Genomic DNA, 922,746 nt, shown 5'->3' with positions numbered 1-922,746 from the left:
CATCATTCGCTTTAGAAGTGCGCCGGGCGATCCGAAGGATATCACATTTGTTTTGTTCACCATGGCTTCTGGACTTGCCTGCGGAGTGGGTTCCTTTGGATATGCAGTTTTGTTCACCCTTATCCTATGTGCCCTTATGTTTATCCTTAACCGGACTAACTTTGGCGTAAGAACAACGTCGCAAAAAACATTAAAGGTAACCATCCCGGAGAGTCTGGGATATGAGGAAGCCTTCGCTGAAGTATTCAATAAATATAATGTTGGGTACGAGCTTAAAAAGATTAGAACAACTGAGCTTGGCAGTTTATATGAGCTGGTCTACGCTGTAACGCTGGGTGAGGCTGTGAACCAGAAGGAATTTTTGGATGCGATTCGTACCCGGAACGGTAATTTAGACCTCTCGCTGACCATGACTCCAACTGTTAATGACTATTAAGATAACGAAAGGATGGATGAAAAATGGATAAATATATAACCGGAAGTAAAGTAGGAATCTTGCTATTGTGTGCATTACTTATGTCGGCTTGCAGCACCAATTCCACAACAACACAGTCTGAAGCGGCGGGTACAGCAGCAGCCTCGGGAACAACGATAACTCAGAACGGGGCTGCCACGGGAGTACAACTGGCAAGCGCCAAATTGTCCGATCTGGTGACGTTCGATGAAGAGGATTCTAATACAACTTGGACGGCTGACCAATCGACGGAAATTGCTTTGGCTGGAACAAGTGCGCTTGTTGACGGCACCGGGGCCGAGTCTAAGGATGGCTCAGTGACAATTACTGCAGCAGGAACTTATGTGCTGTCTGGTAAGCTGAGTGATGGACAGATTGTAGTTAATAATCAGGATGAAGGTAGTGTGCACTTGGTACTGAACGGTGTGAACATCACGAACAGCGATAGTGCTGCAATTGATATTAAAGAAGCGGGCAAAGTAATCATTACCTTGGAAGACGGGACGGAGAACTCCGTATCTGATGGAGCAACTTACGTGTATGCCGATGAAACTACAGATGAACCAAGTGCGGCTATCTTCAGTAAAGCGGATTTAACGATTAATGGTACCGGGAAGCTGTCTGTTTCCGCTAACTATAATGACGGAATTACGAGCAAGGACGATCTGAAAATTATGGGTGGCACTATTGAAATTAAGGCTGCCGATGACGGGATTGTAGGTAAAGATCTTGTCGCTGTACAAGACGGAAATATCAGCATAACGGCAGAAGGCGATGGTATGAAATCAACCAACGATACTGAGACGGACAAAGGCTTCATAGCAATAGCAGCAGGAACATTTGATATTACGGCTGGTAATGATGGAATTCAAGCTGAGACTTCACTTGTAATAGATGGCGGAACATACACCTTAGTTACGGGTGGGGGCAACGAGAAGGGTGAAGTGAAAACAGGTGATCAAGGGCAAGGTATGGGCATGAGAGGTGGCCGAGGTCAGGGAACAGGGGATCAAGCACCAGGAACAACAGGAACCTCAATACCTGAAACAAAACCAGAGACGATGCCAGAAACAAAACCGGAGGTACCAACAACGGAAGCACCAACAACGACAACAACGGCAACAACTACAGAATCGGAAACACCAAGTACTAAAGGATTGAAGGCTGGAGGAGATATTAGCTTAAACAACGGAACCTTTACCATCGATTCTGCTGATGATGCAGTGCACAGCAACAGTAACATTGCTATAGCTGATGGAGAATTCAACATCAAAACTGGCGACGATGGAATCCATGCGGATGCCTTGGTGGCGATATCTGGTGGCAAAATTGATATTACGAAGAGCTACGAAGGGATTGAAGGAGCAAACATCGAGATTTCCGGTGGCGAGGCTCATGTGGTTGCTTCTGATGATGGAGTGAATGTAGCAGGAGGTAACGATGAGGCGACTGTAGGCGGCGGCCCTCAGGAGCAGGATCAATTCAGCGATTCTGCTAGCAATATGCTAACGATTAGTGGAGGAACACTAACGGTGGATGCTTCAGGTGACGGGCTGGATTCGAACGGCTCCATCACAATGTCGGGTGGCACGGTTATTGTCAATGGACCTACCAATAGCGGTAACGGTGCACTTGATTTCGACGGTAGCTTTGAACAGAGTGGAGGAATTTTGGTGGCTGCGGGAAGTTCGGGCATGGCACAAGCACCGTCTGACACCTCTAGCCAACATGCAGTGAGCATGACTTTCCCTCAGACCCAGGAGGCTGGAACCTTGGTTCATCTAGAGGACAGCGAAGGCAACACAATCCTGACCTTTGCTCCTTCGAAGAGCTATCAAACGGTGGTGATTAGTTCACCGGATCTGAAGGACGGAGGTTCTTACACCCTCTACTCGGGAGGTACCTCGACTGGTAGTGAAGCGAACGGACTGTATACGGATGGTGAATACACAGGAGGAACAAAAGTAGTAGCGTTCGAAATTACCAGCAGCGTAACTTGGCTAAATGAATCAGGAGTAACAACCGCAAACACTAATCAAGGTCCAGGTGGCGGTGGTGGAAACAGAAGACCTTAGTTTATAAATTGCATATCAAAAGCCACTCCAGCATTATTTTGGAGTGGCTTTTGATAGTTTGAGGTAAATCAGTCGCCGTTAACAGGGATGGAATTCTGTTTAATCGGTTGATTTGAAGTATTGATGATCACATTATGTGAATTAAAAGACAGAATCTCAATCAGCTGCTCTGCCATATGGTTAGCTGTATATTTAAATCCGCCTTTTACCCATTCTATGATTAATCCAAATAGAGCATAGGCGGTATAACTGGAAAACAATTCGATATTAACATTGGTATTAGTGTTATTAACTGCGACTAAGTCCCGCTTGGTGAGCTCCTTTAAGAGGTCGCAAATCCTATTTTGGAACCCTGGCAGAACATTGGAATTTATAATGATGGTATAAAAATTAGAGTAAGAGACCACATGTTCAAAAATCTTGATGCTCGAGGTGGTCAGCTCACTAACTATAAATTTATCGGTATGAAGATAGGGTTCTTTATAAGCCTTAATTAAATCCTCCAACACATCATCAATTAGCTCATTCAGAAGTTCTTCTTTGGTTTGATAATGTTTATAGAAGGTTCCGCGGTTTAAATCGGCAAGGGTAACGATATCGGTTATCGTAATGGTGCGGAAATTCTTTTTTTCCATGATTAATATCAATGCGTTTTTAAGCTCTTTACGCGATTTGCTAGTTCTCCGATTATTTTTAAGCAACAGAAGACCACCTAACTGTCTATTTTCTAATCCTATTTGAACAGAATCCTGCATTATATATATTTATGAACATTTGGTGTCCCATTTGTATATTGATAGTTAAATTTTAGAGGATTAAACTTGAGTAGTATAAATTTTAAGCGTTAAAGAGATTTTATATATTGATATTTACATTATAGATAAACGTAAAGGAGACTTCCAACATGAAACTTCAAGACAGAGTTGCAGTGGTTACCGGGGCGGCATCAGGTATGGGGAAATCTATCGCAGAGTTGTACGCTAAAGAAGGGGCGAAAGTGATTGTAGCCGATCTTAATCTCGAAGGTGCAGAACAAGTAGCTGCAGGGATCAACAGTAATGGTGGAGTAGCTAAGGCACTGAAAGTAAATGTTGCCCTAGTTGAAGATATCGATAGCATGATTGATACCGCAGTAAAAGAATACGGAACACTAGATATTCTTGTTAATAACGCCGGTATTATGGATGGGTTTGAGCCAGTTGGCGACATTAGCGACGAGAAATGGGATCTTATCTTTGATATCAATACCAAAAGTGTAATGCGGTCCACTCGTAAAGCAATGCCTATTTTTCTGGAAAAAGGAAAAGGGGTTATCGTTAATACCGCTTCTACAGGTGGCGTAAGTGGTGCCCATGCGGGAGCAACTTATACTGCCTCTAAACATGCTGTAGTAGGCTTGACGAAAAATACAGCTTTTATGTATGCCAACAAAGGGATTCGTTGTAATGCTATCGCACCGGGAGCTACTGCCACAAACATCAGTGCTTCAATGAAAAATATAAATGAATTCGGCGTGAGCCGTACACAATTAACACAGGCTGTGATCCCTCGTGTAGGTACACCTGAAGAAATCGCACAAGTTGCGTTATTCCTGGCTTCGGATGATTCCAGTTTTGTGAACGGAGCTATCATCGCTGCTGATGCGGGTTGGACTTCTGCATTCTAAATGTTGGTTGTCTACCTCTGCCTCAACAATTTATCCACGGAGTCTTAGGGACCCAGATGACGTTATTCGCAAATTTTCAGTCTTTTGAGAAGGGATTCGGACTCCAGAGACGCTATTTCATATAAATCGGCCCATATTTGGTGTTTTCGCGCCAATAGCTGCAGTGGAGTCCGATAGCAATTCAAATATGGAATAATGGCGCATTTAAGGTCTGCTGGGTCCGCCAACCAATTTTTTCGGGCAAAATGTTATCGGATTAAACGAAGGAGTGCCCCAGCACGCTACCATTATGCCAAATGATGACCCAAACGGGATGTTACATAAAACTCCGCTAGAGATTAATCTAGCGGAGTTTTTTATACGCTTGATATTTCCAGGGGAACCCTGCAAAATAGAGAGAATGCTAACTATAGAGGAGTTATATGAAATGAACGATGTTATGGTGCGGAATCATGTAAAAGTCATTGGAGCAGGAGAAAAAACTATCCTTTTTGCGCATGGATTTGGGTGTGATCAAAGCATGTGGCAGTTTATTACGCCATCATTTGAGAAAAAGTATCGAATCGTTCTATTTGATTATGTAGGCTCAGGCCATTCAGATTTAAGCGCATATACATCGGATAAATATCATACTCTCCATGGTTATGTACAGGATGTACTAGATGTCATCGAAACATTTGAACTCAAGGATATTATTTTTATAGGCCATTCTATTAGCTCTATGATCGGTTTGCTTGCTTCAATCGAGCGGCCGGATTATTTTGATAAAATGATTATGATCGGACCTTCCCCACGTTATTTAAATGAGGGAGATGCTTATTTCGGGGGCTTTGAAAAAAGTGATATTACTGAGCTTCTGGATATGATGGAGATGAATTTCGCGGGCTGGGCTAGCTTTATGGCTCCACTTGCGATGAATAACCCTGACCCAATGTTGACTAAACAGCTGGAACGAAGTTTTATTTCGGCCGACCCTATTATCGCTAGAGAATTTGCGGAAGTTACATTTTTTTCGGATCATAGAGAAGATCTGCCTAAAGCGACAGTGCCTACACTCATATTGCAATGCTCGGATGATAGTATCGTTCCTATAGAAGTAGGAGAATATTTACATAGACACTTGAATAATAGTACGTTCCGGTTAATGGAGGCCAAGGGCCATTATCCGCATATTAGCCATCCACAGGAGACCATTACTTTGATTAATGAGTATCTTAGGTGAGATGGAGAAGATTATGGTGTTGAAAGGATATTTAGACAATGGATGACCGGTTAAAATATGCGCCGTGCGGATATGTTTCCATTACCCATGAAGGAATGATCCTCAATGTGAATCAAACCTTTTTGGATGGGATGGGATATCAGCAGGTTGATTTGGTAAATAAACATTTTGAATCTATCATGTCTACGGCGAACAAGCTTATTTTTCATTCATACTTCTATCCTTTTATCAATCTGAATGGACATGTAGAAGAGCTATTTATCAATTTGAAGGACAGCAAGGGACAAGCCGTCCCTTACTTGTTAAATGGTAGACGCCTCGAGTGTGAAGGTGTAGAGGTCATTGATTGTATTCTCGTACAGATGGGCAAACGTATTGATTATGAGCTAGAGTTACGATCTGCGAAGAAGCAAATAGAAGAGGCCTATTGGGAAAAAGATCAGGCACTGGCAAAGCTCAAACAAATCCACCTTGAAATCGAGCAAAAGCAAGCTGAATTGCTGGAGATGAATGCCGTTTTAGTAGAGCTATCTACTACAGACAAGCTTACTGGATTAAAGAATAGAAGGTTCCTGCAAGAAAAGCTGGAAGAGCAGATTGCAGCGTATCACCGTGATCAGGCGCCTTTTTCATTATGTATTTTAGATATTGATCACTTTAAAAATGTGAATGATACCTACGGTCATCAGATGGGTGATTATGTCCTGGAGAAATTGGCGAGTATCCTGAAATCCCAATCTCGTAAAGAAGATATCGTAGCTAGGTATGGTGGTGAGGAGTTTATCCTTCTGCTGCCTAATATAGATTCATCGGATGCCAAGGCTATAGCGGACAATTTGCGGCAATTCATTGCCAGCTCCACTTGGGAGATTGGCAGGGTTACGGTAAGCGTCGGCATAGCTACTTTTGAAGCAACCGATACAGACATCACTCTTCTGGAAAAAGCTGACCATGCGCTTTACGCTTCGAAAGAACAGGGGAGAAATCGCGTTACGCATATTATGGATTTGAGTGAAAAGCTTCTTTAATCGGAGGCTTTTTTGTTATTTATAAACGATACATCCTCTTTGCTCTAATTGCTCTAATAATTCTGTTCTTCTTAAGCTGTGATTCCATCTTAAATCCAGTTTCTCTAATCGTCCAAGTTGTAGAATCGAATCCGGGATTTCTTGCAGATGATTATCTCTTAAATCAAGCTCAACAAGGCTGCTTAATTGACCTATTTCCTCAGGAAGCTGATTAAGTTTATTTTTTCTAAGGTTCAGTCTTCTTAACTTGCTTAAATTACCGATAGATGAAGGCAGCTTAGTGATTCGATTATCACTTAAATCAAGTATCCGAAGTTCTTCTATAGCACCCAAATGTTCTGGTAACATGACCAGTTGATTACCATAGAGATGGATCTCTCTTAGCCCTTTTATTTGTGTGATCGAATCAGGTAAACATTCTAGCTGATTATAATAAAGCCGCAATTCAATCAGACTGCTCATTTCGCCTATACGGGCAGGCAATTGCTTGAGATGATTATCTGTTACGTTCAGATACTTAAGTTTCTGGAGAATACAGAGCTGCTCCGGCAGCTGTTCGAACTGATTATTGCTTAGGTATAGAAAAGAATCCAACCCCTGCAATCCGCCAATGCTCTCCGGCAACACCTTCAGCCGATTATGGCCTAAATCCAGCATTCTTAGGTGAACTAAGCGACCGATGTTCTCGGATAACTGTTCGATTTCATTGCCCGCATAATTAAGTACCTCTAATTCGTCATGAAGGAAGAGCTGATCGGGAATCTCTTTAATATGATTGTTGTACATGCTCAGTTCTAGTAGCGGATTGCTCTCAAACACGACATCTGGCGTTTCAATAAGTCCTTTTCCGTCAAAATTATATTTCATGAATGGATCTCCTTTGTAATTTGTATTGGCATCAAGCCTATGTGACAACGTTACGATAGAATATAACAGGATGATGATTTATTATCAGTATGTTGGCATACAAAACTATGGAATCTGTTAGAAAGGAATAATGAGATGGAAGCTTCTTTTTGGACTGGCACTCGCTTTTTTCAAGGTTTACCCTCGGAGAAGATCGAGGCGGTCTCAGGATTATTCACTTATAAGGCATATTCTAAGGGGACCCTGGTGTTTGCAGAATCAGATCCGGGGGATTATGCCTACATTATCTATTCGGGGATTATAAGGGTGTACGCTACCACGAAAGGGAAAGAGCATACCGTAGATCTTTTTGGAAAAGGCGATTTCTTTGGCGATCTGGAAGTGATCCATCCCTCCAATATAAGAGTGCTGTCTGCGGTGGCTATGAATGATACTGTATTATTTGAGATTAAACATGAGCTTTTTAAGCAGATGCTTGCCGATTACCCGTTGATTAAGGAGCAATTGATGCTGCTGCAAATGGACCGTTTATTTTTATCGAATCGGTTATTACATGAAATGAAATTTCATGATGCGAGAGCGCGTGCGATATTTACGCTGAGAAGACTATACCAAAGATTTGGAGTAGAGGAGCAAGGCAAACAGAGGATTGATCTTCGATTGACCCATCAGCAGTTCGCGGATATGATCGGAACGTTAAGGGAGACGGCTACCCTTGTGCTTAAAGATCTGCAAGAGCAAAAGATTATTGAGATTCAACATCAGCAGATCACCGTGTTAGACGCGACATATTTACTGGAGTATACGGATTTCGATTGAGAAGAGCCGTTCCGGGATCTTTTTCAGAGAATCGATTATTAAAGGGGTTATGAATATGGCTTGTAATCATTGTGTAGTAAGAGAGCTGAATTTTCAAATCAAGCCTCATGGTGAGCTTAATCTTAGGGTTTTACCTAAGGTTATTCATCACTTGAGTAGAAGTAATACGATACATAAGGTAGAAGAAAATGTGATTACGATTAAGGAAGCTGAAGCGCGAGATCTTCTAGATTTCTGTAACGATCATATGGAGTCCGGGAAAATTGAATTTCGTATAGATGACCAAGCATGGAGACCTCTATCCGAGATGTCTACTGTAATGGATATGAAGTGGATTGATGAGGTTATCACTAAGGGTCTTGTTACTTGTTACTTCCAACCGATTGTGAACGTAAGGGAAGAGATTTTTGCATACGAGCTTTTATCGAGATTTAAAAAAGAAGATGGATCCCTTATCTATCCTAATGAGATCTTTGCGGCAGCACGGAATCGTGGGCGTTTATATGCTTTAGACCGGTTATGTAGAATGACTGCCGTAAAATATGCTGCGCCCTTAAATAAAAAAACGTTTATTAATTTTATCCCTACATCAATTTACGCTCCAGAGTTCTGCTTAAGATCAACGGTTGAATTGGCTAATCAATTAGGTGTCGATCCCTCTCTTTTTGTCTTTGAAGTTGTTGAAACGGAGAAAGTGGATGATCTCGCTCATTTGAAAGCTATTTTGACATATTACAAGGACCGGGGATTTGAATACGCTTTAGATGATGTTGGGGAAGGCTTCAGCACAATCGAGATGTTATTGGAGCTTAAACCTCATTACATGAAGTTAGATATGAAATATGTTCAAGGCGTGTCCAGTGATCCGAACAAACAGAAAATAGCTAAACAATTTTTAGAAAAGGCTTTAGAAATCCAATCTGTTCCTTTAGCAGAAGGTGTGGAGTTTAGAGAGGACTTTGAATGGCTTAAGCAGAGTGGTTATCAGTTGTTTCAGGGATATTTATTTGGAAAGCCTGATCCTATTCCCAAACAGTAATCCTAATGAGTATATATCGGTCCAGAGGATGAGATGAATTTCAGGTCAGAGTCTGAGTACAGCCAACCCCCGGGGTTGTATAATTTAGGTAATTTGAAAAGGGGGACGGGATGGATATGAAATGGCATCAATTTGTAACGCGCTGGGCGGATTCTAGGGGCTTTGATGGACGAGAAATTGATTATCAATGGCCTTCTCCCTCATTTCCGGTCATCAGTATTCGTAGTAATTTAGGGCGATACTCAGGTCAAAAGTATGGTCATGGAAGTAAACCCCGTGTAAAGACAGCTGTTGGTTTAATCGCTATTGGAGATGTAGCTGTCGGATTGATTTCCATAGGTGCGATAAGCGTGGGCGTACTTTCCTTAGGAGCAATATCACTGGGAATGTGGTTAGCGATTGGAGCAATAGCACTTAGCTGGCTTGGCTTCGCAGTGGGAGCGATTGCGATTGCAGGAGTGGCTGTAGGAGCGATCGCAATCGCGGAAAAAGCGTTGGGGGCCATCGCCATAGGGGATACGGCGTTTGGTGCGATAGCGATAGGCAGGATCGCTGGGGGTGCCATAGCTATCGGACAATGGGCATATGGTGTAATCGCAGTTGGCGAACATGGTTTCGGATTAATTCCCATCACGGGCGATGTGTGGAATTGGTTCCGGCGTTTGTTCGGATCGGGGAGTTAATTAGACCTCCAGTCCTAAAGGATCCCATTCTCTTCCGGGATAGTCGATAAATAATATCTATCACATGAGAAAAACTAATTGCAATTACCTATACTCATTTCATACCAATTAATCATGCGATCAGATCTAGGCTTATGTTACTCTTTGAATGTATTCGAAACTTCATAGGCAAACCTATGGAAATGTAGGGACGCAAAGCTATAGGGACTAAGGTTATCATAACTATTGTCAGCCAGCTGCCAAAGAGTGTGTAACGCTTTTTGTTAAAATATAAGAAAGTATAAGTTATACACCTATACTTAATATCTTATATTTCTCGCTTAAACGCTTACCGTCCTTATAAGGACGCCGAAGGCGTTTATGCTTGTTAAGGTTTAATAAAAATTAAGTCTTAATTTTTAGGCGACTTTATACGCAATCAAGCTACTCTTTTGGGGTAGTTTTTTTTGTGCCCATTTTTGGGCACTGGAGAGATTCATATGACATCTGGGGGTAAGAAGAGATGAAGAAAATGATTGCGATCGCTACATCGGCGGCCATGTTGGCCAGTTTTTCGAGTGAGGCAGGTTATGCTTTAGCAAGTGAGGCAAGCAAGGTAAATGTAACAAAAACAGTGGCGCAAAGTAAGGTTAACTTATTAAGCAACGCCTCGGTTATTCCGTTTGAGCTGTACGGCAAGGATGCTCTAAATGCCTATAATGAGGTTTTTAGAATGAATCCAGCAAATATTAAATCCATCACAAATAACGGTGGCAACTACTCAGGCTCGCCTATAGCTAAGGCTATGGATGGGGATATGAGCACGCATTGGGAGACTGGCAAACCGAATAGTTCAACGTTTACGAATGAGGTTGTGTTTGTTTTCAATGAGTCCACTGAATTAAATAGAATGGTATACGCGGCTAGGCAATCCGGTGCGAAAGGTAAAGGTTTTGCTCAAGAATTTGATATCTACGGCTCCACTACCGATGCGGGTGATTTTACGCTCGTGTCTTCTGGAGAATATACAGGCTCAACCGGTGATGTAGTGGAGATTCAGTTCGCACCTACGGCTTTTAAGAGACTTAAATTTGTCTTCAAAAAAGCGAACCAAGATTGGGCGAGTGCGGCTGAGTTTTCTTTTTATAAAGAGGATAGTGTCTCTGCTAAAATGAAAAAATTATTTACAGATGATACCTTGAGCCAAGTTAGTGCTGCCTTTAATACGACAGAGAAATTAACAGCTTTAGAGAATGAAGTGCAGGCACATCCACTGTATGCGCAGTTTAAAGAAGAGATAGAGAATGCAAAGATCCTTTTGAAGAACCATCAGGTAGAGGCAACGGCAGCCAAGGTTTCGAAGCTAAAAGGGTATGGAACAGCCTATGAAAATGCCTATAGCCAAGCTTATAGAATGCCGAATGCAAACGTATCAAAAGTAACGGTGAACGGTGGAAGCTACCCAGGTACGAAGCCTGAATATATGCTGGATGACCAGCCCACTACGCATTGGGAAACGAACAAAAACAATGATGCAAGCTTCACGAATGAAGTCGTGTTTGAACTAGCGCAAGCGGAAGTGCTGGACAGAGTGGCTTTTTTGGCTAGAGATAACCGCAAAGGATTCCCAGAGGCTTTTGAAATCTATGCATCAGAGACGAGTAAAGGAGAGACCTTCCAACTTGTATCTAGCGGAACCGCGATTAGTACCAATGACTTTCTGGAATTTAAATTCGAACCGACGAAGTTTAAAAGATTAAAATTTAAGTTCACAAAAGCTAATATCAACAGACCTTTTGCGGCTGAATTTAGATTTTATACAGAAGATAAAGTAAGCGAAGCTGTAAATGGTATTTTCACAGATGGAACGATGAGTGCGGTTGTGCCTGCTTATAATAGCGTCGAAGCAATCAACGAATTAGAAGAAGCGGCAAAAGTACATCCGCTCTATCCAATCCTGAAAGATTCTTTGGATTTAGCTAAGAGGCTAGTGAATGGTGAAGTTGAAACCGAAGGCACCATCATTGAGGCGGAACAACGTGGAGATATGAAAAAGCATGCGCAGGAAAACCTGAGAATTGGTTTTGGTACGAACAACCAGCCTACAGGTCTCGTTGCAATGCCTGGAGATACGATCAACGTTTATGTGGATGCAGCTTCTAACGATAAGCTACCTTCTTTAGTCTTTTCTCAACAAGAGGCCGCTTGGAATGTTTGGGCTAGAGGTGTGCAATTGCGTCCAGGTAAGAACATTATAACCGTTCCTGAATTTGCTATGAATAGTTATTATGCACATGAAGTGACTAAGGGCGGCACCGTTTATATCGTAAATCCCTATACAGCAGAGGAACAAGGGAAAGCGCCATTGATCCGCTTCGAAGGTTTAGAAAAGATTCCTTTTATGACCAAGACCACGGATCCAGAACAATTCAAAACCTTCTTAATCACATACAAACAAAGACTAGACGAAGATAAAGCGGCTCATCCAAATGTTCAAGATCGTAAACTCATAGATGTGGTAGAACTGGCCAGCGATCATGTTATTTTCACAGGAACGGCGACGGAGGCGTACAACAAATATATTACGCAAGGAAATAACCCGCTGGACACCGTAACTGGGTATGACACCTGGATGAAGAGTATTTTTGCCTTCTATGGCCTGGATGGCAGTAGCGAGATTCATGATGCCAAGCTAATTCGTGAGAATATTCGCTTGATGCAGCCTTATGGTGCGATGTATGCAGCGGGAGATCATACAGGGATCCAACTTGGAACAGTAGGAACCATGTTAGGTGATTTTAACAAAGCTTATCCGGGCTGGGGACTGAATCACGAAATCGGGCATCGCTTGGCTATGGGTGAACGGGAATATGGCGAAGTAACTAATAATATGGTGTCTATGTTTATGTCTGTCGCGGCGAATTCGATAGATAATCGTATACCGTATGAATCAGATATCTATAAATATGTCCTCGAAGAAAACAAAGTGGTTATGAATCAGCAGGGCTTATTTGCACAACTCGGAGCCTATTGGCAGCTGGAGCTGGCACATCCGGGATACTGGACAGAGCTGACCAAGCTATATCGGGAGCGGAAGGTCATCCTTACCAACGGTGACAATTCTAAGCAGCAGTATTTGGTGGAGTTCTCCTCCGAAGTACTGGGATTAGATTTAAGCAGCTATTTTGCCAGACATGGCTTCACTGTGAATCCTGAGACAAAAGCGAAAGTAGCCAAGTATCCGGCACCGCAAAAGTTATGGTATTTAAATAACTCGGTGATTAATTATGAGGGAACTGGAATAGCGGATAAAAATCTGGCCATTAAGGTTAATATCACACCTAACACCACGGCTAGAACGAACACGTTAAGTTTCAGTATAGATAAAGAGCTTAAGCAAGACTTTTTAGGATATGAAGTGTATAGAAATGATGTGTTAGTTGGTTTTACAGGAACTGAGCAATTTGTGGATCAGAATGTAGATGCGAGTATCAACTATACGTACAAGATCGTCGGTTATGATAAAAAGCTGAACCCACTGAAGCCCGTACAGGTTAAAGCCTTTAAGCCAGCCTTGTCTGTTGAAGATCAGCTCACTTTAAAGCTTAATCAAACCTTTGATCCGATGAGCTATGTAAAAGCGGCTAACTATCTAGGAAACGATATTACTGCAGATGTCTCTCTGAAAGCCAATAACGTTGATGTAACGCAAAAAGGCAACTACGAAATTGTATATGAAGTGAAAAGCGAAGGGGTTACGGAAACGAAAACCACACAGGTTACGGTAACGAGCGACTACGCCTATATTTCCGATCTCAATGCCAAGTCAGTCGTTGTAGGCTGGGGTGAATTAAAGAAAGATAAAGCCGTTTCCGGGGGAATCATAACCCTTGTTCGCCAAGGGTTGGCTGCGACGTACGCGAAAGGGATTGGTGTTCATGCCAACTCTGAGGTAGTTTACGATATTGAAGGTAAGGGTTACGACTTCTTTGAAAGCTACATTGGGATTGATCAAGCCATGAAAGGGAAACCTTCCTCGGCTACTTTTGCAGTGTATGTGGATGGAGAACAGAAATTTGAGAGTGATGTTTTCCGGGCAGGAACAGAACATCAATTTGTGAAAATCCCTGTGACTGGCGCAAGAGAGGTGAAGCTGGTTACAACAGATGCTAAGGATGGCAATGCTTCAGACCATACGGTATGGGCCGATGCGAAGTTCTCGAATAATTCAAGCAAACCTATCATTACAGTGCCGGAAGAGACAACCTTCGTTAAGCTGAACAGCGAATTTGATGTGTTGAGCGATGTTACGGCTTTTGATACGGAAGATGGTAACTTAATTGGAGCCGTTGATGTAAACCCAAATGGGTTCACATCAAGCAAAACAGGGACTTACAACGTCGAGTTTTCAGTCACAGACTCAGATGGGAACTCCGCTGTGCAGGCCAGAAAGATTGTTGTATACAGCGCTAGTAAATACCTGAGTGATATAGATTGGCAATCAGCAAAAACGGATTATAATGTGGTTCGAAAAGATAAGGCTAGCTCTAACAATCCGATTAAGCTGCTGGTAAATGGTGAGGTCAAAGAGTTCGCTAAGGGCTTAGGAACCCATGCCAGCTCTGAAATCGTGTATAATCTGGCGGGTGCAAACTATGAATATTTTGAAACGTATGTAGGGGTTGATAGAAATATCCCTGAGCAGAGCAACTCCAGTGTAATTTTCAAAATCTTTGCCGATGGGGCAGAGGTTTATAACAGCGGACTGATGAAATTTGTTACAGAAGCCAAGCTTGCGCGGATACCTGTTAAGGGTGTAAGTGAATTGAAACTGGTGTTAGATAATGCAGGTAACGGAAATGCTTCAGATCATGGTGATTTTGCTGATGCTAAGTTTATGATCTTGAACAACACACCAGAGTTTACCATACCTAAATCTGTCTCAACCAAAGTGGGCCAAGCAATTGATATCAATGAAAGCTATTCGGCAATGGATTCGGAAGACGGTGACTTGACGGCTCAAGTGAAGGTCACAGGCCTAGAGCAGGTTAATTTCAACCGGGCTGGAAAGTATCCAATCACTTACACAGTAACAGATAGTGATGGAAATACGACCACGAAGATTAGAACGATAGCCGTAGTAGACATGACGGACTTTACGTACCTGACGGATTACGACTGGAATTCTACTCAGAACAGCTATACTGCACCTTTGAAGGATAAATCTATTAGTGTCAATACGCTGAGATTAACAGATGAGAACAATCAGGTAGTGTCCTATGAAAGAGGAATTGGAGCGCACTCTAACTCGACGATTGTATACGATCTAAGCGACAAAAACGTGGACTATTTCACTTCCTATGTAGGTGTAGATAGACAAATGTACGGTTCTGTTGGTTCGGTGAGCTTTGAGGTGTTTGTCGATGGAGAGAAGAAATTCGATAGTGGGGTCATGGGTTCGAGAGATCCGCAGAAATTCATCGAATTGGATATTAATGAAGCAAAAGAACTGAAATTAGTCGTCACAGACGGGGGAAATGGCAACGGATCTGACCATGCTACATGGGGTGGAGCCAAACTACATTTCGCGAATGGAGATCACTTATTCACTAGAGATCTTGAACAGGCGATTGCAGCGGCTAAAGCAATTTCTCTAGAAGGCTTCACACCTGAGAGCATCGCGGCATTTACGTCCAGCCTCTCGATAGCAGAGACAGTGTTGGTTAACTCTTCTGTTACGCAAAGTGAAGTAGACGAAGCTGTAGCAGCGTTGCAACAAGCAACCGAAGGTTTGGTCCAAATAGATCTTACGCAAGTGATTACTGTGGCGGACCCGTATTTAAGTGCTTCGATCAAGACTACATTGGGCGTAACTGGAGAACTAACGCTAGGGGATATGTATAGCCTTACAACGTTAACCAGCGAAACCAGAAGAGTCAGATCCTTGGAAGGTTTGCAGTACGCAAAGAGCCTAGAGACACTTGATATTACTGGAAATGAAATTACAGATTTCTCCCCATTACAAGGGTTAACTAAACTAACGAGCTTATTGGCCGACCCACAAGTGGTAGAGGTAGGAGAATTTAAGGGACCTGTGGTTGAAGTAGCTAATCTGGTGAAAGGGCTCGATGGCAGCAAAGTGATCCCTAATTCCGCTGGGGTAAGAAACACTAGAACATCTAAAGAAATTGTGTTTGATATGAAGGAATGGGCTGCTAATCCGGATGTGTTCACTATTGACCTATCGAACGAGGAGAAAGGAACTTACATGCTGGGGTTAACTTACCAAGTCGCAGGTAATCTCGTGCAAATCATTTCTTTTATTGATAATAATTAAATTCCCAAGAAAGCAGGCGGATTGTGGTCTCTATAACCATGGTTCGCCAGTTTTTAAATGAGGGGTTTTTATGTAAAAATATCCATTTTGTCATATGACAAAAGAAATGACAACGCTCACTATAAGCGGTGTAGTCTTTTAACTATACTTAATCAGAAATGCGTCAAATTTAAATGAATACTCTAATTGAAGCTTTTTATACAAAGAAGTAAATAATGTATGCGGTTTAGAGAGAGGTGTTTCTGTGAAAATCATCATTGTAGATGATCATCCTTTAGTTAGAAGAGGGCTGGCATCTGTCATTGCAATGCAATCGGATATGCAATTTGCAGGTGAAGCTACGACTGGCCCGGAAGCACTTGATGTGATTGAAGAGACAAAGCCAGACATTGTCCTCATTGATCTTAAGCTTGCTGATAAATCAGGACTGGATGTCATTAAGATAGCACGTACCCGCGGCATGGTTAGTAAATTCATACTGTTGACTTCCTCTGCGAGCAGAGAGGATTTTTTGAGGGCTGAAGAAGTACTGGTAGACGGATATGTACTGAAAGAGGCACTGCCGGAGGAATTACTCTTTGCTATCCAGTTGGTGTACAAAGGGAGAAAATATTACGATCCTGGCCTAATGGAAGAAAAGATGCGAATGAGCGCCAGCAGTCCAACAGATGAATTGACACCAAAAGAGAAGGAAGTCCTGATTCAGCTTGGACAAGGTGCTTGCAATAGAGTGATTGCCACACGTCTTTTTATCAGTGAATTTACGGTGAAGAAGCATGTCAGTCAGATTTTAGCGAAGCTGCAGGTTACTGACCGGACACAGGCGGCACTGTGCGCCAACGCGATAGGATTAACGAAATATGAAATGTCTTACGAGTAGAACGGCAAGATCAGATGTTATAATGGCTTTAACTACTTTGCAAGATTGAGTATTCTGTCTAATTGTAATTAGGGAGTGCTGTTGATGTTTGAATTGCCAGGATACCAAACCTTAGATCTGATAGATAATACCGCGGATATCAGATTATACAGACTCCTACGTCAAGAGGACGGCCTAAGGGTTATCGCTAAGACAACAATAGGAGAATACCCGGGAGCTGCCATGGTCGATGCTTTTCGTCATGAGTATGACATGCTTAAGCGACTTTGCGGACGTGGTGCAATAGAGGCGTACAGTTTGGAAATTATGGCGGACCGACCAGTCCTTCTCTTAAAAGATATAGAGGGGAGTACTCTTGGGCAGATCCTGCGTATGCCTGTTAATTCACTGGGTCTTCCAGCGCTGCTTCGGATCGCTACAGCTATTGCTGATTGTCTTATGCAAATTCATCGTGAAAAAATAACACTAAATGAACTAACCCCCGCTCATCTAATCGTCAATCCCATTACTTTTGAAGTGAAATTTATTGATATAAGAATGTGCTCTACCGAAAACATCACGAGTCCTTTGTCACCGTTAAGCGGTCGGCCCGATGTTCTGCTTCCTTATATAGCTCCAGAACAAACGGGACGAACCGGAGTCAAACCGGATTACCGTTCTGACTTTTATTCGCTTGGGATCATCCTGTATGAATGTCTCTCAGGCAGCCGCCCCTTTGAGCTGCATGATGTTGTTGATATTGTATATCGTCATCTTGCAGATACACCTGAGCCTCTGCACCGCAAGTTCCCCACTATCCCTCTATCGGTCTCTGATATTGTTGGTAAATGCATGGAGAAGATGCCTGAAGCGAGATACGCCAGCGCATTAGGCATTAAATCGGATCTTGAGGAATGTCTATCCCGTCTAGAAGAATCCGGGCATATTGAGCCTTTTCCACTAGGAAGCTGGGATATCCCAGAGCGATGGATGGTATCAGGACGCTTCTATGGAAGACATCTTGAGCAACAAAGCTTAAGGGAAGCGCTGCAACGAGCATCACAAGGTGCCGTAGAGACGGTCTGGATTAGCGGGGAGAGTGGTATCGGCAAAACAACCTTTCTAAAGGAGACCCTTAGAAATACAGTCTCTTTGGATGGTTTCTTCGCCAGAGGCAAATTCGAATCCCGACATACCTCACTCCCTTATGGCATCTGGCATCAAGTCATAGAAGAGTTGGTTAGTCAGCTGCTGATGGAAACAAAGCTGCAAGTGGAGGTTTGGAAGCTGCGTATTCTACAAGCAGTGGACAACTACGGTCAGTTGCTGATCGATTTTGTTCCTAAGCTTGAACTCTTGATTGGCCCACAACCCTCCGTGCCTTCACTGCCACCGCTGGAAGCTCAGCATCGCTTTCAATTAATCATGAGCCGATTTATTCAACTCTTTCCTCATGAGGATCATCCATTGATCTTGGTATTGGATAATTTGCAATGGGCTGATGATACGTCGCTGCAATATCTCACTTCGCTTATAGAGGATACGGCAACGACTCATCTGCTAATCGTGCTTTCCTATCGCAATCGGGAGATTACAAGGCTGCACCCACTCAGTAGGCTGGAAAAGCATCTGATTGACCGCAACGTAGCGATGAGCAGAATTTCTTTACAAGCGCTTGAACTCACCGATTTAAAACAACTGCTACTTGATGTTATGCGTTACGAGGCAGCTGACTTGGACGAGCTGGCGCGTGTGCTGCTTCATAAGACAGATGGAAACCCGTTATTTATTAAGCAATTCCTTCAAGATTTGATAGATGATCAGCGAGTGGAATTTGATGAGAATATTCGAAGCTGGAAATGGGATCTCCAGCGTATTACTGAATTAAATGTTCCCGATAACGTAGCTTCATACCTTTCAAGTAAATTGAAACAATTTCCTGAACAGACGGTATATGCACTTAGCAGAGCCGCATTCATAGGCAGCCTATTTGATTTACGTACACTTGCTGATATTACGGAGACCCCGATAGAGGCATTGAGCGAAGCGTTGGCGGTTGCTGTACATGGGCGCTTGTTGCAGCCCGTTAACGGGGAGGAATATCCGCATTATAAGTTTCAGCATAACCGCATTCATCAGGCAGCATATGCCTTTATTTCCGAAGAGGAGCGTTCCGAGCTGCATTGGAAGATTGGTCTGTTATTGCTAGGCCGCAGCCCGCTAAGTGAAGGAACGACCCTATTTGAAGCTGTCCAGCATTTGAATCAGGCACTTACATGGTTAGACCGCCCTGAACAGAGGCTTCAACTGGTAGAGCTGAACTTACAGGCAGGGGTAAAAGCGAAGCAAACAACCGCACATGAGACAGCCTTGCAATATATGCTTCAGGCAACGTCATTATTAGCGGAGCAGAGCTGGGAGGCGCAATATGGGCTAACCTTCCGGGTATTTCGTGAGAGGGCGGAGCTCGAATATTTATGTTCCCATTTTGATACGGCTAATGAATTATTCCATCTGTTAATTGATAAAGCTACGACAAATATGGATAAGGCTTACGTCTACGCAATGAAGGTGCAGTTGGAAGCAAGTAATGATAACCACGAAGAGGTGATCTCCTTAGGCCAGCATACCTTATCGTTACTGAAAGTGAAGCATCAATTTGATCCTGGTTATGTTCAATTGACGCTTCAATGGTTACGATTGCGGCGTAGACTCAAGAAGGTCTCACTCGAATCGCTTACTCTTTTACCTCCAATGACTGATGAAGCACGTAGAATCGCAATGTCTACTTTAGATCATTCGAGCAATGCTTGTTTCTACGTCAATCGAGAAGGGTGGCTTGCTTCTTCCTTCACCATGATTGAATTAACGCTTGATTATGGGATGACTCCGGAGGCTTCCATTGGATTCATAGGTTATGCAATGTTTCAATACTATTACTTCCGTAATGATGAAGAGACATTTAAATGGGCCATGCTGGCGTTCAGCTTATCCGAACCCTATCCGAAACAGCATATGACAACCTTAGCCGCGTTCGCCATGTGCTACGATAGCTGGCGGCATTATGATCCTGCTATGCTCCATACATTTACCGAGAAGGCTGGTAAAGTGGGACTGGAATCAGGTGACTTATGGAAGGGCAACCAGAATGTGCTGATCAACTGTGCCTCCCTTTTGCAATTTGGTCATCCTCTCGGCGATATCTATGAGCGATTAATTACTCATTCCGGAGATTTGCTGCGCCATAACAACAGTCTTCATTGTAAGCAGGCTATTGTAGCGGCGGCCATTCTTGTTCGACTGACAGGTTATCGCTCTATAGATGATCCCTTTCCTATCGCGGAGATTAGCGAGCCTGATTTTGCACAGTCGGTTCATGGGGACACCTTTGATTTTATACAAGAAATGGTCTGGATCTATCAGTATTTGACGGGCTATGTATTTGGAGAATACCGAGAAGCCAGTGAGGCATTAGCCAAATCAGCGGCCATTATAAAATCACGCGAAGATGGCTTAGACAGTCCCATGCAGATCATGTATGAATGTTTAGTCTGGGCTCAGTTGTATGAGGAATATAACGCTGAAGAGCAACGTACATATCGGGCAAAAATGCGTAAATGCTTGAAGAAAATGAAAAATCTTGCCAGGCGTTGTCCGGGGAATTATCAGCATAAATATCTGTTGATGAAGGCTGAGTTAACTCGTCTATCGCGAGATCCCCGCCAAGCTGAAGCGTTGTATGAGCAATCCATTGAGACCGCCCGGGTCCACGGTCATATTCACGATTTAGCGATGGCGGCGGAATGTTATGGCAAATATGGGCTTCGTCATGGCAAAATGCATCTGGCAAGAATCTATATGACTGAGGCCTATGAGGCTTATCTGCAATGGGGCGCAAAGGCTAAAGCGGCTGACCTGGAGCAGCAGCATCGCCATTTGCTGCATATTAAACGAGAGCCCGGGCTCGATCGTGTGGATTCCCTTTCTGTGGTAATGTCTGCCCAAGCATTATCGGGCGAGATGGAGATGAGCCGATTATTGGCCACGCTGATGCGAATCATGCTCCACAATGCTGGGGCAGAATATGGGGCTGTTATTTTTGATCATGACGGCAAATGGATGGTGGAAGCTTATGGGACCTCAGAAGCCCAGCATATCGAATCTGTTCCACTTGGGGAAGAATCGGGGTTGGTCCCGGCAGCGATTATAGCTTACGCGGCAAGAACACAAGAACAGGTTGTATTACATGATGCGCTCAGTGAAGGGATATTTACACGTAATACTTACGTTAGGAATAATAGACTGAAATCCGTTCTATGTCTCCCCATCATGAATCAGAATAAATTGGTTTGCCTGCTCTATTTGGAGAATAATCTATCGCCGGGTGTATTTACTCCAAGCAGACTCGATGTGCTCAAGCTGCTTGGTTCACAATGCGCAATCTCAATCGCTAATGCCAAGCTATATTCGGGAATCCAATATCTCAAAAAAAATCTGGAGGATCAAGTGGTAGAAAGAACTCGCAGCCTGGAGCGTTCGATGCGGGAAACATCTGCGGCTTTGGCCGAAGCTACTGTTTTTGAGGAACGCAATCGTATTGCCCAAGAGATTCATGATATTGTCGGGCATACCCTTACATCGACGATTCTGCAGATTGAAGCTGGCAAGCGGCTGCTTCAGAAGAAGGAGATAGACAGCGGCTTTCAGCGTCTGGCAGAAGCCCAGGATCTTGTGCGGCATAGCTTGAATGAAATCCGCGGCTCTGTCCATATGCTGAAAGAGGACAGGTATTCTGACCTAACCGTGATGCTGAGGCAGTTGATTAAAGATACAGAACGCAATGCAGGCGTTGTTGTTCATGCAGTTATTTATGATCTGCCGGAAGCCATGTCAACAGCCTATAAAAAGGCAATCTATCATGCTTTGCAGGAGGGCTTAACTAATGGGATCAGACATGGAAAGAGTGCCGAGTTCCATTTTAGTCTGGAGTCTGTTGGAGCGAACTTGCAGTTTAGACTCAAGGATTGTGGGCTAGGGATGAGTCCAATCGTGATGGGATTTGGACTTAGGACGATGAAGGAACGGGTTGAGCAACTGGGAGGCAGCTTATCCATCGATTCAGAAATGGATGAAGGCTGTTTACTGGAGATTGATCTGCCCATGCGAAGGGTTGTGGATAGAAATTGAGCAAAATAAAAATTGTAATTGCCGATGATCAATTGTTGACGCGGGAAGGACTTCGCACCATTTTGGATCTGGAAGATGATATGGAAGTGGTCGGTGCTGCCAAGAATGGAGAAGAAGCTTGCGAGATGGTTGAAGCACTCCAGCCTGATCTGGTGCTGCTCGATATTCAAATGCCAGTTATGGATGGCCTTAGCGCCTTGAAGCGAATAAAGCAGGTTCGGCCGAACATCTTCATTCTGATTCTGACTACTTTTATAGAGACTGATTATATTGTAGAGGGAATGGCCTACGGAGCAAGCGGCTATATGCTGAAGGACATGGATGCAGATAAAATGATCGCTTCGATTCATGATACGTTATCCGGGCAATTTATTCTGCCAGCTCCGGTAGCAGCCAAACTGGCGTCGAGGATGAACAGGTTAACAGAGGACTATGAACATTGGCAGAGATCGGGTCTGGATCGCATCAGTCTGACAGAACGGGAAGAGGAGCTGGCACAGCTCATTATCCGGGGACTGAACAATCGTGAAATCGCCGATACATTACATATTGCGGAAGGTACGGCGCGTAATTATATTAGCAATCTTTACAGCAAATTAGAAGTGGTTGATCGGGCCCAAGCGATTGTGCGACTGCAAGCTATTTTGTAATAGTTGTTGCTGTTAACGAATTACTGTCGGGGCCAAATATTCAAACAGCGGGAGATTCCTCAGTATTCCAAATGTAACGGTCAGAATCAACATTATAGCCATAATTGCCTGGCTAAGAGGCCGGATTTGCTTCTTATTAGTAATCCAATACAACATATACAGAGGTGCTAAAATAAACAGCAACGGGTTAAATCTAAACGCTTGAATAACGTCGAACTTCAGCAAGGAAAGAATAACTCTTGTCACTCCACATCCGGGACAATACAATCCAGTCCATTCATGAAATGGACAAGGGATACTAATCTTGGTTAAGGGTATCCATGCTTTGAGATAAACTACGCCGACGAGACTTAAGGACACACCCCAAAATAGTTTAGGATGTGTCCTTTTATAAGTCGTAAACTTATACCAGTTTATTAACATCGGATTGTACCAAGGCATACGTGACAATACCCAGACCAAAGAGTGTCAGGATCACATAAAGCACTGAATTATCTGACGGGTATTGGCCGCGCTGTCTTTGAGCTTCAGCAATATGCTTACCTACCTGATAGGCCCAAATGAAGCTCCAGATCCCACACGTAACCAACGTTAAAAGAAAATGTTTTCCTCCTGTAAATGTATAGTCCCCACTCAGTTCGCCTACCTCATTGGTTAGAACAATAAACCAATATATTGTATAGAGCCCACATGTAATTAATGACAAAATAATGGCGAATGCAACACTTCTGCGACTAATCATTACTCACTCTCCTATGTATTTACATAAAAATTCGACATTTCCATCTTATTGAATTAGGAAAAAATATACAAGACAATATTTGAGAATTACTGTCCGCTGTCGAAATCTAGACAAACTTACTGCTGATATCTAGTGGAAACCTTACCAAATATGAAATATACTTTTGAGGCTATGCACTGGAACCACAACTAGATTTACATTAACGAATGGAGGACACTTTGATGTCTACTTTGCCAAATTGCCCGAAATGTAATTCAGAATACACTTATGAAGATGGTAGTTTGCTCGTCTGCCCGGAATGTGCGCATGAGTGGAGCCTCGACACAGAGGCTGAAAGCAGTGAAGAGAACAAGGTTGTCAGAGATGCCAACGGAAATATTTTAAATGATGGAGATGCTATAACTATTATTAAAGACCTTAAAGTAAAAGGAAGCTCATCCGTTCTGAAGATAGGAACAAAGGTGAAAAACATCCGTTTAGTGGACGGAGATCATGATATTGATTGCAAAATCGATGGTTTTGGAGCTATGAAATTAAAGTCCGAGTTTGTTAAAAAGATCTAAAAAATAAGAATCAGCTTAACTTCAACAGAAGTAGGCTGATTCTTTCTTTTTGATATGGTCATTCGCTCAAAGGAGTGTTATCTATTAATCTCAACAATCTGATTTCGTCCGGCATTTTTTGCTTGATATAAGGCTTTGTCCACAGATTCGAATAAATCATTTAGTTGATTGGTCAGGCTTTCTGTATATTGAGCTGCAAAATTACTAATGGACAGCAGTCCCATACTAACAGTAATTGATAGGGCATGAGCAACATCCTCTACATGTACTTTATTAGCTTCTATTATAGATTTGATATGCTTTGCCAAGTGGTTTGCTTGTGTTTGATCTGTATTTGGCAAATAAATGATAAATTCTTCTCCGCCATAACGCGCCAGAATATCCGTCTCCCTCAGCGTTTTTTTAATTACCTCTACCGTGCTGCAAATAACTACATCGCCAATCAAATGGCCGTAATTGTCATTCACTGTTTTGAAAAAGTCGATATCCAGAAGAATAATAGCAAAAGGCTGCTTGAGTTTCATATTTTCTATGATTTCATGCTCTAAGTGTAACGTTAAGTAATGACGATTATAACAACCGGTTAAGCTGTCCGTTATGGCCATCTGCTTAAGTTTTTGGTTGGTCTGAGATAGTTCATTCTGGATTTCAGTTAATGCAGCATTACGCTCTTGCAGGGTCTCGTTCTGGTGATTGGTCTCGGCTATGAGGCGATGCAGCTCGCTTCTGTCCTGAAAAGTAAGAATGCGTCCAACCCTGATTCCACCTACCACAATCGGCGCGGCAGTAATGTTAATGTATGCATTGAGTGAGGTGTAGAATAGTTCAACCTCGGTTCTCTCCATGGGCTGGTTCAAGTATGTATGAAGGAATAAATCGAAAGCTCCGGAAGTTTGCTCCATGGGTGCGATGGTCGACACGTCAAAGCGAGCACCGGTTTGTAGATTGATTCTTGGGAAAAGCGAGCGATTGATTTCTACTACAGTCTCACTATCATCCAGTACAAGAATTCCTTCTGTAATGGTGTCAATGATATCCTGATGGGCGATGGTTACGAGATCAAATATTTTATCCCGATGAATAGCAATTACGAAAAAAATTGCCGAGATTAAGATCCCCAGAGAGGTCAGCCCCGGAATAACTGGATCAGATTTAAGCAACACCACATTAAGAAAAACATCCAATAATATAAATACCGTTAGCACCAGCACCCCTTTGAGCACATGAGCAACCTGTTTTTTGATCCGCTGTGTAGTGTTTGAGACTAGGGCTGAATAGATGATATACAGAGAAATCATTACGCTGGTGGTTAAGAAGATAATAAGCAGCCAAAAAATCGGACCATAATATCTTTCGATATATCCGCCGTTCATAGGGAGAACAAAATTTCCGTTTGGATTAGCGATCACTACTACTATGATCAATGCTGCGAGAATGTATAGGATCAGCGTGTTCTTTTTTCGAAGGAGATGTGAATTTCCAGTGAGAAGTATCGTAAAAAGAAGCCAGCCAATCGTTAACAGAACCGAGTCGATAAATGCGAGCTTCACATAAAACAATTGAAACCTGGGATTGTCGGTTGTTTTGATAGCAAATTGACAGAAGGGCCATAACATCATAGTAAAATGAAATACTAAGTATGCTTTATGTAGGTTAGTGATGGTTACAGACGCAAATATGTAGATGAACAAAGCGAACAAAACAAAAAATAATAATAAATCAATCCATGTCATGATATTCATTTCAGTGACACCTTCTCCCACCCGGTTAACAGTTCTTTCACGTTACCTTGAATTTTAATGGTTTGCCATATGATCATTTGTTCTACGAGAACGGCTATTTGTTTAAGAGTGTTTCAACATATTCCTTCAAAATCCTCTATTTGTAAGCGTGGTTTTGCAAATTTTAAGGATGAGTTTCTCGACAAACTGGGGTTGGACAGAATGATTAGCTTTTTTAACCTTAACTTGTGTTATAATCAAACAAACAATTTAAAGAGGAAATTATAGTTAAGGGGGATTTGTAAGTGGAAATAGGAATAAGCACGTTCGTAGAAACAACACCGGATGTCCAGACAGGTGAAGTGATAAGTCATGCGCAGCGTTTGCGCGAGGTCGTAGAGGAGATTGTGCTTGCAGATCAGGTGGGTTTAGATATATTTGGCGTGGGCGAACATCATCGTAAAGATTATGCGGCTTCTTCTCCAGCAGTTTTGCTGGCTGCGGCGGCCTCACAGACGACACGGATTCGGCTAACCAGTGCGGTTACAGTACTTTCCTCTGATGACCCCGTACGTGTGTTTCAGGATTTCGCTACTCTTGATGGAATCTCAAATGGACGCGCAGAGATCATGGCAGGCCGGGGTTCTTTTATCGAGTCGTTCCCGCTGTTTGGGTATGATTTGAATCATTATGATGAGCTGTTCGATGAGAAGCTGGACTTGCTGCTCAAAATACGGGAATCCGAAAAAATAACATGGAGCGGTGCGCACCGTCCTGCCATTAATAATCTGGGGATTTATCCGCGTCCCGTGCAAAATCCTTTGCCAGTATGGATTGGCAGCGGGGGAAATACAGAATCTGTAATTCGTGCGGGGTTACTAGGATTACCGCTTGTGTTGGCTATCATTGGTGGCAGTCCGCTACAGTTTGCTCCGCTAGTGAAGCTCTATAAGAAGGCTGCAGCACAAGCGGGACATGATGTGTCGAAGCTGCCCGTTGCTTCACACTCACACGGCTTTATTGCAGAGGACAATCAGCAGGCTGCCGATATGTTCTTTCCTTCTACGCAAGCTAGTATGAATGTAATTGGCCGGGAACGCGGATGGGGTCAATACACTCGTGCAAGCTATGATGCGGCACGTAGATTTGAAGGCGCTTTGTATGTAGGTGACCCGGAGACCGTTGCTGAGAAAATCATTCACCTGCGCAAGCAAGTAGGCATCACACGTTTTATGCTGCATGTGCCGCTTGGCACGATGCCTCATAAGGATGTAATGAGAGCCATTGAGCTATTGGGTACCCAAGTAGCACCAATTGTTCGCGCTGAAATATCGAGATGGGAAGCAGAGGTTGAAGCTAAGTAGTAACTATGATCTTACTAAATTATTGATGCTGTTGATAATGGAGGGGGAGATGGGTATGACAGAGCACACTATAGCGAGCAGACTTGAAGCATTAGGAATTGTCCTGCCTGAGGCTAGTGAACCCGCGGCAAAATACGCTAACTACGTAATTGTTAATGGCTTATGTTTTGTATCGGGAAAAGGACCGGCGGGCCATCCCAAAGGAAAGCTGGGACAAGACTACACTACCGAAGAAGGCTACCATTTTGCACGTTTAACGGGTATAGAGATCCTTGCCGTCCTTAAGACAGCTTTAGGTTCTTTGGATAAAGTGAAAAGAGTAGTCAAAGTTCAAGGCTTCGTTAATGCAGATCCCCTCTTTGAAGAACATCATAAAGTGCTTAACGGTTGTTCAGATTTAATGCTGGAGGTGTTCGGAGACAAGGGTCTTCATGCTCGTTCTGTATTGGGTGCTGTTTCTGTAAGGGACAATCTTCCGCTCATTATTGATTCCATTTTTGAGGTAGAGGAACCTGTCTAGCGGGCTCCATGAGGGCATACTTAAAAAGAGGACTGTGGTACCGAAAGGTGATCGCAGTCCTCTTTTTTTAGGTGCTTATGCTGTAGCTAGATGCTCACCCCAATATTTGTAACAAAACTAATTACCCTTTTTTTAGTAACAATAGGTGCACATATCAATCAACGAGGTGATGACATCATGAAGTTTCAAAAGAAAGCTATGTTACTTTTACTACTTACATCTATGCTCTATACTGCTCCGGCCTATGCGGGGACAACGCCTCAGACTCCGGTTACAGCCGTCTATCTGGATGATCAACAGCTACAATTAGAGGCTCAGCCCTTGCTCGTAAACGATACAGTACTAGTCCCTATGCGCAAGTTATTTGAAGCTCAAGGGGCAAAGATTACTTGGAATAATGATACCAAGACCGTTAAGGCAACCAAGGGAGACCTGGTGCTGACCTATCATATTGGCGATCAAGCAGCGAATAAAAATGGCCATTCCTTAAGTGTAGCCGTTCCCGGCCAGATTGCCGGCGGTTATACGATGATGCCACTGCGTTTTGTCAGCGAAGCTTTGGGCAGCACTGTGAAGTGGGATACTGCTACTCGTGCTGTTCGTATCTACTCGGCAGTGGATTACGATACGACAATTCTATATGGAGTTAATCTGCGAAGTTTGCCAGATTCGTCAGCCCAATCAACGGTTCAGCAAATGTTGTCGGCAGGAGATAAGGTACATGTGGTTAGAGAAGTAGATGCTTTATGGTTAGAAGTGCGAACGCAGGATAACAAGAGTGGATATATCTCTGCTAAACCCAAATATAGCAATTATACGAGTGCTGCTCTTGTAGAGCGGCAGGGAAACGAGCTGCTTGCTTACGGAGAAAAATATCTGGGAACGCCTTATGAATTTGGCGCTGCTACTGACCAGACGTCAACCTTTGACTGTTCTTCTTTTGTAGGACATGTATTTAAGGATATGTTGGCAATTGACCTGCCACGTGTCTCTTACAATCAGGCCAAAGAGGGCAAAGAGGTTGGAATTAACGAGCTGCGCAAGGGGGATCTGTTATTCTTCAGTGCACGTGGACTTGATATTGGACATGTGGCGATTTACGCGGGAAATAATCAGATCCTACATACGTACTCCAAGGAGCTTGGCGTTCATTATGAAGCCTTAAGTGACAAGTGGAAGAAACGTTTGGTGACGGCTCGCAGATTGTTTTAGCTAGGTAATAATTAGGCTATAATTATCACGGTGAATAAGCATCCGAATACATTTGGGGGATGAAGCAGATTGGCTAAGACCATAGTAGAAAAGTTGAAATCTCCTCTCCATTAAAATTTATCAGAAAAGAACTCCAGCAAGATGTGTTGAAAGCCTTAAACACCCTATCAGAAGCTAACCGTATAGTCACAATTCTCTACTATATCGACAATTACAAGGTTAGGGAAATCGCCGATTTCCTTGATTTATCCAGCGAAGCTGTTGAGAGTAGACTCCGCAGATCAAGAGCGATCTTAAAAAGGGAGATGTTGAGTACAGTGAATAATAATCTTAGTGAAAACAAATTACAGGACGAATTTAAGAAGAGAGTCTTTCAGGATGAAAGAATGACTGAAACGAATTTTCGTCGTGTGGCTATGGGCCAGAGTGAATTTGATGATATTGATATGCATAAAACAAACTTCTCCAATGTAAATATGGAGGGGACCGGATTCGATAATATTAATATGAGCAGTACTACCTTTAATGACATCAATATGCATTCTGTTAAGTTTAATGAAGTGGGGCTGTGGGAAATAGAGGTTAGTAATAGTGAACTAGGGGAGGCTTATTTCCACGATATTCATTTGTACGGTAAAGGCAATAAGTTTGAGCGATGCCAGCTAAACGGGACATCCTTTGTAGATTGTGATCTTTCGAATGTGGATATAAGAGACTGCAATCTTTCAGGCGTCACAGTAAATGGGATTTCATTAGAGCTATTGTTAGACAGCTATAATAAAAGGAAATAGACTATATAAATCATAGATTTAATCGGAAACCACTTCTTTCTAGGAGTGGTTTTTGAGTTTAGGGTATAATGGATGAAGAGTGTACAGCACAACCTATAGGAGTGAAAAATAGATGAAGCGCATCACCATTTTAATTGCGGATGATGAGGCGGAAATTGCCGACTTGGTGGCCTTGCATTTGCAAAAAGAGGGGTATCATATCCTCAAAGTGTCCGATGGAAGGGCAGCGGTACAAGCCATTGAGTCGCAAACGATAGATTTGGCGATTCTGGATATCATGATGCCGGGGCTGGATGGTTACGAGGTCACCCGCCATATTCGGGAGCATCATCATCTGCCGATTATTTTTCTGAGTGCTAAAACTTCCGATCTTGATAAAATCACCGGACTGGTTATGGGCGCAGATGATTATATGACCAAACCGTTTAACCCAATGGAGCTGGTCGCCCGGGTCAATTCCCAGTTGCGGCGCTCCATACAATTCAGTCAGCCCGCAGCCATACCTAAATCGGTGCTAGAGGTTCGGGGATTGATGATTTCACCGGATGAGCATACGGTTACTCTTTATGGTGAGGTTATTGAGTTAACTCCAAAAGAGTTTGATATTTTGCACTTATTGGTCAGCCATCCTAAGCAGGTGTTTAGTGCGGAGAACATTTTTCAACAGGTGTGGGGCGATGCTTATTATGAGAGTGGGAACACGGTCATGGTGCATATCCGTACCTTGCGCAAAAAGCTCGGTGAAGACATCAATAAGAATAAATTCATTAAGACGATCTGGGGCGTTGGATATACTTTTAATGGGTAAAGCCCGTGAAATTTATTTATTTTAAGAAAAACTTTATATTTGTCCCGCCTTTTCTTTAAAGTGTCTTCGTTATTCTATTCCTATCAAGGAAATGGGAGGACATTGCTGATGAAGAAGTGGGGCTTTTTGGCGTTGGTTGTGTTGTTGCTTGGGTATGCAGCGGCTCGTTATTTACCGAATACGGGTAATTTAGGATACGATGATAAGATTCGCAAAGAATCTATTAGAAATAACAATAGCTTAGAGGTAGTAACACAAGATCAAGTGTATCAAGGGGATTTGTTGCTGGTGAACAAACAATACCCGGTACATGAGGATAGTGTGAAGTCTGATATCGTGACCTTATATGAGCAGGCGGATCTGGTGCAGGGTTATGGGCTGCTGGATACCTCGATTCGTTTGTCTGAAAGTGTAGCGCATAAATTCAATAAGATGGTCAAAGCTGCCGAAAAAGAGGGTGTGAATCATTTTTTAATTAGCAGCGGGTACAGGGACTTTGAAGAGCAAGAGAAATTATATCAGGAAAAAGGTTCGGACTATGCTTTACCGGCGCAATATAGTGAACATAATTTAGGATTATCTCTGGATATCGGGTCGTCCCAATCAGAAATGAGTAAAGCGCCTGAAGGAAAATGGCTGCAAAAAAATGCCTGGAAATACGGCTTTATTCTCCGCTATCCGAAAGACAAAACCGAGATTACGGGGATAAAATATGAACCCTGGCATTTCCGTTATGTAGGGTTGCCGCACAGCGCCATTATTCATGAGAAGGGGCTTGTGCTAGAACAATATTTGGATTTCTTGAAAGAGAACAAAGAGATTTCAACAACAGTAGACGGCAAAGCTTATACAGTAAGTTATTTTCCGGTATCCAAATACACTACGATCAAAATTCCACAGGAAGGGCAATATATGACGTCAGGCGATAACATGGATGGCATAATTGTTACTACATATTAATGACTAAAGAGCCGAAAAAAAAGTCTGCTATAAACCTTTTGCTGGCAGCGATATTTATCGTCTATATGTATTTTTTAATCCGAATTATTTTATTTAAAGGTGCACCGGTGAACTTATTATCGCTTTGGGAGCAAGCGGGACGTATGTTTGAACATCCAGACCGGATTTTTAATCGCCGAGGCAACTATATCCCTTTTAAGGAGATCTCCCGGGGGATGGACAATCTGTCGCTTTCAGATCCTTTTTCATCGATTAATTTAGTAGGGAATTTGTTAGCCTTTATTCCGTTTGGGATCTTGGTGCCCATGCTGTTATCGCAAAAAGTAAGGCTGTTTCGAAGAGTTTTCTTCCTCTCGCTGGCGCTGAGCTTCTGTTTTGAATTCACACAATTAGTATTGTATATCGGCACCTTTGATGTGGATGATCTTATTTTGAACACTGGCGGCGGGGTGGCTGGTTACTGTATCTATAGACTGTTGACTTCTTTCGGATGGATTGCATCTATATCAAAGCGGTGTTAGTATTTGTGGATATAGATCTAGGGTAGAAGGGGCATGGTATGAAAAAGCGTATTTCGGATATTGTTTCCATCATTGTAGGAGCTTTGTTATTCTCCTTGGCCGTTAATTTGTTTGTGATTCCGAACGAGTTCGGTGAAGGCGGGGTCACGGGACTGACTATGATTACTTACTATTTGTATCAGTGGTCACCCGGTATTGTTAGTTTGATTCTTAACGCTTTATTATTAATTGTGGGGTACAAATTTCTAGACAAAACTACGACGGTATACACGATTATTGCGGTGTTTTTCAATTCGTTATTCCTGATTCTTACGAAAAATTGGAATATTGGCAGCGATGAGTTGATAATTAATGCAATATTCGGGGGTATCTTCTCAGGTGTGGGTATCGGGCTAATTATACGAGTGGGTGGAACGACTGCAGGGTCAACCATCATCGCCAGAATTCTACATAAATATTTGGACTGGAATGTTAGTTACGCGCTACTGCTCGTTGATTTAATTGTGGTGTTCGCTTCGTATTTCATCATTGGAGTACAAAGTCTGATGTTTACGATCGTGATGCTCTATGTAGCCACTAAGATAATGGACTTCATTATTGAGGGAGTGAACCCTAAGAAGGCTGTTACGATTGTATCCCAAGAGCAGGACAAAATTGCTGAACAGGTTAATGGAATTATGGATAGAGGCGTCACAGTAATATATGGCCGTGGGTACTATACCAAGACACCTAAAGAGCTGCTGTATATTGTGATTAGCAAGCAGGAAGTGACTATGCTTAAGAAAATCGTCAAATCCATTGATAAAGAGGCGTTTATTACCATCCACGATGTACGAGATGTATTCGGAGAAGGTTTTGTGGAGCTGTCAAAATAATAAGATAAAAAGCTATCCCGGAAGCTATAATGGCTGCTTGGATAGTTTTTTTGATTTCGGGTACGTTATTGTGATGGATATCATTGCAATTATTGAATCGTTCACATTTTTTCAATTTCCCGTGTGATTGAACGCACACTATGGGATGTTCAGCTTCTATATGCTTTTTATAGAGGAATTAATTTATTGCAGGAAAGAGGGTATTTAGATGTTAGATCAACAAACCATTGAAATCATAAAATCAACGGTGCCCGTATTGCAGGTTCATGGGAAGACCATCACAACTACTTTCTATGGCATGTTATTTGAAAATCATCCGGAGTTACTAAATATATTTAATCATGCCAACCAACGGGAAGGTAAACAGCAGACTGCACTTGCTAACGCCGTACTCGCGGCGGCAATGAATATTGATCAGCTGGGAAATATTTTGCCTGTGGTAAAACAGATTGCGGAGAAACATCGGGCATTGGGAGTATTACCTGAACATTATCCCATCGTAGGTGAGACTTTGTTAGCTGCTATTGGGCAAGTACTTGGCGATGCGGCGACGCCGGAAATTATTGATGCTTGGGCAAAGGCGTATGGCGTGATTGCAGATGCCTTTATTGGTGTCGAAGCAGAGAAGTATCGTGAAGCTGCCGAAATTCCCGGGGGTTGGAGTGGATTTAGAAACTTTGTGGTTACTAAGAAGGTTAAAGAAAGTGAACTTATTACTTCCTTCTACCTTTCTCCTGAGGATGGAGGGGCTATAGCTTCTTACTTGCCGGGTCAATACATCACGGTTCGTGTTCAGCCTGAGGGAGAGGAATACACCCATGTTCGCCACTATAGTTTGTCCAGTGCGCCGGGACAGTCGTATTACCGCATCACAGTTAAACGGGAAGGTGAAGGGCCGGATAAACCGGCTGGAGTCGTATCTACTTTCCTTCATGATGTCGTACAAGTGGGAGCTATATTGGAAGTAAGCTCGCCAGCAGGTGATTTCGTACTAAATAAAGATAGTGATCGTCCAGTGGTTCTTATCAGTGGTGGGGTTGGACTAACCCCTATGGTAAGTATGCTGGAGACATTAATTGCTATGCAGCCAGAACGAGAGGTAACGTACATTCATGCAGCCATCAATGGAAGCTTGCATGCTATGAAAGAAATGGTGGCGGATTTGGAGCAGTCCCATCCTACCCTACGATCCTATGTATGTTATGAAACTCCAAGTGAAGGAGATACGTTCCATAAAACAGGTTATATTGATCTAGCTTGGCTGCAAGAAGTAACAGACGTAAACTCTGAATTCTATTTCTGCGGACCGACTCCTTTTATGAAGGCGATATATAAGGCTCTTAAGGAATGGAAGGTGGCTGAAGACAGAATTCATTATGAATTCTTCGGCCCGGCTGGAAGTTTGGAAGCCTAAGCTGTAAAACCAAAAGAGCGTCCCAGTCCTAATGACTGTGACGCTCTTTTTTACAATAGAAGTTTATTTGAAGGCAGCGAATGGGTTAGTTCCCTTTGGTAATATTGAACTGAAATTAAAGGTGTACGTAGGAATTCCAGCCGCATAAGGGGCAATTTCGTACTGTTGGTAGAAGATTGCAAGGCCACTCTCGGAAACGTAGAAGTTTGGTTTTTCTGTTAGTCCGCCAGGTGTATCTGGAAAAGCTAGCTCCTTGGTGCTTTCCTTCAACATTTTATCTAATTTTTGTTTGTAGTTTGGCTCTGCCTTCAGCAGGTCCTTAAGTTCAATTGGTTTGCCGTCTTTCAGCGAGAAGGTAAATCCTTCACGAAGGGCTCCACCATGTGCTCCACCAGTATAGCCATATTGATCAGTCACGATGCTCAGAACCCCTTCACGGTTAAAGGAGACAACAAAAGTTTGAGAGAAGTCATATTTATTCTCTATAGTACCATCTCTACGGCTAGCCTGTTCTTCACTCTCTGCGACGAATTGTTCAGCTTGCTTTTTGAAGATCGCATTAATCTTAGTCTGCACTTCATCCGTTAAGCCACTGATTTTTGGATACTGTACTTTGATACTAGCATTTTTATTGCTCTTATCTAAGGTTTCAGAGGTAATTTTGATGTCATTCATTACTTTTTTACTTAGATCAAGTGATTTCAATGAAGGATTATAAACGCCTTGCACTCCTAAATAGTCAGACAAGAGTTTGAACGGAACATAAATCCGGTCGTTGATGACCTTCACATCATGACTGCCGGTCATGCTATAAATGTAATAGCCATTCAGGGTTGTACTAACACCGTAATCTGAGACCTCCATGTCCAGCTTCATGGAATCGCTGCCTACACTATAAGTTTTGGTGCTTGCATTATAGTTAATGGAGAGGCCAAAAGCATCCCGTAGTACAGTTAAAGGGATCATGGTGTTACCGTTTACTATTTTCGCTTGCTGCGATAAGGTCTGGCCTTTATATTTAAGCACTACAGAGGGTTGCTGTGCGGCTTGTTTTACCGTATTTCCTCCGGTAGTTGCGGCTTGAACTGAAGTTCCTCCTACTAGTCCCGACCCTCCAAGCAATACTCCAGCAGCCAAGATGGCTGAGGTCCATTTCATACTTTTATTCATAACTTAATCTCTCCTTCCCAAGGATGGGCTTATGTAGTTGCAATATGATATTTTTTCCTCTATCACTCCTACAATTATACCTAGGTCCCAAATAGATTTGATTACAAAGACGGTTACAGTGTTGTTGCATAGATATGCAAAAGGTATATACTTTTTAACCATTTTGTACGATTAAGACACTAGCATTAAGAATGTAAAGTAATTACGGTGAGCTCGGGACGACAATTAAAACGAACAGGCATACGAGTTACTCCTATCCCGCGAGTGGTATAGACCTGAAGTTGGCTGTTGGGCAGTTGATATAACCCACTTGAATATTTACTTCCGTGAGGCGGGGTATATAAAGCTCCGACAAATGGAAACCGCACTTGGCCTCCGTGGCTATGGCCAGACAATTGCAGATCTATAGGCAGCTTGCAAAAGTCATCGGCGAAATCAGGTTCATGGGCTAGGAGAATTGTGCAAGCCTCTTCCGGGATATGAAGCAGCGCTTGGGCGATGTCTGCTTTTCCGACCCAAGGATCATCTATTCCGGCAATATAGAGCTTGTCCGTACCTTGGGTTAGGACGATATGTTCATTATGGAGCACGTGGAAGCCCGATTGTGTTAGCCCTTTCGTTACAACCTTTCTGGTCCCAAAAGCATCATGATTGCCTAATACTGCAAATTGTCCAAAAGGAGCCCGCAACTGAGAGCACAAGGCTACGGCTTCTGAAATATAATCGGCTGAATGATCTAATAAATCGCCGGTGAAGCAGATCAGATCTGGCTTTACCTGTTGAATTTGTTGCGCTAGCTCCGTTAAAGCTTGCGGCTTGGAATATACCCCCTGGTGTAAATCACTAAAATGAACGATACGAAATTTATCGAAGGCTGGAGAAAGTCTAGGGAGTGTAATATCTACGTATTTGATTTCCAGCCAGTAGGGTTCGATCCAATGTGAATAGATACCGGATGCACCAGCTGTTCCAAGAAGGCCTAGAGTTACTTGAGCGCTTTTCTGTAGAAATTGTCGTCTGCTAATAGTATTCATAAACAAATCATACGTGGGGATTGTTACTCTACTATGACAATATTCATTTAATAACCCATTGTGACGATAAAACTACATATACATTTTTTTTATATGGGAGATGAAGAGATGAGTATTATCGATGCCTTAGTCCTCGCAGCACCTTATTTCAAAAAGATTCACTCGCAGGATATTATGATTGGAATCACGGACAGGGAGATCTTCCATTATTACGCACCAAGTAAAGTTATTGATCTCGGATTGGTTAAGGGTAACCCTATCCCGCCTGAAGATCTGTCGCTTTCAAATGGACTGAAAGGTATAGCAAGCTCTAACCGAATCCCAGCAGAAATTTATGGAGCTCCTGTAATCTCAACATGTGTACCTATCTACGGAACGGATGATGATGTAATCGGGGTTTTTGCCATTGCCTATACACTAGAGAACGAGAATAAGCTTGAAGGATTCACAGATGAGATTAATGAGATAAGCAGTCATCTAATGGAGATGGTGCAGAGCGTAGCTGCCCAATCTCAGGAATTATCAGCAACCTCGCAGCAAATATTAGATAATACGCGTAGAGCCGTAACAGAATCACAAGAAGTGAATAAGGTTGCCGGCTTCATTCGTGAGATTTCTGAGCAGACGAACCTGCTTGGGCTGAATGCGGCAATCGAAGCCGCGCGTGTAGGAGAGCAAGGGGCAGGTTTTGGGGTGGTTGCTACGGAAGTACGCAAACTGTCCGTTAACACTAAAGAAGCAACCCATAATATTGAAAAATCACTGAGTGATGTTCAAAAGTCCATTAAGCAAATGGAGCAAGAAATTGAAGCGATCTCTGCTTCTTCACACTCACAAGCAGAATTGGTCACTGAATTCAGCGGTGTCATTGAGCGCCTGAATAAAGCGAGTAATGAAATGACGTCCTTTATGCAATCCATTATCCAGTAGATAGTGAATGCATAAGATGACTTCACCCAAACCATGCTAGAAGAGAACAGGCGCATTTCAGAAGGGAGCGTATTTCATTTATGAAACAACCCGATTCCAGTCTGCAAGCGAATGACAATGTAACTCAAGCCAAAAATTCTTTGGGCAAGCTTCATTTCTCTGTCTCTCAGGCACTTAGTCATCCAACAGAACAGACTTTGGCACAGGCTGAGAACCGCCTGGCACATACTGAGCAGGCGATTCAGCAAGCTCAGGACTGGCTAGGTCCTCAAGGTGTGGAGTTGGCTGAAGAACTGTTGACCGAGGATAAGAGCAGACTTGCCTCATTGAATAAGCAAGGGAAACGTTCAGAGCGCTAAATGTTCCTGCCACAACCTGTGAAGCTCCAAGCTTCACGGGTTGTTCTTATGCGCTGTTCCCTGAAAGATGTGGCATAGGAAGAGGGATGTTATACTGGATTGAGAGTTTAAGCAAGGGTTTAGATGGGGGATAAGGGATATGAATGGCAAGCACATCGAAGAATTAACCCGGCAGGCGGAAGCTTTCATTCGACAATGTTACGCTGAACTAGATAAGTCTGAAGCCGAGACGGATCATCGCATCCTAGCCGTACATGAGGAAATTAACCAATCAGGCAGTTACACACATACAACGGAAGAATTAGCGCATGGTGCAAGAATGGCCTGGCGCCATAATAGCCGCTGCATTGGGCGTCTTTTTTGGCAATCCATTGAGCTAATCGATGAACGCCAAGCAGAGACTGAGGAACAAGTTGCTGAAGCGTTGCTGCGACATCTGGAAAAGGCGAACAACGGAGGACGTATTCGTTCACTCATCACGGTTTTCCGCAGCGGAGAAGATCCGAATCAGCGGATTCGGATCTGGAACCACCAATTGATTCGTTATGCCGGTTATCCTGGCGATGAAGAACACGGACGTGCAGGCGATCCGGCATCGGATGAATTCACAAAAATGTGCCAGCAACTAGGTTGGCAAGGAACGGGTGGCGATTATGATGTGTTGCCGTTAGTGATCAGTATTGGCAACGGGCATCCCTGCGTTTTCCCTATTCCTGATCACTTCATTCAGGAGGTACCGTTAACACATCCTGAAATTGAACGTTTTGCTGAGCTTCAGCTTCGTTGGTATTCTGTACCCATTATCGCGGACATGCAGTTGGAAATTGGCGGTATTCTGTACACGGCTGCTCCTTTTAACGGTTGGTACATGGAGACTGAAATCGGCTCGCGTAACTTGGGGGATACCGGACGATACAACACTTTGCCAGCTATAGCTGATGTGATGGGACTGGATCGCTCCAGCAACACAACGCTTTGGAAGGATAGGGCGCTTCTTGAGCTGAATCGCGCAGTGCTGCATTCCTTCAAGCAAGCAGGTGTCAGCATCGTGGATCACCATACAGCAGCAGATCAATTTGTTCGATTCCAGCAACAGGAGAACGAGCAGGGGCGCCAAGTCTCAGGGCGCTGGTCCTGGTTGATTCCGCCTATGTCACCCTCGTCTACACCGATTTGGCATGATCGTACGTTAAAAGAATATGATTTCAGCCCTCGTTTTCTTTATCAACAATCACCCGTCGCAACCTGCCCATTTCACTAGCTAACGAAGGCAGTATATAGGTCGCAACTTGAATCTGGATAGAGGCAATTTCCTTGGAAATGTCTCTTTTTGTTTTGACTATAGAAAAAGCGCCAAGTTCCCCTCCTAAGGAAACTGGCGCTTTTTAGGCTTTTAAATGATCCAGAAAAATTTGTTTAAGCAGCTCAAGCTGATCGTCGGAGTCTAGATCCGATTCCAGCAGGAGAATGTTTTTTTTCATCGTTAGTTTTCTGGAAAAGAGGGCAAAGCTATTCATGAGCGTAATTAAGGTCTCTTTTACGGGGAGACCCGCACGAATAGAGCCGTCTTCTACCCCATTTTGAATGATCCTGGAGTATTCATGCCAAATTTTGCGGTTGAGTGCATTGAAGCTCAGAACATCCTCAACAGGTTCATTTGAGTGTGAGGCGTAGCTTTCGAAATTGACCATAAAAATAATACTTAGATGATTTTGATCCTGAATAAAGAAATCAAATAATTTCTCGATTTGTTCAAGACAAGTAAGGGGCAAGTCAGCTACGTATTTAAAATGATCGAGCATAGGCTCCAGCATTCGGGTGGCTACAGCCACTACGAGTTTTTCTTTTCTGGGAAAATAGCGAAATAACGTCGCAATCCCGATATTGGCTTCGCTTGCGACATCTTGCATCGTCGACTTTTCGATTCCTTTTTGTGATAATACTCGTTCTGCGGATTCGAGGATCGTAATTAATCGTTGCTGCTTACCTTCGGATCGTTCTTTTTCATATCGTGTTTTAGGATTCATGAGGGCTAGACCCTTCCATTTTTTGATTGGGATTTTCAATTATTAGTATTATATCCACCGTTTATTGGATTAAGCAAGGAGTAGTTGTAGTTCTTTTACAAAAATGATATGATGTATATCACAGTGATAGTATGACTATCATCACTCAAATATTATATCACAATACGATTATAGAGGAGACCTAATTATGAATCGTCTAACTAATAAAGTAGCAATTATTACAGGTGCAGGCAGTGGCATGGGCCGTGAAGAAGCCCTTTTATTGTCCAAAGAGGGCGCTACAGTTGTGGCAACTGATATTAACGAGGCTGCCGTACAAGCAGTTGTGAAGGAAATTGAAGCAAATGGTGGACAAGCAGCAGCTTATGCACATAATGTGGCTTCCGAAGAAGACTGGATCAAGGTTGTAGAAGATGTGATTAGCAAGTTCGGGAAAATCGACATTTTGGTAAACAATGCAGGGATCTCATTCCCGGTTCAATTGCTCGAATCGACTGTTGATCAATGGAACAAAGTAATGAACATCAACGTGAGCAGCGTATTCCTTGGCATGAAGCATGTTGTTCCTCAAATGAAGAATAATAAAGGTGGTTCTATCGTTAATATTTCATCCATCGCAGGTTTGACTGGCAGCAGCGGTGCTGGTGCTTATACAGCTTCTAAAGGTGCAGTTCGTATGCTAAGTAAAGCAGCAGCTGTAGACTTTGGTAAAGATAACATTCGTGTGAACTCTGTTCACCCAGGATTTATCGAAACCCCAATGAGTGCTGAATTTGTAAATAACGAAAAAATGCATAGCTTCTTTATGTCTCAGACTGCGCTGCCACGTGTTGGTCGTGCTTCTGAAGTAGCTGAAGCTGTATTGTTCTTGGCTTCTGATGAAGCTTCTTACATTACAGGTGTTGAGCTGCCGGTTGATGGCGGAGTCGTAGCTAAATAATAATCTTTAATTAAGAAACACTAAGAAGCCGTCCCATACGTAGATTTTCTCTACGCGCGGGACGGCTTCTTTTGCTGTTTTAGGCCCATTTCTACCGAACATTAGCCTACACCCCTGCATACCATATAGCACTCGGATAGTAGGAGAAGGGTGTGGTGCAGAGATGGGCATCCAGTTAACAGCGCTCCATTATGTATATCTGGCATTTATCATATTTATAATGGCACTTCTGATCAAGAGACGGGACACAACGATGATCTGTATTGCGGGCATCTTTGTACTTGGGTGGTTAGCCACGGAAACCGTCAGTGGTTCAGTCACAGGTGTATTCAACTCTTTTGTATATGCAACCAAGGAGCTAATGGGTACGATCATGATTATTTCGATCATAGTAGCCATGAGCCGGGTATTAACACGCACGGGGATTAACGAGATCATGGTTGCTCCACTTACCCGCTTTTTGCGCACACCGTTCATAGCCTTTTGGGGGATCGGTCTGATTATGATGGTCACCTCATGGTTCTTCTGGCCTTCACCCGCAGTGGCCTTGATCGGGGTTGTGCTGCTGCCGGTTGCCATTCGAGTGGGACTGCCTGCTCTTGGAGCGGCGATGGCAATGAATTTATTTGGCCACGGGATTGCACTCTCAGGTGATTATATTATTCAAGGTGCGCCTAAATTAACAGCAGATGCGGCCGGACTTCCAGTGACCAGTGTCATGGAGGCGAGTGTTCCGCTTGTAATTGTTATGGGCGTGGTGACTACGATAACGGCGTATTGGATGATGCGCAGAGATCAGAAGAAGGGAACTTGGCGAGACGGGCTTATTGCCGGGAAAAGTGCCGTGAGTGCGTTATCTGCAGAGAATGATACGGCAGAGGATCCAGCGGTGATTCATCCAGCATTGAAAAAATGGCTGGCCATCGCCATTCCCATCCTGTTTTTAGCCGATGTAGCAGGCATGTTCCTGCTCGATTTGCAGGGTGGAGATGCAACTGCCTTAGTTGGTGGAACTGCGGTATTCATTCTGGTTGTAGTCACCTTGTTGGCACATCGTAATAAAGGATTGGAGCAAGTAACTTCTTATCTGATTGATGGACTTACGTTTGGCTTCAAAGTATTTGGTCCTGTGATACCGATTGCCGCTTTTTTCTATCTGGGGGATTCGGCGTTTGCTGAATTATTCGGCAAAGTGCTGCCTGCCGCATCTCAGGGGATTGTAAATGATCTAGGGGTCGCTCTAGCTCATAACGTCCCTCTGAACGGCGCTGTGGGTGCAGTAACCGCGACCATAACCGGAGCCATTACAGGCCTAGATGGTTCAGGGTTCTCGGGCATTTCACTTGCCGGGTCCATTGGGAAATTGTTTGCGGTGGCCACACATTCCGATGCGGCGACTTTAACTGCGCTAGGTCAGGTAGCTGCAATTTGGGTAGGTGGAGGCACGCTGATTCCGTGGGCATTGATTCCGGCCGCCGCTATTTGCGGAGTAAGCCCCTTTGAGCTGGCGAGACGGAATGTTAAGCCTGTATTGATTGGGCTGGTAGTCACGACGATTGTCGCCATGTTTCTGGTGTAGAGGTTGGATAACTATAGGAAACCAAAAAAAGGCTGCCGAGAGAATCTCGGGCAGCCTTTGGGTGTGTTTAATGTATCCCTTTCATGAAATTCTGAATTTTGGAAGAGAATAGGAAGAGGACAAGCGCAAGGAGAAGGGCCACTCCGCCAATTACTCCAAAATACATCATTTCGGTATCCGGGGTATAGAACTTCACAATCTGAGCATTAATTGCTTGGGCAGCGGCATTCGATAAGAACCACATACTCATCATTTGAGCGGTAAAAGCCGCCGGTGCCAGTTTGGTCGTTGCTGATAAACCCACAGGGGACAAGCATAACTCCCCGATTACGATGATAAAATAGCTGAGTACCAGCCATAATGGATTCACAAGTGAATTAGCTCCACCGAAATAAGCAGGTACTAGAATCACCAGGAAGGATAAACCTGCAAACAATAAACCAAGCGAGAACTTTTGCGGAATCGAGGGTTGACGGTTACCGAGCTTTAACCACAACCAGGCAAATATAGGTGCAAGAGTGATAATAAACAGCGGGTTAAGCGATTGGAACCAAGCAGGAGAAATGTGTAAGCCTGCAAAATCCAATTGGGTCCGTTTATCAGCAAAACTAGCTAGAACTGTGGAAGTCTGCTCTTGAATCGCCCAGAACATAATCGATGCGATAAATAAAGGAATGTATGCGAGAATTCTTGACCGTTCAACGGCTGTTGTCTTGGGACTGCGGTACATCATAATGAAATACATCGTAGGAATAAGTAAGCCTAACACCCCTACTATTTTTATTAATGTTTCAAAGGTAAGCACTCCGGTAAGAATGCCGATCGTAATCAAAATTGCAAGTACAACTAATCCTACACCAATCCAAGTAAAGATTTTTTTCTTCTGATCTGCAGGAATAGGGTTGTGTACAATCGTACCGGCCAGACCCAGATTTTTTGTGCGAGTCATAATATAAACGACTAGTCCAATAAACATTCCGACTGCGGCAATCGAGAAACCTAGATGGAAATTATTCATGCCTACTGCGCCAACAATTAGTGGGGAGAGAAATCCTCCCAGGTTGATGCCCATATAAAAAATGCTGAAGGCAGCGTCACGGCGGTTATCCTGTTCGCTATAAATTTCGCCGACAATACTTGAAACATTGGGTTTCAGTAGACCCGTTCCGAGTACGATTAAAACCATCGAAGCAAAAAATAATGTGGTATTGCCTGGAATAGCCAGTAGTATATGCCCGAACATGATTAAAACGCCGCCGTAGAAAACAGCCCTCGAAGTTCCGAGAAGCCGATCTGCAAGCCAGCCTCCGATGATCCCTGACATATATACAAGCGATCCATAGATAGACATAATAGAAAGTGCCATATCTTCAGGTAATCCGAGGCCGCCTTGGCTCACTTCATAATACATGTAGTAGACAAGGATAGCTCGCATGCCATAATAAGAGAAACGCTCCCAAAATTCTGTGAAGAAAAGGGTGAAAAGTCCCTTAGGATGTCCGAAGAAACCCTTTTGAGGGACACTATCTACTATTTTTTGCCGGTCTGTTACTGCCATGAATCAAATCCTCCTAGATGACAAATATCTATATATCATGATGCAAACGCCTCTATTTTATTTATAATCCTCTCCTGTCTAAGACCGCAACCCTTGGGCAGGAAGGTTTTGAATAATGCCATATTTTTTAGTAATATTTCCATTAGGTCAATCGAACTTGCTTTTATTGTATTTATTTGACTGCGCCAGATTGAATGGTCTTACTTAGCGATTTATGATACTATTTACTCCTATATAGAAAGAGGACGTGAGCTAATGATCAACATAACGATTCCCAAAGCGGATGTTAGTATTACTAAACAAATTAACCCGCAGTTAAGCAATATTTACGGATTTACGGACTTTCACCTGATTCCGAGAGATTACGGCGGTATCTTTATGTTCTACAATGATCAAGATGAGTTGTTGTTTGTAGGTAAAGCGAGAAAGCTAAGACCAAGAATTAAAAAACATTTTGAAGACACCGTATCTGACATCAAGCAACATCGGGACGAGGTCACCAGAATTGATGTATGTTTAATCGAAAGTCCAGTTCATAGAGAGATCTACGAAACCTATATCATTAATGAACTGAAATCTAAATACAATGTAGACAAAGTGATGTTTAGATAATAGTTAGACTCAGGCGCCGTCCACGTGATGGTGCTTTTTTTGTGTTCTGAGATCAGCTGTGAATGAAATGGAAGTAAAGGTGCACAATATACAAGATATTCAAATCCATTACTGTTCACAAGGAGATAGGTCATATTGAAAAATAAGAATTTGATGTTGAAGCTAACCTTATTGTGTATGTTTCTGGTTGTAAGTGTTACACCTACAATTGCTGATGCTGCAGCAGCTAAAGAGAAAAAGAGCTCCCACAAGCAATGCTTAACCCCTTCCGTAATTGAGCTTAAGGATAATCTTAGGAAGTTATGGATCGATCATGTGGTATGGACAAAAAACTACATTGTTAGCGCCTTTGCAGATTCCGAGGATAAGGAGAAGGTACTGGCAAGGCTGTTACAGAATCAGCAGGACATAGGGGATGCCTTTAAACCGTATTACGGTGAGGCAGTTGGAGATAAGGTAGCTCAATTATTGCGGGAGCATATTCTTATTGCCGGAAAAGTCCTAGATGCTGCGAAGGCTGGAAATCAGGCCGATGTGGAAAAATACAATAAAGAGTGGTATACCAACGCCGATGACATTGCCAAGTTCCTTAGTAGTCAGAATCCCAAATATTCTTATGAACAATTAAAGGAAATGCTTCATGAACATCTGGAATTGATTACTGATGACGTGACGGCTAGAGTTAAAAAGGATTGGGATGCCGAAATTGTCGCATTTGATAAAGGGCTGGAGCATATGATCATGTTCGCAGATATCTTAACCGAGGGATTGATCAAACAATTTCCCGATAAATTCAATTGAAATCAAAGCACCCGAAGGGGTGCTTTTTTTATTTTGCAGAAGAAAATAGGTCTTTAGGTGCATTTCAGAAAGTTAGATATAAAGGCTCACTTACATACAAGATAAGTAAACTATAATAGACTCGTGGGCACTCGACATTTTTTGACATTTTTTTATAATTGAGGTGATAAAATCGATGATTTCCCCCTTTTTTAAAAAGAAAGATTCAGTGGATAAGCAATCCAAGTCGGATATGGTTCAAAAGGTACAGTTATTAGATGATCAGGTCGAAGAAATAGAAGAAAAGACCTCGGACGAGACTTTAGCTGGATTGGTTACGACAGGCAAAGCTCAGCTTGATAAAAAATCACTCGATTTGATCTTCTCCGTGGAGCAGATTATTCAGGCCAGACAACATGCGGAGACCAATATTAATGAGCTTCAGGATCGGTTGACCCATTCCAGCAGTCATGTGGAGCGATTAAACCGGGATATGAAAAACCTTAATAAGGTCATTGAGGAAAGAGAAAAGAATGTCCGCGAGCTTGAGCATAAGTTGATTGAGAGAAATTTGAAGGTCGATCAAGTGCTGGAGGATTACCGCGAGCTTCAAACTGCGCTCACAGCTGAGATCGAGGAATTAAAGAGTACCATTGAGCTGGAGCAGCAAAAATATGTAAATCTGATTCAAAAACATAACGAAGCCCATGCAGAGAAACTTAAAAAGATGAATGATCTGGAAGAGAAAATCGGACGGGTTGAGATTGAGAATGCACATTTAAAACAGAAGTACGATACGATTCGCCAAGAAAAGGCGTATCTCTCGGGTATGATCAGCGATTTCACCAATCGGATGACGGTTCCTTTTGGGAGTGGCAGTAGTCTGACGGATCGAAATGATGGAAACGGAGATACATAGGATTCATGGCATCTAAGGAACCGGACACCATTCTAATGATTGAGTTACTGTCGCTTGAGCATGAACAGGCCGGTTATCAGATTGAGGTAGGTCTAACCCGTAATGTTGGGTACGCAAGAAGCAAGCTCACCATAGATGAATTTACATACGAACAATTGAAGGCGCTAGGTCCCTTTTCCGGAGGGAGAATGAGATTGTCGCTGTATCCGAAGTGGGATCCTTTTCGGAATAGTTACTACAGCACACTGATTATAATGAACAGAGCATACAGCGAAACATTGTATTTTGCCTGTTCTGAATATTATGTAACCCAACTTCTTCAATTAAAGCAGCAGGACTATCCTCAAGCAGAAGAGGAGAGGGTAGTTCAGACCATGCTTCCCTCTACAGAACCAGGGCATAGGATAAGCAGAAAGAAGACCAAACGAATTGGACTGGTTGCACTGCTGTGTCTCATGTTCGCTTGTTTGATATTTGTGTTACCTCTGCGAATGGATGGACAACTCGTAGATAGTGCTGAAGCGCTGGAGGAACCCGTATTAGGGGCCGACTCTGAGCCATTACTTTCGGTGCCGTTCGTTACCCTTGCGCAGACGATATCGGTTCATAACCAGCAAGCCGAGCCTACACCAGAACCTTCGGCCCCTCCTCAGGAACAGACATTGCCGTACGAAAAGTATGAATTACCCGAGAATGAATTTTTGTATAGCTTGCCAAAGGGTTACGTTGCCTTGTCATTTGATGATGGACCGTCAAAGTATACGAAAGAGATCGTAGATATTCTAGTAGAACATAAGGTGGCTGCCACCTTTTTATTCATTGGGAATAAAGTAGCTCATAATGCGGAAGCCGTTAGGTATGCTGATGAGCATAAGATGTCGGTTGGGAGTCATTCGTGGGATCATAGCAAAATGACTGCTAATAGCGTTGAGGAGAACCGGAATAACTTGGCGAAGACTAATCAGGCGCTGGAGCAAATTACACAATCGCCGATTACTATTTTTCGGCCGCCATATGGGGCGATCAATGACAAGTTAACCGCCAAGGTGACGGAACAGCAGATGAAGGTATTATTGTGGAATCGTGATCCCGAGGATTGGAACGTCAAGAACCCAGAGGATATTCTTCAATATGTTCATCATGCCGATCCGTCCGGCGGAGTCTATCTATTTCACGAAAAGAAGATTACTGTAGAAGCTTTGCCTGCTATCATTAAGTATTTTCAAGAGAAAAACCTGAAATTTGTTGTGTTTAAATAGAATCAGAGAATCCATGTTATTGCAGAATAAAAGTGGCTGTTACAGGGTTGTGATCACTGTGTTCGAAGGATAACTCATGACCCTGTACGCCGCTTATGCTGACGTTTGGTGAGACTAGAAAGCCATCAATCACTGCGCGGAAATTCACACCTTCTGTATAGGCAACATCGAGCGTCCGGACGGAGGGTACCTTGGCATCTACAGCCCACTGAAAGCCCTGTTGAAAATGTTCAGGGAATTCTTGCAGCCATTGCGGCCAATCCTGCGTTGTCTCGAAAGCATCAGGAGCTGTACCCGGAAGGGAATGGTTCCAATCTCCCCCTAAGATGAGGTAATTCCCTTTGTCATTCTCCTTCTTGATATAAGCCGATAAATACTCCAATTGCTGTTTGCGAATCGTTCCGCCTTGGTCAAAAGCTGATAAATGAAGATTGACTAGAATCAGTTCTTTTCCATTATCAACGGGGAATCTGCTCTCCACAAAAGCACGGTCGAGATCAAATTGTTGGCGAGGCCAGGTTTCTTTGCCCGGGAGATCATATCTAATATTACTTGTGCTGTTAAAACGGGATAAAGTTAATAAACCGCTGTTCACCGAGCCCATCGGATCAAGAACTGGAAGCGGTACCCAAGGTACCTTGTAGTTGGTCGCGAAAACATTGCTGTAATCAGCGAACTTATTCGACAAGAAAGAGACTTCATCTATACCGTTGCTACGGGAAGAATCGACGTCGACCTCCTGCAACATGAACAGGTCCGAGTCTGTAGTTGTCATAAGGGACGCTACGGCCTCAAGGTTTGTCTTCGTTTGTTCCCTACTGCTTGAGCGTGACTTTGTTCCGCCATCCATAAAGAAATCTTGGCCTTTATCCAACCCGGCGTAGCCAATATTAAAGGTGGTTACCGAGAAGGACTCTCCCTGCTTCAGTACTTGCTGCGGATTATTGTTTACAGTAAGGGTAGTAATCTCCTGTGGTTTATAGTCAGTGAGAGTAATATACACTAAAAAACCGCCAAGGATTAGAACGGCAGCTAGAAGGGTGAGGCTGATTGCTTTTATTCTTGTTGAACCCATATGATTCCATCGCTCCTTAGATACATGTTCATAGAACAGACTTTAATGGTGTAAACTTCGACACAACCCAATAACTCCCCTTGTTTTAATAAAAAAAATTTGAGACAATGAGTAGTGATGGTCTGAACTTTAACGTTTTGAAAAGAGGATAACGAATGAACATAGAATCCATTTATGGATTAACTTTTGATCAACTGGCGGCATGGCTGTTAGAACGTGGACATAAAAAGTTTCGGGCTACGCAGGTCTGGGATTGGCTTTATCGGAAGCGGATTACAGACTTTTCGGAAATGCTCGATGTAAATAAAGATTGTGTAGAATTATTAGAGCAGAATTTTGTCATTCATACCTTGGAAGAACATGTGAAGCAGGAATCTGCGGATGGAACGATTAAGTTCCTGTTCCGCCTAAAGGATGGCAACCTGATCGAGACAGTGCTTATGAGACAGAAATACGGCTTGTCTGTATGTGTAACCACGCAAGTGGGCTGCAATATCGGCTGCAGCTTCTGTGCAAGTGGGCTATTGGCGAAGAGCCGGGATCTCTCCAGCGGAGAGATTGTGGAGCAGATTATGAAGGTCCAGCAGCATCTGGATGCGGCGAACCTGGATCAAAAGGTCAGTCACGTCGTAGTGATGGGCATTGGCGAGCCATTCGATAACTTCAAGAACCTTCTCGATTTCCTGGCGATTGTCAAAGATCACAAGGGACTAGCAATTGCGGGTAGAGGGATTACCGTATCAACGAGCGGATTGGCTAACAAAATCGTTGAATTTGCGGATGCGAATACGCAGGTGAACCTGGCGGTTTCTTTGCATGCCCCTAATAATGAACTGCGGACGCAGATCATGAAGATTAACAAGGCCATTCCAATAGAGAAGCTAATGGAGTCTATAGATTATTATTTGGAGAAAACCAAGCGGAGAATTACGCTGGAATACATTCTGATGAAGGATGTAAACGACGGCAGAGAGCATGCGCTTGAACTGGCCGAGCTGATTGGCGATCGACGCCCGCTCGTCAATGTGAATTTGATTCCTTATAACCCGGTGGATGAACACAGCCAATATCAAAGAAGCGAGCGGGAGACGGTGCGGGCCTTTTTTGATACCTTGAAGAAGCAGGGTGTCAGCGTAAGCACTCGTCTGGAGCATGGTGTGGATATTGATGCTGCCTGCGGACAGCTGCGAAGCAAACAAATCAAGAAATCCAAAGCCATGGCTTGATGGACTACCTCGACAACAATATGTTACTTTTTGTGATACAATGACGTGGCAGGTATTAGGAAAAGAGGTTGATTGAGTTATGTTGACATTTACGGGCTACAATGTGGAGAATGTAAAAGATCCTTTCGGTATACTAACCGGTAAACGGTATGAATTTGTCGTTCAACTGGACGTTCCAGAGGATGATGAGCTGTATGTAGAGAACGGAGTATCCGCTAGAGCGATTATTAAGGTGGATGAAGATCAAGTCAGCATCGTAAGTTATGATCTACAGGAGACAACTTCAGGTCAACTGCTCGATTTCGATATGGAAGAGGACGAGGAAGAAGCGTTACTCCTTTTTTGTAAAGAGCATTTGCCAGAATAATTAAGCAGCATTGACCTCCTTGCCCAATGTTCAATTGTGGCAGGGATTTTTTTAAAATATAAGCATTTATATGTTCAAGCTGTAAATTATCTAAATAGGAGTTGTATACATGTCTAATGAAGAAGTGTTCTTGACCAAAGAAGGGTTGGCTCAATTAGAGGAAGAGCTGAAGGAATTGAAAGGCGCAGGGCGTAAGGAATTGGCCGCACGGCTTAAATTGGCGATCAGCTATGGAGACTTGAAGGAAAATAGTGAGTACCATTCGGCCAAGGACGATCAATCGTTCATGGAGACTCGTATTATGATTCTGGAGAAAATGTTGACCAAAGCCAAGATCGTGGATGAGAGCCAAATGGATCTGTCAAAGGTTAGTATGGGTTGTATTGTTATTCTGAATGACATCGAATATTCGGAGAAGATCGAATATAGAATTGTTGGAGCTGCTGAGGCAGATGTTCTTAATAACAAGATTTCCTATGAAAGCCCGCTAGGCAAGGAATTGCTGGGTAAAAAGGTCGGCGATATTGTTAGTGTAAATGCACCGATGGGCATCATTAAATATGAGTTGCTTGAGATCAAAATGATGTAACAATATACCGAAAAGCTCCCAACCCTTTGTAAGGGTTGGGAGCTTTTTTGCTGGTATGATAGGTTTTGGCTATGAGGTATATTGATTTCATATCTTAGACGTTCTGTGCTGTTACGCTTATAGTTTGAAGTAACCTACAGCAGAGGAGTTCTATTCATGATCCAAAGTGTGTTATCGACGTTATACCAAGTCATCGTGCCTTTGTCCATTCCTGTGATCGTGGGTGCGCTACTTGGGCGGTTTAAGAATCTGGATACGAAGCCGTTATTGACGCTTTATCTATACTTTTTAACGCCGGCAATTATTTTAAATACATTGGCTACTGCCGAGATATCCATGAATGATATTTATAAGACGCTCGCCTTTTCGCTTCTAAATCTAATCTTCTTATGGGCGATTGCGAATATAGTCGGAAAATTATTGAAGCTAGATCCATCCGAAGTATCCGGTCTGACCTTGATTTCAACGTTTACGAATAGCGTGAATTATGGACTTCCGCTGGTGTTGCTAGCTTTCGGACAGCTTGGTCTCGATAAGGCCTCTGTATATGTGATCGGACAGATGATTATCGTGAATACGATAGGCGTTTATTTTGCAGCAAGATCTCAGTTCTCGGTAAAAAATGCAGTAAAATCGGTCTTTTCACTTCCTGCCATTTACGCAGCTCTGTTGGCCCTTCTTCTCCGTATCTTTGGCCTGCATTTGCCTGCAGAGGTGGCTACAGGGGTTGCCTTGGTAGCTGGAGGATATTCACCGGTGGTACTGGCGATCCTTGGCGCACAGATGGTTAAAGTGAGAAACATGCCATCCGCACGCAAGGGTCAGTCTACTTTTTGGACTGGGCTGTCGATTCGATTAATCTTAGCGCCGCTAGTGGCTTACCTCGGATTATCGATCCTGCAAATTACCGGAACCTTGTTCTCTGTGCTGCTGATTTTGGCTTCTATGCCAGTTGCCGTCAACGCCGTCGTGCTAGCCGAGCGTTTTAATGCCTCACCGGAGCTGGTATCCAAATGTATTTTGTGGACGACGCTTGCTTCGTTTCTCGTGTTGCCGGTGCTTATAGTGTTAGTGCAAGGTGCGTAATCCCTTAGAAATCAAAATGATCTGGGTCTGGACCTACCCGCTGATCTTGGTTGAGAGAGTTAATTAGAGTCATATCCTCGTCAGATAATTTGAAATCAAACACGTCTACATTTTCGATGATCCGGTGTTCTTTAGTAGACTTAGGAATGGTGATAATCCCCCGTTGCAGGTCCCAACGGACAATAACCTGAGCGACGGATTTGTCATGTTTGACGGCAATTTGTTTCAGTACAGGCTGATCGAACAATTGACCTTGCATTAACGGAGACCAAGCTTCTAATTGGATTCCTTGCTCTTTGCAGAAGTCGAGCAGCTCTTGCTGATTCAAATAAGGATGTAATTCAACTTGATTGACCATCGGCTTAATTTCAGCATCCTTCAGTACATCTTCAAGATGGTGAATCTGGAAGTTGCTGACCCCAATGGCTTTTACCCGGCCCTCTTTATACAACGTTTCAAGCGCTCTCCAAGACTCTTTATATTTTCCTTTTACAGGCCAGTGAATAAGGTACAGATCCAGGTATTCAAGTCCGAGTTTAGCTAAGCTAGTCTCGTAGGCGGCAATGGTTTCTTCGTAGCCCATATCTGCGGTCCAGACCTTTGAGGTTACGAAAAGCTCTTCTCTGGACAAGCTGTTCTCTTGCAGAGCCTCTTGGATGGCTTGTCCCACGCCTGTTTCATTCTCATAAATTGCGGCAGTGTCAATGCTGCGGTAACCGTGTCTAATAGCGGATTTGATCGCTTGTATCAGTTCTGCGCCTTCTTCCACTTTAAATACGCCAAGCCCTAGCCAAGGCATATTTACACCGTTGTGTAATGTAGTTGTATCCTGTAGATGTTGAGCCATAATAAAGTAACCTCCTAAGATATTTAAAAGTTTGTTTGGGTTGTTAATGGACTGCTCTTTAAGCAGCTTTAGTCTGGAGAGGAGCCTCATCTTTCTTCTCCAGAGCACGGCTCCATGCCGTTAGTAATACAGCGGACAGAACCATGATGGCACCTACCCAAGTGGTATGAATCAGTCCCATATGATCTGTGACGATGCCGCCAAGGTACGCACCAATGGCAATACCAGCGTTAAAAGCAGCAATATTTAATGCAGAAGCTACATCTCGTGCACTTGGCGCATATCGATCTGCAAGCGTAACGACATGTACTTGCAAGCCGGGCACGTTCATGAAAGCTAACAGTCCCATAAAGAAGATCGTAATCAGTGCGGCAACCTTGTAAGGTGCGGTAAAAGCTAAGACAAATAAGACGACAGCTTGGACTGCAAACATATAGAATAGAGCATTCATCGGTTTGCGGTTGGCGGCTTTACCTCCAATCACGTTCCCGATGGCAACCGCAATGCCGTATACAAGCAAGATTACGGCGACTGTATTCTCTTTGAAGCCGCTGATCTCATGCAGAAGGGGTGATAAATAAGTAAAGACTACAAATGTGCCCCCATAGCCCAAAGCCGTAATTGCGAAGGCAAGCAGTAAACGCCCATTGGTGACCAGCTTAACTTGCTCACGAAGGGGTGTATGGGTGCCTTTGCGCAGCCCGGATGAAGGAACAAGGATCAGATTGCCGATGAGTGCTATAAGCCCGATAGCAATAATAGCAACAAATGCAGCACGCCAGCCGAGTTGTTGGCCAAGGAACGTACCTAGTGGAACGCCCGTAACAGTAGCTACTGTAAGTCCAGTGAACATGATGGCAATGGCACTGGCCTTACGATCCTCAGGCACGAGATCGGCGGCAATAGTCGAAGCAATCGACATGAACAAGCCATGGGCCAGAGCGGAAATTACTCTCGCGATTAACAGCAATGTAATTCCGTCCGCAGCCGCCGCAAGACTATTGCCGATAATAAAGACGATCATAATGCTTAGCAGTAAGGTTTTGCGCGATATCGACGTGGTTAGCGACGTTAAGATGGGTGCGCCAAAAGTTACTCCTAAAGCGTATAAAGTAACGGTCAACCCGGCTGTGGTTACCGGTATATGCAGATCCGTGGCGATTAGAGGCAGCAGCCCCACACTGATAAACTCAGTGGTACCAATCGCAAAGGCACTAATGGCTAGAGCTAAGAGCGCCAAGGTGCTTCTTTTTTTATCTAAGGACATTTCTTTCACTCCTACGCTGTGTTAATCACCGGCCGGTAAGTGCTATTATGAAGAGATCTGTCCATTAAGTATAGTACGTACTTTAAAGTGCTATAGGTACTAAAAAGTACCTATAGCGCAACTCGCCAAACCGCAAAAAGCATGGGCACCCTGATCTCGTCAGGTTTGCCCATGCTTTTTGCTATGCTTGTTATATAGTCCCAATAGGGTTAACGAGACCGTTGTTTGAGGTGGCGCCGTTTAGTTGTGCCTTTGTTAGTGGCGTGCCCACCCGATCCTCCACCAACCGCCTGCTGCTGTCTTGTTCCTGGGCTTTCAATAGCGGAGTTTGTTCCACCGGTGCTGAACGTTCCGCCTCCGCTTGCTACCTGAGTTGCGGAGGCATTCTGGCTCCGTTTAGGCAGTTTAACCGTCTGGGTATTGATAACGACCACAACTTCTTTGCGATACGGATATAATAAGAGGGGCTTAGCTTTGCCGCGTTTGTAGCCCCCGCTGCCTAGGTTAGTCGCATCACCGCCTGCGCCGACACTTTGTTGTTGGCGTGTATAGGGAGAAGCAATGGCGGCATTATTGCCGCTTGCGCTGCTGCGCCCTGCACCGCTTGCAATTTGTGTAGTGTTGGGGGCGTTCGTATATTGATTGTTGATGACAAAGACTAATCTGTCCACTCCGTGGAGGGGGGTCCTTGTAATTATGCGCCGTTTTCCTTTTTGAATAATGACAACGATCCGGTCTCTTTTATAGGCCACCCATATTCACTCTCCCATACTTTGACTTCATTAACATTAATGCAGATGGGGGGAATAAGTGATGAATACGGGCGATCTACCTCGAAAAACAATCATTTGCCTAAGTTACGGTTTATTTATTCAAAGCTATATTTGATCCCCCATTGCTCCCGGACATTGCTCATAATGTCCATGACATCCAAGGAGAGGTTGAGGGTCTCTTTATGGCTTTTATCTGCAATATACCGCTGCATATCTTCAATCTCGTATTGCAAAGCTTTGGCTGTATCTCCAGCTTCAATCGTCTCTACTGTGCCATCCAAATATTGAATGGTGGCTTTGCTGGCCCGCGGGAAATTGTCTACGGTAATAAATCCGAGCTCTCCTGCAACCACCCCCCGTTTAGGCATTTTGGAGCGCATTGTAAGGGAGATTACCGCCATTTCATCTGCCGCATTGTTAAGAATAATACCGGATTGCTCGTCCACTCCTGTCTCGAATTGTTTTACCGTAGTAAGAATCTCATGGGGCTGTTTGGACAGGAAGAATCTTGTGAAGGACAGCGCATATGTCCCAATATCCAGCAGTGCTCCGCCCGCCAGATCTTTGCTGAAGAAACGGTTGTTCACATCATATTCTTTATGGCTGCCAAAGGAGACCTGCACCATTTTGAGGCGCCCGATGATGCCGTCATCAATGAGCTGCCGCAGTTTCTTATACAGTGGCATATGGTAGATGGTCATAGCTTCGGCCACAACCAGATCCTTTTCAGCGGCAAGTCGGGTGACTTCTTGAAGTTGTTTGCTGTTCACCGTGATTGCTTTTTCGCAGAGAACATGTTTGTTATTCTGTAAGCTTTCAATGATGTATTCATAATGATTGCTATGTGGCGTAGAGATGTACACTACATCAATTGCAGGATCTTGCAGCATTTCACTGTAACTTCCATAAGCTTTCGTGGCTCCATATTGATTAGCGAATTGTTGTGCTTTCTCCAAGCTTCGCGACCCAACCGCATACAACGTTCCTCCCGTTTCATTCAGCGCAGCCGCAAATTCGGCAGCTATACTTCCTGGACCGACAATTGCCCACTTTAAAGGGTTCATTTCCAGCACCTCACTTGTTTGATTTTTTGTTTTTATTTAGAGATACCTTGATTCCATCTGAACCATTCATCTTCATAAAAGTTTTAATATTAAGCACATTTGTGCAATATAATAATAAATGTGCAAAACAATCGTCTACAGTATAGCGGGGGGGTCTAAATCCGTCAAACTGTTGAATACGCGGGGGTGTTGTAACATGGATCGAAAAGAAGATAAGAAGCTGCTTATTAAAATAGCACAAATGTATTATGAACAGAATTTAACGCAGAGTGAAATCTCCAGCCAACTTGGTATATATCGTACCACCATCAGCAGGATGCTAAAGAGGGTACGTGAAGAAGGGATTGTTACAATAACTATTAATTACGATACTGGCGATCATTTTACATTGGAGCAGGAGTTAAAGGAGCGGTTCGGGCTACGGGAAGCCATTGTTGTGGAGGTAGATCCTGCACAGTCCAGCACGATTAAACGCAAAGCTATAGGACAAGCCTGTGCGAGATGGCTCGAGCAAGTGCTTCTCCCGAAAGACACGATTGGATTTTCTTGGGGAAGCAGCTTAGCTGCCGTCGTAGAAAGCCTAACACAAGCCCAGAGACCTTTTGTAACCTGTGTACCTACGGTCGGCGGCCCATCAGGAAAGATGGAGAGCGGGTACCATGTAAATAACATCTGTTATCAAGCTGCTCTAAAATGGGGTGCGCGCTCGTTAATGATTGATGTTCCAGCGATCACGGAGCAAAAGGAAACTAGAGATCAACTGATGAATTCGCAGTATTATCAGACCATTGCCAAGGCGTGGGACCATCTGGATATCGCTGTGTTCGGCATCGGATCGCCGGAAATGAAAGGGGAAGAGGCGTGGCGCGGTTTTTATGGTGATGCAGTGATTGCTGAGCTGGAGAATGGAAAGGTCGCTGGTGATATCTGTTCACGATTCTATGATGGCAACGGGATTCCCGTGCATACCGGAATATCGGATCGAACACTGACCATTGAGCTGGAGCAAATTAAGCAAGCACGGTATTCGATTGGTGTAGCGGAGTCACTTGAGAAGGTAACGGGGATCCTTGGGGCACTAAATGGGGGTTATATGAATGTACTTGTAACGACCCAAGAAACAGCGCAGAAGATATTGGAGTAGTAACTACTAAATGTAAACAATTGAATTTCGTGAAAATAACCTGAAAATGGCATGCAAATTGCTTAAAATTTTGCTTGTAAGCACCAGACAGAGCGTGTAAGATATACAAGGTATTCATATTGAACATTTATAAAAATATAAGTTTCACATTATACATTATCCTTATATTTGCTTGTCAACTCATATAATCTTGGGAATATGGCCCATAAGTTTCTACCGGATAACCACTGTAATTATCCGACTATGAGTGAAATAGCGCATCTAGGGTTCCGCTTCCTGACTATGGAAGGACTGGACCGAGCGATGCGGACACTATGCAGTGTTACACCACTAAGGGACAAAAACCCAGAAGGACAAATTCACTTGAGAGAAACGACTCAAGGGATTTGTCCTTTTTTTGTTTTTAATTCAGAAGGAGAGATCAAGTTTACTATGAAGGTACTTCAAGAGCGCATCAGACAAGAGGGTCTTATTTTATCAGATACGGTACTAAAGGTAGATTCATTTCTGAATCATCAGGTGGATACGGAGCTTGCCTTACAAATTGGACAGGAGTTCAAGCGGTTGTTCGGACATTTGCCTATCACTAAAATCATCACTATTGAAGCGAGTGGCATTCAATTCGCCATGGCTACGGCCATCGCCTTAGGCGTACCGTTTGTATATGCGAAGAAGAAGAAAGCAGTGACCTTATCTGAAGCGGTCTATTCCGCGCCGGTACATTCTTTTACACGCAAAGAGGATTATATGGTTAGTGTCTCGCAAAAATATATCGGACCAAGCGATAAGGTGCTTATTGTAGATGACTTTTTGGCTACTGGTGCTGCTCTTGTTGGACTGGTTGATATCGTGCAAGAGGCTGGCGCTGAACTCCTTGGCGTTGGTTGTGTGATTGAAAAATGCTTCCAAGAAGGCCGGAGTCTACTCGAGGATAGAGGGATAGAAGTCCATGCTTTAGCCCGGATTACATCTATGTCACCAGGTGAAATTCACTTCATTGATAATGAAAGTTCAAAAGAGCCAATCAAGGAGAGTGCGAGATGTTAAGCAAGAAAAAAGTATTTGCGTTAGGATTTCAGCATGTACTGGCGATGTATGCCGGAGCAGTTGTTGTTCCGCTGATCGTAGGGAACGCGTTGAACCTGAATGCCACCCAAATGGCCTATCTTATCGCAGCTGATTTGTTTACTTGCGGGTTAGCTACTTTGCTGCAGATTATGGGCACTAAGTATTTTGGCAGCAGGCTGCCGGTTATTCTTGGATGTACCTTTACGGCAGTAGGGCCGATTATCGCTATCGGCAGTGCCAACAATTTGGCGACGGTGTACGGAGCAATTATTTTATCTGGTTTATTCGTGGTACTGGCGGCCCCCCTTTATGGGAAGCTACTGAGGTTTTTCCCAACGATAGTAACGGGCTCAGTCGTGACCATTATTGGGTTATCTCTTATTCCTGTAGCTATGAATAGCGTAGCTGGCGGAGAAGGCAGTGCTGATTTTGGGAATCCCCGCAATTTGTTGCTTGCACTGATCACGCTGCTGGTCATTTTAGCGGTTAACCGTTTTACTACAGGATTTCTTCGCTCGGTCTCTGTCTTGATAGGTCTTTTAGTGGGTACAATTATTGCTTATGGAATGGGCATTGTTAGTTTCTCTACAGTAGGTGAAGCCTCTTGGGTAAGTGTTGCACAGCCTTTCTACTTCGGATGGCCTCAGTTCAATCTTACGGCTATTTTCACTATGATCATTGTTAATATTGTTAGTATGGTGGAGTCCACAGGTGTTTACTTTGCGATTGGTAAAGTGACGGATCAGAAAGTGGAACAAAAGCAGATCGTAAACGGGCTGCGTTCAGAAGGTTTGGCGATTATGCTGGGCGGGATCTTTAATGCATTTCCGTACACAGCATTTTCGCAAAATGTAGGTCTGGTCTCGCTGACTCGGGTCAAAACTCGGAATGTTATTTTTGCAGCCGGCGGGATTATGGTTGTGCTTGGACTACTGCCTAAATTGGCGGCTCTGACAACGGTTATTCCCAATGCCGTACTGGGCGGAGCGATGATCGTGATGTTCGGATCGGTTGCTGTTTCCGGGATGTCGATTCTGTCAGAGGTAGATCTTCGCAAGGATGGTAATCTGCTGATTGCCGCTTGTAGTATCGCTGTTGGATTGGGTTCGGCAACTGTACCTGCGATGTTCGATCAATTGCCTGAATTCGCTCGGATGCTGCTGCAAAACGGTATCGTCTCTGGTTCCCTTACAGCGATTGTGCTGAATATCTTCCTCTCCAAGACAAAGGATAATGTTCTGGCAGAAGATCCTGCTGCCCCTATTCTAACGAAAGAAACTCAAGTTTCTTAATACGTCTAATTCATGTTAAAAGACCAAGCTCTGGTGTGCTGAAACCTAAGCTTGGTCTTTTTCTCATGCTCAGAGCTTGTGCATATGCACAAAAAAATAGGTTGTCCCGTCAATATTATTGGGTTTGTAAGCGCAGTATACTCAGTTTAGAAAGCGTTATCAAATTACACACTGTATAGTGTCAAATTCTTATACTAGGGGGCAACTAGAGATGGAAGGCACAGTAATTAACTGGATGGGTGCGATTGCGGGATTGATTCTGGCCGTCGTATTGATTTTCAAAAAGGTTAACCCGGTCTACGCACTCTTTTTAGGCGCGATTGCCGGAGGAATATTAGGCGGGGCATCCATTGCAGAGACAGTACAATATGTCATCGACGGAACGAATAGTGTTATGGGTGCAGTTGTACGTGTTCTCGCAGCTGGTGTGCTGGCCGGGGTATTGATTGAATCAGGGGCAGCCGAACGAATGGCCGAGACCATAGTAGATAAGCTTGGCGAAAAGAAAGCGTTATTATCTATAGCGCTGGCAACTATGATTATTACAGCGGTAGGCGTATTCATCACAGTCGCTATCATTATTGTCGCTCCAATCGCTTTGTCCGTAGGTAAGAAGATCGGCATTTCCAAAACCGCTTTGCTGCTCGCACTGGTCGGTGGCGGTAAAGCCGGTAACATTATTTCACCGAACCCGAACACCATTGCCGTAGCTAAAGGCTTTGATGTAGATTTGGCTCAGGTCATGATTCATGGATTCATCCCAGCCATTGCGGGTCTGATTGTCACTGTTATTATTGCTAATCTGCTGGTCAACAAAGGTGTGAAAATTGCAGAGGGTGACGTTGTAACTAAAGAGGAAGACAGTACTAAGGTTAAACCTAGCTTTGGCCGTGCCATCGTCGCTCCAGTTGTCGCTATTTTACTTCTAGCCATTAACCCAATCGGAAATATTCTAAATATTGAATTGCTGAAATCATTTAAAGTCGATTCTATGATCATCTTGCCTCTTGCCGGCATTATTGGATTGATTGCTATGAAACAAACGAAGAACATCATTTCTTTTACAACCTCAGGGTTAAATAAAATGACAGGTACAGCCATTATCTTGATTGGTGCTGGTGCTATTGCTGGTATTATCTCAAAATCGGATTTGAGTGCTACTGTTGTAGATGCAATAACGGCTATGGGGATTTCCGGAACGTTCCTTGCGCCAATTGCAGGGATCCTGATGGCGGCTGCTACAGCATCAACCTCTACGGCTTCTATCGTGGCTGCCGGATCATTTGGTCCCGCTATTCTTTCGATGGGCACAGCGCCGCTAAATGCAGCAATTATGGTGCACACCGGGGCTACAGTCATTGACCATCTGCCACACGGTAACTTCTTCCACGTGACCGCTGATTCCGTTAAGATGAACATTAAGGACCGGATGTCACTGATTCCTTATGAAAGTCTCGTGGGTCTGACGATGGCTATCGTCGCCACTATATTATACGGCTTCATCCTATAATTTATATTTGCAACTAGAAGGGACGGATATTCTATGAATAAAGACTTTGTCATCGTATTGGCACCGGATTCTTTCAAGGAAAGCATGACAGCCAAAGAAGCTTGTGAAGCCATGGAAAAAGGCATTCATAAAGTAAATTCTAATATTACTTGTATTCATGTACCCATGGCAGATGGCGGCGAAGGAACGATGCAGTCCTTGGTCGATGCAACGGAAGGTACAGTATATATAACAAAAGTTAAAGGGCCACTGGGCAATGAAGTTAGCGCATCCTACGGAATCACAGGAGACGGGCTGACAGGGGTGCTGGAAATGGCTAGTGCGAGTGGCATTCAGCTGGTATCCCCTGAGACACGTAACCCGTTGATTACAACCACCTACGGGACAGGACAATTAATCAAAGCATGTCTGGATCGTGGGGTCAGCAAGCTGCTGATCGGTATCGGTGGCAGTGCCACCAATGACGGAGGCGCCGGGATGGTGCAGGCATTAGGCGGCAGGCTGCTGGATGCCGAAGGCAATGAGCTGTTGTTTGGTGGTGGTGAGCTCGGCAGATTAGCCCGTATTGATCTGAGTGGATTTGACCCTCGCCTTAAGGAAGTACAGGTTGAAGTGGCTTGCGACGTTACGAATCCATTATGTGGTCCGACCGGGGCTTCCAATGTATTTGGTCCGCAAAAAGGGGCTACTTCGGATATGATCAAACAGCTGGACAGCAATCTGCATCATTATGCGAGTGTCATCAAAGAGCAATTGGGTTTCGATATTATAGATATGCCTGGTGCTGGTGCAGCGGGTGGCCTTGGGGCAGGACTGGTGGTGTTCTTAAACGGAATATTAAAAAAAGGCATTGAGCTTGTGATCGACTATACTGGACTTGAAGAAAAAGTGCAGCAGGCGGACATGGTGTGGACCGGGGAAGGAAGCATCGATTTCCAGACCCAATATGGCAAGACTCCGCTTGGCGTTGCTGAGGTAGCTAAGAAATATAATAAACCTGTGCTGGCTTTTGCGGGACGGATCGGCGATCAGACGGAAGTGTTGTATGATAAAGGGATCGATGCTATTTTTGGCATCATGCCAGGTGCAGCTTCATTGGAGGATGCCTTGAATAAAGGGCAAGAGAATCTGGAAAGAACGGCTGAGAATGTGGCTAGGTTAGTCATGCTGAACCAAGGAAGCTGATTGAATTATACAAAGTGATAGAGGGGCTGACTGAACGGAGTCAGCCCCTTTTTCTTTTTTAAGGTAGAAGCTTTCTGAGTAGAATATAAAGGGACAGGAGGTACAGACATGAAGATATCGAAATCACTTGCAGGACAAATAGCACAAGAAATGATGAGCGTAGTTCCTTATAACATTAATGTTATGGATGAGAGCGGCTTTATTGTAGGAAGCGGAGATCTCAAACGGGTCGGAACCTTACATGAGGGAGCGAGAATAGCCATTCAAAGTGGGCATGTCTTTGAAGTGTACGAGGATGGCAGCGGCATGAAGCCGGGGGTGAATGAACCCATTATTATAGATCATAAAGTTTTGGGTGTGGTAGGTATTACGGGACATCCAGATGAGGTTAGGCCGTTTAGTAAGCTGGTCAGAGTCACTACTATATTACTTATTGAGCAGGAAGCAAGGAACAAGCTGGAACAGGATGAGCGAGTAAAACGTGTGAAATTTTATCATGAATTGTCTTATCGTAAAGAAGCATATGATCTTGAGTTTCTGGAACGGGCGGGCAGCTATGGGCTTGATCTTAAGAAAAAATGCTGGGCGATCCTTGTGGAAGGCGATGTGAACGGAAAAGAATTCAAAAATGTATTTAGGTCTTATCCACATTACTGGAATTTGGAGAATGATAAGGCGGTTTTTTTCATAACGGATGTTTTTCTTTATAAAGAGCTTATAGGAAAACTAAATTCATGTGCGAATGTGGGGCGAATAGGTTCTGGCGAAGCAGAGGAGTTAGCTGCTTATTCACTTGAACAGGCCCAGGCGGCGATTAGTGTTGGTAGTAGAGTCGACCCGCTCAAGATACTGTACACTTATGAAGAACTAAGATTCTTAATTCATCTCTCCTATGACGGGGCAGAACGGCCCGGGACGATTTATGCTCTACTGGATCAGTCGGGCGATAAGACAGGCCTGATTGAAACACTGCAAGTATTTATTGCTGAGAATGGGGACCATAATCGTACTGTACAGAAGCTGAATATTCACCGAAATACACTGAACTACCGGCTTAATCGCATTCATACATTAACGGGCAAAAATCCACGCAACTACATGGAGTTGTTTGAATTGTTGTGCGGATTGATGTGGCGTAAGTAGTCTAAATCCCCCTATTCCAATTGCCATCCTGATTTTATAGGCATAAACTTAGATAAGCTTGTATAGATAAATTAGGACAGGGATGGATAGGAATGAATGAGAAAGTAGTAATGAATGATAAAGTAGTCATGCCATTATGGACCATGTGCCTTTTTATCGTAGTGATGAACACAACGATGTTTAATGTATCACTTCCAACCATTATTCAGGATCTCCAAATTTCTGCTGATCTAGGTTCATGGGTAATTTCGAGCTATTCGATTGGATATGCTTTATCGACGGTTATTTATAGCCGCTTATCAGACGTGGTGCCGATTCGGAGACTTTTGACCGTTGGCTTAATTACTCTTGGGTTAGCCTCAGTGTTTGGATTATTTGCGCATGACTTTAATACATTATTGATAACGAGAATAGTACAATCTGCCGGCGCGGGTGCGATGGCTGGATTGGGTCTCGTACTGGCCAGCCGTTATGTACCTATTGAAAGACGTGGTGCGGCTATCGCCATGATCTCCGCAGGGAGTGCAATGGCCTTTGGGTTGGGCCCTATTTTCGGTGGCGTCATCAGTCAGTATTTTGGCTGGAATGGGTTATTCGGAATTACTTGCCTTGTGCTTGTTGTATTGCCAGTGCTGCTGCGGTTATTACCTAAGGAACAGCCTCAGCCTGCAAGCTTTGATGTTATTGGGGCGGCGTTGACCGTTGTAAATGCGGCAAGTCTGCTGGTAGCCGTAACTACCCAATCTCTGGTATGGTTAGCAGTGGGCATAGTATCTATTATCGTGCACGCTTGGTATTTGAAGAAGGCGAAGGAATCCTTTATTAACCCGCAGCTGCTAAAAATGCCGGGATACTTGAAGCTAGTTACCATAGGCTTTTGTATTCTGGTGCTGAACTTGGGGAATTTGTTCCTGATGCCGCTTGTGCTCGCTAATCTATTTGGTAAATCGGCGTTGATGATTGGTTTGTTTATCGCACCTGGTGCGTTATTATCCGCATTTCTTACCCGTTTTGTTGGACGTTTTATTGACCGGTATGGCAACTTGCGCTTCTTAATCATAGGACATTGTATCCTTGCCGCTGTTATGGCTGCATTTGCGCTGAACCTTTCTGTATCTCCTGTAGTTCTTCTGCTTGGTTATCTTTGCTTCTCTCCTGCCTTCTCGGCGACAATGGCATCCTTAAATAATGAAGCTTCTCGGGTTCTTCCGCGAACTTGGATTGGTTCAGGTATGGGGCTTTTACAACTGATTCAGTTCTTTGGAGGTTCTGTATCTGTTGCGGTCTGTGGGCTGTTGCTGCATGCTCAGCGTGATCTTGCGCCGGCAAAAGCATATGAGCATGTATACGGACTGTTGCTTCTTGTCAGCTTGTGTTCGTTAGGAGTTCTCCTTTTATACAGACGTTCTTATTCCAAAAGTAATACTGGGCAATCTATACAAGCTTAGAACTGAAACGAAAAGGTGATAAAAACGTATCAGATGCTATAGCAGATATAAGGAAGGAATGGTAATAATGGATAACGGGATGAGTGTAGTTTTAATCGAAAAAATGCCAGAGGGTGATCTGCGAGTAATTGAAGAGCGTACGTGGAGCATGAATATGATAACTGCACTTGAACATGTCAATTATATAGTGGTGGGCAGTAAGGAATATGAAGCGGTTGAAGGACGGCTGAATGTGGATGAAGGCAAGCTGGAGCTTTTGCTTGTTCCGATGCACACTGAGGGATAGAAGATCATCAGGGAAGGAGAACCTTACGATGGCTAAAGAAGAAAGGGATAAGGAATTGCCTGCATCAAAATTATTTACCGCCGATGGCAAACCCATCCGTGTATTATCAACATCGCTAGGCATAGCCTTATTAGCGAATGCTATGTTTATTCCTGGCGGAGCGGGGGCTAGCGCGAATACTTCTGCGGGCGAACCACAGCTAGTCTCTTGGTCTAATGAAGAGGTTAAAGCTTATTTTGATAAAAATGTGGATTGGAATATTCCCTACCCCGAAGAAGGTACGAAAGAGGTAGAGGAGCAAGGCCAAGGCGTAGTAACTTCAAACGGGACAACTGTAGTGAATAACTATGGCGGTTATCATTCAGGTTTTGGCTGGACGGATTTGCTTCTGTATCATATGTTGTTTAACAGCGGTGCCAATTACTCCTCCAGAGGATGGGCTAAGGACCGTCCTACCTATTATGGAGGCACGAGAACCACTTATAAACCACCTACTTATAGCAGCGAAAAGTTTCAGAATAAAAAGGTGCCCGGTTCTGTAGTGAAACCTAAAACCTCAACCTCATCCACGGGTTCCATCACGAGAAGGGGTTCCTCTTCGAAGACCGGAATCGGGGGCACTTCCAGTGGCTTAAACTCTTCGAAGAACTCTAAATCAAGCTCAGGCTCGAAATCTTCATCGAGATCAGGTTCAAGCAAGAGTGGTTTCGGCGGATGAGTGATCAGCAGAGCGTGTTTGAGATCCTGGATTTGTCTGATCTGGAGCGGGGCCCACGGGTACAAGCGCTGTATGAGCTTGGGTTCACTTGGGCAGATCTAGAGGAAGAAGAGTATTGGATGGATGCAATAGCTGTGATGCGCAGCGACATTTACAAGGAGCTTGAGGAAGCCTCCGCAAAGCTTTGGGCTATCCTCGATAAGGCGGTTCGGTATATACATCTAAAACGCGATTTGTATGAGCTACTGGGCATTCCCCCTGTTCTTTGGGAGATGCTTGATGGGTCTCCTATTCCGGAAGAAGGCTTAATCAGCCGGTATGCAAGGTTTGATTTTGCGATAGCTCATGATGGAACCATCAAGCTTCTGGAACTGAATGCCGATACACCTACAGGTTATGTGGAGGCTTCCATAGCAACACCTTGGATCTGTGAACAGGCGGGTGTGGCTAGTCCAAATCATGCGATGAAGGAACAACTTGCCGCAGCATGGCAGATAGAACGTCCAGATACCGCAGCTTGTGTTGCTTATGGGTCCCATCTTGAAGATTCAGGTACGATTGAAGCCTTGGTCAGACATAGCGGACTTACTATTCAGTGTGTGGATTGCCTCGACCTGTGGGTCGATGAGGGCATTCTGAAGGATGGGGAGGACCGGGTGATACAGCGGATGTTTGCTCTATATCCTAAAGAGTGGATGGCCGTCGATGAAGGTGGAGATGCACTTGCCTATGCCGTTGAGCAGGGAAATCTTCAGCTTTTTAATGGACCTCACAGTATCCTGTTGCAGTCTAAGGGATTGATTGCAGCTGTGTGGGGAATGTATGAGCTTGGCTTATTATTTGACAATGAAGAGCGTGAGGCGATCTCACGTTATATTTTGCCGACTTATAATAAGCCTGTGTTCTCTGGCAGCTTTGTGTCCAAATCTGTATTTGGCCGCGAAGGCGGTTCTGTACGTCTCTTTGACGATAGTGGAACTCTGGAAATTGAGGACGAAGAGGGTTATGATAGCAGTCAGCTTTTTCCCTCTGTATATCAAAAAAGAGCTGAACTAGCCCGAATACACACCGCCGAAGGTGAATTCCACCTACTGACAGGCATGTTCGTCATTAATGGGAAGCCGTGTGGGCTGCTCGGCCGGGCTGGCGGACTGATTACGGGCAATGCCAGTCATTTTATCGCGTTGGGAGTGAGATAGTTGGATAAAAGTAAGGCTATAAACAAGTCGTCTACTAGATTAGTAAAGGCCCGGATCGGCGCTTTATGTATGATGCTTCTAACGGTGCTGCTGCTTAGTGCATGTTCCAGTAATCAGGGGAGTGTGTTTGATTCAGGCACTGCCGAAACTTCTGACAGTGTTGCACGGGTACCTTGGGATTACCGGGTTGTGGAGAGTACTGTAGGTGATCTAATTGGCAGCGATATGACGGTGTTGCCGGATAATGAGCTGCTGCCGAATGATGAGAATTATGCTACTGGCGATAAAATATGGACATTGCAGTTCATGGACGCTGAGCTGATCACAGATGCTGACCAGCGCAATGAAGTCCGCCTATCTTCCTGGACGACCATTAAATCGTATCCCGATGAAAAAACAGCAGTAGAGGACCTTACCAACCTTAAGGTATCGGTAACTACGGATGTTGATCTTGTAGGAGTATACAAGACAAAATATAATGAGAAGACAAGAAACTTTGCCGTCCTTGAGCTGCCTTCCGGCAACCGGATCAAGCAGCCGATAGACGATGAGCGTTATGCAGCATTAGAGAAAGAAAAGACCGCTTCCGTAGTCCTTGAGGAAGTACATGATTTCGCCGATTATGACTCGGCATATGCGAAATTTCGGGGGTGGGCAAAGTGACGATTGTTGTTAATTTGATAGTCAGTATATTTGTGATTATTCTTCTGCAATTGTTGGGTATGGTTATCTTTGGCTTGATGACCCCGTTCAAGGATATGGAAGAGCTGAAAAAAGGGAATGTGGCTGTAGCTCTAGCGCTTGGCGGCAAATTTCTCGCCACAGCAATTATCATTGGAGTAGCGGCGTATACGAATACCTCTATTCTGCATATGATCATTTGGTTTGCTGTCGGTTATGTGTGCCTCATCGCTGCTTACTGGATTTTTGAATTGGCGACACCAAGCTTTAAAATTTCAGAACATCTGGAAAAAGGCAATGTGGCAGTAGGCACTATGCTCTGCTTGGTGTTTATCGGCACAGCGTTTGCAGTCAGCAGTTTGATTGTTTAGTTCAAAAATCGCAGATGAACATGGATAAGGCTGCCCTCAGTAATAACCTCGAGAGGCAGCTTTATTAATGTGAGGAAGGGATGGCAGATGCATTTTTTTCTGAGAATATCCACCAGGATGATGCGTTTACGCAAACGGTCGATCGGTTTGATTATTTTGATCTTTATAATTCTTAGCGCATCGATAGCTTACCTGCTTGAACCGAGTACATTCCACAACTGGTTTAATGCCTTCTATTGGGTCATGACAACGATGGCCACCGTTGGGTATGGGGATTATTTTGCCGAGACTGTAGTTGGTAAGCTATTCACCATGTTTCTGTATATTTTTGGGATTGGTCTTCTCAGCTTGGTTATTGGCAAGGTCATTGACTCTATTGCAGAAGTGCAGAGAAGGAGAGGAGCAGGAACATTGAGCTTCCGGGGAAAGGATCATGTGATATTAATCAATTGGAGTAAGAAAGCACAAGCTGCGGTAGATGAGGTGTTATGCTATTCACCTAAATGTCATATCGTCATCATTGATGAGATAGGACGGCATCCGCTGGAGCATATGGAACAGGTCCACTTTGTGAGCGGTGATGCTTCCAGCGATGAGATTCTCCTTAAAGCTAACATACACGAAGCCCGGGCAGCCATTGTGTTCGGAGACACACGGATTGATGAAGCATCGCTAATTGACGGGAAGTCTCTGCTTATCGCCTCCAGCATTGAGCGCATAGCGCCACAAGTACATACTACCGTAGAAATTATGCAGGAGAAGAATATACAGAATTTCAGGCATGTTCAGGTCAATGAATTCGTTCTGTCGCATGATGCCATTTCTAGATTGGCTGTCCGATCCGCTCTACAAGAGGGGAATTCAGAGGTGATTACGCAGCTGCTGAGCCGCCAGTATGGGGATGATATTTATGAGATTCCAGTGAATAGTGCATGGAAGACCTATGGGCAGGCGTTTCAGGAATTGCTCCTTCAAGGTGCAACTTTACTCTCGGATCGTAGTGACCTTAGCATCAATCGCAAGCTGGGCCAGCCTATTCCTAAAGAGGCTAGATTATATATTGTTTCGGATGAAGAGACGTACCGGAGAATTAAAGGTTAGGTCAGAGATAAGCGAGTAAGCGGATTTTCGGGAGAAGGGCTTCTCGGAATTCCGCTTCTTTTTGTTTGCCGTTCCTTCCTTAAGGGTAAGAGATGAATATTATCGTTACTCTACCTTTCGGAAGGAGCCATTGTTAATGAGTGAACAGCAAAAAGTGAACGGAAATAGCAAAAATGAGCAACTGGAACAGTTTCGCAGTAAGGACGAAGGTCACGCTTTAACAACCAATCAGGGATTGAAAGTGTCCGAGGATGAGTTCTCCCTAAAAGCCGGTGACCGGGGGCCAACCTTGCTGGAGGATTTTCATTTTCGGGAAAAAATGACCCATTTCGATCACGAGCGGATTCCTGAGCGGATCGTGCATGCACGCGGATTTGCCGCCCACGGGGAGTTTGAAGTATATAAATCGTTGAAAGAATATACGAAGGCGAAATTCCTTCAAGATCCGTCCGTAAAGACCCCGGTGTTTGTCCGGTTCTCAACGGTAGCAGGATCACGGGGTTCAGCCGAAACTGTGCGGGATGCCCGGGGCTTCTCGACCAAATTTTATACCGAAGAAGGCAATTATGATTTGGTAGGCAATAATATGCCGGTCTTTTTTATACAGGATGCGATTAAGTTCCCTGATCTAGTGCATGCGCTTAAGCCGGAGCCGCATAATGAAATGCCTCAGGCGGCATCAGCCCATGATACCTTCTGGGATTTCATCGCCAATAACCAGGAATCGGCCCATATGGCGATGTGGCTGATGTCTGACCGCGCCATTCCGCGAAGCTTCCGGATGATGGAAGGGTTTGGGGTTCATACCTTCCGTCTGATCAATGAGCAGGGGAAAGCACATTTTGTTAAATTCCATTGGAAACCAGTGCTTGGTGTACACTCTTTGGTGTGGGACGAAGCACAGAAAATATCAGGAGCGGACCCTGACTTTCACCGACGTGATTTATGGGAATCGATTGAAGCCGGCAACTTTCCGGAATACGAGCTGGGCTTTCAGCTTCTTAGTGAAGAAGATGAATTCAAGTTTGACTTCGACGTGTTGGACCCTACAAAGCTATGGCCAGAGGAAGACGTGCCCGTGCAGATCGTTGGGAAAATGACCTTGAACCGCAACGTGGATAATGTTTTTGCCGAAACGGAGCAGGTGGCTTTCCACCCTGGACATGTAGTGCCTGGTATTGATTTCACCAATGACCCCCTACTTCAGGGCAGACTATTCTCTTATACGGATACCCAGCTGATTCGGCTTGGGGGTCCTAACTTTCATGAATTACCGATTAATAGACCGGTGTGTCCTTTCCACAACAACCAGCGTGACGGATATGGGCGGCAGACGATTAATCAGGGCACTGTGAGTTATCATAATAATTCTCTGGCCCAAAATACACCGAGACCTGTCCCAGAGGCTGAAGGCGGTTATGTGCATTATCAAGAAAAGGTTGAGGGCCGTAAGGTACGGAGCCGGAGTAAAAGCTTTGAGGATCATTTTTCACAAGCCAAGTTATTCTGGAATAGTATGAGCCCTCCGGAACAATTGCATATTATCGAAGCTTATTCTTTTGAGCTTGGGAAGGTTAAGAGTAAGTCGGTCCGACAGCAGGTCGTAAATATGCTTGCTAACATTACCTCCGAGCTTGCTGTACCTGTGGCAGAAGCCATTGGAGTAGCGGCTCCAGAAGTTGGCGGTTCTGAGGTCACTCAAGCTTCCCCAGCCTTAAGTCAAGCTAATACGAAAAAACATCCCAACACGCGGAAAGTAGGCGTGATTATCGGGGATGGTTTTGATGAAGCTGCGGTAATGCCTGTATTGGACACGCTTATGGGAGCTGGGATTCAACCGGAGCTAATCAGTGATAAGCTTGGATTTATTAAAGGCTCAAACGGCACAGAGCTTGAAGTCATCCACACCTTATCCACTACAGATTCGGTGCTCTTCGATGCGATTTATGCGGCTGGTGGAAATGCAGAACGCAAGAAATTCCATAAAGATGCAGCGCTATTCCTCAACCAAGCATATGCACATTTTAAACCCATCGCGATGACCACAACACTTGCTGAGCTGCTTGCAACAGATGAACACAGAAGCAGTCCGGGCGTCGTAATAGGCGATGGTGGGGAAGTTTTTGCGGCTAGCTTCGTTGCGGCCATTTCTGCCCATCGTTTTTGGGAACGTATGGAATAAAGTAAATAGATGATAGAAAAAGAGGGGTCTGCTCGTCAGAAGGCGTGTGGATGCCTCTTTTTTTCATCTAATGGTTTCATAAATTTAACATTTGGATTAAGTATGTGATGTATATTACCGTTATAGATAATACTAGGCAATATAAGCAGATGCTTAGGGAGGTGATTTTTTGAGGAAAGAGATAGCTGTTGCTGTAGTGGTACTTATAGGTTTTACAGCATTAACAGCATGCGAGCAAACAGAAACGCCGGCATCAACACCCTCGCCCTCCGCGAATGTTCATACAACAGAGCCACCGAATCCTACGGGTTCGGCTAATAATGATGTGGGGGACCATTCACAGGAATTGGATGCTTTAGAGCAATTTATTGTTACGAAGCTTACCGGCTCGTCCGGTGTTTATACGAATTTAATTGAAACAGAGCAATCCGGGGAAGCGGCAAGCGGCCATGAGATTCTAAGTGAGTCTGCCTCTCTGAGGATGCTGGCAGCCGTACGGAGTGGTGAGAAAGAGCGATTTGCAGAAGAATGGGCGCTGGCTAAGCAAACCTTTGATATGAAGGGCGGTTTTAGCTACCGATATAGCCCTAAACAGCAGAAATTATATCCTGTGAATGCTGCCGTTGATGACTTACGTATCATTCGTGCGCTTTATGAAGCGGGGGATACGTTTAGGGATAAACACTATACAGAGGAAGCGGATAAGTATGGTGAAAGATTTTATAACTATAATGTAAAAAATGGATATATGTATGACTTCTATGATGAAAATTACAAAAAAACCAACACATTCGTTACTTTATGTTATATTGATTTAGGTACAATGCGAAAATTGTCGGTTTCTGGAGAATCTCGTGACTTTTTGTTGAATAATATGAGCGTTATACTGAAAGATGGATATTTATCAGATGAGTTTCCCTTCTATGAAACAAGGTTTAATTATGAGAGTGGAACCTATACTTCGGAGAATATCAATACAGTAGAATCGCTACTGTCTATTCTGGCTTTGGCAGAGGTAGACCAGCAGAAATCCTCCAGCATTGATTATATCAAGCAGCAGGTCGAAGCTGGCACATTATATGGACAATATTCGCGTGAGGGAAAGCCGCTTAACGATATTCGCTCAACAGCCATTTACGCTATTACGGCTATGATTGGTGCCGAGATCGGAGACGATGCACTCTATCGCAAAAGCATTGAAAGAATGAACGAGTTCAGAATAACCGATGCCGGCAGCTCACTGTATGGAGGCTTCGGCGATGTAGCTAGTGGCCAAGCCTATTCCTTTGACAATCTGATGGCATCATTGGCCTATGTCTATTAATTTAAACCTATAGTAACGAAGGTGAATCTGCATGATAAACAACACGGTGAAGTCACCTCTGAGGCAGGGGATGACACTCGCTAACCTACCTTTGCCATTGTCCCCGGCTTTTATCACTGCTGTTGGAGTGTTGCTTATAACCATCATAGCCTTATTTACCGCCCCGTATGTCGGAATGGCGGATAATGGTGATTTTTTTCGCAGCATCTATAGTAACGGAATTTATTTCAATCTGCCGGATTATGACGAGCAATACTTTGGTTATTTTGTAAAGCAATATGGAATCTTTCAATATTTTAATGAGAATGGCGCGACATTATTTTCTTCGCAGTCCCTATTTATCAAGCTGGCCATTGGACTTAATAAGCTGTTTTTTAGCAGCGAGGTTTTCGATATCCGGTTTCAAGCAGTCATTTATACGATTTTATATGTTGCGGCGATCTACTTATTAATAGAGGCTGTTACATGGGGGATGACCCGCAAGCAGGGATGGGTCACTGCAGGTATTGCTATTTTTATATTTGGAGATACCGGGTATACCGCTTATTTCAACTCCTTTTACGGCGAGAGCGTCGTGATGATCACGATGATTACTATGTTCGCAGCTTGGTTGTTGTTATATCAAAAAAGATACAATGACTATGTGCTGCTGGCCCTGTTCTTGATCAGTACGATCATCCTGACTACTTCCAAGCAGCAAAATGCGCCAGTGGGTATAATCATTGCGGTTCTGGGGTGTTCGCTCCTTTGGATTCGCAGGGATAAAATATTTCGCATTCTGACAATGGTTTCCCTTGCTTTGATCCTGTTCGCGGGTGTGTTCACCTATTTGAATATCTCGGATGAGTTCGTGAATATTAACCAGTTCCATGCCATGACCCGCGGGGTGCTGAAGGATTCCTCCGATCCGGAGAAGGCACTGAAGTCATTCGATATTGATGAACAATATGCCATCTTGAAGAATAGCATTTATTACGAGAAGTACGGAACTATTGATGTGAATTCACCAATCCTCCAAGAGAACTTTTACAGTCGTTACGGATTTGTTTCGATCCTTAAATACTATATATCGAATCCGGATCAGCTTAACTCGATTCTTAATGTTGCTGCTCAAAGTGCATTCTCGATTAAACCAGCGGCGATGGGCAATTATGAGCAATCCGTTGGGAAGGAATTTCGAGCACAAAGTCACTTTTTTACTGGATATAGTCAGCTGAAAAAGGCTTTGGCACCACGAACGATAGGTTTTATCTTCCTTTGGACAGTGCTTGTCATTGGTCTGTATATGCCTTCCCTCGTAACAGCCATCAAGGCACGCAATTTTAGAGGATTGCAGCGGATGGTATTGATTGTCGCTACGATAGGCATTGGTCTTTCAGGCATTTTTGTATCGATTATTGGTGCCGGTGATGCCGACATTTCCAAGCATGAATTCTTGTTCACTTTATCTTTTGATTTGGTGACCTTTCTGACAGTATCTAGTGTGATCGGACGCAGATTCTCGAAAAATCGCAAAAAGCCGGTTAACGAAAGTCCCACCACTTCTAGTCCATATACAAAGCCTCAAAAGGATGTGAGTGTTTGAAGCGCAGAGGGATCTTATACTGTATATTGCTGCTGACCCTGAGCTTAACCATCCTATTGCTTCCCGCCACTCCTGTTCAATCTGCTGCATCACCACAACAAGTCTTACTGCTCTATGACAGCCTTGCCAAGGGGACCGCTAAGGATGGAAATGTGACTGAACTTCAACGTCTGCTGGCGGCTTACTCGACAAGGGTTACACTTCGAAGCCTAGATCAATACGAGCAGGGGATGCTGAAAAATTACTCCAGAGTGATCATGGTCCGTAACGAAGCGGATATTTCGATCACGAATAAATCCTATATAGAGGATTGGGAGCATTATCAGGGGCAGTACTTGCATATTGGGTACAACCCACCCGCTAGTCTAACGAAGGCGTTACAGCTAACCACTGATGTGATCTATGACGGGAGTGCTGAGCTCGAAATTGGACAGTTCTCCGGAATTCAGGCTAAGGTGCAGGATATGCCTTATATTGTAGCGAGTCAGGCGGTCAAATCCTTCGGGCAACTCTCTTTTGCGGAGGAGGGTCTGCAAGCACCGTACGCTGTGAGTAAGGGGAATGATACATATGCCCCATATTTTGAACAAGGGAATGTCAGTACGCTGGGGATGGCGTATGTTCTGAAGGATTGGCTCCATATCACTGCTGCTCCTAAAATGTACCTTGCGATCAAAGAAATCTATCCTTTCTCTGATCTGCGATTGCTGGCAGAAACGGGTGAGCGGCTATATCAACTGGGGATTCCGTTTCTTGCAAGTGTGCGGCCTGTGTTCAGCAATACCGATTATCCGGCCATGCAGCGCTATTTAGTGGCCATGAAAAGTGTGCAATCCAGCAATGGAAGCATTCTGGTCAATGCCCCAGTGGTGATGCCAACGATAAGCTCCAGTGACCATACGCTTAAAGGAAAGATGAATGATTTCATCAATCTGTTGGCCGAAAACGGGCTTGGGCCGCTTGGAGCCGGAGCGGAGATGCATTGGTCGTATGACAAAGAGTATTCAGAAGCGGGGATGAGCTTTTTTGATTCCGTGGTGTTATATCCGGATGAACAGATTGATTATATGGAGCAGAGCGACACCTCTAAATCCTTTCCATCCTCTTTATATAGCGTTCCGCTGGAATTTCTTCAGGCTTTGCATACATCCAATAAAGTGATCCCGCAATTGCCGCTGGATACTGTAATCACCGTCGACATGCCCGAGGATGAGCGTCAGCTTGAAGAAATGCTGCAAAGTCTGGAGCGGAATTGGGTTTCTTTTGCCGATTATAAGCAAGAAGAGCATCAGGTGGTTACTGATCAGAACACAATCTCCTCATTAGATGGAATGATTTCTATTAATGGACAACCTCTAAGCCTGGACTATACACCGGAAACAGTAGATAGCGATTATCGCTACACAGAGGAGCAGCAAAAGAGCTTCACCCGACTTTTTAATATTCAGAATCAATTTTTTATTGTTGTGATCATGATTTCTCTGCTGCTGTTTGGCGGATTGTTGATGATCGGATACCGGTTATATCGCAGAAAGTTTTTGAAATGAGACAACTAATCGTGATTTGGAGGACCCTATGACGATTTCAGACGTGCTGATGGTGATTGCGGTGATCTGTATTTGGTCTCTGCTGCTGGTGAATGTGACCCTCATTATCGCGGGCTATCTATATTACATTAAATCCGAAAATGAGGACATACCAGAGATAGAGGGTGAATATCCTTTTGTTTCAATTATGGTTCCCGCTCACAATGAGGGGGTAGTGATTTGTAAGACGGTTGAATCTCTGCTGGCGCTGGATTATCCGCAAGATCGGTATGAGATTATTGTGATTAATGATAATTCCTCTGATAACAGTGCTGAGCTGCTTGCGGGCGTACAATCCCGAAATCCGGGGCGTCAGCTGGTAGTCATTAATACGGATGCAGTTACAGGAGGCAAAGGCAAATCCAATGCCTTGAATATAGGCTTTACCAGCTGTAAAGGGGAGCTAATCGCCATTTATGATGCCGACAATACTCCGGAGAAAACAGCTTTGCGTTATCTGGTTGCTGAGATCATGCATGATTCCAGCCTCGGTGCGGTGATTGGGAAGTTCCGGACCCGTAATCGTGATGCAAGTTTACTGACCCGGTTCATTAATATTGAGACCTTATCCTTTCAATGGATGGCTCAAGCGGGGCGCTGGAAGCTGTTCAAGCTTTGCACTATTCCGGGAACAAATTTCATTATGCGCAGGTCTATTGTGGAAAGCATCGGTGGCTGGGATGTCAAAGCGATAGCCGAGGATACAGAAATCAGCTTCCGGATTTATATGATGGGTTACCAAATCAAGTTCCAGCCCAAATCCGTCACGTGGGAGCAGGAACCACAGACCCTGAAGGTCTGGTTCAAGCAGCGAACCCGCTGGGCGAAGGGCAATATTTATGTCATTGTCAAAAATATCCCGCTGCTGTTCAATAAATCGGCCGCAAAGGTGCGGTTCGATATTCTTTATTTTCTATCCATTTACTTCTTGTTGCTGCTGTCGTTAATCACCTCGGATGTGCTGCTGATCCTGCATGCTTTGGGTTATGTGCATACTACTATTGCAGGTCTTAGTAATTTCTTATGGCTGCTCGCTATTATTTTATTCGTTGTGGGGACCTTCATTACGCTAACAACAGAAAAGGGCGAGATGAGCTTGTCCAATCTAGGGATTGTAATGTTGATGTATGTGTCTTATTGCCAGCTGTGGATGGTTGTCGCGGCTAACGGATTATATCTATACCTGAAAGACCTCATCTTCAAAAGAGAAGCCAAATGGTATAAGACGGAGCGCTACTAACGAGGCACCAAAAAGTCATATGAGAAAAATGTAATCACAGGAGAAACAGAACATGAAGATAAAAAAACAGCTGGTTATACTGTTAATCTGCCTCTCCCTTTTCTTAATTCCAATCCATCCTGCTGCCGCAGAGACGTTGCCACAGGATCATAAGTCTACTTATACAACCTCATTCACGGGAACAGACTCGTCCTTAACAGGTTCGAGTGCCCAGCAGCAATATTTTGAGGTTCTGGATTATTGGAATGTGGATCAAGTAAAGATCAAACTGCATTTTCAAATTTCACAAATTACCGAAGAGCAGATTTCTAGTGTTACCTTAACGCTAAACGGCAGCCCGTTCTATACGTTTCGTCCGTCACTACAAGACAACGGCGAACAGCTGTTGACCCTTGCGGCGCCCAAGGGGTTTCTGAAAAAAGGGACGAATACGCTGGGCATTCAGGGCTATTTAAAGACAGATCGTAAAGATGACCTCTTTTGTTCGGTCGATGAAACGTCGGATAATTGGCTGCATCTGTTCAATACGTCCAGTGTTAACGTGATTTATACCGCAAAGCCCTTGAGTGGAGGGATCAGTGACTTCAGCGAGCGATTCGCCGGGATAGATACCTTAACGAAGAGTCAGAGTATTCTGACTGTACCGGACAAAAGCACAGCGGCAGAAATGGAAGCAGCCACTTATGCGCTCTCCGGGTTTGTTAAGGGGATTACGTTAAATGATAAGACTATTCCCCTACTTCCCTACTGGGCAGACACTGTGCAGAATAAGGCCGCAGTTGTACTGGTAGCTATGTATGACAGAGTACCAAGCGAACTGAAAGCTAAGCTAAGCTCCACTGAAGATTTGGGTACGCACGCGCTGCTCCAGCTAGTGAATAAGGATACCCAGCCCACCTTGGTTGTAACCTCGAAGGATGAGAACTTGCTGATTAAAGCGGGTCGTTTGATTGCTAATCCAGAGCTGATCGGGCAGATCACTAGTGATCTGAAAACAGTAACGGATGCTACAGAAGTGTCAGCACCTGCGCTTTCGATTAGCTCTAACATCACGTTCACTGAGACAGGTGATAAACTGACCGGGGCACATCATCAGGAGCAGACGTATTTTATTTCATTGCCAGCGAACCGCTCGATTGCCGATTCCGGTAAAATCAGCCTGGATTTCCGTTATGCACAGAATTTGGATTTTACTCGTTCATTGGTTACCGTGAGCATCAACAATACTCCGATTGGCAGTAAGAAGCTGACTAAGGAACTGGCGAATGGCGATATTCTTAATCTCTCGGTGCCTCAGAACTTGAATATCTCCGGAAATTTCTCGGTGACAGTGGCTTTTGATTTGGAGATCGAAGGAGCCAGATGTATTATCGATCGGGATCAAATGCCATGGGCTTATATCAGTAAAGATTCTGTAATGCAGCTGAATACGAAGGATCGCACGGATCTCTTATTTAATAACTATCCATATCCGTTCATCCGCGATGGGATCTATAATCATGTAGCGGTTGTACTGCCCGAACAAATGGATGATTACGCCTATTTAAGTGTATCGAATATCTTTAATCTGCTTGGTAAATATGCCAGCGGAAATATAGGGAATATCCAGTTCTATACCGATACTGTCAGCGCCGATCATTTGAAAAATAATAATATCATCGCTATTGGTGCTTATAAGAATAATAAGGTGATCCGTGATCAGAATGCTAAGCTTTATTTTCAATATAACGGAGATGGAACCACAATTCGCTCCAATGAGAAAATGAGTATTGAAGAGCAATACGGTGCACGAATCGGAACACTGCAGCTGATTGATTCGCCATTTGAGGCGGGACGTGCATTGCTCGCGGTTACGGGAGTCAGCTCGGAAGAGTATTACTTAGGATCGAAGCTGCTCGCTACAGAACGGGACAAGTGGAAGGTGTTTGGCGATGGTGCAATCGTTGATAAAGACGGTAATGTCAGCGCACACCGTTTCAAAACGATCACTGGAGCAGCCGAGGACTCTGTGGCCCAGAAAATAATGGAACGGTCGGATGTACTCAGTTTTATCATCGTGATTTTACTGGTGCTGACGCTGGTAGTTCTATCGCTGATCCTACTGCTTCGCAAACACATGAAGAAACGTGGTGATAAGCGTGAGACGTAATCGCAGCTTAGTGTCGGACATCGCTCTCTTATCATTCCTGGTGTTATCGTTCCTCTGTATCGTCTTCATTGCCGGGGCACCGGATGATTACCTCCAGAATATTATCATTTTAACGGTGGCTTTTATTCTGGCCATTGTTACGTATTTTACAACGGTCACTGCGGGTCTGGTCTTGAATCTGGTGTTTATCTTTGCTTACGGATTCTACACGATGTACCAGACGATAACGCTAGGGGAAACGATTAGCCTGAATACTTATTTCTGGTTAATTATGACTCCGCTATTAACGGTCGTTCTATGGGTATTCACTTTAAGCAGCCGTGATTTGCAGGTGGAGAATGAGCAGCTACGCAAAAAGACTGCCAATATGGCTATCGTCGATGAAAACACAAATTTGCGGAACAGTATTTCTTTTCAGACGGATGCTACATTATTTACAAGCATTTCGACCCGCTATCAGATTCCGCTCACCCTGCTAGTGGTGAAGGTGAAGTATTGGAAAGAGATCAGACGGATCATTCCTGAAGATCAGCTGGCAGAAGCTATCTATGATGTGTCTCAGCTTAGTCAGGCGAGTATTCGTACCAATGATGCACTCTATCTGCTAGATAAGGATGAAGCAACATGGGGCCTGCTGCTGTTCACGGACAGCGATGGGGCGAAGATTGTGATCGAGCGGATTAAGCTCAAGCTTCAGGAGTTGAATGACAATAATTTCTCCAGAAAATATAAGGTCAGCCTGGGTCTTAAGATTGGGGCGGTCGAATACCAAGCCGGCACGATTGAGAATCCGCTGGATTTCATTGTTCAGGCCAAAAAACAGCTGGAGTACGACGTGTAGGCCAGCTTAAAAATCAACAGTTTCACTATCAGCCTCTGTATGGATGGCGATGAGCACGCTTGCCGGCTCATCGCCTTTATTTATGACCAGATGTGGCACACAGGCATTCCAGCTAAAGGAATCCCCCGCTTGGAACATCCCGAAATCTTCACCTTGCTCCGCATAAACCTCACCTTTTATCACTAAATGGACCTCTTTGCCTTCGTGCGCCTGCGGAGTTTCACCCGTAGAAGTACCCGGAGGGAAATGGACAAGCACCATTCGTACACCACCTGCCGAGCTTAAATGTTCAACTTGCAGTTGATCACTTCCACTGCTGGTGATTTGCCGCTCCTTGGATCGTACCACCTGCATCCGCTCTTCCTTTTTTAACAGCAAATAAGCCAACGGAACGTTCAGTGCATCAGCAATCAGGCTAAGGGTAGCGATCGAAGGAGAGGTCTTATTAGTCTCAACTTGGCTCATAAAACCTTGTGACAGGCCAGTAGTTTCACAGATTTGGGCAATCGTTATATGTTTTCTTTTACGGATTGTACGAATGTTTGAACCTATATTCATAAGTAAAGCCCCTTTTAATATTAGTAATAGCAAATATATTTTTATATTAACAAATTATTAATTGACATACTAGCCAGAGGTTTATAATATTATCCTTACAAATATTATTTTTGTATTACAAATATTTTGAAGGAGTGTTTAGTATGAAGGCACCTTATATATATGATGTCAGTCTACCTTCCGGCTACGATGTGAATCGGGTTTATCCGGTTATCTTCACCTTGCATGGCAAAGGTTCCAATGAGAAGAATATGTTCGGACTTGTCGAGCCCTTGTCTGAAGAGTTTATTATTATCGGGATTCGGGGAAATATGATTTTAGGGGCTGGATTTCAATATTATGATCTCAAAAGTCTAGGTCATCCCATCCGTGAGCAGTTTGATCAGGCTGTATCGCAATTGCAGCAGTTTATCGAATACGCCACCGACAAATATCCTATAGATGCTAAACACCGTTATCTGCTTGGCTTCAGTCAAGGAGCCATTTTGTCCATGACACTCGCTCTTACAATGGGGAATTCGCTTCGGGGAATTGTGGCGCTGAACGGTTATGTTCCGGGGTTTGTGAAGACAGATTATGAGCTGAAGAGTGTGCAGGAGGTATCGGTATTCATCTCGCATGGTGAATATGATTCTGTATTTCCAATTTCAGTGGGGACAGAAACAGCCGCTTATTTCGAAGGTCTAACCCCATTATTAACCTTTAAAACTTATCCTTCGGATCATGGTGTATTACCGCAGAATCAGCAGGACCTGATCGCTTGGTTACTGCAGAACTTAGGGAGTGATAAACTATGATACCTTCTTACTTTATTGCCCACGGTGCTCCTTCTCTGGTACTTGATAACAATGCATATACGAAATTTCTTGGGGATCTCGCTGAGAGGAATGTCAAACCTAAAGCGATTGTTCTATTTTCTGCACATTTTGAAGAACACAAACAGTCGGTTGGAGTTATGGAGACTTTCGACACCATCTATGATTTCTATGGCTTCCCAGATGAGATGTATCGAATGACTTATCCTGCCAAAGGAGACAATGAGGTTGCACAGCAAATTATGTCTCTGTTCCACAAGAATGGGATTGTCAGCAAATTAAATACAGAGCGTGGACTAGATCACGGAGCTTGGGCTATTCTTAAATTAATCTATCCGAATGCAGATATTCCTGTCGTGTCTTTGTCAGTTAATCGAGAGCTGTCCAATGAACAGCAATATTTAATGGGTAAGGCTTTATCTGAGCTGCGTGAGCAGGATATTATGATTATTGGCAGTGGTGGAACCGTCCATATTTTGCGTAGCGTGAAGTGGGGAATGGAGAACGTCGAGAAATGGGCAGAGACATTCGATGACTGGCTGCAGCACAGGGTGGAAGCTTGGGATACAGAGTCACTATTTAGCTATCAGGAGCTTGCTCCCTATGGTATTGATGCAGTGCCGACTAATGAGCACTTTATCCCTCTGATAATAGCTATGGGAGCTGGCGATAAAGGGAAAGAAGCGAAGCTGCTGCACCGAAGTTATCAGTATGGCAATTTAAGTCTTAGCTGTTGGGAGTTTAATTAAGAAGGAGGCATTAATGGTGGACTTGGGACTTCGTGGGAAATCAGTTTTTGTAGCCGCAGCAAGTAAAGGGTTAGGACTCGCAACTGCGCTGGAGTACGCCCGTGAGGGGGCGAAGGTAATGATCGCCAGCAGGAGTATGGAGCAGCTTGTAGACGCACAGAAAGAGATTCAGGCAGCCACAGGACAGCAGGTGAACATTGTTCAGATGGATGTGACTGTCCCAGAGGATATCGTACATGCTATTCAAACGGTTGTAGCCCAAAACGGTGGGCTTGATGTTGTAGTGACCAATGCGGGGGGGCCTCATGGCGGAGGTTTCGCTGATATGGAAGACGCGGATTGGAACCAAGGATTTGAGCTCACACTGATGAGCACCATTCGTTTGATCCGTGAATCACTGCCGCATCTGCGCTCTTCTGGGGCAGGGCGAATCGTTAATATAAGCTCGATTTCTATCAAGCAGCCTATTGAGGGACTAATTCTTTCCAATGTTTTTCGCGCTGGCGTGTATGCCTTGACCAAGAGCTTGGCTACTGAGCTGGCTGCGGATCGCATTTTAATTAATACGATCGCTCCAGGGCGTATTGCAACCGACAGGATTCTTCAACTAGACGGCAAACGTGCACAAGCCGAGGGGATCCCTATGGAGCAGATTCAAGAGGAAGCGCTGCTGCAAATCCCGTTAGGAAGATTGGTCACGCCCGAAGAATTCGGCAAGGCTGCTGTTTTTCTAGGCTCTTTTGCGAATACTTATGTTACGGGACAATCTCTTTTAGTCGATGGAGGAATGGTGAAATCGCTCTAACCTCCGGCGTTATGGGTAGGCTTTGAAAGGTTATGGAAATATTAGTAATTTCAATATTAGTTGCTTTGTGCTCTAAATAAGCGTATGATGGAGCGGTGGTCTAAATCGTAAGATTTACGAATTTTCCTACGTTTATTAGGTTATACTATATATAAACCTACAGATCATTTGGATAATTTACCATAAAGGCTCCACGAATTTATTCAGAAGGAGGACGATTAGAATGAGAGAAGGCATACATCCTAAGTACAACCAAGTGATTTTCTTGGATGCAAGCGTAGGCTTCAAATTCTTGAGTGCATCTACTAAATCATCCAATGAAACTATGGAATGGGAAGACGGCAACACTTACCCAGTGCTCCGTGTGGACGCAAGTTCCGCATCCCACCCATTTTACACTGGTAAACAAAGAGATACAGAACAAGGCGGCCGTGTTGACAAGTTCAAACAACGTCTTGCACAAAAGAAATAAGAATCCTTACGGATTGAAGAGGGACAACCCATGTAGAAGCAATCGCTTCGGGGATGTCCCTTTTTTGTGTTCAGGCATGTTAAAATGAGATGAATTTAAAAATATACATGGCGTCGAGGGAGCGATCAGTGATGGAAAATGTAATAAAAGTAGATACAGTCCTAAAGAGTGAAGACGTTCAGGAGTTTAATTTATGGTTCAGCTTGAATAGCCGGATTATACTCAACTCTTTTAGCGTAGTCGCTTACTTTATGATTTTGTTATTAATTACTAAGGATTACAGTACTCAAAGCATCTCAATCCTGGCTGTGACTGCTATAATTCTTGCCGCTGTCTTATGGTATATGACCAAGGCAAGCTTGATCAAAAAATCCAAGAAGGCGTTCAAAACAGATAGCCTAATTCAGCAACCGCAAAATTATACGATTTCAGATGAAGGCATATCTTATCTTTCCGAAGCGGGCACTGGACAAGTGAAGTGGGAAGAGATACATAAGATAGGTGAAACTACGAACTTGTTTGTGTTTTTTGTGTCCACACAGAGAGCGCTGATTATCCCTAAACGTTTCTTTGAATCGGCACAAGATAAAATAACATTTAAGGATTTAGCCAGAAAATATATGTTCTCCAATCGGGTGAAATTTAAGGCATAAGATGTGCTGTTATTGTTGATTCATTTGTACCAAGGATTAGGCTATAATGATAGGAGCGACTTGAAAAATAGGAGAAATATGGCATGCCATGGATTCAGGGATATCCGTATTACTTATTAATGGGCAGTGTTCTAAGTCTGTACATGGGCGTCAGCTCCTATCGGCACCGTAAGTTAGCAGGGAGACGCTATTTGTGGATCTTAATGCTGTTAGTCAGCCTTATATTTGTTGCAACGGCGGGAGAGATTATGTCACTCTCTTTTCAGTCTAAGCTGTGGTGGAAGAATGTGCAGCAGGCTCCGCTTTTTTTTAGTGCGCTCTTTACTTATGCTGTGGTAAAAGAATACGTATCTCCTTCCACAGGGCGCCTGCCCGTGAAGCTTGCAATCTTCTCTATCCCTATTGTTATGGATGTACTTCTTATTTTTACGGATAGCTATCATCATCTGATGCGCAGTGAAGTGGCCGTCCTGACGGTCGCGGGTGTTAGTGGAATTGCTGTAAAGCCTACGCTCCTTAGTATGGCTTTTATTGCGTATGATCAGCTTTTTGGGCTATATGCAGTCTGCTTGCTGGCAGTTTCCCTACTGAATACCCCGAGAGTTTATTTGCGGACTAATTTGCTGCTGTTGGCGGGTTTGCTAGTTCCAGTTACTTCCGTATTTTTACTCCCCCTCTTGAAGATTACCATTACAGGTTTTACGGCGTTTACTTATTTGCCTGCGATTATAGCGGCTTATTTCGCACTTTTTGTTAGCTCCAAATTAACCATCTTCCCTCTAACCAAAAACAAAATTCTAGAGCACATGAAAGACGGCGTAGTTCTGACTGACCGTTATGATAATATCATTGGCATAAACGATGCGGCGACTGCTATTTTATACGACATTACCGGAATAGCGAACGATAACTGGATGGGAAAAAACATTGATCTTTTTATGAAGTCTCACGAAGACATTGCAGCTCATTACAGTCAGAGGACGGAGGGACAGTTTGAGGTAGTTTGTTCTGGCGCAGGGGAGCTCTGTTATGGGGTTTCTTTAATTGCTACGGAACATGCGACAACAGAGAATAAGGGTATGCTTATTGTGTTTAGTGATCATAGTGAGAAGAAGCGGTATGAGCGTGAGCTGGTCTATCAGGCAACGGTTGACGATCTGACAGGGCTATATAATCGCAGGCATTTCATGCAAAGGGTCCAGAATCAAACGATCCCGGATGGATTAGGATTGGCTCTGCTGTTATTTGACATTGATGATTTTAAATTAATTAATGATACTTATGGTCATTTAGCGGGCGATCAGGCGTTAGTTGATTTCTCGAATAAAATACTTCAGGTATACCAGAATAAAGGTATTGCTGGAAGAGTGGGTGGCGAGGAATTTGCCGTATGCTTTTTCGCTGAAGATAAATGTGCAGCCTTAAAAGAAGCAGAGAATTTTCGTACAATGATGAGTGATTACACGATAATCTTGAATGAACAGGATAGCATTCATCTTACCGCAAGTATCGGAATCTCTTTTACGGAGCGTAGAGAGGTGACTTTCGAAGATTTATATCGGGAAGCGGATGAAGCGTTATATCACTCTAAGAATACAGGGAAGAACAGAGTTACGTTAGGTCGTGAACCGATCATAAGAGAAACAGTAAAGGGATAAGAACATCGAAGATAAGGGAGTGGCCTAATGAATCTGACTGTTGATGAAGTGATGAGCAAGCTTGAGGAGATGGGTACAGAGCAGACGAAACGTACCTTCTTACGACATGGCGCAGTGGAACCTTTATTTGGAGTAAAGGTAGGGGATATGAAGAAGCTGGTTAAGGATGTGAAAAAAGATCAGAGTCTGGCAAGGGCTTTGTATCAGACAGGCAATTACGATGCAATGTATTTGGCTGGGCTAACCGTCAATCCCAAGACTATGACGAAGCAAGAGCTTCAAAGCTGGGCTTCGGCGGCCAGTTGGCATGCGGTAGTGGAATATATAGTATCCCCTCTCGCCGCAGAGAGTCCATATGGATTGGAACTTGCGAGAGAGTGGATTCGTTCCTCGGATGAACTAATAGCCGTTTGCGGCTGGAGCACTTATGCAAATTACATTTCAATTACACCGGATGATAAGCTGGACATCGCTGAGATTAGGGAGTTGTTACAACAAGTAGGCGCTACTATTCATCAGGAGCGGAATCGTGTCCGTTATACGATGAATACTTTTGTAATTATGGCGGGCAGCAGTATCACAGAACTGCATGAGGAGGCAGCAAAGATCGCAGCAGGTATAGGTAAGGTCCAGGTGAACATGGGACAAACCGCTTGTAAAGTTCCCATGGCTGTTGATTATATTGCTAAGGTTGAACAGGCTGGGAAGCTAGGTGTGAAGAAGAAAACTTGTATTTGCTGAGTTAGATATTTAGGTAACCCTTCAAGGAGAAAGGCACTTGTGGGGTTTTTTTTTATTCCGGTAAAAACAAGTGTTTCAACCCTGCGGAAATTGTTTAAATTAGCAGCAGTCAAAATTTACATAGAAGAATTAATGAAGCCTTATTCAAGTAATCTTTTGCAATGATGTAGAATAGAAAGGGGTTTATAGTTAGAAGACAGGACGGAGGCTAGTTGTGAACAAACGTCGATTCACTTTGCAGTATAAAATACTGTCAATTACAGTTTTAATCGTGATCTGTCTATTAGGATTTGTTTTTGTCATGCATGGAAGAATCAATGCTCTACAGCGGGAAACCAGCTTCATCTCTCATCAGGATCGAGAGATTACTAATTTGGCTAATCTAATTGAGAAGAATATTTTAGATATGGAAACCGGACAACGTGGATATGTCATCACCGGCGATAACAAGTATCTGGAGCCCTACAATTTGGGTAAGGCTGAATGGGAAGCTAATTATGATAAGCTTTACGTGCTGACTGCTAATGATTCTTTACAGTTACAGCGTCTGTTGGGTATTGAAAGTAAAATTAAGCAATGGATCGAACAGTCGGGAAATTATGTGATCCAGTTGAAAAAAGAGGGACAGGACGCTGAGCTCCTAAGATACTTCAATTCCGACGACGGCAAAGATCAAATGGACCGGATTCGTAATCAGATCAGCACTTACCGCGAGACGATGAAAGAGAACACCAACAGTCTGATTGCTAGACAAGCAGACAAGAATAAATTATTGCTAGAGCTTCTTTATATTGCTTGGGCAATTATAGCGGTTACCGCGATGGTCGCTTCGTGGATCAATTCACGCGCCATCGTTAGTACGGTTCGTAAAGTTACCCATACGATTGCAGAATTGGAATCTGACGAAGATATGAAGACAAGGATAGAGATCACCACGAATGATGAGATCAGGGATCTGAGCGTAGCTACGAATCATCTGATAGACACGCAACAAGAGCGGATATGGATTCAGGCTAACGCAAACGAATTGTTGGCGAGGTATCAGGGCATCACACATATCTCGCAACTGGGCGACATTTTTCTTGGCAAAACCGCAGAAGTCCTCGATTACCCATATGGTTCCTTATATGTTCGAACACAGGACCATGATCGAGATTTCTTTAAGAGAGTCTCTACTTTTGGCGGAAGCAGTAACATTCCAGATCAGCGGGCATTCCAGATCGGAGAAGGTCTAGTTGGACAATGTGCTAAAGAGGCGCGCTTGATGCAAATACAGGATCTGCCGGAGGATTATATTAGCATACAATCTGGGTTGGGTATTTCTGCGCCGAAGGCGCTTCTACTAATGCCGATTTCTTTTTCGGGTGAGGTAGTTGCTGTGGTGGAAATCGCCGCCTTTGCTCCACTTACGCAATTGCAGGTTAAGTTCCTAGGGTCTATTTCGAATGCCTTTGGCTCCGCAATTAACAGTACGATTAGCATTATGAAGATTGACCAACTTCTGGCACAATCTCAGCGTCTAAACGAAGAGCTACAGGTATATACCGAGGAACTACAGACTCAGTCTGAGGAGCTGCAAATCCAGACGGAGTCACTGCATGCAACGAATAGAAAGCTGGAGGATAAGAAACTGCTGGCGGAACAAAAGTCACTAGAGGCGGAAAGAGCTCAAACGGAACTCAGTGAATACACAGAGTTATTGCAGCAAAGCTCACAATATAAATCAGAGTTTCTGGCTAACATGTCTCACGAACTGCGAACTCCGCTTAACGGCATTCTGCTGCTCTCCGAATTTCTTATGGAGAATCAGTCGGGAGCTTTAAGCGAAGAGGATATTGAATTCTCAAAAGCCATTCATTCTTCGGGACAAGATCTGCTGGCGCTGATTAATGACATTCTGGATTTGTCCAAGGTTGAGGCAGGAAAGCTGAATATTGAAATTGAAGCGATAAATATATCGGAGATTCCGGAGGCAATGATCCAGAACTTCAGTCAGCTTTCCCGTAAAAAAGAGATTCCTTTGCAAATACAGCTGGGAGAGAACTTACCCCCGCTGTTTTATTCGGATGCTCAAAGAGTGCGGCAAATTATTATAAATTTGCTGTCCAATGCGTTTAAGTTTACAGCGGAAGGCGCAGTCACTCTGGAAATCCGTTCAGCAACTAAGGACGAGCTGCTGGATTTGGCAGATTCGTATACAGGGGAATTTATTGCCTTCGCCATCAAGGATACTGGAATTGGGATTTCAAAAGAAAAGCAGTCGATTATCTTCGAGGCTTTTCAACAGGCAAATGGAAATACAGAACGTCAATATGGTGGAACAGGGCTTGGGTTATCCATATCTAGAGAGCTGGCAACCCTGCTCGGTGGTAGAATTATAGTGGAGAGTCAAGAAGGAGTGGGTAGCGTCTTTACAGTGTATTTGCCCTTGAAGCTTGAGGCCCCAAGCCTTGAGGAAGTGGCTGATCAAGCGACTGTTATTCAAGAGATTGGGAATGGAGTGGTACTTGCCGCTACAACGGCTGAGGATACACGTAATGACTTCACTTCTCTGAATCAAAAGCATGTACTTATCGTGGATGATGATGAACGGAATTTGTTTGCTTTATCAAATACCCTAAGAAAGCGCGGGCTGCATGTAACTACAGCTACTAACGGAGAGAGCGGCCTGTTTGAACTGGAGCAAGCGGCTTCTATAGACATCGTTCTTATGGATATTATGATGCCAGTGATGAACGGATATGAGGCAATCAATCGGATCAGACAAATGCCCGCAAAGAAGGATATTCCCATCATTGCACTGACTGCAAAAGCGATGAAGGAAGATAAGGCTAAAATCCTTCAGGCAGGTGCAACAGATTATCTTAGCAAGCCGATTAACCTGGAACGTTTATTAGCGTTGATGCAATTGATTCTAGCTAGCGATTCATGAAATAGATAATGGACGGAAACAATCATGGGGTGTCCTAGTAGTCATGACAATGGCTGCTGGGGCACCCCTGTTTTGTTGACGTTGAACTAGACCTCTAACTTCGGATAATTCAAACGAAGTTGCGCGAACGAAGTAACTATAATCTGCTATCGGACACAGCTGACCGTTAACGCAGCTTTTTACCACATTTGTAATTCTAACGGACCCCACTGACGCTATTGGCATAAAAAATACCGAATATGCCCTCTTTTTAATGAATGGTGGCGCTGGAGTCCGAAACGCTGCTCTAAAGGCGGAAAAATCGGAAATAACGTCATCTGGGTCCGTAAGCCTCGCAATTATGATCATCCAAAACTCTGCAGCAAGGCGAGCAAAAGTGTACCTAGGCGTTCAGCCGGCTTTCGTTTGCCTCAAATGCTCTGAAGTGAGTCAGCCACCCTATTGCCCAAAACGCAAAACAGCGATCCTCCGATAACGGAAGGATCGCTGTTTTAATGTCTCTTTGGAATCTTTTTAATAAGATTCCAGTCTCTCTCTTATTGTTGTGCAGAATCTACTACAACTTTGACAGCTGTGCCGATGGGTGGCAGGCTTCTGGTCAGCACTGGGCTGTAGAATCCGATAACTTTTGTGCCTTTAACAAGCTCGCTGCTTTTAACAGCTTCGCCGTCTTTGTTAATGAGCACTGTGTCTTCGCTAATGCGCAGTACTACTTCTTTTTGTGACAATTCGCTCAGGCCACTACCTTTAACAGTGATACTGATATTTCCCTTATCGTCTTTTTGAACTTCTTCAATAGTACCAGCAGTACCTAGAAGATCATCTTGTTTTTGCTTATCCAGAACGGTGATTTTGTAAGTTGGTGTTTGTGGCGGAAGACTCATAGTCATGACCATGGAGTGTTCTGCTTTTACTGTCATCCCGATATGGAGATCTTTGAGTGCAATTTTAGTGCCGTCAGCCATCTCAATAGCCGTATCTTCCCCTACATTTAATACGATTCCATCCGTACCTACACCTTGGATTTGAACGGATTGGTATTTACCACCATCATAGACTGCTGTAATCACACCAGTCTTAGTCATGTGCTGCTCGGCGGCATTTGTGTTGATCACAATGGAATCTCCCTTCACAGTCATGTTTTGATGAATTACTTCGCTTAAAAAGGAAGCTGGGACATACAAAGTGGAGTCAACCAATTGTGGTGCAGTTCCAAGTGTTGTATTCATTTTGTTGATACTATAACGATCTTCTCCAGCTTTCACTGTAGTGAATACAGCGCCATTGATAAGTTCAACGGATTTATTCTGTGCATTCCAGGTTAATTCAAATCCAAGGGCTTCAGTAATTGAACGTAGTGGTACCATCGGCTCTTTACCGCTTGTGCTTTGGAAGCCTGTTTCTTTAATAGTCGATCCGTTGATTTCAATCGCAAACGTCTTTTGATTAACGCTAGCGGAGGTTTGTGTAGCCTCATTTTTAGCAGAAGTTGTGGTGGGTGCAGCATAAGCTGCTCCTGTAGAAAGTGCTAGGGACAAAGTTAAAAGAACTGTACTTGTTTTTAAAATGTTGTTCATGGTTGTGAGCTCCTTTTAAAATCTTTTGTTAGTGTTGTTATTATTCTGACGGGACACCCCTCCAAAATGTTGCAGTTTTTTTGCATCCCGATCGTAATCTTCATTCACTGCAAATATAAAAAAAGCATAAGACCCCACAGCTATATGTAGTAATATGTAAGTATTAACAATCGCTCACATAAGGAGGCGCTATGGAGTCATTCAAAGATCGACTGAGATTCATGAAGGTACAGCAGGACGGGCTTATTAAGGAATATGAGGCTCTGATTGCGGAATATGAAAGTCACGATCTGGTCAACGAGAATGAATACTTGAAGAAGCAATATGAGAAGCATAAGCTTGCTTTGGTCGAGCTAAAGACTCAGGTAGGTAAGCTTCAAGAAGAGAATACTGAGCTAAGAGTTGCGCTAACGGAACAGATTTTAGATGAAAAGCTGGGCATTCTTAAAGTGTCGAGGCAGAAGCTGCAGACTTATTTTTCCTCTAGAAGCCATGCTCATACAGATCGTCTGACGGCTTTTGAAGTGGAGACGAAACGTCATATTCAGCAGCTGTACCATACAGCCTCCAGGCAGCTGGGTGAGGAACAAGCAGAGATATCCAGTCGACTTGGGGCGTTGGCGGCAGAATTAAATGAGCGTGTGCTGGCACAGCGGCAGAGAATGAGGGAAGCGGAACTTCGCCTCAACTCGGGCATGGATAATGGATTACATGATTTTGCCTCGGAAGAGATCAGTGAAGAGGTGCTGAAGCGCCGAAGAAAACAAAATCAGATCGAAATGAAGATTGGACTAAGTTGGATTAACAAGCTGGGTATTCTGCTGTTGATTTTGGCGGTGGGGGCAGGCTTCCGGTATACCTATTCCAACTGGTTCACAGGTTATATGAAGGGAAGCGCTTTTTTTCTACTGGGGTTATTGATGCTGGGAGGCGGGGAGTGGTTATACCGCAAAGGAAAAGGCACCTTCGCTTTAGGGCTGCTTGGCGGCGGGATTTCGGTGCTGTATGGCTCTATTTTTTATAGCTATTTTCTGCTTGATATTATTAGTATATATGTAGGGTTATCCTTGTCTGTACTCGTTACTTTAACTGCGGTACTCCTGTCTTTAAGGTATGAATCACGGAGTATTTGTGCACTGGGCTTAATCGGAGGATATCTGCCCTTATACTCTTATCTGGGGGCGTTTGGCCTTTCGGGCAACGCGGTTTATGTAGCTATGGGTTACTTGTTTCTATTGAATTTATTCATCTTATTGATTTCTTTCCGCAAACGCTGGAACGTTGTCAATTATATCAGCTACTTATTTAATACACCCTCCATGCTCATATTAATAGCTTTGTCGGATAGCAACGGAATTAATATGTGTTATGCTGTTTTGACTTTTGCGATGTATCTGGGAATTACCTTGTGGTACCCGTTCAAATATCGTTCCAAGCTGTCCTGGTGGGATTTCTCTCTCTTAGGATGTAATACGTTTATTAGCTGTCTCACCTTGTATATTTTATTTATGGATGCAGGACTGAAGGATTACAATGGTGCACTGGCGTTGCTTTTCTGCCTGCTGTATCTCGGTCTGGGTCGAGGGCTTGAGAAGCTGATGCCACAGGAAAAAGAAAGCATACTGCTGTTCTACGCCACTTCACTGACCTTCGGCATATTGATGATTCCATTTCAATTTGGAGCGGCTTGGTGGTCCATCGGTTGGCTGATTGAGGGCGTCGTTCTTACGTTGTATGGCAATCTGAACCGCTTTAAGGGGATGGAAAGGGCAGGCTGGGGCATTATGATGCTCTGCCTTGTAGTATTCTTCTGTCTAAATGTACCGACGCAGTGGGTCGCAGACTATCAATGGACGAATTTTAGAGATGTCTACTTCCCGCTAAAATATGTCTTTATCACAGCAGGCATGCTGATTGTCGCGGTGTTGTATGCAGTTCAGCATAACCGCAAGGATGCTCTTCAGCGCAGCGAACCTTATGAAATCACCTTAGCGTTGTGGTTTAAATATGCGGCGTTATTAAATTTCTGGATTTACGGCTTGTATGAATCGAGAAGATTGTATCATCTGGTTGTACCGGAGGACTTTGCGCATAGAACCTTCTATAATTTACTGCTGTCCGCTGTATGGACCTTGGTTCTGGCGTACGTGCTGCCAAAGGTGAAGGTGCTGTATGACACGATTGTTAAATATTTTGTGAGATTTCTGTTTGGGGTTGGCTACGTCATTTGTATAGTAATTACAGTAGGCCTGCCAAGTCTGCAAAATAATCTCGCGCAAAATACAGCAGCTGATTATATCGCACTAGCCGTACTGATTATCTTTAATATCTTTGTTTGGTTTAGCGGACGTGATCTGCTGATTGCAGCGCTGAATCGCCAGTTTAAGAGTATGGAGATCTATCCTGTTTTCATGGCGATTTATCTACTCGGCATTATCACCGCTTTCCTAGGAGTGCAATTGCAATTGAGTGATGCAGGGTTAATTTTTAGTCTCATTTATCTACTATTAGCCGTTCTGTTTATCATGTATGGCTTCCGCAAAAGGTATGTGTACATCCGGCGCTTCGGCCTTGGATTAACACTGCTGGCTACGGGCAAGCTGCTGCTCTATGATTTGGGTCTACTGAACACTGGCAGCAAAATCATAGCTTATGCCAGCTTTGGCATCTGCCTGCTCGGTATCTCTTATCTCTATCAAAAGGTGTCAAACCGGATGGAGGAGGGCCAGACAACCGCCGATAATGGTACTAAAGGATAAAACACAGAGAGAATAATAGGAAGGAAGACGGTGGATGTACGAGACTTATATTTTCGACCTGTATGGCACATTAATCGATATTCAGACAGATGAGGAGAAGCCGGAGGTATGGGATCGATTATCGCTCCATTTCGGATATCAGGGGATGTCCATAACAGGAAAAGAGCTACAGGCACAATTTCTGCGGGAGAGGGATTTACAGCTCACCAAAGCCGCGCGGAATTGTCAGTATCCAGATTTCGTAATGGAGGATGTGTTTCGTTCTGTGGCCCGTCAATTGGGTGGAGAACCGGATCAAGCGTGGTTACATGAAACGGTTAGATGGCTGCGGACATTATCGATGATCCATATCTCACTTTATGAGGGTGTGGTTGAAATTCTGCAAACATTAAGAGAACGTGGCAAAAAGGTGTTTTTGCTCTCCAACGGCCAGAAAACCTTTATAGAAGCAGAATTAACGATGCTGAATATTCTTCCTTTATTCGATGGCATTGCCATTTCCTCCGAAGCAGGAGTGAGTAAGCCAGACCCGCTATTTTTTCGTTATTTAGTTGAGCATTATGGAGCGGATTTGCGTTCGGCCATTATGATCGGGAATGATCCCCGTACGGATATTGCAGGGGCACTAACGATAGGAATAGATTCCTGTTACATTCGTACGGCTTCTTCACCCCCCAATACGACTGCGGAGAGTACTCAATCGATAGGGGACGGGGATTTGCGGAAGATCCCCGGATGGAACGCTTAGACATACAAAAAGTCCCCGTAACCGGATTCTTACTGACCGGTTACGGGGACTTTTGTATGTCGGGCGTTCGTGTCTAGAGCGCCGGTAATTTATTTAGATTACACCTTCAGCCAGCATAGCGTCGGCCACTTTTTTGAATCCAGCGATGTTCGCTCCTGCAACAAGGTTGCCGGACTGTCCATATTGCTCTGATGCATTTACAGATTGTTCGTAGATGGAAACCATGATTTCATGCAGCTTCGTATCTACTTCTTCAAAGCTCCAGGACAACCGCATGCTGTTTTGTGCCATTTCAAGCGCAGATACAGCTACGCCGCCAGCATTAGCAGCTTTAGCAGGTGCGAATAGTACGCCAGCTTGTTGGAACTGATGAATAGCTTCAAGGGTGGATGGCATATTGGCACCTTCGCCTACTGCTTTTACACCATTCTCAATCAGTTTCAATGCCATGGCTTCATCAATCTCATTCTGAGTAGCACTCGGAAGGGCGATATCACAAGGAATGGTCCAAATTTGCGTGGAATCTTCAGTATACACAGCGTTAGGATGTTCATTCACATATTCACTAATCCGTTTTCTTTCGACTTCTTTTAGGCGGCGGACAGTTTCGAGGTTAATCCCATTTTCGTCATAGATATATCCGGCCGAATCACTACAAGCTACGACTTTAGCGCCTAGCTGTACAGCTTTTTCGATAGCATAGATCGCTACATTACCAGAACCGGAAACAACAACGCGGCTTCCTTCAAAAGAAAGGCCTTTTGCCTTCAGCATCTCGTTTACGAAATAAACCGTACCGTAACCAGTAGCCTCTGTCCGAGCCTGACTTCCGCCGTAACCAATACCTTTACCAGTCAATACGCCAGCCGGATATCCTCCGCGGATCCGCTTGTATTGTCCGTACATGTAGCCGATCTCACGACCACCTACACCGATATCTCCTGCAGGAACGTCTTGGTCAGGACCGATGTAATTTTGCAATTCAGTCATGAAGCTTTGTGCAAAACGCATGATTTCGCCTTCGGATTTACCTTTAGGATCAAAGTCGGATCCGCCTTTACCTCCACCGATGTGTTGGCCGGTAAGAGCATTTTTGAAGATTTGCTCGAAACCAAGGAATTTGATAATACTAGCATTAACGGATGGGTGAAAACGAAGTCCACCTTTGTAAGGTCCAATTGCACTGCTGAACTGTACACGATATCCACGGTTAACTCTGACCTTACCTTGATCGTCTGTCCAAGGAACACGGAACATAATCAAACGTTCTGGCTCAACCAATCTTTCCAGAATGGCATTTTCCTGATACTTAGGTTCAGCAGCAAGGATTGGAAGCAAAGATTCAAGGATTTCCTTTACGGCCTGATGAAATTCGGGCTCAAAAGGATTACGCGCAACAACCTGTGCGTATACGTCTTCGATATAACGATGTGCCTTGTTGCTGTTTGTGTCTAATTGCTGGGTAGATACAGAGCTCATGAATTCAACCGCCTTTTCTAGTATTCATTTGGTCCAACACTTTTTTTATATTTTGGCACAAGTCAATGTTCCTCACAACTGTTTTTATTAAATAACTTACTTCAAGTGGAACGTTATAGACGCTGGGATGATAAGAAAAGTGTGAATAAACCGCGGTATACTTCGCGTAATGACGCGTTAAAGCGCGAAATATGCTACAATGATTGTGTAATAATTGTAAGGAGATGAAATTTAAAAAATGAGTGACAAAGTAAATGAGCAGGAGCTAGTAAATGTATTATCTGCCAAAACCAAAGTGGATCCGCAAATTATCCGCTTAGTATTGAAGCATGAACAGACCTTTATCAATAAGGCCAAGGCGAACGCCAAGGGTGAGGTAGACATCGACAGCGATGATCTGGTCGACTATGTCACTGCCCAACGTGATGTGAAGCTGGATGAAATCACAGTAGAGACCATTCTTGATGCAGAAATGGATTACTTGATGGATAAAGGATTGGCAGGTTATATCGACTAACATGGGTATTCGTCCGGCTCGGCTGCTGCTGTTTACAGGCAATAAGAGCCGGAGTGAAAATTAAATAGGCATACGCATTGCTTTTAGTGATTTAGTGTGGTACAATGAAATCAATCATAAATTTAACCCTTAATTCACATATTGTAAAAGGTTATCATTTGTGCGTATGAGTCCTTTTCCAATGTGTGAATTTTTATTTGTTCGTACACTACGTAGGAATAAAAGGACATGTGTTAAATAAAATATTGGAGGTAATATCATGCAAACAGGTACAGTGAAATGGTTTAACGCAGACAAAGGATTCGGTTTTATCGAGGTTGAAGGTGGAAGCGACGTATTCGTACACTTCTCCGCAATCACAGGCGACGGATTTAAATCTTTGGACGAAGGCCAACGCGTTGAGTTCAACGTAACTCAAGGCGCTCGTGGACCACAAGCCGAAAACGTTGTAAAACTGTAGTTTAAAAATCAGGCTGCCCTTAACACAAGTTGAGGGCAGCTTTTTTATTTTCATAGTATGAATCTGCCCCTAATAGGGTAGCGATATCGTCTCGATTCGATCCAAGGAGGGGTACTTATGTATTTTCGTAAAAAAGCACTGGAGGAACTTCCGCAAGAAGACACAGCAATTTGGTCCTGTACCAAGGAAGGTTGCACAGGTTGGATGCGCGATAATTTCGCCTTTCAATATGTACCTACCTGCTGGCAATGCAACTCTCCCATGACTAGAAGTATGAAGATACTGCCAACGCTTGTGAATACGAATGCAGACATGAAGGCCATGAAGAAGGGCATTTCGATTAAGTAATCGAAGAAGCTAATATACTCAAACAGCTGGACCCTTGGACGGGAGCAGCTGTTTTTTTGTTTGAGTATTTTATTTACTGTGCAGTAATTTCTCCCATTCCGTTAAGGTTATGTTCTCTGAAATAGGCTTCAGATGTTCAGGGACCTCTACGTGGCACATAAATTCCAAGCTGTTGCCGTCAGGGTCGTTGAAGTAGACAGAAGCATTTCCTTGATAAGCCCGGATAAAAGGCTCAACAGAAGTCCGGTTGCGGAACGGAACAGCCTCTACCCCAATCGATTCCAGCCATTGCAGTGATTGCTTCAAGTCCTCGTAAGTGACACGGAAGGCAATATGCCGCAAGGACGGGTGGTATGGGGTTTGAACCTCCTGGCCTTCCCAAAGACCAATCCAGCTCCGACCTTCCTCGATCCAGAAGAATACAGTTTCTTCATCCCGCCAAGCCATTTTCAGACCTAATTTCTCATAAAATTCGATGGATACTTCAAGATTGCTTACTGGTAAATGTGCTTCATATAGTCCTTTGATCATTGGATAGCACCTGCCGATCTGTCGATTTTGCGGGCTAAATTCAGGAATGCTTCTAATACTAGGTGAATGCGATCTTCGATTTCTTGCCCACCCTCGTATCCGTCGTACCCGACCTCGAACCGCTTGCGTTGCAGTCCGCCGATGGAGATCCAGTCTGGTGTATTAATACCGTGCAGGTTACGTACGATGGCTTGCAATTGAAGTAATGAGCTTATCCCTACCGCTCCCCCGGCTGAACTGGCGGATAACACAACTTTACCGTTGAAATGCGCCTGGCCTAGATGATCAATCGCATTTTTTAATACGCCACTTACCGAGCCGTGATATTCCGGAGTAACCAAGATTACTGCATCCGCTGCTAACATCTCTTGTTTAAGCTCGTTTAAATGTTCATGCTCTGTGTAAATCTCGTCTGGTGAATAAAAGGGAAGTGGGCGTTTGTAGAGGTCAAACATGGTAACCTTTTCCCCATGCTGACTAATGAAATGGGCAGCATGTTCTGCCAGCTTCGTGCTGGTTGCTTCTTTTCGATTACTGCCTGTCAGGATCATCACTTTCATCTGTATCCACTCCTATGTGAGGTCAATTGCTATAAACCAATGATAGTTGAATCGGCCTCTGTTAACATCAGCACATGGAATGAACATACATAATAAAAACGCTTAGCCATTGTGCTGAGCGTCTAAGACTAAAGTTGTAGAGGAGTTTTGATTCTAGGCGTTATAGCCGCCTTTCAATGCGAAAATGGCAGCCTGAGTCCGATCCGCTAAGTTTAGCTTTCCGAGAACGTGGCTGACATGGGTCTTAACGGTTTTTTCGGTGATGACCAGCTTGCTGGCAATCTCTTTGTTACTCATACCGAGCGCAATCAGGTCTAATACTTCTTGCTCGCGTGGAGTAAGAAGCTCTAATCCGGTGATCGCAGCAGGTGTTGCGTTTGGGTCGTTCGGATCGGAAGCATTAAGTTCCAATTGCTCTAGTGTAGAGGTCGCCATTAGATTCATCAGTTGGCTGGCAGCCTCGGAATGTAGCTCCACTTGCCCGTTATGTACCTTGCGGATCGCAACTACCAGCGCTTCTGGTTCTATATCTTTAAGCAAATAGCCTTTGATTCCTACGCGGATAGCCGGGAGCACATGATCCTGATCCGAAAAGGAGGTCAATACAATGACCTTGACCTGCGGGTGGGAGATCCTCAGTGCTTGAGCGGTCTCAATGCCGTCCATAATGGGCATATGCAAATCCATTAATATGACATCCGGGTTCAATTCAGCTGTTTTTTCCAGTGCCTCGCGGCCGTTGGAGGCCTCCCCAATAACCTTGATATCGGGTTGTGTGGAGAGAAATACTTGCAGCCCACGGCGTACCATTGCATGGTCGTCTACTAATAATAAGTTTATCGTCATTTATGATCACCCGACTTCATGTAGATTGGATGGGCAGAGGTATGATTGCCTCAACCGTTGTGCCTTGATTTTCCACACTGTGGATATGAATACGACCGGAGAGAGCTTCTGCTCTTTCCTTCATAATATGCAGTCCAAGAGATTCATTAGTGTCTGTGTTAGAACGCCGTTTGGCCCCGCCTTTACCTTGGTCGGCAACGCTCAGTACCACCTCGGCTGCATTCAGATGCAGAGATACCTGCGCTTTAGAGGTTTCGGAATGCTTTCGTACATTATTGAGCGCTTCTTGGCCAATGCGCCACAGCCCTTCCTCCACATTGCGGGGAAGTTCGTGAACACCGCTCCGTTGCGTCTGTATCAGCAGCCCTAGCTGCTGGCCATGAGCCTGCAGCGCAGTCAATAAACCGGCTTCCAGTCCGGCAGGCCGAAGCTGCATAATTAATGCACGCATTTCTTTGAGTGCTGACTGGGATAAAGCTTGAATATCGCGGACAGCTTCAGTAGCAGGATGGGAGATATGCTCCTGCTTCAGCATGCTTTCCACGCCTTTGGCGGTCATTGAGAGGGAGAAGAGGATCTGGTTCACGGAGTCGTGCAGGTCACGGGCCAGACGATTCCGCTCGTCAAGACGCGCAATTTCGCGGCGTTTCTCTCCAAGCTGAGCACTTTCCAATGTAGCGGAAATATGTTCAGCGACAGCCTCAAGCACCTCTCCATCCGCAGTTGCGGAAGCTAGTGCTTTGGGTGAGGTGATCAGTAGAATTCCTGCACCTTGTGCGGCAATCTGCCGAAAGGGCACAGCGAGCATCACAACACGCTCCGCAACAGGTTGTTCAGAACAGCAGGACTTCGTAATTTCCTGCTCTTCATCAGGGGTTAATGTCGCAAAGCGTTGTCCTTTTGCGATATCTCCTAGACGTACTTTAAAAGAATCCGAGAGCTGGAAGGGAGCTGTTTCCGGCGTTATATTAGCCGCATAGGCAGCATGGACTTCGAATTGTCCCTCATGCTGCCCGATAATCGCTGTAAAGGGCCAATCGAAATAGTCGCCAATCAGGGCGGCGCTTTTCTCGATTAGAATACTGGGCGAGATACATTGGTTGGCGGTTAGATTTAAAGCTGCGCTGAATTCGCCTAATTTGGCGTACAGATTCGCGCGGCGCTGCTCGGTGCTATATAACTGCATCCGTTCAATAGCACTGCCAATTTGCAAAGCCACGGATTGCAGCAGAGCCAGCTCGCTGTCGGCGTAATGTGCTTTGCCTGGTGCAGCCACATTCATAAGTCCCAAGTAACGCTCACCTGAATGCAGCGGGACGGTAGCGTGGTGGGTGATCCCCAGCGTGTCGCCCCAGTTATACTGCCTGGCGTTACTGAGCCGCTTGCAGCTTAGAATGTTGACGGCATGCTCGAGCCGATCATCCCATAGGCGGCTTAGGCACCAGCAGCTTCCGCACTGCATTGGTTGTTTATTGTCGCGTTGTAGTGCAGGTGGCAGACCTCGATCAGCGGCACACTCATATTCCATGTATTCTTCGCTCAGGAAGATCCAGCCTGCAGTGTTTCCGGTTAACTCAAGTAGCTTGCCCATGACTGTATCGAGCATGGGTCTCAGCTCATTGGAACTGTTCAAAGTCTCCGCAATCGTTTTGAGCGTCAGTAACTCATGAATTCCGGTTTCCTCCGGCATGAAGCTCTCTCCTTTAGCTTTGTTAATTATGTTCTATCTATTGTAACGTAGAATGGCTCATTCATTCTCAAATTTTATGTAATGTTGGCGTAAATAAAAAAGAAGGTTCCTTAAGATCTGATATGACCTTAAAGAACCTCTGAGTATACATGTTAATTTACAGCTGCGGGAGTAGCGGAAGGCGTACAGTGTTCTGGAGCTTCGTGTTCAATAAGTCCATGTTTCTCCCAAGCTCGGCTTTTCCAACGGAAATACATAATGACGGCTCTCACCCACTCGTCCACCGCAGTGGCAATCCACACGCCGGCTAACCCGAGATCAAGTTGGAACACCAGGAAATAACCAAGAGGTAAGCTCATGCAGACCATAGAGATCAGTCCCATATATACAGGGAATTTGGCATCGCCCGAGGCGCGTAAAGAGTTAATGATAACCAGATTGGTTGTGCGCCCGGTTTCCAGGAAGAAGCTAAGCAATATGACCTGCGCCCCCATCCTAATGATGTTCTCATTGTCTGTGAAAAGCCCGAATAGCGGTACCCGGAAGAAAATCACCACAGCATCTATTATTACGGTAACCAGCAGCGCCCACTTTACACTGGTGAATACACGCTTATAGGCTTCATCAGGGCGTCTAGCTCCCACGAGATGTCCTACAACGATGGAAGTTCCCATAGAGACAGCTACACTGAATAAATAAATATAATTGGAAATATTAAGCGCGTACTGGCGAGTAGCCATAGCTTCAGCGCCTAAATAAGTAATATAGAGTGTGAATACAAGCTGGCATGATTGATAAGTGATGGATTCAAAAGCGGACGGGATGCCGATTTTGAGAATTTGCAGCACGTATTTTTTAGAAAGATGAATGTAATAGGTTACTTTCACCCGTACCTCCATCACTCTGTAGAGCAGCAGGAAGAAAAGGATCAGGCAGATAAATCGACTCATCACTGTTGAGATAGCCGCACCCTCCACACCTAACGCCGGAAGTCCGAAATGACCATAAATGAGCAGGTAGTTGCCCACCACGTGAATAATGTTCATCAGCAAGGATACGACCATCGTCTGTTTGGTGAAACCGTGAGTACGGATAGTAGTCGCCAGAGCATTGATTAATGCTTGCAGAAAAATACCGCCACCAACAATATTCATATAGGCTTTGGCGTAAATGAGGATATCCCCTTTTACATTCAGCGCAGTCAGTAGCGTCCCTCCGAATATCAGCAAAAACGTACTTAGAAGAATGCCGACTAACAGGTTTAGGGTAATGGCATTGCCGGTCACTTGAGCGGCTTCCAGAGGTTTTTTGGAACCGAGATATTGGGAGACCACAATAGCTGCACCGTTACCAATTACACTGAGGACTAAAATTGCTATCGCAATGATCTGATTCGCTGCGCCGACACCAGACACGGCATCGTCGGACACTGAACTGATCATAAAAGTATCCACACTACCCATGAGCATAAAGAGGAATAGCTCGAGGAAAATCGGCCAGGTCAGTTTGACCAGGTTGAATTCCTGGTGATTATTTTGCTTCATTGTGCACCTTCTTATATTATGATGTACTTCCTAAAATTTCATAAACAAACTGTAATATTAGCACAGCTTTCATGGAAATGCAGTATTTTTACAGAAAAATGACAAAACGTTTTTAATTTAGGTCGAAAAGAGCCCTTTAACCGCGCATTAGTATCCTCCAGGTAACTACATCACAATAAAGTGCCTACTTCCCTAGAGGGATGTAAGGAACTACAATTTGTACATGACTTACTAAAATATATTAATGAGGAGTGCAAATAAATATGAAATTACAATTAGCGTTGGATTTAGTGGACATTGCGGGAGCGAAAGAGGTTGTCTCAAAAGTTGCCGAATTTATAGATATCGTTGAAATTGGAACACCTATCGTTATAAATGAAGGTTTGCATGCAGTGAAAGCAATTAAAGAGGCTTTTCCTGCTTTGACTGTGTTGGCAGATTTGAAAATCATGGACGCAGGTGGATATGAAGTGATGAAGGCCGTGGAAGCGGGCGCGGATATCGTTACTGTACTTGGTGTTTCTGATGATTCTACCATTAGAGGTGCAGTGGAGGAAGCGAAGAAAACCAATAAAGAGATTCTAGTTGATCTGATCAATGTGAAGGATATCCAAACAAGAGCGGCTGAAGTAGACGCACTTGGCGTAGACTATATCTGTGTGCACTCTGGATATGACCATCAAGCGGAAGGTAAAAATTCTTTTGCAGATTTAAATGCGATTAAGAGTGTGGTTAAGCAGGCAAAAACAGCTATCGCTGGAGGGATCAAGCTAAGCACACTTCCAGAAGTGATCGCCGCGAACCCTGATCTTGTCATCGTTGGCGGAGGCATCACAGGTGAAGCGGATCAAAAGGCTGCCGCAGCAGAAATGAAACGTCTAGTTAGTCAGGCTTAAGATTACAATGGATACAATGAAATACGCGCAGCAAATTATAGAGGAGCTCCAGCGCTCCATATCTCAGCTTGATGAAGAAGAGACTGAGCGAATGGCGGAGCTGCTGCTTCAGTCCAACAAGATCTTCGTGGCTGGAGCGGGCAGATCTGGATTGATGGGACGGGCCTTTGCTATGCGGTTAATGCATGTTGGTAAAGAGGCTTATGTTGTAGGCGAAACGGTGACTCCGGGGATTGAACAGGGGGATGTGTTAGTCCTCGGTTCCGGTTCCGGTGAGACGAAAGGGTTGATCTCTATGGCTGAGAAAGCCAAAGGGGTGGGTGCAGAAGTTGTTGCCGTTACCATTGCGCCGGATTCGACGGTTGGACGTTTAGCGGGCTACACAGTGAAGCTGCCGGGATCTCCAAAAGATCCGGCCAGTGGAAGCTACAGCACGATCCAGCCGATGGCTTCTTTATTCGAACAGACGATGTTGGTCTTTTATGATGCTATTATTCTGCGAATGATGGAGAAGACGGGGCAGACGAATCAGCAAATGTTCGGCAAGCATGCTAATTTAGAGTGAACGTACAGAAACGAATGCCTTCCTATAAGGAGGTTATTCGTTTTTGTGTTAGTATGATAACAGGAGAGAGGAGGCACTTTAGGAATGGCAACCGAGATTAAAGATCGCATAAACTTGAAGGGAATTAACTGTGAGAAGGAATTAACGCTTGCGGTGATCGGAGGGAAATGGAAGCTGATTATCCTCTGGCATCTTGGGCTTGAAGGGACAAAGCGGTTCAGCGAGCTGAAAAAGCTAATTCCTCATATCACGCAAAAAATGTTGACCAATCAGCTTCGCGAGCTTGAAGAGGACCAGTTGGTTCTAAGAAAAGTGTACGCTGAGGTTCCACCAAAAGTAGAGTATTCCCTGACTTCATACGGCCAAAGTCTGCTTCCCGTCCTTCGATTGATGTACGATTGGGGTAAAAATTACGGAGAAAACGTGATCTGGAAGGACACGCCGCCGGAAGAAAGATGCTAATCGAATAGTCTAAGAACATTAATAATCCCTGAGAGGTCTGGATCGGCCTCTACAGGGATTTTTGGTGTTTTAAAGGAGTGATGCGGATAATGCTTTAGGCTTTCTGTTCGAATAGCTTAGCAATCTCCACGATAACATTTACCGCTTTTACCATATTGTCCGCAGACGCATATTCGAATTTGCCATGGAAATTCTCGCCTCCGGTGAAAATATTAGGTGTCGGCAAGCCCATGTAGGAAAGCTGCGAGCCATCTGTACCTCCGCGAATCGGGCGGATGATCGGTGTGATGTTAAGGTTCTCCATCGCCTCATGGGCAATATCGACGATATGACGCACAGGCTCGATTTTTTCGCGCATATTGTAATATTGGTCCTTCATTTCAAGCACGATGTTCTCTTCGCCATGGATGCTTTTGAATTCTTCTACGACAGCTGAGAGATAAGCTTTACGTGCCTCGAATTTCTCACGGTCGAAGTCGCGGATGATATATTGCAGCTTGCTGAATTCAGGTGTGCCTTCTATAGAGCTTAGGTGATAAAAGCCATCATAACCGTCTGTATATTCGGGCGCTTCCTCAGCAGGGAGTCTGAGATGAAGTGCCATGGCGATTTTGGCGGAATGAATCATCTTTCCTTTTGCAGTACCAGGGTGAACATTAACGCCGTAGACTGAGATTTTAGCAGACGCAGCATTAAAGCTTTCATACTCTAATTCTCCGAGTGGACCTCCGTCTACAGTGTAAGCATAGGAAGCATTAAAAGCGGCTACGTCAAATTTATGAGGCCCGCGGCCGATTTCTTCGTCTGGTGTGAAGGCAACTCTAATTTTGCCGTGTTTGATTTCTGAATGTTGAATGAGGTAATGCATGGCGGTCATAATCTCAGCAATACCGGCTTTATTATCTGCGCCAAGCAGGGTCGTGCCATCAGTTGTAATTAAGGTGTGGCCTTTGTATTCCGCCAGCTCCGGAAAGCTCGCTGTGGACAATACAACATTCAGCTCTTTATTCAAAAGAATATCTTGACCATCATAGTTCTCGATAATCTGTGGCTTCACATTCGTTCCGGTAAAATCAGTCGCCGTATCCAAATGGGCTAAAAAACCAATGGTCGGAACATCCTTGTCCGTATTCGCAGGGAGTGTCGCCATAACATAGCCATGCTCGTCCACCTGAACTTCCTCCATGCCGATTTCCTTAAGCTCTTCAACCAGCTTGTGGGCCAGAACCATCTGTCCCGGAGTGGATGGGCAAGTCTCATTATCTTCATTCGATTGGGTATCCATTTGTGCATACGAAATAAACCGTTCTACAACCTCTTTCTTCACCTTGGGTCATCTCCTCTTTACTATTGTATATATATAGTATCACTTTCCATATAAGGTCTCATCCCTGAGGAAGAAGATTGAGGTAATATTTAGGTTTAATGCGGTAATATTTCTTGTTTCACTAACTTCGCTGAAAGTAAATAACGGTCCGGTGCAGATCCCACATATGAAAAGGGATAACAGGTAATCAACGTGAGGATGGCCTTATCACTTGGCTTTATAGCACCACGTTCGTCCCCGTCAACAATTGTGCTGCCTGTTACTTCATAGGTAAAAGTCCCGTCCGTACTTTCCAGCTCGATAAGATCTCCAGCCACGAGTTCTCCCAGATTACGGAACACTGTATCGCGGTGGCCTGCGAGCACACTATTGCCGGTGGCACCGATAGCTGCGCTGCCTTTATAATGTCCGGCTCCCTTTTTTAGCTCGGGGCTTTCCGTGCCTTCTAGCACTGCGATCTTTTTGTTTAATTTGGGGAAACGAATCTCTCCTATGATTTCACCTTCTGTATAGGAATGAGCGGGGGGCGGCTGTTCCTTGGCTGAACTGACCATTCCCAAGGGAAGAGGGGTTTCTTCGGCAGAACGGGAGTGGGCGACTGTTTCCTCCCTCTTTTTTGCCCAATCATTTAAAGCCTGTTTAGCTTCGATCGGTGCTTTGACCACCTGTACAACCGAGTAAATCAACACAACTAAAGAGAGTATGAAGATTAGCTTCACGGCTAGCAAGACACCATTACGCTCCTTCATACTCTCTCACCTCCAGACTTATGCTGCAAAATGTGGTTATTTCTTCGATTTCAATCTGCGCATGATAATCACGCTGAGTACCGCAATGGCTAAGCTGGCAAGAATCAAGTTATACCAAGGCTCAGCGGTATTCGGAAGCTTGTTGCCAACCTCTGGTGCTCCCAGTGGAAGCTCATCATCAGGCAGGGCGATTTCATTGCTTGGCTGCGGTGTTGCGCTGCTAGTTTGGCTGCCAGCACTTGGTGATGCTGTTGGCTCATTATCGCCTCCACCCAGTGGGATCGGCGCTTCAGTAACACTAATTTCATCTACTACTGTTGAAGCTGTAGGTGTTGGCGATGGTGTTGGTGTCGTTGATTGCCCTGGTGTGGCGACTGCCGTTGCAGTTGGTGAAGCGGTAGTTGTCGGTGAATCTGTCGGTGTCGTGGTTGGTGATGCTGTTGCTGTCGGCGAAGCTTCAGGTGTAACTGTAGCCGTGGCAGTAGGTGTCGAAGTTGGCTCTATTGTAGGCGTAGTAGTCGCTGTCGGTGTTGGCTCAGGTGTAGGCTGAGCTGTGGCCGTTGCTGTCGGTGAAGGACTAGGTTCAGCGGATGGCTCCGGTCCTCCAGAAGCGGAGAACTCAAAGGCTACAGTTGTGGTTTTACCTTGATATTCGTTCCCTGCTTCCCACGGGAAAATTACATCCATTTGGATTACACTTTGTTCTCCCCCGGCAAGTGAACCGATGGTAACTCTTCCGGCAGCCTCGCTCATCACCCCTGAATAGATGATTACTCCCTCTTTTTCGAGTGTCATTTGGAGAATATCGTATAATTCTGCGTCTCCAGAGATGAATTTGAAGTCCACATAGTAATTAAAGCCCTCACTACCTGCATTAATAATTGTGTATTCTGAGTTCGTTTCATCACCAGGCTGCATATTGTTCATGGTGGCTGTGCTCGTCGTATGCGAATTCACCGTAAGCTTAATGGTATCTTGCGCACTAACTCCGCCAGCATGCCAGATGACTCCTGCTAGAATAGTCAGGATATAAGCAGCTATGAAAGCCGAGCGATATTTCTTCTTCACTTTACTCGCTCCTTTCTCCTGAACCCCATATTAAATTTTGTAGACATCATTTGCGGGCTTCCGGCAAATTCTTCTTTTCTAATCGTATTTTCCATCAAACATTGTCGAAATAAGTAGTATCTCACAGAACCACTTTTTTTGTGCGCATGCAGGAATCTCCGTGAAAGCGGAAGGAGAGGGTAGAGATCTACCGTCAATTCGTTCGTTATAGCGAATAACTAAAGTATAATCAAAATAATATCTAAACAAAAATGGGATATTAGAAGAAAATTCATCATATTTGATCAAATATCAGTTATATCAATGGATTTACAGCAGTTTTCTCTATTTAACTCTTTATTTTTATATAATTCATTGTTTTAATTGTGTTTTATTGAGAACGATTATGAATGCAAAATAAAAAGGCAAGACATACATCTGGAATAGGGCTCAAACCCCGATACCAGACCTATCGTCTTGCCTTAATTATGATGATAAATTAGATTTCCTTCATAGCTTCGGCTACAATCTCATAAGAGCGTAGACGAGCGTTATGATCATAAATTCCACCAGAAACAATCAATTCATCGGCCTGTGTCTCTTGCAGAATTTCTTGAAGCCGTTCTTTAATTGCTGCTTTATCACCAGCGAAAGAGTAACGCTGCTTCTCAAGCATGGCTGCTTTTTCTTGCATCGTCCATAGCCCCTCCATACTATCAACCGGTGGTTGTAACTTCCCCGTACGTCCGCGGATGATATTAAGGAATTGCTGCTGCTGCGAGGTAGCCAGTCGTCTTGCCTCATTCACAGTATCGGCCGCTGTAATGCCAACTCCGACCATCACATAAGGCTTGTCTAGTGCTGCTGAAGGACGGAAATTGCTATGATAGATGTGTAAGGCCTGTAGTAAATACTCTGGTGCGAAATGGCTGGCGAAAGCAAAAGGTAAACCTAGTTTTCCTGCCAGCTGAGCACTAAAACCGCTGGAGCCCAGCAGCCAGATGGGGATATTCAAGCCTTCACCGGGAACCGCACGAACTCCGGCCGGTCGTGATCCTGCACCTGCAGGATCGAAGTAGGCTCTGAGCTCACTTAACTGCTCGGGGAAGTCACTGCCGTCGCTTCCGAGACCACGGCGTAGCGCACGGGAAGCCGGTTGATCCGATCCCGGGGCTCTGCCCAGTCCTAAATCAATCCGTCCTGGATATAGGGATTCGAGGGTCCCGAATTGTTCAGCAATGACAAGTGGTGCGTGGTTGGACAACATGATGCCTCCAGAGCCTACGCGTATGCTTTTTGTGCCGCCAGCAATGTGGCCAATTAAGAGTGAGGTAGCAGAACTGGCAACACCAATCATGTTGTGATGCTCAGCAAACCAATACCGGTGATAGCCCCATTCCTCAGCATGTTGAGCTAAAGCTAAAGAGTTATGAAAAGAGTCTGCCGCTGTGCCACCCTCCACAATAGAGGCTAAGTCCAGTACGGAGAATCGAATATCGCGCTGTTGCTTCAATGTAATCCCTCCTATAATAAACGCTCAGATAGTCTAGAGCAGTATTTGTAGCTGCGAATAATGCTACTCGCCTAGTATACCATGTAATAAAACTATATACACACTTTAAGTAAGTTATACGCACTTTGTAATGATTAGATAAGGAATAAGTATGTCTTTTAAATAAAATGTAAGCGCTTTAAAAAATCTGTTGTTATTTCTTAACGGGCTTGCTATAATCACATCGAAAAGTTACCTGAAAAAAAGGAAGTTATCGTTATGAAGCCAACCATAAGAGATGTTGCCAGAATGGCGGAGGTGTCGATCAGCACCGTATCGCGTGTTATGAATGCACCGAATACGGTCGTAGAGAGCAAACGGAATCGAGTGATGGAGGCTGTAGAACGTTTGCAATATCAACCAAATGCGTTTGCACGGGGCCTGATCTACAAGAAGTCTTTTACACTGGGCCTGCTGATTCCGGATATTGAGAACCTGTATTTCGCAGGGGTTATTCGGGGAATGCAGGATGCATGCATCAAGCTTGGATACAGTTTAATGATCTGCAATACGGACCGCGACAAAGAACGGATGTTGTCTTACATTGATAACTTCCATGAGAAGCAGGTGGATGGGATCGTGTTCGCCAGTGATGTCCTTTATCCTGAGACACATGACAAATTAGTCGGTTGTAGAATTCCTTTTGTGTTGGTATCCTCGCATTCTGATGAGTACGACATTCCATCTGTGGAGGTAGATGATGAACAGGCGGCTTACGATGCGGTAAAGTTTCTGATTGATTTAGGGCATAAGGACATTGGCATGATTGGTTTTAACCATGATAACTCCGTATCCGGCCCGCCTCGTTATGAGGGTTTTGTAAGAGCGTTAACAGAGTTTGGACTACAACAGAATATTGTGAAGAGCAAGTATGCCAATCACCGGTTCGAACACGCTTATCAAGCGGCGCATGAGTTGTTTACTGATTATCCCGAGCTGACTGCCGTTTTCTGTGTTGCTGACGAATTTGCAATGGGGACGATTTCTTATCTGAAGGATCGTAATATTCTAGTTCCGGGGCAGGTATCTGTGATTGGATTTGATAATTTGCGAATGTCGAGTATGTTCATTCCAAAGCTGACCACAATTGCACAGCCGATTTATGAGTTAGGTTATCGGGCGGCGGAGATGCTGCATGAATTGCTCACAACAGGTGGTGTCCAGGTATTGAATGAAAAGATGGAGCATAAGCTGATTGTGCGGGAATCCACGCGGGAAAAATAAAGGCCCTTTATTTTTGTGACCTTCTTCTGAAAAGCTTTTCAGAGCTATGTATCGGTCTTAATTAAAATTTAAATGTTAGGATAGAAAATAGTATGAATTCTTATGAAAAACATCTCATTTTCCGATTGGAAACGGTTATTAATTATGATAATATAAAAAATGTAAGCGCTATTATTAAATTACATTTGTGATGGAGTTTGATTTTAGGATATTTACCTGTCTTCTGAAAAGCTTTGCAAGGAGGTGATCTGCTACAAGCTGCTAATACATGCCAGGGTGCCCGGATGATTGAATAAGATGTTATCTCTATAACCATTAAAGGGGATGTACAAAAGATGAAGAAGATCTCAGGACGTAAAAAGTCGTTGGCTTTAGTACTGTGTTTATCCTTCACAATGACGCTGAGCGCATGCGGCGGAGGCAACAATAATGCGGCGCCTACAGATCCACCGGCGGCAACAGTCAGCCCAACAGCAGATAACACCGAGAAAGCGACAAACACACCTAGTGCAGAACCTTCGGGTTCCCCGTTAGATTTAGCGATGAAAGGTGAATATAAAGGGACTAAAGTAACAATGTTTGGCCCCTTCGTAGATGCTGACCAAGTGAAATTTGAGAGCAGCATTAAAGAATTTGAAGAGAAGACAGGGATCGATATTCAATACGAGGGCTCCAAGGAGTTCGAAGCTACAATAAATATTCGTGTGGACGGCGGTAATGCTCCTGATATCGCTGACTTCCCGCAGCCGGGACTGCTGGCGTCGATTGCTAAGACGGGCAAGGTTATCGATTTGACCAGCGTGCTGGATCAAGATAAATTGACGGCTAATTACAACAAGAGCTGGCTCGATATGTCTACGATGGACGGAAAAGACGGGAAGATCATGGCGGGGATTTGGAACCGCAGTAATGTAAAAAGCTTGGTATGGTATCCAAAGAAACAATTTGATGATGCAGGCTACAAGGTTCCTGAAACTTGGGATGAGCTGATGGCGCTGACGGAACAAATTGCTAAGGATGGCGATCCTGCCTGGGCTATTGGCATTGAGAGCGGTGCTGCAACGGGTTGGCCAGCAACAGACTGGGTCGAAAATATAATGCTTCGTACGACTACGCCTGAGAACTACGATAAATGGGTAAAAGGTGAACTGCCATTTACTTCACCAGAAGTAAAAAATGCTGTTGAAATCATGTCTAAAATTTGGCTCAACAAGGATTATGTTTACGGTGGCGCTAAGTCCATCGTGACGACATCCTTCGGGGATGCCCCAGCGCCAATGTTCACTGATCCGCCTAAAGCCTGGTTTAATATGCTTGGTAACTTTATTACAAGCTTCTTCCCTGAAACGGCAAAGGTTGATCAGGATTATGATTGGTTCTACTTGCCGCCAATTGATGCGCAATATGGTAAACCAGTGCTGGTTGCAGGTGATATTTACGCTATGTTCAACGATCGTCCAGAGGTTCGTGCAGTCATGGAGTTCTTCACCACTGGAGAGTCGATTAAGAGCTGGGTACAATCTGGCGGCGTAATTGCTCCTATGAATGATGCTTCCCTTGATTGGTATACCTCTGAATCCGATCGCCGGATGGCGAAGTTGGTTCAAGATGCTTCCACACTGCGTTTTGATGGCTCTGATTTGATGCCAGGTAAAGTGGGTGCAGGAACCTTCTGGAAAGGGATGACCGACTATGTGAGCGGTACAGCGACACTGGATCAAGCCTTGGAACAAATCCAGTCCGGCTGGAACAACTAACCTAATATTTAAAGCGCACAGTAAAAAGAGGGGCAGTGGGAAAAGAGGATTGTCTGCCCCTCTTTTTGTTTTCTAACTAGTGAGTTCGATGCTTATGATAAGAGTTTTGCTCCGCAAAACTTATAGGAGGAGCTGGAGCTAATATGGGTGCACAATCACAGCCACAGCCACAAATGCCAACACAACCACAAGCTAGGCCAACCGTCAGCCTGAAGGCGGTAATGCTGTCCCTAGTAGTGTTGTTAGCGAATATTGTTGTTAACGGCGCAATCTTTTTATTCTTCCGGGATTCCACATTAAATCCGCTGCTAACAGCGGTTCTGGCTGTCCTCTGGGGAGTTCTAGGTGTTTATCTGATTTACTATACGCTGACTTGGGCGGTTGAGCAGTACCCTGATCATATCCGGCGAAAGGTGCTGCCTTATATCTTTATTGGTCCGGCAGTGATTATTCTGGGCTGGTTACTGGTCCTGCCTGCACTACGAACATTATATTTGAGCTTTTTTAATGCTTCTTCAGAAAAATTTGTGGGCCTGAGCAATTATGCAGCGATCTTTAGCGATCATCTGATGGCAACGGCATTGCGTAACAATTTACTTTGGGTATTCGTCGGTACGCTGGCCTGTGTAGCATTCGGGCTCTTAATTGCTATTCTTGCCGATCGCAGCAGCTATGAGAAAATTGCCAAATCGATCATCTTTATGCCGATGGCTATTTCCTTTGTAGCGGCAGGGGTCATTTGGAAATTCGTATATTACTATCAACCGGGTGACGAACAAATCGGGCTGTTGAACGCAATCGTTACTTATTTTGGGGGAGAACCCCAAGCCTGGACGAGTATGCTTCAGCCGTGGAATAACTTTTTCCTCATTATCATTTTGATCTGGATGCAGACTGGATTTGCAATGGTGATTTTCTCGGCGGCAATCAAAGGGGTTCCTGACGACATTTTGGAAGCTGCACGAGTGGATGGAGCAAATGAGGTGAAGATTTTCTTTGGAATCATGATTCCATATATTTCATCAACCATTCTGACAGTGACAACGACCATTATCGTCTTTACGTTGAAAATATTTGACGTCGTCATGGTGATGACAGGAGGTCAATACGATACAGAGGTTGTTGCTACACAGTTCTACCGGCAATTCTTTATGTACCGTAATTTCGGCTACGGCTCCACGCTGGCTATTGTTCTACTGATCGCGGTGCTGCCTGTAATCATAATCAATCTACGTCAGTTCCGTAAGCAGGGGGGATTCTAATGGCTGGCAAAAAGAAGAGAAAAGGCAGCAAAACGATTGTAAATATCGTGCTGGGTGTGATCTGTTTTATTTGGCTGCTTCCGACTCTTGGGCTATTTATTTCCTCCTTCCGTCCGGCTGCTGACATTCTGCAGACTGGATGGTGGAAAGCTTTTCCCCATCAGGAGTGGAAGGCTGGAGAGACGATTCAGCTATCCAAGGACGTGGATCTTCGGGAGCCAATTGAGGTGAACGGTAAAACTTATACAGATGATGAGCTGAAGGCTGGCGTGAAGGCTGATGGCAGCCGGCTTATGTGGGAGAATCGTAGAGCACGTACCGTAAATGAACAGATACAAGGTTGGAAGATGACACCGGATCTCACGCTGGATAACTATAATAATGTGCTTTCCGGTAAGGAATACAAGCTGAAACAGGCTGATGGCAGTGAAACGGTGCAAAAAGGCTCCGGATTGTCACAGGCCTTCTGGAATACGCTAACGATCGCTGTTCCAGCAACGGTTATTCCGGTGTTGATCGCTTCTTTTGCTGCATATGCTTTTGCCTGGCTGCGGTTTCCTGGGCGCAAAATCCTTTTTGTCATCATTATTGCAATGCTCGTCATTCCAATACAGGTTGCGCTTATTCCAGTGCTTAAGGATTATACCGCACTTGGGCTAAACGGAAGTTATCTGGGAATTTGGCTGGCGCATACGGCTTTTGGATTACCGCTGGTTACGTACTTTATGTACAACTTTATCAGTCAATTGCCGAAGGATTTGTTCGAATCGGCTTTCATGGATGGGGCAAGTCATTTCACTATATTCAGCAGGCTAATTCTGCCTCTATCAGTGCCAGCACTGGCTTCTATCGGGATCTTCCAATTCCTATGGGTGTGGAATGACTATTTAGTCTCATTGATTTTTATCGGCAATCAACCGTCTGTGCAAGTCATGTCGATGAAAATTGCCGATTTAGTAGGCTCACGAGGCAACGATTGGCATTTACTTACTTCGGCTGCATTTATCTCCATGTTGATGCCGCTCGCTATTTTTTTCCTGCTGCAAAAGTATTTCGTCAGAGGGCTTATGGGTGGGTCGGTGAAAGGTTAATGATTTAGAACCCGAATGAAACTGTGATCAGGGGGAGCTTAGAGAGATGAAGATGAAACCATACGTACATCCGGCGGCGGTATATCCTTACCGGGAGTGGAGTCTTGATGAGGAAGCTTATAGTGAAGAGAACAATCAAAGAAACGAGAGTATTTTTGCTCTTGGCAATGGATATATTGGCATGCGCGGTAATTTCGAAGAAGGTTACCACGGCAGCTCAGGCTCGTCTGTAACAGGCAATTATTTGAATGGTTTTTTTGATTCGGAGCCCATTGTATATCCAGAAGGAGCCTACGGATATCCATCCCGCAATCAAGCGATGCTGAACGTAACAGATGCCAAGATTATTGAACTGAGTATTGAAGGGCAGACCTTTCAGTTAAACAGTGGGCAAGTGCACCATTATGAACGAAAGCTGGATATGCGAAGCGGGGTTCTGCACCGGCAGGTAGAATGGGAATCTCCAGCTGGTCACCGGGTACAGCTTCATATCCGGCGGATGGTGACTTTGCAGCACAAACATCTGGCGGCGATAGATTATGAGGTTAAAGCACTGAATTTCAGCGGAGTGCTTACCTTCACTTCATCCATCGACGGCAAGATCCAAAAACCTAAGGTAACGGATGATCCCAGATTGGGCTCGGGAGGCAAGGAGCCCAGTCTGCTCCTGAAGGATACCGGTCATGAACCGGGACAGTCCTTCTTATGGATGAAGCAGCGGACGCGGCATACCCAGTTTGCCTTATTAACAGGGGTAAGTCATAAGCTCGATTCAAGATCTGAGGATAAAAGGACCGTGCAGCATGAGGGGCAGAAATTATCCATGCAGTTTGTCGTCCCGGTGGAGCGTGGGGAAAGCGTCTCACTAACCAAATATATCTCTTACCATACCTCTAAAGATTATCCGGAAGACGAACTACTCAGTAGAAGTACTGAAATATTACACTTAGCAGACCATAGCGGGTTTGAAGCGCTTGCCCAGGAACAGCAGGCTTATCTGGATCGATACTGGGCACATACGGATGTGGAGATTCATGGTGATCTTGCGCTTCAGCAGGGGATTCGCTTTAATGCTTTTCAACTGCTTCAATCCGTAGGCCGTGACGGGGTTACGAATATTGGGGCCAAGGGATTAACGGGTGAAGGATACGAAGGGCACTATTTCTGGGATACCGAAATGTATATGCTGCCCTTCTTTACGTTCACACAGCCGGAGATTAGCCGAAAGCTGCTCGAATTTCGTTATGCCACGTTAGACAAAGCACGGGAGCGTGCAGCGGTAATGTCGCAGAAGGGTGCCTTGTTCCCTTGGCGGACTATAGACGGGGCAGAGAACTCTGCGTATTTCCCGGCAGGCACGGCGCAAATGCATATTAATGCGGATATTGCGTATGCCATCAAGCAGTATGTACTGGCTACCGGAGATTATGATTTTTTGGTTACGAAGGGAGCGGAAATTTTATTCGAAACTTCCCGCTTTTGGTTGGACTTGGGGTACTTTAATCCGGCTAGGGGCGGTGCCTTTTGTATTGATGCAGTAACGGGTCCTGATGAATATACAGCTATTGTCAACAATAATGCATACACCAACTTTATGGTCCAGGATCAGCTTTATTATGCACACGAGATGGCAGGGATATTGTCTAAACAGTATCCGGAGCATTTTGAACGCCTGAAGCAAAAAATCGGTCTGACTGGGCATGAGACATTAGTGTGGCTGGAAGCGGCGGACAAAATGTTTATCCCCTTTGATGAGGGACTTGGCATTTATGCTCAAGACGACACGTTTCTCTCCAAGAAAAAATGGGATTTCGAGCATACACCAGCCGATAAATATCCGCTGCTGCTCAACTACCATCCGCTGGTAATTTACCGGCATCAGGTGTTGAAACAGGCGGACTTGGTAATGGCGATGTTTCTGCTGGGTGACCAATTCAGCTTGGCGGATAAGATCCGGAATTATAATTATTATGAGCCGCTGACGACGCATGATTCTTCATTGTCACCGTGCATTCACAGTATAATATCTGCTGAGATTGGTGATTTGACGGGAGCCTATTCCTATTTTGACCGCACGGTACGGATGGACTTGGATGACATCAACCGCAACGTCAAGGATGGGCTGCATACTGCTGATATGGCAGGCTCCTGGCTGTCGATTGTGAATGGTTTTGGTGGCATGCGCTTATGCGGCGGGATGTTATCATTTAATCCTAGTGTGCCAGCGCAGTGGGAGAGCTATCGGTTTAAAATAACAAGTGCTGGACAGCTATTGGATATTTTTGTGAGTGATACAGAAGTGATCTATACGCTGCTGGAGGGCGAAGAGCTTGAGATTATGCATAAGGGAAACCTTATACAGTTGTCTGCGCAGAAGCCGCTGAGGCTTTCGAATGTGAAGCAGCTTGAAGCTGTTATTTTCGAGCTGGACGGGATAATTACTGATACTGGAGAGTATCATTATGAGGCTTGGAAGGATCTGGCGGATGAGCTTGCACTTTCTTTTGATCGAGAGAAGCATAAGAGTCTCAAGGGCCTAAGTCGAATGGAATCTTTAGAAGTCATTCTGGAGAGTAGTGGACTGAATTTGCCGCAACCGGTAAAGGGAATGCTCTGCAACAAAAAGAACGAGAAGTACAGACAGCTTGTTCAGCAAATGACGCCTGCTGAGCTGTATCCGGGTATCCACAGCGTGTTGTCCGATTTACAGCAAAGAGGGATCGCTATCGGACTGGCCTCAGTTAATGAGAATGCGCTGCTGATTCTCGAACGCTTGCAGATCGGGCATTGGTTTCAGGCGGTGGCTGACCCTGGGAACTTGCGTAGAAGCAAGCCAGATCCAGAGATTCACTTGCAGGTTGCAGAGATGCTGGGCATATCCCCAGACTGCTGCGTGGCGATTGAGGATACCGAGGAGGGAATAGCCGCAATTAATGCTGCTGGTATGAAGTCAGTGGGAGCTGGAGTGGCGCTCGTGACCGAGACAGCGGATCTATGTCTGGCTTCCACCGCTGAGATAAGTGTTGAGAAATTGTTAGAGCTGTTTGCGTAGTTACCCTGATAAGCAGCAAACCTCCCGATCATGGGAGGTTTGCTGCTTTGTTTATTTCATTACTTTTCGAACCAGCTTCACTTTATTGCCATAAGGAGGATACACGATTCCGAGGTCGATCCGTGTTCCTCGCTTGACGATGCTTTTACGATGGGAGAAGACCTCAAAGCTATACTTCCCGTGATAACCCCCGATTCCAGAGTTTCCTACTCCACCAAACGGAAGATAAGTGCTCGCCACATGTGAGATCGTATCATTGATACACCCTCCCCCGAATGAGACCCGGGACAGCACCTCTTGTTCTACACTCTTATCCTCCGTGAATAGGTATAGTGCCAGTGGCTTTGGGTGTTCATTAATGCTCTGAATGGCCTCATCCAATTGATGATATTCCAATATTGGGAGGATCGGACCGAAGATCTCATCTTCCATAGCAGCATCCGTCCAAGTAGCAGGATAGATTAGAGTTGGCTCAATATAACGTTCTTCTGGTACGATGGTGCCGCCCATAATCAACTTGTTTTGATCACGCGCAATGAGGTCGGCAAGTCTTTGCAGCTGGCGATCATTCACGATCCGGCCGTAATCTGTATTAGGCTGTGCATCCTGACCGTAGAACTCAGTGATGTGATGTTTGATTTTGGTGATCAATTCTTTGGCAATATCCTTGTGGACCAACAGATAATCCGGTGCGATACAGGTTTGGCCCGCGTTCAGCAGCTTGCCCCAGACAATCCGTTTCGCTGCAACATCAAGATTAGCGGTCTTATCAACAATAACCGGACTTTTCCCGCCAAGCTCCAAGGTTACAGGCACTAAATTTTTCGCTGCCGCTTCCATTACGATTTTGCCGACAGGCACACTGCCCGTAAAGAAAATATAATCAAATTTGGCGTGGATCAGTAAATTAGTGGTCTCTTTTTCACCCTGAATTACGCGGATATACTGCGGCTCGAAGGTCTCCTGAATAAGCTGCTCAACCACGGACGAGATGGCAGGTGTGCTCTCAGATGGCTTGAGGACAGCGCAGTTACCAGCGGCAATGGCGCCGATCAGGGGCTCAATTAGCAACTGAAATGGATAATTAAACGGGCCAATAATGAGCGTTGTGCCGTAAGGCTCACTTAAAATATAACTTTTTGCAGGAAATAAGTGCAGCGGGGATCTAACCTTTACAGGCTTCGCCCAACGCTTGAGATGTTTCATCATGTAGCCGATACTGTCCAGCGTAAAGCCGATTTCTGTGGCATAGGCTTCGAACTCACCTTTTCCTAAATCCTGTTGTAGTGCGGTGATGATTCGTCCTTCGTATTGTTTAATAATATTCTTAAGCTTGAGCAGCTGCTGGAGACGAAAAGAAACCTCCTTAGTTACGCCGCTATTAAAAAAATCCTTATGCTCTTCAAGCATCCCTTGAATGCTGTCAGCTGTATAGGTTGTCATTAATCTTTCCTCCATCCTTGTAAGAAGTTAGAGCACGAGACTCTATGGGAGTCGGTAAAAGGCGAACGGCTCGCCATACCGGAAGGAATCGCTGGCTTCCTCCAGCTTGGCCGAAGTTTCTTCATTAAGTACAAGCGAGGTACTAAGCAAATTTTGTTCCAGCTGTTCCACACGTGTAGCCCCGACAATAACCGTCGAGACGGCAGGCCGATTCATAAGCCAAGCTAAGGAGAGCGCAGTAGGTGAGGTTTCCATTTTCTCAGCAATTTGGCTCACTTGGCTTCCGAGCTTGATCCGGTCATCATCAAGGAATCTTTTGAAATTAGGATCGGTATGTGCTCTGGACCCTGATGGGGCTGAATCGCTTGTATTATATTTGCCTGTGAGAATTCCGCCAGCTAGTGGAAAGTAAGGAATGATCCCTACCCCTTGATCCAGGCAGAGCGAAAGAAGCTCATTCTCCGGTGTCCGGTCTGCTAAGGAGTAGCTGCACTGAATTGAAATGTACTTGGTGAAGTTGCGTGCTTCACTAATCCCAATCGCCTTCATTAATTGCCATGCTGTATAGTTGGAGGCCCCGATATAACGGATTTTGCCCGAGGATACCATATCGTCCAAGGTTCGTAAGGTTTCTTCAAGCGGCGTATAGGGATCAAAGGTATGAATCTGGTATAGATCGATATAGTCCGTCTTTAGGCGGCGAAGGCTATCTTCAAGCTCCTGCAGCAAATGGCGACGGGAGGAGCCGCTGCCGTTGGGACCCTCATTTTTAACTAAACCTGCTTTAGTTGCGAGAACAGCCTCCTGTCTCCTACCTTCCAAGGCCAGACCAATGATTCGCTCGGATTCTGAGCCAGCGTAAATATTAGCAGTGTCTATGAAATTAATTCCATGATCAAGCGCAGCATGTACAATCTGAATGGAGGTCTCTTGATCCGCACGTTTGCCGAAAGCGTTCGTTCCCAGTCCTAATGCGGATACCTGTAATCCGCTATTTCCTAGTCTTTTAAAGTTCATCCTCAGCACTCCTTATCATCTATTCATTAATCCATTTATTTTTGAGTGAAAAGATCCAGCGCTGTCTCAATGAAGAGCCTTACAGCAATTGAAGTGTCGGCAAGCGAGCTGACCGCAATTTGGATATCTCTATAAGCATCCGGCTGCAGCTCACGGGTAACCACATTTGGAGGCAGAGATAACAAGGACAGTTCAGACATCACGCCGATCGCCAGCCCCTCCTGAACCATATTAAGAGCTGTTGCAAAGTTATTAACCACATATTTTACATTCAGATGGCTATTACTTCTGCGGAATAGCTCTACAACAGGCGGTTCATATCCTGCTTTGCAAATCAACATGGGCTCGTTCGCTAATTCTTGCACACATACAATGGATCGCTTTTGCAGGGGATGGTCATCTCTAAAAACGGCAAACAATTTCTCTCTATATAATGGAATGGTTTCGAATTCTGCACTGGGAGCGAGCAATAAGCCAACATCAATTTCTTTTGAATCCAGCCATTCTCTGACTTCAGCGATAGAGCCCTCCTGTAGGCTAATCGTAATGTTTGGATATCTTCTAGTGATAGAGCTAATAATCTTCGGTAGAAAATGAGCAGATGCCACAGGAAAAGCCCCAATGCGGATACTCCCTTTTTCAAGACCTCTCTCTGCATAAATCTCCTGATTGACCTTATCAAAGCCCATTAGAATTTCACGGAAAATAACAAGAATACGTTTGCCGATATCCGTAAGCATCAGGCCATTACGCCGATCTCGAAGCAAGAGCTTCACGTCTAATTCGGCTTCGAGGGACGAGATCGCCCGGCTGACCGCAGGCTGGGTCATATTCAGTTCTACACCAGCTTTAGTAAAGCTGCCGCTTTCGGCGATTTTGACGAATAAACGAATTTGAGTATTGTTCATAACAAATATGATATGCCCCTTATGATTATTATTCATTTCATTTATGCTCTTGTTTATTGTATCATTTGTGATGAATCTACACCAAGGAAGTGAACAAATGAATCAGCAGAAGAAAAGTATGATCCTTCTTATTTTTTTGGTGATTGTATGGGGCATTAATTGGCCTATATCCAAAATCGCCTTAGACTACGCTCCACCTCTATTATTTGCAGGTATTCGAACCGTCGTAGGCGGTATTATTCTGATTCTAATTGCACTGCCCAAGGTGAAGGAGCTTCGCTTCAAGCAGCTCTGGCCGATCTATCTGATCTCGGCGGTCCTTAGTATTGTGTTTTATTATGGATTTCAGACGATTGGCTTGCAGTATGTTCCGGCGGGATTGTTCTCATCGATTGTATTTTTGCAGCCTGTATTGTTAGGTATTTTTTCTTGGCTGTGGTTAGGTGAGAGCATGTACGGGCTTAAAATGGCTGGTTTGCTGCTTGGTTTTCTCGGGGTAGCCTCTCTTAGTATCGGTGGAATTAATGGGAGTATCTCCATATGGGGAATTGTGCTGGCTCTAGCCAGTGCCTTAAGCTGGGCATTAGGAACAATATATATGAAACGGAATGCTGTACGTGTGGATATGCTGTGGATGACGGCTATGCAAATCACGATCGGTGGCATCATTCTGCTACTTTCGGGATCAGCTACGGAGAAATGGTCGGATATCACATGGAGTGGAACCTTTATTGTGGATACCTTGTTTATCGCAATCTTTGTTATTGCTCTGGGCTGGCTAATTTATTTCAAGCTGATTAACGAAGGAGAAGCAGGAAAAGTAGGTTCATTCACCTTCTTGATCCCCCTGATCTCGATAGCAACCAGCGTAGTTTTTTTGAAAGAGCAGATTACCATAAACCTTGTGATCGGATTATTGCTGATTGTCAGCAGTATTGTACTGGTAAATGTGAAGATAGGGCGTGCTGCCAAACAATCAGTCAGTTAAATTTGTTGGATGGTTGTAGTAACCAATCGTGCTAAAGGGCATTATGTCTAATAGGGATTGAACATAAAAAAAGGACACTCCCAAGCTTAGAGCTTCTGGGAGAGTCCTTTTTTAATTAAGCGTATAGCGCGTGTGATTTCAGCTGTTGAAGGCCGAGCTGCAACTACGTAAGTAGCAGAACTAGCACGTTCCACTTCTTCGAGTACCCGGTTTAAGTGACTGAAGAGCGCTCCTAGATCACGAACAGATGACAGCGAGCACCGTCCTTGCAGTTCAGAGAAGCTGGCCGCCTGCAAGTCGCGGGCACGATGCAGACAATCTGTAAGTGAACGTTGGCATTCAACCTTGGATAAGGTCTTCGTACCATAAACAGCTATACAATCGGCTGTTGCCTCCAGCACTTCCAGCATCCAGTCAGAATTGGCATGATGTGCTGGCAGCAAGCAAATATCGTCGGAAATTTCTTTAACATAGGAATGAATGGTCTTTAGATGTGCTGTGGCTTGTATAAGCCCCTTTAGATCACCACGACACTGATAATGAGCAATGGTGTAGAACATTTCCTTCTGTTGTTGATTGCTGGCAGACAGCAGTTTACCTGCTTGCTCCAGCATATTATTATCCTTTGAAGAGTCTCGTCTTATGCCTACGAGGCCTTTTAATGCATCCGAAAGTAGAAGGCTTCCATCGAGTGCCAATGCTTTTACCTTGACGAACCTGTTTGGTGGAACGATAATCATATTGATGATCAAGGCAATGAGCACACCAATAAAGGTTTCGGCGACTCTCCACAGCACGTAATCATTGTGATAAAAGGTAAGGGCCAGAACCGAGGTCACCCCGACCTGCGAAACCGCTTGGATATTCATCCGACAGGCTGTGGCAATTCCGATCCCGATGAGCAGAATTAGCAGAATGGAAAATGCACCTACATCGAAGAATTGGCCTACAATCAGGCTGACAATTCCACCGATAATAATGCCGATCAGGCGGTAGATTCCTTTTTCGAGTGATGCCTTCACACTGGCTTGAGTAATGAGAATGGCTGCAAGCGGTGCAAAGTATAGATATTGGTCACCATATAAACTGTGTACGGCTACCCAGGATAGTGATGCGGCAAGCGTAATTCGTATCATGTAAAGTGAGAATCCATATTTTTCAAGGCGGTCTAGTAACCCCTCGTTCATTATCATTCATCTTCTTTCGCAAAAATAAGAAAACCACACTGGCTTTTCAGTTCGTTTTCATTATAGCACCTCAAAAAGGGCATGGAAGACTGGAATTTTTACAAACTTGTTAAGTTTATGCTTAGCATTTAACAATGTAAGCTATCGCATATAATGGTACAATCTAATATGCTATATCTATTGGAGCGTCGAAGGAGAGGGGAAATTGTCGCTTATTAGCGCTGAGCATACCCATTTCGATTGTTCTCCGCAAGATGCGGGTAAAATAGTATTGTATTACTAAGGTAAGGGAGGTTGTTAGCTATAGCTATTCAGGAAGGTACCATCATTTCATTTGAAGAAGTTACTAAGCAATATGACGACGAAGATCCGGTGTTAAAAGGAGTCAGCTTTGAGATAGAGCGCGGCAAATTCTATACACTACTTGGTCCATCTGGCTGTGGTAAAACAACTATTCTTCGATTGATCGCCGGGTTCGCTGAGCCAACGAGCGGTTCTATCTATTTAAATGGAAAAGTAATTAACCACATTCCCGCCAATGAGCGGCAGGTGAATACGGTATTTCAGGATTACGCATTGTTTCCGCACCTGAACGTATTCGAGAATGTGGCTTTCGGACTGCGCATTAAGAAGCTTAAGAAGGACGTAATCACGAAGAAGGTACAGGAAGCGCTAAGCTTCGTTAACCTTGTGGGTTATGAGCAGCGTGCGATTAACGAAATGTCCGGCGGTCAGCGCCAGCGGGTCGCCATTGCCCGGGCGATTGTGAATGAGCCACAGGTTCTATTGCTGGACGAGCCTCTATCGGCGCTAGACCTCAAGCTGCGCACGGAGATGCAGTACATACTGCGGGAAATGCAGCAGCGGCTAGGGATTACCTTTATTTTTGTAACCCATGACCAGGAAGAGGCACTCGCGATGTCCGACTGGATTTTTGTCATGAATAAAGGAAAAATCGAGCAAAGTGGCACTCCTAATGATATTTACGATGAGCCGATTAACCGTTTTGTGGCGGATTTTATTGGCGAATCGAACATTGTGCCGGGAGTTATGATCGAGGATTATCTGGTGGAGTTTAACGGCCGCCGCTTCGAATGTTTCGATGCCGGGCTGAAACCGAATGAATCCGTAGAGATTGTTATTCGTCCTGAGGATTTGGAAATTTCTACGCTGGAACAGGGTAAACTACGTGTGCGGGTTGATTCCCAGCTGTTCCGGGGCGTGCATTATGAAATCAGCTGTTATGATGAATCCGGGCATGAATGGCTTGTGCATTCTACACGTAAGGCGACTGTAGGCAGTGAAATTGGCCTTTATTTTGATCCGGAAGCGATCCATGTTATGCGTTTCGGTGAAACGGAGGAAGAATTCGACAGACGTCTGGAAGCTTATGGCGAGGTGGAGAGTCATGAAGAATAAGGGCAAATCGTACTATCTCATCCCTTATTACCTCTGGATCGCATTGTTTGTAATTGCACCGGTAGTGCTTGTCATCTACTATTCGTTATTTGATTTGGATGGCCATATTACTCTGGATAATTACGTCAGTTTCTTCACCCCTGTATATTTGAAAATGACGCTGACCTCGTTCTGGTACGCGTTTCTGATTACAGCATTCTCTTTGCTGGTTGCTTATCCGGCGGCTTATCTACTGACAAGAACCAAACATAAGCAGCTGTGGTTATTGCTGATTATTTTGCCGACATGGATTAATTTGCTGCTAAAAACCTACGCTTTTATAGGGATATTCGGTACATTTGGTCCGATCAATAATTTCTTTGATCTGCTTGGAATCGGAGAACAGCAAATTTTGTTTACGGGCTTCAGCTTTGTATTTGTATCTGTCTATATTTTTATCCCGTTTATGATCCTGCCGATATACAGCGCTTTGGAGGATTTGAATTTATCCTTGCTGGATGCGGCACGTGATTTGGGGGCTTCGGGCTGGACCACGTTCAGACGTGTTATTTTTCCGCTGACCATTTCGGGAGTACGCTCAGGCTGTATGGCAGTATTCATACCGGCGCTGTCCCTATTTATGATTACCCGTCTGATTGCAGGCAACAGGGTCATTACGCTGGGCACCGCAATTGAGCAGCATTTCCTGGTCACTCAGGACTGGGGCATGGGTTCTACAGTTGCAGTGTTTCTGATTGCCATCATGGCGCTGTTTATGATTATCACAGGCGGATCGCGGAAAGGGGCGCGGAATGAGAAATAAAAATGGATTCTCTAACCTCTACCTAGTTCTGGTGTTCATTGTTCTGTATGCACCTATCTTCTATTTAATGTACTATTCGTTCAACAGTGGGGGGACGATGCATAAGTTCGAGGGCTTTACGCTGGATTACTACCGTGAGGTAGTCCAAGATAAGCGCCTGATCATCATCGTAATCAATACGCTTGTGATCGCGCTGCTATCCTCGGCTATTGCGACCCTTATCGCTATTATTGGTGCGCTGGCCATTAAAAGTGTGCAGAATCGCCGCGCCAAGAACACCTTGCTGTCTCTGAATAACGTGCTGATCGTCAGTCCGGATGTCATTATTGGTGCTTCGTTCCTTATCCTGTTCACCATTGCTGGCATCAAGCTGGGCTTCGCGTCTGTTCTGCTCTCACACGTTGCATTCAGCGTGCCGATTGCCGTATTGATGATTTTGCCGCATCTACAGGAAATGAGCCCTACATTGACGGATGCAGCCCGTGATCTTGGGGCAAGCCGTAAGGATGTGCTGACAAAAGTAATTTTGCCGATTATTAAACCAGGGATCTTCAGCGGATTTTTTATGGCGCTTACGTATTCACTGGATGACTTTGCGGTTACGTTCTTCGTAACAGGCAACGGTTATTCGACGTTATCGGTTGAGATATACTCTAGAGCCCGGCAAGGGGTGTCGCTATCGATCAATGCGTTGTCGACAATGATCTTCCTGTTCACCATTCTGCTCGTGGTTGGTTATTACTTCCTGACCCTTAAGAAAAATCGTCATAACACGGCAGAAGCTGTGGCGGAGCCTGTTGCAGAAGCGGGGGTGCCTAGATGAAACAGCTGATTAATGCTTTTCTGGCGATCCTTATCACGGCATTTGCGCTCATGTACTTGGGCTCTTGGATGAATTCGAGAGAGGGATATTCAGGTGGAAACACATTGACTATCTATAACTGGGGCGACTATGTTGATCCCGATCTATTGAAGGAATTTGAAAAAGAGACCGGCTTAACAGTCATTTATCAAACCTTCGATTCTAATGAAGCTATGTTGACCAAGGTTGAGCAGGGGGGAACTACCTTTGATGTTGTAATCCCTTCGGATTATGCCATTGCCAAGATGAAAGAAGAAGATCTGCTCATCCCGCTGGATCATAGCAAGATTTCGAATCTAAAGAATATTGATTCACGCTTTATGGACCTTTCGTTTGATCCGGGTAACAAATATTCTGTGCCTTATTTCTGGGGGACCGTTGGGATTATTTTCAATCCGGAAATGACTAAAGGCATGGACTTCACCAGCTGGGATTCTCTTTGGGACAGCAGACTGCATAATAACATCTTCCTGGTGGACGGAGCCCGTGAAGTGATGGGCATGGCCTTGAACAGCCTGCATTATTCCGTTAATGACAAGGATGAGGTACATCTGCAGGAAGCACTGACCAAGCTCAACAAGTTGTCTCCTAACGTGAAGGCGATTGTCGGTGATGAGATCAAGATGCTGCTGGCAAATGAAGAAGCTGCGGTTGGGATTGTCTGGTCCGGCGATGCTTCCGAGATCATGGACGAGAATGATAAGCTGGATTATGTAGTGCCGGAAGAAGGCTCGAACAAGTGGTTTGATAACATGGTTATTCCTCGGACAGCGAAAAATGTGGATGGAGCGCATCAGTTCATCAACTTCATGCTCCGCCCAGACGTTGCTGCTAAGAATGCAGAATACGTAGGTTATTCCACGCCTAACATTCCTGCGCTGGAGCTGCTTCCTGAGGAAACTTCTGAGGATACCCGTTTCTATCCACCTGCTGAAATTACGGACCGGCTTGAAGTATACGACAACCTTGGCAAACGGATGCTTGCTCATTATAATGAGCTGTTCCTAATGTTTAAGATGAATAAGAAGTAAGCTGACTAAAGCTAAAGCAATTTCGACATTAAGAGCGTCTACATACGGGTAACCGTGTTAGACGCTTTTTTCGGTTTGATCATTGTGTAGCCTCAAGACAAACGACAGTTTAGCCGAAAGTATAATATAGTATAATAGTAAGAATGGACAACAGGAAAAGAGGAAACGAATGCCTACTATACTGGTTGCTGACGACGATGCGAACATTCGCGAGCTTGTCTGTTTATTTCTCCGCAATGACGGATTCGAAACAGTTGAAGCTGTGGATGGCAAGGAGGCGCTCGCCGTATATGCTGGAACAAATGTCGATCTTGTCGTGTTGGATATAATGATGCCAAATATGGATGGTTGGATGCTTTGTAAGGAGCTCCGCCGAGCTAATCCCGATCTTCCATTACTTATATTGACTGCCAGAGGCGAAACCTGGGAGAAAGTGAAGGGCTTCGAATTAGGTACGGATGATTATTTAACTAAACCCTTCGATCCGTTGGAGCTGACGGTCCGTGTTAGGTCATTGCTGAAACGATATCGGATCGGCTCCACGCAGATGATCCAAATTGGTAACGTCATCTTTGATCGGCAGACCTATAAGGTGATGAGAGGCACGGAGTCATTTGCCTTACCCCTCAAGGAGTTCGAATTGCTGTACAAGCTTGCTGGGACACCCGGACAAGTCTATACGCGCGAGCAGTTGATCGATCAAATTTGGGGAATTGATTATGCTGGAGATGATCGGACGATTGACGTGCATATTAAACGCCTGCGTGAACGCTTTGCGACTACCCCTGATTTTCGTATTGAGACGGTGCGTGGACTTGGCTACAGGCTTGAGGTGTACGAATGATTAGATCCATATATACACGCGTTGTACTGACCTTCCTAGCCTCCGTAATCGGGGGCACAATCATTGCTTTGTTTGTGGCAACTTGGGTATTCGAAGATAAACTGAACGAGAACACGCGAATTCCCTTATTGCATTTTGGACAGGATATTGTCAGGGTTTACGAGACCTTCCCATTTCGTGGAGCCAACTCTTTCGTAAGTGGAATGAAGCAGCTTGATTCCTACCACATCCGAATTTTCGATGAAGCGGGTAAATTCCAATCTTATGGAACGCTTAATGGGCACAAGCCGGTCCCTGTAACTATGGAAGAAATAAAAAAAGTTCTCGCAGGAGAAGTTTATCAACCTCATAACAGGAATATTTCTGCGCTTCTCTTAGGCTTGCAGTTGAGAACGGAAGACGGCACCAAAGCGATGTTTGTGGAGACGCTTAATCCCCCTTCCATCACTGCCAGAAGGAATTTGGTATTAAATTTCTTACTCTATTCATTGATAGCTGGAAGCCTCTTGATTCTGGTAGCCGCGATGTTCTTAGTCAGACCTATTAAGAAGCTAACCAAAGCGACCAGACGGATAGCAGCTGGTGATTTTAACGTCGAGCTGAATATTAAGCAAACCGGTGAGCTAGGTACCTTGGCTCGCAGCTTTGAAGAAATGATGCACGATCTGCAGCAGCTTGAGCAGATGCGTAAAGAGTTTGTATCCAATGTGTCGCATGAGGTCCAGTCTCCGCTCACTTCAATATCTGGGTATGCGATTGCGCTCAAGCGAGTAGATCTTGCAGAACAAGAGCGAAATCGTTACCTCGATATTATTATCGCTGAAGCAGAGCGGATGTCTAAAATGAGTGACAGCCTGCTGAAGCTGAGTTTATTAGAATCGCAGTCACAACAGCTACGGCTAATTACATTCAACCTGGACGAACAGATAAGAAGAGTAATCGTAGCGATTCAGCCGCAATGGGCGGCTCGTAACATCAGCTTCGACCTTGATCTGAAGCCTATTATCCTACTGGCTGATTATGACCTGTTAAGTCAGGTATGGACCAATCTCCTTGGCAACAGCATCAAGTTCTCTAAGGATAACAGTGTAATTAACGTCAGCCTCAAACAAGATATCAACAACGTGACCGTTCGGATAACAGACACTGGCATTGGGATTTCACTTGAGGATCAGCAACGTATATTTGAACGGTTCTTTAAGGCTGATCGATCCCACAGTCGTAAATATGGTGGCAGCGGGATGGGACTTGCCATTGTTAAACAGATCGTAACGCTTCATAAAGGGGATATCCGCGTGGAAAGCGAACCCGGTCAAGGAACGACCATCATTGTCACCCTGCCAATTATAGCGCCGACAGAGTAATTAGCTTCCAGGCGGGGCCTTGTGAGGGCTTGAATGCATCCCGCATTTTTCATTGCTACAGCAGTACAGGCAAGTTTTCTTGTCTTGTGCTGCCGTAGCATTTTTTTTACCTGTTCATTTTCAGTTCATATTGCCGTCATGAGGGGTACATCTTTGTTAGTTATGATCTCATTAGCGAAATGTTAAGAGGGCTTAATAAACAGATTAAAGACAGGAGAAGATGAGGGTGACACAACAAGCGGACAAAAAAACGGGGAATGGACAGAAAAAACATAAACTGCGTAACCTGTTGCTCAAAATATTAGGAGCAATAGTGATCGTGGTCGTACTTTTTCTAGCCGTTGTCTATACAGTTAATGTGATCAGCAACAAAACAGACCAGAAAAAAATACAGCACTATGGTCAGTTAGTCCCTGTTGACGGGAAAAATATGAATGTTTTGATTCAAGGAGAAGGTAAACAGACGATCGTGCTCATACCAGGCTTTGGAACAGGAGCACCAGCACTTGATTTTAAGCCGTTGATTGATGAGTTATCACCATTCTACAAAGTGGTGGCGGTTGAACCGTTTGGGTATGGACTCAGTGATGAAACGAAAAAAGAACGAACCACAGAGAATATCGTTAGTGAAATTCATGAAGCCGTTCAGAATCTTAACATTGACCAATACATTCTAATGGGCCACTCGATTGGAGGTATTTACGGATTGGAATATGCGAAGAAATATCCAAACGAAGTGAGTGCTTTTGTGGGTATTGATAGTAGTGTTCCGGAGCAAGGCGGTATGGATGTTAAATTCCCAATTAAAAAATTAAAGCTGCTTAAAGATTCAGGGATTATAAGATTGGGCTTGCAATTAAGCGGTGACCCTTATGATGGACTGCCATTTGATGATGAAACCAAAAAACAAATGAAATTGATTTCGCTTAAAAATATGAACAATTCCACTACCTTAAATGAAATGGAACATATTTATCCTAACTTTGTTGCCTCCAGAGGCTTAAAATTCGACAAGAATCTTCCCATTATCTTCTTTATACAAGCAAATAATACTACTGTGAAAGACTGGATCCCTCTGCATGAAGGGCAAGTCAAGGATTCTGTGCATGGAAAAGTAATGACATTTGAAGGCGGACATTACTTACATCATTCAAAATCCAAAGAAATCGTGGAGAACCTAAGGGTATTCATGGAAGAAGTTAAATAATAAACAGAAAACGCTCCGAACTCCTCATATGAGGGGGCGGGGCGTTTTTTTGGTTGCGATCGAAGATTATTTGATGCCGATTCTCATGCGATAGCTGATCAGAACCTCTAATGTTCTGCCTTTAAAATGCTGTTTAACTGCGGCGGTGTAATCGGCGATGTCTTGTTCAAGCAAGGTGGCGTCTAGCTTCATTACGGTTTGCACTCCCCCTTGACTTAGGGTTAAACCGATATATCGCTGGGCATCGCAGGACTCTAGGTTGTGGAATACGATTTCTCTGGCAAAAGAGAAGGCCCCACTAGCTTTGATCCGTGACAAATGGCCTTCTTTGTCCCATTTATGTGCTCTCTCCTCATTAGGTAAAAGCGAGGCCAGCCATTCTTCTGTTTTGGAGATTAGCTGGTTGTATCGTTCTTCTACATTTTGCTGAAGAGATAAAGGCCAATCGCAATCGTAGGCGGCAAAGACTCCGCCTTTTTTTAAGACCCGGGAGATTTCTTGCAGTGTACTCTCAGGGTCCATCCAGTGGAATGATTGTGAGCAGGTAACTATGTCTACACTATCTGATGCAAGCGGAAGCTGGTTAGAGTAGCCTTGCACAAAAGTAATTGATTGGGGTTCTTCTAATCTGCTAAGTTTATCGATTGCTTTTCCCAACATATCTGGATTGGGTTCGATACCGATTACGCGTTCTGCAACATCGTTCCAGAGAAAAGTAGACAAACCCGTACCGCAGCCTATATCTGCGACGAGTGAAGGGGTGGTACCCAAGTAATCTGTTAGCAATTTGATAATCATCACAGGGGCTTCGGGACGGTAGCGGTCATATTCATCTTGAAAGCCCAGAAAGCGGTCGATGTTTTGTTTGCTGTTTTTTTCAGGTATCATGTGATCCTCCCTCATAGATCATGTTTATAGGTCTATTGTATAATCACTGGTTCGATAAGCCAAATAATGGCTGGCTGGGAATGTTACGTAGAATAAATAAAATCCCCGGAGAACACCTTTTAGGTGTAGCCGGGGATTGTTAAACTATCTAGTGAATGTTAACGAAGCAGTGCTGGATCAATTGCAGGCACAAGTCCTTCTGCCGCAGCACGATCAAGCAGGGCAGAGATTGCGGCATAGCCGTCATCACCCAGATTCATCGAGAAGTCATTCACGTAGAGATCGATGTGGGATTTAGCCACTTCAGGAGCCAACTCTTGAGCATGGCTAAGCACATAGTCTCTGGAATCGGTAGGATGATCCCACGCATACTGAAGAGAGCTGCGAATCCAGCCAGTGATAGCATCGGCATCTAAATCACGGCGGGCAATGATAGCGCCGAGAGGAATGGGCAGTCCGGTATCGCTTTCCCACCAGCTGCCTAAATCAGTTAGCATATTAAGACCATACGAGGCGTAAGTGAAGCGGGCTTCGTGAATTACCAGCCCTGCATCGATATGACCATCCCGTACGGCAGGCATAATCTCATCGAAAGGCATTACGACTATTTCGCCGATGCCTCCAGTTACATTTTGTGCTGCCCATAATCGGAAAAGCAAATAAGCCGTAGAGCGTTCGCTAGGCACAGCAATCCGGCGTCCGGCTAGCTTTTCTGGGCGTTTGATCGCATGGGGTCCACTTGCTGTAAGCAGCAGCGGGCCGCAGCCGCGACCTAAAGCGCCGCCGCATGGCAGCAGTTTGTACCGCTCCAGAACCCAAGGCAGAGCAGCGTAGGAGATTTTGAGGACTTCTGGTCCTTCTCCGTCAGCGGCCAGCGTATTGGTAATATCAATGTCGGCATAGGTTACATTCAGCTTAGGTGCATTCGGGACAAGCCCGTGCGCCCAGGCATGAAATACAAAGGTATCGTTAGGGCAAGGGGAAAAAGCGATATTAAGCTCAGTTGTCATTACAGCACCTCCAGTAATATAGCGGCTGCCGCCGTTAATGCTTCCATTGCATCACCGATCTTCCAAGCGGCCCGGTCGCGGGGACCGACCGGGTTCGAGATGGCGCGGAGCTCCAGTACCGGGAGCCCCAGCGCCTGGGCGGCCACGGCGACTCCGTGGCCCTCCATCGCTTCCGCGACGGCATGGGGATGCCGCGCGAGATGGGCGGCGGCCGTCTCCGCGGTGCCGGTCGCCGTCGAGACCGTAAGCACGGTGCCCGTGCTTACGGGTAACCCGGCCGCAGCCAGCGCGGCCGAAACCGCTTGCACCGTGCCGCGGTCAGCCGGCACGGACACGCTGCCGAAGCCGAGCTCGGCAGCGCTGCGGAAGCCCTCCGGCGTCTCGGCCCCGAGGTCGGCGGCAATCATCTCGCTGGCTACAACCAGCGAGCCTAAAGGTGCCAGCCCCGGGAATCCGCCGCCGATCCCGACGCTCAATACGCAGCCGTAAGAACCGGCTGCGAGTGCCGCAGCGGTTCCCGCCGCCGCCGCTGCCGGCCCTGCGCCGGCAGCGATAACATGGAACCTGTCGCTGCCTTGCAGGCCGCGCAGGACCGCGTCACGCTCCGCGTCTACGGCTGTCACGATCAGCACGCGTCGTGCTCCAGCCTGCCCTTCCATAGCTTCTTCGGTAGGGGTTGGATTGAACGAACTCATCAGGTCGCCTCCTTTAGGGTATTGAAATCGCTTACTAAATAGTCATTCGTAAAGACAAGAATACGCCCTTTTATAGGTCAGGTCAAACTTGGGGTGATTTTTATCACTCCCTGTAAAGTGTCAAAGGAAACTTACCGGTCTCTAGACGGAAGTGACTTTTTTAGCGATGAGGTTGACAAGGAGGATGGGAAGTCGTATAGTTATCTTAACTTAAAGATATTTAATGTAAAGACAAATAAATGGATTGAATACAAGTTTGATTGAAGTGGAGGTGGAATTGATGAGTGATAAACAAGTAAATCTGCGTAATACAGAGAGTGCACCTGACGAAGAACAAGCCGCCTCACTGAAATTGTTCGTAGTCTTATCTAAGGCTTATAAGAGCCTAATGGATCATGCGGTGAAGGATATGAAGAGTTATGGCTTGGCTTCGGCTGAATTCATGGTGCTTGAAGTACTTTACCATAGAACGCGGATTCCGCTGCAACAGATCGGGGAGAAAATTCTCGTTACGAGCGGAAGCATTACCTATAATATCGACAAGTTGGAGAAAAAGGGACTGCTGAAACGTGTACCCTGTAGCGAGGATCGCCGCGTTACTTATGCGGAGATTACGGATGCAGGCCGTGAACTGTTTGATGAGATTTTCCCTCGTCATGTAGCCTCAATTCATGATTTGATGGGTGGATTAGATAAGGAAGAGAAAGTCCAGGCTAGCGAATTAATGAAAAAGCTTGGCAAAGGTGTGTAGGCGCTGCGAACATGACGAATAACTAGGCGCCTCTATAAGGTTGGAAGTAGTTCGGCTCCATCCTCATTCTCCCAACTCCAGTAAGTATAAGTGAAACCCTGCTTTTTTGGGTATATCACTAATAAGATATTTAACTTAACGAAGCCAGGTAGCCATTTACTTAAGATTACCTGATATTTCGACTGGGGGCTTGGCCATGAAATGGCAGGGAAGAAGAGGGAGTTCGAACGTGGAGGACCGCAGAAGCATGAGCGGCGGCGGCAAGATGATTGGTGGCGGGATCGGAGGAATTATCCTTGTCCTGGTCATCACGTTACTCAGTGGAGGCAATGCCGGGGATATCCTGGGAAGTTTGACTTCCACAGGCTCCAGTTCAACGGCCCCTTATGAACAGACCGCAGAGGAGCAAGAGCTTGCGGAGTTTGTATCGGTAGTTCTTGCCGACACAGAGGAGGTTTGGGGTGAGATTTTTCAGCAGCAGGGAATGACCTATACGGACCCCACCTTAGTGCTATACAGTGGGAGTGTAGACTCTGCTTGCGGAACAGCGACCTCGGCAGTCGGTCCGTTCTACTGTCCGGGTGACGCCAAACTATATATTGATCTGAGCTTTTATGATGAGTTGCAGCAACGCTTCCATGCGCCGGGCGACTTCGCCATGGCTTATGTTATTGCCCATGAGGTTGGACATCATGTACAGACATTACTAGGCACCTCGAAACAGCTCGATTCCCTTCGTCAGACGTTGAGTGAGAAGGAGTACAACAAATATCAGGTTCGTTTTGAGCTGCAGGCTGATTATTTCGCCGGTGTCTGGGCCAATCATGCTCAGGGTATGAATCTGCTGGAGGAAGGCGACTTAGAGGAAGCTCTGGCAGCTGCAAGCGCCGTCGGCGATGATACGATTCAGAAGCAGGCTCAGGGCTATGCAGTGCCGGATAGTTTCACTCACGGTACCTCAGAGCAGAGAAAGCGCTGGTTCTACAAAGGTTTTAACTCGGGTACGATTAAGGGCGGCGATACGTTTAACGCCTCCGAGTTGTAGATAGAAGAGGGAAGAGGAGAGCAGCCCATAGGTTATTCCGGTTCGCCGGGCGCTCTTTTTTATCCAATATCTTAATGTTAAGATAATTAAATCAAAGGAATAGGGGAATGTAAAAATGATAAGTGTAGGACTGTTATTAATGAGATTGGTGATTGGACTTGCGTTTATAGGACATGGTGCACAAAAGCTATTTGGATGGTTCGGAGGCTACGGTCCGAAGGGTACGGGAGGCTGGATGGAGTCCATCGGAATCAAACCGGGTGTGACTATGGCGATTTTAGCAGGGATTATGGAGCTGGTGGGCGGATTTATGTTCGCGGCAGGACTGTTAACGCCTGTTGCAGCGGTGTTGATCGCTGCCACGATGCTGGGGGCAATCGTTAAGGTTCATGCTCCAAATGGTTTCTGGTCCACTTCGAACGGGATTGAGTTTCCGCTCACGGTTCTGGTATTTGCGGTAGGTGTGGCGCTTACGGGACCAGGTTCGATTTCTCTAGATGCATTGTTTTTTAACTAAGAAGGGAGTTTATAATAATGACACTTCAAACTGCAGGAATACACCATATTACAGCTTTTGTCGGAGACGCTCAGCGCAATGTTGATTTCTACGCCGGGATTCTGGGCCTACGGCTCGTGAAAAAAACGATTAATTTTGATGCTCCAGAGGTCTATCATTTATACTTTGGGAATGAGCAGGGTGCTCCGGGAACGATTATTACATTTTTCCCTTCACCTGTAGGGCGTAGAGGCAGAATCGGCAGTGGTCAAGTTGGCGTAACGATCTACGCAGTGCCGGTTGGTGCTCTGCAATTCTGGGAACAACGCCTTGCTGAATACGGAATTTCGGTTACAAAAGGAAGTCGGATCTCGGAACCCTATTTAGCTTTTGCCGATTACGACGGTCTGCGGATTGAACTGGTGGAACGTGAGGAAGGCCCGCTCAGTAAGTGGTCCTTTGGTGGGATTCCTACTAAATACGCGATCAAAGGTTTTGGCGGGGCTGTGCTGTATAGCAGCAATCCGTTGCAAACAACTGAGACACTTGTTCATACGCTGGGCATGGAACAAATTGCTGACGGAGATGGATATACTCGGTATAGAACCAACGGGGAGCTAGGTAATATTATTGATTTGAAGACATCACCCGTTCCGCTCGGAGCGGGAGGTGCAGGGACAGTTCATCACATCGCGTGGCGGGCAAAGGATGATGCAGAGCAACTGGAATGGTCGCGCCATGTACAGAGTCATGGGCATAGACCTACACCCGTTCAAGACCGTCAGTATTTTAATGCGATCTATTTCCGTGAAAGAGGAGGAATCCTGTTCGAGATCGCTACAGATCCTCCAGGTTTTGCCCGTGATGAAGCCCCAGATGCGTTGGGTGAAAAGTTGATGCTGCCGTCCTGGTTTGAGCCGCATCGCGCGGCCATCGAAGAAAACTTAACGCCTATTCAAGTAAGAGAAATTGAGGTGAAGCAGGGATGATTCATGTATTCCATAAAGGTAAAGATATAACTAAACCTACGTTAGTGTTGTTTCATGGTACAGGTGGTAATGAGCAGGATTTGCTGCCGCTGGCTGAGATGTTATCCCCAGATTCATCGGTGCTAGGTATACGGGGCAATGTGCTGGAGAATGGCATGCCACGATTCTTCCGTCGGCTGGCAGAAGGAGTGTTCGATGAAGCGGACTTAGTTTTCCGTACCCATGAGATTAAGAAATTTCTGGATGAAGCGTCAGAAAAATACGGGTTTGATGCCAACAATCTGGTAGCGGTTGGTTACTCTAACGGTGCAAACATTGCTGGTAGCCTTTTGTTTCATTATAAGGACATTTTCCGCGCGGCAGTGCTGTTGCATCCGATGGTGCCATTACGCAATGTGGAGCTTCCTTCTCTTGAAGGGGTGTCTATCTTTATTGGGGCAGGTATGAATGATCCGCTAATAACATCTACGGAAACTCAGGAGCTAGAGGGGATTCTGCAGAAAGCAGGCGCTGAGGTTACAACCCATTGGGGCAACCAAGGTCACCGTTTGAGTATGGCGGAAGCCGAAGCCGCCAAAGATTGGCTGCAGGGATTTAGCACATCTCAAAATGCATAAAACAATTAGGATAACCGCCTTTTGGCGGTTATTTTTAAGTTATTAGCCCCGAATGAGGCCTTATAAAAGGATTGATCATTTGAGTTCCTTTACGTTAGTATGAAGAATACAAAAAAAGGCCCCCGGGTTGCTTTAGAAAGGTTGACGTAAGGATCATGATTGGAATGCAAAATGCTAATAAACTTGCTGTAGATGGACCCTCTAGGAAGCAGAGATTGCAACTTGCTGTTATTCTGGGCTCCATTACAACCATTGGGCCGTTGTCGATTGACATGTATTTGCCGGCGCTGCCTACACTTGTCGACGATTTCGGTACGACGGCTGCTTTGGTGCAGCTAAGTCTCACCTTCTTTTTATTGGGACTGGCCTCAGGTCAGTTAGTAGCTGGACCACTGAGTGATGTATATGGACGTCGCCGTCCACTGCTTATAGGGATGTTCATCTATGCCGTTTCCTCAGTGCTATGTGCTTTTAGTCCTTCGATTGGACTTTTAATTGTTTTGCGGTTTATTCAAGGTCTTGCTGGTTCAGTGGGTGTAGTTGTCTCTAGGGCGGCTGTGCGTGATCTGTATAGTGGCTCTGAACTAACGAAATTTTTCTCTTTATTGATGATTGTTAATGGTCTGGGTCCGATTTTGGCTCCAGTCATTGGAGGACAGCTTTTAAGAGTGACTACATGGCAGGGGATATTCCTCGTATTATTTGCTGCCGGAATTATCTTCTGCTTGACGATTCTCCTGCGCTTGCCTGAGACATTGCCGAAGGAGCGGCGCTCCAAGAGCGGGTTGAAGGGTACTCTGCTTACCTTTAAGGTGTTACTTGGCAACCGCAAGTTTATGGGTTATGCCTTGTCCCAAGGCTTTGTTACAGCGTCTATGTTCGCTTATATCTCAGGGTCATCTTTTGTTTTGCAAAATATTTTTGCGGTTACTCCGCAGGTATACAGTTTGATCTTTGCTGTGAACGGGATTGGGATTATTATTACAGGTCAAATCGCCGGCAGACTAGCTGGTAAGGTGAGTGAGACGAAGCTGCTGCTTAGCGGGTTGCTGCTCTGTACAACGGGGGGCGTCTTGCTGCTGCTTACGATCCTGGTAGGGGGAGGGCTGATCCCTATTCTAATCTGTCTGTTCGCTGTTGTCTCCAGTGTGGGGATTGTCGGAGCAACCAGCTTCTCACTTGCAATGCAGGACCAAGGAGAAGCCGCAGGCAGTGCTTCGGCTTTAATCGGACTGTTACCGTTGCTGCTTGGTAGCTGTGTAGCACCGCTTGTGGGCCTTGGGGGCGTAGACTCAGCACTTCCGATGGCGATTGTGATTGCCTGTACGGGTGTTCTCTCTATTCTGTCTTATTTTCTGTTGGTCAGACGGGGAAACACCAATTCCTAACAGCTTATCCTTATAACCTTGAAAGCGAGCAATACTTTCAGCAAACTTTCAGCGGGTTTTAACGTTCCTTATCTGCAAAAGGATTATATTGGAGGTAAGAAGGGAGGGATGATTATGAGTATATCCGCAGTCTCAGGTTCTACATCGTATACCACCTCGACGTCTAGTACTACAGATACCAGCGCGCTCGAGAAACAAAAAGCGAAGCTGGAAGCCGAATTGGACAAGATTGATGCCAGCTCGGATGACGCGAAGACCAAAGAAACGAAAACGAAACAGATTGAGCAGCAGATCAAGCAGATCGAGGCACAGATTTCCCAGAAGTCGCAGAGCAGTGCTTCCGCAGCAAGCAGTAGTGCAGAAGCACCTGCCAAACCTGCAAACAATGCACTTGCTGCGGCAAGCCCGCAAGAGATCGCTAACGCAACAACGGATAGCCAAGGCAGATTTGATATCCGTGTATAAATCATACTAAATCGTGTTACATAACAAAAAGGGCATCCTTTGCCGTGAGGGATGTCCTTTTTGTTATGTATTTTTAAGTTTAGACTACAATTTAAATGTTCTTTTATCACATTGTTGGCTAATACTAGAAAGATACCGCTAAAATAAAGTTCCGTCATATTGATCAGTCCAGCTTCGTAATATATTAACTATGCTTATCCTCATTTTCCATAAAATCTTTAACTGTTGCAGGGGTTAGGGATTTGCTGGCAGTCTAATAGAGTAGGTGTTGATTATCACGGGTCTTCTATTCCAAGAATTGCTATAATGGACTAGTTGTAAAAATTGTCTAGCACAACGTGTGTCAGCGGTAAAGGCAGGTGGGCTCATGTATTCAAAGCAACAGACACTAGAAAGATTCAAAATTGTAAGACTGATCTTATCTATCTATCGGATCCGGGCGGTCAGAGCTCTTTTTCCAGTGGCTATCATAGCGTTCGTATACTGGGAGGGGCAACATGAGCTGAAGCAGGTTCATTTAGGACTTATAATGCGTGAACTAAGGCGAGTACCTACGTCTGCTATTTTGCAAATGATTGGTTTTGCACTTCTTTCCGTAGCTGTGATGAGTGCTTATGATTATTTGATTCGGGCACATTTTCGTTTAAAAGTAGGGCTGTGGAGTACCTTTCGGTATGCATGGATTGCTAATACATTTAATAACTTGATTGGGTTTGCAGGTCTGGCTGGAGTTGGTTTAAGGACGCTGCTGTATAAAAAAAGCGGAGTGCCGACCTCCGTGCTAACGCCCGCCATTGTATTTCTGTCGCCGCTTATGATTACCGGGTTATCACTACTTTCATGGGCGAATATCTTTGGTTTACTCCCGGCCACGGCTTTGCTGGAAGAACATCGCTGGCTGGTATTTGCAGTATGGGGTATGGCGCTTTATTTACCGGTTTTTGTGTTTGTGCAGCGCTCATCGCTTTATGCGAAATGGATTAACCGGGGAAAAGGTAGAACACCATGGCTTACAGTCGTTAATTCCGTCGGTGCTTCCTTTCTAGAATGGAGCTTTGCTGGCGTGACGTTTTGGACCATCAGCAGCCATCTCTTGGATGAGGTCCATTTTATAGCTATCTTTGGTATATTTACGATTGCTGCCATTGCCGGCATCTTGAGTATGGCACCCGGCGGTATCGGTGCATTTGACCTTATTGCCTTGCTCGGGCTGACACAGCTTGGCTACCAGACCGATAAGGCGATGGCGGTGCTTGTCATCTTTCGATTGTTTTATTATGTCATTCCTTGGTTGATCGGATTGGTGCTGGCTGCACTGGAAATTGGTCTGCAAGGAAAAAAGGATCAAGATCGTTCAGTTCCAGGGTTCGAACCCTCTCTTAACAAATGGCAGAAGATCTGGGGCTGGCCGGGTCAGTATACCTTTCTGAGCGATCTTGGAATGTGGGCTCTTGGCAAGCTGGTACTAGCTAGCGGGCTTATTCTCTTACTATCTGCAGCAGTACCCGGATTGCTGTATAGGTTGAAGATTACGGAGGAAATATTGCCGTTTCCGGTAATGCAGCTATCTCATCATCTGTCTGTACTTATTGGTTTTATGCTGATTTTATTGTCGCGGGGCATTACATTGCGGGTTCATAGTGCATATGTATGGACTAGCATACTTCTGTTTATTGGATCGTTGTTTGCAGTCACTAAGGGTTTTGATTATGAAGAGGCACTGTTGCTACTTATAGTAGCGCTTATTCTTTGGATATCCAGATCGCGGTTTTATCGGATTAGTGCGCCAATCAGCAGGCAGAGCGCGATCCGGTGGTTTGTCCTCACTTCAGTGATTGCACTAAGCTACTATCTGATGGGCTGTTATGTACATCGTGGATTTCTGAAGCATCTGCCTCCGGGTGTGCAGCCTGAATGGTTGCAGCGGTATAGTCATGTTGCATTTACGGCAGTGGGGGGATTGGTCTTGTCTTGGGTACTGCTCATAATGTGGGTAAACCTCAGGCCCCATCATAAGGAGAACGAGCTGTTCGGGACCTTGGATGTAGCTAAGCTGAAACATTTTCTAGATGGAGTTCAAGGCAATACCTTAACGCATACGTTATTTTTGGGTGATAAGGGCTTCTTCTGGGCTCAGAACGATAAAGTGCTGCTCGCTTTCGCCAGAGTTAGGGATAAGCTCGTTGTGCTGGGTGATCCGCTGGGAGAGAGAAGCTTAATAAATGAAGCCATCAGTGAATTTAGACAAGCTGCAGATCAGTATGGTCTGGTTGTAGTTTTCTATCAAGCTTCACCTGCTTTTTTATCGGTCTATCAGGAGCAGGGCTATCGCTTTTTTAAGCTGGGTGAAGAGGCAGTGATAAGCCTTGATAACATTGCACTCAGTGGTCTGAAGAAAGGTGATCTGCAAAGTGTAAGCGATCGTTTTGAACGGGAAGGCATGTTTGTTGAAATTACAGAAGCGCCGCTTGCTGATAGTTTGCTGAGAGAACTGCGAGCGATTTCGGACGAGTGGTTGAATGGCCGAGCGGAAAAGGGTTATTCGTTAGGCTGGTTTAAGGTCGACTATCTGCAACTGGCTCCCATTGCGGTGCTGCGGAACGCCAAAGGTACAATACTGGCATTTGCTTCTATTGCCCCGGGGTATGATCAAGGATTGACCCTGTCCGTAGATTTGTTGCGCCAGCGGAAGAATGTCCCAAACGGGACGGTAGATTATTTATTGGTTTGTATGCTGGAATGGGCGAAGTCCAAGGGGTATCGGCGATTTAATCTAGGCAACACTCCTCTATCATCCAGTGGGGGGCAGGACCCCGGAGCTCTGAAGGAGGAGAAGCTGGCTCATCAAGTGTTTAATAGAGGTGGGCATGGGCATGGTTACGGTTTTGCCAGATTGCGTCGTTACAAGGAAAAGTTCAATCCAGAGTGGGAGCCGCGTTACTTGGCTTATCCAGCGTCCCTAACATTACCCGTCTTAACGCTGGATCTGGTGAGGCTTGTATCCCGACATCCGGAGCATAAAGCGAATAACTAAAAAAAGGTGCCCAACGCCAAACGGCGTTGGGCACCTTTTTAATCAGGTACAAGTGATTTACTTCTTGTCAGCTTCTGCATCCGGCAGAGCCCAGACGGAGACGCTGCCGCCATTGACCGGGAAGGTCGCCCAACCATCTTTTTCAATGGTTATGGTGGCTTTATGGTTATGGGTGAAATCCACCCATGCTTCACCGGCGCGATGTTCTCCTACGAACATTCTCTTCTGGCCATTCTCACCATTACTGATCACCACCGCACAACCGGAGTGTTCAATATCCTCCACGCCGAGCCGTGTCCAGCCAATCGTGTTAGGATGATCGAAATAATCCTTCTGTTCACCATAAGCTTTGTGATAGCGGGTATACAGCAGAGGGTCAATCGCATCTTTTTTACCTGCTACAGGTGTTGGTCCTTCGATCCCATAATAATCCCCGTAAAAGACCACAGGATATCCATCCCGTCGCAGCAGGATAAGCGCGTAAGCACTTTGCTTGAACCAATCATCAACCCAGGATTCCAGGGCTTCGTGAGGCTGAGAATCATGATTGTCAACGAAGGTTACAGCATTGGTGGGATGGGTCTGCACCAGTGTGTCATCAAGAATTTTGGTCAGATCATAGTTTCTGCCCTCCAAGGAAGCTGAATGCAGCTTGTAGTGAAGGGATACATCGAAGAGGTCAATTTTATAATCGACGGTATTCAGAAATTGTCGGCAGGACTCTAAGTCGGAATTCCAGAATTCACCGACGATATAGAAGTCCTTCTCACATTTATTAAACATCTCTACCGCGAATTCTTTAACAAACTCATGGTTGATATGTTTGATGGCATCCAAGCGGAAGCCGCTGCAGTGGAGGGTGTCCACCAGCCATTTTCCCCATTGGATCATTTCTTTTTTGACTTCCGGATGGCTGTAATCAATATTAGCGAACATTAGATAATCATAGTTTCCGAACTCGTCGTCAACATTCTGATTCCATGCTTTATTCTCGCCTACTATGCGGAATACGCCGGTTCGCTCTTCTTTGGCGTCAAAGTCAGTGCCGTTAAAATGATTGTGATTCCACTTAAAGGCAGAGTGTTCATTCCCGCGGCCAGGGAAGGTGAATTTTGTCCAGCCCTCAATCTCGAAAGGTTTCGAAATTTCTTTCATCCGATCATTGGGGTCGACCTCGATGACTTGGAATACTTCTTTTTCATCCGCGCCTGCCTTATGATTCATGACCAAATCAACGTAAACGGCGATGCCATTCTTTTGACATTCCGAAATTGCGTTGATCAGTGCTTGTTTGGTGCCATATTTGGTGCGTACCGTACCTTTTTGGTCATATTCGCCCAGATCGTATAGATCATACACGCCATAGCCTGTATCTTCTGCGGAGACGGCCTTTGTCACAGGAGGTACCCAAACAGAATCAATGCCTACGGCTTTTAGCGCGGGTGCAGTTTCTTTTAAGCGATCCCAGTGTTTCCCGTCCGCAGCAACATGCCATTCAAAAAACTGCATCATTGTATGGTTCCTCATTATTTCTTACGCCTCCATATCCCATCAAGCAAATTTTACTCTCAACACTCTGATTAGTTTTTCAGATAACTCTTATTAAACTTAAAAACAGACTATGAAAAATAAGGCCAGTTGTTGAATGCGCAGGAAGGGACATGATTGTCATTAAACAGGTTTGAAAAGAATGATTTCTGACCTTTGGGAGAGATGCACAGCGTTGCGTCCATTCCGTTTAGAGCTATACAGAGCATGGTCGGCCTCAGATAGCAGTTCTTCTAGAGTAGCCTCTGGACTTAGGGCCTCCACAACTCCAAAGCTGGCGGTCACATTAATGGGCCCGATGACGGTATATAAGGTGCTTTGTTCAATATCCGCGCGGATAGTTTCGCAGAGCAATGCAGCTTGCTTAAGCGACGTCTCTGGCAGACAGATCACAAATTCCTCGCCACCATAACGGCCAAAGAGATCTCCCTCCCGCAGATGTCTGCTGCACACTTGGACAATATGCTGGAGAGCTTGATCTCCGTATTGATGTCCATAGCGGTCATTAATGCTCTTGAAGAAGTCCACATCCAGCAAAATCATAGATAATGAACTTCGCAGGTTGGCGGACCGGGCAAGCAGAGCTCGACTCAGCTCCAAAAAATAGGAGCGGTTATAGATACCGGTTAGGCTGTCCATCGTAGCCAATAGGCGCAGCTTCTCCTGAAGCAGTATTCGTTCAGTCACGTCAATCAGCATGATCATCTGTCCTGCTATGTGCCCCTCTTGTTTTTGTACCGGAGAGGAGCGGATTTGATAATAGCAGACCTCCTCTGCTTTGTTCCAAGCCACTTCCCGTTCTTCGCGCAACAGCGGCTCGGCGTCCATCACATAGGACAAGGCGTCTTTGCCTGCGTTAAGAAACAATTGCGCTAGCGGTTTGCCAATCGATGAGGAGTTGAGCCCCTCTATCATATCCGCGGCTGCACGATTGTAATCGACGAGCATGTCCGAGCGGTCGGTGACAAGCACTCCCTCCCGCATGCTCTCGAAGAGATTCTCACGAGCAATAGGCGCAGCCGTTAACATGCCCCGGGATAAAATAGCCCAAATATATAGGGAGGAGGTCAGGCTCATAATGATCGGGACGGGATCCATTCCGTAAGGAGTCAAGCCCATCAGATACAAAAAAGAGCCAAGTGTTGGAAGGCTTAACCCGATTATTATTGTGATGATCTGCCTGCGGTATACCCGCTTCATCCGGTTCCACTGCCATATCATGAGGCAAATGGCTGCCAGCAGACAGCCAAAAGTAAAGCTGCCGTGAACGATATACCAAGGTCCCATCACAACATCAACGAGTGGGGTGGGCGTATTTTCCCGTAAATAAATGGATTTATAGAAGAGATGATGGTAATCATTGGTCCAAACCAGCAGCGTTGTAATGAACGGAATGATAAATAACGCCGCCCGTATGCCTTTTTTAAACAGCGTCTCCAGCCCAACGAAATGGATCACCATGATTAGACTAGCTGGCGCAATGAAGGGCATCCCCAGATATTCTAACTTAATCCAGAAGCTGATTTCCTCCAGGGTTTTCCCCGATAACTCTAATGCGAAGCCGAAGGTGTAAATAGCAGAGGTAAAGGAGCTTATAACAAAAGCCCTGATTCCTAAGAAATCAGTTTTTTTATAGTAGGCGAAAAGGGCTAGTAAGACACTCAGCACACCTGATATAGCAACAATTACAATATAATTCGAGATTATAGATCCCATGGGTCTATTGTCACCTGCCGAGGAAAGATATGGATAAATATTACCACATATCTGCGGATATAAAAAAATACTTCGGGTTTGTGGTCAAAAAAATGTCTCCTAGACAAAATGACGCAATTTAACAGGAGCTATTTTACTAATTGTCTAGTGAGAGTCCAGTGAGCAGCGTGTAACATGTTAGTTAATACTACATGCGATAGAAGTTTTCTTGATCTTATCTATATTACGTCAGTTTATATAACATTATAAACATGACTTATTTTGAAAAGGAGGGCTGAGGATGTCATCACTAGCGACAAATATTCCTGAGATTCAGCTGGAGAATGTTGAAATGCGTTATCGGACAGAAGCTGCGGAAGTGCTTGCCCTGCATCAGGTGAGTCTTGATATTGCCAAAGGGGAGTTCGTCTCCCTGCTCGGACCTTCCGGATGTGGCAAAACGACGCTGCTTAGACTGATGGCCGATCTCATAGCACCAACAGGCGGGAACATTGTGGTAGCTGGGAAAAGTGCCAGAGAAGCCAGGCTGGCGCAAAAATATGGCATTGTTTTTCAAAGTCCAGTGTTATACGACTGGCGGAAAGTGAAGCATAACATCACATTGCCGCTGGAGCTGATGGGGGTAAAGAAGTCAATCCGTGAGGAAAAGGCGATGGAGCTTCTTGATCTGGTGGGGCTGCAGAGCTTTGCGGATAAATATCCGTGGCAGCTCAGCGGCGGGATGCAACAGCGTGTAGCGATTGCCAGAGCGCTATCGATGGAGCCGGAAATTCTGCTCATGGATGAGCCATTCTCTGCGCTGGATGAATTTACGCGTGAGCGATTGAATGAAGAGCTATTGTCTGTCTGGAGTAAAGTGCAGAACACAATTGTTTTTGTAACTCATAGTATTCCTGAATCTATATTCCTCTCTGACCGGGTGTTTGTTCTTTCCCCGCATCCGGGTCGCTTGTCCGCTGTGGTTGAAATTCCTCTGCCACGTCCGCGAACGGCGGAAATGAGAAATAGCCCAGAGTTTTTCGAACTGATCGCACGTATTCGCGACAGCTTCGAAGGGGTGTAGTGATGAAAGGGGGCAGTATCTTTGTACGAGGTCGTCTGCTGCCGTTGTTCGTCTGGATTTTTGGTCTGCTGCTAGTCTGGGAAGGGACTTCCTGGATGCTGCTCCATGTGGTGGAGACACCGTTAGCACAGTCCAAGCTGCCATATGTTCATGAGGTGTTAGCTACCTTGTGGCAGTATGGAGGCACGCTCTTGAAGGAGGGGGCCGCGACCTTCGGTAATGCTGGCGTTGGCTTCCTGATTGGAGCGGTAGCTGGTGCCTCATTGGCGGTGCTGATGAGCTTGTCGAAGACAATAGAGCAATTAACTTTTCCTTATGCTATTGCCTCGCAGATGATTCCGATTCTGGGGTTGGCACCCATCATCTACGGGATTGTGCGCGATGAGCAGACCTCGCGGATTATTATTTCGGGATATATCACCTTTTTCCCGGTGGCTCTGAACATGCTGCGCGGCTTGCGGAGTGTAGATCCATCAGCGCTCGAATTGATGCATTCTTACGCGGCTAAACCTTGGGCGGTCTATTGGAAGCTCAGATTCCCAGCGGCTTTGCCGGGTTTGTTCGGTGGACTTAAGATAGCTGCCCCACTTGCTGTGACTGGAGCTATTCTGGTGGAGCTTATGGGTGCCCAGCATGGCATTGGTGTAATTATGCTGCGCAATCTCTATTATGGAAGCTCTCACACCTATATGTTCTGGTCTACGGTGATTGTGGGTGCTTTGCTGGGGATCGTAAGCTACTGGTTAATTAGTCTGATAGAACGCCTAGTAACGCCTTGGCAGCCTGAATATCGTCCGAAAGGAGGCAGCCGCTAATGGAAACGAACTCTGTTCGGGAGACCTCGTTTATAGGCTCTACTGGTAAAGAAATGGCTCAGCCGGCGCTAACGGCTACACAAAAGAATGCTGTAGCCGTTCCGAAACCTGCGGAAGCTACGGCGAGTCGAGGCGGCTCACGAATGCTGAAGAGGATATTTAGTGCAGGGGTGCTGCTGCCTGTACTGGCAGGTCTGTTATTTCTTGCACTATGGGAATTTCAATTTTTTCATAAGATCTTTGATCTGAAAAAATATCAACTCCCGCTACCTACAGCCATCGCCGAAACCATGCGAGATAATTTCAGCTTGTTGTTGTCCTATACCGGATACACGCTTGCTGAAGCTGTGCTGGGAATGTTGGTTGGTTCTGCTATCGGCTTCCTGATCGCTTTAGTCGCTACGGCTTGGCCGCGCTGGGGGAGTGGAAGCTTGACGCTGGTTGCCGCCCTAAATGCTGTGCCCATCGTCGCCCTCGCGCCCATCATGAATCTGTGGTTTGGAGATGGGATAGGCTCACGAATTGCCATAGTAACAGCAACTACAATGGCAGCGATGGCGATCAACGCCTATAAGGGCATGGCGGCGATTGATCCATTGGCGCTGGATCTGATGCATTCTTATGCGGCAGGTAAACCGGCAGTGTTCCGTTATCTGCGGATTCAGAGCAGTCTGCCCTATGTATTTACAGCACTGAAGATTAATGCTACTGCCAGTATGATTGGCGCCATTGTTGGGGAATTCTTTTTCTCCTCAAAGGGGCTTGGATATCTGCTCTCCAATTCCATTAAAGTTGCCAAAATGCCACTGGGCTGGTCCTGTATTGTGCTGGCTGCAATTGCAGGCGTGCTCTTCTATTTAGTGGTTGAGCGGCTGGAGAAAGTATTCATTAAGTGGCATCCTTCGCAGCGTACTTAATCTCACCCTCATTACATCCGGCCATAGTGGGAATGGAAAAGAGAAACCGCCCGCGGCTGTATGCATAAACGCACCACGATGCTTGTCCATACTGTGCTTGTTACAAACTTAAATTACGATAGGGGGAGTTCGGTTGATGAACGGGAAAAAACGCAAATTTCGTGGTGGTTTGTTGGCAATCGTGATGATGTTGAGTGTTTCTTTAATGGCGGGTTGCGGTGGCAACAATAATAACTCGGCAGCTAAAGCTACGACTGCCCCTGAAGCATCAGCAGCTCCTGACGCAAGTGCTGCTACTGAACCGGCTGCTGATCCAGTTACAGTGAAGCTACAGCTGAAATGGGTGCCGCAGGCACAATTCGCTGGGTATTTTGTGGCGCAGGATAAAGGATATTACAAGGAAGAAGGCTTGGATGTAGAAATTCTGCCGGGTGGGCCTGATATCGTTCCGGAACAGCAAGTGGCAGGCGGCTCCGCAGATATCGGTGTGGGTTGGGTAGCCAGCTTGCTGCCGAGTCTTGAAGAGGGAATGCCGCTGGTGCAGATCGCGCAAATCTATCAAAAGAGCGGATTGGTCCTGGTTTCCAAAAAATCGGCGGGCATCAACTCAGCCGCTGATCTTAAGGGTAAAAAAGTAGGCAACTGGATGGGCGGCAACGAGTTTGAACTATTAGCGTTATTCGATAAATATAAGTTCGATCCGAATAAGGATCTGAGCTTTACGAAGCAAGGGTTCACGATGGATCAGTTCTTGGGCGATCAGATCGATGCGGCCTCAGCGATGACCTATAACGAGTACCAAGTAGTGTTGGAGTCAGGCATTAAGGCTGAGGATCTGAATGTCATCGACATGAATACGGAAGGCGTTGCGATGCTTGAGGATAACTTGTTCGCCAATAAGGAATGGCTTGCGGAGAACAAAGAGACTGCGGCAAAGTTTGTACGTGCCTCCCTGAAAGGCTGGAAAGATGCAATTGCTGATCCTGCAGCCGCAGTGGACAGTGTGATGAAACAAGCGGAAGACGGCAGTACAACGAAGGAACATCAGCTGACAATGATGACTGAGGTTGCTAAGCTGATTCTGCCTGAAGGCTTTGACAGTGCCAAGATGGGATATACCGATGCGGCGGCGTTCCAGCAAACTGCTGATATTTCGCTTAAATTTGGTGTCATTAAAGAACCGGTTAAGGTAGATGAGGCTTACACGAACGAAATCGTAGAAATGGCGGCAAAATAACCAGTTGAGCTCAAATGTTACAGTGGATGGCCGCCTGATCTGGCGGTCATCTATTATAATCAGCAGTCCATCAGTGCATCTGAAACAGAGAAAGAGGTGCGAGCTATGTCTCTCCTAGTAACGCAGGCTGAAAGAGTTAAGAATTATGTGAATGGAGCTTGGGTAGAATCGTCGTCCGGGCGAGATGAAGAGGTATATAATCCGGCGACGGGTGAAGTGATTGCCTATGTGCCTATTTCCAGTAGGGAAGAGCTGGGTGCGGCGGTAGATGCGGCTGCAGTGGCATTTCAAGTGTGGAAAAGGGTCGCTGTGCCGCGTCGTGCCCGCTACTTTTTCCAATATCAACAGCTGCTGGTGAAGCATTGGCATGAGCTGGCCGAGCTGATCACGCTGGAGAATGGCAAAAGTCTGGAAGAGGCGCAAGGTGAGGTGCAGCGTGGAATTGAGTGTGTGGAATTTGCCGCAGGCATCCCCACGTTGATGATGGGCAGCCAGCTCCCGGACATTGCTACCGGAATTGAATCCGGGATGTACCGCTATCCATTGGGTGTTATCGGGGGAATTGCCCCTTTTAACTTTCCGATGATGGTTCCTTGCTGGATGTTTCCGCTTGCCATTGCTTGTGGAAATACCTTTGTGCTAAAGCCTTCCGAGCGTACGCCGTTACTGGTTAATCGGTTAGCCGAGCTATTTGCCGAAGCGGGCTTTCCTCCAGGTGTGCTGAATGTGGTACATGGGGCACACGAGGTTGTGAATGGGCTGCTGGAGCATGATGAAGTGAAGGCGATTTCGTTCGTGGGTTCGCAGCCGGTTGCGGAATATGTATATAAGGCAGGGACGGCGCAAGGGAAGCGGGTTCAGGCATTGGCAGGCGCTAAGAATCACTCGATTGTGCTGCCTGATGCGGAGCTGGACAATGCGGTCAAAAATATCATTGCGGCCTCCTTTGGCTCGGCAGGTGAGCGGTGTATGGCTTGCTCGGTCGTAGTGGTTCATGAGGATATCGCTGACGAGCTAGTGAACCGTCTGGCTGCGGCTGCGGATGAGCTTAAGATTGGTAATGGCGCCGATGACGGGGTGTTTTTGGGTCCGGTAATTCGCCAGTCGAATAAGGAGCGGACGCTTTATTACATTGAGACTGGTGAAGCTGAGGCAGCCAAGCTTGTGAGAGACGGGCGGAAGGATGCTGCTACGGGTGGTGCGGGTTATTTTATCGGGCCGACGATATTTGATCATGTACAGCCGGGAATGACCATCTGGAAGGATGAGATTTTTGCACCGGTATTGTCAGTGATTCGTGTGAAAAGTCTGAGTGAAGCGATTGGGGTAACGAATCAGTCCCCATTCGCGAATGGGGCTTGTATTTATACAGACAGCGCAAAGGCGGTTCGTGAATTTCGGGAAGAAATTGATGCAGGGATGTTGGGTGTGAATCTGGGCGTGCCTGCGCCCATGGCATTTTTCCCCTTCTCGGGTTATAAGAAATCGTTCTATGGAGACCTGCATGCCAATGGGCGTGATGGGGTGGAGTTCTATACGCGTAAAAAGATGATCACTGCCCGTTATTAGAGAAAATGAGCTGCTGAGAGGAGAAAATGTTATGCAGAGTCTGGGGAACGATAGCGAGCTTGCGGTGAAGAAGGATCAGGAATATTTATGGCACAACATTACGCCTTATAGTGAAAAGAATCCGCCTATGATTGCCGCCTCGGCGAGTGGGTCGTGGATTACGGATATACAGGGCAATCGATTTTTGGATGGGATGTCTGGCTTATGGTGTGTAAATGTGGGATACGGGCGCAAGGAGCTGGCGGAAGCTGCTTACAATCAGTTGCTGACCCTGCCTTATTTTCCTCTGACACAAAGTCATCTCCCGGCGATTGCGCTGGCGGAGAAGCTGAATGAATGGCTCGGAGACGACTACGTGATCTTCTTTTCCAATAGTGGATCGGAAGCCAATGAGGCTGCTTTCAAAATGGCACGCCAGTACCAGCAGCAAATCGGCCAGCATTATCGCCATAAATTCATTGCCCGTTATCGTGGATATCACGGCAGTTCGCTTGGTGCATTATCTGCAACAGGCCAGGCCCAGCGCAAATATAAATATGAACCGCTGGCGGGTGGGTTTCTGCATGTAGCTCCCCCGGACAGCTATCGCCGCCCGGCCGGGATGACTGTGGAAGAATTCAACCTCCAGTGTGCACAGTCCATAGAGGATATGATCATCTGGGAAGGCGTGGAGACGGTAGCTGCGGTGATTATGGAGCCTGTAATTACGGGTGGTGGCGTCATTGTACCGCATCAGGTTTATTTGGATCGGGTGCAGGAAATCTGCCGTAAGCACGGTGTGTTGCTCATTATGGATGAGGTGATTTGTGGATTCGGACGTTCTGGACGTAAGTTTGGTCATCACAACTTTAATGTGAAGCCTGACATCGTAACGATGGCTAAGGGACTGACTAGCGCTTATCTTCCTTTATCCGCGACTGCTGTTCGTAAGGATATCTATGAGGTATTTAAGGACAATAGCGATGACTATGGCCATTTTCGCCATGTGAATACTTTTGGTGGCAACCCTGCTTCCTGTGCGCTGGCGCTGCGTAATCTGGAGATTATCGAGCAGGAGAAGCTGGTGGAACGTGCGGATCTTTTAGGTAAAAGAATAAATACAGAATTTACCGAGCTGCTTGATCACAAGCTTGTAGGTGATGTCCGCAGCTTTGGTTTGGTGACAGGGGTTGAGCTGGTTGAAGACAAGGTCAGTAAGAAGCCGGTTGATCTGAATATTGTGAAAGGAATTATTGCCGAATGTAAGTCCAAGGGGCTTATCATCGGCAAAAATGGCGATACCGTAGCTGGGTTCAACAATGTGCTTACCTTCGCCCCGCCGTTATCCTCCACGGATGAAGATATAGAATTTATTATCGATACCTTTAAATCTGTGCTGAACGGGGGCTAGGTAAAGTGATTTTGTCTGGATATAGAAATTGGTAAGCGCGCAGGGCGACTTGAATGGAGATCCGATTCTCTGGCTGCATGAAGTCTTCACCCAGTAGCTCTGTTATTTTGTCCAGGCGATAATAAAGGGACTGTCTGACAATGAATAAGTTTCGAGCGGCAATTTGTTTGGAGCCATCATGATCCAGATAAACACGAAGGGTAAGCAGCAGCTCGCTGCCTTTGGTTTGGTCGTGGTCGATTAGCGGGCCGAGATAACTGCGAATGAAGTTCTGCAACGTTTTTCCGTCATTTAAGCTCAACAGCAACTGGAATACACCCAGCTCTTCATAGAAGAGCAGTGACTTCTGGTAACAGGAGTATAACGACAATGCCTGTAGGGCTTCCTGATAACCGGAATAGGCTCGTTTTAGGCGCTTATGTGATTTACTGACTCCAATGACGAGCTGCAAATCCTTGAGTTTCTCATCGGAGCGGATGTTCTGCAGGGCCTCAAGTGCTTGTTGAAGTCGCATTTTGCCAGGCGTTTTTGATTGGATGTCGAGGGCGATGACGGTGAGGCGATTGTTCTTAAGGGTGATCAGCGGACGTAAAGAATATTTCTCAAAGATGGAACGCAGGATGAGCGAAAGGTGGAAGGTGATGGACTCCCATTCGTTCTCCGAGCTGTTCCATTTTACATCTCTGGGGTTCTTGATCTCTATAAGGCATACACGGTAAGGGAGCTCGTTGACCACATTGAAATTAGAGCCTATCAGGCCCTTTAAGCGGTTATCATCTTCGATGCGGCCATTGATCAGCTCGTCGACCCATAGATTTTCTGAAAAAAGCTTGCGCTCCTCCATATACCGGGTTCGCAGCAGCTCCTGAGCAATGGACAAAGAGGCGGAATCCAGCAGCAGACAGTCGAATTCCTGTGGTTTGTGATTGCATACCATCAGAATGTAAGCCCAGGTCTGATCCAGCGCACCTACAGGCTTGAGCGCGATGGTCTTCTGTCCATATTCCCGGATATAGGGGGCAGCGTCAGGTTGAATTCCTTCCAGCTCGTCGCCGAAGGCGGTGAAAAAATTCAGCAATGGAGCCTGCTCTTCCGGCGGAAGTGCCGGAAAAAATAAGGGTTTGCCTTGCAGCTGCATATAGACAATTTGTGAGCGGGTGCTTTTGCACAATAATTGCAGCACTTTCAGCGTTCCTTGTGAAGTTAAGGTCAGACGGTGGAATTCACGTGAGATTTTTTCAAGTTCTTGGAGCATCCGGTGATGCCGGTTGATGATAATCGAATGAAGATCCAACGTGATATCTACGAAACGAACCGTGCGGGTGAAGATGATTAGCGGAAAGTCATGCCTGTCGGCTAAGTCGATCATCTCTTGCGGGATGGTGCTGAAATACGTACCTAACTCAATACATAGGCAAGCTGCATTTTTGTCGATCAGGTTCTGCATAAACTCCAAGGAGGAAGGGAGATCGACACTTGCACCAATCCCCGTAGTCAAAATCATTTCTTCGCCATGAATCAGAGTCTCGAAGTTGGCACTTTCCAGCACATGCACCCAGCGAATGGCACGGCTTAGGCCGCTTTTCCCGCCGATCACCTCGGCTTCTGCGAATAGTGGTCTTTTTAAAGCGTCACGAATGGTTAATACAAGCTCCCAGTCCATAGTTACTCCCCCTCGATCTTCTGCGCTCTGGCCTTCGGTTAATGCCCTGTTATTCTCAGCCTATTCTCACACGTAAAAAATACAGTTTTGAAATTAGACAAAGTGTCTAATGCAACGAAAATTCGAAATGACTATAGTTTGATTAACGGATGTCAGTATATATAACCTAATCAGGGAGAACGTTGAGAGATAATTTCTGTTAAAGCTTATATTACTACAATAATTAAAAGATGTAAGCAAAATATTCAGACAAAACTTGAAATAATGTTATATTATATAACACAAATATGAAAAATTACCCATAAGGAGGGACTAGTGATGGAGCATTCTTCTCCGTTAACAGCATTTACACCTGATATGTTCATGCGTAATTTCGCCGAGGCTGAGCCGCCTCTGACCCATAAAGGTGCCATGGATGAGTCCAATCGCTGTCTATATTGCTATGATGCCCCATGTATAAAAGCATGTCCGACCAGCATTAATATTCCCTCCTTTATCAAACGGATCGCCACTGACAATCTGAAAGGCTCGGCACAGACGATTATGGATTCCAATCCTGTGGGTGCCAGCTGTGCTCGTGTTTGTCCTACAGATGAGCTGTGTGAAGGCGCCTGTGTGTTAAATGATGCCTCGGCGCCGATCCAAATCGGACTGCTGCAGCGTTATGCGACAGATTGGGCGATGAACAGCGGAGTTCAATTATTTAAGGCTGGCATTCCTAATGGGAAAAAGGTAGCCGTTATCGGCGGTGGTCCTGCGGGATTGTCAGCGGCTAGGGAACTCGCCCGTGAAGGTTTTGCTGTTGTGATCTACGAAGCGAAGGCGTTAGCGGGTGGGCTGGATACACATGGGATTGTATCGTTTCGGCTCCCGCAGTCTGTATCTCTTTGGGAAGTAGAGCAGGTAGAGAAGCTGGGTGTGGAAATACGTACAGGTGTGAAAGTCGGAGTAGATGTTTCTGTAGATGAGCTGAAGTCGAATTATGATGCCATCGTTTTGGCAGCGGGTATGGGTTATGTGCCTCCAATAGGGATTGAGGGTGAAAAAATGGCTGGAGTTTATGATGCTATTGCGCTCGTAGAATCCACTAAGACGGGCATTCCTCTACTAGAGCTGATGGGTCAGCGGGTCGCTGTCATTGGTGCAGGGAATACGGCTATTGATGCAGCGACTTGCTCAGTGCGGCTGGGAGCCACCAATGTGAAAATGGTCTACCGCCGGACCCGCGAAGAGATGACGGCTTATGACTTTGAATATGAATTTGCGAAGCAGGAAGGTGTGGAGTTCAACTGGCTTACCTTACCGAAACGTATCGTGGGTGATGGGCTTGGGAATGTAACTGCACTGGAATGTGTGCAGATGAAGCTGACGGAGGAGCTGGGCAAAGATGGGCGTCCAATACCTATGCCGATCGAGGGTTCTGAGTTCTTGATTCCTGTAGATGCAGTTGTAATAGCTATTGGTCAAAAGCGTCGTCTGGATCTAATAGATTCCTTAGGTCTTATGCATGACCGTGGGGTTGTGAGGGTGAATGAGGTCACCTGCCAAACCTCCGATCCGCAGATTTATGCCGCTGGGGACATCATATTTGGTTCAGGTAAAGGCGAGGCCATGGTTGTATCAGCGGCACAGCAGGGAAAAGATGCAGCCCATGCGATTGTTAAACAATTCTCAGGCCAGCAGGAGGTCGTTGTTAGATCTGCGGGCTGAGCGTAGAAATCATATTGGATTTTACATGACAGGGAGGGAACATCAATGGCAGATTTAAGTATTAATCTCGCAGGAATCAAATCACCGAATCCGTTCTGGCTGGCCTCCGCGCCGCCTACGAATACAGGTTATCAAGTGCAGCGGGCCTTTGAAGCAGGTTGGGGCGGGGCGGTGTGGAAGACGCTCGGCGATCCGATCATTAATACCTCATCGCGTTTTGCGGCAGTAAATTTCAATGGGCAACGGGTTGCGGGCTTTAACAATATTGAACTGATCACCGACCGTCCGCTTGAAGTTAATCTGAAGGAAATCTATGAAACGAAAAAAAGATTCCCGAATCATGCGATTATAACCTCCCTGATGGTAGAACCAACGCAGCATAAATGGCATGAGATTGTTAAGCGGGTAGAGGATGTGGGTGTAGACGGTCTGGAGCTTAACTTTGGCTGTCCGCACGGGATGGCTGAGCGTGGAATGGGCGCTGCTTCGGGGCAGCAGCCTGATCTGGTGCAGGCACAGACCACCTGGGTAAAAGAAGTTGCGACGACCCCGGTGATTGTGAAGCTGACGCCTAATATTACGGATATCACCGTCGTTGCCCGCCATGCGGTTAAGGGTGGAGCGGACGCGATTAGTATGATCAACACGATCAACAGTCTTGCTGGTGTAGATATTCATAGCTGGAACACCATTCCGAATGTTGGGGGTCAGGGTGCGCATGGCGGTTACTGCGGGCCGGCTGTGAAACCAATTGCGCTTAGTATGGTGGCCGAGTGTGCCCGTGACCGGGGAGTCGGCATTCCTATCTCCGGTATTGGAGGGATTTCGACCTGGCAGGATGTTGTTGAATTCATGTTGATGGGTGCAACGGGCATTCAAGTATGTACAGCGGTCATGCATCATGGCTTCCGGATTGTGGAGGAAATGATCGATGGCCTGAACAACTATTTGGATGACAAAGGTTTGGCTTCCGTAACAGAGTTAATCGGTAAATCGGTATCCCGGTACTCCAACTGGGGTGATCTGGATCTCAACTATAAGGTCGTTGCCCGTATTAATGAGAACAACTGCATTAACTGTAATAAATGCCATATTGCCTGCGAAGATGCTTCACATCAGTGTATTGATATGTTAACTAATGCAGATGGGAAAGCTATTCTACAGGTCCGCGAGGAAGATTGTGTAGGTTGTAATCTTTGTTCTATTGTCTGTCCAGCAGACGGCGCGATCGATATGGTTCCAGTCGATACCGGGGCAGCCCCACTGACCTGGAACCAGCGGCAGAAAGTGATCGGGAGTTTGAATGGCACCTATTCGGAAGTGGAGGTGGTGTAAGGATGAAAAAGATTATTAAAAATGGCATCATCGTTACCGCAGCAGATACTTATACAGGCGATGTGATGATTGAAAACGGGGTTATTACGGAGATTGGCCTTCATTTGGATGTCCCTGGTGCGGAAATTATAGATGCCTCGGGGTGTTATGTTTTTCCTGGAGGCATTGATCCTCATACGCATCTGGATATGCCTTTTGGCGGCACGGTTACAGCTGATGATTTTGAGACGGGAACCATTGCAGCTGCATATGGCGGAACGACCACTGTCATTGATTTTTGCTTAACCACCAAAGGACAACCGCTACAGCAAGCCGTAGATACATGGCATCATAAGTCGCAGGATAAAGCGGTGATTGATTACAGCTTCCACCTGATGGTCTCAGAATTAAACGATAAAGTACTGGGTGAGCTTCCGGAGATAATTGAGAAAGAAGGCATTACCTCGCTCAAAGTATTTATGGCTTATAAGAATACTTTTCAGGCGGATGACGGCACACTTTTTAAGACCCTTCAAGCCGCGAAAAAAGAAGGTGCGCTCGTTATGGTGCATGCGGAGAATGGAGATGTCATTGAATATCTTGTTGAGCAGGCCTTGGCCGCAGGCAACACTGATCCGATCTTTCATGCGCTGACCCGCCCGCCGGAGCTGGAGGGTGAAGCTACGGGACGCGCAGCTTATCTAACCGAACTGACAGATTCTCAGCTGTATGTTGTACACGTGACCTGTGCGGAAGCCGCTTGGAAGATTGCTGAAGCGCGTAAAAAGGGACTGCGCGTATACGGTGAGACTTGTCCACAGTATTTAGTGCTGGATCAGACGGCGCTGGAAAAGCCTAATTTCGAAGGTGCCAAATACGTGTGGTCTCCGCCCCTGCGTGAGCAGTGGAATCAGGATGTTCTGTGGGATGCGCTATGGAGCGGCAGCTTGCAGACGATTGGCTCTGACCAGTGCTCGTTTGATTTCAAAGGACAAAAGGATCTGGGGCTTGGCGATTTCTCCAAAATCCCGAACGGTGGGCCGACCATCGAGGACCGGTTTACGATTCTATATTCGGAAGGTGTGCAGAAAGGCCGGATCTCATTGAACAAATTCGTAGACATTATTGCTACCTCTAGCGCCAAGCTGTTTGGCTTGTATCCGCAAAAAGGCACGGTCGCAGTAGGTAGTGACGCTGATCTGGTCATTTTTGATCCTTCTGTAGAAAGAACCCTTTCTGCGGACACGCACCATATGAACGTAGATTATAATGCGTTTGAGGGCTTTGAAGTGAAGGGAGAGCCTGTTTCTGTTCTCAGTCGAGGTGAATTTGTTATTCGTGACAAACAATTTGTCGGCAAAGCAGGTTCGGGAAAATATTTGAAACGCAAACGTTTTGCAGCGGAGGCTCCTCTTCCTTCTAAGGCAGAAATCAGCGGAGGTGTAGTCTAATGTCTGCTTTTGCGGAATATGCCAAAGAACAGCAGGAGATTGATGGGCTGCTTTTTAAAGGGTATACGATTGCCGGCATCCAAGAGGATTTGGACGGTGCCCGAATAAAGTTTGTCAGAGGGGAGCCGGCTAAAAGCTCGGTAGATCTGTTACTGCTCACAGCGGATGCCCGTAAGTACGTGACAACCCTTGTGGTTGCGGGGTTGAGGGCGGAAGGTGAGCAGGCGGGTTGTTACAGTGGAGAGGTTTGAAGGGAATGGAATTGAAAGCTGAGTAGTGAGCCCACGTAGGATAGGGAACTTGCCGCTCGGCTTTTTATTGTGCCCATGAAAGGGTGCGAGGAGATAACCTACCTGAAAATAGCCGATTATCGTCTCGGAATATACTTTTTGGGGAAATCCTCCCTAAAAAGTAGCTGATTAGGGTCCCAAAATAGACGTTTTAGGGAAAATATCCCTAAAAATCAGTGAAATATGCCGATTTTGCGCAAATTCGCTGAATATTAGGGAAGTTTTCCCTGATTTGCAGTTATAGGCACCTGACAGTCCAAAAATCAGGGAGGATTTCCCTAATTTATTTCTTCTGCTGTTGCTGCTCACGCTCTATATACCCATGCCGTAATATGGACATGATATGCAGAGATTCAAAATGTCCCTCAACCTTTATACAATCACGTAGAGTGCCTTCCAGTGTAAAGCCGCAGCTTTCGTAGACATGGCGAGCCCTGTGGTTGTGATCTCTAACATCTAACCATAGCCGATACGTCTCGGTGTGCTGGAAGATCCAGTCGCTCACGAGATGAAGCGACAGTTTGCTATAACCAAAGCCCTTTGGAATGGATGACGATTCGTTTAATACAAACGGTAAGATAAATATCTTGAAGTCCTGTTACGATGATATAGCCGACTCTTTTCCCGGACCTCTCCCAAATTGTAAGATGCAGGATATCTGGATCCTGGATAGCCGTATTGTGCTCCTCTTTACTCCACTGTCCGATATAGGCACGATTAAGCTCACTTTGTTCAATGGCTAGAACGAACGCTAAGTCCTGCTCGGTGGTAGTTTATAGATCCAACGTTTCTGAATGAATGATCATAACCTTATGCACTGTAGGAATGAACGCAACTTCGTGTATAATTGAGACCAAGTGTTAAGAATTCCAATCGGATGAGGAGATCAGCTGGTTATGTATTTTCTTGATATTATGTCTTGGCTGACAGAGGATAATCTGCGGCATCTGCTGGAACAATATCGTTCGTTTGGGCCCTTTCCGGGCATTGCGTTAACGTTTATGAAATCATTTATACCACCACTACCAACTATTGCGATCGTAGGGCTAAATGGGGCCGTATATGGTTTATGGTTAGGTTTTTTGTATTCTTGGATCGGTCTGGTTGCAGGTTGTGTGACTACCTTTTGGATTATCCGCAAAGTAGCCTCCCATCGTTATTTGCGAAAATGGGCAGCACGGCCCAAAGTAGCCAAAAGCATGACATGGGTGCGGCAAAGCGGATTCAGCTATGTTTTTCTGCTTAGTATATTTCCGGTAGGACCTTTTGTTGTGATTAATATGGCAGCAGGGCTTGCCGGGATGAGGTTCCGTTCGTATCTTCTTGCGCTTACGGTGGGTAAAGCGATTATGGTATTCGCAGTTTCATACATTGGCAATGATCTGGAACGCTTCATTCGCCAGCCGTGGGAGATTATCTATGTTCTGTTGTTTATCGGGCTGTCGTTATGGGGAGTCAAAGCCATCGAAGCGCGTTTTGCTAGAACAGCACAGGATGGGAACAAGATAGCTTAGTATAGTGTCAGAATTAACTTGAATTCCTAAATCTAAATAGAATAAAGGAGGAAATGATGATGAAATATCGTAAGCTTGGCAGTACAGGAATGAATGTCTCGGTGATTGGCCTAGGGACTTGGCAGTTTGGCGGAGAGTGGGGCAAGGATTTCACTCAGGCTGAAGTCGATGCCATGCTGGATAAGGCTGGGGAGCTGGGGATTAACCTGATTGATACGGCAGAATGTTACGGAGATCACTTGTCGGAGAAGTTCATCGGGGATTATCTGGCGCGCCGCAAACGCGAGGACTGGGTTGTAGCTACGAAATTTGGCCATCATTTTCAAGGGCATTTGCAGCGGGAACAGCTATGGCGTGCTGAGGATGTGCTTAAGCAGCTGGACGACTCCCTACGCGCACTCCAAACAGAGTATGTCGACCTCTATCAATTCCATTCCGGAACGGATGAGCAGTTCGATAATGATAAGCTGTGGAGTATGCTCGACAGACAGAAGCAAGCCGGTAAAATCCGTCATTTAGGCGTGTCGATCAGTGCATCGGGCTCGGGGGTGCATCAGACCTCTGCGGCAGCGGATGTGCAGGCAGAGGCCATACAAGTAGTATATAATCGGCTGGATCGTCAACCTGAAGAAGAGATTCTTCCGCTGTGCATCGAGCATCAATTAGGTGTGTTAGCTCGCGTTCCGTTAGCCAGTGGTTATTTGAGCGGCAAGTATAAGCCAGATGCGATTTTTGCTCAGGGTGATGTGCGAGCGAACCATAAAGAGGATGTAAGACAAAAGCAGCTGCGCGCAGTAGCAGAAATTGCTGCCAATGAAGTGCCATCAGGTCTGGATATGGCGCAGTGGGCTTTGGCTTGGTGCCTCCAGCATTCCGCAGTAACCAGTGTAATTCCGGGCTGCAAAAATGTAGAACAAGTCATCTCCAATGCCAGTGCTGCTGATTTGGACATGGTGAAGGGCAACGTGTGATAAGTTAGAATGTTACACGGTGAAGAGTTCTTGGAGCTTCATCTCGGGTGAATGCTTCACGTAGATATGATTCCAGCTGTTCGTGGAAGTATCGTAAAGATAGTCCTGCTTCCATTGCTGGACATGGGTCGCAATACTCCTTACAGCGGATACAATTCTCTCTACTTCCTGATTAGTCATAATGGGATGTAGAGAGATGCGAATCCACCCTGGTCTGAAGGATTGGTCGCCGCTCATGATTGCTCCGGCAATCTGAGCGGATTGCGTCCACCCTAATCCGAGCAGGTAATGTCCGTATGGACCTGCACAAGAGCAGCCGCCTCGAGCTTGTATGCCGAAACGGTCATTCAACAGCTGGACAGCAAGGTTGTAATGAATATCGCGCAGTGTAAAAGAGACGATTCCATGACGTTCTGTATGATCTCCGGCCAGCAGTGAGCACTCCGGTATGTCGCTGAGTCCTGCCAATAATTGCTGACACAGCTCGTGCTCTCTCATCACCATATATTGACCGTTTCCATTCATCTGCTCCTTCAGCTTCACGCAAAGTGCCGTGCGAAAAGCCTGTAAAAACCCCGGTGTTCCCCCGTCTTCCCGCATCTCAATCGCATTAGTGTAGCGGCGTCCTCCCCAAGGGTTGACCCAGGCTACTGTACCTCCACCCGGTTCGTCAGGAATACGTCCATTGTTCAGCGCTTCATCAAAGATTAGAACGCCGTTTGTGCCCGGCCCACCCAGAAATTTATGCGGAGAAAAAAAGATCGCATCAAGCTTCTCCAATGGGGAAGGTGGGTGCATATTGATAGGCACGTAGGGAGCACTGGCGGCAAAATCCACAAAACACACGCCCCCATGACGATGCATAGCAGCCGCTAGCTTTGCGTAAGGCGTCTGAATTCCAGTCACATTAGAACAAGCTGTAAATGAACCAATCTTGAAACGGCGATTGGGGTATAATCGCAGCTGGTCTTCAAGCTGCTGGGGGTCAATATTTCCGTCCTTTCCGGCGGGAATGGTAACGACGTCACCAAGCCCCTCCTGCCAAGGAAGAATATTGGAATGATGCTCCATATGGCTGGTGAAGATAACGGGGCGATCTTCCAGCGCGCGGTTATTATGTTCCTGTAGCCATTCCGGGAGCCTTAATCCCATGATACGCTGCAGCTTGTTCACGGCTCCTGTTGTTCCATTGCCGCAGAAGAGCAGTACATCCTGAGGGCCGGCATTTACATGGTTCTTAATGATTTGGCGAGCTTCATTATAAGCCTGCGTCATGATTAGTCCGGTGGTGTTGGAATCTGTATGTGGATTGCTGACGTAGGGACCGAAGGCTTCCTGCAACTTGCGTTCGATCGGTTCATATAGGCGCCCGCTTGCGGTCCAATCGGCATACAGAAGCGGTTGTCTGCCATATGGGGTGGTGATCTGATGCCGAATGCCGATGGTGTGACCACGAAAAGTATCAAAATGGTCTTGTAATGAAGCGGGCGTCTCTGCAGAAGAGGCGTGGATGATGTTTAGCACGGATATTCCCTCCAGCCCGTACGCCGTCAGTGCTAAGTTAATGGGGTGTATTTTCGGCGTGCCAGTAGTTTCTATGGCAACAGTATATGCCTGCATGGGGGATTGGGTTAAAGCCTAGTCAGACTTTAAATAAATAACTGTACATCACTTTCTAAAGCATCTTTTAAATATGCCGCAGCATCGATGATTTCGACCTCTGGCAGCAGTTCCTCGGGCTTAAAGCCCATGATCTCCACAGAAAGCTTGCAGGCATAGAATTTGATGTTTTTTTTACGAGCCCCTTTTAGAAAATGAATCAGCTTCGGTGCGCCTTGTTCCTCCATCATTTCCTCCAGCATCATTCGTCCCAGCCCGCTGAAGTTCAGATGAGAGAGTGGCAACTGCCCAGGACCCTTCGGTGTAATAACATCCATCAGCTTCTCGTAGATACTCTTGTCCTCAAGGGTCATTTTCTCCGGATCACGCACCAAAAATAGACCCCAGAATGAAAAGAACATGGTAACCTCGGCATCGATATCTCTTGCGGCATTCGCTAGGATCAGTCCAGCCATCGCTTTGTCGTATTCCCCACTGAACATTAGCAGATTGATTTTTTTGCTCACCCTGATAATCCTCCCGTTACTTTTATTAGAATGTCATTAGTATGGTTGTGGTGGGGAGAACTATGCGAAGAAGCTTTCTGAAATTATAAAAAAAGCCCCCTTTCGGGAGCTTGAGATTTACTAATGTACTTCAGGATCTTTAGATTCTGGATCTGCATTGCGACTGATGTCGTAATAACGGGCGGACAGCCAAATAGCTCCGGTAAATAACACGATGAGTCCAAGGACGATAGAAAAGCGCCAATCGCCTGCCTTGAAATTTAATTGAAGCACCGTTAGTACCAGTGAAACTTGGGTCCAAACCAGTGTTCTTTTGCGAAAAGCCGCAATATCGCCAACCATCTTCGGGATATTCCGAATGATCAGATAGGCAATAACTGCGAGAATAAGGGCGAAAATAGCAGTTACCGCTAATTCAGAAGAGGACAGGACATGCATAGTCTCAGCATCCTTTCGGCTTGCAAAAGTATTAGTTTCAGATCAGAACAATTTCTATTTTTTGAAGATGCCCAGCGGAGCTCCAATTGGTAAGAAGCTACGGCCGAAATGAGCGTTTAGCACGGATGCTCCACATCCGTAAAGGGACACAATACCAATACCAAGCTCAGCACAAGCAGCAAGCTTATGGAAGAATTCTGGAGCGATCCCAAAGGAATCAAAGGTTAGTCCGATAAAAAGAAAATCTATCAATACAAAAATGATAAGCAGAACTCTATTTGCCTCAACGGCACCAATCGTCATAAAGAGTGTGAAGATCAAGTAACCCAAAAATACAAATCCGAGCTGCTTAGGATCTACAGCCTCCGCAAGCGTTGGACCAAATACGCCAAGCTTGATCAGCCAGCTGCTAGCCATGCCGAACCAAAAGAAAGCGTAGGCGCCAAAGGCGGTCATACCAAAGGTATTGTTGTGCTTAGCATCCTGAATGGCGGCGAATAGCTGCGCGAATGCTCCCAGGAAGATAGCCCAAGGAATAACATAGCTAAGTCCTGTTGTAAATTCAAGCTTCTGTGAAGAAGCGACCAATGTGACAATAGCCAGTCCGAATAGCCCGATGGCGCTAGGGTCGGCAGTGACGATTTTGACAGATTGGGTGTTAGGGGATTGCGCTGACATGACAGTAAAAGCCTCCATTATTATATATAGTTTTACGCTCTTAAAAACAGCCCGTAAGGGGCGCTGTTCATAGGCTTGCCTATCATATCATATCGGTATGTGCTTGCCTATAAAACAACACTCATTTTTTGTCGTAAAATAGGGGTCCTGCGTGAAATAAGGAATTGTTTACATTTTTATCTTCCATTATCAAGTTACTTGACCAAACAAACGGAAATATTATGTCAAGAATAGACATTATATGCAGTGATAATCTTCACAATCTATCGAAAATTGATGTATAATAGTCAGTGATAATTATTATCAAATCATATGAAAAAGGCGGTAAGCTTGAAGTGAACAAATGGACATTATTTACCAAGGCGACCCGGTTTTGGAGTTTTTCTGTTATGCTCATCCCGATTGTTTTGGGGACCGTTGGGGCATATGTATGGGAAGGGACATTCCATCCGGTTTTATTTATTCTTACATTAATAGGGGCGATTTCGGCGCATTTGTTCTCCAATATGGTGAATGATCTGTGGGACTTCCGCAACGGAACCGATACAGAAGCAAAGAATTCCGCTGGTGAAATCAGCACAAACTCCGGGCTACTGACAGGTGGGATCCTCTCGGAGTCTTTTTATGCAAGGATGACCTGGAGTATGCTGGCGATTGCCCTTATCTGTGGTGGGATTCTTAGTATATATAGCGGTTGGAATATCCTCTGGTTTGTACTTGTTGGTGCTTTAATCGCTTATTTCTATGTGGCTCCGCCACTGCGTTATGGCTATCGCGGCAAAGGTTATAGTGAGATGGCCATTTTTATTGCTTTTGGGATTATGCCTGTATTAGGCTCCTATTTCGTACAAACCGGTCAGTTTAGCATGAAGCCTGTAATTCTCTCGCTGCCTGTCGGATTTTTAACTACATTATTGTTGTTTAATCACCATTTCCTACATTGGAAAGCGGATGAGCAGGCGGGTAAGCTTACGCTTGTTGTAGTATGGGGAGAACAAAAGGCACTTGTATTCTCACGTGTACTTCTTTTCACTGGCTACGCTTCGGTGATAGTCTGTGTGCTGTTGGGTGTACTTCCTGTTTACGCACTGCTGGCGCTGGTTACAGCTTTCTGGCCGCTGCGCATTTACAGTAGTCTCAAGCAACATAATGCTTCGCCGGCTTATATCCCGCTGATGGGTGCTTCACAAAAAGCCTCCGTACGCTGCGGAGTAGTAATGGCAATAACTTTATTAATTCAAGGCTTGATCTGATACTAATAGATGGACTACAGAAGGAGTGAGCTTTCATGGAAAAGAAGGACAAGGTATTGATGGCAGAAGAACAACAAGTTAAAGGCAATCGCATGGTTCTTGGGGATTTCCACTCCATTTTAGAAGAAGGAAAGGTCTGGAAGACGGGTGGATTTACACTGCCTGACGGATCATTTTGGGCTTACCGTGAGCCGGAGGCTGTAGTTATCGTTCGTAATGACACCCTGTATGTACGTGCGAAGTTATCTCGCGAGAATCATCAAGTGCAAATTCTGGACAATGCCAAGCACATGTATTATTCAGCCAAGCCAGTGGAGATTCCGGAAGCAGGAGAGATTAGCATTGAGCTGCAAATTCGTTGCCGTACACAAGAAACTGCACCTGGAGATCTGTATGATGGATATGTATCGCTGAACCTGCTGGATTTCACGACAGGCGCTGCGCTTGATTTCTTCGCGGGAAATGATAAATACGCTAGTGTATATGGTATTTTGCCGTTCCCGGGTGTACAAGTACCAGAAAGCACTGGAACGAAATACTTCTGCATCTTTAAAGAAGATACGGATTTCAAACCACGGGAATTCAATACGTACCGTATTACCTATCACCGTGGCAATGATGAGGCTGTATTCTATTTGAACGGCAAGGAAGTACGCCGCGAGAAAAATATTCCGCTTAAATTCAATAACTTCACTGTAGCGCTCGGAATTATGACAGAGAAGGATCTGAGTCCTGAAGGCAGTGTGTCTGTACATGGACAAACAGTTATTGCAGAATGGTCCCCAGTGACGGTTACAACAACTGAATAGTAATGCCTCGCAGGCTCATTTGACAGATAAGGGTGTATGGTGTGAATATTAAAAGCTTTCTAAGATTTGTGGAGCTGCCGACGAAGGTAGCCAGTATTATTCCGTTTCTAATGGGAACGTTGTACGCCCTGTACCGGTTTGAGGATTTTTACGTACTGCGTTTTGGATTGATGTTCGTGTCTTTGCTTAGCTTCGATATGGCGACGACGGCGATTAACAACTATTACGATTTCAAAAAAGCTTCTAAAACCCACGGCTACGGCTACGAGACGCATAATGCGATTGTTCATTTTAAGCTAAAAGAGCGCACCGTCGTGGCGACGATTGTGATTTTGCTGGCGCTGGCAGCAGGGGGCGGGATTGCGCTTGTCACTCAGACGGGTTTGCTGGTCTTTTTGCTGGGTGGACTGTCGTTCTTGATCGGTATACTTTATTCGTTCGGGCCGATTCCCATCTCGCGGATGCCGTTAGGTGAGCTGTTCTCCGGTTTGTTTATGGGCTTTGTTATTATTTTTATCTCTGCCTATATCCATACGGATGAGCATGTGGTTTCACTGCTGCTCCAGAACGGCTGGGTCAGCTTGAATATCAACATCGTGGAAGTGCTGTACCTTTTCTGGTTTTCCATGCCCGCTATTTTGGGGATCGCAGGGATTATGCTCGCTAATAATATTTGTGATATTGATGAGGATGTGGAGAATCGAAGGTATACGCTTCCGGTGTACATTGGCCGCCGCAATGCGCTTGTGCTTTTTAAATATCTCTACTATGTCTCTTATCTGGATCTTGTAGTGCTGCTGATCTTAGGGATTAACCCTATTCTGGTTCTGTTGATTCTACTTACGCTGATCCCGCTGCGCCGAAATATTGCCTTGTTCACAGAGAAACAGGAGAAGGCGAGTACCTTTATTCTTGCCGTCAAAAACTTCGTATTGATGAACCTTGCACGTATAGTTGTGCTGGGTGCGGCTGTGCTGTTAAATGCACTAATATAAACATTCATATTTTATAAAAAAGCAGTGTCTATCGGGGTTGGAGCTCCTTTTGGCACTGTTTTTTTGCAATTTGCAGGCTTCTTTCTGTTAGAGAAACGTTTCATTCTATGATAAGGTGGCTTTAAGTATAGTAAGTAATCTATAAGGAAGAAGGTTAGCAACGATGGTGCAAAAACTTCGCTGGGGAATCATGGGCTGCGCGCAGATTGCGACAGGTTCAGTGATGCCGGCTATAATGGATTCGGAGACGGGAATGATCACAGCGGTAGCCAGTCGCGGTTTAGAAAAAAGCAGCGCTGTAGCCGCAGAGTTCGGAATAGATAAAGCTTACGGCAGCTATGAGGAATTACTGGCGGATAAGGATATTGATGCAGTGTATATTCCACTGCCAAATCACCTCCATCGGGAATGGGTAATCCGTGCGGCGGAAGCTGGCAAACATATCTTATGTGAGAAACCGATCGCGCTGAACAGTGAAGAAGCGGCTGAGATGGTAAAAGCTTGTAATGATGCTGGAGTCCATTTGGCAGAAGCTTATATGTATCGGCATCATCCTCGGATTGCGGAATTGCAAGAGATTATCTCTAGCGGTGAAATTGGCGAATTACGCTCCATTCGAGGCACTTTTACTTATAATGACGCTACAGATACCTCTAATATTCGCTTTAAATCCGCTTGGGGCGGCGGCTCGCTTTATGATATCGGCTGTTATCCGCTAAGTGCAGCACGACTGCTGTTCGGAGCTGAACCGGAAGCCGTGACAGTACAGGCTATGTTCTCTCCGGAGCATGACAATGTAGATATGATGGCTTCAGGGCTGGTAGAGTTTCCGAAGGGGCTAAGCCTGATTTTTGATTGCGGGATGTGGGCATATAACCGCCAGCTGTTAGAGATTCTGGGGACCGATGGAATGATTGAAGTGCCTATGCCTTTTAATGCTAGAGATGAGGATGCCGAATTTTTTGTGCATACGGGAGAAGGGGTAAGACGGGTTGATGCCACCGGGGCGAATCCCTATACACGGGAGGTCGATGATTTTGCCGCCGCAGTATTTACAGGAAAAAAATTATTTGCACCTGAGGATGCAGTGCTGGGCATGCAATTGATCGAGACTTGTCTAGCTTCTGCTAAAAAGCGGGAAAGAATTAGTATGCTATAAGAAGATGAATCCAATATGAATCTATGCAAAAAAAACCTCCGGGCGCTCTCCTTTACGCAGCTTCCGGAGGTTTTTACAGTCTCAGCTTTTAAACGGTGCTCAAGAGAATATCATCGTCATCATTGCTATTAAACGCTTCGCGGTCAAATTCACCTTCGGAATTAGCTACTAACAGAGCTGTTACAGCTGTTCCAGTTGCGTTTACAGCGGTACGGCCCATATCGATGAGCGCTTCAACACCTGCAACGATAGCGATTCCTTCAAGCGGCAGGCCGAGAGCAGTTAAGACTACCGTGGTGGAGATTACGGCAGGTCCAGGTACGCCAGCTACACCAATGGAAGAAATAATACTTACTAATACCAGTGTAATATAGTCGGTCCAGTTCAGATCAATACCGAATACTTGAGCGGTAAATACAGCCACAATAGCTGGCCAAATCCCACCGCACGCATTAAAGTTCACAGATGCCCCTAACGGTGCAATAAAGCTCGCGATCCGCGGGGAGACATGAAGCCGCTTCGTAATCACTTCGAGATTGACCGGAAGGGTTGCGTAGCTGCTTCTGGTTGTGAAGGCAACGGTAATGGTTGGGTACACTTTGCGGAAGAAACGAATTGGATTCACCTTCGCTACTAATAGAACCAATCCGCCAAAGATAAGTACAAAATGTATAATCATTGCTACGTACGAGGTTATAATTACACTGCCTAGCTCCTGCAACGTCTCCCAGCCATAACGTGCGGTGATTCCGGCAATCAGTGCGAATACGCCATAAGGGGTCAGGCGAATAATGAATTTCACAACCTGATGCAGTATCAGTGTCAGGGATTCAATAAGATCACGTACAGGCTTGACGGCTTCGGGTTTCTTGGAGCCAATCTTGATTATAGCTACTGCTAAGAAGATGGCGAAAATGAGTAGAGGCACAACCTTACCCGTAGCTGCTTCATTAACAGGGTTAGATGGAACAAGATCGAGGATAACCTGGGAGAAGGTCGGGATTTCCCGGGCAGCAAAATCTGCGGGTACATCTTGTTGTATACCTTGGCCGGGATTGAACAGCAGCGCAACCGATAGGCCGATAATAGAAGCGATGCCAGTTGTTCCGAGGAACCAGGCGAAGGTTTTGATCCCGATTTTGCGTAGATACTCCAGATTGGTTAAGGAAGAAATACTGTTTAATACGAGTACGAATACTAAAGGAATGACGAGCATGCGGATCAAGCTGACATAAATGCTGCCGAATGTGCTAATAGCTTTGGTCTCTAAATCGAAGTATTGAAAGAATATACCGGCAATAAGTCCGATGCCAAGTCCGATGAGTACCCGGGTGCCAAATCCAATTCGTTTACGTGCCAGTAGAAACAAAATTGCAAACACAAATATGGAAGCGACAAATCCATACCAGTTCGTTTCGATGGCGGATAATAAGTTGTTATCTATGTTCACTACCAATACCCCCTTAAACCTAGTTTTTTAATGTGATTAATCCTATTGAGATCAATCTATATAGAATTTATAGTAAAGTCAATGTAATTATATGTTAAAAATAATTAATTCCGATAAAAACCATGCGAAAAATAAAAATTGATTGACAAGGCACTATGGCATGAATAATATGGAACTTAATCACAAGCCAATTGGAATCGACTGGACAGCCGGAGATTCAACGAAAGACGCGTAAATTGCGTCCCGTTGAGTCTCTTTTTTTTTAACTTTAGAGAAGGGAGAGTTACGGATTTAAGGTACAAGAATGTAATGAAGGGGTCTCTTATTTTATTTGAAAAGGATGGTACACATATGAAAAAGCTTTCGATCTCTTTGGTTGCCGCCGCTATCGTCTTCTCCGCATTGACGTATGCCGCGGTATCCGCTAACAAAAAAACAGCAGAGGCAGCACCCATTCAAGAGAGTAGTAATACAGCAGTAACCGCAGCAGCTTTACCAGTAGCTACTTCTGCGGCAGCAGTTGTTGTTCAGGCAGAAGCTACTGCAGCTCCTGTAACAGAAGCTGTCCAGCCGGAAGCTTCGGCTCCAGCAGCAGAGACAGTCACGGCAGAAGCTACTGCGGCCCCAGCAGCTGTTGATTCTGCGGCGAAGGTTGTTGCTTCAGCAGCTCCAGAAGCGGGCGCAGCTCAGCCTAAAGCAACCGCATCCCCGGCTGCGGACACCGCTAAGACGGCAACAGCTGCAACAACGGTATCTGCATCTGTTAAACCGCAAACCAGCGCGGCAACGCCTGCGCCAACTGCTGCGCCTACGACTGCTCCAAAAGCAAACGTAACCGCTAAAGCCGTTCAGCCGACCGCAGCTCCTGTTGTATCTGAACAGCCTAAGGAAACCGCCGCTCCTGTAGCAAAAGCAACGGAGACACCTTCCAAAAAAGCTATAACCTTCTCTACAACAGAGGTAGTTAAAGCGACCCCGGCTCCGGTAGTTGAGTCTTCTCAACCGAAAACATCGTCTTCTGCACCTGCATCCACGGTCAGCGCACCAGCAGCTGCTCCAGCGGAAACGGTTCAGGCACCCGCACCGGCACCAGCCGCTGAGGAAGAGGTTTGTCCTTGATGAGCAGCAGGCTCATTCAGGATTCCTTTCAGCCCATTCATCCCATAAACCTATTTAAGGCGAGGTGCACATAATGATACGACCATTAACTATCAAAAAAATTGTAACGCTGCTGCTGGCAGCCTCCCTGCTCTTCCTGCCTACACAGGCAGGAAGAGCTTATGCTAATCCGGATAACGCAGAGGTTATAACCTCTTCCCAAGGTGGCGTTAACCAGTTTGACTATTTCAGTCATGTCTATGACCATCTAAATGATGCTAACCATGTATTTAAAACAGCAACGTATGAAGATATCGTTCATCTTTTTGAGAGTGAAGGCACATACGCTGTTCTGGTTGGCGGCGCTTGGAGCGAGAATACACAGGCCGATATCGGCTTTATCAACGAGGCAGCCAAGGAATATGGCATCTCTACGATTTATAACTTTGATACTAAGCTGGACGGGGACACCCTTCAGATTGCAGACAGCAATAATAAATTTGCCTATAAATATGTTGATCTGGTCAACAAGTATTTGAAGAATTTAAATCTGTCTTCCAAAGATGATCCAGAACGCAATGTCAGCTATACCAATAAAAACGGGGAAGTTGTGACTGCTAACAAGCTCGAGTCTCCATTCTTATTGGTATACAACAAGGATCACAAGGATGCACAGGGAAATAGTGCTCCTGTCGTATCCTACCTGGATAAGAGCTATTCGTGGAATGAGTTCCTGACGAACGGAACACTTGATGCGGCGAAGGTTAATACGTATAAAACATCAGTAAGTGAGGTGCTGGGTGCCGCTTCCCGATATGACACTATCGACGAGTCGGCTTATATCAAGGCTGCATTTAATAAGAACTATGAAGGGGAAAATGAGGGAAAACCTACGATCTTCAACGAAGCGGATGGCACGCTTGTTTATGAACATGTGACCTATCATCAGCTGAAGCAAATTTTAGCGAGTGAGGGAAACTATGCGATTTTGTTAGGCGGGTCGTGGTGCCCTAACACGCAAGCGGTGATTAAATATATCAACGAATATGCCAAAAAACATAATATCAATAAGATCTACTTCTTCGACACTAAGTTGGATGCTGGTGTGACCGTTGCTGAGCCTAATAACAACAGCGGCACTAAGGGCAGTGCAAATCCGCATAATAATAATGAGCTTCAGATTAGAACCACTAATCATCCGTATGCGCAGCTTTATGTTGATCTGGTTCGTACTTATCTGACCAATATCAAGACCGAAAACAATTCAGCTGCCAAACCAACTGTAATTAGTTATGTAGATGGACTTGGAAACACCGTGAGCGGAGACAGACTTCAAGTTCCATATCTGTTCACTTATAACAAGGACAACAAGGAGGCAGGAGGCAAAAACTCACCGATTCTAGGGCATGTTGAACTTATGTACAGCTGGACGAATATCCAACCGGATTACGTGCAGGCTAATTACCCAATCGGAGCCAGATACAATAACACTACAACAGCGCTGGATAAAATATTCTCCAGACTCGAAGCTGTACCGGCAGGACTTACCGGTGTAGCACCAACAGCGGCCGACAATAAGGATGGGCAAATTGTAGGCACCAGTGCAGCATTGGAATTTAAGCTTGCTGGAGACGAGGCTTACACCCCAGCTTCGGGATCAGCCATTACAGGGCTTGCACCTGGTGTTTATAAGGTAAGATATGCCGCTACATCGGGCTATCAAGGGCCAACTTCCGCAGCTGGACCCACAATCATTCCTTATAATGCTGGCGAAGACGTAAGTGTGGAAGTTCCTGCTTACACCCATCAACAAGCAGCCCCGACAGGACTGGTAGGCGTAGCACCTACTTCTGAAGCTAATGATGATGGGCAAATTACGGGTTCTGCTGAAGGACAGGAGTATAAAGGCGTTGGAGAAGCTGATTATAAACCTGTAACAGGTACAGCTATCACTGGTCTTACTCCGGGCTTCTATAATGTGCGATATGCGGCAAAAGAGGGATACAGCGTAGGTAAAGACGCTACAGTTGAAGTCCCGGCATATGGTGAGCAAGCGGCACCTACAGGATTAGTAGGTATAGCACCAACCAGTGCAGCCAATGACGACGGTAAAATTATAGGAACTACGAAAGCGCTGGAATATAAGCTGTCTACGGTTACCGATTATGTCTACGCATCAGATGTAGAGATCGTTGGACTGGTGCCGGGTATCTATCAGGTAAGATACGCAGCTAAAGAAGGATTTAACGCGGGTAGAGCAGCAGATGTAATCGTTCCAGCATTCACTGCGGAACAAGCAGCTCCAACTGGGTTACAGGGAGTTGCTCCTACCTCAGCAGCGAACAATGATGGAAGAATTACGGGAACCACGACAGCCTTAGAATATAAGCTGTCGAGTGTAACTAATTATGTGTATGCACCAGATAAAGAAATCACAGGATTAATACCGGGCACGTATCAAGTGAGATACGCAGCCAAAGAAGGTTATAAGGCAAGTCCAGCGACTGACATTGTTGTTCCGGCCTATGTGCCTATTTCAGATCCTGGAACAGGTGGAACAGGTGGCAATTCTACACCGAGCACGACTACACCAACACCATCAGCAAGCCCTCAACTGGTTGCTACGGCAACAGCAGGGAGTACCGTGAACCTATCAGCAACAGCAGCAACTAAAACGGATAAAACCACAGGAGTGACTACTGCAACGATCACAAAAGAAACGGCTGCTGAATTCGTGAGTCTCGCTAAGAAGGCAGAAGCTGATGGGAAGAAAGCTGTTCTTGAAATTAGTGTTGCAGCTACTTCAGATACTCAAACAGCTGAACTTACTCTTCCAAGAAGCATAATTAATGAGTTAGCCGCCGGAACGAAGGCGGAGATTACCATTGATTATGAGAATGTGGGTACGATTACGTTTGATGCCAAATCATTGGCAAGCATTAGTGCAGCTTCAGATGCCGGAGACATCATTATTAGAATCGCGAAGGTGTCATTAACGGCAGAAGGCAAGGCTGTTCTCGGAGACAGACCGGTTTATGACTTGTCGGTTATAGCGGGTGAAAGCACGATTTCCACCTTCGGTGGGGGCAGTGTTCGTGTCAGCGTACCGTACGTGCTGCAAGCGGGAGAACGGTCAGATGCGGTTATTGTGTATCACATTAACAGCACTGGAAGTTTGGACAATGTACGTGGAAATTACAATACCGCTAAGGGAACTGTAGATTTCGTAACCACACATTTCTCCCAATATATTATTGGATATAATCAAGTGAGCTTTGCAGATGTTCCAGATGCCTCATGGTATAGCCATGCAGTAGGTTTCTTGGCAGCACGTAGTATCACATCTGGTACGGATGCTGAACATTACAGTCCTAATGCTGCAATCACTAGAGGGCAGTTCATCGTCTTGTTGCTCAAGGCTTATGACATCACACCGGATGCCATTGCTGCTGATAATTTTGCAGATGCAGGCAATACGTATTATACGAATTATCTTGCTACAGCTAAGCGTCTTGGGGTAGCAACGGGTTCGGGTGATAATCAATTCCAGCCAGAGATTCAGATCACTAGGCAGGAGCTATTTACACTCTTGTACCGCTCGCTTGTAGCGCTAGGTGAACTGCCATCTGAGAAAACAGCGGCCACGCTTTCCGGCTTTAGTGATGCTGGACAGATCGCTGGTTATGCACAAGAAGCCCTTCAAGCGCTGGTAGAGAGAGGCGTAGTGACCGGAGCGAACGGTAAACTCAATCCGGAGGAAGTCACTACAAGAGCAGAAGCAGCACAGGTTATTTACAATTTGCTATCCAAATAATCAGCGACTAAGACATAGCGGACGTCACGTAAGTAGCGTTCAACTATGAGTGCGGCGACTCGGCTAAGACAGCAGAGCAGCGATTCCTCTTTTATTGGAGTATCGCCGCTCTGTTTTTTTGTTTGTTAGCTGGCTGGTTGCCCTTGCCCTGTCCGCTTGCACGCTTGCCCTCTTGCCCGCTTGATTCAGCAGCTCATTCATTATCGGCGCGACTTTCGGACCCAGATGACGTTATTTTCCACATTCCAGCCTTTGGGGCATAGTTTCGGACTCCAGCGACGCTATCGCTTAGAAAAAGGTGCGTTTATGGTGTTTTTCATGCTGATAGCGACTATGGGGTCCTTTAGCACTCCAAATGTGGTAAAAATCCGCGTATAAGGTCAGCTGTGTCCGATAGCGTGCTCGCTCTCTTACGCAAAAATGCTACCCCACCAAACGGACTCTGATCTTAGCCCGGTTTACTAAAATAAAGGGGGTGCCAACAGCCATTTCGTGGCATCGGTGGCGCTGCCTTTCGCTATAAATCTCTAGGGGGTGGCCTAATGGCCACTCTTTTTTTAACTAGACATAAGATTAGCAGACTAAATCATGGAAGAGGATTCTACTAAATGATACAATTATTGTAATTACATAAAGTAGTAATATTTCACATTATTGATTAGTTACTAGAAAGGGGACTGAGATATGGGTTTAGCTGACGATCCGGTCATAGCGATTTCAGGTTTATGGATGAACTATACAGACCGAATGGTGCTAAAGGGAATTGATCTTAAGGTATATAGAGGACAAATTATTGGTTATATCGGCCCTAACGGGGCAGGTAAGAGTACAACGGTGAAGATTATGCTCGGTTTGGTAGAAGGATATAACGGTAAAGTGGAGATTTTCGGTAAGGATATTGCTGATGGAGATGTTTCTTACAAGAAACGTATAGGTTATGTGCCGGAGGTAGCCGAATTATATGATAGCCTCACTGCAAGAGAGTATCTAACCTTTGTTGGCGAGCTGTATGGGCTAGGTCGTGCGGAGGCGGACTACAAGGCCAAAAAATTAACCACACTGCTAGGTTTGGAGAAGTCTTACGATATGCGGATTTCTTCGTTCTCAAAAGGGATGAAGCAAAAGGTGCTGCTTATCTCCAGCATGCTGCATGACCCCGATATTTTATTCCTGGATGAACCGCTGAGTGGTTTGGATGCTAATAGCGTGATGATAGTGAAGGAGATTTTTGCATCGCTGGCGGCACGGGGGAAGACCATTTTTTACTCCTCACATATCATGGATGTGGTTGAGAAAATCAGTAGCCGGATCATTTTGATTGATGGCGGGGATATTGTGGCGGACGGAAGTTTTGCGGAGCTGAAGGAGAAAGGCCGCGAAGGGACGCTTGAAGATATTTTCAATCAATTAACCGGATTTGATAAATACCGTGATATCGCTGGTGAATTTGTTGCGGTCATGCAAGAGCAAGAGGTATCCTCTTATGACTGATTTCTTCGTGCTGAGGCTGTTGGATAAGCTGCGGGGTGCATTTATAAGATTTGGAGTCGATTATGACACCATGCGGAGTATTCTGCAGATCAAACTGACCATGGACGGAAGAAGAACGCCTACAGCGCTTGCAGGTATGCAGAAAAAGGAGAACGTTAAAGAAGGTTCGCCTTTGCGATTGCAGTGGATTTACTTACTGTTTGGTTTAATATTAATTCCGCTAACGCTATCCAATGATCACTATATGCTGCAAATGAGCTTAACCTTTGGGATCATTATGTTTTTTGTCTCCACAACCCTGATCTCTGATTTTTCTTCAGTAATGCTTGATTTACGTGATAAAAATATTCTTTTTTCCAAACCCGTCAACCGAACCACCTTAAATATGGCCAAAAGTATCCACGTTCTTCTCTACTTAGGGACAGTTACATTGTCGATCACTGGTCCATCTTTGGTATTTAGCCTATTTAAGCAGGGGATCGCTTTTTTTCTGATGTATGCGGTGACAATTGTCTTGTTAGACTGTTTTATCCTCGTAATAACTGCACTGCTCTACCTGATGATCATGCGGTTTTTTGATGGGGAGAAGCTCAAGGATATTATAAATTATACGCAAATCCTTCTAACGATCGGAATAATGGTGGGCTATCAATTCATCTCCAGGTTGTTCAACCTCACTGAGCTTGGTGCTGCTTATCATCCTGCTTGGTGGCAGTACTTTATTTTTCCGGTTTGGTTCGCGGCTCCGTTTGAACTGTTGCTTGGTGGAGCGAGAGAACCCTATTACTTCATTCTCTCATTGCTGGCTTTGATAACCCCACTTGTACTGATCGTAGCTTATATTAAGCTGATGCCACAGTTTGAGCGGAATTTGCAAAAGCTGGCAGAGCAAGGCTCCGGTGGAAAAGACAAGGGCCAGATCGCAGAGTGGCTCTCTCGCAGAGTATGTAAGGAACCGGCAGAGGGAATTTTCTTTCGGTTTACTTGGTCCATGATGAAGAATGAGCGCGATTTTAAGCTGAAGGTCTATCCTGCACTTGGCTTTTCTATCGCATTCCCGTTTATTTTTATATTTGGTATATTACAGAATAGTTATGATGGTTCCCTTAAAGGTTCAAAAGTGTACTTGTTAATCTATTTCTGCACGATGTTAATGCAGACTGTAATACAGATGCTACGCTACTCTACAAGTTATAAAGGAGCTTGGATTTATAGGCTGATTCCTTTACCCGATAGCACGCCTATTTACCGTGGGATGCTTAAGGCGGCGCTGCTGCGGCTAGTCTTACCTTTATTTGCTGTAGATGCGGTATTGTTCATTCTGTTGTTCGGTGTGCACATTGTACCTGATTTAGTAGTGGTATTATTCGCCATGCTGATTTTCTCAGTCATCTGCTTTCGTGTTTATCCGCGGAGCTTACCTTTTTCAGAGCGTTATGAGGCAGCCAAACAAAAGGATTACACTGGAGTCGCCTTCATGCTTATGTTTTTGCTGATGGGGATGGCGGGTATTCACTATGTCTTCACTTTATTTACCGGAGGAATTTACATCTATCTGTTAGTTCTGGTAGTTTTGAATCAATGGTTATGGCGAAAGACCTTCCCCAAAACCCCATCAACCACAGGTCACATATCCAACTTTCCGGGGTGAGTGAATGCGTCAAATATGGACATTTTTTGCCGACATAAAAAAAGGGTATAAATTCCAGTATTTTCTTAGACAATCGGCTGAATACAAGGTAGAATACATCTAAAGTTGCTTTTCAGGGATAACCTATAATCTTTACGCACTCTTCCATTTATCTGATATTCGTGTACTGATTTTTTACTTGAGAAATACGCTGCAGCGATTACGGTATTCAAAACCGGTGAAGAGGTTAACTAATGGATAAAATGGGAATCCACTATAACGTTTGGATTGTTTTACTATCATTTGCGCTAGCGGCGACTGCAGCTTATTCCGCGCTGAATCTGATCTCGCAAGTCCCTCGCTCGTTTGGGAAAGTTCGTCGCTTATGGTTAATATCGGGGGCATGTGTACTCGGCAGTGGCATATGGTCGATACATTATGTAGGGATTATGGCGAGCCGTTTTCCTTTTAGCGTGAATTATTATCCAGGCAGGGCTGTATTATCGTTATTGGTTGGTGTATTGTGCTGCTATTCGGCATTCCGGATTACGTTTGTGCCACGTTTAAGAAAAAGTTGTTTAATAGTTAGTGGTGTTCTACTGGGCAGCGGGATCTCTGCTATGCATTATATCGGGATGTCCTCCATGAAGATCGCAGCGGAGATCCATTATGAGATATGGACTCAGACATGTGCTGTAATCCTCGTTATGCTCTCGTCTTTTATCGGATTATTTCTATTTCACAAGTTTAAAGACTATGTGGGTTTTAACCGCTGGAAGTTATACTCTGCTCTCTTTATCGGATTTTCGGTGACTGGATTGCATTATACGAGTGTAAGGGCGACTCATTTTGAATATAACGGTCTGCTAGGCAATACAACTTTTTTTATGGAGACTGATGTTATTCTTTTAATGGGAGTATCCTTGGTAACGCTATTTATGCTTGCGATTTCTGGTGGTGCTGTATTTCTGGACCGGCATGTGCTGGAACGGATGGCTTATTATGATCCACTAACTGATCTTCCGAACAGACATGGTCTGGTACGTTATTTTAAAGATGAATTTTTCGGGAGTAGATCCGGCGCCGTATTTTTTGTGGATCTGGATCGGTTTAAGTCGATTAATGATACGCTTGGACATGATATAGGGGACTTGTTACTGCGAGAGGTCGCTATAAGATTAAGACGCTCTGTAGGAAGTAAAGGCAAGGTCTTTCGTTTGGGCGGAGATGAATTCCTGATCGCTCTTCCAGATTGTACTGTGGAGGATGCGCAAGAGGAAGCAGAGCACATTTTATATGAACTTAAGAAATACTACAGCATTCAGGGTAATGAGCTATATGTTACTGCAAGTGTGGGGATCAGTATGACCCCTATGCATGGAACTGACCGCTCAGCATTAATGAAGGCAGCCGATACAGCTCTTTATACCTCTAAGGATTCGGGTAAGAATAAATTCAGTGTGTTCGATCAGGAGATGAACCGCCATCAGCTGCGACGGATGTCGCTGGAGAAGGATCTTCGTAAAGCGCTGGCACGCTCCGAGTTTATGGTTGTTTACCAGCCGAAATGGGATTCTTATATGAATGTTACGGTTGGTCTTGAAGCACTGCTGCGTTGGCGGCACCCTGAACATGGGATAATTTCCCCCGCAGAATTCATTCCCATCGCAGAGGAAACGGGACTAATTGTCCCTATTACCTATTGGATGCTGCATGATGTATGCAGCCAGAACATGCTTTGGCATAAGGAAGAGATAGCAAATGTCGCAGTCTCTATTAATATGTCAGCGCGGATGTTTGAGGGTGGGGGCTTATACGATGTCGTAGAAGAAGCACTCACACGTTCAGGCCTAGAACCACATTTCCTTGAACTGGAGATTACAGAGTCCATTGCGATGAATAACATGGAAGAGACGGTTGCGCAGCTCTCCAGACTTCGGGCACTTGGGGTAAGGGTATCACTGGATGACTTTGGGACAGGCTTTTCGTCCCTTGGTAATTTAGATGAGATTCCAGTCAACACACTCAAAATTGACCAGGTATTTATTCGTAAGAGCAAGATGCATTCCAAGAAAGCCATTATCAGTAATATCATTGCGATTGCCACCAATCTTAATATGGAGGTCGTGGCGGAAGGTGTGGAGACACCAGAGCAGATTGAGCTGCTGCAATCCTTAGGCTGCAGAGTGATGCAGGGTTATTATTATGGGCGGCCAATGCCGGTGCATGAGCTGGGCCAGTGGTTTATAGCGAATACAGCAGTATCGTGACAGATGATCTCAATACATAGAACAAGGGGCTAGCGTCTAAGCAGAATTTCTCTGCTTGGACGCTAGCCCCTTTGCTATTAAGAAACCTTAAATCGTTCAATCAGAATTTGCAGCTTCTCAGCTAGTGAGGACAGGAAAGCTGCTGCAGACTCAACTTCTTCCATTGCGGCAAGCTGTTCTTCTGAGGAAGCGGATAATGTCTCTGCACTGCTGGCTGTCTGATTAGCGACATTTACGATATTCTGAAGGGTTGTAACGATACGGTCGGAAATTAGCGAAAGCTGTCGAACTGTTCCGGAGATCTGCTGACTTTGTGAGGCCATTCCCGAGACAGACATTTCTATCTCCGAGAAGGACTGGCCTGCCGTGGCAATCATTTCTCTGCCGTGCTCCATCTCTTCTGTAGAGCGTTTCATTGTTTCTCCTGCTTGATCCATCTGGTTCACGATGATGTTTACCAGCTGGCCAATTTGCGCAGCGGAATGGGCTGAACGCTCAGCAAGCTTACGCACGGAATGGGCAACGACCGCAAACCCTCTTCCTTCTTCTCCAGCTCTTGCGGCTTCAATCGCTGCATTTAGGGACAGGAGATTGGTTTCCTCTGCGATGCTGGCAATAGTACCCACGATATTTTCGATTTCTTTGGAATAACCACCCAAGGTTTCAATAATGATTGCTAGGTCGGTAATGCTGTCACTTACGACTCTCATCTGCTGTGTGGTGGAATCCATTGCTTCACGGCCTGTACGGGCTTTATTAGCGTTGCTGACCGCATTATTCATCGCGTTATCTGCATTGCCTGCAATCTCTGTGATGAAGCGAGACAGGTCCTGTACAGACTTATATTCGCCCTCCATATTCTGCAGCTGTGAATTCGCGCTATCCGCAAGCTCAATTGTAACATTGACGCTGTACTCACCGGCCCGGTTGGTTTCCTGTGCACTGGCAGAGAGCTCTTCGGACGAGGAAGCTACCTGCATGGAGGTCTCATTGACCTCGGTAATAAGCAAGCGCAGGCTTTGGGTCATGTCATTAAAATTACGGGCTAATGTACCAATCTCATCCTTACTGTTGAATAAAATAGGATTATGAGTAAGGTCGCCTTGTGCAACAAGATTGACCCCTTTAGACAGCTTCGTTAACGGACTTATCATTCGGCGGATTAACAGATAAGCTGCCACGATAGCTATAACCAGAATGGAAGCTCCGATAATAAAGGGCTGAACTATGATATCTTGGGTTCTTTCTTGAATTATGGAGCCATCGAAATTAATAGCCATCAGCGCAACTATAGGTTTGGATGGATCATGATCCTGATAGATGGGGCCGTAACCTGTCTTAAGTGAGGTACCTTCGTATGTATAAACCTTGGAGTAGGAGGAATGCTTGGACTGAGTGATATGTTGCTTAACTTCATCTGGGAAATAAAAAGTATCGCCTGCTTTATAACCTCTAGCCTGGAAGCTTGAATCTGCGGCAAGTACTTTTCCGTCTAAGGATAAGATGAATGCCTCTTTAAAAATAGCCTTATGTGCCACAATCCAACCGATTCGATCCTCTACAGCCTCCAGTTTACTTTGATCGCCTGCCAACAATGCGGAAATATCTGCGGGGTCAATCAGGCCGGTTGTAATATTAGCGCATCCTACCAATTCGATACCTGCGGCTTCGTCTACTTGCTTATAAGCTGTACGGTATCCGAAGAACCCGATGGATGATCCTACAAGAAGTAAGACGATGAACATCATCCAAGTTAATTTAGTTGCTAATTTCATTCTTCGCACCAACCTTGACAAATTATGTTCTCAGTGATAATAGCTCTCACCTCTACGATTATATCGCATTGATATGCTCATAACCTTACATGGAATATAGTATTTCTGTGTCGGAAATTGGAGATTCGTGGAAGTTTGCGCTTTCCAGCATGCTTTCAATGGTTTAGTAGACAAAACCATTGAATCATTACCAGTTCTAGTGGTACGCTTGAGTTATTAAAAACGGATTGGGGTTGAACAAATATGCCACATCAAATAGATCCGTTAATTGATCGTCTTGGACTATCCATGTGGAGAGTACAGCGTAAGATTATGTCTCAAATGTCTTTGCACAAAGAACTCGGACTTACGGTGCCTCAGATGGGTCTGTTAAATATGATAGCGAAAGAAAAGAAGTCGCGGGTGGTACAGCTGGCAGAAAGTATGGAGGTCAAATCCAGTGCAGTGACGGTGATGCTGGACCGTTTGGAGGTGCTGGGTTATATCAAGCGTGAGCCGGATGGGAAGGATCGGAGAGCGGTTGTAGTAACGATCACCGAGAAGGGTCAGCAGGTGCTGGAAGAAGGACATTTCCGGTCCAAAGAACTGCTGGCTGAGCATTTGTCCATACTGAAGCCCGAAGAACTACGCAACTTTGCAGAGTATTACCGTATGATCGAGGATCAGGAGCGTTAGTCAGCTAAGCTTCGGAATGGATATCTTTATAAAAAACAGCAGAGCAGCGGTTCTCCATTATTGGGGAATCGCTGCTCTGCTGTTTTTGTTCGTTGGTTGCCTACGCCCTGTAATTTATTGTTTAGGTTGTTTGTCGGGCAACTGAGTGATATAGCTGTGGGAAAGCTGTAAAAGCCTCAAGGCACGGTTATATTCGTCCTCAGTGGCACTTGGTGTTGTTCCATCGTTATAAATAGAGTACTGAGTGTTGTCTTCAAAGCTGTTACCAGGAATAAGCAATCCTGAGCTGGCAATGAATGAACCAGAAGGTAAATAATATCGTTCTGGCAGCAAATTATAAGTCTGACTGAGTAGATCTTGACCAAAATATACGTTATTCTCTAATGAAATCCCAAGCAGACTTGCAGCGGTTGGCATGATATCCACTTCTCCGCCTACTTCATCAATGGTCTGCGGCGCTACGCCATCACCTGCATGAATAAGCAGAGGGATGTTCATCATATCCGCATAACTGTATTCATGACCATAGATTTCAGTCATCAATTCTTTATCATCATGATCGAGGGAATAAATCGGCAATCCCATATGATCTCCATAAATCATGATTACACTATTGTCCCAGACACCTTTCGCTTTAAGCTCTTCTACAAAATGTCCAAAAGCATCATCCGCATAGTTCTGGGAACGGATATAGTCACCAACAAAAGTACCTTCATAACGCTCTGGCAGCTCCATACGGTATTTTTCTTCCGGAATAGTAAAAGGGTGATGCGCTGACATTGAAATGACTTGAGCGTAAAAAGGCTGCTCCTGTTGGTCCATTTCTTTTAGTTTGTCGGCTGTCTTACTGTAGAGCGTATCATCAGAAGCGCCAAAGAAAAAGACATCATCTTCACCAAAAAATTTGCGATCATAATAATGATCGAAGCCCAGGGAGTCATACAGCTCGCCGCGGTTCCAGAATTCTACGACATTGGTGTGGAAGGTTGCAGTCTGATAACCATTTTCTTTAAGCACACGTGGCAGACTCGGCAGTACCTTATCTACATAGGACATCGTTGCCGCTCCACGTGGAGGGATGTAGAAGGAAGTATTAACTACGAACTCTGCATCCGACGTATTCCCTTGACCAACCATTTGATAAAAATTAGGGAAGTAAAGACTGTCCTTCATCACCTTGTTCAGGTTCGGTGTGATTTCTTGACCGTCTAATTTAAGTCCTAGCAAAAAATTCTGGAAAGATTCCATTTGAATAATAATAAGGTTCTTATCTTTCGCGATGCCTTGAAGTGGAGAACTAGCCGTAGTATTAATCCCCTTCAATTTGTTAATGGCATCTTGTGTAATGTCACTTGAATTGACTAGCTCAGGCTCTTCTTTAGCGAAGATCGTATAGGCTTCATAATTAAGAATTCCCATTTCCTGGGCTTTCTTAATTTCGTTCATGCTGGCCTTATTAGGCAAGATGTTGAACAGGCATAAAGCAAGTGAGACTGCAAACAGAACGCTGTACTTAAGTTTTCCGCCACGGCGGCGGTTGATATTCTCTTTCTTATAGACCCGGCCTTTTTTATTAAAGAAGAAATAAACTCCGAGAATAATGATGTCTGTAAAAATCAGCAGGTAGTATGGATCCATAAGTGAGAATACGCTGTTGCTGACGGCGGTGACTTGATTCACCTGCTCCGCTGCATGGTAAGTCACAATAACACCATAATATTTAAAATACATAATGGCTGCGAAGAAAATGGCTGTCACTAATAAATTTACGGTCATGTAATATCCGAGCTTGCGCTTGGAACCAAAACGTTCAATGATACAGAAGAGCGCCCAAGCAAAGGGGATTTCAGTTAATAATGATTTCCAGGGCAATATATCGTCAAAGATTACGCCCCATGCCAAGAAAGCTTTTAGAATAAAAATTATTGTGAAAAACACAAAAGGTTTAACGATCCACTGTTTAAAGTTAAAGGATGACACAGCTTCGCCTTCTTTCTACATGATAAAACGCTATTTCCCGGCTAGGAAGAAACAGCGCCCCAGACAAAATAATTCCATAGTAATAAAATTTATTATGCAGGGCTAGCTATAGAATGTCAAAAATCGAGATCCTAAGTATAAGCTTAGCGGAGCGCGTAAAGTTAAACACATAGGGTTGAAGCTGACGCTCCTGCTCTCATGCAGGGTTATACAACGAATTCAGGACTAAAATGGCGATTGGGAGCAAAAAGAATATATGGAAAATTAAAGGATGTGATGCCGGATGGGCTCTACAGTAGCTTTATCAGTTAGAACTCTCGTTGAATATGTTTTTCGCAGCGGAAGCATTGAGCCTGGCTTTCATGGAACGGGCGCTATGGTCGAAGGCACAAGAATTCATCAGAAAATCCAAAAGCAATATAAGGAAGGTGACCGCAAAGAGGTTTATTTGAAAACGGAAATTTCTTATGGAAACCTGCTTTATGTTGTAGATGGGCGATGTGATGGATTGCTTGTCTCGGAGGATGGGAGCTTTACGGTCGAAGAAATCAAGTCAACCTCCGGACTGCTGGATTTACTGGATGAGGGACATGAGGTTCACTGGGCACAGGCGCTGATGTACGCATATATGATAGCTCTGGAGCAAGAGCTTTCTTCTATTCAGGTTAAGCTTACCTATGTCCACCGGGCCACTGATGAGCAAAAAAGCTTGTACCGAACGTTGTCTTTTGAAGAGCTGATTTCATTTGTGAATGACACAGTAGCTAGATATGCTCCGTACGCCGAGATGATGGTTCATCATGAGGCTAAGAAGGAGCAGAGTCTTCGGGAGTTGAGCTTTCCGTTCTCCTCTTATCGAAAGGGACAACGTCATTTTGCAGGAGTCGTATATAAGTCCGTCGTGGAAAAGGTCAGTCTGTTCGCTCAAGCACCCACAGGTATTGGGAAAACAATGTCGACGTTGTTTCCTGTCCTTAAAGCGATGGGCGAAGGACAAGCTAAGGGATTGTTCTATTTAACGGCAAAGACGGTTACCCGTTTTGCCGCGCAGGAAGCCATCTCGCTGTTGCTAACGCAGGGACTTCAGCTGCATGTCATCACTATTACCGCTAAAGAGAAGGCCTGTTTTCGCGAAGAGGGGGTTTGCGGTAAGGATTCCTGTCCTTATACGGATGGTTATTATGACCGGATCAACGAGGCGTTGATGGATCTGTTAGAGCACGAGACGCTCATGAGCAGAGACACCATTGCACTGTATGCTCACAAACACAAAGTGTGCCCATTTGAGTTCTCATTGGATGCGGCCTATGCCTGTGATGCTGTGATCTGCGATTACAATTATATATATGATCCTCGCATCAGTCTGAAACGGCTAACAGAGGAAAGAAAGAGAGAAACGGTACTTCTAGTAGATGAAGCACACAATCTGGTAGACCGGGGACGGGAAATGTTCTCCGCCTCTTTGCTGAAAGCCCCTTTCCTGGAGATCCAGCGCCAATATAAAGAAATGAACCGGAGTTTGAGTAAAACCGCTAAATCGGTGAATGCTTTTTTCATCTCCCTTCGCAAAATTTGCAATGAAGAGGGGCAAGGGCAGTGGGACTCGTTCCCGGAGGAGCTGCCAGCTTTGCTTGAGATATTTTCTTTGGAGGCGGAACAGGAACTTATTCACCCCAGCTCCAGCATTGTCTCTCTGAATGGAGAAGATGAAGGGGAAAATGTCCTCTTGGATACATATTTTGCAGTTCAGGGAATGCTCCGCACCTTTAAGACCTATGATGAACGCTACATTACCTATGCTGAGGTTCGTAGAGGGGATGTCTATCTCAAGTTATTCAATTTGGATCCCTCGCATCTGCTTCGGCAGATGTCCAAGAGCTTTCGCAGTCAGATCCTGTTCTCAGCTACACTTTCTCCATTATCTTACTACCGGGATATGATTGGTGCGGTGGAGGAAGATTACAGTTTAACTGTTTCTTCTCCTTTTCAGAAGGAGCAGTGGGAAGTAACCGTCTTACCTGTCTCCACACGTTATCATGACCGGGAAGCTTCCCTAGTTCCGTTGACTAAAGCACTAAGCCAAATGGTCTCCAAGAAGGGCAATTATCTGGTGTTTTTTCCTTCGTACCTCTATTTACAAAACGTATATCAGGCCTTTACGGAGAATTACCCTGAAATCCGGACATTGATGCAGGATACGGGCATGAGTGAGCAAGCTAGAGAAAGTTTTTTAGCTGCATTTAGTCCAGACAATGACGAGACGTTATTGGGATTTGCTGTACTTGGAGGAATTTTTTCAGAAGGTGTGGATCTGCCAGGGGATCGCCTCAATGGGGTTATGGTTGTTGGCGTTGGCCTGCCACAGCTTGGTCTTGAACGCAATCTGCTGCGTCAATATTTTAATGCCAGAGGAAAAAATGGCTTTGATTATGCCTATGTCTATCCGGGAATGTGCAAGGTACTGCAAGCCGGAGGCCGGTTGATTCGCAGCGAGACGGATACGGGCATTATCGTGTTGGCTGATGACCGTTTTTTGCAGAGTCCATATATGCATTTGCTCCCCGAAGAATGGAGAGATTATCTTATCCGCTCGTAAGAGGTTATAATCTACGAAAGGGTATTCATAATCAATCGGCAGGGGGAAATAATATGACATTAAAAGTGGGTATTGTGGGTACGGGTTGGTTCTCTAAGGTACATGCTGATTTGCTGGCAGGGATGGATGATGTCCAGTTGCAGGCAGTCTGTGGAAGCAGTAAAGCCAAAGGCGAAGATATGGCACGTCCATACGGAGCTGCTGGATATGGTGATATTACAGAGATGTTGGATGCAGAGACGCTTGATGCTGTTTATATCTGTGTGCCTCCACAATCTCATGGTGCGATTGAACGTTCATTAATCAAGAGGGATATTCCTTTTTTTATAGAGAAGCCGCTTAGTATGACTACTGAAATTCCTGCGAGCTTGCTGCAAGATATTAAAGAACATAATTTATTGACCTCGGTAGGTTACCATTTCCGTTATCAAGAGAATGTCAGACGGCTCAAGGAAACACTACGTGGTGATAAGATCGGTATGGTTATGGGCCAGTGGATGGGCGGCATGCCGGGCGTAGCTTGGTGGCGTGATCAGGAGCAATCCGGAGGACAGTTCACCGAGCAGACTACTCATATCGTCGATTTAGTGCGTTATCTGGCAGGAGAGGTAAAAGAAGTATACGGCATGTTCGGAAACCGAATTATGCATGAGCAGCATGAAGGTGTGAGCGTAGCCGATGTAGGTACCGTATCTCTGAAGCTTGAGAATGGAATCATAGCTAATATTTCAAATACATGTGTACTGCCTGATCCGGTGGGAAGTGTAGGACTTAGTTTCTATAATGATCGGGGATTGCTGGATTGGAACCCGGATCGTCTCTTGGAAGTGCGAAGTGGCAATAGCACCGAATTTGAAAACACAGGAAATCCATATTTAGTGGAAAGTGAAGCTTTTCTGCATGCTGTACGGACAGGTGATCGTTCACGTATTCTCAGTGACTATGAGGATGGATTCAAGACGCTTAAAGTAACCTGCGCGGCTTACGATTCAGCACAAAGTGGACTTCCGGTTAAATTCTAGGTTTAGATCTCTTAAAAAAAGAACATGTCGCCTTAGATGTGCTAAAGAGACATGTCCTTGGCTCAAGCTGGGTTAGCCTAGTGGAGGAATACCGCGAGTAAAGCTGGCGCCACACCTATGGATAACAGCGCGGACAGAATCATCGCAATACTGGAGATGGTTCCGGTCAGTGAACTAAGCTCGAAGGCCTTGGATGTTCCTGTACCATGCGCAGCGGTTCCCAGCGATACACCACGCGCGATTTCATTGTCAATGCGGAAGATGCGGAGCACTGTAGGGCCCATCATTGTACCGAGTATCCCGGTAATGATGACGAAGACTGCAGTAATACTCGGTACACCGCCGATACTTTGCGAGATGCTCATAGCGATCGGCGTAGTCACCGAACGTGGAACCAGACTGGCTGCCAGATCGCCGCTGACATGCAGCCATTTGGCGAGCAGAATAGAAGAGATCACCGCTGTTATCGTCCCTGACAGCACGCCTGCCGCAATTTCGGCGGCGTGCTTTTTGAGCACCTTGAAGTTTTTATGCAAAGGGATTGCAAAGGCCATAGTTGCCGGTTGCAGCAAATCCGTCAGCCATTTGCCTCCCGCATTGTAAGAATCATAAGTAATGCCTGTGATGAGTAAGAAGATAATCATAAGCACTGGTGTAATGATCAATGGAGAGGTGTACACTTTGCCACTAGAAGCATAAATGCGTTTCGCCAGTAGATACACAGCAACCGTAAGACCGAAGAATAACAGAGCGTTTAACATGATCCTTTCCGCTCCTTTGCTTTGTAAATTCTACTGGTAAGTAATCCGGAACTGGCCATTACAACAATCGTACCCAAAATGACCACCGCGAGGATTCGTAAACCATCAGTTTCCAGAATATTCGCGTATTTCATTACGCCAATAGCAGATGGAATAAAGAACAGCAGGAGCTCAGCCAGTAGCCAAGAAGCACCAACTTCAACCCAATTCAGATGAATGACACCAAACTCAAGCAAAAGAAACAATATAATCATTCCGAGTATGCTTCCGGGAATAGGGATATGCAATAATGGGGTTACAGCATTGATTAGTAATGAGAATAGGGTAAGTCCCGCTACCTGCAGCAAGCCTATAACAATCTTTTTCATAAGGCTTCGCTCCTTTCATGATAATGAAAGTTTACAACAATTGTTTTCATAGGTAAAATGAATAGATTGAATAAATGACATTCCTTTTGTCTATGTATCGGAGGTTGGAAGATGGATATCCGACAATTAGAATATTTCGTCCAAGCAGCACGAATGAAAAGCTTTACTCGGGCTGCCGAATCCTTATATATTTCTCAGCCAACGATCAGTAAAATGATCCGGAATATGGAGATCGAGCTGGAGGCGGATTTGTTTTACCGTGAAGGGAAAAGTGTCCGGCTTACAGATGCGGGGGAAATTCTGTTCACCAAAGCGCAAAATATCGTGGAGTCGTTCGCCAGCTTGTCTTCTGAGCTGGATAGCTTACGAAATTTGGAGCAGGGCCACATCCGCATCGGTCTGCCTCCAATGGTAGGGGCGAGCTTTTTTCCTTCGGTGATTGGTCAATTTCATAAACGTTATCCGCAGGTTACTATTCGTCTGCATGAGGATGGCGCGAAAAAAGTGGAAGAAGATGTAGAAACGGGCTTGCTGGACATCGGAATGGTTGTGCTGCCTGTAAATACAGCCAAACTTCATTGTTTCACTTTTGTTGAAGAGAAGCTGAATCTTATTTTACCTGTAGGACATCGGCTGGCCGGTGCAGACTTTGTTCCTTTAAGTGAACTGGCCGAAGAGGAGTTTGTGCTGTTCCGGGAGGATTTTACGCTGCATGATCGGATTATTACGGAATGTGTGAAGGCGGGATTTCAGCCTAAGGTAATCTATGAGAGCTCCCAATGGGACTTAATTAGCCGCATGGTGGCTGCCGGTATGGGAATCGCATTGCTGCCAGAGACCATATGCCGGGATATGGATCGATCACGGTTAGTTGTTGTGCCTTTGACGGATCCGGTAATTCCGTGGCAGCTTGCTATGGCGTGGCGTAGAGACCGTTATTTATCTTTTGCGGCACGCGAATGGATTTCTTTTGCAAAGGGACTTTTGCGAGAACAGTATCCCAATGAGCTCCCTGACCAGCATGCGGAGGACTCTGAATAAATAGTAATTCCGTTTTTGTTAGAAGCTCTACAATTTTTCTTTTTTTTGAAAATATGTTTTTTGGTATCATGACTTATGATAGGAGAAGATGTTGATAGAGAGAAGGAGAGAGATGTGACACAAAATCCAAATTCCTCCAAGAATAATCATAGAAAAGATTATAAAGAAGATGAGCTACTTGTAACTATAGAGAGTCTTAGATGTGAATTGCTGGAGGTTGCAGAGCAACGGAGTCTTAGTGACCGTGCTGTTTTAGAGCTTAGTGAGCGATTAGACAGCTATATTTTGCTGGCACAAAATAAGATGATGGAAAATTTGCGCAACCGGAAAGCCGGCATTACATCCTATAGTAGAAGTTCCAAAAGCGCCATCACTGTTAGCTAAACTACCAACAACATAGAATTATAATACTATGAAGATGTTACTGATCTAGAGGAGCGTATTAGGCTCCTCTATTTGTCGTACAATCTATTTGTTGTACAATCCATAACTTTCACCTATAATGTCAATTAATAGAATCTTTTCAAGTCAAACTTTGGGGGTGCCGAGTGGAGGGAAAGTTAACAACTATACGCTCAGAAATTGAGAAAAATTTGTCCCGCTCCGGCCATAATCTCGCCTCATTTTCAAAAATTTGTGGCCTGAATCGAGGCAGCCTCAGTGCAATTCTGCATGGAAATCCGCCGAAGCCTATGTCCTTGGGACAAGTAGATGCAATTATAAAAGCCTTTGGTTTTCCAGAAGGTTGGTTATATCCTCTATATGTTGATGAATGCTTCAATGATGAGAAGGTCTCACGCCGTAGAGTGGAGCCTTTTTTGATTCGTTGTGCTGAATTGGGCAAACAGCCTTGTATTGAGGACACTTTAAGCAGATTACTGGAATATCCGAAGTCTCTGGATATCGTTTATTCGGTAGCTGATAAATTGTTTAAAAAAGGTAAAATAGATGAATCGATATTTTTTTATAAAGTTGTAGCTGAGAATGAGTCCGACAGTTACTCGGAGCGGCTCGCAATAAGTCATTATCGTATTTTTAGAGCAATTTTATCCATCGTCGATTCAGACGAGAAGTTACATGCAGTTATTACTTTTGAACCTTTCAGGAATCGTCTACCAGAAAATATGCAATTGGATGGTCTCTTAACTTTGACACAGTTATGTTTCGATCTTCGTCGTTGGAATAAAATGGAGTCGTTCGCTGATGAGCTAAGAACGCTGGCTAATGCTGTTTACCGCGAGCAACTGCGAAGTAATGTGGATAAACGTAAGGAAGTTCTTCATACGGAACGTCCACTAGTGGTTTATTACGGTCATGGGTATTTGCTTAAAGCAATTTCGCTGACCAAGCAAGGTAAATATGAAGAAGCTAAAAAGTATACTGCAGGCTACGCAGATCTTGGCTGGTTTGAAATGATGAATGAAGAAGGTCGTCAGGCGGTAGAACAATTTCGGTTATTCGCAATGGGCAATGGTTTCACAATTGAGTTGTTGATGGGTAATGTGGATGTTCTATCTTCCTACGCGGCCTTTTTAGCAGATCACCCAGGTGAAATCTTAGCTGGACTTATAACTATTATGGATGCTGCTAATCGTTACGGGTTCTCTGCTGACAGTGTACTTACACGATTCTCACGAGAAATGTTGAGGTTTGAAGGGTTCCAGGAGCCTAATAATGTAGATCGTGTATTTCGTTTGTACTATCAAGTAGCAATCTATGAAATAAATAAGCAATGTTATAGCACAGGTGTAGATTATCTTCTGAAATCTTTGGAGTTATCTATAAAGCAAAACAACGGAAAAGATTTCATTAATTGTATAACTTTATTTGAGACGAGCAGGGATTACGCTACTGCTTCTCAACAGGATAAATATAGAGAACTAGTAAAGGGGGTGAGAAAAAATGAAAAAATCACTGTTGATGATGGTAAGCGTGTTAGCATTGTTTAGCTTCATTATCATTGGACCTGTGGGCTCTGGAAGTAATGGAGGCATTACAACCTATGAGCACGGAGCTTGGTTCTAAGGGATGAAAACATCTATTCAATCCTTAAAATACAGAGCAATACATAAACCGATAACTACTCCCTTGCACTCGTGCTGGGGAGTTTTCTTTTTCGTAATAATTGATAGCGTATTCATAATTTGACAAAGCAATCCGGCGAAAATATAATTAGGTAGCCTAAATAATATAGTGTTTAATAATTAGTTGACCTAACTAAAATAGAGGTGAAGGAAATTGGGATAAACGGAGGAAATACAGAAAATACTGAAAATTCAGTCGCACACGGGCTTTTTGCGGCGATGAAACGCCTGCATAAAGCTCAATGGCAAAAGGGCGTTGAGGGCCACAAGCCAAGTGAGATGACTTTAATGATATGCATTGAAAAATGGAATCATTCTGATGAAGAGGGTCTTAAGGTGTCTGAAATCAGCCGACTACTTGGATTCACTCCTCCTACCATCACGCAGCTGATTAACAGTCTTGAAGCGAAACAGATGGTGGAAAGACACGCGGATCCTTCGGACCGAAGAGTTGTACGCGTAAAATTGACGGAACGTGGAAAAGAACTCACACGAAAAGCGGAACATTATCGTGATGTGATGCTTGATAAGCTTGTACAACACTTAGGCGAAAAAGACACTAAACAGCTCACAGAGCTATTGCTTAAAGTACATGAATACGTTGAGGATAATCCACCACCTGATTGGGATAGGCTACAAATGAACGGAGATGAGAAGCTTGATTAAATTATTTAAACAACTGAAGCCTTTTAGGGTAGCTATTGGTGCTGTATTAATCCTTGTATTTTTGCAGTCCATGGGTGATTTATACCTTCCTACTCTGATGTCTGACATCGTCGACAAAGGGATCGTTCAAGGAGATCGCGCTTATATTTGGAAAATAGGTAGTTTCATGCTCATGGTTGCAGGTGGCGGTGCTTTATGTTCGGTAATTGCCAGTTACTTATCGGCAAAAGTGGCGGCTGGGTTTGGTAAAATCACGCGTGCTCGAGTCTTTAATCATGTAGAGAATTTCACTCTGCATGAATTCGATAAGTTAGGTACAGCGTCTTTGATTACACGTACAACAAATGATATTACACAAGTTCAAACCGTACTTACTATGATGTTGCGCATGATGATCGGGGCACCGATGATGATGATTGGTGGTATCATCATGGCAGTATCTGAAGATGCTAAATTATCATTGATTTTTGTAGTCGTTATTCCTGTACTTGTTGGGGCGATCTTCTTTATTGGGATGAAGGGTCTGCCACTGTTTAAAGCCATTCAGATTAAGCTTGATAAATTAAACCTGGTGCTGCGTGAGCATCTGACAGGTATTCGTGTTATTCGTTCTTTTAACCGGATTGATCATGAGAATAGACGTTTCACCGAAGCTAACCGTGATCTTACGGATACAGCTATCAAGGTCAACAAAATCATGGCCGGCCTGATGCCGCTGATGATGATTGTAATGAACTTTTCTATGATTGCTATTCTTTATTTTGGTGGAATTCGAATTGGTGACGGCGATCTGCAAGTTGGGTCCCTGATGGCATTTATCCAATATGCGATGCAAATTATGTTCTCTCTGATTATGGTATCGATGATGTTCGTGTTAATTCCGCGTGCTTCAGCTTCAGCCGTGCGTATCAATGAGGTACTGGATATGCAGCCTGAATTTACAGATCCTACTGAGAGTGAACTGCATACAACAGCTCAAGCTACTAAAAAAGACGGACGCGATTCTTTACGTGGTTTTGTTGAGTTTGAGAATGTATCTTTTTCCTATCCAGGGGCAGAACAGCCTGCACTTTCGAAAATTAGCTTTAGTGCTCGTCCGGGTGAAGTTACCGCAATTATCGGGGGTACCGGATCGGGTAAATCTACGCTGCTTAGCCTGATTCCAAGGTTCTATGATGTTAATGAAGGTGCTGTACGCGTAGACGGAGTGGATGTGCGTGAGATGACACAGGAAGAGCTGCGGAGCAAAATCGGTTACATCCCTCAAAAAGCAGTATTGTTCTCGGGTACGATTAATGAGAACATCCGCTACGGTAAAGAGGATGCTACGGATGAAGAAATCATTCATGCATCCAAGGTGGCTCAAGCCTACGATTTCGTATCCGCGATGAAGGATGGGTTTGACTCGGAAATTGCCCAAGGCGGGAATAACGTCTCTGGTGGTCAGAAACAGCGGTTGTCCATTGCTCGGGCGCTTGTGAGAAAACCTGAGGTGTATCTGTTCGACGATAGCTTCTCAGCTCTTGATTTCAAGACAGATGCCAAACTTCGCGCGGCTCTCAAAGCTGAAACTACGGAATCCACCGTATTGATCGTAGCTCAGCGGGTTAGCACCGTTATGGATGCGGACCGGATTATTGTAATTGATGAGGGTGAAATTGCTGGAATGGGCACTCACCGTGAACTGCTCGAGAGCAGTGATGTGTACCGCGAGATCGTATCCTCGCAGCTGTCAGAGGAGGAAATAGCATGAGCGAACAAAACAGAGAACATAAGCCTGCAGCTCCCCGCGGCCATAAAGGTCCGGGTGGACCGGGTGGCGGTCCTGGAATGAGGATGCCGGCAGAAAAGGCTAAAGATTTTAAAGGTACACTTCGTCGCTTGATCAAATATTTACGCCCACGTATGGTTCAATTGATTATTGTACTAATTATGGCGATTGCCAGTACGGTGTTCAGTATCTTCAGTCCGAAGGTTATGGGTAAAGCTACAACCAAACTGTTCGAAGGTGCTTACGGCAAATTGATGGGTGTAGAGGGTGCCTCCATTGATTTTGGATATATTAATGATATTCTGATCCTGCTCGCGGGATTGTATCTGCTTAGTGCTTTGTTTAGTTACATTCAGCAATATGTAATGGCTGGAGTAGCGCAGAAGGTAGTTTATGACATGCGTGAGCAGATCAACAGCAAGCTGGAGCGTTTACCTTTAAAGTATTTTGACTCCCGTACACACGGGGAAATTCTCAGCCGTGCTACGAATGACGTGGATAACATCAGTACCACGTTGCAGCAAAGTTTAACGCAGCTGATTACCTCAATCGTCACTATTATTGGTGTTATTGTGATGATGCTTACCATCAGCCCATGGCTGACTTTAATCACGATTACTACGTTGCCACTCAGCTTTATTGTGATTATGGCGATCTCCAAACGTTCGCAGACTTATTTTGTGAGACAGCAGAAATCGCTTGGTCAGTTGAATGGTCATGTAGAGGAAATGTATACAGGGCACCGGATTATTAAAGCTTTCGGCCGCGAACCGCAGTCGCTTAAAGATTTTGATGAAATAAACGATAAGCTATATGATTCTGGCTGGCGCTCCCAATTTATGTCGGGTATGATTATGCCGCTTATGATGTTTATCGGTAACTTGGGTTATGTGCTTATCTGTGTTGTGGGTGGTATTTTTGTTACTAAAAAAATGATTGATGTCGGGGATATCCAAGCCTTCATTCAATATTCACGTCAGTTCACCCAGCCGATTGCACAAACGGCTAATATTGCTAACATTATTCAATCCACCATTGCTTCCGCAGAACGTGTATTTGAACTTCTGGATGAAGAAGAGGAAGTCAAAGAAGTTAATACTACACTTGTGAAGCTTGATGAAGGTGCTCCGGAAGGCTCCGTTGAGTTCCGTCATGTGAAATTCGGATATAAAGAGGATGCTATTCTGATTGAGGACATGAATATTGAGGTTAGTCCAGGTCAGACTATAGCTATTGTCGGTCCTACTGGTGCTGGTAAAACCACTTTGATTAACCTGTTGATGCGCTTCTACGAGCTTAACGACGGGGAAATTATCATTGATGGCGTCAACATTACCGATATGAAACGGAGTGACCTACGCAGTAAATTTGGTATGGTGCTTCAGGATACCTGGCTCTTCAACGGTACGATTCGTGATAACATTGCTTACGGTCATGAAGGTGCATCAGAAGCTGATGTGGTGCGGGCGGCCAAGGCTGCGCATGCTGATCACTTTATCCGCACACTTCCGCTTGGCTACAATACGGTGTTAAATGAAGAAGCTTCTAATATTTCACAAGGACAGAAGCAGTTGATTACTATTGCTCGCGCTATTCTTGCTGATCCATCGATCCTCATTCTTGATGAAGCAACGAGCAGTGTCGACACACGGACTGAATTGCTGATTCAAAAAGCGATGAATGCGCTGATGCAAAACAGAACAAGCTTCGTTATTGCCCACCGTCTCTCGACGATTCGTGATGCGGATCTCATTCTTGTCATGAACCAAGGTAGTGTAATCGAGAAAGGCAACCACGAAGAACTGCTGGCACAAGGCGGATTCTATGCGGATCTCTATAACAGTCAGTTCTCTGAAGGGGATTTGGACGTAGGCTAAATTGAAGTGAAGAAAAAAGTATAGTTAATCATAAACCCCTCTTTTCACATGATGCTGATTTTTTATGTGAAGAGAGGGGTATTTTATATGTGATGAGGTGCTTTAATTTTTCTGAAAAATAAAAAAAGTTTGATTAAAAATTAAAGCATATATATGATAGAATAAAAAATGACCCGCGGCTCATTTTTAAGGCTGCAAGGTAAAGGAGAGGATGAAGGGAATGTCAGGCTACGGAAAATGGGTGGCAGGAAAAAAGACGAAGTGGATTACTCTTCTCGTATGGATAGTGCTTGTAGGTGCACTTACCCTGTTATGGCCTGCAGTGAATTCTCAGGTTGCTAATAATGCGCCTAACCTCCCAGATGATTCACAATCGGTACAGGCAGCAGCTATTGCAGAACAAGAATTCCCTAGTGGAAGTGGAGTGCCGGCGCTGCTCGTATGGCATAGAGAAGGTGGGCTTTCACAAGATGATTTAGTACATATCACTGCTGTGTACAAGAAGTTGGAGCAGCAACCATTGCCCCATCAGAATTTTGTTCCCCCATTAGGACAACTGCCGCCACAAGCATTACAAGCCTCGTTATCTGAGGATCTTAGTACGCTGGTAACCCCAGTGCTTTTTGATAAAACGGCAGATAGTGATCAGCTCGGCGAAGCTGTGACAGAAATGAAGAAGATCATAAACACGGAGACGGGCGGAGACCCCTCTGCTGCTAAGGTAGATGGAAAAGACCTGAGTTTACGTGTTACGGGTCCAGTGGGCATCTCCATAGATGCTACAGGGCTGTTCAAAAACGCAGACGTTTCCTTGTTAATTGCTACGGTTATGCTTGTTCTGGTGTTCTTATTGGTGATCTATCGTTCGCCGATATTGGCGTTTATTCCGCTTATTGCGGTTGGGTTCGCTTATGGCGTAACTAGCCCGATTCTTGGAAAAATGGCGCAAGAAGGCTGGATCACAGTGGATTCACAGGCGATCTCGATTATGACCGTTTTGTTATTCGGAGCTGGTACGGACTATTGTCTGTTCCTGATTTCACGGTTCCGGCAGTTGTTGAAGGTAGAGGAGAGCAAGAGTCGTGCCCTTCTTCGCTCCATTACCGAATCTTCAGGTGCAATTGCTATGAGCGGCTTCACCGTCGTGCTCGCGCTGTTCGCATTATTGCTGGCTAAGTATGGAGCTTATCATCGTTTTGCCATTCCATTTAGCGTGTCGATCTTCATCATGGGAATTGCCAGTCTAACCCTCGTACCAGCACTGCTGGCGATCTTCGGACGGACCTCGTTCTTCCCATTCATTCCGCGCACACCGCAAATGGAGGTAGAACGGGCTAAGGCTAAAGGCAAACCTGTTCCTGAGCCCAAGGTTTCCCGTAAAAAAGGCATTGGCGGCTTGGTAGTAACCCGGCCTTGGGCTATCGTAGGTGTGACCGTTATCGGCCTGGGGATTCTGGCTTCATTCTCCAGTGGCATCAAATTTACCTATGATATCCTATCCTCTTTTCCTAAAAATATGGAGTCCCGCGAAGGGTTCGACCTTATTGGCAAACAGTTCTCCCCCGGAGAATTGGCTCCAGCGAAGCTGATTATTGATACCCAAGGAAAAGCGAGCGGAGAGGATCTAAGGGTCATTCTGGGCGGACTCACCTACGTGGACACGGTTTCCGATCCGCAGCAGGGGGCAGTAAACAAAGATATTGTGGGTTTTGATATTGAATTTAAAAGCAATCCTTACTCACTAGAAGCGATGGGGCATATTCCCACCCTTCTTGCTACCGCAGAGCAGGCATTAATCGATGTAGACGTTGCGAACCCTGCGGATCATGTGTGGGTAAGCGGACAGACGGCAACACAGCACGACACTAAAGAGATTGGAGATCGGGATACCGATCTGATTATCCCCGTGGTCATCGGAATGATCACCTTACTGTTGTTGATATATCTGCGTTCAATAGTGGCCACCATCTATCTGGTCGGCACCGTTATTCTCTCCTTCTTCTCAGCGCTTGGCTTAGGCTGGATTATCATTCACTATGTGATGGGAGCTGATGCCATTCAGGGAGCGATCCCACTGTATTCCTTTGTTTTCTTGGTGGCACTTGGAGAAGACTACAACATCTTCATGATCTCGAATATCTGGAAAAAGCGTAAAACCATGCCGCTTAAGCAGGCTATCGCGGAAGGTGTGAATGAGACCAGCTCGGTAATTACCTCTGCCGGCCTCATTCTGGCAGGTACATTTGCTGTATTGGCAAGCTTGCCGATTCAGGTGCTTGTGCAGTTCGGTATCATCACCGCTCTTGGTGTTCTGTTGGATACCTTCGTGGTGCGTCCGTTCCTTGTACCAGCTATTACGACGCTCTTTGGTCGTTGGTCGTTCTGGCCGGGTAAACATCAAGAGGTGGAGACTCCTCAGCCAGATGTAAGTAAATAATGAGTTTATAAACAACAAACAGGGATGTCCCAGAGCCATATTGGCTCCGGACATCCCTGTTTGTTTTAGGCTTAGGTCCAGGACATCGCTGGATAATAGTGCTGCTTGTACCAACTAATTGAACTGTATCTAATAGGCTAATCAATAAGTCTGCTGGACGATAATTACTCTAAGTTTTTACTGTAGCAATTAGCATTTAGAAGCGATAACTGTGTTAATTAGCCCGCTGCATTGGTTAGCCAAGAGGTAAAGATAATTAGCCCGCTGTATTGGCTAGCCCGGCGGTAAGAGTTAACTAGCGCGCTGCATTGGTTAGCCAGGAGGTAAAGCCAATTAGCTCGTATCACCGGTTACCTAGCAGTAATAGTCAATTAGTTAACTGTACTTATCGGGCTACCATTCCGTACACACTGCTGGTTCAATCTAGCTACTGCTCTGTTTGGGTGGTCCAAATCCTTAGTTACTGGGCGTGCGGCTGATCATTAGCTCATATTTATCGATGGAAGCACCCAGGATTGCGTCATTACCACCAGCACCACGGTGCGACTGACGGAAGGACTCGCTGGAGGTCCAGCCTTTGAACGCATCCTCATTCTCCCATACGGTGCAGATTTTTAATTCCTCGATACCTTCTTTGGCATTTCCGCGCCATACCTCCATACGTACAAACCCAGGCATATCCTGTACACCATTATTTCCTCCGAAACGTTGAGCAATAGCTTCGCCATGACCTTCTTTTACTTTAATAGTATTAGTTACTACCAGCATGATAGATAAACCTCCGATCAGAAAGTTAGTATATTCTCAGGACATTGTGAATCGAAATAATATAACATGAGAACCTCGGAAATTAGTATCAAGATCTCAAGGTAACATCGTGATTCTCAAAAGCACATTACACCCGAAAGTACGGAGCAATGGTATATGACACAAGGCACAAGACACAAGGACAAGGCGCAAGGTACAAGACACAAGGCGCAAGGCACAAGACACAAGGACAAGGCGCAAGGTACAAGGTACAAGGCACAAGGCACAGAACACAATACACAAACCACAAACCAACTAACAAAATAAAAGACTACCCCAAAAGACACAAGAACGCGGGCGCTTAATTGCACTTTGTACACTTAAATTATCCGTCACACCAGAAACGATCGAATAAGTGTATTCTCTGCAACTAATTTGTGCGAATCTGGTGAATCGACGAGAATAGCCTTCTTTTAACTGTATAGAGTGCAACTAAAGTATGATTTCTCCTCTAATTGCGCTGAATAGATGTACAAAGTGCAACTATTATCTATTTAAACGTTAAGTATTGTGCAAACTCAGGTACCTGCGAAAAATCAAAGTGTCTACTGCAAGTAAAGTGGCTATAGCAAGTTAAAGTAACTACTGCACGTTAAAGCAACTACCGCAAGTAAAGTGCCACCTTAACCGTAATGTTACTCTAAGCCAAAGTGCCAACCCAACTCCAAAGTTTTTACTCAAAACCACCATTACAGCTAGCACCTAATTCCAGTCCCAGTTCCCTAATAAAGCCCCCAAATGAAGTTGCATTGCAGAATGTGCAACAGAATAGCCTGAATGTTATCTGAATAAGGCAGTCTGTTGCATTCTGTACAATAGAATCAAGCCCAAATCGCCTAAAAAGGAGGGGAGCCACTAAACTGATTGCACAAAGTGCAATCACCCAAGGCCTCATCCTCGTCTAGAGCGATTCTATTGTACAAAGTGCAATTAGATAACGGAGCAGAGCAAGCCTGAGGCGTTATCCCGCACAAAGTGCAATCACCCAAGGTTTCACCTTCGACTAGTGGGATTCTATTGCACTAGTGCAATCACCCAAGGCTTCGCCCTCGTCTAGAGCGATTCTATTGCACAAAGTGCAATCACCCCAGATCATCCGGCTCCCTACGCGTCCAGCGCGATTTTATTGCGGATTGGTGGTCCACAGTCCTGCTGTTTTTAGGAAGACGCGATCCGGCAGCTTCAAAGCTGTCAGTGCCAATTCAGCAACATCTTCAGGTTGCATCATGCGGTCTTCGTCACCGATTTTAAGTCCAGCATTGGAAGCTAGGCCAGTGTTCACGGTGCTTGGAGTCAAGGCTACGACGCGGATATTGTGTTTGCGCACTTCTTGTGCGAGGGCTTCGGTCATGCCCATGAGAGCGAACTTGGATGCGCAGTAAGCAGAACCTGTCGCGAAGCCGCGTTCTCCGGCTGTGGATGAAATATTGATGATATTTCCGCCATTTTTCTCAATCATCGCAGGCAGTGCAGCACGGGTTACGTAATAAGTACCGTAAAGATTAACTTGGATGTGGCGCTCCCAGTCTGCAGGGTCCATTTCTACTAAAGTGCCGAATTTTGCAATCCCGGCATTGTTGATTAATGCATCAAATGCTCCAAGCTCATTTTGCAGGGAAGCAACAGCACGTTCAGCTTCTTCACGTACGGCGATATCGGCCACGGCAATGCTGACTTTAACATCATATACTTCCGTTAAGGCTGATTTTAACGCTTCGAGATCACCTGAAGTTCTGGAGATCAGGCCTAAATTAGCACCTTCCTTAGCCAGTGCCATAGCCAAGGCTTTTCCGATCCCTTTGCCTGCACCAGTAATTACAACACTCTTTCCTCTCAAATCCATCTCTATCGTCACTCTCCTTCAAACTTTTTTGAAGCAGCTGCTTCATTCAAGTCTTATTATACCTGAATGCTGTAGGGCAATTACAATCGCCCCTTAGAAAAGGGACTGCAATTTTTCATGAATCCGAACTGCCTTTTCATGAAAAGTATTATTCATGGAGTTTCGTCAGCGGTACCGAAGCTGGGCCCTCTAAAACCTCGCCATCGTAGGAGAAGCGGGAACCATGGCAAGGGCAATCCCAAGAGCGATCCCCGTTGTTCCATTCGCATTCACAGCCCATATGGGTGCAGGTTCTATCCACCAGATGAAGTTTACCTTCTGGATCCTTATAAGCTCCTACACGTTTGCCATCATGGAACACAACGGCTCCTTCGTCAGCTTCCAAATCAGTTGTCTTTTTATGGACGATTTCCACTTTGCCCGCCACGAGCTCTTTTGCCACATTGGCATTTTGCACGATGAAGTTTTTTAGGCTGGTGCCAGCTTTGAAGCGGGACGGATCGTACAATTCGGTATACGGATTATCTTTGCGCTGAATCTGATCCGAGATGATCTGTGCGGCCAGCGTACCGCTTGTCATGCCCCATTTTCCAAAACCTGTGGCGATATAAATCTCTGCGTTGTCCGAAATCTTGCCGATGTAGGGCACTCTGTCTAAGGTGATTAAATCCTGTGCTGCCCAGCGGTAAGGGATTGTTTTGATGCCGAGCAGATTTCCTGCGAATAGCTCCAAATTCTCATAATGTCCTATCGTACAGATGCCTTGGCCTGTCTTATGATTGTCTCCCCCGACAATGACCAGATTCCTGCCTTCCCACTCTACTGCACGCAGAGAACGGGTGGGTTCGCTTGCGCTTAGATACATTCCACCCTCAAAATCCGTTTCAGGCTGGATCGCCAGACAGTAGGAACGTTCAGCATGCAGCCGCGAGAAATATAATGCTCCTCCATCGTAGAAGGGGAAATGAGAAGCTGAAACGGCGTAGCGGCAGGTGATCCGATACTCGTCCTTTTCAGTAAAAAGCGTAAGCTTATCGTTCTTCTCCACCTTATCTGCCATCATCGTATGCTCATAGATTACGCCACCTTTATCCTGAATGACCTTCAGCAGGCCCTTCAGATATTGCAGCGGGTGAAAGCGGGCTTGTCCTGGTAATTTAATGGCACCACTGGCCATCAGAGGGATAGAGACGTTATCTAGCCACTCTCCGGGCAGACCCAATTGTTCATAGGCTTTATACTCTTCCTCCAGTTGTTTAAGCGTCTTATGATCTTCAGCATCCGAGTACAGAAAAGCTGCCTCATGTTTCATGCCGCAGGATACTTCAAGTTCCTCAGCCGTATTCTGGATCCAATTCATAGCCTCGCTGTTCGAACGATAATAGAGCCGGGCTTGTTCCTGCCCAAAATGTTTTATCAAATGATGATAGATTAGCCCGTGCTGTGCTGAGATTTTTGCACTGGTAAAACCCGTAGTGCCACTTAGAATTTCCCCTGCTTCCAAGAGCGTGACTTTGTAGCCTGCTTTGCTGAGGAGATAGGCTGTTGTAATGCCTGTAATTCCACCGCCTACCACTGCCACATCTGTAGAAATATCTTCAGCCAGCTTTGGAAAAGTCGGTAAATCCGTGGTATCTCTCCATAATGATTCCGGAAATTGTGGAAGACTTTGCGTTATCTTACGGTTTCGGTCCATCTATTATCCCTCCATCTGTACAATCCTCATCTCATTTATTACCACAGTCCTGTGAAAAGAAACTCCCCGTTCAATTGTGCAGTGCATGAATTCAAAGAAACAGTGCCAAAATAAGGGGGGAACCGGGACGTAAAGGACAAATAGGAGGGATGATGTTCCATGTCAGTTCAACAGGATAAGGACAATATTTCTCTGGAATGGATCAAAGACCAGCTGAACGGGTTCGCGGATTTAATCGATAAGACGATCGTTACCTCTTTTGGGCAGGTCGACCTACTTTATATCAAAAGCGTTGCGGATTCGCAGATCCTCAGCCGAAATGTAATCACACCGTTCTATGAGATGGAGAATATCAACGCTTACCAAAATTACATTATGACGTATCCGGGCAGTGAAGAGGCGACTACGAGAGATAAAGCGATCGAGCTTTTGCTCAGCGGTTATATTCTTCTGGGCTTGAAGGATACGTTCTGTTTCTTTGATGCTATGAATACGGAGATTAGTGGGGTTAATGAAACATCTGCAGAAAGCATTTCTCAGGGACCTTCAGATGCACTAACTGAGGATATTGCAGTGAATATGAACATGATTCGTCGGCGATATCAATCCACCAATCTCAAAATGGAGACCATGGTCATCGGCGATGTCTCCAAAACAAAGATAGCGATTCTATACGATGACAGTCGGGTGGATAAGAATGTTTTAAAGGAATTACGTGAGAAAATGGGGACGTTAAAGGTTGATATTTTGCAGGCTACAGGCGAACTTGAGAAGTTTATAAGCAGTGATAAATTAAGAATACTCCCGAAGTCCATTATCACCGAAAGACCGGACAGGGTTGTGTTTAATTTGTCTGAAGGAAAAGTAGCGATAATGCTTGATACTACGGGTTATGCGATAGTACTGCCGTCTATTTTTAATGACTTTTTCACATCCATGGATGATAAAATCCAATTTCCTATCGTGGGGCGTTTTCTGAAGCTTTTGCGGATTATCGGTGTAGGCATGACACTTTGGCTGCCTGCGTTCTATGTAACCCTCACCTCGTATAATCCAGAAATTATTCGGGTGCAGATTGCACTGCTTATTTCGGGTAGTCGTGCAACAGTACCTTATCCATCTTTTGTGGAAGTGCTTTTAATGCTCATGATGATGGAGTTTCTGACTGAGGCGAGCTTACGGCTCCCCAAGGCGATTGGTCCAACGGCTACAACTGTAGGGGGGCTTATCTTGGGGCAGGCAGCGACGGCAGCAGGACTTGTAGGGAATATCATGATTATATTGGTTTCAGCTGTTGCGATATCCAATTTTCTAATTCCGCTGAATATGATGAGCTTGTCCATACGTGTGCTGAAGTATATTTTTCTTATTGCCGCAGCTTTTTTAGGATTGGTTGGGGTAGTGGTCTGTGTCGTGGGATTTGCCATGTATTTATGCAAACAGCGCAGCTTCGGACAACCTTATTTCAGATTGTTTTTTCTCGATAATCTCGGCAAGAAGAAGGGTGGAGAGCATTGATGGCCAAAAGCCGTTATTTCTACTGTCTTTTTCTGATGAACAGCCTGATCAACATCATTAATTTTGTTCCAAGGGAACTAATAGACAGACGTTTTGGTGGTGCTTTGATGTCCATCCTAATCGGAACGATCTTGGGCACTTTGTTTGTCTATATATTTACTGTACTGATTGCTAAATTCCCCGGCAAGGGATTTCCGGAAATATTTGACTCTTTGCTTCCTAAGAAGTTAGCCAGAATCTTATTGGTCCTTTTTGCTGGCTTATGGTGTGTGGCCGGGGGAGTTACATTGCTTTCCTTTGTAGATATCACGCTGCGGTTTATCAGTCCCGATTCGAGTCCTTATACGGTTGTGATCAGTTTTTTAGTCTTGGTCTGCATCTGCTGTCGCTTCGATTCTTTATCACTCTTGTATGGGCTTGAAATCATTCTCAGCGTATCCTTACCGTTAATTATTTATGGCCTCGTAAAAGCGTTGACCAATCCGGACTTCAATTGGGATTCTGTTTTGCAGGTCACTACATACTTCTGGCATAAGCCGGACCTAATGAGCCTTGCGGCGGCTACCTTTTCGTTTAGCGGTTACTTAAACCTGGCCATATTTAATCGGGTATTTCATGGGCTGAAGCTGAAGCATGCCTGGATTTTAGGGGTGGAGGGTCTTTTCGTACTGCTCTTGACTTTCTTAGTTCCCATCGGATATTTCGGAACCGTTGCTATTGATAGGCATGTGTATACATGGTTCTCGACGGCCGACAGTATTCGGATGGAATCCTTTATTATTGAACGGATGCTGTTTATTTTTTATTTTACCTATTTAAGTTTATCTCTGGTGAGTGTAATTGTTCATTGGCATGGAGGTTTAGAGCTTTTTAAAGGTGCCCTTTCATCTGTAAAAAAACAGTCCCCAAAAGCAGAGCACTGGAAAGAGTGGGGCATTCTAGGCTTGTTTAGTGCGATGGTTCTGTCCTTAATGGGGCTGGATCAATATCAACTTAATATGTTTGGTGCCTGGTTTCTGCAAATTCGCTGGTTTGGTGAGATGTTCATCATCGCTCTGCTGTTTTATTGTTATCGCAAAGTTAGGAGGGGGAAGCTGTGAGAAGAGTACTTGCTGGAATTGGGATTATATTACTCCTTCTTCTTCCTGGTTGTGACTTCAAGGAGATTGATTTGCGGATTTTCGTGTTAGCGATCGGCGTTGACCAAGGTGCAGAAGAAGGGAATTTTAAGATTAGCTTAAAGCTTGCCATCCCTCAGGGGGATGTTACCAAGATTGATGAGAAGATGCAGATCTTGACGGAGGAGTCTCCAAGCATTTCGGAAGCCCTCCGTAGAATGAAATCCAGAGTGGAAAAGGAGCTTGATTATTCCCATTGTAAATCAATTATTTTGGGGGAGGGGGTTGCCCGTAAAGATATTCTCCATGTTATGGATTGGGCTGTGCGACGTAGAGATATCCAACTTATTGTCAACTTTGCAATAGGGCGTCCGGAAGCACTTCAAGTGCTGAAGGTAAGACCTGAATCGGAGCGGATTCCATCGAATTCTCTTATTCTGGCTATGAGTGGACAAGGCACGGAGTCTCCATTTATTTCTAGTGTGTATTCCTTTCAGCTGATGAGAAATATCTTTGAGGAGGGGATTGATCCGATCCTGCCGATTATCGAGGCCAAAGGGGATAAGGAGTTTTTAATTGATAAAATTGCTCTGCTGAATAACGAGAAAATCAAAATGGTTCTTACGCCCAACGAAACCCGGCTATATAATCTGTTATCACGCCCGAATCTGCGAACCAACTTACCCGCTCATTCCGAAGGTATTATGTATCAATACTACACAGAGAGATCATCTTCAGACTACAAAATCCTGACACCAGAGCATGGGAAAGCCACTATTCGTTATCGTATTAAGATAAAAGGTATTCTCGAAGAGAGCAGTAGCCCGGATTTGGTGACACATCACATGTTGAAGAAGATCCAGGAAGCCGGGGAAAAAGAACTGGAAGAGGATATCTTAGCATTGCTGACCAAAATTCAAGCAAGTGGCCTAGATCCCTTTGGTTGGGGGCTGCATTATGGAGCAAGACACTTTAATAACGATACGGAAATGAAAGTGTGGAAGGGGCTCTATTCAGATCTTAAATTTGAGATCAAAGCTGACGTGAATATTAAATATTCAGGGATGATCAAGTAGCTGGGAAAGAATGTGTGGATAAAAATGGGATTGACGTCCCCATTCACAAGATTTATACTTGATCTAAAAATAAGTTAGAGGATGATAGGAATGAAAAGTCTAAATTTGACCTCCCAACGTCAAGCCGTTTACGATATCGTCCTTAATTCACATGACCATCCTACTGCTGCGGAAGTGATGAATCGGCTAGTAGAGCAGGGACATAGCTTAGCATACGGTACTGTATATAACTCTCTGCGTTATCTTTCAGATAAACAAATGATTCGTGAGCTTAAGCTTGGTGAAGCTGCCAGCAGATATGACGCACGTATGGATGATCACCAGCATATCATTTGTGAGGTTTGTGGAGCAGTAGATGAGGTTATGAATCAAGTTCCGCGTGAATGGATGGATACAGTGGCCAAGGATACCGGTTATACCATTGGTCATGCCCATGTAGTATTTGGGGGCGTCTGCCCGAACTGTAAGAACAAAAAGAATAATTAGGATAGAGTTGCCGGAGCCCTGTGCCGCGGCAATAATAAGTATATCGGAAGAGACCGCTTTCATTGAGGCGGCCTTTTTTGTTGCATTTATATGACAATTCTCAAAAAAAATGAGAAAAACGAAGAAAGATAGGAGGAAAATCGGTTCCTAAAACAGATATAAAATTATATATTAAGTCTGGTAAATGTATCCTTGCCTAAGACTCAGATGAGAGAGAGATGATGACATCTATGAAAAAAAATGCGGGTATGACTATCCGTACCAAGTTAATTCTTACATATCTAATAATACTGCTGCTGCCCAGTATTATAATAGGCTGGCGAACCTATCAAGCTGCCAGCCAGGAAGTGGAAGATCAACTGGTGAACAATGCTACCGAAAGTGTGCTGGCCGTAAATGAAATCATTAACTCTAATATTCAATCCAAAATAGATGCGATTTCTTATTTTGCCGCGGAATTTTCATCTGAGGGGATCAACAGTGAGGGATCTGGGGGGACTTCCTCTGCTGTAAAAGCCAGACTGAAGGAATATGTGGCGCTGCATCCGGATGTACTGGACATTTATGTGGGTACAAGCAATGGCAAGGCTATTCATGCTTTAGATGCTAAGCTGCCGGAGGGTTATGATCCAAGGCAGGAAAGCGCCTATATTAATTCTCTGAAGCAAGGGAAAGGGGCTGTGATTTCTCCTGCTTTTCAAACCGTAAATAAGGAAACCGCGGTTGCGATATCAACGGTTCTTAAGGGCGGTGATGGGGTGATCACAATGAATCTCAACCTGTCTACTTTAGGGGAGCTGACCTCAATTAAGGTAGGGAAGGAAGGTTATATCCTCATCGTTGATAACAGCAAGAAGTTTCTAGTTCACCCTACAGAGGCTATCGGGCAGGAATCGTCCGATGATTTTGTAAAGAAAATGTTCGAGAAAGAACAAGGGGTCTTCGATTATGTTTTCAAGGATACGTCCAAAAAGATGACCTTTATGGTCAATGAACTGACGGGTTGGAGAATCGGAGGTACGATCAGCATTGATGAGGTTAACTCAGCAACTAGTGGAATCCGCGATACAGCTCTGCTTGTTATTGTAGTTTCCGTTCTGCTTGCGCTGGTTGTGATCTATTTTAATATTCAATCGATTTTGAGACCGCTTTTCCGGCTGCGGAAAGCAACTGCAGTGATAGCCAAAGGTGATCTGTCGGAAGACATGGGTGTTTTCCGTAAAGATGAAATAGGGCTGCTGGCAGAGAATTTTCAATTAATGGTGATTAGCTTGCGCGAGATGATTATTGGCGTGCAGGAGATGACAAGCAATGTATCCTCCTCAGCGGAAGAACTGACGGCTAGTGCGGATCAGACTGCCCAAACGATTGAGCAGGTAACCATAGCGATTCAGGACGTAGCAGCAGGGACGGAGCGACAGGTGGGTAGTGTACGAAAAGGAATGGAGAGCACAGCCGCTACAGCCAGCGAGGTCGAGCAGATTTCCACATATATGGAGCAAGTATCTACAATGATGGACAAGACCTCACTCTCAGCATCAGAAGGCAATGATTCGGTTATCAGCGTAGTGGACAAAATCAATGGTATCCATGAAACGGTCGGAGAGCTAGGCAGTGTAATTGACAAACTGAATGAGAGAACCAGTCAAATTGAGGGTATTGTTGGCGTTATCACAGGGATTGCCCGCCAGACCAATCTGCTGGCCCTCAATGCTTCCATTGAGGCAGCCAGAGCCGGGGAACAAGGGCGTGGATTTGCGGTGGTTGCTGCCGAGGTGCGTAAGCTGGCAGAGGAATCAGAGAGATCCGCACATTTGATTGCCGAGCAGATTACCGCTATTAATAGTGAAATGCTGCTGGTAACTCATACGATGGAAGACACCAGACAGCGCGTATCCGAAGGCATTGAGGCTGTGGATACTTCCGGCCGTTCTTTCTCCCGTATCCGAAGAGCAGTAAAGAGTGCCGCGGAGAAGATTGAAGCCATGGGCGGGGTTGTGCAGACCTTATTGGTGGAGTCTAATCATATGGAGAAGGCTATTGGGGAAATTCGCGGCATATCGGAAGAGGCGGCTGTGAATACGGAAACTATCGCAACTGCCGCACAAGAGCAGCTTGCTTCTGTAGAGGAGATGGCATCTTCGTCTACCGACCTTAGCCGTCTTGCAGAAGAACTGCAAAAGCTGGCGAGCCGCTTTAAGATACACGCTTCTGGCAATAAGAATGATTTCTGATAGGAGAACCGGCTTTTTATCTTCCCTTTTCAACTCCTTTGCAAGTATACTGATAAACAATAATGTTGGGTTAGGCAATGGAGAGAGGAGAGATAATAGGAAATGGCAGAGCAATTAAAAGGGTTCACTGTCGCCTTGGCGGGTCCACGCAAATCGGAAGAAATGGCCAAGTTGGTTCAGAATATGGGGGGGACGGCAGTATGCCGACCTGCTCAAGGGACTGTATTTCTTGATGATGAGGCATTGCAGGAAGGTTTGAATGCATGGATCAATCAGCCTCCCTACTTGGCGATCCTGACTACAGGGATGGGACTTGATGCTCTCTTCGATATGGCTGAGCGAATGGGGATCGAAGAACGTTTCTTAGAAGTACTTTCTGGTTCTATTATTGCCGCACGGGGTTATAAGACAGTGAATGCTTTGAAAAAAAGAGGACTTACGCCGGAGATTCGTGACGACGACGGAAGTACAATCGGATTGATTCGTGGGCTTCAATCCCTGAATTTGCAGGGGAAAGAAGTCGTTCTTCAGCTGCACGGAGATCCAGCTCCTCATATGCTTGCATGGCTGCAGGAGGCTGGGGCTACTACCCGCCAAGTGTTGCCTTATCGCCATACCCCACCTGAGCCGGGCGAACTGGAAAGATTGCTTCTAGAAATCATATCAGGCAAAATTGATGCCGTGGCTTTTACGAGTGCACCACAGTTTCGTTTCCTCTGTCAATTTGCCCGGGAACAGGGAAAGCTGGACGAAATGCTGAAGTCTTTCGAGGATAAAGTGCTTGCTGTTTCTGTAGGGCGGATTACCTCTGAGGCTCTTAAAGAAGAGGGCGTACAGCGTATCATTATGCCTGAGCATGAACGGATGGGAAGCATGATTGTAGAGCTAGGCAAATATGTGGCGGCGAATCGCTAAGTCACAAGTTGCGTCAGCTTTACACGAATGACGTTATCACACAGAAGCATTCCCGCCTGTTATCATGGCCGGGGATGCTTTTTTACCCGGGAAAAATAAGTCCAAAGAGCAATATACCTGCCATCTGCATGGACATTCGCGGCAGTTTTCCTTAGAATATAGGCAACATGTGACGAATAATAACAACGAATAAGGAGGAGGATCCCATGGACAAGAGAAAATGTCTATTACTTGGTGATTACACCCATCCCCGGTTTCATCCACTTCAAGGAGTGGACCAACAAATTAGCGAGATCTTAAATGATTTATTAACCGTGCAATGTTCAGAAAATAAAAAATTAATGCGCATTGAGCATTTAGCAAGTTATGACCTATGTATCGCTTACAATGAATTGTGGAACGAAACAGTCTCCCCTCAACAAACGGCTGGTTTGCTCAGCTATGTAAGTGGAGGAGGAGGACTCATTGTTCTTCATACGGGAGCTTCGTTGACGAAACGTAACGAGCTTGCTCAGCTAATAGGGGGTCGTTTTAACGGACACACGGCTTACGAACCGATGAACTTCAAGGTGCTGGAGCATGACATCACCGAAGGTGTGGAAGATTTCCAATTGGATGAGGAGCCATATCATTTTGAATTTGACCCGTTCACAGAGCGGACTATTCTGCTTCAATATGAATCGGAGGGTCAATGGATTCCAGCTGCATGGTGCCATAGCTACGGTTTAGGACGAGTAGTATTCCTAATGCCTGGTCATCATGAACCCTCCTTCCGTCATCCGGCACTACGTAAACTAATTCTACAGGCGGCTACTTGGGCTGCCCGTATTCCGGTCACTAACTAAGGAATGTTGTGTTTTTTTTGAAATACGTACACAGTGGGGTATACTTTAATCATAAACTCCGTTATGTAATGAAACGGAATCTTTGGGAGGAAAGTGCCATGAGTGATTTGTTTAAAAAAGCGATCTCTTTAGGAGTGGGCCTCACCATTGTCAGTAAGGAAAAAGTAGAGAAGGTTGTTGAAGAACTAGTGAAACGCGGGGAGCTTGCTCCTTCGGAATCTAGGGCTCTCGTCGATCGGTTGATTGAACGTGGTGAGGAAGAACGAGGCATGTTCAAGTCTGCTGTACAAGAGCAAGTACAACGCGTGCTGAAGGAAATGAATGTGCCTGTACAAAACGATATTGCCGAGCTGGAAGGGCGAATTGCAGTATTGGAGCGCCGGTTGGCCGAGCTAGAGGGAATTTCCCATCTAGAGGGAACATCGGCGGAAACGCGTTCGGACTAAATGGCAGTACGCATTAGACATGCCGGACGTTACCGGGCAATCGCCATGGCGCTTATGCGCCATGGTTTTGGCTATATGGTGGAAGAGCTGGGGCTCTATCACTTACTATCCCTTCCACGTCGTCTTGTAACGCAGGAAGCACACACAAGCCTTACGCTCGGGGAGCGGATTCGGCTGGTGCTGGAGGATTTGGGTCCAACCTTTATTAAGCTGGGACAACTCGCCAGTACCCGTTCAGATCTGCTGCCTGATTCTATTATTCAGGAATTGGTAAAACTACAGGATAATGTGCCTCCTTTTCCTGTCGACCGCGTGCGCGCGATCATTGAGCAGGAACTGGATCAGCATATGGATGAAATTTTTAACTCTTTTGAGGATACGCCACTTGCTGCGGCATCCATTGGTCAGGTGCATAGGGCTGTACTTCACAGTGGACAAGTCGTAGCTGTTAAAGTTCAACGTCCTGGTATTCTGCGAACGATGAGCAGGGATTTGGAAATTCTCAAAGATTTAAGCACACTTGCTGAAAAGCGGCTCAGCTGGGCGAGGCAATATCAGCTGTGCCGTATGGTAGAGGAGTTCTCTAAATCGCTGCTTGGCGAGCTGGATTATAGCCAAGAGGGACGTAATGCAGAGAAAATCGATCAGCAGATGGATTATGAGGGAGTGTACATCCCGGATATCTATTGGGACTATACGTCAGCACGAGTGCTGACGATGGAATATGTGGTAGGGACAACGCTGAGTCGTCGCGATGAGCTGCTGAGTAACGGCGTTAAGCTTAAAGCCATCGCACAGCAACTTGTGGAGATGATGCTTAGACAAATCTTCATTCATGGTTTTTTCCATGCTGATCCTCATCCGGGCAATGTTATACGGATGGGTGATGGAAAGCTGGCTTTGATTGATTTTGGCATGATGGGTCGGCTGAATGAGGAGATGAAGGAGCAGCTATCTGCACTTATTATCGCTCTAATGCGCAAAAATACGGATGCAATGGTCCGGGCAATTTTGCGTCTTGGAGTCATTCCTGAGGATGCTGATCGAAGCGCGCTGCATGATGATATGGATCGGCTGCGGGATGAATATTATGATGTTCCATTTAGCAAAATGAGTATAGGCAAAGCCCTGAATGATCTGTTTGGCATAGCGCGAAAACATCGTCTAGTGCTGCCGCCAGATTTGACGATGTTAGGGAAGACAATGCTCACGCTGGAGGGAGTTATCAGCAACTTAGATCCAACCATCAGTATTTTGGAAATGGCGGAACCCTTTGGGCGGGAACTAGTAAAGCAGCGCTTTAGCGGCAGTCGTTTGCAGCGCAAGTTTCTGGGAGGCGTAGCGGATTTAACAGAGAGTCTGCTGGAGCTTCCTGGGCAGGCTAAGCAGTTATCCGCGCTGATCAGTAAGGGAAAGATTAAGGTGGAGATTGTGGCACCCGAGATGCAGAATCTGGAGCGTAAGCTGGACCGGGTAGGTAACCGTTTAGCATTCAGTATTGTGATGCTTGCGTTTAGCATCATCATGACAGGACTCATTATTGGTACTGCGATGCGTGGACAGCCTTCAGTGTTATGGAATTTCCCTACAGTGGAGATTGGCAGCGTGGTGGCACTTCTGATGTTCTTATGGCTGATCTATGCGATTTTTAAATCGGGAAGGTTCTAGCTTAAGGGATTTGAATAATTATTCTTCAGCAGTTTCACACAAATGCCTTTCTATCAAGTACAATATAAAAGATAACTTTCTAAGCTTAACTTTACTTCTATTGTATAAAGTGGAATGGAACGCAAATGGAGTGCCGTCTTAACGTCCGGTGGATCGCTGCTGCCCAGAAACCGAACTTTGACCGCACTCTTTTAACGGGTCAAGGGATACATGGGACGGAAGGATGCCGGTGACGGTGTTCTTCCGCTTTTGTTTGAATATAGCTGAATCTGAAGCATATGCCCCAGAACAGGACAGCCTATGCAGGCTGCCTCATACAGGGCTTTTGAAGACGGAAGTTAAGAAAGAGATGTAATCAAATTAAACCGAGAAAATAGTGAGGTGGAGAATTTGCCGGGATTTAAAGATTTAGGAGTTTCAGAATTACTGTGTACATTGCTTCAAGGTCAAGGCATTGTTAAGCCTACGCCAGTGCAGCAGGAAGCCATTCCGCCATTGGTGCAGGGTTTGGATGTAATAGCTAGAGCGAAGACAGGTACAGGGAAGACTTTGGCCTTTTTGCTGCCAATTATGGACAAGATCCATACGGAGCGGGCTTATCCTCAGGCGCTGATTATGGCTCCTACACGTGAGCTGGCTTTGCAGATTACAGAAGAGGCACGCAAGCTGGCGCGTCATACGGATATCAAAATATTGGCGGTTTACGGTGGTCAGGATGTAGAGAAGCAACTGCGCAAGCTGGAAGGCGGCAGACATCTTATCATCGGTACACCGGGCAGACTTTTGGATCATATGCGCCGGGAGACGCTGGATCTTAGCGGCGTAAAAATGCTCGTTCTGGACGAAGCCGATCAAATGCTGCACATGGGCTTCTTGGAGGATGTTGAGACAATCATTACGGCTGTGCCTTATCGTCGTCAGACTATGTTGTTCTCCGCGACAATGCCTGATCCGATTAAACGTCTCGCTGCTAATTACATGAAAGAGCCACTGGATATCATCATTAAGAGTGGTTCTCCAATTCCGCTGGATAATATCAAACAGCAAGTAGTGGAATGCTCGGACCGTAATAAAGAAGAAGCGCTCAAATCCCTCATTGAACGGGATCGTCCTTACTTGGCTATTATTTTCTGCCGGACGAAACGGCGGGTGTCCAATCTGAACGAAGCGCTGCAAGCAGCCGGTTATGAGTGTGACGAGCTGCACGGTGATTTGTCCCAAGGTAAACGTGAAGGTGTGATGAAAAGATTCCGTGATGCGAAGCTGCAGCTGCTAGTAGCGACAGACGTAGCAGCTCGGGGTCTGGATGTTGAAGGTATTACTCACATCTTTAACTATGATATGCCACTTGATGTGGATAGCTATATTCACCGGATCGGACGGACTGGCCGTGCTGGAGGCAAAGGGCTTGCAATTACTTTCGTATCTCCACGTGATCAAGAGGGTCTGGATTTGATCGAGCATGGCATCTCGCAGCGGCTGGATCGCCGCCGTTACGAGAAGGATGAATTCGGCGTTGGCGAATTCATCCCTGTGCAAGGCGGCGGACGCCACGGCGGTCGCCAAAGCGGCGGCGCTGAGGCAGCGCGCACGGGCCGCGGGCCGAAGACCGGCGGCTCTGGCCGCGGCGGAGCTCCGCGCGGCGAAGGCGGAGCGCGGCAAGGTGGCCGTGGCCGCGGTAAAGAAGCAGGCGGCTGGGGCGCGCCTGCAGAAGGACGCCGCGGTCGTTCCGATGCGGCGGCTGGCAAGCGTGGCGGCAGCGGTTATGACGCTGCTGCTCCTAAGGGCGGCGGCAAGGCTGCCGGTGTAGTGCGAGTAGGCGGCGGCTATGGCGCCTTCGCCTCCAGAGGCGAAGCGTCTGCCAGCGGCAACGCGGCAACGCCTAGCACCGGTTCGCGCGGTGCGAACCGGAAGGGCGGCCCAAGCACTGGCTACAGTGAGAACGTAGCTAGAGGAGCGGACGGCGGTGCCTACACTGGAGGTACTCCACGTGGCGGCTTAGGCAGCGGCTATGGTTCAGGCCCGTCTAGAGGCGGCAAAGGTGGTAAAGGCAGCAAAGGTGGATACGGCGGTGCCAAGGGTGGCGCTGCTGGCAAAGGCGGCCGCAACAGCGGTGGTGGATCTTCACGCGGTGGCCGTAGCAATGGATCCGGTGGCTTTAAAAGCGGCGGTCGCGGCACTTCCAGATAAAGTTAGTAGAGTTTTATAGATGAAACTTGTTACCATAGGGTAGTTAGCGCTGAAGCTAATGACCTATGGTAACCTTTATTTTATAGCGTGAACATATTGATTTTTATTTTTAAATTAGGTTCTTAGTGAAACATTTATGAAGGAAAGCCTGTCTAATAGATAAATAGAATGTTCGGCTTCGAGGAGGAAGAACTTACAGATGTCAAAAAAATTTAAAATTATAATCTTGTTAATTGTCGTTATTGCTGTCGGTTGGGGAATAGGAAAGTACACGTCTCCTTCTGCTTCGGAGAGTAACGGTTCTAATATAAATGTGGGGGATAATCTTCAAGGTGAGCCTGGGAATATGGGGGAAAGTGATGGAGGGGGGATTACAGACCCGGCAGTAGCTGATCCATCTGATACTCCAGATTCATCTAATCCATCTGAACCCTCTAATCCGCCTGAATCAGGCGGTGATAATGCGGGTAGTGTTCCAGATCCTATTTCTGCAGAGCCTGATAGTATTACAGTGATGGTAAATAAGCAGTACGGCTTGCCTGATAATTATAAACCAACGGATCTTGTCTATCCTGATGTCCGTTTTACATTCAAAGAGAAAATCGAAAAGCGTATGATGCGCAGCGAAGCTGCCAAAGCCTTGGAGAAGATGTTCGCAGGTGCAGAGGAAGACGGAATTTATTTAGCAGGCGTTTCTGCATACCGCTCACAGGCAACCCAGACGACTTTGTATAACCGTTATGTGGAGAGAGATGGGGAAGAAAAAGCCCGTACTTACAGTGCAGTCCCCGGCTATAGCGAGCATCAGACCGGGCTGGCTATAGATGTCTCGGGAAGTGATGGCAAATGTGCCGCCGAGAGCTGTTTTGGTGGGACGAAGGAAGCCGAGTGGTTGGCCAAGCATGTAGGGGAATATGGTTTTATCATCAGATATCCTGAAGGTAAGCAAGACATTACCGGATATAAGTACGAGCCTTGGCATATCCGTTATGTAGGTAAGGACATTGCTGCCTATATCAATGAGAAGGATATTACGTTGGAAGAATATTATGACGCAATTCCGGTATCGAAATAACATAGACGCAGAGAGCAGTCCTATGAAATTTGTAGGGCTGCTTTTTCTATGGCAATAAAAAGAGTTCAGAAGTTGCATTCCCTTACAGTTCGGGTAAGATACGTAGTGTAGTCCAAGTACAAGGAAGGAAGGGGAATAAAGATGTTGATCTACAATTTTGCCGGCGTTACACCTTCGGGTAAAGAAGTGCCGTTTGCGGAGTATGAAGGTAAGGTGCTGTTGATTGCTAATACGGCTAGTAAGTGCGGACTTACACCACAGTATGGAGACCTTCAGAAACTATACGAACAGTATAGCGATCAAGGACTTGTAGTATTAGGATTCCCCTGCAACCAGTTTGCGGGTCAGGAGCCAGGTACGAGTGAAGAGGCTGAGGAATTCTGTCAGATTAATTATGGAGTTACCTTTCCGGTCTTCGCCAAAGTTGATGTTAATGGACCGGATGCCAGCCCGCTTTTCAATTATTTGAAGGAGCAGCAGCCTGGTGCTGGAGACAGCAGCGACATTAGCTGGAATTTCACGAAATTTCTTATTGATCGCAGCGGCAATGTAGTGGCTCGTGTGGAGCCCAAAGAATCGCCGGAAACGATGAAACAACATATTGAGTCACTCCTGTAGACCCTTTATGGGGTTAGTTGCAGAGTGATCTTCCAAGTATCCCTTCGACTCGGTTTCGACCGATGCTCGCGGGGATTTTCTTTTTTTTAAAGGATTAATGGAGATTGCCTTGAATTTTTATTGTGATAAATTATACTTGACGCTTTAAAAAGACCATGTATCCTTTGAAGAGAATATAGCAACTGTGCGAACATGCATAAAAAAGTGGAGTACAGCAGGATAATAACGGCAGGAGGGTTTTATACAAGCATGAAGTTAATTACAGAGGTAGCAGCACAAGCAGGGATCGACGAGCAGCATCTGGAACTATACGGCAAATATAAAAGCAAACTCTCGCCAACCTTATGGGAGGAAATGAAAAACAAGCCAGATGGCAAGCTGGTTCTGGTCACTGCGGTGAATCCCACCCCTGCTGGCGAGGGTAAGACCTTAACAACCATCGGGTTGGCGCAGGCAATGAATGCAGCAGGTGTGAAGACTGTGGCTGCTTTACGTGAGCCGTCGCTCGGGCCTTGCTTAGGGATGAAGGGCGGCGCAACAGGCGGCGGGAAGTCGCAGATTGTTCCGGCTGATGAGATTAATTTGCACTTTACCGGTGATATTCATGCGGTGACTTCTGCGCATAATTTATTGTCCGCAATGATTGATAATCATATCTTCCAAGGCAATGAGCTGGGACTGGATCCGCAGCGTATCGTTTGGAAACGTGTCATGGATATGAATGACCGCAGCCTGCGCAGTATTGTGACTGGGCTCGGAGACGGAAACGGAGCCGTACGGGAAAGTGGCTTTCAGATTACAACGGCTTCTGAGATTATGGCTGTGTTATGCCTATGCGATAGCCTCATTGATCTCAAGAAGCGTTTGAACCGTATTCTAATTGGTTATGACCAAGAGGGACAACCGGTGACAGCCGAGCGAATCGGGGCCGTTGAAGCGATGACAGCGCTGCTTAAGGAAGCAGTTAAGCCAAACTTGGTACAGACTCTGGAAGGTACGCCTGTTATTGTGCACGGGGGTCCGTTTGCGAATATCGCTCATGGCTGCAGCAGTGTTATTGGCACTCGTTATGCCCTTAAGCTAGGGGATGTTGTGGTCACCGAAGCAGGCTTCGGAGCGGATCTTGGTGCAGAGAAATTCATGGATATCAAATGCCAACAGGCCGGGTTAACCCCTTCTGCTGCTGTTCTTGTCGTAACTGTTAAGTCCTTGAAATATAACGGTGGTGTGCCTAAAGGTGAGCTTCTAACCGAGAATCGGACGGCGCTGCGCGCGGGATTGGTGAATTTAGAACGCCATGTAGAGAATCTCGGTAAATTTGGAGTCCCTGTTTTAGTTGCCATTAATCATTTTGAAGGGGACAGTGAGGGCGAGATTAACGATGTACTGGAGGCCTGCCGCAATTTAAACGTGCCGGCTGCAATCTCAAAAGTATGGGCGGAAGGTAGTGCAGGTGGACAGGAGCTGGCTTCTGAGCTGAACAAGCTCTTGAATAATAGTGGCACGAGCCACTTTGCTCCTTTGTATGAGAAAGATCTCGACATTTCATCCAAAATCAACAAAATTGTCCGTGAGATTTACCGCGGGGCAGAAGTGAACTTTTCTCCGGCGGCTAAGCGTAGTCTGGCGGTTATTGAGCGGCTTGGGCTAAATGATCTTCAAGTATGTTTGGCGAAGACGCCTTATTCCTTCTCCGACCAGCCTAGACTCCTCGGAGCACCGGAAGGTTTTACGATTGGTGTCCGAGATATTACTCTTTCGCTTGGTGCAGGCTTTGCGGTAGTTATTACAGGCAATATCGTTACGATGCCAGGTCTGCCAGCTAAGCCAGCTGCTGAGGGACTATGGATGGACGAGGACGGAGAGATTCACGGTCTGGTGTAAAAGTGTTTAATAAAGGGCTTCTCCTTGTTGTATTAGAGGGGAAGCCTTTTTTATGCTTCCTTTGGATTCCTGCAAATGCAGATCATAATGTACCTCTCACGTGGCAAAGCTAATGAGGTCGTCGCATTCGGCAGCAGTGGCGGAAAAAACTTAAAATTGTGAACAATTTGAGGATATAGGCGGAAAAGACTTGTAATGTGATAAATATCACAATATAATCAATTTATAAAGTGAAATAAATCACAACTAACCCATTGTTGATCAGATTCCATCATTGATCGGTCATGCAAGTCAAATATATAACCCGATTGTCCATTTGAAGGAGGAAGAAATAATGAAAGTAGCTGTCATTGGATGTACCCATGCCGGAACCGCCGCAATTGTGAATACTGCTCAGCTTTACCCGGATGCCGAGATTACTGTATATGAGCGTAATGATAATATTTCCTTCTTATCCTGTGGAATTGCCTTGTATGTAGGTGGAGTGGTTAAAGACCCAGAGGGGCTATTCTATTCTTCACCAGAAAAGCTTGCAGAGCTTGGCGTAAAGACCAATATGCGTCATGAAGTAACTGCAGTGGATACGAAGTCCAAAACATTGCGTGTACGCAATCTGGAGACAGGCCACGAGTTCGCTGACACCTACGATAAGCTGATTATGACTACAGGTTCATGGCCGATTGTGCCGAAGCTTGAAGGATTTGAACTCGAGGGGATTTTACTTTCCAAGAACTATGATCATTCCAACACTATTATAGAAAAAGCTAAACAAGCGAATAAAATCACCGTCGTCGGCGCTGGATATATCGGCGTTGAACTGGTGGAAGCTTTTCAAATGAATGGGAAGCAAGTTACGCTAATTGATGGTGAAGATCGCATTCTGAGTAAATATCTGGATCAAGAATTTACTGCACCGATCGAACAATCTTTTCAGGATCATGGGATTAAATTGGCCCTGAATGAGAAGGTCAGCTCTTTTGCGGGCAAAGACGGTAAGGTAACAAAGGTTATTACAAGCAAAGGTGAGCATGAGACAGATCTGGTCATTCTCTGCATTGGTTTCCGTCCTAATACTGAACTCTTAAAAGGTCAAGTCGATATGCTGCCTAATGGTGCCATTGTGGTCAATAACTATATGCAGACTAGCTGCCCAGATGTATATGCCGCGGGCGACAGCTGTGCGATTCACTACAACCCTACAGGCAAACACGCCTATATCCCACTGGCAACCAATGCTGTGCGGATGGGAACCTTAGTTGCACGCAACTTGGTAACAGAGACCATTCCTTATATGGGTACACAAGGGACTTCGGGCATTAAGATTTATGAAGATAATATCGCTGCAACAGGGCTTACTGAAGAAGGAGCTAAGGCTGAAGGAATGGACGTGGAAACCGCCATGATTATTGATAATTACCGTCCAGAATTTATGCCAACCTTTGAGCAGGTTCAGTTAAAAGTAGTGTTTGATCGCGCCACACGCCGTATTCTCGGGGCACAAATTATGTCCAAGATGGATCTGACGCAATCGATCAACACAGTGTCTGTATGCATTCAAAATCATATGACAATCGACCAACTAGCCTTTATCGATTTCTTCTTCCAACCGCATTACAACAAACCTTGGAACTTCCTGAATACAGTGGGTCTTCAAGCACTGCCGACAACAGTACCAAGCAAAGAGGCTGTAACGGTTTAAAAAGGAACGTTGTTCCTGAGTGATTTATTGAGGAAAAAGACAACCTTATAAAGCTAGAGAAGCAGCGATCCTCCTGTAACGGGAGGGTTGCTGCTTTTTTTGTTAGGTGCAGAATGATTAGCTGCATAGGTAGGTACAATCCAATGGCTTCGGCGATGGTAGCGAGCCAAATGTGCTCGAAAGCTACAGTTAAGGTCATTTGAGTCCGATGTCCGATAGTAAGCCAAATGTGTTCAGAAGCTACGGTTAGGGTCATCTGAGTCCGATCGTGCTGAGTCAACGCCCACCGCAGAAGCTATCGGACCCAGAAGCCGCTATTTGGTAATTAATCGCCTATTGAGCGTGATTTCGGACTCCAATGCAGCTATTGCATAGAATGAGGTTCATTTAGTGTGTTTTTGGTGGCAATAGCGACTATGGGGTCCGATAGCAAGCCAAATGTGCTCGAAAGTTACGAATAAGGTCATCTGAGTCCGATGTCCGATGGCGAGCTAAACGTGCTCAAAAGTTACGTATAAGGTCATCTGAGTCCGATCGTGCTGAATCACCGCCCTCCTTAGAAGTTTTCGGACTCAGAAGCCGCTATATAGCAAATAATCGCTGTTTGAGTGTGATTTCGGACTCCAATGCAGCTATTACATAGAATGAGGTACAACTAGTGTGTTTTTGGTGGCAATAGCGACTATGGGGTCCGATAGCAAGCCAAATGTGCTCAAATGCTACGAATAGGGTCATCTGAGTCCGATGTCCGATAGTAAGCCAAATGTGTTCAGAAGCTACGGTTAGGGTCATCTGAGTCCGATCGTGCTGAGTCAACGCCCACCGCAGAAGCTATCGGACCCAGAAGCCGCTATTTGGTAATTAATCGCCTATTGAGCGTGATTTCGGACTCCAATGCAGCTATTGCATAGAATGAGGTTCATTTAGTGTGTTTTTGGTGGCAATAGCGACTATGGGGTCCGATAGCAAGCCAAATGTGCTCGAAAGTTACGAATAGGGTCAACTGAGTCCGATGTCCGATAGCGAGGTATAGCTACAGTGAGATATAGCTGCATATAAGGACAACTGTGTCCGATAGCTGCTGCGTACGCTCAAATGTAATCCAACGAAACAAGATATGCTGGCTTAGTCGGTCATACATAAACTTCTATTTGTGCACAGGTCGCAGTAAATTTGACATGTCAGTGAAAACTTTCACTTAGTTTTCTCAAAGTGATAATTATCACGTTAATGTGTTTTACGACACGCTACAATGGTCATAAAGGAACAAATTTGAAGTAAATAGATGAAGGAGATAGGAACCATGGCTTATAGCAAACCGCAGCAAATTGCCGAAGTAACTGTAGAGAATGGCATAAAAAAAGCTCATAATCCGCTAAGTACCGTACTTATTCTGGGCTTTTTGGGAGGAGCGTTTATTGCGCTCGGGTTTTTATTGGATATTCGCGTCATTGCTGGCGCACCACAGGAATGGGGTTCCATTGCTAACTTTATCGGAGCCGCAGTCTTCCCCGTTGGGCTGATCATGGTACTCCTTGCAGGTGGAGAACTGCTGACAGGGAATATGATGGCCGTGCCGCTCGCTTTTATGGCTAAGAAGATTTCTTTCTGGGAAGTTGTGAAGAATCTTTTGCTCATTACGATTAGTAATCTGGCTGGGGCATTATTTGTAGCTTATTTCTTCGGTCATGTAGTGGGGTTAACTTCAGAGGGTGTGTATTTAGAAAAATTGGTGGATATGGCTGGTCATAAAATCGATGCAGAATTCTTTCCGGCATTTGTTTCGGGTATCGGCTGTAACTGGCTCGTTGCGCTGGCCGTATGGCTTTCCTATGGAGCAGATAACTTCAGCGGCAAAATCCTTGGTATTTGGTTCCCAACGATGGCCTTTGTTGCGATCGGATTCCAGCACGTTGTAGCTAACATGTTCCTAATTCCAGCAGCTATTTTTGAAGGTTATTATTCATGGGGGCAATACTTCACTAACTTTGTTCCCGTCTGGCTCGGCAATTTAACGGGTGGAGCAATATTTGTCGCAGCTGCCTATTGGATGGCATACTTGCGTAAAGCACCTACGGCTATTCAATCCGTAGATAGCATGTCCGGCAGCAGTGTCAAAAAACACGCTTAAGCTCGTCTTATAGAGCACTCCATAGAACATTCAAGGTCTGCCTTATTGGTGGCGTTAATGTTTAAGGGGTGCTTTTTGTTATGTAGACACAAAAAAATCCGCCGTGATATATCCGCGCTCGGGGGAACGAAATCGGATCACGGCGAATTTTGAAGGGGGAGTGTTTCTAGGCTCTATTACCCCGTCTTTCTAAAAGCGAATCAGTTTCTTCTTGTTTAGTTTGCTTTACGGACGACAGCCACGGCTTTAAAATAAGAATAGATATTAGAACTAGGGAGGACTGCGGACGTGAACCCCAAGGGAGACGGGATAATTCATGCGATATGTGCGTTTTATTCTCTAGATTTCATGCGTACTTTATCGCGATAAAACGTCAATGTGTATGCTTGCTCATAACCCTGTTTTGGGATAATACTGGATGAATTAATGACACATATATAACAGGGGATGTACACTACTTATGAAGTTTTTACAGGCATATCCAAAAGAAGTGAAAATATTTCTAATTGCCAGCCTAATTAATGCAACAGGTAGTGCGCTGATGTGGCCGCTCGTTACGATGTATGTATTTGATGAGCTTGGACGCAGCATGTCAGATGCTGGACTGGTGATTCTTATTCAATCGGTTGGTGGGATCGTGGGTCAACTACTCGGGGGCTCACTCTATCATAAGGTAGGCGTTAACCGGCTGATTGTCGGAGCGCTCGCCATGAATGCTTTGGCACTGTTCACCTTGCCGGCAGCTAGTAACAACTGGACGTTATTTATGGTTGCAATGGGACTGGTAGGATTATTTAATTCCTTATCATTACCTGCCATTCAGGCATTTATCGGCTTTCGTTTCACGAAGCAGCGTGGTGAGCTGTTTAATGTTATTTATGTCGCCAATAATATTGGTGTAGCACTGGGTACGGCATTAAGTGGTTTTTTGGCCGATATTTCCTATATGCTAAGCTTTGTAATGAATGGTGTAACTTCGGCGGTATTTGCGGGTTTCTTTTTTATATATCTGAAGAAAATCGGTGGAGAACCTGCGCATGAGGTAATGGGGCATCAGAAGAATGAACCAGAGAAACAATCCACGTGGAAGCTAATGGGGCATACTCGTATTTATCTTTATATGGGGATCGGTTCTTTGTTCCTGCTTCTCGGTAACTCTATCTGGAATACAGGGGTATCTCCGTTCATTATTTCAGAGGGCTGGCCTAAGAAAACTTATGGTTTTCTCTGGACACTGAACGGTATTTTGATTTTTGCAGCTCAGCCATTGGTAACAATGATTAAGCGCTGGTTCGCGTCTACCTCAACGGCGCAAATGACTGCAAGTGCCCTGTTTTATTTGGGTGGCTATGCGTTTCTTTTGTGGATGCCTAATTATCCTGGCTTAGTGCTCGGAATGGTGCTTGCTACACTGGGAGAAATGCTGATTTCTCCAGCGATGCCATCCTTTATCTCGGATCATGCGGGGCGCAGCGCACCATTTTATTTGGGACTAAGCGGAGGGATTGGTGCAGTCGGGAGAGTCATTGGCCCTTACTTCATGGGCAGACTGTATGATAGCGGTGGTTTGGCACCAACAGCCTGGCTGGCCTGTGCGATGGCGCTGCTGTCTGTAGGATTTTTCGTCATCCATTCTTTAGTCAATCGTAAAGGCCATTCGTTAGAGCGGTCCGTAAGATAACTATACACAGTGGATTCCAACATCTGCTGTGAATTCTATAGAGGTGCAAGGCAAGGGGTGTACATCTTATGAAACAAATCAACAAGGCAAGGTTAACTATTAGACCATCAGAGATTAAAGACGTGCGAGAACTGATTGATCTGGACCATCTGATTTGGACAGAGGACACTAGCCCGGGACCTATGTTGTGGCGCTCACAAGAGGATTTCTTGCTGAATGCTCCTCCGGGCTCTCAGCTCGTAGCGCTGCAAGATGACAAGCTATGCGGATATGTCGGGTTTGGCTGCCCTAGTAGAATGGAGAGCAACCGGCATGTGTGCGAGGTTAATATTGCTGTTCATCCGAACTATCAACGTTTAGGCATCGGCCGGCAGCTCATGGAAGCCATTAAGGAACATGCTGCGGCGCATGCTATTCGTAAGCTTCGCCTGCGTGTATTATCCTGTAATGAATCAGCGATTTCTTTTTACCGGAAATGCGGTTTTGTGGAAGAGGGACGTCTGCGGGAGGAGTTTTATCTTGGCGGCCGTTATGTGGATGAGATATTTATGAGCTGTATGCTGACAGGAGGAAATGGATATGGAGATCGTCTCGCTTAATGTCGGTCGGCCGGTGACGGTGGATTATCGGGGAAAACCTTTGGAGACCGGAATTTATAAAACGCCTGTAGAAGGATCGGTTCGGCTGCATACCAATGGATTTGTTGGAGATGGTCAGGCAGATCTTAAACATCATGGAGGCCCTGACAAGGCGGTGTGCGCCTATCCCATTGAGCACTATCCTTATTGGGAACAGCAGCTGGGAAAGAAACTGGAGTACTCGGCTTTCGGAGAAAATATCACCACAACGGGTCTGCTGGAGACAGAGGTGTGTATTGGCGATGTATATGAATTAGGCACCACTTTGCTTCAGGTTAGCCAGCCAAGATATCCTTGCTTCAAAATCTCACAAAAGCATGGACCCGCAGATCTTCCGGCTCAAGTTCTGGATACAAGGTATAGCGGATTTTACTTGCGTGTACTTCGTGAAGGAATGATTTCAACCGGCGATGCAATTGTCAAAAAAGAAAACGGAGACAGCAATGCTTCCGTGGCGCATGTACTGCATTTAATGCAGGTTGGGCTGCAAGAGGAAGCTGCTCTGGCAGAGCTTGTGGAGCTGGAAGCCCTCTCAGCCGTAGTACGGAACAAGTTTCGAAAACAGCTGGGTATGCCAGAGATCTAATCTTGGTCTGCTCAATAAAATAAACCTGGGGGCGTATGCCAGCCAGGTTTATTTCTGCTTGTGTGTTTGTTTAACTTTGCTTACGTAACTTAGCCGAGCAGCTGCCACTCACTACGCAATAAACCATATACGGCGTGATTCACGTAGCCATCGGGCAGCTTTTCTGCCTGTCTGATCACACCTTCGAGCACAAAACCAAGCCGTTCAGGAATTGCCCGGCTAGTTACGTTGGCGGTCGCGCAGCGAATTTCTACCCGCTGCAGCTCCATTTCCAGCAGTGCGTAGTCTACTAGAACTCGGCAGGCGCTGGTCATATAACCTTTGCCTTCATAGCCATCACCAAGCCAATAACCAATCCCTACGGAACGGTTATGCCAGTCAATCTGGTGATACCCAATGACACCGGCGAGCTCGCCGCGGACCCAAAGTCCAGCAGTGAAGGCGCCATTGTCGGTGCCTTGTTTTATAGCATTTTTAATGAAATTAAGGGTGTGATCCTGTTCCGTAACGGCATCAACCCAAGGAAGCCATTGCCTAAGTCGTTCCCGCGAGCGCTCCACTAACGCGAATATGTGCCTAGCATGCTCAGGCATGAGTGGCTTTAAGATAAGCTCTTCGTCGATGACATAATTAAACAAGCGGTTGCCTCCTTTTCGGCACAAGGCCTTATGTATGATTATGGATTTTTTCTTATGATTATCATGCTACTCTATCGCCCGCAGAGAAGTCAAAAGGTCTAAAGATGCTAAAAATTGATCCAGGCCATGTGCCCCCTTTTATTGAACAATCTACAGTTAACGGGTATATTAGTAGGAAACATGTTTATACAAGAAGTAGTGTAACACTACAGAACGAAAGGTTGATAGCTGTGGAGAACCGTACTACCCCCTCCAATTTTATTAAAAATGTTATTACCGAAGACCTCCGTACGGGTAAAGTAAAAGAAGTTGTCACACGCTTTCCGCCGGAGCCGAACGGTTACTTACATATCGGACATGCCAAGGCGATTTGGATTAACTTTACACTGGCGGACGAGTTCGGTGGCAAGACTAACCTAAGATTTGACGACACGAATCCTGCCAAAGAAGATACGGAATATGTGAACTCCATTCAGGAAGATGTAAAGTGGCTGGGTTATGAATGGGAAGAGCTGCGTTTTGCATCGGATTATTTTGAGGAAATGTACAAACGTGCCGAATTATTAATTACTAAAGGCAAAGCTTATGTAGATGACCTCAGCGCGGATGAAATTCGCCAATTGCGGGGAACGCTGACGGAGCCAGGACAGAACAGCCCACATCGTGAGCGCGGCATCGAAGAGAATTTGGATCTGTTCCGCCGTATGCGGGCAGGGGAATTCAAAGATGGTGAGAAGGTTCTTCGTGCCAAGATCGATATGGCTTCACCAAATATTAATCTGCGTGATCCTGTCATCTATCGGATTACTCATGCGCATCACCATAATACAGGGGATAAATGGTGCATCTATCCGATGTATACATTCGCTCATCCACTTGAGGACGCTATTGAAGGAGTGACTCACTCCCTTTGTTCGCTTGAGTTTGAAGATCAACGCCCATTTTATGATTGGGTCGTAGCGGAATGTGAGATGCCTTCTGTTCCGCATCAATATGAATTCGGCCGTCTGAATCTCGCTCAAACCATGACTAGTAAACGTAAGCTAAAGCTGCTGGTAGACGAAAAACATGTGGATGGCTGGGACGATCCGCGGATGCCAACGATCTCCGGCCTGCGCCGCAGAGGATATACGCCGGAAGCGATTCGTAAGTTCGTGTTCGAGGCAGGGATCTCCAAGAGTCAGGGTCTAGTGGACCTGCAAATGCTGGAGCACTTTATCCGGGAAGACCTTAAGTTAACTGTGCCTCGCACTATGGCTATACTTCGTCCGCTTAAGGTTGTTATCACCAATTATCCGGAAGGTCAAACAGAATGGCTTGAAGCGGAAAATAATACAGAGAATGAAGAAATGGGCGTACGCCAAATTCCGTTCTCTCGTGAGATTTATGTTGAGCGCGACGACTTTATGGAGAATCCGCCCAATAAATATTTCCGCTTGTTCCCCGGCAATGAAGTACGCCTGAAGCATGCTTATTTCATCAAATGTAATGAAGTCATTAAAGATGAGAATGGCGAGGTTGTTGAACTGCATTGTACGTATGATCCGGAAACAAAGAGTGGCAGTGGATTTACAGGCCGCAAGGTAAAAGGTACTCTGCACTGGGTAGAAGCTAGTCAAGCTGTGCCTGCAGAATTCCGTTTATACGAGCCACTGATTTCTGCTGAAGAAGTAGATGAAGCTGCAGAAGTTGAAGGTCTGGATTCCACGGTAGAGAAAGCGGAGCCTAGCTTCTTGGATCAGCTTAATCCTAAATCCATTGAAATCTTACAAGGTTTTGTGGAACCCGCACTTAAGGACAGTGTGGCTCAGGATAAATTCCAGTTTTTCCGTCATGGCTATTTTAATGTAGATAGCAAATATTCGGCGCCTGGGCATCTCGTATTCAATCTTATCGTTTCACTGAAGAGTTCATTTCAGCCTCCAAAACAAGGCTAACACTTGATTAGTTCAGGTTCTTTATAATAAAACAGGCTCAAACGTCCCGTTTAGGTACGTTTGAGCCTGTTTTTTATATTTTCGCTTATAATATTTCGATGTGAGAGAGTTCTTCCTCATCCTCTGTAGGGGGCCGGTAGCCTCCACGGTTTACAAAGAGCCACATGAAAGTAAAGCCTAGCGTTCCAAACAGTGTCAAGAAGACACCCGCTTGATACATGCTCTGTGCACCTAGATTCTGATACATCCACCCGCCGAGAACTCCTCCAACAATACCGGCTATACCGCTCCAAGTCAGTGTGTAGAGTGCTTGTCCTGAAGCACGGTAAGGTCTTGGAATAAGAAGCATGGTCAGTTGAGTGCCTACATAGAAGAAACCACCAAATGTTATGCAGTGTAAAATTTGAATGAGCACTACTTGGAGGGCTGTAGTCGCGTCCGCCATGAACCACCATCGTAGTACGAATAAAGCGCTAACCAGCGCAAGCCAGCCGAGCAGAACAGATATTTTACGTTTAAGGAATCGGTCGCAGAGAACAAATACACCCACTTCCAAAATAGAGGAGAGGAATACTGCGAGACCAATCATTCCCTTGGAGCCGCCTAGATCCGTAATATACAAAGACATGAATGTAGTGTTCATGGTGTTCGGTATGGAAACTAGGATACCAAACAATATGAAACACAAGAAAAAGGGATTATAAATTAGCTTGCTGAAGCCTCTATAAGGCATGGGAGCCATGCCAATGGTATGGTTAAGTTTCGGTAATGCAAGAATGGATAACATTGATGCACATAGTAAGCCTGCAAACAGATAGGACAAGATAGATACACCAGCCCAGTCAAGGACCAATCCGGCGGCAATTGCAATTAGTGCCCACCCCAATGAACCCCAAAGCCGAAAAGAACGGAAGCGATAGTTAGTTCCGTCAATATAGCTGAGAATCATCGTATTGCTCTGAGCAAATAACGGTCCTTGGAAGAAATAGAACAAAAGAATGGAGATGTAGATCATCTCATATGTATTTGCCCGAAACATAAGCTGGGATAACACTAACGTTCCGATTAACATAAGCAAAACGATTCGCCGGATATTCTGGTATCGGTCAGTCCAGATCGCCCAGAATGGATTTGCAAAGATGGATACTAGCGCACCCATAGAGAATACGGCACCGATCTCTAATTTGTTCATCCCTACATCCAGCAGGTATAGTTGAAAGAAGCTGGAGAAGAGGACCATGGTTCCGTATACAAAAAAATTGAACCATTTTAAAGACGTGAAAGAAGATGGATAGTTAACGCCTTTCCGCAAATGCGTCACTCCTTTCCCACTAGATGTCTTGCATGGATATACTGACCAATATTAGGCCCTTCTATCACTGTAACACGTGTTGAAAAGGGATACAAACTTCCTTTTTTACTTTTTTACATTTTTTTAACGTTTATTTAAATTTGATCCGCTAAGTGACAAAAATCGCATATAACAAGTTTGCAGGTGGCAGAAATGTTAAGAGATCGCTCCTCCTTACTAGGAATATGCCTGAGGATTACCCTATCTACGTCGTACAAAAGCGGATCAACGGGTTTAACTTCAGTTTACAATTCAGGGCTAGGATGGGGTTAAGCGAAACAGAGATGATACACTCTTCTCGCAGAGTCACCAAGAAAAGGGGAGTTTTTGCATGAGAAAATCCGAAGCTAAGGGGAAAACGGCGCTGAAGCCATTCCTCACATTATTAAAAGAGACCAAGCCTTCATACGGCTTATTGGCAATAGCCATTGCACTAAGCATGATCTCGACATTGGTTAGTCTGGTGATCCCAATGTTCACCAAAAATCTGGTGGATGGCTTTTCTTTGGCCTCCGTCAGCAAGCTGCAAATTGCGGGTATAGCGGGTGCTTTTATCGCGCAGACGATCGCCGGGGGAATTTCCATCTATCTGCTGAATTACGTGGGCCAGAAGATGGTTGCAGGTCTACGTGACCGGTTATGGCGTAAATTTTTAGTATTGCCAGTAGCTTATTACAATGATAATCGAACAGGAGAAAGCGTCAGCCGGATGACGAATGATACAGGGATCATCAAAACGCTGATTTCTGAACATCTGGCCAGCTTATTTACCGGAGTGATCTCCATTGTGGGCTCCATTGCTGTGCTGTTATTTTTAAATTGGAAAATGACGCTTGTTCTATTCACCGTTCTTCCACTATCTGCGTTGATTCTGGTGCCGCTTGGACGGCAGATGTACAAAATCTCCAAAGGCATGCAGGACGAAACAGCCTCTTTTACCGCGACACTTAGTGGTGTATTGTCAGAAATCCGTCTGGTCAAATCCTCGGGTGCAGAGAAAAAAGAGTACGAAGCAGGCAAAACCGGAATTATGAACCTGCTCTCCTTTGGTATTCGTGAAGGCAAAATCAGCGCTATGATCAGTCCACTTGTCTCTTTTGTTTTTATGATGTTACTTGTGGTCATTATCGGTTATGGCGGAATGCAGGTATCTTCCGGGGCTTTGACAGCTGGAGAGCTGGTAGCCTTTATCCTGTATCTCATTCAGATTATTATGCCGCTTACTCAATTGACCACGTTCTTTACACAGATTCAGAAGGCTAAAGGGGCATCAGAGCGCATTATTGAAACCCTGGCAGCAGAAGAGGAGGTATATGAGGGCCAGGAAGAGGCGAACGGTGCAGAAGGTCCTATCTCGGTAGAAGATCTAAGCTTTGGATATAAAAATGGTGAGAATGTGCTAACCGATGTAAGCTTTCGGATGCTTCCGGGTCAGGTGACGGCTATTGTTGGACCGAGCGGGGGCGGCAAGACTACATTATTTTCACTGCTCGAACGATTCTATGAGCCTCAGAAAGGTATGGTTAAGTTAGGTGATAAACCAGTGTCAACCTTCTCTTTACGCTCATGGCGGAAACTGATCGGGTATGTCTCACAGGAAAGCCCATTATTGGCAGGTACGATTGCTGAGAATTTAACCTATGGATTGGATCGCGACGTTAGCATGGAGGAGATGCGTGCAGCAGCAGCAATGGCTTATGCAGATGGCTTTATCGATGAGCTTCCTGAAGGATATAATACGGATGTTGGTGAGAGAGGTGTGAAGCTCTCAGGTGGACAGCGGCAACGGATTGCTATTGCTAGAGCGCTGCTGCGGAATCCAAAGATTCTTATGCTTGATGAGGCTACCTCCAGTCTGGATAGCCAATCAGAGGCCGTAGTACAGAAAGCACTGTCCAATTTGATGAAGGGCCGGACTACGATTGTAATTGCGCACCGTTTGGCTACTGTTGTAAATGCTGAGCAGATTATTTTTATGGAAAAGGGTCAGATTACCGGGATGGGAAGACATGAAGAACTGCTGGAAAACCATGAGCTGTATCGTGAATTTGCCACCCAGCAGCTGCAGATGAATAACCTTGAGATTCAAGACAATAAAGAGGAGGCTCCAGTGATACATGACAAAAATACTAGTAGCGGACGACGATCCGCACATCCGCCAATTGGTAGAAGTATTTCTGAGAGCTGAGGGGATGGATGACATCTATGGAGCTTCTGATGGACTGGAGGCTCTTCAGATTCTGGAGAGCCATAACATAGACTTAGCCATTATTGATGTGATGATGCCCAATTTGGATGGCTGGGAGCTGTGCCGGAAGATGCGCCAAACTTATGATTTTCCGATATTGATGCTGACGGCTAAGGGTGAGACCTCCCAAATTGTGAAGGGCTTTGAACTGGGAAGTGATGACTATCTCGTCAAACCCTTTGAGCCAGTGGTGCTTATTGCGCGAGTAAAGGCGCTGCTCAAACGTTACCAAATCTCTGCTGCACAAAGTGTGGGGATCGGCCGGCTGCGAATGAATCGTAAAACCTACGAGGTATCCTCAGAGTATGGAGAAGTCACCTTGCCGCTTAAGGAATTTGAGCTGTTGTTTAAGCTGGGCAGCTATCCGGGGCAGACATTGACTAGAGACAGGCTGATCGAAGAGATATGGGGTTATGATTTTGAAGGGAATGAGCGGACGCTCGATGTGCATATCAACCGTTTACGCGAACGGTTCGCTCCAGATAAATACGGGTTTGTTATTCGTACCATCCGCGGATTAGGCTATCGGCTGGAGGCAGAGGCATGAACCGGTTTAAGGAGCTTCTTAAGCGGATTGGGATGACTTTTATTTACTTCGGTGGCGTTGGGATTAGCTGGAGTGCAGCTTATTTCTTGATGAACTGGATATATGGCAGGGTTGGACGCCCCTCTTCGGAGTATTTGACCCAGTTAATCGGCGTGATGGTCGGAATTGTGATTTTGTTCATGATGGCATTGGTAACCTCCAAGTTATTCCGGGGCTGGGAACGTGTTTTTTATAAATCAATTATCGAAGGTTTAGGGCGTATTGCTAAGGGTGATTTCAATGTGGTACTCGATAATACTAAGGACTATGGTGATTTTGGTGAGATTGTAGAGAGCATCAACGTAATGGCCAGCGAACTGAGTCAGATGGAGACCATGCGTCAAGACTTTATCTCTAATGTATCGCATGAAATTCAATCTCCGCTAACCTCTATTCGGGGGTTTGCTCTTGCGCTGCAGGATGAAACTTTGAGTGTGAAGAGCAGGAGGCACTACCTTAATATTATCGTGGCTGAGAGTACCCGTGTATCTGGGCTCAGTGATAATTTATTGAAGCTGTCCGCGCTTGAATCGGGCAATTTTCCGTTTGAAAATCAGATTTACCGCCTGGATAAGCAGCTTAGAGATACGATTCTGGCTTCTGAACCACAGTGGTTGGAGAAAAATATAGAGGTAGAGGCTGAACTGGAAGAAGTGAATGTATCTGCTGTAAAAGATTTAATGAGCCAGGTCTGGACCAATCTACTGCATAACAGCATCAAGTTTACTCCGCAGAACGGTTACATCCATATTAGCCTTCGCATGGTGGATGAGCAGGTAGAGGTGGAGATTCAAGATAGCGGGATTGGCATCTCGGAGGAAGATCTGCCTCGGATCTTCGAGCGTTTCTATAAGGCAGATAAAGCTAGAACCGCAAGTGGTGGCGGTAGTGGACTGGGTCTGTCACTGGTTAAAAAAATCGTTGAGCTGCATGAAGGCAAGGTAACTGTACATAGTCGTCCGGGGGAAGGAACCGCCTTTAAGGTGAGCTTGCGAGTACGAATGAAATAAATTTGCTGTATGTGAAAACCAGCTGAAGCTGGTTTTCTGGGTGGATTCGAGGATAACACCTTCCGTCCTAAGAATAATGCCACAAGAGCCGAGGCAGGGGCGACTATTTATAAGCTGCTCGAAGCTCTGTCTCTCTAATAGTGATTGAATAGTTCATCGCTAAGCTTTAAACCAAACGCCGCTTTCCCAGATTGCTCAGTGGGAAAGCGGCGTTTTTTGTATTTATGAAATTAAAAGAGGAACTATAATACCGGGATGGACGTTTATCCACCAATTTGAGACATGCGCCGAGCTGTCGGCGTGTGGCTTTGTGCTTTTTTCTCCAGAGCTAAGGCCATTTCATGGTTATGAGGTTTGTTGCCCAGCGCTTTCCGGAATAAGGCCTGCACAGCAGCAGGATCGCTTATTAAAGGACGGACATTGTATTCATCTGCCCAATACAGGCAAGCTTTGATGTGCCCATCTGCGGTAAGTCTCAGGCGGTTGCAATTATCGCAGAAGTGATCGCTCACCGGATGAATCAGGCCGAATGTACCAGGGGCTCCAACAACCCGCCGATTCTGGGAAGGGCCATTCCCGGAGGGCATTTCTGCCGCTTCCGTTTCCCAACCAGCCTCAGTACAAGCTTCTACAACCCTTTCCAGAGGCAGATAAGTTTGGCGCCAAGCATCAGTAGCACTGCCAATCGGCATGTATTCTATAAAGCGTACATTTAGAGGACTCTCCAGCGTAAGGGAGATGAAGTCTTTGATTTCGTCGTCATTAATTCCTTTCATCAATACAACGTTAAGCTTTATCGGTTGAAGTCCGGCGGCTTGTGCGGCCTCGATCCCCTTTAATACCTTGGCGACTTCACCGCCACGAGTAATCATAGAAAATCGATCCTGCCGTAAAGAGTCTAGGCTGATGTTTACCCGTGACAGACCAGCCTCTTTTAACAGCGCGGCTTTGGCTGGAAGCATTAAACCATTTGTAGTCAGCGAAATATCTTCTATACCTGGAATCGCGGATATCATCGCAACAAGCTTTTCCAGATCTTTGCGGACAAGAGGTTCTCCGCCAGTTAGTCGTACTTTACGTAATCCAAGAGGGGCTAGCGACTTAACGACTGCGGTAATTTCCTCGTAACTTAGAATCTCGTCCTGCGGTTGGAATTGCATCCCTTCCGCTGGCATACAATAGATGCAACGCAGGTTGCAGCGGTCGGTAACCGAAATGCGGATGTAATCGTGTAAACGTCCAAAAGGGTCCGTCAGCGGCTCCATGGCGTTGCTCCCTTCCTTTAAATCTGGCTGATAAATTGCTCTTAAATTTTCTCGTATAAACGCCTAACGTCACTAACAGGATAGAACGCGAAGATGTTTATACTTGTTTAGAATTTTAAAGATTGCTTGGATTCACGTCAATGAGCAAAGTTCTGGACGACAGGGTTTCATTACATAAAACTGGACAAACTAGATAAGAAGATAACGCATATTGAATAACGAAAAGTGTGACAAAAGTACGACAAATAAAGTTTTTAGACATAGAATGCTCACGGAAAGCGCTTTTAATTTCCGATATAATCTAGGTGCGGATTAGTTTTAACGTTCACTTTTGCGAAAACAGATAGGATACCGGAAACCGCACGTCGGTAATGTGTGTGACGGAGAGTGACCGGGAAACCATTGAGGAGGATTTGCAAAATGAGTACACATACTGTTCCATCGCTCACCGTTCCGGAGGCTTTTAGCCGTTGGTTGGAAAGTCGGGGATTAATATATCAGCTTTTAGTGGATTTTTTGGGTAGAAAACCATCACTCTCTCTAGTGGCTCAATGGAGCCGCCATCGCCAGATGAGTGTAGCGGCAGAGATGACAGAAGGCGGTCGGGAGCTGAAGCGCTATTTGAGTCAGGAACCGAACAAGCTGCCAATGATATGCGAGAAAGAGAGCAAAGAATATAAACGGCTTATGCAAGAACAGTCCGTTAGTTCTTTTAAATTGCGCGAAGCAGCGATTTTAGGTCGTTCGGAGGATTTCTGCAACGTGCTTGCAGATGTGTACACCTCCGCTGGAATTGTATTCAATAAGTGTAATGGTGAAGCCGATGATCATATTGCTATTGAGCTCGAATTTATGGCAGTCATGCATGAGCGTATGCTTTACAATAGTTTTTCAATAAGAAGTGCTATGGAGCTGCTTGATATTCAGGAGTCCTTTTTGGAAAAGCATCTACTTCAATGGACACCGCAGTTCTGTCAGAAACTAAATGCAGCAACAGATAGTCCGCTATATCTAGGCCTCTCTCATATGCTTGAGGAGTTTCTGCCACTTGATCTGCAAATGCTTCGTTCCTGGAGAGCTTCATTGGAGAGCAGTGCAGCTACAAGCATTTAATATTAGAAAGCCCGACCTAATTGTGAAGTGACCCCTTAAAGTTAGACAGGTATATAATTAAGCGACTTGTTGGGCCTGAGTTCGGTACTGTACCGGACTCAGGCCTTTTAGTTTTGCCTTAATTCGCTTGTTGTTGTAATAATCGATGTATTTTGATAGCTCTTGTTTGAAATGTGTGATACTTTCGAATTCCTTTAAATATAGAAATTCAGATTTCATGATACCAAAGAAGTTCTCAATGATGGCGTTGTCGTAGCAATTACCTTTACGGGACATACTTTGCTTGATATCTCTTTCTTCAAGGGCATGACGATACTGCTTCATCTGATAGTGCCAGCCTTGGTCAGAATGAATAAGGAGGTTATCTTCATCGGTTAATCGTCGGAATGCCTGATCTAACATCGTTGAAACAAGCGAGTAGACCGGCCTTGAACCGATTGTATACGTAATAATCTCACCATTATATAGATCTAGAATTGGAGATAAGTACAGCTTTTCTCCAAATAATTTAAACTCTGTAATATCCGTAACCCACTTCTCATTTGGATTCTCAGCGTGGAAGTTACGTTCTAATATGTTCGGTGCGAGTTTGCCAATCGTCCCTTTATAGGAACGATATTTCTTCATACGTACCACACACTTTAAACCCAATACCTTCATCAAGCGTTGTACCTTTTTATGATTCACATGGTGTCCTCGATTCACTAACTCGTCACGAATACGACGATAACCATAACGCCCCTCATGCTCCTCGTAAATCGCTTGAATAACGTCTTTTAGCTCCTTATCTCTATCGGGCATACCAAACGTTTTTACCACGAAATAATACGTACTACGAGGGATATCTGCTAGCTGCAGGAGTGCTTTCACCGAAAATTCGTTCCTTAGTTCATAGACTACTCGTGCTTTGTCTTGTTTGGTGATTTTTCCTTGTTTTGAACTAAGGCATTCAACTTTTTTAAATATGCATTTTCCATTCTCAAACGCTCTACCTCTGCTTGTAATGCCTCAACAGACCCTTCTTTTAACGTTTGAATCTTTCGTTTATTAGGTTCTTTTTTCATGGATGGACGCCCCTTCTTCTTTGGTTGTAGGGCGTCCATTCCATGTAACTCTAAGCTTCTATGCCAGCTTAAAATGGTACTATGACTCGCAATATTAAATATCGCAGCCGTTTCTCTAACAGACGTCCCGAATTCGTTCATATAATTAAGTACGTCTAGTTTAATCTGTGCAGGATATGATGTATAGCCCTTTTTAAAAGCTTCTTCACCATGATGCTCATATTGACTAATCCAGTTTGAAAAGACAGAATGGTGAATCCCGATTGATTTTGCAATGGTTTTCAAGCTCTCGGATCCCTTTTTATAACGCATAATAGCTTGGATTTTTTCGTCTGTACTGTACCTGGTCATAAAAAAACTGCACCTCCAAATGTTAGTTGTGTCTAACAATTGGGGTGCAGTTCAATTGATAGGTCGGGCTTTTGCGTGCTATTCAAGTAGATATGAAGCTTTAATAGAAGCTCTGTAGAAGCACAAATAGAAGTACCATGTGAAGCATCCTAGTGATGATCTAGTTAAACTCCGATAGAAGTAGAGGCTGACACACCAACTGAAGTAGTAATTGAAGTACCAACCGAAGCGTCTTATTGTTGCCCAACTGAAGCACCGATAGACTAATTGGGGAATTTCTCCCTGAAATTCTGGGATTTTCAGTCATCAGACTAATAATTAGGGAAAACCTCCCTAAAATATAGCTGATTCGGTGGTAATTAAAGAAATCCCCTTATTATCAGGGAGGAAATCCCTAATTTCGTTCATTTAGAGAAAATATTGGCTTTTTTCAGGGAATTTTCCCCTAATTAGTTTAAGATCCACTCCGCACATCGCCCAAACACAGAACGCAGTAAACACAAATGTACGCCGTCCAAACGACCCACGCAGATCACCCGCTGTATGCCGCGAACCCCACCATAAATCGCACATCGTCCACCGCTCTTCGTATATCATCCAGCGCTCACGGTACATCGTCTGCCACCACAATGCTGCAAATGCTCCACCGCCTGTCGCCACAAATACCGCATATCGCAAACCCCCCACCATAAATTGCATATCATCCAGCACCCACAGTACATCAGCTATCACACATCACGTATTTTTCACCGCTCAACTCTCTCCACTCACCACCCAACCTAATGACGTTGAACATTGGCACAGCACACAGTCTATTTGCTAAAGTAAGAATCCAATGTACAGCCTATTTTCTAAAAAAAGAAGCTGCCTCATAAGTAGAATTCACTACTTTGGAGACAGCCTCTTGTTTAAATCTAATTTACTTGGTCACATCAGGTGTTCTAATCAATTACCTTTTTGCTGCGGAATTTCATCAGGAATTCATACACGACTGGCACTACTACAAGTGTCAGCAGCGTGGAACTGACCAAACCACCGATTACGGTCACGCCGAGCCCCTTAGAGATAATTCCTGCACTGTTTTCAAGTCCAGTAACCAATGGCAGCAATGCACCAATCGTTGCAAGGGCAGTCATCAGGATTGGACGTAAACGTGTGCCACCTGCTTCAAGCAAGGCTTGACGCGTAGTGAGGCCTTCTTTTTCCTTATGAATAACGCGGTCGATAAGGACAATCGCATTCGTTACTACGATACCAATCAACATCAGCGCACCCATGAGCGAGGACACGTTTAAGGTTTCTCCAGCGATGAGAAGGGCAACGAGTACCCCGATCACTGTGAAAGGAAGTGAGAACAGGATAGCGAATGGTGCTAATCCACCGCCAAATGTAACCACAAGCACGAAGTATACGATGGCAATAGCAGCTGCCATAGCAATTCCTAATTGACCAAATGTATCATTGATCTGCTCGGTTACACCGCCGAAGGTAACAGTTACACCATCAGGCAATTCCATAGCGTCTACTTTTTCTTTCACGCTGTTCGAAGCGCTATTCACGTCACTCGAAATAATTTCGGCAGTAACATCGACCTTCATTTTACCGTCCATACGAGTAATCGAGTCAGGGGAGGAGCCATTTTCAATTTTAGCGACTTGCCCGATTGGCACGGAGATGCCTAGTGGCGAAGTCAAAGTAGCCTCTTCCATTTCTTTAATGCTCTTATACGTTTCTTTATCTGTTTCGATATAGACTTTGTAGTTCTTGCCGTCCAATTCTACTTCTGTGAGCACTGGACGTGTGCCTGCTGGACTCAGCTTCATTGCAATTTGTCCGGCTGTAAGTCCAAGGGAGCTAAGCTTCTGTTGATCCGCTACAATCGTATATTGATCGTAAGCTTCCTTGAGACTTGTTTCTGCGTCTTTGAAATTAGTGGTGTCAGCCTGTACGATTGAGGCAATCTCATCCGCGACTGGCTTCAGCTGATCCAGTTCATCTCCGAATACATTCACGGTCAGAGTGCTTCCACCCATGCCTCCACTCATCAGAGCGGACATGTCACCCCATACACCATCTGGCACTTCTGCGGTCAAACCTTCAATAAGTTTCTCTTTAACAGCTTCGAAATCAGGAGTATCACTATCATAAACGATGAAAAATAGTCCTGAATTGCTGGATCCACCCATACCCATCGGGCTTCCACCGCCGATGGAATATTGCATCTTGTCTATATGCTTCTGCGCTAAAATGTATTTTTCAGCTTTCAGACCTTGTTCTTGAACTTCCTCAATCCGTTGTCCAGCCTTTGGTGAATAAGTAAGCATTACAGTTTTATCCTCTTGGGATGGCATGAAGCTTACACCAATAGGCTTGATTAAGAATAAGCTGCCCGCAAGGAGAAGAACGGCAACTCCAAACGTAACGAGTTTATGAGAAAGACACCAGTTCAGAATCTTTTGATAACCAGCAGAAAGTTTGTCTGGTTTCTCGCTGTGAGTTTTTTTACCTTTCAATCCATTACGGAACAACGAGTGAGCCATTGCAGGAACTAGGGTAATCGCAACTACTAATGAAGCGAGCAGGGCGAAGACCATGGTTAGAGCGAAAGGCAAGAACAGCTCACCAACCATACCACTAACCAAAGCAAGTGGTAAGAACACCGCGATGGTTACAATTGTAGATGACATGATAGGCACGAACATTTCACGCGTGGCTGCACTGATTAATTCTCTGCCCTTCAGTTTCTCACCAGATAAGGAGAGCCGTCGATATATGTTCTCTATAACTACAATCGAGTCATCGACTACCCGCCCGATCGCGACCGTCATCGCTCCAAGTGTCATCATATTAAGCGTAATGTCCATCTGCCGCAGACACAGCACTGCAATCAGCAGGGATAATGGAATAGAGATGATAGAAATAATCGTCGAACGAATATTCCGCAGGAACACCAAAATGATAATTACTGCGAATAAGGCACCAAACACAGCTTTGGACAACATCGTATTTACGGAGTCCTCAATGGGCTTACCTTGGTCAAGCAGAACAGTAAGGTCAATGCCTTTATATTGTGCTTTTAATTCTTCAGTTTTGTCTTTAACGCCATTTACAACATCAACAGTGTTGGCATCATTGGCTTTGACAATCTGAATACCGATCGATTCTTTACCATTTGTACGGGAGATGGATTCGGAATTCCCCACAACCTCAATCGTGGTCAACTCTCCGAGCTTCACGGTTGGAAGTCCCATACTTGCAGCTCCGCCAGGAGCAGCATTTCCAGCACCTGCACCAGCAGCTCCGTTAGCAGCACCAGCGCCGGTAGCTCCAGCACCTGCAGCACCTGCAGCACCTGCAGCGTTAGCGCCAGTTGGCATTACCGGTATGGTCACATTTTTAAGATCTTCAACGGTAGTGATGTTGCCGTCCACGACAACTGCTTTTTGAGCCTTGTCCATCTCGAATAGTCCTAGTGGAACACGGAGGGAAGAGCCTTGAATGATACCTTTAACGGTATCTTCAGTCAGTCCATATTGGCTGAGCTTATCTTGATTGAATTTAAGTGATACTTCTTTGACGTATTGACCAGAGATTTGAATAGAAGCCACACCCTCAACATCCTCTAGGGCTGGGCGAATATCGTTCTCAGCAATACGTGTCAATTCCTCAAGGTCCTGGGTATCTCCATTGGAAAGACTGAGCGAAACGACAGGCATTGAGCTAAGGCTAAAACGGGAAATGGAAGGCTTCTGCACATTGTCTGGCAATGAGACCTCATTTAGCGATTCGCGCACTGCTGCTGTAGCATTATCCAGATTTGTTCCGTAATCGAATTCAATTTGGATACTGGAGGCATTCTCCAGAGAAGTGGAGGTGATCGTCTTTACACCATCCACATTGCGGAGCTTTTGCTCCAACGGTTTGCTGACATCATTAACGACGCCTTCTGGTGCGGCCCCCGGATAAATGGTTGTTACGCTAAGATAGGGTATACTAATATTAGGCAAGGTTTCTTGCTTCATCGTCAGTCCGCTATATAAACCGGCAAACACAATAATTATCGTCAGAAGCCAAATGGCAAATTTGTTCCTGAGCGAGAAATTAATTAAGCTTTTCATAAGTTTCGTTTCTGCTCCTCTCGGCCCTTTTCTTTACGAAATAAGGCGCCATTATAAAAATTCATAATACTCACTATCCATGACTTTCTCTCTACCGAACTCTTCTTAGAGTCAATTAACGAAATACACATGAATTGTGCGGAATTGAGGCAATTAGCTTCCTCAGCTCTTCTAATTCTGCTGTGAGCTCAGAGCAGGATTGGAGGTTGGACAGCATCCCCTGAATGATTGCTTTTCGTGGGTGAGGTATAAGCACTTCACCTTCCAGAATATTGAGCGATTCCAGCAGATCGGCTGCTTCTTCGGATTCTATACTATTTAATTTACTGACCACAGTCTTCATTTCTTTAATGAGCTGTAATGGATTCTTTCGTTTATTCTCCTCATTCTCCGCCATCCAGTTCGCTAAAGTAGCAGAGTTGATTAGTGGAACCTGTTTACTAGTGAGTAAGCCAGACACAATCATATCCATTAGATTCATTAGATGATCTGCCATATCGGCAATGGGTACCTGCGTATCCTTACGAAAAATAACCGCAATATAAGACTTGATGAGACCATGTCCGATCATACATAAATCTCCGGTATAGGGAACGACGTCTTTTCCATAGAGCAACTCCATCTTCACCTGGAACCATCTTAAGAAGGAAGCGTTGTTTCTCCGCAGCCAGTCCGGGACTTCAGTATCAAATCCTTTGCCCGCAACCTCCTGAATTTGACGCTGCAAGAACTCGCGCAATTCGTACACGTGACTTAGCAGAATTTCTATCTGATTCCTAAGCTTCTCACGTGGTGTTCGTCGGGTTTCCTGTTCTTCACGTAACAAGGGATCACGAATCATCCGATAACAATAAAGGAAGATACTGCGCTCCAGTTCTTCTTTTGATTTAAATACCAGATACAAACTGCCCTTCGAAATCCCACATAATTCAGCGATCTCTTGCATGGATGTGGACGAGGAGCCTTTCACAGCGAATAACTGCATGGCGATCTTAATAATTTGTTCCTGCTTGTCAATAGTTTTATCATTCATTAAAGGATTAACCTCCTTTCTGACTACTGGGTTCTATAATTGACTAGTTGGTCAAAATTATTATATTCCATCCAACCAGGCAATACAAATATCGGAACAGAAGGGTTACAGTTTTGTCGTAAATAGACTTTTGCACAGTAATTAGCTAGGAAGAAAAGGGTTCTTCATGTAATATATAAAATGTGTCAATTTCGTGTTGCTTGTATGAATAAGAAGGTAGGTAGAGTATGAGAAGAGGACTTCAATCTATAATTATCATTGGGGCATTCATAGCATTTTATTATTTTGGTTTCGGCATTTTTGGGAGTACTGCGGGAACGATTATTAGTATCTTCTCCACTCTGACAGTTATTTCGATTAGCTTGGCTATTTTTATGGAGAACCGTAATCCTTCTACAACAATGTCATGGATCTTATTGCTTGCGTTGATCCCAGTGCTGGGACTGGTCTTCTATTTTCTATTTGGGCAAAATGTGTTCAAACGCCGTAAATATGATAAAAAGGCACAAAGAGACCTTATGGCCTACGAAAGAATTGAGAATGACGCTTTACGTACGCACCAAGATTGGTCAGTCTTTGATCCCTCGCGCCAAAAACTGTTGCTGTTATCCAAGACTTTAGCACGTACTCCTATTTCCTTTGCATCAGAAACTCGTATCCTCACTAATGGTGAAGAGACGTTTGGTACGTTATTGTTGGAGCTCCGTCAAGCTAAGCATCACATTCATATGGAGTATTACATCTTCCGGGCGGACCACATTGGAACACGCATTAAACAAATTCTGATCGATAAAGCTCGTGCCGGTGTTGCAGTCAGATTTATGTATGATGCCGTTGGCAGTTTTCAGCTTTCCAAAGCTTTTTTGAAGGAAATGAGTGACGCCGGAGTTCAGGTGGCTTCTTACGGAAATTCAACATCCTTTTTTTCTAGCCGTGTGAATTACCGGAATCACCGTAAAATTGTTGTGATCGACGGAGATGTCGGATTCATGGGTGGTCTCAATGTAGGCGATGAATATTTAAGCCGCAGTAAGACTTATGGATTTTGGCGTGACACACATATGTTGGTTAGAGGCGAAGCGGTACGGACGATGCAAATTATTTTCCTGCAAGATTGGATGCACACTACGGGTGAAAAAATACTGGAGCAAGACTACCTCACTCCACAACTTCGCTTTATGACAGGTGATGGAGCCGTACAGATTATTGCTAGCGGACCGGATAACGAACGTCGTGCGCTCAAAAACATTTTCTTCTCCATGATCACTTCTGCCGAGAAATCGGTGTGGATTGCCAGTCCATATTTTATTCCTGATGAGGACATCTTAACTGCACTGCGTGTAGCCGCTATTTCTGGTTTAGATGTGCGATTGTTATTCCCGGCTAAGCCGGATAAATGGATTCCTTTTCTGGCTTCACATTCTTATTTCCCGGCATTGCTGGAAGCTGGCGTCAAGATTTATGAATATGAAAAGGGATTTATCCACTCTAAGCTGCTTATCGTCGATGGTGAAATAGCAACAATCGGTACGGCCAATATGGATATGCGCAGCTTCCACCTTAACTTTGAAGTGAATGCATTACTAATTCAGACGGAGAGTGTTGCTCGTATTGTGGCTGATTTTGAGCGGGATTTATTATCTACCAGCTTAATTGAGCATGAGGAATTTATGAATAAGCGTATGGTGATCCGTATACTGGAATCTGCTGCTCGACTTATGTCGCCGTTACTATAACCAAAAACCACCGCAGAGGGTGTTGTGCCTCATCTGCGGTGGTTTTTGCTTTAAAAAGTAGTTAAGCCCAAGGTGGTCTGCAACCGGAACAGGATATATTTGAACCAGGTCACTTCGCCCTGATAAGCCTCAAGAGGTAGGGTATACTCATGATCCTCGTTATTCCACAGTCGATTGAAGTAGGCTTCCATCTGGGCATAAAGAGGCTGATCTTGCTTTACAGATACCCACAGATTATTCTCCAGGTTGTAGTCATCAAGATTGCGTGTCGTGAAATTGGTGGAACCGCCAAGAATGATGGAACTTCCAGTCTGTCTGGCAATGAAAAGCAGCTTCGAGTGATATTGTTCTTTGGTCGTGTTGTACCAGCGAATAGAGATTTTTCCGTTCGTGCGCTTGTTCAGGTTCATGGCAACTGGACGGTTAGGAATGCCGATTTTATCACGGCCGAAGGCGTTCTGATTGGGGTCCAGTATCAATCTTACCGTAGCCCCTCGTTCGGTAGCTTCTACCAATTCATCGAGAATTGCCTCATCGGCAAGGTAGAACATACCCATCCAAATGGTGTCACCCTCCTGTGCAGATTGGAGGGCTTGTCTTGCATATTTATATACCTTTCCTTCCGTTAAATAGCGGACTCCCATAGATTCTTCAGAGTGCTGGTCCTTATCCTTGGTGAAATCTGGCTCATAAGTGAGCAATGGCCCTGCATCCGAAAGATTGACCGCGGCCTGTTCCGTCTGGAGAATATCAGCAATAATTGGACCTTGTACTTCCAGAGCGATATTGGAATGATAGGCGCTGGCATCATGGATATTTCCTGAGGAGATTAGAGCGCTATTCTCACTAACAACCACCTTACGGTGGTTAGCTTTTACATTGAGTAGCTTCATATAAGAACGAGCAGTAATATCCGGTCCGCCGCTGGCCATAAGATTCGGAATCCGGCCTTCGCCCGACTGTCCGAACCATTGAATAAAGGTACGCCAGACAGCAGAATAAGCAGGCGTAGAATCGCGTAGAGCATTTACATCAGTCATTATCACTTTAATCCCTGCAGCCTTCATCTCTTCCAGGAGATGATTAGGTGCAGAATTGTAATTGGTATTAACCTCATCCGTAATGAAGACGATCTCCATCTCAGGATAAGTAGTTTTTTGTAAAATAAGCTTGTCCGTCAACATTCGACTGACTGGAGGAAATGACTGATCTTTATGGGTATAATCATTGAAAAGAAAGAGGTCAATCACCAAAAATTCATCGGACTCCTCGATAATTTGTAGAATCCTCGAAAGAATCTGACTTTCTTGAGTGCCCGTGGCTGTACCGTCCGAATAGGTTAAGTCGTGCCAGAAGGATACATGATTTGTTTTGTATATGGGGCTTTCAAAGGAAATACCGCTGGGTAGAGGTTTGTGCGTCTGATAAATCATTACGCCGGTTAACCAAAGGAGTAGAATGACGAAAGCCCATAACACCCGTGTACGGCGGCGTGAAGTGGAACGTTTCTTCGTAGTTAAACCGGGAGCGTAGTTTATATCTTTAGGTTTATGGGGGTGAACGGGTTGCTGACGATCTGAATTCATGGAAGTTCCTCCTGAAATTATTGCAGAGCACTTCCTTAGGATTGTGATGCTCCGGTGTATTACCAACCTATTAACACCTAGTGGAGCGAAATGAAGCAGCCCAAATATCCTTAACATTAATAAATAACATTCAGCTAGCTATAATGAGTTTGAACGATTAGTACGAAGTTTATGAAATTAATGATTACTAAACCGGAGAATTGTAATCGCTAACCTCATATTGTAAATTCATCTGTAGGGATATGTTATAATAAATCGAGTTTGGGAATAGGAGGAACGCAGCATGAATCATACGCCAGAAGAGGCCGTGCCATATGATGCGACTAGGCAGTCTGGCGCAGATCATGGCAAGGACCTGCCGGCTGTAGAGGCTTCTGACAAAAGATCTTTATTGCCTACATCGAAGACAGGCGAACGCAAAATTGAACATGTACGCCTTTGCCTAAATGAAGAAGTAGGTGGCGTCGGTGTGACTACAGGGTTTGAACATTACAGATTTCAGCATAATGCTCTTCCAGAGCTGAATTTTGACGATATATCATTGCAGACTACGTTTTTGGATCGCAAGCTGCGTACACCGCTGCTCATCAGCTCGATGACAGGTGGCAGCGCAGCTACAGGAGCGATTAACGCCCGGTTGGCCACAGCTGCACAGCGTCGTGGTTGGGCGCTGGGTGTAGGCTCGGTCCGGGCGGCAGTGGAGCGCTCTGAGCTTACGGCGACCTTTTATGTGCGGGATCAAGCACCTGATATTCCGGTTATCGCCAATATTGGTGCTGTACAGCTGTCCTATGGTTTTGGGATTGAGGAATGTCGCCGGGCTGTGGATATCGCAGGTGCTGATTTTCTTGTACTGCATCTGAATGGGCTGCAAGAGGTCTTTCAACCGGAAGGGAACACTGGTTTTGCCTCTTTGCTATCCCAGATAGAGAAGGTATGCCGTGCACTTGAAGTCCCTGTAGGTGTGAAAGAAGTAGGCTGGGGCATTGATGGAGATGCAGCTGCACGTCTTTATAATGCAGGTGCGGCTTTTATTGATGTTGCGGGTGCAGGCGGGACATCCTGGAGTCAGGTGGAGAAGTTCCGCAGTGTAGATCCTATACGGCGGGCAGCGGCGGAGGCTTTCGCGGATTGGGGTACTCCAACAGCTGATTGTATCACAGAGGTGCGCACAGTTTCCCCGCAGGGCGCTTTGATTGGCAGCGGCGGACTAAAACATGGCGTGGATGCAGCGAAAGCACTGGCACTTGGAGCTGATCTGGCAGGCTTTGGCCGCAATCTGTTAGGGCCGGCTGTCGATTCTGAAGAGGCGCTGGATGCTGCATTGGCACAGGTTGAGCTGGAGCTAAAAATAGCAATGTTTGGTATTGGCGCTCCAGATTTAGCAACTTTACGTGGTACTTCCCGTTTAATACGTAAATAGGATGGTAAATATTGAAGCGAGGAAGTGAGTAAGATTATGATTAAACTGGTCCATATGGATGAGTCGGCCTTTCAATTTTTCTTAGGTCAAGCTACCCGGGATTATGCGGAAGATAAGATCAGCGCCGGTGCTTGGGATCCGGAGATCGCGATGAAGCTGTCTGAGGAAGCCATAACACGCTCTTTGCCAAAAGGGCTGCACACAGATGGTGCTTATCTATATTCTATAGTAGAAATAAGCAGTGATGAACAGGTCGGTTATATCTGGTTTAACGTAAGTGAAGGCCGAGGCGGCCGCGAGGCTTTCATTTATGATTTTTATGTTTTTGAACCGTTCCAGAGTAAGGGTTATGGCAAGCAGGCTATGATCGCACTCGATGAAGAAGCCCGGGAGATGAATGTTACCAAAATCGGGTTACACGTCTTCGGCCAGAACAATCGCGCATTTGAGTTATACAAAAAAATGGGATATATCGTAACTGACATCACGATGTCTAAAGATCTATAGTCCATAAGTGTGGGGACCTCGAAAGAGGTCCTTTTTTGTTGTTCTACTGAATTATTATGTAAATAATTGTGATAAATATATTTGATTTAGGATGATTAGGAAAATATGATTAAAAAATAAATTCCTGAAAATGGATTAAGTCATAAAGAGAGAAAAGGGGGGATTAAGGTGAGGCCAAGGACTGTATCGTGGGTGGTTGTTTCTGCAGTAGTATTACTATTACTGGTCAGCTGCAACAGTGGCGATTTACCAGGAAAGAAGAAATCTGAGTCTGAGCAAGTTCAGGCAAGTCCGGTTGCACCGCTAGCCTCTTCAGCTGTAGTTGAAGAACCATCAGAAATAGCTTTGCCTTCATTGACGGTAGAACAAAGGCTAGAGGATTTTGATTATATGTGGAAGATTATTGAGGAGAACTATCCTTTCTTAGAGGTGAATAAACGTCTCAATGGAGAGGATTGGCTTGCTAAAAAAGAGGAATACCGCAATAAAATAGCAGCCGTGAAATCGGATGATGAGTTTTTGAAACGTATGAGATTTGTCCTTAGCAGATTAAACAATGGGCATACAAATTTTATATCCAAGGAAGAATACCCCTGGTATCTACATACGTATGCTCAGTTAGGTTTTGGTTTTGAGCCTTGGGTCAACGTGTTTCAGCAGCCTAACGTATTGGCCCGTTACAACCAGAAACCTTTAGCGGAGCAGCAAAGCTCTAATGATATCAATAACGATATGCATAATGGTGGAGATGGAGTAGGAGATGTAACAAAAAAGACTTCTGGGAATGTAAAAAAAGTCATTATAGAGCCCGATCGAATCGCTTATCTCGGCATGCAAAGCTTTGACGGGAGTCTCATGGAGATGGACAGCTCCGAGATCCATGATTTTTTAATAGAGGTAAAGGACTATAAGACATTAATATTAGATATCCGCGGAAATGGGGGAGGAAACAGTAATTATTGGAGAATTCATCTTGTCCCTATGTTGATCAATAAACCTATCGAATACAATACATACTTACTTTATACAAGAGGCAAATATGCGGAGACCTTTATGCAAGCACGTCAGATTACAAAGGGGCAACAACCTATTGCTGGCATCAAAGATGAGCAACTGCCCAAGCTGCCAACCGAAGCTTTAAAGATGTTTAAGACATATAGAAAAACAAATGATGTAGTAACCCCTAATAAATCTGTTGGATTTAAAGGGAAAATCTATTTGCTGGTAGATAGCTCTGTGTATTCATCATCGGAAGGTCTTGCAGCCTTTGTAAAAGGCACCGGGTTTGCAACGGTTGTAGGCGGCAGGACAGGTGGGGATGGACTAGGGATAGATCCGCTTGTTGTTGCATTGCCTAATAGCGGTTATCTCTTCAGGTTTTCCTTTGAAATGGGTCTGAATTCTGATGGAAGTTGTAATGAAGAGGTAAAGACTGTGCCTGATGTGGAGGTTGATCCGGATAAATCTAAGCCATTACTGGACCAGCCGGCGATAAAAAAGGTATTAGAGCTTGCGCGTTCGGACACATCTGCCTGACATCCGGTGTTGCTGGCGAATATGTTCTAATATATAATGGTTTAGATCGTATAGCTTATTCGGATGATCAATTTAGCTGAAAATAGGAGTTGTCATATAAATGGCTTTGAAAGCTGGAATCGTCGGTCTTCCTAACGTAGGAAAATCCACATTGTTTAATGCGATAACGCAAGCGGGAGCAGAATCCGCTAACTACCCTTTTTGTACCATTGACCCTAACGTTGGTGTTGTTGAAGTTCCAGACGAACGTCTTGATAAACTGACTGAGCTGGTACAGCCGAACAAGACCGTACCTACTGCTTTTGAATTTGTTGATATTGCTGGTCTCGTGCGTGGTGCCAGTAAAGGAGAAGGACTAGGCAACAAGTTCCTGGCCCATATCCGTGAAGTAGATGCTATCGTGCATGTGGTTCGTTGTTTTGAAGATGAGAACGTTACCCACGTTGATGGAAAGGTGAATCCGATCAGCGACATCCAGACCATTAATCTGGAGTTGATTCTTGCTGATATTGAGAGCATTGAGAAGCGGATTGAGCGTTCCCGTAAGAATATCAAAGGCGGCGACAAGAAATACGCTCATGAAGTTGAGCTGCTAGAACGCGTCAAAGAAGTGCTCTACGAAGATAAACCTGCACGTAGTATAGAATTGTCTGATGACGAGAAGCTTATTATCCGTGATCTTCATTTGTTAACATTGAAGCCAGTGCTGTATGCGGCGAATGTAAGTGAAGATGAAGTGGCAAGTGCTGAGGACAATCCTTATGTACAGCAAGTTCGCGATTTTGCAGCTACTGAAGGTGCAGAAGTTGTTCCGATCAGTGCTAAGGTGGAAGCAGAAATTGCTGAGCTTGAAGGTGAAGATAAAGCTATGTTCCTGGAAGAGCTGGGACTGGAAGAATCCGGGCTTAACCGGTTGATTAAAGCGGCTTATAAACTGCTTGGCTTGTATACGTATTTCACAGCAGGCGTTCAGGAAGTTCGGGCGTGGACGATTCGTCGCGGCACCAAAGCACCTGGAGCTGCCGGTGTGATTCATACAGATTTCGAACGGGGATTTATCCGTGCTGAAGTAGTGGCTTACGCGGATCTTGTGGCAGCTGGTTCCATGAACGGTGCGAAGGAACGTGGTCAACTGCGTCTTGAAGGTAAAGAATATTTGGTGCAAGACGGCGACGTAATGCATTTCCGTTTTAACGTTTAAGAAGGTTTAAGTGTACGAATGATATAGGGGTCATCTCGAGCAGTGGGAGTTTCTATTGCTGGGATGATCCTTTTTAAAAATATAAGCTTTTTATTAAGGTATTGTGCGTACGGAACTGTAGCCATTTCACAATATCTTTGGTATAATATAAAGTCGTATATCTATTTTTATGACAGTACAAATTTGATGTTATATTTGCGAATTTGAAATTGAATCAGGAGAGGTGAATTCCCTTGTTGGACCGATTGCAATCCCTGGCGGACCGCTATGAGAAGCTCAGTGAACTGCTTTGTGATCCGGATGTTGCAAACGACAGTAAGAAACTGAGGGACTATTCCAAAGAACAATCAGACCTACAGCCTGCATTTGAGGCGTATACTGAATATAAGAGCGTAATGGAAGAGCTTGAAGCTGCTAAGCAGATGCAAGGCGAAAAGCTTGATGATGAGATGAAAGAAATGGTCAAGATGGAAATTGATGACCTTTCCAAACGTCAAGTGGAGCTGGAAGAGAGAATCCGCGTGTTGCTGCTGCCTAAAGACCCGAATGATGATAAGAACGTAATCGTTGAAATTCGTGGTGCAGCGGGTGGAGATGAAGCAGCATTGTTCGCTTCAGACCTTTACCGGATGTACACTCGTTATGCTGATGCACAAGGATGGCGCGTTGAGTTAATGGATGTTAACGCGAGTGATCTTGGTGGATTCAAAGAGGTAATCTTCCTTATTAACGGCCGTGGTGCATACAGTAAGCTGAAATACGAAAGTGGTGCGCATCGCGTACAACGTATCCCAGCGACCGAATCCGGAGGTCGTATTCATACCTCTACTTCTACGGTGTCCGTGATGCCGGAAGCTGAGGCTTTTGAGATCGAGATCCATGATAAAGATATTCGCGTGGATACCTTCTGTTCAAGTGGTGCAGGCGGACAGTCTGTAAATACGACCAAGTCTGCAGTACGTGTAACCCATGTACCTACAGGCATCGTTGCTACCTGTCAGGACGGTAAGTCACAGAACTCCAATAAAGAAAAAGCGCTGCAAGTGCTTCGTGCCCGTATCTCTGATATGAAACGGCAGGAAGAAGAAGCGAAGTATGCTGGTGAACGGAAGAGTAAAGTAGGTACGGGTGACCGTAGTGAGCGCATTCGGACGTATAACTTCCCGCAGAGCCGGGTTACAGACCATCGTATTGGCCTGACACTGCACCGTTTGGAGCAGGTTATGAACGGAGAAATCACTGAAATTATCTCAGCCCTTTCAATCGCTGAACAAGCTGACTTGATGGATAATATGGATAATGGAGAATAATGCTTTGAACGATGGCGTATATGTCATGTCGGAAGTCAAAAGCATCCGGGAAGCCTTTGCGGAGGCTTCTTCTTTTTTGAGCCGGAGCGGCTGCAATGAACCGCAGCGCAGTGCACAATTGCTGCTGGAGCATGTGCTTGGAGTGTCTGGCGCAGCTTATTACATGGCGTTGGCAGATTCTTTTCCAGCAGCGGTTAAAGAAGCATTTGAGGCGGGAGTTACCCGACGGGGCGCTGGTGAGCCGGTGCAGTATATCATCGGCGAGCAAGAATTCTACGGGCGTCCTTTTGAGGTGATGTCTGACGTGCTTATTCCGCGGCCGGAGACGGAGCTGCTTGTCGAGGCGATTTTACGTTACGGCGCGGAGCTTTGGCCGAACGGCGTTGTAACGCCGGGCGAAGCGGCGCTGGATAGCGCGGGCGGAGATACGGCCCGCAACGGAGGCGGCGCGGGGGACGTGCGCGCCGCAAGACCGCTGACCGCCGTCGACATCGGCGCCGGCAGCGGAGCGATCTCCGTCACGTTGGCGGCGGAAGCGCCGGCGTGGCGGGTCTGCGCCGGCGATATTTCGCCGGCGGCTCTGGCTGTGGCCGAGCGCAACGCTTTGCGCAATGGCACAGCTGTGGACTTTCGGCTCGGCGATCTGCTCGAGCCGTTCGCGGGGATGGAGACGGATATTCTCGTCTCCAACCCGCCGTACATCCCCGGCGAGGATATCGCCGGGCTGCAGCGTGAGGTGCGCGACCATGAGCCGCGCACTGCGCTGGATGGCGGAGCGGACGGGCTGGACCCGTACCGCCGCATGATGGAGCAGCTGACGCTGCTCCCGGCACCGCCGCGCCTGATCGGCTTTGAGCTTGGCTTCGGTCAAGCTGAGCAAGTCGCTGCACTCCTTGCGGCAGCGGGCCATTGGACGGAGATTATCACCATTAATGATCTGGCTGGAATCCCGCGTCATGTGCTAGGCATAACGAAATAATATTGCCTACTTTGCAGAGGGTTCCTTTGTCCAGGGTAGAGAAATTGTATTTTCAATCCGACTTCCTTTATAATAGTATTTAGCAGGATTTCTCAGGGGATCATAAAGAAAGACCGGATATAGAGTAGGGAGGCAGAGCGTGCTTCAGAAGATTAAAAAGATTGATGGTGCTATTGTAGTCGTTCTGTTATTACTCATGGTGGTCAGCATCTTCGCCATATATAGTGTTACTCATGGAAGAGAGAAGCTGGACGGACATCATATTCGTATGATGATGTATTATGCTATTGGTTTTGTAGCTTTTATTGGAATGACCTTTTTGGATTACAGAATATTAGTGAAATATGCGATATATATTTATTTGTTTGGGATAGGGATGCTGGTGCTCGTCAGCTTTTTGGGCGAGACTAAAAATAATGCACAAGGCTGGTTGACCCTGCCTGGAGGACTGAGTCTGCAGCCTGCTGAGCTGTTCAAGTTGATATTAATTCTTTTTCTGGCGGCCATGCTTGTCCGCAAGAATAAGAGTAAGCTTCTGTTCTGGCGGGATGTTGTGCCACTCGGCCTTCTGACCTTGTTTCCATTTCTTATTGTTCTTACCCAAAATGACCTTGGGAATGCCTTGTCTTACGTTGTGATTCTTGCGGGTCTGTTGTGGATTGGCAATATTAAATACACGCATGCATTAATCGGGCTGGTCATCGTGGCTAGTTCTGCGATTGCGGGAATTATGAGTTATATCCATTATCACGATGAAATTAAAACCTTTCTTACGGATATTGGGCGATCTCACTGGATTGAACGTTTTGATCCTTGGCTTGTTCCCGAAAAGGCAACAGAAAAGGCTAAGTATCATACCACCAATGCTAGAATTGCTATTGCTTCTGGAGGAATGAGTGGTGATGGCTATATGAAGGGAGATTCCGTTCAAACGAATCGTGTGCCATATACCTACTCGGACTCCATTTTCGTGCAAATTGCCGAGGAATTCGGTTTTGTGGGGGCGGCGCTGCTGCTGCTGCTGTACTTTATCCTCATTCACCGAATGATTCTGATTGCGCTGGAGTGTAAGGATAGAGCCGGGCCGTTCTTGATTGTCGGAATTGTCGCCATGATGCTATATCAGATTTTTGAGAATATTGGCGCGTTTATTGGTCTGATGCCTTTGACAGGTATCACGTTACCTTTCATCAGCTTTGGAGGTACATCCCTGCTTATCAACATGGCCAGCATTGGTTTGGTAATGAGTGTACGTCTGCATGGTCAGCAAGAGGAAGAAGATCTTCCAGACCCGGTCATAAATCATGTATCGGTTAAAGGTGTTTAGAATAGTCAAGGGTGAGAACCCGAAAGAAGCCTGATACTAAAAAGATCAGTAATGAGATAATATTTTTTGAAACTTAACAAAAGCGCATGCTGATTATCAGCATGCGCTTTTGTTAGTTAGTTATTAAATTCGGTATATTACAATAGGATATATCTCGCTTTAATGAATAATGCTACAGGAATTCTATGCCTTACTTTCCGTCGGATTAAAATATGGAAGCACCCATGGAATCTGCCTCGATTTTATTGTATTCAATTTCGCTTATCAGTAAGCGTTTAGGAATCCTCCGCCGAATATTTGATTGGGTCCCAGATTAGTGATTAGTAAATAGTAAGTTCCTGGAAGAACATTACTCCAACCGATAGTATACGGGCTGCTTTCTGCATAAGGCCAAGACACGTTTCTAACCCCTGCCGATTTACCGCTACTTTTGCTAATCAATTCATAAGAGATGATCGGAACTGCTTCGGTAGGAAAGGAAGTTCTTTGATGTATCGTTGCATAGACATCAGAATTTGAGGTGAAAGTTATTTCACCATTCGTTCTCTTTTGTGTGCCTGAAGCCCATCCATCCATTGTAAAAGTGAAACCTTCCGTATAGGAGAATATGCCTAATGAGTTATTGTTATTTTCATTAAAATTTGGCTGGTTTATATTTTGAGTTAGAGCTGCTTCTTCTTTAATCGATTCAATCTCATCAGCAGTAACTGTTTTTACAAAAGTAGTATCTGATGAGGTGACTGAGGTCGTAGCACTTTGTTCAACTTGATTAGAAGAGGTTTCTGCGGCAAATGAGCTTGTAGTATAAATGGAAGTTGAAGCAATGAGTGCCAAAGTCAGAGTAGATACAGTTTTTACTAGTTTCATAATGAACCTCCTTAAATTTATATAAATTGGATATTAAAGAAAAACATGAGCAATATACCGAATATGCCCACTATATCATAATTATTTAAAAAAAGTAAAATATTCCCTTTATTTTCTTTTATAGGACTGTTAAGATCTCACTGAAACTGCTCGTTTCTTAAAATCATAGATTCATAGGTTTGCAGTCTCTTATCTCCGGGCATACTACTAGCATGAGAGTTAAGAGGAGAGGGGCTGCAACAAATGAACGATAATCATATGGATAAAAGAGATTCCTTACGTGTAACTTTTAAGTATACTGCCATTTTAATTTGTTTTTTTATGGTCCTCATGATGGCTTGGGAATGTCAAAAAACCGATGCTGCAGTAGCTGAAGTATCTATTCCCCAAGAATCTATCCGGTTACGTATTCTAGCTAATTCTGACGGAGCGCAAGATCAGCTGGTGAAACGGCAAATTCGCGATAAAATTGTGGAGCAAATGAACCAGTGGGTATCTGCTCTTGAGGATCCGCAGAGCTTGGAGCAGGCACGTGCTCTGATTAGAAATCATCTGCCGGAGCTTAACGCTTTGGTTGGATCAGAGCTCGAGAAACGGGGCATTGAATATTCCTATAAAGTGGAGCTGGGCGTAGTCCCTTTTCCAACCAAATTATACGGTGGTACCGTCTATCCTGCTGGGGAGTATGAAGCTGTACGGGTCACGCTTGGTGCAGGCAAGGGACAAAATTGGTGGTGTGTACTGTTTCCTCCGCTTTGCTTTATCGATGCGGGCTCTGGAGATGCGGCAGCGCCTGCTGCTGACAAAGGTACAAAAACAGTGTCTGCTGCTGGTGCGGATAACAGTGCTAAGGTGAAATCGGCAGCTGCAAAAACAGTGCAGGCTGATTCCTCGGCAGGAAGTGCTTCATCAGGAGAAACTGCTGCTGAGCCAGAGGTACGGTTCTTCGTCTGGGAGCTGCTGCAAAACCTTTGGAACTGGATCAGTGGATTATGGTCGTAAGACCCCAGATATGTTACTATTTTATAAGCAGATCTATCACGGCTCCCTACTGGGGCCGTTTTTTGCTAAGATAAATTATATCTTCTAGAAAGCCTGTGATGAGAATGAATGAACACAATAATCCTTTATTCGCCGTTCAGCGGCGGAGTGGAAATAGAGCTGAGACTGTATACTGGAAGTTGAATTCTGTTGAGGGAACGAACTCTGAGGTATTTCAGCCGAATGAAGCTGACAAGCTGGCGATAGCGGAGGCAGCAACAATGCTTCGCGAAGGCGGAACAGTGGCTTTTACAACCGAAACCGTCTACGGGCTAGGGGCGGATGCCCGAAATACGTCGGCAGTTGAGGCTGTTTTTGCAGCAAAAGGACGGCCCTCTGACAATCCGTTAATTGTACATATTTCGGATACGGCAGCTTTGGACGAGCTTGTTGCAGAGGTGCATCCTAAGGCGGCCGCGCTGATGGCAGCTTATTGGCCTGGTCCGCTGACAGTTGTGCTTCCTGTTCGTGAAGGTGTACTGTCGCCTTGTGTGACGGCGGGTTTGGATACGGTTGGTGTGCGGATGCCGGATCATCCGGTAGCTCTGGCGCTGATAAGTGCCGCAGGTTGTCCGGTTGCGGCGCCCAGTGCTAATCGTTCGGGTCGCCCGAGCCCGACATTAGCTTCGCATGTGATGGAAGATTTGGCTGGATACATTGATGGCGTCCTTGATGGTGGTGCTGCTGGAGTGGGACTAGAGTCAACAGTCGTGCAGGTACAGCCTGACGGAAAAGTTGCTGTGCTGCGCCCCGGCGGGATTACTTCGGAGCAATTGGCTGCAGTGGTGGGAGCAGAAGCTGTAAGCTCAGAGCCCGGTAATGCTGAGGCAACTGCTGCCTCTACTACTACTGTCATGGCTGATTCGGGGACGACAATCTCTGTTGTTGATTTAAGTACTGCTGAGCCAATCACAGCTAAAGCAACTACAGCACAATCTTCAGCGGATTGCCTGAATGTTAACAATCGTGAGCCTTTCGAAAGGGCATCCGCATCTATTGAGCAGCATGGTGCGGATGCTGCTGGCGACAGCTCGGCGCCGCGCGCGCCGGGCATGAAGTACACACACTACGCACCGCGCGGCTGGCTTGGTGTAGTGCGCGGCTCTTCCCCGCAACGCGTGGCGGACGAAGCCGCAAGTCAACTTCAGGCGGCGCAGCTAAACGGCGAGATCACGGGCCTGCTCCTCTTTGAGGAGCATAAGGCCCTTTATCCCGCCGACCCTGCCGCCTGTGTCCTTTCCCTTGGCTCGTTATCCTCGCCGGAGGAAGGGGCCCGCTCCCTATATGCCGCTTTGCGGCGGTTCGATGAAGCGGGAGCGACTTACATCTTAGCCGAGGCTTGCCCGTATACGGGCCTCGGCGCTGCCATCATGAACCGGCTTATGAAAGCCGCCGGTGGATCCGTCATCGACGCCGGATAACCACGGCGTTGCTTTTTCGTACATGACTCCCATATGAAGTCATGATTACCCCCTTGTCCGCATATCGTTGTTGTACAAGATATTTCCGGACTTGGGGGGTTAAGCATGGGCTTAGGAGATGTATATACCGAATGGGGGCAGATTGTTACCATTACTATAATGGCGGTTGCATTAGGGATGGATGCCTTTTCGCTCGGTGTAGGGATCGGGATGAAAGGTATTCGTCTGCTGCATGTTCTGCAAATGAGTCTGCTCATTGCTGTTTTTCATATGCTGATGCCTCTCCTGGGTTTGTTGACAGGAAGTTATGTCGGACACTTGTTAGGTCAAGTAACGACTTATGCTGCTGGAGGTCTTCTAGTTCTTTTGGGCGGGCATATGGTGTACAACTCCTTTCGTCCGGATACGGGAAGCTCGCGAGCTATGGATCATCGAACCTTGTGGGGGATGATACTTCTTTCGCTCAGTGTGAGTATTGACTCTTTCTCCGTGGGTGTATCACTGGGGATGTTTGTGAATGGAGTGCTTTTGACCATCTTAGCCTTCGGTGCCTGCGGGGGACTAATGTCGATTCTAGGGTTGCTAATTGGACGGCATGTCAGTCGTGGTCTCGGGGATTATGGAGAAGCACTAGGCGGTGCAATACTTCTGGGGTTTGGCTTGCTATTCATCTTTTGATACAATAACGGCATTAGAATATTTAATTTCATGGGGGTGCAAAACATGCTGCATATTTTATTCGTCTGCACCGGAAATACATGCCGAAGTCCTATGGCTGAGGGGCTTTTACGAAAGCTCGCGAAGGAACGTGGAATCGACCTGGAAGTGCGGTCTGCAGGTGTATCCGCCATTTCCGGTACTTCTATATCAAGACATGCTGCAGCTATACTGCAGGAAGAAGGAATTCATGATTCAATGGAGTCGTCACAATTGACAGGTCAAGCTGTCGCTTGGGCCGACCTTGTGCTGACCTTGACGGGTGGGCATAAGCAGCATTTGCTGCAGTATTTTCCGGATGCTGTAACGAAAACCTATACATTGAAGGAATACGTGCATGATGAAGATGCGGTGACGGAAGATATCAAGGAATTGGACAGCCTTTACGCAGATGCGGAGTTGAGCTTAGCCCTTGGTGGTGAACCGAATGCAACGGATCTGCAGCGGATGATTGAGATTCGCCAGCGTATTCCGAGCTTCGATATTTCTGATCCATTTGGTGGCACGCGTGAGGACTATGAGCTAACTGCTGCTGAGATTCGCACTGCGCTATTCAGTTTGCTGGATAAGCTGGAAACCTTCCGCCATTTGTAAATGGTTGATTTTCAGTTCACTTTGCTTTAAGATGAAGTTACAAATAATCGGTTCCGATGTAACTGGCGACAAATGTGGATCAAACCACGATGGAGCATCGGAATAAACGGCCGGTCGCCTGGGCAAAAGAGCAAATCCGCAGCTACCTGCGGACTGCTCTTTTTTGTTTAAAATAAGCTTGTTTGAAGTTTGAGGAGGTAGAGTGATGGACGAAGTTGTAGAGCTATCATTAACTGATGCCACCGTCACTGTGTTAAGGGAGTTGGCGGAGGCTGGTAACCTTGGGTCAGGCGAAATTGTTGTCATCGGAGTGAGCACAAGTGAAGTTGCTGGTGTCCGGATTGGAACTGGTGGTGCACTTGAAGTTGCAGAACAACTGCTTGAAGGTGCTCGTTTAGTAGCAGCGGAAAAAGGATTTCATCCCGTGTATCAGTGCTGCGAGCATTTAAATCGTGCACTTGTGATGGAACGCTCTCTGCTAGAGTCACTTGGTCTGAAGGAAGTATCAGCTGTACCTATACGAGGTGCTGGAGGTTCGATGGCTACGGCTGCTTATCACGCTATGAAAGATCCTGTTTTGGCGGAAACGATAGAAGCTCATGCTGGTTTGGATATTGGCGAGACACTGATAGGAATGCATTTACGGCGGGTAGCCGTTCCTTTCCGTCCGACTCTACGATACATTGGAGCAGCCAGAGTGAATGCGGCATGGACCAGACCCCCACTAATTGGCGGTGAACGTGCGGTATATCGTGCTCCAGAACAAAAAGGTTCACAGTTTTGTGATTAATGAACTTTAGTTTTATATTTTTTGCAGAAACGAAGACCTAAGTCTCTTTATAGCGGGCAAATCGTTTCTACTTAAATACAACATATCTACACACACTAGGGAGGAAATAAGAACATGGAACAATTGCGTAAGAGTGACCCGGCAGTACTGGAAGCGATGGAACTGGAACTGAAACGTCAGCGTGCCAACATTGAGCTTATTGCCTCAGAGAATATCGTTAGCGAAGCCGTAATGGAAGCTATGGGCTCCGTGCTTACGAACAAATATGCAGAGGGTTATCCAGGCAAACGATATTATGGTGGCTGTGAAGATGTAGATATCGTTGAGAACCTTGCTCGTGATCGTGCAAAAGAATTGTTTGGTGCGGATCATGTTAATGTACAGCCACACTCCGGTGCTCAAGCTAATATGGCTGTTTATCTGGCTGCGCTTAAGCCTGGCGACACTGTTCTTGGAATGAATTTGGCGCACGGCGGTCATTTGACACATGGTAGCCCAGTTAATGCTTCTGGATTGCTTTATAACTTCGTTGCTTATGGAGTACAAGAAGATACTTTCCTAATTGATTATGATGAAGTACGTAAAGCAGCCTTCAAGCACCGTCCAAAAATGATTGTAGCTGGTGCCAGTGCCTATCCGCGTATTATTGATTTCGAAAAACTTGGCGCTATCGCCAATGATGTGGGTGCGCTATTTATGGTAGATATGGCCCATATCGCAGGATTGGTTGCTGCTGGTCTTCATCCGAGCCCGGTTCCTCATGCTCATTTCGTTACAACTACTACACATAAGACTTTGCGCGGTCCCCGCGGAGGTATGATTATGTGCAGACAGCCGTGGGCAGTTGCTATTGATAAAGCGGTATTCCCTGGTTCCCAAGGTGGACCTTTGATGCATGTAATTGCTTCAAAAGCAGTCGCATTTGGTGAAGCATTGCAGCCATCTTTTAAGACTTATGCTCAAAATGTAGTGAAGAACGCTAATGTTCTTGCAGAAACGTTGATCAGCGAAGGGGTTAACATTGTATCCGGAGGTACAGATAACCACTTGATGCTGCTGGATACCCGTAATCTGAACATTACCGGAAAAGATGCGGAAAAAGTACTAGATTCCATCGGGATTACTGTGAATAAAAACGCAATTCCATTTGATCCTACAAGTCCTTTTGTAACAAGCGGTATTCGGATTGGTACACCTGCAGTCACATCCCGTGGTATGGACGAGCAGGCAATGGTCACTATTGGACGTATCATTGCTAATGTTCTAAAGAATCCGAAGGATGAGGCAAACTTGGCAGAATCTGCCCGTCAAGTGGCTGAGTTGACTGACCAATACCCTCTTTATCCAGAGTTGAAATACTAAATTTTTGCTTCCAATAAGAAATGATTCTGCCTCCATTCATACCCTCTTCCGGGTTTGATGGAGGCTTTTTTGTTGCATATTGTTCACAAATATTACTGCAGTTAATAGATGAAATTGAATGAAATTAATCTTGAAAGTTCATGGAACTTTCAATAAAATTAGTGAAAATAATGTGAATAGTATGAAAAAGCCAAAGTTGCACAACATAATCTAGGTTTTATAAGTGATTGGTTTCCTAATTAAGCCAATCATTACCTTTAAAAACAAGGAAATACAAAGGAATATGTTCAATGTGAGTTCAAGTACCATTCTGAGGTGAAATGCAGCGGCGGGAGTGCTATAATAGACAGGATTTAGCCACTGAGAAGCAAAGCGCTTTCTATGGCTATAGACAAGACTTACAATTACCGGAGGGACAGTAAATGGGAAAATTGGTGATTTGCGATCATCCTTTAATTCAACACAAACTAACATTTATTCGCGACGTTAGAACAAACACGAAGGATTTCAGAGAACATGTTGACGAAGTTGCCACATTGATGGCTTATGAGATTACACGTGATATTCCACTAGAGACAATTACGGTACAGACACCGGTCACTGAGACGGAAAGCAAAGTGATTTCGGGAAGAATGCTGGGGCTTATTCCTATTCTTCGTGCGGGTTTAGGTATGCTTGAAGGTGTACTGAAGCTTCTACCTGCGGCTAAAGTAGGACATGTAGGGCTTTTCCGTGATCCAGACACTCTTCAACCAGTGGAGTATTATATCAAGCTTCCAACTGATGTACAGGAACGTGAGTTGATAGTGATTGACCCAATGCTTGCTACAGGCGGATCCGCAATTGCTGCGATTACCTCACTGAAGAACCGTGGTTGTACACAGATCAAAATGATGAACTTGATTGCAGCGCCAGAAGGTGTTGCTGCAGTTCAGGAAGCTCATCCGGATGTTGATATTTATGTAGCAGCGCTTGATGATCATTTGAATGAACATGGATACATCGTGCCAGGTCTTGGAGATGCTGGTGACCGTCTTTATGGAACCAAGTAATAAGTAATTAAGTATTAAGTATAGTAATGCGAGAATATTTGATGAGAGGGTAGGGGTTATGTCCAAAATCAAAGTAATGACTATTTTCGGAGTGCGCCCCGAGGCGATCAAGATGGCTCCTCTGGTTCTTGAACTGAAGAAGCATCCTGAGCATATCGAATCAATAGTATGTGTAACAGCACAGCATAGAGAACTGCTCGATCAAGTGTTGGAAGTGTTTAATATCACCCCTGATTACGATTTGGACGTGATGAAGGACCGTCAGACCTTGAACGAGATTACTATTCGTGTGCTTGAAGGTTTGGAACCTGTACTGAGGGAGGTTAAGCCTGACCTCGTGCTGGTGCATGGGGACACCTTAACAACGTTTTTAGCTAGTTACGCTTCCTTCCTGCAGCAAATTCAGGTTGGGCACGTAGAAGCAGGACTTAGGACATGGAACAAATTGTCTCCTTATCCTGAAGAAATGAACCGCCAATTAACAGGTGTATTAGCCGATCTGCATTTCGCTCCAACCGATTGGTCAGCTAGTAATCTGAGACACGAGAACAAAAAAGAATCAAGTATTTATATCACAGGCAACACCGTAACTGATGTGTTTCAATATACCGTACAGCCGGATTACCGGCATCCTGTTTTGGATTTTGCTTCAGGAAAAAGACTTATTTTGATGACTGCTCACCGCAGAGAATCTCAAGGTGAACCGCATCGTAATATCTTCCGAGCTATTAAAAGAATCGCTGATGAATTCGAAGATGTCGCCATTGTTTACCCTGTGCATCCGAGTCCTGCCGTTAAGGAACCTGCACATGAGATACTGGGAGGACATCCAAGAATTAAGCTGATTGATCCGCTGGATGTCGTGGACCTGCATAATTTTTATCCGCATACCCACTTGATATTGACCGATTCCGGCGGTCTGCAAGAGGAAGCTCCTTCTTATGGAGTGCCTGTTCTTGTGCTTCGTGATACAACGGAGCGTCCCGAAGGGATAGAGGCTGGAACGCTGGAACTTGTGGGCACGGACGAGGAGAAGGTGTATCAACGGACACATGCTCTTTTGACTGATAATGAGCTCTATCAGTCGATGAGTCGGGCCGCCAACCCGTATGGAGATGGCAAGGCTTCCCAACGGATTGTCAATGCGATTTTGCACCATTTTGGTGTTAATAAGGAACGTCCTGAAGAGTTTCACAGAATGTTCACAAAAAATAAATAATTTCAATTAAACTAATATCTGATCTGATTAAAATCAACATACAGTGAAACTGTACGGTTTATATGGTTTTGGAACGTTTTGCTGTGATTATTTTCATGTTTTCAAGGGTTTTTAGGCAATGTTCAATGAATTGACAAAGACTCAGGAAATTCAGTAAAATTAGTTGGGATTGTAGCCCATGAAAGAACAAAATAGCAAGGACAGCTTGTTACAGACCGCGCTTGTCATTGGAAGTGCAGGCACTTTGCTTGCCGCTTACATTCTTATTGGTTTTTTTGCGGCAAGATGGCTGAAAGACCTGATGGAGGGGCCAAAATATTGGCTCGCCATTGGCACTATAACTGGAATGATTCTGGGAATTGTGAATGTCGCCTTGTTAATTAAAAAATTTTTGGGGGAGCAGAATGGATAATATGACTCCCATGATCAATACCGTCACTAGAGTTACGCTCGTCCTTATGGCAGGACTCTTAATGGGCTGGGTGCTTCATCATGAGACCCGGGCAATTACACTGGGCATGACTCTGGGTCTGGTGGCGGGATTGGTAAACTTTCGTTATCTGGCCGTCAAGGTTCGACGGGTTACGCAGTCGATTGCGAGCAACGAAGGGAATGCCTTCAGCCTCGGTTTTGTTACACGGATTAGCTTCGCAATTTTGGTCACCATGTTCTCGGTCAAGATTGAGCATTTCTCCCTGGTAGCAACTGTTTCGGGCGTATTCATTCCTCAGCTTCTCGCCATTCCTGCGGGGATATATCTGAGTGTGAAGAATAAGCTTTAACCAGATTAAAGAGAAAGGGGGATGATACTATGCATGACATGCCGAAAATATTTGTCGGGGGAATACCGATAGATTTATCCGCCGTGTTGATGCTTCTGATCAGTTGTACAGTGGTATTTGTTCTGGTTATGCTTTCGGTTCGTAAGCTTTCCGTTGAAAATCCATCCAAGCTTCAGAACTTCATGGAATGGGTTGTGGAATTTGTAGAGGGTGTCATAAGCAGTGCCATGGATCTGAAGAAAGGAAAACCTTACATATCTTTAGGGTTGACATTGATTCTGTTTATCTTTGTTTCCAATCTACTTGGATTGCCTTTCTCCGTTGTAACTGAGGCGCATGGACCTGTAACAGTGTTTGGCCACGTGATTGAAGCAACTAAGAACTTGGCGAATGGTGAGCATGCAGAAATTTTATGGTACAAGTCGCCAACTGCTGACATTAATGTCACTGCAGGATTGGCAATCATAGTATTTGTACTGATGAACTTTCTGGGCATTAAGCTCAACGGCAAACATTATTTCAAACACTACATCGAGCCGTTTCCAATCTTTTTGCCACTGAACATTATCGAAAACCTGGCAAAACCTGTAGCGTTGGCTATTCGTCTATTCGCTAACATTTTCGCCGGAGAAGTACTGATTACAGTCATTTTGAAGCTGGGGATTCTCAGTATTCCGTTCCTGGCTGTATGGCAGGGCTTCAGTATTTTCGTCGGGGCACTACAAGCGTTTATCTTTACGATTCTGACGATGGTTTATATCGCACAGATGACGATTCACGAAGAAGAAGCACATTAATGAACTGCTGCGAAGAGAACGGCTATCGTCTGATTTTCCTTCGTGGGAGATATCTTATATCATTAAACACAAATATGAACCGAAATTAAAGGAGGATATTTACAAATGGAATTTTTAGCAGCAGCAATAGCGGTTGGATTGGGTGCACTTGGCGCAGGTCTTGGTAACGGTATGATCGTTAGTAGAACAGTTGAGTCCATCGCTCGTCAACCAGAAGCGAAAAATGCTTTGCAAACAACAATGTTTATTGGTGTAGGTATCGTCGAAGTTATTCCGTTGGCAGCAACAGTTATCGCATTCCTGATTATGTTTACTTAATAAACCGTAGTTACGGTTTGGCGGGGACGGCCGATGCCATCCGCGCCTTACTTTTGTATACGTCCGCATGACGCGGTAACGGAAGGGAGTGACCTCAGTGGATATTGTTTGGACAAACATAGTATTTTCAATTGTCGCCTTTGGGATTTTATATTTCTTGCTTAGCAAGTATGCGTTCAGCAAACTTTTTGCAGTTATGGAGAAGCGCCGTGAGCTGGTAATGCAGCAAATGGACGAAGCTGCGAAGACTAGAGAACAAGCGGTCGCGTATGTGGAAGAGCAGAAGCAAGCGCTGAACAGTGCACGCCAGGAAGCTCAACAGATTATTCAACAATCGCAAATCACGAGCAATCTACAGGTAGAACAAACTTTGGCACAAGCCAAAGCAGATGCAGCACGTGTCAAAGAAGAGGCTGTGCGCGATATCGAGAACGAAAAGAACAAAGCAGTGGAAGAGTTGCGCAGCGAAATTGGAACGGCATCTGTTCGTATTGCTTCCAAACTTCTTAAGAAAGAAGTTAGTGCTAGCGGCGAGCAGGAGCAACTTGTGAACCAATACCTCAAAGAGGTAGGAGGCCAATCATGAGCCGCGATACGGTAGTTGCCAAGCGCTACGCTAGAGCATTGTACAGTGCAGCGGTAGAGAAAGGGATTACCCTTGAAGTAGAAGAAGAGCTCAAGGCAGTGGTTGGATTATTACATTCCGACCAAGAGATAAAGCGGTTTATTCTTGCACCGCGCATCTCGGAGTCCGACAAGCTGAAAGTGCTGCGCACAGCGCTTCAAGATAAGCTCTCTCCCATCGTGATGAACATTGTAGAATTGTTAGTAGAGCGAGGCAGAACCGATATTTTTGCCGATCTGCTGGATACGTATATCAAGATTGAAGGAGACGCTCTTGGCATTGGTGATGCTAAGGTATACTCTGTTTATTCTTTAAGTGAAGAAGAAAAAGCAGCTGTAGCTGCAGAATTCGGCCAACTCGTAAACCGTAAAATCCGGATTACGAATGTGGTGGACCCAAGCCTGTTGGGAGGACTGAAAGTTTATATCGGCGATAAGCTGTATGACGGCAGTCTGTCTAACAAATTGGAGCGTCTCGAGAAATCCTTTAATGATAAGCATAGAAGATAGGGGTGAGGATATTGGGCATCAGACCTGAAGAGATCAGCACTTTGATCAAAAGTCAAATTGAGGAATATAAAGCCGATATCGAAGTTGCCGAAGTCGGCACCGTCATTCAAGTCGGCGACGGTATCGCCCGTGTCTACGGTCTGGAAAACGCAATGGCAGGCGAATTGCTAGAGTTCTCCAACGGAGTAGTGGGCATGGCGCTCAATCTGGAAGAAAGCAACGTCGGTGTTGTTATTCTGGGTGAGTACAAGGAAATTCGTGAAGGCGATCAAGTAAAACGTACAGGACAAATTATGCAAGTTCCTGTTGGTGAAGCTCTGCTCGGCCGTGTAGTTAACGCACTTGGTATGCCGCTTGACGGCAAAGGCCCAATTGCTACAACTGAATTCCGTCCTGTAGAAAATAATGCACCAGGTGTTATCGATCGTAAATCGGTACATGAACCGATGCAAACAGGTCTTAAAGCCATTGATGCGATGGTACCAATCGGTCGTGGACAACGCGAACTTATCATTGGTGACCGTCAAACAGGTAAGACTGCAATCGCAATTGACGCGATTATCAACCAAAAAGGCAACGGCATGAAATGTATTTATGTTGCCATTGGTCAAAAGCAATCCACAGTAGCACAGGTTGTAGAAACTCTTCGCCGTCATGGCGCTTTGGAATATACAATCGTTGTAACTGCATCGGCTTCCGAGCCGTCCCCATTGTTGTATATTGCTCCATACGCAGGCTGCGCAATGGGCGAATACTTCATGTACAAGGGCGAGCACGTACTGATCATTTACGATGACCTTTCGAAACAAGCTTCGGCTTATCGCGAATTGTCCTTGCTGCTTCGTCGTCCACCGGGTCGTGAAGCATTCCCAGGTGACGTATTCTACTTGCACTCCCGTCTTTTGGAGCGTGCAGCTAAGCTTAGTGATGAGCTTGGTGGTGGTTCATTAACCGCACTTCCATTTATCGAAACACAGGCATCTGACGTATCAGCTTACATTCCTACGAACGTAATCTCGATTACAGATGGTCAAATCTTCCTTGAATCCGATCTGTTCTACTCTGGTCAACGTCCGGCGATCAACGTCGGTATCTCCGTTTCCCGTGTAGGGGGCTCCGCTCAAATCAAAGCGATGAAGAAGGTAGCCGGCTCGCTCCGTTTGGATCTTGCCCAATATCGCGAACTTCAAGCCTTCTCACAGTTCGGCTCAGATCTTGATAAATCTACACTTGCCCGTCTGAATCGCGGGGCACGTATGATGGAAGTTCTGAAACAAGGTGTGAATCAGCCGTTGTCTGTTGAGCATCAAGTGCTTAGCTTGTACACAGCTGTAAAAGGATATTTGGATGATATTCCAGTTAAAGACGTAAAACGTTTTGAAAAGGAATTCCTTGCTTACATGGATAGCAGTGCTGCTGATGTAGCTCAATCCATCAGGGATACAAAAGATTTGACAGCTGATAACGAAGCCGCTCTAAAAGCAGCGATTGATACCTTTAAAAGAGGTTTCGCTACTAGCTAATATAGATAGACTTTAACGGATTTTACTAAGTGAGCTTTGGCTCTGCCGAAGCTCAGGCTGTGCTTATGAAGTAGCTTTGACTCCGTCAAAGCTAAGATGATGCTTACGAAGTTAGCTTTGACTCCGTCAAAGCTTTAAGGTGGTGAAATCATGGCAAGAAGCATGCGTGATATTAAACGTCAAATTAAGAGTGTTCAAAACACAAGACAGATCACAAAAGCGATGGAAATGGTAGCCGCATCTAAGCTGAGAAAAGCTCAGGAGAAGGCAATTGCCGCCCGTCCTTATGCTGAGAAGCTAAAAGAGGTTGTATCGAGCATTGCTGCTGGCACCGAAGGTGTTCAACACCCTATGCTGGTTAGCCGCCCTGTGAAGAAGACTGGTTATCTAATCGTTACCTCTGATAGAGGGCTTGCAGGTGGTTACAACGCTAATATTTTGCGTAAGGTGACGATGCTCATCGCGGAGAAGCATAAGTCCAAAGATGAGTACGCATTGTTTGTTATTGGTCGTAAGGGCCGTGACTTTCTACGTCGCCGTGAATATCCGATTGTACAGGAAGTCACTGAGCTATCGGATGCGCCGAAGTTTGCTGACATCAAGTCTATCGCGAATTCGGCAGTACAGCAGTTTGTAGATGGTACGTATGATGAGTTGTATGTTTGTTACAATCAATTCGTCAATGCTATCACCCAGATCCCAACCGTTGAGCGACTGTTGCCTATGGATGGAGTAGGGAATCAAGAGCATCATGAAGCTTCTGCAAACTACGAATATGAACCTTCACCGGAAGGCGTACTAGAAGTATTGCTTCCAAAGTACGCTGAAACTTTGATTTATAGCGCAATTCTGGATGGCAAGGCCAGTGAGCTGGGTGCGAAAATGACAGCTATGGGCAGTGCAACGAAGAACGCGTCGAAAATGATCGGAGAACTTACCCTTACGTACAACCGTGCCCGTCAGGCGGCAATTACGCAAGAAATTACCGAGATCGTGGCCGGAGCGAACGCGCAGTCTTAAAATACAAGAAAAGTTAAACCAAGTGCTTAACTTGTCTTGTGTTTTACGAGAAACAGTGTCGCTTGCTTAGGGTACATAGTTCCTTAAGAACGGCGCTGTAAGTTCTTCTTACAATATAAGAAAGTATAGGTTTTACACTATACAAAATGCTTATATTTCTACGAGAAACGGTTGTCATCTTTATATGACGACAACGTCGTTTCTTCTTGATGTAACAGCTTTCGAGGAGGGAAAAGAAGATGAACAAAGGACGCGTTGTAAGCATTATGGGTCCGGTTGTCGATATTGAATTTGAACGCGGCCAGTTGCCCGAGATTTTCAACGCTATCAAAATTGAAACCGTCTTGGACAATGGTCGTCAGCTTAACCTAACACTTGAGGTTTCCAATCACTTGGGAGACAATCTGGTACGTTGTATCGCGATGTCTTCTACTGATGGTCTGGTTCGTGGACTGGATGCGATCGATCAAGGAGGTCCAATCTCGGTTCCTGTAGGGGAAGCGACATTAGGCCGTGTATTTAACGTACTTGGCAATCCAATTGATAACGCTGGTGAAGTTCTTGCTGAGAAAAAGAACCCGATTCACCGTCTCGCACCAACATTTGACGAATTGTCAACACAAGCGGAAATCCTGGAAACAGGTATTAAAGTTATCGACTTGCTCGCACCTTATGCTAAGGGTGGTAAAGTCGGCCTCTTCGGCGGTGCCGGCGTAGGTAAAACAGTAACAATCCAAGAATTGATTAATAACATTGCCCAAGAGCACGGTGGTATTTCCGTATTCGCAGGTGTCGGTGAACGTACTCGTGAAGGTAATGACCTTTATCACGAAATGACGGATTCCGGCGTTATTAAGAAGACAGCAATGGTCTTCGGACAAATGAACGAGCCTCCAGGTGCACGTCTTCGTGTAGCTTTGACCGGTTTGACCATGGCGGAATATTTCCGTGATGTGGAAGGCCGCGATACGCTGCTCTTTATCGATAATATATTCCGCTTTACCCAAGCGGGTTCCGAAGTATCCGCTCTTCTCGGCCGTATGCCATCCGCGGTTGGTTATCAGCCGACTTTGGCTACTGAAATGGGCCAGTTGCAAGAGCGTATCACATCGACTAAAAAAGGTTCCGTTACATCGATTCAAGCAATCTACGTACCGGCGGATGACTACACTGACCCTGCTCCGGCTACAGCGTTTGCTCACTTGGATGCAACAACTAACCTTGAGCGTAAAATTTCCGAGAAGGGGATTTTCCCAGCGGTTGATCCACTGGCTTCCAGCTCGCGTTTGCTAGCTCCAGAAATTGTTGGCGAAGAACATTACAACGTAGCACAAGGTGTTAAACAATTGTTGCAACGTTATACCGAGCTTCAAGACATCATTGCCATCTTGGGTATGGATGAATTGAGTGAGGATGATAAGGTTATCGTAGCTCGTGCTCGTAAAGTTGAACGCTTCCTGTCGCAGCCGTTCCACGTGGCTGAACAGTTCACTGGCTTTAAGGGTAAATATGTACCAATCAAAGAAACTGTACGCAGCTTTAAGGAAATCCTGGATGGTAAGCATGATGATCTTCCAGAAGCAGCCTTCCTATTTGTAGGTACGATTGAAGAAGCAGTAGAAAAAGCAAAATCGATGTAACCTGAGCTTAGCTAATGCTTTCGATGCAAGCTTTACTTCGTAAAGCTTAGTGCATGCTTTCGAAGCGAGCTTTACAATGTAAAGCTTTAAGGAGGAATGGAAGTGAATACCTTTTTGTTGGAAATTGTCACGCCGGAGCATCTCGTTTACTCCAAGCAAGTGAATAGCTTGATTGTAAGAGGGGTCGAAGGCGAGTTGGGTATTTTGCCGGGACACATTCCGCTTGTGACTCCACTTCAGGTTGCTCCGTTATCCGTCAAATCGGACGGTGTTACGATCTCCATCGCTGTTCATGGCGGGTTCGTTGAAGTGCATAAGGACAAAGTAACCGTGCTGGCTGAAAGTGCCGAGCTGCCAACAGATATCGATGTTGAGCGCGCCGAAGCGGCTAGAGAACGGGCTCAGCGCCGTCTCCAGACTCGGAGCAAACAAGATGATATCGATCACCGCCGTGCGGAATTGGCGCTGCAACGCGCTGTTACACGGATTAAAGTGTCCACTGGAAAAGGACAACAATAGGAAAAAAGCAGTCAAGCCTTATGGTTTGACTGCTTTTTTTTTATAGTAATCTATTGAAAAAGGTTAAAATTCCTTCATTATTTTGGATAATGGCGCTGAATTGTTTAAAAATTTGTAAAAGTACTGGATTCTTTTGCCCTTCACAAGTATGATATAAGAGTCGATTTCCGAGTAATACGAACACGGAGGGTTAGCATGGAGGATATATTGTCGGGTGGGTTGTCTAGTGCAGTTGGAACCAGCAGTATGGTCTCAATGATTGTATCTTTGCTCAGTGTTGTATTATCTTGGTGGGCATTGCAGAACCTTAAGCTCGATTTGGTCATAAGATATCCCAAGAGTCCTCAGGGAAGGCTGCTGCACTTGCTGTTGGCCATTGTACTTGGTCGTTTTGTAGCGGGGTTCTTCCTGGATTACCTGAGCTGGAGTGGGATGATCCGATATATGTTTTAAGGGGATGTAGTTTGGTTATAAGTGTCTTAGGTCGCAGTGGTCAAAAGGTGTCGAATAATAAGGTTTTATTATGTCAACACTGAACTTTAAGGAACATGCCCGAGTAAATGGGCGTATTGATGGAGTAGAGAACTTTTTTGCAATTACTTTAATCTAAAAAAATAATTTAAGAAATAATGGACGCGGAGGGAAACCGAAAATGAGCAAATTTATCGTCCGCGGTGGCAACAGATTGACCGGGAGCGTGAAAGTTAGCGGCGCAAAAAATTCCGTATTACCGATCATAGCCGCCTCTCTATTGGCAGAAGAAGGAGTAAGCGTCATTGTAGACGCACCTCCGCTTGATGATGTGATGACGATATCAAAAATGTTGGAATCTCTGGGTGCAGGGGTTACATATCAGAACGATATTATCCAGGTGGATGCTACAAACATCACTTCCTGTGAAGCACCTTATGAATGGGTTCGAAAAATGCGGGCGTCTTTTTTAGTCATGGGCCCACTGTTATCTAGACTTGGTCAGACAAGAATTTCCCTGCCAGGCGGCTGTGCCATTGGTACACGACCGATTGATCAGCATTTGAAAGGGTTTGAAGCACTGGGTGCGGAGATTAGTCTCGGCCAGGGCTACATTGAAGCGAAAAGCAACGGACGCCTGCGCGGTGCCAAAGTGTATTTGGATGTAGCAAGCGTAGGTGCGACCGAAAATATAATGATGGCAGCTACACTAGCTGAAGGCGTGACCGTTATCGAGAATGCGGCTAAGGAGCCTGAGATTGTAGACCTAGCTAATTACTTGAATGGTATGGGCGCTATCGTGCGTGGTGCGGGAACAGGCGTTATTCGTATTGAAGGGGTAGAACGTCTGCATGGGGTCAAACATCATGTAATCCCTGACCGTATCGAAGCAGGTACGTACATGGCGGCTGCAGCAATTACCGGTGGCGATGTATATGTGGAAGGCGCAATTGCAGATCACTTAGGTCCTGTTATTGCTAAGATGGAAGAAATGGGTGTAACCATTATTCCCGACGAGAACGGTATTCGTGTAATCAGTGACAAGCCTCTCAAAGCTGTTGATTTGAAGACTTTGCCGTATCCAGGTTTTCCTACGGATATGCAGTCGCAAATGATGGCATTATTGCTGCGTTCTGAAGGTACCAGTGTCGTTACAGAAACCGTATTTGAGAACCGGTTTATGCATGTGGATGAATTCCACAACATGAACGCTGAGATTAAGATCGAAGGTCGCTCGGCGATCGTTACAGGTAATGCACAATTGGTCGGAGCTAAGGTTTGTGCTACGGATCTGCGTGCGGGAGCTGCGCTTATTTTGGCAGGTCTGGTTGCTGAAGGCACTACTGAAGTAAGCGGAACTCATCATATTGACCGCGGGTATGTTCATTTGGCTGAGAAGTTGTCCGGACTGGGTGCGGAAATTTGGCGCATTTCCATGGAGGATACTTCAGCGCAAACCGTGAAGGATGAAGTTCTTAAACCGGAAGTATCCAAGAGTGAATCGACTAAAACCGAAGAGGTTAAACCACGCTTTCAGGTTCAACCAACTTGGGTATAATATCACTCATTAGGAGAGACCAGGCTGCAGATTGCAGCTTGGTCTTTTTTTATGGAATCCTCATCTGATGGGGATTTTTTTGTGCGCAATTTAATAGCCTGCGGTCTAGTAATAGATTGAGGACAGGAACTCTCTTTCTCTCAAATTGTGTTCTAGCAGTTGCTGTAATTTCATATCTATAAGAATCACCAGTGATTCACGGAAGGAGCCATAGAGATGAAAGATTTCCGCTACTTGCGAAGAAACAAGACAACGCGCTGGCATTCGCGTCCCCTTGCTCCCCGGCGCAGGCGACTCATTCCCGTCGCCTGGCTCGCAGCGCCTTTCCTGGCGGCGCTGCTGATTCCGCTGGCGGTTGTCCCGCTACACCGGGGACAACCGGCGCCTGTGGCCGTGCCGGCGGTCACGGCCCCTCCGGCGGCGCCGGAGACGGCTGCGCAGGAAGCGCCGCAGCCGAACGTCTCTGTCTATTTGTCGCACAGCGGACAAATAGAGACATTGCCGCTGGAGGACTACGTCCGCGGCGTGCTAGCGGCCGAGATGCCGGCCGACTTTGAGCTTGAAGCGCTCAAAGCGCAGGCCGTAGCGGCCCGCACCTTTATCATGCGCCGCCTGGTGGCTGGCGACAGAAGCGGCGTACCCGTTCCGGAGGCGGATGTAACCGATACGGTAAGCCATCAGGCTTACATATCTAAGGACACGCTGGAACGGCAATGGAAGCTCGGCGGAAGAAGCGCCGACCTCGCAAAGCTGCAGCGCGCGGTCCTTGAGACGCGCGGAGTGATTATGACTTATAAAGGGCAGCCGATAACGGCCTCCTTTTTCGCCTCCAGTGGAGGATATACTGAGAACTCAGAAGAGTATTGGAATGCAGCGATTCCCTATCTGCGCAGTGTGACGAGTCCTTGGGAGAAAGAGATTACCCCAAACTATGCGGTGACTAACACTTTTACTGTTGCTGAGATACTTACTAGATTGGGTCTAGACGATAAAGTCATTCCTGCCTCCAAAGAAACTACTAATTCAGGAACTACAACGAAGATTTCATCATCTTCGAGATTACCTATGGAAGTGTTGTCTCTTACCACTGGACATCGGATTAAAGAGATCTCAATTGGAGGCTCTATATTTACTGGACGTGAAGTGAGGGAGAAGCTAGGCCTACGATCCAGCCAATTCAGTTGGAGCCGTAAGGGGAATAAGATCTTGATCACGACCTTCGGAAATGGGCATGGGGTAGGGATGAGTCAGTGGGGGGCAAATGGGATGGCCAAAGAGGGTGGAACAGCTACCCAAATTCTCAAACACTATTATAGTGGTATCTCATTTACACAAATCTCAACTCTTCTGAAAAAATAACTTGAAAGATACGTATAAAAGAGAAAAGCCCGGTAACACTGGTTACTGAGGTGATAACCATATGAATGAACAAGACAAAAACAAAACAAACCAAGATGAATCTCTCAAAAAAACTCAGGGAGATTTACCTGGTGCAAAACCTTCTTCATGGAACAGACTGGTATCTAAACGTTGGGTATTCCCAGCAGTCTACACGGCGGCAGCGGCAATTATACTAACCTTGGTGTGGGTCTATCAGGATGCCGGCCAAAAGCCGCTCAACCAGGACACTGCCGCCACTTCGCAGCAAGTAGGAACTTCCGCTAATGAAGCTGGTACAACAACCGGAGGTCCAGATGCACTTGAAGTTGTTGCTTCAACGGAAAGTATGACTTGGCCAGTAGCTAATCCAGGTGAAGTAGAAGTAGTTAAGCCGTATTATGATGAGAATGGTACAGAGGACAATCACGTTGCCGCTATGGTGCAATATAACGACAAATTTATTCCTAATGTCGGAATCGATATTGCCCGTGAAGACAACAATACGTTCGATGTCAAAGCAGCGCTCAGCGGTGAAGTGACCAGAGTGGAAGATGTTGCGGTATTAGGTAAAGTGATTGAAATTACCCATCAAGGTAATTTGAAGACTGTATACCAAAGTCTTGGTGAAACAAAAGTTAAACAAGGCGATGTAGTGAAGCAAGGAGATACTCTTGCTACAGCTGGTCGCAGTGAGATCGAAAAGAACCTTGGAAATCATGTACACTTTGAAGTGTACGAAGATGGCAAAGTAGTCAATCCATCGGATTTACTGCCACAGCGATAAAAATTTCTATAGCAGGGGGCGAAAGCCCCCTATTTTTTTGTGTATATAGGGATTTTTAAGGTTATGTTTGTGATGAGCCTTTTGTTTACGCGGGAAACGGTTGTTGACCTAAAGGGACAGCGACGGCTTTTCATCATGCTAATAACACGGGTTATTAGGTTGTCCATTAAATAAAATGAGCCCTCCATAGCTTGTCATGTCTTGAAAGCGCGAATATATAAGCCCGCCCCTCATATAATGTACCAAACTATCCACAGTTGGGAGGCGGGAGCGTGCACGATTACATCAAGGAACGTACGATCAAAATCGGACGCTGCATCGTGGAAACCAGGCATACGGTCCGGACCATAGCCAAGGAATTTGGCGTTTCAAAGAGCACGGTGCATAAAGATTTAACTGAGCGTCTGCCAGAGATCAACCCTGATCTGGCCGATCAGGTGAAGCACATTCTCGAATATCACAAGTCCATCCGACATCTTCGGGGGGGAGAAGCCACAAAAATCAAATATAAAAAATCGACGGGGAAAAAACGTGAGGTTGCTGTAGCATCAAAGCCATGAGATTTTCGGAAATTTAAGGAAATATTCAGCTTTAATACATTGTGTACTTCCCCTAAAGTATGGTATTTTTAAATTTAGTACTAACTGCTGTTTTTTCAATTAAAATAACACTTTGGGGGCTCTTTCATTATGTTTAGCAAGGATATCGGAATCGACCTCGGCACGGCCAATGTGCTCATACATGTTAAGGGAAGGGGAGTCGTTCTGGATGAACCTTCCGTGGTCACACTTGAAAGTGATACGAAGAGAGTCCTTGCGGTGGGAGAACAGGCACGTCGCATGGTTGGACGTACACCTGGAAATATTATAACAATCCGTCCTCTCCGGGATGGTGTCATTGCAGATTTTGAAATCACAGAAATGATGCTTAAGTATTTTATCGACCGCGTTGGCGGCCGGTCCTGGTACGCACGGCCCCGTATTCTGATTTGCGCCCCTACAAATATTACATCTGTGGAACAGAAGTCCATACGGGAAGCGGCGGAGCGGAGCGGGGCTAAGGAAGTTTTTATGGAGGAAGAGCCAAAAGCCGCTGCAATCGGAGCGGGAATGGATATTTATCAGCCTAGTGGGAACATGGTCGTCGATATCGGTGGCGGAACGACGGATGTAGCCGTACTTTCTATGGGCGACGTCGTTACCGCTTCTTCGATTAAAGTCGCAGGAGACAAGTTCGATGAGGCCATTTTAAGATATATTAAACAAAAGTATAAGCTGTTAATCGGCGAACGTACGGCAGAGGATATTAAGGTTACAATTGGCACCGTGCGTCCAGGCCTGATGCAGGCTGAAATGGATATTCGTGGTCGTGATATGGTAAGTGGACTCCCTCAGACGCTCACTATTACTTCAGGCGAGGTAAAAGAAGCACTATGGGATCCGGTTTCTTCTATTGTGGCAGCTGCTAAGTCCGTTCTGGAACGTACACCGCCTGAGCTATCCGCAGATATTATTGACCGGGGTGTTGTTCTAACTGGTGGTGGCGCTTTACTTAATGGATTGGACGAGCTCCTCTCGGAAGAATTACATGTTCCGGTGTGGATAGCGGAAGACCCGATGCATTGTGTAGTTAAGGGAACAGGAATAATGCTGGATAATTTGGACAAGGTCGTTAAGAAAAAGTTCTAAGCAGCCGATATAAAAGGTAGCAAAAGATTCGGAAGGGGACTACCTTCATGATAAGAGGATTATATACAGCCGCTGCAGGTATGGTTACACAGCAGCGTAGACATGATACGGCAACACAGAACATCGCTAACTTGAATACAACGGGGTACAAGCAGGTTGACAGTGTCAATCATGCTTTTCCGGATGTATTGATCTCTGCTATGAGTAATGGCAATACCAAGCCAGTGGGGCGTCTTAACACTGGGGTTTTTGCAGAACAGTCGATATCCCAATATTTACAGGGTGATTTAAGGGAGAGCGGCAAGACCATGGATTTTGCTTTATCTACGGATTTGCAAGTAGCTGATCCTGTGACAGGTCAAAATATCTCCTTTGATGGTTCGGGCAAATATGTAAGCCCTGAGGGTGAGGTTGTTTATCGTCCACAGGCCTTCTTTACTGTACAGGATGCTGAAGGGAATAATCTGTATACGCGAAATGGGAGCTTCTCAATAAACGCGGCTACAGGAGAGGTACTGAGCAGTGGTGGCTTCAAGGTTCTTGATTCCACAGGCAAGCCCCTTGTCTTGACAGGAAATCAGGACACCCTTAAAGTGGACGGGCAGGGTAATTTGCTTAATCCAGTAACAGGACTTCCGACAGGGACCAAGCTTGGTGTGAGTGTAGTAACAAAGCCACAGGAGCTTGTACGTGACGGTAATGGTGTATTTCACGCTGATGATGTAGAGGCGGCAGATATCCGTTTCTCTATCGGAACAGATAACATGCAAGTACGCCAAGGTTACTTGGAAAGCTCCAATGTAGATCCTACTCAGGTTACTGTGGATTTGAATGCCGCCTATCGGGCTTATGAAGCGAACCAGAAGATTGTTCAATATTATGATGGCAGCTTGCAGAAGGCTGTAAGTGAAGTTGGCAGGGTTTAGGCAGTGCTTAGGAAATGAGCTTTACAGGTAGAGCTTATAGGAGGTTTGATCTATGAACAACTCAACGATTAGTGCAGCAGTCTCCATGTCGAGCCTTCAGCAGCGGCTTGATATTATAGCGGATAATCTAGCCAACATGGATACCAATGGTTATAAGAGCAAGCAGGGCTCTTTTGAGGACGTGCTGACTCGTGTACAACAGCAATCGGATGATTATGACCAACCGGGCCGTTCTACACCCCTAGGCTTTAATATGGGTTTTGGGACTTATGTGCCTTCGATCTCAACGAATTGGGAAGAGGGTCCCCTTAAAGAAACAGGGAGTCCGACCGACTTAGCCATTCAGGGCAACGGGCTTTTTGGTGTTCAGGTCAATGGTACTACGGCGTACACACGTCAGGGTGATTTTCACTTTATTCCTGACACGACTGATGCCAAGATGATGGTATTGGTTGATAACACAGGAAACTCCGTTTTAAATACAGAGGGCAAACCTCTAACGGTTCCTGTAGGTGTGAATGCTGCTATCGATGAATCCGGTCGTGTGTTAACGAAAAAGACGGAGAATGGACCTGTTCAGGTAGCGGGTACTATAATGATAGTAGAACCTAAGACACAGAATGTCTTAAAGGCTGTCGACGGGAATTTCTATATGCTTGCAGATGGAGTTACAGCACAGCAGGCTTTTGTACAAAGAGCGGCAGGCGAGGCATCTGGAATTGGAGTGCGCTCAGGATGGCTGGAGCAGTCGAATGTCGATATGACCTCAGAAATGACAGAAATGATGCAGATTCAACGCACGTATCAACTCGTAGCTCGGGCACTTTCGTCCAGTGATCAGATGTTTGGTCTAGCCAATAACATGCGCGCGTAGAGGTGAAGGAATGGATCGACAGGAAAAAGTTAAATCGGAAGAGAAGAAAGAACCCTCTCCACGAGGGATCTCCAAATGGACCATGATACAATGGGTTCTTATTCCCTTGCTTCTCGTAGCTGCACTTGGAGGCGGCCTGGCCGTCGGTTACGTTGTCCTGGGTAAGAAAGAGTTAAGCGATGCTCTGCAGTGGAGCACGTGGAGACATGTATATGATTTGGTTTTTGCTCCATAAATGAAGATGATTTAACCACTCCCTTGTTATACAAGGGAGTTTTCTTTTTTATGCTGAAAAATGTATAATGGTGGGGGGCCTCGGGCAGCAAAAAGGGCCCTCTCCGCCATGCTGCCGCATCCGGTGGAGAAAGCCCCTTATCTCAACCTCCACTTCTGCAGTTGGTGAAGGATAAATATAGTTTTTACCGAACCTGCCTAATTTTATGCATTTCGGCAAAGAATAAAAGAAAATGTGCAACATCCGAAAGGAGTTTTGTCATAATGCTGGATATCAACCAAATTCAAGAAATCATCCCCCATCGGCCTCCATTTCTGCTGGTGGACAAAATTATCGAGATTGAAATGGGCAAAAAAGCTGTAGGAATCAAAAATGTAACGATCAATGAACCGTTCTTTGTAGGTCACTTTCCGGGCTATCCGGTAATGCCGGGTGTACTGATTACAGAAGCCCTTGCACAAGTGGGTGCGGTTGCTATCCTGGGAGTAGAGGCTAATCGCGGCCGAATCGGTTTTTTAGCTGGGCTGGACGGATTCCGTTTCCGTGGTCAAGTGGTACCGGGCGATACACTTACTCTTGAAGTAGAGATCACCCGTCTTAAGGGCAGCATCGGAAAAGGACAAGCTACTGCTTCCGTTGAAGGTAAGGTTGTAGCCTCTGGAGAAATTATGTTTGCTCTGAGCTAAATATTTTATTTTTTTATAAATATATCTAAAGGAGAGATTCATATGACTCAATTAAGTGCAAAAGCGGCAGACACATTATCCCGCTGGTTGCAGGACCCTTCTGTTGACGAGGCTACAAAGGCAGAGCTTCGCGCTCTGGAGAATGAGCCACAGGAGCTTGAAGAGCGTTTTTACAGAGACTTAGAGTTTGGTACAGGCGGCTTGCGTGGGGTTATTGGTGCGGGCAGCAATCGTATCAATCGTTATACTGTTGGCAGAGCTACACAAGGCTTCGCTAATTATATTCTAGAAAAGCATACTGGAGAAGGCAGACCTTCGGTTGTTATCGCGCATGACTCTCGCCGCTTCTCGCCTGAATTCACACTTGAGGCTGCTCTCGTACTGGCTGCTAATGGTATCGAGGCGCATTTGTTTACTTCCCTTCGTTCAACACCACAGCTGTCATTCAGTGTGCGTTATTTGAAAGCAACGGGTGGTATTGTAATCACCGCGAGCCATAACCCTCCTGAATACAATGGTTATAAGGTCTATAATTCGGAAGGCGGACAGCTTGTACCACACGAAGCCGAAAAGGTCATTTCTTACATATTAGAGGTTGACACTTTTGATGGTGTGAAGCGGATTTCGCAAGAAGAAGCTGAAGCTCAAGGACTGTTGCACTGGCTAGGAGAGAAGGATGACGAAGCGTTTACCGATACTGTTGCTGCGGTCAGTCTTGCAAGTGAAGAGATTGCCTCTACGCTTGGAAAAGACTTCAAAATCGTATACACTCCGCTGCATGGTACAGGTAATTTGCCAGTCCGCCGTGTACTTGAGAAAATCGGCTTCACCCAGGTGCATGTTGTACCTGAGCAAGAGCAGCCGGATTCTGAATTCTCTACAGTGAAATCTCCGAACCCGGAGGAACGTGAAGCTTTTACGCTGGCTATGAAGCTGGGCGAAGAGTTGAATGCTGACCTTTTGATTGGTACAGATCCTGATGCAGACCGTATGGGTGCGGTAGTTCGCGACAATGAAGGTAAATTTGTTGTTCTGTCCGGCAATCAATCCGGAGCACTGATGATTCATTACTATTTGAGTCGTTTGCAGGAACAAGGAAAGCTGCCTCGCAATGGTGCGGTTGTAAAGACTATCGTTACTAGCGAAATGGGGGCTGCTGTAGCTTCTCATTATGGTGCAACTGTATTTAATACGCTGACTGGCTTCAAATATATTGGAGAAAAGATGACGCAGTTCGAACAATCCGGAGAATACACATATCTTTTCGGATATGAAGAAAGCTATGGTTATCTTGCAGGCAATTATGCTCGTGATAAGGATGCTGTTCTTGCTGCTATGCTTATCGCTGAAGCAGGTGCTTATTATAAAGCTCAAGGCAAAACATTATATGATGTTCTTCAGGAATTGTACGAGCAGTTCGGATACTTCTTGGAAAGCTTGGAGTCCCGTACGCTGAAAGGCAAAGATGGCGTTGCGCAAATTCAAGGAATCATGAATGATTGGCGTTCTAATGCACCACAAGAAATTGCTGGATCTGCCGTAACAGAAATTCAGGATTATTCTCTGGGCTTAAATGGACTGCCGAAGGAAAATGTACTGAAGTATTTGCTGGCTGACGGATCTTGGTTCTGCCTGCGCCCTTCCGGCACAGAGCCTAAGATTAAGGTTTATTTTGCAGTAGTGGGTGACTCCCTGCAGAATGCTAAGGATAAGGTTGCTGCACTGTCGAAACAGGTTATGGCTCGCGTTGACGGGGGACAATAATAAATATAGAGTGCCTTCTATATTGTGAATTATATTTTATGTAGAAACGGGTACCGTCTCTAAAAGGATGACGATCCGTTTCTACTTTTGTTAAAAGAGTTTTTAAAGCGAAAGAGGAGGTACTTTTGGTGCGGCAAAAATGGCAACGTTGGAATATTACTTCCCGAAAGTGGCTGTGGATCATAGTTGTGGTTGGCGTTATAGCAGCCTTGCCTGTGGTCTATGATCGACTGCAGACGGAGAAGTCTTCCAAGACAGTAGAATTTGTATTTGATTATCGTGATCTGGTTGATGTAGCCAGCTATCGTGCAAATCCACAAGATTATATTTCCGAGCAGTTAGATCGCCTTAAAGACGCGGGTGTTCAGAGTATGGCGATTTACGAAAGCACATTGGAAGATTATCGTAAGGCGCGTCGTCTGATGATATGGGGTGCGGCTGATATAGCTAATCTTACGGACACGATCATTCCTGAAAATGAGAACTATACCTATATTCTTTTTACCAGTGCTGATTACAGCGATACTTTAGCGCCTGTAATTAAAGAAGCATTTAGTAATCTTGGGATTAATTCAAGAGACTGGAGTTTCCGCGGACAGCAGGGTCTTATCATTGAGACCCCGCTAGAAGATGCTACATTGAAGCCGCTCCAGCCCGATCCATTTACATTGGAGATGCTGCACAACAAGGGATTCAGTATTGTACCTCGTCTTGTGGATTCTCTGACTTATAATGAAGCCACGGTAAAGAAGCTGTTGGATCGTTATGAGGAATTGGGTGTTAAACGGATTCTATTTGAAGGTGAGTCTGTTAAAGGGTTTAATGATGATGCCGATACTGGCAGTATCACTGACTTTGCTAATCTCCTTAAGGAACGTGGAATGGGGATTGCAGCAATTGAGAATATTAAGAAACAGCAAAAGGGCTTTAACAGGCTCGCTTATTTGCTGGATTATAATGTGACGCGTTTATATTCCCTTAGTGAGGGTGATTCTGCTTTAGATCCAAAAGTGATTTCGGACCGTTTCGCTCTGGCAACAAAGGATCGGAATATCCGCATGATCTACTTAAACACGATTCCTGCAAGAAATACTGCTAAGGCACAGGTAACAGATACATTAGATAATCTTATTACCAGCCTAAGCGAACCAGGCGGAGCTGTTGAGCAGATTGAAGATAATGGATTTAAGTTGGGACAAGCTACGGCATTTGAGGTTGTAGATTCCTCTTATCAACGTTACTTTAAGTTAGTTGCGGTGGTTGGAGCAGTGTCTTTAGTGGCTCTGCTGGTCTCTTACTTCATTCCACAGCTCACGCTTGCTGCCTGGGTGTTAGGTCTGATTGGAAGTGCAGGCCTGATGCTAGTGAAGCCTGAAATGTTTGAACAAGCGCTCGCGCTTGCCGCTGCGATAAGTGCACCAACGCTTGCCGTTGTGCTTGCCATTCGTAAGGTTAATGAAATGGGGCCACCTCTACGGAGCAATCCCCTTACCTATAAGGCTATGAGCCCGCAACGCCGGTTTACACATAGCTTAGTGCTTTATTTTAAGACTTCACTGATCTCTTTGAGCGCTGTGCCGTTTATGATAGCACTGCTTAATAATGTTACTTATAGCCTGGTTCTCAACCAGTTCCGTGGTGTCAGTCTGCTTCATATGGCGCCTATCGGTCTTGTGGCACTTTACGTACTTTTGTATCGCGGGGATTTTGTCTTTAACAAGACAGGTAAGCTGCTGCGGACACCAATCACATTTGCGATGATTATCATTGCCTTTGTTTTGGCGGTTGTTGGCTATTATTACATGACCCGTACAGGTAACGGTGGCAGTGTGAGTCCGCTGGAAATGGTTTTACGTACCTTCTTGGAAAATACGGTTGGCGTTCGACCGCGTAATAAAGAGTTTTTGCTAGCGCATCCGTTATTAATTCTTGGTGCATTCTTGGCCTTTAGATACCGGAATGCAGCGTTTATCATGATTATTGCTGTAATCGGTCAGCTCTCCATGGTGGATACCTTTGCACATATTCACTCGCCAGTTCTGATCTCGCTCATTCGTGGCTTGCTCGGTCTTGGATTAGGACTGATCATTGGTGTGATTGCCGTAATCGTATGGCAAATTGCAGAAGGGTGTTGGAAACGATGGTCGCCACTCCTAAAAAGATAGTTATTTCCGGTTATTACGGTTTCCATAACAGCGGGGATGAGGCGGTACTGCAATCTATATTGATTGCACTGCAACAACATTCTCAAGCTGCAGGTATAGAGATCGAACCCATTGTCTTGTCCATCGATCCTGAGTGGACTAGCGCCACATATGGAGTGAAATCTGTGCACCGGATGAAGCTGGTTGAAGTCCGTCAAGCTATTTATGAGAGTTCTGGTCTGATCAGCGGTGGAGGTAGCTTGCTGCAAGATGTAACAGGAAGCAAGAGTATTCCTTACTATTTAGGTATTATCAAGCTTGCGCAGTGGATGGGTAAACCGACCTTTATTTATGCTCAAGGAATCGGACCTGTGAATCGTAAGCTTTTCCACCCATTAATCAAATCAGTGTTTCGCAAATGTACCTATATCTCTGTGCGGGATGAACAATCCCGCGAGCTTTTACTTTCTATGGGATTAGAACAGAAGAACATAGAGGTTGTTCCTGACCCGGTGATGGGCTTATCTTTACCTGATGATACTGATGCTGCTGAATTACCAGAGTCTTCAGATTCACTTCCGGTAGTAGGTATTTCGGTACGTTATTGGGAACAAGATCGCAAGGAGCTGGACGCTCTTGCTCAAGGCTTGATTAAGGCGAATCTTGAGAAACCATTGCATTTAAGATTCCTTCCGTTTCATCTTCCATCGGATATTGAAGCCTCACGTTATGTGATGGAGAAGCTGGAAGAAAATATAAGCCAGCATGGGGGGCAGGTCAGTATTTGTGAAGATGCCAGTCATCCGCAACACATGCTGCGGGAAGTAGGGCAATGTGAAGTGCTGATCGGAATGCGTCTTCATAGCCTGATTTATGCCGCAGGGCGGCGAGTTCCGCTGATTGGTATCTCTTATGATCCGAAAATTGATCATTTTCTAGACAGAGTTCGGTGTCAGCCTGTGGGCACGACCCAATCATTAGATGCTGGACAAGTTGCTGCTGAGATAGGCCATCTTTTGGAAACAACAGAGGGATGGAGAAATGAGCGGGAGACGATCCTCTCCTCGTTGATTCAAGAAGCAGGGGCTCCAGCACGGCAAATCGTAGAATATTTCCACCATAAAGGATGATCTAAAGTGAAAGCAGAAAGCGCGGTACCTACAGTTCCTATTTTTGGGATTAGAGTCTCCAAGGTGGATATGGCAGCAACTGTTGCTTATTTGACAGAGGCGGTTCATACCCGTATCCCGCATCAAGTGATTACAGCTAATCCGATTATGGTTATGGCTGCTTTGGAAGATCCAGCTTATATGGAGATAATGAAGTCAGCTGAATTGGTTGTCCCAGATGGAACCGGTGTGGTATGGGCTGCTAATTATTGTAAGGAGCCTGTAACCGAACGGGTAGCTGGGTTTGACCTGTTACATGAATTGATGCAACAGGGTGAAAGATATGGATGGAAGGTATATCTCCTTGGTTCTACACCTGAGGTGATTCAGGAAACCGCTGAAAGGTTACAATTGCAATATCCGCGTGTTATTATTGCAGGATATCATGACGGTTATTTTGGTCCGGAATCGGACGATGAAATTATTGCTGGAATTGTTAAAACCAATCCTGACTTATTATTTGTGGCCAGAGGCGCGGATAGTCAGGAACCATGGATTGCAAAACACAAATCCAAGTTAGGTGTTCCGATCATGATGGGGGTCGGCGGCAGCTTTGATGTAATTTCTGGCAAGAGCAAGAGAGCGCCAAAAGTTTTCCAAAAAATGAGAATTGAATGGTTGTACCGTTTATTAAAAGAGCCTACGCGGTACAAAAGAATGCTTGCGTTGCCGAAATTCGCATTAAAAGTGGTGCGTGAGAAAGATAAAGTAACAAAAGTCTAGTCAAATGCCGATATTCACCTTGAAAATCAGATGAATAGCCTAAAAAAGGGATTGGAATTTGTTTTTGTAACAGCGTATAATTCAATGCGGTAGAGAAATGGGGGTCGACTGATCAAATGTTAATCATATACATCGCTGGATTTATCGTATGCATGGGACTCGCACTTGGCCTCACACCTTTGGTGAAGAAATTCGCCATTAAGATTGGTGCGACAGATGTGCCGAATGCTCGTAAAGTGCACACGAAAATTATGCCCCGCCTTGGCGGATTAGCTATTTTTCTGGCGTTTGTGTTAGGCCTGCTTGCCGTATTGCCGATTATTCCATATGAGTTCACTCCGCGGGAGGCCAACTTCATCAAAGCGCTGCTGTGTGGCGGCGGACTGATTGTACTTATCGGAGGTTTGGATGACCGATTTGAATTATCAGCAAAGTTGAAGCTGCTGGGCCAAATTGTTGCAGCATGTATTGTAGTTTTCGGTTTTGGTATTACTGTAGATTTTGTGAATATTCCATTTAACAATACGTATTCTTCATTGGAAAGCTGGATTGCTATCCCGCTTACGATTTTCTGGATTGTTGGTGTCACCAATGCTGTTAACCTGATTGACGGGTTGGACGGGCTTGCTGCTGGTGTATCAGGGATTGCGATTGCTACGATTGCGGTAATGGCTTTCTTGATGGGTAACACGATGGTTGCCATGTTATGCCTGTTGCTTCTGGGTAGCATAATCGGATTCTTGTTCTTCAACTTCCATCCCGCCAAGATTTTTATGGGGGATACGGGATCGCTGTTCTTAGGCTTCTGCTTAGCTTTACTTGCTTTGCTAGGGTTTAAACAGATTGCCGTGGTTTCGTTTATTACACCTTTGCTTATTATTGGTGTACCGTTGTCGGACACGTTCTTTGCGATCGTGCGCCGTAAGCTGCAGAAGAAACCAATCTTTGCACCAGATAAAGGTCACTTGCATCATTGCCTTCGCGAGCTAGGCTTTAGTCATCGTCAGACTGTGCTCATTATTTATGGTATTGCTGCATTTTTCGGAGTTTTAGCTGTTATTCAATCCTCTGCCGCTCTTTACGAGGCGAACTGGGTTACCTTTGTAGTCATCTGCATCATGCTCTTCTTCTTGCAGATCGGTGCGGAAGTTACAGGTTTGATCGGTAAGACTAAACGTCCGCTGATTGATTTCTTTTTAAGAATTCGTATGAAGGCTAATCCGGAAAGAGGTTCCAAATCTTAATTTATTAATGGTATTATTCTAATATTTTCTATAACTAACAAAACTCATCCCTTTTCGGATGAGTTTTTTGTTGTTTTCCCTAAAAATATCGCTTCCTATGACCGATAAAGAACAAAGTGAAGGTTTACGAGAATTTATACTCAAAGGAGAGATATAACACATGCAACGCTTTAAGAGACCGTTCGTTTGGCTGATGCTGGCGGCTTTGATCGTTTCTATGTTCCCAGGTAAATACACGCCCATAGCGGCAGCGGCTACCACGAGCTCCACGACTTTCTTCAGTCCGGATGATCTCACATTACGTAATACTGTTCTGTTGAAACAGGATGTTGTAGCAACAACAGCTAATCCTAATCCTGAGGGACTTATTGACCGTTCTAGTGTTTACAAAGTAAGTAGCCCTACCTTTTCAATTACAGGAACCTACTCTCAGGTAACATCTTCCACGATGAAGGTTACTGTAGAGCAGCTTACAAAAGATAGTCAATCTAATAAATGGGTAACAGATGCTACTCACCTGACTACGGGAGCGGTAACAACAGATACCAATAGCCCGGATAACCGTTTTGTAGCATCTGGTCTTGTTTTGTATACAGGTTTTAATAAGGTGACCTTTTCTGGTATGCAAGGGAATCTCCAACGTTCAGAATCATTTTATGTTCTTTACGATAAAGTTCCCTATGTAACAGAATTAAAAGTTTTGGGTGGTCCTTCTGCGCTTAATTTAAATGAAGGAACACAAGTTGTCGTACCAGTATCTACAGTTACTCTTCAAGGTAAAGTAACGAATGCCACTAAAGTCAGTGTCTCCGTGAATGGAGGAACTGCATTACAAACTTCCCTATTGGAAGACGGAACATTTTTCACCCCCGCGCTGAACTTGAGTCCGGGATTAAGTACGCTTAAGATTGTTATTCAAAATGCTTCGGATTCAATAACAATAGACAGATCCGTATATTTCTTTGATAAGGATCAACCGTACGCTTCTTTGAACATCAACCACGACAATGCGGACTATAATATCTTAAATGATAATGTGCCTACGTTGACTGCTGATTTGACTCCAAGTGTTGCAGGTTTTACTGGACAGATCTTAGTTCCATATAACGTGGCTCCGTTTGCAACAAATGCTGTGCTAACTCTTAATAAAGGTAATAGTTCCGAAAAAGTTGTAACGATTAGTGCTGTGACAGAAGAATTAACAATTCCTGGTCCTGATGGCGTTACGCCAACGTATAAATTGGTTAAATTTAAGACTGCAGCTGATTTAGAAATCTTGGCGGGTGTAAATGACTTTAAATTGTCTGTAGATTATGGCAGCCACAGCAGTTCTCATCTTTATTCATATAAATTTTTGAAAAATGAGACTGTTATAACAGAAATGTACTACCTTCCTGGATATACAGGCTCAGGTGATCTTACCAATATCTCTAAATTGCCTTTGAATGGCCAACAGTTAGAGACGGATAGTTTCTATATAATGGCGAAGACAAATAGATCAACAACCCCAGCAGATATAACTGCAAACTATTTGCCTTTGAGTAATAAACCACTATCCATAGATTATGTAACTGCAGGCACAGGAACAAATGAATATATTTATAAAATATCAGGGTTCTCTAATGGTCAACAAAAGGTACAATTCCGTTATAAAGGATCCGAATCCTTCTATAATGCTGATATTTCATATGTATCGAAAAACTATATATATGTAAGTAATCTGCAAGATGGTCAGACCTACGAATTCGATTCCAGTGTAGAAAGAAAACTTAATGTCGCTGGGGAATATATCGGGTTCGAAAATATAGAAAATGCACAAGTGCAAATTAACGGTACAGACAGTAACTCATTATCTAGCAATCCTTTTAAGCTTGAAGTAGAAAAAAACTCAACAGTAAATAAAACAACTTTTAATTTCACTGTGACAATCAGTCAGACGGGACCACTGGTATACGGTGAGAATAAAATCGTATTTACTGGAGTCTCAAGAGATAATGCTGGTAACCAACGTATTATCAAAAAAGAACTTAAAATCTACATCATTGATACCAATATTTCTGGGGTGAAACAATTCCATCCTACTTTAGGGGATAATCGTTTACCATTTACAACTACAACCCTTTCTAATGAAGTCGAGCGTAATGCCATGCTGGCATTGCCGGCTGAGATTGTATATAAGGATGAAAAATATACAACAAGCAAAGATAAATTCGACTTGGTACTACAAGGTAGTGGTGCTACAACGCTGAATCTTTATCAGGGTTCTACTCTGGTGTTTACTTCGACGGGGCAGGATAAGCTGCTAATTGACGGTACGGAATCCGCTGGACCTATTGGTCCTAAACGTTATCCTGATGAAGTGGCTGCAAATGGTTTGTATTATGACTACATTGGCAGTGCTAAAAACTTTATTTTAAGATTACGTGACATTAAGTTTGATGCCCCAGGAAGTCAAGTTTATACCCTAGAGCTTATTAACAAAACAGGAGCAAGAACTACACAACGTCTTGAAGTAGTGCGGGAAGTTGCTCCATATCGTCTTCTGTCACCTGTAGCGACGGTAGGTGAGCAAATTGTTGTTAACAAAAACTTTGTTCGTTTTGATATTGAGGCTGAAGGTGCCACTAAAGTAATAATTGGCAAAGAAGAAGCAATTAAACGTACGGATTTGCCAAATCAAGATCGCTTCACCTATGATTATGTGGGCTTAAAAGCAGACAAATCGAATCCCATTAAGATACAAGTGGTTCGTGCTAACTCCACAATAAGCGATACTATAAATGTGTATTATGCTAGTGCAGTGCAGATTGATACACAATATATGGCTGAGAAGGTAGCTACGAAGTATAGTGTCTTTAATAAAACCTTGGAATTGAACTTCCCTAAAGGCACGATTATGAAGGGATATACTAGCTCTGGTGCTGCAAAATATTATCCTAATACAAAACTGTTGTTTGGTATCGCGGATCCCGCTGATGGCGTTGTTGAACGTAAGAATGATTACGGGAACATTATCAACGTAACGGGTAGTGACGACAGAACCGAAGGCGGGGGCGGGCAGCTTGTGATTCCACAGGATCTTGCTCTACGCTTTACATCAACCGTTTCTACTAATAACTTTTCGAGAGTATCGGATATCTATTGGCTTAGTGGTGGTCTAGGAAATGATGGCGTTAATCTTGAGACCAACGGGGTTACCCCGCATTTCGTGGATGCCAGTGGAAAGACTGGATACTTTACGCAGTATAGTCAAACAAGAAAAATCGTACCTTCCCAACGTGGTGAATTGACGCTTACTTTCAACTCCAGCATTGTGGATGAAGTGGGATCGACTATTACAGTATTCCGATATACAGATTCAGGTAAGTGGGAGAATTTGGGCGGCGTCGTAGATACGAAAAAACATACCATCACCGTTCCATTCGATGAATTTGGTTATTACACTGTTATGAAGCTGCGCCGTGGTTTTGTTGATATTACGAATCATCCTTGGGGCAGAAATATAATGAATGGATTGTATTCCAAAGGATTTATGACTAATCTTCGAGCAGATGCATTCGGGGCGGATGATTTGACCACTCGTGGTGAATTCGCTACATTGTTGGTGAAATCATTAAGTATTCCTTTGAACTATGATGCTAATAAACAAACCTTCTTTGATATTGTGCCAGAAGCCGTAGCGGCTACATGGGATTTCAAACACATTGAGACAGCTGCTAGGGCAGGTATTGTTACAGGCCTCAGTGATGGCTTCTTTGGGCCTGATCAAGCCTTAACACGTGAACAAGCCGCAGTAATGATAGCTAGGGCGTTGAAACTCAAGATGTCGTTGAATGACAGTAAACTGTTGGCAAGCTTAAGCAAATCATTTGTTGATACAAGCAACATGGATTTCTACTCACGTCCTGCAATTGAAGCTATATCTAAAGCTAAGATTATGGAAGGAAGTGCTGTGACCGTTACAGGCCAAAAGAAGCCCGTCTATAACTTTAACCCGAAGGGTAAGTTGACTAGAGCAGAGGCCGGTAAGATTACTGTGGCACTCTTACAGAAGAGTACAAGCATCTTCCCTAAGAACTTTAACTAAAGAATAAAAAAGTGCTCCGGCCTGCGAAAAGTATTCGTAGGTCGGAGTTTTGATGTAAAGATAACAATTACCAGCGACATAAATTTTGTAATCTGCACCGATTTACGATACAATAATGTAGAAAATATTATTTTCTGAAAGGTGAAAGCCATCGATGAAACCGATTTTATCAAAAGCACAGTTGGATTACATGAAAGCCAAGAATATGTTTGAGAATAGAGCAAAAGTGTTGGAGAAGGAAATTGCAGCTAAACGGGCACTACAGGAGATCACTCAAGAGGTCATGGAGGAACTGGTGCAAGCAACAGGATTCCACGATTCATACAACGAGCTTGTTGTTACTGAGAATGCTCTGATCGAATGGTCTCATACTACAATCAAGCATGAGAAGAGCTACCGCGAGAACCGCGCAGCTATTGATGCAATGTATGACAATGTGAACTCGAGTCCTGAGAAGCGTCAGGAATTGATCCAATTATCTATGAAGATTCGTTAGAAACAATGTAATAGAAGCAAGCGTCGGCAACGGCGCTTTTTTTGTTTTTTGTAGGAATGTTTAAATTAATAGTACAAGTGTTAATGATTCTTAGTAAATATTGCATAATGACGTTTAGAAAGCGACTATGATATACTGTTTTCCGTAGGCACCCATGATTAACAATAGTTAGTAGAACATACATATGTATCTTCTAATGGGATCACACCGGAAAATATAAAAAAGAAGATTTTTTTTGAGAAACCGCAACTTTTTCAAATCTTCTGCGTTTAAGGTGTAGAGTCATTTACACAGAGGCTGAAATTAACCGCTGGTAAAGCCAATTTAACAAAATGGAAAAATTAGCTTTACGTGACTTGAGGCACATTGTATAATACTTAGGTATAATTAGGAATCTAGTATTGTCATGTCCTAAAATCGTTTACCAGTTTCTGTGATACCCGTCACAGACATTATTTATACTTAATTTGCTCAACTCGGGAAAGGGGGTGCATCGGCTAATGAGTGACATGAGCTACTCAACTAAAGAAAAATCTCAGTTTATGAACGTCCAAGGAGGAGAAAAAAAGGTTATGAAGAAAATTTTATCCGTAGCATTATCTACAGCAATGGCATTCTCGATGTTTGCCTCTGTAGCGTTTGGTGACGCAGCAACAACTCCGCAACAAAAATTTGATGCTTTGGCAGCGAAAGGTATTCTCAACGGATACCCAGATGGTCAAGCTCACCTTGAAAAAGATCTTACTCGTGCTGAGTTCGCGAAGATCGTTACTAAATTGTTCGACCTTACTGAAGTAAGTAACAAATTGTCTTACAAAGACAAAGGTTACAACGCATCGAACTGGGCTGTGCCTTACATCGAAGCTGTTACTGCAGTAAACTACATGCAAGGTAAAGATACTGTTAAAGGTATCTTCGATTACAACGGTAAAGTAACAGTTGAAGAAGTTGCGGCTGTATTGTTCCGCGCTTTGAAATTGGAACAACCAACTACAACTGATAACTCTGCATCCGCATGGGCTAAAGGTTATGCTCAAGCAGTAATCAATGCAGGTTTGGTTGCTAAAGACACTAACTTCAAAGCTAACGCTAGCCGTTCTTTGGTAGTTGAAACAGCTTATGCTGTGGATCAATTGAGCCAAGCAGCTACAATCGTTTCTGCTGAAGCATTGAGCCCAACTAAAGTAGTTGTTACTTTCTCTGACAAAACTACTACAACTGTTGAATTGACAACTGCTCTTGTAGCAGGCGTTGAAACTACAATCAACTTCAAACACAATGATCATGATTACACTACAAAAGTAACTTTGGCAGCTCCTAAGGTTGTTTCCGCAGAAGCTCCAAATGCTAAACAAGTAGTAATCAAATTTAACCGTTCAATCGATGTTGATACACTGGCTGAATCCAGCAAAGTTATCGACGGCGTAGTAAAAGTAACTAAAGTGGGTAGTGATGTTAACGAAGTAGCTAATGCTAATGTTACCTTCAACGCTGACAACACTGAAGCTGTTATTACCCTGCCAGGAGTTAAATTCCTTAAAGGTAACTACACTGTAGTTCTTAACGATGCTGTAACAACAACATCTGCTGAAGCTATCCCAGCTTACACACAACTGATCACTGTTGCTGATACAGTTGCTCCAACACTTGCTTCTGCTAGCTCTACTGCAAAAGCAACTACTAAAGATGTATACGTGAAATTCAGCGAACCAGTTAAAACTACTGGTATTGTTGCTTACGTAAATGGTCAAGTTGCTACTGTAACTGTAACAAATGATACTTACACTGAGTATAAATTGTCTGCAGGAACATTGGATAGCGGCAAAACTTACGATGTATCGTTGCTTAACGTTACTGACTTTGCAGGTAATGTAGCTAATCCTAACCCAATCAAAACTACTGTAACTGTAGTTTCTGATGTTGCTGCTCCAGTAATCAAGAGCGTAACTCCAGTAAGTGACAAGTATGTTGAAGTTGAGTTCGACAAAACAGTTGATCGTGCTTCTTTGGTTGGTAATGTTCGCTTGTTGAACTCCGTTGGTGAAAGCCAAGGTACGTTCCAAGTGTTGACTACTGACAATGGCAAGAAGTTCACCCTTCAAAGCCCATTGACTAGCTTCCCTTCAACTGGAACTTTCACTGGTTCTGTAGTATTCGGAGCTTCTGTAAAAGATACTCTGGGTAACATTTTGGGAACAGCTGCTAGCCAAGCAATTACCTTTACTAAAGACACTGTAGCTCCTACTGTAACTGGTGTTACTTACACAACTACAGCTGTTAATAAAGGTCTGGTTCTGAAATTCTCTGAAAATGTTGTATACAAAGGTAAAGGCACCCTGCAACTGATTAATGATACTACTGGTGAAGCTACAACTGTGCTTCACAATTCTAGTCTTGTTAAAGGTAGCGGAAGTACTTTCACTATCACTGGTGTAAGTGTACCAACTGCTGGTAGCTACACATTGCGTATTCCTGCAGGATTGTTCGTAGATAAATCCTACAGTGCAAATGAACTGACTGCTGCAGTATTGCCTGTAACAATCGGATCTACTTCAACTGACGATAAAGCTCCAGAATTGTTGGTTGTTAATGGCGCTGCTCCTATCAAGTTCTATGATAGCAAATCTGTTGGTGATGACACTTATGGTGATGCTTTGATCACTGTTGATCTGTTTGATGCTAGCGGTTTGAAATCATCCACAATTCTTGATAAAAACAGCTACACATTGAACAATGCTGGTCTTCCAAGCACTTCTTACGTTACAATTAAAACATTGAACGAAAAAGGCGAAGAAGTATCATCTGCTACTAACCCAACTCGTGCTCGTGCATATGTATATATCCCTAGCTCCAGCATCACAGAAACTAAAGACTATGTCTTTGCTGTGAATGGTGTTACTGATACTGCTGGTAACGTAATCGATGGTACAGTTGCACAACAAAAAGGTAAGCTGACTAGCAGAATTAGCCCTGCGTTTGATTCAGCTGTAGTATCCAGCGGAGGTTCAACTGAACTGATTCTCGGATTCTCCAAAGACCTGAATGAAGCTACAACTGAAGCTGACTTGAAAGCGAACCTGGAATTCTACATCAACACTGATGTTAATTCTAGCAACAAAATTTCATCAGAAAACATTCTTTCTATCACTCCGATTAAATACGGATCTGATAAAGGAAAATGGTCTGTTAAATTCTCCAAGAAAATCATTGATTCCGCTGCTGGTGCTAAAGAAGAACTTGATCTTAACGCCAACGGTGTTAACAGAATCATTGTTAAAGTTAAGAAAGACGCTGCAATCTTCGATGCTGATGGCAACAAGATCAAAGGCGAAACAGAAATCTCCGCTAAGTAATCTCCGATTACCGAAGCACAGAATAGCCTCTTCGGAGGCTATTCTTTTTTTATAGGTTTTTATCCCCAATAATGAGGAGGAACTTCTTTGAAATCGGTATGGAAAGTAACAACCGCTGCTGTTTTGCTGGCTGGTGGTATATGGGCTGGGTCTTTGCTAAACATTACTGCTGAAGGTGCAGGTGTTGGTTCTCAGCCTGGCACAACGGATGATCCTGTAGTTACGAAAAGCTACGTAGATCAGCAAATTCAGAAAGCACTATCAGGTGGTACAGTGACGACTCCGGTAGCGAGTGCTACACCTGCGCCTAGTGCAACCACAGCGCCAGTAGCTACACCTGGTCAAAATAGCAGTAGTGAATCTGTGATTGTTGATGTGAAGCCCGGCCAAACTTTAATTGCTTCTGCAGGCGCTGAATTTATCGTTCGCGCCGGTAAAGCAGTAATCGTTTCACAAGATGCCAATGGTGTGGCCGATTTAACAGACGGTAAAGATCTTACAAACGGACTAGCTGCACCATCTAACCACTTATTGTCTTTCCCTCGTGATGGTCGTGGAATAGCTGTTCAAGAGGGTCAAACGCTTGGTCTTGTTGTGATGGTTCGTGGTGGATATACCTTGAAATAATGTGTAATGATATATATTCATAATGCCCGTAAACAGACGTAATCATACCTTCAAACTGTTTTCCAAAGTTACAAATCATTGGCGCGATTGAAGATTAAGTGATGGACGCACAATATTCCTGTAATCTTACAAATTCACAGGAGGTGCTGTAACATGGCACGTAATAATCGTACAGTCGTACCTGAAAGTCGGACAATGCTGAAACAAATGCAATATGAAATTGCAGCTGAATTTGGTTTATATGGGGCTCATTATGGAGGCGGGGCAGACACGGAATTTGCTTCTGAGTTAGGAGCAGTCGGAGGTAGTGGTTCTGGCCGTAGTCAGTACCTTGGGCATCTAAGTTCAAGGGATAATGGGTCTGTTGGAGGAGAAATTACGAAGAGACTCATTAAGCAAGCTGAACAGTCTCTTTTTCAATAATATCAGGGGTTAGGATGGCCTTATTCCTTGTCTGATATTGCTTTTTTATAGCGTGAAATCAATATTCATACTCTCACGGGGGGCTCTGTGTTTAATTGACACCACCCCCTAAATAAGATAATATGACTTTTGAGGAAAGCCTTAAACCTTTTCCATATGGAAAAGGTTCATTTTTTGAAGAGTTTAGTGAATGTAGGCATCAAATTTTGCAAAAATCCTTCATAAAAAGAAATCAGGCAAACCTGAATTATTTATATTATTTAGTTTTATTATTTGGCCTGTTATCATTAAGGAATCCCTTATACAGTGTCAGACTAACCATATGGGAGGTTGTTATACTTGTCTATTAAAGGGCGTCATTTGTTTACTTCTGAGTCCGTTACGGAAGGGCATCCGGATAAAATCTGTGACCAGATTTCCGACGCGGTATTGGATGCATTTTTAGTTAATGATCCTAATGCACGTGTAGCCTGCGAAGTAGCAGTAGCAACAGGTCTTGTACTGGTGATCGGGGAAATCAGTACCAAATCAGAGTATGTTGATATTCCTGCCATCGTACGCAATACCATCAAAGAAATTGGATACACACGTGCAAAATATGGTTTCGACTATAATACATGTGCTGTGTTGAGTTCTCTTAACGAGCAGTCCGCTGATATTGCCCAAGGTGTTAACTCTGCTTTAGAACACCGTGATCCTGCTCAAGTAGCTGAAGAAACAGCTAATATTGGTGCAGGCGATCAAGGACTCATGTTTGGTTTTGCTACGAACGAGACACCTGAACTGATGCCACTGCCGATTGCTTTATCACATCGTATTGCACGTCGTTTATCTGAAGTTCGTAAGAACGGAACCTTAGACTATCTTCGTCCAGACGGCAAAACACAAGTTACGATTGAGTATCAAGATGAAAAACCTGTACGCGTAGACGCTATCGTAGTATCTACACAACATGCAGAGGAAATTTCTCTTGAACAAATTCAGGCGGATATTAAAGAACATGTTATTTTGCCTGTTGTTCCTGCGGAACTGCTTGATGCAGAAACCAAATACTTTATTAACCCAACCGGACGTTTTGTTATTGGGGGTCCTCAAGGGGATGCTGGTCTAACTGGCCGTAAGATTATCGTCGATACATACGGCGGTTATGCTCGTCATGGCGGCGGAGCATTCTCAGGTAAGGATCCAACTAAAGTGGACCGTTCTGCGGCTTACGCGGCTCGTTATGTAGCTAAGAATCTTGTAGCTGCTGGTTTGGCCGACAAATGTGAGATCCAACTTGCCTATGCCATCGGTGTAGCTACTCCTGTCTCGATAAATGTGGATACATACGGAACAGGTAAAATCAGTGAAGAGAAAATGGTTCAACTGATCAGCAACAACTTTGATCTTCGCCCTGCGGGCATCATTTCTATGCTTGATTTGCGTAAACCGATTTATAGACAAACTGCAGCTTACGGTCATTTCGGACGTACTGATGTTGATCTTCCATGGGAACGCGTAGATAAAGCAGAATTGCTAAGAGATCAAGCAGGGTTGTAATTCATCATACGGTCTTATAATATGTTAACCCGCAAGTTGGCCATGGTGTCAGCTCTGCGGGTTATTTTGCGTGCGAAAACGAGCAAGGCTAGTGAATCTAACCATAGAGAAGTAGACTACTAAACTTTGCCAGCCTTTTAGCCGAAATATAAGAATATACATAAAGACGATAGTATGGCTTGAGAGGAGTCTATCACGGAATGAAAAGAAAAATTTCAATATGGACGGCACTTATTCTAGCGGGAGAGTTAGTACTTGGTTCGGGTTATCCTGCTATTGGAATAGGGAATTCAGCAGTGTACGCTGCATCAGAGTTTGGTATAACAGTCTCACCAGCGCCTGGAGCAAGTTATGTAAGTATAGGATCATCCCTTAGACTGAGCTTTGATCGTCAAGTAAACCCGCAGTCAGGTGAAATTACTATTACGGGTCAAGGTGATAGCTCACCTTTTTTAACGATTCCTATTGGTAGTTATGGTCTAATTGGTAGTTCAAAAGATTACGAGCTTAAGCTAAATCAACAGTTTACTTCAAACAAGACTTATACAGTGACAATTCCTAAGGGGTTGTTCAAGGATAATGATGGTAATGAGTCAGGTGTTACTTCATGGGCATTTACCACTGCGCCTGAGAGTAATACAGCGATTACGGCAGGCAACTTTTCACCTGCTAATAATACAAGAGTGGATGCAGGAGCCCTTAAGGAGCTAAGTCTAACCTTAAATAAAAACCTGATAAAAGGTGGAGGTTCCATTCGAATTTTGTCGTCTGCAGATAATGCAACCGTACAAGAGTTCAAAATTAAGGATGATGATACTAGAGTTAACGTTCAGACTGATGCTAACTCTACTACAGTTAAACTAACATTGGATAAAACATTGGCCTCCGGAAGTAACTATTATGTTCTTATAGATTCTTATGCTTTTAAGGATGTTGATAATCGAACGTATTCCGGGATTTCAAGCGGTGATGTGTGGAGCTTCTCTACTAAAGGTGTTGCAGAGATTCCAGTGACTCCTGCACCGGCAAACGGATCAGGTGGGTTATCTACCACTGGAGCCCTACAGCTTACATTTGATCGTCCTATGATGCCTGCAGCTGGAACCATAACAGTATCTCCAGGTGCAGCTAACGATGCTAGAACGAGATGGCTTAATGTAAACTCCCCAGCCGTTACAGGAGGAAGCAGCAGAACTATAACATTGCTTCCAGCATCAGCAGCATCACCCTTGCTAAACAGTACGCAGTATACGGTGACGATACCGCAGGGAGCTTTTTACGATCAAGACGGAAATGTATTTCCGGCTTCGGGTGCGTATACCTGGACATTTACAACGGCTTCTTTGACAGGACTTAACGTAAGCGCGCTAAACCCGGCTGACCGGAGTGAATCCATAGCTAACAACAGATCATTTTCTGTCACATTCAATCGTAATGTGAATTATAACAGTGCTGTGGAAAATGGCGTAGCACTTTATAAAAGTGGCGGCGCACAGGTTCCGGTTACTGTTAACCGGAGTACAACTGTAGCAAACGAATATGTAATTACGCCTAAAACAGCTTTAGATAGCGACTCAACCTATTATATTGATATTGCTAAAGGAGCTTTCGTAGACGCTATTGATGCTAATGTTATCTATGATGGACTAAGCGGCAAAAATTCATGGAGCTTCCGGACCTTGTCTCAGGACAAAACAGCTCCACAGCTCACATCTGCATCACTCGAGAACAATCGGACCATTCGTTTAAAATACAATGAGAGTCTCAACTCTTCCATTGCACTGTTGATCTCCAGCTTTGGTGCTACGGTGAATGATGAGAGTCGTACAATTGAAAGTGTCTATATCCAGGGAGACAGCGCCTATGTGGTACTCAGTACAGGGGTAGCGGTTGGACAGAACGTGAAGGTTAGCTATACAGGGGGTCTGCGGACCATTCAAGATCCAAGCGGAAATGCAGCCAGCACCTTTAGCTCAAAGCAGGTTACTAACACTATCGAGTCCTCCATGCCTACACCCAAAGATGGACGGATCACGGGTAGAACGGTAGCGTTGAATTTCAATGACTCCTTAAAGGCAGTTTCCTCTTACGCACATAGTCAGTTTCTAGTGACTTCAGATGGGGGATCCCTAGGGGTCAACTCCATAAGCTCCAGCGGGAACACTGTATATTTAGGGTTAAATAGCGATGCTTCTAATGGCCAGACCGTTCGTGTCTCCTATTATGCAGGCTCTTATCCTTTGCAGAATTCTTTTGGACAAAATATTGCGGATTTCACAGATTTCTACATTCGCAACAGCAACGATACAATTCCACCCGTGTTCCAAAGTGCAACCGGAGGTGGCAATAAAATCCTTCTGAATTACAATGAAGGCTTGTCAACGACAAACCTCCCGATGAACAGCCAGTTCTCTGTGCTTGTTGGCACCACTCCTAACTATGTTACGAATGTATCGGTCAGTGGCTCACAGATCACGCTAACGCTCCAGAGTGCTTTGACGGTGAATCAGAATGTTACTGTATCCTATGTTCCGGGGACTACCGGAATAAGCGATTTAAATGGAAACCGTGCAGCTTATATTAACCTGCAGCCTGTGTCCATCTCGGAAAACAGCGGAACTAGCATACCTGAGATTAGTTCTGCCACCATCAATGGCGACGAGCTTACGGTTACATTCAGTAAAAACATGCAGGCATCTGGTTCCCTCTACGCTAATCAGTTCGGAGTTAGAGCAGATGGAAGCAGTATAGGTGTACAAAACTACACTTTGTCAGGGGATATTTTGAAAATAACAACATCCTCAGTAGTAAAGACCGGGCAAACTATCGATTTGTCCTATATGTCAGGTTCAGGTACGATCAAGGATTTGAACGGTAATATACTGTCCTCATTCTCTTCTCTCTCTGTTAAGAACCTAACCGGCGTGAGCACCGGAACGGGAAATCGTCCATCCTATCTAGGGACGCTTGCAACAAGTGAGTTTGGAAAAGAATACGCGCTGCTGAAGAGTGACTCTTCACAAATCGTGGATGACCGTTCGTTATACAATCAATCTGTAAAAAGATATACCTTAAACACAGATCGCCTGACGGCCAGTTATGAATATCTGTATAAGGCAAGTAGTGATACATTAGCTTTTGAGGTGCCTGCTACAGAACAATCGGCCTATGTGACTGTTCCTTTAAAGCCTTTGCTTGATGCTGTAAATCGCAGTAAAACCACAAAATTTATGATACGTTATGGCGATCACTTATATAGCGTAGGACTAGACGATATCGATATGAACGGATTAGCGACTAGCTTGATTGCAGACAGTAAAAATATCTCGCTGGTGTTCCGCTTAGAAAAGGTTCCGGCAGGTACGTTCTCCCCATTTGAGCAAAAGCTAAAAACTATGGGGATGCAGAGCGTTACTAGTCTTATGGATGTCCGGGTGACTGCGATAGTAAGCAGCAATTATTCTAATGCTAAGGCATTATCGGTACCTGGAGAATACACTGTGCGTACAACTTCTTCATTGAACAATGCGCAGACATCTGCTGCTAGACTGGATCTTTCCTATTACGATGCAGCTTATCTGCCAACAAAAGTAAGTACGGTAGGTAGCTATACGATTATTCGTGCTCGTACGGAGGGTAATCAGGTGTTAGGAACCTTTATATCAACCCGGGCCTTCTCAGATATGAGTAAGCATTGGAGTAATTCGATCGTAGCTGAGCTTAGTGCAAAGACTATCATCGATAGCAGTTACGGGACTACATTTAGTCCAGAAAAAAAGATTACCCGTGCAGAGTTTGCAGTAATGCTTAGCCGGGGACTTGGTTTGCTAGGCGATCGCGAGACCGCACAGCGCTTCCGGGATGTGCAGCCTTCCACACAAACTGGAGACTATATTGGTGCAGCAGCCAAGGCTGGTATTATTACAGGGAACACGGATGGCTCCTTCCGGCCTAACGATAATATCACTCGAGAGCAGATGGCAATCATGATGATTCGGGCAATGGAATACACCAAACATCCTATTACTTTAAGCGGCACTTCTGCCTCAACACTGGCTCGCTTTAAGGATAAGTCTAAAATTCAGAATCAAAGTGCAGAATTCGTAGCTAAAGCTGTGCAATCTGGGATTATTTTGGGAATGACCACAAGTGAGTTCCAACCTCAGGGTAATGCCACTCGTGCACAAGCTGCTGTGATGTTGCATCGGATGCTGAAGCAAACAGATTATTTGTAGAATAAATAGATTGGTAAAGCCTGGCATTCTGCTGGGCTTTTTTTTATGTTAATAGTTTGTGTTACGAGACTCTATAAAGCTTGAAATCTCTCAATTTCGCAACTTTTTCGCTTATTTTCAGTCTATTAAAAGAGTACTAGAAAAATAGGAACCAGTTTCCAGACTTTTGATAACGGACTTGAAGAGTAAAAAAGAGATGGGAGAGTTACGTCGAAATGAATGAAGTTTTCATGGAGAAGAAGAGTAGAGAAGTTGTTCGGGGAATAAAATTATCATCTACTAAAAAATGGGTTGCCGCTTCATTAGCAGGTGTGTTGTGGATTATGCCGGTAATTGGCAGTGAAGGCTTAGCTATGTTTGGTCATAGTTCCACACCAATTGCTGCCGCAGCCACATCTAATTTTAAAGTAAGCAAGCTGGGAGAAGAAGTAATTACTTCGGGCGCCATTATGATGAAATACAAATATACGGCTACACGTTCAGGAGCGAGTGCTTCTGGCTTGGCGGATGTTATTCGCGTTGACCTCAACAATCCATATGTTTCATTAGATGTTATGACAGGTAAAGGTGGAAACCTGACAACACGTCAAAGTACTGGCGGGATGGCTAAGGAAACTGGAGCCGTGGCTGCAGTAAACGGAGATTATTTTAATACAGGCGGGGAAGGCGCTCCGATTGGTGGACAAGTATCCAGTGGAGTATTGGTATCCACCCCTTCGCAATTGGATGGAATGTATGCCTTTGCAGTGACTAAGGACCGCAAGCCTCTTATTGATGAGTTCAGCTTTGAAGGAATGGTAACCGCACCTGACGGCGCACAGTTTGAGATATCCGGTATCAATAAAGGTGCTTATAGTCCTGAAGGTGGAAGCTCTACTTATAGCCATGCTAATGCAATGTACATCTATACGGATGTATGGACCGCACTCGATCGTCCCAAAAACAGCTCAACCACACCGACAGAGGTGCTCGTTGAGAACGGCGTAGTTACTCAAATATCTGAAAATGCTGCGCTTCCTACAGCGGTTCCAAAGGGAGCTTATATTTTGCGGGCCCATGGCTTAGCCGCACGGTATGTTACTGCCCATCTGACTGTAGGACAACCGGTAACAAGTGTGTACTCCCTGAAATCCAAGACTACGCAGCAATCGCTAGATCCTGCTAATCTGCAAACAATGATTGGTGGACATACGATTCTTGTAAATAACGGAAAAGCTGCAACGTTCTCTCGCTCGACTAGCAGCATTGGCGGTTATCGTGCACGTACGGCTTTAGGATACTCTCAGGATGGACGTTATGTTTATATTATAGCTACTGAAAAAAATGGCAACAGCTCAGGAATGTCATTGACCGAGCTGCAATCTTTTATGACCAATATTGGAGTCTGGAAAGGGCTTAACTTAGACGGAGGCGGCTCTACAACGATGGTAGACCGGCCTCTTGGTGAAAGCTCAGCCACACTAACCTTTAATACAGAGTATGGCACAGAGCAGCGCAGCATTGTTAACGCGCTTGGTGTTTATACTAACGCACCACAAGGTGAAGTAAAAGGAATTAAAATTAGCGGAAGCACTTCGCTATTAGTTGGACAAAAGGCTACTTATTCGTTAAAAGGTTATGACACTTACTATAACCCTATAGATGTAGCAGCAGGCAATCCTACTTGGACATCAAGCGGAGGAAGCGCAACTGTAAGTGCAGGAGAAGTAACGGCAGTGAAGCCAGGCACCGTTACCTTAACGGCTAAAAGCGGCGTAGCAAGCGCTTCTACAACCCTTACAGTCTTGGGTGGAGATGATCTATCCAGCATGAGTGTAGGCACTGCTACAGCGCCACTGACAGCTGGGACAACTGTATCTGTCCCTGTAAAGGCCTCTACGAAGAGTGGAGCAACCATAAGCGTTCCAGATTCAGCGCTGAAGTGGGAGTTTGTAGGCTTTAAGGGAGTCGTGCAAAATGGCAAGCTTACTGTAAACTCTGTGGATGCAGGGGTTACTACAGGTTACGCTATTGCTCGTTATGATGGATTTAGCACAGCGGTTGTATTATCGACAGCAGCAGCTACAACATGGGAAGATTTCGAGAAGGTAAGTTATCCAGTCAACTTTACTACCAATGTGCCAGCGGTACAGGGGACTGCAACGATAGTAGACGGATCGGCTGAAAGAGTAGGCTCCAAGGTGCTGTCACTCAGTTATGATATGACGGCTGGCAGCGGTAAAATGTACGCTTATGCTCAACTTAACGGCACAAGTGGAAAAGCCGTTCCAGCGCTTGCAACTTCGATGTCAGTTGATGTGATGGGCGATATGAGCTTAAATTGGCTGCGTGCTGAGTTTGTAGACAATAGTGGAGCTACAGCCTATGTAGATCTTGCGAAGATTATCGATTGGAACGGTTGGAAGAACATAAACATCGACTTGTCAGGATCAGGGATTAAATTCCCGGCTACGCTGAAGAGACTTTATGTAGTCAACGTAGAGGAAGGCCAAGATGAACGGGCGAAGACAGGTACCGTTGCTTTTGATAATATCACCTTCACAATGCCTTCACTTTCCAGTGATGCAGGGTTACCAAAGGGTACGGCTTCGATGAGCATCGGCTCCAAAGCAATGACCGTAAACGGAAATAAGAGGGCTATTGATGTAGCTCCAATTGTGAAAGACGGCAGTACTTATGTGCCGATCCGTTATGTGCTGGATGCTTTTGGAGGGAATGCTACCTGGGATCAGGTGAATAAGAAGATCATGGTGTTGCGCGGAGCCAAGGCACTGGATCTGACGGTAAATAAAAAGGAATACCTGTTAAATGGTAAGCGACAAAGTGCTGAAGTAGCACCTATTATTTTACAGGGTAGGACTTTAGTACCTCTGAGACTGGTTTCTGAACAGTTAGGATTAACTGTAAAATGGGAACAGAAAACGAAGACCGTAACTATCGAATCGTGATATGTTAATATATAAGGAAAACCTTAATACGATCCGATAGAAAAGGGGCAAGCATCCGTGGAATTTCAAGCCGATGCGATTGATCGCGTTATTAAAAATACCATCGACGTGATGGAGAGCAGCAAGTATCAGATTTTTGAAATATTGCAGGTTGCACGTGATGAACTTGCTGCACTCAACAAGGAACTGCAGCGGGTCATGGACGAAACGGATGAAACGTTGAAAAAGGTAGACAAGCTGGAGTTACAGTATCACCGCTCCAGAATCCGGCTGACAGAGGTCAGCCGGGACTTTGTCCGCTACTCAGAGAAGGATATCCGTATTGCTTATGAGAAGGCTACAGAGCTTCAGCTCGAACTCATGATGACGCGTGAGCGAGAGGTCTATCTTCGAAGCAGACGTGATGAATTACAAATGCGAGTGCGCAGTGTCGAAAATTCTGTAGAGCGTGCAGAGTCAATTGGTTCGCAAATGAGCGTAGTGCTCGAATATTTGTCGGGAGAGCTAGGCCAAGTGACGAGAATTGTCGAATCGGCGAAGAACAGACAGATGATCGGACTCAAAATTATCCTGGCTCAAGAAGAAGAACGGAAGAGAATTGCCCGGGAAATTCATGATGGTCCCGCTCAAATGCTGGCAAATCTAGTCCTTAGGACGGAAATTGTAGAAAGAATGCTGGTAAAGCAGGAATTTGGGCTGGTGCAGGACGAAGTAGTAGATTTAAAAGGGCAGGTTCGTAACAGCCTGGAAGAAATGCGTAAGGTTATTTTTAATTTACGACCGATGGCTCTCGATGATTTGGGCTTGATTCCGACTTTGCGGAAATATGTGCATGATTTTGAAGAGAAGACGAAACTGCGGACGACTCTGGAAACCCGGGGACAGGAACACCGACTATCCTCAGCGATGGAGGCGGCGGTATATCGTCTTGTTCAGGAAGCATTGTCTAATGCAGCAAAACATGCCTACCCAAGCTTCGTATTGGTGGAGATTACATACCAAGCGCAGTTAATTAAGATTGTGATTAAAGATAACGGATTAGGCTTTAATGTACAAAAGTTAAAAAATCAGCAAGGTAATCGGGAAAGCTTCGGGCTAGTAGGTATGCGGGAACGTGTAGAGCTGCTTGAAGGAAGAATGGAAATTGTATCAGCCGAGAATCAGGGGACAACAATCGTGATCCATATTCCGACGAATGTGGAGAAGGGGAAGGAGTAGTGTGATGGAGAACTTAAACTCTAGTAAAACGCCCATTAAGGTTCTTTTGGCGGATGATCATCAGCTTTTTCGTGAAGGGCTGAAACGCATTTTGAATATGGAGGAGGATATCGAGGTCATAGGGGAGTGCGGCGACGGTATTCAGGTATTAGAGTTTTGTAACGGGACTAAACCGGACATCGTATTGATGGACATCAATATGCCTGTTGAGAACGGCGTAGAAGCCACTCAAAAACTTCGGGAAATGTTCCCGGAGGTTAAGGTAATTATTTTATCCATTCATGATGATGAGAGTTATGTATTTGAGACCCTTCGTAAGGGCGCCAATGGTTATTTATTGAAGGATATGGAGGCCGAATCCCTTATTAATGCCATTCGTTCGGTCTGTGAAGGACATGCCTTTATCCATCCAAAGGTTACTGGAAAGCTTATCAATCAATTGCGGCGTATGACTTACCTTAACGAGACTGGTGTAACTACAGATACAGTGGTGAAGGAAGCTGGTGTCAAATTTATTGCTGGCGACAACAATCCTCTGACCCGTCGTGAAGCAGAAGTGCTGCGTCTAATGGCTGAAGGTAAGAGCAACAAAATGATTGGTGAATATTTATTCATTAGTGAAAAAACAGTTAAAAACCATGTTAGCAGTATTTTGCAAAAAATGGAAGTGGATGATCGGACTCAAGCCGTTATTAATTCGATTAAATATGGCTGGGTAACCTTGTAGAAGCTTCACGGTAATACGTTACATATAGGAAAGAAATTAAGTAGACACAGCTTGCTTCCCTGATGGGTGTTCTAGGCAGTCACCGACCTTTTAATGCCGGCATATAGTGTTGGTATACAGAGGAGGTGCATCTCCATGGTAGCCCAGTTGATATGGATTGCGGTTGTTTATGTATCCGCTGCAGTGATGATTCATATGTTGCATAACCGGCAGAAGGTGCGTAAAACACCGCAGTCCGGAAAATGGATTCATTATATTTTTATTACCCGCAATCATGAATCTGTTGTGGAATGGTACATTCGGGCACTGACATTTCAAGCTCTTCTAACCGGAAAACGATTGCGAGTAACGTTCATGGATGATGGTTCGAGCGATGGAACACTTGGGATAGTTTCCAAAATGGCCGCTAGCGGCTGCTCTATCGATCTTGCAACATCTTTGTACTCTCTTCAGATGAGTGAAGAATTGCAGCATGAAGGAATTGTAGTAGACTTGCGGCTGTCAGGGCAGTCTGTATCGCTGCCTTTTATGGGGATGGCAGGAAGTAGGGGATGCGAATCAAAGCGCAACAGATCTTAAGTAAATATGTAAGTAACGGGTGAAGCACACTCTCCAAGAACTGGGGGAGTGTGCTTTTTGCGTTTGGGGAGACGGAGTCGTGAATTTGGGATCAAATATGGAGCTGCTAAGTACAAGCGAAAGGTAGGAGGGATTATTATGCAAGTCGCTGTATATGCTGTGGAATGCAAGGGGAGCTGGAGGGTTAGAATTTCATTAGATCTTAGGGTAGATAGATGGTGGTGGTCTGTAGCTAGACCGGAGAAGAAAGATGGGAGTTCCTTAGCGGCGAATAGTTTGGTTCTGCTTTCTTCTGCGTTGCCGCTAAGTTGGGCTGTGAAGCTCCGGGACAGCTTCAAACAAAGAAGCGTAATGAGCACCTGGGCGATTAAGGAGTGGGGGCAATATATTAATAGAATGCTCGAGGCTGAGTTGAGAGAGGAGAAAGAGGCAGGGGGACTGTGGGAGTCACAGTGGCTGAATGATGGAATATTCATATGGAAGCCTAATAAATCGAGTTTCGGAATAGAACAGGACAATAAGAAGAACGAAAGGTATTGCGGGAGTGAAAAAAAGGGTTTTGATTCTGGATTGCTAGAATTCGATTCAGAGCAATTATTGCGGGCTGTGGCCGGGCGCTCTTTATTGGAGCCGGAAGTAGAAGCGCTGCTGGCAGAAGAATTGCCAGAGCTAGGGGGTTGCTGGCGCCAGGCGGCACAACTGGCGCATCTACAGGGGCGGCTGTTGCTTACAGCCGCCGTAGGCAGTGCGACCCCGGCTGCGCAAGGGGCGCGGGCCCGCCAGCTCCCTGCGGGTGCTGGCGTTATGATGCGTGCGGCGGCTAGGCTGCCGCACGTATTGTGGCGCGGCGTTGTCGCTCGCCGCACGGTTTCGCGCTGCCTGCGTTGCGGCAGCGTGCCCACCGGCCGCACGGCATGCGCCGCGTGCGGGCTTATGGGCTGCGCCTATTGCGAGGCCTGCCTCGCGCTTGGGCGCAGCCGGGCTTGTGCGCTGCTGCTGCGCAGCGCAGCACTTCCGGCCGTGCGATGCACGGCCGCCCTTGACCCCGCCGCGGCCGCAGGCCGGTGGGGGCTGAGCCCAGCGCAGGCGGGAGCCGCTGGCGCTGCGCTGGGTTTTCTGGCGGAGCCGCGCAAGCGCTCCGCCACTTCATGCCCAGAGCGGTTTCTGCTCTGGGCGGTAACGGGAGCGGGGAAAACGGAGATGACCTTCCCGCTCCTAGAGGCAGTGCTCGCCGCCGGAGGGCGGGCGCTGGTAGCGACGCCGCGACGCGACGTCGTACTTGAGCTCGTGCCGCGGCTCGCCCGGGCTTTTCCGGCGGAGGTTATCGCCGTACTCTATGGCGGCAGCGCAGATCGCTGGGTGAGCGGTCGCTTAACGCTCTCGACCACCCATCAGCTCCTGCGCTTCCATCAAGGTTTTGATCTCGTAATCATCGACGAGCTGGATGCGTATCCTTACCACAATGATCCTATGTTGGCCTATGCCGCTGAACAAGCCTGTAAAGTGGACGGCTCTTTCATCTATTTATCAGCTACTCCACCACAAGAAATGCAGCGTTTGGTCCGGTTAGGCAAGCTTCCACATGCCAGAGTGCCTGTCCGCTTCCATGGTCATCCCTTGCCTATCCCGCAGCATTTGAGTATACCCTCGGTTCTGACCTGTCTAAAGCGTGGAAGTTTGCCAAGATCGCTTATACAAAATCTTCAAAAGTCACTGGAGCGAAAAGCACAAATTTTTCTATTTGTGTCTCGAATAGCTCATATCGAAGGATTGCTGATACTACTTCGTCGTAGCTTTCCCGGCGTGGTTATTGAAGGCACCTCGTCCAAGGATTCATTTCGGGCAGAAAAGGTAACTGCTTTTCGCAACCGTATCATCTCTTTGTTAGTGACTACTACGATCCTGGAACGGGGAGTTACCGTGCCACGCAGTGACGTATTTATTTTGGATGCAGACAGTGGTCTTTTTGACGAAGCCTCTTTGGTACAGATGGCAGGCCGTGCTGGTCGTTCTAAAGATGATCCTGATGGCCATGTTGTATTTGCCTCCCCTCAGTGGAGCCGATCCCAGCGTGGAGCGATTGCTCAGATTCGTACTATGAATATCATTGCTCGCCGCCAAGGATATATTCGTAAAGGTGGGGCTATATGAATACCAAGCTTACAAGGTTCCGAAAATCCCTGTCTTTCCTCCTTACCCCCTCCGTGCCTCAATGTCTAACCTGCGGGAAGCACAGCCCACAGTCCTCACAGCTGCCTGGTATCTGTAAGAATTGTGCGGAATCCATTCCTTGGATACGCGCTCCACGTTGCTTGATATGTGGGCGGCATGTAGGCTGTCCAGACTGCACTCGCAGCGCTGAGCCCTCACCCATTGTATGTAACCGGAGTGCGGTTGCCTACACTAATGAGATGAGAGAATGGCTCGGTCAATATAAATATCGCGGGAATGAACAATATGCCCCTTTGCTTGGACTCATGCTGGATAGAGCTTATTTAACCCTAAAGGAGGAAAAGCAGCAGGGGGCTCTTTTATCTCAGAAAGCATCTTTTTTTCATCTTATTCAACATAAAAGGTACACAAAAAACAGCCTTTGGTCAGCTGATTTATTAGTTCCGGTACCTGTCAGTGATTCAAGGCTTCTAGAACGGGGCTTCAATCAAGCGGAAAGATTGGCCGATGTCCTATCTCGTCATAGAAAGATTCCACAGCTACCGCTACTAATTCGTACGCATCATACAGGTAAGCAGAGCTTTAAAGGACGTGCGGAGCGACTGGCAGATATGAAGAATGCTTTTGGAGTGAATCCGGCAGTCTCCACACTATTTAAGGATTGGCTGAAAGATAACTCACCTATAAGTCGTCCTATTCGAATTATTATTGTTGATGATATCTATACAACGGGAAGCACGATTCGTGCTTGCGCCGAAATTCTAAAACAAATGGTTTCAAACCATGATTATGCTGCAGAAATCTATAGCCTAACCTGGGCGCGTTCCTAAAACGCGAAAAATGCATGATTGTGAACAGCTATATCCATTCCATTGAGGATTAGTTGCGGTTGGTAGCGTTTCTTCTGTCCCATAGACGAATTCCTTGCAATCATGTAATCTAGGAGCATAAGAATATTATGCATTGCACAGAATGTACGGAGAGGAGCGGCTGCTTGTTATGAATCTAGACAATTGTCCAAGGTGCGGCCGGTTGTTTGTCAAGAATCTTATGGGGTTGTGCCAGTCCTGTATTAAAGAGCTGGAGCATGAATATGAGATCTGCGTGAATTATTTACGGGAAAACAAAGGAACCAACATTCAGGAGCTCTCCGATGCTACGGGGATTTCTATTAAAGAGATTACCCGCTTTATTCGAGAAGGCCGGATTTCTATAGCTAATGCACCCAATATGATGTACCCTTGCGAAGTGTGTGGTACACTGATTCGGGATGGCCATATGTGTGACAGCTGTCGTAGTCGGCTCAGGAAAGATCTCACGAATGCTGTCAAGGAAAATTCTGCTGAGGATACTACTAAAAAGACATCTGATGGTGCATATCGTGCCATAGATAAGCTGCGTGACCTATAAAATCTGCAAAAAAACGTTTGCAGCTATAAAGAATGTTTCAGTCTACGCCGATAAACTTAGTAAAGATTATCGGCTTTTTTATATTAGAAGGAAGGTGGAAGTTATGAAAATTAACGAGACCGGACGAATTAACGCGATTAATCCGTATCAACGCAGCGCGGAAGCGCAAAGGCAGGAACAAATGAAGAAAAGCACACGCAAGGATGAGGTTTCGATCTCTGATGAAGCGATTCAACTCTTGCAAGCACAAAACACTGGCAAGAATGATCCAGAACGCGCACTTAAGATCGACAATCTAAAGCAGCAGGTCTCCGCAGGTACCTATCAAGTTGATGCATCTAAGCTAGCAGAGAAACTCGCCCCTTACTTTAAGCAATCCTCCGAGAATTAGGTGAAAACATCCATGGCATTGACGACATTAATAGAACTATTGGAGCGGCTAGATGGAGTGCATGTTCAAATGCTGGATCTGGCCGCTGAGAAGAAACAGACAATTATGGATAACAAGGTGGATGCGTTAATCGACATCCTTAATCGTGAATCCAAGCTAATGAAGGTAATTGGGCAGCTCGAGGAAGAGCGAATATTAGCCGCATATACCGTTTTGCAAGGTGTGGGTATTCGTTCTAACCTGAACCTGAACCTAACGGAGCTGTCCAGGCTTATATTTGACCCTGAAGACAAGGCACGACTGCTGCATATTCAGCAGAAGCTTTCGGGCACTTTGCATCGCCTGAAAGAAGCCAATGACCTAAATCAGAAGCTGATAGAGCAGTCGCTTACATTTATAGATTATTCTTTGGATCTGTTGGTCGGAAGACCAAATCAGGATATCACTTATCATCGTCCGTCCGACAAAGGTAACAACGTAAATCGGTCGGGGATTTTTGATGCACGAGGTTAGAATTGTACTGATGAAGTGTTCTGCCGGAGCAGAACATAAGGAGGAGTAAGAAGCATGACATCCACATTTCACTCGATAGAGACGGCGAGACGCAGCCTTTTTACTCAGACCGCAGCTCTTAATACAACTGGACACAATATCGCTAATGCGAATACCGAAGGTTATACTCGTCAACGTGTTAATATGCAAGCCTCTTTACCTATTGAAGCGTACGGATTGTTAAAATCTACCGTTCCAGGTCAAATGGGTACAGGGGTGGAATTCTCATCTATCGATCGGATTCGAGAAATGTTTCTGGATGATCAGTACCGTGGTGAGAACGCTGCTTTCGGCAACTGGAGTCTTCAAGCGGATACGCTCTCTAAGCTGGAAGCTATCGTTAATGAGCCATCGGATACAGGCATTCGTACAGTTTTGGATAACTTCTGGAAATCGTGGTCGGATCTAAGTAAGAACCCTGAAGATCCAACAGCCCGTAAGATTGTAGTGCAAACTGCACAATCTTTGACGGATGCTATGAACTATATGAGCACGCAACTGAATAATCTGGAGCGGGATCTAACCACTAATATAGATGTTAAGGCAAAAGAAGCTCAGGGTTATCTGACCGCTATCGCAGATCTAAATAAATCGATCTATAAGATTGAGGGTATGGGGGATCATGCAAACGATCTACGTGATCAACGCGATCTGATGGCGGACAAGCTCTCCAAAATTGCTAATATTACTGTTGTAGAGACGGAAGCGGGTTATAACATTTCTTTGGGTGGACAACCTCTCGTAGAGGGTGGAGAAGTAACTGCAACCGTAGATGGCGCGTTTCTTAATAATGCTTATGCCTCCGGAACTTTGAAGGGCGGCGAGGCTTACGGAATGATTTTTTCCAATAATACCTATGTTGCCGATTACAAGAAACAACTCAATGATTTGGCGAGCACTATTGCTACAGGTGACGTTGAAATTACAGTGCCAGCTGGCTCCAATCTTCCTGAGGGCACAGTGTTGACTAGTGATGCCAAGATTACACAAGCTGACGGTACCGTAGTTACTTTGACCGCTGGTCAGGCCATGCCTAAGGGCGCAACAATGTATGAGGACGCCAAGACCATTGTCAAAGGGTTAAACGGACTTCACAAGTTAGGTTACGCGATGGATGGAAGCGTCGGACGCGATTTCTTTGTAACATCAGGTGAGGCTGGAACGATCAAACTGAATCCGGAAATTGCAGCTGACGTAAATCTATTTGCAACTTCGCTTCGTACAACTGTTGATGCGAATGGAAATACGCAAGTCGTTAAAGGAAATAACACCTTGGCGCTTCTATTGACGAACCTGAAGGATAGTAAATTTACTAAGCCGGACGGCAGTGTGAGCAACACTGTGGGTGGACTTTTTGGCTCTATGGTTGGTCAACTCGGTATTCAATCACAGGAAGCTGCACGTCAGACCGATAACTCTGATTATCTGGTAGAGCAAGTTAACTCCCGTCGTCAATCAGTCAGCGGAGTATCACTAGATGAAGAAATGTCGAATATGCTAGTATTCCAGCATGCTTATAGTGCCGCAGCGCGTTTTATGACTACTTTTGATGAACTGCTCGACAAATTGATTAATTCCACCGGCACAGTCGGCAGATAAAAGGAGATATAGCGTATGTTGAGAGTAACCTCTAACATGATGAATTCACAGCTTCTGCTTAACTTAAATCGTAATGCACGTACAATGAACGATACACAGTTACAGCTTTCCAGCGGACGCAAAATCAACAAGCCTTCCGATGATCCAGTAGGGATCACGTATTCCCTGCGCTACCGTGCGGAGCTTTCCTCTAATGAACAATATACTAAGAATGTAGATAGCGCACTTTCATGGCTTGATTTCAATGATACAGTTCTAGGACAGGCTGGAGATGTCGTTCAAAAGATCCGTGAACTGACTGTACAAGCTTCGACAGGTACTAATCCGCAATCCGCACTGGACAGTATCAATGCAGAAGTGATGCAACTAAAAGAGCAGCTTGTGGATATCGCTAACAGTACACTAAATGGTAAATATATCTTTAATGGTGAGCAATACACCACCAAACCATATGATTTTGCTAAAGGTGCAGATGGAACTTACGATGTTTCTAAAGCAATTACTACGGATACTGGGCAGATTCAGTTCATTGTGGGTGAAGGTGTCCGTTTGCCAATAAGTACAACTGGCAATGATGTGTTCGGGAATACCGGGGATGCGGACAATTTGTTTGCAATCATTAATAATCTTTCTGCAGGATTAAAGGCTGGCGATCTCACGGCTATTTCGGGCCAACTTGATGTAATTGATACGCGTATGGAATCCATTCTGACTGCCCGTTCTGAGATTGGAGCCAAAACCAATCGTGTAGAACTAATGCAGGAACGTCTGAGTGACTTAAATGTAAACCTGACTGATTTACAGGCAAAGACAGAAGATGCCGACTACGAGGGTTTGATTATGGAGTCAAAGATTCAGGAGAATATTTATAATGCTTCCTTGTCTGTGGGCGCGAAAATTATTTCCACAACTCTCGTAGACTTTATCAGATAACGGAGGTGGTTTTTGTGCTTCAGCCGATATTGCAAATACGTCAGTCTCCTGCAGTAATTGGTATTGATGCTGATCTAGGCACATACTCGATTACTCAGCCTAAGGCTGAGGTCGATATAACAACCACTCCGGGGAAACTTACGGTCCAATCTTTTAGGCCAGAGCTTACCATAGATCAATCTCGTGCATGGGCAGCCTATAATGGTGGCAATATGCTCGATATGAACAAAAGAATATACTCAGGTATTCAACATTTGTATCTTCAGGGTATTGCAAAAAAGGTCGAGCAAGGTAATCGAATGGCTCAATTTTTCAAGCCTGGAAATACTATTGCAGAAGTATATGGAACAGATACCGAACCAAATTCTTTTCCAGAGATTCGCGGACCGGCATCATTTGACAATGTAGATATTCATATAGAAACGAGAGCACCACAAATTGATTTTCGAGCCGCAAAAGTGAATATTCAAGTAGAAAGACATGATCCCGAAATTGAATATACTCGTGGCAAGTTAAATATTTATATGCAGCAATATGCTTCTATTCAGTTTATTCCACCTGAATTGAATGTCCAATTGTAGCTTCTTAAGCTATAGATGTGCCATTAAGCGCTTCTATAGCTTTTGTGTTTTGTATTTTTAGCTATATATAATTTTAGTGAATTTTATAAGAAGTTAGTTTTGCACAGCAAAACTTTTAAGGAGTGAACAACTTGATTATAGAAACGCTGTCTTGGGGGAAACTTGAAGTAGATGAAGAGCAGTTATATCACTTCCCCAAAGGATTACCTGGATTTGACGAAGAAACAAATTTTGCTTTGATCGCGATGGCGGAGACACCCTTTTGGTATTTACAGTCAATTAGCAATATGGAGTTATCCTTTCTGTTAGTTGATCCTTTTGTTTTTTATCCCGCTTATGAATTTGAACTGCCGGATGATGAGGCGGAAGAGCTAGAGATCAGTTCTGATGTAGTTATCCGCTGTATTATTACTTTAAAAGAGCATGTTGAACAGTCTACGATTAATCTTCTTGCACCTATTGTATTAAATCCTGTAGGGCATTCTGGTAAACAAATCGTATTACATAAAGCGCCTTATCATACGAAGCATAGCCTACTGCAAGAGCAACCAGTTATCGATGGAAAGGATGGTGGATGATATGCTCGTACTTTCCCGAAAAAAAGGGGAGTCCATTGTCATTCAAGATCAGATCGAGCTGACAATCTTAAGCGTGGATGGTGACACAGTAAAGGTTGGTATTTCTGCACCAAAGCATGTCGATATTTTTCGTAAAGAGGTATATCTCTCGATCCAAGAGGCTAACCGTGAGTCCGTCGCTCCTCAGCAGTCAGATCTGAATGCATTGATCCATCGACTTCGTGGTGTGAATAAGAATGAATAATTGACATGTAGCATACACATAATCCAGAACCTGGGACTGTTTAATCGCGGACTCGGGTTTTAAATTTTATTTTGGAGAATTTAACCAAGAAATTTCAAAAAAAATTCGATTTGCTCTAAATAGTTGGGTGCATACCGTCGATATATGTATTAGACGCTGAGCCAGCAGGGCGGCCGACCTTAATGGATCAGCGTTTACCACATGGATGTGGAACTAATTTAATTTCAGGGAGGAAATATTATTATGATTATCAATCACAATATCGCAGCAATGAACACACACCGTCAATTGGGTACTAACACTACGAACACTAACAAAGCTATTGAAAAATTGTCTTCTGGTCTTCGTATTAACCGTGCGGGTGATGATGCTGCAGGTTTGGCAATTTCCGAAAAAATGCGTGGTCAAATCCGTGGTTTGGATATGGCTACTAAGAATGCTCAAGATGGTATTTCTTTGATTCAAACTGCTGAAGGTGCGCTGAACGAAACACACAGCATCCTGCAACGTATTCGTGAACTGTCTGTACAATCAGCAAATGATACGAATACTGATACTGACCGCGCTGAGCTTCAAAAAGAAGTAGATGAATTGACTAAGGAAATTACCCGTATCTCCAGTGACACTGAATTTAACACTAAGAAATTGCTGACTGGTGGCGTAACCAGTGCTGTCTTCCATATTGGTGCTAATACTGGCCAAGCTATTACATTGGCAATCGGTAATATGGATGCTGGAGCAACTGGACTTGGATTGCAATCCGTTGCAATCGGAAGTCAAGCAGGTGCGAACTCGGCATTGGCTATTCTTGATACTGCAATTTCTAAAGTTTCTACAGAACGTGCTAAACTGGGTGCTAACCAAAACCGTCTGGAACACACCATCAACAACTTGGGAACTACTTCTGAGAACTTGTCTGCTGCTGAATCCCGTATCCGTGACGTTGACATGGCCAAAGAAATGATGAACCAAACTAAGAACAACATTCTTGCTCAAGCTGCTCAAGCGATGTTGGCACAAGCGAACCAACAACCACAAGCAGTACTTCAATTGCTTCGTTAATAGCAGAACAAACAAAGGAGCCTTCGGGCTTCTTTTTTTTGTGCTCCTTTTCCTAATTACAGGGATCATCAAGTCCGATATATATAATAACAACAACTAGTAGTAATGAGAGGATAATCTTATGTCGAAGACAATTTCTTTATGCATGATCGTTAAGAATGAAGAGAAGTACTTGTCTAGGTGTTTAGAGAGTGTATGCAATAAAGTGGATCAGATAATTATAATAGATACTGGATCGACTGATAATACAATGGAAATTGCCAAGAAGTATACGAATGAAATTTATCATTTCACTTGGGTTAATGATTTTGCTGCAGCAAGAAATGAATCGATAAAGTACGCAACTTCTGATTATATTCTTATATTAGACGCTGATGAGTATCTTGATCCAACTGCAGATCTACAAAGGGAGATTTCTAGCGCATTTGATTATTATTTTATTAGAATCATTAATGAAATGTCATACGGAAGAACACTTAAACATACGGCTATACGGTTGTTTGCTAATCACAAAAAGCTTGTCTATCATAATCGCCTGCATGAGCATTTAAATGTAATGGATGATAATAATGATTATAAAGGAACATCTGGAGAATTAATCGTATATCACACAGGATATATAAATGAAGTAATTCAGGATAAAGACAAGAAACAGAGGAACTTGCCATTAATGCTGGATGAGGTGAAGGAAAACCCGACTGGTTACAATTTATTTAATATGGGAAAAACATACATGTGGTTAGAGGAGCATGAGAAAGCGATCCCTTACTTTCAAAAGGCTTATTCTTTAAGCAAGAACTTGATCATTATACCGGAAATCATTGTTTCACTATGCTCATGTTTGAAGGAATTGCACAGATATGAAGAAGGACTGCAGATTTTAAAGGATGCGATTCCTCTTTACCCTCAAGAAACAGATATGAGATTTGTGCAAGGATGTTTGTATATGGAGTCAGGATATACTAAGGATGCTATTATGGCTTTCGAAAAATGTCTGGAACTAGGCGACCAAGGAATTACAGTTACTGAAGGGAATGGCAGTTATATAGCGCGTTTTAAAATGGCTGAAATTTATGAGGGGGAATTTCAACTAACAAAAAGCTATGATCAAATCATTCAAGCTTTTCAAACTAAAAAGTCCTTTGCCCCAGCTTTAATTAAATATTTTGAATTGGTATCAAAGGCTAATATTTCTTCTGAAGAAGTATATCAGAATGTAAATATGGTTTATAACGTCTCCAGTATAACTGAACTGCAATTGTTATTGGATTCGTTATATAACGTGCGTCACCCATTACTAAATAAATTTTTAAAAACTTACAAGGGTGTAAATGTACAATCTTTTGTACTAGCCACCGCAGCTGAATACGATAAGGATTATGAACAAGCTAAAGAGCTTTGGTTGAAAGTATCTTTAAACGAAAGTTATCGGTCAGATGTAATACTGCTGGCATTTATATTAAGAGATATAGAATTATATAACCTTGTCGTTCCATTGTTCAACTTAAGCAACAAAGAGGCTAAAACTCTAAAGGGTATTATTTTAAATGAACCGGTGAACAAGATAGTTTTGAATTCGGCAATTGAAGAAATTATTTTATCAATCATTACAAAGCTAATTGTTTTGCAGGAATTTGATTTATTCGAACAATTAACAAAAGTATTGCTATCAAGCAATAATACGGCTATTAAATGTAGACTATGTGAAATTCTTATATCCTACGGGTTTATGGAGGTTGCTATTGACATGTTAGCGCAATGTTTCAAAGAAGAACCGAACAATATATCGGTACTTCGCTTATTAGGGGATTGCTGTTTAAGGGTTGGTTATCTTGAAGATGCCCAGTTGTTTTATTCCGAGTTGCTTAATTTGAACTCAGATTACTCAACCTATGAAAGATGTTATGACTTGTATGAGAAATGCCAAGACGTCCAGGGTATGAAAGTAATAAAAGGAGAAATTAAGAAATATTTCCCGCTGGCAGAGTGGATTAGGGGATTTAATGTTCTGTAACTCTTCAAACACCTTATATATAACTTACCTGAAAAAAATGCTGCTTGGAGATGAGATGAAAAGTGACCAACAACTATAATAATCTTGAACAGGAGAAAAAGTTATTTAAAGATAATATAGAATTCCTTATTAGTAGTGGAGACATAGAGAATTCTAAAAAACTAATTAAGGAATATGAAGCTATAGAAAAATACGATGTTGATATCTTAAGCATGAAGGCTGTTATTTTCATTATAGAAAATAAACTGGATGATGCAGAATACTTACTCTTGAAAGGGATTAAATTAGATCCTGAAAATAAAGATGTGTTATTTAATCTGGCGTATATATATGAGACTAAAGGAGAAATCCAAAAAGCAATTAACTTCTATTGGTTGGTCTATAAGATGATTGATGATTTTAATCAAAGAAATGAAATTAGAAATACTTTGCTAAGACTAAAAACGATAGTTAACACCTCAGAAAAGAAATTTATTATCCTTTCATCCTGTCCGTGGGGAGGGGTGTTGCAAAGACCTCACCAAATCGCCAGGGCCCTATCCAAGCTAGGTTATGTGGTTGAATATGTTCAACCAACCATTCAGGTAACTTCATCAGATGCCGCAGTAGGTATTGAGGAGCGAATGGAGCTAAGTCGTAACCACGCTAGTGCAATTGAATTAATAAATATTCATACACCTGTTTTAGTTAATGATAATTATATTCTAAATAACTATAAGGAAATAGTTCAAGAGTTAATTGATACCTCAGATGAAGAGGTTATAATCTTATGTTATTTACCGTCCCAAGTGAATATAATAAATCAACTTACTGGTGATTTTCGAGTAGTTTACGAGTGTGTTGATGATCATAGCGATTTAGAGTATTCGTACTGGAGCAACAAACATGATCGAGAATATGAGTCCTTATTGCTAAGTAGAGCGGATATTGTAACCACAACTAGTTCCGCGCTGTATTTGTTAAAGGGTATGTACAAAGATAATGTCTACCTTTTGAATAATGCAGTTAATATTGAAGACTTTAGTGGAAATAGAAGCGATGGTATACCTGAAGATCTCGCCAATATACCCGGACCAAAAGTATGTTATGTTGGGGTGGTCGATCGTTGGTTCGACGAAGACTTATTTTATAGGCTAGTACGAAATAATAAGGATAAGTCATTTGTTGTTATAGGGCCTGTCAAAGATGGGATTTTGTCAATTAAAGAGAACAATCTATTTATCCTTGGTGTGAAAGAACATAGTGAATTAACAACATATCTGAGAGTTATGGATGTAGGAATTATACCTTTTAAAGATGATGTAGATATAGTTGTTAATTGTGATCCAATAAAGATGTATGAATACGTAAAGAGTGGATTACCAGTGGTAGCAACCAATATTCCTGAACTGATTGTTGATCTGGATTTCGTTAAAGTAAGTAATGGAATAGAGGAGTTTAACCAGTTATTAAATGAGGCTGTTAAAATAAAGGTTGATCTTCAAGAACAAAATAAGTTTATTAAAGAAAATACTTGGGAACTAAGATGTAAATGTTTATTGGATATTTTAGATGGAAAAAAAGAGAAATACACTAAAGAAAAGGTAGTTCCACTGTTAAGAAAAAAATGGTGGGAATTTATAAGTAATGGCAAAAATCCTTTGTTGGAATCTTTATACTCTCTTACCTTTGCTGAAACTGATATTAAGAAGTATTTTGATCTGGCTAAAGTCGCTTATAATTGCTTAAAGGTACCATTTACTACAAATAATTTTATTTACTCTTCTGTACTAAATAATCACATAATAGAGTGTGCAGAGACTATTCTGAACGATGTTAATCTACAAAATGTCGAACGAGCAGAAATTTTATTCCTCCTTGATAATAAGGAAGTAGAATTACTTAAAGTCAGGTTGCTTCACATTGCAAAACAGTATATTCGTGTTAAAGAACTTATTACAGCTTATATAACAGATAGTGATCAGTATTATCTATATAGTCTCGGTAATTACTGTTTCGATATCGGATTCTACGATCAAGCTGTGAATGCATATGAGATGCTATCAACCAGTGGGGAAGGCTTATTACTTAAGAGTCCCTACTTTAATAAGAATATGTGCGACATGTTAATAGAAAATGGAAAGATTATTGAGAGTAGAAAGTATAAGGAAGAAGAAAACGCAGTAATAAAAAAATATATTTCAATAGCTAATAGTCAAATTAAACAGAGATGTAGATTCAGTGTGGTTATACCAACTAGAAATAGTCATAATGTACTTAAATATACGCTAAAGACTTGCCTTGATCAGAAATTTGAGGACTATGAAATTATTATTAGTGACAATAGTAGTAATAATTTAACTATGGAATTAATAGAAGAATTCAGTGATCCTAGAATAAAATATTATAGAACTGAACGAGAACTGGCAATGACAGAAAATTTTAACTTTGCAATTTCGAAGGCAGAAGGAGAATACATTCTGGTATTGGGCTCTGATGATGGTTTGTTACTTCATGCGCTGAACACGTTAGATAATATTTTATATACATTAGATACCAAAATACTTCATTGGAATCCTGTTTTTTATGCTTGGCCAGACGTAAAACTCAAAGGATTAGAAAACTGCCTTTATATTCCGAAAACGACAGTAGGTAAAATAAACCAAGGTGTTTTTAACTATAGTGAGTTAATAGACAATATTTCAAATTTCGAAGTACCTTATAATGTAATGCCTATGTTATATTGCAATGCGGTAGTGCATAGAGATTTGGTGTTCCAACTGAAAAAGTTAACTGGTAATGTATTTAATGGACTTAGCCCAGATGTTTATTCAGGGTTTGCTCTAGCGTGTACACAGGAAAAATATGTTTCTATTGACATACCTATAACCATTGGAGGATCTTCAGGTAAGAGTAATGGTATAGCTAACTCGAATCCGAACCAAGATACTGAATCAAAAGAAATACAAGAGGATTATTTAAAACTAAATAATGTTGTGAAAATGGATCGATTTAAAGTTATTCCTGATGTACCAAATGTTGCAGTTGCAGTTGCAGAATCTTTATTTACTATAAAAGAATTATTAGAACCCTACAGCCGGAATTTTAGTTTAAATAGGAAAAAAATGATACAAATATGTGCAGAAGGACTTGACAATGCAGATATTGAGTTTCCAATCTATACACAAAGAATTTATGAAAGTCTAGAGGATGATCCAGTCCTTTTGGAATGGTTTGTTAAAAATTATATTAATAATTTTGATTATAGTAAAAATAAGCAGGCTTCGAAGGGATATCAAAAAGGTTTCACTGCAACTGGAGACCTTTTGTTAGATTTGAGTGACTTTAACATTTCCGATGTTTATGGTGCTGCAGAAATTTACAGGCGCGTTACTGGATGGTAAGGGGAAAGTCTGCACGTTGAATCTAGACTAGCATGGGATGTGGAAAATTATGAAAGCAGTTATCTTAGCAGGTGGTTATGGTACAAGGATAAGTGAAGAAACACATCTAAAGCCTAAACCCATGATTGAGATTGGTGGTAAGCCTATCCTTTGGCATATTATGAAGACATACTCTCATTATGGAATTAATGATTTTATTATATGTCTTGGGTATAAGGGTTATATGATTAAAGAATACTTTGCTAATTATTACCTGCATATGTCAGATGTGACTTTTGATATGCGAGATAATAATATGAAGATACACAATAATACCAGCGAACCATGGCAGGTAACTCTCGTGGATACTGGACTGGAAACAATGACTGGCGGTAGATTGAAAAGAATAGAAAAATATATTGAAAATGAAACATTCTGCTTTACGTATGGTGATGGGGTTTCGAATGTAAATATTAATAAACTTATTAAGTTTCATCGGCATAACGGAACAAAGGCTACTCTAACTGCCATACAGCCTCCTGGACGCTTTGGGGCAATAGACATTTTGCAGAACAACAGAATAACCAGCTTCGAGGAAAAGCCTCAGGGAGATGGGAGCTGGATAAATGGAGGTTATTTTGTTCTTGAACCCGAAATTTTTGATTTAATTGAAAATGATACTACAGTTTGGGAACTTGATCCCCTAGAGAGATTAGCAAGAGATAATGAGTTGTCGGCATTTAAACATAATGGATTTTGGCAGCCTATGGACACTTTGAGAGACAAAGTGAAATTAGAGGAAATATGGGATACAAGAGAAGCTCCTTGGAAGGTATGGGAATCATGAGGTCATTTTGGGAGAATAAAAGAGTCTTAATTACAGGGCATACTGGGTTTAAAGGTAGCTGGTTATCACTTTGGTTGCAGAAACTTGGTGCACAAGTGACAGGGTACTCGCTAGCCCCCCCAACCATGCCCAATCTTTTCACTCAAGCTGATGTGAAGAATGGAATGACTACAATATTTGGGGATATTGGCGATCTATCCTTATTAAAAAAAACAATTGCTGAGTTTGACCCGGAAATCATATTTCATATGGCAGCGCAGTCTCTTGTAAGAAAATCATATCAAGAACCGGTAAAGACATTTTCGGCGAACGTGATGGGTACGGTGAACCTTTTTGAAGCAGCTCGTAGTGCTGTAAATCTACGTGTCATCATTAACATTACGAGCGACAAGTGTTATGAGAATAAGGAATGGCAATGGGGATATCGAGAAATAGACCCAATGGGGGGGGATGATCCTTACAGTGCAAGTAAAGGTTGTGCGGAGCTAGTAACGGCAGCCTACCGGCGCTCTTTTTTTCCAAAGGAAAATTATGATCTGCATAAAGTAGCTATTTCCAGTGTGCGAGCTGGTAATGTAATTGGCGGAGGAGACTGGGCTGAAGATCGTATAATTCCCGATCTAGTTAGATCAATACAATCTAATGAGCGTCTAGTGATTAGAAATCCTCATTCAGTTAGACCATGGCAGCATGTATTAGAACCTCTTTATGGATACTTACTGTTAGCTGAAAAAATGTGGAATAATGGTACAGAATATGATGATTCATGGAATATAGGCCCCTCTGATAATGACGCTATCTCAGTAGAAGCTCTATTAAATTTATTTCAAGAAGCATGGGGACAAAAATTAAAAATTTGTGTGGATGATGGAAATCATCCACACGAAGCCAACTATCTCAAATTAGATTGTTCTAAAGCAAGACAGCAATTGGGTTGGACGTCTAGACTATCTATTGAACAATGTATGCAATGGGTTGCAGCATGGACTCGTGCATACTTGCAAGAGGAGGATATCCGCGATTTTACAATAGACCAGATATCATCCTTTGAGGAATTAATAAAGGAGCATAAATGATGCAGACCTGTCGTTTTTGTGGTGAAATAGTTACTCAGAATTTTGTGGATTTAGGGATGTCTCCACTCTCAAATTCTTTTATTAAACCAGAGAATTTATATGCAGCAGAAACTTTTCTGCCACTGCATGCATTTGTATGTAGTCATTGTTATTTAGTTCAACTTGAAGAGTTTGAAACACCGGATCATATATTTCAGGATTATGCATACTTCAGCTCTTTCTCCCAAAGCTGGCTTATGCATGCACAGCAGTACGTTGACAAGATGATGTCAGAATATCCAATAAATTCAACTTGCCGTGTTGTTGAAATTGCAAGCAATGACGGCTATTTGCTTCAATATTTCAAGGAGAATAACGTGCCTGTTTTGGGTGTTGAGCCTGCAAGAAATGTCGCTCAGGTTGCTATTGATAAAGGAATAGCGACTATTTCTGAATTTTTTGGCAAGAGTCTAGCTTTAAATTTAACTGAACAAGGAAAACAAGCAGACCTCCTTCTTGGTAACAATGTACTTGCTCACGTCCCTGATATTAACGACTTTATAGCTGGAATGAAAATTTTGTTGAAGCCTAGTGGGATAATCACGATGGAGTTTCCACACCTGTTAAGATTAATAGAAGATGTGCAATTTGATACGATTTATCACGAACATTTTTCTTATCTTTCTCTAACCACTGTAAACAGATTATTCGTTGTACATGGTTTGAAACTATTCGATGTAGAAAAAATCAATACACATGGAGGATCCTTGCGCATTTATGTAAAGCATTCGGAGGATTCCACAAAGCAGATCTATCAACGCGTGCAGAACTTATTGGATGAAGAAGAAGAAGCAGGACTTAATCGGATTGAAACCTACAATGATTTTTCGGACAGAGTCAAACAAGTTAAACGTAATCTACTAGAACTTTTGATTAGTTTGAAAAATGAAGGGAAATCAATTGTAGGTTATGGAGCACCTGCAAAAGGAAACACTCTGTTCAATTATTGTGGGATTAGGTCTGACTTTGTAGACTATACTGTGGATCGCAGTCCTTATAAGCAAGGATTGTTTCTACCAGGTACTCATATTCCAATCCACTCCCCTGAGATGATCCAAGAAACCAAGCCGGAATACGTACTTATTCTGCCTTGGAATTTAAAAGAAGAGATTATGGGACAATTATCGTATATTCGGGAATGGGATGGAAAATTTATTGTTCCGATCCCTGAAGTAACGGTTATATAAGATGATATTTCACGAAACGAATTTAAAAGGTGTATTTGAAATTGATATACAACCGATTGAAGATGAACGGGGCTTTTTCGCCCGAACTTGGTGTGTCAATGAATTTGAAAAACATGGGATAAATTCGAAGTTTGTTCAATGTAATATTTCCTTCAACAAAAAGAAAGGTACACTCAGAGGAATGCACTATCAATCAGCACCTTATGGGGAAATGAAGTTAATCCGTTGCATTAAGGGTTCGATATATGATGTGATCATTGATTTACGTCCTGATTCTTTAACCTATAAAAATTGGTGTTCAGTTTTTTTAAGTGAAAACAATCGAAAAATGTTATATATTCCAGAAGGATTTGCACACGGTTTTCAGACATTAGAGGATAACACAGAAGTTTTTTATCAGATGGGTGAGTTTTATCATCCAGAAAGTGCAAGGGGTATTCGGTGGAATGATCCAACTATAGGTATAGAATGGCCTATTAATGATTTGATTATTTCAGAGAAAGATAAAACCTATCCAAATTTTTCAAGCTAAAAGGTATATTTCTTTTCGCCACTGGGGAGGAATAGTATGCTAATTGGATCAAAAATAAAGCTTCGCGCGCCTATTTCAACAGATATCGATTTCCTGTTCAAATTACGAAATGATTTCGAAATACAAATGTCACTAATGTCACTTCCCAGAGCTAACACTAGGGAACGAGTTAATACTTGGATTGCTGGAATCCTAAACGACCCGGATTGCGTTTTTTTTATTATTTCAGAGTATCTAACAGACAAGCCAATGGGCTTCATTCAGCTTACAAAAATGAACTTCATACATGGAACAGCAACGCTTGGGATTTGCTTGGGTAATCATGGACAGGGTAAGGGGAATGCAAAGGAAGCTTTTATGTTGCTTTCTGATTATGCCGCAAATGTATTTGCTATAAGAAAGATTCAATTGGAAGTTATCTCAAGTAACACTAGAGCAAAACGGTTTTACGACAAAATAGGTTTTAGAAAAGTTGGTATAAGGAGAAAAGATTTTTATCAAAACCAACTGTATCATGATGTTCTGATAATGGAAAAATTCTTACATGAAGAGGATATAAAATGAAAAAAGTCGTCATTTCTCAGCCGATGTTCGCCCCTTGGCTAGGATTATTTGAACAAGTAAAACTAACGGATATTTATGTTCACTTGGATGATGTGCAGTTTCCTCAAGGTAGAAGCTTAACGAATCGAGTTCAAATAAAAACACCACAAGGTCCTAAATGGTTAACGGTCCCCGTTCAACATCAGGGAATTGAATTAATTAATAATGTACTAATTGATAATACTCAGAACTGGAAGGAGAAGCACTTAAATATCATTAATTCTAATTATAAGAAGACACCATATTTTAAAGAAATGTTAGAGATTATTGAACTATCATATTCGTTTCCGACAGACAAATTATCGGAATTAAACATTTTCATGATTGAAAAGATTGCCGATTATTTTGGTTTACATCCAATCTTTGTACGTTCATCTACATTAGGTATTACTTCGAAAAGTACAAATCGTTTACTAGAAATTGTTAAGAATTTTAATGGTGATACTTATATTACAGGTCATGGAGCTCGAAATTATCTGGATCATGAGTTGTTTGAGAATAACAATATTAAAGTAGAGTATATGAATTATAATAGATCGTCCTATCCACAGTTACATGGGGATTTTGACGCGCACGTTTCCTCTCTGGATTTAATTGCTAATGTAGGGAGGAAAGGAGAGAAGTTTATTAATTCTCAGACCAAACAATGGAGGGATTTTATTAATGAATGAGATAAAAAAATTTCAAGAAGAAGTAAAATTGAATATTCAAAAAATGAGTGAAGACCAAGAATTGCAATTATTAAGCAATAAATGGATTGAGGAAATATCTCCTTATAAATATTCTTACAACTTTTCTTGGATGGGTAGACCTATAATTCAGTTTCCTCAGGATATTATCGCTTTACAAGAAATTATATGGTCAGTACGCCCAGATTTAATAATAGAAACAGGGGTTGCTCATGGTGGATCCATTATTTTTCATGCCTCAATGCTTGAGTTATTGGGAGGAGACGGCGAGGTAATCGGTATTGATATAGATATTCGTAAACATAATAGATTAGAAATTGAGAATCATCCTATGTATAAGAGAATCAAATTATTAGAAGGATCTTCTACCGATGAAGGCCTCATAAATAAAGTTAAAGAAATAGCTAAAGATAAAAAAAATATAATGGTCATACTTGATTCTAGCCATACACATCAACACGTATTGGAAGAGCTAAAACTTTATTCTTCTTTAGTGACCAAAGGAAGTTATATAGTGGTTCTTGACACCATTATAGAGGACATGCCAGAAGATTCTTTCCCTGATCGCCCTTGGGGGAAAGGGGACAATCCGAAAACTGCTGTATGGGAATTTTTGGTGAATAATGATCGCTTTGAAATTGATAAGGCAATTCAACATAAGCTTCTGCTAACTGTTGCACCTGACGGATATTTGAAGTGTGTGGAGGACTGAAGACTAATGAGCCATCTTGGAAGAATTCCTGTGTCAGGTCCTTGGATAACGAATAAGGAAATCGACTATGTAACAGACGCTGTGACCAATGCATGGTATGATAATGCAAACAAGTATAACCAAAAGTTTGAGGAGGCATTTGCTTCGTATATAGGTACGAAGTATGCAATTGCTTTGCCCTCATGTACTTCAGCTATTCATTTGTCCCTCCTAGCACTGGGTGTTGGGCCAGGTGATGAGGTTATCGTACCAGATGTAACCTGGATAGCAAGTGCTGCCCCTATTCAATATGTAGGGGCTACTCCGGTGTTCGCAGATATAGATGAGAATTCATGGTGCTTGTCAGCTCACAGTTTCGAGAATAAGATAACGGATAGGACTAAAGCGGTAATACCGGTTGATTTGTATGGGAATATGGCTAATTGGGATCAAATTCGGAGTGTTGCATTAAAACATAAAATTGCAGTTATCGAGGACGCTGCCGAAGCCTTAGGGAGTGAGTATAAGGGTAAAAAGGCAGGTTCTTTGGGAGACGTTGGCGTCTTTAGTTTTCACGGTTCAAAAACATTAACCACAGGGGAGGGTGGAATGTTGGTGACCGACCGAGTTGATATTTATAACGATTGTCTATTTTTGCGGGATCACGGGCGAAAGCCAGGTGATAAAATGTTTTGGAATACAGAGGTAGGTTATAAGTATAAAATGAGCAGTATGCAAGCGGCTTTAGGATTGGCGCAACTAGAGAGGGTAGAAGAAATAGTTAGTAGGAAAAGAGAAATTTTTTCTTGGTATGAAAGTCAACTGCTTGATTTAAGTGATATACAATTAAATTTTAATGACCCATATGTCAAGAGTAGTTACTGGATGATTACGGTTATTTTGAACAAAGAGCTTGGTCTCAATAAAGAGACTTTAATTTCAAAATTGTCAGATCAGAATATAGATTCTCGACCATTTTTTTATCCTTTGAGTATGCTTCCAGCGTTTAAAGAGTTAGGTTCGGTACAGGAATCTCAGCGGAACAATAGAAATTCTTATTCAATCTCGCCATGGGGAATTAATCTACCTAGTGGTTTGAACTTAACCAAAGATCAAGTTGGATACATATGCGATAAACTTATTAAAATAGTAAAAGAATAATAAATTTTTCTTATGGCTTTTGGGGACTCCAACTAGGATTCCCCATTTTTATTAGTGTTATATATTATAGACTCTACACGCTATTCATGAAAGGCACAGTTTATTCAAATGCTTAGTTGTTATTCTAGAATAGAAATGTTCTTATTTTACATTGGTTTTTTGTTTAAGCTATTCATAACCATAGGTTTTAAGCCGATAATTAAGTTAAATCGATTAACGGAGGTTGACAATGAATCTGCAATTTTCGCTTAATACAAGTACGGCCAATAATAAGGTTAGCACTGGCAGGCAATACAGCGATAACAATGCGGCATATCAGGTGAATTCTCAACTATTAAATACAGTCAAAAGCGGATCTGAACTGACTAAACTTGAGACCCAAGGGATATCCATCCCTATCGGAGAGGAACAATTGATTCGAAATATTGATCGAGCCGTTAAAGCTCTGCAAGGACCAAGCACATCTTTAGAAATTAGCATACATGAGAGAACTCATTCAGTGATGGTAAAAGTAATGAATAAAGAAACAGGAGAATTGATTCGTGAAATACCGCCTGAAAAAACATTGGACCTAGTAGCGAAAATGATGGAAATTGCAGGAATTCTAATAGATCAACGTGTATAAGGAGGAGTAGAGAAATGGTTCTTAGGGTTAATGGCTTTTCATCAGGAATGGACATTGATAGTATTGTCAAACAAATGATGTCGGCAAAAAGACAGCCTTTGGATAAGCTTAATCAGCAGAAAACTCTGTTAGAGTGGCAAAGGGACAGTTATCGTGAGCTTAACAGTAAACTTGTAGATTTTAAAGTTAATAAGTTAAGTGGTTGGAACAAAGAATCTCAAATGAATGTGCAAAAGGCAGTAGTGAGTGGAAATACTCTTGCGGTAAAGGCAGAGGCAAATGCTGATGCTAATGGAGTAGAAATGAATGTTCAGGTAACGAAACTAGCTACAAAATCTTCTTTGGAGTCAACCACACAGCTTACTACTAGTTCATCCGAAAAAGCAACGATTAGAACAAAATTGAGCGACATGCTAGGTGCGACTACTCCATTAGAATTTAAAGTTGATGGAGGGGTCACTCTTACTTTTACTGATGAGGACACCTTATCCTCAGCGATTAGTAAAATTAATAGTAGTTCAGCTGGTGTGACGGCAAGCTTTGATGAGGTGAGTGGACGGGTTACTATTTCGGCAAAAGAATATGGGGCTGACAACGTATTAGAGAAGAATAAGTTGAGCGGTTCTTTTTTAAGTCTAATGAATGTTGGTGCTTTGAAAAATGCGGAGAACGCTGAAGTTTATATTTCTAGTGGTAAGCAAGGAAGTACGGAAACCCCTGTTAAATATACTCCATCTTCTAACACATTCACGGTCAATGGCACTCAATTAACTTTGCAAGGCTTGTCTGGAACAGCTGGAAATACAACGATTACTACACAGACAGATCCAACTAAAGCTATTGAAACCATTAAATCTTTCGTGGAAGCATATAATGAACTTATTAGCTTATTCACTAAAAAAACAGACGAGAACAAGTATCGTGATTTCACGCCATTGACATCAGAGCAAAAGGAAGCGATGAAAGAGAGTGAAATCACAACATGGGAGGAAAAGGCAAAAAGCGGATTGCTAAAGAATGATGCAATACTCAAGTCTACAGTTTCTGACTTTCGATCCGTTATAACTTCTAAGCTTGGAGATCTTAGTTCATTTGGGATTACTACAGGACAGTACTTTGAGAACGGTAAATTATATATAAATGAAGAAAAATTAAAACAAGCATTGACTGATAATCCGGAAAAAGTTACATCCTTGTTTCAGACTTCTTCTGGAGGTTCGGGTATATTTACAAGTCTTTCAACCTTAGCCGATAAAGCTCTGGATAAAATTGTATTGAAGGCGGGCACATCTAAATTCTCTGCGGATATAAATAGCACATACAAAACTGAGAGTGTTATGGGAAGACTTCTGAAGGATTATAATTCCCGAATTGATGCGTGGGCTGACAGATTGACTGATATGGAAACCAGATATTATAAGCAGTTTACTGCTATGGAAACTGCAATGAGTAAGTACAATTCCCAATCAAGTAGCTTATCAAGCTTTATGTCTAGCTAGTAAGAGAAAAGGGTGACACAAATGATAAATTCTCCTTATGAAAAATACCGTCAGTCATCGGTAAAAACATCGACCCCTTCACAGTTATTGATTATGTTATTTGATGGAGCGATTAGATTTGTAAGGGCGGGTATGGAAGGAATCGATTCAGTTGACTATCAAAAGACAAATATTAATCTGGGGAAAGCGCAAACAATTGTTAGTGAATTGATGTCGACACTGGATCCTACCTATGATATATCTAAAAGTTTGAATGATCTATACGAATATATAAATCATTTGTTGATTCAAGCTAATGTGAAGAAAGACAAGGTACCTGCAGAAGAGGCGCTACAGTATTTGACTGAGTTTCGAGTAACTTGGTTAGAGGCGTCAAAGCTGGTACCAACACATGAGAAAACCCATGGATAATTGTATCTTAGAGTTAAATAAGATTACTCAAGATATTATCATTAGACTAGATAATTGTTCATATGAAGAATTAACTGATTTCGTCGAACAACGTCAAAATTTGATAGATCAACTCGAACAGCATGTGAAAAAACAGTCGATCGGTGTAATCCAGCAGTATCAGTTACGAGAGTTGTTGGAGACCGATCCTATGATAATTGCAAGAATGCAACAACTTAAAAGCGAGGCAGCTAAGTGGCTTCAACAGAGAGAACAGGCCAAAACCCAACGCAACGCCTACGAGGCCGCCTACACCCCAGACAGTTTTCTTATGGATCGCAAAAAATAATTTATCGGTGTTTCACTATAGGAGTAGACGGGTATTAAATACCGTCTGCTCCTTTTTTTGATCATTGTACCGCATCTATTTCTTGTTTATGGAAAATTTAATAGTTTATTTTACGTGGTAAATTATTGAATGTAAACATTTTCTTTTCCAATTGACAATAAAGAAGTTACGGTGGTATAGTCGAATTGTGAGCAAGACTCACGTTCATCTGATGACGAAGGGAATGTTTAATCAATGGAAGGTAAAGTAAAATGGTTTAACGCAGAAAAAGGTTATGGTTTTATCGAGACTGCAGACGGTGGCGACGTATTCGTACACTTTTCCGCGATTCAAACTGATGGTTTCAAGACATTGGATGAAGGTCAATCCGTAGAATTCGATATCGTTGAAGGTGCACGTGGACCACAAGCAGCTAACGTAATCAAATTATAATCATCCGGCGAAGCCGAACTACATATAAGTAGATGGTTAGCAATTTAGACAGCGCTAGCAGGGATCTTGGAATCTTCCAAGATCCTTTTTTTGTGCGTTCATATGTGTCTAGTATAGCCAATCCTAGTAAAGAAAATAGCCTGTTTTGTAAATTCATTTTATGGAAAATGTTAGAACTCTGCAAAAGGTGGGTAATAGATATACGTTGAGCTGTTTATCTTACCTCGACACACACTATGTTAGCCTAGGTTACTACATTCACGAAGAAATTCAATATAGCCTAAGCTATCAAAACAATTAGGAGGGTGATTAGCAGGATGAAGAAGATGTGGCGCGGTCTTATGACCGGAATATTAGGTACTAGTATGTTATTGGGGTCTCTCGGCAGCGTATCTGCTGCAGCTGTACCTAAGGATATTCAAGGCCACTGGGCGCAAGGTCAGCTGCAGGAATGGCTAGATAGAGGTTACCTTGGAGGCTACCCAGATGGAACGGTAAAACCAAACAAAGCAATTACGCGTGGTGAGTATGTGACTATGGTAAATCGCCTGTTAGGGTTTACAACTAAAGCAACAGTAACTTTCAAAGACATGAAGAGCACAAACTGGAATTACAGTGAAGTGGCTAAAGCCGTGGAAGCTGGATATATCGGAGGATACGAGGATAATACGTTCCGTCCTAATAATCCGCTTACAAGAGAAGAAGCAGCTGTAATTACTGCAAAATTACTTAAATTGAGCACCAATACAACTTCGAACAAATTTAAAGACAATGCACAAATTGCAGCATGGGCAAAAGGTGCTGTAGCAGCCGCAGTGGAAAAGAAGATTGTTAACGGTTATCCAGATGGAACCTTTGGTCCTAAGAGATCGTTAACACGTGCCGAGGCTGTAGGTATTATCAATACTTCAGCTATCTATTATCCTGGTAGTGGCACAGGTGGTGGTGTAACACCTACACCAACTCCAACGGCTACTCCGACACCAACAGCTACACCAACCCCAACTGCTGCTCCAGGTGGTAGTACTGGCGGAGGTTCTGGCGGTGGTAACGGTGGCGGAAGTAGCACAGCGCCAACAGTAAGTGGGGCAACCTACGGTAATGTTGGTTCGGTCACAGCGGATGTATACCTGACACCTTCCGTAACTGGTGCAGTATACTATGTTGTAGCTCCTTATAATGCTGATGTAATTGCTCCAACTGCATTACAGGTGGAAAAAGGACAAATTAGTAACGGGACTGCAAGTGGTATCCATGGTAGTGTTGCGACTGTAGCTAACACAACGGTTACATTCTCTGTTTACGGATTGAATCCTGGTACAGAATATGCAACATATATCACGCTTGCGGATGCAGCTGGTAACTTGTCTACTGTAACGACAGTTCGGTTGACTACTGCTCAAGCTACTGCTAGCTCGATTTCGCTTTTTGAGCCGGGACAAGTTAGTACAGTTACAGCAGATGTATATGTTAAATATGGTGTAACAGGTGGCGATACAACCCCAGTTAGATATGTAGTATTGCCGGCAAATGAGAAGGCACCTACTGCAGCGCAGATTGCCTTAGGTCAAAATGGTAGCGGTACTGCATTGGCTGCTCCATGGACTAACACGCTTACGTTTGCTCCTGGTGTAAAGCATACACAGACTTTAACTGGTTTAGCAGCAAATACTGCCTATAAGGTATATGTTATTGCAGGATCGGGTTCTCAATGGTCCCCTGTAGAAATTATTCAAATTCATACCAAATAGCCTGACCTTATGTGATTTCATTCGGAGAATATAAGAGTGGAATCCGTACTATAATAACGACAGGTTTACTTTTGGTCCGGTAGGGCGATTGGTTGCTCTTACCGGACTTGTTTTATTTGTGAACGCTATGACAACATTTGTTATCTAAATGTAAGGGCTGTAAGGAATTGCTTTTTACTTAGCGCTTACAATTTGGTATAATGAAGGTGTAACTAAAGGAGGAGTGGCCATGCAATTCACCATTCGAGGTCAACAAATTGACGTGACCGACGCTTTGAGAGAGTATGTTGATAAGAAGCTCAGCAAACTTGAGAAGTATTTCGAAGCACCCCCTACCTCTGAAGGGTCTGTGACGCTTGGCGTAGTTCGCGGCCTTCATACGGTGGAAGTAACCATTCCGCTTGCTGGCGTGACGCTTCGTGCGGAAGATCGCAGCGATGACATGTATGCTTCCATAGACGCCGTTGTGGACAAGCTGGAACGTCAAATTCGCAAACACAAAACGAAGCTGAATCGGAAGTTCCGTCAAGAGGGACTCAAAACGCTGTTTGTGGATGGAGCTAGTGCCGCTGTTGCTGTAGAAGAACAAGATTATGATGATTTAGAAGTGGTTAGGAACAAACGCTTTACGATGAAGCCGATGGATGTGGAAGAAGCGATTCTTCAAATGAACATGGTAGGACATAATTTCTTTGTGTTTTCCAATATCGACACCTCGGAAGTTAGCGTAGTTTACAAACGTGATGATGGTAAATATGGACTGATTGAACAGGGCTAAGTTATAATGATGCCAGTTATGCTCTAAGTATAAAGGGCCTCGAGAGTTAGTCAGAACCTAAGAAATTTAAACCGAGCCCCTATTCGCTTATTGCGAATAGGGCTCTTGTGCGTATAAATGAAAAATGTGGCTGTTACACCTTGTATTGCGGCATCTCTTACAAACTGTTACAATTTATGAAGCAGCGGAATCGAATTTATAAATGGCCCTTTCAATTTTGTGAGGATGGGCTCGGTTCCACCATCTGTGTTGCATGAAAGGGGTTAACCATGCTAGGACTTGTAAAGAAAATATTCGGAGACACAAACGATCGTGACGTTAAACGTCTCATGAAGACAGTCGATGTAATTAATGGATTGGAGCCGGAATTTGTAGCACTATCCGATGAAGCTTTAAAAGCTAAGACGGAAGAGTTCCGCGCCCGTATTGAGAAAGGCGAAACCTTGGAAGAAATTCTTCCTGAGGCGTTTGCAACCGTACGTGAAGCTTCCAAACGGACGCTTGGCATGCGGCATTTTGATGTACAATTAATTGGTGGTATGGCTCTGCATGAAGGCCGAATCTCCGAGATGAAGACTGGTGAAGGTAAGACTCTAGTAGGAACATTGCCGGTTTACCTGAATGCTTTGCTTGGTAAAGGCGTACATGTAGTAACGGTCAATGACTATTTGGCTCAGCGCGACAGCGCACAAATGGCACAAATCTATAACTTCCTGGGCATGACGGTTGGGGTTAACCTAAGCGGTATGGACCATGCTGATAAACAAGATGCTTACGCCTGCGATATTACGTATGGCACGAACAACGAATTTGGTTTCGATTATTTGCGTGACAACATGGTGCTTTATAAAGAACAAATGGTTCAGCGCCCTCTTTATTTCTGTATTATTGATGAAGTGGACTCCATTCTTATTGATGAAGCCCGTACACCTCTTATCATTTCCGGACAAGCTGAGAAGTCTACTGAATTGTACTTTGCAGCAGACCGTTTTGTGAAAAAGCTTAAAGCTGAAGAAGACTACACAGTTGATATCAAAGTGAAGTCCGTAGCCTTGACTGAAAAAGGTGTAGCTACTGCTGAACGCGCTTTTGGTATTGAGAACTTGTATGATCACAGTCATGTAACCTTGAATCACCATATCGTCCAAGCCCTGAAAGCAAACGTAATTATGCGTCGTGACGTAGACTACGTTGTTAACGAGGGTGAGGTCGTTATTGTTGATGAATTTACGGGACGTTTAATGTCAGGCCGTCGTTATAGTGACGGTTTGCACCAAGCGATTGAAGCGAAGGAAGAAATCGAAGTACAGAATGAGAGCATGACGCTTGCTACGATTACTTTCCAGAACTATTTCCGTATGTATCGCAAATTGGGCGGTATGACAGGTACAGCTAAAACTGAGGAAGAAGAGTTCAAGAAGATTTATGGTCTTGAAGTTCTTCAAGTTCCTACGAATAAACCAAATCAGCGCATAGATATGCCAGATGTCGTCTACAAGAGTGAGAACGGTAAGTTCAACGCTGTTGTGGCAGAAATTGTAGAGCGTCACAAAAAGAACCAACCTGTACTTGTTGGTACAGTATCGATTGAGAATTCAGAGCTCGTATCTGAAATGCTGAAGCGCAAAGGCGTTAGACACCAAGTGCTTAACGCGAAGCATCACGCTGCTGAAGCTGAAATCATTACACATGCAGGTCAGCCAGGTACAGTTACGATTGCTACCAACATGGCAGGTCGTGGTACGGACATCGTTCTGGGCGAAGGTGTGACAGATCTTGGAGGTCTGCATATCATTGGTACAGAGCGTCATGAATCGCGCCGGATTGATAACCAGCTGCGTGGTCGTGCGGGTCGTCAAGGGGACCCAGGTTCTACACAATTCTACTTATCCCTTGGTGATGAGTTGATGAAGCGTTTCGGCGCTGACAACGTTTTGAGTATGATGGATCGCCTTGGGTTTGAGGAAGATCAGCCGATTGAGAGCCGCATGATTACGCGTGCTGTGGAATCTGCTCAGAAACGTGTTGAAGGTAATAACTTTGATATTCGTAAAGTCGTATTGCAATATGATGACGTTATGAATCAACAGCGTGAAATTATTTATAAACAACGCCGTGAGATTCTGGAGTCTGAAAATATTAAAGATATCGTGCTTGAAATGATCAAGCCGGTTATTGAACGTATTGTTCACGCACACTGCAGTGACGATATTCCTGAAAACTGGGAGCTGCAAGAAGTTGCTGATTACGTAAACAGCAAGCTGCTTGAAGAAGGTGCTTTGACTCGCGATATTCTGTGGGGCAAGGAAGCAGAAGAGATCATTGAGTACATCTTCGAACGTGTACTTGAGAAATATGCTGCTCGTGAAGAACGCCTGGGTTCAGAATTGGTACGTGAATTCGAGAAGGTAATTGTGCTGCGCTCCGTGGACAGCAAGTGGATGGATCATATCGATGCGATGGATCAATTGCGTCAAGGGATTCACCTGCGTGCTTACGGTGGTACAGATCCACTTCGCGAGTATCAATTCGAAGGTTTCGAAATGTTTAATACTATGACGGCTACGATTCAAGAAGAAGTAGCTACTTATATTATGAAGGCTCACATCGAGACAAATCAGGAGCGTCAATCCGTTGTAGAGGAAAATAAAATTTCCACTAACAGCGAACCTGCTGAGAAACGTCCGGTACATGTTGAGGCTGCGGCTGGTCGTAATGATCTTTGCCCTTGCGGAAGCGGCAAGAAGTACAAGAACTGCCACGGTCAAAACGCATAAGACAAACGTTTAGTAACGCTCATATTCAGGTGTTGAAGATGTAAGTCTTTAACCCTGATCTCTATGGGTATACTAACCATAAAGAGCGGCTGGGCCCGGGGGTATCCCCCGTTTACGGCCCAGTCGCTTTTTTTGGATATTTAGCACTTTGAGTGAATGTGGAATGGAGAGAAGGTTTGGAACTGGAGAAACGGAGTGTTCGCCTTTGTTTCGGGATTCCAACCGCTATGCGGTTATCAATTCAAGGAATCTGGAAACAACAGCGATCGGAAGTCCAATCCTTCTCGGAATGGCTGAACATTCACTCATTACTAACTTTCCAATAGCGAAGACCGTAACAACCAATTTTGAAAGGTGAAGTGACCTATGATAGAACCAAATGTAAAGCAGGATCTGCGTGAAATAGGCAAGAAACTAACTGACCTTAGGGGGTCTCTTTGACTTAGATCTTAAGCAAGAGATGATCTCGAACTTTGAAGAAAAGATGGCTGCTCCCGGCTTCTGGGATAATTCAGAGCAGGCACAGAGCGTGATTGGCGAGATGAATGCCGTGAAATCGTCCGTGGATCAATACGAGAAGCTACAACAAGAATACGACGATGCTGCGATGATGGCGGAGCTTGCGGATGAAGAAGGCGATGAAGATCTTGCGGCAGAGATTGGAGAGACGATCAGCAGTTTAGGCAGCAAAGTGGATGAATTCGAGCTGCAATTGCTACTTAACCAGCCGTATGACAAGCTGAATGCTATTCTTGAGCTCCATCCGGGTGCGGGCGGTACGGAATCCCAAGACTGGGGCCAGATGCTGCTACGGATGTATACTCGTTGGGCTGAAAAACGTGGATTCAAGGTTGAGGTGCTGGACTACTTACCGGGTGATGAAGCGGGAATTAAGAGTGTCACACTACTTATTAAAGGCTTCAACGCCTACGGATATCTGAAAGCTGAAAAAGGTGTACATCGGCTAGTACGGATTTCTCCGTTTGACTCTTCGGGCAGAAGACATACTTCTTTTGTATCCTGTGATGTCGTTCCGGAAATTGCCGATGATGTAGACGTTGAAATTCGTACTGAGGATTTGAAAATCGATACGTATCGGGCGAGCGGCGCCGGTGGACAGCATATCAATACCACAGACTCTGCGGTGCGGATTACTCACTTGCCGTCGGGTGTGGTGGTAACCTGTCAGAACGAACGTTCACAGATCAAAAACCGCGAACAAGCGATGAAAATGCTGCGTTCCAAGCTATATGAGCGCAAACTGCAAGAGCAACAGCAGCATTTGGATGAGATTCGCGGTGAGCAATCCGATATTGCTTGGGGCAGTCAGATCCGTTCCTATGTATTCCATCCGTATAACATGGTTAAGGATCACCGTACTTCCGTGGAAACGGGGAATGTTGGCGCTGTGATGGACGGAGATATTGATGCATTCATTGATGGTTACTTGCGTAGCCAGATCAAGATTGAGGCAGAATAAAAGAGAGTTTCGGGGAAACGGATACCATTCATGGATTAGGATGGGATGGCCGTTTCTTCTTTCGTAGAGCAAGATGACACTTTAAGGAGAGCCTTTGAAATGCAAAAAGTCAATTCCCGTAATAAACCCCCACTGATTCCTCTGAATGGGCCACTCCGACATGTGGTGGATACGATGTTAATTTTGCTCGGATCGCTAGTTACAGCGCTGGGGTTTAATCTTTTTTTTCTGCCTAATCATATTGCTTCTGGTGGTGTATCCGGTCTGTCGGTATTGGCTGAAGCTTGGTTTGGGGCTGAACCGGCATTTACGCAATGGGCGCTTAATATTCCGTTGTTTGTACTCGGGGTAATCTTCTTGGGTAAACAATACGGAGTTCGCTCGCTGCTTGGGAGCTTTGTGTTACCACTCTTTATTTTGTTGACAAAAGATTTGCCTGCACCTACCACCAATCCACTCTTAGCCTCCATTTATGGCGGTATCTGTGTGGGGGTGGGGTTAGGTCTTGTGTTCCGCGGACGGGGCTCGACAGGTGGACTTACTATTTTGGCGCAGATTATTCAAAAGATATCCGGTCTCAGCTTCTCGATTTCCGTAGTGCTGTTGGACGGGACGGTCATTGTGCTGGCTGCTTTTATACTCGGTATGGAACAAGCACTCTATGCACTGATCGGTCTGTTTGTTACAGGTAAGGCCATTAATGCGATAGAGGTAGGCTTCCGTTATACAAAGGTGGCTTACATAATCTCGGACAAGACGGAAGAAATATCTGAGGCGATTTTGAATGATCTGGATCGGGGTCTGACGAAGCTGGATGCACATGGCGGTTATACTGGTGATGAGCGTACGGTGTTAATGGTTGTAGTAGGCCAGAATGAGGTTTCCAGATTAAAAGCAATTGTTCAATCGGTAGATACTAGTGCTTTTGTGATTATAACTGAGGCGCATGAGGTGCTGGGTGAAGGCTTTAAAAGAGAAGTGTAATTTCTCCTCAAGGAGAAGCTATGCTTCTCTTTTTTTGTAAATACAATTATATTTAGGAATAAAGAAAGTTAACACTATGTGTTGTATTTATATTAATTGAGTCGTATAATAATACATATTTCTAAGACGGTATGCATTATATTATTTATTATAATTCATGATAAGCAGGAAGTGGGGATGACAGTGGAAGGCAAGCTGAGAGCGGCGATTGTTGGATCAACGGGTTATGGGGGCGTAGAGCTGATTCGGCTGCTACAAAGTCATCCTAAGGTAGAGATTACTTCGGTAATTTCCTCATCAAGTGCAGGGGATGCTATAGAGGAAGGTTTTCCGCATTTGACGGGCATCATTGATCGAAGGCTGGATGGCGTTGACCCGGCTCAGATGGCTGAGCGGGCGGATGTGGTATTTACGGCGACGCCGTCGGGTGTGAGCGCAAAGCTGGTACCGCAGCTGCTGGAAGCTGGACTTAAGGTCGTGGATCTGTCCGGTGATTTCCGATTGAAGGATGGTGCAGAGTATGAGCACTGGTATAAACATCCCGCTCCGGCTGATGAATATCTAGAGCAGGCTGTATACGGACTTTGCGAGGTGTTTGGAGAGCGTGCGGCTGGGGTAGATTTTATATCTAATCCAGGCTGTTATCCTACAGCTACACTTCTTGGACTAATTCCTGCAATTCAGGCAGGTTGGATTAAACACGACAGTATTATTATTGATGCTAAATCAGGAGTTACTGGAGCAGGACGCGGAACAAGCCTGATGGTGCATTATGCAGAGATTAATGAGAACTTTAAAGCTTATAAAATCAATAAGCATCAACATATACCAGAAATTGAGCAGACACTAACAGAGGTTGCTGGAGAAAAGGTAACGGTAACGTTCACCACACATCTCGTGCCGATGAGCCGGGGAATTATGAGTACGATGTATGCAGGGATGACGGACAATTATACGGAGCAGGATTTTGTGAATTTATACCGTGAATATTATGCGGGCCGGCCATATGTGCGGGTGCGTGATGTAGGTGTGATTCCGGCGACAAAAGAAGTTAGCGGCTCTAATTATTGTGATATCGGATTTGCAACAGATACTCGTACAGGGCGGGTGACCATAGTCTCCGTCATTGATAATGTTGTAAAAGGTGCGGCAGGGCAGGCAATACAGAACCTTAATTTGATGATGGGATGGGAGGAAACCCTTGGCCTCGGCTACACACCTGTGTATCCATAAGGATCAGCGGTACAAATAATATGAGCGAGATTGAGTTATTTACCACCTTGGAGGGTGGAAGCATCACTTCACCTAAGGGTTTTAAGTCCGGAGGATTGCATTGTGGATTAAAAAAAACAGATCGCAACGATCTCGGAGTGATTCTGTGTGAAGTTCCGGCAACAGCTGCGGCCGTATATACGACGAATGTTTTTCAGGCAGCTCCGCTGAAAGTGACTCGCGAAAGCCTTTCGAACGGAGTATTGCAGGCGGTTATCGTGAACAGCGGGAATGCCAATGCCTGCACAGGCGAACAAGGTGAAGCAGATGCTTATGAGATGCGCGCTGCTGCGGCTCAGCATTTAGGTGTGGCCGTTAATGATGTGGCAGTTGCTTCGACCGGAGTTATTGGTGAACTGTTGAAGATGGACTGCGTACGTAGCGGGATTACTGCAATACCAGAGAAGCTGGACGGTGGAGCTATTGGCGCGGAGGAATTCTGCCAAGCTATTCTTACCACCGATTTAGTTAAAAAAGAGATTGCCGTGAAGGTGCTCGTTGGCGGTGTAGAAGTTACAATTGCGGGAGCAGCAAAGGGCTCAGGGATGATCCATCCTAACATGGCTACTATGCTTGGCTTTATGACCACGGATGCTGATATTGCAGCGGAGGATTTACTTAGTCTTTTGCGTTCAGCTACGAATGTTACTTTTAATATGATTACAGTCGATGGAGATACTAGCACCAATGATATGTTAGTGTCGATGGCGAGTGGGCTTGCCGGTAATGAGAAGCTGACACGGCTGCATCCGGATTGGGACGCTTTTGCTGCTGGATTCACTTATGTGTGCCAGACGCTTGCCAAAGCGATTGCTCGAGATGGCGAAGGTGCAACTCACCTGATTGAGGTTCAAGTGAATGGTGCTGTTCATGATGAGGCGGCGGCAGCGATTGCTAAGACAGTGGTTGGTTCTAGTCTAGTGAAATCTGCTATTTTTGGAGCGGATGCGAACTGGGGGCGGATTATTGCTGCGGTTGGACGCGCGGGTGTTCCGGTATCGCCGGAGCATGTGAACATTTCGTTAGGGGATATTGAGGTGCTTTTGCACTCGAAGCCAGTTGCTTTTGACGAGGAAAAGGCTTTGGCCTATTTGCAAAAAAGTGAAACTGTGCTGATCACTGTAGATCTGCATGATGGAAGCGGAAAAGCAACGGCTTGGGGCTGTGACCTAACTTACGATTATGTGCGTATTAACGCTGCATATCGCACTTAATTTATGGCGTGTTAAGCCCATAAGGGAAGGATACCGATCATATGACGCTAAATAGCGAGCTTGAACTTATAGATGCTTTAGATGGTAGTGGATTGTTTGTAATGAAATGCGGCGGCAGTACACTTGCGGCTCTACCTGATTCTTTTTTTGAGGATTTGCGAGATTTGCAGGAGGAGGGCATTCAGCCAGTAATTGTTCATGGTGGAGGGCCAGCCATTTCTGAGAATCTAGCGAAACTGGGCATTGAAAGCAGCTTTGTGAATGGCCTGCGAGTAACCACCGAGGAAGTACTAGATGTTGTAGAGATGACCCTGGCAGGGAGTATAAACAAGGCGATTGTCCGGCGAATTCAAGGGAGCGGCGGTCTAGCTCTGGGGCTTTCGGGCATCGATGGGAATATGATCCTTGCTAAACCAGTGGCGAACAGCGCCGAAGTAGGTTTGGTAGGAGAAGTAACGGAAGTTAAGGCTGAGATCATAACTGGTATTGTTGGGATGGGTTATATTCCTGTCATTGCTCCTATCGGAGTAGATGCAGCAGGTCAGCGCTACAATATTAACGCAGATACGGCAGCAGGGGCAGTTGCTTCCTATGTGGAGTCTCCCAAAATGATCGTCGTCACAGATGTGCCAGGCATCATGAGTACAGTGGAAGGTGAAAAGATTGTGCTTCCCTCCGTTACTGTACAGGAAATTGAAGCCTTGATCGAAAGTGGAGAAATCTACGGTGGCATGATCCCTAAAGTGCGGGCAGCTATAGATTGCATTCAGGGCAGCGTATCAGAGGTTATCATTGTGGATGGAAAAGAACCGCGGGTACTTAGTCGAGTACTGCAAGGTGAAGCGATAGGTACACGTATTATTCGTTCGTAGAATCATAGATGAATACAAATTAGAGGCGCAGCCTGTTCACAGGAGCAGCCGATGGGAGAGTGACTTAGAATGAGCAAGCTTACACAAGCGGAGTTGGATTCGCAAGCAGGGGCACAGCAGACCGATACAGTAGGATCAGGTACACCGGATGTTACAGCAGGCAAGCTGAGTGCAGTGTTCCCTTCTTACGCCAGATATGATATCAGCTTAGTTAAAGGCAAGGGTACCTGGGTATGGGATGATAAAGGCAATAAGTATCTGGATTTCACCAGTGGATTGGCTGTGACCAGTCTAGGTCATGCTCCTGAAAAAGTCGGCGCTAAGCTGAAGGATCAGATTGATACGCTCTGGCATGTCTCGAATCTGTTCCATATTCCGGGACAAGATAAAGTTGCCAACCTTCTGACAGAGAATAGCTGCGCTGATCAAGTATTTTTCTGCAATAGCGGGGCAGAAGCGAATGAGGCTGCTATTAAGCTGGCCCGCCGTTACCATCAGAAGATTAAAGGTGTCGACCGTTATGAGGTTATCACATTCGAACAATCCTTCCATGGACGTACACTAGCAACACTAACAGCTACAGGCCAGCAAAAGGTAAAAGAAGGCTTCCTGCCGCTTCCAGCAGGTTTCAAGACCGTACCCTTGCATGATCTCCCAGCGTTAGAAGCTGCTATCGGAGATCATACAGCTGCTATCATGCTGGAGATGGTACTTGCAGAGGGTGGCGTGCTTGAGGTAGAACCTGAGTTCTTGAACGCTGTAGTGGCCTTGTGTAAGAAACACGGATTGCTTCTGATTGTAGATGAAGTACAGACAGGTATGGGACGTACAGGCAAGCTGTTCGCTCATCAGCATTATGGAATTGAACCGGATATTTTCACCTTGGCAAAGGGGATTGCTAGTGGGTTCCCGGCAGGTTTAATGCTTGGCAAAGGATATTTGCGTGAAGCCTTCTCAGCGGGCAGCCATGCGTCCACCTTCGGGGGAACACCGCTAGCAACAGCTGTTATGGCAGCGACGATTGAGACGATGCTGGAAGATGAGCTTCCACAGCGCGCCGAAGAAATGGGTAAATACCTGACAGGCCTTTTGAAAGAGAAGCTGGCGGACTGTTCTTTTGTGAAGGATATCCGTGGTAAAGGGCTGTTGATCGGGATTGAATGTCAATCCCCAGTAGGCGATATTGTACTGGCTGGACAAAAGAAAGGCCTGTTGTTCGTGACAGCCGGTCCTAATGTTCTTCGTCTGCTGCCAAATCTATATGTAAGCAAAGAGGAGATCGACCAAGCGGTGGACATCCTATGCGAACTCATTCATACTTATGCTAAACAAGCAAACGGGGAGGTAAGCTCATGAGTCAGGGCGTACAGAGTAATAAACACACCATTGCGCAGCAACTGAAAGGCCGTGATTTACTGGAGCTGAACGACTACAGCCCGGAGGAAATTACGTATCTGATTGATTCGGCGATTGAGCTGAAGAAGAAACAGAAAAATGGCGAAGAATTTCAGCCGCTGAAGGGAAAGACGATTGGTCTTATTTTTGAAAAATCCTCTACACGTACGCGTGTGTCGTTTGAAGTTGGAATGTATCAGCTGGGAGGGCATGCCCTTTTCTTAAGCAAAAATGATATCCAGCTTGGACGCGGAGAAACTGTTGGTGATACAGCGCAAGTAATGTCGCGTTATCTCGATGGAATTATGATCCGTACCTTCGGTCATGACAAGGTCGAAGATCTCGCTCGTTATGCTTCTATTCCCGTAATCAATGGTCTTAGTGACCTGGCACATCCTTGCCAAGTGCTGGCGGATTATCAAACGATTTATGAGCACAAAGGAAAGCTCAAAGGCCTGAAGCTGGCTTACATCGGCGATGGCAACAATATGGCGCATTCCTTAATGATTGGCGGAGCTAAGCTGGGCGTGGACGTATCTATCGCCGGACCGGAAGGTTATGAGCCGGATGCAGCGGTTGTCGCAGAAGCTCGTGAGATCGCTAAAGAAACCGGAGCGAAGATTGTGGTCACTCGTAGCCCGCAAGAAGCTGTACAAGACGCTGACGTCATCTATACAGATGTATGGGCGAGTATGGGCTTCGAAGAGGAGCAAAAGGCACGTGAAGCGGCATTCAAGGACTATCAGGTCAATGAGGAGCTTGTAAAAGGCGCTAAGAGCGACTATCTCTTCCTGCACTGCCTGCCAGCCCACCGTGAGGAAGAAGTCAGCACAGGCGTGATTGACGGCCCTAACTCGGTGATCTTTGATCAGGCTGAGAACCGCCTGCATGCGCAAAAAGCTTTAATGGCTGCGTTGATGAGTTAAGGAATTTTAAAAATATAAAATATAAATCACTATATAAATTGAATTAATGTTGGGCGAAGTTAGACTTTGGACGATGGAGTAATGGAGCGGAATTTTTGGAACTGTAGGAGCGTAGCGTTCGCCTTTATCATCAGATTTTATCCGCACAATGCGGTTTGAAATAAAAGAAATCTGATGATAACAGCGACCGGAAGTCCAAATATTCAGTGTAATTGCGATTTATCGTCAGAGTGCTGGCAAAGGCACGTTTATTTTAATTTATATAGCCCACACGAAAGGAAGTTGCCACACCATGGCTAAAGAAAAAATTGTACTCGCCTATTCCGGCGGATTGGATACATCCGTTATTTTGAAATGGCTTAAAGAAACCTATGACGCGGAGATCATCGCCTTCACAGCCGATATCGGCCAAAAAGAAGAGCTCGACGGTCTGGAGGAAAAAGCACTTGCTACTGGCGCATCGAAAGTATACATCGACGATCTGCGCGATGAGTTCGCTAGCGATTTCATCTACCCGATGTTCCAATCTGGCGCACTTTATGAAGGCCAATACTTGCTCGGAACTAGTATTGCTCGTCCATTGATCGCTAAGCGCATGGTAGATATCGCCATCGCTGAAGGCGCAACGGCTATCGCGCACGGCGCGACAGGCAAAGGGAACGACCAAGTCCGTTTCGAGCTTGGCGTAGCTGCATTGGCTCCGAACATCAAGGTGATCGCACCTTGGCGTCTAGAAGAGTTCCGCAATCAATTCCCAGGTCGTGCGGAAATGATTGCTTATGCGGAAGCTAATGATATTCCGGTACAAGCCTCTGCGGCGAAGCCGTATTCGATGGACCGTAACTTGCTGCATATCAGCTATGAGAGCGGCGTACTGGAAGATCCTTGGTTTGATCCAAGTGCACCAGAGAACAAAGGAATGTTCCTACTGAGCAACGCTCCAGAGGATGCTCCGGATGAAGCGGAATATTTGGAACTCGATTTCGTTAAGGGAGACTGCGTAGCGCTGAATGGTGAGTCCTTAAACCCACTTCAAGTGATGGAGAAATTGAACGAGCTGGGCGGTAAACACGGTATCGGACGTGTGGATATGGTTGAGAACCGTTTTGTCGGCATGAAGAGCCGTGGTGTGTATGAGACTCCGGGTGGAACGATCCTGTTCGTCGCTCATCGCAAAATGGAATCCATCACGATGGACCGTGAAGTGATGAACCTGCGTGACAGCCTGATCACTCGTTACAGCACTTTGGTGTATAATGGTTTCTGGTTCGCTCCAGAGCGTATCGCACTGCAAGCTCTTGTAACACAGAGCCAGCAAAATGTAACAGGTACTGTTCGTCTTAAACTGTACAAAGGCAACATCATCGGCGCTGGAGTGAAGAGCCCAGTCAGCCTGTACAATCCTGAGATTGCAACGATGGAAGCTGATCCTACACAAGCTTATGATCAAGGGGATGCCACTGGTTTTATCCACTTGAACGCTTTGCGCCTTAAAGTTTCTACAGGTGTAAATGGAGCTTCTAAATAGTACGATAACATATACTTAAACGGGCAACCCCGAAGGCCGTTCCTCCCGTCAGGATAGGAGCGGCCCTCTGGCGTCCAAGAGGAGGAAACAACAGGTGAGCAAGCTTTGGGGCGGACGGTTTACTAAAGGAACGAACAAGCTGGTGGAGGAATATACGGCTTCCATTGGCTTTGATAAGGCTTTGGCCAAAGAGGATGTGCAAGGCAGTCTGGCACATGTCACGATGCTGGGCAAATGCGGAATCCTTCCACAAGAAGACGTGGAAACAATCAAACAAGGTCTGAACAAAGTGCTGGACAAGGTTAATGCTGGAGAGGTTGTTTTCTCAGTATCGGATGAAGACATCCATATGAATATTGAAAAACATCTGATCGAGGAAATCGGTCCAGTTGGCGGTAAGCTGCACACAGGACGTAGCCGTAACGATCAAGTGGCGACGGACATGCACCTTTACTTACGTGGTCGTGTAGTTGAGCTAGTTAGTTTGTTGCATGAGCTGCAGGAAGCTTTGATCGAACAGGCAAAAGACAATGTGGAGACCATTATCCCTGGTTATACGCATTTGCAACGGGCACAGCCGATCCTGTTTGCTCATCACTTGCTGGCTTACGTATCGATGTTCCGCCGCGATGCAGAACGTCTGACGGACAGCTACAAACGGATCAACGTGCTGCCACTCGGAGCAGGAGCGCTTGCTGGAACGACCTTCCCGATTGACCGTCATTTTGTAGCAGAACAACTGGGTTTTGACAGTGTGTATGAGAACAGTCTGGATGCTGTCAGCGACCGCGATTTCATCGTGGAGTTCTTGGCGAATGCTTCCCTTATCATGACACATCTATCCAGACTCAGTGAGGAACTGGTGCTGTGGAGCAGCACAGAGTTCAGCTTTGTAGAACTGGATGATGCTTTCTGCACAGGCAGCAGCATTATGCCGCAGAAGAAGAACCCTGACGTACCAGAACTGGTACGGGGCAAAACAGGCCGCGTTTACGGCAACCTGATTGGTTTGCTGACGGTGCTGAAATCATTGCCACTGGCGTACAACAAGGATATGCAGGAAGACAAAGAAGGCATGTTCGATACGGTTACTACGCTGACTGGTGCACTACAATTGTTCGCGCCGATGATCTCCACTATGAAGGTGAACAAAGGTCGTATGCGTGAAGCGGTGAACACGGATTTCTCGAATGCAACGGATATCGCCGACTTCTTGGTAGGCAAGGGGCTTCCTTTCCGCCAAGCGCATGAGGTAATCGGGAAAACGGTACTCTACTGCATCAACGAAGGCAAATTCTTGTTGGATTTGACCCTGGAAGAGTTCAAGCAATTCTCGCCGCTTTTCGACGAGAATATCTATGCTGTTCTTCAACCGGAAGCTGTAGTTAACGCTCGTAACGTTTATGGCGGCACAGCCACCGTGCAGGTGAAGGCTGCAATTGAACGCGCAGAGCTGGCATTGCACGAAGCTAATGAATGGGTTGTACAACACGGGGATGCTATATTGTAAACCGTATTAATATCAAATCTCGCCTCAGACCTTTATAGGTGTCAGGCGGGATTTTTTTTATTAACTAAATGAACTATGACTGGATTAGCAGTGTTCTTTACGGTTATCCTTAGGTTAGGATAGGAGGGTTCGTAGATATGAACAGAAAGCAAATCCTAGACGAGCTTAGATCGGAATTAAAAGTAGGCAATCATATTATTGGAGTAGCCACCGGTGCTGGTATAACGGCAAAGTATGCGAAGCAAGGTGGAGCTGATTTTATTCTGATGTTAAACTCGGGTAAATTTCGCCAGATGGGGAGGAGCTCTCTCGCTGGTATTTTACCATTTTGTAATAGCAATGATATGGTGATGGACTTTGCATCTAGAGAGATCATACCGTTGGTCAGAGATATCCCTATTATTTTTGGCCTCAATGCAACTGATCCGACCAAAGATATGGAATCCTATATAAGTGAAATAAAGAATAGAGGCTTCGCCGGCATTAATAATTACCCCACGGTTGGTTTAATAGATGGTCAATTTGGAGAAGCGCTCGAAGAAGAGGGGAATGGTTATCTACTTGAAGTAGAAGCCATAAGAATAGCCCATGAGAAGAATTTGTTTACCATTGCTTTTGTATTTGACGAAATCCAGGCAGCACAGATGATTGAGGCTGGAGCGGATATTATTTGTGCACATCTAGGTCTAACAGAAGGCGGGTTATTAGGCGCTAAAAAAGTATTCTCTCTGGAAGCGGCCAAGGTTAAAGCGGACAAGATATTTAATACATGCAATGAGCTAAAGCCAGATTTAATTAAGCTGGTTTACGGTGGTCCGGTGAAAACGCCAATTGATGTGCAATATATGTACAGCAATAATCAAAACTTGATGGGATATATCGGAGGCTCTGCTTTTGAAAGAATTCCATCGGAGAAGTCCATTACGAATATAACCAAAGCTTTTAAAGTGTCGGGGACGCTGGATGAAGATGATTTTATGGTCAAAATGTTAGACGGCATCACAAAGCACTATGATTATGTTGAATTTGTAAAAGAATACGTAGCTCAAAATTATATGAATGAGATCTTGTTTGCAGATTTAGCTAAGGTGGCACATGTATCCCGAAGTTACTTGAGTAGTTTGTTTACCAAAAAAGTAGGTTGTAGCTTTCAAACGTATCTCGTGCAATTTCGGATGGATAAGGCGGCGGAAATATTACATAGAGACCATATCCAGTTATCTGAGCTAGCGCCATTAGTTGGATACCAGGATTATGCGCAGTTTAGCAAAATGTTCAAGAAGTATAAAGGGTTCTCTCCAAAACAATATAAATCTAACATAAACACAAAAACATAAGACATAAAAGCGTTTTCATCCATAAATCAAAGAAGTATGATTAACTCATAAGTTGATCATGCTTTTTTGAAATATAAGAAAGCATAAGTTTCACATTATACATTATCTTTATATTTCTTGTTGCAGATATTTGAAGAGGAGGTTGAAGAAATGAAGACGATTGCTATTGCCGGAACTTTTGACACCAAGGGTGAAGAATATCTCTACATTAAAAATTTACTGGAAAGCTTGGAGCTGGGTACGTTTACAATTCATACAGGTGTGTTTGAGCCCACTTTTACACCGGATATCTCTAATAGAGAAGTAGCAGCAGCCGCGGGTGTAAGTATAGATGAGCTCGTTGCCAAAAAAGATAGAGCACTAGCAACAGAATTATTAGCCAAAGGTATGGAAAAATTAGTGCCTGAATTATATAAGCAAGGCAAATTTGATGGAATTATCTCCTTTGGGGGCACTGGAGGCACTTCACTTGTAACCCCTGGTATGCGGGCATTGCCTATTGGTGTACCAAAAGTGATGGTTTCGACCGTAGCTTCAGGGAATACTGCTCCATATGTAGGCACTAGTGATATTGTCATGATGCCATCAGTTGTAGATGTTGCTGGTCTGAACTCCATTTCAACAAAGATTTTTACCAATGCAGCTTTCGCCATCGCCGGTATGCTTAAATTTGAGAATAAACAAGTGATAGAGAAAAAACCATTAGTAGCTACAACAATGTTTGGGGTAACAACCCCCTGTGTGACGGCAGCCCGTAATTATCTTGAAGCTAGAGGATATGAAGTGCTTGTATTCCATGCAACAGGTGTAGGCGGCCAGTCCATGGAAGCATTGATCGAGGCTGGTTTTATTGAAGGCGTATTGGATCTGACAACAACAGAGTGGGCGGACGAAATTATTGGCGGTGTGCTGAATGCAGGACCTCATCGGTTAGAAGCTGCTGGTAAACATCATATTCCACAGGTTGTCTCGGTAGGCGCGCTTGATATGTGCAACTTTGGCCCTTATGATACGGTACCAGCCAAATTTGCTGGACATAAGTTTTATAAACACAATCCAACAGTTACTCTGATGAGAACAACAGTAGAAGAAAATGAAGCCATCGGCAAAAAGCTTGTCGAGAAATTAAATATGGCCAAAGAGAAAACGGTGTTAATGCTGCCGCTTAAAGGGATATCTGGCATTGATGTTGCAGGGGAAGCTTTTTATGGCGTAGAGGAAGATCAAATGTTATTTGATACCTTAAGAAATGGTGTAAACAGAAATGTTGTCGAGGTTATCGAAATGGATTGTGCCATTAATGATGTGGAGTTTGCAGAAGCAGCAGCGCAGAAGCTAATAGATCTCATGAGCAAATAAGGCTTTTATAAGATAAATAAATATTTAAATGGAGGCGTTACACATGAACAAAAATACAAGAACTGAAATCATGGCGAAGTTTAGGGAAGAAGTGGCAAATGGAAAGATTCTTTTAGGCGTGGGGGCTGGCACAGGAATTACTGCAAAAAGCAGTGAAGCTGGCGGAGCAGATATGCTGATTGTTTATAATTCAGGAAGATACAGAATGGCAGGCCGTGGATCACTGGCAGGGTTATTATCTTATGGGGATGCCAACCAAATTGTAGTCGAAATGGGCTCGGAAGTATTGCCTGTTGTAAAAAACACCCCTGTATTAGCAGGCGTATGCGGAACAGATCCATTTAGAGTAATGGAGGTTTATTTAAAACAACTTAAGGAACAAGGTTTTAGCGGCGTACAAAACTTCCCAACTGTAGGTTTGATCGATGGCGTATTCAGACAGAATCTAGAAGAGACCGGCATGGGATATGGTTTAGAAGTAGATATGATTAGAGCTGCGCATGAATTGGATATGCTCACCACTCCTTATGTATTTGATCCTGAGCAAGCAAAAGCTATGGCAGAAGCGGGCGCAGATATTTTAGTGGCACATATGGGCTTGACTACCAAAGGTACAATTGGAGCTAAGACCGCACTGACATTGGATGATTGTGTAGAAAGAATCGAAGCGATTATTAAAGCAGGGAAAGCAGTAAATCCAGATATTATGGTGATTTGTCACGGTGGACCGATTGCAGAGCCGGAAGATGCGGCGTACGTAATTGAACGGACAGAAGGCATAGATGGATTCTTTGGTGCATCGAGTATTGAAAGATTTGCTGCTGAAAAAGGAATCACAGAACAGACTGGATTATTTAAAAATATCACCAAACAAGCATAATTGCCTTCGGCGTTCTTATAAGGACGGTAAGCAATTAAGCGAGAAGAACCCTCCGAAGAGGGCAATCTGAGTAGAACAGATATTAAGGTGCAGCTTATGGCTGCATCTTTTTGTGGTCTATTAAGTACAGCTAGTTACTTTTTAAAGGTAGCCATGCCAGCACATCGCGGATTTTGGCATCCCAGTATCCCCATTCATGTGTCCCCGGACCTTCTTCATAGGTTAAAGAAAGTGAGGTTGCCTGGCAGGCATCGCGGAATCTCAAGTTATCGGTATATAGGAAATCTTCTGTGCCACAGCATTGATACAACGCTGGTTTTGGCCCCGTGGAGCGGTTCACTTCCTCAAGCAGCCAAAGAAGGTCTTCCGGCGTTCCAGCGGTATCTTCTTTTCCGAAGATCATTTCGTATTCTTTGCTTTTAGTGGTAGCACCTTCCCCGTTCAAGAAATTATGCGCCATATCAAGTGCTCCAGACAAACTCGCTGCTGCTGCAAAAGATTCCGGTTTACGCAGTCCCAGCTTAATCGCTCCATAACCACCCATCGACAACCCGGCTACAAAGTTCTCCTCGCGTTTATCGGAAAGCGGGAAAAATGAGCGCGCCAGCATCGGCAACTCCTCACTAATGAAGGTCCAATAACGGCCCCCCATGGCCATATCTGTGTAGAAACTGCGGTGCACATTTGGCATTACCACAGCTATCCCCATCTCCGCTACATACCGTTCTATGGAAGTCCGGCGCAGCCAGATCGAATCATCGTCAGACAAGCCATGCAGTAAATACAAAGTAGGGTGAAGATCACCTCTTGTTACATTACTCATCCCGATTTGTGTAGTTGTTTTTTGCGGCAAAATTACAGTCATTGAGGTATTCAAACCTAGTACTTCAGAATAAAATTTGCACTCTATTAAAGCCATTTCATTCATCTCCTCTCTTTCCAAATCATAGCATAGACCAAAAGGGAGAGATATTGTAGAAATATCTGAATTATAAGGGTTTTGAGGATTGCTGTAGCTGGATATGAGAGAATATAATGGAAGTAGAAAATTTAGGAAAAACGTGCAAATACGAAAAGTATTTTCATAGGCGAGAGGCGGAAAGTAGGATGAAACCGGGCCTAAAGCAGGAAAAAGGATTTACATTAATCGAAGTGCTGGCAGCTATTGTAATTTTATCGATAGTTTCACTGGTGCTTACGTCTTACTTTACTAACGCCATGAGTTACTCTAAATCGAACCAGAACAAAACGATTATGGTCAATCTGGCGCGGAATGCACTGTTTTATGTGGAGAAGCAGGATTTTGAGGCGATGCAGAAATTTTTTATAAAGCAGAATCATGATGCGATAGAGGCGGCGAAATGCCAAAAGGATACGGATGATTCTCTGAAATGTGAGGATTACAAGGGGCTTGTTCAGGATACAGAAATCTTAAACCAGGTTTTGAATCCTGCAATAAATGGTGTGAACTATCAGATAGATATTAAATATCAGCGTGATCTACATAACCAAAGCTTGGAATCTAGTGATCCGGAGAAACAGAAGATGGCAGTATATTTGTTACCTGTGTTGGTCAAAGTCAGCAGAGCGGATTCTTCTGGCGGACCTCAAAGTGAACCTGTTGTGGAGGGATATATTACCGATGAGAAAATTCGTTAATCTTCTTCGCAGAGAAGGCGGCTTTACCTTAGTGGAGCTAATTGTGGCACTATCGTTGTTTACAGTTGCAGCGGGAATTATTTCGGGGATAACAATGCTGGGCTTACGAAGCTATCATAAAATATCGATTGAAAACTCATTACGAGACGAAGGTGATTTGTTAATGTCCGCGATTATAACGGAGTTGTATACATTTGCTCCTGAGAAGGTCACTCCAACTATTCTCAAAAATGATGCAGGGACTATTATTGATAGCTACATTACGTTAGAACGTCAGGATGGAACTAAGTCTCAGATTCGTATTGTTAATGGTGCTCTTACAATAGCAAATCCTGATGTAGTCGATCCACCAGTAGATGCAAGAACTGAGACGATATCTAAATTAGAACAGGGTTCTGCTATAACTTTAGAGTGTCAGAATAGCATCCCTTGTGATAGCGGCTTGATATCTATAGATTTATCGCTAGTTCAGAGCTACGACGGAAGGGATTACCCATTGGAGTTGAAAAGTAAATTCGGATTCTAGGAGGAGCAGGAGGGATGAAGAATAATGAAAGAGGCTCAGCCCTAGTATTAGTTATGTTTGTTGCTCTTCTACTTACTATACTCGGAGTAGCTGTACTCGGGGCAACGATGGGTGGCGCACAACGAACGGAGACAAGGGAAAACGACGTGCAGAGCCTGCATCTGGCTCAAAAGGGGCTCGATGAAGCAGCGGCATACATACAGACGAAGTTGGACGGGCGTACGGATATTGATCCTGATCATATGGAAGATGAGATTAAAAGTATTGTTAATGAGGTGACCACCAAAGTTGTCGGCGTTAACAATGGCGTAAGTACGGGGCTATCTGGAGCTGGCGGTACGATCAAAAGCATCACCTATGAGAAGCAGGATAAGCAAAAATATTATGTCGATATTGAAGCACAAGCCACAGTTAATGGCGTCATCAGACAGCTGAGACAAAAGATAGTCATTGATACCTATCCTGATTTTCTTAAATATGCTTTTGGATCGGAAAAAGTATTAACATTAAACGGAGCACCTGGTCTCCATGGCAATATATATGCGGGTGAAGAACTAAACATCAGCGATACGGCTGTTTATACGTATAAGAAAGTGAAAGATCTTAAAGAAAAGACTCAATATCCTAAAGTAGAATTACTAAAAGACCCTGCCAGTCTAGCATCTACGGAACCTCTTCCTGAGGTGCATGTGCAATCACTTGAAAGTATTAAATATTCCGGAAATGGAATTATTAATGCAGCAGTAAATAAAAACAACGCCTCAATTATTCTTCCTAACATACTGGGAGTTAATAAAGAGCAGGTGTTTATCAAACCGCAAAAAAAGTTCGTGCAGATTAATGTGCTGGAATCGTTTCTTGATAAAGTGGAGGAAGCGACAGGGTTGACCGGGAAAAGGTCTGAACTTAAGCAAGCTATTAAGGATAATCAACTGGGGAATTATTTAAGCACAACAACATTAGATAGACTACCCGATGAGAATCCACCCTACACTGAGCCAGTACTTGAAGATAATCCGACAAAAGAAGAAAAGGATAAGTATGAACTAGAGTGCAGCCAATACGAAGAACAATTGAGAATATATCAGAACTCCTTGTTGGATAAAGATTTGAATAATTCTACGTTTTATAACGGTAATCTGCTTATCGATGGAATTGATTACAAACAGTTAAAGTTTAGTGATGAAGCCAAAACAGGTAATCCTTCTAATAAGCCCAAATGGCTTATTGTTAATGGTGATCTGGAGGTAAATAACTATAGCCCAGATATAACTAAAATTTTGGAGATACAAGCTAATATTCTAGTTACAGGTAATGTTACTATTAAAGGTCAGGTGAAATTCAACTCTACTATGTTTGTTTTAGGAGAAACGAAAGTAGAGGATGCCGTGATCCAAGGTTTAAGTAGTAAGGAGTTAGTCCTCATATCTCAAGGAGATGTGCTCATTAACCGAATTGATACTTTTACTAATCCACCTAAGAAAAAAGTTGAGCAGGATTCATTTTATATGAAAGCTTTTTTTTACACGGATAGTGACGCTGATTTGTACGGAGTGGGGTCAATCTTTTGGTTAAATGGTGGCTTCTTTGCCAAAGGGAATCTTACAGTAAACGCAGTACTAGGAGGAGTAACTGAGCCCTTAGATCCGGCTCTCGGCTTTAATTTTGAAAATCAGGATGCGGATCGATATAATTTGGGTCACCGTTTTCAGATTCAATATAATCAGGATGTTTTTACTCATCAGCAGTCTAGCCTCCCGCGTGTGCAGCAGGTGAATGTAACTGTAGGCCCTCTGGAGCTTGTGAGTCATTGAGACCAATTGAAAAAGGGTATCCTTAAGCGAGTGCTTAGGGATACCCTTTTTTTCGTTGGAAGTTTCTTATTTTTAAATGTAAAGATTAGTAACGATCGTCATTCTGGGGTTCTACAACCTTAACCGTAATATCTGCTTCTGCTGTTGTGCCTGTGCTTCCGGTATAAGTCACTGTAATGGTGGTTGATCCCTTTTTGACACCGGTAACAATTCCTCTGGTATCAATATTGGTTCCATTATCGACACTGGCGATTGAAGAATTGTCGCTTACCCAGCTCAAGTTATCTTTGATGTCTTTTATCGAGACGGAGGTTGGGAATGCCCATAAAATATTGGTTAATTGGAAAGTATGGCCCACTTCAATAGTAATAGACTGTTCTTTAAATCTTATTCCCGTTAACTCAACGATGTTAACCTCATGTGTTGAAGTCATATCTTTGAATGAAACCTCAATCAGCAGTCCTTCTTTAGCGGTATCACCAGCCGTCAATTTAGCGGTTGAGCCATCACTAGAAGGCGTAAGAGTAGCAATATGATCATTCGTAATAGTGTCATCCGTAATATTTTTATCCGTTGATTTCACGAATCTCCATCTTAGCGTTGCTGGATCAGCATACGTAGGATTTCTACTTGCGCTTAGATCGATTTGCCCTCCTATCAATACCGTTGTTGGACCTGTAATCGACAATGAGGTTAGTGGGTTAGTAACTGTTATGGTTTTCTCTTGGGTAATTGGAACCGGGTTACTTGAATTTACAGTAAGACTTACTAGGTAAGTTCCTGACTGCGTCGCACTGAAAATCTTTTCGGTATCATCACCGGGATACTCTGGATTGGTATTAATTACAGCAGTGCTTGCCCCAGAGGTAATGTTTTTAACGGACCAGATATAGGTTATGTTGGTCTCAGGTTCTTTACTGTCTTGAACGTACGAGGCACTTAACGTAATGGATTCATAGATTCTCCCTGTTTCATATCCTTTAATTGATAGAGAACGAGAATTACGTTTTTCTACAGTTATGAATGCAGTACCAGTAACTTCGCTACCATCAAGAGCCTTAACAGTGACTTGTGCTGATCCTTTGGCCAAACCGATAATATCGCCACTGTTGGAGTCTATTTGCACAACTGAAGCATTACTAGTTGTCCAGAGGAATGCAGAATTACTTAAATCTGAAGGCGTAACTATTGGGATTAGTCGAATCTCATCTCCTACATAAATAGTTTTGTCATCCAATTGCAGGGCGTTAATCTTATATTCGGCTGTAAAAGTTAAAGTCTCAAACGAAATTGTAGTCCGCGCTAAATTAGTCGATGAAGGATCTGTTGGGATTGGAACAGGTAGCGGATAGATTTCCGCTGGTAGGCTACCGGCAAAAGGGAAATGGTATAAAGTGGCACTACTCATATTCATTGAAGCTCCAATGATTGTTCCATACACCTGTCCTCCATCAAAGTTTATAGTAGATCGTGGTGCCAGAATGGTTCCGTATACGTTGGCTTGGGAAATTAGCAAAGGCTTGGCGTTAGGGAAGTTGTATAGCACACGGCTACCGTCGCTCCCCAGTGGGAAATGTAAGAATGGTTCACTGTTACTGTCTTGTTGTACATTAACAATTACCGTTGATCCTTGCGGAACCTTAAGCTCGGAACTGTTAAGCGTATTTAACGCTGAACTAGAAATATTAACAATATTGATATCTGAGTTACCTGTGACCGTAAGTTTTCCGTATTCATGAGTCGCCGTGGCATTGGAAGGCAGCTTGGCAATAGCATCAGAGAGTCCAAGGAGATAACTCTCTTGCTTGTTGAAATCGAGAAGTTCTCCGTAATTGATGGTACCATTTTGGATAGAACCAGGACGTTGGTCTTTAACGGTGCCTTTAACCATTAGGTTTCCGTAAACTGTTCCTTCAGGAAGGGAAACATCTCCGCCCGTGACAATACCATATGGCACTTGGTCTTTAAATTGTTCATTTACTGTAATACCCGCGTTGTTGAAGTTGACTGTTCCCCCGGAAGCCAGTGGTCCCTTGATAGTTCCACCACGAAGTGAAGTGGTATGAAGGATAAGTGCATTGTATTTACCTAAGATTCCTAGCGGTGGCAATGTGGCATGAATATCGATATAACTAAGTTTGGAATCATTTAAAATATAGGTTTGGGTCTCGGTCGGTTTAACTGTGATTTGGAACGTTATAGGCTGTTCAGAGTCTGGTTTATAGATTTGGGCGCCGTTCACCGTTTTTAATGAATAGGTTATGTCATTTAGATTGCGTGTCAATCTAAATCCACTGGTTGCATTTCCAGTGACGATCGTACCGGCAGGTAATTCTCCTGAAATCTCCAGGTTAGGTGGGAGATTCTCGGTAAATACAATATCCGATATTAATTGTGTGTTAGAGGTCTGGTTGACCGTGCCGACTTTATCAAACGGTACAGATTTTGGGGTGATGGAATAACTAAGAGTGACCGGTTCTCCCTTTTCTATTTTGCCATTCACAACATTCTGAGAGAGAGATCGTGTTACACTCAAATTGGTGTTTGACGGCAGGACATTTACTCTGAGCGTTTTACTTGAGAGCGCACCATTTTGATCCCAAGCTTTAATTTCGATGTCGAGTAGACCTCCGTTTGGAAGCGGATTGTCAACTGTTCTATATATATTTTGACCGGATTTGATGTTCATCTTACTTATTTCAATCTTGGGAAAGTACGTGTTCCCTGATTTGAAACGGACTTCAGTTGTTAGATCACGATCGTTAAAGTCCAAATCAGTTACTGTATAGTCGACAAGGAGTGTTTCTTGATAAGACGGAATCGATGAATCATTAGCCGGCGTATGCACGGTAATCTCTGGAGCATGATTGGCCCCAATAAAAGCACGATACATAGTATTAACGAACAATTGTTGTTCCCAGTCCGGGAATTTCTTTAGATTGGCTGGAATATCACTTACTCCAAAAAAGTGACCTGTACCTGAGTAGGTAATATTTCCTTTGGAATATGTGTAATATTGATTCCAGCTATCCTCGGTATCACGTTGGTATTGATTATATTCTCCATTTGGTTTTATCCTCGTACCTGATGCTTCACTTTGAATGTTATACCAAGATACTACTTCAGGATCTTCCAAATTAAGTGTGAAGTACTGGTTATGTGTTGGTGCAATTTGTGGTGTGGAAATATCGATTTGCTGGTTGCTGTCGTCCCTCTTGCTTAGATAAAAAGGATATTGCATCAAAAGCCCGTCATTCACCGGCTTAACCTTGGTGGAAAGATTGATGGCATTATGGCCTAAGTTGGTCTCAGGATTCACCTGACCAGTAATCCCCATGAAATTATTGATCCAGTTCTTTTTATTTGCATCTAAATTAATGATGGTATCGTGAGTGAACAAGGCGCTTTGCTTGAAGGTACCAGTAAATTGTGTAATAGCGTTGATCGCATTAGTGTTTAAATTAGATTTTTTGTAGTATTCGTCTACAAATCCAAAGATGAGCATGTCATAAGTGCCATTTAGTCCGTAACTATGTGTTGCAGCATAGCTGTCATCAATATAGTTTTTGAATTCAGTCATCGTTTTGATTTTTATATCGAGCTTATAGTCAGATGTATCGAGAAAATTCGGATTCATATTACTAGTGTTCAGGAGGCTGCTTTCTGTTAGAGTGTCAGGCATAACCTGAAGAATATTTACTATGGTTTTCTCGCCACGGTAACGAATTACACCGCTGTCGAAGTCTTTTAATTGTGTACTGTGGTAATCATTAACTTCTAGCTTCCAGTAGAGTAACCCAGAGTATGTTTTTGGCAAAGTGTATTCAATAGTTCCGCTGGATGTACTAATCTCAGTTTCAGCAACGACCTGTTTTTCTCCCATTTTGATGGATTTATCAAGACCAACGTACAGTTTGACTGAGAGCGGAGCACTATTTTGTGTAGAGGGTGTGGTGACATTGAAATTAAAAGAAAGCTTCTCCCCAGGAACATAGATTTTGCTGTTAGTTGCATTAGGGTCATAGTTGGGAATTCTATTCGTAATTTGTAGATGAGGGCGTTTCTTCAAGTCGTTTATGTATTTGGAGTCTTGTTTTTTTAAATCGGCAAAAATATCCGCGAGTTCACTGTCATCTACAAACTTAACATTTGGGTTGGAGGTGGAAAGACGATAACTGTTAAAAGAGCTGTACAGTATACCTTGCTCAGTTTGAGGTTTTGCATCTTTGTCTTTAAAGGGCTGGCTATGAAAAAAAACATATAATCCCTTGTTGATAAATTCCTTTGTAATTTGATCAGCCTTCAGATGAGTAATGTCGTTCTTCATACTTTTGGTATTAAGGGCCTTAGCTCTATTTTCCTCAGAGGCGGGTTGTTGATTACTTACCTGTGCAGGATTGTAAGTTCCCTTCCCGATATATACTGCATCATATCTCCCGTCCAGATCATCCCGCAGCGCCACAAAGCGCTTCATACTCATCGTGTCAATGGTAAGGTTAGATATTCCCGTTTTTAGAGACGCAAGCTCACTAACCCCATTCTCCGTAACCTCCAGCATACGAATTTGGTATTCATTTGAACTGGCATCGACATTCATAAAGTGATTTTTGATCGGCAGAACAAGCAGAAGGAGAAGCAGGGTAGTTACTGTAAAAATAAAAACTTTTTTGTTGCTGGCAAGTTTCATTGTCATCTCTCCCTGATTGTTAACTATTGGCAGATATGGTTGTATTCCGTCTCGTATATGCTAGATTCCGACAGCCTTTTTCATTCCGTGTCGTTGTAAAATTATCCAATCTATGTTATATACATTCTAGGACATTCAGCATTGATAGACAACATAAATCTATTGAAATATACCTATTAAATTATAACTAAAGTCCTAGTTAGATTGAAAAATACTCAAAATTGACAAATTTATGGAAGGCGTATTTATGGTAATTATATCTTTCGTTTTTGAGCGAATTTTGCTGGGAGTTTGATTTCTATTTATATAAAAAATATCCATTATTTCAGCCGGCATAAATAACGGCATACGGAGATGAATAGACTTGGCTATCGCGAAAAAGAGACTGGGAGACTTGCTGGTAGAAAATAATATTATTTCGCAGGACCAGTTGCTTGAGGCTCTCGCGGAACAGCGTAAGAGCAAACGTAAGCTCGGCGATCTGCTAATCTCTCAAGGCTATATTACGGAGCAGCAGTTGATTGAAGTGCTTGAATTTCAACTCGGCATCCCGCATGTCAGTTTATTTAAATACCAGATAGATCCCGCAATCACGCAGATAATCCCTGAAAGTATGGCTAAGCGATATCAGGTGCTTCCATTCTTAAAAGAGGGCGGCAAGCTGATGGTTGCGATGGCGGACCCGCTGGATTATTTTGCGATAGAAGATTTACGTATGAGTACTGGCTTCCGGATCGAACCCGCTATTTCTACGAGAGATGAGCTGCAGCGGGCGATTGCGCGTCACTATGGCATGCGCGATTCTATGAATCAGATGCTGGTAGAACTCCCGACACAGGAAGAAATAGAAGAGACAGAGATTACAGATGAGGACTCCCCAATCGTACGTTTGGTCAACCAGATGATTCAGCAGGCAGTTGCTCTGCGGGCGTCTGATATACATATGGATCCAGGTGAAAATAATTTAACCATCCGCTACCGCATTGACGGAACCTTACGGACAGAGCGGATTATTCCTAAGCAGATGCAGGGCTTTATCACCGCCCGTCTGAAAATAATGGCCCGCCTGAATATTGCAGAACGGCGTTTGCCGCAGGACGGACGGATCAAAATGCAGTTCGATTACAAAATGGTAGATATTCGTGTGTCTTCATTACCAACGATGCACGGAGAGAAGATTGTGCTGCGGTTGCTAGATTTAAGCACAGGGGTCAAATCCATAGATGCTTTGGGATTCAGTGAGGGGAATGCAGAAGCTTTTAAGGAGATGATAGCTCGTCCTTATGGGATTTTGCTGATCACAGGACCTACCGGTAGCGGAAAAACAACAACTTTATATTCAGCGTTGAATCAACTTAATGTAGAAAGCGCAAATATTATCACAGTCGAAGATCCAGTGGAATACCAGCTTGAAGGAGTAAATCAGGTGCACGTAAACTCGGCTATTGGACTAACCTTTGCAGCTGGGCTGCGTTCGATTCTTCGACAAGATCCGAATATCGTAATGGTCGGTGAAATACGGGATGCGGAAACTGCAGAAATTGCTGTTCGCGCCTCATTAACGGGTCATCTAGTGTTGTCTACTTTACATACAAACGATGCGATTAGCTCCGTCTCCCGACTGCGGGATATGGGGGTAGAACCTTATTTGATCGCTTCTTCGCTGATTGGTGTGGTAGCACAGCGGCTGGTGCGCAAAATCTGCACTGACTGCAAAGAAACCTACAAACCATCTGAACAGGAAGCAATTATGCTACGTAGCTTAGGACTACCTGCGGAAGAATTACAGCGTGGACGCGGCTGTGGTAGCTGTAACAATTCTGGCTATCGTGGACGAATAGCGATTCATGAAGTACTCAGTATTGATGATCACTTACGGCAGCTCATAACAAACACTGCCTCAGTAGAAGAACTGCGTGCAGCAGGTAAAGCGCGTGGGCTTGTTCAACTGATGGATGACGGACTGCTCAAGGTCAGTCAAGGAATTACAACGCTTCAAGAAGTCATGCGCGAGACGGTCTCACATTAGAGGTTAACAGGGATTTAGCATTCTGACTTAGGGGGAGCGGCTAATGCCAACGTATACGCGGGATATTAGACAACTATTACAAACGGCTTACTCCTCCAAAGCTTCTGACTTACATATTTCCGTAGGATCACCGCCGGTTATTCGGATGGATGGAAAGCTGCACTCGCTTGAGGGTGAATCCGTGGCTGCTGAAGAAGCGGCAGATATGGCCAAAACGCTACTTGGTAATGAACGAATTGAAGCATTTCGGAATGCGGGCGAGTTGGATTTTTTATATCCGCTTGATGGTGGGGTAAGATTCCGGGTGAACGTTTTTCGTCAGCGGGGCGAGGTTAGTATCGCCGCCCGGGCCATTCCTGCAGAGATTCCGAGTCTGGAACAGCTGTCGATGCCTTCGATTTTAACTACTTTGTCGCTTAAGCCACAAGGTCTAATTTTGGTTACAGGACCCACAGGCAGCGGCAAATCTTCTACGCTTGCAGCTATGCTGAATTATATTAACCAGACGGAGAGCAAACATATAGTGACTCTGGAAGATCCGATAGAATTTCTACATAACCATGGAACCTGTCTAGTGGATCAACGTGAAGTGGGCTGCGATACCGCAAGTTTTGCTAATGGATTACGTGCTGCCTTACGTCAGGATCCGGATGTCATTCTCGTTGGTGAGATGCGGGATTTGGAGACCATTTCAGCAGCAGTTACGGCCGCAGAAACAGGTCATCTTGTGATGGCTACCTTACATACAACAGATGCACCACAGACGATTGACCGAATTATCGACGCTTTTCCGGGACATCAGCAGGGACAGATTCGTTCACAATTAGCATCAGTGCTGCTGGCAGTAGTCAGTCAGCGGTTGTTCCCAAGGGCTGGAGGTCGGGGGCGTTTATGCGCTACGGAAATTTTGCTCAATACACCAGCCGTAGCCAATCTTATTCGTACCGAAAAAACACATCAGATCAAAAATGTGATGCAAACGGGACGCTCACAAGGCATGCACACATTGGACATGAGCATCCGTGACTATTTATCGCAGGGGCTTATTGATCCAACAGCAGCTAAGGCGTTTATGGCGGAGGTGAGCAGCTGATGCCTCTTTTTGAATATCAGGTGAAGACATCCGCAGGCAAATCTATCAAAGGGAAACTAACGGCAACCGATAAACCTACGGCGATGGAGGAGCTACGCAAGCGGGGACTTACGGTATTTTCACTGATTGAGCGCAAAACCACGATTTTATCGATGGACATTTATATTGGTAATCCCGTTAAGCCGCTTCATTTCATCATTTATTGCAGGCAGTTTGCCACGCTTATGCGGGCGGGGGTATCGATTGTGGATGCAACGCGTATTTTGGCAGAGCAGACCGAGAGTAAGCCACTGCGCAAAGCGTTAGTAGATGTTAATTCCAGCCTGATGCGCGGGATATCGTTCTCACAAGCCGTTCAGGATCATAAAAAAATCTTCCCGCAGCTATTTGTCAGCATGATCCGTGCCGGTGAGGAATCCGGTGATATTGAGGGGACGTTGGACAGGTTGGCTATGTTTTTTGAGAAACAGCACACCACGACAGAGAAGATAAAATCAGCGCTTACGTACCCGATTACCGTAGGGGTTATGGCGATTGCCGCGGTTATCTATCTACTTTGGGCGATTGTGCCGCAGTTTGTAACGATGTTTGAATCGATGGATGCCGAGCTTCCGGCAATTACACAGATGGTCTTGGCACTTAGCAAAAGCATTCAAGGTCAATGGTATTTCTGGATACTCGGAGTACTTCTCCTAGTGATAGCTTTTCAGATTACAAAACGTACGGAAAAGGGTGCTTACGCCCTTGATTATGCCAAGTTAAAAATTCCTGTGTTCGGCAAGCTGAATCAAAAGGGCTCGATTGCTCAGTTTACGCGCACTTTTTCTTCTCTTTATGCCAGCTCTGTACCGATTCTACAATCCTTGGTGATTGTTGAGGAGGTAGCAGGAAATAAGGTCATCGGGAGATTCATCCGTAGTGCAGGCGATTCGCTGAGACAAGGAAACCCACTATCTGAGCCGCTAAAAAAAGCTTGGGTCTTTCCGCCACTAGTTACACAGATGATAGCGATTGGCGAAGAGACAGGGGCGCTCGACACGATGTTGTCCAAGGTAGCTGATTTTTATGAGATGGACGTGGAGAATACCGTCGACCGTCTGAAATCGCTGCTTGAACCGCTGCTGATTGCTTTTTTAGCTGCTGTTGTAGGTGTCATTGTAGCTGCCATTATGCTGCCGATGTTCAGTCTGTACGGTAATATGTGAACCTCTTGGTTCCTTGTATATATTGAGAGGGGTGACGCCGGGGAGGCGGGGCAAGATCCACGAACTTACGCTGGCGATTAGACGACGATGGACGAGCTGTTTCCGTAAGCACAAGAAAGATGATGTTGGATTCACTGAAATGAAGAATATAGGTTTTATCACTCACACACCACTTAGAGGGGGAAATCAAATGTTAGCACAAGCGATTAAAAGAAGATTAAGCAAAGAGGAAAATCAAAAGGGTTTTACGCTGATCGAGTTGCTGGCGGTTATCGTTATTTTGGGGATTATTGCGGTTATTGCAATACCTTTGATTGGGAATGTAATATCGAATGCTAAAGAAGATTCTGATGTTGCTACTGCTCGTCAAATTTATGATGCCTCCAGATTATATATTGTTGGTGAAAGCAATGGGAAATTTAATGATTCAACAAATGCAGTAACAGTAACTATCGACCAAATGCAAGATAAAGGGTATTTGGATAAACCTTTAAGTCTCCCAAGTTCGAAAAAGGTAATCAGCGGAGGAACTGTAACATATACACCGGAAGGTCAATTGGCTTCGGTATCGATATCTCCACAACCTGAAGGTTCTACACCAATTACTTCTGGAGGTACTACTACTGGGGGTACATTTACAGCGGAGCAGGTTTTGAAATCTAAGACTAAGTAATAACTCTATAAATATATGTTCTATTTTTCTGAATTATCTTGGTTTATCCTTAAGGAATCGGACTTCCCGATTCCTTTTTTAAAATCCAGAAGCTAATAGAGGACAGCCATGACGATATTTATCGCAAGTTACATCACATTACTGGGTCTGATTCTAGGCTCCTTCTATAACGTAGTGGCGTTACGGGTGCCGGTCAAGGAATCCTTGCTTAATCCGCCGTCACATTGCCCGAACTGCAACACGCGGCTGAAAGCGCGGGATTTGTTTCCGGTGCTAAGCTACCTGCTGTCAGGAGGCAAGTGCCGATACTGCGGCACAAGGGTATCGCCATTATACCCGCTTGGAGAAGCGGCAACGGGTTTGCTTTTTTTATGGGTGTATTTACAATTTGGCCTGACGGGTAAGGGAATCATCGGGTTCATTCTTGTAAGTTTAGCGGTTATCGTGACGGTTGCGGATTTGAAGTACATGCTGATTCCCAACAGGGTATTGTTGTTTTTTTTACCGCTGCTGCTGATTCTTGTACTGCTATTTCCGGATGGACCGATATGGCATCATCTGCTAGGAGCTGTGCTTGGGGGAGTGGTTCTTATCCCTTTTGTTCTATTAGGTGGCATGGGGGCTGGAGATGTGAAGTTATTTGCGCTGCTGGGCTTGGTGATTGGCTTTCCGAATGTGATTTTGGCTTTTTTTGTGGCTTGTCTGCTTGGGAGCGTGGTGGGCGGACTGCTGATGCTGCTCGGTGTAATCAAACGTAAACAGCCGGTACCCTTCGGCCCATGGTTAGCTATAGGAGCTTTAATTAGTTTTGGATATGGTTCACACATCATCGGCGCGTATCTCTCGCTTATCGGATAGGAGGACATTGATCACATGCTTGGATTAGGCTCCAAAGTGGCCGGACTTTCAATTGAAGCTGCCGGAATCCGTTATATTAGTTTTAAGAATAAACAGTCATGGGAAGTCCGTAAAAAACGGTTTCTCCCGCTCCTTCCAGGCATGATCATTGAGAATCAGGTGGCGGATAGCGAGGCGCTTTATGATCGGGTAAGGCAGTGGGTGAAGAAGGAAGGGTTACGGGGCAGTAAGGTTTCTTTGTCCATTCCCCCTTCACAGATCATTATCCGTAAAATGAGTATTCCTAGTACCAACGACAAACAGGTAGAACAACTGGTGAAGCTGGAAGTGGAGACGGGACTGCATTTACCTTTTGAAAATCCTGTCTATGACTATGTAACGCTCGAAGTGGATGAGGAGCAAAGTCACCTGCTCGTATTTGCTGCTCCGCGAAAATCGATTCAGGATTACGTAGAAGTTCTGGAGCGGGCGGGTCTTCGGATAAGCAGTGTCGAAATTTCGGCAACCGCCTTGGCGCGTGCTATAACCACTGGGCACGGGGAGAGCTTTGCGGAGACGATGCTGATTAATATGGAGCCATCGGTAATGGACATTTATATGTTCAGAAACGGGAATCCGGTCTTCATTCGTACGATAAACTTACTTGATCTACATAAAGGAAGAAATTTAGCGGGAATGGATCTTTTGACAGACAGTGAAACCTTGGCAGAAACAGCTGTCGCTGTAGAAGAACATTTATCACCCGAGCAAATGGTGGAAATCACTGCGGAAATCTCCCGTATGCTCAGCTTTTATCAATACAGCTTGCATGACGGTTCCACTCGTATCAACAATTTAGTGATTACGGGCACTCCCTCAATTCGTAAACAACTGGACCTAGAGCTCCAGCAGTCCCTAGCAGAACTTGAAATAACACCAATAAGTCTGGAACAGATGGCTAGTGCTGCTGTTTCTGACCCTGAACTAAATGATTACCGTGTAGCTGCCGGGACCGCTCTAAAAAATAGCATCAACACGGATACGATTGATCTATTGCCGAGAGAAGATCGGGAGACATTGCTATTTCCTTATGTCACGATGGGGCTTGTAGCGATTTGGCTGCTGGGGATGATCGGAACGGGGATTTATTTTTCTGCCAATAAGGGTCAAATCTCTAACGGTAAAGAACAGCTGCAAGGCCTGCAGGATCGCAGTTTTATGCTCCAAGTTGAGCTCGCGAAGCTTAAGAACAGCGGACCTGGACAGCTAGATCGGAAAGCAGCCATCACAGTACTTCAGGACAATAAGGTGATTGCAGTCCCTATGTTGGACGAATTAGTGGAAGGATTGCCTAAGGAGGCACTAATCCGTGATATTAACTATACCTACCGGACCTCTATAGATCTGACTGTAAATGTATCCACTATGGAGGATGCTTCCAACTATTTAAGACAACTTCGCCAAATGTCTTTTACGACCGATGCCTCTATTCAAAAGCTTACTGAAGGAGCCGCAGATGCCATTTCATACCATACGTATACGGCTATTTATAAAGTGAACTTAGCAGCGGATAAGCTTCAAAACAGTGAAACGGATGCCAGCCAAGGGGAGGTGAGCAGCGATGGAACAGATCAATAAGTATCGCTCGCCGATTGTTCTGGGAGTGCTGATTTTGTTCCTGATATTGTTTGCATTCTATATGCTGGGTGTTCAGCCGACCAATAAGGAAATTTCCGCACAGAGCAGCGAGATCAGTCAGTTGGAAAAGGAAGCAGAAATGCTCCAAAACAAAATCAATGAGCTGAAGGGCAGTGGCACTGAGGGAGACCTAGAACAGAAGGAATTACTGGGGGAACTCCCAAAGGGCGATGACAGCGAAGGTCTGATTGTTGATTTGCGGGAGGTTAGCACGTCCTCACAAGCGCGGCTAAAGGATCTTAGTTTTGTTATGGATGAGGCTAATCCGATTCAGCAAATGACAGGTTCAGCTGAGGTGTCATTCCCGACGGTCAAACAGATCAAAATGACTGCAGTGGTGGAAGGGACATATTCGGGGATCCGGCAATGGATGGATGAACTACAAGCCTTACCCCGTATTGTGAATGTGGACTCTTTCAATTTTCAGCAATCCTACGAGGATCGTACTAAGAACAATACGGAGAGTATTTTGACTGCTAACGTAGCTTTTACAGCGTATTTTGAGGCCACCGCAGCAGCATCCGATTAGGGTTCTTGTACTACTTTATTTAACTATATTACTCCGCTTTTCCTGTGAATCAGGAGGGTGGAGTTTTTTTATATTTTCAAAAGAGTTGTAATACGTTTTCATTCCTCTGTTTATTGGGTATTTTAGCTTGCGGGGTGCATAAGCTGAAACAGTGGCGATCGCCTGTATTTTTCAGATGAAAGAGGAGGAACTTCAGATGAACAAAAAATGGATGCTTGGTTCGTTGGCCCTATCCTTAGGCCTTTTATCAGCAGGTAGCGGAGTTATGGCAGCTTCATCATCAGTGGGAAGCTCGGCAATAAAAAATGTGGCTGTGATTGGCACAGGAAAAGAAGGCCCAGCTACTATAAACAATTTGACGGTAAAAAGTGTGGTACCGCTTGTTGTACATGCCAGAGCAATCTATTTCTATACTAGCCGTGGGGGCAACTTTTTCCCGATGGAAACCTTCATGTATAAAGCGCAAGAGTACCGTTACCTTTCCAATGATATTGGGACAAAGGCGAAGCTGATGAATTACATAAAAAAAGCCTACACGCATAATGCAGCAGCTTATTATGTGCAGACTCAATTTTTGGAGCATGAAGGTAGAATGTCACAGGTGAATGCGGATCTTGGAAACTCATTAATGTTTGAAAAAGCCACCGCCCGAATGCTCTCCAAAACTGCAACAACCGCTGAATTTGACTTAACAGTTCCTTATTCGAGCGGGCAGGAAGGCAGTGAGTCGGTGTATGTGAAGCTGAAAAAGGTGAATGGATACTGGAGAATTGATACGTCACCGGATATTCTTTTTTGAGGAAGGGTTAGGGTAGAAGAGGAAGAGCAAAGAGGTTCTACGCTTGGGCGCGGATAAGGTCAGAGGTATATGCAACACCAACGAATTTACCTTTGCGAGTGATAATGACACAATCACTTTTCATAGGGTCTGGGCGGTTCATAGCGAGGCTCAATACCGTATCGAGTGGAGTGGAAATGTCAAGAATGAGCGGGGTTTTGTTCATAAGCTTCATGGCAGGTTCTCTGTAGAATAGATCTACTCCGGATCTTCCTGTAGCTTTTAAAAAGAAACGTTCGCTCATCAACAATCCGAGGGGTTCATTCATAGCATTGCAGACGACGATACATTTGGATTCTGGATGCTGAAACATGACGCGAAGAGCTTCTCTGCAAGTGCGTGAGGCAAAAATAGCGGGAGCACTGCGGACAATACCAGTAAGATCATTTACAAGAGCTGTTGTCATAGGATGTTCATCCTTTCTGATTATGGGTCTACTTCTAATGTACCCCTGAATCGTAAATTTCAAAGCCGGGTAACGTAAGCTACAGGTAAAATAGATTGCTGGCAAAAATAACCGGTCAGACCTTAGGGGCTCTGACCGGTTATTTGTTGTTAGCTATTCACTGCGGACCCCGTCCTCCACCAGCTGCTTTCGGGGGACATCGGGGATTATGGATTTGCTCACGCCTCCACGATTAATGGCGATTAATCGTTTTTGTGCGTAATATACGTCGCGGGACAGTTTATTCACCTCAGTGGATTTACCGTCAACATACTTTGTAATGTAGGTTTCTACAATATATCCGGTTTTCCCATTTTGAATAACGCGTGAGCTGCCACGAGGCAGTGAAGAATCGTTTACGTATTTATCGACTGGAGGGAGCACCTCTACTGTTTTTGAATGAACTTTGTAAGTGACATTTTGCGGAAACGTGCCGAACAGCTTTATGGTCAGTGATTTACCCTGCACAGCTGCTTTAATTATGAGATATTTGCTAGTCGTATTGCGAAAACGAAAGTTGATATAACCTTCAGCGAATGTTGCGTCCTGACCTTTGGGCAAGTAGTTGACGGGCAAGGAATGATTACGGCGTTCCACAATTTCTAGCCCTATACGCAGTGCGGCATTGTAAAGAGTGCTCGACACTTGGCAGATCCCTCCACCAACACCTGCTTGCAGCTTGCCGTTCACAATCACCGGCGCTTCACGGAAGCCGTAATTCACCTTTGCTTTTTCTATAGCTTTTCCATAATCAAAGACGGCTCCAGGCGGGAGAATGGTTCCATCCACAGCTTTGGCAGCAGCTTCTACGTTGTAGCTTCGTCCAGGTCCACTTGCACCTAGAGAGGTGCTGAATTGCATTACTTTTCGCTCGATACCTTGTTCCTTTAATTTCTTTAATGTTATGTCAGGCTGCAGGATTAACAAAGGGACTTCCATCGTGATTCCCTTCTCCAACAGGGTATTCAGATGATTGAAGCTGGTGGGGGCAGCTGCTCCTAAGGAAGTCTCCAGAGCTGTCCAATCGACCTCCAGGGAAGTTTTCTCAGAAGTATATACGATTCGGTCATCGCCTGTAATTCGCCGCGTAGCGTCCACTGGTTCACCAAAGGACTCCTTCTCCCAAGTGGGACTTAGAATTTTCTGGAATTGTGCGATTTCCAGATGCGTTTCAAGCTTCCACAGCTGAGGGAAGTTATAGCGTGCCTTTACCCGCTCCCAAAGTGTTCCTTCGGCAAGCTCTTTTAAGCCCTGCTGAAAAGCAGCGGCTTCATAACTCAACCCAGTCTTACTAAGAGTTAGGGGTAAATCTGCATTGCCCTCCACTTTTAGCACTAGAGGGACGGATTCGAGGGCACGCAGCCGCTGATCCAGCTGGGAGCGGACCTCGGTGAGGGTCATGCCTCCGACCTGCCAGCCGGCAAGGGTTGTACCCTTTGGAAGCGTAGTTTTGCTGCCATATAGATGAAGCCCTCCGTAAATGCAGGAGCCGATAAGGACGAGTGCGATGACCACTATGAGGGCAGCATGGATTTTTTTCATAATTAATCTCCTTTTGGGGATTTGGATTGCGCTAAGCAGGCGCGGCCCTGTAACAAAACTTAAAGAACACTTCGTGGGATACCGATAATAACTTAGTAAGAAACAAGTAGTCTCTAATAAAGGGAGTTACGACATCTGATAACAGGCACCGTTAGGTGCTTTTTTATATGTATATGTCCAGTCACTACAAAACTTTCGAATAGTCGTGCAGTTACGGGGTACTCAATCAGTTACAGATTTGTTACAATAGATACATTGCGGAAATATTGAAGTTTATGGAAACTTGAGGTGGACAATGTCGATTCGCACAAGTGGAAAATGTCATAATTGGGAAGTGAGAAAATGATTGAAATGCAAGATGTATGGAAAACGTACCCTAACGGAACTCACGCACTGCAAGGAGTTTCAGTGAAAATCGACCGCAATGAATTCGTGTACGTTGTCGGCCCTTCCGGCGCGGGTAAATCTACTTTTATGAAATTGATTTATAGAGAAGAAGTGCCTACCAAAGGACAGATTTCGGTGGGAGGTTTCAATATAGGAAAGCTAAAACCACGCAAAATCCCTTATGTCCGCCGTAATATCGGCGTTGTATTTCAAGATTTTCGGCTTTTGCCCAGAATGACGGCATACGAGAATGTAGCTTTTGCTATGGAAGTTATTGAAGCACCGAAAAAAGTCATCAAGAAACGTGTGAATGAGGTTCTTGATTTGGTTGGGCTGAGAAGTAAAGCGAATCGTGAGCCCTCACAGCTTTCTGGTGGTGAGCAGCAACGGATCGCTATTGCACGGGCTATCGTCAACAATCCTTCTGTTATTATTGCGGACGAGCCTACAGGTAACTTAGACCCCGAGACTTCATGGGGCATTATGCAGCTGCTTGACGAGATTAATTTTCGCGGAACAACGATTGTAATGGCTACCCATAACAGAGATATTGTGAACAAAATGCGCAAACGGGTGCTTGCGATTGAGAATGGAAACATTGTCAGAGACCAAGCGAGAGGGGAATATGGTTATGAGTTTTAAAACCTTCTTGCGACATGTGCGGGAAGGCTTTAAAAGCGTATTCCGTAATGGCTGGATGTCGATCGCCTCAATCACTTCGATTGTTGTTTCTCTTTTTGTTCTAGGTGTATTTATTCTTCTTGTCCTCAACGTAAATTCTGTAGCTGATGAGGCAGACAGTCAGGTACAGATCAAAGTGCATCTAGCTTTGAATACAGATCAGAAGATGCGCGAGACCCTGCAGACTGAAATTGGCAATATGCCGGAGGTCAGCAAGATTACGTTCATCTCCAAGGAACAGGGACTTAAAGATCTCCGCGCGGATATGGGCGAGGAGGCCGCAGAGCTTCTGGAAGGGTTCGATGAAGATAATAACCCGCTTCCAGATACCCTTCAGGTAGAGGTTATTGAACCTACAACCGTTGCTTTTGTGGCTGAGAAGATTCAAGCCCTTAACAAGACACATACCGAGCAGCCTATCTACAAAGTGAAATATGGCAAAGGCTCGATAGAAACATTGTTTAAAATCACGCGTGCCGTACGTAACATTGGCTTTATTTTTGTAGCGGGGCTGGCACTTATGTCTATGTTCCTCATCTCCAATACTATTCGGGTGACGATTCTTGCCCGGCGTAAAGAGATTGGGATTATGAAGCTGGTAGGCGCGACAAATTATTTTATTCGTTGGCCTTTCTTTATAGAAGGGGCATTAATTGGACTCATTGGATCATTGATTACTTCGGGCGTTTTATATGCCGGCTACAACGGTTTGGAATCTTCGGTACAGGGAGATCCTATGCTCGGATTGCAGTTGATCCCTTTCAGTGATATTTGGCTGCTGCTCGTAGGTCTGTTAGTTGGACTAGGCGTGCTAATCGGCGTCTGGGGAAGTACGGTTTCTATTCGTAAGTTTTTGAAAGTTTAATTTAAGAGTGAAGGATGGGGAGTGCGAGTTGAAGAAGATTGCCGCCGGACTAGCCGTAATGTTACTAGCTGTCACTATATTCCAACCCTCTGATGGATATGCCAAAAAAACAAGTGTTGCCGAGATCGATAAGCAATTAAAGCAGCTGCAACAAGAGGTGCAGGAAGCTAAGGCGCAGCAAGAGAAAGCGGAGTCCCAAACGCAGGAAGCGCAGCACTATAAGAATAAGACAAATATTAATTTACAATATGTATTGCAGCAAGTGGATCAAGTTAAAGGTAAAATGACCGAAATCTCTAACAAAATTTCCGATACAGAAGAATCCCTTAACGTTACAGCAACGGAATTGGATGAAGCAGAGGCACGAGTGGCCTCAAGAGAAGAACTCTTAGGATCCCGTGTCCGGTTGATGTACACGGATGGAGCGGTGTCTTACCTAGATGTTTTGCTCTCATCGACAAGCTTCTCTGATTTTCTGGGCCGCACCGATTCGCTTAAGATGATTGTGGATCAGGATCAGGAGCTGTTAGTCCAACACAAGCTGGACAAGCAGACAGTTGTAGAGAAGAAGCAGGAGCTTGAGGGGCAATATGCTCAAGCCAAGCAGTTATACACCTCCTTGGAAAATCAGAGAAGCCTGCTGAAAGAGAAGGAAGCGGAGAAGCAGGAGCTTATCGCATTTTATGATAAGCAGATTCAAGAAAGCGATGATCTAAGTGAAGAGCAGAACGAGAAGCTGGTTAAGCTGGCGAGCGAACGTTCTGCTTTGGAAACCCAAAAGGATAAGATTAAAGCTGAGGAAGCGGCTCGCAAAGCAGCAGCCGCCAAAGCAGAAGCAGCACGCCGGGCAGCAGCAGCGGCCAAGAAAGCTGCAGCTAGCAAGGCAAGCAGCAGTTCAAGCTCCAGCTCCTCAACCGCGTATGCTGGTGGAGATGGACCCTTCCTGCTGCCTGTAGGTTCGGCAAGAATCTCTTCCTCCTACGGACCACGGACACACCCAATTACGGGTGAGAAGGGGAAAGTACACACCGGGGTAGACTTTGCAGTTCCACAAGGAACCAATATTCATGCGGCTGATTCCGGAACGGTAATCGTAGCTGAATGGTATAGCGGCTATGGATATTGTGTAATTGTTGATCATGGCGGCGGAGTTTGGACCCTCTACGGACATATCCGTAAAGGTGGTATCAAGGTTAGCCCTGGGGATAGAGTCAATCGTGGGGATGTGATTGCTGAATCCGGTTCTACAGGTAATTCGACGGGCCCCCATCTCCATTTTGAAGTTCGGATCGACGGCAAGACAGTAAATCCGATGCCTTATCTCTAATTTTTAAGAACTTATAACTCATATTATTTGAACGTACGGCATATACTGGAAGAGATACCGTACCTTTCAGGACGGACTTATGGAGTTGTTTGCGAGATGGACAAGAAGGGACGGTGGGAACATCATGTTAAAAAAAAGCACAGCGGCGTTTATGATTATCGCCGCCCTGCTATGCGGTAGTCTGGTGACCTTGGGCGTGACGGGTTATAGTCATGTTATTGGACAAGCTGCAGGAGAAGGACTGGCCTCAGCATTGCAGGTTACTGGCCTTCAGCAGAAGGAATCCCAGAAGCTTGGAACTGCTCTCAGTCTGATTGAGAGCAATTACTACGAGACAGTAGATCGGGAGAAGCTGATAGACGGTGCTGTCAACGGTATGATGGAAGCGCTGGGCGATCCTTATTCCAACTATATGGGTAAAGAAACAGCTGAGAAATTCGAAGAAAGCATTGAGGGTTCCTTTTCAGGTATCGGTGCGGAGGTCTCTTCGGATAATGGCAAGGTAGTCGTGGTCTCTCCGATCAAGGGCTCACCTGCTGAGAAAGCTGGGATTCAGGCCAAAGATGTTATCTTGTCCGTTAACGGTGAATCGCTGGAAGGTATGGAGCTGAATGCAGCTGTTGCCAAGATTCGCGGTCCTAAGGGCAGTAAGGCCACTTTGAAAATACAACGTTCCGGCGCTGTAGAGGCGCTGGAATTTGTTCTTACCCGGGATGATGTGAAGCTCGAAACAGTCTACGCTACCATGGAAAAGGACAATGTGGGCGTAATCGAGGTTACGCAGTTCTCCTTGAATACCGCAGAACGATTCAAGGAAGAGCTGGAGAAGTTAGAGAAGCAAGGCATGAAGGGACTTGTTATTGACGTCCGCAATGATCCAGGTGGTGTTCTTCCGATTGTTATTGAAATGGCAGAGCAATTTGTTCCAGCTGGCAAATCTATAGTGCAAATAGAATACAAAGACAAAAAACGCGAAGTTAGCACCTCAAAAGGATCGAGTAAAGCTTATCCAGTGGTCGTGCTGATGAATAAAGGTAGCGCAAGTGCTTCGGAAATATTGGCGGGTGCCTTGCAGCAGTCGGCAGGAGCTAAGCTAATCGGTGACAATTCTTTCGGTAAAGGCACCGTGCAGACGAGCTTTGACAAACAGCTTGGAGACGGCAGCTTGCTGAAAGTTACCATTGCCAAATGGCTTACGCCAGACGGCACATGGATCCACGGTAAGGGCATTAAACCGGATATCGCGGTAGCGCAGCCGGATTACTTCTCGGTGGCTCCGATTAACAAAAGCGTGGCGCTGCAGTATAATATGAACAACGCTGATGTGAAGAGTGCACAGACGATGCTGGACGGTTTGGGTTACAAGCCTGGACGTAAAGATGGCTATTTCGATGCTGGCACTAAGGACGCAGTGAAGAAGTTCCAAAGTACAGCAAAGCTCCAAGTCACAGGCATAATTGACGCCAAGACAGCGGAGGCGCTGGAAGCAGCGCTGATCAAGGTCATTCAAGACCCTGCTCACGACAACCAACGGAATAAAGGGATTGCTGAGATTCAGAAGGAAATTAAGGCGGCAGCGTCGAAAAAGTAAGAAGGCTGAATTCAGCCTTCTTTTTTTCTTTTAGATAAGAAAATGCCAACCGACGTAGAGGAATTAGAATATATACAAATCAGTCATCGGACGAAAAGGAGTGTGACGAACAGTTTGAATGTGATTCAGGAACTGTTGGGAAGCTTGGGCACTGCGTTCTTACACTTATTGATCCAGCCGTATTACTACATTGCTATTATATTTATTGCGTTATATTACCGTAGGCAGGTGGCATTAGAACGAAAGCTGATACATGTAAAATTACATAGCTGGGGTCAGGAAACGTGGCGGACGGTATGGAGTGGTCTAGTCATGGGTTTGGTCGTCTCTATAGCAGCCGTTCTGCTAGGAATATCGTTATCAGGTACCGCTGTAGCCTGCATTTGGGTAGTTAGTCTCGTGTTGTCACTACTGCGTGTGCGGTATTTGTGCTTTGCGTATTCTATAGGCTTGTTAGGTATCATTCAATTTGTAATTTCTTTCTTTCCAGATGCTTTAGATAGTGGAACGGTAGGGAATATTACCACCGCCATACGGGAGATGGATATTCCTGCTTTGCTAGTGTTAGCTGCGCTGCTGCACATGGCGGAGGCACTGCTGGCCCGCAGACAAGGGGCCAAGCTTGCAACGCCGCTCTTCCTGAAGGGAAAGCGCGGCATGGTCGTTGGCGGCTATCAGCTGCAGGCCTTCTGGCCGCTGCCGCTGTTCCTGCTGCTCCCTTCGGGTGCAGGAACGGATTTGCCATGGCACTCGCTGCTCGGCGGCAGCCTTGGCATCGTCTCTTTGCCCGTCATCATCGGCTTCAGCGAGATGACGCAGGGCATGCTGCCCGGGCGCAAGGCGGCCCGCACTGCAGGACGACTGCTGATCTACAGCATCGTCCTGCTCGGCTTAAGCCTGCTTGCCGCTTGGTGGAGCCCGCTGACCCTGGTCGCGGCGCTCGCAGCCATTGTGCTGCACGAAGGGTTAAGCTGGTACAGCGCTCTGGAAGAGCGCAGCATCAGCCCCATCTTCGTGCATCCACCGCGCGGCCGCAAAGTGCTGGCCGTGCTGCCGGGCAGTCCCGGCCAGGAGCTGGGCATCCTGCCCGGCGAGATCTTACTGAAGGTCAACGGGGTCCTGTTGACCGATGCGGCGCAGCTACATGAGGCGCTGCGCATGAATCCAGCGTTCTGCAAGCTGGAGGTGCTGAACCGTGAAGGGGAGAGCAAATACCTTCAAAGCCCGATCTATGATGGGGATCACCATCAGCTCGGTATTATTTTGGTGCCGGAGACGGATGGGATGATTACCGCTGAGGCGAAGCCTTCCAGCATCTACAGCATCATCGGGATGAAGACAGGCATACGCAGCCGGAACCTTCCGGACGGCCAACTTAAACGAAAAAAAACCACTGAAGCCAAGCAGGAATCAGCGGAAGGATAACTAGAAGATGCCCCATAGGCCATGAAATGGTGAATGGGGCATCTTTGTTTTTGATTAGATGGTAGTTTCGCGTGCGAGAAGTTGCTATCGGACCCATTTGCCCCTAATCGCAGCATTTTCGCTTTTTTAGAATGGTAACGGACCCCAAAGCCACTATTGGCATTAAAAACACCCCAAATGAGCCTCTTTCTGAGGAATAACGTCGCTGGGGTCCGAAACTCTGCTCAAACGCCGATAAAATTGTAAATAGCGTCGCTGGAGTCCGAGCCCGCCCGCGCCAAGGAGTAACGTCGCTGGGGTCCGAAACTCTGCTCAAACGCCGATAAAATTGTAAATAGCGTCGCTGGAGTCCGAGCCCGCCCAAGGAGTAGCGTCGCTGAACTCCGAGCCCGCGCCAAGGAGCAACGTCACTGGAGTCCGAACCCGCGCCCAAGGAGTAGCGTCACTGGAGTCCGTAAGAAAAACTAACTTTGGCAGTGGCCTACTCACAGGCTTTATGTTACTAGTTCAACCCCGCATATTCTTCAAATAAAAAATTGCAATTTGCGTACGATCGCGGAGCTCTAATTTGCTTAATATATCCGTTATGTAATTTTTGACGGTACCCTCGCTTAAAAAAAGCTGTCCGGCGATTTCTTTGTTGCTATGCCCCTCAGCGATAGAAGACACTACAGCCAGCTCTGTTTTGGTCAATCCGAATGATTCCAGTGGCTGTACCTGTGGCAATTCTTGCCGTGCCGTAGGCTGCAGAAAGGTTGCCAGCTTGCGGGCGATATCAGGGTGGATAAGCATGTTCCCATCAAAAACCGTTTTAATGCCCTGGATGATCCGGTCTGGCGGTATGTTTTTGAGCAAATATCCACTAGCTCCGTTACGCAGTGCTTCAATGATATATTCATCGTCATCGAAAGTGGTCAGCATCAATATCGCAATTTGCGGAAAAGCCTGCTTAATCTTCTCCGTTCCTTCAACGCCACCGCAGCCGGGCATGCGGATATCCATCAGAGCTACATCGGTCTTTAATCCTTTTTGAAGTAATTCCAAGGCCTCGTTACCTTCACAAGCTGCTCCGGCAACTTCAATATCTGGGTCCATACCTAGCAATACTTGCAGACTTTGGCGAATAAAGGGGTCGTCATCAACAATCAACACTTTAATCATTAGCATGGCTCCTTTCGTTATACAATCTCATCTTGCTTATAAATGGGCAGCCGTGTAACGACTGTAAAATGTGGCGCCTGCCTTAGTTCGAGTGTTCCGCCGATCAGATGAGTGCGCTCGTACATTCCTTTCATCCCGTCTCCACCACTCCCCAATAATTTGCGGAGCTTCTCTTCTTCTGGAAGTGATCCATTGTTGCTAACCTCCATAGTGATTCCTGCTTGCGCGTAGTCAATTTTGATCCGGATGGACGTTGCTTTTCCATGCCGCAAGGCGTTGGTTATAGCTTCACGGGCGTTTTTGTACAGGATTACTTGAATACTGGGATAGAGTGGATAAGGTATGCCCTGTACTTGGTATGAGGTCTCGATCCCCGTCTCACGTCCAATTTCTTCGAGCAGCCGGTCTAACGCATACGCTCCCTCAAGCTTCGGAGTGTAGTTGATACGTTTAACTGCGGACCGCATATCGTCCATGCTGGCCGACAGCTGGTCACGAATCAGTTCCATCATTTGCATTCCGCTCTCGGGAGAGGTAGGCAAGGTCTGGAGGGCGGCCTCCATCATCATTTTAATCCGGATTAGCCGGTGGCCGATATCGTCATGGAGCTGTCGTGAGATGCGGACGCGCTCTTTGGATTGGGCAGACTCTTCTACTTGCGCGCTGAACTCCAGCAGGCGGTTGCGAGCTTCGTCGAGTTCGAAATGCTTTTTGCGCAACTCATCATATAGAAGAAGAGTGTCTTCGCGCCGCTGGCCAGCTTTTAATAATAGCTTATTTAGGTAGGCAGTGAGCAGAAATGAAAAGTTAATGTAAGTTACTACGAGCGATGGAGAATTCTGGAGTGCAACGTTCAAAGCTATCAGATGTACACCTGTGAACACGTAAGGCACTGCTTTAGGCTGGAGTCTGGAATAATAAAGCAGTGCTGATATAGCGGGGAAAATCATCATGCTGCCATATTGATAACATAACCAGGCCGTGAACAAGATTTCAATGATACTAATCAGAGCATGAATGGATCGAGGGAGCTTTGGCACCATGACCACAAGGAATAGAAGCATCAGGATATGCAGCGTGAAGATTCCATAATCGTTATATTGATAGACATAAATGGTAATAAACGCAGGGATTAAGATGAGTCCGTAACGCAATAAGTTTAGCTCTCTGGGCACGCCTTAGTCATCCTTTATGTTTTTTAATAATCTTAGCATATTATCCCACTACTTCAGGAGATGACTTTAGTCACCTTCAAAAAATGACCTTTCGTACATCCGTAAAAATTCAACCTAGAATAAAATTGAAAATATAGAAGCACACACGACAGGGGAGATAAAAGATGGCAATCGCGGTGTTGACCGATGTGGTGAAACGGTATGAGAACAAATTAACGGTAGATCATGTGAATGTTACGATTCAAGCAGGAGAGATCTTTGGCCTGCTAGGGCCGAATGGGGCGGGCAAAAGTACAACTATAAGTATGATTTGCGGCCTGCTAAAGATTGATAGTGGAGACATTGTTATTGATGGGTTATCAGTCTCTTCGTATGCACTGGAGGTTAAGAAAAAGATCGGCTTAGTTCCGCAGGATTTGGCTTTGTACAATACAATGACAGCAGCTGAAAATGTAACTTTTTTCGGAAGATTGTATGGCTTGCGGGGAAAATTGCTGAAAGAGCGGGTGGCGGAAGCTCTTGCTTTCACAGGACTTAGTGACCGGGCCAAAGAAAAACCAGCCACCTTCTCCGGAGGGATGAAGAGACGTTTGAATATCGCTTGTGCCATCATGCATCATCCAAAGCTGATTATTATGGATGAGCCGACCGTAGGGATTGATCCGCAGTCTCGTAATCATATCCTTGAGTCGGTCAAAGAGCTCAATCGGCTTGGCTCAACCGTCATCTACACTAGTCATTATATGGAAGAGGTTGCAGCCATTTGTGATCGGGTAGCGATTATGGATAAGGGACATATCATTGCTTGTGGTACGGAAAAGGAGCTGCGGGAACGGGTTTCTCAGGAAGAAAAAATAGTGGTCAAAGCAACGAACATCACCCCGGAGCTAATCAATGAGCTTAGTCTACACCCGCGGATCACGAGAGTGGAAAGTAAAGAGGGAACGGTAGAAATGTATCTCCCCTCCTCACAGGATGAGCTGCAGGATATCTTATTTATTTTTGCTAAACATGAAGGGGTTATTGGTTCTTTGAATATAGAGGAGCCGGATCTGGAGACATTATTCCTTAGTTTGACAGGACGGACATTGCGCGATTAAAGGAGGGAGAGAACGCTTTGAGAAATATTTGGACAATTATGATTTATGAGCTTCGCAGGCTGTTTATTTCACGCTCAATCATCATTAATATGTTTCTGCTACCGCTGCTTTTGATCTTTCTGCTGGGTGCCTCCCTTTCCAGTGTAATCGGTGATAAGGCAGCGTCTGAGATTGATCCAGTACGTGTTGGTATAGTTAATCTTTCTGGAGAAGGATATGAAAGCTCGGCGATGATAGACAGCTTTTTGAAGACGCCGGAGCTTAAGGATATCATCATTCCGGTCAAAGTAGGGAGCCGAGAGACAGCGGAAAGCGGCTTGCGTACCGGAAAATATGGTTATGCGGTTATTGTTCCTCCAGGCTTCGATAAAAAAGTACAAAGCGGTGATACTGCACAGCTAGAGTTTATTCTGGGTAAAGATCGGACAGATAATATGGTTGCGGGGACGGTATTCGATAACTTTTTGAACAATATTAACTATAAGCAGTCCGTAGCTATGACGCTGGGTCCAGAAACTTTGACTGTTACTGCACCAAGTTCGGGGGAGCAGCCTTCTGTTAAGGTTGGGGCGCTCAGTGAAGGTGGCCGATCCTATACAGCCTCCCAATTCTATGCGGTATCCATGATGCTGATGTTTCTGCTATATAGCGGTTTGACCGTCAGTACCTCTCTTTTTAATGAAAAAGAAAATCATACCCTCTTCCGAATAACTTCAATGCCGGTAAAAGGTTCTGAGCTGTTTATTGGTAAAATGTTAGGTGTAGGGGTTGTAAGTGTAGTGCAGTGTGCAGCGATTATTATCCTGACTCACTTGTTGTTTGGTGTAAATTGGGGCAATCGTCCGGGCTTGCTGCTGCTCTTCTGTCTCTTAATGATCATTGCTTCCATGACGTTATCGATTGTCATTTCAATGTTTAGCAAAACTAAAGCAAGTGCAGGAAGTATTATTAATGTTATCACTGTGGTCATGACCTTTATTAGTGGAGGGATGGCTCCACTTCCGGAATCATGGGTGAACTCCGTCGGGGCATTTACCCTGAATCACTGGGTGCTACAAGCTGTTCTAAAAATGATGCTGCATGCAGAGGTCTCAGAGATTTTGCCGAATCTGCTGGTCATGTCGATCATCTGTCTAGTTCTATTCAGTGGAGCGGTTATCTCGTACCGGAAGGTAGGTTACCATGGATAAGATCTTAACGATTGCTTGGAATATGGTGAAAAGAACGATCGGTTCTCGGAATGGGCTGCTTACGTATATTCTTCTGCCCTGTATTGTCGTGTCGGTGATAGTAGCAATTAGTGGAAGTATGGGTGAAAGACCGGCTACTATTTTATATTCGAATATGGATGATGGTGCAGCAGGTAAACATTTGCTTACCGAGCTGGAGAATACCGGTGATTATAAGCTTGTAGAGAAGACAGATGAGGCTAATTTGAGGGAGAGTATTATCGATCAGAACGGAGAAGCCGGTGTTTTGATACCGCAAAACTTCACCTCCGCACTGCTTGCTGGAGAAGAGCCGCAAATTAGTGTGTATGAGCTTAAGGCTACCGAAACATCAATTATGGTAAAAATGAAAATCAGTGTAATTGCTGATGAAATGCGAAACACTGCTGGACTAATTGGAGCAGCTCGGGCTGAGGCTACTGGCTCGGACTCACAGTTTGCTGCCGTAATGCAGAGAGCAGAGCAACATAGTGTAGGCAGTATAAGAACAGATTATGATTTATATCCAAAAGAGGGCTTAAGCATCGTCACAGGATTTACTTTGATGTTCTTAATGGGGCTGGTTACAAGTTCAGTGTCGCTTATTATGGATGATCGAAGAGAAAGAACGATGAAACGTATGTTCAGTGCCCCGGTTCGTTCGTATGAGATTGCCCTCGGTAATTTTCTGGGAAGCTTCATCGTTGGGTTAATTCAAATCATTGTAATACTTGCCTTAGGCCGTTATGTGCTGCAGTTTGACTTTGGGTTACCGCTCTACTTGTATTTCTTGGTTCTTGCAGCATTTATGCTCGTTTCCATGGGTTTAGCTAGTACGGTAGCAGGTCTGATTCGCAATCCCAATAATACGGGCATGCTTAATTCGCTGATCCTGACCCCGACATGTATGCTTGGAGGCTGCTTCTGGCCGTTATCCATTATGCCGGACTATATGCAGAAGGCAGCTAATTTTGTACCGCAAAAATGGGCGATCCAAGCGATCGATATCGCTGCCACAGGTGGGGGCTGGAATGAATTATGGCTGCCCTTTGCCATCTTGGGCCTTATGGCCGCCGTGCTTCTGGCGATTGGTTCTGCTATTCTTCGTCCGAGTGAAGCCGGAATTAACGCTTAAGAAATTTCCAGAGAATATAGATATGCATAGCTTGGACTACTCTATTCAGGTACAATAATAGGTATCAAATGTCCCTAGTTCTTAATATGTGCAAAAGAGGGGATTTCTAGGAGGATGAGCAGATGAGCAGCAATAAATTGGCTTGGACATGGCGGGTGAAGGAAGAATGTTTAGAGGAGTATGTAGCTATGCATTTAAATCCTTGGCCAGAAATTTTGGAGGAGCACAGTAAGGCTGGTATTTCTAACTATTCCATCTTTCAGAATGGCAATCAATTTTTTTACTGTTATGAGTGTGAGGATAGTAAGGCGGCTTTTGATTACATTGCCAAAAGTGATGCCTGCAACCGCTGGAATGCGATTACCTCTAAGATGGTTGAAGGGTCATTTGATTTCAATGATGAGGTGCCTATGCAGCCCTTACGTGAAGTGTTCTATCTGAAATAAGTAATTGCATTCTAGAACAAATCAAATGTGCATAATTATATTATCGGCGCATCTGGTTTACAGTTATTTTAAATATAGGTATAATATAATTTATAAAGTTAAATTGAATAATTATTTGTTTTTTGGAGGAGCCTGTCAACAAGGGCTCCTCTTTGTCTTTTTTTGGCTTGGAGAAGCTCCTGGTTGGCAGTTCTTATATACAACAAGGGAGTGGATAGAAAGATGGAGTTTGTTTTATATCTTATGCTGATCATATTGTTCACCAAAGTAGCTGGTGATCTATCTGTGCGGCTTGGGCAACCAGCTGTGCTAGGCAAGCTTATTGTGGGAATCATACTGGGGCCTGCGGTACTGGGCTGGGTTCAGGATGGAGAGTTTATTCATTATATCTCTGAGATCGGTGTTCTACTGTTAATGTTCATAGCAGGGCTTGAGACGGACCTGGATCAATTGCGCAAGAACTGGAAATCAGCTTTTGCAGTAGCCGTCGGTGGAATTATATTACCCTTTTTGGGTGGGTTCGCCTTAGGAGAAATGTTTGGTTTTGCTTATCATAATGCATTGTTTATGGGCGTTATTCTTAGTGCAACATCGGTCAGCATATCGGTGCAGGTGTTAAAAGATATGAATAAGCTGAACACACGTGAAGGCTCTACAATTCTGGGGGCTGCTGTAGTAGATGATATTCTGGTTGTTATTTTGCTCGCTGTTCTGATGAGCTTTTTCGGTACAGGGGCAGACGTTTCTATTGGTCTTCTAATTGGGAAAAAGGTGTTGTTCTTTGCCGTAGCGATTGTTGCCGGCTGGTTTATTGTTCCTCGGGTCATGAAATGGATGGCTCCGCTGAAGGTGACAGAGGCAGTTATCTCAGCAGCGTTAATGATTTGTTTCGCATTCGCCTATTTTGCTGAAATCATGGGGATGGCAGGAATCATTGGTGCCTTTGCGGCTGGGATTGCTATCTCGCAAACTTCCTTTAAGCACACGGTAGAATCCAAGCTCGAGCCGATTGCTTATTCGATTTTTGTGCCAGTCTTTTTTGTAAGTATCGGACTTAGTGTTTCCTTTGAAGGGGTAGGCAGTCAAATAGGCTTCGTGATCTTGCTTACGGTGGTTGCCATTCTGACCAAGCTGTTTGGTGGCGGTCTGGGCGCGCGTCTTACAGGCTTTGATAACCACTCGTCTGCCATTATTGGGTCAGGGATGATTTCACGGGGGGAAGTTGCGTTGATCATTGCCGCCACAGGGCTGCAAAGCGGCTTGTTACAGCAACAGTATTTTACTTCGGTCATTATTGTTGTCATTGTAACTACACTTGTAACGCCGCCACTATTGAAATTTATGTTCCGTGATCCAGTACGTGCGGAAGGGAAATAAACCATAACAAAAGGGAGTCCTGTTGGCCATTTATATGGCTAACAGGGCTCTTTTTTTATGCTCACGTTCCAGTTGCCATCATCAAGAAAAGGTACGGGATCTGTCTGCAGAAGGGGAAAGTTCCCCGTCTTAAGACTGAGTACGAAACCAGCCGTAGGGCTGTTTTGACTTCAGCCAAAAATGACTAAACTAAATCTCGGGATGGAAATTAATACATAATCAAACAGACATAAGGGGAGTGCCAGAAATCATGTGGAGTGGAAGGGGAAAAAGAAAATGAAATGGTTAACAAAATGGTCGTTCGGTAACAAGGCTGCGGTGGGGCTTTTAGTAGTCATGGCTCTTGTGGTGGGAGGGATGAGCTACACTTCGTTACCGATGGAATTTATGCCAGAGGCGGATAATCCTCAAGTGACTGTAACTGTGCTGGGTCCTGGCCAGGATACACATGCTATGGAGACTAATGTAACGAAGCCGATAGAAGCTGGAGCAGCTTTTGTGAAAGGGAAGAAGGAAATACTGTCCACTTCCGGAGACGGATATGCGCAGGTGAATATTTTTTATGATTCGAAAACGAATATGAAGGATGCTGCGCAGGAGGTCCAGAAGGTCGTCGATTCATTGAAGTTCCCGGAAGGGGTAATGGCTCCTTTTGTACTTCAGTTGAATACCTCCATGATTCCTGTATCCCAGGTTACCCTTGCTTTTGACGAAGGCCTGACTAAAGAGAATCTTAAGCTTGCGGAAGAAACTATCATTCCAGAGATGCAAAAAGCGGAAGGGGTAGCGAACGTTGCTTTATATGGTAAGGTAACTCCGCAGGTCAGTGTTAAGCTGGACCCAAAATTAATGGCTGAGAAGGGAGTCACGACTCCACAAGTATTAGGTTTACTTCAAGGACGTAATGTATCGGCATCCCTTGGGGAGCAAACGATTGGTGGGCAGACCGGCAATGTTAACGTAGTTTCTACGATAGATAGTATGGATACTTTGAAAAAGCTTCCTGTATCTGCGGGCGTTAAGCTGCAGGATATCGCTGCTGTCGAATTGAAGCAGGATCAGGAAAGTGTCAGCCGTTCGAACGGGAAAGACGTTCTATTCGCCATAGTGACCAAAGAGGCTAATGCGAATGCAGTCAGTGTCGGAGATAACATTCAGGCTGCCGTAGATCATATTAATAAAACCTTTCCTAATGCAGAAGCAGCAGTGGTGTTCAGTACATCGGATATGGTAGTTACCTCGGTGAACAGTATGATGCGTGAGGTATTGCTAGGTGCATTATTTGCGACGATCGTGATTCTGTTGTTCCTGCGTAACCTGCGGGCTACTCTGATTACGGCAGTATCCATTCCGCTTTCGTTAGCGGTCACCTTATATCTGCTGAACATTTCCGGCATAAGCTTAAATATCATTACACTCGGGGGAGTTGCGGTTGCGGTAGGCCGCTTGGTCGATGATAGTATCGTGGTGATTGAGAACATTTACCGTAGGCTGCAAAAAGAACCCCTTTCCCGTGAAATGATTATTAGCGCAACTGGGGAAGTGGCTAGAGCGATTACCTCATCAACCATCGCTACGGTAGCAGTATTTCTGCCGATGGGTCTCTTACGTGGTAGTTTGCAAGCTTTCTTACTGCCGTTTGCTTTAACAGTGACCTATTCATTGCTTACTTCACTCGTAGTAGCTTTGACGGTTGTTCCTCTTTTAAGCTCATGGCTGCTGAGAAGGACATCAATGAAAGAACATGAACCTTCTAAATGGTTTATACGCTTTCTGGACTGGAATCTTCGCCGTAAATGGGTTAGCTTATCGTTGGGTCTCCTGCTTCTGATTGGCTCCATTGCTGCTTATGTGACTATGCCAAAAGGGGCACTCGATGCTTCAGATGCCAGCTATGTTTCTGTTCAGATGAATTATCCGAAGGATGTTCCTGTCAAAGATATTTTGGAAAAGGGAAAGCAGTTAGAACAAGATTTGATGAAGCAGCCACAAGCAGAAACGGTAATCATGCAATCAGGGAATAGTGCGGACGCCGCTAAGTGGGGGAATGTTACCTCTGAAACCTTAGTGGACTATACCGTTGTTATGAAAAAAGGTGCAGATGCTCAGGCTTTTATTGATCATGTTCGTGAGGTAAAAGATTCATACACTGGAGCAACGCTTGTTGCCAACCAAATGAGCATGATGGGATCCAGCTCTACCAGCGAATATATTGATATTGTTGGAGATAATCTTACGGATATTACTACTGTAGCAACAGAAGTTACCGCTAAGCTGAAGACCGTAGAGGGGATTCAAAAAGTCAGCAGCAATATGGAGGATACGAAACCTGTATTTTCCTTTAAGGTAGATCCGGCGCAAAGCAATGCGCAGGAGATTTCGATGCAGCTGTCAGCGATGCTTAATCCAATTCCAATGGGGCAAATTGAGCTCGATGGTGATGCAGCAGGTGTAGTGTTAGATCCTATGGTTCAGCCGCAAACGGAGCAGGATTTAAAAGCACTGACGCTCATGACGGCTGAGGGGCCGAAGCCACTGTCTCAGCTCGCAACTTATGAGGTTCGGAATGAGCCTGCAATGTTGTTCCATAAAGATGGGAAGCCGTATGTACGAATTACAGCAGAGGTTGATCCGAAGAAGGTATCTGAGATCGGTGCGAATATTAAAAAAGAAACCGATAGTCTTACACTTCCGAAAGGCGTGACCTTATTTGCAGGCGGAGCGTCAGTTGATCAGTCAGAGGATTTCAACGACCTGGGTATGACGGCATTAATCTCCATCGGGTTGGTGTATCTGATCATGGTACTCACCTTTAAAACCCTTCGGGCTCCACTGGCGATTATGTTCTCCTTGCCACTAGCGGCGATTGGTGCAATTGTTGGACTTATCGTGTCCGGTGTAACGCCTGACTTCACTGCTCTGTTCGGGGCGTTGATGTTAATAGGTATTGTTGTTACGAATGCCATTGTGCTCATTGACCGGATTAAGCAAAATGAAGCCAATATGAGTATTCACGAGGCTATTCTAGAAGCTGCCGGAACACGGATGCGTCCGATTCTCATGACGGCGATTGCCACCATTTGCGCCATGACACCGCTGCTGTTCGGCCATGCCGAGATGGGCAGCATCGTCTCGCAAAGCTTGGCGATTGTGGTCATTGGCGGCTTAACCGCAGCAACACTGCTTACGCTGATTGTAGTGCCGGCGATTTACGAGTTGTTCTACTTCCGTAAATCGGCAAAAGAGCGTAAAGGAGCAGAAAAAACTAATGCTCCAGCGCTTTAAATAGGCAAACGGCAAGCCTCCGGGTTAATGGGGCTTGCCGTTTTTATGTTTTGTTACAAATCCTTATAATTATGGAGTTAACTTGTCTACACTAATCGGATAGGTCTGATCCAGCATCCATTTGCCTGCTTTGGATTTCTTCAGCGTTGTGACAGAGGTGGAGCGGTTATCCTGAAACTCAGGACCCTTAAGCTTGATGCTCGTCTGAACCATATATACGGCTGTGGTATCCTGGGTATAATGAATGATTTTGGCAGATTCCAGAGTGAACTTTAGATCATAGACTGTGAAAATTTGGCTGAAGAGCTGTTTGGTTTGTTCGAGAGCAGGGGACTCAGGATCAATAGTAGATAGCACACCTTGAATATTCTCTGCATTGGTATAGTCCAAGTTGCTCTTAAGCACAGCTAATATATCCGTTTCATCCGACTTCGTCACAGCTGGCTTAGCGTTCAGCAGTTTATCTGGGAGTATATATTGTACGCCTTTAATCTGCAGGTTGTTGATTTTCCAGTCTTCAGTGCTGGCAGTACGCGTTAAGCTATAAATATATTCAGAGGTATTGTCTAAGGTGAATGGACCGCTGAGGTGTGTAGTCGTTTCAACGGCGTGAACCGTAGCCTCTGTGGGTTGAAGGCTGATAACCTCTAATTGATCAAGTGAAGTGGTCGAATCGTATTGTTCCATTTGGCTCTTAATCTGTGGCCCGATGACCACAAGAGGAGACTTGCTATCGATTAGGCTCATGAACCCTTCATAATTCTCATTGTTGGTATAGGTTACGTATTTTTCAAAAAAAGCATTGATTTCCTGCGGGTTTACCTGGTTAGTCTTGCCTGTAATGGTTACTGTCTTCGAGTGTGCATTCCAGGAGACTTCATTACCTGTAGCCTCCCCAACGAAGCGCAGCGGAATGTAAGTGGAATTATTGATGAGCTTAGGGGCAACAGAAAGTTGGGTTATTACACCATTGACACTGGCCTGCTTGCTGCCTAGTTGCAGTGTAATCGTAAGCCCTTCCTTAGTACCCGTTATGGTACCTGTGGTTTGATTCCAATCGATTGAAAGTCCTAGTTTTTCAAAAACCGGGCGAAAAGGAACGACAATTGTACCATTATCATTGAAGGGAGCCTGTCCCTTCAGTGCGAGCTGTTGCTGATTGATCTGAATGGAGATTGGCTTCTCTGCGGCATGGACAGGCCATGCGATAGCGGTAGAAAGAAGAGTTGCTGCGATTATGCTGGATATGGTTTTCATCTTGTGATTTCTCCTTTGAGTTATGAATGATAATTTAATGGTTATTAGAGGATGACTCCACTAAGAGCCAGAGTAACCTTTGCTTGGAATAAAGCGTACTTTACTTTTTGCTTATCGAATTGCCGATTTAAGTTGAGTAAATCGAGCTTGTTCTGATCTGCCTGAGCCGCTGAGATTAACCCGCTATTTAGGAGAGTATCATTATCCTGGGAGACGCGTACGAGTTCCAATTGCTGCTCTTTTAGTTCTGAATATTCAAAATCAATTTCATTTGCTTCCGGCTTATAACTAGCCAGTTTTTCTTCGAGTTGTTGTTGTACTATATTTTTGTGTGCAATCTGGCTAGACCATAGGACTGAATAATAAGTGATGAGTTCAGCATCGGAAGCTTTAGCTGCATCAAGATTATCTTTGGCGAGTGTGATTCGTGCATCTTCCTCGCGTAAATCATAATTGCTAGAGAGGCTGACTACAGTGTTCCAATTCACAGGCTCTGGTGCACTGGAGATGACATCATCCAGCAGGACTTCTGAATAGGATGATAATCCTAACTCAAGCTTAAATTGTTCTAGCTGAGCTTCATAACTCCTAAGGTTACGTTCAAAAGCAGATTTTCGTTCCGCATTTTTACGATTAAAATCGTCCAAACTTCTCTTAGACAGTAGACCATGCTCGTATGATCGCAAGGTATCCACAGAATGTTGAAACCAATATTGGCTTTCTTGTTTGTCATACTCAATCGTTTTTTTTAGAGAAGAGAGTTGATAATATTTCTGCACAGCGTAGTAGCGGATGAGGGCTTCTGTTTTTTGAAGTCGTAACTGATTAATTACTTTATCTGTTTCTAATGTGCGCAACTGGTCACGAAATTCCTTGAGCTGCGCTGTTTTAGTCTCTTGATTGTAACTGTTTTGGCTTTCAGTCTGAGCGCTAACCCATTGATTCAGAGATGTGTTAATCATAATTTGAATGAGAATGGATTGATTAACCCCTGCCTGTTCTTCTTTACTTAAATCAGAGTAACCAGGAATACTACTGATAAAAATATCAGGATTTACTGGCAGCAGTCCGCTAGTTATGACTACATTTTTTTGTTCCAGCTTTTTCTTTTCAGATGATACATACGAGAATTTGGAATCCGTTTCTGCAATATTCCATTGTGAGAGCTTGATATCTACATAGTTAGTTAATGCTAGCTGGATTGTTTCTTCCATGGAAAGCAATTTTGTTGCACTAGATACCTGCGTATCAGCATGAGCTGTAATGGAATGCGGCAATAGAAGTAATAAGAAGGAAAGTATCAAGAGAGCTGTTTTCTTTAACATTTAGCTGGCAACCTCACTATTCCTTTAAGTTGATTTTTTCAAGAACAAAATCAATGATCTTCTTGGAGTCGGTAATAACAGAGGCTTGCGCTATCATCCCTACACGAAGCTCTCCACGTTCACCTCTGCGATTAACAAGTGGGTCATTGGATATCGTTGCTTCCACCAAATAGTAGCTTAGACCGTCTTGCTGAACAATTGAATCTGTGCTGATAGATGTAATCGTACCTTTTTGGGAACCGAAACTTTGTTTAGGGAAGGCTGAAAAGCTGAAATCAACTTTATTGCCAATCGCTATTTTTCCTGCTTCTGCGTTAGGTACGGCGATGCTCATTTTATATTTTGACTCGTTGCTAGGAATAATGGAGATCAAGGCTTCGCCGGATTGTACCATGTCCCCGATGTTGGTTTCTTTTAAAATATTAATGGTCCCAGAAATTGGTGCTATGAGCAGTCTTTTGTTTCGTTCAAGCTCAAGTTGCTTAATAGCCTCTTGCAGCGTAATTAAGGTTCTTTTATTTTCTTCTATTGCTGAATGAATCTGTACAATACGGTCAAGTTTCAACTTTTCCAATGAGGTTTTTTCGGTTGACCGGTTAAGTTTCTCTTGATTCAGTAGATCATTTTGCTGCTCAGCCAGCTGTTTCTTTTGCATTTCTAAAGTTTTTCGTTCTGAAACTGAGGGATCATGCCCATTTATTAGCAAATCGAGGCTGACCTCTATCTCAACCAATTGTTGATTGTAATTGGTGATATTGCTTTCTGCGCTGAGCACGGCTTCGGTTTGGAATTGGTTGATTTGCAAATATGAACTTTCATATAGATGCTGTTCATCTGTAATCTGAGATTGAGGCACAAGGCGGTCCCCCAAGCTGAGCGAACGGTTGTAGATTTCTTTTTTCTCAGCAGATTGTTTAGATAGTTGCACATATTTAATTTGGTATGTATTATATTGTTCCGTCCGTTTGGTATCTGTAGATGGAAGCAGATTTTGATTCTCTTTGATGGATTGCACAAGCAATTTCTCGTTTGTAATTTCAACATTCAGCAGTTTCTTTTTTCGTTCCAGTTCAATTTTATTTTGAAGAGATTTATCCAAACTGGATTCGGCACTAAAGGCAGAAGATTCTTGCAAACCTATATTCTCGTGAATGGCAGCTGTAAGCTGATCCTGGGTTCCTTGATAGGTCTGCTGCTGCTGGCTGTATTCAAGGAGAAATTGTTCTACCATGTCATAATAGTAAACTTCGTCTGCATGTTCAGAAGAAAATTGATTGTTTAAATTGCTAATGCTTTGTTTATAAAGCTCGAGATAGTGCAGTTTCTTAGTGAGCTTATTGATTTCGGAGTTACGATTGGATAATTCTATATCGAGTTCTTTATGCTCAAAGGAAATTAACTGCTCGCCCTGCTTAATTTGCATCCCTTCATGGATATATACCTGTTCCACTTTTCCCACAGATGAAGTCTGAATGGTACTGACTTTTTCATTGGGCCTAACTACAGCAGAGGCTTTGGCGACTTCATCGATCTGGCCAAAATAGGACCAGACCAACGCAGACCCCAATAGAATAAATAAGATAAGTATGAAAATAGAAATCACAGGACTGGTCTTGGATTCCATGATTTCTCTGCTATCGGTCATTTCTGATAAGTTATGTATTTGTGCGCTCATACGAGAGACACCTCGCCTACTCCTGCAGCAGCATATTGAATGGTGTGATCTTGTTTTTGTTCAACCCCGGGGAGTTGATCTTTCCACAAGCCGTAGTACTTTCCACGGTAATCTAGAAGCTCCTGATGTGTCCCACACTCAATAATCCGCCCCTGATCCATGACATAAATTCGGTCACAACGCATGATTGTACTCAAACGGTGAGCGATAATAATCGTAGTCATGTCTTCAAAAGCATTGATCGTCTCCGATACTGCCTTCTCCGTTGTAGAATCCAGGTTACTAGTGGCTTCATCCATAATAAGAATATCCGGCTGTTTGAGCACCGCTCTGGCGATAGCCAGTCGCTGCTTCTGTCCTCCGGAAATATTGGTCGCATTCTCTTCTAACAAAGTGTTGTAGCGGAGTGGAAGCTGATTGATGAATTCGTGAGCCTGTGCGGTTTGGCAGGCGGTAACAATCAGTTCCAAATCCATATCCTGATCGACACCCAGACATAGATTTTCCCGAATTGTTCCGCTAAAAAAGAAAGTATCCTGTGAGATATATGCGATCCGCTGTCTTAAGCTATCTAAATGAATATCTTTAATGTTGTAGTTGTTAATTAAGATATCGCCTTCTTCGTGTTGGTAAAATTGCATAATTAATTTGATTAGTGTGGTTTTACCCGAGCCGCTCTCACCGACAAAGGCAATTTTCTCACCCTGTCTAAGTGTCAAATCGATATCATGAAGTACAAGGGAACGTGTACCGTATCTGAAGCTGACACGATCAAATTTAATATCACCTTTTAATGAAGCAGGTTGAATCTTCTTGTCCTCATCATTATGCTTCTCCGCTTCCAAATCAAGAATTTCTCCTAATCGGTCAGCAGCGACAATGGCCGTTTGCAAAGTGGGCTGGAGGTTGATTAAGTTCTGGATGGGTTGCAGGAAGTAAGCCAATAACGAGTTATAGGTAATCAATTGGCCCATTGTCATATTGCCTTTTATCACTTGTCTTGCTCCGACCCACAGTATGGCTACTCCTCCAACGAGTTGTACAAAACTCTTGAGGGAGGCTTGAATGTTATTGAAAAGACCAAAACTGAAGACAGATCTCAGAAATGAGATGAACTTCTGTTCAGTTTCATAGCCCACTTTCGATTCTGCATGATAGGCTTTAACTGTCTCGATACCATCTATTGATTCAACAATATAGGAGGTGAGCTGAGCATTTTTTTCCATCTGTTCGCGGTTTAAACGGTCAAATGGTTTGTGGAAGCTCCAAACCAATACCAGATACATTGGCACCATAAGTATAGTAATTCCGAATAAAAGAGCACTTTGCGAATATAGAATAATTCCACCGGCAATAACCATGATAATATCGATCATGATGGTTAGTGTTGCGCTGGAAATGGCATCTCGTACTTTCGAAGCATCCATAAGCCTTGATATTATTTCTCCTGTCTTACGTGTACCAAAAAAATTCATTGGGAGCTTTAACACATGGTGGTAATAGCCAAGTATGAGTGAAATATCGAGTTTTTGGCTCAACGTCAGTAAGATATGGCTACGAAAGGCATTTAATAATATTTGAAATATGTAGAGAATGATGACTCCAACAGATATTATGTTAAGTGTCTTTTTTAATCCAAAGGGTAGAATTTCGTCTAAAAGAAATTGGAAATAGAATGCAGCAAGTATACCTAAGATAGTGTAGAGTATAGATGTTAGAAAAATTCCTCCTAGCATTCTTTTTTGAGGAATCAGCAATCCAAAGAAACGAGCAAATAGACCTTTTGTTTGGTCCCCTTTTTTGAATTGAGGAGTGGGTACCATTAAGATAAGGACACTTGTCCAGATTTGGAAGAAATCTTCCGGTGTATATTTAACTATGCCTTGGACTGGATCCGCAACAATTATTTCCTTATTTGATATTTTGTGGATTACAACATAGTGTAATAATGTCTGATCTATAATGACATGGGCAATAGCGGGAAGTGGGAAGTTTTCGAAGAAGGCTTCATGGCTTCCCTTGACTCCTTTTGCTGTAAACCCAAGTTTTTCTGCTGCTTTTATGAGTCCATATATATTGGTTCCCATTTTATCAGTTCCGGCTACTTCACGAATTTTAGTGATTGGATATTTGAGACCGTATTGTTTGGAGATAGTTGCTAGACAGGCTGCACCGCAGTCTTTAATATCAAGCTGTTTAATACAATAGTATTTCTTAAACAGAATAAACCCCACCTACTATTAGTGATTTGTACATATTCATTGGGATCAACAATATCTTATCCATGTAGAGAATGATTTCGTAACTGAAACAAAATCTTTTTGTAAATAAGCCTCACTAGAAGATTGCTTCTCTGACCTAATAGAAATCATAATAAGCTCCAAGTGAATGATATTTATTCTCTTGGAGCTACTAAATATTCAGGAAAGTGTTTTATATATTTTTATTAGCAATTCCTGCGGAAATTACAATGATACTAGATGTAGTTAAGGCAGTATAGCCAAAGGCGCATGCTGCTACTACTGGAAGACTAACTGGTGCTGTTGCCGCAACTGCTATTAAAGTGGCTCCAGCAATAACTCCACCTATACCAGTTGCAATTTGTCCCCAAAGAGCACCGCCCTGAATATCGTACAATTCAGATCCTTTTAATAATTCAAAACCACTACTTGAAATTTCCAATTCAATCCCCCCTTATCCAAATATTGCGACTCCTACGCCTGCTACTGCAGCAGCTAAACCTAATGCAGGAAGAGCTGGTACTGTGGCAATTGCTCCTAAGATTGCGCAGCTACTAGCGATTGCTGGTACTCCAGCAGCAGCAACCCCAACGCCCACTACTGAAGAGGCTACGCCGACTGCTTTAGTTAACCAGCCACCACCATTAAGATCCATCAACGAAGATAAATCAAGTTCTTCAAACGTACTATGATTAAAACTGAGTTCCATTATGTCACCTCCTTTAATCATGATTTATATTAAATCGGGAGTGAATGATCAAATGAAAATCCCTGATTTAATTCCATATTCATTTTTCGTGTTTGGCTAGAAAATTCAATCCAATTAATATGAGAGCGATAAATCCTGTGAAACAAAAGGGTATCCATATGGGACCATTAGTAATCCTATTCATTTTGGCTATCAATATAATTCCTGAGCAAATAACTGAAAAATACACCTTCCAAAGCTTAATATTTTGATTTCCCAGTCTAAGCTTATTCCATTCACTGATGATAAATAGATTCAAAATCAAAAGAGTTCCTAATACAGTAATTGTAGTATCTTGAAAGGTATCGATATAATAAATAAAACTCAAGATAGTGAAAATTAATGTGATACTAAAACAGAAAATCACTATTTTTTTTTTCATAGCCGGCTCCTCATTTTTATAAAATAGATGGATTTACACCTACATAAATGTCAATAATCATTTTTTCTAAGGAAGCTTCAGAGTTATCTGAAGTGTACACATTATAAAATGCTGTGATTTGTTGAAGTCCCTTATCTGATATGTACTTTATAATAGATTCATATGTACTTTGTACTCCAACAGGGTTCCCCATGAATCTGCAGGATAGGGCATTAACTAAGTGGAAAATTTTTTTGTGTTTATAAGTTTGATCTGATGGAAAAGGCTTATTGAGAGGAATCATAATCTCCATGTCCATTAAATATTCCCCATTAACAATCTCCGCCGAGAATGTGCTCGTAATAAGGGGTCCTGCTTTCACTGCTTGATATTTTTCTATTATTTTTGCAGTTTGAGCTATTTCTATTTGTAATTCTTCTTGATTCATCTTCTTTCTAACGGAAAGGACATTTTCAAGCAAAATTTCTTGATTTTTTTGAATTTCAAACAATTCAGCACCTCCTAAAAAAGATCATAACTATGTGAATTTTCACAAACCTATCGTAATTGTTAAACTCCCTGATGAGTGGATTAATAACTTTATAGTAACTAGAATATCTATTAAGATACATATCCCTCAGTACATATTCCCTTTTGAGTTAATCTGTGCTAAAATATATTTTTTTTACAATAAATCCACTTTATTTAACAATTTTTTATCTTTTTGATCTAACACAAACCTCACGACTTATGTCATTGTTTTCTTTTGAATGGAGTGTTATGCTCTGTTTAATTAATACCATAAGTTGGGAGAATGGTTTGTTTTGGATATTCTTGAATGTGAACGAGCTTGGTTTACGGTAGATGATTTAGATAAAAAATCTAATAATTCCTTGTGTGAATTTTGCCAACCTTGGAGTAACCTCAAAACAGAAAAATCCTTTTCTATAGAAGAGCTGGTTCCCTACGAGGTATTGGTTGAAGTACTACATTCAGAATTGGCGAAAGTAACGGAATTTCTCTTATTGCCCTTTGTTTTTTTCTTAACAGATCAAGCCGGCAATATTATTAATATTGTTACTCCTTTCGAAGCGTTTCAGAAGAAAGTAGATCATTTTGGAATTAGGAGTGGAACTAACCTTTCGAAGCAATTCTCTGGAGTAAATGCAGTTTCACTAGCGATGGAGGTTAAATCAATTGCAGTAGTGCGTGGAGAAGAGCATAGTATGCCAATGTTTAAAGAGTGGAATTGTGTATGCGCTCCTATAATGATAAATGGTTGTATATGTGGATATATCGACATTTCATTTGAAGCCGAGAGGCAAATTGGCTTTTCGATTCTCTTTATTAAACAATTATCCGAAAAGATTGTTCTGAAGTTGAAGGAACGAAGCCCAAAGTTAATTGAGTACAGATTTCAGGAAAAGTGTGATTCGTATCGATTATCGCCCAGAGAAAGGGAGGTAGCGTATCACTGGTCACTAAGAAAAGGTGCGTTGCAAATTTCCAATGACCTTAATGTGAAAGAGGGGACTGTGCGGAATATCGTTAAGAGTATTTATAGTAAGATGGATATCAGCGAGAGATGGGAATTGATAGAAATACTTAAGTTGTAAATTTTGATGATAAACATCAAAATACTCGTTTGTACATAAGATATAAAAGCCATCCTCCGAAATTAATCAACAACGGAGGATGGCTTTTATCTGTCTAGAACATTTTTTTGATAAGTACTTAACCGCAAGAACAATTCAAAACTGGCTTACGCGCAGCCTGTGTCTCATCCAAACGGCTAATCTCTGTGGTATGCGGTGCGTTGATTACAATTTCTGGTGTCTCCTGCGCTTCTTTCACAATCTGAATCATCGTATCGATGAAGCCGTCGAGCGTTTCTTTACTTTCGGTTTCCGTCGGCTCGATCATCATGCATTCCTCAACAGTCAGAGGGAAGTACACGGTTGGCGGGTGGTAGCCGAAGTCGAGCAATCGTTTAGCAACGTCTAAGGTGCGCACGCCATATTGCTTGAGGTTTTTGCCGGACATCACGAATTCATGCTTACATACACCCGGATATGGGATTTCAAAATACGGCGCCAGACGGTGCATCATATAGTTCGCATTCAGCACAGCATTTTCGGATACCTCACGCAGTCCGTCTGGACCATAGGTCCGGATATAGGCATAGGCACGAACCAGAATACCAAAGTTTCCATAAAAAGCTTTCACGCGTCCAATAGATTCAGGATCACCGAAGTGAAGTGAGAAGCTGCTATCTTCATTCTTTACCACAGTAGGTTGTGGCAAGAATGGAATGAGGATAGATTTTACGCCGACTGGTCCGGCTCCAGGGCCGCCACCGCCATGTGGGGTGCTCATTGTCTTGTGCAAGTTCAGATGCACAACGTCAAAGCCCATGTCGCCAGGGCGGGTAATGCCCATAATGGCATTGGAGTTGGCTCCATCGTAATAGAGTAAGCCGCCTGCTTCATGCACAATCTCAGCAATCTCGACGATTTGGGTCTCGAACAAGCCGAGTGTGCTTGGGTTAGTCAGCATCAGTGCGGCTGTGTCACTGCCAACAGCTGCTTTGAGTGCTTCAAGATCAACCATCCCTTTATCTGTGGAAGGGATCGTGATCGTTTCAAGTCCTGCTGCTGAAGCACTAGCAGGATTGGTGCCGTGTGAGGAATCCGGCACGATAACCTTCGTGCGGGTCTCGCCGCGGCTTTCATGATAGGCGCGGATCATCATGAGGCCGGTCCATTCACCATGAGCACCTGCGGCAGGCTGTAAGGATACTGCATCCATGCCCGTCAGCGCGGACAGATCATTTTGTAGGGTATACATTAATTCCAGTGCGCCTTGAATACTTTCTTCTGGTTGGTAGGGATGAATTTTGGCGAAGCCGGAGAAGCGGGCAACATCTTCGTTAATCTTCGGATTGTATTTCATCGTGCATGAACCGAGTGGATAGAAGCCATTGTCTACACCAAAGTTGCGACGTGAAAGAGAAGTGTAGTGGCGAATGACATCCACTTCCGATACTTCTGGAAGTACGACGGGTTCGCTACGGAGTAAACCTGATGGAATTAGGGACTCCAAGGTTTCTTCCTGTGGCACATCGCATAGTGGCAAAGAATAGGCCGAACGGCCGGGACGGCTTAATTCAAAAATTAGACTTTGCTCCGGTTTCATAAACAGCCCTCCAGTGCGCTAGCGAATTGGTCGATTTCGGTTTTGCTTCTTTTTTCCGTTACGGCAACCAGCATATGTCCAGCAAGTTCAGGATAATCACGGCCCAGATCATAACCCCCAAGATAACCTTTCTTCAGCAGCTTCGAATTAATAGAGGTCACACTGCTGCCTTCAGGAAGCTTCACGACAAATTCGTTAAAGAATGGGGAGGAGAAGGCAAGTTCAGCACCTGTTAGTCCGCTAAGTTTATTAGCAGCGTAATGGCTTTTGCGAATATTTAGCTCGCCTACTTCACGCATGCCTTCTTTGCCCATAACGGACAAGTAGACGGATGCGCAGAGAGCCAGCAGCGCCTGATTGGAGCAGATATTCGATGTCGCTTTTTCACGCCGAATATGTTGTTCACGCGCTTGAAGTGTAAGAACGAAGCCACGTTTACCGTTACGGTCTACCGTTTGGCCAACGATCCGGCCTGGCATGCGGCGCATCAGGTGATCAGCTACGGCAAAGAATCCGCAAGTTGGACCCCCGAGAGAAGCCGGAATACCGAGTGGCTGAGCATCACCCACTACGATGTCGGCTCCAAGTTTGCCCGGAGTTTCAAGTACACCTAGAGCTATTGGGTTCGCGCTGACTACAAGAAGACCTTTAACCGCGTGAATCAGCGGCTCAACCGAGCGAAGATCCTCGATGCTGCCGAAGAAGTTAGGCGATTGAATAAGCACTGCGGCAGTATCTCCCTCGATAGCTTCAGCGAGTTTAGCTTGATCGGTAACACCGTCTTTATAGTCAATCTCCACCACCTCCAGACCCCAAGCATTAGCCGAAGTACGTAGCACTTGGCGAGCCTCAGGATGAACGGTACGGGAGACGATTAATTTTTTGCGTTTGGTAGCACCAGCCGCGAGAACCGCTGCTTCGGACAAAGCTGTAGCGCCATCATACATACTGGCATTGGCAACTTTCATACCGGTTAGTTCGCAAATGTAGGATTGGAATTCGAAGATCGCTTGCAGCTCACCTTGGCTGATCTCCGGTTGATAAGGAGTGTAGGCAGTGTAGAATTCAGAACGGGAAATGACATGGTTGATGACCACAGGGATGTGATGATCGTATAATCCGGCGCCGAGGAAGCTGGCGTGAGAATCAAAGTCGGCATTTTGGTCAGCCAAACCTTTCATGTGGCGCAGCAGGGCGTATTCATCGAGTGGTTCAGACATCGGCATAGTGCCTTGGTAACGTACCGCTTCAGGAATATCGGAGAACAGCTCATCTATAGACTGAATCCCGACGGCCTCCATCATCTCTACGCGGTCCTGTTCTGTCATGGGCAGATAACGGTGCTTCATTAAGGTTTCACTCCTTGGCTTTTTTAAAATATAAGAAAGTACAATTTTCACGCTATACTTTATCCTTCTATTTCTCGCTTAAAAGCTCACCGTCCTTATATGGACGCTAAAGGCGTTTATACTTGTAAAAAGGGGCCTTGATCACTACAGCCTTAAGCTGCTTGCCGCGTATCTCCACGTAAACCTCTGTGCCTATTTCACTGTAAGCAGCATCAATCAAAGCCAACCCCAGGTTCCGTTTCAGCGTAGGGGACTGTGTTCCGGTTGTGACCTCACCAATCTTAACCCCATCTGCCCAAACAGGATAATGGGAGCGTGGAATGCCTCGATCAATCATTTCTAGGCCGACAAGGCGACGGGGAATCCCAGCTTCTTTTTGCTGTATTAGTGCATCGCGTCCGATAAAGTCTATTTTGTCCAGCTTCACGAAGAACTGTACTCCTGCTTCAAGCGGGGTGATGTCAGCGGATAGCTCCTGACCGTACAGTGGTAATTTTGCCTCAAAACGCAGGGTATCCCGTGCACCCAGTCCAGCAGGTGTTAATCCGTGAGGCGCGCCTGCAGCAAGCAGTCCGTTCCATAACGTTTCTGCACCTTCCAGCGAAGCGTAGATCTCGAAGCCATCTTCACCGGTATAACCCGTACGGGAGATAAGTACCTCTACACCGCAAACGGTGGCGCGTTCGATGAAATGGAAAGGCTTGAGTGTTGAAATAGGAGCATCAGTAACTACCGCGAGAATGGTCTCTGCCAGAGGACCCTGCAAGGCGAGCAAAAGCGTCTCGTCAGAGACATTAGTGAGCGTGACTTCACCGAATTCAGAGGTCAAATGCTCTTGCAGCCACTGGAAGTCCTTGTCGATGTTGGAGGCATTAACGACGAGCATATAACGACCTTCACTAAGGCGATACACGAGTAGATCGTCGACAACTCCGCCATTTGGATAACAGAGCAGCGTATATTGTGCCGCACCATCCGTGAGGCGGCTGACATCATTGGTTGTCATTTTTTGCAAAAAGGCTTCTGCACCGCTCCCAATCACCATGAATTCACCCATATGCGAGACATCGAACAGCCCAGCCTGCTGGCGAACGGCTTCATGCTCTTTCACGATACCTGTAAACTGTACTGGCAGCTCCCAGCCACCGAAGTCAATGCACCTGGACTCCGCATAAGCGGAATAGAGATCATAAAAAGGTGTTCTTCTCAAAGCATCCATGTCGTCACTCCCCTTGATCTGATTACATACGAAAAAAGGACAGGCAGAAGCAATCATGCATAAATGCACAAATCGCTTTCTGCTCTGTCCTTTGTACCTGAGAGTTACCCTGCCGTAACTAGCTTGCAGGTTTCCCCGTTGGTGATCTGACGCATCTAGCCTTGCGTCTGATGCTCTCCAGAGATACGTCCGACAAAGGTCCTTTTGCCTGAGAGATTCACCCCTGTTAGGGCTTACTCCTTCGGCGCCGTCTTCAAGTGAGACAGTCTCTCCCTATGCCATCATCCGCAACTATATTTATTTCAAATATAAGAAAGTATATGGTTCACATTATACATTATCCTTATATTTCTCCGAGAAACGGCGATTGTCTATAAAAAGACGACAACGTCGTTTCTTCTTGTATGTCTCCATTAAACGGGTATAGTCGGGCGCTGTCAACAAGAAAACGTCGAAAAAATGACAAATTTATATTTCCTGTTAGTAATATTGACATTGTGAGCCGGGATAAATTAGGCTATAACTAAATTTAGAACTCCAAATTGGAAATGAGGCGGCTTGAAATGAGTGAAGTATTAGACAACCTTCTTTACAGCGAAGAGCATGAATGGGCACAGCAAGTAGAAGGACGAGTAGTACGTGTTGGGATTACGGACCATGCTCAGCATTTATTAGGCGACATCGTATTTGTTGAGTTTCCTGAGGTAGGATCAACCATTTCGGCCGGTGACAGCGTAGGCAGTATCGAATCCGTTAAGACGGTATCGGAATTGTATTCGCCCGTCTCTGGGACGGTTACCAAGGTGAATGATGGATTAGAAGCTAGTCCGGAGCTTATCAATGATCAGCCATATGGCGGGGGTTGGATTTTTGAGATTGAAGTTGATGGAGAATATGCTGATGCTGTAAAAGGTCTGTTAGATGCAGCCGGTTATAGCGCGTTAGTTGCTGAATAATTGGAAATTGGGGACGGGAAATAGTCTGATCAAGTGTGATGTTTTTAGCAGCAAGTTTCTGCGATTTGGGGACTTGCTGTTTGTGTTTCTTATGTAGATTGTGCGAGTATTCGTAAACCCAATCGAGTGGTTTGAGGGTCTAGTGGAGTATGGAATTAGGGAAAACCTCCCTCATTTTAGACGATTATAGCTTGAGAGTTAGGGTTTTAGGCAATTCCTCCCTAATCATCTCGGTAAAACCACTATTTCAGACTAAAAAGAGTAATAATCAGGGAGTAATTCCCTCATTCCGCGATTGGATACGATAATAGGTGAATAATCAGGGAGGTTTTCCCTAATTAAATTAGGTGAAACCCCTTTGTTGGTCAATGTGGTAATTGCAAAGGCTCCTGCCGCCGAACTTAGCTCTGAGCGCAAACAACTATATTTTATTCCACCTCTTGAAGCTGTCGAAGTACAATGATCTCTACGCGTCGATTTTTCTGTTTGCCTGCTAGCGTATTATTATCTGCTGTTGGTCGGGTATCGGCATAACCTGCATATTGAAAAGTGTCCGGGTTCAGTCCTTCATTATCTAAGAAAAAGCGCAGCACAGAAAGCGCACGAGCACCCGATAGCTCCCAATTGTCGTTATAACGTGAAGCTGATGACACTGGTGTATTATCCGTATGTCCTTCAATGCTGATCGTTGCCCCGATATCTTTGAATAAGCCTGACAACTGCTGAAGAGCAGGAAGGGCTGGTGACTTCACATCTGCTTTACCCACATCAAAAAGAAAACGGTCGCTGAGCGTGATTTCTATGCCCTGCGGTTTGTCGGCTACAAATATTTGTTCACCGAGATTATTCTCCTCCACATAGTGGGTGATCACACCCATTAACTCAGCAAGCTTCGCCTCTTGTTCTCGAAAAGCCAACTCCCGTGCTGAAGGTGTTTCATTCTCCGTTTGTTTATCAGAACCGTCATTTGGTTTTGCAGTTGCGTTCCCATTCCCATCTGTACTCTCTGGTTTGTTGTCAGGGGTCTTTCCAGCATCTAAAATACCATCTCCGCCTTCAAGAACAGTGCTGCTCGACTTGAAAGTCTGGGATAAAGAGCCGGTTACGATATTGTATTTGTCAGTGTCCAGGCTGCTCATCGCATACAATATAACGAAAAATATAAGTAAAAGCGTAATTAGATCTGCGTAAGTAATCATCCAACGATCACGGCTTTCTCGATTCTCTACCCGCCGTTTGCGCCGGTCTCTTTGTCTCATATAAAACCTCTTGCTTCTGCACGGTCATCTGTGGTGGTGTCTGAAATGAAGGAGTTCAGTTTTTTACGCACCAGCAACGGATGATCCCCGTTTTGTAGAGAAAGAATGCCTACTAGCAGCATCTCCATGCTATGCAGCTCACTTTGGCTGCGGGATTTGATTTTGGAAGCAATGGGTAAAAATATTAGATTAGCGATGGCTACTCCGTACAGTGTTGCAGTGAACGCTACTGCGATAGAGGTACCTAGATTTGATGGGTCTGTAAGGTTGCCCAGTACCCTAATGAGTCCCATAACTGTACCGATGATCCCCATCGTTGGAGCATATCCGCCAGCGGCTTCAAAAATCTTGGCGTAGCTTTCATGCTTCAATTCTTTCGCATCCATTTCCAATTCCAAAATCTGTCTTACCTGCTCAGGGTCAGTGCCATCGACGATAAGCAACAGTCCTTCGCGCGTAAAGGAATCGGGATGTGCTTCCGCTTGTTTTTCGAGCATTAAAACGCCGCCGCGGCGGGCCACTGTGGCCATTGCGATAAGCTCTTCTGCCTTCTCTTCATCACGTTCAGGATTGCGGCCAAAAGCCATGCGCAGAGCGGTGGGAATGGAGCGTAGCTTAGCTGCCGGGAAGCTGATCATTACGGCGGCAATCGTACCTCCAAATACAATCAAAGCTGCATTAAGCTGCAGCAGTCCGGAAAGGCTTCCGCCTTCCCAGAGGTAGCCGCCGATTAGCGCAGCCAGTCCGGCCACTAGGCCGATTATTGCGGTAATATCCATGCTTCAAGCTCCTAACATTTCTGTGTATTATGGTTTGCATCGATCTAAGCAACACTGTATAATGAACGGGAACACATATTCTTATCTTCCATATTTTTTACTATCGTATGGAGAGAGAAGATTCAGACAACAATTATAATATATTAATCTAGTTTAGACGATAGAGGGGAGACGGGCAAATGAGTGATATTGTCGTCAGTACGAAGACTTTTGAATTGGAGTCCGAGTATACACCCCAGGGCGATCAGCCTCATGCCATAGATGAATTACTACAAGGCATCCGGCAGGGTAAGAAGCACCAGACGCTGCTGGGAGCGACAGGTACAGGGAAGACCTTTACTGTCGCGCAAGTTATTTCCAAATTAAATCGCCCCACGCTGGTTATTGCGCATAACAAGACACTGGCTGCCCAGCTGGCAAGTGAGTTTAAGGAGTTTTTCCCGAATAATTCGGTAGACTATTTCGTCAGCTACTACGACTATTACCAACCAGAGGCGTACATTCCCTCCTCCGATACTTATATTGAGAAAGATTCCAGTATTAACGAAGAGATTGATAAACTTCGCCACTCCGCGACAAGCTCCTTGTTCGAACGGCGTGACGTTATTATTGTAGCGAGTGTGTCTTGTATTTACGGTCTCGGTTCACCAATGGAATACGGAAGCTTGCTGTTGTCCTTGCGGGTTGGGATGGAGAAGCCGCGCAATGAGATTCTGAGCAGACTGGTGGATATTCAATACCAGCGCAATGATATCAATTTTGTACGCGGAACATTCCGTGTACGTGGTGATGTGGTTGAAATCTTCCCGGCCTCTCAGGGTGAACATGCGATTCGCGTTGAATTGTTTGGGGATGAGATTGAGCGGATCACTGAAATTGATGTTTTAACGGGTGAATTGATCGGTGAACGCGACCATGTCGCCATTTTTCCGGCTTCTCACTTTGTTACCAAGGAAGAAACGATGCGTGTAGCAATAGTCAATATTGAACGGGAGCTGGAAGAGCGGCTGACCGTGCTTCGTGACGCAGGCAAGCTCCTGGAAGCGCAACGTCTGGAACAACGGACACGTTACGATATTGAGATGATGAAGGAAGTGGGTTTCTGTTCGGGGATCGAGAACTATTCCGGGCCGCTAACCTTCAGGGAGCCAGGAGCAACTCCATATACGTTAATGGATTATTTTCCTGATGATATGTTAATCGTCGTAGATGAATCCCATGTTACCCTTCCGCAAATTCGGGCGATGTATAACGGTGACCGGGCGCGTAAGACAGTGTTGGTAGAGCATGGTTTCCGTCTGCCTTCTGCACTGGATAACCGTCCGCTTCAGTTCGAAGAGTTCGAAGATAAAGTGAACCAGATCATATACGTCTCCGCGACACCTGGACCTTATGAAATGGAACACTGTGAAACTATGGTGCAGCAGATTATCCGTCCGACTGGGCTATTGGATCCAATCATTGAGGTTCGTCCTACAGAAGGCCAGATCGATGATCTGATTAGCGAAATCCGTGACCGGGTCGAACGTGATGAACGTGTACTCGTTACCACTTTGACGAAGAAGATGTCGGAGGATCTGACAGACTACTTTAAGGAAATCGGTATTAAGGTTCGTTATATGCACTCTGACATCAAAACACTGGAACGGATGGCGATCTTGCGGGATCTTCGTCTCGGTACGTTCCATGTACTGGTAGGGATTAACCTCCTGAGAGAAGGTCTCGACTTACCGGAGGTATCTTTAGTTGCAATTCTCGATGCCGATAAAGAAGGGTTCCTTCGTTCCGAACGTTCACTAATTCAGACGATTGGCCGTGCGGCTCGTAACTCTGAGGGTCGTGTAATCATGTATGGTGATCGTATAACTGATTCGATGGAGAAAGCGATGAGCGAAACATCGCGCCGTCGCGCCATTCAGATTGCTCATAATGAGAAACATGGCATTACCCCAACCACCATTAATAAAAAAGTGCGTGACATCATCGAGGCGACGAAGGTTGCTGAGTCTAAAGCCGATTATCTCACAGGTGTTGGTGGCAAGATGAATAAGAAAGAAAAACAAAGTCTGATCCAACGTCTGGAAGCTGAAATGAAGGACGCTGCCAAGAACCTGCAATTCGAACGTGCGGCAGAGCTGCGTGACGCATTGCTGGAGCTTCGGGCTGAGTAACAAACCATTAATGCATCACCGATATTTAAAATAGGTATTGAACGGTGCTGTCCTAGACCGTTCTTTTTGAATCAATAGAGGGTCGCGTATCCAGTAATGTTTATGGCACTTAAACGTATCCCGCAGGGACAGCGCCCGCAATGTACTTGGCACTTACGCGTATCCCGTAGGGACAGCACCATGCAACGTCTATGACAGTTGCTTGTACCTGCTTTTAGGTAGTACGAGAATGTCCAAGCGGTCCCGCAGGGATAAGCGCTCTGAGCATTATAGTCACTAAGTTACGTCCCACCATACTCCTTCTCCAGAAAATGCGGGTGTCCAGAGGGTGCAACCCTTGGGGCCCTCCCTTGGAAGGGAGGGTTTGGGAGGGATCGAAAGGCTTTGAAAAGGCTTTGAGAATATTTTGAAATAAAGTTGAAATAGTTTTTTAAAGGAGAGGTTCCGTTGGCGAACGAAAATATTGTAATTAAAGGCGCGAGGGCGCACAATCTCAAAAACATCGATGTGACGATTCCACGTGACCGTTTCGTCGTGCTGACGGGACTTAGCGGCTCAGGTAAATCATCGCTTGCATTTGATACGATTTATGCTGAAGGACAACGGCGTTATGTTGAATCTTTGTCGGCTTATGCACGTCAGTTTTTGGGACAAATGGAGAAACCAGATGTGGATTCGATTGATGGTTTGTCCCCGGCGATATCTATAGATCAGAAGACAACAAGCCGGAACCCACGCTCCACGGTAGGTACAGTGACGGAGATTTATGACTATTTGCGGTTGCTCTTTGCACGTATTGGTCATCCCCATTGCCCAGAGCATGGTATTGAGATTACCTCCCAGACCGTTGAACAGATGGTAGACCGGATTATGCAGTATCCCGAGAAAACTCGGTTGCAGATCCTGGCGCCAATCATTTCAGGACGTAAAGGTGAGCATAAAGGACTCTTCACAGATATCTCTAAGCAAGGCTTCGTACGTGTGCGTGTGGACGGGGAACTAAGAGATCTGTCTGAGGATATTGAACTAGAAAAGAATAAAAAACATACAATAGAAGTTGTGGTAGACCGGATCGTTGTTAAAGACGATGTGGAGACCCGGCTGACGGATTCACTGGAGACGGCGCTTAAGCTTTCGGGCGGTAAAATCCTTGTGGATATCATCGGCCAGGAAGAGCTGCTTTTCAGCTCTAACTTTGCTTGTCCAATTTGTGGTTTTAGTATTGAAGAGTTGGCACCACGGATGTTCTCTTTCAACAGTCCGTTTGGAGCTTGTACAGAGTGTGATGGACTTGGCATGAAGATGGTGGTCGATCCAGACCTGCTTATTCCTGATGCTGAGAAATCCATCGAAGAAGGTGCTTTTTTAGCTTGGACTGGAAGTACTTCTAATTACTATCCGCAATTCCTGAAGTCGGTTTGTGAACACTTTAAAATTCCACAGAACGTTCCGGTAAGCAGTCTGACATCTGATCATATGAATAAATTACTGAACGGAACAGGCAGTGAGAAGGTCCGCTTCCGTTATGAAAATGATTTCGGTCAAAAGAAAGATGCGATGGTTGCCTTTGAAGGGATTATACCTAACCTAGAGCGGCGTTACCGTGAAACTGCTTCGGATGGTATTCGTGAATTTATCGAAGGATTTATGAGTGCTAAGCCATGTCATGTATGTAAAGGTAAACGTCTGAAAAAAGAAATATTAGCTGTGACTATCAATGATCATAATATTTCTGATGTTACGGACCTTTCAATAGGAGACTGCCAGCATTGGTTTGAAGAGATAAAATTGAGTGAAAAAGAAACAGCCATCGCCAATCTCATTCTAAAAGAGATCTGCAATCGGCTTGGATTCCTTGTGAATGTGGGCTTGGATTATTTGACGCTTAGCCGTGCGGCGGGTTCGCTTTCCGGTGGTGAGGCGCAGCGTATTCGGTTGGCTACTCAGATTGGTTCAAGTCTCATGGGTGTATTGTACATTCTGGATGAGCCAAGTATTGGCTTGCATCAACGGGACAATGATCGCCTGATCTCTACGCTTGCGCATATGCGCGATTTAGGCAACACGCTAATTGTTGTAGAGCATGATGAAGATACGATGATGGCAGCGGATTATATTATTGATATTGGTCCGGGCGCAGGTATTCATGGTGGACAAGTTATGGCTCAAGGGACGCCAGAAGAGATTATGAAAGATCCAAATTCATTAACGGGTGAATATTTAAGCGGACGTAAATTTATTCCGGTTACCGCTAAACGCCGTCCTACCGATGATCGATGGGTAGAAATACGTGGTGCTAAAGAGAATAACCTGAAAAATGTGAATGTGAAGATTCCATTAGGTGTATTTACAGCGGTGACAGGTGTATCGGGTTCCGGTAAATCCTCGCTTATCAACGAGATTCTTTACAAGAGTTTAGCACGGCAGCTGAATAAGGCTGTGAAGGTGCGTCCTGGTCAGCATAAAGAAATTCGTGGACTAGAAAATCTCGATAAGGTTATTGAAATCGATCAGTCACCAATCGGGCGGACACCGCGCTCCAACCCAGCAACTTATACAGGTGTATTCGATGACATCCGTGACCTATTCTCCAAGACAAATGAGGCTAAGGTACGTGGTTTCCAAAAGGGGCGCTTCAGCTTTAACGTAAAAGGCGGACGTTGTGAAGCTTGCCGTGGAGACGGGATCATTAAGATTGAGATGCATTTCTTGCCGGATGTATATGTCCCTTGCGAAGTATGTAAAGGCAAACGGTATAACCGCGAGACACTAGAAGTGAAATATAAAGGCAAAAACATTTCAGATGTGTTAGAGATGACGGTAGAGGACGCAACAGAGTTTTTTGTGAATATTCCGCGTATCCATCGTAAAATGCAAACACTGATGGATGTAGGACTTGGTTATATTAAGATTGGTCAACCGGGAACCACTTTATCCGGTGGTGAAGCACAGCGGGTAAAATTGGCTTCTGAGCTCTACCGTCGCAGCACGGGTAAAACACTTTATATTTTGGATGAGCCTACGACAGGTCTGCATGTAGATGACATTGGTCGTCTGCTTGAGGTATTGCATCGTTTGGTGGATTCCGGAGAATCGGTTCTTGTTATTGAACATAATCTGGATGTAATCAAGACAGCGGATTATATCATCGATATGGGACCGGAAGGTGGTAGCGGCGGTGGTACCGTCCTGGCAACAGGAACACCGGAGAAGATCATTACTGTCACAGAGTCTTACACAGGTAAATATCTGAAGCCGGTTCTGATTCGTGATACAGAGCGGACCGAAGCGCTTATGCTTGAGACGGCGGAAACCAAATAAACAGTAAGTAATATAACCTATGTATAAATAAGGCCTCGGTATCTTGCCGGGGCTTTTATTGTAGGTTGTAAGCAATAATTTCTTGAAGGGAAACATCTGACAACTAACAGCTAATAGATAACCTCGTCCTCTAGAATGGAGTCAAAGCGACTTAAGGCGTTGTAGGATTATCTGGTAATTGTGCGAAAGATGGCTCATAGATATATGATGTGATATTTCTAGCAAAAGTTATACGAATTCTATAGAAAAAATGGATTTAATAATAGGCAAGGTAGGCATATGTAGGACATGTTCGTAGTAAGATTCAATGAGGAGTATTCTGTTGATAGGGTTAACAAGTAATTGATTAACGTTAGGGCCAAAAGTTCCTTGAAAACCGAATAATTAATCATCATATCACTCTATCAAATAACTGTTTGTTAGATTAGGGAAAACTTCCCTGAAAATCCGAGTTTTTAGATCATATAAGGTGAAATCCGGGAAAACCTCCCCAATTATCGGGTGAATTTACTCATATACCCGGTTTTCTAATGATTTTTAGGGAGGAATTCCCTGATAACCACAAAATGAACTGTTAATCGGACAATTTTAGGGAGAATTTCCCTAATTCTTTAAAAACCTAAATTTTGAGCTCAGAATGTTAAGTTCTAAGTTCTAAGTTCTAAGTTCTAAGTTCTAAGTTCTAAGTTCTAAGTTCTAAGTTCTAAGTTCTAAGTTCTAAGTTCTAAGTTCTAAGTTCTAAGTTCTAAGTTCTAAATTTCAATTCACTGCTCAATTTATCTCAACTCTAAAGCAGTTAACGGACTTTCTATTGTAACCTTCACGACGAAAGAGATGATTGGGCTCATAGCACTTTTTCACTATGTTGCACTCAATTGTCAGTGATCAATCTCATCAATATTACGGATTTTGCAGGGATAAAATATATTTTTTGCGACAAATACATAATTTTTCTACAAAACCTATTGCATCGCCCAAATGGTAGCGATAACATAGAAGGTGATATGGGGATTACTGGATCTTGCTTGACAACATTTTTGAGGAGGTAAGGTTATGCTGCTTGCAGAAGTTGCCGCGCAAGGACCGTCTAAATTTCATACCTTTGATGTGTTTATGATTTTATTTACCATCTTGATTTTGGTCGGGGTTGTTCGACTATTGAAAGCTCCCCAGAAGAACAAATTTGCCATTGGTTTTGGAGCCGTTAGCTTGCTGGTTTTTGTGATCTCTGACTATGCCATGGTGATGCATTGGTTAAGTTAATGAAAGAACTAAATTGAACAGCTTTGCACCAAAAGACTCCTTTAACGCCATGGGCGCATTGAAGGCGTCTTTTTTCAAATTATATAATGTTAAATTTATCCATTTGCAAAGAGAGGGTCTGGTGAGGAATGAGGAGTATTGGGGAGAAGCTGGTGAAGAAAGGATTAGGTCTATTACTGTGCGGCGTAGTGCTGTCGGTAGCATGGAGTCAGTCGGTGTTTGCTTTTGATAGTACTAGTAAGGTGGTTAGTAAAGTAGCGGCAGAAGATCCGATACCTGGAATTATTAAAAGTATCACTCCTTCTGTTGTGGGCATTATCGGCAAAGATGAGAGTGGCGGGAATAGTGGCCTGGATGATCGGTACAATCTGACGCATGGCTCCGGCATCATTGTGAAATCGAACGGATGGATTATAACCAATGCTCATGTAATCAAGGATCTGCAAAATGCCATAGTAGTCACTTCGGACTCCAAAACCTACAGCGTTAAAGAAACATATCTGGATGAAGTTAGTGATCTGGCGCTGATCAAAATCAATGCCACCCATTTAAAGCCCGCCAAGTTTATTCCAGCGAATAGCAAAACAGTGGTTGGGGAGAAGGTTATTGCTATCGGAACACCGATTAGCTTTTCTCTACGAAATTCAGCGACAGTAGGCGTTATAAGTGGTCTTAACCGTGAGGTAGATGCGGCTTATCGTCTTATCCAGAGTGACACAGCGATTAATCCCGGAAATAGCGGAGGGCCGCTAGTAAATATGAAAGGTGAGGTGCTGGGAATCAACAGCCTGAAATACTCAGCAGTGGGCGTGGAAAATATGGGGTTTTCGATTCCGGCGAATACTGTGCAGTATATTATGAACCAGCTTTTAAAATATGGTGAGGTGCAGCATCCGAGTCTGGGGCTAGAGCTGGAGGCAAGCTGGTCTACGATTGTGGGATTGCCAACGCTGGACCCGCTGTCCGTCACGAAGGTGGTGTCTTCAGAAGCGCTCAAGTCAGGGGTTGCTGAAGGGGACGTCTTGTATAGCATCGATGGGCATCGTGTGGTCTCACTAGTTGATATTAATGAATTGTTCAAAAGCTACCTGCCGGGAGCAACTGTGCGGCTGGTTATGCAAAGCGATGGGGATATCGTCGTCCGTAAACTCGTGCTCACTCAAGGTGATCCGTTGTTAACCGGAGATGATTATGAAACGGATGGGGACGAGCACGCGGAAGAGTGATTAGCAAACTGGAGAGGGGGACGGTAAATGGGCTTGAAAATTTTAAAACAAGGATTTTGTGCGATGCTGGCCTTATTACTGCTATTTTCTATATTACCCATACAAACAGCATTAGCTTCACAAGGAGATAAGCTACAGCTGAGTCTAAAAGTTGGCAGTACTTCAGCTACGGTGAATGGTAAGAAGGTGGTTATCGAGCGGCCTTATACGGAGAACGGAACGGTTATGGTCCCGCTTGGGGTTTTTAAAAAGACGTTTGGCAGCACTGTTTCCTTAGAGCAGAACAATGTGGTAAAAGTAACCTATGGTGCTCATTCAGGGGCGATGACGATTGGGAGCGATATCGCTTGGAAGGATGGAATCAAAGTTAAACTGGGTTCAGCGCCCCGGATGGTTTCAGATGTGCTGATGGTACCGCTTCGCTTTGTAGCTGATGTGTTAGGTGCGACACTCTCTCAAGGGAGTGGGGATGAGCTAATGGTTACCCTAGTTCCTATAGACAGCGAAGAAGATACGCCAGAGGAGACTGGGATTGACAGCGATGTTGGTAAGACTCAAATTGGAAACAGCTATTTTCAATGGACACTGAATTATCCCTCAGGGCTGATTGCTGGAAATAGCGGTGGAGATGAAAGTGTGGCTACCTTTTCAAGTGCGGACAATCTATATTATGTGGAGATTCATGTAAGTGACCAGGCGGTTGCGGTAGATGCGGATGGGCTGCTGGAACAGCTGGTTCGGGAGGTCGAGGCAGGTGGGGAGTTGATATTGGATCGGGAGTCGTTCCCCAAAGCCGCGATACCTTATGCTAGATTGATCAGTAAAGATTCCAGTGGAGCGCTCTGGGAAAGCAGACTGTTATATGCTGAAGGTCGACTCTACGAGATTTATTTGACGGATAACAAAGCAGTTAATTATAAAGATTTTGCTAAATACACAGGATTACTTAACTCTTTCCAGCCTTCTTTTGATACTAAAAACAAAAAAATCCGTGATCTTTCTACGGTGAAAAGTGGATTGCGTGACGCGTACAATGAGGACTATGGGATTTCACTACAGGTTCCCGCAGATTGGAGTAAGGACGACCAGCATCTCTATTATGAGAGTAAGCAGGGAAGTCATCTGAGTGTGGCGGTTACCTCGGCACCTGCTGGTTCTACACTAGAGAGCTGGGCTGAAGATCTGAAAACGAAAACTAAAGAAAACTTTGTAGCGGATGCTTATGTTCTGAAAGACAGCAACAAGTCGGAGATCTCCGGTGTATCTGCACAAATCAATGAGCTACAGCTAAATTACGGCAACGGTGTTACTACAGAATATCAAGCTCTCATACTCAAAAATGGGTATCGCTATTATTTTGAATATGTAACAGCTGCTGGGCAAGATGACGATAAGGCAAAATTCAAAGCCATCATATCCTCTATTGATATTGATTTTGATCTGCTGAAGGAGAACTTCGGGCGACTCGCTAGTGATGATTATAAGACGCTCAAAAATAAGACATTAACCAAAGTATCCAAAACCTACGGTTATGCCATTGATATTCCAAGTTTATGGACACCTTATCAGGATATTTTTGAGACGCAGTCGATTGAATATCGCTTCAGCGGAGGACGTCTACAGATCAACTCAAAATCCGAGGGTTCAGTGGATTATACAGTTAATGTTCTCAAAGATGCTTATCAAAATAAAAATAATGATCCCAAAGGCCCTCGTATAGAAAGTGTAGTGGAGTCTACCTTTGCGGATGTCCCTGCTACGATCATAACTGCACATCAAATCAAAAATGGCATCCCTTTTCGCAGCAAGCAGGTTGTTTTCGGCAAAAATGATGTGGTCTACACGATTACCGTTACGCTGAATGATGCCAATGCCACTGCAGAACAGCAGGCTCTATTAGACAAGACGTTACAATCGTTTCGGTTTACAGGCAGCAAGTAGTTAAAAGAGTACCAATGTCGTAGCTGACACACGAATAGAAGCGTATAATTCAATCAGACGAAGAACGTCCCAGTTGCCGATTTGGCTTGGGGCGTTCTTTTTTTGGATAAAGAGGGAAAAGTAATGATTAATTCGGATTTTGAAAATGAACATCGGTTGTTACTAGAGCGACATTTGAGTCTCAGAACGGGCGAACGGAGAGGAAGATTACTTAGGGGGCACCAATACGCTGAGAAACTATTACTTAAAAATGTCTGGTGGCCACTATCCGGCAACTTAAAGCATTTGCATCCGGAATATGAGGTGTACGATTGGAATCGCAAGTCACAATTTCTTGATGTCGCTTTCCTCCCACCTTTTGGCCGGTTTGGATTGGAATGCGACGGATTTCAGAGCCATGTTAAAGATATGGATCGGGAGAGGTTCAGCTACTCTTTAAACAGAGAAACTTTTTTAACAGGTATGGGGTGGAAAATCATCCATTTTTCTTTTGATGATGTTCAGAACCGCCCTGAGATTTGCCGAATGCTACTTCAAACTGTTATTGGACCTTCCTTAATCCAGAAAAGTCCGGCGAATTATACCTCTCCCTTAGAACGAGAGATTATACGATTAGCGTGGAATTTAGGAAAAGGGATTCGACCCAAGGATGTTATGAACCATTATGATGTTAATTTTCGTACTGCTCGTAAATGGTTGCAGAGTTTAGTGGATAAGGGATACCTGCGGCCTATTATAAATAATACATATATTTGTTACTATGAACCGATAGAAGGGTTGTCGGAAGGGTTGTTTTAGGAGGTTTCGATCCAATGCTATCCAAGTTGGGCATAATGTGAATAACTAAAGGGTGGATTAGTGTATTTGATACAACATTTTATTGTATGTCACGGAATTCCTAGTGAATTGTTGTAAATGTTGCAACTTTTTGTACCGGTTGTCGATACTAGAGTGTGAGAATGATGCTTTATGTACAACATTTAGTTGTCGAAGCGCTGAATTGGGCAATAAAGTTGCATGTTCTACAACATTCATGGAGTAAAGAGCAAGAAGTCAGCTTCCTGACAGCATTATGACTTTTATTCTATATAAATGTTGGTAAACGCATAGCGCTCAAGTGTGATATTTGATACAATTATCAAGTTAATCAACTAGAAATGACCCGTCAAATGGCGGTTTGGGAGGATATAAATGAAAGAGCAACAAATACGCAGAGAAGACGTGGAGCTATTGGCACCCGCAGGTGATTGGGACTGCATGCGTGCAGCGGTAGCAAACGGAGCGGATGCTATCTTTTTTGGCGTAGAGAAGTTTAATGCACGGGCCAGAGCGAACAACTTTCGCATGGACGAGCTGTCGGAAATTATGGCGTTTTTGCATAGCTATGGTGTGAAGGGCTTTTTGACCTTTAATATACTGGTTTTTGAAAATGAATTGTCTGATGCAAAAGAACTGATTGATGCATGCGTGGATGCTGGCGTGGACGCAGTAATTGTACAAGATTTAGGTTTGGTCAAAATGATCCGCGAAATCTCACCGGATTTCCCGATTCACGGATCGACACAGATGACCATTACTTCGCCGGAAGCGGTCGAGTTTACTAAACCTTTTAGTTTGGAACGTGTGGTATTAGGTCGTGAGAACAATCTGAAACAAATTCGTACGATCGGGGAGCAAGCCCGCCTGCCGATGGAAGTATTCGTACACGGTGCTTTGTGTGTTTCCTACTCCGGTCAATGTCTGACCTCTGAAATGTGGGGCGGACGTTCTGCCAACCGCGGTGAATGTGCGCAGGCTTGCCGCCTGCCTTATGATCTGATGGTGGATGGTGAGGTAAAACCTATGGGAGACGTAACTTATTTGCTCTCTCCTAAGGACCTGGCAGCAATTGATCTAATGCCTGAGCTGATCGAGGCGGGTGTGACTTCTTTTAAAATCGAAGGTCGCCTCAAAAGCCCGGAATATGTAGCGAATGTAGTTAGTAAGTATCGTAAAGCGATTGATCGGTATTTTGAAGGCGATCTGTCTAAACCTTCGAAGGAGGAGGTGCGTGAGCTGCAACAAAGCTTCTCCCGCGGGTTTACACATGGTTTCCTGGATGGAACGAACAATAAGAAACTGGTAGACGGGACTTTCCCAAAAAGCCGTGGTGTATATTTGGGGACTGTTGAGCAAATTCTGCGTGACGGAGTGGTCTGCCGTATTCATGCACCGCTTAAGCGTGGGGACGGAATTGTTTTTGACGCTGGGGATCCGACGAAAAAAGAAGAAGGCGGTCGTGTCTACGACCTTCGTCGTAAAGGTGTGAAGCTGGAAGGCGAAGCCGGAGAAGGTTGGATCATCGACATCGTAGCCGGTCGTAATGATGTAGATCTTCGTCGTCTAAATGTCGGTGACCGCATTTGGAAGACAAATGACCCTGCGTTAGATAAGGCGCTGCGCCAGACTTATGAAACCGAAAAGCCGTACCGGGTATTTCCGGTACATGTTAGAGTGCAAGGCTGCGTCGGCGAGAAGCTGACGACTTGGTGGACGGACGTTCAGAAGAACGTTACCGTCCGTGTGGATTCGGAGCTCGCGCTGGAAGCCGCGCAAAAGCGTCCGATGGATACCGCGCTGCTGGAAGAACAATTCGGCCGCCTGGGCGGGACCGTGTTCCAGCTTGACGCGTTGGAGTCGCATCTGCAAGGCGACGTCATCGTCCCTATGCGCGAGCTGAACAGCATCCGCCGCCAAGCGGTGGAGCTGCTTGCGGGCGAGCGCCCGAAACCGCCCGTCTACGTGAAACGGGCGATCGAGGTTTACGGCGACGCCACCCGCAGGGGTGTCGCTCCGCAGCGCGCTGGTGAAGCGGAGCTCACCGCGCTGTGCCGCAGCCTGCCGCAGGTGCAGGCTGCGCTCGAGGCCGGCGTGAGAAACATCTACGCCGACTTCGAGTTTATCAAGCAGTTCCCGGCAGCGGTAGATGCGGTACGGGCTGCAGGGGCCAGCATAGCGCTGGCCACGCCGCGCATTCATATGCCGGGCGAGAACGGCTACCACGCGAATATTCTTCGCTTGCAGCCGGATGCTGTGCTCGTGCGTAATACAGGCGCGTTGTATTATTATCTGTGCCGCCGCCAGGAGCAACCGGATGCTGTGCATCCACGCCTGATTGGCGATTTCTCATTGAATATCGCCAATCATAAAGCAGTGGATTTGTTCCTTGAGGCAGGCTGTGACATAGTAACGCCATCCTATGACTTGAACATTCAACAGATGGTCGATCTGCTTGAGCACAGCGATACTTCCCGGATGGAGGTCGTTATCCATCAGCATTTGCCGATGTTCCATACTGAACACTGTGTGTACTGTACCTTTATGAGTGAAGGCACGGACTTTACGAACTGTGGTCGTCCTTGTGAAGAACACCGTGCTTCTTTGCAAGACCGTATTGGAATGTCACATCCAGTTCGTGTGGATGAAGGCTGCCGTAATACCGTCTATAACGCTGTTGAGCAGTCTGGTGCGGAGTATTTGAACAATTTCCGTGACCTAGGAGTATCTTCATACCGTGTGGAGTTCTTGGAAGAGACGCCAGAGCAAGTGGCTGAGGTAATCAGCCTCTACAGCCGCGCTCTGCGTGGTGAAATCTCTGGTACGCAGGTATGGAAGAGCCTAAAGGCTACTAACCAACTTGGCGTAACGCGTGGGCAATTGGTGAACGCGAAGTAATAAGAGTTAAGAGTTAAAGAAAAAGGGCTAAGTAACTACCAGGTAGATGCTGGTATTGCTTAGCCCATTTTATTAGATTTGATCTCGTCCTCACCCTAATTTGCATATACTAAATAATAGTATATTATGGGGGCAGCAAAGTATTTAAAATAGCAATTTGATTATAATTCCTGCCCTCTTATTTCATTGGAATAGATATACAAATATAACAAACACTCTGACATAAATGTGCTGTAACTGCTATAATTGAAAGAAATATGCCATTTTAGGGTACTTACAGATATGTAATTGAAAAGAGTATATGATAGAAGGAGTTAATGTGATGAAGATCCGTAAAGCGATTATTCCCGCCGCAGGTCTCGGCACTCGTTTTTTACCTGCAACTAAAGCAATGCCTAAAGAAATGCTACCGATTGTAGATAAACCGACGATCCAATATATTGTTGAAGAAGCTGTTGCTTCCGGGATCGAGGATATTATTATTGTAACAGGGAAAGGTAAACGTGCGATTGAAGACCACTTTGATAACTCTTTTGAACTGGAATTTAACTTAGCAGAGAAGCAGAAGTGGGAGCTGCTTGAATCCGTTCGTAAATCTTCCGAAATGGCAGATATCCACTACATTCGTCAAAAAGAACCAAGAGGTCTCGGACATGCAATTTGGTGTGCACGTAAATTCATAGGAAACGAACCGTTTGCTGTCCTGCTAGGCGATGATATTGTTGAAGCGAATAAACCTTGTCTTAAACAGATGATAGATGTTTATGACGAGTATAAATCTTCTATCGTGGGTGTTCAGCCTGTTCCATGGGAAGAAGTATCACGGTATGGTGTTGTAGATGCTTCGCCTTTGGCAGAACGGGTATATAAAGCTAATCGTCTAGTAGAAAAGCCAAAGAGAGAAGAGGCTCCTTCTAATCTAGCAATTTTAGGACGATACATCTTAACTCCACGTATCTTCGATATGCTAGGTGAGCAGCAGGTAGGTGTAGGTGGAGAGATTCAACTTACTGATGCGATAGCACGTCTAAGCGAGGTTGAACGAATTATTGCCTATGACTTTGAAGGTAAACGTCATGATGTGGGTGAGAAAATGGGCTTTATCCAGACTACCATTCATTATGCACTTCAACACGAGGAACTTAAAGATGACTTGCTTCGTTATATGAAAGAGCTTGTCGAGAGCGAAGCAGCTAAGGTCGGGCTATAAGTAAATCTCATATAATCTAAAAAAAGGCGCGCCGCTGTTATTACAGTGGCGCGCCTTTATGGTTTCTTTCTTTTATTAAAATAGTGAATTTGTAATGGCCTCAACTTGTGCTGCTTCCGCAGGATCAGCTGCGATCAGCGAATCGTATAGTGCCTGATCCTCGCCACCAGTTTTCGCCAGTGCAGCAAGGTACCAACGAGCAATCTCACGATTGGTTGCATCAGCGAAATCTTGGCTTAAGGCTGTTTTTAAGATGGAGGCTGCAATTTGTATCTTTCCAGACATATATTGCATTTTTCCTACCTTCAGTGTCACATCCGGAGTAAATGTCTTCGAAGGATCATTATCCGCAAGTACATGATCGTAGGCCAAAAGCCCAATAACAAAGCCAGCTTTCATGTTGTCTATTCTATCTGGATTATCTTGTTGTGCATAAGCTGCCTGCCCCAAATCAAATGAACGGCTGATGAGTGAACTGTACCAATTTATATCCCATGGAGTTTCACTGTTCATAATATCCGTGTAATTAGCATCTGAATTAAGCTTGAGAGTGGTCTTCGCCGCATCCTCTTGTCCGGATAAAAGTTGCATTTTGCCAACGTTTAAAGCAATAGTTGGCGTTACTGAGAAAGGACGCCCTTGCAGTTGTTCTGGTGGAAGAGTCTTCAGATGTTCAATCCCAGCTAGAACGTGGTTATATGCTTCTTGCACTTCATTGAAATACTCTTGTTTCTTTGTCTCATCCTTTTGATTAAGTGCTTGCTGACCTAAGGCAAAGGAACGGCTGATTATTGCATCATACCAATCGATATCCCAGTTGAACTTATCTGCGTTGTCACGGTAAATACCCAAGGCGACGTCGCTTTGACCTTTCAGATCGTAGTAGCTCACTAATTGGAGCAGAAGATTTTTGTTGTATGGCTCATCTTTGAGTGCGCGAGTTAATACACTGTATGCCTCGTCAAGGAACTGTTCCTGTTGTGTTTGACTAAATACCTGCTGATCCAAGGCCGATAGATAAATTGTCGATTCTGGATGACTTGGACGTTTGTTCAAAGTCTCAATCAATGGGGCTCTAAGCTCTTCGTAGGAAGTGCTATAACTTCTCAATTGTTTAGCTTTCAAAGCAGAGTTACTGGAGCCAATATAGCTGATTGACAAGAACACTAGGAACAAGGTTCCTAAAGAAAGCACAGCGAGGTATCCAAAACGGATGCCCGCTTTATTCCAATTTTTCCGCAGTGGCTTGCTATCCATAACGGAGGCCATTCCGGCAAGGCCAATAAAAACTAGTATGCCCATAAAGGCATAACTCATGTTGAAATCAAGTAGACTGTGCACAAGAATAGATAGAGCAATAATTAGATAGAAGAAACCATTCTCAAATTCGTTTTTATCCCGTTTTACATATCCACGAATATATTTATAGAAGATATACAGAATGAAGCTCATAAATATGATAAATCCAACAATACCTACTTCAATGAGGAATTGTAAGAAGAAGTTATGCACCTGCCGGCTTGTATAAGGGTTGTTCTGATAATGCTCATACAGTGATGCCCAGCCTCCTCCACCAGCACCGAGGACCGGATAATCCTTAACCACCTTCACGGCATCCTTATAAAAAGTAATCCGCTCGAGTACGCTATGTTGCTGGAGATTGATGTTCTCGAGGCGAGTCTCCATATTGTCAGGTAAGATGCTTTTTGCACTCGTACCGATAAGCAAGAAAGCTACAATAGCAATTAGAGCGACAGATCCGAGCGGAATCCAAAGACCTGTCCGTTTACGTGACGACACTTTCTCCAATTTCATATGTAACCATGGAGATACGAAACGTTGGATCATCCAGCCGATAATGGCAACAACTATTGAAGCACCCAGCAGGTATCCCCAACCCTTTAAGGCAGCGGATGAAGTGAAATTTGTATTTAACTCTAAGCCCAGATTGGTCACTGGAGTTGTAATTAGTAGCGAAGCAATACCAGCAACTCCTAGATGCAGAATCCAAAGGATTTGCTGTGCAGGTTTTAGGAATAGAAGTAGGAGTATGAATACTACAGGTAGCAGGACTAAGCCGCCACGAGATAACGTCAGTAAGATAGAAACAATGATAGGTACCAACATAAAGCTGTGTGTTAACGTTCCATACCAATTTTTAGAGCGAATAAGCGCGAATATCGCTACAAATAGAAAGGCCATCAAGAAGGCAGCGTACGTATTTGCGTACTGAAAGATCGAAGTCAGACGAAGTCCGTTAGAGTCAGTCATAACAGCATCTAAATAGACATCATTTCGGACGGTGTTTGAGAACCAACCTATAAGATCTCCTGCTAATTTACCACTGCCTAGCCAATTTAAAAGTCCAAAACCCACTATAAAATACGCAATCGCTAATATAGCATTTTGAATGACAACATTTACTTGCTTTTGCTTCATGAGATAAAAGGCTATAATGAAAACTGCGGCATATGTACACTGAATGAACAGCATATTCATCGCCGTATAATGCGAAACTGCGACAAACAGTGACAGAGCATAGGTCACAGGGAGCAATAATGCTGCCCAAGCTACTAAATCACTCTGCTCTTCAAGCTTGAATTTTTTGTAGTTCAAGCCAACACAGACTAGCAGCATCAGTGCGCTTAATAGTGCGGATACGTATATTGGCTTCTCGTAATCTACTAGCGATCCATTAAACAATCCCACTTGAAATGGGGTCCAACACAAAAATAGAATAAAACCAACAACTAATGCCCAAATCGGACTTGCTATCTTTTCAACATTTCTCGACTGAGCGGCGTTTTTACCGTATACTGGTTTCGACACGTTATAATCTCCTTTTCCTGTAATTACATGAGTATTAATAGCATACATGTAGTATTTTACTACAAGACTAGTAAACAGTAACAGTTATTCCTAAAGAATAATAACACTAATTAATGAACGAGGCGATCAATTTTGAAAGGCATAATATTAGCAGGAGGTTCTGGGACTAGGTTGTATCCACTAACAAGAGCTATATCAAAGCAGATGCTTCCGATTTACGATAAACCTATGATTTATTATCCGCTATCAGTTTTGATGTTGGCGGGTATAAAGGAAGTTTTAATTATATCTACTCCTCGAGACTTACCTTTTTTCGAAAATTTACTAGGAGATGGTTCAGCTTTAGGAATGAAGTTGATGTATAAAGTTCAAAGTGAACCCAATGGATTAGCGGAAGCGTTCATTTTGGGTGCTGATTTTATTGATGGTGATGCTGTTTCTCTTGTATTAGGAGATAATATCTTTTATGGTCTTAATTTCTCTAAGATATTGCAAGAATCCTCTAAACTAGAAGAAGGAGCCTTAATATTTGGCTGCTACGTAAATGACCCTAAAGCGTACGGTGTGGTAGAGTTTGATCAGGATAAGAGAGTGATTTCAATTGAAGAAAAACCACGAAATCCTAAATCGAATTTTGCAGTTCCTGGGCTCTATTTTTTCGACAAAGATGTTGTGCAAATCGCGCGTAACGTAGAACCATCTGCAAGAGGGGAATTAGAGATAACTTCTGTAATTGAAAAATATCTGGAGCAGGATAAATTAAAAGTTGAACTAATGGGAAGAGGTATGGCATGGCTAGATACGGGAACACATGACTCCTTACTGCAAGCTTCGAATTTTGTAGAGGCCATTCAGAAAAGACAAGGGCTTTATATATCTTGTGTTGAAGAAATAGCGTTTCGCATGAATTATATTGGGAAAGAACAGTTAGTAGCATTGGCGGAGCCTCTTTTGAAAACTGATTATGGAAAATACTTAATTGATGTTGCGGAAGGTAATGTCTGAGATTGTTATATATAATTAGCAGAGGGGCACTATATAGTGAGATTTAGTAAAAAAAGACTTGCGAAATTTGGAATTGTTGGAGTGATATCTCTTTTTATTTTTTACGCTTTTTTCATATTTTTTATTCAACCATCTAACAAAATGAAATTGGAGCTAACTGTAAAGAGTGGAGAAAAAGATTATTTTCAAGTGTATTTTTTAAAGAATAATGAGCAGTTAAATGAGGAACAGTCGGTAGTTGCGAATTATAATAAAGTGGGAAAGTTTGAACCACTTAAGTTCCCTTTAGATGATGATGTTCAAAAATTAAGATTAGATTTAGGTACAAAACCTGGAGATTTATTTATAAGCAATATATCTATTAGCTCACCCTTACACTCTTATGAAATCAACATGAAAGATATTGATTTAAAAAACAGTAATCAAGTAGAAAATTTAAAATACGAACAAGGAAATTTGTCTGTTTCAGTTTTAGGAGAAGATCCTTATATTGAATTTGTTCCTTCGAACGAGATAAAAGAAAATATAATAAAAGATAATCAAACAGTTCAGCAACTTCTTGCCTTTGGTATAGCATTATTAACTGCTATTATTTTTTTAGTTTTTGTGAAATTACGTTCTGATATCAAATATTTATTTCAAGAGCTGTATTACAATAAGAAGATGCTCTATTTCTTATCGGTAAATGATTTTAAAACAAAGTATGCAGGTTCATATTTGGGTGTGATTTGGGCATTCGTACAGCCAGTCGTTACTGTTTTGATATATTGGTTTGTTTTTGAAGTTGGATTTAGATCGGGTTCGGTACATAGTGTTCCTTTTATACTATGGTTAGTGGCAGGTATTGTTCCGTGGTTCTTTTTTGCGGAAGCCTGGGGAAGTGCGACAAATTGCCTAATGGAGTATAGTTATTTAGTAAAAAAAATAGTTTTCCAAATTAGATTACTTCCTTTAGTGAAGATAACATCTTCTTTCTTTGTACATTTATTTTTTGTTATTCTGACCTTTATTATCTTCCTTCTGTATGGTGTTAATCCCTCTATGTACGCTACACAGGTAGTGTACTACTCATTGTGTACGATCTGTTTTGTCTTTAGTTTATCGCTCATTTCGAGTTCCCTCATAGTCTTCTTTAAAGATTTAGGACAAATTATTAGCTTGATATTACAGTTTGGTATGTGGTTAACCCCAATTTTGTGGAGTTCAACTATGCTTCCGGCCTCTTATCGTTGGATACTTAAAGTGAATCCTGTCTATTATATTGTCGAAGGATATCGTGATGCTCTAATTAATAAGGTATGGTTCTGGGAACGGTATAACCAATCTATTTATTTTTGGTTACTCACATCGATATTGTTCTTAATAGGTATTACAATTATGAAGAGAATGAAACCACATTTTGCAGATGTGCTTTAGAAAAGGTGAGGGATATGAGTAAAGAGTTGGCTATTAGAGCTGAAAATATAACAAAAGTGTACAAGCTTTATGAGAAGCCTGTACACCGTTTAAAAGAGTCTTTGAGTATTCGGAAAATGACTTACCATCGTCCCTTCTATGCACTTAACGATGTTAGCATGGAAATATATAGAGGCGAAGTAGTTGGTATAATTGGAAAGAACGGATCAGGGAAGTCTACAATTCTAAAAATTATTACTGGTGTGTCATCACCTACCTCTGGAGGGGTTTATGTTAATGGCAAAGTCTCTGCATTATTAGAACTTGGTGCAGGATTTAACTTGGAGTATACAGGTATAGAAAATATATACTTGAATGGTATGATGATGGGGTTTGGTCGAGAGGAAATGGATGCAAAATTAAATAGTATTCTGGAATTTGCAGATATAGGTGATTTTGTTTATCAACCAGTTAAAGCTTATTCCAGTGGTATGTTCGCAAGGTTAGCTTTTTCAGTAGCTATTAATGTGGATCCAGAAATATTAATAGTCGATGAGGCGTTGGCAGTTGGTGACCTGAAATTCCAAATAAAATGTATGGAAAAGTTTAGTGAGTTTCGAGACAAGGGTAAAACTATATTATTTGTTTCTCATGATATAAACAGTATAAAGCGTTATTGCAACAGAGCAATCTGGTTGAATTCAGGAAGGATCGAAGCACAGGGCGACACCGACTTGATATGTGATCGTTATACCGATTATCTGAAATACGGCGAAAAATCTACAAAATCTAATGAAAATGAGGATAATAAAGAAAAATTAAAACTGAATGATGATATGATAGGTGTTATCGAAAGATTTCAGATTATTGATACTAATGGTAAGGAAATTGATGAAATCGAATATAACTCCAATTTCAATTTAAAGATTGATTTTGAAATGAATACTGATAATTTAGATATAGTTATTGGGGTAGCTATTCATACTATCGATGATATCTACGTCTGCGGTGTTAATACTTTATTAGATAAAGAAAAAGTTTCTTATAAAAAAGGAATAAACACTATTTATTTGGAATACGAAGGATTTAATTTATTGGGTGGCAGCTATTATTTTGATGTAGCAATTTTTGAAAACAATGCTCATGTACCCATTGATTATAGAGCAAGAATTAAAGAGTTTTTTGTAAGATCTGCTTATATAGGTGAGGGTATTTGTGTTCTTCCGCATAAATGGAAAATGGATGGTGATTGATAGTGAAATATGATTTCGATTTGGATGTCTCGTCTAAAAACTCTTTGTCACTTATTATAAAAAAAATCAGACCAGGGTCGACAGTATTAGAATTTGGTCCTGCTGCTGGAAGAATGACAAAATATTTAAAGGAACAATTAAATTGTAAAGTTTATATTGTTGAGATAGACGAAGTTGCTGCAAAGAAAGCTTCATTTTTTGCTGAAGATGTAGTAATAGGTAATATCGAAGATTTTAAATGGTTTGAGCAGTATGAAAATGTGAAGTTTGATCACATTATTTTTGCTGATGTATTAGAACATCTCTACAATCCTCAGATTGTTATGAACAAATGCGTAGAACTCCTAAAAATAGGGGGTTCTTTGTTGATTTCAGTTCCCAATATTGCCCATAATAGTGTCATTATTGATTTGCTGCACAACAAATTTGAATACAGAAAAACGGGTCTACTTGACGATACTCATATACGTTTTTTCACATATACCAGTTTAATAAATATGATATCTACCTGTAATTTAGCTGTTAAGTGGGAAGATGCAATTATAAAACGCGTGGGTGAAACAGAATTGGGTAATTTTTTTGATGGGTTACCAAATGGTGTTGTTAAATTCCTGAAAAATAGACCCTTATGTGATTTATACCAATTTGTTATGGAACTACAACCCCAACAGGAGAATTCTAGCAAAATAAGAAATGTTGTAACTAAGGGAGATTACTATTATTCGCAGCTATATGTTGATTGCGGTGATGGTATCACAGAAGAACAAAGCTTAACGATAAGAGCGAATGCTTCTTCTCGAGAGTATGAATTTGATTTAATAGGATACGAGGGGATCGAAAGATTGCGATTTGATCCATTGAATGTGAATTGTATCATTAATATAGAGGAAATCGTTTGTATTGATAAAAACGGTGAGCAACTAGTTATAGATAGATATGGTAATAACGCGGATTTTTCAGATGGGAGTACGTTTTTGTTTCTTCATGAAGACCCACAAATTCTCTTTGATTCACCACGAATGGAACTAAGTAGAATTATCGTTAGACTGAGTTGTATAGATTATGAGTTTAGTAAGCCTGATTGGTTATTAGGAAAACTCAGAGGTTCTGAATATAAAATACAATCGATAGAAAAGGAATATACTGATCTCCTGTTGGAAAATTCGAATTTAAAGCTGAAAAATAAGCAATTTGAAGTTCTTCTTGAAGATAGTCTGGAGAAGAGTAAAGAAAGTATAGAGGAATTGTTGCAGAGAATATCAAGTGTAGAAGAAAGGTCAGACAAAGAATTAATCTTGAGGAAACAAGAAGAATTGAAGGTTAGTCAAATAACTGAAGAGTTAAATATGAAAACTGAAGAATTGAACGTGAGAGTTAATGAACTCAATAAAATATATTCAACAATTCTAGGAAAACTAATTGCTAGAATGATTAAATAAACGAGATTGGTGTGATAAAAGTTGAATGAAGCTACAAATTTAGTACAGAATATTATCGAACGAAATCATATCAAAAAAAATATTTTAAGGCAAACGACTCGGTTAAATTCTTTAGAAGTTGAGAACGCATCTGTAGGTACGCACGGACTATTAGTTTCAGAAAATAATAAGTCAGTATTTATTAATTTCAAACTTGAAACCAGTAAGAAATATTATAAATTAGTATATAATATTTCGAATACAGAGACTACTGGAGAAGTTATATTACATGTGAAAGGCAATAATCAAAGGCATGAAAAGTACCATCTAGGAACATTTTATGGAACTCCCATTGTGTATTTCTTAAAGTGTGATTTTGATGCGGAGATTATTACATTGGAAATAGCAGAGGCTTCTTCTTTTACTCTCGGTCAGTTGGAACTAATTCAGATATCCAATTCTGAGTATAAGGCGAATAAATTGAAGCAATATACGGGGAAGTTACGCAGGGTTGTTAGTAAACAACCACATCTGAGAGCAAAATTCTTTAAAGAATTGAAGGAGAACGGGCTAAAGCAGGCTATCCAAAAAACGAAGAGTAAACTCTATCAGAACGTGGATAGTTACAATAATATTCAAGTGAGCGGTCAGGATTTTAAAAGGGAAATCTCGTTAAAACAGAGTAATACTGTTTTATTTGTTTCTCATGATGCGCAAAATGCGGGGGCATCTATCCTTTCTCTTAACATTGTAAAAACGTTAAAGAAGGTTTTTAATAAGGATGTTATTGTTTTGTTACTAAAAGGCGGTCCACTTGTTAATGAGTTTTCCAAGTATGCTACCATAATTAATTTCAATCAGAATTCTCTCTCCTACTTAGAGAATGAAGAAGAAGTTAACAAAATAATTAATGAGTTTAAGGATAAAGGAGTAAATATTTGTATCTCTAACTCCGTTGTTTCAAATATCCTTACTAAATTAATGTTTGAACATGGTATAAAGGTTATTTCACTTGTCCATGAACTACCCACTTCTATAAAGACTTATGATTTTATAGAAGCAGCAAATTATGCTGTTCAATATTCTGACAAAATTGTGTTTCCAAATAATTTTGTTAGAGAGTCTTTCGCAGATTGTTTTCCAGTAGATGAAAAGAAGGTACATATAAGACCTCAAGGCATATATAACAAACGTAGAGGTGCTTTGGATAAACAGGCTGCAAAAAAGAAACTTTGTGAAAATTTGAAGATTGAACCAGATTCGACTATCCTCTTAGGCGGGGGATACGGTGATCTTCGTAAAGGGTTTGATATTTTCTTCTCAATAGCAAAAGAAATGTTAGTGGGGGAGAATGGAGGAAAACTACATTTTGTATGGGTTGGGCAAGTCGAACCAATACTGGAAAAGTGGATGAAACATGATGCGGAAATCTTAAAGTTAGACTCATATATCCACCAAATTGATTTTCAAACTAATCTTTCCCCGATCTTACAGGGAGCTGACTTATTCTTACTTCCTTCACGGGAAGATCCATTTCCTTCTATTGTATTAGAGGCAATTGATAATGGTACGCCTACAGTTACTTTTGAGGGGAATGGCGGCATGGGGGAATTTATTAAAAGGTTAGGTGTTAGACCAGCCCCATATTTGAATACTAAAGATTTTGCATCAGAGATTTATAGGATTTTAGGCGATGAGCAATCATATGAAAGTATAAAGCAACTTGGGCTGGAATTAATCGAAAAGGAATTGGATTTTTCAGATTATGTTAACCAATTGTTGCATATGACACAAGGTGAGGAGACTTTTAGCAAAGAGGTTTCTGTAATCATCCCCAATTATAACTATGAAAATTATATCGAAGATAGATTGAACTCTATTATTTATCAAACAGTGAAACCAAAAGAAATTATTTTTCTGGATGATATGTCTACTGATAATAGTGTGCAAGTGGCAGAAAGAATACTAAAGAGATCTAATATTCCTTATAAGATAATAAAAAATGAAGTGAATGTGGGTTGTTTTGGCCAATGGATCAGAGGAATTAAAGAGGCTACTGGAGATCTAATATGGATTGCTGAAGCTGATGATTTATGTGAGAGTAATATGCTAGAGAAGTTAATCCCATCATTTGATGATGACGAGGTGAACTTGGCTTATTGCCAATCTGAAATTATAGATGGAAACTCTACTAAAGTTGGCTATATTTATTCTGAGTATACAAAGGATTTGTCATTAACTAAATGGGATTCTTCATATTGCATTGAAGGTAGAGAAGAAGTAGTCGAGGGGCTGGCTATTAAGAATACCATCCCTAATGCTAGTGCTGTATTATTCAGATCTTCTGCACTTGAGGGACTGGAAGAAATGCTATGCGATTATAAGATTGGAGGAGACTGGTTAGCGTATTTATATGCGCTAAAATTAGGAAAGATCTCTTTTGTTTCCGATATATTGAATTATCATAGAAGACACTCTAGTAGCATTGTAAGCAGAAGTGAGCAGAAGCTTGAATTGTTTAAAGAGATGTTAGCTATCAAATTATTTATTTTAGAGAACTTTGAGATCCCCGGATTTATAGTAGATAGATTTCTTCAACATATTCCAAATGAATATGCAAGATTAGGCTGTAAAGGTTATGAGAGTAAGGATATACTGAAAAACGATGTATTAGCTGATAAATTCTTGAACTTAGAAAATGAAGCTAGAAAGAAAGTTAATTCGGTTAATTATTTACGTATCAAAAAAAGGATACTATTTGTTGCTCCTGATTTTGAGGTGGGAGGAGGACAAATGTTGGTTGTTAGATTAGCCAATTTTTTTGCTTCCTTTCAAGATGTGTATGTGTACAATGCTAGACCTTGGTTAGAAGATTCAATGATGTCAGGTATGATTTCAAAAAATGTGAATGTTTTGAAAAGTAATGGTAACCCGGATGAACTGAGATCATATATTAATGATTTGAAAATTGAGGTTATAAATAGTCATATTTGGTGGTCCGATAAAATTACCTATCATGCAATTCAAGGTAATCAAAATATTAATTGGGTGTTAGCTATGCACGGATGCTACGAGGCATTAATAGAAAATCCTGATTGGGATAATGATTTTTCAAGTCTAGTTAAACCTGTTCTTGATCGAGCTAACAGTATTATTTATGCAACTAATAAGAATAAAAGAGTATTTGATACTGTTGAAGTAAATAATATCGATAAGTTATACAAAGTGTATTATGGATATCAATTACAAAATATCGGTTTAAAAGATAAGACGGAACTTGGTATAGCAGAAGACGATTTCGTATTTGGCCTTGTATCTCGTGCAATAAAAGAAAAGGGTTGGGAAGAGAGTATCACCGCTGTTATTAACTTAAATGAAGAACTTGAAAGAAAGATTCATTTAATTTTAGTAGGGCATGGTCAATACGCTAATGAGATGAGAGAGAAATATAAAGATAATAAGTTCATCCATTTTATCATGGACTTGAAAAAACCATCTGAATGGATCGGATGGGTAAAAGCATTTGATGTAGCAATCCTTCCGAGTTATTTTATATCTGAAAGTCTTCCCAATTCTATCATTGAATATCTTGCTTATGATAAGCCTGTAATATCTACTAATATTGGAGAAATTCCAAAAATGTTACATTCTGTAAAAGAGGATAAATATGCAGGTATCATACTTGAACTTAACGAGGAAAGAATAGTTGATGTTCAAGAACTTACAGATGCAATGCGAGTGATGGTTACAGACTCAGGACAATACTCTGAATATGCAAAAAATACGAAATTATTATTCGAACAATTTAAAATGAGCAATTTTGCGTCTGCGTATTTTAGATTGTTCTGATTTTCCCCCTTTTATAAAGAGGGAGAGACCGACGAAAGGGTTGTTTAACTTATGAATGTTTTTATATTGGGCGGGGCTGGATTTATAGGGGCACATCTAACGAAAAAAATGTGTGAAAGTAACTATAATGTTACTGTGTACGATCGACACATCACCGATAAAAGTTTGCCAGATGTTGAATTCACTGCAATAGAAGGGGATTTCTTGACGGAAGATCACTTTGATAATTTACTGGAAAACCAGGATGTTGTTATACATCTGATAAGTACGGTATCTCCTTATTCTTCCATGTTAAATATTACCGACTCCTATAGGAATGATGTTATAAAAACCTTAGAACTGCTTGAAGCAGCGAAGAGAAAGAGGATAAAGAAAGTGATTTTCTTGTCCTCGGGAGGAACTGTTTATGGAGATTTCAATGAGGTAGATCTTCTAAATGAAGACAGCAACTCTCACCCTTTGAATCATTATGGGATAATGAAACTTACTATTGAAAAAATTCTATTAATGTACAATCAACTATATGATATGAATAATATTATTTTGCGTGTAGCCAATCCGTATGGTCCTGGACAAGACCCTGAGAAGAAGATTGGTGCTATTTCAGTGTTTTTAGACACTATATTAACTCGTAATACTATTACCGTTTGGGGCGATGGTTCAACGGTAAGAGATTACATTGAAATATCAGATGTGATTGAGGCAGTTATGTCTGCTGTGGAATATATTCATACAGAGCATAGCGTTAAACCTATTTTTAACGTGGGCACAGGAATTGGTACAAGTATTATTGAGATAATCAAACAGATTGAGATTATCACTAAGGTTAAAGCACATGTGGATTACAAAGGCATGAGAGATATTGATGTGAAGCGAAATGTACTCGATCCAAGAAGAGCTAAAGAATATCTGGGATTCGAGTCTAAAATTAATGTTGATCAGGGGATAAGAAAACTGTTGTCCGAACGTGACAAGTTTTTAAGGGAATAAATCATGAATGTATCTATCGTTATTCCTAATTTTAATGGCGAAAAATTTTTGATTGACTGTCTGACTACTTTAAAAGAACAATCATATCAAGATTATGAAACTATATTGGTTGATAATGGTTCGACAGATGATAGTATTAAACTTGCACTAGAAATAATGCCGGAAATTAATTGCCTATTACTAGATGAGAATAAAGGATTTAGTGCTGCAGTAAATCAAGGGATTTTAAATAGTAAAGGTAAATATGTGGCCTTACTAAATAATGATACTCTTCTAACGGTCAAATGGCTTGAAAATCTTCTCGCCTGTATTGAGAGCGATGAAAATGTTTTTTCTTGTTCCAGTAAAATGATCCAATTTCATGATAATAAACTCATAGATAATGCTGGTGATGCGTTTACTGTGTTTGGATGGGCATATCAAGAGGGACATGGTGAAAATATAAATAAATACTTGGATAATAGGTACATTTTTACTTCTTGCGCGGGTGCGGCAATATATAGACGGGAAGTTTTTGATAAGATAGGTTATTTTGATGAGCAATTTTTTGCATATTTAGAGGATGTGGACATTGGTTATAGAGCTCGTATAGAAGGTTACGATAATTTATATTGCGCAGAATCAATTATCTATCACATAGGAAGTGCTACCACAGGAAACGGATATAATTCTGTGAAAGTAAAATTATCTGCCAGAAATAATGTATACCTGCTCTATAAAAATATGTTAGGGATTCAACTGCTTCTCAACGCCCCATTCCTAATTGTAGGGCATTTATTTAAATATCAATTTTATAAAAAAATTGGTTTTCAAAAGGAGTATTCTGAAGGAATACGTCAAGGTATTACCAATAGGAAAAACCTTACCAAAACTGAATTTAAAATTAGTAATATGCGTAATTATGTTAGTATACAATGCTGGCTTATTAAAAAGGGTTTGCAATACGGAATTGTGAAAATTAAGAAGATGTTAAAATTGAAAAATGATATCTGATAATATTTATAGAAGAAATAGTTCCTAGGATATCGTACTCACTAGAGTAACATTAATAATTTAGCGATCAATTATGGAATGATATTTTAATATTATCTGATTGTGAAAAAGTGTGTGATTTATAGTGAATTAATGTTTTTTATTTATTTTACGCTATAGATTTTTTCTTGTTTAATAGAATAATTCGGATAAATAGAGAAAGAAGGTGGGTACAAGAATGAGTAGGAAATTAAAGCCTCAAAATATTTTTTTGATTTTAGCATCTATTTTTGGACTGATATGGGTGGTGTTTGTTCCTCCATTTCAATCAGCTGATGAATTCGCCCATTTTTATCGGGCTTATGAAATTTCAGAACGTAATTTAGTAACTGAAAATATTAATGGTGAGATTGGAAATTACCTTCCTATTGCAATTAGGGATTTTGAAGCTGCGGTTGGAGGAGGGACCATCACACGGAATTATGAAAACAAAGCAACGATTGAGAGTTTGAAAAATGCTGCTAAAATTCATGTTGTTCCTGGTGAAAATGATTTTTTTCTTTTTCCAAGTTCCGCGGTTTATCATCCAATAGTATATTTACCACAAGCAATTGGGATCAAATTGGGAAATTTACTGAATTTTAATTTATTATTTACTTTCTATTTAGGTCGACTTTTCAACCTATTTACGTACATAGCGATGACCTATCTCTCGATAAAATTAATCCCCAAGTTGAAATACACTTTTTTATTGCTCGCTATTATGCCGATGACTATTAATCAAGCAGCATCCCTTAGTGCAGATGCGCTAACAAACGGAGCACTATTTCTGTTTTTCGCCTACCTCATGTATTTAATTTTTGATCCCAATATTAAATTTATTTCTAGAAAACAATTTATTTCTTTATTAATAATAACTTGTATAGTGGCGGCTTCTAAGAATGCATATTTCCTCATTTGTCTTTTGGTATTTCTATTACCAAAAGAAAAGACAGCCAGTTTCAAGCAGTATATTACTTACGTCGCTACTATAGTAGCTTCAAGTTTACTTGTTCTGTTGTCATGGGGGCTAATATTAAAGAGTATTAAAGTAACTTTTCCAATTGATCCTATGATGCAATTGAGTACAGCTTTGCATCACCCTTTTGATTATATTCATAAATTGGTAAATACTTTTATCGATTTTGACTATTTATATGTTCAATTTGTTGGTGTTTTTGGTTGGGGAGAGACTTCTGTACATTATTTCAGTGCCATTATCTACCTATGTATGCTCGTGACGTCTGTAATTATTGAAATGAAAAATAGCGATAATAATCTTCTTCATATTAAGAAAGGATTTATTTTGTTTGCAGTATCATTACTAACTGTAATTATTATAGCATCCACGTTATATCTTACATGGACGCAAGGTGAGGATAATGTCATATATGGATTGCAAGGAAGGTATTTTATACCGATATCCATAATATTTCTGTATTCTATTTATTTATTGACTCCAATTATTAAAAGGATACGGCAACAATATATCTACATGGCTTTGATCTTTATTGTTTTGTTGTTATCCTTGCAAAAAGTTGTGCATCGATTTTGGTAAGGTATTATTTTCCTGGAACCAGTTAGAACAACACATCTTAAAGGGAGTAAGTATGAATAAAAAGAAAATCCTATTGATAATACCTGCTTATAATGAAGAAGATAATATTTTGCGGCTTTTAAACAATATCAAAGCAACTAACATTCCGAATTCAGAGATATTAGTCATTAATGATTGTTCAGCTGATACTACTAGTCGTATGTGTAAAAATATAGGGGTTTCAGTTGTGGATCTTCCGTGTAATTTGGGTATTGGTGGAGCAGTTCAAACGGGATATAAATATGCTCACAATTTTGGTTTTGACATTGCTATTCAAGTAGATGGGGATGGTCAGCATAATCCTAAATATATTTCCAAATTAATAGAGCCCTTATTAAATGATGAAGCTGATTTGGTAATTGGTTCTCGTTATATTGAGAAAACGGGATTTCAAAGTTCAAGGATAAGAAGAATTGGTATAAATTATTTTTCTAATCTTTTGTTGCTCCTTACTAATCAAGTCATTACTGATCCGACATCTGGATTTCGTGCTTGTAATAAAGGTGTAATTGAACTTTTCTCGAAGAGATATCCTACAGATTATCCAGAACCTGAGTCAATAATGTATCTAAAGAGAAACGGGTTTTCTTTGAAGGAAGTTCCTGTGGAGATGAAATCGAGGCAGGGAGGAAAATCGTCCATCACAAAATTGAAATCAGTATATTATATGCTGAAAGTCTCTTTAGCTATACTTATTGATAAAATGAGAAAGCAAATTGTATAAGAAGGAAGTAAAATATGATATCTTATAAGCTTCAAGTTATTTTGTTAATTGGTTCTGTTCTTTGCTTTGTTCTTCTTATCAATATGATTCGTAAATATCGTATTGAGTTGAAGTACTCAATGTTATGGTTATGTATAATGTTAATTGTCCTTGTTCTTTCCATATTCCCCAGTTCGTTTGAAACGATTGCTGGTCTGATGGGTATAGAGATACCTGTAAATGCACTGTTCTTGCTTTCTATTTTTGGAGTTACTTTAATTTTATTTTCATTAACTATAGTGATATCGAGGTCAACAATAAAAGTGAAAGAATTATCACAAGAAATTGGGTTGCTTAAGTACGAAGTGGAAGAGTTAAAACGAACAAAAAATAATGAAAAATGAGGTGATACTACGTTACGTTCATCTGGTATAATTAATGCTTTGTTGCTTTTATTTAACATTGTCATGTTAGCTTCGGGACAAATTTTCTTTAAATTAGGACTAGAGAAAATGGGAGGGGTTAGTTTAAATAATGCATGGAAAGCATTATTTAATATCCAAATTATAGCAGGTCTACTGCTATATGTTTTTGCAACATTAGTTTGGTTTGTTGTTTTATCTAGAGTGCCTTTAAGTGTTGCTTACCCTGTACAAAGTATAGCTTATGTTCTAGGCTTACTCGCTGCTCTGTTCATATTTAATGAACCAGTTTCACTTATGAAATGGCTAGGAATGATAGTAATAATGGTTGGCGTTTTTGTAATAGCAGTGGATTAATCTATATGGATATTATTTTTGATCAGGTGAAGATATATTTATTTTTTTATCCAAATACAGCGTAATATAAAGATTATTATTTTCACACCGTGAAGACTTAAAAAATCCTTGTGACTGAAACCGATGGACATAATTCTCAATGAAAGCTAGTGGTTAACACAGGTAATCACATGCCGAAGAATTAGGAAAACTGGAACTTTAGATGTAAAGGAGTTTTGTGATTATGAAAGTTACACCTCTACAACTACAAGGCGCTAGTATACTAGAACCTGTGGTCCACGGCGACAACCGGGGTTTTTTTATGGAAAGCTACAACGAAGAAATCATGCACAAGCTTGGCGTTAACTATCAATTTATCCAAGATAACCAATCTCTTTCTGCAGAGGTTGGGGTGTTGCGTGGCTTACATTACCAGTTAAACCCTAAAGCTCAAACTAAATTAATTCGCGTCTTATCCGGTGCTATTTATGATGTTATCGTCGATATCCGTCGTACTTCTCCAACATTTGGGCAATGGGTGGGAGTAATTCTTAGCGAATATAATAAGCGTCAGCTACTGGTGCCTAAAGGCTTCGCGCATGGTTTTTGTACGTTAGTGCCTAACACCCAAGTATTATATAAGGTGGACGAATATTATTCCCCTGAAAATGATCGTGGCATATTATGGAATGATCCAACCTTAGGTATTGATTGGCCGACTTCTAGTCCGATATTGTCGGATAAGGATCAACGTCATCCATTACTGAAAGATGCGGAAATAAACTTTGATTAACAGTGGTAAGCAAGAACTTGAATATAATCTCAAAGAACAAAAGGTGGGCTATAAATGAAACTGCTAGTTACTGGCGGGGCTGGGTTTATCGGCAGCAACTTTGTGCTGTACATGTTACAACAACACCCTGATTACGAAATTGTTAATGTAGATGCATTGACGTATGCAGGTAATCTAGAGAATCTGAAAGCAATTGAGAATAATCCTAATTACACTTTCGTGAAGGCCGACATTACAGATGTTACTCTGATGGATGAACTGATTAGCCAGGGTGTGGATGTCGTTGTTAATTTCGCGGCTGAATCGCATGTGGATCGGAGTATTTTAGAGCCGGAAGTGTTTGTGAAGACGAACGTACTTGGAACACAAGTACTTTTGGATGCGGCGAAAAAATACAGTATCACTAAGTTTGTTCAAGTATCTACGGATGAGGTATATGGATCACTGGGTGCGACTGGATTATTCACCGAAGAAACTCCTTTGGCTCCTAACAGTCCATATTCAGCAAGCAAAGCAGGCGGAGACTTGCTAGTACGTGCATATCACGAAACGTTTGGACTGCCAGTGAATATTACCCGCTGCTCAAACAATTATGGCCCGTACCAATTCCCGGAAAAACTTATTCCGCTGATGATCTCCCGCGCACTTGCTGATCAAGCGTTGCCTGTTTATGGCGATGGAATGAATATCCGCGACTGGTTGTATGTTGAGGATCATTGCAGCGCGATTGATCTGGTTATTCACAAGGGTGTGAACGGCGAAGTCTACAACATTGGTGGTAATAATGAACGTACGAATGTGCATATTGTAAACACGGTATTGCAGGAACTAGGCAAGCCTGATTCTTTGATTACTTATGTTCAAGACCGTCCTGGTCATGATCGCCGTTATGGTATTGATCCAACTAAGATTATGAATGAACTGGGATGGAAGCCGAAACATACATTTGAAACAGGTATTAAAGAAACTATCCAATGGTATCTCAATAACCGCGAGTGGTGGACCCGTATTCAATCTGGGGAATACCAAAAATATGCTGAACAGCAATATGGTGATCGATTAGGTGACTCATTGTAATTTTGATACGGGGGTAAAATAGCTATGAAGGTACTTGTTACAGGTGCGGCCGGACAACTAGGTCAGGACGTAGTTTTACTGCTCCAGCATCAAGGTCACGAAGTGTTGGCTTGCGATCGTCAGGAGATGGATATTACTGATCTGGATCAGTGCATCCAAGTTATTGGCGGTTTTGGACCGGATGCGGTTATTCACTGTGCTGCTCATACGGCAGTAGATGCGGCAGAAAGTGATATTGATGCAGCTTATTTAATTAATGCTACTGGAAGCCGAAATGTAGCGCTAGCTTCTGAAAAAGCTGGAGCCAAGCTGGTGTATATTAGCACGGATTATGTGTTTGATGGTATGGGAGCACAGCCTTACCATGAATATGATAATACAAACCCTAAGAGTATATACGGCAAATCGAAACGTGCGGGTGAGGTACTCGTTCAATCCCTCTCCTCTAAGTATTTCATCGTACGAACATCATGGGTGTACGGCAAATACGGGAATAACTTTGTCAAAACAATGCTAAAGCTTGGTCAAGAAAAGCCAATGCTTCAAGTTGTCGATGACCAAAAAGGTTCGCCTACTTATACAGTCGATTTAGCTCGATTCTTGCTTGAGCTTGTTCAAACTGAGAAGTATGGTGTATACCATGCGTCAAATAGCGACTCTTGTACCTGGTTTGAATTTACACAGGCGATCTTTGTAGAGGCCGAGGATATTTTGGGTTTCAAATTCACTGCTACGCTTGAACCGTGTGCCACGGAACAGTTTCCGAGACCTGCACCACGTCCTCGGAATTCGGTGATGGAGCATCTGTCGATACGTACGAATGGTTTTGAGGACATTCGGCCTTGGCGTGAAGGCTTGAGAGATTTCCTCTTAGAGCTAAAAGAATAGAATAACACCAATTGAAACTCCCAAATCGTTTATAACGATGCGGGAGTTTTTTGTGTTCTTTCGTTATAATAAGAAGGAAGCAGGTAGTTAATTAGAAATTACAAAGTCGAGGATACTCATGAATAACAAAACAGTTAGTGTACATATCGTGACCTACAACAGTGCGGATGACATTATAGATTGCTTAGAGGCAGTAATGGCACAGGATTATCCTATTGAGAAAATTGTTGTTGTGGATAATGCGTCTTCGGACGATTGTGCAGAGAAAGTGAATATGTTCTTTAACGCGATCGATAAAGGGGCTTTTTCAAGTAATTCACTAGAGGATTTAGAACCGTTCAATTCACAAGCTAACATGGAAGCGCCCACGAGCCTGCTACTTATCCAAAATCAAAAAAACACAGGCTTCGCCCCAGCTCATAACCAAGCTATAGCTACTACAGAAACAGATTATGTGCTCGTTCTCAATCCGGATTTGACGCTGGCTCCAGACTATATCTCTAGACTAATCGCACAAATGGAAGCCAACCCGCAGATCGGCAGCGCCACAGGTAAGCTTTTGCTAAAGGTTGATCACGGATCAGTAGATAGCACTGGTCTTCAGATGAACAAGGCACGTCGTGCGTTTGACCGTGGTGCAGGTGAGCCAGCAGAACAATGGACACAGTCGGGGACAGTATTTGGCGTTTCTGGGGCTGCGGCGATGTATTCTCGGCGGATGATTGAAGACGTTAGTGTTGGTGGGGAGTTTTTCGATGCAGATTTTTTTGCCTATAAGGAAGATGTGGATGTGGCTTGGAGGGCGGAGTTATTCGGCTGGCGGGGATATTATGATGCTGAGGCAATTGGGTATCATGAACGTGGGTGGAAAACGTCTGGCCGCAGTACCAAACCGATGTTTATCCGACGAATATCTTACATTAATCGCTACAAAATGATCTACAAGAATGAATCGGCTCGAACTATGCTGAAGACAATCTTGGTTTCTCTTCCCTATGAAATTGCCGCTCATGGTTATATGCTTCTGAGAGAGCCAAAGTTAATCGTAGCATGGAAATCCTTTTTTACTCAGCTCCCAGCGTTGAAAAAGAAACGAAAATATATACAGACCGTCGTAAAAGAGAGAAAGAAACCCGTAAATTGAACAGTATCTGGTAAAACCTCCCTGAAAGGTCATCTCCTCTCAGGGAGGTTTTATGTTATAATAATTGTCGGTAGATTACTATATTTGTCAGGAGCGTTACGCAGTGAATGTAGATGTAAGCATACTTATTGTCAATTACAACACGTGTCGCCTGACGATGGACTGTATCAGGTCGGTATATGACTCAGAAACGAACTATTCCTATGAGATTATTTTGATAGACAACAATTCCCATGATGATTCGGTAGAGATGATTGGTAGAGAGTTTCCAAGTGTCATGTTGATCGCAAATAACGACAATGTCGGTTTTGCCCGTGCAAATAATCAGGGGATGGAGGCTTCATCCGGACGTTATGTGCTTTTGCTCAATTCAGATACGGTGGTACGCAGGGACACGCTGGAGACGATGATCTCCTTTATGGATGGTCGGTCCGATGTTGGGGCGTCAGGATGTAAGATTATTTTGCCAGATGGGTCGCTGGATAAAGCGTGTAAGCGTGGATTTCCTACACCGTCAGCTTCCTTCTATTATGCTTTTGGTTTCAGTAAGTTATTTCCAGATCGACCGAAGTTTAACGGTTACCAGTTAGGTTATCTGGACCCTGATCTTGATTACCCGATAGATTGTCTGGTGGGTGCGTTTATGTTGTTGCGGCGGGAGACGATTGATCAGGTCGGCGGATTAGATGAAGAGTTTTTTATGTACGGTGAGGATTTAGACTGGTGCTATCGTATTAAAGAGGCTGGGTGGGAGATTTATTATTATCCGAAGACTTCCATCGTACATCTTAAAGGCGGCAGTGCCAGACGTAGACCGTTCAAGATCGTCTATGAATTTCACAGGGCAATGATTTTATTTCATCGTAAGCATTATAGTAGGAAGTACAACAGTATTATAAATGGAACAGTATATGCTGGTGTTGGTGTGAAATTTGCTCTGTCCCTTTTGCGGAATGCCCTAATCTTTCCTAAAGCAGTTCCATCACCTGCACAGAGTCTTAGCTCTGCTACGGAAACTGGCGCTCGTAACGATAAGAATACTGAGGTGAGATTATGATTCGGCGGAATCAGAAATTTTTGACACAGCTCTATATGGTTGCTGACTTTCTTGTCATCCAAATGTCCTTTTTAGCGGCTTGGTGGATCAAGTTCAAGAGCGGATGGATGGAATCCTATAACACGCTGCCCGTAGAGTCTTACGCTTATTGGAGTTTAATTTATGGCGGAGTGGCAGTTCTAATTGGTATACTCCTGTCACTGTATTTGCCTAAGCGTAAGAAACGTTTTGTCGATGAATTTCTGAAGATTTTTCAAGTGCATATAATTGGTATTTTTATTCTGCTGGGTTTGATGTTTTTTGTGAAAGAAATTGATATCTCCCGTGTCTACCTTGCTATTTATATGGGATTTAACGTTCTTTCCATTATGCTTTACCGTTATGTGCTGAAGAAGATGCTTAAATCTTTGCGCGAAAAAGGATTGAACCGCCAGTTCGTACTTATCATCGGCGCAGGTACTCTTGGTAAAAGATTCTACAACAATTTGGAACAATATCCTGAGCTTGGATATGAAGCCATTGGCTTTTTAGACGATTACCATACTTGGGACGGGATTGAGGAGCAACGGTATAAACCTATCCTGGGAACGGTCGATCAGTTATCCGGAATGCTGGAGATGCTGCCTGTGGACGAGGTTATTCTAGCCTTGCCGCTCGATGCGCATTCTAAATATCCTTCGATTATTGCGGCCTGTGAAAAAGCAGGGGTACGCACATTGATTATTCCGGATTTCTTTGATTATTTACCGGCGCGTCCTTACTTTGATAACTTCGCAGGTATGCCAATGATTAATGTTCGTGATATTCCACTGGATATGACGGGTAATAAGATGGCAAAACGTTTGTTTGATATCGTGTTCTCTCTATTCGCGATTATTATGATATCTCCCGTGATGCTGATCGTAGCTCTCGGCGTACGTCTTACCTCACCGGGACCGATTATATTCCGGCAGGAACGGGTGGGACTTAATCGGCGTAATTTTATGATGTATAAGTTTCGTTCAATGAAGATGCAGCAGGACGGGGAAGAAGATACAGGTTGGAGTACGCGGGAAGATCCGCGTAGAACTCGATTTGGAACCTTTATCCGTAAGACAAGTCTGGATGAGCTTCCGCAATTTTTTAATGTGTTACTGGGTCATATGAGTGTAGTTGGCCCACGGCCAGAACGACCATTTTATGTAGAACAATTCCGTGATGAAATTCCGAAGTATATGGTGAAGCACCATGTGCGTCCAGGAATTACGGGCTGGGCACAGAGCAATGGGCTGCGCGGGGACACTTCAATTGAGGAACGGATTAAGCACGATATTTTCTATATCGAGAACTGGTCCTTACTGTTCGACATTCGAATTATTTTCAAAACGATTCGCAACGGCTTCGTTAACAAAAACGCATATTGAGACCTGCACTTATTTAGATTTGTGAAATTTTAATAATACCCCGTTTTGCCACTGGCAGAGCGGGGTATTAAATTTCTAATCTAAACTTTGTAAAGGAAACTCACAACTATGAATAAGAAAAAGATTATTGCAACCGTAGTAATGATTGTCGCACTAATAATGATATTTGTAATAACGTTGAACAAAGAGGAAGAGCAACCCGTGAGCGGCTTTGAAGCGCACAAAATCGTTGCACATGCCATGGGGGGAATCAACGGCTATGCGTATACCAATGCTTGGGAGGCATTTGTCGCTAACTATGAACGGGGCACTCGCGTATTTGAAGTTGATTTTTTGCTATCGAAGGATGATCAGTTGGTTGCTCGGCATGAATGGACAGGCAATATGAGCAAGCTTTTAGGTCAGTTGGAGGTTCTCCCTGCTAATAAACAGGGTGTGGCACTAGATTACGAGGAATTTATGGACAGCCCCATCCTGAATATATACTCTCCCCTTGATATTGAGAAGGTGCTTGATCTAATGCAGAATTATCCAGATGCTTATATCGTTACGGATACCAAAGAAATCCAACCGGAACTTATAGAGAAGCAATTTACATTGCTGACCCAAGCGGCGCAGCGTCGGGATCCAGCGTTGTTGGAGCGGATAGTTCCACAGATCTACAATCAGCCGATGCTTGATGAGATCAATAAGGTGTATTCTTTTCCAGAAGTGCTTTACACCCTGTACCAATCTAAGGATACGGATGAACAAGTTATTGAGTTTGTTAAAAAAACAGGTGTGGATATTACGATGCCAGTTAGCCGGGCCACCAAGAGTTTTGTCAAACAGTTAAAAAATATTGGAGCTCGTGTATACGTTCATACAGTGGATGAAGAGGATGAGATTAGAGAGTTATCTCGTATGGGTGTAGACGGATTTTATAGTGATTTTGTGCCTGAAAATGATTTGAATAACCTCAGAGGTATACGCTAAAATCTTTCTCCACTCATTACAACTAATATATCCCTGCAAAGTGCTGCTTTCCTCAGATGCGTATTCAGGTACTTTGCAGGGACCCCAAATTTATATACGAAAAAATGTTCGTATTTTTGTTCGCTTTAAATTGACACACCTCCTGTGCTGGCATAGACTAGATCTATATCTTTTGCGGCGGCAGGAGTGTTTTGTCTTGCCCAAATGACAATTAAGGATGATTCTCATGAAATCAGTACAGCAAATGATCAAACCTTGGCGGCATGTGTTTAAGTTGGACCCGGATCGTATGATTTCTGATGAGGATTTGGAGGCCGTTTGCTTGTCCGGCACGGATGCCCTATTGATAGGGGGCTCTACAGGAGTAACCTATGAGAATACAGTAGATCTCTTATCAAGAGTAAGACGTTTTGAGCTGCCCTGTGCACTCGAGGTATCCGAACTTGAAGCTGCTGTACCCGGATTTGATCTTTATATGATTCCTATGGTGCTAAATACACCCGATCCAGCTTGGATTGTAGGTCATCATCGTCGAGCTATAGAGCGTTATGGATTTATGATCCCATGGGATCAGCTGCTAACGGAAGGTTACGTCGTTTTGAACAGTGATTCTTCAGTTGCGCGGATTACAGGGGCCGAGACAACCATTAATGCTGAAGAGGCGGCTGCGTATGCCCAGGTTGCGGACAAGCTGATGTCTCTGCCAATAGTATATCTTGAATATAGCGGTAGATTTGGGGAGATGGAGACAGTACGTATAGTGCGTGAGATGGTGGAGCAAGCCCAACTATTTTATGGAGGCGGCATTACTTGTGAGGCGGAGGCCGAGCAGGCAGCAGCTCTATGTGATACAGTAGTTGTCGGCAATATTATTTATCGGGATGTAGAGCAGGCAATTCGTACGGTATTAGCTGTTAAAAAGACGGTGCAAGAGCAGTTCGAGTAGCGGCTAGCTTATGGACTACTTATGATTTGTAATTTCATTTTTGGAAAGGAGCATGTTACACATGCAACTTATTAACATACAAGACGCGGTCAGCCGATTGAATCCTCCACAAAGGCAGGCTGTCGAGACTACTGAAGGCCCCCTTTTGATTATGGCTGGTGCGGGCAGTGGGAAGACGAGAGTGCTGACTCACAGAATTGCCTGGCTGATTGCCAATCGAAAGGCGCCGCCTTGGGCGATTTTGGCGATTACATTTACGAATAAAGCTGCGAGGGAAATGCAGGAACGTGTATCTAAGCTCGTTGGACCTGAGGGAAGAGATATTTGGGTATCTACCTTTCACTCCATGTGTGTTCGGATCTTGCGGAAGGATATTGAGCGGATTGGATTTACCTCCAACTTCTCGATTCTGGACTCTACAGATCAGTTATCAGTCATTCGTAATTGCATGAAGGAACTGAATATTGATACGAAAAAATTCGAACCGAAAGCTGTACAAGCCATAATTAGCGCATCTAAGAATGAACTGATTACTCCGGCGCAGTATGAGCAAAAAGTTGGTGATTATTTCGAAGGTTTAGTTGCTAAGGTTTATAAAATGTATCAAAGACGTTTGAGAAGCAATAACTCGCTTGATTTTGATGATTTGATTATGAAGACTATCGAATTATTTAAGGAAGTTCCCGAGGTTCTGGATTTTTACCAAAAGAAGTTCAAATACATCCATGTGGATGAGTATCAGGATACGAACAGAGCACAATACATGTTGTGCCGCATGCTGGCAGACAGCCACCACCGCATTTGTGTGGTAGGGGATAGTGACCAGTCGATCTATCGCTGGCGTGGTGCGGATATTACGAATATTCTTAATTTTGAAGAGGATTATCCGGAAGCGAAGACGATTCTGCTAGAACAGAATTACCGTTCAACCGCTAATATCCTGAATGCAGCCAATGGGGTAATCGCGCTTAATAGTGGCCGTAAACCGAAAAAGCTGTGGACCGATTCCGAGGAAGGCGCCAAGATTAAGGTGTACCGGGCGGATTCCGAGCATGACGAAGGATATTTTGTAACCGGAGAAATCAGCAAAAATGTGAAACAAGGTCAAGCCTACCAGAATCACGCGATTTTGTATCGGACGAATGCTCAGTCACGGGTAATAGAGGAAATTCTGATCAAATCAGATATTCCATATCAAATCGTTGGCGGGATCAAGTTCTATGATCGTAAAGAAATCAAGGATCTGCTGGCGTATCTACGTTTATTGTCTAACCCTGATGATGATATCAGCCTGACGCGTATTATTAATGTTCCTAAGCGTGGATTAGGAGATACAACGGTTGGTAAGCTGGCAGCTGCGGCTGGTGAACGTGGTGTTTCTATTTTCCGTGTTCTGCAAACGGTCGATGATTTGGGCTTTGCTGGACGGACGCGGAATATGCTAGTAGAGTTCTACGATATGATTGAAGCTCTGCATCGTATGGTGGAGTTCTTGTCTGTAACCGAATTGACGGAAAAAATACTGGAGATGTCGCAGTACCGTTTGGAGCTGCAAAATGAAAATACACTCGAATCACGTTCGCGGCTAGAGAATATCGATGAGTTCTTATCGGTGACGATGGAGTTTGAAAAGAACAATGAAGACAAGTCGCTGGTCTCCTTCCTCACGGATCTTGCACTTATCGCAGATATCGATAGTGTGAACGATGATGAAGAGGATCGTAGTGATGCGGTTGTGTTAATGACGATGCACAGCGCCAAAGGTCTGGAGTTCCCCACGGTATTTATCGTCGGAATGGAAGAAGGCGTGTTCCCACACAGCCGTGCCTTTCAGGACAACGACGAGCTGGAAGAGGAACGCCGGCTTGCGTATGTAGGGATCACCCGCGCGGAGAAACAACTGTTTCTCTCTTGTGCGCGGATGCGCACGCTCTTTGGGCGGACGACGGCGAACCAACCGTCCCGCTTCTTGGAGGAGATTCCGGAGGAACTGAAGGAAGATACCGTTAAGACTCAAGACCGCTTCCAGCGCGGAGGCGCGGAGGTAGGCGGTGCTTACGGCGGACGCGGCTTCGGCAGCGGTGGCCGTGGGAACTTTGGCGGCCGAGGCGGAGCCGCCGGAGCTACGCCGGCAGGCGGCGGAAGCACGGCGTCAGCGGCGGCAAGCAAAAGCAGCGTGACCGTGACCTCCGGAGGCGCACAGCGTGCTACCGGAGCAGGGGCTGCAGCAGCTGGCGATTACAAAGCGGGTGACAAGGTCTCCCACGGCAAATGGGGTACCGGCACCGTTGTATCTGTTAAAGGCAGCGGGAATGACACGGAGCTGCAGATTGCTTTTCCGGCACCAGTGGGTGTCAAACGTCTGCTTGCGGGGTTTGCGCCGATTACCAAAGTGGAATAATAGCAGACAACGATTAACGAACGATATTTAGACCACGCTAACTTTAGGAAACTTATTGACGGAGGGATGTACCTGCATGGATGCTATGCATGTGATGGAAGAGCTTGTTGCGGAATTAAATAATTATAATTACCACTACTACACGCTGGATGCACCGCTAGTCAGCGATAAGGAATACGATGTTTTATACGATAAGCTTGTAGCACTGGAGGCTGAGAGTGGCTTCGTGCTACCAGATTCGCCTACACAACGTGTAGGTGGAGAGCTGCTTAAGGGCTTCACGCCGCATCGGCATCTGGCACCGCTTTGGAGTCTGGATAAAGCACAGAATATTGAACAGCTGCGCAGCTGGAATACCCGGGTGCTCCGGTTAGTGAATGAATACAATCTTAAAAATCCAGACAACCCTCTTCCTGATCCTTGTTATGCAGTAGAACTGAAGTTCGATGGCTTAACGCTGAATTTAACCTATCGTAATGGTGTTCTCGAACAGGCATCGACGCGTGGCAATGGTGTAGTTGGCGAAGGAATACTTGCACAGGTGAAGACCATCAAATCCGTTCCATTGACGATTCCCTTCAAGGATGGGGTCATTGAGGTTCAGGGTGAAGGGATTATGAATCTGTCTGTGCTGGCTGATTATAATACAAGGGCTGCTGAGCCGCTGAAGAATGCGCGTAATGCAGCAGCAGGTGCACTGCGTAATCTTAATCCTAAGACTACTGCGGACCGCCGTTTGAACGCTTTTTTCTATAATGTAGGCTTTGCAGAAGGTGCGGAGTTCGCTGATCATCAGGAAATGATGGATTTTCTGCGGAATAACAAATTTAAAGTGAACCCATACCTGACCTACTGCAATGATTTTGATGATGTAACTGAGCAGCTTGCTGGAATCGAGGAGAGTCGTTCGAGTCTCGATTACCTCATTGATGGGGCTGTAATTAAGGTCACGGATTTCAGAATCCGTGAGGTGCTAGGATACACTGACAAGTTCCCGCGTTGGGCAGTAGCTTATAAATTTGAAGCCGAAGAAACGACGACCGTGCTGGAGTCCGTTAGCTGGAATGTAGGTCGTACAGGTAAAGTGACTCCGCTGGCTCGGGTTGAGGCTGTAGAGCTTGCTGGAGTTACCGTTCAGAACTGCACCCTGAATAATGTGGGTGATATTGAGCGCAAAAACTTGAAATTTGCCCTAGGTTCGCGGGTCTTTATTCGTCGTTCCAATGATGTTATCCCAGAAATTCTCGGCAAGGTAACAGAGGAGAATGACGGTGGAGAGATTATTTTCCCTGAGGACTGTCCAGCTTGTGGATATCCGTTAGAAATGCGCGGAGCACATCTTTTCTGTAACAATAAACTGAATTGTAGGCCGCAGATTATCAGTCGGATCACCCACTTTGCTTCGCGTGATGCGATGGATATCGAGACGTTCAGTGAGAAGACGGCGGGTCAGCTCTATGATGAGCTTAATGTACATGACTCTGCGGATCTGTATGAACTGAACTTTGAGCAGCTTGTACAGCTGAACCGTTTTGGTGAGAAAAAAGCACAGAATTTGCTGCAAGCTTTAGAAGATAGCAAAGGTAGAGATCTTGCTTCATTTCTCTTTGCGTTAGGGATCCCTAACACAGGTAAAGCAACGACGAAGATGTTGGCTGATCATTTCCGCGATCTGGATGCTGTGATGCAAGCCAAAGCCGAGGAGCTCGCTGAGTTACCAGACATTGGTGGGATTGTCGCCGAGAGCATTGTCAGCTTCTTCGCAGACCCAGTTGTAGTAGCTAATGTTTCCCGCTTGCGGACGTTGGGTGTGGAAGCAAAGGCTCCTGAGGCGCCACGTCCTGTTAGTACCGATTCCTTCTTTAGTGGCAAAACGGTCGTATTGACCGGTTCCTTGCAAAAGCTTACCCGAGATGAAGCAGCTGAACGTCTGGAAGCACTCGGAGCAAAGGTGTCGGGAAGTGTGTCCAAGAAGACGGATTTAGTTATCGCTGGTGAAAAAGCTGGCAGTAAGCTGGCCAAAGCCCAGCAGTTAGGCATTCAAGTCATTGAGGATGAAGATGAGCTAATTCGCTTGTTGGATATGTAAGTAACAAACTATATTCGATTCCAAAAGGTTCCCGGTTCCATTTCGTTTAAGTACGAGAGGAGCAGGGGCCTTTTTTGCGTGGATTACAACTAAACGTTTCTTTTTTAGAAAAAAATTCGGTTGATCTGCTAATATATAGGCTATAGATATTTATTACTATATTTGAAAGGAAACCCTTCCTGTGAAGAGAGAAACGATATTGTTAGTAGACGATGAGAAGGAAATTGTAGAACTGTTAACGATTTATCTCTGTAATGAAGGCTATAGACTGCTTAAGGCTTACGATGGAATGGAAGCGCTGGAATGTCTGCAGAAAGAGGAAGTTGATCTAATTATTCTTGATGTCATGATGCCTAAAATGGACGGGCTAGCTGCATGTATGAAGATCCGTGAAGAGCGGAAAATGCCAATTATCATACTATCAGCCAAAAATACAGATATGGACAAAATCTCCGGCCTGAGCCTCGGGGCAGATGACTACGTGGGCAAGCCGTTTAATCCTTTGGAGATTGTGGCACGAGTAAAATCACAGCTGCGCCGTTATCACGGATTTAATAAGGATAGTAATACGTTGGGAAACGACAGCAAACTAAGCTTTGAGGATCTGACTATAGATACGTCTAAGCATGAGGTGTATGTAGACCAGCAGAAGATTAAACTGACTCCGCGGGAATTCTCTATTCTAGAGCTTTTAGCGAGACACCAAGGTCAAGTGCTTAGCTTGGAGCAAATTTACAATAAGGTATGGAATGAACCCTTTTTAGATGGCGGTAACACAGTGATGGTACATATTCGTAATCTCCGAGACAAAATCGAAATCGATTCGAAACGCCCACGTTATATACAAACCGTCTGGGGAGTTGGCTATAAATTAGACGGACCTTCCTGAAAGGATTAGGTGAGGCTTCTTGAATTCTAAATATATAACGACGATTCGCTGGAAGTTTATGTTTGCTTTTTTGCTGAGTGTGCTTTCGGGCGCTTTGCTGCTCATGGCAGGGTACCAACTCGTCAACTTTATGATCTATCTAAATCCGGCTTCAGAGTCGGCTCCCTATTCACGCATACTGCGCTGGATTATTAATCATATTGGCTCTATGCCACTAATGACAGCAGCGGGTATTATCAGCTTTTTATTATTCTTTTTTATCTACACTCGTAAAGTTGTGCTGTATCTGGAAGAGATCACAAAAGGGATTCGAGAAATTACAAGCTCCGGGATGTCCCATAGAATTGAAGTCAGAACCACGGATGAGCTGGGTGTGCTGGCTGAGAATATTAATGAAATGGCTGAGCGTTTGCAGCACTCCATAGAGGAGGAACGTAAAGCTGTAAATGCGAAAAATGACTTGATCACAGGTGTTTCCCATGATTTACGCACCCCGCTCACCTCTGTCTTGGGCTTTTTGGAATACATCGAACAAGATCGATGTCAGGAAGAAGCGGAAATCCGGTATTACGTGGACATAGCCTACAACAAATCCCTGGTGCTGCGTAAACTGATCGATGATCTTTTTGAATACACACGTGTAAATAGTGGAGAGTACCCTTTGGTTATGCAGAGATTGGATTTGAAGGCCTTCATACGGCAGCTGGCGGAGGAGTCAGTTCCTGAACTAACAAAGGCGGATATGATCTATGAGATCGAGGACGTTGCTGATGAGTTATGGATAGAGGCTTCGCCTAAAGAATTAGTACGTGCTTATGAAAATCTGATTACTAACGCGATCCGTTACGGCAGAAGCGGCGGGAAATTGGAGATAGGTTTCAGTAAAAAGGAAAATGATGCTGTGGTCCGTATTAGCAACTTCGGAGAGAGGATTGCGGAAAGTGATATCCCTTTTATTTTTGAACGATTCTATCGGGCAGAAAAGTCGCGTTCACAGCATACAGGCGGCTCAGGGCTTGGACTTGCGATTGCCAAAAGTATCATCGAACGCCACAATGGCGTTATTTATGTAGAAAGTACATCTCTTCGCACGGATTTTATTACCCGTTTCCCATTCTTCATAGAATCTTAAGAAAACTCTGGCGGGTTCTTAAGATTTGGAAGTTATCCTTGTGGCACAAGGAGGGAACTACCATGCCAAAACTTCGGACGGTTCGTATCAGCTATTTATATATTTTTATGGGTTGTGCTCTTTTGAGTGCTGCCTTTCTTTTTGTTGTCCAGCGGGCTGTCGCTTTGCTGTATTCTCATTATTCGGGTCAACCAGGAGCCTTTTTTGTCCGGCTTATTCATTGGGTTATTAATCATATGGGTCAAACCCCTAGTGCCATCCTTCTATTTATTCTAGTCTTCGGTGGGCTGTATGTTCTTCGTTCACAGAAAATGGCTGATGATTTGCGCTCGCTAGTGGTGGGAACCACGGAGCTGGCAGATAAAGGAGTCGCCCAGAACATCAAGGTTCTCTCTGGAGGAGAAATAGGTGAAATTGCTGCTAACCTCAATCGAATGCAAAGAATAGAAGTTCCTGATAGAGGTGCAAGCTCAAATCGGATAGAGGACACACCAGCAGTAGCTTTATTAATAAGGACTAGGGCGATACTTCGCACTCTCCGTGAGGTTGAAGAGGATGGGGCGGAAGTACATACACTTCTTGCAGCAGCGAATGATGAAGTACGCAGTATGGAGCGGTTCCTGGAGAACCTGATTATCGAATCATGAGCAGATGGAATGCACGCACCCGGATATTGCGAGTAGGGTACCTATTATTTGATGTGAGTGTTATTAGTACGGTATTGGCGCTTTTGATTTTGTTTTATGTATACCAGTATGGGGGGATTGTACTTAACCGGCATGAGGATAGGCTGCAATTGCCAGAATCAAGCCTCATCACAGCTTCAGATGGAACAGTTATACGAATGACTCCGCTACCGAGCTCGGGTTATAGGCTTACAGCAGAGCTTGAGGAGATGCCGGCTTTATTAATAGATACCTTTTTAACAGTAGAAGACCGCCGTTTTTATAGCCATCAAGGGGTCGATTATAAAGGGATATCACGCGCGTTCTTAAAAAATATCTTGGACATGAGTTTATCAGAAGGTGGCAGTAGTATTACTCAACAGCTTGCTCGCAATCTTTATTTGAACAGAGATAAGAATATGCTGCGCAAGTTAAATGAAACCTCTATTGCTTTTGCCTTGGAGCAGCGACTGACGAAACGTGAGATTTTGCAGCTGTACCTCAATCAGATTTATATGGGGCGGGGACAATATGGAGTAAAAGCAGCAGCAAAGCGTTACTTCGGCGTGTCTGATCTGAAAAAATTGGAGATCTGGCAAATAGCCACTCTGGCGGGAATCCCTAAAGGCCCCTCTATTTATAACCCAGTAGACAATAGTGCATTATCCAAAACGAGAAGAAATCTAGTGCTAAAGATGATGTTCAATCAGCGACTAATCACGTATGAGCAAATGCAGGAAGCTATGAATAAACAATATCAGTCTCCAGCTGCGGTCGAAAATGGGGTTGCCGGAGTGTATTATGTGGATGCAGCCCTTAAGGAAGCGGCTCAGATCACAGGGGAATCCGTAGAGGAGCTTCGTACAGGCGGCTACACCATAGTTACAGGTTTGAACATCAAAGCACAGCAGGCACTTGAGCAGGCCGTTCTCAAAGAGGCTTCATTTCCACCTGACGGAAAAGATCAGCAGGTAGAAGCAGCTATGACCATAATGGATCATCGTACAGGAGAAGTAGTGGCATTGATTGGTGGGCGAGATCAAAACGAGGGCAATTTGAACAGAGCTATTATTGATGCACGTCAGCCGGGTTCCAGCTTTAAGCCGATCATTGATTATGGACCTGCACTCGAGAGCGGGAAATTCAACCCGAATAGTATGCTGTCCGACCGTAAAGTTGCTTATGGCAGCTATAAGCCTGAGAACTTGAACGGTATATACCAAGGTCAGGTTACAATGAATACAGCTTTGAAAAAGTCCATCAATGCACCAGCTGTTTGGCTATTGAAGCAGGTTGGAATCTCTTCTGCGCGGCAATTTGCCGCCAAATTAGGAATTGTACTGACGGAGGAGGACAATCATTTATCTATAGCTTTGGGGGGGCTTCATAATGGGGTTTCTCCACTAAAAATGGCCCAGGCCTACAGTGTCTTTGCTAGTGGAGGCAAATTTAATGCGGCTCATATGGTGCGCTCCATAACGGATTCAAAAGGGAAGGTCTTGTATACTCATCCCTCTGAATCACGTCAGGTAATCTCGCCGCGTACCGCAGAAGCGATGACGGCTATGTTACGCAATGTTGTTAATGAAGGAACAGGGAAAAAAGCGCAGATGAACAGACCAGTAGCGGGAAAGACCGGTACGACCCAATTGGACTTGGCTGGCGTGAGCAAGAAAGCCAATCGGGATCTTTGGTTTGTAGGCTATACTTCGGAGTGGACAGCTGCGGTATGGATGGGTTTTGATCGTACGAATCAGGATAATTATATGACTGAAGGCAGCGGGAAGGCTGCCGCTCTATTTTCTACAGTAATGAGTAAAGCCTTAAGTGATCATTGAGAAGTTATTGCGCCGCCCATTCTTCTAATTTCTCATCTCTAGGAAGCAGCAAGGCAAGAAACCCAAGCAGCGGGAGGAAGCCGCAAGCGATGAACACTTTAGCAATCCCGATATTATCAATGAGGTTGCCGAGGACTAATGAGCCGATCCCGCCGAGTCCAAAAGCAAGTCCCGTGATCAGACCTGAAACTGTGCCAATGTTGCCCGGATATAGCATTTGAGCATAAATGACGGTAACCGAGAAGCTGGACAGAAGTATGAAACCGCCAATCAGCAGCAATACAGCCGCCCATAATGGACCTACAAAGGGTAGAGCAAGCGCAAAGGGGACGGTTCCGACCATTGACAGTAAGATGAGATTACGCCGTCCAAAACGGTCAGCCAGCGGACCCCCAAAAAATGTACCCACTGCGCCAGCAGCCAAATACATAAAAATATAGATTTGGGCTTTATCCAGTGTCATTTGATATTTGTCCATTAGATAGAAGGCGTAGTAGCTACCGATAGAAGCGCCATACCAAGACCTAACAAAGACTAGGAATACAAGAATAATCGTTGCTGTTCGTATGCTTTTTCGGCGGGTGGGGTCGATTGCTCGTGCTGTTGATTTTTTATGAAAGGTATAACCGGCATCTAGCATTTCTCTATACCAGCGAGCTACATAGGTCTGAACAGCGATTCCGGCAGCCGCGACGATCGTGAAGCCTAGGGCACCAATCTGGCCAAAGGGGATGAATACCCATTTCGTAAGCATTGGACCAAGGGACTGTCCAGCATTGCCGCCCACTTGAAAAATAGATTGCGACAATCCCTTTCGCTGACCTGCGGCCATATGAGCAACACGCATACCCTCTGGGTGGAAGGTGGCTGAACCGAATCCGATCAGGATAACCGAGAATAAGACCAGAAAATAGCTATTGGCATAAGCCAATAGAAGTACACCTAAAAATGTGCTGCACATACCTAGTGGTAATAATATAGGACGGGGTTTACGGTCTGCAGCATATCCAATGACGGGTTGGATTACTGATGACGTCATATTTAAAGCGAATGAGATCCATCCAATCTGGGCGAAAGAGAGCAGTAGATTATCTTTGAGAATAGGGAAGATTGCTGGAATGACTGCCTGTATAGAATCATTAAATAAATGAACAAAACTGACAGCTAACAAAATTTTATAAATCGTTGCCTGCTGCAGATTACGCTGCTCCTTGTCCTTGCTGTCTACCGTGGACGCAGCGTCTGTAGGTTTGGTCTTCATTTTGACTCCTCTCTGTACTGTTAGTTAGAAGGTAAGATTGGCGAATACGATAAATTCTATTTAGCCACAAATAATGGATGAATGGTATCAATTTGTGTTGTATCGAAGTTATTTATACGAATGATTTTTTTATTTCAAAAAAAGCTTGCAAACTCAATGACAGCATGGTATATTATCTCTTGTGCTTACGACGCATCGCACATACGAAACACAAGCGATGAAAAAATAAGTTGACAAGATAGAAACAAACATGATACACTCTAATTCCTGTGCAAGAGACATTGAATGTCGAAATGCTGGGAGCAAGTTCTTTGAAAACTGAACAAATGGAACACGTTAATTTTTAAAGAGATTCATTTAATGAATCGTCAGTTTCAAAATGAGCATATCGCTCTTTTCAATACTAATTGGAGAGTTTGATCCTGGCTCAGGACGAACGCTGGCGGCGTGCCTAATACATGCAAGTCGAGCGGAGTTACTTTGAAAGCTTGCTTTCAAAGTAACTTAGCGGCGGACGGGTGAGTAACACGTAGGCAACCTGCCCTTCAGACTGGGATAACTACCGGAAACGGTAGCTAATACCGGATAATTTCTTTTTTCTCCTGAGAGAAGAATGAAAGACGGAGCAATCTGTCACTGAGGGATGGGCCTGCGGCGCATTAGCTAGTTGGTGGGGTAACGGCCCACCAAGGCGACGATGCGTAGCCGACCTGAGAGGGTGAACGGCCACACTGGGACTGAGACACGGCCCAGACTCCTACGGGAGGCAGCAGTAGGGAATCTTCCGCAATGGGCGAAAGCCTGACGGAGCAACGCCGCGTGAGTGATGAAGGTTTTCGGATCGTAAAGCTCTGTTGCCAGGGAAGAACGTCCGGTAGAGTAACTGCTACCGGAGTGACGGTACCTGAGAAGAAAGCCCCGGCTAACTACGTGCCAGCAGCCGCGGTAATACGTAGGGGGCAAGCGTTGTCCGGAATTATTGGGCGTAAAGCGCGCGCAGGCGGCTATTTAAGTCTGGTGTTTAAACCTTGGGCTCAACCTGAGGTCGCACTGGAAACTGGGTGGCTTGAGTACAGAAGAGGAAAGTGGAATTCCACGTGTAGCGGTGAAATGCGTAGATATGTGGAGGAACACCAGTGGCGAAGGCGACTTTCTGGGCTGTAACTGACGCTGAGGCGCGAAAGCGTGGGGAGCAAACAGGATTAGATACCCTGGTAGTCCACGCCGTAAACGATGAGTGCTAGGTGTTAGGGGTTTCGATACCCTTGGTGCCGAAGTTAACACAGTAAGCACTCCGCCTGGGGAGTACGGTCGCAAGACTGAAACTCAAAGGAATTGACGGGGACCCGCACAAGCAGTGGAGTATGTGGTTTAATTCGAAGCAACGCGAAGAACCTTACCAGGTCTTGACATCCCTCTGAATCTGCTAGAGATAGCAGCGGCCTTCGGGACAGAGGAGACAGGTGGTGCATGGTTGTCGTCAGCTCGTGTCGTGAGATGTTGGGTTAAGTCCCGCAACGAGCGCAACCCTTAACTTTAGTTGCCAGCAGGTAATGCTGGGCACTCTAGAGTGACTGCCGGTGACAAACCGGAGGAAGGTGGGGATGACGTCAAATCATCATGCCCCTTATGACCTGGGCTACACACGTACTACAATGGCCGGTACAACGGGAAGCGAAGCCGCGAGGTGGAGCCAATCCCATCAAAGCCGGTCTCAGTTCGGATTGCAGGCTGCAACTCGCCTGCATGAAGTCGGAATTGCTAGTAATCGCGGATCAGCATGCCGCGGTGAATACGTTCCCGGGTCTTGTACACACCGCCCGTCACACCACGAGAGTTTACAACACCCGAAGTCGGTGGGGTAACCCGCAAGGGAGCCAGCCGCCGAAGGTGGGGTAGATGATTGGGGTGAAGTCGTAACAAGGTAGCCGTATCGGAAGGTGCGGCTGGATCACCTCCTTTCTATGGAGAATCGTTCTCTGCAATGAGGACATTCAAATCGGAAGCTAAGCTTCCAAAACTAATTAACGTGTATCCATTTGTTCGGTTTTGATGGAATTTGCGGGGCCATAGCTCAGCTGGGAGAGCGCCTGCCTTGCAAGCAGGAGGTCAGCGGTTCGATCCCGCTTGGCTCCACCAACAAACTTCATCTATTTGTTATGTCTATACACTTGATCCTTGAAAACTGGATACCGAAACGAATTTGCGTTTTAGAACATCTTTTAGCAACTTGTGCAAACAAGTAAATGTTATTAGTGAGATTTTTCTTCGGAAGAATCAAGGTTAAGCTAATAAGAGCACACGGAGGATGCCTAGGCGCCAGGAGCCGACGAAGGACGTGGCGAACAACGAAACTGCCTCGGGGAGCTGTAAGCAAGCTTTGATCCGGGGGTGTCCGAATGGGGAAACCCAGCTGTGGTAATTCGCAGTTACTCATTTCTGAATACATAGGAAATGTAGAGGCAGACCAGGGGAACTGAAACATCTAAGTACCCTGAGGAAGAGAAAACAATAGTGATTCCGTCAGTAGCGGCGAGCGAACGCGGAACAGCCTAAACCAAGGGGCTTGCCTCTTGGGGTTGTGGGACGTCTCACATGGAGTTACAAAGGAATATGGTAGGTGAAGAGGTCTGGAAAGGCCCGCGATAGAGGTAAAAGCCCTGTAACCTAAACTGTATTCTCTCCGAGACGGATCCCGAGTAGTGCGGGGCACGTGAAACCCCGTATGAATCCAGCAGGACCATCTGCTAAGGCTAAATACTACCTGGCGACCGATAGTGAAACAGTACCGTGAGGGAAAGGTGAAAAGCACCCCGGAAGGGGAGTGAAATAGAACCTGAAACCGTGTGCTTACAAAAAGTCAGAGCCCTATTAATGGGTGATGGCGTGCCTTTTGTAGAATGAACCGGCGAGTTACGTTTAACATGCAAGGTTAAGCCGAGAAGGTGGAGCCGCAGCGAAAGCGAGTCTGAATAGGGCGATTGAGTATGTGGACGTAGACCCGAAACCGTGTGATCTACCCCTGTCCAGGGTGAAGGTGCGGTAACACGCACTGGAGGCCCGAACCCACGTACGTTGAAAAGTGCGGGGATGAGGTGGGGGTAGCGGAGAAATTCCAATCGAACTCGGAGATAGCTGGTTCTCCCCGAAATAGCTTTAGGGCTAGCCTCGGTATAAGAGTAGTGGAGGTAGAGCACTGATTGGGTGCGGGGTCCGCAAGGATTACCAAGCTCAGTCAAACTCCGAATGCCATATACTTATTGCCGGGAGTCAGACAGTGAGTGCTAAGATCCATTGTCAAAAGGGAAACAGCCCAGACCATCAGCTAAGGTCCCCAAGTGTGTGTTAAGTGGGAAAGGATGTGGAGTTGCACAGACAACCAGGATGTTGGCTTAGAAGCAGCCACCATTGAAAGAGTGCGTAATAGCTCACTGGTCGAGTGACTCTGCGCCGAAAATGTAACGGGGCTAAACACACCACCGAAGCTATGGCTAGATACGTATGTATCTGGGGTAGGGGAGCGTTGTGTAGGGGTTGAAGGTGTACTGAAAAGAGCGCTGGACACTACACAAGTGAGAATGCCGGTATGAGTAACGAAAAGATCAGTGAGAATCTGATCCGCCGAAAGCCCAAGGTTTCCTGAGGAAGGCTCGTCCGCTCAGGGTAAGTCGGGACCTAAGGCGAGGCCGAAAGGCGTAGTCGAAGGACAACAGTTTGAAATTACTGTACCACCGTAATCCGCTATGAGCGATGGGGTGACGCAGGAGGGTAGTGACGCGGACTGATGGATGTCCGTCTAAGCAGTGAGGCTGATGTGTAGGCAAATCCGCACATCGATAAGGCTGGGCTGTGATGGGGAGCGAAAATTGTAGTAGCGAAGGTCATGATCTCACACTGCCAAGAAAAGCCTCTAGCCAGGAGAAGGTGCCCGTACCGCAAACCGACACAGGTAGGCGAGAAGAGAATTCTAAGGCGCGCGGAAGAACTCTCGTTAAGGAACTCGGCAAAATGACCCCGTAACTTCGGGAGAAGGGGTGCCCCGGTAGTGTGAATAGCACGAGGGGGCCGCAGTGAAAAGGCCCAAGCGACTGTTTAGCAAAAACACAGGTCTGTGCGAAGCCGCAAGGCGAAGTATACGGGCTGACGCCTGCCCGGTGCTGGAAGGTTAAGGGGAGTGGTTAGGGGTAACCCGAAGCTATGAACCGAAGCCCCAGTAAACGGCGGCCGTAACTATAACGGTCCTAAGGTAGCGAAATTCCTTGTCAGGTAAATTCTGACCCGCACGAATGGCGTAACGACTTGGGCGCTGTCTCAACGAGAGATCCGGTGAAATTTTAATACCTGTGAAGATGCAGGTTACCCGCGACAAGACGGAAAGACCCCATGGAGCTTTACTGCAGCTTGATATTGAATTTGGGTACGATCTGTACAGGATAGGTGGGAGCCGTAGAAATCGGAGCGCAAGCTTCGGTGGAGGCGCCGTTGGGATACCACCCTGATCGTATCTAGGTTCTAACCTAGTACCCTAATCGGGTACGGGGACCGTGTCAGGCGGGCAGTTTGACTGGGGCGGTCGCCTCCTAAAGAGTAACGGAGGCGTTCCAAGGTTCCCTCAGAATGGTTGGAAATCATTCGCAGAGTGCAAAGGCATAAGGGAGCTTGACTGCGAGACCTACAAGTCGAGCAGGGACGAAAGTCGGACTTAGTGATCCGGTGGTACCGCATGGAAGGGCCATCGCTCAACGGATAAAAGCTACCCTGGGGATAACAGGCTTATCTCCCCCAAGAGTCCACATCGACGGGGAGGTTTGGCACCTCGATGTCGGCTCATCGCATCCTGGGGCTGAAGTAGGTCCCAAGGGTTGGGCTGTTCGCCCATTAAAGCGGTACGCGAGCTGGGTTCAGAACGTCGTGAGACAGTTCGGTCCCTATCTGTCGTGGGCGCAGGAAATTTGAGAGGAGCTGTCCTTAGTACGAGAGGACCGGGATGGACGTACCGCTGGTGCACCAGTTGTTCCGCCAGGAGCATGGCTGGGTAGCTACGTACGGACGGGATAAGCGCTGAAAGCATCTAAGCGTGAAGCCCCCCTCAAGATGAGATTTCCCAATTAGTAAGACCCCTTGAAGACGACGAGGTAGATAGGTTGGAGGTGGAAGTGCAGCAATGCATGGAGCTGACCAATACTAATCGGTCGAGGGCTTATCCTATACTTAGAATGCAGATTCGTTTCGGATTCAGTTTTCAGGCATCAAGCCTGAAATACGCTTAGAAATTCATTGTCACTTCTGGTGATGAACCGAATTTCACGCGGCAGCGTCTGTTTCACAGACGCATGTTTGGTGGCGATAGCGGAGGGGTTCCACGCGTACCCATCCCGAACACGACCGTTAAGCCCTCCAGCGCCGATGGTACTTGGACCGAAGGGTCCTGGGAGAGTAGGACGTTGCCAAGCACAAATAGACCACTGTTGATAACTCGACAGTGGCTTTTTTGCGTCTATTATAGATTGTGGAAAACTTGTGGATAATTCATTGGAATTTGCAGAAAACTTACGCACATGTGGATAGATGATTAAAAGGCAAAAAATCACCGAATGGTGTGGATTAAGTACATATTTATGTAGATCTGTCAACAGAAAACCTAAGTAATACACGGGTTGCTGTGGATATAGTCAGATTTATGTGGATAGAGGGATTGATAAGTGGATAATTATTTTAACTTGAATAGGACAAGATTACAAGACTATTTTTGAAACTGCTTAAAGCTGTGGATAACTAAAAAAAGTTCGAAAAATATCCTTATAATTCGCACACAATACACTCTCTTGTTATACTAACCATAAAAGTAAATTCATAAATGGTGAGGTGAGTTTTGTGGATATCAGACAGTTGCACTCAGAAGAGTTTAATCTAAGCATGGATTTATCTGAATATGCTTTTCAATACAAGCTGCCCAGTGAGAAAAGGGCTAATGCTAAGGAAAGATTTAAAGCAGAACGCGTATGGGGTGCTTTTGAAGAAGGTACTTTGGAAGCCAAACTTACTCTTCTTCCATTCCAAGTGTACATACAAGGTAGATTAGTACCTATGGGAGGGCTCGCTGGGGTAGCGACATGGCCAGAGAATCGCAGACAGGGTCATGTGGCAAAGCTCCTAGCGCATACGCTGCAAACGATGAATGAGGCGGGGCAGACATTATCTTTTCTGCATCCGTTCTTGATCCCCTTTTATCGCAAATTTGGTTGGGAAGTTTATTGTGAATATAAGAAATACTCTATTCCTGTTGCCAAGTTTCCCAAGAAGGTTGAAGTTGAGGGCAAGGTAAGACGCGGTGTTAAAGATATCGGAGTATTGGACAACTTATACAATCGTTTTGCAGTTAGATATAACGGAACACTTAAGCGTGATTTGGACTGGTGGGAGAACTCTGTTCTGGATGATGAAGGTCAGACTGCGGTATTTTATTCACAGCTTGGGGAACCTGAAGGATACGTATTATATAAGATAGAAAATAGAGAACTGGTCATTGATGAATTTGTGTTTTTGAACGAACAGGCCCGGCAGGGGCTGTGGACATTTCTTGCGAATCACGATTCAATGGTGACCGGTGCATCGCTAAAACTGGTGCCATCCGATGATATGTTACCCTTTTTGCTGCCTGATCCGCGTATAGAGCAGGAGAACTATCCTTATTTTATGGCGCGTATTGTGAATGCTAAAGTATTTGTGGAGAGTTATTCTTTTAAGCGTCACAGCAGTCAGAAGAAACAGGTTATCTATATTGAAGATAAATATGCACCATGGAATGACGGGTTGTGGGAATGGACGGTCTCAGAAGAGGGAGCAGCAGCTTTCTTGCGTATAGAGGGTGAACGGGATGCAGCTGACTTAAGCTGTGATATTGGCACGCTGACGATTCTAATGTTTGGATATAAACGCCCGGCAGAGCTGGCTCGTTATGGACTTGTGACTGGTAGTCCGACGGCTCTGGAATGGCTCGAAGAAATCATTCCGCAAGCTGAAACCGCACTTTTTGATCATTTTTAGAAAATAATTAGGCTCTCCCCTTCGAAAGATGCTGGGAGAGTTCTTTATTTCCGAATACATTCGCTGAAAAAAGTGAAAAATAAGAGAATCCTCTTGGAATTAGCACAGAATATGTTATAATATTAAAAAGTCAAAGAAAGTCAAAGTCAACGCACCTGATGACATACAGTGCGATCCTCTGAATCGTGAAGTTTTCTTCAGACTTATATGAATGAAGTTCACTAATGAATGTCATTAAGGATGCGGGCCGCAACCGATATTATGAAGCTTTAAAGAGCACTGGAGGATGAGTGATGCGCAATATCTCTGATATTATTGAACAATATCTGAAGAATATTTTGCATGAAAGTCCCGAAGGTACGGTGGAAATCCAGCGAAATGACCTGGCGGACCAGTTCTCATGCGTACCGTCACAGATCAATTATGTTATTAGTACACGCTTTACACTGGAAAAAGGCTATGTGGTGGAAAGTAAGCGTGGTGGCGGGGGATATATTCGTATTCAACGTTTTGAATTGCCGCCCAACGTGGCACTGCATGCCCATTTAAACCATACTATAGGTGGCGGGATAGATCAGAACGCTGCCGAAGGGTTGATTTATCAACTGGAGGAAGCTGGTTTTCTAAGCAAGCGTGAGGCGTGTCTTATGCGCGCTGCTGTTTCTCGGGATTGCCTAACGGTTAAGATTCCATATCGGGATGAGATTCGGGCCAAGATTATGAAGGCGATGTTAATCTCTTTGTTAGGCAAATAATTGTCAATCATAAGGGAGGGGCTTTCGCTTATGCAATGTCAGGAATGTGGCGTCAAGCCAGCAACACTCCATTTCACCAAGATCGTGAATGGAGAGAAGACAGAATTTCATATCTGCGAGAGCTGTGCGCGGGAGAAGGGTGAACTGATCCCGGGAACTGCTGGAGGATTCTCCATTCACAGCTTGCTGTCCGGTCTGCTTGATCTTGAAGGGGCCGGTAAGGAAAAGACGGCTGCTACGAAGACTACGCAGAGTCTGCAATGTGAGAATTGTGGGATGACGTACTCGCAGTTTAGCAAATTGGGTCGTTTTGGCTGCAGCTCCTGTTATAAATATTTTAACAGTGCACTGGACCCGCTCTTTAAACGGGTGCATGGCAGCACTTCGCATGTAGGCAAGATTCCCAAACGTGCTGGAGCACAGATTGTGTTCAAACGGCAAATTGATGAATTGAAGCTGGAATTACAGCAAAGTATCGCACAGGAGGAATTCGAAACTGCGGCAGAGCTGCGGGATCAAATTCGCCAACTTGAAAAAGAAATGGCACAAGAGTAAAGTCTTTGATATATAGGGGGGATATGACATGTCAAGTCTCCGATTTACTGAACAAGCGCTTAGTGATTGGATGCGCTCGGGAGGCAGTCACTCCGAGATTGTAATTAGCAGCCGTATGCGTATTGCACGTAACTTAGAGCATCTTCCATTCCCTATGCTTGCTTCCTTAGAGCAATCGGAAGAAGTATTAGAGCTGCTGGCCCCTGTGTTTCATGGGGAAACTGCTGCCGAATTCGGATCTTTTCAACTGATAAAGCTTGCTGAAGTGAATGAACTGGACAAAAAGGTATTGGTCGAGAAACATCTCATCAGTCCTAATCTGGCTAATGATTCACGTGGTGCAGCTGTGATATTAAATGAAGATGAGTCGGTCAGCATCATGATTAACGAAGAAGACCATCTGCGGATCCAATGTCTGTTCCCGGGTCTTCAGGTAAGAGAAGCATGGGAACGTGCGACAGCCATCGATGATATCTTCGAATCGGCTGTTAATTACGCTTTTGATGATAAAAGAGGATACTTGACCAGTTGTCCCACCAATGTGGGTACAGGGCTGCGTGCCTCAGTAATGCTGCATTTGCCAGCACTAGTAATGACCCAACAGATCAATCGCATATTGTCAGCAGTGAATCAAGTGGGATTGACTGTAAGAGGAATTTATGGTGAGGGCAGCGAAGCAGTAGGGAACATCTTTCAAATTTCCAATCAGATTACTCTCGGTCAAACGGAAAGTGAAATCATCGAGAACCTTCACAGTGTAGTCACCCAGATTATAGAGCATGAACGAAATGCCCGTGAAAGGCTGCTGGTAGATTCCGCTTTAAGAATTACAGACCGAGTGAAAAGATCTTATGGGATTTTGTGTTATGCAGCTCTAATGGAGCTTAAAGAATCCGCACAACGGCTGTCTGATGTGAGACTTGGGGTCGACCTTGGCATACTGGAAGGCCCTTCGATTTCCGTGCTTAATGAGCTTAACGTTAAGACACAGCCAGGATTTCTGCAAAAAATGTTCGGTGACGAGATGAACGCCACTGAACGGGATATGTATCGGGCGAAACTGCTCCGAGAAACACTGGGAACACAACTTTAATATAGATATTTATTATTCATGGAGGTGCAGGAGATATGATGTTTGGAAGATTTACGGAACGCGCACAAAAAGTGCTAGCTCTAGCGCAGGAAGAAGCTGTTCGTTTAGGACACAACAATATTGGCACAGAACATATTTTGCTAGGACTTATTCGTGAAGGAGACGGCATTGCTGCTAAAGCATTAATCGCTTTGGGTCTGGGTCTTGAGAAAATCCAGGACGAAGTGGAGACACTGATTGGCAGAGGCCAAGAACAACCTACGAACATTGCTTATACTCCTCGCGCCAAAAAAGTAATCGAGTTGTCGATGGACGAAGCCCGCAAGCTGGGACATACGTATGTCGGCACTGAGCATATTCTGCTAGGACTTATTCGTGAAGGAGAAGGTGTCGCGGCTCGTGTGCTTAATAACCTCGGCATCAGCTTGAACAAAGCTCGTCAGCAAGTGCTTCAGCTTCTGGGAAGCAGCGAGGCTGCATCCAGTCATAGCGGAACACCTGCTAATGTCAGCACACCGACTCTAGACGGCCTAGCACGCGATTTGACGGCTTATGCCAAGGATGGCAACCTGGATCCAGTTATCGGTCGTAGCAAGGAAATTGAACGTGTTATTCAGGTACTGAGCCGCCGGACGAAGAACAACCCCGTGTTGATAGGTGAACCTGGGGTTGGTAAAACAGCTATTGCTGAAGGCCTGGCCCAAAAGATCATTAATAATGAAATTCCAGAAACACTGCGCGACAAACGCGTAATGACGCTCGATATGGGTTCTGTAGTGGCTGGTACTAAATATCGCGGTGAGTTTGAAGACCGCCTCAAGAAAATCATGGATGAGATTCGCCAAGCGGGGAATATCGTACTCTTTATCGATGAGCTTCATACGCTGATCGGTGCTGGTGGCGCAGAAGGTGCTATTGATGCATCTAACATTCTTAAGCCGGCTTTAGCCCGCGGAGAACTTCAGTGCATCGGTGCGACTACGCTGGATGAATATCGTAAATATATTGAAAAAGATGCAGCTTTGGAGCGTCGTTTCCAACCAATTACGGTGGATCAGCCGTCTCCAGAAGAAGCGGTACAAATTCTATTTGGACTTCGTGATCGTTATGAAGCACATCACCGTGTGAAAATTACGGATGAAGCTATCGTGGAAGCTGTAAAGCTGTCTGATCGTTACATTCCGGATCGTTTCCTGCCGGATAAAGCCATTGACCTTATCGATGAAGCAGGGTCTAAAGTAAGGCTTCACTCTTACACTATCCCGCCAAATCTGAAGGAACTAGAAATGCGCTTGGATGATATCCGCAAGGAGAAGGATTCCGCTGTTCAGAGCCAAGAGTTTGAGAAAGCGGCTGCCCTGCGTGATACGGAGCAAAAAATCCGTGAAGAGCTTGATACGACTAAGAACCAGTGGAAAGAAAAACAAGGACGCACGGATTCTGAAGTTACTCCTGAAGATATCGCACAGGTTGTAGCAAGCTGGACGGGGATCCCTGTAAGCAAGCTGAAGGAAGAAGAGACCGACCGTCTGCTTAACATGGAGGCTCTGCTGCATGAACGAGTGATTGGTCAGGACGAAGCTGTTAAGGCTGTCAGCCGGGCATTGCGCCGGGCGCGTGCGGGTCTTAAAGATCCGAAACGTCCAATGGGCTCGTTTATCTTCCTCGGTCCTACGGGTGTAGGTAAAACTGAGTTGGCACGTGCGCTTGCTGAAGCTATGTTCGGCGATGAGAATGCGGTCATTCGTATTGATATGTCGGAATACATGGAGAAGCACTCCACGTCCCGTTTAGTTGGTGCCCCTCCTGGATATGTCGGCTATGAAGAAGGCGGCCAATTAACAGAGAAGGTACGTCGTAAACCATACTCTGTAGTACTGCTTGATGAAATTGAAAAAGCGCATCCGGAAGTATTCAACATTTTGCTGCAAGTGCTTGAAGATGGTCGCCTTACCGACTCTAAAGGCCGGGTAGTTGACTTCCGTAATACACTTATCATTCTGACCTCTAACGTAGGCGCACAGGCAATCAAGAAGAATTCGACACTTGGATTCACGGCTGTGCAAGATGCAGGAGCAGAATACGGCAATATGAAGGGCAAGGTTATGGAAGAGCTCAAGAAGAGCTTCCGTCCAGAGTTCTTGAACCGGATCGACGAAATCATCGTCTTCCACTCACTCGATGAGAAACATATCGCTGAGATCGTTACGTTGATGTCTGATGAGCTCCGCAAGCGCCTGCGTGAATATGATGTTGATTTCGTACTCACGGATGCAGCGAAGGCCTTCTTGGCTAAAGAAGGTTATGACCCAGCCTTTGGTGCACGTCCATTGCGCCGGGCAATTCAGAAGCATATTGAGGACCGTCTTTCTGAGGAATTGTTGAGAGGAAATATCCAAAAGGGTGATTCCCTCAATATTGATGAGGTCGGCGGAGAACTTGTGGTGACTAAAGTGGACGCTCCAGTAGCGCCAGCGCTTGAAAAAGAAGTAGAATCCGAATAAAATAAACAAGGCTTTCGCTCCTGATTTATAGAGGAGCGGAAGCTTTTTTTATTGGAAATAGATCAATTTAAAATATACATTTAATGCAAATACCGAATGACCTTTCGTTAAAGGGGTAGAAATGGTAAACTTTCATTAGAAGAAAATGATCCGAATTGTAAACAGTTCGGACCGTAAGGAGAACAAATGGCTAAAGCAAAAACAAAATTTTTTTGCACCGACTGTGGATACGAATCGCCAAAATGGTTCGGGAAATGCCCAGGGTGCCAGGCTTGGAACTCCATGGTGGAGGAAACGGAAAGCGTAGTCAAAACACAGGGAATGAATGCCCCTATTTTTCATAGTAAAGAAAAGGCACAGTCGATCATAAGTATAGAAAGTGACAAGGAACCGCGCATACTGACAGGTATAGGTGAGCTTAACCGTGTTCTCGGTGGGGGGATCGTACCAGGATCGCTGGTACTAGTAGGGGGAGACCCAGGAATCGGTAAATCTACGCTCTTATTACAGACCTCGCACGCCCTTACAACACAGGGATTGCGAGTACTGTATATCTCGGGCGAAGAATCGGTAAGGCAAACTAAGCTGCGCGCGGATCGCCTCGATGCGTTGTCAACGGAGCTTTATGTACTATGTGAGACAAATATGGAAAGCATAGAAGAAGCGATCGAACAAATCCAGCCACAATTTCTTGTCATCGATTCTATTCAGACCGTATTTATGCCAGAAGTAACGAGTGCGCCAGGCAGCGTGACCCAGGTTCGGGAGTGTACGACAAGATTTATGCGTATCGCTAAGATTCGTGGAATTGCAACAGTTCTCGTTGGTCATGTTACCAAGGAAGGGGCTATTGCTGGACCACGGATGCTTGAACATATGGTGGACTGCGTGCTGTATTTTGAGGGTGAGCGGCATCATACGTATAGACTTTTGCGGGCTGTAAAAAACCGCTTTGGCTCTACGAATGAAATCGGCATTTTCGAAATGGGTGAAGCGGGCCTTACCGAAGTAGAGAATCCATCGGAGCTCTTTTTATCGGAACGTCCGCTTGGCGTGGCTGGTTCTACTGTGGTGGCTAGTATGGAGGGAACTAGACCTGTGCTTGTAGAACTTCAGGCACTTGTTGCTGCCACCCACTTCCCTTCCCCACGGCGAATGTGCACAGGCATGGATCACCAGCGGATGGCACTTATTATCGCTGTACTCGAGAAACGGATGGGCATGTTCCTGCAGAATCAGGATGCATACCTTAATGTTGCCGGGGGAGTAAAGCTGGATGAACCGGCGATTGATCTAGCTGTAGCTATTAGTATCGCCTCCAGTTTTCGTGATATTTCAACAAAACCTTACGACGTTTTCTTCGGAGAAGTAGGACTTACCGGTGAGGTAAGAGGCGTTTCGCGCGCGGAAATGCGCGTTAAGGAGGCCGCAAAGCTTGGCTTCCGGCGGGTGATTATGCCTGAGAAGAGCATGAAGGGATGGAAGCACCCGCAAGATATCCAGATTATTGGCGTCAGTACCGTAGCAGATGCACTATCGGTCGCGTTAGATTAGGGGGCACAAGGATATGAAAGAATATAACCAATTAGAGAATATGAATGATCTGCTCAGACTGGCGGCACCGGGTACACCTTTTCGGGAAGGTTTGGAGAATGTGCTGCGCGCTAAGACAGGGGCACTTATTGTCGTAGGGTACAGTCCTGAGGTGATGGACGTAGTGGATGGCGGATTCTCCATTAACTGCGATTTTTCGCCCAATTATTTATATGAGCTAGCTAAAATGGACGGAGCTATTATTCTAAGTGAGGATTTAAAGCGTATATTGTATGCTAATACACAACTTATACCGGATTCCTCTATCTCATCCATCGAGACGGGGATCCGTCACCGGACCGCGGAGCGTGTAGCGAAGCAAACGGGTAAGCTGGTGGTTTCCATTTCACAACGCCGCAATATCATCACGCTTTATCAAGGCTCGATACGTTATGCACTCAAAGAGATCGGCGCTATTTTGGCAAAGGCTAACCAAGCGATTCAGACACTCGAGAAGTATAAAGCAGTGCTCACGCAAGGACTGACGAATTTGTCAGCTTCAGAATATGAGGGCATTGTTACCGTTGCTGAAGTAGTGGGTGTTATCCAGCGTGTAGAGATGGTTCTGCGCATAAAAATGGAGATCAAACGTTATATCAACGAATTGGGCAACGAAGGACGCCTGATCAGCATGCAGATGGAAGAACTGGTTGGAAATACAGAGGAAGAAGCATGGCTTCTATACAGAGACTATGCTAAGGAAGAGCAGGAGGATAAAATCCGTGAAATTATCGCCGGTCTCAAACGGATAAGCGATGATGATCTGATGGATGACAACCATATTGCCCGTATACTGGGTTATTCTTCTACGGCAATTACCTCTGAAGAAGTGGTGACTCCACGTGGTTATCGCCTGCTTAACAAAATTCCGCGGCTTCCGAATGTGATCATTCACAATCTGGTGGAGCGGTTTGAAATGCTGCCTAATTTGATGTCCGCAAGCATTGCTGAATTGGATGAAGTGGACGGAATTGGGGAGGTGCGGGCCCGTAATATTCAGGATGGGCTCAAACGTTTACAGAAGCAAGTTCTTATTGACAGGCAAATGTAAATAACATACAATCACGTAATATTGGGGACGTTAAAGGCCAAAGTTAGAAAATTGAGGTGAAGAAATGATACAAAAATCAATTCCGAGTCTTTTTACGATAGGTAATTTGATGCTCGGAATGTTTGGTATCATGATGGCGTTTGACGGTAAGATTAGCATGGCCGCTATCATGGTTATTATTGCTATGCTGTTAGACGGCTTAGATGGTCGAGTAGCTCGCGCTCTAAAATGCGAAAGCGAATTTGGCAAGGAGCTGGACTCCTTATCTGATGTCGTTTCTTTCGGAGTCGCACCGGCCGTTATTTTGTACGTCTCAAGCCTGCAGGATTTGAACTCTGCATTAGGCTGGACAGTAACTGCGATTTTTCCGGTGTTTGGTGCTTTGCGCTTAGCCCGTTTTAATGTTCGTCCGGGGGTTCCGGGTTATTTTATCGGTTTGCCAATTCCTGCTGCAGGTGGTGTACTGGCCACATTAGCTCTTTTTAATAAAGATGTTTCGGCTCCGTTTATGATCGTTGCTACACTGCTCTTATCTTATTTGATGGTCAGCACTGTTAAATATCCTAATTTCAAAAAGATTGGATTGCCGAAAAAAGCGGTGGTTGGAGCGCCAGTGGTTATTGTTGTTGCAGTGGCTGTAGCTGTAGTGTTCCCAGAGCAAATCGCTAAGCTGATCTTTGTCTTACTTGGAATTTACGCATTATACGGCTTTAAGCAAAATATTGATCGATTGACAGCCAGACGCCGTCATCGTCGTCGTAGCCGTTCAGAGGATAAAGTGTATCACTCCAAGAACGGTTAATCGGTCCATAAGGTAAGGTAACTGAATAAATTATGACCAAAGGTTTTGTCTTCCCTAGGGGATGGCAAAGCCTTTTTGCATTTCCAGCGCTACCCCAAGTTTATCGTCTTGAAAATTGGAACATACTGGTGAGGAATAGATCCATTTAGGATGAATAAAAAGGAGGTGCGTTAGGTTATGTGGAAAAAAGTGATTTTGTCTTTTGCCTTAATATGTGGTGCTTGGTCAGGTTTTTCGCTATACCATGCGCTCGAAAGAGGATTCCCCAAGGGGATGGAAAAGCTGGGTGAAAGCTTACCTGTAGAAGGAAGCATTTTATTTACGGTGCTGGGTGCCATTATTTTTTTGTTTGCGGGGTCTTTATGCGCGGAATGGGGAGGTTCAAAACTGCGGGAGGCGGTTCACTACTGTTCGCGTATTCCAATGAATGAATTAGCTGCAAGTGCAGCTGGGCTTACAGGGGGGCTTCTGTTATCTCTTCTGTTATACCCTGCAATGATCTGGCTTGGGAAAGCTGGGCAGCTGCTGCAAGTGCCAGCTACGTTAGCTTTTGGATATCTGGGGCTGCGGATCGGTCTGGAGAAAAAAGAGGAGCTAGCTGCACTGTGGACATCTGGACGCTGGGGTCAAGCGGCTGAGCCGGAAGGCCGCGGGCTTGAGGAACATAAAATCCTCGACACAAGTGTTATTATCGATGGAAGAATCGCTGACATTTGTAAGACGGGATTTATTGAGGGAACCATTGTCATACCTGAATTCGTACTAGAAGAGCTCCAGCATATTGCTGATTCTTCGGATTTGTTGAAGCGGAACCGGGGACGGCGTGGGCTTGATATTCTAAACAAAATTCAAAAAGAGCTTGATGTGAAGGTATTGATCTATGAGGGAGATTTTGAAGAAATCTCTGAGGTTGACAGTAAGTTAGTGAAGTTGGCGAAGGTACTGCAAGGTAAAGTAGTCACTAATGATTTCAACTTAAATAAGGTTTGCGAATTGCAGGGCGTTTCCGTACTGAATATTAACGATCTGGCGAATGCTGTGAAGCCAGTAGTGCTGCCTGGTGAGGAAATCGTAGTTCAGGTCATTAAGGATGGCAAAGAGCATGGGCAAGGTGTAGCCTACTTAGACGATGGAACGATGATTGTTGTAGAGGGCGGACGGGAATATATCGGGACTACGATGGAGGTTCTGGTCACTAGCGTGCTGCAAACTTCGGCTGGCCGAATGATATTTGCTAAGCCAAAACTTTTGGAAAAAGCGCAATAAGTGAAGATAAAGTGTATGGGGACTGTCCTATGGGTTGGAAATGCCCGCCAAACACGTTATGATGGGATTATACGTGAAAGACAGGAGCCAGATTAATGTCAAACAGTGTGGGCGTCGTCATTGTGGCGGCAGGCAGAGGAACGCGAATGGGAACTGCGGAGAGCAAGCAATATTTGTTACTGCAGGGGAAGCCGATTATCGTTCATACGCTGGAGGTATTCCAGCAGCACGAATTGATCTCTGAAATCGTGCTCGTAACCGGTGAAGAGGATGTTGAACGCTGCCGGGAATGGATACAGCTCTATAAGCTGGACAAGGTTAAGGCTATAGTAACTGGTGGATCTGAGCGTCAGCATTCCGTACATAAAGGGTTGTTGAAACTTACGACACAGTGGGTAATGGTACATGATGGTGTTCGTCCGTTTGTACAGCCGAATGAAATTGAGGCTTGCTACGAACGAGCGAAGCAGATGGGTGCTTCGGTTCTTGCTGTACCCGTCAAGGATACGATCAAACAGGTGGATAATGAAGGACAAGTACTGTCTACGCCGGATCGGCGAAGTCTGTGGGCGATTCAAACCCCGCAGACTTTTCGTCTTTCTGATTTGCTGGAGGCTTATGCAGCGGCGGAACGGGATGGCTTTCTGGGCACCGATGACTCCAGCTTGGCGGAGCGTGCGGGGATTCCGGTTTCTGTGGTAGAGGGAAGCTACAGAAATATTAAGATTACGACACCTGATGATTTGGATTATGCAGAATTCACAGAAAGAAACAGGGGAGAGGGACAATCATGATCGCTGTAGGACAAGGATTTGATGTGCATCAGCTGGTAGAGGGCAGGCCTTGTATTATTGGGGGAGTTACGATTCCTTACGAAAAAGGATTGCTTGGGCATTCCGATGCAGATGTACTGCTGCATGCAGTTAGTGACGCGATTCTAGGCGCACTTGGACTTGGTGATATTGGCAGACATTTTCCGGATACAGATCCAGCCTTTAAGGACGCAGATAGCTTGAAGTTATTAGAAGAGGTATGGGCACTTGCTCGTGAGCGAGGATATAAGTTGGGAAATATTGATTCAACGATTATCGCCCAAAAGCCTAAGATGGCTCCGTACATTCCACAAATGACCGAGATTATCGCACGTGCGCTTAATGCCGACCCGTCCAAGGTAAATGTTAAAGCTACTACAACTGAGCAGCTTGGTTTTGCCGGACGCGGCGAAGGAATTGCCGCACAATCTATTGTCTGTCTACTCCAAGATGTGATATCATCTTGAGATGGTCTAAGTAGTAAATTAAGTTCAACCATATGAAGCGGAGGGAATACAATGACGGATGAAGTCCGGGTGCGTTACGCACCGAGCCCTACGGGACATTTACATATAGGTAACGCCAGAACGGCGCTGTTTAACTATCTGTTCGCCCGTAATAAAGGCGGTAAATTCATTATCAGAATTGAAGATACAGACGTAAAGCGCAATGTCGCTGGTGGTGAAGAGAGCCAGCTTAAGTATTTGAAATGGCTGGGTATGGATTGGGATGAGAGCGTTGATGTGGGCGGAGAGTACGGACCTTATCGTCAGACAGAACGTCTTGACTTATATCGTGTACATTGGCAGGATTTGCTGGACAGAGGTCTGGCTTACCGCTGCTATTGCACAGAGGAAGAGCTGGAGGCGGAACGTGAAGAACAGACTGCCCGCGGAGAAACGCCTCGTTATTCTGGCAAACATCGTGATCTGACTGAAGAGCAACGTCTAGCTTTTGAAGCTGAGGGACGAGTTGCCAGCATTCGCTTCTGTGTGCCAGAAGATCGTACGTATGCGTTTGATGATCTCGTAAAAGGCAGTATTTCTTTTGACACAAAAGAAATGGGTGACTTTGTTATTGTGAAGAAGGACGGAATTCCGACCTACAACTTCGCGGTAGCTGTTGACGATCATCTGATGGCTATTACCCACGTATTGCGTGGAGAAGACCATATTTCCAACACACCCCGCCAGCTTATGATCTATGAAGCGCTAGGCTGGGAGCCACCTTTATTTGGTCACATGACGCTTATTGTTGGCGACAACCACAAGAAGCTCAGCAAACGGGATGAATCCGTTATTCAGTTTATCGAGCAATATGATGAATTGGGTTACTTGCCTGAGGCTCTGGTTAACTTCATTTCTCTGCTTGGCTGGTCTCCAGAGGGAGAAGAAGAGATCTTCAGTAAAGAAGAACTTATTTCTATTTTTGATGCGGACCGTTTGTCCAAAAGCCCGGCTGTATTTGATAAAAACAAGCTGGCGCATCTGAATAATCATTATATTAAGCATGCTGATCCTAAACGGATCTCTGCACTGGCTATTCCACATCTGCAAAAAGCGGGTAAAATACCTGCTGAGCTGAACGAAGAGCAACAAACATGGGCGGAAAGCCTTGTCGCGTTGTATCAAGAGCAGATGACTGCAGCTTCTGACATCGTGGCGCTATCGGAACTGTTCTTCCGCAGTCACCTAGAGTTAGAGACGGAAGCAGCGCAGGTTCTGGCTGAAAGCCAAGTCCCTGAGGTATTGTCTGCTTTCCTGGCTAAAGTTGAAGCCTGTCAGGATTTCAGTGCAAGCAACATGGCTGTTCTGATTAAGGAAGTACAGAAAGAAACAGGTCATAAGGGCAAAGCACTCTTTATGCCAATTCGTGTGGCTCTGACCGGACAAACGCACGGACGTGATCTTAATATAACCATTGCTTTGCTCGGCAAAAATCGCGTTATCGAACGTTTGAAATCACAAATTAAGGGCGCTTAAGGTCGTATTTCATACGACTAAACCCCCTTGTCAGTATCTTGTCTTTTGCGCTAAGATAGAATTATATGATAATAGCTGTGATCAGGAGAAGTACGTCCATTGAAGACAATTGCCAGAGAGAATAACCGAGAAAGGGACACCCTTTCGGGCTGGGAGTTATTCATTTGTCCGGGGCAGAACATGCGCCTGTGAGCTGCACGGTTGAATGACCTTTTAAGGCTCATTAGATCGCGCCGGGAACGTCGCCGTTAATGATGCCAAGTGGAATGAAGAAATTCTGCCGTTTGTTACAATAGCGGCTCAATTGATTCGTTCAAGCAGAGTGGAACCGCGGTTAAACGTCTCTGCAGCATTATGCTGCAGGGGCGTTTTTTGTCTAAATATAAGCAAAAATAATTTTCATACAATACTCTTTGTCTTATATTTCTACGAGATAACAAACCAAGCGAACACTCACAGCATATGTATGATAAGGATGATGGGCCTGGAGACAATACCTTTCTTGTGTACCTGTAAACAGGAGATAAGGAAGTTAAGAAGAGAGGAACCGTGATGTTTAAGCATATTAAGTCGGACATTCGGGCGGTATTTGATAACGACCCTGCTGCCCGCAGCTGGTTCGAGGTTGTCTTCACATATGCCGGCTTGCACGCCATTTGGGGTCACCGGATCGCCCACTCTTTTTTCAAACGCCGCTGGTATACAATGGCCCGTATGGTTTCGCAGTTTAGCAGATTTATGACTGGTGTTGAGATCCATCCCGGAGCTGTCATCGGAAATAGGCTGTTTATCGACCATGGCATGGGGATAGTTATTGGAGAAACCTGCGAAATCGGTGATGATGTTATAATCTATCAAGGGGTTACGCTTGGAGGAACAGGAAAAGAAAAAGGTAAGCGTCATCCCACGGTCGGCAACAATGTAGTTATTGGTTCCGGTGCGAAGGTTTTAGGATCTTTTCGTATTGGTGACAATTCAAATATAGGCTCGAATGCTGTTGTGTTGCGTGAAGTGCCTAACAACAGTACAGTAGTAGGGAATCCAGGTCGTGTGGTAAAACGTAATGGAGAACGGGTATCCGATCGGCTCGATCATACGAAGATGCCTGACCCGCTTGTCGATTCACTGCGGTTTTTGCAGAAAGAAATCGAAGAAATTAGGGAAAAGCTTGGCGCAGAAGATAAACAAAAAACCGCACAGCGGATAGCAGAAGCTCAGCAGTATATTGGTGACTATGAAATTTAAGCATCCCGGTATTAAGGAATCCGGAAGAACAGAAAGGGCTGGAATAAGGATGGCTTTACAAATATATAACACAATGACACGCAGCAAGGAGCAGTTTGTGCCCCAGGAGCCGGGCAAAGTTAAGATGTATGTGTGTGGTCCAACCGTTTATGGATATATGCATATCGGAAATGCTAGACCTATAATTGTCTTTGATATGGTCCGGAATTACTTGGAGCAGTTAGGTAATGAGGTGCGTTATGTTACGAATTTCACGGATGTTGATGATAAACTGATTCGCAAAGCCGAAGAAATGAACACTACTGTAGCAGAGGTAGCGGAAACTTTCATTGCTGCTTACCGTGAGGATCTGGAAGGGCTTGGTGTTAAACCGGCAACCTTGAATCCCCGTGTAACGGAAAGCATGGAGCTGATCATTGGATTTATTAAAGAGCTTGAGGAAAAAGGATTCGCATACGAAAGCGGTGGCGATGTATATTACCGCACTTCAAAATTTGAAGACTACGGTAAATTATCTCGTCAGAATCTGGATGAGCTGCAGTTTGGTATCCGTGTTGAGGTGGACTCACGTAAGGAAAAACCGGAGGATTTTGTGCTTTGGAAAGCAGCCAAACCTGGTGAAGTGCACTGGAGTAGCCCTTGGGGAGACGGACGTCCCGGCTGGCATATTGAATGCTCGGCTATGGCGCGGGAGTTCTTGGGGGATACGATCGATATCCATGGTGGTGGACAAGATTTGCAGTTCCCGCATCATGAATGCGAATGCGCTCAGACTGAAGCTCTGACTGGTAAACCACTCTCTAATTACTGGATGCATAATGGATTTATCAACATTGGTGATGAGAAAATGTCGAAATCGCTCGGTAATGGCTGGCTTGTAAAAGACATCCGTGAGCGTTTTAAAGCAGGAGCTATCCGCTATTTCATGCTATCGACCCATTACCGCAACCCGTTGAATTTCTCAGAGGAATCTATGACTTCCGCCGAAAAGAGCGTTGAACGGATCACGCTTGCAGAGAGTAACGTTAAACATCGGCTTGAACTCGCTGCTGATGGTGCTCAAGGTGAGGTCAACTCAGAGATTAATGATAAGCTGTCGGCTATAGTGGCCAATTTCCATGCTAGAATGCAGGATGACTTTAATACGCCTGATGCGATCACGGCTATGTTCGATTGGGTGAGCCTGGCAAACCATACGCTTGCGAATAACGAGGCTGCTCCTGCTGATTTTGCTGCATTACTGCAAGCTTTTGGCGAAATGAATGCTGTGCTGCGTTTGACGCCTGAACTGGAAGAGGAAATTGCAAGTGAAGAAGTTGAACGGTTGATCGCCGAGCGGGTTGAAGCTCGTAAGAATAAGAATTGGAGCCGGTCTGACGAGATCCGTGATGAATTAGGCCGCTTGGGCATATTGCTTGAGGATACTCCACAAGGAATGCGGTGGCGTCGTAAATGAGTGAGGAACGCAAGTTTGATAACGGATGGTTTCCTTATGAGCCTTCCAAACCTGCGCGACTACTTTCGCCTATTGTTCTAGCTTATGTAGGAGATGCTATCTATGAGGTGGCTGTTCGCCAGTATTTAGTATCTCTTCCGAATTTGCGTCCGAACCATTTGCATCGTTCTGCTACAGGGCTGGTATCCGCTAAAGCACAGTGTGCAATTCTGAACTTTTTGGAGCCTAGTCTCACGGAAGAGGAGAAGGATGTCGCCCGTCAGGGGAGAAATGCGAAATCGGGAAGTGTTCCTAAGAATGCGGATGTGCTTGAATACCGTCATGCTACAGCTTTTGAGTGCTTGATTGGTTACTTGTACTACACAGGACAACAGGAGAGAATAGAAGAAATTGTGCACAAGGGTATACAGTTTATGTTGAAACAGCCGTGATAGGCTTTGGCGAAATAGAAAATAGGAGAAGTGAACATGGAAGAAGAATTGAAGACTGAAGAGGAAATATTGGCAGGGAAGCATTCTGTGCTTGAAGCGCTTCGTGCTGGTCGTACATTAAATAAAATATGGATCGCAGAGACAGCCCAGAAGCATCTGACAGCACCCATCGTTGCCGAAGCCCGGAAAGCGGGAATTGTCATTCAGCATGTGGACAAGCGTAAGCTGGATCAACTGGCACCAGGTGTGCAGCATCAAGGGGTGGTTGCACAAGCAGCACCATTTGCCTATGTTGAAGTGGATGATTTGTTAGCTATAGCAGAAGCCAAAGGAGAACCGGCATTCCTTATTTTGCTTGATGAAATTGAAGATCCTCATAACCTGGGTTCGATTCTGCGGACGGCGGATTGTACTGGAGTACATGGGGTAATCGTACCTAAACGCCGTTCGGCTCAGATAACTGCGACCGTGTCCAAAACATCCGCGGGTGCTGTGGAGTATGTTCCGGTTGCCCGGGTTACAAACCTGGGTCAGACCATTGACCGTCTAAAAGAGCAGGGAGTCTGGGTAGTAGGAACAGACGTGGATACCGATCAGAATCTATACCAATCCGATATTTTCACGGGTCCGGTAGCTGTTGTAATCGGCAATGAGAATAAAGGAATGGGACGCCTGATTCGTGAAAAATGTGATGTGCTTCTTAAGCTGCCGATGGCCGGAAAGATCAATTCATTAAATGCCTCTGTCGCCGCAGGAGTCATTATGTATGAAGTGATACGCCGCCGGCAACTGCAGGGATAGCTATGGCCGACTGGCGCGATGTGCTGCTTGTGGATGGATATAACATGATCGGTGGCTGGCCGGAACTTGTGGCACTGTCCCAGATTGGTATGCAGGAAGCACGCGACCGCTTGATGGATTTGCTGGCAGATTACCAGGCTTTCTCTGGACGAAGAGTTATTGCTGTTTTTGATGCATACCGTGTTCCGGGGTTGGGAAGGTCTTTTGTCCAGGGTAAGGTCCAGGTGTACTTCACCAAGGAAAAAGAAACCGCAGATGAATGCATTGAGCGACTGGTTGGGGAATATAGCAATCGGCGCCGGCAGATCTATGTGGCTACGAGTGATTTTATAGAGCAGCATATTATTTTTGCACAAGGTGCATTGCGAATTTCGGCAAGGGAATTGCATCTGGAAATTGAAGAGAATCAAAAACAAGTAAAAAAAGCTATCGAACCTGGCGGTGTCAGTTCTACTCGTCATTCTTTGGAAGACAAACTGCCTCCCGATGTGCGCAGTAAGCTGGAAAAATGGCGCAGACAGTGAGATCGAGGAAGAATCAGGAAATATTTTATTCCAATTTATGCTATTCTAGATTGATTTTGGACAAACTCCGGTTGACGGTGGAAGGTAACATAATATATACTGATCCTATATTTCGCGAAGTAACGATGTGTCTTGCGTTGCAGCCGGGGGGATTCTTGGTGAGTGTCGACCTCAAGGAAATAATGCTGTCTGAGTATGATTTCATAAGTGATGAAGATATTGTCGAGGCTTTCCGTGGTGGCGACAGTGGCGCATTAGAACACTTGATTAATAAATACCGTAACTTTGTACGTGCTAAAGCCCGCTCTTATTTCTTGATCGGGGCAGACCGTGAAGATATTGTACAAGAAGGAATGATTGGTCTATACAAGGCTATTCGTGACTTTAAAGGTGACAAGCTCTCTTCATTTAAGGCTTTTGCTGAGCTCTGCATTACACGACAGATTATAACGGCTATTAAGACGGCCACTCGTCAGAAACATATTCCGCTGAACTCTTATGTTTCCTTGGACAAGCCCATTTATGACGAAGATTCTGATAGAACACTTATGGATGTCATTTGTGGAACACAGGTTCTAGATCCAGAAGAGCTAATTATTAATCAAGAAGAATTCATTGGTCTTGAAGATAAGATGGCGGAGATTCTAAGTGACTTGGAGCGCAAGGTTCTGATGTTGTATTTAGACGGAAGATCCTATCAGGAGATTGCTGAAGATCTTAAGCGGCATGTGAAGTCTATTGATAACGCTCTACAACGAGTAAAAAGGAAATTAGAAAGATATCTAGAAGTACGTGACAATTGATGATATAATGAACAAGAGAGGGCTCGGACATCGAGTTCTTTTTTTTAGTCTTTTTGAAATCACTCGGATAGAATTAGGTGCTTGCACCATAAATTTCTATTTGAGCCGATTTTAGTCGTTGCCGTTGAAGGTAGGTTTATACACAGACGGAATACCCCATAATGGTAAGGAAGACAGCGAAGTGTGAGGAAGAGATAGACCCAAAGACAGGGTACGGCCATATGACTACTAAACCCGGAATTACCCAGTGCAGAACGGAATTCTTTCGTTGACACAGACCTTGACATTATGCTAAAGTGTTTTAGGTAGGCCTAAATTCGCGGCTTTTTTTTAGGATCAATATTTGCGTCTTCTAATGTGAATTAGAAGGACGTCTCGGGAGGTGCACATCATGCGGGTAATTATCACTTTGGCTTGTACAAGTTGCAAACAAAGAAACTATGCGACTACCAAAAACAAGCGAAATCACCCCGACCGCATGGAGATGAAGAAATTTTGCAAGTATTGTAACTCGCAAACTCCTCATCGCGAAACCAGATAGTCTGTGGAGGTGTAGTCGGCATGAAACGTAGTTTCAAGTCTATGTTTTCCTTTTTCACTGAGAGCTGGAGTGAACTCAAAAAGGTTCGCTGGCCAAGTCGTAAAGAATTGACCAACTATACATTGATCGTTCTCGGTACGATTGTAGTTGTCGCTATTTACTTCTGGGTTCTGGACATCGGTATTTCCGCTGTGATTGAAGCGATTATTTAGAGAGGTCCCAGGTGGCTTGATATGGAAAAAAGATGGTATGTCGTTCATACCTATTCTGGGTATGAGAATAAGGTCAAAGCCAATTTGGAAAAGCGCGTTGAGTCCATGGGCATGGAAGACAAAATATTCCGCGTTCTTGTTCCTATGGAAGAAGAAATCGTAAACAAAGACGGTAAGAAAAAAACCGTTATGCGTAAAGTTTACCCCGGATATGTTTTGGTGGAAATGGTTCAGACTGATGATTCCTGGTATGTTGTCCGCAATACTCCGGGCGTTACTGGATTTGTTGGTTCGACAGGCTCAGGGTCTAAACCAACAGCTTTGCTTCCGGAAGAGGTAGAACAAATTCTGAAGCATATGGGCATGGTTGAACCTAAAGCGAAGATTGATTTCGAAATCAAGGAATCCGTACGTATTATGGTTGGTCCGTTTGCGAATTTTGTGGGCTCCGTGGAAGAAATTTTGGCTGACAAGAGCAAGATCAAAGTGCATGTTAACATGTTTGGACGGGAAACCCCGCTAGAGTTGGATTTCACTCAAGTGGAGAAAATATAACATAAGCTAGGGTTTCTTGTGGGAGAGCGCTATTGGCGTTCGAAGACCACTATTTTTGCAAGGAGGTGTCACTCATGGCTAAAAAAGTTATTAAAATGGTGAAACTGCAGATTCCTGCAGGGAAAGCGAATCCAGCGCCTCCAGTAGGTCCGGCGTTAGGTCAAGCAGGTGTCAACATCATGGCATTCTGTAAGGAATTTAATGCTCGTACTGCCGACCAGGCTGGCTTGATCATTCCGGTTGAAATTACAGTATTTGAAGACCGTTCCTTTACTTTCATCACTAAAACTCCTCCGGCTGCTGTTCTGCTTCGCATCGCTGCTAAAGTAGAAAAAGGCTCCGGCGAACCAAACAAGAAAAAAGTAGCAAAAATCGGCCGCGCTGCGGTACGTGAAATTGCTGAAACAAAAATGCCTGACCTTAACGCTGCAACTGTTGAAGCTGCAATGCGTATGGTTGAAGGTACTGCCCGCAGTATGGGTATCACAATCGAAGACTAGTAGTTTTCGAAGAATCGGTCATTCGTGACCCGCAAGTATGTGGGAGGAATTTCCGCTAACACCACAAAGGAGGAACATTTTCATGGCTAAACATGGTAAGAAATACCAAGAAGCTGCTAAGCTGATCAACAGCGAAGCAACTTACGAGCCTTCAGAAGCTGTAGAGCTTGTGAAAAAGGCAGCGACTGCTAAGTTCGACGAAACCGTTGAAGCAGCAGTTCGTCTGGGTGTAGACCCGCGTAAACAAGACCAAGCAGTTCGTGGTGTTGTTGTCCTGCCTCACGGCACTGGTAAAACACAACGCGTGCTTGTATTTGCAAAAGGTGAAAAAGCGAAAGAGGCAGAAGCTGCTGGCGCTGATTTTGTTGGTGATCAAGACATGATCAACAAAATTCAACAAGGCTGGTTTGAATTTGATGTCTGCGTAGCTACACCTGATATGATGAGTGAAGTCGGTAAACTGGGTCGTCTGCTTGGTGGTAAAGGTCTTATGCCTAACCCTAAAGCTGGCACAGTTACATTCGATGTTTCCAAGGCTGTGCAAGAAATCAAAGCCGGTAAAATCGAATACCGTCTCGACAAAGCAGGTCAAATTCACGCGCCAATCGGTAAAGTGTCCTTTGATGCTGCACAATTGAACGATAACCTTAAAGCTCTTATCGACGCTTTGAACCGTGCGAAACCAGCTGCTGCTAAAGGTGTATACCTTAAAGGCATCTCGATTTCTTCCACAATGGGACCTAGCGCTCGTGTGAACACAACCGTCTTCAGATAATTAAGGGTTGACTCTTTGAGTCAATTTTGATAATCTATAACAGTTGTGAAACTTAAGGTATCAATCTTAACCTTGAATATGCTTACCGTAGACAGTAGGTGCCTTAGTGCTTAATTTCCTACCGAGGTGTTGTGATAGAAACAAGAAGTAACGAGCTTGCTCGTATAACTTTCGTTTTATCAAGCCTTCGTGATTCTGCGGAGGCTTTTCTACTGCCTGCGTAGGAGCGGTGAAGCTTTCCTTGGAAAGAACGCCGACACATAAATTTTCAGGAGGTGTATACATTGGCAAATGCAAAAGTAATTCAAGCAAAACAAGACGCGGTTGACGTCGTTACTGCAAAACTGCAAAACAGTCTTTCGACTGTTGTAGCTGACTACCGTGGATTGAACGTTTCCCAAGTGACTGAACTGCGTAAGCAACTTCGTGAAGCTGGCGTTGAGTTTCAAGTCCTGAAGAACACATTGCTACGTCGCGCAACTGCTGCGGCTGAGTTGAGTGAATTGGATGAAGTTTTGACTGGTCCAACAGCTATCGCATTCAGCACAACTGATGCAGTAGCACCAGCTAAAATTTTGAACGATTTCGCCAAGAAAAACGACGCTTTGAAATTGAAAGGCGGCGTAGTTGAAGGTCGTGTCATTGACGCGGAACAACTGAAAGCACTGGCTGAGCTTCCATCCCGCGATGGTTTGCTGTCCATGCTGCTTAGCGTACTTCAAGCTCCAATGCGCAACTTCGCGCTTGCAGTTAAAGCTGTTGCTGAAAAAGAAGAACAAAGCGCGTAAGCCTTTGACTCTTGCAGCATAATCAATACCACAAATAAATTTAAATATAAAATGGAGGTTCAATCATGAGTAAAGAAGCAATCTTGGAAGCAATTAAAGGCATGAGCGTATTGGAACTGAACGACCTGGTTAAAGCAATTGAAGAAGAATTCGGCGTAACTGCAGCAGCTCCAGTAGCAGCTGGCGGTGCGGTAGCAGCAGTAGCTGAAGAGCAATCCGAATTTGACGTAATTTTGACAGGCGCTGGCGCTTCCAAAATCAACGTTATCAAAATCGTTCGCGAAATCACTGGTCTTGGCTTGAAAGAAGCTAAAGATCTTGTAGACAACGCACCAAAAGCAATCAAAGAAAAAGTAAGCAAAGACGAAGCCGAAGCTACTAAAGCAAAATTGGAAGAAGCAGGCGCAGCTGTAGAAGTGAAGTAATTCCTTCTATTACTGAAAACCCCTTGAACTTGTTCAAGGGGTTTGTTTTATAAATAGAGTTAGTAGGGCGTATATACCAACTGCTAACATAATAGGAAAGGGAGGAAAGAGATGTCGCAACATTATTATTCGCAGCAGCCGGAAGTACGTCATGACAGACGTAGCATTGATACCGTACTAAGAGGCAAAAGCTTTCGTTTTACGAGCGATGCCGGTGTATTCTCTAAAGGAGACATCGATTACGGTAGCCGAGTTCTTATTGAAGCTATGATAATTCCGGACGGTTCAGCGGTGCTTGATGTAGGTTGTGGTTATGGGCCGATTGGCATAAGTGCAGCATACCTAGCTCCCAAAGGACATGTGACCATGATTGATATTAACAGTCGTGCGGTAGAACTGGCGCGTGAGAATGCTCAGCACAATGGAATCCGGAATGTTACGATAATGGAAAGCGATGTGCTCGGCGCATTGAATGAGCAGCAGAAGTTCGATGTGATTCTAACTAATCCTCCGATTCGTGCAGGAAAAGCTGTAGTGCATAAGATTTTTGAAGATGCTTATGAACATTTAAATGAGGGTGGCTATCTGTGGATTGTAATTCAGAAGAAGCAGGGCGCTCCATCAGCAGTGGCAAAACTAGAAAGCTTGTTCTCAATGGTGGAAGAAGTGGGGAAAGACAAAGGCTATCGTATTATTAAAGCGCAAAAATAAAATACAATAGGTTATTGACATGTGATAGTGATAATGGTATTATTATAAAATGTCAGTATTAAGATAGGCTCCATGTCTTTAGTTTGCTGAAATGTCAAGCAATATATTGTCGCCCGGCTAGCGCATGCCGCACGGCAAGTTTTTGCGAGTTGGTTGTCTATGCTCTAACGCAGCGAATGCTACGTGGTAATAGATAATAGCGCATAAACTATTGCTTGGTGACGTATAATATGTACGTTTTGGGCAAATCTACTTGATAAGGAGTATTTTGGTCATGGATAAATGCGCTCTTTTTTCGAAGATTTCGATAAGGGCTTTTCTTTTATTTATGACTGAATCCTTGTAGTATGGTTCCATTATACGGTTCCAAACAAGGGTTCGCAATCAATTTTTAAGTGAGTAGACATGAGGGGTGAGTAAAGTTGGCAGGACATCTTGTTCAGTATGGTCGACGCACTCGGCGGAGCTATGCGAGAATTAACGAGGTACTCGAGGTCCCGAACCTGATCGAGATCCAACAAAAATCTTATGATTGGTTTTTGGAGGAAGGATTGCGGGAAATGTTTCAGGACATCTCGCCGATCCAGGATTTCACAGGTAATTTGGTACTAGAGTTCATTGATTACAGCCTGGGTGAACCGAAATATACGGTTGACGACGCTAAAGAGCGGGACGTAACGTATGCGGCTCCTCTGCGTGTAAAGGTGCGGCTCATTAATAAAGAGACCGGTGAGGTTAAAGAGCAGGAAGTGTTCATGGGAGATTTCCCGCTGATGACGGAGACCGGCACTTTTATTATTAATGGTGCGGAACGGGTTATTGTCAGCCAGTTGGTTCGCTCTCCAAGCGTCTATTTCAGCACAAAAGTGGATAAGAACGGCAAAAAAACCTACACCGCCACAGTAATCCCGAACCGCGGAGCCTGGTTGGAACTAGAAACCGATGCTAAGGACATTATGTATGTTCGTATCGATCGGACTCGTAAAATTCCTGTTACCGTACTTTTGCGTGCTCTCGGTTTCGGTAGTGATGCCGAAATTCTGGAATTGCTTGGCAATGATGAATATATTCGCAATACGCTGGATAAAGACAACACGGACTCCACGGAGAAGGCGCTTATTGAAATTTATGAGCGTTTGCGTCCGGGCGAACCGCCGACACTAGACAATGCCAAAAGTTTGCTGGTTGCGCGTTTCTTTGATCCAAAACGCTACGACCTAGCTAATGTAGGCCGTTACAAAATCAATAAAAAGCTACACATTAAGAACCGTCTTTTCAATCAACGTCTTGCTCAGCCTTTGGTTGACGACTCTACTGGAGAAATCCTGGCAGAATCCGGCCAAATGGTCGATCGTAGACTGCTTGATGAATTGATTCCATATTTCGAAAAGAATGTTGCCTTTAAAAACTACCGTGTTACTGGCGGAGTTATGGACAGCGAAGATATTCCTCTTCAAACAATTGACGTGTTCTCGCCAATTGAAGAAGGCCGGGTTATTAAGCTGATTGCTAACGGCAACATCGACAAATCTGTTAAGCATATTACTCAAGCTGATATTATATCCTCAATCAGCTACTTTATTAATTTGCTTCACGGAATTGGCAATACCGATGATATTGACCACTTGGGTAACCGTCGCCTGCGTTCTGTGGGTGAACTCTTGCAGAATCAGTTCCGTATCGGTTTGTCCCGTATGGAGCGTGTTGTTCGCGAAAGAATGTCAATTCAGGATGCTAATGCGATTACGCCACAGGCTCTGATCAACATTCGTCCGGTCATCGCGTCCATTAAAGAGTTCTTCGGTAGTTCCCAGCTGTCTCAATTTATGGATCAGACGAACCCGCTTGCGGAACTTACGCATAAACGTCGTCTGTCCGCACTCGGACCTGGTGGTTTGACACGTGAACGCGCGGGCTTTGAAGTTCGTGACGTCCATCACAGTCACTACGGTCGGATGTGTCCAATTGAAACGCCGGAAGGTCCAAACATCGGGTTGATCAACTCCTTGTCCACCTTTGCCCGCATCAATGAATACGGCTTTATTGAAGCTCCGTATCGTTGGGTGGATCCGAAGACTGGTAAGGTGACTGAGCAAATTGACTATCTGACTGCTGATGAGGAAGATAATTATGTAGTTGCTCAGGCTAACGTGTTGATCGAAGAAGATGGCACCTTTAAAGAAGATATGGTAATCGTTCGTTACAACAAAGACTCAGACAACATTACAACGATGCCAAGTAATCGTGTCGATTACATGGACGTTTCGCCTAAACAGGTTGTATCTGTCGCTACGGCGCTTATTCCGTTCCTTGAGAACGATGACTCCAACCGCGCACTGATGGGATCTAACATGCAACGTCAAGCCGTTCCGCTTCTAATTCCAAAAGCTCCGCTGGTCGGAACAGGGATGGAACATAAATCCGCTAAGGATTCTGGCGTATGTATCGTTTCCAAGTATGACGGTATTATCGAACGTTCTTCAGCTAATGAAATTTGGCTGCGTCGCGTTGAGACTGTCGAAGGCAAGGAAGTTAAAGGCGATATCGTTAAATATAAATTACACAAATTTATGCGTTCTAACCAAGGTACCTGTATTAACCAACGTCCTCTAGCTAAAAGAGGGGACATTGTTAAGAAGGGTGATATCCTGGCAGACGGTCCTTCCACAGAAATGGGCGAACTTGCTCTTGGCCGTAACGTAGTCGTTGCGTTCATGACTTGGGAAGGTTATAACTACGAGGATGCGATCCTGTTAAGTGAAAAGCTGGTTAAGGAAGATGTATATACTTCGATTCATATCGAAGAATACGAATCTGAAGCTCGCGACACTAAACTGGGACCTGAAGAAATTACGCGCGATATTCCGAACGTCGGCGAAGAAGCTCTGCGCAATCTTGATGAGCGCGGAATCATCCGTATTGGTGCGGAAATCAGCGCTGGTGACATTCTGGTTGGTAAGGTTACTCCTAAGGGTGTGACTGAACTGACAGCAGAAGAACGTCTCCTGCACGCTATCTTTGGTGAGAAAGCTCGTGAAGTACGGGATACCTCTTTACGCGTTCCTCATGGTAGTGATGGTATTATCGTGGACGTTAAAGTCTTTACACGTGAGAACGGCGATGAGCTGCCTCCTGGTGTAAATCAATTGGTTCGTGTCTACATCGCTCAGAAACGTAAGATTTCTGAGGGTGACAAGATGGCCGGACGTCACGGTAACAAGGGTGTCGTTGCCCGTATCCTGCCAGAAGAAGATATGCCGTTCCTTCCGGACGGTACGCCAGTACAGGTTGTTCTTAACCCTCTGGGCGTTCCTTCTCGTATGAACATCGGACAGGTGCTTGAGGTCCATATTGGTATGGCCGCATTGCGTCTGGGAATTCACATTGCAACGCCGGTATTTGACGGAGCGCGTGAGTACGACGTGTTTGATACGATGGAAGAAGCAGGTATGCAGCGTAATGGTAAGACTGTATTGTATGATGGCCGTACAGGTGAACGCTTCGAACGTGAAGTTACTGTTGGTGTCATGCACATGATCAAACTGGCGCACATGGTTGATGATAAGATTCACGCCCGTTCAACAGGACCTTACTCACTAGTTACGCAACAACCATTGGGTGGTAAAGCTCAATTTGGTGGACAGCGTTTCGGGGAGATGGAAGTGTGGGCGCTTGAAGCTTACGGTGCTGCATATACATTGCAAGAAATTTTGACCGTGAAATCCGATGACGTGGTTGGTCGCGTGAAGACGTACGAATCCATTGTCAAAGGTGAAAATGTACCGGAACCAGGTGTTCCTGAGTCGTTCAAGGTATTGATCAAAGAACTGCAGTCCCTGGGTATGGATGTTAAGATTCTTAGCGGTGACGAGCAGGAAATTGAAATGAGAGAATTGGACGATGAGGACGAGACGTCAGGCGACAAACTAAGCCTCAATTTAGAAGGTTCAGAAGTCGGAGTAGAATAATCAAGCTGGAGCTTAAAAGTTCCATTTTATAAAGGATCGCACGCCCTCTTTTGATGTAACAGTCAGAAGAGGGTAAAGCGGTACTAAATCAGGATTAGGTTAAGGAGGGTTGCTCCTTGTTGGACGTTAACAATTTTGAATTTATGAAAATCGGACTCGCTTCTCCGGAGAAGATTCGTTCATGGTCCCGCGGAGAAGTTAAGAAACCGGAAACCATTAACTATCGTACATTGAAACCGGAAAAAGAGGGTCTTTTCTGTGAGCGTATCTTTGGACCACAAAAAGACTGGGAATGTCATTGCGGTAAATACAAACGTGTCCGTTATAAGGGCGTAGTCTGCGACCGTTGTGGCGTTGAGGTTACCCGTGCTAAAGTTCGTCGTGAACGTATGGGTCACATTGAATTGGCTGCTCCGGTATCTCATATCTGGTATTTCAAAGGTATCCCAAGCCGCATGGGGCTTGCACTAGATATGTCTCCAAGATCACTTGAAGAAATTATCTATTTCGCATCTTATGTTGTAACGGATCCAGGTGAAACTCCACTGGAAAAGAAACAACTTCTGTCCGAGAAAGAATATCGTAGCTACCGTGAAAAATACGGTTACGGGTTCCAAGCCGGCATGGGTGCTGAAGCTGTTAAAAAGCTTCTTCAAGATATCGACATCGATAAAGAGCTGGAATTCCTCAAAGAAGAACTGCGTACGGCCCAAGGCCAACGTCGTAACCGGGCGATCAAACGTCTGGAAGTCATTGAAGCATTCCGTAACTCCGGCAACAAGCCTGATTGGATGATCATGGATGTTCTTCCGGTTATTCCTCCGGAGCTTCGTCCGATGGTTCAGTTGGATGGTGGCCGTTTTGCTACGTCCGATTTGAATGATCTCTATCGCCGTGTTATTAACCGGAACAACCGTCTGAAAAGACTGCTTGATCTCGGTGCTCCTGACATTATCGTGCAGAACGAAAAACGGATGCTCCAGGAAGCTGTCGATGCTCTCATCGATAACGGCCGTCGGGGACGTCCGGTAACCGGTCCTGGTAACCGTCCACTTAAATCGCTCAGCCATATGCTGAAAGGTAAACAAGGACGTTTCCGACAGAACTTGCTCGGTAAACGGGTTGACTACTCTGGACGTTCCGTTATCGTTGTAGGACCGTACCTCAAGATGTATCAGTGCGGACTTCCTAAGAAAATGGCGCTAGAATTGTTCAAGCCTTTTGTTATGAAAGAATTGGTTAATAAGGGCCTTGCCCACAACATAAAGAGCGCGAAACGTAAAGTTGAACGCGTAAGTCCTGAAGTTTGGGATGTACTCGAAGAAGTAATTAGAGAACACCCAGTGCTTCTAAACCGCGCACCAACACTTCACCGTCTCGGTATTCAAGCATTTGAACCGATTTTGGTGGAAGGTCATGCTATTCGTCTTCACCCACTCGTATGTACGGCGTACAATGCTGACTTTGACGGTGACCAAATGGCGGTGCACGTTCCTCTGTCTGCAGAAGCTCAAGCGGAAGCACGCATTCTCATGCTTGCATCTGGTAATATCTTGAACCCTAAAGACGGTAAGCCAGTTGTAACACCTTCCCAGGATATGGTCCTTGGTACTTTCTACTTGACCATGGATAACAAGGAAGAAAAGGGTAGTGGTATGATTCTGCGTACCGTTAACGAAGCTGTATCAGCTTACCAACGCGGAACTGCAGGACTTCATGCTCGTGTTGCTATTCCGGCTAAAGCACTTGGCAAAACATGCTTTACGGAAGAACAACAAAATGCAATGTTGATTACTACGATCGGTAAGATCATCTTTAATGAAATCTACCCAAGTAGTTTCCCTTATATCAACGAAGCAACCAAAACCAACTTGCTGCACGGCACACCAGAGAAATACTTTATCTACGAAAAAGGCGCGAACATTCGCGAGCTGATTGAATCCGCTCCAGAAGCCAGTGCTGTAGGTAAAGAATATCTGGGTCTGATTATTGCTCGTTGTTTTGAAACTTATCACACAACCAAAACTTCTATGATTTTGGATAAAATTAAACAGCTCGGATTCACTTACTCCACACGTTCTGGTGTTACAGTTGCCGTGTCGGACGTTATTGTTCCTGAGGAAAAGGTTACCATCCTGAAAGAGTCTGAAGCTAAGGTTGATGTGGTTGCTAACCAATATCGCCGTGGTTTGATCACCAATGACGAACGGTATGACCGTGTTATTGAGATCTGGTCGAAGACTAAGGATGATCTTACGAACATCCTGCTTAAGTCGATGGACCGTTTCAACTCTATCATGCTCATGGTTGACTCTAAAGCGCGTGGTAACAAATCGCAGATCACTCAGCTGGGTGGTATGCGTGGTCTGATGGCAACACCTTCAGGTCGGATTTTCGAATTACCAATCAAGGCGAACTTCCGTGAAGGTCTTACCGTCTTGGAGTACTTTATCTCCACTCACGGAGCGCGTAAAGGTCTTGCCGATACCGCACTTCGTACCGCTGACTCAGGGTATCTGACTCGTCGTCTTGTTGACGTTGCCCAGGACGTTATTGTCCGTGAAGAAGATTGTGGAACCGATAAAGGCTTCACAGTTAGTCGTATTCAGGATGGTAAAGAGGTTATCGAGGATCTGTATGACCGTATTGAAGGTCGTTACTGCTTCGAAACTGTTCGTCACCCAGAAACAGGCGAAATCATTGTTCACCGCAATGATTTGATTGACTCCGATAAAGCGGAGGCAATTGTAAACGCAGGCGTAACTAAGCTGCAAATTCGTTCTGTACTGAGCTGCCGTGCCCGTCATGGTGTTTGTAAGAAATGTTACGGACGTAACTTGGCAACTGGTAAACACGTTGAGATTGGTGAAGCAGTTGGTATTATTGCCGCACAATCTATCGGTGAACCAGGAACCCAGCTTACAATGCGTACTTTCCATACCGGCGGTGTTGCCGGTGATGACATCACTCAAGGTTTGCCGCGTATTCAGGAGTTGTTTGAAGCTCGTAACCCTAAAGGTCAAGCTACAATCAGTGAAATCGATGGCGTAATCAAGGAAATCCGTGAAACCAAAGACCGTCGCGAAATCGAGGTTCAAGGTGAAGCTGAATCCAAGACTTATTCCATTACTTATGGTTCACGTCTACGTGTTAGTGAAGGCCAAGAAATCGAAGCCGGCGATGAGCTGACAGACGGTTCGATTGACCCTAAAGAAATGCTGCGTATCAAAGGGATCCGTGGGGTACAAAACTACATTCTGCAAGAAGTACAGCGTGTATACCGTAACCAAGGCGTTGAGATCAATGATAAGCACATTGAAGTTATGATCAAGCAAATGCTTCGGAAGATCCGTATTATTGACGCAGGTGACACAAGTCTGTTGCCAGGTGCATTTGCGGATATTCATGAGTACGAAGGTGCTAACAAGGAAGCTATCTTGTCTGGTAAAGAGCCTGCTGTTGCTAAACCAGTCTTGCTCGGTATTACCAAGGCGTCTCTTGAAACTGATTCCTTCTTGTCAGCTGCATCATTCCAAGAAACTACTCGTGTCCTAACAGACGCTGCTATCAAAGGTAAAGTAGATAAGTTGCTTGGACTTAAAGAAAATGTTATTATCGGTAAGTTGATTCCTGCAGGTACTGGGATGAACCGTTACCGTAACGTTAAGCTAAGTGATCCAAATGCAGAAAGCGAACTTGAATCATTAGAGACGGTTCCTGCTGAATAAATTAGCAATCATGGTAGTGTGCTCATGTCATACCTACTCATAGGTGTGGCATGAGTGTTCTGCTGTGTATAATTTCTATAAAAATTGTTGCTGAATTTCTTGACACCATCTATTGATAATGCTAAAATGTCTAAGGTGCGTGAGTAGCCATGTTATCCTTGTTCATTGGAGGTAAAGAGAATGACTGATGATAGAGGACTACAGGATGCTCAGGTCAAGATCGGTACCAAACAAACCGTCAAGGCGGTAGAGTTGGGCCTAGCCGCAGAAGTCTATGTGGCAGAGGACGGAGATCAAAGGCTTACTTCCAGGATAGTTTTGCTTTGTAACAAACAAGGTGTTAAGATCACATATGTGGATACGATGCTGAATTTGGGCAAGGCCTGCGGAATAGAAGTTGGCGCTGCGATGGCAGCCGTCTTAAAACAATAGCTACAGAAATGTTTTTGTACTGGGGTGAACACCAGCGGCAAGAACTTTTCATTTGTCTTTTTATGAACCGCCTGGGTCTGTGGGCTTAGAGTTCTTAAATCGACTATCATTTCAGGAAGGGGGTGGCAACAACATGCCAACAATTAACCAATTGGTTCGTAAAGGCCGTCAAGCCAAAATCGAAAAATCTAAATCTCCCGCTCTTCAAAAAGGGTATAACGCCCTCAAGCGTGAGGCTACAAATTTGAGCGCTCCGCAAAAACGCGGTGTGTGCACTCGTGTAGGCACAATGACTCCACGTAAACCAAACTCAGCGCTTCGTAAATATGCCCGTGTTCGTTTGACGAACCGTCTCGAGGTAACAGCTTATATCCCGGGTATCGGACATAACTTACAAGAGCACAGTGTTGTATTACTTCGCGGAGGTAAAGTAAAGGACCTTGCAGGGGTTCGTTACCATATCGTTCGTGGTGCTTTGGATACAGCAGGTGTAGCTAACCGGATGCAAGCTCGTTCAAAATACGGTGCAAAACGTCCTAAAGCTAAGAAGTAAGATAACAATATCTGAATAATAAACATTTAAGAAAGGGGGATATCCATGCCACGCAAAGGTCCAGTTACAAAGAGAGACGTATTGCCAGATCCGTTGTATAATAGCAAGTTGGTTACTCGTTTGATTAACCGCATTATGCTGGGTGGTAAAAGAGGTGTCGCTCAAAGCATTCTGTACAATTCATTCAAATTGATTGAAGAACGTACGGGTAAAGATCCGATGGAAGTTTTCGAAGCTGCCATCAAGAATATCATGCCGGTTTTGGAAGTCAAAGCTCGTCGTGTCGGTGGTGCTAACTATCAAGTACCTATCGAGGTTAAACCAGAGAGACGTACTGCTCTGGGATTACGTTGGCTCGTAAACTACTCTCGCAACCGCGGTGAGAAGACTATGGAAGAGCGTTTGGCGGCTGAGATCATCGACGCTTCCAACAACACAGGCGCTTCTGTTAAGAAACGTGAAGATACACACAAAATGGCTGAAGCAAACAAAGCGTTCGCTCACTACCGTTGGTAGGATTAAGGTCATTCAAATAACTTATATTTTGAAGGGAGATCCATTTCATGGCTAGAGAGTTCTCCTTAAAAAATACACGTAACATCGGGATCATGGCGCATATTGATGCTGGTAAAACAACTACCACAGAGCGGATTCTTTTCTATACAGGCCGTACGCACAAAATCGGTGAAGTTCACGAGGGTGCTGCTACAATGGACTGGATGGAGCAAGAACAAGAGCGCGGAATCACGATTACGTCCGCTGCTACGACTGCTGCGTGGAAAGGTCACCGCATCAATATCATTGATACCCCAGGACACGTTGACTTCACTGTTGAAGTTGAACGTTCCCTGCGTGTATTGGATGGGGCAGTTGGTGTATTTAGTGCAAAAGAGGGCGTTGAGCCTCAGTCTGAAACCGTATGGAGACAGGCAGACCGTTATAACGTTCCCCGGATTGCATATGTAAACAAAATGGACATTATCGGTGCGGATTTCCTTAACGTAATCGAAACTATGCGTGATCGCCTTCAAGCCAACGCAGTTGCTATTCAATTGCCAATTGGTGCAGAAAGTGATTTCACTGGTATTATCGACCTAGTTGAGCAAAAAGCACACATGTTCAGAGATGATCTGGGCCAAAACATCGAAGTAACGGATATTCCGGAAGAATATTTGGCCAAAGTTGAGGAGCTGCGTCTCGAGTTGATCGAGAAAGTTGCTGAACTTGATGAGGATCTGACTATGAAGTATTTGGAAGGCGAAGAAATTACAATTCCGGAAATTAAAGCTGCAATTCGCAAAGGCGTAGTTGAAGTTAAATTGTTCCCTGTAATTGCTGGATCTTCCTACCGAAACAAAGGGATTCAGCTTATGCTGGATGCTGTTGTTGATTACTTGCCATCTCCTCTTGACGTTCCAGCTATTACTGGACATCTTGATGACGGTACAGAAGCTGTTCGTCACTCTTCGGATGAAGAGCCGTTTGCAGCTTTGGCATTTAAAATCATGACAGACCCTTATGTTGGTAAACTTACGTTCTTCCGTGTTTACTCAGGCGTACTTGAGTCCGGATCATACGTAGTTAATGCAACTAAGAACAAGCGTGAACGTATTGGTCGTATCCTTCAAATGCATGCGAACAGCCGTCAAGAAATTTCCATCGTGTATTCTGGCGACATCGCAGCTGCTGTTGGTTTGAAAGATACCAGTACAGGTGATACACTGTGTGATGAGAAGAATCCAGTAATTCTGGAATCAATGAACTTCCCTGATCCAGTTATCGAGATCGCTGTTGAACCAAAAACTAAAGCTGACCAAGATAAAATGGGCGTTGCTCTCGGAAAGTTGACTGAAGAGGATCCAACTCTTCGTGCTCACACTGATGAAGAAACAGGCCAAACAATCCTGGCTGGTATGGGTGAACTTCACTTGGACATCATCATCGACCGTATGCGTCGTGAGTTCAAAGTAGAAACCAATGTGGGTAAACCACAGGTTGCTTACCGCGAAACGTTCAAGGCACCTGCTCGCGTCGAAGGTAAATTTGTACGCCAATCTGGTGGTCGTGGTCAATACGGTCACGTATGGGTTGAATTTGAACCCCTCGAACCAGGTACTGGTAGCAAATTCGAAAGTAAAGTTGTGGGTGGCTCGGTTCCTAGAGAGTACATCGCTCCTGCACTTGCGGGTATTGAAGAACAAATGAAAAACGGCGTACTTGCTGGCTTCCCGCTAGTAGACGTTAAAGCTACCATCGTAGATGGTTCTTATCATGATGTCGATTCCAACGAAATGGCATTTAAAATTGCCGGTTCGATGGCACTCAAAGCAGCTAAAGACAAGTGTAAGCCTGTCCTGCTTGAGCCAATCATGAAAGTAGAAGTAACTGTTCCTGAGGAATATATGGGTGATGTAATGGGTATGCTGAACTCCCGCCGTGGCCGTATCGAAGGTATGGATTCCCGTGGTGGAGCGCAAATTATCCGTGCTAAGGTGCCTCTTTCCGAAATGTTCGGATACTCTACAACACTTCGTTCTGGTACACAAGGACGTGGCGTATTCTCAATGGAGCTTTCTCACTATGAAGAAGTTCCTAAATCCATTGCGGAAGAGATCGCTGCAAAGAACAAAGGCGCTGAATAATTACCAGTTTTAACTTGCCGTCCCGGGTATAAACACTCAGTCATCTAAGATTACACGTATGCGGGCGGCTCAAATATAAGGAACCCCACATTAAGGAGGAACTGTTCAAATGGCAAAGGCAAAGTTTGAACGTAACAAACCGCACGTTAACATCGGTACTATTGGTCACGTCGACCATGGTAAAACGACTCTGACTGCTGCAATCACTACTGTATTGTCCAAAACTTACGGTGGCGCAGCTATCGCATTCGATCAAATCGACAAAGCTCCTGAAGAGCGCGAACGTGGTATCACAATCTCCACTTCCCACGTTGAATATGAAACTCCTAACCGTCACTACGCTCACGTAGACTGCCCTGGTCACGCCGACTATGTTAAAAACATGATCACTGGCGCAGCGCAAATGGACGGAGCTATCCTGGTTGTATCCGCAGCTGATGGCCCAATGCCACAAACTCGCGAGCACATCCTGTTGTCCCGTCAAGTAGGCGTTCCTTACATCGTTGTCTTCTTGAACAAATGCGACATGGTTGAAGACGAAGAGTTGTTGGAATTGGTTGAAATGGAAGTTCGCGACTTGCTTAGCGAGTATGACTTCCCAGGCGACGATACTCCAATCATCCGTGGTTCTGCTCGTGAAGCTCTGCAAAACCCAGATGGCGATTACGCTAAAAAAATCATCGAAATGTTTGAAACAATCGATGAGTACATTCCACTTCCTGAGCGTCAAACTGACAAGCCTTTCTTGATGCCTGTCGAAGACGTATTCTCCATCACTGGCCGCGGTACTGTGGCAACTGGTCGCGTAGAACGCGGAACAGTTAAAGTCGGAGAAGAAATCGAAATCGTTGGTATTCACGAAGATACTAAGAAATCCGTAGTTACGGGCGTAGAAATGTTCCGTAAATTGCTGGATTCCGCTCAAGCTGGGGACAACATCGGAGCATTGCTTCGTGGTGTTGACCGTAACATGATCGAGCGTGGCCAAGTATTGGCTAAGCCGAACTCCGTTAAACCACACACTGAGTTCACTGCTCAAATTTACGTTCTGACAAAAGAAGAAGGTGGCCGTCACAAGCCTTTCTTCACTGGATACCGTCCACAGTTCTACTTCCGTACAACTGACGTAACTGGTATCATCAACTTGCCAGAAGGTACTGAAATGGTTATGCCTGGTGATAACATCTCCGTAACCGTACAACTGATCTCCCCAATCGCTATTGAAGAAGGTACTAAATTCTCCATTCGCGAAGGTGGCCGTACAGTTGGTGCTGGTAGCGTAGCTTCTATCCAAAAATAATAATTCGACTTCTATCTGCGGGTAGATTCCGAATTACAAACACCCCTGATTCTTCTTGCGGAGAATCAGGGGCTTTTTTTTTCTGAGAATGATTTATTATTCGACAAAGATTGATAATCAAAGCATACTATTATGATCTTTTTCTACATAATTCGTCAAATTACAACAATCGATTGTTTACAATTATACTAATCTTAGAGTAAAATGAAGGAGGTATAATAATGTAAAATAATAGGAGTTGTGGGAGGGTGTTAATATGGGGAAATGTCCTTTTTCCTTCATGCATGCGTTAACTGCACGTAATAATAATGTGGATTCTCCTGCCTCTCGTTCCTTAGACTTCAAGGATCAGAATCATTCTGTTGCGGAGTCTTTTCATAAACTGGAAGGACATGGCGAACTTAACGAGCAGATGAGGATGATTGATCTGACTGAAGCAGATCTGAACTTACTACGCAGGGTGAAACCTGTTGTTGAGCAGAATATAGACTATATCATTGATCAATTTTACAATTCTGTATTAGGTGTAAATAAACTCGAAGCTATTATTTTGGAACATAGCAGTATAGATAGGTTAAAAACTACTCTGCGTGGTCATATCCTAGAGATTTTTAATGGAAAGGTTGACGATGAGTACATAGCAAAGCGTCTAATGATCGCTAATATTCATAAAAGAGTAGGGCTTGAGCCTAAATGGTACTTATCTGCTTTTCAGAATCTTCAGAACGTATTTATACGCGTTATATATAATGAAACAAACGATGACAATATACGCCTTCGAGTGGTTCAGACGGTGACTAAACTGCTTAATCTTGAGCAGCAATTGGTGCTAGAAGAATATGAGAAGGAGAATATAAGAGAGAAGGAGGAGCAATATTTATTAGTAAAAAATGAATTGAAACAAAAAATTTCAGAGTTTAGCGTTGAACTGATAGATTATAGCATCGATACTAATGCTGCTGTGAAGCAGCTAGTGGCAAGCAGCAATGAAGTAAGTAGAACATTCCAACGTACGGCTTCATCCGCTCTGGAGTCACAGGGATTAGCTGCAGATGGGCATGAACACTTGGACGATTTGACTGAGCAAATTAATCTTATATATCAGACCACCAGTGAGATGGAAGACTCGATCATTGAGTTAAGCGATTCCTCTAAACAAATTCAAAAAATCGTGAACTCAGTAAGGGAAATTGCTGATCAGACTAAAATCCTCTCACTTAATGCAACGATTGAAGCCGCAAGAGCTGGTGAGCATGGTAGAGGGTTTAGTGTGGTTGCTCAAGAAGTTAGCCGGCTTGCGGAGGATACTAAGAATACTGTGATTCAGATCGTAGAGCTAACAAATAAATCAGGACTCCTCACTCAGCAGGTTGTAGAAGAGATTCGTAAGGTGCAGGACTTAACTAAGAATGGGAAACACCAATCGGTCGAGACTAGTCTTTTGTTCTCTGATATTGTAGACGCTATGCGTAGCAGTACACAGGAGATTGTAATAGTGGAAGAAGAAATAAGAACCTTAATCCAAACCATTGAGGGGATCGAAACTGCAACGGCTCAGACTGCTTCCTCCGCAGAGATTTTTAAGTCTGCGACAGAGAATCTTTAACATATATATAGTAGAAGAACAGCGCATGAAAAAAATATGCGTTGTTTTTCTATTTTTGCTTGCAATACTGCTGCCTATTATATATAATAATAAATGTTGTTCTGAGACGTTGCGATGATGTGAGAGGTTACTGACACACCCGGCCCCTTTGCCATGGGGACGAGGTCAGAAAATTTTCACGGAGTATGTCCGATACCAAATTGGGCGATAGAAGGAGGGACTAAAATGGCAAAGCAAAAAATTCGTATTCGCTTGAAAGCATACGACCACAGAATTCTTGATCAATCCGCTGAGAAGATTGTTGAAACAGCAAAACGTTCGGGTGCAGGTGTGTCCGGGCCGATTCCGTTACCAACTGAGAAGCAAATCATTACTATTCTCCGTGCGGTACACAAGTACAAGGATTCCCGTGAACAGTTTGAACAACGGACTCACAAACGTTTGATCGATATTGTGAACCCAACACCACAAACTGTGGATGCCTTGATGCGCTTGGATCTACCGTCCGGTGTAGATATCGAAATCAAATTGTAATTCTATTTTAAGTAACTTAGGAAAAGAAAAGAGGTGTCAACATTGAAAGGTATCTTAGGAAAAAAACTCGGTATGACTCAAGTGTTTACTCCAGAAGGTAACGTAATTCCTGTTACTGTTATCGAAGCAGGACCTTGTGTAGTACTGCAAAAGAAAGACCTGAATATCGACGGATATGAAGCAGTGCAATTGGGCTTTTCTGATAAAAAAGAAAAACGCTCCAATAAGCCTGAACAGGGTCACGCCAAAAAGGCAAATGCAACACCTAAGCGCTACGTTCGTGAAATTCGCGGTGTTGATCTCGGGTCTCTCGAGGTTGGACAAGAACTGAAGGCTGATATCTTTGCTGAGGGCGAATTTGTTGACGTAACTGGTACATCTAAAGGTAAAGGTTTCCAAGGTAACATCAAACGTTGGGGACAAAGCCGCGGACCAATGGCACACGGATCGCGTTACCACAGAAGACCGGGTTCCATGGGTTCTATCCAAGCTAACCGTGTTCCTAAGGGCAAACGCCTTCCAGGACATATGGGTCACACGACTATTACGGTTCAAAAGCTTGAAATTATCAAGGTTGATGTTGAACGTAACGTATTGCTGGTTAAAGGCGCTATCCCAGGTCCTAAAAACAGCTTCGTGAAAGTTAAACAAACCGTTAAGAAATAATTATTGAAGAAAGGAGGAACATGAAATGCCAAAAGTAACACTTTTTAATATTAGTGGCAACGAAGTTGGTGAAGTGGAACTGAGCGATACAGTATTCGGTATTGAACCGAATGAGCACGTTCTACATGAAGCTGCGCTTATGCAAAGAGCTTCCCTACGTCGTGGTACACACAAAGTAAAAGGACGTTCTGAAGTTCGTGGCGGTGGACGTAAACCTTGGAAACAAAAAGGTACAGGTCGCGCTCGTCAAGGCTCCATTCGTTCTCCACAATGGAAAGGCGGCGGCGTTGTCTTCGGACCAACACCACGTAGCTATTCCTGGAAACTGCCTAAGAAGGTTCGTCGTTTGGCGATCAAATCCGCTTTGTCCTCGAAAGTACTCGAGAATGACATTATCGTATTGGATAGCTTGACAATGAATGCTCCGAAAACGAAAGAATTCGCAGCAATCTTGAACAATCTGAAAGTAGATCGTAAAGCGTTGATCGTAGCTACTAGCTATGATGATAACGTAGCACTTTCCGCTCGTAACATCCCTGGGGTGAAATTCGTAGCGGCTGACGGCATTAATGTTCTTGACGTACTGACGTACGACAAACTGATCATCACTAAAGAAGCAGTTCTGAAGGTAGAGGAGGTGTTCGCGTAATGAAAGATCCTCGTGATATTATCAAACGTCCGGTGATTACGGAACGTACTTCCGACTACATGAGCGAAATGAAATACGCTTTTGAAGTGGATATCCGTGCTAACAAAACCGAAATCAAAAAAGCTGTCGAGGCTATTTTCAAAGTAAAAGTAACAAATGTGAACACAATGCGCGTACCTGGCAAACTGAAACGTTATGGTAAATATTCTGGTTACACTCCAGAGTGGAAAAAAGCCATCGTTAAGCTTAGCCCGGACAGCAAACCGCTTGAATTTTTTGAAGCGGTAGAATAATACTCTGTTGAAGTAAGGAGGGAACTACAGTGCCAATCAAAAAGTACAAACCGACCTCTCCGGCAAGACGCGCTATGTCCGTGTCTACGTTTGAAGAAATTACAACAAACCAGCCAGAGAAATCGTTGCTTTCTCCGCTGTTCAAACATGCGGGACGCAACAACCAAGGTAAAATTACGGTTCGTCACCATGGCGGCGGACATAAACGTAAATACCGTATTATCGACTTCAAGCGGACTAAAGACGGCATACCAGGTAGCGTTGCTACAATCGAGTATGACCCGAACCGCACATCTAATATTGCTTTGATCCACTATGCTGATGGAGAGAAACGTTATATCATCGCTCCTAAAGGTCTAAGAGTTGGGGATAAAGTAGAGTCCGGTCCTGCGGCCGACATCAAAATTGGTAACAGTCTTCCACTGGAGAACATTCCAGTAGGTACAGTTATCCACAACATTGAGTTGAAACCAGGTAAAGGCGGACAATTGGTTCGTGCAGCTGGTACAGAAGCTCAATTGCTTGGTAAAGAAGAAAAATACTGTTCCGTTCGTTTGTCATCCGGTGAGGTTCGTAAGATCCTTAGCGTATGCCGTGCAACTATCGGTTCCGTAGGTAACGAAGATCACGAATTGATCAAAATCGGTAAAGCTGGACGTAGTCGCTGGCTCGGCCGTCGTCCTGAAGTTCGCGGGGTAGTAATGAACCCTAACGATCACCCACACGGTGGTGGTGAAGGTCGCGCTCCAATCGGACGTAAATCGCCAATGTCTCCATGGGGCAAACCAACCCTTGGTTACAAAACGCGTAAGAAAAACAAGGCATCTGATAAATATATCGTTCGCCGCCGCACTAAATAAGACGCTTCTGGCAAGTTAATAAAGCGCGAAGCGTCGATTCGCGGTTTGAAGAACCGGATGAAGGGAGGATTCACACATGGGTCGCAGTTTAAAGAAGGGGCCGTTTATCGATGGCTACCTGCTTAAAAAAGTTGAGGAACTGAACGAGGCTGAGAAAAAGGTTGTAGTTAAAACTTGGTCCCGTCGCTCAACCATTTTCCCTCAGTTTATCGGACATACGTTTGGTGTATATGACGGCCGTAAACACGTGCCTGTATACGTAACAGAAGATATGGTAGGTCACAAGTTGGGCGAGTTCGCGCCAACACGTACTTACAAAGGCCACGCGGGTGACGATAAGAAAACAAGAAGATAATAATAAGGTCTCTGTTTGAAAGGAGGTTAAACAATGGAAGCAAAAGCACATGCAAGATCGGTGCGAATTTCCGCTCGTAAAGCGAAACTGGTTGTTGACTTGATTCGCGGTAAGCAAGTGGGGGAAGCAATTGCTATTCTTCGCCACACTCCGAAATCCGCTTCTCCGGTCGTTGAAAAGTTGCTTAATTCGGCAATTGCGAATGCTGAGCATAACTATTCTTTGGACGTGAACAGTTTGTTCGTTAGCGAGGTTTTCGTTAACCAAGGACCTACTATGAAACGTTTCCGTCCGCGCGCCATGGGCCGCGCAAGTCGGATCAATAAACGCACGAGCCACATTACACTGGTGGTATCTGAGAAATAAGGAGGGATAACACGTGGGTCAAAAGGTAAATCCAATCGGACTCCGAATCGGTATTATTCGCGATTGGGAATCTAAATGGTATGCAGGAAAAGATTTCGGTACTCTTCTGATGGAAGACGTCAAAATCCGGGAATACCTTAAAGGCAAATTGAAGGATTCCGCTGTTTCCCATATCGAGATCGAAAGAGCGGCTAGCCGCGTGAACGTTACAATTCATACAGCTAAACCAGGTATGGTTATTGGTAAAGGCGGAGCAGAAGTAGAAGTACTTCGCAGCGCAGTTACAGCAATCGCTGGTGGCAAAAAAGTACACATCAACATCAATGAAATCAAGCACCCTGAATTGGATGCAATTCTTGTAGCTGAGAGCATTGCTCAACAATTGGAACGTCGTGTATCGTTCCGTCGTGCCCTCAAACAAGCGATTCAAAGAACTATGCGTTCTGGCGCAAAAGGGATTAAAACTCAAGTGGGCGGACGTCTTGGCGGAGCTGAGATTGCTCGTTCAGAAGGTTATAGCGAAGGAACAGTTCCACTTCATACGCTTCGTGCCGATATCGATTACGGAACGGCTGAAGCACATACAACTTACGGTCTTATTGGCGTAAAAGTATGGATCTACCGTGGAGAAGTTCTTCCCCCAGCTAAGAAACAAGCTGCTCAGGAAGGAGGCAACTAATCATGTTGGTACCAAAACGCGTAAAACACCGCAAGCAACAACGCGGACACATGAAGGGTATGGCAAAAGGCGGTACTGAATTGAACTTCGGCGAATTCGGCCTGGTTGCACTTGAACCGTCTTGGATCACTAACCGTCAGATCGAAGCTGCTCGTATCGCGATGACACGTTATATCAAACGTGGCGGTCAAGTTTGGATCAAGATTTTCCCAGATAAACCTATTACTCAAAAGCCTCTCGAGGTTCGTATGGGTAGTGGTAAAGGTAACGTTGAGAAATGGGTAGCCGTAGTTAAACCGGGCAAGATTATGTTCGAACTCGGAGGCGTGTCGGAAGAAATCGCTCGTGAAGCGATGCGTCTTGCCGCTCACAAGCTGCCTGTAAAGACTAAGTTTGTGAAACGTGAAGAATTGGGTGGTGAAGCAAATGAAAGCTAATGAACTTCGCAACTTAACCACTGCTGAGATTGAACAAAAGATCGCTGGATTCAAAGAGGAACTTTTTAATCTCCGTTTTCAATTGGCAACTGGCCAATTGGACAACCCAACTCGGATTCGTGACGTGCGTAAGGAAATAGCTCGTGCTAAAACCGTGATCCATCAAAGAGTGCTTGGGATTAGTTAAGTGAGACGGATCGCAGATCCGTATTCAGGAAGGAGGCTAACTAATGAGTGAAGAACGTAATGCACGTAAAGTGCTAATCGGTAAAGTGGTCAGTGATAAAATGGATAAAACCATCGTAGTTGCTGTTGAAACCTATAAAAAACACAATTTGTACCACAAACGCATCAAGTCTACGAAGAAATTCAAAGCACATGATGAGGGAAATGTTGCAAAGATTGGCGATACCGTAAAACTCATGGAAACTCGTCCGTTGTCTAAGGACAAACGTTGGAGACTAGTTGAAGTGGTAGAAGCAGCGGTTATCATCTAAGATAATCAAGAGAGTTTTTCCGGAAGGAGGAAATTATAATGATTCAACCATTTACACGTTTGCATGTGGCTGACAACTCTGGTGCGAAGGAACTGATGTGTATCCGCGTACTGGGTGGTACTGGACGCCGTACAGCAGCAATCGGTGATTTGATCGTTTGTTCCGTAAAACAAGCAACACCAGGCGGCGTTGTCAAAAAAGGTGATGTTGTTAGAGCGGTAGTTGTTCGTACGAAACGTTCCGTTCGTCGTAAAGATGGATCTTACATCGCATTCGACGAAAACGCAGCTGTTGTTGTTAAAGACGACAGAAGCCCTCGTGGAACACGTATCTTTGGACCAGTTGCTCGCGAACTTCGCGATAAAGACTACATGAAGATCGTTTCCTTGGCACCGGAAGTTATCTAATAAACACGGCACCAATAAGTTGAAGGTTAGTTATAGGAGGTGTAATAAATGCCTAGAGTGAAAAAAGTTCTGGAATCCCATAACAATAAACTGCACGTGAAGAAAGATGACGTGGTGCTTGTGATTAGTGGTAAAGACAAAGGCAAAAAAGGCCGTGTCATCGCTGCTTATCCTCGTGAAAACCGCGTTCTGGTAGAAGGCGTCAATATGGTGAAAAAACACCAAAAGCCGAACCAGCTGAATCCACAGGGTGGAATTATTGAGCAGGAAGCTTCGATTCATGTGTCCAACGTAATGCACATCGATCCGAAGACCGGCAAAGTAACCCGTATCGGTTACAAAGTTTTGGACAATGGTAAAAAAGTTCGGATTGCTAAAAGATCCGGAGAGATTATCGACTAATCTAGCCCTTAAGAAAGGAGGTTAAATCTTCATGGCAGCAAGAATGAAAGAACGTTTTCTTAACGAAATTACACCTGCTTTGATGCAGAAGTTTAACTATACAACTGTTATGCAAGTGCCTAAGATCGAGAAGGTTGTCATCAACATGGGTGTGGGTGACGCTGTTCAAAACTCCAAAGTACTTGATGCTGCAGTTAATGACATGCAGTTGATCGCTGGTCAAAAACCAGTAATCACTAAAGCTAAAAAATCCATCGCTGGTTTCAAACTACGCGAAAATATGCCGATTGGGGTTAAAGTAACACTGCGCGGAGAGCGTATGTATTACTTCTTGGACAAATTGTTCAACGTAACACTTCCACGTGTACGTGACTTCCGTGGTGTTTCCACTAAAGCCTTTGATGGCCGTGGTAACTACACACTTGGTCTTAAAGAACAATTGATCTTCCCCGAGATCGAATATGACAAAGTGGATAAAGTCCGCGGTATGGACATCGTTATTGTAACGACTGCTAAGACGGACGAGGAATCCCGCGAGCTGCTGGGTCAGCTGGGAATGCCTTTCGCAAAATAAAGTCGGTTAATCCATTTTCTCCGAAAATGTTTAGGAGGTGTCAGGCTAAGTGGCAAAAACTTCGATGAAAGTTAAACAACAACGTACGCCTAAGTTTAAAGTACGTGCATATACACGTTGCGAACGTTGTGGTCGTCCACATTCGGTACTGCAAAAGTTCAAAATTTGCAGAATTTGTTTCCGTGAATTAGCTTATAAAGGCCAGATCCCTGGCGTGAAAAAAGCAAGTTGGTAAGAAGTTTATAAACGGGAAGGAGGTTTACACACATGACTATGTCTGATCCTATTGCAGATATGCTTACTCGTATTCGTAACGCTAACATTGTGCGTCACGAGACGGTAGAAATGCCTGCTTCTACTATGAAGAAACAAATCGCTGACATTTTGAAGCGTGAAGGTTTCATCCGCGATGCGGAATTCGTTGAAGATAGCAAACAAGGGATTATCCGTATCTTCTTGAAATACGGCCCTAACCAAGAGCGTGTTATTTCTGGTTTGAAAAGAATCAGTAAACCAGGCCTTCGCGTATACACGAAGAGCAATGAAGTGCCTCGTGTACTCGGTGGTCTAGGAATCGCGATTATCTCCACATCTAAGGGAGTTATGACCGACAAAGAAGCTCGTCAATCAAAATCTGGCGGAGAAGTTGTCTGCTACATTTGGTAATAAACGTCACAAGATAAGGAGGTGCAACACATGTCTCGTATTGGTCGCAAACCAATCGCAGTACCTAGCGGTGTAGATGTCACTTTGGACAACGCCGTTATTACAGTAAAAGGTCCAAAAGGTTCTTTGACTCGTGAGCTTCATAAAGACATGAAGGTTACAGTTGAAAATAACGAAATTACCGTTGTTCGCCCGTCGGATAACAAATTGCATCGTTCACTTCACGGCACAACCCGCTCCGTTGTCAACAACATGGTAGCAGGTGTGACTGAAGGTTTCTCGAAATCTCTGGAACTGGTTGGGGTCGGATATCGTGCAAGCAAATCCGGAGATAAAATCGTTCTGAACGTTGGTTATTCCCACCCGGTTGAAATTACACCGGAAGCTGGTATCGAGTTCGAAGTTCCTGCGAACACGAAGATCATCGTTAAAGGTATCGATAAAGAACGCGTTGGCGCATACGCTGCTAAAATCCGTTCCGTTCGTGAACCAGAACCGTATAAAGGTAAAGGTATCAAATATGAAGGCGAGCGTATCATCCGCAAAGAAGGTAAAGCTGGTAAGAAGAAATAACCAGTTTAAACTTAATTGTAAGATACCCCGTGCATCTTAAAGTGAAGCTGTTTACGGCAAACTGAAGGGAGTGAAAGGGAAGTCATGATTACAAAAGAAGATAAAAACAAGGCTCGTCTCAAAAGACACCTGCGTGTTCGTAAGAAGATCCAGGGAACTACTGAGCGTCCACGTTTGAACGTATTCCGTTCTTCGAAACACATCTACGCTCAACTGATCGATGATGTTAAAGGGGTTACTATCGTATCCGCTTCTACACTTGATAAAGATCTGAGCGCTAACATCGGTAATGGCGGCAGCGTTGAAGCTGCAGCGAAAGTTGGCCAATTGGTCGCTGAGCGTGCCAAAGAAAAAGGATATGCAGTGGTCGTATTCGACCGCGGAGGTTACTTGTACCATGGACGGATTCAAGCATTGGCTGATGCAGCTCGTGAAGCTGGTCTTGAATTCTAGAATAATTCTTAAAAGGAGGTTAACGACTTGCGTGTAGATCCGAACAGTTTAGAACTGACAGAAAGAGTTGTACACATTAACCGTGTTGCAAAAGTTGTAAAAGGCGGACGCCGTTTCAGCTTTAGTGCACTTGTTGTTGTGGGCGACGGCAACGGCTACGTCGGTGCTGGTATCGGTAAAGCCGGCGAAGTTCCGGATGCCATCCGTAAAGGCATTGAAGACGCCAAGAAAAACCTGATTCACATCCCAATCGTAGGAACTTCGATTCCCCATCTCGTTACTGGACACTTCGGCGCAGGACGCGTGTTGCTGAAACCAGCATCAGAGGGTACTGGCGTTATCGCTGGCGGTCCAGTTCGTGCGGTATTGGAATTGGCAGGCGTTGGCGACATTTTGACAAAATCACTGGGTTCTTCGAATTCCATGAACATGGTCAATGCAACTTTGGAGGGACTTTCCCGTCTGAAACGCATTGAAGAGGTCGCGAAACTTCGCGGCAAATCTGTCGAAGAATTGCGCGGTTAAGGAGGGGAACGTCAATGGCAAAATTGCAAATTACCCTCGTACGTAGTGTAATCGGACGTCCAGAAACACAACGTGTTACTGTTAAGACGCTCGGCCTGCGTAAACTCAACACGACAGTGGTTCACAATGACAGTCCTGCAATTCGCGGAATGATCAATAAAGTGAGTCACTTGCTATCTGTAACTGAAATTGAAGGCTAATCGCCTCGCATAAATTAACAAACATAAGGAGGTGCAAACGATGAAGTTACATGAACTTGCTCCAGCTCCTGGTTCCCGCAAAGAACGCAATCGCGTTGGTCGTGGTCCTAGTAGCGGAAATGGTAAAACTTCCGGTCGCGGTCACAAAGGTCAAAACTCACGTTCTGGCGGTGGTGTTCGTCCGGGCTTCGAGGGTGGACAAAATCCGCTCTATCGTCGTCTGCCTAAACGTGGTTTCGTCAATCCTACCCGTAAAGAGTATGCGATTGTGAACCTGGAAGATCTGAATAGCTTTGCAGAAGGAACTGAAGTGACTCCGCAGTTGTTGCTTGAAACTGGTGTTGTCAAGAATTCCAAAAGCGGCATCAAGATTCTCGGCAACGGTGAGTTGACCGTAAAATTGACTGTACAAGCAAATAAGTTCTCTCAATCTGCGGTAGAGAAAATCGAGGCTGCCGGCGGTAAAACCGAGGTGATCTAATGTTCAAGACGCTTAAGAATATCTGGCATGTTGAAGATTTGCGCAAAAAGATCCTGTTTACCTTGTTCATTCTGTTTATCTACCGTATCGGTTCGTTTGTTCCGGTTCCTGGTGTAAACAAAGATGTACTGGCAACAGCAAATCAGAGCGGTGACGCTTTGATGGGACTCTTGAACACCTTCTCGGGCGGAGCGCTCAAAAACTTCTCGATATTTGCGATCAGTATTTATCCGTACATTACAGCATCCATCATCGTGCAATTGCTGTCGATGGATGTTGTTCCTAAGTTTGCTGAATGGGCTAAACAAGGGGAGCACGGAAAAAAACAATTGGCGCAAATCACTCGTTACGGTACAGTGATATTAGCCCTGATCCAAGGTTTTGCTACGTCGATAGGGTTTAACCGGATATACAATACTCAAATGATGCCGAATGCGACATTTGCTGATTACTTGCTGGTTGCCATTATCTTGACGGCAGGTACTTCTTTCTTGATGTGGCTTGGTGAACAGATTACCGAAAAGGGAATCGGGAACGGGATTTCGATCCTGATTTTTGCGGGAATCGTCGCCGGTATCCCGGGATATATCACAAGTACGGCTAACTCAAGCTTTATTCAGCCGGATCAGGTGTTCCTGAATATTCTTAAAGTCGTTATTGTGCTGATTGTGATTGTAGCGATTATTACAGCAGTTATCTTCGTGCAGCAAGGTATTCGGAAGATTCCTGTTCAATATGCTAAACGCGTAGTTGGCAACAAAATGTACGGTGGACAGAATACACATATTCCGCTGAAAATTAATGCGGCAGGTGTAATTCCGGTAATCTTCGCCGTATCATTGCTTCAGTTCCCAGTTGTTCTCTCCAGTTTCTGGTCAACACATGCCTGGGCACAATGGATTACCAAATATTTGGCAACCGATGCTCCGCTTGGTATGCTTCTGTATGTAGTGATGATCATCGGGTTTACGTTCTTCTATACGTTCGTACAGATGAATCCTCAGCAGATGGCTGATAACATGAAGAAGAATGGTGGTTACATCCCAGGTATCCGTCCTGGTAAAGCTACAGAGAAATATCTGACTAGAGTAATGTCTCGTTTGACTATGTCAGGCGCGTTGTTCCTAGCTTTGATCTCTGTACTACCGATGTTCTTCGGTGCTATATCTGGATTGCCCAAAGAAGTTCGAATTGGTGGCACTGCGCTGCTTATCGTAATCGGCGTGGCATTGGATACTATGAAGCAGATCGAGAGCCATTTGATCAAACGCCATTACAAAGGCTTCATCAATAAATAGGTGATAGGTTCCGGTGAAGCTTAAGTTTTTATTCTTCCCGGCACCTATTATGCTGTTTCTTGCTTGGTGGCGAACTTTTGGGGGGAGAGAGAAATCGTGAACATTTTATTCATGGGCCCTCCTGGGGCAGGCAAGGGAACACAAGCGGCAGAAATCGTTAAAGAATTTGGTATTCCTCATATTTCGACAGGAGATGCTTTCCGTTTGGCAATCAAACAGGAAACTCCGGTAGGATTGAAGGCCAAATCATTTATAGATCAAGGTTTGCTTGTACCAGATGATGTGACCATTGGGATAGTCGAAGAACGGTTGCAGCAGTCCGATTGCGAAAAAGGATTTCTATTGGATGGTTTTCCAAGAACTCTTTCGCAAGCGGAAGCGCTGGATGATATTCTTAGCCGTTTGAACACATCTTTGGATCATGTCATCAACTTGAATGTTGACCGTGGATTGCTAATGGCGCGTCTTACTGGACGTCGTATCTGCAGCGTTTGCGGAGCATCCTACCATTTAATCTTCAACCCGCCGAAGCAAGATGGCATTTGCGACATTGATGGCGGTGAATTATATCAACGTCCGGATGACAACGAAGAAAGTGTAGGCAAGCGCCTGGATGAGTATGATAATAAAACAGCGCCGCTGCTTGCGTTTTATGATAATAAAGGTCTTTTGCGTCAGGTAAACGGGGAAAACGAAATTAATGTCGTTACTTCTGAAATCGTGTCTTTAATGCGGGGTTAATGTAATGATCATTTGTAAATCCGAACAGGAACTTGCCTTTATGAGGGAAGCTGGTCGAATTGTTGCCGAGAGTCACCGTCTTATTGCTCAGACCATTGAACCTGGCATTACAACGGGCGAGCTCGACAGAATCGCCGATCAATACATTCGCAGTCAAGATGCTGTGCCGTCTTTCAAAGGCTACAACGGTTTTCCTGCCAGCATTTGCGCTTCAGTCAACGAACAATTGGTGCATGGATTTCCAGGTAAACGTAAACTGATCGAAGGCGATATTGTTACGCTGGATATCGGTGCAGAGTACCGCGGTTATCACGGTGATTATGCCTGGACCTACGGTGTGGGCAGCATTTCCGAAGAGGCTCAGCGTTTGCTGGACGTTACGGAAGGCTCCTTGTACGCGGGACTGGCGTTAGTTAAGCCGGATGTGCGCTTGTTTACAATCTCCCATGCTATTCAGCAATACATCGAAGAGGCTGGTTTCTCAGTCGTACGTGAGTATGTTGGTCATGGTATTGGGGCAAAACTGCATGAAGAACCGCAAATTCCGAATTATGGCATAGCGGACCGCGGACCACGTCTGAAACCGGGTATGGTGCTCGCGATTGAGCCGATGGTAAACGCAGGAAAGAGACATGTCAGAACACTGGAAGATAACTGGACTGTCGTTACGGTTGATGGCTCACTATGTGCTCACTTCGAGCATACAGTAGCAGTTACTCCGGACGGCATGGAAATTTTCACAAAACTGAATGCGTAGGTGATCTCCTCTTGAATACTGTGAGCAGCCCGCAGGTTGGTCAATTAGTGAGAATTCTCAAAGGCAAAGATGCCGGAGAGGTAGCCGTTGTTATCGCAGTTGTTGATAGCAGATTTGTATACATTGCAGATGGAGACAAACGTAAGTTTGATGGGCCAAAGAAGAAGAATATTCTTCATCTTGAGCTCATACCCTTCATCAGCAGTGAGGTTGTGGACAGTTTGAAGGAAACTGGACGGGTAACAAACGGAAAGCTGCGATTCGCAGTCATGAAGTATGCTGGACCCACCGGAATAAGTGCTGATGAGAAAGGAGACTAACTGTGGCTAAGGAAGATGTCATCGAAGTAGAAGGTACTGTCCTTGAACCGTTGCCAAACGCAACGTTTAAGGTTGAGCTTGAGAACGGTCATCAAATACTTGCCCATGTATCCGGTAAATTGCGGATGCACTTTATCCGTATTTTGACCGGAGACAAAGTGGTCGTGCAGTTATCGCCTTATGATTTATCAAAAGGTCGTATAACTTACCGTAAATAGATGGGAACTACGAAAAAAGTTTTGCTTCGCAAAACTTTGAGGAGGTAATTAACATGAAGGTAAGACCTTCTGTAAAGCCCATTTGCGAGAAATGTAAAGTAATCCGCCGCAAAGGGACTGTTATGGTGATTTGCGAAAATCCGAAACACAAACAAAAACAAGGTTAAGAAGGGGGTGTAGCGTAAAATGGCTCGTATAGCTGGAGTGGATTTGCCACGTGACAAACGCGTTGAGATCGCCTTGACTTATATTTTCGGAATCGGTAAAACGACTTCTCAGAAAATTCTTAATGAAACAGGCATTAGCGCTAATACACGTGTCCGTGATTTGACGGAAGATGAAGTCAGCAAACTGCGTGAAACGATCGACAAAACGGTTAAGGTTGAAGGTGACCTGCGTCGTGAAATTTCCTTAAATATTAAACGTCTTACTGAGATCGGCTGTTACCGCGGTGTTCGCCACCGTCGTGGATTGCCTGTTCGCGGTCAACGTACTAAAACGAATGCCCGTACCCGGAAAGGCCCGCGTCGTACGGTAGCAAACAAAAAGAAATAATAAGGGGGGATAAGAGACAATGGCTAAACCGAAAAAAGTCGTACGTACCAAACGTCGCGACCGTAAAAATATCGAATCCGGCGTGGCACATATTCGTTCCACGTTCAACAACACCATCGTTACCATCACGGATCCTCACGGAAATGCAATTTCCTGGGCAAGCTCCGGCGGCCAAGGATTTAAAGGTTCCCGTAAGTCCACTCCATTCGCAGCGCAAATGGCAGCTGAATCAGCAGCTAAAGCAGCTATGGAGCACGGCATGAAGTCGGTTGAGGTTATGGTTAAAGGACCGGGCGCGGGCCGCGAAGCAGCCATCCGTTCCCTTCAAGCTGCAGGGCTTGAAGTTAACCTTATTAAAGACGTAACTCCGGTTCCTCACAATGGATGCCGTCCGCCTAAGCGTCGTCGCGTATAGTGAAATCAGTATTGTGAATGTGGTATAATTCTGACGCATCTGCTAATAATAGGTGTTTAGGCATACTACATGATGCACCTGATGGGGTGACAGTTTCATATAGGAGCGACGTTGAAGGAGGGGTAAACTCGTGATAGAAATCGAAAAGCCGAAGATTGAGACCGTAGAAGCTAATGATGAAGGTACCTATGGGAAATTCGTAGTTGAACCGCTGGAACGTGGGTATGGCACGACTCTGGGGAACTCGCTTCGCCGGATATTGCTTTCTTCGCTTCCAGGAGCCGCAGTGACTTCGGTCCAAATTGACGGCGTTCTGCATGAGTTCTCGACCGTTCCAGGCGTAATGGAAGATGTGACGGAAATCATTCTGAACCTTAAAGCCTTGTCTCTGAAGATTCATTCAGACGAGGAAAAAGTGTTCGAGATTGATGCTGAAGGGGAAGGCATCGTTACCGCAGGTGATATCCGTGCGGACAGCGATGTTGAGATCCTCAATCCGGATCTTCACATTGCAACGCTGGGACCTGGTGCGAGACTTCATATGCGTATTTTTGCAGGCCGTGGTCGCGGCTATGTCCAAGCGGACCGGAACAAACGTGACGATCAGCCAATTGGTGTTATTCCAGTTGACTCCATCTATACTCCAATTTCACGCGTTAACTACGGCATAGACAATACACGTGTTGGTCAAGTGACCAACTACGACAAATTGACGCTTGAAATTTGGACAGATGGAAGTATCAGACCGGAAGAGGCTGTAAGCCTCGGAGCCAAAATTTTGAACGAGCACCTCGTTCTGTTCGTAGGTCTTACGGACGAAGCGAAAGACGCCGAAATTATGGTTGAAAAAGAAGAAGACAAAAAAGAAAAAGTACTTGAGATGACAATCGAAGAGCTTGATCTTTCTGTTCGTTCCTACAACTGCCTCAAACGTGCTGGTATTAATACCGTACAAGAGCTTACCACGAAGACTGAAGAAGATATGATGAAGGTGCGTAACCTTGGTCGTAAATCTTTGGAAGAAGTTCAGGAAAAGCTTGAGGAACTTGGTTTGGGTCTCCGCACAGAAGAATAGCTGCAGATTGCTTTAGTAAAGGAGGGAAAACACAATGGCATACCAAAAATTGGGCCGTGATTCCAGTGCGCGTAAAGCGTTATTTCGCGACATGGTAACGGATCTGTTTTTATACGAGCGCATCCAAACAACGGAAGCTAAAGCGAAAGAAGTTCGTTCTATCGCTGAAAAGCTGATCACTAAAGCTAAAAAAGGTGATCTTCATGCTCGTCGTCAAGTAGCTGCATTTGTTCGCCGCGAGACTATTGATGGTGAACAAGATGCAATTCAAAAATTGTTCTCTGACATTGCTCCTCGTTACACTGAGCGTCCAGGTGGATACACTCGTATCCTTAAACTAGGACCTCGTCGTGGCGACGCTGCGCCTATGGTTTATCTTGAATTGGTAGACCGCGCGTAGTATCACAAGTATTGATTTCCGATGCTTCCCTTTCATCCAGCCCTCTTTGGAGTAAAGATGGGGGAAATATCAGCGTTATTGTGCTGCAGAGGCGCAAGACTCTGCTGTACTAATAACCGTGGGAATCACCTTGGTTCAATTGAAGGAGCTCCCGCAGGGGCTCTTTTTTTTGAAATTAAGGATCCTATAGGACTTGTAGTTCTATATATGAAAAGTGGATGCCGTCCTTCCAGGGACGGCGAAGCCATTTCTTCAAATAGAAGATCAGACAGTGCTTCGATCGACGTTCTGCTGACCGGTTTAAAAAGGAGAACGGAATGCGTAATCTATTGATGAAGGTCAATTATGACGGAACGAATTATGATGGCTTTCAGACCCAGCCTCAGGGCAATACGATTCAGGATCGGCTGGAGCAAGCCATACTCCATCTGACAGGTGAGAAGCTTAAGATTACTGCTTCAGGCCGCACAGATGCCGGAGTACATGCCTATGGCCAGCCTTTTAACTTTACAACCTCCTCTCGAATCCCAACTGAACGTTGGTGTCTAGCGCTTAATGCCCGGCTGCCACAAGACATCGTGGTTACAGAGGCTAGGGAAGTTCCGCTAACGTTTCACTCTCGTAGAGGGGCTAAGCGTAAAACTTACCGATACACGATTAATGGCAACAGGTTTCCAGATCCGTTTCAACGGCGCTGGCAGCTTCACCATCCAGTGAAGTTGGACATTCCTGCGATGCAGCAAGGCTTAACGCAAATTATAGGGACACATGACTTCACTTCGTTTGCATCACGACGGTCTACGAAGACTTCTCATGTACGAACGATCTTTGAAGCTCATATGGAAGTAGATCGCAGTATGTGCCGACCCTCTTCATCAGATCAAGGAGTTATCCATACTTATATAACGGGTAGTGGATTTCTTCAGCACATGGTTCGCATTATTATGGGGACTTTGATCCATGTGGGGGAAGGTAAAATACCTGCTGATAAGGTTGCTGAAATATTGGCAGCATGTGATCGATCACATGCTGGTCCAACAGCTGTGGCCATGGGGTTAGCTTTGTGGAGTGTTGAATATGACGAGATTGAAAGTGAATATTTTTTTCTATAAATTTCTTCCTAATTAATAGGCTAAATGTTTAAAAATCACTTGCACTTGTTATGTTTATACTGTAATATAAAAGTTGTGTTTTCTTGATGGCTATCCCACAGCCCCGATCAGGAAAATGCCAAAAAAATGCTTTGCTTAACTCACATAATCGTAATTCAATGAGAAACAAGATATACGAAACAGAAGATTTTCGTACGAGAACAAGGAGGAAACATTCATGCGTACCACCTATATGGCGAAGCCGAACGAAGTTGAACGCAATTGGCACATTATTGATGCCGAAGGCAAAACACTCGGTCGTTTGGCCAGCGAAGCCGCTGCTTTGATCCGTGGCAAACACAAACCGCAATTCACTCCACACGTTGATACAGGAGATTTCGTTATCGTAATCAACGCTGAGAAAATTCACTTGACCGGTAAGAAATTGCAAAACAAAAAATACTACCGTCACTCGATGCACCCAGGTGGTTTGAAAGTTACTAATGCTGAAACTCTGCTGAACACTAAACCAGAACGCGTAATTGAATTCGCGGTTCATGGTATGATTCCTAAGACTCGTCAAGGGGACCACATGAAGCTGAGATTGAAAGTATATGCAGGCGCCGAGCATCCACATGCAGCACAAAAACCTGAAGTTTACGAACTTCGCGGATAAGAATAGAGGAGGACAGTTTCATGGCACAAGTACAATACTATGGGACAGGTCGTCGTAAACATTCGGTAGCACGTGTTCGCCTTGTACCGGGTGAAGGACGCATTGTCATTAACAAACGTGAGATGGACGAATATTTCGGTGTGGAAACACTGAAAATGATCGTAAAACAACCTTTGAACCTGACTGAAACACTGGGCAACTACGATGTAATCGTTCTTGCACATGGTGGCGGCATTTCCGGTCAAGCTGGAGCAATTCGTCACGGTATCTCCCGTGCATTGCTTAAAGTTGACCCTGAATATCGCGGTGCATTGAAGAAAGCCGGCTTCCTGACTCGTGACCCACGTATGAAGGAACGTAAGAAATACGGCTTGAAGGCTGCACGTCGTGCGCCTCAGTTCTCGAAACGTTAATATCTACAGAATTCAACCCTTGGCCTTATGGCCGAGGGTTTTATTTTTTATTGCCCCTTTCCACAAGAAATGGGCTTTTTTTGCATCTATTTACTAATTCTAACGGTTGAAACGCATTGACTTCCTCAGTAAAAGTTATATACTATTTCATATAGAATTAGTTGGTTTTATTACTTCTTTTACCTCATTTATTCATACGATTAATATTTTGGATGGAGGAATACCTTAATGAACCTGCTCGAGAAAGAGGATTTAATCAAAGTTAAGGCCGAAGAATTAGAAACTGCTTCACCCGAGGAAATTATCCGCTGGGCTGTAGAAACATTTCCTAACATTACTTTTGCCTGCAGCTTTGGTGCCGAAGATGTAGTGCTAGTTGATATGCTTCACAAAGTTAGTCCGTCTACAGACGTCTTTTATCTCGATACAGATTATCATTTTAAGGAAACCTATGAGACCAGAGATTTGATGGCGGATAAATACGGGCTGGAGTTCGTACGAGTGTCTCCACAAATCACTCCGCAGGAGCAAGCACTTCAACACGGTGATGCGTTATGGACAGTAGATCCTAACCAATGTTGTGGGATTCGTAAAGTAGAGCCGCTGACTCGTATCCTATCTCAATATGAAGCTTGGATTACAGGCATTCGTCGTGACCAAGCGCCTACCCGTGCTAATGCCAAAAAGGTTGAGTATGATTATAAATTTGGTTTGGTTAAGTTTAATCCAATTGCGGATTGGACAACTGAGGATGTATGGAACTATATTCGTGAAAATGATGTAATTTATAACCCTCTACATGACCGTAACTATCCAAGTATCGGCTGTGAGCAATGTACACGTCAGGTTATGCCTGGTGAAGATCCGCGTGCTGGACGTTGGGCTGGATCAGAGAAGACTGAGTGCGGATTACACAAGTAAGACCTATCCCCGTGAGAACCCAGAAGGAGAGACGATAATGACTTCAATACGTCCGCATGGCGGAACATTAGTTAACCGTGTAGTAGAGGGTAAAGAAAGAGAAGAATTGCTGCAGCTTGCACGTGAATATAAGGCGATTGCCGTGAACACCTGGACTTTATCTGATTTGGATCTAATAGCGGTAGGTGCATTTTCTCCACTAACTGGATTTTTGAATGAACAAGATTATCACTCCGTAGTAAAAAACATGCGTTTAGAAGATGGCACAGTGTGGAGCATTCCAATAACACTTGCTGTAGAAGAGGGTGTGGTCTCTGGTTTAGCTATTGGAGACAAAGTATCTCTAATCGGTGAAGAGGATGGCGAGATCTACGGTTTATTGGATATTGAGAGTATTTATACGGTTGATCAAAACCTTGAAGCGCAAAATGTATTCAAAACAACAGACCCTGAACATCCAGGAGTAAGTAAGCTGTTGGCCCGCCCGGCTACCTATGTAGGAGGACCAATTACAGTGCTGAATAGACCACAGCCAGAAAAGTTCGGAGAATTTTATTTTGACCCTTCAGCTACACGTAAGATATTTGCAGACAAAGGCTGGAGAACAGTTGTAGGCTTCCAGACGCGTAACCCAGTTCATCGTGCACATGAATATATTCAGAAGTGCGCTATGGAGGTTGTAGACGCTCTGTTCTTAAACCCGCTTGTGGGTGAGACGAAGTCTGATGATGTACCGGCAAATGTACGAATGAAGAGCTACCTGGAGCTTTTGGAGAATTATTATCCTGAGGATCGTACCTTTCTAGGTGTTTTCCCAGCAGCCATGCGTTATGCAGGTCCGAGAGAAGCAATTTTTCATGCTATGGTTCGCAAAAATTACGGCTGCACTCATTTTATTGTCGGACGTGACCATGCGGGCGTAGGCGATTACTACGGAACTTATGAAGCACAAGAAATTTTCGCGAATTTTACCGCTGAGGAACTTGATATTACTCCATTATTTTTTGAACACAGCTTCTTCTGTAAAAAATGCGGAAATATGGCTTCCAGTAAAACCTGCCCGCATCCTGGCGACGATCATATGACTTTGTCGGGTACAAAGGTACGGGCTTTGCTTCGGGAGGGTCAATGTCCACCTCCTGAATTTACGCGACCTGAGGTTGCGCAGATTCTAATTGAAGGGATGACTCAAGAAGTAACAGCTTAATCATCGTTATCTAGTACTATTTGGCCTTCTTGTCCCATATAGATGAGTATTATCTATCGGGACGAGGGGGTCTTTGTTATGTCTGGCCGAAAACACAGTAAAGTCTCGGTCTGGATCTCATGGAGCAGTATCAAAAAATGTATGCTGGGCGCAACACTGCTGGCTATAATGATCGGCATTATAGCGTATGACATGCCTACTGCCAAAACGTTAAATTATTGGAGTCTGCCTTTGTCTGGTAAAGTGATCGCTATCGACGCTGGACATGGGGGAGCAGATGGAGGGGCAGTTAGCCGGGAAGGGCTAATTGAGAAAGACATTAATCTCGCGGTCTCTCTTTATTTACGTGATTACCTGCAACAGGCAGGGGCTATTGTTGTGATGACCCGTGAAGGGGATTATGATTTGGCTCAGGAGGGCACTAAGGGCTATTCTAAGCGCAAGACTGAAGATCTTAAGCAAAGAGTAAGAAGCATTGAAGAGAAGGGCGCAGATCTTTTTATAAGCGTTCACATGAACAGCGTGCCTTCGAACCGATGGAGCGGGGCGCAGACCTTTTACTATCCCAATCACAAGGATAATAAAGCTATCGCAGAGTTTGTACAGAGTGAGCTGAAGATTACACTGGAGAATACTGATCGTGTAGCTAAGACTGTAAATACTGTTTATCTACTAAAAGCATTAAAAATACCTGCGATCCTTGTAGAGGTCGGTTTCTTGTCGCACCCTCAGGAATCAGTTCTGCTCGGAGATGATGTTTATCAACGCAAGGTAGCGACTAGCATATATCGTGGCATTCTTCGTTATGCTTCCGAGTAGCCGGGACTACTCATCAGGAGATGGGTAATGCTATAATAGACAAAAACTCCGGAAGAATTCTCCTCCGGAAAGGAAACAGAGGTGCTTTCCATGCTGACTAGGGAACATATCCAGGAAATACTGCAGTCATTAACAGACCCGGAAACCGGAAAAAGCCTTGTGGAACTACAGCTGATCCGTGACATTATGATTAAAGAAGATCGTATTTCTTTGTCAATCGTATGTCTGGATCCTGAAGAGCAAAGTCGCATGGACCTAGAACAACAGGTTCGTGAGTTGCTTGAAGCGGGTGGAGTCACTAATGTACATATCCGGCTGCGTGATGCAACCGATTATGAACGTGCTCTGCTTCGCGGAGAGAGTGCTGGGGAAGAGCCATTGGCTGATGAACCGGGGAAACTTAAGGGACATGCAGCAGGCCTTGACGATCATGAATTAATCAATGAGAACTCTGGTGTTAACTTTATCGCCATTGCCAGTGGTAAAGGCGGGGTTGGAAAGTCTACGGTTACTGTGAATTTGGCAGTAGCTCTGGCTAGAAAAGGTAAAAAGGTTGGATTGATTGATGCGGACATTTATGGGTTTAGCATCCCTGATATGATGGGAATCGAAGAGGGCCCCGTTGTAGAAGAGGGAATCATTATTCCTGTGGAACGTTTCGGAGTGAAGGTCATGTCTATGGGCTTCTTTATCCGTGAGAATAGTCCGGTAATTTGGCGGGGACCTATGCTTGGCAAAATGCTGCGCCAATTCTTTGGTGATGTGGGCTGGGGAGAACTTGATTATATGCTGCTTGATCTTCCTCCAGGTACAGGTGATGTGGCGCTTGACGTACATCAGATGCTCCCTCACAGCAAAGAGATTATTGTTACGACCCCTCATGCTACCGCAGCGTTTGTGGCGGCTAGAGCGGGCTCTATGGCTCTGCAGACAGAACATGAGATTATTGGAGTCATTGAGAACATGGCTTATTATGAGTGTAAAGACTGTGGTAAAAAAGATTATATTTTTGGCAGAGGTGGAGGCGCGCGGCTTGCGGAGACACTCCATACGGAGCTGCTTGCACAAGTTCCATTGGGCGCACCGGACAACCATATTTCTGAACCGGATTTCTCACCTTCTGTATACAAGGAAGACACACCAACTGCCTTGTTGTTTGCTGATATCGCCGAAAAGCTGATTGCGAAATATGAGCACTAATTATTGTGCATAAAAAGAGGCCGTCCCACTTTGTTAGGTGGGATAAGGCCTCTTTTTTGTTATGTGCTTGAATCATCGCCGCTACCGCTGCCACTTTCACCACCGCTGCCGCTGCCTTCCTGTTTATCGCCGCTTTCGCCGCCCTTTTTCTGTTCCTTTGGCTCGAGTTCGTCCTGAACGACCTTTTTAAGTAAATTCAATACCTCCATCCGGAATAATGGAGTCTGCATAGATTCCTGGATGGTCTTCATGGATTGCTTTCGGTAGTCAGGTGTTTTGGTTAGATTAAGAAACATGGTCATCATTTCTGGAGACTTCATGATTTCTTCGACGGATTTTTGATATGTGGGATCTTTAATTAGTTGCAGGTGCAATTCTTTGCTTTGTGATTGAATGGCTTTAGCAAAATCGCCTGCGAACTTGGGATCAGTCATAATTTTCTCGATTTCCTTTTGATATTCCGGTGCAGTGAGGGTATCTTTAACAGCGGTTTTTATATCCTCTGTTGTTTGAAGTGGCATCATTTTCATACTCATTCCGCTGGTGCCTCCAGAACTGGAATTTGATAATGATTCCTCAACCGCTTTTTTCCCATCTTCACTTTTTAATATATCAATAACCATGGTCTTCATTTCTTTATAACTGCCCTGACCAGAAGAAGAACTGCTCTGCTCACTTCCGCAAGCCGTTAAGGCCATAACAAAGCTTAAAGCCAAACCCACAGATCCGATAAATCTCCATTTCATTGGCGCTGCCCTCCTTTATTAGGATTCTCCAGTTGTATTATGCCGCATTAACACACATTTATGTTGCTGATGTAATGGTGTTTTGTCGGTATCCTTGGTAAAATAAATCTGACATAGGGGAGGTGAAGTGGCTGAGTATAAAAAAATGGTTTTATTTATTTTGGACAACCCTTCTAATAGGAGCGGGCGGAGCAGTAATCGCAGGTCTGGCACTGCAATTCGTGAACGGCCGAATTGATTTCAAAAGTGTCGATGATTTCTTTTTATACCCGTTGATACTATTCGGCTACGGTATGCTTGTCAGTGTTTATGCGCAACTTGGTTTTTTTGCTTATCTAATTTTGAATTACATGGGCAATGGTGTTTTCCCACCAAAAATTTGGAAATACATACAACTGGTGCTTTCTGTGCTCGCATTGCTTGAACTGATTTTTTTGCGTACCGTCGTTGGCGGGGAAAGAAGTGTCTTGTCTGATCTAATACTAGGAATCTTTATTTTGTTAGCTGCCATTATTGTGTCTTATTTCAAAGTGAAAAGTACAAACATCTCAGCTTGGATTCCAACCCTCTTTTTTATGACAGCTATTTCAATTGTGGAAATTATCGGCGTGCTCCGTATAGGTGTTGATAGTGCGACAGTGTTTATTGTTGTTCCGCTCATCGCCTGTAATGCATTCCAAATTTTGATGCTTCACCGTATTCTCAAGCCGGCAGCCGGATAAAGGCTGGGGCGAATTCAGCAAATCATGAACCCCGTGCTCTGGCCTTCAGAAGACGGGGTTTTTTGCTCTAGAATGTATCCTAACGATTAGAATCCGCTGGAGGAGGTTAATCTTAAAGAACAATAGAGCGGATTCTTTGTGTGTAGCAACGCTCACAAAACTAAGTAGATGCTTCCGAAGCGAGTTTTGTACGTAGTAATACAAAGCGTAGCATCGCTCACAAAACTAAGTAGATGCTTCCGAAGTGAGTTTTGTACGTAGTAATACAAGCGTAGCAACGCTCACAAAACTTTTAGGAGGGGAATATATGGACATCAAGCGCTATATGATAAAAGACACAAATGAAATCCAGCTTAACAAGCTGGACCCGGACGATACAGGTAACTTTAAATCAAAAAAAGAAGCAGAAGCCAAAACAGAGCAGTTAAAGGAACGGTTGGCAGAACTTCAAGATATTCTTTTTGCACAGAAAAAGCACTCACTACTCGTAATTCTGCAAGGGATGGATTCCAGCGGTAAGGATGGAACGGTTAAACACATTTTTTCAGGGATCAATCCACAAGGCTTTATAGTGACCAGCTTCAAGAAACCTTCTCTGGAGGAAGCAGCTCACGATTTCTTATGGAGAGTGCATCAAAAGACACCCCCTAAAGGCTACATCTCTGCATTTAACCGCTCACACTATGAAGATGTATTGGTACCGCGGGTACATGGGGGACTGAAAAAGGATGACTTGAAGCGCCGCTTTCGTTACATACGGCAGTTTGAGGAGATGCTGGTGGAAGAGGGAACGACAATTATCAAGCTTTTTCTGCATATTTCAAAAGAAAAGCAGCTTAAGAAAATCAAAGAACGGCTTGAAGATCCCAAAAAACACTGGAAATTCGACGCAAGTGATCTACAGGAGCGGGAGTTTTGGGATGATTACCAAGAGGCATATGTAGATGTTTTTAAGGAGTCTAGTATTGATAAAGCACCCTGGTACTGGATACCAGCCAATCATCAATGGTACCGCAACTATTTGGCCTTATCCATCGTTGTAAAGACACTGGAGAGTCTGGATCTGAGCTATCCGAAGCTGAATACCCCCACACCCGACATATCGGAGCTCATTTCCCCGCGTCATTAATATTTGGATAAGACCAACATCTATTGCGGTACCTAAGATTGGGAGGAGCGTTACAGCCCAGCAGCATCCTCTAAGGCACTATTTAGTGAGGCCGAGTCACGAACCTCTTTACCCTCTGCGTTGCTTTGGCTGATCAGCTCAGAGACGGTAACGAATTCATAACCTTGTCTGCGGAGCTCATCGATAATTTGCGGAAGAGCTTCGTGAGTTTGTTTGCAGGAATCGCTGGCATGCAGTAGAACGATATCACCAGGATGTGCTTTAGTCGTTACACGCTTCACGATATTGTCTACACCTATGTTCTTCCAGTCTAGAGAGTCTGTGTCCCACTGGATGACTTTGTAACCAAGATCATTGGCCACTTGCAGAACTCTTTTGTCAAAATCACCATTAGGCATACGAATTAGATTGGGTTCTTTACCGGTTAATTCTGTAAGCACAGTGTGAGCCGTTGTGATCTGAGTGCGAATCTCTTCGTTACTTAGAGTGCTGTAATTGACGTGTTTATGGCCATGACTGCCAATTTCGAATCCTGCGTTTTTGATGCTTGTTACAATATCGGGGTGAGTCTTACTCCATGGTGACGATAGGAAGAAGGTGGCTTTGTCCACTTTCTTGTCTTCAAGTACCTTCAAAATTGGTTCGGGTCTCTTTTCCCCCCAGCTAATATCGAAGGTTAGGGCAATCAGCTTCTTCTCTGTTGGCACACTGTAAATGGCAGAAGGTCCAGCCTCAGAAAAAACGGTGATATTACCCCTCTCGACATAGACAACTCCAGCAGCAAGAAGCACAGCGGCGAAGATATAGATGAACCTTTTGATCTTTTTGCCGCTGAATACATAAAAAGAATTCATTAATGACAGCGCTCCTCTCCCATGCGAAATGCTTGTTTGTTCTAAATGTATGCTCGTACCGCACGGTTATGACCTAAGAAACAGAGATCACAATTTCAGGAGGTATTTATGTTGTCGTTCTTCACGTTTGTTAAAGATATTAAATCGATCCGCAAGGCTTTGCTGCTATCCTGTCTGCTCTTCGTAATAGGAGCGGTTGTTGGCTGGGTAGCCACAAGTAGTCTGGAAAAACTATTGGTTCAGCAATTGGAAGGGCTAAGTGAGATCAGCGGAAACTTAAGAGACACCTCTAATCCGCAATGGAACTTCTTTGTATTTATATTTTTGAATAACGCCATCAAGGGCGTGGTTATTATTTTCCTGGGAGCGTTGTTCGGCATATTGCCAGCTATATTCTTATTTATAAACGGAGCGGTAATTGGCTACTTGATACATTTATCCGCACTGCAAGGACAGGATTTGTTCGATTTAATCGTAAAAGGATTACTGCCACACGGGATTATAGAGATTCCGGCAATCATTATCGCTTGTGCCTTTGGACTGCATTTTGGCGGGAAAGTGATTTCAAGTTTATTTCGATCTACAGATAGAAAAGAGGAGAGAAGCGCAGACTGGTCTGCTTTCATGCGTCAAACACTTACGGCTTCCATATGGACTGTAATCCTGTTATTTGTTGCAGCCATTATTGAAAGTACAATTACTTTTTCACTTTTATCATAAAACTTCCGGGAATAGAGCATAACATTAAGGGCGTTCATCCAAGGATTGCCTAAAGGTAAGGAGTATATAATCGACACGAAACCATAAAGGGAATTTTTAATAATTATGGTTATAAAAAGAGGACTCCGGTTAATCTAGTGTAAGAGGATCTTAAGGCAGCTTTCTCCATGAGATGTTACTTACTGTTTATGCACAAAAGTTTTGGGGGTTTAGAGAAGGTGTTAATTGCAACTTCATGAAGGAGGCCAAGCATATGTTGGGAATGTTGTTTAACGAAAAGGAATGCAAGGAACTGGATTATGTTTTGAGAAAAGAACTAGATGAGATGCTGTTAGATTTGAGTGATCAGCGCTTGGACCAAAATATCAGGCACGCCATCGCTAATAGATATAAGACTGTATTCCGGATGTATGCTCGCTTCGCTCCTCAGAAAGAGCTTTCCAAGTATGCATGGGGTGGACGTTCTTCTCAGTATAAACACTGAAGATATACGAGAATTGCTACAGTTTTATAAAGTTTTCAGATTATTTAATAAAATAGCTTGACTAAAAAGGAGTGCTCATGATAAATTATATCTCGCGCTCCTTTTGCTTGTGTAAAAGGGAAGCGGAAGGCAAGAAAAATTGAAAAAAAAGATTTTTCAAAAAAAAGACTTGCCAAACAGCTTAACACTGTGATATATTATAAAGGTCGCCGCTGATAAACAACGACGACGAAATGAGAGACATTGATCTTTGAAAACTGAACAACGAGTGAGTAGGAAATCACGCAAGTGAAATCCAAATTAGAGAATTAATTTTCTCGTCAGATGTTTCAAAATGAGCATATCGCTCTTTTCAATACTAATTGGAGAGTTTGATCCTGGCTCAGGACGAACGCTGGCGGCGTGCCTAATACATGCAAGTCGAGCGGAGTTATTTTGAAAGCTTGCTTTCAAAATAACTTAGCGGCGGACGGGTGAGTAACACGTAGGCAACCTGCCCTTCAGACTGGGATAACTACCGGAAACGGTAGCTAATACCGGATAATTTCTTTTTTCTCCTGAGAGAAGAATGAAAGACGGAGCAATCTGTCACTGAGGGATGGGCCTGCGGCGCATTAGCTAGTTGGTGGGGTAACGGCCCACCAAGGCGACGATGCGTAGCCGACCTGAGAGGGTGAACGGCCACACTGGGACTGAGACACGGCCCAGACTCCTACGGGAGGCAGCAGTAGGGAATCTTCCGCAATGGGCGAAAGCCTGACGGAGCAACGCCGCGTGAGTGATGAAGGTTTTCGGATCGTAAAGCTCTGTTGCCAGGGAAGAACGTCCGGTAGAGTAACTGCTACCGGAGTGACGGTACCTGAGAAGAAAGCCCCGGCTAACTACGTGCCAGCAGCCGCGGTAATACGTAGGGGGCAAGCGTTGTCCGGAATTATTGGGCGTAAAGCGCGCGCAGGCGGCTATTTAAGTCTGGTGTTTAAACCTTGGGCTCAACCTGAGGTCGCACTGGAAACTGGGTGGCTTGAGTACAGAAGAGGAAAGTGGAATTCCACGTGTAGCGGTGAAATGCGTAGATATGTGGAGGAACACCAGTGGCGAAGGCGACTTTCTGGGCTGTAACTGACGCTGAGGCGCGAAAGCGTGGGGAGCAAACAGGATTAGATACCCTGGTAGTCCACGCCGTAAACGATGAGTGCTAGGTGTTAGGGGTTTCGATACCCTTGGTGCCGAAGTTAACACAGTAAGCACTCCGCCTGGGGAGTACGGTCGCAAGACTGAAACTCAAAGGAATTGACGGGGACCCGCACAAGCAGTGGAGTATGTGGTTTAATTCGAAGCAACGCGAAGAACCTTACCAGGTCTTGACATCCCTCTGAATCTGCTAGAGATAGCAGCGGCCTTCGGGACAGAGGAGACAGGTGGTGCATGGTTGTCGTCAGCTCGTGTCGTGAGATGTTGGGTTAAGTCCCGCAACGAGCGCAACCCTTAACTTTAGTTGCCAGCAGGTAATGCTGGGCACTCTAGAGTGACTGCCGGTGACAAACCGGAGGAAGGTGGGGATGACGTCAAATCATCATGCCCCTTATGACCTGGGCTACACACGTACTACAATGGCCGGTACAACGGGAAGCGAAGCCGCGAGGTGGAGCCAATCCCATCAAAGCCGGTCTCAGTTCGGATTGCAGGCTGCAACTCGCCTGCATGAAGTCGGAATTGCTAGTAATCGCGGATCAGCATGCCGCGGTGAATACGTTCCCGGGTCTTGTACACACCGCCCGTCACACCACGAGAGTTTACAACACCCGAAGTCGGTGGGGTAACCCGCAAGGGAGCCAGCCGCCGAAGGTGGGGTAGATGATTGGGGTGAAGTCGTAACAAGGTAGCCGTATCGGAAGGTGCGGCTGGATCACCTCCTTTCTATGGAGAATCGTTCTCTGCAATGAGGACATTCAAATCGGAAGCTAAGCTTCCACGATAGAACCCTCGGGTTCGAACACTCACTCGTGTTCAGTTTTGAAAGAGCAAGTCTCTTTCGTATGCGTTTGGTGGCGATAGCGGAGGGGTTCCACACGTACCCATCCCGAACACGACCGTTAAGCCCTCCAGCGCCGATGGTACTTGGACCGAAGGGTCCTGGGAGAGTAGGACGTTGCCAAGCGGACAACCAATTCATTGGTTGATTCACAATGTTATATATGTTATATGGGCTTTTAGCTCAGTTGGTTAGAGCGCACCTCTGATAAGGGTGAGGTCGGTGGTTCGAGTCCACCAAGGCCCACCATATAACATTATAGAGTAATTTTATGGGGCCATAGCTCAGCTGGGAGAGCGCCTGCCTTGCAAGCAGGAGGTCAGCGGTTCGATCCCGCTTGGCTCCACCATAAATTTTTAAATGAATAACTTTTTCAACTTGATCCTTGAAAACTGGATACCGAAACGAATTTGCGTTTTAGAACATCTTTTAGCAACTTGTGCAAACAAGTAAATGTTATTAGTGAGATTTTTCTTCGGAAAAATCAAGGTTAAGCTAATAAGAGCACACGGAGGATGCCTAGGCGCCAGGAGCCGACGAAGGACGTGGCGAACAACGAAACTGCCTCGGGGAGCTGTAAGCAAGCTTTGATCCGGGGGTGTCCGAATGGGGAAACCCAGCTGTGGTAATTCGCAGTTACTCATACCTGAATACATAGGGTGTGTAGAGGCAGACCAGGGGAACTGAAACATCTAAGTACCCTGAGGAAGAGAAAACAATAGTGATTCCGTCAGTAGCGGCGAGCGAACGCGGAACAGCCTAAACCTAAGAGCTTGCTCTTAGGGGTTGTGGGACGTCTCACATGGAGTTACAAAGGAATATGGTAGGTGAAGAGGTCTGGAAAGGCCCGCGATAGAGGTAAAAGCCCTGTAACCTAAACTGTGTTCTCTCCGAGACGGATCCCGAGTAGTGCGGGGCACGTGAAACCCCGTATGAATCCAGCAGGACCATCTGCTAAGGCTAAATACTACCTGGCGACCGATAGTGAAACAGTACCGTGAGGGAAAGGTGAAAAGCACCCCGGAAGGGGAGTGAAATAGAACCTGAAACCGTGTGCTTACAAAAAGTCAGAGCCCTATTAATGGGTGATGGCGTGCCTTTTGTAGAATGAACCGGCGAGTTACGTTTAACATGCAAGGTTAAGCCGAGAAGGTGGAGCCGCAGCGAAAGCGAGTCTGAATAGGGCGATTTAGTATGTGGACGTAGACCCGAAACCGTGTGATCTACCCCTGTCCAGGGTGAAGGTGCGGTAACACGCACTGGAGGCCCGAACCCACGTACGTTGAAAAGTGCGGGGATGAGGTGGGGGTAGCGGAGAAATTCCAATCGAACTCGGAGATAGCTGGTTCTCCCCGAAATAGCTTTAGGGCTAGCCTCGGTATAAGAGTAGTGGAGGTAGAGCACTGATTGGGTGCGGGGTCCGCAAGGATTACCAAGCTCAGTCAAACTCCGAATGCCATATACTTATTGCCGGGAGTCAGACAGTGAGTGCTAAGATCCATTGTCAAAAGGGAAACAGCCCAGACCATCAGCTAAGGTCCCCAAGTGTGTGTTAAGTGGGAAAGGATGTGGAGTTGCACAGACAACCAGGATGTTGGCTTAGAAGCAGCCACCATTGAAAGAGTGCGTAATAGCTCACTGGTCGAGTGACTCTGCGCCGAAAATGTAACGGGGCTAAACACACCACCGAAGCTATGGCTAGATACGTATGTATCTGGGGTAGGGGAGCGTTGTGTAGGGGTTGAAGGTGTACTGAAAAGAGCGCTGGACACTACACAAGTGAGAATGCCGGTATGAGTAACGAAAAGATCAGTGAGAATCTGATCCGCCGAAAGCCCAAGGTTTCCTGAGGAAGGCTCGTCCGCTCAGGGTAAGTCGGGACCTAAGGCGAGGCCGAAAGGCGTAGTCGAAGGACAACAGTTTGAAATTACTGTACCACCGTAATCCGCTATGAGCGATGGGGTGACGCAGGAGGGTAGTGACGCGGACTGATGGATGTCCGTCTAAGCAGTGAGGCTGATGTGTAGGCAAATCCGCACATCATTAAGGCTGGGCTGTGATGGGGAGCGAAAATTATAGTAGCGAAGGTCATGATCTCACACTGCCAAGAAAAGCCTCTAGCCAGGAGAAGGTGCCCGTACCGCAAACCGACACAGGTAGGCGAGAAGAGAATTCTAAGGCGCGCGGAAGAACTCTCGTTAAGGAACTCGGCAAAATGACCCCGTAACTTCGGGAGAAGGGGTGCCCCGGTAGTGTGAATAGCACGAGGGGGCCGCAGTGAAAAGGCCCAAGCGACTGTTTAGCAAAAACACAGGTCTGTGCGAAGCCGCAAGGCGAAGTATACGGGCTGACGCCTGCCCGGTGCTGGAAGGTTAAGGGGAGTGGTTAGGGGTAACCCGAAGCTATGAACCGAAGCCCCAGTAAACGGCGGCCGTAACTATAACGGTCCTAAGGTAGCGAAATTCCTTGTCAGGTAAATTCTGACCCGCACGAATGGCGTAACGACTTGGGCGCTGTCTCAACGAGAGATCCGGTGAAATTTTAATACCTGTGAAGATGCAGGTTACCCGCGACAAGACGGAAAGACCCCATGGAGCTTTACTGCAGCTTGATATTGAATTTGGGTACGATCTGTACAGGATAGGTGGGAGCCGTAGAAATCGGAGCGCAAGCTTCGGTGGAGGCGCCGTTGGGATACCACCCTGATCGTATCTAGGTTCTAACCTAGTACCCTTACCGGGTACGGGGACCGTGTCAGGCGGGCAGTTTGACTGGGGCGGTCGCCTCCTAAAGAGTAACGGAGGCGTTCCAAGGTTCCCTCAGAATGGTTGGAAATCATTCGCAGAGTGCAAAGGCATAAGGGAGCTTGACTGCGAGACCTACAAGTCGAGCAGGGACGAAAGTCGGACTTAGTGATCCGGTGGTACCGCATGGAAGGGCCATCGCTCAACGGATAAAAGCTACCCTGGGGATAACAGGCTTATCTCCCCCAAGAGTCCACATCGACGGGGAGGTTTGGCACCTCGATGTCGGCTCATCGCATCCTGGGGCTGAAGTAGGTCCCAAGGGTTGGGCTGTTCGCCCATTAAAGCGGTACGCGAGCTGGGTTCAGAACGTCGTGAGACAGTTCGGTCCCTATCTGTCGTGGGCGCAGGAAATTTGAGAGGAGCTGTCCTTAGTACGAGAGGACCGGGATGGACGTACCGCTGGTGCACCAGTTGTTCCGCCAGGAGCATGGCTGGGTAGCTACGTACGGACGGGATAAGCGCTGAAAGCATCTAAGCGTGAAGCCCCCCTCAAGATGAGATTTCCCAATTAGTAAGACCCCTTGAAGACGACGAGGTAGATAGGTTGGAGGTGGAAGTGCAGCAATGCATGGAGCTGACCAATACTAATCGGTCGAGGGCTTATCCTATACTTAGAATGCAGATTCGTTTCGGATTCAGTTTTCAGGCGATTAAGCCTGAGCATTTACGCTGTAAATGCCCGTTTGGTGGCGATAGCGGAGGGGTTCCACGCGTACCCATCCCGAACACGACCGTTAAGCCCTCCAGCGCCGATGGTACTTGGACCGAAGGGTCCTGGGAGAGTAGGACGTTGCCAAGCGGATATTCCCTGATAGCTCAGTTGGTAGAGCACTCGACTGTTAATCGAGTTGTCACAGGTTCGAGTCCTGTTCGGGGAGCCATGCTCTCATAGCTCAGCAGGTAGAGTGCTTCCATGGTAAGGAAGAGGTCACCGGTTCGAATCCGGTTGAGAGCTCCACAGATTTGCAAGGCCCGTTGGTCAAGGGGTTAAGACACCTCCCTTTCACGGAGGTAACATGGGTTCGAATCCCATACGGGTCACCAACTTTTACTTGTACTTACCCTTAGAGGGTCCCATAGATATGGAGGCTTAGCTCAGCTGGGAGAGCATCTGCCTTACAAGCAGAGGGTCGGGGGTTCGATCCCCTCAGCCTCCACCATAATCTTCCTAAGAGATTATGGGCAACATAGAGGTACCATCAATGGGGATTAGCCAAGCGGTAAGGCAACGGACTTTGACTCCGTCACTCATAGGTTCGAATCCTATATCCCCAGCCAAGTGCGAGCCATTAGCTCAGTTGGTAGAGCACCTGACTTTTAATCAGGGTGTCGAAGGTTCGAGTCCTTCATGGCTCACTTTTATTATTATCATGCGCGTGTGGCGGAATGGCAGACGCACCAGACTTAGGATCTGGCGTTTCACGACGTGGGGGTTCAAGTCCCTTCACGCGCACCACTTATTGCGGACGTGGCTCAGCGGTAGAGCATCGCCTTGCCAAGGCGAGGGTCGCGGGTTCGATTCCCGTCGTCCGCTCCATAATTTTGCGCCCTTAGCTCAGCTGGATAGAGCGTTTGACTACGAATCAAAAGGCCGGGAGTTCGAATCTCTCAGGGCGCGCCATTTTTATTATTAAGCAATTATAGTATTTATAACGGGATGTAGCTCAGCTTGGTAGAGCACCTGGTTTGGGACCAGGGGGTCGCATGTTCAAATCGTGTCATCCCGATTTTCACCTTTGCGGGTGTAGTTCAATGGTAGAACTTCAGCCTTCCAAGCTGATAGCGTGGGTTCGATTCCCATCACCCGCTCCATAATTTTATAGTAACGGGATGTAGCTCAGCTTGGTAGAGCACCTGGTTTGGGACCAGGGGGTCGCATGTTCAAATCGTGTCATCCCGATACTCAGCTTAATCGCTGCTCAAAAGCTCTTACTTCGGTAAGGGCTTTTTTGTTATGTATTGAATAAACATATAAATACAGCCTAAGAACGTATGTTCTATTATTCCTCCAAAAAAAATCGGACTTCCGGTGGAATTCCAATCCGTAGATAATAGTTTCTCCATGATTCCTCTTGTTCGGGGCTTCTGCCCGAAGAAAGTAATTTTACAGCAAAGACATTAGCTTGACGTTCAAGCTTCCCAGGAGAGAAATAGGAGCTTTCCTCCAGAAAAAAGCGATTGATCCCCTTGTGAAGCCGATCATGCCCTAATTCATGCGCACAAACGAAGCGCTGCCATTCTACAGGCAACTCATTATGAATGACGATAAACCTTCTTCTTAGTTTTCGATAATATAATCCCTTTGTGCCAGTCCCCAGGTTCATGAAATGAATTTGAATGCCTAGTGCTGCGGCAAGCTCGAACGGGCAGTTGGTTTTATATTTTTTAATCAGACTATTGATCAGTTCATCCATGTTCTTCACCTGCAGCATGTTAGTATAGTTATTTAGTGTCTTTGGATTTTTTTCTCTTATTCATCTGTTTGGCTTCCCAGAACAATCCGGTTAGTACATCTTTTATCCTCTGTTTATCTTCTTTGTCTAATGGAATCCCATCAAACATCAGCTCTCCATCATCCTCTAGCATTTTTCGAAAGTCTCGTTTATCTTTGCTTGTAGCCCAATCTGGGACAGCCTCATCGCTTGAAAGAGTCTGGTCCTGCAAATACCCTGCCTGATCCATTAGCTCCTCGTAGGGGACGCCAGTGGCCTCAGCAATTTTGCGTAACGTGGTTGGTTTAGGAACCCCTCTTAATCCATTCTCAATCCGGGAAATTTGCGAACCGCTAATTCCGGCTGCTGCTGCTAATTGATTAATGGTGAGTCCCTTTGTTTCCCGAAGATGCTTCATATAATCCCCGAATTCCTGTTTCATCTCAACTCACTCCTTATTGGCTGTAACCTTATGATAATAATATAAGCCATTTTTGCCAATAGGTAAACAACAAAGCGTATATTATTGCCAAAAGGCAAGATAATGGAGGGATATACGCTCTTTTTCGATAAAAACAGCCTAAAACGGGGTTTTACGAGATTGGTAAAGAAGTGGTATATTATAGAAAAATACGAACAGAATACGAACAAGATTTATTTTATCACATTGGGCTGGAAAATTCCGCAAATTAAATCTCATTCAGTTAAACCCAAAAGGAGTGCATAAATGATGAACATATCAACTTTACCAGAGTTGGACCGTCGCCGAACCCAGGTCGCTATAGAGAGCATGTTGGAGAAATACCGTATTTTTAAGACCGTTACATTTGAAGCTAAAGAAGCTAGCACAACTTATTCATACACAGAAAGATTTCATGGTCCTACTAACACTGTAACTGATCAAACTGCTGCGATAGCTTCTTATAATGTGGACATCCCCGCCGCAAGGAGAGCTTATTGTTCCGCAATAGACTCTGTGGTAGAGAGACTCGATACAAGAGAACAGCAGCTGGTACGGGAAAGGTATATGAGAAGAGACGAGATGTACGATTATACGATTTACAATCATGTGTTTGATCCACCGGTAAGTAAGGACACTTACGTGAAGATACGCTCGAAGGCTTTTTACAAGATGGCATTAGCGTTAACGGATCTCGGTTTACTATCTCTGCAAACTTTAGTAACAACAGCGCCTAGGGTAAAGAAAGAGAAAATGAGTATTACTTAATAGAAATAGAATAGTGTGATTAGTAAAGAAGACTGTATCGTCCGAGTGGATGATGCGGTCTTTTTTTGAATTATAAAGAAAGTATAAGTTTCAGGATGTACTTTATCCTTATAATCCTCGCACAAAAACTTGCCGTCCATAAAAGGAGGGACGAAGGCTCTTAAGCTTGTCTTCAATTATGTTCCTCCGAAAAACCGCTCTATACCATCCAAAAGCTAGCCAAAACCTCGTCCGTTTACCCTCTCCGCAAGGAAAATATGGGGGTATGATTATAACATGGCAAATGAAGCAAAAGAACACCGCAAGAGCATGAATGCTCTGCTAATAGTTCCGCCCTAAGGGTGATGAGAACAAACCTAGCGGTGAAAGATTCTTCTCGCATTTGCCTAATGAAGAAGGGATATTATCCAACCTCGGATAGTATCCTTTTTTCTTAAATCTAGTTGAGGGGGTGTCTGCTTAATGTTCATGCAGTTGAAGGTTAACACCATCAAGGATCGACGAACGGTCGCAGATCAGAAAGGAATGGAGTGATGTCGGTACAACAATTGCGAGAACACATTACAAGTACACTTGAATGGTATTTTCCTGATGTGCCTGTATATGTAGAAGGAGAAAAACCTCAAACAGCCTATTTTCATCCCGGACTGATCTCAGCAACACTGGATCGGCAGCGGGAGGGCAGGTATTTAGCGGTCTACCGTTTTGGCATCCGTTATGAGCAAGGCAATTTGCTGGAAGCTGAGAGAATGGCAGATAAGCTAAGTGAGGCGATGGCAGGAATGGAGCAGGATGGTGGAGCTTTTCGTGTAGTTAGGCAAGCGTGGGAAGCTGGAACTGAAGGGCATGGGCCGCTGTTTACAGTTGACTATATGTTGTATTTGCAAAACGACAAGCCTGACAGCATTAAGATGGGACAAATGATTGGAGGAGAACGATTGAAATGAGTACTAAAGGGAGTAACGGGAATGGGTTCAGTAAGGAACAGATTGTGAATTCCTCACTTTTTACGCCGAGGGAAAAGGATATATTGAACGTTATTTTGCAGGATGGCAAGAACTATACGCTCGAAGAAGCAAAGCAATCTATGGGATTGTTCAAAAATAAGGAGGTAATGAACTAATGGCAGGCGGAACATGGACAACGCAAAATAAGGTGCGCCCTGGGGTGTACGTAAATGTAGCATCAAATCAAGGTGCCATCGGCAAAATGGGAGAACGCGGGATTACGGCATTGGCGCTTGCCCTATCTTGGGGAGAACCGGGAGTAATCATGAAGATTACCCCGCAGGATGATGTGAATAAGCTGCTAGGAGTTGATTTGGAACATCCAACTCTATTGCCAGTGCGTGAAGCGCTGAAACGGGCGGGAACCTTGCTGCTCTATCGATTGAATGAAGGCGTTAAAGCGGCAGTCACAAATAACGGTCTTCAGGTAACAGCTAAATATGGCGGTGTACGCGGAAATGATCTTTCGATTGTGATTGAGAAAAATATAGAGAATGTTGCTCTTTTTGATGTAAAGACGTTGCTTAATGGAACAGAACCGAACAAGCAAACAGTTGGAACGGCTGAGGAGTTGGTCGCGAACGATTATGTTCAATTCCAGAAAAATGGTGCAGAAGGCTTGAAGCTAATTGCAGGCATGCCGCTTACAGGGGGGGCTAACGGAACCGTGACGAATGGAGCACATAGTGACTTCCTGTCTGCTCTTGAGGTGCAAGAATTCCAAACCGTGGGTCTAGTATCGCAGGATAGTGCTCTCAAGGCACTCTACAGTTCTTTTGTGAGACGGCTTCGGGATACAGAAGGGAAAAAGGTACAGGCTGTACTATCCGATTATGCGGCTGCAGGTCATGAAGGTGTGATTAGCGTGAATAATGGGGTAGTACTGAGCGACGGAACTACGATTGATAACGTCAATGTCGTTGCTTGGGTAGCTGGTGCTACAGCAGCAGCTGCTGTTAATGAATCGCTGACTTATCAGGGTTATGATGATTCGGTGGATGCTGATGTAAGACTTAGCCATTCTGAGACTACAGCTGCGTTGCTAAAAGGAGAGCTTATCTTTACTTACAGTGGCGGACGGGCTGTGGTGGAACAGGATATTAATACATTTACCGCATTTTCACCGGACAAAGGCAAAGCATTCTCCAAAAATCGTGTACTTCGCGTGCTGGATGGAATTGCAAATGATATGAAGCGTATTTTTGAGAACTACTATATCGGTAAGGTCGCGAATAATGAAGATGGCCGTGCTCTTTTCTGGTCACAGTGTGCGACTTATATGAATGATTTGCAGGATATGGGTGCGATTGAGGGCTTTAACGCGCAGACAGATGTTGTAGTTGTGGCTGGTGCAGATAGTGACAGTATCGTGCTGGATGTGGCTGTGAAACCGGTAGATTCCGTAGAAAAAGTATATATGAAAGTGAAGGTGGTTTAAGATGGCATTTTTAAAAGCTAGTGATACGATTTCCGGCCAGGAGGGCCGTGCTTATGCTGTGATTGGTACGCAAACTGAAGAGATGTTCTATGTGAAAACTCTTGAAGCTACAGTAGAAAAAACAAAAGCAGAAGTGAAAACACTGGGCCGCCGGGGTGTTCAGCATAAAGCGACTGGATGGTCGGGCAGCGGTTCGATGACGATTTTTTATATGACTAGTCGTTTCCGCCAGATGATGCTCGATTATATGAATACGGGTGTTGATCAGTACTTCGATATTGAGGTTACGAACGAGGATCCATCGTCCAGCGTGGGGGCACAACGGATTATTCTAAAAGGGGTGAACCTCGATAGTGTCATCATGGCCTCACTCGATACAGAGTCAGACGCTCTGGAAGAAGAAGTTAGCTTTACCTTTGAAGATGTGCAGATTGTGCAAGCTTTTGGTGCTCCGGCAGGTTCCGGGCTTTAATTAAGACAACTAGATAGATTGGAGCAAGCAAGACCCGAACGTAGAATGAGCGACGGGTCTCTTCTCTGTCTATTGGCAGCTAGTAGCAGGAGAAGTATCTAAATAAATAATTCTAGGAGGAAGACAATGAGCGAATTAAGTTTGTTTTTTGCCCAAAATGTAGCATGTGACACGACCGAGGAGTTTGTGGTATCCCAGCGTTTTAAGGATAAGGAAGGAAATGCGGTGGCCTGGAAGTTGCGCAGTATGACTGAGGATGAGAATCAGGAATGCCGCAAGGCCGCAACCCGCAAAGTCAAAGGGAAAAACGGAGTGTATACCTCTGAAATTGAGCCTAACGATTATATGGCGAAGCTGATGACCTCAAGTGTAATGCATCCGGATCTAAAAAATGCTGAACTGCAGCGTTCTTATGGCGTACTTGGCGCTGAAACACTGCTGCGTAAAATGCTGCTTCCGGGTGAATTCGCGGCGTTGGGTGAGCGGGTGCAGGCCTTAAATGGTTTTGGCACGGACATGAACGAGCTGGTGGATGAAGTAAAAAACTAATCAACGAGGGCGATAGTGAAGCCAATTTTGCTTATTACGCCCTCCATGAGCTGCACATTTTACCCCATGAGCTGATGAAGCTGTCTTCCCGCGAACGCGCCGCAATATATGCGATGATTGCTGTTCGTGTGGAGAAGGAGAAGCGCGATCAGGCACGGAGTAAGGCGAGGAAGAGATAGTTAGGGGGTGAGAGAATGGCAGGTGTACAAAATAATATAGCTGGAATACAGCAAGTTTCCAATCAATGGATCAATGATATAACCAATCAGATTACAACACAGGTCTCGGCAAATATTTCAAATTCCTTTTCAGCAACCTTAAACCGTATCAGTATGAAAATAGTCAATAAACCCGTGTACAACATCACTAATAATTACAGTGCAGCTTATACCAGAATTCAAGCTTCTATTGGAGGTGCGGTTCAGGCTCAGGAGAGACTGAATGATGCGGCTGATAGAGGGGCTGGAGGAGCTGAAAAGCAAGCAGGAACCTGGGAAAAGCTTACGGGGGCCTTTGAAAAGGCTAAGGGTATGGTGGAAAAAGTTAAGGGTGTCATGGAGAAGGTGCTTGTGCCAGCTGCTGAGCAGCAAAAGTGGGAAGATCTTTTCAAAGCAAAAACCGGAAATGCTGATGTTGGTGTAGCTATGTTTGATAAATTCAAGAAGAGAGCGCTAGAAACCGGACAGGACGTCAGCAAGTCTATGGAAAGTGTCTTGTCGTTTTATCCTAAAACACAAAATACGGACCAGCTAGATAAGCTAATGGATTATTCCACAAGGCTTAGTATGATGTCTCCAGAAGGTAAGGATATTGGCGATACTTCATCAGCTATTAATTCTGCATTTGATGGAGACTCTAGTGACTTAGCATCGATGCTTCAGGTAGATGAAGAGGAGCTTGGTGGACTCGACCTAGTAGCCAGTACGGGGAACATGGGCGCTTTTTTAAGTACTTTGGGAGATATCATGACAACGGCAGGTATGACGAGTACTTCGCTGCAAACCATGATGGATTCACCCGTAAATCAGTGGCAGACACTTCTTGGAAACTATAACAATTCCTTAGCTGGCATGGGACAAGGGGCACTTGCAGCATTTTCTCCGCTGTTAAGCATTCTTAACGATGCGTTCTCAGAAGGAACCTTTCAGCCTATTATCGATGGGATGGCCATTGGATTGGCTATTATAGCACAAGGTTTTTCACAAGTTGTACAGGGAGCCTTATTCCTTTGGAGTGTTCTTAGCAGCACGTTGCCTTATGTAGTACCCATTCTTTTGGGAATTGTTGCTGGGATTATTGCTTATAAAATTGCTATGGGTGCAGCAGCAATCGCAACAAATATGTCAGCAATTGCGACTGGGATCGCTACCGCAGCGCAAGGGATTTACAACGCTGTGTTAAATGCCAATCCTATTGCGCTTGTAATTGGACTTGTTATTGCACTTATTGTGGCTTTTTTAGGAATTGTTGCAGCTCTTCAGCCAGTAAGAGATTTTCTTGCCAATATGTTCAGGGCTCTCGGACAGATCGTTGCAGATTTTGTAGGTTATGTGATTGATCTATGGACCGGATTTATTAATGGTATCATTGATGCTGCCAATTTTTTATTAGGTGGTATTAATAAAGTAATTGGGGCTGTTGGTAAATTTATAGGTATAGAATCAGAGATTAATCTTCATCTTGAACGGGTTGACAGCAGTCAATTTAAACAGAACGTGGAGATGAGCATTGAAAATACTTTTGATACGGCTGCGAAATATACGCAAGAATTTGATGTTAACAAATTTAAAGAAAGCCTAAACGTAGGGGGGAATACGAATAACGAGACTACAATCAATCAATGGAATACTACTCATCAAGATGATTCAACGAAACCTCCGAAATCGCCTACCATTCCTGAGGTTCCAGTAGTTCCTGTGACGAAAACTCCTGCGTTAAATACGCCTTCCGCTGTAGGTTCTTTTCAAAATGCAGGAGTACCTGGTAATCTGAACACCGTCAACCGTGTGAACGAGCTCGGCTCCATCAACGACACCGTAGACATCTCCAGTGATGATCTGAAAATGCTCCGCGAGCTGGCCGAGATTCAGGCGATCCAGAATTTTGTGGAGCTTACGCCGACGGTGCAGGTGACGACCGGAAATATTAACAATGCCGGAGACATTGATACGATTATCAACAAGATCGGGCAAAAGCTGAACGAGGAGTTTGTCTCTACGGCGCAGGGGGTGTATACGTAACGTGGAAGAGTACGGGATTTTTTTGGGTTTTAATAATCAGGAGGATGCAATCCGGCTGCCAGTCAATCCAGAGACCTTGGAAATCAAGGAGAGTGGAGATGGAAAAAGCTATACCATTATCGATCTGGGTGAGATCAATACGATTGCTTATCCGAAGCTTACGGAGATCACGATTGAAAGTATTTTTCCGGCACAAAGGTATCCGTTCGTATTGGTGCAGGAGGACGGGCTGAAGAGACCTTTTGAATATGTGGAGCTTATTAAGAAATGGATGACGAGTCGTCGGCCCATTCGGTTTGTGTTCTCCGGTGTGAGGTATCCCGATGATACGAAAAAGGATAAAAAGAAGTTAAACAAACCACAGAAATGGCTAGAGGAATCTTCAATTAGTGAGGATGCATCTTTAAAAATTGATTTTGCTGTGAATATGGCTATGAGCATCGAAGGTTTCACTTGGAAGCTTAGTGCGGGTACGTCAGGGGATATTGAATATTCGTTATCTCTCAAAAAATACGTATTCTATCAGGCGGTAGCTGTGAAGGTTGTTAAAGGTGAAGTGAAGGCGGAGCAGAAGAGGGCCAATGAAAAGGCAAAGCCTACTACCTATACCTTAAAAGCTGGAGACAGTCTATGGAGCATCGCTCAAAAAAACCTAGGAGATGGCTCGAAGTACAAAGCCATTCAGAAGCTTAATGGCATTCCGGATAGTGAGCTGAAAAAGCTGCCCATCGGTAAAGTCATCAAGCTGCCGTAGGAGGCTGTTATGGAACTGCTAGTGAAGAATAAAGGAGGGAATATATGGGATATTTCTGGCATAGTCTCAGATATTTCTTGGAAAACTGCACGGTCAGGTAAACCGTCAACGCTAGAGTTAACGCTTGTGGACAACGGAATTTATCAGCTCCCCAAGTTCGGGATTAGCAACGGTGATATTATTCAGTTCAGTAAAGATAATGTAGATGTATTTTACGGATTTGTGTTCAGCATTGATACGGGCTCGGATCAAGAGATTAAGCTGACTGCCTATGATCAGATTCGTTATTTGCTGGGCAATGGTAGTTATGTTTTGCAGGATGTTACGGCTAGTGATGTGATCAAGAAAATAACAACGGACTACGGATTAAAGACAGGTGTGCTGGAGGAGACAGAGTACCGGATTCCTTCTTTAATTGAAGATGACAAAAAGCTGTTGGACATCATTATGGGAGCCATCGGCAGTGAGCTTCAGTTTAAGGGGCGGCTGATGGCTTTTTACGATGATTTTGGGAAGCTGACGCTGCGTAAACCGGATTCTATGCTGCTTAACCTGGTGCTGGGAGCGGGGCATTATCTGTACGATTATTCGCTCAAAAAAAGTATTGATGACGATACGTACAACACGATTTTTCTGTACAAGGACAACGAGGCATCGGGCAAACGCGATTTCTATCCGGTCAGTGACAAGGACAATGTGAAACGCTGGGGTATCCTGCACTTGTATCAAAAGGCTGATGACAAAGCGAATGCTGCACAAATTCAGGAGAAGGCAAACAATCTGCTGAAAATGCACAATCGTGAAAAGCTTAGTCTCTCCATACAGGCGATTGGTGATATGCGTGTAAGAGCAGGCAATTTCATTTATGTCCTATTGGATGAATTCGAGACTCAATTGTTTCTGGTGGACCAATGCAGCCATAAGATTTCTGGAGGGGAGCATACAATGTCCCTCGATATTAAGGTGGTGTAGAAATGATGTTAGATATTATTAAAAAAGCAAGTCTAGGAGCCGTGGGAAGTACAAATCCCGTGGCTTTTTCTTATGGAACGGTAACGGTGGCAGCTCCTTTGCAGATTCAGGTGGATCAGCGGTTTGTTTTATCGGGGAATGCGTTAGTGCTGCCTGAATCGGTAATGGAAAGCAAGATCGACATCGAGGGCAAAGAAGTAATACTTCGGCGAGGATTAGCGAGTGGGGACCGCGTATTAATGGTTCGAATGCAGGGCGGACAAAGCTACATTGTTCTGGATCGGCTGGTGAGTCCGATATGATCCCGGCGATTGGAAAAGCTGGACCGATAACGGCCCTGCTTGAGGGGGAGGTCAACCTTGAGCGTGGGGAAAGTCCTAGTCTTACGTACCGAATGGATTGGGAGAGAAAAAGGATTACAGGCCAAACGGATGGACTGGAAGCAGTTCAACAGGCAGCGGCAAAAATTTTGCGAACCGATCGGTTTGAACATCTGATTTACAGTTCGGATTACGGAACAGAGTGGCGGTTGGTGCTTGGCAAGGATCGGCTGCTGGTTAGAGCTGAAATCAGACGTATCGTTAGTGAGGCACTACTTCAGGATGAACGAATCCTTAGCTTAGAGAATATTGTTGTTTCGTTTACCGGAGATAATCTAACTTTTGACTGCAAGGTCGTCACACGTTACGGAAATTTTCAGCTGAGAAAGGAGTGGAATGAGGATGTATGAGGATCAGACGTATGAGGCTCTTTTGGAGCGGATGCTGGACCGGATTCCATCAGGATTGGATAAACGCGAGGGCAGCATCATTTATGACGCGTTGGCTCCAGCAGCCGCTGAGTTGGCACAGATGTATATTGAGCTGGATGTGAATAATAATCTGTATTTTGCAGATACGGCTACCGGAGAGTACTTGGAGCGAAGCATCTCCTGGTCAGGCATTGTAAGGCGTGAAGCCAGCAAGGCACAGCTGAAAGGGATTTTTTATAAGGCGGATGGAGGATTGTTGGATGTTCCACTCGGCAGCCGCTTCTCACTCGAAATGCTGAATTATACGGCTGTGGAGAAGTTATCTCCTGGAGTGTATCGCTTGGAAAGTGAAACCGCTGGAGAAGAAGGAAATCGATATTTTGGCTCTTTACTGCCAGTGGATTATATTTCAGACCTAGCGCGCGGAGAAATAGCTTCTCTTCTGATCCCTGGGGAGGACATTGAAACGGATGATGCGCTACGCCAGCGTTATTTGGATTCAGCCAGACGCCCAGCTACTAGCGGAAATAAATATCACTATATGGAGTGGGGACTGCAAGTTCCGGGTGTAGGAGGCGCACGTGTTTTTCCATTATGGAAAGGTCCTAAAACTGTGAAGGTGATTATTGTGGACGCCGAAAAAAAACCTGCATCCGAGCTGTTGGCGGCTCAGGTGCAGCAATACATTGATCCGGTCTCAGGAGCGGGTGAGGGACAAGCACCGGTAGGGGCTGTGGTGACCGTGGCGCCGGCTGCGGGCAAAAACATCAGTATAAGCGCCAAGGTAACCCTTGCTTCTGGCTATGCACTGCAAGCTGTAAACCAAGGCTTTCAGGTGATGCTTGAGCAATATCGCAAGGAGAAGGCTTTTTCAGCAACCTATATCAGTCAGTCTGTCATCGGGGCATTATTGCTTGCTACTGAAGGAGTCGCGGATTACACAGAGCTGAAGTTGAACAGTGGAGCGGGCAATGTGATGTTGAACGAAGAAGAAGTACCGTTGTTCGGTAACGTTCTACTGGAGGTGTAGCATGGGTTATCCAGAGCAAATTGATATTTTTCAAGAAAAACTTAATAAAAAAGCAAACGGTAGCAGCTATGTTATCGAAGAGAGATTACCGCTTGTAAATGGCGTTTACAGTGGTCTTCTAGCGCATGACAATATTAATAATCAGACCATTGCGGTGTACACAGGGTCACAGTATTCCGGGATCGAGCTACGCAATTTCACTGTGTCTTTTCCGGATGAGGCGCCCTGGCGGCGGTTGATTAAGATTTTTGCCGATGTGCCTGAGGTATATGTGACTTACGAAACCCCCGGCGATACGGTTGAAGCAGAGGATATTAACGGTTTGCAGGTGAGTCTTACCGCTGTCCAAACTGAAATAGAGCGTTATAAGAACAAAGGCCAGATTGACGGAGGATCATTTAGAAGAGAGGTGTAAAATGGCACAGACCATACAAATAAAGCGGGGTACAAAGGCTGAGCTAACGAGTTATGGCGTGTTGAAGGCAGGTGAGCTTGGTTTTTGCAGTGATACTAAGGAAGTTTATATTGGTGACGGCACGTCCAATTCCATGGTCGGCAGGGCGCTGTCAGGGCCAGAAGCTTCGCGTCCGGTTGCAGGATCCGTTGGTCGTTTGTATTACGTGACTACGGGTTCGAATAGCGGATATTTATATTTTGATGATGGGGCAGCATGGCGGCGGGTGAATGCGCAGAAGCTTACCGATCTGACAGGTACAATTGATGATATCGCTGATGGAGCAACCTATGCGAAGGTGCTTAAAGCGGATATTAGTGCGGGACATATCAATAAAGTATCGGATGGGACAAATGTAAAGACTGCCGCTGAGATCAAGACTCACATTGATGATGTGGCCAAGCACCGGACGATCAATGATGCGGGGACTACGATTACAGACTTGTGGTCTGCGCAAAAGATTAAAAATGAAATTGAGCTGGCTAAGCATAACATCGAACCGCAAGCATCGGTAAAAGACCAGAACCTGCTGGCTCCACCTGCCAGTCCGGTTGAGGGGGATCGTTATATTATTCCAGCAGGGGCAACCGGGGCATGGGCGGGCAAAACGAATCAAATTGTTGAATACCAATCTGCCGCTTGGGTATTTTATGTTCCTGCCGTAGGTTGGACCGCTTACGTCGATGATGAGCAGAAGATTTACAGCTGGAACGGCAGCGCATGGGTACGTACCGGTGGTGCACTACAGACCATTACAGCCGGGAACGGGCTGATTGGTGGGGGTCAAGCCGATGCTGTGACGCTGAACATTGGTGCGGGCAATGGGATCACGGTCACTGCAGACGCGATTGCGGTTACCGCTGGAAAAGGAATCACCGTGGATGCAGCCGGTGTAGCTGTAAGTGTGGATGGAAGCAGTATCGTTTATGATGCTGCGAATGGCAATAAACTTACCGTGGCCAGTATTGATGGCGGAACATTCTAGGGGGCGGGACAATGGCTCTAAAAACATTGATTCAAATACGCCGCGGCTTGGAAAGCGCCATTGGAGCGCTGGCTATTGGTGAGCTTGGGTATTGTACAGACAGTGGCAAGCTGTACATTGGTTCTGCCGCTGGCAATGTCTTACTGGTAGCCGCGCAGAGTACCGGGGATATGCTGAAAAGCATTTACGATACGAATAACAATGGCAAGGTGGATTTTGCGCAACAAGCGGATAGTGTAGCTTGGGCGGGGGTAGCAGGTAAACCAGTGGTATTTCCTCCGGCGGCGCATACACATGATTATTTGCCCAAAGGCCCCCTAACCTGGAATCAACTGAAGGGGGTGTAGAGGATGAGTTACGGCAGCTCTTTATACAGCGAATTGTTATATTCCGCAGATAAAGATTCGAGCCATCCGGGTGAAGTCGAGGCGCCTGATCTAATGCAGTATTTACCGGATTATTATAAGGATGTCCGCGAAATGGAGAAGCTTCAGGAGACCATCGGGCTAGAAATTGGTGGACTGAAGGTAGGTACTATAGATGTACTGGATCAGGCGTTTATTGAAACGGCTACAGTGAGCCTTGGGCGCTGGGAATCCGAACTTGGACTCAGCAGCGATCCATCCAAGTCTTATGCCACTCGTCGAGAGATGATTAAGGCAAAGCTGCGTGGAAATGGAACGACCACACCGGAAATGATTCAGCGGACGGCGTCAGCTTTTTCAGGTGGAGTGGTTGAAGTAAAGGAAGTGCCTGAAGAGTACCGTTTTGAGATTCATTTTGTGAGTACACTGGGGATTCCTCCGAATATGGCAGGGTTGATTCAAATCATCGAAGAGATTAAACCTGCGCATTTAGCTTATGAATTTGTGTTCAGCTATACCTGGTGGGACTCTGTTAAGGCTTTGACTTGGGAGAGTGCTCACAGTAAAACATGGAACGAATTAAGAACTTATAGATAGGAGAGTGACATATGCAAACCACAGGAAATTTGGGCTTAAAGAAGCCAGAGGGAACAGATATCGTTGATATTGCCGATCTGAACGGGAATATGGACATTTTGGATAATGCAGTGAATGGTAAGGTCGATAAAGTAACAGGCAAACAGCTGTCCACGAACGATTACACCGCTGCCGAGAAAACGAAGCTGGCGGGGATTGCTACGGGAGCGAATAATTATGTGCATCCTAATCACACGGGGGATGTCACTAGTACTGGTGATGGAGTTACGGCTATTGCGGCTGGGGTGATTGTAAACGCCGATGTTAATGCTTCAGCCGGAATTGATGCTTCGAAGATTGGGACTGGCGTGGTCTCGAACGCAGAGTTTGGGTATTTGGATGGGGTGACTAGTGGGATTCAGGGGCAGTTGAATGGTAAGGCGCCGTTGGTTACTACGCCTCAGCAGACGACAGCGGATATTACGTACTATGTACGGACGGATGGGAATGACATAAACAACGGTTTAGCCAATACGGCAGCAGGGGCATTTAAAACAATCAATAGGGCTATCGGCATGATTCCTCAAGTTGTTAATCATACTGCATCTATAAATGTTACATCTGGAACCTATGCCGAAGATGTGAGGATTAGCGGCAAAGTAGGCGGTGGTCATGTTCAATTTATGGGTACTTCTGTAACTATCCGCTCCTTCGTGGCTGAACGGTGCAATCGTATTGTTATAGACGGTTTTTCTGCTAATACCACAACCTCAATGGGTTTTAATGCGTATGACGGTGGAAACATCGACATTAAAAATTGCTCCTGTGGAACTACCGCTAATTATCCGGGCATTAATATTGCAGGTCAAAACGCAGACATTAGAAATTCTTCGGTATCTGGACGAAACTTTGGAATAATAGTCGGAAGTGCTTCGATTGTTACATCACTCGAAAACACGGGGCAAGCGAATGGCGTAGGTCTTTACACTAGTCATGGCGGTTCAATCTATAAATATGGCTCACAGCCATCAGGAATAACTCCCGAAGGCTCATTAAATGGTATCATCACAAGTGGAGTTCTTAACCCATGGGGAGATAATACAACGAATTCCAGAAGTAATATTGCGTGCGGCGGTAGCGCTACACAAACAATCGTACCGAACACATTCACTAAACTTTTATTCCCATCGGTTTACTATGATCGTTTAGGTGAATGGAATGCGACCACCGGGGTTTTCACTGCAAAAGCTGCTGGTATATACGCTATTGATGTTATGGCTACATGCACATCCGTACCCTTGCCATTTGTGGTTCAGATTCAAATTTATAAAAACGGAGCGCGGGATCAGTGCATTGGAAGAACCGTTGCGTCAGCTAGTGGGCAAGACGTTTCCGTCCTTGGGGTTTCTAATACAGATCTTAGCGCTGGGCATACGCTTGAATTTTACATTTATCATTACGGAACATCTAACGTTGGGGTAACTGGTGACGGTCTTTTCAGTCATTTGAGAATAGTTAAAGTTGCATAGAAAAGGGGATGAGGAACAATGAATATAGCACAAGCAATTATGTATCTATACCCAAACGCCGACCCAATAAAAGATTTCATAGTGCAAGATAATGGAGCTGAACCCGTATTACACGAAGGCGTACACGGACGGACACGCTACGAAATCCGACCATTAGATGAAGACGAAACCGAGTATATAGAAGGTGTACACTATCGTTATGTAGTGGATTTTAATCGACTAGTCGAGGGTGAAGACTATGACATTGTAGAACGTGGCCCATACATCGCAGCTTGGAACCTAGACGCCCCGCAACCAACGGAAGAAGAACTGGAAGCGGCGTGGGAAGCATATCTAGAAGCAGAAGCTAACAAACCACCAGAATTAAGCGAAGTCGAGCAACTCCGTGCTGAGAATACTGCTTTGCAAGACAGGCTTCAAGATGTCGAAGTCATTATGGCTGAATTACTCAGCATATAAACCCAAAAGGAGGTGAGTTGTAATTATGACAATGGATTCAATAACAGCCGCCAAAATCCGCTTGATGGCCAATGCCTGCATCACTCGTTTTGATCGTGAGGAGGGTCCGATAGAGAATATCATTTCTTCCTATAACATGCAGCCGGATAATGAGATTTTGGTTAAGGATCAGATTATCCAGAAACGATCAGAATTTCATTTTGCTGAAAACGATTCGACTGAGCAAGCTTCATCAGCCAAATAATTAGCACGCATCCACACAGGAGCGTGTTTTTTTGTGCCCTCGGTGGTGCCGGGGGCTATTACGCATCAACATCATTACAGAAAGGAGCGGACGAATGGGCGAAGGGGATATTGCGCAATTGGAGAAGCTGCTGCCGCTGGCAGATAAGTATGGGCTGGCTTATATTGTTGCTTTCATTTTGATGATCGTGCTGATGGTGTTATTGCGTGCGATTGTCAAAGGGAACCTTGTACCGCGAGAAATGCTGGATCGGGCAGAGGAGGATCGGGATCGTCTGCAAGCGATTTTGGATAAGGAGCGCTCGGAGTTTATGCAGCCCACACTGGACGTCTTAAAGAAACTGAAGATTGACCATACGGAAGACAGGGGGAGTTAGGAATGCTGTCACAATGGATTCGGCGGCTGCTTCTCCCCCGGCATGTTGATAAAGAGATGGAGCTCCGTAGAGCCTCTACCAGCGTTACACTGACCATAAGTCATTATAAAAATGTCTCGCAGGAAATTCAGGAGGAGATTGATCGTAACCGGTTCGCCAAATATTTAGTTTATGATCGAGGGGATCATGATGCACATGATTGAATTTTTATTATTGGTGCTATATGGCACTAATACGGCTTGCGGATTATACATTATTCATCGCCACAGGCAATATTTTTACGAAAGATTCCAAAAAGGTGTGGTCAGCGTGTTTATGCTGGCTATGCTTTTTTTCTTATTGGCTTATACATTCAATATGCTTATCGTTCTACTATTCCGTTTGGCAGAATTACTAGGAGTGGACATGGCAACATGGCTGACTTGGCTTAATTGTAGCTGGGCTATTGCCCAATTCGGTACAACTGGTGGAATTATAATATTAGCGATACTGACACGTTCCGGGAAATACGACCAATTTATTTATCTGAAAAAGATAGACAGAAAAGAGGAACTTCATGCTGACAATAACTCAGGTGAAAAATAAATCAGCCCAACGTCTAACCAACCTACACCCCGTAGTCCGTTCCGCTGCTACTGCTCTAATCGAACGTTGCTACAAACTCAACATCCCCATTCTCATTACGCAGGGACTTCGCACAATTGACGAGCAGGATGCTCTATATGCCCAAGGCCGCACCAAGCCCGGAGCGATTGTCACCAATGCACGTGGCGGATATAGCTATCATAATTTTGGATTGGCTGTAGATTTTGCTCTTTTGCTGCCGAATGGATCTGGTGTGTCTTGGGATATGTGCCGGGACGGCAATAACAACCAGATCGCAGATTGGCAGGAGGTTGTGAAGGAGGCAAAAGGGCTGGGCTTCGAGTGGGGAGGCGACTGGACAAGCTTCAAGGATTACCCCCATTTTCAAATGGCGTTTGGGTTAACACTCACACAGTTACGAGCAGGGACAAAGCCCTCAACATCTGCGGTGGAGTCAGCGTATAAGGTCATCCATCGGAAGGAGGAGGAAGAATTGAAGAGTGATGTTATTGCTGTCGTAAAGGTTAACGGGGTTAAAGTTGCAGATGGAGTGCTTGAAAAAGGCATCACCTACGTCCCTGTACGTGTTATTGCAGAAGCGCTGGGTGCTCAGGTAGGTTATGATTCAGCGACTCGAACGGTTGAGATTACAAGTACCCGCTAAGGAGGGAAAAGGATGGAAATTGGAACAATTTTAGATGATGTTATGGCGTTCGCCTCTATATTAGCGGTATTCGTACTGGCACTGGTTCAGTTGGTCAAAAATAGTATCAACATCCCGCGTAATGCAGTACCGATTATCGGACTATTGATAGGTTTGTTCATCGGCGTAGTAGCGTATCCTTTTACCGAACTCGATTTAGTGCTTCGCCTTTGGGCTGGGGGCCTTGCAGGTTTATCTGCGACGGGGTTGTTTGAGCTAGCTTTTAAGGATCGCCCGGGCACGACGAAAGAGTAAGTGGATAATAGGTACGAATCATAAAAAAGGGCTGTTCCAAAAAGTCTGAATAAGACCTAAGGAAGAGCCCCATTGTTTTTCTTATGATATTACATAAATAAGTTTCAGAACGAAAGCGTGCTGCCGGGTTGTAAAGAATATAGTCCTGTGAAACCTTCTCCCTTTAATATAGAAGCTACTTGGTCGATATGTGGTTTGGGAGCATGGACGAGCACTGTCCGGTGGCTGGGAATCGTTTGGAGCATTTTGCGAATGTCCGGCAAGCCTTGATGGACTTTATAGCGGATAAGTGAGACTGTACAGCGCACGCTGCTAGATTCTCCGATCATAGCTTGCTTAACAAGGCGATGTCCAAAGCTTCCCGCCGCTAAATGTCCCGTAAAAATCACATGGTTGTCAGGAGAAACAGAGAGCTGGTGAAAGTATTCTTGTGCTTTTGCTGACTGCATCATCCCGTCATTAGTGAATACGATAGCTCCCTTAAGATTCAACATTGCCTTCGCGCGTTCGTCCGAATTAGATACAACACACAAGCTTTTTCTGTTAAAAAGCGCATTTACGCGCTGAATAGCGTCCTCTTTCAGCCATTCCACCTTGTTGCTTAAAGCTCGTAAAGGAGCGACGAGTGCTTCTTCAACGATCAATTGATGATCTGGAAAACATTCATTTGCCCATACGATCAATTCCTGGCTTCTGCCATGGATAGGCACGGGAAGGAGGACTGAGCCCCCTTTTTGCAAGGTGTTATGGATGGCTATCTCTAATTGCTGTAATTTTACAAGCTGCTCATCAGGATCTGCCCCATATGCGGCATCTATAATGGACAGATCAGCCACATTTTTAGCTTCGGCTTCCATAATTGCTGGTGTGTCTGCCGTGAGCAGCTGCGATTCCTCCGAATAATCCCCCGAGAAAAATACAGTCTTGCCCTCCCATTCTAGGGCCAGCCAAACCGAACCTGCTAAATGCCCGCTACGTCCCCATTGAACTCGAAGGTTAGGCGCAAGCGTCAGCCAAGTTTGAGGGCAGACATGCTCCTCTAAATACATGAACTGGATAGATTGCTTATCTATTTCTCGATAAGGTAATGATGCGGACTGAGCCGCCACATATTTATCCCAGGCCTCGAAATAATCAGGAAGCTGTAATGAGGTAGATCTAGTAGTCCATACCTTACCTCTGTATCCGTGTTTATAAAGTAAGGGCAGCGCTATGGAATGATCCTCATGAGCATGAGACAGAAATACTGCCTGCAAATGTGGAATAATATCCGTATCAAGTAGGGGGTATTCACCGGGGCCTTCTTTTTTTACGCCACAATCGAGCAGGATGCCATTTCGTGAATCCTTGCCCTGCAAAAGATAGGAGGAACGGCCATGCTCTCCGGCCCCTCCCCAAATCGTTAGTGTGCTCATTGTTGTCTCCGCTTTCTATCTGGGCTTAAATATTCTAAGACTAATAGTAATAGGGTAGTGATGCCTACAGAGATTACAGCCATGGCCATCCCCATGGCTACCGCACCTTGTTCAAACTGGGCAAAAATATAGGTTGCCGAGGTCTGCATTGAAGGTGGCAGAATGAGTAATGAGGCTACCAGTTCCCGGTTGGAAATGGTGAAGGTCATCATCCAGCCAGCTACCATCCCCGGAAGGATGAGGGGAAGCAGGATACGGCGGAACACATACAGCTTACTTCCTCCGAATACTTGTCCCGCTTGCATCAGAGAGGAATCGATCTGCCCATAGCTTGCTTTTACATACTGAACAGTATAAGGAAGGAAAAGTACGACATAAGTCAGTACAACCATCCAGTAGGTATTATAGAGCGGGATAGGCATCCAGCGGGCATTCCACAGCAGAATTAGCCCTACTACAATTACAATTCCCGGGACTGTATTTGGAAGCAAGCTGAATAAATCTGTAATTTTCTGCTTGAATGTAGCCCCTTTTCCCACCGTTAAGGCAAACCAAGTCCCGAGAATAACAGCGATACTGGAAGCAACGATAGCTAATGTAAAGCTATTTAATAAGGCCTCAAGTCCTTGCGAACCCGGGGATAACAGCTCTGCATAATGTTTTAAGGTTAGATTGCTCCAGGATACACCTTCTCCCCGAAGCTTCAATAATGAGGCTGTTATGATAGAGAAATAAGGAATGCCGATGGATGCCAGAAGCAATAGAAGAACATAACCCCAGCTAAGAAACCCTACGATTCCTGTACTCTTATAACGGTTAGTACGAGTTCCTTTTCCACCGATCAGACGGTAAGAGTAGCGGCTGCTAATTACAGTTTGGATGTACCACATGACAAGACAAACTCCGAGCAGCAAGGAGGCTAGTGAAGTAGCCTTACCGAAATCAATCGGCCAACTGGAGATATATTTATGGATCTCAGAGGTCAGAACGTAAAAGCCGATCCTACGGCCAAAGGTCGCAGGGGTACCGAATTCAGCAATTGTTTTAACGAAGATGAGCAGTGCTCCAAGCCCATAGCTAGAGAGCAGTAAAGGAATAATCACTCTTTTAAATCTGTAAAAGAAGGGGGCGCCGTGAACAGAGGCTGCTTCCTCCAGATTGCCCCCGATCTGCAAAAGCGCATTGCGCAGCAGCAGATACAGGAAGGGGAACAGGTGAAGGCTCATGATCAGCACCATACCCCCATAGCTAAAGAAATACGGTGTAAGCACGGAGGAGGAGGGCAGAAATTGCTCCATATACCCACCCGTCTGCATAAACAACATCCAGCCCATAGAACCAATGTAAGGCGGCGTCATAAATGGAATTAACAGCACGACATCCAGCCAGTTGTGGCGCCCTAAGTCAGTTTTTGCCATAATCCAGGCTAGAGGCAGCGCAAACAAAGTAGTTAGCAGAATAACGCTTACCCCAAGCCCGATAGAATTCAGCAGTACCTCTACTAGGTCATTGCTCCCCATAATGGTTCGTAGTGGTGCGGTTATATCGAGATGCCCCTCTGGATAAACACTGGTCCAGAAAATGAGCAGGAGTGGCAGCAGCACGAGCACGGTTAGTATAAATAAAGCCAGTCCACCGCTCACCCATTTAAATGAGCGCAAAGAGTTAGTATTCATTACGCTTATTTAAAAATTTGTGTGAAGGTCGAGGAAACTTCATCGCCGTGCTCGTTCATCCATTCCCAATTCACATCAAATGTTTTAATTTCTTCAAGATTGGCACGATTTTCTGCCTTCACGTCAGTTCTGCCTGGCAGCAAATAGGCTTTGGCAACAAGGGCTTGCGCTTCATCGGATAGAAGGTAGTCGATAAAAGCCTTAGCGTTATCTACATTCGGGCTTGTCTTAATGATCGCAGCCGGACGAGGGCTGATTACAGTTCCTTCAGCAGGGTAGACGATATCCACAGGTTCTCCGTCAGCTTTTGCTTTATAAGCCATGTAATCTACGCCAGCAGCAACGACGGATTTAGCACCGGTAATCACCGGATCAAGTGCCTCTTGATTGGCGCCTGCCATAGCTACTTCATTGCTTTTATATTGTTTAAAAAGATCCCAGCCACTGTCCCCCTTAGCACTTAAATACCCAGTCATGAAATCAAGAGCCGAGCCGGAAAGTGAAGGATCGGGGATATTGACTGCACCCTTCCATTCCGCTTTGCTGAGGTCATCCCAGGAGGTCGGCGGTGAGCTTACTTTTTTGGTATTGTAGACGATACCGAGTGCGGATGCACTGTAACTGAAATAGTTACCTTCATCTGTATCTGACCAATCGCTAACCAGCTTGTCTGCATTAATCGCTTCTTTATATGGAAGTAATAATCCGTCGTTTTTCATTCCTTGCATGGACGGAAGAGAGGCGAGGACAACAACATCAACGACCGGATTGGATTTTTCTGCTTCCATGCGGGCAAGTATTTTTCCTGTAGTGCCTTGGAACATTTCAACTTTAACGCCAGTTTTGGCTTCAAAGCCGTCTTTGATTTTATTGGCTAAACCTTCAGGGCCTGCACTGTAAACGACAAGATTGCCGCTTAGTGTCTTTTCTGTTGGTTGTGGGGCTTCAGTTTGCGTCGCCGCCGCAGTATCGGTTTGGTTGTCGCTTGCGTTAGCCGCAGGGGTGTTCGAGGAGCCGCAGCCCACTAGAGTAATACCAAGTGCAGTTGTTAGAAGAAGTGAACTTAACCCTTTTGTCTTTTTCATTTGATTCAATGTAATTGCCTCCCTAATATTGTTGTGTGCATCTTGCTGCATGGAACAGCATCATATAGAGCCATTCCATGCAGTGGACGCTTAATTCAGATGATGAATTTGGTGCTCTGAAGCGTACAGCTGAATCTTTTCCCCTACAGGTAGGCGCCGATCATGATAAGCGGTCCAAGTCCCATTGTGCTCCATGTTCAGAATGATCTCATAGCGATCCCCCATATAACTCACATGCTGAATAGTCCCTGTAAAAGGAAGAAAGGAAGCATCCTCCTGAGACCAGCGTAAATGTTCTGGACGCAGCATCTGTTTATCCGGAACGATCCAGTTGGATTTTCCAATAAAGTGTGCCACAAAGGGATGACTCGGTTTACGATAAATGTCCTCAGGAGATCCACTTTGTAAAATAGTGCCACCTTGCATTACAACTACTTCATCTGACATAGACATCGCCTCGGTTTGATCATGCGTCACATACAGGGCTGTAATGCCCATGTTTTTCACCAAGGAGATTAACTCCAGCCTCATTTCATCTCGCAAGACCGCATCCAGCGCACTTAATGGCTCATCGAATAATACAAGCTGAGGGCGCATGACTACGGCTCTGGCAAAAGCAACCCGCTGCTGTTGTCCACCGGACAGCTGATGTGGAAAACGCAGCTCTAACCCCTCCAGCTTGACCGATCGAAGTGCCTCCTGTACCCGAACCCGTAAATTCTTTTTTTGTTTGGAAGCTCGAAGTCCGAAGGCTACATTCTCGAACACAGTCAGATGCGGCCAGAGGGCGAAATCTTGAAAAACCATGCCAAAGTTACGGCGATGAATAGGGTGGCTAATTCTTTTGCTGCCTGAAAAAATAAACTCATCATCGATCAGAATTTCTCCTGCATCCGGTGTTTCCAGCCCAGCAATCAGACGGAGTAGTGTCGTCTTTCCACAACCTGAAGGACCGAGTAATGTCGTAAAGCTTCCAGCGGGAATCTTCAGATCTGCAGCCTTTAAGGCATGCACATCTCCGAATTTCTTTTCCAATCTGTGGATTGTAATTTCCTTCATTCTATCTACCTGCCTGTTCTTAAGCTTGTTCTTAGTGTAAAGGTAAAGAATTCCCGCTATATTTGCTGAATGTAACTGTGATATTAACTTTTTTGCCGATTTATTTTAACATTCATAGAATTCTTCTATGTTACCGTTTAGGAAAAGGCGAGGGAGTGGAAGAGAATGAACCTTAATCTAATGAAGCTGGAAATTGTAGAACTGCTGAATAAACATAAAAAAATTACCACGGTAGCAGATAAACTTGGACTAAAGCAGCCCACCGTTACGTATCATTTGAAGAATTTAGAGCAGCAATTGGGGGAGAAGTTATTTGAATCCAGAATGGATAAAATGATTCTTACGGAGAGTGGTAAAGCTTTTCTTCATTATGCAATCAAAATCAATGCGCTTGCTGCGGAGGCGGAGCGGGTGGTAAAAGAGTTCAGTCAGGCAGGCCGGGGGACGCTGAAAATTGGTGCCAGTTATGTTCCAGCTACATATATTCTTCCAAAAATATTGGGGCTGTTTGGCGAACAACATCCGGGGATTACCATTTCTTTATCGGTTAAACCTTCACCGGTGATCAAAGAAATGCTTGCCAGTCATGAGATTGATCTTGGTATCTTGTCTACGGAATCTTTTTATCTGCCTGATCTGCATACTCAAGCCTTATGTGAAGATGAGCTTGTCCTTGTTTTTGCACCTACACATGATTTTGCCGGATTTTCTAATTTAAACTCGGCGATGATCGCTTCAGCGAGCTTTATTTTGCATGACAAGGAATCAAGCACACGCCATTTGACGGATAAATGGTTTGAACGAGAGGGAAAAGAATCAAAACCGCATATTTTGCTCGATTCACTGGAGGCGATTAAGCAATCGCTTATGAGTGGACAGCATGTCTCATTTATTTCACGACTTGCTGTGGAGGACGAGGTAGCCAGAGGAAGATTGCTAATGCGAGCCATTCCGGATTATAATTTTGAAAGACATATTTATTATTCGTATAACCGTGATCGTCATTATTCTCCTTTAATTGGACTGTTCATTGACCAGCTCCGCACAATCCGAATATAAGCATACATAGAGAATATACGATAGAGCCATTATATATATGAAAGAATACATAAAATATAAGGACTGTATAAATTCAGAAATTGGTGTATAATCTTAGGTACTGTGTCGCTTTACAGCACAAAAAAGTTGCAGATTTTCAAACGGTTTTATTGTATGATATGAGGAAGCTTTAATAGACGATATTTAGACAGACAAACTTAACACATTGATCCGGAAAAGAATGGGGGGAGCAGCATGACCGAACTTACGACTACCGTCAGCAAAAGCAACTCTAACAATCTGCTGCGACGGGACGTACGGTTCTTGGGGAACATTTTAGGAGAGGTCTTGGTTCACCAAGGCGGTAACGAACTGCTAGAGATCGTGGAGAAGATCCGCGAAACCAGTAAATCGCTACGCTCACTATTTTTACCTGAACTGCATAGTGAATTTAAGGAGTTAATCAATTCTTTGGATCCGGAGAACCGTCATCAGGTAATAAGAGCGTTCGCCATTTATTTTCAATTGGTGAATATTGCCGAACAGAACCACCGGATTCGCCGTAAACGTGACTATGAACGTTCAGCTGGGGAGACAGTTCAACCCGGTTCTATAGAAAGCGCTATTCAAGAGCTTCGTGAACGTGATTTCTCTCATGAGGAAGTCAACGAGATTATTGAAGGATTGTCTCTGGAACTTGTAATGACGGCACATCCAACGGAAGCCATGCGCCGTGCGATTCTCGATATTCATAAACGGATATCCGATGATGTTATGGGTCTTGATAACCCTACTCTAACTTTCCGTGAACGTGAACAGCTTCGCGAGAAGCTATTGAATGAAGTGATTACGCTTTGGCAAACGGATGAGCTACGTGACCGCAAGCCAACAGTACTCGATGAAGTGCGCAATGGAATGTACTATTTCCATGAGACTATTTTCCATGTATTGCCGGATGTGTATCAAGAGCTTGAACGCTGTCTGAGCAAATACTATCCAGGACAGAATTGGCATGTGCCAACCTACTTGCGTTTTGGATCATGGATTGGTGGAGACCGTGATGGTAACCCATCGGTAACCTCAACAGTCACTGCGCAGACTTTACGCATGCAGCGTAAGCTGGCCATTCGTGAATATCAGCGGATTATGCGTGAACTCATGAAATATCTAAGCTTTAGCACAAGTATTGTTAAAGTGACGCCTGAGCTAGTAGAATCCATCGAAGCTGATCGTGAGATCATTAACCTAGGCAAGATGGAAGAATGGCGCAATGACAACGAACCTTACCGAATTAAACTTAGCTACATGATCTCTAAGACACAAAATGTTTTGGATGATGAGAAAAAAGATACTCCTGAGCGTTATGCTACACCTGAGGAGTTCATAGATGATTTGAATGTCATTGACCGCAGTCTACGACATCACTATGCCGACTATGTGGCCGATACCTATATTAAAAAGCTAATCCGCCAAGTGGAGTTGTTCGGATTCCATACGGCAACTCTTGACGTGCGTCAACACAGCCAAGAACATGAGAATGCCATGACAGAAATTTTGGCGAAGATGAACATTTCGCCGGATTACTCTAAGTTGACGGAGATCGAGAAGATTGATCTGCTGGAGAAATTGCTGAATGATCCACGTCCGTTGACCTCTTCTTACCAGACTTACACTGAAAGTACAGAGGAGTGTCTGGCGGTTTACCGGACGATCTTCGCATCGCAGGAAGAGTACGGCAAACAATGTATCACCAGTTATCTGATCAGTATGGCGGAAGCTGCAAGCGACATTCTGGAGGTTATGGTCTTCGCCAAAGAGGTAGGACTATTCCGCAAGGATAACGACGGTACAGTTGTATGTACCCTGCAAGCTGTGCCACTTTTTGAAACGATTGATGATTTGCATGAAGCACCGCAAATTATGCACACACTGCTCAGTATGCCGATCTACCGTGATGCGGTAAGAGCAATGAATGATTTGCAGGAAATCATGCTTGGATATTCAGATAGTAATAAAGATGGCGGCGTGGTTACTGCTAACTGGGAACTGCGTGTTGCCCTAAAAGAAATTACAGCGACAGCCGATCAGTTCGGAATCAAGCTGAAGTTCTTCCATGGGCGTGGTGGAGCGCTCGGCCGCGGGGGTATGCCGCTTAACCGCAGTATTCTTGCTCAGCCAGCTTCGACAATTGGCGGCGGGATTAAGATTACCGAGCAGGGAGAAGTAATCTCCTCCCGTTACTCGATGCAGGGGATTGCTTACCGCAGTCTGGAGCAAGCGACATCTGCGCTTGTAACTGCAGCAATTAGTGCGAGAGTGCCACAAGCGGATCTTTATGAAGAGAAATGGGAAGAGATTGTTGCCCGGATTTCTGAAGTCTCGCTGAACAAATATCAGGATTTGATCTTCCGTGATCCAGATTTCCTGACTTATTTCAAAGAATCAACACCTCTGCCTGAGGTTGGAGAGCTTAATATCGGTTCCCGTCCTTCCAAGCGGAAGAACAGCGACCGTTTTGAAGATCTGCGTGCAATTCCTTGGGTATTTGCATGGACACAAAGCCGTTATTTGCTCCCAGCCTGGTACGCTGCTGGAACCGGACTGCAGAGTTTCTATGAGGGTAAGGAAGAGAATCTGAAGATAATGCAACATATGTATGAGAACTTCTCATTCTTTACTACACTGATAGATACGCTGCAAATGGCTATTTCAAAAGCGGACTTGATTATTGCTAAGGAATACGCCAGCATGGGCAAGAACGAGGAAGCACGTCAACGGATCTTCGGCCAGATTGAAGATGAATTTAATCTGACCTCTGAGCTGATCCTGAAGATTACAGGCCAGCAGGATATTCTGGATAACGTTCCTGTGATTCAAGAGTCGATCAGACTCCGTAATCCATACGTTGATCCGCTTAGCTACCTGCAGGTTCAATTGCTATCCGAGCTTAGAGCGCTCCGTGAAATCGATGGAGATGATAGCGAACTGCTTCGCGAAGTATTGCTTACCATCAACGGCATTGCCGCCGGTCTTCGGAATACCGGCTGATATAGTCTTAACAACAAAAAGTCCGCCCTATTTGGGGCGGACTTTTTTTGCCTAATACAAGTTGTTGTGATCATAAACTGTATATTGCTGCTGTGAACTTTACTTGTTCCTAAATATTGGAGAGTCAAACCCGATATTTTTTTATTACCCTACCCAAGTAACCGAGATGTAATCGGAGGTAAATAACGTGGCACTTATTACTTTGGTGATGGAGCAGCGTAGAGAATATTTGGAACTGTAGGAGCACCAGCGTTCGCCTTTATCCTCAGATTTCGACCACTATATGTGGTTTATAATCAGGAAATGTGAGGATAACAGCGACCGGAAGTCCAAATATTTCTCGGAGCTGCACTTAATCGCCTATACCAAGTTGTCCAGTTTTTAACTCAGTTTACATAGAAGGTTACAATACAATCCTTGATTTTTACACAAACTTGAATTACGATTTAATTGCTTGTACCGTGGATATTTGCGAAGAAATACCAAGGGCGGCAAGTCTGGGGGAGTTAACAGGTGGAGAATTTGGAAGGCAGATTGACAAAGCTCGCCTTGAAGGGCGACCAAAGGGCATTTGCCGAGCTTGTGGAACTATATAAAGACAAAATATATCATTTAGCTTACAGGATGTTGAACAATCGCCATGAGGCGGAGGATATTGTTCAGGAGACCTTTTTGCGTGTGTATAGGAATTTGGATCGTTATGATGATAAACAGAAGTTCTCCACATGGATTTACCGGATTGGAACGAACCTCTGTATAGATAGATTGCGTAAACGAAAACCAACCTATTCGCTGGATGCTGAAATGAACGATCAGGAGGGCCTTGATGGCTACTCGTTGATTCCGAGCGATAATGTGACACCTGAGACCGAACTATTGCTCTCTGAGACGCAGGGGCTAATCTATGAGGCGATTGACAGTCTGCCTGTGAAATACAGGTCGGTGATGATTCTGAGGTACCTGCAGGATCTGTCACTTCAGGAGATTAGTGATGTCCTGGATATGCCCGTGACCACGATTAAGACGCGTGTACATCGAGGCCGTGAATTTTTGCGTAAAAAATTAGGCCCAAAAATGTAAAAATAGATTTTTTTTTATGAAACATCTTTTCGAGAGCGACGTATGTAAGTTAAGCAAGTCTTATGTGTCCTGACCCTTTGTCTTAGGATAATTAAATAGCACTCATGAAAGGATTGGCTCCTATGGAATGCAAACTGGCCGTCTCTATGATGCATGACTACTTGGATGACGACTTGCCCGAACAGCAGCAGAGGGAATTGAAGGAGCATCTTCTATCCTGTCCAGATTGCCGTGCAAAGTTTAAAGAATTAGAACAGACAGATATGTTGATGTTCTCCCTAATGCATCAGAATCCTGTAGCTTCAGATGATCTTGTGAGCCGGATAATGAGTTCATTGCCAAAGACTAAGAAAGAAAAAGCCTTTATTACCTGGATCAAGAGACACCCTGCACTTACAGCGGCATCTCTATTCCTTGTCGTTATGCTGATGAGCACCGTAACTTTTTGGAGTCCAGACAGACAGCTTGTAGTTAGAGGTGTTGATTTGGATCAAGTGGTCATCAAAGGGGATACTGTAATTGTACCTTCCGGAAAAATTATTACCGGAGACCTTACCATAGAGAACGGTAAAGCACAGGTATATGGAGAAGTGAACGGCAACGTGACAGTCATTGACGGATCTCTATATCAGGCTTCAACAGCTCATATTTCTGGGCAAGTCAAAAGCATAGACCAGGCAGTAAGCTGGTTCTGGTATAAAGTGACGAACATGTTCTCTGAAGTTGCCTACCGTTAATGCGGGCAGTGGTTACCTTGAGCAGGAATATTAATTAGCGCCTCTTTTTCCGGAAAGATGGCGCTTTTTTGTTTCCTTAAATTGGGTGGTTTCGGAAAGGATTGAGGGACTAAACTTGCAACTGAAGCCCGAACGTTATAACCTAGATATGATACAGAGCTAACAGACATTTTACATAAACCCAGCTAATTTGAAATGACGGGGGTTTTAGGCAATGAGTTATTTTACTGAGCTAACATGGAAAGATTCCATTAAAGATATAATTGATATCCTAATCGTCAGTTACATTATTTATAAAGTGCTTAATATGGTACGCGGGACGCGGGCGATTCAGCTTTTAAAAGGGATATTGGTTCTGGTCTTGATTTGGGCGGTAAGCACAATCTTGGACTTGTATACACTTAAATGGCTAATGAATCAAATGTTTACTTTCGGGGTCCTAGCTGTCTTTATCATTTTTCAGCCGGAACTACGAAGGGGACTGGAGCAGCTTGGACGGGGCAGATTTTTCGGACGGGCTGGAGAAAGTGACGAAGAGATCAGTAAGTTAATCGGCGAAGTGATTAAAGCCGTGAATTATTTATCTCGCAGAAAAATAGGGGCGTTAATCGTTTTTGAGCGGGAGACAGGGCTAAACGAATATACAGAGTCAGGTATACCCATGCGTTCCCTGGTCAGCTCCGAATTACTCATTAACATCTTCATTCCCAATACACCTCTGCATGACGGAGCCCTTATTATGCAGGGAAATCAGATTGCTGCGGCTGCTTGTTACTTGCCTTTGTCCGAGAATCCTTTTATCAGCAAAGAACTGGGAACCCGTCATCGCGCTGCTATAGGAATAAGTGAGGTTGCGGACTCGGTGTCTGTCATTGTCTCAGAGGAGACAGGGCAGATTTCCCTTGCAATTAATGGCCAGATCGTGAGAGACATTAAGGAAGAATCCATGATATCGAAGCTCCATCAAGAGCTTAGTGTAAGTTCATCGCTGAAGGAGAAGGGTTCAACTTTCTGGAAACGGAAGGGGGACAAGAATCATGGATAAGTGGATGAACAATAACAATTTCAATAAGATTCTGGCCCTTGTGTTCGGGATCATTTTGTTTACGATGGTTCATGTCGATACTGCGCCTTCTGGACAGACAACAGTGGATATTAAAACAAAAACTATTGAGAATGTGAAGATTGAAGTGACCGGCCTTGACGAGGATAAATATGTCCTTGAACCTTTGGCTGTCGACAGTGTGAGTCTGGAGGTAGCGGGTAAAAATTCCGATATCTCCTTTCAGTTCTCGGATGACTATAAAGTAATGCTTGATCTGACTAAGGTCGAACCTGGAGATACCACGTTGCCACTTTATTATAAACTGCCAAAAGGTGTATCCCTGGTAAGAATGAATCCTAAAGAGGTTACCGTACATGTAGAATCACGGAATACAAAGTCTTTTCCCATATCCTTGGTTACGAAGGGGAAACCTGCAGAGGGCTACCAAATAGGCACCCCGGTCCTGCAGCCTACAGATACTGTCGAAGTCACACTTGCTGATAATGAACTGAGCAAGGTAGCTAAGATACAAGGAACCATTGAGCTTAACGGTGAAAATGAGACATTTAAAGAGAAAAAATTGAAGCTACACGCTTATGATAAGGATGGAAATGAAATTAAAAATGCTGTAATTGAGCCTTCTACTGTATCCGTGGAATTGCCGATTACCTTACCGTTTAAGAGTTTGCCGCTGGAGATTGGCTTTACTGGACAACTTCCGGATTCTCTCGTATTATCCAAATTGACACCTGAGCAGGAAGCAGTCGTAGTGTATGGACAAGCAGAGGCTTTGGCAGCTTTATCAGCCTATGAAGCCACTGTTAACCTTAGTGCAATAGATTCTGCTGGAACGAAACAAGTAAAGGTCGATTTGAAGCCTCCGGCTGGAACGGAGAAAGTCATGCCCGAAGCTGTGAATGTTTCATTAACCATCTCAGAAATTGCTGAGCGGACGATTGAGGCGGTACCTGTCAAGCTTCAGGGTGTGGGGGATGATCTGGAAGGAAGTATTGTTAATCCTTCAAGCAAGGAAATAGCGCTTACCTTAAAGGGTGCGCCTGCTTTACTAGATCAACTTGATAAGAAAGATATAGGGGTTGTGGCTGATGTTAGCGGTCTTTCGGCTGGAACTCACGAGGTTTCTTTGCGGGTATCGCTGCCCCAGTTTATCGCACTAGCCAATTCAGGGGTGCCTCTTACTGTGACCGTGCAGCTGTTATCACCTGCAGCGCCAGTTCCTACACCTCATCCAGATACGGGGGGGGGAACTACTACTCCTGAGCCAAGTTCTGAACCTGTTATAGGTGATGAGGAACCTACGGAGAAGCCCACTCATAGCGGAGAGGCTGGAGCAACACCAACGCCTGTACCAACGGATACCAATCCGGAGAATAACGGCACAGCTAACACAAGTACGAATTCCGAAAATCCTGTAGGTACGGGCGGGACGTAATCTTTTGAGCCCAGAGGTACACCAAAATAGTATGCAAATCATATGATAGTACATTAAGCTAACGTAGCGTATTCAAAGGAGAAAAATAATGGGGAAGTATTTTGGAACAGACGGTGTGCGGGGAGTAGCAAACCGTGAATTGACTGCAGAAATGGCTTATAGCATTGGCCGTTGTGGAGGATATGTACTAGCGGGTAACTTGGATAAACCGAAGGTTGTTATCGGAATGGATACACGTATTTCCGGTCCTTTATTGGAATCCGCGCTGATTGCGGGCTTATTGTCTATTGGAGCTGATGTAATCCGTATAGGCGTAGTTAGTACACCTGCTGTTGCCTATATTACGAGATTGTTAAAAGCAGACGCAGGCGTCATGATCTCAGCTTCTCACAATCCGGTAGAGGATAACGGCATTAAGTTCTTTGGTGGGGATGGCTTCAAGCTAACAGATGAAACCGAACTGCAAATTGAAGAGCTTATGGATGCGGAGGTAGATGAATTGCCTCGTCCTATCGGTTCAGGTTTAGGTATGGTTACCGTAGATAATGATGCTAAGTATCTTTATCTGGAGTATTTGAAAACTACCATTTCTCAGGACTTTAAGGGAATCAAGGTTGTACTGGACTGTGCGCATGGCGCAGCTTATGAGCTTGCTCCAAGACTGTTCAGAGAGCTTGGCGCTGAGGTGATCTCTATCGGGGCTGAGCCAGATGGATTGAATATTAATGCTGGATTTGGTTCGACACATCCAGAGACTTTGCGTGAAGAAGTCTTACGTCATGGAGCTGATTTGGGACTTGCTTTTGACGGAGATGCAGACCGCTTGATCGCTATTGATAATAATGGTGATGAAGTCGATGGTGACTTTATCCTTTGTATTTGTGGCGATGCGATGAACCGTGCAGGTAAGCTGAAGGATAGCACGATTGTATCAACCGTTATGAGTAACATCGGATTTTATAAAGCTACCGAGAAATTATCCCTGAATACCGCTAAGACAGCTGTAGGGGATCGTTATGTTATGGAAGAAATGCGTCGTGGAGGCTTTAATCTAGGTGGAGAACAGTCTGGACATGTTATTTTCCTGGATTACAATACTACTGGTGATGGTATTCTTACAGCTATTCAGCTGGTAGACACACTTAAGGCTACAGGCAAACAGCTTAGCGAAGTTAAGAGTATGATGACTAAATACCCGCAGGTGCTGGTCAATGTTCGTGTACAGGATAAGACTAATTACCCTAACAACGTAGCTATAGAAGCGGCTATCGCTGAAGTAGAAGGCAAGCTAGGCGACAATGGCCGTGTGCTTGTACGTCCGTCAGGTACGGAATCTCTAATCCGCGTTATGGCAGAGGGACCGGATAAGGCAGATCTAGATCTTTATGTGAATCAAATTGTGGAAGTAGTTCAACGCGAATTGGTATAATCCATTACCTTAACTATAAGGCTGGTGCAGTGAGCGAGAGCGATTCGGACTCGTTGCACCAGTGTTATTTTATTTTAGGATTAGATCGTTTGAACTGGTTTTGTAAAATTTAGGTTGGTGCGCCATTGCCAAAGTACTACAAGGTGCATATAATAGATTAAGTGTCATTCTAGAAGGAAAGCGGGGATTGTGAGGTTAGCAATAGCAAGCGCCAGAGCTTGGTCTAGCGCGGGGGAGAAGTGAAAGCTGCTTACTTGTTATGTAGGCTATGGCTTGAACGGATCACGGCAGACGTAAGCTGACGAGGTGGAGGTGTTCGAAATGTTCGGCGGGGACCTCCCGGTGATGCACCAGAGCCGTAAATGGATACGGAAAATGAAAGGGCGACCTTTCACACAACGTTTTCATGGGTGCAACAAATTATATTATTCATGTGTGCGCGCATCAGAAGGAAACACGTTATTTCTGCCACGGCAGAGGAGAAGGCTGTGCATTTCATGAACATTAGAATGTAAGTGACAGTTTATTTTGTTGATCCTAAAATACAACAGAATATTTGCTTTTTCTCAAAAACATGCCGCACGGCACGTTTCTTTCCTTATGCCGCCACATTACGATAACTCGGACGGGGGAAATTATAATGTGTGGTATTGTAGGATATATTGGTAATCAGAATTCGCAGGGGATCTTGGTTGAGGGCTTGAAGAAATTGGAATATCGTGGATATGATTCCGCTGGTATTGCTGTATTTACCCAAGAAGGACTACAAGTAGTGAAAGCTCAAGGCCGTTTGGCGAATCTGCAGTCGAAGCTCCAAGACAGCCCGCTGGCAGGTAGCGCAGGTATCGGACACACACGCTGGGCGACTCACGGTAAACCATCCGATGAGAACTCACATCCACATACGGATAACAGCATGAAGTTCTCGGTAGTTCACAACGGTATTGTCGAAAACTATCTGGATCTGAAAGAAGAGCTGATCGCTGGCGGATGCCACTTTGTCTCTGAAACAGATACAGAAGTTATTTCACATCTGATTGCTCGCGAATATGACGGGGATATCGTGAAGGCTGTACAAAAAGCGATTACGTTCATGCGCGGTGCGTTTGCATTAGGCGTCCTGACTGAATATGAACCAGATAAACTGGTGGCTGTGCGTCAAGCTAGCCCGCTCATTATCGGTCTTGGCGAAGGAGAAAACTTTATCGGGTCAGATATTCCTGCACTGCTTGAATATACCCGTAACGTATATATTTTGAATGACGGCGAAATGGCTGTGCTGACAAGAGATGCTGTCGAATTGATGACGATTGAAGGCAATTTTATTTCTCGGGAAATGATTACTGTCGATTGGGATGCAGTTACCGCAGAAAAAGGCGGCTACGAGCATTTCATGTTGAAAGAAATACACGAGCAACCTAAGGCTTACCGCGACACAATGCGTGGTCGCATCAATGCGGAAGGCAACAAGGTTGTATTGCCTGAATTGAACATGACTGAAGAACAAATCAAGAACATCCGTAACATTCAAGTCGTTGCTTGCGGAACAGCATACAACGCAGGTGTGGTAGGACGTACTATGATCGAATCCTTGGTTCGTATTCCGGTTGAGAATGATATTGCTTCGGAATATCGTTACCGTTCACCAATCGTGACTCCAGAAACTTTGGTTATCGTAGTCAGCCAATCCGGTGAGACTGCAGATACTTTGGCAGCTCTGCGTGAAGCACAAGCTAACGGGGCACACGTATTGGCGATCACTAACGTAGTGGGCAGCTCTATTGCTCGCGAAGCAAACGATGTGTTGGTAACCTTGGCGGGTCCGGAAATTGCAGTAGCTTCGACCAAAGCTTACACTTCACAATTGATCGCATTTGGATTGTTTGCTCTTTACTTGGCTGAAGTTCGTGGAACACAAACCGAAGCACAAGTTACTAAGATTCTTGCAGCTATGCAATCTCTGCCAGAGCAAGTGGAAGAGATCCTAGCTCAAAAAGAAGCGATCAAAGGTTATGCTGAACAAATTTCTGAGCACAAAAACTTGTTCTTCATCGGCCGCGGCGTAGACTACGCTGTTGCTCAAGAAGGATCTTTGAAGCTGAAAGAAATCTCTTATATTCACTCCGAAGCTTATGCTGCAGGTGAATTGAAACACGGTACATTGGCTCTGATCGAAGAAGGTGTTCCAGTTATTGCCCTGGCAACTCAGGAAGCTGTACTTGAGAAGACCGTCAGCAACATCAAAGAAGTGAAAGCTCGTGGCGCAGACGTGCTGGCAATCACTCACCAAGAGCATTTGACTGACCTGCTTAGATCAGTTGATCAAGTGTTCGTGATTCCAAAGACACTTCCAATGCTGACAGCAGCTTTGTCCGTAGTGCCTCTGCAATTATTGTCTTATTATGCTTCTCTTGCGCTGGGTCATGATGTGGATAAACCACGTAACTTGGCGAAGAGTGTTACTGTGGAGTAGGTTTGGTGATATAAAAGTACAGTTGTTGTCTGTCCAGTGACATTAAAGATGTGAAGTGGACATTAAAGATGTGAAGTGGACATTAAAGTTATGAAGTGAATATTTAAGCTGTGAAGTTGTTTAATGTAAAGATTGGACAACAACCTAGACTATAAAGCCGTCCTGAGATCATAGGACGGCTTTATATTTTACTTAATAGGATCTAAACTAAATTTGAATTTTTGGTTTCTTTAAATTCGTTCTGTTGATGTTGGATGACAACTAAGTTAATAACTGACGGAAGTCATCAAATAAAGTGCCTTTTGTGCTTTATTTTTTTGGATATGACATAACGAATATTGAAAGTTGACTATAAGAAAATCGCCTAATTATTCGAAGGCGGTTTATTGAGTTATTGTGTCCCGTTAGTGTAACAATCATTTTGTGGAGTCAAATTACTATCTTCAAAATAAATTGACATGATTTTAGACACGTTATCTGTAATTTTATTATTAATGGATTGAGTAAAGTCTCATCAAACCAAAGGAATTGCTGATTGCCCTATTTTGAGGTGATTTCAAATGTACAAACATAAAATGTAATGTTATTAATTCAAGCTTTTGCAGTATTGGGTTTATGCGTTATGATTTATCGTGTAAAATCGCATCGGATTCTGTAGCTCTACTAGCATATGGTATGTATATTCTACTATCGTATGTGTATTGGAAATCGAAGTACGCAGCCTTCATTGTATTTTTAGTCTTTTTGTTTTTTATGTTCTTTATGTTATTTCTTGATATCATCATTCCAGGAGGATTGTTAGATACTTCCAATATAATTTTGCAAAATAGTATGATTGTTATTGGTACAGTTGCACTTGTTTCATGTACGATTTGGTTCTTTGTACTTAGAAAGAAAAACAAGTATAGACTTGATAAAACAAGCTTCACAGAAAACTGTGAGGCTTGTTTGTTACTCTTATGTCATGAAAAAATCAACTAAAGAAAGAAGATGAAATAAATGTTAAATAGGTTCTCCGTGTTCATTGATAAGAGAACATCCGTAACTGTTGTGAAAAGAAAATATCGTGATTGACTAAAAAATTACTAGAGTGAATATTTCGATGAAATAGAGCCATCGTTCACGTAATGAGTGAGCCAGTTCTTCGGAAAAATTAAGCCACCCTCGAGTGGCGGCTCCGTGATGATGATTTGGCTAGTTAATTTATAAGTCCTTTACGTTTACTCATCGATTCCATGCCTTCAAGTGTGATCGTGTATGATGAGTATACGGTTCGATCAAGAATAGCGTCTGCCAGTGTACTTTCTCCAATTTTACCGTGCCAACCAGCATGAGTAAATTGTGAACAGAAAATTGTTGATCCAATTTGATGGCGTGCTTCTACGATCTCAAGCAGGTCTCAGGCCTCAATTTCTTTTAACGAAACTAGGAGCCATTCATCTAGAATTAACAGGGGAACTTTTTTGTAGGATTTCATGACTCGTTTATAAATACCCTCGCCTCGAGCTACTGCCAATTCATTTATTAGTTCAGGCAAACGAATTTATTTAAACGGATAGAAATTACGTTATGCAGCAGTACCGAATGCACAGGCCAAATAGGTTTTTCCTGCACCGGATGTGCCCATGATAATGTTATTAAGTTTATCTTGAATATAAGAGCCTGTGGCTAAACGAAGGATCTGCGTCCGGTCAAGTTTTCGGTCAGCACGATACTCAACATCCTCAATACAGGCGTTGCTTTGTTGAAAATCCTTCTTTCGAATTGGTGAGGTAAGACGGTTGTTCTTGCGTCTGGACCATTCAATATCTACTAGCAATTCAAAGTGTTTTTAAAAATTTAGGGTTTAAAAACTTAGAACTAATAATTGATTTTGATAGTTCTCAGCCATTGCTGCGAGTCGCATTTCGTAAAGTTTGCGTAACGTAGGTTCATGTGACATGGTTTAACCCCTCCCGTGATAATCTGCACCACGAACGAATTCATGGTTTTCAGAAGAGAGTGGTTGTGGCTTAACTTCATTTATTGTTTCGAGCCGATCTTGACTGGTAGTTAAGATCGTTTTGATATTTTGAGAGCTAGGCCTAGGGGTGTAGGAAAATGCTTTGGCAAATGCTATTTCGAGGCGAACAACGCTGTTCTTATCTTCAAGTTTAAGGAGTGCCATGCAGCTTCTGTAGCCTTGTTGTTCGACCTTATATGAGGATAGAATTGCTTGAACACAAGAGGCTGTATAAGCACCAACGCTTTCTGCCCACGAGATAAAGCGACTAACATTCCATTGAATAAATTTCTTATGATTTTCTGGCGTGTGATCTCTTACAGTGCTGTCCTGTCCTGGCTTTCCTTTTGATGAGGGATGGGTAACTTGACTATTCTTCCTTAACATTAGGGGATTTTTCTAGGGAGTGCCAGTGAATGAAGAACATTATATTCATAGTAATGAAATTAATTCAACCTATGAATTTCATGTCAGTTTCGGCGCAAGGCTAGTGTGTTTAGTTAGGGTTATAAACAGATGAGTGAAATTACGAATTTTTTCATGAATAGTTTAATGAAGATTGGAGAATTATAATTTATAAAAAAAGGAGTGAGTGTACAGTGAGAAAAAAATTAGTAATATTGGTTGTTTTTTGTTTGGTTTACAATATTCTGAGCCTTAGTGTTTCAGCACATTCAAATTTACCTAAAACAATTACCTCAGGAAAATGGGCTGTTAAAGTTAATACAAGTATGTTGCCATCACCCGAACCCAGTAAATACAAAAGCTATAAATTAACAGCAACTAACCTGAGTAAAGAGAAGCTTGACGCCACATTTGAATTTTATCGTTCTGTGGAAAAAGAAAGTAAAGAAAAGATAATATTAATTGACCCAACTAGTTTTCCGGTTAAATCTAATGAGACAATTGAGTTTACTCGATTTTTCATCGATAAAAATGCAAAAGAATTCGAAGTATTAATTTCTTGGTTAGACCAAAATAAACGTAAGCATCTAGAGTGCATGAATATAGATCTGAAATAAATAACATGGTGCTGCAAATTTAAATTGGCAGCACCACTGTTTTTGCCGGGTAAAGTATTCATCCAAAGCTAAATTTGACTTTTAGCAGATAGTTTTTTACCTACTTGGTAGGTGATTTCTTTCATTAATTCCACTATTTTCTATAAATTCAATGATCACACCAGGGTACAGGCTACATGGCAAAGTAAATAAAACATTCCTTCGAGCGTACGTTTATGGGTGCTTTGCCAATGCAGTCAGGCCAAAAACATGTAACGAGAAAAGGCAATTGTGTTTTGGCTAATAAGCAGATCGTAGGGCGACCTTGGAACTCTTTTTGAAGGCGCAGCAAGGGTTGGCTCATTTGAAAAAGACTATCAAAGAGTACGTAAGTCGTTGAAACACCTGTGGTGATATCTCACGATTCAGAAGCTAGATCTGGGCAGCACGCAGAGCTTCTTTCCGCCGTTTGATACAGAAGATCGCTTGTCAATTTCCTGGGAGCTCCCGTGGAGTTCAGTCTTAATGAAACCTAGCAAGACGAAGTTCAAGGGGAGGAGTGTATGACCGTCCAACCAGCCTAAAGTAAGCATGCGAAATTTCTTAGAAAACGCACTGGTGAAATGATCCTTGATCCAAATCCGAGTGAGAAGTTCTAAGGAGTTACTAGTTTTTTATTAAAACATGTAATCGTCTACAATAAACACTGAAAATCGTGTTACAGAGTGTTTCAATTCGTTGAACGGTGTCACTGTTGAGCGAGATCAAAAAACGGTACCTAGCAAACCTGCTATAATTTAAGAAATCGGTAGGTAACATTTTTGTAAGCGTCAAATAGCCTACACCTTGACATCAAGATACGGGCTATTTTGACGCTTTTGGAACGATGCCTCAAATTTAATGGAGCTGTCCATATCCATATGAGATCCTCAATCTTATTTACACAATTTATATAGTTTCAAAAAGTTTACACAAAATTATTGACAAACCCTAGCAAACCTAAAATATAAACCTCGGATAAAACTTTGACACATAATATCTTGTTTTGCAATTTGAAAAATTCACCACTTTATCAAACTAAAGAAAAATAGTTTTGTGTAATCTGACTTGCTTGTAAAGAATACAACTTTTTAAATTCACCGTTTTTTTCCAACAGTTCACTTAGAGAACCGCTCTCAATAATGTTTCCAGACTTCATAACAATTATTCTATCAGCAAAATCTAAGGATATTAACTTGTGGGATATGAAAATCGTTGTTTTATCATTACATATTTCCCGGAAATTTTTATAAAAATCACTTTCAGACCTAGGATCCATCGCTGATGTTGGTTCATCCAAAATTAATATCTGAGAATTTCGCATAATTGAACGAGATAAAGCTAATTTCTGCCATTCCCCTCCGGATAGATCTTCACCTTCATATAATATTTGAGTTAAATATGTATCATATTTCATCTTGAGATTATCGATAAATAAATCTGCACCGGTTCTTTTAGCGACTTCTTTGATTAACTCGGAATTTTTAATCTGGGAAATTTGACCAAAACCTATGTTTTCAGAAACGGTGTAGGGATATTTAATGAAATCTTGAAATAATATAGAAATATTATTATTGAGTTCGTCTTGTGAAAAGTTGTTGATTGGAACATCATCTATTAAAATTTCTCCTTGTGAGATGGGGTAAATCCCCAATAAACATTTTACGAGTGTGGATTTGCCAGAGCCATTCTCACCAACAATAGCTATTTTTTCACCAACATTAACATTCAAAGTTATATCATTCAGAACTGGTTGTGAGTTTTGATTGTAATTAAAAGTAAGATGATTAACAGTAATTCCTTTTTTGATTGAATTAGGGAATTTCATTAATGAGGTGTCATCAGCTAAAATATGCTTTTCCTCAATAAATGAGAAATATTCTTTTAAATATAGTCCATTTTCAAAAATATTTGAAATATTAGTAGTTATAGAGTTTACTGAATTCTGCATTTGAACAATTGCTTGTGTAATAACGACAAAATCACTTATTTTGTAATTTTTTTTCAGTGTAATATTTATTGCTAAGATTAAATTAATGGCATAACATATTCCTTTTAAAATATCCGCCATAAAAGTAGCGATTTGAAAATTAGAAAATAACTTGAGTGAATCTTTACTATTTTCTTCGTATTTTCGACTCCAACGATCAATTAAGTATTTATGTAAATTCAACATTTTAATTTCTTTTGCGAACTGAGGTTCTAGTATCAGTCTTGATGTATATCCAATATCTCTTTGTGTTATAGAGTGAAATCTGAATAATTCGAATCTTTTATAACCAAATTTAATATTAACGATAAGCGCAGCAGTAGTATTTATTAATATGATTAATAAGAAGATCCAATGGAGAGAGAGCAAATATGCTCCAATTGATATTGTTGTAATTAGGTTTTTAATTAAACTAAATATTTCTGTTAAAGGAGCCAAAAACCTTTCGCCAGATGAACTTTGAATTCTAGAAAGATTATTTTGATAAGTGTGATTCTCTATAAGTGAGAGAGGGGAGTTTGAAACTTTAGAAAAGATATTGCTCTTTATGTTTAGTCCGAGACTATTTTCGGTTTTTTTTGTTAAAAAGTTCTGTGTTTTTGTCAGAAATGATAGAAAAATAATTATGAGAAATTGAAGGGTTATTATTATTAATACTGTTTGATAATGAAATTCCTTGGTATCTATTAAATTAATGATAGTATCTAAAAGTTTTTTTGAGAGTATCAAAGAAATAATGGGTTCAACACCAGAAATAAGAGCAAAAAATACACTGAAAAATAGCCAAGTTTTACTTCCATTCATTAAGATTGTCAGAACTTTATATATATTTGAAGATCGCACTTTTTGTCACCTTCTTTAAATGTTTTTCTGTGTTGCATGCTATTAATGGGTAAAATATGAGTAGAAAAACGAGCCTCTAGAATTACTTCTAAGGCTCGTTTTTCTTCAAGTATACTAATTAGAAAACTAAGAGGACTTTGTAGTGTTGAACATCTGATGTTAAAAAATTACAATTGGTCTTAGTAATAACAACATGTTTGAGTCATTGTTGAATTACAGTAGGATCCGTCGTAAGCATCTACCCATACATAAAAAATGTTTCCTGTTGAAGATGCTGGAGGGCAGTTGTATGGCTGGCAAGATTGTTGAACCTTTTTGTTAGTACAAACAACGCCCATAGGTGAAGCCGAACCGTCAAATCCAAGAAGTTTACCAAATAAATTTTCCATTAAAAAACCACCTTGTCATCAAATTTTTGTTTCTTTTTGTTATTACAAAAGGTGTGCCTCTACTATATACTTTTTTTCAATTAAAGTAAATGATTGACATATCGAACATAAAATTCTATCATATAAAATAATTAAATAGATTTATCGGGGAGGGAGCGAGATCAATAATACTGTGCTTTATGGACCTGTTTCAATTTTTATAATCTTTTTAGTGGTAATAATTATTTCTTTTAAATCGCTAAAAAAAGAATTATTGTACCTTACAACAAATAGTTTAATAAAATCAAATCCCCCTATAGTTGGAAAAAAGATTAATACACTTTACAGTAACTATGATATTTTTTTAGAAGGTTATTTTATGGTTTTTTTTGCTGATGCAAATTGTTCTAGTTGTTTTCCTGAACTTGAAGATTTAATAGATTTGAATAAGAAATTTGGAGCAGTTCCAGTCAAGGTTCTAGTCTTTGGAGAGCAGAAATCTGTGCATAACTTTATTAGAACCTATAGTAAATTTTTTGAAATTGTTGAAGCCTCTCCTAAAGATAATCTACCAGCAGATATAACTTTGTCATTTCCATCGATAGCTCTAGTGAACTCACAATTGTATATAGAGCGTCTATTCATGACTTCAAGGGAAGCTTATAACGTTTATAAAGCATTATCATCTTAAGGATAATTGGAGGGGTCCTAGTGTACTATGAAGGTCTAATGTTTTCACTTAGAATTTTTCTTGGGTTAATTTTCTTAACTTCTGGTTACGGGAAAAATAAAAACTTAAACTTACATAAGTACAAAATTGAAGGATACGGTTTTTTTCCTAAAAACCTGGTTAATTTCATCGCTATATTTGATGTTATTTTAGAGATTTTTATTGGAGTGTCCTTTATTTTTGGGATTCTTATTAATCAATTTCTTCTAGTGGCAATCTCTCTCTTTTTTATTTATGCCATAGCAGCCGTAATAAGCTTATCAAAAGAACAGGAGAAGGTATCTTGCGGCTGTGGTGGAATACTAGGTGATAAAGAAGCATCCTGGTTAGTTATAATTAGAAATTGTTTTTTTATTGGTATCTGTTTTGTTTTGTTAATCCGTGAAAACTTACTTGGGAATATAGACCTATTTTTAACAAATCAACATCCAATAGATCAAATATATAATTTTAACTATATATATTTTTTTTGTTTCTCTTTAATTTCTACATTTATTTATCAGACAACATCTAATTTATTAAATATGTATAAAACTATTCGTCTTTTTAGGGGAGGAATATAAGTGGAAACAGCAATTGTTCTTCTATGGATTACTGTGATTATTGAGGCTGTTCTTATTTTCTATTTATCAAAATTCGTATCTACTTTCCTGAAAAAGCTAAGAATCAACAATCAGAGTGAACTAATACCTGATAAGTTAAAAATAGGTGAAAAGGTGCCTCTTTTTAGAGAAGAGGATCAAGTAGGGCGGCTTATTTCTTTAGCTGAAAACTCAATGAATAATAATACTCTTATTATTTTTTCCTCTAGCCAATGTGTTTATTGTCATGAGGTTTTATCGAATATCTCTCTTATATCTTCCAATTTTAAAACATTGCGAATAATTGTTGTAGGAAAGGATGAGTTAGAAATTAAAATAACAGATGATGTCCATTATATTAAATCTAAAGTTATATTTGATAATTATTTAGTCCATGTAACTCCTACAATATTATTATTAGATAACCGAAATCATCTAATTAATTATTTGGATGTTCAACATTCACATGGATTGAATATTGTACTGAAAAATTACTTAATACCTACATTGTCTGTCTCATGATTTTCATTTTCTATATTGCCATTTACCACAAGCACCATTTGTACTGTTCTATATCAGGATAAGTAATTAATTCGGGATAATACCTTCTTTATATAGTAAATTAGTTCAAAAAATTGAGGTGGTAATTTTATAATGTCACTTACCATAGCTGAATTTTACAAAAAGACTAAAGATAAATTAAATCGTAAGAAAAATGGACAAGACTTTAGAGTGGGAAGTATCTTCCCGATAAAAAATAATAAACAAGAATTAAATAATAATGGGATTCTTGTTTTGTTCTTATCAACTTCATGCTTGTTATGTCTGGATATTCTTTCTATGATAAAGGAAATTAAAGATGATCTAGGAGATAAAGATCTTATTTTATTTATAAAGGGAGGAAAGAATGAACTTAGAAGTCTAGATGAGAATATATTTGCATCGATTAGTAATTATTATCTTATAAAAGATACGAGAAAATATAATGTCAAACTGCTACCATATTTTTTTTATTTATCAAACGCAGGAATAATTCTTTCTAAAGGAACTATAAATCGCCATGAAGAAATTAAAAATATCAATTTCAGTCGGTTATAGTGGAGGTTGCCAAATGAATAAAAATATAGCACAAATCAAACCGAGGAAGGTCTATAAAGATCAAAATAGTAATGTTATAGATTTAAATAATCCAACTTTCAGAAAGACTTCATTATTAATATTTATATCTATTTACTGTGTTAGATGCATTGAATTATTGACTAACTTAAATAAGTTGAAAAGCATATCAGATTTACCATTAATTATTTTTTCCGATGGAGACAAAAAGGAGAATAGAGAAATTGGAGAGGCCTTCTTAGATCAAATTTCGATTATTTCTATTACTGAAGAACAAATGTATAAAGATTTTCAAATTAAAACACATCCTTCATACATTATACTTGGTGAAAATAAAAATTTCATTGAATCAGGAAATATAATCAACATTGATGCTCTAATAGAAAAGTTTATTCTACATAACACAGGTAAAACTTTCTAAGGATATAAAGGTATCTACCGATTGTGACAACCTTTACTTATTAATAAATATGGAGGCGTTTAAAAATTAATAATATATATTTGGACTATTGTTCCTCTAGCCCATTATACCCACAGGTATATGATCTTTTGCTTAAAACATCGCAAGAATATTATTCTAATCCGTCGTCTTCACATTCTATGGGATATGAAGTAAGTAATTTAGTAGAAGAATCTAGAGAGACAATTTCCTCTATATTAAATGTTAAACCCTCTGAAGTTATATTTACTTCAGGAGCTACTGAGAGCAATAACATAGCAATTTTAGGAGCTATAAAATGGCTAATGGATAATAAAAAAAAACCTATTCATATAATCACAACAAGCATTGAACATTCCTCAGTTTTTAATTGTTGCAAAGAATTACAGGATGCAGGAATTGAAGTCACCTTTATTCCTGTTGACAGGAATGGGATTGTAGATACTTCTTTAGTTATAAAGCATATTAATGTAAATACAGCTCTAATCAGTATTATGCATGTTAACAATGAAACAGGTTCAATACAACCTGTAATGGAAATAGGTGCTCTTATTAAATCCTATGATTCAAATATTATCTTTCATGTAGATGGAGTACAAGGCTTCGGAAAAATACCGTTGAGTTTAGATGATATTGATATGTATACACTCTCAGGACATAAAATTGGTGCTCCTAAAGGAATTGGAATTTTAATAAAGAAAGATTTGGTGTGTATTAAACCATTAATCTTTGGAGGGAATCAAGAGTATGGACTAAGGTCGGGTACTACTAATGTTACAGGGGTATTATGTATATCTGAGGCTATAAAAATTTCCTATGAAAATCTAGAATTGAACATAAAACATATTTACATGTTATACAAGTATATGCTGGAGAAGCTTCAAGATTTTCCGGATATAATCATTAATAGTCCCAAAACACCACTTTCATCTCCACATATATTAAATATTTCTTTTTCGGGTGTAACATCAGCGGTATTGATACATTTATTTTCTGTTCGGGGTTTAATTGTTTCTTCCCAGTCAGCATGTTCTTCAAAATCAAAAAAGGTAAGTAGAGTATTAATGGAGATGACAAATAACGAAAAGATTTCTTCTAGCAGTATACGAATCAGTCTTAGTGAAAGAACTAGTTTTGAGGAAGTAGAATACTTTATAACTATACTAAACGATGTAGTAAGCCAAATTAAATCAGGAAAGAAGTACATTATTTAATTCATATTCATGGCAGCTGATGTTATACAAATTTGGACGGTAGAAAAATGAATAGAGACAAAGTGCTTTCCTTGTGTTGAAAAGTAGTCATCATAACCGACTTCTGAACGAAGGATTTTTCAATAATGTTTCATACTGTCATCGTACCTTGGCATCATTAACCTCCAGGAATTGATTCATGTTCTTTTCGAGGGTCGCCTATTAGATTAAGCCGCCACAAAGACGATGGCTTAATCTTGTAGGCGACCCTTCTTTGCCTGAGGGCGAGCAGGCGCATCTGGCAGCGATATAACGTTGACTGATTCCTTGACTATAGAGCCCGTAGGATTTCACGATATTGGGTCATTGTATGGCATCATCAGAATGATTTACACTGATCTTTAGATTGTCTATGAAAATCTTTCTTACAAGAGATTCATACCATGGATCTTACTAACCAGTATGATGACTCTTTTAGCTACGTAATATTCAATAGACTCGAATAATGTAGATACAGCCTGAAGCCTGAGAAATTATAGTACTAAACTGATCACAACATATTACGCTAACGGACGGGTTAAGATTAAAATCACTTGGAAATTGGAGGAGATTTAACGCGTTGATCCAATACGAATTAAAGTAACTTAAATTAAGGAGGTATGAAGAATGTATGATTTAACAATTTCGTTAGACTACGGAGAACCTTTAAAGCTAAAACCTGATTATCGGTATGACTTTGTTACTTTTGACATTAATAATGACCACGGAAGAGGGTTACTGAACAATAGCGTGTTCGTCTTACGAACAATAACAGGAGGGAACGTAAAAGGCAATGTTCTTATTGATTTAATACACACATCAAATGTGAATGCTTTCGATGTAGCTTCTCATGCGAATTGTCATTTTCATCTATTAGAAAGCGACAAGCTACGAGAAGAAGGAATACTTATTAACGATAAAATCAATTTACAAATAACAGAGACCTCGGTCTCGTCTCAATATTTTGCAGAAATAAAGGATCAGGCCGTTACGAATAATAGTCCCTTTGGAGATAATACTAAATTGACTTTTACTACTTGCAGATACATTCTATTTACTCTTCACCATGAGAATACAGTAAATTCCAAAAATATTGAGCTGGCTACAATTTTTGATCTGCAAAAAGAACATATTTGGCATAACAATCGCTATCGTAATTTTAATAACTTACATACATTGGACATTGACCGTTATGTGAATCGTAAACTCGCCCCTTCGACTCCTTGGTCCGAAGTTAAAAAAATAATTGAAAGTGAAAATAAGAAGTGGCGAGATCTCTCGAATCAAAAGTTTAATCAATTGCTAGATAAAAGGGGAGAGCTTCCTTTTCTGGTGATTGAACGGTAGCCGTATTCTCTATCTTTAAATCGTATTTTGGACATTAATAGTGAGTTCTATTTTTCTTTACATATTTATTCATGGACTGATGAATGGGGAATAATCTTGCTATTATTCAGTATGGGGACTATTTAGTGAAGTAGATTTCTGGCACGTAGAGAATTTTGACGATTGAGCTAACGCGAAACGTTAGTTCTATAAAACAAGAAGACAGCCGATCACTCAACGTGATCGGCTGATTATGTTTATTAAATAGGCAGTTTAATAGAATGTATCCCGACTATATTGCCTCTTAATTAGAGGGGGTTCACTTTGTAATGAATGTTGTATCATTTACAGGCGTGTTGATTTACCACATTATGGGGTGGCAAAAATACCGAAAACCCCTTTACTCCTGAGCAGGCTAAACTGAACCTGCCACTCCGTCGGAAGATTAAACATCCGCAAATACTGCATAAATTCCCAAAAGGTCAGTTGAGCAAAGGTAGGCACTTTGGGATGAATTTGATCAAAAACGTATTTCAGGAGCACATAGACGGCAAGGGCCACAAATAACTGACAATATACCGCATTTTCTGTCGTTCCAAATAGACAAGGCACGTTCAAATGCTGTTTAATCCACCGGAAAAAGACTTCAATTTGCCAGCGTACCTTGTAAATCTCAGCGATAACGTGGGGGGACTCTTTTCTCAAATCGGTCACAACCCGCACGACTTCACCCTTATTATTTTTAAATTCAACAACCCGGTGCCGATTGGCCGATTGGCATTTCCCCTGACCGATATAACAAGTGATATCGCGTACAATTTTCGTATCTCCTTCTGCCGGTCGATTGAGTTTTCTCGGCTTCACCAAATGGAGATTGTCTTTGAGCCGAATCACAAACGACTGGCCAACGAGTAAATATTGATCCAATCCGCCTATTTTTCCATATGCCCGATCCTGCACCAAAATGTAGTTAGGATCTGCCAAAAGTTCTCCAAACGGAGCGTCATTGCGCTTTGCGATCGATTCCTCCACGTTTAAAGGTGTACACTGGTCATGAGACAGGGCGACATGCAGCTTAATGCCCCCTCTGAATTTTTTATACGGAGCCCAAGGTATTCGAGAGTTTGCCGCCGTGACCGTAGTGGAGTCAATTAATAGAAGATCTTTGGGAAAGTTCAGATGGCGCCGCGTTTGACGATTACATTTCTTGACGAGCATTTTAAACATACGTTTGAAGATATCATAAGGGGCCTCACCGGCTTTGTCGGAAAGTGTGGATTAATTAACCTTAGGCAAGTCGAAGCTTGGGCCCATGTTGGCACTTTGACGGAAGCTTTTCCATCCGTGACAGCTGGCTTGAACAAAGTAATCGAACAACAAACCGACAGTCATTTTGGTTCCTGTCTCTACGTAGTCTTTGGTTTGACCGATCACAGTTTGAATTTCTTCTTTTGTTAACACTTGTTTGAAAACAGCAAAAAATTGGGTATATTTATTCATGAGGTCGCCTCATTTCGGTTTGGTTTGGTGGTACTTACCATTACCCGAAATGGCGGCCCTTCTTGTCCCTTTTTTTGGTAAATCAACACACTTGTATCATTTATATCTTTTTTTCACCGTAAACTTCACGTAGTCTACCATGTTGATTTGTTGGCACACACAAACGATGAATTCGTCGAACCGTTTTTATTTTGACGTCAAACATATGAAATTTCCAGGGTATTTCGAAAATTTCACTGTTCCTCACGGTGGTTCTTTGACGATTACTCAAGCGCATGGATGACCTCCACAGGAGTATTTTGAAAAGCTATTTTCGTACAATGTCAGTAGGAAATAGTTATATGTGTGGGCGCTTTGTCGCAGCTGAAGAACCGCAACTACTGAGGAGAAAATTCAAAGATTTTTTAGACAGATTATGAGTTCAAGAGACATTAAAGAAGTCTGAATTGTAAGATTTAACGAACCGTATTCTAAGAAGAATAAAACATCAAATGGTGTTGTGTTTTTATATGTAAAAGAAGATGCAAAATTTAATTAGTATTAATCGTGTATTAATTATAGAGTAGGAGATAATATATTATAAATAGTCATACCTTTTTGCCTAAAATATAAATTTTCAACTAAATAATATTTATGAAAACACCATGGGGGTACTGAAACTTATCAGCAGCAGATCATATTATACAAAGCAGAATGTTAATATGCTGAGTTAGGATGTAATAACTGGGATTCATAATTGTTTACTTTGAAATGAAATTATAGAGAAAACTTTGTTTTAGATCCTACAGAATTTGCTGTAATCTATAACAACTAGCTTTAAGGAGGGGAATAATTGCTTAACACTCATATGCTAGATCGACCATATATTCGAGATGTATTAGAACATTTGCAATGTTTAGGCTATGAACTCGATAAAACAAAAGAATTATTAATACGATTTTATCGATCTATTAAACGAACTTGCGGCTTTAATCCTAATGCGAGGGATTTTGCGATGATCGTACATGAGCTAAACGAAGCAGTCCACCGAAAATATGATCCAGCAGATCCTAATCAAATATTCATTGGTCATCTAAGAGGAGTAATTCAGAAGGTTAGAAAACCAGCAGAGTAGGCTTGAATATATAAGGTTGTTGTGAGATAATTATTAAGGGAACATAAGTTCTTCAATTTACTTTTAGGACTGTGATATATGGGAAAAGCAATTGATGCAATTAATGCTGGTTTGACATATCAGAATCTGTATTTTTGGTTGTTTGCTTCTGAGTTGCTCCATAATGATACCAATATTAAGGAAGTATCATACGAGGATGATCGTATTAAATCTCTCGACGATGTTGTAGTTGAATATATTGAACCTATAAGAGGGGATTACAGCATCGATGATGAAATTACTTTGGACTTTTATCAGGTGAAATATCATGTTAAGAATTCGCAACAGATAGAACTATTGGACCTCATTGATCCTTCATTTATTAATGCCTCTACACACTCCTTCTTAAATCGTGTACACGATGCTCTGAAACAAGGTTATACTACAGCACGATTTCATTTAATTACACCATGGAATATAAAAAAAGGCGACCTACTAGAAGTTTTATTGGACAATCATGATAATAAACTACACTTGAATGCGATATTTGACGGAAAACAAAAGAGTAAAATGGCCTTAGCTCGAAAATCTATGATGCAACATTTGAAGTTAGATAATGAGGCGGAACTAAGTACCGTTTTAAGTACTATTCGTATTCAACATAGCAAACCAGGCATTTCCTCGTTAATCAAGGAACAACTCAATACTAAATTAATGCTAGCAGGACTCAAACCTCTTGATTTTAAGGTTCTTGTAAATCCTTATAATGATTTGATAGTAAACTGTGCAAGTAAGGGAAGTAAACGCTTTAATAAAGATTCCCTTCTTAAGCTCTGTCGCACAGAGCGATTGTATACAGGCCAACCGCTATTATACAAAGATGATGTCCCTGTAGGAATTCGCAGTTTTCTTCCGTATACGGAAACTCTGGAGGAAGAAACAAACCATCTATTATGTCTTAGTGAAAATTTTGATGGACGATTACTTAAATCAGATAAAAGTTGGAATGGAGATATTTACGCTAGATTAGTAGAGTTCTCAAAACAAATCTTTTCTCCGGGTAATGCATACCTCATTCAATTCAATACACATCTTTCTATAACATTTGCTGCTGGTTTAATTCTTAATCCAAAATCAGGTGTCAAGGCATTTCCTGTTCAGCGTGGAGATGGTTTGATTGCATGGATCCCGGATATACCTCATGAAATAACATCAGTTTATCCAATGTTCAATGAGGAGTATACAGATAACTCTCCTATTGAAGGTGATACAGTTGTTGCTATCAGTATAACTCGGAATGTTAAATCTCATGTTGAGTGGTACAATGAGGAGAATAAATTAACTCTAAAATCGTCGTATCATTTTTATTTACCTTTAGAGGGGATTAAGGCAATTCAAGATGGTACACATGCCTGGTTATTAGCAGAACAGGTCATTCGGACTTTAGATAGACGTAATCCGAAACAGAGAAAAGGTAAGGTTCATTTTTTCATTGCTGCTCCTGGTGGTTTTGTTTTCTTTCTTGCTCAACAAGCTGCAAATATCCCGGAGATCATTTTATACGAACATAATTTTACTGGGGATGGATCATATTCCCCTTCACTTATACTACCTGTTTAAACACTCGGAGGTGTTATTGTGAATATTCCTACTTACTTTGCTAGATTTCTTAAAGAAATTCGTTTAACTGAAAATCAAGTCAATGATTTAATCAAAGGACATACTACGTTAAGAAAAAGATTAAAAGAAGATGAAGATATGTCTAAAATTATTGTAAGTACATTCCTGCAAGGAAGTTATCGGAGATCTACTGCTGTTCGTCCAAAGGGAGATAGCCGTTCAGATGTAGATGTAATTTTGGTGACTAAATTGAGTATGGAGGAATACAGTAATCCAGAAGATGCTATCAATGTATTAAAACCATTTATGGAAAAACATTACGCAGGAAAATATCAAATTCAAGGTCGTTCTATAGGAATTTCCTTAAGTTATGTAGATTTAGATGTTGTCATAACAGCCGCACCCTCAGAGAGCGAAGAAGGTATTTTGGAGTCAGCTAGCGTTACTGATATGCGTGCACTGGAAGATATTGAAACGTGGTCATTGAAGGGGTCATGGGAAGTTCTGAATGAAACAATAGAAACAAGCTCTATTTTTAAGACTTATTCGAATGCTAATGAACCAGAGTGGAAAACAGTTCCTCTTTGGATTCCAGATAGGGACGCTGAGGAATGGAAACAAACAGATCCCCTGGCACAAATTAAATGGACACAAGAAAAAAATAAATCATGTAACCGGCATTACGTCAACGTAGTTAAGGCTCTAAAGTGGTGGAGAAGAATAAACAATGTGCCAAAACATCCAAAAGGATATCCGCTGGAGCATCTCATTGGTTTATGTTGCCCAGATGGAATACAAAGTGTTGGTCAAGGTGTAACCGAGGTTTTGGAGGCTATAGTGAATAACTATTCAACAAAGCCGGTTATGTCAGATCACGGCGTACCAGAGCATGATGTAATGGGCAGAATTACTGAAGAAGAATACGGAGAGTTTTATGAGCTGGTTAAAAAAGCTGCAGAAATTGCTAGAAAAGCATCAGATGCCACCACTGTTAAAGAAAGTGCCGAAGAATGGAATAAACTCTTTGGTTCGAAATTTCCGACATCTGAAGCTACAACAGCTAATAACCAGAGTAGTTCTCTAGTTTTTTCAAAAAGAGAAAGCCCAATTAGCTCTGATATTGTGGGTGGACGGTTTGGATAATCCTTCAATACCGGAAAGTATATTAATCGGGTGTACCCAATTAGAAACTGTTGAAGGATATCAGCAACTCCAAGACCTTTATTGGTATGGGGATTTTAAGAATTGGATTCTCCAGTTTAGTATAAATGTATCAGGGGTAGATGGACAATCTATTCCCCACACTACGAATTGGTATATGTTAATAGATCCTCTTTATCCGAGAGGATCTATTGGTATATATCCGGACAAAGTCAATAGTATTACTCAAACCTATCAGCATATGAATGAGAATAAAGAAGTAAATGAAATTCCTTGGCGATTAGGTAAGATTTGTACTGATTGGGATAATGGTTTACTTGAATTATTATCAGATACTGAAGAACAGATGGATGCAGATCAGCGTATTTCGTGGCATGTAGAGCGATTAAAAAATTGGTTACTCAATGCCTCAAATCATTCGTTAGCAAGACCAGGAGATTTTTTCGAATTACCACACGTACACTTTAGTACTGAGTTGCAAATCGTTTTTGCTGAAGAGCAAAAGAATATTAGTTATTGGAATGGAATGAGAAACAGATCTGGGTGGGTATCCCTTAAAGAAATATCAGAATATCAAAATATCTTATTCGTGTCTGCGTTTTTGGATAATAAGTCGAATGTAATACATGAATATGAGTGGGGGAAACTTGTTCATGCTGGTGTAGAATCTAAACATCATAATGGGGTATGGCTGCTACTTCCATTTCAGCCTATATTGGAACCTTGGTATTATCCTAAAACAATAAAGGAATTAGAAGCTATTTGCAAGAAACATCATTTTGACTTATGGCGAGAAATATACAGGCACATGTATATCTTTAGAGAACAGGAACAACACAATTACCTATTGCTTGGATTTCAAATTCCTCAATTAGTCGGAGAGCAGAATGTAATTGTTCATTGGATAAGTATAGAAATTGGGAAGTTAGCCAAAAAGGTAAACAAGATTACCGGATTCAGAAGAGCAAATGACTTCTATTTTCAACGAGATCGCATAAATCTGTTACATCCAGATAAGAGCTTAAGGTATGTTCGCACAGAGAACTGGAGTAAAGAATCCGTGCTTAGCCGAGGGAGTATAAATGAGAAAACACATCATGATGGTGTATTTTTAATCGGTGCGGGTGCTCTTGGCTCAGCCATCGGGGAACTACTTTCTCGTATAGGTATTTCTAAAATAATTGTTTGTGACAAAGATATTTTAAAAGTTGGTAATTTATCTCGACATACGCTAGGTATTAATCACTTATCCATGAAAAAGGCTGAGGCATTATCATATAGAATCAATTACAATAATGTACACACTTGGTCTGTAGCCATCAATAGTGCTTTTCCCAATTTAAGCGACGATGAAGTGGAGGTACTGGAGAGTCAAGATATCATTATAGATACTACAGGAAGTGATGCAGTTATTGATCATTTATATTCCTTTGACTGGACGATTCCGAAAAGATTCGTTTCAGTATCACTAGGATTTGGAGCAAAAAGAATGTTTATCTTTTTGTCCAATAAGCATCCCTTTCCTCGCCAGTCTTTCTACAACTTCCTCAAGCCGTGGATTGAATTGGAGCGAGAAGAGAATAAAGACATCATCTTGCCTAGGGATGGTATAGGATGTTATCATCCTCTATTTCCTGCTCGCGCAGATGACATTTGGATGATGGCAGGTCTAGCAATAAAAGAAATCGAGGCATGGTGGCTTAAACCATTTGGTCCCAACATCTTTGCTGTTTATGAACAACAACATATAGATGGATTATCCGCAGGTGTTTTACTAAAGCAACGAGAGGTGTTTTAATGCTTGTTCATAGATACAGAGATATTGAAGGCAATCTTGAGATTGAATTTAGTGACGATGTATTAACATTTATGTTAGCTCAATGTACCTTAAGCGGAGAATTAGAAACAGGTGGTATTCTGGCCGGATACTATGATGATGCGTTGAATAGGGCAGTTATTATAAAGAGCAGCCCTGCCCCTATCGATTCAAAACAAACAAGAACTAGATTTTATAGAGGAGTACAAGGTCTCAAAGATTGGCTTAATACCTTATGGAAGTTAGACAAGGCCTATTATGTGGGGGAATGGCATTTTCATCCTTTTGCATCAAGTAAAATGAGCTTAATTGATTCCAAGCAAATGAACTCAATTTCTAATAATAAGTCAATGAACTGTCCAGAACCCATATTACTTATCATTGGAGGAAACCCTCGAAAAAGGTATTCTGTTTCTATCAGTATTTTTATGAAAAATAAGAAACCGATAGAGCTTAATGAGTACTTACCGGAAATAATCTAGAATAGAAGTTTAAGTTAAGTATCTGAGACGTGACTCGAATAAAGGGCACCCGATGGGTGTCCTTTATTCGAGTTCATTCAAGTATTTATTTAGATAGTTTTCTCTTAGAGCGTTTTAATTAATGTGAGGTGGAGATAATAGAGATAGAGCCCCAGTGAGGTGCTTAGCGATGAATTAAAGATGACGTTTATAAGTTGCATCAATTTACTGAGTTTATATGTAATAACTCGGAAACAACAAAATCAAATAGATTAATACAAAAGGAAATTGTTCACGTTTGCTGAAGATTATATCCAACGAATTTTTGTTTTAAATCAACTGCTAAAAATTCATGAGAAGACTCGTGAAGATCTCGTTAATTATTGTGCAGATAATTATTTTTCATGTACGAAGAGAAACTCTATAAAAATATGATAAATATTGAAATTATTTTCTTGAATTTCTGACAATATATATCCTCATTATTACTTGTTTAAGAATAGGATACTGAGGTTAATGGGGTACATATACTGCAGCCAGAGACGCATAACAAATTAGTTATGCGTCTTTATGTTTTAAGAGGAGGTTAGCTTGATGACAAACACCGTATATAGAACTCATGTAAATCGACTTAAGGATGGAAGAGGGCAAGGCAGAGGGGCAGACTACATTCCTTTTATTCAAGCGAACGATAATAAAGTGGCATCAGAGGGATGGTTAACCCGTACTCCAGGGTGGCATTCAAATCGAATACATCATACACTGTCCAAATATGAGTATCAATACCTGCTTGTACAGGATTGGACAGATCAAGTTATAGATATCAGAGAGCAATATCCCCTTCCAATTGAAGAAACACAACGAATAGCGAAGAAGTTAAATATAATTCATGCGAATCTAAAGGGACAAGATGTAGTTCAGACTTCTGATTTTATGTTAACAGTTCCAAATGGTGAGAATGGAGTAAAGGATGTAGCCAGAACGTTTAAGCCAACTAATAAATTGACCAAAAGGACGCTTGAGTTATTTGAAATTGAAAGGCGTTATTATAAAGAAATCGGCCTTCAGTGGAAAGTTGTATTTGATGTAGGAAGACCTATTAATTTCATAAAAAATATTGACTGGTTGCACGATGCAAAGCGGCCAGATGTACGTCCAGGATTGGATAACGAAATGGTAAATATGATTGCTGAACCTTTATTTGAATTATTGATTAAAAATGATCAACGCTTATCAATAAGCAAGAGTTGTTTAAAGTGCGATCAGAATATTGGTCTAGAACCAGGAACGTCAATGTTTATGGTTAAACATATGCTCGCTAATAAGCGTTGGATAACAGATATGAACGTATTAATACGTGAAAGCGCTCCTTTGGTGATAGAGAAACCTATAAAATAGAGGTGGTGAAAAAATGATTTATCAAAATTCTATTATCTGTTTCCTTGATGTTGGTCTTAATAAAAAACGAACTTTTGAACGTGTATTGTGGATCGCTCCTGATCGATCTCAAGTTGTCCTCATTAACATTGATGATAAAAAGAAAATACCATTTCCTTATTTCCGAGATTATAAAGATTTATTATTTGACCTGGAATGCGGTAATGCCCAAATAGAACCTATCGACCCCGACATGCGTTTGATCGCTCCTGATGAAAAATATCTAAATAAATACTCCAAAAGAAGAGATGAAAAATTCGCGATTATTGAGAATATTGTATGTAAAGAACCCAATATTTACATACCTGAAAAAAGAGGAAAGCTAGTTAGTGAGGTAGCAGATCAATTCAAGAAACAAGTGAATTGGGTCTATAGTTTATTGAAGAAGTACTGGTTCTATGGAAAGAAAGTGAATGGTCTTTTAAATGATTATTTTGACGTTGGGGTTTCAACTAGCCCATTAAAAAGAAATATAAATACAGGCCCGAAACCTGAGAATGGTAAAAGTTTCATTATAACCAAGGAGGACAAAGACAAGTTTAAAAAAGCAATTAAGAAATTCCATACGGACCAAGGAATGAATCTTAGAGCGACGCACAAACATATGTGTGAGGAAGAATACTCTGATGGACATTATAGAAAATATAACGAGTTAATTCCAATAGTTGCTGGCCCTTCATTGAGGCAGTTTATGTATTGGTATAATAAGGAGTTTAATAAAAAGAGAAAAACTGCTGCTAAATTTGGCCCGCGAAAAGCTGAAATGATTGCAAGATCTCATCTTAAATCTGCAAATGGTGACCTCCAAGGACCTGGAGCACTATACGAAACGGATTCAACACCTGCTGATGTTATATTAGTCTCGATCGATCATAGAACTGTTATCGGAAGGCCACATGTTTATTTTGTAAAAGATGCCCTAAACAGATTGATTGCAGGGGTACACGTGTGTAAAACCCCTTCTTGGGAAGAAGAAATGGTAGCACTTGAAAATGCCGCAACTGATAAGGTCGCATATTGCGCACAGTTTGGGATAGCAATAAATGAAGAAGATTGGCCAGCTAAACATTTACCTAGATATATTGTTGGTGACCGAGGAGAAATGAAAAGCAAAAATTCTAACAACCTGGCACTTCTCAATGTACGTATAGGTAATCCTCCTTCCTATCGTGCGGATTTAAAACCCTATATAGAACAGCAATTCAGAAGTTTTTGCATGCGGATGAGAGAGGTCATGCCTGGAGGAGTGGATAAGGAACATAGAGTTAGGGGGGATAAAAATCCCGAAGAGAAGGCTGCGTATACATTTGAAGCATTCACAAAACTAGTTATTTTATTCGTCCTGGAATATAACCGAAAGGCATTAAGTGATGAATTTTTAGTTTCAAAGGAAATGTTCGTTGATAATGTGGAGTTGACTCCTCTATCAATGTGGAATTGGGGGATGGAACATAATCTTCTACAGGAGCAACCACGCAGTTTAATTCGACACGCACTTCTTCCTAAAGAAAAGTGCAAGATTACCCGAAGTGGTGTGATTTTAAAAAAACTGGGATACTTCTGCCAACGTGGTGAAGAAGACGGTTGGTTTGAGGACGAGATGATTGAAGGTAAAAGTGAGATAACCGTTAGTTATGATCCTCGAAATTGCAGCAGTGTATTTATCATGCTCAAAAACGGAAAAGAGGAGCAACTCTTTCTAACTGAAAGGTTTAAGGAGTATGAGGGTCTTCATTTTGAAGATGTAAATTCAATTATGAAATTCAAGAAAAAACAGTTAATGAAGGTGAAGGCAGATAGAAATCAAATTGAAGCAGAGCTAGATACAGTGGCCAAAAACCTGACTCAAGTAGAAGTAGCGAAAATAAAAGAAGCCCAAAAAGGCAAGCCCAGATCAGCTAAATTTAAAAATAAACGGAGTGTTAGGAAGCTTGAGAAGAGAATTGAATCCAGTGCAAATGCTTGGACAGCTACTACCGAATCTCAGAAGTCGCAGGTTATATCTGAAAATGCTAAACATGAGAACCGGGCTCCAATGATTTCTTCTATGGAAGAACCCCAGAAGTTGAATAAGATGCAGATATTTCTTTTAGGAAAAAATCAGGAAAGGAGGTCATCCAATAATGGTGGGTGAACAAGAACGTTATATTTATCTAAAGGGCAGACAAATTAAAGCATCATATCATAAACAGATTGTTGAGGCCTATCAGGGAAATCCATTCATAGAAGCAATACCGCCTAGGCTAAATCAAGATCAATTGTATCAGATGCTGGATTCAGCCCCTCGCTTTTCTGGAGATCTAAATCAGCTGGATCTGGAAGAGCGCTTAGAACTTATTCAACAAATCAAGCCGGGATATTGGAAGCCATTAATAACTCATTTCGAGAGATATCGAAATATATACAACATGATAAAAATTGGATATCAATCTCGAAACCCATTAAGCGCCATTTACCAAAGAGAAATGGCAATAGGTTTAGATGAAATTTTATCCCATGGCACAGATGAAGAGGGTAGAAATTTAGCTGGAAATATTCAAACGGCTCAAATGATGGCGGATATTGGACTTAGTGGCATGGGGAAAACGAAATCTTATGAAAGACTGCTAAGGCTTTTTCCACAAGTTATCCACCATGTGGCGTACGATGGAGAGCCCTTCCCGGTAAAACAAGTTGTTTGGCTTCACATTGAGTGTCCTAGTAATAAATCGGTAGGTGCACTTTGCCGAAATTTTTATTGGGCTGTTGATCAGTTATTAGGAAGCAACTATTATGAAGAATTAGCCGAAAAAGATGGTCGTGCTGAAGTTCTGGCCAAAAGAATGGCAAAGGTTGCCGGAAATATCAGTTTAGGTGGCTTATTCATTGATGAAATACAAAGGATTCACAAAGGGCACTCAGGTGGCGAAGAGAAAATGATCGATTTCATAACTGAACTTACAAATTCACTTGGTATACCAATTGTGCTAATTGGTACGTTTAAAGCTCTTTACTTATTTAAAACCTCTCTTGCTAATACTCGGCGCGGAATTCCAGACGGATACGCGGAGAATATTACGGATCGGATGAAGGATGATCTAGAATGGGATATTTTTTTAGAAGGAATTTGGGAACTACAATACACGAATAAGTTTACACCACTTACTCCGGAGCTAAAGGCGATAATGTATTATCATACACTGGGCATACCCGACTTTGCCGTGAAATTATTCATGCATGTTCAATGCCGGGCAATTTTATATGAAGATAATGAAATTATTACTACTGAATTGATTGAAAAAGTAGCAAACAGAACCTTTCGACTTGTTCAGCCGATCTTCGAACTTATAAGGAGAGGTGTAGACATTGATCCTAGTGAATATGAGGATTTAAAGCCGGATTGGATCACCTTTAAAGAATATCTGAAGGATTCGCAGCATCGCATTACTATAGATGGGCACCTCTCAGAGGAACATAAGCTTATTATGCTGCAGCATAATAGAAAAGTATTAATTGAGCAGCTTGTTACATTTGCGATGAAAATGGGTTGTGCTGAAGAAATTGCATTGTGCTATGCCGAAAAGGTCGAACTCCATAACCGGGAAGCTGGCCATGATATGGAATTATTATATTTAGAGATAGCTAAACTTGTTTTTGAAGGTAAATCTGATAGCCCAAATTATAATACTTCAGAAGTTGTTGGAATTACACGGAAAAGGGGAAGGAATAAGTCCACAAAGCTTGATTTAGACGAATGTGATATTCGTTTTATTGTTTCACAAGGGAGAACAGATAAATTAAGTGTTGATGAGGCACTTCGGAAAGCAGGGTTAGTTGGGGAATATGACGAGTTCTTATAGAGAGTAGATAGGAGGTACTTATGGGAAATATAGTGGCTTTTCCTTCAACGTATCCTGACGAAGATTTTCGGAGCATTGTGCATCGATATTACCTTCGATCTCCATTGACTTTCACGATGAGTAATATTGAATTGTTTGGAGAAAAAGGTGCTAGGAAAAAAGCAAATATAATTCCACTTAACCTTTCTCGAATTACTGATGAATTTGGACTAACTATTGAGTTTGCGCAAAGAATAATCGAAAATCACACCTACCTTCCTTTCTTTAGATCATTTCTAACTGTTGATAAACAAATAAAACTATGGGAGGTTATGTATTCGAAAAATTATGAATTAAGTGATCGATTTATGCTTCAGAGATTGACCCAATCTCTACTCCATAATACCTCTCATTATTGTCCTATTTGCATATACGATGATTTCTCTAAATACGGGATTGTTTACTTGCATCGTACACACCAATTTTCCTTTCTTAAAATGTGCCATATACATGGTAGTGGTTTAATTGACGTGTGTCCTATTTGTAATACATCATTAACTGATGAAAAAGGAAGTCAAATGCTTATTGAGCCAAAATGTCCAAATGGACATGAAATACTAATAGACAATAATAATGGGGTACAAGATAGCTTAGAAAATAAACAGTTACTTTCAGATTTTAATACTTTATTTCAGCTAAAGAGTATCAATCTGGAAATTATATATATAAAATTAATTTCTTATCTTGGAGTCAAAGGCTACATTCACTTTCGGGGAGAACATATATATAAGAAAAAATTACTTACTGATGTGATAAAGTTTTATGATAATTCTTACCTATCTACAATCGGACTTGATTCGATTCATCTTTTAGGTTCAAGAAGTATAATGTGTTTTCTTCAGAAGGATAACCTTAAGGAGAGAATAATTTTATATTTGTTAGTTATAAGGTTCCTTGCAGGTAACTTAGAAGATTTTATATATATAGATCAAAATTATTCTTTACCTGTACCTTTTGGTAATGGACCATGGCTTTGTATCAATGCAATCTGTCCGAAATATAATCAAAGAGCTATCCCTAATGTTAAACGCACAGCTCATGCTTGGATCACTGGTCGATTTATCTGTCCTTATTGTGGAATGATCTATACTAGAGGGGGACTTCCGCACCCGGAAGATGAAAAGCAATATACGATAGAAACAATGGGAGCATTATTTATGAATCGTGCAATCCAACTTTTTGAAGAAGGCTTGATAATGGATAAAATTGCAGCGCAACTTTTAACGAATCGAAGGACTTTAAGGAAATATCTAAAACCGTATAGAAATTTAAAACGTGATAGGTCATATCAAGACAAGCTTGAACAAGCAGCGATTTTGAAAATGGGTTATCACGAAACTGCTGCAAGTACATCGCTTAAAATAGAGGAGTATCGGAATACGGTGAAGGATGCCATAGAGGTTTCAGGTCCTGCTGCTTCGCGTTTGCAAATTCGTAAGTACAGTACTCGCCGTTATGACTGGCTTATGAAGAATGATCGGGAATGGATAGATGGGATTTTGCCCCCAAAACAAGGTAACCAGAAGTTTAATTTAGACACGGTAGATGAGGAAATGTTCCAAATTATCAATAAAGCTATTAAGCAGGTAAAAGCATACCCATCAACAAATCAATTTACTAAAGAGTGTTTTTTACGTGCTATACCTAAAACACTGAAAATTCGATATTACCACTTTCGTAAATATTTGCATCGCACAACAGAGCTAATGGAATCCAATGTAGAAACAATAGATGAATGCGCAATTAGAATATTTCCATATATATTAGAGAAGTTTATGGGTTCGAGTTATAGGAGATTAACAAAAAAACGACTACAGCATCTTAGTCATGTTTATAAAAAATGTTCTCCGAAAGCATTAGAGTGGGCAGAAAATGAGGCACTTAAATACTACAAATAATTATTAGAGAGAATGGGGTTATCGATGATTTATTTTCCACCTCCACTACCTGACGAACTATTGTACAGTGTTTTAGCCCGTTATCATGCTAGGTCTGGTAATGAAAGCACAAAAAAAACGATGATGGATATATTTAATAAGCAAACTGTGTGTGCAGTAACAGATCTTCCGAGCCACCTCATGCAGTTATATTCGCTGATCCCTGGTAAAGCAATTTCAGTAGACAAATTGTTAGATAAGCTTACCTTGCTGCCTTATTTTAAACCATTTATCTCTATAGAGCGCTACAACTGGGTTTATGAAGAAATGCTTTATGGAGATGGGCAGTCAATAAATATGAAAATGGGATTCCCAGCAAGTGGTGTCTGCAAACCAGCATATCTGCGATACTGTCCAGCATGTATAGGATCTGATCGCGAAAAATATGGCATAGCGTATTGGCATCGAGTTCATCAATTGACTGGTGTCTCAGTTTGTCCATTACATAATGCCACCCTTAGCGACTCTTCTATTTTGTTCTCTCAGCGAAAGAATAAGCATGAGTTTGTTATGCTCGAGTCTGTCTTAAGAGATGAACAAAATTTGGTTTCCTTCCGTGGTGAAGATAAAGAATTTTTGATTGCTACACGCTCAGCGCAAATATTGAAGATGAATAGCCAGCCTTTAATTCAAGAAGGAATAAGAAATATATATTTGCGGAGATTAGCTCAACGGGGGATGCTCACAGCAAAGGGAAATATCAGATTTAAGGAATTACTTCCTGACTTCATTACTTTTTATGGTATGGCATATCTAGACAAACTTGGTTGCTCTATAGATGAAGATAGTCAATTTACTTGGTTACATAAAATGCTTCGAAAACCGCGTCATCTTACACATCCTCTAAGACATATTCTGCTGCAAATATTTTTAGAGATAGAAATGAAGGACATTATAGAAGGAGGGAGCACTACTATTCTATCTCCATTTGGAGATGGGCCATGGCCTTGTTTAAATAAGGCAGCTACTCATTTTCGAGAAAAGATAATCGCTGACGTTGTTGTATCGAGATGTTCTGATACCGGAAAGCCGGTGGGGACGTTTAGTTGCGGTTGCGGATTTGTTTATTCAAGGCGTGGACCAGATAGCGATAAAAATGATGAATTCCGCATTGGGCGTATTAAACAGTTTGGCTCTGTCTGGGTCAATAAGCTAGAGGAGCTGAATAATGGGACTCTTGGATTATGTGAGAAGGCTAGAAGACTTGGTGTTGATCCTAGAACAATAAAAAACCAAAATGAGAAACTAAAGCTGGGGCGTACAGTAGTCTACGACGAACTGAAGATACTTATTAAACCTGTAGAGCGGAAAGCGAAAGAACACACGAAAAGGAGAACAAACAAAAAATACATAAGGGTGGATTGGACATTACGTGATACAGAATTTGTACAAGAGATTGATCGGGTAGCTAATAAGATCAGAGAATCCAGTGATAGATCTTTATCAAGAAATGAGGTGGGAAGACTCCTTCATCGCTCAACAATGTTACGTACAAAGTTGGAGAAGTTGCCATGTACCTCAGAACGGTTACATAGTTTAACGAAGAAAAGAAATGAATAAGTATGGTGAATAATTAAATCAATACTTTGAGTAAAGGAAATCATTGAGGAGTTAGTAACATTATTTTGCAAATAATGCATATCTATCTGGTTAACAAATTCTACTTGATTTGGGGCAAAAGAGGACCAAAGCTTGCTTTAAATATTTTATTAAAGCTGGTTTATAACGATTTAGTGAAAAGGTAGTTGGGATATATAATGAGTTTCTTGAACTCGTTAACCATTTTGGCTATCGTTTCAAGATATAATTATAAAGAAACGTATTACTTCACAACTATAATGTCATTAATAATTTTAACCCATTGTCACTTCATAACTTTAATGTAGTTTATAAATTTAAAGAAACAAGAAAAAACCTTGATATACAAGGTTTTTTCACTTCACAACATTAATGTATCTGAACATTGTCAAAAGAAAATAAAGTATTAGACTGACGATGCTTCATTAAGCTAACTGGCAGGAAAGTTTAAATATTCAATATACGGTATTATTTTAATTATATCGATAGTAGTACTTTTTATATGCATCGGATACATTCAGTTCCAAAGGATGGTTCAAAACAGTCAAACAAAATCATGAAGGTATAAGCCGCTGTAATGCGGCTTATACCTTATTTTGATGGAATTCACGATCAAGCTTAATTTTGGCCCTCGGGTACATCATAAGATAATCGATTTACGGGTCGGATTAACAACTTTATCAAGGTGATTTTCCATTACAAGAGGGAGGGATATTGTATCGGTCATAGGCCGGTGGAATAGTCGAAGAGGTAGGCCAGAAGTTTCAAAAGTGAAACAGGGGTTATCCCTTTCAATATTGTATCTGACTTCATACGAGCTAATATTTAACTACTGGCTACTCAGAAAATTGCAAGTTAATATTTCCGTTATTTGTATAAGCAGATAATTTTTTTGAACCATTCTCTTTATTGGCAGGCAAATTGCTATCTCCTTTCTTTACCTTGCTTAAGATCGCGAAATCATCATATGACCCTAGAATTGAACCGCTAATATTTCCGTTTTTTGTTTCAAGGGTTATAGCCGCCCCTGCATTCAATTTGTCCAATTGGATATTTCCGTTATTTATGTTTACTTCCACTGTCCCCAAAAACGCGATTGTTGGTAATACAATACTTTCATTTGATGTTTTTAAAGTCAAATTTTTTAAAGTTGCGTCAGGTATCCATACCTGAATAGTTCTGGTTACTTGCGAGCCTTTTCCTCCGATATAGTCGTTCCATTCCTTATTACTGTCACTTACCATTGATAGTTCTTTATCATCAGATAGATCAATCTTGTAAAAATCTTTCTCACTTTCATAGTAAACAATATGAATTTGTTCATCTTTAGATTGGAGGATAGTTATTTTTTTGTCCTTTACATCAATTGTTAAGGTATCAATCTTTTGGGCAGGGATGATGTAATTTTTTTCCTCCATGGAAGTGGAGTGGGAGGAGCATCCTGCCAATGATATCAATAGTGTCACCAATATGCCTATAGTAGTTAGTAATTTTTTTGCAGTACTTTTCATTATAAAATGCTCCTTTGTTAAATCATTTTTCTTTTTAATATAGCCAGTCCTACGAATACCAATCCTAAGCTGCTCTGCAAAAAAAATTGCGATATGCAACTAAGCATTAGAGTTGAACATAATGATCTTGAAAAAGTCTACCCAAATATGTTGCAAGAGTTGGATCGGATCATTTTTGTATTTCGTTGCGTTTATCAGTCGCATATGTTTTAATCATCATAAACTTTTGTGTTACAAAAAGGTCAAGAGGGTAGATATGAACAACTATTTTACAATTAAGCAAGCAGCAGAAATCGTAGAGATGACCAGTGAGACCTTGCGGCACTATGATCGTATTGGATTAGTCAAGCCATGCCATAAAGATGAATTGTCGGGATATCGATACTATTCCGAGCAGGAGCTCGTAAAGCTGCAAACCATTGAACTGCTCAAAGCAATGGATCTTACTTTAATGGATATTAAAGATATATTGCAGCAGAATGATCTCACTAAAGTAATTGATTTTCTAAAACAGGCAGAAAAAAGAGCAGACGATAAAATTGCTCGTCTGCAGTATGCAAAATCGAAAATTAAACGTGCCTATCTACATTATGAAAATAAGTTCCACAACGATTATAGTCAAAGTGAAAATTACTTTGTCAGACACATAGAGGAAAGGGTAATTATGTTTTCGAATAAAATGGAAAGCCCCACACTTAAGAATTTATGGGACTATCACAGACATTTCTATCAACAAATTGAGACTTCTCTGCATTCACAATTTCTGTTTGAAGATATGGCGGGAATGTTTACGACTGAAGGAATAACACGGTTATTTGCTGTTTGCTTGAAATATCCGTCTTTAGAGGGGTTAACTGTGCTACCAGAAGGGGACTATCTGTGTGCAAACTGTACCGAAGAGAATAAGAATGCTGTATTACAAAATTTACTTGAAAGGGCAAAGACGGAATACGATGTGTGTCCAGATTTTGTTCTTCATAACATTATTGTGACTGGAATATTGCAGTGGGATTATCAGATACAACTGTTCATTAAGAAAAGCACATGTTAGATTAAAAGTCGCTAATTTAGCGGCTTTTTTTTGATTAAGCAATCACGTTTCTTGCCCCAGGCTGAGGACAAGAACGTTATACTTCGCCGATTAGCTAAATATTTAACTATTGTTCAATGTTATCTATTTAGCTAACTGGCAGATTAACACTATATGCCTCTTAGGATTTGTATGCTTAAGTGAAAAAAGTATTATCATGAATTCTCTAATGTGAATAAATACAAATTCCACTTCAGTTAATCCATTTTCTATACATATTTTTAATAGTATATTGAGGTAAATAAAGTGATTATTCACTTTGATAAATCCGAAATTTCTTTGTTGGTATTATTTTATGGCTTCGTAAGGATTGCAAAACCATCGAAATATGGGAGTTTAAAACAGATGCTGTGCCGTAGTTAGTTTTATGAAAGGAAGGTATAGGGGTGAGTATTTATTACGCTTCAAGCAAAGAGGATATCACTAAGGATGCACTCCAAGAGTTATTTCTTTCGGTAGAATGGGAGTCTGGCAAGTATCCAAACGAGCTTTTACAAGCAATCGGAGGGTCTCATTCAATTGTTACCGCTTGGGAAGGAGGAAAGCTTGTCGGTTTAATAAATGCTTTGTCAGATGGTGTTTTAACGGTATATTTTCATTATATGCTTATTAATCCGAGTTATCAGAGTATAGGTATAGGAAAGGAAATGATGAATATAATGCTTGATAGATATAAAGGGTGTAAAACCAAAGTATTAATTTCTTATCCGCATGCAGTGGATTTCTATAATAAATTTGGCTTTAATACAGAGGATGGAGCTACACCAATGTTTATCTCAGAGTTGATATGATTAAACTCCCTCGAAATGATTCAGTTTCCTCACTCAGACTCATGAATTCGCAGGATTTCATCCTGTAGTTAAAGTGATGAAGAGGATGATGAAGGAGCCGGTGGCTGGGAGATGGGGAATTGGGCATGCGTAAATAAGGGTGAATAAGGATCACCCATATTGTTCCATTATATGCACGTCTCCACTTCGCCCTAGCGATTCTCACTCCCATGTCTCAACGGGTCATAGCCCTTTCATTCCTTCGTCACATCTAACTAAGGGGTGGAGGTCGGTCTTTCTAACGGAACGGGTCCGAGCCCTTTTGCGTAACGTCTCCCGATACTCCGTGCTTCTTGTTATCCTGCGAATGCATGAGTCGATGAGGATTAATTGGTTTTATGCTGCTTGTGGGAATACCTTGATCGGTTCGTAAGCGGTACTGCTTTTAGCCAATGCGACTAGCATTCTCGCTACTTTACCGATTAATTTCATAATGGATTTCATCTTCTTCAGTTTCTTTTCCTCTACATTATAACGATGTGCCGCTCGTATCTCCGGATTTGTCATAACCATACTCATTGTCATGAGATAAAGAAAATGACGTAAACGTGGCCGGCCTCGTTTGCTGAGCACCATCTTTCCTCGCCATTTCCCGGAGCTAGCTTCAGCTAGATTTAACCCAGCATGACGCAGTAAAGCATTTCCGTGCGTATATCCGCTTAGATCACCAGCCTCACCGAGTACACCAGCTAGATTCGTAACATAGATGCCTCGTATTTCAAGGAGCTTCTGTGCATAAGGAATACGCTTAAGAATGAGGCGGAGCTCATGCTCAATTTGTTCAAGCTGGCGCTGGGCCAGGTCATATTCTTCGAGCAATTGCCCAAGATGGAGCTTGTATGCGTGGAGTGCCTGAGTGGCACCCACACTGGATTTCGCAAGTGAAATGAGTAGCTCAGCACGTTTAACTCCAGCATGACGCTTTACATATTGCTTCCAACCGGCAAGGACCTGTTCCGTATTTAACAGACGGATCTCTTTTGGCAAGGGGAAGAGTCGGAGTGTTGCGATTGCACTGGTGCAAGTGAGGATTTTAAAAACCTGACGAAGTTCAGGGAAAACAATGTCTACCCAGCGATGAATCTGATTAACCGCAGCGTTGAGGCGCTTGGTAACCGTCTCTCGGTTCGCCATTAGAATACGTAGTTCCTCGTAATCTTCGGGATGAAAACGAACAGGGGAGTAGTACCCGTTTTTGACCATGTCTGCTATGACAAGCGCATCTTTATGGTCACTTTTAGACGGTGTATTATCTCGGTTTTCCTTGTTCTTTTTGACGAGATGAGGATTAACCAGAACGGGCTCCATGCCTTGATCGAGGAGCCAACGTGCCAGGCTAAACCAGTAGTGGCCAGTGGGTTCCATACCAACTATGACGCTGCTAAGTTTGTAGGATTTGAGTAGATCTTGGATCCAGCGTTCGAACAGATCGAACCCTTCACGATGGTTACCGAATTCGAGCGGAGTTCCCAAAGCAATCCCACGAAAGCTGACCGCGCGGGCCACATGGACTTCTTGGGCGATGTCTACGCCAATGACCAAATGATGAACGGTAATGTTTTCAATGAGTTGATTTTGCTTGTCTTGAGCTTTAAACTTCATAGTAGAGCGACCTCCTAAATGGTGAGATTAAAAGGGCTGTAGACCCGTATCCAACTCCCATGTTACCGAGGCGCTCGTTTTTGTTCAAACTCCAAATTATTCAGTTTACAGGAATTCTAACGGGTCACGATAATTGAACAATAACAGCGGCAGTCTAATACTTATTTTTTATGAATCTGACGATTTCAGCCACGTGGGTAAAAGAGTCCTCCATGCGTCCGATTATCACTCGCTTGATACCGTTCGTATTCCCTCTGATATCTATGGTACAAAATTTGAGTTATCACTCAAGCCTTGTTCAAGCTGCTGTGTGTCAGTTTCAATGTCCGGCTGCGGTGGTCGTAATGCATCTCTATCCCCAGTGATCTGCTTAGCGGGCCTAACGGAACCATCAATTTTCCATTCCTCAACTGCGGCTGAGTCCCGATAAGAGGGACCTTTCTGGAATTCACAGTCAACTCCATCAGCGGCTCAGTATGCTTCAGCTGTTCTATGGATAAAGCCGCGGTGAGGGTTTCGTCCCCTTCGTTAATCCGCGGTGCGTTCAGATTCGTTCTGGAGCTTAAGCCCTCCCGGGTATTGAATTTCAATTTGATTCCGAGTGAATCGCTTGCATCCAGCAGCTTTTCATTATAGGAACCGTAGGGAAAAGCAATAGCTGAATCCGTATTGCCTAGCTCTTCCTTTAGCCTGCGTTCCGCCAGAGCCAGGTCCCCGGTTACCCTTCTGTAGTATTCTTCATTCAGCTCATTGCGGTTCTCATCATCAATGTACAGCAAGGCACTCGCCGACGGACGGGTACCTCCTTCTGCATCGACAACGCCATAATAATGCAGATTGTACGTATGATTATAGAAGCCCATTCCGGCACGTTTCATCTCCCTCATCTGCTCCCAGGTCAGTTTTGGTACCTTCCGCCCATCCGGGTTATCAACATCAGAAACAATGATGAAGTTAATTGCGGTGTAACCATGCTTTTGCAGAATAGGAAACGCCAGCTTATAAAAGCTCTCATAACCATCATCAAAAGTCAGCAGAACTGCATTATCGGGAACCGGAGCATTCTCCAGCATAAACTGCCGGTATTGCTCCATCGTAATGACCTGAAAGCCCTCCTGCTTCAGCAGCCGCATTTGTTCATCAAACTGTTCTGCGGATAATACACCGGGATAAAGCGATAACGATTCTTCTGTGAGATGATGGTACATGAGTACCGCCACCTGATCTTTGTAGTAAATGCCCTCGGGAAGTGGAGTCTGCTTCTCCCAGCCGATACGGGCATTAAGAACCTGCTCAGCTACGTCTTTAGCAAGCATAAATTCATGATCCGGATTCAGAACATAGGCATCTGTTGTGATCTTGTATCCGTCAACACTGGTGATTTCCAGCTTAGACATAGTTTTATACGTAAGAAGAGCAGACAAGCAGACCATTAGCGATAAAATTACGAGGATATAATATTTTTTTAGTTTTAGTTTGTTTAGTTTCAATGTTTAAGTCTCCCTACATCCTGATTGCATTAATATATATATAACGCTTCAGACACCCAAAAATGTGACAGGGATTCTTGGACAGTTTTTCAGCCGATCAGAGTTGCCCTTTTTATAGAAGTAAAGGGCAGGATAACTCAGTAATTTCGCGAATATTCAAAAGATGGAATTATCACAAAGTTCCCGAATAAGACGTTATAAGAAATCGGCGAGAAACTATAAGGAGCAGAAAACATGAAATGCCCTCACTGTAACAACGAATTAAGTGAACTTCCTTTATGTTACGGAAGTGAAGCACCATATTATTTTTACACTGTACCAGAAGAGAAGAGAACAGAATTAATTAGAGATTTTTGTGTAATTGATGAACAGCATTTCTTTATTAGAGGCCATATTGAAATACCAATAATTGATAGCAAAGAGAAATTTATATGGAGTGTTTGGGTTTCTCTTAGTGAAGAAAACTTTCTGAAGTCTAATGAATTATTGCACGTAGAAGGAAGGAAAACGGAAGAACCTTATTTTGGTTGGTTATCGACTGAACTTTCAATATATCCAATAACTACATTATCGTTAAAGACAATGGTACATACACAAGAGGTTGGTGCTGTTCCGTTAATAGAATTAGAACAAACGAATCATCCACTTGCAGTTGAACAAAGAGAAGGAATTACAATGGGGAGAGTTAAAGAAATTGCTCATTTAATAAATCATAGTCAGTAAGAGAAGAATTTGAATGTATAGTCGAAGAAGCTGCCGGCAGATTACTAAATCATATCTACGCCGCTCTCCTTGGTCTGCTAAGTCTAAGACTTTATTTTCTGCTGACAATGATACGGTTAGTCCCGATGATGTGAATAATCATCGGGACTTTTTTATCCAAAAGGCAAACTTTCGGATGGGATATTCTTGAAACAGGCTAAGCTAACTGAACTTTTCTTTCATAAGTTGTCGCCCGTGAAACACTCAGCGTCACCCCGTACTCCTATAAGGGAGTTAACGGGTGGCGTTTTTTCATGCCCAATTCTACAGATGTAGTATCAACAAGGCGTGCCCTAAATTATTACACCTATAAAGATCACGGGTTAAATTGCAATCAATTTCAGTTAATGGAAAGTTAGCTTTACATACACATTCCAATGTGTTATTCTTACGGAAAGTTAACTTTCCATAATTGCTTCAGGGGGTAAGATATTGAAAAACAGGCTTGAAGAGATTAGAAAAGAAAAAGGTATTAAACAAGAAGAACTAGCGGATAAATTGGAAGTATCTAGGCAAACGATTGGTTCACTTGAAAATGGCCGGTATAATCCATCCATCATTCTTGCATTTAAAATTGCGCGATTTTTTGAAATGAGTATTGAAGATATTTTCATTTACGAGGAGGAGCTGGGTAATGAAAACGGCAAGTAAATGGGTGCTCTTAACAATTGCAGGTGCTATTATGGTTTATATGGGTGGATTTATTTTAATCGACGAGAAGCTAAAAGGAATTTCCGGTTTGCTCATTGGTGTGGGTTCAGTCCTTGCAGTGCTTGGAGTAGGAAATATGGTGTATTCGTTATGGCTTAATAAGCCTCAGAACAAAGTAAAAAATGATGAGAAAGTTAGAATGAGTAAAATTGAGGCTAATGATGAACGGAAAATAAGAATAAGAGAAAAAGCCGGTTGGAAAACTAATATTGTTAACTTTTACATCCTAATGGCTCTAACTGTTGTATTTAGTTTAATGGGAGTAGATCAAACTGTAGTCACTGTGTTATGTGGTGTTTTTATTTTTCAAATCTCCTTAGGAATCTTCCTGTTTAATTATTATGCTAAGAGAATGTAGTTGATATGACGTAACATCAAATAGACTATTCGAAAATATTTTTTTAGGAGAGAATGACATGGAAGTATTTGCAGAATATTTAGCGCAGATTGATAACCCGCAACATCGGGAAAGAATGGAAGAAGTTTTGGCTTGGGTAGCTGGAAAATTTACTGATTTAAAGCCAAAAGTTGCGTGGAATCAGCCTATGTTTACCGATCACGAGACTTTTATTATTGGCTTCAGTGTATCCAAACATCATTTGGCGGTTGCCCCTGAAATTGCAGGAATTAATCGTTTTTCTGATGAAATTGTGCAGGCAGGTTATGATCATACCAAGCAGTTATTACGCATCCGATGGGAAAGTCCAGTTGATTTCTCATTACTTGAAAAAATGATCGAGTTTAATATTTTGGATAAGGCAGACTGTTCAACTTTTTGGCGGAAATAAAACGTATTATTTAGCGTTCAATTCATTTTAAGCAAATTTATATGTGGAAGCACCGGAGGACAAGTCACTTTAATACGTGATTTGTCTTTTTTATTTAAATTCTCAGCGTGAAATATTCAATATTTTGGAAGGTGGATGGAATGTTGAAAGCGAATTTATACACGTTAGTTCAACCTGATGAATGCTGAAAAATGGAAGTGAGACAAATGGCTACTGTAGGCGAGAGCCAATTCAGATTGGAGGATGAAAATGCTACTAAACGATGATCAACTATTAGAGCTATTAAGAGGTCAGGGTGTTCCTGAGATTCTTGAGATTAAAAGAACAAAACAAGAAATACGCAATCGAGCAGCACTCAATAAAATAGAAGTGTATACGAAAGACAATAAGGTTTTGTCGTTATTAGAGAAAATCACAAAGTCAGATCATATTCCATATGAAAATATGATTTATAATCATTACTATACCAAGGATGTATCTATTCCGAGAGTCTTTTTTAATAAATATGATACAGTCGGACAAGAGGGGATATTGTTGATGGAAGATCTGACCCCGACACATACCAATTTAGCTGACTGGGAAGTACCTATTGATTCTGATAAATTAGCAAACATTATTGATGTGATCGTACAGTTTCATTCTGCTTCTTGGGGGACAAGCGAGTTAGCTCATCCCGAGCATTTGAAAAGTATAGAGCATTATTTAAAGCATATTTCGTATTTGGAGAGAGACTATCTGGCTTTTAGAAAGCAACAGACTTATAACCTTGGGGAAGAACAGTTTAGTATTTACGAGAAGAGTTTACTTAGCTTGCGTGAAAATGCCCAGAAACATATTAGTCGTATATCCAGATATCAAAATACAACATGCATCCATGGTGATCTAAATGTTGGCAATTTATTATATCCGAAGTTCAGCAGTTCAAGGCCGTGCATCATTGATCTTGAAGCAGTGAAGGTTGGGCTTTGTACGGAGGATCTCGTTATGTTATTTATCCACGATTTGTTTCATGGCAGTGCCGAGACTACACGTATTTTTGATCTGTATTTTCATTCAATTAACAATAAAATCAGGAACGCATACACGTACACACAATTTGTGGAGGACGTTAGATTATCGATTATGGAAGGAATCTTTTTTCCAATAAAGTTATTTGTCCATGAAGGAATTAAGGATGAGGAGCTTATATGGAAGTCGATAAACGCCTATAAGAATCTCGTCTGAAAGGAAGTGGCCCTCGTTGTTTTTTCTTCAGATGTCTGGATACCCCGGATCAGGGAAGTCTTCATTAGCCAGAGTAATAGCGCAGCATACTTCTGCTGTTATTCTTGATCACGACATTGTAAAGTCTTCTCTTATGGAATCACTTGGAGCAAACTTTGGGTTCAAGGAAGTTGGGGAAATTTCGTATGATATTGAATGGGCCTTGATAGATTTTCACTTATCTCAAGGTCATAATGTTATACTCGATAGCCCTTGTTTATACTCTGAGATGATAGAGAGAGGATTGAATCTGACCCAGAAATATAATGCGGAATATAAATATGTAGAATGTTTATTAAATGACTATGACGAGCTCAATAATAGACTGCGAAATAGAAAAAGAATGATTAGCCAGATTGAAAGAGTGCCTTCTGAAGAGACATTACTTAAAACTATTGAAAATGCTAAAAAGCCCTCTAATGTCAGAATACATATTGTTAATACAAAGGAACCGATTGAATCCTATATTAAAAGTGTCATTGAATACTTAAATGCTTAGCGTAAATTTTGAGGAGGGGAACAGATGGATTTTGAAAAAGCAGCCCATTTCATTTGGACACATGGCAGATTATTAGAAAGAAGGGTTTTTGAATATATTTTCCACGGTGGATCAATAAGCAATGTTGTGACTTCTCTAATAGCCTACCAGAACGAAGATGGTGGGTTTGGAAATGCAATAGAGCCAGATTTACAGGCACCCAGTAGTCAGCCACTTTTCATGGAATTTGCACTACGTTTCTTATATGACTGTAACATAAAAGACGAAGAACTCTCTCAAAAAGCATGTGATTATATTTCAAAGCATGCTGACTTAAAAAAAGGGATTCCAACAATATTTCCTTCATCATCGAACTATCCAAGAGCAGAACATTGGAATAACCCTCTTTCTCCAGAGCCATCATTTAGCAGACTTACTGGTCTTGTCGGGCTTCTTAAATGGCAAGGGATAGAACATTCCTGGCTTGATAAAGCGACAGAAATTTGTTTGGAAGATATTCACTCACAAGCCTATGATGATGCGCATACAATTTTAACTGCATTTTATTTATTGGAAAGCTTACCTCAATCGGATTTTATCAAAGGATTATTTCAAAAATTATCTAAGGAGCTTATTACTGCCAACTTTTTTTGCTTGGATGCCGCATCCCACAGTTATGGACTCTCTCCTCTAGAATTTTCGCCATCACCAACTTCTTACTGTAGCAGCATATTTTCTGATGAAACCATTCTTGATCATTTAAAAGTATTAGAATACCAACAGGAGGATGATGGAGGATGGCAGATAAAATGGGAGCCTCCCGGTGAAACAGCGAGGTTGGAATGGAGAGCCTATAAGACGCTAAAGAGTTTGATGATACTAAATTCATACAATAAGATTAATCTATAAATTGAGCGCGGAGATAATAAACAATGCAAGGAGAGAACCTATGAAAAAATTAAGGAGAATCATAATTCCGTTATTCTTAATCTTTTTATTGGGATGTAGTGATGAGGAAATTAGCGATAATTCAAAAAAAGAATATAGCAAAGCTGAACAATTTATTACCGATATGGGCTATCTGATCATTAGTAATGAAGGAATTGTTTCTGAATATTTATTAGATAAAAAACTGCTGACGGAAATGCCATACATACAATATTGGAGTGTTCAAAGTGTTGATCCAATCGATTATATAGGTAAGGAAATAACTACAAGTAAGTTAATCGTTAAAAACCACCCCTTAGATAATGAGAAGGATAATACAAAAAAACAAACCCTGATTTTTCTGCTAGAAGCAGACGATGAAGTGATAGGAGGCTATAGTTTTCCTGATTTCGATGAATTACATATGGGCTGGGTTTACACCATTGATGGAAAAACACTCGAAGAATTGACCGGAGAAGCATTTCCGAATTGGTCAAAAGAATGGAATTTAAGATATAAATAATGGCTGGGGAGTATTTATAAAGGAGCAGATATGAAAAAACTAATCCTAGTGCTTGTAGCTGTGGTTATTATTTCGAATGCGATATGGAGTTATTTATATTTCAATAAAGAGTTCGAAACAAATTTAAACACTGGTGTTCAAGTATATACGCTTAAGGGTACAGGGGATACATGGGATGTTTTAGATTACAAAATAATAATTTCATCTAGCAAAATTTTACGGGGACATGGGAAGTTAGTGTTCAAGGGAGACCCAAGCGCTTTAGTGAATAGTAGCTATTATAAGTATGAAGTCAATGAAAAAAACACTAATAATAAGGATGAAACAGTTCTTGTAAATGAAGCTAGGTCAACGGATGGACCCGTTTCAATATTAAGTAACACTGATATCGGGTCTATAACAGGTCCGTATTCGTATGACGAATTAAATAAAAATAGACAAAATTATGAAAACACCACTTTATCTATTACATGGAATGATAATGAAGGGGAGATTCATTCCGAAACAATAAGTTTAGATATTGAGAGTGAAATTTCTCTTAAGGATGATCTTTAAGGGTGATAAGTCCAAGAGACTAAGATTGAATCTCTACGGACTGAAGGAAGATCGTCTACGCCCCAAAAGCCTGCCGGTATTTCACAGGAGACATGCCTTCAAACCTTCTGAACACTTTAATGAAATAGCTGGACTGGGCAAAACCGGACTGAGTCGCAACCTGAGCAATGGAGAGTCCTGTGGAAACCAGTAAAAGCTTGGCTTTAGCCAGCCGACAATCGGTTAAATAACGGTTTGGAGTTTTGCCCATAACCACCCGGAACAGCCTTAGAAAATGATAGCTGCTGTACCCGGTCAATCTTGCCATCGATTCAAGAGACCAAGGGCTGGCACAATCGACATGAATGATATCTGCAGCACTGCGGATGGACTGTCTAACCTCGTGCGGTACTGAGCCGTGAAGCGGCTCGGAGTTCTGCAGCAATTTAACTAGAAGCTCATACAGCAGAGCAGATAGTCTTGGCTCGCTACGGGTCACGTAGGAAGCGCTCAGTAGGTACATTTCCTCGAATAGCTCGTCCAGCTTAGCATCCAAATCAAAAGTGAACAGGTATGCACGGGACTGGTCCACTTCCTCTAATAAGGGGAGGACAATTTCAGTATTAAAATGAACCCATCGGACATCCCAAGGCTCGCCTGGGTCAGAGCCGTATTGCTGATAAGCCCCTTTTGGGTACAGAAAACCTCGTCCTCTACTCATCGGAATACGTTCGCCCTCATGGAATACATAACCCTCCCCACCAAAGATCAAATGCAGGTTATAACTCCCCAGAAACCCTTCGCTTCTTCTCTCTGTATGTTGTGGAAAGTGAGTGTAATGTCCCAAAAATTCAGGATAACAGACATATTTTGAAAAAGCCGGTGTCGGCAAATACCATTGTTTCTTCATGTTTGGCAGCACCCATTTCTGTAGCGCAACAGAGCGCAAGTTGGATTAAGGAAATAAACGCAAGATTGTTATATGATAGCAATATTTTGTTATATAAGACCTCTTATCATTGATACTACAATAGAATTATAAAATATTGAAAGCATATTTTTAATACTTTGGAGGTAATGATGAAGAAACCTGTCGCAACTGAAAAATTCGAGCTTGGCGTTTGTTATTATCCGGAGCACTGGCCAGAAAACATGTGGGAGGACGATTATCGCCGGATGCGTGAACTCGGCTTTACGATCATTCGGATGGGGGAGTTTGCTTGGTCTATTTTTGAACCCACAGAAGGGGAGTTTCAGTTCGGGCTCTTTGATCGGGCGATTGATCTAGCACATAAATATGGCCTTCAGGTTGTACTTGGTACTCCGACGGCAACGCCTCCAGCTTGGTTGACTGATAAGTATCCAGAAGTATTAAATGTAACCTACGAAGGTGTTACACTTCAGCATGGCATGCGCCGCCATTATAATTACAGCAGTCCTAAATACCGGGATCTGTGTGCACGTATTGCAGAACAAATGGCTGAACATTACGGCAATCATCCGGGTGTAGTTGGCTGGCAAATTGATAATGAGCTCAACTGTGAGATCAGTGAATTTTATTCGGAGAGTGACCATAAGGCCTTCCGGGAATGGCTACAGCAGAAATATGTTACGCTTGAGCATTTGAACGAGGCATGGGGAGCTGTTTTTTGGAATCAAAGCTATAGTGACTGGTCTCAGGTCTATCTTCCACGTCCGACTCCAGTAGCGAAGCAACCCAATCCTCATCAGGCATTGGATGAAAAGCGGTTTATTTCGGACAATACAATTTCTTTTGCCAAAAACCAAGCGGATATCATTCGTAAACTTGCCCCTAAGCAATGGGTAACCACGAACGGTCTGTTCGGTCATCTCGATAGCCATGAAATGACGGATGAACTGCTGGATTTCTTCAGCTATGATTCCTATCCTCAGTTCTCTACTATTTTTTATGACCCGAATGAGCGGAATCCGCTGAATGATAGAGGCTGGGGACTGTCGTTATCTGTTGTTCGTTCGATATCCCCGAATTTCTGCATTATGGAGCAGCAGTCGGGCCCGGGTGGCTGGGTGAACCGGATGGATATGCCTTCTCCAAAGCCCGGGCAGATGCGGTTATGGACTTATCAGTCGATCGCTCATGGGGCAGATATGGTGTTATATTTCCGCTGGCGGACAGCTACGATGGGCAATGAAATTTATTGGCATGGAATCAATGACTATCATAATCAGCCTAACCGGAGAGTGCGGGAAGCGGGGCAGATCGGTCAGGAGCTGGCAGCAGCAGGTCAAGCGTTTATCGGTACTCATAATCAGGCTAACGTTGCTATTGTTCGTGATTATGACAATGAGTGGGATGGAGAATACGATGTTTGGCATGGCCCGTTTATGTGGAAGAGCAATAAGGAGTGGTACAAGGCTCTTCAGCGGAAGCATATCCCTAATGACGTGCTCTATTTGCGCAAAAAAACAACGCTGGAGGAGCTTGCAAGGTACGACGTGCTTATCTATCCTCACCCAGCGATTATGACAGATGAGACAGCGTCTCTGCTGGATGAATATGTTCAACAAGGCGGCAAACTGATCTTCGGCTGTAGAACTGGCTATAAGGATGAGCGCGGTCAATGTTATATGCGTCCTTTCCCAGGTGCTGCTAAGGATCTATGCGGGATCACAGTTGAAGAATTCACAATGGTTAAGGGCAGTCGTCAGCCAACAACAATTAGCTGGTCGGGCGCGACCGAAGTCGTTACAGGAGCAGATGACTTTAATGATATTCTCAAAATAGAGGAAGCTTCGGTTGAAGTGATGGCGGTTTACGCCTCTGATTATTATGCAGGAAAACCGGCGGTAACTAGAAATCGTCGCGGCAAGGGTGAGGTTTGGTATTACGGAGCCGTATTTAACGAACAGGCAGCGGCTGAGATCATAAAATTAATTGATCTACAATCGCCAGCAAATTGGCTGGAGCTCCCAGAAGAGGTAGAGCTGCAAGTCCGTACCGGAGCTTCTTCCAGTTATGCTTTTTTGCTTAATTATAGTGAGACTCCTGTCACGATCCATCTTCATGAGACCAAAACAGATTTACTGAGCGGCACAACATTGTCGGGCGAGGTGCTTCTGGAAGGATTTGGGGTACTGGTGTTATACTAACGTACACGTTGATCTCACATTTGAGTAGATTTGGATAATTCTCTCTTTTCGGTTATACTTTGAAGTAGCAATTATATAGTTACGGGAGCTTGGTGGGACCAGGCTGAGAGGATAGTTATAACTATCGACCGTCAAACCTGATCTGGATAATGCCAGCGGAGGAAATGGAGCTCTATTTCTATTTGTCTACTCTAAGGCCTCATCTTATACAGATGTGGCCTTTTCTATGTGTGGGGAGTAGACCGTCTCCGCTTGATCAAATCACCTTATAGGAGGAATTGAGATGACAAGCGAATTGAACAACGATCCAATCAATTTATCAGCTTTTCCAGCAAGTCAAAAAGTGTATGTAAAGGGTTCACGGCCTGATATTCAGGTGCCTATGCGGGAGATCTCACTTAGTCCAACTGCGGGCATAGACGGCGAAGAGGAGAATTCCCCAATTCATGTCTATGACACAAGTGGGGCTTACACGGATGCTAATATTCATACTGATATTCGTCAGGGGTTAGAGCCCAATCGTCTAAGCTGGATTGAGGAACGAGGGGATGTGGAAGCGTACGAAGGAAGAACCGTGAAGCCTGAAGATAACGGGAATGCAACGGGAAAAGCTGTGGCGGAAGTGTTTCCAGCGCTCCATAGAAAACCTTTGCGAGCGAAAAAGGGGCGTAATGTCTCTCAAATGCATTATGCACGCAAAGGGATTATTACTTCGGAAATGGAATACGTTGCGATTCGTGAGAATGTGACACCGGAATTTGTAAGAGATGAAGTAGCCCGCGGCCGCGCCATCATTCCAGCGAATATCAATCATCCAGAGAGTGAACCAATGATTATTGGGCGTAATTTTTTGGTAAAGATCAATGCCAATATTGGAAACTCCGCAGTATCCTCATCCATAGAGGAAGAGGTGGAGAAAATGAGATGGGCTACCCGCTGGGGTGCAGACAATATAATGGATCTCTCCACAGGTAAAAACATCCATACGACACGCGAGTGGATCATCCGTAATTCTCCTGTTCCTATTGGAACGGTGCCTATTTATCAAGCTTTGGAAAAAGTGAATGGGAAAGCGGAAGATTTAACGTGGGAAGTATACCGTGATACGCTCATTGAGCAAGCGGAGCAAGGGGTGGACTATTTTACCATTCATGCGGGAGTTCTGCTTCGTTATATCCCGTTGACGGCACAACGTATGACAGGTATTGTTTCAAGAGGTGGCTCCATTATGGCGGCATGGTGTCTTGCGCATCATCAAGAGAACTTTTTATATACACATTTTGAAGAGATATGTGAAATCATGAAGCTGTACGATGTTTCTTTTTCCCTAGGCGATGGATTACGTCCGGGTTCGATTGCTGATGCGAATGATGAAGCACAATTTGCCGAGTTAGAGACGTTAGGTGAATTAACAGCTATGGCTTGGAGTCATGATGTACAGGTGATGGTAGAGGGTCCAGGACATGTGCCGATGCACTTGATTAAAGAGAATATGGATAAGCAACTTGAAACTTGCAACGAAGCCCCTTTTTATACGTTAGGTCCACTGACTACAGATATTGCGCCGGGGTATGATCATATTACCTCTGCTATAGGTGCAGCGATGATTGGTTGGTTCGGTACAGCAATGTTATGTTACGTAACTCCGAAGGAGCATCTTGGCCTGCCTAATAAGGAAGATGTACGTGTAGGGGTCATTACTTATAAAATAGCGGCACATGCCGCAGATTTGGCGAAAGGGCATAAAGGAGCACAAGACCGGGATAACGCTCTTTCGAAAGCCCGTTTTGAATTTCGTTGGCGTGATCAATTTCATTTATCGTTAGATCCTGAGCGAGCGCTAGAATATCATGATGAGACATTGCCTGCGGAAGGCGCTAAAACAGCTCATTTTTGTTCCATGTGCGGGCCGAAATTTTGCAGTATGAAGATCTCTCATAATATCCGTAATTCGACGAGAATTGAATCAGGAATGCAAGAGAAGGCAGAAGAGTTTCTCCAAGGCGGGAGCCTCATTTATAGATAACTTTTTCTGCTAAAAAGAAATATCTAAAAGAAGTCGTCATTGGCGGCTTCTTCTTTTATACTTTGAATAGATAGGAGTTGATGAAATGGAAGCGATTCGTTCAGAGGAAGCCATTTTAGAGGATTTAAGTAATAGTTTCTATCATTTTTTTGGATTGAAAGTCCTTCATGCTACCCCAATAAAACGTGGCTGGTTAAATCTTAAATGGAAAATCACAACGGATTCAGGGCAATTTCTACTTAAACAATACAACAAAAAAAGATATAAATTGTATAACCCAGAAGAGCTGAACTTTGCCTTTTCTCAACAGAAAAGATTGTATCTACAGGGGCTCCCATGTCCCGGATTGTTGGCTTATAACAATAATGTTTTACTGGAATCAGATCAGGGAGAAACGTTTATGGCAATGGAATATTGTGAAGGCCGTGTCATAGAGCCGGGTAAGATTAATATCCATCAAATGTTTGATTTGGGTCGTGCCACAGGTAAAATGCATCGTTTATTAAATGATGGGACCATTAGTTTGAAAAGAACCCCACAATTTATTCCACAAAGCCCTGAGGAACGTTTAGAACATTGGAATGTACTCCTACAACAATCAAAGGAAATGGGTAAAACCTCACTTATCACTGACCTAGAGATACAACTAAGAGCGACTGAAGAAATAGATCCGGAAATATTCGAAGGACTTGAAGCTGGATGGGCACATCGTGATTTATGGGTTGATAATCTTTTATTTCAAGATAGCCAATTGTCTGCAATTCTAGATTTTGATCGGTTCAAATATGATTATCCGCAGCTAGATGTGGCGCGAGCAGTGATGTCATGTGCTTTAGATGAAGATTTAGATGGAGCACTAGCTTCAGCATTTATTGACGGATATCGTGAGGAACGAACGGTGGAGCAGGGGGATTTAACAAAATCATTGCAGTTGTTGTGGTATATGGAAAGCCCGTGGTGGATTAATGCCGCGATGGACAAACATAGTGTACCTCCAAAACGTTTTGCAAAAGAAATGAATTGGCTTGCTAAGAACCTGAATAACTTGCATGCTATCTTAGGCAACTTATAGTGAAAACGATTGAATTATAGCCTAAAAGATGCATTGACCAGCAAAAGTTTGGCGCCTATAATCTTAACAAGGAAAATCCATCACATATAGAGCTATTTGTAAACGCATTCAATGAGCTTTTTCCTTATTTATCATGGAAGGAGGAGATCAAAACTATCAAGTATTTCTTTTTTTCTCATTTTTGCAAACGTTTGCACACCACGATAGCGCTTAAAATCGTAAGCTGCACTTAAAATTATGAGGAGGTTATTTACTTGGTATCCAAACAATCCAGGCGTTATATTTCGTGGTTAATTATTTTTTCGCTCATTTTTAGTTTATTTGGTTTATCGGGTGGAGCATCGGCCAGCAATACGGATCATACAGTCACCTATACCAATCCTACAGCGACAGCTGTGACCTTACATTGGACTACGAATAACTGGGCTAATACTACGGACACGGTGATGACCAAAAATGGAACCACGTTCACCGCCAACCTCAATGTTCAGGAAGGCGCCACCCTAATTTATTGTTATCACATCACGGCTCCAACGGATAGTTGGGACAATAACGGCGGGAAGAACTGGACGGTTGTTATTCCGGTTGCCGGGAAATACGAAGCAGAGAGTGCATCCCTGTCTGGTGGTGCAAAAGTAAATACGAATCACACCGGATATTCGGGCACCGGTTTTGTTGATGGATACACAACTACAGGAGCAACTGCCACTTTTAACGTCCAGGCTTCCGCAGAAGGGTCCTATAATGCCACGCTTCACTATGCTAATGCATCCGGCAGTGCTAAAAAGGTGTCCATTTATGTCAATGGAATAAAGGTTACACAGACAACATTAGCCAACCTGACCAACTGGGATACATGGGCAGACCAAACAGAAACACTCTCCTTACAGGCAGGAAATAACACGCTTGCTTATAAATATGACTCAGATGATAGCGGGAATATTAATATCGACTATGTGACCCTTTCGGCCGGAGCTACACCAACACCAACGATAACTCCTACCCCAACAGTGACACCAACACCTACGGTAACTCCTACACCAACAGTGACACCAACACCTACGGTAACTCCTACACCAACAGTGACACCAACACCTACGGTAACTCCTACACCAACAGTGACGCCAACACCTACCATAACACCCACACCAACGCCAACACCTACCGTAACTCCTACACCAACGCCAACAGTGACGCCAACACCTACACCTACTTCAGCGGGGCTAACCGTTCACTTTAAGAAACCAGCAAGCTGGAATGCAGCGATCCGCATCCATTACTGGAATCTGAATCCGGCAACCGTTCCGACTAGTGGAGCATGGCCGGGAATACTGATGAAATCGGACGGAAACGATTGGTATAGCTATACTGTTCCGAATGCTACAGGTGCAAGCCTGATCTTTAATGACGGCAATGGCAAACAAACGGGCGACTTATCTCGCAGCGTAAAAGAGGGCTGGTATAACTCAGATAACGTATGGTATGACGCCAATCCAGACGTTCCTAAGGTTCCGGTGATATCCGTCTCTCCTGTGCCCAAAACCTATGATTCTGCCCAAACGGTGACCCTATCCAGTACAAATAGCGGCGATAAAATTTATTATACGACCGACGGATCAACACCTACGACAACCTCAACGTTGTATACGACTCCAATCCAAGTACCTTCTTCTTTGACTATCAAAGCATTCGGCGTTAACTCTATAGGGCAAGCGGGTAATGTAGGCTCTTTTGCTTATGTGATTGATCTGAATGCCGATTTGCAAGCTCCGATTATCACTGCGAATCTGCCTGTTGGGAATTCGAGCTCAGCGGTTTCCGTATCTTTTAATATAAAAGACAACAAGGCGGCAACAACCACAGCATATTACACAGATAATGGTACGGAACCAACAACGAGTTCAAAAGTCTATATTTCAGGCAATGCACTAACATCTCTTGCGGGACCGTCTATCTTGATTAACAAGACGACAACCTTAAAATTCCTTGTGATCGATGGTGCCGGAAATGAAACCAAACAGAGTTTTGTTTATAACATTGGTAATAAGGGCGATTTTCGTGAAGATACGATTTATTTTGTAATCACTTCCCGGTTCTATGACGGTGATTCCAGTAACAACGAGCATGCATGGGAGGATGCCAAGGCAGGAAATCCGGACTCTGATCCAGCTTGGAGAGGGGATTTCAAAGGACTGATTCAAAAGCTCGATTACATTAAAGCCTTAGGATTCAGTGCCATCTGGATTACACCTGTGGTGCAGAATGCCAGCGGTTATGATTATCATGGGTACCATGCAATAAATTTTGCGAAAATAGATCCAAGATATGAATCCGCAGGGGCATCTTATCAGGATTTGATCAATGCAGCACACGCGAGAGGGATAAAGGTTATTCAAGATATTGTCGTCAATCATACCGGTAATTTTGGAGAAGAAAATCTGTTCCCGATGTTCAAAAAAGATCCGGCGGCGGCGGACACCGTGAGTAACATGCTCAAAATTACGGATAAGCTGCCAGCTAACTATGATTCCATGACCCCTGATCAGCAATATCAGGCAAGACTTGCCTTAATGAAGACTGCGGAGACTAACAATAACATTTACCATACGGAAAAAAGTCTTTCTTGGGAGTCTTACACCGTCCAGACAGGACAGATTGCGGGAGACTGTGTAGACTTAAACACAGAAAATCCTCTAGTGAATCAGTATCTAATCGACAGCTATAATCAATATATTGATATGGGTGTGGATGCTTTCCGGGTCGATACTGTAAAGCATGTAAGCCGGTATATTTTTAACAAATATTTTGTGCCGGCATGGAAAACAAGAGGAGGCTCAGACTTCTTTGTCTTTGGGGAAGTGGCTACTCGGTACAGAGATGTCTGGAACAGTGGAATCCCGGCGATATCAACACCATTTTATACTTGGAAAAGCTCAAAATCCTATCCGGGTGACGGTCAAAATGATTACGCTTCCAACAAGCTATCGGTGGAACAAGAGTGGGCAGATAACTCTACTACAGCAGGACAACCTACCTCGAACAATGCTTTTTTAACAGGAAATACTTATCATACGCCTGACTATTCGATGAAATCGGGTATGGATGTTATTGACTTTCCAATGCACTGGGCCTTCAAGACTGCTCAGGAAGCATTCAGTATGAGAAGCGGTGATCAATTCTATAATGATGCTACCTGGAATGTAACTTATATTGACTCTCATGACTATGCACCTGACCAGGCACCAGAAAATCAAAGATTTGCCGGCACACAGGACACTTGGGCTGAGAATCTCGCTCTGATGTTCACCTTCCGAGGAATACCTGCGATCTATTATGGTTCTGAAATTGAGTTTAAAAAAGGATCAGTCATCGATGTAGGTCCAAATGCACCGTTAAGTACAACAGGCCGTGCTTACTTTGGCGATCATATTGAGGGTAGTGTTACTGTTCAAGATTACGGTAAATATACCAATGCTACTGGCACACTTGCAGACTCGTTAAATTATCCTCTGGCGAAACATATCAGACAACTTAATTTAATCAGAAGAGCTGTTCCTGCATTGCAAAAAGGCCAATATTCTACAGAAAATGTATCAGGTGATTTGGCATTTAAAAGAAGATACACTGATAGTACCAAAGGAATCGATAGCTTTGCTTTGGTTACGATCTCAGGAAATGCAACATTCACCGGAATTCCTAACGGAACTTATGTGGATGCGGTCACTGGTGATACGAAAACCGTTACCAACGGTGTGATCACAATCAACTGCTCCGGGAAAGGAAATGCGCGTGTATATGTATTGAACGGTAGTGGTGGAATCGGAGAGTCAGGAACCTATCTGAAGTAGACCCTTGTATCCATTTCATAGTTAAAAAGAAGCAACATCAGCTCGGATTCCGCAACTGGTGTTGCTTCAATTTCATATATGTGGAGAGATATTATGCATACTATAGACGTCGATTTAGTAGCAAGATTAATAAATGAACAATTTCCTAAATGGTCCGATTTAGAGATCAGGTCTGTGAAATTCAGTGGGCATGATAATCGGACTTTTCATTTAGGTGAACAGATGAGTGTGCGATTACCAAGTGCAGCCGCTTATGTTCCCCAAGTGGAGAAAGAACAACTATGGTTACCTTTTTTAAGGAAAGGACTTACGTTACCTATTTCAACACCATTAGCGAAAGGGACACCTAACAAAGAATATCCCTGGCCTTGGTCTATTAATAAGTGGCTAGAGGGAGAGACTTTATCCCATGAGAACATTAATGATCTCAATCAATTTGCGAGAGACTTGGGGAGCTTTTTAATTGAATTACAGTCTATTGATGCTAGTGGGGGACCTTTAGCAGGAGAGCATAATTTTTATAGAGGTGGGTCCTTAGCTGTATATGATGAGGAATCTAGAAATGCGATTGAGCATAATAAAGATATTTTTAATGAAGGTCTATTGAAAAAGATCTGGGAACTGGCATTAGACTCTGAATGGGAGTCAGAACCAGTTTGGGTTCATGGTGATGTCGCACCTGGAAATATATTAGTCAAAGACGGACAGCTTTGTGCAGTCATTGATTTTGGCATATTAGGGGTGGGTGATCCTGCTTGTGATGCTGCAATGGCGTGGACTTTTTTTGATGAGGCTAGTAGAAGGATCTTTAAAAAGGTATTAAACATGGATGCACAAACGTGGAATAGAGCAAGAGGGTGGGCTTTATGGAAAGCACTGATCACCTATAATGGAAATCGATATTCTAATCCAACAGTAGCGGAAGAATCCTTGAATATTATCAATCTAATAGTAGAAGACATCGAATTGTAGAAATTGAACTACATAAAACATGTAAACTAAACCATAATAGTCAATAAGCACGAATGAGCATCAGTCAGATGATAAAGTGTTGTATTTAAATCCGAAAGAAAGGAATTTGTATGAACATTTAGCGACTGACAACGATTATCATATTAGAATTATTATAAATAACTTGACAGGCCTTAATTTGGTTAATTATAATAATTATAAATAGTATCCACTCTATTCATAAATTAAACCCAAAGGAGATTAAACAATATGTCATTAATCGGAACAGAAGTACTACCATTCAAAGCAAGCGCATTTCAAGATGGGAAATTTATCGATGTTACAGAAGAAAACTTCAAAGGTAAATGGAGTGTAGTTTGCTTTTACCCAGCTGACTTCACATTCGTATGCCCAACTGAACTAGAAGATTTGCAGAACCAATATGAAACCCTCAAACAACTAGGTGTTGAAGTATATTCCGTTTCTACTGACACACACTTTACACATAAAGCATGGCATGAAAGCTCCGCAGCAATTGGCAAGGTGAAATACATTATGATCGGCGATCCTTCCCATGTGGTTTCCCGCAACTTTGATGTATTGATCGAAGCTGACGGTCTTGCTGATCGTGGTACATTCATCATTGACCCAGACGGTGTTATTCAAACTGTTGAGATTAATGCTGGTGGTATCGGCCGTGATGCTAGCGCTCTTGTTAACAAAATTAAAGCAGCGCAATATGTACGCAATCATCCAGGTGAAGTTTGCCCAGCGAAATGGTCGGAAGGTGCAGAAACCCTTAAACCAAGTCTCGATCTTGTAGGTAAGATTTAAGGAGCGAAAGCTAAATGAAACTAGATCAAGAAATAAAAGCTCAACTAGCGCAATACCTAGAACTCTTGGAAGGCGATGTAGTACTGAAACTCAGTGCAGGCGCTGACGAGGCATCACAAGAGATGACTGAACTAGTTGATGAAATTGCCAAAATGTCAGCTAGGATTACGGTGGAAAGAACCGAACTATCTAGAACCCCAAGCTTTAGTGTAAATCGTGTGGGTGAAGATACGGGCGTAACCTTTGCCGGAACTCCGCTTGGACACGAATTTACCTCATTAGTATTGGCTCTGTTGCAGGTTAGCGGAAGAGCTCCTAAGGTTGAGCAAAGTGTAATTGATCAGATCAAAGGCATTAGTGGCGAATATAAGTTTGAAACTTATGTTAGCCTGAGCTGTCATAATTGCCCTGATGTTGTACAAGCACTGAATCTTATGAGTATCTTTAATCCGGGCATTACCCATACGATGATTGACGGTGGAGTATTCAAAGAAGAGGTAGAAAGCAAAGAAATTATGTCTGTTCCAAGCGTCTACCTTAATGGTGAATTTTTCGAAAGTGGTCGTATGACGGTTGAAGAAATTTTAGCTAAAATGGGCAGCAGTGTGGACGCATCAGAGTTTGACAATAAAGCTCCATATGATGTGCTTGTTGTCGGCAGCGGCCCAGCTGGTGCAAGTGCAGCCATTTACGCGGCACGTAAAGGTATTCGTACAGGTATTGTTGCTGAACGCTTTGGCGGACAGGTTAACGACACGCTTGGTATCGAGAACTTTATTAGTGTGAAGTACACTGAAGGTCCTCAACTCGTAGCTAAACTTGAAGAGCAGGTAAAAGAGTATGGCATTGATGTGATGAAATTGCAGCGTGTCAGACGTCTAGACAAAAATGACTTAATTGAAGTTGAACTCGAGAACGGCGCTGTTCTAAAGAGTAAGACGGTCATTCTGTCTACAGGTGCTCGCTGGCGGAATATGGGCGTGCCTGGTGAAGCTGAATTCAAGAACAAAGGTGTAGCCTACTGCCCACACTGTGATGGTCCTTTGTTTGCAGGCAAAGATGTTGCAGTTGTTGGCGGCGGTAACTCAGGTATTGAGGCAGCTATTGACCTTGCAGGTATAGTGAAGCATGTAACGGTTCTGGAATTTGCTCCAGAGCTCAAAGCTGATGCTGTGCTGCAAGATCGTCTTTATAGCCTTCCTAACGTTACTGTTCTTAAAAACGTGCAAACTAAAGAAATTACCGGAACTGATAAGGTAAATGGTATTTCTTATGTTGATCGTGCGACAGAAGAGACTCACCATGTTGAATTGCAGGGTGTATTTGTACAGATCGGTCTGGTTCCAAATACAGAATGGCTAGGTGACACAGTTGAACGTACTCGCGTAGGTGAGATTGTTGTAGATAGCCATGGTGCTACTAGCTTACCAGGAGTATTTGCTGCTGGTGACTGCACTAATAGTGCTTATAAACAAATCATTATCTCGATGGGATCCGGTGCAACTGCAGCGCTAGGAGCATTTGATTATCTGATCCGTAACTAATCGATATTATTAGTAACAGCAAGAGAACGAAAGCCCTCACTTTTCACAAAGTGGGGGCTTTTTTTATGTTATCCGTCTTTTGTGAGAGAGAAATGGGTGTTTGTAAACTTTTTTGGAGGATTTTATGAAGATTTTCGCGAATACATATCTAAAATATGAATTAAGCAAAATTAAATATTTAGATTAAATGCATGTATGTAAGGCATGATCTGCTTAGACTTGGTGCGCTATAAATAACGTTTTGCTGGAATGGAGACTATATTTCTGTGATTAACAACATTGAATCTTTAGACAAATTTATCTCACTTATACCTATTATAAAATTATCGATCCCGGCTGATTTATCAATAGCGATATGTGATTTGGAACGGTTCGTTGCTTATTTTCCTGGCGACACCATAAATTTAAACATTAACGAAGGACAATCTTTAAACAAAGAAGAGCCGCTTTACTTAGCGATACAAGAGAATCGTACCTTGAAGTCCGATGTTCCAGCCCACTTTTATGGATTTGAGTTTACAGGTACAGCAACACCTCTTCACGATCAAACGGGTCAAGTCATTGGCGGGATTGCAGTTCAGATTCGAAGACAAAGTGAATTAAAAGCCATTGTAGAACAAATCTCGGAATCATTATCCCAAGCCAATGAGCAAATTAATAATATTTCCTTTGGCGTAAGTTCACTTTCGGATCACTCTCAGGAACTACTCATTCAATCTCAGCAGGCTGGAAAAGATGTGGAGAATACAACAGAGGTCCTATCGATTATTAACAGGGTTGCTGATCAAACGAATTTACTTGGGCTGAATGCTGCAATAGAAGCAGCGCATGCAGGTGAGAAAGGTAGAAGTTTTGAAGTCGTAGCCAAGGAAATCCGGAAATTTTCAAGGGAAACCGTTGCCTCAACGCAAAACATAAATAAAACCATGTTACAGATCAAGGGAATTACGAATCAAATGGCTAATTCGATAGAGAAGATAGCAGCTATCGGCCAAGAACAGGCGGCGTCTGTTCAGCATACTTCTACATTTATTGAGGAAATAAAGATAATGTCCCAAAAACTTAACGAGTTTGCTAATAAATTATAAAAAGAGATTCAGTAGCAGTATTTTTGTCGCAATAAAAGAAAATTTTAAACGTATATTTAAAATGATGAATGGTATAGTAAGATAGTAATGAGTAATTAACATAGGAGGAATAAATTATGTCAACGCCGCACAATGCAGCACAAAATGGTGAAATCGCCAAAACAGTATTAATGCCAGGAGATCCTTTGAGAGCGAAGTATATTGCAGAAACCTATTTGGAGAACCCAACTCAATTTAATACGGTACGTAATATGTTTGGATATACAGGAACTTATAAAGGCAAAGAGGTTTCGGTAATGGGTTCGGGAATGGGAATGCCAAGTATCGGTATTTATTCTTATGAACTATACAAAAACTATGGTGTGGAAAACATCATTCGTATCGGTAGTGCTGGAGCATACACAGATAAATTGAATTTATTTGACGTGGTGTTGGCGGATAGCGCGTGGAGTGAATCTACATATGCCTATGTGCAAAGCGGTGTAGAAGGAGATATCCAGCTGCCAAGTAAAGAATTGAACGAAGTCATTGAAGCAGCGGCTACACGTATTAACAAGCCAGTTCTGACGGCGAGAATTCATTCCAGCGATGTATTCTATCATGAAGACAATGTGCCTGGAGTTAATGAATTTTACAATGAACATGGCTGTGTTTGTGTAGAAATGGAGAGTTATGCGTTGTTCCATAATGCGAAAGTGTTAGGTAAACAAGCTGCATGTATTCTTACCATTTCTGATTCGTTAGTTACTCATGCTGTAACCACGGCAGAAGAAAGACAAAATTCTTTCAACGGCATGATGGAAGTAGCTTTAGAAGCAGCGATTTCTATTTAATAAAAAAGATTAAGCAGCTTAAAAAGTTCTACGAGAAAAAGCTTGAGAGCCTATTAAATTCAGGATTAAGTCCTGATATTTAATAGGTTTTTTTCTCATTTGTAAGGTTGTGGAAATGGATAGGTGAAGCGTGTAAATTATTGTTGTTTTTAATCAAAATTTAATGTTAAATTCGTAATAATTCTCTCGGATTATACCGATATAAAAATCAAACCAAATGGCTACAAATCTTAGAAAAGACATCTAATCTCCATATGGTGGAAGTATTTATATTTTGGTGTAATGCCAAAGGGGGAAAATTGTGATTAAGCGGAGTGGCAATCTTTTATTAGCAATAAGTTTAGTATTCTCTATCGTCAGTTCTCTGTTTATGCCTGCAGTAATTTATGCAGCACCCAGCAATAGCAATATCATAGATCAAAGCTCCACATCAGCTGGGAATTTGAGCAGTGTTGCATTTGGTAACAATGTTTTTGTAGCGGTGGGCCAAGGAGGGATATCTACATCATCAAATGGCGTAGATTGGTCTATCTCAAAAAAGGCGGGGAACCCCAAACTAACTTCTATTGTGTTCGCTAATGGGCTGTTCTTAGCTATTGATGGTAGCGAAAAGGCAGTATACAATTCACTTGATGGTGAAAATTGGACAAAAAAAACGTTAGCTATCACACCGGAAAGGTTGAAAGCGGTCAATGGAAAGTTTTTTGTATGGCAGTCAGTATATAAACCTGGCACCAATCCACCTTCTTATGATGTAACTCTACTACAATCCTCGGATGGCATTAACTGGACAGACACAGGAATCACTTCTACCAATGCAATATTCGGAATGCAAAGCTTAACGGATATTGCTTATGGCAACAACAAATATGTGGTCTCTGCTAACAATGCTGTCTATTATACCTCAACGAATCTGATCAATTGGACAACGGTTACCTTAACCGATCTTGTGATCAACCACTATAATTCTAGTTGGCCTTATGTTACGAATGTAATCTATTTAAATAATCGTTTCTTTAGTTATATCGTGACTCCTTATGCTAAAAAAGTATTCACCTCTACAGACGGTGCTAATTGGACCGTTGATGCCTCATGGGATAACAAGCAATTTTATGGGGGAGGTTCTTTAAATGGGAGCTATTTGTTGTTTGGGCAGGGTGTAATTTATAAATCTTCTGCGGCTCCGCTGGACAGCACCCAGTGGACATCTTCGGATACCCATACAACAATGATGGTGAACAATATGGTTTACGGAAATGGCAAATATGTTGCTTCAGGGGGCAACGGCTTACTGGTTTCTTCTGACCTATCGGCGTGGAGTAATGTCAGCGGTAATCTGAAGAGTATTGCTAAGGATGGTAATGGCAATTATGTTGCCGTCTCATCCGGGGAATATGGCTCTATTTACAAATCTAATAGCTCCGCAGTATGGAACGATGTCACACCCTCCAAGCTGCCGGGAATGAATGCGGTCACTTATGGAGCAGGGAAGTTTATTGCGGTTACAGATAAAGAAAACTACAATCTTAACGCCAAAGTGGTGACCTCGACCAACGGTGACACTTGGACTACGACAGATACCGGAGTGCAGGACAATCTGACAGGTATTGCTTTTGGCACAAATCAGTACGTTGCTGTTTCCGATTATGGCGGAATTTATTCTTCAGTTAACGGAACCTCATGGACAGAGAGATTTAAAAATGGGGATTTTGCATTTAATACAGTAGCTTACTTGAATAATCAATTTGTAGCTCTTGGGATGAAATACAATAGTACTACTTATGAGCAAGAGAGCGTTGTTATCGCAAAATCATCAGATGGAATACAGTGGAATGTGCCCTTAGAGATTGGGTTCCCCAATACTTCTTTAAAGGGAATTGCCTATGATGGTAGAGCTTATATTCTGGTTGGAGAAGATACACTTAGCCAGCAGGCAGTAATTCTAACCACAGAAGATTTGGTAACTTTTACGAAGGTTACAATATCAGCTAGCGCACTAAATAATATCAGCTTTGGTAATGGGAGTTTTCTGGCTGTTGGATTGAAGGGGGAGTTATTCTCTTCGGCAGACGGATCCACGTGGACTCAGGAAACATCAGAGCTTACTTCTAATCTTAATGGCATTATTTACGATGGTACTAATTTTAAGGTCGTGGGGGATTATTTCACTAAAATGACCCTGAACCTAGGACCTACTCTTGCATATATCATCACCGCCTCAGCGGCGACGTTGACACCTGTCGTAGGTGTAGATAATGGGATTACGCTGACCGTGAAAAATTCGCTGGGCGATACGGATACAACGTTCACCGGATCAAAAGAAGTGACGGTAACGGGTTATGGTGTTGCGCCGGACGGAACGTACGGAAGCTTAGGAAGCACCGCTTTAGCGGCTTCACCGAGCAAGATCAACGTTAATTTCGTTGAGGGTGTAGCACAGGTGAACCTGAAGCTGAACAAAGCTGGCGCGCAAGCGGTTGTGTTCAGCCAAACAGGCGTAGCATCGCCAGCAGCAACAGCGCTGAACATTACACCTGTCGCAGGTAGCACAGCGACAATGAAGCTGACCACGGGCGTAAGTGCTCCGCAGGCCAACGGCGGCAGCTTCGCGCAGCAGCCAGTGATAACGCTGCTGGACCAGTTTGGGAATGTAAATATTGGCGACAACAGTACAGTTGTTACTGTGTCGAAGAAGGATACAGGAAGCTGGACGTTGACGGGGAATACGACATTGACGGCAGTAGCAGGTGTCATTTCCTTTACGGATCTGGGAGCCACGAATGCAGCTGGAATCACAGGAGCCCAACTGGCATTTGATGCGACAGGACTTACACAGATCACTAGCGCTACCGTGAATCTTCCACAACCACAGGGAGCGCAAAGCATCACTGCCTCAGCGGCGACGTTGACACCAGTTGTAGGTGTAGATAATGGCATTACGCTGACCGTGAAGAACTCGCTGGGCGACACGGACACTCTGTTTACCGGAACAAAAGAAGTGACGGTAACGGGTTATGATGTTGCGCCGGACGGAACGTACGGCAGCTTAGGAAGTACCGCTTTGGCAGCTTCACCAAACAAGATCAACGTTGATTTCGTTGAGGGCGTAGCTCAGGTGGATCTGAAGCTGAACAAAGCTGGCGCGCAAGCGGTTATGTTCAGCCAAGCAGGTGTAGCCTCGCCAGCGGCAACGGCGCTGAACATTGCACCTGTCGCAGGTAGCACAGCGACAATGAAGCTGACCACAGGCGTAAGTGCTCCGCAAGCCAATGGCGGTAGCTTCGCGCAGCAGCCAGTAATTACTTTGCTGGATCAGTTTGGAAATGTAAACATTGGCGACAACAGTACGATTGTTACTGTTTCGAAGAAGGACGCAGGGAGCTGGACATTGACGGGAAATACGACATTGACGGCAGTAGCAGGTGTCATTTCCTTTACGGATCTGGGAGCTACGAATGCAGCTGGAATCACCGGAGCCCAACTGGCATTTGATGCGACAGGACTTACACAGATCACCAGTGTAGCGTTGAATCTTCCAGAGCCACAAGGAGCCCAAAGCATTACCGCCTCAGCGGCGACTTTGACACCTGTCGTAGGTGTGAATAATGGCATTACGCTGACCGTGAAGAATTCGCTGGGCAATACAGATACAACGTTCACCGGAACAAAAGAAGTGACGGTATCAGGTTATGATGTTGCGCCTGACGGAACGTACGGCAGCTTAGGAAGTACCGCTTTGGCAGCTTCACCGAGCAAGATCAACGTTGATTTCGTTGAGGGTGTAGCTCAGGTGGATCTGAAGCTGAACAAAGCTGGCGCGCAAGCGGTTATGTTCAGCCAAGCAGGTGTAGCCTCGCCAGCGGCAACAGCGCTGAACATTACACCTGTCGCAGGTAGCACAGCGACAATGAAGCTGACCACGGGCGTAAGTGCTCCGCAAGCCAATGGCGGTAGCTTCGCGCAGCAGCCAGTAATTACTTTGCTGGATCAGTTTGGGAATGTAAACATTGGCGACAGCAGTACGGTTGTTACTGTGTCGAAGAAGGATGCAGGAAGCTGGACGTTGACGGGGAATGTGACGTTGACGGCAGTAGCGGGTGTCATTACCTTTACGGATCTGGGAGCTACGAATGCAGCTGGAATCACCGGAGCCCAACTGGCATTTGATGCGACAGGTCTTGCAGAGATCACTAGCGCTACCGTGAATCTTCCACAACCACAGGGAGCGCAAAGCATTACCGCCTCAGCGGCGACTTTGACACCTGTCGTAGGTGTGGATAATGGCATTACGCTGACCGTGAAGAATTCGCTGGGCGACACGGACACTCTGTTTACCGGAACAAAAGAAGTGACGGTATCAGGTTATGATGTTGCGCCGGACGGAACGTACGGAAGCTTAGGAAGTACCGCTTTGGCGGCTTCACCGAGCAAGATCAACGTTGATTTCGTTGAGGGTGTAGCTCAGGTGGATCTGAAGCTGAACAAAGCTGGCGCGCAAGCGGTTATGTTCAGCCAAGCAGGTGTAACCTCGCCAGCGGCAATGGCGCTGAACATTGCACCTGTCGCAGGTAGCACAGCGACAATGAAGCTGACCACAGGCGTAAGTGCTCCGCAAGCCAATGGCGGTAGCTTCGCGCAGCAGCCAGTAATTACTTTGCTGGATCAGTTTGGGAATGTAAACATTGGCGACAACAGTTCGGTTGTTACTGTGTCGAAGAAGGACGCAGGAAGCTGGACGTTGACGGGGAATACGACGTTGACGGCAGTAGCAGGTGTCATTTCCTTTACGGATCTGGGAGCTACGAATGCAGCTGGAATCACCGGAGCCCAACTGGCATTTGATGCGACAGGTCTTGCAGAGATCACTAGTGCAGTTATTGACCTTACCTGGCCTGAACTTGCTGCGCCAAGTATTGAGTCTGTAACGGCAGGAAACGGACATATTCGAATTACTTGGAGTCCCGTATATGGTACCGATAGTTACGCTGTATATCAGTCTACAGCTTCAGGTGTTTATGGAGCTGAGGTAGCTACTATAAGTGGCTCTGAGAACAGTTACGATGCTGTAGGATTAATTAATGGAACTGCTTATTATTTTATTGTTAAAGCTGTTAATCCTGATGGTATCAGTGCGGCTTCCAATGAAGTAACTAGAACGCCTCAGGTTCCAGCGCCGGGCGCGCCAATACTTCATTCACCTGTGGCAAGTAATGGCATCATCGGCTTAACATGGGATCCGGTGAAGGGTGCGATTGGATACACTATATATCAAGGTATCACTTCCGGAATCTATGAGACACAAGTGGCTACAGTAAGCGAGTCCGTCTACAACTATGATGTGACAGGGTTAACTAATGGCCAATCTTATTATTTCGTAGTTAAGGCATCTAATCCGGGCGGGGAGAGTGCAGCTTCTAACGAAGTCAGCACGAAACCAAGAACATCACCATCTGCACCTACGGGCTTAATAGCAGTAGCGGGAGATGGCGAGGCGACTGTGACATTTGCAGTTCCTGATTCGAACGGGGGAACTCCAATTACGAATTATGAGGTTACTGCTTCTCCGGGTAATATCGTAATAGTTGGGGCAACAAGTCCAATAACGGTAACAGGTCTAGCGAATGGAACAACTTATTCGTTTACAGCTAAAGCGATTAATAGCGCTGGTAGTAGTGTAGCTTCTGAAGTTTCGAACTCCGTGACACCAAAGTCATCAACGGAGGTTGAGGTTACACCTACACCTACACCGCCAACACCAACACCAACACCAACACCAACACCAACACCAACAGAATCACCGACATCAACACCGACTGCACCACCTGCAACAACTGCACCAACTGCAACAGCAGGATCCACTGCTACAGCTACAGCTACACCATCTAGCAGCATGGTTGAGGTATTGGTGAACGGTAAGGTTGAAAATGCCGGAACAGCAACGATATCTGAGCATAACGGGCAGACGGTTACCACGATTGTTGTAGATCAGGCAAAAATAGAGCAACGCATCGAAAAGGAAGACCAGAATGCAATTATAACTATCCCTGTGACTGCGACTTCAGATGTGATTATTGGCGAGCTTAATGGTCAAATCATCAAAGATATGGAGCAGAAGCAGGCGCTGTTAATCATTCGTACTCCAAAGGGTACTTATACAATATCAGCAGCTCAGATTGATATCAGTGCAATTTCAAAACAGTTTGGCACAGACATTGCTCTACAAGATGTGAAGGTGCAAATTTCAATTTCTGTTCCGACTGCGGATGTACTGAAAAGAATAGAAATGCTGGCAGCCAATGAAAAGCTAACGCTGGTAGCTCAGCCATTAGATTTCACGGTGAAAGTTACTTACGCTGGGAAAACTGTTGAACTCACTAAGTTTAATACCTATGTGGAAAGAACTATTCCTCTTGCGGATGGTGTAGACCTTAAGAAGATTACGACTGGGCTAGTGCTTGAAGCAGGGGGGACGATCCGCCATGTACCCACACAGATTGTTGCCATTGATGGCAAAAACTTTGCGAAAATACACAGTTTAACGAACAGTACGTATTTTGTAGTTCAAGATCCACAGAACTTCAAGGATGTCGTCACCCACTGGGCTAAGGACATTGTCAATGAGATGGCTTCCCGTAAGGTTATTAATGGAGTCGGTGACGATTTGTTTAACCCTAGTCAGGAGATTACACGTGCAGAATTTGCGGCGATTATCGTACGTGGATTGGGATTGAAATTGGAGAGCGGAACAACATCCTTTACGGATGTGAAGGTCTCAGATTGGTATAATGATGCGGTGCAGACAGCTTACTCCTATAAGCTAATCAACGGTTTTGAGGATGGAGCGTTCCATCCTACAGACAAGATTACTCGGGAACAGGCGATGAGTATTATTGCTAAAGCTATGGTGATTACCGATTTGAAGACAAAACTTCCTGCCAAAGAAGCAAGCGAGCTGCTGAGCATTTACACGGATGCGAATGAAGCATCAGGCTGGGCGAAGAGTGGCATTGCAGACAGCCTGCAAGCAGGAATCATCACGGGCAGAAGCGGAAATGTACTTGCCCCACAAGCCTTCATTACGAGAGCAGAAGTTGCGGCTATCATCCAAAGATTGCTGCAACAATCAGATTTGATTTAATACACGGTTCTGATTCGAGAGGATCCTCCATGCAGGAAGAGCTGCGGAGGGTCCTCTTTATTTTATTAGGTCAGAGACAATCATTTGTTGCTTTTTTATTGACAAGAAGAAAAATCCAGTTAATAATAACATATGAACACATGCTCATATGTTATTATTAACTGGAGCTTTTGAATGTAACTGCGCAGGGCTACGAATACTATCTAGCTGAAGGTAATAGGAGGTTAAGCATGATGAACAAGAAGAAAAGACACAATCATCAGGTCGAGAATGCACACAGGCAACAGGCCAATCACGATCACAGTAACCACGACCACTCTCATGAAGGACACAGTCACTCTCATGAAGGACACAATCACTCGCATGGCGCTCACGGGCATCATCATTTTGATCCAAGTGGAAATAAAAAAGGGCTTATGATTGCGTTAATCATTACGGTTGGAATTATGTTTTTGGAGTTTTTTGGAGGGTTAATTACCAACAGCTTAGCCCTGTTATCGGACAGTGGGCATATGCTAAACGATGCAAGCTCTCTAGCATTAAGCCTAGTAGCGGTCTGGTTCGCAACCAAACCTGCTTCTCCGAACAAAACGTACGGATTTCATCGATTTGAAATTTTGGCGGCACTTTTAAACGGAGTTACTTTATTTGTAGTTGCTGGATTTATCATTGTAGAAGCTTATGGGCGATTTTTTGATCCGCCGACGGTTGCCAGTGGTTCTATGATGCTGATCGCAAGTATTGGTCTTTTAGCCAATGTAGCTAGTGCATGGTCGCTTATGAGAAAAGGGGATGTGAAAAATAATATTAATCTCCGTAGTGCTTATCTCCATGTGCTTGGTGATGCTTTAGGTTCGGTAGGGGCGATTATTGCCGGTTTAATTATGATGATTTTTGGCTGGTATGTTGCAGATCCTATCATAAGCGTTCTGGTTGCTCTATTGATTCTTAGAGGGGCATGGGGAATTATCAAACATACCGTTCATGTCCTTATGGAAGGCACACCGATTACAATTAATCCAGCTGAAGTAAAGGAAATCCTCGAAAGCATTGAGGGGGTTAGAAATGTTCATGACCTGCATATCTGGACCATAACTTCGGGCTTAGATTCACTCAGCTGTCATATCTTAATTGAAGAGGAAGCAGATGACCAACGCATTTTGCAGCAAGCGATTCGGTTAATTGCCGATCATTTCAAAATTCAACATACAACCATTCAGGTTGAAACTTCCGCTATAGTTCATGAAGAATTGAAAATCTAATCAATGATTTATTTTTTGAATAGAATAGGGGGGCTATAGTATAATAAAAATACGAGGAAAGGGGTGATCGGTGCATGGATAATCTGACTCACGAGCATGAATCATGCAGTACGGATGAGCGGAAAAGTCATCACTCAGATAAAACTAAAAAGAATTTGATTAGCCGGCTCAATAGAATTGAAGGTCAAGTTAGAGGGCTAAAAGGGTTAATTGAAAAAGACACCTATTGTGATGATGTGCTGCATCAAATCTCCTCGGTCCAATCTGCATTGAACGGCGTGGGCAAGCTTTTGCTGGAGCATCATATGAAAAGTTGTGTAGTGGAACGTATCCAGGATGGTGAGAACGAGGTACTGGATGAGCTATTAGTTACCATCAATAAATTAATTAGATAATTGATCAATCGGAAGGATTCCTTGGAATCCTTTTTTATTTGCTCAAATTGGGTATATATAGAGTAGGGGACTATCCTAATTTATGATTTCGAGAGGAGTATGTGTTATGGCACATCAAAACTACAAAGTGTGTATTGAAGAGTGTTTGAAATGTATGGTAGCTTGTAATCACTGTTACTCAGCTTGTTTGGATGAGGATCATGTGGGGATGATGAAGGAGTGCATTCGCCTGGATCGTGAATGTGCAGATATATGCGAGTTCGCAGCTCATGCGATGTCGATGAACAGTAAATATGCAAAAGAAATTTGTCTGGCTTGTGCAGAAGCTTGTGAAGCCTGCGGCAACGAATGCCAAAAGCATGATCATGAACATTGCCAGCAATGTGCAGAAGCTTGTTTTGCTTGTGCAAAAGTTTGCCGTGAAATGGCGGCATAAATTAAAGCTTGAAACTGAAAGGGCTGCCGCGGCAGTCCTTTATTCGTGAATAGGAAGCCAAATCTAAGGACAACTAGTGAGGTTTTGTAAAATTATTAAGCAATATAGGTAAATATAGTGTTAAAATTTATTGAAATAATACCTTTATAATCAAGAGATATAGATGCCATAGGGGATGGCTGAGAAAAAACAGAATGAGGGGGATGTTAACAACGTTATGATCAATCTTAGTCCAGAACGACTCCAGCAAGTTAGCTACATAGGGATTACTGAGGCTGATTTAGAATTATTAAAAAGCAAGGAGAAAGAATTCAACTTAATCGTTAGCTCATTGGTTGAGGAACTGTATAAACAGATGACGATGGAGCCAGAATTGCTCCACATCATTGAGCAGCACAGTACACTGGATCGATTAAAAGAAACACAGCAGTGGTATTTTTTATCCATGGCCTCTGGTGTGATCGATGAAGCATTTATTGAAAGACGTTTGCTTATCGGGAAAATCCATTCTCGTATTGGATTAACAACGAATTGGTATTTGGGGACGTACATATTATATCTGGATCTGGCTACTGCTTATTTTGAACGGATATTACCAAACGAGTGGAAGCCTGTTATTCATGCCTTAACCAAGATGTTTAATCTCGATTCACAGCTCGTTCTTGAAGCCTATGAAGTGGATGAAAAAGCAAAAATTGAAAACTTGCTGGAGAAGCAAAATCACCTGCTTACAGGAGTGAGTTCAGCCGTTCAGGAGCTGGTATCTTTGATGGTTCAATTAAAGGATAGCAGTGAATCGATAGAAAGTTTAGCTAGTAAAAATGCTGATTATCAAGAGAAAACGCATCAAACGGTATTATATTTAGACAAAGAGGTGGAGTCTATTCATCAAGTGGGTACGATGATTAGAGAAGTGGCTGATCATACGCATCTTTTAGGCTTAAATGCGGCTATTGAAGCGGCCAGAGCTGGAGAGTTTGGAAGAGGGTTTGAAGTTGTGGCTAATGAGGTTCGTAAGCTAGCCCGCCGCTCAAAGGATTCATTGGTAACCATTGACCAGAAACTAGACAATATCAATGCCACCCTTTCCAAGGTGAAAAAAGAATCAGAACATAACTCCATGTATTCCAAGGATCAAGTCAAAAGCTCTCAAGAGCTGGCTTCCTTCGTGAACTTAATTGAAAAAGTGACTGCTGAGTTAGAGAGCTTGAAATGAAGCTGCCACGGATTGAAACACTCCTTCAGAAAATTCTGAGGAGTGTTTTTTTGTTTGAAATATAAGAAGTTATTAGCGGTCTAGCTTAGACATCAGTTTTGGAGACACCGTTTAAGCTGGGCACATAATCAGCAGCCTTATCGATGTTCACCATCTGAGCGGCTTCATTGAAATTGTTGTTATTCTCCGCATTGTTTTTCTTACTTGGTTGATGTTTACCTGGAGCTTCTTTGGGATTGGCACTATTTTTGGGCATGACATTCACCTCCATATTCTTCACCTAGTATGAGAAGGTAGTTTGAATTTTATGCCAGCAGTTGACAAGTATATCATTAAAAGATATAGTTCATTTAATGATATATCTTTTAATGATACATATGAGGAGGTGATTAAGTGTCAAGAACGGACTCATTGGAAATGGGAGAGCTCACAGACACTGCATTTTATATTCTCTTATCTTTAGTCGAAGCCAAACACGGATATCTAATTATGAAATCGATCGAAACGATGACGAACAATCAATTTTCAATTGGGCCTGCTTCCATGTATACAACTATTAAGAAGCTGTTAGCGGCTGAATTTATTGAGCTGTATAAAGAAGAAGAGGATGACAAACGAAAAACGTATATTGCAACAGAAAAAGGGATTGGATTGCTAAGAAAAGAAGTAGAGCGCCGAAAAGAAATGATTAGACATGCAGAACAAATTCTCAAATAAAAGGTGGGGAATAGGCATGAAGAATACAAAATATGTGACCAGCGGGGGCTTAGCTTTTACTGAAAAAGGTGATATGCAGAAATTGAGTAAGTATGCCAAAAGGGGCTGGCTCCTGGAAAGCTTTGCACCATTTGGTTATAAGTTAAGAAAGGGAGATCCCCAGACTTTTGAGTACAGTGTAGATTATCACACGAATGTGGATGAGGAGTATTATTTGATTTTTGAAGATGCCGGATGGACCTATGTCTGTTCTGCCGGAAATGGGTTTCATATCTTTCGGGCAGCTGCAGGTACGGCGCCTATCTACTCAGACACTGGGACCCTCATTGACAAATATGAACGTGAAAAGAAAACGATGAGCAAAGCAGCCTTGCCATTGCTTATAGCTTTGATTGTTTTTATCTTCCTAGCGATCTTGGGCGTTAATGGATGGTTACCTGAGATGGTGAGGAATATCAGCCTAGTGTTAGTAGTGGTCACACTTTGTATGTTGGTCTTTCCGGGTCTTCCATACATTGCGTATCGACTTAAATTAAATAAATTACGAGAATAGCGAATGAATTTTTATCTAAAGGATGTATGCACAGCCATGAATGAAGTTGGTTGTGGAACCATCCTTTTTTTAGTTGAGGAGTGAGAACAAATCTAAGTCTCAGATATATAGTACTAATGATCTATTAATGGGATTTATTATATATTAATTCCATATTCTGTATTACAATGATAGCGAATACGAATTAGCTTGCTGTTTTCTTTCAAATTTATTACCACAATTGAAGAGGAGGCAATGAATGATGAAGAAGAATGCAAAGCTTAGGTTGAGTTGGAGAAGCCTTATTGTCGTATGTTTGATAATTAGTATTCTTCCTGCCGGTTCCGCGTTTGCAGCAGTGAACAAACCTTTTCCGCAACACACCACCTACACGAGTGGATCTATCAAGCCGAACAATGTAACCCAGACCAGTATGGATAATTCAGTGAAGACCAAATGGGATGCGTGGAAAACGGCCTATCTCAAACCAGCTGGCACTGGCAAATATTACGTTAAGTATAATTCAGATGGAGAAACGGTATCTGAAGCACATGGTTACGGGATGTTGTTCACAGTTTTGATGGCTGGTTATGACAGTAATGCTCAGACTTATTTTGACGGCTTATATAATTATTACAAGGCTCATCCAAGTACAATTAACCCTTATTTGATGTCCTGGAAGCAAAATAGCAGCTTTCAAAACATTGAAGGAGAGGATTCGGCTACAGATGGAGATATGGATATAGCTTTCTCATTGCTGCTTGCGGACAAGCAGTGGGGAAGTAGTGGTACGATCAATTATTTACAAGCTGCAAAAGATATCATCAATGCGATTATGGACAATGAGATTAACCAGACACAGTGGACGATTCGTCTAGGTGACTGGGCGAATAGTGGCTCGTATAATACAGCAACTAGACCTTCGGATTTCATGCTAAATCATTTAAAAGCATTCCAACAGGCTACAGGAGATACCCGCTGGACGAATGTTATCGATAAAACGTACACGATTATAAATAGCCTTTATACGGGTTATAGCTCTAGCACTGGACTCTTGCCTGATTTCGTAGTTTACTCTGGGGGTGTGTATAAACCTGCTGCGGCGAATTTCCTTGAAGATGCCAATGACGGGAATTACAATTACAATTCTTGTCGTACCCCATGGCGTATTGCAACAGACTATTTGATTACTGGAGACAACAGGGCGCTTACGCAGCTTAATAAGATGAATAGCTGGATTAAGACTAAAGTAAGCAGTACACCTGGTAGTATAAAAGATGGGTACAAGCTAAACGGAACCGTATTTGGAAGTTACAACAGCGGTGCCTTCTATGCTCCATTTGGGGTCAGTGCGATGACCTCATCAACTTACCAAAGCTGGTTGAATTCTCTCTGGAGCCACACAGCAAGCAGTGCTGCAGAAGATTACTATGAAGACAGCATCAAGCTGTTTTCGATGATCGTTATGTCTGGCAACTGGTGGACCTATTAAGAGAATATTTAGGTAGAAAAAGGCTGTCCCCAAAACGTTCATGCCCAAAACCATAAAAGCCAAACAGAACAGCGATTCTCCTAATATTGGAGAATCGCTGTTCTGCATTTTTGGTCAACTGCAGCTTGCTTCAGTAAATTATGGGCAAGTGAAAGCCACCCGATCTCTAACGTCACTTTTTTGTGCCGCAAAGCAGAAATCACTGGAATCCCCGAGATCCCCGCAATCTTCGTTTGTTCTTCGGTTATCCAAATACACTTTGCGGTTTCATCATTCGGCGTACGGCGGAGCATCCTTTATTTGATAACCAATTGAATCAAGGGGCGTACCTAGTGATGCTCCAAATGATGCAATAAGCGAAGCACTTATACAGCAATTAGGGAATTTCTCCCTGAAATTCAGAGATTTCTGTTCATAAGACATATAATTAGGGAAAACTTCCCTAAATTTTGGCCGATTCAGTAACTAATAAAGAAATCTCCCTGATTATTAGGGAGGAATTCCCTGATTTTGTCCTTTTAGAGCGAATATCGGCTATTTTCAGGGAGTATTTCCCTAATTAGTTTACACTTACGCTGCACATCGCACACCATTTCCCTATTTTTGGGACAACCTTTCTGAAGACTTTGCGGCATACAGATAAGCAGTACCGCAAAAGAATTGTGGTTTTAGCGAACGTTGTTTTCGGTGAAACGTCCTGCCAGTTTATATACAATTGGATTAAATAGGAAAATGTAGTTCCTTATATCTAAAAAAGGCAGGTGATAATATTGCTCTCAGACAAGAAACAATCTCTACTATTTATTATTATCGTATGGGCAATGGCGTTAGGGATGTTACTGCTTCCGGAATCGGCACAGGGTCTGTATGGGTTTACTCCTTTTTTCGCAGTATGTATCATGATGTTTCTGATTGTGAGAGATGGATACAGTGCTGAGGGATGGAGAAGGTTGGGCTTCAAATTTAGGGGAGGCAAAGAATACATATTGGCTTTAGTTATTCCCTTAGGTTCACTGGGAGCGGGTTATGCTGTCTATTGGATGGAATGGACTTCAAGCTTAATTCCTCCAGATTCATGGATCGAGATTGTTATATATTTGCTCGTTTACATTGTCCTTGGTTCGTTATCTGCTTTGGGGGAAGAGATCGGTTGGAGGGGCTGGCTGCTCCCGCGTTTTCAATGGATGGGAAGAGTAAGTTCTAGTGTAACAATGGGCTTAATCTGGGCTATATGGCATTATCCGGGGATTCTTGGGCCGCGTGCTTATCATTCCTCTGGAAGCCGCTGGCTCGTGGTGGTGCTCTTTACCTTATCTGTTATGTTTGCGGGCATCATTATAAATGAACTGCGTCTGTCCTCCGGTAGTATTTGGCCGGCAGTGCTTTTACACGGAACTAATAATGCTGTAGATAGTGTTTTGCACAATATTACTGTCAGTTCTTCACCTATGTTGGAGTATGTGGCCGGGGAGAGCGGTTGGGTTCCAATGATTTTATATGGGTGCGCAGCTATATGGATTCTGAATCGAAACCACAGAGTGAAACAGCAAAAAGCCAGAATAGAGCTATAATTCAATGCGGACATTTAGAAGGGAAGGAATATCATGCATAAAAGTATATAATTTCCTGTGTGATTCATATAAAATGGTAGGGGAATACCAACTAAGAATAGAGATATGTATAATTTTGTTCGTTCGGGGGATTTGAAATGACAGTAAAACTCCGCCAGTTATTCATATCAGGGTTACTTTGCATTTTTGCTTTTCTTATTATTCATTTTGTGGGGGTCATTCACTCTAATATCTTGCTTGGCGTTGGTCTGGAGCAGAATGAACGAGGGCAATATTATATTGCTGAGGCAGACGTTTTTAGCGAAGGGTATAAACAGAATTTAAGGGAAGGGGATATCTTATTACGGGTTAATGGGAAACCGATTGACAAAGTGGACGAAGCTGTTAGATATGGAAGCTTAACTCAGGTTCAATCCGTTGACCTTCTTCGTAACTCCAAGGGGGGTGCTCCACTTGCTTTGCATTATGATATTGAGAATAAATCCTCCATATATCATACGTTTACCCAGCTTGTAGTCCCTGGAGCGACATTTGTTTTTTTGGCAGTGTTAAGCCTTCTATTATACCGCAGGAGAAGCGGGGATCGCTCAGTAGAGCTGCTGATTTTATTCTTTTTATTAGTCGGAATAACTTACTTTGCGGGATATGCCTCAAGTAGATCTGATCTTATTGGTAGAATCGCGATGGGTTGCGTGTTGCCTTTAATTCCACTGGTTTTTATTCACTTTCTCCAAGTATATCTGAAACGATTTGATGTATTAGTTCTATCTACTACTGTAATCAAAATATACTATGGCCTGGTCATTTTACTAAGCCTATTTTCCACCTCCAGTCTAATGGTTTACTCCTGGGATAGATCTTTGTATTCCTTTGTAAGGTTAATTATTATTGGGTTCTTTGTTTTTGGGATTTTTTACAGCATATTTAAGCTGCTATATTTATACCTTGCTTATCGAAGCACAGCGCTTAAATCGATGTTTAAAATTATGCTTACCGGACAAATCCTTGCGTTTACACCGTTTGTTCTCGTCTCAGCTGCACCCATTGCTGTTGGGGTCAACCTGATTCCTTACGAAATTACTACGATCTTTTTGTTTTTGATGCCAGTTACTTATTTTTATCTGCTGACAGCTAGGCAACTATTTGATATTGATTTCGCTTTTAATCGGTTTAAATATTATTTATTAATTGCTTTTTTTCCGGCGCTAATGATTGTAGCCGTACTTGCGATCATTCAGAGCAGGCAAGAGTATGATTGGATCAAATGGATTCAGATGTTTTTGGTTGTATATTTATCTATTACAATCTTTTTATTCTTTAAGGAGAAAATAGATTATTATTTCCGGCCTAAACTGTTCCGTGAGCTTTATCATTATCAAGGTAGTCTGGAGCGATTCTCGAAGCAAATCTCCAAGGTTATGATGCGGTCTGATTTGGAGGCTGCAATTTACAAGGAAATCAATGAGATTTTACCGGTTAGTCGGTCTGCTTTTTTTGAGAGAGATGAGGATATGAGTAACCTCGAACAAATAGTCGACAATTCGGGCCAAGAGATCAACATAGAATTTGTATCGAAATCTCCAGTTTTTAAGGTAGGAGAAGTAGTTCAACTCAAACAGGGGATCTTACTCGTAATCGGACGTCACCAAAAAAAATTTCATCTCCTCTGGATTGATCATAAGAAGAACCATACAAAGCTTAATTCGGATGAGCTTAACTGGTTAAATACCCTCGCAAATTATGCGAGTATTGTCTATGAGAATTTATATCTTATTGAAGGCTTGATTGAAGACCTTGAAGCAGAGATGAAAAAAGAGCTACATGCAGCACCATGGGTTCTACGCCTGATCTTTAACTTATCAGAGAAAGAACGCAGAAAGCTGGCGGCGGATTTACATGATTCTGCTCTTCAGGATCAGCTCATTTGGCTTCGCAGGCTGGAAACACTGATCTCCGATCATGATATTGAGGCGGATATTTTGCCAGAGCTGCTTCAGATTAAAGAGGGACTTCTGGATGTGATATATCAGATTAGGGAGACCTGCAATGAACTACGTCCACCGCTGCTAAGAGAGACCGGAATTGTGAAGGCACTGGAACTATTGTTTGAGTATGCCCAGCTGCAGTCCAACTACATTATCACCTTTACATCCAGTCCGATTGGTGAGCTAAGTGAAGACCTGGTGATTGCGTTGTATCGAATAGTACAGGAGCTCCTGCGGAATGCCGGGAAACATGCCAAGGCGAATCAGATTGAAATTGAGTTGGACCAGCAAGAGCACCTCTATTTTCGATATAAGGATGATGGGATTGGCATGAATATAGTTGATATCAGGGAATCTTTTCAGCATATGGGCCTGTCTGGAATCAAAGAACGTGTTGCTAGCTTAGAGGGGGAGTGCACTTTTACCTCGGAGAAAGGGAAGGGACTGGAGGTTATTATTTATTTACCGACAATGGCTTTTGTAGAAGAAAAGCACAGAGGAGGCGATGACGATGATACGTATCTTGTTGGTTGATGATCATCCTTCAGTCGGAGAAGGAACCAAAACTATGATTGAGCAGGACGCGGATATGGAGGTTACTTTTGTTTTGTCAGCGTTGGAAGCTTTGGATAGGCTTGAGCAACAAGAATTTGATGTGATCTTATGCGACCTCAACATGCCTACGATCAGCGGACTTGAATTCGCCAAAAGAGCCGTTCAACGTGATCCTGAATCTAAAGTGGTGATTTATACCGGATATGAGATCAGTGCTCATTATAATCTTTTGATGGAGTCAGGGGTCACAGGATTTATCTCTAAAACAGCTTCCCGAGAACAGTTGTTAAATACCATTCGTTGTGCACTAAGGAATGAGGCGGTCATTCCGGTGTCTTTACTTAAACAGCTACGAAGAAATGATATCAAGATTTCTAATCACCGGGATAATCGGCTGCTTGAAGAAGTGTCCATTAATCAAAGAGAACAGGAAATACTCCAAGAAGTAGCTAGTGGAAAAAGCAATAAAGACATAGCCAGCAAGCTTTTAATGTCACAAAGGACTGTAGAGTATAACCTGACGAGAATCTTTGAGAAGCTTAGTGTACATTCCAGATCCGAAGCTATAGTGGAAGGGAAGCGACTAGGTCTTGTTAGGATGGAGACTTTCTAAGTTGAAGCCCATACAACCCAATACATAGTTTTGTTAGTTTTATTCATGTGTTAAGCACCTCACTTTTGCATCTTGATCGTCATTACCTGTAATTCATAATTCTGAACCATTCAGGTATTTAGAGTATTATTCTGAAGAAATCAAGGAGGAACATCCATATGATTGACATGAACCAAATATTTTTGATTACAGATATCCCAGGTTACTCCCCGCAAATCAGCCGACTTTTATCCATGATGAACTATGCAAGATATACAACATTAGAAGCCGTTAAGGGTCTAACTGCGGAACAACTGGATTATTTATTGGATGCTCAGAGTAACTCTATTGGAGCGTTATTATTGCACTACGCTGCTGTAGAATTTGCATATCAAGTGGCAACGTTTGAGCAAAGAGATTTGTCTGAAGAAGAGCTAACGAGATGGGGACCAGCATTAAATTTAGGCGACGAAGGACGAGCGAATATTAAGGGGAATGACCTAAGCTATTATTTAGATCGCCTAAATGAAGTTAGACAAAAGACTTATGAATTATTCGCAACCGTCGATGATAATTGGTTATATACTGAAGAGGAATTCTGGCATAACAAACCTGCGAACTACTATTTTATGTGGTTTCACGTTTTTGAGGATGAAATCAATCATAGAGGCCAGATTAGGCTGATCCGAAAAAGAGCACTAGCTTAAGAAAGGAAGCGCGCGAATGGAGTACATAGAGAAAAATATAAAGCCTTTATTTAGGAAATATCCGCTGCTCTCGAAATTTGTATTAACAGTGGTGATTATAGACATCGTTTATTACGCCGGCAAACAAGTTGGAGGATTAGCTTATTACCTCATGCACTAATTTCTTTTGAAAATAAGCCGAATAGAAAAGGCGAGTTCCACTCATTTTGAGTGTGAATTCGCCTTTTTATATTGCTTAACCTAAATATCTGCTGTAGCTCTGACTCTTCCATGTGGCTATCCAGTTCATTATCAGTTCACACAAATTTGTTAGGATATGAAACATCAAAAGAGATATAGAGCATGACCAGGAGAGGAAGAGAAACAAATGAAAATATTAGAAGTTAAACATGTAAAGAAATCATATACTTTGTACGGTAAAGAAAAGGTGCCAGTACTCCATGATGTGAATCTAAGCTTTGAGACAGGTGAATTCGTCTCTATTCTAGGTGAGTCTGGCTGCGGAAAGTCCACACTGATGAACATCATTGGGGGAATGGACTCCGATTATGAGGGCGAGGTCCTTGTCCGCGGAAAGAATTTAAGCACGATGACCGAAAAGGAAATGGATGATTATCGCAAGAACAATATTGGCTTCGTTTTTCAAAATTTCAATCTGATCCCGCATCTGTCAGTTTTGGAGAATGTTACAGTGGCGATGCAGATGACGGATACCAGTGAGAAGGACCGCAATAAACGTGCTATAGATATTTTGACTGAGGTAGGCTTGAAAGAGCACCTGAAAAAACGTCCCAATCAGCTGTCCGGTGGACAGAAGCAAAGAGTGTCCATTGCCCGCGCGCTAGCGAATAATCCTGATATTATTTTGGCAGATGAACCTACAGGGGCCTTGGACAAGGATACCGGCGATCAAATTTTAGCCTTATTGGACAGCATAGCCAAAAGAGGGATATTGGTCATTACCGTGACCCACTCACAGAAAGTAGCCGACTCTGGTACCCGTATCGTAAAGGTGGAAGAAGGACGGATTAAAGATGATATTCAGTTAAAGGACCGCTCCTTGATTAGTTACGATGGAGGAGAGGGGTCATCCCGGAATCTCAGTTTATTTGCATCTTTTAAAATGGCTCTGCAGAATATGAAGCTCAACGCCAAACGTAATGTATTGGTAGCTTTGGGTGGGTCTATTGGTATTTTAAGCGTACTGTTGATGCTTTCCTTAGGGAATGGAATTACGAACTATATGAATGACGAAATTAATTCAAGTATGGATCCTTTACTCGTGGATATAACTAAACCCAGTGAAGAAGCTAAAGGCATGCAAGGTCCAGAGGCAATGATGTTGCCGGGCGAAACGTTTACGGCTGCCGATATTGAAACCATTCGAAATATTCCAAATGTTGATTATGTAGAAACCATCACTTCCATTTCGGGCAAATCTACTATGGTTTATGCAGATCAGACGGTTAGTCTTACACAATTAACTACCTTAACGGATGCTTTTGCTAAAGAGACGATTACCGCAGGGGCTTTTCCAGAGGACAAAGAGATATTATTACCCGTGAAAACGGCAAGTAAATTAAGCGGAAACGACAGTCCAGAGTCTTTGGTAGGGAAGTCGATTCATCTATATATTAATGAAATGGATGCTAAGCATAAACCGGTCACATTGGAACAAGAAGTCACTATCTCTGGTATTTATGAAAGCACTGATCCAAGAGCGCAAATGCAACCCACGGGTTATCTTCCAGCGCAGACTTTGGAGCAAATGTATGCTGACAAGGGGATTACAATAGGTCCAATTCAAGTTAATGCTTTTGCAACCGATATGAAATATGTGAATGATATTAATGCAGCCGCTGTTGATGCTGGGTTCTCAGGTTCTCAATCGGCAAAAATCATGGAGCGAATCACAACTTATGTGAATATGGCTACTATAGTTCTCTCTGGTATTGCCGGGATTTCACTTCTCGTATCAGGGATCATGATATTGGTTGTGCTATATATCAGTGTAGTGGAACGGACTAAGGAAATCGGGATTCTTCGGGCAATTGGCGCAAGGAAAAAAGATATTAAGCGTATATTCTTTTCTGAATCAGCTTTATTAGGTGTATTCAGCGGTATCTTTGCGGTACTCTTTGCTATTGTCATTAGTTATGTGTTAAATATTTTCTTGGACAATGCTTTTGGAGTGAAACTTATTAATCTATCCGGTTATTATGTGTTATTTGGGATCGTTGTGAGTACCCTGATTAGTATTATCGCCGGTTTGATGCCATCCTCTAAGGCTGCCAAACTGGATCCAATGGAATCTCTACGATATGAATAAATAGGTTAGCGGAGAGGATAATTGAGAGATGAACACGATTCTAGTGGCGGATGATGATTCTCATATCCGTAGATTAATACGATTATATCTTGAAAAAACCAATTTTCCGTAGTGGAAGCAGCAGACGGTCAAGAGGCATTAGACATTCTAGCGCATACAAAGATCGATTTGGCGATTGTAGATGTAATGATGCCGAATGTAGATGGTATTGAATTGACCGAAGATATCCGATCTTATATCGATATTCCAATTCTGATGGTTACAGCTAGAGGAGAATCTAAGGACAAAGTCAGAGGATTTAATGCCGGATCAGATGATTATTTAGTCAAACCGTTTGATCCCATAGAATTGGTCCTGCGGGTAAAATCACTATTAAAAAGATATCATTTAACCTCCTCGAGTGTGATTCAATTAGGCGCAGTGATGATTGATCTGGGGAATTTGACAGTTGTTGCGGCTCAGAGAACGGTGGAGTTGAAGAAAAAGGAATGTGAGTTGTTATTTGCTCTGGCGGGTTCGCCAGGGCAAATATTCACGCGTTCTCAGCTCATAGAAAATATTTGGGGTGTCGATTATGAAGGCGACGAGCGTACGGTAGATGTGCATATCAAACGTCTGAGAGAAAGATTGGAATCGATTCCTGAGCTAATTATTTCTACGGTAAGAGGACTTGGATACCGTCTGGAGTTGGCCTAAATGTTGAAAAAAAGCCTGCGTCTGCGTATTGTCATTACGTTCATTGGGATTGTGATCGTCAGCTTAATGATCTCTTTTTTGCTAAATGTACGGTTTTCCGAAAATAATGTGACCCCAAACCATATCTTCATTAGAGTAGCTGGAGACGTAGCCAAAGTGCTTACCCTAATCGATGATCCGGAAAAAACACAGGCATTTACTAAACTACTCAATAAATATGGTGTCGATATTGCGAAAGTGAGAGTGAATGAGTGGAGTGATGCTGTTTTTTCAGTGGATAAGGAGAAGGTTGCCGCTCTATTTAAGCCAGACTCCACAGACGCAGTGATGCTTAATGATAAGTCTGGTGTTGCTATTGTTGGCATTCCCATCGTAGATAAGGAGAAAGCTGCGCTCATCATTAAAATTGATTTTTCGTCGAGCTTGATCACATTCAGACGTAACGTATTTTTTACACTTCTAACGGTTTTAGTCATCGGAAGTTTACTGATTCTCTTGATATCCGGTTTCATTGTGAAGCCTATCAAACGTCTGACGGAAGCTGCTAAGAAAATGGCATCAGGCGATTTATCTGTACGATTGACGCATAAAAATCAAGATGAGTTCGGGGAACTGATGGAAAGCTTTAATCATATGGCTAGTGAGCTGCAAAAGATAGATTCAGTTCGTGATGATTTTGTCAGCAATGTCTCTCATGAAATGCAGTCTCCGCTTACGTCGATTAGAGGGTTTACTAGAGCGCTGCAAGATGGTGTCGTTCCAGTAGAAGAGCAAAAAGAGCATCTGGATATTATTTATCAGGAAACGCTGCGCTTATCCCGCCTAAGTGACAATCTGCTTAGATTAGCCTCGCTCGATTCAGAACATCATCCGGTTAATCTCACCACTTTCCAGTTGGATGAACAGTTAAGAAGAGCGATCGTTCTGGCGGAACCCCAATGGGCACAGAAAAACATTCAGATAGAATTAGATTTATCGCCCTGCGAAATTACGGTGGATAAAGATTTATTTGATCAAGTCTGGCAAAACCTAATCAATAATGCTATAAAATATACAAGCCAAGAGGGTATCATTCATGTCGAAATCGAGCGTTCTATAGCGTTTGTGAAGGTTTCTATTAAAGATTCTGGTCAAGGCATACCAGAGGAAGCATTGCCCCGCATTTTTGATCGTTTTTATATGGTGGATAAAGCGCGGAGCAGCGTTCATAAAGGGAATGGACTTGGATTATCCATTGTTTTAAAAATTCTAAAAATGCATGATTGTAAAATAGAAGTGGAGAGCAGGGTTGGGGTAGGAACCCAGTTTATCGTCTCGATCCCTATCTCTCAACCCTATGAATAGTTAATGAGCTGAAGCTTAAGGCTAACGCTGCCCCTTTCATTTGTAAACCAAGCACTAGAAGACTCTCAAAAAGTTCCCAGAACTCGGTTCGCGCAAGCCATAGTTGCAGTAGGAACTGAACATTTGATCGGCATGATTGAATTAAACATTAGAAGCCATACGGACAGAAGCGGCGAAATCGGCTATATTGTCCATCCTGATGCCTGGGGACAGGGAGTCGCTACAGCAGCGGCCAAACGGATGTTAAAGTTCGGTTTTGAAGAACTGCAACTACATCGAATATACGCGACCTGTGACCCTAGGAATAGTGGATCATCCAAGGTGCTCACCAAGATAGGTATGACCTATGAAGGAAGATTAAGGGATGCTTTACTTATTAAAGATGGGTGGCGGGATTCTTTGATGTTCAGTATGTTGGAGCATGAGTGGACGGTAGCCCGCTAAAAATTAACTCTTGCTTCCCACTGGTAAGTTCACTAGAATATAAGTATTAGCTTATATACTTTCGAAAGGAGGAGAGAAGGAATGCAGACACTAACGGAAATTGCTGAAGACTTGAAGCTATTCGGAGATAAGACCCGATTGGCAATGCTTTCTCTTCTGAAAGAGCGGGAATGGTGCGTGTGTGAATTCGTTGATATCTTTGACATTTCCCAGCCGGCGATTAGCCAGCATTTACGGAAATTGAAAAGTAGAGGAATCGTTAGGGAAAGCAAGCGGGGACAGTGGGTACATTATTCGTTAAATGTCGAGGATAAACCACATCTTAAGGCTGTTCTTCAACAGATGCCTAGTACCAAATCGATATTGGCTGAACTGAATAAAGAGGCTAAAGAGCCATGCTGCGACTAAATTTCAGGTAAGGATTTTTTTGATTTATATATAACCATATAGTTATATAATGATGTTGGATTGAAGTCACATGCTTATATAGGAGTGTTGAAAAAGATGTGGATTGGCAGTAAAAGGGGGATGGCACTTTGGCTATTGTAGCTATCCTTATATTTTTAGTAACTTTAATCCTTGTAATCTGGCAGCCCCGGAATTTATCGATTGGATGGTCAGCCTGCGGTGGCGCGATCATAGCTTTGCTAGCTGGGGTAGTCAGCTTTAATGATGTTCTGGATGTAACGCAGATCGTATGGAATGCTACTTTAGCGTTTGTGGCTATTATTCTGATTTCTTTAATTCTGGATCGAATCGGATTTTTTGAATGGGCTGCTTTACATATGGCGCGGGCTGCCCGCGGGAATGGCAGACGAATGTTTGTGTATGTCATCGTTCTTGGCGCATTAGTGTCTGCATTTTTTGCGAATGATGGAGCGGCTCTGATTCTTACGCCTATTGTGCTTGCGATGGTAAGGGCGCTGCATTTTGATGAGAAAAAAGTATTTCCGTTTATTATCGCCAGCGGTTTTATTGCCGATACCACCTCACTGCCGCTCGTGGTCAGCAATCTGGTCAATATCGTATCGGCGGATTTTTTCGGGATTACGTTTATGGAGTATGCAGGCAAGATGATCATACCTACGCTGTTCTCACTTGTGGCGAGCATCGTGGTGCTCTATTTCTTTTTTCGCAAAAGTATTCCCAAGCACTTTAACGATTCACAGCTAAAAGATCCGCATGAGGCGATTAAAGACAAAAAAATGTTCCAGCTGTCATGGATTGTATTGGTTGTTCTTTTGGTAGGGTATTTTGTCAGCGAATTTTTGGGTATTCCGGTATCTGTGGTTGCGGGGATCATAGCTATTTTGTTCCTGCTTCTCGCGAGAAGAAGCCCTTACGTCAAGGTGAAAGAAGTGATTACAGGAGCGCCTTGGGCGATTGTGTTCTTTTCCATTGGAATGTATGTCGTAGTATATGGACTTCGAAATGTTGGGCTGACGGATTTACTTGCTAAGATGATTGGGTCTATTGCTGATCAGGGCTTATTTGCCGCAACGATGGGTATGGGCTTCATAGCTGCATTGATCTCATCGCTGATGAATAATCTGCCTACCGTTCTGATTGACGCGCTTGCCATTGATGCGACGCATACCACTGGAATCATTAGAGAGGCTTTAATATATGCGAATGTTATAGGTTCGGACTTAGGACCGAAGATCACTCCGATTGGCTCACTCGCCACACTGCTGTGGCTACATGTACTTTCGGCTAAAGGCGTGAAGATTTCTTGGGGAACGTATTTTAAGACAGGTATTATTTTAACCATTCCAACGTTATTTATTACGCTTTTAGGTCTTTATATGTGGTTGTTAATTAACTAATTTGAATAGGGGAAGATCAAGATGAACAAGAAAACAATTTATTTTTTATGTACAGGGAATTCCTGCAGAAGTCAGATGGCTGAAGGCTGGGCTAAGCAATATCTAGGAAAAGAATGGAGCGTGTACAGTGCAGGTATTGAAGCTCACGGTCTAAATCCAAAAGCTGTACAAGCCATGAGCGAAGTAGGCATAGATATCACGGGCCAGACCTCGGATATTATTGATGCTAATCTGCTGAACAACGCGGATCTAGTCATTACCTTATGTGGAGATGCTGCGGATAAATGTCCAATGACCCCTCCGAAGGTCAAACGGGAACACTGGGGCTTCGATGATCCGGCAAAAGCGCAAGGGACGGATGAAGAGAAGTGGGCAGTGTTCCAGCGTGTGCGTGACCAGATTGGAGATAGAATCAAACATTTTGCGGAGACTGGTGAATAAGCAAAGGGAGGAAGTAACCTATTCTTTTAACTTAGGGTATTTCACCACTGGCCATTTCACTTTCCGTAAGGCATCGGTCACTTCGGGCCCAACGTTCAAATTACTTTGAACCAATTCATGGGGAGTGAGAGCCATCCATTGGTTCAGAGAGACGTCGGCAAAACGGTCACTTTTGAACATTTCGAGGAACCACAACGATTCTTCTCCTGTATTCTGAATATAATGTCCAAATGCAAAAGGAACATACCCAACATCGCCAGCCCTGTAATTAAAGGTACGTGCCGCACCGTTTCCGGCAAACACAGTCATCCGTCCTTTTCCGGTAAGATAATATTGCCACTCATCGTTGTTGGGGTGCCAGTGGAGTTCTCTCATTCCTCCAGGTTCAATCTCTACCAGTGCAGCAGCCACGGTCTTGGAGATCGGAAAGTTGCTGGAATCAACGATTCTGACGCTCCCGCCAGGAGTCTTCAATGGAGGCTGTGCCAATAGCGAATGTTTGAAACTCTGTGGAATTTCTCCGTAAGGCGACTGCACCTTTTGGCTTTGTAATGAGCCGGGAACTTGATCCTGATAAATGTAAACCTGTTCAGTGGGGATGGAGTCAAAGGTCTCGGCAGGTATTCCAAAGTTAGCTGAAAGAACCTCTTTGGGCGTATGGGCGAACCAATCGGAAATAGACAAGGTATTCAGATCGGAGAAGCTCCCGTCGTCAAAGACTAGGAGGAATTCGCAGCCTTCTTCAAGACCTTGTATAGAGTGAGGAATACCCGGCGGAAAATACCATAGATCACCAGGTCCTACATCTGCTATAAAGTTCCGCCCATTCTGGTCCACAGCAGTAATCCGAGCGCGGCCTAACAGCATATAAGACCATTCCGCTTGCTGATGCCAGTGAAGCTCTCGTACTCCACCGGGGGTCAGGCTCATATTCACACCTGCCAGTGTAGTTGCGATAGGGAGTTCTCTGACGGTTACTTCTCTGGACCAGCCACCATGATTAAGCTGCATATGCGCATCGGAGAAAGAAAATTTCAAATTGGGAACCAGGCCCGCATCAGTCACCGGAGGAACGAACATATCCGGATTCTCAAGATCCCGCATAACATCGCGAGGGCCTTTATCTAATCCCCCTGTGCCATCGCTTCGGATGGGCTGGGGGATGTTTGTTTTTTTTGCCGAATCCTGTCCAGCAGAAGTCATAAGATGTTCTCCTTTCTTGTTCCTTAAGCGTTCAATGAAAATATATGCGGAATGCTGTCTTTTATGATGGATAGCAGAAGTGGTACAAGTTGACATGTGTAGGGTCATCATTGATTATTACTAATAGAGGCTAAGGTTCTAGATGAACTGGAGAGGGGTTTGTGATGATTCACATCAAGGAGTCCTTACAACGATTAGGGAAAATAAAAGCTTATGTAATAGGTCTTTTAGTGATTATGTTCGCCGTGGGATCTGCGGTTACACCTACATCGGTGTCAGCAGCTGTCCAGTTAGGGACACAGGTAATGCCACTGTCATACGGGGGATATTACGTGCTTTTTCCAGGTAAACTCGCCCCTTATTTCAAAGCAGGTAAATTAATGGTGCCGATTCGAGCCTTCTCCAATGCGATTGGCGCAGATTTGCTCTATGACGCTCTGAGCAAGAGTGTTACTGTTTCACTGTTGGACCGATCTGTAGGAAATATTAAAGCAGGGCAGCTAGAGGCAGATTTTAATGGGGAGACCGTAGAATCATTAGGCGTTGCTCCAGAGGTAAAGGATGGCGCTCTGTTTGTTCCGGCTTCCCCTATTTTAGAAGGGCTTAAGTCTTTTCGCTGGGAAGTGCAATTTAATAATGTGAATAAATTAACCCTTGGCATTGGAGCCAGAAAAGGGGAGGAATGGGTGAAGCCTGAGGCAGATCTTGCCCTTGCTCCTTATCCACTCGAAACGACAGCACATCCGTATCCTTTATATCCTACTATGCTAACGCAGGCTCAATCCGGGAAAGAATATAGATTAACCTTAGGCGTGCAAAATACCTCCGGATTCATCATCCCTAAAGGAAACGCGGAATTAGAGCTGGTGAGTGTGGACAGTAAAGGAAATTCTTTTTATCAAACGTTGAAAGGACCTGATTCTTCAACCTCCAAGGCGGCATTATTATCATTTTCCGTTTCCATTCCAACAGAGGCTGAATACGTCATTTTCAGGTCACGCACATTGAGAGCGCAATAAGGCATTTGCTATAGATTATTCAAACAAGCTAGACAGAGAGCGGGTAAAGAAACAGATGACAGGTAACAAAGAGCAGCAATATCGCTTCAGCGAAGCACCGATTTGGGAATTGCAACGAACATATTATGAAGAGCAGGGATTAAAGGCTTGGAATAATGATCAGGTCCCGCAGTACATCACGAGTAACCCTATGATTGCAACAGCATACGCAGAGATGATCTTTGGATTCCTGCAAGACCGGGCTGGACAAGGGCATCTCTCAGAGACCGTTACGATTCTAGAACTTGGAGCGGGAGCAGGCCGGTTAGCGTTCCATGTGCTTAAAAAGTTGTGTGAAATCGTAGACTACGCAGATATTCCTCTACCTCCTTTTCGTTATGTGATGAGCGATTTGCCTTCCAAAAATATATCCAGTTGGCAGCAGCACCCGAGCCTACTTCCTTACGTGAAGCAGGGTATTTTGGACTTCGCACGTTTTGATGCTGTGCAGGATGTAGAACTACATTTAGTACACGCTAAGCTCAACATTCGGCCGGGTGATTTACAGCAGCCATTGGTGATTGTGGCAAATTATTTTTTTGACAGCATTCCGCAAGAATTAATTTATGTGGATGAAGGAAAAATATATGAATGTGAGGTTTCGATCCAGTATTCGGCGGAAGTTGATCCGGATAACCCCTCCGATGCGCTCGGCAAAATCATCCCGCAGTACCATTATCGGCGTGCGGCTAGTTATGAAGAGGAGACTTATCCCTATCATGACGTTATAGCGCTTTATCAGCAGAAGCTGGAGGATTCACATATACTCTTTCCGGTGGTGGGGCTCACTTGTCTGGAGCGGCTTGCGCGGCTCTCTACAGAGGGATTCGTGCTGCTTACAGCGGATAAGGGAGACCATCGCTTAGAGAACTGGGAATTTGCAGAACCTCCATTGCTGATTCATCACGGAAGCTTCTCTTTGACTGCGAATTATCATGCGATAGAACATGTGCTGAAACAAAAAGGGGCGCATTCAATATTCACCAGTCATCACTATAAAAACCTGAACATCGGCTGTATTCTTATGCTTCCAACTCCGTTGAGCTATACAAATACTCGGCTGGGTTACAAGCGGTTTATAGAACGTTTTGGTCCCGATGATTTCTTTAGTATGAAGGAATGGATGGATCAGCAATTAGATACGATGGGGCTGCAGCAAATTTTGGCCTTTTGGCGTTTGGGTGGGTATGATGCTGAATGGTTTATCCATAGTGCTGAACAGATTTCGGAGCTACTGCCCAGTGCCAGTGATGAAGAAATGCTGGATTTACAGCGAGGAATACAGTTGATGTGGACTGGCTATTATCCGATGGAACAGAGTTATGACCTGTCGCTAGATGCTGGCTTACTGCTGTATGAAATGGATAAATTCGCGGAAGCATTGGTTTACTTAGAACGCTCTATGCATGCCAATACGGAAGAACCATTAGCATCAGTGCTTTATAGCATGGCAATTTGTAACTACGAGCTAGGAGCTGAAGCTGCTGCATTGGAATACGCGCGTAGAGCTTTGGCTGCAGAGCCTGACAATGAAGTAGTATTGGAGCTTCTAACGGCGCTGAGCGAGGAATAAGCACATTTACATAGGGTTATCTTTTTGGTATCCTATACAAAATAATCAAACGCGATGACGAGAAGAGTACATGAAATCATTCCTTCACAGAGAGCCCTGGATGATGAGAACAGGGTAAGGGGGATTTTATCGAAACAAGCCTCTGAGCGGCATATCGGAACCGGACTAAGGGGATGGTATGACGGGAGCTCCTGTTATAGAGCTAGAGTATAAGCACTGCGTAAGATGTTTTGCCGTACTTGATGAGATTAATATGGTGACATATTAATGAACCTGGGGTGGTACCGCGAGAATTTCGTCCCCAAGACCATAAGTCTTGGAGGTGAGGTTCTTTTTATTTTGCAGATTAAGCAGGCGGATATCACTTATAAACAGGAGGTAACACCAATGAACGAGGAACCGGAAGTATTAGCAGAGAGTTACATCGACAGATTGATTCAAGAAGAGCTGGGAGCAGGGACTTACAGTAGAGATATTTGCACGAGATTTCCACCTGAGCCTAACGGGTATCTGCATATTGGCAGTGCGTATGCTATTCACACGAACTATACGACTGCGAAAAAGTATGGCGGGAAGTTCCATTTGCGCTTTGATGACACCAATCCTTTAAAAGAGGATTTGGAGTATGTAAATGCCATCATCGAAGATATTCAATGGATGGGCTATCCACCGGACCATATTTTTTATGGATCAGATTATTCTGAGAAAATATACAATAGCGCAGTTACGTTAATCCGAAAAGGAAAGGCTTATGTCTGTGATTTATCACCTGAAGAGGTGACAGCCTATAGAGGGACGCTTACGGAGCCGGGAAAAAACAGCCCGTTCCGGGAGCGTTCTGTAGAAGAGAATTTGCGGTTATTTACGGAGATGAAAGCTGGAGATTATCCGACGGGAGCCAGAGTGTTGCGGGCTAAAATAGATATGAGCTCACCTAATATCAACTTACGTGATCCGGTGATTTACAGAATCATTCATGCGGAGCATTATAGAACGGGTAACGAATGGTGTATCTATCCGATGTATGATTTTGCCCATCCTATACAAGATGCTATCGAAGGGATTACGTATTCCTTATGCTCGATTGAATTTAAGGATCATCGGCCGCTCTATGAGTGGGTACTGAATGAGCTGGATACCCCTGAAGCTCCCAAGCAAAGAGAGTTTGGACGGGTGAACATCACCGGAGTTGTGACGAGTAAACGGTATATCAGGCAACTGGTTACAGGCCATTATGTGGACGGTTGGGATGACCCAAGACTTCCTACGCTTCGCGGTTTACGCAGAAGAGGTTTTACACCGGAGAGTATCCGGAATTTTGTGAAGGAAATTGGATTTGTCAGAAATAGCACCATTGTGGATATTGCCATGTTAGAGCATGCGCTTAGACAAGCTTTGAAGGCAAAGGTTCCAAGTGTGATGGCTGTTCTTAAGCCTTTAAAAGTGGTCATTACTAATTATCCTGAGGATCATAATGAAGGGCTGACGATTGAGAATAACAGTGAAGATAAGTCACTTGGGGAAAGAGAGGTTCCTTTTTCACGAACCCTTTATATTGAACAAGAAGATTTCATGGAGGAGCCGCCAAAAGGTTATCACAGGCTGACTATGGGGAACGAGGTAAGGCTAAAGGGTGCTTATTTCATTAAATGCAACGAAGTAATCAAGGACGAAGTTACCGGAGAAATCCTAGAGCTTCGCTGCACCTATGATCCGAGAACGAAGAGCGGAAGCGGGTTTAATGAACGGAAGGTTAAGGCAACCATTCACTGGGTATCGGCAGATCATGCTATCAAAGCTGATGTTCATCTATATGAGCGGCTGCTGAAAGATAACGACGGTCCTAAAGAAGACGGTGAGCGCTGGGACGCGTATCTTAATCCGGATTCCTTGACGATCCTGAAGGATTGTTTGCTGGAGCCATCGATGGGCAACGCAACGCCAGAAGATAAATTTCAATTGATCCGGCATGGATTTTTCTGTGTGGATACGAAGTACACCACGGCAGATAAGCTGGTGCTGAATCGGATAGTACCGCTGAAGGACACATGGAAGAAAAATTCATAAGCAGCTTAAGCTAGGCGAAGATCGGGTAATTTCTGATCATCGTCTAGCTTTTTTTGTTATTGGTCATAAGTATTATAAGCAAATGAAAATTCCATATGAAACATATTTACATTTTTCAGAAATAAGCATATACTTTAAATATAAGTTGCACAGGGGAAACTTTCGTGTATATAGACAACTTTTTCAGGGCAAGAGGAGGAATTGAAATGCTCGAACAAACTTTAGTAGAACAACCACATATAAAACAACATAAGAACTCTGTTTCAGCACAAGCCGTACTTAACGGGGAGATCAAAGGGATTAAACGATTACTTCCTTTCCTAGGCCCAGCTTTTATCGCTGCAGTTGCTTATCTGGATCCGGGTAATTTTGCCACCAATATTACGGCAGGCTCCAAATATGGATATCTTTTATTGTGGGTGATCGTAGCCTCGAATCTAATGGCTGTATTAATCCAAGCGTTATCCGCCAAGCTGGGGATTGCGACAGGCAAGAACTTGCCTGAGATCGCTCATGATCGTTTTCCGAAGAGTGTATCTATCTTCTTATGGATTCAAAGTGAACTGGTGATTATAGCTACGGATCTGGCAGAGTTTATCGGGGCGGCATTAGGATTATATCTCTTATTTGATATTCCCATGCTGCCAGCAGCACTGATTACTGCGGTGGGTTCATTTGCTATCTTAGAGCTGCAACGCCGGGGATACCGCTCCCTTGAGGCAGGGATTGCCGCAATGATTCTTATAGTCGTATTAGCCTTCGCTTTTCAAGTTATTGTAGCTAAACCAGATATGGGAGCTGTTGCTGTAGGCATGTTTACACCGAAGTTTGAAGGGGTGGACAGCATACTTTTGGCCGCAGGAATTCTAGGTGCAACCGTGATGCCACATGCGATTTACCTGCATTCATCACTTACACAGAACCGTATCGTCGGGGTGAATGAATCGGAGAAAAAACAGATTTTCAAATTGGAATTTATAGATATTATTATTGCGATGATTATCGCAGGTGCAGTAAATCTGGCTATGGTAATTGTCTCCGCGGCATTGTTTTTCAAAAATGGCCTCGTGGTTGAGGATCTGGATGTCGCGTTTCAGCAATTTGGTCACTTAGCTGGGCCAGTAACGGCGATCTCGTTTGGGCTGGGACTACTCATTGCGGGACTGTCGAGTTCCTCCGTAGGGACTATGGCTGGCGATGTGGTTATGCAAGGCTTCATCAACAAAAGAATTAACCTGTACTTGCGCCGTGCGATTACCATCATTCCCCCACTAGCGATCATTGGTTTTGGTGTGAATCCAACGAAGGCACTCGTAATAAGTCAAGTGATTTTGTCCTTTGGGATTGCGTTCGCGTTGATTCCACTGGTTGTGTTTACAAGCAACCGCCAGATTATGGGCGGGTTAGTGAACCGCAAAATGACAGCCACTCTGGGCTGGATTATCTCCGGTCTGGTTGTATCGTTGAACTTGTTCTTGGTCTATCAAATGCTCGTATAAGGAAGCAGTCAAAAGAGCCCGACCCACAAATCTCCTCAGATCATACCTGAGAGATACATGGGTCGGGCTTTTTTTTTGGAGGGTTGTTCCAGCCAGTTATTTAAAATAATCTGCTACGCCTTCGGCGATGGCTTTAGCCGCTTTTTTCTGATAGGAGGTCTTGCGGACAATGGACTCGTCTATAGGATTGGTAAGGAATCCAAGCTCGACCAAGGTAGCTGGAATCCGATTCTCCCTTAGGATGTGATAATCGCCAAAGGACAACCCGTTGCTCTTCAGACCGATGCCTTGCCCCAGCCGGGTTTCAATCGCCCGCGCGAGCTTCAAATCATCCGCTTCTGAATAAAAGAAGGTCAACGTTCCGGACACATTTTTAGGTGAAGAATTATAATGAACGCTTACAAAAGCGTCAGCACGCAGGGCTTGGCTCATCTGAACACGACGTGCTAACGTGGGCTTTTGATCGTCTCGGGTGCGAGTCATCTCTACCCGTGCTCCTTTAGCAACAAGAGCATCCCGGACATAAAGTGCAGTGTGCAGATTCAAATCCTTTTCCATGGTGTTATATGTAGTGCCGAGCATGCCCGGATCACTGCCGCCATGACCAGGATCGATGACGATCAGCTTTCCTCGTAGTCCGCCTTTGTGCTGGACGGTGCTTATGCTGCTTGTACTGCTTGGTGTGCTTCCGCTTCGGATATATTGCTCTGCCACCCAACCAGTTTCACCGCTGGCTGTGCGAATTCGAGCCCAGCCGTTCTGATGAAGAAGGAGAGTGACTGTATCCTTGGCTTTTAAAGAACCGAGCACCTTATATTGTGTTCCTGGGCCACTTCGGATGCGTAGAGAATCAGCCGTGACTGTAGCCTTTGAAGTTCTACTAAAAGCATTGGCTGATGTTGACGAGGCAGTATTGGTTTTAGTAGCAATAGACGTTCCAGAAGCGCTGGATTGCAGGGAGTTGCTGTTCACCTTTTTTAGGTAATAACCCGCTACCCAGCCAGAGGTGCTCCCCGCCTTAACCTTTAACCATCCGTGCTGCTCATCAGTCACAGTAACCCGAGCCCCATTCTTAATTGATCCTACAACAGTTGCATTCTTAGCCGGTTCATCGCGTACATTTAAAGAACTCGCATATACCTGTGCGGTATAACTTCCTGCTGCTGTCTTTGCTTCAGCAGACTGTGGCGCTGCTATACCCAAAAGGCAAGCTGTGAGCAGGGTGACACCTATCATTTTGTTCATAGTATCCTCGCTTTTTGAGAGTAGTCGTAATTCCTTACCCAATTTACGAGGTTTAGAATAATATTTTTTGAGAATAAGGCCTCTTTTCTGGTGGTCTAAAGACTTGTATAATTATTACATATCGGGAAAGAGGATGAAGGAGCATTGCCGTGACTAAACCAAAGCTATTCATTGGATCTTCCAGGGAGTCTATACGTTATGCAAGAGCGATTCATGAGCAGCTGAAGAGGGATGCTGAAGTGCATCCTTGGTATGCCAACGCTTTTCGTGCGAATGAATACACCATGGAGGCGTTGGAGAGAAATTTGGATGAGAGCGATTTTGCCGTATTTGTGTTCTCGCCAGATGATGTCGCCAAAATCCGTGGTAAATATTATTATGTGACCCGCGATAATACGGGGTTTGAAATGGGTTTGTTTTGGGCTAGATTGCGGCGCAGCCGTGTTTTTTGTCTAGTACCTGATCAGGTAACTGCGCGTGATGATCTGATCCCTGGAGAAAATGTAGAAGAATATCATCTGCTATCTGATTTAGCAGGAATTACATCGTTAGAGTATGAAGTGCATCACGATAATCCTACGGCTGCTGTGGATGTGAGCTGTGGTAAGATTATTGATAGTATTCAAGAGCGTGGAAGATTCCGTGACCCGCTTAAAGATTTAGAGCAGCTAAAGATGGATTTAAGGCGCAAGGAAAGTATCCTTCATTTTTTTTGGCAATATAATAGTAATGTGACCATCTCCGAGAATGGAGAGAAGTATCACGCACTTAGTGAGGCGATACGCAATTCCTTTTTACCTCCGAAGCATTGTCGTGTAATCGGTGCAGCTATCTGGCAGGCACAAGCGAAGGAACAACTAGTTCAGGTGGGGGGGAATGTCGGACGCGGTCACTCCTATCCCTTGTCTGTAACGAAAGGGAATGAGAAGCAGCCTAGTGTGGTAGATGCATTTTTATCGAGTAAATGGACTTTTTTTCAACGCACGGAAGTTGCAGAGGTATATATCCTATGCTATCCTCTAGGTAAGAAGTATGTTCTTTCCGTTCATTTCTCAGGAAGTGATGGATTATCTGCAGATGATCTTAAGGCGGTAGTTGGGAATAATCAGGATTTATTCCGTACCATCAATCATTTAGTAGGAGAGGATTCAGCATGAAGAGAATAAAAGGTATTAACAGCTTATCTGATGCTGTTCTCCGATCTGCGAGTGGTGGGAGCAGGAGTGCAGGCGGCGATGACAAAAGCACCAAAAGAAAAGCAGGCTCGAGTCATTCTGCTCAGCAGCCAGCTTCAGCTCAGATTTATACTGCACCTTCTTTGGACGGCGGAGACGACGAGTATAAGAAGCTTATCAGCGGAAAAGTAGATAATAATAAACCATCCTTTGCGTGATTTTTTTATAAAAAGGGGGCCTCAGCCATTGGCTTGAGGGCCCCTTTTTGGTATTCCATTCTAACGGTTGTTCTTCTTGGCGATCTCACGCCGTACGACAGGTGCAACCTCTGTTGCCAAAAGCTCAATGGCTTTGGCTACCTTAGCGTAAGGAAGGCCGCCGATATCGAGCTGAGTCATAAAGCGGCTATGACCGAACAGCTCATGCTGATAGAGAATTTTTTCGATAATTTGCTGCGGGCTGCCCACAGCCATCGTGTTATCAGCAGATACATATTGCCCAAAGTCATCACGAGACACCTTGTACTCTTGACCCGGTTTTGGACGGATAGAGTTACGGTAACTATAGTAGTAAGGGTAATATTCGTCCAACGCCTGCTGTGAGGTTTCAGCAATGTAGCCGTGGCTAGTGATCGCAATCTTTAGATCCTCCGGTGCATGTCCTGCTTGAATTCCGGAACGCCGATAGGTTGCGGCAAGCTCTTGAAAAGGCTCTGGACTGCCGCTTAGGATGGCGATAGCCATTCCGGTCCCGAGCATCCCGGCCTTCTCCGCGCTTTCTGGAGAACCGCCTACACCAATCCAGAGTGGAAGATTCTCCTGTAATGGACGTGGAGCAATCTCCGAATCCTTCAGCGATGAACGGAAGGAGCCCTCCCAGTTCATAACTTCATGTTTGTTAAGCTCCAAGAGTAAATTGATATTCTCGGAGAATAGACGGTGATAATCTTCAAGCTCATACCCGAAGAGCGGAAAAGACTCCACAAACGCACCACGCCCCGCAATAATCTCTGCACGTCCATTCGACAGCAAATCAAGTGTGGCGAAATCCTCGAACACCCGCACAGGATCAATGGTGCTTAATACGGTTGTTGCGCTCGTTAGTTTAATTCTGTTAGTAACCTGAGAAATGGCAGCCAGTACGACTGGCACCGAAGAAATTACAAAATCAAGACGATGATGCTCACCTACACCAAATACATCAAGTCCCGCCTCATCTGCCAGCTTAGCTGCAGCCACGACTTCGTCGAGACGTTGTTTTGGACTGATCTTGTTCCCTGTATGACAATCCGCAACGATGTCTCCTAAGGTATAGATACCAAATTCAAAATCGGATGCTGGTGCTGCGGTTGTTTCGTTACTCATGCTCACAAACCCCTTGTTATTCATATATTTGCTAAAGCCTGTCCGTGTATGGAGGAATGTGATTATTATAACACAATGACTTACAAAATGTAAGTTTGTGAGTAAATGTTTTGATTTCTTCTGTTGTTTTTGACAAAATGGAATAATAATCCATAAGGGTTATATCCTGCTCGTCTGATGTTATTATATTTGATTTTAAGAATCTATCCAAATGAGGCAGTTACTTATATGAGGAGGAGTTTGGTGCCTGGGACATGGCATGTATGTAGCCCAGACCGATAGGAAATTGGTTGCTATTGATCTAAACGGTATGATAATTGTGCAGATTAAAGGGACGTTAACTGCTTTCAAGGAGCCTCAGGCTCTAAAAATGAAATAATCGAATCTACAACGGCTCTCCGATAAACATCCGGCAGAGTCGTTTTTTAGTGGAATGATTCCACAATCCCCGTGCGAAAAATACAAATCTATTTTATGATAATAAGGTTATATGATGAGTAGACTGTAAGTTAACGAAATTACATAGAAGGACCGAGGGATATTATGGAACAGCAAGCGGTTTGGGCGATAGGCATTTTTCTGCTGATTTATGGACTTATTATTTCCGAAAAGATTCACCGTACCATTCTGGCGATGTTAGGAGCTATCGTCATGATAGCGATGGGCATTGTGGATCAGGAGACGGCACTGCAGCACATCGATTTTAATACTATAGGACTGCTTGTAGGGATGATGATGATTGTAGGGATTACCGCAGAGACGGGGCTCTTTAAATACGCAGCTGTGAAATCAGCTAAGTTGGCGAAGGGGAAGCCGAAAAGAATACTGATTGCTTTGTTTGTGATTACCGCAGTGGCTTCAGCCTTTTTGGATAATGTGACGACAGTGCTGCTTATGGTGCCAGTCACCTTCAGTATTACAAGACAACTGCGCATACATCCGCTGCCTTTTTTAATGTCACAAATTATCGCATCTAATGTAGGCGGAACGGCAACCTTGATCGGAGACCCGCCTAATATCATGATTGGCAGTGCTGTTAAGGAGCTGACCTTCATGGCTTTTATTAGCAATCTGACACCTGTGATTATCATCATTGTTTTGGCGTATATCCCGCTGCTGTTATTGATGTTCGGTAAACAAATTAAAACTACACCTGAATTGCAGCAGAGCATCATGGATATGGATGAGAAGGTTATGATTACGGATCATAAGCTGCTGCGAAAATGTCTGATCGTATTGGCAATTACGATTGCCGGGTTCTTTTTACATCAGGCGTTACATTTGGAGTCCGCTACAGTTGCACTGGCCGGTGCATTTTTACTGCTGCTGCTGACCGGAGGGGAACATATGCTGGAAAAAGCTTTTCACAGCGTGGAGTGGATTACGATCTTCTTTTTTATCGGACTGTTCGTGTTGGTGTCAGGGCTTGTAGAGACAGGTGTGATTGCAGAGCTGGCAGCAAAAGCGATTGAAATAACGAATGGTGATGTGCTGATGAGCTCAATGATGATTTTATGGGTCAGCGCCATTACCTCAGCATTTCTGGATAACATTCCTTTTGTAGCAACTATGATCCCTCTGATTCAGGAGATGGGCAATATGGGGATCAGCAATTTGGAGCCGTTATGGTGGAGTTTGGCCTTAGGGGCTTGTCTGGGTGGCAATGGCACATTGATTGGTGCGAGTGCTAATTTGATCGTAGCGGGTTTGGCAGGTAAAGAGGGGTACCCGATTACGTTCATGAAGTATTTGAAGGTCGGTTTTCCTTTGATGCTGTTGTCCATTGTGATCTCCAGCGTGTATTTATATTTAAGATATCTGATGTAAGCAGCGTTACTAAGAGCCAGGGAGTAATATGCTTGAAGTGATATTTTGAAACGGCAGGTAGAAGTTGTGGAGGAAGTAGAAGGAGTAGTGGAAGTAGAGGAAGTAGAGGAAGTAGAGGAAGTAGAGGAAGTAGAAGGAGTAGAGGAAGTAGTGGAAGAAGTGGAAGAAGTGGAAGAAGATGCAGGAGTATAAGTAACAAGTGGAGGCAAAATGCAGATGTTGAAGCGGTGAACATATGTTGAAGTGACGGTGGGAGCATATAAGTGTATTTTGTACAGTTATAACTCATCGAATAAATTGTCCCCAAAAAATAGCTGTATTCAGTACACTTATTTTCATGATTTCCTCAGCTAAAGGTGATTTTTCTGGATTTTAATTGTATAGAATACAGTTATATTCAGGACACCCCCTTTTTTATACGAAATAAGTGTACAGAATGCAACTAAATCAAAGATTTGATCTAGATTCGGCGATATAAAATATACGGGGGGATCCGGAGGAGTTATTCCGAGGTTTACCCAAAGTCGACTTAACGCTACGCAATGCAGATAATCAAGCAGGCAGTGATTCTCCAATATCTGGAGGCTCACTGCCTGCTTGTTTTTTACATTAGAAAGGGCTGCTTAAGGAGTATGACTTCCAAAATACTGGTAACTTCCTTTGGGATATTGATTCCACTCGCCCTCAAGTGAATACTGCTGTGATCCAGTGTATATACCAGATTTACGGACAATAGTTCCACCTGTGGAGAGGAATTGCTGATTAGAGGTAGGGTCACCGAGAACATCTACGATTTGGCCGTTTTTCTTCAGTACTAATGCTGTAATATTATATGTTTTTGGATTATATAGACTCAGCTCATCATTGTAATAGGAGATATTCATTAAATCAAATGCGTCCCCAAAAGTAGAATCTATAAACATATAAGGCATTGCTACAGATACAGGAAATAGTGGCCGGGAATAAACCTGTTTGGTTTGAGTGGCTTTCATAAATTGGTGGACTTCAAGGGTGTAACCTTCTGCTTTTCCTGCGGGATTACCATTTCCTTTATAGTACAGCTCAACTGCGATTCTGCCGTCACCGCCGTCCAGATACTCTGAGAAGAATAGCTCGGAGGTACCCTGTGAAGCCACACTTATAGATAATACAACCGCTTTGCCATCAGAACCTACTATCCATACCGTTCCTGGACTTGTAGGACCATTCCATATAGCTCCATTCAGAGTTGCAGGTCCGCTCAATGAACCTGTGCTGTTTTCTGTATACACTTTAAATTGACTCTGATTAGGAATCAGCTTGGAAATATCGAAGGAAATATTGGACACACCTTGCTTGGTGGTTATTGGCACAAAGCCGTTGTTTACAAGCTGGGCTGTAATCAAGGTGAAAGTTGAGGTGGTTGAACCTCCTTTATTATCCATTGCTGTGAGGGTCACTAAACCACTAGCTGAACTATTAGCTGCCGGAGTTACCGTCAGAGTGTTGCCATTAATACTAAGTGTACCAGCATTTACGTTATCTATAGAAGCTGAATAAGTAAGCATGTCATTGTCTGGATCTTGAAAAAGCTGGGCCAGATCAAATATACGTGGTGCCGTGATACCTGGTGTTAAGAGTTGAGTAGTGATTCCAGATATCGCAATTGGTGGCTGATTAGACGTTACAGTGAATACAAAAGTAGCAGTGTTAACGCCACCTTGGCTGTCCATTGCTGTTATTGTAATCAAGGCTGTACCTGAATCGACCGGCACAAGGTTGAGATGATTCCCATTTACAGATACAGTGGCAACGCTAGCGTCAGAGGATGCAGCTGCGAATGTAAGCGGGTCGCCGTCCGGATCAATGAACACATTACTGATGTCGACGTTTTGGACACCGTTTGTGATCAGAGCAGATATTGGATCAATATTATTTTGCGCGACTGGTGCATGGTTCACCGGAGTCGGCGCCGGAGTAGGCTCAGGAGTCAGCACCGGAGTAGGACTAGGAGTGGCCACCGGAGTAGGCTCAGGAGTCGCCACCGGAGTAGGACTAGGAGTCGCGACCGGAGTAGGACTAGGAGTGGCCACCGGAGTAGGCTCAGGAGTCGGTACCGGAGTAGGCTCAGGAGTCAGCACCGGAGTAGGACTAGGAGTCACTACCGGAGTAGGACTCGGAGTAGGCTCAGGAGTGGCTACCGGAGTAGGACTAGGAGTCGCTACGGGAGTAGGCTCAGGAGTGGCTACCGGAGTAGGACTAGGAGTCACTACCGGAGTAGACTCAGGAGTCGCTACTGGAGTAGGCTCAGGAGTCGCGACCGGAGTAGGGCTCGGAGTCAGCACCGGAGTAGGACTAGGAGTCGGTGCCGGAGTAGGCTCAGGAGTCGCGACCGGAGTAGGACTAGGAGTCGCTATCGGAGTAGGCTCAGGAGTCGGATCGCTCACGGCGGCGTTAGCAGACGTGGACGAAGTATACGCAGGAGCAACGGCTCCAGATGTATTTTGAACCGTTTGGATATTATCTTGAATGGCTGTGTAATTTGTTATGAAATGTGAAGGCAGACTGTTGCCAGGCAACTGCAGATTTTGAATAGACAAGGAGGGGTCGATGGTGATCTTAGCGCCGCCTTCAACTATTTTTAAGGTTTGCAGGGAACCGCTACCATGAATAGTAACTGGAGTTATAGAATCCACAATGATCTGCCCAATTTGGCCCTGAAAAGTTATACTCGAAACGCCATTTTTAATCTTCAAATCACCGGTAACATTGCCTTTAATAATAACATCATTTCCAGAAATATTGAGCAAAGAACCGGAGGGTAAGCCGGAGGTATTTAGTTGAACCCCTTTTTGTACAATTTCAAGCTCCTGCAAACCGTCCACATGACGATTCAAAGAATTGAACTTAAGGACAGCTCCTCTTAAAGCATCATGGTTGTTATCACCCATTAATTCTTTGAGTTTACCTTCAATGAGGTAAGGCGTGCCATTGATCGTTACGAAATCTCCATCTATATTGTCGATCGTTGCAGTTTGTTGTTCTTCTTTAAAAATATTCAGCAGAAAAGAAGCCATATCCTGCCGCTGAACAGTACCTTTGGGGCTGAACATATCTTCGGGAGAGTCTATAAGTTTAAGACGTAATGCGACGTCGGTATACTCTTTTGCCCAATTGCTGATTGTGGATTCGTCATTAACCTTGTTGGCTTGTCCACCTTGCGCTCCAGTTCCGCGGATGGCACGTACAAATATAACTGCAAGCTCTTCTCTAGTTACAGGTCTGGATGGATTAAAATTACCTGTAAGATCACCCTCCATAAATCCTGCCTTTTTAACAGCCTCAATAGCGGACACACTCCAACTGGAATCAGATACGTCTCTAAAGGTAGAGGCGGAGTTCACTGAGGAATCTAGCTTTAAGGTCTTCGCTAAAATGGCTGCCAGCTCTTGGCGAGTCATTGTCGCAGTGGGTCTGAATTGTCCGTTGGGATCGCCTTTAAGCAAGCCTAGACGAGCAGCCTCGAGGATTGCGGCACTTTTCGTCTGTTGTATTTCGGTTAAATCAGAGAACGGTGGAGTGATTTCAGCTGCAGATGCGTAGAGGGTACCACCGAACAAGGTGTTAAGGGCAACAAGTGTTGCTCCCCATTTTAATGATATGCTTTTCAAGCAAAAGCCCCTTCCTTAGAACCAATTTGTCATAAGCTTACTTCATTATATCGACGCAAAAGTGAGGTTTTTTAATACTTTCATCCTACTGAAAGTGATTTAATTCATTGCTTTTCTAACTTATGAACTAGAAATAACTCCACTTCTGTTCCATAAAAGGGCTTGTTTTTTGTTGACAGCTTATAAAATCGATGATATTTTAAATATTATAATTCCAATTGATTTACTTTGAATAATGATTGCCGACTGTTCCTACAGAGGTATTGCGAATGTAAAAACGCAATGCCTCTGTTTTTTTGTCCATACAGATTAAAGGAGGGGTCAAGGTGGGAGAAGCGTTGCTGTCTATTTCGAACCTAAATAAACGTTTTGAGTCTGCCGGTGGTCATGTTCAAGCACTCCATAATGTAGATCTCCATGTACAGGAGGGCGAATTTATTACAGTCATCGGCCCCAGCGGCTGTGGAAAAAGTACACTATTACGCATCGTAGCCGGTCTGGATAGCGGGTACACTGGCAGCGTCACCCTGGAAGGGGCGGAGATTGGGGGTCCTGGGATCGATAAGGGTTTTATTTTTCAGGAGCATCGCCTCTTTCCCTGGCTTACCGTTGAGAAGAATATTGCCTCTGATTTACCGCTAGGGAACAAGGAAGTCAGGCGGAAGGTCGATGAATTGATTGATCTGGTGAAGCTAAATGGATTTGAGAAATCTTATCCCCGCGAGTTGTCGGGAGGGATGGCCCAGCGGGTAGCAATAGCTCGTGCACTTCTGCGCAATCCGAAAATACTGTTGCTGGACGAACCGTTTGGTGCACTGGATGCATTCACTCGGGCCCATATGCAGACGGTACTGCTGGACATTTGGCGGGCTAACCAAACAACCATGATTTTTGTAACGCATGATATTGATGAGGCTGTGTTCTTGGGTAATCGAGTAGTGATTCTAGAGCCGCGTCCCGGGAAAATACGTAAAATTGTACCGATAGATTTACCGTATCCACGGAAAAAAACGACGACCTCCTTTCAAGAGCTGCGTTTGAAGGTGTTGAATTATTTTGAAAAGGTAGATGAGCTAGAGCTTACAGACGGAGCCGGAATATAAAATAGGTCGACCATACCCATGGAGACTTTCGAAGGTATTACTATTCGAGGGTCTCTTTCTGTTTATTTAAAGTGATCGTAAAGCTGAAAAAAGGTGGGTTCAAAGTATGACAAATCGGGCTGTAGCCATAAGAACTTCCGGACGCCCCGGAAAGGTGGCAACACTAGGACTTGGTCTTTTGCTGCCGGGCAGTGTGCTGATTCTGTGGCAGACGCTTGGGCATTATGGAATGATCTCGGAGATGCTGTTCCCTACGCCGTATACGATTGCGGAATCTTTTGTAACTTTAGCGGCTTCAGGCGATTTGTGGCCGAACTTTAGGATCAGCTTGGTCAGAGCCTTTTCTGGATTCCTGCTAGGTGGTGGACTGGGTCTGCTGTTAGGACTTCTCGTAGGCCTGTTCCGCAGATCGGAGAAGCTGTTAGATCCCTCCTTGCAAATGATCCGTATGATTCCCAGTCTGGCGGTAGTACCGCTGTTCATTTTATGGTTCGGGATCGGTGAGGAGTCGAAGGTGCTATTGATTGCTAAGGGAGCTTTTTTCCCACTTTATATTAATACGTTCATGGGAATTCGCGGCGTGGATAACAAGCTATTTGAAGTTTCCCGGGTACTTGGCTTCAGCCGGTTGAAGCAGATTGGCAGGTTAGTACTTCCAGCAGCGCTGCCGAACATTATTCTTGGAGTTCGTCTCTCTCTAGGGCTTTCTTGGCTGGGGTTAGTAGTGGCAGAGCTTATTGCATCTACCTCAGGCATTGGATACATGATGTCCGATGCGCGTCAATTCGCGGACACACCAGTGGTGTTCGTGGGAATTATTATTTTTGCCGTAGCTGGATTATTGAGTGATTCCATTGTCCGTTACATTGAACGACGGTTGTTGAGATGGCAAGACAGTTATCGCGGATAACCTTGAACGCTCATTAAACAAAAGGGGGATGCACCATGAGCGATGGAGTAGAAGCTATTATCAAAAATACTAAAAGAGCCAGAGAAACGCTGGATAGCAGCGGCACAGCTCCTTTATCCAAGAAGACACCGAAGAAACCCGCAATACAAGTTGCATGGAAACCCTTGCTCTCTGATTGGGGAATGGGTGCAATTATCCCGGTGGTGACGTTAGTCCTTTGGCAGCTGGCAGGGAGTACGGGGCTGGTCTCAGCAACCTTTTTGCCGACTCCGCTTTCGATTGCAAGAGCTTTTACCGACTTGTTGGTTACTGGAGAGTTAACTCATCATCTGGGTGTCAGCATGGGTAGGGCGGGCATCGGATTTCTTATTGGAGGTGTGTTGGGTCTTCTATTCGGCGTACTGACTGGCTTGTTCCGCAGTGTGGAATATGTACTCGATCCTAGCGTACAAGTGCTTAGGCTTGTTCCCCATTTGGCTATAGCACCGCTCATTATTCTCTGGTTCGGGTTTGGAGAGATATCTAAAGTTGTGATCATTATGACAGGCTCTTTTTTTCCGCTCTATATTAATACGTTTATGGGCATCCGCAATGTGGACAATAAATTGTTCGAAGTAGCTCGGGTATTAGGATTCAGTCCTTATCAGAAGCTGCGCAGGCTTATACTCCCGGCGGCGCTGCCCGGAATTTTGTTAGGGCTAAGGTTGTCGCTGGCTGTAGCTTGGATTGGTTTGGTTGTAGCAGAGCTTATTGGATCACAGTCAGGTATTGGGTTTCTTATCAATGAAGCGAAGCAGAACTCTAATACAGAGGTTGTATTCGTAGGCATTATTATTTTCGCAATTGTCGGTAAGCTGATCGATTCCTTGTTCCGGATTATTGAACGAAAGTTCCTGTTCTGGCGCGATAGTTACGAAGGATAAACAAACTGAGGAGGTCTTGAACATATGAGTGGATCGGTGAAAAAAGGATCGGTGAATTTGGTGGCAGACGTGCTCGTTATCGGAGGAGGTCCGGCAGGAACGTGGGCAGCCCTTACTGCATCGGCGAAGGGGGCCAAAGTAATCCTTGCAGATAAAGGGTACTGCGGTTCAAGTGGGGCAACGGCACCGTCGGGAACGGGGGTCTGGTATGTGAAACCGGATGAGAAGCTCCGGAAAGAGGCAAAAGCAAGTCGTTATGCGCTTGGCGGTCAGCTGGCTGAATCTCGCTGGATGGACCGGGTGCTGGATCAAACCTATGCCAATATGAACAAGCTGGGTGTTTCCGGTTATCCATTCCCTGTAGATGAGCAGGGCAATCAATTCCGAAGAAGTCTGCAAGGACCGGAATATATGAAATTAATGCGTAGGCTGGTGAAAAAGGCAGGCGTTAAAATTCTAGATCACAGCCCAGCTTTGGAACTCCTGGCGGATGAGCATGGCGTAGCTGGAGCGGCTGGAGTTCATACTCAGAGTGGAGAAACCTGGACTGTTCAGGCAGGAGCAGTCGTCATTGCTACCGGAGGCTGCGCCTTCCTAAGCAAGGCACTTGGCTGCAACGTGTTGACCGGAGATGGCTATCTCTTCGCTGCTGAGGCTGGGGCGAATCTGTCCGGCATGGAATTCTCCAATGCCTATGCGATCTGCCCTACGTTCTCTTCGGTGACCAAGACGGCGTATTACAGCTATGCCAGCTTTTATTATGAGGATGGAAGCATTGTGGAGGGAGCCGGTTCCAAGAAAGGCCGTTCTGTAATTGCCCGGAATCTGTTGGCAGGTAATCAGGTGTACGCCAAGCTGGATGGGGCACCAGAGGATTTAAGACCGCTGCTGCGGGTGGCGCAGACGAACTTTTTCCTTCCTTTTGACCGCCAGGGAATTGATCCGTTCAAGGATGCGTTTCCGGTTACTTTGCGGCTCGAAGGCACGGTTCGGGGGACGGGTGGCATCCATATTACAGATGAAAGCTGCGGCACAGGTGTTCCCGGACTTTACGCGGCAGGAGATGCTGCTACCCGCGAGCTGATTTGCGGAGGTTTTACTGGCGGAGGCAGCCATAATGCGGCGTGGGCGATGTCTTCAGGTTCTTTTGCTGGTGAAGGAGCTGCTGTCTATGCACAGAGTCTGGGGTCGCACGCTGCGCAGCGTAGTCCAGTCGGCTTATCATCATCACCACTGGTGCATCAGGAAGTGAAGCCGGGAGTGGCGGCCCAAACGGCAGAGTATGTGTCTGCTGTACAGGCTGAGGTGAAACCGTATGACATCAATTTGTTCCGGACAGAACAAGGGCTGACTTCTGCACTAGATCGTCTGGATGGATTGTGGAAAGAGCAACGAAGCCGCGAAATTCAACGCACACCAGAAGGGGTCAAGGCACGTGAAGCCGAAGCCATGACCGCAACAGCCCGCTGGATGTACAATTCTGCACTTGCTCGTACAGAGACGAGAGGCATGCATAAGCGTGAGGATTTCAAGGCTACAGATCATGGCCAGCATCATCGCTTGATCAGTGGCGGATTAGATCAGGTATGGGTGAAGACGGAAGCCGTGGCTAAGGAGGGTGTTCTATCGTGATTGAGGTGATCAGCGCTGCCAGATGTGTAGAGTGCAACCAATGTGTATCTGTCTGCCCGACTAATGTTTTCGAACGGGTAGAGGATGGCATTCCTGTTATTGCCCGGCAGAGCGATTGCCAGACTTGCTTTATGTGTGAGCTGTATTGTCCTGTCGATGCTCTCTACGTTGCACCAGACTCTGAGAATATTATTGGTGTGACAGAAGCGGAACTTCAGGAGCAGGGACTCCTTGGCGGTTATCGTGAAAAAGTAGGCTGGGGTAAGGGCAGGCAGCCGGTAGCAAGCCATGACTTTATGTATAAATTGGCGTCGAGGGCAGGGTTCTGAGCTTGATTAAGATTTAAATAAATAGCATAAACCTAGGGGGAGAAACAATGAAACAAGCGTACAGAGAGATTCAAGGGAAACGTTCAAGGAAGATTCGTTTTGCACTTTTAACTACAATTATGATGGCCATGCTGGTGCTTCAGGCTTGCGGAAATAATACGGGCGGCAATGGAGCATCTGCCTCCGGGGGATCAAATACGGAGAAGGCGGGAGAAGAGGCCACGAGCAATGTTCCAGCGGTATTGAACTTTGGGTTTATCGGTTCCAACAAATTGAATGTGCCTGGCGGCGCAGAGGGTTGGGGCTTTTATAAAGGGATTATTCAAGAAGAGTTGAAGAAATACGGCATTACTGAAGTGAAGCTTACTGGCTTTCCAAACGGTCCGGATCAGACAGAATCCTTGATTAGTGGTCGGCTGGATATCGGCAGCCTTGGAGATACACCTGCTATTATTGCCTACGCTTCTGGAGCCAAGACCCGTCTGATTTCACAATCTTCCGCGAACACGATCGGTTATTTGATCGGCAAGAAGGATGGGCCCAAGACGGTGAAAGATTTGCAAGGTAAGACTATCGCAATTCAAAAGGGCTCCTTCATGCACCGCTATGTTGTTGGATTACTACAGGAAGAAGGAGTAACCGACTACAAACTCGTGCATATGCTCATTCCTGATGCTACCGCAGCTTTAGCCCGTGGAGATGTAGATGCTACAACAAATCTAGGCGTTCCTGCGCTGAAGCTGATTGACCAAGGCTACACTCACTTAGATGATGCCTCGAAGCACCCGAATCTGCTTGGTTCTAGCGCAACAGTTGTGTCTGAGGATTATCTGGCGAAATTCCCTGATTTTCCGAAGGCATGGAACGAAGCTAGAGAGAAGGCCTTGGCAGACTTGAAGCAGCATGAGGATGAGTATTATCAATTTCTGGCTGAAATCGGAGATACAACGCCTGAGCTGGCGAAGCAAGTGAATCCGATTAGTGATATCAAGGATACTGCGTTCACTGATGAAGGAATAAAGCTGCTGGAAGGTACCAAAAACTTCCTCGTCGAAGAGAAGTTAGCGAAAAAAGACTTCAATATTAGCGATTGGCAGTTGAAATAAAGTTGCTTAAAGGCTGCTTTAATTGAACTTAAGATTCTTCTATAAAGGTAATTGAGTGACTGCGGTGAATGTTTGGATTTTCGGCCGCCTCTCCGCCACTCCTCCCTTTAGTGATTTTTAAGTTCAACTAACTCAGCTAATGGTGTAGGAGGAAAAAAGATGTCGCAGCTTAAGAAGGAAATGACAGTGGATGTCCTCGTGCTTGGCGGAGGTCCTGCTGGGGCGTGGTCGGCATGGAGTGCAGCCTCGCAAGGTGCAAAGGTAGTCCTGGCGGATAAGGGCTACTTGGGCACAAGCGGCGCAACTGCACCGGGTGGAACAACGTTGCTCGTGATCCCTCCCATTGCCGAGCTGCGGGAGCATGCAGTGCAGGCCAGACTTAAGGCCGGCGGATATTTATCGGAGAATGCTTGGATTCACCGGGTGCTGGATCAGGTAGAGCAGAACCTGGCTCAAGTGGAGCAGTGGGGGTATCCGTTTCCGAAGGATGAAGAAGGAAACTCACTGCGTACCCATCTCCATGGACCAGAATATATGCGGATTATGCGAAAAGTTGTGCGCAAAGCAGGGGTCACAATTCTTGATCAGTCACCAGCGCTGGAACTTCTTCACGATGAACACGGTGTCGGTGGAGCGCGTGGGATCAACCGCCTGACAGGAGAGTCATGGGAAGTGAAGGCTAATGCCGTTGTGATGGCTACCGGAGGCTGTGCTTTTCTCAGCAAAGGCCTTGGTTGCAACGTGCTGACAGGGGAAGGATTGTTGATGTCCGCAGAGGTGGGAGCTGATCTTTCGGGCATGGAATTCAGCCGCCAATATGCGCCAAGCTTTGCGGACGGAACCGTAACACGTGGCCGCATGCTGGCTTGGGCCACCCTTTATGATGCGGACGGTCATCCGTTGCATAGAGGGGACCGGACCTTTGGCAGCATTCCTGAGCTGATGCTGAAGGGTCCGGTTTACGCTTCGCTGGATCTGGCAGACACCGCGGAGAAACAGGATTTTCTGCGCAAAGCGCATCCGATTTTCTTTATGCCGCTGGAGCGGGCGGGAATTGATGCGTTTAAGCAGAAATTCCCGCTCACCCTGCGCTATGAGGGCACGATGCGCGGCACTGGGGGTCTGCGCTTGAGCGGCACGGATTGCCAGACGACCGTGCCCGGACTCTATGCGGCCGGAGATGCCGCATCTCGCGAGAAAGTGACCGGCGCCATCTCCGGCGGCGGGGCTTATAACGCTTCCTGGGCCATGTGCAGCGGAAGCTGGGCTGGACAGGGAGCCGCGCAGCATGCGCTGTCCTGCCGAGGACAGGCGAACAGCCGCAAGCTGACCGCGGCGGGACGCTACGGGCTGGAGGCTGGCGCCGATGCCTCGGAAACGCTGGAGGTGAAGCCGCTAATCGCGGCAATCCAGCGTGAAATCTTGCCGCTGCAGATCAATTATTTCCGCAGCGAGCTAGGCATTTCTTCAGCCTTGAAGCGGCTGAATGCCTTGATGCCCTATTTGAACGGGCAGGCTCCTGCCAGCGTTCAGGGCATCGTGCAATCGCGTGAAGCCGCGGCTATGCTCGCGGTCGGCAGGTGGATGTACACCGCGGCACTCGCCCGGAAAGAGACCCGCGGACTGCAAAAGCTAGCGGAATATCCGGAGCTTGATCCGCGCCAGACTCACCGGCTAATCTTATCCGGTATTCAACATATAAGCATCAGTACAGAGGCTGTGCCCCATGCTCATGAACTGAATGCGCTGAAGGAGGGGCAAGCGATATGATCGAATTAATCAGCTTGGAGCGTTGTGTTGGTTGTAAGCTGTGTACGAAAGTATGTCCGACGAACGTATTCGAAATGCAGGGGAAGATTCCGGTCATTGCCCGTCAGGAAGATTGCCAGACCTGTTTCATGTGTGAAGCTTATTGTCCTGTAGATGCTTTATACGTGGCACCACAGGCGGATCAGCTGATCGGTGTAAATGAGGAGGCGTTAATCCAGTCAGGCGCGTTGGGAAGCTGGCGTGCTGAAATCGGCTGGGGACCAGGTGCGAATGGCTCGATGGCGGAGAGGGATACGACTCCTTATTTTGAAGTGTTTACCGAGCAGTACCGTACATGAATAAGCAGAGGCTTAAACCCAAAAAATCCGCCCGAAAGCTAGGCGGATTTTTCATATATTAGAAACTTACAGCAGGGCTTCGATAGCTGGTTCAATATCCAGCGGGTCCACCGTAGATTCGAATCTAGTGACAACATTGCCTTCGCGATCAATCAGGAATTTAGTGAAGTTCCACTTGATTTCGTCATTGTTCAGAGCCTCTGGATCTTTGTCTTCAAGCATGCTTTGCAGCAGCTTTCCTGAAGAATGGTTGATATCGAACCCTTCAAATCCAGCCTGTTCTGTTAGGTAGGTGAAAAGAGGGTGTTTAGCTTCGCCTTTTACGTCAACCTTTTCAAAGAGTGGGAAGGTTACCCCGTAATTAATTTGGCAAAATACATTAACCTCTTCATTGCTGCCGGGTTCTTGCTCTCCGAATTGATTGGAAGGAAAGCCGAGAATTTGGAGGCCACGTTCCTCGTACCGCTCATAAAGCTTTTGCAGATCTGAATATTGGTGGGTAAATCCGCACTTACTTGCTGTGTTCACTATCAGTAGTACTTTACCTTTGTATTGCTCTAGCTCGATATCTTTTCCCCGAATACTGCGTGCTGAATATTGATAAATGCTCATGGCTGCTACATCCCTTCAGTTAAGTTATCTATGCTTTTTGAAAAAGAACAGGAAATATTTATAATAATTAAATTGTAAACAATTCAATTATCGCTGTCAAACAATACAGCTTGAAGGAATTGGAACCGTAATTGCCAGGTTGGAATAGGATAGATAATGGGTATGGATCAGTCAAAAAAATTTATTGCGTTAAAGCTACTCTGCGTTCCATTATTATCTTGCATCGGGAACGTTTTTTGATTAAGATAGCAGAAACCAGCGCAAAAGCCGCGCTGACATAGATAAGGACTATGACGAAGAGAGTAAGCATTATAGCGGATCTTAACAGGGAAGGCGTGCCGGAGACTGAGAGCACCCTCATGAGACGATTAATGCCGAAGTTCACTTCCGAGTCGGCCCCTGAAGTAGTTTGTCACAGGTTGTGGCAGGTATGAGTAGGGAGGCACGCGCCCCGCGTTACCGGGTGAAAGACAGAATTAATTCTTAGTCAGGGGAACATGAGATTCTATTCCTTTGTGCTAGTATTCGGGTTAATTCTAAATAAGGGTGGTACCACGGCTCCTCGTCCCTTGCGACGGGGGGCCTTTTTGCGTTCCAAATTATAACAAAAAGAGGGAGTGGAAGGGTAATGAGTAACGTGGAATTGGATGTTCTTAGAGGTCGTCTGGATGAAATTAATGGGCAATTGCTGGAGCTGATCTCCGAGCGGGCTAAGATTGTTCAGGAGATTGGAGTAGTTAAAGAAAAACAAGGTGTCCCTAAATTTGATCCGGAACGGGAAAAACAGATGCTGGATAAGCTCGTAGCGAGCAACAAAGGCCCTTTCACTAACGGGACGATCCGTAGCCTCTTCAAACAAATTTTCTCAGCTTCTCTGGACTTACAAACAGATGATCATAAAAAAACTTTACTGGTAGCCCGCAAGAGCCACAAAGAGGATACAGTGATTGTTCTGCCGGGAGATGTAACGGTTGGCGGTGCTTCTTCACTGATGGTAGCCGGTCCTTGCTCCGTGGAAAGTGAACTGCAGACTCGCACCGTAGCTGCCGCCCTGCAAAAAGCCGGAGTACGTGTAATGCGTGGCGGTGCCTTCAAGCCTCGGACTTCACCTTATGATTTCCAAGGGCTGGGAATGGACGGTTTAAGAATATTACGAGAAGCAGCAAATGAATATGGACTGCTGACCATCAGCGAAATTGTAGATCCAAGACATATTGAAGAGTCGCTTGATTATGTGGATATCATCCAGATCGGTGCACGTAATATGCATAATTTCGAGCTGCTAAAAGCGGTCGGAGAAGTCGACAAGCCGGTGCTGCTGAAACGTGGATTGGCTGCCACACTCGATGAATTCATCCATGCAGCGGAATACATCATGTCTCGTGGAAACACACAGATCATGCTGATTGAACGTGGAATTCGCACCTATGAAAAAGCGACCCGCAACACGCTTGATATCTCAGCAGTGCCAATTCTCAAACAGGAATGCCATTTGCCAGTATTGGTTGATGTAACTCACTCGACAGGCCGCAAAGACATCCTTATTCCATGTGCGAAAGCCGCACTCGCAGCTGGAGCTGACGGCATTATGGTGGAAGTGCATCCTGATCCTGCAACCGCATTGTCTGATGCCGCTCAGCAGCTGAACATTGATGAATTCAACACCTTCTTTAATGAAGTGAAAGCTTCCGGATTGTACCGGTAATCTAGAAATATAGAATTTGCATGATATTTTAAGGATTCGCTAGAAAATGAGGTGTATAAGCGCTTACAAGTCTAACTAATCTTTTTGTGAAGGTTAAGGTGGGTCGAGTACAATAAGCAACATTAGCGTTGCACCGGCCCCGGGTCTTTTCTGACAAAAGATCCACACATTTTAATAGTCACAGGAGGAAAATAGATTTTGAAGCAGCTTACCTTAAATAATGGGTGGTTTTCTAACACTCGAACCGATATTTTATCGGGGATGACCGTAGCCGTTGCGCTGATTCCTGAAGCGATCGCTTTTTCGATCCTGGCGGGAGTAAGTCCGATGGTTGGTTTATATGCCTCTTTTTGTATTGCGATTGTAACGGCACTTGCCGGAGGCAGACCCGGAATGATCTCGGCGGCTACGGGAGCTATGGCTCTGTTAGTCGGAAGTCTCGTACTAGAACACGGAATAGAGTATCTGTTCGCGGCAACTGTACTGGCTGGTGTGTTTCAGATATTGATGGGGATGCTAAAGCTGGGGCGGTTTATCACGTTTTTGCCACAGCCGGTCATGACAGGGTTTGTCAACGCGCTGGCGATACTGATTTTTATGGCACAGCTTACCCATTTTAAAGGACAAGGCTGGGTGATGTACGGACTGGTAGCTCTGACCTTGCTTATTATCTACATGGTTCCTCGGTTTACCAAAGCCGTACCTTCAGCACTTGTAGCGATCGTTATCGTTTCTGTTCTTAGCATCGCTCTTCATCTGGACGTAAGAACCGTAGGCGATATGGGGAATATTACAGCAACTTTGCCACTATTCCATCTCCCGCAAATCCCGTTCACGCTGGATACTCTGCTTATTATTTTGCCATATTCACTTTCACTGGCCGTAGTTGGGCTATTGGAATCCCTGATGACTGCCACCTTAATAGACGATATTACGGGCACAGGTAGTGATAAGAACAGAGAGGCGAAGGGACAGGGGCTTGCGAATGTAGTCACTGGTTTTTTCGGAGGGATGGCAGGCTGTGCGATGATTGGCCAATCGATGGTTAACATGAAGTCAGGAGGACGCACGCGTCTGTCCACGTTTGTGTCAGGAATCTTTTTATTATTCCTAATTATCGTACTTGGCGATGTGGTGAAGCAGATCCCGATGGGCGCGCTCGTCGGCGTAATGATAATGGTCTGTATCAGCACCTTTGAATGGGGCTCACTCAAAACTTTAACCCGTGTTCCGCTAAGCGATGCGCTGGTTATGATTGTGACGGTGGTCACTGTGGTGGTTACGGACAACCTTTCTATTGGGGTTTTGTTTGGGGTTCTGCTAAGTGCTTTAACGTTTGCTTGGAAAATAGCTTCGATCCGCCTAACTGTTCAGGAAGCGACCTCTTCCAAAACATATGCGGTTTCCGGCCAGCTGTTCTTCGGCACGACAAGCCACTTCATTCATGAATTCGCCTACGATAGCGATCCGGATCATATTATTATCGATTTTTCACACTCCCATGTGTGGGACCAATCCGCTGTCCATGCCATAGCGAAGACGATGAGCAAATACGCCGAGCATGGCAAAAAAGTCACCATTACCGGACTTAATGACCAGAGCTCACAGCTGGTTCAGCGGGTGGGATTATCATTACAGTAGGATATACAAAAAAATAACAGATACCCTCAAAAAAGATTGCGCTGTATGCGTGATCTTTTTTTTATAGTAGATATTAACTGAAAGAAAAGGCCAGCAAGGTTTTACTTTGGGTTTAAAATAATATAAAGTATAAAGTGGATAATGTTTATCCGCTTTATACGCGGACGGTATTATCTACAGTTTGAATCAAGCTATTTACGTAAATCGAGGTGCTGTACATGCATATGAAAACAGGGGTAGAACAATCGGTATATGCACTGGTTCTACTCAACATGCTGCCGGATAAGGCGGTGTTGTCTGGGGAAGCGATTAGCCAGCAGCTCGGAGCATCGGCGACCTATTTTCAGAAACTTTTAAGAAAGCTGGTAACCGCAGACATCATCACGTCTGTTCCTGGCATTAAAGGCGGTTTTAAATTAAAGAAAAGTCCTGAAGATATTCGTGTATATGACGTTTACCTCGCGGTGGAAGGCCAGCAGTCGCTGTATTCATCGAATGGTATTCTGGTAGACATGTTGGATTTAGAAAAAGAAGACAGCTGCTGCCTGTTATCGAATCTGATGGAAGAAGCTGAATCCTCTTGGAAAGCTGTATTAAAGCGAGAGACTATTGCTTCGTTGTCGGAGGAGATGCGTGCTGAACGCTTTAAAGATAAGATTGCAGTCTTAGAGGAATGGGTCAGCAATAAAATGGTCATCTAACCAAAGAAGGGATGTATTCGCATGAGATTAGGCGTATTGGATCAGGCACCCGTGACAAGCGGTAACACAGCGGAAGGTGCCCTGAATAAAGCAGAAGAACTGGCTATTTTAGCAGATGAGCTGGGATATAGCAGAATGTGGATGGCAGAGCACCATGGCGGAAATACATTTGCTAGCTCAGCTCCGGAAGTAACGGCTGCCCGTTTAGCTGCCAAGACCAACCGTATTCGAATCGGCACCGGCGGTGTAATGATGATGCATTATTCTCCTCTTAAGCTGGCGGAAGTATTTAAAACGTTAAGTGCTTTTTCCCCGGGGAGAATTGATTTCGGTGTGGGACGAGCTCCTGGTGGCGATACAAGCGCCATGTACGCTTTATCTGAAGGCCGTGAGTTAATGCTGCATAATATGTATGACAAGCTTGGCATTACCATGCAACTGCTTAGTGATCAGATTCCGGAAGATGAGCTATATGCCAAAAATCTCGCTGCTCCAACGAAGGTGGCGCTCCCTGAAGTATGGTTGTTAGGCTCGAGCGGCAATAGTGCGCGAAAAGCTGCACAAATGGGAGTCGGATACTCCTTCGCACAATTTTTTAATGGTGCGATGAGTAATGAGATCTTGGACCATTACCGGAATAACTACCAGCCTTCTATCTTTATGGACAAACCAGAGATCAGTGTATCCTATATGGTGACCACAGCAGAAACGAAGGAAGAAGCTGAGTATGAAGCGTTACCGCAGGATATTTTTCGGTTGATGATGAGTAAGGGCCGGATTACTCAGGTGCTGACACCAGAAGAAGCTCAGAACATTTCGTTATCGGAAATTGACCGGATGTCAATCAAGGAAGGGCGCAAGATTCATTTGGTTGGTGCGGTTAAAGACATCGCCGTACGTTTGCAAGAAGAACAAGCACAATATGGATTCCAAGAAGCAATGATATGCAGCATCCCACATTCGCAGGAGAAACGGCTAGAGGTTTACCGACTATTGGCGCGTGAACTGCTAGGCTCTTGATTCTGGATAGCTAACCTTAACCCGCATTTGATGCGGGTTTTTTGTATGCTAATTTAGCTTTTGGATCGGCGCATCCCCTCAAAAGACAATAAATTAACCCTACCGCCTCCTAAAAGTAACATTTGAATGCCTAACTTCATCTATGATTAATGAAAGATTTAATTTTAAAAAGAGGATAGGAAGTGATCAAGAGATGTTTCCTTTACATAAATCCATTACGCTGACAGCCTTGCTTCTAATGAATCTGCTTGCAGGTTGCCAACATCAGGTTGACCCATCCCCCCTTCAATCGGGTGACTACTACCACACCGCAAGACCGAAGCCAACAGACACCGCTGCTAACCTCATTAAGCTGGAGTGGAGGCTGGTGGATACAATGCCCATAGTCTCTCAACTAAGTGCTCCCCCCACAGGCGCTACTTTGATTGCAGAGAAGAAGCTGGATGATTTCGGAGGAGTCAAAGTGAGTGTGTATACGATGGCTAGTGACGAAGACTATGTGTATGCCAGAACTTCTACTTCCAAAGGACAATACAGTCTAGGGGCGATAGGAACTTATAATTATCGTCAACCGGAGGATATCAAGGTAGAAGTAGTGCGGTTGTTTAGCGAAAAGGTGCTGAAAATCACCGGAGGACTAGGAGCAAATAACTCGCTCAGTAACTATTATTTAATCGACGAGAGCGGTAACCCCTCGGGTTTGCTGCAAATAGATACCGGACATTCCAAAGAACTGGATGTTGATCAGGATGGATCTTTTGAAGGGGTAGCCGCACATGGAAGTCCGATGAGTGCCTATATTTATCGCTGGAATATTGATCACGCTGAGGTAACATACGTTAATGATGCTTTAAAGGCAGACTCCGTGGTGCTAACGGATGAAGGAATATATGAAGCTTCTAATATCGGGGACAAGCAGAGCAGAAGATTTCGGTTGACCGTAGAAGGACTGATCTCAGAGCGGTAACGCCATGACCACTGCTGTTGAAATATTTCCTGCGACCATTTACCCCAAACCTCCGTATAGACGGTTAAGCTTGAATGATTATCCATAATCTAGGAGGGGTATTGGATGAATATGCAAATGAATCCGAAATTGAAACAGCTGCGCCCGGGAAAAATAGTCAGCGGGATTGCAGCGGTGCTCATTGTATTGTTGATTGGCGCGAATTCTTTCGTATCAGTGGAATATGGGCATGTAGGTTTGTACAAAACCTTTGGTAAATTAAATGACAATACATTGTCACCCGGCATTCATTTTAAAATTCCGTTTATCCAAACGGTGATTCAGGTCAATACACAGGTAACGAAGGCGGAGACCGATACTTCAGCCTCTTCAAAGGATCTTCAGCCCGTGTCCACACATGTGGCGGTGAACTATTCCGTAAATAAGGCTTCCGCCTTTAATCTGATGAACAATATCGGAGGTAATTTTGATAGTGTAATTATCAATCCGGCCATTCAAGAAATCGTTAAAGAAGTGACAGCCAAATATCCAGCAGAGGATTTGATTACGCGTCGTGATGTAGTGTCGAGTGAGATTAGTGAGCACTTAACCGCTAGGCTGGCAAAATATGACCTGATCGTCAACGATATTAACATCGTTAACTTTAAATTCTCGGAGGCATTTAACCAGTCGATTGAAGCAAAGCAGGTCGCCCAGCAGCAGGCATTGAAGGCCGAAAATGATCTCCGGCGGATTGAAATTGAAGCGAAGCAAAAAATCGCCCAGGCGCAAGCAGAGGCTGAATCTTTAAGACTTAAGAAGCAAGAGGTTACACCTGAGCTGGTGCAGCTGAAGCAAATTGAGGTTCAGGAGAAAGCGCTGGAAAAATGGAACGGCGTGCTGCCATCTGTAACAGGGGGAGCCACACCTTTTGTGGATGTTCAATCCCTGACTAAATAATTCATTATTGGGTTCTGATTTATTTCCTCTGATAGGAAAGCCCTACTTCTATAGAAGTAGGGCTTTTTATACTATTAATATTGATAAAGCATCGTAGGAATTTGCCAGCCAGCGCCAACTGACCAAAAGAAGACATAATCGCCACGTTTGATTCGTCCGTCCTCGACTCCGCGTTGAAAGGCGATAAAAGGACTGCTTGTGGCTGTATAGCCGAACTCGTCGCCTACATAAATGAACTTCTCTGCGGTTAGTCCGAGTCCGATTTGGATGAGCTCGATATTTTTCAGTGAGAATTGTGAAAGACAGAATGCAGAGATATCGTCCGTAGTCAGGCCGTTGCGTGAGAGAAGCTCTTTCATATCCGCTATAGCTGCGTCTACACACACTGTACCGTCAAAAGGGGTCCACCGTATCCGAATCTGCTCTGGGGTCATACCCTCTTGATAAATATTCGACAGGCCGCAGGCCGGGAACATAATATTCTCGGAGCCCTCAGAATCGGTGTAATAAAGGGAATCTATGAAGCCTGCATGCTCGTTGCTGCGCTCCAGAATCACTGCTGCTGCGGCGTCCCCAAAGTTAGGGTAAGTAATTTCATCATCTGTATTGCAGTTCACTGAACTGTAGTCGCTTCCTACGACGAGTGCGTACCTGATGCTGGGATTGGCTTGCATATAACGACTTGTCTGCTCCACGGCAGATACCATTCCTGCGCAGTTAGCATTGGAATCCTGCGTAATGGTCCGTTGTTTACCTTGAAGCATACGGTGTAGTAGAAGTGCATTGGTAGGATAGGTGTACTCTGGCGTCTGTGAAGCGAACATGATCATGTCCATATCCTCACCTTGCAAATTCGCTTCGCTAAGCACTTTTTGGGCAGCCTTTAATCCCATCGTCAGGGCATTTTCACCCTGTTCTTTTACGATGTATCTCCGGTCGCGACCCATGACTTCTAGGAATCGTTTGATGTCCTTGCCCATACTCTGAAAATGCTTCAGATAATATTCGTTATCTACGATATGCTCTGGGTGGTAATAAGCAGCTTGGCGAATCGTTATATGTCCCAAGTGGCGCCTCCTATGCTTCAATAATTTCGTAATTTTCTAATTTCGTAGCCCGTGCCACTCGGCTTAGCTGCATTTTTAGGACAGGGCTTTTGGCAATAATAAAGGTTACTTTTTTAAATCCGGATTGTTTATACAGTATGTAGCATTGCTCAAGCATGGGAAGTGTGTCCTTTGAGGATACATTCAATGTCTTGCAATCTAGGATGATCTCATATTGTTTCGGGTCGAATGCACTTATGATTTGGTTGTACTCATTAATGAAACGTCCTGCATCTTCTGGCGACATAGTTCCTTCGACTTGTACATTCAGTTTTTGATCTGCAGCATTTGTGGCGAAATTGAAGTTTCCCATTTTTGATTAATCTCCTCCTAAGTATTATCTAAGAAAAATTTTGATGAATAGGATAAAAAAACCTATTTATCTAAGACTATTATCGTATTTTTAATTGGGAAAGTTTAGGGGATTAAACCTTTATTTTTTTAAAAAGATAATTTAGGGAATGATAAACTACTTAAAATCCATAAAATCTGCACAAATTAAGGTTTGAGGTAGGCATGCTCACCCTGTTTGCTTTGCAAAGCAGAGTTCTATTGGTATGATTACAGAGATGAAAAAAACTACTATCCAAATCATGGAGGAATAATAAAATGAGCGAAATTACACTATCGGGGATTATTGATCATACACTGCTTAAAGCAGATGCACGGAAAGAAGACATTATTAAATTGGCGGAGGAAGCTAAAACTTATAAGTTTGCTTCTGTCTGCGTAAACCCTGCTTGGGTAGCTACTGCCCATGAAGTGCTGAAAGATACGCCTGAGGTTAAAGTATGTACAGTTATCGGCTTCCCGCTGGGATCATCGACAACAGAGAGCAAAGCATTCGAGACTACCGATGCTATCGCTAAAGGTGCTGGCGAGGTGGACATGGTCATCAATATCGGAGCATTAAAAGATGGCAACGATGAGCTGGTTAAACGTGATATTGCAGCCGTTGTAGATGCAGCTCGTGGCAAAGCACTGACAAAAGTCATCATTGAGGCTTGTCTGTTAACGGAAGAAGAAAAAGTTCGTGCCTGCAAGCTATCTGTTGAGGCTGGAGCAGATTACGTAAAAACATCCACTGGATTCTCTACAGGCGGGGCAACGAAAGAAGATATCGCGCTTATGCGTGCTACAGTTGGACCTAATATCGGTGTAAAAGCTTCCGGTGGTGTACGTAGTGCAGAAGATGCACATGTAATGGTACAAGCAGGTGCAAGCCGTATTGGAACTAGTGGTGGTGTAGCGATTGCTAAAGGCGAAACAAGCCAAAGCAATTACTAAGCCGAGGGGCTGAATCGGAAGCGGCGAGTGAGGAGGACAAGCTCAATCGCCGCTGTCCTGATTCAAGCTATTAACCGATCAGTTTGATTAGGAATTGTGTTTTATACATAAGGTTGAGGTTTTTATTAATTTATATTGAAAGCGTTATCCAGTAGATAGAGGACACTAGCAGAAGCATTTGACCAAAGTACAATAATTCACACCGGAATAATGAGATTTTTTTCTTTTCAAATGATGTGGTTTGTGAGAGAATGAGTACAATTCAAAATTGTTAATCATTTCTATACTTAATTATAGGGGAGGAAATACCTATGTCAGAAGATCGCAAGCTGTCGTTTGAAACTTTGGCTGTCCATGCAGGCCAGGAAATTGATCCAACTACTTTCTCACGTGCTGTACCGCTTTATCAGACCACTTCCTACGGGTTCCGTGATGCTGATCATGCAGCCGATCTGTTCGCGCTTAAAGAATTCGGCAATATTTATACTCGGCTGATGAACCCAACTACGGATGTATTTGAACAGCGTGTGGCGGCACTTGAAGGTGGGGCAGGTGCGCTTGCTACAGCTTCCGGGGCAGCGGCTATTTCCTTTTCCATTCTAAATATTGCGGGCGCTGGGGATGAAATTGTATCTGCTGCAAGCCTGTATGGCGGAACTTATAATCTTTTCTCGACAACACTGCCTAAGCTTGGTATTAAGGTTCATTTCGTAGATTCGGATAATCCTGAGAACTTCCGTGCTGCGATTACAGATAAGACCAAAGCTTTGTATGCAGAAACAATCGGCAACCCACAGGGAAATGTTCTGGATATTGCGGCAGTTGCAGCGATTGCCCATGAACATGGGATTCCTCTCATCGTAGACAATACGTTCCCAAGTCCATATTTATTGCGTCCGATTGAGCATGGCGCGGACATTGTTGTCCATTCAGCAACCAAATTCATCGGTGGACATGGTACATCCATTGGTGGGATTATTGTTGACGGTGGTAAATTTGATTGGAAGGCAAGCGGTAAATTCCCAGGTCTTACGGAGCCAGATCCAAGCTATCATGGAGTGGTTTATACGGAAGCGGTGGGCCCGGTTGCTTATATTATTAAAGCCCGCGTTCAATTGCTTCGCGATTTAGGGGCGGCGATTTCTCCGTTCAACTCTTGGATGCTGCTGCAAGGTCTGGAGACTCTTCATTTGCGGATGGAACGTCATAGCCAGAATGCGCTGAAGGTAGCACAATATTTGGAGGCACACTCCGATGTGGAATGGGTAAGTTATTCGGGACTTCCTACGCATCCATCTCATGAATTAGCGCAAAAGTATTTGCCTAAAGGCCAAGGTGCGATCCTTACTTTTGGTATTAAAGGTGGAAGTGCTGCGGGACGTAAATTGATTGAGAATGTGAAGCTGTTCTCTCATTTAGCGAATGTTGGGGATTCCAAGTCATTGATCATCCACCCAGCAAGCACAACACATGCACAACTGTCGGATGAAGAGCAAATCACAGCCGGAGTAACGCCGGAATTGCTGCGTTTGTCGATCGGGACGGAATCCATTGATGATATTATCTATGATCTGGAGCAAGCTATTGCAGCCAGTCAACAATAGAAGTTTATATTTCGAAAAGCATTACCGCTCTGCGGTGATGCTTTTTTTGTTGCCTAAAAAAGTTGGAATATTCATCGGATTTGGCAACGCTTGCATATTTCAGGTGTGGCTCCCGTATTTATAAGTGAGGTAATGAAATGTCGGTCGCTTATGTTATATAGCTTGGCATACCGGCAGCAATCCAAAGATAAAGGGTGGGTGCGAGGATGAAGGGTGAACGTCAGCAGGATGGTTTGCGGAGTAGTGAAGAGCGCCCGTTCAAGTTCATGTATAAGGCTGGTGATCGGACTGTGGGAATGGAAATGAGCCAAGCTGGGTCCGTAGCCTCGGCTGCCGCAGAATTTATCGCTGGAGTAGAGCAGAGGGATGTCATTGAGCCTTTGAAGCGGTCTTATTATAAGCGGCCGGGGGAACCATCGACATTCCTAGTGCTGCGTGAAGGAAGAGAAGAACGTCTTGCTGGACGGGAAGGAACAAGGACTGCTCAAGCGGGCCCTTGTTTGATACGGAGTGAGGAATGGCTGCTGGAACCAGAGCTGTTCTGTCTTTATGAGAACTGGTTATCTAGCGAGGATGAACTGCAAGCAGCCCGGATTCTGCAGCGAATCTCTTATCGTCTGCGCGCAGCTGCTGCCGAACTGCTCGAATCGCCGGATGGCGAATGGGCAGCGGTCACCCTGCTGCATCCAGAGTCGCTTGCGGTGGCGCAGCCCGCCAAGCTTGCCGCGCTTCAGGACGCGCAGCTCGAAGCGCTGTTCGCTGCGGTGGCGGAGAGCCAGCGGCAAGGCGGCGATTGCCGCCTTGACCTGCTGGTCGCCTACACCGCAAGCGCAGCCGAATTCGCCGCGAAGCGCGAATTCATCGAAGACGTGGCCGATCAGACACTCGGCCACGCTTATGCGGCGGCATGCCGCATCGGGGTGCTGATCGCGCCCGATGTGGAGCCTGCCGCCGCTGCGGAAATCGCGCGTATCGCCGATTTCCTAGTGCTGGACGGCGCGGCGGGCGAACACGCGCCGGAAGAGACCGCCGCGGAGGACTTCGCCCTGACGGCGGGGAAGATCTTTGCCGCCGTGACGAGCGTGAAGCCGGCGGCGGTGGTGCTCGCCGCGGGGACACCGGCAGCGTCGGCTTTGGCCGATCTGTATCAGATCGGGCTCAGCGGGATCTTTTGCAGCGCCGGTCAGCGGACCGAAGCGCTGCTGAGAGCGGCCTGCCTGATCTGGATCGCCAGGCAGCGAGAAACGCTGGATACTGCCGCCGGTGGAAGGCAGTAAGCTTTTTCTGATGAACGATACGGTGCAGTTCATATAAGAATCGTAAAAAGACTTCAGAGCAGCGATTATCCGGTTATCGGGGAATCGTTGCTCTGTTTTTTTGGTCGTTAGCTGCCTGCTTCAACAGCGTACATATATCCCTTTACTCAATCGCTACACTCAACCTCCGTGCTCAATACTGTACTCAACCTCCGTACTTAAACTAATCTGTACTCATGCTTTGTATTTAAACGCCGTACTCATACCGGGTACTCCTACCCTGTGCCCAACCTCCGTACTTAAACTAATCTGCACTCATGCTTTGCATTTAAACTCTGAACTCAACCTCCGCACCCCTCAACCCCCGATGCTTAAGGACCCAGATGACGCTATTTGCCTGATTTTAGCTTTTTAAGCAAAGTTTCGGACACCAGAGACGCTATTCGTTAGGAAGAGGTACATATTTGGTGCTTTTCAAGTCAATAGCTGCAATGGGGTCCGTTAGAATACCAAATGTGTTTAAAACCAGCGATTAGGGTCAGCTGAGTCCTATAGTAGCTACATACGCGAGCAACTTGCATCATACGTCCATCAATCGTGTCGTAATCATACTTTGCGCTCAACCTACACACTCAACCTCCGTACTCCCACCCTGTGCCTAACCTCCGTACTTAAACTAATCTGCACTCATGCTTTGGATGCAACCTCCGAACTCAACCTCCGAACTCAACCTCCGAACTCCCACCCTGTGCCCAACCACCGTACTAATACCCTGCGCTCAACCTCCGCACTTAAACTAATTGTGCACCTCTGCACTTAAACTAATCAGCACTCAAACTCGGCACCTAACCTCCGCACTCCTCACCCCCCGATGCTTAAGGACCCAGATGACGCTATTTGCCTGATTTTAGCTTTTTAAGCATGGTTTCGGACACCAGAGACGTTATTCGTTAGGAAGAGGTACATATTTGGTGCTTTTCAAGTCAATAGCTGCAATGGGGTCCGTTAGAATACCAAATGTGTTTAAAACCAGCGATTAGGGTCAGCTGAGTCCTATAGTAGCTACTCAAACTAACTGCACGCAAACTCTGTACTATCACCAGTAGCTGCAGCGCAATATTAGTTTTGGAACATTCACATTTGTTTCCAGCATCTTCTTACATTTTACATAAACAGGATAATGACAGTGGAGGCTCGAATTTTATTAGCATCTTACTGAATAGGGGTGCTGTAGATGTCCACGAATTTTAGAGTTGGCTTGCAAAAGGTCGTAGATCATTCTTACGATATTGAGATTGGGGAAGGTCTTTTTGGCGCTCTGATTGAGGATTTAAAACGTGGAATTGTCGAGAATGTAAGCAAATTCGCGATTATTACAGATTCCAAAGTCGAAGTCCTGTATGGACAAGCCTTGCTGGAACTGCTGCTTCAGAATGATTTTCAAGCGGAGCTTTTTTCTTTCCCTGCTGGAGAGAAGTCTAAAACCCGAGAAACGAAGGCAGAGCTGGAGGATCGGCTATTAAGCCGTTCTTATGGACGAGATTGCTGCATCCTTGCCATTGGAGGTGGAGCGGTAACGGATATGGCAGGTTTTTTGGCTGGAACATTTGGTCGGGGAGTGCCAAGTTTGAACTATGCAACTACCCTTTTAGCAGCAGCGGATGCTTCTATTGGTGGCAAAACGGGCGTGAATACACCGGTTGCAACCAATCTAATTGGTGTTTTTCATCAGCCGAAAAAGGTCTACATCGACTTAGCCACATGGAGAACGCTTCCGGTACGTGAGCTTCGCAGTGGTTTGGCTGAAACAATCAAACATGCCTGCATCGCGGATGCTGACTTTTTTGAGTTTCTTGAACAGAATATGGAGCGAGTTGTTTCCTCAGAAGGCAATCTTGTATTAGATAGAGAGGTTTGCGAACAGATTGCTTTTCATAATTGTGAGATCAAGTACAGTGTGGTGGAAAAGGATGAATTGGAGAGCAACTTGCGCCAAATTCTAAATCTGGGGCATACTGCCGGCCGGGCGTTAGAGGCTTTAAGTGGTTATGAATTATTACATGGTGAAGCTATTGCGATTGGACTCGCGGTTCAGGTGCAGCTGGCAGAGCAGTTGGGGTATGTATCGGCTGACCAAACTCAGCGTGTAATTGCTTTGTTGAAGAAGGCGGGACTTCCGACTGAAATACCAGCAACCATTACAAATAGAATGCTGATTGATAAGATGTATACGGATAAAAAGGTTCGCAAAGGGCGTATACGGTTTGTGTTCCAAGCCGGAATTGGAGCGATGAAGTCTTTTGAAGGTGGAGCTTATTCGACGCCAGTCGAAGAGCAAGTCCTATCCGAGCTTTTAAATAAAATACGCAGCTAAGAGAGGAAAACGCTATTTTAAATTTATGATGAATAGCCCAGAAGGTAGGGTTTACTTTTTCGTTCAAGGTGGTATTATTAAAATATAAGTTGCACTAAGGAAATATAGTTGTACTGTTGCAACAATGATTATCATTCTCACTACTCATAGTTATCATTCATGCTGTCCCGGCTAAGCCGGGGCAGCATGTGTCATTTTAGGGGTCTTAAGAATGGCTCTCATTATCATTTAGACAAAACAAAGCGTGTGCTCCCGAAGCAAGTTTTGTTTGCGAAGAGAAGTCAATGAAGTAATCCTACACAAAACTTTCAGGATGGTGATTATTATGCAAGCAACATCAAAACATTTACCCCAGCAAACCTCAATCTCCGGCAGCATGAAGAAACCAGGCGCTCCAAAACGCCGGTTCGATGTGAGAGCCATGCTCAGCAACTCCGAGATGCAGGCTGCGCTTGGCAGCGGAGTGCTTATGCTTTTTGCTTGGGCTATGGGTAGCTGGTCAGAAGTTTTCTCTATAGTACTTTATGTTATTTCGTATACCATTGGTGGCTGGAACAAAGCCAAAGAAGGCGTTGAGACGCTCGTCAAAGAACGTGATCTCGATGTGAACCTGCTGATGATTGCGGCTGCACTAGGCGCAGCTACCATTGGGTACTGGAATGAAGGTGCTATGCTCATCTTTATTTTTGCGCTTAGTGGAGCACTTGAGAGCTATACGATGGAACGGAGTAAGAAGGATATTTCCTCACTTATGGCCTTAAAACCAGCCACAGCCATGCGGATTGAAAAAGGAAGCATGAACGAGGTAGCTATTGATCAGTTAGTAATCGGAGATCTGTTGCTTGTACGTCCAGGGGATCTTATTCCTGCAGATGGTAAGGTGTACAGAGGAGAATCGGCAGTAGATCAGGCTTCCATTACAGGAGAGTCAGTGCCTGTTGAAAAATGTGCCGGCAGCGAAGTATTCGCAGGTACGGTCAATGGAGAAGGTCCTCTTTATATTGAAGTAACGAAATCAGCAGAGAACACACTTTTTTCCAAGATCATTAAGATGGTAGAAGAAGCAGAGACGGATGTTCCAAATTCACAGCGATTCATTAAAAGACTGGAAGCCATCTATGCACGGGTAGTTGTCGCCTCGACTGTGGCTCTTATTTTCCTTCCACCCTTTTTGCTGGACTGGAGCTGGAGCGCAACCTTTTATAAAGCGATGGTTTTTCTTGTAGTAGCCTCGCCTTGTGCGTTGGTCTCATCGATTATGCCTGCGATGCTGTCGGCCATTTCCAAAAGTGCGCGAAAAGGGATTTTATTTAAAGGCGGGGTCCATCTCGAAAATATGGCCCGGACCTCAGTTGTAGCTTTTGATAAGACAGGGACCCTTACAGAGGGAACTCCGCAGGTGACTGACTTTATTGCAGGTGAAGGCTACAACCGGGAAGAATTACTGGCGATTAGCGCATCCATTGAGCATATGTCCCGCCATCCATTGGCGGAAGCCATTGTGCGTAAAGCTGAGGAAGAATATCTGGAGCTGCGGGGGGTGCAGGAAAGTAAAACCATCACTGGCTGGGGAATTGAAGGTCAAGTTGACGGGCATCTCTGGAAAATTGGAAAGTCCAATTTACTGGATGAGCTGACTTCGTCTGCGATGGACTCTGAGCTAGCATTCTGGAGAACTAAACGGCAGCAGTTGGCGGAAGAGGGGAAGACAGTCTCCATTATTTTGGACGGTGAGCATATCGCAGGTATGATTGCATTGCAGGATACAGTTCGCCCACAAGCAGAAGCCGCAGTGCGGAAGCTGCAGGAGCTGGGGATTAAAGTGGCTATGCTTACGGGTGACCGGGAAGCTACAGCAAAAGTTATTGCGGCTTCAACCGGAGTAGATCTGGTATTTGCCGACCTTTTACCAGAGGATAAAGTAAAGCATATTAAGGCGCTGCGTGAAGAGCACGGTAATGTTGTGATGGTGGGTGACGGTGTGAATGATGCGCCTGCTCTGGCTACAGCGACTGTTGGCATGGGTATGGGCATGAAAGGCAGTGGTGCAGCGCTTGAGATCGCCGATGTAGTGCTTATGAATGATAATATTGAAGAGATCGCCTCGACCATTTCATTGGCACGGCGCTCACAGCGTATTGTGAAGCAAAATATGATTTTTGCTGTAACAGTAATCGCGGTTCTGATGATCAGTAACTTTGTGCAGGGCATCGCCCTTCCTTTTGGCGTGATCGGTCATGAAGGCAGTACGATATTGGTTATTCTTAATGGGCTGCGATTGTTGCGGTAAGAGGTCAGAGATGTTATTGCACATTATTTATTGCCAAAAATTAAATTGTTCACAAATGATTTTTTCCTGAGGGAGTCTGGCTTATTGACATTTTTGCTTTCAGTTAGCATAATTAAGACTACATTATAATTATTTTAAATAAGAAGCGACGTCACTGCCGTCTAATTCAAGGAGGATATAGATATGTATAAATCAATAATTGTTGGAACCGGACCGGCGGGGTTGACTGCTGCTATCTACTTGGCTCGTGCCAATTTGAACCCACTAGTAATCGAAGGACCCCAACCTGGCGGACAATTGACCACCACTACAGAAGTGGAGAATTTCCCGGGATTTCCTGATGGGATTATGGGTCCAGACTTAATGGATAATATGCGTAAACAAGCTGAACGTTTTGGTGCGGAATTCCGTACGGGTTGGGTGAACAGTGTAGAACTTGGAGAACGTCCTTTTAAGCTTAATGTTGAAGGGTTGGGTGTTCTTACGACGGATACCTTGATCATTTCCACTGGCGCTACGGCAAAATACCTCGGTATCCCAGGCGAACAGGATAATGTGGGACGCGGTGTGAGCACCTGTGCTACCTGTGATGGATTCTTCTTCCGTAATAAAGAGATCGTGGTTGTTGGCGGTGGTGATTCTGCGCTTGAGGAAGCGGGTTTCTTGACTCGTTTTGCCTCCAAAGTAACTTTGGTACACCGTCGTGAAGAACTACGTGCTTCCAAGATCATGCAGGATCGCGTTCGCGATAATGTTAAGGTAGCTTGGAGCCTGAATCGTACTCCTCTGGAAGTAACTTCTGGAGATAAAGGCGTGAGTGGACTAAAAGTGCTGAACAATGAGACAGGACAAGAAGAAATCATTGAAGCAAGCGGAGTGTTTGTGGCGATTGGCCACCATCCTAACACTGCATTCTTGGGTGGACAAATCACAACTAATGCTGAAGGTTATATCATGACTAATCCCGGTACTTCTGAAACTAATATCCCAGGCGTATTCGCTTGTGGTGATGTGCAGGATACCCGTTATAGACAAGCGATTACGGCAGCAGGCAGTGGATGTATGGCAGCTATGGATGCTGAGAAATACATTGAAAGTCTGGAACATAGCGCGGTCATTCTGTAATTTGGTATAGAAAACTCCCAGTGCTACAATAAATAACATAACTGTAATCTTCCATAGGAGGTCTAATGATGGAAAATGTAATTGTATATACTTCAACAAATTGTCCACATTGCCGTCAGGTGAAGAGCTTTTTGAGCGAAAAAGGCGTAGCCTATGAAGAACGTAACATCGAGCAGAATGATGATTACGCACAGCAGGTTTGGGATATGGGAATGAGAGCTGTTCCTGTAACTGTAATTGGTGAGTACAAAATCGTGGGGATGAACAAAACTCAGTTCGACAAAGCATTGGCGACTGTTAATTAAATAAGATTTCTGCGAAGAAATTCAAAAGGTCGCTTCCATTTTGGAGGTGATCTTTTTGTGGTCTAAGTATACAAAAATAGCCTGACGCTAATATGCGCAGGCTATTTTTTATGATGTAAATCGCAAAGTTCAATTTAAGCTTGAGTGAAAGAGGTAATGATCTGAAATAGGACGTATACAGCAACACCGCTGCCGATCAGAATGAATCCTGATTTCTTTTTGGCTTGAAAAAAACGGAGCACACCGAGACTGATCAAAGGGGCAATAATGAGCAGAAAAAGCAACACAGTGATGAACATCTGTGCCGAGATATCAGACGTATCAACATAGGTCATGGACTCGCTCTCCATTTCAAAAAAGGGGTTGTAGTGATAAATGTCACACTAACTTATCCTTTATTATATAGGATTTAAGTTGCTTTTACTGCACTTTTGATCCACCTAAATGCGGCAATTTTACGTCAATTCTATCCGCTTATGAATTTCACTCGTGAAACTGTCCCGCAAAATCGTTGTCCATTAGACTACATTAAACGGTGACCCGAATATCGCCTAGAAAATGCATAACCGCAGAGAACCCCGCGCCTATCATCGTGCCCCGGCTGCCCAGCTTGGAGAAGGTAATCTCGAGCTGCTGCTTATGATAAGGAAGCGTACGCTCCGCGACAACCCCGCGAAGAGGCTCCCCTAACCAGGCTTCTGCTTCGGATAAAGCTCCACCGATGACAATCAGCTCTGGATTAAAGCTATTGATTAGATTCGTTACTCCGATGCCGAGATATTCACCCATAGATGAGAAGTGGCGCAAGGCGTCTTCTTGTCCAGCGGCTGCATAACGGACCAGTTCTTGTGTAGTATGAGCAGGGAGGGAGAACTCGGAATGGTCATAGGTTTTCTCCGAGGCATATAGCTCCCAACAGCCACGACTCCCACAACTGCACGGCTTGCCTTTTGCTTCAATCGTCATATGTCCGGTCTCGCCTGCATATCCTCGTGCACCTTTGTACAGCTCGCCGCCAATAATAATACCGGATCCGATCCCTGAACCCGCACTGATGTAGAGCAGATGTCTAACATCTTTTGCCGCCCCAAAGTTCAGTTCACCTTGTGCACCTGCGTTAGCTTCGTTATCAATAGTAACTGGAACCGCGAATTCCCCCTCCAAAATACCCCGCAGGTCGACCATTTCCCAGCCAAGGTTGGGAGCAAAAAGAACAACCCCGTTCTCATCCACCATCCCGGGGACACCTACTCCGATGCCGACGATACCGTATGGGGATTCAGGTGCTTTATCAATCAAGTCTGAGATTATTTTTTTCATCCGTTCCAGTACATAAGGCAGCGCATGATTATCCAGAGAGAAATCGCTTTCGAAAAGAATGCCACCACTTAAATCACATAAGACGGCTGTCAGCTGCTTCACTCGCAGCTCTATGCCGATTACGCTGCCAGCCATGCTGTTAAAATGCAGCATTAGCGGTTTACGGCCGCCACTGGATTGACCTGGTCCAACTTCAGTCACTAATTCTTGAGCGCATAGCTCTGCCACCAGATTGGATACGGTAGCTTTATTCAGTCCGGTCATCTCTGAAACCTTGGCGCGCGAGAGCGGAGAGTTCCTTCGAATAGTATGTAGTACGATCGATTTATTGATTTTTTTGACCAGCGCCTGATCTCCGGTAACCTTCACGAATCACACATCCTTTTTAGCATAGTTCCCTTTTGTTGTATGCCACTTAGTCTAGAGTGATGTGCTGGAAATTGCAATACATCGGCAGAAAAGAGGAAATCTATGTTTGTTGGATTTTTTGAATATTAAACGGATAGGCAAGGGAGACTTAAAGAGGCGGAAATTTTATAAAAAAACTTTGTTTAACCAATATACAAAGTCAAAAAGATGTGTTAAGATGATGCTGTAAACGCTTGCTAGCGTAGCACAATATGAGGAGGATTACACAATGGCTTATTTTGAGACAGTGAACAAAATCTCTTACGAGGGAAGCCGTTCCACCAACCCTTATGCATTTAAATTCTACAATCCTAAAGAAGTCGTAGCCGGCAAAACTATGGAGGAACATCTGAAATTTGCAATGGCTTATTGGCATACATTAACTGCTGGCGGTTCTGATCCGTTTGGCGCTGAAACTGCAATTCGCAGCTGGGACAAATTGAGTGGTCTTGATAAAGCTAAAGCTCGCGCTGAAGCAGCATTCGAATTTATGGACAAGATGGATCTGCCTTACTTCTGCTTCCATGATGTAGATATCGCACCAGAAGGCGCATCTTTGCGTGAGTTCTACAGCAACATCGACACTATCGTTGATATCCTTGAACAAGGCATGAAGACTTCCGGCAAGAAATTGCTGTGGAATACAGCTAATATGTTCACTAACCCACGTTATATGCACGGTGCAGGTTCTACACCTAACGCTGATGTTTTCGCACATGCAGCAGCACAAGTGAAGAAAGGTCTGGAAGTTGGTAAACGTCTGGGCGCAAGCAACTATGTATTCTGGGGCGGCCGTGAAGGTTACGAAGAATTGCTGAATACAGATATGGGTCTTGAACAAGATAACATTGCACGTCTGTTCAGCATGGCTGTAGATTACGCTAAGGAAATTGGTTTTGATGGTCAATTCCTGATCGAACCTAAACCAAAAGAGCCTACTAAACATCAATATGATTTCGATGCAGCAACAACAATTTCGTTCTTGCAAAAATACAAGCTCGACAAGCACTTCAAGCTGAACCTTGAAGCTAACCACGCTACGCTTGCAGGTCATACTTTTGAACATGAACTTCGTGTAGCTCGTATTAATGGCATGCTTGGATCACTTGACGCTAACCAAGGGGATACACTGCTTGGTTGGGATACTGATGAATTCCCAGTTAACATCTACGATGCAACACTTACTCTTTATGAAGTATTGAAGAATGACGGTCTTGGCAAAGGCGGAATTAACTTCGATGCTAAAGTACGTCGTCCTTCCTTCGAGCCAGAAGATCTGTTCTTGGCACACATCGCTGGTATGGATACTTACGCAAAAGGCTTGAAAGTTGCTGCTAAATTGATCGAAGATCGCGTATTCGAAGACTTCGTTGACAAACGCTACAGCAGCTTCACTGAAGGCGTTGGAGCAGACATCGTTTCGGGTAAAGCAACATTGGCTTCTTTGGCTGAATATGCTTTGAACAATGAGAACCCACGTCCTAACCAATCCGGACGTCAAGAATACCTGAGAGCTACCCTTAACCAATACATCTTGGCTGAGTAGTCCTTATAGGGAGCTTGAAGCTTAAGCTTTGAGTCCAGTTTGAACAAATGCAACGGGGGTTGCTGAAGAGAGCATTCTTCGGCAGCCCCCTTTTTGTAGCCAAAACTAAGCGGATGCTTACGAAGTAAGTTTTATTCGAGGTAACTCAACGTAGTAAACGCTCATAAAACTAAGCAGATGCTTACGAAGCGAGTTTTATTGCGAAGAGAATCAAGAAGCTAAGCTCCATAAAACTTTTAGGAGGTCAAAAATGAAATACGTTATAGGTGTTGATTTGGGGACTAGTGCAGTGAAGACTGTTCTAGTGGACCCGCAGGGGAAGGTGGCTTTTGAGCATTCTGAGTCCTACCCGCTAAGCAGACCCCAACCGAACTGGAGTGAGCAAAATCCTGAGGATTGGGTAAAGGGCACGCTGGTCAGCCTGCGCCGTCTGATTGAAGTATCAGGCATTGACCCGTCTCAAGTAGACGGTCTAAGTTTCTCCGGACAAATGCACGGATTGGTACTGGTAGATAAGGAAGGGCAAGTGCTGCGTCCAGCTATTCTTTGGAATGATACCCGTACTACTGCACAATGCCGTAAGATTGAGAAGACGCTTGGAACGAAGTTGATCGATATCGCCAGAAACAAAGCATTGGAAGGTTTTACACTGCCAAAGATTCTGTGGGTTCAAGAGAATGAACCAGAAGTATTTTCACAGGCGCATCAGTTCCTGCTGCCAAAAGACTATGTACGCTATCGGTTGACGGGTGATTATGCAATGGATTACTCCGATGCTGCCGGAACGTTGCTATTGGATGTAGGCTCTAAAGAATGGAGCGCAGAAATCGCAGAGGCTTTTGAACTTCCACTTTCTCTTTGTCCTAGATTGGTAGAATCCTTTGAACAGACTGGAACCTTATTGCCGGATATTGCTGAAGCGTCAGGTCTTTTATCTTCAACAAAGGTATTTGCTGGTGGTGCGGATAATGCTTGTGGCGCGCTCGGAGCGGGTGTATTGGGAGAAGGCCGGACCATGTGCAGTATTGGTACATCTGGTGTAGTTCTTTCTTATGAGAGCAATAAAGATTTGAATCTCGAAGGCAAAGTCCATTTCTTTAACCATGGTGAAAAAGATGCCTACTATATTATGGGGGTTACACTAGCTGCTGGTCATAGCCTTACGTGGTTTAAAGAAACCTTTGCGGCGGACAAAAGCTTTGATGAGCTGTTAAGCGGAGTTTCCTCTATTCCAGCTGGCAGCGGCGGCCTGTTATTCACTCCTTATATTGTAGGAGAACGTACACCACATCCAGATGCAAATATTCGCGGAAGCTTTATTGGTATGGATTCAGGGCATACGTTGACGCATTTTACACGAGCAGTATTAGAAGGCATTACCTTCTCACTGCGTGAATCCATTGAGATTGTACGTGAGTCAGGCAAAGAGATTACAGAGATCATTGCAATTGGTGGCGGGGCTAAAAATGAGGCTTGGCTGCAAATGCAGGCTGATATTTTCAATGCATCCATCGTGAAGCTGGAAAGTGAGCAGGGTCCGGCAATGGGAGCAGCTATGCTGGCGGCTTATGGAAGCGGATGGTTCACATCCCTTGCGGAATGTGCAGAAGCGTTTATCCGTCCTGCTGATGTTTATAAACCAGATCCGAAACAAACGGCAATCTATGATGGTCTATTCAACCTCTATCAGGAAGTTTACGGCCAGACCCGCGAATTGAATAACAAGCTGGCTGCATATCGCCAATAAAGCGCCATTTATCTATCTGTCTGATATAAAAAAGGTCTTTCGCATCTGGCGGAAGGCCTTTTTAAAGACCATCTTCTTTATAGAGGTGATGAACGGCAATATTCAAAAATGTTGCCGTTTTCATTTTTCTTCTGTAAAGTATGGAATATCTCCAAGGTAGTGGCAGCCTGTAAATGAGATAGCGAAGGTTTCGGGGGGCGAAAGGCCATGTTTCAATGGTTTGTTAAGGTGCTGAATGACATCAAAATCCGCAATAAGCTGCTGCTTGCTTTTTTACTGACTACACTTTTGCCGGTATTACTGGTAGGTGGTTATCTTACGATTGAGATGAGGACCATGGCGTTTGAGAACGCACTGGAGCAAGCTTCAATTAACGTAGATCGGGTAAAAAAAAGAACAGAAGAAGTCATCGGTGTATCGCAAGATATAGCGTATCGATTGTCCAATGATGCCCGGCTGAAAAAACTCGCCATACGCCAGTATGTAAGCACTTATGATGTGGTTGAGGCTTATCGTGATTACACTGATATGCGTGAATACCTAAGATTATATAAAGACATATCCAACATACGTTTATACACTGATAATGCTACGCTGCTTAACAACTGGGAGCTGATCAATCCTTCGTCTGCCATTAAGGAGAGCCAGTGGTATCAGAGAGCACAGCGGTACGATAGCCTCGTCGGTTGGGAATATATAGAGGATGAGCGTGATCAGCGGAATTATTTAAGCCTTGTCCGCAAAATCGAGCTGGAGGGCTCCAGTAAAATTGGCGTGCTCGTTATTAATGTAAACAGTCACCAGCTAACTTCAATTCTGAGCCAGGAATCATTTGATACCATGATCGTGGATGATCAGGATAACATCATTGCTGCGAACCGGAGCGATCGAACAGGAAAGAAACTGGAAGATGTTTCTTTTGATACAAAGCTTTTGGGGCAAGGAAGCGGGAGCTATGAGGCAGAAGTAGATGGTGAAGCCTCCAAAATAGTGATAGAAGAACTTAAACCACAAGCCAGCCGTAACGCCCTGCGAATTATTTCTGTTTTTTCTATTGATAGTATAGTCAAAGAACCTAATCGGGTGATTAAGCTTTCGATTACCGTGATTGCCGTAAGCGTTTTATTGGCCTTTTTAATCATATATAGTTTCTCTTCGTTATTTTCACGTAGATTATTGCAGTTAAGCAGACATATTAACCGCGTTAGTACGGGTGATTTTGACACTTCATTAAAAATTGATGGCAAAGATGAGATTGCTCTGCTAGCTCGTCAGTTCAATTCTATGGTGCGGAGTATTAACGATTTGATGTTCGAGGTACAGGAATCTAATGACCAGAACAGTCTGCTGGAACAGAAACAGAATGATATCCGTTTTAAAATGCTGGCAAGCCAGATCAATCCTCATTTCTTGTTCAATGCGCTGGAATCTATTCGTATGGAGGCCCATATGAAAGGGCAAGTGGAGATTGCACGGGTAGTGCGTCTTCTTGGCAAAATGATGCGCAGTAATCTGGAGGTAGGCCGAAGTAAAATTTTGCTTAGCCAGGAGCTTGAAGTGGTTCGTTGTTATTTGGATATTCAGCAATTCCGTTATGAGGATCGTTTGAAATATCAATTTATTGTAGACCCTGCCGTCGAATCACTCTACATCCCGCCGCTGATTGTGCAGCCGCTTGTGGAAAATGCGGTGATTCATGGACTGGACAACACGATGGATGGAGCAATGGTTACGGTGAATATCAAGCGTGAGCAGAATCATGCGGTCTTTACCATTACCGATAATGGAGCCGGGATCACTCCGGACAAGCTGGAGCAGATCCGTTATACCCTTGAGGTTCGTGATGAGCAGGAAGAGGCACGGATCGGGCTGCGCAATGTACACGACCGTTTGAAGTTATCCTACGGTGTTGAATATGGACTGAATATCGAAAGCCGGATGAATGAAGGAACATCTATTACGTTTCGTATTCCAATGGAGGACATAAATCTATGATCAAAGTATTGATTGTTGATGATGAGCCAAAGCTGCGGGAAGGCCTTCGGGCTCTAATCCCTTGGGAAGAGCTGGGGTATACGGTGGTGGCTACGGCCGCCAACGGCTTGCAAGCTCAGGAGAAATATCATATTTTTTATCCGGAACTGATTGTGGTGGATATCCGCATGCCTGGTATGGACGGGCTGGAGTTAATCGGTGAGCTGCGCGAAGAAGGCTCGACCAGCCATGTGCTGATTTTAAGTGGTCATGCGGACTTTGAGTATGCCAAACGAGCCATTTCTTACCGCATTGACGGCTATTTACTGAAGCCGGTGGATGAGGAAGAGCTAATCAACTATTTGGAGGAACTCAGAGTCACGATCGCTCAGGAAGATCGCTTTAGCCGCTGGAATGAAGAGGAGCCTGCCCGTAATCGCGAAAGCCTGCTGCGTGCATTGCTGCAGCCTTCAACTGCGGAGGAGGGGGAGAATGATCCTGCTAAGCATGCGGCAGCACTGGGTCTTAAACCAGACCGTGTCGAAGTGATCCTACTCGAACTACTCGCGCCTGCGGGCGGCAGTGAGGAAGGAGAGCGGGCTGTTAAGGCCGCGGTAGAACAGTATTTTGGCAGCAGTGAAGAGCGGATGTTTTTCACGATGCCGCCATATATTGGATTCCTGCTGCAAGAGCCGCTACCAGGAGAGCAGGAACAGGAGCGGCTGATGGAAGAGCTTTCTTCCTTAATTTGTCGCGAGGGATACGACTTCAGCGCAGCAACGGGAGGCCCTGTAGCAGGACCAGAAGAGGCGGCACAGTCTTTTCAAGTGGCGCGTGAACTGCTGCGCCGGGCATTCTTTTACCGCAAAGGGATTCTAATCAGCGCCGATCTCTCCGGTATGTTGTTTCCTGGAGTGGCGGAGGCGTACGCCGAAGAAGGGCAGGATGCGGAGAGCCGCCTAATGCTGGCTGTTGAAACCGGAAGCCGCGCTGCCATTGAACCGCTAGTGGATACGATCTGTGCGGAGCTACTGGCTGCGGGCAGTGAGGAGCAGCAGATCAAAGATACATTTGTGCGGATTCTCAGCACGGTGTTGGCCCGTCTCGAACCGGTCTATCCAGAGATTCGTAGCAATGCCGCTAAGCATTCCCCGCCGATCGGTGAGCTCTACCATAGTCACTATCTGGTAGACCTGCAAGAGCAGGCCGTCAATTTCATGGCGGAGATCGCCGATCAAATGTCCAGTGGCAGCAAAGGGAATGAGATCAAAAAAATTACGGAGCTAATCAACCGCCGTTACAATGAGAACCTTAAGCTTGAGACCTTATCCGAGTTATTTAATTACAACAGCGCATATCTAGGTAAAATGTTCAAGAACACTACCGGGGAATACTTCAATACGTATGTGGACAAAGTGCGGATTGAGAAGGCGAAGCAATTCCTAGCACAAGGCATGAAAGTATATGAGGTGGCCGAGAAAGTAGGGTACATGAACCCCGATTACTTCAACGCCAAGTTCCGTAAATATGTAGGGCTCTCCCCGAGTTCTTTTCGCAAAAACATCTAAAATAGAAGCCCAAAAAGCCACAGTTGCAGTTCAGGTATAACCTGAGCTTTAGCTGTGGCTTTTTTTTCTTAAATTAAAGCTACTTCACTAATAATAAATCTAATCGTTGCTGCAATTCTTGATTTGCAGGGTCTTTTAGAAGGGCTAGAAGTAACTCTTGAATTTGATCCATCTCTTTAAAAGGTTCATTTTGCACATATTTGTCATGTATTCTGGTTTCCAAGGTATATCCATAATCGAACCCTAATGTTGAATACGTCGAAAGGGCAGCAATTTTACTCGCTTGCTCTACAGCAAGAATGCTTGGTGTTGAGGATCGTTCTAATTCCAGTCTTAGACCGTCGAGTTCTGATGTCAGATTAAGGTCCAACCTATCCATTAATCTGTTATGACTTACGTTGTTATTGAATTGAAATAAATTTAGTGTCAATAATACTGCGGCGATAATCAATAATAATATCTTGATGTTTTTGTTTTTCATTGCTCTCCTATTACCCTCCTTCAGGATAAGAAATTGCAGGTACAACAGATAATGTCGACTCGGTATGTGCATATAAGGAATATGTATCTGAAATAGTTAAAGTACTGACGGATCAGGTAATATTTTCTAGCTAAGATGATATTAAAGTAATTAATTTTAATTGAACCATACGGAGGTTTTCGTTGAGGAGCAGGGCAGGGGTTACGGGTATACTTGTTACGCCTCATCTGAGAGCACATTATAGTCTTCATTCGCGGGTATGACGGACTACAGAGTTGTTATTTGGGCTATTTGGAGTCCAATTTCGATTTATCGGACTCGATGGACGTTATTAGCTGCAAATGTTCTCCAAAAGGTGGTTTTTTAAGTGAATAAGGTCTTTATAGTCCGCCTAACCCAATAAGAAGTGCAATTTGCTTAAATAGGGTCATTTCAGTCCGCGCCTTCGCTTCCGGCCACGTTCACTTATAGAACGTTGGCTCGGGGCGTTTTTTAATTATGGGGTGAAGTATTAATTGTGTGAAATAGACAGGGGATTAAGTATCGTATTGATTTATGAAATTAAATAATTTCACTTGATTTTATTTTCAGTAAATTCATGATTATTTTCAGTGTTTTCAACGATGTATCCGCTTTATTTTGGCTCTAAATCTCTAATTTTCACCTGATTTTAGGTCGAATTTATAGGGTACTGCAATCGCTTACAGAGATTTAGAATATAGACATAGAGAGGAGGGGCTTTATGAAAGCGGACACAGTAACTTCTCAAATCCCGCCGGATACCCGAACACGCAACAAAAAGCCTGCTTCAGGAGGACGGTTTTGGAGAAGCTTTAAGAATCAAAAGTACTTATGGATGATGTCGATACCTTTTGTGATCTGGGCATTCGTCTTCAGTTATCTCCCATTATGGGGCTGGACGATGGCTTTTCAAAAGTACAAGCCCGCACGTGGCTTTTTTGAACAAGAATGGGTAGGTTTTGAACACTTTAAGACACTGTTCAGTGACTCGCAATTCCTTCTGGCGCTGCGTAATACGCTGGCGATGAGTGGAATGGGCTTAGTCGCAGGATTTATCTTTCCAATAACGTTTGCAATATTGCTCAATGAAGTGCGTCTTGGCTTCTTTAAAAGATTTGCTCAAACAGTCTCGTATTTGCCCCACTTTGTATCATGGGTGGTTGCAGCGGGGATTGTAACTAAAATGTTATCTGGTGAAAATGGTCTTGTAAACGATATCTTGTTAGGAATAGGATTCATAGACGCACCTATCCAGTTTATGGCCCAGGGCCATCTCTTCTGGGGAATCGTTACCTTATCGGATGTCTGGAAAGAGACCGGATGGAACGCCATCATCTACCTTGCAGCTATCGCAGGTATTGGGCCTGAATTGTACGAAGCGGCCCGGGTAGACGGTGCCAGCAGGCTTCGTCAGGTATGGCATATTACACTTCCGGGTATTCGCCCAACAATTACTGTACTACTCATTATGTCGGTGGGTAATTTGCTCAATATCGGCTTTGAGAAGCAATTCTTGCTTGGAAACAACCTCGTTACCGACTATTCTCAAGTGCTAGACTTGTATTCACTGAAATACGGACTGGGCATGGCGAGATATTCCTACGGTACTGCGATCAATATATTCAACTCAGTGATCAGTGTAATTCTACTGTTTACGATTAATGGAATCTTCAAACGTACAACAAAAGAGAGCCTTCTGTAGCACAGAAGGCCCTTCTACCCAATCGTGGCAGTAAATTGCCCTTTTCATGAAAGGAGAGCATTACAGTGGGAAATTCAGCTATCACCGGAAAGTCATGGTCAGACCGGATCTTTGATTTCTTTGTATATTTTGTAGTCCTGTTCGTGGTTGTAATCACGATTTATCCGTTTTTGAACGTGCTTGCAATCTCACTGAATGATTCAGTGGACAGTGTGCGCGGTGGAGTGACCATCTATCCCCGGGATTTTACCTGGGACAATTACCTAAAGATCTTCACTTTCTCCGGATTAATCACCGGGTTTAAAATATCCGCTTTGCGGACAATTATCGGTACTTTGTTCGGACTGATCAGTGCCTCGATGCTGGCGTTTACGATCAGCCGCCCTGACTTTGCAGGTCGCAAGTTTGTTTCCACATTCTTGGCAATGACCATGTATATCTCAGGAGGAATGATTCCAATATATATGCTGATCAAGGATCTGCATATGATGAACAGCTTTGCAGTCTATGTATTGCCTGGACTGGTTAGTGCCTTTAACGTCTTCGTTATCCGCTCCTTCATCGACGGCCTGCCGTATGCGTTGCAGGAATCGGCGAAGCTGGATGGAGCCAATGACTTTACTATCTACTTCCGGGTTATTCTGCCATTGATGAAGCCAGCGCTAGCAACGATCGCGCTGTTCCTAGCAGTAGGTCAATGGAATGCTTGGTTTGATACTTATCTGTACAATGGTTCAAGCCCTAACTTGACCACATTGCAATATGAATTGATGAAGGTTCTACAGACCACAACCAGTGGTAACGGAGGCGACTACCGCTCCAACATTGCTTCGCTGGCTTCCAATCAGGTCTCGCCGGAGTCGCTCAAAATGGCGATTACGATTGTCGTAACCGTACCGATCCTGTTGGTTTATCCGTTCATTCAGAAGTATTTTGTTAAAGGTATGACACTTGGTGCTGTGAAGAGCTAATCACAGTTCAACGGGGGAGCTTAGTCTCCCCTATGCTTAAAACCTATTGTGTATCCGTTTTCTTTTGGCAAGCTGGGTAAAGTATTAACAGGTCTTCACCTGTGATACGATAGATAAACAATTTTAAGGAGGGTTTATTTAATGGGAAGTAATAGAAAGATAAAAGCCAAAGCTACGGCATTAACGCTCACTTCTATTATGCTGCTCGGTGTGCTTGCAGGCTGCGGCGGTAACAATGGCAACAATGGTAATGCTGCAGCTGGAAATACAGGCGGCAACGCAACTAATGCTGGAAATGCGACCAATGCGGCTGAGGATATTTCCCCGCTCACGATGACCTTCTTCAGTGCAGACCCTAACCCGAACTGGACAGGTATGCAAGATGAAGTTGGTAAAGTGATTACGGAAAAAACGGGAGTAACCCTAAATGCTGAATATGCAGTTGGTGATCCTCAACAAAAAGTAGCCTTGATCGCAGCGAGCGGCGAATATCCGGATTTGATCAGTGCTAAGACTGATGTCAGCAAGCTGGTAGATGCAGGCGCAATGCTTGATCTAACAGACCTGATTGAAAAATATGCTCCGAATATCAAAAAAGTATTGGGCGAAGAAGGCATGAAACGTTCACGTTACAGTGACGATGATCATGCGATTTATGCCATCCCTACCTATGCAGGTGTAGACAACAAATATTTTGATGCTGGTGGCGGATTTGAACTACAGCACCGTGCTGTTAAAGAAGCTGGATATCCTGCAATCAAAACTGTTCAAGATTATGAGAACGTAATCAAGGCTTACCTGGAAAAACATCCTACCGATGAAAATGGTAACAAAAACATCGGCCTGACTCTGAATGCAGATGATTGGTACATGTACATTACAGTAACTAACCCAGCATTTATTACTACTGGTTCTCCTGACGATGGTGAATATGCGATTGATATCGACACCCAAGAAGTAACTTATCACTTCCGTCGTCCGGCTGAAAAAGAATATTTCCGCTGGCTCAACCACATGAACGATATCGGATTGCTTGATCCAGAAAGTTTCGTTCAAAAGTATGATCAGTACAAAGCTAAAATCGCTACAGGCCGCGTTATTGGTTTGATTGACCAAGACTGGGGTTATGGCGATGGAGAAAGAGCATTGAAAGCTGAAGGCAAGCTGGATCAAGGCTATGGACACTATCCTGTAACCTTGTCTGAGGAGTACAAAGAAACCTCCTTCTGGCCTACAGGCTTCATGGGTGGTAACGGAATTGGGATCAGCGTAGATGCTAAAGATCCAGTTCGTGCAATTAAATTCCTGGACTACCTAGCTTCCGACGAAGGTCAAGTATTGGTTAACTGGGGTATTGAAGGCAAACACTACAATGTTGTTGATGGCAAACGTGTCATTCCTGAAGATGTGAACGACCGTAAATATAATGACACTACCAACTTCCAAAAAGAAACTGGCTTGGGTAATGTCGGATCAAACTATGCATTGCTGAGCGCTCACTATGGCGACGGTGTATTGGATCCATCTGGTAACTACTACACAACTCGTTTCCCTGAGCAAGTAACCGTAGGTTACAATGCGGTTGAAAAAGAAACACTTGCTGCTTACAAAGCAACCACTTGGAAAGACCTCTTCCCTAGTGAAGATGAGTTCAAAGTTAAACCTTGGGGCGCGGCATGGAACATCACGATTCCTGGGGATAGCGAAATCGTCGTTCTTGACAACAAGCTGAAGGATATCAGTTGGAAACGGATCCCTGAAGCAATCTTGTCTAAACCAGCTGATTTCGATAAAGTTTGGGATGCTTACATGGCTGAGCTAGATAAAGCTGGTGTAACGAAAGCTGAAGATTTGCGTGAAGAGCTGGTTAAACAACGCGTGAAACTTTGGAATGATTAATTATTAAATTTCGTCTAATACAATAAAAGCATGAAGATGGCGGGAAGTCCGAACGAAAGTCCGGGCCTCCCGCTGATTGCTTTTCACCGGTCATAACAGGACAGGAGGAATATACATGGGAGAGAGCAAGAACTCCGGACAGCATGAGTTATGGTACAAGCAGCCGGCGGCTGTATGGGAAGAGGCGCTGCCCGTAGGTAACGGCAGGCTGGGCGGCATGGTCTTTGGTGGAGTCGAAGAAGAACGGATTCAATTAAATGAAGACACCTTATGGTCGGGTTTGCCGCGGGATAAAGCCAATTATGAGGCACTGCGGTATTTAGCCCCAGCCAAACAGCTAGTAGCAGAGGGAAAATACAAGGAAGCAGAAGCACTGGTGGACGCCAAAATGTTAGGCAGCCGGACGGAATCCTATCAACCACTTGGAGATTTGCGATTGAAGTTTAATTTTGCAGGTGCTGTAGAGGATTACGGGAGGGAGCTTGATCTGGATCGGGCGTTGGCTACGGTATCCTATACTGCCGGTGGTGTAAGGATCGTACGTGAAGTATTGGCCAGCAGACCGGATGAGCTTATAGCTCTTCATATCCGTGCGGAGGGGGGAGAGGGCCAAGCTACTCTGCCAGATTTCTGGGCGGATCTGGCATCACCACATCCTTTCAACTCGGAGATTACTCCGGATGGCATGCTGATTATGACTGGCCGTGCCCCGTCGCATGTGGCTGATAACTACGTAGGGGATCACCCGCGTGCCGTATTATATGAAGAGGGGCTTGGCATAAGTTTTGCTGCGGTTATGGAGATCCAGACGGAAGGTGGGACTTGTGTAGCGGAGAACGGCTCGCTGTTGATTTCTGGCGCGCACTCCATTACCCTTCGTCTGGCTGCGGCAACCGATTATGCCGGGTATGACCGGATGCCGGGAAGCGGTGGCAAGCTGCCAGCGGAGTTGTGCCTAGTGCAGTTAGCTTCAGCCTCTAAAGGATACGCAGAGCTTAAGCAGCGCCACCTAGAGGATCATCAATCCTTGTTCCACCGTGTGGAGTTGACGCTTGCATCTGCTGCTTCCCGAGGAGAGCTTCCGACTGATGAGCGCCTGGTACAATACCGCGAAGGACAGGCAGATCCTGAACTGGAAGCGTTGCTGTTCCAGTATGGCCGCTACCTGATGATTTCTGGCTCACGGCCGGGGACGCAAGCTCTGAATCTGCAGGGCATTTGGAATCCCTATATTCAGCCACCATGGAACAGCAATTATACGACAAATATCAACACCGAAATGAATTATTGGCCAGCCGAGTTATGCGGATTGGGTGAATGCCATGAACCTTTAATAGATTTTATCACGGAGCTTAGCGTGGCTGGCAGCCGTACAGCGAATATTCATTATGCCGCACGTGGCTGGACAGTACACCATAATACCGATTTGTGGCGGATGACTTCTCCATCAGACGGTAAGGCGATGTGGGCTTTTTGGCCGATGGGCGGGGTATGGCTCTCTCGCCATCTATGGGAGCGTTACGCTTTTCGTCCAGATGAGGACTATTTGCGCACAGCTTATCCCATATTAAAGGGAGCCGCATTGTTTTGTCTGGATTGGCTAGTAGAGCTGCCTGATGGAAGATGGACCACAGGTCTGTCTACCTCGCCAGAGAATGTATTTCTGACTGCTGACGGCACACCATGCAGTGTCTCGGCTGGCTCAGCTATGGATTTATCGCTTATCGCTGAGTTGTTCAAGCACTGCATTCAGGCTGCTGATATTTTAAATACCGATGTAGAGCTGCGTCAGGAGCTTATGCAGAAACAGAAACAGCTTGCCCACCAAGGGATCGCACCGGACGGAACTGTCCGCGAATGGAATGAGGATTTTGCTGAACAAGAGCCTGGGCATCGTCATGTTTCTCATTTGTATGACCTGTACCCTGGGAACGTAATTAGCCCTTCCTCCACACCAGAGCTAGCGGAGGCGGCAGCCTTAACACTGAAGAAACGTATAGAACACGGAGGTGGCCATACAGGCTGGAGCGCAGCTTGGTTGCTTAATCTTTATGCGCGTCTGAAGGATGGCGAGAGTGCGGTTAGCTGTCTACGTCGCATTTTGCAAGATTCCAGTTTGCCGAACCTGTTCGGTAATCACCCTCCGTTTCAGATTGATGGAAACTTCGGAACTACAGCCGGGATAGCAGAAATGCTCTTGCAGAGTCATCAGGAGGGTCTGGAACTATTACCTGCTCTTCCAAAGGAATGGTCTGAAGGCAGCGTGAAAGGTTTGGTGGCACGTGGTGGCTTTGTCACGACTATAGAATGGAGCGGGGGCTGTTTAACAAGGGCAGAGGTTACCTCGACTCATGGCCGATCCTGCAGAATTGTTCAACACCAGCCTTTGCTCATTCAAAAACCGGATGGTACACAGATTGAAGGAGCGGGGCTGGAATTTGAAACAGCAATCGGAGAGACCTATATCATTACACCCCTAAAGAAATAATCCATATCGGTCTGGCTTAGTGGCTGTTCTCAGAGTAGAATTATTCTACAGAGAACAGTCTTTTTTTGCCCAAGTCCTCATTATCTATTAAATGGAGGGTTTTGAATAAGTCTGTAGGAGCCGGAGGATCAGAATAATTATGTGGAAAAAACGCTTCACGTTGGCAAAAGTCATTCTTGGAGGAGTGATTATTTGCGCAGCCATTCCCCCGACATTGTATTGGACCTGGGGGTATGCTTATGCGGCCACGACTTCACCGACCGTTCGTTCTGTGAGTGAAATTGCCCAGAAGCTAACCGGTGCGATGAATAATCGTAGAGAGACTATCACTTTTACTTATGAGGGGAAAACCTCGAATTTAAAAACACAGATACAAACGGGTCTAGATCAAGCGATGAATAGCGATCCCTATTTGTATTACATCATAGACAGCTACGGATACACTTATCGAGGGAGCAAAAGCTCTGTAAAGGTTACAGTAGAAGTGAAATACTTGGAAACGCTGGAGCAGACCGCTTTTGTGAACAAAGAAGTAAAGGCAACGCTCAAGAAGATCATTACACCGGGCATGAATAATCATCAGAAGGTTAAGGCTATCCACGACTGGGTGGTGCTGCGTCTGAAGTATGATACCTCTTATCGTAAATATACGGCTTATGAAGGTCTGAAGAGTGGCAGTGCCGTTTGCCAGGGGTATTCGCTGTTGACCTATAAGCTGCTCAAGGAAGCGGGATTCAGTAATAAAATCGTTGAGGGCACTGCAAAACAGCCGGGAGGACGCAGCCAGTCTCATGCTTGGAATCTAGTGCTGCTCGAAGGGAGATGGTATCATCTCGACACAACTTGGGATGACCCGACACCTGATAAAGCCGGCGTGGTAAGCACCGCGTATTACTTGAAGACTGATGCACAAATGCGTCAGGACCATAGCTGGACGAAGTCTTATCCGGCAGCCTCGGTTGCCTATTATAAGACCTTGTCGGCACTTGTAGAGCGTGGAGGACAAAGCGCCGGGGTGTATAAGCAGCTTCAGAAGGACCTTAATTATGAGCTGTATGCCGAGGAGCGGATTGTACGTTCAGCAGCAGATTTAATTCAGCTGGCGAATAAGGCTGTCGCTTCAGGAGAGGGATCTTTATTATTCCGTTATCACGGTAGTGGAACCCAGCTGAAGAATGATCTACAGGAGTTATATAAACTTGGACTAGAGGATGTGTCTTATTCTAGCACTTCTTTTGATAATACGGGTGATCTAAAAGTGTATGTGACTTGGGAATAGGCAAAGGGCTAAGTAAAATCAGGAGTTGAATATACTAGATTGATTTATATAAAAAGGGATATCCTGCAGCCTTTCAGGCTTCTGGATATCCCTTTTTTGAGGAGTCTATTTATTCTGGGTGAGTACTAAGATCGCATTTATCCAAAGGAATAATATTACTCTTGCGGAAGAAGCGATAGCCGGCCCAAATTAAGACGAATAATGGCAGGCTGATATAAGAAACGGCAATACCGTACCAGTCGATGCTTCCACCTGAGAAGGCGCCCATATTCTGGCCAAGGATGGCTACCGCACAAAGTACTAAGGCAAATATAGGTCCAAACGGGAACCATCTAGCCCGGTAAGGCAGCTCATCAAGGGAATGACCTTGAGCTATAAAGGCGCGTCTGAAACGATAATGGCAGACAGCGATGCCGAGCCAGTTAATAAATCCACACATACCGGAAGCATTAAGCAACCAGTTGTATACGGCACCGTCACCAAAGAATGATGCCAAAAAGGCCAACATACCGACAGCTGTGGTCACGAGCAAAGCTCCAACGGGAACACCGCGGCGATTAAGCTTGCCTAGAGCACGTGGAGCCATTCCATCCTTAGCCATAGCGTACAGGACGCGGGTGGAGGCGTACATTCCCGAGTTCCCGGCTGACAATACGGAGCTGAGAATGACAGCATTCATGACGGATGCGGCAATAGCAAGCCCAGCTTTATTAAATACGATCGTAAATGGACTGACTCCGATATCATCAATACCACCGCGCAGCAGATCTGGATTCGTGTAAGGAATCAGCATTCCAATTACAAGTATAGCGAGGATATAAAAGATTAATATACGCCAGAATACTTGGCGAATAGCAATAGGTACGTTGCGGCGAGGGTTCTCACTCTCACCTGCTGCAACACCGATTAGCTCGGTGCCTTGGAAGGAGAATCCCGCAGCCATAAAGACACCGACGAAAGCGAAGAAGCCACCGTGGAAGGAGCTACCCCCGATCTGGAAATTGCTGAAGCCTACGGCTTTTCCACCCATGATTCCGAAAATCATCAAAACTCCGACAATAAGAAAGGCGATAACAGTAATAATTTTGATAATGGCAAACCAATATTCTGATTCTCCGTATCCACGAGCAGACAGGAAGTTAAGACCGAACATCAACAGCAGGAATACAAGACTCCAGAGAAAGGAGGGACTGTCCGGGAACCAGTATTTAATAATGACGGTGGCGGCAGATAATTCTGCTGCAATCGTAACCGCCCAGTTATACCAGAAGTTCCAGCCGATGGCGAACCCAAAAGCGGGGCTGACGAAACGCGTGCCGTAAGTGCTAAATGAGCCCGAATCCGGTAAATAGGTAGCGAGCTCTCCCAGACTGGTCATGAGGAAATAAACCATAACACCAACAGCCGTATAGGCTAGAAGTGCTCCACCGGGTCCGGCTGAAGCGATAGCGCCACCACTGGCGAGGAAGAGTCCAGTACCAATAGATCCTCCAAGCGCAATCATGGTCAAATGCCTTGCTTTAAATGATTTTTTTAGCTCAGGCGGGTTACTAATGTTGCCTTGTGCTAGATTTTGCTGCTTGCCCTGCATGATTTGACACTCCTTATGATCTAATCTTTCAATTCATGAACGGGGAGTGCTGAGCTGCTTCCTCCCGCAGAGCGAGAGAGTGTATTTGGTGGTCTCCATGAGGTAATGGACAAACACCAAACATACAAATTCTGTAAACGCAAAGAAACCGCAGACTATATCTGCGGTTTCCATCTATACAGCTCCGCATCATACTCCCTGTGAAGATAGCGCAACACATTATGACCTGCTACTATGCAGGTTATACAATGTGACAGTTCCGTGCCTTTCGGCAACGGCCCCAGCCTGCACCGCTGTCAGAGCGACAGTGCAAACTTCGGCAGATATTCCTTTCGACGCGATTCATAGACGGCTCTAACGTCTCCACGCGCGTACTCTTTATATCCGCGACCTCTACCTCATCTTAGTATGACGAGGCTATCTTTACTTCATTCATTTATAAACAACAGGAATTAGTATAAAGCAAGTTCGCAAGTCAAGCAATGACAAAATCCGGTAGGGAACATTAGTTACGACGACGTTCTGACATTTGCTGCCAAACTGTACCCGCCGCTGCTTCACCGGAAGCGATACGTTCCAAAGCCATTTTGGCCTGAAGTCCAACCTCGAATTCCGGATCTTCCGCCGCAACTGACAGCGCTGCTTGGGCATCGGATGTGCCCACCTCATAGAGGAAACGTGCTGCGCGCCAGCGGACAAGCTTGCTCTTATCCGTCAGTGCCGCCGTCATCACAGGCGTGGCGGCAGGATCGCCGATGTCGGACAGCGTATCGCCTGCCGTACGTCTCACGGCTGGCGCGCTGTCTGCCATCGCCTCATAGAGCAGCTCCATCGCTTCGGGCGTGCGAAGGTCGCCTAGATACACGACCGCAAGCCTGCGAATATGCAGCTTGGGATCGTGCAGCGCCGCCTTAAGCTCTGGCAGGAGCTCCGCTGTCGGCGTAAGATCCTCCAGCGCGGCGTAGCGCACGCGCCAATCCTCATGCTTCAGGTCTCGCAGCAGCTCATCCTGACTGCGGGTTCGTCTCTGCTCGACGAACTCGCCTTCGGCTCCGTGCGCAATGGCTTGCTGCACGAGGGAGTCGAGGCGCTCCTGCGGATACGCCGCTTCAACCTCTTGCTCCACCTCGCGTGCAATCTCCGCGGGCTCGCCATAACGCACGCCGTAATCAGTGAGCTTACGCTCTTTAATCATCACGGCGCTAGCCACATCCATAACCGCCTTCGTGAAGCGGTTTGCTAAGGAGATGCGCTCTTCATTCGCGCCGGTCTTAACGCGGATTTGCAGCGGAATTCCGCGGAACATCTGGACGAAGACTTGGGCTTCGCCGAAATGAGCGCCAGCGTTCTCATCGGCAAGATTCCAATCGTCAATTAAGCCTTCGCTGTTGCCGAAGCGGTTCTGGACTTCTCTTAGAATCGCTGCCCAATCCGCATTGCCCTTGCGTTCGAGCGCTGCAAAGTCAGCAGCATGATAGATGCTAGTAACGCCCGGTATCGTTAACATTTCGCGTGCCCAGGCAGGTGCGGAACGTTCACTTTCTGGTGTATAGGTTCTGCGGATTCCAGGTTCCAGACTTTCGTCCAAATGAAGCTTCATCGTATTTGGACTTGGAGTCGGTTCAATAAAAGTAATCTTCATACGTAGCTCCCCCTTGAACGGTATATGCACCGCCATACTTTATACACATATTATCTCATTTCTGGCGTGAAACACAAAAGGGTGCTTAGATATTTTGCGGAAAAAGGGCGCACCCTTACCAAGTAACTTGTATATTTTGCAAAATACTCTGCCGTTCAATATAGTTGTATTATATTCGCTAAAGTAAAGCATGCTCGGCAAACTTCTAAAGATGAGGTGCTCTATGGTTAAATTTCGCTACAATAACCTCGACAATGTGAGTACCGATAAAACACTTAAAGAGTTTCGTAAGTGGCGGGAGGAACGTCGACGGAAGAAAAAAGATTATTCATATGTAGTGCCAAGTACGCCACCGAGGTTAGCTTATCTGGCGGAGAATCGGCTGGAGACTACCATTACGTGGATTGGGCATTCCACGTTTTTCCTTCAATATGAAGGGATGAATATCATTACTGATCCAATCTGGGCGAGAAGACTAGGCTTTGAGAAAAGATTGGGGCAACCCGGGATTCCGCTCAGCGAAGTGCCTCCCATTGACCTGATTCTGATCTCGCACTCTCATTATGACCACTTGCATATGGCTTCTATCCGTAAATTATATAGAGCAGGGACAACCCTTGTTGTTCCTATAGGCTTGAAACGAAAGATGCTCCGCAAAGGATTTCGCAACTGCATAGAAATGGAATGGTGGCAGGAAAATACGCTGGGTAAAATTAAGCTTACCTTCGTGCCGACTCAGCACTGGACGCGGAGAACGCCTTGGGACACGAATACTTCGCATTGGGGAGGATATATTCTGCAGCCGATCGAATCGGATAGCGACAAGCTGCCCCCAAACCTGTATTTCGCAGGAGATAGCGGTTATTTTCCGGGTTTTAAGGAGATTGGGAGCCGCTATAAGCTTCATGTTGCACTCATGCCGATTGGAGCTTATGAACCCGAGTGGTTCATGACCTCGCAGCATGTAACCCCTGAAGAGGCTATACAAGCATTTGTAGATGTTGGAGCGGAGACCATGATTCCGATGCATTACGGCACCTATAGACTTGCTGATGATACGGCCCGGGAAGCGCTGGATCGGATGGAAAGTGCCCGGCTTAAACAAGGTATTTCTGAAGAAAGAATCCGTACGCTCAGTTATGGTGAAACGCTTGTTATACAACCCAAGAATCGCATAACTGGACAATAATTGAAAAAATTCCTCCTTACTGGCGACCTCTGTACAGCAGCTGGAATAACTTTAGTATTGGAGAGAACAGCTGAAAAGGCTATTTTACGGGCTTTTTGCTCTCTATTTATGCTATAATGAGCCGAAACCCTAAGTGAAAAGGATGGTAATGCGTAATGATTAGCACAAGCGGCGTAACACTCCGCTACGGAAAACGCGCTCTCTTTGAAGATGTAAACATAAAATTCACCCCTGGTAACTGCTACGGTTTGATTGGCGCCAATGGTGCCGGTAAATCAACCTTTCTGAAAATTCTGTCTGGTGAGATCGAAGCAAATACCGGTGAGGTACATGTTACACCAGGCGAACGTCTCGCAGTACTCAAACAGAACCATTTTGAGTATGATGAATTCCCAGTACTTGAGACCGTAATTATGGGTCACACACGCCTTTATGAAATTATGAAAGAAAAGGACACGCTTTATGCGAAGTCCGATTTCACAGAAGCGGATGGCCTGCGTGCAGGGGAGCTTGAAGGTGAGTTCGCTGAGCTTAACGGCTGGGATGCTGAGCCAGATGCAGCTGCCATGCTGATTGGTCTCGGAATTATGCGTGAACTGCATGACAAAAAAATGGCCGAACTGAGCGGCAATGAAAAGGTACGGGTACTCTTGGCGCAAGCCTTGTTTGGCCGTCCAAATAACCTGCTGCTAGATGAGCCTACCAACCACTTGGATCTCGAATCTATTGGCTGGTTAGAGAACTTCCTCATGGACTATGAAGGTACTGTTATCGTCGTATCCCATGACCGTCACTTCCTGAATAAAGTATGTACGCATATTGCGGATATTGATTTTGGCAAAATCCAAATGTACGTCGGCAACTACGACTTCTGGTATGAGTCCAGTCAGCTTGCGCAAGCTTTGCAGCGTGATTCGAACAAGAAGAAGGAAGATAAAATCAAGGAATTGCAGGCATTTATCCAGCGTTTCTCGGCCAATGCTTCCAAGTCTAAACAAGCGACATCACGTAAGAAACAACTTGAGAAAATTACACTGGACGATATTCGTCCGTCCAACCGTAAATATCCGTTCCTCAACTTCAAACCTGAACGTGAAGCGGGTAAACAATTGCTGACAGTCAGCGGTTTGTCCAAAGCGGTTGAAGGTGAAAAGCTTCTTGATGAAATCAGCTTTGTAGTAAACAAAGGGGATAAGATTGCTTTTGTGGGCCCTTACTCCCAGCCTAAATCACTGCTGTTTGATGTGATCATGGGTGAGCAAGAAGCGGATGCGGGGGAATATACATGGGGAGTAACTACAACTCAAGCGTATTTCCCGAAAGACAACTCCAGCTATTTCGATGGTGTAGAAATGAATCTTGTAGAATGGCTACGCCAGTATTCTAAAGATCAGGACGAAACTTTCCTGCGTGGATTCTTGGGCCGTATGTTGTTCGCCGGAGAAGAAGCACTGAAGAAAGCAAGCGTGCTGTCCGGGGGCGAGAAGGTTCGCTGTATGCTGGCCAAAATGATGCTCAACGGCGCAAACGTGCTTGTGTTCGATGAACCAACCAACCACTTGGATCTGGAATCCATCACGGCACTGAATAACGGGCTGATCGATTTCGATGGCACGATTCTATTCACTTCCCATGACCATCAGTTCATCCAAACCATTGCTAACCGCATCATCGAGATTACACCTACAGGTGTAATTGACCGCTCCATGAGCTACGATGAATATTTGGAGAATCCAGAAATTAAGGAGATGCGCCAGCGCATGTATCCTGTAGAAGTATAATATTTAATTTCCGCTATGCGGAAGGAACCCATGAAGCAGCTACTCTAATCCTTTTAGGATCAGGGTAGCTGTCTTTATAATTTCTATTTTGAAAAGTTATTAACAAGTAGAATTCTACGGGGAGTATACGCGGGGCTTCTAAGACGGGAGTCTTTAGCCCTTGAGTTTTCCAAAGCGCATGTTTTCAGCTGACTAATCGTACAATAAAGAGAATCAGTTATGAATTTGAAGAGTTCTAATCCATCCTATCAGGCAGGACGAACGTATAAACGGCTGCGTTTCCCCGAGGGATTCGCAGCCGTTTATGTTTAAATATAAGTAAATACTAAGATCCGCCAGTACGACGGCGTTGGTTGTTAGGCTTTTTGTTATTTTGGCTTTTTAGCGGTTTGGCGGAACCAGCCTGAAATGTGGATCCAGGTTTGGAGGAAGATTGTTGTTTCTTCTGCTCCAGTTTTTTACGGATAGCTTCCGCTAAGTTGATTTTTCCTTTATCGTTGCTTTCGCTCATTATGATAACCTCCTTCGAAGCAAGTCCTTACACTTTATTCTAATTGTTTTTAAATGCTGCCACAAGGGCAAGAATAATTGAAAGAATTCTTTTCGGTATTTTAAATAATCGGGGAAAAAGAGGGGGAGACAAGATGACTGATATTTACGAAGATATACGTAAAGGGGAACGAGGAGCTTGGGTTAGCATAGCGGCTTACCTCATCCTATCATCATTCAAGCTGGTTTGCGGTTATTTATTTGCATCTAGCGCACTCGTAGCGGACGGGGTCAACAATTTAACAGATATCGTGGCATCCATAGCTGTGCTGGTGGGTTTACGGATTTCGCGGAAGCCACCTGACTCTGACCACGCTTATGGACATTTCCGCGCAGAGACCGTAGCGGCGTTGTTGGCTTCTTTTATCATGGCGGTAGTGGGCATTCAAGTGATTGTGGAAGCGGTGCGGTCCTTTTTCGATTCTACAAAAGAAACGCCACAGCTCTTGTCGGCAGGGGTGGCTATTGTATGTGCTGTGGCTATGATGGGGGTATATATATATAACAAAAGACTGGCCAAGCAAATTAACAGTGGGGCACTTATGGCAGCGGCAAAGGATAATTTTTCTGATGCTATGGTCAGTGTTGGAGCCGCAGTTGGGATTGTAGGCGCACAGTTTGGTTTGCCATGGATTGATTCCGCAGCGGCTGTTCTTGTCGGACTCATTATCTCCAAGACTGCTTGGGATATTTTTCGTGATTCGACCTATCGGCTTACCGATGGCTTTGATGAAGATAAATTGATGGATCTACGCAGTACGATTGCTCGAACGCCGGGAGTAGAAGAGATTAAAGATGTGAAGGCACGGGTTCATGGTAATCATGTGCATGTGGATGTTGTAGTGGAGGTGGATGCGAATATTTCTGTGACGGAAGGTCATGAAATAAGTGATTCCATCGAAGAAAGAATGAGCAAAATGCATAATATTATGAATGTGCAGGTGCACGTGGAACCTAAAAAATAAATTAAAAATGCTATATTAAGGGAAAAACACACATATTCAAGGAGAAATCAAGACTTTAGACCTGTATGTTACCATAAAGTGGCATGATTATATGTGAAATTTGGAGCATGTTCCAAATCCCGGGCAAGCCTATAATGAGGGCATAAAGGAATAATGTAGTACAATCCTTTATTGAAATCTCATCATGGAATTTGGGGGAACGTATGATCAAATCACATAAGCAAATTACAGCATCTTTGTTAGTATCTGCTGCAATTGTTGCAGGTTTAGGAGTATCTGCTCCTGGACAAGCAGCGGCAGCCTCAAGTTCATCTAATTCAGTTACAGCAGCTTCAGCCGTTCAAACAGGTGTAATCGAGGCTAGTGTTCGCCTTCGCAGCACCCCTTCTACTGACGGAGAAATAGTGAAGTACTTGCAAAAGGGAGATCAAGTGCAGATCCTTTCGCAGCCGAACAGCTATTGGTATCAAGTAAAAACGGCTGATGGTTCAGTGGGTTATACCAGTGCAGGAGATAAGTATATCAGCGTATCCTCTGCTTCCGTAACGACGCCATCGGCACAAACTGGCACCATTAAGTATGGTGTGAATCTTCGGGTTTCACCTTCAACAAGCGGAAAAGTAATGAAGCTTTTGAATAAGGGAGAAAAAGTAGAAGTTCTGGCACAGCCTAACAGTTACTGGTATCAAGTTAAAGCTGTGGATGGTAGCATCGGATATATAAGTTCAAGTGATCAATATAGTACACTTTCAGGAAACGGTGGGGGATCTGGAACGGTAACGCCTACACCAACGCCTACACCTACACCTACACCTACACCTACACCCAATCCGCCTATAACAACACCGGGGGCTTCAGCCCAAATCGAACGGGTAATTGCTGCAGGCATGGGATATCTAGGAACGCCTTATGAGTATGGCTCCAGCAGAAATGATACAAGAACCTTTGACTGCTCGGACTTCATCCGGCAAATTTTTATGGATGCTGCGAATCTCAAACTGCCGGCGGATTCCCGTCAACAAGGAGATTGGGTGAAGTCGAATAGTACGATGGTTACGTCTATTTCCAATTTGAAGCGCGGCGACTTAATGTTCTTTATGGATTATAAGGGGAATTCTGCTTCTGCTTATGAGGGAATCGACAAATCTACAGCTAGAATATCGCATGTTGCTATGTATCTAGGAGATGGACAAGTTCTACAAACTTATTCCGTAGCTTCAGGCGGGGTAAGAGTAGATAAACTAAGCGCTTCTTGGATGAATCGTTTTCTCTACGGAGGTTCGGTCATTCGCTAAATATATGAAAAATGCAGGAAGCGACAGCATCGCATGTTTGTGACGGGTGAACGATGGCGGGCGTACGCGCAAGAGGGCTATCCTTTTAGTAGAATTCTCTACTGAGGGGGTAGCTCTTCCTGTTTTATCTGTTCAGAATATGTACTCTCCACATAAAAAAAGGGCAGTACCATCGGCCATTTTTCTGGCTCTTGGGACACCCTTTTTTCACATATTGATAATTAAGGTAAGATCACATTGGCTGTTACAGGAACCTTAACCCATGCTTTTCCTAGCCAAGTGTAGATTTCTCTCCATTCATTACCCCAAGTGTCCGAAATAACTTCACCTGTTGTGTCAAGAGTCTGAACGCCAAGCCAGCCTGCTGGAATTATACCTCCGACGGAAAAGTAGAAAGGTGTTTTCTCGGTCAGCACTATTTGTGGTGTTGCTGGAATCATATCCGCTGGAGTGATAATTGTTTCAAAAGAATTGCTGTAAGTGCTTCCAGTTACGGTTGCAGGATCCGTAGTAGTGTTAGTTACTTCAGCTGCTGAAGCTGTAGCAGCAATGGAAGCCATAAGTCCTAAGGCTACTGTAAGGCTGGCGATTTTTTTCATGTTTGGTTCCTCCTAGTGGGGGTTGGATGTATTTTTTTCCAAAAGCGCTGTTTGCTAATATGCTAGTAAACGTAAATGATGCAAGATGAACCACCCATTCAACATTTCTTATTTTCTCAAGTGACATCCGTGCAGGAATGACCTATACTTTCTGCATGATGAATAAGATATATGGATAGATATGGGAGGGATACGACAGTCACACCATTAAAATGAGGGGCTACTACATAGATCTACCTCTGCGTCCCGTGAAGAGAGAAATTACAAACAGAACCAGGAAGACGAAGAACAGGATCTTAGCAAGACCAGCGGCGGCGGCTACAAGGTTGAAGAAACCAAAGATTCCGGCGATTACTGCGACTACAAGTAGTATTGCGGACCATTTTAACATTACATATCACCTATCCTTTTTTGATTAATGTAGTCATTGTATAAACGGGGACTTTGATTTTGAAACAAAAGGGAAGAGGGACTCTTGACAAGACTCGACAAGATGTTTCGGCTTATGGGAGCAGGGGTAACTATGCAGTATACAAGGCTGATTAGCCGATATTTATGAGATATGGAAGGGGTTATGAATATGATCATTGAACTTAGTGTAGCTCTCGTCGCAATTGCATTTGCAGTACTTGTTTTCTTTTTAATTAAAACCTTAAAGTCGGCAAAGGATTCACTCGACAAAGTCAGCCAAACCTTGGTGGAAGTACAGAAGACGATGGATGAGCTTACTTATGAAGTGAAAACGACGGTCAGACACGCAAATGAAATCACTGCCGATGTACAGCATAAGATTCAGAAGATTGACCCAGTCATCGATTCTGTTAAGAATCTGGGTGATGTTATGAATGAGCTAACCTTAACAGTCAAACAAGTGTCAGTCACAGTGATCGAGAAATATCGTAAATCGCGTGAGCTGAAGGAGAAAAGTAAGGAAGTATCTATAAAAGAAGCTCCTCTAACTCCTGCTGAAGAACGTACTGTTAACTCCTATGATGCCATTTATACTGAGAAGTCACCGGGAAAAATAGCTACAGTGCTAAAAGGTGTAGACGTAGCTGCAACTCTTTGGAAGAAATTTCGTCATTAAGCATAAGATAGTAAAGCTTCTGTAATCGGTGGCTGCAGATAAGAAAGGTGGGACACAACATGAACATGATGATCCTTTTATTTGGTCTTCTTTTCCCATACTTTGATGCGTCTCCACAGTTGGTGCCTATCTCTACTTTTATTGAACAACCTAAGTCGGTTCTCGCATTTGAACATGCTTCAGAATCCAGCCCATATATAAATCGCTTTGATTCTCTGCAAGGTGTCGCTTTATACACCACAAAGGAAGAACTGCTTCTGACCAAAGGCAATCCGCTTGCGGTGACAAATGATCCATTGCTAGAGACAGTGGAGTACCATTACGCAGATGTGACAGTGGGTGTGGGCGAGGGTGTTGTACTTTATGTGCATGTTGCACCTCCGCAAGCACAGCAGTTCGGTTTACATGTAGATGGCGTAGAAATCGATCCTTTAACAGATAATCTGCAAGATACTCTGGGCAAACCGTATTTTATAGCCGAAGATGGGGATGTATACCTGAGAGGGAATAATGCACTCAAAATATATCGAAATTTGGCGGGTGAATTTGAAGGAATTGATTTATTTGATAGTATTTCTTCCTAATGTGTTTCATATTTGAGCAAATTGGTTAATAAACATAGGCTGTCTTTAGAATAGAGTAACCTCCAGCCCCACTACGTATAGTGGGGCTGGAGGTTACTTTGCTGAATACGTAAATTGATCCTATGACTATATTTACATATTATGAAAATAGAAATAACACTGTAAAATAGCGTATGATATAGTTAATAGGTTTGCAGAATTTTACGGTCGTAATACTACTTGTGTGAGGTGAAGATGATGAGAATCTTAATCGTGGATGACAATCCGACTAATGTTATCATTATCCGTGAAATCCTGAAAAAAGAAGATTACCGAAATTTCGTAACCGCATCCTCTGCCAAAGAGATGCTGGAACGGCTTGGAATCGGTTCGGGGAGTGAAGATGGACGTCCCCGGATGTCAGATATTGATCTGATTTTACTGGATATGATGATGCCAGAAATGGATGGGATCGAAGCATGTCGTGTTGTGCAGCAATACGAACATCTTAAGGATATTCCAATAATAATGGTTACAGCTGTAGGCGATTCTAAGAAATTGGCCGAAGCGCTGGATGCAGGTGCAGTAGATTATGTTACGAAACCTATTAATAAAGTGGAGCTAATGGCCCGGATTCGGCTTGCTCTGCGGTTGAAACGTGAGAAAGATTGGCATAAGGAACGGGATCAGCGGATTCAGGAGGAATTGAGACTGGCTGCACTCGTGCAGAATGCTGTACTCAGCCTACCCCTGCAGGAAGAGAATTTCGAGGTGCATGCTATCTATCAGCCTTCCTCTGAATTGGCGGGTGATTTATATGCTTGGTATCCCCTTGGGGATGGCCGATATGGCGTAATCCTCCTGGACATTATGGGACACGGTATATCGTCCTCTCTTTTTTGCATGTTCCTTGCGTCAGTATTAAAGGATACGGTAACTACCTATGTAGAGCCGGAAAAGGTAATTCAGGAACTCAATCGAAGGTTTAACCAACTTTATATTGAGAAAAAGCTGATTCAATATTATTTTACGACGATTTATCTTGTGATCGACACTCGTATAAAGCGTATTGACTACGTTAACGCCGGGCATCCACCTGCGCTATTTTTTGAGGGCGCAGCTAAGACTCCGGTCTTGCTGGAAAGTAATTGTCACCCTGTAGGCCTGTTTGAACGGATTGATATTCAGCCTCAGAGCTTGACCTACGAAGATGAAGGGCATTTGGTTCTCTATACAGATGGTCTGCTGGAGCTGGTTGAGGGTGAACAGGAAGAGCAGCTGAAGTTTATGATTAAGCATTTAAATGTTGAGCATGAATGGAAGGAAGAAACTATACGGGCTGCTTTTTTCAATGCTGATGTTCCTAAAGAGCGTGACGATGACAAATGTATAGTGTGGATCTCACTGAAGAAGGGAACAGAATGAGGATGAAAATAAAGGCTAAACTCTTAATTGGTTTTAGTGCGATGCTGGCGATTATGCTGGCACTTACTATGATTGGATACGATCGTTTGGATTATATGAATGGTCAGCTTGAGGGTTACCAGGATAGATATATGAAGGGGCGCTCTTCTTCAGGTATGCGTGGAGAAGTGAATGATATGGCGCGCATATTAACGACGACCATGTTAAGCGCGGATACATCAACGGTAGAATCACAAAAAAAAGAGATTGATAAAAAAATAGCTAAGGCGAATGAGCACTACGACAAAATAAAAGAATCAATGACTAGCGCTGAAGAGATGCAGATCGTTAATCAAATTGATGATTCTTATACGATCTATCTAAATTATCAGGAAAAAATATTGAAGCTGTTATCAGCTGGTTATTTCCAGAATGCCAGTACGTATTCTAACACAGAGGGACAAGCGATTCAGAATGCCGTGTTAAATGCTCTGAACAGTCTCTCTGATTATAATGCCTTTATTATGAATGAAGAGAGCGCAAAAGCTAAAGATGCCTATCAAAGCTCTACTCAGATGGTCATCTTGATGATGATTGTAGGTCTATTACTTGGACTTGGAGTTGTTCTATGGATCATTCCAAGCATTACGCGGGGACTTAATGTCGTTTCGATGATGATTACCAGCTTTGGCAACGGCAGAATCCGGGCCATAAGGCGCATAAAGGTTACTTCGAAAGATGAGATTGGTGAGGTTGCCCTTGTCTTTAAGAAAATGGCGTTAGATCTTGAAGAGAAACAGCAAATGGAACAGGCTTATGCACAGGCACAGAATGATCAATCCTGGCTGAATGCAAATGTTGCTCAGGTGACAGAACTTCTCCGGGGGGTTAGCTCATTGGATCAGGTCTCACAGACCTTTATCAACGAGTTCACCCCTGTGCTCGGAGCCCAGTTTGGAGCTGTGTATTTGAAGGATGCTAATCGTCCCGATTTTTTACGAAGCAGTGGTTATTATGCAGTAGATAACGATAAGAAACCAAAGGAAGGTTTTTTGATTGGAGAAGGGCTTGTAGGACAAAGTGCGCTTGATATGCACCCAATCAGATTGGAGCGGGCTCCTGAAGATTATATCTCCGTGAAATCCGGCTTTGTGGATTCACAGCCAGGATATATTTCCATTCATCCGCTTATTTTTGAAGACGAGCTGCTCGGTGTAGTAGAATTCGCTTCATTCCAGCCATTTAGCAGTCTGAAAAATGATTTGCTGCAACAACTTGCGAATAATTTAAGCATTATTTTCAATAATATTAGTCGTCGTCTGATTGTAGAGAAATTACTGCGTGAGTCACAAGCACTTACGGAAGAACTGCAATGTCAGTCAGAGGAGCTGCAGACTCAGCAAGAAGAACTGCGTCGTTCCAATGAGAACTTGGAAGAGCAGACGGACGCACTTAAGCGTTCAGAAGAACTGCTGCAACGTCAACAGGAGGAATTGGAACATTACAATACGGAACTCGTCGCCAAGACTCGTGCACTAGAGGAACAAGTGCAGGAGGTCGAGGAGAAAAAAGATGAAATTGAGCATGCTAAGGTTCAGCTAGAGAAACAGGCTATGCAATTATCCGTGACTAGTAAATATAAATCGGAATTTATGGCGAACATGTCCCATGAATTGCGGACGCCGCTCAACAGTCTGCTGATCTTGTCCCAGCTGCTTACTGAGAACAAGGATGGTAATTTAACGGAGAAACAGGTTGAATTTGCCCATACGATTTACATGTCAGGTGCTGACCTGCTTAAAATGATTGATGAAATTCTCGATCTATCCAAGGTTGATGCAGGAAAAATGGAACTGAATCATGAAGAAATTAAACTGACTGAGCTGAAAAGCTTTGTGAAGCAGAATTTTGCTCCGCAGGCGATCAAAAAAGGACTCTCCTTACGGATAGCCTTTAACGAACCGCTGCCAGATAGCGTTATTGCCGATAGTCACCGGTTGAAGCAGGTCTTAAGAAATCTGCTCTCCAATGCCTTTAAATTTACAACCGAAGGTTTTATTGAGTTTTCAGTTAGCCCGGCAGATAATAATCTCTTGCCACTAAATCTGCCGAGTGATAATGAATATATTGCTATTGCTGTGAAGGACAGTGGCATTGGTATTCCGGCTGACAAAACAGATATTGTATTCGAAGCCTTCCAGCAAGTAGACGGAACAACCAGCCGTAAATATGGAGGCACGGGGTTGGGATTGTCGATCAGCCGTGAATTGGTTCGTATAATGGGTGGCGCTATTGTGCTCGAATCCCGTGAGGGACAAGGCAGTACCTTCACTTTATATTTGCCGGTGAAGGCAAATTACAGTAAACAACGTGCAGAAATAGAAGCTGCGGTGTCCAAAGAGGATTCCACATATGATGAATATATTGGAGACATGCTTCCAACCTTAGTGCCAGCAGCAGTTAACGTACCCCTTCCACAACTGACAATTGAGGATGACCGTGACAATTTGACGGCGAATGACAAAGTCCTGCTTATTATTGAAGATGATGAAAGCTTTGCGAAAATCTTGTTAGACATGGCTCGTGGGCGCAGATTTAAAGGTTTAGTAGCGCTTCAAGGCGATATAGGACTGCAGATGGCAAAAACTTATTTGCCAGATGCGATCATTCTCGATATACAGCTGCCTGTAATGGACGGCTGGACCATCCTTAGAGAGCTGAAAAGTGCATCTCAGACCCGTCACATTCCTGTTCATGTTATCTCAGTGAACGATGAAGTGAAGCAAGGATTAATGATGGGAGCTATGGCGTATCTTAGAAAACCATCTTCAAGAGAAGCATTGGAGCGGGCTTTCTCACAAATTGAGAACTATACGTCCAGCACAGTGAAGTACCTTCTGATTGTTGAAGATGATGAGATTCAACGTCGTTCCATTATGGAATTGATTGGTCACGATGATGTAGCTATCACCGCGGTATCAACCGGCAATGAGGCACTGATGGAGCTGCGCAAGCAGAGATATGATTGTATGGTTCTGGATCTTATGCTTGGGGATATGAACGGCTTTGAATTGCTGGATCAGATTCGTGATGATGAAGAATTAAATGATCTTCCTATTATTATTTATACAGGTAAGGATTTAGATAGCAAAGAAGAGACACAGCTCCGCAAGTATGCTGAATCCATAATTATTAAGGATGTTCGTTCTCCGGAACGACTACTGGATGAGACAACGTTGTTCTTGCACCGGGTAGAAGCCAATCTTCCGGAAGATAAACGTAAAATTTTGCAGAAGCTGCATAACAAAGAAGAGTTATTCGAAGGGAAGAAAATACTGCTCGTCGATGATGATATTCGTAATGTTTTTGCACTCTCTAGTGTACTGGAAGAATACCACATGGAAGTGAAGTTTGCGGAGAATGGACGTGAAGCGCTGGAAATGCTGGTAGAGCAAGAAGATTTTGATCTCGTGCTTATGGATATGATGATGCCGGAAATGGACGGATATGAAGCTATGCGCCGAATCCGTGAAATGCCGCAATATCAGAAACTGCCTATTATTGCGCTTACCGCCAAAGCAATGAAAGAGGATCGCGCCAAATGTATTGAAGCGGGAGCTTCTGATTATATGAAGAAACCGATCGCAACAGGTCAACTTCTTTCGTTAATGCGTGTCTGGTTGTATTCGTAAACTCAAATTTGGGGTAATACCTTTTTAAGAACTAACATGACTAGAATTACGGTGTGTTAATAAGGGAGTCGGGATAACAATGAAAGCGATAGAACACGGATATGAGGAGCAGCCCGTTATGGTAGGAAGTGACGAGTTGGAGCAAATTGAGATCGAGCTGCTCCTTGATGGAGTACACCGTTTATATGGATATGATTTCCGGAATTATGCGTTGCCTTCTTTGAAGCGACGTATCTGGCATCATGTGCATGCGGAGAATGTACACAGCATATCCGCGCTGCAAGAAAAGGTGCTGCATGATCGTGCCTGTTTTGAACGATTTGTCTATAGTCTCTCCATTCCGGTTACCGAAATGTTTAGGGACCCGGGGTTATTTTTAACGTTTCGCCAGAAGGTAGTTCCGTTGTTGAGGACTTATCCCTATATTCGTATCTGGCATGCTGGATGCTCCACTGGTGAAGAAGTATACTCTATGGCCATCCTGCTTCATGAAGAAGGGCTTTACGATAAGGCTCGGATTTATGCCACAGATATGAATGAGCGTTCTTTACAGCAGGCTAAGGAAGGCGTCTATGATATTAGCAGAATGAAGCAATACACTAAGAATTATTTGGAGGCGGGAGGTACCCGGGCATTCTCTGAATACTATACAGCGAAGTATAACTCGGTTATTTTACAGCCATATTTACGCAAAAACATTATATTCGCTGAGCATAACTTGGCTACAGATACTTCTTTTAATGAGTTTAATGTTATTTTCTGCCGCAATGTGATGATCTATTTCAATGATGAGCTGCGGGATCATGTTCACGGCTTGTTTCATGAAAGTTTAAGTCGTTTTGGAATACTTGTTCTAGGCTCTAAAGAATCCATTCACTTTACGAAGTACAGCGATTGTTATGAGTCTTTGGACAGAGTAGAAAAAATATACCGTAACATAAAATAACGCATGAAGGAGGGTGGTCCTATGGGGTTTCAAGAACCAATTCATATACTACTAGTAGATGACCGTCCTGAAAATCTGCTGGCGCTGGAGGCGGTACTTGAAAGCCAGCATTATGAGCTAGTCAAAGCCACCTCCGGCGAAGAAGCGCTGCGGTGTTTGTTAAGGTATGATTTTGCTGTCATCGTACTGGACGTGCAGATGCCAGGTATGGATGGGATCGAGACCGCAAAGTTGATTAAAGCCAGAGAAAAAACAAAGGAAATTCCGATTATCTTTATCTCTGCGAATAGTAAGGAAGCGGAGCATTTATTCGCGGGCTATTCTGCAGGGGCTATTGATTATATGGTCAAGCCCTTCATTCCACAAATTCTGAAGTCTAAGATACAAGGTTTTGTCGAGATGTATATTACGAGCAAGAAGCATCAGACTCAGACCATGCTGCTGCAGCAAAAGACGAAAGAACTGGAAATCATAAATAGTGAGCTCGTAAAGGCTAAGGAAGAGGCGGAGATCGCCTCCAAAGCGAAGTCGGAATTTCTGGCTATGATGAGTCATGAGATTCGTACACCAATGAATGGCGTAGTGGGTATGATTGATTTATTAATGGAGACTGACCTTGCGCCTGAGCAGAAGGAGTATTCCGAGATCATTCGGAAAAGTGCAGACACGTTGATTACGGTGATAAACGATATTCTTGATTTCACCAAAATGGAATCCGGTAAAATGGAAATCGAAGAGCAGCTGTTCGAACTTCGCACATGTATTCAAGAGGTGTTCAGCCTCTTTTCGGTGGAAGCGGGAAAAAAGAACCTGGAGCTCGCTTATTTTATCGATCAGAAGTTGCCTAGACTTTTATATGGAGATATGGCCCGTTTACGCCAAGTATTAATTAATCTGATTGCTAACGCAGTTAAATTTACGAATCAAGGCGGTGTCTATTTAGTCGCTTCCATCAAAGAAACATCTGGGAACAAGGTAGAAGTCGAGTTCACGATCATGGATACAGGGATTGGTATTTCTCCAGAGAAATGCGACCGATTGTTCCAACCGTTCTCACAGCTGGATTCTTCAATGACACGCAAATACGGGGGGACAGGGCTTGGTTTAGCCATATGTAAATCCCTTGTAGGCATGATGGGCGGAGAAATACGGGTAGAATCCATGGAGCAAAAAGGAGCTACCTTTATTTTTACGATACAAGCATCCGTACCTGGAGAAGATTTGACAGGAGGTTATCAAGAAGAGGAATCGCCTCATCTTCTTCTTAATCAGGAGAGCAGAAGCCGAATCCTTGTTGTAGATGACCATCCTATCAATCAGCGTCTGATGGTTAGCATGCTAGATAAGCTCGGCTATGAAGCTGATATGGCTGAGGACGGGAAACAGGCTGTGCAAATGGCGCTTAAGCAGCCCTATGATTTTATCTTTATGGATCTCCAAATGCCAGTAATGGATGGTCTGGAGGCAACCGCTCAAATCCGTCGAGAAGGCGGTCCGGCGGCTGAGAAGACTATTATTATTGCAATGACTGCGAATGTCATGGATGGCATCCAGAATCGCTGTAAAGCCTCAGGAATGGATGACTATATCAGCAAGCCACTTAAGATGAGTAGTATTAAGCAGATTATCTCTCGGTATTCTAGCAGCGATAATCGGATGGTTGAACCAGATACATCTATTTTTCAGGCGTAACCCAAGATTTACTAGTTTATATTTTAATGTTATTTGTTTCAAAGGTAGGACTATGAGGTTATTAATATAGAAAATATTTATCAGGAGAGATCGTCTATGAACACGCATAAAAGTAATAAGTTTCACGCTAAGACAGAGACAAAAGAAAGTGTATGTACGGTTTTCCTGAATGGTGAACTTGATCTGTCCGTTGCTTCCGATTTCCGTTTGGTAATGGAGCCGCTTGTAGGTGATACGAAGCATGATTTAGTAATAAATCTTAAAGAATTAAAATACATCGATAGCACGGGTATTGGTATTCTACTTTCGATCCTGAAATCAAGACAAGGTATGGACGTTAAGTTTATGGTTGAGGATGTTCCTCCCCAAATTCAGAAGCTGTTTGACATGACTGGTATTACCAAGTTTTTTGCCTCCCAAGAGAATTCCCACTAGGAAAGGATAGAACAAAGAATGAGTGATGATGTGCAAAAAGTAATTCTTCAGCTGCCGGCTAGCGCAGAGTATGTGGATATTGTTAGGTTGAATTTATATGGTATTGCTTCAAAAATGGGCTTCACCTACGAAGATATTGAAGATATGAAGGTAGCTGTATCAGAGGCGTGTAACAACTCAGTATTGTACGCCTATGGACAACAAGACGGAATGGTTGATGTAATCTTTGAGGTGGGTGAAAGTGCCCTATCCATTACAGTCAAAGACGAGGGGGAGAGCTTTGACGGTTTGGAAGACTCGTCCAGTGAGCGTATGACACTGCATGATAAAGAGTTAAGTGACGTTCAGGTCGGCGGTTTAGGGTTCTACTTAATGCAAGCGTTGATGGATGACGTGAGCGTCGTAAGTGAGGCCGGAAGAGGGACGGTAGTAACTTTGAAGAAGCACCTTAACTTTAGCGAGGAAAAGGTATGAGTGATAAGGTGACTCCCCCCGAGTCCATGAATGAAGCAGTCACCCAAATTTGGGAATATCAGCAGACTAAGGATAATGAACGCGCAACAGTGCTGATTCAGAAATATGAGCCTATGGTAAAAATGGCTGCTGGAAAAATTTCTCGCAACCGCCCCGACTTGTATGAGGATTTATATCAGGTCGGGCAAATGGCGCTCATCCGGTTATTACAGCAATATGATATTAGCCTTGGAATCCCTTTTGAGCCCTATGCGATGAAAAGCATGATTGGACATATGAAGAATTTCCTGCGTGATAAATCTTGGTACATACAGGTACCTAGACGGATTAAAGAAAAGGGAGCACTTGTTCAACACGCGATTGACGAACTAACAGTGAAGCTGGAACGTTCGCCTGCGGTGGATGAGATTGCTCATTATCTTGATTTGTCTGTTGAAGAAACTGTAGAAGTACTGGCGGGCAGAGAATGTTATCATTACGTCTCCCTAGACTCGCCCCTTTCTCAAGAGGAGACAGGAGCTACACTAGGCGAGCTGATCAGCTCTGACGCAAATGATTACGAGACCGTAGAGAAACGTATGGATTTGCAACAAGCACTAGGTCAATTGAAGGAACAGGAGCAGCAGGTGCTGCTGTTAGCGTTCCAAGATGGACAATCCCAGCGGGCGATCGCCCAGAAGCTGGGGGTATCACAGATGAGCGTTTCACGCATACAGAAGCGGGCCACTGAGAAGTTAAAGCAGATTATGGCCAACTCTTCCTATTGAGTTCCTGTATGGGTAATATACATTTTCGACGATAAGGACATGCCTCTCTCCGCTGACTGGAGACCCGCATGTCCTTTATTTGTATTCGTAGACTTATTCCCCCGCTTGTCCGTCCAACCTAGAGGATTAGACGGACAAGCGGGGGAAGCGGTCGATAGTTGGGGAATAGATCGATAGTCTTGCGGTTAGCTATTAGCATCAATGTATTTTTTAATTTCGCCAAGATACTCTCCGATTACTGGAACATTAAGAAAAAGACTAAGAATGTAGCCTAATAAACCAAGGACTACAAATGTTCCGAGAGATAGTCCAAGTCCTCGAGATATACCGGCCATCAGGTTTGTGATGATTCTTTTTTTCGGATCTGAATAGTTGTCGAGAATGTCTTTGAATTCTGATTTTTCCAGTGAGTGAGCGATCTTATCAAGACGACTGTTTAAGCGTTTCACTTCATGTCGCAACTCGAAAGGATGTTCATCAATTTCATAAGGTTTTGTTTGGTTATTTGAATCTGCCATGCGCCATCCCTGCTTTCTATAGCCCGAACGGGCATTAATTAAATGTCTAGTTGTATCTGCTGATGTGAATAAAGGTGTAACTAAACAACAGCCAGCTGCGGTCAGCTGGCTGTTGTTTGTTAAAGTGATAGCTGTATGATGCCGCAGATTAGTAATTGGATTTATAGGAGGATTTTACATCCTCTTTCGCATCCTTAGCCTGATTGGCAACCTCTTTAGAGGATGCTTTAGCTTCATCAGCTACGTCTTTAGAGGCGTCTTTAACATCCGAGCTTACATTGCTTGAGGCTTCACTTACAGTGTCACCAATTTTACTTCCAGCCTCTTGAAGAGTGGCGGCAATTTGTTGTTTGCTGTCACTGACAGTGGTATAGATATCAGAAGCTTTATCTGACACCGTACTAGCCAAATCGGTTGCTTTTTCGCCAACGGTTGTCGCAATAGCTTTGGTTTTGTCAGTTACGGCACCAGCAACTTCTTTGGTCTTGTCTGTAGCTTGAGAAAGTTTATCTGACAGATCACTGCGCATTTCACGACCAGGCTTTGGTGCAAATAGCAGGGCTGCTGCGGCACCAATTAAGCTACCAATAAAGATACCTTTTAATAAGCTGCTTCCGTTCTCTACTTCATGTTCTACGTTACTCATCACCAATCACTCCTTATAATTTATCTTACTTCGTATATAAACTTTGGCGTATGGGCTGAAACAGTTGAAGAGCAAGGGGGAGATTACGGGAGTTTAAGGGAGGATACGGTAATCTAGAGGGCTTTAGGTCATATAAACCGCCTTTTTAAGGCTTTATCAAGATTTGTTTATGCGCAAAAAGAAGGGCGAAGACAGGCTGTGATATGCAGCATATGTCTCCATCCTTCCACGATTGAATTTATAATGTTACGGATTAATCATTAACGGCTTGGAGTACCGCATAGCCGAATTTAGGCAGATTCAGATGCAGCTGGGATGTGGAGGTTTCAGTCCGCTTCTGCGTCTTTAGATTTACCCATATCGTGTCTGCTCCGGTTACAGGAATGATGACTTCGGCCATAACATCTTCATTGTTCAATACGATTATGAACCGGCTTTGTTTGTCCCACCGCTCATATACAAGCAGCTTTGGATAACCCGGAATCTCCAGCGCTTTAAATCCACTGCTCCGGAATGCGGGATGAGATTTACGAAGGCTGATCGTCCAGCGATAGTATTCGAACAATTCTTGATTCTGTTTCTGGGAGTCCCACTCCATACATTTTCGGTTGTCCGGATCGTATCCGCCATCCATGCCGATTTCATCGCCATAATAAACACAGGGTGCTCCTTGAAAGGTCATCTGGAACAAAACGGCCAGCTTTAACTTCCTGATGTCACCGTCACAAAGTGTCAGGAAACGAACTGTATCATGGCTGTCTAGCAGATTAAAGGCGGCTTCCGTAATTTGCTGCGGATAATTCGCTAGCATAGTAGCAACCGACTGAGAGAATTGTGCAGCATTGATCTGTCCGTGAGCGAAAAAATTAATTTGAATATTCGTTAGCGGGTAATTCATAACGGCGTCAAATTGATCGCCAAGCAGCCACGGCAAGGAATCATGCATAATTTCTCCTACGAGATAGGCTTCTGGATTAATGCTTTTGATCGTACTGCAGAATTGCCGCCAGAACGAATGGGAGACTTCATTTGCGACATCAAGCCGCCAGCCGTCTATACCGATTTCCTCGATCCAATAGCGGCCTGCATTCAGTAGATATTCTATGACTTCAGGATTCTCAGTGTTGAACTTAGGCATGATAGGCTCAAATGCAAATGTGTCATAGGTGGGAATTCCGTCGATGACCTGTGGCGGCCACTCGCGTACATGGAACCAATCCGCATAACGTGAAGATTGCCCGTTCGCGAGCAGATCAACAAATGGCGGGAAGGTATGACCGCAATGATTAAAGACACCGTCCAGGATGACACGGATGCCTTTGGAGTGACAGGAGTCCACAAGCTCTTTCAGCAATGTATTGGTGCCAAAATGAGGATCGACCAAATAATAATCTTTTGTATCGTATTTATGATTGGTGGTTGCCGCAAATAAAGGATTAAAATATATAGCATTGATGCCCAATTCACAGAGATAATCCAAATGATCTAGTACACCCTGTAAGTCCCCTCCGAAGAAATTCCGAGGGCTCGGCGTGCCGCCCCATTCCAATACATCTGTCGGATCGTTGGTGGGATCCCCATTCGCGAAACGCTCCGGGAATATTTGATAAAATACTGCATCTTTCACCCACGATGGAGGGGAGTGCACATCTTCACGATTCAAAAATGGAAAGTCGAACAAGCCCTCATATACAACAGCAGGTGGCTCTGGATAAAAACCTTTTTCCAAAAAATAAAGAACTTCGTCTTTGTCATAAAGCGCAAAGTAATACGCGAGTCTGCGGTAAACGGGACGGACGGAGGCTTGCCAGTAATCGAACAAGCCGTCAGAAGCGAGGCGCTGCATTGGAATGACCTCATGCGTTTTGTCCCAGCCAAATTTATCTCCACAGAAAAGATCGATCTGTGATACGTTGTTCCGCTTAGTTCTTATGCGAATATGAAGTGTAGACTCATCGTAGGCATATGACCAATTTTGTCCCATACGGTGATAAACGGCTTCCGGTTGAATCATACTCATTTTCCATCCCTTCGGGCATGTAAACGCAAAAAAGGGCCAACCTCATGATTTTCAGAGGTTGAACCCTTGGCGGTTTCATTGCCTTTAAATTTGTCTGCATCTTACCATAACCCTCAAGAGCAAAGCAAGAGGTTATTTCACAAGAATTTAAAATATGGAATATTTAGTATGTGGTAGGGATAAAGAGAAAATAAAAGAAAAGATAAGATAAACTTTGTTAAACCGTCTTGTTTGGACTTATACTCTGATTGCAATCAAAATTATGGATATTATAGAATGAGGGCGAACGAACTTGATTTTTCATAACACGCATTCAAATTAAAGGCACTGTTACCTGGAAAGGTACAACCTCGGCACTTTGTGCAAATGAGGTTGTACCTTTTTTATATGCTTTTTTTCAATGCGGGTTAGGTTTAATCACTCATGAACGAAGGGGAGATGAGCAAATGAAGAAGAGTAAACGTTCCAAAATGCAAGCGGTAACATTTAGTTTAGTCCTATGCCTGCTGTTAACTTTGACGGTCACCGCATGCGGTTCAGGCAATGGGAACTCCGCATCAAAGCCGAATTCGAGTCCGAATTCCGCAGTGAACGAGCCGGGGGGAACCACAAATGAGACAAATACTTCCGGAGAGAATACCACCGATGAGGAAATGAAACCAGAAGCAGGGGCGAAACTGATGGTCTGGGAAGCCAAGGAGCAGCTTGAGTACATGAAGCAGGTTGCTGCTGATTTCGAAAAAGAATATGGTGTTCCCGTCACAGTTGAGGAAATGGCAGGTGGTGATCAAGGCGCAAGACTGGCGACGGATGGTCCGTCTAAACTTGCTGCAGATGTGTTGACTCTGCCCCATGACCAGATCGGGCAAGCCGTAAAAGCAGGGCTGCTTTTGCCAAATGATGTTTTTGAGGAAGAAACCAAATCAACGATGGTGGCAACAGCCGTTCAGGCGTCGTCTTATGATGGCATTCTTTACGGTTATCCTAAATCGGTAGAAACCTATGCGCTGTTCTACAACAAGGACCTGATTCCTGACGCTCCTAAAACGTGGGATGATGTGATTGCTTTTGCAGATACGTATAACAATCCGAAGGAAAACAAATTTGCAATCATGTGGGAATTCGTCGGATATTACAGCTATCCGTTTATTGGCAGCTTCGGCGGATATATTTACGGAGACAACAATACGAATTTCAAGGATATTGGATTGAACAATGAAGGCACTATCAAAGGGTTTACGTTTCTGCAGAGCCTCAAAAAAATTCTGCCTTTGAATGCAGGAGATATCACTTATGACGTGAAAACACAGTTGTTCCAAGAAGGTAAGCTGGCGATGAATATCGACGGGCCGTGGTCCATAGCGGCGTTTAAGGAAAATGTTAACTTGGGTGTGGCGCCTCTTCCAAAGGGACCTGACGGTCAAGACAGTCTTTCTTTCTCCGGGGTCAAATCGTATTATGTCAACTCATATACGGAATATCCGGTCGCAGGCCGTTTGTTCGCACATTTTGCAAGCAATAAGGAGAATCAGCTTAAGAATTTTGAGATGACGGGAGCGATTCCTGCGAGTATAGAGGCTGGAGAAGCGCCGGAAATCAAAGATGACCCTATTATTGGCGGATTCTTCGAGCAATTCCAAAATTCCGTTCCAATGCCTTCCGTTTCAGAAATTAAATCGGTCTGGGAACCCCTAAAAGCAGCGTTTGTGTCCCTGTGGAACGACTCAAATCTTGATGTTAAACAGACGCTGGATCAGACTGTAACCACGATTCAGGCCGATCTGGAGTCGAAGTAAAGGGCAGGTGATTTAACCATGAGGAAAAAAACAGGCGCAGCGCTACTCTCGGCTATTATTCCGGGACTGGGCCAGTTCTACAACCGGCAGTGGCTGAAAGGATTGGCATTCCTGCTGGTGGGGTCTGCTGGAATCTACTATATTGCTCATGATCTGATGGGACATTTGCATGGCTTAATTACGCTTGGTGAATTTCCAAGCCGTATGGTCAAGGTAGGCAAATTAACCCGGATGGTGGAAGGCGACCACTCCATTTTTATGATGATCAATGGTCTAATGGCATTGCTGGCGCTGCTCTTTTATACAGCTTTTCATTTACTGAACATCAGAGATGCATTCCTAGTTGGAGCTGCACGGGACCGGAAAGAGCCCATTCATTCATTCGCTGAATCGCTCAGAGCTATGGGGCGGAGGAATTTTGCCTATCTTGTCCTCGCGATTCCCTTTGTGGCCGTGGTTTTTCTGACGATATTACCACTTGTTTTTTCGGTGCTACTGGCGTTTACGAACTATGCCGACCCGATTTTACCGCCAGCACATCTGGTAGACTGGGTGGGTTTCGGTAATTTTAATAAAATGCTTAGTCTGGATGTCTGGAGTTCCACCTTTGGTGGAGTGCTGACTTGGACCTTGATCTGGGCGGTTATTGCTACTGCGACGACTTACATTGGAGGTGTGCTTATTGCAGTACTTATTCACCAGCCACGTGTCCGCTGCAAAAAGCTTTGGCGCACACTTCTGATCGTTCCATTCGCTATTCCCAATATGATTTCTCTGCTCGTCATGCGCAATATGTTCAATAATCAATTCGGACCGATCAATAGTTATTTAAGAGCCTTGGGACTGGAGGGTGTGGCCTGGCTAACCAATCCTTTCTGGGCTAAGGTCACTGTAATTCTGGCTAATATGTGGATCGGCATTCCGGTGACCATGATTCTGGCCTTCGGGGTGCTGACAACAATTCCGAAGGATATGTATGAAGCGGCAGAAGTAGACGGTGCTGGGTCATTTTATAAATTCCGCATGATTACGCTGCCCATGGTATTGTTCGCAACCGCACCTATCCTGATTATGCAGTTTGCCGGCAACATTAACAGCTTTAATGTCATTTATCTAATGACTAACGGAGAACCGGTTAATCCTAACTACCAGTACGCGGGCCACACTGACCTGCTGGTGACTTGGCTTTATAAACTGGCGCTGAACCAGTCACAGTACAGCTTTGCTTCTGTCATCGGGATTGTCATCTTCCTGATGGTCGCGACATTCTCCATCTGGAGCTACCGGCGGACGCGATCCTTTAAAGAGGAGGATATGATTGCATGAAGCTAAGACTGACGGAAGCGTTAAAAACGTTTGGTAGCCATTTATTGCTGATTGTGCTCAGTTTTATTAGTCTTTTCCCAGCTTTCTGGATTATTATGTCTTCTTTCAAAACAGGAAACAGTTTGTTCAGTGACTCATTGATTCCTAAGAATTTCACCTTTGTTCATTACAAGGAACTGTTTGAGCAAACTAAATATTTGTTATGGTTCATGAATACGCTAAAGATTGCGGCGTTGTCTACGCTGCTCGGCACCTTTTTGCTGCTGCTGACTTCGTACGCCATTTCTCGTTATCGATTTACGGGCAGAAAAACTACACTAACCACGCTCCTAGTTCTGCAGATGTTTCCGGGATTTATGGCTATGATTGCAGTTTACGTGCTGCTGAACACACTTGGGCTACTGAATTCTCATTGGGCACTTGTGCTCGTGTACAGCAGCGGTGCTATTATCACGAATGTTTTTGTGGCTAAAGGTTTTTTTGATACGATTCCTAAAAGCTTGGAAGATGCTGCGCGAATGGATGGGGCGAGTCATATGAAAGTATTTCTTTCTATCATGATCCCGTTATCTAAGCCGATGCTCACCTATGCCAGCCTTATGATTTTCAACGGCTGCTTTGTGGATTTTATATTCGCCGACCTTGTATTGCGTACGGAGGATACAAGAACGCTCGCCGTTGGGCTTTACCGGATGGTGAACCAAAGTAACTCAACCGAGTTTACGTTGTTCGCTGCCGGAGCGGTATTGGTCGCTCTCCCAGTCACGCTGCTGTTCATTTTCCTACAGCGTTTCTTGGTGGATGGCCTGACCGCAGGTGCAAGCAAAGGATAAGACGAACTGCGCTACCCTTGTGAGGCTACGCTGAATTCCATAAAAACCGCTTTCTACTCAGAGATCAAGATTCTGAGAAGGAAGCGGTTTTTTATATTTTATCCGGTTTCTAAAATCTTCTTGGTGGGGACAGGATTGAAGAATAATGAAAATAGGAGTAGAATTCCTCATGGAACCAACACTTAAGGGAGTTTGTAGAGTACTCAAAAATCCCGGAGCACGGGGTTATTTTCTAGCATTTATTAAATGTGAATACTAATAAGTCCTTGTGAGTTATAGAGCATCTAGTTAAAAGAGGAGAGAAATCATGGAAACCGTATTAGTACGAGAGTATCGGGCGGATTTGCTGGAATGTGTCCATAGTGGGCATATTGCCATCGTAGGAGAGAACGGAAATTTAAAGGGGTATGCAGGTGATCCGGAATTTGTATCGTTCACCCGTTCAGCTGCTAAACCCCTTCAGGCTATTCCAGGCGTACGTGGGGGGATTGTGGAGCATTACGGCTTTACACCCGCAGAGGTTGCCCTGATGACCGCCTCTCATCGGGGAGAGAGCTACCATGTAGCTGCGCTAGAGAGCATATCCTCCAAGATTGGCATCGATGAGCAACAAATGATCTGTGCAACGAGTTACCCGCTGGATTATTCCAGCAGGGAGAACGCCATTCGTGGTGCGGGCAAAAGAAAGTTCTATCATAACTGTGCGGGCAAGCACATGGGTATCTTATCTTACAGTAAGCTCAAAGGTTTGCCGCTTGAAGAATACTCACAGCCGGAGCAAACGGTGCAGCGTGAGATTATCGACACCATTGCTTATATGGCTGGTGTGGCCCCAGACAGTATCGGTTTAGGTACGGACGGATGCGGGCTGCCGGTATTTGCTCTGCCTCTGACCGCCTTGGCGACGGCCTATTTGAAATTAGCCAATCCGGATTTGATTGCAGATGAAGCTACTCGCAAAGCGGTTACTACTATTACAACGGCAATGAATGCTTATCCGGAGATGGTTTCTGGATCTGGTCGCCTTGATTCTATTCTTTTGGAAGATGATAATATTATTGCTAAGGGTGGATTTAAGGGTGTCTATTGCTTCGGCTTACGCCGTGAGCGACTGGGGATTGCTTTCAAGATTCTGGATGGGTCGGAAGAAGAGTGGGGACTTATTGTACAGGGAATTTTAAATCAAATTGGTTATAGTCAGAAAAATACCATGGAAAAGCTGCGCAATGCATTTTCAGGCGTGATTTACAATGACGGGGGTACACGAGTAGGCCATGCGGATACCGAGTTCAAGCTTAATTTCATAAAGTAGGATCATATAAAAAGAGCCCTTCGACTACGAATCCATCTTCTGGATACGCAGCGAAGGGCTTTTTTCTACGAGAAGCGGTGGTCATCTTTAAAGGACGGCAACATCGGTTCTTCTTGTAATAGGGAGAACTATTATTTATGACGTAGACGGCCGAGTTCGGAGACGAGTGCTTCCACCTGAGAAATACTCAGTCTGTCACTGCCCATGGCTACCTCATAAACATCATAGATATCTTCATAATGATCTACTGAAAAAGCGGAGGCTTGCATCGCCGCGGCACTGGCCATTTTTAATTTGTTCTTGATAGCCTCGATCATATACTCAACATTTTCCTGACTAGGCTTTGTTAAATCCATTAGGTTAAAACATCCTCTCTGTATACTGATTCATGTATTTTACCATGTTTGGCAGCTTGACCACCATTTTTTTGTCGGGTTCCCTGAAATCATGTTAAATTAAAGGCATGAGATCAAAAATATCATCGAAGGGAGGAAATGTATTGGCAATCAGAGAACAGGGAAGCGGAAAACGCATTAAAATGGACGATGCTGGATTAGTGTCCTTTTTCATGGAAATAGCTGCTCTGCATTCCGCCGAGGAAGTCACGTTCCTGTGCATTGGAACAGATCGGTCTACAGGAGATGCACTCGGTCCGTTGACGGGCAGCAAACTTGTGGAACATGGCTTCCGACATGTAATCGGTACGTTGCCGTTTCCTTGCGATGCAGATAATTTGGTGGCCAGAGTGGCTGAGATTCCCTCCGGGCATATTGTAGTTGCGGTAGATGCTTGTCTGGGTCCTCCGATCGCGCTTGGATATTACTTCGTTTCGAGTGAGCCACTGCAGCCTGCACAGTCGGTGGGGGCAAATCTTCCAGCCGTAGGTCACTATAGTTTGGCGGCCGTTGTAGATATGAATGGCCCGAAACCCTATAGAACGTTGCAGACCACTCCACTGCATAGAGTGATGGTTATGGCAGAACATATCGCTATAGCGGCAGCAAAAGGATTCGGACTCCAGTAGTGCCCATTGGGCACTTAAAAATAAGTTGTCCGTTTCAAGGCGGGCTGTTTTGCTTAATAATAGATATTAGACACATTATCTTAGTATTCTAGAAAGAGGGAAGCAGCCATGGAAAGAGTTCGTTGTGACGGAAGCAATATATGCTACAGTGATCAGGGGAAAGGCGAAGTTATTGTATTGCTGCATGGCTTTTGTGGAAGCGCTGAATATTGGGAACAAGTCATTCCTGTCTTAAGCAGCGGCTACCGAGTGATTGCTCCCGATTTACGTGGTCACGGAGCTTCGGAAGCTCCATTAGGACCTTATAGTATTGAACAAATGGCAGATGATGTTCTGGGTCTGTTAGATTCGCTGGAGATTGATGAATGCATCATGCTTGGTCATTCGCTTGGCGGATATATTACGCTATCGTTTGCTCAGCGTTATGCTTCTCGATTGAAAGGCTTTGGATTAATTCATTCTACTGCTTATCCAGATAGTGAAGAAGCTAAGGAAAAACGACTGAAGAGTGTCAGCGCGATTCAAAATGAAGGGATTACTCCTTTCGTAGACAGCTTCGTACCAGGCTTGTTTGCTGAAGCAACCGCTTCTGCATCTCCACAGCTGCTGGAGCGCGCTAAAGAAATCGGCTACAAAACGCCTCCACAAGGAGCGGCAGGAGCTGCACTGGCGATGCGTGAGCGTCCAGATCGACGGGATGTAATTACGGCCACTACGTTGCCGGTATTGCTTGTTGCTGGCGAGCAGGATGGATTGATTCCTGCTGAACGAACCTTTACTGCGGATAAACCGAATATAACGCAAGCAACGATATCGGGTGCAGGCCACATGAGTCTTTTTGAAGCTCCTGAACGATTAGCCGAGATCATAAAGGATTTTGTTCAGGCTTCCGTTTTAGGCAATAGCCGCGTATAAAAAATCATCTACAAAGAGGCAGCACGGCGCCATTATGGCGTGTGCTGCCTCTTTTTTTAAGGGCTATCTAATGATCTGGTATTCTCCTTAACTGGCATAGAATTCGGCAATGGTTTAAGATAAATCAATAGAATAACTTAAGTGGTCTGAGTCCTGAATTTTTTGCTACCACAGTACGGAAAAGGAGGAATTGCATGTTTCGAAGAGACTATATTGTCCGGATGATCGAAGATATGACGGCGATGGTTGCCAAGGTATTTTCTCTGAAGCAGGAACGGAAGACGACAGAAGCTTTATGGGAAATCGATGAGCTGTTGAACCGGCATTTTCCGCTGAATTCACGTCTTTTAAATTCACTATCTGTAGAAGATATCATAGATATGTTTCGTTTTGGCGGTGTGGTTGAGTCCGATAAGCTTCAAGGTCTGGCCAAACTGCTGAAGGAAGAAGGCAGCATTTATGCGGCAAATGGCGATAAGGATGCAGCATTATTTAGAAGTATGAGAGCTTTACATTTATATTTGTACGCGGATCTTCATGGAGCAGACAGGGAGCTGCTGCATATGACTCAGGAAATTGATGAACTCTTGCAGGATGTGCAGGCCTATCGTCTCCCGTCTAAAACGGAGCGGCTACTGTTGGAGTATATGGAGTCGGTAGGACGATATAGTAAAGCGGAGGACAGCCTCTACCGGCTGTGGGAGCAAGGAGAAGATGTTGTAATAGAAGGGGATAAGCTGTACAATCGGCTGCTGCTCAAATCATCTGCAGAATTGGAACAAGGTGCCCTTCCTCTGGAGGAAGTAGAGCAGGGGTTAAAAGAGTGGGGCAGGGTAACAGCGATACGAAAGGAAGCAGGAACCTGATGAATACGATGAATATCCCTTTATATATTATCGATGCTTTTGCAGAACAGGCTTATTCAGGCAATCCTGCGGCGGTATGTTTACTGGAGCATCCCGTCGATGAAGGTTATATGCAGAAGACAGCAGCGGAAATGAACTTGTCAGAGACAGCTTTTCTCTGGCCAGAGGAAGATGGATATCGCTTGCGATGGTTTACACCTAAAGTTGAGGTCAAGCTGTGTGGGCATGGGACTCTAGCAAGTGCGCATGTACTATGGGAGAGCGGATTGCTAGCGCCTGACATGGAAGCAAGGTTCTATACACGCAGTGGGTTGCTCAGAGCTTCTCGTTCAGGAGATTTGATCTCACTGTACTTCCCGCCTTATCAGCTTCAACCCTCTCCGGTAATTTCAGGTCTCGCAGCAGCACTTGGTATTGCAGAAGCCAATGTGGTGGAAACTATGCGATATGCTGACAATGTACTTGTACGACTGGATCAGGAAGCCCGGGTTCGCGAACTCAGCCCTGACTTCGGAGCTTTATCCGGGCTTGAAGGGAGAGGTTTCGCGGTTACCGCAGAAAGCTCTATCGAAGGTATTGATTGTATATCACGTTTTTTTGCGCCGAAGGTAGGAGTGAATGAGGATCCGGTAACAGGCTCAGCGCATACTGCATTGGCACCTTTTTGGGCGGATAGACTCAATCGTACGCAGTTGACCGCTTATCAAGCTTCGAAACGTGGAGGTTTGCTTCAGTTAGAGGTAAGTAAAGACGAGATTAAGTTGTCTGGGCGAGCATTAACTATAGTTAGTGGAGAGCTGCATGTTAAGCCCTGCTAGAACAAGGAACGCCCCTTGTTAACACGTGATATAATGAACGATGATGGTTAGGAGACATAGATTCTCCATTTTTAATCCCGAAAGTGAGATGTGCGTTGTGGAATCTTTAACAGCTCTAATTGAACAACTAATTAATGACCGTACTTTGATTACGGCTACCCTAAGTCAAGTACGTTATAAAGGCGAAAATTGTACCAAAGTGCAGGTTAAACCTGTTGAACTAAAGGGGAAGCTGCATTATCAGTTTGCGTCCTATATTGGTACAAAGGTAGAACATCGCAACGTACCCGCAGAGTTAGCGGCGGAAGAAATATCTCTTTTATTTAGAGAAACGTATCGGCAAGGTTTGTTGTGTACAGTAGAAGCCGATTATCAGGTGCTTATTAGTAAGAAATTCAAAGTATCAATCCTAACCAAGTCTCCAAGTAAAAAGGAAGAGCCGGATCTAGCTCACAACCGTCGCAAACGTTATGTGCTGGAGGATGGAGAGCCTGTGCCATTTCTGGTGGAGCTTGGAATCATGAATAAAGAAGGTAAAGTGCTGGCCAAAAGATATGATAAGTTTCGGCAGATCAATCGTTTTCTGGAGATGGTAGAGGACGTGCTTGCCGATCTGCCAACAGGCCGACCGTTGACGATTGTGGATTTTGGCTGTGGAAAATCATATTTGACCTTTGCGCTGTATCACTATCTGACCGTTCGCAAGAAGCGGGAGCTTAATATCATTGGGTTAGATTTAAAAGCAGATGTGATTGAGCATTGTAACGAACTTGCTGCCAAAATCGGTTATGATCACTTGAAGTTCTTCGTGGGTGACATTGCCGAGTATAATGAGCTGGAGCAGGTGGACATGGTGATCACACTTCATGCTTGTGACACAGCTACCGATGCTGCCCTTGAAAAAGCAGTACGTTGGGGAGCGTCTGTAATTTTATCTGTGCCTTGCTGCCAGCATGAATTATTCGCACAAATCGAAAATGAAGTAATGAGCCCTATGCTTTCGCATGGCATACTGAAAGAGCGTTTTTCCGCCTTGGCTACAGATGCCATTCGCGCCAAATTGCTCGACATGATGGGCTATAGCAGCCAGCTGCTGGAATTCATCGATCTGGAGAATACGCCGAAGAACATTTTGATTCGTGCCGTTAAGAGTTCAGCCGGGGACAACTCCGTCAAATGGCGCGAATACACCGCATTCCGCGATTTTCTGGGAGCAAAACCCTACCTCGAACGCGTATGCGCTGATCTGCTTCCCACTGGGAGTTCGGTAGAAGGGTAGAGGGTATTAAGGTAGAGAGCGTAGAACGGTAGTACTGTAGAATGGGCACTTATAGGTGCAGGCTAATTCGATCAGTTGTACTTTTTACAACTATATAGCATTTTTAATAGGAAATTGGATAGTACAGCTAGTGCGATCTAATGGTTAGGACGGTACGGCTAGTGTGATCTAATGGTTAGAACGGTGCAGCGAGTGCGATCTAATGGCGAGTTGGTTTAGTTGTACTTTGTGCAACTAAATATGCTCAGAAGCTGCGTTTTAGTGATTTAGTTGCACTTTGTACACTTAAAAACGAACAATACTCCGCATATGGTGGGATTCTCGAAAAACAGTTGCACAAAGTACAATTAAAGTGGAAGTAAGCGGTGAAAGCACGGGATTAGTTGTACTTTTTACAACTGTATAGCTTTTTTTGGATGGGAATTCAGATAGTACAGCTAGTGCGATCTAATGGTTAGGATGGTACAGCTAGTGTGATCAAATGGTTTGGGCGGTGCAGCTAGTGCGATCTAATAGCGAGGACGGTGCCGCTAGTGCGATCTAATGCGAGTTGGTTTAGTTGTACTTTGTGCAACTAAATATGCTCTGAAGCTGCGTTTTAGTGATTTAGTTGCACTTTGTACACTTAAAGATGAACAATACTCCACATTTGGCGGGATTCTCGAAAAACAGTTGCAGAAAGTACAATTAAAGTGGAAGTAAGCAGCGAAAGCACGGGATTAGTTGTACTTTTTACAACTATATAGCCTTTTTGAATGGGAATTCGGATAGGCAGCTAATGCGATCAAATGGTTAGGACGTTCCAGTTAGTGTGATCAAATGGTTAGGACGATGCAGCTAGTGCGATCTAATGGCGAGTTGGTTTAGTTGTACTTTGTGCAACTAAATATGCTCAGAAGCTGCGTTTTAGTGATTTAGTTGCACTTTGTACACTTAAAAACGAACAATACTCCCCATACGGCGGGATTCTTGAAAAATAGTTGCACTAAGTGCAATTAAAGTGGAAGTAAGCAGCGAAAGCACGGGATTAGTTGTACTTTTTACAACTATATAGCTTTTTTGAATGAGAATTCGGATAGTACAGCTAGTGCGATCTAATGGTTAGGACGGTACCGCTCCTTTGTGGAGAGGTATCGTCTTTTTGCGTTCTAGTCTTGTATAAGGGAAATGTGGAAAGGATAGAGATAAATTAACGAATACAGGGGTATCTAAATGTGGCGTTTTAAAAAAGACTGGAGTCTGGAATCATCAATTGCATATATTTGTGGAGCCTTAGTGATAGCGGCTGGTGTGGGTGCTTGTTTGTTGCGGGGATTGTTTTTTACTGAGGAGATGTATCCCTTTCTAACCTTATGGTTTGTGCTGTGTTGTGCGTGCTCGCTTTATTATCTTGTTGGGGTTGGTGCATGGAGAAAAAGTGGGGGAGGAGTAGGTGCAGGTGCAGGTGCAGGTGCAGGTGCAGTAAGAGGTTTTACGGGAGTCAATGGGGTTAGTGAAGTTAGTGAAGTTGGTCAAGTTAGTGGAGAAAATAGAGCGTTAAGAATATTATTAAGCGTCCCTTTAATTATTCTATCGCTTTATGTGATTCATTGGCTGTGCGGGCCACTTTCTTCCCAGGGAACTATGAATGAAATGCTGCGGTGGGGCTTGTATGCTAGCTTTGCAATATTGGTTTGTTTTTGTGCGGTGAACCTGGTGGGACGCCGGATTTTAAATGTAATTTGGTCTATGCTGGGTATGACTTTATGCCTGAGCGCTTTATTGGCTGTGTGTGGAGTGGTAAAGTTGCCTTTCGCTGTGGCTTACAGCAATTCAGCAGAAGTGAGCGCCACAGGGGTTAGATTAGCAGGATTGATGGAATATCCGAATGCTTTTGGTGCTGTGATGGCTGTTTTTCTGCTGGAACGGCTATTTGCTGTTGCTGTTTATTATGGGGATCCAAAAAAGAGCGTGAATATGTTGGGAGCAAGAAGTGTTGGGCTGGGGATGGAGTGCACAGAAGCAGAACGGAGGAGCAAAGGGGCAGGAGGCGTGGAGGCGGAGCACGGAAAAGCGGGAAGCACGACCGCCGCGCTGCTGCGCTTGCTGCCGCTGTTCCCGTACACCGCCGCGCTGCTCCTCACCGAGTCGCGCGGCGCATGGCTGACGGCGGCTTGCGCCTGCGCCGCCGTCTTGCTCTGGAAGCGGCAGCTAATCGCGCCGCTTCTTGCTGCTGGCGCTGCGCCCGTGGCCGCCGCGGCGCTACTCTACCGCCAACTGGCCCGTGCCGGGTTGGCGGTAGAGCCAGTGCCCGGCCTGCTGTTGCTGGCCGGGCACTGGGCCGGCGCGCTGCTAGCCGGCCTATGGCTGTGCCGCCGCCAGCGCGGCGCGGCGGGCACTGCCCGAGCCGCCATGCTGGCATTGGCGGCGGCAGGTTGGACGGCGGCGGGGATCGCCGTCCTCCTGCACGTGCGCGAGCGGATCACCGGACCGTCATCGACGGTATCCGCGCGCGGGCTGTTCTACCGCGACGCCTGGCGGCTAGCGGCAGAGGCACCTTGGCTGGGACGTGGGGGTGAGACTTGGCGGCATTCATACCTTGCCGCCCAATCTCGCCCTTATGTGGGCAGCCAGGTGCATAATGGATACCTCGACATCCTGTTGAACTTAGGATTCGTTGGTCTTGCAGCCATACTCCTTATGCTGTTGGCAGCAGGCTGGCTGCTGGCTACTAAATCGCCGCGGTTGCTGCCGCCGTTTCTGGTCATCGTCTTACACAGCGTCGTTGATTTTGACTGGAGCTACGGATTATTTTGGCTGCTGCTATTCTGGCTGCCAGCGATTGCTCTGGCTGAGCATAAGCAGAAACATCAATCTGCGTCTACCCATCCTCAGTCTGAGACCAAGCTGTCAACTCACTCCACATCCACGAACCCGCTCACCAATGTCACTACACCTGCGAATCCACTAATCGCTCACTCCACATCCACGAACCCGCTCACCAATGTCACTACACCAGCGAATCCACTAATCGCTCACTCCACATCCACGAACCCGCTCACCAATGTCACTACACCTGCGAATCCACTAATCGTTCAATCCGCATCTACGAACCCGCTCACCAATGTCTCTGCACCTGCGAATCCACTAATCGCTAACTCTACATCTACGACCCCCCTTACCAATGTCACTACACCTGTGAATCCGCTAATCGCTCACTCTACATCTACGAACCTGCTCATCAACGTCACTACACCAGCGAATCCGCTAATAGTTTACCCTACATCCAAGAATCCGCCCCAAATCCGTCTTCGCCGACTAATCGGAACTGCGGCATGTTGTTTTTCGCTTATGCTGGGGGTGCTATCTTTTCACGCCGCTCAAGGAGAGAAGTTCTATCGACAAGCGATTATGTCGGTGGATCCTTCGGTGAAGGTAGAGTTGCTAGAGCAATCGCTGGCGTGGAATCCCCAGTCACCTCGAACGGCTATAGCATTATCTAGGCGGCTCTCGGGTGAACAGAGCGTAAGTCTGCTTCGGCAGAGTTTGTTGTATTCTCCCGAGAATGCCAGCTTAAGCTGGGAGCTGGCTGAACGATGGATGAGCAGCGACCATCCGGGGGCAGCGTTATATTGGATAGGCCAGAGCCTTAGGCTGGATAAGTACAACAATGCCAAGTGGGTGAAGGCGATTGAAGGGATGCTTCTTATGGGGCAAAAAAAGCTTGCAGAAGGAAAGCGAAAGGAAGGCCTAATCTGTGTCGCCTCTGGGAATGAACTTCTTTTGAAATATAGAAGGTTGGCAGAAGAGGAGGCTAATAAAGGAGGGCAACATAATGACCGCGAGTTCCGAATGACAGAACAAGCCGACGACTTGAGTCGACGGCTTAGTATGTTTGCTTTACGATTTTAGCGGACGTGAAATCATCCAGGAGTAGAGAATGGGCACGATAATTGCAAGTACGAGTGCCGTAATAATAAGAAGCTGAGACAAGGCTCCGCTCAAAAAGGCTCCTGCAAAAATAAGTAGGCCACCGATCATCCACATTATCCCGGATAGGCGATGTGTTTTTCGCCATACCTCGGGGTTGGCGAGCGTCCAGGCTGTACGAACCCCAAACAAGTAATTATCTTTTACCTGTGGCATGTAGTTGCCGAGAGCAATAAACATTATTCCGACAGCTCCTATGGCGATCTTCCCAACGTTTATATCTTTACCTAGACCGTAAGCAATCGACAGCACCAGCATTAGATTAAAAAGCACCCCAATAGCAAGTCTGCTCATGGCATAGGCATTTTCGAATTTTTTGTAATTTTCCCGCTTAGGATCGATGCTGCGTGTGAACTGCATGATTAGCGGGAGCACAATCCCTAATATTCCGAACACAAAAATAGCAATGTTTTTGTCCCAGTATCTGTTGACCTTACCCGTAATTCCAAACTGTGCTGGTAACTCCTGCGGCAGCTTGCTGTAATTGATCAGAGCGTAGGCTAATGTAGCTAAACCTAATACTACTATTAGGGTATCCTGCCATCTCCATTTGAAATCTTTCATCATTAATCCGCCTCCTTTTTGGAATCGATATCCTGACGTTGCTGCTTGCCGTCCAGTGATTTACTCTCCGTCTCCGTTTGCTTTCCTGTACCAGTGAGCTCCAATAACCAACCGAGAACCTCTTCGAGGACTGTGGTGTTTAGCGAGTACATAATAAATTGTCCTTTTCGCTCATCCTGTACCAGATCGGCATGCTTCAGCGCATTCAGATGGTGAGAAATGCTTGGCTTAGACATGTTGAAAAAATCCGCGATTTCACCTGCGGTTCGATCTTTCTCCCTTAGTAACCGAATGATTTGGCGACGGGTAGGATCAGCTAGTGCTTTAAAGGATTCATTCATATTCCACCCTGCCTTTCGATATTTAAATAATTATCTAAATATATATTAGCTCTTCACTTTCATAGCTGTCAATGCAGTATTCACTTAGCAATAGCGTGTGTAAAAGTGTCACCGAATCTTTAAAATTAACTGCCGTCCAAAGCCGACTCCTGTTAATACTAACGATGGGCATGCATTCCTTGATGCACCGAACATACGATGCAGAGGAGCAGATATATGATACTAACCAATAAAGTCGCAATTGTTACAGGTGCAGGATCGGGGATTGGAGAAGCGATTGCTCTTCTTTTTGCCCAACAGGGGGCTAAAGTGATTGCTGCGGATATCCATCTGGACAATGTAGAAGCGGTGGCCAAAAAGGCAGAAACGGGTGAGGGACACGGAGTTATCTATCCCGTAAAGGCAGATGTCTCGAAGGAAGAGGACACACAGCGAATGATTGATGCCGCAACCACACAGTTTGGAGGCCTTCATATCCTTGTTAACAATGCCGGTATTATGGATAAAATGACGCCAGCGCACGAGATCACTGATGACATGTGGGAGCAGGTGCTTGCGGTCAACGTAACCGGTCCGATGAGAGCCATTCGTAAGATTTTGCCGATTTTTATGGCGCAGGAAAGCGGATGTATCATCAATGTAGCCTCTATTGGCGGCTTAGCGGGCTCGCGTGCGGGAGTGGCTTATACTTCCTCTAAACATGCTGTAATCGGGATGACCAAAAATATAGGATTTCAATACGCTAAGCTTGGAATTCGCTGTAATGCCATAGCGCCGGGCGGGGTAAAGACAAATATTGATCTGTCTGATCCAAGTCCTTTTGGGAGTCAAAAAGCGGGCGAAGGTATGGCGTCGATGCCACGGACAGGGGAAAGCAGTGAGATTGCTTCGGTAGCCTTATTTTTGGCTTCAGATGCTGCAAGCTTTTTGAATGGATCGGTGATAACGGCTGATGCCGGTTGGATGGCTTATTAATTGAGCGCAGATAAAAAGGTGTTCATTTTCCCTTTATTGGTGGAATTTGTTCACCTTTTTTGTTTATGCCTGTTACTCAAACTCTTTTTAAGTGTGGATTGGAAGATAGAAGCTGCTTGCCGCGTAAGTAGAAGTGATAAGGTTGCTTGTGCTAGAATAGGCTAAGAGAAACTGGAAAATATAGCAGAGCGGCAAAGCTTTTAAAAATATAAGAAAGTATAAGATTAGTATCTATGCTTTTATGTTCTTATATTTCACTCGCTTAAACGCTTAGCGTCTTATAAAGATGCCAAAGGCGATTAGCTTGATACATGTAGCCATATTCTGCGGAAAAGGGAGGAGGAGCACGTTTGCATTTTATTTCTGATCTGATCTCGACATTATTTGAATGGATTCAGAGTCTTGGTTATTTTGGGATTATGATCGGACTGATGATTGAAGTTATTCCGAGTGAAATTGTATTGGCTTTCGGTGGTTTCTTGGTATGGAGTGGAGATATTAATTTTTTCGGCGCAGTATTGTTTGGTACGATAGGCGGAGTGATTGCCCAGATCTTTGTATATTGGATTGGCCGTTATGGGGGCAGGCCTGTACTGGAGAAATACGGGAAATATATTCTTATCCAAAAGAAGCATATTGATCATTCGGAAGAGTGGTTCAATAAATATGGGACAGGCGTAATCTTTACGGCACGCTTTATTCCCGTTGTTCGCCATGCCATTTCCGTTCCAGCGGGGATTTCTCGTATGCCTTTAGGTAAGTTCACTTTATTGACTACACTTGCTGTTATTCCATGGAGTGCTTTGTTTGTATATCTCGGTATGACATTGGGGAATAAGTGGGAAGATATTGACGAAGTAGCAGCTAAGTACACCAACGAAATTATTCTTGTAGCGTTAGCACTAATCATCATTTATTTTGTGTATAAGTGGTTTAAATCCAAGAAGAGAGGGACTGCAAAATGAAACCGAATGTAGCTCATAAATTTGGAAAAGGTCTTACACCGCGCCAATTTGTAGAAAGCATGACGAAGAACCAGCAGGCTTTTGAATCCTGGTATGAGAAGTTTTCTTGGGAAGATGAGAGCGACAAGGAATATTTCGAAAGTCTGAACCATCGTGACGATTTGCGGGTACTTATCCTTGCTGCTGATTGGTGTGGAGATGTAGTACGTAATGTCCCTGCGGTTTTCCGTATTTTGGAGACTGCCGGAATGAAGACAGAGGTATTCATTTTGGAAGAGAATCAGGAGCTTATGGATGAATTCTTGACCATGGGCGGAAGATCTGTTCCGATTGTGATCTTTGCGGATACCGGCGGATACGTGCTTGGACATTGGGGTCCTCGTCCAGAGCATGTGCAGAGCCTAATGAGAGAGTTCAAACGTGAGAATCCTGATCGTGAGGCTGCTGATTACGACAGCAAAATCGCAGAAGTACGTAAGGCTATGGGGCAAGCTTATGGGGAAGGAACGGAATCACAGGCAGTTATCGCAAAAGAGCTGCGTAGTCTGATTTCCGGATTCTAGACCGATGCTAAATATACGTTCGTTTAATTTAGGTCCGCTTCAGACCAATGCCTACTTGCTGACAGGTGCGGATCCAACGAAGGGAATCATTATTGATCCCGGCATGAATCCTGCGGCATTAGTGCGGAGTATCGAAGGGATGGAGATCGAGGCTATTTTGCTAACGCATGCGCACTTTGACCATATGGGCGGCGTAGACGAAATTCGTAAAGCTAAGAAATGTCCTGTTTATTTACATCCACTAGAAAGTGAATGGCTCAGCAGCCCTAAGCTGAATGGTTCATTGATGTGGCCTGATATTTCACCTCCTCTGACTACAGATCCTGCAGAGTATGATCTGGCAGAAGGACAAGTTCTGCAATTCATCGGACATACCTTCCGGGTGTACCACACACCTGGGCACTCTCCGGGCAGTGTCAGCTTCCTATGCGGGAATGATTTATTCTCTGGAGATGTACTGTTTAAGATGGGAGTTGGGCGCACCGATTTGCCTGGTGGCAGAGAACGTGATTTGTTCGATTCTATTCGTGGCAAGCTGTACAAAATGGATGATGAAGTGAAGGTTTATCCAGGTCACGGCTCACGAACAACTATCGGTTTTGAAAAAGTTCGTAACCCTTATATTCCTCAATAAACAGTCATTCTAGTAGAACTGACAAGAATCGGGGAATTTTTGATAGACAAAGGGATACAAAAGGACTACACTATTGTTAATTAAATGTAACATTAACCTCGCGAAGCACGCAGACTGCGGAATTAATCCCGGTTTGCGTTCTTTTTTTTGTCTACATATAGGTTTAAAAGCATGGGGGGAAATAGATTGGAGAAGAATATGTCTTACCCGTTGGATTACGGATGGTATGACTCCAAGGAGAAATGGACTAGTTTTTGCAGCAGTAAATGCCGATGTTTTTCAGAATGTTCTGGAAGGGGAGGTTTTTGTACTTCCATAGAACGCAGGGACATACAATCTGAGAATAAGGATGGGAGAATACCAGTGGTTTCAGGAGGCGAGCCCAGAAGAACGCCTCTTTTTTGGCATTTTCCAGCAGAAGCAGGATTGCTTCAGCCATGGCGGCGTAAGCTCTGGGAGCTCAAAAAATAAAATTAAAACGGAATGAACGAATCACTATACATAATCGTATTACAAATAAGAACTAATCCTGAATGGAGGGGCAGATGAGCGATCAGGCGCTGGAGAAAATCAGGCAGGCACAGCAGGGAGATACTTCAGCACTGTCTTCACTGCTGCGAGAACATTATACTTTTTTGTTCAAATATTTACTAAAAGTGACTATGGACCCGTTACTGGCAGAGGATCTTGTACAGGACACGATGGTCAGATGTATGGAAAAAATCAATACCTATAACGGTTCTTCTTCGTTCTCCTCTTGGTTAATCACCATAGCTACCAGAATATTCATCGATCGAAAGCGGCGCTGGAAACGTGAGGCAGATTGGAAGAAACGGGAACAACAGGCCCAGGGCACCCGTTCGATTCGTTGGCGGTTTGAAAGCAGGGGGGAAGAATGGAGTGAAGTACTCGATTCCATCTCCAAGCTACCCTCTGCTCAGAGGGTAGCTGTGCTGCTGAAGCATTATTATGGCTATAGCTATGAAGAAATCGGTGTGATCATGCAAATTCCTTCAGGCACGGTCAAATCGCGTGTATCCCTTGGTCTTAACCAATTGCGAAAGGAGCTGAATGAGGATGGAGAAGGATAAGGAGCCAGAACTGTATTTGCACAAGCTTACTGAAGAGCTTGAGCGTTTGGATGCGCAATATGATGACATCACCCCACCTTCGTTACAGGAACTGGAGTGGTTAATGGCTGATGCAGCTGTGCACAGAAAGAGAAGGGAACGTAAAGAACTACTGTTATTCTGGGGGGTCTCATTGATCCTGATCTGCGCATTTCTATCCATTCTCACTTCTGCACCCATGATCTATTGGATTATCCAGGCGATCATTCCTGTTGTAGGACTGGGTGGCTTAGGGATCGCCAGGATCAGAAGAAATAGAGAAGGTGTACAAGAATGAATGAGCTACAGGATGTGCCTCTTTGGTTGTGGTTTGGCATAGCAGTAGCATTAATGCTGCAAGGGACCTTACTGTTCCGGGATGCAAGACGGCGCGGAAAAAAAGCTTGGTTCTGGGGATTGTGGGCGATTACTACAGTTCCGTCCCCAGCATTAGTCTATTTACTCGTTGTCATACTTCCTGACCGACGTAGAAGGAAGAAGCAGTTGTAAAGCTTTAGTAAGAAGCTCGTTCCTTTCATCCTATTACAAGGAGTGGTACTTCATGGAAGAGGTAAAATGGGGTTTAATCATGCCGTTAATTATTCTTCAGGCTTTGCTTGCAATTATTGGACTGATATCACTGGCCAAAGCGGATAACGTTCGTGGCCCAAAATGGATGTGGATTATTATCATTATTTGCGGAAATATATTAGGTAGCGTAGCTTATTTCACAATAGGAAGGAAAGATGTCTGATGTCACTCCTTCAAGTTATGAATTTGCGCAAAAGCTATGGGGCGCATATTTCCGTAAATGATATAAGCTTTGAAATTGAGAAAGGACGGTGCGTCGCTTTATTGGGGCCTAACGGTGCTGGGAAAACGACCACACTTCGTATGCTGGCAGGGCTGCTTGAACCCACCTCTGGCATGATTTCATTTGAGGGGAGCCGTCCTGGAGCCGAATATCGCAGAGGATTAGGATATGTGCCACAGTCTCCAGCTTTTTATGGGTGGATGACTGGACATGAGTATGTTGTTTTCGCTGCAAAGCTTAGTGGAATGGGAACTAAAGACGCAACCAGCAGGGCATTGGAATCGCTCGAGCGTGTAGGGCTTAAAGGTGATGCTCGTCGCCGGATTGGTGGATACTCCGGCGGGATGAAACAGCGGCTGGGTCTGGCTCAGGCGCTTGTGCATCGGCCTCGTCTGTTATTGCTTGATGAGCCTGTATCTGCACTTGATCCGATTGGCCGCAGAGAAGTAATGGGACTGGTGCGGGAAATACGTGAGGAGACAACTGTAGTTTTCTCTACACATGTGCTGCATGATGCAGAAGAAATTTGCGATGATATTATTTTAATGAATCAAGGCTTGATTGCTGAGAAGGGATCTTTATCACAGCTTCGTTCACAATACAGCCTTCCTGTTATTCGTTTACGTACGGAGAAGCAAGAAAAAGCTATTCAGTGGCTGGAGTCTCTTGCTGCCAAAGCGTTTGTACTGGAGACTCAGTTGTTCGGAGATCATGCCATTTTTAATGTCAACGATGTAGACATGGCCCGTTGGACGATTCTGCAAGAAGCGGCGCAGCTCGAAATTCCATTACTGCAATTTGAAGCGGGTTCTTCCACGTTAGAGGATTTATTTATGAAGGTGGTGGGAGTATGAGAAGCGCCTGGGTCCTTTATCGCAAAGAAATGCTCGAAATGGCTCGCAGTTATAAGTTAATCTGGATACCTGTCGTTTTTATCCTATTAGGCATTATGCAGCCGTTAACTACTTATTATTTGCCGGAAATATTAAAAGCTTCAGGTGATGTTCCTCCAGGTCTCCTAGAGGGGTATGAAATACCGAGTGCCGCAGCTGTGATGGCGCAATCTTTGGGACAGTACGGAACGATCGGAATGTTAGTATTGGCGCTTGGCGCGATGAATGTTTTAGCTGGTGAGCGCTATAGCGGAACTATGGAATTAATTCTGGTAAGGCCGGTTTCTCCAGCCGCAATAGTGTTCGCTAAATGGGCAGCACAGCTGACCCTGTTGATCGTTGCTCTAGGATTAGGTGCAGCGGGGGCTGCTTACTACACGGAGCAGTTGATTGGTTCACTATCTTGGGGAGATGTCATCGCAGCTGCTGGAGTATATGGATTGTGGCTGTTATGTGCTGTCTCAGCTACGTTGTTGTTTAGTGGGTTTTTAAAATCCCCAGTTGCCGCTTTTTTAGCATTGGTGCTAATGGCAGCATTATCATTAGGCCAAAGCTTATTGCCTTCATGGTTTGAATGGGCACCTGCGGGGCTTGCCGGGTTGTCGGCTGAAATCCTTATGGCTGGAGAAGGATTCAGGGTTGGACCCTATCTTTCAGCAGCTATTTTGATCTTGATTTGTTTAGTGGGTGCTGCACTTTTGACAAGGAAGAATAACTTAACCGCTTGAAACTTAAGTTATGTTTTTATTAAATATAGTATATTTTCATAGAATTTGTAGGATCGGCCAGCCTTCAACTAGACAGTTCTATCTTTTTTTAGTAGACTGTTGAAACAAGCAAAATCTTGAAAGATTTTGGGGTTAGGAGGTAGGGCGATGCTGCGTTTAGGAGAGAAGATTGTCATTGTTGCGGACGCTTTCGAGCAGAGTCTTCCTATCGGGGAATACGGCTACCTAATTGCTTACGACCGCAATCCCGATAATGCGTTTGACTATGTTATTCGTGTACCAGAGGCGAATAGGAACTTTTATGTTCCGGCTGAGGACATTGAGGCGGAAGAACATTTATTAGTAGCTGAGGCTGAAAGAGCAACGCATGAAGCGTTGATTGATTACGCTTTGTCCACGTACAATGAGAAGCTGTTCCATCATTTGATGAACGGTGAAGATATGGATATAGAAGAGACGGAATCAACGTCAAGCGAAAGCATGTCCCAAGCGGATTTCATCAAACAAGTGAATCTTCGAGCTTGGATTTAAGGAAGGCCGGCGCAAGCCGGCTTTTTTGTTTTGTCATAAAAAGTATTTCCCCCACATTAATCCTCTGAATTTACACATCATTTTCAAAATCTTTTCTTTTATTCCTTCTTTATAGTTTTCGAAAGTTTGTTTTTTATTTTTTGGGTATACAACCAATCTCCTGTTTTATGTATCTAAATTATTGAGAGCCGAATACGAGAATGCAGATCTGCGGTATAGGCGTTTTAACTTAAATAAAGGAGAACCTCAAGTGAAGATGATAACCGCTGTTCAAAAAGCGAGAAATGGCGATAAAGAAGCGTTTATCCAGCTATGCCGGCAGATTGAACCTGAAATGTACGGCATGGCCCGATCTATTTTGGGCAGGGACGAGGAATGTGCAGATGCCATGCAGGAAGCCACCCTAAAGGCTTACCGGTCTATCCATGGATTGCGGCAACCAGAATTTTTCAAGACATGGATGCTTCGCATCCTTATAAACGAATGTCATAAGCTCCAACGCAAGCGGACAAATATTGTGGAGTTTGGAGATCCCCTTACTGCTTTGGAATGCCATTCCTCCGGTGCAGAATATGAGAAAATTGAGCTGCGGGAAGCAGTGGAACGATTGGATACTTCGCTCCAGACCGTGATATCGCTGCATTATTTTCAGGACATGCCCGTTAAGCAAATTGCCGATCTTCTGAATATTTCCGAAACGGCAGTCAAATCGCGCCTCTACAGAGCAAGAAAAAACTTATTGAATGGATTCTAATGATATTTAGAAAGGATGGAACAGATGAAGAAGAGAACAGCGCAAGAGCTTGAATTGCTTTTGAAAGATATGGACATCCTCCCGGCAAATGAGCTTCCCTCTATGATTCGCCAACGTCAAGAGGATACGTATACAATGCTGGATCATGTGAAGATAAAGAGATCCACGCACAAATTTCGTAATGTTAAGAGGACAGCGCTTGGCTTCGGGGCAGCTCTTGTTTTGGGGGTTATCGTGCTTGGAAGCGGCTTTACTTCTCCCGCATTGGCTAGGTCGCTGGAACGTATTCCGTTAGTCAATAGTATTTTTGAGCTCGCAGATGATATGGGACTTCAAGCGGCGAGTCGCCAAGGCTTAACGACTGCAGTTGATACCAGTGATCTTGTTCAAGATGTTATTATCCGTGCTAATGAAGTTATATATGACGGCACACGGCTTTCTGTAGCATTGAAACTTGAAGGTGAAGATGAAGAGGGAATATTCAGTGGAGACATTCAGGATTTGCAGGTATTTATTGATGGACAGCCTTTAAACGCTGCTGGGGAGGAAGAAGAGGATTCTTTTAAACACAATATTGGCCTTATCCTTTCTCCGGGAGTAGATGAACAATCGTTGATTTTGCAATTTTCAGAGAAATCCTATGATGAGGGAGGCATTACTTTACCAGAGCAGTTCCAAATGACAGTAAAAGGTCGTCTGTCCGGAATCGATGATGATTTTCAAATTGAAATTCCTGTAAAAAAGGATACGAGTCATAATATTGTTCAGCAACCCGGAATCAGTCAAACTTACAATGATGTAACGACCACAGTGGAGAAGATTACACAGACTCCGGCAACTACACAAATACGGATGAGTGCTGTAGCCCTCGAGGGTATTCCTTATACTTATCTGACAGATACCAATAACCTGGCATTAAATTATGAAGTCTATGATGATAAAGGTAACTTGTTGCAATATGTAAATGGCAGCAATGGTTGGTCGGATTCGAAAAAGATAGATGACACAATCCATTATAGTCTTAAAGAGGATGTTAATATTGTACCGCTGCCCAAGGATGTAAAAGCACTGACAATCAAAACCTTTTTCTACAAATATACTGGAGAGGGTAGTGGAAAACGAAATTTGCTAGACAATAATGGATACCCGGCAGTCGAATATATTCCGCAGCTGGAAATGACAATCCCTATATATTGATGAACGATACGCTCCTTTAAAATATGTAGGAATCCCCTTCACTTTGATAAAGGAGCGTTTGTTTTACAGCCCATCATTGAATTGTCCAAGCTTCTACAATATAATTAAAAACGTTATCCGGGCGCTTTAGCCCTTTAAACAGGAGGGATTTTTCTTATGAGCATTACCGTTAAAGATGTGCAGCATGTGGCCAAGCTGGCTCGTCTGCAGCTGAGCCCGGAAGAAGAGGCAACCTTTACAGAACAAATGAATGCTATTTTACAATATGCCGAGAAATTAAATGAGCTAGATACGGAGAATGTAAAGCCGACCACGCATGTGCTGCAAGTCAGCAATGTAATGCGGGAGGATGTTGTGAAGGATAGCCTTACGCAAGAGGAAGCACTTCTTAACGCTCCAGATGATGAAGACGGACATTTCAAGGTTCCAGCTGTTTTGGAATAACTACATAATTAGAAAGGGGGAAGAATCTTGAGCCTGTTTCAAAATCGATTGCCTGAAGTACACCGCATGTTAACTGCTAAAGAGGTATCGGTCAGTGAACTGACTGAAGAATCGCTGGCGATTATCGCTGAGCGGGATAAGAACGTAAATGCATTTTTGACCTTGAACGAGGAGGGCGCACGTGCGACAGCACGCGCTTTGGACGATAAACTGGCATCCGGAGCAGCACGTGGATTGCTATTTGGTCTTCCTGCCGGAATCAAGGATAATATTGTAACTAAAGGCCTGCGCACAACTTGTGCCAGCCAATTTTTGAGCGATTTCCAGCCGATTTATAACGCTACTGTAGCTTCTAAATTGCAGCAGGCAGATGCCGTAACAATCGGTAAATTAAATATGGATGAATTCGCAATGGGCGGATCTAATGAGAATTCAAGCTTTGGTCCTGTACGCAATCCTTGGGATTTAGAACGTGTGCCGGGCGGTTCCAGTGGCGGATCTGCTGCAGCAGTAGCTGCGGGCGAAGTGTTCTTCTCACTAGGTTCGGATACTGGGGGTTCCATCCGCCAGCCAGCTTCCTATTGTGGTGTTGTAGGTCTCAAACCTACTTACGGTCTTGTATCACGTTACGGGCTGGTAGCCTTTGCTTCCTCACTCGATCAGATAGGACCATTAACACGTAATGTAGAGGATTCTGCCTATGTGCTTCAAGCGATTGCTGGTTATGATGCCCAAGACTCTACTTCTGCTAAAGTAGAAATTCCTGATTATTTGAGTTCACTGACTGGTGATGTTTCCGGACTTCGCATTGCTGTACCTAAGGAATATTTGGGAGCAGGTGTCGATGCTTCTGTGCGTGAGACAGTCTTGTCTGCACTTAAAGTGCTGGAAGGAATGGGTGCTGTCTGGGAGGAAGTATCATTACCGCATACGGAATACGCAGTAGCAGCTTATTATTTGCTGTCCTCTTCGGAAGCTTCATCTAACCTTGCGCGTTTTGACGGTGTGCGTTATGGCGCACGTGTAGATGAAGGCGGAGGATTGCTTGATCTATATCTTAATTCCCGCAGCTGCGGCTTTGGCCCTGAGGTCAAACGCCGTATTATGTTGGGTACTTATGCACTCAGCTCCGGGTATTACGATGCTTACTATTTAAAAGCACAAAAGGTACGCACTTTGATTAAACAGGACTTTGATGACATCTTTAAAAAATATGATGTGGTCATCGGGCCAACAGCGCCAACGACAGCATTCAAATTGGGCTCACAGACTGAAGATCCGCTGACCATGTATCTGAACGATATTCTCACGATTCCTGTAAGCTTGGCGGGTATTCCTGCTGTGAGCGTTCCGTGTGGTTTTGCGGAAGGCATGCCTGTAGGTCTGCAAATTATCGGTAAGGAATTTGACGAGAGCACGATTCTGCGTGTCGCTCATGCCTTTGAACAAAATACAGATCATCACAAGCAGCGTCCACAGCTGTAGTAAAGGAGGGAATGGGATTACTTATGTCTAAATACGAAACGGTCATCGGCTTGGAAGTTCACGTAGAGCTTCATACCAACTCCAAAATCTTTTGCGGATGCTCCACTGAATTTGGAGCCCCACCTAACACTCATACCTGTCCTGTCTGCTTGGGTCACCCCGGCGTATTGCCAGTGCTCAACAAACAAGCGGTAGAATACGCTATGAAAGCAGCGATGGCGCTAAATTGCACCATTGGTGATGTTAGCAAATTCGACCGCAAGAACTATTTTTACCCGGATTCACCAAAAGCTTATCAGATTTCACAATTTGATCAGCCTATCGGGCTGAACGGTTGGATCGACATTGAAGTTAATGGAGAGACCAAACGGATCGGCATTACTCGTCTTCATTTGGAAGAGGATGCAGGTAAGCTTACGCACGTAGATGGCGGTTTTGCCTCGCTTGTCGATTTTAACCGGGTGGGAACACCGCTTATCGAAATCGTATCCGAGCCTGATCTGCGCTCTCCTGAGGAAGCTCGTGCTTATCTGGAGAAAATCCGTGCGATTATGCAGTATTGTGACGTATCCGATGTTAAGATGGAAGAAGGATCGATGCGCTGTGACGCGAACATCAGTCTACGCCCAGAAGGACAAGAGGAATTCGGCATTAGAGCAGAGCTTAAGAACATGAACTCCTTCCGCGGTGTATTGCGTGGACTGGAGTATGAGCAATATCGTCAGGCTGAGATCCTGGATGATGGTGGAGTTGTTGTGCAAGAGACTCGCCGCTGGGATGAAGCACAAGGGAAAACATTATCGATGCGCGGGAAAGAAGAAGCGCATGATTATCGTTACTTCCCGGACCCGGACTTGATCGTTCTGCATATTGATGATGCTTGGAAAGAATCCATTCGTTCAACGATTCCAGAACTTCCGGATGCACGGAAAGCTCGTTATAGCGAGGAACTGGGCCTGACAGCTTATGATGCAGGCGTTATTACATCCTCTAAACTGTTAGCGGACTTTTTCGAAGGATGTCTTGCCTATACGCAGGATGCCAAGGCTGTAGCTAACTGGATTATGGGTGACTTGCTTGCCTATTTGAATGGTAATAATCTGGAGTTGTCGCAGGTACAAATTACACCACAAGGGCTAGGCGAGATGATCGGACTGATTGCAGCCGGAACCATCAGCAGCAAAATCGCTAAAACAGTATTTAAAGAAATGCTAGAGAGCGGTAAACTGCCAGCTGTTATCGTTGAGGAAAAAGGTCTGGTGCAGATCAGCGATGAAGGTGCTATTAAAGGGATTGTGGAAGCAGTCGTAGCCGCCAATCCGCAATCTGTGGAAGATTATAAAGCAGGTAAACAGAAAGCAATCGGCTTCCTGGTCGGACAAGTTATGAAAGAAAGTAAAGGTAAGGCGAATCCGGGTCTTGCTAATAAACTTCTCATCGAGGTATTGAGCAGCTAAACGCTTGTCGTCCATAAAAGGACGCCGAAGGCGTTTATACTTGGGGTAATATACTTATGTAATAAGCTAAGGGCTTGTCGGCAACGGCAGGCCCTTAGCGGCATATAAGGGGACTGGTTAGGATGAATACAATTAACAAGCTAAATCTGCAGGATGAAAGCACCGTTAATGAATTATGGAGTCTTCAGCATAAGGCCTATAGACTGGAAGCTGAACTAATCGGCTTTCGTGAAATTCCACCTTTGATGGAGACGAGAGAAATGCTCAGCAGCTCTAAAGAGGATTTTTATGGCTGCTTCGATAAAGATGAGGAACTAATGGGTGCTGTTGCTGTAGAGGAAGAATCTCCTGGCAAATTGACGATTACACGAATGATGGTGGGGCCGGACTTTTTTCGCAGAGGTATTGCTAGCCATCTTTTGGAATATGTATTTGAGCATTTTGCAGGGATGGAGCAATTCATTGTGTCGACAGGCAAAAAGAATACACCCGCCGTTTCGTTGTACAGTAAACATGGCTTTATGCCCACCGGTGTGGAGGAAGTCGCTCCAGGAGTTGAATTGATTGAATTTCATCGGAGTGGTTCTCTTTGAAAAAAGATATTCATAGACAACTATTTACGAAAGGAGGAGTCCAAAATGAAACATGACTCTGCAATGCTCCCAGAGCAGGAAGAACTGCAAGATTCTGTTGATATAGAGACTAAGGAGAGTGAGATACAGAAGAGGATTATTCCTCCGCGTCCGAAGCGGCGCCACCGCAAACGTAAATTTATCGCTGGACTGCTGGCAGCTCTCATCCCTGGGACGGGGCATTTGTATTTTGGGCTTCTCCGAAAAGGGATCACCTTCATCTTTCTAATTCTTTTGGATATCTCAGCTTTATTGTATTTCTCATCCATCGGGATGCAGATTAATGTTCCACTACTTATTTTACTTGCGCTCATTATTCCGGCGATCTATTTTTATAACGTGTATGACGTATTGCAATCAGCGGATAGGCTTCTTCGCTTCCCAGAGGATCATGAGCTTGATATCCCTGTGACCAAAGCAAACGTGGCTCCTAAGCGTCGTAGTATCGTCAGCGAGCCTGGGATATCCTTTGGGCTCTTACTGCTATTAGGGGGCGCCCTGCTTATTCTGTTCCGGCAAAAACCAACATGGCTCCAGTTCTTTATTGAACATTATGCTGAAATGGCTGTATCTGTCATTATAGTATGCGGTGGCTTATTTATAGGAGCTAGAGAAATTGCCAGAGCAGTTGTGCAGCGTAAAGACAATGAACCTCGCAAGCGGCGCGTAGGAAGATATACGGCTTCTGTATTGCTGATAGCTATTTCTGTTCCTTTGTTTTTGGATTGGAGAGAGGGAACTGACTATATGCTCCTGCTCTTGAAGTGGTGGCCAGTCATCCCGGTGTTATGGGGGATTGAGTTCCTGCTGATGTTTATCTTCTCTAACCGTTCAGCCAAGGGAACCAGAATCAGATTGGATTTACGTGGGCTTTTATCCGCTATATTGCTAGCTGCGAGTGTATTTATTGTTGCAGAGCAAGAACATTATTTATATCTATGGAAAAATGTCAGTCTTAATCTGACGGCAGCAGCAGTGGATTATGGTGAGGCTAAAGGCAGCAAATATCAGAAAGCCCCGCTAATTGTTCCGGTGGAATTAAATACAGCCAAAATATCTATTGATAGTATTAATGGTGATATTTTATTACACCGTGCTCCGGTGGATGATATTCAAATTACGACGACAGTTTGGGTAGATCAGTTGGATGGGCCGATGGCTGAAGCTATATCAGAACAGTCCTTTGTGGACGTTGTTGAAGGGCCCAACATAAAAATAACCTCAAATAGCAAGGCTTATGGAGAATCCGGCAAACGCCAGCCACGCATGGATTTAGACATTTACTTGCCGGAGGATCGCCGCTTTAACCTCGATGTTCGCACCATGAATGGCGGGATCACATTGCAGAATGTAGAAGCCATTGAAGACATTTCTCTGGAAACGGGGAATGGAGAGCTGATCCTTCATCGTATCTTTGGTAATGTTAAGGGAAAAACACTGAATGGAGCTGTCCGTGCCAGATCTGTTCAAGGCAGCGTTGATTTAACGACGAGCGGTGGCAATATGAATGCTTGGGATGTTACCGGTGCTTTGAAATTATCGACGGCTGTCGGCAATATTAGTGCGATCGGAAATAGCAATGATATCGATATTACTACCAAAAACGGTAATTTAGAGGTTGATGGAGCCAGATCCAAGCTACATGCGGAATCTCTAAATGGTACCATTGATGTTCGCTCTTCAGATGTCGCTGGAGACTGGGATATTTATAGCGCAGTTGGTGATATTCAATTGTATTTGCCAGTGTTAAGCAACTATACAGTGAATGGTTCCAGTGGATATGGTGATATTACTTCAGATTTGCCTGAACTTACAATTGATAAGAAAAAAGTATCAGGTGAAGTGGGGACCGGTGAGTTCAAGCTTCATGTTGAAGGAAATAGCAATCTAAATGTTAGGAAATATTGAAAAAAGTAATTTTTCTTATATAATAATAAATATAATGTATAGACTTCGTTGACAACATTGAAAAACCAGTCTTACAATCTTAAGAAGTACTTCTTTTATTTTTAAATTCAAAAGGCGGTGACAGTAATGGGGAGTGGAGTACAACATGCACTGGAACAATTAAAGACAACAGGTGTCCGTATAACGCCCCAGCGTCATGCGATTCTTACGTATTTGATGGAAGCAATGAATCATCCTACAGCTGACGATATATACCGGGCGCTAGAGCCGAAATTTCCGAGCATGAGCGTTGCAACTGTATATAATAATCTCAAGATGTTTATGGAAGCCGGCATGGTTCGCGAGTTGACCTACGGGGATAGTTCCAGTCGTTTTGATGCCAATGTATCTGATCATTATCATGTCATCTGTCAGCTATGCGGTAAGATTGAAGATTTTAGTTATCCATCGCTTCATGATGTAGAGATACATGCGGAGCAGGAAACGGGCTTCAAAATTACGGGTTTGCGTATGGAATTGCATGGAGTTTGCAAATGTTGCAGAGAGAAGCAACAATAAGACAGAATACTACAGTACTCAAGGGCGTATAGCCAAGCTACACAATAAACGTGTGAAATCCGAAAGCGGAGGACTCACGTTTTTATTTTTTTTAAAATAACAAAATATAGTGAAAATGACTAACTTATACTGGTTATCCGGAACCAAGTGGATGTTATAATCGTATTGTTAGACTTAACTTAAAATCATCTAGTATTTGGAGGATCTATTTTGGACAGAAGATATAGACAAAAACGCGTTAAAAAGCGCGGAGGTCTTTTCCGACGCTTTTTTGGACTTTTGCTCATTGCGGCAGCAGCTTATTGGGTTGTGTTTTTTGTATTGCCAAATCGCCAGCACATCGATCCAGACTGGAAAGGCCTAGAACATCCTATCTTCGTAAAAGGAGAGCTAACAGGATATTCCGCCTCAGGGACCGGTGATAGCATGCTTTTGCCTTTACCATTACTGCAGGAACATGTGGACTCCTCTATTCGTTATGAAGAAAAGACTAAATCGGTCATCCTATCAACGGAAAGTGAACTTCTATATATGCAAGAGGATAAAACCGATGCTAGTCTGAACAATCGTCCGCTGCAGCTGCGGCTGGCACCTGAAGTTAAGGAGAAGATAACCTATCTTCCTGCAGATGTATTAGAGGACCTTTATGGATTTGAAATTGAAGAGGATACGACCACCGGGGCTGTGCTGTTAATGACAGCAGGGGAGACTGTACCTCTGGGGAAAGTGAAAGATGGAGCGGGAGATAAGACAGTCGCTCTTCGCAACGAAGCGTCGATTCACGCACCCATCGTGGCGGATATGTCCCCAGGAGCCGGTGTGAGTATTTGGAATAAGGAAAATGAGGACTGGCTGTATGTGCAGTTAAGCAGCGGTTACGCGGGTTATGCCAAGGCTAGTGATATTATCTCGGACGGTCAAAAGACAGTGGAACCCAAAAGCACCACTCCCTCACGGGCAGAACGAAGCTGGAAAGGGAAGTCAGTGAATTTGTATTGGGAAGCAGTTTATCAACGTAAACCTGATCCAAGTACATTCGGTGAGCTACCGGGCGTTAACGTGGCTAGCCCGACTTGGTTCAGTATCATAGATGGTGATGGGAATGTGCGCAGTCAGGCTGATAGTACGTATGTGCAGTGGGCCCATGAGCGCGGGTTGGAAGTATGGGGGCTGCTCAGCAATAGCTTTGATCCGGACATAACCACTGAGGCATTGTCGAGCTATGAGAAGCGGATGAACGCGATCGTACAGATCCTCGAGTATTCAGATTTATACAAGCTGGATGGAATTAATATTGACTTTGAGAATGTATATACGAAAGACGGGGAGAATGTTACACAATTTATGCGAGAGCTAAAACCTATGGCTCAAGCCAAAAACTTAATCGTCTCCATAGACGTAACCCCTAAATCCAACAGTGAGATGTGGTCAGCTTTCCTTGATCGTAGGGCTCTTAATTCAGTAGTTGATTATCTTATTGTTATGGCTTATGACGAGCATTGGGCGGCTAGTCCTGTAGCGGGCTCTGTTGCGTCTCTGCCGTGGGTAGAAAGCTCGTTAAGCCGGATCATAGAGGAAGACGATGTGCCGCCTGAGAAGCTGATTCTAGGGATTCCACTGTATACTAGAATTTGGACTGAGGCCCAGGTGGATGGCAAGACCAAAGTAAGCTCTAAATCGGTTAGTATGAATGCCGTTGAAAAAATTATTAAAGAGAAGAAGCTAACCCCAACCTTTGATAAGGCAGCTGGGCAGAATTACGTTGAGTATAAGGAAGATGGCGCTCTTAAAAAAATATGGATCGAAGACAAAGTTTCTTTAAAAGCTAGAGTTGAGCTTGCTAAGTCTTTAGGGCTTGGTGGCATCGGTTCATGGAATCGCAGCTTTAGTAATCCGTCTGCGTGGGAGGCATTACAAGGGATTCATAAGTAATTATTATTTCATTCATAATAAACAAAGGGGCTCCCAATATAGGGGCCCCTTTGTTGTATTAAGCAAATGTTTGATTGCATTATAAATCGCTAGTAATAAGCTTCTGTAAGATATGTTTTATTGATTAAGCTGCTGACTCTTAAGTTGTTCCGCAGTAATATTGGCCTCAGCTGGATCCATAGTAAGGATGGTATGGCAGAACATACAGCGGTCTGTTTTGCCCAGCATTTTGGTCAGCTTGTGACATTCAGGGCATTCCAGTTGGACTGCGCTAGTTGACAGCATCCCAGCCCAGAAATAGATTGCAAGACTTGCCATCATTGAGATTAAACCGATTACAAGACCGATTCCAGCGAATACTTTTCCAGTTGAGCCCCAAAACACGATGCCCGCTGTACCCAAAACCATAAGTCCCATTCCGAGCATTGTGAGCAGTAATCCCCATGTGCGAAAAGCGTTGATCTTAGCCGTTTTAAACTTCATGAGTGTTTGCTCCTAACTAAATATAGTTGGGTTGTCCAGAAGGAACTGTCTTTCATATGTAGAATAATAATTATAACTGAATTATAACTGACTGGACGCAAAATCGCCAAATTTAATGGAGGGAAGCATGGAACTGTCCAATGTAACTTTGTTGAGTGGAGAAACGTTTGATGAGAATGTTTTAGGAGCGGTCGTTTTGCGGCAGAATGGGGATATTCCGTTTCAAAGCGCACTTCTTCAAGATTTTGATATGGTAGTGTTAGTATTGCATGAAGAACAGGATAGAGAGCATATTGTTCGCCATACCATTGCCGGTGACCAACGGACCCAGTCAGTCCATATCGGCCTATTTGCTTTGGAGCAGGCTGTTATGGCAGGGGATAATAACGAACTTCTTATCAGTTTGATGAGGGGGGAAGTGATCTGGGACCCCAAGGGAATACTCGAGGAAATGCGCAGCGAGATATTGCAATTTGAAGGACCGATCAAGGAACGGGTCGCATTTATGGAGTTTGCCCGCTTTTTGCATATGTATGTGAAATCCAAGCGCTATATAGAGGCTGGCTTTATTATGGATGCTTACAACTGTGTATTGATAGCCTTATATCATTGGGCAAGAATAGAAGTGAGTGAAGTGGGTGCTTTCCCCGAGCCAGCTATTTGGGAGCAGGTTAAAAGTATGAATACCTCTGTTCATAAACTTTATGAGGAGTTAACGGTCAGTACTGAGACCTTAGAGCAACGTGTGGAGCTTGTGCTTCTTGCATGTGAATTTGGGATTATGTCCAAAATGACGGACTGTTGTCTATTGCTCTTTAATATTTTGAATAGCCGTAAGGAAGCATGGAGCATTAAAGAATTACTGCAGCATTCAGGTCTGAGTCAATTAGAGTCTGAACTACCCCTTGTTTTACGAAAGCTGGTTTCTCGTTCGCTAATCCGAGAGATTACATCTTGGGCTGATGTTCACGAGGGAGAAGGGCATGCGATCCGCTATACATTATAGAGATGAATTAGATACAGTAGAAGATGTTTAATTATAGAGAGATGAGCAAGGATAGGGAGAGGCTGAGCACTCTCTTTTTTATTTGTTTACTAATATGAAACGCTCATATTTATTCAGAAAAATTAATGGTTGACTCTTTCCTTGTTCATGTGTTAAATTATAACTCGTCCCTCTGACACAGAGATGTGCTTTCGAAAACATTCGAAAGACAACCGAAAAAAGAAATTAAAAAAAAGGTTGACTAAAACGAGGGTGCTGTGATATATTATAAGGGTCGCTGCTGAACAACACATCGACGAAATAAACGGCTTGATCTTTGAAAACTGAACAACGAGTGAGTAGGAAATCACGTAAGTGAAATCCAAAATTAGAGAATTAATTTTCTCGTCAGATGTTTCAAAATGAGCATATCGCTCTTTTCAATACTAATTGGAGAGTTTGATCCTGGCTCAGGACGAACGCTGGCGGCGTGCCTAATACATGCAAGTCGAGCGGAGTTACTTTGAAAGCTTGCTTTCAAAGTAACTTAGCGGCGGACGGGTGAGTAACACGTAGGCAACCTGCCCTTCAGACTGGGATAACTACCGGAAACGGTAGCTAATACCGGATAATTTCTTTTTTCTCCTGAGAGAAGAATGAAAGACGGAGCAATCTGTCACTGAGGGATGGGCCTGCGGCGCATTAGCTAGTTGGTGGGGTAACGGCCCACCAAGGCGACGATGCGTAGCCGACCTGAGAGGGTGAACGGCCACACTGGGACTGAGACACGGCCCAGACTCCTACGGGAGGCAGCAGTAGGGAATCTTCCGCAATGGGCGAAAGCCTGACGGAGCAACGCCGCGTGAGTGATGAAGGTTTTCGGATCGTAAAGCTCTGTTGCCAGGGAAGAACGTCCGGTAGAGTAACTGCTACCGGAGTGACGGTACCTGAGAAGAAAGCCCCGGCTAACTACGTGCCAGCAGCCGCGGTAATACGTAGGGGGCAAGCGTTGTCCGGAATTATTGGGCGTAAAGCGCGCGCAGGCGGCTATTTAAGTCTGGTGTTTAAACCTTGGGCTCAACCTGAGGTCGCACTGGAAACTGGGTGGCTTGAGTACAGAAGAGGAAAGTGGAATTCCACGTGTAGCGGTGAAATGCGTAGATATGTGGAGGAACACCAGTGGCGAAGGCGACTTTCTGGGCTGTAACTGACGCTGAGGCGCGAAAGCGTGGGGAGCAAACAGGATTAGATACCCTGGTAGTCCACGCCGTAAACGATGAGTGCTAGGTGTTAGGGGTTTCGATACCCTTGGTGCCGAAGTTAACACAGTAAGCACTCCGCCTGGGGAGTACGGTCGCAAGACTGAAACTCAAAGGAATTGACGGGGACCCGCACAAGCAGTGGAGTATGTGGTTTAATTCGAAGCAACGCGAAGAACCTTACCAGGTCTTGACATCCCTCTGAATCTGCTAGAGATAGCAGCGGCCTTCGGGACAGAGGAGACAGGTGGTGCATGGTTGTCGTCAGCTCGTGTCGTGAGATGTTGGGTTAAGTCCCGCAACGAGCGCAACCCTTAACTTTAGTTGCCAGCAGGTAATGCTGGGCACTCTAGAGTGACTGCCGGTGACAAACCGGAGGAAGGTGGGGATGACGTCAAATCATCATGCCCCTTATGACCTGGGCTACACACGTACTACAATGGCCGGTACAACGGGAAGCGAAGCCGCGAGGTGGAGCCAATCCCATCAAAGCCGGTCTCAGTTCGGATTGCAGGCTGCAACTCGCCTGCATGAAGTCGGAATTGCTAGTAATCGCGGATCAGCATGCCGCGGTGAATACGTTCCCGGGTCTTGTACACACCGCCCGTCACACCACGAGAGTTTACAACACCCGAAGTCGGTGGGGTAACCCGCAAGGGAGCCAGCCGCCGAAGGTGGGGTAGATGATTGGGGTGAAGTCGTAACAAGGTAGCCGTATCGGAAGGTGCGGCTGGATCACCTCCTTTCTATGGAGAATCGTTCTCTGCAATGAGAACATTCAAATCGGAAGCTAAGCTTCCAAAACTCAGGTTTAGGCCTGTTACTCACTCGTTGCTCAGTTTTGAGAGTTTAAGCTCTCAAGTAAGACTTGATCCTTGAAAACTGGATACCGAAACGAATTTGCGTTTTAGAACATCTTTTAGCAACTTGTGTAAACAAGTAAAAGTTATTAGTGAGATTTTTCTTCGGAAGAATCAAGGTTAAGCTAATAAGAGCACACGGAGGATGCCTAGGCGCCAGGAGCCGACGAAGGACGTGGCGAACAACGAAACTGCCTCGGGGAGCTGTAAGCAAGCTTTGATCCGGGGGTGTCCGAATGGGGAAACCCAGCTGTGGTAATTCGCAGTTACTCATTTCTGAATACATAGGAAATGTAGAGGCAGACCAGGGGAACTGAAACATCTAAGTACCCTGAGGAAGAGAAAACAATAGTGATTCCGTCAGTAGCGGCGAGCGAACGCGGAACAGCCTAAACCTAAGAGCTTGCTCTTAGGGGTTGTGGGACGTCTCACATGGAGTTACAAAGGAATATGGTAGGTGAAGAGGTCTGGAAAGGCCCGCGATAGAGGTAAAAGCCCTGTAACCTAAACTGTATTCTCTCCGAGACGGATCCCGAGTAGTGCGGGGCACGTGAAACCCCGTATGAATCCAGCAGGACCATCTGCTAAGGCTAAATACTACCTGGCGACCGATAGTGAAACAGTACCGTGAGGGAAAGGTGAAAAGCACCCCGGAAGGGGAGTGAAATAGAACCTGAAACCGTGTGCTTACAAAAAGTCAGAGCCCGATCTATGGGTGATGGCGTGCCTTTTGTAGAATGAACCGGCGAGTTACGTTTAACATGCAAGGTTAAGCCGAGAAGGTGGAGCCGCAGCGAAAGCGAGTCTGAATAGGGCGACTTAGTATGTGGACGTAGACCCGAAACCGTGTGATCTACCCCTGTCCAGGGTGAAGGTGCGGTAACACGCACTGGAGGCCCGAACCCACGTACGTTGAAAAGTGCGGGGATGAGGTGGGGGTAGCGGAGAAATTCCAATCGAACTCGGAGATAGCTGGTTCTCCCCGAAATAGCTTTAGGGCTAGCCTCGGTATAAGAGTAGTGGAGGTAGAGCACTGATTGGGTGCGGGGTCCGCAAGGATTACCAAGCTCAGTCAAACTCCGAATGCCATATACTTATTGCCGGGAGTCAGACAGTGAGTGCTAAGATCCATTGTCAAAAGGGAAACAGCCCAGACCATCAGCTAAGGTCCCCAAGTGTGTGTTAAGTGGGAAAGGATGTGGAGTTGCACAGACAACCAGGATGTTGGCTTAGAAGCAGCCACCATTGAAAGAGTGCGTAATAGCTCACTGGTCGAGTGACTCTGCGCCGAAAATGTAACGGGGCTAAACACACCACCGAAGCTATGGCTAGATACGTATGTATCTGGGGTAGGGGAGCGTTGTGTAGGGGTTGAAGGTGTACTGAAAAGAGCGCTGGACACTACACAAGTGAGAATGCCGGTATGAGTAACGAAAAGATCAGTGAGAATCTGATCCGCCGAAAGCCCAAGGTTTCCTGAGGAAGGCTCGTCCGCTCAGGGTAAGTCGGGACCTAAGGCGAGGCCGAAAGGCGTAGTCGAAGGACAACAGTTTGAAATTACTGTACCACCGTAATCCGCTATGAGCGATGGGGTGACGCAGGAGGGTAGTGACGCGGACTGATGGATGTCCGTCTAAGCAGTGAGGCTGATGTGTAGGCAAATCCGCACATCGATAAGGCTGGGCTGTGATGGGGAGCGAAAATTATAGTAGCGAAGGTCATGATCTCACACTGCCAAGAAAAGCCTCTAGCCAGGAGAAGGTGCCCGTACCGCAAACCGACACAGGTAGGCGAGAAGAGAATTCTAAGGCGCGCGGAAGAACTCTCGTTAAGGAACTCGGCAAAATGACCCCGTAACTTCGGGAGAAGGGGTGCCCCGGTAGTGTGAATAGCACGAGGGGGCCGCAGTGAAAAGGCCCAAGCGACTGTTTAGCAAAAACACAGGTCTGTGCGAAGCCGCAAGGCGAAGTATACGGGCTGACGCCTGCCCGGTGCTGGAAGGTTAAGGGGAGTGGTTAGGGGTAACCCGAAGCTATGAACCGAAGCCCCAGTAAACGGCGGCCGTAACTATAACGGTCCTAAGGTAGCGAAATTCCTTGTCAGGTAAATTCTGACCCGCACGAATGGCGTAACGACTTGGGCGCTGTCTCAACGAGAGATCCGGTGAAATTTTAATACCTGTGAAGATGCAGGTTACCCGCGACAAGACGGAAAGACCCCATGGAGCTTTACTGCAGCTTGATATTGAATTTGGGTACGATCTGTACAGGATAGGTGGGAGCCGTAGAAATCGGAGCGCAAGCTTCGGTGGAGGCGCCGTTGGGATACCACCCTGATCGTATCTAGGTTCTAACCTAGTACCCTTACCGGGTACGGGGACCGTGTCAGGCGGGCAGTTTGACTGGGGCGGTCGCCTCCTAAAGAGTAACGGAGGCGTTCCAAGGTTCCCTCAGAATGGTTGGAAATCATTCGCAGAGTGCAAAGGCATAAGGGAGCTTGACTGCGAGACCTACAAGTCGAGCAGGGACGAAAGTCGGACTTAGTGATCCGGTGGTACCGCATGGAAGGGCCATCGCTCAACGGATAAAAGCTACCCTGGGGATAACAGGCTTATCTCCCCCAAGAGTCCACATCGACGGGGAGGTTTGGCACCTCGATGTCGGCTCATCGCATCCTGGGGCTGAAGTAGGTCCCAAGGGTTGGGCTGTTCGCCCATTAAAGCGGTACGCGAGCTGGGTTCAGAACGTCGTGAGACAGTTCGGTCCCTATCTGTCGTGGGCGCAGGAAATTTGAGAGGAGCTGTCCTTAGTACGAGAGGACCGGGATGGACGTACCGCTGGTGCACCAGTTGTTCCGCCAGGAGCATGGCTGGGTAGCTACGTACGGACGGGATAAGCGCTGAAAGCATCTAAGCGTGAAGCCCCCCTCAAGATGAGATTTCCCAATTAGTAAGACCCCTTGAAGACGACGAGGTAGATAGGTTGGAGGTGGAAGTGCAGCAATGCATGGAGCTGACCAATACTAATCGGTCGAGGGCTTATCCTATACTTAGAATGCAAATTCGTTTCGGATTCAGTTTTCAGGCATCAAGCCTGGTATGAATATTCCCTGATAGCTCAGTTGGTAGAGCACTCGACTGTTAATCGAGTTGTCACAGGTTCGAGTCCTGTTCGGGGAGCCATATGGAGAGGTGTCCGAGTTTGGCCGAAGGAGCACGATTGGAAATCGTGTAGGCGCCACAAGCGTCTCGAGGGTTCGAATCCCTCTCTCTCCGCCACAAATTTTTAATTAGTATGGCCCGTTGGTCAAGGGGTTAAGACACCTCCCTTTCACGGAGGTAACATGGGTTCGAATCCCATACGGGTCACCAAATTTTCACTTGATTTATCCTAGTGGACTTTGGTACAATAACAATTGTTGTTTATGGAGGCTTAGCTCAGCTGGGAGAGCATCTGCCTTACAAGCAGAGGGTCGGGGGTTCGATCCCCTCAGCCTCCACCATAACATATTTTTACTGACGCGGGGTGGAGCAGCCCGGTAGCTCGTCGGGCTCATAACCCGAAGGCCGCAGGTTCAAATCCTGCCCCCGCAACCAATTAACTTAAGCAATTATATCTTTTGGAACCGTGGTGTAGTTGGCCTAACATGCCTGCCTGTCACGCAGGAGATCGCGGGTTCGAATCCCGTCGGTTCCGCCATTTTCATCATGGCTCGGTAGCTCAGTCGGTAGAGCAGAGGACTGAAAATCCTCGTGTCGGCGGTTCGATTCCGTCCCGAGCCACCATTTATCATCACAAAAGAATGAGTGCCATGCCGGTGTAGCTCAATTGGTAGAGCAACTGACTTGTAATCAGTAGGTTGGGGGTTCAAGTCCTCTCGCCGGCACCATCCTTGGAGGATTAGCGAAGTGGCCAAACGCATCAGACTGTAAATCTGCTCACGTAAGTGTTCGGTGGTTCGAATCCATCATCCTCCACCAGTTTTTAGGGGCATAGTTTAAAGGTAGAACAACGGTCTCCAAAACCGTTGGTGTGGGTTCAATTCCTGCTGCCCCTGCCAAGTTCTTTCTAAAGTTTAATATGGCGGCCGTGGCGAAGGGGTTAACGCACCGGATTGTGGTTCCGGCATTCGTGGGTTCGAGACCCATCGGCCGCCCCATTTACTTTAAAATGAATAATGGCAACAATATCAACTTAATATGGCGACTGTGGCGAAGGGGTTAACGCACCGGATTGTGGTTCCGGCATTCGTGGGTTCGAGACCCATCAGTCGCCCCATTTTACTTTAAAATGTTATTGGGGATTAGCCAAGCGGTAAGGCAACGGACTTTGACTCCGTCACTCATAGGTTCGAATCCTATATCCCCAGCCATTTTATGCGGACGTGGCTCAGCGGTAGAGCATCGCCTTGCCAAGGCGAGGGTCGCGGGTTCGATTCCCGTCGTCCGCTCCAAAATTTACATGGCGCCATAGCCAAGTGGTAAGGCAAAGCTCTGCAAAAGCTTTATCCCCAGTTCAAATCTGGGTGGCGCCTCCATTTAGTTCATATGTGCCGGCGTGGCGGAATGGCAGACGCGCTCGACTCAAAATCGAGTGGGAAACCGTGGAGGTTCGAGTCCTCTCGCCGGTATCTTAAAAGGGTTAGTAAGATTGCTTTTATAAGCAATCTTACTAACCTTTTTTCTTTATGTTCTTAGTTTTACAGGATTAAGCCGTTGAATAGAGGAGTTTCTCTATTTCAACGGCTTTTTTTAATCTGATTAGTGATTAACCTGATTGATTATTAATGCGGAATGCTCGCGGGGTATGACCTATTTCTCGTTTAAACATATTGCAGAATTGGGCATCGTTCACAAAACCTGCAGCAGCAGATACTTCAGAGATTTGCATCTGAGTATGACGTAATAGAGATTTTGCATAATCCAGGCGTTTTAACAGCAAATACCGCAGGGGTGAAGACCCGAAACGTTCTTTAAATAGATGGCGAAAACGATCGTAGCTATATCCGGACATTTCTGATAGTGTTTCGACGGACAATTTATGGCGATAATGCTCATTCATATAATTAAGGACATATTGTACTCGATCTTCTGATGGGGATTGATATCCAGAGGCACTAAGAAGCCTCATAAGATGGACGGTAATCTCGCTCATTTGTAGGTTTAGAAGCTCAGAGAATCCGTCTTGCTTGCGTGTAAACTCTGCTTTCATTCGCAGCAGGATTTGAAGAACGGTCTGATCTTTATCATCTTCATATACGCCGAGCAGATTACTCATATTAGGGTGTTCCGAGTGGAAGCCTACAAATAATACATTTGCATCCTCACGGTGGTGCTCGTCATGTTTATGATTGGGTGGCACAAGCGCGAAAGAAGAGGAGCGAAAATGGTAACTTCGTGGGCCAACATTGGTTGTCCCTACCCCCTGTAAATAATAGACCAGTTCGTAGCATTCATGCTGGTGTGGAGGGATATAAGTATTTAGCTCATGTGTGGCACTTACAATATATAGAACACGATCCATGATGATCCTCCAATACTTATGTTTTAGCCGAATCGTACAAAACTATGACCGAAATCATATAATTATTTTTAATAATATTTGTTATGATCGTATCAATAAATCCGAAAGTTCGCAACCTGACTGGCCATCTCGTTCGGAAATAAAGCGGATTATTAATAATAATGGTATTTTTATTGCTATTTTTGAGCCTAAACGTTAAATTTATTACTTTTAATGATACTTTATTTGGAAAAAAGAGAATTTCCATTTGAACCGTGAATTATACAATGGGTGAAGATGGGGATTCTGCCGGATTACTAACCAACTAAAATTAGGGGTGGAATAGAGTAATGAATAAAAAAGTTCTTTCTTTGTTGTTATTAATGGTGATGGTTCTGGTCACAGCATGTGGGAATAACACGTCCAATAACGGTTCTTCTGCGAATACTGGATCAAACGCTGCTGAGGGTGGAGAAACAGGTTCAGGGGATAAACTCAAGGTTGTATTGCTGATTCCGGGGACACTTGGGGATAAATCATTTTTTGATTCCGCTAATAACGGCTTGCAAAAGGTTAAGGATGAACTAGGTGCAGTAACAAAGGTTGTTGAAATGGGCGTTGATAAAACGAAATGGGAGCCAACATTTAACGATATCGCTTCCGAGGATTGGGATGTAATTATTTCTGGCGGTTCTGAAATTACTGAGATGTTTAATGCAACGGCAGAATTGTATCCAGACAAAAAATTCATTAATTATGATACCGACATCGATGAAGCACCAGATAACATGTACAACATGTCTTATGCGACAAATGAAGTATCTTTCTTGGCAGGTGCCGTAGCAGCATTAGCTACACAATCGGATATGCCGAATGCTACCCCTGAGAATGTGATTGGGTTTGTGGGCGGTATGGATATTCCGGGGATTAATGCTTTCTTGGTCGGTTACATTCAAGGTGCTCAGTATGTTGATCCTGATGTAAAAGTGGCTGTGTCGTACGCTGGTGATTTTGTTAACCCGGCAAAAGGTAAGGAGCTGTCTCTAATTCAATATAACTCCGGCGTGGATGTTATTTTTAACGTGGCTGGGGGTACAGGTCTTGGGATCTTTGACGCAGCTAAAGAAAAGAAAAAATATGCAATCGGTGTAGACTCCGATCAGGCAATGTTGATTAACGATACGGATAGTGAAAAAGCAAATCTAATCGTTACTTCATCTATTAAAAAGATTGATACGGCTATTCTAGGTGCAGTGAAGAGATTGCAAGAGGGAACGCTAGAAATGGGCAAACGTGATGTGTTGAGCTTTGTAGATGATGGTGTAGGTATTGCTGAGAATGATATTTATAAAAATGTATTCCCGGCTGATCTTCAGGCCAAGGTTGAAGAAGTGAAGCAAAAGCTGATCAATAAAGAAATTAAAGTGGATAATGCGATGGGGATGGAAACCGCAGAGGTAGAAGCTATTCGTAACGCAGTTAAGCCTTAAGCTTTAAATCTTAAGATCAGCTCTATAGAGTTAAACCTACAGTTGGAGATTCTTCTAGTCAGGGGAATTCCAGCTGTATATTTTTGCAGACCTCCAAGTTGAAAGGCGTTGAGACCTATGTACAAAGCTCTGCTGGAAATGCGGGGAATTACCAAGGTATATCCCAATGGCGTCGTTGCAAATAAAGACGTGCATTTTTCTTTACGTGAGGGAGAAATACATGCGATTGCAGGTGAGAACGGTGCTGGTAAATCGACTTTAATGAAGATTATGTTCGGCATGGAAGAGCCAAGTGAAGGCGAGATCTATATCAAGGGTGAAAAAGTAAAGCTGCAATCCGCTCAGGACGCCATTGATAGAGGCATCGGCATGGTCCATCAGCATTTCATGTTGGTACCTTCTTTTACGGTGGCAGAGAATATGGTGCTGGGTATGGAGCCGCGCAGAGGAGTTGGCATTAATTATGCCGAGGCTGTGCGCATGACGGAAGAGACCGCAAGGAAATACAATCTGGCCGTGGATCCTAAAGCAAAAGTAGAGGATCTTACAGTTGGGATGAAGCAAAAGGTTGAGATTCTTAAGGCGCTGCTGCGTGGTGCGAAAATTCTGGTGCTTGATGAGCCGACTGCGGTGTTGACTCCACAGGAAACAGAGGAATTGTTCCGCGAGCTTAAGCAATTAAGGGAACAGGGTCATACGATAGTTTTTATTTCGCACAAATTAAAGGAAGTCAAAGCGATTTGCGACAGAATTACGATTATGCGCAGCGGCCGTAGTGAAGGTGTTTTTCAAACACAGGATGTGACAGAACAGGAAATCTCGCGACTAATGGTCGGCAGAGACGTCGTGCTGAAATATGACAAAGAGATTCTGGCTGTTAGTGAGCCAGTACTAACGGTGCAGGGACTCAGTGTGAATGATGCAGATGGCAAAGCATTATTGTCGGATATCAATTTTGCGGTACGTGGTGGGCAGATCGTTGGGATTGCTGGTGTAGAAGGCAACGGGCAGACACAGCTCATTGAAGCTCTTACAGGTAGCTTGAGAGGTGTCTCAAGTCAGGGCTCTGTACTAGTGAAGGGAAAGGATATCCGTGAATCGGATATTTTGGATATTCGTAAGCTAGGCGTTTCCTATATACCGGAGGATCGGATGCGGCAAGGGATCGCTAGTGAGGCAAGTATAGCTGATAATCTGCTATCTACTCAGTATCGTACAAAAGCAATGAATAAAGGTCTTTTTTTGAATGGCTCACGAATTGCCAAGCTAGCAGTATCCCTTGTAGAGGAATTTAAAGTCCGCTGTTCAGGACCTTCTCAGCCCATAGGAATGTTGTCAGGTGGTAACATGCAGAAGGTAGTCGTAGCTAGAGAGTGTTCGACTGAACCGCAGCTGCTTATTGCAGAACAGCCGACACGGGGTGTGGATATAGGCGCAGCCCAGTTCATACATCAAAAGTTGTTGGAATTACGTTCAGACGATTGCGCGATTTTGCTAGTGTCGGCAGATTTGAATGAGATCTTGGAGATCAGCGATAGTCTGTTAGTAATGTACGAGGGTAAGATTGTTGCCTTTTTCGAGGAGCCATCTAAGGTTAGTGAGGAAGAATTAGGTCTTTATATGCTGGGGATTCATCGACAGGACGAGGAGCACATCGGGAGGGCCGTAAATCATGTTTAAAGTTAAATATTTTGAGTACATTCGAACATCGGCGGTAATCGTTATTGCACTCGCTATTGCCTTTCTGATCATCTCTTTGGTCAGTAATCAGCCTGTGAAGACGATTGGTATATTCCTATTAGAGCCGTTATCCAGTAAAGGTCATATTGGTAATGTGATTGAGATGGCGATTCCGCTCATGTTCACTGGGTTGGCAGTATCCTTGTTGTTTCGAGCCAATATGTTCAACCTGGGAGCTGAGGGGATTTTTTATTTCTCCGGTGTTGTAACTTCCGTATTGGCTATTCATTTAACGTTGGACGGCTGGCTGCATCCGATGGTAGCTATTGCTGCAGGTTCAATTGTAGGAGCCTTGCTCTCGGCAATACCTGGTATTCTGAAGGCAAAATGGAATGCTAATGAGTTGGTTACATCCTTAATGTTCAATAATATTTTGTTCGGAGTAGGGTTATACCTACTGAACTATCATCTACGTGATGCTAAAGCTTTTGCCAATGTATCCTACAAATTCGAGAAAACGGCACTGCTGAGTAAAATGGTCTCCGGCACCCGTATTCATACCGGTCTTATTATCGTTATCGTGCTTATTATTGCAGCTCATCTATTCCTATACAAAACGAAATGGGGATATGAGCTGCGCATGACAGGCATCAACCGGGACTTTGCCCGTTATTCCGGTATGAAGACAGCCAAGGTTATTATTCTCGTTCACTTGATTGCAGGTTTTATCGCAGGTATGGGGGGTTCCGTAGAAGTGCTGGGGATGTATAACCGTTTCCAATGGACGTCACTGCCTGGTTATGGTTTGGATGGTGCCCTTGTAGCGATGTTAGCCAAAAATAATCCGCTGTCCGTAATCGGCTCTGCATTGTTCCTAGCGTACATTCGAATTGGGGCTGACATGATGGCGCGTCTGTCTGATGTACCTTCAGAGATGATCTCAATTATACAGGCAATTATCATTCTTCTGATTTCGGCTGAGCAATTTCTGAAGTTCTGGAAAAATCGGATGCTCTTGAAGGAGGCGAAGGAAGCGTGAATAGTTTGTTTGATGTAATTTTTACAACTGACTTTGCGTTCTCTGTCCTTCGCGTGACGACTCCGATTCTGTTCGCCGCGCTCGGCGCACTCATCTCCAACCGTGCAGGGATCATTAACATTGGGATGGAGGGCATCATGCTTGTTGCCGCTTTAGCGGGTGTCATCATAAGCAGCTATACGCATAGCGCGTGGGTAGGTCTGCTTGGGGCGGTGCTGTCTGGAACATTGATCGCTGGAATATTAGCTTTTTTCACCCTGAAATTCAAAACACATATCATTCTCGGGGGTGTGGCCATTAATATGTTCGCTTCGGGAGGAACTGTGTTTATCCTCTATCTGCTTAGTGGCGACAAGGGTTCTTCCACTTCTCTGGCGAGTAAAGTTTTGCCTAGTGTCCAGATTCCTTTGTTGAAGGATATCCCGGTGCTTGGACCTATTTTATCGGGGCATCACATTCTGACGTATGTTTCTATATTGGCTGTGTTTGTTGTCTACTATCTATTAAATCGTACACCGCTTGGACTGCGCATTCGTTCAGTGGGCGAAAATCCACATGCGGCTCAATCCGTGGGTGTAAGTGTTGTGAAAATACAGTATATGGCTTTGCTGCTTAGCGGATTTTTTGCCGGTTTAGGCGGTGCTTATATGTCGATGGGGTATTTGTCACTGTTTACCCGCGATATGATCGCTGGCCGAGGCTGGATTGCCATTGCCGCTGAGTCGATGGGAAGAAGTACGACCGTAGGCACGGCGCTGACCTCTTTATTATTTGGTACTGCAGATGCATTGTCGAATGCTCTACAGGTGTTGAAGATTCCTGCGGAGCTAATCGCTACTCTTCCTTATGTAGCCACAGTAATTGGACTTGTGATCTACGCAGTATCTGAGACACGAAAAAAGAATAAAAAACTTAAAAGCCCGCTAGTTAAATAGCGATTGAAATGATTGATACACAGACAAGGAGTGAGTAACTATGCCAACACCTATTATTATTGACTGCGATCCAGGGCATGATGACGCAATAGCGATACTGCTTGCCATAGCAAATTCGGAGAAGTTAGATCTGCGCGGGATTACAACGGTTGGTGGAAACCAAATTTTAGATAAAATCACGGAAAACGCCCTGAAGGTGATCAGCTTCGTGAATGCTGACATTCCTGTAGCTAAAGGGGCTGCTGGCCCACTGTTCGGCAAGCTTGTTACAGGTGAGGAAGCGCATGGTGAATCGGGCATGGATGGGCCGCTTTTGCCCCCAAGTAAATTCCGCCCTGTAGAGCAGGGTGCTGTGGAGTTTATGCTGAATATCATCCGTTCTTCAGAGGAGAAGATTACGCTCGTGCCGATGGCTCCTTTAACAAATATCGCACTGCTAATCACGGCTTATCCAGAGATTAAAGACAGAATTGAAAAAATCTCACTGATGGGCGGAGGTATCTCTTATGGGAATGTCACCTCTACTGCGGAGTTTAATATCTATGTAGATCCTGAAGCAGCCCGTATTGTGTTTGAGTCGGGGATTCCGATCACAATGAGTGGTCTGGATGTGACCGATAAGGCTGCTATTTTTGAAGATGAGATCCTAGCATTGAAAGAGCGGGGACCAGTGTCTACAATGGTCGGAGAATTGCTGGATTTCTATTCGATTTACGGTAAAAAAATGGGCTATGTCGGCAGTGCGCTGCATGATCCATGTGCTGTTGCCTGGCTGCTGCATCCGGAACTATTTGAATTTGAGCATCTATATGTAACGGTGGAGACAGAAGGCAAGCTGACGCGGGGAATGACAGTTGCAGACAGACGGAAGAAGACGGATCGTCCAGCGAATGTGCAAGTATTGGTGGGAGTTGACCGGGAAGCATTTATGAGGCTGATCTTTGATTCACTGGAAAAGCTTGATCAAGAGCTGCTGCTAGCGGCTGAAGGGAAGTAGCCTATGGCAGGATGGGAGAGACTTCAAGAGACCGTGCAGTTTGAAATTGCTCAGCGTGGAGAAGAAGGTTGCGAGATTGATGGGTTCGCGGATAAGCTAGCGGCTGCTGGTGCCGATGAGCTCAAGCTGATGCAGGTATACAATGAGCTAATGGAGCTTACGATCAGTGAGGATTTTCCGTATCAAGAGCCATCCTCTCTGGAGGAGATTCGTCAACTACGTCCAGAAGGCCCACGTAAGCTTGAGGCGGACTGGAGCGAAGCGGAATGGAGAGATAAGTTCTATGGAGCCTGGCTCGGTAGAAGTGTCGGCTGCGCACTCGGGAAACCGCTGGAGTATTGGGACTATCTCTATGGGAAAGATGGCCGTCCGGGCTGGGAGAATATTGAGCTATGGTTTCAGGGTGCGGACGCCTGGCCAATTACTGGCTATACGCCTGGGCATTCACGGGCAGAGGCTGAATATGGTCTTGGCTTAAGCGAATGGACACATGCCAGTACCCGCGAGACGATCAAGTATATGGAAAGCGATGACGATATTCGTTACACTGTCCTGGGTCTTATGCTGCTGGAACAGAAAGGTCTGAACTGGGATTCTTGGGATATCGGAAAGCTGTGGCATACACATTTAACATATAGTCAGGTGTGCACGGCGGAGACACAGTCATATATGAATTTTGCGCAGGAGACCTCTCATCTGCATGGCGAGAAGCCTGCGGATTGGCTGGTGCGGCAGGAAAGAGTGCGGATGCACTTAAACCCTTACCGCGAGTGGATTGGTGCCGCTATACGCGCAGATGGACTGGCTTATGGTGCAGCAGGTTATCCTGAGCTTGCGGCAGAATTAGGCTGGCGTGATGCTTCATTTTCACATGTGAAAAATGGCATCTACGGTGAGATGTTTAATGCGGCGATGATATCGGCAGCTTTTGCAGAGAAGGATAATGAACGGATCCTAGAGATTGGCCTTAGTGAGATTCCGCGTACCAGTCGTCTTGCCAGTGATGTTTTGCGGGGGATAGATATTGCGCAGAAGGCCAAAAGCGAGCGGGACTTGGTTCGTAACATTTGGGATACTTTTAGCCACTATGATGCGGTCCATACAAATAATAATGCTGCTCTTGTAGCCGCGTCGCTTGTTTATGGCGGGAATGATTTTGAAAAAACAGTCGTCACTTCCGTATACGGTGGAATGGATACAGACTGTAACGGGGCAACTGTGGGCTCAATTATGGGAGCGAAGCTTGGAGCAAGTAAGTTGCCGGCTTCATGGATTGAACCGCTTCACGATACGTTATATGCGGATCTGCCTGGATTTCATCCGATTGCGATTTCGGAATGTGCGGAACGCAGCTACCAAGTGTTCTTGAAGATTCGCAGAGAGCTTGGCGAAAAGGCATAAAAGATTTAGCAAGTATGGGACTCAATAGATCAGGGATTCAGGGATTACTATATGAATTATGGGATGTCTTAAGCTATTGGCTTAGACATCCTTTTTTGCGTAACAGCAGGTCTTTAAATCACACTCCAACGAACCAAATGTAGCTTTAACTGCATTTCATACACTAAAAAAAACCAAATATGGCTATATTAACAGTGGAGCGTTTAGTGGTGGGGCAATAGGAGAATCATGATTTCAAGAGGGAAGGATTACCTTTGCTAACCCTTTTTATTTTGTTAATAAATGTGTAAAAAGAGCCCGGTATAAAGGGTTTTTAGGTTTTTATCAAACTTCCTGGTATATCATTTAAATAAAAATGATGACACAGCAGAAGAAATGTCTTATTATTTAAGGAGATTTTTAATAAAACAGATTTTAGAAAATTGTAATACAATGTCTCACTTCATGGAGGTTCATTATATAAGGGAAAGGAAGGGGGAGCTTCTAATACTGTCGCTGAGTCGGGTAAGTAAAGGGTTCAAGCTGAAGGAAGGCATCTATCAGGCTGTGGATGAGGTATCGCTGGAGGTAAAGCAGGGATCCATTCACGGGATCATTGGTGAGAGTGGTGCGGGGAAATCTACGCTGCTGCGACTGATGAATCTTCTGGAACAGCCGGATCAGGGAACGGTTACTGTAGATGGCCACAACCTGACCGAAATGCCTAGTAAAGCACTGCGTAAAGCAAGGCAAAAGATTGGAATGATCTTTCAACAATTTAATCTTGTTTATAACGTCACAGTAGAGCGGAATGTTTCGATCCCGCTGGAGCTGGCAGATGTCCCAAAGCATGAACGAATGAAACGTGTGAAGGAGTGTCTGGATTTTGTTGGACTGGCAGATAAGGCAAAACAATATCCGGCACAGCTCAGCGGAGGACAACGTCAGCGTGTTGCGATTGCCCGCGCGCTAGTGAACAGTCCGGGAATATTGCTATGTGACGAGCCAACGTCCTCTCTGGACCCAGGAACCACTACTGATATCTTGAACGTGCTGAAGCATGTGAATTCAAGTCTTGGAGTAACGGTTGTGATTGTTACGCATGAGATGGATGTTGTCAAAAGCATATGTACTCATGTATCGGTGATGGAAAAAGGGCGCATTGTAGATTCATTCTCTCGTGAAGACGGTGAATTCCGTCCAGCAGCAGCCAGCACCGGGACATACCGCGATCAGATTCTTGGTAAAGCGGGGGAAGATCATGTTTGATAGTGTACTTCAATATCAGGCACAGATGTGGGATTCGATCGGTGAAACCTTTGTGATGGTTGGTATTTCTGTTGGAGCGGCAGTGCTGCTGGGGCTTCCACTGGGCACCTTGTTGTTTTTTTTCCGAAAAGGGCAGCTTTATGAGAATACAACGTTGTCTCTGGTGCTCAACAGTATCGTTAATATTATCCGCTCGTTTCCGTTCCTGCTGCTGGTCGTTGCGCTAATTCCAGTCACTCGTTTCCTGGTCGGGACCGCCATTGGGACGATTGCAGCAGCGGTTCCATTATCTATAATCGCTATTGCCTATTATGCTCGGTTAGTGGAGCAGTCGTTGCTGGAGGTTCCAAAAGGGGTCATTGAAGCAGCATTATCGATGGGAGCCTCGAAGCTGGGCTTGATCTTTAAATTTCTTTACGTGGAAGCTCGTTCGGGTCTAGTCCTTGGACTTACTACTTCTACAATTAGCTTTATCTCCTTCTCGACCGTGATGGGAGTTGTTGGTGGGGGAGGGGTTGGTGATTTCGCTATCCGTTATGGTTATCAGCGTTTTGAGACGGAAGTGATGATCTATGCCATTCTTGTGATGATTGTATTGGTCCAATTGGTTCAGTTCACCGGGGGGACTATCGCAAGGCTGTTGGATAAGCGTTAATACAAAATAGTTCAATATATAAACTGGGGGTTAGTAGTACTAATGAAAAAATCAATGATACTTGTGCTTACATTAATGGTATTGGTCGTAGCGGGTTGTGGCTCTAATAAAGCAGCCGAGAATAATGCTGCAAAAGGTAGTAATGATGAGTTAACCAAATTAAAGATCGCTACACTGATCCCACCTATGACAGAAATTCTGGATATTGTGAAGCCGCTCCTTAAGGAAGATGGCATTGATCTGGAGATCGTTGTTCTCTCTGACAATGTGCAGCCTAATGAGGCTTTAGCTAATAAAGAGGTAGACGCTAACTTTTTCCAACACGTTCCTTATATGAAGCAATATAATGAAAGCAAAGGCTCTAATCTGGTAGAGGTACAGCCTGTCTATGACGCTATTTATGGCGGATACTCCAAACGTTACAAGACTATAGCTGATCTTCCTGAAGGGGCTACGCTTGTAATGGCTAATGATCCATCTAACATCGGTCGTTCATTGCAAATGTTCGCTGCAGCTGATCTTATTAAGCTAAAAGAAGGCGTAGGCATTCAAGCCACACAAGCAGACATTACTGAGAATCCAAAAAAATTCAAGTTTGAAGAAGTCGATCTCCTAATGCTGGCCCGTATGCTTGATGATGGCGATTTAGTAGCCATGACTCCGGCTTATGCGAGCCCACTAGGATTGACACCGAAGAAAGATGCGCTGATTACGGAAGGCGAAGATTCCGAATTCACAATTACTTTGGTGGCACGTGAAGACAACAAGGATTCTGACGCCATTCAAAAGCTGGCTAAACGGATCAGCGGTCCTGAAGTGAAGAAGTTCCTTGAGGATAATTACGCGGATATTGCGTTGCCTGCGTTTAAATAAGCTGAATATGGATCTATAAAAAAAGGGCAGCCCGGCGATATTTACCGGGCTGCCCTTTTTGTAATAGGAGTATTTAGGTGTGTCTTACATTACTCGGCTTCTCTCAGCCGTTCCACTATGGATGCTTGGGATAACGTTTTATAGGCTCTCAGTGTCACTGTGTAAGCGAGAATTAACAAAATAGGAACGGTGAGGATAAACGGCAGCCAACTCATCTGAAATACCATAAAGGCCATATTTTCCGTGATGCTTTTGGAAAGGTTATAGGTCAGCAATACACCTAATGTTGAGGTTATGAGGACGGTTAGCAAAACGGTGTATAATCCTTCAAGGATCAGCATACGTTTTAGCTGCTTTTTGGTCATGCCAATACTCTCCAGCATGGCAAATTCATTGCGGCGTGAGACTACCCCGGTGAGTACAGTGTTGATATAATTCAGCACCCCGATTAGAGCAATGACCAGGCTAAGCCCATACCCCACGGTTTGAAAAATGCGAATGAATCCACCGAGCTCATCTTTATAATCCTCCCTGGATTTCAAGGATAATTCATTTGTCGAATCTGTTAGAGCCTTGGCTGCTTGTTCTACTAAATCCATTTTAGCTGGATCGACATGTAGTGTGGCTGAAACAATATTGGCTGGATCTGTACCTTGCGGCATTTCCATCTGCAGCTCCGAAGCAGGGAGGAAGACGTTGTACCCTAACAAAGAGAAAGATTTTGTTGTGGCAGCATATACTGCATCATTTTTTACTACTGCCATCACTTCATAAGATTTACCCGACTTCTCGAAAGTGACTGTATCTCCAGGATGATAATAGGCGCGGTAGCTATCTTCTTCTATAAACATGGCCTCAGCTATGACCGCATATTTTCCTGAAGCAAACTTCTGCCTGTTAAACTCCCCTTCAATAATATCCTTGTCCACAAGATCAAACCAGCCCGGATCTAATCCATATAAATTATTGTAGATCACCCCCCTCTTATCTAAAGTGGAGAGAAGATAGGGATGTGGATCAGCAGCTGCCATTGGCTCCAAAATAGCCCGGACAGCATCATCGATAGGAGATGGAACATATCTGTGGTAAACCTTATCAACACTTTCTACACCGTCAATTTTACTTAGATTGTTGGCGAAATCCTCTGAAAGCTTGTATGGATCACCGTCTCGAGGCCCTGTAATACTGACTAACACTTCATTCTGAACCAAAAAATCACCGGAGATAAAGGAAGCCAGATATTTGTTCACATCCAGTGAGGAAATTACTGTGAAAATGGTACTGAACAAGATGATACTCAAGGAGAGTGAAGAGAGCATCAGGATCAGCTTCTTTTTGCTTCTGAACAGGTTGGAGAACGCCATGTTGTGAAGTTTTGCGCCATGTTTTGATTTTTTGGCGTTCCGTTTTCCGCCGCTGCTGACTCCTGCAAATTTTACAGCCTCTACCGGCGAGGTTCGCGAAGCCATCCGGCCCGGTTTGCTTGCGGCGATCCATACGGTCATAAACGAGAATGCTGCTGCACCAATAAATATCCACGGGCTAGCAGAATAGACATTATCAGTAGAACCGATTAAAAATGAGGAGGTCATAGGGAGAATCAGCAGACCTAGCAGATATCCCAACCCCAATCCAAAAGGCAATGCGACTAGATAAAGTGAGCGGGCCTGAATGGAGATGATCTTTTTTAGTTGTCGGGGTGTGGTACCGATGGTCTTTAGCAGGCCATAAAATTTGACATCCCGCACGACGGAAATAAAAAAGATATTGTAGATTAGTAAATAGCCGCTCAGCATGGTGATAAGAATGACAACTGCATAAGGAATGATATTCATTAGATTATCGGAGAGAGACACACTTGTATAAGCCGGATTGACACCATAAGGTACATCCAGGCCGGTGTCCGTCAAAATCTTTTGTACCTTCTGTTCAATATTATAAGAATTGTTAAACATCACCCCTAGACCTGCGGTGTTTACATAAGAACCCGTTGCCTCAGAGATATCCGGGTCAATATGGGAAATGTTCTTCTGTGTAAATGCTTCGGATACAAAAGCTAATCCTGACATCGCCAAATTTTGATCGGTTTCGTAATACCCGGAGAGCTTAAAGTCTTGGCTTATGACTTTTTCACCAATGTCTATATCCAGCTTCACAGTCTGGCCTAACTCATGTTTTGCTCCAAGCAAGTCAAGCGCCCAAGTATTTAGGACGATTTCATTCTCTTGGGAGGGCAGTCCGCCAGCTATAAAGTTGATAAATCCGTGTTTGGCATAATTCTCGTCAATTCGAAGGACCTCTACCCGGTTATTCTTGAACAGACTGGTGCTTATATCGCCAACCTTAAGAAAAACGCCATACTCTTTGATGGATGGGTGATTCTTCAGCTTCTCCAACTCGGCAGGATTCAGATATTTGAAGCTTCCATGATAATCGCTGCCAGTAGTCTGCATTTGTGCGCGTTGCATCGATTTGTTAATACTGAGCGCCAAGGTAAACACGGTGGTGATCAAAAGCGTAGTCAGTACGATGGCACAGATGATAGTGAAATTGCGAGCACGGTTGGCTTTGAGGCTTTTTTTGGCTAAAGTAGCAATAGTCTTATGGTTATTCGTGCTGATCATGGCTGGCTCACTCCGGAGCTACGGGGTTGTCCAGTGAAAATGATGCCATCTTCAATACGGATAATACGGTCAGCAGTTTGAGCGATTTGTTCATTGTGTGTGATCATCACAATGGTTTGGTTGAATTTTTCGCTCATCTGTTTAAGTAAAATCAGCACTTCTTGGCTTGTTTTGCTGTCCAGATTACCTGTAGGTTCATCTGCTAAGATGATTGAAGGTTTGGTCGCCAATGCTCTGGCTATTGCCACCCGTTGCTGCTGTCCGCCAGACAGATTAGAAGGTAGAGTATTCATCTTTTCCTGCAAGCCTAAAGTGCGGATGATCAGATCAAGATAAGTTTCGTCAACTTTGCCACCGTCCAGTTCAATAGGCAGCACAATATTCTCCCGCACATTTAGTATGGGTACCAAATTATAGTTCTGAAAAACAAACCCAACCGATCTGCGCCGAAAAATGGTCAGCTTCTCATCACTCATCGCAAAAATATCATTCCCGTCCACGTAAACCTTGCCCTCTGTTGCCCGATCTAATCCGCCAAGCATATGAAGAAGGGTGCTTTTGCCGCTGCCGCTAGTGCCGACAATGGCGACAAACTCCCCTTTTTCCACTGACAGTGATATGCCGTCCAAAGCCTTAACGCTTGAGCCCACCTTTCCATAGTGTTTTTTTAAATTTTCAGTCTGTAGAATCGGCATAACTCTTCCCCTCCAATGAGATCTGTTTGTCCATAATTTAAGGGTAGCAAATCAATCTGACAGGAGAGTGTCTGAATTCTGACCATAATGACACATTCTATTTCAGCGCTGGGGCAGGTAAACAGAGAAAGTTGTACCTTTTCCAGTTTCAGAAATGACGTTGATATGGCCGCCTTGCGCCGTGATAATCTCTCTGGACAAAAACAACCCGATGCCGACCCCCTCGAATTCACGCGCTTGCTTCCCTCGGTAAAACCGCTTAAAGATGTGAGGGATTTCTTCGCTGGGGATTCCAAGCCCAGTATCGGTAAGGTGAATACAGGTGAACATCTCATTGCTTTCAGCAAGAACGGAGATTTGTCCGCTATGCGGCGTGTACTTCACAGCATTCTCGAGCAGGTTGAATAGCGCTTCACTTGTCCATTTGACATCGTGGCAGGCTAAGATGTGTGTCCCGCAGTCAATATTGATCGTAATTTGTTTGTTTTCCGCTTGTGCATAAATCTGGGATAAAGCCTGCATCAGAGTTTGTATGAGCGGTTTCGCCTCAATCTGCTGTAGGGAGATCATTCCTGTTTCCAAACGTGATAATTTGATTAGAGACTGGATCAGCCAATCCAACTTATCTGACTGCGCTTTAATATGCTGTATGTAGTGCCGGACATTCTCATTTAGTCCGGGCATCTCTTCCAGCAACTGACTGAATACCATGATATTAGAGAGGGGGGTCTTGGTTTGATGGGAGATATCCGAGATCAGCTCTTTTATTTTGTTTTTCTCTGTTTGAATATTTCGTTCATTCGCCTTAGCCATCCCTATATACCGCTTTAGTTTATGTTCCATCGAAGACAGAGCGGTTTCTTCATAGTTAGTGAGTGGCGGCTGGTCATGTATAGCCCGCTCAATCGCTGTATCCAAGGTCTGTATATAGATTGTGATCTGACGGTTCCATAACCAGACCCATACGGCTCCTGTCGCTAATATACAGATGATGAATAGAGAAGTCAGTTGGAGCAGAGTGGGGTCGAACCCGTACAGAAACATTATACTGCCGATAAAACAGGCCACTAGTATAAGGATGATCAGTAAAAAGAGCCTATGAATTTGCTTGAAATTAGCAGGTGGGCTATTGGTTTTCATGGTTTTTGCCCTTCAGTCCACATGTATCCAAGTCCGTAAATGGTCTTGATATATTTAGGCGCTGCCGGGTCATCCTCAAGTTTAGCACGCAGCCGTTTGATGGCTACTGTCAATGCGTTTTCATCCACAAATTCGGCATCCTTGCTCCAGATCTTGTCTATCAGCTGTTCTCGGGTCAAAATATTGCCCGTATTCGTCACCAGCAGCCGCAGCAGCTTTTGCTCAGTTTTGCTCAGCTGGAGCGATTGTTTGTTTTTGCTGTACTCCAGTTTCTCAAAATCGAGTTCTAACGGACCCAATGTTATTTTTCCAGTCCCTTGCGATTCCGTTCTTCTGAGTACTGCCATTACTCTGGCGCGAAGCACCATTAGGCTGAATGGTTTGGTGATATAGTCATCGCCCCCCAATGCAAAACCGGTGATAATGTCGGACTCCATATCATTGGCGGTGAGGAAAATAATGGGTACGCGTGAGGACTTGCGAAGTTGCTCGCAATAATCGAGCCCACTGCCGTCTGGCAGATTGATGTCCAGAATGATGAGATCAATAGGGTTAACTGCGAAGATATGCTCCGCCGCGGCAATATCGTAGGCTTGATGGATCACAACATTGTTTTGAGAAAGAGTGAGAGCGATCCCTTTATTTAAACTACGGTCGTCCTCAACGATCAGTATGTTCATAGTAATTCTCCTTTGTTTCTTATTTGATCATTATACATTCTCGGGATTTATTCGAAAGCGAGATTTTTATTTAGTAGACAGTTGAAAGTGGACTTCATATCTAAGAATACTATTATTGAAAGATTACGGAGCGAGGTTTTTTGATAAAGAGCCACATAGTTAACCCTAAAGGAAAGCTCAAAAGGGCATCACCTATATAGGGTGGTGTCCTTTCAATTTTCGATGGGGGCGCATCCCCTTTTTATATGTGAAAAGGTTGGTTATGACCTACAACTAGCCCAACAGTGGTCTGTAGTCGTACAGCTACCTCGACTAAGGTCCAGTACGAAAAACCGTCGTTGGTCTGTTTTGAAAGTCTGCGATTTACCCTAGAATAAGGCTATAAGGTTAAGGACAACGAAAGGCGGTGAGAAAAAATGCAAAGAAGACAAGGAAACGGATTAGCGGTTGTACTGATTGTGATTGGTGCGGTTATGCTGCTCGGCATTGCGCTTCCTCTGATCCACGGAATGTTCAGATTACTTTTCCCGGTATTGCTGGTTGTTCTCGGGTACTACGGGATTAAGAGCGGACGCAAGATTATCGGTTGGGTACTGATGTTCATTGGTGTGATGTCCCTGATCGCGAAGCTTTCCTGGATCATTGGACCACTTCTAGGAGTGGCGTTGATCGTCTGGGGCGTATCAGCATTAAAAGGCAGAAGTAATAATGGTACTTATTAAGAAGCAATGTACTTAAACAAGAAGCAGGGAGGGAGCAGGAGATCATGAGTGTTTTTCGTCGCATGAGGGATATTACTGTAGCTAATCTAAATGAACGTCTGGAGCAAAGCCAAGATCCCGTGAAACTAATTGATCAATTTCTACATTCAACCCGTGAGGAAATCAGTGAAGCTGAAAGGCTGTACCAGCAATATGCTTCCCACACGAAGCAATTGCAGCAGCAAGTGAACCAAGCAACTGCCATGAGAAACAAACGTGAAGAACAGGCGTTGTTGGCACTGAAAGCAGGCGAGGATCATCTCGCGAAGCTGGCTTTACAAGAAAAGATCATTCACGAGGAAAAACTGGAGCAATACAGCGGGCTGTTAGAACAGAGCAAGCAATCCTTGTTTGAACTTGAAGCACAGCTGAATGAGCTGAAAATAGAGTATCAAACGGTGTACAGCAAACGTCAGTATTATTCGGCACGAATGGAGTCGCTGCGATTGCAGCAACGCATGAATCAAAGAGCCAGTGCTTATGGCAATGGTGGTGATGTTCCCAAAATGTTCGGTCGTCTGGAGGATCAGATGTCGGATTGGGAATTAGAAGCAAAGAGCTTGCGTGATTTGCGGCGCATGGGACAGGAATATGCGGTGCAAGCGGGTGAGACCGTAGCGACCGTACTCGAAAGAGAAATGGCTCGCCTAAAGGAGAAACTGAACAATGGTGGAAAGGAGTAACGCTATGAGTCGATTGTATCGTTCAACTAGAGATAAAGTGATGACGGGTCTTGCAGGTGGATTATCTGAGACACTCGGTATTGATTCCACGTTATTCCGGATTCTATTACTGGTCAGCATTCCGTTCACAGGTGGTGCGGTGATTCCGGTATACTTCATTGCAGCAATGGTCATTCCTAAGGAACCGACGCATTATAATCCTTTTGGACCAGGGCCTGGGGCACCGGGTGGCCCATACGGCGGACCCTACTCAGGCAGACCGGAACATGGACACGGACCACAAGCTACTGGCGGATATGGACCTTATGGACGCCAGCCAAATTACAATCCTAATTTTGAGAAGAACAACGCTTATTCCGCACCGGACTCCGGTTTGGATGCGATGATGAAGGATATTGAGAAGAAGGCTTTGCAAAAAGAAGTAGAAGAACTCAAACAAAAACTGTCTAAATATGAGAAAGGGGAATTGTAAATCATGGGAGTATTTCAAAGAATTAAAGATATGACAAAAGCGTCGGTAAATGACTTGTTGGATAAGGTAGAGGACCCAATTGTAATGCTTAACCAATATCTGCGCGATATGGAGGCTGAGATTCACGAAGCGGAAGTAACAGTTGCTAAACAAATGGCTAACGAACGCCGTATGAAGCAACGTGTGGAAGAAGCAGCAAAAATGTCTGCACAACGTGGATCACAAGCTGAACTGGCACTGAAAAATGGCCAAGAAGAAGTAACTCGCAAGCTGTTGGAAGAAAAAATCTACTTTGACCAAAAGCAAGTGGAATACAGTGATCTTCACGCACAAGCTGAAGTACACGCTAAGGAATTGGTGCAACAACTGCATGACATGAAGGATGAGTTCTACAAGCTGCGCAACAAACGTAATGAGCTTGTATCCCGTGCTCAAATGGCTAAAGCCAAAAAACAAATGTCGCAAATCAGCAGTGTACATTCCATTGAAAGTGGCAGTGCATCACTCGGATTCCACCGGATGGAAGAGAAAATTATGCAGCTTGAGGCTGAAGCAGATGTAATGCGTGCACCTTACAGCCCATCCGCTGCTTATAGCAAACCCGTTGATGTTGAGAAGCAACTGAAAGTGGATGAGCAATTGGCGCTACTGAAAAACAAGCTGAATGATACACCTGCGGCTCCTTCTCTAAACAAAAAAGAACAATAAATCCTGTTCCTAAAACTTGGACGGATATGATATGCTGGACAAGAAGAAGCCATACGGTATGGATCTCCATACCGATATGGCTTTTATAGCGGCTTGCTATAATATTTAACGGTGATAATATTCCTCATAGTGACGGATATCTATCCGATATAAAATGAGTTTTGCTTCGCAAAACTTTTAGGAGGTGCGAAATGGATAAACGAAACCGTTTGATTGCCATCGGACTGATTGCTGTTGGCTGCATGATGATTTTTGGTAGATGGCTCGGCTTTTTCTCCATTGTCGCGCTTCTGTTCCTGCTGCTGGGCGTCTACCGTACGACATCAGGCAAAGTAAAGCAGGGCTATAAACTGCTCGGGATAGGTGCTGTATTGCTTTTGCTGGACCATTTGGTGCTCGTGCTGGGGATTTGCTTAATCTCACTTGGGATGTTTTTCACCAAATCCAAAAGAGTGCAGCGCAAGGAAGGGTTTATGCAGAAGCAGAACTTTTCATCCAGATTTGACTGGGACCGCTCACCTTGGGTGATGCACAGCCTTAGCTCTTGGCATGTACTGGGTGAGGCCGATGTGGATCTTTCATTAGCTATGGCGGATCATAAGGAAACGGTCATGCTGTTTCAGGGGATTTTTGGCGATATGGACATTAACCTGTCCGATGATTACGGCGTGGAAATTGAAGCTTTTGTGCTCTTTGGGTCCATTGAATTCGGCAACCAGCGGGATACAGGAATGTTAAACCGTCTGAATTGGAAATCAGCCAATTATGACAGCAGTGAATACAAAGTGAAATTTAGTGTTTCTTATTTAATGGGAGATCTAGATGTACGTTTATCCTGATAAGCTTGATAGAGAAGGGAGAGTCCCCGTATGGAAAAAAAGAACAAAAACATGATATCACGCAGCATGGGTGAGGGGGCTCTGTTCTCTTTTGTCATGCTGCTTGTGATAATGTATGTCATGTATACATATGGCTATTTGAAGCCTTTTGAAAGCTGGAAATTTGGCGTGCGGACAGCCGTTACCCTAATTCTTCTGCCTATGGGCTTTGGGATTGGTTATGGCTTTTATCAGAGCTTTCGTGTGAAGCGGCAGTTGGAACGTCTTAGGCAGACCCTCGTATTATGGGAAAAGGGAAATTTGACGCTGTCCATGCCGGATCTAGGTGATGATGAGCTGGGAAGGCTCGGAGAACAGCTTGGCCGGATTAGCGGCAAATGGGAGAATCAAGTGACGACGCTGCAGCGGTTGTCCACGAATAACGCGAAGCTTGCGGAGCAGGCGCGGGTATCTGCTATTATGGAGGAACGGCAGCGGCTTGCGCGTGAACTACACGACGCTGTTTCCCAGCAGCTATTTGCAATCTCCATGACTGCCACGGCGGTAGGCCGGACGTTGGAGAAAGATTTCGATAAAGCCCAGCGGCAAATTGCGCTTATAGAAGAAATGTCTGCCGTAGCCCAATCGGAGATGAGGGCGTTGCTGCTGCATTTGAGACCTGTTTATTTGGAAGGAAAGGGACTCGAACAAGGTCTGCAGGAATTGATCAAGGAGCTTAAGGTCAAGGTACCGATCGAAATTGTATTTGAGATGGACCCTGATGTGCAGCTGTTAAAAGGGGTAGAGAATCACTTGTTCCGTATCGTCCAAGAGGCGATTTCTAATACACTTCGTCATGCGAAAGCAGAAAAAATAGAAATCCGGCTGCATAGACGGGGAGATACAGTTCGCTTGACGTTGCGTGATGATGGGATCGGCTTTGAGATGGACGACACCAAACAAGCTTCCTATGGTTTGTCGAACATGCAGGAGCGGATTAATGAAATCGGAGGCTCCATTCAGTTCATTACCGCTCCGGGTAAAGGGATGCGTATTGAAATTACCGTTCCGTTAGTCAATGAATAATAGGAGGAAAGAGTAACCATGGAGATGGAGGAAGCAATTAAAGTACTACTCGTAGATGATCATGAGATGGTACGGATCGGGCTAGCAGCTGTTTTAGGTACCGAGGATGGAATTGAGGTCGTAGGTGAGGCTGGAAGTGGAGAAGAAGGTATTCGGCTGGCTCAAGAGTACAATCCCGATGTGGTCTTAATGGATCTCGTAATGGATGGGATGGATGGCATAGAAACGACTAAACAGCTGATGAAGCAATACCCAGAGATCAAAGTTATTGTTCTTACAAGCTATTTGGATGATGAAAAGATGTATCCTGTTATTGAAGCGGGTGCCTTTAGTTATCTGCTGAAGACTTCGCGGGCTAGTGAAGTGGCGGATGCGATCCGCGCTGCGGCAAGAGGACAGTCCGTGCTCGAGTCACAGGTGGCCTCTAAAATGATGAACCGTTTTCGAAACAATGCAAAAGGAGAATCACCTGCTTATAAAGAGCTTACGGAGCGCGAGATGGAAGTATTACGTCTGTTGGCGCAGGGTAAATCGAATCAGGATATTGCTGATCAACTAATTATTGGAATCAAAACTGTGAAATTTCATGTAACGAATATTCTCGCGAAGCTGGGCGTGGAAGACCGGACCCAAGCAGCAATTTATGCATATAAAAATGGACTAGCTGAATAACAACAAAGGACTGAAGCCTCTGCTTCAGTCTTTTTTTATAATATAAGAAAGTAGTTTTGGGGCCTCCGCAAAGTATCTGAGTACGCATTGAAACAAATCCCTCTCTTTGTGGGAATATTTCAGGTATAGAATCTCCTAATTCGAACATACTGTCTAGTAGATTGCTAGAGAGGTTCGAAGGGAGAATGACATATGCGGAAGATGAAGCTGAACAACGGAACAAAAAAAGGGACTTTTTTTATAATGATAATCGTGTGCTGCGCTGCGGCTCTGCTAGTTAATCTGCAAAGTGTTAAAGCGAATTCAACCGTTCCTGATGAGGGCGTTAACCAAGCTTCAATAGGAGCCGAACTGAATCATGCTCTTGTGAGTTTAATAGATCTCGGAAAAGAAACAACCGTTTCTGATTCTCCGCTGCGTCTAGTGTTAAAGTGGCAGGGAGAAAGCAGCGATTACGCGGACCTGTCTGCCGAAGTTGCTAAGCTAAGTACAAACCTCGGATTGACTGTACCGGCAGGTACTGAGGAAGATGGACATATGACTTATCGTACAGAAGCTGTAAAACCATATGAATCGCGGCTCTCCTTATTTTGGAGTGAGCTTAGTGCAGGAAACAGTTATGTGATTGTAACGTTAGATACGGCTGATCTGCAAAATGAAGCTGGCTTTCAAGCGGCTGCTCGTGAAGTAAGTATGATTCTTGAACAGAATAAAATTAAGGCCGAATGGAATGTATCCCTTCAAGGAAGCGCGCAAGAACAGGGAGCACCTGAAAAAGTTCTAGCACAGACGGAGTCATTGATGCATGACCGGTTTGAAGCTGTGACCGGAGGAGAAAGCTACAAGGATATCTCAACGGTTAGCCGTACGTACTCGATTCCTAATTTGAATCGCTCTGTGATGAGTGGAAATCAGTCAGTTTCTGCCCAAATCGCAGTGCATCATGAAGATCAGAAGGGGACAAACCGCGTAACTATAGGCTTTCCTTTAATAACCATCGAATATTGACATTTTTCTCTTATATAAGCGCAGGTTTAGTTAATAATAAGAAATATTAATTGAAATTTGCGAAATCCCGAGAGTATTTGTCAGGAATGTGATAGCATCCTTTTTAGGAATATGCTAAAATGACATAACGTCGTTATTCACCTTATGTTAGTATCGACGCTGAGCATGTCAATAAACTATATTACATACAGAAAGATGAGGAGCCATGGCTGAAAATCAAACCCTTGATGCACTGCACACACCCGGTGCTGTCTTTTTTATCTTTGGGGCAACCGGAGACTTAGCCCGGCGTAAGCTTTTCCCGGCGATTTACAGCTTGTACCGTGAAGGTAAGCTGGCACAAGATTTTGCGGTAATTGGCGTGGCGCGGCGCCCGCGTACTCAGGAAGAATTTAGAAGTGATGTGAAGGAATCCATCCTTGAATTCTGCCGTTACAAAGCGGGAGAAGAGAGCGAATGGAATGAATTTGTACAGCATTTCGAATACAAATCTCTGGACATAAACAATATTGATGGTTTCCGCGAGCTAAGAGCACAAACTGAAGTTCTTGAAGAGAAATTCAGTATTCCGGGCAATCGGATGTTCTATCTTGCGCTGGCGCCTGAATTATTCGGCAGTGTCTCCTTCAACCTTAAAGCTGGCGGGATGCTGGATAGTACGGGTTGGAATCGCCTCGTAATTGAGAAGCCTTTTGGCTATAATCTGGAGTCGGCTGAACAGCTGAACGAACAGATTCGTCAGGTCTTCAAAGAAGAGGAAATTTACCGGATTGACCACTATCTTGGTAAAGAAATGGTACAGAATATCGAAGTGATTCGTTTTGCTAATGCTTTTTTCGAACCGCTCTGGAATAATAAACATATTGCCAATATTCAAATTACACTTGGCGAAACCGTAGGTGTAGAAGAACGCGGTGGTTACTATGACCATGCGGGAGCCTTACGGGACATGGGCCAGAATCATATACTGCAACTACTGACTATGATTGCTATGGAACCACCAAGCCGTCTGCTCGCAGAAGATATTCGTGATGAGAAAGTGAAGGTACTTCGTTCCCTTCGTCCTTATGCGACATCTGATGAGGTTCGTGAGAATGTCGTAAGAGCACAATATATTCAAGGCTTACACCAAGGCAAAACCCTTCCTGCTTACCGTCAGGAAGATAAGGTTGATCCTGAGTCGAATACAGAGACGTATTTTGCTGCCCGTGTATTTGTAGATAACTTCCGCTGGGCTGGAGTTCCTTTCTACATCCGTACAGGTAAACGTCTCCCGGTGAAGACGACGGAAGTGGTAGTTGAGTTCAAAGGTATGCCAACCAACGTTTATTTGGGACAAAAGCATAAACTTGAGCCTAACCTCCTTGTAATCCGTGTGAACCCAATGGAAGGCATTTACGTAAAGATTAATGCCAAGAAACCGGGTTCCGAGTCTGAGATTCAACCGCTGGCTATGGACTTCTGTCAGAGCTGCCTGGTTGGAATCAATTCTCCGGAAGCATATGAGCGCTTGCTACATGATGCGGCACGCGGAGATTCAACTTATTTCACTCGTTGGGATGAGGTATCCTCGGCATGGTCGTTCGTGGATCGTATTGCGAAAGCATGGAGCGAAGAGTCTAGCGACTTATCTTCTTATCCTGCTGGCTCTTGGGGTCCAGTGGAAGCAGATGAACTGCTTGCTAAAGAAGGTTTCCATTGGTGGCCTGTAAACGGCCAAGATGAAGATAATGTGGTTTGGCTGAAGAATAACTAAACCTTGAGTTAATGCTATCTCCCTGCAGAGGATGCAGGGAGATTTTTTGTAATGCTAAGATCTAAAAGATTGGACTTCAGACGGTTTTTGGGGGATCTGGGCACTTTTCTAATAACTGCACTTTGTACAATTAAAATCGCTTATCTCGTTGTGATTAGTCTTTTAGATGTATTTTCTGCAACTATAATCACCGGATAAGGCGGAAAAGCGTGCACAACTTAATTTTAATTGCATCAAATGCAACTAAAGGCTAATGAAAATGCTAATACTTCAAGTAAGTGTAGGAAATACATCTATTTTTTTGAGCAATGATATGTGGGGATCATAATCCAGACCATTCGGGAGATATTTTGCGGCACGCGCTTTTTAGTAGATAATGTCTGCCGGATTTTGATATACTTTAGAGGATGCTTTCACTTGAAGCGGACTGGAGCTAGACCTAAGAGCTATTCATTCAGAAATGAAGGGGTATGAACAATGAGCAGAGCACCGATTTGATGAACCCCAGTGTAATTGAAGCAGAAGCAGGAATTTTATATATGAAGGGATATGTGTAATGAACAAAGCAATAGATCAGAAGCTGCAAAAGGAAGTGGATAGACGCAGAACCTTTGCGATCATTTCCCACCCGGATGCGGGTAAAACAACTTTAACGGAGAAACTGCTGTTATTCGGTGGCGCGATCCGTCTGGCGGGAACGGTTAAGGCCCGTAAAGCGAATAAACATGCGACGAGTGACTGGATGGAAATTGAGAAGCAGCGGGGGATTTCTGTAACGTCTTCCGTAATGCAGTTTGATTATTTGAATCATCGCGTGAACATTTTGGATACACCGGGTCACCAAGACTTCAGTGAGGACACCTATCGTACCCTAACTGCAGCGGATAGTGCGGTCATGCTTATTGACGTGGCAAAAGGTGTGGAAGCCCAAACTACCAAACTGTTTCAGGTATGTGCTAAACGGGGCATTCCGATCTTTACCTTTATTAACAAGCTGGACCGTGAAGGACGTAGCCCGTTTGATCTGATGGAAGAGCTGGAGCAGGTTCTTGGTATTCGTTCTGTGCCAATGAACTGGCCGATCGGTAGTGGACGTGAGCTATGCGGCGTATATGACCGGATGAAAAATCAGGTAGAGCTGTTCCAAGGTGACGATCACTCCATAATCAAGGTTCAAAAGGTTGACGGATACCGTGATCCAATCATTCGTGAAATGGCTGGAGAGTATCTGCATGATCAACTGTGTCAGGATCTGGAGCTGCTGGATGTAGCAGGCGATGCTTTTGACTATGAAAAAGTATTAAGTGGTGAACTCACACCTGTGTTCTTTGGCAGTGCGATCAACAATTTTGGCGTACAGACTTTCCTCGATAATTTCTTGGATCTGGCACCGAAGCCTGAACCACGCCGCAGTACTACAGGGGTAGTAGAACCAACGAATGAGAAATTCACTGGTTATGTGTTCAAAATTCAAGCGAATATGAACCCGGCTCACCGTGACCGGATTGCTTTTCTGCGTATTGTGTCCGGGAAATTCGAACGGGGTATGAGCGTGAAGCATGTACGTGCCGGTAAAGATATCAAGCTGGCGCAACCGCAGCAATTTTTGGCGCAAGACCGCGATATCGTAGAGGAAGCTTATCCGGGAGATATCATCGGTCTGTTTGATCCAGGTATTTTTAGAATTGGTGATACATTGAGCCAAGCAGGAGATATGGAATTCGATGAGCTGCCAACGTTCTCACCAGAGATTTTTGCTAAAGTGAGTATTAAAAATGCGTTGAAATCGAAGCAGTTCCAGAAGGGTGTCGATCAGCTGACTGAAGAGGGCATGATCCAGGTGTTCCGCACGGTCAACTTTGACGATATTTTGCTTGGTGTAGTTGGACAACTGCAGTTTGAAGTGTTTGAGTACCGCATGAAGGGTGAATATGGTGTGGATGTTCAGTTGCAGAGAATGCCATACCAGTTTGCACGTTGGATCGTAGATGATACTAAGCCGGATGCGAGCAAATTCAGAATCAACTCAACGTTGGTGACGGATAAGAAGGGCAATTTTGTCGTGTTGTTCGAGAACGAATATGCTATGCGGACAGCGATGGATAAGAACCCGACAGCTAAATTCCTGGAAATGGCTCCAAAAGCATTACTATAATTAGGACGCTATAACTTGCTGAATGTTAAAATAAAACCTCCGCCTCCATAGGTGAAGTTACACCATGGTGAGCGGAGGTTTTTGACTAGTTGCGGTCAGTTTACGATGTGATATTCCCAGGGGTAATGGTCTCCAGGTGATCATGTAGCATGGTAACCAACCTATCTTGCTTAGCGGGGTCTAAATCCTTCCAGATCATTTCGAACACGGCGCCAAGTCCCGGGAGTGCTGCCTCCGGACCGTCCACAGAGCCTTCAATCATATGACGTAAATCCTCTTCAGATTGACCGTGCACTTTATGAAGAATCGCCTGACGCAAGTCAATGGTAACGGGCATAATGTACCTCCTTTTTTGAAAATATAGTGATATTGACCTCGTTATAATGTGCCCTGCAATGGAGCTGGAAATTCAAGTTTTTGTCCAAATATAAGATAGTATAAGTTTGACACATATATATCATCCTTATATTTCTACGAGAAACGGTTGTCATCCATAAAGGACGGCAATGACGTTTCTTCTTGGCTTATGCTATACTGTTTGAGATATAGAATGCTACGGGAGGTACATAGACATGGCCAAAAAACAATATGCCGTCATCGGTATGGGGCGTTTCGGATCTAGTGTTGCTAAGGCGCTCAGCGGCATGGGGTTTGATGTACTTGCGATTGATGCTGACGAGCAGCGAACACAGGAGATTTCAAGTATTGTAACTCATGCCGTATCTGCAGATTCCACGGATGAGGAGGCGCTGCGTGCCCTTGGTATTCGCAATTTTGATGTGGTGGTTGTAGCCATTGGCGAGGACATTCAAGCTAGCATCCTGACAACACTTATTCTAAAAGACCTGGGTGTGCCTGCAATTCTGGCAAAAGCCAAAGGTGAACTGCACGGCAAAGTATTAAGCAAAATTGGTGCGGACAAGGTGATTTATCCTGAACGGGATATGGGAATGCGGGTTGCGCATCATCTTGCTTCGCCTAATATATTGGATTATATTGAGCTGTCGCCGGACTACAGTATTCTGGATATGAAGGTATCCGGACCGATGCTCGGAAAAAATCTACAGGAGCTCGACATCCGCGCAAGATTTGGCTGCAACGTAATGGCCATCCGCCAAGGTGAAGAAATGAACATCTCTCCCCGTGCAGAGGATCGCCTGATCGATGGCGATATCCTTGTTATTGTTGGGCATAAGGATAATTTGACGAAGCTGGAGATGGCGTATCAGTAGGAACAAAGAATAAATGGCAAGGCAGAAGAAAGGAAGACTTTATGGAAATCATGTCTCCGCAAAATACGCGGGTTAAAGAGTGGGCCGGGCTGCAGGAGAAAAAGCACCGTGACAAGGCTCGTAAATATATCGTAGAGGGCGTTCATCTGGTTCAGGAAGCACTGCTGGCTGAAGCAGATGTGGAATGCCTTGCTTATGACCTCGACAAGGGAATGCCAGCTGAACTTAAGGGGCTGCTTCAGGCCGTTCAGGGAATGGAAGTGATTGGTGTCTCGGCGGCGATCATCTCAAAATGCAGCAGCACCAATACGCCGCAGCCTGTATTTGCCATCGTGCGGAAGGAACAGCAGGCTGTAGAAGCTATCCTAGCGAAGAAGGATAGCCTTGTGGTTGTGCTGGACGGCGTGCAGGATCCCGGCAATGTCGGCACCATTATCCGCAGCGCGGATGCAGCGGGAGCAGACGGCGTGATCCTCGGACAAGGCTGTGCCGACCTCTATAATCCAAAGACCATCCGGTCCACGATGGGCTCGATGTTCCATCTTCCGGTGGTGGAGGGAGAGTTAAGTGAGATTTTGCCACAGGCCCGGGAAAATGGGGCGCTGCTGGTGAGCACTTCGCTGCAGGGCGAAGAATCGTGCTATGAGCACGATTTCCACGGCACCCAGTGGCTGCTGATTGGCAGCGAGGGTAAAGGCATCTCACCGGAAACGGTGCGTCTCGTGGACAAGAGTATCATCATCCCGATGGCAGGCCGCGCGGAATCGCTGAACGCCGCAATGGCGGCGACGATTTTGCTGTTTGAGGGAATGAGACAGCGGGGATAAATTATCACCGTTTGGAACGTAGTTTTTCACAGTAAATCCCGTCCTGATGATCAAGATAATCTTGATCATCAGGACTTTTTTATAATCCTGCAACAGTATTGGCCTGGCCATTTCCATTCTCAATACTTATATATTCTTTAGAAATTACTATTTTTCGAATATTCATATGTCATTCTTTTTTACGACAAATATATACGAATGTTGGAGGAAAAGTGTAAGGCACAAATTCAATTTTCTCAATAAGCAGTTGTTTAGCCCATCTTTTTTTCATGTGCAGCGAGTGCTGATATGCAACTAAAATTCCGCCTGGTTTAAGTGACTTAACAATCTGATGTAGGATTTTGTCACGCGTTTCAATTGAAAAATTAAAAAATGGTAATCCGCAAATTATGCAATCTAACTCACGGATGCTTTCCTGATTCAATTTCTTAAGTAAGTAGCTGGCGTTGGAATGGAAAATGTATTCCGGATAAATTGCTTTTAAGTGTTCTCTCATTTTTTTATTCCGCTCAAACAAAAGCACTTTTGTAGAATTCGTTAATTGTGATGTCATGAGACGTGTAATAGCACCTGTACCAGCTCCAAGCTCTGCAACGGCATTTACATTATGCCATTGTACAGACTGGATTATTTTATTGGCTAATAATGGCGAACTGGGTAGAATATTTCCTACCCGCTTTGGATCTTTGAGGAAGCCTTGTAAGAAAAGTAAGTATTCAGACATAATCAATTAGCAATCCTCTCCGAAAGGCAATCTCAGTTGGAATGTGAAGACGTCATGAGTGTGTTTAAGCGTTAAAGTACCCTTGTGCAACTCAGCAATATTCCTAGCTATCGAAAGACCAAGTCCTGCCCCGGTTTGAATTCCCTGACTTTTTCTTGAGTGGTCAACCTTATAAAATCGTTCAAATAGACGGTTTTCTTGATCCTGTGAGAGGGGAGTCCCTTTATTTTCAATCTCAATGGTACAGTGTTCAGAATCGGTTGTAATTCGTATGCTAATGCTTCCCGGGCTGATGGAATATTTTAAGGCGTTCATAAGTAGATTATCTATGGCTCTGGCTATTTTCTCACTGTCGATTAAGGTGATGATTGGACTCTTATCTATATCTTTTATAAGGTGGACATTGTTTTCTTGAGCGATCGGTTCGAATTCGAATAGCAATTGATTCAAAAGCTGCGACAAATCGATTCTCTCCAGATTTAAACGGGAGTCCACCGAATTAAGTCGGGTATATTCAAACAAATCATCGAGGAGTTTCTTCAAATGAAGCGCCTTGTTATAGGTGTTTTGAATAAAACGTGTATATTCTTTTTTATCTTGGTACGATTCTGTACGTAAAAGCTCAATATACCCGATAATACTTGTAAGAGGGGTGCGTAAGTCGTGTGAAATCCCCGTGATCATCTCCATCTTGGATTTTTCTATTTCGCGTTCCTTGATGATCTTTTGCTCTAAGCGCTCTGCCATCCGGTTGATGTTCAAAGCCACCAGTCCTAGTTCATCTTGGCGAACAACATTTACCCGATAACTCAAATCACCTTCGGATATAATTTGAAGTCCTTGTTCCAGCGCAATTAAATCTTTGACGATTCGCCGGGTCAATGTAAAAAATGTAATAACGAAAATAATGAAAAACATCGGAGTAAGAAGGTAGGCAAGAAAATTGAACACCCAATCCAATTTTGTTGCATTTCCAAAATGAAAGAACAAGATGCTAAGTGAGGTATTTATCGCAATGGTAATTATGAAACTCAACACCATCCTGATTAAAATATTGGACTGAATGCGTTTATTTATTTGTAGATTTCGTATGGTTTTAATCAACTTTGTAACCAACTCCCCAGACTGTCTTAATATACAGAGGTTCTCTTGGATTTTCCTCTAATTTTTCTCTTAAGTTACGAATATGAACCATTACGGTATTGTCAGAATATCCGTAAGGCTCTTTCCATACACTCTCGTAAATTTGCTCCGAACTATAAACTTGCCCAGGCCGGCTTGCAAGCAGGGTTAAAATCGCAAACTCTAGTGGAGTTAATGAAACTTCAATTCCATTTAACTTTACGGAATGTTTACTTTTATCTATGATCAGGTTTTTAATTATAAGCAGAGAGTTGAATTCTTCCTTTCCAATTAAGGACTGGCGCCGTAACTGAGCTTTTACACGGGCCAGTAGTTCCAGTGGATTAAACGGTTTGATCATGTAATCATCTGCCCCGGTAGTTAGACCTGTGATTTTATCAATGTCCTCTTGCTTGGCTGAGAGCATAATAATTGGGATATTTGATATTGCCCTAATTTTGAGACAGGCTGTGATACCATCCATTTGAGGCATCATACATCCAGGATAACCAGTTGAATGGGTGTTGTTTGTATTGTACTCAACGCTTCTTGACCATCTGCGGCTTCAAGCACATGGTAACCTTCATTCCTTAAGTAAACATGAATCACATCTCGAATTTCAGAATCATCATCTGCAACAAGAATTGTATTCAATGGACGCTGCCCCTCTTCTATATTTATTTTATTATGTTTCCCTTTTACGACAGACGTAGACGAAAGCGGGAGGGAAATTAAATGGCACATATTTTATTGTATCAATATTAAAATATTCGGAGAGTTGCTTCTTCATTTGAAGTGAATACTGAAAGGCGATAAATAATCCCTCAGGTTTAAGGGATTGGTAGATCTGTTCAACCAATGTACTTCTTAATTCGGGCTCAAAATTGAAAAAGGGCAGCCCACTAAAAATACAATCTAACTGATGAATATGTGAACTCTTAATTGTTTCTACTAAACTAGCAGCATTATGATAACAGGAAAAGTCCGGATAGCTTGTCTTTAGGTTATTCCTCATGGTTTTATCCATCTCAAATAGTAACACTTTCGTTGTACTAGTTACCTTAGTATTGATTACACGGGTGATTGCACCCGTACCTGATCCAAGTTCAGCGACTGCTTTAACTTTATGCCAAGAGGCTTGGTTAACCATGCTGTGTGCCAGAAACCGGGAACTCGGGGTAACACTGCCTACCTGTTTTGGATCATGAATAAAACTTCTTAAAAATAAGAGTTTTTCATTGAAGCTCATTTGGAATTCCTCCATAATTTTAGAATTAATTTAGATGTTTATTAATTTTGATAGGATGTGATCTCCAAAGTATGTTCCTACAAAAAAGAACAGTAAGGTCCAACTTAAAGCACTGGGATATGAAATAAGGGCGAATCGTTTATAGCTTGTACCGCTGAGCCCGATCAACATGGGAATGATGTAACGTACAACTGGAATAAACATGCCGATATACATAGCTGTACGCCCTCGTTTTTTTAGAATCTGCTCTGCTTTTTTAAAATGTCTATTAGCTTCAAATTTGCACTTCAGCTTTTGCCCAAAGAATTTACCTGCAAAGTAGGCAACCGTAAAGGCCGTTAATAACCCTGACAAAATGCAGAAATAAGTCATCCAGAAATTGATAATCCCCATGTGGCTTAGGGTAGCTCCGGTGAGGATCGTAATTTCATTAGGAATTGGAATTCCAAAAGGGCCTAGCGTGAAAGCAAGATAAAAAATCAGATATCCATACTGATTGATTAGCTCTAAAATGGTATTACTGGCCAATATGCCGCCTCCTTCGCTTACTTCAATACAGAAATCTTAACTAAAAAAACTGAGGAATTAGGTGGGGGAATTCTAAAGAAATCATGAAGAGACTTACAATTCGATAGAATTAGCCAAGGAATCACTCCGACAGTCACAATAAAAAAGTCCTGAGGATCAAGAAACTCATGATCCATCAGGACTTTTTACATAATGACCTAACCTTTCATCATCAAACGAAGCGAAACGATGATGAGAAAAACGGCTAATAGCTTTAGAAGCAGCTTGGCAGGAAGGCGTTTTGCCAGTCGTGCGCCAATTTGACCGCCGATAATTGCGCCAGGTGCTAGGGCTAACACCATAAACCATTCAACATTCAATAAAAAGGCATGTGTTGTGGTGCTTACGATAGCTGACAGGAAAATTTGAAGCATAGAAGTTGCAACAGCGATATGGGGGGCAAAGCCGAGAAGTAAGGTCATTGTCGGAACCATAAGACTCCCGCCGCCAATCCCAAATAGGCTTGCTACAAAGCCAACAAGAAAACTGATGATTATGCCGGTAGGCATATGATAAGCATATTCGAAATGAGCACCGCTATTATCGGAAAAGCTTCGCTTTACGGTTGGTTTGAAAGGCCAATGGAAGGGTTTGTTCGGCTTGAACAAGAGCAATAAAGCGACAAGGATTAAGAAAATCCCGAAGCTTACGAAAAACATTCTCCCGCCCATTTGCTTGGTAAAGAGTGCACCTATTACTGAACCCGGAATCGAGACGGCGGCAAAGGTGAGCGCTGCTTGATAATCGATTCTCTTCTGCTTTGCATACACATAAGTGCTTGAGATGGAGTTGAAAAGCAGCATCGCCATTGATGTTCCAGCCAGATGTGAAGGCTCCATATCAGGAAAAAGGAAAGCCAACGCAGGCACAACGATGAACCCGCCGCCAAGTCCGACCAATGAACCGGAAATGCCAGCTGCTAGCCCGATGACTAAGAGCAGTAAGTAAGTTAGCACAACAGCATGTTCCTTCCTCTGCGTGAATTCTACAATCATTTATCTTACCAGAAAAAACGTCCCGCAAATAAATTGTTTTTTAGCCAAATGCGCTGTTCTGCTGCTAAACGGGGATCATTGTGCATTTGGGACAGGATATCTTTTTTTACAAGTTTGCAGACGGATTGAACAATAGTTTGATCCAGGCTAGCATCTAACCAGAGAATTTCCGCAGACCGGGGATTAGGGGTGTATCGTTGCCAAGTAGGTTGTCCCTCAGCATTAGGATTACCGGTATATAAGAAATGCCGTAAATAGTCCCTCATTAGGGAAGAAAGCATGTTACGCCCAGGCTCGTTATGCTCGGAAATTACTCCCGCAGGGAATCTTTCCTGGACACCGGAAAAGTCACCTGTATAGAAGGGGATGTCTGCACCATGCGGGGCACCAATAAGAAAACGGATGTAAGGATCGATCACTCCGTCTCTTAACCCCCAGGCGAATCGGTAAGCATAAATCGGCATCTCTGGAATTGCGGTTAAAAATATCTCTGTAGTCTGCTCTACATTAAATTCTGCATACAGATCGCTCCCATATTGGACTGATGCTTCATAGAGCTTCTTTTCTTCCACATTTCCGGCTAACTCTTCCTTTTGCACTAGGGAGAAGAAATGAGTATCCCATAAAGTGAACTCGGAGAATTCGCTGGCAGTGCTGCCTAGGATGATCGGCAGGGAAGGGTGATCGCGGTTATTTAGATTGTCGAAGCCACCAATAGGAATGACCGTGCCGTCTTCGATCAAATGAGGAAAAGCAGCCATCTGAAGCCCAGTCTCCTCAATGATTTCGACAAAGTGAAAGGCATTCTGACGATATAGGAAGTCGGAAATCTTATCCGCAGATTGTGTGGAAATCCAGACTCGTGCCTCATCCTGATTGCTGACCATTCCTGTTTTTATTAATAACTCTGTTAAAATGTCATTTGCTTTTTCTTCGCTTTGCTCCGTAACAGCCGTTGTTAAACCCCCACTCATAATAAAAAGCTTATGAAAGAGCCCTCTGCCCAGCGGTGAAAGGTAAGCAGCTAATGCATTTCTTGCACCTGCAGACTGGCCCCCTAATGTTATATTTCCTGGATTCCCCCCAAAGCAAACAATGTTTTTGTGCAGCCACTTTAGCGCATGAAGAACATCGAGGAGACCGTAATTTCCCGAGTCATCCAAGGGGTCCCCGGTTCGGAGTGAGGGATGCCGGAAAAATCCCATTGCTCCTAAACGGTAGTTCACTGTAACCACTATACTATTTGTCTTACACGCCAATTCTCCACCTTGAAAATCCCGTCCCGAACCCCCAATATTTCCGCCGCCGTGGAGGAAGACGAATACGGGTAAGCCTGCCTCGGCATGATCCGGTCGCCAAATATTCAAAAAGAGGCAATCTTCACTGCCGCCAGGTTCCCCTTGAATGAATTGGACACTGTTATTCTTAAAATGGCTTGCAGGCAATACACCTGTCCAAGCTTTTATCTCACGTGGTGCCTTCCATCTGAGCTTATCTATGGGGGGGGCCGCATAAGGAATCCCTAACCATGCAATCGCCCCAAGTTCTGGCAGACGTGTGCCCTTAAGCTGACCGCTGGAGACTGTAATAATTTCTTCCATGGGTTCTCGTGTGCTCATTTATAGTTCCCCTTTCTCCTGCAGATTCTTATGTATTTTTAATTCTCTTTATTATAGTGTTCTGCTATGATGATGAAAAATATATTATTATATATAAAATACATAACTCTAAGGTTATAGAAGAGGGTGGTTTCGTTGGATTTACTTTCGCTTCGGTACTTTCAAACGGTTGCAAAGCTTGAGAATATGACCCGGGCAGCCGAAATACTCCAAATCTCACAGCCTGCTATAAGTAAAATGATCAAAAATCTTGAGGGCGAATTAAACGTCAAATTGTTTGATCGCACAGGAAAATACATTCGATTAAATGAATATGGGAAGCGGTTTCTTGTGAAAGTTGATTCAGCCCTACAAACGTTAGAGGAGGGGAAAACAGAGCTATTGGACTTGTCTGAGAGACCGACAGGAACTGTGGTGATTTTTATCCAGGCGGGTTCCTATTTGCTTCCGGATATGATCACATTATTTCGTCAGAAGTACCCGGAAGCTCAATTTAAGCTATTGCAGCAGGATCAGGAGATCTCACGTTATCCGGCTTTTGATTTGTGTATTTCTTCTACTCCGCTCAAGATTCCAGGAACAGCGTCCACACCGGTATTAACGGAAGAAATCCTGCTGGCGGTTCCTAATGAGCACAGGCTCGCTACCCGCAAAAGTGTACGTCTGATTGAACTCGCGGAAGATGGTTTTATCAGTTTGAAAATAGGCAAGCAGCTGCGCGAAACGACGGATTCTCTCTGTCACGCCGCCGGATTTGCTCCGCGTATCATTTATGAATGCGATGAGCCTTCGATGGTACGCAGTCTAGTCCGTTCGGGACTAGGGGTTTCTTTTATCCCCGCTGTAACTTGGGGTGGTTCTCAAGGATCCTCAGTGGTACTTCTTCCCATTGAAGAACCCATAAGTACCCGCACCATTGAAATCTCATGGTATACCAACCGATACATGACTAATGTCGCTAAAAAGTTCAAGGCCTTTGTTGAGGATTATTACAAGCAGTTAAAAGAAGACAAAATAAAAAAAGAGCCAATAAACCCTAAGGCTTAATTGACTCATTGTCAGCAACGCTAATCATTTAATCCCTTACCCTCAAGGATTTGCGGGATGAATTTTTCAATTCGTGATACGCGGGTTTTGGATTGTTTGGCTTGAGAAAAATGATAAATATATGCGTTTTGCCGTCCAGGCGTTAGGGCTTCAAAAGCAGTTTTCAAGCCAGGAAGTTCAGCGAATTTAGTCTGAAGCTCTTCAGGAATGAGGTAATCCTCTTTCTTTTTTAATTCGACTTCCAAACCCGCTTTTTCAACTTCTATGGCATTTTGAATGTAGGCTTTCAGAACAGCTTCCATTTCAACGATTTGTTGCACATTCGTAAACCGAATTTGGCGCGCTGCCTGCACATTTTCTGTTTGTTGAATTAGAATCCCATTGGGATCCTGTAACAAGGCACCTTTGTGAAAGAGAAGTGCACAATATTCTTTAAATCCATGAATTAATACTATGTTTTTATCATCAAATGTGTAACATGGATGCATCCACTTATAATCTTCGGTCAGCCCGCAATCAAGCACGATCGTTCTCAACTGCTCATATTCTTCCCTCCATTGTTTCGCTTTACTTAAGAATTTATCAACCCTAGGATTCAATTTATTATTTGTCATAAAAAACACCCATCTTCATCATAATTTTCAATACAATTTTATTATTTTTTTATGGAATGTACAGTCGTAATCTTCTGGGAATGGGCAACCTATGTTGTCTCCCGTTCGATCAGTTGGAACGATAGGGGCTGCAGCTCCATATCTAATCCAAGCAGGGTTGGAGCCAGCAGAAGAAAGGCGTTCTCCGCCTGTCCCGCAATCGGATTCCGAACAGTGGTAATTCCGAGTGTCTGTGACAGCTCCGAATTATCAAAACCAATGATGGCTAGATCACGGGGCACATCCAGCTGCTGTCTACGTGCTTCGCTCAGAACGCCCACCGCCACCAAATCATTGGAGCACAGAATGGCATCCGGCTGATCTGGTTGTCCTATTAGGGTTCGCACCAATTGCTCTCCGTCAGGGATTCCATAAATCGTGGAGTAATACCATTTCTCAACGATGGGAAGATTATATTTGGCCATGATTTGCTCATAAGCTAGTCGTCTACTCTGGGTATTTATGCTGCTTGGGCGGCCAAAAGCATTAGCGATACGCGTATAACCCCGCTCTATCAAATGCTCTAGAGCGAGTGCATATCCGTCATATTGGTTCATGGCAACTGACGGTATTTCAGGATGGTCCATGCGTTGCCAGGACACAATCGGGCCGTATTTGCAGTAGGAAGTTATGACATTTTTATCGTTAACAGCGGTCAGAATAAGCAGGGCGTCGACTCTTTTCTGTTTGAGATCCTCGAAAGCCTGAAGTTCCTTTTGCTTATCTCCGCCGGTGGTATAAATAATCGTCTGATACCCGTAACGGCCGGAGATTTCGACGAAGCTGTTCATGAAGCACAAAATAAGCTCGTTTAGGTCTAAGGTAATCATGCCGATTTGCTGGGTTTGGCCTTTGGATAAAGATATGGCATTCCGATTGGGAACATAGTCCGTCTCTTTCATAATGGCGAGAATTTTCTCCCTAGTTTCCTTGCTGACATGGGGAGAATCGTTCAGGACTCGGGATACCGTAGCTTTGGAAAAGCCCGACAGCTTAGCAATTTCGTCAAGTGTGGACATCGGCTTATCTCCTTTGCAAGATTAATCCTTGACATGTAACGCGTTCCAAGGTTTAGGATTCGGATTAGAGCAGTAAACCTATACTATCACAATAGCAAAGGCGGGAAGAAATATGAACTTACAATTTCCAGAAGGATTCCTATGGGGTGGGGCTGTAGCCGCTAACCAGCTTGAAGGGGCATATCAGGATGATGGCAAAGGCTGGTCTACCCAAGATGTCATGCCACATGGCATTAAGTCTGCGCCTACAGAAGTTCCTACCGACGATAACATGAAGTTGATTGGCATCGACTTCTATCACCGATATAAAGAAGATATTAAGCTGTTTGCGGAAATGGGCTTTAAAGTATTCCGGACGTCTATTGCCTGGTCACGGATTTTTCCGAAAGGGGACGAGCCGGAGCCGAATGAACAAGGCTTGCAGTTCTACGATGATCTATTTGATGAGTGTCATAAATACGGCATTGAGCCGCTAGTTACTATCTCCCATTATGAGACCCCGCTGCATTTGGCACGAGAGTATGATGGATGGGTTAACCGTAAGATGGTGGATTTTTACGAGCGATATGTGAGAACGATCTTTAAGCGTTACAAGAATAAGGTTAAATACTGGCTGACCTTCAACGAGATCAATTCTATCCTAGAGTTCCCATTTATGAGTGGCGGAATCAATACTCCATTGGAGAAATTGAGTAAGCAGGATCTGTATCAGGCCATTCACCATGAGTTCATTGCAAGTGCTTTGGCGGTGAAGATCGGTCATGAGATCAATCCTGATTTCAAAATAGGCTGTATGGTGCTGAGCATGCCAATTTATCCGCTCACTCCGCATCCGGACGATTTGATCAAGGCGATGCAAAGCGATCACAAAAATATGTTTTTCGCGGATGTTCATAGCAGAGGTTACTATCCAGGATATATGAAACGGTTCTTTAAGGAAAAACGAATCCACATTCATTTTGAGCCAGGGGACGAAGAAATTCTGAAGCATACCGTGGATTTCATATCTTTCAGTTACTATATGAGCACATGTGAAACGGCCGATCCGGAGAAACAGATCAGAGGAGAAGGAAATCTGCTGGGCGGGGTAGCGAATCCATATCTGGAAGCGAGCGAATGGGGTTGGCAGATCGATCCGCAGGGCTTGCGTTATGTGATGAATATGTTCTATGACCGATACCAAAAACCGCTATTTATCGTGGAAAATGGCCTTGGCGCCGTCGATCAGCTGGTTGTAGACGGGAACGGTGAGAAGATAGTAAACGACGATTACCGGATCAATTATTTGCGAGATCATTTGGTTCAAGTAGCAGAAGCTATTGCCGATGGCGTGGAAGTTATGGGGTATACGAGCTGGGGCTGCATCGACTTGGTTAGCGCAACAAGCGCCGAGCTGAAGAAACGTTATGGCTTCATTTATGTAGATCGTCATGATGATGGTTCAGGTACACTGGAGAGATACCGTAAGAAGTCCTTCCACTGGTACAAAGAAGTAATCGAATCGAATGGACAAAGCCTGTTCTAATAAAAAGAGTCCTGGTAATCAAGATATTCTTGATCTATCAGGGCTTTTTTTGTTATCCAATATTATACAGACCCTGGTTTATTGTTGACATCATTAATTGAACATGTTAATTTGTAAATAATAAATTAATCGGATATCAGGATTGCTACTGCATAGCAGGCAAAACCTAAGTTTCATTTATGTTTACGGGGATAATCTCTCTCGTACATAGATGTGATTTAGGTTTTTTTGTGTTCCCTGATATCCGTGATTAATTGATCTGTTACAAAGGGGTGTATAAAAATGAGTTATGAACAGCTAAGTAAAGACATTATCCAATCTGTCGGTGGGGAGAAGAATATTAACAATGTGATTCATTGTGCCACGCGACTAAGATTCACACTTAACGATGAGCAAAAAGCTGATAAAGAAAATTTGGAGAAAATGAAAGGGATTATTGGGGTAGTTAGCAAAGGGGGACAGTTTCAAGTTATAGTGGGTACCCATGTTGCTGATGTGTATAAAGAAATTGCCAAATCCATAACCCCTAACAGTGACTCTGGCGAGAACAAGGTAAAGAAACCCATAGGGACTCTGATTTTTGATGTTATTTCCAGAAGCTTCTCGCCTCTGATTGGTGCTTTAGCAGGTGCGGGTATGTTGAAAGCGCTATTAACTGTACTGGCTTCGTTACATGTTCTAAGTGCGGATAGCGAAACTTATAAAGTATTAGCGGGCGCTAGTAATGCCGTGTTTTATTTTCTACCCATTTTCTTAGGGATTACGTTATCGATTAGGCTGGGCGTGAATGCTTATGTGGGTGGTAGTATCGGCGCGGCCTTACTTGAGCCTAATATTACGGGATTAGCAAGTGTTGAATCTCCACATTTTTTAGGTATTCCTTTAGTAATTTCGGACTATTCATCAAGCGTGTTTCCGATTTTTATCGCCATCTGTATATACGCTTTATTGGATAAGCAGCTAAGAAAGTTTATACACAAGGATTTGCAGATGTTCTTAGTCCCTATGATATGTTTGATTGTGATTGTACCGTTAACTATTTTAGCGTTCGGACCGTTTGGCGTGAATGTAGGGAATTTAATTGGAGACGCTATTTTGTTCCTCAGTACGAAAAGCGGTATTGTTACAGGGGCAATTGTGGGAATAGCTTGGACATATTTGACTGTCCTCGGATTGCACTGGGGACTTGTGCCAATTATTCTTGAGAACATTGCTAAGGGTGGAGATCCGATATATGCAATGGCCGGCATGGCCATCTTCGCTCAGCTGGGTGTAGCGTTGGGGATCTTCCTGAAAACAAAAGACAAACAGTTGAAAACATTGGCCGGCAGTACATTTATACCAGGCGCGCTTTCAGGTGTGACAGAACCTATTATTTACGGATTGCTGACTCGTTACAAACGGACTTTCATTTATGTAACTATTGCGGGCGGTGTAGGTGGAGCACTTAGTGGTCTTTTCAAAGTGAAGATGGAAGTATTCGCATTTGTGAGCGTATTAAGTCTTCCCGCATTCTCTCCGCTGGCAGTTCAAGCGATTATAGCAGGTGTGACCATTGTATTGGCTATGGTAATTACCATGGTATTTGGTTATGAAGATAAAAAGAAAGTGAATATTGTAGAAGAAAAAACGAATACTGAAAAAAGCGAGGTTATCCTTTCTCACGCCGTGAAAAGTTCAACCGTTGTAAGCCCTCTGGCTGGTAATGTAATCCCTTTAACCTCAGTAGATGATGCTGCCTTTGCTTCTGAAGCAATGGGCAAGGGGATTGCAATTGAACCCACAGAAGGCAAGCTTTATTCACCGGTAAGTGGAGTTGTATCCACTATTTTCAGAACAGGTCATTGTATTGCGGTAGTATCGGATGAGGGTGTTGAGGTCCTGATTCATATCGGTATAGAAACCGTGAAGCTAAAAGGTAAATACTTTGATGTGAAGGTGCAAGAAGGAGCAACAGTTACACAGGGTGACCTATTGATTGAATTTGATTTTGAACAAATAAAAAATGAAGGTTATCAATGCACAACTCCGATAATTATTACCAATACGGCTAATTATAGTGATGTGATTGGTACCAATAAAACAGCTATTACACCGGGTGAAGATCTGCTGACTGTTGTAGTGTGATCTATTGAAGAGTCATAAGGTATGAATGGAATCGATCTCTTAGTACTGCTACTTAGAGATCGATTTTTTATTATAGAATACTATAAAAAAGAGCTAGCTTTGTAAAATGAAAAGGTAAGGAGCTGTAATATGCGGATCGAAAAAGTGTTAAACAACAATGTTGTTACTGTCATAGATGACCAAAATTTTGAACTAGTAGTCATGGGAAGAGGACTGGCCTTTAAGAAAAAACGTGGAGACTTTTTAGAAGAAGATAAAATTGAAAAGATATTCACTTTAAGCAATCAAAAACTTTCAGATAAGCTAAAAACGCTGCTTTCTGAGATTCCAATCGAGCACATGGAGCTCTCAGAAGAGATTATCAACTTCGCCAAACTGCAGCTCGGTAAAATGCTGGATGACAGTATTTATGTTAGTCTGACAGATCATATCAGTTTTGCGCTGGAGAGATTCTCAAAAGGGATGAAGATTAAAAACGCCATGCTTTGGGAAATCAAAAGATTCTATAAAGAAGAATATGAGGTTGGGAAAGCTGCGCTTCAAATTATACATTCCAAGCTCGGAGTCAGACTTCCCGAAGATGAGGCTGGACATATTGCTCTCCATCTGGTGAATGCTGAACTAAATGAAGAGATGCCTAACATGGTGAATATCACCAAGATCATGAACGACATCCTAAATATCGTGAAGCGCCATTTCAGGCTAGAGTACGATGAGGAGTCCCTTGCTTATTACCGTTTTATCACTCATTTGAAATTTTTTGCACAACGTCTCATCAACGGTACTCCACCTCCTGATAATGAGAATGGCTTATTTATTTTGGTAAAGGAGCAGTATAAGGAAGCTTTCGCAAGCGTTGAGAAAATTAAAATCTATATTGATAAAACATACAATCGTGAGTTAACAAATGATGAAATGCTGTATCTGACCATACACATTGAAAGAATTACAAACCAGATCATGGAGTAGGGACGGTTAAGCATTAAATTTTAACTTTGACTTTCGGGAGAATCGCGTATAAGATTACTAATATGTTTTCTGTGATAATCATTATCAATAGATTGATAACAGTTATCATGGAATCAACTTCGAACGTTGAATCCAGGGGGATAAAGCAAATGCACAAAAGGTTAATTAGTTTATTTATGGTTATTGCTATTATATTGGTCGTATCAGGTTGTGGTACTAACCAAAAGAACAATTCAACATCGAACGCGGGAGCAACTGATAAACCAGCTGCTGAAAACGCGGGCAGTGAATCAACAAGCGGTCCTATTGTATTAAAGGATTCTAAAGGTGAGATTACGCTGGACAAACCTGCGCAAAGAGTTGTGGTATTGGAATGGACCTTTACGGAGGATGTTATTGCACTGGGAGTGCAGCCAGTAGGTAATGCAGATAACGAAAACTATAAGCTGTATGTGACTTCTGAAGCACCGCTTGATGCAAATGTGACTGATGTTGGTTCCCGTGACGAGCCAGATCTGGAGACGATTGCTTCATTAAAGCCTGATCTGATTATTGCCAATACGGGTGGGCACGAAGGAATTTATGATCAACTTAAAAGTATCGCTCCAACACTGATTTTCGGCTTGTATCCGAATGAAGGAGAAGGCAATCAGTACACGCTGATGGAAGATACTTTCAAAACGATTGCAGCGGCAGTAGGCAAAACTGCAGAAGCCGATAAGGTTCTTGCTGATTTGGATGCACATTATACAGACGCAAAAGCAAAACTGGCTGATGCAGGTAAGGAAGGCTTGAACTATGTACTGACACAAGCATACAGCTACCAGAATGCAGCAACGATGCGTCTTTTTACAGATAATTCACTTGCGGTACAAACTTTGGATCGGATCGGTCTGAAAAACGACTGGAAACCCGAAAATTTCGAGGTTTACGGATTCAGCACCTCTACAGTTGAAGCATTACCTGCGGTTCAGGATACAAATCTGATCTACATCGTCCAAGAGGATGATAATATTTTCACGAAAGAACTGAAGGATAATTCCGTTTGGAATGGCCTTAACTTTGTAAAAGAGAATCGCACCTTCGGATTGAGCAGTACTACTTGGGTGTTCGGCGGTCCGATCTCCTCCAAAGTTATCGTGGATGAAGTTGTAAATACATTAACGAAATGAGTGCGGTTATGAACGAAAAGAGTAGCAAAGAAGCCTCTATCGGAATGAACTGGCGGATCATTGGAATATTTGGGGGCGGCTTTGCCGTCCTCTTCATTCTGTTCGTTTTAAGTTTAGGCTTTGGGGAAGCCAAGATCCCTGCAGCTACTGTAATAGATGGCTTGCTGAATCGCCAAGATATAATGGAACATAATCTGCTCTGGGGTATCCGCATGCCACGTACAGTTATTGGTCTGCTGGCCGGGGCTGCTCTGGCTGTGGCTGGCGCATTATTGCAAACTATAACGAAAAACCCGCTTGCTTCCTCAGATACACTTGGGATTAATGCCGGGGCATACTTTATGGTCGTTCTTGGTATGGTAGCTTTTCCTGCTTTGCAGCATGAATTTCCATTTTTGCTCGCAGTTGCAGGGGGACTGCTTGCTGCTTTAGCCGCTTATTTACTGAGTGGAGGCAAGGCAGCCACACCTGTTCGGCTGGCTTTATCAGGTATGATCGTCTCCATGGTGCTCGGAGCGTTTACATCGGCCATACATATTTTTAAAAGAACTGAAACACAAAATCTGTTTTTATGGGGTTCTGGTTCCCTAATTCAGTTGGATTGGGACGGTGTTATATATGCCTGGCCTTTTGTCGTAGTGCTGCTATTGGCAGCGATATTTGCCGGCAGACAATTTGATGCGCTGGAGCTCGATGAGTCAACTGCCCGTTCACTTGGACAGCGAGTAGGGCTAATTCGGGCGACGGGTCTTGGCCTATCGGTATTAATGGCTGCGGTTGTAGTCAGCGTGGTTGGACCGATTGGCTTCGTCGGCTTAGTGGCTCCCCATCTTGTCCGGCTTAGCGGGATCCGCAAACATCGCCTGCTCATTCCTGCAAGCGCATTGTGGGGAGCACTGCTCATCACGGCAGCGGATACGCTTGCGCGTGTAGTGCGAAGCAGTGTGGGTGAAATGCCTGTTGGTGCAGTTATGGCGATTATTGGAGCCCCGTGGCTCATTTGGCTAGTACTCACCAAGATGAAAAATATATCGGGCTCAGGCTCTGGCCAATCATCGATGAGCATCGGGTGGGCGGGGCTGCGTCTGCGCTTTGTGCCGACGGCTATAGTTATGACCGTGCTGCTCATTGTTATTATCCTCGTAAGCTTATCGTTTGGGGGAACAAAAATACCGATCAGTGAATTGCTAAGCAGCCTGTTCCATAGGGGGGATCAATCCTATTCCGTCCTGCTGAATTTACGGCTTCCCCGTACACTCGTAGCGGCTGCAGGAGGGATCGCACTTGCAATCAGTGGTGTATTGATTCAGAGTGCTGTTCGAAATCCACTGGCAGATGCTTCTATTATTGGTGTGACCTCAGGGGCTGGCTTTGGTGCTTTGGCCGTAATGACCGTTTGGCCAGCATTGACGGTATTTGCAGTTCCGCTTGCCGCAATCGTGGGTGGGGCACTGGCTGCTGCTTTTGTCTTTTTTATGGCCTGGCGCAGGTCCTTGAATCCATCGGTTCTGATCTTGCTTGGAATCGCAGTCTCGGCTATTGCCTCTGCGGGAATCCAGGTTATGATCGTCAAAGGAAGTTTATGGAGCAGTAGCTCCTTAATTTGGTTAACCGGTTCGACTTATGGACGAAGCTGGAATCAATTTTACATCCTATTTGTATTCCTGCTTGTACTTGTACCGATTGCATACTATTTGGGACGGAAATGCGATTTGTTGGCATTTGGCGACGAGAGTTCAACAGGATTGGGCTTGCCGGTTCGAGGAACGCGGCTTTGGGCTATGATTATCGGTGTTTTGCTTGCAGCGGGAGCCGTTGCAAGTGTAGGAACAATAGGGTTCCTTGGACTCATGGCGCCGCATGCGGTGCGGATGATGATTGGTCATCATACGAGACGATCCATTGTTTTGTCAGGATTACTTGGCGGCTTGATGCTCGTTATTGCCGATACGCTCGGAAGAACCATAATGGCGCCGAAAGAAATCCCTTCAGGCCTTATTATTATGCTGATTGGGGCTCCGTATTTCTTGTTTTTAATGTACCGGTCACAGGTTAGAAAAGTTTAGATTTTGCTATGGAAAAATCAGGGGGGGTCCCATCAGCTGTAAAAATAGCTGCTGGGGCACCCCCTGATTAATTTGAGCTTACTCCATCTAGAACCCCTCAAACATCGTTTCATTCGATTAAGATTTTCGCTTATGCTACAGCTATCGGACACAGCTGACCTTAAACGCAGCTTTATCTCGCATTTGAAGTGACAACGGACCGCATAGTCGCAATTGGCATGAAAAGTGCTTAATTTGCCCCTCTTCCTAAGGAGTAACGTCGCTGGAGTCCGAAACCAAGCTCCAAAGGCTAAAAATCCGCATATAACGTCATCTGAGTCCTTAAGCCTCGGCGAATGATGACAATTTATTGGTGCAGGCCACCAACGCCCATAAACAAAAAGCAGCGATTCTCCCATACTGGGGAAAGCTGCTTTTTTAATTGGATATTATCGATTTGTGAACAATTATTTAACTATTATTCTTAATTTTGTATATTTTCGTTTGCTAGTTTATACTTTAATCTTATGCTGTAGAATTTTGGAAATAAGGAGTGGGATTATGTGAGGCTTTTCGACAGAAAAAGTGTACAAGACGGAAGCAAAACTATTAACAACTCTGGCGAATTAAGAATCAATATTTTTTTCTTTAGCACTTTTATTATTTTTTGTGTGATTATCCTACGCCTTGCGGTCTTGCAATTTGTCGAAGGACCTACGTTATCTGAAGCTGAGGCTAACCGGGATACGAAAATAGTGGCATTATCAGCACTGAGAGGGAATATCCTCGCTGCTGATGGTGAGAAATTGGCATACTCAACGCCCGTTCAATCTTTGTACCTTACTTTGGATAAGGAATATACCGCAACAAAAACAGATAAAACTACGAAAAAAGTTACCTTAACTGCTGAGGCAAATAATAAATCAAAGGCACTCGCCAGCAAGTTAGCAGAAGCCTTCGAAACTTATGGTGATCCTAATGAGAAAAAACTAACCACAGAAGAGATCCTTGAGTCTATGGATTTATATTCAAAAAAACTCTCTGGTTATGTAGCGCGAAGAATTAAATCAGGTTTAACTAAGAAAGAAATCGCTTATTTTTTAGAACACAAAAACGAATATCCAAACCTTGAAGTGATAGAGGAAAGCAGCAGGCATTATGATACCGATACGGTGGCTGTACAAGCTGTTGGCTACGTGAAATTTTTCAAATCCTCTACTAGTTTAGATCTTTATAAGGATGTACTTCAGGCGATGAAAAATAACCAGAACCCTGGACTTAACTATAAAGAGGATGAGCTAGTAGGCTTTGATGGCTTGGAGCTGCAATACCAGAAGGAGCTTCGGGGACAGAATGGTTATAAGGAAGTTTCCGTAGATCCGCAGAATATGGCAGAAAAAATTGTCAGTATTGAACCCCCGGTCAAAGGAAGCACTATCTGGACTACCCTTAATAAAAAAATTCAGCTAAAGACCGAAGAAGCCATTAAAGATCAGATTCAGTGGTTGCATTCACACACCGTTCAGGGAGAAACACATCCTGATGCTTTAACAGGTTACGCTGTAGCCATGGAAGTGGATACAGGTAATGTTATTGCTATGGCAAGCATACCTGACTATGATACCAACAACTGGGCTACGGGTTCGATCTCTCCAGAGGTGTATAAAAAAATTGAAAAGCATTACCAAAATGGAACGATAACTCCATACTCATCGGGAAGATCAGGGCATAATTTTGAATCTACCGTGCTGCTCGGTTCGACCATAAAACCATTGAGTGTGTTAATTGGCTTAAAAGAGGGCTTTATAAGTACTTCTTCTACTTATCAAGATAAGGGGATCACCTCATTTGGTAGAGAAGGACATGAGACTAATGTAAGGAACTCATCCAATCATGTATACGGCTCTTTGTACCCTTATACAGCCATTGAAAAATCTTCAAACGTATATATGGTTGATATGATCGGGAAAAAATTGTACGAAAAATACAAGTCTAAGGGCATTGGGGTATGGGACACATATATGAAAGAATTTGGTCTGGGTGTTCCAACAGGGATAGGTTTACCAAGGGAATACTTGGGTGATTTAAATTATAAAGCTGAAGCTAAAGCGGGTTCAGTTCAGTCTGCGCTTGTGTATGCTTCTTTTGGGCAGCAGGGGCGTTATACCGTTCTACAGTTGGCGCAATATGCGGCTACACTAGCCAATGAAGGGCAACGAATCAAACCACAGCTAGTAAGCAAGATCACGGACTCCAAAGGTAAAGTTATCAAAAAATTCAAACGGGAAGTGCTTGATGAAGTGACTACTTTCGATAAATCCTATTGGCGGGAGATAAAGAAAGGGATGAACAGTGACGTTAAAAGTGCCTTCGGTGATTTCCCCTATGATTTTGCACGTAAAACAGGGACTTCACAACAGACGGATAGTAAAAACATAAACCGTGATAACGGAGTGTTTATAGCTTTTGCACCACGTGAAAATCCAAAACTTGCTGTAGCTGTAGTTATTCCTGAAGGCGGATTTGGATCTAGTAGTGCAGCACCTGTAGCGAGAAAAATTTTTGATGCTTATGATTGGGAGTACGGATTGGATGGAATTCCGAAGAAAAATGTGGATAAAAGTATCAACGAATAACCAAAAGGAGAGCGCGAACTGCGCTTTCTTTTTCTTTTTACAGAGAGGTTTGTGGCGGATGAAAGGAACGGGTTCCAGATTAAAATATTGTAACCATAAAGCGTGAAACTTTTATCCTAGTATGAGCGTCAAAGGGGTAGGAAAAAAATGTATTCGTCATTCCAGGAGGGTGAATCTGTGAAGAAGTTATGGATTTCTATTTTAGTGGGCTTATTAGTTTTGCCGATGATGTTTCAATCTTCAGTGAAAGCTGCTACTGCGCCCATCAGTATTTTTATTGACGGGGTTCGATTGTCCACAGATCAAGCACCGGTGATGGTGAATGGACGGACAATGGTACCCTTACGGGCAATTTTTGAAGCCTTTAATGCCTCTATCAAGTGGAATCAGAAAACACAAACTGTAACAGCAACTAAAGATGATACAACGATTATGTTAAAGATTGGCTCAAAGACAGCCACGATTAACAATAAAGCTGTAACTCTAGATGTGCCTGGTCAGAATTTGAAAGGGAGAACGATGGTTCCTACACGGTTTGTCAGTGAGGCACTGGGTCATGATGTGGGTTGGAACCCAAGCACCAAAGTAGTGACCATAACGACTTCCGGCGGTAAAACTGGAACTGTAAATCCGGCATCGAATGTACAGTTGAAGGATGTAAGTGATAACGGTGACGGCCGTGATCTTCAGGTCAGCTTCACCCAATCTTCTAATGAAGCTCTTGTGGATCATTACCGGGTAATGATTGTAAAGGCTTGGAGCACTTTTAATATCTCATCTGCACAAAAGGTTACATCCGCCAATTATTCTACTGTTTTAGCTAGAGGTACTAATCCTACGATTAGAATGACCGCAAATTCAAGGGATGTTGATGGTGACCTCATTAAAGGTAATCAGACCTATGTAGCTTATGTTTTCGCAGTGGGTAAAGGCAATAATACCAGCGCTCTTTCGTATAGTTCTGCGACTATATCGCTTAATACTAATACCGTAGTCGTTGCCCCAAGTAATGTACAAGTAAGTGATGTGAGCGATTATAGTGATGGCCGCGATTTAGCCGTAAGTTTTAATAAGGTATCGGATGAATCCAAGGTGAGTTCTTACCGGATATTTGTAGTCAAAGCTACTAATTATTCTTCTTTTAATTTGGCGGCAGCAAATGCTGTTAGCAGTTCAAATTACACACAGGTCAACAAAACAGGCTCCAATATTACCCAGATCTTATCGTCTGGAGCGAGGGATGTGGATGGTGCCCTCATTAAGACGGGAGTTGGTTACCGTGTGTTTGTTATGGGGGTAGATAGTGGCAGTAATACAGCCAATAATTTATTGTCTGCTGCTTCATCTGCGATTACGCTGTCCTCGGTCAATGTTTCTAATTTAAGTGTAAGCGACGTTAGTGACTTTGGAGATGGCCGGGATTTAAAAGTATCCTTTAACCACGCTACAGATGAAACGTATATTAGCCAGTACCGGATTCTAGTTGTGCCTACAGCTTATTCCAACAACTTTAGTTTATCTGAGGCGAATAATGTCTCCAGCTCTTACTACACAACGGTGAGCACAACAGGATCTAGCACCAGTCAAGTGTTAGCCTCATCTGCAAGAGACGTGCGTGGTAATTTGATTAAGAATGGAACACCTTACAGAGTGTATGTGTTAACGATTGGAAGCGGGAAGAATTTGGGCACCAACATTCTCTCAACGGATTCAACATTAATTACGTTGGCTGTGGACTACAATGTGAGTGCTGTCTACAATTTGGATGTAAGCGACGTAAATGACTATGATGATGGCCGGGATTTAAGAGTATCCTTTGACCACGCTACGAATGAAACGTATATTAGCCAGTATCGAATCCTGGTTGTACCTACTTCCTATTACAACAGCTTCAGTTTATCTGACGCCAATAATGTGTACAGTTCCAACTACACAGCAGTGAGCACAACAGGATCCAGCACCAATCAAGTGTTAACCTCGTCATCAAGGGACGTGCGCGGTAACCTGATAAAGAGTGGAATCAATTACAGAGTGTACGTGTTAACGGTCGGAAGCGGGAATTACTCGGGCAGCAATATTCTTTCTTCTGGTTCACAGTTAATTACGTTGAATGTAGATTACAGATTGACTCCTATTTCGAGCTTGGATGTAAGGGACGTTAATGATTACGAAGACGGCCGGGATTTAAAAGTATCCTTTAACCATGCCACGGATGAAACGTACATCAGCCAGTATCGAATCCTGATTGTTCCTACTTCCTATTACAGCAGCTTTAGTTTAACCCAGGCGAATGCTGTTTCGAGCTCCAATTACACTGCGGTAGGCACTTCAGGAAATAACACCAGTCAAGTCTTGGATTCTTCAGCCAGAGACGTAAACGGAAATTTAATAAAGAGTGGAATCAGTTACAGAGTGTATGTGTTAACGATTGGCAGCGGCAAGTACTCAGGCACTAATGTGTTGTCCTCAGAGTCGAATGCCATCACTTTATCCACTAAGCTGCCGGTAACCTCTGTCACTAATGTAACGTACAGTGTGGATGAGGGTAAAATACTAGTAAGTTTCAACCGTTCCTCTAACGAGTCTAACATTTCGGAATATCGAATCCTGGTGGTTCCGTCCAAACAAGGTTTTGGATCAGCGGAAGCAATTGAGGTGAAATCCTCGTATTATACGTCGATAACGCCTAACGGAACGAATCCTACAATTGTAGCCTCGAGAAGAGATGTTAATGGTGCATTAATTGTTAAGGGTGTTAAATATAAAGTATATGTTCTTGCGGTAGCCAATAACAATGGCGTGCAGAGTGGTGGTCTTTCGGATTCAACGGAAGAGATTGAAATATAAGGATAGGGAATAAAGGCATTATAATATAAGGCAAAAAACCTTCATTGAGCACTGGGCTTGATGAAGCGTTTTTTGCCTTGTTTTTTTGTTTTCTATTTTTAATAAAAATAGGGTTGCGATTATACACATTTAAAACATTTGGTTTAACCTATTGGAAGCGCTATAATTGAAAATAATTACATGCTTAAGGAGTCTATCATGAAAAAAGGCAGGATATTCTACAAGATTTTTGTTCCTATTCTAGTGCTGGGGATTGGCCTGGTTATTAGCTTCGGTGGCTATATTTATCTGACGACGATTAATTCGGTAAATGAGAGAGTAGCGGATGATAAACAGAGTTTAATTACCCAAATTAAAAACACTCTGGAACAGAAAATTCAGACCATCGAATACGCTTTTAATACTTACAGTACCACCAGTTCCTTCAGAGAGGTTGTGCAGAATCCGATCACGGAGCAGGATTTTGAGGAGTATCGCGAGATTAATTCCCAGCTTAACTACATTGCCAGTATGGGGATGGATTTTGTTAATTATTCTCTAATTAGTTTGGAGCAGAAATGGCAGATTTCTAATGGGAAGCTTTCACATTTAACGGAAGAAGAGAGCAGGACACTTTATGAGAGCTATATCAATAACCGTAGCCGGGGTTTATTTTGGGTTAAGACGGATAAAGGCATCCGCTTTGTAAATACCCTGCCGGTATTCTCACAGACCAAACAGGCGATTGCCTTATCTGATATATCACTTCAGACCTTGCAGAGCACCCTTCAGACCGAAGGAAACACACCGGTGTTTATTCTTAACCGGGAGGGTGAGCTTTTATATGAGTCGGAAACCGGGAAGTCCCTGCTGACTAGTAATCAGCTTAGCCATATTACTAATGTTGCCGGAGGCGGGGGGCAATTGGGGACGATTGCCATGGAGCGGGCTGATCACCAATCGATAAAAGCTATTTATGCTAAATCTTCTTATAATAATTGGATTTACGTAACTCTTTTGGATAAATCAGAAATTTCAGATGCACTAAAGACAACCCGATTCGGGATTGTGATGATGGTACTGCTTATTACATTGTTGATTGCGGTAGTCGCTTACGTTATCTCTTTGTATTTCACCAAGCCATTCCGGCAGATTCAGCGCCGATTATTACCTGCCAATGCAGAGCTAGAGCCCAAGAATGAGGTAGACTGGATTATTAATTCGATTGATACCATCTTATCGGAGAAAGAAAGCCTAGAGGGTCTTATTGAGTCTGAGATGCCTAAGTTGGAAACTCAGTTTATTCTAAATCTATTTCGTAGCCGGATATCTCAAGAAGAGCTGAATCAAGGTTTGCCTCGTTTCGGTTATGAGCTGTCACAGAATTCGGTGTATGCAACGCTGCTGATACAGCTGGATAACTATGGGGAACGGCAGGCTAGCGACAAGGACCTTCTGCTTGTGGCGGTCAACAAACTGGTGGAAGAGCTGATTCCGCAGGAGAAGCGGATGATTCCTATCCTATTAAATGACCGTACACAAGCGACCATCCTGATTTTTGAGGGGGCGAATGAACAGGAGAACCGGAGAATAGCACTGGACTATGCGAAGACAATTATTCGAACAGCTAGAGAAATCCTGAAACTATCCGTTAGTGTTGGAATAAGCAATTTTTACGATAATTTATTATTTAGTAAGGAAGCTTGTGAGATGAGTAAGCAGGCGCTGCACCATCGTTTAAATCTGGGCAAAGAGTCCATCATTTTCTATGAGGATATATCGAAGGTAATCTCGGGTCCAGTTCTACTGCATTATCCGTCTGAGTTTGAGTCCCAGTTATTTGACGCGATTCGGATTGGAGATGAAGAACAAGTCTCCTGTTCTCTGTATCCATTACTCGGGGAAATGATGAAGCACAGTAAGAATCCTTTGAATTTCGAAGTCACATTAATACGTTTCGTCAACAATCTGATTCAGCTGGAGCAGCTGCTGGGTGTAGAGGTTCTGCTGACAGAGGACAATTCTACGTTGTACCACCGATTGTTAGACATCCGTAATCCGGAAGAGATCGAACGCATTTTGGTCAAAGAAGTTATTCATCCGATGGTGACCAGTGTTAAGGAGAAGACAGACCGTCAGTTCCGCCTTTTATCTGATAAAATTGCGGTGATTGTCCGCTCAGAATTTGATCAGGACTTAACGTTAGAATTAATCGGTGATCGCCTTCATTACAGTCCGAACTATTTAAGCAGTATTTTCAAAAAAGAGTACGGGATGACGTTTAGCGAATATCTAATGAACTATCGCCTGGAAATGGCTAAGAAGTGGCTTGTAGAAACGGATATGACCATTAAAGAAATTGCTGAAAGGCTGCAGTACCATAATCCGCAGAACTTTATTCGATCCTTCCGTAAAAAAGAACATGTAACACCAGGTGCATACCGAACCCAGAAACAGGAGAAGTAAGGCGCTGAACACAAACAGCCAGCCCCGGGAGACCGGGGCTGGCTGTTTTGTATAGCTGCAATGTTTTAGCCTTTTACAGAACCCAGCAGGGCTCCTTTGGTGAAGTGTTTTTGTACGAAAGGATAGGCGAGCAGCATTGGAACGGTTGCGACTACGATAACCGCCATCTTGATGGTTTGAGCAGGTGGGATAATATCAACAGAAGCATTATCTCCCTGCATCCCGCTGGCGACGATAACAATTTGGCGCAGCAGGACTTGAATAGGCCACTTAGTGGAGTCTGTCATATATAAAACTGCACTCATATAAGTGTTCCAGTAAGCTACCCCGTAGAACAAGGAGAGGGTCGCGATAGATGGCATCGCCAGCGGAAGCATGATTTTGAAAAATACACCAAAATCATTAGAGCCGTCAATCTTCGCTGATTCCTCTAGCCCTTCCGGCAGCGCCTGGAAGAAATTACGCATAATGATCAGGTTAAAAGCATTGATCGCAACAGGCATGATCATGGACCAGTAGGAATCGATTAACCCGAAATATTTAACTACTAGGAAAGTAGGGATCATCCCTCCGCTGAAGAGCATGGAGAACACGATTACGAAATTGATAAAATCTCTTCCGTACAGATATTTTCTAGATAATCCATAAGCCATTAAAGAGGTAAGAACCATACTAACAACTGTACCCACTAAGGTTACACCGATGGATACGCCAAGCCCTTTAAAGATAGTAGGCGTTGACAGTATATAACGGTAAGCATCCAAAGAGAATGTCGTCGGGAACAGGATGAAGCTTTTTTCTACTACCTCCTGTGTTGAAGCAAAGGAACTGGCAAACACATTGACAAAGGGTAAAAGACAGGCTAGGGCAATGAGTGTAAGCAGTGTGGTATTTACAATAGTAAACAGCCGGCTACCCATAGTTTCTTTTTTAAAAGATGATTGCGACATGCAGATATCCTCCTTGTAATCGTTTCATTGAAACTTTAACAGGGGTCTGTTATTCCGTATATAATCATTAGCTTGGGCTTTGTTTTGGGAGGAAAAAGCGTGATAAGGCATAGATGATCTTTATGTATTGTAGTAATCACTATAAGATGCACGGGTCTGGAAAACCTTATAGCTGTAGGGTTCTTGGAGTATCAGTATCTGATGATTATATACGTAATGGACGAATGATCGTAATCTGGGAATCGTAAAGAAACGCGATCAAGGAGGCCGATCAGGTGAAAGAGGCAAACGTCACCATGCTGAACACGAAAGTTAATCCAGTAAGAAAAAAGCGAACGGGGCCTAGCTGGCTGAGTTTAAAAAGAAACAAGTTATTGTATCTAATGATACTCCCGGGATTTTTGTATTTTGTTATTTTTAAGTACCTGCCTATGGGCGGTCTTATCATTGCATTTCAGGACTATCAGCCGTTTCTGGGCATAGCGGATAGCCCGTGGGTAGGGTTTAAGCATTTCGTCCGATTGTTTACAGAACCTACCTTCTTTATGCTATTGAGTAATACACTTATCCTGTTTGCATTAAACATTGTTATTTTCTTCCCGCTACCTATTATAGTGGCGCTGATGCTTAACGAAGTTCAGCACAAGTTATTTAAGAGCACCATTCAAACGATTATTTATATCCCCCATTTCATGTCATGGGTTATCATCGTCTCCATTTCCTATGTATTTATGAATGTGGATGGAGGGGTGCTGAATGAGATGTTGGCGGCCTTTGGGATGCAGAAGATCAGCTTTTTGACTTCTCCCGAGTGGTTGCGTACCGTGTATATCGGACAGATCATTTGGAAAGAAATTGGTTGGTCAACCATTATTTATTTGGCAGCCATTACCGTAGTGGATACGCAGTTATATGAAGCAGCTGAGATGGATGGAGCGGCAAGATTGCGCAAAACATGGCATATCACCCTGCCGGCAATTCGTCCAATCATTATTACCTTGCTTATTCTGAAGATTGGCCACACGCTGGATCTGGGCTTTGAGCATATGTACTTGCTGATCAATTCCTTGAACCGCGAAGTTGGAGAAATTTTCGATACCTATATCTATACAGCTGGTTTAAAGAACGGACAATTGAGTTTCAGTACCACAGTAGGTCTGTTCAAGGGTGTGGTTGGCTTGATTCTCGTTATGCTGTCGAACAAGTTAGCCAAAAAAATCGGCGAAGATGGTGTTTACTAGGCTTCACAGTATGCTGAATTCTTACCTCTGCCTTAAGGGCAGAGGTGGAAGATACAACAACAAATACATTAGTAAAAGGGGTAATGTTGATGAATCGCAATTACAAAAAAATTGCAGCCTTAATGTTGTGTAGCGGGTTAGTACTCACTGCATGCGGAGGAGGCAATAACGCGAAGGAGTCAAATTCTTCAAATGGGGGAACGAATTCAACGGCTAAAACAACTGCTGCACCTGCAGATGTGCTAGATGCTAAAGCAAAGATTAGCTGGCTGAACATTTTACAAACGTCTACAACACCAACGGGTCCTATTCTGGAAAAAATTGAAGAATTAACGAATACAGAGATTGAATTCTCATGGATTCCGGATCCTTCCAAAGAAGAACGTATTAATACTTCATTAGCATCGAATTCCCTAGCGGACATCGTTACCCTGACTATTCTTGATAACTCTTCTGTACGTAATGCACTGAAGGCCGGTATGTTCTGGGAAGTAAGTCCTTATCTTGATGAGTTCCCGAATTTGGCTAAAATTTCACAGGATACACGTACATCGGCATCGATTGCAGGTAAGCTGTACGGGGTTCCTTTCCAGAAGTCCTTGGCTAGAAACGGCGTTGTTATCCGTAAAGATTGGCTGGATAAGCTTGGACTGCAGGTTCCAAAAACAACAGATGAGTTGATGGAAGTTGCGAAAGCGTTTACCGAAAAAGACCCTGATGGTAATGGCAAGAAGGATACCACAGGCTTCATGGACCGCAGCGATCTTGTATATGGAGCATTTAAGACGTTGGGCTCATACTTTGGAACACCGAACTATTGGAGCGTTGACGATGCGGGTAAAATGACACCTGAGTTCGATACAGAGGCTTATGTTAAAACCATGGATTATATGAAGACTCTTTATGATGGTGGGTATATCAATCAGGATTTTGCTGTGACGGCTAAAACAGATCAGCAGCAGAATTTTGCGCAAGGAAAGGCTGGAATTTATGTGGGTGCCTTGTTTGACAGCAAGAACCTGCTAAATCTGTCTAAGGGCATACAGGATGGCATGGATTTGGTTATGGTTAACGATATCACTTCCACTGGCAATGAAGCAGATCGTGCCATCTGGGCTGGTAATAACGGAATTGGGGGACTGCTGTCTTTCCCGAAATCCGAAGTTAAGGATGAAAATGAGTTAAGACGGATCCTGAAATTTGTTAATGATCTTATGAATGAAGATGTCTATGGCTTGATGACCTACGGTATTAAGGATGTTCACTACACAATTGATGGAGAACAAGCGGTTACGATTAAGGATACGGATCTCTGGAAGCAAGAAGTTCAGCCATTTTCGGCATCTCGTCCATTAGAGAATGGGTTCATTATCCATGATGCTGATCCACTCAAAGTTGAAGCTGATAAGCTGATCGTTGAGAATGCTAAATATGCTGTACTGAATCCTGCTTACTCTCTGGAATCTGAGACCTATTCTACTCAAGGATCTGAATTGCAGAAGATTATGACAGATGCCACTTATAAATATATTCTTGGCAAAATTGATTTGAACGGATTTAAAGCTGAGGTTGAAAAGTGGAAGAAATCCGGCGGCAGCAAAATCATTACTGAATATGAAGCTGCTTATAAAGCTGTAAATCCTTAAGAAGTACTACAGACTATATTCTAAGAAAATAGTAGATGGGTCCTAAATGGGGAGGCTGCGTTTAGGACCATATCTATTCAAACAGGAGGAAAAAATGAAAGACAACAATGCACTTAGGAGTATGGGCTGGGGTGTTCGAATGGCAGATTCGATTATGGAGCGAACGCCAAGATTATATGAGGATAACGGATATCATGGAAAATGGTCTTATGATTATGGAGTCATCTTGAAGGGTTTTGAGCTGCTGTGGAGACAGACCGGGCAGGTTAAATATTATCAATTCATCAAAGATAATATGGATTATTTTATTGAGGAAGACGGCTCTGTGAAGGGATATCGCCTGAGCGAACATAATATTGATCACTTAAATAATGGAAAGATCCTATTTGTGCTCCATAAAGAAACTGGGTTAGCGAAATATAAAATGGCAGCAGATTTATTAAGAAAGCAGATAACAACGCATCCTCGAACCTCGGAAGGTGCGTTTTGGCATAAGAATGTATATCCTTATCAGATTTGGCTGGATGGCTTGTATATGGGCTCTCCTTTCTATCTGGAGTATTTACTTGAGTATGAAGGCGGCAAGGGTCTGGACGATGTGACCCGGCAATTTATTCTGTGCGAGCGTCATACCAAGGATACTGAGACGGGTCTCCTGTTTCACGCATGGGATGAAAAGCGGGTACAGCCGTGGTGCGATCCTGAAACGGGGTTGTCTCCGAACTTTTGGGGGCGTTCGCTGGGCTGGTATGTGATGGCGCTAGTGGATGTACTCGGCATGCTCCCTAAGGAACACGCGGATTACGAGATCTTGGCACGTATTCTGACAGATACGCTGACAGCGCTTCGTCAGGTTCAGGATGCTGATGCCGGAGTCTGGTATCAGGTTGTAAACATGGGCGGCCGTAAAGGCAATTATTTGGAGGCTTCTGCCTCAAGTATGATCACCTATGCAATGGCTAAGGGCATTCGGATTGGTGTACTGGATGCTAGTTGGTTCGAGACACTTGACCGTGCTTATCAAGGCCTTATTACTGAATTTGTGCTGGAAACCAAAAATGGCTGGGTTAACCTGAATAAAAACTGCCAGGTCGCTGGACTCGGTGGTGAAGACCGGAGAGATGGTACTTACACCTATTATATCAGTGAACCGATTGTTACCAATGATCAGAAGGGGCTTGGCGCATTCCTCCTGGCTTGCGGAGAATATGAATATTTGCAGCGTCCTGCCGTGACGAAAGGGAGCGAGTGAAGCGCATGTCTATCTACAATATAAATGACTACGGAGCACATCCTAATAGTGCAGAGCCTTCAACGGAAGCGATAGCCCGTGCCATTCATGCGGCAAGCGAGGCAGGGGGAGGAACAGTTTATGTTCCTTCCGGGCACTATCAGACAGGCGCTATCTTCATGAAAAGCAATATTGAGCTACAGCTTAGTCCTGGAGCTGAGCTTAGCTTCAGCTCTGATCCTAACGATTATCCGGTGGTGAGTTCCCGCTGGGAGGGCGTGAAACAGAACGTCCATGCTTCATGTATTTTTGGAATAAATCTAGAGAATGTATCGGTTACAGGTGCAGGCAAGCTGGATGGAAGGGGCGCACCTTGGTGGGATAAACATCGGAATTCTCCTGATTCACTGCTGTATCCCCGCCCGAAGCTTATCAGCTTCGACAACTGCCGTAGAGTCACGCTCAGAGATCTGACACTCGTAAACTCCCCAAGCTGGACTGTGAATCCTATTTGTTGCCAGGATGTTACGATTGATAATCTGTCGATCTATAATCCGGCGGATTCGCCTAATACAGACGGCATTGACCCAGAATCCTGTGTGAATGTCCGCATCAGCAACTGCAATATCGATGTGGGTGATGACTGCATCGCCATTAAAGCAGGGACGGAGGATACGAAGGAGCGGGTTGCGTGTGAGAATATCACGATAACTAACTGCACGATGATTCATGGTCACGGCGGTGTGGTGCTGGGAAGCGAAATGAGCGGAGATATCCGTAATATCGTGATCAGCAATTGCGTGTTCAAGCAGACAGACCGCGGAATTCGGCTGAAGTCCAGACGCGGGCGCGGAGGTGTTGTCGAAGATATTCGTGTCAGTAATATCGTGATGGAGGACGTGATCTGTCCGTTTATTCTTAATCTTTATTATTTCTGCGGACCACGTGGTAAGGACAAATACGTATGGGACAAGAATCCTTATCCGGTGACGGAGGAGACCCCCTGCTTCCGACGGATTCATTTTGCTAATATTACTGCTCGGAATGTTCACGCTGCTGCAGGTTTTCTTTACGGCCTTGCGGAGCAATACATTTCAGAAATTACCTTTTCCGATATTGATATTTCCATGGCAGAGAATGCAATCCCTGGTCGTCCAGCCATGATGTCAGGAATCCAGGATATGAACAACCGTGGGTTCTATCTTGGCAACGTAAGAGATATCCGCTTCCGCCAAGTGACGATCGAGAATCATGAGGGACCGGCTTTTTATATTGAAAATGGAGAAACGGTAGATATCACCGGTTGCCAATCGAGAAACACCCGTAAAGTGGAAGAATTAGTACAGCAGGTGACCGTTATCCCGTCACAGGAAGATCTAAGTGAGCAGACAGACTGATAATTGAACAGGATAGACTGCAGATTTGCTTAGGGTGAAGGGTGCGGATGTATGGAAATAGGAAGGAGTATGAAGATGATTACAGATAATATTCAGACTGGAATTATTCACAATCCCATATTAAAAGGCTTCAATCCTGACCCTTGTATTGTAAGAGCGGGGGAGATGTATTATATTGCTGTTTCTTCTTTTGAATGGCTGCCCGGTGTAAGGGTGTATCAATCAGCGGACTTAGCAGACTGGGAGCATTGCACAGATATTCTGACTCATCAGGTGGATCTGCGGGGAAATCCGAAAAATTGCAGTATCTGGGCTCCACAGCTTAGCTATTATGACGGTTTGTTTTATCTGATTTATACCGATGTTAAGAGCACTAAAAGGCCTTTTAAAGATTGTCATAACTATCTGATTACTGCGGAGGATATTGAGGGACCTTGGTCTGACCCGGTATACCTGAATAGCAGCGGGTTTGATCCATCTCTGTACCATGATGAGGATGGGCGCAAATGGCTGCTGAATGAGCTGTGGGATTACCGGATTACGGAAGGCAACAAGTCCTGCGGAATTGTAATTCAGGAGTACGATCCAGAGCAATGCCAATTAATAGGTGAACCTGTGAAAATCTTTGATTGCACGCCGCTGAAGAAGACGGAAGCGCCGCATATTTACAAGCGGGGAGGTTATTACTACTTAATTACGGCAGAAGGTGGCACTGGATCGGGGCATGCCGTAACCGTAGCGCGCTCCAAGGCGCTGCTGGGTCCGTATGAGGTGGATCCGCTCAATCCGATGTTGACCTCACGGGATAATCCCGAGCTGCCGCTTCAATGTGCCGGCCATGGAAGTCTGGTAGAGACACCAGAAGGTGAATGGTATATGGCCCATTTGTGTACCCGCCCCCTGGAAGGCGAATACGCCATACTGGGGAGAGAGACTGCCGTTCAGCAGGTGCACTGGAATGAGGAGGGCTGGTTAAGACTAACCTCAGGCGGAAATGCGCCACAGCTCAAGGTACCAGCACCTAAAGGAACGAAGGTCCTGAAACAAGTGCGGACGCTTGAATTCGAGGATGATTTTAACGGCCCGGAATTGAAAAAGAACTGGAATACACTGCGGATTCCTAGGAATGAAAGCTGGTGTTCCCTTGCTGAAAGACCGGGCTGGTTAAGAATCAGGGCCGGGGAATCCGTGCAGAGTCTGTTTGAGCATCATATTCTGGCTATTCGCCAGACGGATATAAGCTTCCGCGCCGAAACAGCGCTTGAATATGAACCGAATACTTATCTGCAGATGGCAGGACTACTGTTATACCTGAATGAAGATAACTATCTTTATGCGTATATCAGCCATGAAGAAGGACGTGGCAAGGTGCTGCGGTTAATGCGCTGTCAGCGGGATGAATTCACTGCGGAGCCTGTAATGATTGAACTAAATGCAGGGGAGACACTGCGGATCGCGGTTGAGGTGCAGGAAGTGACTGGGCAATTTGTTTATCTTAAGGGTGACGATACGGAGTGGAAGCCACTTGGCGATCCGCAGAATATCAGCTTTTTATCGGGAGGCTTCACTGGGAACTTTGTTGGCATTGCGGCGCATGATATGCAGCAGTTCGGTGGCAGCAGTGCTGATTTCGCATATTTCCGTTATCAGGGCAAGGAATAATACACACGGCTTTACTAAGGAAGGGGTTGCTCTGAGGACAGGGCCCCCTTCTTATTCCAATAGATATTAGGAGGTCTTGTATGAAGAAAAAATGGTTATCTGGGGCGCTGGTCGCGAGTCTTCTTGCAACATGTATGCCATTTGGTGGTGTCGAGGCCGCTTCTTTGGAAGCGCTTCCTGCCTTTCCGGGTGCGGAAGGCGGCGGCAAATATGTAACCGGCGGAAGAGCTCAACCTGTGTATGAAGTGACGACGTTGGCTGATTATGGTATCAAGGAAACTCCGATCCCCGGCTCCTTCCGCGATGCGGTAAGTCAAAGTAATCGAACCATTGTTTTTCGAGTGGGGGGAACCATCCATCTGAAGGAATCCCTCAAGATTACCGGCTCAAATCTGACGATTGCCGGGCAAACGGCTCCAGGTGACGGAATTACAATTGCCGACTACACAACCTCTGTTGAAGCTGACAATATTATTATGCGCTATATGCGTTTCCGGTTAGGCGACCGGGTAGCTAGTGAAGATGATGCTTTTGGATCAAGGTACCATAAGGATCTCATTATCGATCATAGCTCATTCAGCTGGTCGGTGGATGAAGTGGTCAGTCTGTATGACAACGAGAATACTACCGTACAATGGTCGATATCCGCTGAAAGTATGCTGATGACGACTCACCAGAAGGGACGTCACGGCTACGGAGGAATCTGGGGTGGGAAAAATGCCAGTTTCCTTCACAATCTGATTGCTCATAGCACCAGCCGCAACCCCCGTTTGCCGACGGTGACCAAATTGGTGGATCTGACGGAAATGTCTAATAACGTTATCTATAACTGGGGATTCGCTTCGACCTATGGTGGGGGAGCAGAAGATTATCGATATAATATCACTAACAATTATTATAAAAATGGTCCAAACACCTACACCAGTGTAAAAAATCAATTGTTTGGGGAAGTGTCTCCAGAAACCCGGTTGTTTATAGATGGGAACATCATGGATGGTAATCCGAAGGTTACCGAAGACAACTGGAAGGGTGTGCAAAAGTATTCGAATATCTCTAGGCTTGCGGAGCCGGCAAAGATGCCTAACCCATATACGGCACTGTCGGCGGAGGAAGCCTACGCAAATGTAATGGCTGATGCTGGTGCCACTTTGCCAAGACGTGATGCTTACGATGCGCGTGTCATTAATGATGTGAAGAATCGCACTGGACAGCATATTAATTCACCTATTGAAATAGGCGGTTACCCAGACTATACAGAGACAGCTTCCAATGTAATCGACATGGATCATGACGGTATGGATGATAGCTGGGAGATTGCTAATGGACTAGATCCTACCGATCCTGAGGATGGCAAGAAGTCGACGTTATCTTCGGAGGGATATACAAATTTAGAAGTGTATCTGAATGATCTCATTGTGTTAGGGAAATCAGGGTATGAGCATACGGACAATCCTGTAACCGCTATCAATTATCCTGTGAATAACCAAATCATAGAGTCAGGCAGCGAGGTGAATGTTACAGCTTCTGCCAGTGATAGCGATGGTATTGCTAAGGTGGAATTTATCGTTAATGGTGTGAAGCAAGACGAAGCTACCACAGCACCTTATAGTTTCAATTGGAACAATGTGCAGGATGGTACCTATTATCTTGTTGTTCAGGCTATAGACAATAAAGGGCTCAAGACACAATCCGATAACGTAGCTATACATGTCAACACCTCTGGATCCGTTCTTCCGTGGACTTCAGTGGATGTTGGTCGTCCAGGGATAACGGGAGTGACTACACTTCATCCAGATAGCGGGAAAATTACGCTCAAATCGGCTGGACTTATCGGAGCTACATCAGAGAGCGAAACTGCTGTTGATAACTTTCAGTTTGCTTATCAAACCCTGACAGGCAATGGTGAAATTATTGCTAGAATCGACTCCGTAACGGGAACTGATGATTATGCCAAAGCAGGTGTCATGATTCGTGATAATCTCAATGACAATTCTAAAATGACGATGCTGGCAATCCCTTATGTCAAATATGGCAAGAAGGGAGTTATGATTACCCGCTCCACCACAGGAGCCAAGGTGGTAAAAACAGAACCGGACAGTTTCATCAATACACCTTATTGGGTGAAGCTGGTTCGTCTTGGTAACGAAGTGACAGGTCTGGTATCGCCGGATAAAGTAACATGGAGCAAGGTAGGCACGGTGAAGCTTGACCTGAATGATACGGTTTATTTTGGTCTTGCAGCCGATGCTGCTAAGGTAGATAACGAGGTTAATCGTTATAATGCGTCTGTCTTCAGTGAGGTGGAGCTGAAACCGCTTAGTGATCAGTTTCCTGCCGCACCCCGTGGACTTACAGCCACAGCCGGTGAAGAGAAAGTGAAGTTGAATTGGGAGGACGTTGCTTCTGCCAAGTCGTATAGTGTTAAACGTAGCGAGGTTTCCGGCGGTCCCTACAAAACGATTAATACTGAAATTAAAGATAGCTTGTATACTGATTCCGGACTCAGCTCCGGAAAAACTTATTATTACGTGGTCAGCGCGGTGAATGAGCTTGGTGAAAGCTTTGATTCCGATGAGGCCAGCGCTACAGCTGAAGGTGAAGCAGGTAATGTCTATTATGTGGATGAAGACTTCGAGCAGGTTGCTGTAGGTGTGACACCAGAGTATTATGATGTAACTCCAAATCCACAGACTGAAATTCAAAAGGTTATTGTATCTCCCACACCGTCTGACAGTAAAGGGAATACGTCAGATCAAGTATTGAATGTGTTCGATGGTGCGAACGGCAGCGTGCAGTTTATCCGTAAATTTGCGCCAATTACAGGTGCACTGGTTATTGACACTGACTTTATGTTTGCGACAGAATCGGGAACCTCGGTGTTCCTGCAGGCCCAGAGTACAGATGGAAGCAAAACGGCATTCTCCATTGAGAGCAGAAAGCCAACGCTTCCTGAAGCTACAGGTAAATATACGCTAACCATGAGCAGGGGGAGCAGCCAGTATCATCAACTGATGAGCTCTTATTCCCTAAAACAATGGTACAACCTGAAGCTAAAGGTGGATGTGAACAACGATAAAGTGGATGTATATATCGATGATCAGCCTGCTGGCTCTTTTCCGTTCACAACCACGAATTTCGCCAGCTACGGCATTGGGCGTATCTTGTCCAAGACACCGGGCGGCGGCTCAGGAAATTATTACTTAGACAATTTAAAGATCTATGTTGAGCCCATTGAAACACCGCTTGGACTGACTGGGCTTCCAGGAAACCAAGCAGCCCAGCTATCATGGCCTGCTCTTGAAGGCGCAACTTCCTACAATGTTAAGAGAAGTCTTAAGAGCGGGGGGCCTTATGAGACTATTGCCAATGCTATTACAGAGACATCATATATTGATAATGAAGTTACCAACGAAACTACCTATTATTATGTTATCTCGGCGACGGCGCCCACTGGTGAATCGGGAAATTCCAATGAAATTAGTATTACCCCATCCGCTTTGGCGGTGAAATTGCCTGCGCCAGAATCGTTTGCGTCTGTAAGTCGGAATGCACAACTGGATCTCAGTTGGAAAGCTGTGGAGAATGCAGCCAGCTACAGCATCAAGAAATGGAATGAGACTTCAGGTAGCTATGAACTCGTGGCAAAAGAAATCACCGGCACAACTTACCGCGTCGGAGGTTTGGCCAACGGGCAAACCTACCGTTACGTCGTAGCTGCAACAAATGTGGCCGGGGAGGGAAAAGAATCAGCGCCTGTTGAAGCTACTCCGCAATCTCCTTTGGGAACACCTGTCGTTTCCACGGAAGCTGGTGACAGTGTAATGAAACTAAGCTGGCTAGCGATTGAGGGGGCGAGCCAGTACATTGTCAAACGTGCCTCATCGGCGAATGGTCCTTATGAAGTGCTCGGGTCTGATTTATCAGACACAAGCTTTACTGATGCTGGGCTCGTAAACGGAACACCGTATTATTACAAAGTCAAAGCAATAAGCGGTACCCGTAGTAGTCTAGATTCAGCTGCTACCCCAGCGGTTCCATACAAGAATTCCGGCCAGCCGCAGGCTCCACAAGGAGTTAGCGTTGAGCCTGGCAACACTGATATCCATCTGACTTGGAATGTAGCTGATGGAGCTAGCAGCTATCAAATTCTACGCTCGGAGAGCGGTGGCAGCTATGCGGTCGTGGCCGACGGCATCGAAGCAACAGATTATACCGATAAAGGCTTGAGCAACGGGACTGCCTATCAATATGCGGTAATCGCCATCGGTGATAAGGGTGCCAGTCTTCCATCCGAGGTGGTCAAGGGAATTCCAGCTCCTGTCATTATTGTTGCTCAGAATGGGACAGGAGATTATAAAACGATTAATGACGCTATTCAAGCAGCACCTGATAATAGTGCCCTAACCACGATTATTAAAGTGAAGAACGGCACGTATAAGGAGAAGGTGCTTGTACCTTCTAGTAAGATGAATATTAGTATCATCGGTGAGAGCCGGGAAGGTACCGTACTTATTAACGGTGACTCCGCGAAAACCATTGGCTCAGATGGTAAAGAAATGGGCACCAGCGGCAGCTATACATTAAAGGTTGCGGCAACTGATTTCACACTGGAGAACATGACGGTTGAGAACAGTGCTGGGCGGGATGCCGGTCAGGCAGTCGCTTTATATGCTGAAGGAGACCGGGGAGTGTACAGAAATGTTAAACTTCTTGGATATCAGGATACCCTGTTCGCAGACAAGGGAAGAGCTTATTTCGTCGACAGCCATATTGAAGGTACAGTGGACTTTATCTTTGGTAATTCCGCTGCTGTATTCGAGAATAATGTGATTCAAAGTGCGGGTGCTGGCTATGTTACTGCGCCTTCCACGGCAACGGGTAAGCCTGGTTATGTGTTCATCAATAATCGACTAACTGCCAGTGAGGGCGTTGCTGCTGGAACCGTTGATTTGGGCCGGCCATGGAGAGAATATGGCAGCTCTACCTTCATTAACACGGAGATGGGAGCTCATATTCGTGCTACTGGCTGGCATGAATGGTATGAAGGTCGTTCCAAAACTGCACGGTTCTCTGAGTTTTTAAGTTACGGAGAGGGGGCTAATGCAGCTTCACGTTACAGCTGGTCCAAACAATTAACAGCAGAAGAGGCAGCTGCCTATACGATTGAATCTGTGCTTGGTGGAAGTGATGGCTGGAATCCACAGCAATCCAAGATCTTAGTGGGTCAAGAGCAGATACCTGCGGTACATGTCTCTTCAATTACTGTAACGGGTAAAGATGGAATTAGCAGCATTGAGTCGAAGGGCGGTGCCTTGCAGCTGCAAGCCTCTGTGCTTCCAGAGAATGCGACGAATCCTAAAGTTATCTGGACGGTAACTGAAGCAGATGGGATAACCTCTACGGATAAAGCGGTTATTAATGAGAAGGGCTTGCTGACAGCTAGAAAGAACGGTAGCGTACAAGTAACTGCGCGACCTCTAGATGGAAGTGGAGTATCCGGAAGCCTAGAGATTAATATCAGCGGACAAGATGAGATTGCCCGTAATCTGCCCGCTGCAACGCTGAACGGACCGGTCACAGTGGTGGCAGGACAGGATTTCACTTACCGTGTAGGGCTTACAAATGTTACTACCTCCGTCTACAAGGAAGTGTATGCTGTAGACTTTACCATGGCATATGACGTATCTGGTGTGGAATTCATATCCGCTCAGACCTTGCCAGACGGATTCAGCATCACTCATATTAATGAGGACAGTCCAGGTCTAATAACAGTTAGTGTAGCTGGAACGGAGGCAGGAAATATCCTGACCGATGATGCGGAATTCTTAGAAATCATCTTCAAAGCGAAGAAGACAAACCGTGAAATCGCCGTGCCGCTTGGATTTATTTCTTTCCGAGGATCCAATACAGATGTTGATTTTGACATCCTGCATGAGGCACAATCGGTTGTTCATGTCATTCCTATATCCGTCATGGAGATAAAAGTCTCCTCCAAAGATAATGTGAGCGAAATCAAGTCAGGGCAAACCCTGCAAATGGCAGCTGTAATCCTGCCGGACCATGCATCCGATCCAGCAGTGACCTGGTCAGTAGTGAATGAGGATGGATCAGCTACTGAGCGAGCAACTATTACGGATACCGGCTTGCTCACTGCAATTGCAGCAGGCAAGGTAACCGTGAGAGCGACAGCTAAAGATGGCTCCGGTGTTGTAGGTACGATGTCCATTGAGATTAAGGCAGAATCGCAGGTTTCAGAATCGGGCGGTACTTCATCTTCAACGACAGTCAAACCAGTGAAACAACCGGAACCAACTGTGAACGCAGATGGAGTTACTCTTTCCGTGACAGCGGATGTGAATGGTAAAGCTATTGCAGAGGTATCCTCGACGATTCTGCAACAAGCAATTGGCTCAATGCAGAATGGAGTATTGAGAATCACAGTGAAGCCATCCTCTGCCAGCTCGGTGGTTGAACTGACCTTGCCAGCTCGTGAGTTGGCTGGAGCGGGAGCAAAAGCAATTCAACTTTTGGAAATAGACATGGGATTGTCTACGTTCCGAATAAATGCTGACCTGCTTCTTGCGATGGCAGGATCTGACGCCGCAAGCGTTAAGCTTGTAGTTGGCAAAGTTGACGCGAAGACACTGTCGCTTCAGACGGATGTCGGGGATATTTATGAGTTTAAGTTCTTTGTTGATGGCAAACAGTTTGACAGCTTTGGACGTGGACTGAAGGTTGAACGGGATTACAAACCAAAGACAACTTCAGGTGTAGAACAAATAGTAGCCTACCAAATCCGTGAAGACGGGACTATAGAGGTGGTTAGAAACACCCAGTTTAATCCTACGACTGGCAAGATCATCTTCAGACCAGACAATTCCAGCAGATTCGCAGTAGGATATGCGGAAAATTCCTTTAAGGATATCGCTGGACTAGGCTGGGCACAAAATAGCATTCAAGCCCTTGCCGCCAGAGACATTCTGAATGGCACCGGAGATCATAACTTCGGGCCACAGCTGAATGTAACTCGGGCGCAGTTCCTGAAGATGCTGATGCTTGCACTAGAGCTGGAGGAAGGTAGTGCGGCAAGTACATTTAAGGATGTTTCGCTGGAGGCTTGGTACTACAGCTCCGTTGCTGCTGCTCAGCAGCTAGGAATTATTCAGGGCAGATCTGATGGAACCTTCGGTGCTAATGAAACGATTAGCCGTGAGGAAATGGCGTTGATGGCTTATCGTGCAGCACAGCTCGCCAAACTTACGGTCGTGGGAGTGGACCAGCCAGTGAGTTTCAATGATGCCGCTGACGTTTCATCCTACGCTCGTGAGGCTGTACAATTCATGAGCGGAGCAAAGATTATTCAAGGTGTAGGCAAAGATAACTTTGCACCTAAAGCCAATACAACTCGTGCTCAGGCAGCTGTTATTGTCTATCGATTGTTCCAGCTAAATCCTTAAATTTCAAGTTGACACCCTGTGTGATTTATCATATTATGATTGGAGTTGTTACAAGTAAATAAACCAAACTCTATCCAGTGGATGGAGTGGCGGAATTTTGTCAAAGATGTATTCTTTGGTTTCAATCGCCCCTTGTCATTTCGATGACAAGGGGCTTTATTATGTTAATGAGCTTGCTCAAGAGAAAGGGAAGAGGTTTACGATGAATATGAAGTTATTCAAATATGCTTTACTAGTTTTTTTAGGTGCTTGTAGTTATGGCTCACTCTCTACGATCGTCAAGCTTGGAATGAACGATGGCTTTAGAATGAAACAATTGGTAGGATCACAATACTTTTTTGGATGGTGTATGCTGCTCTTGCTGGTCTTATTATTTTCCCGAAAGAAATTAGGGCTAAAAACAGGCGGGAAATTATTAGCCGCTGGGATCACCATCAGTTTAACTGGCATATTTTATGGCTTCGCAGTTGAACAATTGCCTGCTTCGATTGCGATTGTACTGTTATTCCAATTTACTTGGATCGGTGTAATTCTGGAGGCGGTTGTAGATCGAAAACTTCCTAGTCGGGAAAAAGTGATTTCGATGGTTATCCTTCTAATTGGTACGGTATTAGCGGGGGGCATCCTTGAGCCGAGTGTAGGTGGAATCACGACCACTGGTGTGGTTTTTGGCTTAATGTCAGCCGTGTCGTTTGCCTTCTATATTTTTGTGAGTGGAAGAGTAGCTACGCAGGTACCTGCAGTTAATAAAAGCTTGTATATGACCACTAGTGCAATGGTTATTATTATGACTGTTTTTTCTCCTTCGTTTTTATATGACGGTGCGATTACCGATGGGCTTTGGAAATACGGACTACCTCTAGGTTTGTTGGGCATCGTAATTCCAGTTCTGTTCTTTTCGATCGGGGTTCCGAAGCTGGGTTCAGGTCTAGGCGCGATTTTAGGGGCAGCGGAGTTACCGGCAGCTGTAGTAGCCTCCGTGTTAGTTCTGCAAGAAGAGGTATCATTACTTCGCTGGATCGGGATTATCGTAGTTCTGATCGGGATCGCAGCTCCACAAATCCTACCGATGGGGACAGGGAAAAAGTCATCCAAACTATCACCAAAACAATCACTCCGTAAGGTAGAACTTTAATCGGCAAACTGGCATCGATGGTATGATCTGATCCTGAGAGGATTAGATTATCTATCGGTGTTTTTTTTGTGGAAAAAAAGATTGGTGTTAATTTTTCTGGTATCGATAATGGATGTCTAATATATAGTGGTTCTATTCTTAACTAAATGGAGGTGACCACTTATGAACACTAAAAACTATGACTATTTTAAAACGCTGCATGATCAAAAAAATCCACTGATCCTGTACAACTGCTGGGATGTAGCCTCAGCTAAAGCAATAGAACAAGCTGGATCAAAGGCGGTAGCAACTAGCAGCTATTCCATGGCGGAAGCGTGGGGATATTCGGACGGTGAACAGCTTACATTTGAGCTTATGCTTTGGATGATTTCAAAGATTGCCGAACGAGTAGCGGTTCCATTGACCGTAGACATCGAAGGTGGATATGCTGTAGATGAGGATACTTTAGCGCATAACATGGAGCAGTTATTTCAATTAGACATCTGTGGTATCAATTTTGAAGATCAGATTGTAAATCATCCTAACAATGAACTATGGGAGACCAGCGAACAAAGCCGTAGGATCAAAACCATACAACAAGTAGCCTCCAAACTGCAAAAGCGTGTGTTTATTAACGCTAGAACGGATATTTTTTTCAAGGATAAGGAACATTCGATGGATCTAGTGAATCAAGCTATAGAACGTACCTATGCTTATGCTGACGCTGGAGCGGATGGGATTTTTATACCGGGGCTCGCTGATCCAAGCTTGATTGAACAATTTGTCAAAAAATCGCCACTGCCTGTGAATATCATGGTTATGGACGGTATGCTTTCAAATCATGAATTGCAAAAAATTGGCGTGAAACGGATTAGCTATGGCCCGCGTAGTTTCTTTCAGGCACAACATAATCTTCAGGAAAATGCCCGGCAAACGCTTGACGCCTCAGGACTTTATTTAGAAATGAGCTAACCATACTATGATAACTAATGAGCAGGATATCAATAAATATTATAAGATGCTGGTCGAGAAAAACTCGAATTATGAGGGCGTATTTTTTGTAGGAGTGAAAACAACGGGGATCATGTGTAGGCCAACTTGTCCCGCTAAAAAGCCATTAAAAGAAAATTGTGAGTTTTTTGCTACAGCCAAGGAAGCCTTATTAGCATCATATAGACCATGTAAAAGGTGTCAGCCGTTATCCAATCCAACAAAAATGTCTCCTGAAGTAAAGCTGCTTGTAGAAGCTATTGAGAGCAATCCGGAACGAAAATGGACAGATAAAGATTTTGATGAGCTGTCTATTAGTGCAAACACGGCACGCCGCCAATTTAAGAAACAATTCGGGATGACCTTTATCGAATATGCACGTTCTAGACGTTTAGGACTGGCATTCAAACATATTAGGAATGGGGATTCAATCATTAACGCACAACTGGAAAGCGGGTACGATTCGAGCAATGGGTTTAGGGATGCCTTTTCACGAACGATGGGGACTGTCCCGAATCATTCCAAGCAGATTAAAGTGCTGTACTGTACTTGGATAGAAACGATATTGGGTTCCATGCTGGCCATCTCCAATGAAGAGAGTCTTTTACTGCTGGAATTTGTGGATCGCAAGGGTCTTGAAAATGAAATCAAAAGATTACGCACTCGCTTAAATGCAACTATATTACCTGAAAAGGTAGCCGTCCTTCACCAAATTGAGGAGGAATTGAAGCTGTATTTCACAGGTGAACTTACGGAATTTACAACGCCGGTTCGTTATCTGGGCTCAGACTTTCAGCAAAAGGTGTGGAATGAACTCCGGAAAATACCTCTGGGACAGACAGCTTCTTATAAGGAGCTTGCAGAGAAAATCAATAATCCCTCTGCTTGCCGCGCTGTAGCAAGGGCGAATGGTACCAATCAACTCTCAATCTTGGTTCCATGTCATCGAGTGATAAACAGCAATGGTGAATTGGGTGGTTATGGAGGCGGGCTTGCCAGAAAAGAATGGTTAATCAAACATGAGTCTAACCGCTCCTTAAATCAGAATAATTTCATTTAAACTACTTCTCTCTATTACGTAGAATGTGATGGATCCCCTTACTTCAAGGCAGGAGATTCATCACTTTCTGTACTTAAATACTGAACTAACATGTCCACAAATCGGTTAGCAATTTGAATATCCTGAAGTTCGTTTTTGAAATCGTCTTTGGAAATCAGGCTCATTTTCTGTAATAAACCCATCATAGACGTGAAGATGAAATGAGCAGTGGATAAGGGTTCTGTATCAAATTTTAACGATCCATCTTTAACTCCGGCCTCCAGAGCATCCATTAAGAAATGTCGTTCTTTTCCCCGCATCACAAAATTTCTGTAATTTTCTTTGAGTTCTTTACTGTAATCATAGGCTTCAAAATGCAAATCGAATAGAAGAATGAATTTGATGTAACCTGAGTGTTGCCGGGCATAATCAATCCAAGCATTAAGCATCGAAGCAAGCATTTGCTTACCATTCATTTCAATTGAAGAAGGTGCGCTTCTAACAAATTGCGTCATGCTCTCCAGAATTTCCATCTGGACCTCAAAAATCAGTTCGTTCATGGACTGGAAATGCTTATAAAAGGTAACCCGGCTTACACCAGCCACGTCGCAGACATCCTTAATATTAACTTTGAGAAAGCTTTGCTTCATAAAAAGATCCTTCGCCGCAGCAATTAATTCTTCCCGGTTTTTGTTTTTTAAATTCTGGTGCCAGTTCTCAGTCATGGGCGACACTCCTTTCTTGCTCTTTTTTTGGTTTTTGTAAGGTGATGAGAAAGGCAGATGCCAGGATAATTGCCCCAAAAATATAGGGAATATTAATATGTTTGTCAAACATCAATCCCGCTAAAATGGGTCCAAGTATGTTTCCTATACTGGTGTACGTTGTATTTAATCCGGCAGCATATCCTTGTCGATCACCAGCTGAGTTGGCAATCAATGTACTTACTGTGGGTCGTAAAAAAGCATTAAAAGCAAAAAATAAACCTGATACAACTAATAAATAACCTAAATTGATCTTGAATATCATCAACAATAAGGTTATAGCGGTCATCACCAATGATATACGTATAAGCTTTATCTCGCCAAGTCTCTTAATCAGATGATCAAGCAGCCAGATCTGCACAATAATGCCTATAATAGCACCAACCGTAATAATGATTGAGATTTTCGTTGCATCAAAACCGTATTTTTGTTCCACAAAAAGGGCGTACACCGTTTCATAATTCATCAGACCAAATGTCATGATCAGAATGAGCAGAAGATAGCGGAAATAGGACGTCCGGAATGAGTTTACGATTTGACTACGAATGGATTCCCGAGGGGCCCATTTGTTAACGGATTTCCGTTTTTCCTTTGGTAGTGTCTCTGGCATATAAAAACAAAGTATCGTAGCGATAAGCCCAAGTCCACCCGCAAAAAAATAAGGCACCCGTATGCCAAACCCAGCGATAATCCCGCCTAACCCTGGACCAAGTACCATACCCAAATTCATGGAAGCCCCCAAGTACCCCATACCTTTTGCACGGGTTTCATGGGTGGTGATATCAGCGACATAGGCCATATTGGAAGGGACCATGATTCCGATACCTATACCCCCAATAAATCTAGCGATGTAAAGTAGGGGCAATGTCGTAGATACAGCAAATATCAGATCTGAAAGGACGGTTAAAAACATTCCGGAAATGATCATTGATTTTCGGCCCCATTTATCCGAAAGCTGTCCCCCTATAGGTGAAAAAATAAACTGTGCTGCTCCAAAAGCCGCAATAAGATATCCGGCGGCAGCCCCTGACGCATTAAACAGTTTCAGATATTCAGGTAGAATGGGAATGACCATACCTTGCCCCAATAAAGCGATAAATAGATTCAACATTAGAATGAAAAGTGGAAATCTAGCAGACTTAGATAAGCTGCTCATATCATAGCCCTCCTATATAGTTTACACTGTGTAAAGGTTTACTCGATGTAAACTATGATAATGGAATGATGGGCCCTTGTAAAGGTGTGTCTGAAATTTAGGATACGCTGTTTTTAGTATGTTTTTTCAAGTAAAAAAAGTACTGTTTTAAACAAAAGAAGGAAAATTTATGAATTCACATCATTATCCAAGTATGATAGCATGATCTATATATTTTGGTGTAAAGCGCGGGCTTATCTTAATAAGATTGGAGCGAACATCATGCTTAAGGTTCTGATCGTGGACGATGAACCCTGGGTTCTAGAGGGGCTAAGGACGATGATCGACTGGGGAAAATTCGGTTATGAAGTTTGTGGTGAAGCTCAAAACGGCACGGATGCGATGAGGCTTATCCAGGAGAATAAACCGGAACTGGTTCTCACGGATATTAATATGCCTGTAATTAACGGTCTTGAGCTTATTACAAAGTTGAATGAGGTGATGGAGAAACCTCCTAAATTTGTGATTTTGTCTGGATATGATGATTTCAAGTATGCACGCACGGCATTGCGCCAGCGGGTAAATGAATATTTATTAAAACCCATTGATGATGAAGAAATAGAGGCTTTATTAAGCAGGATCACTCCAATAATCCAAAATGAAATCGCTTCCAATGAGGAGTTTGATAAAAAGCAATTTTTTATCGTAAATAATATCATCAACCGCCTGATCCAAGGGGAGTATAACGAAAATTTAGAGCTTCTAACCCGAAACACCTTGAAGCTTCAAGCGGATGCAGAGTTAATGTGTATTCTTATCGAACCCGCCTCCTCTATGAATCCATTCCAACCGCAGATAAGTGATTATTTTTCCGAGGAACACTTCTGCTTCTTTCAAGACGGATCGGGAAGAGCGGGGATCATTCTTCAGTCTGCTTCTATCGGCAATGAGAGCCTGGAGACTATCGTCAACCAGATGCATTCAGATCTCACTGAACAATCACAGGAGCTGGTCTTTCTAGCACTTAGCAGCAGAATGGTCGGGGTGAGCTCTATTCGAGAGATTTATAGGCAGGCACTTGAGGTATGGAAACGAAAAACGCACCAGCAGAAAAGAGGGGTCTTTTATTATAGTGAGCTTAGGAACCTGAAAAAGGAAGAACCTCATGAGGATCATTTCAGACAGCTGCTGCATAAGGTCCAAACGAATGATACGGAGCAAATCCAGCCTTGTGTTAAAGAAGCGTTTGCTGCTTTCGTCGAGAATCTGCTGACCCTTGAAGTTGTAAAAGCAAAAGTGGCCCATTTAGAGCTTACGATCTGTAGAATTATAGCTCAAATGAATGGAGACCCGGATGCGATTATGACTAAGCTTCAGCAAGAATACGGAAATCTGGGTGAACTCAGTGATTATTTTATAATAAGCCGTTATGTACAAAGTCTGTGTGAACGTGCTGCCGTCTATCTGTCTGAATTAGAGCAGCAGAATGAACGAAATACGATTTACAAGGTTATTCAGTATGTGGATCGTGAATTTCGGAATAAATTAAAGCTTCAGGATTTGGCACAACAATTTCATATTAATTCTACCTATTTGGGACAACTGTTTAGAAAGCAAACGGGTCAGGGCTTTAGTGAATACCTAAATGCTAAACGGATTGAAGAGGCGAAAAGTCTGCTGAAACGAACACAGCTAAAGATATCGGATATAGCGGTGCAGGTGGGATTCTCTAACACTGATTATTTTATAGATAAGTTTAAGCTGCTTGTAGGGGTAGTACCATCCGTGTATAAAAATGAGAATAAGAACCAACAGCTCTAGGGGAAGCAAGGTGTTTCATATGGAGAGAAAAAAATTCAGATTTAGAAAAGTAGTGAATGATATTCCCTTGAATTATAAATTTTCCCTTATTTATATCATAGGTGTTCTTCTCCCTATCATTATTATTAACCTTGTTTTTTTGGATCGGATTTCCGATCTGATCAAATCGAGAGAGCAGCAGAACCTGGAAATATCTTTAGAAAGAGCCCGAAAGGACATTCATGATTTCATTGAAGGTGGGGTAGCTGTCAGCTATACGCTTTCTGCCGATAAGAACCTGTATGAATTGCTTGAGCGGACGTATGGGAACTCTATTGAATTTTATGACACTTTTGATGAACAGCTGAGAGACCGCATGAACAGCTATATGCCGGTGAATAATCAGATTGAACGGATTACTGTATTTACGAACAATGATTCCATTGTTTCCGGCAGCAACTATCAGGTCATCAATGAAAAGGTAATGAATAGTGAATGGTATAAGCAGTCGAAGGCTGCGGATAAACATCTGTTTCTTGCCGCTTATCATATGAGTGATACCTCTAGTGTGATTTCTACAGCGCCTTATTTGAGTGTTATTGAGCGAATGGACGCTTACAGCTCATACAATAAGTTTGAAAAGCTGCTTAGAATTGATTTGGATCTCAGTAAAATATATGACGTGATTATCAGAGAAAAAGATTACTTGAGTCTTTATTTAGTTAACGAGCAGGACGAGATTATTATGTCTGCACAAAGCGGCTATCAAAGAGGCACCGCGGAACCTTATCCCGTGTTCAAGCTGCAGGATGATGAGCGCAAGGAGGACGTTCATATTGTACCCGTCGGCGGAGCTAGTTATATAAAGGGCTGGCGGATAATAGGAATTACACAAGGTGAGCGTATTACCCAAGCGATAATGGAGATTCGGATTTATGCAGGGATTCTGGCGTCCATTGTCACGCTAATCACAACCGCTTTTTTATATGTGATGTTAAGATCCTATAATTATCGGGTGAAACGGTTATCCAGACATATGCAGAAAGTATCCAATGAGAAATTTGAGCTGATTCGAATCGATGAAGGCCAGGATGAGATCGGGGGACTGATCCGTAATTTTAACAGGATGACCACTACCATTAATTCCTTGATCAATGATGTATATAAACTGGAGATTCAAAAAAATAATCTGGAGATGGAAAGAGTAAGAGCTGAACTGAATTTTCTGCAAAGCCAGATGAATCCGCATTTTCTGTTTAATACGTTAAATGCCATTTTGGTGGTCTGTACTAAAAATAATTATTCGGATGTTACAGATATTATTAAGAGTTTATCCAAATTACTTAGACGGCTGCTGAGCTGGAAAGAAGATCTCGTCACTCTGGAAGAAGAAATGACTTTCATCGAGATGTATTTAAAAATTGAAAAATTCCGGTTCCGGGATAAATTTGATTATCAATTTGAGATCGATGAGCAGTCGCTTCAATATAAGATTCCCAAGCTAAGCATGCAGCCGCTCGTTGAGAATTCCTGCAAACATGGTCTACAGGCCATAGAGGGACTTGGTGTGATAAAAGTGAAGACGTTAGTGGAGGAGGGACGCTTAAAAGTTACCGTCTCTGATAACGGTAAAGGGATAGAGCCAGAGAAGCTGCAAGAATTATTAGGTAATGTGCAAAATGAAGCGTCTTCGGGAACGAATATCGGAATCCGCAACGTGTACCGCCGATTAGAATTGTATTATGAAGATCAGGTCCGTTTTGATATCAGCAGCGTTCCGGATGAAGGGACCATTGTCACTTTTGATATTCCATTAAAACTCCTGGAACGGAAGAATAGCTAGAAAGTGAGGGACCCCCTATGAAATACAAAGTATTGTTGATCGATGATGAGCCTAGTGCGCTTGAAGCGATGCAGCTATGGATTGATTGGCAGGAGCTTGGCTTTGAGGTATGTGGAACCTCCAGCAATGGCAAAGAGGGGCTGGAGTTAATGAAACAGCTCGAACCAGATCTTGTAATTACGGATGTTAATATGCCGCTAATGAATGGGCTGGAGATGGTCGCAGCTTGGCAACGAGCTGAGATTAAGGAGATTAAGTTTGCCATACTAAGTGGTTATAGTGAGTTTGAATATGCCAAGACAGCTATACACTATGGAATTAATCATTATCTGATGAAGCCAGTGTTTCCAGAAGAAGCGGCAGAAGAATTACTGGAGATTTATCAGGAGCTGGAGCAGGAAGCTCAGAAGCGCAGTTTAAATCAAATAGCCTCCGCGGAGGAGGCTGTTTCTCTCCTGAAAGGAATACTGCATGAGAAAGCTGAGCAGTCGAATCAGGAGGTACTTAACCGATTATCGGAAGGGAAAAGCCATTGGAATATTTGTCTGATACAGACAGAGCCGGTTTTATATACAGAGATCAGAGAGCAAGCCTCAGCCCTCCTAACCGATAAAAATTCGATGTTTCTGATGGATCTGGAGAGTCATTGTTTTGGAATCGTATACGGATACAATTCATTGTCCACTGAGGGAGCTGTGATCGATCAGATCGCAACTCCCTTGCTGAATGAACACCCTAAACAAGCTTTGTATATTGCAGCTGGCGCTGGCGTAGGCTCCTTGCTTCAGATCGGGAACAGTTACCGAACGGCGAAAGAAGCATTAATGTATTATTTTTATTATCCTGAAAATGCAGAGGTCCTGAGTTATCAAGAGATTAAGGATAGTCCCTTCAGTTATCATTATGATCAAATTCAACTGATGGATGACTTGATAAGACCTATTAATACGCTGGACTCCGCAGATTTTAGCCAAGCTGTGAACTCGGCAGCCCGCAGTTTCCGTGAGCAGCGCATCGCTCCAGAGGTTGTGAAGAAAATTGTTATTCATATGATGTATAAGATTATTGAGTTTACCTCGGAAGCCAGTGAAGTCCATGAGTCCTCCTTATCTAATCAAATTAGAATTCCCGCGATGTTAGACTCAATGATCACCTTGACGGACTTAATGCGTAATTTGCTATTCTGCGGTGAGGCCAGTATTGATATCCTTCTTAAGGAACAAAACCTAAGATCACAGGGGATTGTTCAGGAGATTAACAATTATATTGAAGAGCATTTTCGCGAATGTCTTACCATTAAGAGGCTATCAGAGGTGTTTTTCCTGCACCCGGTATATCTGGGACAATTATTGATCAAGAAGAACGGAATTAACTTCAATGAACAGCTGCATAACCTCCGAATAAAAGAGGCAGTACATTTACTTCAACAAAATAAGTTAAAAAATAGTGAAATCGCTGAGAAAGTGGGCTATGGCAATTATAGTCAGTTCCTCAAGCAATTTGAAAAAAAACTACATATGAGTCCTAACGAATTTAAAAACACTAATACCTAAACTTTTTGGGGGTACATCTTTAATTCTGGCGTATTTTCAGAAGATTATCACCTCTATAATTTAACTTGTAAGGGCTTACAACATTGTTACACCAACAAATATATGGAGGTGCTTTATGGGGGGCAGGTTAATATCCAAATGGAAACTTAGTCTGATTGCTGTGTTATCCCTAAGCTTTACCTTAGCAGGGTGCGGAGGAAATAACAGCAACAATACGACGGCTAAGGGGGAAGACAAACCAGCAGAAACAGCCACTTCAACTGCAGCAGGAACAAATTCTGATAAGATTGAACCTTTCGAAATTAGTATCTTTCTTGGAGAAGCAGGCCAGCAACCAACACCAGATAATAAAATTTATAAAATGATTAAAGAAAAAACAGGCGCCTCATTCAATTTCGAATTCTTGGCAGGAGATCTTAAACAGAAGCTTGGCGTTATGATTGCCGGTTCGGATTATCCAGATCTAATGAGTTCTAATACCCAACTGACGGCAGCAGGTGCATTTATTCCTCTCGAGGACTTGATTGAAGAACACGCTCCAAATTTGAAAGCGCATTACGCAGCTTACTGGAACATGATGAAGGATCCAAATGATGGACATATTTATACACTTCCAAACTATGGTGCGTATAACGGTGATGTGAATTCAACCTATTACTCTGGCCCAGCTTTCTGGATTCAGAAAGCTGTACTTAAAGATGCTGGCTATCCAGTGGTTAAAACTTTGGATGAGTATTTCGATCTTATCGTTAAGTATAAAGAGAAGAATCCAACCATTGATGGACAACCAACAGTTGGGTTTGAAATTCATAACAAAGACTGGAGAAACTGGGGATTGTTTAACGCTCCTCAGCATCTGATCGGACATCCTAATGATGGCGGAGTAGTGGTTAAGGATAACGTGGCAGAAATCTTTGCGGATAAAGACTATGCTAAGCAGTACTATAAGAAGCTTAATGATATGAATGCATTGGGTATTATTGATAAAGAAGCATTTACAATGGATTATGACCAATATTTAGCTAAATTGTCCAGCGGAGCCGTTCTAGGAATGTTTGATCAGCACTGGAACTTTGGTAAAGCAGAAGATTCACTCAAGACTCAAGAAAAAGATATGAGAACTTATGTAGGTCTGCCTCTTGTGTATGATACCAACACCAAAGATTATTATCTGGATCGCCCTGCGCTTAACTTGAATAATGGATTCGGGATTACTATCAATGCTAAGGATCCAGTGAGAATCCTTAAACTTATGGACACATTGATTCAAGAAGATTGGCAAAAAACTCTCACTTGGGGTATTGAAGGCGAAGATTATATTGTGGAAAACGGCCGCTTTATGAGAACCCAAGAACAACGGGATAACGCAGTTGATGCTACTTGGAAGCTGAGTAACAAAGCAGAAGCTTGGTATGCTACCGCTCCGAAAATGCAAGGGTACTTTGCAGACGGTAACTCAACGGATGCGGCAGCCCAACCAGAAGAATATAAGGCAGGATTGGAAGCGTTTGACAAGGAAGTCCTCGACGCATATGGATTCAACAGTTATGTAGATTTCTTCAGTAAGCCTGGACCGAATCCAGTAGCTTACCCTGCTTGGTCCATAGATCTTGTTGAAAATTCTCCAGCAAAAATTGCCGATACGAAGATGGGAGAAGTTAAAACCAAGTTCTTGCCAAAAGCAATCTTGGCTAGTCCTTCCGATTTCGATAAAGTTTGGGCTGAATTTGTTAAAGAACTTAATAAAGCGGATGTTAAAGCCTACGAAGACAGAATCAATGAACAGCTTAAATGGAGATTTGATACTTGGAGTGTTAAATAGTTAGAGCATGCTTAAAAATCAGAAAGTGGTGGCTTATTAGCCAACCACTTTCTGAAATATATGGATGATGTGGGGAGAAAATATATGGATGAGATTTTAACGGGAAAAAAAGTTAACCGGCATCCTAAAAGAAAAAAGAAGCAACCTATTACTATGAATTTGATTAAGAATCAGAAACAGCTAATTTGGATGTCGGTTCCATTGCTGCTTTATATTATATTATTTGCTTATGTTCCCGTCTGGGGATGGACCATGGCTTTTCAGGATTATAAACCAGCTAAGGCTTTTGGCGAACAAACGTGGGTTGGCTTGAAACACTTCAAGTTTCTATTTACGGACGATACCTTTTTAAGGGTACTACGAAACACACTGGCTATGGGATTAATTAATTTCTTTCTAGGATTTATAACCGCAATAACATTGGCCTTACTTCTTAATGAAATCAAAAATGTATTTTGGAAAAGAACCGTGCAGACCATATCCTACTTACCTCACTTCCTCTCTTGGATTATTGTAACAGGGATTGTAGGTGTCTCCCTCTCGGTTAACGACGGGATTATCAACATCGTACTCATGAAATTACATCTTATCGATTCACCGATTCTTTGGTTGAGTGAAGGGAAGTATTTCTGGGGTATTGTGGGTGCTTCAACCGTCTGGAAAGAGGTTGGATGGAGTACTATCATCTACTTGGCTGCTATTGCTTCTATAGATCCAGCTTTATATGAGGCTGCTGAGATTGATGGGGCTAACCGGTACAAAAAAATGTTCAATGTAACATTGCCGGGAATTAGACCAACCATTGTAATCCTGATGATAATGTCCATAGGACATGTACTGGATGTCGGATTTGAGGTTCCGTACTTATTAGGGAACGGGCTTACTGTAGACTGGTCGGATACGATTGATATATTTGTATTGAAATACGGGATTGGGCAAGGGAATTATTCCTTAGCTACTGCGGGTGGTATATTTAAAACAGTCGTAAGTGTAACGTTGCTGCTATTAGCTAACTGGACTTCGAAGCGGCTAGGGGAAGAGAGGCTGTTATAATCATGGAAAAAACTCAATTGATTCCTCAAAAATCTCCAAAAAGTAATGCTGGAAAACGGATGAGAAATTTGGGGTTCGAACCCGTAGTGTTCGGCACCTTCAATACTATATTTATGGTTTGTCTAGTTATTGTTACCTTGTATCCATTCCTGAATACTATAGCAGTCTCCTTTAATGCGGGGAATGATACCATCCGCGGCGGCATTTATCTATGGCCTAGAGAGTGGACCATACAAAACTACAAGGCAGTTTTTGCCTCTGGTACAATTATTCCTGCTTTTTGGATTTCGGTAGCACGAACAGTGATATCTACGATCCTGAATCTATTTTTAACCACAATGCTTGCTTATACTTTAAGCCGGAAAGAATATGTTTTCCGCAAACAGATTACCTTTATTTTCGTCCTAACCATGTATTTTAATGCGGGTCTGATTCCAAACTATTTCCTAATTAAGGATCTTCATTTGATTAATACGTTTTGGGTATATGTAATACCGACTATGATAAGTGCATTTAATATGATCGTCATCCGTACTTACATTGGCGGCTTGCATGAAAGTCTTATGGAATCCGCGAGAATCGACGGTGCAGGTGAATTCAAGATTTTCATGAAAGTAGTCTTCCCTTTGTGTAAACCTGTTCTTGCTACCATCGCCCTTTTTGTCGCGGTAGGTGCATGGAACGCATGGTTTGATGCTTTTATCTACACTTCTTCCCGCCAACACTTGAGTACATTGCAATATGAATTAATGAAACTAATATCATCTAGTATGAATGCGAACAGTAACGCAAGTGTAGCTAACGGGGCAGGGGTAACTGCAGAGTCAGCGGGGTCAATGGTTACTCCAAAGTCCATTCGTGCAGCCGTTACTATTGTTGCTTCGGTTCCAATTTTGCTAGTCTATCCATTCATGCAAAAGTATTTTGTAGTTGGAATGAACGTAGGAAGCGTGAAGGAATAAGGAGCTTGCAATCACTATTAAGTAATAGGAAGGTTGTCTGTTAAATTATGACCCCATCTTCAATCACATACACGAATCCGATACTTCCAGGCTTCTATCCTGATCCAAGTATCATCCGGGCAGGGGATGACTACTATTTAGTTTGCAGCTCCTTTGAGTATTTCCCTGGCGTACCTATTTTTCATAGTCAGGATTTGATTCACTGGACCCAAATAGGTCATGTGCTCAATCGTGTAAGTCAGCTGGATACACGTAAAAGCAAGAGCTCTGGAGGGATATTTGCCCCAACGATCCGGTATCATGAAGGAACGTTTTACATGATAACGACCGAAATACACGGGAAAGGGAATTTCTATGTTACGGCTACGGATCCTGCGGGTCCGTGGTCAGATCCGATTAGTATTCCTTATGGAGGAATTGACCCTTCTCTAATGTTTGATGAGGATGGAAAGGTTTATGTAACCACCCAGCAGGGGGCAGATTATGACTCCCATGCCATCCAATATGAGATAGATATTGCTACGGGAGCAGCGTTAACAGAACCTGTTGTCATCTGGACTGGGGATGGTGGACCTTGGACGGAAGGCCCCCATTTGTACAAAATAAATGGAATGTACTATATCATGACGGCTTCAGGAGGAACGGCAAAGGAACATCGGGAGATCATTGGCCGCAGCTCCTCTCCTTATGGACCATTTGAACGATTGCCGCATCCGATATTGACGCACAGCGGTACTGATAATCCCATTCAGTATTTAGGGCATGCCGATTTGATTGAGGATCGTAACGGGGATTGGTGGGCCGTATTCCTTGGAGTAAGACTAGTAGATGCAAAATTTACTGTGCTTGGAAGAGAGACTTTCCTTGCTCCCGTAAGCTGGACTGAAGACGGATGGCCGATGATCGATAATAATGAAGACACTGTCGGACTGGAAATGAAGGTTTCACGTGTACCTGGTCAATCACCAAAACCTGAGACTAGTGGAAGATATGATTTTGATGAACATGTATTGCCGCTGGGATTAGCCTTTCTGCGGAATCCGGCTGAGGGAAGCTGGTCCTTAAACGAACGGCAGGGATGGTTATCTCTTCGAGGACAACCGAAAGGTCTCAGTGAAGTAGGCCAAGTGGCTTTTGTAGGCAGAAGACAGCAGCATACTTCAGCAGAATGGAGCACACTGCTTGAAATGCCTTCATCTATTGCTGATGTGGAGGCTGGACTTTGCGCCAGATTAGATGAGAACGCTCATTATGAAATTGGACTTGTTCAAAAAAACGGCCAAAGAGTGATTACAGCTCATGTGACCATGGATGGAATAACCCATACAGCGGCAGAGATTCCAACTACTGCCGAGCGAATTTATTTGAAAGCTAAGGCTGAGCTTAACGAATACAGCTTCCTGTATTCTTTGGATGGGCAGGAGTGGAATAAGCTATCAACAGCGGCAGCTTATCCATTATCCCCCCAAGCCGTAAAAGGAAATGGATTTACGGGTGTTCTTATCGGCTTATATGCGACAGGTCATGGCAAGGTAGCTGAGGTGCCTGCCTACTTCGATTGGTTCGATTATCAGTCTTAATTATTCGAATACTGATATAAATGCGTTTGTCAGGAGGGAACTTGTTGAGACAAGCTAGTGATTACACAGAACCTGCACTAAAAACAATATTTGCTGAGGATTACAAAATTGGCGCAGCCGTTAACCCGTTGACGATTCAATCACAGGAGCACTTGCTCGCCTATCATTTCAATAGCATTACCGCTGAGAATGAGATGAAGTTTGAAAGTCTGCATCCGCTTGAAGATATTTATAACTTTAAGCTAGCAGATGAGTTGGTTGCGTTCGCCCGAAAATATCATATGGTTATGCGCGGGCATACTTTAGTCTGGCACAACCAGACTACGGACTGGTTGTTTGAGGATAAGAAGGGTGGGCCTGTAAGCAAAGAGGCATTGCTTGCACGGCTCAAATCACATATTCAGACCGTGGTTGGGCGTTACAAGGAAGATATCTATGCTTGGGATGTTGTAAATGAAGTTATTGCAGATGAAGGAGAAGAACTTCTTCGCCGGTCAAAGTGGCTGGACATTGTCGGACCGGAGTTTATCGGCAAAGCGTTTGAATATGCTCATGAAGCCGATCCTAAGGCTTTATTATTCTACAACGACTATAACGAGTCTAATCCCCTTAAGCGCGATAAAATCTATAAAATGGTGAAGTCGCTGCTGGAACAAGGAGTGCCGATCCATGGCGTCGGATTGCAAGCACACTGGAATTTATACGATCCGAGCTTAGACGATATACGTGCTGCTATTGAGAAGTATGCATCTTTAGGGCTTCAGCTCCAATTGACAGAGCTGGATGTATCCATGTTCCGTTTCGATGACAAACGCATGGATTTAAAGGTTGCACCTGCCGAACTGCTCGAGCTGCAGGCAGAGCGGTATGAAGCGATGTTTGCTCTGTTGAAAGAATACCGCGACGTGATTAGCTCTGTCACTTTCTGGGGAGCAGCGGATGACTATACATGGCTGGACGAATTCCCTGTTCGGGGACGGAAAAATTGGCCATTTCTATTCGATGAGCAGCATAATCCTAAGCCGGCTTATCATCAATTGCTTAACGCTGTCACCAAATCATAGAGTGGGTAATCTGCTCAAGCTTGCGAATCATGAACCCGCCCTTTTTAATCCAGGGCGGGTTATTTATACGGGAGGAATATACATGACAAATACCGCTTATGAGGCTTGGCTCAACTATGGCAAGCTGAAATCTGGATCTCTATACAATCAATATTTAAATTGGTGTGGTGAGTTGGTTGTAACGGAGGACAACGAGACGATTCAGGCAGCAGCCGCGGAATTCATACAGGGGATGACCTCTATGCTGGGCAAAGCGCCACTGCTCACAGCGCAACCAGAAGGACCGTGTATCGTTATAGGAACCCTCCAAGGGGGGAATCCGTTAATTGGTAGAGTATTCGGAGGAGAGCGAACCGATTCACTAGGTCCTGAAGGTTTCCTTATACGTACAAACGCTACTGAGCGATGTATCGCTATCGGTGCTTTAACGTCTGTTGGAATTTTGTATGGTGTATTCCATCTTTTACGGCTGATAGGAACAGAAAGCGAGATAGACGCTCTAGATTTATCTATGAATCCGGTGAACGGCCTGCGAATGATTAATCACTGGGATAATTTTGATGGCAGTATTGAACGTGGCTATGCTGGACGCTCCTTTTTTTACGAGTCCAATCAATTTCTTAACGATACAAAGCGGCTACGTGATTATGCCAGATTAATGTCCTCTGTGGGTATCAACGCGATTTCGATTAACAATGTGAATGTTCATGAGCTTGAATCTCTATTTATAACGGAGCAATATTTGCCTGATATCGCGTTGATTGCAGGAATATTCCGCGTATACGCGATTAAGCTATTCCTCAGTGCTAACTTCGCCAGCCCGATACAGATCGGAGCATTGGACACAGCTGATCCTCTGGACCCAGCGGTGCGGAAATGGTGGAAAGATAAGGCTAGTGAGGTTTATCGGGCGATACCTGATTTTGGCGGGTTTGTGGTCAAAGCGGATTCAGAAAATCGACCAGGACCATTCACTTACGGACGTGACCATGCAGATGGCGCCAACATGCTGGGAGAAGCACTGGAGCCGTTTGGCGGAATCGTGATTTGGCGTTGTTTCGTATATAACTGCAAGCAGGATTGGCGTGACCGTAAGACAGATCGGGCCAGAGCGGCATATGATCATTTCAAACCATTGGATGGCCGGTTTAATGATAATGTAGTGCTGCAAATCAAGAATGGACCGATGGATTTTCAAGTCAGAGAACCGGTATCTCCGCTGTTTGGCGCACTGGAACATACCAATCATCTGATGGAGTTTCAGATTGCTCAAGAATATACGGGGCAGCAGCGGCATCTCTGTTATCTTGTTCCACAGTGGAAAGAAGTCCTTGATTTCAATACTTATGCCAGAGGGCAAACTACGCTTGTGAAACATATTGTGGACGGATCGGTGTGGGGAAATAAGTATAATGGTGTGGCTGCTGTAACTAATGTTGGAGATGACATGAACTGGACGGGGCATGGGTTAGCTCAAGCTAATCTGTATGGATATGGAAGATTAATTTGGAATCCGGAGCTGACGGCAAAAGAAATAGCTGAGGAATGGATTCGGCTTACCTTTGGCACTGATGAAGGTCTAGTGGCTGCTATTCGCGGGATGTTGATGGACTCATGGAGGATTTACGAATCTTACACAGCTCCATTAGGTGTGGGTTGGATGGTTAATCCGGATCATCATTATGGGCCGAATGTGGATGGGTATGAATACGCCAAGTGGGGAACGTACCATTATGCGGATCATAAGGGCATTGGTGTGGATCGTTCAGTCAAATCGGGAACGGGTTATAGCGGACAGTATATGGGGCTTAATGCATCAAATTATGAGAATCTAGCGTCTTGTCCGGAAGAGCTGTTGCTGTTCTTTCATCATGTTCCATACACGTATGTTCTGCAATCGGGGCAAACTATTATTCAGCATATCTACGATACTCATTTTGAGGGGGCTGAGCAGGCTGCACGGCTTCTAGCGACATGGGAATCACTTGAAGGCAGCGTGGATAGTGGATGGTATATGCAAGTGAAGCAACGTCTTGAAGAGCAAGCAGAGCATGCGCAGGAATGGAGAGATCGGATCAATACGTATTTTTACCGCAAGAGCGGAATTGAGGATCTTAAAGGCAGAAAGATTTATTAGATTTCGAATCGAGGGATGATGATAGTGAGCCTCACGATTAGAGCGATTTTGGAAGATTTAATGGGAACTGTGGAACAGGTAGAAGGGACTGTGGATATTCTGAACCCAGGGGAACCGGAAACTGAAGTCACAGGGATTATTACGGCCTTCTCTGCCACACAAAATGTTGTGGAGCAAGCAATAGCGTTAGGAGCCAATTTGCTGATCACGCATGAAGGTGTATTTTATAGCCATCATGCGGCGAGCGAGTGGTTAGAAGGTGATCCGGTTTATCATGCGAAAAAAAGTCTGATCGAACATTCCCAAATTGCTATTTTTCGTTATCATGATTATTGGCATCGGCAAAAGCCGGATGGAATTATGGTGGGTTTGCTGCGAGAACTAGATTGGTCCGCATACGTGGAAGAGCAGCAAGCAGCTGCTACGATTCTCAATATTCCTGCTATGACTGTACTGGAAGCTGCTCAATATATTAAAAGTAAGCTAGGGATCTCTTATGTACGCGCTGCCGGTGACCTGTCTCTGTCCTGCAAACGCGTAGGGATATTAGTAGGTTACAGAGGAGGCGGGACGATGGCTATTCCGCATTTTAATGATCACAATCTTGATTTAATTATTGCTGGAGAGGGACCAGAGTGGGAGACTCCGGAATATGTGCGGGATGCAGGGCACCAAGGCAGATCTAAAGCGCTCATCATGTTAGGGCATGCGGAGAGTGAAGCGCCGGGGATGAAATATTTAGCTGAAATCTTAGCAGACAAATATCCCATGCTTCCTAGCCGGTTCATTGCTGAACAACCCATCTATCAGATGGTTTAATCTGGGGAAATAAAGAGTACGGAATAAATAAACATATTATGGAGAAAATGAAGGGAAACAGGTCACTGAGAAAGGAGTGTTTCAATGGAAATTCCTTTGGAGGCTGATGAAGTATTAAGTCGGATCAAAAAGCTGCAAAGCGACGGAAGCTCGATCAGTAAAAAACAAGTAAAGCAGAGCGATCCTGAGCTTATGAGAAGTGCGCTGTTCTTTTTTCCAAGCTGGGAGCATGCATTGAAAAACGCCGATCTTTTGTAGCCATAGTATTGTAAGAGGAAGCTAAGTGGACAGGGGAATATCTCTGATTCTGCTTAGCTTTTTTCATATCTCCAGTGAAAAGGATGGCCTTTATATAGAAAGTACTGGTGTTTTAACCTCCGTTTGGCTTGGTTCAGAGCCATTTTCTTAAATAAAACGAGTAAACAAGAGCAAAAGAAAGAGAAAATGAAGAGTATGCTCAATATGAAATGAAAAGCATTGCTTTCAACATTATTTTGACCAGAGCCCTCCTTTACAAGCAAACCTTACAAGAGTATGATTCATCTCAGAACTGACAATTATCTTAAATTTACAATTACATAAGCAATCCGCTTAATTTCCGTTTCTGGAAAGCGGGGGAACCAACAACTGGCAGCCGATGTGAGAGTCGGCACTGGTTATGGGGTGAATCCTGTTCCGGGTGCATAATATGCATCCCTGCAGGTAGGGCAACTCTCACTGCCCGAATCCGACAGCTAACCTCGTAAGCGTATGGAGAGAGGATGAATGGCGTGTTTAGTGATGAATAGCCACAGAGAATCCCTCTGTGGTTTTTTGCTGCGTTTTTAAGCAGATATAGACGTAGAATTTATTATGAAAGAGGTGTTACCTTTGCCTATCGCTAAACTGAACGGAACTTCGCTCTATTATGAAATCAATGGAACTGGCACTCCGGTTGTGTTTATCCATGGACATGGATTAACACACAGTATGTTCAAACCACAGCTGGAGTATTTTTCCGATAAATATAAAGTGATTTTGTGCGATTTACGGGGGAATGGTAAGTCTGGTAAACTGCTGGAGGCCCCACATGAGATTATTGAGACGCAATGTCTGGATCTGATTATGCTGTTGAATGACCTAGGTATCCGTGAAGCAGTTTTTGTAGGAATCGCCTATGGTGGCTTAGTCGTTCAGCATATTGCCAAACAATATCCTGAGCGTGTAAAAGCAATTGTGGTCGCAGACAGCTTCTGTAGGACTCACGGATCAACAATTGTAGGGAAAATACAAACTATGGCAGCATATTGCAGTTTGCTAATGTATTATCTCCCAAGCGAGCTGGTGTTGCCTTCGATTCGGATGATGTACCGAGAGCGCTGGAGTCTGGCCTACAATGAGATTAGAAGAGGGTTGCTGGACAAACGTCCCCGGGAGCTATATCGGCAAAGACTGGCTACAAGCCATGTTGATTACACCAGATGCTTAAAGGCTTTTAAACGTCCTGCTTTATGTATTGTAGGGGACTTTAATGAATTTGGAGTGAATTGTATGAAGGAAATGGTGTCCCAGCTGCCACATGCGCAGTTGGCGATTATTCCGAACGCATTAGATCCAAGTAATCTGTGCCAGCCGGAGCAATTCAATGCGATTCTTCAACGTTTCTTGGAGAAGCAGCAGGGCAGTCAGCAGATTAGCTGATCTATAGGGAGACCTTTACAAGCGAAGCGTTTAAGTGGAAAAGGGCGTCCCATAGCCAGGGAGCATGAGCTGGCTATGGGACGTCTTTCTGGGTAGAACTTTAGGGAAATTCTCCCTAAAGTGAAGGTGATTATGGCTTCTAGCACGTGAATTAGGGAAATTCTACCTAAAGTGATAGAGAGCATGGCTCCTAGAACGTGGATTAGTTATGATGAACGAAAGGCAGCCCCTGTTTCGCACACCGTAGGTTAAAATGGAAGTTAAAAGGACAACCATTACAGAGCTACATGCGAAAGGAGCTGTTACTATGAAGAATACCATAAAATACGTCGGTTTGGATGTGTCTAAAGAAAAAATTGCGGTGGCGATTGCAGATGAGGGTCGGGAACCCGCACGATATTATGGAGCCATCCCCCATACCCCAGATGCAGTGGCTCGAATGATTCGGAAACTCAAAGGTTCAGGGATTACACTGGAGGTCTGCTATGAAGCCGGGCCTACGGGGTACGACTTATACCGCTGGTTGACGAAGATGGGAATTTCCTGTGTGGTAATTGCACCTTCGCGTATGCCACAGCGTCCCGGAGATGCCATAAAAACCGACCGACGGGATGCAGAAAAACTGGCTCAGTTACACCGGGCTGGAGAATTGACTGCGATCTATGTGCCAACGCCAGAACTCGAAGCTTTACGAGATCTCATTCGTGCACGAGAAGATGCTAGGCAAGACCTACATCGGGCTCGGCAACGGCTCATTCATTTTCTATTGCGCCACCAAATTCACAAGCCAGAGGGTATGAAAAAACGCTGGACCAAAAGGTACCGGGAATGGCTCTCTATGCTGAAGTTTAATAATGTAGCTCAAGAACGGGTATTTACCGAATCCCTGCAACAGCTCCGGGAAGTGGAGGAGCGAATCAAGCGACTTGAAGCCGCAATGCGAGAAGAAGCACAGATCTGCCCTTACGCACCTGTCATTCAAGCGTTGCAAGGCCTGAGGGGAATCGCCCTGCTGACAGCTATGACTTTAGTTGTCGAGATTGGAAATTTCGAACGTTTTCGTTCACCGGCTCAGCTCATGAGTTACCTGGGACTCGTGCCACGGGAATATTCCTCGGGAGCAAGTACCAAAAGAGGGAGTCTTACAAAAGTCGGAAATTCCGGAGTGCGGCGCGCACTGGTGGAGTCCGCATGGAGTTACCGTCACCGCCCTGCCGTCAAGGGAGATTTAGCAGTGCGTCTTGAGGGCCAGAGTATTCATGTCCATGAAACGTCGTGGAAAGCCCAAGAACGGTTACACAGCAAGTATTTAAAATTAGTCAGACGCGGGAAACACCGAAATTTAACCATGGCAGCAGTGGGTCGTGAGTTAATTGGATTTATCTGGTCGATTGCGGTAGAGGCAGAACGAAAAATGGCGTAGGTGAAACGAAAAAAAATAAAAACATACCCAAAAGATTTGAATCCTTGGGGCATGGAGACAAAGAGAAAGGTTCGAGGAGAATCCGTGAATTCCCTGTGCACAGGATCCCTGATCTAACGTGCGAAATTAGTTTACGGAAGCTCCTTCGACGTAGGCATAATATGTGGTAACCAACCCACGGATAGCAGATTGCCAGCCGACGACTCGCATTTTGTCTCTGTGCCCAAGGGATTGAAAACCCTCTAGTTAAAGGGGAAAACAGGGGAATTGACTAATTCGTTCATAGCAGGGAAAACTTCCCTAAAATGAAGGGGATTATGGCTCCTAGAACGTGGATTAGGGAAAACCTCCCTAATAATAGGATGTTTTAGCCATAAATGGGTATTTGCATGAATTTTTAGGGATAAATTCCCTAAAAACCTTATTTTAAAGCGATTATCGATGAATATTAGGGAGGATTTCCCTAATATAATGGATATCTAACTAAAGGCTGGCTCATCAGTAGTGAAATCTACGAATGAGCCAGCCTTTGGTATTTTACTAACCGGTGGATGTTGAACATTTACAAGCATATTGTACCTAGAACGCCACTTAATGTCCCTACCCTACCACAGCATCAAATATAGTTCACCCGATGTGGGAAAGAACAGTAGTCTCTAAGTAGTGAAGGTAAGAGTATAGAAGGGGCGTAGTAAGCAGCTCACCCGACGTGGGAAAGAACAGTAGACCCTAAGTAGTGGATGTAAGTGTATAGAAGGGGCGTAGTAAGCAGCGCATCAGACGTGGGAGAGTACGTTAGACCCTAAGTAGTGAAGGTAATTGTATAGAGGAAGGCATAGTAAGCGGCTCACCCGACGTGGGAAAGAACAGTAGACCCTAAGTAGTGAAGGTAAGTGTATAGAGGGAGGCGTAGTAAGCAGCTCACCCGACGTGGGAAAGAACAGTAGACCCTAAGTAGTGAAGGTAAGTGTATAGAAGGATACGTAGTAAGCAGCTCATCCGACGTGGGAGAGTACGGTAGACCTAAGTAGTTAAGGTAAGTGTATAGAGGGAGGCATAGTAAGCAGCTCATCCGACGTGGGAAAGAAACAGTAGACTCTAAGTAGTGATGGTAAGTGTATAGAAGGAGGTGTAGTAAGCAGCGTATCTGCAGCTCCTGATCGAGACCAAAGGAAAGGAAGGTTTCGGTAATAGGGATTCAGCCTCCGGACATGAGTAGGAGAGAAGAAGAGCGGGGAGTGACATTGACAGACTATCGGACTCAAGCGCTCTTATTTGCAACATTTTCCTATTTTTGAGTTGCTATTGGACCCCATAGGCGTTATTTGTACAAAATAGACGCTATTGAGCACCATTTCTGCCCAATACCGCCTCTCAGGTCCGATGATCTCTCTAAACAGGGATAAATTAACGAATAGCGGCAGTTGAGTCCGAAAGATCAAGTAAGTGTACCGTATATTACCAAAAAAGCATCTATCACTCCTTAGAAGGAATGGCAGATGCCTTTTTTTGAATTTGTTTTAATGATTATACAATCGTAAAGCCAGCACTTGCATAACCAGTGACTGTATTTACAAGGGTGAGGCCTGTAGCAGTGGCTGAGAATACCATAAGCAGACGTGTCTGTGGTGTTACAGCAAAATTGATATCATTTGTAATTCCATTGACAAAAGTTCCTAGATTAATAGTACCTGTGATAGGTGGGAGCGCTACTAATGCCCCTGGAATAGCAGTAAATGTGTTATTTGGTGTGGCCGATTGGTACAACTGTGCTGTTACATTTATTGTAGTACCAAGCAGCGATAAAGCTATGGTATTACTGAAATAAGCAGCAAGGGATGTTATCACTCCTGCACGAGGAGTCGAGAATGCAAAGTTGATAAGCGGTCCAAGGAGAGTACCTGTTAAATCAATATTACCGCCAACAAGAGAAATGCCTGTGGCTGAACTTCCGAAGCCTACAAGGCTTGTTGTTCCCACCAAACCACCTAAAACTGTGGTCATAATAATAGGTCCTCCGGATGCCAGCGGAATAATTGCACCGTTACCGGTTGCACCAGTGACTCCGGTAATGCCAGTAGCTCCAACCGCGCCGGGATCACCCGTTGCACCCGTAGCTCCGGCAACGCCGACCGCACCGGGATCACCAGTCGCACCCGTTGCACCCGTAGCTCCGGCAACGCCGACCACACCGGGATCACCAGTCGCACCCGTTGCACCCGTAGCTCCGGCAACGCCGACCGCGCCGGGGTCGCCAGTCGCGCCCGTTGCACCAGCAGGGCCTGCCAAGCCTGCAGCGCCAGTCGAGCCAGTCGCTCCAGTTGCTCCTACGCCTGGACCTGCTGGTCCTTGCGCACCTGTTGGCCCTTGAATCCCCTGCACACCCTGTGGTCCTTGAGGTCCCATCGCGCCACCAGCGATTAACAAGTAATCTGGTGAACTCCCGGGTATTCCAGTAGGTCCAGAAACGGTAGCAATATAGGTGCTGCCATTGAAGGTTACTACTTGACCTGCTGGATAAGTAGGACTTTGTGCAGGATTAAAGATTACAATCCCTTGCAGCCCTACCCCTTGCGGTCCCTGAGGTCCTTGAAGTCCCGGTGTTCCTTGAGGGCCTTGAGGTCCTTGAGGTCCTTGGGGGCCTGTGGAGCCCCCAGCAATTAATAAATAATCTGGTGAACTTCCAGGTGTTCCCGTTGGTCCCGCAACAGTAGCTATATAGGTACTGCCATTGAAGGTTACTACTTGACCGGCAGGATAAGTAGGGCTTAATGCAGGATTAAAAGCAACAATTCCTTGCAGCCCTGCCCCTGTAGTTCCCGTTGCTCCCGGAACCCCCTGAGATCCTTGCGGCCCCTGAGGTCCCTGTGGTCCCTGTGGCCCTTGAGGTCCAGTCACACCTTTAATAGGTAATCCAATTGCTTGTGTAATAGAAGCCTGAATATGTCTGATCTGAATAATCAGCTGATCTTTGCAATTAGGGTCAATCTTCGTGGCGAGAATAAAAGATAATAACTCAGCTAATAGCAGTTGAAGATTAGTGCCAACGCTTACGACTGAGAAGGGACTGACTTCGGTCGATACAATGGTTATCTCTACTACAGAAAGTAGCTCAGTTCTAAAAGGGCTGCATAACTTAGAAGTATGCAAGAATTCCAATAGCTCTCTTAACACTCTTTGGAGATTGACAATATGAAGTGTTGTGGGATTCGTAAGTACGGGGGGTACCACTGCAGAGAGATCAGTGACTATTTTTAATAGTGCGTTACACTCCCTCTTTCTAATAGGACTGCTGATCCTTCCATGCTTGTTTAGGATAGCATCGCCTTTAAATGGTCTGTAATCAGGCATATTTCTATATCTCCTCCTTGAACTTCTCCTGTTCATTCCTTTAAAAAATGGGAACCTGCCCAATCAGCATATTCTGAGAAGCGGAAGTTGTTACAATAATTGCCCTGAAAGCCGTTATTCCTGAAAGTCGTTATTAATGAAGCAATACAAAAAAAGGAAGGCCACCGCTAATTACGGTAGTCTACCTTTTTAATAGATACGTTAAGTAGTCTCTCCTTTAATAAGAGTTACGTCTACAGTAGTGTTGTTGATTAGCTCTCCGTCAGCACTTTCGATCATTTGCAGGAGAGTATTGGTCAGCATGACCCCGATCCGATCACTAGGTTGCATTATGGTAGTCAATTTAGGACTCTGAAGCATGCGGGTAAAGCTGTGGTAATCATAACCGATGATTTTCAGTTGCTCGGGCACTCGAATGCCTTGCTGTTCAGCATAAATGTATAAAGCATAAGCCACAATATCATTACTGCAAAATACTCCATCATATTCTCGAAGTTGGGCTGGAGAGATATTTTCGGTGACAAAGGACCAAAAATAATCAAAGGTAAGCTTATTATGCGCACCTTCGATAATATCGTAGGTTACACCATGTTTCATACTAGTGATGACAAAAGCATCCCGACGACGATTCGCTAGAATATCCAGATCTAGCGGGCCGGAGATATGTAGCAACCGTTTACAGCCCAGCTGTATCAAATGTTCGGTAGCTAGCTCACCACCGCGGTAATTATCCGATCCCACACAAGGAATGTTGGAGGAAATAAAACGGTCAAAAGAGACAATAGGGAAAGGGACCTTTTTATAGCTTTCAATATTCATGGTGTGGCTGCACATGATAATGCCATCTACTTGATTCTGGCGAAGCATGCTAATATAGTTGGCTTCTTTCTCAGGATCGTCAAGAGAATTGCATATTAGCAATTTATAGTTTTTTTCATTAGCACTCATTTCAACATACTTGATGAGATCGGAAAAGAAAGGGTGGTTCGAATCTGGAACAATAATCCCAATAAAAAAGGATTGATTCTTCTGTAAGGCTCTGGCGATTTGATTAGGATGATAATCTAAGGCGTCCATCGCTTGTTCAACTTTTTTACGCGTCTCTTTGCTGATATATCCCCGGTTGTTCATTACTCTGGACACGGTAGCTACAGCAACGCCCGCTTCCTTGGCAACATCTTTAATACTTGCCATACCCTCATCCCCGTTTCATAAAATGCTCTAATCTATATTCTACAACGTTTCTTGGATTGTTGACACTAATCAAGACTAACAATTGTAAAAGCATAGATTGTTTTTGATAGTTATAATAGGTATGTTATACGTTACCACAAAATATTCAGGTATAATATTAAATATCAATAATTTTGTCTATATTATATGAATATAATTATATGAAAACGTTTGACATATTATTTGCACATCTATAAAATTGGTTTTGAATAAACGTTCATCTAGGGAGGAACAGGATCCTTAGGAGAACGCTTTCATTAAATTACATTAGTTTGATGATTTCTCTGACTTATGAAGCAAGAGTGTATAAATTGAAATAGAAGGAGAACTCCAATATGCAGATTAAAAATGAAGCTATGCTTATCACTTACGCAGATAGCATGGGAAACAATTTAAAAGAACTAAACGAAGTACTGGATACACACTTGCAAGGAGTCGTGGGTGGGGTTCATTTATTGCCGTTTTACCCCTCTTCGGGCGACCGGGGATTTGCCCCGATGGATTACACCAAGGTTGACTCAGCTTTTGGCGACTGGGCGGAAATTGAACAGATGAGCCAGAAGTTCTACATGATGTATGATTTCATGATCAATCACATTTCACAGCAGTCTCCATACTTTCAAGATTTCCTTGAGAAGAAGGATGAATCGGAATATAAGGATTTATTCATTCGTTACAAGGATTTCTGGCCTAACGGTGAACCAACTGAGGTTGATGTGGATTTAATTTATAAACGTAAACCGCGGGCGCCATACGTAGAGGTTACTTTTAAAGATGGGACGAAGGAAAAGGTTTGGTGTACGTTTGATGAGCAGCAGATTGATCTGGACGTGACTATGGAAACTACGAAGAAATTCGTGAAAGACAATCTGACCTTTCTTGCTGATAAAGGAGCATCGATTATCCGGCTGGACGCTTTTGCCTATGCCAACAAAAAGATCGGTACCAACTGCTTTTTCGTAGAACCGGATATTTGGGAAATGTTGAATTTGTCTAAAGAAGTAGTAGCACCTTATGGCGTAACTGTTCTTCCGGAAATCCATGAGCATTACAGCATTCAATTGAAGATTGCAGACAAGGATTATTATGTCTATGATTTTGCCCTGCCAATGTTGGTATTACATGCTCTGTATAGTGGAAAAGTAAATCGGCTTGCGCATTGGCTGGAAATCTGTCCGAGAAAACAATTCACTACCCTGGATACGCATGACGGCATCGGCGTAGTGGATGTTAAGGACCTGATGACCGACGAAGAAGCTGAAATGACCAGAGAAAGCCTATATAGCCAAGGAGCGAATGTTAAGAAAAAATATAGCTCCGCCGCTTATAATAATCTGGATATTTATCAAATTAACTGCACTTATTATTCTGCACTTGGCAATGATGATCAGGCATATCTTTTGGCCAGAGCTATTCAGTGCTTCGCCCCTGGTATTCCACAGATTTATTATGTAGGTCTATTCGCTGGCGAGAATGATATTGAGCTGCTCGAAAGCACAAAAGAAGGACGCAATATTAACCGCCATTATTATTCTAAAGATGAAATTGCTGCTGAGGTACAACGTCCTGTTGTTCAAAAGCTGTTCGCATTGTTAAAATTCAGAAATAGCTGTCCAGCTTTTGATGGTGAGATCAAGATTGAACAAGGTAGTGAGAATGAGCTGAACATCACTTGGAAAAATGAGAACAGTGTGGCGAAGCTTGAAGCGAATCTGTTGACCAAAGAATACACCATTCTTGCAGGTGAGAATGAAGCAAATATTGCGAAGGTATTTTAATATTTCATATGATATCGATGGGTGTTCCAAAGGCTGGGTTAATGGCTGCTGGAACACCCTTCTTTTTGGGGGATAGGTGATTCATGTTATGAACTGTTTTTGGTCCGTCTGAATTCTATTGGTGTAAGGCTGAAGTTGCGTTTGAACATCCGGTGGAGATAAGAACTGCTGGTGAAGCCAGTTACTTCAGCAATATCCGATACCGACAAATCACTCTCTACAAGCAGGCGGCAAACTTCCTTCATCCGTACCTCCATGATGACATCCACAATAGTGGTTAGGGTCTGTTGCTTATAAAGTCTGCTGACATAAATCGGAGACATATTAAGTTCATCCGCGATTTGGTTCAGACTTAGGCAAGGGTCCATGTAAGATTGCTGAATGGTTTGGTTGATTTGCCGGATTAGATCGCTTTGCTTGGAGCTGCGCTTATCCGCTTGGAATTCCTGAATATGATCGAAAAGCTGGTAAAAAGCCGCTTCAAATTCTTCTATCGTTTCATAATGTTCAAGCGAAGGCATCACCATCATCCCTTCGGTGGAGGTAGGACTAAGCTTCTTGATGTTATCGACGATTCGTTTAATCGTTAGCGTCACCCTTGAAACAGTAAGTTCCAGCACATGATAGGGGTATTGCTCCATTTCACGTACCATTTCGGAGAAGTGACTGCGGGCTTCGTCTGTTCTGCCACTTGTGAGCGCATCGACCAGCTTTTTCTCGCTGTCAGCCGGATAGGAGTAAAGATTGTTCTGAAGCTCGCTAATGCGCTCAGCATTGATCAAGCTGCCATGACCATAAAACAGTCTATGTTTGGAAGCTTCTCTGGCCTGACTGTACAGCCGGTTTAGTACATCTGGATTATCACTGATGGGGCTGTACACTAACGACAGTCCGATTTTTAGATAATCACAGCAGGCCACGCGGATCTGCCGCAGCAGCACTTCAATCAGCTCGGTATCCAGATGTTCAGTGGAGGTCATGCTGCTAAGCAACATGACCACGCTATCGTCATTCATATCTACAGTTTCCACCTGATAAGTCTGTCCACAGATCTCTGAGGCAATATTCATGATGGCAAACTTGTACGGAAGGAGATAAGAGCCTCGTTCCTTTCGCAGAGCTTCGTACTCATCAATGCGTAGTAATACTAGCCGGTAGCCCTCGTTTAAATTAAAAGAAATACCCAGCTGTTGAACATCATTTTGCCGGCTGTTATGAGGAGATTTAATGCCAAGCACCAGATTGCGTAATGAATTCTGCCTGATCGTGAACATGCTGTTGCGTTTATCTGCCTCAAGGGTGTTCATTCGGCTTACGATCGAATCAATCGGCAGATAAAGCCGTTTGGACAGTACCCTAGAAATAACAAGACCGAACAATAAAATAATTAAAGAAATCAGAAGTGTAGTATTGCGGATATGATTGGTCTGTTCAGTAATTACCTCATAAGGAGTAATGCGCACATATTGCCAGCCAAGCGAATCGGGCGAAGTATAGGACACCAGTGATTTATTCCCTCTAAAAGGGGCAGTGAAATAGCCGGCAGAACGTGCTTTTACTTGATGCTCCAGCCAACTGTTTTCATCCCCGGAGAGCTTCTCCAGTGTCAGCTTATTTCCTGACAGAAAACGGCCTTGGTCATCTAAAATGTAGGTACTGCCACTACCGGGTGTATTGCCGTTAGCCAGTTCTTTATTGATCCAAGCCGCGGATATGTTAACAATAACCGCAGAGTTAATAGAGCGGTCCCAATTGATGGCATCATAGCAGAGGTAAGTATAGACTGAGATGGTTTTCTTCTCAGGTTCATCTATGGAATAGGTTCGCGGAATCGGCGTGAATGTTTTGTAATCCTGATAATGATTCAGCATCTGAATAATTTCAGTGTCCACCAGTTCGCGGGTGGTGAATACGCCATTCTGGCCCTGTGCTGCCGAAATATAAACCGTGTCATTATTCGGATTATATACATAGATGGATTCAATATAAGGCATGGAATTTAAGTAGTTTCCGAGATCGGACATCGCCGCGGTTACCTCATAAATAGAAGGCTTGTTGTAGAACAACAGATGAGAAATCGTGCTGGTTCGATACAGTTGAAATGAAAGCGTTTGCGCGACTTCAGCCATGTTGACCACTTTCTTGCCAGTCTGGGTCAGATCCCTTAGATCGGAGCGGAAGGTTTGCGTCTTCTCGACACCGATGTAGTACGTATAGTAAACAAACGTAGAGATAAGAAGGGTTAACGATATGCACAGGGTTATGGTGGTGAGCAGCTTACCATACAGTAGTCTTTTTCTCCGTAGATCATTATTCTTCATACCGTCCCCCCCTGATCATCATATGACTTACTCGGACAAGACTCTGGATGAATTCATATTATGAAGTTCCTTTATTATAAGTCCCCAAGAGTGAACAGAACAGTGGAGCAACCTTATAATCCTGCATTTTTCCAATCTGAAGGGAGTGAACAAATTAAATATTCATGTACAAAACAGCCTTTTCTACAAGGATTATACGGGGTTAGCGAAGCTTGAGAAGCTCTGTGGGTCTCCGAAGACTTTTACATAAACATCCTGATTGTTCAGTTCCTGTTTCGCCAGTTTGTGCAGTAAGGCTTGTAAGCTTCACTTCTGTGTTCAGAAGAATCCCCCTATAGTGGAATTATGCAGTTTCTATATTAAGGGGAGTGAGAGATCTTGAGCCAAACCTCATCCAAAGGAATTTCAAACGTCGAACTTGGCATCCAGGCTGATGGTAGAGCACGCTTACAAACGACAAGAAAGAAGAAAGGATTGTTGTATGAGCTGGTGCACAATCGGGTAATGTTTCTGATGCTGCTGCCCACCTTGATCTTTTTTCTGGTGAATTCCTATTTTCCAATGGTAGGCATTTATTATGCGTTCACTCAATTCGACTTCAACAGCAGTATGTTCAATTCCAAGTTTGTCGGGTTGCAGAATTTCGAGTTCCTCTGGAGATCCGGTACGCTGGTGAAGCTCACGATGAACACGATAGGATACAATATTGCTTTTATTGTACTAGGGAATGTGCTGGCAATTGTCTGTGCGATCCTGCTGAGTGAGCTCAATGGAAAATGGTTTAAAAAGATTAGCCAATCGGTAATGTTTCTGCCTTACTTTGTATCCTTTGTAATTCTCAGCGTAATTGTCTACAACTTGTTTAATTATGACAGCGGTTTCTTGAATACAATGCTTACCCAATTTGGCCTTGATCCGGTCGACGTTTACAGTAAACCTTGGGCATGGATCTTTCTGATCATTATCTTTTATCTATGGAAAAATCTTGGCTACAGCATGGTGATTTATCTGGCGGCGATTACGGGGATTAGTGACGAATATTATGAAGCGGCCAAAATTGATGGCGCTAATATTTTCCAGCGGATTTGGTATATAACGGTGCCGATGCTCAAATCAACCTTTGTGGTGCTGCTGCTCTTTGCGCTCGGCAGTATTATGAAGGGCCAGTTCGATCTTTTCTATCAATTAATAGGCAATAACGGGCTGCTCTACAATACGACGGATATCCTTGATACCTATGTATACCGTTCGCTTAAAGTAACCTTTGATGTGGGCATGGCAACGGCTGCCGGGGTTTATCAATCCTTGTTCGGCTTCGTTCTCATTATGACGGTCAACTATATAATCCGCAAAATAAACGATGACTACGCCCTGTTCTAGGAGGATAAGGAATGAAAATTCAAAAGGATAAATATACGCGAATGCTTCATTGGATTGCCTATGTGGTCATTATTGGCCTGTCGATCGCTTGCCTGCTGCCCTTTTTGCTAATTATCTCTGCGTCTTTGACCAGCAATGAGTCCATTATCCGCGATGGCTATCATCTGATTCCGGCACAGTTCTCACTGGAGGGCTACAAGACGGTATTCATCTTCCCGGATGAGGTGCTGCGGGCATATGCGGTCACAGTCAGCACAACTGCGATTGGAACGGTAATGGGACTTTTTTTCATGACTATGGCCGGTTATGTACTGGCGCGTAAAGATTTCAAATATCGAAATAGCTTTTCCTTCTATATATACTTTACGACTTTGTTTGGGGGAGGACTTGTCCCGTGGTACATCATGATTACGAAATACCTCGGTCTGCTGGATTCCTATGCGGTACTGGTGCTTCCAGGTCTGATGACGCCATTTTTGATCATTTTAATGAAAAACTTCATCAAATCTGCAGTTCCTGAGGAATTATTCGATTCTGGCAAAATAGACGGGGCTGGTGATTTCCGGATTTACTGGCAGATTGTACTCAAGCTTTCCATGCCGGGCATCGCTACAGTCGGTTTGTTTCTGGCTTTGTATTACTGGAATGACTGGTTCACCTCTTCCCTGTTCATCAATGATACGCATAAATATCAGCTGCAGTTCTATCTGTACAATGTTATTAATTCAGCACAGTTTATCGCACAGATGGGGGCGGGAACCGGGGTGTCACTGGCTACGGAGGTCCCTGCTGAGTCTACCAAAATGGCGATGGCAATTGTCGTGACGGGACCTATTCTTTTTCTGTACCCGTTCGTTCAGCGTTATTTTGTCAAAGGCCTAACCATCGGCGCTGTGAAAGGTTAGAACCGCAACCTGCCCACTACCGGGTTAAGGTACAGTCGGCTAACATAGAAGCATAGTGAAAAGGGAGGATTCAGATGAATAAACAACGGGGCAAACGCATGTCTATTCTGCTTACGTCAGTATTGGGCTTGACGCTGCTGGCAGGCTGCGGGGGGAATTCTAATTCTGCAAACGGAGACAATGCGGCGGTAAAAGAGAGCAATAGCGGAGGAAACACAGCACAAAGTACGAACGCAGTTACTGAGGAGAAGACCGGACTGGACACTTCCAAAAAGGTCGAGCTGCAATTCTATATGCTAGGCGATGCGCCGAAGGATCTCTCAAGCATTGAAGCCGAAATTAACAAAATGGCTGAAGAGGATCTGAATGCAACCGTTAAATTCAATTATACAACCTGGACAGATTGGGATCAGAAATATAAGCTGCTGCTGTCGTCGGGCCAATCGATTGATTTGATCTTCACTGCGGACTGGACACAATATCAGGCTTATGCGAAAAAGGGAGCTTTTTTGGCTATAGATGATCTGCTGCCAAAAGCTGCCCCAGAACTCCAGCAATTCGTACCACAGGAAATGTGGGATGCCGTGAAGATTGATGGCAAGATTTACACCGTTCCTGCGACTTATAAGGAGTATGTAACGAATGGCTTCGTATGGCGTGAGGATCTGCGCAAGAAATACAATCTGCCTCAGCCGACAGATCTGGCTAGCTATGAAGCATACATGGAAGGAATCAAGAAAAATGAACCGCAGATGTCGCCGGCTTCTTTTAACAGTGATGTAAGAGGTAACATTCATGATGTATATTCAACACTTACCGCACAGGTCGGCAGTCCGCTGCCTTACGGTATTGGTATTAAGTACGATGATCCTTCAAAAGCTTATCTCTATTGGGGCTCGGAGGAACATAAAGAAGAGCTGCTGACGATGAGACGCTGGCAGGAAAACGGATTGATTTCCAAAAACGTCCTGAACTTGAAGGATACCATCCAGGCGCCGATTATCGCGGGCAAGGCAGCAAGCATCTTCGGAGATAATCCGACTCGCTTCAACGATACGTTGATGAAGGTGAAAGCAGCACATCCGGATTGGGATCTAGGTTACTATCCTTATGGCAATACCATTGGTTATGCGACACCTGTTCATCCTATTCATAATGGTTTCGCCATTCCGAAGAGCAGCAAGAACCCTGAACGTGCGCTGGCCTTCTATGAAAAGATGGTCATGGATAAACGTTACAACCAACTCACACAATACGGTGTGGAAGGAAAGAACTATAAAATTGATGCGAACGGCTACTATGAACTTATTGGTGATGCTTCAACAAACGGTTTTACACGCGAGGGAATGAATGGCTGGGCTTGGCGGAATCCGGAGTTCATGTTGTTTGATAAATCCTATGACGGCGTGAAGGAAATCTTCGCTGAGCTCGACAAAATTCAGAAACCGGATATTTTCACAGGTTTTGCTGAGGATTATACCTCCTATCAGGCGGAAAAAGCAGCACTAGAGCAGGTGGAAAAGCAATACCTGTATCCATTGCAAGCTGGATTAGTAGAGGATGTTGATGCGGGTTTAGCCACCTTTATGGAAAAGGCTAAGCAAGCAGGCCTTGAGAAAATCCAGACCGAATATATCAAGCAATGGGACGCTTATGTGCAGGAGAAGGGTTTGAAATAATAAAAGTAGCAAGGGATGTTCCCTAAGCCAAATGGGGAGCATCCCTTTTTTTGTGTTTTTTAGAGTCTTCAGGATCTACGAAAAGCGTTGGCGGAATTCCCGCGGAGTGGTCCCTTCTATTCGAATAAAGCTGGAGCTGAAGTAAGGGGCCTGATTGAAGCCGACTTCCTCGGCTATACGGGCAATCGTGTAGCTGGTCTGCATCAGCAAAAGTTTACTTTGCTGAATTCGATAATGTAGCAGATATTCCATCGGCGCACAGCCGTATTCCTTCTTCATGCAACGAGCGATATATACAGGGTGAAAGCTTAGGCTTTCACCTAGCTGCTGCGCAGTGATGTGCTCACGAAAATGGCTGCGTAAATAGGAGGCCGCTTGCTCTGCACATGTTTTGGAGGGCGAGGGGCGCTCATGGCTGAGGGAGGCGGATAACTGCTGAATAACCTCCTGAAATAACAGCTGCTGCTGAAATGGAGTATCGCTCAAATGGGAATTAGGCACAAGCTGATTCAGCTGTGAGAGCAGCTCTTCTATCTTGGACGGCTGCAGCAGAGTCGTATACTGAGGCAGGCGTAAGCTAAACGGCCGGATATCAAATTCGTCAGATTGCAGGGAGTTCTCTATTTTGACGTTGTCCTTCTCAAGCGCAGCAGCCGTATCCTCGGTCATATTCCATTCACCCACCGTTTGAAAATGCAGCCAATAATAAGAGGTGGATTCCTTGCAGCTGTCCGTACTGAAATGATGGCTGTCTGGACGAAGCAAGAGCGCCTGACCCGCTTTTACTTGAAAGGGGAGGCCGCCTTCACTCATATATAAACAGCCTTGTTTAACTACAAGCAAATCGAACACCCGGGTATTATGGCGGCTCATATGATAATGGCCGGGGGAGAAAGTATGGAATCCGCTTACAATGTAGTACAGCAACGGAGGAACGGTGAAGTTCAAGATGTTCATGTCAGAAGCTCCTTTTAGTGAGCTTGGAATAATGTAATAATTGGTTTGAAATCTGTACCATCATCCAAAGTATATCATCTATAATTTAGTCTGACCTAATGAATAAAGATGTTATTTTTTAGGCTAAGTCTGTAGGCATGGTTTACGAGGAGGGTTTGTATAGTGAAAAAAGAAAGACAGGGTTTTGGACTCTGGGTATTGGCTTGGCCTATATTTATAGAGGTATTTCTACAGACTCTGCTGGGTACGGTAGATACATTAATGGTCAGCCGTATCTCTGATGATGCAGTCGCCGTAGTCGGCATTTCCAATCAATTGTTCGGTGCATTGACCACGCTTTTTACAACATTTGCGGGTGGAGCGGGGATTCTGATCGCACAGAGAATGGGCTCCAAACGTTTTGGTGAAGCACGCACGATTGCTATTATGGGAGTATCGGTTAGCCTCGTGTTGGGGATTGTCGTGAGTATTGTGTTGTTTTTCTATGCGGGCCCTATTGGTGGGGTTCTAAATATAGCACCTGAGCTATTGTCACTTTCCAATGTCTATATCTCCTACGTCGGCGGTGGACTTTTTATGGTCGGGATGATCGCTTCCCTCGGTACCGCTATCCGTAACACAGGGAATACCAAAGGACCGATGTACACAGGGATTATAATCAATGTCATCCATATTATTCTGAACTATATTTTTATATTTGGTGTATTCGGTCTGCCACAGCTAGGCCTTGCGGGCATCGCGATCTCCAGTATTATCAGTAGACTGGTCGGAGTGATTATTCTCTACTCCTTATTCCGGCGTTCTTTCGAGATCAAGGTTAGACTTAGAGATTTCCGCATATTCAATGGCAAGCTGTTCAAGCAAATTTTGAAGATTGCCTGGCCTCTCGGGATCAATTCTTCCTGTTGGGTATTCTCCCAGCTTATTGTATATTCCTTTCTGGCTGCACTTGGAGCCGAAGCGTTAGCAGCACGCACGTATCTTAATACCTTGGAGTCCTTTTGCTTCACACTTGGTTATGCTTTTGCGCTGGCGGGGCAGATACAGATTGCTCATTTATTTGGAGCAGGCAAATTGAAAGAAGCTTATCGCAGTGCGTATCGTACACTCTTTATTGGTTTGAGCATTGTGTCAGCTAACATGCTGTTACTATTCCTGTTCGGAAAACAGCTGCTCGGTTATTTCACATCTGATCCGAAGATTATTGCGATCGGGGTTTCTTTGTTAGCTCTAAATCTATTGCTCCAGCCCTCCAAAATGCTGAATATGGCCCTCGGCAACGCGCTGAATGCCATCGGGGATACGCGTTATACGATGTATACTTCCATCGTGTCTATGTCCCTCATTGGCGTGGGCTGCTCCTATTGGTTAGGAATCAGCGTCGGCTGGGGACTTATGGGTATCTATTGTTGTATGATAGCCGACGAATTGGTGAGAGGCTTGCTTGTTCTGGCGCGCTGGAGGGGGCGAAAGGTTCTCCGCCAAGCGGATATCGGCTTGAGTGAAGAGAATGCTTCACTACATGGAGCCGGGAAAAGAAGCACCTCGTTAACCACATAAGCGGGACTCTATAAGCCTAGCTTGATGGGCAATGGAGTGGTTTAAGAGTCGGACGTTGTTTGTTGAGTAGTGTTTGTTGCGGCAGTAGGGCGGAGTAAGCGGTAGTAGTGCTGCAGTAGTGCGATAGTAGGGCGGCTGCAGGAGAGCGGTAGTTGGGCGGTTGCGGGAGGACGGTAGTAAGGCGGTTGCGGGAGGCGGTAGTAGGGCGGTTACGGGCGGTAGTAGAGTGGTCGCGGGGGGGGGCAGTGTGCTTTCGGACTCAGCTGCAGCTATTTGCCGGTTTAGGGCCTTTTTTGGATAGTTTCGGACTGGAGGGGCGCTATTCCTCGTAAAATGGCTCATAATGGGGTGATTTTGCGGCAATAGTGACTCTGGAGTCCGATAGCTCATGAAAAGAGGCGTTTGTGCGGAAATAGCGGCTCTGAGGTCCGAAAGCAACTTTGAAAGTCTAAGTAACATTAAGCATCCGAGTAACGTCGAGCACTCTAGGTAACATTAAGCATCTTGAGAAGCGCCGAGCACTTCAAGTAACATTAAGCATCCTGAGTAACGTCGAGCACTCTAGGTAATGATGAGCACTTCAAGTAACAATGATCATCCCGATTAAACATAGAGCAACTCTGCGGCTTGAAAATTGATTAGTTTAGGGGCAGTAGGGCGGTTGCGGGCTGGCTGGCGTTGTGCTTTCGGACTCAGATGCCGCTATTTGCCGGTTCAGGGCCTTTTGCGGGTAGTTTCGGACTGGAGGGGCGCTATTCCTCGTAAAATGGCTCCTAATGGGGGCGTTTTGCACCAATAGTGACGCTGGAGTCCGATAGCTTATGAAAAGAGACGTTTGTGCGGAAATAACGGCTCTGGAGTCCGAAAGCGACTTTGAAAGTCCAAGTAACACCGTGCACCCAAGCGACAATAAGCACTCCGAATAATATTGAGCATCCCGAGTAACGTCGAGCACTCCAAGTAACAATGAGCATCTTGAGTAACAATAGGCACTCCAAGTAACATTGAGCATCGTGTGAACAACTAGCGTTCGAAGTAACATTACGTGTGCTGTTTTTATGAAAGAGGTTACCTCATGAGTAGAAATGATTACTTCTGTGAGGGCCTCTTTTTTATGCGCGTATAAAGTTTAAGTTTGACGGTTCTCAAATTTGATTATTCATTCATATAGAGTTTGATTCTATGATATAAATGAGTTAGCCTTTATAGAATGGGTAGCCGTTATATAAATACATGTTACTGAAGGGTTTGAGGGAAATGTTGTTGTCAAAATGGAGAGGGTTTTCGTTACTAGGGCTGCTCTTAATGCTTGTACTATTATCAGGCTGTTCTAAAGGCACTGCTCATGTCACAGTGAATAAGAATGGAAGCGTAGATATTGCAGTGAACATGAAAGTGAATTCGCGTGCAGAAGCGTTGATTAGCGGAAAAATGGAAGATGCTCTGGTAAACAAACTTAAGGATCAGGGGATTGAGCTAGAGAAAAGCCAAGATGGAAAATCTACAGTCTATGAATTCGTGAAATCTTATGCCTCTTTTGAGGATATGAAAGCACTCTCTGGTGACTTGGATATTGTGGACCTGAAATTAGATACCAAAGATAATTGGTTTTATACCAAATATGACGTTGAGGCGAAGCCCAAATTTAATAGCTACATAGACACCATAATGGATAATATGGGATCGCTCAGTTTATCGAAGCCGATTATTCGGGCTTTTTTGCAAAACATGGCTTTCGACTTTAAATTAACGTTACCTGTGGATCTATATGGAGACAATAATGCAAATGTGGAGGACGGCAGAACCCTTACTTGGAATGTTACACTAGCGGATACAGAGCCAATTCAAATGCAGGTTTATGTGCCTAATGTATGGAATATCGTGATTGTGCTTATCATTTTAGTGGTGGTTGTTGTAACTGCGATTATATTGTTCGTGAGAAAAAGAAAGCAGCGTAATAGAAAACGTTTCTAAGTGGGTTCGTAAAGTTACGGAAGTGCCGAGAAGCTAGGATGCTTTACCGGCCTTCTTTACTTTTTAGCAGGCACAGAGTTATAATTAGTACCAAGTACTAATATCAGATACTAATTGAAGAGGTGATTGGAATGACAGGTGCAAAAATTACCGCTATCGGAACCTATGTCCCAGCCAAAAGACTAACTAATGCCGATCTGGAGCAGATCGTAGATACAAATAATGAATGGATTGTGCAACGGACCGGAATCCGTGAGCGCCGAATTAGTCGGCAGGATGAGTATACAAGTGATTTATGTGCAGCAGCTGTGCAGGATCTTATGACTCGTTATGGAAAAAGCGTTCAGGATGTCGATATGGTCCTGGTAGCTACGAGTACACCTGACTTTTCCTTTCCCTCAGTAGCTTCTTTGATTCAAAATCGTTTTAACATTCCGCAGACTGCTGGTGCTATGGATTTGAGTGCAGCATGCGCAGGTTTTGTCTATGCACTGCATACTGCTCACAGTTATGTGGCTTCAGGAATGCATCGCAAGGTACTGGTTATTGGTGCGGATACGATCTCCAAGATTACGGATTATACTGACCGCAGTACATGTATTCTTTTTGGGGATGGCGCTGGAGCAGTGCTTGTGGAAAGTGATGAGCAGACGACGGGATTTTTAGGCTTCCAGCTGGCAAGTGATGGCGGTGGGGCACATCATGTTTACCGTACGGGGCTTGCCCATACTGTAAACAATATTGAGCTGGTAGATACACAAATGCTGGTACAGAACGGACGAGAAGTGTTTCGCTGGGCGGTCAGAACGGTTCCTTTAGGTGTGCAACAGCTGCTAGAAAAAGCGGAGGTAGGTCTGGAGGAAGTAGACTGGTTTATTCCACACAGCGCTAATATGCGGATGATTGAGCCAATTTGCGAGCGATTAAATTATCCGCTGGAGCAGGTGCTGCACAGTCTTGTGAATTTCGGCAATACATCTGCTGCCACGATTCCTTTAGCACTCGATTTGGGCATCCGCGAGGGCAAGGTACAAAATGGACAAAAGATCCTGATGTATGGTTTTGGTGCCGGATTAACCCAGGCAGGACAATTGATTGAGTTGAATTTGGATCATCAGGTAGGGATACCTACTCCATATTAAGAGGTGGAGTTCGGCCAGCTAGAGACCAATGAAGATAGATAACGAAACATTTTCGATAATCAATAAAAAGACAACGCCGTTTGCGGAAACCCGCTTACATAAGTTGTCTTTTTTTGTTGATTAACTAAGTATTTAATTGACTGCCACAGGATTCACGCACAATAAGCACAGGCTCCACTACAAATGATCCACCGCCAGACTGATTGTTAATCAAGTCATAGAGCATATGGGCAGCGAGGATGCCAAGCCGTTCTTTGTTCTGGCGGATGGTCGACAGTTTTGGACTGGTATATTTACAGGCTTCAATGTCGTCACATCCGATAATGGCAATATCTTCAGGCACGCTGAGACCGTGTTCTTTCAAAGCCCGGATGGCTCCCAGAGCCAGCAAATCAGAAGCCGCAAAAATGGCTTTTGGTAAATTTCCGGCTTGAATTAATTGCTGCATAGCCGTATAACCGCTGGGCTCAAAGAAATCGTCGCCATGAACAAACCACTGACGGTTCAAAGTGAGGCCGAAGCTTTCAATAGCTTTGACATATCCGGATTCCCGCAGGTTAGAAATATCTGAATCCGCTGCACTTCCGATAAATCCAAGTTCTCTATAGCCAAGCAGATAAAAATGCTCCACGACCTTGGAAGAAACCTGAAAGTTATCTGACATCACAAAGCCGGATTTTTTGCCCTTTAGCTCAAGGTCGACCCCGATACAAGGAATACTGCTCATATCCAGATCGCGGATGGTAGGCTCCATCTTTTGCCCGGAAATAATGACACATCCATCCACATTAAAATGAACAGATCGAGCGAAATAATCGCCGCTGCTGATGAATTTCTCGTTGGAAAAGAAAATGAGATCGTAGCCCAGAACGCCCATCTGCTTTTTAAAAGAATTTAGCACTTCTACGAAAAAGGGATGTGTAAATTCGACATTAAGCTCGCCAGCAAAAATAACCCCGATCAGATTCGACTTCTTAGTTGCGAGTGTCTTGGCGGAGTTGGAAGGTGAATATCCGGTTTGTTCGATGATTTCCAAAACTCTTTGCTTGGTCTTTTCGGAAACATCACTGTAATTGTTCATAATTTTCGAAACAGTCGAGACAGAAACGCCGGCCATTTCGGCAATCATTTTGATATTCATAGTTAATAATGCCACCCTCCGCTAAATCGTTGAAATTTGAGAAAAAGACTGTTCTAGAGCGGTTATTTGCGAGTTATTATGTATAGGGTGAATGAAAATTCAATTATTTTCAGTCTATTATTATTGCCGAAACAAGTCAAATATATATTTCACTATGCAGATTTACTCCAAAATAATCTATGTAAAAAAATTCAAAATTACATCTTTACAAAAATAGAAAACTAAGCAACAATAGCATTGCCGAAACCGATTTCGATTTTTCGCTTGAATTACGAATATTACGAAATTCGAGGAGTGATGTTTAGGATGAAAAGGAATTTCACAGCAGCACTTGCTGCTATGCTCCTTGTCACCGGGCTGCTATCACCGGTTGGGAGCATGAATGCTTCAGCGGCAGAGGCGTTAAAGGAAAACTCACCTGATTCAGCGGCAACGAAAGTGGAAAATGAACCAATCAATGGATTGAAAGCGTTTACCGATGTATCTCCAAATCATTGGGCCGCAGGCCCATTACAGCGTTGGAGCACAAATGGGATCATAAGCGGATATGACGACGGGTCGTTTCGTCCGGGTAAGGAAGTCACGAAGGCAGAATTCGCAGCTATTATGAATCGTATATTTAATTATCAGGAGCAATCGGATAAGGTTCCCGCTGATGTCCAGGCTACAGACTGGTATAAAAATGATATAGCCAAAGGGATTGCAGCTGGATATTTAAGCAGTGATCAGAAGAACAATATTTATCCTTCAAAAGCACTTTCGCGCGCGGAGGCAGCGTTAGCATTGGAGAAAGTGTTTCGTTTCAATGCAGACAAAAGCAGTACAGCAGCATTCACCGATCTGAACGGAGTCAGCGATGAAACCGCAAAAGCAATAGCCGTTCTATCGAGTGCAGGTTATGTAAAAGGTTATCCTGGAGGTTTGTTTAAGCCTGATGGTGGGATCACCCGTGCAGAGTTAGCTCAGTTGGCTGATCGAATGGTTTCGGGACTCCTCCTGAAATCAGGAGAGACTTCACTAGGAACAGTAAAGGGCAATGTAGTCATTAATCGGGCTGATGTGATTCTTAAAGACACGGTCATCCAAGGTAATCTTTATCTAACCGAGGGGATAGCTGAAGGGAATGCAAAGCTTGAAGGTGTAAAGGTAACAGGGACTACTTTTGTACGGGGAGGCGGCGAGCAAAGTATCGGCTTACACCATACTTCTCTTGGACTGCTTCAAGTAGCCAAGCCTAATGGTAAGGTTCGGATTTATGCCAGCGGGTCGACAGCTGTGGGTACTGTGCAGCTGCTATCTGGGTCAATCTTGGAAGAAAGCAGCGATCTTACCGGGGCAGGGTTTGGGGATGTTGAGATGGATGTCGTTCCTCACAATATTTCGCTTCGCGGAACATTTGGAGCGGTTCGTTCGGCAGACTCAGCAGTCAGCGGTTCTTTGTTAAGAATCCTTGGAACTGTCGGCAGCCTTACTCTGGGAAGTCCGACCCATTTAACATTGGAGAACAATTCACAAGTGGCGGCACTAATCCTATCTGCGAGCGCTGGAGCTACAGCAATTCAAGGCAGCGGAAGCGTAACCACAATAGATAACAAAGCCGATGGAGTGACGATTGGCGGTGTAGCATTGAAAAAAGGAAACACTGGCAAAACAACATTGCCAATAGCAAGCTCAGCGCCAAGCAGTTCGGGGAATGTAGGTCCAATAACGACGCCAAGCGCCACACCTGAAGCAACGGCGGCACCTACAGCAACGCCAACACCAACCGAAACACCGACACCAACAGCAACGCCAACACCAACCGAAACACCGACACCAACAGCAACGCCAACACCAACCGAAACACCGACACCAACAGCGACACCAACACCAACCGAAACACCGACACCAACAGCGACGCCAACACCAACACCAACACCAACACCAACACCAACACCAACACCAACACCAACACCAACACCAACACCAACACCGACACCAACACCGACACCGACACCAACGCCAACAGCCACACCGACACCAACAGCCACACCAACACCGACCACTGATCCGTGGACACTGGTGTGGGGGGATGAGTTTGATGATGGAGACATTGATGCTACAAAGTGGACCTATGACCTTGGAGATGGTTCGCAATACAACAATCCAGGTTGGGGAAACAATGAGAAGCAGTGGTATACCAACGATGAGAAGAATGTAAAGGAACAGGACGGTAACCTGATCATTACGGCCCACAAAGAAGAAAAAGCTGGCAAACAATATACTTCTACACGGATTAAGACTAAAGGGTTGTTTAGTAAAAAATATGGCAAATTTGAAATTCGGGCCAAAGCACCTACTGGAAAAGGGTACTGGCCGGCGATCTGGATGCTGCCGGAGAACGATGTGTACGGGACTTGGGCTGCTTCCGGTGAGCTTGATATTATGGAAGGCTGGGGCAGTCGTCCAAACACGGTAGCGGGGACGATTCATTACGGCGGTATGGCGCCGAACAATGTATACTCCGGCAAAGAGTATGTATTTCCGGATAACGCTACGATTGAGCAGTTCCATACGTACTCTATTGAGTGGGAGCCGGGCGAAATTCGCTGGTATGTGGATGGTGAATTATATTCGACCAAAAATGACTGGTATAGCATCAGCAATGGGCAGCCTGCCAATAATGTGTATCCAGCGCCGTTTAATCAGAAGTTCCACTTGCTGATGAATCTGGCCGTAGGCGGTAACTTTGATGGTGATCCGACTAGCGAAACCGTATTTCCAAAATCGATGGAGATCGATTACGTTAGAGTCTATGAGCTGACAGGTCGTGAGTACCGCGAGCCTATTCCAGTTACACTGGAGAAGGAAGCCTATCCAGAAGGCTCCAAGCTTGCACTGGCAGACGGCAACATGGTCTATAACAACAATTATTCGGAGCAGGTGCCGGGGGATGACGGTATGGGAATCCCGAATACCGCACATTGGGTACTTTATAAAGAAGCAGGGGCTGAAGCTACGGTTTCTACCGTTCCTATTGGGGAGCGCAATTATGTGAAGGTAGATATCAGCAGTGGTGGCGGCAATTTTTATTCGATTCAACCCCAAGCTATCGTATCTATAGCTAAAGGCAGGTTCTATAAACTCAGCTTCGATGCCAAAACCGATATGTCCCGCAGTATGAGCGTCCGGTTAACAGGTGGAGAATCTCGTGGATTTGCAGCGTATTCTCCATCGCTTAAGGTAGATCTAACTTCAGCGATGACCCATTACGAGACGATGTTTCAAATGAAGGAAAACTCAGATATTGCTGCACGCGTCGAGTTCAACGTGGGTACCAATACTTCACCGGTATGGTTTGGTAATGTCAGATTAGAAGAGATTGAGAATATTCAATTCCCGCATGATAGTGTGAAGGAACCGCTGGCCAACGGTAATCATCTGTACAATGGTACTTTCGATATTGGGGAACCCAATCGGATGAGTTATTGGCATACGGAAGCAACTGGTGGTGCCATGGTAGAATCAAGCGTTAATGACAATGGCCAGTTAAAGCTGCAGATTGGCGGCAGTGAAAATGGTGAGGTTCGGTTACTTCAGAAGGGAATTCAGCTCATTCAAGGGCAGGACTATGAGGTTACGTTCAATGCTTCAGTCTCCTCTGCACGCACAGGAACGGTTCAACTACTAGGGAAAGACGGCAGTGTACAGGCAGAACAACCGGTTAACTTAAGCGAAGGTGAGCAAAAAATTAAAGCTACCTTTATCAATCTTGCAGGTGCAACCGATCATGAAGGACAATTCGTATTACTGTTAAACGGTGCTGCGGATACAGTCATTCTGGATAATTTCCAGATGCTGCGTACTAGCTTCTATTTTGATCCATCGCTAATATACTACCCACTCTTGAATGGTGAATTTAACTTTGGGTTTAGCGCCTGGGACCGCCTGTTGACAGAGCAGGGTGGTCAGAGCAGCGCTACGGTTGCAGATGGAGCAGCGAAATTTAGCATTACGAATATCGGCAGTCAGGCGTATTCTGTAATGTTGTTTCAGAACAACTTGAAAGCTGCTGCTGGAATGGATTATGTGGTTGAATTTGACGCCAGTTCAACCGTAATCCGCAAAATCGGGGTGAACGTAGAAAATGGTACGTATCAGGCCTCGTTCAGCAATATCGTGGAGGTAACGCCGGAGACGAATCATTACAGATTCGAATTCCGGCAAGGAAGCAAGGATACATTGTCTCTAAAATTGCTGCTTGGGAAGGTTGAGGGGATTAGTATTCCTCAAAACCATGATATTATCATTGACAATGTGAAATTTGAGATCAAAAATGCACCGGCCAAACCGCAGGAGCTGCTAAGCGACAGCAGCAATAACAGAGTTTCGCAGCCGATTGAGCTTACTTTTATCGACAATGCAAATTGGCGGAATCAAATCATGGCGGTAAAGGTTAACGGTACAACACTTAATGCAGAGCAGTACACTATTGAACCGGGAAAAATCACAATCGAAGCAGCAGTATTTCCGGCCGAAGGAAGTTATGCCATTACTGTTGAGGCTGAACATTATGTTACTGCAACTGTCACGCAGACTATTCTAGCTAATGATAACAATCTAGTCATCAATGGTTCGTTTGGCAGCGATAAGACGGGCTGGACTACCTGGTCCGGAGAAGGTGGCGTCTCCGCGTTTAATGTGAAGGATGGCGTAGCTGAAATCCTGATTACGTCGGCCGGATGGGAAGCGTGGCATACACAATTTTTCCAAGAGGGTATTCCACTGGAGGGCGGAAAAACGTATGAGGTGAGCTTCAAGGCGAAATCAACGGTTCCGCGGCAAATTGTGTTAGAATACTCCAATACTTCAGCTGCTTCCGCACAAGCTAAGTTTGATATTCGTGCGGATTGGGCTACTTATTCAGCACAATTTACGGTGTCGAACAGCAATCCGCTGAAGCTTAATTATCTGATCGGCAAAACGCTGGGCGCTGATCCTGCGGCTAACAGTACGCCGCATACGATTTCTTTTGACGATATTGTGGTCAGGGAGGTACAAGGGGGTCCACCAGTAATACCGCCAAGCGGTACGCTGGATAATGGAACCTTCGATGTAGATGCAACGGGCTGGAGCCAGTACTTTGACGGAATCGGATCTGCCTCTGTTCAAGAGGGGGAATTTGCTATCAACTTAACAGGTACCGGGCAAGCCCCTTTTAGCGCACAGGTGGATTACGAAAATCTGAAGCTTGTTCAGGGAAAAACGTACACCTTGAAGTTTAAAGCTCGTTCTACAGTAAACCGCAATATTCAGGTAGCTGTGGAGCATAAAGGCGGGGATTACACCAAATATATGGAAGCTGAGCTTGTAGCCTTGACCCAAAATATGGACGAATACAGCTACACATTTACGATGAATGGGGCAACAGACGCAGGTGTTCATCTGGTATTTTTGCTAGGGCTTATAGATGGGAACGGTACGGAGACGAATAGTGAAATTAGCGCGGGCAGTACAATTTATTTGGATGATGTAAGCTTGATCGAAGGGTAAACGAAAAAAACGGCAGTGTTTTCCTTTTTACAGGAGCACTGTCGTTTTTTTGTGTGTGTTTTTTGTGGGTTAGATTTAAGTTTCTTTAGGGATAAATTCAAAAATTTTGCCACTCTCAAAAGATTCTATTAGTTTCAGCAACCAGCGGTAGTAGTTAATGGATTCAGTTATTTTTTCTTCATCTGTATTTAAGAGCTGCATAAGTTTACTATCGTCACTATACTCTTTTTTCATATCGTTAATTTCTGCAAGTGATTTCGCTAGTGAGATCATATTACCTTCGACGGCTTTTCTCCATTTAATAGAGAAGTAATCACTGAAGTTCTGATGCCAGTCAGGCACAGTGGTGAACAAGTCTTTGCGCGTCCCTCTCCCCCATACTTTGTCGATCATTTTCAGATCTAGAAGGGTACGGACTCCCGTACTCATGGACGTTTTACTCATTCCCATTGTTTTGCTGAGCTCATCCAGTGTCACTGGACCTTGATTGAAGTACATATAACCGTATAAATGTCCAATAGACAAGGTAATGCCATACAGATCCATGTTTTTGCCGATAGAATCGATCACACGTTCACGGGCTTTACTAATCTTCTCTATTTGTTCGGGCGTAAGCCCTTCTAAATCGTTCATGATGTCCCTCCTGAGGAATAGGTCGATAGACTGCAACCTTATACAATGTATTGTAATCAAATCCCCCTCCATAAGTAAAGAATTCATGAAGAAAGGAATTTGGCGTAAAACAGAGTATTCCATACATAAAGTTCGTAAAGTTAAAACTGTACACTAAATTTTATCCGTATATGGTGTTTGCATGAATTTTCAATAGTCCGGTAAACTACTATAAGTGAACTAAACCCGGATAACATTTCGGGAGAAGGAGGACGGCATGGCTATTATAGAGGTGAAACAACTAACCAAAGTATTCGGTCATGATGCGGGACGCGCGATTCCTTTATTAGAGCAAGGGATGTCGAAGGAAAAAATTGCTCAGGAATTGAAGTTGACAGTCGGAGTCAACAAAGCCGAATTCAGCATTGAAGAAGGAGAAATATTCGTCATTATGGGTTTGTCCGGCAGCGGTAAGTCGACGCTGGTTCGTTTGTTGAACCGCTTGATTGAGCCTACAGGGGGGCAAGTTCTTTTTAAAGGGAAAGATGTTGTGAAAATGAATCCGGAGCAGCTGCGCCAATTCAGACGGAAGAACATCGGTATGGTATTTCAGAAGTTCGCATTATTTCCACATCGAAGCGTACTGGAGAATGCAGCATACGGACTTGAAGTTCAGGGCGTAGATAAAAAGAAAAGAACTGAACTGGCAACGGAAGCTTTGCATCTGGTAGGTCTGAAAGGTTGGGAGAATCATCGTCCTGATCAACTCAGTGGAGGGATGCAGCAGCGTGTTGGACTGGCACGGGGCCTTGCCAACGACCCGGATATCCTGCTTATGGATGAGGCATTTAGTGCACTGGATCCGCTTATTCGTAAAGACATGCAGCAAGAGCTGCTGGAATTACAGGCCAGAGTGAAGAAAACCATCGTGTTCATCACTCATGATCTAGACGAAGCTTTGCGGATTGGAGATCGGATCGCACTGATGAAGGACGGAGTCATTGTGCAAATTGGTACACCGGAAGAAATCCTCATCCAACCTGCCAATAAATATGTAGAGCGATTCGTGGAGGATGTGGACTTGTCCAAGGTGTTGACTGCAGCTCATGTAATGCGTCAGCCGGAAACAGTCAGACCTGAACGCGGGCCTCGGGTAGCGCTTCAATTAATGCGTGACAGTGGTATATTCAGTCTATATGTAGTGGACAAGGAAAATAAGCTTCTGGGTGTTATTACAGCTGAGGATGCCCTTAAGGCACTGAATGATAATAAATCTATTCTGGAAGTAACGCGGAGAGAAATCCCACGTGTACAACCGGAAACGCTACTCAATGATTTCTTTGAATTAATATCTGAGACACATTTGCCTGTAGCCGTCGTAGATGAAGCGGATAAATTGAAGGGTATTGTGATCAAAGGAGCCGTTCTTTCCGCACTCGCCGGCAACGCGGTACCGGAAGGAGGATTATAATGGACATTCCTAAACTGCCTTTGGGAAAGGCACTCGAGTGGTTGGAAAATTGGCTGACGACTTATTGTGGGCCCCTGTTTGACTTCATCCATTCGATTATCGGTGGTATGGTGGCTGGCATTGAAAATGCACTTACCTTCCTGCCAGCACTAGTACTTATCGTGATTATTGCAGCTTTGTCTTATTGGATCGGTAAATGGCGCATGGCACTATTTGCGGTCATTGGGCTGCTTCTGATTGATAATCTTGGATTATGGGGACCTTCTATGCAGTCCTTGGCCCTTGTTCTAACCGCCTCGATATTGGCTGTAGTAATTGGTGTGCCGATTGGTATTTTATGTGCGCAGAGAAATACCGTTAGAAATATAGTTACGCCTATTTTGGACTTTATGCAGACGATGCCGGCTTTTGTATATTTATTGCCAGCGGTATCCTTTTTCTCACTGGGCGTAGTTCCAGGGGTTATAGCTTCGATTATTTTTGCAATTCCGCCAACGATTCGCTTGACCAATCTCGGAATTCGTCAGGTTTCGGAGGAACTGGTGGAGGCAGCAGATGCTTTCGGATCGACACCTACTCAGAAATTAGTTAAATTGCAGCTTCCAATCGCTTTACCAACAATTATGGCAGGTGTGAACCAGACAATTATGTTGTCACTGTCAATGGTTGTTATCTCATCGATGATTGGTGCACAGGGCGTGGGTGCCTATGTATACCGTGCGGTATCACAGGCTAAGACAGGAGACGGATTCGAAGCAGGGATTGCGATCGTTATTATTGCCATTCTGCTGGACCGTTTGACACAGAACGCACTAAAACCAAAACAAAGATAGGAGTTTTAAATAAATGAAGAAGAAAAATATAGGGGTATTCCTGTTAGTTATTATGATGATTGCTGTTATTGCTGGATGTTCTTCATCAAGTAAAGAGAAGGTAAAATTAGCATATGTAGCATGGGATTCGGAAATTGCGAGTACTTATGTAGTAAAGGAAGTACTTGAAACTAAGCTTGGAGCTACCGTTGAAATGCTGCAGGTAGATGCTGGCCCAATGTGGGCTGGGGTTGCAGACGGTAGTGCGGATGGAATGGTTGCAGCTTGGCTGCCAAGTACCCATGCGGCTTATCTAGAAAAGTATGGTGCAAAAATTGAAGATTTGGGTGCGAATCTAAACGGAACTAAGGTTGGCTTGGCTGTTCCAGCCTATATGGATATTAATTCTATTGAAGACTTGAAGAACAGTGATTTGGCAGCAAAGCTGAACAATCGCATTATCGGCATTGAGCCAGGTGCTGGCATTATGACAACCACAGAAAAGGCTATTGCGGAATATGATCTTAGCGATTACACACTTCTTGAAAGCTCATCTGCAGCGATGGCTCAGGAACTGCAAAAGGCTTATGACAACAACGAGCCAATCGTTGTTACAGGTTGGACACCACACTGGATGTTCGCCAATATGGATCTGAAGTATCTGGAAGATCCAAAAGGGGTTTATGGTGCGGACGAACAGATCCACACGATGGTCCGCCAAGGTCTGAAAGATGACATGCCGAATGTCTACAAATTCCTGGATCAATTCGAATGGACAGCGGAAGATATGGCTAAAGTAATGATTGAGGTTCAGGGTGGTAAGTCACCAGAAGAAGCCGCTAAAACTTGGGTTGAGAGCAATCCGGATAAAGTGAATGCTTGGGTTGCAGGTATAGAATTGTAAGTAAATTAAAAACTGTGTTATGATGTGAAGAATAAATGGAAACAAAAATGTAACTTGTACGCTAACTACTGTTCTTTACACATTACACTTCATAAGCAAGCTCATTCAATAAAACACCCCGTAAGGGGTGTTTTTCTTGGGAATATAAGCAAAGTATTACAAGCTCTTAATGTACTGTGCTTATATTTCAATAAGAATGGATACCTAGTTTACACACTTAGACTTATGCTTTGTCAAAGTAAATCAGGAGGCAGCTGCTGCAAGGAGTCAAGAGAGGAGACTGCTTCATGACAGAGACCATAAATACCTGGATTGATTGGCTGCTGCAAACGCTGGGCCTTAGCGGGCCATCTATTTTATTCGTGACCATCCCGCTCGCACTTTTGCAGAGTATATTAGGATTTTTTCCATTCGTAATTTTGATCGTGCTGCATGTCTCTGTTTTTAACGTAATTGGAGGCATGCTGATCAGTTGGCTGGCCTGCAATCTAGGCGGAATACTGATGTATTTTCTTATTCGGAGATATCTGTATAACTGGTTTGACCGAAAATGGAGAACCAAACTGAAGCGCTATGATAAATGGCAACGTTACTTGGATCGATACGGGATTTGGACGCTGGTACTATTGCGTACGATTCCGATTATTCCGAACAATGTAATCAATTTCATGTCTGCTGTTTCACCGATTAAAGCCTCATCCTTTATATGGGGAACCGTGCTTGGTAATTTATCTTATATATGGTTATTCGGTACGATTGGATCAACTTTAATTGTTCCGCGTGAAGAATGGAATGGTTATCTTACCTGGTATGCGGTGTTTATTGCTATTCTCATTGGCATTTTTATTCGGCGTCATTGGGACCATTTGCAGGAGGATAAGCGGAGCAGAATGCACTAATATCATATTCCCAGTTCATGATCTAAAGGATGAAGAACGTTTCTTCAGGCGTAGTTTGCCGGAGGGAACGTTCTTCTTTTTTGTCCTCTTAGCGAATACCTTAAATTAAGTGGAGGTGGCTTGACCTCTGCGTAAGGCGGGAGGGACTATTGCAATGGGCAGATTGAAAAAATGGGGGAACCGAAGGCTGAGAATACCTGATCTAGGCCATTTTCGGCTGCCAAAAATAAATGGGGACACGAATCGGAGATTCTCAGCAAGAAGCTCCGCATTCAAGTCAAAACCCAGCCGGGCAGCGGTTAGGCCGCAGCGTACGCGCTTTGAAGCCAAACGTAGCAAAGGCCGCTTTAGGTTATCCAGCCGGCCAGAGAGTAAGGTAACGGTTGCAGGCGGAAAAACACATAAGCCAAGAAGCCGACGCAAATTTTGGCTGATAGCATCTTTAGTAATACTTGTGCTGGTGCTGCAGTCACTTCGCTATGTGGAGCTGCATATGAAGCCGCCCATCCTGCATTTAGCACAAATACGTGTGAAGCAAATCGCTACGGAATCGATTAATAAGGCGATTACCTCTCAGGTTGCGAATGGGGGGAATGCGGAAGAGCTAATTGATTGGAAGACGGATAAGAACGGGAAAATATCAGGGTTCATGCTCAACTACGCGGAGCATATGCGTATTACTTCGCAAGCGGCACAGGTCATTCAGTCTACGCTGCAGGAATTGCATAATCGAACAGAATATATTCCGCTGGGGCAGGCGTTGGGCAGTCCCCTTATCGCTTCTTATGGACCCGATATTCCGATCAAGATTGAACCACAAGGTGCGGTTAAGGTTGAACTCAGTACTCGCCAGCAAAACGCTGGGATCAATATGATTCTGGTCGAGGTATATATTCATATTGTGACAGAGGTTGCAGTCGTCATTCCTTTTGATATGGAGCCGCAGGTAGTGGATACAGAAATTCCTGTGTCTTATCTGATGGTTGTTGGAGATGTACCTATGTATTACTACGATAATCAAGGTCAACCTGTGGGGGCGAACGGCAGCAGTGCTCCGGGAATTGCTATTCCTGCTCCAGCTGTAGGTGGGGATAAGAGTGGAGCAGTGGATCAGGGTAAGGATACCTCCAGCAACAGTCAGAAAGATAACAACCCGTCTCCAGCGGCAACTGATCCCGCGAGTACGGGTGCAGACCATACGGAAGAAGATAAAGGAGCGGGCGGAGGAAATTAAGGGGATATCGCGCTTCAGCGCTCATAGACTATAGGTAGAACAGATTTAATAAATGGAGCGTGAATCCTAATGTCGCAAGAATCTCTGAATGTGGAACGCTTGGCGGGAAGGTATGGGTTCTTGGAACGCACGGGACTACTTCCACTGCCGAGTATAGATGGGATCACCCTTGTAGTTGAGCTAAGCCGCCCGGATTGTGCCGCGGCTTGCTTACCCTTGCTGCTGCTCCATTCTGGAGAGTCTGTGCGCATTATTGCTGTGGCAATGACTCCTGATTTTTCTATGGATACATTAGCCGGACAGTTCTCACAGGAGCAGTCGATTCTCTTTGTTCCTTATGAGAAAGAGGAGTACATGCCTAACCAGGCTCTGGCACAGATCGAAACCAGTTTCGCGGTTTTACTTGAAGATTCGACCATGGTATCGTCTGGCTGGCTAAATGAGCTATTGTGGGTTCCTTTTGATGACGCTTCTGTTAAGGTGGTTGCCCCTCGCTCTTCAACCGAAAGAGGGGAAGGGAAGAAACGTCTTCACTTCGGCACCTATGATGAGTTTGCTGCGCATGTGAGCTATAGTCTTAGCCGGCACCAAGGAGAATGGCGAGAGATGGATGTACTAACGGGTTCTTGCCTCCTGTTCTCTAAAGAGCTGCTTCAGCGTATTGGAGGGTTGGACACCTCGCTTCATGCGCGGCCTCTTATGATTGCCGATTGGTGTCTTCGAGCGCGGCAGTCTGGAGCTAAGCTGGCGCTAAGTGATGCTGTGTATGTTCATGCTATACATTCACTTGATAGAGGCCAGAGTAGGCTGAACGGACCAACACTTGCGGATGGCTGGCGGGCGTACAGTACAAAATGGGCGCTGGAAGATGTCTTAGAAGACGAAGAACATCTTGTACCGCAGAATGGATTCTTACAATCAACACAACCTGTTATTCCACTCGGTAAGGCAACCTTGGCAACGCCATTAGTGACGGCGATTGTTTATTGTGAAGAGGATGGGAATGGGGACCATCTTCCGCAGGACTGGGCAGCTACACAGGAGCAGCAGAGCTACAAGAATATTCGCTGGATCTGGATCAAGGACAGCTGGATGAACACAGCTTCCGGCTTGCCAGTAAATGAACAGGATGTAGTGATTACAGTTCGTGGTCAAGAGGCTTGGCTGCGGGCTTTGAAGAATGCATCTGCATTATTTGAGAGTGAGATAACTGTGTATTTATCAGACTCTATCAGGTATGAGAAATATTACGTTGAACGGGTAGTGAAGGCGATCACCCAAGGTTCCGCGGATCTGATCGTTAGTTTATCTACGGATATGGACGAAGAGGTGGGGCATTTGCTTAAGGGAGACCCTTCGGGAATTGTTTTTCCGCTAGAGCGAGTTGCTCATAAAGGCGGGAATGTGCCTGGAGTGATTACCTGTAAGGCGTCCACTTCGCACCAATTGCAGCTTCACCCTGAAGCTTCACTAACTATAGGTTATGTGGGGGATTTGTCCGAACCGCAGGGGAAGAAGGCAGATAGCAGCAGGGGCAGGGAGGCGCACTCATGAAATATTTAATTCTGAGCAGAGGCTCCTGGGAGGAATACGAATATAAAAGACTGTTGGATCTTCTTCCCGAGCGGGAAGAGGTTTGTTTTGCCGGAAGAATGACTCTTGAGCAGCAGATTAACAGCCAGATCAAGCCGGTAATGATCGCGGATATTCATACTCTCAAGGCGAGGGAGTACACATTTCTGGTCTCCTCTCCTTATTGGCTGCCCGAGGTTCTTTCTTTGCAAGCAGGATATATAGTGGCTTTGTTAGAGCGCTGTCCGGAAGAAGAAAATAAGGTCTTATGGGATAAATACAGCGGCTTGCTTGGAGCAAAGGCTGATCTAGTAGGAACCCGGTCAGAACGGATCTATCTGGAGCAGAGCTTGTGCAGGGAGAGTGTTATTTATCTCGACGGGGATCAGCAGGAATCCTATGGAGTTGTATTTCAGCGCGAGCGGATTTATTTTCTGACAGATTATGAGATGTTGTGGAGTAAGGCGATTGAGAACTTATGGCAGGAGGAGCCCCTCCTTGCTACGGACTGGTTTAGGATTCAACTACAGCTTAGGGCTGATTATTATACCTCAATGTGCGCCAAGCTGCCCAGCCAGCCTGTTGTACATTATTTGGCAGCATCTTATTTGTATTTGCTTGGGGACTCCACAGCGAATCGATATCTGGCGCAATCCTTTGAGTTAATGGTGTTGTATGAATATTTGGATTGCCTTATTTCACACTTCCGGTTTTTTTCTGCAATAGAAGCCAAGACAGGGAATCTGGAAACGGCAGTCCGCCAATTTGCGATTACAGCATTTACCGCAGAGGAGAAGCAAGCAGTAGAAAGGATGGAGAGCTGGCTCCATTCCGGTCAGGATGAATTGGTTCGCGCGGAGTTGTTCCACCGGAATGAGGATGAGGCAGCGGCGGTAAGAATTTTAAGCCCGCTAACTTCTTCCGAGGCAAAAGCGTTGCTGGTGCAAAATTATGTGCGGACTTTTCAATGGGAAAAGGCAATAGTGCTGCAACATGAGCAGGAAGAAAATGTGGATGAAGCCATGGAAGGCACCATACACTTGCTGTATGGCAGGCGGCACGAGGCCATCCGTAGCTTTTTAAATGCAGGAGGGGAAGACAATCAGGCATGGCCACTTTTGTCAGAGATGGCAGATCTCGAAGAGGCTGTAAGACGATTGAGAAGGAGAGTGGAGGATGAGTAGTCATAGAGGGCCACTCCGCAAAACATCTGGCAATCGTCTGACTGCTATAATGCAGGTTAGGAACGAAGCCGGAAGGTATTTAGAGCAGGTGCTGGAGGAATTAAGTGAGTTCGTGGATGATATTGTGATCGTGGATGATGGAAGTACAGATAATACGGCTCAGTTATGTCTCTCTTTTGCCAAAGTTAAGAAGCTCGTAACCCTGCAAAGCTCTTTGTTTAACCGTGAATGGGAGCTGCTGCAAACATTGTGGGAGCTGGCGGTATCTACGAATCCGGATTGGCTGCTGTCTGTGGACGCCGATGAGTTCTATGAAGAGTCTGCTAAACGGGAGATGAGGCGACTCATCGATCAGGATGTGTATGACTGGGTATCCTTCCGATTATTTGATTTTTGGGGCGGCACCACACATTACCGTGAAGATGAGCATTGGAATATCCACACGAAACATACCCGTACACTAGTCCGCTATTTGCCGAACTTTCATTATTTTTTTCCGAAAATGGATCATCATGTGCCAAGGCTTCCGCTCTCTTATTCGGTATTGCCGGGTTTTCTTACCGAGCTGCGTGTGAAACATTATGGTTGGGCGATATCCCCTGAGGAGCTTCGGCGAAAATACTCGCGTTACCTGGAGCTTGATCCAGAGGGGCGCTGGGGTAGTCTGGAGCAGTACGAATCTATCCTTGATGAGCAGCCCCATCTGGTAGAATGGCAAGAGGAGCATTGAAATCCGCATCTGCCCTGCCAACCGGCTAAGTCCGGCTGGCAGATCTCAGAAGCAGCGCACAAGAGATATGAGCTGACGGTATCCCTTGCGGATAAACTTCTGCTGCGAGCTGCAGCTTGTAATAAGCGAGGCTCACGGCTGCGGTAGCCCCCCCGACTCTACGCAAAGCGGCTTCATCCCCTACATGAAGGATGGGCATCTCTCTGCAGGAGTAGGCTATCGCAGCGTATAATTGCCACTCGGTACAGTCCGCAGGCGTTTGATATTGAGGAGGCTTGCTAACATAAATAGAGCACCATTGTTTTTTTATGGAGGTGGGGGCTTCGAGTAAACCGTAAAGTAAAGGCTGCGGCAGACTGGACCATTGAAAGGAAGAACCTTGCGAATGCCGATAAAGTGCTAATAAACTATTCCAAGCACCAGTCTGAAGCAGCAATTGTGCTGCATAGTTGAGATCCGAAAGATCAGCTTTAAGCCTATAATTCCCCGCTAAAAGATGATGGATCGATAAAATCCCCGGTCTGTAAGACAATAGACAGACAAGCCAGCGCATGGCAGACTCAGTATCTCCAATACGGCAAGAGAAAGCCCACAGGTAGCCAAGTACAAAGGATCGGTTGGAAAGATGGGAAGGATCATGAAGCAGCTGTTCAAGCGGTGCGAGTGTCTGAAGATGTTCCGGTTGATTGTTTATTTCCAGAATCGCCTGCAATGCAACCTGAACAGATAAGGGTAACTGGCTGGCTGTAGAAAGCTCGGCTTGCCATTCCGGATCGCGGGCATTGAGCGCTGCGGGCAGAAGATAACTCAAAGTATCAGGGGATAAAGAGTGCAGATGGTTGTGGGTCAATGCTCGTAGCGTCACCTTCTCCCCAGAAAAAAGGCTTAGTGGGACAAATTCTTTCCACGCTTCGGTATAATCAGGCTTATGTTGTATGGAAGCCTCGTAATGTCTCCACGCATCCGGGTATTGGTATAACTTCTCACACACTCTCCCGGCTAGTAGTTCTGTTCGATACGTTCCACTGCCCGAGGAAGAAGGGTATTTATGTGCTGTATTCCCGCTCTGAAGTGCTTGCTCCAAGTAGTGCTTGGCTGAGCTGAGCTTCCCTTGTTCCAGTAACAGGAGGGCATAGCTTTCTAATAAATCCGTGAAATCGGGAAAAAGACCGCTCCCCGTACGAAAAACTTCCTCAGCTTCCTGCTTTCGGCCACATAGTTGTAAGGCGTAAGCCGTCTTAAGGTAAATATCTGAGACATAACCGGAAGGGGCTGGAGTGGAGGTGAGCAGCGGAAGGAGGATCTCTGCCGCTTCTTTATATTGTCCCTGCTGATAATACTCTGCCCCTAACGCATAACGAAGAAAAAGATGGTTCGGTTGAAGCCGCAGACCGTTGTTGATAAGTGCTAAATTGCGGTTATATTTATTTTTACGCATCAATTCATCTTCTAAATATCCGTAGTGCAAAATACGCAAATCTGCATAAGCGATCTCCCCCGCTGGAAGCTCCCAAATGCTGCTGGCAATCTCCTCATGAATACTTCCGCGAAAAATAATTCTTTTGTCATTTCTGAATAATCGACAGACATGATCTGTAACAAAATCCGCTTCAGGTATATCACCGACATAGTGGATAATGGGCAGCCAATACCCATGAATATACTCGGCACCAAGCAAGGGCTGGAGCAGATTCTCACTCCAATGATCTACAGCCTCATCGGCATCCAGCACCAGAACCCAAGCAGAAGTTGCATACTCTAGGCTTATATTCCGAGCTTTGGTAAAATCATTTTCCCAAGGAATGTCGATAATCTTTGCACCGAACCTCTGAGCGATTTCTTTACTGTTATCCTCTGAACCTGTATCCGCAATGATAATCTCAGATACTAGCCCGCACACAGAGGATAAGCATTTCTCCAGATGGTTTGCCTCGTTCTTAATGATCATGCAAAGTGTAATATCCGGTGTGGTCATAGGAATACGTCCTTCCTAATCTGAAACTCTGGGCAGTGGAAGTGCGAGCCGCACTCTTTTAGCCGCTGGAGAATAGGGGGTTGAAGAAGAGAGGGAGGCAAGCAGACGATCCGCCAACAAAAGCTCCGAACGCCCTGGGTGATAGGCTGGGTTGAATAACGAGTCATTAGATGAGGGCTGCCCTGTGGTCTTCATCAGCTGTTTTGCTGCCTTATCACATCCCTCAATCTGCAATAAATCTAAGAGAAGTCCGCTTTTAGCAGCTGTGTATTCGGGTAGATGAGCGTGAAGCCAGCCCGAAATTTCATTTTCGCGCTCAGCACATTTTAAGGCTCGGATCAGACGGGGTATGATGGGCGTTGGCTCGGGATGAAGCTGAGCAGCTTTGGTATAACAGGCACAGGCCTCGGTCTCATCGCCTATTTCTTCGCATAACTGTCCCAGCAAATAAAATGTCAAATAAGATCCGAATCCGGACTCGGTATGGTAACCGGATGGAGCTTCTCCAATGACTAAGGCTTGCAGCAATGCTGTTTTGGCCTCAGCTAGGGCTCCCATTTGAAACAGCAGCACACCTTTGATATGAGCCAAGTCAGGATAATCTGGATGTAAGGTTATCCCTAAGTCGCAAGCTTCCAGCGCCGCGTTGAAATCTTTTAATTCTGCCAGGCAGCGGATTTGATATTTGTGCAGCAGATGAACGTAACTTGTGTCGGGCGGAGCTTCGTTAAGTGATCTTTTGATATGCTCTAGAGCCGGTTGATATTCACTAAGCCGCATATATTCAACAGCCATATTGAAATGGTGAAAGGGGTTATTGGGATTTAACTTTAGCTGTTCCTTGAGCAGCTCTACATTTCGTTTGATCTTATCTTTTTTTGCTACTACGCCGTCTGCATAACCGTAATGATGGATGACTACGGTGCTTAAATGCATAGCTGCTTTGGGTGTAGCTTTTACGATCGTTTCTGCAATCTGTTCGTGGATGATGCCGCTGAAACGGTACTGCGGGCGGTTACGGAATAGGCGGATAATCGGATTAACAGTAATGGTCTGTGAAGCTGCGGTTAAACCTTTATGATTATGAATGCGCAGAAAAAAAGCTTCATACTCCAAATGCTCCGCACACAGCAACAGCTCCCCCTTACTTTTCGCATCCAGTTCCTCATCTCCATCCAGAATGAGAATCCATTGTCCGTGGGCTTGCTGAAGACCCGCGTTGCGGGCAGCGGCAAAATCGCCATTCCAAGGATGGTGAACAACTTTAGCTCCAAAGCTTAGAGCAATTTGTAGCGTGGAGTCGGTAGAGCCAGTGTCGACTACTATGATCTCATCGGCGACACCACGTACGCTTTTTAAACATTGGCTTAAGCTATCTGCTTCGTTCTTAACGATCATGCATAGCGAAATCAGAGGTTTTTGGCTTGGCATGTTCATTTGGCTGCCCTCCCCTCGCTCTGGCGGAAGCTCCACTGTGTGTGCCACGGTGTACGATTTAGTAAAAAGATGGATTTATGGATGGCACCAATATCCGTTTGCAGTGGACCGTGGACGTTAGCTGCATCCAAGCTGTTCAGAGCATCCTCCATGCTAAGCTTCGCTTGCTGAAGGTAACAGAGTGCTAAACCCACTCGGGCAGCCTCATGCTCAGGCATTTGCTCCAGCGCTTGTTGAAACCATTCACTGGCTTCCGTGTAATGCCCCTTGTCAAAGACCATCTCACCTATATAAAAAAGAACCTTCGCATCAGCCGCTTGATCGCTAACTAACCTGATAAAATGCTCGCCTGCCTCATTCCTATTCCCTTCTTTATATAATGCTGCGGCTAATTCAGACCGAAAGGTAGGGAACAAATTTACCAAAGCTTCGCTTAACGCGGGCTGGTGTAGTTTTACTGATTGTTCGATCAAATCTGAAATGAATGAGGAATGTAATGTTAATGGATCTACCTCTGCTTCAACGGGATCTACCTTTTGTTGCTGGTGGCACTTCTGAATGTATTGCAGTCCGAAACGAAGTTCGTCTGGTACATAGGTTAGCAGGTCATTGTGGAATTCTCCAAAAAGCGACCAAGAGCAAATAGCCCAGAGGGTAGCCCACTTTTTCAGATATTCTAAATCATGGTTATCTTGCGTAGCTAAGGAGGCCATTTGTCTTATCGTTGTATAGGCGTCTTCCAGCTTGCCGGTAATGATGAGCGAAGAGATCATCCAATTTGCCGTCTCTAATTCCAAGGGAAAAGTGTCTCGGGATAAGTTAGTGATGGCCTCATTAGCATTTATCGCAAATAAACTGTCAATAATCGCAGCTCGTTGGGCAGCATTAGTTGGGGGGACGAGTTGTATCAGCAAGGTGGCAATCTCCTCATCGGTTACAGCTAAGCGTTGAAAAGCAGAAGCTATTCCCTGCAAGGCAGGCCTATATAAAGAGTGGTGTTGAAGCGCACGGTGGTAGAATCTCGCAGCGTCCTCCTGAAGCTCAAGCCGCTCTGAGATTAATCCTAGTCGATAAAGTGGGCGGAAGGTGTTCATCCCTTGCTCAGATACATATTTTTGATTAACCTGATCTCCAGAAATGGATGCTGCACGCTGATAAGCTTGAAAAGCACGTTCTAACAAACCTTGACTCTCCAAAGATTGGCCTAATAAAAAATGCAGGTCAGAGTAATCCTCATAACGCTCCAATTCAGGCAACAGCAAGGGATCTATGATATTGGTTTTTCCTTGAGCCAGATAAATTTTACAGAGATCTCTAATCATCGTAGGACGGTAGGAAGCTTCAAGTGGCACATGGTGAAGGGTCTGGCGAAGTAATGTCTCTGCTTCCAGAAGACGACCGTCCTGACAGCAGGTGACTGCTAAATTATACGAGTGAAAAGGATCTTCCGGTTGTTCGGCTAAAGCGAGTCGCAGCAGCTGTTCATTGCGTTTGATTTTATTTTTTCGTGCCATGATTTCCGGCATATATCCGAAGTGTTCAATCTCAATATCACTATGCTCAATCGCCGAGATGTTATGTGATTTAAGGATTGCAGCGTCAATTCCTTCATGAATTCTTCCGCTATATCGATAACCCTGTCCATTTCGGAATAAACGAACCGCACTGTGCTTTACCTTATCTTCAGGCCGAACGCCAAGCCAATTATCAATGTGTACTGTAAAAGCCTGAGCTTGCGTGTTTTGCAGGAGGCTGCGGAGTTCCGGAAGTGGAGTTTGTAGGCGTTCATCGGCATCAAGGACTAGAATCCAATCGGTATCCGCCTGATCGAGACCTTCGTTACGTGCTGCAGCAAAGTTTTCTGTCCATTCCCGTTGGAATACTCTAGCCCCGTGCGCTTGGGAAATAGCTATGGATTCGTCAGTAGAGCCTGTATCTATGACCACAATCTCGTCAACACCTGCTACGCTTGTGAGACAGTGGGGCAGAAGATCAGCTTCATTGTTAACGATGAGGTGGACGCCAAGCGTAATATTGTTCACGTTGTTTCCTCCTTGTTACATATGTAGAAGTAGAAATCAGCTTTTGCTATCAAAAGAAAAAGCACATGGATATCCATGCACTCTTTCGTTACAACATATGATGGGCATCTGCATTACGTTCCCTGCGCGTTGAAACTTACATTGATTGTTGAGGCGGCTCCTGCATTCGTTGATTGATAGGATAAGCGTGTATATTTCAGGAATCTTGCCGGAACTATGACATCGATAGAACCTGCTGCTAAAGGATTATCTCCTGTGGTATCGACGAAATAGTTCGTTCCGTCAGCACTGATTTCAACTCGTGTGTTGACTGGGTTAGCTCCAGTGTTATTGATGAAAAAGGAATAGGTCCCCAATACGCTCGTAGTCACTGCTGGCAGTGGAGTATAGGCATTAGCAGTTGCAATACCCGTCGTCGTCTGTTCGATAAAGCTGCGTTGTGAAATAGAGGTCACACTACTGAGTGTACCGGCTGTGATGGTGGCTCCGAGCACGCTGGTAATGGTGCCGTTTAAGAGGTTGGTAACCGTACCTGCTGAAGACAAAGTACCAGCTGTGATGGTGGCTCCAAGTACGTTAGTAATCGTGCCATCGAGAATGTTAGTAATGGTACCTGCTGAGGACAGAGTACCCGCAGTGATCGTAGCTCCGAGCACGCTGGTAATGGTCCCGTTTAAGAGGTTGGTGACCGTACCTGCGGAAGACAAAGTACCAGCCGTAATGGTGGCTCCGAGCACGCTGGTAATGGTCCCGTTTAAGAGATTGGTTACCGTACCAGCCGAAGACAAAGTACCGGCAGTGATGGTAGCTCCAAGTACGTTAGTAATCGTGCCATCGAGAATGTTAGTAATGGTACCTGCGGAAGACAAGGTACCCGCAGTGATTGTAGCTCCTAGTACACTAGTAATGGTCCCATTAAGGATATTGGTAACTGTTCCTGCTGAGGACAAAGTACCAGCGGTAATGGTTGCGCCTAGTACACTAGTAATAGTCCCGGCAGTGATCGTAGCTCCGAGCACGCTGGTAATCGTGCCATCGAGAATGTTAGTAATGGTTCCTGCGGAGGACAAAGTACCAGCTGTGATGGTAGCTCCGAGTACGCTAGTAATAGTCCCGTTAAGAATGTTGGTAACCGTACCTGCGGAAGACAAGGTACCCGCTGTGATGGTAGCCCCGAGTACGCTAGTGATAGTCCCGTTAAGAATGTTAGTAACTGTTCCTGCTGAGGACAAAGTACCCGCAGTGATGGTAGCTCCGAGTATATTGGAAATCGTACCATCTAGGATAATTGTCGTTAGATTTCCGCCTGGATCTGTAGTAAGCGGATGATCAATCAGCGAGGCATCCCGGCCAAAAATAAGCGTTCGTAGATTATCGGGATTAGCTTGAAAAGAGCTGTAGTTAGGCAAAATTCCTCGTCCCTCTCTTATAAAATTGTTAACTCATACCTATAGACTGGGCTTGGACGTATACATCAATTTTGCCTAAACCCGTTGGCTGTTGCGTGGAGGCGGATATCCGAGTCCACTTTAAAAATCTGCTTGGCACTAGCACCTTCATTTCTTTTGCGGCCACGATCTCTTCTGAATCTATAAAAGAATCAAGACTGTTCGGACTAATCTCCAAGCGGACGCTAACAGGGTGGTCTCCTTGGTTCATAACTGCGTAAGAGATCATCGTTTTAGTTCCGCTTTTTTGCCAAGGCAGAGGCGAAATGGAGCTGGAAACGGGGAATCCGATAAATTGATGCTCGGAAAATAAAGGACTGATCGTGACCTTACGGCGGTTTCTTCGACCATTTGGAGGTAGAAAAGGTTGCGGATTTCTAGAGCGATTCCCCTGTTTTCATTCACCTCCTACGGGTTTTCTGGAACCCTATCCATAAAAGGACCCTAACCGTCGTTTGAGCCCTGAGCATCAATAAACCGCAGTCCAATAAGCCGCGAACCGTTAGGGACAATCCTTAGCCATTCGAATGGTGATAATAATATATGGTGAAAAATAAGAGGTGATTGGGCTGCAAAAGCAAAAATACGCACCTTCCCAAACAACCTGTTACTTAGAGCGGCATAAAATAAGATAAGCTCAAGTACGGGGAGGATAGCGCATGCCAAACGATTCAGTATTTAATCAGAGTAGCCAGCCACTCTTTACAGAACAAGTCAACACGTATGTTGCACCTGGTATAGATTCAGCTCCGGAGGGAGGAGCGGCTAAGGCGGGGCTATTGTTTGGAATCCCTTTTACTTCTACGGTAACGACTGCTGCACCGTTAGTTGTTCAGATTAGTAATCCGGCAGGCAGCGGACGTACATTGTATGTATCCCGTGTTGCAGCTAGCTCGGCAACAGCTGCGGTTACGTTATCTCTACTTCGGAACGCTACGGTCACCGGAACCACCGTTACACCGATAAATTTTAATTTTGGAAGTGCGTTAACCAGTGTGATGACGGCCAGAACCTCGACTGCTGCCCCTACGGGAGGTCCGGCCACTCTAGTATCTTTATTACTGGCAGCGGGTCCCGCCATTGTTGACTTTACTGGACAAATCGTTGTTCCTCCCGGAAATTCCATAACCACGTCCATCACGATTGCATCGGGAACTTCAGCAGCGACAACATCTATCAGCTGGTGGGAATATTAGAACTGGGAGGGGATAATCATGCCTAATCAATATGTGTTTAACGACAATGATCAACCTCTTTATGTGGATATGGTCAATACCTTCCAAGCTCCGGATATCAGCGCGCCACCTGAAATAAGTGCTTCGAAGGCTGCGGTCTTGTATTCTACCAACACATCCGTGTCTAGTTTGGTCGTACTTAGTCTTATTTCTGCAATTACTTCTATTCGGATTAGTAATGCTGCTGGCAGCGGAAAAACCGTATATATATCTCGTATAAGCGGCAGTATCGGCGGATCTTCTCTGCTATCGGCTATGTCTGGAAGCTTTACAATTGTCAAAGGGGGGACGTTAACCTCTCCTGCAACCTTGACACCAACAAATAATAATCTCGGAAGCGCGGCTACAAGTGCGATGACCGTTCAATCTTCAACAGCGGCAATTAGCGGGGGGACGACGCTTTACAATTATCAATTAGCCCCAGGCGCTTTCTCACAGAACTTTACGGGAAGCATCATCGTTCCGCCGGGGACTGCTATTTGTGCTAACGTAACTTCATCTAGCTCGGCCGTAGGTTTAACGATTACTTCTGCACTCGGTCTTCTTTGGTGGGAACAATAGAATATATATTTTATTTTGAACCTATAACGGTGGTGAACCTTGACATCATTTGGTTAAGGTTTTACATAGAAGGTTGGAATGAATAGAAAATAAAGGGGATTGGCATTATACAATAAAGATGGAATTCAGTTTGGAATGTGAAAAGAGGGACAATTATGGAAAGTTGTTTATTTATTCATGGCTTTACCGGAGGTGAGCATGAAATCTCTCCCTTGTCCCAGTTTATGGAGCAGCATAATTATCGTTCCAGAACATTTACCCTAAAGGGGCACGGGGGCAGCAGGAATGATTTACTGCATTCGGATCGACATGATTGGCAGCAAAGTGCTGAGGATGAATTAACAGAGCTGTTAAAGACAAATGACGGAGTTCATCTGATCGGTTTTTCAACCGGTGCTCTTATTGCTTCACATCTCTCAGTGCGCTATAAACCTTGGATTAAATCTCTCACTTTGTTGTCTACCCCTGTGTTTCCGCTGAATCCTGTAGAAATTATTAAGACCCTTGCGAGCTTTTCCATGCTAAAAACTTATATTAGTAAATTCAGTTCAACGCCTCCAAAAGCAACTCGAGAGTTCCAGCGACTGGTTCGTGAAAGCTTTTCTGTTTATCCGCATATTGAGACTCCAACCCTGATCGTGCAAGGGAAACGGGATCATCTAGTGAAGACTAGAAGCGCCGATTACCTACGTCATCATATGATCAAGGCGACCCAAAAACAGGTGCTGATGGTCGACAACAGTGGTCATATGGTGTGCCATTGTGAAGAGAAGGACCGAATTATGAATGAAGTCTTGCAGTTTATTCAGAGTACAGGACGTTGAACTCAAACACTAAATATTCAACCCCAAGAGCTTCCGAAATAGGAGCTCTTTTTTTGTTGTGCATTTCAATTTTAAGGCTTGACAACGCGTCTGGTGTCATGGTAATTTTTAGTAGGGAAACCGGTTTCCCTAAAATTCGTTTGTTTCTATGCCAAAAACATCGCTGGAAAGGTCGTTTTTAATCCAAGAAGTAGGTTTTAGTGTGTTATGAATACGCTTTAATAAGAGAGGGAGATGCGCGCGATGAAACGTAAGTTATGGTACGTGCCCGTTCTGATTACATCTATTCTTCTTTCTACTGTGATTAATTTATTCATCTTAGCGCCACAACAGGCAGATGCGGCCAGCATCGGTACGATTAACGAGAATGATACCATTTATCAGATTATGGTTGACCGGTTTAATGACGGGGACTCTTCCAACAATGCTACGGGAGCGGCAATTCGCTATGGCGAGAACTCTGAAGAAGATTTCCGTTATATGAAAGGCGGAGATTGGCAAGGGGTGATCGACAAGCTGTCTTATATTAAAAATATGGGCTACACCGCGATCTGGATTTCCCCAGTGGCGGAGCCGCAAATGACGAATCGGGAGAACAATGGCAGCGGTAAAAATACAGCGTATCACGGGTACAATGTTAAGGACCCTAACGCAGCCAATCCCTACTTTGGTACAAAGGAGAAGCTTAAGGAGTTAGTGGATTCCGCACATGCGGTTGGCATCAAGGTAGTGATCGACGTTGTGCCGAACCATATCGGGGATTATATGCTGGGTACCCAAGCCTACTATGATATCCCTAGTCTGCAGCCAGCAGCTCCTTTTAATAACCCGGCTTGGTATCACCATAATGGAGATATCAACTGGTCTTTGGCAGACGGAAGATACGATCAATGGGCACAGGATTACTTAGAAAATCATGATCTAGGCGGACTGGATGACATTGACTTCGATGTCCCTGCCGCTAAAAAAGCCGTATTTGATTCGATTAAAGGCTGGTTTGACTATACAGGAGCAGATGGTGCACGTGTAGACGCAGCCAAGCTGATGAAGCCGACTGATATTGGTGAACTGCAAAATTATCTGGGGGTTAATACCTTTGGCGAGAATTTTGACGGCAATGCTGAATTTGTCTCACGCTGGGTCGGCAACAACAAGGAGTGGGGCATGCTTGATTTCCCAATGTTCTTCTCCGTTCTAAATAGCTTCGCATATGGGCAGTCTTTTGACTCCAATATTAAAAGCACCTTGGCACAGGATTCCTACTACAACGGAAATGCCAATCACATGGTTACCTTTATCGACAATCATGACCGCAATCGTTTTCTCACAGAAGCTGGAGGAAGCGTAGATAAGCTGCAGAACGCTTTGACTTTTATTTTTACAGTGCGTGGAACACCCGTAGTCTTCCAAGGTACGGAACAGAACAAAGGCAATGGTAATGGACAGATTATGACGGGAGGCATCGCCGATACCTGGAACCGCTGGTCAATGGTGAAACGGGATGCAAACGGCAATGTATTAGAGAATTATTTTAATGAGAATGCCAGCACCTACAAGCACGTAGCCAAACTTAATGAGATTCGGAAAAATAATCCGGCACTCCGTACAGGCACTCAACGTGAAATGTGGTCTGCACAGAACTTATATGCTTTTTCACGTCGTATCGACACTGGAACTAATCTGGGGCAGGAAGTTATCTCCGTATTTAGTAATAAATCCAGCGGCTCGCAGACCGTTACCATTCCACTGCGTGCAGAGAGCAGCTTGGCAGTCGGGACGGTTCTTTATAACCAGTTGAACACTTCGGATACGGTAACTGTACAATCGGGTGGAGCAACTGGCAAGCAGATCACTGTAACCGTGGGTGCAAATGCAGCCAAAATTTATGCAAAACAACAGCTTCCTACAGATACAGTGGCTCCAACTGTACCAACTAACGTGACCGCAACTGTTCAAAATGCATCCAGTGCTTTAGTAAGCTGGACCGCTTCCACCGACAATGTAGGTGTGACCGGATATGAAATTTATCGCAACGGCGTCAAAGTGGGTACATCCGCAACTACTTCATATACGGATAACGGATTATCCGCCAGTACTACGTATGACTATACGGTAAAAGCAATGGATGCAGCAGGCAATCTATCCCTCCTTAGCGCGATTGCTTCAGTGACAACACCAGCGGGGAACAGTGTCACTATTTACTATAAGCAGGGCTATACCTCGCCTTATATTCATTATCGCCCTGTAGGAGGAACTTGGACGACATCACCAGGTGTGGCGATACCTGTCTCTGATGTAGCAGGCTACAACAAAATAACGATTAATATCGGCTCAGCCAGCCAGCTTGAAGCTTGCTTTAACAATGGCAGCGGTACTTGGGACAGTAACGGGGGCAGCAACTATTTATTTAGTGCCGGCACCTGGACTTATACACCAACTGGCAATATTCAATCGGGTGGACCAGTGACGCCGACACCAACGGTAACACCGACACCATCACCAACCGTAACGCCTACACCGACGGTAACGCCGACACCGACGCCAACCGTAACGCCAACACCGACACCGACGCCAACGGTATCGCCAACGTCAACACCGACACCAACGCTAACGCCGACACCAACGCCAACGCCAACGCCAACGGCAACTCCGACACCGACCGTAACGCCTACACCAACGCCAACGGCAACACCTGTCGGCAGCACGGCAACGATCTATTATAAGAATGCGGCTTATAGCAGCTCTTATATCCATTATAAGCTCGATGGTTCAACGGTCTGGACGACGTCTCCAGGCGAGCAGCTCCAAGCTTCTGCTTTTACAGGATATAAGGCGGTTACGATTCAGCTGGGCACGGCAGCTGGGCTGACCGCAGCCTTTAATAATGGCAGTGGCACATGGGATAACAATGGCGGCAATAACTATCATTTTGCTGCGGGCACCTGGAGTATGGTGAATGGCAACATCACCGCAGGAGAACCACAAGCGGATAGTGTTACATTCCGAGTAACTGTTCCTGCGTCTACTCCTGTGAGTGGTCCCGTTTATCTCTCCGGTTCCTTCAATAGCTGGAATGTGGCAGATCCGAACTACCAACTGACGAAGGGCAGTGATGGTATTTACTCCATCACACTAAGTCTACCGGCGGGAACAGCAATTCAATACAAAGTTACACGAGGCGCTTGGACTAATGTGGAGGTGAATTCGAATGGATCGGATCTTTCCAATCGAACCCTTACGCCATCAGGCGGTGCACAAACCGTAAATCTGACGGTTCAGCGCTGGAAGGATCTATAAGCTTCATAATATCTACAGCTTAAACACAACAAGGAGCGGCTACCGTATGGGGCCGCTCCTTGGTTAGCAGTATGAAGTTTTTTAATTGCAGAAAGTACAATTAGACTTTCTGTTTGAAGCTGGAAGAAAGATTTAACTGTATTTTGTGCAGTAGAATTCAGGAAAAAGGCTGTTTTTTGCCGATTTCACGAGTTTTGACTGCACAAAGTGCAATTAAATCGAATGTTACCCATCTTATAAGGATTTCTATTGCACAAAATGCAATTAAATCCGATGTAGCCATTTTAGCTACTCAAATTCGATCAAGCTAAAGCAGTTACTCCAGACAATCAAGCCGAATCAGCACGCAGCGCAATAAAGTTCAGTCAGCTACACAAGCTCAATCAAGCTTCCTGCCTCTTCACTAAGTTCCCGCTGGGAACTGGGATCTCATAGTTGACTCACGAGGAATGAGTTCTGGCTCGAGAAGCAAATGCCTAGAGGGTATGTTGTTATTACGAATGCGTTGCATCAGCAGCTCGCCTGAAGATACCCCCAGCTGGAACGTGTCGATATTCAGAGAGGTTAGAGGTGGCGTAGTATAACGGGACAGAGGATATTCATCAAAAGCTGCGATGCCGAGCTGTGATGGAACATGAATATCCAGTGATTTTGCAGCTTGAAGCACCCCGAAGGCAACATAGCTGTTCATGCATACTACGGAGTCTGGTCGATCTTCGCTCTGTAGAAGCTCAAGTGCAGCATGATAGCTCTCATGTTCATCAGCCTTACAATTGATAATCCATTGCTGCTGATCCGCAAGATCTGCTTGCTGCAATGCTTGCAAATATCCACTCAGACGATGGGTATAAATCTTTTCCTGCTGCTGCCCGCCTGTGAAGGCTATTTTGGAATACCCCTGCTTTATTAAATGTGAGGTCAGCATGCTGCCGCCTGCTTCATTATCGAAATCGACCCAGCTTCCGGGAGTCATAATTTCGCCGATGGAGATGTAGGGAAACTCCAAGCGGTTCAGTTCTTCGCAAAGCTCTTCCGTAAGTACGGAGTTATTCGCTATGATTCCGTCGACACGTTTGCTGAATACAAGTCTATTTAGAAAATGTCCTTCCGGACTACTATGCTGCACATTGGAAATAGTCAGCTCGTATTTTAAAGGCGCAATTACACTTTCTATTCCACCGATGATGTTGTAGAAAAACTGGTTTAGAAATTCACTTTCCTTGGACATATCGACCAGGAGACCAATATTACAGCTGTTTTGTCTGGCTAATCCAGTAGCGATACTGCTTGGTGTATAGTTCATCTGCTTCATAATTTCGCGAACTTTGTGTTTCGTTTTCTGTGATATTTTTGGGGAATCGTTTAATACTTTGGATACGGTAGATTTAGCCACATTGGCTGCTTTGGCAATATCAGAAATGGTTACTTTCATTGTCTTCCCCTCATAATCCAGAACGGTATTTGTAACCATAATAACACAAATTTAGCAGTCTCTCTAATCACAAAGAGTCTCATAGATTTAAAGATAAAAGCATAAAAAAGGAGTTTGGAAGTTATGCCTCATACATGGTTTTTATATCATACAAGTGAAGATCCGTTTGCCTATCCTGTGGGTACGGGCATCTTGAAGCTCAGACTGTTCACGCAAGCTGGACAGCAATTATCCTGTACCGTCATCTACTCAGACCGTTATGATTCTCCGGGGCATGAAGTTCCTTTGCAGATGGAGCGGATTGGGTCGGCAGGTGTTTATGAGATACATGAAGCGGTCATTGAGAACCCTACGAAAAAATGCAGATATCTATTCCATGTAACTAATCCTGCGGGTGAATATGTCTGGTATGGAGAGAGAGGGGCGTCGGAGAACCGCGAACGTGCGGGTTCTTTTCAATATGCATATCTCCATCATTCTGAGGCGTTGAAGTTACCTTCATGGAGCATGGATGCAGTAACCTATCAAATCTATCCTAGCAGTTATAACGAAGGGACCTTACAAGGCATTTCTGACAAAATGCCCTACTTGCAACAGTTAGGAGTAAACGTTGTTTATATGACGCCTGTATTTGAGTCTCCTTCAGAGCATAAGTATAATACCTCCGATTACTATAAGGTTGATCCAGTATTTGGGGATATGGAAGGATTGAAGGCGCTGGTCAGCCAGGCACACAGGCATGGAATCAAAGTGATTTTAGACGCTGTGTTTAATCATTCGGGAGACCGCTTTTTCGCGTTTAAAGATGTGTTGGCAAAAGGAGAGCTATCTCCGTATAAAGATTGGTTCTTCATTCATTCCTTTCCGGTTACGCAGACGCCTGTACCCAATTATGAAACGTTTGCCAAAGCTGAAGCGCATATGCCAAAGCTGAACATGGACAATCCGGATACGGCGAATTACATGATTGAGGTTGCGAAGTATTGGGTGCGCGAGACAGGGATTGACGGCTGGCGTCTGGATGTGGCCAATGAAGTTAATCCGCGTTTTTGGTCCCGGTTTCGGCAAGAGCTCAAATCTGAATATCCTGAAATCCTGCTGATCGGTGAGATTATGCATGCTTCTGGGCCATGGCTTAGAGGGGATCAGTTCGATGGAGGAATGAATTATGTGCTTCGTGATGCAGTGTTGGAATTTTTTGCGGAACAATCTACGGGGCCAATTCGCTTTATGGAGCAATTGCTCCATCAGGAGGCATTGTATAATGACCAGGCGAATTCGGCAATGTTTCAGTTGCTTGGCAGCCATGATACCCTGCGGTTTCTTACGGCATGTAAAGAAGGTGGGCGTGGTTGGGACCACGTGAGTACCGCTGTTGAACGTATGATGCTGGCTGTTTTTTTCCAGATGACCTATATCGGTATTCCAATGATCTATTACGGGGATGAGGTTGGGATGGAAGGGGCGACAGACCCCCACTGTAGAAAAGCTATGATATGGCAAGAACAAGCTCAGAATGCAGTGCTGCATAAGTGGTATCAACAATTGATTTCTCTGAGAAAAAGCCATGAAGTTCTGCGCAAAGGTTCGTTTCGTCCTTGGTTTACTGATGAAGTTCGTAATGTGTTTGGCTACATACGGGGTGTGGAGCACGAGAAGATAGGGCTGATTATCAATAATTCTCCAAACCCGTACCAACTAGAGCTTAGCCCATATCGAGCTGATAAGAACGAATTAACTGATTTATTGTCTGGAGCAACTTTTAAAAATAATAATAAGCTTACGGTCAGCATTGAACCTTTTGGCTGTTTGATGTTGTATTAAAAAAGAAAAGGCCCCTCTCTAAGGAAAGGGACCTTATTCTAATTTACAGCACTTTTTTTGCTTCTTTTGTTCTTTAAGTCTCTATATTCCTGTTTCTCCCATTGTTTCAGCAACGGAAACGGATCAAAAGCCCATTCGGTAATTCCGCGATCGCGGTAAATGCCAAAATGTAGATGTGGAGGAAATTTTCCTTGTGTTCCGGGATTGCCGTAACCCGAGCTGCCTACCCAGCCAATAATCTCACCGGGGGTGACTATATCTCCGCGAGAAATGGTTTTGTTATATCCAGATAGATGAGCGTAATAATGGTAACGGTTCTCGATATCGCGAATGCCAATTCTCCAGCCGCCGTATCGGTTCCAGCCTTTTGTCTCTACTAAGCCAAAGCAGGTGCTTCGTACTGGCACTCCTTGAGGTGCAAATAAATCTGTTCCTTCATGGATACGTGCTCCGCCCCAGCTTCTTCCAGTACCCCAAGTGCTACGATAAGAATAAAGGTTACTTAGGGGAAGCGGGAAGGCATTGCCGGATAGGTCCAGCCGTCCAAAATGTTCATATAACTTCGCGAACTGGGTGATGCGCTGCGAGGCGCGGCCATTGTGATAATACTCCCAGACCCCGATACTGAAATCACTAGCGGATTGTCCATACTTCAATAAGTGTCTAGCCATACTATACAGAACGTCCGCATCATTCTCTGGATCAGCAATGCCGTCTCCTGAGCCATCACTGCCAAAACCATCAAAGAAGCTAATGGATTTCGGGGAAGTATCCCCTTGATCCGGATTAAGTGGACCAGCCCATACCGGTGCCGGGATTTTTATGGCTGTAAGGCGCGTGGAGACAGGCTGCCCTGAGGCTCCCTTTTTGGCGAGCGTGCGTTCATATTGATCAATGGCTGCGAACCTAAACCAAGGGATACCAGTAGCTGCGCTCATTTGCTCATAAATCTGTCTACGGCCAGACCATTGCGCTTCTTTGCTAGCACTAGCGGGATCCCCGCTGCTCATCACCGGTTGGATAGTAGGCCGCGCTACAGCTGCTGCAACGGGAAGGTTTAAACCACCCCAAAGGATAGCGGCCGCGGACAGGCATAACAGGGTTCTCCGGTTTTTAATATTTTTAAATAGGGCCAGCAAGATAACAGCCTCCTTTTGTCCGGGCATTAAATTGAATGTAGTCACTTCGGATGAAGCTTTTTTATAGATTGGTGCAAAATACTACTTTTTATCCGTTCTTGTCTAAAGGTACCAGAAAAATCTCGCTGGAAACTCCAGATGATACACCCTGCATATTTCACAAAAACAGGCAATTGTAAATCGCACATGTTATAATATGAGGCAGCAACTTTCATCTGCAGCATCACATTCAGGAGGAAGCGGGGTTTATCATTTTGTCTAATAAAACAGCAAAGCAACCTAAACCGGATTGGATTAAGATTAAGCTAACTACCGGTGACAACTATCAGGAAATCAAAAGCATGATGCGTTCCAAAACTTTACATACCGTATGTGAAGAAGCTAGGTGTCCGAATATTTATGAATGCTGGGCAAACCGTACGGCTACCTTCATGATTTTAGGTGATATTTGTACACGCGCATGCCGTTTTTGTGCAGTAAATACAGGGATGCCTACAGAACTGGACCTGCAGGAGCCTGAACGTGTAGCTGAAGCTGCAGAGAAAATGAATCTTCGTCACTGTGTGGTGACTAGTGTGGCCCGCGATGATCTTGCGGATGGTGGCGCTCAGATTTTTGCTGAGACGGTCGCGGCGATTCGTAAACGCCTTCCGTTATGTAGTGTTGAAGTGCTTATTCCAGACTTTTTAGGAGACCGGAATAGTCTTGAGATTGTCATGAACAGTAATCCAGACATTCTTAATCATAATATTGAGACCGTGGAACGGATGTCAGATCGTGTACGGGCTAAAGCGAAGTACCCTCGTTCCTTGGAATTGCTGCGCAGAGCCAAGGAAATGAAACCAAATATTCCAACCAAATCGAGCATCATGCTTGGTGTCGGTGAAGAGTGGAATGAGATTTTACAAGCAATGGATGATTTGCGAGCCGTAAATTGTGATATATTGACTTTAGGACAATATTTGCAACCCACTCCAAAACATTTAAATGTCGAGAAATATTATCCACCGGAGGAATTTGCACTGTTGAAGGAAGAGGGAATGAAGCGTGGCTTCAGCCATGTGGAATCAGGCCCGCTAGTTCGCAGCTCTTATCATGCGCATGAGCAGGTGAAGTCTGCAGCTCAAGCTCGCGAGGAGCGTGCGGTTTCTTCTAGCTAATTATTGCTTTTCTGTGGTTTAATTCACGGAGAATGTTAGTAAGAGGAGGAAGAGCGACAGCGTTCTGAAATCTCTGCTCTTAGGTTACCCATAAAAATCGTTGATTTGCGTCATTGGAGGGGAATATTGGAGCTGTAGGAGCGGTTCGAGAACAGCGACCGAAAGCCCAATATTCCACATAGATGGTGGTATAATCAACGTCATGATTCCCAAAGAAAGGCAGGCGGCAAAAGGTTTGATCGTAATAGGCGGAAAAGGCTATGAACTTATGTTGGATCATAAGGATGGTTGGAATCCGGAGGCATTTCGCGGGAGATATAGCGAGGTGCTGGAAAGATACGACTATATTATCGGTGACTGGGGTTACAGTCAGTTGCGTTTGAAAGGTTTTTACCGGGACAACCATCCTAAGGTGAATCGGGATACAGCGATTTCGGGTATGGTTGATTATATTAATGAATACTGCAATTTTGGCTGCGCTTATTTTGTGCTGCATAAATTGAAAGAGGTACCACAAGAAGGCATGTTCAAGGATATTTTGATCAAAGAAATACCAGAGCCGAGTGATGAAGAGGCCTTGGAGCAAGAATCGGAAGCTAGTGATGAAGCGGCTGCAGATAAAGAGTTTTCTGCTAAAGAAACATCCTCTAAGCAAGGCTCGAATCACTCATTGGCATTTAAAGAGATGACTTCTTCTAAGGACAATATGGCGAAGGATAGACCTGTGAGAGAACATCAGAGCCGAAATCACCGGGGCAAGGATTCACAGGGCAAGAAATCCAAAAAGGATTTCCAAGGCAGACCGCCACAAGGTCAGTCTCAGAAGCCCCAAAACACACCAAAACCTCAAAGCGCTCAAAACAACCAGAACAATCAAAACAATCAAAATAATCAAAACAACCAGAACAATCAAAACATAGAAAATTCACAACCTTAATGATGAAAGCTGAACCATAAGTAGAGTCCTTCTACGAATGAGCCAGCTTTTTTTCTTATAAAAAATAGCAGAGCACCGTTTCTCCCGGTACTTGGAGATCGCTGCTCAGTGTTGCTGTGTGTTGCTCAGTGTTTCTGCTACTCTGTGTTGCTCTGTTGCTCTGTTGCTCTATACTATTAGTCGTTGGCTGCTTGACCCAGCAGTTTCATCATCCCCCGAGGCTTAAGGACCCAGATGCCGTTATTTGCGAATTTTCAGCCTTTTGAGCAGGGTTTTGGACTCCAATGATGCTATTCGTTAGAAAGAGGGGAGTAATTATGGTGTCTTTTATACCAATAGCGACTATGGGGTCCGATAGCATAACAAATATGGATTAATATTGCGATTAGGGTCATCCATGTCCGATAGGTGCTACAGATGTTTCGTAGGTGCAAATATTATCAAACTAAACAAAAAACAGGAGTTGTCCCAACGGCCATTTCATGGCTTATGTGACAACTCCTGTTTTTACTCATGGGTGCTTGATTCAGCAGCTTAATGATTAGCTAGATTAAGGATCTATTTTACAGATAATTTCAATTGTTTCTGTGTTGCATTGTAACTCCATACAAGCGCAGGGAACTTCTTCTTAAAGGCATTTAATTCAATGAAGGTCTCGCCGTTCTGAGAAAGCGCCTCTTTGGAGGACAACGTAAAGCCGGTCGCTTTACCTGTCCCGTTCGTTACGATGACTTTTTTGTTCTTGGCATCCCATGTGATGTCGCCTTCGATCAGTGCACCTAGTACGAGCGAAGAAGCATAAGTCTTATCTCCTTGCTTTATTAGACCCACATTACCAGCAAAGGCAACCCCGTTGACATTCAAGATATGATGATCACCGGAAACCTCAATGCTTTTCATTCCTGCAATCTGTAGAGCGGTAATCAGCTGCGCAGTTTTGCCTTTAACCTCAATATCCGGTGCAAGCCCGATGTGATTAAAGTCTTCTTTATTTGGAGTTAGATATTTCTGCGTAGTCAGCTTCAGCATGTCTCCATTGGACATTGGAAGCAGGCTCTGAATACGTGCTTTGCCGAAAGAACGAGTGCCTACGACGGTAGCGAGCTTATTGTCGCGTAATGCGCCAGTAAGCGCCTCAGAAGCGCTGGCAGTGTACTCATTCGTTAGAATAACGACGGGTACGCCTATTTTGCTGCCACTGGTAATCGTTACTGGAGTTAGTGCTCCGGTTTGATCGGAGGTATACATCATGATGCCTTTATCCATGAAATTAGAGACAATGTTGTATGCCGAATCCATATAGCCGCCTAAGTTGTCACGCAAATCAAGCACCATCGATTTCATACCTGCTGCACGCATCTTTTTCAGCATAGCGGCAAATTCTTCATCGGAATTCTGTGTGAAACCACTCAGTGTGATGTAGGCTATCTTCTGTCCAACAATAGTTCCGGTAACAGAAGTCGAGCTGATTTCATTTCGGGTTACACGAAATGATTTAGTCACTCCATTCCGGAGCACCTGCAGAGTGACCTTGGTGCCTGCGGCTCCGCTTAACTCGTCTCCTTCGGTCTCTTCAACGGGGATTCCGTTAATTTTGACTATCGTATCACCGCGTTTCAGACCTGCTTGTTCTGCAGGCGAACCGGGTGTTATGTCTTCGATGTAGAGTTCTGTTGCGGTATATTGCAATCTAACACCAATACCAACGTATTCCAGATCAACATCATGTTCAAATTGTGCCGCTTCCTCGGTATTGAAGTATTGGCTATAAGGATCATCCAGGGTGTTCACCATGCCGTCAATGGCTCCACGAATCAAAGTATCCTTATCTACACCGGAGAGGTTATAGTTCTCCAGAATATTCATGACTTCATTGATAAGATCACGGTTATCTGTAGATGCCTGAGCGGCATCGGCAGCAGAAACTACTGGAGCAAAAGTTAGGGATAAAGCCAGACAGCTGCCTAAAAGTGCACTTATTACTTTATTGGATTTCATGGAATCATACGCCCTTTTTATATAATTTATAAGATAAGAAAGTATACACTGCACGAATTAACTTTCTGTGACGTATGGTTTTAGGATTTCACAAGTTTATAGTAAACGCTATAGGTGTTATCAGTAGTCCATACCCCGCTATCCGACTTGGATAAAATGAAGATAGTGCCTTGCTCAAAAGTTTCCTCTTCACTGGCATCTTTCTCTTTGTTTTCCACATAAATAGCTGCTTCTTTGGCGCTAAAATAGTAGATATTTGAAACGCTTGGAGTATAAGTGACGTCGTATGAAGTAAAGAAATCTTCCAGATCTTCCTTAAGGGAGGTATCATATTCTTCTCCGTATGAAGTCATGGTGGAAAGAACAGCCGCCGGATTTTGTTCATTCATAGCTTGATAATATTTGGTGATATTACCTTTGATGGCATCCGCATCATTTTGAGGAATGTTAGCTGCTGTTTTTAGAGCTTGTTCACGAGTCAGCAGTATCACGGAGCTTTGGGATTCCACAGATGATATTTTCCAGCTTCCATTCTTGCGGACAAGTGTATACATGTATTCGTCCTCTGTATCTGGCGTATAGGCCCCACCTGTCCGGCGAGAGCTTTCCAGTGTATACACAGTAGCGTCATTGCC

765 protein-coding genes, 31 tRNA genes, 9 rRNA genes, 6 pseudogenes, 7 riboswitches and 2 other annotated features (2 of these 820 only partly in view) are annotated in these 922,746 nt (G+C 44.3%); of the genes and pseudogenes, 659 read left to right on the top strand and 152 right to left on the bottom strand.

The window, feature by feature from the left end; genetic code table 11:
* Window positions 1-436: the 3' portion of a DUF4956 domain-containing protein gene (locus NSQ50_RS30200; protein WP_036682284.1), read on the top strand. 245 nt of this gene lie to the left of the window's left edge; only the last 436 of its 681 coding nucleotides appear in the window; its start codon lies off the left edge, out of view; its stop codon occupies window positions 434-436.
* 23 nt (window positions 437-459) lie between these two features.
* Complete coding sequence (locus NSQ50_RS30195; protein ID WP_038573842.1) at window positions 460-2,529, top strand: carbohydrate-binding domain-containing protein; 2,070 nt, start codon at window positions 460-462, stop codon at window positions 2,527-2,529.
* Window positions 2,530-2,597: 68 nt separating this feature from the next.
* On the opposite strand, the gene NSQ50_RS30190 is transcribed toward NSQ50_RS30195, so the two are convergent.
* On the bottom strand, window positions 2,598-3,164 hold the full coding sequence (locus NSQ50_RS30190) for a TetR/AcrR family transcriptional regulator (RefSeq protein ID WP_063829811.1): 567 nt from the start codon (window positions 3,162-3,164) through the stop codon (window positions 2,598-2,600).
* Between the two features lie 269 nt (window positions 3,165-3,433).
* On the opposite strand from NSQ50_RS30190, the gene NSQ50_RS30185 reads away from it, so the two are divergent.
* The 3 genes from NSQ50_RS30185 (at window position 3,434) to NSQ50_RS30175 (ending at window position 6,445) form a co-directional block, all read left to right on the top strand.
* Entirely contained in the window at window positions 3,434-4,195 is a 762-nt protein-coding gene (locus NSQ50_RS30185; RefSeq protein WP_036682280.1) for an SDR family oxidoreductase, read from the top strand.
* A 427-nt stretch (window positions 4,196-4,622) separates the two neighbouring features.
* Window positions 4,623-5,417 (top strand): alpha/beta fold hydrolase, encoded by a 795-nt coding sequence (locus tag NSQ50_RS30180; RefSeq protein ID WP_036682278.1) that lies wholly within the window; start codon window positions 4,623-4,625, stop codon window positions 5,415-5,417.
* Window positions 5,418-5,455: 38 nt separating this feature from the next.
* Window positions 5,456-6,445, top strand: a complete 990-nt coding sequence (locus NSQ50_RS30175; protein ID WP_036682276.1) for a sensor domain-containing diguanylate cyclase — start codon at window positions 5,456-5,458, stop codon at window positions 6,443-6,445.
* A gap of 15 nt (window positions 6,446-6,460) precedes the next feature.
* Here NSQ50_RS30175 and NSQ50_RS30170 read toward each other — a convergent pair whose 3' ends face one another.
* Entirely contained in the window at window positions 6,461-7,312 is an 852-nt protein-coding gene (locus NSQ50_RS30170; RefSeq protein WP_076222392.1) for a leucine-rich repeat domain-containing protein, read from the bottom strand.
* Window positions 7,313-7,447: 135 nt separating this feature from the next.
* Between NSQ50_RS30170 and NSQ50_RS30165 the strand changes: the two genes are divergently transcribed.
* The 7 genes from NSQ50_RS30165 (at window position 7,448) to NSQ50_RS30135 (ending at window position 22,865) form a co-directional block, all read left to right on the top strand.
* Entirely contained in the window at window positions 7,448-8,131 is a 684-nt protein-coding gene (locus NSQ50_RS30165; protein WP_076140610.1) for a Crp/Fnr family transcriptional regulator, read from the top strand.
* 55 nt (window positions 8,132-8,186) lie between these two features.
* Window positions 8,187-9,170 carry an EAL domain-containing protein gene (locus NSQ50_RS30160; protein WP_036682271.1) on the top strand — a complete coding sequence of 328 codons (984 nt, stop codon included), beginning with the start codon at window positions 8,187-8,189 and terminating at the stop codon, window positions 9,168-9,170.
* A 110-nt stretch (window positions 9,171-9,280) separates the two neighbouring features.
* Entirely contained in the window at window positions 9,281-9,853 is a 573-nt protein-coding gene (locus NSQ50_RS30155) for a hypothetical protein (protein WP_244886409.1), read from the top strand.
* A gap of 157 nt (window positions 9,854-10,010) precedes the next feature.
* A riboswitch (cyclic di-GMP riboswitch) is annotated at window positions 10,011-10,097 on the top strand.
* A 258-nt stretch (window positions 10,098-10,355) separates the two neighbouring features.
* The gene (locus NSQ50_RS30150; RefSeq protein WP_076222391.1) at window positions 10,356-16,169 is read left to right on the top strand and encodes an NPCBM/NEW2 domain-containing protein; all 5,814 of its coding nucleotides are present in this window, start codon (window positions 10,356-10,358) and stop codon (window positions 16,167-16,169) included.
* 244 nt (window positions 16,170-16,413) lie between these two features.
* Window positions 16,414-17,049 carry a response regulator gene (locus NSQ50_RS30145; protein ID WP_076222390.1) on the top strand — a complete coding sequence of 212 codons (636 nt, stop codon included), beginning with the start codon at window positions 16,414-16,416 and terminating at the stop codon, window positions 17,047-17,049.
* A gap of 84 nt (window positions 17,050-17,133) precedes the next feature.
* A complete protein-coding gene (locus tag NSQ50_RS30140) occupies window positions 17,134-22,215 on the top strand; it encodes an AAA family ATPase (RefSeq protein ID WP_076222389.1) in 5,082 nt (1,693 codons plus the stop codon).
* Window positions 22,212-22,865: a response regulator gene (locus NSQ50_RS30135; protein ID WP_076105100.1), complete on the top strand. Its 654-nt coding sequence runs from the start codon at window positions 22,212-22,214 to the stop codon at window positions 22,863-22,865. The genes NSQ50_RS30140 and NSQ50_RS30135 overlap by 4 nt, the downstream gene beginning before the upstream one ends.
* A 12-nt stretch (window positions 22,866-22,877) precedes the next feature.
* Here the strand turns inward: NSQ50_RS30135 and NSQ50_RS30130 are convergent, their stop codons facing one another.
* The gene (locus tag NSQ50_RS30130) at window positions 22,878-23,288 is read right to left on the bottom strand and encodes a DUF2752 domain-containing protein (RefSeq protein WP_038573826.1); all 411 of its coding nucleotides are present in this window, start codon (window positions 23,286-23,288) and stop codon (window positions 22,878-22,880) included.
* Complete coding sequence (locus NSQ50_RS30125) at window positions 23,269-23,607, bottom strand: DUF4234 domain-containing protein (RefSeq protein WP_051491231.1); 339 nt, start codon at window positions 23,605-23,607, stop codon at window positions 23,269-23,271. Before NSQ50_RS30125 ends, NSQ50_RS30130 begins: the two co-directional genes overlap by 20 nt.
* A 221-nt stretch (window positions 23,608-23,828) precedes the next feature.
* On the opposite strand from NSQ50_RS30125, the gene NSQ50_RS30120 reads away from it, so the two are divergent.
* Window positions 23,829-24,170 (top strand): zinc ribbon domain-containing protein YjdM, encoded by a 342-nt coding sequence (locus tag NSQ50_RS30120; protein WP_036682263.1) that lies wholly within the window; start codon window positions 23,829-23,831, stop codon window positions 24,168-24,170.
* Between the two features lie 77 nt (window positions 24,171-24,247).
* Here the strand turns inward: NSQ50_RS30120 and NSQ50_RS30115 are convergent, their stop codons facing one another.
* On the bottom strand, window positions 24,248-25,912 hold the full coding sequence (locus NSQ50_RS30115; RefSeq protein WP_076140617.1) for a histidine kinase N-terminal 7TM domain-containing diguanylate cyclase: 1,665 nt from the start codon (window positions 25,910-25,912) through the stop codon (window positions 24,248-24,250).
* A gap of 284 nt (window positions 25,913-26,196) precedes the next feature.
* Between NSQ50_RS30115 and NSQ50_RS30110 the strand changes: the two genes are divergently transcribed.
* From NSQ50_RS30110 to hmpA, 9 genes are all read left to right on the top strand, one after another.
* A complete protein-coding gene (locus NSQ50_RS30110) occupies window positions 26,197-27,255 on the top strand; it encodes an LLM class flavin-dependent oxidoreductase (protein WP_036682260.1) in 1,059 nt (352 codons plus the stop codon).
* A gap of 55 nt (window positions 27,256-27,310) precedes the next feature.
* Window positions 27,311-27,775 carry a RidA family protein gene (locus tag NSQ50_RS30105; protein ID WP_036682469.1) on the top strand — a complete coding sequence of 155 codons (465 nt, stop codon included), beginning with the start codon at window positions 27,311-27,313 and terminating at the stop codon, window positions 27,773-27,775.
* A 177-nt stretch (window positions 27,776-27,952) separates the two neighbouring features.
* On the top strand, window positions 27,953-28,987 hold the full coding sequence (locus NSQ50_RS30100; RefSeq protein ID WP_036682258.1) for a C40 family peptidase: 1,035 nt from the start codon (window positions 27,953-27,955) through the stop codon (window positions 28,985-28,987).
* 143 nt (window positions 28,988-29,130) lie between these two features.
* Entirely contained in the window at window positions 29,131-29,778 is a 648-nt protein-coding gene (locus tag NSQ50_RS30095) for a pentapeptide repeat-containing protein (RefSeq protein WP_076222388.1), read from the top strand.
* A 112-nt stretch (window positions 29,779-29,890) separates the two neighbouring features.
* Window positions 29,891-30,586, top strand: coding sequence for a response regulator transcription factor (locus NSQ50_RS30090; RefSeq protein WP_076124136.1), 696 nt, complete (start codon window positions 29,891-29,893; stop codon window positions 30,584-30,586).
* 108 nt (window positions 30,587-30,694) lie between these two features.
* The gene (locus NSQ50_RS30085) at window positions 30,695-31,546 is read left to right on the top strand and encodes a M15 family metallopeptidase (RefSeq protein ID WP_076124134.1); all 852 of its coding nucleotides are present in this window, start codon (window positions 30,695-30,697) and stop codon (window positions 31,544-31,546) included.
* The gene (locus NSQ50_RS30080) at window positions 31,546-32,067 is read left to right on the top strand and encodes a VanZ family protein (protein ID WP_076222387.1); all 522 of its coding nucleotides are present in this window, start codon (window positions 31,546-31,548) and stop codon (window positions 32,065-32,067) included. The genes NSQ50_RS30085 and NSQ50_RS30080 overlap by 1 nt, the downstream gene beginning before the upstream one ends.
* Window positions 32,068-32,105: 38 nt before the next feature.
* Window positions 32,106-32,942, top strand: a complete 837-nt coding sequence (locus tag NSQ50_RS30075; RefSeq protein WP_036682251.1) for a YitT family protein — start codon at window positions 32,106-32,108, stop codon at window positions 32,940-32,942.
* A 208-nt stretch (window positions 32,943-33,150) separates the two neighbouring features.
* Window positions 33,151-34,356: an NO-inducible flavohemoprotein gene (gene hmpA / locus NSQ50_RS30070; protein WP_076191609.1), complete on the top strand. Its 1,206-nt coding sequence runs from the start codon at window positions 33,151-33,153 to the stop codon at window positions 34,354-34,356.
* Between the two features lie 63 nt (window positions 34,357-34,419).
* Here the strand turns inward: hmpA and NSQ50_RS30065 are convergent, their stop codons facing one another.
* Both NSQ50_RS30065 and NSQ50_RS30060 read right to left on the bottom strand, forming a co-directional pair.
* Entirely contained in the window at window positions 34,420-35,526 is a 1,107-nt protein-coding gene (locus NSQ50_RS30065; RefSeq protein ID WP_076191612.1) for a PdaC/SigV domain-containing protein, read from the bottom strand.
* A gap of 185 nt (window positions 35,527-35,711) precedes the next feature.
* The gene (locus tag NSQ50_RS30060; protein ID WP_076222386.1) at window positions 35,712-36,560 is read right to left on the bottom strand and encodes a metallophosphoesterase; all 849 of its coding nucleotides are present in this window, start codon (window positions 36,558-36,560) and stop codon (window positions 35,712-35,714) included.
* 108 nt (window positions 36,561-36,668) lie between these two features.
* On the opposite strand from NSQ50_RS30060, the gene NSQ50_RS30055 reads away from it, so the two are divergent.
* The 3 genes from NSQ50_RS30055 to NSQ50_RS30045 all read left to right on the top strand — a co-directional run bounded on the left by NSQ50_RS30055 (window position 36,669) and on the right by NSQ50_RS30045 (window position 39,110).
* Complete coding sequence (locus tag NSQ50_RS30055) at window positions 36,669-37,490, top strand: methyl-accepting chemotaxis protein (protein ID WP_036682244.1); 822 nt, start codon at window positions 36,669-36,671, stop codon at window positions 37,488-37,490.
* Window positions 37,491-37,570: 80 nt separating this feature from the next.
* A complete protein-coding gene (locus tag NSQ50_RS30050) occupies window positions 37,571-37,849 on the top strand; it encodes a hypothetical protein (RefSeq protein ID WP_038573810.1) in 279 nt (92 codons plus the stop codon).
* Window positions 37,850-37,988: 139 nt separating this feature from the next.
* Window positions 37,989-39,110, top strand: coding sequence for a nitric oxide synthase oxygenase (locus NSQ50_RS30045; RefSeq protein WP_076222385.1), 1,122 nt, complete (start codon window positions 37,989-37,991; stop codon window positions 39,108-39,110).
* 124 nt (window positions 39,111-39,234) lie between these two features.
* On the opposite strand, the gene NSQ50_RS30040 is transcribed toward NSQ50_RS30045, so the two are convergent.
* Entirely contained in the window at window positions 39,235-39,876 is a 642-nt protein-coding gene (locus NSQ50_RS30040; protein ID WP_076222384.1) for a TetR/AcrR family transcriptional regulator, read from the bottom strand.
* 187 nt (window positions 39,877-40,063) lie between these two features.
* Here NSQ50_RS30040 and NSQ50_RS30035 point away from each other — a divergent pair, with 187 nt between their 5' ends.
* Both NSQ50_RS30035 and NSQ50_RS30030 read left to right on the top strand, forming a co-directional pair.
* Window positions 40,064-40,816 (top strand): SDR family NAD(P)-dependent oxidoreductase, encoded by a 753-nt coding sequence (locus NSQ50_RS30035; protein ID WP_038573803.1) that lies wholly within the window; start codon window positions 40,064-40,066, stop codon window positions 40,814-40,816.
* Window positions 40,817-40,979: 163 nt separating this feature from the next.
* Entirely contained in the window at window positions 40,980-42,395 is a 1,416-nt protein-coding gene (locus tag NSQ50_RS30030) for a hypothetical protein (RefSeq protein WP_076222383.1), read from the top strand.
* Between the two features lie 67 nt (window positions 42,396-42,462).
* Here NSQ50_RS30030 and NSQ50_RS30025 read toward each other — a convergent pair whose 3' ends face one another.
* Entirely contained in the window at window positions 42,463-43,953 is a 1,491-nt protein-coding gene (locus NSQ50_RS30025) for a peptide MFS transporter (RefSeq protein ID WP_038573797.1), read from the bottom strand.
* Between the two features lie 255 nt (window positions 43,954-44,208).
* On the opposite strand from NSQ50_RS30025, the gene NSQ50_RS30020 reads away from it, so the two are divergent.
* The 4 genes from NSQ50_RS30020 to NSQ50_RS30005 all read left to right on the top strand — a co-directional run bounded on the left by NSQ50_RS30020 (window position 44,209) and on the right by NSQ50_RS30005 (window position 47,523).
* Entirely contained in the window at window positions 44,209-44,565 is a 357-nt protein-coding gene (locus NSQ50_RS30020) for a nucleotide excision repair endonuclease (RefSeq protein WP_036682230.1), read from the top strand.
* Window positions 44,566-44,700: 135 nt separating this feature from the next.
* Window positions 44,701-45,366 carry a glycosyltransferase gene (locus NSQ50_RS30015; RefSeq protein WP_235219468.1) on the top strand — a complete coding sequence of 222 codons (666 nt, stop codon included), beginning with the start codon at window positions 44,701-44,703 and terminating at the stop codon, window positions 45,364-45,366.
* A gap of 208 nt (window positions 45,367-45,574) precedes the next feature.
* A complete protein-coding gene (locus tag NSQ50_RS30010; protein ID WP_244886407.1) occupies window positions 45,575-46,264 on the top strand; it encodes a hypothetical protein in 690 nt (229 codons plus the stop codon).
* A 5-nt stretch (window positions 46,265-46,269) separates the two neighbouring features.
* Window positions 46,270-47,523, top strand: a complete 1,254-nt coding sequence (locus NSQ50_RS30005) for a polysaccharide deacetylase family protein (RefSeq protein ID WP_076099743.1) — start codon at window positions 46,270-46,272, stop codon at window positions 47,521-47,523.
* A 16-nt stretch (window positions 47,524-47,539) separates the two neighbouring features.
* On the opposite strand, the gene NSQ50_RS30000 is transcribed toward NSQ50_RS30005, so the two are convergent.
* Window positions 47,540-48,598: an endonuclease/exonuclease/phosphatase family protein gene (locus NSQ50_RS30000; RefSeq protein ID WP_076140633.1), complete on the bottom strand. Its 1,059-nt coding sequence runs from the start codon at window positions 48,596-48,598 to the stop codon at window positions 47,540-47,542.
* Window positions 48,599-48,753: 155 nt separating this feature from the next.
* On the opposite strand from NSQ50_RS30000, the gene rlmN reads away from it, so the two are divergent.
* The 4 genes from rlmN to NSQ50_RS29980 all read left to right on the top strand — a co-directional run bounded on the left by rlmN (window position 48,754) and on the right by NSQ50_RS29980 (window position 51,866).
* On the top strand, window positions 48,754-49,824 hold the full coding sequence (rlmN, locus tag NSQ50_RS29995) for a 23S rRNA (adenine(2503)-C(2))-methyltransferase RlmN (RefSeq protein WP_036682223.1): 1,071 nt from the start codon (window positions 48,754-48,756) through the stop codon (window positions 49,822-49,824).
* 79 nt (window positions 49,825-49,903) lie between these two features.
* Entirely contained in the window at window positions 49,904-50,191 is a 288-nt protein-coding gene (locus tag NSQ50_RS29990) for a DUF6509 family protein (RefSeq protein WP_036682221.1), read from the top strand.
* 109 nt (window positions 50,192-50,300) lie between these two features.
* Entirely contained in the window at window positions 50,301-50,780 is a 480-nt protein-coding gene (gene greA / locus NSQ50_RS29985) for a transcription elongation factor GreA (RefSeq protein ID WP_036682220.1), read from the top strand.
* A gap of 156 nt (window positions 50,781-50,936) precedes the next feature.
* Window positions 50,937-51,866, top strand: coding sequence for an AEC family transporter (locus NSQ50_RS29980; protein ID WP_076222382.1), 930 nt, complete (start codon window positions 50,937-50,939; stop codon window positions 51,864-51,866).
* Between the two features lie 4 nt (window positions 51,867-51,870).
* Here the strand turns inward: NSQ50_RS29980 and NSQ50_RS29975 are convergent, their stop codons facing one another.
* The 4 genes from NSQ50_RS29975 to NSQ50_RS29960 form a co-directional block, all read right to left on the bottom strand.
* Window positions 51,871-52,713, bottom strand: coding sequence for an aldo/keto reductase (locus NSQ50_RS29975; RefSeq protein WP_076222381.1), 843 nt, complete (start codon window positions 52,711-52,713; stop codon window positions 51,871-51,873).
* Between the two features lie 58 nt (window positions 52,714-52,771).
* Window positions 52,772-53,980, bottom strand: a complete 1,209-nt coding sequence (locus NSQ50_RS29970) for an MFS transporter (protein ID WP_076222380.1) — start codon at window positions 53,978-53,980, stop codon at window positions 52,772-52,774.
* A gap of 209 nt (window positions 53,981-54,189) precedes the next feature.
* Window positions 54,190-54,732 (bottom strand): hypothetical protein, encoded by a 543-nt coding sequence (locus tag NSQ50_RS29965; protein WP_081383190.1) that lies wholly within the window; start codon window positions 54,730-54,732, stop codon window positions 54,190-54,192.
* Window positions 54,733-54,848: 116 nt separating this feature from the next.
* Window positions 54,849-55,817 carry a Gfo/Idh/MocA family protein gene (locus tag NSQ50_RS29960; RefSeq protein WP_076191635.1) on the bottom strand — a complete coding sequence of 323 codons (969 nt, stop codon included), beginning with the start codon at window positions 55,815-55,817 and terminating at the stop codon, window positions 54,849-54,851.
* A gap of 196 nt (window positions 55,818-56,013) precedes the next feature.
* Between NSQ50_RS29960 and NSQ50_RS29955 the strand changes: the two genes are divergently transcribed.
* The 20 genes from NSQ50_RS29955 (at window position 56,014) to NSQ50_RS29860 (ending at window position 79,870) form a co-directional block, all read left to right on the top strand.
* Window positions 56,014-56,961, top strand: coding sequence for a sugar-binding transcriptional regulator (locus NSQ50_RS29955; protein ID WP_076222378.1), 948 nt, complete (start codon window positions 56,014-56,016; stop codon window positions 56,959-56,961).
* A 160-nt stretch (window positions 56,962-57,121) separates the two neighbouring features.
* Window positions 57,122-57,225, top strand: a riboswitch (purine riboswitch).
* A 168-nt stretch (window positions 57,226-57,393) separates the two neighbouring features.
* The gene (locus tag NSQ50_RS29950; protein WP_036682464.1) at window positions 57,394-58,008 is read left to right on the top strand and encodes a xanthine phosphoribosyltransferase; all 615 of its coding nucleotides are present in this window, start codon (window positions 57,394-57,396) and stop codon (window positions 58,006-58,008) included.
* Complete coding sequence (locus tag NSQ50_RS29945) at window positions 58,002-59,321, top strand: nucleobase:cation symporter-2 family protein (RefSeq protein ID WP_076105084.1); 1,320 nt, start codon at window positions 58,002-58,004, stop codon at window positions 59,319-59,321. Before NSQ50_RS29950 ends, NSQ50_RS29945 begins: the two co-directional genes overlap by 7 nt.
* 211 nt (window positions 59,322-59,532) lie before the next feature.
* A complete protein-coding gene (locus NSQ50_RS29940) occupies window positions 59,533-60,831 on the top strand; it encodes a GntP family permease (RefSeq protein ID WP_076218260.1) in 1,299 nt (432 codons plus the stop codon).
* 33 nt (window positions 60,832-60,864) lie between these two features.
* On the top strand, window positions 60,865-62,016 hold the full coding sequence (locus tag NSQ50_RS29935; RefSeq protein ID WP_076222377.1) for a glycerate kinase family protein: 1,152 nt from the start codon (window positions 60,865-60,867) through the stop codon (window positions 62,014-62,016).
* A 108-nt stretch (window positions 62,017-62,124) separates the two neighbouring features.
* Window positions 62,125-63,159 (top strand): CdaR family transcriptional regulator, encoded by a 1,035-nt coding sequence (locus NSQ50_RS29930; RefSeq protein ID WP_076181893.1) that lies wholly within the window; start codon window positions 62,125-62,127, stop codon window positions 63,157-63,159.
* A 92-nt stretch (window positions 63,160-63,251) separates the two neighbouring features.
* Window positions 63,252-64,607, top strand: a complete 1,356-nt coding sequence (locus NSQ50_RS29925; protein ID WP_244886406.1) for an MFS transporter — start codon at window positions 63,252-63,254, stop codon at window positions 64,605-64,607.
* A gap of 67 nt (window positions 64,608-64,674) precedes the next feature.
* Window positions 64,675-64,893: a hypothetical protein gene (locus NSQ50_RS29920; RefSeq protein WP_036682196.1), complete on the top strand. Its 219-nt coding sequence runs from the start codon at window positions 64,675-64,677 to the stop codon at window positions 64,891-64,893.
* 28 nt (window positions 64,894-64,921) lie between these two features.
* The gene (locus NSQ50_RS29915) at window positions 64,922-65,611 is read left to right on the top strand and encodes a hypothetical protein (RefSeq protein ID WP_036682194.1); all 690 of its coding nucleotides are present in this window, start codon (window positions 64,922-64,924) and stop codon (window positions 65,609-65,611) included.
* Entirely contained in the window at window positions 65,608-66,810 is a 1,203-nt protein-coding gene (locus tag NSQ50_RS29910; protein WP_036682191.1) for a glutathionylspermidine synthase family protein, read from the top strand. The genes NSQ50_RS29915 and NSQ50_RS29910 overlap by 4 nt, the downstream gene beginning before the upstream one ends.
* Before the next feature lie 69 nt (window positions 66,811-66,879).
* A complete protein-coding gene (locus NSQ50_RS29905) occupies window positions 66,880-67,473 on the top strand; it encodes a hypothetical protein (protein ID WP_232061559.1) in 594 nt (197 codons plus the stop codon).
* A complete protein-coding gene (locus tag NSQ50_RS29900) occupies window positions 67,470-67,862 on the top strand; it encodes a DUF350 domain-containing protein (protein WP_038573772.1) in 393 nt (130 codons plus the stop codon). Before NSQ50_RS29905 ends, NSQ50_RS29900 begins: the two co-directional genes overlap by 4 nt.
* 117 nt (window positions 67,863-67,979) lie before the next feature.
* Window positions 67,980-68,963 (top strand): potassium channel protein, encoded by a 984-nt coding sequence (locus tag NSQ50_RS29895; protein WP_306456170.1) that lies wholly within the window; start codon window positions 67,980-67,982, stop codon window positions 68,961-68,963.
* A 136-nt stretch (window positions 68,964-69,099) separates the two neighbouring features.
* Window positions 69,100-71,145, top strand: coding sequence for a catalase (locus NSQ50_RS29890; protein ID WP_076222376.1), 2,046 nt, complete (start codon window positions 69,100-69,102; stop codon window positions 71,143-71,145).
* 169 nt (window positions 71,146-71,314) lie between these two features.
* Window positions 71,315-72,469: a glycosyl hydrolase family 8 gene (locus NSQ50_RS29885; RefSeq protein WP_076222375.1), complete on the top strand. Its 1,155-nt coding sequence runs from the start codon at window positions 71,315-71,317 to the stop codon at window positions 72,467-72,469.
* A gap of 31 nt (window positions 72,470-72,500) precedes the next feature.
* Entirely contained in the window at window positions 72,501-74,054 is a 1,554-nt protein-coding gene (wsfD, locus tag NSQ50_RS29880; RefSeq protein ID WP_076140644.1) for a glycan biosynthesis hexose transferase WsfD, read from the top strand.
* Window positions 74,051-75,601: a hypothetical protein gene (locus NSQ50_RS29875; RefSeq protein WP_076140646.1), complete on the top strand. Its 1,551-nt coding sequence runs from the start codon at window positions 74,051-74,053 to the stop codon at window positions 75,599-75,601. The genes wsfD and NSQ50_RS29875 overlap by 4 nt, the downstream gene beginning before the upstream one ends.
* 28 nt (window positions 75,602-75,629) lie before the next feature.
* Window positions 75,630-76,880, top strand: coding sequence for a glycosyltransferase family 2 protein (locus NSQ50_RS29870; protein ID WP_076140648.1), 1,251 nt, complete (start codon window positions 75,630-75,632; stop codon window positions 76,878-76,880).
* A 52-nt stretch (window positions 76,881-76,932) separates the two neighbouring features.
* Window positions 76,933-79,029: a cellulose biosynthesis cyclic di-GMP-binding regulatory protein BcsB gene (locus NSQ50_RS29865; protein ID WP_081386819.1), complete on the top strand. Its 2,097-nt coding sequence runs from the start codon at window positions 76,933-76,935 to the stop codon at window positions 79,027-79,029.
* 10 nt (window positions 79,030-79,039) lie between these two features.
* A complete protein-coding gene (locus tag NSQ50_RS29860) occupies window positions 79,040-79,870 on the top strand; it encodes a diguanylate cyclase domain-containing protein (RefSeq protein WP_232061476.1) in 831 nt (276 codons plus the stop codon).
* Between the two features lie 6 nt (window positions 79,871-79,876).
* Here the strand turns inward: NSQ50_RS29860 and NSQ50_RS29855 are convergent, their stop codons facing one another.
* Window positions 79,877-80,428: a helix-turn-helix domain-containing protein gene (locus NSQ50_RS29855; RefSeq protein WP_076140650.1), complete on the bottom strand. Its 552-nt coding sequence runs from the start codon at window positions 80,426-80,428 to the stop codon at window positions 79,877-79,879.
* A gap of 143 nt (window positions 80,429-80,571) precedes the next feature.
* Here NSQ50_RS29855 and NSQ50_RS29850 point away from each other — a divergent pair, with 143 nt between their 5' ends.
* The 8 genes from NSQ50_RS29850 (at window position 80,572) to NSQ50_RS29815 (ending at window position 89,253) form a co-directional block, all read left to right on the top strand.
* On the top strand, window positions 80,572-81,225 hold the full coding sequence (locus tag NSQ50_RS29850) for an alpha/beta hydrolase (protein ID WP_036682167.1): 654 nt from the start codon (window positions 80,572-80,574) through the stop codon (window positions 81,223-81,225).
* The gene (locus NSQ50_RS29845) at window positions 81,222-81,992 is read left to right on the top strand and encodes a DODA-type extradiol aromatic ring-opening family dioxygenase (protein WP_076140652.1); all 771 of its coding nucleotides are present in this window, start codon (window positions 81,222-81,224) and stop codon (window positions 81,990-81,992) included. Before NSQ50_RS29850 ends, NSQ50_RS29845 begins: the two co-directional genes overlap by 4 nt.
* Before the next feature lie 16 nt (window positions 81,993-82,008).
* Entirely contained in the window at window positions 82,009-82,797 is a 789-nt protein-coding gene (locus NSQ50_RS29840) for an SDR family oxidoreductase (protein WP_076140825.1), read from the top strand.
* 223 nt (window positions 82,798-83,020) lie between these two features.
* Window positions 83,021-83,269: a type B 50S ribosomal protein L31 gene (locus NSQ50_RS29835; RefSeq protein ID WP_036682161.1), complete on the top strand. Its 249-nt coding sequence runs from the start codon at window positions 83,021-83,023 to the stop codon at window positions 83,267-83,269.
* Window positions 83,270-83,400: 131 nt separating this feature from the next.
* The gene (locus NSQ50_RS29830) at window positions 83,401-83,922 is read left to right on the top strand and encodes a YcxB family protein (protein ID WP_036682157.1); all 522 of its coding nucleotides are present in this window, start codon (window positions 83,401-83,403) and stop codon (window positions 83,920-83,922) included.
* A gap of 83 nt (window positions 83,923-84,005) precedes the next feature.
* Window positions 84,006-85,580: a histidine kinase N-terminal 7TM domain-containing diguanylate cyclase gene (locus NSQ50_RS29825; protein WP_076140654.1), complete on the top strand. Its 1,575-nt coding sequence runs from the start codon at window positions 84,006-84,008 to the stop codon at window positions 85,578-85,580.
* A gap of 33 nt (window positions 85,581-85,613) precedes the next feature.
* Entirely contained in the window at window positions 85,614-86,321 is a 708-nt protein-coding gene (locus tag NSQ50_RS29820; protein WP_038574984.1) for a DNA alkylation repair protein, read from the top strand.
* A gap of 214 nt (window positions 86,322-86,535) precedes the next feature.
* Window positions 86,536-89,253, top strand: a complete 2,718-nt coding sequence (locus NSQ50_RS29815; RefSeq protein WP_081383979.1) for a CHASE3 domain-containing protein — start codon at window positions 86,536-86,538, stop codon at window positions 89,251-89,253.
* A 536-nt stretch (window positions 89,254-89,789) separates the two neighbouring features.
* Here NSQ50_RS29815 and NSQ50_RS29810 read toward each other — a convergent pair.
* Window positions 89,790-90,830: a stalk domain-containing protein gene (locus tag NSQ50_RS29810; RefSeq protein ID WP_076140656.1), complete on the bottom strand. Its 1,041-nt coding sequence runs from the start codon at window positions 90,828-90,830 to the stop codon at window positions 89,790-89,792.
* A 191-nt stretch (window positions 90,831-91,021) separates the two neighbouring features.
* On the opposite strand from NSQ50_RS29810, the gene NSQ50_RS29805 reads away from it, so the two are divergent.
* Window positions 91,022-93,589, top strand: coding sequence for a DUF2339 domain-containing protein (locus NSQ50_RS29805; RefSeq protein ID WP_076140658.1), 2,568 nt, complete (start codon window positions 91,022-91,024; stop codon window positions 93,587-93,589).
* Between the two features lie 34 nt (window positions 93,590-93,623).
* Window positions 93,624-94,337: an HAD family hydrolase gene (locus NSQ50_RS29800; protein ID WP_076140660.1), complete on the top strand. Its 714-nt coding sequence runs from the start codon at window positions 93,624-93,626 to the stop codon at window positions 94,335-94,337.
* A gap of 93 nt (window positions 94,338-94,430) precedes the next feature.
* Here NSQ50_RS29800 and gdhA read toward each other — a convergent pair whose 3' ends face one another.
* Window positions 94,431-95,816, bottom strand: coding sequence for an NADP-specific glutamate dehydrogenase (gene gdhA, locus NSQ50_RS29795; protein WP_036682144.1), 1,386 nt, complete (start codon window positions 95,814-95,816; stop codon window positions 94,431-94,433).
* A 238-nt stretch (window positions 95,817-96,054) separates the two neighbouring features.
* Between gdhA and NSQ50_RS29790 the strand changes: the two genes are divergently transcribed.
* The 3 genes from NSQ50_RS29790 (at window position 96,055) to NSQ50_RS29780 (ending at window position 97,141) form a co-directional block, all read left to right on the top strand.
* Window positions 96,055-96,333 (top strand): hypothetical protein, encoded by a 279-nt coding sequence (locus NSQ50_RS29790; protein ID WP_038573758.1) that lies wholly within the window; start codon window positions 96,055-96,057, stop codon window positions 96,331-96,333.
* A gap of 259 nt (window positions 96,334-96,592) precedes the next feature.
* Window positions 96,593-96,793 (top strand): cold-shock protein, encoded by a 201-nt coding sequence (locus NSQ50_RS29785; RefSeq protein WP_019914790.1) that lies wholly within the window; start codon window positions 96,593-96,595, stop codon window positions 96,791-96,793.
* 117 nt (window positions 96,794-96,910) lie between these two features.
* Window positions 96,911-97,141, top strand: coding sequence for a cold-shock protein (locus tag NSQ50_RS29780; protein ID WP_036682139.1), 231 nt, complete (start codon window positions 96,911-96,913; stop codon window positions 97,139-97,141).
* 69 nt (window positions 97,142-97,210) lie between these two features.
* Here NSQ50_RS29780 and NSQ50_RS29775 read toward each other — a convergent pair whose 3' ends face one another.
* The 5 genes from NSQ50_RS29775 to NSQ50_RS29755 form a co-directional block, all read right to left on the bottom strand.
* Entirely contained in the window at window positions 97,211-97,672 is a 462-nt protein-coding gene (locus NSQ50_RS29775) for a VOC family protein (protein ID WP_036682137.1), read from the bottom strand.
* Window positions 97,669-98,232, bottom strand: a complete 564-nt coding sequence (locus NSQ50_RS29770; protein ID WP_038573757.1) for an NADPH-dependent FMN reductase — start codon at window positions 98,230-98,232, stop codon at window positions 97,669-97,671. The genes NSQ50_RS29775 and NSQ50_RS29770 overlap by 4 nt, the downstream gene beginning before the upstream one ends.
* Window positions 98,233-98,385: 153 nt before the next feature.
* The gene (locus NSQ50_RS29765) at window positions 98,386-99,078 is read right to left on the bottom strand and encodes a response regulator (RefSeq protein WP_038573755.1); all 693 of its coding nucleotides are present in this window, start codon (window positions 99,076-99,078) and stop codon (window positions 98,386-98,388) included.
* A 16-nt stretch (window positions 99,079-99,094) separates the two neighbouring features.
* Window positions 99,095-100,768: a GAF domain-containing sensor histidine kinase gene (locus NSQ50_RS29760; RefSeq protein ID WP_076222374.1), complete on the bottom strand. Its 1,674-nt coding sequence runs from the start codon at window positions 100,766-100,768 to the stop codon at window positions 99,095-99,097.
* 152 nt (window positions 100,769-100,920) lie between these two features.
* Window positions 100,921-102,312, bottom strand: a complete 1,392-nt coding sequence (locus NSQ50_RS29755) for an MATE family efflux transporter (protein WP_038573751.1) — start codon at window positions 102,310-102,312, stop codon at window positions 100,921-100,923.
* Window positions 102,313-102,575: 263 nt separating this feature from the next.
* Here NSQ50_RS29755 and hxlA point away from each other — a divergent pair, with 263 nt between their 5' ends.
* The 3 genes from hxlA (at window position 102,576) to NSQ50_RS29740 (ending at window position 104,235) form a co-directional block, all read left to right on the top strand.
* Entirely contained in the window at window positions 102,576-103,208 is a 633-nt protein-coding gene (hxlA, locus tag NSQ50_RS29750; RefSeq protein WP_036682127.1) for a 3-hexulose-6-phosphate synthase, read from the top strand.
* Between the two features lie 7 nt (window positions 103,209-103,215).
* Entirely contained in the window at window positions 103,216-103,773 is a 558-nt protein-coding gene (gene hxlB, locus NSQ50_RS29745) for a 6-phospho-3-hexuloisomerase (RefSeq protein WP_036682124.1), read from the top strand.
* A gap of 84 nt (window positions 103,774-103,857) precedes the next feature.
* The gene (locus NSQ50_RS29740) at window positions 103,858-104,235 is read left to right on the top strand and encodes a winged helix-turn-helix transcriptional regulator (protein ID WP_076222373.1); all 378 of its coding nucleotides are present in this window, start codon (window positions 103,858-103,860) and stop codon (window positions 104,233-104,235) included.
* Window positions 104,236-104,329: 94 nt separating this feature from the next.
* Here NSQ50_RS29740 and pepT read toward each other — a convergent pair whose 3' ends face one another.
* From pepT to NSQ50_RS29720, 4 genes are all read right to left on the bottom strand, one after another.
* Window positions 104,330-105,562: a peptidase T gene (gene pepT, locus NSQ50_RS29735; protein ID WP_036682119.1), complete on the bottom strand. Its 1,233-nt coding sequence runs from the start codon at window positions 105,560-105,562 to the stop codon at window positions 104,330-104,332.
* A gap of 95 nt (window positions 105,563-105,657) precedes the next feature.
* A complete protein-coding gene (locus NSQ50_RS29730; RefSeq protein ID WP_051491225.1) occupies window positions 105,658-106,311 on the bottom strand; it encodes a sortase in 654 nt (217 codons plus the stop codon).
* 36 nt (window positions 106,312-106,347) lie between these two features.
* Entirely contained in the window at window positions 106,348-107,379 is a 1,032-nt protein-coding gene (locus NSQ50_RS29725; RefSeq protein WP_076222372.1) for a hypothetical protein, read from the bottom strand.
* Window positions 107,380-107,857: 478 nt separating this feature from the next.
* Complete coding sequence (locus NSQ50_RS29720) at window positions 107,858-108,871, bottom strand: LLM class flavin-dependent oxidoreductase (protein WP_080742657.1); 1,014 nt, start codon at window positions 108,869-108,871, stop codon at window positions 107,858-107,860.
* Window positions 108,872-109,129: 258 nt separating this feature from the next.
* Between NSQ50_RS29720 and NSQ50_RS29715 the strand changes: the two genes are divergently transcribed.
* The 5 genes from NSQ50_RS29715 (at window position 109,130) to pgmB (ending at window position 117,296) form a co-directional block, all read left to right on the top strand.
* Window positions 109,130-110,134, top strand: coding sequence for a LacI family DNA-binding transcriptional regulator (locus NSQ50_RS29715; protein WP_036682112.1), 1,005 nt, complete (start codon window positions 109,130-109,132; stop codon window positions 110,132-110,134).
* A gap of 335 nt (window positions 110,135-110,469) precedes the next feature.
* A complete protein-coding gene (locus NSQ50_RS29710) occupies window positions 110,470-111,891 on the top strand; it encodes an ABC transporter substrate-binding protein (RefSeq protein WP_036682109.1) in 1,422 nt (473 codons plus the stop codon).
* Between the two features lie 143 nt (window positions 111,892-112,034).
* Entirely contained in the window at window positions 112,035-113,153 is a 1,119-nt protein-coding gene (locus NSQ50_RS29705; protein ID WP_232061475.1) for a carbohydrate ABC transporter permease, read from the top strand.
* The gene (locus NSQ50_RS29700) at window positions 113,153-114,244 is read left to right on the top strand and encodes a carbohydrate ABC transporter permease (RefSeq protein WP_038573741.1); all 1,092 of its coding nucleotides are present in this window, start codon (window positions 113,153-113,155) and stop codon (window positions 114,242-114,244) included. Before NSQ50_RS29705 ends, NSQ50_RS29700 begins: the two co-directional genes overlap by 1 nt.
* Before the next feature lie 46 nt (window positions 114,245-114,290).
* Window positions 114,291-117,296 carry a beta-phosphoglucomutase gene (gene pgmB / locus NSQ50_RS29695; protein ID WP_081386818.1) on the top strand — a complete coding sequence of 1,002 codons (3,006 nt, stop codon included), beginning with the start codon at window positions 114,291-114,293 and terminating at the stop codon, window positions 117,294-117,296.
* A gap of 51 nt (window positions 117,297-117,347) precedes the next feature.
* Here the strand turns inward: pgmB and NSQ50_RS29690 are convergent, their stop codons facing one another.
* The 3 genes from NSQ50_RS29690 to NSQ50_RS29680 are packed head-to-tail and all read right to left on the bottom strand — an operon-like array spanning window position 117,348 to window position 120,664.
* On the bottom strand, window positions 117,348-118,739 hold the full coding sequence (locus NSQ50_RS29690; protein ID WP_036682101.1) for an aldehyde dehydrogenase: 1,392 nt from the start codon (window positions 118,737-118,739) through the stop codon (window positions 117,348-117,350).
* A 42-nt stretch (window positions 118,740-118,781) separates the two neighbouring features.
* Window positions 118,782-119,756 carry an aldo/keto reductase gene (locus NSQ50_RS29685; RefSeq protein WP_076222371.1) on the bottom strand — a complete coding sequence of 325 codons (975 nt, stop codon included), beginning with the start codon at window positions 119,754-119,756 and terminating at the stop codon, window positions 118,782-118,784.
* Between the two features lie 35 nt (window positions 119,757-119,791).
* Window positions 119,792-120,664 carry a LysR family transcriptional regulator gene (locus NSQ50_RS29680; RefSeq protein WP_076222435.1) on the bottom strand — a complete coding sequence of 291 codons (873 nt, stop codon included), beginning with the start codon at window positions 120,662-120,664 and terminating at the stop codon, window positions 119,792-119,794.
* Window positions 120,665-120,761: 97 nt separating this feature from the next.
* Between NSQ50_RS29680 and NSQ50_RS29675 the strand changes: the two genes are divergently transcribed.
* Window positions 120,762-121,652 carry a DMT family transporter gene (locus NSQ50_RS29675; RefSeq protein WP_036682097.1) on the top strand — a complete coding sequence of 297 codons (891 nt, stop codon included), beginning with the start codon at window positions 120,762-120,764 and terminating at the stop codon, window positions 121,650-121,652.
* A gap of 86 nt (window positions 121,653-121,738) precedes the next feature.
* Here NSQ50_RS29675 and NSQ50_RS29670 read toward each other — a convergent pair whose 3' ends face one another.
* The gene (locus NSQ50_RS29670; RefSeq protein WP_081384297.1) at window positions 121,739-122,845 is read right to left on the bottom strand and encodes an FUSC family protein; all 1,107 of its coding nucleotides are present in this window, start codon (window positions 122,843-122,845) and stop codon (window positions 121,739-121,741) included.
* A 303-nt stretch (window positions 122,846-123,148) separates the two neighbouring features.
* Here NSQ50_RS29670 and NSQ50_RS29665 point away from each other — a divergent pair, with 303 nt between their 5' ends.
* The 7 genes from NSQ50_RS29665 (at window position 123,149) to NSQ50_RS29635 (ending at window position 130,368) form a co-directional block, all read left to right on the top strand.
* Entirely contained in the window at window positions 123,149-124,258 is a 1,110-nt protein-coding gene (locus tag NSQ50_RS29665) for an ABC transporter ATP-binding protein (RefSeq protein ID WP_036682445.1), read from the top strand.
* Complete coding sequence (locus NSQ50_RS29660; RefSeq protein ID WP_036682096.1) at window positions 124,248-125,060, top strand: ABC transporter permease; 813 nt, start codon at window positions 124,248-124,250, stop codon at window positions 125,058-125,060. The genes NSQ50_RS29665 and NSQ50_RS29660 overlap by 11 nt, the downstream gene beginning before the upstream one ends.
* Window positions 125,050-125,883 carry an ABC transporter permease gene (locus NSQ50_RS29655; RefSeq protein ID WP_076099717.1) on the top strand — a complete coding sequence of 278 codons (834 nt, stop codon included), beginning with the start codon at window positions 125,050-125,052 and terminating at the stop codon, window positions 125,881-125,883. The genes NSQ50_RS29660 and NSQ50_RS29655 overlap by 11 nt, the downstream gene beginning before the upstream one ends.
* The gene (locus tag NSQ50_RS29650; protein ID WP_076099716.1) at window positions 125,880-126,953 is read left to right on the top strand and encodes an ABC transporter substrate-binding protein; all 1,074 of its coding nucleotides are present in this window, start codon (window positions 125,880-125,882) and stop codon (window positions 126,951-126,953) included. The genes NSQ50_RS29655 and NSQ50_RS29650 overlap by 4 nt, the downstream gene beginning before the upstream one ends.
* A gap of 169 nt (window positions 126,954-127,122) precedes the next feature.
* Window positions 127,123-127,797 (top strand): response regulator transcription factor, encoded by a 675-nt coding sequence (locus tag NSQ50_RS29645; RefSeq protein ID WP_076099715.1) that lies wholly within the window; start codon window positions 127,123-127,125, stop codon window positions 127,795-127,797.
* Window positions 127,794-129,161 (top strand): sensor histidine kinase, encoded by a 1,368-nt coding sequence (locus NSQ50_RS29640; RefSeq protein WP_076222370.1) that lies wholly within the window; start codon window positions 127,794-127,796, stop codon window positions 129,159-129,161. The genes NSQ50_RS29645 and NSQ50_RS29640 overlap by 4 nt, the downstream gene beginning before the upstream one ends.
* A 226-nt stretch (window positions 129,162-129,387) precedes the next feature.
* Entirely contained in the window at window positions 129,388-130,368 is a 981-nt protein-coding gene (locus NSQ50_RS29635) for an alpha/beta hydrolase (RefSeq protein ID WP_076105062.1), read from the top strand.
* A gap of 66 nt (window positions 130,369-130,434) precedes the next feature.
* On the opposite strand, the gene NSQ50_RS29630 is transcribed toward NSQ50_RS29635, so the two are convergent.
* The 3 genes from NSQ50_RS29630 to NSQ50_RS29620 form a co-directional block, all read right to left on the bottom strand.
* Window positions 130,435-131,256 (bottom strand): class I SAM-dependent methyltransferase, encoded by an 822-nt coding sequence (locus NSQ50_RS29630; RefSeq protein WP_076222369.1) that lies wholly within the window; start codon window positions 131,254-131,256, stop codon window positions 130,435-130,437.
* 158 nt (window positions 131,257-131,414) lie between these two features.
* Window positions 131,415-132,266, bottom strand: coding sequence for a 1,4-dihydroxy-6-naphthoate synthase (locus tag NSQ50_RS29625; RefSeq protein ID WP_076132680.1), 852 nt, complete (start codon window positions 132,264-132,266; stop codon window positions 131,415-131,417).
* Window positions 132,266-132,961: a futalosine hydrolase gene (locus NSQ50_RS29620; RefSeq protein ID WP_081383981.1), complete on the bottom strand. Its 696-nt coding sequence runs from the start codon at window positions 132,959-132,961 to the stop codon at window positions 132,266-132,268. Before NSQ50_RS29620 ends, NSQ50_RS29625 begins: the two co-directional genes overlap by 1 nt.
* Before the next feature lie 280 nt (window positions 132,962-133,241).
* On the opposite strand from NSQ50_RS29620, the gene NSQ50_RS29615 reads away from it, so the two are divergent.
* The 8 genes from NSQ50_RS29615 to mprF all read left to right on the top strand — a co-directional run bounded on the left by NSQ50_RS29615 (window position 133,242) and on the right by mprF (window position 141,746).
* Window positions 133,242-133,712 carry a MarR family winged helix-turn-helix transcriptional regulator gene (locus tag NSQ50_RS29615; RefSeq protein ID WP_076222368.1) on the top strand — a complete coding sequence of 157 codons (471 nt, stop codon included), beginning with the start codon at window positions 133,242-133,244 and terminating at the stop codon, window positions 133,710-133,712.
* A gap of 196 nt (window positions 133,713-133,908) precedes the next feature.
* On the top strand, window positions 133,909-134,757 hold the full coding sequence (ypfJ, locus tag NSQ50_RS29610; protein WP_076222367.1) for a KPN_02809 family neutral zinc metallopeptidase: 849 nt from the start codon (window positions 133,909-133,911) through the stop codon (window positions 134,755-134,757).
* Between the two features lie 115 nt (window positions 134,758-134,872).
* Window positions 134,873-135,274 (top strand): DoxX family protein, encoded by a 402-nt coding sequence (locus NSQ50_RS29605; RefSeq protein WP_036682076.1) that lies wholly within the window; start codon window positions 134,873-134,875, stop codon window positions 135,272-135,274.
* 17 nt (window positions 135,275-135,291) lie between these two features.
* Window positions 135,292-136,242, top strand: a complete 951-nt coding sequence (locus tag NSQ50_RS29600) for a ring-cleaving dioxygenase (RefSeq protein WP_076222366.1) — start codon at window positions 135,292-135,294, stop codon at window positions 136,240-136,242.
* The gene (locus NSQ50_RS29595) at window positions 136,239-136,859 is read left to right on the top strand and encodes an alpha/beta hydrolase (protein WP_076222365.1); all 621 of its coding nucleotides are present in this window, start codon (window positions 136,239-136,241) and stop codon (window positions 136,857-136,859) included. Before NSQ50_RS29600 ends, NSQ50_RS29595 begins: the two co-directional genes overlap by 4 nt.
* Window positions 136,860-137,023: 164 nt before the next feature.
* Complete coding sequence (locus tag NSQ50_RS29590) at window positions 137,024-138,247, top strand: multidrug effflux MFS transporter (protein WP_036682442.1); 1,224 nt, start codon at window positions 137,024-137,026, stop codon at window positions 138,245-138,247.
* Between the two features lie 114 nt (window positions 138,248-138,361).
* Window positions 138,362-138,712 (top strand): FlxA-like family protein, encoded by a 351-nt coding sequence (locus tag NSQ50_RS29585; protein WP_076132668.1) that lies wholly within the window; start codon window positions 138,362-138,364, stop codon window positions 138,710-138,712.
* A gap of 367 nt (window positions 138,713-139,079) precedes the next feature.
* On the top strand, window positions 139,080-141,746 hold the full coding sequence (gene mprF / locus NSQ50_RS29580) for a bifunctional lysylphosphatidylglycerol flippase/synthetase MprF (protein ID WP_076222364.1): 2,667 nt from the start codon (window positions 139,080-139,082) through the stop codon (window positions 141,744-141,746).
* Between the two features lie 57 nt (window positions 141,747-141,803).
* Here the strand turns inward: mprF and NSQ50_RS29575 are convergent, their stop codons facing one another.
* Both NSQ50_RS29575 and NSQ50_RS29570 read right to left on the bottom strand, forming a co-directional pair.
* On the bottom strand, window positions 141,804-143,276 hold the full coding sequence (locus NSQ50_RS29575; protein WP_036682065.1) for an alpha-amylase: 1,473 nt from the start codon (window positions 143,274-143,276) through the stop codon (window positions 141,804-141,806).
* Between the two features lie 141 nt (window positions 143,277-143,417).
* Entirely contained in the window at window positions 143,418-145,010 is a 1,593-nt protein-coding gene (locus NSQ50_RS29570; protein WP_076222363.1) for a histidine kinase N-terminal 7TM domain-containing diguanylate cyclase, read from the bottom strand.
* Window positions 145,011-145,290: 280 nt separating this feature from the next.
* On the opposite strand from NSQ50_RS29570, the gene NSQ50_RS29565 reads away from it, so the two are divergent.
* From NSQ50_RS29565 to NSQ50_RS29540, 6 genes are all read left to right on the top strand, one after another.
* Window positions 145,291-146,073 (top strand): ABC transporter ATP-binding protein, encoded by a 783-nt coding sequence (locus tag NSQ50_RS29565; RefSeq protein WP_036682061.1) that lies wholly within the window; start codon window positions 145,291-145,293, stop codon window positions 146,071-146,073.
* 2 nt (window positions 146,074-146,075) lie between these two features.
* Window positions 146,076-146,888: an ABC transporter permease gene (locus NSQ50_RS29560; protein ID WP_051491222.1), complete on the top strand. Its 813-nt coding sequence runs from the start codon at window positions 146,076-146,078 to the stop codon at window positions 146,886-146,888.
* Complete coding sequence (locus NSQ50_RS29555; protein WP_051491221.1) at window positions 146,888-147,805, top strand: ABC transporter permease; 918 nt, start codon at window positions 146,888-146,890, stop codon at window positions 147,803-147,805. The genes NSQ50_RS29560 and NSQ50_RS29555 overlap by 1 nt, the downstream gene beginning before the upstream one ends.
* A gap of 136 nt (window positions 147,806-147,941) precedes the next feature.
* On the top strand, window positions 147,942-149,042 hold the full coding sequence (locus NSQ50_RS29550) for an ABC transporter substrate-binding protein (RefSeq protein ID WP_076222362.1): 1,101 nt from the start codon (window positions 147,942-147,944) through the stop codon (window positions 149,040-149,042).
* Between the two features lie 105 nt (window positions 149,043-149,147).
* Complete coding sequence (locus NSQ50_RS29545) at window positions 149,148-150,611, top strand: CoA-acylating methylmalonate-semialdehyde dehydrogenase (RefSeq protein WP_036682059.1); 1,464 nt, start codon at window positions 149,148-149,150, stop codon at window positions 150,609-150,611.
* Between the two features lie 31 nt (window positions 150,612-150,642).
* Window positions 150,643-152,001, top strand: a complete 1,359-nt coding sequence (locus NSQ50_RS29540) for an aspartate aminotransferase family protein (protein WP_076105053.1) — start codon at window positions 150,643-150,645, stop codon at window positions 151,999-152,001.
* On the opposite strand, the gene NSQ50_RS29535 is transcribed toward NSQ50_RS29540, so the two are convergent.
* Window positions 151,976-153,664, bottom strand: coding sequence for a PucR family transcriptional regulator (locus tag NSQ50_RS29535; protein ID WP_076222361.1), 1,689 nt, complete (start codon window positions 153,662-153,664; stop codon window positions 151,976-151,978). The two genes, NSQ50_RS29540 and NSQ50_RS29535, sit on opposite strands and share 26 nt — an antisense overlap.
* A gap of 318 nt (window positions 153,665-153,982) precedes the next feature.
* Here NSQ50_RS29535 and NSQ50_RS29530 point away from each other — a divergent pair, with 318 nt between their 5' ends.
* The 4 genes from NSQ50_RS29530 to NSQ50_RS29515 are packed head-to-tail and all read left to right on the top strand — an operon-like array spanning window position 153,983 to window position 158,390.
* Complete coding sequence (locus tag NSQ50_RS29530; protein WP_051491219.1) at window positions 153,983-155,374, top strand: NAD(P)-dependent oxidoreductase; 1,392 nt, start codon at window positions 153,983-153,985, stop codon at window positions 155,372-155,374.
* Between the two features lie 45 nt (window positions 155,375-155,419).
* On the top strand, window positions 155,420-156,709 hold the full coding sequence (preA, locus tag NSQ50_RS29525) for an NAD-dependent dihydropyrimidine dehydrogenase subunit PreA (RefSeq protein WP_076222360.1): 1,290 nt from the start codon (window positions 155,420-155,422) through the stop codon (window positions 156,707-156,709).
* Between the two features lie 2 nt (window positions 156,710-156,711).
* A complete protein-coding gene (hydA, locus tag NSQ50_RS29520) occupies window positions 156,712-158,139 on the top strand; it encodes a dihydropyrimidinase (RefSeq protein ID WP_076222359.1) in 1,428 nt (475 codons plus the stop codon).
* On the top strand, window positions 158,139-158,390 hold the full coding sequence (locus NSQ50_RS29515; RefSeq protein ID WP_076222358.1) for a hypothetical protein: 252 nt from the start codon (window positions 158,139-158,141) through the stop codon (window positions 158,388-158,390). The genes hydA and NSQ50_RS29515 overlap by 1 nt, the downstream gene beginning before the upstream one ends.
* A 322-nt stretch (window positions 158,391-158,712) precedes the next feature.
* Here NSQ50_RS29515 and NSQ50_RS29510 read toward each other — a convergent pair whose 3' ends face one another.
* Complete coding sequence (locus NSQ50_RS29510) at window positions 158,713-158,934, bottom strand: GNAT family N-acetyltransferase (protein ID WP_244886405.1); 222 nt, start codon at window positions 158,932-158,934, stop codon at window positions 158,713-158,715.
* Between the two features lie 391 nt (window positions 158,935-159,325).
* Here NSQ50_RS29510 and NSQ50_RS29505 point away from each other — a divergent pair, with 391 nt between their 5' ends.
* On the top strand, window positions 159,326-159,943 hold the full coding sequence (locus NSQ50_RS29505; protein ID WP_036682051.1) for a TVP38/TMEM64 family protein: 618 nt from the start codon (window positions 159,326-159,328) through the stop codon (window positions 159,941-159,943).
* A 59-nt stretch (window positions 159,944-160,002) separates the two neighbouring features.
* Window positions 160,003-160,914, top strand: coding sequence for an aldo/keto reductase (locus NSQ50_RS29500; RefSeq protein ID WP_036682049.1), 912 nt, complete (start codon window positions 160,003-160,005; stop codon window positions 160,912-160,914).
* A 12-nt stretch (window positions 160,915-160,926) separates the two neighbouring features.
* On the opposite strand, the gene NSQ50_RS29495 is transcribed toward NSQ50_RS29500, so the two are convergent.
* The 4 genes from NSQ50_RS29495 to NSQ50_RS29480 form a co-directional block, all read right to left on the bottom strand.
* Window positions 160,927-162,438: an aminotransferase class V-fold PLP-dependent enzyme gene (locus tag NSQ50_RS29495; RefSeq protein ID WP_036682047.1), complete on the bottom strand. Its 1,512-nt coding sequence runs from the start codon at window positions 162,436-162,438 to the stop codon at window positions 160,927-160,929.
* A gap of 125 nt (window positions 162,439-162,563) precedes the next feature.
* Window positions 162,564-163,040, bottom strand: a complete 477-nt coding sequence (locus NSQ50_RS29490) for a DsrE/DsrF/DrsH-like family protein (protein ID WP_076222357.1) — start codon at window positions 163,038-163,040, stop codon at window positions 162,564-162,566.
* A 120-nt stretch (window positions 163,041-163,160) separates the two neighbouring features.
* Window positions 163,161-163,478: a hypothetical protein gene (locus NSQ50_RS29485; RefSeq protein WP_051491217.1), complete on the bottom strand. Its 318-nt coding sequence runs from the start codon at window positions 163,476-163,478 to the stop codon at window positions 163,161-163,163.
* A gap of 54 nt (window positions 163,479-163,532) precedes the next feature.
* Window positions 163,533-164,156: an acetate uptake transporter gene (locus NSQ50_RS29480; RefSeq protein ID WP_036682044.1), complete on the bottom strand. Its 624-nt coding sequence runs from the start codon at window positions 164,154-164,156 to the stop codon at window positions 163,533-163,535.
* A 290-nt stretch (window positions 164,157-164,446) separates the two neighbouring features.
* Between NSQ50_RS29480 and NSQ50_RS29475 the strand changes: the two genes are divergently transcribed.
* The 4 genes from NSQ50_RS29475 to NSQ50_RS29460 all read left to right on the top strand — a co-directional run bounded on the left by NSQ50_RS29475 (window position 164,447) and on the right by NSQ50_RS29460 (window position 168,372).
* Complete coding sequence (locus NSQ50_RS29475; protein ID WP_340901162.1) at window positions 164,447-165,409, top strand: prenyltransferase; 963 nt, start codon at window positions 164,447-164,449, stop codon at window positions 165,407-165,409.
* Between the two features lie 35 nt (window positions 165,410-165,444).
* On the top strand, window positions 165,445-166,218 hold the full coding sequence (locus tag NSQ50_RS29470) for a DUF6081 family protein (protein WP_256716963.1): 774 nt from the start codon (window positions 165,445-165,447) through the stop codon (window positions 166,216-166,218).
* Between the two features lie 41 nt (window positions 166,219-166,259).
* Window positions 166,260-167,213 (top strand): 1,4-dihydroxy-2-naphthoate polyprenyltransferase, encoded by a 954-nt coding sequence (menA, locus tag NSQ50_RS29465; RefSeq protein WP_076222356.1) that lies wholly within the window; start codon window positions 166,260-166,262, stop codon window positions 167,211-167,213.
* Window positions 167,214-167,376: 163 nt separating this feature from the next.
* Entirely contained in the window at window positions 167,377-168,372 is a 996-nt protein-coding gene (locus NSQ50_RS29460) for a Gfo/Idh/MocA family protein (RefSeq protein ID WP_036682038.1), read from the top strand.
* Between the two features lie 88 nt (window positions 168,373-168,460).
* Here NSQ50_RS29460 and NSQ50_RS29455 read toward each other — a convergent pair whose 3' ends face one another.
* Complete coding sequence (locus NSQ50_RS29455; protein ID WP_036682429.1) at window positions 168,461-169,816, bottom strand: dicarboxylate/amino acid:cation symporter; 1,356 nt, start codon at window positions 169,814-169,816, stop codon at window positions 168,461-168,463.
* Between the two features lie 357 nt (window positions 169,817-170,173).
* Between NSQ50_RS29455 and NSQ50_RS29450 the strand changes: the two genes are divergently transcribed.
* The 5 genes from NSQ50_RS29450 to NSQ50_RS29430 all read left to right on the top strand — a co-directional run bounded on the left by NSQ50_RS29450 (window position 170,174) and on the right by NSQ50_RS29430 (window position 180,125).
* On the top strand, window positions 170,174-170,941 hold the full coding sequence (locus NSQ50_RS29450) for a hypothetical protein (RefSeq protein WP_076099702.1): 768 nt from the start codon (window positions 170,174-170,176) through the stop codon (window positions 170,939-170,941).
* A gap of 73 nt (window positions 170,942-171,014) precedes the next feature.
* On the top strand, window positions 171,015-174,734 hold the full coding sequence (locus NSQ50_RS29445) for an S-layer homology domain-containing protein (protein WP_076222355.1): 3,720 nt from the start codon (window positions 171,015-171,017) through the stop codon (window positions 174,732-174,734).
* 684 nt (window positions 174,735-175,418) lie between these two features.
* On the top strand, window positions 175,419-176,225 hold the full coding sequence (locus NSQ50_RS29440) for an ABC transporter ATP-binding protein (RefSeq protein WP_036682032.1): 807 nt from the start codon (window positions 175,419-175,421) through the stop codon (window positions 176,223-176,225).
* Window positions 176,218-177,876, top strand: coding sequence for a hypothetical protein (locus tag NSQ50_RS29435; RefSeq protein WP_052097381.1), 1,659 nt, complete (start codon window positions 176,218-176,220; stop codon window positions 177,874-177,876). The genes NSQ50_RS29440 and NSQ50_RS29435 overlap by 8 nt, the downstream gene beginning before the upstream one ends.
* Window positions 177,877-178,109: 233 nt before the next feature.
* Window positions 178,110-180,125 (top strand): bifunctional diguanylate cyclase/phosphodiesterase, encoded by a 2,016-nt coding sequence (locus NSQ50_RS29430; RefSeq protein ID WP_038573706.1) that lies wholly within the window; start codon window positions 178,110-178,112, stop codon window positions 180,123-180,125.
* A gap of 77 nt (window positions 180,126-180,202) precedes the next feature.
* On the opposite strand, the gene NSQ50_RS29425 is transcribed toward NSQ50_RS29430, so the two are convergent.
* Window positions 180,203-181,900 carry a methyl-accepting chemotaxis protein gene (locus tag NSQ50_RS29425; protein ID WP_076145420.1) on the bottom strand — a complete coding sequence of 566 codons (1,698 nt, stop codon included), beginning with the start codon at window positions 181,898-181,900 and terminating at the stop codon, window positions 180,203-180,205.
* 243 nt (window positions 181,901-182,143) lie between these two features.
* Here NSQ50_RS29425 and NSQ50_RS29420 point away from each other — a divergent pair, with 243 nt between their 5' ends.
* Window positions 182,144-182,575, top strand: coding sequence for a MarR family winged helix-turn-helix transcriptional regulator (locus NSQ50_RS29420; RefSeq protein ID WP_051491215.1), 432 nt, complete (start codon window positions 182,144-182,146; stop codon window positions 182,573-182,575).
* A 114-nt stretch (window positions 182,576-182,689) separates the two neighbouring features.
* Here NSQ50_RS29420 and NSQ50_RS29415 read toward each other — a convergent pair whose 3' ends face one another.
* On the bottom strand, window positions 182,690-184,555 hold the full coding sequence (locus NSQ50_RS29415) for an LTA synthase family protein (protein ID WP_038573700.1): 1,866 nt from the start codon (window positions 184,553-184,555) through the stop codon (window positions 182,690-182,692).
* 283 nt (window positions 184,556-184,838) lie between these two features.
* Between NSQ50_RS29415 and NSQ50_RS29410 the strand changes: the two genes are divergently transcribed.
* Window positions 184,839-187,151, top strand: coding sequence for a helicase C-terminal domain-containing protein (locus tag NSQ50_RS29410; protein WP_076222354.1), 2,313 nt, complete (start codon window positions 184,839-184,841; stop codon window positions 187,149-187,151).
* 53 nt (window positions 187,152-187,204) lie between these two features.
* Complete coding sequence (locus NSQ50_RS29405) at window positions 187,205-188,173, top strand: Gfo/Idh/MocA family protein (protein ID WP_038573694.1); 969 nt, start codon at window positions 187,205-187,207, stop codon at window positions 188,171-188,173.
* A gap of 77 nt (window positions 188,174-188,250) precedes the next feature.
* On the opposite strand, the gene NSQ50_RS29400 is transcribed toward NSQ50_RS29405, so the two are convergent.
* Together NSQ50_RS29400 and NSQ50_RS29395 are read right to left on the bottom strand one after the other, a co-directional pair.
* Entirely contained in the window at window positions 188,251-188,934 is a 684-nt protein-coding gene (locus NSQ50_RS29400; protein WP_036682019.1) for a CidB/LrgB family autolysis modulator, read from the bottom strand.
* A complete protein-coding gene (locus NSQ50_RS29395; RefSeq protein WP_036682017.1) occupies window positions 188,928-189,302 on the bottom strand; it encodes a CidA/LrgA family protein in 375 nt (124 codons plus the stop codon). Before NSQ50_RS29395 ends, NSQ50_RS29400 begins: the two co-directional genes overlap by 7 nt.
* A 111-nt stretch (window positions 189,303-189,413) precedes the next feature.
* Between NSQ50_RS29395 and cidR the strand changes: the two genes are divergently transcribed.
* From cidR to NSQ50_RS29360, 7 genes are all read left to right on the top strand, one after another.
* The gene (gene cidR / locus NSQ50_RS29390; RefSeq protein WP_036682015.1) at window positions 189,414-190,343 is read left to right on the top strand and encodes a cidABC operon transcriptional activator CidR; all 930 of its coding nucleotides are present in this window, start codon (window positions 189,414-189,416) and stop codon (window positions 190,341-190,343) included.
* Window positions 190,344-190,418: 75 nt separating this feature from the next.
* Window positions 190,419-190,727 carry an aspartyl-phosphate phosphatase Spo0E family protein gene (locus NSQ50_RS29385; protein ID WP_080742653.1) on the top strand — a complete coding sequence of 103 codons (309 nt, stop codon included), beginning with the start codon at window positions 190,419-190,421 and terminating at the stop codon, window positions 190,725-190,727.
* 164 nt (window positions 190,728-190,891) lie between these two features.
* On the top strand, window positions 190,892-192,292 hold the full coding sequence (locus NSQ50_RS29380; protein WP_076123994.1) for a DNA-binding protein: 1,401 nt from the start codon (window positions 190,892-190,894) through the stop codon (window positions 192,290-192,292).
* Window positions 192,293-192,571: 279 nt separating this feature from the next.
* Window positions 192,572-193,093 carry a MarR family winged helix-turn-helix transcriptional regulator gene (locus NSQ50_RS29375; RefSeq protein ID WP_051491214.1) on the top strand — a complete coding sequence of 174 codons (522 nt, stop codon included), beginning with the start codon at window positions 192,572-192,574 and terminating at the stop codon, window positions 193,091-193,093.
* The gene (locus NSQ50_RS29370) at window positions 193,086-194,846 is read left to right on the top strand and encodes an ABC transporter ATP-binding protein (protein WP_036681991.1); all 1,761 of its coding nucleotides are present in this window, start codon (window positions 193,086-193,088) and stop codon (window positions 194,844-194,846) included. The genes NSQ50_RS29375 and NSQ50_RS29370 overlap by 8 nt, the downstream gene beginning before the upstream one ends.
* Complete coding sequence (locus tag NSQ50_RS29365; protein ID WP_036681989.1) at window positions 194,843-196,741, top strand: ABC transporter ATP-binding protein; 1,899 nt, start codon at window positions 194,843-194,845, stop codon at window positions 196,739-196,741. Before NSQ50_RS29370 ends, NSQ50_RS29365 begins: the two co-directional genes overlap by 4 nt.
* A 211-nt stretch (window positions 196,742-196,952) precedes the next feature.
* Window positions 196,953-199,178, top strand: a complete 2,226-nt coding sequence (locus NSQ50_RS29360; RefSeq protein WP_076222353.1) for an MMPL family transporter — start codon at window positions 196,953-196,955, stop codon at window positions 199,176-199,178.
* Between the two features lie 456 nt (window positions 199,179-199,634).
* On the opposite strand, the gene NSQ50_RS29355 is transcribed toward NSQ50_RS29360, so the two are convergent.
* The 3 genes from NSQ50_RS29355 to NSQ50_RS29345 all read right to left on the bottom strand — a co-directional run bounded on the left by NSQ50_RS29355 (window position 199,635) and on the right by NSQ50_RS29345 (window position 203,524).
* Window positions 199,635-199,946 (bottom strand): antibiotic biosynthesis monooxygenase, encoded by a 312-nt coding sequence (locus NSQ50_RS29355; RefSeq protein ID WP_076212583.1) that lies wholly within the window; start codon window positions 199,944-199,946, stop codon window positions 199,635-199,637.
* Window positions 199,947-201,108: 1,162 nt separating this feature from the next.
* Complete coding sequence (locus tag NSQ50_RS29350) at window positions 201,109-201,828, bottom strand: 3-ketoacyl-ACP reductase (RefSeq protein ID WP_036681981.1); 720 nt, start codon at window positions 201,826-201,828, stop codon at window positions 201,109-201,111.
* 148 nt (window positions 201,829-201,976) lie between these two features.
* On the bottom strand, window positions 201,977-203,524 hold the full coding sequence (locus NSQ50_RS29345; protein WP_076222352.1) for an FAD-dependent oxidoreductase: 1,548 nt from the start codon (window positions 203,522-203,524) through the stop codon (window positions 201,977-201,979).
* A gap of 159 nt (window positions 203,525-203,683) precedes the next feature.
* Here NSQ50_RS29345 and NSQ50_RS29340 point away from each other — a divergent pair, with 159 nt between their 5' ends.
* From NSQ50_RS29340 to NSQ50_RS29255, 18 genes are all read left to right on the top strand, one after another.
* Window positions 203,684-205,042: a spore germination protein gene (locus NSQ50_RS29340; RefSeq protein ID WP_052097379.1), complete on the top strand. Its 1,359-nt coding sequence runs from the start codon at window positions 203,684-203,686 to the stop codon at window positions 205,040-205,042.
* A complete protein-coding gene (locus tag NSQ50_RS29335; RefSeq protein ID WP_036681975.1) occupies window positions 205,042-206,142 on the top strand; it encodes a GerAB/ArcD/ProY family transporter in 1,101 nt (366 codons plus the stop codon). Before NSQ50_RS29340 ends, NSQ50_RS29335 begins: the two co-directional genes overlap by 1 nt.
* On the top strand, window positions 206,139-207,236 hold the full coding sequence (locus NSQ50_RS29330) for a Ger(x)C family spore germination protein (protein WP_036681972.1): 1,098 nt from the start codon (window positions 206,139-206,141) through the stop codon (window positions 207,234-207,236). Before NSQ50_RS29335 ends, NSQ50_RS29330 begins: the two co-directional genes overlap by 4 nt.
* A gap of 90 nt (window positions 207,237-207,326) precedes the next feature.
* The gene (locus NSQ50_RS29325) at window positions 207,327-207,722 is read left to right on the top strand and encodes a Fur family transcriptional regulator (protein WP_036681969.1); all 396 of its coding nucleotides are present in this window, start codon (window positions 207,327-207,329) and stop codon (window positions 207,720-207,722) included.
* 218 nt (window positions 207,723-207,940) lie between these two features.
* Window positions 207,941-209,956: a methyl-accepting chemotaxis protein gene (locus NSQ50_RS29320; RefSeq protein ID WP_036681967.1), complete on the top strand. Its 2,016-nt coding sequence runs from the start codon at window positions 207,941-207,943 to the stop codon at window positions 209,954-209,956.
* Window positions 209,957-210,058: 102 nt separating this feature from the next.
* Window positions 210,059-210,871 carry a uroporphyrinogen-III synthase gene (locus NSQ50_RS29315; protein WP_076099693.1) on the top strand — a complete coding sequence of 271 codons (813 nt, stop codon included), beginning with the start codon at window positions 210,059-210,061 and terminating at the stop codon, window positions 210,869-210,871.
* Between the two features lie 206 nt (window positions 210,872-211,077).
* Window positions 211,078-211,716 carry a ThuA domain-containing protein gene (locus tag NSQ50_RS29310; RefSeq protein WP_036681964.1) on the top strand — a complete coding sequence of 213 codons (639 nt, stop codon included), beginning with the start codon at window positions 211,078-211,080 and terminating at the stop codon, window positions 211,714-211,716.
* A 98-nt stretch (window positions 211,717-211,814) separates the two neighbouring features.
* Window positions 211,815-212,162 carry a phasin family protein gene (locus NSQ50_RS29305; protein WP_036681962.1) on the top strand — a complete coding sequence of 116 codons (348 nt, stop codon included), beginning with the start codon at window positions 211,815-211,817 and terminating at the stop codon, window positions 212,160-212,162.
* Window positions 212,163-213,830 (top strand): ABC1 kinase family protein, encoded by a 1,668-nt coding sequence (locus NSQ50_RS29300; RefSeq protein ID WP_076099692.1) that lies wholly within the window; start codon window positions 212,163-212,165, stop codon window positions 213,828-213,830. It abuts the gene before it with no gap.
* Window positions 213,831-214,220: 390 nt separating this feature from the next.
* On the top strand, window positions 214,221-216,020 hold the full coding sequence (locus NSQ50_RS29295; protein ID WP_076099691.1) for a DEAD/DEAH box helicase: 1,800 nt from the start codon (window positions 214,221-214,223) through the stop codon (window positions 216,018-216,020).
* Between the two features lie 199 nt (window positions 216,021-216,219).
* Window positions 216,220-217,095, top strand: coding sequence for a M15 family metallopeptidase (locus NSQ50_RS29290; RefSeq protein ID WP_036681958.1), 876 nt, complete (start codon window positions 216,220-216,222; stop codon window positions 217,093-217,095).
* 141 nt (window positions 217,096-217,236) lie between these two features.
* A complete protein-coding gene (locus NSQ50_RS29285) occupies window positions 217,237-217,713 on the top strand; it encodes a glutathione peroxidase (RefSeq protein ID WP_076222351.1) in 477 nt (158 codons plus the stop codon).
* A gap of 249 nt (window positions 217,714-217,962) precedes the next feature.
* Window positions 217,963-219,597: a formate--tetrahydrofolate ligase gene (locus NSQ50_RS29280; protein ID WP_076222350.1), complete on the top strand. Its 1,635-nt coding sequence runs from the start codon at window positions 217,963-217,965 to the stop codon at window positions 219,595-219,597.
* A gap of 334 nt (window positions 219,598-219,931) precedes the next feature.
* Window positions 219,932-221,296: an FAD-dependent oxidoreductase gene (locus tag NSQ50_RS29275; protein WP_038573671.1), complete on the top strand. Its 1,365-nt coding sequence runs from the start codon at window positions 219,932-219,934 to the stop codon at window positions 221,294-221,296.
* A 1,303-nt stretch (window positions 221,297-222,599) separates the two neighbouring features.
* Window positions 222,600-223,427, top strand: coding sequence for a formate/nitrite transporter family protein (locus NSQ50_RS29270; RefSeq protein ID WP_036681949.1), 828 nt, complete (start codon window positions 222,600-222,602; stop codon window positions 223,425-223,427).
* A gap of 460 nt (window positions 223,428-223,887) precedes the next feature.
* A complete protein-coding gene (locus NSQ50_RS29265) occupies window positions 223,888-225,108 on the top strand; it encodes an MFS transporter (RefSeq protein ID WP_036681946.1) in 1,221 nt (406 codons plus the stop codon).
* Window positions 225,109-225,176: 68 nt separating this feature from the next.
* A complete protein-coding gene (locus NSQ50_RS29260; RefSeq protein ID WP_038573668.1) occupies window positions 225,177-225,707 on the top strand; it encodes a GNAT family N-acetyltransferase in 531 nt (176 codons plus the stop codon).
* Complete coding sequence (locus NSQ50_RS29255; RefSeq protein WP_081384302.1) at window positions 225,688-226,332, top strand: MOSC domain-containing protein; 645 nt, start codon at window positions 225,688-225,690, stop codon at window positions 226,330-226,332. Before NSQ50_RS29260 ends, NSQ50_RS29255 begins: the two co-directional genes overlap by 20 nt.
* Window positions 226,333-226,421: 89 nt before the next feature.
* Here the strand turns inward: NSQ50_RS29255 and NSQ50_RS29250 are convergent, their stop codons facing one another.
* Entirely contained in the window at window positions 226,422-226,970 is a 549-nt protein-coding gene (locus NSQ50_RS29250; RefSeq protein WP_036681941.1) for a GNAT family N-acetyltransferase, read from the bottom strand.
* Window positions 226,971-227,200: 230 nt separating this feature from the next.
* On the opposite strand from NSQ50_RS29250, the gene NSQ50_RS29245 reads away from it, so the two are divergent.
* Window positions 227,201-228,907 carry a glutamine--tRNA ligase/YqeY domain fusion protein gene (locus NSQ50_RS29245; protein WP_036682422.1) on the top strand — a complete coding sequence of 569 codons (1,707 nt, stop codon included), beginning with the start codon at window positions 227,201-227,203 and terminating at the stop codon, window positions 228,905-228,907.
* 85 nt (window positions 228,908-228,992) lie between these two features.
* Here NSQ50_RS29245 and NSQ50_RS29240 read toward each other — a convergent pair whose 3' ends face one another.
* Entirely contained in the window at window positions 228,993-230,228 is a 1,236-nt protein-coding gene (locus tag NSQ50_RS29240; RefSeq protein WP_305953522.1) for an MFS transporter, read from the bottom strand.
* A gap of 361 nt (window positions 230,229-230,589) precedes the next feature.
* Here NSQ50_RS29240 and NSQ50_RS29235 point away from each other — a divergent pair, with 361 nt between their 5' ends.
* The 4 genes and pseudogenes from NSQ50_RS29235 to NSQ50_RS31690 all read left to right on the top strand — a co-directional run.
* Window positions 230,590-232,446, top strand: a complete 1,857-nt coding sequence (locus NSQ50_RS29235; RefSeq protein ID WP_076222349.1) for an ABC transporter ATP-binding protein — start codon at window positions 230,590-230,592, stop codon at window positions 232,444-232,446.
* Window positions 232,376-233,053 (top strand): response regulator transcription factor, encoded by a 678-nt coding sequence (locus tag NSQ50_RS29230; RefSeq protein WP_076222348.1) that lies wholly within the window; start codon window positions 232,376-232,378, stop codon window positions 233,051-233,053. Before NSQ50_RS29235 ends, NSQ50_RS29230 begins: the two co-directional genes overlap by 71 nt.
* The gene (locus NSQ50_RS29225; RefSeq protein ID WP_038573657.1) at window positions 233,050-234,102 is read left to right on the top strand and encodes a HAMP domain-containing sensor histidine kinase; all 1,053 of its coding nucleotides are present in this window, start codon (window positions 233,050-233,052) and stop codon (window positions 234,100-234,102) included. Before NSQ50_RS29230 ends, NSQ50_RS29225 begins: the two co-directional genes overlap by 4 nt.
* A gap of 30 nt (window positions 234,103-234,132) precedes the next feature.
* Window positions 234,133-234,240: pseudogene (locus NSQ50_RS31690) on the top strand (S-layer homology domain-containing protein); the annotation flags it as partial.
* A gap of 125 nt (window positions 234,241-234,365) precedes the next feature.
* On the opposite strand, the gene moaA reads toward NSQ50_RS31690, so the two are convergent.
* On the bottom strand, window positions 234,366-235,367 hold the full coding sequence (gene moaA, locus NSQ50_RS29220; RefSeq protein WP_036681928.1) for a GTP 3',8-cyclase MoaA: 1,002 nt from the start codon (window positions 235,365-235,367) through the stop codon (window positions 234,366-234,368).
* Between the two features lie 420 nt (window positions 235,368-235,787).
* Here moaA and NSQ50_RS29215 point away from each other — a divergent pair, with 420 nt between their 5' ends.
* Complete coding sequence (locus NSQ50_RS29215) at window positions 235,788-236,480, top strand: TorD/DmsD family molecular chaperone (RefSeq protein WP_036681926.1); 693 nt, start codon at window positions 235,788-235,790, stop codon at window positions 236,478-236,480.
* 57 nt (window positions 236,481-236,537) lie between these two features.
* Here the strand turns inward: NSQ50_RS29215 and NSQ50_RS29210 are convergent.
* The 4 genes from NSQ50_RS29210 to NSQ50_RS29195 form a co-directional block, all read right to left on the bottom strand.
* Window positions 236,538-237,895, bottom strand: a protein-coding gene (locus NSQ50_RS29210) for an IS3 family transposase (RefSeq protein ID WP_143760440.1) whose coding sequence is annotated in 2 segments (ribosomal slippage) — window positions 236,538-237,442 and window positions 237,442-237,895 — 1,359 coding nt in all. Because the reading frame shifts where the segments join, the coding sequence is not laid out codon by codon here.
* 408 nt (window positions 237,896-238,303) lie between these two features.
* Window positions 238,304-238,627, bottom strand: a complete 324-nt coding sequence (locus NSQ50_RS29205; RefSeq protein WP_076144612.1) for a hypothetical protein — start codon at window positions 238,625-238,627, stop codon at window positions 238,304-238,306.
* 209 nt (window positions 238,628-238,836) lie between these two features.
* Complete coding sequence (locus NSQ50_RS29200; RefSeq protein ID WP_076144614.1) at window positions 238,837-242,013, bottom strand: efflux RND transporter permease subunit; 3,177 nt, start codon at window positions 242,011-242,013, stop codon at window positions 238,837-238,839.
* Between the two features lie 115 nt (window positions 242,014-242,128).
* Entirely contained in the window at window positions 242,129-243,046 is a 918-nt protein-coding gene (locus tag NSQ50_RS29195; protein ID WP_036681609.1) for a TetR/AcrR family transcriptional regulator, read from the bottom strand.
* A 227-nt stretch (window positions 243,047-243,273) separates the two neighbouring features.
* Here NSQ50_RS29195 and cls point away from each other — a divergent pair, with 227 nt between their 5' ends.
* Window positions 243,274-244,782, top strand: coding sequence for a cardiolipin synthase (gene cls / locus NSQ50_RS29190; protein WP_036681607.1), 1,509 nt, complete (start codon window positions 243,274-243,276; stop codon window positions 244,780-244,782).
* A gap of 50 nt (window positions 244,783-244,832) precedes the next feature.
* Here the strand turns inward: cls and NSQ50_RS29185 are convergent, their stop codons facing one another.
* Complete coding sequence (locus NSQ50_RS29185; RefSeq protein ID WP_076222347.1) at window positions 244,833-246,368, bottom strand: phospholipase D family protein; 1,536 nt, start codon at window positions 246,366-246,368, stop codon at window positions 244,833-244,835.
* Window positions 246,369-246,651: 283 nt separating this feature from the next.
* Here NSQ50_RS29185 and fni point away from each other — a divergent pair, with 283 nt between their 5' ends.
* The 7 genes from fni to NSQ50_RS29150 all read left to right on the top strand — a co-directional run bounded on the left by fni (window position 246,652) and on the right by NSQ50_RS29150 (window position 254,651).
* Window positions 246,652-247,791, top strand: a complete 1,140-nt coding sequence (gene fni, locus NSQ50_RS29180) for a type 2 isopentenyl-diphosphate Delta-isomerase (protein WP_081386816.1) — start codon at window positions 246,652-246,654, stop codon at window positions 247,789-247,791.
* A gap of 36 nt (window positions 247,792-247,827) precedes the next feature.
* Window positions 247,828-248,298 (top strand): GNAT family N-acetyltransferase, encoded by a 471-nt coding sequence (locus NSQ50_RS29175; RefSeq protein ID WP_235219460.1) that lies wholly within the window; start codon window positions 247,828-247,830, stop codon window positions 248,296-248,298.
* Between the two features lie 168 nt (window positions 248,299-248,466).
* Window positions 248,467-249,834, top strand: coding sequence for a S41 family peptidase (locus NSQ50_RS29170; protein ID WP_143760439.1), 1,368 nt, complete (start codon window positions 248,467-248,469; stop codon window positions 249,832-249,834).
* Between the two features lie 100 nt (window positions 249,835-249,934).
* Window positions 249,935-251,035 (top strand): redox-regulated ATPase YchF, encoded by a 1,101-nt coding sequence (gene ychF / locus NSQ50_RS29165; RefSeq protein WP_076222346.1) that lies wholly within the window; start codon window positions 249,935-249,937, stop codon window positions 251,033-251,035.
* Between the two features lie 233 nt (window positions 251,036-251,268).
* A complete protein-coding gene (prfA, locus tag NSQ50_RS29160) occupies window positions 251,269-252,345 on the top strand; it encodes a peptide chain release factor 1 (RefSeq protein WP_036681601.1) in 1,077 nt (358 codons plus the stop codon).
* Window positions 252,335-253,324, top strand: coding sequence for a peptide chain release factor N(5)-glutamine methyltransferase (prmC, locus tag NSQ50_RS29155; RefSeq protein ID WP_076222345.1), 990 nt, complete (start codon window positions 252,335-252,337; stop codon window positions 253,322-253,324). The genes prfA and prmC overlap by 11 nt, the downstream gene beginning before the upstream one ends.
* A gap of 139 nt (window positions 253,325-253,463) precedes the next feature.
* A complete protein-coding gene (locus NSQ50_RS29150) occupies window positions 253,464-254,651 on the top strand; it encodes an FtsW/RodA/SpoVE family cell cycle protein (RefSeq protein ID WP_036681594.1) in 1,188 nt (395 codons plus the stop codon).
* 264 nt (window positions 254,652-254,915) lie between these two features.
* Here NSQ50_RS29150 and NSQ50_RS29145 read toward each other — a convergent pair whose 3' ends face one another.
* On the bottom strand, window positions 254,916-255,518 hold the full coding sequence (locus tag NSQ50_RS29145) for a hypothetical protein (RefSeq protein ID WP_036681592.1): 603 nt from the start codon (window positions 255,516-255,518) through the stop codon (window positions 254,916-254,918).
* 258 nt (window positions 255,519-255,776) lie between these two features.
* On the opposite strand from NSQ50_RS29145, the gene spoIIR reads away from it, so the two are divergent.
* The 85 genes from spoIIR to NSQ50_RS28720 all read left to right on the top strand — a co-directional run bounded on the left by spoIIR (window position 255,777) and on the right by NSQ50_RS28720 (window position 352,409).
* Entirely contained in the window at window positions 255,777-256,520 is a 744-nt protein-coding gene (gene spoIIR / locus NSQ50_RS29140; protein ID WP_036681630.1) for a stage II sporulation protein R, read from the top strand.
* Window positions 256,521-256,624: 104 nt separating this feature from the next.
* A complete protein-coding gene (locus NSQ50_RS29135) occupies window positions 256,625-257,980 on the top strand; it encodes an L-threonylcarbamoyladenylate synthase (RefSeq protein WP_036681627.1) in 1,356 nt (451 codons plus the stop codon).
* A gap of 105 nt (window positions 257,981-258,085) precedes the next feature.
* On the top strand, window positions 258,086-258,658 hold the full coding sequence (locus tag NSQ50_RS29130) for a manganese efflux pump MntP (protein ID WP_038573646.1): 573 nt from the start codon (window positions 258,086-258,088) through the stop codon (window positions 258,656-258,658).
* Between the two features lie 45 nt (window positions 258,659-258,703).
* Window positions 258,704-259,291, top strand: a complete 588-nt coding sequence (locus NSQ50_RS29125) for a low molecular weight protein arginine phosphatase (RefSeq protein WP_036681588.1) — start codon at window positions 258,704-258,706, stop codon at window positions 259,289-259,291.
* Between the two features lie 48 nt (window positions 259,292-259,339).
* A riboswitch (ZMP/ZTP riboswitch) is annotated at window positions 259,340-259,422 on the top strand.
* Between the two features lie 74 nt (window positions 259,423-259,496).
* Window positions 259,497-260,081, top strand: a complete 585-nt coding sequence (locus NSQ50_RS29120; RefSeq protein ID WP_036681586.1) for a TIGR01440 family protein — start codon at window positions 259,497-259,499, stop codon at window positions 260,079-260,081.
* A gap of 114 nt (window positions 260,082-260,195) precedes the next feature.
* Complete coding sequence (gene glyA, locus NSQ50_RS29115; protein ID WP_036681584.1) at window positions 260,196-261,443, top strand: serine hydroxymethyltransferase; 1,248 nt, start codon at window positions 260,196-260,198, stop codon at window positions 261,441-261,443.
* A gap of 422 nt (window positions 261,444-261,865) precedes the next feature.
* Window positions 261,866-262,495, top strand: coding sequence for a uracil phosphoribosyltransferase (upp, locus tag NSQ50_RS29110; RefSeq protein ID WP_036681583.1), 630 nt, complete (start codon window positions 261,866-261,868; stop codon window positions 262,493-262,495).
* A gap of 58 nt (window positions 262,496-262,553) precedes the next feature.
* Entirely contained in the window at window positions 262,554-263,714 is a 1,161-nt protein-coding gene (gene wecB / locus NSQ50_RS29105; protein WP_036681581.1) for a non-hydrolyzing UDP-N-acetylglucosamine 2-epimerase, read from the top strand.
* 178 nt (window positions 263,715-263,892) lie between these two features.
* Window positions 263,893-264,126, top strand: a complete 234-nt coding sequence (locus tag NSQ50_RS29100) for an AtpZ/AtpI family protein (protein WP_036681579.1) — start codon at window positions 263,893-263,895, stop codon at window positions 264,124-264,126.
* Window positions 264,119-264,496, top strand: coding sequence for an ATP synthase subunit I (locus NSQ50_RS29095; protein WP_036681578.1), 378 nt, complete (start codon window positions 264,119-264,121; stop codon window positions 264,494-264,496). Before NSQ50_RS29100 ends, NSQ50_RS29095 begins: the two co-directional genes overlap by 8 nt.
* Window positions 264,497-264,525: 29 nt before the next feature.
* Complete coding sequence (gene atpB, locus NSQ50_RS29090) at window positions 264,526-265,293, top strand: F0F1 ATP synthase subunit A (protein ID WP_036681575.1); 768 nt, start codon at window positions 264,526-264,528, stop codon at window positions 265,291-265,293.
* Between the two features lie 105 nt (window positions 265,294-265,398).
* On the top strand, window positions 265,399-265,611 hold the full coding sequence (gene atpE, locus NSQ50_RS29085) for a F0F1 ATP synthase subunit C (RefSeq protein ID WP_036681574.1): 213 nt from the start codon (window positions 265,399-265,401) through the stop codon (window positions 265,609-265,611).
* Window positions 265,612-265,708: 97 nt separating this feature from the next.
* Complete coding sequence (gene atpF, locus NSQ50_RS29080) at window positions 265,709-266,197, top strand: F0F1 ATP synthase subunit B (protein ID WP_036681571.1); 489 nt, start codon at window positions 265,709-265,711, stop codon at window positions 266,195-266,197.
* A complete protein-coding gene (locus NSQ50_RS29075; RefSeq protein ID WP_036681568.1) occupies window positions 266,194-266,745 on the top strand; it encodes a F0F1 ATP synthase subunit delta in 552 nt (183 codons plus the stop codon). The genes atpF and NSQ50_RS29075 overlap by 4 nt, the downstream gene beginning before the upstream one ends.
* Window positions 266,746-266,756: 11 nt before the next feature.
* Window positions 266,757-268,268, top strand: coding sequence for a F0F1 ATP synthase subunit alpha (atpA, locus tag NSQ50_RS29070; RefSeq protein ID WP_036681566.1), 1,512 nt, complete (start codon window positions 266,757-266,759; stop codon window positions 268,266-268,268).
* Between the two features lie 150 nt (window positions 268,269-268,418).
* Window positions 268,419-269,288 (top strand): ATP synthase F1 subunit gamma, encoded by an 870-nt coding sequence (gene atpG, locus NSQ50_RS29065; RefSeq protein ID WP_036681564.1) that lies wholly within the window; start codon window positions 268,419-268,421, stop codon window positions 269,286-269,288.
* A 239-nt stretch (window positions 269,289-269,527) separates the two neighbouring features.
* Complete coding sequence (gene atpD, locus NSQ50_RS29060) at window positions 269,528-270,928, top strand: F0F1 ATP synthase subunit beta (RefSeq protein ID WP_036681562.1); 1,401 nt, start codon at window positions 269,528-269,530, stop codon at window positions 270,926-270,928.
* A 102-nt stretch (window positions 270,929-271,030) separates the two neighbouring features.
* On the top strand, window positions 271,031-271,447 hold the full coding sequence (locus tag NSQ50_RS29055; RefSeq protein ID WP_036681559.1) for a F0F1 ATP synthase subunit epsilon: 417 nt from the start codon (window positions 271,031-271,033) through the stop codon (window positions 271,445-271,447).
* A 195-nt stretch (window positions 271,448-271,642) separates the two neighbouring features.
* Entirely contained in the window at window positions 271,643-271,900 is a 258-nt protein-coding gene (locus tag NSQ50_RS29050; RefSeq protein ID WP_036681556.1) for a DUF1146 family protein, read from the top strand.
* A gap of 199 nt (window positions 271,901-272,099) precedes the next feature.
* A complete protein-coding gene (gene murA / locus NSQ50_RS29045) occupies window positions 272,100-273,476 on the top strand; it encodes a UDP-N-acetylglucosamine 1-carboxyvinyltransferase (RefSeq protein ID WP_036681554.1) in 1,377 nt (458 codons plus the stop codon).
* A gap of 216 nt (window positions 273,477-273,692) precedes the next feature.
* Window positions 273,693-274,835, top strand: coding sequence for a stage II sporulation protein D (gene spoIID / locus NSQ50_RS29040; RefSeq protein ID WP_036681553.1), 1,143 nt, complete (start codon window positions 273,693-273,695; stop codon window positions 274,833-274,835).
* Window positions 274,836-274,896: 61 nt separating this feature from the next.
* The gene (locus NSQ50_RS29035; protein ID WP_036681550.1) at window positions 274,897-275,640 is read left to right on the top strand and encodes a M23 family metallopeptidase; all 744 of its coding nucleotides are present in this window, start codon (window positions 274,897-274,899) and stop codon (window positions 275,638-275,640) included.
* 272 nt (window positions 275,641-275,912) lie between these two features.
* Window positions 275,913-276,200 carry a sporulation transcriptional regulator SpoIIID gene (gene spoIIID / locus NSQ50_RS29030; RefSeq protein WP_036681548.1) on the top strand — a complete coding sequence of 96 codons (288 nt, stop codon included), beginning with the start codon at window positions 275,913-275,915 and terminating at the stop codon, window positions 276,198-276,200.
* Between the two features lie 129 nt (window positions 276,201-276,329).
* Window positions 276,330-277,328, top strand: coding sequence for a rod shape-determining protein (locus tag NSQ50_RS29025; protein ID WP_036681546.1), 999 nt, complete (start codon window positions 276,330-276,332; stop codon window positions 277,326-277,328).
* Between the two features lie 47 nt (window positions 277,329-277,375).
* Entirely contained in the window at window positions 277,376-278,254 is an 879-nt protein-coding gene (locus tag NSQ50_RS29020) for a flagellar hook-basal body protein (RefSeq protein WP_036681543.1), read from the top strand.
* A gap of 52 nt (window positions 278,255-278,306) precedes the next feature.
* Entirely contained in the window at window positions 278,307-279,128 is an 822-nt protein-coding gene (locus tag NSQ50_RS29015) for a flagellar hook-basal body protein (protein WP_036681540.1), read from the top strand.
* 10 nt (window positions 279,129-279,138) lie between these two features.
* Window positions 279,139-279,363 (top strand): DNA-directed RNA polymerase subunit beta, encoded by a 225-nt coding sequence (locus NSQ50_RS29010; protein WP_036681538.1) that lies wholly within the window; start codon window positions 279,139-279,141, stop codon window positions 279,361-279,363.
* 263 nt (window positions 279,364-279,626) lie between these two features.
* On the top strand, window positions 279,627-280,049 hold the full coding sequence (gene fabZ / locus NSQ50_RS29005; RefSeq protein ID WP_036681536.1) for a 3-hydroxyacyl-ACP dehydratase FabZ: 423 nt from the start codon (window positions 279,627-279,629) through the stop codon (window positions 280,047-280,049).
* 42 nt (window positions 280,050-280,091) lie between these two features.
* Window positions 280,092-281,813, top strand: coding sequence for a phospho-sugar mutase (locus NSQ50_RS29000; protein ID WP_036681534.1), 1,722 nt, complete (start codon window positions 280,092-280,094; stop codon window positions 281,811-281,813).
* Between the two features lie 128 nt (window positions 281,814-281,941).
* Window positions 281,942-283,978: a DUF5693 family protein gene (locus tag NSQ50_RS28995; RefSeq protein ID WP_036681532.1), complete on the top strand. Its 2,037-nt coding sequence runs from the start codon at window positions 281,942-281,944 to the stop codon at window positions 283,976-283,978.
* Window positions 283,954-285,087, top strand: coding sequence for a polysaccharide pyruvyl transferase CsaB (csaB, locus tag NSQ50_RS28990; protein WP_036681529.1), 1,134 nt, complete (start codon window positions 283,954-283,956; stop codon window positions 285,085-285,087). The genes NSQ50_RS28995 and csaB overlap by 25 nt, the downstream gene beginning before the upstream one ends.
* 6 nt (window positions 285,088-285,093) lie before the next feature.
* Window positions 285,094-285,849: a WecB/TagA/CpsF family glycosyltransferase gene (locus NSQ50_RS28985; RefSeq protein WP_036681526.1), complete on the top strand. Its 756-nt coding sequence runs from the start codon at window positions 285,094-285,096 to the stop codon at window positions 285,847-285,849.
* A gap of 116 nt (window positions 285,850-285,965) precedes the next feature.
* Window positions 285,966-287,093, top strand: coding sequence for a glycosyltransferase family 4 protein (locus NSQ50_RS28980; RefSeq protein ID WP_036681523.1), 1,128 nt, complete (start codon window positions 285,966-285,968; stop codon window positions 287,091-287,093).
* 160 nt (window positions 287,094-287,253) lie between these two features.
* Window positions 287,254-291,180, top strand: coding sequence for an S-layer homology domain-containing protein (locus tag NSQ50_RS28975; protein ID WP_036681521.1), 3,927 nt, complete (start codon window positions 287,254-287,256; stop codon window positions 291,178-291,180).
* Between the two features lie 154 nt (window positions 291,181-291,334).
* Window positions 291,335-291,676: a hypothetical protein gene (locus NSQ50_RS28970; RefSeq protein WP_036681520.1), complete on the top strand. Its 342-nt coding sequence runs from the start codon at window positions 291,335-291,337 to the stop codon at window positions 291,674-291,676.
* A gap of 500 nt (window positions 291,677-292,176) precedes the next feature.
* Entirely contained in the window at window positions 292,177-295,029 is a 2,853-nt protein-coding gene (locus tag NSQ50_RS28965; protein WP_051491196.1) for an Ig-like domain-containing protein, read from the top strand.
* A gap of 87 nt (window positions 295,030-295,116) precedes the next feature.
* Complete coding sequence (locus NSQ50_RS28960) at window positions 295,117-295,656, top strand: hypothetical protein (protein ID WP_036681518.1); 540 nt, start codon at window positions 295,117-295,119, stop codon at window positions 295,654-295,656.
* A 153-nt stretch (window positions 295,657-295,809) separates the two neighbouring features.
* Window positions 295,810-296,079 carry an alpha/beta-type small acid-soluble spore protein gene (locus tag NSQ50_RS28955; protein WP_036681516.1) on the top strand — a complete coding sequence of 90 codons (270 nt, stop codon included), beginning with the start codon at window positions 295,810-295,812 and terminating at the stop codon, window positions 296,077-296,079.
* 339 nt (window positions 296,080-296,418) lie between these two features.
* Entirely contained in the window at window positions 296,419-297,621 is a 1,203-nt protein-coding gene (metK, locus tag NSQ50_RS28950) for a methionine adenosyltransferase (RefSeq protein ID WP_036681514.1), read from the top strand.
* 200 nt (window positions 297,622-297,821) lie between these two features.
* Window positions 297,822-301,856 (top strand): Ig-like domain-containing protein, encoded by a 4,035-nt coding sequence (locus tag NSQ50_RS28945; RefSeq protein WP_051491195.1) that lies wholly within the window; start codon window positions 297,822-297,824, stop codon window positions 301,854-301,856.
* Window positions 301,857-302,071: 215 nt separating this feature from the next.
* Window positions 302,072-304,804 (top strand): stalk domain-containing protein, encoded by a 2,733-nt coding sequence (locus NSQ50_RS28940; RefSeq protein WP_081386814.1) that lies wholly within the window; start codon window positions 302,072-302,074, stop codon window positions 304,802-304,804.
* A 57-nt stretch (window positions 304,805-304,861) separates the two neighbouring features.
* Window positions 304,862-306,022, top strand: coding sequence for a sensor histidine kinase (locus NSQ50_RS28935; protein WP_036681511.1), 1,161 nt, complete (start codon window positions 304,862-304,864; stop codon window positions 306,020-306,022).
* A 4-nt stretch (window positions 306,023-306,026) separates the two neighbouring features.
* Window positions 306,027-306,749, top strand: coding sequence for a response regulator transcription factor (locus NSQ50_RS28930; protein WP_036681509.1), 723 nt, complete (start codon window positions 306,027-306,029; stop codon window positions 306,747-306,749).
* Window positions 306,750-306,884: 135 nt separating this feature from the next.
* On the top strand, window positions 306,885-307,328 hold the full coding sequence (locus NSQ50_RS28925; protein WP_051491194.1) for a glycosyltransferase family A protein: 444 nt from the start codon (window positions 306,885-306,887) through the stop codon (window positions 307,326-307,328).
* A 138-nt stretch (window positions 307,329-307,466) separates the two neighbouring features.
* Window positions 307,467-309,479 (top strand): DEAD/DEAH box helicase, encoded by a 2,013-nt coding sequence (locus NSQ50_RS28920; protein ID WP_076222344.1) that lies wholly within the window; start codon window positions 307,467-307,469, stop codon window positions 309,477-309,479.
* Window positions 309,476-310,330 carry a ComF family protein gene (locus NSQ50_RS28915; protein ID WP_235219407.1) on the top strand — a complete coding sequence of 285 codons (855 nt, stop codon included), beginning with the start codon at window positions 309,476-309,478 and terminating at the stop codon, window positions 310,328-310,330. The genes NSQ50_RS28920 and NSQ50_RS28915 overlap by 4 nt, the downstream gene beginning before the upstream one ends.
* Before the next feature lie 169 nt (window positions 310,331-310,499).
* Window positions 310,500-310,910 (top strand): TIGR03826 family flagellar region protein, encoded by a 411-nt coding sequence (locus tag NSQ50_RS28910; RefSeq protein ID WP_036678678.1) that lies wholly within the window; start codon window positions 310,500-310,502, stop codon window positions 310,908-310,910.
* A gap of 103 nt (window positions 310,911-311,013) precedes the next feature.
* A complete protein-coding gene (flgM, locus tag NSQ50_RS28905; protein ID WP_036678454.1) occupies window positions 311,014-311,301 on the top strand; it encodes a flagellar biosynthesis anti-sigma factor FlgM in 288 nt (95 codons plus the stop codon).
* 12 nt (window positions 311,302-311,313) lie between these two features.
* Window positions 311,314-311,814, top strand: a complete 501-nt coding sequence (locus NSQ50_RS28900) for a flagellar protein FlgN (RefSeq protein ID WP_036678457.1) — start codon at window positions 311,314-311,316, stop codon at window positions 311,812-311,814.
* Between the two features lie 54 nt (window positions 311,815-311,868).
* Window positions 311,869-313,452, top strand: coding sequence for a flagellar hook-associated protein FlgK (flgK, locus tag NSQ50_RS28895; protein WP_036678460.1), 1,584 nt, complete (start codon window positions 311,869-311,871; stop codon window positions 313,450-313,452).
* Window positions 313,453-313,467: 15 nt separating this feature from the next.
* Window positions 313,468-314,385 carry a flagellar hook-associated protein FlgL gene (flgL, locus tag NSQ50_RS28890; RefSeq protein WP_036678463.1) on the top strand — a complete coding sequence of 306 codons (918 nt, stop codon included), beginning with the start codon at window positions 313,468-313,470 and terminating at the stop codon, window positions 314,383-314,385.
* 14 nt (window positions 314,386-314,399) lie between these two features.
* Window positions 314,400-314,966, top strand: a complete 567-nt coding sequence (locus NSQ50_RS28885; protein WP_051491021.1) for a DUF6470 family protein — start codon at window positions 314,400-314,402, stop codon at window positions 314,964-314,966.
* Between the two features lie 131 nt (window positions 314,967-315,097).
* Complete coding sequence (fliW, locus tag NSQ50_RS28880; RefSeq protein WP_036678469.1) at window positions 315,098-315,544, top strand: flagellar assembly protein FliW; 447 nt, start codon at window positions 315,098-315,100, stop codon at window positions 315,542-315,544.
* Window position 315,545: 1 nt separating this feature from the next.
* Window positions 315,546-315,788 carry a carbon storage regulator CsrA gene (gene csrA / locus NSQ50_RS28875; RefSeq protein WP_036678471.1) on the top strand — a complete coding sequence of 81 codons (243 nt, stop codon included), beginning with the start codon at window positions 315,546-315,548 and terminating at the stop codon, window positions 315,786-315,788.
* A gap of 243 nt (window positions 315,789-316,031) precedes the next feature.
* Complete coding sequence (gene hag, locus NSQ50_RS28870; protein WP_036678474.1) at window positions 316,032-316,850, top strand: flagellin Hag; 819 nt, start codon at window positions 316,032-316,034, stop codon at window positions 316,848-316,850.
* Window positions 316,851-316,995: 145 nt separating this feature from the next.
* Window positions 316,996-318,864, top strand: coding sequence for a glycosyltransferase (locus NSQ50_RS28865; protein WP_340949854.1), 1,869 nt, complete (start codon window positions 316,996-316,998; stop codon window positions 318,862-318,864).
* A gap of 62 nt (window positions 318,865-318,926) precedes the next feature.
* Complete coding sequence (locus tag NSQ50_RS28860) at window positions 318,927-322,247, top strand: glycosyltransferase (protein WP_051491022.1); 3,321 nt, start codon at window positions 318,927-318,929, stop codon at window positions 322,245-322,247.
* A 49-nt stretch (window positions 322,248-322,296) separates the two neighbouring features.
* Window positions 322,297-323,073: a glucose-1-phosphate cytidylyltransferase gene (rfbF, locus tag NSQ50_RS28855; protein WP_036678681.1), complete on the top strand. Its 777-nt coding sequence runs from the start codon at window positions 322,297-322,299 to the stop codon at window positions 323,071-323,073.
* A complete protein-coding gene (rfbG, locus tag NSQ50_RS28850; protein WP_036678683.1) occupies window positions 323,061-324,149 on the top strand; it encodes a CDP-glucose 4,6-dehydratase in 1,089 nt (362 codons plus the stop codon). The genes rfbF and rfbG overlap by 13 nt, the downstream gene beginning before the upstream one ends.
* A complete protein-coding gene (locus tag NSQ50_RS28845) occupies window positions 324,146-325,375 on the top strand; it encodes a class I SAM-dependent methyltransferase (RefSeq protein ID WP_200870208.1) in 1,230 nt (409 codons plus the stop codon). The genes rfbG and NSQ50_RS28845 overlap by 4 nt, the downstream gene beginning before the upstream one ends.
* A gap of 1 nt (window position 325,376) precedes the next feature.
* Entirely contained in the window at window positions 325,377-325,907 is a 531-nt protein-coding gene (rfbC, locus tag NSQ50_RS28840; protein WP_036678482.1) for a dTDP-4-dehydrorhamnose 3,5-epimerase, read from the top strand.
* Window positions 325,908-325,943: 36 nt separating this feature from the next.
* Window positions 325,944-326,471, top strand: a complete 528-nt coding sequence (locus NSQ50_RS28835; protein ID WP_036678485.1) for a GNAT family N-acetyltransferase — start codon at window positions 325,944-325,946, stop codon at window positions 326,469-326,471.
* A complete protein-coding gene (locus NSQ50_RS28830) occupies window positions 326,468-327,181 on the top strand; it encodes a WbqC family protein (protein WP_036678488.1) in 714 nt (237 codons plus the stop codon). The genes NSQ50_RS28835 and NSQ50_RS28830 overlap by 4 nt, the downstream gene beginning before the upstream one ends.
* A complete protein-coding gene (locus tag NSQ50_RS28825; RefSeq protein WP_036678490.1) occupies window positions 327,174-327,911 on the top strand; it encodes a cephalosporin hydroxylase family protein in 738 nt (245 codons plus the stop codon). The genes NSQ50_RS28830 and NSQ50_RS28825 overlap by 8 nt, the downstream gene beginning before the upstream one ends.
* 6 nt (window positions 327,912-327,917) lie before the next feature.
* Window positions 327,918-329,051: a DegT/DnrJ/EryC1/StrS family aminotransferase gene (locus tag NSQ50_RS28820; RefSeq protein ID WP_036678492.1), complete on the top strand. Its 1,134-nt coding sequence runs from the start codon at window positions 327,918-327,920 to the stop codon at window positions 329,049-329,051.
* Window positions 329,052-329,280: 229 nt separating this feature from the next.
* Window positions 329,281-329,676: a flagellar protein FlaG gene (locus NSQ50_RS28815; RefSeq protein ID WP_036678495.1), complete on the top strand. Its 396-nt coding sequence runs from the start codon at window positions 329,281-329,283 to the stop codon at window positions 329,674-329,676.
* A gap of 14 nt (window positions 329,677-329,690) precedes the next feature.
* Entirely contained in the window at window positions 329,691-331,175 is a 1,485-nt protein-coding gene (gene fliD, locus NSQ50_RS28810) for a flagellar filament capping protein FliD (protein ID WP_036678497.1), read from the top strand.
* Window positions 331,176-331,196: 21 nt separating this feature from the next.
* Window positions 331,197-331,586, top strand: a complete 390-nt coding sequence (gene fliS, locus NSQ50_RS28805; protein WP_036678499.1) for a flagellar export chaperone FliS — start codon at window positions 331,197-331,199, stop codon at window positions 331,584-331,586.
* A complete protein-coding gene (locus tag NSQ50_RS28800; RefSeq protein WP_235219409.1) occupies window positions 331,567-331,914 on the top strand; it encodes a hypothetical protein in 348 nt (115 codons plus the stop codon). Before fliS ends, NSQ50_RS28800 begins: the two co-directional genes overlap by 20 nt.
* Before the next feature lie 234 nt (window positions 331,915-332,148).
* Complete coding sequence (locus NSQ50_RS28795; RefSeq protein ID WP_019915069.1) at window positions 332,149-332,346, top strand: cold shock domain-containing protein; 198 nt, start codon at window positions 332,149-332,151, stop codon at window positions 332,344-332,346.
* Window positions 332,347-332,663: 317 nt separating this feature from the next.
* Entirely contained in the window at window positions 332,664-334,097 is a 1,434-nt protein-coding gene (locus NSQ50_RS28790) for an S-layer homology domain-containing protein (RefSeq protein ID WP_051491023.1), read from the top strand.
* Window positions 334,098-334,326: 229 nt separating this feature from the next.
* A complete protein-coding gene (hpf, locus tag NSQ50_RS28785; RefSeq protein ID WP_036678506.1) occupies window positions 334,327-334,875 on the top strand; it encodes a ribosome hibernation-promoting factor, HPF/YfiA family in 549 nt (182 codons plus the stop codon).
* 269 nt (window positions 334,876-335,144) lie between these two features.
* A complete protein-coding gene (gene secA, locus NSQ50_RS28780; protein WP_036678509.1) occupies window positions 335,145-337,652 on the top strand; it encodes a preprotein translocase subunit SecA in 2,508 nt (835 codons plus the stop codon).
* A 366-nt stretch (window positions 337,653-338,018) separates the two neighbouring features.
* Window positions 338,019-339,132 (top strand): peptide chain release factor 2 gene (prfB, locus tag NSQ50_RS28775; protein ID WP_143760436.1). Its coding sequence is split into 2 segments (ribosomal slippage): window positions 338,019-338,090 and window positions 338,092-339,132, totalling 1,113 coding nucleotides; the frame shifts between segments, so codons are not numbered across the junction.
* 99 nt (window positions 339,133-339,231) lie between these two features.
* The gene (locus NSQ50_RS28770) at window positions 339,232-340,116 is read left to right on the top strand and encodes a YitT family protein (protein WP_036678511.1); all 885 of its coding nucleotides are present in this window, start codon (window positions 339,232-339,234) and stop codon (window positions 340,114-340,116) included.
* A 177-nt stretch (window positions 340,117-340,293) separates the two neighbouring features.
* Window positions 340,294-341,349, top strand: coding sequence for an N-acetyl-gamma-glutamyl-phosphate reductase (gene argC / locus NSQ50_RS28765; protein WP_036678514.1), 1,056 nt, complete (start codon window positions 340,294-340,296; stop codon window positions 341,347-341,349).
* A 20-nt stretch (window positions 341,350-341,369) separates the two neighbouring features.
* Window positions 341,370-342,602, top strand: coding sequence for a bifunctional ornithine acetyltransferase/N-acetylglutamate synthase (argJ, locus tag NSQ50_RS28760; protein WP_036678517.1), 1,233 nt, complete (start codon window positions 341,370-341,372; stop codon window positions 342,600-342,602).
* Between the two features lie 41 nt (window positions 342,603-342,643).
* Window positions 342,644-343,474 (top strand): acetylglutamate kinase, encoded by an 831-nt coding sequence (gene argB / locus NSQ50_RS28755; protein ID WP_051491025.1) that lies wholly within the window; start codon window positions 342,644-342,646, stop codon window positions 343,472-343,474.
* Between the two features lie 69 nt (window positions 343,475-343,543).
* A complete protein-coding gene (locus NSQ50_RS28750) occupies window positions 343,544-344,830 on the top strand; it encodes an acetylornithine transaminase (protein ID WP_036678520.1) in 1,287 nt (428 codons plus the stop codon).
* A complete protein-coding gene (gene argF / locus NSQ50_RS28745) occupies window positions 344,827-345,795 on the top strand; it encodes an ornithine carbamoyltransferase (RefSeq protein WP_036678521.1) in 969 nt (322 codons plus the stop codon). Before NSQ50_RS28750 ends, argF begins: the two co-directional genes overlap by 4 nt.
* A gap of 292 nt (window positions 345,796-346,087) precedes the next feature.
* Window positions 346,088-347,323, top strand: coding sequence for an argininosuccinate synthase (locus NSQ50_RS28740; protein WP_042192353.1), 1,236 nt, complete (start codon window positions 346,088-346,090; stop codon window positions 347,321-347,323).
* 94 nt (window positions 347,324-347,417) lie between these two features.
* Window positions 347,418-348,833, top strand: coding sequence for an argininosuccinate lyase (gene argH / locus NSQ50_RS28735; RefSeq protein ID WP_036678523.1), 1,416 nt, complete (start codon window positions 347,418-347,420; stop codon window positions 348,831-348,833).
* Window positions 348,834-348,970: 137 nt separating this feature from the next.
* Window positions 348,971-350,170, top strand: coding sequence for a phosphoenolpyruvate hydrolase family protein (locus NSQ50_RS28730; RefSeq protein ID WP_076144658.1), 1,200 nt, complete (start codon window positions 348,971-348,973; stop codon window positions 350,168-350,170).
* Window positions 350,171-350,320: 150 nt separating this feature from the next.
* Entirely contained in the window at window positions 350,321-351,529 is a 1,209-nt protein-coding gene (locus NSQ50_RS28725; RefSeq protein WP_076179797.1) for a Tm-1-like ATP-binding domain-containing protein, read from the top strand.
* Between the two features lie 43 nt (window positions 351,530-351,572).
* Window positions 351,573-352,409, top strand: coding sequence for a phosphoenolpyruvate hydrolase family protein (locus NSQ50_RS28720; protein ID WP_038573568.1), 837 nt, complete (start codon window positions 351,573-351,575; stop codon window positions 352,407-352,409).
* Window positions 352,410-352,539: 130 nt separating this feature from the next.
* Here the strand turns inward: NSQ50_RS28720 and NSQ50_RS28715 are convergent, their stop codons facing one another.
* Window positions 352,540-353,328, bottom strand: coding sequence for an alpha/beta hydrolase (locus NSQ50_RS28715; RefSeq protein ID WP_076123851.1), 789 nt, complete (start codon window positions 353,326-353,328; stop codon window positions 352,540-352,542).
* A gap of 188 nt (window positions 353,329-353,516) precedes the next feature.
* On the opposite strand from NSQ50_RS28715, the gene NSQ50_RS28710 reads away from it, so the two are divergent.
* The 3 genes from NSQ50_RS28710 to NSQ50_RS28700 are packed head-to-tail and all read left to right on the top strand — an operon-like array spanning window position 353,517 to window position 356,408.
* The gene (locus NSQ50_RS28710) at window positions 353,517-354,068 is read left to right on the top strand and encodes a type IV pilus modification PilV family protein (protein ID WP_076144662.1); all 552 of its coding nucleotides are present in this window, start codon (window positions 353,517-353,519) and stop codon (window positions 354,066-354,068) included.
* Window positions 354,052-354,594 (top strand): type II secretion system protein, encoded by a 543-nt coding sequence (locus tag NSQ50_RS28705; RefSeq protein ID WP_038573563.1) that lies wholly within the window; start codon window positions 354,052-354,054, stop codon window positions 354,592-354,594. Before NSQ50_RS28710 ends, NSQ50_RS28705 begins: the two co-directional genes overlap by 17 nt.
* A gap of 14 nt (window positions 354,595-354,608) precedes the next feature.
* On the top strand, window positions 354,609-356,408 hold the full coding sequence (locus tag NSQ50_RS28700; RefSeq protein ID WP_076179800.1) for a hypothetical protein: 1,800 nt from the start codon (window positions 354,609-354,611) through the stop codon (window positions 356,406-356,408).
* 85 nt (window positions 356,409-356,493) lie between these two features.
* On the opposite strand, the gene NSQ50_RS28695 is transcribed toward NSQ50_RS28700, so the two are convergent.
* Window positions 356,494-361,095: a DUF5057 domain-containing protein gene (locus NSQ50_RS28695; protein ID WP_076222343.1), complete on the bottom strand. Its 4,602-nt coding sequence runs from the start codon at window positions 361,093-361,095 to the stop codon at window positions 356,494-356,496.
* A gap of 364 nt (window positions 361,096-361,459) precedes the next feature.
* On the opposite strand from NSQ50_RS28695, the gene NSQ50_RS28690 reads away from it, so the two are divergent.
* From NSQ50_RS28690 to NSQ50_RS28655, 8 genes are all read left to right on the top strand, one after another.
* Window positions 361,460-363,124 (top strand): GspE/PulE family protein, encoded by a 1,665-nt coding sequence (locus NSQ50_RS28690; RefSeq protein WP_038573557.1) that lies wholly within the window; start codon window positions 361,460-361,462, stop codon window positions 363,122-363,124.
* 43 nt (window positions 363,125-363,167) lie between these two features.
* A complete protein-coding gene (locus NSQ50_RS28685) occupies window positions 363,168-364,217 on the top strand; it encodes a type IV pilus twitching motility protein PilT (protein WP_076222342.1) in 1,050 nt (349 codons plus the stop codon).
* Window positions 364,217-365,422 (top strand): type II secretion system F family protein, encoded by a 1,206-nt coding sequence (locus NSQ50_RS28680; protein WP_076144668.1) that lies wholly within the window; start codon window positions 364,217-364,219, stop codon window positions 365,420-365,422. The genes NSQ50_RS28685 and NSQ50_RS28680 overlap by 1 nt, the downstream gene beginning before the upstream one ends.
* A gap of 190 nt (window positions 365,423-365,612) precedes the next feature.
* Window positions 365,613-366,095, top strand: coding sequence for a type II secretion system protein (locus tag NSQ50_RS28675; protein ID WP_076222341.1), 483 nt, complete (start codon window positions 365,613-365,615; stop codon window positions 366,093-366,095).
* A gap of 108 nt (window positions 366,096-366,203) precedes the next feature.
* Window positions 366,204-366,953 carry a prepilin peptidase gene (locus NSQ50_RS28670; protein ID WP_076222340.1) on the top strand — a complete coding sequence of 250 codons (750 nt, stop codon included), beginning with the start codon at window positions 366,204-366,206 and terminating at the stop codon, window positions 366,951-366,953.
* Between the two features lie 15 nt (window positions 366,954-366,968).
* Window positions 366,969-368,570, top strand: coding sequence for a pilus assembly protein PilM (gene pilM / locus NSQ50_RS28665; protein ID WP_076222339.1), 1,602 nt, complete (start codon window positions 366,969-366,971; stop codon window positions 368,568-368,570).
* The gene (gene pilO, locus NSQ50_RS28660; RefSeq protein WP_076179806.1) at window positions 368,554-369,159 is read left to right on the top strand and encodes a type 4a pilus biogenesis protein PilO; all 606 of its coding nucleotides are present in this window, start codon (window positions 368,554-368,556) and stop codon (window positions 369,157-369,159) included. The genes pilM and pilO overlap by 17 nt, the downstream gene beginning before the upstream one ends.
* 196 nt (window positions 369,160-369,355) lie before the next feature.
* Complete coding sequence (locus NSQ50_RS28655) at window positions 369,356-369,958, top strand: DL-endopeptidase inhibitor IseA family protein (RefSeq protein ID WP_051491029.1); 603 nt, start codon at window positions 369,356-369,358, stop codon at window positions 369,956-369,958.
* Between the two features lie 37 nt (window positions 369,959-369,995).
* Here NSQ50_RS28655 and NSQ50_RS28650 read toward each other — a convergent pair whose 3' ends face one another.
* Both NSQ50_RS28650 and NSQ50_RS28645 read right to left on the bottom strand, forming a co-directional pair.
* Complete coding sequence (locus NSQ50_RS28650; RefSeq protein WP_076179807.1) at window positions 369,996-370,403, bottom strand: CBS domain-containing protein; 408 nt, start codon at window positions 370,401-370,403, stop codon at window positions 369,996-369,998.
* Window positions 370,404-370,556: 153 nt separating this feature from the next.
* Window positions 370,557-371,984, bottom strand: a complete 1,428-nt coding sequence (locus NSQ50_RS28645) for a VanW family protein (RefSeq protein ID WP_076222338.1) — start codon at window positions 371,982-371,984, stop codon at window positions 370,557-370,559.
* Between the two features lie 342 nt (window positions 371,985-372,326).
* Here NSQ50_RS28645 and ftsE point away from each other — a divergent pair, with 342 nt between their 5' ends.
* The 5 genes from ftsE to NSQ50_RS28620 all read left to right on the top strand — a co-directional run bounded on the left by ftsE (window position 372,327) and on the right by NSQ50_RS28620 (window position 378,260).
* On the top strand, window positions 372,327-373,013 hold the full coding sequence (gene ftsE / locus NSQ50_RS28640; protein WP_036678556.1) for a cell division ATP-binding protein FtsE: 687 nt from the start codon (window positions 372,327-372,329) through the stop codon (window positions 373,011-373,013).
* Complete coding sequence (gene ftsX / locus NSQ50_RS28635; RefSeq protein WP_036678558.1) at window positions 373,003-373,917, top strand: permease-like cell division protein FtsX; 915 nt, start codon at window positions 373,003-373,005, stop codon at window positions 373,915-373,917. The genes ftsE and ftsX overlap by 11 nt, the downstream gene beginning before the upstream one ends.
* A 28-nt stretch (window positions 373,918-373,945) precedes the next feature.
* The gene (locus tag NSQ50_RS28630; RefSeq protein WP_076107069.1) at window positions 373,946-375,244 is read left to right on the top strand and encodes a murein hydrolase activator EnvC family protein; all 1,299 of its coding nucleotides are present in this window, start codon (window positions 373,946-373,948) and stop codon (window positions 375,242-375,244) included.
* 124 nt (window positions 375,245-375,368) lie between these two features.
* Window positions 375,369-376,835 (top strand): S41 family peptidase, encoded by a 1,467-nt coding sequence (locus NSQ50_RS28625; RefSeq protein ID WP_076222337.1) that lies wholly within the window; start codon window positions 375,369-375,371, stop codon window positions 376,833-376,835.
* Between the two features lie 540 nt (window positions 376,836-377,375).
* Window positions 377,376-378,260 carry a PDZ domain-containing protein gene (locus tag NSQ50_RS28620; RefSeq protein ID WP_244886400.1) on the top strand — a complete coding sequence of 295 codons (885 nt, stop codon included), beginning with the start codon at window positions 377,376-377,378 and terminating at the stop codon, window positions 378,258-378,260.
* A 507-nt stretch (window positions 378,261-378,767) separates the two neighbouring features.
* On the opposite strand, the gene NSQ50_RS28615 is transcribed toward NSQ50_RS28620, so the two are convergent.
* Window positions 378,768-379,421 (bottom strand): response regulator transcription factor, encoded by a 654-nt coding sequence (locus NSQ50_RS28615; RefSeq protein WP_076140765.1) that lies wholly within the window; start codon window positions 379,419-379,421, stop codon window positions 378,768-378,770.
* A 17-nt stretch (window positions 379,422-379,438) separates the two neighbouring features.
* On the bottom strand, window positions 379,439-380,596 hold the full coding sequence (locus NSQ50_RS28610) for a sensor histidine kinase (protein ID WP_076107076.1): 1,158 nt from the start codon (window positions 380,594-380,596) through the stop codon (window positions 379,439-379,441).
* 164 nt (window positions 380,597-380,760) lie between these two features.
* Here NSQ50_RS28610 and NSQ50_RS28605 point away from each other — a divergent pair, with 164 nt between their 5' ends.
* The 6 genes from NSQ50_RS28605 (at window position 380,761) to NSQ50_RS28580 (ending at window position 389,147) form a co-directional block, all read left to right on the top strand.
* Window positions 380,761-381,696: an ABC transporter ATP-binding protein gene (locus NSQ50_RS28605; protein ID WP_036678569.1), complete on the top strand. Its 936-nt coding sequence runs from the start codon at window positions 380,761-380,763 to the stop codon at window positions 381,694-381,696.
* Between the two features lie 17 nt (window positions 381,697-381,713).
* On the top strand, window positions 381,714-382,886 hold the full coding sequence (locus tag NSQ50_RS28600; RefSeq protein WP_081386810.1) for an ABC transporter permease: 1,173 nt from the start codon (window positions 381,714-381,716) through the stop codon (window positions 382,884-382,886).
* A complete protein-coding gene (locus NSQ50_RS28595; RefSeq protein ID WP_036678572.1) occupies window positions 382,879-384,039 on the top strand; it encodes an ABC transporter permease in 1,161 nt (386 codons plus the stop codon). The genes NSQ50_RS28600 and NSQ50_RS28595 overlap by 8 nt, the downstream gene beginning before the upstream one ends.
* 122 nt (window positions 384,040-384,161) lie before the next feature.
* Entirely contained in the window at window positions 384,162-384,485 is a 324-nt protein-coding gene (locus NSQ50_RS28590; protein WP_038573529.1) for an L-rhamnose mutarotase, read from the top strand.
* Window positions 384,486-384,707: 222 nt separating this feature from the next.
* Window positions 384,708-385,862, top strand: coding sequence for a cation:proton antiporter (locus NSQ50_RS28585; RefSeq protein ID WP_036678577.1), 1,155 nt, complete (start codon window positions 384,708-384,710; stop codon window positions 385,860-385,862).
* Window positions 385,863-386,138: 276 nt separating this feature from the next.
* Window positions 386,139-389,147, top strand: a complete 3,009-nt coding sequence (locus NSQ50_RS28580; RefSeq protein ID WP_076144676.1) for an efflux RND transporter permease subunit — start codon at window positions 386,139-386,141, stop codon at window positions 389,145-389,147.
* A 69-nt stretch (window positions 389,148-389,216) separates the two neighbouring features.
* Here the strand turns inward: NSQ50_RS28580 and NSQ50_RS28575 are convergent, their stop codons facing one another.
* The 7 genes from NSQ50_RS28575 to NSQ50_RS28545 all read right to left on the bottom strand — a co-directional run bounded on the left by NSQ50_RS28575 (window position 389,217) and on the right by NSQ50_RS28545 (window position 397,264).
* A complete protein-coding gene (locus NSQ50_RS28575) occupies window positions 389,217-390,404 on the bottom strand; it encodes a copper amine oxidase N-terminal domain-containing protein (protein ID WP_038573525.1) in 1,188 nt (395 codons plus the stop codon).
* 44 nt (window positions 390,405-390,448) lie between these two features.
* Window positions 390,449-391,729 (bottom strand): hypothetical protein, encoded by a 1,281-nt coding sequence (locus NSQ50_RS28570; protein WP_076140769.1) that lies wholly within the window; start codon window positions 391,727-391,729, stop codon window positions 390,449-390,451.
* A 16-nt stretch (window positions 391,730-391,745) separates the two neighbouring features.
* Complete coding sequence (locus tag NSQ50_RS28565; RefSeq protein WP_038573521.1) at window positions 391,746-393,404, bottom strand: HlyD family efflux transporter periplasmic adaptor subunit; 1,659 nt, start codon at window positions 393,402-393,404, stop codon at window positions 391,746-391,748.
* Window positions 393,401-395,629, bottom strand: a complete 2,229-nt coding sequence (locus NSQ50_RS28560) for a peptidase domain-containing ABC transporter (protein ID WP_370510553.1) — start codon at window positions 395,627-395,629, stop codon at window positions 393,401-393,403. The genes NSQ50_RS28565 and NSQ50_RS28560 overlap by 4 nt, the downstream gene beginning before the upstream one ends.
* 208 nt (window positions 395,630-395,837) lie before the next feature.
* Window positions 395,838-396,086, bottom strand: a complete 249-nt coding sequence (locus tag NSQ50_RS28555; RefSeq protein WP_036678593.1) for a hypothetical protein — start codon at window positions 396,084-396,086, stop codon at window positions 395,838-395,840.
* Between the two features lie 12 nt (window positions 396,087-396,098).
* Entirely contained in the window at window positions 396,099-396,353 is a 255-nt protein-coding gene (locus NSQ50_RS28550) for a hypothetical protein (RefSeq protein WP_036678596.1), read from the bottom strand.
* Between the two features lie 437 nt (window positions 396,354-396,790).
* Complete coding sequence (locus NSQ50_RS28545; protein WP_051491031.1) at window positions 396,791-397,264, bottom strand: hypothetical protein; 474 nt, start codon at window positions 397,262-397,264, stop codon at window positions 396,791-396,793.
* A gap of 313 nt (window positions 397,265-397,577) precedes the next feature.
* Between NSQ50_RS28545 and NSQ50_RS28540 the strand changes: the two genes are divergently transcribed.
* Entirely contained in the window at window positions 397,578-398,369 is a 792-nt protein-coding gene (locus NSQ50_RS28540; protein WP_038573519.1) for a helix-turn-helix transcriptional regulator, read from the top strand.
* 118 nt (window positions 398,370-398,487) lie between these two features.
* Here NSQ50_RS28540 and gcvPB read toward each other — a convergent pair whose 3' ends face one another.
* From gcvPB to gcvT, 3 genes are all read right to left on the bottom strand, one after another.
* Window positions 398,488-399,948 (bottom strand): aminomethyl-transferring glycine dehydrogenase subunit GcvPB, encoded by a 1,461-nt coding sequence (gcvPB, locus tag NSQ50_RS28535; protein WP_076179818.1) that lies wholly within the window; start codon window positions 399,946-399,948, stop codon window positions 398,488-398,490.
* Window positions 399,945-401,297 (bottom strand): aminomethyl-transferring glycine dehydrogenase subunit GcvPA, encoded by a 1,353-nt coding sequence (gene gcvPA, locus NSQ50_RS28530; RefSeq protein ID WP_076222336.1) that lies wholly within the window; start codon window positions 401,295-401,297, stop codon window positions 399,945-399,947. The genes gcvPB and gcvPA overlap by 4 nt, the downstream gene beginning before the upstream one ends.
* Window positions 401,298-401,403: 106 nt before the next feature.
* Window positions 401,404-402,516 (bottom strand): glycine cleavage system aminomethyltransferase GcvT, encoded by a 1,113-nt coding sequence (gene gcvT, locus NSQ50_RS28525; RefSeq protein WP_076222335.1) that lies wholly within the window; start codon window positions 402,514-402,516, stop codon window positions 401,404-401,406.
* Window positions 402,517-402,702: 186 nt separating this feature from the next.
* Window positions 402,703-402,801: riboswitch (glycine riboswitch) on the bottom strand.
* A gap of 278 nt (window positions 402,802-403,079) precedes the next feature.
* Here gcvT and gcvH point away from each other — a divergent pair.
* Window positions 403,080-403,472, top strand: a complete 393-nt coding sequence (gcvH, locus tag NSQ50_RS28520; protein ID WP_036678614.1) for a glycine cleavage system protein GcvH — start codon at window positions 403,080-403,082, stop codon at window positions 403,470-403,472.
* Window positions 403,473-403,900: 428 nt separating this feature from the next.
* On the opposite strand, the gene NSQ50_RS28515 is transcribed toward gcvH, so the two are convergent.
* Both NSQ50_RS28515 and NSQ50_RS28510 read right to left on the bottom strand, forming a co-directional pair.
* A complete protein-coding gene (locus NSQ50_RS28515) occupies window positions 403,901-404,731 on the bottom strand; it encodes a flagellar motor protein MotB (protein WP_076222334.1) in 831 nt (276 codons plus the stop codon).
* On the bottom strand, window positions 404,728-405,510 hold the full coding sequence (locus NSQ50_RS28510; protein WP_036678620.1) for a flagellar motor protein: 783 nt from the start codon (window positions 405,508-405,510) through the stop codon (window positions 404,728-404,730). The genes NSQ50_RS28515 and NSQ50_RS28510 overlap by 4 nt, the downstream gene beginning before the upstream one ends.
* Window positions 405,511-405,689: 179 nt before the next feature.
* Between NSQ50_RS28510 and uvrB the strand changes: the two genes are divergently transcribed.
* The 8 genes from uvrB (at window position 405,690) to galU (ending at window position 420,356) form a co-directional block, all read left to right on the top strand.
* Window positions 405,690-407,681 carry an excinuclease ABC subunit UvrB gene (gene uvrB, locus NSQ50_RS28505; protein WP_036678623.1) on the top strand — a complete coding sequence of 664 codons (1,992 nt, stop codon included), beginning with the start codon at window positions 405,690-405,692 and terminating at the stop codon, window positions 407,679-407,681.
* 447 nt (window positions 407,682-408,128) lie between these two features.
* Window positions 408,129-411,002 (top strand): excinuclease ABC subunit UvrA, encoded by a 2,874-nt coding sequence (gene uvrA, locus NSQ50_RS28500; RefSeq protein WP_076222333.1) that lies wholly within the window; start codon window positions 408,129-408,131, stop codon window positions 411,000-411,002.
* Window positions 411,003-412,055: 1,053 nt separating this feature from the next.
* Window positions 412,056-412,265 carry a DUF2759 family protein gene (locus NSQ50_RS28495; protein WP_036678627.1) on the top strand — a complete coding sequence of 70 codons (210 nt, stop codon included), beginning with the start codon at window positions 412,056-412,058 and terminating at the stop codon, window positions 412,263-412,265.
* A gap of 152 nt (window positions 412,266-412,417) precedes the next feature.
* Window positions 412,418-413,491, top strand: coding sequence for a S1C family serine protease (locus NSQ50_RS28490; RefSeq protein WP_370511375.1), 1,074 nt, complete (start codon window positions 412,418-412,420; stop codon window positions 413,489-413,491).
* Window positions 413,492-413,518: 27 nt separating this feature from the next.
* On the top strand, window positions 413,519-415,432 hold the full coding sequence (locus NSQ50_RS28485; RefSeq protein WP_076222331.1) for a stalk domain-containing protein: 1,914 nt from the start codon (window positions 413,519-413,521) through the stop codon (window positions 415,430-415,432).
* A 123-nt stretch (window positions 415,433-415,555) separates the two neighbouring features.
* Complete coding sequence (locus NSQ50_RS28480) at window positions 415,556-416,230, top strand: hypothetical protein (protein WP_076222330.1); 675 nt, start codon at window positions 415,556-415,558, stop codon at window positions 416,228-416,230.
* 393 nt (window positions 416,231-416,623) lie between these two features.
* On the top strand, window positions 416,624-419,146 hold the full coding sequence (locus NSQ50_RS28475; RefSeq protein WP_076222329.1) for a U32 family peptidase: 2,523 nt from the start codon (window positions 416,624-416,626) through the stop codon (window positions 419,144-419,146).
* Window positions 419,147-419,468: 322 nt separating this feature from the next.
* On the top strand, window positions 419,469-420,356 hold the full coding sequence (gene galU / locus NSQ50_RS28470) for a UTP--glucose-1-phosphate uridylyltransferase GalU (RefSeq protein WP_036678633.1): 888 nt from the start codon (window positions 419,469-419,471) through the stop codon (window positions 420,354-420,356).
* 75 nt (window positions 420,357-420,431) lie between these two features.
* On the opposite strand, the gene NSQ50_RS28465 is transcribed toward galU, so the two are convergent.
* Window positions 420,432-423,185: an O-antigen ligase family protein gene (locus NSQ50_RS28465; RefSeq protein WP_076222328.1), complete on the bottom strand. Its 2,754-nt coding sequence runs from the start codon at window positions 423,183-423,185 to the stop codon at window positions 420,432-420,434.
* Between the two features lie 132 nt (window positions 423,186-423,317).
* On the opposite strand from NSQ50_RS28465, the gene rfbA reads away from it, so the two are divergent.
* From rfbA to NSQ50_RS28340, 25 genes are all read left to right on the top strand, one after another.
* A complete protein-coding gene (gene rfbA / locus NSQ50_RS28460; protein ID WP_038573503.1) occupies window positions 423,318-424,190 on the top strand; it encodes a glucose-1-phosphate thymidylyltransferase RfbA in 873 nt (290 codons plus the stop codon).
* A gap of 36 nt (window positions 424,191-424,226) precedes the next feature.
* A complete protein-coding gene (locus NSQ50_RS28455) occupies window positions 424,227-425,606 on the top strand; it encodes an ABC transporter permease (RefSeq protein WP_244886397.1) in 1,380 nt (459 codons plus the stop codon).
* A gap of 14 nt (window positions 425,607-425,620) precedes the next feature.
* Complete coding sequence (locus NSQ50_RS28450; protein ID WP_038573500.1) at window positions 425,621-426,838, top strand: ABC transporter ATP-binding protein; 1,218 nt, start codon at window positions 425,621-425,623, stop codon at window positions 426,836-426,838.
* A 2-nt stretch (window positions 426,839-426,840) separates the two neighbouring features.
* The gene (locus tag NSQ50_RS28445) at window positions 426,841-428,277 is read left to right on the top strand and encodes a class I SAM-dependent methyltransferase (RefSeq protein WP_052097350.1); all 1,437 of its coding nucleotides are present in this window, start codon (window positions 426,841-426,843) and stop codon (window positions 428,275-428,277) included.
* A gap of 21 nt (window positions 428,278-428,298) precedes the next feature.
* Entirely contained in the window at window positions 428,299-432,105 is a 3,807-nt protein-coding gene (locus tag NSQ50_RS28440; protein ID WP_038573499.1) for a glycosyltransferase, read from the top strand.
* Between the two features lie 51 nt (window positions 432,106-432,156).
* Window positions 432,157-433,095, top strand: a complete 939-nt coding sequence (locus NSQ50_RS28435; RefSeq protein ID WP_038573497.1) for an NAD-dependent epimerase/dehydratase family protein — start codon at window positions 432,157-432,159, stop codon at window positions 433,093-433,095.
* Window positions 433,096-433,098: 3 nt separating this feature from the next.
* Window positions 433,099-434,088 carry a glycosyltransferase family 2 protein gene (locus NSQ50_RS28430; RefSeq protein ID WP_038573496.1) on the top strand — a complete coding sequence of 330 codons (990 nt, stop codon included), beginning with the start codon at window positions 433,099-433,101 and terminating at the stop codon, window positions 434,086-434,088.
* Window positions 434,089-434,305: 217 nt separating this feature from the next.
* Window positions 434,306-435,664 carry a DUF2142 domain-containing protein gene (locus tag NSQ50_RS28425; RefSeq protein ID WP_038573495.1) on the top strand — a complete coding sequence of 453 codons (1,359 nt, stop codon included), beginning with the start codon at window positions 434,306-434,308 and terminating at the stop codon, window positions 435,662-435,664.
* 52 nt (window positions 435,665-435,716) lie between these two features.
* A complete protein-coding gene (locus NSQ50_RS28420) occupies window positions 435,717-436,427 on the top strand; it encodes a glycosyltransferase family 2 protein (protein ID WP_038573494.1) in 711 nt (236 codons plus the stop codon).
* A gap of 14 nt (window positions 436,428-436,441) precedes the next feature.
* On the top strand, window positions 436,442-436,810 hold the full coding sequence (locus NSQ50_RS28415; RefSeq protein ID WP_038573493.1) for a DUF2304 domain-containing protein: 369 nt from the start codon (window positions 436,442-436,444) through the stop codon (window positions 436,808-436,810).
* A gap of 63 nt (window positions 436,811-436,873) precedes the next feature.
* Window positions 436,874-437,185 carry an EamA family transporter gene (locus NSQ50_RS28410; RefSeq protein ID WP_052097543.1) on the top strand — a complete coding sequence of 104 codons (312 nt, stop codon included), beginning with the start codon at window positions 436,874-436,876 and terminating at the stop codon, window positions 437,183-437,185.
* Between the two features lie 223 nt (window positions 437,186-437,408).
* The gene (rfbC, locus tag NSQ50_RS28405) at window positions 437,409-437,957 is read left to right on the top strand and encodes a dTDP-4-dehydrorhamnose 3,5-epimerase (RefSeq protein WP_038573489.1); all 549 of its coding nucleotides are present in this window, start codon (window positions 437,409-437,411) and stop codon (window positions 437,955-437,957) included.
* A 54-nt stretch (window positions 437,958-438,011) separates the two neighbouring features.
* Window positions 438,012-439,034 carry a dTDP-glucose 4,6-dehydratase gene (gene rfbB, locus NSQ50_RS28400; RefSeq protein ID WP_076222327.1) on the top strand — a complete coding sequence of 341 codons (1,023 nt, stop codon included), beginning with the start codon at window positions 438,012-438,014 and terminating at the stop codon, window positions 439,032-439,034.
* 24 nt (window positions 439,035-439,058) lie between these two features.
* The gene (rfbD, locus tag NSQ50_RS28395; protein ID WP_076222326.1) at window positions 439,059-439,922 is read left to right on the top strand and encodes a dTDP-4-dehydrorhamnose reductase; all 864 of its coding nucleotides are present in this window, start codon (window positions 439,059-439,061) and stop codon (window positions 439,920-439,922) included.
* A 118-nt stretch (window positions 439,923-440,040) separates the two neighbouring features.
* Window positions 440,041-441,066 carry a glycosyltransferase family 2 protein gene (locus NSQ50_RS28390; RefSeq protein ID WP_076222325.1) on the top strand — a complete coding sequence of 342 codons (1,026 nt, stop codon included), beginning with the start codon at window positions 440,041-440,043 and terminating at the stop codon, window positions 441,064-441,066.
* A gap of 157 nt (window positions 441,067-441,223) precedes the next feature.
* Window positions 441,224-442,123: a glycosyltransferase family 2 protein gene (locus NSQ50_RS28385; RefSeq protein ID WP_052097542.1), complete on the top strand. Its 900-nt coding sequence runs from the start codon at window positions 441,224-441,226 to the stop codon at window positions 442,121-442,123.
* Window positions 442,120-443,526 (top strand): undecaprenyl-phosphate glucose phosphotransferase, encoded by a 1,407-nt coding sequence (locus NSQ50_RS28380; RefSeq protein WP_076222324.1) that lies wholly within the window; start codon window positions 442,120-442,122, stop codon window positions 443,524-443,526. Before NSQ50_RS28385 ends, NSQ50_RS28380 begins: the two co-directional genes overlap by 4 nt.
* A 108-nt stretch (window positions 443,527-443,634) precedes the next feature.
* Window positions 443,635-444,501 carry a phosphatidylinositol-specific phospholipase C/glycerophosphodiester phosphodiesterase family protein gene (locus tag NSQ50_RS28375; RefSeq protein WP_076222323.1) on the top strand — a complete coding sequence of 289 codons (867 nt, stop codon included), beginning with the start codon at window positions 443,635-443,637 and terminating at the stop codon, window positions 444,499-444,501.
* Between the two features lie 226 nt (window positions 444,502-444,727).
* On the top strand, window positions 444,728-445,447 hold the full coding sequence (locus tag NSQ50_RS28370; RefSeq protein ID WP_143760435.1) for a heptaprenylglyceryl phosphate synthase: 720 nt from the start codon (window positions 444,728-444,730) through the stop codon (window positions 445,445-445,447).
* A 61-nt stretch (window positions 445,448-445,508) separates the two neighbouring features.
* Window positions 445,509-447,848 carry a DNA helicase PcrA gene (pcrA, locus tag NSQ50_RS28365; RefSeq protein WP_036678664.1) on the top strand — a complete coding sequence of 780 codons (2,340 nt, stop codon included), beginning with the start codon at window positions 445,509-445,511 and terminating at the stop codon, window positions 447,846-447,848.
* Between the two features lie 76 nt (window positions 447,849-447,924).
* The gene (ligA, locus tag NSQ50_RS28360; RefSeq protein ID WP_076222321.1) at window positions 447,925-449,937 is read left to right on the top strand and encodes an NAD-dependent DNA ligase LigA; all 2,013 of its coding nucleotides are present in this window, start codon (window positions 447,925-447,927) and stop codon (window positions 449,935-449,937) included.
* A 181-nt stretch (window positions 449,938-450,118) separates the two neighbouring features.
* Window positions 450,119-450,826, top strand: coding sequence for a response regulator transcription factor (locus NSQ50_RS28355; RefSeq protein WP_036678667.1), 708 nt, complete (start codon window positions 450,119-450,121; stop codon window positions 450,824-450,826).
* A gap of 19 nt (window positions 450,827-450,845) precedes the next feature.
* Window positions 450,846-451,958, top strand: coding sequence for a sensor histidine kinase (locus NSQ50_RS28350; RefSeq protein WP_076099628.1), 1,113 nt, complete (start codon window positions 450,846-450,848; stop codon window positions 451,956-451,958).
* A 62-nt stretch (window positions 451,959-452,020) separates the two neighbouring features.
* Window positions 452,021-452,605 (top strand): HAMP domain-containing protein, encoded by a 585-nt coding sequence (locus NSQ50_RS28345; RefSeq protein WP_076099627.1) that lies wholly within the window; start codon window positions 452,021-452,023, stop codon window positions 452,603-452,605.
* Window positions 452,602-454,461 carry a transglycosylase domain-containing protein gene (locus NSQ50_RS28340; protein WP_076222320.1) on the top strand — a complete coding sequence of 620 codons (1,860 nt, stop codon included), beginning with the start codon at window positions 452,602-452,604 and terminating at the stop codon, window positions 454,459-454,461. The genes NSQ50_RS28345 and NSQ50_RS28340 overlap by 4 nt, the downstream gene beginning before the upstream one ends.
* Before the next feature lie 4 nt (window positions 454,462-454,465).
* On the opposite strand, the gene NSQ50_RS28335 is transcribed toward NSQ50_RS28340, so the two are convergent.
* On the bottom strand, window positions 454,466-455,722 hold the full coding sequence (locus NSQ50_RS28335) for an MFS transporter (protein ID WP_076222319.1): 1,257 nt from the start codon (window positions 455,720-455,722) through the stop codon (window positions 454,466-454,468).
* Window positions 455,723-456,126: 404 nt separating this feature from the next.
* Between NSQ50_RS28335 and NSQ50_RS28330 the strand changes: the two genes are divergently transcribed.
* From NSQ50_RS28330 to NSQ50_RS27955, 76 genes are all read left to right on the top strand, one after another.
* Window positions 456,127-457,684: ribosomal RNA gene (locus tag NSQ50_RS28330) — 16S ribosomal RNA — on the top strand.
* Window positions 457,685-457,785: 101 nt separating this feature from the next.
* Window positions 457,786-457,861, top strand: a tRNA-Ala gene (locus NSQ50_RS28325).
* A gap of 142 nt (window positions 457,862-458,003) precedes the next feature.
* Window positions 458,004-460,930, top strand: a 23S ribosomal RNA gene (locus NSQ50_RS28320).
* A 128-nt stretch (window positions 460,931-461,058) separates the two neighbouring features.
* A 5S ribosomal RNA gene (gene rrf, locus NSQ50_RS28315) occupies window positions 461,059-461,175 on the top strand.
* The 16S, 23S and 5S rRNA genes sit together here with 1 tRNA gene alongside, the layout of an rRNA operon.
* A 421-nt stretch (window positions 461,176-461,596) precedes the next feature.
* A complete protein-coding gene (locus tag NSQ50_RS28310) occupies window positions 461,597-462,769 on the top strand; it encodes a GNAT family N-acetyltransferase (protein ID WP_076179556.1) in 1,173 nt (390 codons plus the stop codon).
* Between the two features lie 293 nt (window positions 462,770-463,062).
* Window positions 463,063-463,524, top strand: coding sequence for a CtsR family transcriptional regulator (locus NSQ50_RS28305; RefSeq protein ID WP_036680465.1), 462 nt, complete (start codon window positions 463,063-463,065; stop codon window positions 463,522-463,524).
* A 30-nt stretch (window positions 463,525-463,554) separates the two neighbouring features.
* Complete coding sequence (locus NSQ50_RS28300; protein WP_036680467.1) at window positions 463,555-464,079, top strand: UvrB/UvrC motif-containing protein; 525 nt, start codon at window positions 463,555-463,557, stop codon at window positions 464,077-464,079.
* A gap of 28 nt (window positions 464,080-464,107) precedes the next feature.
* Complete coding sequence (locus NSQ50_RS28295) at window positions 464,108-465,172, top strand: protein arginine kinase (RefSeq protein WP_076225055.1); 1,065 nt, start codon at window positions 464,108-464,110, stop codon at window positions 465,170-465,172.
* Between the two features lie 35 nt (window positions 465,173-465,207).
* Window positions 465,208-467,676: an ATP-dependent protease ATP-binding subunit ClpC gene (gene clpC, locus NSQ50_RS28290; protein WP_036680471.1), complete on the top strand. Its 2,469-nt coding sequence runs from the start codon at window positions 465,208-465,210 to the stop codon at window positions 467,674-467,676.
* Window positions 467,677-467,862: 186 nt separating this feature from the next.
* On the top strand, window positions 467,863-469,230 hold the full coding sequence (gene radA / locus NSQ50_RS28285) for a DNA repair protein RadA (RefSeq protein WP_036680472.1): 1,368 nt from the start codon (window positions 467,863-467,865) through the stop codon (window positions 469,228-469,230).
* Window positions 469,231-469,243: 13 nt separating this feature from the next.
* Window positions 469,244-470,320 (top strand): DNA integrity scanning diadenylate cyclase DisA, encoded by a 1,077-nt coding sequence (gene disA / locus NSQ50_RS28280; protein ID WP_036680475.1) that lies wholly within the window; start codon window positions 469,244-469,246, stop codon window positions 470,318-470,320.
* A gap of 64 nt (window positions 470,321-470,384) precedes the next feature.
* Window positions 470,385-471,122 (top strand): CDP-diacylglycerol--serine O-phosphatidyltransferase, encoded by a 738-nt coding sequence (gene pssA / locus NSQ50_RS28275; protein WP_036680477.1) that lies wholly within the window; start codon window positions 470,385-470,387, stop codon window positions 471,120-471,122.
* A 177-nt stretch (window positions 471,123-471,299) separates the two neighbouring features.
* Window positions 471,300-472,388 (top strand): PIN/TRAM domain-containing protein, encoded by a 1,089-nt coding sequence (locus NSQ50_RS28270; protein WP_036680481.1) that lies wholly within the window; start codon window positions 471,300-471,302, stop codon window positions 472,386-472,388.
* A gap of 95 nt (window positions 472,389-472,483) precedes the next feature.
* On the top strand, window positions 472,484-473,182 hold the full coding sequence (gene ispD / locus NSQ50_RS28265; RefSeq protein ID WP_036680484.1) for a 2-C-methyl-D-erythritol 4-phosphate cytidylyltransferase: 699 nt from the start codon (window positions 472,484-472,486) through the stop codon (window positions 473,180-473,182).
* Window positions 473,179-473,667, top strand: coding sequence for a 2-C-methyl-D-erythritol 2,4-cyclodiphosphate synthase (ispF, locus tag NSQ50_RS28260; protein ID WP_036680486.1), 489 nt, complete (start codon window positions 473,179-473,181; stop codon window positions 473,665-473,667). Before ispD ends, ispF begins: the two co-directional genes overlap by 4 nt.
* 51 nt (window positions 473,668-473,718) lie before the next feature.
* Window positions 473,719-475,182: a glutamate--tRNA ligase gene (gene gltX / locus NSQ50_RS28255; protein ID WP_076225056.1), complete on the top strand. Its 1,464-nt coding sequence runs from the start codon at window positions 473,719-473,721 to the stop codon at window positions 475,180-475,182.
* A gap of 552 nt (window positions 475,183-475,734) precedes the next feature.
* Window positions 475,735-476,427, top strand: coding sequence for a serine O-acetyltransferase (cysE, locus tag NSQ50_RS28250; RefSeq protein ID WP_036680489.1), 693 nt, complete (start codon window positions 475,735-475,737; stop codon window positions 476,425-476,427).
* Window positions 476,428-476,476: 49 nt separating this feature from the next.
* Entirely contained in the window at window positions 476,477-477,883 is a 1,407-nt protein-coding gene (gene cysS, locus NSQ50_RS28245) for a cysteine--tRNA ligase (RefSeq protein WP_076225059.1), read from the top strand.
* Complete coding sequence (locus tag NSQ50_RS28240; RefSeq protein ID WP_038573467.1) at window positions 477,880-478,314, top strand: Mini-ribonuclease 3; 435 nt, start codon at window positions 477,880-477,882, stop codon at window positions 478,312-478,314. Before cysS ends, NSQ50_RS28240 begins: the two co-directional genes overlap by 4 nt.
* A 36-nt stretch (window positions 478,315-478,350) precedes the next feature.
* Window positions 478,351-479,115, top strand: coding sequence for a 23S rRNA (guanosine(2251)-2'-O)-methyltransferase RlmB (gene rlmB, locus NSQ50_RS28235; RefSeq protein WP_036680492.1), 765 nt, complete (start codon window positions 478,351-478,353; stop codon window positions 479,113-479,115).
* 2 nt (window positions 479,116-479,117) lie between these two features.
* Window positions 479,118-479,639 carry an NYN domain-containing protein gene (locus NSQ50_RS28230; RefSeq protein ID WP_036680494.1) on the top strand — a complete coding sequence of 174 codons (522 nt, stop codon included), beginning with the start codon at window positions 479,118-479,120 and terminating at the stop codon, window positions 479,637-479,639.
* Between the two features lie 158 nt (window positions 479,640-479,797).
* On the top strand, window positions 479,798-480,442 hold the full coding sequence (gene sigH / locus NSQ50_RS28225; protein WP_036680496.1) for an RNA polymerase sporulation sigma factor SigH: 645 nt from the start codon (window positions 479,798-479,800) through the stop codon (window positions 480,440-480,442).
* Window positions 480,443-480,833: 391 nt separating this feature from the next.
* Window positions 480,834-480,983, top strand: a complete 150-nt coding sequence (rpmG, locus tag NSQ50_RS28220) for a 50S ribosomal protein L33 (RefSeq protein WP_076099620.1) — start codon at window positions 480,834-480,836, stop codon at window positions 480,981-480,983.
* A 20-nt stretch (window positions 480,984-481,003) separates the two neighbouring features.
* Window positions 481,004-481,195, top strand: coding sequence for a preprotein translocase subunit SecE (gene secE / locus NSQ50_RS28215; protein WP_036680497.1), 192 nt, complete (start codon window positions 481,004-481,006; stop codon window positions 481,193-481,195).
* 21 nt (window positions 481,196-481,216) lie between these two features.
* A complete protein-coding gene (gene nusG / locus NSQ50_RS28210; protein WP_036680499.1) occupies window positions 481,217-481,750 on the top strand; it encodes a transcription termination/antitermination protein NusG in 534 nt (177 codons plus the stop codon).
* A gap of 74 nt (window positions 481,751-481,824) precedes the next feature.
* Window positions 481,825-482,250 (top strand): 50S ribosomal protein L11, encoded by a 426-nt coding sequence (gene rplK / locus NSQ50_RS28205; RefSeq protein WP_036680502.1) that lies wholly within the window; start codon window positions 481,825-481,827, stop codon window positions 482,248-482,250.
* Window positions 482,251-482,332: 82 nt separating this feature from the next.
* Window positions 482,333-483,025 (top strand): 50S ribosomal protein L1, encoded by a 693-nt coding sequence (rplA, locus tag NSQ50_RS28200; protein WP_036680504.1) that lies wholly within the window; start codon window positions 482,333-482,335, stop codon window positions 483,023-483,025.
* Window positions 483,026-483,092: 67 nt separating this feature from the next.
* Window positions 483,093-483,245, top strand: a sequence feature (ribosomal protein L10 leader region).
* Window positions 483,246-483,309: 64 nt separating this feature from the next.
* The gene (rplJ, locus tag NSQ50_RS28195) at window positions 483,310-483,813 is read left to right on the top strand and encodes a 50S ribosomal protein L10 (RefSeq protein WP_076099619.1); all 504 of its coding nucleotides are present in this window, start codon (window positions 483,310-483,312) and stop codon (window positions 483,811-483,813) included.
* Window positions 483,814-483,878: 65 nt separating this feature from the next.
* Window positions 483,879-484,238 carry a 50S ribosomal protein L7/L12 gene (gene rplL / locus NSQ50_RS28190; protein ID WP_036680508.1) on the top strand — a complete coding sequence of 120 codons (360 nt, stop codon included), beginning with the start codon at window positions 483,879-483,881 and terminating at the stop codon, window positions 484,236-484,238.
* Window positions 484,239-484,349: 111 nt separating this feature from the next.
* Window positions 484,350-484,949 (top strand): class I SAM-dependent methyltransferase, encoded by a 600-nt coding sequence (locus NSQ50_RS28185; RefSeq protein ID WP_038573463.1) that lies wholly within the window; start codon window positions 484,350-484,352, stop codon window positions 484,947-484,949.
* Between the two features lie 422 nt (window positions 484,950-485,371).
* On the top strand, window positions 485,372-488,917 hold the full coding sequence (rpoB, locus tag NSQ50_RS28180; RefSeq protein WP_038573461.1) for a DNA-directed RNA polymerase subunit beta: 3,546 nt from the start codon (window positions 485,372-485,374) through the stop codon (window positions 488,915-488,917).
* A gap of 116 nt (window positions 488,918-489,033) precedes the next feature.
* Window positions 489,034-492,645: a DNA-directed RNA polymerase subunit beta' gene (gene rpoC, locus NSQ50_RS28175; protein WP_036680514.1), complete on the top strand. Its 3,612-nt coding sequence runs from the start codon at window positions 489,034-489,036 to the stop codon at window positions 492,643-492,645.
* Between the two features lie 180 nt (window positions 492,646-492,825).
* A complete protein-coding gene (locus NSQ50_RS28170) occupies window positions 492,826-493,077 on the top strand; it encodes a ribosomal L7Ae/L30e/S12e/Gadd45 family protein (protein WP_038573459.1) in 252 nt (83 codons plus the stop codon).
* 133 nt (window positions 493,078-493,210) lie between these two features.
* Window positions 493,211-493,630 carry a 30S ribosomal protein S12 gene (gene rpsL / locus NSQ50_RS28165; RefSeq protein WP_036680518.1) on the top strand — a complete coding sequence of 140 codons (420 nt, stop codon included), beginning with the start codon at window positions 493,211-493,213 and terminating at the stop codon, window positions 493,628-493,630.
* A 45-nt stretch (window positions 493,631-493,675) separates the two neighbouring features.
* Window positions 493,676-494,146 (top strand): 30S ribosomal protein S7, encoded by a 471-nt coding sequence (gene rpsG, locus NSQ50_RS28160; protein ID WP_036680520.1) that lies wholly within the window; start codon window positions 493,676-493,678, stop codon window positions 494,144-494,146.
* A gap of 47 nt (window positions 494,147-494,193) precedes the next feature.
* The gene (gene fusA / locus NSQ50_RS28155) at window positions 494,194-496,272 is read left to right on the top strand and encodes an elongation factor G (RefSeq protein WP_036680521.1); all 2,079 of its coding nucleotides are present in this window, start codon (window positions 494,194-494,196) and stop codon (window positions 496,270-496,272) included.
* A 109-nt stretch (window positions 496,273-496,381) separates the two neighbouring features.
* Window positions 496,382-497,572, top strand: coding sequence for an elongation factor Tu (gene tuf, locus NSQ50_RS28150; RefSeq protein WP_036680523.1), 1,191 nt, complete (start codon window positions 496,382-496,384; stop codon window positions 497,570-497,572).
* 256 nt (window positions 497,573-497,828) lie between these two features.
* Window positions 497,829-499,178 carry a globin-coupled sensor protein gene (locus tag NSQ50_RS28145; RefSeq protein WP_076215371.1) on the top strand — a complete coding sequence of 450 codons (1,350 nt, stop codon included), beginning with the start codon at window positions 497,829-497,831 and terminating at the stop codon, window positions 499,176-499,178.
* Between the two features lie 225 nt (window positions 499,179-499,403).
* Window positions 499,404-499,712 carry a 30S ribosomal protein S10 gene (gene rpsJ / locus NSQ50_RS28140; protein ID WP_017692074.1) on the top strand — a complete coding sequence of 103 codons (309 nt, stop codon included), beginning with the start codon at window positions 499,404-499,406 and terminating at the stop codon, window positions 499,710-499,712.
* Window positions 499,713-499,754: 42 nt separating this feature from the next.
* Window positions 499,755-500,378, top strand: a complete 624-nt coding sequence (gene rplC / locus NSQ50_RS28135) for a 50S ribosomal protein L3 (protein WP_036680532.1) — start codon at window positions 499,755-499,757, stop codon at window positions 500,376-500,378.
* 25 nt (window positions 500,379-500,403) lie between these two features.
* Complete coding sequence (gene rplD / locus NSQ50_RS28130; RefSeq protein WP_036680536.1) at window positions 500,404-501,027, top strand: 50S ribosomal protein L4; 624 nt, start codon at window positions 500,404-500,406, stop codon at window positions 501,025-501,027.
* Complete coding sequence (rplW, locus tag NSQ50_RS28125) at window positions 501,027-501,320, top strand: 50S ribosomal protein L23 (RefSeq protein ID WP_036680537.1); 294 nt, start codon at window positions 501,027-501,029, stop codon at window positions 501,318-501,320. Before rplD ends, rplW begins: the two co-directional genes overlap by 1 nt.
* A gap of 29 nt (window positions 501,321-501,349) precedes the next feature.
* The gene (rplB, locus tag NSQ50_RS28120) at window positions 501,350-502,180 is read left to right on the top strand and encodes a 50S ribosomal protein L2 (RefSeq protein WP_036680541.1); all 831 of its coding nucleotides are present in this window, start codon (window positions 501,350-501,352) and stop codon (window positions 502,178-502,180) included.
* Window positions 502,181-502,256: 76 nt separating this feature from the next.
* Window positions 502,257-502,535, top strand: a complete 279-nt coding sequence (gene rpsS / locus NSQ50_RS28115) for a 30S ribosomal protein S19 (protein ID WP_036652940.1) — start codon at window positions 502,257-502,259, stop codon at window positions 502,533-502,535.
* A 33-nt stretch (window positions 502,536-502,568) separates the two neighbouring features.
* On the top strand, window positions 502,569-502,901 hold the full coding sequence (gene rplV, locus NSQ50_RS28110; protein WP_036680546.1) for a 50S ribosomal protein L22: 333 nt from the start codon (window positions 502,569-502,571) through the stop codon (window positions 502,899-502,901).
* Between the two features lie 13 nt (window positions 502,902-502,914).
* Window positions 502,915-503,580 (top strand): 30S ribosomal protein S3, encoded by a 666-nt coding sequence (gene rpsC, locus NSQ50_RS28105; RefSeq protein ID WP_038573452.1) that lies wholly within the window; start codon window positions 502,915-502,917, stop codon window positions 503,578-503,580.
* A 2-nt stretch (window positions 503,581-503,582) separates the two neighbouring features.
* Window positions 503,583-504,017, top strand: a complete 435-nt coding sequence (gene rplP / locus NSQ50_RS28100) for a 50S ribosomal protein L16 (protein ID WP_036680552.1) — start codon at window positions 503,583-503,585, stop codon at window positions 504,015-504,017.
* Window positions 504,007-504,204 carry a 50S ribosomal protein L29 gene (gene rpmC / locus NSQ50_RS28095; RefSeq protein ID WP_019908232.1) on the top strand — a complete coding sequence of 66 codons (198 nt, stop codon included), beginning with the start codon at window positions 504,007-504,009 and terminating at the stop codon, window positions 504,202-504,204. The genes rplP and rpmC overlap by 11 nt, the downstream gene beginning before the upstream one ends.
* Before the next feature lie 43 nt (window positions 504,205-504,247).
* The gene (gene rpsQ / locus NSQ50_RS28090; RefSeq protein ID WP_036680554.1) at window positions 504,248-504,514 is read left to right on the top strand and encodes a 30S ribosomal protein S17; all 267 of its coding nucleotides are present in this window, start codon (window positions 504,248-504,250) and stop codon (window positions 504,512-504,514) included.
* 38 nt (window positions 504,515-504,552) lie between these two features.
* The gene (rplN, locus tag NSQ50_RS28085; RefSeq protein WP_036680556.1) at window positions 504,553-504,921 is read left to right on the top strand and encodes a 50S ribosomal protein L14; all 369 of its coding nucleotides are present in this window, start codon (window positions 504,553-504,555) and stop codon (window positions 504,919-504,921) included.
* 48 nt (window positions 504,922-504,969) lie between these two features.
* Complete coding sequence (gene rplX, locus NSQ50_RS28080; RefSeq protein ID WP_076099615.1) at window positions 504,970-505,323, top strand: 50S ribosomal protein L24; 354 nt, start codon at window positions 504,970-504,972, stop codon at window positions 505,321-505,323.
* 31 nt (window positions 505,324-505,354) lie between these two features.
* A complete protein-coding gene (gene rplE / locus NSQ50_RS28075) occupies window positions 505,355-505,897 on the top strand; it encodes a 50S ribosomal protein L5 (RefSeq protein WP_036680558.1) in 543 nt (180 codons plus the stop codon).
* A 49-nt stretch (window positions 505,898-505,946) separates the two neighbouring features.
* Complete coding sequence (locus tag NSQ50_RS28070) at window positions 505,947-506,132, top strand: type Z 30S ribosomal protein S14 (protein ID WP_013312154.1); 186 nt, start codon at window positions 505,947-505,949, stop codon at window positions 506,130-506,132.
* 32 nt (window positions 506,133-506,164) lie between these two features.
* Window positions 506,165-506,563 (top strand): 30S ribosomal protein S8, encoded by a 399-nt coding sequence (gene rpsH / locus NSQ50_RS28065; protein ID WP_036680560.1) that lies wholly within the window; start codon window positions 506,165-506,167, stop codon window positions 506,561-506,563.
* Window positions 506,564-506,593: 30 nt separating this feature from the next.
* On the top strand, window positions 506,594-507,136 hold the full coding sequence (gene rplF / locus NSQ50_RS28060) for a 50S ribosomal protein L6 (protein ID WP_036680562.1): 543 nt from the start codon (window positions 506,594-506,596) through the stop codon (window positions 507,134-507,136).
* A gap of 84 nt (window positions 507,137-507,220) precedes the next feature.
* On the top strand, window positions 507,221-507,589 hold the full coding sequence (gene rplR, locus NSQ50_RS28055) for a 50S ribosomal protein L18 (protein ID WP_036680564.1): 369 nt from the start codon (window positions 507,221-507,223) through the stop codon (window positions 507,587-507,589).
* 27 nt (window positions 507,590-507,616) lie between these two features.
* The gene (rpsE, locus tag NSQ50_RS28050) at window positions 507,617-508,114 is read left to right on the top strand and encodes a 30S ribosomal protein S5 (RefSeq protein WP_036652980.1); all 498 of its coding nucleotides are present in this window, start codon (window positions 507,617-507,619) and stop codon (window positions 508,112-508,114) included.
* Window positions 508,115-508,128: 14 nt separating this feature from the next.
* The gene (gene rpmD / locus NSQ50_RS28045) at window positions 508,129-508,314 is read left to right on the top strand and encodes a 50S ribosomal protein L30 (protein ID WP_036680567.1); all 186 of its coding nucleotides are present in this window, start codon (window positions 508,129-508,131) and stop codon (window positions 508,312-508,314) included.
* 40 nt (window positions 508,315-508,354) lie between these two features.
* Window positions 508,355-508,795 (top strand): 50S ribosomal protein L15, encoded by a 441-nt coding sequence (rplO, locus tag NSQ50_RS28040; protein ID WP_036680569.1) that lies wholly within the window; start codon window positions 508,355-508,357, stop codon window positions 508,793-508,795.
* Window positions 508,795-510,093, top strand: a complete 1,299-nt coding sequence (gene secY / locus NSQ50_RS28035) for a preprotein translocase subunit SecY (protein ID WP_036680571.1) — start codon at window positions 508,795-508,797, stop codon at window positions 510,091-510,093. Before rplO ends, secY begins: the two co-directional genes overlap by 1 nt.
* Before the next feature lie 96 nt (window positions 510,094-510,189).
* Window positions 510,190-510,834: an adenylate kinase gene (locus tag NSQ50_RS28030; RefSeq protein WP_038573451.1), complete on the top strand. Its 645-nt coding sequence runs from the start codon at window positions 510,190-510,192 to the stop codon at window positions 510,832-510,834.
* Window positions 510,835-510,838: 4 nt separating this feature from the next.
* The gene (map, locus tag NSQ50_RS28025) at window positions 510,839-511,591 is read left to right on the top strand and encodes a type I methionyl aminopeptidase (protein ID WP_076142137.1); all 753 of its coding nucleotides are present in this window, start codon (window positions 510,839-510,841) and stop codon (window positions 511,589-511,591) included.
* Window positions 511,592-511,602: 11 nt separating this feature from the next.
* Window positions 511,603-511,911, top strand: coding sequence for a KOW domain-containing RNA-binding protein (locus NSQ50_RS28020; protein WP_076142136.1), 309 nt, complete (start codon window positions 511,603-511,605; stop codon window positions 511,909-511,911).
* A gap of 2 nt (window positions 511,912-511,913) precedes the next feature.
* A complete protein-coding gene (infA, locus tag NSQ50_RS28015) occupies window positions 511,914-512,129 on the top strand; it encodes a translation initiation factor IF-1 (protein WP_036652996.1) in 216 nt (71 codons plus the stop codon).
* A gap of 53 nt (window positions 512,130-512,182) precedes the next feature.
* A complete protein-coding gene (rpmJ, locus tag NSQ50_RS28010; protein WP_003322638.1) occupies window positions 512,183-512,296 on the top strand; it encodes a 50S ribosomal protein L36 in 114 nt (37 codons plus the stop codon).
* Between the two features lie 19 nt (window positions 512,297-512,315).
* Window positions 512,316-512,684, top strand: a complete 369-nt coding sequence (rpsM, locus tag NSQ50_RS28005) for a 30S ribosomal protein S13 (protein WP_036680583.1) — start codon at window positions 512,316-512,318, stop codon at window positions 512,682-512,684.
* A 19-nt stretch (window positions 512,685-512,703) separates the two neighbouring features.
* Window positions 512,704-513,099: a 30S ribosomal protein S11 gene (gene rpsK, locus NSQ50_RS28000; RefSeq protein WP_019908251.1), complete on the top strand. Its 396-nt coding sequence runs from the start codon at window positions 512,704-512,706 to the stop codon at window positions 513,097-513,099.
* A 130-nt stretch (window positions 513,100-513,229) separates the two neighbouring features.
* On the top strand, window positions 513,230-514,174 hold the full coding sequence (locus NSQ50_RS27995; protein WP_036680585.1) for a DNA-directed RNA polymerase subunit alpha: 945 nt from the start codon (window positions 513,230-513,232) through the stop codon (window positions 514,172-514,174).
* A gap of 34 nt (window positions 514,175-514,208) precedes the next feature.
* Window positions 514,209-514,574, top strand: coding sequence for a 50S ribosomal protein L17 (rplQ, locus tag NSQ50_RS27990; protein WP_076225057.1), 366 nt, complete (start codon window positions 514,209-514,211; stop codon window positions 514,572-514,574).
* 317 nt (window positions 514,575-514,891) lie between these two features.
* Window positions 514,892-515,686, top strand: a complete 795-nt coding sequence (truA, locus tag NSQ50_RS27985; protein WP_076225058.1) for a tRNA pseudouridine(38-40) synthase TruA — start codon at window positions 514,892-514,894, stop codon at window positions 515,684-515,686.
* Window positions 515,687-515,903: 217 nt separating this feature from the next.
* Window positions 515,904-516,341, top strand: coding sequence for a 50S ribosomal protein L13 (gene rplM / locus NSQ50_RS27980; RefSeq protein WP_036680589.1), 438 nt, complete (start codon window positions 515,904-515,906; stop codon window positions 516,339-516,341).
* Between the two features lie 20 nt (window positions 516,342-516,361).
* Window positions 516,362-516,754, top strand: coding sequence for a 30S ribosomal protein S9 (gene rpsI / locus NSQ50_RS27975; protein ID WP_025706574.1), 393 nt, complete (start codon window positions 516,362-516,364; stop codon window positions 516,752-516,754).
* Window positions 516,755-516,982: 228 nt separating this feature from the next.
* Window positions 516,983-517,675: a phosphoadenylyl-sulfate reductase gene (locus tag NSQ50_RS27970; RefSeq protein ID WP_036680616.1), complete on the top strand. Its 693-nt coding sequence runs from the start codon at window positions 516,983-516,985 to the stop codon at window positions 517,673-517,675.
* Between the two features lie 37 nt (window positions 517,676-517,712).
* Window positions 517,713-518,882, top strand: a complete 1,170-nt coding sequence (gene sat, locus NSQ50_RS27965) for a sulfate adenylyltransferase (RefSeq protein WP_036680619.1) — start codon at window positions 517,713-517,715, stop codon at window positions 518,880-518,882.
* Between the two features lie 78 nt (window positions 518,883-518,960).
* Window positions 518,961-519,701, top strand: coding sequence for an N-acetylmuramoyl-L-alanine amidase CwlD (gene cwlD, locus NSQ50_RS27960; protein WP_036680622.1), 741 nt, complete (start codon window positions 518,961-518,963; stop codon window positions 519,699-519,701).
* 90 nt (window positions 519,702-519,791) lie between these two features.
* On the top strand, window positions 519,792-520,901 hold the full coding sequence (locus NSQ50_RS27955; protein WP_036680625.1) for an Mrp/NBP35 family ATP-binding protein: 1,110 nt from the start codon (window positions 519,792-519,794) through the stop codon (window positions 520,899-520,901).
* Between the two features lie 59 nt (window positions 520,902-520,960).
* Here the strand turns inward: NSQ50_RS27955 and gerD are convergent, their stop codons facing one another.
* Window positions 520,961-521,647 carry a spore germination lipoprotein GerD gene (gene gerD, locus NSQ50_RS27950; RefSeq protein ID WP_036680627.1) on the bottom strand — a complete coding sequence of 229 codons (687 nt, stop codon included), beginning with the start codon at window positions 521,645-521,647 and terminating at the stop codon, window positions 520,961-520,963.
* Window positions 521,648-521,778: 131 nt separating this feature from the next.
* Here gerD and NSQ50_RS27945 point away from each other — a divergent pair, with 131 nt between their 5' ends.
* On the top strand, window positions 521,779-522,369 hold the full coding sequence (locus NSQ50_RS27945; protein ID WP_036680642.1) for a KinB-signaling pathway activation protein: 591 nt from the start codon (window positions 521,779-521,781) through the stop codon (window positions 522,367-522,369).
* A gap of 307 nt (window positions 522,370-522,676) precedes the next feature.
* Window positions 522,677-523,498 (top strand): PPK2 family polyphosphate kinase, encoded by an 822-nt coding sequence (locus NSQ50_RS27940; RefSeq protein ID WP_051491135.1) that lies wholly within the window; start codon window positions 522,677-522,679, stop codon window positions 523,496-523,498.
* Window positions 523,499-523,548: 50 nt separating this feature from the next.
* Here the strand turns inward: NSQ50_RS27940 and pdaB are convergent, their stop codons facing one another.
* A complete protein-coding gene (gene pdaB, locus NSQ50_RS27935) occupies window positions 523,549-524,352 on the bottom strand; it encodes a polysaccharide deacetylase family sporulation protein PdaB (protein WP_036680629.1) in 804 nt (267 codons plus the stop codon).
* Between the two features lie 108 nt (window positions 524,353-524,460).
* Here pdaB and NSQ50_RS27930 point away from each other — a divergent pair, with 108 nt between their 5' ends.
* From NSQ50_RS27930 to NSQ50_RS27835, 20 genes are all read left to right on the top strand, one after another.
* Entirely contained in the window at window positions 524,461-525,072 is a 612-nt protein-coding gene (locus NSQ50_RS27930) for a stage II sporulation protein M (RefSeq protein WP_036680630.1), read from the top strand.
* 253 nt (window positions 525,073-525,325) lie between these two features.
* Window positions 525,326-525,556: a hypothetical protein gene (locus NSQ50_RS27925; protein ID WP_036680631.1), complete on the top strand. Its 231-nt coding sequence runs from the start codon at window positions 525,326-525,328 to the stop codon at window positions 525,554-525,556.
* A gap of 359 nt (window positions 525,557-525,915) precedes the next feature.
* A 16S ribosomal RNA gene (locus NSQ50_RS27920) occupies window positions 525,916-527,473 on the top strand.
* 124 nt (window positions 527,474-527,597) lie between these two features.
* A 5S ribosomal RNA gene (gene rrf / locus NSQ50_RS27915) occupies window positions 527,598-527,714 on the top strand.
* 46 nt (window positions 527,715-527,760) lie between these two features.
* A tRNA-Ile gene (locus NSQ50_RS27910) sits at window positions 527,761-527,837 on the top strand.
* 24 nt (window positions 527,838-527,861) lie between these two features.
* A tRNA-Ala gene (locus NSQ50_RS27905) sits at window positions 527,862-527,937 on the top strand.
* Window positions 527,938-528,076: 139 nt separating this feature from the next.
* Window positions 528,077-531,003 (top strand): 23S ribosomal RNA (locus NSQ50_RS27900).
* A 74-nt stretch (window positions 531,004-531,077) separates the two neighbouring features.
* Window positions 531,078-531,194 (top strand): 5S ribosomal RNA (gene rrf / locus NSQ50_RS27895).
* 6 nt (window positions 531,195-531,200) lie between these two features.
* Window positions 531,201-531,276, top strand: a tRNA-Asn gene (locus NSQ50_RS27890).
* A 1-nt stretch (window position 531,277) separates the two neighbouring features.
* Window positions 531,278-531,353: transfer RNA gene (locus NSQ50_RS27885), tRNA-Thr, on the top strand.
* 11 nt (window positions 531,354-531,364) lie between these two features.
* Window positions 531,365-531,439: transfer RNA gene (locus tag NSQ50_RS27880), tRNA-Glu, on the top strand.
* 40 nt (window positions 531,440-531,479) lie between these two features.
* Window positions 531,480-531,555, top strand: a tRNA-Val gene (locus tag NSQ50_RS27875).
* 43 nt (window positions 531,556-531,598) lie between these two features.
* Window positions 531,599-531,673, top strand: a tRNA-Gln gene (locus tag NSQ50_RS27870).
* Window positions 531,674-531,678: 5 nt separating this feature from the next.
* Window positions 531,679-531,751, top strand: a tRNA-Lys gene (locus NSQ50_RS27865).
* Window positions 531,752-531,767: 16 nt separating this feature from the next.
* Window positions 531,768-531,851 (top strand) — tRNA-Leu (locus tag NSQ50_RS27860).
* Between the two features lie 6 nt (window positions 531,852-531,857).
* Window positions 531,858-531,932, top strand: a tRNA-Gly gene (locus tag NSQ50_RS27855).
* A 7-nt stretch (window positions 531,933-531,939) separates the two neighbouring features.
* Window positions 531,940-532,016: transfer RNA gene (locus NSQ50_RS27850), tRNA-Arg, on the top strand.
* Window positions 532,017-532,048: 32 nt separating this feature from the next.
* Window positions 532,049-532,122, top strand: a tRNA-Pro gene (locus NSQ50_RS27845).
* Between the two features lie 11 nt (window positions 532,123-532,133).
* A tRNA-Gly gene (locus NSQ50_RS27840) sits at window positions 532,134-532,207 on the top strand.
* Between the two features lie 14 nt (window positions 532,208-532,221).
* Window positions 532,222-532,295, top strand: a tRNA-Pro gene (locus NSQ50_RS27835).
* A 100-nt stretch (window positions 532,296-532,395) separates the two neighbouring features.
* On the opposite strand, the gene NSQ50_RS27830 is transcribed toward NSQ50_RS27835, so the two are convergent.
* The gene (locus tag NSQ50_RS27830) at window positions 532,396-532,809 is read right to left on the bottom strand and encodes an ImmA/IrrE family metallo-endopeptidase (RefSeq protein ID WP_076223626.1); all 414 of its coding nucleotides are present in this window, start codon (window positions 532,807-532,809) and stop codon (window positions 532,396-532,398) included.
* Between the two features lie 28 nt (window positions 532,810-532,837).
* Entirely contained in the window at window positions 532,838-533,269 is a 432-nt protein-coding gene (locus NSQ50_RS27825; RefSeq protein ID WP_038573442.1) for a helix-turn-helix domain-containing protein, read from the bottom strand.
* Window positions 533,270-533,557: 288 nt separating this feature from the next.
* Here NSQ50_RS27825 and NSQ50_RS27820 point away from each other — a divergent pair, with 288 nt between their 5' ends.
* The 24 genes from NSQ50_RS27820 to NSQ50_RS27705 all read left to right on the top strand — a co-directional run bounded on the left by NSQ50_RS27820 (window position 533,558) and on the right by NSQ50_RS27705 (window position 549,799).
* Complete coding sequence (locus NSQ50_RS27820; protein ID WP_038574900.1) at window positions 533,558-534,055, top strand: ArpU family phage packaging/lysis transcriptional regulator; 498 nt, start codon at window positions 533,558-533,560, stop codon at window positions 534,053-534,055.
* 533 nt (window positions 534,056-534,588) lie between these two features.
* On the top strand, window positions 534,589-535,002 hold the full coding sequence (locus NSQ50_RS27815; protein WP_076141912.1) for a phage tail terminator family protein: 414 nt from the start codon (window positions 534,589-534,591) through the stop codon (window positions 535,000-535,002).
* On the top strand, window positions 534,999-535,178 hold the full coding sequence (locus NSQ50_RS27810; protein WP_036681241.1) for a hypothetical protein: 180 nt from the start codon (window positions 534,999-535,001) through the stop codon (window positions 535,176-535,178). Before NSQ50_RS27815 ends, NSQ50_RS27810 begins: the two co-directional genes overlap by 4 nt.
* Entirely contained in the window at window positions 535,178-536,500 is a 1,323-nt protein-coding gene (locus tag NSQ50_RS27805; protein WP_076223610.1) for a phage tail sheath family protein, read from the top strand. The genes NSQ50_RS27810 and NSQ50_RS27805 overlap by 1 nt, the downstream gene beginning before the upstream one ends.
* Before the next feature lies 1 nt (window position 536,501).
* The gene (locus tag NSQ50_RS27800) at window positions 536,502-536,972 is read left to right on the top strand and encodes a phage tail tube protein (protein WP_036681245.1); all 471 of its coding nucleotides are present in this window, start codon (window positions 536,502-536,504) and stop codon (window positions 536,970-536,972) included.
* A 126-nt stretch (window positions 536,973-537,098) separates the two neighbouring features.
* Window positions 537,099-537,521, top strand: coding sequence for a phage tail assembly chaperone (locus NSQ50_RS27795; protein ID WP_036681247.1), 423 nt, complete (start codon window positions 537,099-537,101; stop codon window positions 537,519-537,521).
* A 194-nt stretch (window positions 537,522-537,715) separates the two neighbouring features.
* Window positions 537,716-539,761 carry a hypothetical protein gene (locus NSQ50_RS27790; protein WP_038573435.1) on the top strand — a complete coding sequence of 682 codons (2,046 nt, stop codon included), beginning with the start codon at window positions 537,716-537,718 and terminating at the stop codon, window positions 539,759-539,761.
* Window position 539,762: 1 nt separating this feature from the next.
* A complete protein-coding gene (locus tag NSQ50_RS27785) occupies window positions 539,763-540,515 on the top strand; it encodes a LysM peptidoglycan-binding domain-containing protein (protein ID WP_076105552.1) in 753 nt (250 codons plus the stop codon).
* 9 nt (window positions 540,516-540,524) lie between these two features.
* Window positions 540,525-541,487: an XkdQ/YqbQ family protein gene (locus NSQ50_RS27780; protein ID WP_340949841.1), complete on the top strand. Its 963-nt coding sequence runs from the start codon at window positions 540,525-540,527 to the stop codon at window positions 541,485-541,487.
* 5 nt (window positions 541,488-541,492) lie between these two features.
* Window positions 541,493-541,789 carry a DUF2577 domain-containing protein gene (locus tag NSQ50_RS27775; RefSeq protein ID WP_036681399.1) on the top strand — a complete coding sequence of 99 codons (297 nt, stop codon included), beginning with the start codon at window positions 541,493-541,495 and terminating at the stop codon, window positions 541,787-541,789.
* A complete protein-coding gene (locus tag NSQ50_RS27770; protein ID WP_076099869.1) occupies window positions 541,786-542,217 on the top strand; it encodes a DUF2634 domain-containing protein in 432 nt (143 codons plus the stop codon). Before NSQ50_RS27775 ends, NSQ50_RS27770 begins: the two co-directional genes overlap by 4 nt.
* Window positions 542,210-543,268, top strand: a complete 1,059-nt coding sequence (locus tag NSQ50_RS27765; RefSeq protein WP_076105554.1) for a baseplate J/gp47 family protein — start codon at window positions 542,210-542,212, stop codon at window positions 543,266-543,268. The genes NSQ50_RS27770 and NSQ50_RS27765 overlap by 8 nt, the downstream gene beginning before the upstream one ends.
* 1 nt (window position 543,269) lies before the next feature.
* Entirely contained in the window at window positions 543,270-543,683 is a 414-nt protein-coding gene (locus tag NSQ50_RS27760; protein ID WP_036681259.1) for a hypothetical protein, read from the top strand.
* A gap of 1 nt (window position 543,684) precedes the next feature.
* Window positions 543,685-544,707, top strand: coding sequence for a DUF2793 domain-containing protein (locus tag NSQ50_RS27755; RefSeq protein ID WP_076105555.1), 1,023 nt, complete (start codon window positions 543,685-543,687; stop codon window positions 544,705-544,707).
* Window positions 544,708-544,718: 11 nt separating this feature from the next.
* Window positions 544,719-545,054, top strand: a complete 336-nt coding sequence (locus NSQ50_RS27750; RefSeq protein WP_076099872.1) for a hyaluronate lyase N-terminal domain-containing protein — start codon at window positions 544,719-544,721, stop codon at window positions 545,052-545,054.
* A 3-nt stretch (window positions 545,055-545,057) separates the two neighbouring features.
* Complete coding sequence (locus NSQ50_RS27745; protein WP_076105556.1) at window positions 545,058-545,669, top strand: putative phage tail protein; 612 nt, start codon at window positions 545,058-545,060, stop codon at window positions 545,667-545,669.
* An 11-nt stretch (window positions 545,670-545,680) separates the two neighbouring features.
* Window positions 545,681-547,177, top strand: coding sequence for a hypothetical protein (locus tag NSQ50_RS27740; RefSeq protein ID WP_036681265.1), 1,497 nt, complete (start codon window positions 545,681-545,683; stop codon window positions 547,175-547,177).
* 18 nt (window positions 547,178-547,195) lie between these two features.
* On the top strand, window positions 547,196-547,636 hold the full coding sequence (locus NSQ50_RS27735; RefSeq protein ID WP_036681266.1) for an XkdW family protein: 441 nt from the start codon (window positions 547,196-547,198) through the stop codon (window positions 547,634-547,636).
* Between the two features lie 25 nt (window positions 547,637-547,661).
* A complete protein-coding gene (locus NSQ50_RS27730; protein ID WP_036681268.1) occupies window positions 547,662-547,880 on the top strand; it encodes a hypothetical protein in 219 nt (72 codons plus the stop codon).
* A gap of 94 nt (window positions 547,881-547,974) precedes the next feature.
* Complete coding sequence (locus tag NSQ50_RS27725) at window positions 547,975-548,256, top strand: hypothetical protein (RefSeq protein ID WP_036681272.1); 282 nt, start codon at window positions 547,975-547,977, stop codon at window positions 548,254-548,256.
* 2 nt (window positions 548,257-548,258) lie between these two features.
* Window positions 548,259-548,459, top strand: coding sequence for a hypothetical protein (locus tag NSQ50_RS27720; protein WP_036681274.1), 201 nt, complete (start codon window positions 548,259-548,261; stop codon window positions 548,457-548,459).
* Complete coding sequence (locus NSQ50_RS27715; protein WP_036681275.1) at window positions 548,452-548,841, top strand: hypothetical protein; 390 nt, start codon at window positions 548,452-548,454, stop codon at window positions 548,839-548,841. Before NSQ50_RS27720 ends, NSQ50_RS27715 begins: the two co-directional genes overlap by 8 nt.
* A complete protein-coding gene (locus tag NSQ50_RS27710) occupies window positions 548,813-549,505 on the top strand; it encodes a M15 family metallopeptidase (RefSeq protein ID WP_036681277.1) in 693 nt (230 codons plus the stop codon). The genes NSQ50_RS27715 and NSQ50_RS27710 overlap by 29 nt, the downstream gene beginning before the upstream one ends.
* Window positions 549,506-549,517: 12 nt before the next feature.
* Window positions 549,518-549,799 carry a holin gene (locus NSQ50_RS27705; protein ID WP_036681278.1) on the top strand — a complete coding sequence of 94 codons (282 nt, stop codon included), beginning with the start codon at window positions 549,518-549,520 and terminating at the stop codon, window positions 549,797-549,799.
* A gap of 104 nt (window positions 549,800-549,903) precedes the next feature.
* Here NSQ50_RS27705 and NSQ50_RS27700 read toward each other — a convergent pair whose 3' ends face one another.
* The 4 genes from NSQ50_RS27700 to NSQ50_RS27685 form a co-directional block, all read right to left on the bottom strand.
* Window positions 549,904-551,214, bottom strand: coding sequence for an MBL fold metallo-hydrolase (locus NSQ50_RS27700; protein ID WP_076223608.1), 1,311 nt, complete (start codon window positions 551,212-551,214; stop codon window positions 549,904-549,906).
* Window positions 551,211-552,890, bottom strand: coding sequence for an ABC transporter permease (locus NSQ50_RS27695; protein WP_076141916.1), 1,680 nt, complete (start codon window positions 552,888-552,890; stop codon window positions 551,211-551,213). Before NSQ50_RS27695 ends, NSQ50_RS27700 begins: the two co-directional genes overlap by 4 nt.
* A gap of 5 nt (window positions 552,891-552,895) precedes the next feature.
* Window positions 552,896-553,975, bottom strand: a complete 1,080-nt coding sequence (locus tag NSQ50_RS27690; protein ID WP_076223624.1) for an ABC transporter substrate-binding protein — start codon at window positions 553,973-553,975, stop codon at window positions 552,896-552,898.
* A gap of 90 nt (window positions 553,976-554,065) precedes the next feature.
* Window positions 554,066-555,034 (bottom strand): ABC transporter ATP-binding protein, encoded by a 969-nt coding sequence (locus NSQ50_RS27685; RefSeq protein ID WP_076099886.1) that lies wholly within the window; start codon window positions 555,032-555,034, stop codon window positions 554,066-554,068.
* Between the two features lie 165 nt (window positions 555,035-555,199).
* Between NSQ50_RS27685 and NSQ50_RS27680 the strand changes: the two genes are divergently transcribed.
* From NSQ50_RS27680 to glmS, 8 genes are all read left to right on the top strand, one after another.
* Window positions 555,200-556,093, top strand: coding sequence for a LysR family transcriptional regulator (locus NSQ50_RS27680; protein ID WP_036681285.1), 894 nt, complete (start codon window positions 555,200-555,202; stop codon window positions 556,091-556,093).
* Window positions 556,094-556,327: 234 nt separating this feature from the next.
* Window positions 556,328-559,120: a phosphoenolpyruvate carboxylase gene (ppc, locus tag NSQ50_RS27675; RefSeq protein ID WP_036681287.1), complete on the top strand. Its 2,793-nt coding sequence runs from the start codon at window positions 556,328-556,330 to the stop codon at window positions 559,118-559,120.
* A 513-nt stretch (window positions 559,121-559,633) separates the two neighbouring features.
* Window positions 559,634-560,200: an RNA polymerase sigma factor SigW gene (gene sigW / locus NSQ50_RS27670; RefSeq protein ID WP_036681288.1), complete on the top strand. Its 567-nt coding sequence runs from the start codon at window positions 559,634-559,636 to the stop codon at window positions 560,198-560,200.
* A 122-nt stretch (window positions 560,201-560,322) separates the two neighbouring features.
* Window positions 560,323-560,937 carry a zf-HC2 domain-containing protein gene (locus tag NSQ50_RS27665; RefSeq protein WP_036681404.1) on the top strand — a complete coding sequence of 205 codons (615 nt, stop codon included), beginning with the start codon at window positions 560,323-560,325 and terminating at the stop codon, window positions 560,935-560,937.
* A 214-nt stretch (window positions 560,938-561,151) separates the two neighbouring features.
* Complete coding sequence (gene cdaA, locus NSQ50_RS27660) at window positions 561,152-561,982, top strand: diadenylate cyclase CdaA (protein WP_036681290.1); 831 nt, start codon at window positions 561,152-561,154, stop codon at window positions 561,980-561,982.
* Window positions 561,975-563,435 (top strand): CdaR family protein, encoded by a 1,461-nt coding sequence (locus NSQ50_RS27655; protein ID WP_081384424.1) that lies wholly within the window; start codon window positions 561,975-561,977, stop codon window positions 563,433-563,435. The genes cdaA and NSQ50_RS27655 overlap by 8 nt, the downstream gene beginning before the upstream one ends.
* An 88-nt stretch (window positions 563,436-563,523) precedes the next feature.
* The gene (glmM, locus tag NSQ50_RS27650) at window positions 563,524-564,864 is read left to right on the top strand and encodes a phosphoglucosamine mutase (RefSeq protein WP_076223602.1); all 1,341 of its coding nucleotides are present in this window, start codon (window positions 563,524-563,526) and stop codon (window positions 564,862-564,864) included.
* Window positions 564,865-565,504: 640 nt separating this feature from the next.
* Window positions 565,505-567,337 carry a glutamine--fructose-6-phosphate transaminase (isomerizing) gene (gene glmS, locus NSQ50_RS27645; RefSeq protein WP_036681297.1) on the top strand — a complete coding sequence of 611 codons (1,833 nt, stop codon included), beginning with the start codon at window positions 565,505-565,507 and terminating at the stop codon, window positions 567,335-567,337.
* A gap of 1,198 nt (window positions 567,338-568,535) precedes the next feature.
* Here the strand turns inward: glmS and NSQ50_RS31685 are convergent.
* A pseudogene (locus NSQ50_RS31685) lies at window positions 568,536-569,279 on the bottom strand (ATP-binding protein).
* A 3-nt stretch (window positions 569,280-569,282) separates the two neighbouring features.
* Entirely contained in the window at window positions 569,283-569,726 is a 444-nt protein-coding gene (locus NSQ50_RS27630; protein ID WP_051491182.1) for a hypothetical protein, read from the bottom strand.
* Window positions 569,727-569,938: 212 nt separating this feature from the next.
* On the opposite strand from NSQ50_RS27630, the gene NSQ50_RS27625 reads away from it, so the two are divergent.
* Window positions 569,939-570,361, top strand: coding sequence for a hypothetical protein (locus NSQ50_RS27625; protein ID WP_036681299.1), 423 nt, complete (start codon window positions 569,939-569,941; stop codon window positions 570,359-570,361).
* A 1,051-nt stretch (window positions 570,362-571,412) separates the two neighbouring features.
* Here NSQ50_RS27625 and NSQ50_RS27620 read toward each other — a convergent pair.
* Complete coding sequence (locus NSQ50_RS27620; RefSeq protein WP_141118566.1) at window positions 571,413-573,173, bottom strand: ABC transporter ATP-binding protein; 1,761 nt, start codon at window positions 573,171-573,173, stop codon at window positions 571,413-571,415.
* 600 nt (window positions 573,174-573,773) lie between these two features.
* Here NSQ50_RS27620 and NSQ50_RS27615 point away from each other — a divergent pair.
* From NSQ50_RS27615 to NSQ50_RS27585, 7 genes are all read left to right on the top strand, one after another.
* A complete protein-coding gene (locus NSQ50_RS27615) occupies window positions 573,774-574,271 on the top strand; it encodes a hypothetical protein (protein WP_036681303.1) in 498 nt (165 codons plus the stop codon).
* A gap of 20 nt (window positions 574,272-574,291) precedes the next feature.
* A complete protein-coding gene (locus tag NSQ50_RS27610; RefSeq protein WP_036681306.1) occupies window positions 574,292-574,873 on the top strand; it encodes a MauE/DoxX family redox-associated membrane protein in 582 nt (193 codons plus the stop codon).
* Complete coding sequence (locus tag NSQ50_RS27605; protein ID WP_036681307.1) at window positions 574,874-575,413, top strand: TlpA family protein disulfide reductase; 540 nt, start codon at window positions 574,874-574,876, stop codon at window positions 575,411-575,413.
* Window positions 575,414-575,545: 132 nt separating this feature from the next.
* Window positions 575,546-575,989, top strand: a complete 444-nt coding sequence (locus NSQ50_RS27600; RefSeq protein ID WP_036681309.1) for a hypothetical protein — start codon at window positions 575,546-575,548, stop codon at window positions 575,987-575,989.
* Between the two features lie 13 nt (window positions 575,990-576,002).
* Window positions 576,003-576,428 (top strand): hypothetical protein, encoded by a 426-nt coding sequence (locus NSQ50_RS27595; protein ID WP_036681312.1) that lies wholly within the window; start codon window positions 576,003-576,005, stop codon window positions 576,426-576,428.
* Window positions 576,429-576,508: 80 nt separating this feature from the next.
* Window positions 576,509-577,660 carry a cysteine desulfurase family protein gene (locus NSQ50_RS27590; protein ID WP_162164268.1) on the top strand — a complete coding sequence of 384 codons (1,152 nt, stop codon included), beginning with the start codon at window positions 576,509-576,511 and terminating at the stop codon, window positions 577,658-577,660.
* Window positions 577,661-578,305: 645 nt separating this feature from the next.
* Window positions 578,306-579,025 (top strand): hypothetical protein, encoded by a 720-nt coding sequence (locus tag NSQ50_RS27585; RefSeq protein WP_036681316.1) that lies wholly within the window; start codon window positions 578,306-578,308, stop codon window positions 579,023-579,025.
* Window positions 579,026-579,373: 348 nt separating this feature from the next.
* Here the strand turns inward: NSQ50_RS27585 and NSQ50_RS27580 are convergent.
* Both NSQ50_RS27580 and NSQ50_RS27575 read right to left on the bottom strand, forming a co-directional pair.
* Window positions 579,374-580,270 (bottom strand): annotated as a pseudogene (locus tag NSQ50_RS27580) (IS4 family transposase); the annotation flags it as partial.
* 12 nt (window positions 580,271-580,282) lie between these two features.
* Window positions 580,283-580,504, bottom strand: a complete 222-nt coding sequence (locus tag NSQ50_RS27575) for a hypothetical protein (protein WP_051491185.1) — start codon at window positions 580,502-580,504, stop codon at window positions 580,283-580,285.
* Window positions 580,505-581,336: 832 nt separating this feature from the next.
* On the opposite strand from NSQ50_RS27575, the gene NSQ50_RS27570 reads away from it, so the two are divergent.
* The 10 genes from NSQ50_RS27570 (at window position 581,337) to NSQ50_RS27525 (ending at window position 595,467) form a co-directional block, all read left to right on the top strand.
* Complete coding sequence (locus NSQ50_RS27570) at window positions 581,337-581,618, top strand: hypothetical protein (protein ID WP_036681325.1); 282 nt, start codon at window positions 581,337-581,339, stop codon at window positions 581,616-581,618.
* A gap of 78 nt (window positions 581,619-581,696) precedes the next feature.
* Window positions 581,697-583,217: an SAVED domain-containing protein gene (locus NSQ50_RS27565; RefSeq protein ID WP_036681329.1), complete on the top strand. Its 1,521-nt coding sequence runs from the start codon at window positions 581,697-581,699 to the stop codon at window positions 583,215-583,217.
* Between the two features lie 18 nt (window positions 583,218-583,235).
* Window positions 583,236-584,360, top strand: coding sequence for an SMODS domain-containing nucleotidyltransferase (locus NSQ50_RS27560; RefSeq protein ID WP_036681332.1), 1,125 nt, complete (start codon window positions 583,236-583,238; stop codon window positions 584,358-584,360).
* Complete coding sequence (locus NSQ50_RS27555; protein ID WP_036681335.1) at window positions 584,353-586,176, top strand: ThiF family adenylyltransferase; 1,824 nt, start codon at window positions 584,353-584,355, stop codon at window positions 586,174-586,176. Before NSQ50_RS27560 ends, NSQ50_RS27555 begins: the two co-directional genes overlap by 8 nt.
* Entirely contained in the window at window positions 586,176-586,676 is a 501-nt protein-coding gene (locus NSQ50_RS27550) for a Mov34/MPN/PAD-1 family protein (RefSeq protein WP_051491186.1), read from the top strand. Before NSQ50_RS27555 ends, NSQ50_RS27550 begins: the two co-directional genes overlap by 1 nt.
* 573 nt (window positions 586,677-587,249) lie before the next feature.
* Window positions 587,250-588,053: a heteromeric transposase endonuclease subunit TnsA gene (locus NSQ50_RS27545; protein WP_036681337.1), complete on the top strand. Its 804-nt coding sequence runs from the start codon at window positions 587,250-587,252 to the stop codon at window positions 588,051-588,053.
* A gap of 13 nt (window positions 588,054-588,066) precedes the next feature.
* Window positions 588,067-590,226 carry a Mu transposase C-terminal domain-containing protein gene (locus tag NSQ50_RS27540; RefSeq protein WP_036681340.1) on the top strand — a complete coding sequence of 720 codons (2,160 nt, stop codon included), beginning with the start codon at window positions 588,067-588,069 and terminating at the stop codon, window positions 590,224-590,226.
* A complete protein-coding gene (locus NSQ50_RS27535; RefSeq protein ID WP_036681342.1) occupies window positions 590,216-591,931 on the top strand; it encodes an AAA family ATPase in 1,716 nt (571 codons plus the stop codon). Before NSQ50_RS27540 ends, NSQ50_RS27535 begins: the two co-directional genes overlap by 11 nt.
* Before the next feature lie 20 nt (window positions 591,932-591,951).
* Window positions 591,952-593,868: a TnsD family Tn7-like transposition protein gene (locus NSQ50_RS27530; RefSeq protein WP_036681344.1), complete on the top strand. Its 1,917-nt coding sequence runs from the start codon at window positions 591,952-591,954 to the stop codon at window positions 593,866-593,868.
* Between the two features lie 12 nt (window positions 593,869-593,880).
* Window positions 593,881-595,467, top strand: coding sequence for a TnsD family Tn7-like transposition protein (locus tag NSQ50_RS27525; protein WP_081383675.1), 1,587 nt, complete (start codon window positions 593,881-593,883; stop codon window positions 595,465-595,467).
* 854 nt (window positions 595,468-596,321) lie between these two features.
* Here the strand turns inward: NSQ50_RS27525 and NSQ50_RS27520 are convergent.
* Window positions 596,322-596,996 (bottom strand): DUF4097 family beta strand repeat-containing protein, encoded by a 675-nt coding sequence (locus NSQ50_RS27520; protein ID WP_036681346.1) that lies wholly within the window; start codon window positions 596,994-596,996, stop codon window positions 596,322-596,324.
* 256 nt (window positions 596,997-597,252) lie between these two features.
* On the opposite strand from NSQ50_RS27520, the gene NSQ50_RS27515 reads away from it, so the two are divergent.
* On the top strand, window positions 597,253-598,047 hold the full coding sequence (locus tag NSQ50_RS27515; protein ID WP_051491188.1) for a MerR family transcriptional regulator: 795 nt from the start codon (window positions 597,253-597,255) through the stop codon (window positions 598,045-598,047).
* Between the two features lie 425 nt (window positions 598,048-598,472).
* The gene (locus tag NSQ50_RS27510) at window positions 598,473-598,877 is read left to right on the top strand and encodes a GNAT family N-acetyltransferase (protein WP_038573410.1); all 405 of its coding nucleotides are present in this window, start codon (window positions 598,473-598,475) and stop codon (window positions 598,875-598,877) included.
* A 375-nt stretch (window positions 598,878-599,252) separates the two neighbouring features.
* On the opposite strand, the gene NSQ50_RS27505 is transcribed toward NSQ50_RS27510, so the two are convergent.
* Window positions 599,253-600,518, bottom strand: coding sequence for an IS110 family transposase (locus NSQ50_RS27505; protein ID WP_036684113.1), 1,266 nt, complete (start codon window positions 600,516-600,518; stop codon window positions 599,253-599,255).
* 287 nt (window positions 600,519-600,805) lie between these two features.
* The gene (locus tag NSQ50_RS27500) at window positions 600,806-602,008 is read right to left on the bottom strand and encodes a polysaccharide deacetylase family protein (protein WP_076225267.1); all 1,203 of its coding nucleotides are present in this window, start codon (window positions 602,006-602,008) and stop codon (window positions 600,806-600,808) included.
* 234 nt (window positions 602,009-602,242) lie between these two features.
* On the opposite strand from NSQ50_RS27500, the gene NSQ50_RS27495 reads away from it, so the two are divergent.
* From NSQ50_RS27495 to NSQ50_RS27455, 9 genes are all read left to right on the top strand, one after another.
* Window positions 602,243-602,731 (top strand): DUF2199 domain-containing protein, encoded by a 489-nt coding sequence (locus NSQ50_RS27495; protein ID WP_076225266.1) that lies wholly within the window; start codon window positions 602,243-602,245, stop codon window positions 602,729-602,731.
* A 471-nt stretch (window positions 602,732-603,202) separates the two neighbouring features.
* Window positions 603,203-603,421 carry a helix-turn-helix transcriptional regulator gene (locus NSQ50_RS27490; protein ID WP_036681352.1) on the top strand — a complete coding sequence of 73 codons (219 nt, stop codon included), beginning with the start codon at window positions 603,203-603,205 and terminating at the stop codon, window positions 603,419-603,421.
* On the top strand, window positions 603,405-603,839 hold the full coding sequence (locus tag NSQ50_RS27485; RefSeq protein WP_036681354.1) for a hypothetical protein: 435 nt from the start codon (window positions 603,405-603,407) through the stop codon (window positions 603,837-603,839). Before NSQ50_RS27490 ends, NSQ50_RS27485 begins: the two co-directional genes overlap by 17 nt.
* Before the next feature lie 58 nt (window positions 603,840-603,897).
* The gene (locus NSQ50_RS27480; RefSeq protein ID WP_036681355.1) at window positions 603,898-604,269 is read left to right on the top strand and encodes an iron chaperone; all 372 of its coding nucleotides are present in this window, start codon (window positions 603,898-603,900) and stop codon (window positions 604,267-604,269) included.
* 249 nt (window positions 604,270-604,518) lie between these two features.
* Window positions 604,519-605,493: a phosphotransferase gene (locus NSQ50_RS27475; protein WP_076225265.1), complete on the top strand. Its 975-nt coding sequence runs from the start codon at window positions 604,519-604,521 to the stop codon at window positions 605,491-605,493.
* Between the two features lie 16 nt (window positions 605,494-605,509).
* Window positions 605,510-606,031, top strand: coding sequence for an AAA family ATPase (locus tag NSQ50_RS27470; RefSeq protein WP_038573402.1), 522 nt, complete (start codon window positions 605,510-605,512; stop codon window positions 606,029-606,031).
* A 24-nt stretch (window positions 606,032-606,055) separates the two neighbouring features.
* The gene (locus tag NSQ50_RS27465; protein WP_076225264.1) at window positions 606,056-606,919 is read left to right on the top strand and encodes a hypothetical protein; all 864 of its coding nucleotides are present in this window, start codon (window positions 606,056-606,058) and stop codon (window positions 606,917-606,919) included.
* 40 nt (window positions 606,920-606,959) lie between these two features.
* Window positions 606,960-607,460 carry a hypothetical protein gene (locus tag NSQ50_RS27460; RefSeq protein WP_076141928.1) on the top strand — a complete coding sequence of 167 codons (501 nt, stop codon included), beginning with the start codon at window positions 606,960-606,962 and terminating at the stop codon, window positions 607,458-607,460.
* Between the two features lie 30 nt (window positions 607,461-607,490).
* On the top strand, window positions 607,491-608,015 hold the full coding sequence (locus tag NSQ50_RS27455) for a hypothetical protein (protein WP_076141929.1): 525 nt from the start codon (window positions 607,491-607,493) through the stop codon (window positions 608,013-608,015).
* A 55-nt stretch (window positions 608,016-608,070) separates the two neighbouring features.
* On the opposite strand, the gene NSQ50_RS27450 is transcribed toward NSQ50_RS27455, so the two are convergent.
* Window positions 608,071-608,904 (bottom strand): helix-turn-helix transcriptional regulator, encoded by an 834-nt coding sequence (locus NSQ50_RS27450; protein WP_076148095.1) that lies wholly within the window; start codon window positions 608,902-608,904, stop codon window positions 608,071-608,073.
* Window positions 608,905-609,074: 170 nt separating this feature from the next.
* Here NSQ50_RS27450 and NSQ50_RS27445 point away from each other — a divergent pair, with 170 nt between their 5' ends.
* The 14 genes from NSQ50_RS27445 (at window position 609,075) to NSQ50_RS27380 (ending at window position 633,769) form a co-directional block, all read left to right on the top strand.
* Entirely contained in the window at window positions 609,075-611,126 is a 2,052-nt protein-coding gene (locus NSQ50_RS27445; RefSeq protein WP_076148093.1) for a beta-galactosidase, read from the top strand.
* A gap of 71 nt (window positions 611,127-611,197) precedes the next feature.
* Window positions 611,198-611,307: riboswitch (TPP riboswitch) on the top strand.
* Between the two features lie 102 nt (window positions 611,308-611,409).
* Window positions 611,410-613,152: a phosphomethylpyrimidine synthase ThiC gene (gene thiC / locus NSQ50_RS27440; RefSeq protein ID WP_076148091.1), complete on the top strand. Its 1,743-nt coding sequence runs from the start codon at window positions 611,410-611,412 to the stop codon at window positions 613,150-613,152.
* 85 nt (window positions 613,153-613,237) lie between these two features.
* Complete coding sequence (locus NSQ50_RS27435; protein WP_076225263.1) at window positions 613,238-614,224, top strand: phosphotransferase; 987 nt, start codon at window positions 613,238-613,240, stop codon at window positions 614,222-614,224.
* Between the two features lie 254 nt (window positions 614,225-614,478).
* The gene (locus NSQ50_RS27430; RefSeq protein WP_340949832.1) at window positions 614,479-618,072 is read left to right on the top strand and encodes an alpha-amylase family glycosyl hydrolase; all 3,594 of its coding nucleotides are present in this window, start codon (window positions 614,479-614,481) and stop codon (window positions 618,070-618,072) included.
* Between the two features lie 93 nt (window positions 618,073-618,165).
* Window positions 618,166-619,044, top strand: coding sequence for an aminoglycoside phosphotransferase family protein (locus tag NSQ50_RS27425; protein ID WP_036681371.1), 879 nt, complete (start codon window positions 618,166-618,168; stop codon window positions 619,042-619,044).
* A 249-nt stretch (window positions 619,045-619,293) separates the two neighbouring features.
* On the top strand, window positions 619,294-619,857 hold the full coding sequence (gene ahpC, locus NSQ50_RS27420) for an alkyl hydroperoxide reductase subunit C (protein ID WP_036681373.1): 564 nt from the start codon (window positions 619,294-619,296) through the stop codon (window positions 619,855-619,857).
* 14 nt (window positions 619,858-619,871) lie between these two features.
* Window positions 619,872-621,401 (top strand): alkyl hydroperoxide reductase subunit F, encoded by a 1,530-nt coding sequence (gene ahpF, locus NSQ50_RS27415; RefSeq protein WP_036681374.1) that lies wholly within the window; start codon window positions 619,872-619,874, stop codon window positions 621,399-621,401.
* 266 nt (window positions 621,402-621,667) lie between these two features.
* Window positions 621,668-622,489 (top strand): methyl-accepting chemotaxis protein, encoded by an 822-nt coding sequence (locus NSQ50_RS27410; protein ID WP_038573397.1) that lies wholly within the window; start codon window positions 621,668-621,670, stop codon window positions 622,487-622,489.
* 116 nt (window positions 622,490-622,605) lie between these two features.
* On the top strand, window positions 622,606-623,322 hold the full coding sequence (gene deoD, locus NSQ50_RS27405) for a purine-nucleoside phosphorylase (RefSeq protein WP_036681380.1): 717 nt from the start codon (window positions 622,606-622,608) through the stop codon (window positions 623,320-623,322).
* 301 nt (window positions 623,323-623,623) lie between these two features.
* A complete protein-coding gene (locus NSQ50_RS27400; RefSeq protein WP_340949829.1) occupies window positions 623,624-630,460 on the top strand; it encodes an S-layer homology domain-containing protein in 6,837 nt (2,278 codons plus the stop codon).
* 230 nt (window positions 630,461-630,690) lie between these two features.
* The gene (locus NSQ50_RS27395; protein WP_256717067.1) at window positions 630,691-631,722 is read left to right on the top strand and encodes a cation diffusion facilitator family transporter; all 1,032 of its coding nucleotides are present in this window, start codon (window positions 630,691-630,693) and stop codon (window positions 631,720-631,722) included.
* A gap of 74 nt (window positions 631,723-631,796) precedes the next feature.
* Window positions 631,797-632,117, top strand: a complete 321-nt coding sequence (locus NSQ50_RS27390; protein ID WP_036681383.1) for a metal-sensitive transcriptional regulator — start codon at window positions 631,797-631,799, stop codon at window positions 632,115-632,117.
* Window positions 632,118-632,223: 106 nt separating this feature from the next.
* A complete protein-coding gene (locus NSQ50_RS27385) occupies window positions 632,224-632,553 on the top strand; it encodes a four-helix bundle copper-binding protein (protein ID WP_076142221.1) in 330 nt (109 codons plus the stop codon).
* A 175-nt stretch (window positions 632,554-632,728) separates the two neighbouring features.
* Window positions 632,729-633,769 (top strand): globin-coupled sensor protein, encoded by a 1,041-nt coding sequence (locus tag NSQ50_RS27380; RefSeq protein ID WP_306068392.1) that lies wholly within the window; start codon window positions 632,729-632,731, stop codon window positions 633,767-633,769.
* An 85-nt stretch (window positions 633,770-633,854) separates the two neighbouring features.
* Here NSQ50_RS27380 and NSQ50_RS27375 read toward each other — a convergent pair whose 3' ends face one another.
* Window positions 633,855-634,025 carry a hypothetical protein gene (locus tag NSQ50_RS27375; protein ID WP_155288200.1) on the bottom strand — a complete coding sequence of 57 codons (171 nt, stop codon included), beginning with the start codon at window positions 634,023-634,025 and terminating at the stop codon, window positions 633,855-633,857.
* Between the two features lie 137 nt (window positions 634,026-634,162).
* Between NSQ50_RS27375 and NSQ50_RS27370 the strand changes: the two genes are divergently transcribed.
* The 3 genes from NSQ50_RS27370 (at window position 634,163) to NSQ50_RS27360 (ending at window position 636,510) form a co-directional block, all read left to right on the top strand.
* Window positions 634,163-634,486 (top strand): PadR family transcriptional regulator, encoded by a 324-nt coding sequence (locus NSQ50_RS27370; RefSeq protein WP_036681391.1) that lies wholly within the window; start codon window positions 634,163-634,165, stop codon window positions 634,484-634,486.
* Between the two features lie 16 nt (window positions 634,487-634,502).
* Window positions 634,503-635,039, top strand: a complete 537-nt coding sequence (locus NSQ50_RS27365) for a DUF2812 domain-containing protein (protein WP_036681393.1) — start codon at window positions 634,503-634,505, stop codon at window positions 635,037-635,039.
* 238 nt (window positions 635,040-635,277) lie between these two features.
* A complete protein-coding gene (locus NSQ50_RS27360) occupies window positions 635,278-636,510 on the top strand; it encodes a glycosyl hydrolase family 8 (protein WP_235219458.1) in 1,233 nt (410 codons plus the stop codon).
* An 80-nt stretch (window positions 636,511-636,590) separates the two neighbouring features.
* On the opposite strand, the pseudogene NSQ50_RS31680 reads toward NSQ50_RS27360, so the two are convergent.
* Window positions 636,591-636,796 (bottom strand): annotated as a pseudogene (locus NSQ50_RS31680) (hypothetical protein); the annotation flags it as partial.
* Between the two features lie 475 nt (window positions 636,797-637,271).
* On the opposite strand from NSQ50_RS31680, the gene NSQ50_RS27355 reads away from it, so the two are divergent.
* From NSQ50_RS27355 to arsC, 11 genes and pseudogenes are all read left to right on the top strand, one after another.
* Window positions 637,272-638,081 (top strand): CPBP family intramembrane glutamic endopeptidase, encoded by an 810-nt coding sequence (locus NSQ50_RS27355; protein WP_143758642.1) that lies wholly within the window; start codon window positions 637,272-637,274, stop codon window positions 638,079-638,081.
* A 137-nt stretch (window positions 638,082-638,218) separates the two neighbouring features.
* Entirely contained in the window at window positions 638,219-640,600 is a 2,382-nt protein-coding gene (locus NSQ50_RS27350; RefSeq protein ID WP_036680325.1) for an ATP-binding protein, read from the top strand.
* On the top strand, window positions 640,578-641,234 hold the full coding sequence (locus NSQ50_RS27345) for a response regulator transcription factor (protein ID WP_036680324.1): 657 nt from the start codon (window positions 640,578-640,580) through the stop codon (window positions 641,232-641,234). The genes NSQ50_RS27350 and NSQ50_RS27345 overlap by 23 nt, the downstream gene beginning before the upstream one ends.
* A gap of 167 nt (window positions 641,235-641,401) precedes the next feature.
* A complete protein-coding gene (locus NSQ50_RS27340; RefSeq protein WP_036680360.1) occupies window positions 641,402-641,920 on the top strand; it encodes a DinB family protein in 519 nt (172 codons plus the stop codon).
* Window positions 641,921-642,287: 367 nt separating this feature from the next.
* Window positions 642,288-644,249, top strand: coding sequence for an ABC transporter ATP-binding protein/permease (locus NSQ50_RS27335; RefSeq protein ID WP_036680322.1), 1,962 nt, complete (start codon window positions 642,288-642,290; stop codon window positions 644,247-644,249).
* 28 nt (window positions 644,250-644,277) lie between these two features.
* Window positions 644,278-644,945, top strand: a pseudogene (locus NSQ50_RS27330) (response regulator transcription factor).
* The gene (locus tag NSQ50_RS27325) at window positions 644,946-646,289 is read left to right on the top strand and encodes a sensor histidine kinase (RefSeq protein ID WP_081386940.1); all 1,344 of its coding nucleotides are present in this window, start codon (window positions 644,946-644,948) and stop codon (window positions 646,287-646,289) included.
* A gap of 27 nt (window positions 646,290-646,316) precedes the next feature.
* Window positions 646,317-646,733: a GNAT family N-acetyltransferase gene (locus NSQ50_RS27320; protein WP_081383647.1), complete on the top strand. Its 417-nt coding sequence runs from the start codon at window positions 646,317-646,319 to the stop codon at window positions 646,731-646,733.
* 81 nt (window positions 646,734-646,814) lie between these two features.
* Window positions 646,815-647,141: an ArsR/SmtB family transcription factor gene (locus NSQ50_RS27315; RefSeq protein ID WP_036680319.1), complete on the top strand. Its 327-nt coding sequence runs from the start codon at window positions 646,815-646,817 to the stop codon at window positions 647,139-647,141.
* A gap of 128 nt (window positions 647,142-647,269) precedes the next feature.
* Window positions 647,270-648,559 carry an arsenic transporter gene (locus NSQ50_RS27310; RefSeq protein WP_036680316.1) on the top strand — a complete coding sequence of 430 codons (1,290 nt, stop codon included), beginning with the start codon at window positions 647,270-647,272 and terminating at the stop codon, window positions 648,557-648,559.
* A gap of 21 nt (window positions 648,560-648,580) precedes the next feature.
* Window positions 648,581-649,000, top strand: coding sequence for an arsenate reductase (thioredoxin) (arsC, locus tag NSQ50_RS27305; RefSeq protein ID WP_036680313.1), 420 nt, complete (start codon window positions 648,581-648,583; stop codon window positions 648,998-649,000).
* Between the two features lie 18 nt (window positions 649,001-649,018).
* On the opposite strand, the gene NSQ50_RS27300 is transcribed toward arsC, so the two are convergent.
* Window positions 649,019-650,203: an oxalate decarboxylase family bicupin gene (locus NSQ50_RS27300; protein WP_036680311.1), complete on the bottom strand. Its 1,185-nt coding sequence runs from the start codon at window positions 650,201-650,203 to the stop codon at window positions 649,019-649,021.
* Between the two features lie 164 nt (window positions 650,204-650,367).
* Here NSQ50_RS27300 and NSQ50_RS27295 point away from each other — a divergent pair, with 164 nt between their 5' ends.
* The 4 genes from NSQ50_RS27295 (at window position 650,368) to NSQ50_RS27280 (ending at window position 656,400) form a co-directional block, all read left to right on the top strand.
* Window positions 650,368-651,222 carry a copper amine oxidase N-terminal domain-containing protein gene (locus NSQ50_RS27295; protein WP_036680310.1) on the top strand — a complete coding sequence of 285 codons (855 nt, stop codon included), beginning with the start codon at window positions 650,368-650,370 and terminating at the stop codon, window positions 651,220-651,222.
* A 55-nt stretch (window positions 651,223-651,277) separates the two neighbouring features.
* The gene (locus NSQ50_RS27290) at window positions 651,278-652,834 is read left to right on the top strand and encodes an SAM-dependent methyltransferase (RefSeq protein WP_076224311.1); all 1,557 of its coding nucleotides are present in this window, start codon (window positions 651,278-651,280) and stop codon (window positions 652,832-652,834) included.
* A gap of 45 nt (window positions 652,835-652,879) precedes the next feature.
* Window positions 652,880-653,140, top strand: a binding site (T-box leader).
* An 81-nt stretch (window positions 653,141-653,221) separates the two neighbouring features.
* Window positions 653,222-654,901 (top strand): glutamine--tRNA ligase/YqeY domain fusion protein, encoded by a 1,680-nt coding sequence (locus NSQ50_RS27285; protein WP_076142222.1) that lies wholly within the window; start codon window positions 653,222-653,224, stop codon window positions 654,899-654,901.
* Between the two features lie 206 nt (window positions 654,902-655,107).
* Window positions 655,108-656,400 carry an Nramp family divalent metal transporter gene (locus NSQ50_RS27280; RefSeq protein WP_076104178.1) on the top strand — a complete coding sequence of 431 codons (1,293 nt, stop codon included), beginning with the start codon at window positions 655,108-655,110 and terminating at the stop codon, window positions 656,398-656,400.
* A 96-nt stretch (window positions 656,401-656,496) separates the two neighbouring features.
* Here the strand turns inward: NSQ50_RS27280 and NSQ50_RS27275 are convergent, their stop codons facing one another.
* Window positions 656,497-657,645 carry an N-acetylmuramoyl-L-alanine amidase gene (locus tag NSQ50_RS27275; RefSeq protein WP_036680306.1) on the bottom strand — a complete coding sequence of 383 codons (1,149 nt, stop codon included), beginning with the start codon at window positions 657,643-657,645 and terminating at the stop codon, window positions 656,497-656,499.
* 149 nt (window positions 657,646-657,794) lie between these two features.
* Here NSQ50_RS27275 and NSQ50_RS27270 point away from each other — a divergent pair, with 149 nt between their 5' ends.
* Window positions 657,795-658,802 (top strand): TIR domain-containing protein, encoded by a 1,008-nt coding sequence (locus tag NSQ50_RS27270; RefSeq protein ID WP_170914300.1) that lies wholly within the window; start codon window positions 657,795-657,797, stop codon window positions 658,800-658,802.
* Window positions 658,799-659,038 (top strand): hypothetical protein, encoded by a 240-nt coding sequence (locus tag NSQ50_RS27265; protein WP_036680302.1) that lies wholly within the window; start codon window positions 658,799-658,801, stop codon window positions 659,036-659,038. The genes NSQ50_RS27270 and NSQ50_RS27265 overlap by 4 nt, the downstream gene beginning before the upstream one ends.
* A 60-nt stretch (window positions 659,039-659,098) precedes the next feature.
* On the opposite strand, the gene NSQ50_RS27260 is transcribed toward NSQ50_RS27265, so the two are convergent.
* Entirely contained in the window at window positions 659,099-660,184 is a 1,086-nt protein-coding gene (locus tag NSQ50_RS27260; protein ID WP_036680301.1) for an LLM class flavin-dependent oxidoreductase, read from the bottom strand.
* A 543-nt stretch (window positions 660,185-660,727) separates the two neighbouring features.
* On the opposite strand from NSQ50_RS27260, the gene NSQ50_RS27255 reads away from it, so the two are divergent.
* Window positions 660,728-662,011, top strand: coding sequence for an ArsB/NhaD family transporter (locus NSQ50_RS27255; RefSeq protein WP_036680299.1), 1,284 nt, complete (start codon window positions 660,728-660,730; stop codon window positions 662,009-662,011).
* 45 nt (window positions 662,012-662,056) lie between these two features.
* Window positions 662,057-662,203: a hypothetical protein gene (locus NSQ50_RS27250; RefSeq protein ID WP_340949824.1), complete on the top strand. Its 147-nt coding sequence runs from the start codon at window positions 662,057-662,059 to the stop codon at window positions 662,201-662,203.
* A gap of 431 nt (window positions 662,204-662,634) precedes the next feature.
* On the opposite strand, the gene NSQ50_RS27245 is transcribed toward NSQ50_RS27250, so the two are convergent.
* On the bottom strand, window positions 662,635-665,661 hold the full coding sequence (locus tag NSQ50_RS27245; protein ID WP_340949822.1) for an S-layer homology domain-containing protein: 3,027 nt from the start codon (window positions 665,659-665,661) through the stop codon (window positions 662,635-662,637).
* 326 nt (window positions 665,662-665,987) lie between these two features.
* On the opposite strand from NSQ50_RS27245, the gene NSQ50_RS27240 reads away from it, so the two are divergent.
* From NSQ50_RS27240 to NSQ50_RS27205, 8 genes are all read left to right on the top strand, one after another.
* Window positions 665,988-666,764: an ABC transporter ATP-binding protein gene (locus NSQ50_RS27240; RefSeq protein ID WP_036680296.1), complete on the top strand. Its 777-nt coding sequence runs from the start codon at window positions 665,988-665,990 to the stop codon at window positions 666,762-666,764.
* Window positions 666,765-666,870: 106 nt separating this feature from the next.
* Window positions 666,871-667,674, top strand: a complete 804-nt coding sequence (locus tag NSQ50_RS27235) for an ABC transporter permease (protein ID WP_038573373.1) — start codon at window positions 666,871-666,873, stop codon at window positions 667,672-667,674.
* A gap of 35 nt (window positions 667,675-667,709) precedes the next feature.
* Window positions 667,710-668,597: an ABC transporter permease gene (locus NSQ50_RS27230; RefSeq protein ID WP_036680293.1), complete on the top strand. Its 888-nt coding sequence runs from the start codon at window positions 667,710-667,712 to the stop codon at window positions 668,595-668,597.
* Window positions 668,598-668,621: 24 nt separating this feature from the next.
* Window positions 668,622-670,229 (top strand): FAD-dependent oxidoreductase, encoded by a 1,608-nt coding sequence (locus tag NSQ50_RS27225; protein ID WP_036680291.1) that lies wholly within the window; start codon window positions 668,622-668,624, stop codon window positions 670,227-670,229.
* Window positions 670,226-670,558, top strand: coding sequence for a 4Fe-4S dicluster domain-containing protein (locus NSQ50_RS27220; RefSeq protein WP_036680289.1), 333 nt, complete (start codon window positions 670,226-670,228; stop codon window positions 670,556-670,558). The genes NSQ50_RS27225 and NSQ50_RS27220 overlap by 4 nt, the downstream gene beginning before the upstream one ends.
* 47 nt (window positions 670,559-670,605) lie before the next feature.
* Window positions 670,606-671,664, top strand: a complete 1,059-nt coding sequence (locus tag NSQ50_RS27215) for an ABC transporter substrate-binding protein (protein WP_076104183.1) — start codon at window positions 670,606-670,608, stop codon at window positions 671,662-671,664.
* A 159-nt stretch (window positions 671,665-671,823) separates the two neighbouring features.
* Complete coding sequence (locus tag NSQ50_RS27210) at window positions 671,824-673,434, top strand: FAD-binding protein (RefSeq protein WP_076224305.1); 1,611 nt, start codon at window positions 671,824-671,826, stop codon at window positions 673,432-673,434.
* Window positions 673,431-673,772, top strand: coding sequence for a 4Fe-4S binding protein (locus NSQ50_RS27205; protein ID WP_036680283.1), 342 nt, complete (start codon window positions 673,431-673,433; stop codon window positions 673,770-673,772). Before NSQ50_RS27210 ends, NSQ50_RS27205 begins: the two co-directional genes overlap by 4 nt.
* A 66-nt stretch (window positions 673,773-673,838) precedes the next feature.
* Here the strand turns inward: NSQ50_RS27205 and NSQ50_RS27200 are convergent, their stop codons facing one another.
* Complete coding sequence (locus NSQ50_RS27200) at window positions 673,839-674,384, bottom strand: glutathione peroxidase (RefSeq protein WP_038573366.1); 546 nt, start codon at window positions 674,382-674,384, stop codon at window positions 673,839-673,841.
* Window positions 674,385-675,012: 628 nt separating this feature from the next.
* Here NSQ50_RS27200 and NSQ50_RS27195 point away from each other — a divergent pair.
* From NSQ50_RS27195 to NSQ50_RS27170, 6 genes are all read left to right on the top strand, one after another.
* On the top strand, window positions 675,013-676,089 hold the full coding sequence (locus NSQ50_RS27195; RefSeq protein WP_036680279.1) for a bifunctional 3-deoxy-7-phosphoheptulonate synthase/chorismate mutase: 1,077 nt from the start codon (window positions 675,013-675,015) through the stop codon (window positions 676,087-676,089).
* A gap of 195 nt (window positions 676,090-676,284) precedes the next feature.
* Window positions 676,285-677,730 carry a SulP family inorganic anion transporter gene (locus NSQ50_RS27190; protein WP_076146307.1) on the top strand — a complete coding sequence of 482 codons (1,446 nt, stop codon included), beginning with the start codon at window positions 676,285-676,287 and terminating at the stop codon, window positions 677,728-677,730.
* A gap of 218 nt (window positions 677,731-677,948) precedes the next feature.
* A complete protein-coding gene (locus tag NSQ50_RS27185; RefSeq protein ID WP_038573363.1) occupies window positions 677,949-678,431 on the top strand; it encodes an RrF2 family transcriptional regulator in 483 nt (160 codons plus the stop codon).
* Between the two features lie 21 nt (window positions 678,432-678,452).
* Window positions 678,453-679,451: an LLM class flavin-dependent oxidoreductase gene (locus NSQ50_RS27180; protein WP_076179359.1), complete on the top strand. Its 999-nt coding sequence runs from the start codon at window positions 678,453-678,455 to the stop codon at window positions 679,449-679,451.
* 193 nt (window positions 679,452-679,644) lie between these two features.
* Window positions 679,645-680,418, top strand: coding sequence for a hypothetical protein (locus tag NSQ50_RS27175; RefSeq protein WP_076146309.1), 774 nt, complete (start codon window positions 679,645-679,647; stop codon window positions 680,416-680,418).
* Window positions 680,419-680,523: 105 nt separating this feature from the next.
* Entirely contained in the window at window positions 680,524-681,357 is an 834-nt protein-coding gene (locus tag NSQ50_RS27170) for a prohibitin family protein (protein ID WP_036680268.1), read from the top strand.
* 74 nt (window positions 681,358-681,431) lie between these two features.
* Here NSQ50_RS27170 and NSQ50_RS27165 read toward each other — a convergent pair whose 3' ends face one another.
* Entirely contained in the window at window positions 681,432-682,424 is a 993-nt protein-coding gene (locus NSQ50_RS27165) for a ketoacyl-ACP synthase III (protein WP_076146312.1), read from the bottom strand.
* 10 nt (window positions 682,425-682,434) lie between these two features.
* On the bottom strand, window positions 682,435-682,776 hold the full coding sequence (locus NSQ50_RS27160) for a hypothetical protein (RefSeq protein WP_076099934.1): 342 nt from the start codon (window positions 682,774-682,776) through the stop codon (window positions 682,435-682,437).
* Window positions 682,777-683,072: 296 nt separating this feature from the next.
* On the opposite strand from NSQ50_RS27160, the gene deoC reads away from it, so the two are divergent.
* The 7 genes from deoC to NSQ50_RS27125 all read left to right on the top strand — a co-directional run bounded on the left by deoC (window position 683,073) and on the right by NSQ50_RS27125 (window position 692,704).
* A complete protein-coding gene (gene deoC / locus NSQ50_RS27155) occupies window positions 683,073-683,750 on the top strand; it encodes a deoxyribose-phosphate aldolase (RefSeq protein ID WP_036680262.1) in 678 nt (225 codons plus the stop codon).
* 311 nt (window positions 683,751-684,061) lie between these two features.
* The gene (locus tag NSQ50_RS27150) at window positions 684,062-685,354 is read left to right on the top strand and encodes a homocysteine synthase (protein WP_038573355.1); all 1,293 of its coding nucleotides are present in this window, start codon (window positions 684,062-684,064) and stop codon (window positions 685,352-685,354) included.
* 206 nt (window positions 685,355-685,560) lie between these two features.
* Window positions 685,561-686,631, top strand: coding sequence for a hypothetical protein (locus NSQ50_RS27145; protein ID WP_076224302.1), 1,071 nt, complete (start codon window positions 685,561-685,563; stop codon window positions 686,629-686,631).
* 1,213 nt (window positions 686,632-687,844) lie between these two features.
* Entirely contained in the window at window positions 687,845-688,984 is a 1,140-nt protein-coding gene (gene aroB, locus NSQ50_RS27140; RefSeq protein ID WP_076224299.1) for a 3-dehydroquinate synthase, read from the top strand.
* A 325-nt stretch (window positions 688,985-689,309) separates the two neighbouring features.
* Window positions 689,310-691,274: a heavy metal translocating P-type ATPase gene (locus NSQ50_RS27135; RefSeq protein ID WP_076224296.1), complete on the top strand. Its 1,965-nt coding sequence runs from the start codon at window positions 689,310-689,312 to the stop codon at window positions 691,272-691,274.
* A 183-nt stretch (window positions 691,275-691,457) separates the two neighbouring features.
* A complete protein-coding gene (gene trxB / locus NSQ50_RS27130; RefSeq protein WP_036680254.1) occupies window positions 691,458-692,399 on the top strand; it encodes a thioredoxin-disulfide reductase in 942 nt (313 codons plus the stop codon).
* Between the two features lie 68 nt (window positions 692,400-692,467).
* Window positions 692,468-692,704, top strand: a complete 237-nt coding sequence (locus tag NSQ50_RS27125; protein ID WP_036680252.1) for a glutaredoxin family protein — start codon at window positions 692,468-692,470, stop codon at window positions 692,702-692,704.
* Window positions 692,705-692,838: 134 nt separating this feature from the next.
* Here the strand turns inward: NSQ50_RS27125 and NSQ50_RS27120 are convergent, their stop codons facing one another.
* Together NSQ50_RS27120 and NSQ50_RS27115 are read right to left on the bottom strand one after the other, a co-directional pair.
* Complete coding sequence (locus NSQ50_RS27120; RefSeq protein ID WP_036680251.1) at window positions 692,839-693,039, bottom strand: hypothetical protein; 201 nt, start codon at window positions 693,037-693,039, stop codon at window positions 692,839-692,841.
* A gap of 193 nt (window positions 693,040-693,232) precedes the next feature.
* A complete protein-coding gene (locus tag NSQ50_RS27115; RefSeq protein WP_036680250.1) occupies window positions 693,233-694,393 on the bottom strand; it encodes an ROK family transcriptional regulator in 1,161 nt (386 codons plus the stop codon).
* Between the two features lie 268 nt (window positions 694,394-694,661).
* On the opposite strand from NSQ50_RS27115, the gene xylA reads away from it, so the two are divergent.
* The 4 genes from xylA (at window position 694,662) to NSQ50_RS27095 (ending at window position 701,267) form a co-directional block, all read left to right on the top strand.
* Window positions 694,662-695,978: a xylose isomerase gene (xylA, locus tag NSQ50_RS27110; RefSeq protein WP_036680248.1), complete on the top strand. Its 1,317-nt coding sequence runs from the start codon at window positions 694,662-694,664 to the stop codon at window positions 695,976-695,978.
* A 250-nt stretch (window positions 695,979-696,228) separates the two neighbouring features.
* A complete protein-coding gene (gene xylB / locus NSQ50_RS27105) occupies window positions 696,229-697,725 on the top strand; it encodes a xylulokinase (RefSeq protein ID WP_076224293.1) in 1,497 nt (498 codons plus the stop codon).
* Window positions 697,726-697,932: 207 nt separating this feature from the next.
* Window positions 697,933-699,720, top strand: a complete 1,788-nt coding sequence (locus NSQ50_RS27100; protein WP_076142238.1) for a sensor histidine kinase — start codon at window positions 697,933-697,935, stop codon at window positions 699,718-699,720.
* Complete coding sequence (locus NSQ50_RS27095; RefSeq protein WP_076224291.1) at window positions 699,717-701,267, top strand: response regulator transcription factor; 1,551 nt, start codon at window positions 699,717-699,719, stop codon at window positions 701,265-701,267. The genes NSQ50_RS27100 and NSQ50_RS27095 overlap by 4 nt, the downstream gene beginning before the upstream one ends.
* A gap of 79 nt (window positions 701,268-701,346) precedes the next feature.
* Here NSQ50_RS27095 and NSQ50_RS27090 read toward each other — a convergent pair whose 3' ends face one another.
* The gene (locus NSQ50_RS27090; protein WP_076142236.1) at window positions 701,347-701,748 is read right to left on the bottom strand and encodes a hypothetical protein; all 402 of its coding nucleotides are present in this window, start codon (window positions 701,746-701,748) and stop codon (window positions 701,347-701,349) included.
* Window positions 701,749-702,490: 742 nt separating this feature from the next.
* Between NSQ50_RS27090 and NSQ50_RS27085 the strand changes: the two genes are divergently transcribed.
* From NSQ50_RS27085 to NSQ50_RS27065, 5 genes are all read left to right on the top strand, one after another.
* Window positions 702,491-703,471, top strand: a complete 981-nt coding sequence (locus tag NSQ50_RS27085; RefSeq protein ID WP_076100584.1) for an ABC transporter permease — start codon at window positions 702,491-702,493, stop codon at window positions 703,469-703,471.
* A gap of 65 nt (window positions 703,472-703,536) precedes the next feature.
* Complete coding sequence (locus NSQ50_RS27080) at window positions 703,537-704,442, top strand: carbohydrate ABC transporter permease (RefSeq protein WP_076128700.1); 906 nt, start codon at window positions 703,537-703,539, stop codon at window positions 704,440-704,442.
* Between the two features lie 141 nt (window positions 704,443-704,583).
* Window positions 704,584-706,341 carry an ABC transporter substrate-binding protein gene (locus tag NSQ50_RS27075; RefSeq protein ID WP_080742630.1) on the top strand — a complete coding sequence of 586 codons (1,758 nt, stop codon included), beginning with the start codon at window positions 704,584-704,586 and terminating at the stop codon, window positions 706,339-706,341.
* 115 nt (window positions 706,342-706,456) lie between these two features.
* The gene (locus tag NSQ50_RS27070; protein ID WP_340949818.1) at window positions 706,457-708,829 is read left to right on the top strand and encodes a glycoside hydrolase family 95 protein; all 2,373 of its coding nucleotides are present in this window, start codon (window positions 706,457-706,459) and stop codon (window positions 708,827-708,829) included.
* A gap of 139 nt (window positions 708,830-708,968) precedes the next feature.
* Window positions 708,969-710,108 (top strand): transglutaminase domain-containing protein, encoded by a 1,140-nt coding sequence (locus tag NSQ50_RS27065; RefSeq protein WP_076224285.1) that lies wholly within the window; start codon window positions 708,969-708,971, stop codon window positions 710,106-710,108.
* Window positions 710,109-710,217: 109 nt separating this feature from the next.
* Here NSQ50_RS27065 and NSQ50_RS27060 read toward each other — a convergent pair whose 3' ends face one another.
* Together NSQ50_RS27060 and NSQ50_RS27055 are read right to left on the bottom strand one after the other, a co-directional pair.
* Window positions 710,218-711,699, bottom strand: coding sequence for an amino acid permease (locus NSQ50_RS27060; RefSeq protein ID WP_052097335.1), 1,482 nt, complete (start codon window positions 711,697-711,699; stop codon window positions 710,218-710,220).
* 199 nt (window positions 711,700-711,898) lie between these two features.
* A riboswitch (Lysine riboswitch) is annotated at window positions 711,899-712,103 on the bottom strand.
* Between the two features lie 101 nt (window positions 712,104-712,204).
* Window positions 712,205-713,341, bottom strand: coding sequence for a virulence factor (locus NSQ50_RS27055; protein ID WP_076224284.1), 1,137 nt, complete (start codon window positions 713,339-713,341; stop codon window positions 712,205-712,207).
* Between the two features lie 223 nt (window positions 713,342-713,564).
* On the opposite strand from NSQ50_RS27055, the gene NSQ50_RS27050 reads away from it, so the two are divergent.
* Together NSQ50_RS27050 and NSQ50_RS27045 are read left to right on the top strand one after the other, a co-directional pair.
* Window positions 713,565-714,530: an MBL fold metallo-hydrolase gene (locus tag NSQ50_RS27050; protein ID WP_076224281.1), complete on the top strand. Its 966-nt coding sequence runs from the start codon at window positions 713,565-713,567 to the stop codon at window positions 714,528-714,530.
* 155 nt (window positions 714,531-714,685) lie between these two features.
* Entirely contained in the window at window positions 714,686-716,311 is a 1,626-nt protein-coding gene (locus NSQ50_RS27045; RefSeq protein WP_038573336.1) for an ABC-F family ATP-binding cassette domain-containing protein, read from the top strand.
* Window positions 716,312-716,636: 325 nt separating this feature from the next.
* On the opposite strand, the gene NSQ50_RS27040 is transcribed toward NSQ50_RS27045, so the two are convergent.
* Complete coding sequence (locus NSQ50_RS27040; RefSeq protein ID WP_036680230.1) at window positions 716,637-716,822, bottom strand: hypothetical protein; 186 nt, start codon at window positions 716,820-716,822, stop codon at window positions 716,637-716,639.
* Between the two features lie 133 nt (window positions 716,823-716,955).
* On the opposite strand from NSQ50_RS27040, the gene NSQ50_RS27035 reads away from it, so the two are divergent.
* On the top strand, window positions 716,956-717,825 hold the full coding sequence (locus NSQ50_RS27035) for a cation diffusion facilitator family transporter (RefSeq protein ID WP_076224278.1): 870 nt from the start codon (window positions 716,956-716,958) through the stop codon (window positions 717,823-717,825).
* A 203-nt stretch (window positions 717,826-718,028) separates the two neighbouring features.
* Entirely contained in the window at window positions 718,029-719,120 is a 1,092-nt protein-coding gene (locus NSQ50_RS27030) for a C40 family peptidase (protein ID WP_076224275.1), read from the top strand.
* Window positions 719,121-719,341: 221 nt separating this feature from the next.
* Here NSQ50_RS27030 and NSQ50_RS27025 read toward each other — a convergent pair whose 3' ends face one another.
* A complete protein-coding gene (locus NSQ50_RS27025; protein WP_036680226.1) occupies window positions 719,342-719,719 on the bottom strand; it encodes a hypothetical protein in 378 nt (125 codons plus the stop codon).
* A gap of 223 nt (window positions 719,720-719,942) precedes the next feature.
* Window positions 719,943-720,110, bottom strand: a complete 168-nt coding sequence (locus tag NSQ50_RS27020) for a DUF1328 domain-containing protein (RefSeq protein WP_036680225.1) — start codon at window positions 720,108-720,110, stop codon at window positions 719,943-719,945.
* 189 nt (window positions 720,111-720,299) lie between these two features.
* Between NSQ50_RS27020 and NSQ50_RS27015 the strand changes: the two genes are divergently transcribed.
* From NSQ50_RS27015 to NSQ50_RS26975, 9 genes are all read left to right on the top strand, one after another.
* Entirely contained in the window at window positions 720,300-720,806 is a 507-nt protein-coding gene (locus NSQ50_RS27015; RefSeq protein WP_076146325.1) for a DUF948 domain-containing protein, read from the top strand.
* A gap of 59 nt (window positions 720,807-720,865) precedes the next feature.
* Window positions 720,866-721,390, top strand: a complete 525-nt coding sequence (locus tag NSQ50_RS27010) for a hypothetical protein (RefSeq protein ID WP_076128682.1) — start codon at window positions 720,866-720,868, stop codon at window positions 721,388-721,390.
* A 237-nt stretch (window positions 721,391-721,627) separates the two neighbouring features.
* Window positions 721,628-722,794 (top strand): SpoIIE family protein phosphatase, encoded by a 1,167-nt coding sequence (locus NSQ50_RS27005; RefSeq protein ID WP_076128679.1) that lies wholly within the window; start codon window positions 721,628-721,630, stop codon window positions 722,792-722,794.
* Between the two features lie 2 nt (window positions 722,795-722,796).
* The gene (locus tag NSQ50_RS27000) at window positions 722,797-726,465 is read left to right on the top strand and encodes a response regulator (RefSeq protein ID WP_076128810.1); all 3,669 of its coding nucleotides are present in this window, start codon (window positions 722,797-722,799) and stop codon (window positions 726,463-726,465) included.
* A gap of 79 nt (window positions 726,466-726,544) precedes the next feature.
* Window positions 726,545-727,411, top strand: coding sequence for a CheR family methyltransferase (locus NSQ50_RS26995; RefSeq protein ID WP_051491113.1), 867 nt, complete (start codon window positions 726,545-726,547; stop codon window positions 727,409-727,411).
* Window positions 727,412-727,432: 21 nt separating this feature from the next.
* The gene (locus NSQ50_RS26990; protein WP_076224272.1) at window positions 727,433-729,103 is read left to right on the top strand and encodes a response regulator; all 1,671 of its coding nucleotides are present in this window, start codon (window positions 727,433-727,435) and stop codon (window positions 729,101-729,103) included.
* A gap of 96 nt (window positions 729,104-729,199) precedes the next feature.
* The gene (locus NSQ50_RS26985; RefSeq protein ID WP_076128675.1) at window positions 729,200-729,538 is read left to right on the top strand and encodes an STAS domain-containing protein; all 339 of its coding nucleotides are present in this window, start codon (window positions 729,200-729,202) and stop codon (window positions 729,536-729,538) included.
* Window positions 729,539-729,556: 18 nt separating this feature from the next.
* Complete coding sequence (rsbW, locus tag NSQ50_RS26980; RefSeq protein WP_036680217.1) at window positions 729,557-730,012, top strand: anti-sigma B factor RsbW; 456 nt, start codon at window positions 729,557-729,559, stop codon at window positions 730,010-730,012.
* Window positions 730,009-730,779: a sigma-70 family RNA polymerase sigma factor gene (locus NSQ50_RS26975; protein ID WP_036680216.1), complete on the top strand. Its 771-nt coding sequence runs from the start codon at window positions 730,009-730,011 to the stop codon at window positions 730,777-730,779. Before rsbW ends, NSQ50_RS26975 begins: the two co-directional genes overlap by 4 nt.
* Before the next feature lie 185 nt (window positions 730,780-730,964).
* Here the strand turns inward: NSQ50_RS26975 and NSQ50_RS26970 are convergent, their stop codons facing one another.
* The 3 genes from NSQ50_RS26970 to NSQ50_RS26960 form a co-directional block, all read right to left on the bottom strand.
* Window positions 730,965-731,297: a DUF5665 domain-containing protein gene (locus tag NSQ50_RS26970; RefSeq protein WP_036680215.1), complete on the bottom strand. Its 333-nt coding sequence runs from the start codon at window positions 731,295-731,297 to the stop codon at window positions 730,965-730,967.
* Window positions 731,298-731,445: 148 nt separating this feature from the next.
* The gene (locus NSQ50_RS26965; RefSeq protein ID WP_076128671.1) at window positions 731,446-731,943 is read right to left on the bottom strand and encodes a YtxH domain-containing protein; all 498 of its coding nucleotides are present in this window, start codon (window positions 731,941-731,943) and stop codon (window positions 731,446-731,448) included.
* A gap of 253 nt (window positions 731,944-732,196) precedes the next feature.
* A complete protein-coding gene (locus NSQ50_RS26960) occupies window positions 732,197-733,963 on the bottom strand; it encodes a glycoside hydrolase family 13 protein (RefSeq protein ID WP_370511388.1) in 1,767 nt (588 codons plus the stop codon).
* Between the two features lie 446 nt (window positions 733,964-734,409).
* On the opposite strand from NSQ50_RS26960, the gene NSQ50_RS26955 reads away from it, so the two are divergent.
* The 4 genes from NSQ50_RS26955 to NSQ50_RS26940 all read left to right on the top strand — a co-directional run bounded on the left by NSQ50_RS26955 (window position 734,410) and on the right by NSQ50_RS26940 (window position 739,230).
* Window positions 734,410-735,759 carry a sugar ABC transporter substrate-binding protein gene (locus NSQ50_RS26955; protein ID WP_254847769.1) on the top strand — a complete coding sequence of 450 codons (1,350 nt, stop codon included), beginning with the start codon at window positions 734,410-734,412 and terminating at the stop codon, window positions 735,757-735,759.
* 18 nt (window positions 735,760-735,777) lie between these two features.
* Window positions 735,778-737,085: a carbohydrate ABC transporter permease gene (locus tag NSQ50_RS26950; RefSeq protein ID WP_076224269.1), complete on the top strand. Its 1,308-nt coding sequence runs from the start codon at window positions 735,778-735,780 to the stop codon at window positions 737,083-737,085.
* The gene (locus NSQ50_RS26945) at window positions 737,082-737,918 is read left to right on the top strand and encodes a sugar ABC transporter permease (protein ID WP_076128667.1); all 837 of its coding nucleotides are present in this window, start codon (window positions 737,082-737,084) and stop codon (window positions 737,916-737,918) included. The genes NSQ50_RS26950 and NSQ50_RS26945 overlap by 4 nt, the downstream gene beginning before the upstream one ends.
* 307 nt (window positions 737,919-738,225) lie before the next feature.
* Window positions 738,226-739,230 (top strand): asparaginase, encoded by a 1,005-nt coding sequence (locus NSQ50_RS26940; RefSeq protein ID WP_076224266.1) that lies wholly within the window; start codon window positions 738,226-738,228, stop codon window positions 739,228-739,230.
* 131 nt (window positions 739,231-739,361) lie between these two features.
* On the opposite strand, the gene NSQ50_RS26935 is transcribed toward NSQ50_RS26940, so the two are convergent.
* Window positions 739,362-739,586, bottom strand: coding sequence for a DUF1128 domain-containing protein (locus NSQ50_RS26935; RefSeq protein ID WP_036680203.1), 225 nt, complete (start codon window positions 739,584-739,586; stop codon window positions 739,362-739,364).
* 143 nt (window positions 739,587-739,729) lie between these two features.
* Here NSQ50_RS26935 and yyaC point away from each other — a divergent pair, with 143 nt between their 5' ends.
* From yyaC to NSQ50_RS26905, 6 genes are all read left to right on the top strand, one after another.
* Entirely contained in the window at window positions 739,730-740,254 is a 525-nt protein-coding gene (yyaC, locus tag NSQ50_RS26930; protein WP_256717065.1) for a spore protease YyaC, read from the top strand.
* A gap of 108 nt (window positions 740,255-740,362) precedes the next feature.
* A complete protein-coding gene (locus tag NSQ50_RS26925; RefSeq protein ID WP_076224263.1) occupies window positions 740,363-741,169 on the top strand; it encodes an alpha/beta fold hydrolase in 807 nt (268 codons plus the stop codon).
* 194 nt (window positions 741,170-741,363) lie between these two features.
* Entirely contained in the window at window positions 741,364-742,035 is a 672-nt protein-coding gene (locus tag NSQ50_RS26920) for a DUF6483 family protein (protein ID WP_076128661.1), read from the top strand.
* Window positions 742,035-742,853, top strand: coding sequence for a PhzF family phenazine biosynthesis protein (locus NSQ50_RS26915; protein WP_256717064.1), 819 nt, complete (start codon window positions 742,035-742,037; stop codon window positions 742,851-742,853). The genes NSQ50_RS26920 and NSQ50_RS26915 overlap by 1 nt, the downstream gene beginning before the upstream one ends.
* Before the next feature lie 88 nt (window positions 742,854-742,941).
* On the top strand, window positions 742,942-744,132 hold the full coding sequence (locus NSQ50_RS26910) for a class I SAM-dependent methyltransferase (protein WP_081384002.1): 1,191 nt from the start codon (window positions 742,942-742,944) through the stop codon (window positions 744,130-744,132).
* A 1,212-nt stretch (window positions 744,133-745,344) separates the two neighbouring features.
* Complete coding sequence (locus NSQ50_RS26905) at window positions 745,345-748,023, top strand: O-antigen ligase family protein (RefSeq protein WP_076224261.1); 2,679 nt, start codon at window positions 745,345-745,347, stop codon at window positions 748,021-748,023.
* Here the strand turns inward: NSQ50_RS26905 and NSQ50_RS26900 are convergent.
* Both NSQ50_RS26900 and NSQ50_RS26895 read right to left on the bottom strand, forming a co-directional pair.
* Window positions 748,012-748,668 carry an SdpI family protein gene (locus tag NSQ50_RS26900; RefSeq protein WP_076224259.1) on the bottom strand — a complete coding sequence of 219 codons (657 nt, stop codon included), beginning with the start codon at window positions 748,666-748,668 and terminating at the stop codon, window positions 748,012-748,014. The two genes, NSQ50_RS26905 and NSQ50_RS26900, sit on opposite strands and share 12 nt — an antisense overlap.
* Window positions 748,668-749,006 carry an autorepressor SdpR family transcription factor gene (locus NSQ50_RS26895; RefSeq protein ID WP_051491108.1) on the bottom strand — a complete coding sequence of 113 codons (339 nt, stop codon included), beginning with the start codon at window positions 749,004-749,006 and terminating at the stop codon, window positions 748,668-748,670. Before NSQ50_RS26895 ends, NSQ50_RS26900 begins: the two co-directional genes overlap by 1 nt.
* Before the next feature lie 216 nt (window positions 749,007-749,222).
* On the opposite strand from NSQ50_RS26895, the gene NSQ50_RS26890 reads away from it, so the two are divergent.
* The 20 genes from NSQ50_RS26890 (at window position 749,223) to NSQ50_RS26795 (ending at window position 766,585) form a co-directional block, all read left to right on the top strand.
* Complete coding sequence (locus NSQ50_RS26890) at window positions 749,223-749,981, top strand: glucose 1-dehydrogenase (protein ID WP_076224256.1); 759 nt, start codon at window positions 749,223-749,225, stop codon at window positions 749,979-749,981.
* A 350-nt stretch (window positions 749,982-750,331) separates the two neighbouring features.
* Entirely contained in the window at window positions 750,332-750,946 is a 615-nt protein-coding gene (locus NSQ50_RS26885) for a DedA family protein (protein ID WP_036680184.1), read from the top strand.
* Window positions 750,943-751,509, top strand: coding sequence for a thioredoxin family protein (locus NSQ50_RS26880; RefSeq protein ID WP_036680182.1), 567 nt, complete (start codon window positions 750,943-750,945; stop codon window positions 751,507-751,509). Before NSQ50_RS26885 ends, NSQ50_RS26880 begins: the two co-directional genes overlap by 4 nt.
* 4 nt (window positions 751,510-751,513) lie before the next feature.
* A complete protein-coding gene (locus NSQ50_RS26875; RefSeq protein WP_036680180.1) occupies window positions 751,514-752,143 on the top strand; it encodes an MBL fold metallo-hydrolase in 630 nt (209 codons plus the stop codon).
* 545 nt (window positions 752,144-752,688) lie between these two features.
* Window positions 752,689-753,234 carry an RNA polymerase sigma factor SigY gene (gene sigY / locus NSQ50_RS26870; RefSeq protein ID WP_036680178.1) on the top strand — a complete coding sequence of 182 codons (546 nt, stop codon included), beginning with the start codon at window positions 752,689-752,691 and terminating at the stop codon, window positions 753,232-753,234.
* On the top strand, window positions 753,221-753,550 hold the full coding sequence (locus tag NSQ50_RS26865; protein ID WP_036680177.1) for a YxlC family protein: 330 nt from the start codon (window positions 753,221-753,223) through the stop codon (window positions 753,548-753,550). Before sigY ends, NSQ50_RS26865 begins: the two co-directional genes overlap by 14 nt.
* A complete protein-coding gene (locus NSQ50_RS26860; protein WP_036680176.1) occupies window positions 753,547-753,762 on the top strand; it encodes a hypothetical protein in 216 nt (71 codons plus the stop codon). The genes NSQ50_RS26865 and NSQ50_RS26860 overlap by 4 nt, the downstream gene beginning before the upstream one ends.
* A 52-nt stretch (window positions 753,763-753,814) precedes the next feature.
* Complete coding sequence (locus NSQ50_RS26855; RefSeq protein ID WP_036680175.1) at window positions 753,815-754,006, top strand: PLDc N-terminal domain-containing protein; 192 nt, start codon at window positions 753,815-753,817, stop codon at window positions 754,004-754,006.
* Complete coding sequence (locus NSQ50_RS26850) at window positions 754,006-754,920, top strand: ABC transporter ATP-binding protein (protein ID WP_076142529.1); 915 nt, start codon at window positions 754,006-754,008, stop codon at window positions 754,918-754,920. Before NSQ50_RS26855 ends, NSQ50_RS26850 begins: the two co-directional genes overlap by 1 nt.
* A complete protein-coding gene (locus NSQ50_RS26845) occupies window positions 754,917-755,687 on the top strand; it encodes an ABC transporter permease subunit (RefSeq protein ID WP_076104199.1) in 771 nt (256 codons plus the stop codon). Before NSQ50_RS26850 ends, NSQ50_RS26845 begins: the two co-directional genes overlap by 4 nt.
* A gap of 147 nt (window positions 755,688-755,834) precedes the next feature.
* Window positions 755,835-756,218 carry a hypothetical protein gene (locus NSQ50_RS26840; protein ID WP_036680170.1) on the top strand — a complete coding sequence of 128 codons (384 nt, stop codon included), beginning with the start codon at window positions 755,835-755,837 and terminating at the stop codon, window positions 756,216-756,218.
* Between the two features lie 256 nt (window positions 756,219-756,474).
* Window positions 756,475-756,972: a sigma-70 family RNA polymerase sigma factor gene (locus tag NSQ50_RS26835; RefSeq protein WP_036680329.1), complete on the top strand. Its 498-nt coding sequence runs from the start codon at window positions 756,475-756,477 to the stop codon at window positions 756,970-756,972.
* A 24-nt stretch (window positions 756,973-756,996) separates the two neighbouring features.
* Window positions 756,997-758,169, top strand: coding sequence for a DUF4179 domain-containing protein (locus tag NSQ50_RS26830; protein WP_076224253.1), 1,173 nt, complete (start codon window positions 756,997-756,999; stop codon window positions 758,167-758,169).
* A 156-nt stretch (window positions 758,170-758,325) separates the two neighbouring features.
* A complete protein-coding gene (gatC, locus tag NSQ50_RS26825; RefSeq protein WP_036680166.1) occupies window positions 758,326-758,613 on the top strand; it encodes an Asp-tRNA(Asn)/Glu-tRNA(Gln) amidotransferase subunit GatC in 288 nt (95 codons plus the stop codon).
* 27 nt (window positions 758,614-758,640) lie between these two features.
* Window positions 758,641-760,098 (top strand): Asp-tRNA(Asn)/Glu-tRNA(Gln) amidotransferase subunit GatA, encoded by a 1,458-nt coding sequence (gene gatA / locus NSQ50_RS26820; protein ID WP_076224251.1) that lies wholly within the window; start codon window positions 758,641-758,643, stop codon window positions 760,096-760,098.
* An 11-nt stretch (window positions 760,099-760,109) separates the two neighbouring features.
* Complete coding sequence (gene gatB / locus NSQ50_RS26815; protein WP_036680163.1) at window positions 760,110-761,555, top strand: Asp-tRNA(Asn)/Glu-tRNA(Gln) amidotransferase subunit GatB; 1,446 nt, start codon at window positions 760,110-760,112, stop codon at window positions 761,553-761,555.
* A 122-nt stretch (window positions 761,556-761,677) separates the two neighbouring features.
* Entirely contained in the window at window positions 761,678-762,148 is a 471-nt protein-coding gene (locus NSQ50_RS26810; RefSeq protein WP_036680161.1) for a GNAT family N-acetyltransferase, read from the top strand.
* 45 nt (window positions 762,149-762,193) lie between these two features.
* The gene (locus NSQ50_RS26805) at window positions 762,194-764,095 is read left to right on the top strand and encodes a DUF4097 family beta strand repeat-containing protein (RefSeq protein ID WP_235219439.1); all 1,902 of its coding nucleotides are present in this window, start codon (window positions 762,194-762,196) and stop codon (window positions 764,093-764,095) included.
* Between the two features lie 126 nt (window positions 764,096-764,221).
* The gene (gene perR, locus NSQ50_RS26800; protein ID WP_036680160.1) at window positions 764,222-764,653 is read left to right on the top strand and encodes a peroxide-responsive transcriptional repressor PerR; all 432 of its coding nucleotides are present in this window, start codon (window positions 764,222-764,224) and stop codon (window positions 764,651-764,653) included.
* Between the two features lie 210 nt (window positions 764,654-764,863).
* The gene (locus tag NSQ50_RS26795) at window positions 764,864-766,585 is read left to right on the top strand and encodes a glycosyl hydrolase family 18 protein (RefSeq protein ID WP_076224248.1); all 1,722 of its coding nucleotides are present in this window, start codon (window positions 764,864-764,866) and stop codon (window positions 766,583-766,585) included.
* A gap of 117 nt (window positions 766,586-766,702) precedes the next feature.
* Here the strand turns inward: NSQ50_RS26795 and NSQ50_RS26790 are convergent, their stop codons facing one another.
* On the bottom strand, window positions 766,703-767,068 hold the full coding sequence (locus tag NSQ50_RS26790) for a DUF2614 family zinc ribbon-containing protein (protein ID WP_036680151.1): 366 nt from the start codon (window positions 767,066-767,068) through the stop codon (window positions 766,703-766,705).
* 127 nt (window positions 767,069-767,195) lie between these two features.
* Here NSQ50_RS26790 and NSQ50_RS26785 point away from each other — a divergent pair, with 127 nt between their 5' ends.
* The 19 genes from NSQ50_RS26785 to NSQ50_RS26695 all read left to right on the top strand — a co-directional run bounded on the left by NSQ50_RS26785 (window position 767,196) and on the right by NSQ50_RS26695 (window position 774,801).
* Entirely contained in the window at window positions 767,196-768,074 is an 879-nt protein-coding gene (locus tag NSQ50_RS26785) for a nucleotidyltransferase-like protein (protein WP_076224245.1), read from the top strand.
* Window positions 768,075-768,500: 426 nt separating this feature from the next.
* A 16S ribosomal RNA gene (locus NSQ50_RS26780) occupies window positions 768,501-770,058 on the top strand.
* A gap of 232 nt (window positions 770,059-770,290) precedes the next feature.
* Window positions 770,291-773,217: ribosomal RNA gene (locus NSQ50_RS26775) — 23S ribosomal RNA — on the top strand.
* 60 nt (window positions 773,218-773,277) lie between these two features.
* Window positions 773,278-773,353, top strand: a tRNA-Asn gene (locus tag NSQ50_RS26770).
* A 3-nt stretch (window positions 773,354-773,356) separates the two neighbouring features.
* Window positions 773,357-773,449 (top strand) — tRNA-Ser (locus NSQ50_RS26765).
* Window positions 773,450-773,467: 18 nt separating this feature from the next.
* Window positions 773,468-773,542, top strand: a tRNA-Glu gene (locus NSQ50_RS26760).
* A gap of 55 nt (window positions 773,543-773,597) precedes the next feature.
* Window positions 773,598-773,673: transfer RNA gene (locus NSQ50_RS26755), tRNA-Val, on the top strand.
* 17 nt (window positions 773,674-773,690) lie between these two features.
* Window positions 773,691-773,767 (top strand) — tRNA-Met (locus NSQ50_RS26750).
* A 25-nt stretch (window positions 773,768-773,792) separates the two neighbouring features.
* A tRNA-Asp gene (locus NSQ50_RS26745) sits at window positions 773,793-773,870 on the top strand.
* A gap of 10 nt (window positions 773,871-773,880) precedes the next feature.
* Window positions 773,881-773,956, top strand: a tRNA-Phe gene (locus NSQ50_RS26740).
* A gap of 28 nt (window positions 773,957-773,984) precedes the next feature.
* Window positions 773,985-774,060 (top strand) — tRNA-Thr (locus tag NSQ50_RS26735).
* A gap of 5 nt (window positions 774,061-774,065) precedes the next feature.
* A tRNA-Tyr gene (locus tag NSQ50_RS26730) sits at window positions 774,066-774,151 on the top strand.
* Between the two features lie 6 nt (window positions 774,152-774,157).
* Window positions 774,158-774,231, top strand: a tRNA-Trp gene (locus NSQ50_RS26725).
* 23 nt (window positions 774,232-774,254) lie between these two features.
* Window positions 774,255-774,330 (top strand) — tRNA-His (locus tag NSQ50_RS26720).
* Window positions 774,331-774,373: 43 nt separating this feature from the next.
* Window positions 774,374-774,449: transfer RNA gene (locus tag NSQ50_RS26715), tRNA-His, on the top strand.
* Window positions 774,450-774,468: 19 nt separating this feature from the next.
* Window positions 774,469-774,543: transfer RNA gene (locus NSQ50_RS26710), tRNA-Gln, on the top strand.
* A 6-nt stretch (window positions 774,544-774,549) separates the two neighbouring features.
* Window positions 774,550-774,624 (top strand) — tRNA-Gly (locus tag NSQ50_RS26705).
* Between the two features lie 10 nt (window positions 774,625-774,634).
* Window positions 774,635-774,708, top strand: a tRNA-Cys gene (locus tag NSQ50_RS26700).
* A gap of 14 nt (window positions 774,709-774,722) precedes the next feature.
* Window positions 774,723-774,801, top strand: a tRNA-Leu gene (locus NSQ50_RS26695).
* 137 nt (window positions 774,802-774,938) lie between these two features.
* Here the strand turns inward: NSQ50_RS26695 and NSQ50_RS26690 are convergent.
* Window positions 774,939-775,694 carry an AraC family transcriptional regulator gene (locus NSQ50_RS26690; protein ID WP_038573295.1) on the bottom strand — a complete coding sequence of 252 codons (756 nt, stop codon included), beginning with the start codon at window positions 775,692-775,694 and terminating at the stop codon, window positions 774,939-774,941.
* 329 nt (window positions 775,695-776,023) lie between these two features.
* Between NSQ50_RS26690 and NSQ50_RS26685 the strand changes: the two genes are divergently transcribed.
* From NSQ50_RS26685 to NSQ50_RS26645, 9 genes are all read left to right on the top strand, one after another.
* The gene (locus NSQ50_RS26685) at window positions 776,024-777,163 is read left to right on the top strand and encodes a BMP family ABC transporter substrate-binding protein (RefSeq protein WP_036685574.1); all 1,140 of its coding nucleotides are present in this window, start codon (window positions 776,024-776,026) and stop codon (window positions 777,161-777,163) included.
* A 117-nt stretch (window positions 777,164-777,280) separates the two neighbouring features.
* Window positions 777,281-778,843, top strand: a complete 1,563-nt coding sequence (locus NSQ50_RS26680) for an ABC transporter ATP-binding protein (RefSeq protein ID WP_036685571.1) — start codon at window positions 777,281-777,283, stop codon at window positions 778,841-778,843.
* Window positions 778,836-779,882 (top strand): ABC transporter permease, encoded by a 1,047-nt coding sequence (locus NSQ50_RS26675; protein ID WP_036685569.1) that lies wholly within the window; start codon window positions 778,836-778,838, stop codon window positions 779,880-779,882. The genes NSQ50_RS26680 and NSQ50_RS26675 overlap by 8 nt, the downstream gene beginning before the upstream one ends.
* A complete protein-coding gene (locus NSQ50_RS26670) occupies window positions 779,879-780,817 on the top strand; it encodes an ABC transporter permease (RefSeq protein ID WP_036685567.1) in 939 nt (312 codons plus the stop codon). Before NSQ50_RS26675 ends, NSQ50_RS26670 begins: the two co-directional genes overlap by 4 nt.
* A 40-nt stretch (window positions 780,818-780,857) precedes the next feature.
* On the top strand, window positions 780,858-781,814 hold the full coding sequence (locus NSQ50_RS26665) for a nucleoside hydrolase (RefSeq protein WP_036685565.1): 957 nt from the start codon (window positions 780,858-780,860) through the stop codon (window positions 781,812-781,814).
* Window positions 781,815-781,817: 3 nt separating this feature from the next.
* Window positions 781,818-783,215, top strand: coding sequence for an ADP-ribosylglycohydrolase family protein (locus NSQ50_RS26660; RefSeq protein WP_036685562.1), 1,398 nt, complete (start codon window positions 781,818-781,820; stop codon window positions 783,213-783,215).
* Between the two features lie 486 nt (window positions 783,216-783,701).
* On the top strand, window positions 783,702-784,463 hold the full coding sequence (locus tag NSQ50_RS26655; protein WP_081383537.1) for a methionine ABC transporter ATP-binding protein: 762 nt from the start codon (window positions 783,702-783,704) through the stop codon (window positions 784,461-784,463).
* On the top strand, window positions 784,456-785,118 hold the full coding sequence (locus tag NSQ50_RS26650) for a methionine ABC transporter permease (protein WP_036685560.1): 663 nt from the start codon (window positions 784,456-784,458) through the stop codon (window positions 785,116-785,118). The genes NSQ50_RS26655 and NSQ50_RS26650 overlap by 8 nt, the downstream gene beginning before the upstream one ends.
* Before the next feature lie 42 nt (window positions 785,119-785,160).
* The gene (locus tag NSQ50_RS26645; protein WP_036685556.1) at window positions 785,161-785,991 is read left to right on the top strand and encodes a MetQ/NlpA family ABC transporter substrate-binding protein; all 831 of its coding nucleotides are present in this window, start codon (window positions 785,161-785,163) and stop codon (window positions 785,989-785,991) included.
* 89 nt (window positions 785,992-786,080) lie between these two features.
* Here the strand turns inward: NSQ50_RS26645 and NSQ50_RS26640 are convergent, their stop codons facing one another.
* The 4 genes from NSQ50_RS26640 to NSQ50_RS26625 form a co-directional block, all read right to left on the bottom strand.
* Window positions 786,081-788,615, bottom strand: coding sequence for an ABC transporter permease (locus NSQ50_RS26640; protein WP_036685553.1), 2,535 nt, complete (start codon window positions 788,613-788,615; stop codon window positions 786,081-786,083).
* Window positions 788,612-789,310 (bottom strand): ABC transporter ATP-binding protein, encoded by a 699-nt coding sequence (locus NSQ50_RS26635; protein WP_036685550.1) that lies wholly within the window; start codon window positions 789,308-789,310, stop codon window positions 788,612-788,614. The genes NSQ50_RS26640 and NSQ50_RS26635 overlap by 4 nt, the downstream gene beginning before the upstream one ends.
* Window positions 789,311-789,412: 102 nt before the next feature.
* Complete coding sequence (locus tag NSQ50_RS26630) at window positions 789,413-790,450, bottom strand: sensor histidine kinase (RefSeq protein ID WP_051491395.1); 1,038 nt, start codon at window positions 790,448-790,450, stop codon at window positions 789,413-789,415.
* On the bottom strand, window positions 790,447-791,130 hold the full coding sequence (locus NSQ50_RS26625) for a response regulator transcription factor (protein WP_036685547.1): 684 nt from the start codon (window positions 791,128-791,130) through the stop codon (window positions 790,447-790,449). The genes NSQ50_RS26630 and NSQ50_RS26625 overlap by 4 nt, the downstream gene beginning before the upstream one ends.
* 416 nt (window positions 791,131-791,546) lie before the next feature.
* Here NSQ50_RS26625 and NSQ50_RS26620 point away from each other — a divergent pair, with 416 nt between their 5' ends.
* From NSQ50_RS26620 to NSQ50_RS26575, 10 genes are all read left to right on the top strand, one after another.
* Complete coding sequence (locus NSQ50_RS26620; RefSeq protein WP_036685544.1) at window positions 791,547-791,852, top strand: LiaF transmembrane domain-containing protein; 306 nt, start codon at window positions 791,547-791,549, stop codon at window positions 791,850-791,852.
* Between the two features lie 44 nt (window positions 791,853-791,896).
* Window positions 791,897-792,574 carry a PspA/IM30 family protein gene (locus NSQ50_RS26615; protein WP_036685541.1) on the top strand — a complete coding sequence of 226 codons (678 nt, stop codon included), beginning with the start codon at window positions 791,897-791,899 and terminating at the stop codon, window positions 792,572-792,574.
* 4 nt (window positions 792,575-792,578) lie between these two features.
* Window positions 792,579-793,046, top strand: a complete 468-nt coding sequence (locus NSQ50_RS26610; RefSeq protein ID WP_036685653.1) for a PspC domain-containing protein — start codon at window positions 792,579-792,581, stop codon at window positions 793,044-793,046.
* A 3-nt stretch (window positions 793,047-793,049) separates the two neighbouring features.
* Window positions 793,050-793,754, top strand: a complete 705-nt coding sequence (locus NSQ50_RS26605; protein WP_036685540.1) for a PspA/IM30 family protein — start codon at window positions 793,050-793,052, stop codon at window positions 793,752-793,754.
* Between the two features lie 191 nt (window positions 793,755-793,945).
* Window positions 793,946-794,593, top strand: coding sequence for a cell wall-active antibiotics response protein LiaF (liaF, locus tag NSQ50_RS26600; protein ID WP_036685537.1), 648 nt, complete (start codon window positions 793,946-793,948; stop codon window positions 794,591-794,593).
* 30 nt (window positions 794,594-794,623) lie between these two features.
* Window positions 794,624-795,658: a sensor histidine kinase gene (locus NSQ50_RS26595; protein WP_036685535.1), complete on the top strand. Its 1,035-nt coding sequence runs from the start codon at window positions 794,624-794,626 to the stop codon at window positions 795,656-795,658.
* 18 nt (window positions 795,659-795,676) lie between these two features.
* Window positions 795,677-796,330: a response regulator gene (locus NSQ50_RS26590; RefSeq protein WP_036685532.1), complete on the top strand. Its 654-nt coding sequence runs from the start codon at window positions 795,677-795,679 to the stop codon at window positions 796,328-796,330.
* 192 nt (window positions 796,331-796,522) lie between these two features.
* Window positions 796,523-797,338: a YwmB family TATA-box binding protein gene (locus tag NSQ50_RS26585; protein ID WP_036685529.1), complete on the top strand. Its 816-nt coding sequence runs from the start codon at window positions 796,523-796,525 to the stop codon at window positions 797,336-797,338.
* 205 nt (window positions 797,339-797,543) lie between these two features.
* On the top strand, window positions 797,544-799,094 hold the full coding sequence (zwf, locus tag NSQ50_RS26580) for a glucose-6-phosphate dehydrogenase (RefSeq protein WP_036685526.1): 1,551 nt from the start codon (window positions 797,544-797,546) through the stop codon (window positions 799,092-799,094).
* 556 nt (window positions 799,095-799,650) lie between these two features.
* Complete coding sequence (locus NSQ50_RS26575; RefSeq protein ID WP_036685523.1) at window positions 799,651-801,249, top strand: peptide chain release factor 3; 1,599 nt, start codon at window positions 799,651-799,653, stop codon at window positions 801,247-801,249.
* A 100-nt stretch (window positions 801,250-801,349) separates the two neighbouring features.
* Here NSQ50_RS26575 and NSQ50_RS26570 read toward each other — a convergent pair whose 3' ends face one another.
* Entirely contained in the window at window positions 801,350-801,586 is a 237-nt protein-coding gene (locus tag NSQ50_RS26570; protein ID WP_036685520.1) for a small acid-soluble spore protein SspI, read from the bottom strand.
* Between the two features lie 235 nt (window positions 801,587-801,821).
* Between NSQ50_RS26570 and NSQ50_RS26565 the strand changes: the two genes are divergently transcribed.
* Both NSQ50_RS26565 and NSQ50_RS26560 read left to right on the top strand, forming a co-directional pair.
* Window positions 801,822-802,481, top strand: a complete 660-nt coding sequence (locus tag NSQ50_RS26565; RefSeq protein WP_036685517.1) for a potassium channel family protein — start codon at window positions 801,822-801,824, stop codon at window positions 802,479-802,481.
* Window positions 802,482-802,522: 41 nt separating this feature from the next.
* Window positions 802,523-803,308: a TrmH family RNA methyltransferase gene (locus NSQ50_RS26560; protein WP_076223518.1), complete on the top strand. Its 786-nt coding sequence runs from the start codon at window positions 802,523-802,525 to the stop codon at window positions 803,306-803,308.
* Window positions 803,309-803,477: 169 nt separating this feature from the next.
* Here the strand turns inward: NSQ50_RS26560 and NSQ50_RS26555 are convergent, their stop codons facing one another.
* From NSQ50_RS26555 to NSQ50_RS26525, 7 genes and pseudogenes are all read right to left on the bottom strand, one after another.
* Complete coding sequence (locus NSQ50_RS26555) at window positions 803,478-804,032, bottom strand: class I SAM-dependent methyltransferase (protein ID WP_081386895.1); 555 nt, start codon at window positions 804,030-804,032, stop codon at window positions 803,478-803,480.
* A gap of 6 nt (window positions 804,033-804,038) precedes the next feature.
* A complete protein-coding gene (locus NSQ50_RS26550; RefSeq protein WP_143760494.1) occupies window positions 804,039-805,073 on the bottom strand; it encodes a sensor histidine kinase in 1,035 nt (344 codons plus the stop codon).
* A 55-nt stretch (window positions 805,074-805,128) separates the two neighbouring features.
* Window positions 805,129-805,808, bottom strand: a pseudogene (locus NSQ50_RS26545) (response regulator).
* 31 nt (window positions 805,809-805,839) lie between these two features.
* Window positions 805,840-806,403: a class I SAM-dependent methyltransferase gene (locus NSQ50_RS26540; RefSeq protein WP_076223512.1), complete on the bottom strand. Its 564-nt coding sequence runs from the start codon at window positions 806,401-806,403 to the stop codon at window positions 805,840-805,842.
* 30 nt (window positions 806,404-806,433) lie between these two features.
* Window positions 806,434-806,931, bottom strand: a complete 498-nt coding sequence (locus tag NSQ50_RS26535) for a DedA family protein (RefSeq protein ID WP_036685454.1) — start codon at window positions 806,929-806,931, stop codon at window positions 806,434-806,436.
* Window positions 806,932-807,128: 197 nt separating this feature from the next.
* A complete protein-coding gene (locus NSQ50_RS26530) occupies window positions 807,129-807,965 on the bottom strand; it encodes a sulfite exporter TauE/SafE family protein (protein WP_063829827.1) in 837 nt (278 codons plus the stop codon).
* Between the two features lie 5 nt (window positions 807,966-807,970).
* Window positions 807,971-809,584, bottom strand: coding sequence for a carboxylesterase family protein (locus tag NSQ50_RS26525; protein ID WP_076178955.1), 1,614 nt, complete (start codon window positions 809,582-809,584; stop codon window positions 807,971-807,973).
* 135 nt (window positions 809,585-809,719) lie between these two features.
* Here NSQ50_RS26525 and NSQ50_RS26520 point away from each other — a divergent pair, with 135 nt between their 5' ends.
* Window positions 809,720-810,631, top strand: coding sequence for a LysR family transcriptional regulator (locus NSQ50_RS26520; RefSeq protein WP_036685451.1), 912 nt, complete (start codon window positions 809,720-809,722; stop codon window positions 810,629-810,631).
* Window positions 810,632-810,651: 20 nt separating this feature from the next.
* Here the strand turns inward: NSQ50_RS26520 and NSQ50_RS26515 are convergent, their stop codons facing one another.
* Window positions 810,652-811,245 carry a YdeI/OmpD-associated family protein gene (locus tag NSQ50_RS26515; RefSeq protein ID WP_036685448.1) on the bottom strand — a complete coding sequence of 198 codons (594 nt, stop codon included), beginning with the start codon at window positions 811,243-811,245 and terminating at the stop codon, window positions 810,652-810,654.
* A gap of 89 nt (window positions 811,246-811,334) precedes the next feature.
* Window positions 811,335-812,303, bottom strand: coding sequence for a LacI family DNA-binding transcriptional regulator (locus NSQ50_RS26510; RefSeq protein ID WP_036685445.1), 969 nt, complete (start codon window positions 812,301-812,303; stop codon window positions 811,335-811,337).
* Window positions 812,304-812,415: 112 nt separating this feature from the next.
* Between NSQ50_RS26510 and NSQ50_RS26505 the strand changes: the two genes are divergently transcribed.
* The 8 genes from NSQ50_RS26505 (at window position 812,416) to NSQ50_RS26470 (ending at window position 828,069) form a co-directional block, all read left to right on the top strand.
* Window positions 812,416-813,828 (top strand): glycoside hydrolase family 1 protein, encoded by a 1,413-nt coding sequence (locus NSQ50_RS26505; protein WP_036685440.1) that lies wholly within the window; start codon window positions 812,416-812,418, stop codon window positions 813,826-813,828.
* A gap of 282 nt (window positions 813,829-814,110) precedes the next feature.
* Complete coding sequence (locus NSQ50_RS26500; protein ID WP_076213698.1) at window positions 814,111-815,955, top strand: beta-glucoside-specific PTS transporter subunit IIABC; 1,845 nt, start codon at window positions 814,111-814,113, stop codon at window positions 815,953-815,955.
* A gap of 129 nt (window positions 815,956-816,084) precedes the next feature.
* Entirely contained in the window at window positions 816,085-816,924 is an 840-nt protein-coding gene (licT, locus tag NSQ50_RS26495; protein ID WP_076104874.1) for a BglG family transcription antiterminator LicT, read from the top strand.
* A 149-nt stretch (window positions 816,925-817,073) separates the two neighbouring features.
* Window positions 817,074-818,096, top strand: a complete 1,023-nt coding sequence (locus NSQ50_RS26490) for an ABC transporter substrate-binding protein (protein WP_038573253.1) — start codon at window positions 817,074-817,076, stop codon at window positions 818,094-818,096.
* An 8-nt stretch (window positions 818,097-818,104) separates the two neighbouring features.
* The gene (locus tag NSQ50_RS26485; protein ID WP_036685640.1) at window positions 818,105-820,162 is read left to right on the top strand and encodes an iron ABC transporter permease; all 2,058 of its coding nucleotides are present in this window, start codon (window positions 818,105-818,107) and stop codon (window positions 820,160-820,162) included.
* Window positions 820,163-820,704: 542 nt separating this feature from the next.
* Window positions 820,705-822,777: a peptidoglycan D,D-transpeptidase FtsI family protein gene (locus NSQ50_RS26480; RefSeq protein ID WP_076223510.1), complete on the top strand. Its 2,073-nt coding sequence runs from the start codon at window positions 820,705-820,707 to the stop codon at window positions 822,775-822,777.
* A 177-nt stretch (window positions 822,778-822,954) separates the two neighbouring features.
* Window positions 822,955-825,624, top strand: coding sequence for a copper amine oxidase N-terminal domain-containing protein (locus NSQ50_RS26475; RefSeq protein ID WP_076223506.1), 2,670 nt, complete (start codon window positions 822,955-822,957; stop codon window positions 825,622-825,624).
* A 198-nt stretch (window positions 825,625-825,822) separates the two neighbouring features.
* Complete coding sequence (locus tag NSQ50_RS26470) at window positions 825,823-828,069, top strand: helix-turn-helix domain-containing protein (protein WP_038573249.1); 2,247 nt, start codon at window positions 825,823-825,825, stop codon at window positions 828,067-828,069.
* A 65-nt stretch (window positions 828,070-828,134) separates the two neighbouring features.
* Here the strand turns inward: NSQ50_RS26470 and NSQ50_RS26465 are convergent, their stop codons facing one another.
* Window positions 828,135-829,019 carry a carbohydrate ABC transporter permease gene (locus tag NSQ50_RS26465; protein WP_036685426.1) on the bottom strand — a complete coding sequence of 295 codons (885 nt, stop codon included), beginning with the start codon at window positions 829,017-829,019 and terminating at the stop codon, window positions 828,135-828,137.
* 383 nt (window positions 829,020-829,402) lie between these two features.
* Between NSQ50_RS26465 and NSQ50_RS26460 the strand changes: the two genes are divergently transcribed.
* The 9 genes from NSQ50_RS26460 (at window position 829,403) to NSQ50_RS26420 (ending at window position 846,817) form a co-directional block, all read left to right on the top strand.
* Window positions 829,403-830,260 carry an ABC transporter permease gene (locus NSQ50_RS26460; protein ID WP_370510932.1) on the top strand — a complete coding sequence of 286 codons (858 nt, stop codon included), beginning with the start codon at window positions 829,403-829,405 and terminating at the stop codon, window positions 830,258-830,260.
* Window positions 830,261-830,349: 89 nt separating this feature from the next.
* A complete protein-coding gene (locus NSQ50_RS26455; RefSeq protein ID WP_038573245.1) occupies window positions 830,350-831,906 on the top strand; it encodes an extracellular solute-binding protein in 1,557 nt (518 codons plus the stop codon).
* 94 nt (window positions 831,907-832,000) lie between these two features.
* Window positions 832,001-833,158: a glycoside hydrolase family 88/105 protein gene (locus NSQ50_RS26450; protein ID WP_076104879.1), complete on the top strand. Its 1,158-nt coding sequence runs from the start codon at window positions 832,001-832,003 to the stop codon at window positions 833,156-833,158.
* A gap of 5 nt (window positions 833,159-833,163) precedes the next feature.
* Window positions 833,164-834,534, top strand: coding sequence for a glycoside hydrolase family 28 protein (locus tag NSQ50_RS26445; RefSeq protein WP_076098811.1), 1,371 nt, complete (start codon window positions 833,164-833,166; stop codon window positions 834,532-834,534).
* A gap of 75 nt (window positions 834,535-834,609) precedes the next feature.
* Window positions 834,610-836,196, top strand: a complete 1,587-nt coding sequence (locus NSQ50_RS26440) for a glycoside hydrolase family 43 protein (protein WP_076213695.1) — start codon at window positions 834,610-834,612, stop codon at window positions 836,194-836,196.
* 80 nt (window positions 836,197-836,276) lie between these two features.
* Window positions 836,277-843,653, top strand: a complete 7,377-nt coding sequence (locus NSQ50_RS26435) for a pectinesterase family protein (protein WP_076223504.1) — start codon at window positions 836,277-836,279, stop codon at window positions 843,651-843,653.
* 208 nt (window positions 843,654-843,861) lie between these two features.
* Entirely contained in the window at window positions 843,862-844,788 is a 927-nt protein-coding gene (locus tag NSQ50_RS26430) for an EamA family transporter (protein ID WP_076144605.1), read from the top strand.
* A 162-nt stretch (window positions 844,789-844,950) separates the two neighbouring features.
* Window positions 844,951-845,739 (top strand): isocitrate lyase/PEP mutase family protein, encoded by a 789-nt coding sequence (locus NSQ50_RS26425; RefSeq protein WP_076144560.1) that lies wholly within the window; start codon window positions 844,951-844,953, stop codon window positions 845,737-845,739.
* A 7-nt stretch (window positions 845,740-845,746) separates the two neighbouring features.
* A complete protein-coding gene (locus NSQ50_RS26420; protein ID WP_036685413.1) occupies window positions 845,747-846,817 on the top strand; it encodes a bifunctional transcriptional activator/DNA repair enzyme AdaA in 1,071 nt (356 codons plus the stop codon).
* Window positions 846,818-846,855: 38 nt separating this feature from the next.
* On the opposite strand, the gene NSQ50_RS26415 is transcribed toward NSQ50_RS26420, so the two are convergent.
* Both NSQ50_RS26415 and NSQ50_RS26410 read right to left on the bottom strand, forming a co-directional pair.
* Complete coding sequence (locus tag NSQ50_RS26415; RefSeq protein ID WP_036685410.1) at window positions 846,856-847,521, bottom strand: TetR/AcrR family transcriptional regulator; 666 nt, start codon at window positions 847,519-847,521, stop codon at window positions 846,856-846,858.
* Window positions 847,514-848,716: an MFS transporter gene (locus tag NSQ50_RS26410; RefSeq protein WP_036685408.1), complete on the bottom strand. Its 1,203-nt coding sequence runs from the start codon at window positions 848,714-848,716 to the stop codon at window positions 847,514-847,516. Before NSQ50_RS26410 ends, NSQ50_RS26415 begins: the two co-directional genes overlap by 8 nt.
* A gap of 261 nt (window positions 848,717-848,977) precedes the next feature.
* Here NSQ50_RS26410 and NSQ50_RS26405 point away from each other — a divergent pair, with 261 nt between their 5' ends.
* From NSQ50_RS26405 to NSQ50_RS26345, 13 genes are all read left to right on the top strand, one after another.
* Entirely contained in the window at window positions 848,978-850,516 is a 1,539-nt protein-coding gene (locus tag NSQ50_RS26405) for a response regulator (protein ID WP_036685405.1), read from the top strand.
* Between the two features lie 19 nt (window positions 850,517-850,535).
* Window positions 850,536-852,338, top strand: coding sequence for a sensor histidine kinase (locus NSQ50_RS26400; protein WP_036685623.1), 1,803 nt, complete (start codon window positions 850,536-850,538; stop codon window positions 852,336-852,338).
* Between the two features lie 17 nt (window positions 852,339-852,355).
* Window positions 852,356-853,891 carry a response regulator transcription factor gene (locus NSQ50_RS26395; protein WP_036685402.1) on the top strand — a complete coding sequence of 512 codons (1,536 nt, stop codon included), beginning with the start codon at window positions 852,356-852,358 and terminating at the stop codon, window positions 853,889-853,891.
* A 115-nt stretch (window positions 853,892-854,006) separates the two neighbouring features.
* Window positions 854,007-855,713 (top strand): sugar ABC transporter substrate-binding protein, encoded by a 1,707-nt coding sequence (locus NSQ50_RS26390; RefSeq protein WP_036685398.1) that lies wholly within the window; start codon window positions 854,007-854,009, stop codon window positions 855,711-855,713.
* Window positions 855,714-855,797: 84 nt separating this feature from the next.
* A complete protein-coding gene (locus NSQ50_RS26385; RefSeq protein ID WP_036685395.1) occupies window positions 855,798-856,766 on the top strand; it encodes an ABC transporter permease in 969 nt (322 codons plus the stop codon).
* Window positions 856,767-856,825: 59 nt separating this feature from the next.
* A complete protein-coding gene (locus tag NSQ50_RS26380) occupies window positions 856,826-857,728 on the top strand; it encodes a carbohydrate ABC transporter permease (RefSeq protein ID WP_036685620.1) in 903 nt (300 codons plus the stop codon).
* 47 nt (window positions 857,729-857,775) lie between these two features.
* Window positions 857,776-859,308, top strand: a complete 1,533-nt coding sequence (locus NSQ50_RS26375; RefSeq protein WP_051491381.1) for a glycoside hydrolase family 43 protein — start codon at window positions 857,776-857,778, stop codon at window positions 859,306-859,308.
* A gap of 44 nt (window positions 859,309-859,352) precedes the next feature.
* Window positions 859,353-860,372 carry an endo-1,4-beta-xylanase gene (locus tag NSQ50_RS26370; RefSeq protein ID WP_036685392.1) on the top strand — a complete coding sequence of 340 codons (1,020 nt, stop codon included), beginning with the start codon at window positions 859,353-859,355 and terminating at the stop codon, window positions 860,370-860,372.
* Between the two features lie 82 nt (window positions 860,373-860,454).
* Window positions 860,455-862,509, top strand: coding sequence for an alpha-glucuronidase family glycosyl hydrolase (locus NSQ50_RS26365; protein WP_036685390.1), 2,055 nt, complete (start codon window positions 860,455-860,457; stop codon window positions 862,507-862,509).
* A 24-nt stretch (window positions 862,510-862,533) separates the two neighbouring features.
* Complete coding sequence (locus NSQ50_RS26360) at window positions 862,534-863,328, top strand: Nif3-like dinuclear metal center hexameric protein (RefSeq protein WP_370511227.1); 795 nt, start codon at window positions 862,534-862,536, stop codon at window positions 863,326-863,328.
* Between the two features lie 84 nt (window positions 863,329-863,412).
* Window positions 863,413-863,586, top strand: coding sequence for a hypothetical protein (locus NSQ50_RS26355; protein WP_169744809.1), 174 nt, complete (start codon window positions 863,413-863,415; stop codon window positions 863,584-863,586).
* Window positions 863,587-863,906: 320 nt separating this feature from the next.
* Window positions 863,907-864,093: riboswitch (cyclic di-AMP (ydaO/yuaA leader) on the top strand.
* Window positions 864,094-864,198: 105 nt separating this feature from the next.
* Entirely contained in the window at window positions 864,199-865,008 is an 810-nt protein-coding gene (locus tag NSQ50_RS26350) for an alpha/beta fold hydrolase (RefSeq protein ID WP_036685387.1), read from the top strand.
* A gap of 307 nt (window positions 865,009-865,315) precedes the next feature.
* Window positions 865,316-866,431 carry an IS110 family transposase gene (locus NSQ50_RS26345; protein WP_036683961.1) on the top strand — a complete coding sequence of 372 codons (1,116 nt, stop codon included), beginning with the start codon at window positions 865,316-865,318 and terminating at the stop codon, window positions 866,429-866,431.
* A 1,527-nt stretch (window positions 866,432-867,958) separates the two neighbouring features.
* Here the strand turns inward: NSQ50_RS26345 and NSQ50_RS26340 are convergent.
* Both NSQ50_RS26340 and NSQ50_RS26335 read right to left on the bottom strand, forming a co-directional pair.
* Window positions 867,959-869,782 (bottom strand): exosporium glycoprotein BclB-related protein, encoded by a 1,824-nt coding sequence (locus NSQ50_RS26340; protein WP_081386953.1) that lies wholly within the window; start codon window positions 869,780-869,782, stop codon window positions 867,959-867,961.
* 201 nt (window positions 869,783-869,983) lie between these two features.
* Window positions 869,984-870,976 carry a LacI family DNA-binding transcriptional regulator gene (locus tag NSQ50_RS26335; RefSeq protein ID WP_036685385.1) on the bottom strand — a complete coding sequence of 331 codons (993 nt, stop codon included), beginning with the start codon at window positions 870,974-870,976 and terminating at the stop codon, window positions 869,984-869,986.
* Window positions 870,977-871,350: 374 nt separating this feature from the next.
* Between NSQ50_RS26335 and gtfA the strand changes: the two genes are divergently transcribed.
* Window positions 871,351-872,793 (top strand): sucrose phosphorylase, encoded by a 1,443-nt coding sequence (gene gtfA / locus NSQ50_RS26330; RefSeq protein WP_036685382.1) that lies wholly within the window; start codon window positions 871,351-871,353, stop codon window positions 872,791-872,793.
* 86 nt (window positions 872,794-872,879) lie between these two features.
* On the opposite strand, the gene NSQ50_RS26325 is transcribed toward gtfA, so the two are convergent.
* Window positions 872,880-875,114, bottom strand: a complete 2,235-nt coding sequence (locus NSQ50_RS26325; RefSeq protein WP_076224558.1) for an AraC family transcriptional regulator — start codon at window positions 875,112-875,114, stop codon at window positions 872,880-872,882.
* Window positions 875,115-875,618: 504 nt separating this feature from the next.
* Here NSQ50_RS26325 and NSQ50_RS26320 point away from each other — a divergent pair.
* From NSQ50_RS26320 to NSQ50_RS26310, 3 genes are all read left to right on the top strand, one after another.
* A complete protein-coding gene (locus NSQ50_RS26320; RefSeq protein WP_094903677.1) occupies window positions 875,619-876,494 on the top strand; it encodes an ABC transporter permease in 876 nt (291 codons plus the stop codon).
* 11 nt (window positions 876,495-876,505) lie between these two features.
* Window positions 876,506-877,399 carry a carbohydrate ABC transporter permease gene (locus tag NSQ50_RS26315; RefSeq protein ID WP_036685379.1) on the top strand — a complete coding sequence of 298 codons (894 nt, stop codon included), beginning with the start codon at window positions 876,506-876,508 and terminating at the stop codon, window positions 877,397-877,399.
* A 68-nt stretch (window positions 877,400-877,467) separates the two neighbouring features.
* Entirely contained in the window at window positions 877,468-879,078 is a 1,611-nt protein-coding gene (locus NSQ50_RS26310; protein ID WP_143760527.1) for an extracellular solute-binding protein, read from the top strand.
* 75 nt (window positions 879,079-879,153) lie between these two features.
* Here NSQ50_RS26310 and NSQ50_RS26305 read toward each other — a convergent pair whose 3' ends face one another.
* Window positions 879,154-880,035, bottom strand: coding sequence for an AraC family transcriptional regulator (locus NSQ50_RS26305; RefSeq protein WP_036685373.1), 882 nt, complete (start codon window positions 880,033-880,035; stop codon window positions 879,154-879,156).
* A gap of 159 nt (window positions 880,036-880,194) precedes the next feature.
* Between NSQ50_RS26305 and NSQ50_RS26300 the strand changes: the two genes are divergently transcribed.
* The 3 genes from NSQ50_RS26300 to NSQ50_RS26290 all read left to right on the top strand — a co-directional run bounded on the left by NSQ50_RS26300 (window position 880,195) and on the right by NSQ50_RS26290 (window position 884,711).
* Entirely contained in the window at window positions 880,195-881,595 is a 1,401-nt protein-coding gene (locus NSQ50_RS26300) for an MATE family efflux transporter (RefSeq protein ID WP_076213680.1), read from the top strand.
* Between the two features lie 1,257 nt (window positions 881,596-882,852).
* Window positions 882,853-883,569, top strand: a complete 717-nt coding sequence (locus NSQ50_RS26295; protein WP_076141799.1) for a DUF3153 domain-containing protein — start codon at window positions 882,853-882,855, stop codon at window positions 883,567-883,569.
* Window positions 883,570-883,700: 131 nt separating this feature from the next.
* Window positions 883,701-884,711, top strand: coding sequence for a ketoacyl-ACP synthase III (locus NSQ50_RS26290; protein ID WP_036685367.1), 1,011 nt, complete (start codon window positions 883,701-883,703; stop codon window positions 884,709-884,711).
* A 124-nt stretch (window positions 884,712-884,835) separates the two neighbouring features.
* Here NSQ50_RS26290 and NSQ50_RS26285 read toward each other — a convergent pair whose 3' ends face one another.
* Entirely contained in the window at window positions 884,836-885,852 is a 1,017-nt protein-coding gene (locus NSQ50_RS26285) for a LacI family DNA-binding transcriptional regulator (RefSeq protein WP_036685366.1), read from the bottom strand.
* A 306-nt stretch (window positions 885,853-886,158) separates the two neighbouring features.
* Here NSQ50_RS26285 and NSQ50_RS26280 point away from each other — a divergent pair, with 306 nt between their 5' ends.
* Complete coding sequence (locus NSQ50_RS26280; RefSeq protein ID WP_340949809.1) at window positions 886,159-891,384, top strand: carbohydrate binding domain-containing protein; 5,226 nt, start codon at window positions 886,159-886,161, stop codon at window positions 891,382-891,384.
* A 75-nt stretch (window positions 891,385-891,459) separates the two neighbouring features.
* Here the strand turns inward: NSQ50_RS26280 and NSQ50_RS26275 are convergent, their stop codons facing one another.
* The gene (locus NSQ50_RS26275) at window positions 891,460-892,017 is read right to left on the bottom strand and encodes a GbsR/MarR family transcriptional regulator (protein ID WP_036685364.1); all 558 of its coding nucleotides are present in this window, start codon (window positions 892,015-892,017) and stop codon (window positions 891,460-891,462) included.
* Between the two features lie 256 nt (window positions 892,018-892,273).
* On the opposite strand from NSQ50_RS26275, the gene NSQ50_RS26270 reads away from it, so the two are divergent.
* The 8 genes from NSQ50_RS26270 (at window position 892,274) to NSQ50_RS26235 (ending at window position 900,802) form a co-directional block, all read left to right on the top strand.
* Window positions 892,274-893,467 carry a quaternary amine ABC transporter ATP-binding protein gene (locus tag NSQ50_RS26270; protein ID WP_036685362.1) on the top strand — a complete coding sequence of 398 codons (1,194 nt, stop codon included), beginning with the start codon at window positions 892,274-892,276 and terminating at the stop codon, window positions 893,465-893,467.
* Window positions 893,467-894,300: an ABC transporter permease gene (locus NSQ50_RS26265; RefSeq protein WP_036685360.1), complete on the top strand. Its 834-nt coding sequence runs from the start codon at window positions 893,467-893,469 to the stop codon at window positions 894,298-894,300. Before NSQ50_RS26270 ends, NSQ50_RS26265 begins: the two co-directional genes overlap by 1 nt.
* Before the next feature lie 13 nt (window positions 894,301-894,313).
* Window positions 894,314-895,183, top strand: coding sequence for a glycine betaine ABC transporter substrate-binding protein (locus NSQ50_RS26260; RefSeq protein WP_036685359.1), 870 nt, complete (start codon window positions 894,314-894,316; stop codon window positions 895,181-895,183).
* A gap of 287 nt (window positions 895,184-895,470) precedes the next feature.
* Window positions 895,471-896,082, top strand: a complete 612-nt coding sequence (locus NSQ50_RS26255) for a TVP38/TMEM64 family protein (protein ID WP_036685356.1) — start codon at window positions 895,471-895,473, stop codon at window positions 896,080-896,082.
* A gap of 154 nt (window positions 896,083-896,236) precedes the next feature.
* Window positions 896,237-897,316: a sporulation protein YunB gene (gene yunB, locus NSQ50_RS26250; RefSeq protein ID WP_076141798.1), complete on the top strand. Its 1,080-nt coding sequence runs from the start codon at window positions 896,237-896,239 to the stop codon at window positions 897,314-897,316.
* Between the two features lie 69 nt (window positions 897,317-897,385).
* On the top strand, window positions 897,386-898,870 hold the full coding sequence (locus tag NSQ50_RS26245) for a hypothetical protein (protein WP_036685352.1): 1,485 nt from the start codon (window positions 897,386-897,388) through the stop codon (window positions 898,868-898,870).
* Window positions 898,867-900,072: a hypothetical protein gene (locus NSQ50_RS26240; protein WP_076224556.1), complete on the top strand. Its 1,206-nt coding sequence runs from the start codon at window positions 898,867-898,869 to the stop codon at window positions 900,070-900,072. The genes NSQ50_RS26245 and NSQ50_RS26240 overlap by 4 nt, the downstream gene beginning before the upstream one ends.
* Window positions 900,065-900,802, top strand: a complete 738-nt coding sequence (locus NSQ50_RS26235) for a glycosyltransferase (protein WP_076224554.1) — start codon at window positions 900,065-900,067, stop codon at window positions 900,800-900,802. The genes NSQ50_RS26240 and NSQ50_RS26235 overlap by 8 nt, the downstream gene beginning before the upstream one ends.
* A gap of 25 nt (window positions 900,803-900,827) precedes the next feature.
* Here the strand turns inward: NSQ50_RS26235 and NSQ50_RS26230 are convergent, their stop codons facing one another.
* The 5 genes from NSQ50_RS26230 to NSQ50_RS26210 all read right to left on the bottom strand — a co-directional run bounded on the left by NSQ50_RS26230 (window position 900,828) and on the right by NSQ50_RS26210 (window position 907,933).
* Window positions 900,828-902,750 (bottom strand): tetratricopeptide repeat-containing glycosyltransferase family 2 protein, encoded by a 1,923-nt coding sequence (locus NSQ50_RS26230; RefSeq protein WP_340949808.1) that lies wholly within the window; start codon window positions 902,748-902,750, stop codon window positions 900,828-900,830.
* Window positions 902,751-902,792: 42 nt separating this feature from the next.
* Window positions 902,793-904,214 (bottom strand): tetratricopeptide repeat-containing glycosyltransferase family 2 protein, encoded by a 1,422-nt coding sequence (locus NSQ50_RS26225; protein WP_076224550.1) that lies wholly within the window; start codon window positions 904,212-904,214, stop codon window positions 902,793-902,795.
* A complete protein-coding gene (locus NSQ50_RS26220; RefSeq protein WP_076224548.1) occupies window positions 904,211-906,256 on the bottom strand; it encodes a glycosyltransferase in 2,046 nt (681 codons plus the stop codon). The genes NSQ50_RS26225 and NSQ50_RS26220 overlap by 4 nt, the downstream gene beginning before the upstream one ends.
* Window positions 906,257-906,369: 113 nt before the next feature.
* Window positions 906,370-907,665 carry a DUF6385 domain-containing protein gene (locus tag NSQ50_RS26215; RefSeq protein WP_340949807.1) on the bottom strand — a complete coding sequence of 432 codons (1,296 nt, stop codon included), beginning with the start codon at window positions 907,663-907,665 and terminating at the stop codon, window positions 906,370-906,372.
* A gap of 28 nt (window positions 907,666-907,693) precedes the next feature.
* On the bottom strand, window positions 907,694-907,933 hold the full coding sequence (locus NSQ50_RS26210) for a DUF6385 domain-containing protein (protein ID WP_052097302.1): 240 nt from the start codon (window positions 907,931-907,933) through the stop codon (window positions 907,694-907,696).
* 430 nt (window positions 907,934-908,363) lie between these two features.
* Here NSQ50_RS26210 and NSQ50_RS26205 point away from each other — a divergent pair, with 430 nt between their 5' ends.
* The 4 genes from NSQ50_RS26205 to NSQ50_RS26190 all read left to right on the top strand — a co-directional run bounded on the left by NSQ50_RS26205 (window position 908,364) and on the right by NSQ50_RS26190 (window position 913,621).
* A complete protein-coding gene (locus NSQ50_RS26205) occupies window positions 908,364-908,900 on the top strand; it encodes a hypothetical protein (protein WP_038573218.1) in 537 nt (178 codons plus the stop codon).
* Between the two features lie 18 nt (window positions 908,901-908,918).
* On the top strand, window positions 908,919-909,500 hold the full coding sequence (locus tag NSQ50_RS26200; protein ID WP_038573217.1) for a hypothetical protein: 582 nt from the start codon (window positions 908,919-908,921) through the stop codon (window positions 909,498-909,500).
* 155 nt (window positions 909,501-909,655) lie between these two features.
* Window positions 909,656-910,324, top strand: coding sequence for an alpha/beta hydrolase (locus tag NSQ50_RS26195; RefSeq protein ID WP_038573215.1), 669 nt, complete (start codon window positions 909,656-909,658; stop codon window positions 910,322-910,324).
* Between the two features lie 243 nt (window positions 910,325-910,567).
* Window positions 910,568-913,621, top strand: coding sequence for a carbohydrate binding domain-containing protein (locus tag NSQ50_RS26190; RefSeq protein WP_076224546.1), 3,054 nt, complete (start codon window positions 910,568-910,570; stop codon window positions 913,619-913,621).
* 403 nt (window positions 913,622-914,024) lie between these two features.
* On the opposite strand, the gene NSQ50_RS26185 is transcribed toward NSQ50_RS26190, so the two are convergent.
* A complete protein-coding gene (locus tag NSQ50_RS26185; protein WP_076224544.1) occupies window positions 914,025-915,053 on the bottom strand; it encodes a LacI family DNA-binding transcriptional regulator in 1,029 nt (342 codons plus the stop codon).
* 123 nt (window positions 915,054-915,176) lie between these two features.
* Here NSQ50_RS26185 and NSQ50_RS26180 point away from each other — a divergent pair, with 123 nt between their 5' ends.
* The gene (locus tag NSQ50_RS26180) at window positions 915,177-916,877 is read left to right on the top strand and encodes a glycoside hydrolase family 13 protein (RefSeq protein WP_036685324.1); all 1,701 of its coding nucleotides are present in this window, start codon (window positions 915,177-915,179) and stop codon (window positions 916,875-916,877) included.
* 38 nt (window positions 916,878-916,915) lie between these two features.
* Here the strand turns inward: NSQ50_RS26180 and NSQ50_RS26175 are convergent, their stop codons facing one another.
* A complete protein-coding gene (locus NSQ50_RS26175; RefSeq protein WP_036685322.1) occupies window positions 916,916-918,016 on the bottom strand; it encodes a M23 family metallopeptidase in 1,101 nt (366 codons plus the stop codon).
* A gap of 254 nt (window positions 918,017-918,270) precedes the next feature.
* Here NSQ50_RS26175 and lipA point away from each other — a divergent pair, with 254 nt between their 5' ends.
* Window positions 918,271-919,176 (top strand): lipoyl synthase, encoded by a 906-nt coding sequence (gene lipA, locus NSQ50_RS26170; RefSeq protein ID WP_036685320.1) that lies wholly within the window; start codon window positions 918,271-918,273, stop codon window positions 919,174-919,176.
* Between the two features lie 235 nt (window positions 919,177-919,411).
* A complete protein-coding gene (locus tag NSQ50_RS26165) occupies window positions 919,412-920,113 on the top strand; it encodes a YutD family protein (RefSeq protein WP_080742731.1) in 702 nt (233 codons plus the stop codon).
* Window positions 920,114-920,671: 558 nt separating this feature from the next.
* Here the strand turns inward: NSQ50_RS26165 and NSQ50_RS26160 are convergent.
* Both NSQ50_RS26160 and NSQ50_RS26155 read right to left on the bottom strand, forming a co-directional pair.
* Window positions 920,672-922,111 carry a S41 family peptidase gene (locus NSQ50_RS26160; RefSeq protein WP_051491374.1) on the bottom strand — a complete coding sequence of 480 codons (1,440 nt, stop codon included), beginning with the start codon at window positions 922,109-922,111 and terminating at the stop codon, window positions 920,672-920,674.
* 80 nt (window positions 922,112-922,191) lie between these two features.
* Window positions 922,192-922,746: the end of a copper amine oxidase N-terminal domain-containing protein gene (locus NSQ50_RS26155; protein ID WP_076224542.1), read on the bottom strand. Its footprint extends 630 nt past the window's final position; only the last 555 of its 1,185 coding nucleotides appear in the window; its start codon lies off the right edge, out of view — the gene reads right to left on this strand; the stop codon is at window positions 922,192-922,194.

Source organism: Paenibacillus sp. FSL R10-2788 (assembly GCF_038003885.1).
Taxonomy (GTDB): domain Bacteria; phylum Bacillota; class Bacilli; order Paenibacillales; family Paenibacillaceae; genus Paenibacillus_AQ; species Paenibacillus_AQ odorifer.
The sequence above is the reverse complement of the archived record's forward strand: the minus strand, read 5'-3'. Positions and strand labels throughout refer to the sequence as shown.

Bases quoted from the DNA above. Each gene is read 5' to 3' on its own strand.
- NSQ50_RS30195 (WP_038573842.1), top strand. From the start codon at position 460: ATGGATAAATATATAACCGGAAGTAAAGTAGGAATCTTGCTATTGTGT.
- NSQ50_RS30190 (WP_063829811.1), bottom strand. From the start codon at position 3,164: ATGGAAAAAAAGAATTTCCGCACCATTACGATAACCGATATCGTTACC.
- NSQ50_RS30185 (WP_036682280.1), top strand. From the start codon at position 3,434: ATGAAACTTCAAGACAGAGTTGCAGTGGTTACCGGGGCGGCATCAGGT.
- NSQ50_RS30180 (WP_036682278.1), top strand. From the start codon at position 4,623: ATGAACGATGTTATGGTGCGGAATCATGTAAAAGTCATTGGAGCAGGA.
- NSQ50_RS30175 (WP_036682276.1), top strand. From the start codon at position 5,456: ATGGATGACCGGTTAAAATATGCGCCGTGCGGATATGTTTCCATTACC.
- NSQ50_RS30170 (WP_076222392.1), bottom strand. From the start codon at position 7,312: ATGAAATATAATTTTGACGGAAAAGGACTTATTGAAACGCCAGATGTC.
- NSQ50_RS30165 (WP_076140610.1), top strand. From the start codon at position 7,448: ATGGAAGCTTCTTTTTGGACTGGCACTCGCTTTTTTCAAGGTTTACCC.
- NSQ50_RS30160 (WP_036682271.1), top strand. From the start codon at position 8,187: ATGGCTTGTAATCATTGTGTAGTAAGAGAGCTGAATTTTCAAATCAAG.
- NSQ50_RS30155 (WP_244886409.1), top strand. From the start codon at position 9,281: ATGGATATGAAATGGCATCAATTTGTAACGCGCTGGGCGGATTCTAGG.
- NSQ50_RS30150 (WP_076222391.1), top strand. From the start codon at position 10,356: ATGAAGAAAATGATTGCGATCGCTACATCGGCGGCCATGTTGGCCAGT.
- NSQ50_RS30140 (WP_076222389.1), top strand. From the start codon at position 17,134: ATGTTTGAATTGCCAGGATACCAAACCTTAGATCTGATAGATAATACC.
- NSQ50_RS30130 (WP_038573826.1), bottom strand. From the start codon at position 23,288: ATGTTAATAAACTGGTATAAGTTTACGACTTATAAAAGGACACATCCT.
- NSQ50_RS30125 (WP_051491231.1), bottom strand. From the start codon at position 23,607: ATGATTAGTCGCAGAAGTGTTGCATTCGCCATTATTTTGTCATTAATT.
- NSQ50_RS30120 (WP_036682263.1), top strand. From the start codon at position 23,829: ATGTCTACTTTGCCAAATTGCCCGAAATGTAATTCAGAATACACTTAT.
- NSQ50_RS30115 (WP_076140617.1), bottom strand. From the start codon at position 25,912: ATGAATATCATGACATGGATTGATTTATTATTATTTTTTGTTTTGTTC.
- NSQ50_RS30105 (WP_036682469.1), top strand. From the start codon at position 27,311: ATGACAGAGCACACTATAGCGAGCAGACTTGAAGCATTAGGAATTGTC.
- NSQ50_RS30100 (WP_036682258.1), top strand. From the start codon at position 27,953: ATGAAGTTTCAAAAGAAAGCTATGTTACTTTTACTACTTACATCTATG.
- NSQ50_RS30090 (WP_076124136.1), top strand. From the start codon at position 29,891: ATGAAGCGCATCACCATTTTAATTGCGGATGATGAGGCGGAAATTGCC.
- NSQ50_RS30085 (WP_076124134.1), top strand. From the start codon at position 30,695: ATGAAGAAGTGGGGCTTTTTGGCGTTGGTTGTGTTGTTGCTTGGGTAT.
- NSQ50_RS30080 (WP_076222387.1), top strand. From the start codon at position 31,546: ATGACTAAAGAGCCGAAAAAAAAGTCTGCTATAAACCTTTTGCTGGCA.
- NSQ50_RS30075 (WP_036682251.1), top strand. From the start codon at position 32,106: ATGAAAAAGCGTATTTCGGATATTGTTTCCATCATTGTAGGAGCTTTG.
- hmpA (WP_076191609.1), top strand. From the start codon at position 33,151: ATGTTAGATCAACAAACCATTGAAATCATAAAATCAACGGTGCCCGTA.
- NSQ50_RS30065 (WP_076191612.1), bottom strand. From the start codon at position 35,526: ATGAATAAAAGTATGAAATGGACCTCAGCCATCTTGGCTGCTGGAGTA.
- NSQ50_RS30060 (WP_076222386.1), bottom strand. From the start codon at position 36,560: ATGAATACTATTAGCAGACGACAATTTCTACAGAAAAGCGCTCAAGTA.
- NSQ50_RS30055 (WP_036682244.1), top strand. From the start codon at position 36,669: ATGAGTATTATCGATGCCTTAGTCCTCGCAGCACCTTATTTCAAAAAG.
- NSQ50_RS30050 (WP_038573810.1), top strand. From the start codon at position 37,571: ATGAAACAACCCGATTCCAGTCTGCAAGCGAATGACAATGTAACTCAA.
- NSQ50_RS30045 (WP_076222385.1), top strand. From the start codon at position 37,989: ATGAATGGCAAGCACATCGAAGAATTAACCCGGCAGGCGGAAGCTTTC.
- NSQ50_RS30040 (WP_076222384.1), bottom strand. From the start codon at position 39,876: ATGAATCCTAAAACACGATATGAAAAAGAACGATCCGAAGGTAAGCAG.
- NSQ50_RS30035 (WP_038573803.1), top strand. From the start codon at position 40,064: ATGAATCGTCTAACTAATAAAGTAGCAATTATTACAGGTGCAGGCAGT.
- NSQ50_RS30030 (WP_076222383.1), top strand. From the start codon at position 40,980: ATGGGCATCCAGTTAACAGCGCTCCATTATGTATATCTGGCATTTATC.
- NSQ50_RS30025 (WP_038573797.1), bottom strand. From the start codon at position 43,953: ATGGCAGTAACAGACCGGCAAAAAATAGTAGATAGTGTCCCTCAAAAG.
- NSQ50_RS30020 (WP_036682230.1), top strand. From the start codon at position 44,209: ATGATCAACATAACGATTCCCAAAGCGGATGTTAGTATTACTAAACAA.
- NSQ50_RS30005 (WP_076099743.1), top strand. From the start codon at position 46,270: ATGGCATCTAAGGAACCGGACACCATTCTAATGATTGAGTTACTGTCG.
- NSQ50_RS30000 (WP_076140633.1), bottom strand. From the start codon at position 48,598: ATGGGTTCAACAAGAATAAAAGCAATCAGCCTCACCCTTCTAGCTGCC.
- rlmN (WP_036682223.1), top strand. From the start codon at position 48,754: ATGAACATAGAATCCATTTATGGATTAACTTTTGATCAACTGGCGGCA.
- NSQ50_RS29990 (WP_036682221.1), top strand. From the start codon at position 49,904: ATGTTGACATTTACGGGCTACAATGTGGAGAATGTAAAAGATCCTTTC.
- greA (WP_036682220.1), top strand. From the start codon at position 50,301: ATGTCTAATGAAGAAGTGTTCTTGACCAAAGAAGGGTTGGCTCAATTA.
- NSQ50_RS29980 (WP_076222382.1), top strand. From the start codon at position 50,937: ATGATCCAAAGTGTGTTATCGACGTTATACCAAGTCATCGTGCCTTTG.
- NSQ50_RS29975 (WP_076222381.1), bottom strand. From the start codon at position 52,713: ATGGCTCAACATCTACAGGATACAACTACATTACACAACGGTGTAAAT.
- NSQ50_RS29970 (WP_076222380.1), bottom strand. From the start codon at position 53,980: ATGTCCTTAGATAAAAAAAGAAGCACCTTGGCGCTCTTAGCTCTAGCC.
- NSQ50_RS29960 (WP_076191635.1), bottom strand. From the start codon at position 55,817: ATGAACCCTTTAAAGTGGGCAATTGTCGGTCCAGGAAGTATAGCTGCC.
- NSQ50_RS29955 (WP_076222378.1), top strand. From the start codon at position 56,014: ATGGATCGAAAAGAAGATAAGAAGCTGCTTATTAAAATAGCACAAATG.
- NSQ50_RS29950 (WP_036682464.1), top strand. From the start codon at position 57,394: ATGAAGGTACTTCAAGAGCGCATCAGACAAGAGGGTCTTATTTTATCA.
- NSQ50_RS29945 (WP_076105084.1), top strand. From the start codon at position 58,002: ATGTTAAGCAAGAAAAAAGTATTTGCGTTAGGATTTCAGCATGTACTG.
- NSQ50_RS29940 (WP_076218260.1), top strand. From the start codon at position 59,533: ATGGAAGGCACAGTAATTAACTGGATGGGTGCGATTGCGGGATTGATT.
- NSQ50_RS29935 (WP_076222377.1), top strand. From the start codon at position 60,865: ATGAATAAAGACTTTGTCATCGTATTGGCACCGGATTCTTTCAAGGAA.
- NSQ50_RS29930 (WP_076181893.1), top strand. From the start codon at position 62,125: ATGAAGATATCGAAATCACTTGCAGGACAAATAGCACAAGAAATGATG.
- NSQ50_RS29925 (WP_244886406.1), top strand. From the start codon at position 63,252: ATGAATGAGAAAGTAGTAATGAATGATAAAGTAGTCATGCCATTATGG.
- NSQ50_RS29920 (WP_036682196.1), top strand. From the start codon at position 64,675: ATGGATAACGGGATGAGTGTAGTTTTAATCGAAAAAATGCCAGAGGGT.
- NSQ50_RS29915 (WP_036682194.1), top strand. From the start codon at position 64,922: ATGGCTAAAGAAGAAAGGGATAAGGAATTGCCTGCATCAAAATTATTT.
- NSQ50_RS29910 (WP_036682191.1), top strand. From the start codon at position 65,608: ATGAGTGATCAGCAGAGCGTGTTTGAGATCCTGGATTTGTCTGATCTG.
- NSQ50_RS29905 (WP_232061559.1), top strand. From the start codon at position 66,880: ATGATGCTTCTAACGGTGCTGCTGCTTAGTGCATGTTCCAGTAATCAG.
- NSQ50_RS29895 (WP_306456170.1), top strand. From the start codon at position 67,980: ATGATGCGTTTACGCAAACGGTCGATCGGTTTGATTATTTTGATCTTT.
- NSQ50_RS29890 (WP_076222376.1), top strand. From the start codon at position 69,100: ATGAGTGAACAGCAAAAAGTGAACGGAAATAGCAAAAATGAGCAACTG.
- wsfD (WP_076140644.1), top strand. From the start codon at position 72,501: ATGATAAACAACACGGTGAAGTCACCTCTGAGGCAGGGGATGACACTC.
- NSQ50_RS29870 (WP_076140648.1), top strand. From the start codon at position 75,630: ATGACGATTTCAGACGTGCTGATGGTGATTGCGGTGATCTGTATTTGG.
- NSQ50_RS29865 (WP_081386819.1), top strand. From the start codon at position 76,933: ATGAAGATAAAAAAACAGCTGGTTATACTGTTAATCTGCCTCTCCCTT.
- NSQ50_RS29855 (WP_076140650.1), bottom strand. From the start codon at position 80,428: ATGAATATAGGTTCAAACATTCGTACAATCCGTAAAAGAAAACATATA.
- NSQ50_RS29850 (WP_036682167.1), top strand. From the start codon at position 80,572: ATGAAGGCACCTTATATATATGATGTCAGTCTACCTTCCGGCTACGAT.
- NSQ50_RS29845 (WP_076140652.1), top strand. From the start codon at position 81,222: ATGATACCTTCTTACTTTATTGCCCACGGTGCTCCTTCTCTGGTACTT.
- NSQ50_RS29835 (WP_036682161.1), top strand. From the start codon at position 83,021: ATGAGAGAAGGCATACATCCTAAGTACAACCAAGTGATTTTCTTGGAT.
- NSQ50_RS29830 (WP_036682157.1), top strand. From the start codon at position 83,401: ATGGAAAATGTAATAAAAGTAGATACAGTCCTAAAGAGTGAAGACGTT.
- NSQ50_RS29825 (WP_076140654.1), top strand. From the start codon at position 84,006: ATGCCATGGATTCAGGGATATCCGTATTACTTATTAATGGGCAGTGTT.
- NSQ50_RS29810 (WP_076140656.1), bottom strand. From the start codon at position 90,830: ATGAACAACATTTTAAAAACAAGTACAGTTCTTTTAACTTTGTCCCTA.
- NSQ50_RS29805 (WP_076140658.1), top strand. From the start codon at position 91,022: ATGGAGTCATTCAAAGATCGACTGAGATTCATGAAGGTACAGCAGGAC.
- NSQ50_RS29800 (WP_076140660.1), top strand. From the start codon at position 93,624: ATGTACGAGACTTATATTTTCGACCTGTATGGCACATTAATCGATATT.
- gdhA (WP_036682144.1), bottom strand. From the start codon at position 95,816: ATGAGCTCTGTATCTACCCAGCAATTAGACACAAACAGCAACAAGGCA.
- NSQ50_RS29790 (WP_038573758.1), top strand. From the start codon at position 96,055: ATGAGTGACAAAGTAAATGAGCAGGAGCTAGTAAATGTATTATCTGCC.
- NSQ50_RS29785 (WP_019914790.1), top strand. From the start codon at position 96,593: ATGCAAACAGGTACAGTGAAATGGTTTAACGCAGACAAAGGATTCGGT.
- NSQ50_RS29780 (WP_036682139.1), top strand. From the start codon at position 96,911: ATGTATTTTCGTAAAAAAGCACTGGAGGAACTTCCGCAAGAAGACACA.
- NSQ50_RS29775 (WP_036682137.1), bottom strand. From the start codon at position 97,672: ATGATCAAAGGACTATATGAAGCACATTTACCAGTAAGCAATCTTGAA.
- NSQ50_RS29770 (WP_038573757.1), bottom strand. From the start codon at position 98,232: ATGAAAGTGATGATCCTGACAGGCAGTAATCGAAAAGAAGCAACCAGC.
- NSQ50_RS29765 (WP_038573755.1), bottom strand. From the start codon at position 99,078: ATGACGATAAACTTATTATTAGTAGACGACCATGCAATGGTACGCCGT.
- NSQ50_RS29760 (WP_076222374.1), bottom strand. From the start codon at position 100,768: ATGCCGGAGGAAACCGGAATTCATGAGTTACTGACGCTCAAAACGATT.
- NSQ50_RS29755 (WP_038573751.1), bottom strand. From the start codon at position 102,312: ATGAAGCAAAATAATCACCAGGAATTCAACCTGGTCAAACTGACCTGG.
- hxlA (WP_036682127.1), top strand. From the start codon at position 102,576: ATGAAATTACAATTAGCGTTGGATTTAGTGGACATTGCGGGAGCGAAA.
- hxlB (WP_036682124.1), top strand. From the start codon at position 103,216: ATGGATACAATGAAATACGCGCAGCAAATTATAGAGGAGCTCCAGCGC.
- NSQ50_RS29740 (WP_076222373.1), top strand. From the start codon at position 103,858: ATGGCAACCGAGATTAAAGATCGCATAAACTTGAAGGGAATTAACTGT.
- NSQ50_RS29730 (WP_051491225.1), bottom strand. From the start codon at position 106,311: ATGAAGGAGCGTAATGGTGTCTTGCTAGCCGTGAAGCTAATCTTCATA.
- NSQ50_RS29715 (WP_036682112.1), top strand. From the start codon at position 109,130: ATGAAGCCAACCATAAGAGATGTTGCCAGAATGGCGGAGGTGTCGATC.
- NSQ50_RS29710 (WP_036682109.1), top strand. From the start codon at position 110,470: ATGAAGAAGATCTCAGGACGTAAAAAGTCGTTGGCTTTAGTACTGTGT.
- NSQ50_RS29705 (WP_232061475.1), top strand. From the start codon at position 112,035: ATGGGTGCACAATCACAGCCACAGCCACAAATGCCAACACAACCACAA.
- NSQ50_RS29700 (WP_038573741.1), top strand. From the start codon at position 113,153: ATGGCTGGCAAAAAGAAGAGAAAAGGCAGCAAAACGATTGTAAATATC.
- pgmB (WP_081386818.1), top strand. From the start codon at position 114,291: ATGAAGATGAAACCATACGTACATCCGGCGGCGGTATATCCTTACCGG.
- NSQ50_RS29690 (WP_036682101.1), bottom strand. From the start codon at position 118,739: ATGACAACCTATACAGCTGACAGCATTCAAGGGATGCTTGAAGAGCAT.
- NSQ50_RS29685 (WP_076222371.1), bottom strand. From the start codon at position 119,756: ATGAACTTTAAAAGACTAGGAAATAGCGGATTACAGGTATCCGCATTA.
- NSQ50_RS29680 (WP_076222435.1), bottom strand. From the start codon at position 120,664: ATGAACAATACTCAAATTCGTTTATTCGTCAAAATCGCCGAAAGCGGC.
- NSQ50_RS29675 (WP_036682097.1), top strand. From the start codon at position 120,762: ATGAATCAGCAGAAGAAAAGTATGATCCTTCTTATTTTTTTGGTGATT.
- NSQ50_RS29670 (WP_081384297.1), bottom strand. From the start codon at position 122,845: ATGATAATGAACGAGGGGTTACTAGACCGCCTTGAAAAATATGGATTC.
- NSQ50_RS29660 (WP_036682096.1), top strand. From the start codon at position 124,248: ATGAAGAATAAGGGCAAATCGTACTATCTCATCCCTTATTACCTCTGG.
- NSQ50_RS29655 (WP_076099717.1), top strand. From the start codon at position 125,050: ATGAGAAATAAAAATGGATTCTCTAACCTCTACCTAGTTCTGGTGTTC.
- NSQ50_RS29650 (WP_076099716.1), top strand. From the start codon at position 125,880: ATGAAACAGCTGATTAATGCTTTTCTGGCGATCCTTATCACGGCATTT.
- NSQ50_RS29645 (WP_076099715.1), top strand. From the start codon at position 127,123: ATGCCTACTATACTGGTTGCTGACGACGATGCGAACATTCGCGAGCTT.
- NSQ50_RS29640 (WP_076222370.1), top strand. From the start codon at position 127,794: ATGATTAGATCCATATATACACGCGTTGTACTGACCTTCCTAGCCTCC.
- NSQ50_RS29630 (WP_076222369.1), bottom strand. From the start codon at position 131,256: ATGATACCTGAAAAAAACAGCAAACAAAACATCGACCGCTTTCTGGGC.
- NSQ50_RS29625 (WP_076132680.1), bottom strand. From the start codon at position 132,266: ATGACAACTGAGCTTAATATCGCTTTTTCCCCTTGCCCTAACGATACC.
- NSQ50_RS29620 (WP_081383981.1), bottom strand. From the start codon at position 132,961: ATGAGTTCGTTCAATCCAACCCCTACCGAAGAAGCTATGGAAGGGCAG.
- NSQ50_RS29615 (WP_076222368.1), top strand. From the start codon at position 133,242: ATGAGTGATAAACAAGTAAATCTGCGTAATACAGAGAGTGCACCTGAC.
- ypfJ (WP_076222367.1), top strand. From the start codon at position 133,909: ATGAAATGGCAGGGAAGAAGAGGGAGTTCGAACGTGGAGGACCGCAGA.
- NSQ50_RS29605 (WP_036682076.1), top strand. From the start codon at position 134,873: ATGATAAGTGTAGGACTGTTATTAATGAGATTGGTGATTGGACTTGCG.
- NSQ50_RS29600 (WP_076222366.1), top strand. From the start codon at position 135,292: ATGACACTTCAAACTGCAGGAATACACCATATTACAGCTTTTGTCGGA.
- NSQ50_RS29595 (WP_076222365.1), top strand. From the start codon at position 136,239: ATGATTCATGTATTCCATAAAGGTAAAGATATAACTAAACCTACGTTA.
- NSQ50_RS29590 (WP_036682442.1), top strand. From the start codon at position 137,024: ATGCAAAATGCTAATAAACTTGCTGTAGATGGACCCTCTAGGAAGCAG.
- NSQ50_RS29585 (WP_076132668.1), top strand. From the start codon at position 138,362: ATGAGTATATCCGCAGTCTCAGGTTCTACATCGTATACCACCTCGACG.
- mprF (WP_076222364.1), top strand. From the start codon at position 139,080: ATGTATTCAAAGCAACAGACACTAGAAAGATTCAAAATTGTAAGACTG.
- NSQ50_RS29570 (WP_076222363.1), bottom strand. From the start codon at position 145,010: ATGGGATCTATAATCTCGAATTATATTGTAATTGTTGCTATATCAGGT.
- NSQ50_RS29565 (WP_036682061.1), top strand. From the start codon at position 145,291: ATGTCATCACTAGCGACAAATATTCCTGAGATTCAGCTGGAGAATGTT.
- NSQ50_RS29560 (WP_051491222.1), top strand. From the start codon at position 146,076: ATGAAAGGGGGCAGTATCTTTGTACGAGGTCGTCTGCTGCCGTTGTTC.
- NSQ50_RS29555 (WP_051491221.1), top strand. From the start codon at position 146,888: ATGGAAACGAACTCTGTTCGGGAGACCTCGTTTATAGGCTCTACTGGT.
- NSQ50_RS29550 (WP_076222362.1), top strand. From the start codon at position 147,942: ATGAACGGGAAAAAACGCAAATTTCGTGGTGGTTTGTTGGCAATCGTG.
- NSQ50_RS29545 (WP_036682059.1), top strand. From the start codon at position 149,148: ATGTCTCTCCTAGTAACGCAGGCTGAAAGAGTTAAGAATTATGTGAAT.
- NSQ50_RS29540 (WP_076105053.1), top strand. From the start codon at position 150,643: ATGCAGAGTCTGGGGAACGATAGCGAGCTTGCGGTGAAGAAGGATCAG.
- NSQ50_RS29535 (WP_076222361.1), bottom strand. From the start codon at position 153,664: ATGGACTGGGAGCTTGTATTAACCATTCGTGACGCTTTAAAAAGACCA.
- NSQ50_RS29530 (WP_051491219.1), top strand. From the start codon at position 153,983: ATGGAGCATTCTTCTCCGTTAACAGCATTTACACCTGATATGTTCATG.
- preA (WP_076222360.1), top strand. From the start codon at position 155,420: ATGGCAGATTTAAGTATTAATCTCGCAGGAATCAAATCACCGAATCCG.
- hydA (WP_076222359.1), top strand. From the start codon at position 156,712: ATGAAAAAGATTATTAAAAATGGCATCATCGTTACCGCAGCAGATACT.
- NSQ50_RS29515 (WP_076222358.1), top strand. From the start codon at position 158,139: ATGTCTGCTTTTGCGGAATATGCCAAAGAACAGCAGGAGATTGATGGG.
- NSQ50_RS29505 (WP_036682051.1), top strand. From the start codon at position 159,326: ATGTATTTTCTTGATATTATGTCTTGGCTGACAGAGGATAATCTGCGG.
- NSQ50_RS29500 (WP_036682049.1), top strand. From the start codon at position 160,003: ATGAAATATCGTAAGCTTGGCAGTACAGGAATGAATGTCTCGGTGATT.
- NSQ50_RS29485 (WP_051491217.1), bottom strand. From the start codon at position 163,478: ATGCATGTCCTGTCCTCTTCTGAATTAGCGGTAACTGCTATTTTCGCC.
- NSQ50_RS29480 (WP_036682044.1), bottom strand. From the start codon at position 164,156: ATGTCAGCGCAATCCCCTAACACCCAATCTGTCAAAATCGTCACTGCC.
- NSQ50_RS29470 (WP_256716963.1), top strand. From the start codon at position 165,445: ATGGAAAAGAAGGACAAGGTATTGATGGCAGAAGAACAACAAGTTAAA.
- NSQ50_RS29460 (WP_036682038.1), top strand. From the start codon at position 167,377: ATGGTGCAAAAACTTCGCTGGGGAATCATGGGCTGCGCGCAGATTGCG.
- NSQ50_RS29450 (WP_076099702.1), top strand. From the start codon at position 170,174: ATGAAAAAGCTTTCGATCTCTTTGGTTGCCGCCGCTATCGTCTTCTCC.
- NSQ50_RS29445 (WP_076222355.1), top strand. From the start codon at position 171,015: ATGATACGACCATTAACTATCAAAAAAATTGTAACGCTGCTGCTGGCA.
- NSQ50_RS29440 (WP_036682032.1), top strand. From the start codon at position 175,419: ATGGGTTTAGCTGACGATCCGGTCATAGCGATTTCAGGTTTATGGATG.
- NSQ50_RS29435 (WP_052097381.1), top strand. From the start codon at position 176,218: ATGACTGATTTCTTCGTGCTGAGGCTGTTGGATAAGCTGCGGGGTGCA.
- NSQ50_RS29430 (WP_038573706.1), top strand. From the start codon at position 178,110: ATGGATAAAATGGGAATCCACTATAACGTTTGGATTGTTTTACTATCA.
- NSQ50_RS29425 (WP_076145420.1), bottom strand. From the start codon at position 181,900: ATGAAATTAGCAACTAAATTAACTTGGATGATGTTCATCGTCTTACTT.
- NSQ50_RS29420 (WP_051491215.1), top strand. From the start codon at position 182,144: ATGCCACATCAAATAGATCCGTTAATTGATCGTCTTGGACTATCCATG.
- NSQ50_RS29410 (WP_076222354.1), top strand. From the start codon at position 184,839: ATGGGCTCTACAGTAGCTTTATCAGTTAGAACTCTCGTTGAATATGTT.
- NSQ50_RS29405 (WP_038573694.1), top strand. From the start codon at position 187,205: ATGACATTAAAAGTGGGTATTGTGGGTACGGGTTGGTTCTCTAAGGTA.
- NSQ50_RS29400 (WP_036682019.1), bottom strand. From the start codon at position 188,934: ATGTTAAACGCTCTGTTATTCTTCGGTCTTACGGTTGCTGTGTATCTA.
- NSQ50_RS29395 (WP_036682017.1), bottom strand. From the start codon at position 189,302: ATGAAAAAGATTGTTATAGGCTTGCTGCAGGTAGCGGGACTTACCCTA.
- cidR (WP_036682015.1), top strand. From the start codon at position 189,414: ATGGATATCCGACAATTAGAATATTTCGTCCAAGCAGCACGAATGAAA.
- NSQ50_RS29385 (WP_080742653.1), top strand. From the start codon at position 190,419: ATGATAGGAGAAGATGTTGATAGAGAGAAGGAGAGAGATGTGACACAA.
- NSQ50_RS29365 (WP_036681989.1), top strand. From the start codon at position 194,843: ATGAGCGAACAAAACAGAGAACATAAGCCTGCAGCTCCCCGCGGCCAT.
- NSQ50_RS29360 (WP_076222353.1), top strand. From the start codon at position 196,953: ATGAAGGGAATGTCAGGCTACGGAAAATGGGTGGCAGGAAAAAAGACG.
- NSQ50_RS29355 (WP_076212583.1), bottom strand. From the start codon at position 199,946: ATGCTGGTAGTAACTAATACTATTAAAGTAAAAGAAGGTCATGGCGAA.
- NSQ50_RS29350 (WP_036681981.1), bottom strand. From the start codon at position 201,828: ATGGATTTGAGAGGAAAGAGTGTTGTAATTACTGGTGCAGGCAAAGGG.
- NSQ50_RS29345 (WP_076222352.1), bottom strand. From the start codon at position 203,524: ATGGACCGAAACCGTAAGATAACGCAAAGTCTTCCACAATTTCCGGAA.
- NSQ50_RS29340 (WP_052097379.1), top strand. From the start codon at position 203,684: ATGTCAGTTCAACAGGATAAGGACAATATTTCTCTGGAATGGATCAAA.
- NSQ50_RS29335 (WP_036681975.1), top strand. From the start codon at position 205,042: ATGGCCAAAAGCCGTTATTTCTACTGTCTTTTTCTGATGAACAGCCTG.
- NSQ50_RS29325 (WP_036681969.1), top strand. From the start codon at position 207,327: ATGAAAAGTCTAAATTTGACCTCCCAACGTCAAGCCGTTTACGATATC.
- NSQ50_RS29320 (WP_036681967.1), top strand. From the start codon at position 207,941: ATGATGACATCTATGAAAAAAAATGCGGGTATGACTATCCGTACCAAG.
- NSQ50_RS29315 (WP_076099693.1), top strand. From the start codon at position 210,059: ATGGCAGAGCAATTAAAAGGGTTCACTGTCGCCTTGGCGGGTCCACGC.
- NSQ50_RS29310 (WP_036681964.1), top strand. From the start codon at position 211,078: ATGGACAAGAGAAAATGTCTATTACTTGGTGATTACACCCATCCCCGG.
- NSQ50_RS29305 (WP_036681962.1), top strand. From the start codon at position 211,815: ATGAGTGATTTGTTTAAAAAAGCGATCTCTTTAGGAGTGGGCCTCACC.
- NSQ50_RS29300 (WP_076099692.1), top strand. From the start codon at position 212,163: ATGGCAGTACGCATTAGACATGCCGGACGTTACCGGGCAATCGCCATG.
- NSQ50_RS29290 (WP_036681958.1), top strand. From the start codon at position 216,220: ATGTCAAAAAAATTTAAAATTATAATCTTGTTAATTGTCGTTATTGCT.
- NSQ50_RS29285 (WP_076222351.1), top strand. From the start codon at position 217,237: ATGTTGATCTACAATTTTGCCGGCGTTACACCTTCGGGTAAAGAAGTG.
- NSQ50_RS29280 (WP_076222350.1), top strand. From the start codon at position 217,963: ATGAAGTTAATTACAGAGGTAGCAGCACAAGCAGGGATCGACGAGCAG.
- NSQ50_RS29275 (WP_038573671.1), top strand. From the start codon at position 219,932: ATGAAAGTAGCTGTCATTGGATGTACCCATGCCGGAACCGCCGCAATT.
- NSQ50_RS29270 (WP_036681949.1), top strand. From the start codon at position 222,600: ATGGCTTATAGCAAACCGCAGCAAATTGCCGAAGTAACTGTAGAGAAT.
- NSQ50_RS29265 (WP_036681946.1), top strand. From the start codon at position 223,888: ATGAAGTTTTTACAGGCATATCCAAAAGAAGTGAAAATATTTCTAATT.
- NSQ50_RS29260 (WP_038573668.1), top strand. From the start codon at position 225,177: ATGAAACAAATCAACAAGGCAAGGTTAACTATTAGACCATCAGAGATT.
- NSQ50_RS29255 (WP_081384302.1), top strand. From the start codon at position 225,688: ATGGAGATCGTCTCGCTTAATGTCGGTCGGCCGGTGACGGTGGATTAT.
- NSQ50_RS29235 (WP_076222349.1), top strand. From the start codon at position 230,590: ATGAGAAAATCCGAAGCTAAGGGGAAAACGGCGCTGAAGCCATTCCTC.
- NSQ50_RS29230 (WP_076222348.1), top strand. From the start codon at position 232,376: ATGACAAAAATACTAGTAGCGGACGACGATCCGCACATCCGCCAATTG.
- NSQ50_RS29225 (WP_038573657.1), top strand. From the start codon at position 233,050: ATGAACCGGTTTAAGGAGCTTCTTAAGCGGATTGGGATGACTTTTATT.
- moaA (WP_036681928.1), bottom strand. From the start codon at position 235,367: ATGGAGCCGCTGACGGACCCTTTTGGACGTTTACACGATTACATCCGC.
- NSQ50_RS29215 (WP_036681926.1), top strand. From the start codon at position 235,788: ATGAGTACACATACTGTTCCATCGCTCACCGTTCCGGAGGCTTTTAGC.
- NSQ50_RS29200 (WP_076144614.1), bottom strand. From the start codon at position 242,013: ATGAAAAGCTTAATTAATTTCTCGCTCAGGAACAAATTTGCCATTTGG.
- NSQ50_RS29195 (WP_036681609.1), bottom strand. From the start codon at position 243,046: ATGAATGATAAAACTATTGACAAGCAGGAACAAATTATTAAGATCGCC.
- cls (WP_036681607.1), top strand. From the start codon at position 243,274: ATGAGAAGAGGACTTCAATCTATAATTATCATTGGGGCATTCATAGCA.
- NSQ50_RS29185 (WP_076222347.1), bottom strand. From the start codon at position 246,368: ATGAATTCAGATCGTCAGCAACCCGTTCACCCCCATAAACCTAAAGAT.
- fni (WP_081386816.1), top strand. From the start codon at position 246,652: ATGAATCATACGCCAGAAGAGGCCGTGCCATATGATGCGACTAGGCAG.
- NSQ50_RS29175 (WP_235219460.1), top strand. From the start codon at position 247,828: ATGATTAAACTGGTCCATATGGATGAGTCGGCCTTTCAATTTTTCTTA.
- ychF (WP_076222346.1), top strand. From the start codon at position 249,935: ATGGCTTTGAAAGCTGGAATCGTCGGTCTTCCTAACGTAGGAAAATCC.
- prmC (WP_076222345.1), top strand. From the start codon at position 252,335: ATGGAGAATAATGCTTTGAACGATGGCGTATATGTCATGTCGGAAGTC.
- NSQ50_RS29145 (WP_036681592.1), bottom strand. From the start codon at position 255,518: ATGAAACTAGTAAAAACTGTATCTACTCTGACTTTGGCACTCATTGCT.
- spoIIR (WP_036681630.1), top strand. From the start codon at position 255,777: ATGGATAAAAGAGATTCCTTACGTGTAACTTTTAAGTATACTGCCATT.
- NSQ50_RS29135 (WP_036681627.1), top strand. From the start codon at position 256,625: ATGAATGAACACAATAATCCTTTATTCGCCGTTCAGCGGCGGAGTGGA.
- NSQ50_RS29130 (WP_038573646.1), top strand. From the start codon at position 258,086: ATGGGCTTAGGAGATGTATATACCGAATGGGGGCAGATTGTTACCATT.
- NSQ50_RS29125 (WP_036681588.1), top strand. From the start codon at position 258,704: ATGCTGCATATTTTATTCGTCTGCACCGGAAATACATGCCGAAGTCCT.
- NSQ50_RS29120 (WP_036681586.1), top strand. From the start codon at position 259,497: ATGGACGAAGTTGTAGAGCTATCATTAACTGATGCCACCGTCACTGTG.
- glyA (WP_036681584.1), top strand. From the start codon at position 260,196: ATGGAACAATTGCGTAAGAGTGACCCGGCAGTACTGGAAGCGATGGAA.
- upp (WP_036681583.1), top strand. From the start codon at position 261,866: ATGGGAAAATTGGTGATTTGCGATCATCCTTTAATTCAACACAAACTA.
- wecB (WP_036681581.1), top strand. From the start codon at position 262,554: ATGTCCAAAATCAAAGTAATGACTATTTTCGGAGTGCGCCCCGAGGCG.
- NSQ50_RS29100 (WP_036681579.1), top strand. From the start codon at position 263,893: ATGAAAGAACAAAATAGCAAGGACAGCTTGTTACAGACCGCGCTTGTC.
- NSQ50_RS29095 (WP_036681578.1), top strand. From the start codon at position 264,119: ATGGATAATATGACTCCCATGATCAATACCGTCACTAGAGTTACGCTC.
- atpB (WP_036681575.1), top strand. From the start codon at position 264,526: ATGCATGACATGCCGAAAATATTTGTCGGGGGAATACCGATAGATTTA.
- atpE (WP_036681574.1), top strand. From the start codon at position 265,399: ATGGAATTTTTAGCAGCAGCAATAGCGGTTGGATTGGGTGCACTTGGC.
- NSQ50_RS29075 (WP_036681568.1), top strand. From the start codon at position 266,194: ATGAGCCGCGATACGGTAGTTGCCAAGCGCTACGCTAGAGCATTGTAC.
- atpG (WP_036681564.1), top strand. From the start codon at position 268,419: ATGGCAAGAAGCATGCGTGATATTAAACGTCAAATTAAGAGTGTTCAA.
- atpD (WP_036681562.1), top strand. From the start codon at position 269,528: ATGAACAAAGGACGCGTTGTAAGCATTATGGGTCCGGTTGTCGATATT.
- NSQ50_RS29050 (WP_036681556.1), top strand. From the start codon at position 271,643: ATGGAGGATATATTGTCGGGTGGGTTGTCTAGTGCAGTTGGAACCAGC.
- murA (WP_036681554.1), top strand. From the start codon at position 272,100: ATGAGCAAATTTATCGTCCGCGGTGGCAACAGATTGACCGGGAGCGTG.
- spoIID (WP_036681553.1), top strand. From the start codon at position 273,693: ATGAAAGATTTCCGCTACTTGCGAAGAAACAAGACAACGCGCTGGCAT.
- NSQ50_RS29035 (WP_036681550.1), top strand. From the start codon at position 274,897: ATGAATGAACAAGACAAAAACAAAACAAACCAAGATGAATCTCTCAAA.
- NSQ50_RS29025 (WP_036681546.1), top strand. From the start codon at position 276,330: ATGTTTAGCAAGGATATCGGAATCGACCTCGGCACGGCCAATGTGCTC.
- NSQ50_RS29020 (WP_036681543.1), top strand. From the start codon at position 277,376: ATGATAAGAGGATTATATACAGCCGCTGCAGGTATGGTTACACAGCAG.
- NSQ50_RS29015 (WP_036681540.1), top strand. From the start codon at position 278,307: ATGAACAACTCAACGATTAGTGCAGCAGTCTCCATGTCGAGCCTTCAG.
- NSQ50_RS29010 (WP_036681538.1), top strand. From the start codon at position 279,139: ATGGATCGACAGGAAAAAGTTAAATCGGAAGAGAAGAAAGAACCCTCT.
- fabZ (WP_036681536.1), top strand. From the start codon at position 279,627: ATGCTGGATATCAACCAAATTCAAGAAATCATCCCCCATCGGCCTCCA.
- NSQ50_RS29000 (WP_036681534.1), top strand. From the start codon at position 280,092: ATGACTCAATTAAGTGCAAAAGCGGCAGACACATTATCCCGCTGGTTG.
- csaB (WP_036681529.1), top strand. From the start codon at position 283,954: ATGGTCGCCACTCCTAAAAAGATAGTTATTTCCGGTTATTACGGTTTC.
- NSQ50_RS28980 (WP_036681523.1), top strand. From the start codon at position 285,966: ATGTTAATCATATACATCGCTGGATTTATCGTATGCATGGGACTCGCA.
- NSQ50_RS28975 (WP_036681521.1), top strand. From the start codon at position 287,254: ATGCAACGCTTTAAGAGACCGTTCGTTTGGCTGATGCTGGCGGCTTTG.
- NSQ50_RS28970 (WP_036681520.1), top strand. From the start codon at position 291,335: ATGAAACCGATTTTATCAAAAGCACAGTTGGATTACATGAAAGCCAAG.
- NSQ50_RS28965 (WP_051491196.1), top strand. From the start codon at position 292,177: ATGAGTGACATGAGCTACTCAACTAAAGAAAAATCTCAGTTTATGAAC.
- NSQ50_RS28955 (WP_036681516.1), top strand. From the start codon at position 295,810: ATGGCACGTAATAATCGTACAGTCGTACCTGAAAGTCGGACAATGCTG.
- NSQ50_RS28945 (WP_051491195.1), top strand. From the start codon at position 297,822: ATGAAAAGAAAAATTTCAATATGGACGGCACTTATTCTAGCGGGAGAG.
- NSQ50_RS28940 (WP_081386814.1), top strand. From the start codon at position 302,072: ATGAATGAAGTTTTCATGGAGAAGAAGAGTAGAGAAGTTGTTCGGGGA.
- NSQ50_RS28930 (WP_036681509.1), top strand. From the start codon at position 306,027: ATGGAGAACTTAAACTCTAGTAAAACGCCCATTAAGGTTCTTTTGGCG.
- NSQ50_RS28925 (WP_051491194.1), top strand. From the start codon at position 306,885: ATGGTAGCCCAGTTGATATGGATTGCGGTTGTTTATGTATCCGCTGCA.
- NSQ50_RS28920 (WP_076222344.1), top strand. From the start codon at position 307,467: ATGCAAGTCGCTGTATATGCTGTGGAATGCAAGGGGAGCTGGAGGGTT.
- NSQ50_RS28915 (WP_235219407.1), top strand. From the start codon at position 309,476: ATGAATACCAAGCTTACAAGGTTCCGAAAATCCCTGTCTTTCCTCCTT.
- NSQ50_RS28910 (WP_036678678.1), top strand. From the start codon at position 310,500: ATGAATCTAGACAATTGTCCAAGGTGCGGCCGGTTGTTTGTCAAGAAT.
- flgM (WP_036678454.1), top strand. From the start codon at position 311,014: ATGAAAATTAACGAGACCGGACGAATTAACGCGATTAATCCGTATCAA.
- NSQ50_RS28900 (WP_036678457.1), top strand. From the start codon at position 311,314: ATGGCATTGACGACATTAATAGAACTATTGGAGCGGCTAGATGGAGTG.
- flgK (WP_036678460.1), top strand. From the start codon at position 311,869: ATGACATCCACATTTCACTCGATAGAGACGGCGAGACGCAGCCTTTTT.
- flgL (WP_036678463.1), top strand. From the start codon at position 313,468: ATGTTGAGAGTAACCTCTAACATGATGAATTCACAGCTTCTGCTTAAC.
- csrA (WP_036678471.1), top strand. From the start codon at position 315,546: ATGCTCGTACTTTCCCGAAAAAAAGGGGAGTCCATTGTCATTCAAGAT.
- hag (WP_036678474.1), top strand. From the start codon at position 316,032: ATGATTATCAATCACAATATCGCAGCAATGAACACACACCGTCAATTG.
- NSQ50_RS28865 (WP_340949854.1), top strand. From the start codon at position 316,996: ATGATCGTTAAGAATGAAGAGAAGTACTTGTCTAGGTGTTTAGAGAGT.
- rfbF (WP_036678681.1), top strand. From the start codon at position 322,297: ATGAAAGCAGTTATCTTAGCAGGTGGTTATGGTACAAGGATAAGTGAA.
- rfbG (WP_036678683.1), top strand. From the start codon at position 323,061: ATGGGAATCATGAGGTCATTTTGGGAGAATAAAAGAGTCTTAATTACA.
- NSQ50_RS28845 (WP_200870208.1), top strand. From the start codon at position 324,146: ATGATGCAGACCTGTCGTTTTTGTGGTGAAATAGTTACTCAGAATTTT.
- rfbC (WP_036678482.1), top strand. From the start codon at position 325,377: ATGATATTTCACGAAACGAATTTAAAAGGTGTATTTGAAATTGATATA.
- NSQ50_RS28835 (WP_036678485.1), top strand. From the start codon at position 325,944: ATGCTAATTGGATCAAAAATAAAGCTTCGCGCGCCTATTTCAACAGAT.
- NSQ50_RS28830 (WP_036678488.1), top strand. From the start codon at position 326,468: ATGAAAAAAGTCGTCATTTCTCAGCCGATGTTCGCCCCTTGGCTAGGA.
- NSQ50_RS28825 (WP_036678490.1), top strand. From the start codon at position 327,174: ATGAATGAGATAAAAAAATTTCAAGAAGAAGTAAAATTGAATATTCAA.
- NSQ50_RS28820 (WP_036678492.1), top strand. From the start codon at position 327,918: ATGAGCCATCTTGGAAGAATTCCTGTGTCAGGTCCTTGGATAACGAAT.
- NSQ50_RS28815 (WP_036678495.1), top strand. From the start codon at position 329,281: ATGAATCTGCAATTTTCGCTTAATACAAGTACGGCCAATAATAAGGTT.
- fliD (WP_036678497.1), top strand. From the start codon at position 329,691: ATGGTTCTTAGGGTTAATGGCTTTTCATCAGGAATGGACATTGATAGT.
- fliS (WP_036678499.1), top strand. From the start codon at position 331,197: ATGATAAATTCTCCTTATGAAAAATACCGTCAGTCATCGGTAAAAACA.
- NSQ50_RS28800 (WP_235219409.1), top strand. From the start codon at position 331,567: ATGAGAAAACCCATGGATAATTGTATCTTAGAGTTAAATAAGATTACT.
- NSQ50_RS28795 (WP_019915069.1), top strand. From the start codon at position 332,149: ATGGAAGGTAAAGTAAAATGGTTTAACGCAGAAAAAGGTTATGGTTTT.
- NSQ50_RS28790 (WP_051491023.1), top strand. From the start codon at position 332,664: ATGAAGAAGATGTGGCGCGGTCTTATGACCGGAATATTAGGTACTAGT.
- hpf (WP_036678506.1), top strand. From the start codon at position 334,327: ATGCAATTCACCATTCGAGGTCAACAAATTGACGTGACCGACGCTTTG.
- secA (WP_036678509.1), top strand. From the start codon at position 335,145: ATGCTAGGACTTGTAAAGAAAATATTCGGAGACACAAACGATCGTGAC.
- NSQ50_RS28770 (WP_036678511.1), top strand. From the start codon at position 339,232: ATGCAAAAAGTCAATTCCCGTAATAAACCCCCACTGATTCCTCTGAAT.
- argC (WP_036678514.1), top strand. From the start codon at position 340,294: ATGACAGTGGAAGGCAAGCTGAGAGCGGCGATTGTTGGATCAACGGGT.
- argJ (WP_036678517.1), top strand. From the start codon at position 341,370: ATGAGCGAGATTGAGTTATTTACCACCTTGGAGGGTGGAAGCATCACT.
- argB (WP_051491025.1), top strand. From the start codon at position 342,644: ATGACGCTAAATAGCGAGCTTGAACTTATAGATGCTTTAGATGGTAGT.
- NSQ50_RS28750 (WP_036678520.1), top strand. From the start codon at position 343,544: ATGAGCAAGCTTACACAAGCGGAGTTGGATTCGCAAGCAGGGGCACAG.
- argF (WP_036678521.1), top strand. From the start codon at position 344,827: ATGAGTCAGGGCGTACAGAGTAATAAACACACCATTGCGCAGCAACTG.
- NSQ50_RS28740 (WP_042192353.1), top strand. From the start codon at position 346,088: ATGGCTAAAGAAAAAATTGTACTCGCCTATTCCGGCGGATTGGATACA.
- NSQ50_RS28730 (WP_076144658.1), top strand. From the start codon at position 348,971: ATGAACAGAAAGCAAATCCTAGACGAGCTTAGATCGGAATTAAAAGTA.
- NSQ50_RS28725 (WP_076179797.1), top strand. From the start codon at position 350,321: ATGAAGACGATTGCTATTGCCGGAACTTTTGACACCAAGGGTGAAGAA.
- NSQ50_RS28720 (WP_038573568.1), top strand. From the start codon at position 351,573: ATGAACAAAAATACAAGAACTGAAATCATGGCGAAGTTTAGGGAAGAA.
- NSQ50_RS28715 (WP_076123851.1), bottom strand. From the start codon at position 353,328: ATGGCTTTAATAGAGTGCAAATTTTATTCTGAAGTACTAGGTTTGAAT.
- NSQ50_RS28710 (WP_076144662.1), top strand. From the start codon at position 353,517: ATGAAACCGGGCCTAAAGCAGGAAAAAGGATTTACATTAATCGAAGTG.
- NSQ50_RS28705 (WP_038573563.1), top strand. From the start codon at position 354,052: ATGAGAAAATTCGTTAATCTTCTTCGCAGAGAAGGCGGCTTTACCTTA.
- NSQ50_RS28700 (WP_076179800.1), top strand. From the start codon at position 354,609: ATGAAGAATAATGAAAGAGGCTCAGCCCTAGTATTAGTTATGTTTGTT.
- NSQ50_RS28695 (WP_076222343.1), bottom strand. From the start codon at position 361,095: ATGAAACTTGCCAGCAACAAAAAAGTTTTTATTTTTACAGTAACTACC.
- NSQ50_RS28685 (WP_076222342.1), top strand. From the start codon at position 363,168: ATGCCAACGTATACGCGGGATATTAGACAACTATTACAAACGGCTTAC.
- NSQ50_RS28680 (WP_076144668.1), top strand. From the start codon at position 364,217: ATGCCTCTTTTTGAATATCAGGTGAAGACATCCGCAGGCAAATCTATC.
- NSQ50_RS28675 (WP_076222341.1), top strand. From the start codon at position 365,613: ATGTTAGCACAAGCGATTAAAAGAAGATTAAGCAAAGAGGAAAATCAA.
- NSQ50_RS28670 (WP_076222340.1), top strand. From the start codon at position 366,204: ATGACGATATTTATCGCAAGTTACATCACATTACTGGGTCTGATTCTA.
- pilM (WP_076222339.1), top strand. From the start codon at position 366,969: ATGCTTGGATTAGGCTCCAAAGTGGCCGGACTTTCAATTGAAGCTGCC.
- pilO (WP_076179806.1), top strand. From the start codon at position 368,554: ATGGAACAGATCAATAAGTATCGCTCGCCGATTGTTCTGGGAGTGCTG.
- NSQ50_RS28655 (WP_051491029.1), top strand. From the start codon at position 369,356: ATGAACAAAAAATGGATGCTTGGTTCGTTGGCCCTATCCTTAGGCCTT.
- NSQ50_RS28650 (WP_076179807.1), bottom strand. From the start codon at position 370,403: ATGACAACAGCTCTTGTAAATGATCTTACTGGTATTGTCCGCAGTGCT.
- NSQ50_RS28645 (WP_076222338.1), bottom strand. From the start codon at position 371,984: ATGAAAAAAATCCATGCTGCCCTCATAGTGGTCATCGCACTCGTCCTT.
- ftsE (WP_036678556.1), top strand. From the start codon at position 372,327: ATGATTGAAATGCAAGATGTATGGAAAACGTACCCTAACGGAACTCAC.
- ftsX (WP_036678558.1), top strand. From the start codon at position 373,003: ATGAGTTTTAAAACCTTCTTGCGACATGTGCGGGAAGGCTTTAAAAGC.
- NSQ50_RS28625 (WP_076222337.1), top strand. From the start codon at position 375,369: ATGTTAAAAAAAAGCACAGCGGCGTTTATGATTATCGCCGCCCTGCTA.
- NSQ50_RS28620 (WP_244886400.1), top strand. From the start codon at position 377,376: ATGGATATTCCTGCTTTGCTAGTGTTAGCTGCGCTGCTGCACATGGCG.
- NSQ50_RS28615 (WP_076140765.1), bottom strand. From the start codon at position 379,421: ATGATTAAAGTGTTGATTGTTGATGACGACCCCTTTATTCGCCAAAGT.
- NSQ50_RS28605 (WP_036678569.1), top strand. From the start codon at position 380,761: ATGGCAATCGCGGTGTTGACCGATGTGGTGAAACGGTATGAGAACAAA.
- NSQ50_RS28595 (WP_036678572.1), top strand. From the start codon at position 382,879: ATGGATAAGATCTTAACGATTGCTTGGAATATGGTGAAAAGAACGATC.
- NSQ50_RS28590 (WP_038573529.1), top strand. From the start codon at position 384,162: ATGAGCAGCAATAAATTGGCTTGGACATGGCGGGTGAAGGAAGAATGT.
- NSQ50_RS28585 (WP_036678577.1), top strand. From the start codon at position 384,708: ATGGAGTTTGTTTTATATCTTATGCTGATCATATTGTTCACCAAAGTA.
- NSQ50_RS28580 (WP_076144676.1), top strand. From the start codon at position 386,139: ATGAAATGGTTAACAAAATGGTCGTTCGGTAACAAGGCTGCGGTGGGG.
- NSQ50_RS28575 (WP_038573525.1), bottom strand. From the start codon at position 390,404: ATGAAAACCATATCCAGCATAATCGCAGCAACTCTTCTTTCTACCGCT.
- NSQ50_RS28570 (WP_076140769.1), bottom strand. From the start codon at position 391,729: ATGTTAAAGAAAACAGCTCTCTTGATACTTTCCTTCTTATTACTTCTA.
- NSQ50_RS28565 (WP_038573521.1), bottom strand. From the start codon at position 393,404: ATGAGCGCACAAATACATAACTTATCAGAAATGACCGATAGCAGAGAA.
- NSQ50_RS28550 (WP_036678596.1), bottom strand. From the start codon at position 396,353: ATGGAACTCAGTTTTAATCATAGTACGTTTGAAGAACTTGATTTATCT.
- gcvPB (WP_076179818.1), bottom strand. From the start codon at position 399,948: ATGAAACCGGAGCAAAGTCTAATTTTTGAATTAAGCCGTCCCGGCCGT.
- gcvPA (WP_076222336.1), bottom strand. From the start codon at position 401,297: ATGAAGCACCGTTATCTGCCCATGACAGAACAGGACCGCGTAGAGATG.
- gcvT (WP_076222335.1), bottom strand. From the start codon at position 402,516: ATGGATGCTTTGAGAAGAACACCTTTTTATGATCTCTATTCCGCTTAT.
- gcvH (WP_036678614.1), top strand. From the start codon at position 403,080: ATGAGTGAAGTATTAGACAACCTTCTTTACAGCGAAGAGCATGAATGG.
- NSQ50_RS28515 (WP_076222334.1), bottom strand. From the start codon at position 404,731: ATGAGACAAAGAGACCGGCGCAAACGGCGGGTAGAGAATCGAGAAAGC.
- NSQ50_RS28510 (WP_036678620.1), bottom strand. From the start codon at position 405,510: ATGGATATTACCGCAATAATCGGCCTAGTGGCCGGACTGGCTGCGCTA.
- uvrB (WP_036678623.1), top strand. From the start codon at position 405,690: ATGAGTGATATTGTCGTCAGTACGAAGACTTTTGAATTGGAGTCCGAG.
- NSQ50_RS28495 (WP_036678627.1), top strand. From the start codon at position 412,056: ATGCTGCTTGCAGAAGTTGCCGCGCAAGGACCGTCTAAATTTCATACC.
- NSQ50_RS28485 (WP_076222331.1), top strand. From the start codon at position 413,519: ATGGGCTTGAAAATTTTAAAACAAGGATTTTGTGCGATGCTGGCCTTA.
- NSQ50_RS28480 (WP_076222330.1), top strand. From the start codon at position 415,556: ATGATTAATTCGGATTTTGAAAATGAACATCGGTTGTTACTAGAGCGA.
- NSQ50_RS28475 (WP_076222329.1), top strand. From the start codon at position 416,624: ATGAAAGAGCAACAAATACGCAGAGAAGACGTGGAGCTATTGGCACCC.
- galU (WP_036678633.1), top strand. From the start codon at position 419,469: ATGAAGATCCGTAAAGCGATTATTCCCGCCGCAGGTCTCGGCACTCGT.
- NSQ50_RS28450 (WP_038573500.1), top strand. From the start codon at position 425,621: ATGAGTAAAGAGTTGGCTATTAGAGCTGAAAATATAACAAAAGTGTAC.
- NSQ50_RS28435 (WP_038573497.1), top strand. From the start codon at position 432,157: ATGAATGTTTTTATATTGGGCGGGGCTGGATTTATAGGGGCACATCTA.
- NSQ50_RS28430 (WP_038573496.1), top strand. From the start codon at position 433,099: ATGAATGTATCTATCGTTATTCCTAATTTTAATGGCGAAAAATTTTTG.
- NSQ50_RS28425 (WP_038573495.1), top strand. From the start codon at position 434,306: ATGAGTAGGAAATTAAAGCCTCAAAATATTTTTTTGATTTTAGCATCT.
- NSQ50_RS28420 (WP_038573494.1), top strand. From the start codon at position 435,717: ATGAATAAAAAGAAAATCCTATTGATAATACCTGCTTATAATGAAGAA.
- NSQ50_RS28415 (WP_038573493.1), top strand. From the start codon at position 436,442: ATGATATCTTATAAGCTTCAAGTTATTTTGTTAATTGGTTCTGTTCTT.
- NSQ50_RS28410 (WP_052097543.1), top strand. From the start codon at position 436,874: ATGTTAGCTTCGGGACAAATTTTCTTTAAATTAGGACTAGAGAAAATG.
- rfbC (WP_038573489.1), top strand. From the start codon at position 437,409: ATGAAAGTTACACCTCTACAACTACAAGGCGCTAGTATACTAGAACCT.
- rfbB (WP_076222327.1), top strand. From the start codon at position 438,012: ATGAAACTGCTAGTTACTGGCGGGGCTGGGTTTATCGGCAGCAACTTT.
- rfbD (WP_076222326.1), top strand. From the start codon at position 439,059: ATGAAGGTACTTGTTACAGGTGCGGCCGGACAACTAGGTCAGGACGTA.
- NSQ50_RS28390 (WP_076222325.1), top strand. From the start codon at position 440,041: ATGAATAACAAAACAGTTAGTGTACATATCGTGACCTACAACAGTGCG.
- NSQ50_RS28385 (WP_052097542.1), top strand. From the start codon at position 441,224: ATGGACTGTATCAGGTCGGTATATGACTCAGAAACGAACTATTCCTAT.
- NSQ50_RS28380 (WP_076222324.1), top strand. From the start codon at position 442,120: ATGATTCGGCGGAATCAGAAATTTTTGACACAGCTCTATATGGTTGCT.
- NSQ50_RS28375 (WP_076222323.1), top strand. From the start codon at position 443,635: ATGAATAAGAAAAAGATTATTGCAACCGTAGTAATGATTGTCGCACTA.
- NSQ50_RS28370 (WP_143760435.1), top strand. From the start codon at position 444,728: ATGAAATCAGTACAGCAAATGATCAAACCTTGGCGGCATGTGTTTAAG.
- pcrA (WP_036678664.1), top strand. From the start codon at position 445,509: ATGCAACTTATTAACATACAAGACGCGGTCAGCCGATTGAATCCTCCA.
- ligA (WP_076222321.1), top strand. From the start codon at position 447,925: ATGGATGCTATGCATGTGATGGAAGAGCTTGTTGCGGAATTAAATAAT.
- NSQ50_RS28345 (WP_076099627.1), top strand. From the start codon at position 452,021: ATGCCAAAACTTCGGACGGTTCGTATCAGCTATTTATATATTTTTATG.
- NSQ50_RS28340 (WP_076222320.1), top strand. From the start codon at position 452,602: ATGAGCAGATGGAATGCACGCACCCGGATATTGCGAGTAGGGTACCTA.
- NSQ50_RS28335 (WP_076222319.1), bottom strand. From the start codon at position 455,722: ATGAAGACCAAACCTACAGACGCTGCGTCCACGGTAGACAGCAAGGAC.
- NSQ50_RS28305 (WP_036680465.1), top strand. From the start codon at position 463,063: ATGCGCAATATCTCTGATATTATTGAACAATATCTGAAGAATATTTTG.
- NSQ50_RS28300 (WP_036680467.1), top strand. From the start codon at position 463,555: ATGCAATGTCAGGAATGTGGCGTCAAGCCAGCAACACTCCATTTCACC.
- NSQ50_RS28295 (WP_076225055.1), top strand. From the start codon at position 464,108: ATGTCAAGTCTCCGATTTACTGAACAAGCGCTTAGTGATTGGATGCGC.
- clpC (WP_036680471.1), top strand. From the start codon at position 465,208: ATGATGTTTGGAAGATTTACGGAACGCGCACAAAAAGTGCTAGCTCTA.
- radA (WP_036680472.1), top strand. From the start codon at position 467,863: ATGGCTAAAGCAAAAACAAAATTTTTTTGCACCGACTGTGGATACGAA.
- disA (WP_036680475.1), top strand. From the start codon at position 469,244: ATGAAAGAATATAACCAATTAGAGAATATGAATGATCTGCTCAGACTG.
- pssA (WP_036680477.1), top strand. From the start codon at position 470,385: ATGATACAAAAATCAATTCCGAGTCTTTTTACGATAGGTAATTTGATG.
- NSQ50_RS28270 (WP_036680481.1), top strand. From the start codon at position 471,300: ATGTGGAAAAAAGTGATTTTGTCTTTTGCCTTAATATGTGGTGCTTGG.
- ispD (WP_036680484.1), top strand. From the start codon at position 472,484: ATGTCAAACAGTGTGGGCGTCGTCATTGTGGCGGCAGGCAGAGGAACG.
- ispF (WP_036680486.1), top strand. From the start codon at position 473,179: ATGATCGCTGTAGGACAAGGATTTGATGTGCATCAGCTGGTAGAGGGC.
- gltX (WP_076225056.1), top strand. From the start codon at position 473,719: ATGACGGATGAAGTCCGGGTGCGTTACGCACCGAGCCCTACGGGACAT.
- cysE (WP_036680489.1), top strand. From the start codon at position 475,735: ATGTTTAAGCATATTAAGTCGGACATTCGGGCGGTATTTGATAACGAC.
- cysS (WP_076225059.1), top strand. From the start codon at position 476,477: ATGGCTTTACAAATATATAACACAATGACACGCAGCAAGGAGCAGTTT.
- NSQ50_RS28240 (WP_038573467.1), top strand. From the start codon at position 477,880: ATGAGTGAGGAACGCAAGTTTGATAACGGATGGTTTCCTTATGAGCCT.
- rlmB (WP_036680492.1), top strand. From the start codon at position 478,351: ATGGAAGAAGAATTGAAGACTGAAGAGGAAATATTGGCAGGGAAGCAT.
- NSQ50_RS28230 (WP_036680494.1), top strand. From the start codon at position 479,118: ATGGCCGACTGGCGCGATGTGCTGCTTGTGGATGGATATAACATGATC.
- rpmG (WP_076099620.1), top strand. From the start codon at position 480,834: ATGCGGGTAATTATCACTTTGGCTTGTACAAGTTGCAAACAAAGAAAC.
- secE (WP_036680497.1), top strand. From the start codon at position 481,004: ATGAAACGTAGTTTCAAGTCTATGTTTTCCTTTTTCACTGAGAGCTGG.
- nusG (WP_036680499.1), top strand. From the start codon at position 481,217: ATGGAAAAAAGATGGTATGTCGTTCATACCTATTCTGGGTATGAGAAT.
- rplK (WP_036680502.1), top strand. From the start codon at position 481,825: ATGGCTAAAAAAGTTATTAAAATGGTGAAACTGCAGATTCCTGCAGGG.
- rplA (WP_036680504.1), top strand. From the start codon at position 482,333: ATGGCTAAACATGGTAAGAAATACCAAGAAGCTGCTAAGCTGATCAAC.
- rplL (WP_036680508.1), top strand. From the start codon at position 483,879: ATGAGTAAAGAAGCAATCTTGGAAGCAATTAAAGGCATGAGCGTATTG.
- NSQ50_RS28185 (WP_038573463.1), top strand. From the start codon at position 484,350: ATGTCGCAACATTATTATTCGCAGCAGCCGGAAGTACGTCATGACAGA.
- NSQ50_RS28170 (WP_038573459.1), top strand. From the start codon at position 492,826: ATGACTGATGATAGAGGACTACAGGATGCTCAGGTCAAGATCGGTACC.
- rpsL (WP_036680518.1), top strand. From the start codon at position 493,211: ATGCCAACAATTAACCAATTGGTTCGTAAAGGCCGTCAAGCCAAAATC.
- rpsG (WP_036680520.1), top strand. From the start codon at position 493,676: ATGCCACGCAAAGGTCCAGTTACAAAGAGAGACGTATTGCCAGATCCG.
- fusA (WP_036680521.1), top strand. From the start codon at position 494,194: ATGGCTAGAGAGTTCTCCTTAAAAAATACACGTAACATCGGGATCATG.
- tuf (WP_036680523.1), top strand. From the start codon at position 496,382: ATGGCAAAGGCAAAGTTTGAACGTAACAAACCGCACGTTAACATCGGT.
- NSQ50_RS28145 (WP_076215371.1), top strand. From the start codon at position 497,829: ATGGGGAAATGTCCTTTTTCCTTCATGCATGCGTTAACTGCACGTAAT.
- rpsJ (WP_017692074.1), top strand. From the start codon at position 499,404: ATGGCAAAGCAAAAAATTCGTATTCGCTTGAAAGCATACGACCACAGA.
- rplD (WP_036680536.1), top strand. From the start codon at position 500,404: ATGCCAAAAGTAACACTTTTTAATATTAGTGGCAACGAAGTTGGTGAA.
- rplW (WP_036680537.1), top strand. From the start codon at position 501,027: ATGAAAGATCCTCGTGATATTATCAAACGTCCGGTGATTACGGAACGT.
- rpsS (WP_036652940.1), top strand. From the start codon at position 502,257: ATGGGTCGCAGTTTAAAGAAGGGGCCGTTTATCGATGGCTACCTGCTT.
- rplV (WP_036680546.1), top strand. From the start codon at position 502,569: ATGGAAGCAAAAGCACATGCAAGATCGGTGCGAATTTCCGCTCGTAAA.
- rplP (WP_036680552.1), top strand. From the start codon at position 503,583: ATGTTGGTACCAAAACGCGTAAAACACCGCAAGCAACAACGCGGACAC.
- rpmC (WP_019908232.1), top strand. From the start codon at position 504,007: ATGAAAGCTAATGAACTTCGCAACTTAACCACTGCTGAGATTGAACAA.
- rpsQ (WP_036680554.1), top strand. From the start codon at position 504,248: ATGAGTGAAGAACGTAATGCACGTAAAGTGCTAATCGGTAAAGTGGTC.
- rplN (WP_036680556.1), top strand. From the start codon at position 504,553: ATGATTCAACCATTTACACGTTTGCATGTGGCTGACAACTCTGGTGCG.
- rplX (WP_076099615.1), top strand. From the start codon at position 504,970: ATGCCTAGAGTGAAAAAAGTTCTGGAATCCCATAACAATAAACTGCAC.
- rplE (WP_036680558.1), top strand. From the start codon at position 505,355: ATGGCAGCAAGAATGAAAGAACGTTTTCTTAACGAAATTACACCTGCT.
- rpsH (WP_036680560.1), top strand. From the start codon at position 506,165: ATGACTATGTCTGATCCTATTGCAGATATGCTTACTCGTATTCGTAAC.
- rplF (WP_036680562.1), top strand. From the start codon at position 506,594: ATGTCTCGTATTGGTCGCAAACCAATCGCAGTACCTAGCGGTGTAGAT.
- rplR (WP_036680564.1), top strand. From the start codon at position 507,221: ATGATTACAAAAGAAGATAAAAACAAGGCTCGTCTCAAAAGACACCTG.
- rpmD (WP_036680567.1), top strand. From the start codon at position 508,129: ATGGCAAAATTGCAAATTACCCTCGTACGTAGTGTAATCGGACGTCCA.
- rplO (WP_036680569.1), top strand. From the start codon at position 508,355: ATGAAGTTACATGAACTTGCTCCAGCTCCTGGTTCCCGCAAAGAACGC.
- secY (WP_036680571.1), top strand. From the start codon at position 508,795: ATGTTCAAGACGCTTAAGAATATCTGGCATGTTGAAGATTTGCGCAAA.
- map (WP_076142137.1), top strand. From the start codon at position 510,839: ATGATCATTTGTAAATCCGAACAGGAACTTGCCTTTATGAGGGAAGCT.
- rpmJ (WP_003322638.1), top strand. From the start codon at position 512,183: ATGAAGGTAAGACCTTCTGTAAAGCCCATTTGCGAGAAATGTAAAGTA.
- rpsM (WP_036680583.1), top strand. From the start codon at position 512,316: ATGGCTCGTATAGCTGGAGTGGATTTGCCACGTGACAAACGCGTTGAG.
- rpsK (WP_019908251.1), top strand. From the start codon at position 512,704: ATGGCTAAACCGAAAAAAGTCGTACGTACCAAACGTCGCGACCGTAAA.
- rplQ (WP_076225057.1), top strand. From the start codon at position 514,209: ATGGCATACCAAAAATTGGGCCGTGATTCCAGTGCGCGTAAAGCGTTA.
- truA (WP_076225058.1), top strand. From the start codon at position 514,892: ATGCGTAATCTATTGATGAAGGTCAATTATGACGGAACGAATTATGAT.
- rplM (WP_036680589.1), top strand. From the start codon at position 515,904: ATGCGTACCACCTATATGGCGAAGCCGAACGAAGTTGAACGCAATTGG.
- rpsI (WP_025706574.1), top strand. From the start codon at position 516,362: ATGGCACAAGTACAATACTATGGGACAGGTCGTCGTAAACATTCGGTA.
- NSQ50_RS27970 (WP_036680616.1), top strand. From the start codon at position 516,983: ATGAACCTGCTCGAGAAAGAGGATTTAATCAAAGTTAAGGCCGAAGAA.
- sat (WP_036680619.1), top strand. From the start codon at position 517,713: ATGACTTCAATACGTCCGCATGGCGGAACATTAGTTAACCGTGTAGTA.
- cwlD (WP_036680622.1), top strand. From the start codon at position 518,961: ATGTCTGGCCGAAAACACAGTAAAGTCTCGGTCTGGATCTCATGGAGC.
- NSQ50_RS27955 (WP_036680625.1), top strand. From the start codon at position 519,792: ATGCTGACTAGGGAACATATCCAGGAAATACTGCAGTCATTAACAGAC.
- gerD (WP_036680627.1), bottom strand. From the start codon at position 521,647: ATGAAATGGAGATTTATCGGATCTGTGGGTTTGGCTTTAAGCTTTGTT.
- NSQ50_RS27940 (WP_051491135.1), top strand. From the start codon at position 522,677: ATGGACATCAAGCGCTATATGATAAAAGACACAAATGAAATCCAGCTT.
- pdaB (WP_036680629.1), bottom strand. From the start codon at position 524,352: ATGAATTCTTTTTATGTATTCAGCGGCAAAAAGATCAAAAGGTTCATC.
- NSQ50_RS27930 (WP_036680630.1), top strand. From the start codon at position 524,461: ATGTTGTCGTTCTTCACGTTTGTTAAAGATATTAAATCGATCCGCAAG.
- NSQ50_RS27925 (WP_036680631.1), top strand. From the start codon at position 525,326: ATGTTGGGAATGTTGTTTAACGAAAAGGAATGCAAGGAACTGGATTAT.
- NSQ50_RS27830 (WP_076223626.1), bottom strand. From the start codon at position 532,809: ATGGATGAACTGATCAATAGTCTGATTAAAAAATATAAAACCAACTGC.
- NSQ50_RS27825 (WP_038573442.1), bottom strand. From the start codon at position 533,269: ATGAAACAGGAATTCGGGGATTATATGAAGCATCTTCGGGAAACAAAG.
- NSQ50_RS27820 (WP_038574900.1), top strand. From the start codon at position 533,558: ATGAACATATCAACTTTACCAGAGTTGGACCGTCGCCGAACCCAGGTC.
- NSQ50_RS27815 (WP_076141912.1), top strand. From the start codon at position 534,589: ATGTCGGTACAACAATTGCGAGAACACATTACAAGTACACTTGAATGG.
- NSQ50_RS27810 (WP_036681241.1), top strand. From the start codon at position 534,999: ATGAGTACTAAAGGGAGTAACGGGAATGGGTTCAGTAAGGAACAGATT.
- NSQ50_RS27805 (WP_076223610.1), top strand. From the start codon at position 535,178: ATGGCAGGCGGAACATGGACAACGCAAAATAAGGTGCGCCCTGGGGTG.
- NSQ50_RS27800 (WP_036681245.1), top strand. From the start codon at position 536,502: ATGGCATTTTTAAAAGCTAGTGATACGATTTCCGGCCAGGAGGGCCGT.
- NSQ50_RS27795 (WP_036681247.1), top strand. From the start codon at position 537,099: ATGAGCGAATTAAGTTTGTTTTTTGCCCAAAATGTAGCATGTGACACG.
- NSQ50_RS27790 (WP_038573435.1), top strand. From the start codon at position 537,716: ATGGCAGGTGTACAAAATAATATAGCTGGAATACAGCAAGTTTCCAAT.
- NSQ50_RS27780 (WP_340949841.1), top strand. From the start codon at position 540,525: ATGGAACTGCTAGTGAAGAATAAAGGAGGGAATATATGGGATATTTCT.
- NSQ50_RS27775 (WP_036681399.1), top strand. From the start codon at position 541,493: ATGTTAGATATTATTAAAAAAGCAAGTCTAGGAGCCGTGGGAAGTACA.
- NSQ50_RS27770 (WP_076099869.1), top strand. From the start codon at position 541,786: ATGATCCCGGCGATTGGAAAAGCTGGACCGATAACGGCCCTGCTTGAG.
- NSQ50_RS27765 (WP_076105554.1), top strand. From the start codon at position 542,210: ATGTATGAGGATCAGACGTATGAGGCTCTTTTGGAGCGGATGCTGGAC.
- NSQ50_RS27760 (WP_036681259.1), top strand. From the start codon at position 543,270: ATGGGTTATCCAGAGCAAATTGATATTTTTCAAGAAAAACTTAATAAA.
- NSQ50_RS27755 (WP_076105555.1), top strand. From the start codon at position 543,685: ATGGCACAGACCATACAAATAAAGCGGGGTACAAAGGCTGAGCTAACG.
- NSQ50_RS27750 (WP_076099872.1), top strand. From the start codon at position 544,719: ATGGCTCTAAAAACATTGATTCAAATACGCCGCGGCTTGGAAAGCGCC.
- NSQ50_RS27745 (WP_076105556.1), top strand. From the start codon at position 545,058: ATGAGTTACGGCAGCTCTTTATACAGCGAATTGTTATATTCCGCAGAT.
- NSQ50_RS27740 (WP_036681265.1), top strand. From the start codon at position 545,681: ATGCAAACCACAGGAAATTTGGGCTTAAAGAAGCCAGAGGGAACAGAT.
- NSQ50_RS27735 (WP_036681266.1), top strand. From the start codon at position 547,196: ATGAATATAGCACAAGCAATTATGTATCTATACCCAAACGCCGACCCA.
- NSQ50_RS27730 (WP_036681268.1), top strand. From the start codon at position 547,662: ATGACAATGGATTCAATAACAGCCGCCAAAATCCGCTTGATGGCCAAT.
- NSQ50_RS27725 (WP_036681272.1), top strand. From the start codon at position 547,975: ATGGGCGAAGGGGATATTGCGCAATTGGAGAAGCTGCTGCCGCTGGCA.
- NSQ50_RS27720 (WP_036681274.1), top strand. From the start codon at position 548,259: ATGCTGTCACAATGGATTCGGCGGCTGCTTCTCCCCCGGCATGTTGAT.
- NSQ50_RS27715 (WP_036681275.1), top strand. From the start codon at position 548,452: ATGATTGAATTTTTATTATTGGTGCTATATGGCACTAATACGGCTTGC.
- NSQ50_RS27710 (WP_036681277.1), top strand. From the start codon at position 548,813: ATGCTGACAATAACTCAGGTGAAAAATAAATCAGCCCAACGTCTAACC.
- NSQ50_RS27705 (WP_036681278.1), top strand. From the start codon at position 549,518: ATGGAAATTGGAACAATTTTAGATGATGTTATGGCGTTCGCCTCTATA.
- NSQ50_RS27700 (WP_076223608.1), bottom strand. From the start codon at position 551,214: ATGAGCACACTAACGATTTGGGGAGGGGCCGGAGAGCATGGCCGTTCC.
- NSQ50_RS27695 (WP_076141916.1), bottom strand. From the start codon at position 552,890: ATGAATACTAACTCTTTGCGCTCATTTAAATGGGTGAGCGGTGGACTG.
- NSQ50_RS27690 (WP_076223624.1), bottom strand. From the start codon at position 553,975: ATGAAAAAGACAAAAGGGTTAAGTTCACTTCTTCTAACAACTGCACTT.
- NSQ50_RS27685 (WP_076099886.1), bottom strand. From the start codon at position 555,034: ATGAAGGAAATTACAATCCACAGATTGGAAAAGAAATTCGGAGATGTG.
- NSQ50_RS27680 (WP_036681285.1), top strand. From the start codon at position 555,200: ATGAACCTTAATCTAATGAAGCTGGAAATTGTAGAACTGCTGAATAAA.
- ppc (WP_036681287.1), top strand. From the start codon at position 556,328: ATGACCGAACTTACGACTACCGTCAGCAAAAGCAACTCTAACAATCTG.
- NSQ50_RS27665 (WP_036681404.1), top strand. From the start codon at position 560,323: ATGGAATGCAAACTGGCCGTCTCTATGATGCATGACTACTTGGATGAC.
- cdaA (WP_036681290.1), top strand. From the start codon at position 561,152: ATGAGTTATTTTACTGAGCTAACATGGAAAGATTCCATTAAAGATATA.
- NSQ50_RS27655 (WP_081384424.1), top strand. From the start codon at position 561,975: ATGGATAAGTGGATGAACAATAACAATTTCAATAAGATTCTGGCCCTT.
- glmM (WP_076223602.1), top strand. From the start codon at position 563,524: ATGGGGAAGTATTTTGGAACAGACGGTGTGCGGGGAGTAGCAAACCGT.
- glmS (WP_036681297.1), top strand. From the start codon at position 565,505: ATGTGTGGTATTGTAGGATATATTGGTAATCAGAATTCGCAGGGGATC.
- NSQ50_RS27630 (WP_051491182.1), bottom strand. From the start codon at position 569,726: ATGTTAAGGAAGAATAGTCAAGTTACCCATCCCTCATCAAAAGGAAAG.
- NSQ50_RS27620 (WP_141118566.1), bottom strand. From the start codon at position 573,173: ATGAATGGAAGTAAAACTTGGCTATTTTTCAGTGTATTTTTTGCTCTT.
- NSQ50_RS27600 (WP_036681309.1), top strand. From the start codon at position 575,546: ATGTCACTTACCATAGCTGAATTTTACAAAAAGACTAAAGATAAATTA.
- NSQ50_RS27595 (WP_036681312.1), top strand. From the start codon at position 576,003: ATGAATAAAAATATAGCACAAATCAAACCGAGGAAGGTCTATAAAGAT.
- NSQ50_RS27585 (WP_036681316.1), top strand. From the start codon at position 578,306: ATGTATGATTTAACAATTTCGTTAGACTACGGAGAACCTTTAAAGCTA.
- NSQ50_RS27575 (WP_051491185.1), bottom strand. From the start codon at position 580,504: ATGAATAAATATACCCAATTTTTTGCTGTTTTCAAACAAGTGTTAACA.
- NSQ50_RS27565 (WP_036681329.1), top strand. From the start codon at position 581,697: ATGGGAAAAGCAATTGATGCAATTAATGCTGGTTTGACATATCAGAAT.
- NSQ50_RS27550 (WP_051491186.1), top strand. From the start codon at position 586,176: ATGCTTGTTCATAGATACAGAGATATTGAAGGCAATCTTGAGATTGAA.
- NSQ50_RS27545 (WP_036681337.1), top strand. From the start codon at position 587,250: ATGACAAACACCGTATATAGAACTCATGTAAATCGACTTAAGGATGGA.
- NSQ50_RS27540 (WP_036681340.1), top strand. From the start codon at position 588,067: ATGATTTATCAAAATTCTATTATCTGTTTCCTTGATGTTGGTCTTAAT.
- NSQ50_RS27535 (WP_036681342.1), top strand. From the start codon at position 590,216: ATGGTGGGTGAACAAGAACGTTATATTTATCTAAAGGGCAGACAAATT.
- NSQ50_RS27530 (WP_036681344.1), top strand. From the start codon at position 591,952: ATGGGAAATATAGTGGCTTTTCCTTCAACGTATCCTGACGAAGATTTT.
- NSQ50_RS27525 (WP_081383675.1), top strand. From the start codon at position 593,881: ATGGGGTTATCGATGATTTATTTTCCACCTCCACTACCTGACGAACTA.
- NSQ50_RS27520 (WP_036681346.1), bottom strand. From the start codon at position 596,996: ATGAAAAGTACTGCAAAAAAATTACTAACTACTATAGGCATATTGGTG.
- NSQ50_RS27515 (WP_051491188.1), top strand. From the start codon at position 597,253: ATGAACAACTATTTTACAATTAAGCAAGCAGCAGAAATCGTAGAGATG.
- NSQ50_RS27505 (WP_036684113.1), bottom strand. From the start codon at position 600,518: ATGAAGTTTAAAGCTCAAGACAAGCAAAATCAACTCATTGAAAACATT.
- NSQ50_RS27495 (WP_076225266.1), top strand. From the start codon at position 602,243: ATGAAATGCCCTCACTGTAACAACGAATTAAGTGAACTTCCTTTATGT.
- NSQ50_RS27485 (WP_036681354.1), top strand. From the start codon at position 603,405: ATGAAAACGGCAAGTAAATGGGTGCTCTTAACAATTGCAGGTGCTATT.
- NSQ50_RS27480 (WP_036681355.1), top strand. From the start codon at position 603,898: ATGGAAGTATTTGCAGAATATTTAGCGCAGATTGATAACCCGCAACAT.
- NSQ50_RS27475 (WP_076225265.1), top strand. From the start codon at position 604,519: ATGCTACTAAACGATGATCAACTATTAGAGCTATTAAGAGGTCAGGGT.
- NSQ50_RS27465 (WP_076225264.1), top strand. From the start codon at position 606,056: ATGGATTTTGAAAAAGCAGCCCATTTCATTTGGACACATGGCAGATTA.
- NSQ50_RS27460 (WP_076141928.1), top strand. From the start codon at position 606,960: ATGAAAAAATTAAGGAGAATCATAATTCCGTTATTCTTAATCTTTTTA.
- NSQ50_RS27455 (WP_076141929.1), top strand. From the start codon at position 607,491: ATGAAAAAACTAATCCTAGTGCTTGTAGCTGTGGTTATTATTTCGAAT.
- NSQ50_RS27450 (WP_076148095.1), bottom strand. From the start codon at position 608,904: ATGAAGAAACAATGGTATTTGCCGACACCGGCTTTTTCAAAATATGTC.
- NSQ50_RS27445 (WP_076148093.1), top strand. From the start codon at position 609,075: ATGAAGAAACCTGTCGCAACTGAAAAATTCGAGCTTGGCGTTTGTTAT.
- thiC (WP_076148091.1), top strand. From the start codon at position 611,410: ATGACAAGCGAATTGAACAACGATCCAATCAATTTATCAGCTTTTCCA.
- NSQ50_RS27435 (WP_076225263.1), top strand. From the start codon at position 613,238: ATGGAAGCGATTCGTTCAGAGGAAGCCATTTTAGAGGATTTAAGTAAT.
- NSQ50_RS27425 (WP_036681371.1), top strand. From the start codon at position 618,166: ATGCATACTATAGACGTCGATTTAGTAGCAAGATTAATAAATGAACAA.
- ahpC (WP_036681373.1), top strand. From the start codon at position 619,294: ATGTCATTAATCGGAACAGAAGTACTACCATTCAAAGCAAGCGCATTT.
- ahpF (WP_036681374.1), top strand. From the start codon at position 619,872: ATGAAACTAGATCAAGAAATAAAAGCTCAACTAGCGCAATACCTAGAA.
- deoD (WP_036681380.1), top strand. From the start codon at position 622,606: ATGTCAACGCCGCACAATGCAGCACAAAATGGTGAAATCGCCAAAACA.
- NSQ50_RS27395 (WP_256717067.1), top strand. From the start codon at position 630,691: ATGATGAACAAGAAGAAAAGACACAATCATCAGGTCGAGAATGCACAC.
- NSQ50_RS27390 (WP_036681383.1), top strand. From the start codon at position 631,797: ATGGATAATCTGACTCACGAGCATGAATCATGCAGTACGGATGAGCGG.
- NSQ50_RS27385 (WP_076142221.1), top strand. From the start codon at position 632,224: ATGGCACATCAAAACTACAAAGTGTGTATTGAAGAGTGTTTGAAATGT.
- NSQ50_RS27380 (WP_306068392.1), top strand. From the start codon at position 632,729: ATGGCTGAGAAAAAACAGAATGAGGGGGATGTTAACAACGTTATGATC.
- NSQ50_RS27375 (WP_155288200.1), bottom strand. From the start codon at position 634,025: ATGCCCAAAAATAGTGCCAATCCCAAAGAAGCTCCAGGTAAACATCAA.
- NSQ50_RS27365 (WP_036681393.1), top strand. From the start codon at position 634,503: ATGAAGAATACAAAATATGTGACCAGCGGGGGCTTAGCTTTTACTGAA.
- NSQ50_RS27360 (WP_235219458.1), top strand. From the start codon at position 635,278: ATGATGAAGAAGAATGCAAAGCTTAGGTTGAGTTGGAGAAGCCTTATT.
- NSQ50_RS27350 (WP_036680325.1), top strand. From the start codon at position 638,219: ATGACAGTAAAACTCCGCCAGTTATTCATATCAGGGTTACTTTGCATT.
- NSQ50_RS27345 (WP_036680324.1), top strand. From the start codon at position 640,578: ATGATACGTATCTTGTTGGTTGATGATCATCCTTCAGTCGGAGAAGGA.
- NSQ50_RS27340 (WP_036680360.1), top strand. From the start codon at position 641,402: ATGAACCAAATATTTTTGATTACAGATATCCCAGGTTACTCCCCGCAA.
- NSQ50_RS27335 (WP_036680322.1), top strand. From the start codon at position 642,288: ATGAAAATATTAGAAGTTAAACATGTAAAGAAATCATATACTTTGTAC.
- NSQ50_RS27325 (WP_081386940.1), top strand. From the start codon at position 644,946: ATGTTGAAAAAAAGCCTGCGTCTGCGTATTGTCATTACGTTCATTGGG.
- NSQ50_RS27315 (WP_036680319.1), top strand. From the start codon at position 646,815: ATGCAGACACTAACGGAAATTGCTGAAGACTTGAAGCTATTCGGAGAT.
- arsC (WP_036680313.1), top strand. From the start codon at position 648,581: ATGAACAAGAAAACAATTTATTTTTTATGTACAGGGAATTCCTGCAGA.
- NSQ50_RS27300 (WP_036680311.1), bottom strand. From the start codon at position 650,203: ATGACTTCTGCTGGACAGGATTCGGCAAAAAAAACAAACATCCCCCAG.
- NSQ50_RS27295 (WP_036680310.1), top strand. From the start codon at position 650,368: ATGATTCACATCAAGGAGTCCTTACAACGATTAGGGAAAATAAAAGCT.
- NSQ50_RS27290 (WP_076224311.1), top strand. From the start codon at position 651,278: ATGACAGGTAACAAAGAGCAGCAATATCGCTTCAGCGAAGCACCGATT.
- NSQ50_RS27285 (WP_076142222.1), top strand. From the start codon at position 653,222: ATGAACGAGGAACCGGAAGTATTAGCAGAGAGTTACATCGACAGATTG.
- NSQ50_RS27280 (WP_076104178.1), top strand. From the start codon at position 655,108: ATGCTCGAACAAACTTTAGTAGAACAACCACATATAAAACAACATAAG.
- NSQ50_RS27275 (WP_036680306.1), bottom strand. From the start codon at position 657,645: ATGAACAAAATGATAGGTGTCACCCTGCTCACAGCTTGCCTTTTGGGT.
- NSQ50_RS27265 (WP_036680302.1), top strand. From the start codon at position 658,799: ATGAAGAGAATAAAAGGTATTAACAGCTTATCTGATGCTGTTCTCCGA.
- NSQ50_RS27260 (WP_036680301.1), bottom strand. From the start codon at position 660,184: ATGAGTAACGAAACAACCGCAGCACCAGCATCCGATTTTGAATTTGGT.
- NSQ50_RS27255 (WP_036680299.1), top strand. From the start codon at position 660,728: ATGGAACAGCAAGCGGTTTGGGCGATAGGCATTTTTCTGCTGATTTAT.
- NSQ50_RS27235 (WP_038573373.1), top strand. From the start codon at position 666,871: ATGACAAATCGGGCTGTAGCCATAAGAACTTCCGGACGCCCCGGAAAG.
- NSQ50_RS27230 (WP_036680293.1), top strand. From the start codon at position 667,710: ATGAGCGATGGAGTAGAAGCTATTATCAAAAATACTAAAAGAGCCAGA.
- NSQ50_RS27225 (WP_036680291.1), top strand. From the start codon at position 668,622: ATGAGTGGATCGGTGAAAAAAGGATCGGTGAATTTGGTGGCAGACGTG.
- NSQ50_RS27215 (WP_076104183.1), top strand. From the start codon at position 670,606: ATGAAACAAGCGTACAGAGAGATTCAAGGGAAACGTTCAAGGAAGATT.
- NSQ50_RS27210 (WP_076224305.1), top strand. From the start codon at position 671,824: ATGTCGCAGCTTAAGAAGGAAATGACAGTGGATGTCCTCGTGCTTGGC.
- NSQ50_RS27205 (WP_036680283.1), top strand. From the start codon at position 673,431: ATGATCGAATTAATCAGCTTGGAGCGTTGTGTTGGTTGTAAGCTGTGT.
- NSQ50_RS27200 (WP_038573366.1), bottom strand. From the start codon at position 674,384: ATGAGCATTTATCAATATTCAGCACGCAGTATTCGGGGAAAAGATATC.
- NSQ50_RS27195 (WP_036680279.1), top strand. From the start codon at position 675,013: ATGAGTAACGTGGAATTGGATGTTCTTAGAGGTCGTCTGGATGAAATT.
- NSQ50_RS27185 (WP_038573363.1), top strand. From the start codon at position 677,949: ATGCATATGAAAACAGGGGTAGAACAATCGGTATATGCACTGGTTCTA.
- NSQ50_RS27180 (WP_076179359.1), top strand. From the start codon at position 678,453: ATGAGATTAGGCGTATTGGATCAGGCACCCGTGACAAGCGGTAACACA.
- NSQ50_RS27175 (WP_076146309.1), top strand. From the start codon at position 679,645: ATGTTTCCTTTACATAAATCCATTACGCTGACAGCCTTGCTTCTAATG.
- NSQ50_RS27170 (WP_036680268.1), top strand. From the start codon at position 680,524: ATGAATATGCAAATGAATCCGAAATTGAAACAGCTGCGCCCGGGAAAA.
- NSQ50_RS27160 (WP_076099934.1), bottom strand. From the start codon at position 682,776: ATGGGAAACTTCAATTTCGCCACAAATGCTGCAGATCAAAAACTGAAT.
- deoC (WP_036680262.1), top strand. From the start codon at position 683,073: ATGAGCGAAATTACACTATCGGGGATTATTGATCATACACTGCTTAAA.
- NSQ50_RS27150 (WP_038573355.1), top strand. From the start codon at position 684,062: ATGTCAGAAGATCGCAAGCTGTCGTTTGAAACTTTGGCTGTCCATGCA.
- NSQ50_RS27145 (WP_076224302.1), top strand. From the start codon at position 685,561: ATGAAGGGTGAACGTCAGCAGGATGGTTTGCGGAGTAGTGAAGAGCGC.
- aroB (WP_076224299.1), top strand. From the start codon at position 687,845: ATGTCCACGAATTTTAGAGTTGGCTTGCAAAAGGTCGTAGATCATTCT.
- NSQ50_RS27135 (WP_076224296.1), top strand. From the start codon at position 689,310: ATGCAAGCAACATCAAAACATTTACCCCAGCAAACCTCAATCTCCGGC.
- trxB (WP_036680254.1), top strand. From the start codon at position 691,458: ATGTATAAATCAATAATTGTTGGAACCGGACCGGCGGGGTTGACTGCT.
- NSQ50_RS27125 (WP_036680252.1), top strand. From the start codon at position 692,468: ATGGAAAATGTAATTGTATATACTTCAACAAATTGTCCACATTGCCGT.
- NSQ50_RS27120 (WP_036680251.1), bottom strand. From the start codon at position 693,039: ATGACCTATGTTGATACGTCTGATATCTCGGCACAGATGTTCATCACT.
- xylA (WP_036680248.1), top strand. From the start codon at position 694,662: ATGGCTTATTTTGAGACAGTGAACAAAATCTCTTACGAGGGAAGCCGT.
- xylB (WP_076224293.1), top strand. From the start codon at position 696,229: ATGAAATACGTTATAGGTGTTGATTTGGGGACTAGTGCAGTGAAGACT.
- NSQ50_RS27100 (WP_076142238.1), top strand. From the start codon at position 697,933: ATGTTTCAATGGTTTGTTAAGGTGCTGAATGACATCAAAATCCGCAAT.
- NSQ50_RS27095 (WP_076224291.1), top strand. From the start codon at position 699,717: ATGATCAAAGTATTGATTGTTGATGATGAGCCAAAGCTGCGGGAAGGC.
- NSQ50_RS27090 (WP_076142236.1), bottom strand. From the start codon at position 701,748: ATGAAAAACAAAAACATCAAGATATTATTATTGATTATCGCCGCAGTA.
- NSQ50_RS27085 (WP_076100584.1), top strand. From the start codon at position 702,491: ATGAAAGCGGACACAGTAACTTCTCAAATCCCGCCGGATACCCGAACA.
- NSQ50_RS27075 (WP_080742630.1), top strand. From the start codon at position 704,584: ATGGGAAGTAATAGAAAGATAAAAGCCAAAGCTACGGCATTAACGCTC.
- NSQ50_RS27070 (WP_340949818.1), top strand. From the start codon at position 706,457: ATGGGAGAGAGCAAGAACTCCGGACAGCATGAGTTATGGTACAAGCAG.
- NSQ50_RS27065 (WP_076224285.1), top strand. From the start codon at position 708,969: ATGTGGAAAAAACGCTTCACGTTGGCAAAAGTCATTCTTGGAGGAGTG.
- NSQ50_RS27060 (WP_052097335.1), bottom strand. From the start codon at position 711,699: ATGCAGGGCAAGCAGCAAAATCTAGCACAAGGCAACATTAGTAACCCG.
- NSQ50_RS27055 (WP_076224284.1), bottom strand. From the start codon at position 713,341: ATGAAGATTACTTTTATTGAACCGACTCCAAGTCCAAATACGATGAAG.
- NSQ50_RS27050 (WP_076224281.1), top strand. From the start codon at position 713,565: ATGGTTAAATTTCGCTACAATAACCTCGACAATGTGAGTACCGATAAA.
- NSQ50_RS27045 (WP_038573336.1), top strand. From the start codon at position 714,686: ATGATTAGCACAAGCGGCGTAACACTCCGCTACGGAAAACGCGCTCTC.
- NSQ50_RS27040 (WP_036680230.1), bottom strand. From the start codon at position 716,822: ATGAGCGAAAGCAACGATAAAGGAAAAATCAACTTAGCGGAAGCTATC.
- NSQ50_RS27035 (WP_076224278.1), top strand. From the start codon at position 716,956: ATGACTGATATTTACGAAGATATACGTAAAGGGGAACGAGGAGCTTGG.
- NSQ50_RS27030 (WP_076224275.1), top strand. From the start codon at position 718,029: ATGATCAAATCACATAAGCAAATTACAGCATCTTTGTTAGTATCTGCT.
- NSQ50_RS27025 (WP_036680226.1), bottom strand. From the start codon at position 719,719: ATGAAAAAAATCGCCAGCCTTACAGTAGCCTTAGGACTTATGGCTTCC.
- NSQ50_RS27020 (WP_036680225.1), bottom strand. From the start codon at position 720,110: ATGTTAAAATGGTCCGCAATACTACTTGTAGTCGCAGTAATCGCCGGA.
- NSQ50_RS27015 (WP_076146325.1), top strand. From the start codon at position 720,300: ATGATCATTGAACTTAGTGTAGCTCTCGTCGCAATTGCATTTGCAGTA.
- NSQ50_RS27010 (WP_076128682.1), top strand. From the start codon at position 720,866: ATGAACATGATGATCCTTTTATTTGGTCTTCTTTTCCCATACTTTGAT.
- NSQ50_RS27005 (WP_076128679.1), top strand. From the start codon at position 721,628: ATGAGAATCTTAATCGTGGATGACAATCCGACTAATGTTATCATTATC.
- NSQ50_RS27000 (WP_076128810.1), top strand. From the start codon at position 722,797: ATGAAAATAAAGGCTAAACTCTTAATTGGTTTTAGTGCGATGCTGGCG.
- NSQ50_RS26995 (WP_051491113.1), top strand. From the start codon at position 726,545: ATGAAAGCGATAGAACACGGATATGAGGAGCAGCCCGTTATGGTAGGA.
- NSQ50_RS26990 (WP_076224272.1), top strand. From the start codon at position 727,433: ATGGGGTTTCAAGAACCAATTCATATACTACTAGTAGATGACCGTCCT.
- NSQ50_RS26985 (WP_076128675.1), top strand. From the start codon at position 729,200: ATGAACACGCATAAAAGTAATAAGTTTCACGCTAAGACAGAGACAAAA.
- rsbW (WP_036680217.1), top strand. From the start codon at position 729,557: ATGAGTGATGATGTGCAAAAAGTAATTCTTCAGCTGCCGGCTAGCGCA.
- NSQ50_RS26975 (WP_036680216.1), top strand. From the start codon at position 730,009: ATGAGTGATAAGGTGACTCCCCCCGAGTCCATGAATGAAGCAGTCACC.
- NSQ50_RS26970 (WP_036680215.1), bottom strand. From the start codon at position 731,297: ATGGCAGATTCAAATAACCAAACAAAACCTTATGAAATTGATGAACAT.
- NSQ50_RS26965 (WP_076128671.1), bottom strand. From the start codon at position 731,943: ATGAGTAACGTAGAACATGAAGTAGAGAACGGAAGCAGCTTATTAAAA.
- NSQ50_RS26960 (WP_370511388.1), bottom strand. From the start codon at position 733,963: ATGAGTATGATTCAACCGGAAGCCGTTTATCACCGTATGGGACAAAAT.
- NSQ50_RS26955 (WP_254847769.1), top strand. From the start codon at position 734,410: ATGAAGAAGAGTAAACGTTCCAAAATGCAAGCGGTAACATTTAGTTTA.
- NSQ50_RS26950 (WP_076224269.1), top strand. From the start codon at position 735,778: ATGAGGAAAAAAACAGGCGCAGCGCTACTCTCGGCTATTATTCCGGGA.
- NSQ50_RS26945 (WP_076128667.1), top strand. From the start codon at position 737,082: ATGAAGCTAAGACTGACGGAAGCGTTAAAAACGTTTGGTAGCCATTTA.
- NSQ50_RS26940 (WP_076224266.1), top strand. From the start codon at position 738,226: ATGGAAACCGTATTAGTACGAGAGTATCGGGCGGATTTGCTGGAATGT.
- NSQ50_RS26935 (WP_036680203.1), bottom strand. From the start codon at position 739,586: ATGGATTTAACAAAGCCTAGTCAGGAAAATGTTGAGTATATGATCGAG.
- NSQ50_RS26925 (WP_076224263.1), top strand. From the start codon at position 740,363: ATGGAAAGAGTTCGTTGTGACGGAAGCAATATATGCTACAGTGATCAG.
- NSQ50_RS26920 (WP_076128661.1), top strand. From the start codon at position 741,364: ATGTTTCGAAGAGACTATATTGTCCGGATGATCGAAGATATGACGGCG.
- NSQ50_RS26915 (WP_256717064.1), top strand. From the start codon at position 742,035: ATGAATACGATGAATATCCCTTTATATATTATCGATGCTTTTGCAGAA.
- NSQ50_RS26910 (WP_081384002.1), top strand. From the start codon at position 742,942: ATGTGCGTTGTGGAATCTTTAACAGCTCTAATTGAACAACTAATTAAT.
- NSQ50_RS26905 (WP_076224261.1), top strand. From the start codon at position 745,345: ATGTGGCGTTTTAAAAAAGACTGGAGTCTGGAATCATCAATTGCATAT.
- NSQ50_RS26900 (WP_076224259.1), bottom strand. From the start codon at position 748,668: ATGATGAAAGATTTCAAATGGAGATGGCAGGATACCCTAATAGTAGTA.
- NSQ50_RS26895 (WP_051491108.1), bottom strand. From the start codon at position 749,006: ATGAATGAATCCTTTAAAGCACTAGCTGATCCTACCCGTCGCCAAATC.
- NSQ50_RS26890 (WP_076224256.1), top strand. From the start codon at position 749,223: ATGATACTAACCAATAAAGTCGCAATTGTTACAGGTGCAGGATCGGGG.
- NSQ50_RS26880 (WP_036680182.1), top strand. From the start codon at position 750,943: ATGAAACCGAATGTAGCTCATAAATTTGGAAAAGGTCTTACACCGCGC.
- NSQ50_RS26875 (WP_036680180.1), top strand. From the start codon at position 751,514: ATGCTAAATATACGTTCGTTTAATTTAGGTCCGCTTCAGACCAATGCC.
- sigY (WP_036680178.1), top strand. From the start codon at position 752,689: ATGAGCGATCAGGCGCTGGAGAAAATCAGGCAGGCACAGCAGGGAGAT.
- NSQ50_RS26865 (WP_036680177.1), top strand. From the start codon at position 753,221: ATGGAGAAGGATAAGGAGCCAGAACTGTATTTGCACAAGCTTACTGAA.
- NSQ50_RS26860 (WP_036680176.1), top strand. From the start codon at position 753,547: ATGAATGAGCTACAGGATGTGCCTCTTTGGTTGTGGTTTGGCATAGCA.
- NSQ50_RS26855 (WP_036680175.1), top strand. From the start codon at position 753,815: ATGGAAGAGGTAAAATGGGGTTTAATCATGCCGTTAATTATTCTTCAG.
- NSQ50_RS26850 (WP_076142529.1), top strand. From the start codon at position 754,006: ATGTCACTCCTTCAAGTTATGAATTTGCGCAAAAGCTATGGGGCGCAT.
- NSQ50_RS26845 (WP_076104199.1), top strand. From the start codon at position 754,917: ATGAGAAGCGCCTGGGTCCTTTATCGCAAAGAAATGCTCGAAATGGCT.
- NSQ50_RS26840 (WP_036680170.1), top strand. From the start codon at position 755,835: ATGCTGCGTTTAGGAGAGAAGATTGTCATTGTTGCGGACGCTTTCGAG.
- NSQ50_RS26835 (WP_036680329.1), top strand. From the start codon at position 756,475: ATGATAACCGCTGTTCAAAAAGCGAGAAATGGCGATAAAGAAGCGTTT.
- NSQ50_RS26830 (WP_076224253.1), top strand. From the start codon at position 756,997: ATGAAGAAGAGAACAGCGCAAGAGCTTGAATTGCTTTTGAAAGATATG.
- gatC (WP_036680166.1), top strand. From the start codon at position 758,326: ATGAGCATTACCGTTAAAGATGTGCAGCATGTGGCCAAGCTGGCTCGT.
- gatB (WP_036680163.1), top strand. From the start codon at position 760,110: ATGGGATTACTTATGTCTAAATACGAAACGGTCATCGGCTTGGAAGTT.
- NSQ50_RS26810 (WP_036680161.1), top strand. From the start codon at position 761,678: ATGAATACAATTAACAAGCTAAATCTGCAGGATGAAAGCACCGTTAAT.
- NSQ50_RS26805 (WP_235219439.1), top strand. From the start codon at position 762,194: ATGAAACATGACTCTGCAATGCTCCCAGAGCAGGAAGAACTGCAAGAT.
- perR (WP_036680160.1), top strand. From the start codon at position 764,222: ATGGGGAGTGGAGTACAACATGCACTGGAACAATTAAAGACAACAGGT.
- NSQ50_RS26790 (WP_036680151.1), bottom strand. From the start codon at position 767,068: ATGAAGTTTAAAACGGCTAAGATCAACGCTTTTCGCACATGGGGATTA.
- NSQ50_RS26785 (WP_076224245.1), top strand. From the start codon at position 767,196: ATGGAACTGTCCAATGTAACTTTGTTGAGTGGAGAAACGTTTGATGAG.
- NSQ50_RS26690 (WP_038573295.1), bottom strand. From the start codon at position 775,694: ATGGATCGTGTTCTATATATTGTAAGTGCCACACATGAGCTAAATACT.
- NSQ50_RS26685 (WP_036685574.1), top strand. From the start codon at position 776,024: ATGAATAAAAAAGTTCTTTCTTTGTTGTTATTAATGGTGATGGTTCTG.
- NSQ50_RS26680 (WP_036685571.1), top strand. From the start codon at position 777,281: ATGTACAAAGCTCTGCTGGAAATGCGGGGAATTACCAAGGTATATCCC.
- NSQ50_RS26675 (WP_036685569.1), top strand. From the start codon at position 778,836: ATGTTTAAAGTTAAATATTTTGAGTACATTCGAACATCGGCGGTAATC.
- NSQ50_RS26665 (WP_036685565.1), top strand. From the start codon at position 780,858: ATGCCAACACCTATTATTATTGACTGCGATCCAGGGCATGATGACGCA.
- NSQ50_RS26660 (WP_036685562.1), top strand. From the start codon at position 781,818: ATGGCAGGATGGGAGAGACTTCAAGAGACCGTGCAGTTTGAAATTGCT.
- NSQ50_RS26650 (WP_036685560.1), top strand. From the start codon at position 784,456: ATGTTTGATAGTGTACTTCAATATCAGGCACAGATGTGGGATTCGATC.
- NSQ50_RS26645 (WP_036685556.1), top strand. From the start codon at position 785,161: ATGAAAAAATCAATGATACTTGTGCTTACATTAATGGTATTGGTCGTA.
- NSQ50_RS26640 (WP_036685553.1), bottom strand. From the start codon at position 788,615: ATGATCAGCACGAATAACCATAAGACTATTGCTACTTTAGCCAAAAAA.
- NSQ50_RS26635 (WP_036685550.1), bottom strand. From the start codon at position 789,310: ATGCCGATTCTACAGACTGAAAATTTAAAAAAACACTATGGAAAGGTG.
- NSQ50_RS26630 (WP_051491395.1), bottom strand. From the start codon at position 790,450: ATGAAAACCAATAGCCCACCTGCTAATTTCAAGCAAATTCATAGGCTC.
- NSQ50_RS26625 (WP_036685547.1), bottom strand. From the start codon at position 791,130: ATGAACATACTGATCGTTGAGGACGACCGTAGTTTAAATAAAGGGATC.
- NSQ50_RS26620 (WP_036685544.1), top strand. From the start codon at position 791,547: ATGCAAAGAAGACAAGGAAACGGATTAGCGGTTGTACTGATTGTGATT.
- NSQ50_RS26615 (WP_036685541.1), top strand. From the start codon at position 791,897: ATGAGTGTTTTTCGTCGCATGAGGGATATTACTGTAGCTAATCTAAAT.
- NSQ50_RS26610 (WP_036685653.1), top strand. From the start codon at position 792,579: ATGAGTCGATTGTATCGTTCAACTAGAGATAAAGTGATGACGGGTCTT.
- NSQ50_RS26605 (WP_036685540.1), top strand. From the start codon at position 793,050: ATGGGAGTATTTCAAAGAATTAAAGATATGACAAAAGCGTCGGTAAAT.
- liaF (WP_036685537.1), top strand. From the start codon at position 793,946: ATGGATAAACGAAACCGTTTGATTGCCATCGGACTGATTGCTGTTGGC.
- NSQ50_RS26595 (WP_036685535.1), top strand. From the start codon at position 794,624: ATGGAAAAAAAGAACAAAAACATGATATCACGCAGCATGGGTGAGGGG.
- NSQ50_RS26590 (WP_036685532.1), top strand. From the start codon at position 795,677: ATGGAGATGGAGGAAGCAATTAAAGTACTACTCGTAGATGATCATGAG.
- NSQ50_RS26585 (WP_036685529.1), top strand. From the start codon at position 796,523: ATGCGGAAGATGAAGCTGAACAACGGAACAAAAAAAGGGACTTTTTTT.
- zwf (WP_036685526.1), top strand. From the start codon at position 797,544: ATGGCTGAAAATCAAACCCTTGATGCACTGCACACACCCGGTGCTGTC.
- NSQ50_RS26575 (WP_036685523.1), top strand. From the start codon at position 799,651: ATGAACAAAGCAATAGATCAGAAGCTGCAAAAGGAAGTGGATAGACGC.
- NSQ50_RS26570 (WP_036685520.1), bottom strand. From the start codon at position 801,586: ATGCCCGTTACCATTGACTTGCGTCAGGCGATTCTTCATAAAGTGCAC.
- NSQ50_RS26565 (WP_036685517.1), top strand. From the start codon at position 801,822: ATGGCCAAAAAACAATATGCCGTCATCGGTATGGGGCGTTTCGGATCT.
- NSQ50_RS26560 (WP_076223518.1), top strand. From the start codon at position 802,523: ATGGAAATCATGTCTCCGCAAAATACGCGGGTTAAAGAGTGGGCCGGG.
- NSQ50_RS26555 (WP_081386895.1), bottom strand. From the start codon at position 804,032: ATGTCTGAATACTTACTTTTCTTACAAGGCTTCCTCAAAGATCCAAAG.
- NSQ50_RS26550 (WP_143760494.1), bottom strand. From the start codon at position 805,073: ATGGTGTTGAGTTTCATAATTACCATTGCGATAAATACCTCACTTAGC.
- NSQ50_RS26540 (WP_076223512.1), bottom strand. From the start codon at position 806,403: ATGAGCTTCAATGAAAAACTCTTATTTTTAAGAAGTTTTATTCATGAT.
- NSQ50_RS26530 (WP_063829827.1), bottom strand. From the start codon at position 807,965: ATGATTGTAGAATTCACGCAGAGGAAGGAACATGCTGTTGTGCTAACT.
- NSQ50_RS26525 (WP_076178955.1), bottom strand. From the start codon at position 809,584: ATGAGCACACGAGAACCCATGGAAGAAATTATTACAGTCTCCAGCGGT.
- NSQ50_RS26515 (WP_036685448.1), bottom strand. From the start codon at position 811,245: ATGACAAATAATAAATTGAATCCTAGGGTTGATAAATTCTTAAGTAAA.
- NSQ50_RS26510 (WP_036685445.1), bottom strand. From the start codon at position 812,303: ATGTCCACACTTGACGAAATTGCTAAGCTGTCGGGCTTTTCCAAAGCT.
- NSQ50_RS26505 (WP_036685440.1), top strand. From the start codon at position 812,416: ATGAACTTACAATTTCCAGAAGGATTCCTATGGGGTGGGGCTGTAGCC.
- NSQ50_RS26500 (WP_076213698.1), top strand. From the start codon at position 814,111: ATGAGTTATGAACAGCTAAGTAAAGACATTATCCAATCTGTCGGTGGG.
- licT (WP_076104874.1), top strand. From the start codon at position 816,085: ATGCGGATCGAAAAAGTGTTAAACAACAATGTTGTTACTGTCATAGAT.
- NSQ50_RS26490 (WP_038573253.1), top strand. From the start codon at position 817,074: ATGCACAAAAGGTTAATTAGTTTATTTATGGTTATTGCTATTATATTG.
- NSQ50_RS26485 (WP_036685640.1), top strand. From the start codon at position 818,105: ATGAACGAAAAGAGTAGCAAAGAAGCCTCTATCGGAATGAACTGGCGG.
- NSQ50_RS26470 (WP_038573249.1), top strand. From the start codon at position 825,823: ATGAAAAAAGGCAGGATATTCTACAAGATTTTTGTTCCTATTCTAGTG.
- NSQ50_RS26465 (WP_036685426.1), bottom strand. From the start codon at position 829,019: ATGTCGCAATCATCTTTTAAAAAAGAAACTATGGGTAGCCGGCTGTTT.
- NSQ50_RS26460 (WP_370510932.1), top strand. From the start codon at position 829,403: ATGATACTCCCGGGATTTTTGTATTTTGTTATTTTTAAGTACCTGCCT.
- NSQ50_RS26455 (WP_038573245.1), top strand. From the start codon at position 830,350: ATGAATCGCAATTACAAAAAAATTGCAGCCTTAATGTTGTGTAGCGGG.
- NSQ50_RS26450 (WP_076104879.1), top strand. From the start codon at position 832,001: ATGAAAGACAACAATGCACTTAGGAGTATGGGCTGGGGTGTTCGAATG.
- NSQ50_RS26445 (WP_076098811.1), top strand. From the start codon at position 833,164: ATGTCTATCTACAATATAAATGACTACGGAGCACATCCTAATAGTGCA.
- NSQ50_RS26440 (WP_076213695.1), top strand. From the start codon at position 834,610: ATGATTACAGATAATATTCAGACTGGAATTATTCACAATCCCATATTA.
- NSQ50_RS26435 (WP_076223504.1), top strand. From the start codon at position 836,277: ATGAAGAAAAAATGGTTATCTGGGGCGCTGGTCGCGAGTCTTCTTGCA.
- NSQ50_RS26430 (WP_076144605.1), top strand. From the start codon at position 843,862: ATGAAGTTATTCAAATATGCTTTACTAGTTTTTTTAGGTGCTTGTAGT.
- NSQ50_RS26425 (WP_076144560.1), top strand. From the start codon at position 844,951: ATGAACACTAAAAACTATGACTATTTTAAAACGCTGCATGATCAAAAA.
- NSQ50_RS26420 (WP_036685413.1), top strand. From the start codon at position 845,747: ATGATAACTAATGAGCAGGATATCAATAAATATTATAAGATGCTGGTC.
- NSQ50_RS26415 (WP_036685410.1), bottom strand. From the start codon at position 847,521: ATGACTGAGAACTGGCACCAGAATTTAAAAAACAAAAACCGGGAAGAA.
- NSQ50_RS26410 (WP_036685408.1), bottom strand. From the start codon at position 848,716: ATGAGCAGCTTATCTAAGTCTGCTAGATTTCCACTTTTCATTCTAATG.
- NSQ50_RS26405 (WP_036685405.1), top strand. From the start codon at position 848,978: ATGCTTAAGGTTCTGATCGTGGACGATGAACCCTGGGTTCTAGAGGGG.
- NSQ50_RS26400 (WP_036685623.1), top strand. From the start codon at position 850,536: ATGGAGAGAAAAAAATTCAGATTTAGAAAAGTAGTGAATGATATTCCC.
- NSQ50_RS26395 (WP_036685402.1), top strand. From the start codon at position 852,356: ATGAAATACAAAGTATTGTTGATCGATGATGAGCCTAGTGCGCTTGAA.
- NSQ50_RS26390 (WP_036685398.1), top strand. From the start codon at position 854,007: ATGGGGGGCAGGTTAATATCCAAATGGAAACTTAGTCTGATTGCTGTG.
- NSQ50_RS26385 (WP_036685395.1), top strand. From the start codon at position 855,798: ATGGATGAGATTTTAACGGGAAAAAAAGTTAACCGGCATCCTAAAAGA.
- NSQ50_RS26380 (WP_036685620.1), top strand. From the start codon at position 856,826: ATGAGAAATTTGGGGTTCGAACCCGTAGTGTTCGGCACCTTCAATACT.
- NSQ50_RS26375 (WP_051491381.1), top strand. From the start codon at position 857,776: ATGACCCCATCTTCAATCACATACACGAATCCGATACTTCCAGGCTTC.
- NSQ50_RS26365 (WP_036685390.1), top strand. From the start codon at position 860,455: ATGACAAATACCGCTTATGAGGCTTGGCTCAACTATGGCAAGCTGAAA.
- NSQ50_RS26355 (WP_169744809.1), top strand. From the start codon at position 863,413: ATGGAAATTCCTTTGGAGGCTGATGAAGTATTAAGTCGGATCAAAAAG.
- NSQ50_RS26345 (WP_036683961.1), top strand. From the start codon at position 865,316: ATGAAGAATACCATAAAATACGTCGGTTTGGATGTGTCTAAAGAAAAA.
- NSQ50_RS26340 (WP_081386953.1), bottom strand. From the start codon at position 869,782: ATGCCTGATTACAGACCATTTAAAGGCGATGCTATCCTAAACAAGCAT.
- NSQ50_RS26335 (WP_036685385.1), bottom strand. From the start codon at position 870,976: ATGGCAAGTATTAAAGATGTTGCCAAGGAAGCGGGCGTTGCTGTAGCT.
- gtfA (WP_036685382.1), top strand. From the start codon at position 871,351: ATGCAGATTAAAAATGAAGCTATGCTTATCACTTACGCAGATAGCATG.
- NSQ50_RS26325 (WP_076224558.1), bottom strand. From the start codon at position 875,114: ATGAAGAATAATGATCTACGGAGAAAAAGACTACTGTATGGTAAGCTG.
- NSQ50_RS26320 (WP_094903677.1), top strand. From the start codon at position 875,619: ATGTTTCTGATGCTGCTGCCCACCTTGATCTTTTTTCTGGTGAATTCC.
- NSQ50_RS26315 (WP_036685379.1), top strand. From the start codon at position 876,506: ATGAAAATTCAAAAGGATAAATATACGCGAATGCTTCATTGGATTGCC.
- NSQ50_RS26305 (WP_036685373.1), bottom strand. From the start codon at position 880,035: ATGAACATCTTGAACTTCACCGTTCCTCCGTTGCTGTACTACATTGTA.
- NSQ50_RS26295 (WP_076141799.1), top strand. From the start codon at position 882,853: ATGTTGTTGTCAAAATGGAGAGGGTTTTCGTTACTAGGGCTGCTCTTA.
- NSQ50_RS26290 (WP_036685367.1), top strand. From the start codon at position 883,701: ATGACAGGTGCAAAAATTACCGCTATCGGAACCTATGTCCCAGCCAAA.
- NSQ50_RS26285 (WP_036685366.1), bottom strand. From the start codon at position 885,852: ATGAATATCAAAATGATTGCCGAAATGGCCGGCGTTTCTGTCTCGACT.
- NSQ50_RS26280 (WP_340949809.1), top strand. From the start codon at position 886,159: ATGAAAAGGAATTTCACAGCAGCACTTGCTGCTATGCTCCTTGTCACC.
- NSQ50_RS26275 (WP_036685364.1), bottom strand. From the start codon at position 892,017: ATGAACGATTTAGAAGGGCTTACGCCCGAACAAATAGAGAAGATTAGT.
- NSQ50_RS26270 (WP_036685362.1), top strand. From the start codon at position 892,274: ATGGCTATTATAGAGGTGAAACAACTAACCAAAGTATTCGGTCATGAT.
- NSQ50_RS26265 (WP_036685360.1), top strand. From the start codon at position 893,467: ATGGACATTCCTAAACTGCCTTTGGGAAAGGCACTCGAGTGGTTGGAA.
- NSQ50_RS26260 (WP_036685359.1), top strand. From the start codon at position 894,314: ATGAAGAAGAAAAATATAGGGGTATTCCTGTTAGTTATTATGATGATT.
- NSQ50_RS26255 (WP_036685356.1), top strand. From the start codon at position 895,471: ATGACAGAGACCATAAATACCTGGATTGATTGGCTGCTGCAAACGCTG.
- yunB (WP_076141798.1), top strand. From the start codon at position 896,237: ATGGGCAGATTGAAAAAATGGGGGAACCGAAGGCTGAGAATACCTGAT.
- NSQ50_RS26245 (WP_036685352.1), top strand. From the start codon at position 897,386: ATGTCGCAAGAATCTCTGAATGTGGAACGCTTGGCGGGAAGGTATGGG.
- NSQ50_RS26240 (WP_076224556.1), top strand. From the start codon at position 898,867: ATGAAATATTTAATTCTGAGCAGAGGCTCCTGGGAGGAATACGAATAT.
- NSQ50_RS26235 (WP_076224554.1), top strand. From the start codon at position 900,065: ATGAGTAGTCATAGAGGGCCACTCCGCAAAACATCTGGCAATCGTCTG.
- NSQ50_RS26230 (WP_340949808.1), bottom strand. From the start codon at position 902,750: ATGATCATTAAGAACGAGGCAAACCATCTGGAGAAATGCTTATCCTCT.
- NSQ50_RS26225 (WP_076224550.1), bottom strand. From the start codon at position 904,214: ATGAACATGCCAAGCCAAAAACCTCTGATTTCGCTATGCATGATCGTT.
- NSQ50_RS26210 (WP_052097302.1), bottom strand. From the start codon at position 907,933: ATGATCTCTTACGCAGTTATGAACCAAGGAGACCACCCTGTTAGCGTC.
- NSQ50_RS26205 (WP_038573218.1), top strand. From the start codon at position 908,364: ATGCCAAACGATTCAGTATTTAATCAGAGTAGCCAGCCACTCTTTACA.
- NSQ50_RS26200 (WP_038573217.1), top strand. From the start codon at position 908,919: ATGCCTAATCAATATGTGTTTAACGACAATGATCAACCTCTTTATGTG.
- NSQ50_RS26195 (WP_038573215.1), top strand. From the start codon at position 909,656: ATGGAAAGTTGTTTATTTATTCATGGCTTTACCGGAGGTGAGCATGAA.
- NSQ50_RS26190 (WP_076224546.1), top strand. From the start codon at position 910,568: ATGAAACGTAAGTTATGGTACGTGCCCGTTCTGATTACATCTATTCTT.
- NSQ50_RS26185 (WP_076224544.1), bottom strand. From the start codon at position 915,053: ATGAAAGTAACCATTTCTGATATTGCCAAAGCAGCCAATGTGGCTAAA.
- NSQ50_RS26180 (WP_036685324.1), top strand. From the start codon at position 915,177: ATGCCTCATACATGGTTTTTATATCATACAAGTGAAGATCCGTTTGCC.
- NSQ50_RS26160 (WP_051491374.1), bottom strand. From the start codon at position 922,111: ATGAAATCCAATAAAGTAATAAGTGCACTTTTAGGCAGCTGTCTGGCT.